Source organism: Enterococcus sp. DIV1314a, from assembly GCF_051713805.1.
In the GTDB taxonomy this organism is placed as follows: domain Bacteria; phylum Bacillota; class Bacilli; order Lactobacillales; family Enterococcaceae; genus Enterococcus_I; species Enterococcus_I aquimarinus.
This window is the reverse complement of sequence record NZ_JBIOQP010000001.1, coordinates 57,672-980,417: the sequence shown is the minus strand read 5'-3', so window position 1 is coordinate 980,417 and position 922,746 is coordinate 57,672. Positions and strand designations below refer to the sequence as shown.

Genomic DNA, 922,746 nt, shown 5'->3' with positions numbered 1-922,746 from the left:
CATTGAAAGTGGCGAGGGATGCCTACCAAAAAGGCGAGATTTCTCTTTCTGACTTAAAAAAGATTGAAGATCAAACCATTACGGAACTTGTCGCGAAACAAAAAGACGTTGGATTGACATATGTGAGTGATGGTGAATTTCGTCGTAGTTACTGGCATTTAGATTTTTTCTGGGGATTGAATGGTGTTGAGCATACAGTTAAGGAGCAAGGATATCTTTTTCACGGGGAAGAAACAAGACCAGACTCTGCGTGGTTAGTCGATCAAATTCGTTACAATCCCAATCATCCTGTTTTTGAAGAATTTACATTCCTCACGCAACTAGTCGACGCCAAGCATATACGACAAAGTATCCCTGCACCTGCACAACTATACGCCGAACTTGTGAGAGAAGATAATGCCGCTAAAATCGATCGTTATTATGCCGATCATGAAGCGTTGTACGAAGATATTATTCAAGCTTATCGAGAAACCATCTTACAGCTTTATGCACTTGGTTGTCGACATCTTAAATTAGATGATTGTACATGGGGATTTTTTGTTGATACGTCTTATGCTGAGATTTTAAACCTCGATCAATCAGCTTTAGATGCATTACAACAAGTCTACTTACGCCTAAACAATGGAGCCATCGCAGATTTACCTGAAGATTTGATTGTGACCACTCACGTCTGTCGGGGAAATTATCACTCCACATGGGCGATGGCTGGTGGTTATGAACCCGTTGGAAACACACTTTTAGCAAATGAACATGTCGATGCGTTCTTTTTAGAATTCGATGACGAACGTGCCGGTGATTTTGAACCGTTACGATTTTTACCTGAAGGCAAGAAAGTTGTTTTAGGTTTAGTGACAAGTAAATCTGGGGAGTTAGAAGAAAAAGAAAGCATCATTTCACGGATTCACGAAGCCAGTCAGTACGTTCCATTAGAACAAATTTATCTTAGTCCACAATGTGGCTTTGCCTCTACCGAAGAAGGCAATATTTTAACAGAGGAAGCCCAATGGCAAAAAATTCAGTTAATCAACGACATTACGGAAACTGTCTGGGGTCAGACATCAAAATAAAAACTTTTATCTGAGGAGGAAAACAATATGACAAAACAACATTTCGAAACAATTCAATTACACGGTGGCCAAACAATTGATCAGGAAACAGGAAGCCGAAGTGTCCCTCTTTATCAAACGACATCTTTCGTTTTTGACAGTGCAGAACAAGCAGCCAATCGGTTTAATTTAAGTGATGCTGGGAATATTTATACTCGAATTACGAATCCCACGACTGCTGTTTTAGAAGAGCGCCTGGCTTTACTTGAAGGTGGAGTTGGGGCAGTCGCTACCGCTTCTGGTTCGGCAGCCATTACGTATGCGATTTTAAATATTGCTTCCGCCGGCGACAATATTGTCTCTGCTAAAAGCATTTACGGTGGTTCGTATAACTTATTTGCGCATACCCTACCAGAATTTGGCATTACGACTACTTTTGTTGATGCAGATGAACCAACGACTGTTAAAGAGGCGATTACCGAGCAGACGAAAGCCATTTTCCTCGAGTCTTTAGGAAATCCGGATATTACCATTGCAGACATTGAAGCCATTGCTCAAATTGCGCATGAAGCGGGTATTCCTTTAATTGTTGATAATACGTTTGCGACAGCTTATTTATTTAGACCTTTTGAATACGGGGCAGATATCGTTGTCTATTCCACGACCAAATATATCGGCGGCCACGGCGTAGCAATGGGTGGCGCGATTATTGATGCCGGAACGTTTAACTGGGATAATGGTAAATTCCCACGTCTTGTGGAACCAGACGCAAGTTATCATGGGATTTCATGGGTCAAAGATGTCGGTGCTGCTGCTTATATTACCCGTGTGCGGACAGTCCTTTTACGCGATACTGGTGCTTGCGCCTCACCCTTTAACTCATGGTTACTATTATTAGGGTTAGAAACGCTCTCGCTTCGATTAGAAAGACATGTTGAAAATGCCCAAAAAGCAGCAGAGTTTTTGGAAAATCATCCAAAAGTGGCTTGGGTCAATTATCCAGGACTGAAAAGTAATCCTTACTACGAGTTGGCTCAAAAATATTTCCCGAAAGGTTCAAGTGCTATTTTCACCTTTGGCTTAAAAGCCGGTGGTGAAGCAAGTAAAGCCTTCATTGATCATATTGAATTATTCTCTTTATTAGCCAACGTTGGTGATGCTAAATCATTAATTATCCACCCTGCCTCCACGACGCATTCTCAACTCTCTGAAGAGGAGTTACTCGCTGCAGGAATTAAACCAGAAACCATTCGTTTATCGATTGGACTAGAACATATCGATGACATTATTGCTGATTTGACTCAAGCATTAGATAAAATCTAAAAGTTGTTCCACGTGAAACAAGCCACTATTCAATTCCCAACATCATGGGTTGAATAGTGGCTTATTCGATTTTCGTACAAAAAATAAAAAACAATCGCTATTTAAATAATTATTTTATTCGAAAGAGTATCTCCAAAAAATAACATTAACGAATCATTACTCCGCTATTTTTGCAATTTTTCCATTTTCGATATAGACCATTAAAATACTCAAATCTGCGGGATTCACGCCACTAATACGACTCGCTTGTGCAATCGTTTCTGGTTGGATTTTTTGTAGTTTTTGACGTGCTTCGGTTGCTAAACCATTAATCGCTGCATAATCAATCCGTTCTGGAATTCGTTTGGCTTCCATTCGTTTCAATTTATCCACTTTTTCCATCGCTTTTTTGATGTAGCCTTCGTACTTAATTTGGATCTCAAGTTGCTCAATTTCGCGATTCGTTAATGTTTCTCCTGCTGGAATAAAGGCTAGTAAATCATTGTAACGAATTTCAGGTCGGCGCAAAATTTCACTCGCTAAAATACCATCTTTTAAGGCTGCAGAATCAATCGTTGCTAGGAACGCCTGGAATTCTTTCGTCGGTTTCATGCGAATTTTTTTCAATCGTTGCATTTCTTTTTCAACCGCTGTTTTTTTCTTGCGATAAGCATCATATTGTTCTTCTTTCACAAGACCAATCTCGTAGCCCAGTTCCGTTAAACGTAAGTCAGCATTGTCATGACGCAAAATCAAACGGTATTCCGCACGAGAGGTTAATAAGCGATACGGCTCGGTCGTACCTTTTGTCACGAGATCATCAATCATCACGCCGATATAACCATCGCTACGTTTTAACACGAGTGGTTCTTTTCCTTGGATTTTTAAGGCCGCGTTAATCCCCGCCATTAATCCTTGGCTCGCCGCCTCTTCATAACCACTTGTTCCATTTGTTTGTCCAGCTGTATATAGATTTTCAATAACCTTCGTTTCTAATGTAGGGCGTAATTGATGAGGGACGACAACGTCATACTCAATCGCATAGCCTGTGCGCATCATTTGTGCGTTCTCTAAGCCCGCAATCGAATGTAAGACATCCATTTGGACATCTTCTGGTAGAGAAGAAGACAGTCCTTGTACATAGACTTCTTCCGTTTGACGGCCTTCAGGTTCTAAAAAGATCTGGTGACGGTCTTTATCGGCAAAACGAACAATTTTATCTTCAATTGACGGACAATAACGTGCACCCACACCTTCAACTAAGCCAGTAAACATCGGTGCGCGATGTAAATTATCTTGAATAATTTGGTGTGTTGAAGGATTTGTATACGTCAACCAGCATGGAATTTGATTTTGTAAGTACGCACTATCTGGGGTACTAAAACTAAAGTGATTCGCTTCTTCATCTCCCGGTTGAATTTCCGTTACGGAATAATCAATTGAGCTCGCTTTTATTCTTGGAGGCGTACCTGTCTTAAAGCGTTCAATTTCTAACCCAAGTTCTTTTAAATGATCGGCTAACGCAATCGATGGTTGGGAATTATTCGGCCCAGATGAATATTTTAATTCGCCAATAATAATTTCGCCACGCAAAGCTGTTCCTGCAGTAATAATCACTGCTTTTGAACGATACATGCCACCAGTAGAAGTAATGACGCCACGACAAATCCCATCTTCCACAATCAGGCGATCCACAATTCCTTGACGAAGCGTTAAATTGTCTTCTTTTTCAATCGTTGCTTTCATTTGAGTAGCGTAGGCATGCTTATCGGCTTGTGCACGTAGCGCACGAACGGCCGGACCTTTACCCGTATTAAGCATCCGCATTTGAATATAGGTTTTATCGATGTTTTTTCCCATCTCACCGCCTAAAGCATCAATTTCACGGACAACAACGCCTTTAGCTGGTCCTCCAAGCGAAGGATTGCAAGGCATAAACGCGACCATTTCTAAACTTAATGTGATGAGCATCGTTTTTAAGCCCATACGACTTGCTGCCAGTGCGGCTTCAGAACCTGCATGTCCAGCGCCTACAACAATAACATCATATGTTTCTCCTTGATAAAAATTCATGAATTGGTTCTTCCTTCCTTATTTCCCTAAGCAAAATTGACTGAATAATTGTGTAATGAGTTCATCTTGTACACTATCGCCGACGACTTCTCCTAAATAATCCCAACAACGCGTCATATCCATTTGTACAAGATCGACCGGCATCCCTGCTTCAATCCCAGTCATCACTTCATCTAAAGCTTGAACTGCCTTTTCTAGTAAAGCAATGTGGCGAGTGTTCGATAGATAAGAGGCGTCTTTTTCACCCGTTTCTCCAGCAAAAAATAGCATTGCAATGGCGTTTTCTAAGGCGTCTAGTCCTTCACTTTCTAAAACAGAAATTGAATAAATAGGAGTCTCTCCTACGAGAGATTCGAGGTCTTTTCGATCTAATTTTGCTGGCAAGTCCGTTTTATTCAATAAAATAATCCGTTTACTGGTCGCACTCGCTTCGATAATTTGTTTATCTTCTATCGTTAGTTCTTCACTTTGATTTAAAACTAATAAAATCAAATCCGCTTCCGATAACGCTTTTCGACTCCGCTGTACCCCAATTTTTTCAACGGCATCTTCGGTCTCACGAATTCCTGCAGTATCAATTAATTTAAGCGGTACACCGCGAACATTGACATATTCTTCGATGACATCGCGTGTCGTTCCCGCGATATCAGTCACAATCGCTTTTTCTTCTTGTAATAGATAATTTAATAAACTTGATTTCCCAACGTTTGGTCGACCAATAATTGCCGTACTTAGTCCTTCACGCAATATTTTTCCTTGTTGTGCACTCCTTAATAACGTCTCAATTTGCTGGCGAACCTGCTGTGTTTTCTCGATTAACAATTGCGTTGTCATCTCTTCAACGTCATCGTATTCCGGATAGTCAATATTGACTTCCACTTGGGCTAAGGTCGCTAAAATTTCTTGACGTAAGGCACGAATTAACGTCGATAATCGTCCATCTAATTGATTTAAGGCTAAATGCATCGCACGGTCGGTTTTCGCACGAATCAGATCCATCACCGCTTCTGCTTGAGATAAATCCATCCGGCCATTTAAAAAGGCGCGCTTCGTAAACTCACCCGGCTCTGCTAAACGAGCACCTTGTCGCAAAAGGAGTTGTAAGATTTGGTTTACAACAACAATCCCACCGTGACAGTTAATTTCGACGACATCTTCTCTCGTAAACGTCTTAGGTTCACGCATCACTGAAACCATGACTTCATCGATTAATTGTTCATTTACAGGATCGACTAAGTGACCATAGTGAATCGTGTGTGTCGGCGCTTCTTGCAGCCGTTTTTGTCCTTGACGATAAATACGATCCGCAATCTGTATCGCCTCATCGCCACTTAAACGAACAATACTGATGGCTCCCTCACCAGGTGGCGTAGAAATCGCTGCAATCGTATCAAATTCTTGGGTAAACTTTGCCAATGAAAACTCCTCCTCATTTTTTGCACAAAAAAAGTGCCCACTCCACCCCTTAACGAATTAAGAAGTAGACGTTGCACTTTGACTGCTAGTCTGATTGAATTCTTGTCATAGATTAGCATATTTTTTTTATCTTTACAAGTAAGCCTTCTTTTTTATTTTTTGCGAAAATGATAAAAAAACAGTAGAATGAAGGGAGTAATAGAGAAAGAAGGGATCTTCATGAAACAACGTTATTCATCTACGGATCAAAATCCACTCGATCATATTTTATTATCTACTGGAAACGTCAATCGTTCTTATCTCGTCCGCGATCTTGTTTTTGCGACGGATGAAAAAAAAATCCATTTATTTGCAAGTGACACTGACACGGATACTCTTTTCCACGACATTATCATCAAACTAAAAGAAAAAGCACATGAATACGGTGCCGATGCGATTATTAATTGTCATTTTTCCTATGAACAAGTAGGAACCAGAGAAGCGGCATCACTGCAAATTTTTGCCTATGGTACTATCGTTCAATTTAAACCCGCGACCATCGGAGGCTAAGTCGTCGACAATTCTTCCAAACAAAAAAGGCAGCAGATACGTGAGGTATTTGCTGCCTTTTTATTGTTTCTTATTTTAATAGTATTTTTTAGCTGGTTCAACGACTAAATAACGATAAGGTTCTTCACCTTCCGAATGTGTTTTAACGTAATCTTTCTTACTTAATGCCGCATGGATTTGTTTGCGCTCAAAAGCAGGCATTGGTTCTAGAAAAATTGGACGACCAGTACGATCCACTTTTTCTGCTGTACGTTCTGCTAAACGTTGTAAGATAGCTTGACGTTTCTCGCGATAATTCCCGACATTCACCACAATCGATAACTTGTTTTTTGCTACCCGGTGAATAAAGACTTGTGCTAGATATTGAATCGCATTTAACATTTTTCCATGTTTTCCGATCAATAAGCCTTGTTTTTCCGTATCTAATTGAAAAACAATTAAATGATCTTCATGGCTCATGGTCACCGTTGCGGGGGCATCCATTTGTTTCGTTATTTCCGCTAAATAAATCGCTAATTGTTTTAAGGCTTCCTCATTGTCTAAGGATTCAAGTGTTTGAGTTCTTGTGACAGGCGAGACTTCGTTTGCTGGCTTTTCTTCTTCGACGATTGTTTGGGATATTTCTGTTGTTTGTTGCTCGACTTCCTTTAATTCTAAAGAAACTTGAGCTTCTTTTTTCCCAATTCCTAAAAATCCTTTTTTACCTTGATCTAAGATTTTGATCGTAACTTGCTCTTTCGTTACTCCTAAAAGCTTTAAACCATGTTGAATTGCAGCTTCAATGGTCGTTCCTTCATAAACTGGCATCTCTTTAACTCCCCTCTACCTCAATGACTATTTTGACTATCTTACTTTTTTCTTTTTTTCTTTGGATTTTGTGCTCTTTCTAAAGCTCTCACACGTTCTCTTTCTTTTCTAGCCATTTCTTCTCGCTCTTTCATAATCTTAAAAGGATTATTAATTAAGAGCGTTTGAACGACTTGGAAAGCATTGGAGACAACCCAATATAAAGATAACGCACTTGGTAAATTAACCGCCATCACGAAAATCATGACAGGCATAACATAATTCATTACTTTCAAACTCGCATTTGATTCTACTTGACTCATACTTGATAAATAAGTACTAGCAAACGTTAAAATAGCTGCTAAAACCGGTAAAATAAAATAAGGATCTGGCTCCCCTAATATTTTTAACCATAAAAAGCTTCCTTCACGCAATTCAGGTACCCGAGAAATCGCTTGATAAATGGCCATTAAAATTGGCATTTGAACGAGTAATGGTAAACAACCTGCATAAGGATTTACGCCATATTCCGCGTACAATTTTTGTTGTTCTTCACGGAATTTTTGTTGCGTTTCAACATCTTTAGACGCATATTGTTGCTGTAATTGTTTAATTTTTGGTTGTAGCTCTTGCGTCTTACGCATACTTTTTGTTTGGAAATGCATTAATGGTAATAAAATGATACGGATGATAAGCGTAAATAAAATAATTCCGATTCCGCGACTCCCGCCAATCGAAAGTCCTTTGACCGCTTGAGCAAACAGGTAAACAATTTTTTCCCATACGCCAGTACTCGAAGCCGAAATTTCACTTGTTCCACAAGCAGATAACACCACAATAAAAACGAGCATTGTTGTCATCAATAATAGTTGCTTTTTTTTCTTCACACGAATAATTCCTTCCTTAAGCTATTTCATGACTTTTGCAAGCTTTAATACATGTTTTAAATTCGAGTATACTTCTTGAGAGGTTAATGTCGAAACAGATGGCCTAGCAATCACAATAAAATCGAGGTCCGGTTGAATCTCTTCCCGCAACTCAAAAATACTCGCCCGAATTTTTCTTTTCACATCATTACGTTTTACCGCATTGCCGACTTTCTTTCCAACAGAAATCCCAATTCGAAAATGAGGTTGATTTTCTTTTGGCAGCACATAGACGATAAAATTACGATTTGCTGATGATTTTCCCGTCGTAAAAACCTTTTGGAATTCTTTTTCTTTCTTTACTCGGTATGACTTTCTCATGCCTTTTCATCATTTCCTTCTACTTTGATACTCACTTGTCAATCATACCATAATTAAGGAAAAGGTAGGACCTTTTCCTTAAAAAAGTGTATAAAAAAAACCACTGTTTTGCAGTGGCTTATGCAGAAAGAACCTTTCTGCCTTTACGACGACGGCTAGCGATCACACGACGGCCGTTTTTAGTACTCATACGTTTACGGAAACCGTGAACTTTTGAATGTTTACGTTTACTTGGTTGATATGTTCTTTTCATACTTTTCACCTCCAAAAAGGAATTGCTATCGATACTTTTCGACATACCTTGATATTATAACGAACGGAGTAACCTTTTGTCAATAAAAAAATGGATTCTATTGATAGAATGCCCTTCTTCAGTTATCCACATACGCTGGGATAGGCGTTCATCAGCCTGTGCGTGACACAAAAATAGTCTACTAGTTATCCTGGACTTCTTTGGTAGTTATCAACATCTCCACAAGCCTAAATAAGTTATGCACATCCCTGTTTTTATTTGTGCATAACTATCCAAAAAACTTGTTATACCAGCTTCATTTTTCCCGTTACGCCTGTTAACAACTTTTTACAATCGGTAGTTATGCACAAAAATATTGCTTTGTGGAAAAGTAGTTATCTTGCGTGTGTATAACTTTCTTTGGTTTTTTTGCACACTGTGGATACTATGAGAAATTTATTTTTATTTTCTTGTTTCTGTGGAAAACTTTTGTCATTCATGCTAAATTAGTACTATCTATCTTTATCTAATTCGTACAGGAGGACAAAATATGCCATCTCTTGAAACAATCTGGAGAGAATTGCAGGATAGTTATCGCAAAGAGATGAATCCAGTTAGCTATAATACTTGGATTGAACCTGCAAAACCTCTATCCTTTCAAAATAAACAACTCATTATTGAAGTACCAACCATGATTCAAAAAAATTACTGGGAAAAAAATCTAGCAAGCAAAATCTTAGAAACCTTCTATATGATGAGTGGGGAAGAAATTCTTCCCATTTTCGTCACACCAGATGAAGCGGAATCCCTTATGAAAGGGCAGAAAGAAAAACAACCTGAAGTCATCGAAGAAAGCAATCATAGTAAAGCCTTGTTGAATAATAAGTACACCTTTGATACTTTTGTTATTGGAAAAGGGAACCAAATGGCCCATGCTGCAGCGCTAGTCGTCGCAGAAGATCCGGGGTCCATTTATAATCCACTATTTTTCTATGGCGGAGTAGGATTAGGAAAAACGCATTTGATGCACGCGATTGGTCATCAAATGCTGTTAAAACGTCCTCATGCTAAAATTAAATATGTCAGTAGTGAGAATTTTACCAATGATTTTATTACTTCGATTCAAAAAAATCGCATGGAAGAATTCCGTAATGAATACCGTACCGTCGATTTATTATTAGTCGATGATATTCAATTCTTGGTCAACAAAGAAGGAACTCAAGAAGAATTCTTTAATACGTTTGAAGAACTTTATCGTAACAACAAGCAAATTGTCTTAACGAGTGATCGTTTACCTAATGAAATCCCTACACTTCCTCAACGACTCGTTTCACGTTTTGCCTGGGGCTTATCGGTTGACATCACGCCACCTGATTTAGAAACAAGAACCGCTATTTTAAGAAAAAAAGCCGAAGCAGAGAACCTAGAAATCCCTGATGATACATTGAGTTACATTGCGGGACAAATTGATTCAAATATTCGTGAATTAGAAGGAGCATTAGTGCGTGTTCAAGCCTTTGCAGCCATTCAAAGTGTTGATATTACAACAAGTCTAGCCGCAGAAGCCTTAAAAGCACTCAAATCAAGTCAACATTTAAGTCAAGTTTCGATTTTAAAAATTCAAGAAGATGTTGCCAAATATTATCATCTTCAAATTAAAGATTTAAAAGGCAAAAAACGGGTTAAAAATATCGTTGTTCCAAGACAAATTGCCATGTATCTCTCAAGAGAACTCACGGATAATTCTTTACCTAAAATTGGGGCAGAATTTGGTGGCAAAGATCATACAACGGTGATTCATGCGCATGAAAAAATTCAACGCTTGATGAAACAAGACCTCACGATTCAAAATGAGATTGCAGAAATCAAAGAAATCATTTTTAGCTAATGTGAATAACTCTACTAAATGAGACAAAGTTTTCCACACCTTATGCACAGGTGGAAAACTTTGTCTCCCTAGTCTAATCGGATGTTATCCACAATATTCACTGACCTACTACTACTACTAATTTTTTATTACTAATATATAACTAAAAGGAGATACCATCATGAAACTTACGATTCATCGAGGAACGTTTATTCAAGAGTTACAAACCGTACAACGAGCGATCGCTGCTAAAACAACAATTAATATCCTAACAGGAGTTAAAATTGATTTAAGTCATCAAGGACTTACGTTAACTGGAAGTAATGCTGAAATTTCTATTGAATCTTTTTTAAGTGTTGAAAATGAACAAGCACAAATGAAAATTGAAGAAGTCGGTTCAATCGTTTTACAAGCGCGTTTCTTTAGTGAAATTATTCGTCGTTTACCTGAAGATGAATTTACCTTAGAAGTAATTGAACAAAATCAAGTTGAAATTACATCTGGTAAAGCAAACTTTACAGTAAATGGTTTAGATGCCGATAATTATCCACATTTACCAGTCATTGATACGCAAAACCAAATTCAAATTCCCGTACACGTCTTAAATAAACTTATTAGTGAAACAGTTTTTTCAGTTTCGCAACATGAAAGTCGCCCTATTTTAACAGGTGTTCATTTTGTCTTAAGCAATCAAACATTACTAGCTGTTGCAACCGACTCACATCGTTTAAGTCAACGAAAAATTCCGCTAGAAAATACGAACGATGCTTTTGATATTGTGATTCCTGGAAAAAGTTTAACCGAACTTTCACGTTCACTCACGGATGAGGAAGAAGTCATTACAATTCGTATTATGGATAACCAAGTATTATTTGAAACGAAAACAATGAAATTTTATTCCCGATTATTAGAAGGAGCTTATCCTGACACGAATCGCTTGATCCCAACGAACTTTAATACAGTCATTGAATTTGAAGGCAAAGAATTTTTATCGGCCATTGATCGGGCATCTTTATTGTCACATGAAGGTCGCAATAACATTGTTCGCCTCCATATTGCAAGCGATGGTGTCATTTTATATGGAAATTCTCCGGAAATCGGTAAGGTAGAAGAAAGTCTCAATTATAATCATGTTTCAGGAGAACCATTAGATATTTCTTTCAATCCAGACTATATGAAGGCTGCTTTACGAGCATTTGGCGATACGACGATTAAAATCCAATTTATTTCAGCGATCCGTCCATTTATTTTAGAACCATCTGAGGGTCAAGGCGAATTTGTCCAATTAATTACACCAGTTCGCACGAATTAAGAGTTATTTTCAAGGTTCTAGAAAATTTTTGAAACAGCAACTGAAAATGAAAAAACGGCTTAAAATCGATTTTAAGCCGTTTTTTCGTTTTTTAATGAATTTCTCTAAAAGAATCTAAAGTTGCTAAAAAGCATATTTAACAGGCGAAATTTGTTTTATTTCCATTTTAGGAGTATAATAGAATCATGTACTCCGTAGAGAATTGAGGGTTAATAATGAAAATGAATATCTTTTTAAAAACCGAATATATGACACTTACGCAAATGCTGAAAGAAGCCAATATCATTAGCAGCGGTGGGCAAGGAAAATGGTACTTAGCTGAAAATACTGTTTTTGTCGATGGAGAGCCTGAGAATCGTCGAGGTCGAAAATTATATGCAGGCATGACAGTTGAGATACCTGGAGAGGGTATATTTTTTATGAAACAATACGGTCAAAACGATGAGACTGAATGAACTCCATGTGAAGAATTTTCGTAATTACGAAGATGTCCATCTAACCTTTCGTAAAGGGTTGGTTATTTTTTTAGGAGAAAATGCTCAAGGAAAGACAAACTTACTTGAAAGTATTTTTGTTTTAGCCATGACGCGTAGCCATCGAACGTCTCAGGAACAAGAATTGATTGGTTGGAATCAAGAAAGTGCCTACATCAAAGGCGAGCTTCAAAAAAAACATGCGAATTTGCCTTTAGAAATTTTATTAACGAAAAAAGGACGTAAAACAAAAGTTAATCATATTGAGCAAAAGAAGTTGAGTAGTTATATTGGCCAAATGAATGTCATTTTATTTGCGCCAGAAGATTTGTCTTTAGTAAAAGGCAGTCCACAACTACGGCGCCGTTTTTTAGATATGGAAATTGGCCAAATCAATCCGATTTACTTATATGATTTGGTGCAATATCAAAAAATTTTAAAACAGCGGAACCACTATTTAAAACAATTAGCAGAAAAGAAACAGACTGACGAATTATATTTAGATATTTTAACCGAGCAACTGGTGGAATTTGGCAGTAAAATTTTTATCGCTAGGAAACACTTTGTTGAACGATTACAACATTGGGCGAATCAATTACACAGCCAAATTAGTCAAGGGAAAGAGCAACTTCAATTGGAGTATGTTGCGAGTATCCCGTTGGTGGACCAAATGGATTTAGGTGCGATTCAACAGCAATTTACAGAGATATTAGCTAAAAATCGTGAAAAGGAACGGTTTCGTCAAATGACAACGGTCGGTCCTCATCGTGATGATTTATTTTTTTTGATTAATGGGAAAAATGTCCAAACTTTTGGTTCACAAGGACAACAAAGAACAACCGCCTTAAGTGTTCGGTTAGCAGAAATTGATTTGATTTACGAAGAGACTGGCGAGTACCCGATTCTTTTACTAGATGATGTGATGAGTGAATTAGACGATTCACGTCAACTCCATCTACTAAAAACAATCGAAGGGAAAGTTCAGACTTTTTTAACGACGACAACTTTAGAACATCTAAAACATAAAATGACGCTTGAACCAGAAATTTATTATGTTCAACAAGGTTTCATTAAAGGAGAGAAGACTGAGTGACTGAAGAAGAAAAAAATTTAGCCGACCGCGCCAAAGAATATGATGCAAGTCAGATTCAAGTGCTAGAAGGTTTAGAAGCAGTAAGAAAACGTCCAGGAATGTATATTGGTTCTACCAGTTCAGAAGGATTACATCATTTAGTTTGGGAAATCGTCGATAACTCAATCGATGAGGCACTAGCCGGTTTTGCGACTAAAATCGAAGTCATAATCGAAAAAGATAATAGTATTACGGTGATTGATGATGGTCGTGGGATTCCTGTAGGGATTCAAGAAAAAACGGGACGTCCCGCGGTAGAAACGGTCTTTACCGTTCTTCATGCAGGAGGAAAATTCGGTGGTGGCGGCTATAAAGTTTCCGGAGGACTCCACGGGGTTGGATCTTCTGTTGTCAATGCCTTATCTGAAATACTGGAAGTAAAAGTCTACAAAGACGGAAAAATCCATTATCAAAAATTTAATCGAGGAGCGGTAGATTCTGATTTAACCATCATTGGTGACACAACGCTTCACGGAACAGAGGTTCACTTCTTACCGGATTCAGAAATCTTTACCGAAACAACTGAATTCAATTTTGATAAGTTAGCGACTCGTATTCGAGAATTAGCCTTTTTGAATCGGGGATTAAATATTTCGATTAAAGATTGCCGTCCTGATGAACCTATTTTAAAAGAATTTTATTTTGAAGGCGGAATTAAAAGTTACGTGGAGCATTTAAACGGCCACAAAACAGTTTTATTCCCAGAACCCGTTTTTGTAGAAGGGGAACAACAAGGAATTATTGTTGAAGTCGCTTTACAATATACCGATGGTTACCATACGAATTTACTTAGCTTTGCGAATAATATTCATACTTATGAAGGTGGAACGCATGAGTCAGGCTTTAAAACGGCGTTAACTCGTGTCGTGAATGATTATGCGCGGAAGCAAAAAATAATGAAAGATAACGACGAGAACTTAACGGGAGAAGATGTCCGTGAAGGGTTAACAGTCGTGATTTCGATTAAACATCCAGATCCTCAATTTGAGGGACAAACCAAAACAAAATTAGGAAATTCTGAAGCTAGAACTGTTACGGATCGTCTTTTTTCTGAACATTTTTCAAAATTCTTAATGGAAAATCCAACAGTCGGTCGTCAAATTGTCGAAAAAGGAATTCTTGCGTCTAAAGCTCGTTTAGCTGCGAAAAGAGCGCGGGAAGTGACCCGTCGTAAAGGCGCGTTAGAAATTAGTAATTTACCTGGGAAATTAGCGGATTGTTCGAGTAAAGATCCAGTAAAAAGCGAATTATTCATCGTCGAAGGAGATTCGGCCGGTGGATCTGCAAAACAAGGTCGCAGCCGAGAATATCAAGCCATTTTACCGATTCGTGGGAAAATTTTAAACGTCGAAAAAGCGTCAATGGATAAAATATTAGCCAATGAAGAAATTCGAGCTTTGTTTACAGCAATGGGAACGGGCTTTGGCTCCGATTTTGATGTCGCAAAAGCTCGTTATCATAAATTAGTCATTATGACCGATGCGGACGTCGATGGTGCGCATATTCGAACATTATTACTGACGTTGTTCTACCGTTATATGCGTCCAGTCGTCGAAGCCGGTTACGTTTATATTGCCCAACCGCCTCTATACGGTGTCAAGCAAGGGAAAAACATTACGTATATTCAACCCGGAAAAGATGCAGAAGAACGTTTACAAGCCGTAGTCGATGCGCTACCAGCTTCTCCCAAAATCAGTGTGCAACGCTACAAAGGGCTAGGAGAAATGGATGATCATCAATTATGGGAAACGACGATGGATCCTGAAAGACGACTAATGTTACAAGTAACAGTTGATGACGCGATTGAAGCGGATCAAGTGTTTGAAATGTTAATGGGAGACAAAGTAGAGCCTCGTCGTGCTTTTATTGAAGAAAATGCACATTACGTGAAGAACTTAGATATTTAATGAATCGAGGAGGAAAGAGTTTTGGAAGATAATCAAAAAAATGTTCAGGAAATTAATCTAACAAGTGAAATGAAAGAATCCTTCATCGATTATGCCATGAGTGTTATTGTTTCTCGTGCCTTACCGGATGTCCGAGACGGTTTAAAACCTGTGCATCGTCGTATTTTATACGGTATGCATGAACTAGGCGTAACGCCTGATAAGCCTCATAAAAAGTCTGCCCGGATTGTGGGAGACGTTATGGGGAAATATCATCCCCATGGTGATAGTGCGATTTATGAATCGATGGTTCGGATGGCGCAACCGTTTAGTTACCGCTACATGTTAGTGGATGGACACGGAAACTTTGGTTCAGTTGATGGAGACGGCGCGGCTGCGATGCGTTACACCGAAGCGCGGATGAGTAAATTAGCGCTTGAAATGTTGCGTGATATCAACAAAAAAACGGTCGACTTTAAGAGTAACTATGATGATTCCGAGCGTGAACCAGAAGTTTTACCCGCTCGTTTTCCCAATCTTTTAGTTAACGGTACAACGGGAATTGCCGTAGGAATGGCAACTAATATTCCGCCGCACAACTTGAATGAAGTGATTGCAGCGATTGATGTCTTAATGGCTAACCCGGATGCTACGACAGCTGAAATCATGGAAGTATTACCTGGGCCAGATTTTCCAACAGCAGGTCTTGTCATGGGGAAATCAGGAATTCGTCGCGCTTATGAAACCGGTCGTGGATCCATTATTATTCGTGCGAAAGTGGATATTATCGAAAAAGCGAATGGTCGTGAACGAATTTTAGTGACGGAATTACCTTACATGGTGAATAAGGCTAAATTAATCGAACGGATTTCGGAATTACACCGGGAGAAACGTATCGAAGGTATCACGGATTTAAGAGACGAGTCTTCAAGAGAAGGTATGCGGATTGTCATTGATGTTCGTCGCGATGTGAGTGCTTCCGTTATTTTAAATAATTTATATAAAATGACTTCGTTACAAACATCATTTGGTTTTAATATGTTAGCAATCGAAAATGGTGTTCCGAAAGTCTTAAGTGTCAAACGGATTTTAGAAAATTATATTGAACACCAAAAAGAAGTCGTGACTCGCCGAACTGCTTTTGATAAACAACGTGCAGAAGATAAGGCTCATATTTTGGAAGCTTTACGTATTGCTTTAGACCATATCGATGAGATTATTGCGATCATTCGTGGTTCGAATACCGATGCGATTGCAAAGGAAACTTTAATTACCCGTTTTTCATTCTCAGATCGTCAAGCCCAAGCGATTTTAGACATGCGTTTGCGTCGTTTAACAGGCTTAGAACGGGATAAAATTGAAAATGAATACCAAGAATTATTATTATTAATTGCTGATTTAGCCGATATTTTAGCGAAACCAGAACGGGTACTTGAAATCATTCAAACCGAACTTCATGAAGTTGGTGAGCGTTTCGGCGATGCTCGTCGAACGGAGCTACTCGTAGGAGAAGTCTTGAGTCTAGAAGATGAGGATTTAATTGAAGAAGAAGAAATCGTGATTACGTTAACGAACAACGGCTATATTAAACGTGTAGCCAATACGGAATTCCGAGCACAGCGTCGGGGTGGTCGTGGCGTCCAAGGAATGGGTGTTCACGAAGAAGATTATGTTCAAACCTTAATTTCTTGCTCCACACACGATACGCTCTTATTCTTTACGAATGCAGGGAAGGTTTATCGAGCAAAAGGATATGAAATTCCAGAATATGGTCGGATGGCAAAAGGAATTCCAGTCATCAACTTATTAGGAATTGACTCCAACGAGCAAATCCAAACAATCGTTCCTGTAACAAAAGAAGACCAAGCTGGGACAGGGTACTTATTCTTTACAACACGTCTAGGTGTGGTCAAACGGACTTCTGTTACCGCGTTTGCGAATATTCGCAGTAACGGACTGATTGCCATTGGTCTTAAAGAAGACGATGAATTAGTCAACGTTTTGAAAACAACCGGCTCAGATGTGATGATCATCGGAACGCATACAGGCTATAGTGTGACTTTCCAAGAAGAAGCTGTAAGGGATATGGGGAGGACGGCAGCAGGCGTGCGTGGTGTGCGTTTAAGAGCGGATGACTATGTGATTGGTGCTGCGATTATCCGAGAAGGGGACGAAGTCCTAGTAATTACCGAAAATGGCTATGGTAAGCGGACGTTAGGTTCAGCTTATCCGATTAAAGGTCGTGGTGGTAAAGGAATCAAGACCGCTAATATCACTGAAAAAAATGGTCCATTAGCAGGTTTAACGACGGTTTCAGGGAAAGAAGATATTTTATTAATTACCGATAAAGGGATTATGATTCGTTTCCATGCAGCTTCTGTTTCACAAACAGGACGTGCGACATTAGGTGTTCGTCTAATTAAGATGGAAGACGATGCGAAAGTCATTACTATGGCGACGGTTGAAAGTGAACCCGAAGTTGTGGTAGAAGTAGAGGAAAATCCAATTGTCGAAGAATAAATGATAGCAAAAAATTTCTCATTCACGTCCGAATGAGAAATTTTTGCTTTGATTTAGCGTAAATTAGCTATAATGACAATTATTTTCGAGGGATATCAGTTGAAACACTTGCATATGGCAAAACAAACGTGTATAATTATTTTCCGTGAGTAGTCATTTATGACCACTTTCTCTGCTCTTTCAAAAAGAAGGAGCCTAAGTCCATAGGGAGGTGAAATCAATGGAAAATGCGAAATATGAAATCTTATATATTATTCGACCAAACATTGATGAAGAAGCAAAAACTGTATTAATCGACCGTTTCAATTCAATCTTAACAGATAACGGAGCTGAAGTTATCGAGTCAAAAGATTGGGAAAAACGCCGTCTAGCGTATGAAATTAACGGATTCCGTGAAGGTATTTATCACATCGTTAAAGTTTCTGCTCCATCAAACGCAAGTGCAATCAATGAATTTGATCGTCTTGCTAAAATCAACGACGATATCGTTCGTCACATGATTGTCAGAGAAGAAGCATAAAATTGTTTCATGTGAAACAAAACGATGAGAGGATGATCAGTTTTGATTAATAATGTTGTATTAGTAGGTAGATTAACCAAAGACCCTGATTTGCGTTATACTTCAAGTGGCACGGCAGTAGCAACTTTTACTCTTGCAGTAAACCGTAATTTTTCAAGCCAAAATGGTGAGAAAGAAACAGACTTCATTAATTGTGTGATCTGGCGGAAATCTGCAGAGATTTTAGCGAACTATGCTAAAAAAGGTTCTCTGATTGGTGTAACAGGTCGTATTCAAACAAGAAATTACGAAAATCAACAAGGTCAAAGAGTCTATGTTACAGAAGTCGTAGCAGAAAACTTCCAGTTATTAGAATCTCGCGCAGCCAATGAACAACGTCGTTCAGCACCTAGTGAAGATTTTAGTCAAAATCAACCGAGCTTTGGAAACAGTAACAATCAAAACCAATCGAATCAAAAAACAACCGGAATGCCGAATTTTGATCGAGACACATCAGATCCATTTGGTGGCTCGTCAATTGACATTTCAGACGATGATTTACCATTCTAAGAAATTGATAGGAGGGAAATAAGGATGGCACAACAAAGAAGAGGCGGGCGCAAACGTCGTAAAGTCGACTATCTTGCAGCAAACCATATCGAACATGTCGATTATAAAGACATTGAACTATTAAAAAGATTTATTTCTGAGCGTGGAAAAATTTTACCACGTCGTGTAACAGGTACAGGAGCGAAAAACCAACGCAAATTAACTGTTGCAATTAAACGTGCACGTATTATGGGATTACTTCCATTCGTAGGCGAAGAAAATTAATCACGAAGATCTCACAATAGGTGAGGTCTTTTTTTGTTTCACGTGAAACAAAAAAAGACAGTATCCCAGAATTCATAAAAATGTGCTAAAATGAATGTATTCTTTCTTTATAAAATAAAAAAGCTAGAAGATATCGTTGGTCATCTGACTGAAAATGGAGAGCTAAATGAAGGTTTTTTCCTTCTGAAATATAAAGTATACATGAATGATAGAATAGGAGCGATAATATGCGAGTTATTTTTTTAGAAGATGTTAAAGGAAAAGGCAAAAAAGGGGACGTAAAAGAAGTTCCAACAGGCTATGCGCAAAATTATTTAATTAAAAATAAATTAGCGGTTGAAGCGACAAAAGAAAGTTTAGCTCAAGTAGCGGGTCAAAATAAAGCAAAAGCGAAACAAGAAGCTGAAATTTTAAAAGAAGCTCAAGTTTTGAAAGAAATGTTAGAAAAAGAAGGAACGGTTGTTGAAATTAAAGCAAAAGCGGGGGAAGACAGTCGCTTATTTGGTTCAATTCCGTCGAAACAAATTGCCGATGCTTTGCAAAAACAATATCAAATTAAAATTGATAAACGCAAATTAGATTTAAAACAACCAATTCGTAGTTTAGGTTATACGAAAGTACCAGCTAAATTGCATCATGAAGTAACGGCGATTATTAACGTTCATGTGGTACAAGGGTAACAATCGACGAGATACGAAGAGGGCGATAAATTTCCTGCTCTTTTAAGGGAATAAAATCGCTTTTTCTTTGTCATCCGTATTTATTTGCCGCAATCCTCGACAGTAAAGAAATAGTAGCAAGGAAATTAGGAGAGAAAAGCATGAATGAAGTTTGGCAAGATAAGATTCCACCACAAGATATTGAAGCAGAACAAGCCGTATTAGGTGCCATTTTTCTTGATAGTGATACATTAATTGATGCGATGGAAATTGTTACTCCGCGCTCTTTTTATCGTAGAAGTCATCAAATTATTTTTCAAAGCATGATTCAATTAAGCAATCGGGGAGAAGCCATCGATTTAGTGACGCTAAAAGCAGAAATTGAGAAAAGTAATGCTTTGGAAGATATTGGTGGCATTAGCTATCTGAGTGAGTTGAGTCAATCAACACCTTCTTCTGCGAGTGTTAGTTATTATGCTAAAATCGTTGATGATAAGTCTCTTTTACGTCAGTTAATCCAAACGGCTAATCAGATTGTGGTGAAAAGTTTTGAACAAGGAGAAGAAGTTCAAGCGATTGTTGATGAAGCAGAGCGTAGTATTTTAGAAGTATCTGAAAAACGGAACAGTACGGGTTTTCAGTCCATTGCAGATGTGTTGAATCAATCAATAGAAACAATCGATCGGTTAGCACAAAATAATGAAGAAATTACAGGTCTACCTACTGGTTATCAGGCACTCGATAAAATGACAGCGGGGTTACAAAAAGAAGAGTTGATTATTTTAGCAGCGCGTCCGGCCGTAGGTAAGACGGCCTTTGCACTGAATATTGCACAAAACGTTGGCACAAAAACAGATAAAACGGTTGCGATATTCAGTCTAGAAATGGGTGCGGAATCTTTAGTGAATCGGATGCTTTGTGCGGAAGGTTCAATTGAAGCAAGCCATCTAAGAACGGGCCAATTGAACGAAGAAGAATGGCGTAATTTAATTGTTGCGATGGGGAGTTTATCGCGTGCAAGTATTTATATTGATGATACACCGGGGATTAAAATTTCAGAAATCCGTGCTAGATGTCGGAAATTAGCACAAGAAACAGGCAATCTAGGGCTTATTTTAATTGATTACTTACAATTGATTGAAGGAACGGGACGCGAAAACCGCCAACAAGAAGTCTCTGAAATTTCTCGGCAGTTAAAAACGTTAGCCAAAGAACTAAAAGTTCCTGTAATTGCTTTGTCCCAATTATCGCGTGGTGTTGAACAACGTCAAGATAAGCGCCCAGTCTTAAGTGATATCCGAGAATCGGGTTCGATTGAGCAAGATGCGGATATTGTTGCATTTTTATATCGTGACGATTATTATCAACGCGAAGGTGATGAAGAAGAAGAGGAACAAAGTAATAATAATGTGATTGAAGTGATTATTGAGAAAAACCGGAGTGGAGCACGTGGAACGGTTGAGTTACTCTTTATTAAAGAGTACAACAAGTTTTCTTCTTTATCTCCTCGTGATGACTATTCTTAAGCACTGAATAAAGGTAAGAAGCAAGTGAGTTCATCGTATGTTGATGTGATGGATATAAATAGTAAGCAAAAACCCATTGAAGTGACGACTTCAATGGGTTTTTATTAGGCATATAAGGCTGCGACACGTTGTTGAACATCTTTATTTTCCAAAAATTCATCATATGTTGTATCAGCACGATCGACTACGCCGTTATCTGAAACCATAATAATACGGTTCGCAATCGTTTGGATAAATTGATGGTCATGAGAAGCGAATAAAATCGAACCTGAGAATGCAATTAAGCCATCATTTAGGGCAGTAATCGATTCTAAGTCTAAGTGATTCGTTGGATCATCTAAAACAAGGACATTCGCTTTTGATAACATGTTTTTAGATAACATACAACGAACTTTTTCTCCCCCAGACAATACATTAACTTTCTTCAAGACTTCATCACCAGAAAACAACATACGACCTAAGAAACTGCGTAAGAACGTATTGTCGTCTTCTTCTTTATTTGCGTACTGACGTAACCAATCGACAATCGTCAAGTCATTATCAAATTCAGCACTTGGATCTTTCGGTAAATAGGTTTGACTGGTTGTGACACCCCAACGAATAGTACCGGAGTCGGGAGTGATTTCACCCATGAGTACTTTAAATAAGGTTGTTGTCGTAATGTCATCATTTGCTAAGAAAGCAACTTTGTCATCTTTGTTCAACGTAAAGCTGATGTTGTCTAAGATTTTTTTGCCTTCAATTGTCACACTTAGATTATCGACTTGGAGTAAGTCATTGCCGATTTCTCTTTCCGGTTTAAAGCCAACGAACGGGTAACGTCTGGACGAAGGTTTTATATCATCTAAGGTAATTTTGTCTAAGGTTTTTTTACGAGACGTTGCTTGTTTTGATTTTGAAGCGTTAGCGCTAAAACGAGCAATAAATTCTTGTAATTCTTTGATTTGATCTTCTTTTTTAGCATTTTGTTGTGATTGTAATTTTTGCGCTAATTGACTGGATTCTAACCAAAAGTCATAGTTACCAGCAAATAGTTGAATTTTTCCAAAATCTAAGTCCGCCATGTGCGTACATACTTTGTTTAAGAAGTAACGGTCATGGGAAACGACGATAACGGTATTCTCAAAGTTAATTAAAAATTCTTCTAACCAAGCGATTGATTGGATATCAAGGCCGTTAGTCGGCTCATCGAGTAATAGCACATCGGGTTTACCAAAGAGCGCTTGCGCTAAGAGAACTTTAATTTTTTGGCCCGCATTTAATTCTTTCATTTGAAGATGGTGTAAATGTTCAGGAATATTTAATCCTTGTAATAAGACTGCAGCTTCTGGTTCTGCTTCCCAACCATCGAGTTCGGCAAATTCGCCTTCTAGTTCTGCGGCACGCAGACCATCGGCATCACTAAAATCTTCTTTCATATAAATAGCATCTTTTTCTTTCATGACATTATAGAGCGTTTTATGCCCCATAATTACGGTTTCCATTACACTATAGTCATCATAATTATAATGGTCTTGTTTTAATACCGTTAAACGTTCATCTGGACCAAGAATCACGTTCCCGGTTGAAGGTTGAATTTCTCCAGATAAAATTTTTAAAAAAGTTGACTTACCAGCACCATTTGCACCAATCAAACCGTAACAGTTTCCAGGGATAAATTTAATATTTACATCATCAAAAAGTTTGCGATCTGAAAAATGCAAACTAACATCACTTACTGTAATCAATTTTTTTCCTCACTTTAATTTTTATTGCCTTTTCATTGCCAAAGGTCTCTTTGCATTATAGTAGTAATAGTTGAAACTTTCAAGTAAATGACGGAAAGATACTTGAATTTACTTAAGAATTCGGACTACCTAAAAAAAGAATGCGATTTCTAGAAATTATGATATGATAGAAGAAAATGATGGAAAGTCAAAAAGGAGTGTTAGAAAATCATGGATTGGTTGATGGGATTACTGCCTTGGCAGCAAGCATTAGTAGGGACGGGGTTTACTTATTTGATGACGGCTGCGGGAGCGGGGTTAGTTTTTTTATTTCGTACGTTAAATCGGAATGTCTTAAGCCTCATGTTAGGTTTTGCTTCTGGCGTCATGATCGCAGCGAGTTTTTGGTCGTTGTTAGATCCAGCCATTGTGCAGGCTGAGCAAAATGGCGATATTGCTTGGTTAGTGGTGGCGATTGGTTTTGGGTTAGGCGGTTTGTTCTTATATGCGGCAGATAAAATTTTACCACATATTCATTTTGGCTCAAATCATGAAGAAGAAGGAATCCCGAGTCACTTTAAACGAACCATTCTATTGGTTTTCTCGATTACGCTACATAATATTCCTGAAGGATTAGCTGTAGGAGTAGCATTTGGAGCTGCAGCGAGTGCGGATGATCCACGCGTAGCCGTTTTCGGAGCGGTAGCACTCGCAATTGGTGTGGGTATTCAAAATTTCCCAGAAGGCGCAGCGGTTTCAATTCCTTTACAACAAGAAGGACTTAGTCGAGGAAAAGCATTCTTTCATGGACAAGCTTCAGGACTAGTTGAACCGATTGCAGGAGTATTGGGTGCGCTACTAGTGACACAAATGACATCTATTTTACCGTATGCCTTGGCGTTTGCGGCAGGCGCGATGATTTATGTGGTAGTCGAAGAGTTGATCCCGGAAGCGCGAATTTCAACTGAAGGACACCGTCACTTTGGTGTTTTTGGCACGATGCTCGGTTTTATCGTGATGATGATTTTGGATGTCGCATTAGGGTAATCCAAAAACGACAAGTATGATTCTGAACGGAATCATACTTGTCGTTTTTTATTTTAAGAACGGACTTGTCCATTACCGTAAACAATATATTTTGTGGAAGTAAGTTCATTCAAGCCCATCGGTCCTCTGGCATGAAGTTTCTGCGTCGAAATACCAATTTCTGCTCCAAAGCCAAACATAAAGCCATCGGTAAAGCGTGTGGAAGCATTGACGTAAACGGCTGCTGCATCGACTTCATTTAAAAAGCGTTGGGAAGCAAAGTAGTTATTAGTAATAATCGCTTCAGAGTGTCTAGTGCTGTATTGATTAATATGATTCAGTGCTTCATCTAACGAAGACACGACTTTGATTGCTAAGATTAACTCTAAATATTCTGTTTCAAAATCTTCTTGTGTCGCAAGTGTCGCGTTCGTTAAATACGTGAGGGCTTTTTCATCGCCTCGTAAGGCCACATTTTCTGCTAGTAAGACTGTTTCAATAGCCGGTAAAAAAGTAGGAGCAATCGCTTCATGGACTAAAATCGTTTCGATGGCATTACAAACAGAAGGTCGTTGGACTTTCGCATTTACTACGATATTTAAAGCCATTTGTAAATCAATATCGGAATCAATGTAAATATGATTATTGCCTGTTCCTGTTTCAATGACGGGGACAGTCGCATTTTCTTTGACGCGACGAATTAAATTCGCTCCTCCACGAGGAATGAGTACGTCTAAATAGTCATTTAAACGCATAAATTCATTGGCAACTTCATAAGAAGAATCAGTAATGAGTTGGATAGCGTACGGCGAGAAATCATTTTCTATCAAGGAGTCTTGCAGAATAGCCACTAATTTTTGGTTCGAATGAATGGCTTCTTTTCCTCCGCGTAGAATCACACTATTTCCTGATTTAAAACAAAGGCTCGCAGCATCGGTTGTGACATTTGGACGTGATTCATAAATAATTCCGATCACACCTAAGGGTACGCGTTGTTGCCCAATCATTAAACCATCAACGGTTTTCCACATTTTGTCAACTTCACCAATCGGATCAGGCAATGTCGCGATTTGACGAATCCCGGCGGACATATCCATAATACGTTGTTTAGTTAAACGCAAGCGGTCTTGCATCGTGTCACTAATCCCATAATCAGCAGCCCGTGATAAGTCTTTTTCATTCGCCTCTAAAATGGCTGGAATATGTTCTTCTAACGCAGTTGCCATTTTTTCAAGTAAATCATTTTTTCGACTCGTTTCAAGTAAGGCAAGTTGTGAACTTGCGCTTTTTGCTTGTTTCCCTAATTGGATTAAATCGGTCATTTTATTTTTCCCCCTTTTTAAAGAGTGTGCCAATTTCATCCCCATTTAAAATATTAAAAATAATTTTTGGTTGTTTTCCATTGGCGAGCACCATTGCACGATTGATATCAAAAATACGTTGCGCGGCTTTTAATTTACTATTCATTCCACCTGTACCAAAAATACTACCCGATCCACCGGCTTTTTCCATGATTTCTTGTGTAATCGCGGGAACATGTGGATAAAGGACGGCATCCGGATTAGTGGAAGGATTATCAGAATAAAAGCCATCAATGTCAGATAACATGATTAAGACATCGGCATAGATCAGTTGCGCAACAATAGCAGAGAGTTGATCATTATCACCAAACTTCGTTGAATGATCTAATTCATCAACAGCGACTGTATCGTTTTCGTTAATAATGGGGATGATTCCCATGGCAAGCAGTTGTTCAAGTGTGTTGATAACGTTTTGGCGACTTTCAGGAAATTCGATGACGTCCCGAGTTAAGAGAATCTGGGCCGTTTGTTGGCTGTAGCTGATGAAGCGATGGTTATAAATATTCATTAAGGCCGCTTGCCCCACAGCCGCGACCGCTTGTTGTTCGGGAATAGAAGTTGGCCGTTTTGACAAGTTTAATTGGTGCATCCCAACGCCAACAGCGCCGGAAGAGACTAAAATAATTTCTTTTCCTTTATTTCTTAAGTCGGTTAGCACAAAAGCTAATTCATCAATGGCAGCTAAGTTAATCATGCCATTAGGATGAATTAAAGAGCTGGTTCCGACTTTGATGACGATTCGTTTAGCAGATTGTAACGATTGACGCATTTCTTCACCTCATACGAATTTGATAGTAAAATCCTTTTTCCTATTGTACTCGTAATTTATCATTTCGTCATGTTTTATTCATCTCACTTTCAAATTATCTAAATATTAGTAAAAATTTAGACTATTTGAAGGGATTGTCTAAATTCGAACGAAGTTATGGTAAAATAAGGAGTACTATTTTATTGGAGGAAAGACATGAAAAAACGTGGATTTGAAGTGGTTACCGCTTATCAAAATAAAGAAATTGAAGTACCAAAAAGAGCAACGCATCAAGCAGCTGGATATGATTTTGCAGCTGCTGAAGATATGGTGATTCCCAGTATTTGGAAACAATGGTTTAGTCGACGCATTGGCGCGGAACAAAAAATAGAAAAAGCTATCAAACCCGTTCTCGTTCCTACGGGAATTAAAGCGTATATGGGAGAAGAAGAATTCTTGCAATTAGCCAATCGATCAAGTAATCCTTTGAAACGCTTCTTGGTTTTAAGTAATGGTGTAGGCGTGATTGATAGTGATTACTACAATAACCCCGCAAATGAAGGACATATTATGTTTCAATTTACGAACGTTGGTCTAAAAGATGTCCAAATTAAAAAAGGAGAGAAAATTGGTCAAGGCATTTTCTTACCATTTTTAAAAGCCGATCAAGATGAGAGTCTTGGTGAACGGACAGGCGGATTTGGCTCATCTAATCAAGAATAGGAGGAGTCAATTTGTCAAAAAAAGTAAAGACGCAATTTGAGTGTCAACATTGCGGCTATATCTCTCCTCGTTATTTGGGGAAATGTCCGCAATGTAACAGTTGGAACTCTTTGGTAGAGGAAAAAGTTGAAAATAAAAGTGATCGTCGGAGCCGGACTACGTTAACGGGACAAAAAATGCAACCGATGAAGCTAAACGAAGTGGTTCCTCGCAAAGAACCACGAGTGAAGACAAAAATGGAAGAACTTAATCGGGTTCTAGGTGGCGGCGTCGTTCCAGGATCAATGGTGCTACTTGGCGGTGATCCTGGAATTGGGAAGTCGACACTCTTGCTTCAAGTTTCACAACAGTTGGCGGAAACGGGAGGCACGGTTTTGTATGTTTCGGGAGAGGAAAGTGCGGAACAAATCAAAATGCGGGCGGAGCGTTTGGGCGCGATTAAGGATGAATTTTATTTGTATGGTGAAACGGATATGCATGATATTCGACAAGCGATTGAGAACATTCAACCGAATTACGTGGTGATTGATTCGATCCAAACGATGACCCAACCGGATATTACGAGTGCGGCAGGCAGTGTCAGTCAAGTACGCGAAACAACGGCGGAACTATTAAAAATTGCAAAAACCAATGGCATTGCTATTTTTATTGTAGGTCATGTCACCAAAGAAGGGTCTATTGCCGGACCTCGGATGCTCGAGCATATGGTGGATACCGTTTTGTATTTTGAAGGGGAACAGCATCAAAACTTTCGGATTTTACGAGCCGTTAAAAATCGTTTTGGTTCGACAAATGAGATTGGTATTTTTGAAATGCACGGCGGTGGTTTAGTCGAAGTTTCGAATCCTTCCCAAGTCTTTCTAGAAGAACGATTAGCAGGTGCAACTGGCTCGGCGATTGTCGTCGCAATGGAAGGCACAAGGCCCATTTTAGTTGAAATTCAGGCTTTGATTACACCTACCATGTTTGGTAATGCCAAGCGGACCACGACCGGGCTCGATTTTAATCGCGTATCGCTGATTATGGCAGTGCTCGAAAAACGAGCGGGCTTATTATTACAAAATCAAGATGCTTATTTAAAAGCTGCTGGTGGTGTGAAATTGAATGAGCCGGCAATCGATTTAGCTACCGCGATTAGTATTGCTTCGAGCTATAAAGAAAAAGGGACGAGTGCGACCGAATGTTTTATTGGAGAAATCGGTTTGACGGGAGAAATCCGGCGCGTGACTTCAATCGAACAACGCGTCAAAGAAGTTCAAAAATTAGGGTTTAAGAAAGTCTATTTGCCTAAAAACAATCTCGCAAGTTGGAAACCACCTAAAGATATTGAAGTGGTTGGGGTGGCAACATTAGAAGAAGCCTTAAGAAAAGTATTTAAATAGTCATGGTATACTCGTCTAAAGAGCAAGCAAAGAAAGCGAACACACTCTCTTGCTCTTTAGCGTTAGTTATAAAGATAAAATAAAATTATAGGAGGTTTGAGTATGCAAAAACGCGTCATTCGTGCCTTGCTGATTGTAGCAGGAGCGAGTTTAGGGATTTCATTACTACCAACGGCATGGTTAGCTTTAGGTTATGCCCAAAATGAATGGCTGAATAATACGATAACGAATAGTATCATCGGTGCACTTATTTCTTTTTTATTTTCTCTACTCGTCGTTAACTATATTACAGCCAGTATTAACAAAATTGAAAAAAGACTAAGTGAGTTAAGTCTGACTTACTTATTATTTGGAGTAATCGGTTCTATTATCGGGCTAGTCTTAGCGGTCACCTTGTCTATTCCTTTCTTTGCCTGGAAAGTACCATTTATTAATGGCGTCATTCCGGTCGTTTTGATGTTGTTGTTTGGTTATTTAGGTTTTCAAGTGGGAACGACTCGGATGGAAGAGTGGCTCAAGATTTTCACGACAAAGAACAAAAAAGCGGAACAAGATGTCGATCATCAGATGTTGGATCGCAAAGTGGATGATCATTTTCGCAAGTACAAAATTTTAGATACGAGTGTCATTATTGATGGTCGGATTTATGATATCGCGAAAACAGGTTTTTTAGAAGGAACACTGTTAATTCCGAATTTCGTTTTATATGAACTACAATACATTGCTGATTCTGGCGATAACTTAAAACGGGTACGTGGCCGTCGAGGGTTAGATATTTTAAATGCACTGCAAAAAGAAGAAGGCATTACCGTGGAAATGTATGAAGGTGATTTTGAAGAGATTACGGAAGTCGATAGTAAGTTATTAAAACTAGCGAAACTACTTGATGGCGTCGTGGTCACGAACGATTACAATTTAAATAAAGTAGCCGAATTCCAAAATGTTCCGGTCTTAAATATTAATGTCTTAGCGAACGCAGTGAAACCGGTCGTGATTCCGGGCGAAACGATGGAAGTCGTCGTTGTCAAAGCGGGAACGGAAAGACAACAAGGAGTCGCTTATTTAGATGATGGGACGATGATTGTGGTAGAAGACGGGCAACATTACATGAATGAACAAATTCAAGTAATCGTCACAAGTGCTCTCCAAACAGCCGCAGGGCGGATGATTTTTGCTCGTCCCGCGCACTCTAGACGGGGAATAACGAATCCGAGCGAAGAGAGTAAATAACAAGAAGCGGTTATTTGAAGGATAAAATAGCGCTCAAAACGCCTAATCTCGCGTGGAATTCTAGTCTTGTGCCTTTACTAATGGCCAGATAAAATGTACAATTCAGTCAAGTAGTGATCAATCAAACGTATCACACAAATTGTTAGACAAAGGATGAAGAAAATGAAAAAAATTCGTGTGCGTTACGCACCAAGTCCAACGGGACACTTACATATTGGTAATGCTCGGACAGCTCTATTTAATTATTTATTTGCTCGTCATCATGGTGGAGAGTTTATTATTCGCATTGAAGATACAGATTTAAAACGCAATATTGACGAAGGTGAAAAAAGCCAATTAGAAAACTTAGCATGGTTAGGTATTGAGTGGGATGAATCACCGGAAAAACCTGGCAAGTACGCACCTTACCGTCAATCTGAGCGTAAGGAAATTTATCAACCACTGATTGATCAACTATTAGCGAGTAACCGTGCCTATAAATGTTACTGTACGGAAGAAGAATTAGAAGAAGAACGCGAAGCACAACGTAGCCGCGGCGAAATTCCTCGTTACAGTGGTACTTGCAGCCAGTTGTCAGTCGAAGAACAAATGGCAAAAGAAGCAGAAGGCATTCAGCCTGTTGTTCGTTTCCGCGTACCAAGAAACGCAGAATACCGTTTTGATGATCTTGTAAAAGGTGAAATTGTTTTTGAATCGGATAATGTCGGTGGTGATTTTGTCATCTTAAAACGTGACGGCATGCCAACATACAATTTTGCAGTAACAGTGGACGATCATGAAATGCAAATTACACACGTTTTACGTGGCGATGATCATATTGCCAATACGCCAAAACAAATGATGATTTATGAAGCATTTGGGTGGGATTATCCCCAATTTGGTCATATGACGTTAATTATTAACTCAGAAACAGGTAAAAAACTAAGTAAACGTGATGGTGGGATTTTACAATTCATCGAACAATACCGTGAACTAGGTTACTTACCAGAAGCGATGTTTAACTTCATTACGTTACTAGGTTGGTCGCCAGTTGGTGAAGAAGAAATTTTCTCACCTGCGCAATTAATTGAAATGTTTGACGCTAATCGCCTCAGCAAATCACCAGCTGCTTTTGATGCGAAGAAATTAGAATGGATTAACAATCATTATATTAAACAAATGGATCTTGAAGACTTAACGAAGATGGCGATTCCTTATCTCGTTACTGAAGGTCGTTTGGAAGCAGAATTAAGTCCAGAACGTTTTGCTTGGATTCAAAAAATTGTGGCGTTGTACCAACCACAAATGAGTTTTGCAGCTGAGATTGTTGAATTATCAAACTTATTCTTTACGGATCATCCTGTGCTAGATGAGGCGGCGAAAGAAGTGTTAGCAGGTGAGAGTGTTCCTGTGGTTTTAGAAGCGTTTAAAGCGCAATTAGAAACGATGGAAGTCGTGGATGCACCAACAGTGAAGGCAGCGATTAAAGCCGTTCAAAAAGAAACAGGCATTAAAGGGAAAAACTTATTTATGCCGATTCGTGTGGCTGTTTCTGGTCAAACGCATGGTCCAGAATTACCGGATACGGTAGAATTACTTGGTCGTGAAAAAGCATTAGCTCATTTAAATCAAGTTTTATAAAAAAACACAACGAACAGACGAAGTACTCTTATCTTTTTTTCAGAAAGATTGCGGTTGATGGAAGCAATTAAAAAGACGGAGGAAATGCACCTGGGAGTGGCTTTGATGAAAATCAAAGACGAGAAAGTGCACGTTACGCATTTGGAAGGCAGAAAAACATTCTGTGAACAAAAGTGGAACCACGCAACGATTGCGTCTTTTAAATAAGGAAACTTATTTGAAAGGCGTTTTTTTGATTTCAACTGTTGGAAGGAGTAAAGAAAAATGATTCGAATTTATAATACCTTAAGCCGTCAAAAAGAAGTGTTTCAACCTATCGAAGAAGGAAAAGTCCGGATGTATGTTTGTGGGCCAACTGTTTATAACTATATTCACGTGGGGAATGGCCGAAGTACCGTGGCATTTGATACCATTCGACGTTATTTAGAGTATCGGGGATATGCGGTTCATTATGTATCGAATGTGACCGATGTTGACGATAAAATTATTCGTGTGGCAAAAGAATTAGGGATGACTGCGCCAGAAGTAGCCAACAAATTTATTACGGCTTTCACGGAAGACTCGACCGCGTTACAAGTTAAACCAGCTGATTTGCAACCAAGAGTGATGGATCATATTCCGGATATCCTCTCTTTTATCGCTGTTTTAATTGAAAAAGGATATGCTTATGCGGTAGATGGCGATGTTTATTATCGGACGCGCAAGTTTCATCACTATGGTCAATTAAGTGATCAATCGATTGATGAATTAGAAGTTGGTGCAAGCCAACGAACAGGCGATGAACAACAAATCAAAGAAGATCCGCTAGATTTTGCATTGTGGAAAAAAACGAATGATGGCGGGATTACTTGGGATTCTCCTTGGGGCGTCGGTCGACCAGGATGGCATATCGAATGTTCCGTAATGGCGACAAAGCATTTAGGTGAGACGATTGATATTCATGGCGGCGGACAAGATTTAGCTTTTCCGCATCATGAAAATGAGATTGCCCAAAGTGAAGCGAAAACAGGCAAAACGTTTGCTAATTATTGGATGCATAATGGCTTTGTGACAATTGGTGAAATTGATGAAAAAATGAGTAAATCACTCGGGAATTTTGTGACCGTTCATGAACTTGTTCAACAACACGATCCACAAATTTTACGTTTCTTTTTAGCGGCGACGCATTACCGTCGACCGTTGCGCTTTAGCCAGACTTCTTTTAAAGAAGCAGAAACGAATTTAGCTCGTTTACGCACGACGTATGAAAATGCGCGTTTTCGCTTAAAAGATGCGGTGGAATCATTAGCCGATGACGAAACTTTTTTAGCGCAATGGGAACAATTAATTGCACTGTTTATTCAAGAGATGGATGATGACTTTAATGCTGCAAATGGGATAACAGTGATTTATGAGATGGCGAAAAAAATTAATGTTTATAGCCAAAAAGAGCGTGTTTCAAGCGTCGTTTTAGAACGAGTACTCGCTGAATTTAGTGAGCTATTAACGATTTTTGGTATTTATTTTGAGCAAAAAGAATTAATCGATGATGAAATTGAAGCGTTAATCGTTGAGCGTAATCAAGCACGGCTAGCGAAAAATTTTGCGCGTAGCGATGAAATTCGTGATTTATTTAAAGAACAGGGCATTGTCTTGGAAGACACCCCCCAAGGGACCCGTTGGAGAAGAGAAAAATGAGAGATTACCGACAATTAAATGGTTTGGCGTTAGCGTATGTAGGCGACGCCGTCTATGAGACGTATATTCGTCAACATTTAGTGGCTCAAGGACAGACTAGACCTAGCCAGTTACATCGCTTGGCTACCCACTATGTCTCAGCGAAAGCCCAAGCAATGTTGATTGAAAAAATGGTCGAACAGCAAATTTTAACAGAGGAAGAAGAAGGTTTTTATCGCCGTGGCCGCAATAGTAAGAGTCAAACAAGTGCGAAGAACACGGATATTAAGACGTATCGAATGTCTACCGGCTTTGAGTCTGTTATAGGATACTTACACTTAACCGATCAAGAAGAACGCGTAGCAAGTCTCGTTAAGTGGTGTATTCAACAAGTAGAAGAAAAGAAAGAAGGGACTGGCGACGATGAATAAGAAAAAACCCCAATCATTACCGAAAAAAAGAGAATTTGAGAAACGCGATTCATTCAAGAAACAAGAAAAAAGCTCGGAAGAAATTGCCGAAAATTTCGTTTTTGGTCATCATGGTGTTACGGAAGCCTTAAAGAGTGGACGGGGCAATAAGTTATTTGTTTTAGAAGATGCCCGGGGTGATAAAATTGAACAGTTGAAATCACTGGCACAAGAATTTGCGGTTCCTGTTAAATGGGTACCAAAACAAAAACTCGACAGTATGACGCAAGACGCGGTGCATCAAGGGGTTGTTTTAGCGATTACGCCGTATGAATATTTGACGTTGAAGCAGTTATTGTCTCAGAAAAAAGAACATTCTTTTTACTTAATTTTAGATAGTTTGGAAGATCCTCATAATTTTGGTTCGATTTTACGAACGGCAGATGCCAGTGGGGTAGACGGAGTCATTATCCCAAAACATCGTTCGGTTGGCATCACACCAGTCGTCGTTAAAACGTCCACAGGAGCCGTCGAACACATCCCAATCGCTAGAGTCACAAACTTAAGCCAAGCCATTACAGAGCTTAAAGAAGCAGGTTTTTGGATCTTTGGGACGGATATGAAAGGAACTTCTTACGACAAGTGGAACACCAAAGGCTCTGTTGCCTTAATTATTGGGAATGAAGGCAAAGGCATGAGTGAGGGATTGAAAAAAGAAGTTGACGAAATGTTAACGATTCCGATGACAGGACACGTCCAAAGTCTAAATGCTTCAGTTGCTGCTAGTTTATTGATGTATGAAGTGTTTCGCCAACGCGGCTTTGAATCACTATGAAAAAGCAAATACTCATTGTTGACGGTTATAACATGATTGGTTTTTGGCCAGAATTAGTGCGTTTGAAAAACCAAGAACGATTGGAAGACGCGCGCGATTTATTACTAAAACGGTTATCTAGTTATGCCAAATATGAAGGGATCGAAGTCATTGTAGTCTTCGATGCCCAGCTGGTACCAGGAGTCACTCAAAGTTATCGTAAACATCATTTAGAAGTGATTTTTACCGAAGAAGGAACGACTGCGGATACCTATATTGAAAAAATGGCGGGAGAGTTGAATAATGTGTTGACTCAAGTCACGGTAGCGACCAGTGATCTAGCGGAGCAATGGGTCATTTTTTCTCAAGGAGCGTTAAGAGTTTCAGCTCGTGAATTGTATAAATTACTGGAAAAAAATGATAAAAATATTGAAAATCATCAAAAAGAATTAAAATTTAGTCATTTTCGCCGGAATTCTCCTTGGGATAATGAGCAACTTCTTCTTTTAAATCAAAAATTGACAGAATTAAGTCAGAAAAAGAAGAAGTAACTGGCACAGCAAAAGATGACTAACTAAATGAGAATCATGTAAGATAAAAAATGCTATGCTCCTCTTATAATCATTAGAGAGGAGCAATTTTCGTGCAGACAACGTTAATTTTAGCCGCTAAACAAGGGGATGAAGAAGCACTAGAAGCATTGTATCGACAGTACCGGCCACTCGTTTATAGTTTAAGAAAAAAATATTTTTTGCGAGAGTTAGATGAACAAGATTGGTTTCAAGAAGGTTTTATTATTTTTTATGATTGTATCCAAGCTTTCGAACCGGATTATGGAACTTCTTTAGGTGTATTATTTAAACGTTCGTTTGAAAATCGGATTCGCAGTTTAATCCGCCGAGAATTTGCTTATAAAAGAAAAACGAATATCGGGGCGGTTTCTTTTGAACAAACGATTGCAGATGGCTTTGAAGATCTTTGTGAATACACGAGCCATACGGATGATGCCTTACAACAGTTATTGCTACAGGAAGTATTTGCTGAAAGCCAGCAATTATTATCACCTCTCGAAATGAAAGCGTTATATCAGAGTATTTCGCTTACAGAAAATGACGCTTTAAAGGCGGATGCGTCATTAATGAGTGCGTATAATCGATCGAGAAGAAAAATTACCAATTATTTTTCTGAATATTTATAAATGAAAAAATTATAATGAAATTCTAATTGTAATGAAAAAGATTTTATGATAAAGTTGTAATTTTATATTAAATGTGTTATAATTGCACTCGTGAGGTGAACGTAATGCCAGCAACTTTAGCGACGATTAAACAAGATTTAGAAGATCGGATTGGGAGCAAGATTATGTTAGTTGCCCAAACTGGACGTAAGCGCCAAACCGAACGACGTGGGATTTTAACAGAAACGTATCCTTCTGTTTTTGTAGTGGATTTAGATCCAGAAGAGAACTCTTTTGAACGAGTATCATACAGTTATTCAGATGTTTTAACGAAAACTGTCGAAATTGAGTTTGTTACTGAAGCAATTTAAGGATAAAAAAAGCATTCATCAAGCTTCAGGCTGATGAATGCTTTTTTAACGCCGTTTTTTAAGGATCGTTGTTCAAAGTGATCCAAAAAGGGTTCTAGTGAAGTTTACTAGGGACGATCATTCTTTACTTTTGTTCTTTTAATAAATCACGAATTTCAGCAAGTAATTCTTCGGTGCTCGGTTTTGCGACTTCTTCTTCTTTTTCAGCAACGGGTTTAGTCGTCATTCTTTTCGCACGATTGATTGCTTTAATCATTAAAAATAAAACGAAACCAGTAATAATGAATGTGATAATGGCACTAATAATCGCACTAAAATTAAATAAAACACCATTAATCGTCACGCTCAAAATACTCAAAGCGTCATCCATCGTTTCGCCTCGATCAAGGAAGAGGGAAATAAATAATTCAATGAGAGGTGTGATTAAATTAGTGACTAAACTATTAACGATTGCGGTAAAAGCACTCCCAATTACGACGCCAACTGCTAGGTTTAAAGCATCTCCTTTGATAATAAATTCTTTAAATTCTTGGCCTAATTTTTTCATTTAAATGCTCCTTTTCCAAATGATAATCTGATTATAGCCGTTAATAACAAAAATCGAAAGTGAAAAGACTTTATTTACGCATGTTAGGCTAAGATAAATCACTCCTATGTTATAATAAAAAACAGAATCATTTAATTTATTTAAAGGAGCCTTTGTCCATGACAATACCCATTCAACCAGGAATTTCTTTAACAGTGATTCCAACTGAAAAATTTAAAACAATCCGACTTTTCATTCGATTTTCGACACCACATACACGTAAAAAAGCAACGAGTCGGACGTTATTAACAAGTCTTTTAGAAACCAATAGTTTAAACTACCCAACTCAAACAGCTTTGAGTGCAAAATTAGCAGAATTATATGGGGCGAGTTTTGGCTTAAATGTTAGCAAACGGGGCAATCTGCACCAAGTCAATGTCTCGATGACGGTCGTTAATGGCAAATATATCGAACAAGAGGATGTTTTCTCGCAAGCTGTTCAGTTTTTAAAGGAAATTCTATTTTATCCTAATATTTGCGACAATCAATTTGAACAGACGACTTTTGAGTTAGAAAAAAAGAACTTGATTGCCTATTTAGAAAGTGTTCAAGAAGATAAACAAACCTTAGCCTCGTTAAAAGTCCAAGAATTATATTTTAATAAAAATGAGGATCAAAAAACACCGAGTTTCGGTGAGGTCAGCGATTTAGAAAAACTGACTGCTAGTGATTTAAATGAGACCTATCGCCAAATGTTAGAAGAAGATTGCATTGATATCTTTGTCGTAGGCGATCTTTCGCCCGAAGTTGTTCAAAAAGAGATTGCACAACTTCCTTTTGCGCAAGGATTGCGCAAAACAACAGATATTTTCTATCGTCAACCGTTAGAAAATCAGATTCGCGAAGAACAACTGACCCAAGAGGTTTTACAAGCCAAATTAAATTTAGCCTATGCGACTAACATTTATTATGATGATAGGAAGCGGTATCCGCTAATGATTTTCAATGGCTTGTTTGGAGGATTCCCACATTCGAAACTCTTTTTGAATGTTCGAGAAAAAGCGAGTCTCGCTTACTATGCTTCCAGCAGTGTTGATACATTTCGTGGATTAATGACGGTTCAAACAGGAATTGACGGAAAAAACCGTTCGGCTACTATGGCTTTAATTGAAGCGCAGTTAGCAAGTTTGCAACGAGGAGAAATTAGTGATGAAGAGCTCGCAAAAACAAAAGCGATGTTAAAAAATCAATATCTCTTGTCTTTAGATAATCCACAATCGCTCATTGAGACCAAATACTTAGAGAATTGGTTACCGGAAACAAAACAAACGCAAAAACAGTTTTTAAATCACATCATGAGTGTCACAAAAGAAGAAGTACAAGAAGTTGCCCAGCAAGTATCTTTAGAGGCAGTCTTCTTTTTAGATGGAGAATAAGCCGATGAATAAAAAAAGATATGAACAAATCAATGAGACTCTTTACGAAGAGGTTTTAGCGAATGGATTAAAAGTCTATATTTTACCAAAAAAAGATTTCCATAAAACATATGGTTTATTTAGTACTAATTATGGTTCAATTGATAATGTTTTTGGTTATAAAGGAGAATCTTTAAAAACGGTCCCAGATGGTATTGCTCACTTTTTAGAGCATAAATTATTTGAAAAAGAAGACGGCGATATCTTTCAAAAATTTGGCGAGCAAGGCGCTTCGGCGAATGCTTTTACGAGTTTTACACGGACAAGTTATTTGTTTTCAGCAACCGATCAAGTCAAAGAAAATTTACTTACATTACTGGATTTTGTGCAAGAACCGTATTTTACGCCTGAAACAGTCGAAAAAGAAAAAGGGATTATTGGCCAAGAAATTCAAATGTATCAAGATGATCCAGTTTGGCGTCAATTTTTTGGAATTTTAAATAATCTGTATCCAAAACACCCAATACATATTGATATTGCCGGAACAGTTGAAAGTATTGATCAAATCACCGCCGATGATTTGTATACTTGTTATGAAACTTTTTATCACCCAAGCAATATGACGCTGTTTATTGTTGGGGATGTCAATCCTGAAGAAGTTTTAGAGTGGATCCAAGTGAACCAAGCTGGCAAAAAATTCTCGGAAACAAAAGAAATCATCCGCGAATTCCCTGTTGAAACGGCGGCAGAAATCATTCCTTTTTCTGCCATCCAGATGCCCGTGAACCGACCAAAAGCCGTTTTAGGTATTCGCGGTTTTCAGGAACAATTACCATCTAATGCCAAAGATCAACTTATTTTTCGCACAGGAATCAATCTCTTGCTTGAAATGTTACTAGGAAATACGAGTCATAATTATTTGCAGCTATATCAATCAGGCGTCATTGATGACACCTTTGGCTTTGAATTTTCTTTTGATCGTGGTTTTCATTTTGCTGACTTCTCAACGGATACGAATGAACCAGATCGATTTACAGAAAGCATTCAAAAAATTCTGTTAAATTTTCGTGATGATTCAGAAGTGAATGAAAAGAATTTTACTTTGCTAAAGAAAAAAATGCTTGGAAAATATTTTCAATCACTAAACTCCTTAGAATATATTGCCAATCAATTCACCCAAGACCTTTTTGGCGATTATACGTTATTTGATTTGCCGCAACTCATTCAAGAAATGACATTAGCAGACTGTCTAATAGCCGGCGAACAATTTATTCAAAACAAAGCATTTAGTCGATTCTACTTAGAGCCATTAAAAAAAGAAGTTTAAATTTTTTTCATGGATGGCGAAAACCGCTTTATTAACGTGGGTTTTATGTTATTCTAGATAAAGTTAAATTTAGTTATAGACTGGAGAAGATGGACGAGTGGGCAACGAACTTTTAATTGGCGATAACCTTCGTCAAGCTCGATTAAATAAAAATATTAGCCTAGATGAATTACAGCAAAAAACGAAAATTCAAAAGCGTTATTTAGAAGCGATTGAAAAAGGCACATTTGACTTACTACCAGGCGATTACTATGTCCGGACGTTTATTCGCCAATATGCTGAAGTCGTAGGTGTAAATGGCGATCGATTGGTCGCTATCTATGATGGGGAAGCTTCCTTTGGCGATCCATTGCCTAAAAGAGAAAAACCTGAAACGGTTCAAGGATCGCGTTCAAGTAATAGTACGAAGCAGAAGCGAAAGAAAAATTGGGTCGATTATTTACCCACGGTTTTAATTGGCTTAATTGCAATGACGATTTTAACCATTGTGGCGTATCTTTCGATTCAAAATAATGCTCAGAATCCTATTATTGGGAGTCCGTCATCGATTGATGTTCGGAATGAAATCACCACGGAGACGACCACCGAAGACAGTACTGAAGAAACAGATAGTACACAGTCGACTGAAACAACGACGACAAGTGAGACCCAAGAAAAAGAAGAAATGGTCATTAAAACGACGCATCAAACGCAACAAGATGTTACCGTTGCGATTGAACAAGCACAATCACCCTTAGAACTAACCTTTATAGGCCTAGATGGACGCTGTTGGGTAGGTGTGATGGTTAACGGTGAATATGTCTTGCAATACACGTTAGAACCCGGAGACAGCCAAAGTGTGACTTTGCCAGAAGGAGCAACTCAAGCAAACATTGTCTTAGGTGCCAGCGCCAATGTGGATATGAAAGCAAACGGAGAATTGATTCCTTTCAAAGAAGGAACGATGCCTCTTTTACAAAAAAATATGACATTAACCGTTTCTTATGCGATGAATCGTTAAACGAATACGTGTCTAAGAAGCAAGAAAGGAGGACGAAAATTGAATTTACCGAATCAACTAACCGTGTTAAGAATTTTGATGATTCCGATTTTCGTTGTGATATTAGTTGCACCATTTGATTTGGGAACGTTAGCCATTGCGGGAGTTAGTTTACCGATTACACATCTACTTGCAGCGATTATTTTTGCAGTAGCAAGTGTGACAGATTGGTTGGATGGCTATATTGCTAGAGCGCGCCATTTAGTAACTAATTTTGGAAAATTTGCTGATCCCTTAGCGGATAAAATGCTAGTCATGACAGCATTTGTTTTATTAGTCGACTTAGGGATGGTTCCAGGCTGGATTGTAGCTGTCATTATTTGTCGGGAACTAGCAGTGACGGGGTTACGATTATTATTAGTAGAAGACGGCGAGGTCATGGCTGCAGCTTGGCCAGGAAAAATCAAAACAGCGACTCAAATGCTAGCGATTATTTTACTATTAATTCAAAATGTGCCATTTTCAATGCTAGGAATTCCAGTCGATCAAATCATGTTATATATTTGTTTAATTGCAACGGTGTATTCCGGTGTCGATTATTTTGCTAAAAATACGGCCGTTTTTAAAGGCTCTATGTAATGAAAAAAACAGGAAGGGTACGTGAGCGTATTTTTCCTGTTTTTGCCTTTTAAAAAAAAAGAATGAAAAAAAGAAGTATCTTATGAATAGGAGCGAACGTGATGAAAGCAGAAATTATTGCAGTCGGAACAGAAATTTTACTCGGTCAAATTGTGAACACTAATGCGACCTTTATTGCACAAGAATTAGCCAAACTTGGCATTGAAGTCTATCATCAAAGCGTGGTTGGCGACAACGGAGGACGTTTAGCTCAATCCTTGTCGATAGCAGAAAAGAGAAGTGATTTAATTGTCTTATGTGGAGGATTGGGACCAACACCTGATGATTTGACGAAGCAAGTGACGGCTAAACATGTCGGCGAAACGCTTGTTCAAAATCCAATTGGTCAAGAAAAACTACGTCATTTTTTCGAGAAAAGAAATACCGCGATGACCGAAAATAATTTGTTGCAAACCTTGGTCTTTCAAAACGGTGAAGCGTTACAAAATCCAACGGGTCTAGCCATTGGCATTTTTTACACAGATAGAGAGACAAAAAGTCATTACCTCCTTTTACCGGGTCCACCAAAAGAGTTAATCCCGATGTTTCAGCAACATGTCGTGCCATTATTACAGGAAAGATTTCCCCAAAAGGAAAAACTATATTCACGAGTATTACGTTTTTATGGAATTGGGGAGTCGCGTTTAGTAACGGAATTAGCCGATTTAATTGAGCAACAGGTCAATCCAACCATTGCATCTTACGCTAAACAAAACGAAGTAACCTTACGCTTAACTGTCAAAACGGCGCAAGAACCGGTAGGGCAACGATTGCTCGACCAACTTGAAGAGATTATTTTAAAGCGAGTCGGTCAATTTTTTTATGGCTACGGAGAAGAAAACAGTTTAGCCAAAGTGGTCGTGCAACGACTGAAATCAAATGACGAACGAGTAACGGCGGCTGAAAGTTTGACAGGTGGACATTTTCAAGCGATGTTAAGTACAATACCCGGAGTATCTTCGGTATTTCCTGGTGGTTTCGTGACTTACTCAACCCAAACAAAGAGTGATTTTTTACAAATTCCCATGGATTTATTAGAAACGTATGGCACGGTTAGTCAAGAATGTGTTGAAGCGATGGCAGCTCAAAGTTTAAAACTAGCGCAAACCGATTATAGTCTTGCTTTTACGGGTGTGGCGGGTCCTGATTCCTTAGAAGGTCAAGAGGTTGGGACTGTTTGGATTGCTTTAGCGACAAAAAATCAAGGCGTAGTAAGTCACTGTTATCATTTTGAAAGTCATCGAGAAGGCATTCAAGCGAGTGCTGTAATGGCCGGTTTAGGAATGCTTTATCAAGCACTGGAAAAATAAACGCGAATGTTTGTTCGGTTTTTCTTGCTTTTTTGAATAATAAAAGCTATGATATAGATACAAAATGAATGTGATGAAACTTTAAAATCGAGAAAAACGTTAGATTGTTCCATTTACTAACATAAGGAGGATTTACAACGTGGCAGATGATCGTAAAGCAGCTTTAGATGCTGCTCTTAAAAAGATAGAAAAGAATTTTGGAAAAGGTTCTGTAATGAAATTAGGCGAGAAAGCGGATCAACGAATTTCGACTGTTCCTAGTGGTTCTTTAGCGCTTGACGTGGCATTAGGAGTTGGAGGATACCCGCGTGGACGGATTGTAGAAGTCTATGGTCCTGAGAGTTCTGGTAAAACAACCGTTGCTCTTCATGCTGTCGCAGAAGTACAAAAAAACGGCGGAACAGCTGCTTTTATTGATGCTGAACATGCCCTAGATCCTCAATACGCTGAAAAATTAGGCGTAAATATTGATGAATTATTGCTATCACAACCTGATACGGGAGAACAAGGTTTAGAGATTGCAGATGCACTTGTCTCAAGTGGAGCAGTCGACATTATTGTAATTGACTCTGTCGCAGCCTTAGTACCGCGTGCTGAAATAGATGGTGAGATGGGCGATTCTCATATTGGCCTACAAGCCCGTTTAATGTCCCAAGCACTTCGTAAATTATCCGGTACGATTAATAAAACTAAAACAATCGCCATCTTTATTAACCAAATTCGTGAAAAAGTAGGCGTCATGTTTGGTAATCCAGAAATCACACCTGGAGGTCGGGCTTTAAAATTTTACGCGACTGTTCGTTTAGAAGTCCGTCGTGCTGAACAATTAAAATCAGGCACGGATATTATCGGTAACCGTACAAAAATTAAAGTTGTTAAAAATAAAGTTGCGCCACCATTCAAAGTCGCAGAAGTCGATATTATGTACGGTGAAGGAATATCTCAAGTTGGAGAACTATTAGATATGGCCGCTGAAAAAGATATTATTGATAAAAGTGGTGCTTGGTATTCTTACAAAGGGGATCGAATTGGTCAAGGTCGTGAAAATGTCAAAAATCATATGTTAGCTCATCCTGAAATGGTCGCTGAAGTTTCAGCGCGTGTCCGCGATGCCTATGGTATTGGTACCGGTGAGACATTAGTTGAAGAAGAAGTAATTCTTGATTTGCCAGAAATCGATTCAGAAAAATAAAATGTATATTTATTAAACTCCTCAAAGTGATTTGAGGAGTTTTTTTATAAAATAAAAAACCGATGAATCTTAACCGTTTGAAGTGGAATGCCCTTTTTTTAAGTGTCAAGCGAAAGGTAAAATGTCCTAAACCTTAGGCTCACATTAATGCAAGCTTTTCCTTCGTAAAAACTTGCATTAATGTGACCGTATTTGGTAAAATGAGTGTTAAGCTGCTCGTTCAGCTTCGTATTCTTCGAGTGTTTTTCCGATGCTGCGAAGATATCTTTTGAAAGACTCTAGTTTCCACGGGTGAGATTGTGGGGGAATATACTGGCGTCTTTCTTTTTTTTGCTCTGGAATCGGGTCAAACTCTGTTGAATAGGCGTCATGTTCTTTCAGTCTCCTTGTTGTGTATATTTTTTCAGCGATATTTACATAGATTTCGCCGTTAAACGCTTCGATAACGAGGGCTTTTGATCCGCGTGTAAAGTACTGATCTTCGCTACCCTCCGTCGGTAAATAGTAGTTATTTTGATACCGAATGTGATGTCCACTATCGATTTTTCTATTTGCGACTCGTGCTAATAATAAATTCATCTCTGATTTCGTAGGTGCCTTCTCATAGATTGATTCCTTCGTCTTATTACCAAACTTCCTATTAAATGATTGAATCCATTTTGTTAAAAAATGATTGGCTTCCTCAATAGATTGGATCCCTGCTAATTCTAAATCTACAGGAAGTCGTGATTGAACCGTGCCGTTTAATCGTTCTACACGGCCTTTCGCTTGTGGAATAGAGGAGGTACGAATGTCAATACCGAGTTGATGGCAGGCAAAACCAAATTGCGTGAAGGTATCTTCCTCAACGACTTTCTTGGTTTTGGATTGATAGTCAAAAACGGTTCGTTTATCGGTTAAAAAAGCTAAAGGAATCCCTCGGTTACGGAGGATCTGATGGAGCACATGATAATAGCCATTGAGCGTTTCTTGCGTGTCGAAATACCCACCAACAATATCCCCAGAAGCGTCATCAATCGCTAAGTGAAGATGGGTGACGTCGTTCCCGAACCAATTGTATGAACTGGCATCCATTTGAATCAGCTCTCCTTGGTATTTTTTCCTAGAGCGGCTAGGATGGATTTTTTCGGGTGAAGCCAGTTGATCTTCGGCTCTTGGAAGCAGTGGATTATCAAGCTTTGTCTTTGCTTTCATTGATTGCGCTTTGATTCGAGCTTTTATTTTTTTTCGTGTCTTTCTTTGTGTTTTAGGTGAGATAATATTCGCTAGGTATAAAATATTTCGAATCGTTGTATCGGTGTAACAGATCGCATAATCCTCCTTTAATATTTCAGTAAAGTGCTTCACATTCGGTTTTATATTAAACTGTTGATAAAGCCCAATGATTTGTTTTTTTACATTCTCTGGTACGGCGTGTATCTGTTTTTTTCCTCTATTGCCGTGTGAAAAAACAGCCTTTCCTCCTTCTTGATATTTTCGAATTAATCGATTGACTTGCCTGATCGAGAGATCTAGTTCAACACAAGCTCTCTTCTTATCTTTTCTTTTTTCTGCGACCGCTTTTATTACGTTATATTTTTTATCTTCATTCATTGTTAGTATTATCCTTTTCATGGTTTGATTTTATCACGAAGGGACATTTTATGCTTCGACTACATTAAGACATTATCATGTTCGAACGATATTTGAAGTGGAATGCCCTTTTTTTAAGTTGACACTTCCTAGGATAAACATTAGAATAAAACTGTGTATTATACACATATGCAAGTAGGCATCTTGATAATTGATTTATTTTGGTTTTTATCAAAAAACTACAAATTGTTTAAAAATAAAAAAGATGGTATGGAGGTGATTCACCAATGGAACTCAACATTCTCCTCGCTATCATCGGTTTAATTGTCGGTCTTGGTTTAGGGTTAATGTATGCGAAGAAAGATCGAGCGCGTCGTGAACAAGAACTACTTGTTGCAAATAAGACAGCAGAAGCAATTGTCCTAACTGCCGAACGAGATGCAGAAACCTTGAAAAAAGAAGCGTTACTAGAAGCTAAAGAAGAAAATCAAAAATACCGGTCAGAAATTGAAGGCGAGTTGAAAGAAAATAAACTCGAATTAAAGTCACAAGAAAACCGCTTATTACAAAAAGAACAATTACTTGATCGTAAAGATGATTCTTTAGATAAACGTGAACAATCACTAGTGAAAAAAGAAGCGAAACTTAGTGACCAGCAACAATTAATCAATGAGCGAGAAAAGCAAATCGAAGAAATTATCGAAGAACAAAAAAGCGAGTTAGCCAAAATCGCAGCGTTATCAAAAGAAGAAGCAAAAGATATCATCATGCAAGAAACAGAAAAAGAACTAAGTCATGAATTAACAATCATGGTAAGAGAATCAGAGAAGAAGGCAAAAGAAGAGGCTGATCGCAAAGCCAAAAACTTACTTTCTCTCGCAATCCAACGCAGTGCTGCGGACCAAGTCTCTGAAACCACTGTTTCCGTTGTGACATTACCCAATGATGAAATGAAAGGCCGCATCATTGGTCGTGAAGGGCGCAACATTCGTACACTTGAAACATTAACAGGAATTGATTTAATTATCGACGATACGCCAGAAGCAGTCGTGTTATCTGGATTTGATCCAATTCGTCGTGAAATTGCACGAATGACCTTAGAAAAACTGATTCAAGATGGCCGAATCCATCCTGCTCGAATTGAAGAAACCGTTGAAAAAGCGCGCAAAGACATGGACGAGCGGATTCGTGAGTATGGGGAACAAGCAGCTTTTGAAGTAGGCGCCCATACATTACATCCGGATTTAATTAAGATTATTGGTCGATTGCGTTTCCGAACAAGCTATGGTCAAAATGTCTTAAGACATTCAATCGAAGTCGCTAAATTAACGGGAGTTTTAGCAGCTGAGTTAGGTGAAGATGTTACCTTAGCAAAACGGGCTGGTTTACTGCATGATATCGGGAAAGCTCTCGATCATGAAGTCGAAGGTTCGCACGTACAAATTGGCGCAGAGCTTGCGGCAAAATACAAAGAAAATAAAACAGTTATCAACGCAATTGCTTCTCACCATGGTGATACGGAAGCAACATCGATTATTTCAGTCTTAGTAGCAGCTGCCGATGCTTTATCTGCAGCCCGACCAGGTGCCCGCAGTGAGTCTTTAGAAAATTATATTAAACGACTACAAAACTTAGAAGCGATTTCGAATAGTTTTGCTGGGGTGGATTATAGTTTTGCGGTTCAGGCCGGACGTGAAGTTCGCGTGATGGTGAAACCAACTGAAATTACGGACTTAGATGCCGTTCGCTTAGTCCGTGATATCCGTAAGAAGATCGAAGATGAACTTGATTATCCTGGGAATATTAAAGTAACTGTGATTCGTGAAACACGCGCAACAGATTACGCGAAATAAGAAACGTAAGATTTTTAAGGTTTAATCGAAGAAATAAAAAAGTGTTGATGAGTGAGACTTATATCACTCGTCAATACTTTTTTTGTTCTCGTTTGTTATTTTGTAATCATATCTTAATAGAAAAGAAATAAGCTTTTTACAACAGTTTCATGTAGAATGAAAGTAATGAACCAATGTGCTGTAAAAAGGGGGGAAAGGGCATGACATCATCGATTTATATCCATCTGGATACGACGAGTAATATTGTTTTAACACAAGGAATTAATGCAGGGGATTTTCATCGAGGGATCGTCCATCCTCCTAAAAATATCTTATTATTGAATCCTAGTAGTGAGCTAGGAGAATTTGAGAATCATACGACGATGAAAATTATCCGTGGAGAAGCCGCTGTTAGTCAATTTTTACAAAATTTATCTAAAAATCGGCTCCTACTAGAAAATAAATGGATTGATTTCACCGATCTAGCGATGCTGAAAGAATTAACCCCGTTAGAAATTTCCGAACTCTTATATTTTGGGCATATGAAGACCCATTTATACTCGCCATTTTTTTATAAATTGCAAAATAATTTTGTGTATTTTGATTTAGAAAACGGCTTGAACCGGACGTATTATCGTTATTTAGATGAGTTTTATCGTATTTTAGCATCGAAAATAACTCATATTGCGTTGGAACGATTAAATGATCGACGCTCTTTTTTTCGGAAGGCCCAACCGGTAAGTAAAGTGAATAGCGAAATCTTAAAACCATTAAAAGAGGCGATGAAAGAAGGTATTTTCTTTTCATTTGAACATGCGAATACCGAAAATGGCGAATTTTTGATTCCTATTTATTTCGTAGATGAAACGCCACAATTAAATCGCGCCCTCATTAAGAATGAAGAAGAGCAATTCCTGGGCTATTTAATTTACAATCAAGATCGTCAAACATGGCGTTTGAAAGTCGAAGATCAATTGTTTGGTTTTTCAACAAAAAATACGCTAATTTCATAAAAAAACTCTGCAAACCATGATGGCTTACAGAGTTTTTTGAATTATCCATTCATTTTTTGTTCAAGTTGAACGGATGAATCGACTAAAAATAATCGTGGCATCACTTTATATAACAGAACAATCGCTATACTAGTCACAATTCCTGTTGCTAGGCCACTAAGACCATTCATTGTCAATGAAAAAATTACCGGTGACATGCCCCATAAGGCATACTGGCCCCAAAAAATCCAACCGGCTACAAAGTGCCAAAAAAATCGCGTAAATGCACTCACTAAACTTGCTAATATTAAGATATGGATGGTTTGATTGGTCCGTCCTTCACGAATCGCTTGATGAAGCCTGTAAGCAAAAAGACCAGCAAAACCGGCAAACAAATACGCTAATAAATATTCAATGAGTACTTGCGGGACACTTAAAAAATAAACTTGACCTAATGGGAAATGTAAAATCCCCCAAACAAAGCTAGCTAATAAAGCTGGCTTCAATCCACGACGTAATGCGTAGACCACAATTGGAATTTGTCCGAGTGAAATCGTAAAACTCGCTCCAATATTCGTTGGAATGAACGACAATACCATCGCAAGTGCGGCGATAATAGTGCCTTCCACCATCATTCTTGTTTTTCCGTGTATCAAAAAAAGCCCTCCTTTTCGAATCATCACAATTCACAAAGGAGAAGCATAATATCTATACTTCAACTCGACACAATTCCTACGTTCGCATAACCGAAACAGGTACGAAGGGTTTAGAGTAAGACTCATTCTCAGCGCATTGGCTCCCCTTTGTGATCAGATTCTATTTAATTTTTATTACAAAACTATCATAGCATAATTTCTGAAAATGACCAGGAAAATGCTTTCTTTTGTTCTGTGGAAAATGTCGTTACTTGCATCAAGCGATAAAATCTAAAAAAAAAGGCGTGTTTGATTGACAATTAGTAAAAATTTCAAGACAATAAAGGATAGATCTTACAGATGTACTCTCTCGAATTGCTCTAGCAATGAGAGAGAGTTTTGTTTGTGACGATGAATCAAATCGAATAAAGGAGCTCTTATTTATGATAAAAAATTTACTCAAGTATGTGGGAGAGTATAAAAAAGAAGCCTTGCTCACCCCATTTTTTGTGACATTAGAGGTGATTCTTGATGTCATTATCCCGTTACTGATGGCGATGATTGTCGACCGCGGTATTACCGGAAAAAGTCAAACAGATATTCTGTGGATCGGGAGCGCCCTGATTTTGTGTGCGATTTTAGCGCTAATTTTTGGAATGCTTTCCGCGCGCTACGCAGCAACGGCTTCCGCGGGATTTGCTAAAAATATTCGACAACAAGTCTTTGAGAATATTCAACAATTCTCTTTTGCGAATATTGATCGTTTTTCTACTTCTAGTTTAGTCACGCGCTTGACGACTGACATTACCAATGTCCAAAATGCTTTTCAGATGACCATTCGAATTTTAGTCCGTAGTCCACTTTTGTTTATCTTTTCCATCTTAATGGCTTTTCGACTAAATGATCAGTTAGCTTTGACGTTTTTATTTATCATTCCTTTTTTAGCGTTAGGTTTATTTTTAATTATTAAATTTGCCCATCCGGCATTTAAACAAGTGTTTCGGATTTACGATCACTTAAATCAAGTAGTTCAAGAAAACTTGCAAGGCATTCGTATTGTGAAGTCTTACGTAAAAGAAGAGCATGAAGTTCAAAAATTTACCGACGTCTCCAGTACGATTTATCGCGCCTTCTCAAAAGCGGAGCGCATTGTGGCCTTTAACCAACCAGTGATGCAAATCGCGATTTATACGTGTCTACTCTTAATTTCTTGGATTGGAGCACATTTGATTGTTGCAGGATCCCTTACAACGGGTGAGTTGATGAGTATGTTCATGTATGTGATGCAAATTTTAGTTGCCTTGAATATGATGTCGATGGTCTTTGTGATGCTAATCATCTCACGCCCCTCTGCCGAACGAATCCTTGAAGTTTTGGATGAAAAAAGTGATTTAACCGATTCAAGCAATCCGCTGACAACCATTACCGATGGCTCGGTTGAATTTATAAATGTTGATTTTAGTTATACTGATGATAAAGAGAAACTTGTTTTAAAACAAGCCAATTTCCAGATTCAATCTGGTCAAACGGTAGGGATTATTGGTGGTACTGGTAGCGGGAAAACGAGTTTAATTCAACTCATTCCTCGTTTGTACGATGTGACGAGCGGCCAAGTAAAAGTTGGAGGACAAGACGTTAAAGACTATTCGATAGAGGCTTTACGTGATAGTGTCTCTGTCGTCTTACAAAATAATGTCCTTTTTTCAGGAACGATTAAAGAAAATTTACGCTGGGGGAATGAGCAAGCAACCGATCAAGAGTTGATTGAAGCATGTCAGTTAGCCCAAGCCGATGAATTTATTCAACGTTTTCCAAATGGGTATGATACGTATATTGAACAAGGGGGATCGAATGTTTCAGGGGGACAAAAACAACGTCTCACGATTGCACGAGCGCTCCTTAAAAAACCAAAGATCTTAATCTTAGATGATTCCACGAGTGCCGTCGATACGAAAACCGATGCACTCATCCAACAAGCTTTTTATCAAACGATTCCAGATACGACCAAAATTATTATCGCCCAACGCATTACCTCGGTGGAACAAGCCGATCTGGTGATTGTGATGGAAGAAGGCAAAATCAATGGTGTTGGGACACCGGCTGAAATGTTGGCAACGAACCAAATTTATCAAGAAGTTTACCAATCGCAACAGAAAGGATTTGGTGCGGTCCATGAATAAAACGGAACATAAAAAAACAGCGCAATTAAAAACGTTAATGCGTTTAATGAATTATTTAATCAAAGATTACCCGTGGCAATTAGTAATCGTTTTAATCTGCATCTTGATTACAGCTTTTGCAACGGTTCAAGGGTCGCTTTTCTTACAAGTCGTCATTGATGATCATGTTACGCCGTTACTTGCTGCAAGTGGTGCGCCCGATTTTTCTGGTCTATTAAAAGCGGTCTTGATTATGGGACTGATTTATTTATTAGGGGTGCTGACTTCGATTACTTTTAATCAATTAATGGTAACCATCTCCCAAGGGACACAAAAGAAAATTCGAGATGAACTCTTCGCTCATATGGAAACCTTACCGTTGGCGTATTTTGATACGCATTCAAAAGGTGATGTCATGAGTCATTATACCAATGATATTGATACGTTGCGTCAAATGTTGTCTCAAAGTGCGCCGCAGCTCATGCAAGCAATCGTCACGCTAGTCAGTGTGTTTGTCGCGATGTTGTCAGTTAGTTTTCCGTTGACTGTTTTCGTATTATTTTCGGTAAGTCTGATGGGACTGACGATTCGGACGTTGAGTCAACTCAGCGGTCGCTATTTTAAAGGGCAACAAGAAGCCTTAGGGGAAGTGAATGGTTACATTGAAGAAATGATGCATGGTCAAAAAGTCATTAAAGTCTTTAACCATGAGAGGGTCGTGATTGAAGAGTTTACGGAACTAAACGACCGATTAGCGGAAAATACAACAAAAGCAAATCGTTATGCCAATATTTTAATGCCTGTCATGATGAATTTATTAAATATCCAATATGTGCTAATTGCCATTGTTGGAGGTCTCTTAAGTATCAATGGCGTAGGCGCGTTAACCATTGGTGGCATTGCTGCCTTTTTACAACTAAGCCGTTCACTTAACATGCCGGTGAGTCAAATTTCTCAGCAAATCAATTTTATTATTATGGCTCTAGCCGGAGCCGATCGTATTTTTACACTCATGGATGAGCCTTCCGAAGTCGACAACGGGACGGTTTCCTTGGTTAACGTGGAGTATCTTGAGGGTGAAATCAAAGAATGTAGCGCGCAAACGAATCATTGGGCGTGGAAACAAGCGACACCCGAAGGTACTTTTCGCTATATTCCATTAACAGGAGATGTTCGTTTTGAAAAAGTAGATTTTTCGTATACGCCAGATAAAAAAATTCTACAAGAAATTTCACTCTTTGCAAAACCTGGGCAAAAAATTGCTTTTGTCGGAGCTACGGGTGCTGGAAAAACAACCATTATTAATTTAATTAATCGTTTTTACGATATCGATCAAGGTGAAATTTTATATGATGGCATCAATATTCAAGATATCAAAAAAGAATCGCTCCGTCGCTCGCTAGGAATTGTCTTGCAAGATACCCACCTCTTTACCGGTACGATCCGGGATAACATCCGCTATAGTAAACTCGATGCGACAGATGAAGAAGTGGAAGCAGCTGCGAAACTGGCTAATGCGGATTACTTTATTTCTCATCTTCCTCAGGGCTACGATACGGTCATTACAGGCGATGGGGGAAGTCTTTCTCAAGGGCAACGTCAACTCTTATCCATTGCGCGTGCCGCCATTGTGGATCCGCCAGTGATGGTATTAGATGAGGCGACCTCAAGCATTGATACGCGGACGGAACGTATCGTTCAAAATGGGATGGATGCGTTAATGAAAGGTCGTACGGTTTTTGTTATCGCCCATCGTTTATCGACGATTCAAAATTCCGATGTGATTATCGTCTTAGATCAAGGCGCCATCATCGAGCGTGGCGATCACGAAGAGCTGTTAGCGAAAAAAGGCACTTACTACCAATTAGCTACGGGTCAACTCGAACTAGATTAAAAATAATTAAAAAAATAGTCCGACTCTTTAAAAGAGTGGGACTATTTTTTATTATTTATCGATGTTAGCCATTGATTCAAATAATGGACTAACCGGTTTATTCTCATGAATCCGTTTGATCGCTTCACCCATCAAGTTACCGACACTAATTTCATCGATTTTTTCGATACGACGATCGGCTGGCAAATTAATGGAATCTGTTACGACTAAACGCTCAATCGCAGAGTCTTGGATGCGTTGCATTGCGGGACCAGATAACACAGGGTGCGTACAAGACGCGTAGACTGCTTTAGCGCCAGCTTCTTTTAAGGCATTGGCTGCTAAGGTAATTGTCCCCGCTGTATCGATCATATCATCGATTAAGACACAAATTTTGCCATCGACATGTCCAATAATGTTCATGACTTCAGCAACATTGGCTTTTGGTCGACGTTTGTCAATAATCGCAATGGGTGTTTTTAAGAATTGGGCTAATTTACGCGCGCGTGTTACACCACCATGGTCAGGTGAGACAACAACCACTTCATCACCGGAAATGCCTTGTTCTAAGAAATAGTTCGCAATTAGTGGAGCTCCCATTAAGTGATCGACAGGAATATCAAAAAATCCTTGGATTTGTGAAGCATGAAGGTCTAACGTAACCATTCGATCTGCTCCGGCTTTTTCAATCATGTTTGCAACTAATTTAGCGGTAATTGGTTCACGTGAACGTGCTTTACGATCTTGACGCGCGTAGCCATAGTAAGGCATCACGACGTTAATTGTTTTGGCACTTGCGCGTTTTAACGCATCAATCATAATCAATAATTCCATTAAGTTATCATTAACCGGACTGCTTGTTGATTGAATAATATAAACGTGTGCGCCACGAATACTTTCTTCAATGTTTACTTGAATTTCACCATCGCTAAATTGTTTAACGGTGCACTTTCCTAGTTCTACTCCTACCGCTGCAGCAATTTTTTCTGCTAACGGACGATTTGAGTTTAACGCGAAAATTTTTAATCTTGGATCAAAATAATGATTTGACATGAGAAACCTCCACTTTCTTTCCCTTCCAATAAAAAAATGACTACTACTTATGTGAATTGGAATCATCTTCATCATAAATAGTAGTCATTTTAAGCGAATAAATCAAGTATTATTCCTGTAAATACGGTAATTTCTTAGCAAATTCTTTTTTGTTGACTTGCTGTGAACGCGCAATTCCCATCGCATACTCAGGGATATCTTTGGTGATAGTAGACCCCGCTGCGATGAAGGTATGAGCCTCAATCGTTAATGGCGCTACTAGGTTCGCGTTTGAGCCGACGAAACTACGATCGCCTACAGTTGTGCGGAATTTACTTTTGCCATCATAGTTCACAAAGACCACGCCACAACCGACGTTAATTTCGCGACCTAACGTAGCATCCCCAACATAAGTCAGGTGTCCGACTTTTGTTTCTTCCCCAATTGTGGCATTTTTAATTTCTACGTAATTCCCGATATGAGCCTTCGCTCCAATTTCTGAATGGGGGCGGAGATGGGCATAAGGGCCAACGTCTGCTTGTTGATGAATAATACTGTTTTCGACAACGGAAGCTTTAATCACGACAGCATCCGCAATTTGGCTATCAACGATTTGCGAGCCATTTGTAATCACGCAGTCTTCACCGATGACGGTTTTTCCTTTAATCGTAACGTTTCCTTCAATCACAGTGTCACTACCAATCACAACGTCTGCATCAATAAAGGTTGTCGCAGGATCTACTAATGTTACGCCGTTTAACATGTGTTGATGATTAATTCGCTCACGCATCACGGTATTGGCATAAGCTAATGCCACACGATCGTTCACCCCTAAAGATTCATTAAAATCTTCTGTTTGATAAGCGGCTACGCTATGGCCCTCATTTTTCAAAATTTCAATAATATCTGTTAAATAATATTCACCTTGGGCATTGTCTGTATTGAGATTAGCAAGAGCTGAGAACAGTAATTCATTATCAAAGCAATAGGTTCCCGTGTTAATTTCTGTGACGCGCGCTTCTTCAACGGTAGCATCTTTTTGTTCAACGATTCGATCAACAATACCGACGTGGTCACGAATGATACGACCATAACCAGTTGGATCCTCGGCTTGCGCAGTTAAAATCGTTGCGGAAGCATTTTTCCCTAAGTGATACTCAAATAAGTGATTGAGCGTTTGGCTTGTTAATAATGGCGTATCGCCACTAATGACTAATGTTGTGCCTTTTTTTCCTTCCAAAAATTGCGCTGCTTGTAACACGGCATGTCCGGTTCCTAACTGCGCTTCTTGTAAAGCATAAACACAACGATCTCCTAATTGCTCTTGTACTTTATCGGCACCGTGTCCGACAATGGCCACCACTTCTGCTGGTTTTGTATCAGTCACTTTTTGTAAAATATGCTCGACCATGGGCTGTCCACAAACAGGATGTAAAACTTTATATAATTTTGATTTCATTCGTGTTCCTTTACCAGCCGCTAAAATAATTGCGTAACGTGTATCCACGAGAACCACTCCATTTCCTCTTTTTACTTGTTTCAGTGTAGCTCATGTTTCTCGTATTTTCAATAAAAGATTGTGTTACCACGGATTATACCGATATTATTTACTTAAAAAAACGTTGAATTTCATCTGCTGCCGACGTTACGCTATCAGAGGCATGAATCACATTTTCAGTTTGACTTGTGCCATATAAAGCTCGAATTGTCCCGGATTGTGCTTCTAAGGGATTCGTCGCACCCACGATTTTACGAACGCTATCGACAGCGTCTTCACCTTCTAAAATACCAATTACGACTTGACCTGAAAGCATATATGCTAATAATTCTGGGAAAAAAGGCCGCTCTTTTAAATGCTGATAATGTTCTTCTAATTGTTCTTTGGTTAGAACTCCCATTTTAAGATCCAAAATTCTAAGATTCTTTTGCTCGAAATGCTGTAGAATTTTTCCGATTAATTGACGTCTTACACCGTCGGGTTTTATGATTACGAGTGTCTTTTCGATGAATACTTCCTCCAATTTTAACCTGCAAATTTTCTTCTTTTTAAGACGTTCATGAGTGAAAATCATGATACGCTTAAAATGTAACCGCTTTTTTATTTTTGTTTAAAAAAAGTTACGACAGATAACTGTCGTAACTTCTTGTAGGTATTATATTATTTTTTTGGCTGTTCGTCAAAGTAATTTCCTGGAACGACTTTAATTGTTTTTGTTTGGGTATCGACTGACTCGACAAATAACAATGAATGATAGTCGGCGATTGCTCGCTTACCTTTGAAATTCCCTTCCGCAAAAACGGTGACGCCAACTAATTCTGCTTCAAATTCTTCAATCAGACTTTGCATCCCGTTAATCGTACCGCCGCCTTTCATGAAATCATCGACGACTAAGACACGTGAGCCTCGTTTCAAGCTACGTTTTGACAGTTCCATTTTTTCAATTCGTTCCGAAGAACCGGAAACATAATTGACACTAACCGTTGAGCCTTCGGTAATTTTTGAATCACGACGGACAATGACGAAGGGAACATTTAAATAATAAGACACGGCTTGTGCGATGGGCACACCTTTAGTAGCGACGGTCATGACGGCATCGATTTCTTTGTCGATATATTTTGATGCAATAATGCGCCCAATTTGGCGAAGTAAGGTTGGATCTCCTAATAAGTCAGATAAGTAGACATAGCCACCTGGTAATAAACGATCTTGCTCGGATAATCGCTCGGATAGTGCAGCAATATATTCTTTAGCCGCTTCTTCCGTGATGACTGGAATAAAGATCACACCTCCAGCTGCACCAGGGATGGTATTTAAGACGCCCGTTCCTCGTGTTTGAAATGTTTTTTTCACAATCGCTAAATCTTCACTAATGGATGACTTTGCTGATTCATAGCGTTTGGCAAAATACGTTAATGAAATTAATTTATGGGGGTGATCCAATAAGTAATAAGTCATATCAATTAATCGTTCACTACGACGAATTTTCACAAAATTCAACTCCTCTATTTTCTTCTTATTCATTATATAGTCTTTTTTGATTTTTTTCGAGCATTTTCTCTATTTTTATAAAAAATGTTCGTGATAACTGAACAACAAGAAGAATTAAGTTAAAAAACTTTCGCTTTTTAACTTAATTCTTCTCGTTTTGTCATTTTTATTCTTCGGTATGTTGAAAGTGCTCGTCTAAAAAGACTCGTGAACAAAAATAAAAGAATAAAAATCATCGTGATTGTCGCTCCTGGCGGCGTATCTAAGTAAAAAGAGGCCGTTAATCCACCAAGCATTCCAATCAAGCCGACCAACACACTTAGAAATAAGACGATATTAAAACTTTTACCCAGTCGCATGCTAATCGCTGCTGGCAATACCATAATGGCAGAGATTAATAACGCACCGGCAATCGGAATCATCACAGCAATCGCTACACCAGTTAACACGTTGAATAGGATCGACATCAGCCGTACGGGTAAACCGTCGACATGAGCGGTATCTTCATCAAACGTTAAGACATACATCGGTCTTTTAAATAATATCAAGGCAATCAGTGTAATGACAAATAAGGCGGCTAATAAGTAGACTTGTTCTTTTGTAATGGTCACGATCGAACCAAAGAGATAGGCTTGCATACTCATCGCAGAAGAGCCTTCACTTAAATTCATTAAAATTAAGGCAGTGGCTAAGCCTCCTGACATTAAAATAGCAGTTGATATTTCTGAATAGGTTTTATAGACACTGCGTAAATACTCTAAGATAATTGCTGCTGTTACAACAATCAATAAAGTGGTCAACGTTGGGTTTAGTTGTAAGTAAAAACCTAATGCGACCCCAGCTAACGAAACGTGTGAGAGGGTATCCGCCATTAACGATTGTCGTCGAATGACTAAGAAGACACCTAAAATCGGAGCAATTCCCGCAATTAAAAGAGCTGCTACAAAAGCAATTCTCATGAACTCATATGAAAGCAACGCCACTGTGTATCCTCCTTTCGAACTAAACGAATTTGTCGATCAGCAAAATCTTTAATGTCTTCGTGATCATGGGTAATCATTAAAATCGCTTTTTTATGTTGATGCGCACTGTGTCGCAATAAGCGATAAAATTCTCGCCGAGATTGTTCATCCATCCCTGTTGTTGGCTCGTCGAGAATAAATAAATCAGGATCGGTTGCAAACATCCGTGCCAAACTGATTCGTTGCTTTTGCCCGCCTGATAACTCCCCAATTCGCTTATGGCGCATATCCCACATCCCAACCGACTCCAAGGCTTTTTGGACATGCTCGTGATCTCTTGTTGTGAGCTTTTTAAACCAGCGTCCTCTAGGATATCGACCTGAACGCACAAGTTCTAGGACCGTACTAGGAAATCCCGCATTGAAGGACGAGATTTGTTGAGGAATGTAGCCGACACTTAATGGTTCTCCTTTGCTATTTTTTTTAGCTAAATAAACTTCGCCTTTAGCTGGGGTCAATAAACCGAGTGTTGAACGGATTAAGGTAGACTTTGCCGCACCATTTTCGCCGGTTAAAATGACAAATTCTCCTTCATCCACATGGTAGTTGACACCCATTAAGACAGGTTCTTCATCGTAATAAAACGTTAAATCTTTGACTTCAATGTAGCGCATATTTTCCCTCCTACTGAATGCTTAATGTTAAGGCTTCTAAATTTTCTTTCATCATAGAGAGGTAACTTTCGCCATTAGCTTGTTGTTCTTTTGTTAAACTTTCAATCGTTGCTAAGACTGAAAGTTTAACGCCAGTTTCTTTGGCTAACGTTTGAGCAACTTTTCCAGATGTATTTTCTTCAAAATAAATGACATTAATCGCGTTATCTTGGATGAATGTTTTTAATGTAGCTAATCGACTAGGTGTTGGTTCGCCCTCCGAAGCGATACCCGTAATGGCTACTTGCGTCAGATTATAGCGCTTTGCTAAATAAGAAAATGCACCATGTTGTGTGACAAATGTTCGATTTTTTGCCTGCGCGGTTGCTGTCTGATAAGCTTGATCAAGTGCCTCTAACTCTTTAATATAGCTTTCGCTTTGTTCTTTAAATAAAGATGCATGCTCGGGAAATTGTTCACTTAAAGACGATTGAATTTGTCTTACTTGTTCGATTGCCAAAATTGGATCAAGCCAGACATGCGGATCTTGACTGTGAAGATGACCGTCTTCATCGGACGCTTCTGGGTGATCGGTTTCTTCAATCGCTAATAGTTCAATTCCTTCACTCGCTTCAATCACATTTGTTTGCGTGACATCCAAATTGCTTTTGATATCGTTCATCCAGGTTTCAAATACCTGACTATTATAAACAACGGCGTCTGCATCGTGGATTTTAGCGACATCCTTGGCGCTAGGTTCATAATCATGCGGATCTGTCCCGGCAGGTATCAACAATTCAACCTCGCCAATTTCGCCTACAACGGCTTTAGTAAATTCAACCATCGGATAAAAGGTCGCCACTATACGGATGGATTCAGTCTCCTCTGGTATGGTAGCTTGGCCACAACTAACTAAAAAGAAACTACTTGCTAGTATCATTATCTTAAGGGCCATCAATTTCTTTACCATTTTAATCCTCTTTTCATAAATAGGAATCATTACGATTTAATCTCCGAGCTATAATTTATCAAAAAAGGAAAAATTAGTCAAGAAAAAGAGAAGGACAACCTATTGATTTTACGACATTGTTTCAAATAGTCAAGGAAGTTGCTAGAAAGGGCTAAATTTTTCTTGATGATGGATACGTTCATTTTTAAAATCACTCTTTTTCCGCTGAAAAGGCGATTGAAAAAAGTGCTCGTTTTAATTTTATGGTATGATAAAAAAAAGAGAGGTCATGGCAATGAAAAGAAAAAAACGATTGAAAAATAGTCTGATCAATTTATTCTTACTCTTCCTCTTAGTAATTGGGTTTGCGTTGATTTTTAATCGCCAAATTCGAAGTTTTTTGATGGCGCGAACGAGCGATTCTTACCAGATAAGCAATGTGGATCGGGCAGAAATTGAGAATAATTTAAAACAAGAGGCGACATTTGACTTTGATAATGTCCAGTCAGTGGATTTAGAAGCTGTTCTAAAAGCTCAATTAAGCGGGAAAGTGTTACCCGTAATCGGAGGTGTGGCAATCCCAAGTGTCAAGATCCAACTTCCAATTTTCAAAGGACTATCAAATGAGGCTCTTTTATTTGGTGCGGGAACGTTTGATCCGAGTCAAAAAATGGGAGAAGGAAACTATGCGTTAGCCAGTCATCGAATTGAAGAGACCGATTTGTTGTTTTCGCATTTGGATAAAGTACAAATAGGAGATCGTGTTTATTTAACGGATTTAGAGAAGATTTATACGTATACTGTCATTGAATCCAAGCGTATTGAACCGACACAAGTTGAAGTGTTAGATTTGGTAGAAAATCAAACACTCGTAACGTTGATTACTTGTGGTGAGGCAGCCGGTGTGACGCGGTGGCTTGTTCAAGGAGAGTTATCAGAAATGACTGCGGTGAGTGAGGCAACCGCCGAAATGCTAGCGGCATTTTCAATGGAACAACAAACTTTTTAGAAATGAGGCGTAAAGGAATGGCAAAAGAATTTTCATATGAGATCGTCGAAGAAATTGGCGTTTTATCGCAAAACAGTCGAGGGTGGCAAAAAGAATTAAATTTAGTGAGTTGGAATGGCAATCCACCTAAATTTGATTTACGGGATTGGGCTCCAGACCATGAAAAGATGGGGAAAGGTGTCACCCTAAGTAATGACGAATTCGAAGCGTTAAAAAAATTACTACTTTCAATGTAAGGGAGTCAGAAAGCTATGAAAAGTATGACCGGTTTTGGAAAAGCGATGCGTGTGACAGACGCCTATCAAATCGAAGTCGAAATAAAAAGCGTCAATCACCGTTTTCTAGATGTGCAGTTGCGGACCTCGCGCCAGCTTCATGCCTATGAAAATCAAATTCGTCAAGTAATCAAAGAAACGTTGCATCGTGGACGTGTTGAGGTCTTTGTGACTTTAACCCAGCGCAGTGATCTTGGTAAAGAAGTCATGATTCATTGGGACTTACTTGAGCAAGTCGTGACGTCGGTGGAGCATGAAATGCAAGCACGTTTTCAAACGACAATCCAACGAGGCCCTTTTATCGAGAGTCTGCTTGAAAAAGAAACGTTTATGGAAATGAATGAACGAATGACCGATGATGACTCACTTGAGCATCTTTTGCTAGCAGTTGTCACTGAAGCAACGCGAGCGAATGATCAAAGTCGCCAGTTGGAAGGACGAGGGATTTTAAGTGTACTGCAAGAAAATCAACAACTGTTACAACATCAAATCCAAGAATTAAGTCAATTTTTTGCTGCATTTGAACAAGAGTACCAGAGTCGTTTTGAAAAAAAATTGAACGATTATTTAGGTGCGACCATCGATCAAGACCGCTTGTTAACAGAAATGGTAATTTTACTAGAACGCAGTGATATTCATGAGGAATTAGATCGACTAACTATTCATTTGGAAAATCTCCAACAATTATTCGTAAAACCACAGCCGGTGGGGCGGGAATTGGATTTTTTAATTCAAGAAATCAATCGCGAAATCAATACGATTGGCTCAAAATCCACCGCAATTGAAATGAAGAATATCGTTGTCCAAATGAAGACAATTATTGAAAAAATTCGTGAGCAAGTTCAAAACATTGAATAATTTGAGTGAAAATTAGCGAGAAAAGTGGCTTTTTAGTCAGATTTTTGGTATATTATAAGAATTACTGTACATAACAAGAAATAGGTACAAACGTAGGGAAAGTAACTTTAGGAGAATGAAAGGACGTCGACATGGTAGAGCGTGGGTTATTAATAGTATTATCTGGTCCTTCAGGTGTAGGGAAGGGAACGGTTCGTAAAGCCATTTTTGATAGTGAAGCGAACGATTTTCAATATTCGATTTCAATGACGACTCGCAAGAAGCGAATCGGCGAAGTGGAAGGTGTGGACTATTACTTCCGCGAACGTGAAGAATTCGAGCAATTAATTGCATCAGGAGAAATGTTAGAGTATGCAGAATATGTAGGTAATTACTATGGAACACCTCTGTCATATGTACAAAAAACCTTAGATCAAGGTAAAGATGTCTTTTTGGAAATTGAAGTGCAAGGCGCACAACAAGTGAAAGAAAAAGTGCCAGATGGGGTTTTTATTTTCTTAACGCCACCTGATTTGGCAGAACTGCGTAGTAGAATTACAGGTCGTGGAACCGATGCTCCGGATGTCATTGATGAACGGATGCGTATTGCCCGAGAAGAAATCGAAATGATGGCCTTATATGATTATGCGGTTGTCAACGATGAAGTCCCGCTAGCGGTGAAACGAATCAAAGAAATTATTGCAAGTGAACATTTTCGTGTTGAACGTGTGATTGGAAAATATAGAAAAATGTTAGAGGAGTTGTAAAAACTATGATGTTAAAACCGTCTATCGATGCGTTATTAGATCGAGTAAATTCAAAATATTCATTAGTTATTTTAGCAAGCAAACGTGCACATGAGTTAGAGGCAGGAGCGGAACCAACTTTGGATTCGTTTGACTCAATTAAACGAGTGGGACAAGCGTTAGAAGAAATTGAGGCCGAAACCGTTGTGAATGATCCGCATCCAGAAATTAAACGTGCCCGTTTGAAATTGGAAGAAGAAGAACGTCAAGCCCGTAAAGAACAAGAACAAAAAGAGCTAGAAACAAGAATTCGCCAAGATCATAACGCATAGAATCGAAAAAAAGTCTGGAGAAGGAATTCCAGACTTTTTCTTTTGCTTTGAAAGACAAACGTCCGGAACTTTAGTAGAATAAGAAAGAAGGAGGTGGAGCAATGTCTCAGTATGCACAAGTGATTGTCGATGTCCCTACAATGCAGACCGATCAACCGTACACGTATCTCGTTCCTGACGAGTGGCAAGCCGTCATTGAATGCGGGATGCGTGTGGAGGTGCCTTTTGGTGAAGGTAATCGACATATTCAAGGCTTCGTGACCGCTCTACCAACAGAGTTAGAAGAGTCGACGCTTTCGTTAAAATCACTTATTCGCGTGATTGATTTAGCCCCGGTTGTGAATCAAGAATTGTTACAGCTAGCGGATTATATGAAAGACGTCACTTTTTCGTTTAAAATTAATTGTCTTCAAACGATGCTGCCAGCTGCGATGAAAGCTGCTTATCAAAAAAAATTTGTCTTGCTTGATGAGGATCATCCTGTCAAAGAAACCTATTTTTCGCAGAGTAACGAAATTGATTGGGACGTTATCGAAGCTGCAGGAGCGCTAACGTTATTTAAGCGTTTAAGAGAGCAATCGATTGTGGAACTTCGCTATATCGTCAAAGAAAAGGTCAATAAAAAAATGATTCGCTATGTAAAAAGTCTGGTGACGACAGAAAATTATTTCGTCTTTAAGGAACAATTACGACCGAATGCGTTGCGCCAACATCAATTATTAGAACAATTAAAAACGACGCCTCGTGAAACGGTGACTTTTTATCGCGAAAAAGAGCTGCTAAGTACGCATTTAAAGACGGCTGAAAAAAATGGCTGGCTTTCTTTTGAAGAAGTTGAAAGTTATCGCGATCCTTTTGCGAATCATGATTTTCCTAAGACGCTCCCTTGGCAATTGAATACCGAGCAACAACAAGCGGTATCGCGCATTTTAGCTGCGGAGGCGCAAGGGGAAGCGACGACGTTCTTATTAGAAGGCATTACGGGTAGCGGAAAAACAGAAGTCTACTTGCAATCGATTGCTGAAATCTTGAATAAAGGCAAGACAGCGATGATGTTAGTACCAGAGATTGCCTTAACGCCACAGATGGTTCAACGATTTAAGAGTCGTTTCGGCAAGGCGGTCGCCGTCTTACATAGTGGGCTATCGCAAGGTGAAAAATACGACGAGTGGCGCAAAATCGAACGCGGTGAGGCACAAGTTGTGGTGGGTGCGCGTTCGGCTGTTTTTGCACCGCTCCAAAAAATTGGTCTTATTATTATTGATGAAGAACATGAAGCGACCTATAAGCAAGAAGATACGCCACGTTATCATGCCCGTGACCTCGCGATTTGGCGTAGTCAATATCATCACTGTCCAGTGATTCTTGGGAGTGCGACGCCTTCGCTAGAATCGCGGGCGCGCGCTCAAAAAAAGCGGTATGAACTCTTATACTTAACGCAAAGAGCCCATGAAAATGCGCAACTACCGAGCGTTACGATTGTTGATTTGAAAGAAGAGTACGCTCAAAAGAATACGAGTACTTTTTCTCGTTTGCTGCAAGAAAAAATCAGCAATCGCCTGCAACAAAAAGAGCAAATCGTTCTTTTACTCAATCGGCGCGGCTATTCTTCCTTTATGATGTGTCGCGATTGTGGCTATGTTTTGCCTTGTCCGAATTGTGACATTTCGTTAACGCTCCATATGGATGTCAAAAAAATGCGTTGTCACTATTGTGGGCACCAAGAAAATATTCCTAAAAAGTGTCCGGATTGCCAAGGGGAAAAAATCCGTTATTACGGTACAGGGACTCAAAAAGTAGAGGAAGAATTACAAGCACGTTTTCCGAGTGCGCGGATTTTAAGAATGGATGTTGACACGACACGTAAAAAAGGGGCACACGAGAAAATATTAAAAGCCTTTGAAGAACAAGAGGCCGATATTTTACTCGGGACACAAATGATTGCCAAAGGTTTGGATTATCCTAATATCACGTTAGTTGGCGTGTTAAACGCGGATACTGCGTTAAATCTACCTGACTTTCGTTCAAGTGAGCGGACGTTTCAACTGTTAACCCAAGTGAGTGGTCGTGCTGGACGCGGCGCAAAACCAGGTGAAGTCATCGTTCAAACCTTTAACCCAGAACACCATAGTATTGTGCTTGCTCAGGCACAAGATTACGAAGCTTTTTATCAACAAGAAATGATTTTGCGTCATCAAAGTGGCTACCCGCCTTTTTATTTTACGGTAAAAATTACGGTCAGCCATCCAGCAGAACAGGTAGTCGCGAAAAAAAGTTATCAAATAGCGGAACAGTTAAAGAATGGTTTGAGCCCGGAGAGCCGTATTTTAGGTCCAACACCTAGTGGCATTGCTCGGATCAAAAATCGATACTATTACCAAATTATTTTAAAATATAAACACGAAGTCCATCTCCACAGAATGTTGCGAGAGATTTTAGAAACAAGTCAAAGTGAACAGCGAAAAAATTTATATGTGAGTATTGATTACGAACCGTTGAATTTTATTTAAAAAAGGAGCCCTGCTGATGCGTTATCCAATTATTATTCACCCTAACGATAAATTACGAAAACCTTCCAAGCGTGTAACGGAAATCACCGATGAATTACTCGCTTTACTGGATGATCTCCATGAAACAATGATTGCTCATGATGGGATTGGCATCGCCGCCCCTCAAGTTGGCAAAAATATCCAAGTTGCACTAGTAGAAGTCGATGAAGGCGATCTATTTGAACTGATTAATCCTGAAATTATTTCTGCGAAAGGTGAGAGCATTGACGTGGAAGGTTGTCTGAGTATCCCGCATACTTATGGGACCGTCAAACGAGCTGATGAGCTTGTCGTTCGCTATTACGACCGAGAAGGTGACGAAATGGAAGTCGAAGCGTATGGCTATTTAGCACGCGCCTTTCAACATGAAATCGATCACTTACAAGGGAAATTATTTATCGATCAGATGATTGAACCAATTGCAGAAGAAGATTTAGAAAAATATATGGAGGAACATCTCGATGACTAAACTAATTTTTATGGGAACCCCTCAATTTTCAGTCCCGATTTTAGAAGCCCTTGTGGCACAAGCGTATGACGTGGTAGCCGTTGTGACCCAACCCGATCGTCCTGTAGGTCGTAAGCGGGTCATTACACCGACACCCGTGAAGGAAGCCGCGATTCGTTTGGGGCTGCCAGTTTTTCAACCTGAAAAAATTAGTGGTTCACCCGAAATGGCTGAGATCATGGCGTTAGAAGCGGATATCATTGTGACGGCAGCGTTTGGTCAATTTTTACCCGAAGCTCTGTTAAAAGCACCTAAAAAAGGCGCGATTAATGTTCATGCTTCCTTATTGCCAAAATATCGCGGAGGCGCACCGGTTCATTTTGCCATTATGGCAGGAGAAAAAGAAACAGGTGTCACCATCATGGAAATGATTAAGAAGATGGATGCAGGTGGCATTTATGCGCAAAAATCATTACCCATTACGAAAAAAGATGATGTGGGTATAATGTTTGATAAATTAAGTCTTTTAGGGCGGGATTTATTACTAGAAACCTTACCGAAAATTCTTAGCGGAGAATTACAACCAGTTCCGCAAGAGGAACAGTTAGCCACTTTCTCACCAAATATTACACGAGAACAAGAAGTGATTGATTGGCAGCAGACAGCGGAAATGATTGATTGTCAAGTTCGCGGTATGCGTCCGTGGCCGATTGCGTATACGACGTATCAAGGGGACCGTTGGAAAATTTTAGCGGTGACGCCGCTAGAAGAAACGACGACGCACGCTCCGGGAACGATCATTGAGCGCGATAAAAAAACGTTGAAAATTGCTTGCGGTGACGGAACGGTTTTATCGATTGAAACGTTACAACCAGCTGGCAAAGGGTTGTTAGGGATCGCTGAATTTTTAAATGGTAGCGGCCAAAAAGTTGCAGTCATGCAAAAGGTGGGACAAGATGACGAATAAACAAACCAAAAGAACGGTCCGTTATGTCGCTTTAGAAGCCTTAGAAAGGGTGACAAAAGGCGGGGCCTATTCAAATCTTCTCTTACGGGAATTAATGAATCAGGGACGGTTAAATGAAAAAGATGGCCGATTATTAACCGAGCTCGTTTATGGCACGATTGCCCGTCAACTGCTCTTAGATTATTATTTAATGCCGTTTACTAAGCAAGCAAAAAAAGTGGATGGTTGGGTCCAAAATCTATTGCGCTTGTCACTTTATCAACTCCTATATCTTGATAAAGTTCCAAGTCATGCCATTTTGAACGAAGCAGTGGAAATTGCGAAAACTCGTGGTAATATAGGAATAAGTAAATTTGTGAATGGTGTTTTGCGTAACGTCCAACGTCAAGGTGTTCCAGCGTTAAGTCAAATCGAAAACCCGATTGAGCGATTAAGTATTGAAATCAGTATGCCACAGTGGCTGGTTGAGAAATTTGTTCATCAAATCGGATTTGAACAGACACGGGCATTTGGTCTTTCATTATTTGAAGCAAGCCATTTAAGCGGTCGCGTCAACACCAATCTCTTGAGTCGTGAAGCAGCAATCGAGACGCTTACGCTCGAAGGATTTGAAGTGGAAGAAAGTCAAATCAGTCCGTATGGCATTATCGGCAAAAAAGGATTTTTAGCGGGCAGTCGCTTGTTTGCAGAAGGCCAATTGACCATTCAAGATGAGAGTTCGATGCTCGTTGCGCCAACGCTTCAAATCGAAGCTCATCACCAGGTACTGGACGCGTGTGCCGCACCAGGTGGTAAAACGACTCACATGGCGACCTTTTTAAAGGCAGAACAAGGTGGAAAAGTGACGGCTCTAGACATTCATGCGCATAAAGTGCGATTGGTAGAAGAAAACGCCCAACGATTGCATGTGGCGGATGTGGTAGAAACAAAAGTACTGGATGCACGCTTAGTAAATCAAACGTTTGCGCCAGAGACCTTCGATCGTATTTTGGTGGATGCTCCTTGTTCAGGACTCGGCTTAATGCGCCGTAAACCAGATATTAAATATAGTAAAAAACCAAGTGATTTTACCCAATTACCGCTGATCCAAATGGCGATTTTGGAAAGTGTTGCCCCAACTTTAAAAGCGGGTGGCTTATTAGTTTATAGTACTTGTACGATTATTCCTGAAGAAAACCAAATGGTGGTGTCGCAGTTTTTAAGTCATCATCCGGAATTCGAATTAGTGCCACTAGCTGTCTCGCCAGTCCTGGCAAATAGTCTGACAGATGAGATGCTCACACTCTATCCCCAAACATTTTTAACAGATGGTTTTTTTATTAGTTGTTTACGCAAAAAGTGACGAGGTGAAAAAAGAATGGAAGTATATTTCCAAAGTGATATAGGCAAAAGAAGAAAGAGTAATCAGGACTATACGGCAACTTTCACGAATCAAAAAAATCAACTCCTCGCTTTATTAGCAGACGGCATGGGGGGGCATCAAGCAGGCGATATCGCGAGTCGCCAAGCGGTTGAAGAAATCGGTATTGCTTGGGAAGCCACCACGATTGATGATAGTGAAAAAGCGGTCCAGTGGTTTCTGCAACACATTCAACAAGCCAATCAGAGGATTTTTGAAAAAGGTCAATCCCAACCAACCTTAAGTGGGATGGGGACAACACTAGAAGTTGTGACCCTTTTAGACAATCACCTCGCCTTAGCGCATGTGGGCGATAGCCGGATTTATTTATTTAGAGAGCAACGCTTGATTGCGTTAACGGAAGATCATTCGCTAGTGAACGCACTCTTAAAATCGGGTGAAATTACCCAAGAAATGGCAGAAAACCATCCAAGAAAAAATATTATTACCCGCTCACTGGGAATGCCAGGGAGCTTAGAGGTAGATGTGGCGATTCATAAAATTGAAGATCACGATCAATTGTTATTATGTTCAGATGGGTTAACGAATATGGTTTCGGAACCAAAAATTGCCCAAATCTTACTGGAAGCAGCCTCATTGCAAGATGCCAGTCAACGATTAATTGAGGAAGCCAATGCAAAGGGTGGTTTAGACAATATTACCGTGTTATTAATTGATGTAGGGGGGGAAAGTCAATGATTGAACTAGGTAAAAAATTAAATGGTCGCTATTTGATTCTAGGCACAATTGGTAGTGGCGGTATGGCAAATGTTTTTCTTGCGAAGGATTTAATTCTTGATCGAGAAGTTGCGGTTAAAGTGCTCCGTTTTGACTTCCAAAATGATCAAACGGCGATTCGTCGTTTTCAAAGAGAAGCCCTTGCAGCCACTGAGCTGGTTCATCCGAACATCGTGTCGGTGTATGACGTTGGCGAAGAAGATGGCATGCAGTATCTCGTGATGGAATATGTCAAAGGGATGGATCTAAAACGCTACATTCAAACGCAATATCCAATTCCTTATCGCACCGTCGTTGATATCATGCAACAAATTTTATCAGCGATTGATTTAGCGCATCATCACCGAATTATTCATCGCGATTTAAAACCGCAAAATATTTTAATGGATGAAAACGGGACGGTCAAAATTGCCGACTTTGGGATTGCGATTGCATTATCCGAAACATCGATTACACAAACAAATTCGATGCTTGGTTCGGTCCATTATTTATCACCTGAGCAAGCAAGAGGGAGTATGGCAACGAATCAGTCCGATATTTATGCTTTAGGGATTATTTTGTACGAAATGTTAACGGGGAAAGTGCCATTTGATGGCGAATCGGCGGTAACGATTGCGCTGAAACATTTCCAAGAAGAAGTGCCTTCCTTGCGCTTGTATGATCAAAATCTGCCACAATCATTAGAAAATGTCGTTTTGAGAGCGACAGCGAAAGAAACGGCGGATCGTTACCAAAGTGCGGATGAAATGCGTCACGACTTAGATACTGTTTTGTCAACAGACCGATTAAATGAACCGCGCTGGGAAGGAAATGCTTTAGCAGCAGGTGAAACGATTATTATTACGCCGATTACGGCAGAAACACCGATGCCAAAAGCGTTTAAAGACATGCCAACGCCAGCGGTTGAACCTGAACCGGAAGTCGCGGAAGCGCCGAAGAAAAAGAAGAAAAAATGGTGGATTTGGTTGCTCGTTATGGTAGCCCTTGTTTTGAGCGTGGGTGCGATCATGGTTTTCAGTGGCCGTGGCCAACAAGTAACGGTTCCTGATGTCACGGAATTGACCGAGGATGAAGCGCGCGCGCAATTGGAAGCGGCTGGCTTAGTCGTAGCGGACGACGTGAAAGAAATCGTGAGTGAAGAGATCGACAAAGGTTTAGTCGTCAAAACAAATCCCGCGAAAAATGCCCAAGTCAAAAAAGACAAAGAAGTCATTTTGTATCTAAGTAGCGGGGAAAATATGATTAAAATGCCTGATTTTACTGGCGTGCGATTGATTGATGCAAAACGTGAGCTACGGAATTTAGATTTTGTGGATCGAAATATTACTGCTGTTGAAGCCTATGATGACAGCGTGCCAGAAGGTGAAATTATTGAACAAACACCGGAGTCGGGCACAGAAGTCAATCCGCAAGAAAGCGAAGTAGAGTTCACTGTTAGTAAAGGAAAAGAACCTGTCCGAATGGTTGATTTAACAGGGAATACGCGCGAAAGTGCTCGGGAGAACTTGGAGACGCTTGGTTTGGGGAGTAATCCAATTGAATTTGAAGAAGCTTATAGTAGTGACTTTGCTCAAGGAACCGTCATGGCGCAAGACCCAAGTGTGGGAGAAGACGCGATTCCTGGTAAAACGACGATTACCCTAACGATTAGTAAAGGGGAAGAGTTAGTGAAGGTTCCTGACGTGATTAACCAAACGTTGGAAGCGGCGAAAAAATTATTAGCAGATGAAGGATTAGAAGCTGTACCAACGGAAGAGTATGATGATACCGTTGAAAAAGATCGGATTATTGCGGTACAACCGGGTGTTGGTGAAGAAGTATCCAAAGGGACACGTGTAAACGTTACGGTCTCAAAAGGGAAAAAACCACAAGAATCCCAAGAAAGTGAAGCGGTCACGAAAAACTTTACAGTAAATGTCCAAGCGACTTTTAATCCAAATGGCACGCCAGAACAAATGGTGACAGTACTGTTAACGGATGAAAATGGGACAAGACGACAAGTGTCTCAAATCTCTTTGAATTCAAGTAATAGTTCCCAAAATTTAGCAATCGCAGTCACGGTTTTAGAAGGGGAGTCCGCAACCATCTATGTTCAACGCGATGACGGTGAAGAAATTAGTCAAGTCGTGAACGGTGCTACGACCTTGCAAGTCCCTTTTTAGAAAATCTATAACATTTAAAAGCTTGATATGCCAAGGATTCGTTTGGGATATCAAGCTTTTTTCTCGTGGGTTAACCCCTTCTCCTTTTCAAGTGAGGAAAAATTCAGTATAATGAAGGTCAATATTAGTCAAGGAGGGTACGAATGAAGAATCCACGAAATACATCTGATATTATTGAAGCCTATTTAAAGAAAATTCTTGAAGAACATTCAATGATTGAAATCAGACGAACCGAAATGGCTGATTTGTTTAAATGTGTCCCTTCACAAATAAATTATGTGATTAATACACGTTTTACGATTCAAAGAGGCTATACTGTTGAAAGTAAGCGCGGAGGTGGGGGCTATATTCGCATTGAAAAAGTGAATATCTCAAACCGTCATCAATTTCTCTCGCAAGTGAATCAACTATTTGATAAGGAACTAGAAGAAAGAGATGCTCAAGGAATTATCCATAAATTATATGAAGAAGAATTATTGACAAAACGAGAAGGGAATCTGTTGTTAACAATTGTGAGTAAAGCGGTCTTAGGTTGTTCCGAAGACGAGCATGCCATTCGCTCGGCAATTTTACACAGCGTCTTAGAACGATTGAGTTATGAAGAAAAGGAGTGAATGTCATGGATGAATTATTTACCCCTCGAGCAAAAGCAGTCTTAGCGATTGCTCAGGAAGAAGCCAAATATTTTAAACATCAGGCAGTTGGATCAGAACACTTATTACTTGCGTTGGTCATTGAACAAGATGGCATCGCTGGCAAAACGTTACGGGAAATGAATGTGACAGAAAATGACATTCGAGAAGAGATCGAACACATTACGGGATATGGTATCGTAAAAGAATACCCAGTTGGCAGCTTTTTACCTTATTCGCCACGAGCACGCCAAATTTTTGCTTATGCAGGGGATGAAGCCAAGCGCTTAGGTGTAGGGCAAATTGGGACAGAACATTTATTACTCGGCATGTTACGCGATGAAGAAATCTTATCGGCACGTATTTTATTAAATTTAGGCTTCAGCTTAGCGAAAATGCGTCAACTTTTGAAAAAGAAAATGGGTCTTAATGAATCGAGAGGTCAAGCAGGGAATATGGCGCGCCGCCAACCACAAAAAGCGCGTCAAAATCCAGCACAAAATGAAGGAACGCCGGTACTCGACTCATTGGCTCGTGATTTAACGAAATTAGCCCGTGAAAAACGCCTGGATCCAGTCGTGGGACGTAGTAACGAGGTCAAACGCTTGATTCAAATCTTAAGTCGTCGTACGAAAAATAATCCGGTACTCGTAGGAGAACCTGGTGTCGGTAAAACAGCGATTGTAGAAGGTCTCGCTCAAAAAATCATTGATGGTGAAGTCCCACGTGACATGCAACAAAAACGATTAATGATGTTAGACATGGGTGGATTAGTTGCGGGGACAAAATACCGTGGCGAGTTTGAAGATCGGATGAAAAAAATTATTGATGAAATTTATCGTGACGGTCAAGTCATTCTTTTCATTGATGAACTGCATACGTTAATCGGAGCCGGTGGTGCAGAAGGGGCAATTGATGCGGCCAATATTTTAAAACCAGCATTAGCTCGTGGAGAACTGCAAACCATTGGAGCGACCACACTAGACGAATATCAAAAATACATTGAAAAAGATTCTGCTTTGGAACGTCGTTTTGCTCGTGTGCAAATTGATCAACCAAATCCAGAAGAAGCCGAAGCCATCTTAAAAGGGTTACGTCCACGATACGAAGAACATCATGGGGTAGAAATTTTAGATGAAGCGATACGCGCAGCGGTCCAATTATCTGTGCGCTACATCAATTCACGACAATTACCCGATAAAGCGATTGATTTAATGGACGAAGCGGCTGCGAAAGTTCGTTTAGATAAAGCGGATGAACTCGCGGATACTGTTCGTATTCAAGAAAGGTTATTAGCGTTAGCTGAAGAAAAAGAACAAGCCATTCGCCAGCAAAACTTTGAAGCAGCTGCGGAAATTCGTTTGCGCGAAAAAGAACTCGCGCAAGAACTCGCTGAAGCGACTTTTAAAGAAATGAAAGCAAGCGAAGGGTATAGCGACACAGTGACCGAAGAAGATGTTGCGACCGTTGTTTCTCAGTGGACAGGCGTCCCTCTTCGACAAATGGAGAAAAAAGAATCGGAGCGTTTACTTGTCTTAGAAGAAGTCTTACACCAAAGGGTTGTCGGACAAGATGAAGCGGTTAAAGCGATTGCGCGTGCGATTCGTCGAGCGCGGAGTGGATTGAAAGATCCCAATCGCCCAATCGGCTCCTTTATGTTTTTAGGTCCAACAGGTGTTGGGAAGACCGAACTCGCAAAAGCACTCGCTGAAGCGATGTTTGGGAGCGAAGATTCCTTAATTCGGGTTGATATGTCAGAATTTATGGAAAAATATAGTACGAGTCGTTTAATCGGATCTCCTCCAGGGTATGTCGGCTATGAAGAAGGAGGACAATTAACCGAAAAAGTTCGTTCAAAACCATACTCGGTTATTTTGCTGGATGAAGTAGAAAAAGCGCATCCTGACATCTTTAATATCTTATTGCAAGTCTTAGATGACGGCTACTTAACTGATGCCAAAGGTCGGAAAGTCGATTTTCGTAATACGATTTTAATTATGACGTCAAATATTGGCGCAACACAATTACGGGAAGAAAAGAATGTTGGCTTTAATGTCGTCGATGCTTCAAAAGACTACAAAGCGATGCAAAAACGGATTTTAGAAGAACTGAAGAAGGCCTATCGCCCTGAATTCTTAAATCGAATTGATGAAACCATCGTGTTCCGTTCGCTCGAAAAAGATGAAATCCATGAAATCGTGAAAATTATGAGTCGTTCGATCATCAAACGTTTAGCAGCGCAAGAGATTCAATTGAAAATCACACCTGCGGCTCTTGATGTGATTGGAAAAGCAGGCTTTGATCCAGAATATGGCGCGCGACCGATTCGTCGAGCTTTACAAAAAGAAGTAGAGGATCGTTTGAGTGAGGCGTTATTAATGGGGCAAATCCACTTAGGAGATTCCGTTACGATTGGCGCTTCGAAAGGTGTCGTGACATTAAATGTTCGCGAGCAAAAACCAAAAGGAACGTTGCAAAAAGTTTAAAGGACTAAGGAGTGTATCGAAGTCGTTTTTGCTCGGAGAATGATTCGAACACTCATCCACACTATAAGTTTTACAATCTTTTTATCACCTATCGAGCAAGTAAATACATATGTAACGCAAAAAGGCTGTGACGGTTGTCGTAGCTTTTTTGCGTTTTTTAAAAGGATGGTCTCTTTTATTGAAAATAGTGTACAAAATAGTCAAAAGAATCGTATTTTAAATCACAAAAATAGGGATAAAGATCATATTCGAATGATAAAATGCGTATTATAGGCGTTGGAACATTCATTTCATTATCGATTGAATCACAAACTATGTGAAAAATTAGTGAAAAAAGCAACAAAAGTTCTTGGAAAGCGTGAAACCTTGTGATACGATAGGTTCGTTGCAAGGAGGGGACAAGGAAATGATTGAAATAATTACAACAGTAGAATCAATGGCGCAAGCGGAAGCACTTCTTCCGATGGTCGATACGATTTATTTTGGGGAAGAAACGTTTGCATTACGTTTACCCCATTCCTTTACAAGAGAAGAACAGCGACACCTCGTCGAATTAGCACATCAAGCGGGAAAACAAGCAATGGTAGCGGTGAATGGCTTAATGCATCCTGAACAAATGAAGCAGATTCCCGAATATTTAGGCTTTTTAAAAGAAATCGGTGTCGATAAAATTACGGTAGGAGAACCTGGGACCATTTTTGTCATGAAAAAAAATCATGCCTTACAAATTCCGTATGTCTACGCGGGCGAAACATTAGTGACGAGCGCGCGTCAAATTAATTTTTGGGCGAAAAAAGGAGCCGTTGGGGCGATTCTTGCTCGAGAAGTGCCGTATGAAGAAATGCGTGTCATGGCACCACAACTAACGATCCCAACGGAAGTTTTAGTCTATGGTGGTACATGTATTCATCATTCGAAGCGGCCGTTATTACAAAATTACTATAACTTTACGAAACAAGCAGCCGGTAAAACAAGAGAAGATGGACTCTTACTTTCAGAACCGAAAAAAGAGGAGACACACTACGCTATTTTTGAAGATACACACGGTACGCATATTTATGCCAATAATGATTTAAATCTCATGATGGAATTAAAAACGTTAGTCGATACAGGGTATCAAACGTGGAAGTTGGACGGCGTGTTAACACCGGGCGAATCCTTTGTGGCGATTGTGCAATTGTTTGATCAAGCGCGTCACCTTATTGAAGAAGGACGGTGGACGCAAGCACTAGCTCAAGAGCTGAATCAACAAGTTGCGATGCATCATCCTAAAAATCGCGGACTGGATACGGGCTTTTATTACATCGACCCAACTAAAATTAAGTAAGGAGAGCATTCAATGACGAAGAAACAACCATTAAAACGTCCAGAAATTCTAGCTCCTGCTGGGACGTTAGAAAAATTAAAAGTCGCGATTCATTATGGCGCAGATGCGGTATATATTGGCGGCAATGCGTATGGCTTAAGAAGCCGTGCGGGGAATTTTACATACGAACAAATGGCTGAAGGCGTGGCTTTTGCGAAGGAACATCAGGCGAAAGTTTATGTAGCAGCTAATATGGTCACTCATGAAGGAAACCAAGAAGGTGCGGGCGAATTTTTCCGTGAATTACGTGATGTGGGGATTTCAGCGGTGATTGTTTCAGATCCCGCGTTAATTGAGATTTGTTTAACAGAAGCCCCTGGGTTACCAGTTCATTTATCAACGCAAGCCTCCGCAACCAATTTTGAAACATTAGAATTCTGGAAAGAAGAAGGATTGGAACGCATTGTCCTAGGACGAGAAGTTTCAATGGAAGAAGTGGCAGAAATCCGTCGTAATACCGACGTTGAAATTGAAGCCTTTATTCATGGGGCGATGTGTATTTCCTATTCGGGTCGTTGTACATTATCGAATCACATGGCGATGCGTGATGCCAATCGTGGTGGCTGTTCGCAGTCGTGTCGCTGGAAATATGATTTATACGATTTACCTTTTGGTGAAGAGCGTCGTAGCCTGACGAAAAATGGTGCCGTTTCAGAAGACTTTTCGATGAGTGCTGTCGACATGTCGATGATTGAGCATATCCCTGATTTAATTCAAAATGGCGTCGATTCGTTTAAAATCGAGGGACGCATGAAGTCAATTCATTACGTTTCAACGGTTTCCAATGTGTATAAAGCAGCGGTTGATAGTTATATGGCCGATCCTGAAAACTATGTCTGCAAACAAGAATGGATTGATGAGTTATGGAAAGTCGCTCAACGGGAACTGGCAACCGGTTTTTATTACAATATTCCAACAGAAGAAGAACAACTTTTTGGAGCGCGTCGCAAAATTCCCGAGTATAAATTTATCGGTGAAGTCTTAGCCTATGATGAAGCGAGTCAAACGGCAACTATTCGTCAACGAAATGCCTTTGAAGTGGGCGATGAGATTGAATTTTATGGTCCTGGCTTCCATCACTTTGAACAAAAGGTAGACGTGATGTATAACGAAGAAGGGGAATCGATTGATCGTGCGCCAAATGCCATGATGATTCTTACGATGCCTGTGATTGAAAAAGTTTCACCAGGCGATATGATTCGCAAAAGAAAATAACCATTTTAAAGAGTGATAACGATCAAACGTTATCACTCTTTTTAGTTACCATTATTAATGGAATTGAACAGGCTTGCTCGATTTTTTTAAAATTTGATTTAATCAGAATTTCTTTGCTATTATATCAAAGAGTAGTCCTCTTTTGAGCGCCTATTTTTTAGGCAATGACTACTAGGTGAATGGTTTAGAAGGATGGTATTTAGTCACGATAGCGGCAACCGTCACGTCTGATAGATTAGAATAATGATTTGATAAGGAGTTTAAGATGAAAAATCTGATATTTAACTGGCGACCAGAAGGATTACCAGAAGATTGGGAGTTGCTCTTAGCAGCCGATCCTTCTCAGCGAATCATTGCAACCTATTTAGAAAAAAGCGCCTTTCTAGAAGCGCGCCGAGAGGGAGAATTGGTCGGGTTACTTCTTTTGGCGACAACCTCCTCTGCTGAACGCGGAGAGATTGTGAATCTATCGGTTCGTCCATCGGAACAAAATCAAGGAATTGGGAGTCAACTGATTCAACAGGCGTTGGCCTATGGGAAAAGACTAGGTTATCGAAGGATGGAAGTTGCCACTGCGACAACAAGCTTTGGTCCATTATATCTCTATCAAAAAAACGGTTTTCGCGTAACATCGGTTGAGCAAGATTACTATTTAAAGTGTTATGACGAAGTGTTAATGGAGAATGGTCTTGTTGTAAAAGATCGTTTGATTTTAACGAAAAGTTTGTAACGTTTGACAGAGAAATAGTGGCGTGTTAGCGTTAAGAAATAAAATATGAAGATTAGGAGACGACACTTTTGAAAAAATACGATTATATTGTAATTGGTGGCGGTAGCGGAGGTATTGGCTCTGCTAATCGGGCAGCAATGCATGGTGCAAAAGTTTTATTAATTGAAGGCAATGAATTTGGAGGAACATGTGTGAATGTGGGCTGTGTGCCCAAAAAAGTCATGTGGCAAGCAAGTGATTTACTCGAAAGTATGAAAAGAGACGCGAACGGCTATGGTATTTCTCCACAGGGGATAACTGTCGATTTTAAAAAGCTTGTGGATAACCGAGAAGAATATATTCGAGTATTGCATGGTGCGTATAGTCGAGGCCTAGCTGGTAATGGGGTTGAGACGATAAAAGGTTATGCACAGTTTGTGGATAACCAAACGGTGACCGTGAACGGCGAACAATTCCAGGGAACGCATATCTTGATTGCTACGGGTGGACGGCCGTGTCGTTTGGAAGTTCCAGGTGGAGAATATGCGCAAAATTCCGATCAATTTTTTGAATTAACGACACTACCCAAAAATCCAATTGTGATTGGTGGCGGCTATATCGCAGCCGAAATTGCGGGAGTCATGCATGGCTTAGGAAGTGATGTTTCGTGGGCTTATCGTCATGATCGTCCACTACGACACTTTGATGAAATGCTTTCGAATCATCTGGTTGAGTTGTATCAACAAGATGGCATTCAAACGTATGCGCAATATGTACCAGCGTCAATTGAAAAAGCTGACGAAACGTATACGGTTCATTTTGAAAATGGCGAAAGTTTAACGGGCGATTACGTATTCTTTGCTGGTGGGCGTACGCCAAATGTGGATAACATTGGGTTAGAAAAAACAGATGTCGACTTATCCCCAGAAGGCGTCGTCGTTGTGGATAAATTTCAAAATACCACGGAACCGGGCATTTATGCGGTGGGTGATGTGATTGGAAAAATTGATTTAACACCTGTGGCGATTGCTGCCGGTCGTCGGTTAGCTGAACGACTCTTTAATGGCCAAAGTGAGTTATTTTTAGACTACGATTTGGTGCCAACTGTTGTTTTCACGCATCCACCAATTGCGACCATTGGCTTAAGTGAACAAGAAGCGATTGAGAAATACGGCAAAGAGCAAGTGAAAATTTACACGTCAGAATTTACGCCAATGTATTTTGCGCTGGATGACTATCGACAAAAATGTAAAATGAAACTCGTGTGTTTAGGAAAAGAAGAAAAAATTATTGGACTTCACGGTATTGGCCGTGGTGTCGATGAAATGTTACAAGGATTTGCGGTGGCAATCAAGATGGGCGCTACGAAAGCAGACTTTGATAATACGGTCGCGATTCATCCGACTGGTTCAGAAGAATTTGTGACAATGCGTTAAAAAAGAAAAAGAAGGGAGCTGTGACTTTTGTCACAGCTCCCTTCTTTTTTATAAACATTTGATTGATGGTCGGGCGACAAAAGAGCAAAATACCTTTTGTCGCACCTCTTTTTTAATCTATCATAAAATATAACCGAACGTGATGCTACGGCTCTTTAATTTTCGCGATGTAAAATCATCTTGGTAATCTCAAGTAAAGTCTCTTTGACGCCAGTAGGACGATTCGGTAATTTTGCAATCTCTTTGAGGGCCTTTTCGGTATACTCTTCAGCAAGTACTTGGGCGTTTTGTAGACCATTTGTTTCATGGACGAGGGTAAAAATGGTTTGAGCCTCTTCTTTGGTCATCGCAGCTTTTTTAGCTAAAATCGGTTTGATATCTTCGGGATTTTCTTTAAGTGCGTAAAGTAACGGCAAAGAGTAGATCCCCTGACGAACATCTTCTAAAACCGGTTTGCCAAGTTTTTGGCTCGCTTGAGAATAATCTAAAATATCATCTAACATTTGAAAAGCCATCCCAATATGATGCCCTATCTCAGCGGCTTTTTTAGCAAAGAGTTGGGAACTCCCACTCTCTAATGCGCCAATCGAACAACTGAGCGCGAAGAGTTCGGCTGTTTTACCCGAAATATTTTCTAAATACTCCTCGATTGAGACCTCTGTATAATAATGTTTATCCATTTGTCCTAATTCACCGGCCAAAATTTTTTCCATACTCCGTGAATTCATTTGTAAGCTTTTCATTGAAGTCGCATAATCCGCCATTAATTTAAAACACGAAACGAATAAATAATCGCCTGCATAAACGGCGGTACTGTTGCCAAATTGTGAACGAATCGTTGGGGTATTGCGACGTAAATCCGCTTGATCGACAATGTCATCGTGGATGAGTGTTGCCGTATGTAAAAGCTCAATGGCGGCGGCTAAGGCGATGATTTTTTCGGGTTCTTTTTCTGGACCGAATTGGGCGAAGAGAATCTGATACGCCGGACGTAGTAGTTTTCCACCAGAATGAATCATTTCTAAAATCGCCGCTTCGACCTGCTTGTTTTTAAGATGGAGAATCTCTTCCATCAGTTGGACCGTTTTTTGTAAGTCGTGTTGTAATTCGGGAAACTTTTCCCACATTGGATGAAGTGTCATGAAGTGCCTCCTGACTATTTGTTAATTGTGTTCAGACCATTTTACTTGCGTCTCTTCTTCGTACGCAAGTTGGAATTGTTTTAACGTACTAACGCGCTGCAACAAGTGATTGGCGGCGACTCCGATCGCAAGTCCCGATAAGATACCAAAGAAAGAGAGAACGGGTAAATATAAAAGAACTGTCCAAGACTGCGCAATCCACGAGGCAGTGACGAGTTGCCCAACATTGTGCATAAAGCCACCTGTGGCGCTAATTCCGATAATACTCACTCGTTTGGGTCCTAATTTTTTGACTACTAACATACTGGCATAACTGAGCATCGATCCTGAAAAGCTATATAGGAAGGTCGAAACGGTCCCGCCTAAAAGTGTGGTTAGGATTAACCGCAAACAAATTAAGAGAAAACTGTCTTTTTTAGGCATCGTAAAGAGCGCAATAATTGTAATCAAATTCGCTAATCCTAATTTTGCACCAGGGGCAAACGCGAAAGGATAGGGAATCATATTTTCAATTAGCCCGATGACGACTCCTTGTGCGACGAGTAGTGAAATAAAAATAATTTTACGTAAATGATTCATATGTTAGACGATTAATAAACTAAATCGTCCGTTTCACTCCCATCTACTGCGATAATTTCGATGACTAGTTTATGAGGCAAACAAACAATCGTTTCCCCGTTTTTACTCGCCCAGCCTCGACGCACACAGATTTGATCACCACAAGAGGCCTCTTTGATGCGAATGCGATCACCGTCAATTTCAATCAAATTCGTATCACCATCTGGATCTTCGTATAAGTAGGTTGTTCCCTTTTTCCCTTCTACGAGTTCAAACGTTTCAATTTCTTTCCCATCCACTCGTAATACCGCTTGTTTTACCGCATTTTCAGGTAATTGATTCCACCCAAAAATAATAAGGGGTAAGAAAGAAGATGCGATTAATAAAACAATGATGATGCCATCAAATGGTTTTAAACGGCTCGATTTCATAAATTCTTTTAAACGCAAAGACGTGGCCTCCTTTTCTATTTTTTTCTATTTTAACATATTCACCCGAGCAAATACTTTTTTTCAGAAATTTCATCAGAAAAGGAGACGCGACAGTTGTGGTTGTCACGTCTCCTAAAAGATCATTTCAAATATTTATTTTTGACCGTACATTGATTTAGGGGTACCATACCACCATTTACCAAGTGTTTTTTGTAACCAAGGGATTACCCAACGGTCTAAACCAACCGCACGACCAGAACCATTCATCAGTGCAAAGGCAACTGGAATGAACCAGATATTAACCCAGAAGAACATCCCTGATAAACAGAAGGTTACAACTAAAGCAATCGTTGTTGCACTCATTAACCAAGTAAATAATCCAGCCATTAATGCTAGAGCAATACCGATTTCCACGAATACCATCATTTTTTGGAAGAACATCGCAACTTCCATATTTGGCATCATAATTTTCATGATATTTGAGAACCACTCAGGGGCACTGTCTAAGACGGCCATTGGTGTTTCGCCATAAGCATAACTTAAGCCAAATTTCGCAGCGGCTTCAACCGTTTCACCTGCACCACTTGCAGCACTTGTCGCATCGCTCGCAGCACTTGCAGCATCCACATAGTCCCAAGTCCAAGGGAAAACACTGTTACCAGTAAACCAAGAACCTTCACCAAACCAAGTACCTGGTTTCAGCCATGAACCTTCGCCGACAATTTTTTTAGCGGCTTCAATAAACCAAACTAAACCATAGAAGACACGTAGTGGTACGCTCCAAAGAACATTTCCGTAACGAGAAGAATGTCCACGAGTCACATTACGATCATCTTTAATGTGGAAGAATTCATGCATCATGTATTGGAACATATAATAACCAGAACGAATATCAAAGAAGTATTTTAAGTTAACAATGTGCTTCATTACGATTGCTAAGAAGCCACTTAAGTGAATCTTGTTGAATAAGTTTGCTACGCCCCATTTAGCGCCGATAGAAACCATAAACCCTTGGTAATTTCCTTTGAATTTATGTTTTTCGCCACCTTTAATATCGGCGACGATATTGGCAGCTGCGGTGTGACCTGTTTGTTCAGCTGCTTGAACGATTTGAGGAGTTGGTGTATTCGGAAACTCTTCATAAAAGACTAAGTCACCGATGATGTAGATATTATTTTCCTCGTAACCTTTTGCTTCCATGTACTCATTGGCCACAAGACGATTGCCACGAGCTGCTTCTAGACCAAAATCAGCTGCATCGGTTGTTCCTTTAACGCCGGCTGTCCAAATTAAAGTGTGTGTTGGAACCATTGAACCATCTTTTAGTTTAATGTGGTCTGCTGCCACTTCAATAATTGGCGCATTTAACACGAGTTCCACGTTTTGTTCTTTCAAATAGCGTTCCGCTTTGGCAGCGTCATTACGACCTAACATGTTTAAGATGGTAGGCATTGCTTCCACTACTTTTAAGCTAAACTCGCTTGGATCTAATTTGTATTCTTTTGCAAGGCGTGCTTTCCAGTCAACGAGTTCACCGATCATTTCGATTCCAGTAAATCCAGAACCACAAACAACAAATGTGAGCATCGCACGACGGACAGCAGCATCTGGCTCAATGGCAGCTTTTGCAACGGTTGTTAAGATATGTTCGCGAATACGAACAGAATCTTCAAATGACCATAGGGTAAAGCCGTGTTCTTTAACGCCAGGTGTACCAAAGTCATTTGGTTCGCCACCCATTCCTAAAATCAGGTAGTCAAAGGCATAAGAACCGAGTTTCGTCGTAACGATTTTGTTTTCTTTATCAATCCCAGTTACAGTATCTGTGACTAATTGAACATTTTTTTGACGAGCAAACAAACGTTGTAAGTCGTATTGAATCGCTTCAGGTTCAACGCGTCCACCAGCGACTTCGTGAAGTTCGGTCATCATCGTGTGATAAGAGTGACGATCAATGAGTGTGATTTGAACATCGTTGTCTTTTTTTAATTTTTTTGCTAGGAATTTCGTAGCAGAAACACCAGAATACCCAGCACCGACAACGACAATATTTTTTGTAGCCATTGTAAATCTCTCCTTAATAGAAATAAAATAGTATATGAATGCACAATCTGTTTTATTATACATGGGAAACGTTGATTTGTCTAAGGAAAGTTTAACAATTTCACAAAAAATCTGGAATATTTATTTTTGTGAATGCTCCTTTATTTTAAATTTTCTTACTAGAAAGGATTGACATCTGTCAAAAATACGCTAAAATGTTAATTGAATCACAAACTTATTTGTGAAAGAAAACAAGTTGAAAAAAAGGTGGATACTGAAATGAAAGCAAAAAAATTATTAGTAGGATTCGCAGCATTAACTTTTACAACATTAGTATTGAGTGCTTGCTCACCAGATAGCAATACAGCAGAATCATCGTCAAGTGCAGCAGCATCATCTGAAGTAGTAGAATCATCAAGTACAGCAGCAGAAACAGAAGAAGAAGCGGCAGCACCTGCTGTGACATTACAAGACGGTACTTATACATTAGAAGAAACAAACTATAGCAATGATTATCGTGTCGTTTTCTCAATTGTCGTAAAAGATGGCAAAATTGTAGAATCAAAATATGACAATATCAATGAAGCGGGCGAATCAAAAGTTGAAAACGCAGAATACAATGCGATGATGTTAGAAAAAGCGGGTATTTCACCAGAAGAATTTATTCCAGCATTTAACGAAGCATTAGTAAAAGCACAATCAGCAACAGGTGTTGAAGTGGTTTCAGGTGCGACTCACTCATTCCATTCATTCCAAAACTACGCACAACAATTAATTCAAGCTGCACAAGCCGGCAACACAGAAGTCATTAAAGTAAATAACGGCAGCGAATTACAAGATGGTACGTATACATTAGAAGAAAAGAACTATAGCAATGGTTACCGTGTCGTCTTCTCAATCGTTGTGAAAGATGGCAAAGTAGCAGAATCTAACTATGATAACATCAACGAAGCAGGCGAATCAAAAGTTGACGACGCCGACTACAATGCAATGATGTTAGAAAAAGCAGGAATTGCACCGGAAACATTCATTCCAGAATTAAACAAACGTTTAGTTGAGAAAATGGCGACTGAAGAAGGCGTGCCATCAGACATCGATGTCGTAACAGGCGCAACTTCTAGCTTTAATACTTTCGTTATCTATGCAGAACAATTAATCAATGCTGCACAAAATGGCAACACTGAAACAATTACAGTTGACAACCCAACACAATAAGACGTTGATTACAAAGTAAAAAAGCAAGAGTAAGGCTAGATTTAGCCCTCTTGCTTTTTTTTGATGAAAGAACTGCTTTTCAATTGCGAAAAAAGAAGTTATGATAAACAAAATAGAATTAGAAAGCGAGAAGGTGTGTGTATGAACAAAAAAGTAGTCGGAATTCTTACCCTTCTTTTCATGATTCCCTTGATGGTTGCATGTGGGAGTCAACAGGAAAGTCAAACAAGTGAAACGTCCACGACCGCCCCAGGGTTGCGAAAAGAACCCTATGTCCAAGAACAATTTTTACTAGGAACCTATACTCGAATTCGGGTATACGACGAAGGCAAAGAAGCAGCGATGACGCCAGCTTTTGAACGAATGAAAGAGTTAGGTGATAAAATCACGATTAATGAACCGGATTCGGAGATTGATGAAATCAATGAAAATGCAGGCATTCAACCGGTGAAAGTGTCTCCTGAAATTTATCAACTGGTGAAACGAGCGAAGGAATATAGTGTGGAATCAGAAGGAGCCTTTAATCTAGTGATTGGTGGGATTACGCAACTCTGGCGCATTGGCTTTGACGATGCGAGAAAACCGAGTGATGAAGAGATTCAGCAAGCGCTGACGACATTAGACTATCAGAAAGTCCAACTTGATGATGAAAACGAAACCGTTTATCTCGAAGAAAAAGGGATGATTATCGATCTCGGAGCCATTGCGAAAGGGTATATTGCAGATGAAGTCGCAACGGTTTTGCGTAATGAGGGTGTGACGTCTGCGATTATTGACCTCGGAGGGAATATTTTAGTTCTCGGACATAGTAATCGCGGCGTGGATCAACCTTGGAAGATCGGAATACAAGATCCCAACGATGCGCGTGGTAGCATCATTGGAATGATTGAAGAAACGGATAAAACTGTGGTGACCTCAGGGGTTTATGAGCGCTATTTGGAACTTGATGGTGTCAAATATCATCATATTTTTGATACTCAAACGGGTTATCCGATTGAAAATGATGTTGCGAGTGTGTCGATTATCACCGATCATTCGATTGATGGCGATGCCTTAACAACGCTAGTTTTTGCCAAAGGAATTGAAGAAGGCTTAGCATTTGTTGAGGAAAACACTCCAGAAGGAACCGATGCGATCTTTATTAGTCGCGACGGAGAAGTCTACGTGACTTCCGGCATCAAAGATACGTTTGAGTTGAGCGCCGAATCGGATTATCGGATGGCAGAATAAAAGACGAGTTGGAGCGGACACATGAATGTAAAAGTTTTTTTAGAATTAGTTGAAATTAAAACAAAAATTGCCAGTATCTTTCCATTTTTTATTGGCGTAGCCTTTTCGTTGACGTACTTTAAGGAATGGAACGCGGTCAACACGCTGTTATTCTTTGCCGGCATGTTGATTTTTGATATGACGACGACGGCGATTAACAACTTGATGGATTACAAAAAAGCGAAATCAGAAACGTATAAACGTGAAAAAAATGTGATTGGTCGCGAAGGCTTATCCGAAAAAAAAGTCGGACAACTCATCTTAGGGATGCTCTTTTTAACTTTAGTGATTGGTCTGATCTTAAGCTATCAAACAGGTTGGTTACTTCTCATAATGGGTGGATTGGTTTGTTTCATTGGAATTTTTTATACGTTTGGCCCGATTCCCTTATCGCGGATGCCTTTAGGAGAGATTTTTAGTGGCATTACAATGGGCTTAGGTATTTTTGCGATTACGGTCTATATTAATACGCCACTGCAAAGAGTCTTTTATTTAACAATCGATTTTCAAGCAGGTCTCTTTGCCTTAACAGGTAATCTTTGGGGAACGCTCGCGATGATTTTAGCGTCGTTACCCTTAGTCTTTACGATTGCTGATTTAATGCTCGCGAATAATTTAAGGGATTTAGAAGATGACATTAAAAATCATCGCTATACGTTAGTCTATTATATTGGTCGTGAGTGGGGAATCATGTTATTCCAAGCGTTGATGTACGCTTCTTATGCGGCTTTGTTACTCGGGTTACTACTAGGGATTTTCCAGTGGCCGATTCTCTTTGTTTTTGCGACACTCCCTAAAATTTATCAACATCTAAAAGAACATCGCGCGAGTTTACCTCACCCGCGAAGTTTTGGCTATGGGATTAAAAATTTGATTTTGTTTAATAGTGCCTACTTAGTGAGTCTACTATTAACGTTATTGATTGGGAAATAAACAACACGAAAAATCGGTATTTTTTGTGTCAAAAAGCGGCACTTCATTTTTTGGATGAAGTGCCGCTTTTTCTTTGTACTGGCTTACTGAGGCGCTTCTATACGACTTAAACTAATTTCTCCCGAAGATAAAATCTTTTGCCCTTGAGCCGTATCGACGATTAATTCGCCTTTGTCGGAGATACCGACTGCTCGACCAACGTATTCACGTCCTTGCTGGGTAAAGGTTACTTGACGACCGAGAACGAAAGATTTTTGGCGGTAATAATCTAAATAAGAAGTGTCGGGTAATCCATCAATGAGCTCAAAAAAATGAGTCCAAATTTTACGGATGATTTCATTACGGGTTACTTTTGGCGCTTCATCCGAAAAGAGCGAGGTGGCTTTTGCTTGTAATTCATCCGGAAAATCAGCGGAAGGAATCGCATAGTTCAAACCGATCCCAATCGCGACGTAAGAAATTTGTCCAGTTTCAAAGTCGCTCATGGCTTCGGATAAAATGCCGCCGACTTTTTTCTCCCCTAGAAATAAATCGTTGACCCATTTAATGCTTGAATGTTTGCCTGTTAACTCATCAATCGCTGAAGCAACGGCAACTGCGGCTAATAACGTATATTGCGGTAATTCCTCAAATGTTTGATTGGGACGCAACAGTAAAGTCATATAAATTTGTCCTTTTGGCGCGAAGAAATCCCGACCGAATCGACCGCGTCCTTGGGTTTGGATTTCCGAAACAAATAATGCAGGGGTCACAATCGGCGCAGGGTTCATCGTCGCAAGTTTTGCAACATTCATCGTGGAATCGACGGAAGCATGAATATAAATATTTTCTTCTTTTAAATAGCGAAACGCGATTTCTTCTGGTTCTAAGACATTGGATGAAAGATAGCGGTACCCATTGGCTAAATGTTCAATTTGATACCCTAAGCGATCGAGCTCGCGAATGGCTTTCCAAATCGCTGTCCGCGAAACGCCTAATTCTTTCGCTAATGTTTCGCCAGATAAAATAGCTGTTGACTGTTTTAGTAAATGGAGTACTTTTTCTTTTGTATGTTTCAAAGAAATCGTCCTTTCTATATCGAGATCGGTAATCGTCACCTTCAGTATAGAAGATTTATCCAAGGGAAACAAGGAAAATAATGCAAAAAAGAGTTGACGGATGTATTTCTTTTGTGTATAATAAGGAGTTGCAAAAACTATCTAAAAAAACGAGCAGAAACGAAATATTGTCCGTTTCGGCAAGGAAATAAGGAACAAAAGTAGTCTCTTCAGCTGAAGGTTTGCTATTTTTGGTTTTTTTTTGCTTAAAAGCCGCTAAAAATGTTCGTTGTTACATTTATTTAATATATGTAACGAAAATGTAATAAATCGGATAGAAATTTTGAAAGATTTTTTAGAGGGGTGAAGAGCTTGGCTGGACACGTAGTAAAGTACGGAAAGCACCGCGAACGTAGAAGTTTCGCAAGAATCAGTGAAGTATTGGAATTACCAAACTTAATTGAGATTCAAACAGACTCTTATCAATGGTTTTTAGATGAAGGGTTAAGAGAAATGTTTGAAGACATTTTACCAATTGATGATTTTAATGGCAATTTATCGTTAGAATTTGTAGATTATGAGTTAAAGACACCCAAGTATACAGTAGAAGAAGCCCGTGCACATGATGCCAACTATTCCGCACCGTTACATGTTGTGTTACGTTTGATGAACCGTGAAACTGGCGAATTAAAATCCCAAGAAGTCTTCTTTGGTGATTTTCCATTAATGACGGAACAAGGAACATTCATTATTAACGGAGCAGAACGTGTTATTGTTTCTCAGTTAGTCCGTTCGCCTGGGGTTTATTTCCATGGGAAAACAGATAAAAATGGAAAAGAAGGCTTTGCTTCAACAGTGATTCCTAACCGTGGCGCATGGTTAGAAATGGAAGTTGACGCGAAAGATATTTCTTATGTTCGAATTGACCGTACACGTAAAATTCCATTGACTGTTCTAGTTCGTGCTTTAGGATTTGGCTCGGATGATGAGATTTTTGAAATCTTTGGTGACAGCGAATCATTACGTAATACAATCGAAAAAGATTTACATAAAAATGCCAGCGACTCACGGACTGAAGAAGGGCTAAAAGATGTTTATGAACGTCTTCGTCCTGGGGAGCCTAAAACAGCCGATAGTTCACGTAACTTATTAACGGCTCGTTTCTTTGATCCACGTCGTTATGATTTAGCGGCAGTTGGTCGTTACAAAGTCAATAAAAAATTAGATTTGAAAACACGTTTATTGAATTTAACATTAGCTGAAACATTAGTTGATCCTGAAACCGGCGAAATTTTAGCGGAAAAAGGAACGGTCTTGTCTCATCAAGTGATGGATACGTTGGCACCAGCCATTGATAATGGTCTTAACTCTGTGACGTATTATCCAAGTGAAGATGCCGTTGTAACCGATCCGATGACGGTTCAAGTGATTAAAGTCTTTTCACCAAGAGATCCTGAACGTGAAGTGACGGTAATTGGAAATGCTTATCCAACTGATGACGTTCGCACAGTTCGTCCAGCGGATATCATTGCATCAATGAGCTATTTCTTCAACTTAATGGAAGGAATCGGCAATGTTGATGATATCGACCATTTAGGAAACCGTCGAATTCGTTCAGTCGGTGAATTATTACAAAATCAATTCCGTATTGGTTTGTCGCGTATGGAACGTGTGGTTCGTGAAAGAATGTCTATTCAAGATACCGAAACGTTAACACCGCAACAATTAATTAATATTCGTCCCGTTGTGGCAAGTATTAAAGAATTCTTCGGTTCTTCTCAATTATCTCAGTTCATGGACCAAACAAACCCGTTAGGTGAGTTGACGCATAAACGTCGTCTATCTGCCTTAGGACCTGGTGGATTAACACGAGATCGTGCGGGATATGAAGTTCGAGACGTTCACTATTCCCACTATGGTCGGATGTGTCCAATCGAAACACCTGAGGGACCAAATATTGGATTAATCAATAGCTTGGCTTCTTATGCGAAAGTGAACCGTTACGGTTTTATTGAAACACCTTATCGTCGCGTTGATCGTGCGACTGGTCGCGTGACAACCACGATTGATTACTTAACAGCAGATACAGAGGATCATTATGTCGTTGCCCAAGCGAACAGCTTGTTAAACGAAGATGGAACCTTTGCTGAAGATGTTGTAATGGCTCGTTTAACGAGTGAAAACTTAGAAGTTTCGATTGATAAAGTCGATTACATGGACGTTTCTCCTAAGCAAGTAGTTGCGGTGGCGACGGCATGTATTCCGTTCTTAGAAAACGATGACTCCAACCGTGCCTTAATGGGTGCCAACATGCAACGTCAAGCAGTGCCATTAATCAATCCAAAAGCACCATGGATTGGAACAGGAATGGAATATAAATCTGCACATGACTCGGGAGCCGCGTTAATTTGTAAAGCGGATGGCATTGTGGAGTATGTCGATGCTGCCGAAATTCGCGTTCGTCGTGATAATGGAACATTAGATCATTACTCGATTACGAAATTCCGTCGTTCGAACTCTGGAACAAGTTATAACCAACGTCCATTAGTTTCGTTAGGAGAAGTTGTTGAAAAAGGCGATATCTTAGCTGACGGACCATCAATGGAAGCCGGTGAAATGGCATTAGGCCAAAACACGCTTGTGGCATTCATGACATGGGAAGGATACAACTACGAAGATGCGATTATTATGAGTCGTCGTCTCGTAAAAGATGATGTTTATACTTCCGTTCATATTGAAGAATATGAATCAGAAGCACGTGATACGAAATTAGGCCCAGAAGAAATTACAAGAGAGATTCCAAACGTCGGAGAAGACGCATTGAAAAATCTTGATGAAATGGGTATTATCCGAATTGGTGCAGAAGTTAAAGATGGCGATTTATTAGTAGGGAAAGTTACACCTAAAGGGGTAACAGAATTATCTGCTGAGGAACGTTTATTACATGCTATTTTTGGTGAAAAAGCCCGTGAAGTTCGTGATACTTCTCTTCGTGTTCCACATGGCGGCGGCGGTATTGTTCATGACGTGAAAATCTTTACGCGTGAAGCCGGCGATGAATTAAAACCAGGCGTTAATATGCTCGTTCGCGTTTATATTGTTCAAAAACGTAAAATCAAAGAAGGAGACAAGATGGCGGGACGTCACGGAAATAAAGGGGTTGTTTCTCGCATTATGCCAGAAGAAGACATGCCTTATTTACCAGACGGCACTCCTGTTGATATCATGTTAAACCCATTAGGGGTACCTTCTCGGATGAACATCGGACAAGTATTAGAATTACACCTTGGAATGGCAGCACGTTCATTAGGCATTCACATTGCAACACCTGTTTTTGATGGGGCAACGGATGAAGATGTTTGGGCAACGGTTCGTGAAGCAGGACTTGCGAGCGATGCAAAAACAGTGCTTTATGATGGACGCACAGGCGAACCATTTGATGGTCGCATTTCGGTCGGCGTGATGTACATGATTAAATTAGCCCACATGGTTGATGATAAATTACATGCTCGTTCGATTGGACCATACTCACTTGTAACGCAACAACCACTTGGAGGAAAAGCGCAATTTGGTGGACAACGTTTTGGTGAGATGGAAGTTTGGGCACTTGAAGCTTACGGTGCAGCTTATACGTTACAAGAAATCTTAACGTACAAATCAGATGATGTAGTCGGTCGTGTGAAAACATATGAAGCGATTGTCAAAGGCGAACCAATTCCAAAACCAGGTGTTCCAGAATCATTCCGCGTATTGGTGAAAGAATTACAATCACTCGGCTTAGACATGCGTGTCTTAGATATCGATAATCAAGAGATTGAACTTCGTGACATGGATGATGAAGATGATGATTTAATCACAGTTGATGCTTTGACGAAATTTGCAGAACAGCAAAAACAAGTTCGTGAAGCACAAGAAAAAGCACAAAAAGAAGCAGCAGAGCAAAAAGAAACTGAGTAATGGCAAGATGAATCCAGAGTAAAAGAGTGACAGGTGTTGCTCTTTTTCCTGGATGAATGCTTGATTTGCTTAGAGGTAATAGCCATGAAATGAAATGGAGGGAAACCCTTTTGATCGATGTAAATAGATTCGAAAGCATGCAAATAGGTTTGGCTTCTCCCGAAAAAATCAGAAGCTGGTCTTACGGGGAAGTAAAGAAACCAGAGACGATTAACTATCGTACGTTAAAACCTGAACGAGAAGGGTTATTTGATGAGCGTATTTTCGGACCAAGCAAAGATTGGGAATGTGCTTGTGGAAAATACAAACGTATCCGCTATAAAGGAATTGTTTGTGACCGTTGTGGCGTGGAAGTCACACGTTCAAAAGTTCGTCGTGAACGAATGGGTCATATCGAATTAGCCGCACCAGTTTCTCATATTTGGTACTTTAAAGGGATTCCGTCACGGATGGGTCTTGTATTAGATATGAGTCCTCGTGCACTAGAAGAAATTATCTACTTTGCTTCTTATGTAGTAATTGAACCTGGAAATACAAGCTTAGAGAAAAAACAATTATTAACCGAGCGTGAATATCGTGAAAAACGTGAACAATACGGTCAAGAATTCAGCGCTGCAATGGGTGCCGAAGCGGTTAAACAATTGCTTGATAACATTGACTTAGAAAAAGAAGTCGTTGTTTTAAAAGAAGAATTAAAAACTGCTTCAGGACAAAAACGGACACGTGCGATTCGTCGTCTAGACATTATGGAAGCATTCCGTGCGTCAGGCAATCAACCAAGTTGGATGGTAATGGATGTTATTCCCGTTATCCCGCCTGATTTACGTCCGATGGTTCAATTAGAAGGGGGTCGTTTTGCGGCTTCTGACTTAAATGATTTATACCGTCGTGTGATTAACCGTAATAACCGTCTGAAACGTTTACTTGATTTAAACGCACCAAATATTATCGTGCAAAACGAAAAACGGATGTTACAAGAAGCGGTTGACGCCTTAATTGATAACGGTCGTCGTGGCCGTCCAGTAACTGGTCCAGGAAATCGTCCACTAAAATCTCTTTCTCACATGTTGAAAGGGAAACAAGGTCGTTTCCGTCAAAACTTACTTGGAAAACGGGTCGATTATTCTGGCCGTTCCGTAATCGTTGTTGGACCATTCTTAAAAATGTATCAATGTGGATTACCAAAAGAGATGGCGTTAGAACTCTTTAAACCATTTGTGATGCATCAATTAGTGAAACGTGAAATTGCATCAAATATCAAAAACGCGAAACGTAAAATTGAGCGTCAAGAAGATGAAGTATGGGATGTTTTAGAAGATGTGATTCGTGAGCATCCAGTTTTACTAAACCGGGCACCTACGTTACACAGACTGGGAATCCAAGCTTTTGAACCGGTTTTAGTTGAAGGACGCGCGATTCGTTTGCACCCATTAGTGTGTGAAGCGTATAATGCCGACTTTGATGGAGACCAAATGGCGGTTCACGTACCATTGAATGAAGAAGCCCAAGCAGAAGCAAGAATGTTAATGCTTGCCGCACAAAACATTTTAAATCCAAAAGATGGTAAACCAGTTGTTACACCATCTCAAGATATGGTACTTGGAAACTACTACTTAACCATGGAAGAAGATGGCCGTGAAGGTGAAGGAATGATCTTCCGTAACATGGATGAAGCCGTAACTGCATGGCAAAATGGCTATGTTCATTTACATTCACGTGTAGCGGTTGATCCAAACCAATTAGGTGAAAAACCATTTACGCCGGAGCAAAAAGAAAAATTAATGGTGACAACAGTTGGGAAGATTATTTTCAACTCCATTATGCCATCTGAGTTCCCTTATTTAAATGAACCAACGGACTTTAACTTAACCGTTCAAACGCCGGATAAATATTTTGTACCAGCAGGAACAGATATTCCAGCGTTCATTCAAGAACAACCACTTGTTGGACCGTTCAAAAAGAAAAACTTAGGAAACGTGATTGCGGAAGTCTTTAAACGTTATAAAGTAACGGAAACGTCTCGCATGCTTGACCGAATGAAAGATTTAGGTTATAAACATTCAACAAGTGCGGGTATTACCGTAGGGATTGCCGATATCATGGTTCTTGAAGAGAAACATCACTTGATTGATGTCGCTCATAAACAAGTTGATAATATTACAAAACAATTCCGTCGTGGTTTAATTACCGATGATGAGCGTTATGAACGAGTAATCGCCATCTGGAATAGCACGAAAGACGAAATCCAGTTACGATTAATGGAAACATTAGATATGAAAAATCCAATCTTCATGATGTCAGACTCTGGTGCCCGTGGTAATATTTCCAACTTTACCCAACTTGCGGGGATGCGTGGTTTGATGGCCGCTCCGAGTGGTAAAATCATGGAATTACCGATTGTTTCGAACTTCCGTGAAGGGTTAACCGTCTTAGAAATGTTTATTTCAACCCATGGTGCTCGTAAAGGAATGACCGATACAGCCTTGAAAACAGCCGATTCTGGTTACTTAACTCGTCGTTTAGTTGACGTGGCACAAGATGTTATCATTCGTGAAGACGATTGTGGTACCGATGCTGGTTTAGAAGTTTATGCAATCCGTGAAGGCAACGAAATTATTGAAGCCTTAGAAGAACGTTTAATCGGTCGTTATGCTCGTAAATCTGTGATTCATCCAGAAACAGGTGCAGTGATGGTTGCAAGCAATCAACTAATTACCGAAGATCTTGCGCGTCAAATCGTGGATGCAGGGATTGAACGAGTTACCATTCGCTCTGTCTTTACATGTAATACAAAACATGGTGTATGTAAACACTGTTATGGTCGTAACTTAGCAACTGGTAATGAAGTGGAAGTAGGAGAAGCAGTTGGAACAATTGCCGCTCAATCCATCGGTGAACCAGGTACTCAGTTAACGATGCGTACCTTCCATACAGGTGGGGTTGCCGGGGATGATATTACCCAAGGTTTACCTCGTATTCAAGAAATCTTTGAAGCCCGTAATCCAAAAGGACAAGCAGTGGTTTCTGAAGTTACCGGAGAAATTATTGATATTTCTGAAGATGCGGCAACACGTGTCAAAGAAGTAACGATTAAAGGTGAAACAGATACACGGACATACCAAGTACCATTTACCGCTCGCATGAAAGTCGCAGAAGGTGACTTAATCGATCGTGGTGCACCACTTACAGAAGGTTCAATTGAGCCAAAACACTTACTCCAAGTATGTGACGTGTTGACCGTTGAAAATTACTTGTTACGTGAAGTTCAACGCGTTTACCGGATGCAAGGGGTAGAAATTGGCGATAAACATATCGAAGTAATGGTTCGTCAAATGTTACGTAAAGTTCGAGTAATGGATCCAGGTGATACAGATATCTTACCAGGAACGTTAATGGACATTGCAGACTTTAAAGATCGTAACTACGAAGCGATTATTTCAGGTCGTACACCAGCGACTTCTCGTCCGGTGTTACTCGGAATTACGAAAGCTTCCCTCGAAACCAATAGTTTCTTATCAGCTGCTTCCTTCCAAGAAACAACACGTGTCTTAACAGATGCTGCGATTCGTGGTAAGAAAGATCACTTATTAGGACTGAAAGAAAACGTCATTATTGGTAAGATTATTCCAGCAGGTACGGGTATGCCTCGTTACCGTAATATGGAACCAAAAGAAGTGACCGTTGCAAGCAAAAATGTCTATAGCATTTCAGACATTGAAGCACAAATGGCAGCAGAAGATGCTGCAGAAGCACTAAAAAACGATTAATCAATAGAATCTTTCGTTGAGAGAAAGTCTGACAGGAAGCGATTTTTGTCAGACTTTTTTTTGAGGATTTAACATTGATGAAGGCACAAAGGGACATCTTAAAATAAGGAGAATTGATTTTGAAAATACAGTATTTAGGAACCGGTGCAGCAGAACGGGTCCCAGCTATCTTTTGTCAATGCGAGCTTTGTCAGTATGCACGCATTCAAGGTGGGAAAGAAATTCGGACACAGATGCAAACGGTTATTGATGACGGGAAGCTACTCATTGATTTTCCAGGAGATAGTTACTTACATCAACTGCAACATCACATCGATTTTAATGAGTTAGAATATTTATTGCTGACGCATTGGCATAGTGATCATTTTTACGCAGAAGACTTAGCGCTCAGAATGACGGGCTATGGCCAGCAGTTGGATAAGGTGCTGCATGTTTATGGGAGTGCTTATGTCAAACAGTTTTACGATCGCGCCTTTAAGCTGGAGGGACGCTTTGATGAAAGTCGTCTCGTGTACCATACGCTGCGTGCGTATCAAGAAGTCGAAATCGGCCACTATCGCATTTATCCCATTCCCGCCCAACATGGGAATTTTGAAGAAGATTGTTTGATCTTTGCAATTCAACACCAAGAGGAAAATAAAGCACTCTTTTATGTTCATGATTCAGGGATACCGAACACCCGTGATTTGTTATTTTTATCCAATAAGGGACTGATATTTGATCTTGTTTCCTTAGATTGTACCGGACAAGGGCAAGAAAATAGTGGTGCTGCGCATATGTCGTTGCAACAAAATCTGATTCTCATTGAGAAAATGAAAACTTTCAATTTAGTGCATGACGAAACGCGTTATGTCGCGAGTCATTTTTCACATAATGGCGGATTGACGTATGAAGCAATGAAGGCCATGAGTGAAGTTCATGGTATTGTCACGAGTTATGATGGCATGGTTATCGAATATTAAAAAAATGAGCCTCTCTTTGACAAAACGTCGAAGAGGGGCTCTATTTTTAGGCTTGCGTCACGATTTCATAGTTGACGGCCGCGCCGATTAAATTCGCATTGTTTTGGAAGGTACATGCTTTGACAAGTGGCATTGCCCCAGGTACTAAGTTCGCTTCTAGTAATGTTGCTAGGCGCATGCGAATCGCTTCTGTTACGTCAGGTCGGGCAGAAATTCCCCCACCAATAATAATCATTTCGGGATCAATCGAAACTTGAAGGTTATAGAGGGCTTCTGCTAAATGATCATACATCCCATTTAACGACACCATCGCTGCAACATCGCCGGCATCCGCTAAGTCAAAAAGTTCTTTCCCGGAAATAGTGGTGCCTTTTTCTTTCGAAAAGCGAGCTGCTGTATTGACAGCTGTTCCGTTCGTACTTAAAGACTGTCCATTGGCATTCATCACTAATCCAAATTCGCCACCGAAGAGATGTGCCCCTTTGTAAAGTTGGCCATTAATGAAAATCGCGCCACCGACCCCAGTACCAATGACGACAAAAATCGCATGTTGGACCCCTTGACCAGCGCCTAGTTTCATTTCACAAATTCCCGCACAATTGGCATCATTTTCAATTGTAATCGGATAACCTAACGCGGCTTCAAGTTCATCGAAAATCGGTCGTTGATGTAAATACTCGACGGCACTGATTCCGTCGATTCGTCGGTCTTTTACGTTTACCGCGCCTGGTGAACTGATAGCCACGCCTTCAATTTCGTCACCAAAATGAGCGATTACCGCTTTCATTTCGTCTTGCATCGCGGTCAGTGTTTCGGGTGTTTTAAATTGACCGGTTTCACTTAACGTTTGATTTTCCCATTTTCCATATTTTACTGCTGACCCACCAATATCAAAAACTGCTAATGTCATTGTTTATCCCTCGTTTGTTTTATTATTAAAAGACTCACTTCATCGTTTATCATAGCAAGAAACGCCCGAGAATGAAATTGTTTTCTTAAGCATTTGTCCAAAAAATAGAAAGGGGATACACACTCTTCATCCATGAGACGAAAAAGAATGAGAAATCGTTCGAAAATCCTAGAATTTAAGACAATTGTAGTGTTTTCATCGCCTTTTCTGAAAATATATGCTAAACTACAACAGTTGAAATGAATTGAGCGATAGACCAACTGTCTATCGCTTTTTACATCGTTGATGGAGAGACTCTCTCCAACGTGTTGTGTAAATAGAAAGGAATAACTATGTTAAATTTAATTAATATTACCCACCAATTTGCGGATAAATTGTTGTATGAAGAACTGAATTTGCAAATTAATAAAGGCGAACACGTCGGCCTGATTGGACAAAATGGTACAGGAAAATCGACCTTAATCAAAATTATTACCGGCGAACTCTTACCTGATGACGGGCGCGTCGAATTTCCTAAAAGTAGTCACTTGGGCTATTTAGATCAATATGTGCGGGTTGATGAGCAATTGTCGATTTACGATTTTTTAAAAACAGCTTTTCAAAAAGACTTAGACGTCGAGGAACAAATTACGGCGTATTATACGGCCTATGCGACAGAGATGGATGAGCGCCTATTAGAAAAAGCGGGACGCCTTCAAACCCAGTTAGATCAAGGCGATTTTTATCAAATGGATACGTTAATTCAAGAAATGGCGACGGGTCTCGGATTACAAGTTTTGGGACTGGATACGTTACTGAAAGAATTAAGTGGGGGGCAGCGGTCCAAAGTCATTTTAGCGAAATTACTTTTAGAAAAACCGGACGTCTTAGTCCTCGATGAACCGACGAATCATCTTGATGATACCCATGTTGCTTGGTTAACCAATTTCTTGCAGGGATTTAGTGGAACGTATTTAGTCGTATCGCATGACCGTGATTTTTTAAATCAAATTACCACGCATATAGCGGATATTGAATTTGGGAAATTAACCAAATATACAGGCAATCTTGAGAAGGCCTTGAAACAAAAAGAAGCCAATCGTGAAGCCTATATGAAGCAGTATGAAAATCAGAAAAAACACATTGAAAAAACCGAAGCGTATATTCGAAAATACAAAGCCGGATCACGCTCGACGATGGCGAAAAGTCGCGAGAAACAACTCGATAAAATCGATCGATTAACGCCGCCAAGTGGTGCCGCAAGACCTTCCTATCAGTTTCCGTATCAAGGCATTATTTCGACATTGGCACTGACGACCGATCATTTAGTGATTGGCTACGATCGTCCCTTGTTAAAACCGATTCAATTAACGATTCGCTATGGTGAAAAAATTGCGTTCCGCGGGTTTAACGGTATTGGGAAATCGACCTTACTTAAAACCTTGATTGGTGAAATTCCGGCGATTGATGGTGAGTTTCATCTCCCAGCAAATACGAAAATCAATTATTTCTCACAAGAACTCGTGTGGCAATATCCTTTGGAAACACCGCTACAATATTTAGGGAATCTCTTTCCAAAAGCCACGAATAAAGAATTACGACGTCATCTTTCACTCGCTGGCTTAGTCAATCAGCTCGCACAAGAGCCAATCAAAGATTTGAGTGGTGGGGAGCAAACGAAAGTCAAACTCGCGCAAATGACCATGACACCTGGGAATTTTTTGATTTTGGATGAACCAACGAACCACATTGATCAAGAAGCCAAAGAAAGTTTACGAGAGAGCCTCGCAAACTATGAAGGCACTGTTATTGTCGTTTCTCACGAACAAGACTTCTATGAGGACTTTGTGGATCGGATCATTGAAATGGAAGGATAAGCGGACGATGAACGAACAATTTGAGGCATTACATTTACGAGTGGTCGAGTTACCGATTGAGTTCACGCAATCAGGTCCTCTTTATGGCGCGTACCTACGAGAGCTCCCTTTTATTACGGCCCAAGCTAATACGAAGCAACAAGTATACCGTCAACTGTTAGAGCAATATCAAGCCTACGCACAAACGCAACAGACAAAAGAAGAGGAAGAGGTAGAAATGACTTCTTCTTTACTGAATTACGAAGATCTGTTGAAGTATTATGATGGTGAGACATTTGATGGATTTGAATGGCATGAAAAATAAAAAATAAAGAGACTCCAATGAACATTTTCATTAGAGTCTCTTTATTTTTGAATCACAATAGATATTGAACAATCAGTAGGACAATTCCCAGGAGCGTGAAACTTAAGCCACCATAAAAAGTGATTTGACGATACGGTAAAGTATGCCATATTGAAGGCTTGTCTTGTTGCAATCGCGTAGTACGAGACGGAATCACTTCTTCATTGGTTTCAAAATCAAAGAAATGCTCTTCTTGAGGAAAATCTTCTGTTTCTTTTTTGGGGATAAAGAAACTCATGATGAAAATAAGAATACCGATTAAAATGACACCGATAGCTAAAATAGTAAGTTGGGTTATTTCAACCGCATTCATTAATAATTTGACGAAAGGATTATCCTCAATTTCTTCTTCAAATTCAGACAGAGCTGACGTATAGGCGATGCTGACAGGTATAAGGGTTTCTGAAATAGATGCTAAGGGGGATGCTAAAACAATTTGGTCTTCTTTTAATTCAAAAGTAACCGTGCTGTCTTTTCGGACAACGCCTTTGAGTACGTCGGTTGTCACAACAAGTTCTTCTTGAATCTCGTGTGTACCCGCTGGGAGTAATTGGCGGTATTCATATTGTGCAAAGGCATTTTCAATGAGTGTTTGCCCGATGAGAGGAAGCGGACTGCTTCCTTGTTCGGTGACAGATTCTTGATTGACGCCAATGATGACGGTAATCAGTGACAGGCCATTTTGTTTGGTTGTAAGGATAGCCGAGGTTTCAGTGAGTAGCGCGTCGTCTACAATCAATCCGTTGGTCCCTTTGATGGCGTGTTCTTGACCGACAATAAACGGATTATTTGTCTCAAAAGTTTCTTCCAGATAAGTGTCAGCTTGCAGGGTCAAACTGGCTAATTGGCTAATGTCAAAGATGCTTGGATATTTTTGCGCTAAGTGATACGTTAGTAAAGCAAAGTCTTTTGGTGTGGATTGACTATTCTCGTTAATTGTCATAGGAATCCACGCTTCGTAACCTTGGATATCCTCTACAGAAAGACCACTAGGACTCGTGAAGCTCGTGTTTGAAAGGCCTAAGGTTTCTGCTGTTTGATTCATCTTTAAAACGAAAGCATCGGGCGTTTGGCTGATGAACTCCGCTAGTAAAAAACTAGCGCCGACAGAATTCGTCAGCTGAACGAGTTCAACGAGTTCGCGCACAGAATAAGTAGTACCACTGACTAAATTATTTCCAGGGAGTCCGGGAATCTGGGCTAGCATTTGCATGGAATCACTAACGGTTATCGTATCCTCCCAAGTGAGGACGCCTTGTTCAATGGCTTCGTACGTGAGGTATAGCGTCATCACGTGGGATAAAAACCTTGGATTAATCGCTTCGTCGCTATTTTCGTCCCAAAGGATTTGCCCATTTGTCGCCTCGATGATGACGCTGGCGCTCGGTAATCCTTCCTGGGCGAGAGTTTGTTGTTGCTCTGAAAGCAATAGACGTAAGTCATCGTTCGCATCAACGACTGGAATAAACGTGAAATAACTAAAAAGGAGCAAAACACTGGTGCATAACCATTTATGTAATCGATTCAATCCTTCATTCCTCCTATTCGTAACACATGGATAGTTCTATTTTACCACCCACAAAAAGAAACAGGAACCGCTTTTTTACGATTCCTGTTTTTCGCTTGTTTTTGTGGTGTTTTTTTCCATGTAATGACGCCAATCTCCTGTAGCAAGCAAGATGCGATGTTGCTCAAAAGTGGGATCGTGCTCGACAGCGTAACGATAAACATACGCTGTCAATGGACGATCATAAGACTGGGTCGTCTCGTTCCATCCATAAACGGTTGTTTTTTCGCGATGATATTCGTTTGGGACGCCTTGGTTAAAGCCTTCTAGTTGATCTAACACTTGGATATCTTGTTCAAAATCAAGGAGTTCAAAGACTTCACCGTAAACCCACTGGGAGCCAGGCAGGAGAGCGGGATAGCCTTTTGTATCGAGATGATACAATTCGCCTTTCATCCTGGCTTTTTGTGGTTTTTCTTTGATGCGATCTTTTAAGTACAACTCGTAGTTAAAAAAGTTTTCCATTAAACTTCCGTAAGTGAATAGCGGAAGTGTCTTGCTGAGTTCATGATTCATCTTAGTGTGTCGTTCCTTCAATCGTTTTTAAGTCTTCTTTATCTTGGAATAAGACAATCGCTTCAATCGCTTTTTCCAAGCTCTTCGTAATATCCACTAAACTCATAAACGGTTGATTGGGTTTATCAACGACTTGTTCAGCAATGAAAGGAACATGGATAAAGCCGCCTTTTACGCCGGGAAAAGACTTGTCAATTAGATAGAGCACTTGGTACATAATGTGGTTGCAGACGAAAACGCCGGCACTGTTCGATAAACTCGCAGGTAGCCCCGCATCTTTAATGTGTTTCACCATCGCTTTGATGGGTAATTGGCTAAAGTAAGCCGGTGCACCGTCAGCTTGGATCGTGACATCGATTGGTTGATTGCCTTCGTTATCAGGGATACGGGCGTCATCGATATTGATCGCTACTCGTTCAGGTGTGACACTAAAACGTCCGCCCGCTTGACCAATACTTAAGACTACGTCAGGTTGCATGTCTTCCATGGCAGCTTTTACGACATCCGCTGCTTTTCCAAAGACTGTTGGAATTTCTAACTTAATAATTTGAGCGCCGGCAATGGTATCTGGTAAAGCTTTAACCGCTTCTAAAGCGGGGTTAATTGGCTCGCCTCCAAAGGGATCGAAACCTGTAACTAAAATTTTCATCTTCATTTTCCTTTCTAAATGGGATTAAAATGCTAAGAAATACATTAAAGCAATGTGAATGACTAATAAAATACCAGCTGTCGGTGCTTGGGCTTTGATCACACCGTTCGGATCTTTCATCTCTAACAAAGCGACAGGCAAGGCATTAAAGTTTGCAGCCATTGGTGTGACTAACGTTCCACAAAAACCAGCCGTCATCGCGAGGGTTCCGGCAATGACGGGATCGCCACCTTGGGCAATCACAAACGGAATCCCAATACCTGCTGTAATCACGGTAAAAGCGGCGAAGGCATTTCCCATAATCATCGTGAATAGCGCCATGCCGACACAATAAGCGACGACACCGATGAATCGATTACCTTCAGGAATGAAACCGGAAATCGCATTGGAAATCACGTCTCCCACGCCTGCAACGGTGAACACAACGCCTAGTGCGGCTAATAATTGGGGTAAGATCCCGACTGTTCCAACGGCTTGAATCATCCGATCGGTATCATCTAATACCGTTTTTGGTGAAGCTTTTGTTAAAAAGACAGCAACCAGTAACGCGACGACAGAGGCAATGCCAATCCCAACTTGACCTTCGAGTGGTGTATAGGAAATCCCTACTGCGACTGCAGCTAATGCGACTGCAGGGAAGAAAATCCAACTGCCAATCCGCTGCGCTCCAGCTTGTCCTTCTTCTTCAGTGATCGTCGCTGTTTTACCGACTTTGACTTGTTTGAATAAAGTTAAGGCACCCATAATCGTTAATAATACGCCAGAAATCAAGAATGGAATGTAATTTCCAGCAGCGAAAATGATTCCTAATAGTAACCAAAAAAGACTTGTTCCAATTCGTGCGGGATTCGTTTGATCCTTAAACGTTCGAACGGCCGTCATCATGAGTAATAAGCCAATCAGAATGTAGAAAAACTCAAGAATTAGATTAATGGTTTCTGTCATGATTTTTGTCCTCCTTTTGATGATTTTTTTCCATATTTACGATCCATTTTAAGATCAAATAGGAAGTTATCGATCGCGATGAGGACGAAGCTAATGCCTGCGATAATTAGCGCGACTAAGACGATTGACGTTGCTTGGACCTCATAACCTAACGAAGTCAAGGTTCCGCTAATTAGCAAGACACCTGCTGAAGCAGCAAACGTATTTTGTGCAAAGAAGTTCGCAAAGTTTTCATTCGCAGCGGACTTAGCCTTAATGATTTCTTCGTCAGCTTCTGAAATCTTGCCGTAACGCGCATTCGCTGCTGCTTGTGCCATAGGATTGACAATCGGGCGAACAAATTGCGGTTGCGCTGAAAGACGAATACCGAAGAGTCCAGCTAATTGACGAATCAGTGCGTACAACGTAATAAAACGACCCGTCGTTAACCCCTTCATTTTTTCAATCAAAATAACCGCTTGTTGACGCAAACCAAATCGCTCTGAAATGCCAATCATCGGTAACGTTAGCAAGAAAATCGTCACGATGCGATTTTTGACAAAAGCTTCCCCTAAAAGGGTGAAAAATTCTGTGATGGAAATCCCAGAAACAAGCGCCGTAGTGAAGGCGGCAATAATAACGACAGCAATCGTATCAAACTTAAAAATAAAGCCGACAAGAATAATTAAGATACCAATCAATTTAATCCATTCCATCTGTTTTCTCTCCTTTAATCATATTTTTTTATTCAAGAAAAGTATACGAAAAAATAACAAAAAAAGATATCTTAAACGCTTTAAAAGGCATGGATTATCAGCTTTTTCTTGCTAAAGTCTTTGAATTTTTTCATTTTTTCACTAATTGAAGCGTATCCAGAGAACTAGCCAGTCAGAAAAAATAATGTTAAGATAATCACAAATGTAATCGAAGGAGCGAATAAAAAAATGGAAGTAAACATTACTTGTACAACAGAATTAGTTCATGGGGGCTGTAATGCGTGTGCAATCACACCGTCTACGAGTTATTTAATTACCTTTGATCGCGCAACCTCAGGTATTCCTCTAGATACGCTAGATGTCGAATCGTTAGTCATGGCGGTGGCATTAAAAAATGGCTTTCGCCAAGAATTGATCCTGGATTTTGGAGATGAAGTGATTCTTTTTAAACGCGCAATGGCGATGGTGACGATGAAAGAAGAGTACGGTCAAATTACCTATGAATACCAAGGGAAAGTTCATCCAGTGAGACAAGTTAACGCTACACCTGAAGCGATTTTCGAGGAAACCAATCATATTTTAACCACTCTTTTTCAAATCGAGCCCGTCACATTTACGATGGAAGAAGTCGAAGCTTAAAATACGTTCAAAAGTAGTATACGAGGATGCCATTCCTATGTAAAAATGCTAAGATAGGTTTGAGGTGAGAAAATGATTCGAAAATACCGCAAAAATGGTCAACTTTACCTGCTCATTAGCTTCGTGATGATGGGCATATTATTTTATAGTTCTTCGCAAACCTATGAGCAACAATCGCAAATTGGGTTACTATCAAACCTTTTAAAGAATGAGCCTTTTAAAGCGCAGTTGTCCGGCGTTTCTTTTATTTATGCTGGTAGTGAAGTGAGTATTGAAAAAAGTGGGTACTTTTCTTTCATCGAATTTTTTATTCGTAAAGGTGCACATTTTGGGACGTACTTGATTTTAGGAAGTAGTTTTTTTCTAGGATTAATCCCCCGAATGAAAAACTTCTTGTTAGTCGCATTTTTTAGCTGGCTATCGGCAACGGGCTATGCGGCACTGGATGAATTTCATCAAATGTTAACGGGTGGACGAACGCCGCTCTTTCAAGACGTCATCCTAGATTCTCTAGGAGCCTTAACTGGGGTCTTGATTTGTTGGCTCGTTCTTGGAATCAAAGAAAAGCGAATCATATAAAGGAGGAGTTTGTTGATGGCAGGCCATAGTAAATGGAAAAATATTCAAGGGCGTAAAAACGCACAGGATGCCAAACGCGGGAAAATTTTTCAAAAACTTTCGCGCGAAATTTTTATTGCTGCAAAAAATGGTGGTGAGGATGTCGCGACAAATCCAGCGTTACGCTTGGCGGTTGATAAGGCACGCGCAGCCAATATGCCAAATGATAATGTCGAACGGGCAATCAAAAAAGCCACGAGTTCAACGGATGGCGCAAATTATGCTGAAATCACGTATGAAGGCTATGGTCCCGGGGGCGTGGCTATTCTGGTTGAAACACTGACGGATAATCGTAATCGCACGGCGACTAATGTTCGAGTGGCGTTTAATAAAAATGGCGGGAGCTTAGGTGAGACCGGTTCGGTTAACTACTTATTTGATCGCAAAGGCTATATTGCGATTGAAAGAGCGCATAGTTCTTTAACGGAAGAAGAGCTCTTTGAAAAAGTCTTAGATCTAGGGGCTGAAGACTTTGTGGCTTCCGAAGAAGGGTTTGAAATCTATAGCGCACCGGAAAATTTTGTAGCGTTGCGTGATGCCTTAGAGCAAGAAATGACATTAGCGCGGGCCGAATTAGCGATGATTCCTCAAACGACAATCGCTTTAAGCGATGACCAACAGCGACAATTAGACCAGTTAATCGAAAAATTAGAAGATGATGATGATGTTACCGAAGTGTATACCTCTGTGGAAGTATCCTAGCTTACACGCAGGTATATCGGAGCAAACAAGTATCATTTGAACCAAAAAAAGCAGGAGCATTTTTTGCCCCTGCTTTTTTTAGTTGGTTGTATAACTTTTAGTGTGGATGACTGAGATTCGTATCATTGTTCAACACTATTTCTGGGTATATTATTTTTAGTGTCGATGGATACATCGCTATATTATTTTCTTTTATCATTTCTTTCATTTTTGACAAAATAAGCATCAAAAAGAGAATAGGCACTAGCGGACCGGAGAAAAATGCCTTGTGTCAGCTGCGTCAAAAGACGAAATGTGAATTACTCTAGGTTCGTGCTTGAGCACTTACCTAGAGTTTGAAGCTTTCGAGCTGAGAGTCACGCGGAGGCCTGATACTGTATCCGTCACTCGCTTTGCTCGAACGGCTTCAGCAACCTAGGCTCGAAGCGGTCTCGCTGCTTCCACCACAAGGTAATTTTTCGTAGGGTAGCGCGAGATTCCATCAACACTATTTGCCGAAGAGCCTTTTTATTTGATTCTCCTGAGTGACTTGTCAGATAAAGGCTTTCGGGTGAGTCAACGTGGGTATTAAAAAACGAGTACCGGTGTACCGACTTCAACCATTTCATAAAGTTCTTTCATCACGCCAGGAGGAGTGTTGATACAGCCGTGTGAGCCAACCGTTTTCCAAAGTTCGCCACCATATGCGGGTTGCCAATCAGAATCGTGAATGCCAACGCCTGTCCAATCAATTGGTAACCAATAATCTACAGGAGAAGCATATTTACTCCCATCATCGTTAACACCTCGTAATACTTCATCACGCGCTTTATTCCAGACATAAAAAATACCTGCTGGAGTCAACGTAGTCGGTTTACCCGTTACGATATCTGTTTCTAGCATGACTTTACCGTCTTTGTAGTACCACATATGTTGATTGACCATATCAATTTCAATATAAGTAGCACCAAAGAGTGGACTACCTGCATTCGCACTCCCTTGGGCAATTGGTGAACGCGTAAAGGCTTCTCCGGCTAAAATATCAGCCATCAGTGCATCGGTTTCGCTATCAGGAGCGATCGTCCAACTAAGGGAACCTGCTGGAACACTGACTTCCCCACGTAACGTACTATTGAAGTTCGAAGGATTGGTACTAGTGTTGTAATCTGCCCCTAGTTGCGTGACGTATTGGTAGACTTTCTCTCGGTCTAACGTGACGTCCCCTTCTTGATAAATAATCCAATCTTCAATCAACTCTGACGGAATTTGGAAAGAAACCCCATTAATCACATAGGTCGCTTCGACGGTGGCGATGCGTGTAATTTGGGCTAACTCTTCTTTTAACGCCGGATCGTCTGCTGTGACACTTGGTTTTTCGACAAACTCATTCAATTCAAGGGTTGAATTTCCTGAAAGAAGTTGCTCTTTGGCAGCTGTCAGCGCTTTTGCGACATCAATCGTTTCTCCTTGGACTTCTGGGGTAATCGAAAAACCGTCTTCTCCTCGAGTCAAGGTTGCATCTTTCGTTGGGGTTAACGTTTGATTCCACTTGGTTAGGTCAGCTTCTAATTGAGCGTAGCGTTCGTCTAGTTGTTTTTCATCGAATGCTGCCTCGCCTAAATCAAGGGTTTCCTTACCACTAACCATCCGTCCTCCCCAAGACCAAGGGTTTTGTTCGTCTAATAATTGAGTCAATTCCTCCGAAAAATCGGTGTGCAGACCAAATTCTGTTTTTTTAATCGATTGCCACTCTTGATCGTTCACTAAAAGCGTAAAAGAGAGATCATCATAGGTTTTATTTAGTTTTTGATTCACTTCATCAGCCGTCAAACGACTCACATTGAGGTCGCCGATATAAGTATTTGGTAAAAATTGCGTTTGATAAGTGTTTGCTTGGTAGGCATAACCTAAACCTGCGAGCACTATCAGACCTAGAGATAGGCCCAGACCGATAATCAGCGGACGCTTTTTGGAGACATCCTTATGTGAACGGCGCTTTGAATGAGACATTTAGTAAATCAGCTCCATTTTTTGTTTATAGTATACCAATTTATCTTATCATATCCCGGAATGAAAGAGAAATTAGAAAACACGAGTCTAAGGAAAAGTTAAGGATTCAGTTAAATGGGCAATAAAATCCCCCTTCAAAAAACAATCATGTTTTTGAAGGGGGATTCGTAAGATTAATTTTTTAACCAAAAACTAAGGTGACTATGCTTGGTTTTCTAAAGCATCTTCTTCTTCAAGTTTCGCAAATGCGGCATTTAAAATCTCTTTTAACTGACTTGCAGAAGCGGTCATGCGGTCTTGTTCTCCATCAGTTAAGGGGATTTCAATGACTTGTTTGATTCCTTGCGCATTGATAATCGCAGGTGAACCAATATAAATATCGTCGAGGCCATACTCGCCATCAACATAAACAGAAAGTGGAAGAACAGCATTTTCGTTATCTAAAATCGCTTGGGTAATACGCGCGAGTGACACGGCAATTCCGTAAAAAGTGGCGCCTTTCTTTTCAATAATGTCGTAGGCTGCATCGCGAACGCTAAAGAATAAGTTTACCATCGCTTCTTCATCAATTTCTGGATGGGCCATGACCCAATCGTAAATAGGCAGACCCGCCACATTGGCATGAGACCAAACTGGGAATTCAGAGTCGCCATGTTCACCTAAAATGTAGGCATGTACATTTCGTGCATCGACTTCTAAGAGATCACTCAATGCTTGACGGAAACGAGCGCTATCAAGTGACGTACCAGAACCAATGACTTTTTCTTTTGGAAAACCAGAAAACTTCCACGTCGAATAAGTCAGAATATCAACGGGATTAGACGCTACAAGGAAAATACCATTAAAACCTGAAGCTACAATTTCTTTTACAACAGCACGGTTAATTTTTAAGTTTTTATGAACGAGATCTAAGCGGGTCTCACCAGGTTTTTGGGCAGCACCAGCAGTAATCACGACAATATCAGCATCATGAGCATCGGAGTAGTCTGCAGCATAGATTTTTTTAGGAGAAGTAAAAGCAAGGGCATGAGAGAGATCCATCGCATCGCCTTGGGCTTTTGCACGATTAATATCAATAATTCCGATTTCTTGGGCGATATTTTGAGCAACTAACGCAAAGGCATAGCTTGAACCAACGGCACCATCACCGACTAGAATAATTTTTTGGTTATCTGTATTTCCATTTGTCTCTGTCATAACTTTATCAACCTTCCTGGTTATTAGTTTGATTCACCTTTATGCTATCATTTGAGCGCCTATTTGTCATCTACTATCCAATGAAAGTCGGATGATTTTCGGCGGAGTGTTCGCTTTAGCGTTCAATCAATGAAAAAGAGTGACTGAATGTAAAATTTTATCAAATTAACAGTCAATGTGAGGGGAATATCGCTTGTCTATGGTATAATTATTATGTTTGTAAAATGGAACACAGAATAAAGTGAGTAACGACCATGAATGAAGGTGCGAAAAAGAGTGAAAATCCTTTTCCAGCTTCCCCTTTTGCGTTGCTCTCCTTTTTAGAATAAATCGTAATGAGGTCGATAAAGATGAAAATGATTGTTGGACTAGGCAATCCAGGTAAGAAATATGAACAAACAAAACACAATGTCGGATTCCGTGTCGTTGATGCATTAGCCAAGGAATATGAAGCTACTTTTCAAAAAAATCCGTTTGAAGCCCAAGTGGCGACATTTTTTTTAAACGGTGAAAAGATTATTCTTGTCAAACCGCAAACATATATGAATGATTCGGGTCGTGCGGTGGGCCCCTTAATGACGTATTTAGGTGTTGAATTGACGGAGTTAGTCGTGGTGTATGATGATTTAGATTTAGCTTTAGGAAAAATTCGGTTGCGTCAAAAAGGAAGCGCTGGCGGCCATAATGGGATGAAGAGCTTAATTTCGCATTTAGGCAGTCAAACGTTTAATCGGATTAAAATCGGCATTGATCGTCCAACAAAAGGGCAAACAGTCGTCAATCACGTCTTGAGTCCATTTAGAAAAGAAGAAGAAACATTGATTGAACAAAGCTTAGATAAAAGTGTCAATGCCTTGATAGATTATTTGAGGGGACAAGATTTTCTAGCTACGATGAATCGTTTTAACTAGTGAGGAGTAGAAATGAATATAATCAATATTGTCAATAAAAATCCGTTGTTTGCTCAGTGGCAACAACAGTTGAAAGAAGGCACTCCACGGCAATTGCTCACAGGCTTGTCTGGTTCCGCGAAAACGTTAGCGATTGCTGGTGCCTATCGTCAGTTAGACCAACCGATTTTGGTGGTAACGGCGAACTTGTTTTACGCGTATCAATTAGCAGAAGATTTACGAAATGTAGAAGAAGAAGTCTATGTTTTTCCGGTGAACGAAGTGATTTCGGCGGAGATGGCTTTTTCCTCTCCAGAAGCCAAAGCGGAGCGCATTACGACACTTAATGCGATTGCTGCCGGTAAACGCGGGATTTATATTATCCCGGCTGCTGGTATTCGTAAATTTTTACCGGATAAAAAAACGTGGAAAAGTCATCAATTTCATTGGAAAATTGGGAGTGAGATTGACCGTGAAGGATTGGCGCAAGCACTTGTTTTAATGGGATATGAACGACAAGGAATGATTGGCAAGCCAGGGGAGTTTAGTCTTCGTGGAAGTATTATCGATATTTATCCGTTAGATACCCAATATCCTGTGCGTGTGGAGTTATTTGATACCGAGATTGATTCGCTACGCTACTTTGATGCTGAGACGCAGCGCTCAGTTGAAACGATCGAAGCGATACAAATTTCACCAACGAGTGATTTGGTTTTTTCAAAAAAAGATTTAGAAGCGGGGCAACAACGAGTCGCTGAAAAATTAACGAAACGCTTAGCCGTCACCCAAGACCGTGGACAACAACAAATTCTGACTGATCGTTTTGCGCAACTAACGACTTCTTGGCAAGCAGGAATTCCAGGCGAAGAAGCCTTTTTATACACAGATTTATTGTATCAAACGAAGCAGACAATCATTGATTATTTCCCGTCAACAACGTTGCTAATGGTCGATGATTATCCTCGGATTATGGAAACTAATCGGGAAATGATTCGTGAAGAAGCCGAGTGGCAAACCCAAAAAATCGCGGACTTGGTTGTTTTTTCGGATCAAGTGTTCGGCGGCGATTTGCAGCATCTTTTAAGCAACACAGCCTTTCCGACGACTTATTTCTCACTCTTTCAAAAAGGGATGGGGAACTTACGCTTTCAAGTCGTTCATCCGTTCCAGTATCGCCCCATGCAACAATTTTTTGGGCAAATGGGCTTACTGAAAACAGAGGTCGATCGCTGGGAGAAACAACAAAAAACAGTCATTTTTCTAGTGAGTGATCATGAACGGGCACAGCGCTTAGAAGCGCAATTTCGCGAACATCAAATTTATGCGGTTGAGACATCTGGTGACCGTATTTTTACAGGACGCACACAAATTGTCCAAGGAGCTTTGCAAGCGGGATTTGAACTACCACAAGATCAACTCGTTATCGTGACGGAGAAAGAAATCTTCCAAAAAGTGACGAAAAAACGGGCACGGCGTCAAACAATCTCGAATGCGGAACGACTAAAAAGTTATAATGAGTTAAAACCTGGCGATTTTGTCGTTCATGTGAACCATGGGATTGGAAAGTATTTAGGAATGGAAACGATTGAAATTGATGGTGTTCACCAAGATTACATCACGATTTTATATCAAAATGAAGACAAACTCTTTATTCCTGTAACCCAGTTAAATCTGGTTCAAAAATATGTGGCATCCGAGTCCAAGCAACCGAAAGTGAACAAACTTGGTGGAAATGAATGGGCGAAAACCAAGCGCAAAGTAGCCACTAAAATTGAAGATATTGCCGATGACCTGATTGCACTCTATGCAAAACGTGAAGCGGAAAAAGGGTATGCGTTTGCTCGTGATGATGCCTATCAAAAAGAATTTGAAGATGCCTTTCCTTATGGCGAAACGGAAGATCAACTGCGCAGCACCGCTGAAATTAAACGAGACATGGAAAACGCGAAGCCGATGGATCGTTTATTAGTAGGAGATGTCGGTTTTGGGAAGACGGAAGTGGCCTTACGCGCAGCTTTCAAAGCGATTAAAGAAAATAAACAGGTGGCTTTTTTAGTGCCAACGACGATTTTAGCGCAACAACACTATGATACGATGTTAAGTCGTTTCGAGAATTTTCCCGTCGAAATCGATATGTTAAGTCGTTTTCGAACGAAAAAACAACAAGAAGAAACAATGGAAAAAATTCGTAAAGGTCAAGTCGATATTGTCGTGGGAACGCACCGGATTTTGTCAAAAGACGTCGAATTTGCTGACTTGGGCTTATTGATTGTCGATGAGGAGCAACGTTTTGGGGTGAAACATAAAGAGCGCTTAAAACAATTGCGTTCTCAAGTAGACGTTCTAACGTTAACGGCGACGCCAATTCCGCGGACCTTACATATGTCGATGCTCGGTGTCAGAGATTTATCCGTGATTGAAACGCCACCGTTGAATCGTTATCCGATTCAAACATACGTGATGGAAACCAATCCAGGTGCGATTCGAGAAGCCATCTTGCGCGAAATGTCGCGCGAAGGCCAAGTCTTTTATCTCTACAATCGCGTCGCAACGATTGAGCAAAAAGTAGCAGAATTACAAGAGCTCGTACCGGAAGCTCGTATTGGCTACGCGCATGGTCAAATGACTGAAATTCAGTTAGAAAACACGCTATTTGATTTCATCGAAGGACAATACGATGTGCTCGTCTCAACGACCATTATTGAAACGGGTGTCGATATTCCGAACGCGAATACACTCTTTGTTGAAGATGCCGATTACATGGGACTTGCGACCTTGTACCAATTACGCGGTCGAGTGGGACGAAGTAATCGCGTGGCGTATGCTTACTTCATGTATCAACAACAAAAAATCTTAACAGAAGTCAGCGAAAAACGGCTCCAAGCCATCAAAGACTTTACGGAACTTGGATCGGGTTTTAAAATTGCGATGCGAGATTTGTCGATTCGAGGTGCGGGGAATTTACTAGGTGCGCAGCAACACGGCTTCATTGATTCGGTCGGATTTGATTTATACTCTCAGATGTTGACGGAAGCTGTCCAACGTAAACAAGGAAAAAATACGCAAACGGAAAAAACATCCGTTGAAATTGATTTAGGAATTGATGCCTACTTACCAACGACGTATATTGAAGACGAGCGTCAAAAAATTGAAATCTATAAACGGATTCGAGAACTTGAAACCATCGATATGCTTGATGAACTACAAGATGACTTAATGGACCGCTTTGGGGAGTATCCAGATGAGGTCGCGCATCTTCTAGCGGTTGGAGAATTAAAAATGAATGGCGATCGGGCGTTGCTTGAGCGCATTCGCAAACAAGAGCAACTGATCACGGTCGTCTTGAGTAAAGTGGGCACCAAAGCGTATACTGTGGAGCAACTCTTTAAATCATTAGGCCATACGAAATTAAAAGCGACACTAGGCGTTGAAAAAGAACAAATGCACTTGAAGCTTACAATTCCTAACGGGATGAAAACAATGGTCTGGTTACATGAAGTACAAAGCTTTGTCGCTGATTTACGCAAAGAGAGATACCAAACAATGAAAGAAAAAACGACACAATAATCGGAGATGCTGGAGGATAGGATGAAAAAGCAGCCATTAAAATCAATGATGCACGGCGCATTTGTCTTAACGATAGCGGCCTTTATAGCGAAAATTTTAAGCGCCGTTTATCGTGTCCCCTTACAAAATCTCGTGGGGGACGAAGGATTTTATGTTTACCAACAGGTCTATCCTCTTTATGGGATTGCCATGACTTTGGCGCTGACGGGCTTACCGCAATTCATTGCCAAGTATGTCGCAGAACAAGAAGCGACACCAGATCAGTCGACGCAGTTGCAACAACTCGCGAGTTTTGTGACGCGACTGAGCCTGTTATTGTGGGCGCTGATTTTCTTCTTTAGTCAACCGATTGCGACACTCATGGGGGATGGCGCCTTAGGACCAAGTATTCGGGTCGCTTCCTTGACCTTCTTACTCATTCCGCCTTTAGCGATGTATCGTGGCTGGCTTCAAGGAAACTTGATCTTAGTCCCAACGGCGATTTCTCAAGTCGCCGAACAATTTATCCGAGTTGGCATTATTTTGGTCGCGGCAATGAGTTTTCGTCGACTCGATTGGAATATTTATCAAGTCAGTCAAGTTGCGATGATTGGGTCATTTATCGGAGGTATCGTAGCGTGTGTCATTTTATTTCGTTATTATCGACGGGCCAATCCTCAACAGACCAATCACCTGAGTGCGCTCTTTACTCAAAAGACGGAAAAAACCTGGCGTCGTCGCTTCTTTATCGAAGGAGGATTTGTCTCCATCTACAGTGGATACTTAATCTTGTTACAATTGATTGATTCTTTTTTACTTGTCAACATCTTAGAAAAAAGAGGCTTAAGCCCACTTGACGCTCGGATTGAAAAAGGCGTTTTTGATCGTGGCCAACCATTAGTACAATTAGGATTAGTGGTAGCATTAGCCTTGGGGACTAGTTTTGTTCCGATGTTAACGCGCTATTTAAAAGAAAAAAATACGTCCGAATTTCTTTTTTCCGCGCGCCTCTATTTACGTCTGACGACAACGATTGGTCTAGCGGCCTCTGTCGGCTTAGCGTTAGTGATGCCGTATATGAATTATACGTTGTTTAAAGATCGAGCCGGCAATGATGTCTTGCGTGTTTTTGTGTTCTCTGTCGGTTTGATGGCCATCGTTCATGGCTATCAAAGTATTGCGCAAAGTCAAAACCATTTTCGGAAAGCATTAAAGGCTGCGGCTTTTGGCTTACTCGCTAAACTCATTTTCACGCCTTTACTGGTGTATTTTTTAGGAACAATGGGCGCCAGTCTAGCCATGTTGCTTGCATTAAGTGTCGTATTGATGGCGTTGGTTCAGCAAGAACAGCCGGGCATTAATGCCTTTTGGCGGGAAGATCATTTTGGTCTTCGCTTGCTTTTAGCCCTTGCCGTCATGAGTATGAGTATTTTGCTGGTCTATGGGGGATTAACCTTCCTCTTTGGTGGTGTACTGCATCGCCGAACAGCGCTACTTCGGACGTTAGTCGGTGTTTTTGTCGGTATCGTTAGTTTTGGTCTATCATTAGTGTATTTAAAAGTGTTTACGATAGAAGAGTGGGCAGTGATTCCTTTTGGGAAAAAAATCGTACAGAAAGTTGGAAGAAAACATGAGACTTGATAAATTTTTGAAAATTTCACGGATTATTAAACGACGTTCGGTTGCCAAAGAAGTGGCGGATAAAGGCCGTATCCAGATCAACGGGAAACTAGCGAAGTCGAGTACGTCGATTAAAGTCGGCGATCAAATGCAAATTCAGTTTGGGAATCGAATCGTCTTATACGAAATTAAAGAATTACACGAATCAACGAAAAAAGAGGATGCAGCACAAATGTATGTCATCCTTTCTGAGACAAAACAAGAAGATTTTGCATAAATTAGGTTAGACAAGCCTTTAGTATGTTGGTATAATGAAACAGACAATCATGATTGGAGGTCCAGTATGAGTCAAGAAGAGCAAACGAACTTACAATTTTTAGATAATGAATACGCCCAGCAACATTATGCTGTTCAAGCGAAAAAACGCCGGGAGATTATTTTTCGTCGTCGCCGTTTAGCGGTCTTCTTCAGTCTTGCGGCTGTCATCTTTGTGAGCATAGGTATTTCGCTTTATAATGACTCTTTACGTCTCCAAAATCTAGAGCGTTATAAGGAAGAAACGATTGCCGAGCAACAAGCAATCAAAGAAAACAAAGCAGCTTTAGAAAAAGAAGTTGCCTTATTGCAAGATGAAGATTATGTGGCAAAAATTGCACGTGAACGTTTCTTGTATTCGAAAGAAGGAGAACTCGTATTTCCTTTGCCAGGTACGGAAGCAGACACGGCGAAAGAGTAAAGATGTGAATCGCTACAAAATATTTTGTAGTTGAAGAATAAATAAAAGGTTCAGAATATTAGGAGGAACATAGGTTTTATGTCAATCGAAGTTGGAGCGAAATTAAAAGGAAAAGTATCAGGGATTACAAATTTTGGTGCGTTTATTGATTTGGGAGCAGGTAAAACAGGTTTAGTTCATATTAGTGAAGTGTCAAACGGCTTTGTAAAAGATATTAATGAAGTGTTAAAAGTCAAAGATGAAGTAACAGTAGTAGTGACAACGGTTGGAAACGATGGCAAAATTGGTCTGTCAATCCGTAAGGCACAAGATAACCCGCCAGAAGAGAAACGTGAATTCCCTAAAAAAGAATTTCAACGTCCTCAAGCCAAAAAACCATACGTTAAAAATCAAAATCAGAATCAAAATACGAATAACCCAGGAAAAGACGACTTCGATTCATTGATGAGTTCATTCTTAAAAGACAGTGATGACCGCTTATCAACATTACGTCGTAGCACAGAAGGTAAGCGCGGAGGCCGTGGCGGTCGCCGCAACTAATCAAAATCAGAATAAACAGGTGGCAGTCAATGAAGATTGATGAATCAGGCCTCCTGTTTTTTCTGTATTCGTGTAAAATATCAGTCAATTCTTTGTATAGAAAGGTCGTGTCGCGGATATGTTGGTGGAAAAAGTGAGAAAGCTCGCGCTTGAACAGGCTTTATGGCAACCAAATACGCGAATCTTAATTGCGGTCTCAACAGGCGTCGATTCAATGGTTCTTTTAGACCTAATGGAACAATTAAAAAAAACAGGCGTCGAAATTGGCGTCGCGCACATCAATCACCACTTTCGCGAGCAATCACAAGAAGAGGAAGCTTTTCTCGCGGACTATTGCCGAGAGCATCAACTTCCTTTTTACTGTGAACAGTTGACCGTTACCCTCATTTCAAATGTGGAAGCACAAGCTAGAGACTTTCGTTATGCATTTTTTGAGAAAATAATGAAAGAACAACAGTATGACGTCTTACTGACAGCGCACCACAGTGATGATCAAACTGAAACGATGTTAATGAAAATGATTCGAACCGGAGAATTATTTGCCAGCCAAGGAATTTTACTCAATCAATCTTTTGGTCCAGGGAGATTGGTACGACCTTTGTTATATCAGTCTAAAAGTGAATTGTTAGACTATGCACATCAACACCAACTTCGATATTTTGAAGATGAAACGAATGCAACGCTGGAGTATCAACGAAATCGACTGCGCCATCAAGTCTTGCCGCTCTTTAAAGAAGAAAATCCTCAAGTTCTGGCTCATTTTCAACAACTTTCTGAGCAAATTCAATTAGTGGAAAGCTGGGTCAACCAAGCACAAGCACAATGGGAAAAAGAAGCAATGCTGATCACGTCACAGAGACTCACGATTGACTTAGCTTGGTATAAGAAGCGCTCGGAAGTCGAACAAACGTTTTTTCTAGCAGATGTGGGAAAAAAAGCGCAGCAGCTCTTTGACTTGCCGATTTCAAAGAAACAACTAAAGCAAGTTGAAAAACTGTTAAAAACGACGAATTCCCAGTGGACACTCGATTTAGTCGCTGATTGGCAAGTTGTTCGACGCTATGAAAAACTCCTATTACAAAAAAGAGAGCAGACTGGTGCTATTGCCAAAGCGCAAACACTCATCCTTGGCGAAGGGGTCTTCCTATCGGAGAAAGAATGGCTTGGTCTATTTTTACCAGGAGAAGAGAAAATTCTAGAAAAAGTCAAAGATTGGTCAGAGTTTCGCCAAGAAGTCGTGCTAGAATCAGTTAAAGGATTGACTGTTTGCAAACGTCAAGCGGGGGATCGGATTTCTTTAACGCCCTACTTGACGAAGAAGATATCGCGTTATTTTATCGATCAAAAAATACCCATGAATCAAAGAGAATCTTCATGGGTACTCAAGGATGAAAATAAAAAAGTTTTGGCGATACTTCCTTTTGTGCTTTCCTATTTGAGTATTGGGAAAGAAACTGATAAAATACACTACGTACTTCTTTTTAAATACCAGAAGTAAAGATTGGAAGGAGATCCTTATGTTAGAAAAAGATATAGAAAAAGTATTAATCTCGCGAGAAGAAATTAGTCAACGTTGTGCTGAATTAGGTGCGGTTTTAACAGAAGAATATCAAGGGAAAAACCCATTAGTGATCGGAGTATTAACAGGTGCAGTCCCATTTATGGCGGATATTATTCGTGAAATGGATTGTCAGTTAGAAATGGATTTTATGGACGTTTCGAGTTACGGCAATGCACTCGTATCGTCTGGTGAAGTCAAAATCATTAAAGATTTAGATACGAACGTTGAAGGACGTGATATCCTTGTCGTAGAAGATATCATTGACAGCGGTCGGACGTTAGCTTACTTAGTAGACTTATTTAAATACCGCAAAGCAAACTCAGTGAAGATTGTGACCTTGTTAGATAAACAAGAAGGTCGTGTGGTAGATATTAAAGCAGATTACGTGGGCTTTGATGTTCCAAATGAGTTTGTGGTGGGCTATGGTTTAGACTTCATGGGTCATTATCGCAACCTTCCTTACGTTGGTGTCTTAAAACCAAGTATTTACAAAACCATTAATTGAGCGTTTCCAAAGTAAGGCAAATCAAGTATAATGGTTAAAAGCAGATAAAATGTCAAGGAGGAACTGCATGAACAATAAAAACAAGGGAACCGTTAGGAATACCCTTTATTATGTGCTGATTTTATTAGCAATGGTTATGGTGGTGTACTTTTTCCTCGGAAATGGAAACAGCCAAACACCTGAAATTGAATATTCCAAATTTGTCCAACAATTAAAAAATGGTGATATTAAAGAATTCAAAATTCAACCAGCTAATGGTGTCTACCGAATCACAGGAGAATATGCAGAAGAACAATCAATCGAAAATAATAATGGATTGAGTGTTTTAGGTTCAACGCAAGCGTCAACTACGCGTTTTACCACTATTATCTTACCGAATGATTCAACGTTAGAAAATATTACCTCTGTTGCAAGAGAAAATGGCATTGCAACGGTTATCGCAGAAGAATCAACAAGCGGCATCTGGGTGTCCTTGTTAGTTAGTTTCTTACCACTCGTGATTTTCATCTTCTTCTTCTATATGATGATGAGTCAACAAGGTGGCGGCGGTGGCGGCGGCGGTGGCCGTGGCGTCATGAACTTTGGGAAGTCCAAAGCGAAAGAAGCCGATAAAAAAGATGTCAAAGTTCGTTTTTCTGACGTTGCAGGAGCAGAAGAAGAAAAACAAGAACTCGTTGAAGTGGTCGAGTTCCTAAAAGATCCGCGTCGTTTCGTAGCATTAGGTGCACGAATTCCGGCAGGGGTACTCTTAGAGGGACCTCCGGGAACCGGTAAAACCTTATTAGCGAAAGCTGTTGCCGGTGAAGCAGGCGTTCCATTTTATTCGATTTCAGGTTCTGACTTCGTGGAAATGTTTGTTGGGGTCGGTGCAAGCCGTGTCCGTGATTTATTTGAAACAGCGAAGAAAAATGCACCAGCTATTATCTTTATTGATGAGATTGATGCAGTCGGTCGTCAACGTGGTGCTGGAATGGGTGGCGGTCACGATGAGCGTGAACAAACTTTAAACCAGTTATTAGTTGAAATGGATGGTTTTGGTGGAAACGAAGGCGTGATTGTGATTGCGGCAACTAACCGTTCAGACGTTTTAGACCCTGCTTTATTACGTCCAGGTCGTTTTGACCGTCAAATCTTAGTCGGTCGTCCAGATGTTAAAGGGCGTGAAGCGATTTTACGTGTGCATGCACGTAATAAACCATTAGCTCCAGATGTCGATTTGAAAATAGTCGCACAACAAACCCCTGGATTTGCTGGGGCGGAATTAGAAAACGTCTTAAACGAAGCGGCGCTAGTAGCTGCACGTCGTAATAAAAAACAAATTGATGCTTCCGATATCGATGAAGCCCAAGATCGTGTGATTGCGGGACCAGCGAAAAAAGATCGTGCCATTAACAAAAAAGAACGTGAGATGATTGCGTACCATGAAGCAGGACATACAATCTGTGGCTTAGTCTTAAGTCGTGCTCGTTTTGTCCATAAAGTAACCATTATTCCTCGTGGACGTGCTGGCGGTTATATGATCGCTTTACCAAAAGAAGATCAATTCCTTCATACAAAAGAAGATATGTTTGAACAAATCGTTGGATTACTCGGTGGACGTGTGGCAGAAGAAGTATTCTTCAACGTTCAATCAACCGGCGCTTCCAATGACTTTGAACAAGCGACTGCGTTAGCAAGAAGCATGGTAACAGAATATGGCATGAGTGATTTAGGTCCCGTTCAATATGAGGGTAATCATCAAGTCTTTGTCGGCCGTGACTATGGTCAGACAAAAGCTTACTCAGAGCAAGTTGCCTTTGAAATTGATCAAGAAGTTCGTAAAATCTTAATTTCTGCTCATGATAAAGCACGTGAAATTATCGAAGAGCACCGTGAGAAAAACGAATTAATTGCTCAAAAATTACTTGAGTTTGAAACCCTGGATGCCAAAGCGATCAAAGCTTTGTTCGAAACAGGTGAAATGCCCGCTGATTTTAATGCGGATGAATTCCCGAGTGAGCGTGTTCAATCCTACGAAGAAGCCAAACGTGCTTTGGAAGAAAAAGATGCGCAAAAACAAGTGGAAGAACAACATGAAGTAGAAGAAGAAAAGAAAGAAGCCGATGATTCGGTGGAATAATCGCTTTTGGTGAGATCTCTCGAGTTGAGAGGTCTCACTTCTTTTTCGATTAAAAAGCTAAAAGAATTCAATCATCAAAGTTGAAAAAAGAGAAAGATACGAGTATGATTCATGAAGTAAATACGAAGGAGAGAAAAATAAATGAATGATTATTTAACAAAAGCACTCGTTTACGGTGGCTCGATCCGTGCCTATGCACTGAATGCGACGCAAACCGTTTCCGAAGCGCAAAAAAGACATGAGACTTGGCACACTTCTTCTGCAGCTTTAGGGCGTGCTTTAATTGGAACATTACTATTAAGTAATAGTAGTTTAAAAAACGATGACCGGTTAACGGTTAAAATCCAAGGAGACGGACCTGCGGGAGCGATCATTATCGATGGCGATGCCAAAGGGAATGTCAAAGGATATATTCAAAACCCTCACGTGAGTCTTGACTCAAATGAACATGGGAAAATTGATGTACGAGGCGCTGTTGGAACGCAAGGCGTCTTTACGGTCATTAAAGATTTAGGCTTAAAAGAGCCATTTTCTGGTCAAGTACCGATTGTTTCTGGGGAACTAGGAGAGGATTTTACCTATTACCTCGCAGCTTCTGAACAAATTCCTTCAGCAGTTGGTTTAAGCGTGTTAGTCGATAAAGATGAATCAATCAAAGCTGCTGGCGGCTTTATGATTCAAGTAATGCCAGGTGCTAGTGAAGAAGTGATTGGTAATTTAGAAGAGAAGTTAGCGAAGATGCCCCCAATTTCTGATTTAATCGCTGCTGGAAATACACCAGAGGAAATCTTAGAATTGATCTTTGAGGGCGAATCAATCATGTTCTTGGAAGAAATGCCGGTTCAATTTACGTGCGATTGTTCAAAAGAGAAGTTTTCAAAAGCGATGATTACGCTTGGTTACCAAGAATTACAAGCGATGATTGATGAAGATCATGGAGCAGAAGCTGTTTGCTCATTCTGTAATGAAAAATATCAATTTGATGAAGCTGGATTAGTCGCGTTGCAACAAGAAATTACTGGAGGCAACGAGTAAATGAACCACGGCTGGAAAATTGGTAATGTTGAGATTCCCAATCGTGTCGTTGTGGCACCAATGGCAGGAATTAGTAACTCTGCGTTTCGGGTGACGGTAAAAGAAGCCGGTGCGGGATTAGTGGTTTGTGAGATGATTAGTGATCAAGGGATTCACTTTCGTCACAAGAAGACGTTAGAAATGTTATACATTGATGAAACCGAGCATCCTTTAAGCGTTCAAATTTTTGGTGGTACAAAGGATTCGCTTGTGGAAGCAGCGAAGTTTGTCGCGGAAAATACGACAGCCGATATCATTGATATTAATATGGGCTGTCCAGTAAATAAGATTATTAAAGCTGAAGCAGGAGCAAAATGGCTCTTGGATCCAAATAAAGTCTATGAAATGGTCGAAGCAGTGTCATCTGCCATCGAAAAGCCCGTTACCGTTAAGATGCGAATTGGTTGGGATGACGAACACGTTTTTGCCGTGGAAAATGCCCTCGCTGCACAAGCCGCTGGAGCAGCAGCTGTCGCAATGCATGGACGGACAAGGGTCCAAATGTATGAAGGCAAGGCTAATTGGGAAGTCTTACGCGAAGTTAGCCAACAATTGACGATTCCATTTATCGGTAACGGTGATGTAAAAACGCCTGAAGATGCTAAACGCATGTTAGATGAAGTGGGTTGTGATGCGGTGATGATTGGTCGAGCAGCTTTGGGGAATCCATGGATGATTCGCCGGACACAACATTATTTGGCAACAGGAGAGTTAATTGCAGAACCGACACCGCGTGAGAAAATTGAAACCGCGATTCTTCATTTAGATCGACTAATCGCTTTAAAAGGAGAATATATTGCAGTTCGCGAATTTAGACAACATGCTGCCTACTATTTAAAAGGGATTTCGCGTGCAGCGAAAGTCAAAGCAGCCATTAACCAAGCTGAGAGTCGTGAGGTTGTGGTTCCACTATTAGAAGCATTTTTAGAAAAAATCGAAAGCCAACCGATTTAAGCGAAAATTCCGAGCGGAAAAACAAGTGGTAGTTGAACTTCGACTTGCTTTTTCGTTCGTTCATTGGCATTATATAGAAGAAGTGAAAGACAGAACGGAGGATATCTCGTGACAGAAGAATCACAATTCCAAGAAGAATTAAACGATCAAATGATAGTTCGTCGTCAAAAAATGGAACAATTACAAAAAGAAGGTATTGATCCGTTTGGGCATCGTTTTGAACGGACCCATAATTCTGCTGAATTGCATGAATTATTTAATCAACGGTCAAAAGAAGAGTTAAAAGAAATGGGTCTTTCTAGCAGTATTGCAGGAAGAATGGTTACAAAACGTGGCAAAGGGAAAGCTGGATTTGCTCATTTACAAGATCGTGATGGCCGTATCCAAATTTACGTGCGTAAAGATGAAGTGGGAGAAGATGCCTATGAAATCTTCAAGCATAGCGATTTAGGCGACTTTTTTGGTGTTACGGGTGAAATCATGAAAACTGATACCGGTGAAGTCTCCATCAAGGCGAAAGAAATTACGCTTTTATCAAAAGCGCTACGTCCTTTACCAGATAAGTATCATGGTTTAACCAACATCGAACAACGGTACCGTCAACGTTCGTTGGATCTAATCAGCAATAAAGAAAGTTTTGACCGTTTTGTTAACCGCAGTAAAATTATTAGTGAGATTCGTCGTTACTTAGATGGACAAGGATTTATCGAAGTCGAAACACCGGTCTTGCACAACCAAGCGGGTGGGGCAGCAGCTCGTCCGTTCATGACACACCACAACGCACTTGATATCGATTTGACAATGCGGATTGCTTTGGAATTACATTTAAAACGTTTAATCGTAGGTGGAATGGAAAAAGTTTACGAAATTGGTCGTGTTTTCCGTAATGAAGGAATCGATACGACACATAACCCGGAATTTACCATGTTAGAGTGTTACGCAGCTTACACGGACTATAAAGATATTATGAATCTAACAGAAGGTATTATTCGTCATGCAGCGACGAGTGTCTTAGGAACAGCTCAATTGACCTATGATGGCCAAGCGATTGATTTAGGCCCTTCTTTTGCGCGTGTTCATATGGCGGATGCTGTGAAAGAACAAACAGGTGTTGATTTTTGGAAACCAATGACAACAGAAGAAGCACATGCATTAGCTGAGAAGCATGAAGTGCCGATTACAAAAAATATGAGTGTTGGACATGTATTAAATGAATTCTTCGAAACGTTTGTGGAAGAAACATTACAAAATCCGACCTTTGTTTATGGTCATCCAGTCGAAGTTTCACCGCTTGCGAAGAAAAACCCTCAAGACCCTCGCTTTACTGATCGTTTTGAGTTATTCATCGTCGGTCGTGAATTTGCGAATGCCTTTACTGAATTGAACGACCCAATTGACCAAAGACAACGATTTGAAGCGCAAGAAAAAGAACGTGCTGATGGAAATGACGAAGCACATGGGGTAGATGAAGACTTCTTAGAAACATTAGAGTACGGTTTGCCACCAACCGGAGGTCTAGGAATCGGGATTGACCGTCTAGTTATGTTACTAACAGATGCACAATCGATTCGAGATGTCTTATTATTTCCAACAATGAGATAAAATAAAAGATGAATTAAAAGGGTAGCGTTGAAAGGTTTTAACTTTCAATTCTATCCTTTTTTATTTAAAAACGAGTCTCATTTTTGAAAATATGGTTTAAAAACGAACAAATAAACAGTAACTCAAGGTAAATAATCGGGAATTAATTATTTGTATAGAAGTCTATCAAAGCATTGACCTAAAGCCATTTCCTTGGTATATTAATAGTTGTTGCAAACAATAAATTTTTTTAAAAAAAGTCATTGACGTTGGTAGCGCAAAATGCTATTATAACCAAGTCGCAATTTGGAATTAAAATAACAAAACTTAATTACAAAAAAATGTAAAAAAGTTATTGACATTTGTTCCAATGATTTGTTATTATAACTGAGTCGCTGATTGAGCGGTGTCAAAACAAATTAAAAAATATTTTTAATAAAGTGTTGACATTCGATTGAGATGCTGATATGATATAAAAGTTGCTAACGCGACAACGTAGACCTTTGAAAACTGAACAAAGCAAGCAAAACGAACCAAAAGTGTAGGACGCTTCTATTTAGATAGAAGTGAACATTACAAGCAAGCAATTTAGCTAGCAAAATTTTTGAGCTTAACAATCGAAAGATTGTTTCAACTTTTTAATGAGAGTTTGATCCTGGCTCAGGACGAACGCTGGCGGCGTGCCTAATACATGCAAGTCGAACGCTTCTTTTTCATCGAACTTCGGTTCACCGAAAAAGAAGAGTGGCGAACGGGTGAGTAACACGTGGGTAACCTACCCATCAGCGGGGGATAACACTTGGAAACAGGTGCTAATACCGCATAATCTTTTTCTCCGCCTGGAGAGGAAGTGAAAGGCGCTTTTGCGTCACTGATGGATGGACCCGCGCTGCATTAGCTAGTTGGTGAGGTAACGGCTCACCAAGGCCACGATGCATAGCCGACCTGAGAGGGTGATCGGCCACACTGGGACTGAGACACGGCCCAGACTCCTACGGGAGGCAGCAGTAGGGAATCTTCGGCAATGGACGAAAGTCTGACCGAGCAACGCCGCGTGAGTGAAGAAGGTTTTCGGATCGTAAAACTCTGTTGTTAGAGAAGAATAAGGATGAGAGTAAAAAGTTCATCCCTTGACGGTATCTAACCAGAAAGCCACGGCTAACTACGTGCCAGCAGCCGCGGTAATACGTAGGTGGCAAGCGTTGTCCGGATTTATTGGGCGTAAAGCGAGCGCAGGCGGTTTCTTAAGTCTGATGTGAAAGCCCCCGGCTTAACCGGGGAGGGTCATTGGAAACTGAGGAACTTGAGTGCAGAAGAGGAGAGTGGAATTCCATGTGTAGCGGTGAAATGCGTAGATATATGGAGGAACACCAGTGGCGAAGGCGACTCTCTGGTCTGTAACTGACGCTGAGGCTCGAAAGCGTGGGGAGCAAACAGGATTAGATACCCTGGTAGTCCACGCCGTAAACGATGAGTGCTAAGTGTTGGAGGGTTTCCGCCCTTCAGTGCTGCAGCTAACGCATTAAGCACTCCGCCTGGGGAGTACGGTCGCAAGACTGAAACTCAAAGGAATTGACGGGGGCCCGCACAAGCGGTGGAGCATGTGGTTTAATTCGAAGCAACGCGAAGAACCTTACCAGGTCTTGACATCCTTTGACCACTCTAGAGATAGAGCTTTCCCTTCGGGGACAAAGTGACAGGTGGTGCATGGTTGTCGTCAGCTCGTGTCGTGAGATGTTGGGTTAAGTCCCGCAACGAGCGCAACCCTTATTGTTAGTTGCCATCATTCAGTTGGGCACTCTAGCGAGACTGCCGGTGACAAACCGGAGGAAGGTGGGGATGACGTCAAATCATCATGCCCCTTATGACCTGGGCTACACACGTGCTACAATGGGAGGTACAACGAGTCGCCAAGCCGCGAGGCTGAGCTAATCTCTTAAAACCTCTCTCAGTTCGGATTGTAGGCTGCAACTCGCCTACATGAAGCCGGAATCGCTAGTAATCGCGGATCAGCATGCCGCGGTGAATACGTTCCCGGGCCTTGTACACACCGCCCGTCACACCACGAAAGTTTGTAACACCCGAAGTCGATGAGGTAACCTTTTTGGAGCCAGTCGCCTAAGGTGGGATAGATGATTGGGGTGAAGTCGTAACAAGGTAGCCGTATCGGAAGGTGCGGCTGGATCACCTCCTTTCTAAGGAATTTGTTTGACGCAATGATGTTTCATCATTTGCTAATCAAACATCACGGAAACTACACATCGTTTGCTCTTTGTTCAGTTTTGAGAGGTTTACTCTCAATTTAATTGTATTTTGCTCATTGAAAACTGGATATTGAAGAAAAGAAATATAACAAACCAAGAACATTGTGTTGGATGATTGTTACATGATTCCAATTACTTTATTTATTTTATCTTTGATCGCGTTTCTATCGCTAGAAACAACGTCAAAAACCCAACCATAAGGTTGAGAAGGTTAAGTGAATAAGGGCGCATGGTGGATGCCTTGGCACTAGAAGCCGATGAAGGACGGGACGAACACCGATATGCTTTGGGGAGCTGTACGTAAGCTTTGATCCAGAGATTTCCGAATGGGGAAACCCAACATCTTTTATAGGATGTTACTTTTCAGTGAATACATAGCTGATTAGAGGTAGACGCAGAGAACTGAAACATCTAAGTACCTGCAGGAAGAGAAAGAAAATTCGATTCCCTTAGTAGCGGCGAGCGAAACGGGAACAGCCCAAACCAACAAGCTTGCTTGTTGGGGTTGTAGGACTCCGATATGGTAGTTTTTTCAGATAGTCGAAGGATTTGGAAAAGTCCGTCAAAGAGGGTAAAAACCCCGTAGACGAAATTTGAAAAGCACCTAGGAGGATCCTGAGTACGGCGGAACACGAGGAATTCCGTCGGAATCCGGGAGGACCATCTCCCAAGGCTAAATACTCTCTAGTGACCGATAGTGAACCAGTACCGTGAGGGAAAGGTGAAAAGCACCCCGGAAGGGGAGTGAAATAGATCCTGAAACCATGTGCCTACAACAAGTTAGAGCCCGTTAATGGGTGATAGCGTGCCTTTTGTAGAATGAACCGGCGAGTTACGATTATCTGCGAGGTTAAGTCGAAGAGACGGAGCCGTAGCGAAAGCGAGTCTGAATAGGGCGAATGAGTAGGTGGTCGTAGACCCGAAACCAAGTGATCTACCCATGTCCAGGTTGAAGGTGCGGTAAAACGCACTGGAGGACCGAACCCACGTATGTTGAAAAATGCGGGGATGAGGTGTGGGTAGCGGAGAAATTCCAAACGAACTTGGAGATAGCTGGTTCTCTCCGAAATAGCTTTAGGGCTAGCGTCAGATTTTAAGAATGATGGAGGTAGAGCACTGTTTGGACTAGGGGCCCGTCTAGGGTTACCGAATTCAGATAAACTCCGAATGCCATACATTTATATCTGGCAGTCAGACTGTGAGTGATAAGATCCATAGTCGAAAGGGAAACAGCCCAGACCACCAGCTAAGGTCCCAAAATATATGTTAAGTGGAAAAGGATGTGGGGTTGCACAGACAACTAGGATGTTGGCTCAGAAGCAGCCATCATTTAAAGAGTGCGTAATAGCTCACTAGTCGAGTGACCCTGCGCCGAAAATTTACCGGGGCTAAACATATTACCGAAGCTGTGGAGTGTACGTATGTACACTGGTAGGAGAGCGTTCTAAGGGCGTCGAAGGTAGACCGTGAGGACTGCTGGAGCGCTTAGAAGTGAGAATGCCGGTATGAGTAGCGAAAGACAGGTGAGAATCCTGTCCACCGTATGACTAAGGTTTCCTGGGGAAGGCTCGTCCGCCCAGGGTTAGTCGGGACCTAAGCCGAGGCCGATAGGCGTAGGCGATGGACAACAGGTTGATATTCCTGTACCCGTTGTTTTTGTTTGAGCGATGGAGGGACGCAGTAGGCTAAGAAATGCAGACGATTGGAAATGTCTGTCCAAGCAATAAGTCCGAGTGAGAGTCAAATGCTTTCATTCATTAAGGACAAGTTGTGATGGGGAGGGAAATTTAAGTACCGAAGTTTCTGATGTCACACTGCCGAGAAAAGCTTCTAGTTAGAAAACAACGGCCCGTACCGTAAACCGACACAGGTAGTCGAGGAGAGTATCCTAAGGTGTGCGAGAGAACTCTCGTTAAGGAACTCGGCAAAATGACCCCGTAACTTCGGGAGAAGGGGTGCTGTTCGCAAGAACAGCCGCAGTGAATAGGCCCAAGCGACTGTTTATCAAAAACACAGGTCTCTGCAAAATCGAAAGATGAAGTATAGGGGCTGACGCCTGCCCGGTGCTGGAAGGTTAAGAGGAGTGCTTAGCGCAAGCGAAGGTACGAATTGAAGCCCCAGTAAACGGCGGCCGTAACTATAACGGTCCTAAGGTAGCGAAATTCCTTGTCGGGTAAGTTCCGACCCGCACGAAAGGCGTAACGATTTGGGCACTGTCTCAACGAGAGACTCGGTGAAATTTTAGTACCTGTGAAGATGCAGGTTACCCGCGACAGGACGGAAAGACCCCATGGAGCTTTACTGTAATTTGATATTGAGTGTCTGTACCGCATGTACAGGATAGGTAGGAGCCGTAGAGATCGGGACGCTAGTTTCGATGGAGGCAATGGTGGGATACTACCCTTGCGTTATGGCCACTCTAACCCGCATCACTAATCGTGATGGGAGACAGTGTCAGATGGGCAGTTTGACTGGGGCGGTCGCCTCCTAAAAGGTAACGGAGGCGCCCAAAGGTTCCCTCAGAATGGTTGGAAATCATTCGTAGAGTGCAAAGGCAAAAGGGAGCTTGACTGCGAGAGCTACAACTCGAGCAGGGACGAAAGTCGGGCTTAGTGATCCGGTGGTTCCGCATGGAAGGGCCATCGCTCAACGGATAAAAGCTACCCTGGGGATAACAGGCTTATCTCCCCCAAGAGTCCACATCGACGGGGAGGTTTGGCACCTCGATGTCGGCTCGTCGCATCCTGGGGCTGTAGTCGGTCCCAAGGGTTGGGCTGTTCGCCCATTAAAGCGGCACGCGAGCTGGGTTCAGAACGTCGTGAGACAGTTCGGTCCCTATCCGTCGCGGGCGTTGGAAATTTGAGAGGAGCTGTCCTTAGTACGAGAGGACCGGGATGGACTTACCGCTGGTGTACCAGTTGTCTCGCCAGAGGCATCGCTGGGTAGCTATGTAGGGAAGGGATAAACGCTGAAAGCATCTAAGTGTGAAGCCCACCTCAAGATGAGATTTCCCATTTCTTTAAGAAAGTAAGATCCCTGAGAGATGATCAGGTAGATAGGTCAGGAGTGGAAGTGCAGCGATGTACGGAGCGGACTGATACTAATCGATCGAGGACTTAACCAAAATGGTAAAATAAAAACTTGGTACGGTACAATGATTTTCTTCAAATCCAGTTTTGAGTGAGCAACACTTACTCAAATAATCAAATAGTGTGGTGGCGATAGCAAGAAGGATACACCTGTACCCATGCCGAACACAGAAGTTAAGCTTCTTAGCGCCGATTGTAGTGAAGGGTTTCCCTTTGTGAGAGCAGGACGTCGCCACGCGAATTTGATATATAATTCACTCATTCATTATGGGGGTTTAGCTCAGCTGGGAGAGCATCTGCCTTACAAGCAGAGGGTCAGCGGTTCGATCCCGTTAACCCCCATCATGAGTCGTTAGCTCAGTTGGTAGAGCATCTGACTTTTAATCAGAGGGTCACAGGTTCAAGCCCTGTACGACTCATTTTAATCAATTTTCAAACGCGGGTGTGGCGGAATTGGCAGACGCACTAGACTTAGGATCTAGCGCCGCAAGGCGTGGGGGTTCAAATCCCTTCACCCGCATGAGAAATACGCCGGCTTAGCTCAGTTGGTAGAGCATCTGATTTGTAATCAGAGGGTCGAGGGTTCAAATCCTTTAGCCGGCATTTTAGTAAAATATTTGCGGAAATAGCTCAGTGGTAGAGCACCACCTTGCCAAGGTGGGGGTCGCGGGTTCGAACCCCGTTTTCCGCTTTAGCCAATTCTTATGCCGGGGTGGCGGAACTGGCAGACGCACAGGACTTAAAATCCTGCGATGAGTGATCATCGTGCCGGTTCGATTCCGGCCCTCGGCATTTTTAGTGTTGCACCCATAGCTCAATTGGATAGAGTACTTGACTACGAATCAAGCGGTTAGAGGTTCGACTCCTCTTGGGTGCATTAAGCTTGTTTTACGGGAAGTAGCTCAGCTTGGTAGAGCACTTGGTTTGGGACCAAGGGGTCGCAGGTTCGAATCCTGTCTTCCCGATTTTAAAAGATTTAGGGGCCTTAGCTCAGCTGGGAGAGCGCCTGCCTTGCACGCAGGAGGTCAGCGGTTCGATCCCGCTAGGCTCCATATCATTTGAATAAATGATTTTTTCGCGGTGTAGCTCAGATGGCTAGAGCGTCCGGTTCATACCCGGGAGGTCGGGGGTTCGATCCCCTTCGCCGCGATTTTTTTAGAGCCTGGACCTTTAGCTCAGTTGGTTAGAGCAGACGGCTCATAACCGTCCGGTCGTAGGTTCGAGTCCTACAAGGTCCATATATGGGTTTGTAGGAATAAGTCATATTTATTATACCGGAGGATTACCCAAGTCCGGCTGAAGGGAACGGTCTTGAAAACCGTCAGGCGGGTAAAACCGTGCGGGGGTTCGAATCCCTCATCCTCCTTTTTCACGTAACACCATTATTACCTTTGAATGTTTTAAACATTCCTTATCGCGGGATGGAGCAGTTCGGTAGCTCGTCGGGCTCATAACCCGAAGGTCGTAGGTTCAAATCCTACTCCCGCAATTAACTATCATGATATGATTGATAGTTTGTGACAAACAATAGCCTTAATTCATAACTATTGTTAATCTTTTATAACAAAAATCTATATGGTTTGGTAGTTCAGTTGGTTAGAATGCCTGCCTGTCACGCAGGAGGTCGCGGGTTCGAGTCCCGTCCAGACCGCCATGCGGGTGTAGTTTAGTGGTAAAACCACAGCCTTCCAAGCTGTCGTCGCGAGTTCGATTCTCGTCACCCGCTTTGATTTTGTTATAACGGGCCTATAGCTCAGCTGGTTAGAGCGCACGCCTGATAAGCGTGAGGTCGATGGTTCGAGTCCATTTAGGCCCATTTACAAAATTTTTATTGGTCCGTTGGTCAAGCGGTTAAGACACCGCCCTTTCACGGCGGTATCACGGGTTCGATTCCCGTACGGATCATTTATAGTTTTATACCGGAGGATTACCCAAGTCCGGCTGAAGGGAACGGTCTTGAAAACCGTCAGGCGGGTAAAACCGTGCGGGGGTTCGAATCCCTCATCCTCCTTTTTCACGTAACACCATTATTACCTTTGAATGTTTTAAACATTCCTTATCGCGGGATGGAGCAGTTCGGTAGCTCGTCGGGCTCATAACCCGAAGGTCGTAGGTTCAAATCCTACTCCCGCAATTACTGTTTTTATTACGATTTAAACAGTGAAAAGTTCCATGGTTTGGTAGTTCAGTTGGTTAGAATGCCTGCCTGTCACGCAGGAGGTCGCGGGTTCGAGTCCCGTCCAGACCGTTTTTCAAATTTTCAATGGCTCGGTAGCTCAGTTGGTAGAGCAATGGATTGAAGCTCCATGTGTCGGCGGTTCGATTCCGTCTCGCGCCATTATCCATTGCGGGTGTAGTTTAGTGGTAAAACCACAGCCTTCCAAGCTGTCGTCGCGAGTTCGATTCTCGTCACCCGCTTTTGGAATGTTTTTAGGGCCTATAGCTCAGCTGGTTAGAGCGCACGCCTGATAAGCGTGAGGTCGATGGTTCGAGTCCATTTAGGCCCATTTTTACCAAAAACCAATACAAATTGGTTATGGGGAAGTACTCAAGAGGCTGAAGAGGCGCCCCTGCTAAGGGTGTAGGTCGAGTGATCGGCGCGAGGGTTCAAATCCCTCCTTCTCCGTTTTATGTTTTAGGTCCGTTGGTCAAGCGGTTAAGACACCGCCCTTTCACGGCGGTATCACGGGTTCGATTCCCGTACGGATCATCATGTTTAAAAAGAGAGTTATTAGACTATTTGTCTAGTAGCTCTCTTTTTTGAAATATTTAGGCTTTTTGTGTAGATGTCTAATTGGAAGTTTCAGTCGCCCAGGTCGTCTAGTTTAGCTGTTCAAAATAGCAAAATTGATTTTGTTTTGTTCAAGTTAAAATGTTTCTTGTTTGGAAAACGATTGAAATGATTAAAAATGAAAGACAATGACAAACATTTACAAGAAATAAGCAGAAAACCAAGCATTATCGGTTAGAATTTGCTATAATCATAGCGTTGCAAGTTCCCGAGAGGATTCACTTCATTGTAAACAAAGTGGAGATGCCTTGTAACCGAAAATTAATCAGGGGGAATCAAAATTGACAGAAAGACATTTATTTACTTCAGAATCTGTTTCAGAAGGACATCCAGACAAAGTAGCGGATCAAATTAGTGACGCGATTTTAGATGCATTATTAGAAAAGGATCCAATGGCACGTGTGGCTTGTGAGACGTCCGTTACAACGGGATTGGTCTTAGTATTTGGTGAAGTATCAACAACAGCTTACGTGGATATTCAAAAGGTTGTTCGTGAGACAGTCAAAGAGATTGGTTATACACGAGCTAAATTCGGCTTTGATGGCGATACAGTGGCTGTATTAGTGGCAATCGATGAACAATCACCAGATATTGCTCAAGGAGTGAATCAAGCACTAGAAGCACGAGAAGGGGCTAATGATGCGTTAGATGAAATTGGTGCCGGGGATCAAGGATTAATGTTTGGTTTTGCTGTGGATGAAACACCAGAACTGATGCCATTACCGATTGCATTAAGTCACCGTTTAGTCCGTCGCTTAGCTGAATTACGGAAACAAGGCGAGTTGACCTATTTACGTCCGGATGCAAAATCACAAGTAACAGTCGAATATGATGAAGAAAATCAACCGAAAAGAGTCGATACCGTTGTGATCAGTACGCAACACGATGATGCGATTGATAACGATACCTTACGTCGTGACGTAATGGAAAAGGTGATTAAGCACATTATTCCAAGTGAGTTACTAGATGATGAAACAAAATATTACATTAATCCAACAGGTCGTTTTGTGATTGGCGGACCTCAAGGAGATGCTGGTTTAACAGGCCGTAAAATTATTGTTGATACATATGGTGGTTATGCACGTCACGGTGGGGGTGCTTTTTCAGGAAAAGATGCGACAAAAGTCGATCGTTCTGCCAGTTATGCCGCCCGTTACATTGCAAAAAATATCGTTGCTGCAAAATTAGCGAAAAAAGTTGAAGTTCAGTTGGCTTATGCGATTGGAGTAGCGCAACCAGTTTCAATTTCGGTTGACACCTTTGGGACAAGTACTGTTTCAGAAGAGAAATTAATTAAAGCCGTTCGTGAGAATTTTGACTTACGTCCTGCTGGAATCATAGAAATGTTAGATTTACGTCGTCCGATTTATCGTCAGACAGCGGCGTATGGACATTTTGGTCGTACAGATATCGACTTGCCATGGGAACAAACCGATAAGGTAGATGCCTTAATCGCAAGTGTGAAGGAATAAAAGAGGCGACCTCTATCATTAGGATAACTTTTGATAGAGGTCGTTTTTGATGTTTAAAAAAGAAAGAGTGAGAAGATGGAAAAAAAGAGAGAAACAAATGTACTGATTGTGACAATTGCCGTTTTTGTGGCAACTTTTATGACCGCGATTGAAGGGACGATCGTAACGACTGCGATGCCAACGATTGTAGGGTCTTTACATGGCATTGAAATTATGAACTGGGTATTTTCAATTTATTTATTAACGAATGCGATGTTTACACCAATTTATGGAAAATTAGCAGATAAAATTGGGCGTCGCTCAATCTTTATCTTTGGAACACTTGTTTTTATTATTGGATCAGCCATGTGCGGTTTTTCAAACACCATGTTAACCTTGATTATTTCTCGGGCAATTCAAGGAATTGGAGCCGGTGCGATGATGCCGGTTGCCTTAACGATTTTGGCAGATATGTATTCAGCTGAAAAGCGCGCGAAGATGCTTGGCTTAAACAGTACCGCTTGGGGAATTGCCAGTGTGGTAGGACCACTAACGGGTGGTGTAATTGTAGATACGATTGGTTGGCACTGGATTTTCTTTATTAACGTTCCAATCGGTCTCGTTTTAATCGGACTTGTGTCTTATTATTTAGTCGAAGAAAAACAAGAAAAAGACAATAAAAAAATGGATATTCAAGGAAGTCTTTTCTTGATGACAATGTTATTAACGTTGCTTTTAGCCTTCCAATTTCTAAGTGAATCTGGCTTTGATTTAAAAGTTATCGGTATGTTTGGTGCAACGATTCTCTCTATTTTCCTCTTTATTCGGGCAGAGAAAAACGCCGAAGATCCAGTTATTTCCCTTGAGTTATTTAGTAGCCGTATTTTTATCGTGGTTAATCTTGTTGCAGCTTTAATTAGTGGCTTTTTAATGGCTGTTGAAGTCTATATTCCCATGTGGATGCAAGGTGTTTTAGGGTACAAAGCAGGACTAGGTGGCTTAGTATTAGCACCGCTATCGATTTTATGGGTATATGGTTCTTCTTTAGTGGGTCGTTGGATGGTTCAGCATTCAATGAAAACTGTATTACTTCGCACATTAGGTATTGCTTTAATAGGGGGCGTTAGTCTGTTAGTTATTCCAATGAAAATGCCTTTTATCGTATTTTTAGTGATTTCAGGGATTACGGGAATCGGGGTCGGAGGAACGATTGTCGCGACGACCGTCCAAGCACAAAATAGCGTAGGTATGGATCAATTAGGGGTTGCAACGTCTTTTAATACTTTAAGTAAAACGATTGGACAAACAGTGATGGTTTCAGTTTTCGGATTAATTTTAAATACCATCACGCGTACCGAATTAGCAAAAGCGGCTTTAACAGATGATCCCGATATTATGAATAAATTAGTCAATCCGCAAACAGCGAAATTATTACCAGAAAACTTATTGCTGCCACTGCGAGAAATTTTACACCAAGGATTATGGGGAATTTATGTCGCGGGTGTCGCACTCGTGCTATTAGCGATAGGATCGGTATTGTTACTTAAAAAAGAAACAATTTAGGATTAAAAAAGGATTGATGAGAGATGCCAGTAGCATTCATCAATCCTTTTTGATGATCAGCGTATCAAAGGACACCTAGAAATAAAGTTTCAATGGATAAATTTTTAAAAATGGGCTTGGTAGAATGAATTATTACAAAAAAGCAAAGGAGTATTGATTTGAAGAAAAAAGAAGAGAGTCAATTAATTAATTTGTTTGTAGTTGGTGTATTAATGGTGATTGCATCCTTTCTTTATCCGATGGCGCGTCCATTGAGACTCATGGGCGTGATGGCGATTGTTATTGGAATTGTCCCATTTCTATATGGCACGTTAAGTGAGAAGAAGCGCCATTCGAGAGCGAAGATATCTGAAATTGATGAAATGAAGGGATATGAATTTGAGAGATATATCGTATTTTTATTATTGAATAACGGCTACCAAAACGTAAGTGATACCGGAGAAGGACCGGATCAAGGAGTGGATGTACGTGCGACAAAAGAAGGGGTCACGTATGGGATTCAATGTAAGCGTTGGAAGAAACGTGTTGGGAACAAAGCGGTCCAAGAAATTCATGCAGGAAAGGACTTCTATAAACTAGATAGAGGAGGTATTGTCGTCACGAACAATTACTTCACGAATTCAGCCAAACAGTTAGCGAAAAAACTAAAAATCGAATTGTGGGATCGCGATGATCTCATGAAGATGATTGAAAAAATACCAATCTCAAAATAAGTGTAGCGAAAGAGCTCTTAATCTTTTCTTATCCTTTTATTCATAAATTTGCTTAAATATGAACATAAAATGTTCATATTTTCGAGCTATTATATAGACATACCAAAACAATGCTAACAAAACTTTTCATTTTATTTCTCCCTTCCAAAGAAATAAACTCCTAAAAAAGGATAGTAGACCTGATTATCGGGTCTACTATCCTTTTTATTTGTCTTTTACTTTTTAAGGACAAAGACATCGCTATTGAACGATTCGATGTATTCTTCTTTGGTAAAGTGAAGTTTTTTAAGTAATTGTTCACTCGCATGGTTTCCAGGATGGACAAGGCAAATAATTTCAGATGAGGGAAATCGCTTTTGGAGATACGGGATAAAAGCAGTTAGGGCTTCTAGCATATAGCCTTTGCGTTGATGGAGCGGGCTAGTCGTAAAACCTAATGTGATTGTGTGTCCTTTTTTCGTGATAAAAATATCACCGATTAACTGATCGGTCTCTTTTGCAGCAAGGGCGATTTGGATTTGTTGATCATCTAAGGATCGTGTCATATTTTCTTTGATAAAAAACTTGAGTTCTTCAATTGTCGTGTTTTCCCATGCTTGATAGCGAGCACAGAGGGGGTCATTGCGGTAGAGGTGTAAATGACTTAAATCTTTTAGCTGAAAAGGACGTAGAATTAAGCGATCCGTTTCGATAATCATGTGAATCCCTCCGATATCTTATGATTTCTTATCTTCAATCTAGCATGTTTTTAAAGAAAAGACGAAGAATAACATCAGAAAATAATGTTCGCAACTCCGTGGGCGGACTGATATAATGAGACCATTGAACTGAGAGGTAGGTATCTTAAATATGAATATTTTCACCCCACTTAAAAAAATATTGAATAATATTCAACAGCACTTTGTTGTTTATGTCCAAAGCATTGTTTTTTTACGAGTAATCCAAATTGCCGTGGCATTACCTGCAATATCTTATTTATTTTTACAAATTCTAAAAGTGACAGGACTATCCAGTATTACGGAGAACACTTTATTTGAAGTGTTTCGTCATCCGCTTGGTATTTTTGCGTTGACGCTGTTAGCGATTATTGTGATCTTTTTTATTTACTATGAGCAAGCGTATTATTTTATTTTAGCTTTTTTCCAACGAACAGGAGAACCTTATGATTTCAAAAAAATTATTCGGAAATTAAATCGCAAAGCTCGTTTCTTTTTGAGTTTACAAAGTTTGCTTTTTCTACTGTACTTTCTCTTAATATTGCCGATTGCTTCCATTGGAATGAGTCCTGGATTGGCGAAAAATTTATATATTCCGCATTTTATTATCGAAGAGTTAGTGAAATTTCCTGGAGGGTTGCAAGTATATGTTGCTAGTTTAATTCTTGTTTTTTATTTGAGTTTACGTCTGCTTTATGCGGTGCCTTTCTTTGTGTTAGAAGAAAACATGACGATTTTACAAGGTGTGAAGAAAAGCTGGATCATGACACGAAGAAAGACGATTCGAAATATTAGTTATCTTGCTGTGATTATCTTAGGTTATGGCCTTGCGATGGCGGCCTTGAGTTTCCTCATTTTGTTACCGTTATTTGCCGTTGAAAGATGGGTTCCTACTGCCGCTCCAATGATGGCGGGTTTGACATTAACGACGTTACAACTTGTTCTTTTCCTTTCATTTGGAATCTTACAAGCAATTTTGGCCGATACACTACTTGGCCTTGCTTATCCGGAATTAAATACGCTTGAAAGACGAACAGAAGAAAATAAAAGTCTTTTTCCTGTCATGTTTTCACGGGGGCTCTATCTAATTGCGGCGGGGATGTTTGTGTTTACGGTAATTGGAAATACGGTTTCGGTTACGAAAATCTTGTATCAACCGAGTACGCAAATTATTGCCCATCGTGGCTATACCGCAGAAGGGGTTGAAAATACAATTGGTGCATTACGTGCGGCGAAAAATGCCAACGCGGATTATGTTGAAATGGATATCTTGCAAACAAAAGATCGCCAATTTGTCGTGATTCACGATACGAATTTAGAACGTTTAGCAGGACGTAATGAAAATGTGAGCGATTTGACGCTTGCCGAGTTGCAAGAAATTGAAGTATCTGCTAACGGATTTACGGATAAAATTCCCTCGCTTGAAGAATATATCGCAGTTGCCAAAGAGATTGATATGAAATTGGTGATTGAAATTAAGTATCACGGAAATGAGTCCGAAGATATGGAGCAACTTCTTGTCGAGCTTCTCCAAAAAGAAGGGGTCGCCCAAGATTATTTAGTGCAATCACTTGAAGAGCGTGCGATTGCCAAAGTAAAAGAGGTTGACCCAGACATTACAACAGGGTATCTTGTAGCTTTAAATATCGGGAATTTACCCCAAACGAGTGCCGATTTTGTCGTGATTGAAGAGTTTTCGTTGAACCAACGCTTGATCGATCAAGCGCGTGATGCGGGCAAAGGAATTGGTGTATGGACGGTGAATCAAGAACAAATAATTCGTCGAGCGTTGCGATTGAATGTGGATGGCTTGATTACGAATGAGCCATCGAGGGCCTATGGATTACGAGCGGCATTTAATCAAGAGCAAACATTTGTCCAACGTGTGCAAGATTTATTAGAATAATCAAGGATAGCATCCAAACGTTTCAAGCACTGTGGTTAAGACCGTGCTCGAAGCGTTCGGATTTTTTTAGTATGGGAATCGAAACGAACTTTTTAGAGTAAGTGCGCTTTGTATGCGAATAAAATGAAGCATAGGAGAGTAAATTTCCTGAAAAAATGAAAAAAATGCTAGAAATTGTTCGTTTTTTAGGTGATAATAGAGCGTGTAATGATCGAATTATCCTTTGGTAGATATGAAATACGGATTATATCGCCTCTAAGTAGGATTGCTGAAAATGGAATGATGAATCGTAATGAAAAAATAACGTTGAGAACATTGTGAAAGGAAATGAAAAGAAAATGACATTTTTAACAGATATGGAGATTGCGAGTCAGGCTGAGATGCGTCCGATCAAAGACGTCGCGCATGCTTTAGAGTTACATGAGGATGATTATGATTTATATGGTAAATATAAAGCGAAATTAAATGCTTTTGAATTAGAAAAAATGCAAGATCGTCCCGATGGTAAACTGATTTTAGTGACGGCAATTACGCCGACACCCGCTGGAGAAGGAAAAACGACGACTTCTGTCGGTTTATCAGATGGTCTATCAAAAATCGGGAAAAAGACGATGTTGGCGTTAAGAGAACCTTCATTAGGTCCTGTTTTTGGGATGAAAGGTGGCGCAGCAGGCGGTGGTTACGCACAAGTAGTTCCAATGGAAGACATTAATTTGCATTTTACAGGCGATTTTCATGCGATTAGTGCGGCGAATAATTTATTAGCTGCGTTGTTAGATAATCATATTCATCATGGAAATGCCTTACAAATTGATAGTCGCCGGATTACATGGAAACGCGTCGTAGATATGAACGATCGTCAGTTACGCCATATTGTGAGTGGTCTCCATGGGAAAGTCAATGGTGTTCCACGAGAAGACGGTTTTGATATTACGGTGGCGTCTGAAATAATGGCCATTCTTTGTTTGGCTAATGGCATTGTTGATTTAAAGGAAAAAATCCGTCACATTATTGTCGGCTACAATTATCAGGGAGAACCTGTCACAGCCGGCGACTTAAAGGCAGAAGGAGCCTTAACAGCGCTATTGAAAGAAGCGATCCATCCGAATTTAGTGCAAACGTTGGAGCATACACCAGCCTTAATTCATGGGGGACCATTTGCGAATATCGCGCATGGTTGTAATAGTGTGCTCGCAACCAAAATGGCACTAAAATATGCGGACTATACTGTGACGGAAGCCGGATTTGGGGCTGATTTAGGTGCGGAAAAATTCATTGATATTAAGTGTCGTCTGGCAGACATCAAACCCGATGCTGTCGTGTTAGTGGCGACCATTCGAGCATTAAAAATGCATGGTGGGGTCGGCAAAGCTGAACTAGAACCAGAAAATGTGGCAGCGGTCTTAGCAGGACTCCCGAACTTAGAAAAACACTTAGCGAATATGCAAGAGGTCTTCGGGCTACCGGTTGTGGTAGCCATTAATAAATTCCCGACCGATACAGTGGCGGAATTAAAAGCTGTAGAAGAGGCGTGTCAAGAACGTGGCGTCGATGTCGTGCTTTCAGAAGTGTGGGAAAAAGGTGGCGATGGCGCGATTGCACTGGCTGAAAAGGTCGTTGAATTAGCCGAACGTCCGAATGACTTCCGTTTTGCCTATGAGTTAGAAGATTCGATTGAAGAGAAATTAACGAAAATTGTGCAAAAAGTGTATGGAGGTGCGCAAGTAACTTTAACACCGGGCGCTAGAAGAGAACTATTAGAATTGGAGCGATTAGGTTTTGCCCAGTATCCAATTTGTATGGCTAAAACGCAGTATTCACTGTCCGATAATCCGACACTTATTGGCGCACCGAAAGATTTCACAGTGACGATTCGTCAATTGAAAGTTTCTGCCGGTGCTGGTTTCATCGTGGCGTTAACGGGCGATATCATGACGATGCCAGGATTACCTAAATCACCTGCTGCTGAACGGATTGATGTGGATGCACAAGGGATCGTATCAGGATTATTTTAATTAATAAATGAGCAAGTAGTGGCGCCAGAGGTTCTTTCTTTGGCGCTGCTTCACTAGGAAAGGATTGAAGACAATGCAACTCAAGAAACAATCTAAAATCGTCTTTATTGGCGATTCTGTTACGGATACTGGACGCGATTATCAAGCGTCTCCCGGTAGTTTTAATAGTTTAGGTGAAGGCTATGTGGCGGTAATTTCAGCGGCTTTAACTGCCCTGTATCCAGCACATGAAATCATGGTGATTAATCAAGGACTGAATGGTCATAAAGTGACGGATTTACAGGCGCGTTGGCAGTCTGATGTGCTCGCATTCGCACCTGATTATGTCTCGATTTTAATTGGCATTAATGATGTTTGGCGTTTCTTTGATCAATCGTTTCAACAACCGACTGATTTAGTGGATGAAGAATTGTTTACCCAAACCTATCAAGCGCTAATTGATCAAACGAAAGAGCAAGTAAAAGGGATTTATCTCCTGAGTCCTTTTATGTTCGAAAAAAGTCAAGAAGATCCGATGTTACAGAAATTAAAGAAATATCAAGCGATTGTAAAAAAACTCGCCGAGCAAAATCAATTGATTTATATTGATATTCAGCAAGCCATCGATGATTATTTAGCGATTCAATCAAGCTATATTTTATCCAGTGATCGGGTTCACCCGAATCGGAATGGCCATTTCTTAGTCGCAAACCAGTGGCTAGAGGCAGTGGGTTTTAAACAAGAGTAAAAAAAGGAGTGGTGACGATGGAAATACAAGAAGTCGATGCCCAAATGTTGGGCCAATGTTTGGAGAAGATTTTTGATCAACAGACCTTAGAGGCGGGCTTACCAAAAGTAAAGGATCAAGTTATCGCGCTTGCAGCACTAGAAGGCGGTCAAATCATCGGAGGAATTGTCGCGAAACAAACGCATGAATCGATTTACGTTCAATTATTAGCCGTCGATGACAACTATCGTGGAAAACGAGTGGGGAGTCAATTGTTAGAAGCAATCGAAACCTATGCCCGACAACGCGCCATCATTCAGTTAACACTGACCACTAAAAGTTATCAAGCGCTGGGTTTTTATCAAAAAAAAGGGTTTGACATTTTTGGTGAATTAGCCGATATGCCTATGCGTGGTGTGACCAAATACTATTTAAACAAGCGATTACAGGCATGAATCGTGAGAGGGACTAGACTGTTTTTGATGAGAAAAGTTTTTATTTGACAATGCAACCGTTTTATTTTATAGTACTATCTATAGCGTGCAACTGTACACCTTTTGGGTATAGGCATTAGCTTACGAAGAAACCGTAAGCCGAAGTCTGTCTTGGAAAGGGAAAACAGTTGTTTTTTTATTGCCAATTTTTCGGGGAAACGTTAGAAAGGAGGAAAATATGAAAACATTCGAGGTATTAAAAGTGTTAAACCACAATGTTTTATTAGGAGTGAATCAGGGCAAAGAATATATATTAACAGGCAAAGGGATTGGGTTTCAGATGAAACCAGGATTGTTTGTTAACGAAGAGAAAATTAGTAATTTTCATCTTATTCAAGATTCACAAAAATTATCAGATTATGAAAAAATGGTGTTAGATACTCCAGGACAGATTTTACTAGCGACAGAAAAAGCGATTATTTTAGCAGAAGAACGATTACAGACGAAATTCGATCAAACGATTCATTTATCATTGCTCGATCATATTCGTTTTGCGGTTTATCGTTTAGAACATCAAATTGAAGTGCGCAGCTTTTTAACAGAAGAATACCATTTTATGTATGCTGAACTGTATGATATTGCGACTCAAATGGTGAAACAAATCAACGAGACAATCGGGGTGACGTTACCAGATTCAGAAGTCGGTGCCATTATTTTACATTTACATGCAGCATTAAATAAAGAAAAAGTCTCGCAAACAGCGATTTATGCCAAAGTGATTGAATTTTCTTTAATCTTTTTACAAGAAAAATTAGGCGCACAAATTGCGAACAATCATTTAGCCAAAGCACGATTGATTACCCATTTGAAATTTGCGTTAAAGCGTTCGGAAAGTAAAAAGGAATTAGCCAATCCTTTGGCCGATGTCATCAAAAAACAGTATCCAGAAATTTTTCAAATCGCGGAGCAATTAGCGCAAGAAATTCAAGCGAATTTTTTCATCCCATTTTCCCAGTCGGAGATTAGTTACATTGCCCTGCATCTGTATCATTTACAAGGAGAGGAGAAAACAGAATGTTAGATCAAATTAAAGGCAAACTCGTGATTTCTTGCCAAGCATTACCCGGAGAACCACTCCATAGTCCCATGATTATGGGACGCATGGCATTAGCTGCTAAAAACGCGGGGGCAGCCGGCATTCGCGCACAAGGCGTAGAAGATATTATTGAAATTAAGCAGGTGACTGGTCTACCGGTGATCGGCATTATTAAACGAAACTATCCGGACAGTGAGGTCTTTATTACGGCGACCAAAAAAGAAGTCCAAGAATTACTAGCAACGGATTGCGAGATGATCGCTCTTGACGCGACAATTCGTCCGCGTCCAAATGGGGAGTTGTTACAAGATCTCTTAGATCAAATTCATGCTGCGAATCGTTTAGCAATGGCGGATTGTTCTACCGCAGAAGAAGCGAAAATCGCAGAAGAAATGGGTTTTGATTGTGTTTCGACGACGTTAGCCGGGTATACCAGTTATTCTACCCAAACGTCAGGACCTGATGTTGAATTAGTCAAACAGTTAGTCAAAGACTGTCAAATTCCAGTCATTGCGGAAGGAAAAATTCATACCCCAGAACAACTAAAAGAAATCATGGATTTAGGCGTGTATAGTGCGGTTGTCGGTGGTGCGATTACGCGACCACAAGAAATTGCCCAACGCTTTATTGCGAAATTAGAGGAGGAATAATCATGTTTCAACGATTACAAAAAATAGGAAAATCATTTATGTTACCCATCGCAATTTTACCTGCAGCGGGGCTTTTGCTAGGAATCGGGGGTGCGCTATCTAATCCGACCACGATTCAAGCGTATCCATTCTTAGATGTCGCTTTTTTACAAGGACTCTTTCAAGTCATGGCAGCAGCCGGCGAAGTTGTCTTTAGTAATCTTGCCTTGCTCCTTTCGATGGGGCTTGCGGCTGGCTTAGCTAAACGCGATAAAGCAACCGCAGTACTCGCTTCTGTTGTTGGTTTCTTAGTAATGAATGCGACGATTAAAGCGCTACTTGCCATTTTTAGTGCGGAAGATGCGCCATTAATTGACACAGGTGTCATTGGAGCGATTGTTATTGGGAGTGTAGCGGTCTATTTACACAATCGTTATTACAATATTCAATTACCTCAATTTTTAGGGTTCTTTGGAGGTTCGCGTTTTGTCCCAATCGTGACGTCATTTGCAGCGATTTTTGTAGGCGCACTCTTTTACTTAGTGTGGCCACCATTTCAACAAGTATTGGTGTCTTTAGGTGAAACGATTGCGAAAATGGGTCCTTTAGGTAGTTTCTTATATGGTTTCTTAATGCGTTTAAGTGGTGCTGCAGGGTTACACCATATGATTTATCCAATGTTTTGGTTTACGGAACTCGGTGGAGTTGAAACTGTAGCTGGCGAAACCGTCGTTGGGGCACAGAAAATCTTCTTTGCGCAATTAGCTGATCCAAATCATGTTGGACTCTTTACAGAAGGCACACGCTTTTTCTCTGGTCGTTTTGCAACGATGATGTTTGGTCTTCCAGGAGCAGCCTTAGCGATGTATCATGTTGTTCCTAAAGAACGAGCGAAGAAATACGCAGGTCTCTTTTTCGGTGTTGCGCTAACTTCTTTCATTACGGGAATTACAGAACCGCTAGAATTTATGTTCTTATTCGTGTCACCAATTTTATACGTCATTCATTCATTACTAGACGGCTTATCGTTCTTTATTGCGGACTTGTTGAATATCTCCATTGGGAATACGTTCTCTGGTGGTGCGATTGACTTTACGTTGTTTGGTATTTTACAAGGTCAAGAAAAAACGCATTGGATGTACGTGATTCCTGTAGGGATTGTCTTCTTTATCTTATATTATGTTATTTTTAGAGCGTTTATCGTGAAATTTAACGTGCCAACACCAGGACGCTTTGACGATGAAACGGAAGAAGAGAGTGCACCACAAGTAACGACAAAAGATTCATTGAAGGAAGAGTCTCTTCAAATCATTGAATTACTCGGTGGCGAAGACAATATTCAAGATGTTGACGCATGTATTACGCGTTTACGTGTGAGTGTGGCAGATGCATCAAAAGTCAATCGTGATGGGTTGAAAAAATTAGGCGCTGCTGATGTGTTAATGGTTGGTGGTGGCATCCAAGCGATTTTTGGAGCGAAAGCGATTATTTATAAAAATAGTATTATTGAGATCTTAAATATGGATGAATAAAGGAGGAAATGATCTTGTTTGGATTAAAAAGAAAAGAAACGTATGCTGCTTTTATGGCAGGAAAAGTATTGCCGCTAGAAATGGTGAAAGATCCCGTTTTTTCTAAAAAAATAATGGGCGATGGGTTTGCGATTGAACCGACGAATGGCGAAGTAGTCGCACCTTGTGATGGCGAAATCGTGACTGTTTTTCCAACCGGCCATGCCTACGGGTTAAGAGAAAAAAATGGTCGTGAGATTCTGATTCATTTGGGGATTGATACGGTTGAGCTAAAAGGAAAAGGGTTTAAACCTTTTGTGACAGAAGGACAAAAAGTCAAAGCCGGTGATCGTTTAGCTGAGATGGATTTAGAGTTAGTGAAAGAAGCGGGTAAATTCACAACGTCAATGCTACTCTTTACGACTGGTGAACAAGTGGAAGTCTTAAAAGAAAATCAAGTTGTTGAAATCAACGAAAAAGCGGTTATTCAGGTAAAATAATAATAGGTTCAATAAAGAAGAAGGGAGATCGATTCCCTTCTTTTTTATTAGACTCGTCATTTGAAGATTAACTAACGCCTCACAGATATTCATATGGTTAAGGGCTAACCGAGTTTATAAAGGGTTTTTATTTCATTTTTCTTAAAAGATGAGGTATAATTTAATTATTGGAGTACGGTAACCAAAGATTATATCGTTCTCCACTGCTTTATAGTTGTCAAAAGTCTTACAGGTATTCTTATTTTTATGGTATGAGTCGTTAAAAAGTAAAAACAAGGAGGAAGAAAGTATGACAGATGTAGCAGCACGCGAAGAAAAGGTAATCAGAGAAATTGAAAAGGAAATGGATAAACTGGATCAGACGTTAGCCAAAATGGATGAAACTGACAGTAAAATCAAGCATTTCATCGAGCAAGAAAAAGCCCTTCACGAAATCAGAACAATTATTCGTAAGGAGCACAAACTTGAAAAATTAGAAGAAAAAGATGCACAACACGAAATTGATGCTGTGGTGAATGAGTTAGAAAGAGAAGAGTCACTGATTAACGGGATCAATAAAGAAGTTGAAAAATTAGATAAAACATTAAGTAAAATTGACGGTGATGAAAACCGTGTGAAGAGCTATTTTGAACAGAAAAAAGCCCTACATGAAATTAGAGAAATTGTAAAAAAAGTCAATAAACTATAAGAAACATCGGAATCCAAAAGTCGCCTTGTTTAAATAAAGGGCGGCTTTTTACTTTTGTCTGGTCGAACCTATACACCGCTTAATGGATTTGCTATATTAGATAGAACGAAGGCAGAGGGGGCAAGTGAATGAAGGAGAAATATTATCAGTTGTTGAAAGAAAAGTTTGCGGAAAAAGAAGATGTTCTAACGGAAATCATTAATTTAGAAGCGATATTACGATTGCCAAAAGGAACCGAGCATTTTGTCAGTGACGTGCACGGCGAATATGAAGCATTCAATCATGTCTTACGCAATGGCTCAGGAAGTGTTAGAGGCAAAGTGGAAGAATGTTTTAAGCATGAGACACAGGTGGATATTACGGATTTATGTACCCTTATTTATTACCCAAAAGAAAAAATTATTTTAGAAAAAAGTCGGATTGGTGCGAAGGCGTCGCTACATCAGTGGTATTATGAAAAAATTCTACAACTCGTTCAAGTGACCGACTACGCAGGTAAAAAATATACGCGCTCTAAAATGCACAAAGCATTTCCGAAAGAATTTGCGTATATTATGGAAGAGTTATTAAATGGACTGGATACAAAAACCGATAAACAAGATTATTATACATCGATTGTCGAAAAAATTGTGGCGTTAAATCAAGCGCCTCGGCTCATTCAAGCATTGGCTGAAACCATTCAAAGACTCGTCGTCGATCATTTACATGTCGTAGGCGATATTTATGACAGAGGCCCCCAGCCTGATGCGATTATGGAACGCTTGATTGGCCTGCATTCGGTGGATATTCAGTGGGGCAACCATGATATTATTTGGTTAGCTGCGATGGGTGGTTCTTTACCCGCACTCGTCAATTTAATTCGCATCCAAGCGCGTTATGGCAACTTAGCCATTTTAGAAAAAAGTTATGGCATTCATTTACGTCCGTTAATTGAATACAGCCAACAATATTACACCGTGCAACCTCATTTTAATCCCGTGATGGATGAAGCCGACGAGGTCTCTTTACGGGAGCAAGAAATTTGCAATCAAGTCCAACAAGCCTGTGCCATTTTACAATTTAAATTAGAAGGTCAGTTAATTCATCGCCGACCAGAATTTCAAATGGCTCATCGACTCGTATTAGAAAAAATTGATTATAACGCGCAAACGATTGAACTGCACGGCCGCACGTATCCATTAGAACAATTCCAAGCACCTACGATTGATCCGTCATCCCCTTGCCAATTAACGAATGAAGAAACGTGCTTGTTGCACCAATTATTGACAAGTTATCAAGATTCCGAAAAATTGAAGCGGCATATGGATTTCTTATATGAAAAAGGACAAATGTATTTGTGCTATAACAATAATTTATTGCTACATGGGTGTGTCCCGTTACACGATAATGGCGATTTTAAGTCCTTACGCATCGATAATCACAGTTATGCAGGGAAAGCGTTACTCGATTTTTATCAAGAACAAGTCGAAAAATGCTACGCCAAGCCAAAAGTAACAGATGACTTTGCGACGGATTTAATGTGGTATTTATGGGCCGGTGAAAATTCTTCCTTATTCGGTAAAAAAGCGATGACCACTTTTGAACGCTATTATATCACCGATAAAAAAAGTCATATAGAAGAAAAAAATGCCTATTATTCTTTACGCAATGAGGAAAAAATTTGTGAAGAAATTTTAGTTTCTTTCGGCTTACCAAAGACTGGACATATTATTAACGGCCATACTCCAGTCAAAGAAAAACAAGGAGAAAGCCCGATGAAGGCGAATAAACGAATGTTGGTAATCGACGGTGGTTTTGCTAAAGCTTACCAAAAGAAAACAGGTATCGCAGGCTATACGCTACTCTCCAATAGTTATGGCATGTTACTGGCTGCTCATCAACCGTTTACGTCCATTGAAGATGCCGTCGAAAATGGGACGGATATCGTTTCTGTTTTACGAGTCGTCGAACAAGTTGATAGTCGCAAAAAAGTGGCTGAAACGAATATTGGGGAAAAACTCAAACAAGAGAGTGAAGATTTGTTATACTTGTATCAGAACTTTGATCGATTTTAATCGATGCTTTTCAAGTGTTAAAGGAGGCCATTCGTATTAATAAGCAACAATTACTCGCAGAAAAATTTGGTTACGCGGAGTTTCGCCCCGGACAAGAAACCATTATTGATAAAATATTAAACCATGAGAACGTGTTAGGGATCATGCCAACTGGTGGAGGGAAGTCGGTTTGTTATCAACTCCCTTCGTTAATGCTAGACGGCTTGACCTTAGTGATTTCTCCTTTGATCTCGTTAATGAAAGATCAAGTCGATCAGCTGAATGAGATGGGGATTCCCGCAACGTATATCAATAGTACGTTAACCCAAGAAGAAACAAATCAACGTTTCCGTCAAGTTGGACAAGGCGAGATCAAGCTGTTATATGTTGCGCCGGAGCGTTTAGCGAGTTTTGATTTTCAAGAAATGCTACGTTACGTTGATTTAAGTTTACTTGCCGTCGATGAGGCGCATTGTATTTCACAGTGGGGTCATGATTTTCGTCCTAGTTACTTAAAAGTGGCTGAAACGATTCAACAGTTTGACCAAAAACCACCGATTGTCGCCTTGACTGCCACCGCAACGCCTCAAGTAGCCCAAGATATTTGTCACCGACTCGGGATTCCAGCTGAGAATGAAGTCACAACAGGTTTTGCACGCGAAAATTTATCGTTTCAAGTTGCTAAAAATCAAAAAGACGTCTATCTCTTAGAATACTTACGCTTAAATAAAGACCAGTCAGGAATTATTTATGCAAGTACGCGTAAAGAAGTCGACCGGCTCTATCATTTACTACAACACCAACAGATAAAAGTCGGACGCTACCATGCAGGGCTCAGTGAAGCAGAGCGTTCAAGCAATCAAGAGGACTTTTTATTTGATCGTCTGCAAGTGATTGTCGCAACGAATGCGTTCGGGATGGGGATTAATAAAAGTAATGTGCGCTTTGTGATTCATGCCCAAATGCCTGGTAATATCGAATCGTATTACCAAGAAGCAGGCCGAGCCGGACGCGATGGTTTACCGAGTGAAGCCATCTTACTTTATGGCGCCCAAGATATTCAAATCCAACAATTTTTTATTGAACAATCGGAATCGGATATTACGTACCGCCAAAGCGAGCACGTCAAACTGCAAGAAATGAATCAATATGCCCATACTCAAATGTGTTTACAACGCTACATTTTACGTTATTTCGGTGAAAAAGATCCTCAAGATTGCGGACAATGTAGTAATTGTCTTGATGAACGGGAAGTCGTCGATATTACCGTTGAAACACAAAAAGTCTTGTCGTGTGTCAAACGGATGAATCAGCGTTTTGGAAAATCGTTAGTTGCCAAAGTTTTAATGGGCTCAAGCGATCAAAAAGTCAAACAATGGCGCTTTGAGCAATTGCCGACTTATGGCTTAATGAAAGGTTGGACCCAAAAAGATTTAGTAGGGCTAATCGATTATTTAACGGCTGAAGGGTATCTCACACCTTCAGAAGGCCAGTTTCCGACATTATCTATTTCAGAAAAAGGGATCCAAGTACTCTTAGGTCAAGCGACGGTTTCACGTAAGCAAAATATCGTCAAACAAATTGTAGCGGACGATGCTCTTTTTGAAAAATTACGGACGCTGCGTTTAGAAATCGCGCAGGAACAACAGTTACCACCGTATATCATTTTTTCTGATCAGACCTTAAAAGAATTAGCAGAAAAACAACCTCAAAGTACCTTAGAATTTCTTGAAATCAAAGGGGTTGGCCAAAATAAATTAGAGAAATATGGTGCAGCCTTTTTAGCATTATTAAAGCATGAAAAATAAACCAAAAAACTTCGAACCCTTTCAGATCAGGGTTCGAAGTTTTTTTTACTTCACAGAAAAGCTTTTTCGTTCAATCAATTTGGCACCGACTAAGACGGTTTTGGTGATGTCGCGCGGATAAATCAATTGATTGACTAACATATCAATCGCCGTTTGTGCCAATTCTTCCACATCAATCCGGAAAGTCGTTAATGGCGGCGAAACAAATTTCGCAATTTCGTTGTCATTAATACTAATCAGTTCTAGTCGATCGGGAATCACAATCCCTGCTTCATTGAAAGCTTGTAAGGCACCGACCGCAATCGTGTCTGAAGCAATAAAAATACATTCCGGTAACTGACCATCGAGGTTTTGAATCATTGATTTCGTTAATTCATAGCCTTGGTTGACGGTAAATTTGCCACCTGAAACAATATAGCGTTCATCGAGTGTGCCTTTTTTGGCTAAGTAGTGGCGAAAAGTAGTTTCGCGTGTATCTTCCTCATCGCAATCAAGGTCAGGATTGTGATAGGCTCCTCCAATAAATCCAATTTTTTGATAGCCTTTTTGCAAAAACAAGTCAATCGCATGACGGGTCATTTGATCGGTATCGGGTTTGACGGTATCAAATAGTTCAGGTTCTAAATTCATTTCTAAGAAGACACCGTTACTACAACGCGCCTTTAATTTTTTCGTTTCCTCACTTGAAAAAAACCCAACGCCGATAAAACCTGAAATCTGTTTAGGTAAGCTTTCAATGCCATCTTCGTATTTAAGGGTTACAATATCCAAATTATTTTCTTGCGCATATTTTTCGATGGATAAGCGTAATTGATGAAAGTACAAATCTTGCAGTTCTTCTTGATTTGTGATCCAAAAAAGCAACGCAATTTTCTCAATCGTTGTTTTGATTTTGGAACGGTCATAGCCTAACGAAAGCGCAGTATTAATAATCGTTTTTCTCGTTTCTTCGCCAACGGATAATGTACTATCACCTTTCAACAAGCGGGAGACGGTTGCTTGCGAAAACCCTGCTTCTTCTGCGATTTTTTTTATGGTCACCATAATATCACCTCGCAACTAGTATAGCGTATATATCGATTTTAGTAAATAAATTTACTTAAAATTATTTTTAGGGTAAAAAGCTTGGTATAAAGCGCTTAATAGCTATTTTTAACACTGATTCAGTTAAAAAAAATAATATTTTTGGTAAAAATCCTTTACAAATTAGATAAATTAATTTACTATATAGGTGTAGATAGCGTTTTCAATAAAAGGAGGAGCATTTATTATGAAAAAATTAGTTCAATGTTTATTTTTTAGTACGTTAGCATTTGGTTTGGCAGCATGTGGTCCCGGAGAAGCGGAAACAGGCACCCAAACAAGTAGCAAGAAAAATAATAATGAAGAGTATGATTTACTTGTCTGGGAAGATCAAGATAAGAAAGCGGGTATTGAAGAAGCCGTTAAGAAATTTGAAGAAGAAAACGACGTGAAAATTAAAGTCGTTGAAAAAGCACTGGCAGGTCAAATTGAAGACTTACGTTTAGACGGACCAGCAGGAACTGGGGCTGACGTGATTACGATCCCAGGAGACCAAATCGGAACAGCGGTAACAGAAGGATTATTAGCACCGTTAGATGTGAGCGATGCCGTAAAAGAATTGTACACACAATCTGCCATGCAATCACAAATCGTCGATGGTGTCGTTTATGGATTACCAAAAGCAGTGGAAACACAAATTTTATACTATAACAAAGCCTTAATCTCAGAAGAAGAATTACCAAAATCAACCGATGAATGGTTAGAGTATTCAAAAGGCGTTCTGACAAAAGATTCGTATGGGTTATTGGCATTATGGGATCAATTGTACTATGCCCAAGGGGTGATGAGTTCTTACGGTGGTTATGTTTTCGGACAAGATGCTGAAGGAAATTACCAAGCAGACGATATCGGCTTGGCGAGTCCTGGTGCGATTGAAGGAGCAGAATACATCCAAGAATTTTATAAATCTGGCGTTTTCCCAACCGGTATTATCGGCGAACAAGGAGTTAACGTATTAGATTCTTTATTTACAGAAGGCAAAGCAGCAGCAGTTATTTCTGGTCCGTGGAATCTTGCGCCTTACAAAGATGCGGGAATTGACTATGGTGTCACAGAATTACCTCTTTTAAGTAACGGCGAACACATGGGGTCATTTATCGGCGTGAAAAGCTATAATGTCAGCAGCTATTCTAAAAACACCGAACTTGCTCAACAATTTGTAGAATATATTGCGAATGCTGAAAATTCCGCTGTACGTTATGAGAAAACATTAGAAGTTCCAGCAGTGGCTTCTTTATCAGAAGATCCAATCATTCAAGAAAGCCCAAGTGCGTTAGCTGTTTCTGTTCAATCCCAGCATGCAGTGTTAACACCAGGAATTACTGCAATGAACTCTGTGTGGGAACCTGTTGATGCAGCATTACAAACGATCGCAACTGGTAAAGGCGTACCAAGTGAAGTCTTACCGCAAGCAGTCGACCAAATCAAAGCAGCAATTGTAGCAACCGGAAACTAAGCGGATAGGAATCAAGGAAAAGGCGGTGCTTTTGCCGTCTTTTTAAAATAAAAGGAGGGTGCTTTATGGAGAGCACGATTAAAAATGGCATCTCTCATGCCAAGAAGGCGGCATTGTTATCGATCATTCCCGGAATAGGTCAATTATATAATCGACAAAAGATTAAAGGTTGCTTATTTCTAGGTCTATCCATTTTATATGTATTTGTTTTTGCGGATTTATTCAATATGGGATTTTGGGGACTCTTTACCTTAGGGACCGAAGTACCCCGTGATAATTCGATTTTCTTACTGGCAGAAGGATTAGTAGCACTCATTATCCTGACTTTTGGGTTGTTTTTTTACTATCTTAATTTACGTGACGCGTATAAAAATGGCGAAATGATTGACCAACATCTACGAGTCAACTCAATTAAAGAAAGTTACCATGCATTACTTGCGGAAGGCTATCCGTATTTACTCAGTAGTCCGGCCTTTATTTTACTTGTCTTTTCAGTGATCTTTCCAATCTTATTCAGTATCGCGTTGGCCTTTACCAATTATGACTTATACCACTCTGCACCAGCGAATTTAGCCGATTGGGTTGGCTTAGAGACCTTCAAGCAAATCTTTACGGTCGATATTTGGCGGGCGACATTTATTAATGTATTTGGTTGGACTGTTGTTTGGACACTAGTCGCTTCAACGCTCCAAGTCAGTCTTGGGATTTTGTTGGCCGTTGTCGTTCATCAGAAAAAAATTCGTTTCAAAAAGTTTTTCCGTACGATGCTTGTGTTACCCTGGGCGGTTCCAGGTTTTGTCACGATCTTAATTTTTGGCGGGATGTTCAATGATAGTTTTGGAGCGATCAATAATTCAATCTTAAATTTCTTCCATATTGCGCCAATTCCTTGGATGACCGATGCCAATTGGACAAGACTTGCATTACTGATGATTCAAGCATGGCTTGGGTTTCCTTATATTTTTATTGTGACGACCGGTACGCTACAGTCGATTCCCGATGATTTATATGAAGCATCAACCATTGATGGCGCAACTGCCTTACAACAATTCAGAAAAATTACTTTACCATTATTACTCTATGCAATGGCACCGATTTTGATTACGCAATACACGTTTAACTTTAATAACTTTAATATTATTTACTTATTTAATGGTGGTGGACCGGCTGTGCCTGGCTCGACTGCCGGTGGAACGGATATTTTAGTATCGTGGATTTACAAATTAACGATGCAAAACAGTCAATACGCGCTCGCTGCGGCTCTGACGATTTTACTTTCAGTTTTCGTAATCGGGATTGCGCTGTGGCAATTTAGACGAACAAATGCCTTTAAGGAGGTCGCTTAAGATGCAGACGAAAATGAAAAGTATGAAGTCGCAAACACGGATGAAAATGACGTTCTCTTACTTATTACTCATCTTGATGGTGATCGTCATCGTCTATCCGTTACTATGGACGATTGGGGCTAGTTTTAATCCCGGTAATAGTTTAGTGAGTACGAGTTTAATTCCGGCGAATCCAACATTGTCGCATTATCGCCGATTATTTGCCAATGAAGGCAATTTATTTTACGGCCAGTGGTATTGGAATTCTCTCAAAATTAGTTTCTTTACCATGGTACTATCATTAATTTTTGTTTCAATGACGGCCTACTCCTTCTCACGTTTTCGTTTTAAAGGGCGAAAAAATGGCTTAGTCCTATTTTTACTGTTGCAAATGATTCCACAATTTTCAGCGTTGATTGCGATTTTTGTGCTCGCACAAATGTTAGGTTTAATTAACAGTCACGCACTCTTAATTTTAATTTACGTGGGCGGTCAAATCCCGATGAATACCTACTTACTGAAAGGGTACTTCGATTCCATTCCACTCGACTTAGATGAAAGTGCGAAAATTGATGGAGCCAGCAACACCCGTATTTTCTTACAAATTATATTACCACTCTCTAGACCGATGTTAGCGGTCGTTGCGATGAATGGCTTTACTGGACCACTAGGTGACTTTGCGCTATCTTCCATATTACTACGGAATCCAGAGTATTACACGTTACCTATCGGCTTATACAAATTAGTCACTGATAAAATGGGCGCAAGTTATACAACTTTTGCGGCGGGTGCGATTTTAATTAGTATTCCGATAGCGCTTGTTTTCTTAGCGTTACAAAAACATTTTGTGTCCGGTTTAACGGCGGGTGGAACGAAAGGATAAGATAAAAATGACACGTTACAATTCAGAAAATCGTTTATTACATGGAGGGGATTACAATCCCGATCAATGGTTAGACTACCCTGAAATTTTAGCAAAAGATCTGGAGTTGATGCAAAAGTCTAAATCCAATACCTTTTCGATTGGAATGTTTGCTTGGAGTCAATTAGAACCAACAGAAGGCGACTATCACTTTGAATGGTTGGATAAAATCATGGATGACATCTATGAAATGGGTGGCAATGTGATTTTAGCGACGCCAAGTGGAGCCCGTCCTGCCTGGTTGTCTAAAAAATATCCAGAAGTCTTACGGACGAATGAACGACGGGAAAAAATGTTGCAAGGCGGCCGTCACAATCATTGTTTTTCTTCGCCTGTTTTCCGTGAGAAAATCGGTATCATGAATCGAAAACTAGTGGAACGTTATGGCAATCATCCGGCACTGTACATGTGGCATATTTCGAATGAGTATTCAGGTGAGTGTCACTGCGAATATTGTCAAGAAAACTTCCGTCAATGGTTACAAAAGAAATACCCAACCTTAAAAGACTTAAATGATGCTTGGTGGGGACCATTTTGGAGTCATGCCTACTCTGATTGGTCAGAGATTGAATCGCCTTCTAGTATTGGGGAAACGATGGTTCATGGACATAATTTAGATTGGCGTCGTTTTGTGACGGATCAAACCATTGATTTTTACGAGCATGAAATTAAAGATATTCGCCAATTGACACCGGAAATTCCAATTACCACCAATTTTATGGCAGATACGCATGATCTAATTCCCTTTCAAAGTTTAGACTACGGAAAATTTGCCAAACACGTCGATGTGATTAGTTGGGACTGTTATCCTGCGTGGCATAACGATTGGGAAACAACGGCGGATTTAGCGAGTAAAGTGGGATTCATTAATGATCAATATCGTAGTATCAAACAACAACCATTCTTAATCATGGAATCTACGCCAAGTGGGGTCAATTGGCATGAAGTCAATAAAGTGAAACGACCCGGCATGCATTTATTATCTTCCATGCAATTTATCGCGCATGGTTCAGATAGTAATTTATATTTCCAATGGCGTAAATCACGTGGTTCTTCTGAGAAGTTCCATGGGGCCGTCGTCGATCATGATAATAGTGAAGATAACCGTGTATTTAAAGAAGTTACGCGGGTGGGTGAGGCACTCGAAAATATCAAAGCAGTAAAAGGTAGTTATAAAAAAGCCAAAGTCGCGATTATTTATGATTGGGAAAACAATTGGGCGCTCAATGATGCACAGGGCTTTTCGAATGCATCCAAACGTTATCCGCAAACGTTACAAGAACATTATCGCTATTTCTGGAATCATGATATTGCGGTAGAAGTGATTACGTCAGAGGCTGATTTTTCGAAGTATGAGTTAATCATTGGACCCATGATGTATTTAATGACAGAAGACGTGATGAAACGCTTAAGTACGTATGTCCAACAAGGGGGAACTTTTGTTTCAACTTATATCACAGGTTACGTCAACGAAAATGATCTGACTTATTTAGGTGGTTGGCCGCAACCGTTACGCGAGCTGTTTGGGATTAAGGTAACAGAAACCGATACGCTTTATCCGAAAGATCGCAATGCGGTCCACTATGCTGATCAGTCTTTTGAAGCAAAAGACTATTGTAGCCTTTTTGAACTTGAAGGCGCAGAAGTACTCGGAACGTATACCGAAGATTTTTATGCGGGTGCTCCAGCGATTACGCGTAATCAATACGGACAAGGGGCAGCGTACTTTATTGGCGCACGGACGAATCTCGACTTCTTAGAGCATTTTTACGGCGAACTAGCAAAAACCAAAGACTTAGAAAATGCGTGGGTCATCAAAGGGGATCCAGACGTATCGGTTCAGTCGCGTGATTTTGAGGATCAATCCTATCGTTTCGTCATGAATTTCTCAGAAGAAACGAAAGAAATTCAAGTCGCAACAGCAGGTATGGATTTAATAACGCATACGGCTCATCCAACGACATTGACGTTAGCGCCTTATGAAGTCTTGCTCTTAGCAGAAAACTAAAAAAGTGGATCTCCAATTTTTGGGGATCCACTTTTTTAGGATGTCACGCTTTAGCAGACAGGGCGTAATTCACCGGTACTTGGATTAATGACAAAGCCACGGACTTCCACATCTTTAGCAATTAGCGGATGGTTGACGACGGATGCCACCGTTTTAGCCACTGATTCTTCGACATTGGCAAAACCTTCCAACCAACGAGCAGTGTCAAAATCATCGCTGTCAAAGGTTTCAAAGGCTTCTTTGGTAATGCCGCGTTCTTTCATCGTTTCAATTAAAGGAGAATTATCGACATTACTCATCCCACAGTGATCGTGACCGATAATCATCACTTGGGTAATATCAAAGGCATAGATCGAAACAACGAGACTACGAATCGTAGAACCCACGGGACTGGTGATCATCCCACCCGCATTTTTGATGATTTTCGCATCACCATTTTTAATGCCGAGCGCGGCGGGTAGTAGTTCTGTCAAGCGACTATCCATACAAGTTAAGATCGCTAATTTTTTATTAGGATTACTATCCGTTTGGTAAGGGATATATTCTTTATTTGCCACGAAGGCCTCATTGTGTTTTAGAATCTCGTCAAAAACGTGTGTCATATTCATTTCTCCTCGTCTGCAATATTTAGAAGTAACTTTTAATTAAAGAGTCTCTCTTTATCGAAAGTCTGGCTGCTTCTTGTTTAACATTATAATAATAACAATCACCAAAAGTAAAATGATTAAGACTAAGCCAAGGAGAGTTTGTGTTGGAATGTTCGGTTGTAGGATTCCGGCTAAAAACGCACCAGAGACGGCGACGACCCAAATCACTAAATCAAGGAGCGGAGCACTCCATGGTTTGTTTTTTTGCATGGCTTGAGAAATATCCGTCCCGAGCGAATGTAAGACGCCTGAAAAAAAAGTCCGACCAATGATTTTATCGTCGACTCGAATATGCATCGTATTTTGCAGTCCCATTGCGACCGTTAAAGGTAGATAAGACCATTCATCTTTGATATCCAGAAAAATCATCATAAAACTGATGAAAATCAAGAACGTTTCAGTTGTTAGTATGGCTAAAAGGACTTCTCCTGGAAAACGACTTTTGACCACATCGCCTAAAAAAGCCCCAAATACGAAACTGGCGATTAAAAAGATATAAGGAAGTGCTTGAATAAACTCGCCTTCTGCTAAATAAAAAGCCAAGCGAGTGGAGTTGCCGCTCATAAACGAGAGGAACATTTTACCGATACCAAATAATCCTAAAATATCGATAAACCCTGATAAGGCGCTGAGAAATAAGGCTAAAATAATTTTATGTTGACGATTCATTCGATTTTCGATGGTAAAACGCTCCTTTAATCCGAGAAATTCAATAGCTTCTTCTATCATAAATTGTTTCACGTGAAAATCATAGTGTTTCATGAATATTTTAGTTGTAAGTAGCTTAAATATGAGATTGTTGTAAATTATTTGATACACAGAGCCCTCTTTTACAAAAAAGAACGCTAGTGTCGTCACACTACCGTTCTTTTTGATATTCTTCTAATAGTTTTAACGCCAGTTGTAAACTTAAAATGACGCGTGGATCATCAAGGGAATAACCTAGGAGGCCTTCTATTTTTTCAATCCGATAGCGCAGCGTATTTCGGTGAATGAACAAGTCTCTCGAGGCTGTAGCCAAATTAAGTTGGTGGTTTAAATAGACGCTTAGGGTTTCAAGTAAGTAGGCATGACTTCCCGATTCCCAAGTTAAAAGCGGTGATAAATAGTGCTCGATAAAACCTTCTGCAGCTTCAGCTTGAATATGTTGACGTAAAAATAACTCGAAATAAAAATCTCTCGCAAAATAAATCTGACTTTTCTGTGTTTCTTGATAGGCTAAAATTTGTTTCGCTTCTCGATAACTTTCTTTAATATTCTCGATTGCTTGTTTGGTTCCGATATAGAAATTCATAAATGAGTCTTTCGGTAAATCTGCGAGTAAGTATTGGTGAAAGGCTTCAAAAAATTCTACTTCTAATAGATGTTCATTTGGTCGATTCGCTTGTTTTCGGCCGACGAGACCAATAATGGCTTGACCTTGTTTAAATAGATGAATCACTGGAAACAGGGGATGTTGAAAGAACGTAGCTGCCGCAAAAGTTTTTCGAATCATCCGTTCTTCTTCGTATTTTTGTTGCACAAGACTTTGCTCTTTATGGTTGGCAATCTGAAAATCAATGATAAAAACAGTATAAGGAATATCATAATCAAATTCAATATTAAAGGTATTGAGCTCTTCAATCGAATGAGTACCAAAAAGAAGTTCTCGATAAAAATCACGTAAGACTTTATTTTGGATCCGTTCTTTTTCATTTTGATGAACGATTTCTAAGGCAATCGTAATCGATGCCTGTTCAAGTGCGAGATAGTCTTGGCGTGTTAAAGCTTTGTTTTTTTGAAAGACAATCATATACCCATACGTAATGTCATTAAAAAAAACGGGGAGAATCGTACCACTTGTTTGGTCATTTAGTAAAAAATTGGAAGGGTGCTTAGAATGATGGAAGTTTTCCGGTAAATGCTTAAATGATTCTTTATCAAATATTTGGTGATGCTGTTGCTGCTTTAAGTAGGGCGTGAATACTGCATCAATCGTTTTGGTTAACACGCTCCAATCGCCATTCGTAATTAAAATCGGATTCCCTAACAAACGTTCTAATTTTCCCTTTAATTCCTCGATTCCTTTTCCTTGTAACCCATATTCAAGTAATTCAGAGTTTAAGTCTAAGGCCATTTGATTGGCCTCATTGACTTCATTTGAAAGTAAATTCATCACCGTATTCAAAATTTTGGAAAAAGCCACCCCGTATGGAATTTCAATTAGAGGAATCCCGCGTTGATTACATTCCTCGAGCAATGCACTGGGTAAGGGGGTTAAATAAATTTGTGGTTTAATACAAATGGCTGCGATATTTAAGCGGTCAAAGTGGGCTAAAAAATTCGCCATCGCACTGGGTGTTTCTTTAAAAAAATAGCCGGAAGTCAAAATTAATTCTCCAGGAGTCAACCAATCAGTCGCATTGGGATTGTCTAAAATATTTATCCCTGTAATTTGATTGATCAGCCCGTTTTCACCCGCGAGTAATTTAAATTCTTTCGTAAAAGGTAATTGTAAAAAAGTGGTCACGTCCATGATAAACCTCCATGATTAGTTATTGGTTAAAGTGTCCCAAAATATGAATCGCTTTTTAAGTATATCATCCATAGTAATAGGGTTGCAAAAAACGTATACTAAGAGAGTAGTTGAGAGTTAAAAAAAAGAGTAACAATCATGACAAGCAATGACCCTATAGTTTTTTTCGTCCAACAATCGTATTAAGATTTTTAAATAAAATCTATATAGGAGTGTTTTGTCGCGTCTTTGAGCAGACCACTAATCTTGTGCTAAAGAAACAATTTTCTTGATGATTAACAATCGGAGATATGCAGGTATTGGTGTAATCAGCGCGAGAATACCTTATCCATCACATAAGGTATTTACAACGGAAATTATCGCTTTTAGTAAAAAATATAAGTAAGGTGTGACATGATGCATAAAACAGAAACGATTTTTGACATACTCAATCAGAAATCACAAAAAGCGATTTTAACACAACTTGCTGCCGTGAAGGAGTGGGATTTAGACCTTGTGAACGAACAAGGTCAATCCCCGTTACACGTAGCGGTTATGAAGAATCAGCGTGCGGTTGTAGCGTGTTTGTTAGGGAAAGGCTATTCTCCAAGTCAACGAGATCAAACACAATTGTCGCCTTTTATTGCCGCTGCAGCCAATGGTTTTGACGGGGTTTTTGAACTTATTCTTTCATTTTCACCAGATCTCAAACAAGTCAATCGATTCGGTGGGACCACTTTGCATCCGTCAGCTGAAAAAGGCTTTATCTCTGTCGTACAAAAAGCATTAGCCGCTGGTGTCCCAGCAGACGAAAAAAATCGCTTGAGCTGGACGCCTCTTTTAGAAGCAGTTATTTTAGGAAATGAAGGCTTTTTGTATCGTGATATGGTCTTGGAACTCGTCCAAGCAAGCGCAAATCCTCAGGTAACCGATGATTATGGTCTCGATTCGATTGCATATGCCAAACAATTAAACCATACGACCATCGAACAACTCTTGCGCCATCCATTGTTGGAAGATGAATTCACGGCGATTCGGCAGTCGTTACGACAAGGGAAAAATAACGAGGCCCTTGCGCAATTAAGTCAGTTACCAAGTAATTTAGAAACCACGTATTATTTAGGACGCACGTATGAACAACTAGGCGATGAAGAAAGTGCGACATACTATTACGAAAAAGGCTTCGAGACGTCAGCAGAATTTGCCTATTACTTAGCGAACCTCGCCAAAAAACAAGGCGACCATGCAAAAGCACAGTCTTATTTTGAACAAGGGATCCAGTCGAAAGATACGACATTCTACTTATATCACTATTCGAATTACTTACGTGAAGTAGGGAAACACGAAGAGGCTATCCAAGTGATGGATCGTTTATTAGAAAAAAATCCGGAACGGGTTGATTATATGTTCCATAAAGCAAATAGTTTGCGAAGCATCGCGCAACATCAAGCAGCGTATGCCGTCATGGAAGAGGCGCATCGCATTCAACCAAATAATTCACTTTATACAGAACACATGGCACAATCCAAGCGATTATTGGAAAAAATGTAGGGATAAGAAAGTAAAAAGTAAGAGATCCGACAATAATTATCTACTCACGAACACTAGAGATTGTTTTCTCTCTGTTTTCTGAGGAACTCCGTCCGAAAACGGTGTAAAATGCGACTGATGGATCGGTAAATTTTGGCTCTTTAACAACTAGGGTTTGTACCATCTTAAACGAATTTTTAGAATTGCGTCACGAGGAGACTGACTCATAAGTAGTTTTATTAGTCGAAAATGACAGTTTATAAAAATAGGAAACGCATCAAATCAACATTCTTGAGAATGGATTTGATGCGCTTTTCTTTATTTTTGGACTTATGAGTCAGCCTCTTTTTTTATGTGTCTTTTTATTGTTCATTTTTTGTATGTTTGATTTCTTTTTCTTTTCGAAGTATTTACCACGATTGATAAAAATTCTGATTTTGCAGTGAATGAAGTTTCTAAAGCCATAAGTCGTTCGTTTTAATACTTTAATATGGTAGTTTGTCGTGCCTCAACAGGGCCATTTAAGTAAGGAAGTTGGAAGGTAAGGAGGATTTCCTTTACTAACGCATTGATTGTTTTCCATACTATATTTGATACAACAATCAGGCGTGTAAGAAAGCGTGGTATGGAAAACATGACACGTTTCTTCTTTAATAAATTCCTTGGTATAAAGATTTTTTTCTTTTTCGCCTTGAAAAATGATAGTAAAGTCTAGAATATCTAGCATGGTTCTGATAAAATGAAGTTCGAGCATCTTGAGTTCCCCCTTGGATTTGTTTTAGACGACTTAATTCTAGGGGATTCAAGATGTTTTTTCAATACACACAAATAATGCGGGTAAATTTCTACCAACACTAGAAAGTATCGAATCGAAATTTACAACTCTTTAGATAGGTTTTGTCCATAATATTTTATATAACGGTGGCTGACTTTTTTGCTCTAGAGTTAAACTCGAAACAAGTGTTGGTGGGCATGATAATATCAACCATTATGAATTCTCTTTTATGTCATTAAAGAGATCGATTCCGCAAAATATGGGATTTACGATAGTTTGGCGCTCTTTTTTTTAGACAAAAAGGGTCCATAATAAAAAAGGGACTATAAACTTACGCGAAATAGATTCGTCTAAAAAAGTCGATGTGGAGTGTGTTTATAATCCATTAGCAGTAATTGTCTTCATCATAAGATTATTACTTCCAATGGTAGACGTGTTTTTTCTAGGAATCGTATTTTTAAATAATATTGCGTTCGTCTCAGCATCAATCAGTGTATTTGTTTTATATATCATTATAATTTTGGCGAAACAGCAACAAGAATAGTGAAGTGTTTGGTATTGTGTAATCACATGAATAACTATTTTGACTGGGCTGCTAAAGCGATAGTAACAGAAGAGAAACGTCAAGCTGTCGGTTTATTGGGGACAGCGCTTGTTCGTCATAACGAAGTGATTGTAGCGATGAATCACACGAGGATGTGACGCGGGGATACCGATTCGTCTGCACATGCGGAAATGGTCGTTGTCCGTGAAGCGTGTAAAAAATTAGGGACCATGGATTTATCCGATTGTGAAGTGTATGCAACGTGTGAACCTTGTCCGATGTGTGTCGGTGTGATGATGTGGGCGAATATTAAAAAAGTCTACTATAGTAGTACACGCGCTGACGCTGCGGCCCATGGATTTTCGGATATGCACTTACGTGACTATTTAGCTGGAACGGATCAAAATGCTTTTGCAATGGAAGCAATCGGTCCAAGAGAAGATTGCGATCAGTTATGGGAAGTCTTTGAAGCGCTAAACCCAGAAGCTTAATCCATCACAACAAATAAAAAGCAAATGTCTACCCAAACAGGGAGAGATTTGCTTTTTTTTAGCATGTAAAAGTGGTGGACGAATAGCGGACTCCCTATCTAAAGAGACAACAAAAGTTCTGTTAGAAGGCTAATTTTTGACGACTTCTCCCGCCATACGGTAAAATGAGTTATCACATGGTGAACCGACAAGAAAGGTGTTCACCGCAAAAAAGTCATTACTGGAGGCGAAAAGATGAAAGAAGTTGTGTTAATTGTCAATCCTAGTTCCGGTCAAGAAAAAGCAAAAATCTATGAAAAAAAAGCAGTTGCCAAGTTAGAAAGTCTCTTTGATAAAGTCACCGTGAAATATACTGAAAAAAGTGGGGATGCGACTCGTTTTGCGACAGAAGCTGCTCAAAATCAGTGCGATAGTGTCATCGTGATGGGAGGAGACGGCACAGTCAATGAAGGGATTAGTGGGTTAGCAGAACAAGACTATCGCCCAACATTCGGTTTTTTCCCTTTAGGTACGGTCAACGATTTAGCCCGGGCTTTATCGCTTTCCTTAGACCCAGAGGAAGCCATTGCCAATTTCTCGCTCGATCACACGACGACACTCGATATTGGGAAGATTAATGATGCTTATTTTATGAATGTGGTGGCGATTGGATCGATACCCGCAGCACTCAATGATGTTGAAAGCGAAGAGAAAACTAAACTTGGGAAAATGGCGTATTTCGTATCGGGGCTTAAACAACTCGCGAATACTAAAACCTATGACTTTCAAGTAGTCTTAGATGGCGTCGACAAAAAGATGACAACGAGTACGATGATTATTGGCTTAACCAATTCGATTGGGGGCTTCGAACAATTGTTACCGGATGCTAAAGTGAATGATGGGCTCCTGCATTTAATTTATTTAAAAGATCAAAATGTGCTCGATACGGTCAAATCAATTCCAGATTTAATCAAAGGAGTCCGTGATACAACGGAAAATCTAGTTTACCATCCGTTTAAACAGGCAGTCATCACGCTTGAAGGCGAGGAAGAATTAGTGACCAACATCGATGGCGACGAAGGAGAAAGATTGCCGCTAGAAGTGACTGTCTTACCATCCCATCTCACGGTCTATGGCGGATAATGGTTTGGAGTTGGATGGATAAACTGCCCGGCTGCACGTCATTACAGCGAATGACGCAATCAATAAGTGGAAATGAATAAAAAATTCTATCTTTTCAGAAGAAATACAGAGCAATCGAGAAAATGCTAGCGACAATCTAACGAGAGTTTGCTAGCATTTTTTTCTATGGGCAAGAGAACGGACCCGTCATTAAAAAGCATTTTTGAAAATAATCCTTTTGTTACTCCGTACATCACGATAAGGCAAATCAGTTGAATATATCTCGAATTCGTAATAATATACAGATAGAGAAACAAAACAGAGGAGGGAACGAGATGTTAAAAACAACAGGCATTCATCATATTTCATCCGTCGTCGGACATGCGCAGCGTAATGTCGATTTTTACGCAAGTGTTTTAGGCTTACGACTCGTAAAAAAAACCGTAAACTTTGATGATAAAGATCGTTATCACTTGTACTTTGGGAACGCGAATGGCAGCACCGGTTTAACGACTACTTTTCCATTTTCAGATGGTGATGAAGGATTTGTGGGTGCGGGACAAGTGGGCGTTACCGCTTATGCGATTTCATCCAATGCATTTGCTTTTTGGAAAGCACGTCTCGCAGCGTTTAACATTCCTTATTTTGAATATGAACGGTTTGGTAAAAAAAGAATTGGTTTCACGGATCCTGATGGGCTTGAACTCGAACTGATTGAAGGCGAATTTGATCAAAGCCACTCATGGTCCTTTGATCAAATCACAAAAGAGGCAGCATTAATTGGGATTCAACAGGCCGTTTTGTATTCGAAACAACCGGAAGAAACACTCCGCGTCCTAACAGATATTTTGGGATATGAACGGCGCGCAGAAGACGAAGAAATGATTCGTTTAACGGTTAATGACGACTTAGGAGGAGCGCTTGAACTTAATAAAAAACAGCGTACTCCTGGTAAAATGGGTGTTGGGACTGTACATCACATTGCTTTTAAAATCCAAGAAGAAGACTTAGAGGCATGGCGTGAAAAAATTAAACAAGCAGGTTACAGGCCTACAGAAATCAAAAATCGTAAATACTTTCAGGCGATTTATTTCAGAGAAAAAGGCGGTATCTTAATTGAGTTGTCGACAGTCGGACCTGGGATTTTAATTGATGAAACGGTTGAGGAATTAGGCGAGACTTTACTGATTCCACCACATTATGCAGAGCAAACTGAAGAAATTTTGGCGCATTTAATGCCAGTAGAAGTACGAAAAATTTCGAAGATGGAACATTATGGCTATCGTGATCGCTACGAATACGAGTTGTTACAACGGCGAAATGAAATGAAAAAGGCAATGAAACGATTGAAAGAAATCGAGAAAGAGCGGCCGTTATCTCAAGAAGAAGCGAAAGAACTAGCCGATATTCGTACACAAATCAAAAATAGCAAATAAAGGAGATAAAGAATGAGACATATACATATTCCCGGAAAAAATAATCATGTACTGATCCTCTTACATGGAACGGGTGGTAGTGCTTCGAGTTTATTTGAAATCGGACAATACATCGATCCGGAAGCAACCATGATTGGGTTCCAAGGTGAAGTAGAAGAACAAGGAATGGCTCGCTATTTTGCGCGCTACCAAGATGGGACATTTGATTTACGTAGTTTAGCTAGTGCAACGTATGATTTTTATGATTCCTTACAAAAAGTAATCACACAATATCAATTAGCAGATAAGAAAATCACCGTCATCGGTTATTCGAATGGAGCGAATTTAGCCCTAAACGTTTTAAAAGAATTCGAAGCGGTCACCTTTGACTATGCCTTCTTGTTCCACCCATCAACGGTTCGACCAGAAGTAGCTTTTAAGCCCCAAAAAGAGCTCCAAGTTCTGATCACAAGTGGTGCAAACGATCCGTATATTTCAGAAGAAGCGTTTGAAGCACTCTATCAGTCACTAGCAGATACCAACACTAAAGTCGACCATTACCACCATGCGTATGGTCATCAGTTGATTCGTGAAGAATTGGACCGCGCGAAAGCATTACTGAAATAAGCCTGATGAGCCCAAGAACCACTTGAAAAAAGCAGTCAACTATTTGCTTTTTTCAAGTGGCTTTTTGCGAATCTTTTTAGTAAGGCCAAAAAAAATCAGGAGCGTCATCTGCTCCTGATTTTTTGTTTTATTTGTTTACTAATGATGTTCCAGTCATTTCTGCTGGTTTTTCAACATCTAATAAATCTAACATTGTTGGTGCTAAATCACATAATGCGCCACCTTCACGGAGAGTCACATCGTGTTTTGTCACGATAACCGGTACCGGTACAGTCGTGTGCGCTGTATGCGGGTTACCGTTTTCGTCAAATAACGTTTCGGAATTTCCGTGATCGGCTGTAATGATTGCATAACCGCCACGTGCTAGAATCGCATCTACAACGCGTCCTAATCCTTCGTCGACTGCTTCAATCGCTTTGATTGTTGGTTCAACCATTCCTGAGTGACCAACCATATCAGGGTTTGCATAGTTTAAGATAATGGCTTCGTGGTTGCCCGCTTCAATATCTGCTACTAAGGCATCCGTTACTTCGTACGCACTCATTTCTGGTTTTAAATCGTACGTTGCCACTTTTGGTGAAGGGATTAAGATACGATCTTCCCCTGGGAATTCTGCGTTACGTCCACCATTCATAAAGAATGTTACGTGTGGATATTTTTCAGTTTCGGCAATGCGTAATTGTCTTAAACCAGCGTTTGATAAGACTTCTCCAAGAACGTTTGTCATCGGCATTGGTGCAAAAGCCACAGAAGCTTCAATTGTAGGTGAGAATAAAGTGAAAGTCACAAATTTAACGTCTTTTCGTGCGCCACGGTCAAAATGATCCCATGCCTCAAAAGTGAATGCTTGCGTTAATTCAATTGCACGGTCAGGGCGGAAGTTTGCAAAGATGACAGCATCTTTATCATCAACCGTTGCGACAGGTTTGCCATCTTTGGCAACAATGGCAGGCTCAATGAATTCATCAAATACTTCTTTATTGTAAGAAGCTTCCATAATTGCTTCGGCAGAATCAAACATCGGTGCTTGACCATGAGAAATCGCGTTATAAGCTTGTTCCACACGGTCCCAACGATTGTCACGATCCATCGCGTAGAAACGACCAGAAATTGTCGCAATTTCACCAAAGTTTAATTCAGCTAAGACATTGTTTAATTGCTCAACGTAAGATTTACCAGAAGTTGGTGAAACATCGCGGCCATCCATAAACATATGTAAGTAAACGTTCTTTAATCCTTTAAGTTTTGCGACACGGACGGTTTCAATAATGTGGTTAATGTGGCTATGTACGCCACCGTCAGATAATAAACCGAAAACATGTAATTTTGAGTCATTTTCTTTTACAAGGTCAATCGCTTCGTTAATGGCCGGATTTTCTTCGAATTCTTTATCTAAGATCGATTTGTCGATACGTGTTAAACTTTGATAAACGGTACGACCAGCACCGATATTTGTATGACCAACTTCTGAGTTCCCCATTTGTCCCTCAGGTAGTCCAACGTCTAGACCAGAAGCTTTTAATTGTGTATGTGGGTATTCATTGTAGTAGCGATCGAAGTTTGGTTTGTGTGCAAGAGCCACCGCATTTCCAACTGTCTCGTCTCGTAAACCAAAACCATCTAAAATAATTAGCGCAACAGGTGCCTGTTTTGTCATGAAAATATCCTCCTCAAGTTAAATGAAAATTTTACATTAAGTTGCTGAAACAACTTCTGTCATTCGTTCTTATAGTAGCACTTTTAGCCGTTTATTTCTAGCATCCTGAGAAAAAGAGTGCGAATTCTTAAGGAGATTTTTAGTCTTGAGTGAAAAGATTCACTTCCTAATCAACAATGAAAATCAGTTAGCAAAAAAAGAGAATACGACTTTTTGCTTAAAAACGCTCTGCTAGCAAGGCTTGTAAGCCCACGTTACATCAAAGCACCTTGCAGTTGACAAGTTGTACACTACACTTTCTTGTATGAATTTATTGAAAAACGGTATACTAATAGGTGAAAAAGATATTCTAAAAAAGTTGGAGAAAAAGGAAGTGTTCACGATGTTAGCAGATAAAATTATCTCTTTAAGAAAGAAAGAAGGATGGACGCAAGAAGAGTTTGCCAATCAATTGAAAGTCTCTCGTCAATCGGTCTCAAAATGGGAAGGAAACCAATCCATTCCAGATGTCGACAAAATTGTGCAGATGAGTCAAATTTTTGGTGTGAGCATTGACTATTTGTTAAACGATGATATGAAAGAGCCAGAATATCTTGAAACGAATACCGATTTTGGTACGATTCGTCAAATTTCTTTGGAAGAAGCGCACGAGTATCTTCAAGCAGTAGAAGCTTCTGCCAAAGGTGTAGCGTTAGGTGTCGTCTTATGTATTCTCTCCCCAGCTGTCCTCATTGTTTTACTGGGAGCGTCTGAACAAGCTAGTATCTTTTCGCTTTCGGAAAATGTAGCGCTTGGAATAGGGATTACAGTCTTGCTCCTACTTGTTGCATTAGCGGTGGGCATTTTCATTTATTCTGGACTGAAAATTCAAAAGTATGAGTACTTAGAAAATGAGGTATTCGATACGCAATATGGTGTCACACAGATGGTCAAAGCACAACAACAACAATATCAACCGACCTATACCAAAATGATTATTCTCGGTGTCGTTTTATGTATTTTATCAGCCGTACCGTTATTGTTACTCTCGTTATTTACCACGAATCAATCGGCAATTTTTTTGTCGGTGGCCGCTTTGTTAGTCATGGTTTCTTGTGGGGTTTATCTCTTGATTCGAACGGGTATGCGTTGGGGTAGTTACCTTAAGTTACTCCAAGAAGGCGAATACACACGGCAAATCAAAAGTCGTAAGCGATGGACCGATGCTCTTTATGGTAGTTATTGGATGTTAGTCGTGGCCCTATTTTTAGCTTATAGTTTTATTAGTAACGACTGGGGGAGAAGTTGGATTATTTTCCCCGTGGCGGGTGTTCTGTTTGGTATGATGACGTTAGTGGTCCAAATGATTGTCGAAAAAAATCAGCCGTAGTGCGAAACGCTGAAGCCTCGCGACAGGCGTAACCACTATTCGACTAAAAATATGACGACTCAAATCAATGAGATCTCACCAGTGATTCACAAGAATAGAAGCTTTTGAAGTTGAAACGCTCTTTTCAATTGAAAGTTGTGGTTATCGTAGCAGTGACAGCAGCTATCCATAACGGATACTAAACGAAGGGTATAAAGCTGCTCGTTCAGCTTCGTATTCTTCGATTTTTTTCTGATACGCGAATCGATCTTTTGAAAGACGCTGAGTTTCCACGGGTGAGATTGTGGAAACGAGCGTCTTTTTTTTATCTGGAAGCAGATTCACCGCTTTTAGAGGAGATGGCAACCATTGGAACGAACCTATTTTCAATGAAGCAATCATTATTGTTTACAAAATAATCTTTTTATTATAAGATTGACTCGTCAATGATTGACTAGTCAATTACATATATAAAAGGAGGTATAGTTTGAATCTTAGAGAGTTTAGTAGTCTTCTTTATCAGATAAAGATTGCGAACCAAGAAATGACCTCTAAATTTGAGGAAGTGACGGGTTTTAGTTTGACCAGATATGAATTAATGATGATTCTTAAAGAAACAGGAAAATGTTCGCAAAAGCAAATACAGCATCAGTTACACATCGATAGCGCTGCGGTTACAAGACATTTGAAAATTCTAGAAGAAAAAGAATACGTGATTCGAGAAAGAAATAAAGAGAACAATCGCGAAATTTTTGTAGAAATGACCGAAAAAGCAAGAATGGATCTAGAGAGCTGTGAGAAAGAACAGGATCATTCTCAAAATCCCTTTTATGATCTACTTAGTTCCGTAGAAGAGAAACAATTACGACAATTACTAAATAAATTAATCAAATAAGAAGAGGTTTAATAATGACAATCAATAATAATTTTTCAGATATCACTTATAATAGAAAATCCATCAGAGTATACGATGAGAATATTAAAATTTCTCACGAAGAAATGCTTGAAATGATCCAGAAAGCAACAATCGCACCATCATCAGTAAATATGCAACCTTGGCGTTTCGTAGTGGTGGAGAGTCCTGAAGAAAAACAAAAATTAAAACCATTAATTCGTTTTAATACAAGACAAAATGATACCTCTTCCGCAATGATCTTGATATTTGGAGACATGGAATGTTATGAGTACGGAGAAGCCATTTATAATCAGGCAGTCACTGAAGGTAAGATGTCTCCAGAAGTGCGAGATCAACAATTAGCTGCCATCATTCCTTATTACAAAAATTTTACTAGAGCAGAAATGAATGATGTGGTAAAAATTGATTCAAGTTTAGCTGCGATGCAATTGATGCTTGTTGCGCGTTCTCATGGCTATGATACAAACCCGATTGGTGGATTTGAAGCAGATCAATTAGCTGAAGCATTTGGCTTAGAAAAAGAACGTTATGTACCAGTCATGATTTTATCGATTGGGAAAGCGTTAGAAGAAGGATACAATTCAATCCGACTAGATGCTAAAGAATTGACTACTTTTAAATAAGAGAGGGAGCCTATCAAATGAAAGTGATTAATGCCTCGTTTTTTATCAAAGAAAATCAACGCGAGAATTTCCTATCGGACGCCGAAGAATTAATTTCAGAAACTAGAAAAGAAGAAGGTTGTTTGGCCTACACTCTTTACGAATCACTAGAAGAAAGAAATACTTTTATAATGGTAGAAAATTGGAAAGATCAATTGGCCATAGAGAGCCATAATCAAAGTCCGTTGCTACAAAAATTTGTTCGTAAATTAGCTGATTATAGTACAAAAGCACCCGACTTAAAGATTTTCGACTTTAAAGCATAACTGACACCAATCGTTGCTACTGTTTTTTAAGATAGTCGTTGCAAATATCAGAACGATATTTCTGTGAAAGAGCGATTGTCAGGAAATCGGATCTTCTGTAGGATGACTGTACAATAGACTGCGGTATCATTCCTTCAGATAAACGATACCTCTTTAAGATAGACCTAATAAAAAAGAGTGATAGATAGAAGACATAAAACTGATTCCGGTACAGTACTGGAATCATTTTTTTTGTTTTCATTGTTGGGCACATTCCATGATGGGTCGATTATGGACGTTGAAAGCGTTCTTTATTTTAGGAATACTGCTATAATAATCATAGGAGAAGTGTTCGAGAAAAAATAAGAGAGAATGCGAGAAAAAGATGGATGCTATTTTTGAAAGTAAGACAAAAGTTTTTTAATTCGTTAGAAGGCGAAGGAATTTCTGCAAATGAAACGTTAAGTATTTTGTTGCCGGTAATTATTGATCAATTTTTCTTAGTTAGCTTTAATTTTATGAATACCGCGATGATCAGTTCGTCCGGAGCTGCTGCGATTAGTGCGGTGAATATGGTCGGGAGTATCAATATCTTTTTAGTCCAAGTTTTTGTAGCCATTGGGTTAGGCGGAACGGTATTGATTTCTCGTACCCATGGTGGAGGAGACCATCGTCAACTCGGCCGTTTGAGTGGGAGTGTACTCCATTCAACCTTCTTAGTGGGTGTCCTCTTGATGATTCTTTTTTTAGTTCTTCATCAATTTGTGCTGAACTTATTATTCGGGCAAGCGGATGCGACAGTCATGGCCAATGCGAAATTGTATTTTATTGGGATTTTACTCAGTTATCCGGCGCATGCCATTATTGAAGGGATTAACGGCAGTCTAAGAGGCTTAGGCTTCACTCAAAACTCCTTAAAAAATTCGTTATTCATGAATGTGAGTTATATTATAGGAAATCTCTTTTTTGTAATTTATCTTCAATTAGGGATTATGGGGCTCATTTATTCGTTACTGATTTCTCGTTGGTCGGCCGTCCTTTTTGCGAGTTATGCTTTTTATTTACATAGAAGTGATTTTCGTCTCAAACGCTCGAACATTGTGACGCTTGATTTTAGTATGATTCGCTATATTTTAACGATTTCATTACCGTTTGCTGCAGAATCATTCTTTTTTAATGGCGGAAAAATTATCATGCAAATGATGATTGTGAGCCTCGGAACGGCCCATATTGCCGCCAATGCCATTGCGGGATCATGGATTCAATTAGCAGAGATTATTCCCAGTGCACTCGCTACCGCGCTCGTTCCCATTGTGGGACAATCGGTTGGCCGTAAAAATATCAATGATGTCAAAAAATTGACGAATTCCTTTATTCGCCTAGCCATTATTTCGATTATTACCGTTGATCTGTTACTTTTACCGTTGTTTCCCTTCGCCATGAAATTATTCAACCCGCCAACGGAAATGATTCCGATTATTTTTCGAATGTATCTCGTTGCCTTTGTGATGCATGGAATCGCCTGGTGTTATAGTTTTGTGTTACCGTCTGCATTGCGCGCAGTCGGAGATGGGAAATTTACGACAACTGTTTCGCTGATTAGTATGTGGCTTTTTCGAATTGGTGCTGGTTACCTGGTGGGAATTCAACTCGGTTACGGTTTAGTGGGAATTTTTGTCGTGATGACCATTGAATGGGGGATTCGTGGTTTTATCTTCTATAAACGCTTTAGCAGTAATAAATGGCTGGAGAACTTAGAATAATCATCAAACCGCTATGACTGGCCTTAGTTGTAGCAGTTTTTATGTGGTTGAACAGCGTGTTATTCGCAAAAATGGCGGCACTCCCGTATAATAAAAGAATCAAAGAACGTCGAAAGGAGTATCAATTATGGGATTATTGGTAGAAGGAACGTGGCACGATGAATGGTATGACACGAGAAGCACCGGAGGGCACTTTATTCGCAAAGATTCGCAGTTTCGTAATTGGGTAACGGCTGATGGGAGCGCAGGACCAAGCGGTGAAGCCGGCTTTAAAGCAGAAGCGGGGAGGTATCACTTATATGTTTCCTTGGCTTGTCCTTGGGCCAGTCGTACGTTAATTATGCGGAAACTCAAAGGCTTAGAGGATATGATTTCGATCTCGGTGGTCAATCCATATATGGCGGAAAATGGTTGGACGTTTGCGCCGGATCAAGGCGTCATTCCTGATCCTATTTTCCAAGCAGACTATTTGTATCAAATTTATACGCATGTGGATCCTCATTATAGTGGTCGCGTGACGGTGCCGATATTATTTGATAAGCAAACAGGGAAAATCGTCAACAACGAGTCTTCCGAAATTATGCGGATGCTCAATAGCGCGTTTGATGAGATTGGCGCAAAAGAAGGAGATTACTATCCAGCAGCGCTGCGGGCTGAAATCGACGCAATCAATGAAAAAGTATACCATCAAATCAATAATGGTGTGTATAAATCAGGTTTTGCTACGAAGCAAGAAGTGTATGAAGAAGAAGTACAACAATTGTTCGCTGCCTTAGATGAATTAGAAGAGCACTTGAGCACGCATCAGTATCTCGTCGGCGAGGTGTTAACGGAAGCAGATTGGCGCTTGTTTGTGACACTTGTGCGTTTTGACTCGGCCTATGTTGGACACTTTAAGTGTAATTTACGAGAGTTAAGAGAATATCCTCATTTATGGCGTTATACGCGTGAACTGTATCAGTATCCAGGAATCAAAGAGACCGTTGATTTTTATCACATTAAACATCACTATTATCGTAGTCATCCAACAATCAATCCGAACCAAATTGTGCCTTTTGGTCCCGTTTTAGATTGGTCACTTTAATAAAAATACCCGTTTACAGTCCCATGAAAAAGGACTGGAAACGGGTATTTTTAACAGGAAGTGTTGGGTAACGCATCCACAAAATAATGGCTATCTTCACGGTACTTAATCAGCGCTTTATCCCAAGTCGCTTGGGCATTCATCACACAGGTCCGGCCATTTAAGACGTTGCCGATTTTGTAGTCTTTTTCTTCCTCTAACAGGTCGATGACGCGATCATATCGCTGCTCGTGAGCAGAAAAATCGTGGCGTAAGACATTCATGGTGATTTTTTCTTGATTGGCTAATGTGACGTCATAATCATAGTTTGTGGTAAATAAATAATCAGGCAATATCATTTCTTCAACACCGTGTAGACTGGTGTTACGTGCAAAAGGACAGCCTAGTAAGACAATTTTGCCGTTGCGACGATAGACTTCGCTTAATGGCGAATTGACGCCAACAGGGGTATGGTCGAACTGATGGTTTTGGGTGATCGCTTCGGCATCTTTCCCCCAAGCTGCTAAACTATGAGTGGGATGGACGCTACGATAGACATCGTTTGAAAGCCGCATTGTTTCAGGTAAAATCCCAATACAAACAGGGGTGTTTTCGACATCAAACACGCGGTTATCAATCGACACATTTTCATAACTAAAAGTTGGGATGACTAACGTGCCTTTTTTGACTGTTTCTTTTAACGCCGCAATAACGGCTTCAGGGCCGCCTTCAATTTGATCAGCGCCACGTAAGCCGTTATAAGAAGAGTGAACAATGATGAGATCATCTTCTTTCACGCCGAGATTTCTTAAATCTTCAATCAGTTGTGTTGGATTTAGCATAATAGACTCCTTTATTCATTGAATTTACTCTCTCTCTATCTTAGCGATAATAACCCAAAGTTGCAATGGTGAAAGCGAAACCTTCTGCTATTTGATTTTCTTATTTTTCGTAAGTGAAAGGGTTGAAATGCTGTCGGTTTTTTTGTTTCTTTCGCGTATAATAAAAGATAGAAAGTCGTAGATGGAAAAGAAAGAAGGGTGAGAATGGCGTTATTATTTTTAGGGATCATTTATGTGACATTTATTAGTTTAGGCTTGCCGGATTCTTTGTTGGGAGTGGGTTGGCCGGAAATGTATGGAGAGCTAGGGGTCCCGCAAAGTTATGCTGGATTTTTATCAATGACGATTTCATTGGGGACGATTGTCGCGAGCTTTTTTAGTGGCAAGTGGATTCGGTATGCTGGAACAGGCAAGGTGACGGCCTTCAGTGTTTTGGGGACAGCGATTGCTTTATTTGGTTTCTATCTAGCACCAAGTTTTCTGTGGTTAATCGTCGCCGCACTTCCGTTAGGTCTTGGAGCGGGAGCGGTGGACGCAGGTCTAAATGACTATGTAGCCAGGCATTACCAAGCCCATCATATGAACTGGTTACATAGTTTTTGGGGAATTGGTGCATTGGCTAGTCCGTTAATTATGGGACAAATATTGGCCAATCAGCAATCTTGGCGGATCGGCTATCGACTCGTTTCGGTGATCCAGTTTGTCGTATTTCTGTTATTAGTAGTCACTTTACCGATGTGGCGTCGCCGAGAAACACGCCAAGCAATGACCCAGATACCCGTCGAAATAAAAGAGACGAAGTTCATCAATATGATTCGCTTAAAAAAAGTTCGTTACGCGCTCTATGCTTTCTTTTTTTATATTGGCGTCGAGGCGACGATGGGACTTTGGGCGAGTAGTTATTTGATTCAAGCCAAAGGAATTAATCCCGCTAAAGCAGCGATGGCTGTTGCAGGTTTTTTTGGATTTATTACCTTAGGTCGTTTTCTCTCAGGTTTTATGTCGATGCTCTTAACCAATCGCCAGTTGATTGTCTTAGGACAAGGATTGATTATGGTTGGGAGTGTCTTGTTATGGCAAGGAACTCGCTACCCACTGCTTGTAGCAGGGGTTTGTTTCATCGGCTTTGGGTGTGCCCCGATTTATCCAGCCATGCTGCATGAAACACCGACGCGCTTTGGCCAAATGCTAGCCCAACAAATCATGGGAATTCAGATGGCGATCGGCTACACCGGAGCGATTGCGTTACCACCGTTGTTTGGGTTTTTAGTTCCACAAGTGGGAATTGCTGTTTTACCACTATTTTTAATGAGTTATACGGTCATCATGATTGTGGCTTCAGAAGGGCTACATCGTTTATTAAAAAATAAAAACCATCGGATATGACGTTGACGCCTCTGTCATTCCGTGACATAACCCAAAAGGCCTCATCGAACTTACTCGATGGGGCCTTTTGGGTTATCATTCTTCTTTAAAGCCTTTTTCCCAAATACTGGATTTGAACACAAAGGAAAAAATTGCGAAGAAGGAAATGACGCTGGTTGCTGTCACAAAAGAATCTTTATTCAATGAGCCGGCTAATAAAAAGGTTGGGAACAACGCGACAAAAAGTTTTTCCACGAAAAGCGTTCGCTTATGAATCAATAAATTATCCCATTTTAAGATTCTGCCTATTAACCAAATAAAGAATGACGCACATAAGAATAACAAAAAGAATAACGCTGCTAAAAATAAGCCAAAGAAAAATAAATCGGTGAAATTGATTTGGAACATCTCGAGTAAGACTGCTTCATCTGATACCCGATATAGGAATAACTGATTGACACGTTTTAAAATAAATAAAAACAAATAGACGAGTCCAAGAGAAAGGAGCATATGCTGAAATGATCGAAAAATACGATTGATTTTTGGCAAAGCAAACAACTCCTTTTTCTTCTATTATAGCATCGAAAAAAATTCGAGTATGAAATAGTCGATCAATCAGTCAAACTGGCAAATACGTCAAAAAGAGATCCAGTCTATTTCTTTTTCGAATGAAAAAAAAGTACCATAAACAATTCGTTGAAAATTTTTACAACAAATTTACATAAAAACGATGAGACCTTAACAATTCTCTCGTAAGATGAAGGTAACAAAAGGAGGAGAAGTGTTCAATGAAAAAGAAAGCTGTTTATCAATTAAATCAGTCTCAAAAAATGATGGTGTTTGTCTTATCGATGTCTTTATATGGCCTTGCAACATTATTTACCGAGTTAATCCCTTCGATTAATTTAGGGGTGATCGAATTTTCCGTCGAGTATTTTGCATTTATTCCCTTAACATTAGCCATTTTATTTGATCCGCTCTCAGCGGCACTCGGGGCGGCTACTGGTGAAGTGATTTTTAGTGAAATCATGTTGGGTCAGTTTGGTGGACTTGGTGAGGTCGAGAAATTCATTTTATTCTCCTTAGGAATTTACGTGGCAGGGATGCTCGTGCGTGATCCGTTAAATCGCCGTCAAGTCGCGATTGCTTCTATCACCGGAATTGCGATTCACCAACTACTCGCAGCCGTCGTTGATATCTTAAAAGTGTCCTTTGCCATTGAAGAATTTGAAGCAGTAGCAGGTCTACCACAGTCGGTCATTTTTGTTGAAATGCTATCAGCCGTTAACGATATTTTATTTTCAGGAATTTTGTTTTGTCTGTTGCCGACCGTCTATCTCGTTCCTCGTTTGTATGGGAAAATCGAACCCTTACTCGGAATCAAAAAAAGAACGCCTGAACTACGTCCTACACTATCGGACGTCTTGGGATTGAAAGGGATTGTCATTGGATTTGGGCTATTGTTCTTCGCGATTGGGGCCGAATTTTTATCGAATACAGGTTTTAGTTTAATTGAATTTGAAGCGAGTTGGGCAGAAAGTCCCGTAGCAATTCTCGTCGGGATCATTGTGGGCATCTTATTCGTGGTTATTTTGATTAAAGGAATCATGAGTCGTCAAGGAACTCCTGGAGGCATGCCGAATGATTGAGTTGAAGAATGTTTCTTTTAGTTACGCTGACAGTGCTGTCGCAACGTTAGAAAATCTTTCCGTGACGATCCCCACTGGGAGTTTTGTAGCCATTGTAGGGGATAACGGTGCAGGGAAGTCAACGTTTTGCAAGTTATTAAATGGCATTATTCCAACGTTTATTGACGGGGAACTATCGGGAGAGATTCGCGTTCAAGGGGTGAAGGTACGAGAAAAGAAACCGGCAGTTCTAGCCAAGACTGTCGGGTATGTGTATCAAGATTTCGAAAATCAATTATTGCGACCAAAAGTCTTAGACGATGCGTCTTTCAGCCTCTTAAACATGGGAGAAGAAGCGTATGAAGAATTGACGATGACGATTTTAGAAGCGCTGGATCTAGACCACTTAGCCGATGAGTATGTGTGGCAACTTTCAGGCGGACAAAAACACTTGCTCGCGCTTGCGGGTGTGCTAGTGCTGTCACCTGAGGTACTTGTCTTAGATGAACCGATCGCTCAATTAGATCCTTATCATGCGAAAAAAATCTATGAACAATTAGCAGTGTTACATCGTCAAGGAAAAACGATTATCGTCATTGAGCACAATACGGCTTTTATTGGTGAATATTGTGACCACGTCTTATTCATGAAAGAGCGAAATATTCGTTGGTTTCTACCTGTCAAAGAGGCCTTACAGCGGGTCGAGGAGCTGACTGCCGGTGGGATTTTCCCACCACAAGTCACGTTATTAGGCCACGAATTAGTGAAAAGAGGCCTTCAACCAGCAGGGACATTACCGATTACGATCCATGAAGCACTCCCCTATTTGCAACCACTCGAAGCGAGAATCTCACGCCGAGAAAAAGAGGTAGCACAAGCGGAAGTCCCCCCTCTAAGACAGCCCGTTTTAAATTTTCAAGAAGTGAATTTAGAATATAAAAAAATCAATGACCGTCCCCATCCTGTGATAACCCAACTGAACTTAACAATTCATCGCGGGGATCGTGTCGCGATTATCGGCAATAATGGCGCAGGAAAATCGAGTTTACTCAAAATGACTGTTGGATTATTAAAACCAAAAAGAGGCGAAATTCGTTTAAAAGAACAATTGATTCATCGCTTAAAGGCAGAAGAAATATCCAATGTGATTGGGTATGTCTACCAAAATCCAGAAGGCATGTTTATTGAAGATAGTATCGAAAAAGATATTGCTTTTTCAATGAGAGCTCGCGGAATAAAAGACTATCAGACAAGGACTGAAATGCTTTTAACCCAATTTGATTTACTGGCATTACGACATCGCGATGGGCGCTTATTAAGCGGCGGGCAAATGCGCAGGGCGTCTTTAGCAATCGGTGTGGCCTTGTCACCCCAAATTTTGTTGTTAGATGAACCGACGGCGAGTTTGGATATGGCGACGCGCAAACGCATTACCTCAACATTGCAAGCACTCTCTGAATCGATTGAGACAGTCATGATTGCCACACATGATATGCAATTGGTCGCAGAATGGGCAACCCGTATTATTGTGATGAACGAAGGGGTGATCTTAGCAGATGGTCCGCGAGAAGTGATTTTTCAGGATACGCATCTTTTAGAACGGGCAGGTATCGTGGTGCCAGAGATTGTTCAACTGAGTCAACAGCTAAGCGGTGTAATCAGCTACAGTGTAGAAGAGTTTGTCCATCAAGTCGAACAAGGAGGGCGTATTTAATGGAAGAAAGTGGTTTATTAGAAAAATTTTCAGTCGAAACCATCAAGAATCAAATACTGAAAAATGCTTATGGCAATCATGACACGCTGATTGCCCGTTTAGATCCGCGCACGTTATTTATTTGGTACTTCTTTTTTGGGATCATTCCTTGGTTCATCTCGGACGTATGGGTATTAATGGGGTTATTTTTCTTTGTTGCAGTCATGACAAAACTTGCCAATACGGTTCCTTTAATCTTATTTGTTTTTTGTATCGGTATTTTTTCGCAAACGGGCTTTTTACTGCTGTTTACCTTGCTCTTTGGGGGTGATTTATCCAGTATTATCCCATTATTAACCCTCACCTTAAAAATCGCGGTCGTTTCTTTAGCAGCGATTTGCGCCTTTGCCGGGATGGATCCCGATAAGTTAGCCAACGGACTGATGGCCATTGGCTTACCAGAAAATTTTGTGTTTAGTGTCTCTTTTGCGTATCGCATTTTACCAATTTTAATGGATGAGTACCAAACGATTTTATTATCCTACAAATTACGCGGAATTCGCCCGAGTTCTCAAGGAATAAAAGGCAAGTACTTGAACGTGGTCTACCAAGTAAAACTCATGATGAAGGCTTTTTATCCTTTAATGCTCAATATGGCTAAACGCAGTCGGACTACCGTCGAAGCGCTCGAAATAAAAGGGTATCAAGCATCATTAAAAAATAAAAAAGTTCGCCAAATGAAATTACGAAAACTTACTTTTGGCCGACGCGACGTGTGGTTTTTATTTGGATCAATCAGCTATTTCATGAGTGTGATTGGCATCCATTTATTTTTATTCTAATATGAAGGGAGAAATGTCAGATGTTCATCGATACACATACACACGGTAAGCTTGCTAAAAACTTGCCTTTTTCCGAACAATTTACGATTCGGCTATTTCAAGAAGCGAAAAAAAGAGGAGTTGAAGCACTCTGTTTAACGGAGCATTTTAATACACGTGATTTTGATAAGATTTATGCCTACATTCATGATCACTATCCGCGCGAAGGGGATACCTTTTTAGTGGAAGGGGTTCGTGTCTTCCCAGGCATTGAGGTCGATATGGCAGAGGGCGGGCACAATTTAGTCATTGGATCGTACGAAACGATTATCGCACTCCGAGAAGAAATTTTACGTCAAGAGTCCTCAACGGAATTTTTACCGGCAGCACGCTTGTTTCCACTAATCAAACAATACGACGTGATTTTTGGAGCGGCGCATGTCTTTCGTAAAGGGTGTCATAATTTAGAACTGCCTGAAGAATTGATTGCCTATTATGATTTCTTTGATTTAAATGGGAAGGATATGGGAGTGTTAGGTCCGAATAATTATCAAAAAGTGATGGAAGTCGCGGCCTATTATGACAAACCTGTGTTAGCAGGAAGTGACACCCATCAATATTTACAATACGGCTCGGTTACGAATCATTTTGTGCGTCATTTTCAAACGATTGCGGCATTCCGCGAAGAAATGCTTCAAGGGGACTATGAAGTCATTGTTAATCCGGCAGTAGCCGAAAAAGTCGAAGGTGCAAATTTAGTTAAGAAAGTGCTAAAACAACTCCAACGTCAAGGTGGCAGTTATGATTTTCCGTTAGCCATCGAATAAAAAAAGAAATTCCGGACAGCTTGTTAGCTAGCGCGGAATTTCTTTTTTATATTGTTCTTTTAATGTATGTAATTGCTGCAGTTTTTCTTGATACGCTTCTGGCGCCAAGTGGCTGACTTCGACAATGAAAGCATCGATTAGCGCAATGGCTGTCGTGAGTGAATGATACGTATCCGGCAGGCCGCGTGACACATAAAAATGATGAAGCGTCGGCTCATGGCTCTCGTAGTATAACTGATCGCTAAATAAGAGTGTCGTAATGTGATGTTCTTTCGCGTACGCTAAGATAACGCGCGTCTCTTTTGGTATTTTGCCAAACCCAAATAAAATAAGCACGTCTTGATTCGTAATGTGCGCGAGTGTTTCGAAGATTTCAGAACCATTACTGTAGAGATGTTGAATCGCAATCCCAAAGCGATTGAGACGAAAATAGAGTAAGTCGCCCAATGCTTTGGTGGCTCCTTTACTAAAAACAAAGACTTGTTTCTTTTGCGTAATTGCCCGGGCCGCTTGCTGGAACGATTCTCCTTGTAAGTGAGCAGCTGTTTCGTTTAAATGTTGAATTTCTCTTTGGATCAAGGCATTTGCACTCTCAAAAGGAGAGGCTTCTTGCCGTCGTTTTTCTAACTTCTCAGAAGGCGATATGCGTTGTTGCGTGAGCCAGGCTTGTTTTAATTCTTTATAATTCGCAAACCCTGTTTTTTTAGCGAAACGAGTCAATGTCGCATTGCTAATGCCAATGGTCTCTGTGACCTCGCTAATCGATAAAAAGGGTGCAAGTTGCGGATGATTAGTAAAAAAAGCGATAATTTTATGGTCGCTAGCCGTTAATAGCGGATTACTGGTATCGAATAATTCAGCCATGGATGAGCTCCTTTTTTTAAAACAGTCTTAAGACGATTATAACAAGGAATGAAGAAACGGAGCAAGTTCGAGCGGTTTTTTTAAGAAATTATCAGACGTCTGTATCCAATAAATAAAAATAGCTGCTAATCATTGTCGCAACGATCGTCCGTAGTATTGATCAAAGGCGGTGATCCTCACTTATTTACGCAGAGACCGCACGAGAATATTTTCATAGAAACCGTTCTTTTAGACTCGCGATTCTAGTATAATGGAAAAAAGAGAATCGAGGGATGTTTATGCAATCGCTGAGTCCACAACTGCTGAATAAAACGAAGGTCTACAAGAAAAGTTTGTTTTTTTCCATTATTAGCTTCTTACTGATTTATTTTCAACGCCGCTTTTTATTTTGGCTCTTTCAAACCCAAGTATCGTTTTCTGTCTTAAATATTTCCTACTTACTAACAAGTGAAACACCGTTAACGGATGTGCAGTCAATGGTTACACGAGGTGGTATTCTCGTCGGTATTGTACTGGTACTAGAAGACTTGCTATTATTTGGTTTTTCCCTTTATTTCTTCACGGCTTTTTGGTTATGGTTTAGAAGAAAAATCTTCTTTAAACGCGATTTATTACTTGTTTTGGGTTATCTCGTGCTAATTGGCGGAACGATTTATGCGAGCGCGGTGGTGATTACAGAAACGATTGATTTAGGCCTAACGATAGGTGAAATCCTCAATCAACTCTCGCCTCAACAATTAACCCATTTAACCAACGAATGGCGTGAGTTATTGTTCCAACTCGATTTATCCTTGGAACAATTACCGGCGGCTTTAGCTTATGTATCGGAACAATCGAATATCATTATTTCCAGTGTCCAAGAAATTGCGGGCATTCCCTCGCTGCTTCACGATTGGTTTGTTTTTTTAATTAACATGAAAAGTACGTATTTACTCCTTTTAATTGTGAGTTTTATGATTTTAAGTTTAGGACATCTATTTTGGATTGGCAGTACGAATTTTTCATTGAAAGGTTTGCGCTGGTTCCCACGTAAAAAAGACATCGCGGAACCGATTCATCCAGTCGAGCAGCCACTAGACCCAGTCGTAAACGCCCAAGTAGAAAAAGAAATGGCGAATACGCCACAGCCTAAAAAAAAGAAAAAGAAAAATAAGAAGAAATAATACGTTTCTTGACGGACGATGGATCACATTGGAAAACGAAGCTGTATAGGGAGGAAAGAGAAATGAATATCGGTGTCATTGGATACGGCAATATTGCCAAACGATTTGCTCAAAGCATCAAGCATACGAAGAACGGGAAAGTGAGTGCCATTGGATCAAAATCGCTCGCGCAAGATGCTGCTTTTCAAGCGCGTCATCCGGAGATTCAGGTTTATGAAACATATGACGCCTTACTTGCCGATCCAACGATTGAAGGCATTTATATTGCGCTACCGCATGCCTTTCATAAAGAATGGGCACTCAAGGCACTCGCTCTAAATATCCCCGTGCTTTGTGAGAAGCCCGCGGTATTAACGGTCGCTGATATGGAAGAAATCATCGACGCTGCAACCGCACATGAAACGCTATTTGTAGAAGCCTTTAAAACAAAATACAATACTGGCTTTCAACAGTTAAAACAAGCAATGAATGCACTAGGTCAAATTAACCGTATCGAAGCAAGCTTTTGTTCAGACGTGATGCCGGCACGTAACGATCATTCCTACTTATTCCAAAAAGGACAAGGCGGAGCGCTCAATGACGTCGGCTCTTACCCTATCGGTTTTGTCTTGGCGCTTATTGATGCTCCACTTGTCAAGCTTGATAGTCAGCGCACGCTCGTAGACGACATCGATACGTATTTTTCGGCGACGCTTACGTTTGATAATGGCATCGAAGCGTTTGTTGAAGGAGGCATTGACCGTGAGAAAGACCGCGTCGCCCGTATTATTGGTGAACACGGCGAAATCACGATTCCTTTCTTCTATCGCTTAGAAAAATATACGGTTCATTTGAATGGAAAAGAAGCGCAACAATATGAATATCCCCTGGTGGGCGATGATATGACGCTTGAAATCCAACAGTTTATTGATTTGGTCCAAGCCCATCAAACGCAATGTCCGGTTCATAATCTGACAGATACAAAGCAGATGATTGCCGTGATGGAAGCCATTCGAATAGGATAAGAACCAAGAAAGAGCGGTGACTGCAGTCATCGCTCTTTTATTTATATGGATATTTGATTACGAACTGGGGGAACCTTACGATATGCGAGTAATGGAACGAGTCCATGATTCAAATGTATTACCAATTTCGCAAAGCAAAATATTTGTTATCACGCTTTATTCATTTAAGCTTCATTGGCACTACGATAGGCTTGTTCAATCAACCAAGTTAATTCGACTGCGGCATCGATATCATATTCTTTGACTGATGGGAGTGTTGGATCATCGACTAATGCCGAAAATACTTCAATTGGGTAAGGTTGTTGTGCGAGCGTTTTACCGTCGATCACCGTTTTTTCGTGATAAGCCTCCACGAGATCAGACTGAATCCAAATGCTTTCGCCATTTGGAGAATCAGGATTCCCAAAGACCTGTATCGAACCATGTTGGCCAATGACTTCCAAAAAATTCTCTCCAACAGTCGTCATAAACGAAGTATAGGCTGTTCCGATGGCGTTATTTTCGAATGCTACGACCGTTGTTGAATTATTTTCCATTCCTTTTTCGCCAAACTGAGTCATGACCGCGTTCACCTTGGTTGGTTTGCCACACAAGTAGGGTAACATCGCGAGTCCATGGCAACCCAGATCGAGCGTAACGCCGCCGCCCATTTGTGTTTCATCGTACCAATCAGCTGGCAGCCAATCATGTAAAACACCGCCGTGCGCACGACGAAAGTAAACCGAAACAACATCGCCAATTGTTCCCGCTACGATTTGGTCTTTGACGAAACGATAACTCCCTGAAATGAACGACTCTAAAGAGAGGACAAAGCGGCATGAACTCGCCTCTAAGGCTGCTTTTATTTCTAAGGCTTCCGTCATCGTTGGTGCGAGCGGTTTGTCGACAAAGAGATGTTTGCCGTGCGCAATTGCTGCTAAGATTAGCTCTGTATGCATCGTTGTCGGTGCTTCGATGACAACGGCTTCGACAGCTGGATCGGCTAACACTTTTTCGAGATTCTCTTCATAACGTGCGTTGTATTTCTTGGCGGCTTGTTGTCCGCGCGTTTTGTTGAAATCCCAAACATACAGACAATCATCATTTGGAATTTTACTTAAGAATCCTTCTGTGTGGACGTGCCAGTCCGTTAATAAGGCATATTTCATTCATAACAACCTTTCTTTTTGGGGAATTGAAACCACTTACAGTATACGATTTCCTAAAGAAAAACACCATTGCGAAAAAAATCGTCACAAGTGTGTTCCTCCAAATGGCGTGTTATTCGTTCTTTGTTTCCTGATAAACAAATACAAGCTTTTGGTCCGTCGAAAATGATTCTGAAAAACGATAATCGGGATGATCAAAGGCTTGAATTTCTTCAATTGAAACGACTTGATGTTCAGCCATAAAACGAATCATCTCTCCCCGAGCCATTTTGGCTAAGGTTGCTTTGACTTTGGGTTTGCCGTTGACGAGACTTACAAAGGAAATATCTAACAATCGATCGTCTTTTTGTAAGTAAGGCGTGAGGACTTTGGTATATTCGTTTGAGGCGAGATTAATGATGGGACCATTTGCAAAATCGAGTGCTTCATAAAGACGACTTCCCCAAAAAGTATAAAGGTTTTGGGCCGCTCCAATGCGAAGAGGGGCTTGCATTTCTAAACGATAAGGCACAATACCATCAAAAGGACGTAAGAGCCCATAAAAACCAGAAAGAATCCGTAAATGTTCTTGAATATAGTCAAATGCCGGTGCCGTGAATAAATGTGGCGCCATGTATTGATACTGCAAGCCTTGATAACTAAGAATCGCGGGTGTCGTTTGCTTGGTCAAATCCATTTGTAGGAGACGTTCATAATTTTTTTGTCCGAGTGCTTCGCTACATTTCCAAAGCGCGGTCGCTTCCTCTAGCGAAAGCTTTTTTAATTCTTCAAGAAGACGAGCTGTTTCTGCCAAAAATACAGGCTGACTTTCCTGGAAGTCGTGATCACGAGTCGTGGTCATCGTTTTGGTCGGTGAAATAATGATTTGCATAAGTGAATCCTTTCGTAAATAAACTTCTTATTAGTTTACCATGAAAAAAAGAAGCCTTCAAAGGAGAGAGGGTGATTGTTGTGAGATTAAAATCATGAAACTTTTATGAAAATCAGAACGAAAAAATAATTTAGGCATAAAAATCGCCTTTTTACTATTTTTAAAAGCTAAAACGAAGGATAATCTTCGGGAATTCCTATTTTATAAAGCCAATCAAGAACTTTTAATCATATTATCATTATTTTCGTTCGTGTTTTATATTGATTCTTTTCAGAAATCCTGTTATGATATCCAAGGAAGAAAAACCATATAATTCTGGTAATACGGTCCAGAAGTTTCTACAAGTTACCCAATAAGTAACTTACTATGGCAAGAGTCCTTTGTGTCCTTCTTGTCATTTGAGTGGATTTTTTTCACAAAAGGAGGAAAAACAAAGATGAAAGAAAAAATTGATCATTATTTTGGAATTACAAAATCTGGTTCTACGTATAAACGCGAATTCACCGGTGGCGTGACGGCTTACCTTGCGATGTCTTACGTTATTTTCGTCAACCCGATTATTTTAGGGCAGGCTGGGATGCCACAAGATGCCGTCTTTATGGCAACGATTTTATCTTCAGCCATTGCGATGTTGATTATGGGGTTATGGGCAAGATTTCCATTAGGGTTAGCACCATGTATGTCCATGAATGCCTTCTTTGCGTATTCAGTTGTTCTCCAAATGGGAAAAACATGGCAAGAAGCATTGGCAGCGGTATTAGTCGCTTCGGTATTATTTTTAATTCTAGCTTTTTCTGGTGCTCGCTCAAAAATTATTCAAGCGATTCCGATGACAGTCAAACAAGCTGGGACAGTAGGTCTCGGTATTTTTATTGCCTTTGTGAGTTTTAAAAATTCAGGAATTATCGTTCCAGATGACGGTTTATTTATTGCTTTTGGTGGGTTTAACAATCCGAATGTCATCATCGCCTTCTTCGGCTTACTAACCGCAGCGTTCTTCTTAGTTCGTAAAAATCAGTACGCAGTTTTCCTAGGAATGATTGGTGCGGCATTGTGTGGCTTGTTTATTCGTTTCGGTGTTTCGTTGAACTGGTTTACATTAAGCGAAAGCGTTGTAGCAACGTTGCCTCAGTTACCAAAAGGATCGCCAATCGTACTACCCATTGAACCAATGCAATCCATGTTAGACAATACGTTCTTAGTTGCTTTGACAAACTTACCGAAAATGTTGTCATTTGATTCAGTAGTCATTATTTTAACGTTTTTATTTTTAGATTTCTTTGGAACAGCAACAACACTAGCAGCTGCAGCGACTCAAGTTTCTGAAATGAAGAGTGAAAGTTTCGAAGATAACACACGGATTTATAGTGCGGATGCGCTTGGAACATTCTTCGGATCACTTTTTGGAACTTCTAGCTTATCAACTTATATTGAATCAGTTTCAGGAATTATTGCCGGTGCTAGAACTGGTTTAATGAGTGTTATCGTCGCAGTGTTGTTCTTATTATCGGCTTTCTTTTACCCAATGTTATCACTTGTAACGTCTGCGGTAACGACACCTGCGATGGTCGTAATCGGAATTTTCATGATGCAAAACATTACAAAAATCGATTGGGATGGCGGCTACGAAGCGATTATCCCAGCCTTCTTAACAATCGTGATGATGCCGTTAACGGGATCCATTGCGTTAGGACTTGTTTTAGGTTTCTTATCTTATGAAATTTGTATGATTTTTGCAAAACGGACGAAAGAAATCCCGACCGTTATGCACTTCATCGCACTGATTTCAGTAGCATACTTATTTACGATATAACCCAACAGTCTGTTCGCTCGAAGTGAGTGAGATTTCCAAAAGAGTAGACGAGGATCATCCGTTGATGAATCAGGTTCTCATATAACAAAAGAGGAGTTGTGACGATTGTCGCAGCTCCTTTTGATTACACAAAATGAATGATTGATTTGTAGTATGAATCGTTTAAAGTGCCAACTAAAAAAGTGGATGGGTCTAAAACTAGCCAATTGGCTGTTTTGCTTTAGGGAATCTCCAAGTATAATGTTCAAAAAGGATGTGAAAAGATGGTACTTAAAACGTTAACAATCGGTGGTTCCGATACATGGGGTGGCGGTGGGATTCAAACGGATCTCCGAACGTTTGAACAGTTAGACGTCTTTGGATTAAGTGTCTTAACGTGTTTGGCCGTTGAAGCGGCCGATGATTTTGTGATTCGTCCATTGCCAGTTGCGCTGGTAGAGGAACAATTACAAACGATTGAGCGAAACTTCGAGTTGGCGGGTGTTAAAATTGGGTTGTTGGCTGATTTAGAGACCGTGTCACTCGTTCAAGATTTTTGTCAAAGAAATCAAGGGCGGTTTCCGATTATTTTAGACCCTGTCATGGCGTTCAAAGAAACAAAAGACGCACTTCAAAGAGACTATATTGAAAAAATAAAAGAATTATTTCCTTATGTTGACTTAATTACGCCTAATCGCCGGGAAGCCCAGTTCTTATCAGGGATGGAGGCGCTAACGTCAGCCGAAGAATTATCCTTTGCGGCGGAGCAGATTGCGAAGAAAACCGGCGTCAAAGTGTTAGTAACCGGTGGCGAAAGTGGGATCGATACGTATCGCGAGGGCTCATTTACTCAGTCGTTTACCGGACCGATTTCCCTTAAAAAAACCAATCATGGCGCAGGTTGTTGTTTTTCTTCCGCGATTTGTGCCCATCTAGCACAAGGATTTTCGTTAATCGAAAGTATTGAAAAAAGTAAAAATCATGTCTATCAATCAATTGAAAATGGCGTCATTGTTGGCGAAGCTGGCAATGTTTGGCGCCCACAAAAAAAGGAGTCGGTGTAAATGACCTTACAAAAACAATTAGTTAAAATCGCGCTACTGACGGCTTTGACCGTCGCGGTCTCATTATTATTTATTTTTCCTGTCCCTGGCACCAATGGTTTTGTCACGTTAGCCGAAGTCGGGATTTATACGGCTGCCTTTTTACTCGGTCCTTTAGGTGGTTTTTGGGTAGGGGCGTTAAGCGGCGGACTGATTGATCTTTTTTCCGGCTATCCGCAGTGGATGATCGCGTCTATTTTAATTCATGGCATCCAAGGAGGGATTGCGGGATATTTTTTCCGTAAGAATAATAGATGGTTTGACACATTCGGATTTTTAAGTGGCAGTGTCTGGATGGTGTTGGGTTACGCGCTAGCAACTGGACTGATGTATACGTGGCCGGCCGGAGTCGCTTCACTCTTTGGAAATACGATTCAAAATATATTTGGGGTTACCTTAACCATCTTCTTGATGAGTGCCCTTCGTAAAATAAATCACCCATTAATGAAAGAAGGCGTAAGATAATGGATAGAGAACAACTCGTAGCAGATTTAACTCAAATGATCAAAGAAGTTTTAACCCAAGCCCAACTTCATGCGGGCGATACATTTGTCCTTGGGTGTAGCACCAGTGAAATTGCTGGCGGCTATATTGGGAAAAATCCGAGTCAGGAAATAGGTGAGTGGGTCGTTCGTACCATTAAAGATCTGCTAGATGCTGAAGGGATTCATCTTGCGGTGCAAGGTTGTGAACATCTTAATCGGGCCCTCGTGGTGGAACGGGCTGTTGCTCGAGACGCGCAATGGGAAATCGTCGAAGTCTTACCGAGCTTGACTGCAGGAGGAGCTTGTTCCGTCGCAGCCTTCAAGTACTTCGATGATCCAGTTGAAGTCGAACACATCGTTGCTCAAGCAGGCATTGATATCGGGGATACGGCGATTGGGATGCACGTCAAGCATGTACAAGTTCCCGTTCGCCCGACCAAAAAAGAACTCGGCAGCGCACACGTCACGGCACTAAAATCGAGACCCAAATACATTGGTGGACCAAGAGCGCAATATCACTAAAACGACGCTAGAAAGAGGAGCATTCCGGACTCTTTCTAGCTTTTTTTATTCCTTAGCTGCTTAGATCATGGATTTAACAGCGCATCAATCACACTTCTCGCTGTATATCCGAATCGTTTACGAAGCAAATCATGGATAGAAGTTGAATTTCTTGCCTTTTCATCCCCGTCATCTTTATACTAGAAGATAAAGAAGGAGGCGTTTTTATGTCAGATTATCAGATACCAAACGTATGGCAGTGGGAACCAACCGAACAAAGTAAAACAGGCAATCAACCGATCGCAGGTAGTCGCTTCGAGCAAACCTTACCCGTCGGTCAAAAACCGTTACAAGTATATTCTCTAGGAACACCTAATGGAATGAAGGTGACTATTTTACTGGAAGAATTACGCGAACAAGGAGTAACCGAAGCGGAGTATGATTTATACAAAATCGATATCTCAAAAGGCGATCAATTTGGTAGCGACTTTGTGGCAATTAATCCGAATTCAAAAATTCCGGCATTAATGGATTATTCCGAAGAAGAGCCGATTCGTGTTTTCGAGTCCGTGTCGATTTTACTTTATTTAGCCGAAAAATTTGATCAATTGATTCCGAAAACACTCAAAGAAAAGACCGAGTTAATGAACTGGCTCTTCTGGCAAACGGGTGCAGCGCCCTTTGTTGGCGGAGGGTTTGGCCATTTTTATCATTATGCGCCATTTGCACAAGAATATCCCATTAATCGTTACACCATGGAAACAAAAAGACAATTAGACTTATTAAACCGACATTTAGCCGACAAATCCTATATCTTAGGTGACACCTACTCGATTGCGGATATCGCACTTTGGCCATGGTATGGTCGTCTTGTTCAAGGACACCTATACGGCGACGCAGCTGAATTTTTACAAGTACAAGACTATCCGCATCTCATCGCTTGGGCCGATCGGATTAGTGAAAGACCCGCTGTTCAGCGCGGAATCGAAGTGACGTATCAAGATATTTAATTAGTCGAAAAAAAACCGCCTCACATCCATTCTTCATTCGATGGATGTGAGGCGGTTTAACTGTTATTTGACATTCAAAATCGTTGGCGATTCTTGTGGAGCGTATTTGGCATTTTCGCTGCGAATCGCAATCGAAAGCGCTAAAGCGACACAGGATAATCCTGCAAAAACTAACATCGCTGCTGAGTAAGAATGCGTCATATCTGTAACCCAAGAAAGTAACAGTGGACCGACCATCCCAGCAAGCGCCCAAGCGGTTAAAATATAGCCGTGGATTGAAGCAACGACTTTATCACCGAACATGTCACGAATATAAATTGGAACCGAAGAAAACCCACCGCCATAACAAGTCATTAAAAGACAAATGATCACAAAAAATAAGACCGGTGATTTCGTGAAGTACAAAATAACAAGAGCAGTCACATCAATGATAAAGAAGGTTGTAAAGACGTTTGGACGACCGATATAATCGGAAATCATCGCCCAAATAAAACGGCCTCCACCATTAAATAGTCCCATGATTGCCACCATCGTAGCCGCTGACACGGCTGACATCCCCGTTGCTTTTTCTGCTAGAGGCGCGGCAACGGAAATTAAGGCGATACCACAAGTGATATTAATGAACAACATAGTCCACAACATCCAAAAACGCTTCGTTCTTAGTGCATCACTCGCTGAAAACATTTTTTCATCATGAAGTGATGCGACTTCTGGCTCGTTTTTTGGGACAAAACCTTTGGGAACCCAACCAACAGGCGGTTTTTCCATATATTGTGCGCTGAATAAAATAATGACAAAATAACTTACTCCTAAAATATAAAAAGTATTGCTAACGCCGACACTTGCCATCAGTGCTTCTGCGATAGGGGTTGTGATTAACGTAGCAAATCCGAATCCCATAATCGCCATTCCCGTTGCGATACCTGGACGATCGGGAAACCACGCCATCATCGTGGAGACGGGTGTCACATAACCTGTTCCTAAACCGATACCGCCAATTAAACCATAACTCAAGTAAAGCATTGGTAGTGATTGCACGCTAATCGCCCATCCCGTCAAAGCAATTCCTGCTCCGAAGAAAATAGCCGAAATCGTTCCTGTTAAACGTGGTCCATGTTTATCCGTAATCCGCCCCATAAAAGCGGCAGAAAAGCCTAAACAAAAGATTGCCAGACTAAAGGCAAACGAAATTTGGCTCTCAGACCAGGTGCTTGCAGACTGAATGGGATTGGAAAAAATACTCCACGCATAAGCGGAACCAATTGAGAGATGGATAAAAATACCAGCAAGAGCAATCAACCATCTGTTTTTTAGTTTCTTACTGTTTACTGAAGTGTGTGTCATGAAAATACGCTCCTTTATAATATGTTCTAACTGCTTTAGTATACAACAGAAAGCAAAAGAAAGCGCCTTATTTTGTGAAAAAAGCCGTTTTTTGTTGATTTGTTCACATGTTTCAGAGAGATTTAGTTAATAGATGAGCAAATGCGGTTGAATTTACTTAAACGATCTAAGCGAAAATAAAAAAGATTTAGCGATTGACAAGAAAAAGGTAGTCTGATAACATACATATTTGTAAAACGTAATGATTACGATTTAGAAACAAGGAGGTAAGAGATGAATAAGAAAATTTTATGGGGTGCGACGCTTTTGATTCTGGGAGGTGTCTTAGGTGCTTGTACTACGAATCAAGAAGCAACCAATGATTCAGACAAAATCCAAATTATGACCACTTTTTACCCGATGTATGAATTTACAAAAAATGTTGTCGGTGAGGAAGGAGATGTTGAATTACTGATTTCAGCAGGAACGGATAGCCATGACTATGAACCGTCAGCGAAAGATTTACGAAAAATTCAAGATGCAGACGTGTTTGTCTACAATAACGAAAACATGGAAACATGGGTACCTTCCATTGAAAACGTCTTTGAACAAGGCGACGTATTGGTGGTAAAAGCTACCGAAAATATGGTTCTCTTACCTGGCGATGAAGGCGAACATGATCATTCAGAGGAAGAAGAACATGGGCATTCCCATGCATTAGATCCTCATGTTTGGTTAGCGCCGAATTTAGCAATGAAAGAAGTCGAAGAAATTCGCGACCAATTAGTAAAAGCGTATCCGGATAAAGCGGATGTGTTGACAGCTAATGCGGAAGCTTATTTAGAAGAACTCGCAACGTTAGATGAGTCTTATCAAACCCTGACTGATCAAGCGGTACAAACTAGTTTTGTCACGCAACATGCTGCATTTGGCTACTTAGCAACCGAATATGGGTTGACACAAGTTCCAATTGCGGGCCTTTCAGCCGATGAAGAACCATCGCCTGCGCGTTTAGCAGAACTAAAAGAGTATGTCAAAGCCAATGACATTCAATACATTTACTTTGAATCAAATGCGAAAAATGCTATTGCCAAAACATTGGCGAAAGAAGCGGATGTTGAATTACTCGTATTGAATACATTAGAAGGATTATCAGCGCAAGAAATAGAAGAAGGAGAAAATTATGTTTCCGTTATGCAAGAAAATCTAGAAGCTTTAAGAAAAACTACAGAATCAAACCAAGCATCGCTAGGACAAGAAACAACCGTCGAAAAAACCGTTGAAAATGGATATTTTGAAGATGCTGAAGTGGAAGATCGCCCACTATCCAATTGGGCTGGTGAATGGCAATCGGTTTATCCGTACTTAGAAGATGGGACACTCGATCAAGTGTTTGAGTACAAAGAAAAATTAACAAAAGACAAAACGAAAGCAGAATATAAAGCGTATTATGAAACAGGTTACCAAACAGATGTCGATCAGATTACCATCACGGATGATCGCATCACATTCACGGATCGTTCTGGTAATCGAGTGTCTTCCAACTATCGCTATGTCGGTTATAAGATTTTAACGTATGAAGCGGGGAACCGTGGCGTGCGTTACGCATTTGAAGCAACCGATCCAAATAGTGGTGCGTATCGTTACGTCCAATTTAGTGACCATACCATCACAGACACACCGGTTGAGCATTATCATATTTACTTTGGCAATGAAAGCCAAGAACAATTGTATGACGAAATGGATCATTGGCCGACTTATTATCAAGCGGATTTAACAGGCTTAGAAATTGCCCAAGAAATGTTGGCGCATTAATCGATCGGTTATCTACAATTCGACGTAATCCGATTAGATAGACCAACGTCAAAGAATCAATCGTTCCCTATACAAAGAATGTGCGACAACAGTCATTTTGCTTTGAGAAAATAAAGTCGCGTTTTTTGAAAGAGCAAACTTTTATCACCCGTCTATCAATCAAAGGTTTCGAACAAAAAGAGACATCCCGTCTAATTCCAGGGATGTCTCTTTTTGTTAAGGTGTGGTTGTCGATTCAGTAGTGTCGCCCGTTTTCGCCTCTTCTTGCTTGTCACCGGACGGATTAACCGTATTGGTGCCCGTTAAAAATTGCGTAATCGCTTCGCCCTCGCTTGTGATCGTTTCTTCATCGATCAAATCAGCAGCCTCACTGCGTAGTAAATCTTGGAAACGAGCTAAGGTAGTGGCCGCAAATTGACTCTTAATCACAGTAGCCGTCACTTCGGTTTTTTTCGTTTCCACTAATTGACTAAAGGTTTCGTTTGCTAGAAAGCGTGTCACTAAAATATTGTTATTTAAGCCCATCATACCGCCGCCGAAACCACCATTCGCTTCAAAATCAGGCAGCTCTCCTTCGGGTATCGTGGGCATTTCTTGTCCGTCTTCGAAGGCTCCCTCAGGTGGCGTCATCATACCCGGTTCTTGTCCCTCAGGAAACGTGAAGTCATCCATGGTTTGCCCGTCTGGTAGGACCACCTCGCCATCTTCTCCAACAGGTAGTTCTGGCCGTTCATTTCCCTCTCCATCGCCAGACGGCCGGTTGCCCTTCATGGCACCACCTTGGCCACCGAAACCGCCAAAGGATAAGTTTTGATCCCAAGCAACCACCGTCATTTTCTGCGTGTCGAAATCATAATAAAGATAGGAATTATTACCAGGACCGTCAATATCATCATCATTTCCCACTAAATCTTGCATCACTAAATACGTTGCAAACGCCTCAACATCTAAATAATTAGAGAGATTTTCAGCAAATTCTTCATCCGTTGAGTTATTAATAAAATCAAGAAACGTGATCAATGGTGTGAGATCATCATCCCCGTACTTTTGTTCAAAAGCATCGGCGTAATCGGTGGCTTCTGTTCCCCGATAAGAATAATCCCCTCCAGCTTCCGCTTTGTAAAGTAAGCCATTGGCGCCAAATTGTTCCTCTGTCCATAAATCATCATCCGGGACATCGACAACTAGCGTGAGTTTTTCTGCGGAGCCATTGACCGTAAAGCGGGTAAACGCACTCGCTTGGGTCGCCACACCTGCCTCTTCCAACATCGCTAAGGCAAGCGCCTCATTCATTGACGATTCAGTGTTGTTTTTACGAATGACAAAACGTGTCCTCCCAAGATAAGCTTGATCGCCCACATATTTATCTAAACGAATCACCCAAGGAAGCTCCTCCGCATTGATCGAATCCGTTGATTGCTGGATCGCACTTTTGAGCGTGGAATTTCCTTTTAATTTTAACCCCACATTTTGAAATGTTTCCCCATCAATTGTAACCGTCGCTTCAATCCAGTTTTTACTACCATCTTCTTGATACGCCGCAATCATCTCAGCGAGCACCGTTTCATCCACCTCTAAATCAATCGTATGAACTTGTTCCGTAGTGAAAAAAGTCTCTTCTGAATTCGTTTCGGTCAGCGTACTGGTACTCATTGCCGTACTCGTCTTGCCTCCATCGCTTTGTTGCGCGGACACTTGACAACCCGTCGCAGTCATCGCAAGTAGTAAAGACAAACAAATCGGTACCAGATTTCTTTTTAGTATCATTGACCTCATATGTAAATTGGCCCCTTTCTATGAAATACTCACTTCATAAAGAAAAGATACAAGGCTAACCTTAAATAGAACTTAAAGTGGGGGAGTGAGGTTGAAGAGGAAATGGTCTTTGATAGGATTAGGATTATTCACACTTCACTAATTTCCATTAAATAAAAATTGCCACTTTTGATTCTTTAGCAAAAGTAAATTGAATTTTCCCTGTCATTTATTCGGCGATACTTTCATCTTTTCTGCTTTTTTATGATAGTAATCAAAGTTTTTAATGGTCATTTGAGCTTCTCTTGATAATTCATTAACATTTATTGCATAGAACCATTTCTGAAAGGCAGTTCTTTTGTTATAATTATCCAAGCAATGACTTAAAAGAGAGAGAAGCTACTATACGAATTACACAAGTTGATAATAATGAAATTATAGGAATGTACGACATAACTTCTAAAGGTGAAAAATCATTTATTCAAATTTCAGGTTTAAAAAGAAATACTGAATATTTAGTTGAAATACTAGGAGAAAAAGGTCCGTATAATATTTGGTTTACAAGCTAGTTTATAGCGACTGATTACATGATCATTCCTATAAAAAGTGAAAAGCCCCTCAGAAATATTCTGAGGAGGCTTAAAAAGATCTAAGCTAAAAATCTCTTGGATATAACAGTCATGTCTACCAGTGATTGCTGTAGTATTAGAATATCCACAACTGTAACATTTAATTCTAGTGCCTGAACGGTAATACTTAACAGTACACTTTCCACTTAAACCATTATGAGTACTAGTGCCTAACAAAGTTAAATCTCCTTTACATTCCATCCATGCTAAACTCGAACATTTAACACAAACGGAACGGGGCTGAGTGCTCAAGCCATCAGATTCGTCTTCGGTTTCTAATAAATAGAAAGATGTTGTTACAGGATTATTGGAGTTCTGGTGATTTGAATCTGCAAAAACAGGGCTAGTAATACTTCCCATTACTAATCCAACTATAAGTGACAAGACAACAAACACAAAATTTTTTTTCATACCATTATTCTCTTTTTCTATTTTTTATTTTAACTTTAAAAAAATAAATTAAAACGATAGTGTTTTTATTCACATGAGGTAAGAAATAAAAAAAAGGGAAATTGACGCCTATAAAATTATTTCATTTTTGACCCATTAATATTTATGAAAAAAATTAAATAAAAAAATCCAGTAAGGATAAATAGAAGAACTGCTATGGATCGCATCTTTTCTTGAAATAGAAAAACCCATAAAATACCAATAATTGTAGGTAAATTTATACGTCCCATCATAAATAAATTATGTTGGTGTTGAAAACGATAAGCTAAAAGATGTGTAACTAATAGCATACCTAGCATTGCCCATAAAATCATGATATTTTGATTCCCAGATAAATTCATTCCACCAAATGTTCCAAGGGGTACATCAAAATCTTCAGGAACAAGAAATATAGGTAAATTAAAAACGAGCAAAGCAAGTAAAAAGTTAATTAAAGTAAAACCGATGGGATAATTTTTTTTTCTTTTTTTAAGTAAGCATTAGTGTAGAGATAATTCATTGTTAGTTTTTCTTTCATAAAGTTAAATAAGTCATCAACCTTATACATAATTAAAATTCCTCTCTTAAATTTGGAAACGCTTTCTAAAATAAATGATAGCATACTGATATCTCCATTTCAAGATACTTCGTTTAATTAACTTTGCCATTTTAACGTGAAATTTAAAGTCTTTCTGATTCCGGAAGGTCAATTTTATTAAATGTTATTTTGTAATTAACAGATGAAAATAGTTTGTATCCTTGCTTTATTATAAGTAAGTGTTTTTTATTGCCAATAAGTTACTAAATTTCCACTTTGGATTTTTGCACAAACACCACTAGACCAAAAAACTCCAACCATACTAAAATCCATGTAATAAGTAGCTTGTGTAGAAGAAACCTTTGCTAGAGAATCCGAAATAGATATACCAGGAGCAAATCCATTCATCCATTGATTATAAGCTGAAGTAATCTTTTTATTGCTAACTTTAATAGTAGACCCTGCATTACAAATACCTGTGACAACATTAATTTTATAAGTTCCATTTGTTACATTGTTACGTGTATGCCAAACACCCCAACGTAAATTAATTTCAGGTTCACCATCTTCAACTTTTTTAACTTCAATAGTAACCGTATCATCATTTTTATCGGTAACTTTTTGTACATAAGACTCGTCTAACTTAACTTTGGAATTCCTAAGCTGTTAGTGTCAAACTAATCAGCGACAGCGTAGGAATTAAAACCAAATAATAAACATAATCAAAATAAACAACTCATTAAAAGTATCAATTTCTTAATCATTTAACAACACTGCTTAATTTAACTTATTTTTCGTTTTATTATTTAATAAAAAACTTAATAAAAGATATAGTGGAAATGAACCTGTTATAACAAATAAAAATCTAATTATGTTAATATCTACACCTAAAAAGTCAGCTATTGGACCAGAAACTCCTAGAAAAATATAGTTGTTTTTCATATTAATCCCTCCTAAAAATTAGTATTAATTTCTTCATGTACAACACATCACAATAATAGAATGAAATGCCTCCTACTTTTTAAAACTATTGATTGCTATCTCGGAATTTAAATGTAAATATTAGCCCAATAATTATTGATACAATTGAAATAATTAAATGATAAAAGTTTTTTCCTTCAAAGCTAAAATTATCAAAAGTTATTATGCCATTCCATAAACCTAGGATTAAAAAAAATATAGCAAGTATGATATTAACAAAGTTTTTCAAAATTATTCTCCTTATCAAATAAATAGCATTTTCTATTGATCCTGTATAATGTTCAACCAAGTTTAGAAAACCATTTAACCCTGTGTAAGTTGCAATAACAAATTTTACTTTTGTAGGTAGCTTATTATAAAACTTTTCTGATTGCTTTTACCGCGTTCTAAACTGATGATTTCTATGCTACACCATCAATTACATTTATGTTAGACATTTGATAATCATTGAATTCTTCAGCTTCTTCAAAAGAAAGACCTAGCTCTACTAATTCATCTTTAGATAAATTGAAGTTAGGATCAAAAGAGCTTTCAAGTAAGTTTTCTTCTATACTTATATTACTTTCAGATACTTTTACGGAAATAATAGGTGTAACCAAGCTACCTCCAACCATTATTAAGGATGTACTAATTAAAAAAATTTTTTCCAATATTTCATTTTATTTCCTACTTTTTATTGGCATAAATATATCATAAATATATCATAAATATGTTAGAGATAACGCTTTTGACCCTGAAAGGTCGAAAATCATGCCTGAACGTTTAAAATATGGAATTTTTATAGGTCATTCAGATTTACTTGATTCTCCTTTTCGTAGTTATGCAAAAAAAGTTGGTTGTGACATAAGTCTCTGAACAAACCCAGAAAAAAGATGTTTTATCTGCTTTTCTGGGATTTTGGTACAATAAAAAAGAGCGCAGGATTACGACTCCCGCACTCTAGTCCACCACCCTCGAAAGGATGATACAAATGAAACATAATTACAACATAAATCAAAAGAGTTTATAACTTTCAACAAGCTATGAACCCAAAAAAGAGAATACAGTCTGAGTATAATGCTTAAATTGGTGCTCTTTGCCTACACTCGCAGTGTTTTTAGTAGTCGGAAAAACGAACAGCTAGCGGAAGAAAGTTTACCTGCTCCATGGTTAACCCAAGCAAGCCTATCAGGCTTCACATATTCCAGCGTAAACGTAAAGATAAAAATGGATTCGTACGATACTTAAAAGAATACAAAGCTAAAAAATATAATGGAAAATAAGAATTGGTCCCTCAATCACTGACGAAGTCAGGAAGAGTCCGATTGATACAGGTAAATCCAGAACTTCAATATTTTAAAGTGAAACAAAAGACACTTCTTTCATCCAAAGAAACCTGCTCCATTTATGCGCGTCGAAAAATCGATGTGGAAAGGGTGTTCGGGCGGATGAAGGCTTCTTTAGGTTTCAATCGATTCATGTTATGGGGGATTGATAAAGTGAGAAAAGAAATAGGTATTCTAATCACGGCTTTGACCATGCATAAATTAGCAGTAAGAGAGAGAAATGAATAGAATATAAGGAAAAAATGGTATGAATTTAAATTTCGAAAGAAATTATAAATCCATACCATTTTTTATTTTGATTTCTAACTCTAAGAGACTACTTACGTCACAGGCCCTTCTTAAACTATCAATTTTTTAACACGTAGGTACTATAATATACTCCGTAAGTTCTTTTTACTAACTCCAGTGGATGTAATTCTTGTTTGAACTTTTATAAAGTAAGTGGTTTTAGTCGTTATTGTATCATTTCTAAAAACACAACCAAATTAGATTGGAGTTTTCCCAAATTCATTTATAACATTTTCATAATGTGATTCTAAAATTGACTTTGGATTCTGATTTCTATTAAGCTCAGTTTTTGTATAATCTGGAACTGAATTAGAAAGATACTGTTGTAAAACTATATCAGTTAAATATTTACCATCTCTCATAATTTCAATATGATTTCCCTTCATTGCTTCAATTAAATGATATGTCCAAATACCATGCTCCAAAATATTGCTCCCGAATGAACTTTCACCAACTTGACAGGATAAAAATACTGCGTAATAGGGAAAATCATGTGTGATAAGTTTAAATTCTTCATCTTGAAAATCAGTAACAACAGCTCTTTCAGTTTCACCAATAATTTCTGTGGCACATGCATCAATAAATATTAATGCGTTATTACATTCAGATTTTTTCAAGGGATTTAATAAGATTTTATTTAAAGATATTGATGTTCCAACTATATTATTAGGATGAATATCATAAGTAGACAAATAATTAGTTATACCGTCATGGAAACCATGACCAGCATAATAAAATATTAGTCTATCTTCTGCAGTTAAATTATTGAACAGCACATCTAAATCATTTTCTAGAGCATTTCCATAAGCATCTTCGTCAATAAAAGTCATAATATCATCTTCCAGAATCCCCATTGACGATTTGAGCATTTCTTTAAAGGCCAAAGCATCAGCTTTAGCATATTTTACAGATTTAATTTGCTTTCGTACGCTGGGATGATAATCTTCAATAGCGATAATAATTACTTTTGTATGGGTATACTCTGCTTTCATCAATTGTTGTTGCTGAACTATGTTATTAGTTTCAGAGATAGTTTCAGTTCCCTCACGAATATACTTGATTCCATCACAGAATATCTCTTCAAATGATTTTTCTACTTCAATTATAAATAATAATTTTTTGTGAATCTGTATCCAATCAAACTCAATTTTAGGTACCGAGCTAAAAATAGAAACAGTTTTTTCCATAATTTCATTCATTTTATAATCTACACTTAAGCCAACAATGTTATTTGTTCCTATAGGGGTTTCTTGCATACCAAAAACTAGTTTGCCACCGTCTAAATTTGCGAATGAAGAAATAATTTGTGCTATTCTCTGTGGAGTAAATGGTACTGGAGCGAACTCAAAAGATTCAGAACTAATCTGATTGGCTAACTCACTAATTTCTTGTTTAGAAATCTCAAGCTTAGGAATTGGAATCCTATTTACCTTTGTTTTTTCAAGCATCTGTCCCATGGTCATTTTTTTTGGCACGCTCTCACCATCTTCGTACCATAATTCCGCATTAACATAATTCAATACATCGAACTCCGAACCATAATACAAAATTACTTGATCATTGTCAGAAGGTCGAGCAACAATCGTAACCTCTAATCCATTTTTTGTTATACCTCCGATAATGCTTCGTGCAATTTGAAATTGACCAGAACAATCATATTCAGGAAGGTCTTTAAGATAACTTAAGACATTGTCAACAGATCTGTCGACCAGGCCTTCAACATATACAAGTTTTTGATAATCTGGTTGAGTTATATGATAGGTATTTAGGGATATTATCCCCGTGCTTACTACATCTTTAATTTCTGCAAAACTTCGTGGATTACCACTTCTATTTAAATCGCTAACTGATTCATCAAAATTATCCGGAATTGGAATATTTTCTTGAATAAAATATTCTTTTATTTCTTCGTATGAGGATCGAAGTAGAAAATCTATTTTTTTTTCATGTCCTAAAATTCCCAGAAATTTTGCTAATACATCACTTAAGGTAAGTAAAACACTATTGCTATACCATGGTGTGGTTATATATATAGAATTCTCATAAAAATGAGTGTTTACACTTTTTACAAAATGAATACGTTCATAAGTAATCTCAAGATTATCAGCTTCGTAAATGCTTAAAATTGTAAGTAACTCTTGGATTTTTTCAGTATTATTATTCTGCTTAATTTCTAACTCTTCACTAACAATCCACTCTGTTAGGGAAGGAGCAATCATTATCAATTTATCCATAAGATCTGTACAAGGGTTATTTTTATTTGCTTCTAGTCTAAAGTGACTTTGTTCTAGAATTTCAACTCCAAAATATCTGAATAATTTTTCAGCAAAAGGGTGTTTCTTATTTTCTGCGCTTAATGAAATAAAGGTATATTGATCTTGGAAAACGGACTCATTACCATCAATAAAATACTTGATTTCAGAGCATTCTGTATAATTACCTTTAGAATTTACTAATGAGCCATTATGACCCCAACTTTCTATTTTATTAATTTGATCAGAACTAAAATTACCCGCTTGATTCAGTAGTCGTGAATATATATATTGTACTCTTTCTATGTTTTCGGTTTTTATAAATCCGTCTATATTGTCATCTGAAATACTTGTTAGTAATTGTAAATAATCGTCTAAGCTAAAGACAGTTTTGAAAGAAAAGAATGATTTCCAATCTTGTGATAAAACTGGTCCATGAAATACAGGAAGATATGTTGCTGCAATTTTTTGAATTTCTTCAGAATTCAAAAAAACATCCTTTGAAGTATTGCAAAATCCCTGTGTTGTAGGTATACATTCGATATTATTAATAAACCATGGAATGTAGTTTTTTAGTTGACTACCTGTATTACGGCCAGCCCTTCCGCTGAGCCCCCAAAATCCTATAACTGGCTTATTAAGCTCGTTTATTTCGATATTATCCATGACATCAATCCAGAATTTTTGAGCAAATTCAAAGTTTTTTTCAGTATAGTCAACAAAGGTTAGACTAGATAAATCTTTGTAATTATCAGTATGGAAAGTTGTAAAAGCAGGTTTATGATATTTATCCTCATGAGTTAAAAAGTCAGCGTTTATTATCGAAGTCTCTGAATCTTCAATAATAGTGATACCGTCAGTAACACCAAGTTTTTTGAGAAATATTTTCCATTCCTCTTTTCCACTAATGCTTTTTTCGCAATAGACTTCATTAACAAAAATATCAATATCTAACATATCCTCATTAAGCAACCTCGGTTTATAAAAATCTGAAAAATAGCACTCCTCCGCAGGTAACAGACCCCCTTTAGTCGTTAATAGTCTAATCTTACGAAGGTTAGAAAATAACTCTTTACTTATTTCCTGCTTCGAATCAAGATTGAACAAGTCTGTAACTACAGTCACCGCATTCTCATTATTCACATACGAATCAATGTTAGGTATCAATTTTTGAGTAATGTAAGTAATGTCTGTTTTTTCTATCACACCAAGTGATTCTAACCATTGACGAGCAGAAATGTCGCTCAAAAGTCTTTGATATAGACTTGTATTAATAAACGATAGATCGGTATTTATATCATTCCATTCTTCCTCTACTGATTCCGGAAAACATACTTGTCCAGGGGGATTCATTGTCCCTTTATGACTCAATATAAAGGGAAGACCTTTAAGATAGTGATCTGTTACCTCTACAACAGTAGAATCTTCTAAAAGACTTTTGAAGTGCAAAATTAAGTCTACATTGTGTTCTGGAGAATGAATTATTTTGTATCTAGGTGATTTAAAGAAATCAGCAAGATCTTTCCATGAAAAACTCGCTGCACCCAATTGTTTTAAAATAGTATTGAATTGTTTTAATGTAGAAAGATGTCGTATTCCATTCGCTGATTTATCATGTTTTAGTTCAACAAACATCTTTAAATATTCTGTATTAATAAAGCTTTCAGAAGAAAGTCCTGTAAAATCAACAATTGTTTCTCCAATTGTTACTATAGATCTATCATCAGTAAGTACAAAAGGAATATTTTCTAGTGCTTTATCGAACCCATCGTTAAATTGGGAACCAAGTCCGTTTGAAGATATTTTTTTTGGCAGCAAATGGTAAGCTTGTAGCCCATACTCGCTTTGAACTAACTGAGAAATCCATTCAAAAAGGCTTTGGGCAGTTTCTTTAAAAATCCATTGGTTCCATTTTGAATCTACGTGAAGGTTTTCCCGATTAGCAGAAGTTAGAAAACTAGTATTTACCAGGACAGGAAATTCGTACTTTCTTTCTTCAGTAGGTAGATAGGCGTAAATACGCTGATCACCACTTGATAATTTACTCAGCCCATCTTTTCCGATTTTTGCTGCTAACGTTAGTTGAATATCAGTTGCCTCAAGTAATTTATCAGGCATATTCTTTTCATCTTTTAGAAGCCTTCGCAATGTATCTGGAACATGAAGATTTTTTTCGGTTACTAGCCATTTTTGAGTAGTATTTTGATTGCGTTGTATTGATATGATATTTCCTTCATCTTGGGTGATTTTAATTACAGCTGTCTTAGCTAAATCAAAAGTAATCTCACAAATATTTTTTAAAAAAATAAAAATATTTGTATTTTGAGTTATCATTTCAATTGCTTTAGTTGCCTCACTCGCATTTGAAAGTCGAACAATAGTCGCGACATTTGCTTCAACGCTTTTAATGAAGGTAACAACATTTGAGTTAATATCGGCTTCTGAAGTATAAATTGGGATAATCTGCCAAGGCATAACAAACTGACGATTATTTCTTTTTTCCCATTCTTCCTGGGTGTCTGTCCATTTCCAGTCATGTTGATATGATGAATTAAATGAAAAAAATTCATTGTCACTATAAATACTTACATTTTTAGATTGTCCAAAGACTGCTTTGAATCCAATTCCTTTATAACCAGTCTTTGTCAAATCAGATTTTTTAGTCCCATTATTGATATTACAGATACCTCTAACATCGATATCAGAAAATGATGATCCAGTATGAGCTACAACTAAATCACTTCCAAATAATTTTATCCAAATTTTGATGGGTTCACCAGTTTTATATGAGTCATCTGCATTTTGAAGTAGTTCATAAATAAAACGGTTCGAGTCTGTATATAAATCACTAGATAAAGTTTCCAATGAGCTAGCTAAGTTAACCGCCTGACTGGGATTTTTGTAATCAGAATTCTGATCAAAGAGTGATTTAACCTGTGCTTCTAAACGCATGTAAGTACCACCTTTCATTGTGTATAATAGTCAAATGAATTTGTGTTTCATATCATTTTATTCTATCATCTGATTTTTGAAATTAATAGGTATAATCGGCTTCGAACTCTTTATTTCTTTGAATTAAACTCAACTTATATATCAAATTTCTTAATATACTTAAAAATTGAAAATATTTAATAGAAATAAAACTTATTTTTTAGATTGTTTTCAAATAAAGATTTATTTTATTAGGATAAATTTCCTGAAATATCCTGTGCTGAAAGAAAGTAGTAAATAATTTTTAGATAGTTACTAATAAAAAATAGTGCCACCCGAAATTTGGGTAGCACTATTTTTTAGGGGACAGTTAGGGGACACTTAATCCAAATAAATCCATTTTTAAGCTGTTTTATACCTCTACAAACGCCTCAAAAACCCTTGGTTCTATTGCACCTTTTGATTTCAGGTTACTCCCACTCAACCGTAGCTGGTGGTTTGCTCGTAATGTCGTACACGATACGGTTAACGTGTGCCACTTCATTTACGATTCTGACAGAGATTTTTTGTAAAACATCCCATGGAATGCGGGCGAAGTCGGCTGTCATGCCATCGATAGACGTAATCGCGCGGATTCCGATCGTGTAATCATACGTACGGCCATCGCCCATTACACCAACGCTGCGGATGCCTGGTAAAACGGTGAAGTATTGCCAAATATCACGATCAAGGCCAGCGATTTTGATTTCTTCGCGTAAAATCGCATCTGATTCACGAACGATTTCTAATTTTTCTTCTGTAATTTCGCCAAGTACGCGAACGCCTAAACCAGGTCCTGGAAATGGTTGGCGCCAAACGATATCATCAGGCATGCCAAGTTCAGTCCCTAAAGCACGGACTTCATCTTTAAATAACGTGTTTAATGGTTCGATTAATTCAAAGTCCATATCGTCTGGTAAACCACCGACATTATGGTGCGATTTAATCGTTTGGGCAGTTTCTGTTCCGGATTCAATCACATCTGTATAAAGTGTGCCTTGCGCAAGGAAAGAAACTTTTTTGCTGCCAGCAATCTTTTTCGCTTCATCGTCAAATAAGTAAACAAATTCGTTTCCGATAATTTTACGTTTTTGTTCTGGATCGCTCACACCAGCAAGTTTATTTAAGAAACGATCTTTTGCGTCAACACGGATAATGTTTAGGCCAAATTTATTGCCCAGCATTTCCATTACTTGATCGCCTTCGTTTTTACGTAATAAGCCATGATCGACAAAGATACATGTTAATTGGTCGCCAATCGCTTTTTGAAGAAGAACGCCTACGACACTTGAGTCTACGCCGCCTGAAAGGCCAAGTAAGACTTTTTTATCGCCGACTTGTTGACGGATTTTTGCGATTTCGATTTCGATAAAGTTTTCCATTGACCAATCGCCAGTTGCGCCACAAATATCAAACGCAAATTGTTTTAAAAGATCCGTACCATATTCGGTATGACGAACTTCTGGGTGGAACTGTACGCCATAAATTTGACGGTCACGATTTTGCATCGCTGCGATTGGGCAATCGTTACTTGTTGCGACAACTTCAAATCCTGCAGGGACTTCAGTGACTAAATCACCATGACTCATCCAAACGACTTGATTTTTTGGTGTTGCCCCAAATAAAGGCGCCTCATCTAAATTAATGTTAAGTTCGGCTTTTCCGTATTCTTTTTTGTCGGCTCCTTCAACTTTTCCACCTAATTTATGCGTGATGAGTTGCATACCATAACAAATACCTAAAACAGGAATTCCGAGGTTTAGGATTTCTTCGTCGATGTCAAAAGCGTTATCAGCATAAACGCTGTTCGGACCTCCAGAAAGGATGATTCCTTTTGGATTAATAGCTTTTACTTCGTCAGCAGTAATACGGTGGCTCAATAGTTCTGAAAAGACACCAAATTCACGGATGCGACGTGTAATTAATTGGTTGAATTGACTACCATAATCAAGAACGATGATTTTTTCAACGTTCGGCATATTGTCAATGTTTGTCACAATAAACGACCCCTATCTTCTATAATGTGGTGAAAAAGGCGAACCTTCTTCAAATTGAAACTCTTTGACAATCATAATAAAAGATTGTCGCTTTGGCAATTATTAAACGGGAAAAATTAGTGTTTTCTTAGATAAATCCGATCAATGAGATGATTTTCTTGTTTATGTAAAATAATATCGGCTCTTCCACGGGTGGGTAAGATGAATTCTTCTAAGTTTTTTAAGTTCACATTTTTCCAAACGGAACGAGACATCGCTAAAGCGGCTTGTCGATCACCGATCGCAAATTGATAGTAATAATTTTTTGGATCTAAAAAGGCGGTATCCAGTAACGATTCAAAACGTTCCAAATACCATTTTTCAATTAATTTTGGTTCGGCGTCCATAAAAATAGAAAAATCAAAAAAATCGCTGACGTAAATTTGTTGATTGGCAGGAAGTTGTAGGGTGTTAATCCCTTCGACAATTAAAATGTCGGGTTGTTGAATGGTCTCAAATCCGCCAGGAACAATGTCGTACACTTGATGCGAGTAAAGGGGAATATCGACTTCTTTACCTGATTTGACTTCATTCAAGGTTTGGATTAATCGCTCCATATCATAACTTTCAGGAAAACCCTTACGGTTCATGATTCCTCGTTCTTCTAAGATGGCATTGGGATATAAAAACCCATCCGTCGTAATTAGTTGCACCATTTTTCTAGAAAAAAGACGGGATAGCAAGGTTTGGAGTAAACGAGCAGCGGTACTTTTCCCGACTGCCACACTTCCAGCAACGCCGATAATAAAAGGGGGCACCTTCACATAGCGGTGTAAAAAAAGCCCTTTGCTAAGGGTTAATGACTCGAATTCTTTCATATATAGATGAATCAAATGACATAATGGCATGTAAATATCTTCCACGTCTTGTACCGAAATACGATCGTTCAAACTTTTAATACCGTCTAATTCTTCTTGCGTCAAAGGCATATGTTCCTTGGCGTAATATCCTTGCCACTCTGACCGAGGAATTTCATAGTAATTGATATTTTCCTTCATTTTGGTAGCAACCCTCCTTTTAGTATTCCGCATTAGTTTATCACAAAACGAAGGCCTTCAAAATAAAAAATTCCACAGAGAGAAGAAAAGATAGTTTACAAGCTTTCAAATATCGTTATGATTAAGAAAAGGATTGAAAAGGAAGCGAGCTTATGACAAATCATTATTATAGTAATCAACCGGATACAGCGCACGAATACCGAACGTTTGACTTTGAATTAAAAGGAAAGACGTTTCGCTTTACCACAGACAGTCATGTTTTTTCAAAAGCCACTATCGACTACGGTTCTCGCGTGTTAATTGAGGCGTTTGACGACCAAGAATTACCAGAGGGCCCGCTATTAGACGTTGGTTGTGGGTATGGCCCCATCGGATTATCATTAGCATATGCCACGAATCGGACGGTGGAGATGTTAGATGTCAATGAACGGGCAGTTGAATTAGCCAAACATAACGCCCAACAAAATCATATTCAACAGGTGGAGATTCATTCATCTTATTTATATGAAACGCTGAATCATGCTGCGTACGCCGCTATTTTAAGTAACCCGCCGATTCGCGCTGGGAAACAAGTGGTCCACGAAATTTTGGAAAAAGCCTATCCGTTACTACTTGTGGGTGGAACGTTAACGATTGTGATTCAAAAGAAACAAGGCGCACCTAGTGCACAAAAGAAAATGCAAGAGATCTTTGGGAATGCCCAAGTACTGCTCAAAGATCGCGGCTATTATATTATTCAAAGTATCAAAGAAGAGTAGAGATTAAAGGAGGTCAAAAAAATGAAATTAACGATTCGACAGATCGCCGAAATGGCGGGAGTTTCTGTCACGACTGTTTCGCAAATTTTGAATAATAAAGGGAGTCGCTTTAGTGAGGATACGCGAAAACGTGTCTTAGATATTGTCAACGAACACCAGTATCGCCCTGATTTTTTTGCCTCGAATTTAATCAATCGTCATTCCAAAACGATCGGGATGATTATTCCTGATGTGACCGATTTTTTCTTTTCAAAAATGGTTGAAGGAGCAGAAAATTATTTGACACCCCTGGGGTACAAATTAATTCTTTGTCATTCTCAACAAAGTTTAGCCAAAGAAACGCAATTGTTACAAGATTTAAATCATCGTTCGGTCGACGGGGTCTTGTTAGCGACACCGAATTTAATGCCAGAAGGATACGCTTATGGGAGTGATTTTTATCGTAAAATGCCCTTAGTGCTAATTGATCGTGGGATTAACCAACGGGATACAGGGCGTCTGATTATTAAGGAGTATGAAGGCGCGTACCAGGCAGTTAGTTATTTGGCGCAGCAAGGACATCGGCATATTGCATTGTTAAAAGAAAACGGTAGTTATTATCAATTACAAGAACGATACAATGCCTATCGCCACGCGCTTAAAGATGCGGGGATTGCTTATAAAAAACATTATGTCGCAACAGGGGAGCTTACCATTAACGGTGGCTATCAAGCAGCAAAAGCCATTTTATTGAATCCAGAAGTGACGGCTATTTTTTGTAGTAACGACGCGATGGCGATTGGTTGTTACCGCGCCATTTATGAACTTGGCAAAAAAGTCCCGGAAGAGATTTCGGTGATTGGGTTTGATGATATTGAATTAACGGCTTCGTTGGCCCCTGCTTTAACGACGGTGCAACAACCGATTTTTGAGATTGGGTTTACAGCTGCTAAATTTTTGGTTGATGCGATTGAGTTCCCAGAGCGACGGATGCCAAACAAAATTTTTGAAACAAAATTAATTCTTCGTGAGAGTGTGAATAAGGTTACAAAGTCCCCTTCTAGTTAAAAGGGAAGGGGGAAGTGGTTGACACCGTAAAAAAAATAAGATATCATCAGAAATGAAAAGGGTTACAAAATTCTATTCTACTTAGTAAACTGTTTTACTAAAGTGGTTTACCTATTGAATGAGAATGGGTATAATAAACGATGAAGAGGAAGCGAGGTCAAATCTATGCGAATGGTTGATTTGATAGAAAAAAAACGTGACGGGGGTCAGTTAACGACTGAAGAAATTAATTGGTTCGTTACAAACTATACGCAAGGCGAGATTCCAGATTATCAAGTCAGTGCGTTTTTGATGGCCGTTTTTTATGAAGACATGTCAGATGAAGAAATTACGGCATTGACATTAGCAATGGCACATTCCGGAGAAGTCATTGATTTATCTTCGATTGAAGGAATCAAGGTCGATAAGCATTCGACCGGAGGCGTCGGTGATACGACGACACTCGTGTTGGCGCCATTAGTAGCCAGTGTGGGTGTACCAGTTGCGAAGATGTCTGGTCGTGGGCTTGGTTATACCGGAGGCACGCTAGATAAACTTGAAGCCATTCCAGGATTTCAAATTGAATTACCAGAAAAAGAGTTCACTCGACTGGTCAATCAAAGCCATGTCGCGATTATTGGTCAATCAGGGAACTTAGCCCCAGCAGATAAAAAACTGTATGCTTTACGCGACGTAACAGCGACCGTCAATTCCATTCCATTAATTGCAAGCTCGATTATGAGTAAGAAAATTGCGGCAGGTGCGGATGCGATTGTCTTAGACGTTACGACCGGTGATGGCGCATTTATGAAAAAACTGTCCGATGCACGACGCTTAGCCAAAACAATGGTTCGCATTGGGGCACTGACGAATCGTCAAACGATGGCGATTATTTCCGATATGACTCAGCCTTTAGGTGAAGCAATTGGCAACAGCTTAGAAGTCGTTGAAGCGATCGAAACATTGCAAGGAAAAGGTCCGGCAGATTTACTGGAAATGTGTTACGTTTTAGGGAGTCAAATGGTGGTCTTAGCGAAAAAAGCGCCAGACTTAGACCAAGCGCGGAAATTACTAGAAGAAGCGCTTGAATCAGGAAAAGCTTTGGCAAAATTCCGCGAAATGATTCGGAATCAAGGGGGCGATGACACTGTTGTGGATCATCCACAATCCTTGCTAACAGCGAAGTATGAGCAACCATTTTTAGCGAAAAAATCAGGATATGTCACAAAATTAGTCGCCAATGAATTGGGGATTGCGGCGATGCTTTTAGGAGCAGGACGTCGTACCAAAGAAGAAGAGATTGATTATGCGGTTGGACTAAAATTACACAAAAAAGTCGGCGATAAAGTCACAGAAGGTGAACCGTTATTAACGATTTATAGTAATGATTTAGAACTGAGTGAAGTAGAACGTATCTTAGAAAAAAATATTGAAATTGGAGAAGTGGCAGTCGAGTTGCCACTCATTCATGAAATCATCACAGAATAGGACGTGGGAAATATGGAATTAAATCGGATGATGGATCATACCGTATTAAAAGCAGAAACAACACAAGAAGGCGTCATGAAAATTATTGAGGAAGCAAAACAACATCATTTTTATTCGGTTTGTGTCAATCCAACGTGGGTTTCATTAGCAGCAAAAGAATTAAAAACTTATCCAACTGCCGTTTGTACGGTGATTGGTTTTCCTTTAGGCGCGAACACTTCAGCAACCAAAGCATTTGAAACAACGGATGCAATCGAAAATGGCGCAGATGAAGTCGACATGGTCATTAATGTCGGGCTATTAAAATCTGGACAAGACGATTTGGTTCAAAAAGATATTGAAGCGGTCGTAGCAGCAGCGAAAGATCGAGCGTTAGTCAAAGTCATCTTAGAGACCGCTTTGTTAACGAAAGAAGAAATCGTTCGTGGATGCGAATTAGCACAAGCAGCAGGAGCGGATTTTGTCAAAACGTCAACGGGCTTTTCAACAGGTGGCGCAACGGTCGAAGATGTCCGCTTAATGCGTGAAACAGTCGGACCTAAAATGGGCGTCAAAGCTTCTGGTGGGATCCATAACGATACGCAAGCATTAGCAATGATTGAAGCAGGCGCAAGTCGTTTAGGAACGAGCGCGAGCGTTGCAATTCTTTCTGGCGCAACGGGCGTCGGGTACTAAGATTAGGGAGCGATTAATGAATGGAAAATCAACAGCAAACCTGGATTGATCTTGCGATTGCCGCGATGGATAAAGCATATGTGCCCTATTCTAATTTTCCAGTGGGCGCATGCTTAGTGTCGAAAAGCGGAAAAGTCTATCAAGGTCTGAATATTGAGAACGCGTCGTTTGGCTTAACGAATTGCGCAGAACGCACCGCTTTTTTTAAAGCCATTTCTGAAGGAGAACAAGAATTTCAATATTTAGTGATTGCAGGCCACACACCAGATCCGATTTCACCTTGTGGCGCTTGTCGTCAAGTCATGGTTGAATTTTGCGAACCGACGATGCCAGTCTTATTAGTTGGCGATGAAGGGGCCTTAAAAGAAACAACAGTTGGTGAATTATTGCCTTACTCTTTCAATGGAAAAGATTTATAAAAACAAAACGACAATTATTCAAGAAATAAACAGGTTTTAATTAGGCGAATCAATTTGAATTCGCTATAATGGTAAACAAGAAGTGAAATAAACCTGCTTACTTAAAAAGAACCATTTGTTTTTACTCCATCATTTGGAGTCTGATCTTTGTTCAATCAGCCGTGAAGGCTTTTGAAAATAAAAACTATTTTATAGGGGGCTTTTCAATAATGAAAAAAGCAAAATTATTTGGTTTTGGTGCAGTTGCAATGGCAAGCGTACTATTACTAGGTGCATGTGGCAGCAGTACTACTGACAGCAGTAGCGCAGACGGATCAAACGCAGCATCATCTGAAGCTGGAGGCACAACAAGTCTTCCAACAGCCGCGTTAATTACAGATACTGGTGGCGTTGATGACCGCTCATTTAACCAATCTGCTTGGGAAGGCTTAGAAGCATGGGGTAAAGCAAACAATGTCACTCGTGGTAACGAAGGATACCAATACTTCCAATCTTCAAATGAATCTGATTATATTCCGAATATTGACCAAGCATTAAATGCAGGATTCTCAACGATTTTTGGGATTGGTTATAAATTACAACCAGCCGTAGCCGATCAAGCTTCTTTAAATCCAGAAGTAAACTTCGCAATCATTGATGATATCGTTGAAGGCGATAACGTTGCATCTGCAACATTTAAAGACCAAGAAGCAGCTTACTTAGCAGGAATTGCAGCAGCTTATTCAACAACAACAAACAAAGTTGGTTTCATCGGTGGCGTTAAAGGGGAAGTAATTGACCGTTTTGAAGCTGGATTTGCCGCTGGTATCGAAGCAGGTGCGAAAGAGTTAGGCAAAGATATTACGTTAGACGTTCAATACGCAGGTGATTTCTCAGCACCAGACAAAGGTCGTACAATCGCTAAAGGAATGTACGGAACAGGCGCAGATATCGTTTACCATGCATCAGGCGCAACTGGAAATGGTGTTTTCCAAGAAGCGAAATCTTTAAATGAAACAGGCGACAAAACTGTTTGGGTGATCGGAGTTGACCGTGACCAATCAGATGAAGGGAACTTCAAATTAGATGGCGAAGATAAAAACTTCACATTAACTTCAACAACAAAAGCGGTTGGAACAGTTGTTCAAGATTTAGCTCAAAAAGCCGTTGAAGGAAACTTCCCTGGTGGCGAACATGTTGTCTACGGTTTGAAAGAAGACGGTGTTGGCTTAACAGATGGTCAATTATCAGCTGAAGCATTAGACGCAGTTGCAAAAGCAAGAGAACAAATCATTGCTGGAGAAATTGAAGTACCTGAAACACCAGCAAAATAAGCAACGAATGAAATGATACAACGGAAAAAAAGCCTGAACTGAAAATCAATCTGACTTTCAAGTCAGGCTCTTTTTCTTTCAATTAAGTATTTTGCTAAAAATATTTAATTGAGAGAAAAAGCTCTCTGAAGATACTGCCATTATATGAGTGATTATAAAAAGGATGTGAGCATTGTGACGGAAGAAGAATTTGTCATCGAGATGCGGAATATTACCAAGAGTTTTGGTACCTTTAAAGCAAACGATCAAATTAACTTACAGGTCAAAAAAGGTGAGATTCATGCATTGCTAGGTGAAAATGGTGCCGGAAAGTCAACCTTGATGAATGTATTATCGGGTTTATTAGAACCGACATCAGGTGAAATTTTGATGAGCGGTGAGGTTATTAATATCACGAGTCCCACCAAAGCAAATCAATTAGGAATTGGGATGGTTCACCAACATTTCATGTTAGTGGATGCTTTTACGGTGACAGAAAACATTGTTCTAGGGAATGAACCGAGTCAATTTGGCATGTTAAATCGTAAAGAAGCAAGAGCGGAGATTTTGAGAGTTTCGGAACAATACGGGTTACAAGTGGATCCTGATGCCTACGTTCGTGATATTTCTGTAGGGATGCAACAACGGGTTGAGATTTTAAAAACCTTGTATCGTGGAGCAGAAGTCTTGATTTTTGATGAACCGACGGCTGTATTAACGCCACAAGAAATCGACGAATTAATCAATATTATGCACGGCCTAGTCAAAGAAGGGAAATCGATTATTTTGATTACCCATAAATTAGATGAAATCAAAGCAGTTGCCGATCGTTGTACGGTCATTCGTCGTGGTAAAGGCATCGGAACCGTTGATGTCGCAGATGTTTCTTCCCAACAATTAGCCGATATGATGGTCGGACGCGAAGTTTCCTTTAAAACGGATAAAAAAGCGGCCAATCCACAAGAGGTCGTGTTGTCAGTGGAAAACATTGTCGTCAAAGAAAATCGCGGCATTGAAGCTGTGAAGAATCTAAGTTTAGAAGTTCGCGCAGGGGAGATTCTAGGGATTGCTGGGATCGACGGGAATGGTCAGTCTGAGTTGATTCAAGCGTTAACCGGTTTACGTAAAGTCGAAAGTGGCCATATTTACTTAGGTGGCGATGAGATTACGAATTTACGTCCGAGAAAAATTACCGAAGCAGGCGTGGGACACGTTCCGGAAGATCGTCATAAGTATGGATTGATTTTAGAAATGACCTTAGCTGAAAATATTGCCTTACAAACGTACTATCAAGAACCAATGAGTCAAATGGGCGTATTAAATTACGGTGAAATCAATGATCATGCCCGCGACTTAATTAAAGAATTCGATGTGCGGACCGTCAGTGAAGTTGTTCCAGCAAAAGCATTATCAGGTGGGAATCAACAAAAAGCGATTATTGCCCGTGAAATTAGTCGTGATCCAGAGTTACTAATTGTAGCCAATCCAACGCGTGGGTTAGACGTTGGTGCGATTGAATTCATCCATAAACGGATTATTGAACAACGCGATAACTTTAAAGCCGTTCTCCTTGTGAGTTTCGAATTAGAAGAAATCTTAAATGTTTCTGACCGAATTGCTGTCTTACATGATGGTGAAATTGTCGGAATTGTCAATGCGAATGAAACCTCTGAACAAGAATTAGGATTATTGATGGCTGGCTCTTCCTTAGAAAAAGCGCGTCAAGAATTAGAACAACAGGGGGTGGCAGAAAATGAATAATCGTAATGAAAAAATCCGTAATATTTTGGTCCCGATTCTATCGGTTATTATGGGTCTAGTCTTAGGCGCGATTTTAATGTTGTCTTTTGGCTACAATCCGATTACTGGTTACGGATCGATGCTGGATGCCGCTTTAGGAAATCAACGAAGTATCGGTGAAACGTTACGTCAAGCGACGCCGTTAATCTTTACGGCTTTAGGTTTTTCCGTGGCTAATTCAGCTGGATTCTTTAACATCGGTCTTTCTGGACAAGCGTTAGCAGGTTGGTTAACGAGTGTGTGGGTTGCGCTGTTGTTACCTGAGTTACCGAAACTCGTGTTATTACCGCTAGCAGTATTGTTAGGAGCGTTAGCTGGAGCAGTTGCTGCAGCAATTCCTGGTTTACTTCGTGCCTATTTCGGTACAAGTGAAGTCATTGTGACGATTATGATGAACTACATCTTGCTCTACGTGAGTACATACATGCTTCAGAGCGTCATGCCTGAATCATTACGAACAAGTTTAGACTCGTCCAATCAAATTAGTGCCAATGCAAGTTTACGACTCCCATGGTTGACGCAACTATTTGGTGGCTCACGGGTGAATGCCGGCTTAATCCTAGCGCTAATTGCGTTAGTTCTGGTCTGGTTCTTAATGAAGAAAACGACCTTAGGTTATGAAATTCGTTCGGTCGGTTTAAATCCTTTTGCCTCTGAATATGCAGGGATGAGTAGTAAACGAACAATCGTAATGTCGATGGTAATCTCTGGCGCGCTTGCTGGATTAGGTGGTGTCGTTGAAGGGCTTGGAACATATCAAAACTTCTTCGTTCAAACAACGTCCTTATCAATCGGATTTGACGGGATGGCCGTCTCCTTACTTGGTTCCGGGAGTGCGCTAGGAATTTTATTATCCGCGCTATTATTTAGTGTCTTGAAAATCGGTGGTTTGGGCATGCAAACAGGAGCAAATATTCCGTTTGAAATCGTCAATGTCTCGATTGCATTAATTATCTTCTTTGTCGGTATTAGTTATGTGATTCGCGTGGCGTTAACAAAATGGATGCCAGATTCCAAAGAAGAATTAGAAATCGTTCAGGTGATTGAGTCGACACCAAATGACCAAAGTCAAGAAGGGGGCGAAATCTAATGACACTAGTAGGAATTATTGCATTAATTGTCACTTCAACATTGGTTTATTCCACACCGTTGATTTTGACGGCACTGGGCGGCACATTTTCTGAACGTAGTGGGATTGTCAACGTTGGTTTAGAAGGAATCATGGTGATGGGAGCGTTTAGTGCTGTCGTTTTTAACTTGGAAATGGCGGATACTTTTCAAGCGTGGACCCCTTGGTTAGCGATTTTAGTCGGTGGGGCTGTCGGAGTGTTGTTTTCCTTACTTCATGCCGTTGCAACCATTACTTTCCGTGCAGATCACATTATTAGTGGGACCGTGATTAATTTGATGGCGCCTGCGTTAGGTGTTTTCTTAATCAAAGTTTGGTACCAAAAAGGTCAAACGGATAATATTCAATACAACTTGGGTTATTACTCATTTCCTGGATTAGATAAACTTCCAGTCCTTGGCCAAATTTTCTTTAAAAACACCTTTTTACCGGCTTACTTAGCGGTTGTGATTGCCATTATCGCTTGGTTTGTCTTGTACAAAACCCGTTTTGGCTTACGCTTGCGTTCAGTCGGTGAAAACCCACAAGCAGCGGATACGCTCGGAATCAATGTTTACAAATTCCGTTATGCCGGAGTGTTGATTTCTGGTTTATTAGGCGGAATGGGTGGCGCAGTCTTTGCCCAAGCCATTTCAGGAAACTTCTCAGCAGGAACGATTGTCGGTCAAGGGTTTATTTCGATGGCGGCAATGATTTTTGGTAAATGGAATCCAATCGGCGCACTAGGCGCAGCGTTATTCTTTGGCTTTGCTCAAAGTTTAAGTATTATTGGGGCACAACTACCAGTCATTTCTTCGATTCCTCCTGTATTATTGCAAATTGCACCATATTTAATTACGATTATCGTGCTGGTCGCTTTCTTAGGAAAAGCATCTGGTCCTAAAGCAAATGGTCGTAACTACATTAAATCAAAATAAAGAATACGTAAGGGTGGGGTTAAGGGCGCAGTACGCTTTGTCCTGCCCTTTTGTGTAGCATCAATAAAAGAATAAGAAAGTAGGGAAACGAAATGTTTAAACGAGTACATTTAATTGTGATGGATTCTGTTGGAATTGGAGAGGCACCCGATGCGGCTCAATTTAACGATGTTGGATCGGATACTTTAGGGCATATCGCGGAAACAGCGGGCTTAACGATTCCGCATTTAGAACAACTAGGACTTGGTACGATTCGTCCGTTAGCGGGTGTTGAGGCAGTCGTAGATCATCAAGGATACGCGACAAAGCTAGAGGAAGTATCCGTTGGAAAAGACACAATGACCGGACACTGGGAGATTATGGGACTCAATATTCAAAAACCATTCCGCGTCTTCCCAGAAGGATTCCCCCCAGAATTATTACAACAGATTGAAGCATTCTCGGGTCGTAAAGTGGTCTGCAACTTACCTTATTCTGGCACAGAGGTTCTCGATGATTATGGGCCAGGGCAAATGGAAACAGGCGATTTAATAATTTATACCTCTGCTGATCCGGTGTTGCAAATTGCCGCACATGAAGAAGTGATTCCTTTAGAAGAATTGTATCGCATTTGTGAATACGTTCGTGAGATTACGAAAGACGAACCGTATATGATTGGTCGCATTATTGCCCGTCCATACTTAGGTGAACCAGGGAACTTCAAACGAACAAGTAATCGTCATGATTATGCGCTAGATCCTTTTGGCAAGACAGTGCTAGATTCCTTGAAAGACAACGGAAAAGACGTGATTGCTGTTGGGAAAATCAACGATATCTTTAACGGTCAAGGGATTACTGAAACCGTTCGGACGAAAAGTAATATGGATGGTGTCGATCAACTATTGAAGGTGATGGACAAAGACTTTACGGGCCTAAGTTTTACCAATTTAGTTGACTTCGATGCGCTATATGGCCATCGCCGAGACACCCAAGGCTATGCTCAAGCGATTGAAGACTTTGATCAACGGATACCAGAAATCCTTGCTGCGCTTAAAGAAGATGATTTACTTATCATTACAGCTGATCACGGGAATGATCCGACGTTCCCAGGAACCGATCATACAAGAGAGTACGTGCCGCTCTTAGTATTCAGCAAAAATATGAAAGCATCTGGAGCATTACCACAAGGATACTTTGCGGATATTTCGGCAACCATTGCTGAGAATTTCAATGTTCCTCAAACGGAAAATGGCAAGAGCTTTTTAACACGTTTAAAATAAAAGGAGGACATCAAAAATGTCATTAACAGAAAAATTAGAAGCAACAGTTTCATTTATGAAAGAACAAGGCGTCGGAGAAGTTGAATTTGGACTAATCTTAGGTTCTGGGTTAGGCGAATTGGCAGAAGAAATTGAAGAAGCCATCGTGATTCCTTATGATCAAATTCCACATTTTCCGATTTCGACGGTCGTAGGACATGCTGGACAATTAGTCTATGGGACGTTATCAGGTAAAAAAGTACTCGCGATGCAAGGGCGTTTTCATTATTATGAAGGTCACTCAATGCAAACGGTGACGTATCCCGTACGTGTGATGAAAGCTTTAGCTGCACACTCTGTGATTGTGACAAACGCGTGTGGTGGTGTGAATATTACCTTTACACCAGGGGACTTGATGTTGATTACCGATCAAATTAACTTTATGGGTGATAATCCATTGATGGGTGAAAATGAAGAAGAGATGGGTCCGCGTTTCCCAGATATGAGTCAAGCGTACACGCTTAGCTATCGTGAGGCTGCTAAGAAAGTAGCTGAAGCGAAAGGACTTCACTTAAAAGAAGGCGTGTATATGGGCTTTTCTGGACCAACTTACGAAACACCTGCTGAAATTCGTTTTGCGCGCACAATTGGTGCAGATGCTGTCGGCATGTCGACGGTCCCAGAAGTGATTGTGGCAGCGCATAGTGGGATGAAAGTTCTAGGGATTTCTTGTATTACGAACTTGGCAGCGGGCATGCAAGCGAACTTAAACCATGAAGAAGTCGTGGAAACAACACAACGCGTCAAAGCAGAATTCAAAGCATTAATTAAAGAAACATTAGCAGTACTATAATAAGAAGTAGACCAGGAATAAGGGAGGAAACGAAACATGAGTGTTCATATTGAAGCGAAACAAGGCGAAATTGCAGATAAAATTTTATTGCCAGGAGATCCATTACGGGCGAAATATATTGCCGAAACATTTTTAGAAAATCCTGTTTGTTACAATCAAGTTCGCGGGATGTTAGGTTACACGGGAACGTATAAAGGAGAGCGTGTTTCTGTTCAAGGAACAGGGATGGGGATGCCTTCTGCCTCAATTTATATCCATGAATTGATTCAGTCGTATGATGTGAAACGCCTCATCCGTGTCGGAACATGTGGCGCGTTGTCGACCGATGTTCACGTGCGAGACTTAGTTATTGCGCAAGGAGCGGTCACAACTTCAGGGATTATCAAACGTAACTTCCCGTATTTTGAATTTGCCCCGATTGCTGATTTTCAGTTAATGAAAACCGCGTATGAAGTGGCGATGGAAATGGGAATGACGACTCACGTAGGGAACATCCTCTCAGAAGATAGTTTCTACAAAGATTATACTGCAGAAACATTGAAGCTAGCAGAGTATGGTGTCAAAGGTGTTGAAATGGAAGCGGCCGTTCTTTATTATTTAGGAGCGAAATTCAATGTCCAAACACTGGCAATTTGTACCGTTAGTGATCATCTCATCACTGGAGAAGAAACAACAGCTGAAGAACGTCAAACCACGTTCAACGAAATGATTCAAGTCGGATTAGAAGCCGCGATTCGAGCATAATACGAAAAAAATAAACGCTTCATGTAGCAAACCATCGAGGGATGCTACATGAAGCGTTTTTTTATTGTTTAGTTATAAGTAATACTTCTTCATAACGGACAAGTCATCAGCTAACTCATAAACAAGAGGCAAACCGGTTGGAATCTCTAATGCCATAATATCAGCATCCGAAATGCCTTCGATATGTTTTGCTAAGGCTCGTAAGGAATTTCCGTGGGCTGCAACGAGTACTGTTTTTTGAGCCAGCAGCGCGGGCGCAATTTCGTCTTGCCAAAAAGGTAAGGCACGTTCCAAAGTCACTTTTAAATTTTCGCCTTTTGGAATGTCGTTCGGGTCCAATAACTGATACCGCCGATCAATCGCACTATCAGACAACGGAGGCAAGACATCGTAGGAGCGTCGCCAAATTAATACTTGTTCCTCGCCGTATTTTTCGCGCGTCGCTTGCTTATTTAGTCCTTGGAGAGCACCGTAATGACGTTCGTTTAAACGCCAGGTTTTCACTTGAGGGACCCATAATTGGTTGCTTTCTTCTAATATAAAGTTACAGGTTCGGATAGCACGCGTTAAGACCGAGGTGAAGGCAATATCAAATTCAATACCCGCTTCTTTAATTTTTCGTCCGCCCTCAATGGCTTCTTGCACACCTTCAGGAGCTAAATCCACGTCTGTCCAACCCGTAAATAAATCCAGTTTATTCCACTCGCTTAATCCGTGACGTACAAATACTAATTTTGGCATCTTGATCCTCCTCGTTTCGTTTTTAGCGCATCCTTATTTGTTTCATACTTATAGAGTACTCCTTCTTTATAGAAAATGCGAATAAAAACAAACGCCACCAAATCCGCTCCTTCAAGGAACAATAAAAAACGATAAAAACGATATCCTCTCGAGTGCCATTTTTATCGTTAGGGAGTAGACGACCAGTCAATTGTACATGGTAATCTTTGGTTAAAAGCGTTTGACTTAACGGGTTACTTCAATCACTTCGGGACCACTTTCTTTTCCAATGATGACTCTGTTAACCATGGATAAAAAGAGACCATGTTCAACAACACCGACGAGTGAATCGAGCTCGTTTGCGAGTGCAATCGGGTCATCGATACAGTCTAAATGTAAATCAATAATCGAATTTCCTGAGTCGGTTTGTTTTAAAACCTCTTCTGATTCCATCCGGAAAGAAGGGTGATAATTTTTTTCTTGGAACAAACGGAAAAGTTGATCTTGTCCATACGGGATAACTTCTACAGGTAATGGGAATCTCCCTAGTTTGTCGACCATTTTTGATTCATCGACAATCCAAATAATTTCTTTTGAATAAGTCGCGACCACTTTTTCGAATAACAAGGCGGCACCCCCGCCTTTGATGCCATGGAAGTCATGACTAATTTCATCCGCACCATCAATCGTCAAATCCACATAATTGACTTGATCGATTGTTTTTACCGGAATATTCAATGCCTCTGCTTGTTTCTTTGATGCGTAAGAAGTCGGAACCCCGACGATTTTGAGATTTTCTTCTTTCACACGACGTCCGAGTTCTTCAATCATATAATACGCCGTAGAACCCGTGCCGAGTCCGACTGTCATTCCATCTGTGACATAACTTGCTGCTTTAATTCCGACCATTTCTTTTAAATTCAATTGTTTTCCCACCTTTAAGATTCTCGTCGATAACGTTTTATTTCATTATATAGTCTTAGTATATAGTGGTTTGAAAAAAAAGAATAGTCTCGTAAAAAAAATAAAAAAATACTCGTGTTAACGGTTGACACAAATGTTCTGTCGTGTTATGATTTCGAAGGTGCTTATATACAGGTCTTTTTTAGACATGCTGACTGTTGAAAAGTACAATTAGATGAAAATGCAAATCTTTGCATTATTTTTTATCGCATAAAAAGAACCACCTGGATGTGTGGGACTATAAAAGCGAATTAAGGAAGGAGGAATACAAGGAATGCCTACAATTAACCAATTAGTACGTAAACCTCGTAAATCTAAGGTTGAAAAATCAAATTCACCTGCATTAAACAAAGGATATAACAGTTTCAAGAAAGCACAAACAAATGTGAACTCACCTCAAAAACGTGGGGTTGCAACTCGTGTGGGAACAATGACACCTAAGAAACCTAACTCGGCGTTACGTAAATATGCTCGTGTTCGTTTATCTAACTTAATTGAAGTGACAGCTTATATCCCAGGGATTGGCCATAACTTACAAGAACATAGTGTTGTCTTATTACGCGGAGGACGTGTAAAAGATTTACCAGGGGTACGTTATCACGTAGTTCGTGGAGCACTAGATACAGCTGGTGTTAACGACCGTAAACAATCTCGTTCTAAATATGGAACAAAACGCCCTAAAGCGGCTAAATAAGCAATAATTGAAACAGTATATAAACGACTAAAAAAATATTTTCGTAAAGGAGGAGTTATGGATGCCTCGTAAAGGACCAGTTGCAAAACGTGACGTTTTACCAGATCCGATTTATAACTCAAAATTAGTCACTCGTTTAATCAACCGTATCATGATTGATGGAAAACGTGGAGTTGCTGCAAACATTATCTACAACTCATTTGACATTATTAAAGAAACAACAGGTAACGATCCATTGGAAGTTTTCGAACAAGCAATGAAGAATGTTATGCCTGTCTTAGAAGTAAAAGCTCGTCGTGTTGGGGGATCTAACTATCAAGTACCAGTTGAAGTTCGCCCTGAACGTCGTACAACTTTAGGTCTTCGTTGGGTTGCTAACTACGCACGTTTACGTGGAGAGCACACAATGGAAGAGCGTTTAGCTAAAGAAATTATGGATGCAGCGAATAACACAGGCGCTTCTGTTAAAAAACGTGAAGACGTTCATAAAATGGCAGATGCTAACCGTGCGTTTGCTCATTATCGTTGGTAAGATCCTCCCTACTTTATTTAGTAGAAGGTATATTGCAACCTTAGCTTAAAAGTAAGAACTTGAGAGGAGAACAGACCTAGTATGGGAACAAGAGAATTTACTTTAGAAAACACTCGTAATATTGGTATCATGGCCCACGTTGATGCTGGTAAAACAACAACAACTGAGCGTATCTTGTATTATACTGGTAAAATCCACAAACTTGGTGAAACCCATGAGGGAGCTTCACAAATGGACTGGATGGAGCAAGAACAAGAGCGTGGAATTACGATTACATCTGCGGCAACAACTGCCCAATGGAAAGGTAACCGCGTAAACATCATTGATACTCCTGGACACGTGGACTTCACAATTGAAGTACAACGTTCATTACGTGTACTTGACGGAGCTGTAACTGTATTGGACTCACAATCAGGTGTAGAACCCCAAACAGAAACAGTATGGCGTCAAGCAACAGACTACAAAGTACCACGTATTGTATTCTGTAACAAAATGGATAAAACAGGTGCTGATTTCTTATATTCTGTATCGACTTTACACGATCGTTTACAAGCAAATGCACACCCAATCCAATTACCAATTGGGTCAGAAGATACCTTCACAGGTATCATTGACTTAGTTAAAATGAAAGCTGAAATTTACACGAATGACTTGGGAACAGATATGGTTGAAGAAGATATTCCAGCCGAATTTCTAGAACAAGCACAAGAATACCGTGAAAAATTAATCGAAGCTGTAGCAGATTTTGACGAAGAATTAATGTTGAAATTCTTAGACGGCGAAGAAATCGAAGAAGCTGAATTAAAAACAGCGATTCGTAATGCAACGTTAACCGTTGAATTTTTCCCAGTATTATGTGGAACAGCCTTCAAAAACAAAGGTGTTCAATTACTCTTAGATGCAGTAATTGATTACTTGCCTGCTCCAACGGACGTTCCTTCAATTAAAGGAATCAATCCTAAGACAGACGAAGAGACAGAACGTGCATCAACAGACGAAGCACCATTCTCATCTCTAGCATTTAAAGTAATGACGGATCCTTTCGTAGGTCGTTTAACATTCTTCCGTGTTTATTCTGGTGTTTTAAGCTCTGGATCATACGTATTGAATGCTTCAAAAGGCAAACGCGAACGTGTTGGTCGTATCTTACAAATGCATGCGAACTCTCGTGAAGAAATCCAAGAAGTTTTCTCTGGAGATATCGCAGCGGCAGTTGGTTTGAAAGATACTACAACTGGAGACACTTTATGTGATGAAAAAAATCCAGTTATCTTAGAATCAATCGTCTTCCCAGAACCTGTTATCGAAGTTGCTGTTGAACCTAAATCAAAAGCAGACCAAGATAAAATGGGTGTGGCTTTACAAAAACTTGCTGAAGAAGATCCATCATTCCGCGTAACTTCAAACCCTGAAACTGGGGAAACAGTTATCGCTGGTATGGGAGAACTTCACTTAGACGTTTTAGTAGACCGTATGCGTCGTGAATTTAAAGTTGAAGCGAACGTTGGCGCACCACAAGTTTCATACCGTGAAACATTCCGTGCAGCAACAAAAGCTGAAGGTAAATTCGTTCGTCAATCTGGTGGTAAAGGTCAATTCGGTCACGTATGGATTGAATTTACACCGAATGAAGAAGGAAAAGGCTTTGAATTTGAAAACGCGATTGTCGGTGGTGTGGTTCCTCGTGAATTCATCCCTGCAGTTGAAAAAGGTTTAGCAGACTCAATGGAAAATGGTGTCCTAGCGGGCTACCCATTAGTTGACGTGAAAGCGAAACTTTATGATGGTTCTTACCATGATGTCGATTCAAGTGAAACAGCCTTCCGTGTTGCGGCTTCATTAGCGTTACGTGCGGCTGCTAAAAAAGCAAATCCATCAATTCTTGAACCAATGATGAAAGTAACCATTACAGCTCCTGAAGATAACTTAGGAGACATCATGGGTCACGTAACTGCGCGTCGTGGACGTGTAGAAGGAATGGAAGCACATGGTAATGCACAAATCGTTAACGCGATTATTCCATTATCAGAAATGTTTGGTTACGCAACGACTCTACGTTCTTCAACACAAGGACGCGGAACGTTCATGATGGTCTTTGATCACTATGAAGACGTACCTAAATCAATTCAAGAAGAAATCATTAAGAAAAACGGCGGCAAATCAGCCGAGTAATCTTTTTGAAACATGAAATTTCGTAAATCACTATGTTTTTTACGAAATTTCGTGTACAATGTTAGCGATGATATGGGCAAGTATTCTTTACGAAGATTGCTTACTTATCAGAATAAAAAATAAAAATTATCTATTTTAGGAGGAACATTTAAAATGGCAAAAGAAAAATTTGACCGTTCTAAACCCCATGTAAACATTGGTACTATTGGCCACGTTGACCATGGTAAAACTACTTTAACAGCAGCAATCACAACTGTATTATCTAAAAAAGGTTGGGCTAAAGCTTCTGACTACGCTTCAATCGATGGTGCTCCAGAAGAGCGCGAACGTGGAATTACAATTTCTACTTCACACGTAGAGTACGAAACAGAAAACCGTCACTACGCTCACGTGGATTGCCCAGGTCACGCGGATTACGTTAAAAACATGATCACTGGTGCTGCACAAATGGATGGCGCTATCTTAGTAGTATCTGCTGCTGATGGTCCAATGCCACAAACTCGCGAGCATATCTTATTATCTCGTAACGTTGGTGTTCCATACATCGTTGTATTCTTAAACAAAATGGATATGGTTGATGATGAAGAATTATTAGAATTAGTAGAAATGGAAGTTCGTGATTTATTATCTGACTACGATTTCCCAGGCGATGACACTCCAGTTGTTGCGGGTTCTGCTTTACGCGCATTAGAAGGCGATCCTGTCTACGAAGAGAAAATCTTTGAATTAATGGCTGCTGTTGATGAGTATATCCCAACACCAGTTCGTGATACAGACAAACCATTCATGATGCCAGTTGAGGATGTATTCTCAATCACTGGTCGTGGAACTGTTGCTACAGGCCGTGTTGAACGTGGACAAGTTCGCGTTGGAGACGTTGTAGAAATCGTTGGTATCGAAGAAGAAACTAAAAACACTACTGTAACAGGTGTTGAAATGTTCCGTAAATTATTAGACTATGCTGAAGCAGGCGATAACATCGGTGCTTTATTACGTGGAGTTTCTCGTGAAGAAATCCAACGTGGACAAGTATTAGCTAAACCAGGAACTATCACTCCACATACTGAATTCGTAGCAGAAGTTTACGTATTAAGTAAAGAAGAAGGCGGACGTCACACTCCATTCTTCACTAACTACCGTCCACAATTCTATTTCCGTACAACTGACGTAACTGGTGTTGTTAGCTTACAAGAAGGTACTGAAATGGTAATGCCTGGCGATAACGTAACAATCGACGTTACTTTAATCCACCCAATCGCGATCGAAGAAGGAACTCGCTTCTCAATCCGTGAAGGCGGACGTACTGTTGGTTCAGGCGTTGTAACTACTATTACTAAATAATAGTCGCTAAAAAAATGAAAAGAGTGTTAAAAGTATTCGTACTTTTAACGCTCTTTTTTTTGTTGTTTCAAAATGTCTGTAATTTTTTTCATTTTCTCAAAAAACAGCATGCGGTTCTCTTCGTTTAGTCGTGTGTAATTCATCCGAAAGTGTTGGCTGTCACGACCAAATAAAAAGGAAGGGGCGACGGCGAGGTTTTCTTCAAGGAAAAGTCCCCATTGAGTTCGGGATAAAGGACCACCTCGCCAAGTGACCCAGTAATAAAGCCCACCTTGGATTGCTTCATAGGACCAGAATTCTTTTAGTGACTCCATCCCTTCAACAAAATAATCACGGCGTTGTATCAACTGATTGCGCAACTGTTGGTGTTTCATTGGATAGTCATTAGCCGTTAAAACAGAAGTTGCTAACAGTTGTGGGAAAAGTTCAGTTTCTTGTTCGGTTTGTTGTTTTGTTAACGTTAAGCGCTTGATTAAGGGGTCGCTTGCGTAAATCCAACCGATTTTAATGCGTGAGCTAAATAGTTTTGAAAAAGAACCTAAATAGATGACTTGTTCGGGCGCTAATTGTTTCAGGGTGGGTAGCGGTGTTGTGAAGTCAAAGTCCGCAAACACATCGTCTTCAATAATGGGGATTTCATATTTTTTACAAAGTTCGATGAGCTCTCTTCGTCGAGATAATGAAATCGTTTGACTCGTCGGATTTTGATAATTGGGATTTAAATACAATAGTTTAATTCTTTTTTGAAGAATGTTTTTTTCTAGTTCACGACAACTCATGCCTTCTTCGTCTTGTTTGATTCCGACTAATTCAATTCCTAATGGCGCGAAAATAGGCAAGGAAAATAAAAAGGAAGGATCTTCTGTTGCGACGCAATCACCGGGTTTCAAGAGATTTTGCAGTAAAAGAATCATCCCTTGTGTAGACCCAGAAGTGATTAAGACTTCTTGGTTTTTACTAGGAAGCGCCATTTCTTCAATTAATTTTTTGCGAATGTATTGTTTTAAAGGTTCATAGCCGCTCGCAGTCACTTTTTTTTCTTCCGTAATCAAATGTTCCCAAGAAATCGCGGGAAATTCAAAATCGGGAATTAAATCAAGTGGCAAATCGCCTGTGAAAAAATCAAGGGTGTGTGGATCCTTTAGTTGTTCTTTGATTGTGGTAGTGTAGTAATCTTCTTGAAAATGCGAGCGACCAAGTAAACGAATTAAGGGAGTCGGAATGTGTCTGGCAGAAGGCAGATTCTCTGATACGATCGTCCCGCTACCATGTTTTCGTTCAATCCAGCCGATACTATTCAGTTCATCTAACGCTCTGACAACAGTTGAACGGTTGACGTGGTATCGATTGGCAAGTTTTCGTTCCGCTAACAATGTGTCTCCCGGGAGGAGTTCCCCGATTTGAATTTGTTGAATGAGATGTTCGATAATTTGTTGGTATAGTGGTTCTTTTTTTTCTTTACTAGGTAGCCACATGATGAGTCACTCCTTTTTTAAAAGTGGATGGTTTAAAAATAGTCCAATTGGCTGTTTTCGTCAAGTGGCATCTTGTGTATACTATGGCATAAAGTAATTGGAGGAGATCACGTGAAGAAAGTATTAACTATTGCAGGCTCAGATTCAACAGGTGGTGCAGGAATTCAAGCGGATTTAAAAACCTTTCAAGAGTATGGTGTCTTTGGTTTTTCGAGTCTAACCTCGATTGTGACAATGGATCCTGCAGCAGGGTGGTCACATGAAGTAACGGAACTATCCACCACGCTCCTTGAGAAACAATTAATTTCGGTGTTTGCCGGTGGTCCTGTCGATGCCTTAAAAACAGGAATGATGGGAAATGAAAAAAATATCATCCTCGCGAGTGAATGGATTCAGAAAATGAAGGTGACGAATGTGGTGATTGATCCGGTGATTGCCTGCAAAGGAACGGCGCAAATCTTACAACCAAAAAGCGTCGAAGGAATTAAAAATCATTTATTGCCGCATGGTTTAATCGCGACACCTAATCTTGTTGAGGCAGGGATTTTGTCTGGATTGGGCGATTTGACGACGCTTGACGAAGTGAAAGAAGCGGCGCGCTTAATTCATCAACGAGGTGTGAAGAATGTCGTCGTGAAGGGTGGTCGCCGTTTCGCTTCAGAAAAAGCGGTTGATGTTTTTTATGATGGCAAAGATTTTGAAGTGTTAGAAGGGGAAATGATTGCTACAGATTTCAACCATGGCGCAGGATGCACGTTTGCAGCGGCCATTACGGCAGGACTTGCAAAAGGGATGCCAGTCCTAGAGGCCGTCGTTTTAGCGAAGGATTTCGTTGCAGCAGCCATTAAACAAGGGGTCGCAATTAATCCGCACGTTGGCCATGTTTGGCATGGTGCGTATCATCAAGCGGAAAACCGGATCGGTAAGGTGAGTAACCATGACTAGAGCGTCTTCTATTAAATCAGTTTTGTTTGTCGCAATGTTTGCGGCAATGACTGTCATTGGGACGATGATTAAGATTCCGATGCCAACAGGTGCCTTTGTTCATTTAGGAAATGCGGTTTTATTATTAGCAGTCTTACTGTTAGGTTATAAGAAAGGCTCCTTAGCAGGCGGTTTAGGCTTTTTGTTATTTGATCTGTTAAATGGTTATCTAACAGAAGCGCCCTATTTTTTCTTTGAAAGTTTCATTGTGGGTGGTTTTGCGTTTGCGGGCTTTCTTCTATTTAAAAAGCATCCGACAAAGGTTTGGCAACTTTTAGTCATTGGGGGCCTAACGGGTATCGGTAAATTACTGATGACGCAAACCAAAAATACGGTAATGTTATATGTATTGGGAAGTGATTGGTCCACAGCTTTTACGGGTGCGCTAATCAAATTACCAGCAAGTGTCATTAATGTGCTTTCGACCATGATAATAGTGTCTGTCTTGTATTTTCCATTAAAGAACATATTTCAGCAGTATGAGTGAGGATGAAAAGAGGGAGAATAGCGTGGGGATTCCTCTTTTTCTTCCTTTTTTAGGAATGAAAACCGCGCTTTACAACTTTTTTCAACTTTTTTCAAAAAAAGCGACAAAAAGGCTTGCTATTATGCTTCATCCGTAATATAATCATACAGGTGCTGTTTACATTAAGAGGTGAACGCATTGGTAGAAAGAGATTTTTACCGGCTAGGAAACGAGAGGTTGCGACACGCCCGGACGCTTTGCCATGGACGAGTGTGACGGAAAAATTTTCGTGGAGCTATGTCTACTTATGAAATAGGCGAGGAGGGAAAAAAATGGCAAAACAAAAAATTCGTATCCGTTTAAAAGCGTATGAACACCGTATTTTAGATCAATCAGCGGACAAAATTGTAGAAACTGCAAAAAGAACTGGTGCTAGCGTGTCTGGTCCAATTCCATTACCAACAGAACGTAGTCTTTACACTGTAATCCGTGCGACACATAAATACAAAGATTCACGCGAACAATTCGAAATGCGTACACACAAACGTCTAATCGACATTGTGAACCCAACACCAAAAACAGTTGACGCTTTAATGAAGCTTGACTTACCATCTGGTGTGAATATCGAAATCAAATTATAATTTAAGTAAAGTGGAGGTGTAATCATGACCAAAGGAATCTTAGGGAAAAAAGTGGGAATGACTCAAATCTTCACGGAATCTGGCGAATTAATCCCAGTAACAGTAATCGAAGCAACGCCAAACGTTGTTTTACAAGTAAAATCAGTTGCGACTGATGGTTACGAAGCTGTTCAAGTGGGTTACCAAGACAAACGTGAAGTATTAAGTAACAAACCTGCGAAAGGTCATGTTTCAAAAGCAAACACGGCTCCTAAGCGCTTCATTCGTGAATTCAAGAATGTTGAGCTAGCGGGCTTAGAAGTAGGATCAGAAATCAAAGTTGACGTATTCCAAGCAGGCGATATCGTTGACGTAACAGGAACTTCAAAAGGTAAAGGATTCCAAGGTGTTATCAAACGTCATGGACAATCTCGCGGACCAATGTCTCACGGTTCTCGTTACCACCGTCGTCCTGGATCAATGGGAGCTGTTGCTGCCAACCGCGTGTTCAAAGGCAAAAAACTTGCTGGCCGTATGGGTGGCAATCGCGTGACAATCCAAAACTTGGAAATCGTACGCGTTGACTTAGAACGCAATGCAATCCTAATCAAAGGAAACATTCCTGGATCTAAAAAATCATTGATTACTATTAAATCAGCTGTGAAAGCTAAATAAACTAGATAGGAAGAAAGGAGGAACTAAGGAATGCCGAATGTAGCATTATTTAAACAAGATGGAAGCCAAATTGGCGAAGTTACTTTAAACGAAGAAATCTTCGGAATCGAACCAAATGAATCAGTTGTCTACGATGCAATTATCATGCAACGTGCTTCATTACGACAAGGAACCCACGCGGTTAAAAATCGTAGTGCTGTTCGTGGTGGTGGTCGCAAACCATGGAGACAAAAAGGAACTGGACGTGCGCGTCAAGGTTCAATTCGTTCACCACAATGGCGTGGAGGAGGAGTTGTCTTTGGACCAACACCTCGTTCATACAGCTACAAACTTCCTAAAAAAGTTCGTCGCTTAGCAATTAAATCTGTATTATCAGAAAAAGTTGCTGAAAATAAATTAGTTGTCGTTGATGCATTAAGCTTTGACGCACCAAAAACAAAAGAATTTAAACAAGTTCTTGCAAACTTATCAATTGATAAGAAAGTATTAATCGTATTAGAAGAAGGTAATGACTTTGCAGCATTGTCTGCTCGTAACTTACCAAACGTTTCTGTTATCGCATCTAACAACGTAACTGTTTTAGACGTCGTAGCAAACGATAAAGTATTAGCAACACAAACTGCTCTTACTCAAATTGAGGAGGTGCTTGCATAATGAACTTATTAGACGTAATCAAACGCCCAGTAATCACTGAGAAATCAATGCTAGCGATGGACGAAAAGAAATATACTTTCGACGTCGATACGCGTGCGAATAAAACTCTAGTGAAACAAGCTGTTGAAGCAGCTTTTGATGTTAAAGTGAAAGACGTAAACGTCATTAACGTCCGTCCGAAATTTAAACGTGTAGGAAAATATGCAGGATATACTAAAAAACGTCGCAAAGCAATTGTGACATTAACTGAAGATTCAAAAGCAATCGAATTTTTCTCAGCTGAGTAAAAGCTGAGACGCAATCTATCAACATAGGAGGGAAAATGACGTGGCAATCAAAAAGTATAAAGCTACTACAAATGGTCGTCGTAATATGACAACTTCTGACTTTGCTGAAATTACTACAGCAACTCCAGAAAAAACTCTATTAGCACCATTAAAAAACCATGCCGGTCGTAACAATATGGGACGCATTACAGTACGCCATCAAGGTGGCGGACACAAGCGTCAATACCGTATCATCGACTTCAAGCGTAACAAAGATAACGTTGTTGCACTTGTTAAAACGATTGAATATGATCCAAACCGTTCTGCTAATATCGCATTAGTACACTACGAAGATGGAGTTAAAGCATACATCCTAGCACCTAAAGGCTTAGAAGTAGGCATGAGACTTGTTTCTGGTCCAGAAGCAGATATCAAAGTAGGAAATGCATTACCATTAGCAAACATTCCAGTGGGTACTGTTATCCACAACATCGAATTAAAACCTGGAAAAGGCGGACAATTAATCCGTTCAGCTGGAACAAGTGCACAAGTACTTGGTAAAGAAGGCAAATATGTTTTAATCCGTTTAAACTCTGGAGAAGTTCGTATGGTCTTAGCAACTTGCCGTGCAACAATCGGTTCAGTTGGTAACGAACAACACGAATTAATCAACATTGGTAAAGCAGGCCGTTCTCGTTGGATGCGTAAACGCCCAACTGTTCGCGGTAGCGTAATGAACCCGAACGATCACCCACACGGTGGTGGTGAAGGTAAAGCACCAATCGGACGTAAAGCACCGCTTTCTCCTTGGGGCAAACCAGCTCTTGGATACAAAACGCGTAATAAGAGAGCTCAATCAGACAAACTTATTGTTCGTCGTCGTAATGAAAAATAATCGCACTAACCATGTGTTGCACATTTTGAGAGGAGGTTCACCATGGGTCGTAGTCTAAAAAAAGGGCCATTCGTTGATGATCATTTGATGAAAAAAATCGACGCACAAGCTGGCGCTGAAAAGAAAAAAGTTATTAAAACTTGGTCACGTCGTTCAACAATCTTCCCAAGTTTTATCGGTTTTACTATCGCTGTCTATGATGGACGTAAACACGTACCTGTTTACATCCAAGAAGATATGGTAGGACATAAATTAGGTGAATTTGCACCAACAAGAACTTATCGCGGACACGTTGCTGACGATAAGAAAACAAGACGTTAATCTGAGGGGAGGATATACAGATGGCAGAACAAATTACATCAGCGAAAGCAACTGCTAAAACAGTTCGCGTTTCTCCTCGCAAATCACGCCTTGTCATTGATTTAATAAGAGGGAAAAGCGTTGCAGAAGCAATTGCAATTTTAAAATTTACACCAAACAAAGCAGCTGGAATCATCGAAAAAGTATTGATGTCAGCAGTAGCTAATGCAGAAAACAACTTCGACTTAGATGTTGAAAACCTGGTAGTTTCTGAAGCTTTTGTTAACGAAGGACCAACAATGAAACGTTTCCGTCCACGTGCAAAAGGCTCGGCTTCTCCAATCAACAAACGCACAAGTCATGTGACGGTTGTCGTATCAGAAAAATAAGGAGGGACATTCAGTGGGTCAAAAAATACATCCAATTGGAATGCGTGTTGGCATCATCCGTGACTGGGATGCGAAATGGTATGCTGAGAAAGACTATGCAGCCTTTTTACACGAAGATTTAAAAATCCGTAAATATATTGCAACAAAACTTGCTGATGCCGCTGTGTCAACTGTAGAAATCGAACGTGCTGCTAACCGCGTCAACGTATCTATTCATACAGCTAGACCAGGTATGGTTATCGGTAAAGGTGGTTCTGAAGTAGAAAACCTAAGAAACCAACTAAACAAATTAACTGGTAAAAAAGTACACATCAACATCGTGGAAATCAAAAAACCAGATTTAGACGCTAAATTAGTCGGCGAAGGAATTGCACGTCAATTAGAAAACCGTGTAGCATTCCGTCGTGCACAAAAACAAGCGATCCAACGCACAATGCGTGCTGGCGCTAAAGGAATCAAAACTCAAGTATCAGGTCGTTTAAACGGTGCAGATATTGCTCGTAGCGAAGGATATTCTGAGGGAACTGTTCCACTTCATACATTACGTGCTGACATTGATTACGCATGGGAAGAAGCAGATACAACATACGGAAAACTAGGAGTTAAAGTGTGGATCTATCGTGGAGAAGTTCTTCCAACTAAAAAGAACACTGAGAAAGGAGGGAAATAAGCATGTTAGTACCTAAACGTGTAAAACACCGTCGTGAATTCCGTGGCAAAATGCGCGGAGAAGCTAAAGGTGGAAAAGAAATAGCATTCGGTGAATATGGCTTACAAGCTGTAGAATCACACTGGATTACTAACCGCCAGATCGAAGCATCTCGTATCGCTATGACTCGTTACATGAAACGTGGTGGGAAAGTATGGATTAAAATTTTCCCTCACAAATCATATACAAGTAAAGCAATCGGCGTTCGTATGGGTAAAGGTAAAGGGGCTCCTGAAGGATGGGTAGCACCAGTTAAACGTGGTAAAATCATGTTTGAAATTGCCGGTGTCTCTGAAGAAGTAGCGCGTGAAGCATTACGTCTTGCATCACACAAATTACCTATCAAGACTAAGATTGTAAAACGTGAAGAAATGGGTGGTGAATCGAATGAAGGTTAAAGATATCAGAGAATTAACCACTGCCGAAATGCTAGATCAAGAAAAACAATTAAAAGAAGAATTGTTTAACTTAAGATTCCAATTAGCAACAGGTCAACTAGAAAACACTGCACGTATTAAAGAAGTACGTAAATCGATTGCACGCATTAAAACTGTATTGCGTGAACAAGTAAAGTAATATTTGGAAGGAGGCCGTTTAGCGTATGACTGAGGAAAGAAATCAACGCAAAGTTTACCAAGGTCGAGTAGAGTCTGATAAAATGGACAAAACAATTACGGTTGTTGTAGAGACAAAACGTAATCACAAGACATATGGCAAACAAATGAAATACTCTAAGAAATACAAAGCTCACGATGAGAACAACGAAGCAAAAATCGGTGATATCGTGAAAATTATGGAAACTCGTCCATTATCAGCTACAAAGCGTTTCCGTCTAGTAGAAATCGTTGAAAAAGCAGTGATTATTTAATTATAATCACCGGAGATTTTCCTATATAGATTGACTTGCAAAATCTGAAAGGAGGATACACATCGTGATCCAACAAGAAAGTCGTTTAAAAGTCGCAGATAACTCAGGCGCACGTGAAATCTTGACGATCAAAGTCCTTGGCGGTTCAGGCCGTAAAACAGCTAATATCGGTGACGTCATCGTTGCTACTGTTAAACAAGCAACGCCAGGTGGGGTTGTCAAAAAGGGTGAAGTCGTTAAAGCTGTAATCGTACGTACTAAATCAGGCGCACGTCGTACAGATGGTTCATATATTAAATTCGACGAAAATGCTGCGGTAATTATCCGTGATGATAAGAGCCCTCGTGGAACACGTATCTTTGGCCCAGTTGCTCGTGAATTACGCGAAAACAACTTCATGAAGATCGTTTCACTAGCACCAGAAGTCTTATAATTCTTACTCATTATCAAAGGAGGTGCGAAACAATAATGTTTGTTAAAAAAGGCGATAAAGTTAAAGTTATCACTGGAAAAGACAAGAACAAAGAAGGAATCGTTTTAGAAACGATGCCTAAGAAAGATAAGGTTCTTGTTGAAGGTGTTAACATTATGAAAAAACACCAAAAACCTTCTCAAACAGCCCCACAAGGTGGAATCGTTGAGATGGAAGCACCCATTCATGTTTCTAATGTAATGGTGATTGATCCATCAACTGGCGAAGCAACTCGCGTAGGCTATAAAGAAGTTGACGGTAAAAAAGTCCGTGTTTCTAAAAAATCCGGAGCAGTTATTGATAAATAATTACAAATTAAGGAAGGAGGGGCTTATTGAATGAACCGCCTTAAAGAAAAATATAATAAAGAAGTTGTCCCAGCATTAATCGAGAAATTCGAATATAAATCAGTAATGCAAGCACCAAAAGTTGAGAAAATTGTTGTCAACATGGGTGTGGGTGAGGCTGTTTCTAATGCGAAAGCCTTAGACAAAGCTGTTGAAGAATTACAAATTATTACAGGTCAAAAACCTTTAATTACAAAAGCTAAGAAATCAATCGCTGGCTTCCGTTTACGTGAAGGAATGCCAATCGGAGCTAAAGTTACTTTACGTGGAGAAAGAATGTACGAATTTTTAGATAAATTAGTTACAGTTTCTTTACCTCGTGTACGTGACTTCCACGGCGTAAGCAAAAAAGCTTTCGACGGACGTGGAAACTACACTTTAGGTGTAAAAGAACAATTAATCTTCCCAGAGGTTGATTACGATTTAGTAGACAAAGTACGTGGGCTGGATATTGTTATTGTGACAACTGCCAACACAGATGAAGAATCTCGTGAATTGTTAACTCAATTAGGCATGCCATTCCAAAAATAAAAAAAGGAGGCGAACTACGTGGCTAAGAAGTCAATGATTGCTAAGCACAACCGTCCGGCAAAATTCTCAACACAAGAAAATTCTCGTTGTGAGCGTTGCGGACGTCCACATTCAGTTTATCGTAAATTTAAACTTTGCCGTATTTGCTTCCGCGAACTTGCCTACAAAGGTCAAATTCCCGGCGTGAAGAAAGCAAGCTGGTAAACAAGAAACTCGCATAAAGGAGGTAAAACATCTAATGGTCATGACAGATCCAATTGCAGATTTTCTAACACGCATTCGTAATGCCAATATGGTAAAACACGATGTATTAGAAGTACCTGCTTCAAAAATTAAACGTGAAATCGCAGAAATCTTGAAAAAAGAAGGTTTCATTCGTGATGTTGAATATATCGAAGATGATAAACAAGGCGTTATCCGTGTATTCCTTAAATACGGAAGAACAGGTGAGCGCGTTATCACAAACTTAAAACGTATTTCTAAACCAGGCTTACGTGCTTACGTCAAAGCTGACGAAGTACCAAAAGTATTAAACGGTTTAGGTATCGCAATTATCTCCACTTCAGAAGGTGTCATCACTGATAAAGAAGCAAGAGCTAAAAACGTTGGTGGCGAAGTAGTCGCTTACGTCTGGTAATTTGAAATTTAATACACAAGGAGGTGTCTCTAAGTGAGTCGTATCGGTAATAAATTAGTTGTTATTCCTGCAGGTGTTGAAGTAACACAAAACGGAAATGACATTACAGTTAAAGGACCTAAAGGGGAATTAACTCGTACTTTCTCTTCAGACATTACAATGAATATCGAAGGTAACGAAGTAACATTCACTCGTCCAAATGATAGCAAAGACATGAAAACAATTCATGGAACAACTCGTGCAAACTTCAACAACATGATTGTTGGCGTAAGCGAAGGATTCCAAAAAACACTAGAATTAATTGGGGTTGGGTACCGTGCACAATTACAAGGATCAAAACTTGTATTAAACGTAGGTTACTCTCACCCAGTTGAAATCGAAGCACCAGCTGGAACTACTATTGAAGTTCCATCAAACACATCAGTCATCGTTAAAGGGATTGATAAAGAAGTATTAGGTGAATTAGCAGCGAATATTCGTGGCGTTCGTCCTCCAGAACCGTATAAAGGCAAAGGAATTCGCTATGTTGGTGAATTTGTACGCCGTAAAGAAGGTAAAACTGGTAAATAATCTTCGTAAAGCTTTTGTTTTACGAAGCGCAGCTTAGGCTAGCAATTTAAAAGAGGTGACAATTGTGATTACAAAACCAGCTAGAAATAAAACACGTCAAAATAGACATAAACGTGTACGTAATAAAATTTCTGGTACTGCTGAGTGCCCACGCTTGAACGTTTTCCGTTCTAACAAAAACATCTACGCTCAAATTATTGATGACGTAGCGGGTGTGACGCTAGCAAGTGCCTCTGCCTTAGATAAAGAGATTTCAGGTGGAAACAAAGTTGAACAAGCACAAGCTGTCGGTAAATTAATCGCAGAACGTGCAGCAGCAAAAGGTATTAAAGAAGTAGTCTTTGACCGTGGTGGATACCTTTACCATGGCCGCGTAGCAGCATTAGCAACAGCAGCTCGCGAAAATGGACTAGAATTTTAAGAAAAGGAGGAACACCATTCATGGTTTATATCGATCCAAAACATTTGGAATTAGAAGACCGCGTTGTTGCGATCAATCGCGTAACAAAAGTTGTTAAAGGTGGACGCCGTTTACGTTTTGCAGCTTTAGTCATCGTTGGAGATAAAAATGGACACGTAGGATTTGGTACTGGTAAAGCACAAGAAGTTCCAGAAGCAATCCGCAAAGCCGTTGAAAGTGCAAAGAAAAACTTGATTGAAGTCCCTGTAGTAGGAACAACAATCCCTCATGATGTTATTGGAACATTCTGTGGCGGCCGCATCTTAATGAAGCCTGCTGTAGAGGGGTCTGGGGTTGCTGCTGGTGGAACGGTTCGTGCCGTACTAGAATTAGCAGGTGTCAATGACATCACAACTAAATCACTAGGTTCAAGCACACCAATCAACGTTGTTCGCGCAGTTGTTGATGGATTAAAACAATTAAAACGCGCTGAAGAAGTGGCAGCACTTCGCGGCAAATCGGTAGAAGAATTAATCGGTTAAGGAGGACAAAAACATGGCAGAATTAAAAATTACTTTAAAACGCAGTGTTATCGGACGTCCTCAAAACCAAAAGGATACCGTTAAAGCGTTAGGTTTAAACAAAGTGAACAGCTCTGTTGTAAAACCTGTCAATGATGCAATCAATGGCATGGTTAATACAATCGCTCACTTAGTAGAAGTAGAAGAAGTTAAATAGTAAATAGAGATAGATTGATTTTGACTAAGGAGGTGCGAAAGCATGAAACTTCATGAATTAAAACCTGCAGAAGGCTCTCGCCAAGAACGTAACCGTGTTGGTCGTGGATCTTCATCTGGTAATGGTAAAACATCTGGACGTGGACAAAAAGGTCAAAAATCCCGTTCTGGTGGTGGCGTACGTTTAGGATTTGAAGGTGGACAAACACCATTGTTCATGCGTTTACCAAAACGTGGATTCACAAATGTGAATCGTAAAGAATACGCAGTAGTTAATCTTGACATTTTAAATCGCTTTGAAGATGGAACTGAAGTTACACCATTAACTTTAGTTGAAGCTGGAATCGTAAAAGATGAAAAGTCTGGAATCAAAGTATTAGGAAATGGCGAATTAACGAAAAAATTAACTGTGAAAGCAGCCAAATTTTCAAAAACAGCCGAAGAAGCAATTGTGGCTAACGGTGGATCAGTTGAGGTGATTTAATGCTGAGACTTTTAAAGGATGCTTTTAAAGTAAAAGAAATTCGTTCAAAAATATTTTTTACTATATTCATTCTTTTTGTCTTCCGCCTTGGAACACATATTACTGTTCCGGGAGTAGACGCTTCTCGTCTGCAAAGTATTTCTGACTTACCATTTCTAAACATGTTAGATTTAGTCAGCGGAAGTGCCATGCAACGATTCTCTATTTTCTCCATGGGAGTTTCGCCCTATATCACTGCTTCAATTATTATTCAGTTGATGCAAATGGATATCGTGCCGAAATTTGTTGAATGGTCAAAACAAGGGGAAGTCGGTCGTCGCAAATTAAATCAAGCAACACGTTATTTGACACTAGTCTTAGGATTTGTACAATCGTTAGCGTTGACTGCTGGGTTTAATATGTGGACAGAATATGGATTTGTTCCAAATCCAAATGCACAAACATTTATCTTAATCGGAATTATTCTGACAACAGGGACGATGGTTGTGACATGGTTGGGAGAACAAATTACTGAAAAAGGAATTGGGAACGGCGTGTCGATGATCATCTTTGCCGGTATCATCTCGCGTGTACCAGTTGACATCAAAGGACTAATCGAAGACTACTTTATTAATATTGAATCTTCAAGAATTTGGCAATCGGCTATTTTCATGGTCGTTTTAGTAATTGCGGTGTTGTTAATTGTAACTTTTGTGACATTTTTCCAACAAGCAGAACGAAAATTACCGATTCAATATACAAAACGAGTAGTGGGTGCACCAACAAGCTCTTACCTTCCATTGAAAGTAAATGCAGCAGGTGTGATTCCAGTTATCTTTGCCAGCTCCATGATCACTACTCCAAATGCGATTATTCAAGCTTTTGGTGGATCATTAGGAGGGAAGCCTTGGTTTGAAACCATCCAAACATTGTTTAATTATAATACGGTCCCTGGGGCAATTTTATATACAACATTGATTGTTGCTTTCACTTTCTTTTATGCCTTTGTCCAAGTGAACCCTGAGAAATTAGCGGAAAACTTACAAAAGCAAGGAAGTTATATTCCAAGTGTGCGACCTGGTAAAGGAACAGAAGATTACGTTTCAGGTGTGTTAATGCGGTTAAGTACAGTAGGAGCACTTTACCTTGGTTTAGTTGCGATACTACCAATCATTGCCCAAATGCTTTGGAACTTACCGGAATCAATTGGTTTAGGTGGAACAAGTTTATTAATCGTCGTAGGTGTCGCTCTTGAAACTGCAAAACAGTTAGAAGGATTGATGTTGAAACGTCAATATACTGGTTTCATGAATTAAAAAGTTTTGTAGGATGTTGAGGTTTTCCTCAACATCATTCAAACACTTATTGGGAGGAATTATTAAAATGAACATCATTTTAATGGGATTACCCGGTGCTGGAAAAGGAACGCAAGCAGAGAAAATTATTGCTGAATACAACATTCCGCACATTTCAACAGGCGATATGTTTCGTGCCGCTATGGCAAATGAAACTGCGTTAGGCTTAAAAGCAAAATCATACATGGACCAAGGAGCATTAGTTCCTGACGAAGTAACGAATGGTATTGTGAAAGAGCGTTTAGCCGAATCCGATACAGAGAAAGGCTTCTTATTAGATGGCTTCCCCCGTACCTTGGAACAAGCACAAGCGTTAGATCAAATGCTGACCGAGCTTGGAAAGAAAATTGATGCTGTTATCGATATCCATGTCCCTGAAGACATTCTGGTTGACCGATTAGCAGGCCGTTACATGTGTCGTGAATGCGGCGCAACGTACCACAAAATCTTTAACCCAACAACAGTTGAAGGTACATGTGATCGTTGTGGTGGCCATGATTTCTATCAACGAGAAGATGACAAACCTGAGACGGTCAAAAATCGTCTTGCAATTAACATTAAGAATAGTGAACCAATTTTAGCTTACTATAAAGAAGAAGGTTTATTGCAGTCTATTGATGGTAATCGTGAAATCGATACTGTCTTTGAAGACGTAAAAAAAATCATCGAATAATATCGTTTGCCCGTAACTGACTTGCAAATGTGAAACTTCTCTTGCTTAGTAAGATGCATTATGCTATAATGTGTCAGTCCGACTTCTGAAGCATTTCAGAAGATTGTATTGAGAATCTAAGGTGGGAGCACTGGTTTCCGCCGTTTTATCGTGTGAAAATGCGAAACAATTACAAGGAGGTACTGTGCGTGGCAAAAGAAGATATGATTGAAGTCGAAGGTACAGTCGTCGATACTTTGCCGAATGCAATGTTTAAAGTCGAATTAGAAAACGGGCATCAAGTTTTAGCAACAGTTTCTGGCAAGATTCGTATGCATTATATTCGAATTTTACCTGGAGACAAGGTGACAGTTGAACTTTCACCATATGACTTAACTCGTGGCCGTATTACGTATCGTTTTAAATAATTGTACTCCGTAAAATCACAGGAGGTAAGATCATGAAAGTAAGACCATCAGTAAAACCAATGTGTGAACATTGTAAAGTAATTCGTCGTAATGGACGAGTTATGGTGATTTGCCCAGCAAATCCAAAACATAAACAACGTCAAGGATAAACGGAGGTGTAACGAATATGGCTCGTATTGCAGGAGTAGATGTTCCTCGTGATAAACGTGTCGTTGTATCCCTTACTTACATTTATGGGGTTGGGAATACAACTGCAAAAAAAGTTTTAGCAAATGCTGGTGTCTCTGAAGAAGTTCGCGTTCGCGATTTGACGAACGAACAAGTAGATGCTATCCGTGCTGAAATGGATAAGTTAAAAGTTGAAGGGGATCTTCGTCGTGAAGTGAACTTAAACATTAAACGTTTGATGGAAATCGGTTCATACCGTGGAATCCGTCATCGTCGTGGGTTACCTGTTCGTGGACAAAACACGAAGAATAACGCACGCACTCGTAAAGGACCGTCTAAGACAGTCTCTGGTAAGAAAAAATAAAATCCTAAGTGAAGGAGGTTAAAACTTCATGGCAGCAAAAAAAGTGAGTCGTAAACGCCGCGTGAAAAAGAATATTGAAACTGGGATTGTACATATCCATTCAACATTCAACAATACAATCGTGATGATCACTGATTCTCATGGTAATGCGTTAGCATGGTCATCAGCTGGTGCATTAGGTTTTAGAGGAAGTAGAAAATCAACACCTTTTGCCGCTCAAATGGCAGCAGAAGCAGCTACTAAGGTAGCAATGGAACATGGATTAAGAACTGTAGATGTAACTGTAAAGGGTCCTGGTTCAGGACGTGAAGCAGCAATTCGTTCATTACAAGCAGCAGGTTTAGAAGTGACTGCAATCCGTGACGTAACTCCAGTTCCTCATAATGGATGTCGCCCTCCAAAACGCCGTCGTGTTTAATGAGTGCCCCTCATTTTGAGTCTAACAATCACGTCATTGAACAAGACACTTTTCGTTAAGAAAGGGGTAAGAGATAATAATGATTGAATTCGAAAAACCAAGAATTGCCAAAATTGATGAAGAGAAAGATTATGGCAAGTTCATCGTTGAACCTCTAGAAAGAGGCTACGGAACTACTTTAGGAAATTCCCTACGTCGTATTTTGTTATCTTCTTTACCAGGTGCAGCCATTACTAATATCCAAATTGATGGAGTGTTACATGAATTTTCAACTGTTAAAGGTGTTCGAGAAGATGTCGCACAAATTATTTTGAATATTAAAGGCCTTGCATTAAAAATGTATGGTCAAGAAGAAAAAACGTTAGAAATCGATATTACAGGACCAGCTACAGTAACTGCAGGCGATATTATCGTTGACAGTGATGTTGAAATCCTAAATAAAGAAATGTATATTTGTACTGTTTCTGAAGGAGCTACTTTCCATGCGCGCTTAACGGTTCGCCCGGGTCGTGGTTATGTTCAAGCAGACGAAAACAAAAAAGATGACATGCCAATTGGCGTGCTACCGGTTGATTCTATCTACACTCCCGTTCGCCGTGTAAACTATCAAGTTGAAAATACACGTGTTGGCCGTCGAGATGATTTTGATAAATTAACGATTGAAATATGGACAGATGGTTCAATTGAGCCATTAGATGCAATGAGTTTAGCTGCAAAAATTATGACTGAACATTTAGATATTTTTGTGAATCTGACTGACGAAGCGAAACACGCTGAAATCATGGTTGAAAAGGAAGAAACACAGAAAGAAAAAATGTTAGAAATGACAATTGAAGAATTAGACTTATCTGTACGTTCATACAACTGTCTGAAACGTGCTGGAATTAATTCTGTACAAGAATTAACAAATAAATCTGAGCCAGAAATGATCAAAGTACGTAACTTAGGACGTAAATCACTTGAAGAAGTGAAAGCTAAGTTAGAAGATCTTGGTTTGGAATTACGTAAAGACGATTAATTTTTACGAAGGAGGGAAACCACGTGAGTTATCGTAAATTAGGACGCACATCATCACAACGTAAAGCGATGTTGCGTGATTTAACAACTGATTTAATCATTAACGAACGTATCGTTACGACAGAAGCTCGTGCGAAAGAAATTCGTTCAACGACTGAAAAGATGATCACTTTAGGTAAACGTGGTGATTTACATGCACGTCGTCAAGCAGCTGCTTACGTACGTAATGAAGTTGCTAGTGTGCGTGAAGAAAACGAAGAAATCGTTATTGAATCAGCTTTACAAAAGCTATTCAGTGATATTGCTCCTCGTTATGCAGATCGCCAAGGTGGCTATACTCGTATCTTGAAGACAGAACCAAGACGCGGAGATGCTGCACCTATGGTTATTATTGAACTAGTTTAAAATCACACTTAATAGAAGATTGAAAATTTCGGTGGACAATCTTCTACCATCACTTTATAGATGATTACTTTAAGAGTGTTATGATGTTGGAAGGCAACTTCCGAGTCTAGCTCGTCGCTGGCCCCTTGGTTTTTAATCAAGGGGTAAGCACTCATCATAAAGTGTTTTTTTTATCCTCGAATATCTGTCTTGACAGGTAATGGATGATGAAAAAAACAGAAAATTCCATGAAAAGGTTCCCAGTAATTGAAAAAAGTAACATTATTTGGTAGTGTTAGTTTAGAAATCAACGAGTAGGAGAGCTAGAATGAAACCAATTATAGAGTTAGAGAATCTAACATTTCGATATCAAAAAAATGACGAACGTCCAGCTTTAGAGGATGTCTCTTTAAAAGTCTATCCCGGTGAATGGATTGCGATCATCGGCCATAATGGTTCTGGAAAATCAACATTAGCCAAAACAATTAATGGCTTGCTTGCACCAGAAAGTGGGAAAGTTCAAGTTGGCGAGTACCAATTAACGGAAGAACATTTATGGTCGATCCGTCGTATGGTGGGGATGGTCTTTCAAAATCCCGATAACCAATTTGTAGGCGCAACTGTGGAAGATGATGTGGCGTTTGGATTAGAAAACCAAGGGATTCCTAGAGAAGAAATGGTCATTCGGGTTCAAGAAGCTCTCAAACAAGTACGAATGAATGAATTTGCTACCAGAGAACCTGCAAGACTATCTGGCGGGCAAAAGCAACGAGTCGCGATCGCAGGAGTTGTCGCATTACGACCAGATATTATTATTTTAGATGAAGCGACTAGTATGCTCGATCCAGAAGGACGTGCAGAAGTCATCGCAACAATCAAAAAAATTAAAGAAGAAAATAATTTAACCGTTCTATCCATTACCCATGATATTGATGAAGCAGCAAATGCGAATCGTATTCTAGTCATGCGTCAAGGAAAATTGATTGATGAAGGCACTCCTGAAAAAATCTTTTCAGCAGGCCCTAAATTAATCGAACTTGGGTTAGATTTACCTTTTCCAGAACGACTAAAATATTCACTACAAAAACGCGGGATTCAAGTCCCTGAAGAATACTTAACTGAAGAAGGGATGGTGGAGTGGTTATGGACATCCGGTTTGAACAAGTAGGTTTTACGTATCAACCAAACTCTCCTTTTGAGCAACGCGTCCTTTTTGACATTGATTTAGCCATTAAAGAAGGTTCTTATACGGCTCTTGTGGGACATACAGGAAGTGGCAAGTCGACCTTACTCCAACATCTGAATGCCTTGTTAAAACCAACATCAGGGACCGTCACGATTGGCGACCGTGTCATTACTGCTGAAACAAACAATAAAAATCTCAAGCCAATCCGTCAAAAAGTTGGAATCGTCTTTCAGTTTCCAGAAGCCCAACTATTTGAAGAAACAGTCGAACGAGATATCGCGTTTGGGCCAAAAAACTTTGGCGTTCCAGAAGAAGAGGCGAATCGCTTAGCGGCAAAAACATTAGAAATGGTTGGGTTAGATGAAAGCTATCTGCAACGTTCACCATTTGATTTATCGGGTGGACAAATGCGTCGCGTGGCAATTGCAGGTGTTTTAGCCATGGAGCCTGAAGTCTTAGTTCTAGACGAACCAACTGCAGGACTCGATCCACAAGGTCGAAAAGAAATGATGGAAATGTTTGCCCGTTTACATCACGAAAATAAGATTACCATTGTCTTAGTTACCCACTTAATGGATGACGTGGCTGATTTTTCTGATTACGTATACGTTTTGGAAAAAGGAACATTGGTGAAACAAGGAACACCAAGAGAAGTTTTCCAAGAAGTCGAATGGCTACAGGCGAAGCAACTAGGGGTGCCAACTGCAACGGCGTTTGCCCAAAAGTTGGTGACACGTGGAATCCATTTTGATTCTTTACCACTGACGTCAAAAGAATTAGCTGAAATGCTAATTGCAAAGGGAGGGCTGCCTTATGATGAATAAATTAATACTAGGCCGCTACCTACCTGGTGATTCTCTCATTCATCGTTTAGATCCGCGTGCAAAATTGATTGCTAGTTTCTATTTCATAGGGATTATCTTTTTAGCCAATAACTTTGTCAGTTATGCGATGCTTGGAATATTCACTTTATGTTGTCTATTATTATCGAAAATAGACTTTGGGTTTTTCTTAAGAGGAGTACGACCTTTAATTTGGTTAATCTTGTTTACGGTAGCATTGCAGATTTTCTTCACAGGCGGTGGCGAAGTCTACTGGAAATGGGGCGTTTTTCAACTGACTGAATTTGGGATTCAAAACGGAATCTTTATCTTTTGTCGCTTTGTTTTAATTATCTTCATGTCAACTCTTTTAACGCTAACGACACCACCCCTAGCGTTATCCGATGCGATTGAATATTTATTACGTCCGTTAAAACCATTAAAAGTTCCTGTTCACGAAATTTCGTTGATGTTATCAATTGCCTTACGTTTTGTGCCAACTTTGATGGATGAAACCGAGAAAATTATGAACGCGCAGCGAGCTCGCGGCGTCGATTTTGGCGAAGGAAACTTAGTCCAGAAAATGAAGGCAGTCATTCCATTACTAATTCCGCTTTTTGTCAGCAGTTTTAACCGTGCCGATGATCTAGCAACTGCAATGGAAGCACGCGGCTACCAAGGCGGCGACGGACGAACAAAATACCGCGTCCTACATTGGAGCACAAAAGACACCATCGTTATTGTGACATTTGCAGTCCTAACAGCAGTGTTAATGTATATCAGAAATTAAGGTGATTTTTGAATCGCTTTATCCTGAGCAATTGGAGAGAATGGGCAGAGTCGGCACTTTCGACGGCGACCATTATTGAAATTGCCGAAGGATAGATACGAAAATCCCGTTCAACTAAGGTGATTTTTTGTCCGGTATGCTCCGAGATACCGCCTCAAGCTGATATTGTCCGAGGACAGTGAACGAATGAGAATAAAAAAGTAAGAATCATAATCAAAAGGCTGTGACTTCGGTCATGGTCTTTTTTTGAGGAAAGAAGGGTAATCAATAAAATGATACGTTATAAAGCAATTATTTCCTATGATGGAACGAATTTTAGCGGGTTTCAACGGCAGTCAAAGGGACGGACAGTTCAAAGCGAATTAGAAGTAACATTAAGTAAGATGGCCAGTCAACCAATTGAAGTCCATGCGTCAGGCAGAACGGATGCGGGTGTACATGCGATTGGACAAGTGATTCATTTTGATTTTCCATATGAACGTCCGCTTGAACGGATGCGTTATGGACTTGATACGCAAACGCCAGATGATATCGCGTGTCGTAGTGTGGAGATTGTCGCGGATGATTTTCATGCGCGTTACTTAGCAACAGGTAAGACATATGAATTTCACGTTGATATCGGTAAGCCACGTAGTCCATTCCGTCGTTACTATGCCAGTTATTTCCCGTATCCTATCGATGTGGAAAAAATCCAACAAGCCTTACCGGATTTACTAGGGACACATGATTTCACCTCATTTTGTGCATCTGGCAGCTCGGTTGAAGATCACGTTCGAACGATTGATGAGGCAAGCCTGACGGTTAGTCCAGATGGTGATGAGTTGATTTTTACTTTTAGTGGCAATGGTTTCTTATATAAAATGATTCGGATTCTTGTCGGTACGCTATTAAAAATCGGCAATGACCGTATGCCAGTCGATGCGATTCCAGGGATTATTGCGGGTAAAGATCGTAATTTAGCGGGGCCGACTGCGCATCCTGAAGGACTTTATTTAAAAGAAGTACGATATTAAGGTGAATTGGTGAGCGTTTAGATACGAGTAATAAGCAAAACTTACAAAAAAATCGTTTTTTGATTTTTATTGAAAGTCAGCTTATTACCGAGTATCAGCTCGCCAATTCCCGTTCAATCAGGTGAATTGGTGAGCGCTTTGATATGAGTAATAAAAAAGTATTTCATTTATATGCCAAAAAAAGAGCTGGAAATTTACAAATTCCAACTCTTTTTTGCATAGTCGTACATTTCGTCCATTTCGGTACGACGATCGATGATTAATTGATTAATTTGTTCTTTAGGCATGTCAGCTGGATTTTTCTCACTGTCATAATTTAAGGATTGATCAAGAATGACGGAATAAGTGACACCATCAGGACCTAAAATTTGAAGTCCGATTTCAGGTGTAGCGCCGATTGATGGCCAAATAATAAAGGATAAATCATCGTTTTTATTTGTAATCGCTAAATTCCCAGTGAATGTTGGATAGCTAGGCATCACTACACTCAAATCATAATTATCCGTCATCAAAAAGTACTCGCCACTCTCATGCATGGGCACAGTTTTGGTATAAGGACGATAATTTAAGAAATAATTTCCAGCCCATGCAAGATGAAAGAGGAGAATCACTCCGAACAACAGACTTAGTAAAATTTTTGTTCTTTTCTTCATAATTGAATCACTCGCTTTGCACGTTTTTTGATTTCCTCATCGTGGGTGACGACAATCACCATTCGATATTTTTTTATTCACGCTTAACGAACTCCGAGCGATGACTTAAACGTCCTTCTGACATTTCCAAGAAGGTATCGGATAATACGGATAAATCGTCGTGGTTATGTGAAGCGATGATTATGATTCGATTGGGGGCTTTTAATTCGAGTACGAGTTTTCGAAAGCGTTCAATCGAGGCAAAATCGAGTGCGTTAGTTGGTTCGTCCATTAAGATGATTTCAGGTTTTTCAAAAATGGTTTGAGCGATAGCGAGTTTTTGATTCATTCCTAAGGAGAAGTCTTTCACTTTTGTTAGATCATCGGCTTTTAATCCAATAGCATTTAAAGCCCAATCAATATCGGCATCGGTTGCTGTCTTTTTAATATCGCGTAAAATTTGAAGATTGAGTTTCGCGTTAAAGGCTTCTTGTAGTTTAATATTTTCAATCATGAGACCGAGGCTTTCGGGGAAATCGATGTCTTTGGTAATAATCTTATCATTAATTTCAACGCTTCCAGAAGTAGGATAAATCAAACCAGATATTGCACGAAGGAGCATGCTTTTACCACTGCCATTTTCACCATAAAGACCATAAATCTTTCCGGGAGTCAGCTCAAGGTTGATATCGTCTAAAATGGTTTTGTTGCGAATTTTTTTGGTGTAGTGTTTGAATGTAATTGTCATAATAGAATCTCCTGTTTTTTTATAAAGTGGCTAGTCAATAAGATTAAGAGTGAATCCACGACTAGGGTGATACCAATTGCTAGATAAACATTACCGGTTAAACGAATCGTGTGGATATAGCTCATCCACTGTGTATCAAAAGAATTTAGGAGGATAAACAGAATAACCATGAGCAAGAGAGAAATCGTTGCACTCATTTTTATTTCGATAAATGTCTGTAAAATAATAAAACCGTAAATCGCTAAAGTCTGTAAGATAAAGAAAGGAAGGACCTTAATTGAAAAATGACGGAAATACAGCGATGCAATTCCCAACATGAGTGCATTCATGCTAATAATACTTCGAAAATTATCCCATAAACAAATTAGGTACTGCTTTTGACGATTCTTTTGACGAATCAAAAAGACGACGCGTTTAAAGTAAAAGTTATCACGTGCTTGATCAAAAACAAGCAAATAAAAAATCATTTGAAAAAATAACGTATAAAGCAGTGATAATGGATTCGCAAGGATAAGCGGGAGTCCTTGAATCGTTTGATCAAAGACGGGCTCTCCGTAATGCGTGATATTTAAGATAAATAGGTAAATCAAACCTACGTTATAGTAATAAAGACGGTTACTTTTCTTTGGCATTTAAGATAAAGTCCTTTCTTAGGAAGAGTAGGCGTTTCATAACTTCTAAGACTAGAATCAAGACGATTAGATACAAACTTTGAGTGACGAGGATTGAGAGCATCTCTGAAGTAACGGCAAAATCGTAATAATAAACCGCTTCGTGGAAAATATTAATACCCAATGCGCCGAGTGCATTCGCAGGTTCCCAGTACGTAAGATGCAAGGTAATCGGTGCAAAGTAATTGAATATTCCTAAAAGAGATGAAGCGATTATCGCCTTACCGAATGATAAAAAGAGTCCGTAAAAAGTTTGGAAAATTTGCGCAAGGGTTAAATAAAATAAAAAAACAATCAATAGCTGTGCACTAAAATAAAAAAGCATTCGTTGTGGGAAAGCCAATGCTTCTGGTAAAAATAACGTAGTGAAAAGTATTATGATAATAACCATTACAGAGGATAAAATTAGACTCATATTAATTGCTGCACGTGTGGTATCCCATAATATCTTTTTCTTTGAGCTGCGATAAAGCCAACTGTCTTTTAATGGACGCATTTTAATATAGAGAGCAGTGGAAAAGATAATAGAAAAGAAAATACCATGCATCCGTGCTTCAACGGCTCCTCCAAGTAATAAGTACAATGTAGTGGAACCGAGGAATTGGTCTTTTTGGTCTGCAAATTCAGAAAATGGGTTAAAGGCTGTGAGAGCAATGGAATTCCATAAATTGTAAATAAGAATCACCGCAATTAATCCAATCAGTAAAAGAGCAAAACGTGTTTGTCTTCGGTTATAAGTAGTCATTTGTTGCGTACCTCCGGATTAAAAGATAAATGATTAAAATTGTTGGAATCGTAAAAATGAGTAAAGCAACAATTGCATAGCTTAAACCATACTCTGTAAAGGGTTGGATGGCCATTGATAAGTCATAGGGAATGAACCACCAAATCAACCAATAAATCATCGCAAAAGAATAAACAACTTTTCGATTTGGAAAGACAAGTGCTAGCAATCCAATCAAAAGACTCATCAGGAAAAAAATAATACAAGCAAAAAGGACATAAATCATATAAGTAATATTCGTGTGGGCGTAAATCCAAGTCCCTACTTTTTCCCAAGAAGTGAAAACTTCTAGCATTTCTGCATAACGCTGATCAAATACCGCTGATGGTTTAGGAATTAATAATAAAACGATTAACGAATTTACAAGAAAACCCAAAGCAAAAAAAGAAGTTAACAGACTCGCATTCGTGATGCATTTTGTTAGAAGCCCTTTTTTCTTAGGGGTTCGAATTTGCTCAACTAAAAAAGCATTCGAAGTGCGCTCTTTAATGAAACGTTCAGCGAATAGTAAGAAGGCATAAAGTGGGAAAACCCAAAATAACAAAATCGCTGCGACATGCCCACGGCTATTGGAAGCCAATATCATTTTTTGGGCAATAAAAGATAAGCCTAAAGTACTTTTAGAAGATAAAAAAATATCAGCCAATGTGATAATGCAAATAAATAATAAAAGAAGCCAAGGGTAGAGCAAGTGTCGATTTTTCTTTAATTCAATTGTAAACATATAAGTACCTACCTTTAAATAAGAGTAAAGCTGCTAAAATATAGGAGCTTTAGAAAATAAAATAAATATATTGTTAAAAACGAATAATAATATCCAACTCAGGAACGGAATCACATGGGAGAATCATTTTTTATGTTATAACGATAAACAGAATAACCTTCCATAGGGTCACCGCCTTGTACAGAAAAAATGGGTGATAGAAATAATGAAAAGGAATCGCCAAGTTGATAAGAAGGATAATAGGGATCGCTATCATCGGAAACAATATCCGCAGTGACTTGTAAGCGAATTGATTCACCAGGCTTTAATGTACCTTCTATTTGACTTAGAACTAAGTTATTAAAATCTTTTACTTCTTCATAAAATGCAAAGGTTTGATCTTTTGAAAGATCAATGGTTTCGTCTGAAATATTTTTAACAGAAAAAACAATAGGCGTATAAAGTTTATTAATTGAAAACTCTTCATCATAAGCATCATAAGAAGTTTTGATTTCTTCCAGTATAAGCTCGAAAGGTCCTATTGTTATTACTTGTCCAGGTTCCGCGCCCACTTCATTTATTTGATATTTGGAATTATCTTGATTCATTTGATAGATTTTTACACCGCTAAATATTCCAAGTCCAATAAAGAAGAGATTAATGAAAAAGAAGAAATATTTTTTATCCTTCATTGTTCGAGCACTCCTTCATACAAACGGTATTGGATGTCAGAAACATCATCAAGAAAATCCCTATCATGGCTGGTAACAATAATTGTCTTCCCTTCTATTTCCCCCTTTTTAATAATATCTGTAATTATATGAATCCCTTTTTCATCTAATGCGTTAGTAGGTTCATCCAGTAGTAGTAGTGTTTGATTTTCCATGATGGCTTGAGCAATTCCCAGGCGTTGTTTCATTCCTAGTGAGTATCGTTTAAATTTATCATTTTGGGCTGCAACTAAATCAACAGTTTCTAGAACAGCTTGAATTTCTTTTTCACCGATTAAATGTTGAATGGCTGCTAAAAATTGTAAATTTTCTTTTCCTGAAAATTCACCGATGAATTGTGGTGTTTCAATTAAAACACCAGTATGATGGGGATGTTCGATGTCTTTGCCAATGACTTGATCCCCGACTTTGATTTCTCCATTGTTATAGGGCATTAAACCTGCAATACACTTGAGTAAAACACTTTTTCCAGAACCGTTGACTCCAGTGATTCCAGTAACCTGACCTTTAGGAATGGTTAAAGAAATATTTGATAAAATTGTACGCCCGGATAATTTTTTTGTTAAATTCGTAATGATAATCTCCATCAGTATGTTCCTTTCTTTGTTATGATTTTTCGAAAAATAGTTAAATTACCAAATAAAGTGAGATAAGCGCTAATGATGAGTGATACTTCTAACCAACTGTTTTGTTCACTTGAAATCCATTGATTCAACATTGTGATACCAACAAATGTTCCTTTACCAGTAAAGAGAAGGATTAATAGTCCCATAGTAATGACCAAAAAACTAACAGCTCCGGAAAAGAACATAGACAAATATTCATAGCAAAGTCCGGTTAAATAAAGATGGCTGAAAAATAGCATCATGTATAAGAGAAGATTTTGTGGAGTTCCAAAGATATTTTTAATCAACCATGTTTGTTCGAACAACATTGGAATAAAGATGAATACCATAAAGAAAAGCATTGTCCAAATGAGTAAGGAAAGATCTTTGCTTTTTTGAAAACAATGATTACTAATTCGCATACGAATAAATTGCCCATAGAGACGCCAGTCGTCTGAACGAACCGAGGATAACAATACAAGATAGCTTAGTAGAAAACAAAACCAGATTAAAGGAAAAGAGTAGAAATCTCCTTGGAAGATAGCGTCAAATCCTTCTCGACTGATACCTTGAAAAAAATATAATAAATACCAACGTAGGGGTGATATATCTGATTGCTGAAAGTAAAAGTAAAGCATTAAACCAAACAGAACAGAAAAGAAAAGTAGAAATCCTCTCCATTCTTTTATTCGAATGCGTAAGTCCCTATCAATTAACGCGATTCCAATAGTAGAAATAACAGTGCGCAACCATATAGCTAAAAAAATTATTAAATATGATAACGTGTAAAAGCTAAAGTAATCAAGCGTAATGTAGGTTGGTTTGAGTCCAATCATTTTAAAGATCCATTCATCAAACAAATAAAAATCGATGATGAATAGTATGATTAGTGTGAATTGCAGGATGGTTGTGTGCCAAGATTTTTTTAGATGTAGTAAAACATAACTAAATATAAAATAAAATATCCATTGATTTATCAAAATTTGAAAAAGTGTTTCAAGCGATGTATTTTTCCAATTATTTTGATAAATTGCAAACAGCAGTCCTACTAAATAAAAGACAATAAAAAAAGTAGAGCTAGTAAATAAAGCATAAAAAAAACGGGATTCATCTTTTATTCGTTTTTTCATGCGAATTTGAGTAAAATAGCCATAGTGGTATTCAGTAATAGCATAATGATAGATTAAATAGATAGGATAGATGAATACTGCAAAAATGAATGAGTCTTCTAAAAAAGAAAAATAAGTATAATGATTGATTATTAGATAAAAATAAAAACAAATAGCGGAATACGGTAATAATAAAAGAAGTTTCTTCTCATGACGAAGTAAGACTAAAAATTGCTGACTCATGATATTTGACCTCTTTTTTTTACGTAGTACATGAAAAGAAAGAGAGCTAATAATCCGAAACTAGCTATTAGGGCTAATATTGGGAAGAAATAAACATTATTACTACCAGAAGATACAACGAGAAAACCAAGTGGAGAGAGCGAATAATCACCCGGAATTAAAAATAAAACTAAAGGAATCAACAAAGATAAAGCAAACAGATAAATTGTTTTTTTGATAAATAGTCCGAGTAGTAAAATCAAGTTACTAATTAATATGGCGATAATACCTGTTAATAAAACATATACAATAATATTTAGAAAGGGATGTTCGAGGAACAAGTTTTTAGCGATTGTGCCATTTTCTCTTGGATAGGCACGCATATAATCGGCAAATCGATACGGTTTTAATGCAGGATAGCGCAGTGCATTAAAAAAAATATTGAATAGTAATGGAATCGTTGCTAAGCCAAATGCTAATAAACTGTTCACACTTAAAAGTGAGAGGAGATACTTTTTTCTATTCTTTCGAATGATTTGTATGTAGTCGTATTGACTGTGACCTTCACGATTTAAATAAAAACCCATAGGTAAAGCTGTTAGCGGGAAAACAGAAAATAAGTAGAGAAAGGGAAAGAAAGAGTTCCCATCATTCGATAAAATCCAAGCATAGTACAAACTCGTTGGATAAGCGTTAGGATTGATTAACTGTTCCGACCAAATATTACTGAAAAATTGACCGAGACTAATTAACATTAAAATCAAAAAAGAAAAGAGGAATATTTTTTCTTTTAGTACTTGTTTTATACGAAAAATAATCATGAGAGAAACCTCCAAATATTTAAAATCTATACAAATAATAGAAGAAGAGTAAGTGTTATTTAGTATTTAAGGTAAGACGATTACTCCACTTTCATAGGTATAGTCAGGTGACCATTTACCTTTAAATGTTAGTTTGGATGCTGTTGAACGCTCACCTCTAAAGCGTACAGGAACTCGCTCGCCAAAATTTTCAACAGCATAATTATAAACTTCATAACGCTTTCCTTTTTCAACGGTGCCTCCACTACCAGTATTAACATATTTATCCCCATTAAAAACTTGGGGTTTTATCTTAAAACTACTGCGGCTAGAATCAGATGTAGAGGTTACACTGATATACATCGATGATTTAGTATCTTTTGGATAAGCTGCTGTATAAGTCATTGCTAAAGGACCAGAGAACGAAAAAGTATAGCTTTTATCAATGGTATCTGCTAAGGCAGTTCCGATTCCCATTAAAAGGATACTAGCCAATGTTGCGATAAGTAAAACGTTTGATTTTTTTCTTTTCTTAATCATATTTTATCCCCATTTTTTCTCCTCTTCTATATGAATAGACTATATATCAAAAAAATAATAAAAATACCCCTATTACCTGAACGGTCGAAAATGACACCTAAACGGTAAAAGTTAAGAGGGTTTTTATTATTCAAGAAGCGAATATGATATAATAAAAACAATAATATCATTTAAGGAAGAAGTTGTAGCTGTGATTTATGCCATTGATCTTTTGAATATGATTGATACGTTTGTGGCGTTTACCATACTCGATTGTTTATCATTGAGAAATAAGAAGGTAAGTATGGGTGCGATTATTTTATTATTTATTGTCATTAATTTGCAGCTGAAACTAGTTATCCCCGTCGTTTCAGAACTTTTTTTTGTGGTACTCTTAGTTTCCTTGTCTTATATGAATCGACGAGAACAACCGATAGGGATTACTTTATTTCATTTTGCTATCGCTTTTGGTGTTTTTAAATTAAACAACTTCTTATTTTATCCAAGAGAAGTCTTAATTTTTTTAGGATTAAAAGCGAGTGAATGGCAAATAATGTTGTATGCGTTGTTCACAATCGGGATAGGCGTTGCTACAAGTCTCCTCGTTCGAAAATATATTACTCAACAAATGAATCAGTTGTGGAAACAACGAATGGGGTATCTGTTATTTGCAGCACTATTAATCAATCAATTTGTCATTCTTGTTCAATATTTAACAAATATCCCGATAGAATCTGAAAGGTATATCTTAATAGAGATGACGATCTCTTTTTCTATCTTGTTGATGGGCATCTTTACCTTAAGTGTTCTAATTTTTTCAAGTAATCAAAAATTAGCTTTTGAGACAAAAGAAAAGGAAATCAAACAACGGGCGATGCAATTATATATTCATGACATCAGTAAGCAAAATCAGGTTAGTCGTCAATTTAAACATGATTATATCAATATTTTATCTTCATTAGAATGCTACATTGAAGCGGGTGATATGGCTGATTTGAAGGTATATTATGAAGAAACAATTCAATCAACCGATCAATTACTTGATATCGACAATACTCGATTAGCAGATTTACAAAGAATGGACCACTTAGGACTGCGTAGTTTATTGATAATAAAACTTTTATTAGCCCAAGAAAAAGGTGTACAAGTCCATTTAGAAATCGAAGCGATGAGTTGGCAAGTTAAGGTCGATGAGATTGCTTTGATTCGTGTCGTCGGGATTTTATTAGACAATGCAATTGAAGAGTTAGAATTGCTCGGACAAGGAAGATTAGATATCGCGTTTTTTTCTAAGGGAAATGAAATCCAATTGATGATTCGTAATACAGTGCGAACAATCATTGAGCCACTTTATCAATTAAAAGAACCGGGATTTTCAACGAAAGGTGACGGCCGAGGGTTGGGACTTTCGACAGTCGAAACATTAGTCAATCAATCATCGATTCTCTTTCTTGAAACAACGATTGACTCCAATTATTTCTTGCAAAATTTAACGATTGTAGGGGGAAGCGATGCTTGAAATTTTTATTTGTGAAGACAATCTAGCGCAAAGAGCCCATCTTGAACAGTTGATTCAACAAGCAATTGTCTTGAACGATTGGGAGATGATGTTGCGTTTGAGTACAGAGAGTCCATTAGAAATATTGGCTTATCTGGAAAAACACCCGCAAACGCAAGGAATTTATTTTTTAGATGTCGATTTAAATACCAAAATGAATGGGATTCAATTAGGTGCGGAAATTCGTAATCGTAATCCACATGGGAAAATTATTTTTATTACGGCCCACAATGAGTTATTGCCATTGACGTTTCAATATAAAGTGGAAGCAATGGATTATATTGCGAAAGATAATCGAGAAGAAACCAAGCTGCGAGTGACGGAAGCTTTGCGACAAGCCAATCAGCATCATCTGTTGGTAGCGGAGTCTGTAGATGAACGAATCCGTTTTGAAATAGGCAATCGAATTCGTTGGGTTGAATTGTCTGAAGTAATGTTCATTGAGACAGTTCCCGGAAATTCTCACAAACTAATCTTACATTTGAGAAATGGGTCAGTCGGTTTTCTGGGGAATTTAAAAGAAATCGAACAACTTTCGCCTGCTTTTTACCGGGTTCATAAATCTTTTATTGCAAATAAACAGAATGTTGCTGAGATTGATCAAAAGAATCGCGAATTGATTTTTAATAATGGAGAAAGGTGTCTCGTTGCTAGAAAACAATTGAAACAACTAATTTGACCGTTCAGGGGTGAAATTCAACCGTTTAGGGATAAATTCGTTTCGATGGAATCTTTTGTTGTATGATGAGATAAAAATATAAGAGGTGTCGTTCATGCAAAAGATTCATTTTAGCAGCGTTAGTATTATCGATTGGATTAGGTAGCGCACAAGTTGGCTACACAACAGAATATGTACATAAAGAGGAGTTACAGACTCGAGCTAGCCCGATGAGCGCTTTATTTGAAAATTAACCTCCTAAAACATACAAAGGAATGACGTTAATTAAAGTTGAGAAAATTTCTGGAGGTTATAGAGGATGGTACGTGTAATCCTCTATATTGTTACGGCGCTATTAATTATTTTAACGATTTTTGGTCCGCAAGAAGATCGTTACTAGTTAGTGTTTTTGATGGGTATTTTAAAGAGGCACTGACTTCAGGAATCATTGCGATTGAACGGCCAAATAATGAAGTCACGTCGTTATTTTATCAGGTCAATCAAGATCCGGTTGAAAAAGCGACAAATGGTCATTTAGTGACTTATAAAGTGGAACAAAAAATTTGGCTTAACTTTGCTTCTGATTATGGTGAAGTGTAATTAAAAATAAAAATTCGTACATCAAAAATTATTTAAGATTTTCGATGCACGAATTTTTTATTTAGTTTTTTTTAAGATCTTTTTGTTTCTGCCATTTTCACAAAAAGTTTGCAACTCATCGGCATAGCTGGTATCACCAGTAAATCGGAACGTTTTAATCACTTGAAAACGGTACTTTATCTCTTGTTTGAACAAGTTATTTACGAAACATTTGCTCTATTTCTAAAAAATTATTTGCTAAATCATCATAACCGAGAGAATGTAACCAATTATAAGTGAGCGTAGTATCAAAAAGCTGGTGATTATTTTTTAAATCTGTAAAAAATCTCCAGAAAATTCTTCCTAATATATAATCAGAATCCATTGTGCTTTCAAATAAATCTGATAAATATTGGTCTAATAACGATAATTTATTTCGTTCAAAGCATAAAATAATGGAATTTAATAAAAAACGAATTTTAAGATGTTTGAATTTATCAATGTGAGAGAATTGATTCATTTTACGTAAGACGAAGCTATACTGTTGTTCAATAAATTCGTCGTTAAATAGATATAAACTATTTGCATACAATGCAAATTCAAAAAAACCCCACGTTTCGATTTTTGCTAGATATTCTTTAATAATTTGACTTTCTTTGGTTAGATCAATCGCCTTTTTATTGACTTTATGTTGAAGGATTTTTCCTAAGCAATAAAGATACAGATAGTAAAAATCATTCGATTGCAGATACTCATCATGGAGATTTTGTAAATAAGAATCACCCGTTTGTAGGTTGAGTACTTTGTCTATAAAATTTTTTCTTGCTTCATCTTTTTTAGATAGGAGATTTTCATGTTTATAAAATTGATATTCTTCGAGAGAGACATTCATTCGATTGAGTAAATTAATTAGCATTTCAGTCCTCATATCGAGATCTTCGCTTTCAATCCTAGCTAAAGTGCTACGAGAATATTGCATGCCAACTAGTTTTTCCTGTGTAATATTTCTTTCTTTTCGTAATTTTCTAATTAATTTACCATCTTTTATCATATAAGACTCCTTTTTGTCCAATTATCGAACAAATTGAAAGAAAAATGTTTCGAATCGATATAATTGGGTTGCGTTAGATTTTTTAAGAAAATATGGAAAGAGATGAGTTAGATGGATTCTTATTTAGCTATTTGGTTTCCTATTAACCCAAGAGGTTAATTTCGGAATATTATTTTCTTGTTTTTATTTTAAAATATAAAAAGATTGTAAGCAAGTAGAATATGAAATCAACATTTATTAGTATGGATAAGGAAGAGGCCTGTTTATAAAATAAAGAAACAAACAAAGAAAAAATTATTATTAGGTGCGTTTGCTGCCACCGTCATTGCAGCGGGATCGGCGGAAATCGTTGGTGCTAGACAGATAGGTGAATGAATTAATTTTAGAGTAACGAGTAATGGAAACGCAACATCAACATTAAAAAAAAGGAATAGTACAAATACAATTTTGAATTTAATGGATACTGTCGGAGGAAAAAGAGTGGATGTAACAAATTATAACTCAAATACCGGAAAAAGTGTGGGGTCAGCACAAGTTTGGACAGCGACTAGAGGCTCGTTTTATGATGATTCAGCAGCTGGTGGATCGTATTATTTAAAGCTATTTAACAAAAAATTATTCCAAGATAACTTCACCATTTACGGTTCATGGAGCCCGGACTCAAATTAAAAAAAACTACTAGAAGGTGCGTGCAGTCGACCATCCTTCTAGTTTTTCATTGAAATATAAGGATGTGTCTTTGTGTACAATAAACGAATTTTTCTTAATAAAAAGTTACTTTTAATCTTAGTAGGATTTCCACTATTCGTATTTACTTGCTACATCATTTTTGATATTCTTCCAGTTTGGGACGTCTTAACGGGACCCGATCAATACAATGCGGAGAAAAATTATAGTTTGAGGCAACAATTTATCATTGCAAGTTTACGATGGGGAAATATTAATAATCATGCAGCTAATTTAACGGTCGTGTATCCTTTTTTGATTTTAATTGGCTTAATGAATTTCAAAGAAGATTTAATGTCTTATTTTATTATCGGGCGACACCGATTTAAAAACTATCCTGTGAAGTTGATTCAAGCCATCGTTAGTTATTCAGCTATCATTGCTCTAACCGTGACAGTGAGTCATTTGTTGACATATTTTCTTTATTCACTGATTACGCCAGTGACTCACGATATCACTTTAGAGTCAACGGCTTATATTTTTAATTTTTTATTACCAAGTGATTTCTTTGAGGGGCACCCGCTTTATTATTATTTATCCATCACATTATTGAATGATTTACCGATTATTTTTTCATTTTCGATCTTATTCTCCGTGTTTACGTTATTTACGAAAGAAAGCATATACGCTTTTATTTTGGTTCCATTGGTGTTTAGTTATCTCTATTATTTTATGAGTACGAATTTTGAGCTTCCTTATATGGATCTATCTGTTCCTTTTTTAGGCTACTATAGTAAAATTACGGAGATCTGGAAGTATACCTTTCTTCCTTTAGTGCTAGCAGGGACTGGATTCATTGGGTACTTTAAGTGGGGAACACAACATGACGTTTAAACTTAACTATTTTATGAAAAATATTGGATTAATCACAGGGATCTTGTTATTGATGACTTTTAATATACCCAACAACATTTTTTCTGATATGATCTATAACTGGGATGTTACGGTGAATAATTGGGATGTCATGCATCTCTTGCTAGGATTCTATTCGTCTTCTGTGGACGCGACTCATACTTATCTTGACTTAACAAATACGCAACAACTTTTTTTACCTGTGATTTTTCAAGTATTAGGTATCATTGCGACGATTCGATTTTTACGCTATCCGCTATCGTTTCATCTCTTTATCAAACAAAGAGCATCGAGTAAATGGGATTATTTCTTATTTTTTTTCAAGAAAATAACGTTGGATGCCGTCATTTACACTATCTCGCTAATCATAAGTTTGAGTGTGATTCTCTATACATCACCTATTCTCTCAACCGAAAGTTCTTTTAACTATCAAGAAGGAAACTTTAAATTACAACTATTTACGTATGCAGTACTGTTTTTTATCATGCTAATCGTTGCGAGTGTGTTTATTTTTATTGGGTACATACAAAATCAAGCACTGCTATTTTTGCTTATTACAGTAAGTATCTTAACAACTTTAAACGTTCTCGATCGAGTCGTCACTGCGGTGAATCTTATCCTTTTCGATGGGCAATTTTTCTTTATAGATAGTTTCTTTTTTTGGTTGGTTTTATTAATGATAGAAGTGATGTACTTAAGTCGAATGAAGATAAGACAGGAGAGTTATAATGATTAAATTGACAAATGTTTCAATTGAGATGAACAAAAGTAGTATTTTAAAAGAGATCAACCTCTCGATTATCGATGGGAAATGTTATGGTATTATTGGTCGAAATGGTTCTGGTAAATCAGTTTTATTTAAAGCCATTGCGGGTTTTATTCCAATACAAACAGGGGAAATATGGATTGATAGCCATCGAGTAATGGAAGGTACATTCTTGAATAATATGGGGATTATTATTGAAAGTCCTAATTTTATCAACCATTTTACGGCATTAGAAAACTTAACTTGTTTAGCCGAGATTCAAAGAAAAATTCATAAAGAAGAGATCTTAACTACTTTAGAAAAAGTTGGATTGGGAGAGGCGATTCATAAAAAGTATAAGTATTTTAGTTTAGGTATGAAACAACGGCTACGAATTGCGCAAGCGATTATGGAAAATCCTGACTATTATATTTTAGATGAACCGTTTAATGGCTTAGATGAGCACGGGGTACAAGAGGTCTATCAAATCATTCAAGAATTAAAGCGTTCAGGTAAAACGATTCTCTTGACAAGTCACGACGAAAAGGATATTCAAACCTTATGTGACAGTGTTTTTGAGATTAAAGGAGGTTTAATACATGAAATTTAAAACAGTTGTCTTTCTTATGATTGTATTATCAATAGTCACCGGTTGTAGTATAAAAGAAGAAATAAATGAAGCACAGCGTATCGTGTCGTTAGAAGATGAAGTCAATCGAGAACGCTTCAGTGAAGAAGATCAAGCAATTAAGGACGAGTTAATGTTGACGTCTGGCGTGTTTCAATTCAATATCTCACAGTACTTAAAGTTTATTGAAAAAGATTCTTCTATAAGCATGGAGAAGAGAAGTAACAATGGATTTGATGAGTATCGTATTATCTATGCCGGTGGTGATGTTATCGAAAATATTACTGCTAAAGTAGATGAGAATTATCCGATTTCTTATAGCGTGGATGTTATTGGGACTTCTGAAAAAATAGCGAACACCAATGTGACGCCTGCTGAATTGGCTTTTAACTTGGTGAGTAATTTCTTAATGGATGCTCAAATCACGAATAAGCCACTCGAAATGGTCATCAATTATAATCCAAAAAAACAAGGAGAGTATAAAATCACAGAGAATGTAATTTTGATTGTTGAAGAAGGTGAAGGTCAAGAAGAAGACAAAGGATTAATTTTCAAATTAATGATTACGAGAACAACAGAATAAAGAGTTGACTGTCATTCATTTTTCTAAACAAAAATTCGTGTATCAAAAATCATTTGAGATTTTCGATGCACGAATTTTTTTAGTTAATCTGTTTTAAGTTCTTTTTGTTTCTCCCATCGTTGCCAAAAGATAAAGAGGGCGATACAGCTAATGAATAGGAACAAGCCGATTAAGAAGCCTTGTGGTAAGAAGCTTAAAACAATGTTATTAGTACCGGATTCAAGAGGAATGCTGATGAATCCGCCTTGGAAGGCTTCGATGTCCACTTTTTTACCGTTGACTTTGGCACTCCAACCTTTGTCGTAAGGAATGGTTGTCACAAGTTGTTGGGCTTCTTTGACATCTACGCTGCCTTTGACTTTACGATTGCTGACGGTTAGATCGGCACTTTGTTGTTGGAGTTGATTCATTGTTCGACTGTAAGCTTCCGTATCCAGTGTTAAAACTTGTGGCGTTTGGAAGGAAACGTCTGAAGTTCCATAAAAACTTGCAGTAAACTGGAAAGTCGTCTCTTCTGGGTAATAGCCTAAGTTATAATATTGGCCGTTAATATTGATTTGTGTTTTTCGTTGCTCGCCGTTGACGGTAATCGTTACGTTCGAGCTTTTTAATTTGCCAAAGTTGGAAGGATACAAACTCAAGTAAGCTTGGCTGTTAGCGGGAACGGTGACTTCCCAAGTTATTTCTTTGGCAATATTGGGTTCAATTTCGGTAAAGGTTGTACTGTTCCCAGCATCATTGATCGTTGTATTTTTACTATTGATTACCGAGATTGGGTGGAAATTGAAGAAGTTCTCATTTAACCCACTTAGGCTATTAAAAAGCGCTGTTTGATTCCCTAGATTATCATTCTCGCTTAAGGAAACCGTTAAACTTTCTTTTGGTGCAAGAAAAGCAAGGGGTAAGGCATAATCATTTTTGTAAAGTCGATAATTCTCTTCTTCGCCGATTTTATGAAACCCGTATTTTTGCACATCTGTTTTAGAAATGAGGTACTCAATACCGACAAAACTATCCATTAATAACGTATTATTCGGATAGCGAATGTTTAAATTTGTCCCTCGCGAACGGAAGCCAAGTTTATTTAAAAGACTCGATGAATTCCGATTGCGAATGGAGGAAAAGAGACTAACACCACTATAATTGTAATTGAGGCCATCATTGGCTGAGACGGGATCTAAGTTTTCTAGTCGATAGAATCCGTCGCTCTCTGCGGCTGCCTGATTAACCAGTGTCTTAATGGGTTGATGTGGTGCGGTATACAAACTACGTGAAGCGTAATTCCAATCCTCTAAAATCCCCATCACCATACCATGTGTATTGAGTGCCATTTCGCATGAAACAAATAGTAATAAGAAAATCGTAAAGCGCTTCAAGGAGAACAGCTTGAGTTGATACAAGCTGAATAGTAAGAGATACACGATTAAGAAAACAATCGTTAATAAAAAAGATTGGACATTTAAATAAGTGTATTGATCTTTCGGAATTAAACCATAGGCGATGCTAAAAGCGATGATGAGTGTCAAAATCAAACCTAAGAAAAGCCCGTAATCGTCTTTGGTTAGTTGTTCCCAGCCGTAACCGGCGAGCATTAAGAGAAAGAACGAAAGTAAAAAAGCATAGCGGAATAAAAACATATTTGGCGCATGCATCCCATGCCAGAAAAGATTCAGTGGCACGATGTAGAAACTGGCAATCATGGTGCCGAATAAAACGAGTGAAAGTAATTTATCTTTTAAGGCGATGCGTTTTGAAACAAAATATAAAAGCACAAAGACCAATGGTAAAACACCGGCGTAAATAAAGGGGATCGAACCGTATTTGGTCGTATCATACACACCAATCATGTTTTTAATGAAGAAATCGAGTGCGCCCGTGGCTTCCGTTTTAAATTTGGTAATCTCAGTTAAGGCTTCACCGTTTGAACGCAAATCAAGAAACATCGGTAAGATCATGACCATCGACGCGCCACCAGCTAATAGGGAAGTTCCAAGATAAGGCAAGATTTGTTTTTTCCCTGTTTGCCATTGTCCGAAGACACGTAAAAAGAAATACAAGAAAGAGAAAACGCCAATCATAAAGCCCATGTAGTAATTGGATAAAAAGAGTAATAAATAACTGACGAATAAGAGAACCGGTTTTTGTTTTTCCAGTAATCGATTGATACCCCAAATCACGAGTGGAAGATAGATGAACGCATCAAGCCACATCACTAGTTCGGAGTGGGCCGTCACAAATGACATCAGCGCATAACAGACTGCTAAAGCGACATGATTCCAACGTCCAATTTTGAAGGTATGCTTGGCATAAAACCAAAAGGCTAAACCAGCACTTCCGATTTTAAGCAGTGTAATCAGATAGAGCGCATCCGGCATCCATTGATTCGGAAAAAGCAAAACAATGGGCGTAAAGAAACCACCTAAATAATAGGACATTAGTGCCCAATAATTCAGGCCAAGCGATGCATTCCAAGTGTAAAAGAAACTTTGCTTACCAAGCATCGCATTGCGAAAACTCGCATGGAAATTAGAAAACTGCGAAAAAGCATCACTGGCTAACACACTGCGGCTACTGCCAGGATAAATCCCCATCGTTAAATAAATCAATGCCATGATCCCAAAAGGAATGAAAAAACTTGCCAGTAAATAGCGTTTATTTTCTTTGATAAATGGTCGAATCTGTTGCAAAGAAAGACCTCCTTTAAAACAATTTTTGTCTTGTCACTATTTTACCATAGACGAAAGCAAAGGAAGAAAGAAAACCAAAAAAACTGCTGAGGAAGGCAGTTTTTTATTTACGTTCCTTTATTTGAAAGGAAAACTTTTTAAGCTAGTGTACATGTGTGGAGTAGTGCTCTGTATAGTAGTTTTTCATCGCTTGTTCATCAAGGAAATCAAAAATTTGTATCGCTTGCTGCATTTTTAATTTCCCAGTATCATCATTTTTTTTGTATTCAAAATAGCCTCGGGTATATAAAAAAACAGTCTGTTCATAGTAGTTCAATTCATTTTCCAATAAAATTGATATTTCATTGATTAGATAGTCACAATGATCGAAATGGGTAGAGTCGATACTAGAGATTAAGCAATTAATAGCCAGTTGGCTTACTAGTCTTTTATTTGTTTTATTAGAAGTAGAATAAATATAGTTTGCTAACATTTCTTTTGTTAGTAAAAATAATGAGGAATACTCAATCGTTCGGACACAGTTCCCGAGTAAAATTATTTCATAATAGCCCCAAATTTGGATTTTAAAAAGATAATCCATTAGATCAAGTAATTCAGTATCGTTCGGTTTAATAGAAGGATCAATCGTATAAATAATGGATTTGATCATCGTACTTTCAAGGGGGTGAATTGGATAAGGAGAAGAATCCAGTAATAATTCCTTCAGTTTATCAAATTCTTTCAAAGTATACTTATTCCGAATATCGTTCATTAAAGTCATGAAGTTTAATGTATCCTCATGTTCGTTATTGTGTGCAATCAAAAATTCATCTAAAGAAATATTTAGCTTATTTAATAGATGAATCAGTCGAATACATGAGATTTCTGATTCTCCTCGCTCAAACCTTGAAATTTGAGACTTAGAAAGAGAATCGTCTGCAAGAGAAGAGAGGCTGACTTGTTTTCCTACTCGAATTTTCCGTAAAGTTCTCCCTAAAGATGATTTCAAAAAAATTCCCACTTTCCCAACGAAAAACGTGTTGTTTAGAATCTATTATACAATAAGTTTAAATAAATGAGGGGGATAAAATTATTATGAACTTTCTTTTTGATATTGAAACAATTCCAACTTTAATAAGAGATATTATTATTATTGTAGGTGGGTAAAAACAGATTATTTAATAAAATTTAAAGTTATTTGACGGCGTGAAAATGTTGTTTTAAATAAAATATATCACATAAGGAGGAGTAAATAAAAGACGTCATTGGTTTGTTCGTACTCAAGAAATAGTGACTGTAAGAAATCGGGTGTTAGTGTTCGCTCATAGTGTCGAGTGTGAGGTTCTTTTGAGAATATTTGTTTTTTAGTCGGGGCACCATCATTTATTAAGAGTTGAAATTCATTGGGTGTGATATTTAAGCGGTTTAAATAATGAAATAATAGTTCAGAAGAAAGCAGTGTGTTGCGATTTTCAAAAGATGATAAAGTACTTCTAGAAGAGATACCTTGGACCAAAGTTTCTTGAGAAATGTTTCTTTCTTTACGTAGCTTCTGAAATAGTTGTCCTTGTTTCATTTTAGAAAACCCCTCTTTTTTCCGACGTATTTTCAGTCAAATTCAACTTGTTTTGATTGAAACATGTATAATTGGAGTTGAAAATAATCAATTATTTTTAGGTAGTATTGTTTACTTCTAAATATATTGTCCGGAGGAGGAGGGGAAGTGGATGAGATTATGTTTCCTTATGGGGAGTGGCAGAACATTCCTGTAAGGGGATAAGAAATATTCTACAGATTCTCAAAATTGCAAGTCTAGATATCGCATTAGAGATTAAAAAAATCCTTATTAAAAATAGTAGGTAGTAAACTTAAATAATGGAGGTTAATTGTATGAAAAAACTAATGAAAGTAGCTCTATTAGGCATAACATTGTTAACTGTACCAAGTGTTACATATGCGGCAACATATTTATCAGCATTTTCTTTAAGTTTACCGGGATTAAATCAAAGTGTTTCAACCGGATTAGGTCAATCAAAGGCCACTAGTGGGGCTAACGGACAAATCCTTGTTACAGTATCGAAGCAGAAATTTGATGCTAAACAAACAGATGAACAAGGAAATAGTGGTGATTGGAGAAAACAAATAAGTAAGGGAGATACTGCAGGCCTACCAGGTAATTCGAAGCAATTAAAAGGAGATAAAATGAAATTAACTATCTCTTCTAATTGGAATGCGACAACCGACAGTAAAAATGGTAGTTGGAAAAGTAATTAGCTAAATAAATAATAACACTACCCATTATTTTTAGTAAGGAGATCATTCAATGCAAAAACATGTAATCGATGCTTTTAAAGAACTGAAAGTAATATTTGTCATGATATTCATCGTGTATTTGTTTTTTCAAATACTGAATATGACTATTATAGGCTCCAACTCTGCAATTTCACAAGGGATTGAATTATGGGTTTATTCAATGGATATCATTGATTTTTTGTCCCCATTATTCTTAACAGCACCTTTTGTTTGGGGTTTGTATTATAAGAAAAAAAGTCGTTTTCTAGAGTATGTTAGCGTCAGAATAAACTTTAAAAAGTATTTATTCACTCAAATAATGGCTATTGTAATGGCTGTATTCATTTTAGTATTTTTGGTCAATTTCATTGCGATTTTATTGGCGATATTTATCATTCCTTTTAATGTCGATACGGATCCTTCACTTTTTCAAATACCATTTCTTCCATTCGCTTACCGTACCGACTCGATACTGATATTTTCAGTTGGTGCTAGTTTATGGAAAGCATTTATTGCAGGGGTGCTGGTCTTTTCAGCTAGTGTGTTAGCCTTAACCGTTCATAATTTATTTATTGTATTATTCGGTGTGTTCGCATATGTTATTGTTGAAAATATTCTAACTGCCAGTATTGGCTTCGATGAATATAGTATTGCGACGAGTAATATTTTAGGGAGGTTAAATGATGAGTATTATACAATGTTTAATATGTTCGTGGGTCCAATAACGCTCCTAATAGTAACCTTTATATGGGGTGCAATCTACTTGAAACGGGAGAGAAGTTAGTATGATTCGCTATTTCTTTAAAATGTATCAAGAACAATTGTATAGTAGACGTCTTTTTTTATTTTTAGTAATAACCTCTCTTTATCTTTCGTTAGTAATTAATCCGGAATTAGAGGCTCCTCTTTGGCGCTTAGTACAGATACAAAATAGTTTTTATCTATTATTATTATTATTACCAATGTATTCAGTACTCTTTTTCCCCTTGTTCTTTAGAGAGCAAGAGTTATTAAAAATAAGAGCAGTTACAAAGAAACGTTATTTTTTTGCAAATTTACTTAATGTTATTTCGTTCAATATAATTTTGATAATACTTGTTTTTGTAATTATTAGTTGGATATCAATTTTATTTCTTCAAAATAATAGTCCCGAAATTAACGCCCAAAATATTGCTATTTTAAATAATAGTGCGCTCTCTGTATTTGAATCAATTAATTTAGCTGCAGTTATTTCTGGGCTATATATGCTTGTTAATTTTTCAGTAATCATTTCGATAATTGTTCTATTAGGTTATCTGAAAGGTAGGATTGTAGGATATATTTCATATGTTATCTTTTATTTTTTAATGATGTGGTCTAGTCGGACTGCTTTTTTCGAATCATTTTCTGGAGAGTATGCTATTTTTGATTTAAGTACATACTTGATACTACCGATATCGAATATTCATGAAGCACAGACACCGGTATTGCAGTATTTATTCTTTAAATGGGCAATTTTACTTGCTGTCTTTTTTTCGATCATGCTATTTTATATTCCACCAAAGAATTTGTTTAAGATTCGGTATTTTGATCGATTGTTTATTTCGAGAAAAATAATCATCACGTCGATTTTATTTTTGATTATATATTTCAAATTGTTCTCAAGCTACTATAGCGAAGCAGGGATTCAACGATTTTTTGCAATGTATCACTATGGCTCTTTGACGCCAATTCCATTTTTATGGCTCATTTGTTACTTTTTATTTCTCCCTTTTATATTATCAATACGTTTTTCGGAGTTAGAAGAAAATATTGATTCACTAATTGTTCGACACTATCGTATAAAATATTGGCGAATAAAATGTCTTAAAACGGTCTATCGCTACCTCGCTGTTTACTTTATGTTAACGAGTATTTTTTTATCTGTGACTATGCTGCTAACAGGTCATTCATTTTATCTGAACGAGCTAATATCATTATTATTTATTTTTTTGGAACTAATATTGATTACAACGAGCTATTTAATGTTTTATTTTATATTAAAACAGACAAGTGTTTCATTTTTATTATGTCTTACAGGTTATTTATTTTTATTGTTCCCATTTGATTGGACTAAATGGCTTCCATTTGGACTATCTTCAACTACTAGGATCAATGAGGTTGGTTACGGAAAAAGTATCCTTATTTTTGGAACAATTCTATTGTTAGAAATTTGGATTATTAGCAGAGGAAAGCAAAGGAATGGGTATGGAAAGGAATGAGTTTGTTGCTGAATATTGTATTAGAACATGTTGAAAAGCGTTTTAAAGGGAAAACTATTTTTGAAGATTTAAATTTCCAAGTAGATAAAGGCCAGACAATTGGGATTTTGGGTGCTAATGGTGTGGGGAAATCTGTTCTTTTTAAATTAATTTGTGGACTTGAACGCCCAAATCAAGGGAGAGTACTTGTTAACAATGTTGAAGTTGGAAGAGAAGAAGATTTCCCGAGAGATGTTGGGATTTTGATTAATGAGCCAGCATTTATCCCTATTTACAGTGGTTTAAAGAACTTAATGCTTTTAGCTGAAATTAACAATACTGTTGATGAGAAAACAGTAAAAAGTTATATGAAGTCTGTCGGGTTAGACCCAGAAAATCAAACAAAAGTACAAAATTATTCTCTTGGAATGAAAAAAAAGCTAGCAATTTGCCAAGCAATCATGGAAAATCAATCCATTATTTTGTTAGATGAACCTTTTAACGGACTCGATTTTTCTTCTGTATTGGAAGTGAAAAAAATCTTAGGAGAACTGATTCAAGAAGGGAAAACCATTTTACTCACCAGTCATCATCAGCAGGATTTAGATGCTATTTGTGACGAACTTTATATAATAGATGATTATCATCTGAAAATATTAACAGATGAAATCAGAAACGAGTATTTCCAATGAAAGTAAACAACGAAATTTCTGCCATCTAAGAAGTTTTGTTGTTTTTCTATATTTACGAGACACATTTTATCAAATGTCATGACTTAATGCTAAACTTAACTCGAGCAAATGTTTATTGTACGAATACTATTTTATAAAGATTTATTTGTCAAATTAAGCGAGACAACTGCTCTTCATTTACATAACTCAAAAAGACTTCCAATGGTGTCTGGTAGTTCAGTGATTTTCTGGGTATATGATTTCTTTTTGAAGCCACAGAGGAGATGAAATCCTGATTGACTTGATTGAAATCCATTTCTTTCGGTAGGCCATCTTTTCGAAGGAGACCATTTGAGTGTTCGTTTAAACCTCGTTGTGATGGTGTTCCTGGGTCTGCGAAATAAATAGCTATATCATTCGTATTACTGATATTCTTCCAATTTGAGAACTCTTTACCACAATCGAAAGTAATCGATTTAAAGAGATTTTTAGGAACCGATTGAAACCAAGTATTCGTTGCTTTTTCAATATCGATTGCTTTACGACCTTCAGGTTTCAAAGCAATAATGACTTTTGAAAGGCGTTCAACGAGGGGGATGACGGCACTTTTATGATGAACACCAACAATCGTATCGCCTTCTAAATGTCCGAACTCTGTTTCAAAAGAAGCTTGATCCGTTTCTCGTTCAGCGATATTTCGTTTGAATGCTTGTTTTCCACGACGTTCTTGATGGCCGTTTGTTTTTCGTTTCCCTTGCATAGGTAACTTGTTTTGATCAAACTCACCATTCTTAAAACGACGATATAAGGTACGAACGGAACATGAACTCGAAAAGTCACCTCGTCCGACAATCACATCGGGGGTCCAGCCTCGACTTGTCTTGTCTTCGATGTATTCCTTTTCTTCTTTGGGTATTTCAATCGGCTTTCTTCCACAACGTTTTTTATTTTTCTTATACTGTTCGAGGTATTCGAGAGCCGTTTTTCCTTGTTTAAGAAAATGATAGACATTGTAAATCGCCTGTCTGCCACGCTTGAGTTTCTTGGAAACAATCGCAACGGGTGTTTCTTGATGAAAATATGCCTCTATAATTACGAGTTCATTTGGTGTAAGATGAGTATAGGTCATTTATGTTCACTCTTCCTGTATTCTTTCGACGGAATTACAATTTGAGTGTAACATAAATGACTTTTTTATTTGTCTCGCTTAATTTTACAATCGGCGTGGTATAAATATATCATAAATATGTTAGAGATAACGCTTTCGACCCTGAAAGGTCGAAAATCATGCCTGAACGTTTAAAATATGGCATTTTATAGGTCATTCAGATTTCCTTGTGGCTCCTTTTCGTAGTCATGTAAAAAAATAAGTGTATAGAGAGTGTTCCTCTATACACTTATTTATGGATAGACTTGGTCTAATACAAATATCTAATTAATCGATTTACTTTTAAGGCAAATAAATAATTTGATCAAATTTATGTTTGTTTTCTTCATATAAATGATGTGTAACTATTATAACAGTCGAATCTGGATCTTCTAAAAATGAATTTTCTAATAATAGGGCTGTTTTTTTATCTAAATTTGCAGTACTTTCATCAAGTAGAACAAGTTTATCAGTCTCTATTACCGAACGAGCTAATGCAATACGTTGTTTTTGTCCTCCAGATAAATTATTTCCATTTTCCTGAAGCATACAATCCTGATTAATATACGAATTTATTTCTAGTTTTTCTAAACTTTCAATTGCATCATTAGCTTTTAAATCATCCCACAGAGTAATATTATTTAATACTGTATCATTAAATAAATGTGGATTTTGTGAGGTATACGCAGTAATACTTGATAATCTTCTTATATCTGTCTCCGAAATTTTTTTTCCATCTACTATAATCTCACCTTCGAAATTTTGAATTCTTCCTGATAAAATATTTAGGAGAGTTGATTTACCAGAACCACTATCACCAACTACGGCATATTTTTTTCCTATTTCCAATTTTAAATTTAGATTTTTAAGGATGGATTTATCTCCGATATTGTAATTAATATTCTTTAACTCAATCGATTTTTCTAAACATAAAGGTTCATCTTTTATATTAGTATTTATTTCAAATTTTTGAAATTTATCAAAGTATGCATCTACAGATTTTCTCATCATTGAACTACTACTACCCAGCGAAATTGAATTAAAAATTGCAGATGCCAAACTACCTGTTGTACTAAGTGCACCAATTGAGACAAGGTTCAATCCAGCAAGAATTCCTGTATAAGTCACAACTGCAACTTGGCTAAAAATGTTAACAATACCTATAAACCCCTCGGCAGATTTGCTCACCTTAATAAAATGAACTTTTTCCTTACCTAGATACTCAGACGCATTTCTAATCAATGGGATTATATTATTTACTTTATTATATCCAAAAAAAGTAGTATAACCTGAAACTACATCTTGTGTTTTAGAAAGAAATACCTCGTTAGCTTTAGACATCTCATTAGTTGATTTAGCCATTTTTTTCTCAAATAATACAGGGAATTTCATTAGTATTCCCATTAAAATCAATGTAAGTAAAATCAATGAGTAATGATATGAAATCAATGCGATTGCTGACAACCCAGCTTGAAAAATACAGTCCCAGAAAACATAATACTGTTTAATTCCTTTGTCTTCAATTTGTTGTAAATCATTATTAAACCAGGATACAAAAGTCGCTTCATTTTTATTAATAAAATTTTCATATGTGGTTGTTGATATCCTGTTAGCAAGATCTTCTCGAATATCTGCAGAAATTTTTTGTGTTATCTTTTCTTCAAAGATTCCTTTAAAATAATTAAGTATAAATAAAAGTCCCCATAATGATAAACTTAGTATATTCCATAATAGAAAGTTTATAACTTTACTTTTTATTAGTTCATTTATAGCGAATGTATGGATAATCGCAGAAAATACTTGAAGAGCTGCAATAAGGAATCCCAGTAGTAAAATCCAAATATTATTTTTCTTATATTTTCTAATATATGTCTTTAACATTTTTAATCTCCTCTTTTATAAATATTTTGACTCCAGGTACTTTAGCTAGATAGTATAGATACTCCATCTGAGTATCTTCATCCTTATTATCAAACTGTTCTAATAAGTTATTAATTTTTTGAAATATTTTTTTCATGACATAGCTCTCCTTTAATATATTTATTATATTTGTATAGAAAATAATTTATTCCTTCAGTACCAAAAGAAAAGGAATTTGATTTTTCTTTTGATAAATTCACTATCAAGTTCTTCTTTTTATTTGTAGAAATCAAATACTTTGTTTGCTTAGTTACTTTATATGCTTCTAATAAAGTATCTGCAATTCCCGACAATCCATTAGAATAACAAAACTCTTTTGGAAAGTTTCGGTCAATAGCATCCAATACCTTTTCAAGCATAAGGAAAAGACTATTATCAAAGTCATACATTAAATACTTCATAATTGCTTTAGCAAATCCTGCAGAATGATATATGTATGGGATTGCATTTTTATTTTCATCCTCGACTAAATTAAACTTACCCAAATATGTATCACTAAAACATTTAATTTTTTCTTTTATCATCGTTAGATACTTAATGTCATTAGTTTTAACTAATAAGTATATATATATATATATTTCCTCTAATCTCCCGCCATCCAATGACGGTCCTACGAACTCTTTACTTGAAATTATTCTATTTATCTCTATCAAATTGTCTTCTTCAAAAAGTTTTTCCAAAATTGATAATTCAATATTTAATATTTTTTTATCTATATAATTGTCACAATATATAAGTAAAGATAATCCAAAGCTATCAATACTTACGATTTTCCCTTCATTAAATACGATTGGTTTATTAATCGATATATCTTCAAATTCATCTAAATTATATTTATAAGGATATTCAATTCTCTCTATCAACTCACTTAATTCATCAATGTTATTATAATTACCAGAGATCATTAATTTAATCATTTGGAATAGATTAGGATCTATTCTGTATAATTTACAAAAATATAAAAAAGAGCTTAATGCTTGTTCTCCACTTGTGTCTTTTTTTAATAGTGAATTCGAATTGCTCAATATACTCATTAATAAATATCCTAACTTATGTGTGTCTTTCTTAAAATCTAATAGTTTCTCTTTTTTATTATCTTCAAAATATTGGTTAGCAATATCAAATCTTACAGATACATTTTCATCTAAGAAATATGCATCTTCTAGATCAATAAAAATTGGTCTAAAATCAGCTGTAATTAAAATATTATTTTCCGATATATCATTAATGACCAGACCAACAGATTGAATTTTTTTTAATGCCACTAATAAGTTTCTAGTAAATAATAAAAAAACTTGAATTTTCTTTTTATTTACTAAATGATCAGTTTCTTTTTCCATAACTAATGTATGTTTTTGAGTAAATTCAGATATTGTTGAGCCTTCAATTTTTTCAACTTCTATAAAATAGTGCTCCCATTCATAAAACTTTGAATTAAGTTTCGGAGTTAACTTCAAGTACTCAATTTTTTCAAAAATTGCAGCTTCACGTTTTCTACAACTGATACTTGTATTATCAGTTGAAATTCCAATATATGGACGAGCTTCCTTTAAAATAACGTTTTTTTGTTTTTTTAAATTGAATGCTTTGTATATCCCCCCTCCATTACTAAAATGAATAGCCTCAATATCCTTATAATTAGTAGTTAGAATATTTTCAGTAGAGTCATTCAAATTTGATAGAGTATTTTCCTCTAAAGGGTCATTCACATATTTTGGTTGGATATAGAACGGAACCCTTTTATCTTCCAATTCTCCTTCTGGAAATTTCATAATATTATTATCAATTTTAGAAGTGATAATTCCATATCTATAGTATATGACCTTCGAATCTAAGTATCTTTTATCGGATAAAATATATGGGCCATTATATTTCTTTAATAATGGATACAATTCTCTTACTATCTTTGTAAATTCTACTTTGTTAAAAGGATAGATCGTCATAAATTTACCTGATTCACTGCGATTAGCATTCTTTGAAAGTAGCCATTGTAAGACTTCTTGACTATTAACAAACTTAAATGATATATCATTTTTAAAACAATAATTACTGACTTTTTCTAATATGTCATTAAAATTGTCATGAAAGCATGAGATGTGTATTTTCCATCCATGATTTTGAAATATTCGAATGAAAGGATCCCAACTTGTGTGATATTTACTTTTAGAAAGTACTCCAACATCTGGATAAAGGTTAATATTTTCTTTGAATTTAAATTTCATTTAGGTAACTCCCTTATCTTTATAATATTGTAAGTCTAACAAAAGAAACGTATAATTAAGAAAATATATTCATATATGAAACGGAGAACGATTATGAAAACCAACTATGGGAGTTTTTTTAGAAAATTACGTTTAGACAAAAACATAAGTATTTCTTCACTAGCAGATGAATTTATATCAAAAGGTATGATTTCAAAGTTTGAAAGAGATGAATCTGAAATTAGTGTTTCTCGATTCTTTCATTTACTGGATAAGATTCATGTACGGGCAGCAGAATTTGATTTAGCAAAAAATATGTTTAATCCTACGGGATTTGAATCGCTATTAAGAAAAATTCAAATGTACGTTATTGAAGAAAATTATGGAAAGTTAGAAAAATTAGCAATGATAGAATTTACAAGTTGGCAGAAGTCAAAAGATTCTTATAGTTATCTAAACTTTATTATGGTGACTGCTATTATCAATGGCCACAAAAAAAAAGAAATCTCCCAAGAAGATCTCGATTTTTTGACAAATTATCTATTTAAATGTGAAAATTGGGGACTTTATGAATTAACTTTGTATACTAATTCTATCTCAGTACTTCCTATAAATACTATATTGGTATTTTCTAAATCACTTCCTCAAAAAATACTCTTACTTAAAGATTCTGCGAGTATTCTGGATACGGCAATAAATGCCATTATTAACACTTTAATTCTTTGCATTGAACATGATAAGGTAGAAGAGGGGTTATTTTTTATTAAAGTATTAGACGATTTTCCTTTATCAGAAGTAATGCTTTTCGAGCGTATGCTATTTCACGTCTATAAAGGTATTTTTTTCGCTAAATTTACAGATAAAAAACAGTACGGAGAAAAGTTAATTCAGGATTCATTATTGATATTAAAATTAGCAAATTGTAATAATCTGTATGATATTCTATTAGAAGATTCAAATAGACTACTGTTTAATATTTGAATCATTTATTATCTTTTTTACTCCATAGTATAGTATTAAGTCAGTTCTAACGTACCAAGTCGTTAGCAACTGGCTTTTTTGGTATTAATAGTTTGGTAGGTACATATTTATAGGAAAAATAAAATGTTATTCACGCATAATTAAAAAACAATCTAAAAGTGAGGTGAACCTTATGAACTCTGTTTTAAACTTACAAACACATAGTAATACTGTTGATTCAAAAATTATTATTAGTTGGAAGTGTACAATCATTGCATAATTAAAAAAACAATCTAAAAGTGAGGTGAACCTTATGAACTCTGTTTTAAACTTACAAACACACAGTAATACTGTTGATCCAAAAGTTATTATTAGTTGGAAGTGTACAATCATTGCATAATTAAAAAAACAATCTAAAAGTGAGGCGAACCTTATGAACTCTGTTTTAAACTTACAAACACACAGTAATACTGTTGATCCAAAAGTTATTATTAGTTGGAAGTGTACAATCATTGCATAATTAAAAAAACAATCTAAAAGTGAGGTGAACCTTATGAACTCTGTTTTAAACTTACAAACACACAGTAATACTGTTGATCCAAAAGTTATTATTAGTTGGAAGTGTACAATCATTGCATAATTAAAAAAACAATCTAAAAGTGAGGTGAACCTTATGAACTCTGTTTTAAACTTACAAACACACAGTAATACTGTTGATCCAAAAGTTATTATTAGTTGGAAGTGTACAATCATTGCATAATTAAAAAAACAATCTAAAAGTGAGGTGAACCTTATGAACTCTGTTTTAAACTTACAAATGCACAGTAATACTGTTGATCCCAAAAGTTATTATTAGTTGGAAGTGTACAATTCATGCATAATTTATAAAAATATTCTATATGAGAATATTTTAAACAACTGACAAACCAGATGATAAATATAAGGTACAATCGTTTTATCTTCAGGAGTGGATAAAAAATAATTGTCATTTTATATCTTTATTTCACAAAAAAATTCCCAGTAGTTGACTCATTTCATAAACAATTAAAAATCCAAAGAGATTTCCATCTCTTTGGATTTTTTTGTATAAACCATGTGTAATTTTACTCCTTTAATTATAGATGGAGCAGTCCTTACATATGTCAATCTTAGTTTAAATTTGTATACTTATTACCAAAATTTCTCTTTCAGATTCAACTATATCAACTGTAATAACATCTAAATTATAATGATTGCTAAATAAAACTAAATTTGACACCCAAACAGACCAACTCTATCCATTTTATTAATTTTGTATTATATACATTTTTATTAAAAAAAATCGATAGATTAATTTTTTAATCTATTGGATATATCGGCCTTAAAGAGCCACTTCGTCGGACATAATTGAGCCATCTAAATCGCTCCTATTTGAGCCACATAAATCAGTATTTCTGAACCAATTGGTGGTTCTTTTTTTATTGCCATCGTGATATAACTAAGTCGTGAGTTCAGCTCATAAAATATTATGGAGGTGGTAGTGATGTCTAATTATGTAGAAATGCTTCGGCTATATGAGGCTGGTTTTAGCTTAAGATAAATAGCCAAATTAGTCTCTTCAGGTCGAAATGCAGTCACAAGAACCGTCAAAATCGCACAGGAAAAGTAGTTGTTATACGAAGATGTTGCACAATGGTCAAGTGAAAAATTATAGGAAATATTTAAACCGGATAAAGACAAAAAGGATCAGCCCGTTGCGTATTATGTAATGCCAGACTATAAACAGCTTTCAAAAGAGCTCGCTAAACCAGGTGTTACGATACAGCTTCTCTGGGAGGAATATGCTCAAGAATGTCGGTTAAACAATAAAATCTACTATAAATTAACCCAATTTAAGAAATATTTTAATGACTATCTTTACAAGAATAATTTTAGTCATGTCTTTCATCATAAAGCGGGAGAACAAGTCCAAGTGGATTGGACTTGTTCTCCCGCAATGGATTGATCCCATGACTGGTGAAGTTATCAAAGGTGAATTATTTATCGGGACTTTACCTTTTAGCGGTTATACCTATGCTCAAGCTTGTATCGATCAGAAGATGCCAAGATGGATTGAAGCCCATGTTAAAATGTTTGAATATTTCCAAGGGGTCCCCACCTTATTGACTCCAGACAATCTTCGCACGGGTGTAACCAAGAATACAAAGTCACAATTGCTTTTAAATCCAACCTATGAGGATATGTCGAACCACTATCAGACAATTATTGGTCCTACACGTGTTGCCCGTCCGAAGGACAAGGCGGCGGCGGTTGAAAATCATGTTAAGCACCTTACAACACACATAATTGCTCGTATGCGCAATTATCAATGTTTTAGTATCGATGAATACAACCAATATCTATTAAAGCTTCTTGATGAATTTAATGCTAAGCCTTTTCAAAAGAAAGAAGGAAGCCGCCTTCAGATGTTTCAAGAATTTGAACAAGAAACTCTTAAAGAATTACCGGCTTATTCGTATGAAGTGTGTGAATTTAAAGAAGCGAAAGTATATACAAATAGCCATGTCACATTAAAAAGCACTATTATTCTGTACCTTATCAGTATATTGGTGAAAAAGTGACCCTGAAAATTTATTCGACTTACGTTAAAATTTATCACGATCAACAGGTCTTATGTGAACATGTTACCGTAGGTACCCAATCAGGTGCTCACTCTATGAATGAAGAGCACTTACCTGAAGAAAGTAAAAATTTTGGAAAGTGGAATAGTATAAGGTATTTAGAGTGGGCACGCCGAATTGGGCCAAATGTTCATCTCGTAATCTCACGAATGTTTGATCAAGGACCTGAACAACAGTATTATCGAAGAGTTCATGCAACATTAAAAATGGCAGACACCTATTGGCTCTTTAACAACTAGGGTTGGTACATCTTAAACGAATCTTTAGAATTGTGTCACAGCCCCCATGACTTAATGCTAAACTTAACTCGAGCAAATGTTTATTGTACGAATGCTATTTTATAAAGCGTAAAACCGGTAGAATTAACGAATGAAAAGTTTTTTTTCTAATCCTTATCATTTTATTAAAGCAGTATTTTATGATAACGTATAGTGTAACGGAGGCATCTAGAATGAAAGTAAACAACAGATATTGTTCATTTTATTACCGAAATGATCCCGTCACTCATGAAATAAGTTATCGTCCGAATGAAACCGCACTCATGCTGATTGACTTACAAAATTATTTTGTCGATCGACCTGATTTTGGTTCGGAGCAGGAAGTGCATGAATGGGAAGAAATGTATCGCTATATCCATGAAACAGTTATCCCCAATAATGAGCGATTATTAACATTCGCCAGAGAAAACGAGATTCTTGTTGTACATGCTGTGATTGAATCCAGTTTTGAGGATGGTAGAGAGCGCTCATTATCCCATCGTCGTCCAACCTTCAATAATATTATTATCGCTCCGAATACTTATGAAAGTAAAATTATTGAGCCACTTACTCCTCAAAAAAATGAAGTGATGATTAAAAAAACGGCCCATTCCGCGGTCGATAGTTCTTTAGTTTTACTGCTTAACAACCTCGGCATTACTGACATCATTGCGACGGGATTGGTAACCGATCAATGTGTCTCCAGTACAGTTAGAGGATTATCTGACCATAATTTTAGAGTTTGGGTGGTTGAAGATGCCACAATGGCTGGAACCTTTGAACTAAGAGATAACGAACTGACCATTCTTAATAATACGTATTGTAATGTCGTTAATACTGAAGAAATAGTGAACGTCTTATCAAAAGATGAGAGCGAAAGGGAGAACTAGCCTTAAATAATACTCTTTTTATGAACGATTGCGTCACTAATTTAAACGTTTCTAAAAATCAAAGGGGGTGTGACGGATGTCACAGCCCCTTATTCTTATGCTAAAAGCAGTCGTTTCTTGGTTGATGTTCTTGTTGCGAGTGGAGGAGTAGCCGATTCGTTACGTGATCTTCGCCGTCTGTTATAGGATCTCGCAAGCGCATTTAGCTACTCAGAACAGAGGTGTAACGCTGAAATTCTAGTCAGTTGCTTTATTCGTTCTTGAGGAGATAAAGTAGCGATTAAACACACGAAAAACCCCTAAAGTCGGTTTACTTTTTACAGTGTCTACTTTAGGGGTCTTCTTGGAGTTAACGATGTTTGTTTTTTAGACAAATAAAAAAACCGCTTCTTGACAGAAACGGTTGTCAAATGTCGTATAGAATGGAATTAAACGCGTTCGATTTTACCTGATTTCAATGCACGAGTTGACACCCAAACTTTTGTCGGTGTACCGTCGATCATGACACGAACTTTTTGTAAGTTAGGTTTAACTGTACGTTTAGTTGCGTTCATAGCGTGAGAACGGTTATTTCCAGATCTTGTTTTACGACCAGTGAAGTAACATACTTTAGACATTATTGATTTCCCCCTTTGGCTGTTCTGTTGGAGCACTATTTTTTTCGCTCATACTAAAATAACTTATCATAAATGGCAACTGATTGCAAGTGTTTTTCGCTAATCTCGTTTGACTTCTTCTGTTAAAAAGAGTAACTTTAATCGTAGTAACGATAATAAATGCGTTAGAATTGCGAAATAACAACGACTCCTTCTTTTAATTGGGGCGAGGCTATGTTAAAATATTAAAGATAGAAATAAGACCATTTGTCTGTTAAGGAGGCTTTATTATGGCAGTTAAAATTCAAACATCATCTGGCTTAATTGAAATATCTAATGAAGTAATTGCAACCGTTGTTGGGGGTGCTACAACGGATGTCTTTGGCATCGTTGGAATGGCAAGTAAAAATCAAATCAAAGATAATATTAATGAAATTTTGCGCAAAGAAAATTATGCACGTGGCGTTGTTGTCCGTCAAGAAGATAACGAAATCGCAGTCGACGTCTACACCATCGTAAGTTACGGGACAAAGATTTCAGAAGTTTCTCGCAATGTCCAAGAGAAAGTGAAGTACAATCTTGATTCAATGTTAGGTGTAACGGCAAACTCTGTGAATGTATTTGTTCAAGGTGTGCGCGTATTACCAGATTAGAGGCGAGAACCGTTTTGATGACGGTTTATTTTTAAGGAGGATTTATCAGTGGAAGTAACGAATATTCGTGCTAGTCAGTTCCAGTCAATGGTTCAAGCTGGCGCCGATCGTCTACAGGAGCATGCAGAGTATGTCAACTCATTAAACGTGTTTCCTGTTCCCGATGGCGATACCGGAACAAATATGAATTTATCAATGATCAGTGGTGCAAAAGCCGTCAGTGACTCAACTTCAGACAAGGTGGGCGAGTTGGCGACGCATTTATCAAAAGGATTGCTAATGGGCGCACGTGGAAATTCAGGAGTTATTTTATCCCAATTATTCCGTGGTTTTGCCAAACAAATTCCAGATGTTGAAACATTATCTGGCAAGGAATTAGCTGCCGCTTTTACACATGGCGTTAATACCGCTTATAAAGCAGTAATGAAACCTGTTGAAGGAACGATTTTAACTGTGGCTCGTGTTGCAGCGGAGTTCGGTGAGCGCAAGGCGACTGAGACGGATGACTGTGTGGCAGTAATGACTGCGGTCGTTTCAGGCGCGAAAAAAGCGTTAGCGAAGACCCCCGATTTATTACCAATCTTAAAAGAAGTCGGTGTAGTCGATAGTGGTGGTCAAGGTCTGTTATTTATTTACGAAGGATTCTTAAGTGTCCTAAATGGTGAATATGTACCCGAAAATGATTTTGAAACGCCAGCAGCAATGGACGAGATGATCAATGCGGAACATCACCGTAGTGTTCACAGTCATTTGGCAACAGAAGACATTACGTTTGGTTACTGTACTGAAATTATGGTAAAAATTGGCGATGGACCTACGGCTGACACGGCCTTTGAATACGATACTTTCCGTAATTACTTAAATGAACTAGGGGATTCTTTGTTAGTGGTGAATGATGATGAAATCATTAAGGTTCACGTTCACACAGAGTATCCTGGCGAAGTCATGAATTATGGGCAAAAATTCGGTTCATTGATGAAAGTGAAAGTCGACAACATGCGTGTGCAACACGAAACACTATTAGAAAATGATAGTGCACCGGTGAAAAAACCGCGTGTGCCTTACGCAATTATTGCAATTGCGGCGGGCAATGGCGTTCAAGAACTCTTTAAGAGTTTAGGAGCAAGTTATGTCATTAGTGGTGGTCAAACGATGAATCCGAGCACGGAAGATATTTTGAAAGCAATCGATGCTGTCAATGCAGATCAAGTGATTGTTTTACCAAATAACAAAAATATTTTCATGGCGGCAGACCAAGCCGCAGAAGTTGCGGACATTCCAGTCGTTGTGGTTCCAAGTAAAACAATCTCTCAAGGAATGACAGCGATGCTAGCTTTCAACGATCAAGTTGGGTTAGCACAAAACCAAGCAGCGATGACCGAAATGTTAACAAGCGTGGTGAGTGGCTCACTCACACATGCGATTCGCGATACCGCAATTGATGGCATCACGATTAAAGAAGGCGACTTCTTAGGAATGATCGACGGGAAAATTGTCGTGTCAAAAACAGATGCGCTTGAAGTAGCATTCGAAACCTTAAAACAAATGATGGATGAAGAAACGGAAATCGTGACGATTATCATTGGTGAAGAGGGAACACAAGAACAAGCAGAGCAAATGGAAGCTGCGTTACTCGCAATGAATGAGGAATTAGAAGTCGAAATTCACCATGGCGATCAACCAGTCTATCCGTATCTGTTTGCAGCAGAATAAAGAATAAAATAAGAAAAAGCTTGGCGCGAACATTGTGTTTGTCCCAGGCTTTTTTTAAAGAATGGAGGGCGTTCGATGAGTGTGAAAGACTCGGTTACCAAGTTAAGTGGGGTAGGAGCCAAACGAGCTGAAAATTTAGCGACTTTAGGAATTGAAAGGGTTGAAGACTTACTCGAACACTATCCTTTTCGCTATGAAGATATTCAAGAAAGAAAAATCGCAGAAATTCAAGATCAAGAAAAGGTGACGATTAAAGGTCTCGTTGTTTCACCTGCTGTGATGAGTCGTTTTGGCTATAAGAAAACGCGATTACAATTTCGGATGATGCAAGATCATGATGTCTTTGCGGTCTCTTTTTTTAATCAACCGTATTTAAAAGATAAAATCGAAGTCTCCACAGAAATTGCGGTCTATGGCAAATGGGATGCCAAGCGTAAAAGTCTGACGGGGATGAAGATTTTAGCACCGAAGCAAGAAGAAGACTTTGCGCCCATCTATCGGGTTAATAAAGCCGTTCGCCAAGCGTCCTTGGTTCAATTGATTAAACAGGCCTTTGATGGTTATTATGATCAAATTGAAGAGAATTTACCATTGTCTTTACTCGAAAAGTATCGTTTGATGCCACGCAAAGAGGCGATGTATAGTATGCATTTTCCTAAGAATATTGAAGAACACCATCAAGCGAAACGTCGCGTAGTCTTTGAAGAATTTTTCTTGTTTCAAATGCAAATTCAAGGCTTAAAACAACAACAGCGAGCAGAAAGCAATGGGCTGGCAATCGCCTACGATGTTGCGGCTTTAAAGGCTTTTACACAACAATTACCCTTTGAGTTAACGACGGCACAAAAGCGTGTTACGAATGAAATATGCCGGGATTTACGGAGTCAAAAGCATATGCAACGACTCTTGCAAGGGGATGTTGGAAGTGGGAAAACGGTCGTTGCTGCGATTGCACTGTATGCTACGATGACGGCAGGCTTTCAAGGGGCACTTATGGTTCCCACTGAAATCTTAGCTCAGCAACATATGGAAAGTTTGGTGCAGCTATTTGAGGGGTTTGATGTGAACGTCGCGCTACTGACGGGCTCAACGAAAACCAAGGAACGCCGCGAAATTCTTAGTCAACTAGCCAGTGGTGCTATTCATGTGCTTGTTGGTACGCATGCGTTAATTCAAGCCGATGTCGAGTTTTCTCATCTTGGGCTCGTCATTACGGATGAACAGCATCGCTTCGGGGTGAACCAACGCAAAATTTTACGCGAAAAAGGTTGGCGCCCGGATGTACTCTTTATGACGGCAACACCAATTCCGCGAACATTAGCGATTACTGCTTATGGTGAAATGGATGTCTCGATCATTGATGAACTACCGTCAGGACGAATTCCAATCGAAACACGGTGGGTCCGGCCGCCGCAGATGCCACAAGTCTTAAAAGGAAGTCTGACTCAACTTCAAAAAGGGCATCAAATGTATGTCATCTGTCCGTTAATTGAAGAGTCGGAAATGTTGGACGTTCAAAATGCTGTGGCGATCTATGAAGAACTTCAAGACTTTTATGGAAGTGACTATAAGGTCAGTCTTCTTCATGGGAAAATGAAAAATCAAGAAAAAGAAGCCATTATGGAGGCTTTTAAGCAAAACGAAAGTCAAATTCTCGTTTCGACGACGGTAATCGAAGTGGGTGTCAATGTACCTAACGCCACCATGATGCTCATTATTGATGCTGATCGTTTTGGGTTAGCCCAACTGCATCAATTACGGGGGCGTGTGGGACGTGGTGCAGTCGCTTCTTCGTGTATTTTAATCGCCAATCCTAAAAATGAAACGGGTCAAAAACGGATGCAAATTATGACGGAAACGACGAATGGCTTTGTTGTGAGTGAAAAAGACTTAGAATTACGCGGTCCAGGGGAAGTCTTTGGTTCTCGTCAATCGGGATTGCCGGAATTTGCGATGGCTGATTTAGTCGCAGACGGACATATTTTAGAAGTAGCCAGACAAGAAGCCGCGGCTATTTGGCAACAAGTTGGATGGGAAGTCCTGCCTGATTTTGCGCCATTAGTGACGTATTTAAAGACCATTCAACAAGAAAAACCATTTTTTGACTAGTAAAAATGTGCTATACTATTCAAGACAAACGAAAGGAAGTGCCACGTTCGATGAGAATTGCCGTTGACGCAATGGGAGGAGACAATGCACCTAAAGCAATCGTAGAAGGTGTCTTATTGGCTCATCAAGAATTTCCCGACATTGAATTCCAACTTTATGGAAAAGAAACAGAAATCAGACGCTATTTAAATGGTGAAATCAATATCCGAGTGATTCATACCGATGAAAAAATTAATAGTGACGATGAACCGGTAAAAGCGATTCGTCGGAAAAAACAAGCTTCCATGGTCTTGGCCGCGCAAGCCGTGAAAAATGGAGAAGCTGATGCCATTTTTTCAGCAGGGAACACGGGTGGCTTATTGGCTGCGGGTTTATTTATTGTGGGACGGATTAAAGGCATTGAACGTCCAGGGTTACTCTCTACGATGCCTGTTATTGGGAGTGAGACGGGTTTTGATATGCTCGATCTTGGAGCAAATGCCGAAAATAAACCGGAACATTTAGTCCAATATGGCATTTTAGGTTCCTTTTACGCAGCAAATGTTCGTGGCATTACCAAACCACGCGTCGGTCTATTGAATAATGGAACGGAAGCCTCAAAAGGTAGTGAGTTGACGAAAAAGGCATTTGAATTGCTTTCTCAAGAAACCAGTATTCATTTTATCGGCAATGTTGAAGCACGTGATATCTTAACGGGTGTTGCCGATGTGGTGGTAACCGATGGCTTTACCGGGAATGCTGTCTTAAAATCAATTGAAGGAACGGCCTTAAATATTGTGAATCTTTTAAAAACATCGATTTTAGATTCTGGAGTTAAAGGGAAAATTGGCGCCTTATTGCTAAAAGATGCTTTAAAGAACTTGAAAAACGAAATGGATTATGCGAAATATGGTGGGGCTGTTTTATTTGGCTTAAAAGCACCGGTTGTTAAAACGCATGGTTCAACGGGACCAGAAGCCGTAGCGGCAACCATTCGTCAAATTCATACCATGTTAGAAACGCAAGTGGTTGATAAATTGGTGAAACAATTTGAAGAAAATAGTCCAGAATAACCTTTTTTTATGACAGCGAGTGTCATAGGTGCAACAAAATTGAAAAAAAGCTAGACAAAAAGAACATTAATCGATACTATTGTAATAGTTCTTTTTTGACCTTGTTAAAATTCGTGGAGGTGAGTGCAATTGACGCGTGAAGAAGTATTTGCAAAAGTAGCAACAGTTATCGCAAATCATTTTGAAATTGATGCAGATAAAGTAACCGATACAATGAGAATTAAAGAAGATTTGAATGCTGACTCGATCAGTGTGATGGAATTTGTTCTAGAATTAGAAGAAAACTTCTCAACTGAAATTTCAGATGAAGACGCCGAACAAATTCAAACTGTGGGTGGAGCAGTTGATTATATTGTTAGTCATTTAGCGTAAATAAAAAGACAATGAATTATTTTCGAATAATCCATTGTCTTTTTTGTTTGGTACGAGGTAGTCACAGTTTTTTGTTACGCCTCGGTGAGTGGATAGACCATCATCGTGCCTTCATTAGAGGTGAGGAAACCATTTTTTTCATAAAATGTCACGGCTTGTGCGCCACCGGTAAGGAGGAATAGTTGCTGAATCGCTTCTTTCTTTAGTTGCGTGGCGGCAAAAGCGAATAATTGTCTGCCGAGCCCTTGCCTTTGATAGTGCGGTGTCACGTTGAATTCATCGATGCAAAATTGGCGCCAATTTTGAAAGTAATAGTCAATTCGGCCTAAACACATCGCGATGATGTGACCCTCATATTCGATAACGTATCCTCGGGCGTTAAAGCCACTCATCGTCGCTTCAATTCGCAGGAGTGCCTCTTCTAGTGTCCAAGGATTATTCCATGGCTCATTTGCGTAGGCGGCGATTAGACTATCAGCACAACTGGTGTAATCTTCTTTTTGGATTTCTCTAAACACAAACGTCATAAAATCGCCTCTTCCTGCTTCAAATTTAGCATTTATCATAACAAATCAGCGGTCTCTTGTCGATGGTTTCTTTTATGGATGAATCCTGAACGAGGAACAAGCGAAATACGGGTGTTAAATGGTAAAACACAAAGAAATCATGAGGAAAGAAGGACTTGTATTTCATAATTTGGCAAAAACCATTATAATAGGAGAAGGTGCACCAAAGTAAGAAAGGAATGGATTAGATGGATCAACGGTTATTAAAGGAATTAAAAGAAACGTATCACCTTGTCTTTCATAACGAAGCTTTGTTAGAACAAGCCTTCACCCATTCATCTTATGTGAATGAGCATCGCTATTTACAGCTATCAGATAATGAGCGCTTAGAGTTTTTAGGCGATGCCGTCTTAGAATTGCTCGTTTCCCAATTTTTATATCGGAATTTTCCCAAAGTACCAGAAGGAAAATTAACGAAACTACGAGCGGCGATTGTCTGTGAAGATAGTTTATCAAAATTTGCGAAAGAATGTCATTTTGACCAATATGTCTTATTAGGCAAAGGCGAAGAACATTCGGGTGGAAGAACCCGTCCTGCTTTATTATGTGACTTATTTGAAGCTTTTTTAGGTGCGCTTTACTTAGATCATGATTTAGTGGCGGTCGACCAATTTTTAGCGAAGGTCGTTTTCCCCAAAATTATCGCAGGTGCTTTTTCACATGAGATGGATCACAAAACACGCCTACAAGAAGTACTACAACGGTCGGGCGATGTTGCGATAGAGTATCAATTATTGAGAGAAGAAGGTCCGGCCCACGAAAGAAAATTCTGGACAGAAGTTTCTTGTAACGGTGAAAAAATCGGTGAGGGTTACGGAAAATCAAAAAAATTAGCAGAACAAGCGGCCGCAGCCAATGCGTTGACGCGACTTGAGAAGTAAGTGAGGGAATTTAGTGTATTTAAAACGAATGGAACTAGCCGGTTTTAAATCGTTTGCCAATCGTACGGTGATTGATTTTGAAGAAAATATTACGGCGATTGTGGGACCAAACGGTAGTGGAAAAAGTAATATTACCGAAGCGATTCGCTGGGTCTTAGGCGAGCAATCCGTCAAAAGTTTACGTGGTGGAAAGATGCCCGACATTATTTTTGCGGGATCGGATTCTCGAAAAGCCTTGAATTTGGCAGAGGTTACGATTGTTTTAGCCAATGAGGATCATTATTTACCGTTAGATTATAATGAAGTCAGTGTCACTCGACGGATTTCACGCAGTGGCGAGAGTGAATACTTTTTAAATAAGCAAGCGTGTCGTTTGCGAGATATTCAAGAACTCTTTATGGACTCAGGATTAGGAAAAGAGTCTTTTTCCATTATCTCCCAAGGGAAAGTCGAAGCGATTTTTAGTAGTAAGCCAGAAGATCGACGTGGGATTTTTGAAGAGGCTGCGGGCGTTTTGAAGTATAAACAACGCAAGAAACAAGCCGAACAAAAACTCTTTGAAACAGAAGATAATTTAAATCGCGTCCAAGATATTGTGTATGAACTGGAAGAACAATTAGCACCTTTAGCTAGTCAAAGTGCGGATGCTCGTACTTATCTTGGATTGAAAGAAACATTCACCCAATTAGAAGTGGCGTATATCGTCACTGAAATGATTGAGGCGAAAACCATTTATGATCATACGACGCAGCAATTAACGACCGTCAAACAACAATTGCACGAGATGACTGAAAAACTCGTACGAGAAGAATCGTTAATTGACACGTTGCGTCAGCGAAGAACGCGTTTAGACGATACCCTTGAAAGCCAAAACGAACAGCATTTAGCGCTGGTTGAAGCGTTAAAGCAAGCCCAAGGACAACGAGAAGTTTTATTAGAACGTTCGAAGCATACCGAAAAAAGTACGACAGAATATCAAGAGAATTTAGAAAGTATTGAAGAAAAGTTACTGTCTTTAAACCATGAGAAAGCAACTTGTTTAGCCAATCTTTCGCAAAAAAATCGCGAAGTCCAACAACTTGAAAAAGAGTTAGCAGATGGAGAGAAAAATCTCGCGCTTTATCAAAAAACGGCGAAGGAATTGATTGAAGAACTTCGCAGTAAGTACGTGGATTATTTGCAGCAACAAGCAAGTGTCAGTAACGAATTAAAGTACTTAGAACGACAATATCAACAAGAAATGATTCAAAACCAGCACGTTGTCACGAAGCAAGCTGCTTTAAAAGAAGAATTGACCGATAAAGAAGCGCGTTATCAAGTCGTAGCAACACAGCTGCAGTTGAAGCAAGAGGAATTGGCCGAACAACGAACGCAATACGCACAAACGAAGGAAAAATTGACGCAAAGGCAACAAGAATTTTCGGAAAGTCAGCGCAAGATGTTCCAATTAATCAAAGAATTACAGCAAGCAAAAGCTCGAGAAAAGAGTTTGCAAGAAATTAAAGAAAACTATAGCGGCTTTTATCAAGGGACGCGAACGATTTTACAACATCGTCAAGAACTCACAGGGATTGTGGGTGCGGTGGCGGAATTAGTGAACGTGCCAAGTGACTATACGTTAGCAATTGAAACGGCTCTAGGAAATGCTGCGCAACATTTGATTGTGGAAACAGAAGCCGATGCACGCCAAGGGATTGCTTTTTTGAAACGCAATCAAGGCGGCAGAGGGACTTTTTTACCGATTACGACCATTCAACCGCGTCAAATTTCGGATATGGTCCAACAACAAGCGGCGCAGGTCGAAGGCTACGTAGGCGTTGCAAGTCAACTTGTGGCGTATCCAGAATCGATTGCGGGAGTCATCGCGAATTTGTTAGGTACGACTTTCATTGCCCAAGATTTGGCAAGTGGGAATGCTTTAGCACGACAACTGCACTATCGTTATCGCGTGGTAACACTCGAAGGTGATGTGATGCATGCTGGAGGGTCGATGACAGGTGGTGCGACACGACGAGGACAACAAGGAAGTTTGTTTAGTCAAACCAATGAATTACAACAATTAACACACAGTGTGGCGCGTCTAAGCGAACGGTTACTCGTTGTTGAAAAGCAAGTGAAGCAGTTTGAAGCCATGATAGAAGAGAGCAAAACACAACTTGAAAGCCTTCGTCATGCGGGCGAAGAAGGCAAAATGACAGAACAAGACATTCGAAATCAAGAACAACAATTGCGTCTAGAAATCGAGCGTTTGAAAAAAGAACTGAAAGTATTCACTTATGAAAACCAACATCTTCAAGAGTTTTTAACGACGTATGAAGAGCAAAAAGAACAAGGGGAAGCGAGTCAAAAAGTGATTGAACACCAACTCGCTACGATTAATGAAGAAATTCAATTATTAACGACGCAAGAAGATCATTTTGAAGAAAATCGCCAAAAAATGGCACAAGAAGTAGCAGCTTACCAAGCTCGCCTAGCTGTGGCAAAAGAGCAAGGACTTCATCTACGCCAAACAATCGAAGCGTTGAATCGGAATATTGAAGAACAAGAAAATCGTCAACGGCTCATCGAACAACATCTTGCTCATTTGACAACCGATTTTTCAAATAATGGTGTGACGGAAGAAAGCTTGAACGAACAAATTGAAGAATACTTGCTGCAAAAAGAAACGTTGCAAACGACCTTGAAAAACATGCGGGATGAGCGCAGTGAGATTCAAACAACGATTCGTGAAAAAGAACAACTTCTTAGTCAAGCCAATCAACAACAAAAAGCATTACTTGAAGAAAAAACAGCCGTGGAAGTTGAAAACAGTCGAGTGGGCATTTTACTCGATAATCGTTTAGACTATTTACAAGAGAGCTATCAGTTAAGTTTTGACCAAGCGAAGGCGATGTATGAAGTGTTAGAACATCCTGAGAAAGAAAAAGAAAAGATTCAGGCGTTACGCCAAGAAATGGCTGCGCTAGAACCTGTTAACTTACAAGCCATTGATCAGTTCGAACAAGTCAAAGAACGCTACGACTTTTTAACGGGGCAGCAACAAGATTTGATTTCGGCAAAAGATCAACTGTTTGAGACAATGTCTGAAATGGATGAGGAAGTCAAGAGTCGTTTTAAAGAAGTCTTTGAGGGCATTCGGAATGAATTTCAAACCGTTTTTCCGAATATGTTTGGTGGCGGTCGTGCAGAGTTAATCTTAACGGATCCGACTGATTTACTGCATACCGGAATTGAGATTGAAGCACAACCACCAGGGAAAAAATTACAAAATTTAAGTTTACTTTCTGGAGGCGAGCGTGCATTAACGGCGATTGCGTTATTGTTTTCGATTATCCAAGTCCGTCCGGTGCCATTTTGTGTATTGGATGAAGTGGAAGCGGCACTTGATGAAGCGAATGTTTTACGTTTCGGTCGTTATTTAAGAACGTTTGAAAAAGACACACAATTTATTGTGGTGACGCATCGCAAAGGGACGATGGAATCGGCTGATATGCTCTACGGCGTAACGATGGCCGAATCAGGTGTTTCGAAATTAGTGTCGGTCCGTTTAGAAGAGATTGCTCAAAATGGTCAAATACAAGTGTTAGAAGGAGAACGAAATGATTAAATTAGTTGCTATTGACTTAGATGGGACCTTATTAAATGGGAAAAAAGAAATTACCCCACGCAATAAAGCCGCGTTAATCGCAGCCAAAGCCAAAGGGGTCAAAGTGGTTATTTGTACGGGACGCCCGTTACGTGCCATCCATCCATTTTTACAAGAATTGAATTTAGAAGAGGCGGGCGATTATAGCATCACGTTTAACGGTGGGTTAGTCCAACAAAATGATACCGGAAAAATCATTGAAAAAAATGTATTAACCTTTGAACAAGTTCAAGAATTAATCACGCTTGCGCAAAGCCTCGATTTACCGCTCGACCTGTTATCAGAAGAAAAAGTGTTTAATGTGGCTACTTCAACTGACCATCCATCACTGTATTCTACGATGAATCCATTGTTAACCCATCTTCCGACCCTCATTTCCGAACTTCAAGAAGACCGCGTATATAACAAAGCTGTCATTGGTTTTGACCAAGCATTTTTAGATGCTCAAATCCAAAAAATTCCATCAGAAATTCGTGAGAGCTTTGAAGTGATTAAGAGCCGCGACATGCTGCTTGAATTTATGCCTAAAGGTGTGACAAAAGCTTACGGTCTATCGTTACTCGTTCGAGATTTAGGTCTGAAGCAAACCGAAGTGATGAGTATCGGTGATGAAGAAAATGATTTATCGATGATTGAATACGCCGGAATGGGTGTCGCTATGGGCAATGCGGTCGCACAAGTCAAAGCAGTCGCGGATATTGTGACAGCTACAAATGAAGAAGACGGCGTAGCAAAAGTGGTCGAAACATACATATTACAAGAAGGGAGTGACTAAAATGGGCTTATTCGATAAATTAAAACGAGCGTTTACTAAAGAAAAAGAAGAAACGCCAATTGAAGTAGAAGAATCGGTTGAACGAACTGGGCAAGAAGACGAAGACGGCCTTTCTGACGAAGCACCCGTATCGACTGAGACGGCAACAACAAGTCCTGATTCTGAGCTATCATCTGAAGAAATCGAGTCCCAAACGCTACCGTTAGAAACGGAAACGATGACTGAGTTAACAGAAGAAACAGTCGGACAGGAGCTTGCAGAAGAAGCGAGCCAGCAGGAAGAGCGGCTGCCAGAAGCAGTTGTTGTGGAAGAGACGCTTGAAGTCGAAGCAACAAAAGCAAGCGAGCCACTCATCGAGGAAGTCACGGTTCAAGAGAAGTACGATAAAGGATTAGCCAAAACACGTAAAACCTTTAAAGAACGGATGAATGAATTATTCGCTAACTTCCGAAGTGTCGATGAAGATTTCTTTGAAGAAGTCGAAGAAACCTTGATTGGGGCCGATGTCGGTTTTGAAACGTCCATGAAGATTGCCGATGAATTACGCCAAGAAGTTAAATTACGCAATGTAAAGAAACCGGCAGCTGTGCAAAATCTCATCATTGAGAAATTAGTCGATTTATACGAAGCAGAAGGTGTCGGGGAAGTAAACGCGCTGAATCTGCAACCAAACGGCCTCACGGTTATGTTATTTGTCGGGGTAAATGGCGTCGGAAAAACAACGAGTATCGGGAAATTAGCATATGAATATAAACAAGCGGGTAAAAAAGTGTTACTCGCTGCAGCAGATACGTTCCGTGCTGGCGCGATTGATCAGTTAGTGGTTTGGGGCGAACGAGCGGACGTTGAAGTGATTCGCGGAAAAACGGGTGGCGATCCTGCGGCGGTCGTGTTCGATGCGATGATCAAAGCCAAAGAAAAACAAGCCGATATCCTTTTAGTCGATACGGCAGGACGCTTACAAAACAAAGCGCACTTAATGCAAGAATTGGATAAAATCAAACGTATTATTCAAAGAGAAGAACCAAACGCGCCACATGAAGTTTTACTCGTACTCGATGCTACTACCGGACAAAATGCGATGAGCCAAGCCAAACAATTTAAAGAAACCACGGATGTTACGGGTCTTGTCTTAACGAAATTGGATGGAACAGCCAAAGGTGGAATTGTCTTAGCGATTCGCAACGAACTTCATCTACCAGTGAAACTTGTTGGACTAGGGGAAGGCATTGGGGACTTAGAAATTTTCAATCCGAATGATTTCGTGATTGGCTTATTCAAAGGACTACTGGAAGAAGAGTAAAAGTATAAGGTATGACAAATATTTTTTTGTGCTAGGAAATGGTAGGGACTAAAAGGTTTCGTAAGCGCAAAGATTTGTGCATGCTATAATATAACGCATTGTGTTGACGAGTGATATTCGTATCATTCGTCAACACTTTTTTGTGAACGTGTTTTTTAGTATTGATGGAAACAGCGGAAGTATGATTTTTTTCAGCGTTAATGGTCCTTTTGTGACGGTCTCTTTTGCCAAATAAAGGGTCAAATCAAAAAGAATCTTGCGGACAGCGGAGCGATTAGGAGCCTAGCGATAAATTTGAACGTACATAAATACTGCTTGCAATCGCTTTTAAAATACGTTATCATGCCTCCATTCCATACTCGTACAATCGGATTGTTACCACGAAGAGTGGGCTATACCATTTTCTGAAGAAGTTAGATTGTCAAACGAGAAGCGGATTGGCCGCCGGTCGTGGTTGTTTTTTTCATGACTCGCTTTTACAAAATTGCTACTGACGACGAGAGTGCTAGAAAACCCGTCGATCTCCTTATGAGCCAGGCTATTTTTATTTATGAAATCTGTTATTTTTGGAAAACAAAATGACTCACAATTAGCGTGATGTTTGCTATAATAAGAGCAATGACGTAAACCAAAGGAGTCTTACTATGAATTTAAAAACCCTCCTTGAAAACAAGGAGTTACAACCTTATTTATTAAAAGCCCGTTATGGTGTGGAACGAGAAGGGCAACGTGTGACCTTAGCAGGGGATTTAGTGGACACGCTGCATCCGACAACCTTAGGCAATCGGAAACATCATCCGTACATCCAAACGGATTTTGCAGAAACGCAATTAGAGTTAATCACACCTGTTGCGCAAAGTATTTCAGAACTCTTTGATTTTTTAACGGCGATTCATGAAGTTGCGTATCGTTCGATGAATCCTGAAGAAATGATTTGGCCCATAAGCATGCCGCCAATGTTGCCTGAAAAAGAAGAAGATATTCTCATCGCCCAATTGGATAATTTTGAAGATGTCTTATATCGCCGTTATTTGGCAAAATCATATGGCCGTCGCAAACAGATGGTCAGTGGCATTCATTATAATTTTGAATTTAGCGACGAATTGCTCCAAAAAATGTTTGCTTTACAGTCCGAAATCAAGGAATATACAGCCTTTAAAACAGCCGTCTATTTAAAAGTCACCAGAAATTATTTGCATTATAGCTGGCTAGTAACCTATTTATTTGGTGCAACCCCCGTTAGTGAAGCACGTTATTTTGAAGGAGATGAGCGGCCAAACGAGCCTGTGCGTAGCATCCGTAATAGTTCGCATGGCTACAAAAATCATCCAGACGTAAAGGTTTCCTACGAGAGTCTTGAACAATATATTGTGGATTTAGAACGGATGGTAAATGAAGGGAAACTCTCAGAAGAAAAAGAGTTTTATTCCGTGGTACGTTTCCGAGGTGGGAAAAAAATGGCCGATCTAGCAGAGGCTGGTATTCGCTATATCGAGTTGCGTAATCTAGATTTAAATCCATTTGCACCTTGTGGCATTAGCGAGGAACAAGCGGAATTTCTGCACCTCTTCTTATTATTCCTATTGTGGAAAGAAGAAGAAGCGCCCGCTCATATTTGGGTAACCGATGGCGAGCGTAAAAATGAAGAAGTCGCACTGGAACACCCGTTACAAGCGACAAGATACCAAGAAGAAGCGCTTGAGACGTTAATCGCATTACAAGCATTTATTGAAGAACAAGGATTGCGCGTTTCGGACGGATTAATGGCGACGTACATTGAAATGGTCAAGATACCGGCAGAAACAGTTGCTGGTAAATTGTATACCCAAAGCCAAAAAACGTCACAAAAAGAAGTGGCAACTAAAATAGCACTCGAAAATCATGCGCGAGCGTGGGCGAAACCGTATCAATTGGCTGGCTTTACTCAGATGGAATTATCAACTCAAATTTTTATGTTCGATGCGATTCAAAAAGGGATTCAGGTCGAAGTGCTGGATGATCGTGATCAGTTCTTGAAGTTATCAGTAGGCAATCATGTTGAGTACGTGAAAAATGCGAATATGACAAGTAAAGATAGTTATATTGTTCCGTTATTAATGGCCAATAAAACCGTGACGAAGAAAGTATTAGACCAAGCGGGTTTCCGGGTGCCAAAAGGGCGTGAGTTTTCAAGTCTTGAAGAAGCCGTTACTGCCTATCCTGAATTTGCTGGACAGGGGATTGTTGTGAAACCAAAGTCCACGAATTACGGCATTGGGATTTCGATTTTTAAAGAAGGTGCGAGCTTAGAAGACTATCAAGCGGCCTTAAGAGTCGCTTTTGAAGCCGATGAAGATGTTTTGGTGGAGGAATTCTTTAGTGGAACGGAATATCGTTTCTTTGTGATTGATGGCAAAGTCAAAGGCATATTATTGCGTGTGCCAGCCAATGTCAAAGGCGATGGCGAGCGGACGATCGAAGCACTTGTTGCCGAGAAAAACCGTGATCCTTTACGGGGAACGAATCACCGGTCGCCGTTAGAAAAAATTCAATTAGGTGATTTGGAAAAAATCGCCTTGAAATCACAAGGCTATGACATCACGGATGTTCCAGCTAAAGACGAAATCGTCTATTTACGAGACAACTCCAACATTAGTAGTGGCGGGGATTCCATCGAAGTCACAGAAATGTTTAATGAAGACTATAAAGAAGTGGCTGTCAAAGCCGTCAAAGCGCTTGGTGCAGTGATTTGTGGGATTGACTTAATTATTCCTGATCACACAATTCCAGCATCCGAGAAAGATGCGTACGGTATTATCGAAGGGAACTTTAATCCGGCGATGATGATGCACATTTATCCCCATAAAGGCATCGGTCCTCGTTTAACGATGGATGTTTTAGAATTGTTATTCCCGGAGATGTTTTAAAGAGTCTCATCTGTTCGATCGATGACGAAGCAAAAAAAATAAATACCTTATAAAAAAGAAAGAAGTGATTCCTATGAAGAGTCGTGCAGCCGTAGCGTTTAACCCAGGAGAACCCCTTAAAATTGTTGAAATTGATGTAGAAGAACCAAAAGCCAATGAGGTCTTAGTCAAAATACTTTATACCTCTGTCTGTCATACAGATGCCTTTACCTTATCCGGTGATGATGCAGAAGGTGTCTTTCCAGCCGTGTTAGGACATGAAGGCGCGGGTGTTGTTGTCGCTGTAGGAGAAGGTGTGACGTTGGTTGAACCAGGTGATCACGTGATCCCACTTTATACAGCAGAATGTGGCAAATGTAAATTTTGTCTTTCCGGCAAAACCAATTTATGTAGTGCGGTTCGAGAAACCCAAGGAAAAGGCTTAATGCCAGATGGGACGACCCGTTTTTCTTATAATGGTGAGCCAATTTATCATTACATGGGTACGAGTACGTTTAGCGAATATACGGTTGTGCCAGAAATCTCGCTCGTTAAAGTTGATCCTGAAGCACCGCTAGACAAAGTGTGTCTTTTTGGTTGTGGCGTTACGACAGGAATTGGTGCGGTTCATAAGACAGCCAAAGTAGAAGAAGGAGCTGTGACCGCGGTCTTTGGTTTGGGAGCAATTGGGTTAGCCGCAATTCAAGGACTCGTGCAAGCCAAAGCAAAACGAATTATCGCCATTGATTTAAATGAAGAAAAATTTGCTTTAGCGAAAAAAATGGGAGCAACCGATTGTATTAATCCCTCAAAATTTGATCGACCGATTCAAGAAGTCATTATTGAAATGACAGACGGCGGTGTCGATTATAGTTTTGAATGTATTGGGAACGTCGATGTGATGCGATCCGCCTTGGAGTGCTGTCATAAAGGTTGGGGCGAAAGTATTATCATTGGTGTAGCCGGTGCTGGAAAAGAAATCAGTACCCGTCCATTCCAACTCGTAACCGGTCGCGTTTGGCGAGGTTCCGCTTTTGGCGGTGTCAAAGGGAGAACGGAATTGCCAGGGATGATTGCCGATTATATGAATGATAAAATCGATTTAGATTCTTTTATCACGCATCAATTGCATTTCAACGATATTAATGAGGCCTTTGATTTGTTACACAAAGGAGAATCGATTCGAACAATCTTAACGTATGAGGGGTGAGAAAATGACACTGACATTAGTTGAAACAGCCATCGCATTTGGTGGCGAACAACGCAAGTATCGTCATGATTCAGCAGTATTGCAATGTGAAATGACCTTTAGTCTTTACCTTCCATCTAATCAAGCTGGGAAAAAAATCCCGCTGATTTGGTGGCTTTCTGGATTAACGTGTACCGATGATAATTTTAGTCAAAAAAGTGGTTTTCAACGTTTAGCCAATCACTATCAAGTTGCCGTGATGATTCCCGATACATCACCAAGAGGAAAAGACGTGCCGGATGATGAAGGTTGGGATCTAGGACAAGGGGCAGGGTTTTACGTGAATGCAACCCAAGCGCCGTGGTCAACAAATTATCAAATGTACGACTATCTAACGGAAGAATTGCCGGCGATTGCTACCAAGCTTGTGCCGAATTTTTCGGGTAAAGAAAGTGTGATGGGCCATTCCATGGGTGGTCATGGTGCGTTAGTGCTTGGATTAAGAAATCCGGCAAGATTCAACGCCATCTCGGCTTTTGCGCCAATCTTAAATCCGATGCAAGTGCCGTGGGGCGTCAAAGCCTTCACGACTTATTTAGGCGCAGACACAAACGCTTGGAAGTCGTGGGATGCCACTGAATTAATCAAAGAAACGACCTCGCTGCCGATTTTAATTACGCAAGGAAGCAAGGATGGTTTTTATGAAAAACAGTTAAAAGAGACGACCTTCTTAAAAAATGCTGAAGAAGCAAGGAATAACATTCAGTATCAAATGAAGGAAGGCTATGATCATAGCTATTTCTTTATCTCAACGTTCTTAGAAGAACATTTTGCCTTCCATCTTTCTCATTTATAATTAAGGCCAAAAGCACCTCAACCTCATTATTTTGTGAGGCTTGAGGTGTTTTTTAGTTCATAGTGATCGATGTTGCTCAAATATTCGGAATAAAAAACGCTGATTCCAACTAGTAACAAGCAAGAAACATGCTATAATTTAGACAAAATAAGCATTGAGAAGGGACCTAATGACGTGTTTTATTTAATCGTTATTTCTAATATTTTCCAAATCTTTTTTTCCTTTATATTATTGGACCAAATTTCGTTAAAAAAACGAACGAATCTGATTGTTTCTGTTTTTATTTTATTTTTAGTCAGTAGTGTTCACTTGAATTTACGTTTAGCCAGTCTGGATGAACTTGTCTTAAGTGCGTTATTGTTGACGATTTCTTTTATGAATCATCAAAGGCAAGCAGTTGGCGTGACGTTATTTCATCTATCTTTTGCCTTTATCGTACAAAATCTCGCCGTCTTTTTATTATCGCCTAGCGCGGTCTTATTCTATATTGCGACACAAGCAAGTGAATTCGTCATCTTTTTATATTTTCTTTTTACGTTATTCATGGTCGTGCTCGCGAGTCTCGCTATCCGGCGCTTTGTCTTTACCCGCCTGCCACAAAAATGGCAACAATATTCGGGTCCGATTCTGTTTATGCTTTTTTTCACGAATAAGGTCTATGCGTTGTACCAATATTTGTTAGCGAGTCCCGCGGAAACCCAATTTGATACACTCATTAAAATGTTTGTCATCACGTTAGTTTTTGTCGTCACGCTAGGGGGCATTAGCATCTATATTTTTTCCAATAATCAAAAATTAGCCTTCGCGACGCGTGAAAAAGTCATCGAGCAACGAGCGATGCAGTTATATATCGATGAGATCAGTAAACAAAATGAAGAAATTAATCAGTTTCGCCATGACTACTTAAATATTTTATCTTCATTAGAAAGTTATTTAGAAGAAGGGGATCTTCAAGCTCTAACAGTCTATTACCAACAGACGATTCAGCCGACACGGACGTTGTTTTTAGCGAATGCTTCTAAGTTATCGGCGTTACAAAAAATTGACCATCCTGCTATTCGAGGAATTTTCATGACCAAACTTCTGCTCGCACAAGAAAAAGGGATTTCGGTTCACTTAGAAATGACTGGAAAAATCATCTTTCCAAAGCATGTCTTTGATTTAAATCTGATTCGAATCCTCGGTATTTTATTAGATAATGCCATCGAAGAAGTAGATGCTTTAGGAAAAGGCGAATTAGCCGTGGCGTTTTTTCAAGAAAAGGATGCGCTCGTGATTTTGATTCAAAACACCGTCAGAAATCCAGTTGAACCGTTGTATCAATTGAAAAAACAAGGATTTTCGACGAAAGGGAAAGGACGTGGGTACGGCTTGTCAACAGTCGATGAACTGATGAGTCAAACATCTGATTTGTTACTGGAAACAACGATTAGTCAACACCTTTTTGTCCAAAAACTGACATTATTAGGAGGAGGAACGAGTGCTTAGGATTTTTATTTGTGAAGATGACACGATACAACGCAAAAAGCTCGAACGGATCATTCAGCGTTATATTTTAATCGAAGAATTAGATATGCAATTACAGCTGAGCACGGCAGATCCTTTTGAAATTCTGACCTATTTAAATGAACATCCTCAAACGGCTGGTGTTTTTTTCTTGGATGTGGATTTGCGCTCTACGATTAACGGTATCCAACTGGGTTCCCACATTCGCAATCTTTGTATCGATGGGAAAATCATTTTTATTACCACGCATCATGAAATGCTACCGATAACCTTTCAATACAAAGTCGAAGCAATGGATTATATCTTGAAAGATTATCCAGAAGCAATCGAACAGCGGACGAAAGAAGCGTTAGATCAAGCGTATCGGCACTATCATTCAGAACGTAAGCATTCTGAACAGCGTATCCGCATTGATGTGGGCAATCAAGTCCGTTTATTTGAACTATCCGAAATCATGTTTTTTGAAACGTCGCCCAACTCCCACAAACTCATTTTACACCTTGCAAATGGCTCGTTAGAATTTTACGGCAAGCTAACGCTGATCGAGGAACTTTCGGAAACATTTCTACGTGTACATAAATCGATCGTGGCGAATCTACCTCAAATGGTTCACGTCGATCGTAAGCAGCGTTTGATTACTTTTACGAACGGAGAGACTTGTGTCGTGTCGAATCGTCAAATTAAGTATCTTGAGCGTACGTTCAGGATCGAATAAGCGACGTTTAGGCAATAAATGGTTTTTTGATGTTATTTTCGAGTACAATGAAACAAAAGAAACCAAGGAGTGAAGAGAAGATGAGAAAACGGATAACACTGATGTTATTTTTATTACTTTCAATGACTGCGGGTTACACGCCAACTGTCCAAGCAGACACGCTTTTAGTTGTGGATGTCGAGAGTCAACGCGCTTCTTATGTTGCTTATAACTTTATTTCCTATCCACCACAAACGTATAACGGGAAAACCTTAGTGAAGGTGGACAAAATTAAGGGAGGGTATGTTGGGTGGTACGTCTAGTCCGTCGGTTGTTGTATCCGATCACGGCGATATTTATTGGCCTCTCGGTGTTAGGCCCCATTAATGAAGGGTACCAGTTTATTTCATTAGTCGGTGCCATTGTCTGTCTACTAATTTTAATGATTTTGGTTTCTTTTGAAAAAAATGACTCGTATTAAAAACAATGGCTTTTTGAGTAAGTTCAATCAAGCAGGCGTTTTAACAGGAAGGTACGGGCAAAGATACTGCTTGCGTTGTGTTCGATCAATTTAGACCCAACGCAAGGCAAAAAAAAGGGAGGAGTTGAGTGCCATTCAACTTCTCCCTTTTTTATTTGGCGATATAATGGTTATTGTTGATGAGTGCTATTCCTATCATTTTTCAACTCTACTTGGCGAAGAGCCTGAATCCACGATCTCAACGCATGAAGCGATGTTATAGATCTTTGACAGAAATCGTTTGCTTCGTTTCATCGACATGTAAGCCAGTGAGATTCTCCCACCACTGTTTTAGATCGTCTTCATAAGTTGTTGGGAACTCTTGCACGATTTCAAGCAAGGTTTTTTGATGAATTTTTGCATAGGAATAATTCAGTAGTAAGTTATATTTCAACTCGCTTAATAAACTATAGTACTGAAACATTAAGAAATTCATTTCTTCCGGATCGTCGGTTAATAAAACTTGCGGCGCGCGGTCGAAGATGAACCCGAAACTACGCATCATAAACATGACCCCGTCTAAGGAACCTTGGTCGATTGTGGCAGTGTCTTTCAATAAGTCAATGTGTTGGTCGAGGGCGTAGACGAGTTCTTCTTTTAAATCGCGATAGGTTGGCATATACAAAACTCCCTTCTATTTTTTGGTGCTAAAAATTAAAAGATTTTCCGCCAAAACGGTTCTTTTTCTTTCTTTTTTTGAATCGAGGAGACAGGTTTTTCACTCGGGAAAAGGACTTCAATATCAAGGATCTCTTGATGGACCGCCTTGTCAGAAATGACGAGCAACCCGATTGATTGATCATCGCAGTCGTTCGTGGTGGTCACAATTTTAAATGGAATGTTTTCTTTGGTGGCAATTTGCATATACGTTGATTGTACGACGGTCGAAAGACAACCGTTCATTAAAATAGAAGCTTCAGGATAGGTTTTTAAGGCTTTCTTTAAGGCGGTTTGATTGGACGTTTTCTTCATTTGCGCAATTGTCATACTGACATAGCAACGTTCGCGGAAAGTACCTAAATAAATGCGCTGTTCGTCTGGTTTTAATAAGGGGGTGCCAGAAGCGGCTTGGTCGATGCGTTGTTGTAAGTTATCTGCCATATGAAATCTCCTATAAAGTTTGTTACAATGATTATACCATAAATGAAAAAAACCGCAGTAAACGACGTCATTAATCGGCGAATCTAAGAGATGAGCATTCGCCATTAGCGAAGGACTCCATAGTCAGCGATGGTTAAAACTCTAAAAGAACGGAGACGTGTTGATGGAACAGCAAAAAATCATCCGTAAAGTAAAAGGCTTGCTCGCCATTGCGCGCGATCAGCATAATGATGAAGAAAGTCAGTCGGCGTTTATTTTAGCCCAAAAAATCATGCTTCAATACGGCATCGACGCCACAGAAGTCGAGGATGATAATTTTATCAGTGAGGCCGATCAGATTAACGAAGAGAGCGTCACAGTGGCGAAACGCTTGTACTGGTGGGAACGACGCTTAGCGCAAATTATTTCCCAAAACTTTCGCGTAAAGTATTTTTTGAAAACAGTCGCTAGTCAGCAACAACAGAAGAAACGCATTGTCTTTTATGGCTTCGGCCGTGATTTAGCCTTGGCGAAAGAAATGTATCTGTTAGCGTATGAAGTATTGGTCTTTCACGCTAAAGTGTTTGTGGATCAAATGTATAAAGACAATCCTCAACTAAAACGCACGCGTTACGTGACGGAAAACGTCAAATCTAGTTATATGAATGGTTTTTTGTTAGGGTTAGAGGAACGCTTTGCCGAACAAGTCTCCGCGCTTCGTCAAGTTTATGAACTCCTTGTCTTAGTGCCAGAAGCCGTAGAACTGGCGTATCACGACTACACGCAAGGATGGAGTAAGAGCTCGCTGAGAACACCCGCCATCGAAATATCTGCCGCCTATCAAAAAGGCTACGTAGAAGGCAAAGGGATTGATTTTACAAAACGAACTGTCGCAGAGAAAAACGACTAGTAAACTAATCAAAGAACGTAACGGCTGTAAAAAGCTATTTTACGTGAAGAAAGTTGCCTAAAAGTGTACACTAATAAAAAAGAATAGAAGGAGGAGAACAAGATGGAATTACGGATATCAAAACAAGCACAAGCAGTGATTCAAGAGAAACGCCCAAGTGATGCCCGAATGTTACTTGATTTTGAAGATGCCATCGGTCCTTTTGCCGACGACTCGGTCTCTTGTCAATTATACCCAGCCTTTCGCCTGCTGTTTGTTCCTCAAACCTATCCAGAGGAAGCATTGTCTGATTACAATAAAATCATTGAAACAGAAATCGGTCCAATTTATATGAAGGAACAATCCACCATGTTGCTAGATCAATCAGTAGAACTCGTGCTTGAACCGAATTATCAACGATTGCAATTACGCTCCAAAGCGGGTGTATTGGTCGCAAATCTACCGATTAAACAAATTCTAAGCTAAACGAAGGAGGATTTGCGTGGGAATATTAGCGATTATAAGTGATCTTCACGTCGACATCAATGGATTAGAGGGTGCCTCTCTCCAACGTCTACGTGATTTTTTATTCGAACAAGGCGTCACGCATCTTCATCTAGCGGGTGATACTGCGAACACGCATCAAAAGACGTTACAGACCGTCGCTTTTTTTCAAGAGAAAATAGCAACTACCTTTCATTGGGGAAATCATGAAATGATTGATTTAACCGGTGAAGCTGAAATTGAAGATTTTTCAGCGGAATCTTTTTTAAATTTTCGAACTATTGCCCTTTCACAAGAAACGCTTTTACTTGGGGTGAATGGTTGGTATGACTATGGGTATTCTGATTTACAGAATGAGCGTGAAATTCGTCGCTTGAAAGATCTTTTTTGGTACGACCGTCAGATTATACGGTCTGCGAGTGATCCTCAAATCAGCGAGGCCATTAATCAACGCCTAGCACAAACGCTAAAACAACTCCCGCGTGACAAGCGAATTATACTTGCGACACATTTTGTTCCAAAAAAAGAATTTATTATCCACCATGAAGGGGAGCATCAACGGTGGAACCAATTAAATGCCTTTTTAGGTTCGCAAAGCTTTGGGAACGTCATCGATCAGTTCCCGCAAGTAACAGATGTTGTGTTTGGCCACACGCATCGTCGTTTTGCATCTCAACAAATTGGAAAGACGTGGTATCATTGCAGGCCACTTGGCTATTACTATGAGTGGCAATTGACGAGGGACTTTGTCTTTGAGCATCATTTAGTCGAAAAATATCGACCGACGAAATTACGCACGATTTTAAGACAAAATCAAACGGCATTTATGCAACAAAAAGAACGGTTCTTATTAGATGAATTCCAAAGAAGTCTCACGTTCATCCCGTATTAGAAATTGAATAGATTGAAACGTTCTTAACGAATTCAAAGAATCAGGTTGAAAAAAGGATAGAAATACTTAAAAAAAAGAAGAAACGAAAAGAAAATAGGTCTGAAAAACCTAAAATAATTTTCATCAAAAAAGCTATTATATCAGCTTTTTAAACGAAATTTCATTTCGGTCGCACGTTTTTTCTAATTAATTATTAAAAAAAGAGATTGACGAATAAAATAAAATCGTGTATTATTTTCTCATGCTTATCTAATTTTTCAGACAATTCAAATTTTTGAAAGAATTTTTTAAAGATGGAAGAGTAATGAAAAACGGGAGTGCAAAAGAAAAAGGAAAATGGAGGAGTATACATGAAAGTAAGAAAGGTTTTAGCAACTGTATTGGTTAGTACATTTGTACTTGCGGCTTGTAGTGGCGGCAACGGTAGTGGTGATTCTGCGGGCAACGGAGAAGGAAGTACTGCACCCGTTGCATTTAATTCGGTCTTTGCAACAGATTTAGAAACATTAGACTACACGGTGTCACAACGTAAAACAAATAGTGATCACTTCACGAACTTTGTTGACGGATTATTAGAAAATGATTCATTAGGTAATTTAGTACCAGCGTTAGCAGAATCGTGGGAAGTAAGCGAAGATGGCTTAACGTATACGTACAAAATCCGTGAAGGTGTTCAATGGCTTGATAGCGAAGGTAACGAGTATGGCGCAGAAGTAACGGCACATGACTGGGTTACTGGAATCAAACATGCCGTAGAAAAGAAATCTGAAACATTATACATCGTAGCAAATAGTATCGTCGGCTTAAGTGACTATATTGAAGGAAAAACAAGTGACTTCGAAACAATTGGCGTGAAAGCAATCGATGATTACACACTCGAATATACGTTAAACCAACCAGAATCATTCTGGAATTCAAAAACAACTTACGGGATTTTATACCCAATCAATGCGGAGTTCTTAGAATCAAAAGGCGATGCTTTTGGGCAACCATCACCAGATTCAATTCTTTATAACGGTGCTTACATCTTGAAAAACAATACAGCGAAATCTGTGATTGAATACGAGAAAAATGAAGACTACTGGGATGCAGAAAATGTGAATTACGATACGGTAAAATGGACATATAACGACGGTTCAGATCCAGATGGCTTATTTAAAGCCTTTGAAGAAGGAACGTTAAGTGCAGCACGTGTTTATCCAAACTCACCAGGTTACAAAGATGTGTTAGCAGCTCACCCAGATGGCGTGACATGGTCACTCCCTGGCGGATCAACATTTAACGTAACATTCAACTTTAACCGTGGTACATATGGTGCGACTTCTAAAGCAACAGATGCTGAAAAAGCGGATACGCAAGCAGCAATTCGTAACCGTGACTTCCGTCTAGCAATCTTATTTGGTTTTGATACGCGTTCATACCGTGCACAAAACGTTGGTGAAGAAGGCGCAGACAACAGCTTACGTAATACATTAGTACCAACACAATTTGTAACGATTGAAGGCAAGCCTTTTGGTGATAGCGTTCAAACAAACTTACAAGCACTTGACACAGAAGCATTTGGCGATGTTGTATTGGCAGAAGGACAAGATGGTTACTTCAATCCTGAAAAAGCAAAACAATACATCGAAAAAGCACGTACAACTTTAGAGGCTGATGGCGTAACATTCCCAATTCACTTAGATATTCCAGTGAATGCAAAAGCAGAAGTATCCGTCAACCAAGTGAAATCATTAAAGAGCACAATTGAGTCTTCTTTAGGAACAGACAATGTTGTAGTGGATATTCAAATGTTGAGTGAAGATCAATACTTACAAGCAACTTACCAAGCGACAACCGGAGCTGCTGGAGACTTTGATATCTCGAATGCATCTGGTTGGGGACCTGACTACGTTGATCCATCAAGCTACTTGAATATTTATGATTCTCGTACTGGGGATATGTTAAAAACATTAGGTCTTGAAGGTTCAGCCCTTGTTGAAGGGGAAGATCCATCAAAAGAAGCAAAAGAAGCAATTGGTCTAACAGAATATGACGCGTTATTAGACAAAGCGAACGCAATCTTTGAAAATACAGATGAGCGTTATGCAGCTTACGCAGAAGCAGAAGCATGGTTATTGAATAATGTTATTCAAATCCCAGTCAACTCTGACGAAGGATTACCACGTGTGACAAAAGTTGTACCATTTACAGCACCAGATGGCTGGGCTGGAATTGCAGCAAATAAATTGAAATACGTTGAATTACAAGATGACATCGTTACTGTTGATCAGTTTGATGAAGCACATGAAAAATGGCTTGCAGACAGAGAAGCAGCAAAATAATGGATTCAAAGTAAAAAAGGCTAATCTTTAGCCTTTTTTACTTACATATAGAAAGTAGGGACAAATTTTGAAGCGATACCTTTCATTTAGAATACTAAGATCAATCCTCAGTATCTTTCTGGTAACGACAATCACTTATGGTGTGATTTATACCTTAGTTCCTCGTAGAAATGTCTTTAAAGACGATATTAACTATGGGAAACTTAAAGGGAAACCAGATGAGTTGGCGAACTATGAGAACACTGCCTTTAGCAAAATGGGATATATTGAATATTTATCTTCAAAGGAATTAATTGATACCGTAAGTCAAGACCATGAAGGATTAACTGGGGAGCCAACTGCAGAGAACAAGGCAATTTTGCAAGAGTGGGCAGACACGAACGGTTGGGAATTACATCAATTGCCAATCAGTAAAGCCTTTTATACGACGAAAGATATCCCATTACCAACGCGTGTGTTCCGTTTTTATGCCAATATGATACAGATTGATCATCCATGGAAGGTGAATGATCCGTCAAATCCGGATCTAGAGCGGTCACTACGTTTCGAAAAAGACGAGACAGTTGGATGGGCCTTAGTTGGTTCAGGGACACAATTTAAATACCAAGTGTATTTCAATAAACAGTTCCCGTATATCCATCAAAATATCGTGCACTTAAACTTAGGCGTATCGTATCCAACGTTTGCCGGTCAAGACGTGATGAAAGTCATCACTGGTGGACAAGGGAAAACAGATAGCCGTGAGTTAACATTCCCAACAGGGGTTACTGCGAAATCAGCAGCAAATCTTTATTCAAGACAATACCAAGCAACAGAGAAACTGTCCTCACAAGAGAAAAAATTATTCAATGATAACTATGCGATTACCGATAACATTTATCAAGATCCTTCAATGATTGGTATTTCATTTAGAATGGGTGTCATTGCGGTCTTACTTGCTTATGGTATCGGCATTCCGTTTGCGATGTTAATGGCACGCTACAAAGGGCGCTTCCCAGATAAATTAGGAATTGGGTTAGTTACCGTTTTAATTTCTGTACCGAGTTTAGCGTTTATTTATTTCTTCCGTTTCCTTGGAAGTAATTGGTTTGGATTACCCGATTCATTCCCAACCTTTGGCGCAGGTGATATTCGTTCCTATGTTTTACCAACCGTAATCTTAGGGTTACTATCGGTTTCGAACATTATCATTTGGATTCGTCGTTATATGATTGACCAACAATCAGCCGACTACGTGAAATTTGCGAAAGCAAAAGGTCTGAATACACGCGAAATCGCGCGCAAACATATCTTTAAAAATGCCGCAATTCCAATTGCGAACCAAATTCCAATGAGTATCATTGGTGCAATTACTGGTGCGACAATTACCGAGACAGTCTTTGCAGCACCTGGGATGGGTAAAATGTTACCGGATGCCATTATGGCCAACAACAATCCGATCGTGATTGCAGTTGTCTTTATCTTTACAACAGTTGCCGTGACGTCTGTTCTATTAGGAGACTTAACGATGGCAATGGTTGATCCACGAATTAACTTAGCAGAAAGAGGAGAATAAAATGGAAAAAACGAATCAAAAAATAAATGATGGCTTTACTTTCGTCACCATTGACTCCTTGTCTTCTGAAAAAATTGATACACCAACGTATTCCTACTGGCGTTCAGTCGGTCGCAAGTTCTTTTCGAACAAAACCGCGATCGCGATGCTCGTATTAATGACCGCAATTTTATTAATGTCTTTTATCCAACCAATCTTTAGTGGTTATGATTTTTTAAACGTAGAAGATATTAATGATTTCTCCAAACGGTATAATCCACCAAGTCTACAATATTGGTTTGGAACGGATGCAAACGGAATGTCTCTGTTTGACGCTGTTTGGGCAGGAGCGAAAACGTCAATCTCGATTTCTGTTATCGCAACAATTATTACGACTACCATAGGGGTCGTTTTAGGAGCCATTTGGGGTGTGTCACAAAAGTTTGATAAAGTCATGTTAGAAATCTATAATGTCATTTCAAACGTTCCTCAATTATTGATCATCATCGTAATGTCTTATACATTTGGAAATGGATTTTGGAATTTAATCTTTGCAATGTGTGTGACAGGATGGTTAGCACCTGCTTACTTTATTCGTGTACAAGTCATGATTATGCGTGATCGCGAATACAATTTAGCGTCACGAACATTAGGAACACCAAAAGTACGGATGATTTTTAGAAATATCTTACCGTATTTAACATCTATTATCGTAACAGACGTATCTCGTTCACTTCCGGCTTTCATCTCTTATGAGACATTCCTATCGTTCTTAGGGGTTGGTCTGAGCGCGAATGTACCGTCGTTAGGTCGTTTGATTTCACAATATACAAACAATATGGGGAACTATCCATATTTATTCTGGATTCCAGTTACCGTTTTAGCCTTAGTTTCTGTTTCTCTTTACATTGTTGGACAGACATTGGCCGATGCCGCTGACCCAAGAACACACATGTAAAAGGAGGAATAAGTTAAAATGGCGAAAAAAACAATTTTAAGTGCTGAAAATATTTCCGTTGGCTTTAAAGTTCGTAGTAGTGAATTACGTGCCATTCGTAACGTTTCTCTTGAATTGAAAGAACAAGAAACGTTAGCAATCGTAGGAGAGTCTGGTTCAGGTAAATCTGTATTGACGAAGACTTTTACTGGAATGTTAGAATCAAATGGAGCAATTACCGGTGGCACGATTCGTTATCAAGATAAAATTTTAAGTGATTTGAAAAAAGATTCTGAGTGGGACGGCATTCGCGGGAAAGAAATTGCAACTATTTTCCAAGATCCGATGACCTCGTTGAATCCAATTAAAACAATTGGTTCACAAATTTCAGAAGTAATCATTAAGCATCAAAAAAAATCACCAAAAGAAGCAAAACAAATGGCGATTGATTTAATGAATCGTACGGGAATTCCCTATGCTGAAAAACGCTATGACGATTATCCTTTCCAATATTCAGGTGGGATGCGTCAACGGATTGTCATTGCCATTGCGTTAGCGTGTCGTCCAAAGATCTTAATTTGTGATGAACCAACAACCGCATTAGACGTGACGATTCAAGCGCAAATTTTAGATTTAATTCGTGAATTACAAGAAGAATATAAATTTACAACGATTTTTATTACGCATGACTTAGGTGTCGTGGCATCGATTGCCGATCGAGTTGCCGTGATGTATGCAGGGCAAATCGTTGAAACAGGTACTGTCGAAGATATTTACTATAATCCACAACATCCGTATACATGGAGCTTGTTATCGTCATTGCCGCAATTAGGAAATCGTGGGGATCAGTTGTATTCTGTTCCTGGAACACCGCCTTCTTTATATAAAGATATTAAGGGAGACGCCTTTGCGCCACGTAGTTCTTACGCAATGGAAATTGACTTTGCGGAAGAACCACCGATGTTCCAAGTATCCGAAACACACTTTGCCAAAACATGGTTGCTAGACCCAAGAGCGCCTAAAGCAGAGAAACCAGAAATCATCCAAAACTTACATGAAAAAATGGTTGCTTTACTAAAAGCACAAGCTGGAGGAATTGAAGATGTCGAAAGATAAAGAAGTTTTATTATCCATTAAAGATCTTGAGATCACCTTTGGCGAAGGCAAAAAGAAATTCGTCGCGGTACAAGATGTGAACTTTGATGTCTATAAAGGAGAAACCTTCTCGCTTGTAGGAGAATCTGGTTCTGGTAAGACGACGATTGGACGTGCTATCGTTGGCTTAAATCAAACAAGTAACGGTGACATTGTTTTTGAAGGTAAAAAAATTAATACGAAGTTATCAAAAGAAGAGATGGAAGATAAAATCCGTAAAATTCAAATGATCTTCCAAGATCCTTCTGCTTCATTAAATGAACGGGCAACAGTTGAGTATATTATCTCTGAAGGATTATACAACTTTGGTTTATTCGACTCCGAAGAAGATCGCCTCGCAAAAGTAGAAAAAATTATTGAGCAAGTTGGTTTGTTACCGGAACATATGTATCGTTATCCCCATGAATTCTCAGGCGGTCAACGTCAACGGATTGGGATTGCGCGTGCGTTAATTATGGAACCTTCCTTAGTAATTGCCGATGAACCAATCTCTGCATTAGACGTTTCGATTCGTGCACAAGTCTTAAACCTACTGAAAGAATCACAAATTCAAAACAACGTAACTTATTTCTTTGTCGCACATGATTTATCTGTTGTTCGCTTTATTTCTGATCGAATTGCTGTTATTCGTTCTGGACGCATTGTCGAAATGGCTGAAACGGAAGAACTATTCCGTAATCCGTTACACCCTTATACGCAAGCCTTATTATCAGCTGTGCCAATTCCAGATCCGATCTTAGCGCGTAAGAAAGAACTGATTGTTTACGATCCAGAAATGCATGATTACTCGGTCGATAAACCAACCTTTAGTGAAGTAAAGCCAGGTCATTTTGTTTATGGAAATGAAAAAGAATTAGAAGGATATCGCCAAACCATTCGCTCGTAAGGGTGCCTTCGTCCAAGAATTGAGGTCGAGAAATGAGTGTCTTAAAAGCGTATCGCTTTAGAATTTATCCAAATGAAGAACAAAAACATTTTTTCGTGACGACGTTTGGTTGTGTTCGATTTACCTATAATCATTTACTCGTTGCGAGGCAACAGTCAGAAGGGGGAAAACTAACCCCAGCGGCCTTAAAAAAAGACTATCCGTTTTTAAAAGCGACGGATAGTCTCGCTTTAGCCAATGCCCAACGCAATCTAGAGAAAGCTTTTCGCCGATACTATACGGGGAAAAGTGACTATCCGAGTTTAAAGAATAAATCGAATCCTCTACAATCTTATACGACAAACAATCAAGGACAAACGATTTGTCTTTCCGATGGTTATTTAAAATTACCCAAATTAAAAAGTTTGGTTGCAGTGAATTGCCATCGTGAAATCAAAGGAACGATTAAATCTGCTACAATTTCTTCGAGAAATAACGAAGAATTCTTTGTCTCTTTTTTATGTGTGGAAGAGGTAGAACCACTACCGAAGACGTTAAAGACCATTCATTTGGTCTATTCACCGAATAAATTATTAGAAAGTTCTGAATATACACCGCCGACTTTATGCAATCAAGAACAATTGCTTGATAAAATCGATCGCGCGCAGCGAAAGCTGAGAGTTCGTGGGAAGATCGCACGAAAACGCCGAGTTCCTCTAGCGTATGCTAAAAATTATCAAAAACAAAAAGAAAAACTTGGTCGCTTGCAACTTTCTTGCCGAGAGAAAAAAGAAAATTATTTTGATCAAGTTTCATATGCGATTGTTCGTCAATTTGATTTTATTCATGTGACAAAAGAGTTGCTGTTTGAAACGTTACCAGATCAACCACTCTATTTCTCTAAAGCAGATTGGCAAATGTTTCTAAAGAAGTTAGAATACAAGGCTGAATGGTACGGGAAAGAACTTACGTACGAATAAGTCGCAGAACTGGAAGGAGCTCCAGGGATCGCCTAGGGTATAGAAAAAGTCTTTGGGCTTTTGTTTCTAGGAATCCGCCTCACTAATTATGAAAAACCGAAAAGAAAAAGCCGGAGAATCGAGTGATTCTTCGGCTTTTTCTTTGGTTGTATCACTTCTATTCTTGGCGACAAATACTAAATCATTTCTTAAACGACGATTCTGTATTATAATCATAACAAATAATGATAGAGGAGTGATATTTTGAAACACGTTACATTTGAGGAATTAAAAGGGGCTCAAGTGATTGATACACGGTTACAACACGCTTTTCAATCCGGTTCTACTAAGAGGGCTCTGAATGTCCCGTTAGCGAAATTCGAAAAAGTGGCGAAGAAATTACTTGATCCGCAAACGCCCCTTGTTTTTCTTCTAGCCAAAGAAGATCAGGCAGCGTTAGAATTGCTAGAAGCACAAGCGAAGCAACAAGGGTTCCAGTCGATTCTCGGTTACGTATTGGTGGACGATATCCCGACAGACCAGATGCATCTAACCAAGACCATTTCTGCAAAAGCATTTTTGGCGCAAGAGTCAGATTATGTGTTGCTAGATGTGCGTGAACCAGAAACCGTCACAAAAAAAGCGCCTGAAAAGAATTTAATCGTTATTCCATTAGCGAATATTGCTGAAAATCACTCGTCGCTCGATCGTCATAAAGAAATCTATACCTTGTGTGGATCGGGGAATAGTGCCACGACGGTAGCCTCTTTTTTAAATAAAGAAGGCTATGATGCGATCGTGATAGAAGGTGGCGTGACCGCCATCTTAAAGGAACAAGAAGCAACAAAATAATCTCCTAAACTCATGAAAAAAAGGAACACAAGTAGCTATGACGAAGTTGTCGCAGCTACTTGTGTTTTTTTGTGTGACTTCTCTAACCTTTGAAGGCATCCTCAGCTAAAAATCCTAGACGAAATAGAAATATTTCTCTGGTAAACGTCTTTTTAACCACACGGCGAGTATTCCGACACCGACAGCTTTAATCATCTCCGGTAATAAAAAGGGTAAAAATCCGCTCGAAAATCCTTGAGTAATCGTTAAATTAGCGACGGTACTTAACCAAAAACTACCAATAATCAAGGCAAGAATAAAACCAAGAAAATTAATGACGATAACGTACCAGTAAGACCATGCCCCTTTTTTTAGGAGGCTTCCAATCAAGAGACTTGCTATGAGATAGCCAATCAAATAACCACCGGTTGGTCCAAATAGTACGCCAATTCCACTTTTTCCACCAGCGAAGACCGGTAAGCCGATAAAACCTAATAATAGATAAAGCGTGATGGCCCATGATCCTGTTCGACGGCCTAATAAGGTAGCAGTCAAACCGACTGTAAACGTTTGGAGACTTAACGGAATAAAACCTAACGGAATGACAATTTGGGCACTAACGGCAATCACCCCCGCAAACATTGCTGCTAATAATTGTTCTCGTAACGCTAAACGCATAAAAAAACTCCTCTCTAAATAATAGCTGTGAGAGGAGTATACCATTACGTTAACCAATTTGTAAATAGAAAGTTAACGAAATTAATGATTTAAGAGGGTGATAAGATACTCACCAAATTCTTGAGTTGAAAGCAAAGTAGCATCGGGTAGTTGATGAGCAAAATCACTCGTCACTTGTTTGCGAACAAGTGCTTGTTCAATCGCCTGTGTAATGAGATCTGCGGCCTCTTGCCAACCGAAGTACTCTAGCATCATCACACCTGAAAGTAAGAGCGAGGAGGGGTTGGCTTTGCCGAGACCGGCGATATCTGGAGCAGTACCGTGAGTCGCTTCGAAAATGGCATACCCTGTATGGTAATTGATGTTAGCACCAGGCGAGATGCCAATTCCCCCAACTTGGGCTGCTAGTGCATCAGAAATATAGTCACCATTCAAATTGGTTGTTGCCACGACATCATAGCGTTCTGGATAAAGGAGAATCTGTTGCAAGAAATTATCGGCAATCACATCATTGATAATGACTTTACCTGATACTTGAGCCTCTTTTAAGGCCGTTTGAGCCGCGTCAGCACCTTTGTCAGCTTTTATCTTATCAAATTGTCGCATCGTGAAGGTTGTCTCTTTAAAGCTGCTTTCAGCGAGGTCATATCCCCAGTTTTTAAAACCGCCTTCGGTAAATTTCATGATATTTCCTTTATGGACAAGCGTCACACTTTTACGGCCTTGTTTGACTGCGTAATCAATTGCCGAATGGACCAAGCGTTGGCTTCCTTCTTTTGAGATTGGTTTAATTCCAATACCAGACGTTTCAGGGAAACGAATCGACGTAACGTCTAATTCTTGTTGTAAAAAGTCAATGATTTTTTTCGTTTTCGGATCGTCAATGGCAAATTCGATACCCGCATAGACGTCTTCCGTATTTTCTCGGAAAATGACCATATCGGTTTTCTCAGGTTCTTTCACCGGCGAAGGAACGCCTTTAAAGTAACGAACGGGACGCACACAAGCGAATAAATCTAATTTTTGACGCAATGTTACATTAATAGAACGAATGCCTCCGCCGACAGGTGTCGTTAACGGTCCTTTGATGGCGATTTTGGCCTCGTGAATGGCCTCGAGTGTCGCTTCTGGCAGCCATTCGCCTGTTTGGTCAAACGCTTTTTCCCCGGCTAAAATCTCTTGCCAAAGAATCTTTTTTTGTCCTTGATAGGCTTTTTGAATGGCGGCATCAAAAACGGGTTGACTAGCTTGCCATATTTCTTGTCCGACGCCATCGCCAGGAATATAGGGAACGATTTTTTCTTCAATTTGTGTCATCTTATAGGCTACCTGCGCTTTCACTTAATTTTTTACGAATAACCATTGGTAAAATCCCTTGGTGTTTCCAGTAGCGGATATCTGCAGGCGCGTCAAAACGCAGACGTGTCATAAAGGATGTTTTATGATTTTGCGCATCGGTCGCGATGACTTGAACGAGTTGGTTGACAGTTGGTTCTTCTGGGAGCAAGACTTGGAAAGTTTCTGTTCCAGTAAGTCCAAGCGACTCTGCGGTGTCACCTGCTAAATATTCTAATGGGACAACACCCATCATGACTAAGTTGCTACGATGAATCCGCTCGAAACTTTCGGCTAAAACCACTTTCACTCCGAGTAATTGCGTCCCTTTTGCCGCCCAGTCACGGGAAGAGCCCATACCGTAATCTTTACCGGCTAAAATCATACAGTTGATGTTTGCTTCTTGGTAACGCAAAGCAGCATCGTAAATAAACATTTCTTCACCTGTTGGTAAGTAACGTGTGTAACCGCCACTAATTTCAGGAACGAGTTGATTTTGGAGACGAATATTTCCGAATGTCCCACGCATCATAATTTCATGATTCCCGCGACGTGAACCGTACGAGTTGAAATCACTGTAACGCAAGCCTTTTTCTTTTAAATATTTTCCAGCGGCCGAGTGCAACGCAATACTGCCGGCAGGAGAAATATGATCGGTGGTAACAGAATCTCCTAGTTTTGCTAAAATTCGCAAGTCTGTTAAGACGCCTTGTTCAGGTAATTCTCTTGTCAGACCTTTAAAGTAAGGTGGGTGAGCGATATAGGTTGAAAGTTCATCCCATGAATAGCAATCACTGTGCGTGGTGTCAATCGCATTCCAGCGTTCATTGGCACTAAATAAATCACCGTAAGCAAGGCGGAAAGCTTCAGGAGAAACAAATTGATCGATATAGCGTTGAACCTCTTCTTTATCAGGCCAAATATCGCTTAGCATAATGGCTTGACCGCTTGCATCAACGCCAATTGGTTCCGTCGTTAAGTCTTTTGTGACAGTCCCAGCAAGAGCGTAGGCAACCACGAGTGGTGGAGAAGCAAGATAGTTCGCTTTAATTAATGGATGAATCCGTCCTTCAAAGTTACGGTTTCCAGACAGGACAGAAGATACAAGCATCTCTTCTTTTTGCAAAGCTTCGGTAATTTCATCTGCCAATGGTCCAGAGTTACCGATACAGGTTGTACAGCCGTAACCAACCAAGTAGAACCCGAGTTTTTCGAGATAAGGCATGAGTCCGCTTGCTTCGAGATAGCTGGTAACGATTTTTGAACCAGGAGCTAAGGATGTTTTAACGTAGTCAGGCACTCTTAATCCTTTTTCAACCGCATTTTTTGCAAGTAAACCGGCTGAAAGCATGACGAATGGATTACTTGTATTCGTACAGCTTGTAATGGCCGCTAACAGTAAATCGCCAGTTTGAATGACTTTGTCTTCTTTATCCCACTCGATAACGACTTGCTTTTCAGTTTCTTCCGTGCTTAAACCAAAACCTTTTGGTCCGACAGGTGCCGTTAAACTATCATGGAAGTCTTGAGCGACCTCGGTTAATAAGATGCGATCTTGTGGACGTTTTGGTCCAGCTAAGGCGGGTAGAATTGTTGCTAAGTCTACAGTGATGACTTTTGTATAAGTGGGCTCAATAGTGTCATCGTAGAACAAATGATTTTGTTTTGCATAAGTTTCAACACGTTCGATGACAGTTTCTGAGCGTCCAGTAATTTTTAAATAGCGTAATGTTTCGTCGTCGATCGGACAAAAACCACACGTCGCACCATATTCAGGAGCCATGTTGGCGATGGTTGCGCGGTCAGCTAAGCTTAATTCGTGGTAACTTGGACCAAAAAATTCAACAAATTTACCGACAACGTTTTCTTTGCGTAGCGTTTCAGTAATGGACAACACTAAATCCGTGGCAGTTGCACCGGGTGATAAAGTTCCGACGAAACGGACACCAATTACTTCAGGAGTCGGGAAGAAGGACGCTTCGCCTAAAAGAGCAGCTTCGGCTTCAATTCCACCAACACCCCAACCGAGCACGCCTAAGCCGTTAATCATGGTTGTGTGGGAGTCTGTTCCTTGCAAAGTATCTGGCAATAGCCAATCAATCCCAGCTTTATGTTCCGTTAAAATAACTTCAGATAACACTTCTAAATTGACTTGGTGAATAATCCCCGTTTCTGGCGGCACCACATCAAAGTTTTCAAAAGAAGATTGTGCCCATTTTAAAAACTCGTAGCGTTCATTGTTGCGCTCGAATTCTTTGGCCGTATTGAAGGCAATAGCACCTTTGTTGCCATATTGATCGACTTGGACGGAGTGGTCAATCACTAAGGTCACCGGAATATCTGGATTGATATCTGCGGCTTTCCCATCCAATGCAACCATCGCGTCACGCATGGCAGCTAAATCGACAACAGCTGGAACCCCAGTAAAATCTTGTAAAATAACCCGAGCGACCTTAAAGGGCACGACACCTTGAGGATTATCCGCTTGCCAGTTGGCTAAGGAAGCAACGTCGTCTATTGTGATATCTTCTCCCATCTGACGAGCGACACTTTCTAATAATACTCGGATTGAATAAGGAAGATTCGTTAAATTTGAATGATAAGTTTCTGCGACAGCGCCTAGATCAAGGTAATTGTACGTTTTATTCGACAGTACAAGTTCTTTATGCCAGTTCATAGGTGGTCCTCCAGTCTATAAAATATTAGAGATATGGCATAATTATACGTTCAAAATGAAAAAAAGCCAATAGTAAATGAAAAATTCTTTCATTTTAGTCTTACCGTGCTATAATACATTTTAAGAAATAAATACAAATAATGTGTAATCTAACATAATCATGTTAGAAGATATAAAAAGGAGTCGATGTTTTTGGATCGCGAAAAAATGTTAACGCAAATCGAAGAAAATAATCAAATTGCCAATGAGTTATATTCGAAATACGAGGTAAAACGTGGATTGAGAGATGATCAAGGAAAGGGCGTCGTTGCGGGTCTAACCACGATTTCAACGGTCTATCCAGAGAAAATGGTCGATGGACAAGTCGTTGCAGGTTGCGGTGAGTTGCGCTATCGTGGGATTTCAATTGATGATTTAGTCGAAGGATTTGTTTCAGAAGATCGTTTTGGTTTTGAGGAAGTCGCGTACTTACTGTTATTTGGTGAGCTACCAAACCAAGAGGAGTTGGCTGAATTTCAAGCGTTGATTGCGAGTAATCGGACGTTACCCACGAATTTCGTTCGTGACGTCATTATGAAAGCCCCTTCGGCAGATGTGATGAATAGTTTGTCACGTAGTGTGTTGACGCTAGCGAGTTATGATGAGGCTTCGGATGATATTTCGTTGGAAAATGTGTTATCTCAAAGTATCATGTTAATTAGCGTTTTTCCGTTATTAGCGATTTATGCGTATCATGCCTACAATCACTATAATAAAGAAGAAAGTATGTATATTCATTTACCAGAAGAAAATTTAAGTACTGCAGAAGCGTTGCTACAAATGTTGCGTCCAGATCGCTCTTATACGAAACAAGAAGCACAAACATTAGATATGGCGCTTGTTTTACACATGGAGCATGGTGGCGGGAATAACTCGACCTTTACGACACGGGTAGTAACTTCTAGTGGAACGGATACATATTCAACCATTGCAGCAGCATTAGGCTCATTAAAAGGTCCTAAACATGGTGGGGCGAATATTAAAGTCACCCAAATGATGACAGATTTAAAAGCGCAGTTAACGGATTACAGCGATGAAGCGGCTGTTGCGCAATATTTAGAAGATTTACTCGATAAAAAAGCCTTTGATCAAAAAGGGTTAATTTATGGAATGGGCCATGCGATTTACAGTGATAATGATCCGCGTGCCGCCATTTTCAAACGCTATGTTTCAAAATTAGCGGAAGAAAAAGGCGAAGAGGCTTGGAAAGAATATCAACTGTATACGTTAGTCGAACGTCTCGCGCCGGAAATTATTGCGAATAAACGAAAAATGTTTAAAGGTGTGAGTGCCAATATCGATTTCTTTAGCGGATTTGTGTACAACTTGCTTGATCTGCCACCAGAAATTTATACACCGATTTTTGCTATTGCGCGCATTGTTGGTTGGTCTGCCCACCGCATGGAAGAATTAGTTAATGCTCAAAAAATTATTCGACCAGCATATCAAGAAGTGACAGAAGATCGCGAATATCAAGCGATGGCTGATCGTCAGTCGTAAAGTAGTTGTGCGGAACAAAAAAAGAACGAACACTTCTCGAAAGAAGGATTCGTTCTTTTTTAATCAGTATTAGATTAATTTTTTGTAGTATTCAACGACTAATAACTCATCAATTTCTTGTGGTAATTCGTCGCGTTCAGGTAAACGAGAGAATGAACCTTCTAATTTTTCGTCATCAAATGTTACGAATGGTAGACGACCAATTGTTGATTCAACTGCTGCTTTGATTACAGGAACATTTTTAGATTTTTCACGAACAGATACTAATTGTCCAGGTTGTACGCGGTATGATGGAATATCAACGCGTTTGCCATCGACAGTAATGTGACCGTGGTTTACTAATTGACGTGCTTGACGACGAGTAGTTGCTAAACCTAAACGGTAAACAACGTTATCTAAGCGTTGTTCTAGTAAAATCATGAAGTTCACACCGTGAGTTCCTTCTTTGACTTTGCTTGCTTGTACGAATAACGTACGGAATTGACGTTCGTTCATGCCGTACATGTGACGTAATTTTTGTTTTTCGTTTAATTGTAGTCCGTATTCAGAGCGTGCTCCACGGCTAGTTGGTCCGTGTTGACCAGGTGCGTAAGGGCGACGAGCTAATTCTTTTCCTGTGCCAGATAATGAAATACCTAAGCGACGAGAAATTTTCCAAGATGGTCCAGTATAACGTGACATAATGAGATTCCTCCAATAAATATGATTTTTTTGGAGTAAAATAATCCGATGAAAGTGTTATTCTTCGTGTAGTTCATTCTTCAATCTTCACCTATGCAGCCGTGGCTACGCAATTGAACTTTCGAAAAAGCGATGAACTGGGGACGAGGAACTTGTTTTCTGCTGCATTATTTTACACAACTTACAGTATAGCATTATTTAATATTTAGTGTCAAATAAGAATTTGAAAATGAAGAAAAAAGCTTTTATTAAATTAATATTTTTTTTCACAAGATTGCTTTACAAATGGAACGAATCTATTTAAAATGAAAAAGACAGATTTGTTTCAGAAAATAAATGATTTTAAAAAGGAGTAACCTGAAAAATGAATCCAATTTCACCGCTATTTGAAAAAATTGATGCTTCAATCGGGAAAAAAGTTGATTTGATTGAATCGAGTTATGCTCGATATGCTTTGCGCTCGATTATGGCCTGCGCTTTTCTCACGCTCGGAACCGGTGTCGCTTATGGTATTGCGATAAAAGGTGAGCATATTGTACCAGGATTAGGAAAAATGTTATATGCCTTTATGTTTAGTTGGTCTCTTGTCATGATTTTATATATGAACGCTGAACTCGGTACGTCGAATATGCTTTACATGACAGTTGGGTATTATCGTCGTCGTTTAAATTTTTTAAAAGCTGCAAAGATTTTATGGACATGTATTTTATTTAACTTAATTGGTGGTATTATTTTTGCTTATTTACTTTCATTAACAGGGCCGTTCCAAGATCTTCCACATAATAGCTATTTATTTGAATCAGCGGTTACGAAATTAAGTAAATCGACACTTCAAATTTTTATTGAAGGGATTTTTGCGAATATTGTCGTAAATGTAGCTGTACTCGTTAGTATGCGGATGAAAGATGATGCAGGAAAGATTTTAGCCATTATTTTTATTATCTTTATTTTTGCTTACCTTGGATTCGAACACGTTATCGCCAATTTCCCTTTCTTTACCTTAGCATATTTTGCTTCAAATGGGACTATTGCTGGCATGGACTTTGGAAGTGTGATGCATAATTTAACATTTGCCTTGCTCGGAAATTATGTAGGTGGCGGATTGATTATTGGTTTAGGTTACGCTTGGTTAAATAATACCAAGTCGACGTATGTTGATTAATGATAGAAAGAATAAAAGAACCTTAGAAAACAAATCTGTTTTCTAAGGTTCTTTTATTTTGAGTTTTTTGGTGAATGACTATTGTCTTCTATGCGAACATCTCGTAACAACATAATCCCTTCTTTCGCGGTATCCTACCAATATGATATCATGTTGGTAGGATACGATGGAAGTGGTACTTTTATTCGTTTGGTAGAGAAATAATCGAAAAATAAAATAAAGGAGAATGCAAATGCGCTTAATGGTAGATGGTGATGGCTCACCAGTCAAAGAAGAAGTCATTCGTTTAGGGCAGAGATTCCAGTTGCCTGTGATCATCATTACGAGTGTGGATCACTATACGACAAAAGAATATCCTCCTTTCGTGCGATTGGTGTATGTTGATAAAGGAGCCGATCGTGCCGATTATCAAATTGTAAAAGAAATCTTGCCAGGGGACATTTTAATCACACAAGATTATGGTCTTGCTTCGCTCGTTTTACCCAAGCAAGCACGTGTTTTTCATCACTCAGGGAAAGAGTATCTAAAAGAAACGATTGATACGTTACTGATGCAACGTTATTTGAGTGCCGAAACCAGACGTGCGGGCAAACGGACGAAAGGTCCAAAAGCTTTTACGCAGCAAGATCGAGAGCAGTTTTATGAAATAGTATCTCAAATTCTGCAAAAAACAGAATAAAAATCAACTTGTGAAAGCCCTATCATTATTTTTTCGTTAAACTATGTTCGTGAACTTAAATCTATGATAAAATGTGTAAGGATTAAACACGCAAGTTCATGAAATTGTTGGAACTATTAGGAGGACGCGTTTTTGAAAATTATCTTATTATATGGCGGGCAAAGTGCAGAGCATGAAGTCTCAATTTTATCGGCTTTTTCTGTCTTAAATACTATTTATTACAACTACTATCAAGTACAACTCGTTTACATTACGAAAGAAGGGCAGTGGCTTAAAGGACCATTACTGACTGAAAAACCGGCTTCAAAAGAAGTATTATCGTTGACGGTTTCAAATGGAGGACAGCCGGGTGAGACTTATGGTGAGTTAATCATGCCTTGTCAAATTAAAGAAACAAATGCGATTGTGTTTCCGTTGTTACATGGGCCAAATGGAGAAGATGGTACGATTCAAGGCTTTTTAGAAACGATTGATGTTCCTTATGTTGGGGCGGGTGTTTTAACAAGTGCTTGTGGCATGGATAAGATTACGACGAAGTACTTATTACAAGCAGCAGGAATTCCTCAAGTGCCATTTGTACCGGTTTTAAAGAATCAATGGAAAGAAAATCCTAAAAAAATCTTTGAACAATGCGAAGGGTCGTTATTGTATCCAATGTTTGTTAAACCAGCAAACATGGGGTCGAGTGTGGGGATTTCGAAAGCGGAGAATCGTGAGGAGTTACAGTTAGCCTTAGAAGAAGCGTATCGCTACGATACACGTGCCGTGATTGAGCAAGGGATTGAAGCGCGTGAAATCGAAGTAGCCATCTTAGGAAATGAAGATGTCCGGACGACAATGGCGGGTGAGATTGTTAAAGATGTAGCTTTTTACGATTATAATTCAAAGTATATTGATAATAATATTACAATGGCTATCCCAGCGCAGATCCCAGATGAAGTTCAAGCAAAAGCACAAGAATATGCGAAGTTAGCGTACACCATGATTGGTGGTAGTGGATTAAGTCGTTGTGACTTCTTCTTAACGAGTAAGAACGAGTTATTCTTAAACGAATTAAACACCATGCCAGGGTTCACACAATTTAGTATGTATCCGGCACTGTGGGAAGCGACGGGATTACAATATGGTGACTTAATTGAAGAGTTGATTCAATTAGGATTGAATCGCTACGAGCAACGTCAAAAATTTTTAGTTAAGCTATAAAAAAAGTCGGAGGGGATCTAAAAAGCACAGATGCTTTTTAGATGTCTTCCATTTTTAATTAAAGGAGACGTAATTATGAGAGTAACAGCAAAAGAAATTGCTACGGCATTGAACATACCAGGAAATTACGATGATACAGTGATTACTAGTGTCGAATTTGATAGTCGACTCGTCCAAACGCAAAGCCTCTTTGTGCCGTTAGCAGGTGTCAGAGATGGTCATGAGTTTTGCCAACAAGCAATAGAAAAGGGCGCAGTCGCGACGTTTTGGAGTAGACCGATTAGTCAAGCACCAAGCGATTTGATTGTTTTTCCGGTGGCGGACGTGGCCAAAGCGTTTCAACAATTGGCGGTCTATTACCAAGCACAGATTGCACCGAAAGTGGTGGCGATTACTGGTAGCAATGGGAAAACAACCACAAAAGATATGACAGCGAGCGTATTGTCGCAACGATATCGGACGTATAAAACGCAAGGAAATTACAACAATGACTTAGGGATGCCGTACACGATCTTGCATATGCCAGATGATACAGAAATGCTTGTCTTAGAGATGGGGATGGATCATGCGGGCGAAATTGCGTTTTTATCGCGTTTAGCGCAACCAGATGCCGCTGCCATTACGATGATTGGCGAAGCTCATTTAGAAAATTTAGGTTCTCGAGAAGGCATTGCGCAAGCGAAAATGGAAATCACGGCTGGACTTAAAGCAGACGGATTATTGGTTATCCCTGAACAAGAAATACTCTTAAAACCACTTGTCGCAACCTTGACGCAACAAATCCAAACGGTAGGCTTCATGCAAGGAGATATTCAAGGGACGATTATTCTTGAAGAAAAAGAACAAACACAATTTAAAGTAGGCGAAGAACAGTTTACGATTCCGGTTTTAGGAAGTTACAATGTCATGAACGCGTTAATTGCCTATACTTTAGGGAACTATTTTGGTTTGACAACCACTCAAATTGCGCGCGGTTTAGCGACGTTTCAACTAACTAAAAATCGGACACAGTGGTTAAAAGCGAAAAATGGTGCGGATCTACTCAGTGATGTCTACAATGCCAATCCCACAGCAATGGGCTTAGTATTAGAAAGTTTCGCGCAATTAACGTTAAATGGCAGACGATTGGCTGTACTAGCTGATATGCTAGAGTTGGGTCCTGATTCAAAAGCGATGCATGCGAATATGGCAGCCTTTTTGACCGAAGCGTATGATGAAGTCTTTCTCTATGGTTCGGACATGCAAGCCCTCTACGAAAAGATCAAAGAAGGACCTGTAACCGTTCATTATTTTGAAAAAGAAGCGAAGCCACAACTGATTTCGGTCATTAAAGAGACACTCCAACCGACGGATAGTTTATTACTCAAAGGCAGTAACGGAATGGGGTTAGCAGAAATCGTAGAAGCCTTACAATGAAAAACAGCGAGAAAACTTTCTGTAAAAGAAACGTGAAACTTGCTGAAATGATTTATCTGTGTTAGAATATTCAGGTACCGAAAGATGAAGTGAATGGTTAATGATTCTTTGAATGATTAATCAATGAAGATAAAAATAAACATATAATGGCTTTTTTAAGTCAGAATGATTTGATATTTGAAATGAGGCTAAGACAAAAAGCAAGATCACATTTGTCCTAGTCTTTTCTAATGGCCTTCGAGAAGCGGTTTTTCGGTGTGAAAATGAAATAAAGTTTGGTTCAGGGACGACCACTTTCTTTCATTATAAAATCTCAACGCTTCAAATTTGTCAGAACAACGACGTTCTGACGGGGGATTATCCCTAAAAAAAAAGCGATGAATATGAAGGAAGACTTGATATTCAATCATCACTAGGAGGATTTATTTGAAATTTAAAGATTTAAACTTATCACCAGATTTATTAGCAGCCGTTGAACGTGCAGGATTTGAAGAAGCAACACCTATCCAATCGGAAACTATTCCATTGGCTTTAGAAGGCAAAGACGTGATTGGTCAAGCTCAAACAGGTACTGGTAAAACAGCAGCCTTTGGACTACCAATGTTAGAAAAAATTGATGCAAAAAGAAGACAAATCCAAGGATTAGTCATTGCACCAACACGCGAATTAGCAATCCAAACCCAAGAAGAATTACACCGTTTAGGTAAAGACAAAAACATTCGTGTATCAGCAGTTTATGGCGGAGCAGACATCAGCCGTCAAATCCGTCAATTAAAAGACAATCCACACATTGTGGTTGGAACACCAGGTCGTATGTTAGACCATATCAAACGTAACACTTTAAAATTAGCAACAGTTGAAACGCTAGTCCTTGACGAAGCGGATGAAATGTTAAACATGGGCTTCTTAGAAGATATTGAAACAATCATTGCCCAAGTCCCTGAAAAACGCCAAACCTTATTATTCTCTGCAACAATGCCTCCAGCAATCAAGAGCATTGGTGTCCGTTTCATGAAAAACCCAGAACACGTAGCAATCAAAACGAAAGAAATGACCGCTGATTTAATCGATCAATTCTACTTACGTGCAAAAGACTTCGAAAAATTCGATATGATGACGCGTTTATTAGATGTTCAAACACCAGAGTTAACAATCGTCTTTGGTCGTACAAAACGTCGTGTTGATGAATTATCTCGTGGATTAGAAGCTCGTGGTTACCGCGCAGAAGGAATCCATGGCGATTTAACGCAACAAAAACGGATGAGTGTTTTACGCGCATTTAAAACAGGTCAATTAGACATCTTAGTTGCGACAGACGTGGCTGCTCGTGGATTAGATATTTCAGGCGTTACTCACGTTTACAACTACGATATTCCTCAAGACCCAGAAAGCTATGTTCACCGTATTGGTCGTACCGGCCGTGCTGGTAAAGAAGGCGTTTCTGTGACATTTGTAACACCAAATGAAATGAGTTACTTACATGTTATTGAAAACTTGACGAAAAAACGCATGACACCACTTCGTCCACCAAGTGAAATGGAAGCTTTCAAAGGACAATTAAGTGCAGCTTTAGAACAAGTAGAAAGCAAATTAGCTGAAAATGGTCTAGACCGTTACTTAGAAGGTGCTGATCAATTATTAGAAGCACACAATCCGCAAGATTTAGTAGCATTATTACTTAAAACACTTGCGAAAGATCCATCAGATATGGCACCGGTAAACATCACTCCTGAAAGACCATTGCCAGCAGGCGGCGGTAAAAAAGGTTTTGGTGGCAATCGTGGCGGTGGGAACCGTCGTGGTAGCGGTGGTCCTCGTGGCGGAAGCAACCGCGGTCGTGATGACCGTCGTGGTGGGAACCGTGAAGGCGGCAACCGTAGTCGTGATGATCGTCGTTCAAGTGGTTCAGGTGAAGCAAGTAGTAACCGTGGACGCGATGACCGTCGTACGCGTAGCAACGAAGAGGCAAGTAAGCCAAAACGTCGCAGCAATAACGACAAGAGCCGTAGTTTTGTGATTCGTAACAACCAAGACTAAACTAATTGATTATTTTTTAACAATTAACCTCTAAAAAGTTTCGATACTCTTTAAAATAGAGTCTTTGGATCAAGTAGCTAATTTTGCTGCTTGATCTTTTTTTGGCTCTATTTTAATTGAGTTGGTTGGCTTTTCAAAGGGCTCTGCGACAGTCATGTCGATATCCAAGCGAAGAAAAAGTCAGCTCATAAGATTCTGTAGGCGATACTTCCGATTAAAAGGCTAGTAGTACCGTTTTTATCTGAGTTTTAGCGACTCTTTTGCTTTGTAGATGGTTTTTCTTGGTTTTTTTGGTAGAATGAAAGTAATTCAAATGAAAAGAGAAGAAGCAGATGATTCGAGGAATAGGGATTGATGCGGTGGAACTCCCCCGCATGAAAAAAATAATAGAAGAAAAACCAAAAATGATTACACGTATTTTAACGGTACGTGAAAAAGAGTTGTTTGATGGCTTGCCGCTAAAAAGACAAATTGAATTTCTTGGCGGACGCTATGCGTGTAAAGAAGCCTTTTCGAAAGCTTGGGGTACGGGTATTGGCAAAGTCACGTTTCAAGATATTGAAGTGCTCGTGAATGAAAAGGGGGCACCGATTGTAACGAAATCACCCTTTAGCGAAGGGCCTGTCTTTGTGAGTATTACGCATACGGACACGTTAGCATTTGCCCAAATTATTTTAGAAGGAAATGAGGAGAACTAACATGGCTATATCTTATCATCGTCCAACTGCTATTTTTGTTGATTTAGCAGTGATTAAAGAAAATGTCGCACATGCAGTTCTTCAACAACAAGGAAAACGTGACGTGTTTGTAGCCGTTAAAGCAAATGGCTATGGTCACGGAGCTGTACCTGTTGCCAAAGCCGCAATTGCTGCAGGGGCAACAGGACTTTGTGTCGCAACCATTGATGAAGGAATTGCCTTGCGAGAAGCGGGGCTTACGCAAACGATTTTGATTTTAGGACTTGTCGATGTTCAGTGGCTTCCTTTGATTATCCAGTATCATTTAGCGATTCCTGTAGCGACACAAGAATGGTTAGAAGAGGCGTGGTCTGTTTATCAAAACGAACGATTAAGCGGCCAAGTCTACCTTCATTTAGCGATTGATACTGGGATGGGGCGAATTGGTTTTCAAGAAAATCAGGCGGTGTTAGCAGCCGTTCACTGGTTAGAAAACCATCCCTCTTTTGTCTGGGAAGGAATTTTTACACACTTTTCTACTGCGGATGAAACGGATACCGCCTATTGGAAAAAACAAAATGAGCGGTTTAATACCCTTATTGCTACTTTACCTAGGGTTCCTCGGTACATTCATACAAGTAACAGTGCCACGACGCTTTGGCGCGAAGACGTGGGCAATGTGGTCCGTTTAGGCATCGCGATGTATGGACATAATCCATCAGGCGGGCTATTGCCCATGAGTCCGACTCTCAAACCAGCATTGTCTTTAGAATCGGAACTCGTCCAAGTGAAAAAAGTTCCAGCAGGTGCAGGAATCGGTTATGGGAAAAGTTATGAGACAAAACAAAGTGAATGGATCGGGACTGTTCCAATTGGCTATGCGGATGGGTTTGTTCGTGGGATGCAAGGATTTTATGTGTTAGTAGAAGGCCAACGTTGTGAAATTATTGGCCGTGTGTGCATGGATCAATTGATGATTCGTCTGCCACATTCGTTTGAAACGGGGACTAAAGTGACTTTAATTGGAAAGAATCAAGAAGAGGTCATTACCATCGAAGCGATTGCGGAACATTTAGGCACGATTAATTATGAAGTTCTCTGTTTGCTAGCTGAACGAATTCCCCGACACTACTTGAATACAACGGGGATATTCGAATGAAACGAGGGGCTATTTTTTTCGCCGATTTGTCACCTGTTAGAGGGTCTGAACAAGGAGGAATTCGTCCGGTTTTGATTATCCAAAATGATTTGGGGAATCGCTATAGCCAAACGATTATTATTGCGGCTATTACGACCAAGAAAGTCAAAAAATGCTTGCCAACACACATTCACTTAAAAAAAGAAATGACTGGTTTAAAACAAGATTCTACGCTTTTAGTTGAGCAAATTCGAACAATCGATAAATCTCGGATGCAAGAAAAAATTTGTCAGTTACCACTTGAAATGATGACCGCTGTTGATCAAGCTCTAAAAGTCAGTTTGGCCTTATCGTTGCGAACGGGTGATCAATAATGGGTTATATCATCATAATGGTCACTGTACTAGTGTTTTTCGTGTTCATCATTCGCCATTCGCGCCAATTCTTTCAGCAGTTAGCGCGTCAACGCATCGGCTATTGTTTATTAGTGGAAAAATATCAACACGATTCCCAGTATTATCTTGTTTTTCAACAAGGAGAGCAAGAATGGCGAGTAACGTGTCCGCTGGAAGTCTATCTTAAATTGCAACCCCCAACTAGGGGCGAGTTAGTGTTATCGAAAGGCGAATTTTATACTTTTGAAGAATAGGAGTGCACACATGACAAAAAAAATAGGTTTTTATGGTTCAGGAAATATGGCGCAAGGGATGATTCAAGGTCTTCTAGCAAAAGGTGTGTATTCAAAAGAAGCGATTTTGGTTTACAATCGCCGCGATGCACCAACGTTAGAAGCGACGGTCCAACAATTTGGGATTACTCCTATCACAGATGCACAGCAACTTTTTGCACAAGCACAGGTAATCGTCTTAGCGGTCAAACCACAAGTCTTACGGTCGTTGTATCCTGAAATCAAACAGCAATTGGCAAGCGATCAACTACTCATTTCGTTAGCAGCGGGTATTTCATTAAGTGAGTTAGAAAATGGGCTAGGGACGGCCAAGCTGCTACGGGCGATGCCAAATACACCATTAGCCGTTTTAGAAGGGATGACGGCTGTCGTCACGAATGAGCGCGTCACGGAGGATGAATTACAAGAAGTGTTAGCCATATTCAACCATGTCGGAAAAGCGCGTGTGCTACCGGAACAGTTATTTGATGCTTTCATTGGCGTCAGCGGTTCCGCTCCAGCGTATGTCTATTTATTTATTGAAGCATTAGCCGATGGTGCCGTTTTAGAAGGGATGCCACGCGAAGCTGCTTATGAGTTTGCGGCTCAAACCGTTTTAGGGAGTGCGCAAATGGTTTTATCGACAAAAAAACATCCAGGAGAGTTAAAAGATCAAGTTTGTTCACCTGGAGGTACGACGATTGAAGCGGTTAAAGTTTTAGAAGATAATCATTTTCGTAGTACCGTTATCCAAGCAGTTCAAGCTGCTGCTCAAAAAAGCCGTAACATGCAGTTCTAGAAAAGCAAACGTATGGACTTTTGATAATCATTTATTCAAACGACTGCAAAGAATCCTGATTTTTTTGATCAGGATTCTTTTTTATGCTTTTGGCGTAATCATGTGTCGCTCTTCAGTATAAGGAGTCACTTCAATGGCGCGTTGGTAGAATGCTTGTAAGAGCGCAGATTGCAATAACTCCTCGCGGGGACCCTGCTTAAAAAAGTGTCCCTCTTTTAGTAATGCGACATGAGAGATAAAGGGCATAATCTCTTCCGTATGATGGGTTACAAATAAAATTGTAGGAGCATGGGGTTCGCTGGCTAATTGTTCAATCCGCTGTAATAATTCTTCTCGAGCGAATAAATCAAGTCCCGTACAAGGCTCGTCTAAAATCAGTAGCGCTGGCTTGGCCATTAGCGCTCTGGCAATGAGCACAATTTGCCGTTCGCCTTGGGATAGTTGTTGATACGTTTTGCCAATGACGGTTACTGCGCCCAGTGACATTAAAACCTGCTTCGCTTGCTGTAATTCTTCCAGCGTATAATCTTGATAAAGCCCGATACTCGCAAACTTTCCAGATAAGACAATGTTTTCGGCTGTTTCATTCATTCGTAAACGGACTTGAAGTGCCGTGCTCACCCATCCAATGCGTTTACTTAATTCAGGTATGGACGTTTGACCAAAGACTTCTCCTAAAACGGTCACTTTTCCTTTAGATGGCCATAGATTCCCTGTGATAATTTGTAATAGTAAGGTTTTTCCTGCACCGTTTAGACCTAAAATGGCCCAATGTTCTCCTGGATTAATTGTCCAATTAATTTGTTGAAGCAAAGGATTTTTTTCGCGGATATAACTCACGTCTTCTAATTCAATAATCGGCATGTCATCGCCTCCTTTTTGTCTATCCTAGCGAAAAAGGGTAGATTTGACAACTATTTGAAAAAAAAGGACGAAAAAACGCAGATTCTTCTCTTGCGGAGGAATCTGCGTTTGTTTATTTCTTTTTACTTGTTGGATCTAATTTTTTCTCAATCAGACCTAAAAACCAATCGGCGAAAATAGACATCGCAGCGGTCGGTAAAGCACCGGCTAAGATTATCGCTGCGCCATCTGTTGCATTTGTACCACGGACGATAATATCACCTAAACCACCCGCGCCCACAAAAGTACCAATTGCGGTAATACCAATCGCTAAAACTAAAGCATTGCGAATACCAGCCATAATCACGGAAATCGACAATGGGAGTTCCACGAGGTATAAGCGTTGCCACTGAGTCATCCCCATGCCTTTTCCGACATCCAAGATTCCTGCATCTACTTGACGCATTCCCGTATAAGTATTTTTGACAATTGGTAAAAGGGAGTAGAGAAAGACAGTCACAATCACCACATTGACCCCCAGACCTAGGCCCAACATTAAGACCGAAACCATGGCCAAGGCTGGAATCGTTTGGATTAAATTCGCAATTCGGATAATCCATTCGGCAAGTGTGACACGACGAGAAATAAAAATCCCTAGCGGTATCGCAACGATTGCTGCAAAGAGAACACCATAAAATGAAATTAGGAAGTGACGAAGGAATTGAGAAAAGACGTAACCGCCATTTTCATTAAAATAAAGGATGAATTGTTGAAATAAGTTTAAATCATTCATTCACGGTTCCTCCTTCGAAATAATCATGTTCTTCTAAAAATTGTTTGGCTACTCGTGATGGTTCGATTAAATCGTTATCGGATAAATAATTCAGTCGTTGCATCGTTTGGGTATCAATGACACCCTCTAGTTTTAGTAAGATGTCCGTTAATTCAGGCACCTCATCTAACAGCGCTTGGTCGACGACAGGAGCCGCGTCATAAGGTGGGAAGAATTGACGATCATCTTCTAACATGACTAAATCATAACTCGCAATCCGGCCATCTGTTGAGTATCCAAGGACGACATCCATTTGACCAGCCGCTACAGCGTTGTAGACCAAACTAATTTGCATCGGTAAAATGGAAGAAAAACTAAAGCCGTAAGCCTCCGTAAAACCGGCATAACCGTCTCCTTGACGAGACATCCACGCACGGTCAGCGCCAACGACGAGTTGATCGGCTACCGCAGCGAGATCACTTACCGTTTTCAAGCCGAATTCTTCAGCAGTATCTTGTCGCACTAAAAAGACATACGTGTTGGCAAAACCATAAGAAGGAAACCAGACTTGATTGAACCGCGTTTTGAATTCTTCTTGAACAATCGAGAACGCTTCTTGTGGATCGGTCACAGGTTCTAGCTGTAAAGTCGTGGCAATATCGGTCCCCGTATAGCGCGCAGCCGAGATTTGGGCATCGCCATTTAACATGGCTTGATGGTTAATCGTCGTGGTTCCTAAATTATTAATAATGGTCGTATCTTTATCGGTATAATGTTCAATCATTTCAGCAACTAAACTTCCTAAAATTTGACTCTCAGTTGTAATACCGCCTGTAATCGAAATCGTATTTTTATCCGAGCTTGTTTTTAAACCGGGTAGGGAACAAGCGGCTAGGAAAAGCATTACACTAAGAAGTAAACTGTATTTCATTACTCGTTTCATTCATTCTCCGCCTTTCTTAATGCAGAAGGAGTTAATTTGTATTCTAATTTCCCTAATAAAAAGTCTGCCAGTAAGGCTAAAATCGTCACGGGAATGGTTCCCGCAAAAATAAGACTCGGTTGATAGTTATCAAGTCCACTAAAAATCAGAACTCCTAATCCACCAGCGCCAATGTAAGAGGCAAGACTGGCCCAAGCAATGACATAAACGGCTCCTAAACGAATACCCGCCATGATGGTAGGCAAAGCTAAGGGTAATTCGACTTGAATGATGGACTGAACAGGCGTCATTCCCATTCCTTTCGCCACATCTAGATAATGAGCGTCCACATTTTTTAAGCCAATATACGTATTACGTAAAATCGGTAATAAAGAATAAATAAAGAGGGCGACAATCGCAGGGAAACGACCAATTCCTAGAAAAGGAATCATTAATGTTAATAGGGCTAACGAAGGAATCGTCTGCAAGGCACTCGTGATTCCCAGGACGATATTCGCGAGTTTAGGCGTACGTGTCAGTAACACCCCGAGTGGAACCGCAACGATTGCTCCTAACGCCAGCGAAACAAATGAAATATAAAGATGTTGAAAGATGGCGGTGACGAGTTGGTCACCATACAGTTGAAAGAAAGTCATAGACTAAACCCCCTTAATTTCATCGGGATTAAAGGATTCTACGGCATCTGTAATCGTTTCTTCTTCCCCGAATACGACATCATACACAATATCAACTAAGGATGCGCGTGTCAGAATCCCGACTACCCGCTTTTGGTCATCGACAACAGGAACATATTTCAATCCTTGTTTTAAGATTCGTTGAAGGGTATTACGCAAGAGAGCATTTTCTTTTACATAAAACACTTCTATTTGTAAGACATCACCGACACTACTCAATAATCCACGGTTTTTATTAATGGATTCAATATCAATAAACCCTTTTAAGATTCCTTGATTATCCGTGACTAATAACGTATCGACCCGTTTTTCACGCATGAGACGTAGTGCTTCTTGCAATGATTTTTCAGTCGTGATGGTAATCGCAGTATTTAGCATGACGTCTTTGACTTGTGTTTTATCAGGTTTCGCTTGTAAAAGACGATCTTCTCCGATAAGTTCTTCCACGAATTTATTCGCAGGATTACGTAAAATATTTTCAGGGGTATCAAATTGTACCACTTTCCCCTCACTCATAATCGCGATTCGATTGGCCAATTTTAAGGCCTCATCCATATCATGCGTGACAAAGACAATGGTTTTGCCTAAGCGTTCTTGTAAATCTTTGACTAAATCTTGGAGTGAGTCGCGGGTGATTGGATCGAGCGCTCCGAAAGGTTCATCCATTAAAATAATATCTTGATCCGCTGCTAGTGCTCGTACCACACCAATTCGTTGTTGTTGACCGCCTGAAAGTTCGCTAGGGTAGCGATCTAACATTTCGCGCGGTAATTCGACAAGGTCAATCATTTTTTCAGCCGTTGTTTGTTGCTTTTGTTGATCAACTTTTAATAATTTTTGAACAAGCGTAATATTTTCACGAATGGTCATATGCGGCATTAACCCGATACTTTGAATCACATAACCAATTTTACGACGGAGTTCAACCGCGTTTAATTTTTGGATGTCTTGTCCATCGATGAGAATTTTTCCTTTCGTCGGCTCCGTCATGCGATTAATCATGCGCATGGACGTCGTCTTACCACTACCACTTGTACCGATAAAACAAATAAATTCTCCTTTTTCAAATGACAAGTTCACATCTTCGACAGCCACTTTGCCACCTTTATAAATTTTTGATACGTGTTGGAATTCGATCAAGTTATCCACCTCTATCTTTCTTCTTTTTTGTACTCGTTGTTATAAGTGTGCCAAAAAAAAGAGGGATTGACAAATAATGTGTCTGAAAACAGTACAAAAAAGAGTGCTAAATCAACCTTTTTCGTCGATTAATGAAAAATAAAAAATGGATTCAATCCCTTATGTGACATACGATAGCGAAATTTAACTATTTCTTGAAATTAAAATTTAATGAGAATTTTCAGCAACTAATGAAAATTGATGTGAAAAAGCCTTTTTCGCTCGCAAACAAAAGGGACAAGAGTTTTCTAAATCAGCAAAGAATGTTAGAATGAGAAGGACTGATTTGGATAAAGAAAAGAGTGGAAAAATGTTAACAACGGAAGATTTTAATTTTGATTTACCAGAAGAATTGATAGCGCAAACGCCGTTAAAGGATCGAACCAGTTCGCGCTTATTGGTGTTGGATTCAAAAACGGGTGCAATAGCGGATCATCATTTCTATGATATTATCGATGAGCTTGAAGCCGGTGATGCCCTTGTGATGAATGATACGCGTGTGCTACCGGCACGATTGTATGGTGAAAAACCAAGTACAGGAGGTCATCTAGAAGTTCTTTTATTAACGAATCTCGAAGGTGACACCTGGGAAACGTTGATCAAACCTGCCAAACGAGCAAAAGTAGGCACAGAAATTTCTTTTGGCGATGGTCGCTTAAAAGCCATCGTGGAAAAAGAATTACCTCATGGTGGTCGTGTGATTCGTTTTACGTATGAAGGAATTTTTTTAGAAAATCTGGAAAGCTTAGGCGAAATGCCTTTACCGCCTTATATCAAAGAACGACTCGAAGACCCTGAACGGTATCAAACGGTGTATGCCAAAGAAAATGGATCAGCCGCAGCGCCAACCGCAGGACTGCATTTCACGGAAGACTTATTGGCAAAAATTCAAGCTAAAGGCGTTCGCCTCGTGTATCTTACGCTTCATGTGGGATTAGGAACATTCCGTCCGGTGAGTGTGGATAACATCGCAGAACACGAAATGCATAGCGAATTTTATCGACTTAGTGAAGAATCGGCCGCTATTTTGAATGAAGTCAAAGCAGCTGGGGGTAAAATTGTCGCAGTCGGAACCACATCTATTCGGACCTTAGAAACGATTGGAACAAAATTTAATGGGGCGATTCAAGCGGATAGTGGCTGGACAAGTATTTTTATTACACCTGGCTATCAATTTAAAGTTGTCGATGCTTTTTCGACAAACTTTCACTTGCCAAAATCAACCTTAGTCATGTTAGTGAGCGCCTTTGCAACAAGAGACTTCACGTTAGCCGCCTATCATCATGCGATTGAAGAAAGATATCGCTTCTTTAGTTTTGGTGATGCGATGTTCGTGAAATAAAAAAATTTCAAAGAATTTGCTTTCAGGTTGGATTCTTTTAGATGTGGATGAAGAAATGCATTCACATCTATTTTTTTACAAAAAAATAGGAACATATAAAGAATCCTGTTAAACGATCATTACACATTTTGAAAGGAAGATTTTGACGGTTGTATACGAAAATCCATTCAATTAAAAAATAATAATAAGACTTTCGATGATTTTTTTTGAATGAATGAAGAAAAAAAGCGTTGGAAAATGATATGAATATCCAGCAGCAACACTAAACGTGATACAGCTGATTCTTACATTCGATAAAAAAAGGGAACACAAAAACAGCTATTCAAGATTGAATAGCTGCTTTTTCGGAAGGCATTTGTTGGTTTTGTTGTATGTGTGATGCAAAGTAATACGTTTTCACTCACGGTTTAACAAAAATCTTGTCTTAATTAAAAGATTCGAAACTAACTTCTTTTTTGCAAATCATGCTGCGATAATTAGGTACTGTGTAGTTGTAATGATGCTACTTGTTACATGTGGCCTTTTTATTGCTTTGATTACCTTGCAGTGTGAATATTAGGTGAAACTTGAAGCTCTAACAACTTTTTTGTTACTATTTTCTATTTTCTTTGTTACTCTTTGCTACTAGAAAATCCAACCAACAAATGTTTTATCCTTCCTTACACTCATAGAATAGCATGAATTGGAAGCGATTGCAAAATATATGCTTTTAAATTCAGATAAAAAACCAAGGTGCCAAAGAAATCGACATCTTGGTTTTTTCATTTAAATAGGTAAGGAAAAATACTTAGTCTTGTAATGGTTGAATCAGATTGTTGTAAAAGGCTGCTTTTGTAGCGCTAATATAAGGGGTAAGCCATAGATAACCGATTCCTAAAGTGAAGATACTTAAAATATGCCAACCAATGAAACTTAAATCAAGAATAAATAATTGCGCTTTGTAACCATCCATGATTTGACGACTCTTCGTAATACTATCTAAGTATTTTGGTGGGACACCTGTCCGGCTGTATTCATCATAATAAATCAGATAGGCTTGAGAATACGAATAGCCTTTAATGATTCCGGGAATAATAAAGAGTAATGACCAGAAGAAAATGAAAATAGAACTAAATAAATAAATAACTAAAATACCAATACCGTAAGGCGCTTGGAAACCTCTAAAGACATCCTTGAAAGGTACGATCGTTGTTTTTTTATGACGAAGTAAGTCTAAAAACGTCCAAGAAATTCCGACATAAAAGAAGGTTCCGATAATCCCACTAAAAAAGCTAGAACCGCCTGATTGTCCGAAATCCAGATCTAAAGAACTGTTCAAAGTCCCGTCGTTAAAAGAATTTTGGATAATGTTGGTGTTCCATAATAAAAAAGCGGGAAGCGCTACTATGAGTAGTACAACTAAGACAGCTACAACCGTGACAATCGTTGGAACTAGATTCAGTAAAATTGCTTCTTTCCATCTTCCAGCAAGCATCTCTTTAGCTTCTTGTTTCAATTCAGCGTTTGATTTCATTTCACATCACTCCAATACGTTAATTTGTAGCTTCAGTATATCAAACTCCCCGTGATAAATGAAAGGAAAGTTAAAAAAAGTTTGTGTTTTGGGTTTTATTCGTCTTTAAGTTGCAAAAAGCGTGTGGAAGATTTATGATGAAGGGTGCAATATTTAATTCAATCAATGATTAGAAAGTAGGGAAATGAATGACGGAACCAGCCATTCGTTATCGATTAATAAAAAAAGAAAAACATACCGGTGCGCGCTTAGGAGAAATTATTACCCCGCACGGAACCTTCCCGACCCCAATGTTCATGCCTGTTGGTACATTAGCAACAGTGAAGACAATGTCCCCAGAAGAACTAAAAGCGATGGGCTCAGGCATTATTTTGAGTAATACCTATCATTTATGGTTACGTCCTGGTGAGGATTTAATTGAAGAAGCAGGTGGTCTGCATAAATTTATGAACTGGGATCAACCGATTCTGACAGACTCCGGTGGTTTCCAAGTCTTTTCTTTAGCCGATATGCGGAATATCGAAGAAGAAGGTGTTCATTTTAGAAACCATTTAAATGGATCAAAATTATTCTTATCACCTGAAAAAGCGATTCAAATCCAAAATAAATTGGGTTCAGATATTATGATGAGTTTTGATGAATGTCCACCCTTTAATGAAAGTTATGACTATGTCAAAAAATCAGTTGAACGGACATCTCGTTGGGCTGCCCGCGGCTTAGAAGCCCATGCCAATCCTGATCGCCAAGGCTTATTCGGCATCATCCAAGGCGCTGGTTTTGAAGAACTACGTCGTCAAAGTGCCAAAGATTTAATCAGTATGGATTTCCCTGGTTATTCAATCGGAGGGTTATCTGTGGGTGAAAGCAAAGAAGAGATGAATCGTGTCTTGGACTTTACAACACCACTGATTCCAGATAATAAACCTCGTTACTTAATGGGCGTGGGTGCACCAGACTCGTTAATCGATGGTGTGATTCGTGGCGTTGATATGTTTGATTGCGTGTTACCCACTCGTATTGCCAGAAATGGGACTTGTATGACTTCTACAGGACGTTTAGTCGTGAAAAATGCTCAATATGCCCGCGATTTTCGACCGCTTGATGAAAAATGTGATTGCTATACTTGTAAAAATTATAGTCGTGCCTATATTCGTCATTTAATTAAAGCGGATGAAACATTTGGGTTGCGTTTAACGTCTTATCATAATTTACACTTCTTATTAAATTTAATGAAACAAGTTCGTCAAGCCATTATGGACGATAATTTATTAGAGTTTCGTGCCCATTTCATCGAAGAATATGGCTTTAATAAGGAGAATGCAAGAAACTTTTAGTTTTTTTGGAAAAAAGCTAGTGAAGCAACCGCTTTTTTGGTAAAGTAAACGTAGAGAAAAAATAGAGGTGAAATAAATGTCAGCATTAATCATGATTCTACCAATCGGAGCAATGTTATTTTTTATGCAACGTACGCAAAAGAAACAACAACAAGAACGTCAAAAATTAATGGATAGTATCACTGTCGGAAGCCGCGTGATTACCATCGGTGGATTACACGGGGTAATTTCAGAAGTCAATTCAGATAAAAACACCGTCGTATTAGATTGCGAAGGAATTTACTTAGAATTTGAACGCACATCGATTCGTACAGTTAAACCCGCAACGATTATTGAAAATGATGATTCCGTTACTGAAATTATCGTTGAAGAAGAAACAGAAGAAAAAGCAGCAGAATAATGATCATCAATTGTTCGATTCGTTCAACGTTTTCTTTGACTGCAAAGTAATCGGAACGTGTGGATGAAATCAAACAATAGTGAAAAAAGTCAGTTAGGCTCTCTTGCCCATCTGGCTTTTTTTGTGCTTTGACACGTGTCTAATCTGATAGAACTTAATACATGTTATCTCGTTACAATGTTATGGTGAGTATCAAGAAGTCCCATCGATCTTAGGATTATAAAACGAAAGTAAGTTATTTTTATGATAATAAAGTTCAATCATTCACATTTATTTTAGGTGTCATTTTCATAATGATGAAAATGTTTGACGTATGAAAGTCGGTTTTTAAATTGATTTATTAATTTTATATTAACGGAAAAAGCTTAATTAACAAGGTTTTATCCGTTTTTTTAATAAAAGTTGAAAAATTGTGAAGAAAATCACAGGAAACTATTTACAAACAAAAAGAAATGATGTATCATTCTATGTGTGAAGTAGTTAACAAACAAAACGAAAAAAAGACCCCATTATATAGGAGGATTAATATGAGTAAAAAAGTAGAAAAAAAAGAAAAAGAAGTAGCGACAATTGATGTTTCAGTCATGATTGATGATTTAGCGGCTAAAGGAAATGTTGCATTAAAAGAAATGGAAAACTTTGATCAAGAAAAAGTTGACCATATTGTGCATGAAATGGCAATGGCTGCTTTAAACGAACATATGTCACTCGCAAAATTAGCTGTTGAAGAAACAGGTCGTGGTATTTATGAAGATAAAGCGATTAAAAATATGTACGCTTCAGAATATATTTGGCACTCAATTAAAGACAACAAAACAGTGGGCGTTATCAGTGAAGATAAACAAAAAGGCTTAATCGAAATCGCAGAACCAGTCGGTGTTGTTTGTGGGGTAACACCAACAACGAACCCAACTTCAACAACAATCTTTAAAGCGATGATTGCCATCAAAACACGTAACCCAATCATTTTTGCTTTCCATCCAAGTGCTCAAAAATGTTCTGCAGCAGCAGCTCGTATCGTTCGCGATGCAGCAATCGCAGCAGGTGCTCCTGAAAACTGTGTACAATGGATTGAACACCCATCGATTGAAGCGACTCAAGGCTTAATGAATCACCCAGGAATCGCGATTGTTTTAGCAACAGGTGGCGCGGCAATGGTGAAATCAGCTTACTCAACTGGTAAACCAGCATTAGGTGTTGGACCAGGTAACGTACCAGCATACATCGAAAAAACAGCAAAAATCAAACGTGCAGTGAATGACTTAATCGTTTCAAAAACATTTGATAACGGTATGATCTGTGCTTCTGAGCAAGCAATCATTGTGGATAAAGAAGTTTATGCAGCAGTTAAAGCAGAATTCCAAGCGCACCAAGTATACTTTGTAAAACCAAATGAATTACAAAAACTTGAAGATGCCGTTATGAATGAAGGAAAATATGCAGTTAATCCAGCAATCGTTGGAATGCCAGCAACAAAAATTGCCGAATTAGCAGGAATTACTGTACCAGAAGGCACTAAAATGTTAATTGCTGAATTAGAAGGTGTGGGCGCAGATTATCCACTTTCACGTGAAAAATTATCACCAGTATTAGCAATGATTAAATCAGAAAATACAGAGCACGGATTAGAGCTATGTGAAGCAATGTTAAACTTAGGTGGCTTAGGTCATACAGCGGTGATTCATAGTGAAGATGAAGATTTACAAATCCGTTTCGGTCTACGCATGAAAGCATGTCGCGTATTAGTCAATACACCATCAGCTGAAGGTGGAATTGGAAATATTTATAACGAAATGATCCCTTCATTAACATTAGGTTGTGGTTCATATGGTAAAAACTCTGTGTCACGTAACGTATCAGCAGTCAACTTAATTAACGTGAAAACCTTAGCGAAACGGAGAAATAATATGCAATGGTTCAAATTACCTTCTAAAATTTATTTTGAGCAAAACTCATTAATGTACTTAGAAAAAATGGAAAATCTTGAGCGCGTAATGATTGTCTGTGACCCAGGAATGGTTCAATTCGGTTATGTTGACCGCGTACGTGACGTATTAGCTCGTCGCAAAAACATGGTTCAAATTGAAGTCTTCTCTGATGTTGAACCAAACCCATCAACGAACACTGTTTACAAAGGAACAGAAGTGATGATGAACTTCAAACCAGATACAGTTATTGCAATCGGTGGGGGTTCAGCGATGGATGCAGCGAAAGGCATGTGGATGTTCTATGAGCACCCAGATACATCATTCTTTGGTGCAAAACAAAAATTCTTAGATATTCGCAAACGTACGTACAAAATTGACAAACCAGAAAAAACACAATTTGTATGTATCCCAACGACTTCAGGTACGGGTGCTGAAGTAACACCATTTGCAGTTATTACAGATAGTGAAACACATGTGAAATACCCATTAGCTGACTATGCGTTAACGCCAGATGTCGCGATTATTGATCCGCAATTCGTATTATCAGTTCCTGCATCTGTAACAGCAGATACTGGAATGGACGTTTTAACACATGCGATTGAATCTTATGTTTCAGTAATGGCTTCTGACTATACTCGTGGCTTAAGTTTACAAGCGATTAAGATTGTCTTCGAATACTTAGAAGCATCAACGAACCGTGCAGATAAAGAAGCGCGTGAAAAAATGCATAATGCTTCAACGATGGCAGGGATGGCTTTTGCGAATGCTTTCCTAGGAATATCTCATTCAATCGCGCATAAAATTGGTGGAGAATACAATATTCCACATGGTCGTACGAATGCGATTATTTTACCGCACATCGTTCGCTACAATGCAAAAGATCCACAAAAACATGCAATGTTCCCTAAATATGACTTCTTCCGTGCAGATACTGACTATGCAGATATTGCAAGATTCTTAGGATTAAAAGGTCAAACAACTGAAGAATTAGTTGAAGCGTTAGCAACAGCAATTACTGAGTTAGGTGAAAAAGTTGGAATTGAAATGAACTTAAAAGCACAAGGCGTTACGCAAGAAGTGCTTGATGCAACAGTGGATCGTATGGCTGAACTTGCTTACGAAGACCAATGTACAACAGCAAATCCGAAACAACCACTTATTTCTGAATTAAAACAAATCATTATCGATTCTTATAACGCATAAGCAAAGAATTAAATCAAAAAAAGGTCTGTGACAGAAGTCGCAGACCTTTTTTGACTTCGGTCGCTTCATTTTATCAGTAATGAGAAATGCGGGTCGATCCACGTTTTTATCTTGACTCACAGCTTGAGTCAGGTAGACTAGAAAGAAAGAGTAATTGATAAAGGATGGATTATGAATGGCCATAACGGAAACCGTACAAGCATTAGTCAATTCACAAAATAGTTTACTTCAGTTACAAGATCGCCTCGTAAATCAAGGTGAGGTCATGAAAGAAGAATCACTGCAAACGTTTATTTTTGATTTAAGGGATTATGCGGATAGTTTACGCGTAGTCACGGATTTGATGGAACCAACAGAGATTCCGACCCTAGAAGTGGAAGAGATTTCTGCGGTTTTATCAAAGCAAAATAAGTGGTTAAGAGAATTGATTGATACTTTGGAAACATTGGAAGACAATCATACGCCCGAAGCCTTTTTTGGGTTGAGTGAAGGAGAAATTCGTCGTTTGAAAGGCAGTCTGCAAGGCGTTGTAGAATTAAACACGTTAAATCTCCAAGATAATTTAACGTTTCAGCGAGTGTTTAAAGATAAAGGCTATCAATTATCAAAGACGGTGGCGCCTCAATCGCAAGACACAAAACCGAGCTTTTTAAAGCGATTATTTGGTAAAACACAATAAGATAAGAAAAAGGTGTGACTTTCGTCACACCTTTTTCGTTTTTATCTTTGACTATATTTTGTAAAGTCGATGCCTCTTGCTTCACACCAGGTTTTGTTTTCTCCTGAGAGTAGTAACGGAACTTGTTTTAAATCGGCGGTCGTTTTTGCGCCGACAAGTGTATACAAGGAAATGAGTTCTTGTTGCCATTGTTGAACTAATGCGATGGTATCTTCGAGTTCATTCACGAGAAGATGATTTAAAATACTCGCTGAAATTCCGACGGCGTTTGCGCCTAAGCACAACGCTTTAAAAATATCATAAGTATGACGAATCCCACCAGAGGCAATCAATTCAAAATTCATTGGAATTTCGTTCGCTTCGAGTAAAGAGGCGACCGTTGTGATGCCAAAGTCACTTAAATAAGAAAATTCACGTTTTCTGCGACGCGCATTTTCGATTTGGGTGAAGCTTGTGCCGCCTGAACCCGCAACGTCAATCGTTTTTACACCGACGTCAAGTAGTCGTTGCATTGTTTGGCGTGACATACCAAAGCCAACTTCTTTGACAATCACAGGGACATCAAGATTGGTTGTGATTTCTTCGATTAAGCGTAACCACTGGGTAAAGTCGCGGTCTCCTTCAGGCATGACAAGCTCTTGTGGGGCATTTAGATGGATTTGTAGCGCATTAGCGTTGAATAAGTCGACGCCGCGTTTAGCATCTTCTAAGGTACTCCCCGCACCGATATTCGCTAATAAAATGCCCTCTGGAAAAACCTCGCGCACGATTTGATAAGAATGGGCCACGCTTGGATCTCTTAATGCGGCTGAAATCGATCCTGTTGCAAGCATCAACTTGGTTTCTCGAGCTAAAATAGCAAGTTTTTGGTTGATTCCTGCCGTTTTTTCACTTCCGCCAGTCATAGCATTGATGAAAAATGGCGAAGTTAACCGTTGACCAAAGAGTTCAGTTGCAATCGACGTTTGGTGATAGGCACTTTGAGGTAACGAATCGTGAATAACACGTACGTGATCAAACGAATTTTCTTTAATTTTATGAAATCCTTTAGCAAGAGAAACATGTTCATCTTTACGATCCATGATTATTTTTGACCTCCTTGGTAGTGATAAATATGGAGCGGTAACGGTGTGATTTCAGCTTTCTCCCAAAGTGTCATTAAAGGTAAAATGCCTGTTTTCTTATCGGCAATCACAATGCCACAATCCCCGCCACCTGCGCCAGAAGACTTCGCAGCGCCGCCACAGGTCTCGGCAAGGTCGCATAACTCTTTTAGTGCAGGCGTTTCAATTGTGACGCCCGTAATGCTTGAAAGGGTGTTTAACAAGGCGCGATTTTTGGTAATCATTTGTTTAATGACTGGAATATTTTTATTGGTAAAACCGGCAATCATTTCCTCTACACACTCGCGACTATCCTTTAAAAAGGTTTGATAGGCACTTTCAGCGACTTCTTTTGATTGGTGCACTTGATCGACTAAGTCAGAAGTGGATGCCGGACTCCCGGTCCAACCAATCACGAGCCGTAAATTTTTGGGTACTTCTAATGGTTGGATGGAGAGCATCGGCCAATCGGTTTCTAATAAAGTCGAAAGCGACCATTGTGCTTGTTTTTCCTTCACCCATTGGCTACCAAACGTTGAAAAGGCAATCCAACCGCCATAACAACTCGCTGCAATATCGCCACAAGAGCCATTTCCTTGAACGGCTAAATGGGCGAGCGCCGCAATTTTGAATTGCGTCAAGGTATCCATTTCTAAATCATAAAAGACATTTAATGCTTTAACTGTAGCGACCGTCACGGCACCACTTGAACCTAAGCCATATTTGCGACCATTCGAGTTATCGAGTTCGCTTTTCACTTTTAAATGGTAAAAAGAAAGGAGTTGTCCTCGTTCTTTGGCATATTGTTCCGTTAGACGAATCGCTTCTAAAATATAATGAAAAGGATTTTCACGATGATCCAAGACAAGCACGCCTTTTTTGCGTGTCCATCGAATGGGTAAATCGCTATATTGTTGGGATTGAATACTTCCATTTTTCACTGCTGCTTCAATCGTAACGGTAATAAATTGATCAACGGCCACGATAATAGCAGGATGTCCAGGTTCGACGACAGCATATTCGCCTGCAATATACAATTTACCTGGTGCACTAACCTCAATCATTTGTTCACTTCCGTTTCTAAAATCGTCAGTCCAGGACCACTATAAGCACACGTCAAGCGGTCTTTGGAAAATTGTGTTTCTAAAGTAGCCATGATTGCTGGGACCTCGCTTTTTTGGCAGAGGACTTTCACGTTAGGACCTGCATCCATGGTGAAATAACACGGCACACCTGTTTGGCGGATATGACGCACGAGATTCATCGCTTTTAAGCTATCGGGCGACCAGTAAGTAAAAGGTGGGTTAGCAGCTAACGTCGTGCCATGCATTTTTAAGGCATTGGCTTCTGCTACGGCACCTAATGCCTGGAAATTTTTGTCGGCAATGGCGGCTTTTGCCTCTTTCAAATCGTCATTCACGCTAGACAACCATCCGTCATAAAAAGCGGAAGTTTCAACGGTACGTTCCATGCCGTCACGACTGGAAACCTCTTTTTGTTGATCGTCAATTAAGATAAATATCATCGCAAGTTCTTCTTCCCAATGATCCGAAAGAATTGGCACAGCTTGTGAAGAGGCATCGTCAGAGCCTTTTTCCCACTCGACAAAGCCACCAAAAATACTGCGACAAGCTGATCCTGATCCTCGACGAGCGAGACGTGAAAGGGCAGAAGGAGATAAATCAAGTGTTAAGGCTTCGTTACACGCTCCTGCGAGTGCAGCTAAACCGCTCGCAGAAGAAGCCAGACCGGCTGCTGTAGGAACGAAATTATGACTTTCTACGGTAGCAAAGAGCGAACAGTTGGCTTTTTGCCGCACTAAGTCTAAAAAGCGACTCACTTTTTTTGTCGCTTTTTCATCTTGTTGTTGGCCGTCAAGATAAAAAGAATCGGCTAAATAGTCTTTTGAAAAAGTCACCATTGTTTCGGTATAAAAAGCATCGAGTGTTAATGAAAGACTATTATTCATGGGGATGATAAGTTCTTTATTTTCCTTTCCCCAATATTTGATCAACGCAATATTCGTATAAGCGCGTGCTTTTCCTTTATACATGTTCGTAAACTCCTAATCCTTGCATCCAGGTCTCTCGAACCCCAGCATTTTTTAGTTTTGACTGAATCAATGCGGCAGCGGCAGCATCTTGGCATAGCACAAGAAAACAACCGCCACGGCCACCACCTGTTAGTTTTGCGCCTAAAGCACCATGTCGACAAGCAAGTTCGACAAACGCATCAAGCGATTGATTGCTGACGGTTAACTCAGACAAATCATAGTGAGCGGCGGTCATCACACGCCCTAATAAGTGAGGTTGGTTGGTTGTAATCGCCTCTTTTGCTTGTCTCGTCAGTGTGCCTAAGTGCCTGATTAACTCGTTGTTTTTTTGTGGTTGCGTTCGGCAGAGCTCCTTAACGGCGTCGACAGCTTCTCGTGTTCGGCCTTTAATTCCGGTATCTGCCACAATGAGGTAGGCATCAATATTTAAAGGAAAAGAGTTAAAGGCCTTTCCTTTTTCAAAATATATCGGTTGGTCGCCACTCGTCGTCGCAGCATCGATCCCACTTGGATTTCCATGGGCAATATTTTCGGCATAATTCACATAATGGAGTAAGCGTTCTTTAGGCAATACTTCGTCTATCCAATCAAAGAATGCTCGGGTGACAGCAACCGCCACAGCGGCACTTGAGCCCATGCCTCTCGCGGAAGGAATCGTGCTTTCGATGGTTAAATGAAAATTCTTTTGCCCAAAATCTTGTTGCAGCGTTTGCGTCAATTGTTGGATAAGTCGTAATTCGGAAGGCGCATCACTCAATTTTCCTTCATAATGGCTAGAAGTCAGCGAAGAAGTCGTTGCGGGGGCAAAAGTGCATGTCACGCCTGTTCCTTTAAAAGGAAACGCAATGGCAGGCTCTCCGTAAACGACTGCGTGTTCACCCATTAATATTATTTTCCCAGTCGCATGACCGACCCCTTGTTTTTTCATGTTCGTCCTCTTCCTAAATCACTTGTTTATAATATACCTATCCATATTACTAGAAAATCTTGTATTCGTTAAGCCCTAGTCCTTGTTTTTAAGTAGAATGCTAACAAAAATTAACATAATTATCACAAATCAACCGAAAAAAAGGTCGTTTTAGCTGAATGCTTCAAAAAATCAAAAGAAACAAAGAATCAAAAGAGATATATGATGAAAGGATCACGACAAATAAACGAAGGAAGTCGCTATTTTGATCTTCGGTATAATTCTTTTTGAATGAGTCATTCATCGACAAAAAGGTGCTGTTTGAAAGAAAGGCTCTATGATGAGGTTAGGAACTAGATCAGAAATTCGATTTCAAGCGTCCTAATCGAATGGACGCAAAATAGGAACCTAGGATGGTCTGTTGTCATGGCTTAGTCAGATAAGGGATTCAGGTTCTTATCATTTTGTTAAAGTTCATCCTGCGTCTTTTGGTAGCGTAGGAAAAAAGGTGAATATTCTCACTAAAAACGTTATACTAACTATACAGGAAAATCATGAGAAATGAGGGAATCGTTTATGTTATCAATCGTCGTCCCTTGCTACAATGAAGAGGCAATGATTGCTTTATTTATTGAAGCGGTCGATCGGGTGATGTTTCAACATCCACAAAAAATTGAATATATTTTTGTCAATGATGGTTCGAAGGATGGAACATTAGACCTCTTAAAAAAATATCACCAGGCGCGTCCTACCGAGATTCATTACCTTTCTTTTTCTCGGAATTTCGGCAAAGAAGCTGCGTTATACGCAGGATTACAACATGCCAAAGGGGATTTCGTGACGGTAATGGATGCCGATCTACAAGATCCACCGGAATTATTACCTGAAATGCTGGCGCTCATTGAGACGAAAAAAATCGATTGCGTTGGGACGAGACGCGAGAACCGTAAAGGAGAGCCGATCATCCGAAGTGCGTTTTCGCGCTTGTTTTACCGCTTGATTAATCAGTTTAGTGATACTAAGATGGTTGACGGTGCACGTGATTTTCGTTTAATGACCCGCCAAATGGTCGACGCTATTTTGGAAATTACCGAATACAATCGTTTTTCAAAAGGAATTTTTAGTTGGGTAGGTTTTGAGACCGAGTATTTATCTTATGAAAACCGTGAACGTGTTGCCGGTGAGACGTCGTGGTCGTTTTTGAGCTTGTTACGTTATTCTATTGATGGTGTCGTGAATTTTTCAGAAGCGCCCTTAATGCTCGCTTCTCTTGTCGGTGCGTTATCTTGTATTGGTGCTGGGATCGCGTTGGTTTTTATTGTGATTCGTGCGTTACTGTACGGTGATCCCACAAGTGGGTGGCCATCACTCGTTTCCATTATGTTGTTTGTAGGCGGTTTGCAATTGTTATGTCTGGGAATCATCGGTAAGTACATTGGTAAAATCTTTTTAGAAACGAAAAAGCGTCCAATCTATCTCATTAAAGAAGCCAGCCCATTGCTTTCAAAAACAGCTGAAAACAAGTAAGAAGCACTCTTTTTTAACGAAATCTTAATGAGTTGTTTTTCACAATCAAATTTATTTTTGATAATTTATCGTGTGAAAAGCTTGCTGTATCTGAATTTCTTGTCTAATTCTCAATTTTTTATCATGTGCAAAAATAATTGATAGTTTTTAAATTCACATGCTAGGTATACTACGTTTGTAAATGTAAGAGGAGGAAATTATGATGACAAAAACAGTAATCATCGGTTCAAACCATGCAGGAATTGCGGCAGCGAACACACTATTAGATAAATTTGAGAATCAAGAAGTGGTTTTAATTGAAAAAACAGATCATATCAGCTACTTAAGTTGTGGGACGGCTCTATGGGTAGGACGTCAAATCGAAGAGTTTGATGGATTATTTTATACAGATAGCGAAGAATTTAAAGCAAAAGGCGCAACGATTCATATGTCTACCGACGTAACGGATGTCGACTATGCCAATAAAACGGTTCATTGTGTGTCAGCCGATGGTACAGAGTGGGATGAAAGTTACGATAAGTTAGTCTTAGCAACGGGTTCATTACCAATTGCACCGAAAGTCCCTGGACATGATTTAAAAAATATTCAATTCATGAAAAAATTCTATGAAGGCCAACAAATTGATCATTTACTTGATCAAGATGAAGTGAAAACCGTAGCCGTAATTGGTGCTGGTTATATTGGCGTGGAAATCGCGGAAGCTGCCAAACGTCGTGGCAAAAATGTGTTGCTCTTTGATGCAGCAGAACGTTCATTACCAAACTACTACGATAAATGGTTTACAGACGATATGGACAAAAACTTAGCGGATAACGGAATTGAATTACACTTAGGTGAATTAGTCGAAGAATACCGTGGAACTGAAAAAGTTGAAGCAGTCGTAACGGCAAAAGGTGTTTACGAAGTCGATGTCGTTATCAACGCGATTGGCTTCCGTCCAAATAGTGAACTTGGAAAAGATCATTTAGAAAAATTTGTGAACGGTGCGTACTTAGTTGACCGTCATCAACAAACAAGCGATGCAGACGTTTATGCTGTCGGTGATTGTGCAACAGTTTACTCGAATGCGCTACAAGACACAGCTTATATCGCTTTAGCAAGTAATGCCGTTCGTACTGGTTTAGTTGCTGGTGAAAATATTGGTGGAAATAAAATTGAATCACCAGGTGTTCAAGGATCAAATGGTATCACAATCTTTGATTTACACATGGTGTCAACAGGTTATTCTGTTCAATCTGCACCACGTTTTGGTCTTGATGTGAAATACACAGATATTGAAGATACACAAAAACCAGCGTTTATGAAAGATAACGACAACGTTAAAACACGTATCGTTTACGATGCTAAAACACGTCGTATCGTTGGGGCACAAATGTCTTCAACAACCTCTGAAATTGGGATGGCTATCCATATGTTCTCATTAGCGATTGCCAAACAAGTAACGATTGATGAGTTAGCATTATTAGACTTGTTCTTCTTACCACACTATAACCAACCGTACAACTACATCAATAAAGCAGCAGCTGCTGCAGAATAAGCAATCAAACAAACGCCAATTCCACTTTAGGATTTGGCGTTTGTTTTTTGGCATTCATTCCAAGCGATGCTGTCTTTGATAATCGCTTCTAAAATGGCAAAATCAATCGTATGGCTATTCTTCAACCGTAAACAGACTTTTCCAATAGTTGATTTTGCAAAATATGCTTGATAAGAGCGCAAAATCGGCTCGCCTGCTTTTTCTCCTGCAATATAGCAGGAAAGATAATTTTTTTGTGGGGCAAGGGCGATGAGGGAATTATACACATCGCCTTCTTTTGCTGTCGCTAACTCGCCGTAGCCAATAAAAGTCATGGTGCCACTTTGGATGAGTCGGCGGTCTAACGCAGGGAAAGTGAGTTGTATCCAATGATCTAAAGTCTCAAATAGAGCTTGATGAGGACTCGCCTGAATTAATTCTTCAATTGAATGAGCTGGGACGTGCATAAGCATTCTCCGTTCAAGTTCGTGATGGTGTCTTGATTTTAGCATAAGGCTAGTTTTTGATCGATTAAAAAGAACTGTAAAAAATAATCAGATAAACCTTGACTCGGTTTGTTCAATTTGGTATACTATTGTAGTTGAGAAATGAAAGTAGAAGCACCCGCTTCTCGCCTGAGGGATCATATCGCTGGGCAGAATAGGATTTCAGACTAAATTTAGGCTGAAGTACGCGCGGGTTCTGATAAAGAACTCGTTTTTTTGTATTTTAAGCCATAGAGCTTTCTTTCTCGCAAAAAACTTGGAGGTGAATGACCATAGCAAAAGATATGATGGTAAACGACGGCATCCGTGCCCGCGAGTTACGATTGATTGATCAAGACGGAGAACAACTTGGAGTAAAAACGAAGGCAGAAGCTTTAAGCCTTGCTGAAAAAGCAAACTTAGATGTTGTACTCGTTGCCCCTAACGCCAATCCGCCAGTTGCACGTATTATGGACTACGGTAAGCATCGCTTCGATTTACAAAAAAGAGAACGAGATGCCCGTAAAAAACAAAAAGTGATCAACGTTAAAGAAGTTCGCTTAAGTCCAACGATTGATGTTCATGATTTCGACACAAAACTTCGCAATGCACGTAAGTTCCTTGAAAAAGGCGATAAAGTGAAAGCTTCTATCCGTTTCAAAGGACGTGCGATTACCCATAAAGAAATTGGTCAGAAAGTCTTAGATCGTTTAGCGGAAGAAACTGCGGATATCGCGACAGTTGAACAAAAAGCGAAAATGGATGGACGCAGCATGTTCTTAGTGCTTGCTCCAAAAGGCGACAAGTAAGTAGCGACTCACTAAAAAATTAGTGAAATAGTAAGATTAACGAAAGATTTTGAGGAGGAAATTAGTTATGCCAAAACAAAAAACACACCGCGGACTAGCAAAGCGCGTTAAACGTACTGGTTCAGGCGGATTAAAAAGATTCCGTGCATTCACGAGTCACCGTTTCCACGGTAAAACAAAAAAACAACGTCGTCAATTGCGTAAAGCAGGCATGGTTTCAAAAGGCGATTACAAACGTATCCGTCAACTATTAGCTTACATGAAATAATCATTCCAATAAAGCTTTAGACAATTAAAAAAATTCAAGAGAAGATTTATCTATTTTAGGAGGAATTAAACATGGCACGTGTTAAAGGTGGAACAGTAACTCGTAAACGTCGTAAAAAAGTGCTTAAATTAGCAAAAGGTTATTACGGCTCGAAACATACTTTATTCAAAACAGCAAAAGAACAAGTAATGAATTCTTATTACTACGCATACCGCGATCGTCGTCAAAAGAAACGTGATTTCCGTAAATTATGGATTGCTCGTATCAACGCAGCAGCTCGTATGAATGGCCTAAGCTATTCAAAATTAATGCACGGTTTGAAATTAGCTGAAATCGACATCAACCGCAAAATGTTAGCTGACTTAGCAGTACATGATGCAGTAGCATTTACAGCATTAGCGGACCAAGCGAAAGATGCTTTAGCTAAATAAGCTTCAAAACATTGATAGAACAACGTTTAACCCACTATTGCTAGTGGGTTTTTTTTTGCTTCAAAAACTAGAAAATTTAATTTTCTTTCGTTTATAGTAAAATAAATGAATGAGGGAGGTTTTTTGGATGAGTGCTTATATTGATCCGATTGAAGTTGCGGTCTTTATGTTTCCGTTTTTAGCGTTATTGCTATCGTTACCCATTTTTGTGAAGCAATATCGGCAATATGGTCGTTTTATTTTGAGTCGTGGAATCATTATTTATACCTTTATTTTCTATTTACTCTGCGTTTACTTTTTAATTATTTTACCATTACCAACGAGAGAATCTGTGGCTCAAATGACAGGACCAAAATATCATTTGGTTTTAGGAACCTCCCTAAACGATTTTCTTTCAGAAACGGTTTTTCGCTGGAATAATCCGAGTACGTTTATTCCTGCAATGAAGCAGTCGGTTTTTTTAGAGCCTGCGTTTAATCTCTTACTATTTTTCCCTTAGGTATTTATTTACGCTATTATTTTAAATTCGATTGGAAGAAAACACTAATTTCCGCTTTTTTAGGTTCTCTTTTCCTTGAATTAACACAATTAACTGGATTGTATTTTATCTATCCACGTCCATATCGCTTATTTGACGTAAATGATTTGTTCCATAATACATTAGGTGGCATGATTGGTTATTGGAGTGCTTCCTTATTAACGCTTTTCTTACCAACGAGAGAAGAATTAGATGAGCTTTCTTATGAGAAGGGGGCGGAAGTAACATTGGTTCGTCGTCTAGTAGCGTTCCTGATCGATTGGCTTATCATCGGGCTAGTGACGTTTGCCATGAATGTAATCACTCGTTTAGTGTCTATCCCCTATGAAATAAATAGTGAAACATTCGTAGGTTATTTCACCCAAGTCGTGGGCTATTGGGTCATGTTAAACTATTTCATGAAAGGGCAAACCTTTGGGAAACGAGCAGTAAAAATACAAATCGTACAAACCGGTAAAAAGAATGTTTCGCTTGTGGCATTAGGGATTCGCTATGGACTATTCTATTTACTCCCAAATATTTTCGGCCGGGGAATGGGGCAACTCGCAACGGGGCTAAACAGTTCGAACCATCACATTCAACAAATGGCTCTATTACTCTTTTTCTTGATTTCTGGCTATTTTTTAGTCTTCTTTTTAAGTTTACTAACAACCATTATCTTAAGAAAAAAAGTTTTCTTTTATGAAAAGGCAAGTCATACTCACGTTGAAAGTCGAATGCATGTAGAAATATCTTGACAGTTTACATTTTCGAAAAAAACTTTAGTCGAGCAATTAATAATTAATAGAGCTAATTGTCCAAATGTACCTTTTGTTTCTTAGCGCAAAACGATTGTTATCAGTCCTCTTTATGGCTCCTCGAGTGGTTGTTTTGAGTCGTTTTTTCAAAATAACTACGTAAAAAATCATTCTAAATGAATGAACAAAAAATGATCGGAAAATAGAAATCCTTGACAAAGTAGTTGAACTACCCGTATAATCACTTCAATCAAAAAAATATTTCACGTTGAATTGGTAAAGTATATTATCGGATGTATCAAAGAGAGGATCTCACTGGTGGAAGAGATCTATACGGAAGTAATAGAAGTGCGCCAAGGAGTATGTCCATCGAATCAAGTAGATGAACACGGGTGTTCCCGTTATTGAACTAGAGTATGGAAGTACTCGAACTAAAGTTGGGAGCAATCTCAAACAGAGTGGAACCGCGAAATTGACCTTTTGCCTCTGTATATGTTTATTTACGTATACAGGTGGCAAAAGGTTTTTTTGATTACCTAAATCAGTAAAGGTGGGCCCCCTTCGGCTGATTTGATTGTCTGTCGCAACCGTTTGGATACGTTGTTATTATAGAAAATGGAGGAAGCATAACATGTTATATCAAAATATTATCGAAACCATTGGAAGTACACCGTTAGTGAAAATAAATCATCTAGACCCAGAATCAGCAGAAATTTATGTAAAGCTTGAAAGTTTTAATCCTGGAGGTAGTACAAAAGATCGTCCGGCACTCTATATGATTCAAGCCGCAGAAAAAGCGGGTCTCATCAAAAAAGGCGACACCTTGATCGAAGCGACTAGTGGCAATATGGGGATTGCGCTATCCATGATTGGAGCAGCTTTAGGGTACAAAATCGTGATTGTCATGCCTGATACGATGAGTGAAGAGCGTCGTAGAATTGTCAAAGCCTATGGTGCAGAGCTTATTTTAACAGAAGGTAAACTGGGAATGGCGGGTGCAGTGGCAAAATCAGAAGAATTAGCCAAGGCGCATGATTATTTTTTAATTCGCCAATTTGAAAATGCAGCGAATCTCTTATCGCATGAAGAAACGACAGCTGTTGAGATTCTTCATGATTTATCCGGTGAAGTGGACGCTTTTGTCGCAGGCGTTGGAACGGGAGGAACCATTAGTGGCGTAGGAAAAGTGTTAAAAGCGCATCATTCAAACGTTTTAAATGTGGCCGTTCAACCAGCGAAATCACCTGTTTTAACGGGTGGTACCCCTGCAGGACATGGAATTCAAGGAATTGGTGCCAACTTTATTCCTGGCATTTATGATAAGGATGTTGTGGATGAGGTACTAGATATGGATGAAGAGACGGCTTATGCGGCAGCGCGAGAACTGGGTAAGAAAGCCGGTCTATTAGTAGGCATGTCGTCTGGCGGGAATTTTGCCGCAGCGAAAGTCATTGCGAAAAAACTTGGTAAAGGAAAAAAAGTCGTCACAGTCTTACCGGACACAGGCGAACGCTACTTATCGACCATTTTATTTGCCGAAGAATAGGAGAGAGAACATGTTTAAGCTGATTTTGAAAGATGCGCAGCTCGTATTGAAAAAAGATCCGGCAACAAAAACATTGTGGGAAGCATTATTTTTTTCTCCGGGTGTCAAAGCACTTTTTTACTATCGATTGGCGCATTACTATTACCAACGGCAGCGATTCTTTTTCGCGCGTTTCTTGACGCATCGTGGTCGTAAAATCACAGGCATTGAAATTCACCCTGGCGCAACCATTGGCGAAGGACTATTCATTGATCATGGAATGGGTGTGGTAATTGGTGAGACAGCCATTATTGGTAATCATGTCACGCTTTTTCATGGTGTTACTTTAGGAGGGATTGGCCGTTCTCAGACGAATAAACGCCATCCAACTGTTGAAGACGGGGTCATTATTGGTGCAGGCGCAAAAATTTTAGGCAATATTACCATTGGTCGTGGAGCTAAGATCGGGGCGAATGCCGTGGTCTTAGACGATATTCCGCCTTATAAGACAGCCGTTGGAGTACCTGCAAGAGTTGTAAAAGAAAAAACCAATGCGTATTTGTATGTGATTTAAGAAAGAACTGGTTACGAACATAAAGGAGCGGTTGTTTGAAGTCTGTTGAACGAATCAAAGAATACTTTGAGATTGAAGAGGTACAAGAAGAACGACATAACCAAGCTTATGAAGGGTGTCTGTTTTCAATTGATCAGCATCTTTTTCGCAGTCGATTAGCCAAGAAAACACCGAAGAAAAAAGGATATTTTGTAGTATTTTGGGAAAAAGATTCACAACAGCACAATCAAGCATATTCTTTTGAAGAATCACCGGATAGGGTAATTGTGACGGTGATTGACGATGATAAATGTGGACAATTTCTTTTTCCAAAAGAAGTGTTACGAAAACAGAGCGTTTTACGCACGGAGGAATCAAAGGGGAAAATGGCCTTACGAGTCTACCCAAACTGGGAAAAGGATTTGTCTGATGCTGCTCTTAAAACGCAAAAATGGCAATCACCTTATTTTATTTCGCTCACTCAAGGGCTCAAGCAAGAAGCACTCCGTCCATTTTATTTTGGGTAACATAAGGAAAAGAAAAACTCCTTTTAAAAAATGTAGTGACCCCTTTAAGTTAGACTTTTTAGGAGTGGAGAAATCCACTCCTTTTTTATACCTTTAAACTGATTGCTATGCAACACATAGAGCTGATTTTCGAAATTCAACAGGACTTTTCCAGTTTAACTTCTTTTTCATACGTTTATTATTGTAATAGTAAATATATTGATCAATTGCCTCCTTAAGCTCATTAAAACTACGATAAATCTCTCCATGAAAAATTTCTTGTTTCAAAAGACTAAAGAAATTTTCCATAGGTGAATTATCTAAACAATTTCCCTTTCGGGACATACTTTGAAAGATTTTGTGTTCGTTTAGCTTGTTGCGATAACTCTTCATTTGATAAGCCCATCCTTGATCTGAATGGAATGTTCGACGATAAGGGCAGTCTTTAGTGACTTCTATCGCTTCTTCTAGCCCTTCCATTATTGCGACTGCATTCGGTTTCTCCGAAATTCTGTAAGATAGAATTTCGCTATTGTATAAATCCAAAAACGGATCTAAATAAAGTTTCTTTTGTCGAACAACGCCTTTGGCATCTAATTCATAATATTTACATTCTGTCGTATCAGTAGTGATTTTTTGGTGACAAATACTTGTATAGAAGCGACGATGGATACGATTTTTGGCAACTGTACCAACCTTTCCACGATAAGAATTATATCGGCGTGACTTTCTAGTGTAGGATTTTACTTCGATTGCTAATTTTCTTATCAACCGTTGAACTTTCTTTTTATTAACAATAAAACCACGATTTTGCAGCTCTTTTTTCATTCTGAGGCAACCATAATCTTTGTGCTCTTTCCGGATTTCTAGCATTTCATCTTCAATTTCTTGGTCTGGATTTCTACGATTGAACCGTTTTTGCCAATACATATAAGTTGACTTAGGAAAGTTCAATGTTTCAAGAAGCTCAACTAATTTGAATGATCCTCGGAGGCTGTCGATGATACGTGCGATTGATTCTTGCGTCTTTGTTGAGCTTCCTGTTTTCGCAGCTTCCTCAATTCTTTTAAAAAGGCATTCTCGATTTGGAGTGAACGTACTTGTTTCTCTAATTCCTTGATACGTTCGGATTCTCTGGGCGTTATTTTAGATATTTTCTTTTCTATCTCGTTATTTTTCTTCGGCATGTTAGAAGGACGTCCTTTCGATTTTGAAAGCCCCTCAACACCATCCTCTCGAAACTTACGAACCCAAGAAGTAATCAGCGGAGGATTGTTAATACCAAGGGTATTAGCCACCTCACGATAGGACATTTCACTCATTTGATATAACTCTATCGCATCTAGTTTAAATTGAACAGAATATTTTTTGTTTTGACGCATTCTAGATAGCCCTTCCTTACCAAACTCTTCATATGCATTGACCCACTTTCTTATCTGTGACTTGCCTTTTACTCTATACTTTTTTGCCAGATAAGAGTATCCTCCCTCTCCATCAAGATATTTTTGAACCATTTTCAATTTAAATTCAAAACTGTATTTTGCCATAAAAATAGCGACCTCCAAAAGTTAGATTTTTGGTCTAACTTTTGGGGGTCGCTTCAAAAGTCTTAGGACTTTTTTAGAAGGAGTTTTTTGCTAGTCATATTGGTTAAGAAAAGGGATAAAAACCCTGTTCCCAATAAAATCATAGCTGAGACATAGTATGGATAAAAATGATTCAAATCAAAGAGTGAACCTGCTGCCAACGGACCTAAGATGTTTCCGAAACTGGTAAATGTTGAGTTCAATCCATTGATTGCGCCTTGTTGATTTCCGCCATTTTTGGATAAATAGGTTGTTACTGCTGGACGGAACAAATCAAAGGATAGGAAGACCACGAACGTTGATAAGACAACGACGAGATGACTCGTGGTAAAAGCGATGACCGCAATAAAAGTGGCACTCACAAAAAAGGTAAGTTGGATTAAGCGCATCTCGCCAAGTTTCGAGACAATCCAATCGAACAAAAAGACTTGGCAAATTAGCGCTAAAGACCCACTGACGGTGATCACTAAGGCGATATCGTTTGTGGTAAAACCAAAGTTTATCGTGGCCATGATGGAATAAATCGATTCAAACGCTTGTAAACCAAAAGAAGAAACCAGGATAATGATAAATAACGAAGAGAACACGGGATTTTTTAAAATTCCTAAAATAGACTCCTTTGGGAAATCCATTTGATTGATTTCGTGTTTTTTCGGCTCTTTTAAGACGATGAGCGAAAGGAAAAAGCCAAAGAGTGCTAAACCTGAAGCGACAAAGAAAGGCACTCGTGTTCCGAAGTGGGCAATAAAGCCTCCCACACCGGGGCCGATAATAAAGCCGCCGCTAATTGCTGCTGAAACAAGTCCCATTGCTCGAGGACGTTTATCAATCGTCGTCATGTCTGCGACGAAGGCCGTGACAGAAGGCATGACTAATGCCGCCGCAATCCCACCTAAAGCGCGCGAAAAGAAGAAGGCATTGGTCGATTGAGCTAGACCAAAGAGTAACTCAGAGATGGAAAAAATCAGCATTCCTAAAACAATGAGTCGCTTTCTGCCAAATTTATCTGAAAGGATACCGGCAATCGGGGAAGCAATCAGTTGTGCAATGGCAAAAATAGAAATCATCATGCCCATCGTGGTTCCGGAAAAATTCATTTCTTCTTTTAATTGTGGAAGCACGGGAACGACGAGTCCAACGCCTAAGAATACAAGGAAAAGGTTACTGATGGCTAAGTACATCATAGATTTATTATTTTTCATTTATTTCTCCTAAATATAGTTGTTTAAAGTGTCAGTAAAAAATCACAATAAGAGTATTCTAGTACAATTTCCGCGATTAATCAGTAAAAATGCTTATCTTTTAGATTAGAAATTTCTCATAAAAAAATGAAGCGCAAAAAGCTTATTCCCATCACTCTTTTTCAAACAGATCGTGCGGAGCTAAGGGACGCTAAATGAGAAACGTATCAGAAAAGATGAAGGAGACTCGTAAGGAATATGGGATTAAAAGTTGTGGTAGAATGATCAAAAGAACATAGGAGGAGAAAAATGATGAAAATTGAGCAACTCAATGATGATTATGCCATCGAAATTGCGAATCATTGGAAATATCCTGATCCCTATTCTTTTTATAATATGACGGCTGATCCCGAAGACCTTATCAAACTGGCAAGACAATTGACGAATGCTATGGGTTCGTGGATTGTGATAACTACTCTCGCAAAATTGACCACTACTTGCTTTTCAATTATAATTTTTTTAGGTGGTGATCAGAAGATGCAAACTAAAATGCACTGCATCCTACATGACTTGAAAGAGTCAGTATTGAAATAAAATCGCAGAACATTCACTTGTTTCAATACTGCATAAAAGGACAAGTGATTATCTAGGAGGCCATGGCAGTGGAACCATTTTTAAAACCCTACAATTATAATTTTTTAAAAGAACAAGCAGCTATCTTAGCTCAAACGCATCGAACAGTCAATGCAAAATCAACGATTCAAGCCGTTCAAGCACAAATTTTTGACAAGGTCAAAGCGACCTTATCTGAACTTAGTGAAGAAGAAATGACGCTTCTAATGGGCATTACCGAAATAAATGATGAACAACGAATTCTCGATCGTTACTTGCAGCGCATGAAGGAACGAGTGATCCCCTTTAAACGACCAAGTGATACAGGGATCAAGAAAGCTTTTCCAAAGACGAAAAAATTGACGATTCCCGACTGGGAGAGGCTAGACTTAGCTGATTATTCATTTTATGCGTGGAATGATCCAGGGCAACAAAGTAAATTCATCTTGTATACCGTCAACAACAAACTCCAAGGAATCCAAGGACAGTTAAGTACAGAAATCAAAAAAGGGATTTGTACGATTTGTCATGAGGAAAGTAGTGTGGCTTTATTTACTGTAAAAGGGAAAGCGAATAAAGATGGGCACTATAAAACAAAAGGCAATTATATTTGTTACAATAGTGATGAATGTAATCAAAAGATGCAAACTTTTGAGCATTTTATGGATTTTATGACAATTGTTAAAGAGAAGTAGTTTTGTTAGAGAAAAGGCGAAAATCCTCTTTCCGTGATAGACATAGAGGAGCTAAAATCAATGGAAAAGAGGAATTGAGATGTCTAATCCTAACGGTATTATCGCGAATAATCCTATTCCTATAAATGATGACAATTCAGAGGTTGATAAGACAATCATCCTGAAAGAAAAATTTAATGATGACTTCATTAAAAAATAAGCAGTGGAAATTTGGTAATCATTTTACCTGATGAGGTAAAAGTCAAAGAGCAAGAGGGAAATCCAAAAAAAGATTGAAATGAAATATAAAAAACGAGGCACAATCGAATAACGAGATGTTATTCGTGTTGTGGCTCGTTTTTTCTTCCTTTTTTCATTCTACAGATAAATGTTTTTCAAAGAAATCCGTAACGAGATTCATCGTCTCGCCTTTGACCAAGTGCCTTTCAGTTTCAGAAATCAATTCGATATTTTTTTGTGGGAATTGATCAACGAAGGCTTTAACATGTTCGTATGGAATTTTTTCATCTTCGGTCCCATGCCAAAATAATAAGGGACGTGCGGCTAAAGTCTCGATTTGTGATTGTAAATCATAGTCGTTAATCCAACTAACAAGGGCCTCATAATCATTTGGTAAAAAGAAACCCGCAGCGCTCGCATGGTATTGAATTCGTTCACGATATTTTATCATTGCAGGTGAACCCATAATACAAGCGGCTGCAGTGATTTCGGGATGTTTTGTGAGTAATCCACAGGTCGTCATACCACCCATCGACACCCCACCAACTCCAATTTGTCCATTTGTAACACCGAGATTTTCAAAGAAATCAACAATATAAGAAAATTCAAAGAGGTTACTTTGAATGCTATTCCAAAAAGTAAGTGACGGAATGGGAGAGCGTTCTGTTTTTCGTTCCCCATGGTTGGCAGCATCGGGTAATACCACCCGAAAGCCTTTTTGAGCTAGTTTTCGTCCTTGAGTTAAGACGAGTTCTTTGGCTGTTTGCCACCCATGATAGTAAATAATTAAAGGCATTGGTTCATAAATCATCGTTTCGTCGACAACTTCAAGAATGGGAATGTTGCCGATTTTTCGTTTTCTGATCGCTAATTTCATGGATATTCCCTCCAAAAGTAGTCTAACGAATAGGAAAGCTTTCGTTAAGTGAGTTGTTTTGAGAAACAAATAAGTCGATTGGCTTCGATAAAACCGTGGGATAAATGAAACTTCAAACTTTTCGTATTCTCAATTTCGCAATCACTCGCAAATTCAGTGCAATGGTTGTTTTTGGCCCAAGTTTGACAAGCCGTTAATAATTCACTTGCAATTCCTTGCTGACGATAACGTTCTCTCACGTAAATTCCTTCTAAATAACCAACAGGCGAGGAACTCGTTCCTTCTACATAATCATAGCGCAGTTGGCACTGGGGAAAAGCAATCGGTTGATTTTCTGTAAAAGCTAGGAAGAACGCGACGTTTGGCTTTGTGATCGCTTCTTGTATTTCTTTTTTAAACGCATCGACGGTGTGGTTAGGCCAAAGTTCTTGAGCCAAGGTTGCTAGGGAGGAAACGTCAGCCAGTTGTCCGTGTCTAATCATTGGTTGTCTCTTTTTGTCGTTCAAATGTTTCGCTAAAAATGCGATGAATCTCAGGATGGCTTCTTCTGAGTTGGAGTAAACGGTTGGTTTCTTTATCTAAGAAGCAATGTTTGCTCGTTCCAGTCGTCAATAAATTTTCGGTTGTTTGGTTGTAAATGTGATAAGAAAATTCAAGACGAGTCCCCGTATAGTGATCGATGGTGACCTCAATCCGCACTTGATCTTCGTAACGAATCATTTCTTTATAGTCACAAGTGACCGCTAAAACAGGAATAATAATCCCTGCTTCTTCAATTTTATAATAAGGAACATCTAAAAAAGTCAGCCAATCGACTCGGGCTTCTTCAAACCACCGAATATAATTCGAATGATGAATAATTCCCATCTGATCGGTTTCATAGTAGTGTGGTTGGCGTAAATAACCAGTGTAATTCATACAATCACTCCGTTGTTGTTTTCTTTTAGTGTACGTTTTTGTGGTCAGAGAGGCAAGGGAAAATCCTTCGAATGAAAAAAGAATCGAATGGCGAATCGACGAGATCTTTTTTTCATTCATTCGTCACAATGGCTTATTCCGTTTTTTCATAATCATAAGACTAGTAATCTAGAAGTACTAAAGATAAATAAAAAACGCTTACTTTTTATCGGTATTGTGTTAAAATCAAGGAGAATGATATTGTATTTTTTTCTTTCAACGTAAAATCGATTTAAATTTACGTTGTATCATCTTGAGTAAGAAACACTCTGAAAAATCAAAGGGAATATGATCGTGAGTGTGTGTGAAAGAATCACTGACAAATGCTCCTGTTGCTAAATGCGAACAAAATGGAGGGAAATGTTATGGAACTAAAAGATTATGGGAAAGAACCACTCGCTTTCAATATTGAAGAAGCGACCTTACAAAACAAGGATTATCGGACAACGCTTTGGACGGGCGATCATTTTCAAATTACGCTCATGAGTATTCCAGCTGGTGGTGGTGATATTGGGATGGAAATCCATCCTCATGTGGATCAGTTTTTACGTTTAGAAGCAGGCCGAGGAAAAGTAGAAATGGGCAAAGACAAGGATGTCATTACCGTAAGTCAAATTGTCGAAGCAGATGATGCGATTATTATTCCGGCTAATACTTGGCACAATGTCACAAATATTGGCGATGAACCAATGAAACTCTATTCGATTTATTCACCAGCAAATCATCCCTTTGATACTCATGAAGAGACAAAAGAAGCAGCAATGGAATTAGAAAAAGAATAGAGAATGTGTAAAGGTAAGGTGGTCATCCGATTTTTGGATGGCGTGTACGCAAACAAACATTTCACGTAAAAGCGATGGCCCTTGTCATCGCTTTTATGCGTTGTGATCACAAATTCGTTAAGACTCGTTAGCATTTGAAATTTTGTCATCAGCCTCTTTTTGAAGAGGAAGGCAGCGAGTGGTGTGTTTGATTAAGAAAAATATCGGAAAAACAATTATTTTACCTGCAATAGATTGTCGAATCAATCGGATCACGAACAGTCTTGCTCGTTGACTACGCTAGCTGGAGAGGGAATCGATAGCTTGAATGGGAACTTTGACAACTGCTAGACAGGCGCTTGACTTTCATGGAAATTTCTTGTAATGTATAACTACTATTAAAGAAAAGTCTGTGAAGGATCGAGTAAGTAATTTTTTCACTTTTTAGAGAGAATGACCGAGGCTGAGAGTCATTTAAGGAGAAAATACGGGAAAGACAATCTGGAGATGAGAGGAAGAAAAGCCTCTACGTGCACGAGCGTTAATCGTTTGAGGAAAGTTTGGTTTAGTGTTTAAGACAAACTTTCAAATTTAGGTGGTACCACGTGAAATGTTAACGTCCTTGTGTAGACAAGGGCGTTTTTTGTTGTTTTTTTATTGAAGGAGGAAAAAAAGATGAGTTATCAACGACCAAAAGGGACAAATGATATTTTGCCAGGAGAAGTTGAGAAATGGCAATTTATTGAGGAAACGGCACGTTTATTATTTAACGATTATCAGTACCAAGAAATCCGTACGCCAATGTTTGAGCACATTGAAGTGATTACGCGCAGTGTGGGCGGTACGAGTGATATCGTAACAAAAGAAATGTATGACTTTTATGATAAAGGAGAACGTCATATTACCTTACGCCCAGAAGGTACGGCTCCAGTTGTGCGTTCATTTGTTGAAAATAAATTATTTGGCCCAGAATATACGAAACCGTATAAAGTCTACTACACCGGTCCGATGTTTCGCTATGAGCGTCCGCAAAAAGGCCGTTTAAGACAGTTTCATCAAATTGGGGTAGAAGCGTTTGGATCAGAAAATCCAGCGACAGACGTTGAAACAATGATGATGGCGATGGACTTTTTTGAACAACTAGGTATGAAGCAATTCCATTTAGTGATCAACTCATTAGGAGATTTGGAAACGCGTCAAAACTATCGTCAAGCATTAATTGATTATTTAACACCGCATCAAGAAAAATTAAGCGAAGATTCACAACGTCGCTTGAATGAAAATCCTTTACGAGTTCTAGATAGTAAAGACAAAGGCGATAAAGCAGTGGTGGCAAATGCACCCTCGATTTTAGATTACTTAAGCGAGCCTGCTAAAAAGCACTTTGATGAAGTGGTTGCGATGTTGGATGCACTTGAGGTGCCTTATCAGATTGATCACAACATGGTTCGTGGGTTGGATTATTACACGCATACGATTTTTGAAATTATGAGTGACGCTAAAGGAATGGGTGCACAAAACACCATCTGTGCTGGCGGTCGTTACAATCAGTTAGTCGCAGAACTTGGTGGACCGGAAACGCCAGGTTTTGGTTTTGCGTTAGGAATTGAGCGAGTATTACTTGTCTTAGAAGCAGAAGCCGTTTTGATTCCAACAGGAAATCCGCTGGATGCCTATGTTGTGAACCTAGGGGAAGCCGTTAATATTGAAGCATTAAAACTTGTTCAAAGTATCCGTCACGCGGGATTTTCAGCAGATCGTGACGTGTTAAATCGAAAAGCCAAAGGGCAATTTAAAACAGCCGATAAATTAAACGCAACGCTGGTCTTAACCATCGGCGAAAGTGAATTAGAAGCGGGTATGGTCAACGTTAAAGCGATGGCAACTCGTAAAGAAATTCAAGTTCCATTAACAGAAATTTATACGAATTTCTCAGCAGTCTATGATGAATTAACGAAAGAAGAGGATAAATAAGATGGCAAAAAGAACAGTCTATAATGGTCTAGTAAACAAAGAGTATTTAGAACAAGAAGTCACGTTAAAAGGATGGGTTCAAAAGCGTCGGGATTTAGGAGGCGTCATTTTTATCGATTTACGTGACCGCGAAGGCATCGTCCAAGTGGTATTTAATCCAGAACTTTCAAAAGAAGCCTGGGAAATTGCGGATACGTGTCGTAGTGAATACGTGATTGAAATTCACGGAAAAGTGATTGCACGCGCACCAGAAGCGGTTAACCCGAAAATGAAAACCGGTGAATTTGAAGTGATGGCCGATCAAATTACGATTTTAAGTAAAGCGAAAACGCCTGCTTTCCCAATCGAAGATGAGGCGAACGTTGGCGATGAATCTAGAATGAAATATCGTTACCTTGATTTACGTCGTCCAAAAATGACCCAAAACATTATGATGCGGACGAAAACAACGCGTGCGATTCGTGAATATTTAGATAGTCAAGATTACTTAGATATTGAGACGCCTTATTTAGCAAAATCAACACCAGAAGGCGCGCGCGACTATTTAGTGCCATCGCGTGTGCATCCAGGACATTTTTACGCGTTACCGCAATCACCACAAATTTTTAAACAATTATTAATGAATGCTGGATTTGATCGTTATTATCAAATCGTTCGTTGCTTCCGTGATGAAGATTTAAGGGGCGATCGTCAGCCAGAATTTACCCAAATCGATATTGAAACGACGTTCTTATCTGCCGAAGAAATTCAAACCATGACAGAAGAGTTGTTAGTCAAAGTCATGAAAGACGTCAAAGGCTTAGATATTCAAGCGCCGTTCCCTCGTCTTTCTTGGCAAGATGCGATGAATCGTTATGGTAGTGATAAACCAGACACTCGTTTCGACTTAGAACTGATTGATTTATCAGAAACAGTCAAAGACGTTGACTTTAAAGTCTTCCAAACGGCATTAGCCAATGGTGGTGTTGTGAAAGCTTTAAATGCTAAAGGAGCAGCAGCGAACTACTCACGTAAAGACATGGATAATTTTGGGACTTTTGTTAGTCAATATGGTGCAAAAGGTTTAGCATGGTTAAAAGTCGAAGAAGATGGCTTAAAAGGTCCAATTGCGAAATTCTTAGTTGAAGCAACGGAAAATATTATCGCAGCGACTAACGCTGAAGTCGGTGACTTACTTATGTTTGGAGCGGATAGTTTTGAGGTTGTCTCAGCAGCACTGGGTGCATTGCGTTCACGTTTAGGAAAAGAATTAGGCTTAATCGATGACAGTCAATTTAACTTTGTTTGGGTAGTGGATTGGCCACAATTTGAATATGATGCAGAAGCGAATCGCTATGTTTCTGCGCATCATCCATTTACCTTGCCACAAGCAGATGATGTTGCATTACTCGCAACAGACCCAAGTAAAGTTCATGCCCAAGCGTACGATGTTGTCTTAAACGGGTACGAATTAGGCGGCGGCTCATTACGGATTCATACACGTGAACTCCAAGAGCAAATGTTTGAAACACTCGGGTTCTCACACCGCGAAATGCAAAATCAATTTGGTTTCTTATTAGAAGCGTTGGACTTTGGTTTCCCTCCACACGGCGGTATTGCACTTGGATTAGACCGTCTTGTGATGTTGTTAGCTGGAGAAGATAATATTCGTGAAGTTATTGCCTTTCCTAAGAATGGTCGTGCAGTTGATCCAATGTCTGCGGCACCAAGCACGGTTGCCCCATTGCAATTATTTGAATTAGGCATCGATGTTACAGTCGTAAACGAAGACTAAAAAGATAAACAATTGGTTAAGACAAGAGTAGAATCTCACGTCTAGCCAATTGTTTATTTCTTTTTTTATAAAACTGCGTATAATGAGAAACGTAAAGGAATACATAAAAAAAGCGAGGCTCCCTAAGTCCATGGATAAGTTCTGGAAATATTTACCCCATTCAAACTATGCAACAAAAATTTCGACATCAATTGTTTACGCGATTACGGCATCGGCCGCAGTCAATTTCTTTTATGAACCTGGAAATATTTATTCCAGTGGGGTCACAGGGATTGCGCAAATTATTGGCACGTTAGCGCAGAGTGCTTTTGGAATAAAAATTCCAGTTGCACTTGCGTTATTGTTATTAAATCTTCCGTTATTTATTTTGGGTTGGTTTAAAATTAGCCCTAAGTTTACGATTTTCACTGGGATTACCGTACTCTTAACCTCTGTTTTTATGCAAATAATTCCAGTTCAAGTCTTATCGACCGATCCCATTATTAATGCGATTTTTGGTGGTGTCGTCATGGGTGCCGGTGGAGGCTACGCATTACGCAATGGTCTTTCTTCGGGAGGCTTAGATTTTATCACGATTGCGATACGGAAAAAAACCGGAAAAACGATTGGTTCGTTATCGATTATTTTTAACTCATTCATTCTACTTGCAGCCGGACTGCTTTTTGGTTGGCAATATGCTTTTTATAGTGCCTTAGCGATTTTTGTGAGTGGAAAAGTCATGGATGCCGTCTTTACAAAGCAAAAGAAAATGCAAGTAACGATTGTGACGTCTTGTGCCGACGAAGTCATTCACGGTATTCATGGCAAAATGCGTCGCGGGATCACTATCATTAATGGCGCAGAAGGGGCGTTTCGCTACGATCGTCAAAAAGTATTGATTACCGTGGTGACACGTTACGAATTGCCATTATTAAAACAAATTATGAGGGAAACAGACCCGCATGCCTTTGTCAGTATTGCAGATAATGTACAGATTCTAGGGCGTTTTTATGAAGAAGATTTATAGATCTTTGAAGAAAAAAATGGCTAAGAAAGCTGTCTTAACTTTTTACAAAAGATACGAAAAGGAAGCTGTATTTTTACCATTTCTATGGCATGATAAGAGTAGATTTTATGAATATGAGGGAAAGTAGATGGAAAACAAACAACAGCATAAACGGCGGTACATTAGTGGCTTAGATGGTTTACGATCGTTAGCAGTGATTGGCGTGATTTTTTATCATCTGATGCCAGAAAATATGCGTGGCGGGTATTTGGGTGTACCTGTTTTTTTTGTGATATCGGGTTACTTGATTACAGATGGCTTACGCCAAGAGTGGCAAATAAATGAAAAAATTCAGTTTAAACAATTTTACTTACGGCGCATACGGCGGTTGTATCCTGCTTTAGTCACGTTACTCATTGTTTCGGCCGCATACATCACGCTTTTTCAACGCAACTTATTAAATAATTTAAAAGGGATTGTGTTCAGTAGTTTATTTTATGTAAACAATTGGTGGCAAATTCGGCAAGGCTATTCTTACTTTGATCGTTTTGGGAATGAATCCCCCTTTACGCATCTGTGGTCACTAGCCGTTGAGGGACAAAATTATCTGATTTGGCCCATTATCTGCTTCCTTTTATTGAAATTTGTCAAAAACAAGTCCACTATCATAAAAATTATTTTTGGTGGAACACTTATTTCAGCACTTATGATGGTCCTGCTCTTTCAACCAGGTAGTGATCCAACCCGTGTCTATTACGGAACAGATACGCGTCTTTTTTCGCTTTGGCTAGGTTCATTATTAGCCTTCGTATGGCCGACCGCCCAATTACGAAGTCAAATTCCAAAAGAAGCAAAGAAAGTATTGAATCTATCAGGTGGCGTAAGTTTAGTCCTCCTGGCACTTGGTTTTTTCTTCCTTGATGCGCGCTATTCCTTTATTTATTATGGTGGTTTCTATCTGATTAGTTTACTCGCTTGTGTGATGGTTGCGGTGACTGCCCACCCTGGAGCGAACTGGAACCGCTGGCTAACCAACCCTCTTTTTACTTATATTGGGAAACGTAGCTATAGTCTGTACCTCTATCAATTTCCGGTCATGATTTTTTATGAAGCGAAAGTAAAAAATATCGCCGATCATCGCTGGTTGCATACCGTGATTGAATTAGTCATCATCTTTTTACTCAGTGAATGGTCTTATCGCTTTGTTGAAAAACCAGGGCGTGAGTGGACATTCAAAGGGATGCTACGCAAGTTAAAAGAGACTGTAAAGATGAGAGGATTCACGGCTCAAGCAGTCAAACAGTGGGGGATTTTATTAGTCGTGCTGATTAGTTTGATTGGCTTAATCATCGCGCCGACGAATACACTGACTGCGGAACAAGAAGCCTTTCAACAAAAAATCGAAGAAAATCAAAAGATAGCGGAAGAAACGAAAAGTCAAACAAATCAACCAAACGAAGCAATCGACACAACCGAAACTTCTGGAGAAATACCTGAAAATATTGCGACCTTAATGACGCGCTATCAATTGACAGAAGAACAAGTCAGACAAGGACAACAGTTAGAGTTAACGGCTTTTGGTGATTCGGTGATGTTAGGTGCCACTTCAAACTTACAAGAAGTCTTTCCGAGCGTCGTGGTTGATGCGGTCATCGGACGCCAGTTATATAATAGTCTTGAGGAAATCAAACAACTAAAAAAAGAAGGCTTATTAAAAAAGAATGTTCTTCTAGGATTAGGCTCAAATGGATTAGCAACCGAAGCACAATTTGATGATTTAATGACAGAGATTGGTGATCGTCAGGTTTATCTCATTAATACCCGTGTCCCAACACAACGATGGCAAAATGAAGTCAATGCCCTCTTTGACCAAATGGCGACGAAATATGAGAATATTACTTTAATTAATTGGTATCAAGCGAGTGACGGACAACCAGATTGGTTCCGTGAAGACCAAGTGCATCCGAGCGAACAGGGACTCATTGAATATACAGGCCTTATCGCTAGAAATGTATTGCTGCCTTAAGAGTGTAGAGTCACTTAAAAAACAGTAAAAGGAAGATTTTCCTTTTGCTGTTTTTTTTTTGGTTGGATTACTTTTAGTGTGGGAGACTGATATTTACAGCATTCTTTAATATTTTTTTGGAGATAATAAAAAAAATAGAGGAAAATGAAAAAAACTATTGAAATGTAATTGTTTTCAAGGTATGATATGTCCGTAAACGCGCGTTCACGAAAAATGTCAATAGAAAATAAAGAGCTATATTTTTTTACATCTCTATAAACACGCGTTTATGGATATGTAAAAATAAATAACGTAAATAGTTATAGCAGTAGATTTTCGTTATTAAGGAGAAGAATATGCAAAAGTATCATTTAGGAATAGATATCGGAGGAACTTTTATTAAATACGCACTGATTGATGATCATTATCGCATCTTTCAAAAATGGAAAGTGAAAGCGGTAAATATGGAATCTTCCGAACAATTCTATGATTATATTTGTTCAAATATTAAACATATTGAGCAGATAGAGAAGGTCGGGGTAAGTGCTCCTGGATTGATTGATCAAATTTCGACTGTAAAGTCATATGCTGCTCCGAATGTGTCCATCATGTATGGAACAAATATTAATGACGAAATCGGTAAAAGGATTAATAGAAAAGTACAATCCATTAATGATGCGAAAGCGGCAGGACTTTGTGAATTTACTTTAGGCAATGCAAAAGGCTGTCAATCGTCAGCATTTTTAATCATCGGAACGGGGACTGGCGGATGTATCTGTGATGAAAATGGGGTGATTTATGGGAAAGATGGCTACGCAGCTGAATTTCATAATATTCCATTTTTTAATCAAGATTCTAATCAATCCCTTAAAAAAATGGGCGACTATACGTCAATTACGGGTCTTTTAAATTTATATAATGAGAATAGTCCTGTCAGTGATCAACTTAATTTAGGTTCTGACGTCTGTAAAAAGTATCTTGGTGGAAATGCAATTGCCCAAAAATCAGTCCAACAATGGATTCAAAATATCACGACTCAATTAATCGCGATGACGGTATTTTATAATCCTGAAGTTATCTGTATCGGTGGTGGCATTTCAGAAGAAGACTGGTTTATTAACATGTTACAGGTGCAGTACAAGAAAATGTGTCAAGAGTACTTTGAATTGGATTTTATTACGACCGCGATTAAAAGATGCAAATACAATAATGACGCTAATATTCTAGGAGCAGTGATTAAAGCTAGAAGTTAAAGAAAAGTGAAAGACGAAAGTTCATAAGTAAAAATCATATTATTTGAAGGAGAGATTGCAGTGATTTACGAAAAAACAGCCAAATTCCGTGATGATTTTCTATGGGGATCGGCATCAGCAGCCTATCAAGTAGAAGGTGCTTGGGATAAAGATGGAAAAGGAGAAAGCGTGTGGGACGTTTACACAAGAATTCCTGGAACAACATTTAAAGAAACAGATGGTAAAGTGGCAGTCGATCATTACCATCGATACAAAGAGGATGTCGCGTTGATGGCTGAAATGGGATTAAAAGCGTATCGTTTCTCAATTGCTTGGACTCGTATTTATCCAGACGGAAAAACAGAACTAAATGAAGCAGGGCTAGAATTTTACGAGCAATTAATTGATGAACTAATTGCCCATAATATTACACCTGTTGTCACGCTTTATCATTGGGATTTACCGCAACATTTACAAGATCTTTATGGTGGATGGGAATCAAGAGAGATTATTGAAGACTTTAATCGCTATTGTGTTACTTTATTCAAACGTTTTGGTGATAAAGTCAAGCATTGGGTATCTTTGAATGAACAAAATATTTTTATGACATTGGGGTATGTAACCGCGATGCATCCACCTGCAGTAAAAAGTCACAAACGAATGCTACAAGCCAATCATATTGCAAATGTAGCCAATGCGACGGTCATTGAATCATTTAAGCAATATGTTCCTGACGGGATGATTGGACCAAGTTTTGCCTATGGACCTGTCTATCCTTATAGTTGTGATCCACAAGATATCTTATCTGCTGAAAATGCGGAAGACTTGAACAACCACTGGTGGTTAGATGTGTATTGCAAAGGGGAATATCCGACATTTGCATTCAAGTATTATGAAAGACTAGGAATTGCTCCGGTTATTGAAGAAGGCGATCTTGAGTTGTTAGCAAGAGCGAAACCAGATTTTATTGGAATCAATTATTATCAAACAGGAACGGTTGCATCTAATCCAATTGATGGGGTTGGCCCGAGTGAAGGGATGAATAATACCGGTAAAAAAGGGACGGCGAAAGAAAATGGTCTGCCTGGTGTCTTTAAGAACGTGAAGAACCCGAACTTGGAAACGACGAATTGGGATTGGGCCATTGATCCTACAGGTCTAAGAGTAGGTTTAAGAAGATTAACAAGTCGCTATAACTTACCCATTCTGATTACAGAAAATGGACTTGGTGAATTTGATCAATTGGAAGAAAACGACGTGGTAAATGATTCTCATCGAATTGATTATCTGAGCGCTCATGTATTAGCTTGTAAAGAAGCAGTGACAGATGGTGTCGATCTTTTAGGTTATTGTACATGGTCATTTACAGATTTACTTAGTTGGTTAAATGGCTATCAAAAGCGTTATGGATTTGTATACGTAGATCGAGAAGAAAATGATGAAAAAGAGCTTAGAAGAATCAAAAAGAATAGCTTTTATTGGTATCAAAATGTAATCGAGAGTAATGGTGAAGATTTATAAAAAAGTAATGGTCGAACAAAGAGAAAAAGGAGAGAATAATCATGAAAAAAATTTTACTAGTGTGTTCAGCAGGAATGTCAACGAGCTTATTGGTCACCAAAATGCGAGAAGCTGCGAAAGAAAAAGGAGTGGAAGTGCAAATCGATGCGCTTTCTGTCTCTGAAGCCAGTACAGCTGTGGATCATGTTGACATTGTGCTATTAGGCCCTCAAGTTCGTTTTCAAAAACCAACTGTAGAAAAACTTGTCAAAGGTAGAATCCCAGTAGAAGTAATGGATATGCGCTTATACGGGATGATGAATGGAAAAGCCATTTTAGAAGAAGCTTTACAAAAAATAAATTAAGAAAAGAGGATGGAACATGAGTTTTATGGACAAATTTCAAAATATTATTGAACGTTTATTAGTACCGATTGCTTCGAAATTGAATGCACAACGACATGTATGTGCGGTAAGAGATGCCTTTATTTTATCTTTCCCCCTAACAATGGCGGGATCATTAATGGTCTTGTTAAATAATGTTTTCTTATCAGCTGATGGTTTTATGTTTAAATTATTGCAATTTGATAAGCTGTTTCCTGGGATTGTTCAATTTCAAGCTGTTTTTGCACCGGTTGTAAAGGGTTCTGCAGATATTTTCTCGATTTTAATTGTCTTCTTAATTGCGCGAAACTTAGCGAAATTATTAGATGGTGATGATTTACTGACAGGCTTAACGGCGGTTTCCGTCTATTTCATTATTTATCCTGATTATTTCAACAACGAAGGAATCAACTACATCACTACACAATATACAGGTGCTCAAGGTCTTTTCGTTGCTATTTTAGTGGGACTGTTAGTCGGCGAATTAATGTCACGTCTGTCACAGTCTGACAAGTTAGAAATCAAAATGCCAGAACAAGTTCCTCCGGCAGTTGCACGCTCATTTAAAGTATTAATTCCAATTATTATTACAACAGTCTTCTTCTCAGTTCTTAACTACTTTGTAAAAATGGTTGCACCGGGTGGATTACACGAATTAATTTATAGTATTATCCAAACACCACTGACAAAAATGAGTCAAAGCTTGTTCTCAGTTTTAATCTTATCCTTATTATCTCAATCACTTTGGGCAATGGGGATTCACGGACCAAATACAATTGCTGCGATTAGAGATACCATGTTCTCTGAAGCAGGGAATGCCAATCTTTTACACTTTGCTGAAACTGGAAGTACGTGGGGAGCGCCATATCCGATCACTTATAGTGGTCTCGTAACAGCTTTTTCAGAGTATGGTGGTTCAGGCGCTACCCTAGGATTAATTATTGCGATGTTGATTTTCTCGAAAAACAAAGAATCAAAGAGTATTGCGAAACTTTCTTTAGCACCTGGTTTATTTAACATTAATGAAATGATTATCTTTGGTTTACCGATTGTATTGAATCCAATTTATATCATTCCATTTATTATCACGCCATTAGTCACAACCTTGATTGGTTATACGGCAGTGATGATACTTAAAATAATGCCACCGGTTACAATCGGTATTCCATGGACAACACCAGGACCGTTAATGCCTTTCTTAGGTACAGGTGGTAGTATCACTGCCTTATTTGTTGGGTTTCTTTGTTTAGCAGTCAGTGTCATCATTTACTCACCATTTGTGATTGCAGCGAATAAAGCAGCTAGATTAGAAAATGAAGCTTAATTTAGTAAAGTAAAAAGAATAGAATAGGGGTTAAAAATAATGGATGGAATGGAATTAATTTCGTTTAATATCATTAGTAACGTAGGGATGGCAAAATCTTTGGCGATTGAATCATTAAGAGATGCAAGAGAAGGAAACTATGCTGAAGCTGAAAAAAAGCTTGAAGAGGCAAATACTTATCTCGTGAACGGACACCATGAACATAAAAATTTAATTCAGTTAGAGGCGTCAGGGGATAAAGTAGAATTCTCATTATTATTGATGCACGCCGAAGATCAAATGATGGCAACCGAAACAATCAAAATTTTGATTGAGGAAATGATTGCAATGTTTAAACAACTAAATAAGCCATCATTGGTATAAGCTGGTAATAAAGCATGTTTGTTAATTGACGTAAAACACCCAAGATCATAAAATCTATGGGTGTTTTATTTTGGATAATGATTGAAAAAACCGAAAGAATCAGATATGGTTACAATGAGAACGCGAGTTTATGATTGGGGGGAGAAGACAAGATGAATAGCACAGAAATTGCCAAATTGGCAGGTGTTTCAAGAAGTACCGTGTCACGTGTGATTAATAATTATTCAAACGTTCCAGCAGAAACAAGAGAAAAAGTCCTAAAAGTTATTAAAGAATATGATTACGTCCCACATGCATCGGCAAGAATGCTAGCAGGAAGTCAAAATAAAGTGATTGGTTTATTCATTATTGATTTTAATAGCGAGGAAGATAGCTTAAAAAATAGAATAACGAAGAGCCCTTATTATTTAGAATTCACCAGTTCAGTTATTGAACGGTCAAGTGAATTAGATTATTTGGTTTTGGTTCAAATTATCCACTCAATTGAAGGATATGAAAAAATTGAAGAGTGTTTTTATAATAAGACGATTTCTGGTGGTATTTTTATTGGACAAAATGATAATGATGAAACGATCAAAAGAATCATTCATAAAGGTTATAAAGTCGTATTGGTCGATCAATCGATACGGCCTGATGTTCAAGCCTACAATCAGTGTATTATTGTCAATGCGGATAATTACAATGGTGCATACGAAGCAACTAACTATTTAGTAGAACAAAATCATCGCCAAATTGCCCATATTACTGGTGGATCGGTGAAGTTTTCTGCGAAGGCTAGAATGGAAGGTTATAAAAAAGCACTCGAAAATGCAGGGATAGCAGTCAATAGTGAGCTAATTATCCAAAGTGAATTTGTCGAAAAAGCTGGGTATGAAGCTGCAAAAAGACTGCTAGGGGGAGAACAGCCTTTTTCAGCTATTTTTGCAAGTAATGATAAGATTGCTTTTGGAGCGATCAAAGCGATTAATGAAGAGGGACTAAAGGTTCCAGAAGATATTTCGGTAGTAGGATTTGATGATATTGAGTCGGCTAAATATTTTCATCCACCTCTTACTTCTGTAAAAATGGAATTGGTCAATATGGCTGATTTAGCTACGAAATTAATTATCGAAGCTATTGAAGAAGACCTTACGCCTTCGATTAATGTCGTGCCCGTAACATTAATCGAAAGAAAAAGTTGTGCCCCGTTAACATCATTTTTGAGCCATTCCGAATCATAATAAAGCGTAGCAAAGAACACAATAGTTTATGTGTCCTTGCTACGCTTTATATTTTTTTCCGACGGGCAAAGTCAACGAAACGAAATTTATCGAATTTGCGGGCGAGAAAACCCACTATTTTAATGGTGGGATGATAGTCCGTAGACGTACTGTAAGAATGTAGAGAAACTTGCATTTAGAGGCCATACAAACACTCGTATTGTCCAATGAAGAAACTGAATTACTGGGAACTCGTAAAGCTAACGAAACGACAACGTAGGGATATCAAATCCAAGCGTGAACGTGGTGAAAACAGAAAAAATTCGTTAGATGGCATAAGCTTAAATCCTAAGTGTTCACATAATCGAAAATCAGCAGCCAAGCCTAGAAATAGGAAGGTTCAACGACTATTCCTCTTGAGGGAAGTCCACACAAGTATGTGGAAGTGGTTTCGCCTTAACAAGTAAAGTTGAAGGATAAGATATAGTCTGTGCCTGCATGAAAGTGTAAGAAGTTCATCAGAGAACTGCATGGGAAGTCGCGAACCTGTGTGAACAAACTCCACACGATAAAGTCAAAAAAATGTTACTATTTGTGTATAATAATTTTTAATTAATACACTTTTTGATGTATAATAAACTCATGGATAACGAATATAGACATTCTAAGACAACTGTATCGTTACTCAACTATCATTTTGTTTTTTGTCCTAGATATCGTCGGAAACTATTTGTCAATTCCGAAGTAGACGCTAGTTTTAAATCGCTTGTTCATTCAATCTGTAAAGAAAATGAATGGGAAATCATGGCTATCGAGACAGATAAAGATCATTGTCATCTTTTTGTAAATGTTCAACCTACCTATTCACCAGCGGATATCATGAAGGTGATTAAGGGAAGAACATCTAGAGAATTACGACAATCATTTGAACATTTAAGTAAAATGCCAAGTGTTTGGACACGATCTTACTTTGTTTCAACAGCAGGGAATGTTTCTAGTGAAACAATTAAACGATATGTAGAAAATCAAAGGACAAGATATTGAGTTTACGTTAAGGAGGTGTACAGAAATGAAAAAAGCCCATAAAATCAGAATCTACCCTAATTCAAGACAGGAAATTCAATTTCAAAAAACCTTTGGTTGTGTTCGGTTCTACTGGAATTTTTTACTTGACCAACGGATTACGAATGACAAGATGAAAAAAGAAAATCCTGAATATATTGAAAACAAACTGACCTATGCTGGACTGAAAAAGCAAGAAGAATTTTCTTGGTTAAAAGAAGTTGAAGCACAACCTCTAAGCCAAGTAAATATGGATTTGAATAAAGCGTACAAAAATACGTTCAACTCTAAATTCGGATTTCCTAAATTCAAGAGTAAAAAATATTCAAAGAAATCCTATCGAACTGCCGTAGGCATGAAAGTCAACGGACGATACTTCTATGTTTCTAAAGTTGGTTGGGTCAAGATGGCAGAAGAATTGCGTTTCAAAGGGAAATTAATGAACGTGACGATCAGTCAAACTAAATCAGGGAAATATTTTGCGACATTCTTAGTTGATGCTGAGAATTTCCAACAAGAACCCGTAGCAAATAACATTGGATTAGATTTGGGCTTAACTCATTTCTGTATCACATCCGCAGGAGAAAAAATCGATAATAACCGATTCTATCGCTCTCTTGAACAACGGTTAATACGCGAACAACGAAAACTTTCCAAGCGTTTGGAAGTTGCGAAAAAACACAATCGAAAATTAGATGAGTGTCGCAACTACCAAAAACAAAAAGTAAAAGTTGCGCGTATCCATGAGAAAATTGCCAACCAACGTACTGATTTTTTACATAAACTATCTTCACGACTTACTGATGAGAACCAAATCATTTGTATTGAAGATTTGAATGTAAAAGGGTTGGTTAAAAATCATAAATTAGCGAAGTCAATTTCAGATGTCTCTTGGAGTGAATTCGTTCGACAATTAGACTATAAATGTGCATGGAAAGGTCGTACTTTAGTTAAAGTTGACCGATTTTTCCCAAGTTCACAACTTTGTTCTTCTTGTGGTCATAATGACGGCAAAAAAGAGCTAAATATTCGTGAATGGGTATGCTCAAATTGTGGAACAATTCATGACAGAGATATTAATGCAAGCATAAATATTAAAACCGAAGGACTTTCGGGGATCGCTTAGTCAATTTGCGTCCGTTAGGGCGTACTACCTAAGAATCCGACGACTTTAGTCGTGTGGAGTGTCAAGGCCGATGATTGCTTTATCGAATATCGCTCAAGGCTCAGCGGTGTTGGCTATTATTTTCTTACACCGGGGCAACAAAAAAGAAGAACAAGTATCGGTCCCGTCGATGATTTCAGCCTATTTAGGTGTAACGGAACCCGCGATGTTTGGGATTAATTTAAAATATGTGTATCCTTTTGTAGCCGCAATGATTGGTTCAGGTACAGCGGCGATGTTCAACAATATTATGGGTGTTCGAGCAAATGCGATCGGTGTTGGTGGCTTGCCAGGGATTTTGGCCATTAATGGAACAGAAGGTGGCGGTTGGTTATCCTTCGCAATTGCCATGGCGATTGCAGTCGTTGTGCCAATCTTCTTAACGATTTTCTTTGAAAAACAAGGTATTTTTAATAAAGAAGCGCAAGTTGCAACGAGTGGTGCGTCTACGGAAGCTTCAGTTCCAGTTGAACAATCAGTGGCAGAGTTAACCACGAATGCTGAAAAAAATATTCGAAAAGAATTATTATTTTCTCCCGGAAATGGAAACATCGTTGCCTTAGACGAGGTACCAGATCCTGTCTTCTCCAAAAAAATAATGGGCGAAGGTTTTGCATTACAACCAACGGACGGAAACATTTATGCGCCGGTGAAAGGTGAAGTGATTAGTATTTTTGAAACGCAACATGCGATCGGTATTTTAACACCACTTGGAGCGGAAATCTTAATTCATATGGGGTTGGATACCGTTGAGTTAAAAGGGGAGCCGTTTACGGTAAAAGCTCAGGTGGGTGACCAAGTAACGCCAGGAACACTTTTAGCCGAAATGGATTTGGCGAAGGTCAAAGCGGCAGGAAAGAAAACCGATGTCGTTGTCGTCATGACAAATAGTGAAAAAATGGATCATTTTATCTTAACGAAACAAGGAGACCTGAAAACCAAAACGCCAATTGGGGAATTCTTTATTTATCAGTAAAGCTACCAACGTGCTAGGCGTTAGCTATTAAAAACTGAATAAACGACTATTAAAAAGCCAGAAAAGGATTGTCATCCGATTTTTGGCTTTTTGTCGTTCATAGGGAAGGGATATTTGCGAGCCATCATCGAACGAAGAGGAAAAGTAATTTGCCTCTTTTTTGTTTCTTCAAAAAATAAGACGCTTCGTTTGCGTAAATTTATCGATGAAGGGAGGATAAAGATGTGGTACGAATTGAAACGATCTCAGATGAACTAATTACTTATGGGGTTGAACAACGCATGCAAGACTTATACATTTATTTTTTAAATGAAAGTGTCGCGGTTTATTATCGGAAAGACCATCAAATGATTCCTTTTAATAATGAGTTGAGTGTCGAGACCGCCCAAAAATTGATTGCACGCTTTAAATATTTAGGTGAAATGGATGTCGGAGAGAAGAGAAAAGCCCAACTTGGTGCAATCACGTATCCCTTGAATCAAGGCGAGCAACGTCTCAGGTTATCAACGGTAGGTGATTATCGAGGAAAAGAAAGTTTAGTTGTCCGTTTTTTACATCAGATTGAAGAGCAACAATTAGGCTATTTTTATCCCACAGACGTCGAAGTCATCTATGAAAATATGAAGCAAAAAATGGGACTCTATTTATTTAGTGGTCCAACTGGTTCAGGGAAAACAACTTTTATGTACTATTTAGCGCAACAAATGAAAGGCCAAGTGATTACCATTGAAGATCCAGTTGAAATTGAAGTACCTCATTTTTTGCAACTTCAAACGAATGACAAAATTCATCAAACCTATGATCAATTAATTAAGTTATCGTTACGTCATCGCCCGGACGTCTTAATCATAGGGGAAATACGCGATGAATTAACGGCTAAAGCGGCTATTCGGGCGGCATTAACGGGACATAAAGTCTTTGCGACCATTCATGCAAAAGGAGTCGAGGAAACAAAAAGCCGGATCATCGACTTAGTTGGAAGTAGTACAGAGTTAGAAAATTGTTTAATGGGTGTCATCTACCAGCAACTCTTTTTTACGCGCGACGCTCAAAGTAAAGCGTTGTTGGCGTATGAATTTTTTATGACAGAATGCGTGAGTGAGCCTTGGGAAGTTCGCTATCAACGGATTAAAAGTGAGTGCGAAATCATATGAAAAAAGGGTTGAGAGCAAGGTACCAATTTTTAGAAATGTTTGTTTTACTCCTCGAAAATGGTTTTAGTATTCAAGAAAGTCTGCACGTGATGATTCGCAGTCAATCGTTCTCACAAGAGTTATTGACGATCATGACGGAAGCCCTGAGTACCGGTAAATCTTTAGCGGAATGTTTTGATTTAATGGGCTTTACGACCCAAGAAGTGATGCAAATTCAACTAGCAGAAGTCCATGGCAATTTAGTCGAAGCATTACAAAATATCTCGCAACAGTTAACGATCATGAATCAACAAACCGCAGAATTAAAAAAAATCATTAGTTACCCGATCGTTTTACTCGTGTTTTCTTCCGGGATGCTTTTAAGCATGCGCTATATTTTATTGCCGCAACTCTTAGCATCAGATATGGTACAAGCCGATCATTGGGGAATTTGGGTGATGCGTTATAGTCCCATTATTCTAGGGATAGGGCTTCTTGGCATTATTCTAGTCGCACTCATCATTCAGTGGTATTTTAAAAGAAAATCCATTTTAGAAAAAGCACGGTTCATTAGTCGACTGCCTTTTGTAGGTTCCTTCTATACGCTATATCAAACAAGTTATTTTTCTTTAGAGTGGGGCAAACTATTCAAAGAAGGATTTGAAATGAAACAAATACTCAGCATCTTAGTGTTATTACCCAATCAAACCTTAATGGTCGCACTAGCCCAAGAAATCAATCAAGGCTTACAAGAAGGGATTTTACTCACGGATCAGTTATCCCATTATTCTTTTTTAACCCCGGAGTTTTCACTGATTGTCTTTCAAGGAGAAATTAAAGGAAGATTAGGGGACGAATTGTTAATCTATCAACAATTATTGATGAAAAAAATCGTTGCAAAAATGGAACAAACCATTCGTTTAATTCAACCAATCGTTTTTGTGTTGATTGCTGTAGTGATTGTCGCTATTTATGTGGCAATGTTTTTACCAATTTATGGAAATATCGGAGGGATGTTAGAATGAAAAAGAAATTACATGCTGGGTTCACTTTAGTGGAAATGATGATTGTTTTATTGATCATTAGTGTCCTTGTGTTGTTATTTATTCCAAATTTAGCGCAAGAAAAAGATACTGTGTTGGATAAAGGCAATCACGCAATTGTAGAGTCAATGAAAACTCAAATTGAATTACAAGAGTTCTCTACCGGAAAGCCAGTCACAGAAGAATACATCAAGGATAACCTCATTAAAGGGGATACCAAAAAGCAAGACCTCTATAATGAATACATCAAAGGGAAATAACATGCATAAGAAATACGCCGGTTATACCGTAATTGAGATGTTGCTCGTCTTGTTACTCGTTAGTCTTTTTGCCAGTGTCTCGATTGTGTTTGTGCCACGAGTGCAAGAAAGAGTAACCGTGTATCAATTTTTGAATCAATTTGAGAAAAATATCTTATTAACGCAGCAATCTTCCCTGTTTTCAGATGAATTTACCGAATTTTATCGAGAAGCAGAAGGAGAACGCCGCTTGGTCTTTGACTTAGATCACGAATACCGAATCATCTTGCCGATTCCCTCTGTATTAAAAGTCAGTGACTTTCCACTCATTCGGTTTAGCAAAGATTCAGGGAATATGGGGATTGCGCGGAAAATTCTCTTTACTTGGCAAAATGAGCAAATAGAAGTGCTCTATTCCTTTTTGTTTGGGAAAGGACATTATGAAAAACAAATTTCACCGACGAAGTAAGCGACACGAGGGTGTGGTCTTTCTTGAGAGTTTGCTTGCCTTTGCCGTGATCTCATTTGCCGTGATTTACTTTTATCAAGGGAGTCTTCAGTTTCTAATGATGAGTGAACAACAACAACGAGAGCTGCAACAATACCGTGTCTTGTATGAAGAAATCTCAAAGGCGCGCAACACACAGCAAAAATCAGGTGCGTATTCATTAACACGTGGAGGAAAATATCAAATCAATTATCAATTGGAGACGTTATTTTATGTCGAAAGTACCGAAGAAAATCAGCACATCCGAATTGAACGCTTCCCCTAAATATGCTGGCTTTACCTTGTTAGAATGTCTGGCCACTTTAAGTATGCTTAGTTTGATCTTTTTAATGTTGTCGGGTGTATTTACGCAAAGTCAGGAAATCAATCGACGGATTCAAGGGCGGCAAGAATTGGAGTGGCATGTTTTTTTAGTCCAATTAGAAAATCAGTTTGCTCTAGGAACATTCAAAAGTGTTGAAAAAAGCGAACTGGTTTTCAATCGAACAAAGTTGCATGAAGGTAAGCAAGTGACGTTTGCGATTAAACGAAGCCAAGACAAACAAGCGGTTTATTTAAGTGATAATGGCGGAGTGGAACCTTTACTGACGCAAGTTACAAATCTTATCTTTGAACGACAAGGGAACACGATTTTATTTACAATTACTTTTATAAATGGAGAGATAAAAAGTGGTCAATGGACAATCCCGCAAGTATCAAGGTAGTGTATTTATCTTAGCCATTTTAACGATTAGCTTGCTAAGTCTCCTGTTTTTATCTATGGCCCAAAACGCACGAATTACAACCCTGTTTACCGGAAGAAGCAATCGATACTATGAAATGGCCATCATGAAAGAACTTTTTTTAGCAGAGTATGTCGCAATTCCACCAGCACAACGTGCGTCTTCGGGAGAGATGTTTTATAGTACAGGTAGCGTCAGTTATGTCTATCAAGCGCCCTATTTACGGATGACAGCATCTACGTCAGACTATCAGAAAAAGTTTGAGGTAGTGATTGAAGAAGTTGACGGACAAGATGAGACAGAAGAGACTGTCGAAAGTAAACAGATTATAAGAAAGAATGATACAGAAGACCCCCGTTTAATTCAAAAGATGCAAGCCCCTTCGTTAGACGAAAATCGGACGACAAATCGTAAATGAGAAAGAGAAAGAAGAGTCATCTTACTTTATAAAGACTCTATTTTCTCTTTTTTTGCTGATAAAAAAGAGAAAATAAAATTGATAGGTACAAGCGGTTGATTATTTGTGAAAAATCAGCTAAAATTAAACAGGAATATAAGTTGTTATAGTGATTAATTGAAATGAGGTGTCTTATGTCAGTGGAAAAGGTTGAAACAAGCTTTCATCTGAATTTTGAAGCCATTGAATTGTTACAGAAGGCCTTACAAACTTCTTTTTTTGATGCCTATCTTGAGCAAGTTGAAAACCTGTTAGATGATTATCAGATTCAAGTGCTTGAAGGAACACCAGATGAACCAACCGTTCAAAGACTCCAAGAAATATATCAAGTATTAAAAGAACAAAAGCTAGAAGCAGAAGAAATCCGTAAACTTGCGCAATTGTTGCTCTTAAAGGGGACGCAAAAAGAACCCGTACAAGCCAACCATCAACTGACGCCAGATAGTATCGGTTTTTTATTTGTCTATTTAATTGAGCAATTCTATTCAAATAAGAAAGAACCCCTAACGATTTTTGATCCGAGTGTAGGGACTGGCAATTTGTTACAAACCTTATTAACGAATTTAGCGCTCTCTGGTTATGATGTTACCGGTATTGGGATTGATAATGATGAAGTATTAATTGCCATCGCGGCGGCAACAAGTCAATGGATTCAAACAGACGCGACATTTTATCATCAAGATGCGTTACAGCAATCATTTGATACGCAAGTTGATGTGGTGGTCGGTGACTTACCAGTGGGGTATTATCCGATTGATTCAATTGCGGGATCCTTTGAAATGGTAGCCAAAACGGGTCATACGTATGCCCATCATCTCCTTTTAGAACAAGGAATGAAAAAGACAAAAGAAGATGGTGTTGGGTTATTTTTACTGCCAAGTAATTTCTTAGAAAGTGATCAAAGTGATCGATTCAAAGAATGGATCGGTAAGACGGCTTATTTACAAGGGATTATTCAATTGCCAGATGAGTTGTTTAAACACAAAGCATCACGAAAAAGTATTGTAATCTTACAAAATAAAGGTCCTAAAGCACAGCAAGCAAAAGAAATCCTGGTGGCTCAACTGACGACGTTGAAAGATCCACAAAAGCTTAATCAATTTTTCCAACAAGTAGCGAAATGGAAAAAAGAAAATATTTAGTCTCGTTTAAAAAGCGTAAAATTATTTTTGCGGATTTAAAAATATAAAATGAATATTGAGGAGAACAAAACATGTCTAAAACGATTGCAATTAATGCTGGAAGTTCTAGTTTAAAATGGCAACTTTATGGGATGCCAGAAGAAACAGTTATCGCGAAAGGAATCGTTGAGCGTATCGGATTAAACGATTCAATCTTTACCATTAAGTATGGAGAAGGTCAAAAATTCGAACAAATTATTGATATTCCAGACCATGATGTTGCGGTTAAAATGTTATTAGATCAATTAATCGATTTAGGAATCTTAGCAACATATGACGAAATCACAGGTGTTGGTCACCGCGTGGTTCATGGTGGAGAATTCTACGATCGCTCAGTCGTAATTGATGACGAAGTGCTAAAAAATATCGAAGCTTTAGCAGATTTTGCGCCATTACATAATCCAGCGAACGCAATGGGAATTCGTGCATTTAAACATTTACTACCAAACATTATCAGCGTAGCCGTGTTTGACACAGCTTTCCATGCGACAATGCCAGAAGAAAACTACTTATACAGCTTGCCAAGAGAGTACTATGAAACGCTACGTGTCCGTAAATATGGTGCACACGGAACGAGTCATCGTTATGTTTCAGAACGTGCAGCTGAAATGTTAGGCAAACCACTTGCAGAAACAAAAATTATTACGTGTCATTTAGGAAATGGTGCTTCTATTACCGCTGTTGAAGGTGGAAAATCAATCGATACTTCAATGGGCTTCACGCCACTTGCTGGTGTCACAATGGGGACTCGTTCTGGCGATATCGATCCATCTGTTTTACCATATTTAATGGAGAAATTAGATATCGATATTAATGAAATGATTAATATTTTAAATAAAAAATCTGGTTTACTAGGATTATCAGGTATTTCAAGTGATATGCGTGATTTAGAAAACAACATGGATAAAGAAGAAGTTCGTGTAGCGTTAGATATATTTGCGGATCGCATTCGCAAATACATCGGTAGCTACGTGACAGTGATGAACGGTGTCGATGCGATTGTCTTCACAGCAGGTATCGGAGAAAATGATTCTGCAACACGTGCTAACATCATGAGTAAATTAACATGGCTTGGTTGTGAATTAGACGCAGAGAAAAATAAAGAGCGTGGAGAAGAATTAGAAATCTCTACACCAGAGTCAACAGTCAAAGTCTTCTTAATTCCAACAGATGAAGAATTAGTGATTGCGCGTGACGTGGAAGCTTTACGTCGTTAATTAAACAGATTAGTTAATCGTAGGACAAGCTTGCAAAAGTGACTGTCCTACGATTTTTTTCGATGGAAAATACCCACTTTTGAAAACAGAAGTGGTATGATAATAATAGAAACGATCATTTGGAGGGAAAAAGATGACAGTGAATTGGCAACAAGAAGTCGATCAACGCAAAGAAGCGTTATTAGATGATTTAGTAGAACTTTTAAAAGTGAAAAGCGAACGTGAAGACGATAAAATAACGGCAGATGCGCCATTTGGTCCGGGTCCTCGTGATGCTTTATTACACATGTTAAGTTATGGCGAGCGCGATGGGTTTGTAGTAAAAAACGTAGACAATTATGCTGGTCATATTGAATACGGTGAAGGCGAAGAGATTTTAGGGATTTTTGGTCACATGGATGTTGTGCCAGCAGGTGATGGTTGGGATACTGATCCCTATGTTCCAGTGATTAAAGATAATAAAATTTATGCTCGAGGTTCTTCAGATGATAAAGGACCAAGTATGGCTGCCTATTACGGGCTAAAAATTATTAAAGAACTTGGCTTACCAGTGTCGAAAAAAATTCGTTTTGTCGTGGGTTCCGATGAAGAGAGCACTTGGAAAGACATGGATTATTATTTTGAACATGAAGAAATGCCAGACTTTGGTTTTGCACCGGATGCAGAATTCCCAATTATTAATGGCGAAAAAGGTAATATCTCTGTCGCACCTCAATTTGCTAGTACGAATGGTGGATCTTACAAGTTAAAAACGTTTAAAGCGGGCTTAAGACCAAATATGGTTCCCCAAGATGTAACAGCTGTTGTAACGGCTCCTTCTGTTGAAAAAGCAGAATCCTTAAAAGAAGCTTATCATGCTTATTTAGAAAAATCAGGTGTTTCTGGTACAGCGGAACTAAATGATACAGTCGTTTCATTTAAATTAATCGGAAAAAGTGCCCATGGTGCGAGTCCACAATCTGGCGTCAATGCTGCAACGTATTTAGCTACTTTCTTAAATGAATTTGATTTTGGTGGCGGTGCAAAAAATTACCTGACAGTAGCTGCTCATATTCACTTAGATGTTTATGGCGAAAAATTAGGGGTTGCTTATGAAGATGAAAAAATGGGCAAACTGACAATGAATGCGGGGTTATTTGAATTTGTAGCAGGAGAAGAAGGGGCCTATATCAACTTTAACTTCCGTTACCCGCAAGGAACCGGGAAAGAACAATTAGCTGCTGGAATCACGGATTCAATTGGTCAATATGTGACAACCCTAAAAGTGGACGAAAAACATTCAGGTCCCCACTATGTGCCAGTAGAAGATCCACTAGTTGCAACGTTATTAGCTGTTTACGAAGAGCATACCGGCGAAAAAGGATACGAACAAATTATCGGTGGTGGAACATATGGCCGTTTATTAAAACGCGGTGTCGCTTTTGGCGCAATGTTCCCAGGTTTTACAGATACCATGCATCAAGCCAATGAGTTTATGAGTCTTGATGATTTATTCCGTGCAGCAGTTATCTACGCTGACGCGATTTATCGTTTAGCAAAGTAAGATTTCCTTAAACGTAAAAAAGACTGCCCTTCACTTTGAAGCGACCCCCAAAAGTTAGACCAAAAATCTAACTTTTGGAGGTCGCTATTTTTATGGCAAAATACAGTTTTGAATTTAAATTGAAAATGGTTCAAAAATATCTTGATGGAGAGGGAGGATACTCTTATCTGGCAAAAAAGTATAGAGTAAAAGGCAAGTCACAGATAAGAAAGTGGGTCAATGCATATGAAGAGTTTGGTAAGGAAGGGCTATCTAGAATGCGTCAAAACAAAAAATATTCTGTTCAATTTAAACTAGATGCGATAGAGTTATATCAAATGAGTGAAATGTCCTATCGTGAGGTGGCTAATACCCTTGGTATTAACAATCCTCCGCTGATTACTTCTTGGGTTCGTAAGTTTCGAGAGGATGGTGTTGAGGGGCTTTCAAAATCGAAAGGACGTCCTTCTAACATGCCGAAGAAAAATAACGAGATAGAAAAGAAAATATCTAAAATAACGCCCAGAGAATCCGAACGTATCAAGGAATTAGAGAAACAAGTACGTTCACTCCAAATCGAGAATGCCTTTTTAAAAGAATTGAGGAAGCTGCGAAAACAGGAAGCTCAACAAAGACGCAAGAATCAATCGCACGTATCATCGACAGCCTCCGAGGATCATTCAAATTAGTTGAGCTTCTTGAAACATTGAACTTTCCTAAGTCAACTTATATGTATTGGCAAAAACGGTTCAATCGTAGAAATCCAGACCAAGAAATTGAAGATGAAATGCTAGAAATCCGGAAAGAGCACAAAGATTATGGTTGCCTCAGAATGAAAAAAGAGCTGCAAAATCGTGGTTTTATTGTTAATAAAAAGAAAGTTCAACGGTTGATAAGAAAATTAGCAATCGAAGTAAAATCCTACACTAGAAAGTCACGCCGATATAATTCTTATCGTGGAAAGGTTGGTACAGTTGCCAAAAATCGTATCCATCGTCGCTTCTATACAAGTATTTGTCACCAAAAAATCACTACTGATACGACAGAATGTAAATATTATGAATTAGATGCCAAAGGCGTTGTTCGACAAAAGAAACTTTATTTAGATCCGTTTTTGGATTTATACAATAGCGAAATTCTATCTTACAGAATTTCGGAGAAACCGAATGCAGTCGCAATAATGGAAGGGCTAGAAGAAGCGATAGAAGTCACTAAAGACTGCCCTTATCGTCGAACATTCCATTCAGATCAAGGATGGGCTTATCAAATGAAGAGTTATCGCAACAAGCTAAACGAACACAAAATCTTTCAAAGTATGTCCCGAAAGGGAAATTGTTTAGATAATTCACCTATGGAAAATTTCTTTAGTCTTTTGAAACAAGAAATTTTTCATGGAGAGATTTATCGTAGTTTTAATGAGCTTAAGGAGGCAATTGATCAATATATTTACTATTACAATAATAAACGTATGAAAAAGAAGTTAAACTGGAAAAGTCCTGTTGAATTTCGAAAATCAGCTCTATGTGTTGCATAGCAATCAGTTTAAAGGTATAAAAAAGGAGTGGATTTCTCCACTCCTAAAAAGTCTAACTTAAAGGGGTCACTACACTTGAAAGTGTGAAAGGCAGTTTTTTTTAAATTCCTTCGAGTTGACTAATACTTAAAATCGTTCCAGAGTGAGCATCGGCTAAAAATTCGTATACAACGAGTTCATCATCTTCGTAACGCACGATACCGCCGCTATAGGCTTTTGTTTCACGGACAATGTGGTCAATAAAAGTCGCTTCATGTTCGATCCATGAGCCTTCGATTGGACCTTCTGCTAGGAAAGAGCGTTTAATCTCTTCTAATATTTGGTTTGGACTTTTAGTGGTGTGTTGCTTTACCCATAACGTACTCGCAATGCCGGCAGCTAAACCAATTCCAGTTCCAATCATAAAACCTGTTTTTAATGGTGAAAAATAACGTGTATTTGACATAGTAATTTCTCCTCACTTCCGTTTGTTCTTTCATTTTACCACAGCACGAAAAAAACCGATAAGTAAATGCCAAAAAAGCTGAAAATTGCGTTATAATGAAAAGAGTGAAAGATAGAGGAGGCGAACGTTTGATAACGATCAGACGACAAAAATGAATGAAAAAACATTTCAACGAATCAAAGAATTAACGGAACTTCAAGGGACAAGTGGTTTTGAACATGAAGTTCGTGCGTATATGCGTGATGCGATGACACCGCTAGTCGACCGCGTGGAACAAGATGGATTAGGCGGAATCTTTGGCATTCGTGAACACGAAAATGCGGATGCTCCGCGCATTATGGTAGCGGCGCACATGGATGAAGTCGGTTTTATGGTGACTCAAATTACGGATCGTGGATTATTTAAAGTAACGCCTTTAGGTGGTTGGAACCCGTATGTGGTTTCGGCGCAACGATATACACTTAAGACCGCAAAAGGGAACTATCCTTGTATTTCTTCTTCTGTTCCGCCGCATCTTTTGAGAGGCGCTGCTGGACAAAAGAATGTCGAGGTTGCGGATATTTTATTTGACGCTGGTTTTGAATCCAAAGAAGAAGCCATTGAATTTGGGCTTTGTCCAGGAGATACGGTGGTGCCACAAGTTGAAACCATTAAAACAGCCAATGGCAAGAATATTATCGGCAAAGCGTGGGATAACCGTTACGGTTGTACATTAGTCTTAGAGGCCTTAGAAGCGTTAAAAGACGAAGCATTACAACATACGTTAATCGCAGGCGCGAACGTGCAAGAAGAAGTTGGTTTACGTGGATCAGGACCTTCTGTGCGAAAATTTAAGCCAGACTTATTTTTTGCAGTGGATTGTTCACCGGCAGATGATACGATCACTAAAAATGGCACATTTGGTCATTTAGGGGAAGGAACGTTATTGCGCATTTTTGATCCAGGCTTGATTATGTTACCCGCGATGAAAGAGTTCTTACTTGATACTGCTCAAACGCACAAGATTCCTTACCAATACTTTGTTTCAAAAGGTGGAACGGATGCTGGCGCGGCTCATACAGCCAATGAAGGCATTCCAAGTACCGTGATTGGCGTAGCGGGACGTTATATTCATACGCATCAAACAATGTTTAGTATTCAAGATTTTGAAGCAGCCAAAGAAATGCTTATTCAAATTTTGAAAGGATTAGATCAATCAACCGTCGATACCATAATCGCGGGGAAATAAAGAAGAGAGGGATTCGATGATTACGCCAAAAAGTTTAGAAGAACTGGCGACTTATGTAGAAAAAGGGAACAATATCTTTTTCTTCACGGCTGAGTGGTGCGGCGATTGCCGTTTCATTTATCCTGTCATGCCAGAATTAGAAGCGGAATTTCCAGAATATCAGTGGATTCATGTGGATCGTGATGATTATATTGATCTTTGCGCCCAATGGGGAATCTTTGGTATTCCAAGTTTTATCGTGATTAAAGATGGGGAAGAGGTTGGCCGTCTCGTCAATAAAAATCGTAAAACAAAAGAAGAAATTGCGGCCTTTATCCGTCAATTATAAAAAATGAATCAATCAGGAGCGTGAAGACAATGGAACAAACCTACAAGAAGATTTTAGTCGGTGTTGATGGGTCCGAGCATGCCACGGAAGCGTTCAAAAAAGCAGTAGAAGTTGCGCGAAGAAATCAAGGAACGGTCATTGTTGCGACCATTATTGAACCACAAATTCCCCTAATGGTTGGCACTTCTTCCTTTAGTGATGACTTTGTCGAAGCAGAAAGCGAGCGTGCGAATCTCTTACTAGAAGAGTGTGTGGCTTACGGGGAGTCGGTTCAGTTTACCGCGATTGAAAAAGTGATGGTCTTTGGTCAAGCGAAAAGTATTTTAGCGACGGAATTACCGCGGAACCATCAGATTGATCTTCTGATGGTTGGACAATCTGGTTTAAACGCCGTCGAAAAGATGATGGTCGGTAGTGTTGCCAGTTATGTCATTTTAAAAGCGCCCTGTGATGTATTAGTAATTGCAATACCAGAAGAAAAGCAATAGACAAAAAGAGCCGAAATTTTCGGCTCTTTTGTTGGGAAGAAGGAAATCGTTATGAAGAAAAAACAATTATTATTAAGTGGACTCGTTCTCGGAATGTTCTTGGTCAGTGGCTGTACAACCCAAGCGAACGAAGCAACCGTGACCACTACCACCACACAAGAAAGCGTCGCACCCGTTGAGCAAACCGCGACGATTATCTTGCAAGAAGATGGCAAAGAAATCACAAAAGAAGTGGTATCGTTTGAACCAGGTGCGGTAGTCTTTGATGTGATGGATGAACATTTTGAAATCGTTCATCAAGATGGTTTTATTACAAGTATTGATGGGATGACGCAAGATGAAGCCGCTAATAAATATTGGCTTTATGATATCAATGGTGAGATGGCCTTAAAAGGAGCAAAAGAATTAGCATTACAGGCTGGAGATGAAATCCTCTTTAAATTAGAAGAGATGAAATAAGCTTGCATTTCTGTTACAATAAGCAAGGATAAAATTAGAGGAGGAACTCGTGTGATTTTTGCATACAACCCAAAATATGTGAGCGATACGTTAATGGTCGTGACACAAGATGATCAAAATATGGAACAACAAGTCGAACGACGTGAGAACGTGGCTCGTTTAACGACAGAGGATGGTCGTGTGATTGGTTGGAATTTCTTTGAGATCTCAAAGGAATTTACCATCGAAGGAACTGGTCAAGTCCAAATCAATGATGAACAACTAGCGCATTTAAACGACTTAATCAAAAAAGCAGGCTTTAGCGATGTTTTAGTGCCAGATCATTCACCAAAATTTGTTGTCGGACTCGTTAAAACGTGTGTCCCACATGAAGATAGCGACCATTTATCGGTGACAGAAATTGAAGTCGACAACGCAGAAGTATTACAAATTGTGTGTGGTGCAGCTAATATTCGTAAAGGGTTGAAAGTCGTGGTAGCAAAACCTGGTGCGATGATGCCTGATGGCTTATTAATTTGGCCTGGTGAGCTTCGTGGAGTCGCTAGTTTTGGAATGGTTTGTTCCGCAAAAGAACTTCAATTACCAAATGCGGCAATGCAACGTGGTATTTTAGAATTAGGACCAGAAGCGGTCGTTGGAGAAGCCTTTACCCCTGGAAAATAAGAAAAACGTCTACTTTTTAGTAGACGTTTTTTCGTAATCATGATTATTGATTTGGTTCTAATTGTTGTTGCTCTTCTTGTTGAAGAATGGATTGGTCGACGGTTAACTCCACAGTGACGGTTTGTTCACTATCGCCACGATAGAAGGTGATTTCCATTGAATCGCCTACTTTTTTCTGATAAAGAAGGGCGCGTAAATCTTGACTACTTGAAATTTCTTCGCCGTCAATTTTAGTCACGACGTCGTATTGTTGCAATCCAGCTTTTTCTGCTGGGGTTGCCCCTGCAACACTCCGAATCACAACACCACTTGTCACGGATTCAGGTAAGTTTAGAATTTCTCGTTGTTGTTGGACAGAAATGCTGCTTAGGTCAATCATGGTCACACCAAGTGCAGGACGAATGACTTCCCCTTGTGCTTCTAATTGTTTGATGATTGTCACCACGTCATTACTAGGGATGGCAAAGCCCATTCCTTCAACGCTGACACCGGAACCGGCAGAACTCGCAATCTTACTTGAGTTAATCCCGATGACTTGTCCAGCGATATTAACTAATGCGCCTCCAGAGTTACCTGGATTAATCGCAGCATCTGTTTGAATCGCGTTAATACTAATCAGATCGCCGGCTTCATTCGTACTTTGGACTGGACGATTCAAGGAAGAAATAATCCCTTGCGTCACAGAGTTCGCATATTCAGAACCTAATGGAGAACCAATCGCGATAGCCGGTTCACCGACTTTTAAAGAGTCAGAATCGCCAAAGGTTGCGACAGTATCAATGTTTTCGGCTGAAATTTTTAAGACAGCTAAGTCAGTGAAGACATCTGTTCCAATGAGTTCAGCTTCAACAGTAGAGCCGTCTTTTAGTAATACTTGTAATCCTTTTTGGCCTTCTACCACATGATTGTTTGTGACAACGTAAGCTGAGTTTCCCTCTTTTTTATAGATGACACCACTTCCTTCAGAAGCTGGGACTAACGTTTGATCTTGACCAGTTGTACTCTCGCTGCCACCAAAGAAACCGCCTAAGCCGTTATCAAGTGATTGCTCGCTTTGTAAATTAATGACAGAAACCACAGCACCCTGTACTTTTTCGACAGCACTCGTAATGTCACTCGTTGCATTGACTTTGATGTTGCTAATTTCTGCGCCGCCAAGGTTACTGCTGGTTGTCGTTGTATTTGAATTAGGATTCGTATCAGAAGGTGAACCAAATGTATAAAAACCACCTAACATTAACATGCCGCCTAAAAGACCGCCAGTTAAACTAATGACAAAAGATTTAAAGCTACTATTTTTTTTATACGGTGTTACGTCTTTTCTTGACATATAAATTCCTCCTTGTTGATCTCTTATGTATAGTATAATATTACTTTCGAGTATTAGTCTACTAAGAGAGTTTGAATTAAGTATGAAAAAAAGAAGCAAAAATAATTGTGATTTCGTGAAAAAAAATCTTATTTTGAATGTGGAAAACGAGTGGAAAACGATGTGTAAAAAGGGAAAAAGAGTTACACACAAGCTTGTGGATAATGGGTATAAATAAAGATGAAACACATGTTCTTATCAAAAACACGATGAAAACAAGGATTTTTTCTTCGAAATCTGTGGATAACCCTGTGCATAGTGTGCATAACTTTGTTGAGAACTTAAGAATTTCTTAAATGAGAGGATGGATAAAATGAATATAAAAATTATTAGCGTTGGAAAACTAAAAGAAAAATACTTAGTTCAAGGCATCAATGAGTACGTGAAACGGCTAGGAGCGTACGCTAAAATCGAATTGATTGAAGTGGCCGATGAAAAAGCGCCAGAAAATCTCAGTCCGGCAGAAATGATCCAAATTAAAGACAAAGAAGCCGATCGCATTTTAGCCAAAATCAAAGAACAAGAGTATGTTTTTGCCTTAGCGATTGACGGGATAAATCCAAGTAGTGAACAATTAGCACAACAAATCAACCAGTTAGGCATTCAAGGAAAGAGCCAATTGGTCTTTGTGATCGGTGGGTCCTTAGGTCTGAGTGATCGCGTCTTACAGCGCAGTCAATCCCAAATTTCGTTTGGCAAGATGACGTATCCCCATCAATTAATGCGTCTCATCTTAGTCGAACAAATTTATCGCAGCTTCCGGATTAACCGAGGTGAACCGTATCATAAATGAGGTCATTTTTTTGAGGAGAATGGCGGTATGACGGCATTTTTGAGTGAGCTACAGAAATACCTGGAAAAAGAGAATAGAATCGATAAAGCGGAAAGCCTATGATGACGGGCTTTCCGCTTTTTTTTACCTTCCAATTAACCTACGGAACTAAGACGCTAATCCTGTAAGAAAGGGTTAGCATCTTAGTTTTTTAAGCTTATCGCGTTCGTAACTTAAGAAATTTGCTATTCCTTACGGGTCTGTCATAGTCTTTTAGAATAGTTACAAAATGAGGAATAATCTGCAGTGGGAACAAGCCATTTACGCAAAATTGTTAACGCTGTCAACGAAGTCTATCCAAAGTTTGCGTATAGAGTTCAATAACTTCTTTACGACTAATTTGATTTTTCTTTTCCTTATACCAAAAAACAGATTGAATCGTGATGCCCATAATAATCTGTCCTTTATAACTTAGTTGCAGAGGCAGTTCCTTGTCAGTGTCCTCTTTTTTTACGTAATTGTTTAACATACTCTTTCCGTATTCCCGTACACTTTCAAGTTCAAAGATGCTGTTCCCATTCGTTTGAATACTGAAAATGAGGTGTAAGAGATTATCAAATTGATCCAAAAGCTGCTCGAAAACAACAATGAAAAAATCAACACCTTCATCGTTTGACTTTTGAATGGCAAAATCAAATATTTTATTCATCTTGTGTTTAATGAAAAAAGTTATGAAATCATATTTATCCAAGAAATGCTTGTAGAAAGTGGGGCGACGAATCATGGCAGCATCACATATTTCGGTTACGGATATACTTTCAAATTCCTTTTCTAGTAATAAGCGTTCAAATGCTTCAACTAGGGCTTTATACGTCTTTTGAACCCTTAAATCTAATTGCTCCATCTGGGTTTCCTCCTTAAGGAAAACTGTCAATTATCAAAAAAATGTAAGTTAAGTATCAAATGCCAATTATATGTATCTTGTTCTGCTTTTCGATATTAGTATAATAGAAATTGTAACAAATGTAAATAAAGAAACGAATGTATTTTATCTTACATAAGTAAATTAAAAGAAAGGCAGTGACACTATGTCAGTTATCGAAGTAAGACACGTAACCAAAGATTATGGGCATGGACGGGGAATATTCGATGTTTCCTTTGAGATAGCAGAAGGAGAAGTCTTTGGCTTTCTTGGGCCTAACGGTGCCGGGAAGACCACTACTATCCGCCACTTGATGGGATTTTCCAAACCTCAAGAAGGGGAACTATATATCAATGGTAAAGACTGTTGGAAATCAGCAGCTATCATTAAACATGATGTTGGGTACTTACCTGGAGAGTTGGCCTTTCCGAAGGGGATGACCGGAGAGGGCTTTATCCAATTCATGGCTGAAGAAAGACAAATCAGCGATATGTCCCGAACAGATTATCTGAAGGAAATGTTTGAATTGGATTCAGCAATGGAAATTGCAGCAATGAGTCTTGGCTCTAAACGAAAGCTGGCATTGGTGACAGCCTTCATGCATAATCCCAAGGTATTAATTCTGGATGAGCCAACCTCAGGATTGGACCCGGTCATGCAAGAACGTTTCATCCAATTTATTTTGGAAGAAAAAAAAGAAGGAAAGACCATTCTGCTCTCTAGCCACATCTTCAGTGAAGTGGACGCAACGTGTGACCGGATTGCCATCATCAAGGATGGAGTGGTTGTTTCAACTATTGAAGCAGCCAAACTTAAACATAATACAAACAAAACTTTTAAAATAGAGTTTGCGACAAAAAAAGATTACCAACAATTCCTGGCCCGAACGAAATTTAAAATTCCGGTCGAACGGCCCGATCAGAATCAAGTTAAGTTAAATCTGACAGATGAGACGATGCAACAGTTGTTTACCGAACTAAGTGAAGTAAGCATTCGCTTTATCTCAGAAATTAAATTTACACTGGAAGATTACTTTATGGACTTCTATGATCGAAAGAAATCTATAGCAGCCGGAGAGGAGAACCTAGAACATGGCGTACATTGAAATTAAGCATCTGACAAAGGACTATGGAAAGAAACGCGGTATTTTCGATATGTCATTAGAAGTTGAAAAAGGTGAGATATATGGCTTTGTTGGTGTAAACGGTGCAGGCAAGACCACGACGATCCGACACATGATGGGCTTTTTAACACCGGATGAAGGAACGGTCACCATTAATGGGCTTGATGCGAACAAAAGTAGTGCAGCGGTAAAGCGCTATGTATCGTATATACCTGGTGAAATTAATTTTCCAGGTAATTCGACCGGAGAGGATTTTATCAAAAATCAGATTTATTTATCAGGTCGAGGTGATTGGGAATATGCAGAGAATGTTATTGACCAGCTCCAATTAGACGCGAAAGCGAATGTCCGAGCCATGAGCAAAGGAATGAAGCAGAAAACCGCTATCGTCTCAGCTTTTGCCTCTGATGCCGATATTTTGATAATGGACGAGCCAACGACAGGACTGGATCCTTTGATGCGGGATATCTTTATCGAGCTATTGAAAGAGGAAAAAGCCAAAGGGAAAACCATTTTTATGTCCAGTCATATTTTCCAAGAAGTGGAAGAGGTCTGTGACCGCGTCGCAATCATTCGTGATGGGATGATCATTGATGTGATTGATATCAAGGACATCCGCTATAACAAGATGAAAACTTATAAAATGGAGTTTAAATCGATTGAAGATTTCGAGCACTTCCGCAGTCTCGGTTATGACCTACATCGGGTTAAGGTGGACGACCTGCAATTAAACATCATGATTCATGATCAAGATATTAATCGTTTGATCCAAGATTTAAAGAATTTTAACTTAGTGTATTTCAAGGAAATTAAAGTCACATTCGAAGATTATGTCACACAAGTGTTCAAGGGGGAAAAATAAGATGTTCTCAAAACCAATTTTTAAGCAAAGTATTCAAGCCAATTGGAAGCTCTGGGTTATTATTACTTTCGTTGCAGCGATGATCCTATCGGCCTTTACGGTAACTTTTGATGCAGAAGGCTTTGCGGCAATCGCATCTGCTGCTGAAGGGACAAGATTTTCTAATATCTTATCAACGATGACAAGCTTATTGGGAAGTCTGGAAAACTTCTATAAACTGATTGCCGTTATCCTGGGAATTGTCTACGTCGTGTTCACCGCAAACAACCTGGTGGTTAATGAAGTGGATTCTGGCTCAATGGCCTATACCTTATCCACTCCGATTAAACGGTCCAGTGTTATTTTTACTAAATCGATCTTTTTGGTCCTTTCCATTGTTTTGATGTATGGAATCATTGGATCCACCGGTCTGGTTGCAGCCCAACTTAAGTATCAAAACGTCACCGGCTATACCATTACCGATGATGTGCGGGCAGCCGCTGAGGCATTGAATCAAGATGAGGGCTATATATCCGAGCGTATGTATCTAATTTTGGAAAACGATCATGCCATGCGGGAAGCAGCTGCAGTCAGAAATATGGATACCGAAGCCTATACGATCTATCTTGAGAGTGTCATCAATGACCGCTCCTATGAGGAAGCCGCAGCAGTCATCACCGATGAACGCTGGGATATCTACAAAGATGATGAAGACATGGAAGACGAAGATATTGAAATCACTGCGGAGGAATTGGCCGCCGACCCCACCATGCTTCTGTTAAGTAACGATGCCCTTGTTACTGGCGCAAAAGTAACAGGCTTGTCAGTGAATGAATACCAACAATTTATCAATAATGAAATAGTTTCACTTGAACAGGAAACTGAAGTCTCCGTTAAAGAGGAAAAAACACCAAATGAAGAGGGTACAGAAGCGACTGCACAACCGGCTACACAACCGACTGTCATGGTATCCGAAGATAATGCCGATATCTTAATGCAATTAGTGATTGAGTCTTCAGCGAAAGCTTTGAATATGGAGACTGATCAAGTTGCGGATAAGATTGCCTTGATCAAAGATCCAGTGGCACTAGAAGCGGCGATGGCAGCAACGAATTTAACCGAGCAACAAATCATTACAATGGCCAATAATGGCATGGTCAGTTCTGCCAAAGCGGTCGATGAAGCGTTGGAATTTGATGCTGAAGCGTATATCTGGTTAAGTGTCGGACTTTTGTTGTTGATATTGGCTCTTAGTTCGATTTCCTTTTTTGCATCCACGCTATTCAACCGTACAGGTTTAGCTTTAGCTATTGGTGGCGGCATTCCGTTTACATTCTTTATTATTACCATGGTACAACAATTGATGGATACATCAGAAAATCTCGAGTATCTGACTATAACGACTCTATTTGATACTGAAGCAATTCTAACAGGTGGAGATTTTGGTTGGGGATTGGTGGCTTTAGGAGGCATTACCTTCGTCTTGTATGCAGCCTCTAATGTCATTTTTACCAAGAAAGATTTACCACTATAGAAAGACTGCTCATGTACATAATTATGAAAATAAAATCAAGTTATTAAGTATGAGATTAAATGAATGCAGAGATATTTTGAGTATTCAGAGCATTATTCGTGAAGTGGTTCGGGGCTGCCTTTTGGAGCATGCCTGCGAAGCAAACATTCGTATATATCAGAGAGAGGCTGGGACGTTTGTCCCAGCCTCTTGGCTATTTAATGATTGTTATCCCAGTCATCGATTTATAGCAGTAGTCATAAAAAATACAAATTTCGGTAAAGTTTTGAGTAACAGATCATTTTTGTATTGGTATGAACTATTCATTGGAAACACCCAATATTGAAATCAAACCAAAATAATTGTCTTAAAATAATGATATTCTAAAATTGTACGCATACTCCTGAATCAGAAGGAATGCAGAATGTAATCTAAAAAATATCATTCACCTATGATAAAATTGAAAACAATTTACAGACAAATGTTAGCGAGACCTTTACGAATCTAGCTTTTTTGTCTTCCGGTTAGGAGCAGACAAGATAGTTGCCTGGAACACAAAATTAACGTCATGTTTAGTAACAAAACTAAACAGAAAAAGTGAAATGGATCGACATGAGGGGGGGAACATGGCCTTTGATTATGAACTGGATTTCGCTCAGATAAACTTCCGGGACCAGCCTGAATTGTATCGAGTGGGCCGAGGAGAACAAGGGGTGCTTCTGGTAGAACCTTATAAAAGCGAGATACTACCACATTGGCGTTTTAAGACTCCAGAAATTGCTAAAGTGTCTTCTGACAAAATCTACCAGATGTTTTTGGATTACCAGGCAGCCGGTGATTTTGTGGGTATGGATATGAGTCGGAAGTTTCTTCAAATGGGCTACACTAGATCCAGACGTTACGCCAATTACAAAGGTGGTCGCAAATATGATGAAAATGGCGACATAAAAGAAAGAATAATAGACGAAGAAAAAGCAAAGTCAGCTACCATTTTTGAAGAAAAGTGGAAAATTGTGAGGGAAAATGAAGCGTATTTAAAGTTGAAGAAAGAACATCAGAAAAAGTACGGCTGAAAAGAAGTCATTCCTAAGGAATGAGTGGTATAATAGAGAAAATAATTCTATCAAGGGAGGGGTTATAGAACATGGTCAAGGCATTTGGCTTATTTTTTGAAGATAAACGTATTTGGCTTATTCTAGGAGGGAGCGTGCTCTTTTCTTTCATTTTAGCGATTGGTGTTATCTTGCTCGACACCAGAATGATAAATGTGGTGGACTATTTCCCGACTGTTTTTCTAACGAGCGTCAATCTGGCCAAATCAATCTTGAGCCTGCTAGCGGGTTCCCTTTTTTCAGTGGCAACCTTCACGTTTGGGACGATGTTATCGGTCATTTCGTTCTACTCATCTAATTTCAGTCCCCGGACTGTTGAGAATTTTCTCTTACAGAAAACATCTATGCAAACTTTGGGGATTTTTATTGGTGGTTTTATTTATTGTCTTTCCTCTTTGTTTTTTATGCGCAATTCAGAAGATGAATATTTGGTTGTTTCGGCCTCCATTGCCTTATTGTACGCCCTTGCCTGCGTTTTTTATTTTACGAAGTTCGTTTATAATGTGGCAATATCCGTACAATTGAACCATCTTGTGACTAAATTGTACAAGGAGGCCGAGTCAGTTGCGGATGAAACGATTGAATACTTTCAAGAAATGCCTTTGTTGGATCATCTTCCTCAAATAGACACGCTACACATCTTCACAGTAAAGGCTAACGAGAGTGGTTATGTTGAATATATTAATTTTAATCGACTAGTTGAACTGAGCAAGGAATTCAAAGGCACCATAGTGCTACATCTAAGAATAGGAGAGTTTATTTCCGCAAATCAGCCGCTAGTCGATTTATACACTAACCGAAAAGTTAAAGATGAATCACAGCTCCAAGCGGCAATAAACCGCACCCTAACTTATGAAGAAAAACCTTCTTCTATGTACGATCCAAATTTTGCTCGAGCTAAATTGATTGAAGTAGCTCTGAGGGCGGTTTCGCCAGGCATAAATGATCCTAATACCGCCATTTATATCTTAAACTACAAGGCTTTGTTGGATTCAAAATTTGCCAGTATACCAGGAAGGTTTGTGGTGATGGGCGAAGACACTGATGAGACATTTTCTTCGGGAGGTAACGTGATTTATGATTTCAATAATTTTCCAAAAGACTTATATGAAAGTTATTGGCAATTAATTCACTATATGAAGCAAGATATTTCTGGAGTGGTGGCACTGTTTGACTCTTTGTTGACAGTTGCTTATTCTGCACATCCGAAGAAGCTAAACTATATTAAGGATTACAGTAATTATCTGTTTAATCTAACGAGTCCCAATTTTACGGAAAGACTAGATATTCAAAATATCGAGGAACGCCAACAACGTATTCTAGGGATTAACCATCCTGAGCTAGAGGAATGAGCTTGAAACTGAAAACTAGCTGTGTTATTTTTCGCTGAAAGGTTTATAATATTCTCTTTAGTTCAAAACACAAAAAATGCCGGTTTAGTTCAGTTGGTAGAGCATCGCATTCGTAACGCGGAGGCCGTAGGTTCGATCCCTATAGCCGGCATCACATTAATTTAGAAGGTACATCAAGGTTTAACCCCTGAGATGTACTTTTTTTCTGGCTAATATTTCCCAAAACCAAACCGTCACACATCCGTCGGTAAACTTGCTGGAAAAGAAGGTGTCGCATTATAATGGAACACGCGTATCACAAATAACGATTAAATCACTCATGATTTAAGTGTGAACCATGTCTTGTACATACCGTTGAGCTGTTGTGAGCGGAAAGCACAGTCTGATTGTGCAAAGGTTTGAGGGATTTCTATTGACCTTTGCACTAACAGGCGAATAGGCTATTTAAAAAGCACGAAAATCCATGCCAAGTATATTTTGGTGCTTATACTTACGAATGAAACAAGCGAAATTAGAGGAGAATGACAAAATATCACATAAAATTATTATTGATTGCGACCCAGGGACAGATGATGCAATGGCATTGATGTATGCCGTTGCTTCTGAAGAAATTGAAATTCTGGCCGTTCATACAGTAGCGGGGAACGTAAATGTCGACCATACAACCAACAACACCCAGGGGATAATGGCCTTTTTAAATCGCCATGATATTCCTATTTGTCGGGGAAGTAATACGCCATTAGTGGTAGAGCCAAGTTTTGCGGATGATATTCATGGAGCCAATGGGATGAGCGGATACGAATTTGACAGCTTTGCGCCTTTATCCGAAAAAACCGCGTTTGAATCATATGTTGATATCTTACGAAATACAACAGAGAAAGTAATCATCGCAGCGGTTGGACCGCTAACGAATGTCGCTATTTTATTGAAAGCTTATCCAGAACTGGCAGATAAAATTGAAAGATAATTATTATGGGTGGCGGACTCAAAGGCGGAAATATTACAACGACAGGTGAATTTAATTTCTACGTGGATCCACATGCTGCGCACGTCGTTATCAACTCTGGTCTTCCTATTGTCCTAGCAGGTTTAGATGTAACTGAATTAGCAAGACTTTACAAGGAAGATTTAGAGGAGATTGCGTCATATGATAAGAGACTAGGTCAGTTTATGTTAGCGATCAATGAAAACTCCCTGTCTATTTATAATAGTTTGGGTTTTGGCATGAGTTGTACCCCGAATGATGTGGTTCCTCTCGTACACCTGCTTCATCCTGAGATTTTTGAAACAGAGGATTTGAAAATTGATGTCAGTTATGACAGTTGCGAAACGAGAGGGATGACGTATGTGGATGCACGGATTCGCGCTCCTCAAAAAGCGAATGTACAAATGATTATGGGAGTTTATTTAGCACGTTTTAGAGCTGAGTTCAAGGAGACTGTTATCAAATATGTCCAAAATACTTCTGGTAGTGTCAGGTAAACCATCTTCCTTTCTGCAAGATTCTGTCTGAAGATCTATTTTCCTCGATGTTCGTAAAGAGACAGGCTGGTTGTGCAAAAGTTAAGTGATTGTGGCTGACCTTTGCGTTGAAAACCCATTTAGTAAGCAAGGGTTTAGCTGCAGGAGGAAGACCTTTTCGTAATCAAAAAAATATTTAGCGTTATTAGATGACATTTTTACTTGGGAATAATTGATACTCCTATAGAATTGAACACATATAGGTATAATTGCAATCAAAAAGAACGCTGGAGACTGGATGTAGAAAATGGGTTGGTGGCATACGCGCTAAAGAGACCATTTTACTATTTGCACGTTTTTTCGGTAAAGCTCAGTTAATATTAGGTTAGATTTTCAGAAATATATCAGATTCAAAAAAGCCTACTTGTATTTAACAGTAGATTTACTTACGGCTATGCTTGACGGATAAAACTATATTCAGTGTGGGTTAAACTTAATATATAAAAACCTCATTTTTTTGAAATGCACAAAATGAATTTAACAATAAGTTTATCTAATCCAAACAGTAAAGTTCATAATAGGTTTAATTTCCACTTAATTCCGTTAAAGTATACCATATAAAGATTAGGATAGAGATTTGGAAAAGCTCAGATCCATAAACTCTAAGCTTTTTCAAGCGAGATATTGTGGGATATATTTGTGAATTCCAATATAATTTAGTCTGTTATGTTAGATTTTCTCCACAATATCGAGATACTTACAGATGTTTAATTTCATTCTGATAAAACAATGATATCGAATCACTGCCAATTTGTTTTGAATGATAAAGAGCTTCGTCAGCCTTACTGATTAGTTGCTCTTTTTCTACTAGATTTGCAGAAGTAGAATGGGCAATTCCGATACTAATTGTTACTGTATCTGTAACCGTTGAAGTTTTATGTTGGATTTTTAATTTATGAATGACATCATTCATATCTTTAGCTATATCAACGGCTTCTTCAACGGATTTCCCATCTAATAAAGCAAAGAATTCTTCTCCGCCATACCTTGCAAAGAATCCTCCAACCATATCCAATCTATTTTTCAATGATTGAGCGACTAATTTTAGTACCTCATCACCTTTTTGATGACCATATGTATCATTAAAAAGCTTAAAACAATCTATATCGATCAAAAATACCGTAATTGGTTTCAATAAATCCTTGTTCATCTCCCAAACCTCTTCATAATTTTGGTTGAGTGACCGTCTATTCGGAACATTTGTTAGAGTATCAATGTTTGAAAGAATTTCGAGCTTCTGATTCAGTTGTTTTAGTTCATTTTGTGATCGCTCCAGTTGAGAAGTTCTTATTTGCACTTTTTCCTCAAGGGTGTTATTTAGTTCTCCTAAACGAATAGACAGGGTTTCAACTTTTTGAAAGGTAGATGCATATTTAATAGCAAGAACGATGGACTGAGCAAAGATAAAGATATATAATCCAACACTTGTAAAATCACCTGTATGAATCCATTCATTGTAATAAAGGACATCATTTAAGGCTGTACCAGTAAAAATGACGGTTGAGATCAATAAAACCTTTACACCTGGAACATTTCGCTTCCACGCTTTGGTCAATTCAAAAAGTACATACAACATCATCGCTGTCATGATCAGTTGATAAAAGTTAATCGTATATGAAAAAACTTTAGTAGGTGTAAATAAGACAAATAAAGAATAAAGTAAACTTATAAAAAAGAACATTTGTAAAATGGATTTTTTTATATAGTTAAGAAACATTGCATTAAGAAACAATAAAAATACTGGAAACGCGATTGAAATCGTCCAATATTCGATTTTTCTGTGCCATTCCCAAGAGAAATTAGGGAGTAGATCGGTTAAAACTACCTCGCCGACTATCAGCGAGCGAAGAGCAATTAGTAAACAAAGAATCCCAAAATAGAGAGCAGCTCGATCTGTTCTACGTAGAATATAAATAACAAAATGGTAAAATCCGAAAATAGTTAAACCACCAATAATAAACATTTCTTTAAGCATTCGTTTCTCAGCCATACTTATTAATTCTTCTGCATTTCCGAATAAAAACTCTCCCCAAATTCCACCGTTTCGTGCAGAGTAATTGGAAACCTGTAAAACTAGATCAAATTCTGGCTTATCTAAATCAAGAGTGATGACTTGTGGATTATAGGTTGGACGTTCATCTTTTGAGCTCATACCAATTTCACCAATTTGACTCACTAATTTCCCATTGATCCATAGTTTCGATGCATTCGAAATAAGCGGTACATAAAGGCCCTTATGAGTTGATAAGCTCTCTTCATTTACTTTTATTTTAAGTGTATATGTGGCATGTCCCTTACCTGGTAATGTCTCATTGTTCATTTCAGAACCCATCCACATATGAGGAAATGAAACAAAAGTTGAGGGATTATCCGGTACTTTTTCTGGTTTGAGGAATTTGTTCCAATATAAACCCCACTCCCCACTCATCTCTATATAATTGTGCTCTTCAAAATTTATATCACGTAAATCAAGTACCCCATTTTTTGCTGTTATCTCATTACCATGAGCTGCAAAATTAACAGTTGGAGCAACTGTCAAACAAGTAAACACCATCAGAAACAATAATAAAAGGAATTTTTTAATTCTTTCCATACTTATCTCTCCCCTCGTCTTTTTCATTCGCCAACATCAACCCTAACAATGATTCATAAATTGGTTCGGAATGGAATAGTTCAGCGACAAGGTAAGCAACAAAGGTGACCATTGCAAGGGGTAATAGATAACGAATCGATCCCCCTGTCATTTCAAGGATGAGAAAAATACCGGTCAGTGGGGCACGAACGATTGCAGCAAAATGAGCAGCCATTGCGATGACCGTAAAAACTAATAAGGTGTTCTGATCGATTAATCCACCCATTGATAAACTTGTTCCCACGATGTTGCCGGCAAGTGAGCCTAGTGCTAACAAGGGGAAGAATATACCGCCCGGCAAACCAGATGAAAAAGCCACTACTAATAAGAATAGTTTAATCAAGTAAACAGATAGTAGAGAAGCGAGAGCTATATTTTCATGGAATGGCATTAATATATAATGATCTCCTGAGCCTAATAGACTAGGATCCCATAATAAAAAGAGTGCTGTGACAACAAAAGGGAAGCTGCATTTTATAACAACAGGGACGTGCCATCGTGCATACACTCTCTTTCCCCACAGGATAACCCGATTAAATAGAACGCCTGATAAACCAATGACCATTCCTAATATAATTAAAAAAGGATAGTCTCTTACTGGTAACTCTAATGAAATAGGAATAGTAAGGGTAAAGGTGTTATCTAATAAGATAATTGATACGAGGGTGGACGTAATGATAATTAAGGAACTGGCTAAAAACCCTCTCCGCGAGGTTCGTTTCAAAAGTTCTTCTAATGCAAATATAATCCCTGAAATGGGTGAGTTAAATGCGGCAGCCATCCCCGCACTAGCGGCGCCTACAATCAAATAACGTTGGTTCTGACTATTTAAATGACTTTTTTCGGCAATACCTTGTCCAATTGCTGCGCCAATCTGAACCGATGGACCTTCTCGGCCAACAGTCAGACCGCTCCCAATCGTTAGAATGCCACCCATTAACTTATGAATCAAGACAGAGAACCAGGAGAAGTCTAACTGCCTACTTAATTTACCAGCTACTTGGGGAATACCTGAACCGCCAATCATCGGTTCTTTTTTGACGTTCCACGATACAACGACACCAATCGTTGCGAAAATAAAAATAAACAATAGTGAGTGAAGGAGACTTTGTTGTCCAAACTGCAATAACTTTCCTACCATCCCCATCAAAAAGGGAATAGCCAACCGAAAGCCACTCACCACAACACCAACTAAAAGTCCTGTCACCAGACTAACAAAGCCTAGTTTAAAATCTAAACGCTTCTCTTCCATGACATCATCCTCCATTTAACTATTTTACGCCTGTTTTTGGAAAATGAAAAGAAAGGACAAAAATCCGATTCCTTCAATCACGAATACATACCGAAAAATCGTGCTTAAAAAAGAACGAAAGTCAGTCGTATCCTCACGGTTTAGTTCTTCTTGCACAGCTAGACGTTCACTTAAGCTCATTCTTTTGCCAAAAGCAGTTACGACACTCGCAACAATCGTCATTACACCTAATCCGCCAATCTCCATTAAAATCAAACAAATAATCTGTCCGAAAAAAGAGTAGGTTTGAGCAATTGGTGTATCTACCAATCCAGTTACGGTCACAAGCGAAGCAGAGTGGAAGAAATGATCAAAGTAAGTAGCTTGAGAACCAAAAGCCTGGCTAATCGGAAGCCATAAAAGAACAGAGCCAGTAACAATTAACAGGATAAAACTCGCCACAATTTTCTGAGAAATGGTCCAATGCAAGAACCAATTGCGCACAAAATCCCACCTTTTTTCGTAATAAAACTTGAACACACATAGAAATAGATTGCACTCCTACTTTATTTTCAATACGATGATAATGAAAATAAAAAAGGGGCAACGATATGAATATAAAGATTATAACAGTTGGAAAATTAAAGGAAAAGTATTTAAAGCAAGGTATTGCTGAATACACAAAACGTCTGGGCAGCTATTGCAAACTACAAATCATTGAAGTAAACGATGAAAAAGCACCTGAAAACTTAAGCGAAAAAGAAATGGAAATGGTCAAGGATAAAGAAGGCGAACGTATTCTTGCAAAAGTAACTGACCCAAGTTACGTATTTGCCTTAGCCATTAATGGGAAACAATACGATTCCGTTGATTTTTCCAAAAAAATCGAACAACTTGGCATCACAGGTAAAAGTGATATCATCTTTATTATCGGTGGTTCACTCGGATTAAGCAAGGCTGTACTTCAACGAGCGAACGAAGAAATATCATTTGGGAAGCTGACCTTTCCCCATCAGCCAAACCATTTCCAATAACGAAAAACAATCCTTACATCAGAAAACCGTGGATAAGTCGAACAAGGCTTATCCATTTTTTTTCGAAAAAAGAGTTGACATTGACGCAACGTCAGCCTATATAGTAAGCATATGAGGAGGATGACAAATGGAATATACTATCCAGCAAGTTGCAAAAATGGCGAACGTCAGCAGTCGGACCTTGCGATACTATGATGAGATTGGGTTATTAAAGCCTAGAGCCATTCGTTCATCAGGTCATCGTATATATGGACAAACGGAATTGACTATACTCCAAAATATTTTATTTTATCGTTCGTTGCATTTACCGTTAAAAGAGATTAAAGCCATTGTAACGAATCCGAACTTTGACTTTGAAGAAGCATTAGTGTCGCATCATCAACAACTTGTCGCACAACGGCAGCAAATTGAGACGCTCATTACCACTGTTGAAAAAACACTGTTATCAATGAAAGGAGAACTGGTTATGACAGATCAAGAAAAATTTGAAGGCTTTAAAAAGGAGTTGTTAGAAAAAAATGAAACGTTATACGGAGAAGAACTAAGAACGAAATATTCTGAGGAGGAAATCGACGCCTCCTATCAGAAGTGGCATCATTTAACAGCAGAAGAGGTCGACAACATCACTAAAATCGAACAAGAGCTCTTTTCCTTATTGGAAATTCTTTCGCAATCACACGATTATTCATCTAAGGAGGCTCAGGATGTCTTTGAAAAACACAAACAATGGTTAAAACTGGTGGCGCCTTTTTATAATAAAGAATATCATCTTTCTTTAGCGGAATGTTATCTTTCGGATGAACGCTTTTCTGATTATTATAACAATCGAGCCGGCAAAGATGCGGCACGTACATTGACGGCGATTATTCAACACTACGCTTGAGTTCTTTCCAATTAATGGCTTGTGATTATACGGAATAAAAAAACTGTCAGTCTATTGAGAATCACCAATAGACTGACAGTTACAATTGTTATTTTGCTCGTTTCACTTCAATGCGATAACCATCTGGGTCGGTCACAAAGAAATAAGTTGGGGTGCCACCAGAAAGTCCTTTTAGTTCACCAGTTTCGTAAGCAGACGCTTGACAAACTTCGTGCATTTGCTCTAAGTCACTAACCGTTACACCTAAATGACTGAAGCCATTTCCGACGTTATAAGGCTCGGCATCATAGTTATAAGTGAGTTCAATTTGGACAGAAGATCCAGGAGAATTTAGATAAATTAAATCAAATTTCTTTTCAGGAAATTCTCGACGGCTCGCCACTTCAAAATTGAATAGATTCGTATAAAAATCTAAAGTAGCGTCAATATCTCTAACACGCAGACAAATTTCAACAAGTTCTTGGTTCATTCAATCATCCTCCAAACATTTATTACCTTTATTCTAGCATGAATTCCTTGCATACGCAGTTTTTTCGCTTCAGAGTTAATTGCCTCTGTTTTTTTCAAGAGGTGTAAGAAAGACAGCACTTGATTTGAAGCAATCGTACAATAGTCATCTGGTAAAGATTTATGCATAAAAAGAATGCGCTTTCTTATGGAAAAATGAAGAAATAGCGTATAATAAGAATATAAAGAAACAGTGTAGAATCAATACTCGTATGCGCGTTTCGTTAAAACGAAAAGGAGTGGGATGTCATGAAAGAAATCACGTATTCAAAGTTAAGAAGGTTCAATTTGATCATGGGTGGTCTGCATTTACTACAAGGAATCGCGATGCTTTTCTTAGCGACGACTGTTATTCAAAAAATAGGTGAATTTTCACCTCAGATCACGCAAAATTATTTAGCCTTCAATCCAGCAACAAGTTCACTAGAATTAGAGTCAAAAGTGTTATTTGATTTACCTTTTGGAATTTTAGTCGCATCTTTTTTATTCATTTCTGCGGCCGCTCATGCACTGATTTCGATTCCTAAAAAAACCAATGAGAAATACAACGCCGATTTGGCAAAAGGAATTAATCAGTTTCGTTGGTTCGAATATGCGATTAGTTCTTCGATTATGATTGTGTTAATCTCCACTTTGTTTGGGATTTACGATATCGCCTCACTCGTCTTAATTTTTATTGTCAATGCGACGATGAATCTATTCGGCTTAGTGATGGAACAAATGAATTCAGGAAAAAGCAAAAATGATATCATCTGGGGACCATTTATCTGGGGTTCAATCGCAGGGATTGCTCCTTGGATCGCCATCTTACTCTACATGTTTGGTAACGGTAATTTTGATCAAGTCCCATGGTTTGTGTGGGCGATTGTGGGAACCTATTTCGTTGCTTTCAACACGTTTCCAGTAAATATGATTTTGCAGTATAAAAAAGTTGGGAAATGGGAGAACTATATTTACGGCGAAAGAATTTATATTGTGTTAAGTCTCGTTGCAAAATCCATCTTAGCATGGCTGGTGCTTTTTGGAGCGATGCAACCTTAGGGAAAAAGCGAGAGTATGACAGACGTATTTCTTTATAAGATTAGATAGTGTTGATTGAGAATCTCATTTGGGATTTTCTTTCAACATTTTTTTTTTTGCAACAGCAAAGGTAAATTACAAATGATAGTCGAATAAAATAAATAAGAAAAGTAGTTTGCAAAAACAATAAGATTTCAACTCCTTATAAAAAACGTTTTTATTATTGCTTGGAAAATATAAAAAATATGAAGAGTTAAAATTAGATGTATGACTAGAGGTATAAGCTTTTTTAGATATATTCTTTTAAATATAACGTTTATGCGCTTTCATTTTTTGAAATAATAGTTGTATATAAAAAATAAGAATGCTATAATTCAAAATATCAGTAAGAAAAACGTTTTCCTAATACGAGGTATGGAGTGATAGATAATGGAAAAAAAGAACCGTGTAACGATTAAAGACGTTGCAAAAGAAGCGGGGGTGTCAATTTCAACAGTATCAAAAGCGTTGAATAGAGTAGAGGGTGTAACCGATGAAACACGAGAAGCGATTGAAAATATTGCGAGAAAAATGAATTATGTGCCGAATTTAATGGGTAAACAACTGAAGTCAGGGAAAACTAAAATGATTGGCGTTTATACAAATAGAATTAGTGGTCCATATTTTAACTCTCTTATTGATGAAATCGCTTATGAATCAAAGCAACATGGTTATAATCTAAACGTAATTGTTTCGGATGAGAGAGCAGTAATTATGAATAGTATCCTGGGAAATTTTGTCGACGGGGCAATTGTCGTAGAAAATGTACTTGATCAAAAAGATATTGAAACGATTAATTCGAATGGTGTATCAACAGTGTTTATCAATAGAATTGTAGCAGATAAACGAGTTGGAAGTGTCGTATTTGATTCTTTTGACAAAGGATATCTAGCCGGTAATTATTTACTGAATTTAGGTCATAAAAATATCGGTTATATTAATGGAGTTGATGATATTTATGACAATGATCAACGATTCCAAGGATTCAAAGCAGCTTTATCAAAATCAGGCATCACTTATAACGAAGAAAATACAATTCAAGGAAATTTTGTTGAAATAGATGCCTATCATAATACTTTAAAATACATCCAAAATCCTACAACAATTTTTCCGTCAGCCTTTTTAGCGGCAAATGATTTGAGTGCAGTGGGATTCATCAAAGCGATGTCTGAAAATAATTATTCCGTGCCAGAAGATTTTAGTATTATGGGTTTTGATGATGCAGAGGTTTTAAAATACTTCAAACCAGGATTGACAACAATAAGAAATTCGACAAAAGAACAAGGCAAGAAAGCAATTACGCATCTTCTAGAGATGATGGAAAGAAAAACAGAAGGTCGCGTTATTGAGGTAAAAGGGACACTTATTATCAGAGATACAACAAAAGAATATAGCCAGTAGGGAGTGAAAAAGGGCATGTATGTTGGGATAGATGTGGGCGGTACGAGTATTAAGTATGGTTTAGTAGATTCAAACGGAAATATTATCCATAAAGGAGCAATAGCAACAGGTTTTGAGAAAGAAGAACTATTACAGAACTTAACGATAATAGTTGATGAATATGTAAGCGGTTCAAGTGGAGGGATAAAAGGTATAGGAATTAGCATGCCAGGAATCGTAAAAGAAAATGGATTTTTACTGACGGCAGGAGCTATTCAATCCTTTTTTGGTCTCAACTTAAAACAAGAAATAGAAGAGAGAACAGGTATTTTTACGAAAATAGAAAATGATGCGAATGCAGTAGCGATTGCAGAAAAATGGTTAGGAAATGCAAGTGATAAACGTAATTACGTATGTGTCATTTTAGGTACTGGTGTTGGTGGTGGAATCGTGATTAATGACCAAGTATATCGTGGTCATAACGGTATGGCTGGCGAATTCGGTTGGATGATTATTGATGGTATCAAGGATATTACGGATATCGAAACAAAATCAATCACTCAAAGAGCTGCAATAGTCTGCGGATTGATTAATCAGTACAATATACAGGCGAGAAAACGAAAAGAAAAAGAGGTAACGGATGCACGTGAGATTTTTCAAAAGGAAGAAGACGGAGAGCAATTAGCGATAGAAGTGGTTGATCAATTTCTAGATGATTTAGCAGTTGGCATACTGAATTTAATTGGTTGCTTTGATCCCGAAATCATTTTAATTGGTGGTGCGATTAGTTCGAATGAAATTTTTATTAAACGAATTCAAAAAAGACTAATTATGTTAGAAAAAAAGCATCAAAGTATGAGTTTTTTGATTGGAAAAGGACTCCCCTCCGTAGTGGCTACTAAATTAAAAAATGATGCAGGAATATTAGGGGCGGTATATCAAGTGAAAATAGCGCAAGAACAGTTAAACAAGGAGATGAGTAAATAAATGTTAAAAAAATTCCGTGATCAGGCGATTTGGAAGAAATTCTATCAACAAAGGTTCTATCAAATGATGGTAATTCCAGGGGTATTATTTATGATACTGTTCAATTATATTCCCATGTATGGAATTATTATTGCTTTCAAAGATTTCTCAGTTTTTGATGGTATATTCGGATCTCCGTGGGTCGGATTCCAATATTTTCAAGAATTTTTGACCGATGATGTTTTCTGGATGGTAATGAGAAATACGCTCGTTATTAGTTTTTTTAAACTATTATTTGGGTTTCCAGGTGCAATTATTTTAGCAGTCATGATTCATGAAATTGTTAATGTGAGATTAAAAAAACTAGTACAAACAATTTCATACTTGCCTCACTTTCTCTCTTGGGTAATTTTAGGTGGGATGTTTATCAGTTGGTTGTCTGATGTAGGCTTAGTTAATAATATATTAAGTTCAATGGGAATGATAGATAAACCAATTCGCTTTCTAACAGATCCCAATAAATATTGGGCAATTGCTGTGATTTCTGATATCTGGAAAGAAATTGGTTGGAATACCATATTATATATTGCAGCATTAACAGGAATAAACCCAGCATTATATGAAGCCGCTAGAATGGATGGTGCAACTAAATTTCAACAAATTATTAAAATTACGATTCCTTCGATTAGACATATTATTGCTTTAACACTCGTTCTATCCGTAGGTGGTCTTCTAGGCTCTAATTTGGATCAAACCTTAGTATTACAAAATCCAGTGAACTATCAAACTAGTGAGGTTTTAAACTCCTATGTCTTTAAAATGGGTATCCAGCAAGGCGATTTTTCTTATGCAACCGCAGTCGGTCTACTCGTTTCAGTTGTTTCACTAATTTTAGTTGTTGGTAGTCATACAATTACAAAGAGAATATCAGATCAGTCAGTATTCTAGTATGAAAGGAGAAAATATTGATGTTAAGTAAAAACTTTTCAAAAGATGAGCAATTGTTTAATCTGTTCAATGTCATTTTCATGATATTCTTTATCGCGATTATTGCCTTACCTTTATGGAATATTTTGGCTCTCTCATTTAATGACGCGAAAGATGCGATTCGAGGAGGTATTTATTTTTGGCCACGAAAATTTTCTATAGAGAGTTATCTAACCGTTTTTGAAGACAAGTCTATTTATAAAGCATTTGTTATTTCAGTATTAAAAACAGTTATCGGTGTCTTCGTACATACTGCGTTTACGGCTTGTGTGGCGTATGGTATTTCTCGTAAAGATTTAGTGTTTAGAGATTTTTATATAAGAACAGGCATTTTAGCAATGTTTGTCTCAGGAGGATTGATTCCGACTTTCTTATTATTTAAAAATCTAGGATTAATTAATAATTTCTGGGTATACATTATACCCGTTGCATTTTCATTCTACGATATGATCATTCTAATGAATTTCTTTAGAAGCATTCCTTATTCACTAGAAGAATCAGCAATGATGGACGGAGCGAATCCTTTTACTATATTTATCAAAATTGTGTTACCGCTATCACTTCCAGTATTAGCAACGATTGCACTATTTCATGGGGTATATCAATGGAATGACTATATGACAGCTAACATTTTTATTGAAAATAGAAATCTTTATCCGTTACAAATGTTATTGTACCGTATCGTTTCTGAAAATTTATCAGCAGGAGTTGCAACAGGAGCACGAGTTGTTCGGCAAACGACATCTCAATCATTACAGTTAGCTACAATGGTCTGTACCACGGTTCCTGTTATTGTTATCTATCCTTTCCTTCAAAAATACTTTATTCAAGGAATGACTTTAGGATCAATCAAAGAATAAGTTAGAAGAATGGATTACTAAAATTAAGTTTTAAGAAGCGTTTAAGCTTCTAAATATATAATTTAAGGAGAGAAAATGATGAAGAAAAAATATTTTGTAGGTTTGACAGTACTGTTAAGCGCTACACTATTAGCAGCTTGTGGAAACGGTGGTAGTAGTTCGGGCGGGAATGATGTTTCTAAGGGAGAAAAAGCAATGGCAAGTACACCAGAGCCCCGTTTTACACCAGATCCCGATGTGCCGAGTTGGCAATCAGACACAGATACTCCCGCGAAATTGAAATGGTATGTCAATTTTGATTGGTATGCTCGTTCTGATTGGGGATTAGATGTTGTTTCACGTAAAATCAAAGAAGATATGAATATTGACGTTGAATTCGTTAACGGAAATGACGAAAAGATGAATACGATGTTAGCAGGAGAAGATTTACCTGATTTAATGACTTTTGATCGCAATCTTTCTGCAGCAGAAGAAGCTGCCAAATTCACGTTACCTTTGAATTTACTAGCAGAAAAATACGATCCATATTTTTTAGAACATGCTGCAAAGCCTGAAACGTTAAAATGGTATACATTAGAAGATGGGAATGTCTATGGCTATCCAAGCTTTTCAACTACCACAGCTGATTATGAAACAGGTGGTGTACAAGGGGATCAAGTATTTATTGTAAGAAAAGATATTTACGAAGCAATTGGATCACCTGATATGTCGACGCCAGAAGGATTTATTAATGCATTGAAGAAAGCGAAAGAAGTTCAACCAAAAGTAGATGATGGATCAGATTTAGTTCCGTTTGGTTTAACTGCACTAGATATTGCTAACGGAGCGGATGGAGCACTTAGTTGGGTATTACAAGATTTCTTGAATATTCCTTTGATGGTCGATGACAAAGCAAATGATCGCGATAGTAATCCTGATTATATTGCTTGGTTAGAAGTATTCCGTAAAGCTTACAATGATGAGCTGATTAGTAATGACCAATTTTCCGATAATGATAATATTATGAAAGAAAAATTAGCTCAAGGGAAATATTTTGCATATTTACACTCTAATACAAAAGGGATTAACGAAGTAATGTCTGAAAACAATACTCGTAATGATGGGAAAGAAATGTATATCGCCGTTGACGGACCTAAGAATTCTAAAGGAGAAGATCCTACGTTCTCTGGCGGTAATATTGGGGGATGGACCCAAACCTTTATTACAACCAGTACAAAGGAACCGCAAAAAGCGATGGAGCTAATCACCTATTTAACGAGTGAGTATGGAACAATGGTTAGCGCCTTTGGTATCGAGGGTGAAACGTATAATTTAGAAGATGGTTTAGCTGTACTTACTGACGAAACGGAAGAACTTAGAAATACAGATATTGCAACATTTGACAAAGAAGTCGGTCTAGGATCATACTGGCAAGTCGCAAATGACAACTTTGCAATTGAAATGGGTCAAAAACCAGCAATGTCGATTAGACAAATGGTTGATTGGGCTGCTGATAAATTAGCACCACGATTTGAATTAGAAGATATCGATCCTAAAACTGGTAGTTTAGCTCGTAACTTAACAAAAGTTAATACGGAACGTGTTCAAGCAATGGTGAATGTAATTCAAGCGAAGTCTGAGGAAGAAGGAAAAGCAATTTGGGATGAATTCTTACAAGGAAGAAATGATAATGGATGGGAAGAAATTGTGAAATATCGTAATGAGAAAATAGAACAAAATATTGAGAGATTGAAATAACGTAATAAAATACAATGACAAAAATTAAGTGAGGGAGTGGATGTTTTGTTTGGAATTGAAAGTAAATTTTATCGTGCAACCATTATTATTTACAAAGTAGTATTAGCTAATTTACTATTTTTGCTTACAAGTTTATTAATCATTACGATTCCAGCATCCATTTCCGCTCTTTTGTATACATTGAGCGGAAATGATGTATCTGTTGTAAGGAAATACCTAACTCACGTTAAAAAGAGTCTATTGACGACTATTCCTTTAGGGTTATTTAATGTATTTACTTTCTTTACCATTATTTCATTAATTACAGGGCTTCAAAATAGAACATTATTAGCTAGTTTGTTAATAATTATTTCTTCTAGTTTTTTAGTCATGTATAATTTAGGAATTTATTTTTTTCAAAATCAGACAAAAGAGAAAAATTATTTTTTTATATTTAGAAATTCTTTTTTTCTTACAATAATAAGCTTCCCGAAATTATTTATTATGTTATCTGCAACGGGCATTGTTCTATATGTTAGCGAAATGTTTTTTAACAATAGTGTTTTATTTTTTGGTTTAGGGGCGATTTTTTATGTTGTACAAAGAATATTTTCCTCTAGTATAAATAAAATTCAAGAAGCAATTGTGTTATAAGTAATCACGAATTTGGTTAGGAGAGTTATCAATGGATATTCAAGAACTTCTAAATAAAATGACAATCAAGGAAAAAATTGGACAACTCGTTCAAGTAACCCCATCATTTTTTAGCGAAGTCGATGGAACAGGAATTATTACAGGCTTAATGGGCGATTATGAAATTGAAGGTGAGGATATTTATGAAGTAGGTTCCGTTTTAGGTTCTTATGATAGGGAAGAAATAATCAGTATTCAAAAAGCATATTTGGAAAAAAATAGATTAGGAATTCCTTTGATTTTTATGGCAGATGTCATTCATGGTATTCATACAATTTTCCCGATTCCACTGGCTCTAGCATCTTCTTGGAATCGCCAAGTAGCGGAAGAAATGGCAGAATTATCTGCTAAAGAATGTCAAATATCAGGGGTTCATTTAACCTTTTCCCCCATGGTTGATATGATGCGTGATCCAAGATGGGGACGTGTAATGGAAGGAACAGGCGAGGATAGTTATTTGAATTCTGAATTCTCAAAAGCCTTTGTTAGAGGATATCAAGGAGAAAAAGGTGAGCTCTCTGAAAATTTCCAACGTATCGCCGCATGTGTAAAACATTTTGTGGGATATGGGGCTGTAGAAGCTGGACGCGAATATAATCATGTATCGATTGACGATTTAGAATTGTATCAACACTACTTACCATCATTTAAAGCAGCAATAGATCAAGACGTCAAAATGGTCATGACCTCTTTTAATCCAATTAAAGGGATCCCATCTACAGGAAACGAATATGTCTTAAAAAAATTATTGCGAAAACAACTTGAATTTGAAGGAACAGTCATCGCGGACTGGGGAGCCATTGCACAGCTGGTAACGCATGGTGTAGCAGAAAATAAAGCGCAAGCTAGTAGCATGGCACTTAAAGCTGGATGTGATATCGATATGATGACAAATAGTTATTATGATTATCTAGAGTCAGAAATATCCTCAGGGAACGTTTCAATGGAACTGCTAGATTCAGCTGTATTAAGGGTTTTATCCTTAAAGAAAGATTTAGGATTATTCTTAGATCCGTATCGTGGTGCATTAGAGATAAATGATGAGTTCATAATGGGTAAAGAAATTCAAAAGAGAGCATTAGAAATCAGTGAAGAATCAATTGTATTACTAAAAAATACGGACAATATTTTACCCGTTACAAAATCAAAAAAAATTGCTTTGATTGGACCTAAGGCTGTCACTCAAGATGTTTTAGGTGCTTGGTCAGGTTATGGCGATCCATTGCAAGCGGTAAGTTTAGCAACAGGACTGTCAAAAGAATATGAACAAATCGAAGTAATTCCAATATCTTCAGTAAATCATATAAGTGAGGAAGAAAAAAAACAAGCAGTGCAAGCGGCAAAAAATAATGAGGTAGTTATTTTAGCGCTCGGCGAAAGTTCAGAAGAAAGTGGAGAAGCTGCTAGTAAAGGGTCGATTGAGCTTCATAGGAGTCAGATTGAGTTACTTCAAACAATAGAAAAAGAGAATAATCAAATAGTCACCGTTTTGTTTAACGGACGTCCCCTCGATTTAAGAAAAGTTGAAAAATATTCAAAAGGTATGATTGAGGCTTGGTTTTTAGGAACTCAAGCTGGACATGCCATAACCAATATATTAACTGGCCATAAAAATCCTTCAGGAAAATTACCTATGACTTTCCCCTATTCAACCGGCCAAATCCCCATTACTTATAATCATATGAATACAGGTAATCCTCTAATACCAGAACGTCAAAATGAAAAGTATATTTCGAAGTATTTGGACATCCCCAATGATCCTCTTTATCCGTTCGGATATGGACTTTCTTATACACAATTTTCATTACAGAGCCAATTAGAGATTCCAGAGAGAAATGATGATATTGTAGCAACTGTGAAAGTAAACGTTACAAATACAGGTGAAGTTTCGGGTGCTGAAGTTGTTCAACTTTATATTCGTGATCTTATTGGACAAGTCGTTCGACCTGTTAAAGAGTTAAAAGGATTTGAAAAAGTATATTTGAAGCCAGGAGAACAGAAAACGATTTATTTTGACATATCACCTGAAGATTTATCCTATTATAATATGGAACTTGAATGGGTGTTGGATGACGGATGGTTTGACGTTTTTGTAGGAAATAGTTCACAGGCGCCAAAAATAGGTGGATTTAAATATGAAGCATGAAGGGAAAATAAAGAAAGAAATAATCTATCTCATGACTTTATTAGTGTAACCTTCCCATTTTCTGGTTGATATTAAAGAGATAGAGAGCATTTTGTGATGAGAATGGAATACATGAGATGTTTTTCATCAATTAGTTTGTAGTTTGGACTTTTTAATTGAGATGAGGAGTGAAAAAAATCAATTAGTTATAAAGAAAATTGATTTTTAAAAATTCAAATGAAATAGGAGTGTCACAATGATAAGGAAAAGTTTATTAGTCGTATTAAGTTTATTTTTGTTTATTATTTTTTCTACGCAAGAGGTTAAAGCGGTTGATGATAATAATACATTAGAAAGTGATATCCAAGAAGGGAATAAAATGATTACAAAAGAAAATCCAATGATATATGAATTTGACTTAAATGCAGAAGATGATCGAATGCATAAAGCAGATGGTTGGTCAAATGGCGAAATGTTTAATAATACATGGAGAGCTGATAATGTTTTCTTTGAAGACCAAAAAATGAATCTTTTAATTGATTTGGATGGTGAAAACGCTAATCCATTATATTCTGGTGGAGAGTATCGATCAAATGATAACTATCATTATGGACTATATGAAGTTAGTATGAAGCCTATTAAAAATGATGGCGTTGTTTCATCTTTTTTTACATATACGGGGCCTTCTGAAGATAATCCTTGGGATGAAATTGATATTGAATTTTTAGGTAAAGACACAACTAGTGTTCAATTTAATTATTTTACTAATGGAGAGGGGGAACATGAGTACTCTTATGAATTGGGATTCGATGCTTCAGAGGAATACCATACGTATGCCTTTGAATGGTTACCAGATTCCATTACATGGTTTGTAGATGGCAAAGAAATTCATACAGCAACTGAGAATATTCCCACTACACCGAGTAAAGTTATGATGAATGTCTGGCCAGGAATTGGCGTTGATTCTTGGTTAAATGAATTTGATGGGAATGTTCCCCTAATAGCGAAGTACGATTGGTTCCGGATTACACAATATAAAATAACTGAAGCAGATAAAACCGAAACACAACAAACTGACAATCCGGTGAGTAGTAATGATGATAAAAAAACACACGAAAAAAACGAAAAATCATACTGGGGGATAGTCGGTGGATTGGGCTTGTTTATAGGCATAGGTAGCGCTATCTATTTTAAATTAAATAAGCGAAAAAAATGATAACTGTCTATGATATTTGTGTGTAATAAGTGGATAATTGCGCGGTGATAATATTCAATTTAAAACAAATGGAAAAAATCAAAATGATGAAAATAAGATAAAAAAATCACAAAGTTATTGATATCCCTCTTTTTTTGTAGTATATTAGCAAGCGGATTAATATTTAGGGGGATTATTATGAAAAAAAGTTTTGTGAAGACATTAGCATTTGGTTTGGTATCGACATTAATTTTAAGTGCTTGCGGCGCTGAAACAAGTTCAACGTCAGAGGCATCAAGTTCAAGTCAGACGAAAGAAACGCAAGCGAGTTCTGAAGTAGTCAGCAGTGCTTCTGTGTATGAATACACCAATCCAACAGAATTACAAGAAACATATGATATTGTGATTGTGGGAGCTGGTGGTGCTGGGATGGCTGCGGCACTTTCAGCAAAAGATGCAGGAATGAATCCTGTCATTTTTGAAAAAGCACCTGTAGCGGGTGGAAATACAATGAAATCTTCTGGCGGAATGAACGCTTCAGAAACAAAATTCCAAGAAGAATTAGGGATTGAAGATAGCAATGAGCTATTCTTTGAAGACACATTAACCGGTGGTAAAGGCACGAACAACCAAGAATTATTACACTACCTAGTGGATAATTCTGCTTCTGCAATTGATTGGTTAGATTCAATGGGCATTACTTTGAACAATATTAGTTATAGTGGTGGGGCAAGCGTGAAACGGATCCACCGTCCAGCTGATGGATCTTCTGTCGGAACTTACTTAGTAGACGGTTTAATCCGCAATATTACGGAGCAATCGATTCCATTGTTTGTCAACTCAGAAGTGACTAAAATTAATGAAACAGATGGAAAAGTATCTGGCGTAGAAATCATTATTGAAGGCGAAACAAAAACAATTACAAGTGATGCAGTTGTGGTTACAACCGGTGGCTATGGTTCAAACCATGAGATGATTGAATCGTTTCGTCCAGATTTAAAAGGATACGTGAGTACAACGGCTGCAAGTAGTACTGGTGACGGAATCAAAATGATTGAACAATTAGGCGGTGCAACAGTGGATATGGATCAAATCCAAGTACACCCGACTGTTGTCCAAGATTCAGGCATGTTAATCAGTGAAACCGTTCGTGGAGAAGGTGCGATTTTAGTAAACCAACAAGGCGAACGTTTCGTGAATGAATTAGAAACACGCGACAACGTTTCAGCAGCTGAAACAGCTTTACCAGAACAATATGCTTACTTAATTTTTGACAATGAATTAGCAAAACGTGCGAAACAAGTGGAGTACTACGAATCAGAAGGTGCAACGATTAAAGCTGATACAATTGAAGAATTAGCACAACAAATTGACATCGATCCTGCAACCTTAAAAGCAACCTTGGATACTTGGAACAACAACGTTAAAGAACAAAAAGATCCAGAGTTCGGTAGAGAAACAGCGATGGACTACGATTTGACAACAGGTCCGTTTTATGCGATTAAAATTGCACCTGGAATCCACCACACAATGGGTGGCGTACAAATTAATGTTGATACGCAAGTCTTAAAAGAAGACGGTAGTGTTATCCCTGGATTGTATGCTGCAGGTGAAGTAACCGGTGGAATTCATGGTCAAAACCGTATCGGCGGAAACGCTGTGGCTGATATTATGGTCTTTGGTCGCCAAGCAGGTGTACAAGCTGCGAAATACGCGAATAACTAATTGACTTTAGGCTACAACAAAACTCGTCATGAGGAATCACAGACGTGCTGATGAGAGTGAAGATAAAGCTCCATACATAAAGAACTAGAACCGTCATTTTGATCGATGATGGTTCTATTTTTTTTGTGATTTCAAAGGATTTTCGCACGTTTTCTTTCATTTTTAAACGATAAAAAGTGAAAAATGGCGGCGAGTTAAGGTACAATAGAAGAAAGAGTCCCGCTGAATTTAGAGTTGCGAGTACGAAAGAAAGGCAGGAGCAAACGATGGATTACAATGACTTAATAAATCAAGCGATGAAGCAAGTGAAAAATGAAGAAAATAAGTTGCAACATGTCAATATTTTGATTGCAGGAAAAAGCGGTGTCGGGAAATCGACATTAATTAATGCAGCCTTTCGAGCAGATTTAGCTCAAACAGGGATGGGCCGTCCTGTGACAAAAGAGATCCAGTTGATTGAAAAACCAGGTATTCCAATTAAAATTTATGATACCGTTGGGTTTGAGTTAGACAAGAAAGTTCAAAAACGAACAATTAAAGAAATTAAAAAATTAGCGAAAGAAAAACGGAAAAATGCTGTTCCGGATGATGATATTCATTGTATGTGGTATTGTGTTTCGGCGCCAAGTGATCGATTTGAAGATATTGAAGAAAACTTTATTAATGATATTGCGGCGCTGGGGATTCCAGTGATTTTAGTCTTAACGAAAGTCTTCTCAAAAGAAGCAGCAACGCAGTTAGAAGCAACGATTCGAGCATTAAAACCAAAGATTCATTCGGTCGTTCAAGTGCTAGCAAAAGACAGTGAATTTGTACCGTCTTTTGGTATTAAAGAACTCGTAGAAGAGACGTGCGAATTGCTGCCTGCTTCCATCCAAAATTCCTTTGTGAATGCGCAAAAAGGATCGTTGGCCTTAAAGAGAAAAAAGTCAAATTTAGTCGTAAAAGCAAGCGTCGCTACTTCTTTTGGTGAAGGGTTTATTCCGATACCCGTTGCCGATGCTCCGTTGATTATCGCGACCCAAATGGCGATGTTAGCCAAAATTACGACAATCTATGGGATTGATATTAAGAAAAATCGCTTAGAAACTGTTTTTGCAAGTATCATTGGGATTTTAGCAGCGACCACCGGTGGAAAAACGGCTGTGAGTAGTTTATTTAAAATGATGCCGGGAGTCGGAACGCTTGTCGGAGGGATGATTTCTGGAGGAGTGGCCTCCTTGATTACGACGGCTTTAGGACAATCGTATATTCAGCTAATGGAATTAACGATTTCTGGAAAAATTGATTTATCTGAACTTCCAGCCGACCAGTTAGAAACAATGTTTACCGATATTTTTTCGAATTATCTTAAAAAATTCAAAGGCTTGAAACATTAAGCCTTATAGAAACGATAAAAAAGCAAAGTAAGGAGTCTATAAAGCATGTTAGACAAACAGTATTGGATTGATCAATTAGGACTATTACCACACCCGGAAGGCGGTTATTATAAAGAGTTACCCGATTCAAAGGATTGGTTTGAAGAAAAGAATCGACCGGTTTATACGAATATCTATTTTTTATTAACGGAAGAAAGTCCTTCGCATTTTCACCAATTAACAGCGGATGAAGTCTGGTATTTTCATTACGGATCGTCCTTAAAGGTGCATGAATTATTGCCCGATGGTTCTTACAAAACGACTTCTGTTGGCTTGGATATCGAGCAAGGAGACGTGTTACAATACGTGGTGCCAAAAGGATCTATATTTGGTTCATCGGTCAATGAAGGAGATCAATATGCCCTTGTGAGTTGCATGGTCTCTCCTGGTTTTACCTTTGATGATTTCAAATTATTTACGAAATCAGAGTTATTAGCAGACTATCCCGAACATGGGGATATCATTGAGCAACTCGCTTTTGATTCATTGGATTTTTAAGGAGCTTTTAAGAACCCTTTTTTACTGAAAATAGTACAAATGAAGGCTAAATACGAGGTGCAGGACGTTCCTTTATGTTAGCCTTTTATGTTTAAAAATCTCTTTTAATTTTAAGAACGAAAAGGAGTAATTTCTTTATCTTCATTAGATAAAGATAAAGAAATTCGAACATTTGTGGATAGCCAAGATTTTTTGAGTTCCGATTTTTATCAGTCTCCGCATAATCATATTGTCATTATGAATGATGTCTTACCGCGTAAAACGGGCCTCGATATTTTAGCTTCGTTACGATCAATGCCAAATGACAAGAAATTTGTCATTTATATGATGACGAATCGAAATGCTAAAAGTGCGATGATTAATGCCTATGAAAAAGAGGTCGACTATTATTTAGTAAAACCCTTTAAACTTAAGTTGTTTTCAGCTCAACCAAAAAGGATGCTTGAAAGCCTATGGTAATGATGAGTGCAATCCAAATAGTGACAATCCTTGTGTGCCTTGTGTTTCTCTTTCTATTACTGATGTATCTTTATCTCGTGTTGAATAACGTTAAAATTGTCAAACAACGAAAGCAATTTGCCACCTATCTTGAAACACAAGAATCTACAGGGCTTCAATATGTGCTTCATGGTGCAGCCGTCACAACAGAGATGATTCCCAAAAATGAAAGGTCGTATCGATCAGTTGAAACAATCGGTAGTCGGTATTTTTGTTTAGCAAAAGATGTCGAAATCCATACACGTATTTCGGAATTTACCGAGCAATATCTTGCGGCGCGTTACAAGAAATAATTACGTAGTCATTTATGGAGTGTGCGAATGAACGCCTTATGTTATATTGGTATGTTTGGGCTGACATCCTTTTTACTAGAGTTTCGTCGGCAGAAGATTTAATGGGCGGTTTGATTTTTTCTTGGCAAGATGAATGGTTTAAACGAACATGGAATACGGTTGATTATGATGATCCGGATAGAAGGCCTTATTGGTCGAATGTCCAAACGAACGAACAACGTTTTGGGATTCTTTCATTTGATCGCAATCTCGTCCAAATCGATGGTAAGACGGATGAGTGGCAAGAAGAGGAGCCTCTGTTGACGACAGAAGATCTTACCTTGCATGTCAAGAGCGATGAAACCTATCTGTATTTAACGATTAAAAGTAAGCAATTAGAAAAAGAAAATGTCCGGATTCTACTGGATACAGTGGCTAACCAAGGGAATACCTCAGATCGCGAGACGGGCGATCAGTTCCCCGCACCGGTTGAATATTTAGTGAAACTAAATCAACAAGGCGAATCGCGGATCGTGCAAGATGTCTATTATGACTATTTTAATTATCTGTATGGGAAGAAATTGTCACTGATGCCCGACCGGATGCCAAATCCGCAAAAAGATAGTGGACAATTTTCTACGATTGATTTTGTTTTAAATAAAGCGTTGACGTTGCCCGATAGTCAAAAGAAAATCCCGTTTTCATTTTATAGAATTTGCGGGCGAGAAAACCCACTATTTTAATGGTGGGTTTTCTCGCCCGTAGACGTACTGTAAGAATGTAGAGAAACTTGCATTTAGAGGCCATACAAACACTCGTATTGTCCAATGAAGAAACTGAATTGCTGGGAACTCGTAAAGCTAACGAAACGACAACGTAGGGATATCAAACCCAAGCGTGAACGTGGTGAAAACAGAAAAAATTCGTTAGATGGCATAAGCTTAAATCCTAAGTGTTCCCATAATCGAACATCAGCAGCCAAGCCTAGAAATAGGAAGGTTCAACGACTATTCCTCTTGAGGGAAGTCCACACAAGTATGTGGAAGTGGTTTCGCCTTAACAAGTAAAGTTGAAGGATAAGATATAGTCTGTGCCTGCATGAAAGTGTAAGAAGTTCATCAGAGAACTGCATGGGAAGTCGCGAACCTGTGTGAACAAACTCCACACGATAAAGTCAAAAAAATGTTGCTATTTGTGTATAATAATTTTTAATTAATACACTTTTTGATGTATAATAAACTCATGGATAACGAATATAGACATTCTAAGACAACTGTATCGTTACTCAACTATCATTTTGTTTTTTGTCCTAGATATCGTCGGAAACTATTTGTCAATTCCGAAGTAGACGCTAGTTTTAAATCACTTGTTCATTCAATCTGTAAAGAAAATGAATGGGAAATCATGGCTATAGAGACAGATAAAGATCATTGTCATCTTTTTGTAAATGTTCAACCTACCTATTCACCAGCGGATATCATGAAGGTGATTAAGGGAAGAACATCTAGAGAATTACGACAATCATTTGAACATTTAAGTAAAATGCCAAGTGTTTGGACACGATCTTACTTTGTTTCAACAGCAGGGAATATTTCTAGTGAAACAATTAAACGATATGTAGAAAGTCAAAGGACAAGATATTGAGTTTACGTTAAGGAGGTGTACAGAAATGAAAAAAGCCCATAAAATCAGAATCTACCCTGATTCAAGACAGGAAATTCAATTTCAAAAAACCTTTGGTTGTGTTCGGTTCTACTGGAATTTTTTACTTGACCAACGGATTACGAATGACAAGATGAAAAAAGAAAATCCTGAATATATTGAAAACAAACTGACCTATGCTGGACTGAAAAAGCAAGAAGAATTTTCTTGGTTAAAAGAAGTTGAAGCACAACCTCTAAGCCAAGTAAATATGGATTTGAATAAAGCGTACAAAAATACGTTCAACTCTAAATTCGGATTTCCTAAATTCAAGAGTAAAAAATATTCAAAGAAATCCTATCGAACTGCCGTAGGCATGAAAGTCAACGGACGATACTTCTATGTTTCTAAAGTTGGTTGGGTCAAGATGGCAGAAGAATTGCGTTTCAAAGGGAAATTAATGAACGTGACGATCAGTCAAACTAAATCAGGGAAATATTTTGCGACATTCTTAGTTGATGCTGAGAATTTCCAACAAGAACCCGTAGCAAATAACATTGGATTAGATTTGGGCTTAACTCATTTCTGTATCACATCCGCAGGAGAAAAAATCGATAATAACCGATTCTATCGCTCTCTTGAACAACGGTTAATACGCGAACAACGAAAACTTTCCAAGCGTTTGGAAGTTGCGAAAAAACACAATCGAAAATTAGATGAGTGTCGCAACTACCAAAAACAAAAAGTAAAAGTTGCGCGTATCCATGAGAAAATTGCCAACCAACGTACTGATTTTTTACATAAACTATCTTCACGACTTACTGATGAGAACCAAATCATTTGTATTGAAGATTTGAATGTAAAAGGGTTGGTTAAAAATCATAAATTAGCGAAGTCAATTTCAGATGTATCTTGGAGTGAATTCGTTCGACAATTAGACTATAAATGTGCATGGAAAGGTCGTACTTTAGTTAAAGTTGACCGATTTTTCCCAAGTTCACAACTTTGTTCTTCTTGTGGTCAGAATGACGGTAAGAAAGAGCTAAATATTCGTGAATGGGTATGCTCAAATTGTGGAACAATTCATGACAGAGATATTAATGCAAGCATAAATATTAAAACCGAAGGACTTTCGGGGATCGCTTAGTCAATTTGCGTCCGTTAGGGCGTACTACCTAAGAATCCGACGACTTTAGTCGTGTGGAGTGTCAAGAAACAGGACTATTGCGTGAAGGAACGTCTGATCCGACTGCTGCCGATTTCGATTCTTTAACCGATTATCATTGGCAAGGTGATACGCTTGAAATTCGGTTACCATGGTTATTGATTGGTGCGACAGATCCAAGTCAAAAGAAATTCCTAGGAGATTTTATTTCGGCGAATGAAAAAGTAGATGAAGTGATTAAAGGGATTGGCATTGGAGTTTATTTTGAAGGACAAGCACCACCAAAAAGCTTGGTAACGTATGAGTGGCAACCATGGGATATTCCTCAATCAACGGAACGTTTAAAGGCGTCGTATCCCATCATTCAACAATTATTTGCCGAATACGAATAAGAATGATGAAGCAGTATTTTTCAACGTGTAGCCATCACGCCTACTTTTGAGGGGGCACTAAGAAAATAAAAGATGAGGTGAAAGAGATGCTCATTCGAGAAATACAAGAAAAAGATAACCAAGCAGTCGAGCACCTCATTCGGACATGTTTAATCGAATTTGAGGCTAATAAAGAAGGCTGTGCTTGGTCAGATCCACAATTAGGTGTGTTCTCAGAAGTTTATCAACCAGAAAAATCGTGCTATTGGGTAGTGGAGATGGCAGGCGAGATTGTTGCAGGATGCGGAATCGGTCCTGTTGAAAGCAAACCGAATGTGTGCGAATTACAAAAAATGTATGCTTTCAAAGAAGCCAGAGGGACGGGAATTGCCAGTCAATTACTCGGAATCGCGCTCACATTTGCCAAACAGTATTATGAGGAGTGTTATCTGGAGACTTTTAGCAATATGGAAGCTGCGAATCAATTTTATCAAAAAAACGGCTTTATTGCCTTATCCTCACCACTCGTTGAAACACCTCACTACGCGTGTGATAGGTGGTATCTGAAACGCTTGTAAGCAATATCAGGGATGGTAAAAGTCGTGTTATTCTTAGAAGTTAGCGGCGCTACAGGCTCACACTTGATTCTTTTAATTGCGAGCTTGTAGCGAAGTGTTTCGAAAGAATCATCTAATGTTGTCTAAATACCCACGAAATATTTGTATAAATGAAACAGGCTACGACTTTTGTCACTGCTTGTTTCATTTTTTGATGATTGTAAGAGGGTGAGGGGCAGCAAAGATTTTGAAGAGATAACGATGATTATCAGGCGCGATGCTTGTATCAAAAGGCGCTATCCTTTATGATTGAAAAGGAGAAATGACAGGAATGCTATTGAAAAAGGAGATACGAATGAAATGACCCATGCACTCGAAATAACCGATTTAAAAAAAGTTTACGCGACGGGAATGGAAGCCTTAAAAGGGATTGATTTAACAGTCGAAGAAGGGGACTTCTATGCCCTTTTAGGCCCAAACGGCGCAGGAAAGTCTACCACCATTGGCATTGTGACCTCGCTCGTGAACAAAACAGCAGGTCAAGTGAAAGTTTTTGGTTATGACATTGATACGCAATTGGTTCAAGCCAAACAACAAATTGGGCTAGTTCCACAAGAGTTTAACTTTAACCCTTTTGAAACGGTCGAACAAATTGTGGTGAACCAAGCAGGCTATTACGGTGTTCCAAGGAAAGAAGCACTCAAGCGGAGTGAGAAATATTTGAAACAATCGAATCTGTGGGAAAAACGCCATGTCCGCGCAAGGATGTTATCAGGTGGGATGAAGCGTCGTCTGATGATTGCACGTGCGTTGATGCATGAACCGAAGCTATTAATTTTAGATGAACCGACTGCCGGAGTCGACATCGAATTACGCCGTGACATGTGGGAATTCTTACGAGAATTAAATGAACACGGCACGACGATTATCTTAACAACTCATTATTTAGAAGAAGCAGAAATGTTATGCCGTAATATCGGAATTATTCAATCAGGTCGAATGATTGAGAATACAAGTATGAAGAAATTACTCGCAAAATTACAATACGAAACGTTCATTTTTGATTTAGCACTACCCAAAGTGGCACCGGTCATTACCGGTTATCCTTCTTATTTAGAAGATGAGTTGACGTTGGTAGTAGAGGTTGAACGCGATCAAGGGATCAATGCGATTTTTGACCAATTGACTGCCCAGGGCATAAAAGTATTGTCCATGCGTAATAAATCAAATCGTTTAGAAGAGTTATTTTTGAAAATTACAGAAGAGAAAGAGCAAGTGGGGGCTAGTCATGTTTAATCTTTATTTTACTGCATTAAAAAGTTTAGCAATTAAGGAAACCAATCGTTATTTACGGATTTGGGTCCAAACGTTAGTACCACCAGTCATCACAACGTCCATGTATTTCGTGATCTTTGGCAATTTAATTGGGGGTCGAATTGGTGAAATGGACGGCTTTTCGTATATGGAATTTATCGTGCCAGGCTTGATTATGATGTCTGTCATTACAAGTTCGTATTCGAATGTCGCATCCTCTTTCTTCTCACAAAAGTTCCAAAAAAATATTGAAGAATTATTGATTGCTCCTGTCCCAACGCATGTGATCATCTGGGGCTTTGTGATTGGCGGTTTAGGCCGGAGTATCTTAGTAGGTACGTTAGTTACGGTCATCTCATTGTTCTTCGTGCCGCTGAATGTCTATTCGTGGGGCATTGTTGTTGCGACATTATTGATGACAGGCATTTTATTTTCACTCGCTGGTTTATTAAATGGCGTCTTTGCTCAAAGTTATGATGATGTCTCAATCGTTCCGACTTTTGTCTTGCAACCATTAACTTATTTAGGTGGCGTCTTTTATGCAATCTCGATGTTACCGCCTTTTTGGCAAGCTGTTTCCAAAATCAATCCAATTGTTTACATGATTTCAGGTTTTCGGTATGGCTTTTTAGGAATAACGGATGTTTCAATTATTAGTTCCATGACAATCTTGATTGGTTTTATTGTCGTTCTTTATACGATTTGTTGGCAATTAATCGAACGTGGTCGTGGATTAAGAAGTTAACCTTGTAACGAAGAACTCTTTTTTGTCCTATTACCTATTAAACGAAACTTTTTCTAGTATTAACGTAGAAAAGATTGTAAAAAAAATAGGCTCTTCACTAAATGGTGTTGATGGAATCTCGCGCTCCCCTACGAAAAATCGCCTTGTGTGAGGAGCTGCGAGACCGCATCGAGCCTGTAGTCTCTCAGCTCGAAAGCTTCAAACTCTAGGTAAGTGCTCAAGCACAAACCTAGAGTAATTCACATTTCGTCTTTTGACGCAGCTGACACAAATCGTTTTTCTGCGATCCGCTAGTGTCTAATATCTTTTTGGTGCTTATTTTGTCAATATTTGAAAGAAATGATAAAAGAAAATAGTTTAATGATAATCCCGTCATCGCTAATAATAAACTATCCTAAATAAAGTGTTGGAGAAAGATACGGACATCAGTTATCAACACTAGAAAGTTATACAACCAAAAAATAAAACAACATACGCACTAAACGCCTAATAGAGGATATAAAAGAAAAAGTGAATTTGCTTCGTTAAAATGGTTTTGAATAAAGCTTGATAAACGACGAGTGCTAAAAAAACAGTAACGATGTATTCAATGAAATGAAAGCTGATTCGAATGGCACGATTATTTTCAATCATGAATGCGTGTCCTCCTTTAATCGTGATGAGTGCGAATGAGTGATAATCCACGTTCTTATTTCTTTATTATGCATCAAATAAATGTATCGGATGAAGATTTCATGACAAATAGCGGGAGTCGTAATTGTTAATTTATATGATTCTTGTTACAATGAATGAGTAAGCAAGAAGGTTCGAGTAGCGAGAATATAAGATTTTTTTTGTTGTACAGTTTAGCACGACATGTTGAAAATAAGAGGAGATATCACAGAATGAGAAATATTAAATTAACGATTGAATACGATGGTCGCCGTTACTTGGGTTGGCAAAGACTTGGGGATTCTGACAAAACGATCCAAGGGAAAATCGAAGGAGTCTTAAAACAGATCTTAGAAGAAGATGAGATTGAAATCATTGGTTCGGGTCGTACAGATGCAGGCGCCCACGCGCGAGGACAAGTGGCCAACTTTAAAACAGAAAACGAGATGTCATTAGCGAAGATGACTGAGCTGCTAAATCGTTATTTACCGCGGGATATTATCGCAAAAAAAGTCGAAGAAGTACCCGATCGTTTCCACGCACGTTACAATGCAAAAGCGAAAAAATATAGTTACTACGTTTGGGATAACATGATTCCATCCGCTTTTGAAGGATTCCATAGTTTTTATTATCCAGAAGATTTGGATATGGAAAAAATGCAACAAGCCTGCCAAAAACTAATTGGGACGCATGATTTCATTGGTTTTTCATCCCTGAAAAAATCAAAAAAATCAACTGTCCGCACAATTGACGAAATTGCGATTGACCGCGAAGACGATTTATTACACTTTACGTTTGTGGGCGAAGGTTTCTTGTACAACATGGTTCGCATTATGATGGGCACCATTTTAGAAATCGGAGCAGGTAAATTACCATTAAGCGCGATTGATGAAGTATTCGCTAAAAAAGTCAGAGCAGATGCCGGCATGACGGTACCCGCGCAAGGACTATTTTTAGATGAAGTGTATTATAACGAATCCATCAAATGAGAGGATAGCCGATTTTCTTTGATAGAGAGTCGGTTTTTTTTACCTCAAAAGTTAATGTTTACATCAATTCGTTCTTATGTAATATTAAATTCAAGTTTAAAAGGATTGTGACTGTTCGGCAGGCAAAACCTAAATTGATAAAAGGTCAGTTAAAACAGGAGCGACGTTGCTTCAGGTTTTAGTGGAGCTTTCGTCAATTTAGGTTTTTTTATCCACGATAAGGAAGGAGGAGGAATGCATCGTAAACGATACAACTCGAAAGTTGAAATGATCGATCGGATTTTTTAAAAGAGAGAATGAGAAGTTGCTTGGCAATTCGTCAAGTTAAATGATTAAACAGTCGTTTGAGAGGAGAATAATAAATGGGATTTAGAAAAGATTTTTTATGGGGTGGCGCAACAGCTGCCAATCAATGTGAAGGTGGGTATGATTAAGATGGCCGCGGATTAGCGAACGTCGATTTAGCGCCAACTGGAAAGGATCGCTTCCCTGTCATTACAAGAGAAAAGAAAATGTTTACGTTTGACGAAGAACATTATTACCCTGCAAAGGAAGGAATCGATATGTATCATCGTTACAAAGAGGATATTGCTTTGTTCGGCGAGATGGGCTTTAATACGTACCGTCTTTCAATTGCTTGGAGCCGTATTTTTCCTAATGGGGATGAACAAGAACCGAATGAAGAAGGGTTAGCATTTTACGAGAATATTTTTCTTGAATGTCGTAAATATGGGATTGAACCACTCGTAACGATTACACACTTTGATTGTCCAATGAACTTGGTGAAGCAATATGGCGCATGGCGTAATCGTAAGCTAGTTGGCTTTTATGAAAACCTTTGTCGTGTGATCTTTAATCGTTATAAAGGACTAGTCAAATATTGGTTAACATTTAATGAAATCAACATGATTTTACATGCACCATTCATGGGTGCAGGGTTGTACTTTGAAGAGGATGATAATAAAGAACAAGTAAAATATCAAGCTGCCGACCACGAATTATTAGCAAGTGCGATTGCGACGAAAATCGCGCATGAAGTAGACCCAGAAAATCAAGTGGGTTGTATGTTAGCTGCTGGAACCAATTATGCTTGCAGCTGTAAACCAGAAGATGTATGGGCTGCGAAGAAAGCAGATCGCAAACGAAGAAAAAAACATTTGATTGGTACAAAAAAGTTATCGCAAGCAACGGTGAAGAGTTATAAAACCAAAAAAAACATTCAGGAGAAACACGGATTCACGTGTTCTTCTGAATGTTTTTTTTGGTTTACCACTCTCTAGGTTCGTAGTTTAATTCTCTAAACAGTGCTTCTTTTTCTTTCTTTGATAAATAACGCCATTGTCCAACGGGTAAGTTCCCTAATTGGATGTTCATAATGCGCAACCGTTGTAGACGGTAGACGTTGTATCCCAGTTCTTCACACATTCGGCGAATTTGACGGTTTAAGCCTTGAGTGAGGATGATTTTGAAGTCGTATTTTGATAATTGCTCGACTTCACATGGTAAGGTCGTTGTGCCTAAAATCTTCACACCACTGGCCATCGCTTTTAGAAAGTCAGGGGTAATCGGACGATCAACGGAAACGACATACTCTTTTTCGTGTCGACCTTCAGGACGTAGAATCTCATTGACAATATCGCCATCGTTTGTGAGTAAAATTAACCCTTCAGAGTCCTTGTCTAAACGTCCAATATTATAAACACGCGGTGTATGATTGACTAAGTCTGCAATATTCCCACGTACGTTTTTTTCAGTCGTACTTGTAATCCCAACCGGTTTGTTAAGTGCGATGTAGACATTATTTCGCGCAACGTATAGCTCGGCTCCATCGACGAGTACCTGGTCTCCAGGCTCGACTTGGCTTCCAATCGTTGCTTTCTTTCCATTAATCAATACGCGGCCTTCGTTAATTAATTTATCCGCCCCGCGCCGTGATGCTTTACCTGCTTCACTAATATATTTATTAATTCGCATACGTCACTTCCTTTATTTCAGAATTAGTTGTCCTCCTAACTATACTGAATCTCAAAGGGAAATCAAGAGTAAAAATAGTGAAAAAATGAATGAAGACTTTGCTTATTTTTTTATTGAGTATTTTCATCTTTGTTTTATTTTAGGTTGTTAGTTCTAAAAGAATTTGTTGAATTCTTACCATGGTTTCTTCTGGTAAAGCGTCATAGCCATTATTTTTGGTATTCATTTCTTGGATGAAAGCGAGGCGCCGTTTCATCGCGGTGATAAGCTGTTGGCGATAGACAGGTGAATCAAAATCAGGTTGATACCAAGGTACTGGCGAATAACTTAGGCCCTTCACTGGTCCAAAAGGAGTGAAGACGGCTGTTTCATTGATGATTTTTTCAATCATTTCGAGCGTTACATTTGGAGGGATATTATAACCGTTGAAGGCGCCAGTGTTTAGGATATAGCAAGTTGTTTTTTGCTTAGTAAAGAGCTGTTTAAAATGAAGATAATCTTCTGCTAACGGATAGCAGCGGAAAGGATTGGCAAAAGGTTCAATGACTAGTGCTTGTAAATCAACATGGTCGGCGACATTTTCAGCACTTGAGCGTTGCGTTGCTAAAGTCGCACCAAAAACCGCAGCTAACATGGGATCGTCAATACGAATAACAGGTGGGAGGCTCTCGTCTTTCATAATCCAATAAACGGCGTCGAGCGATTGTGTCAAATGATCGACCCGATTGGGTGTCGCAAAGCGTGATTTCATCGCGCGGCCATTATTGTTCCGAATATCCTCGGTAACGAGTACTTTTTGATGATTCTCATCTAACGTGACACCAACGTTTTGACAAGTCAGCAAGTATTTTACCTGTTCGCTATCCATCGGGTAGTCTTGCGTTTTATCAAAATAGGTAGGTTCCAATGCCGTGGTTGCACCGGTTTCTTGATCAATGATAAATGCATCGTCATGGAGTACTGTAACGTGATACTTTTGCCCATGAGAAGCTAACGTAATCGTTGATTTTCCTGAACCAGAAAGTCCGTAAGTAGCCATTGTATAGGTTTTATTTGCGAGTTGAAATTGTTTTACACCACCGTGGCATGCAAGATAGCCATTGCGATGAGCCGTGGCCCAAGCTAATGTCAAGGTCGCTTTTTTGAGTTCCCCGAAATAACGTAATCCTAAAATTGCAGCGACGTTTCTCGTAGAATCAAATAACGTCAGACCGAGTGGATAATCAGGATGGCGCCAATCTGGATCGCAATAAACATATAAATCATTCTCGTTGTATGGTTGGGACTGTTGATAACGCTGTTGGTATATTGCATTGAACGGTTGAAAATTCAATAAGTAAGCATAAAAATTTGCTTCATAACCGATAGGAACTAAAAGATGTGCCGCCACCATAAAATTTTCATTCAAACCAACGACGACATCCCCGCGATAAAAGTGTTTTTTTGTCCCTTCAAAAATGGCTTCGCGTAAAAGAGCGCTATACTTTTTTTCATCGACTCCCGGTTGCCCAATCACTCGTCTGGCGGCAGCTGTCCGCCCCACGATCGCGCCATCATTATGGACCAGGATCTTCGCATCTTCGGGCAAGTCTAAGGCCAGTGCTCCTTCAACCGGTAAATCGGTCACAATCACACTTGGACTTTTCCGGGCTAAGTGATAGGCGTCACTTACTAACGAAATCGGCATCACATTATTTCCATAAAAAGCAGTTTCGATGATTGACTTGATACTGGATAAGAGGGGATGATTCTTTTTAATCGCTGTTCGATTAAATTGCTTGATGGTACTCATTTTTCGCACCTCGCTTTCTTAAAAAAACCACATTATTTTCTTTATTTTAGCATAAATCAATGGAAATCACGTTTGAGAACCCTTTCGATTATCGTGTATAATAAGAATATCAACAACTTCGCCTAGCTCGTAGTGATTCTTTCGTTCCATGAAATGCTGGCGAGGACTACTCATAAAAAGAAAGTAGGAAAGAATATGTCATTAGTTGAAGTGAATTTTGTTTCGAAAACATTAGTTAGAACGGTTACTTTCACAGCCATTATTCCTGTCGAAAATGTCTCTTCAAAAGCAGATGGGACCACTCAAGGTCGCTTAAAAACCTTGTATTTACTCCATGGCGCCTTAGGAAATCATACCGATTATATTTCAGGAACGCGGATTCAACGATGGGCCGAAGACAATAATTTAGCTGTCATTATGCCATCAGGCGAAAATCAATTTTATGTCGATAAACCCCAAAATGGGGAGTTCTATGGTCGTTTTATTGCAGAAGAACTGGTCGAATTCACCCGTAACCTGTTTCCACTTTCTCACAAAAAAGAAGACACGTTTATCGCAGGGCTTTCAATGGGAGGCTATGGTGCATTGGTGAATGGCTTGAAATATCACGAAACATTTAGTCGTATCGGTGCTTTTTCGCCAGCGGTCTTTTTAGATCAACTACTATCCGAAGAACCAGCGACTGCCGGAAGCGGTTTATTTAATCCTGGTTTTTATGATCATGTGTTTGGCGGCATCAAAACGATCAAAAATAGTGACAAAGATTACGAATTTTTAGTCGATGAATTAATACGTCAAAAACAAGCAATCCCTCCAATTTATTTATCAATTGGAACAGAAGACTTTTTACTAGATTCTGTTCGAAATTTCCATGAATTTTTAACGAGTCGTGCAGTCCCTCTGACCTATATTGAAGATAAGGGTGGCCATGACTGGGATTTTTGGGATACGTATTTAAAACGCTTCTTAGACTGGTTACCACTGGATGAAAAAAAAGCAAGACTCAACAGCGGGAATGTGACAGGAGAATCATAAGAATAGTTGCCTCCATTCATGTCATTAGCTAAAAAGTTTGGTATAATACGGTGAATGAGAAATGGAAGGTGTAAATGATGAACCATAATGACCGCTTAACGCGTTTGCGCTACGCACTGGATATTCGAGATATTGATATGATTAAAATTTTCGAATTTGGTGGCGTGACTGTCACAAAAGAAGAAGTACGCGAGATGTTGAAGAAGAAAGATGAAGAAAATTACGAGATGGAATTAACCGATGAGAATTTTGAACGCTTCTTAAACGGGATGATTATTTCGCAACGTGGTCCTCGCGAAGGCAACGAAGAGCCGATTTTTGAACTGCACAAAGGAAATGCCAACAATTTATTGCTGAAAAAATTGAAAATCGCACTCTCTTTGACAAGTGATGATATGTTGAATCTGCTAGATGAAGCAGGAGTTCGAGTCTCTAAAGGTGAGTTGAGTGCTATTTTACGCAAAGAGGGACATCGCAACTACAAACCGTGTGGAGATCGTTATGCACGTAATTTCTTAAAGGGCTTAATGCTGCGTTATCGTGACTAATCGTAATATCTTCATTCTTTAGGATTTCAAGAAGCAAGGAAAGAGTGCTAGAAAGGTAGAGTTTCTACTTTTTTAGCGCTCTTTGCGTTTTGTTGGAAAAATTTATTTTATTTACTGAAAAAAATGCAGATATTCCTACTTTACATTTATTTTTTTCGCTCTCCTGTAGTATACTTTTACTATAAATAAAAAGGAGTGATACCATGATAAAAGTTGCAATTGTCGGTTACGGAAATTTAGGACGTGGCGTTGAGCGTTCGCTGAAACAAAACCCAGATATGGAGTTAGTCGGTGTGTTTACAAGAAGAGCACCGGAAACCGTTGAAACAGACGGTGCAACAGCTTATCATATGCAGGACTTAGTAGCGAAAAAAAATGAGATTGATGTCTGTATCTTATGCGGTGGTTCCGCAACAGATTTACCCGTTCAGACACCAGAAATCACGCAACACTTTAATACGGTCGATAGTTTTGATACACACGCGAAAATACCAGAACATTTTGCGGCAGTCGATCAAGTGGCAAAAGAAAATCACACAGTATCAGTGATTTCCACTGGTTGGGACCCAGGTTTATTTAGTTTAAACCGTTTATATGCGCAAGCGATTTTACCACAAGGCGAAACCTATACATTTTGGGGGAAAGGCGTGAGCCAGGGCCACTCAGATGCGTTAAGAAGAATTGAGGGAATTGCAGATGCGACGCAATATACCATTCCAAATAAGGAAATCATTGAACGATTAAAAGCCGGCGAAAAACTAACCTTAACCACGCGTGATAAACATTTACGTGAATGTTTTGTGGTCTTAGAAGAAGGCGCCGATGAGGAAAAAATTACGGAAGAAATCGTGACGATGCCCAACTACTTTTCGGATTACGACACAACGGTTCATTTTATTTCTCAAGAAGAACTGAATCGTGATCATAAAGCAGCTCCTCATGGTGGGACCGTGTTACATACTGGAACTACGCATGAGAATACGAAACAAGTCATTGAATATCGTTTAGATTTGGAAAGTAATCCTGAGTTTACTGCGAGTGTCTTAGTAGCGTATGCCAGAGCGGCTGTTCGCTTAGCAAACGAAAAACAATTTGGTGCCTTTACCGTCTTAGACATTGCACCAAAATATTTATCACCAATCGATGTGGAAACACTTCGTAAAGAGTTATTGTAAAAAGCACCTATAAAAATGGCAATCCTCCAAATTTAATTAAAAGGGGATTGTCGTTTTTTTGTATTTAAAGAAAGGTTAAAATTTCAAGCGTTAGAACGATTGATTGGTTTTTTTGAAATTTTCAGGCTCTTCACCAAATAATGTGGATGACATTTCGCGCTACCCTATGAAAAATCGCCTTGTGTGGGGGCTGCGAGACCGCATCGAGCCTGTAGTTGCGTAAAGCCGTTCGAGCGAAGCGAGTTACGGATACAGTATCAGGCTTCTGCGTGACGTGCAGCTCGAAAGCACAAACCTAGAGTAATTCACATTTCGTCTTTTGACGCAGCTGACACAGGACGTTTTTCTCAGGTCCGCTAGTATTTCAACTCTTTTTGATGTCTATTTCGTCAAACAATGAAAGAAATGATAAAAGATAATGTTTAAGCGATGAGTCTATCATCAAAAAAACTAATCTATCCGAAAAAAATGTTGAGGAATAATACGAATTTTAGTCATCAACACTAAAAGTTATACAGCCAATTTTCATTCGGTTAGTAAAAAATGGTCGTGTACTGTGTTACCTTAGAGGACTTTTGAAGGATACAATCAGATTGCTAAACTGCACATTTGTCTGGTGTTTTCTGAAGCTATAAAAGTATATTTGACCATTCAGGGTGAAATTGATCATAAACAATCTCTTTGTGTTAAGATTAATACGCTAAAAAAATAAAGTGGTAGAAAGAAGGAATTCAAATGTAATCACGAATAAAATGATTACAACAATAAGGTTGTTCGTGATTATGTTGTCATCATTAATTTTACCAACCAGACAGGTATCTGTATTATATGCAAATAATCTATATGAAGAAATTTTATCTAATCAAATAGCCTTATAAGAGATATCTCACTTACTAGGAGAGCTCTTCAGCAGATTTTATTGTGAGATTCCTAGTACCATAGAAAACTACCAAAAATTAGGATACGCTAATTTTACGTACAGTTCTTGTACTAGAGATAAGGCATGTCTTGGCACAAAGGTAACTAGAATTATAGAATTTATGGTAGTAAGTATGATTGCTCTAATTCCGGGGAGTCTTGTAAAAATTGACTTAGCACTATATGATGTAGGTCAATTACTTAAAGATCATATCTGGTCAGTTTCGAATCTTAGAAACATAGTAGCTAAAACACTTGTTGGATATGAAGCTATAAATGGACAATGAACAAAAGTAAATTATTATTCTGATAGTAAGAGAACCAAACTTATTAATACTATCAATGAAACATATTGGGGTGGATAAAAATGAAAAAGTCTGGGAAAGTAACCGCTATAGTAATTCCTTTGTTTATAGTACTCTATCTTTTACCTTACAGCACTGAAAAAAAGTGGTTGTCTATTATTTTAGGAGTATTTTATTTAGTTAGTTTGGCATATTACTATAAAAAAGAGAAAGATTTTTACTAATAGAATATAGAAAGGATGTTTGCTTGATGAAATTAAGTGTATTAGACCAAGGGATTATTGCAAAAGGTGAGACTGCTGAGCAAGCACTCGCTCAAACAGTGGCCTTGGCAAAAGCAGTAGATGAATTAGGGTATCACCGGATTTGGTATTCCGAACATCATTCGAGTCGTGGTCTGGCAAGTACCGCCCCTGAAATCGTCGTCGCTCATATTGCTTCTGTTACCAAAAATATTCGTGTCGGGACAGGTGGCGTCATGTTAATGCATTATGCGCCATATAAAGTTGCGGAAGTTTTTAATACGTTAGCGACGTTGCATCCGCATCGGATTGATCTGGGAATTGGTCGAGCTCCTGGGGGCGATTACGGTGCAATGTTGGCGTTGTCTCAAGGGAAAAGACCCGAACTAGACAATATCTATGAAAAAATCGAAGAAACATTGCAATACATGAATCAAAAGCATCCGAATACTCAAGCGTTTGCCGGCCCAATCGCATCCTCTTTACCGGAAACGTGGTTACTTGGGTCGAGTGGGAATAGTGCTCGCCAAGCTGCCGAATTAGGAATGGGGTATTCTTATGCACACTTTATCGGTGGACAATTGGAGACGACCATTTTTGAACAGTATCGTCACCATTTCACACCTTCATATTTTATGGAAAAACCCCAAATGAATGTGGGCTATGCGACGATTACGGCAGATTCGAAAGAAGAAGCTGAATTTGAAGCGGCTAGTTTGGATTTAATGTTTTTGAATATCGAAAAAGGAATTTCAGGTCCGCTAGTCTCTCCGGAAGAAGCTTTAAGTCGATCTTACAGTGAGATGGATAAAATGCGTATAGAAGCCAATCGTCGTCGGATGATAGTCGGTACAACGAAAGAAGTGGCTGAAACCTTAAGACAAAATGAACAAAAATATGGTATTCAAGAAGCGATGATTGTAGCGATTCATTATTCGAGAACGTCTCGCTTAAAGACGTATCAGTCCTTGGCAAAAGAATTTGGTTTGCTCTCATAAGTTCCTTACATTAAAATTAAATGAATCTTTATCGTTGACTTTCATTTTATTCTCATGTAATATGATTTCAAATCAAATAAAAAGCGATACAAAAGAGAAGTAACTTTAGATAGACTTTGCAGAGAGCTGATGGTGGTGAGAATCGGTAAGTCAATAGAGCGAAATGGACTTTTGTGCTGAAAGACTGAAAATAGTAGGTTTTTTCCGGGAACTCCCGTTAACGAGGAAGAGTATTATGTGATACTTGAGAGAGAAAATGAGAGAGAAACTTTCATTCATTGAGGTGGCACCGTGAATTCATCGCCCTCAACCATGCGGATATTTAGCATGGTTGAGGGTGTTTTTTTTTTTCAATAATAATAGAAAGAAATCATAACTAAGAAAAGTAGTCAAAGAATGCGATGTTGTAGAGAGTCTGCGTTTGGTGAGAAGCAGATACATCCGCTTTGGTGAATGGGCTTAGTAGAAGAATCCTTGAAAGAAAAGTAGGGGATTTCCGGGAACTCCCGTTATAGAGAAAGATTGTTGATAGACAGTCGATAGAGATCATAAGAGCCTTTTGGTTGTTATGAATTGAGGTGGTACCGCGTATTTTCGCCCTCAAACAGATGCTTTTAAGCATGTGTTTGAGGGCTTTTTTTATTACATTGAGGGAGTGTGTACAGATGAGGAAAATCAAAAAAATGAATGGGGATTGTGTCACGCCAGTTTCGGCTTTTTTACGAATTCGAGGAAAAAATAAATGTTTACTAGAAAGTATCCCTCGGGAAAAAGAAACGAGTCGCTATTCGATTATTGCCTATGATCCTGTGTTAGAACTGCAATATCAAGAAGGGACTTTTATAGTTAGCAATCAATTAACTGGTACGAGCAAAACGTATCAGACAACCGATCCGTTGAAGGAAATTGAACGATATGTCTTAAAAGAGACAACGTTACTTGAAGACTTACCTTTTCAAGGAGGGGCGATTGGCTACGTGGGCTATGATGTGATTGCTTGTTATGAAGACATTGGAACATTGCCACCCGATGAACTAGCGATTCCAGCACTCGATTTATTATTGTTTGAACGCTTCGTGATTTTTGATCATCAGACAGAAGAAATGACCTTGGTCGTTGAGAATACATATAGTGATTGTGGTGAAGCGGAGTTAGAGAGTCAACTCGAAATGTTAGCTAGAGAATTAGGGACGCCAACGCCCAAAGAACAAGCACCGTTAGCCGATGAAACCTTACATTTTACGAGTAATTTCACGCAAGAAGCGTTTGAAGCGGTCGTTCAAGAAGCCAAGGCCTTAATCACAGCAGGCGATCTCTTCCAAGTCGTGCCTTCCCAACGCCTACGAGCTCATTTTAAACAAAGTCCTTTTGATTATTACCGGAAATTACGCTTGTCGAATCCTTCTGCCTACTTATATTATTTAGATTTTAACGAAACCACCAAAGTCATTGGGACGTCACCAGAAAGTCTCGTACAAGTCAAAGGAGAGAAAGTCTCGACGAATCCGATTGCCGGGACCAGAAAACGGGGCGCCACTAAAGCAGAAGATAATCGTTTGGCAGAAGAATTATTAAATGATGAAAAAGAACGAGCAGAGCATTTGATGTTGATTGATTTAGGTCGAAACGATATCGGTCAAATTGCTGAGATTGGGAGTGTGACGGTGCCGCTTTATATGGTGATTGAAAAATATCGTTATGTGATGCATATTGTCTCTCTCGTTGAAGGTCGGTTGAAAAAAGGTTTAAGTGCAATGGACGCCTTAAAAGCGACGTTGCCAGCAGGAACCGTGAGTGGAGCGCCAAAAATTCGCGCAATGACGCGCATTTATCAATGGGAACCGGTTCGTCGAGGGGTATATGCGGGGGCAGTCGGGTATTTTTCGCAAGACAATCAAGCGGATTTTGCGATTGGGATTCGGACTCTCGTTTTAAAAGACCAAATGGCGTACGTACAAGCAGGAGCCGGAATCGTCTATGATTCCGATCCGACTTCTGAATATTTTGAGACGTTACAAAAAGCCAAAGCCCTCTTGGAGGTGGGAAAGAAATGATTTTAGTCGTAGATAATTATGATTCGTTTACCTTTAATTTAGTGCAGCAATTTAAAGACCAACCAATCATCGTCCTAAGAAATGATGATCCGACGTTATTCGAAGTCGCAAAAGAGGCTCGCGGGATTGTCTTATCGGCCGGACCTGGCCGTCCAACAGAGGCGGGTTTTCTAAAAGCAATCATCGAAAGATTTTATCAAACAACTCCGATTTTAGGGATTTGTTTAGGCCATCAAGCGATTGGGGAAGTCTTTGGGGGAACGATTACGAAAGCTGCGAACATCATGCACGGCAAACAATCGCTGGTGACGTATCGTCCGATGGGAGTCTTCCAGGCGTTAGAGGGCGAATTACAAGTTATGCGTTATCATTCTTTAGTGATTGATCCAAAGACGTTTCCACACGAAGTACTAGAACAAGTTGCAGAGACCCCAGATGCAATTATGGCGATTCAACACAAAGAATTTCCGGTGTTTGGATTACAATTTCATCCCGAATCATTAGGAACACCAAAGGGCCAAGCGTTCATTCAGCGATTTATCGAGATTGTGGAGGAGAGTCAATGAAAAAAATATTTGAACAATTATATAGAGGCGAACACTTATCATTTGAGGAAATGGCCGCGATAGCAGAAACGATTTTTAATGGCCAACTGTCTGAAGGTCAATTAGGCGCATTCCTTGTTGCTTTAAAGTATAACGGCGTCAATGTTGCCGAACTTTCAGCGTTAGCGCAAGTCATGCAAAAAAACGCGGTAACGATTACGAACGCTCCCCTCAATTCCATGGATAATTGTGGAACGGGTGGCGATCACTCCAACAGTTTTAACATTTCAACGACAGCGGCTTTTGTCTTAGCAGCAGGTGGCATTGTGATGGCCAAACATGGCAATCGTAGTATTTCTAGTCGTTCAGGAAGTGCAGATACGTTAGAAGTATTAGGGATTCGTTTAGACGCGACACCAGAAGAACTAGGCGCGCTACTCAATCAGGTTGGGATTGCATTTTTGTTTGCTCCAGCTATGCATCCGAGCATGAGAGCCGTCATGAAAATTCGGCAGGAATTGGCAACACCGACTATTTTTAATTTAATTGGTCCGCTGATTAATCCCGTACCATTAGAAACCCAATTGATGGGCACTTACGCAGGAGAAACTCTAGTCGAGACGGCCTTAACGTTAGGAAATTTAGGACGTAAACAAGCAATCGTCATTCATGGTGCAGGTGGGATGGACGAAGCTAATTTATCGGGTACAACGCAGTGCGCGATGCTCCGAAACGGTCAAGTACACGAATTTAAATTAGTACCAGAAGAATATGGCTTTAGCCCAACCCCGATGAGTGCCATTACCGGTGGGAGTCCCAAAGAAAACGCTGAAATTTTACGCAATGTCTTAAAAAACCAACCCTCTCCTTATCTAGAGACGGTCGTGTTAAATGCCGGCTTGGGCTTTTATGCGAATGGCAAAGTAACGAGTCTCGCTGATGGTTTTACTCTAGCCAGAGAATGCCTAGCTACGGGAGCGGCGTTGAATAAATTAGAAGCCCTTATCCAAGCGCAAAAATAGGAGGAAGTCGCATGAATTTTTTAGAGAAAATCCTTGCTGAAAAAGCAATTGAAGTAGAAAACATGCCGTTAGAAGAAGTAAAGCAAGTGAAGACACGACCTTCATTTTATGAAACGGTTAAAAAGAATCCAGAAAAAGTCCATTTACTCGGTGAAATTAAACGAGCCTCTCCATCAAAAGGGAATATTAATACCGAAATCGATATTTTAGCACAGGCGAAGAAGTATCAAACAGCCGGTGTGAGCGGAATTTCCGTTTTGACCGATGAAGTCTTTTTCAAAGGAAGCATCGAAGATTTGAAATCGGTCAGTGAAGTGGTCGATGTTCCTTTGCTTTGTAAAGATTTTATTATTGAACAAAAGCAGCTGATTCGTGCGAAGAATGCTGGAGCAAGCATGATTTTATTAATTGTAGCGGCGTTAACAAAAGAAAAATTAACTGAACTGTATCGTGCAGCGCGAGCGCTCGATTTAGAAGTCTTAGTTGAGACGCATGACGGGGAGGAATTAGCGATTGCTCAAGCGTTAGGCGCAACAATCATTGGGGTCAATAATCGGAGTTTAAAAACTTTTGACGTTTCAATTGCAACAAGTGAAACGTTAGCCCCAGAACCAAGCGAAATTTTATATATTAGCGAATCAGGATTTAAAACCGCGGATGATGTAGCCCGAGTAGCCAAAGCCTATGACGCAGTGTTAGTCGGAGAAACGCTAATGCGCGCTGAAAAGGCGAAAGAAGTAGCACAAGCGCTACAAGTGAGTCGCGTATGACGAAGGTGAAAATTTGTGGCTTAATGGATCAAGTCACGGTCGATGAAACGGTTCAGGCGGGGGCAGATTACCTGGGCTTTGTTTTTGCCAAAAGCAAACGAAACATCACACCTGAGAAAGTTCGAGCCATCACCCGAAATGTACCCGAGAAAGTCAAGATAGTGGGTGTATTTGTTTCGCCAAGTTTGAAGGAACTGGAAGCAGTCATTCGGGTTGCAAAACTTGATTTGGTCCAAATTCATGGAGAGTTGTTCCCAGAAATCGTGTCGCGCATCTCTATCCCTGTGATTCAAAGTTTCGATGGTCAAAGTCCTGAACTCCCCTCCTTACTCGCTAGTAGTACCGCTGATTTTTACCTACTGGATGCCCCGATTACGAATGAAACCTATGCAGGGGGCAACGGCAAGACTTTCGATTGGCAAAAAATCAGTTCAGAAAGTCAAAAACAATTAAAGAAAAAACCATTTTTTATTGCCGGAGGATTAACCCAAGCCAATGTGACAGAAGCGATTCAATTCTTTGAACCCTTTGCAGTTGATGTCTCAAGCAGTGTGGAAACAGATGGCGTGAAAGATGTAACGAAAATAAAAGCCTTTATCAAGGCAGTGAAGGAGCAATAAAGATGTATCAACAACCAGATGAAAAAGGCTTTTACGGTGATTTTGGCGGACAATTTGTTCCTGAAACACTCATGTTTGCCTTAAAAGAATTGACGGCCGCTTACGAAGCCTCAAAAGAAGACGAAGCGTTTCAAAAAGAATTAGCCGCTTACTTAAGCGATTATGTCGGAAGAGAAACACCCCTTTATTTTGCCGAACAATTAACAAAAAAACTCGGAGGGGCTAAAATTTATCTAAAAAGAGAAGATTTAAATCATACCGGAGCCCATAAAATCAATAATGCGTTAGGTCAAGTGTTGCTGGCAAAGAAAATGGGGAAAAAGAAAATTATTGCTGAAACAGGTGCGGGACAACACGGGGTTGCGACCGCTACTGCTGCGGCTTTATTCGGTATGGAATGTACGATTTTTATGGGCGCGCTGGATGTCAAACGCCAAGCTTTGAATGTCTTTCGGATGGAATTACTTGGTTCAAAAGTCGAAAGTGTGACTGCGGGAAATAACACGTTAAAGGATGCGGTCAATGAAGCCTTGCGTTACTGGGTCGCCAATGTGGAAGATACGCATTATATTTTAGGATCCGCGCTAGGACCTCATCCATTTCCTGAAATGGTTCGGGATTTTCAAAGCGTGATTGGCAAAGAAGCCCGCCAACAAATTCTAGCAAAAGAAGGCCGTTTACCAGACGTTGCGATGGCTTGTATTGGGGGCGGTAGTAACGCGATTGGTCTCTTTTATCCTTTTATCAATGACGAATCGGTTCGCTTAATTGGTGTCGAAGCCGGTGGAATGGGTGTAGAAACGGCTGAACATGCGGCGACGATGACAAAAGGAGAAGTTGGCGTACTCCACGGGGCTCGTATGCATTTACTACAAGATGAGGACGGGCAAGTCATTGAACCGTATTCGATTTCAGCAGGACTTGATTATCCCGGTGTCGGACCCGAACATTCTTATTTAGCACAAGTCAAACGAGCAGAGTATGTGGCAGTGACCGATGAGGAAGCCTTAGAAGCGTTCCATCTACTGTCGCAAACCGAAGGCATTATTCCTGCTTTGGAAAGTTCTCATGCTTTAGCGAAGGTAACCAAACTCGCACCAACGATGGATAAAGAGCAAATTATCGTAGTCTGCCTTTCTGGACGTGGTGATAAGGATGTTCAACAAATAAAAGAAAAAATGGAGGCCGAGACGAATGGTCGATAAAAGTTTAACCGTTTATTTACAAGAAAAAAAAGCAGCCGGACAGAAAATTTTTGTGCCGTATATTGTGGCTGGGGGAAATGGACTGGAACGATTAGAAGACGAAATCAAGACGTTAGCTGAAAATGGTGCCACGGCAATCGAACTTGGGATTCCTTTTTCTGATCCTGTGGCGGACGGTCCGATTATCCAAAAGGCCGCGTTAGAAGCCTTTAAGCATAACGTTACGTTCAAAAAAATTATTGAAAAGTTACAAGTCATCCATTCGCCGGTTCCAATTGTTTTAATGGGCTACGCGAATTCATTTTTTCATTACGGGTTAGAAAAGTTGTTGGTTGATTTAGAGAAGACCGATGTGAAAGGGTTGATTATCCCTGATGTCCCTTATGAACATCGCGAACTAATTTTGCCGAAACTAGCGCAGACAGATATCGCTTTGATTCAGTTAGTGACCTTAACAAGTACGAAAGAACGGATGCAAAAATTAGTCGAGGTTGGTGAAGGCTTTATTTATGCCGTGACAGTCAATGGGACAACCGGCATTGGTCAAACGTATCGGGATTCGTTAAATGAACACTTAGCCTTTATTACGCAAATGAGTTCCATTCCTGTTCTAGCAGGCTTTGGCGTTTCAACGCGCGAGCAAGTGCAACGATTTAATGAATTTTGCGATGGGACAATTGTGGGCTCAAAACTCGTTGCTTCTTTAGCCGAAGAGGGCGTGGAGGCAACAGGTAGACTGGTGGCAGAACTGACGGGGAAGAATGAATAGCAAAAAAAGCGAACGATTTGTGGTTCGCTTTTTTTATTCCTCCCCATAGATCTCAAACCCAAAGCCTTTAATATGATTCTTCAACATCGTTAAATACGACCGCGCAATCGGACTGAGCTCTTTTTGTTTTTGTGTCAACCAACCGAGCGTAATCGTATCATCGTATTCTAAAGGGATGGCGACAATTTTATCGTCATTTAACTCACTACTAATAATACCGGAACTAATCGTATACCCATTCAGTCCCACCATTAAATTAAAAATCGTTGCACGGTCGCTGACTTGGACGTTCATTTTACGAACTAACGTGCTTAAAATTTCTTCTGAAAAGTAGAAGGAATTATTTTCTCCTTGCTCATAGGAAAGATAAGGATAGTCTTCCAGATCTTCTAATGTCAGGGATTTTTTTTGTGTTAAAGGATTGTCGCGACTGACAAAAACATGGGGTTTCGCATCAAAAAGGGGCGTAAAGACGAGATTTTTTTCTTTAAAGAGTTTGGTCATCACTTGTTTGTTAAAGGAATTTAAATACAAAATGCCGAGTTCACTCCGAAAACTAGTTAAGTCATTAAAAATATTTTCAGTTTCTGTTTCTCGTAACGTAAAGCTATATTCATCGGTATCCACACTATGAATGAGTTCGACGAAGGCATGCACAACGAATGCATAATGTTGGGCAGAAACGGAAAATGCTTGTTTACGCACTTGTTTATTTTTATATTTTTCTTCTAATAAATTGACTTGATCAAGGATTTGTCGACTATAAGCTAAGAATTCCCGTCCTTCTTCGGTTAAGGTGACGCCTCGTGGATTGCGTAAGAGAAGCTGGACGCCCATTTCACTTTCAAGTTCTTTAATGGCATTGGAAATACTTGGTTGCGTTAAAAATAATTCTTTGGCTGCTTCATTAATGGAACCTTTTTCGACAATTTTTTCTAAGTAGAGTAACTGTTCTAAGCGCATGAAAACCCTCCTTTTTTTCATACTATAGCAGAAGATATAGTTTAAAGCTATATCCAGGTCCTGTTTTTTACAATTATCGGGAAATCAAAAAGCGTGATAGATTATTACCTAATAACTCAAGGGGGAATAACTTATGACAACAACGATTATCGGTTTTCCAAGAATCGGCGAACAACGTGAATTAAAATATACGACTGAAAAATATTTCCGTCATGAAATGAACGCAGAAGAATTAGAAGCGTTTGGAAAAAGCTTACGACAAAAACATTGGAACTTAATAAAAGACAGTGGAGTTGATACGATTCCAAGTAATGACTTTTCATTTTATGATACGACATTGGATACCGCCTTTTTACTGAATTTAGTCCCTGAAGACTTAGCGACGATTGAATTATCCGATTTAGATAAATATTTTGCTTTGGCGCGTGGCTACCAAGGCGAAAAGGGCGACATCAAAGCACGACCGATGAAAAAATGGTTTAATACGAACTATCATTACATTGCACCAAAAATTGAAATAAACACAGACATTCAATTAGTCGGCACAAAAATCTTCGATGAGTATGTGGAAGCAAAAGAGTTAGGAATCGAAACGAGACCTGTGATTTTAGGTCCTTATTCCTTACTGCATCTCAGTGAACTGGATGAAGGGGTGAATCGCCAAACGGTTATCGAGGCTTTCGTTGTAGCATACAAAGCAGTCCTCAATCGCTTAACAACGCTAGGAGCTGAGTGGATTCAACTAGATGAACCGGCTTTAGTCAAAGATTTAACGCCGGATGAAATTGCTGAATTTGAAGGGATTTATCAAAGTTTGTTAGCTGACGAGACTATCAAAGTCTTATTGCAAACTTATTTTGGCGATGTTCGTGATATTTACGAGACACTCATTGCACTTCCTTTTGCTGGAATTGGTTTAGATTTTATTGAAGGGATTCAAAATAAAGCATTTGTTCAAAAAGGATTTCCTAAAGACAAAATCTTAGTTGCAGGAGTGGTCAACGGGAAAAATATTTGGCGCAATAACTATCAAACAACATTGGATCTATTAACCGAATTAGACGTGGAAAATGTGGTGTTATCGACGTCATGCTCCTTACTTCATGTGCCTTTTACAACAGAAAATGAAACCTTTCCAGCTGAAATTAAAGAGCATTTTTCTTTTGCAAAAGAAAAATTAACAGAACTTTTGGAATTAAGTGCGATTCTGGCTGGTAATGGGCAAAATGAATTAACAGCTAACCAAGCCTTATTCACGAAAGAACGATTTGTAAAAAATAAAACATTAAGTCAAAAAATTGCAAACTTAACAGAACAAGATTTCACTCGTACGCCAGCTTTTGTTGAGCGTGAAGTTTTACAAAAAGCACAATTTAACCTACCTGTTTTACCGACAACGACGATTGGTTCTTTCCCACAAACGAAAGAGGTTAAACAAACCCGTGCGAAATTTACTCGCCAAGAAATCACCCAAGAAGCTTACGATAATTATATCGCAGCCCAGATTGACGACTGGTTAGCGTGGCAAACATCGATTGGTTTAGATGTCTTAGTCCATGGAGAATTTGAGCGCAATGACATGGTGGAATACTTCGGTCAAAACTTATCGGGTTACTTATTTAGTCAAAATGGTTGGGTACAATCTTATGGGACTCGTGGAGTGAAGCCGCCAATCATTTGGGGGGATGTCGTACGGGAACAAGCTATTACTGTCAAATGGTCGCAATATGCGCAAAGTCAGACCGATAAAATTGTCAAAGGGATGCTGACAGGACCGGTAACAATCTTAAACTGGTCGTTCCCTCGAGAAGATATTTCTTTAAGAGAGTCTACCTTGCAAATTGCGTTTGCGATTCAAGAAGAAGTCCTTGATTTAGAAGCAAATGGCATTCAAATGATTCAAATTGATGAAGCGGCGTTACGTGAAAAATTACCACTTAGAAAAACCGATTGGTATGAGGAATATTTAGAGTGGGCTATTCCCGCATTTCGCTTAGTTCATAATAAAGTCCAAGCGAAGACGCAAATCCATACGCATATGTGTTATAGCGAGTTCACGGATATTATTTCAGCGATTGATCAAATGGATGCCGATGTGATTTCTTTTGAAGCTTCACGTTCCAATTTATCGATTCTTGATGAATTACAACGCCAAAACTTTAAAACCCAAGTCGGACCAGGCGTTTATGATATTCACTCACCGCGAGTACCATCGGTGGAAGAGATTACGCAAACCATTGAGACGATTTTAACGAAAGTACCATTAGAAAAAGTTTGGATTAATCCAGACTGTGGCTTAAAAACTCGTGGAGTGCCAGAAACCCGGGCAAGTTTAGCCAACATGACGGAAGCGGTGAAAGAAATTAGAAAGGAGCTGTAGTTGATGCTTCAAGGCTTATCTTTTGAGGTTTTTCCTCCGAATACCACAATCGGAGTAAATAAATTAACCCAGACATTAAAGGAGTTGCAACAGTTACAACCAGCGTTTATTAGTGTGACGTGTAGCAATGGAACGAATCATGTGGCAGATACCACGGTTAAAGTGGCGAGTTACATCCATCAAGAACTTCATATTCCAACCATTGCTCATTTACCGGCAACCTATTTGTCAAAAGAGGAAGTCGATGAAGTGTTGCAGCAGCTGGACCAGTTGGGGATTCACCAAGTTTTAGCTTTACGTGGCGATATCTTAACGGATGTAGTTCCAAAAGCTGATTTTAAATATGCCGACGAACTGACTCGTTACATTAAGGAGCAAGCCCCTCAGTTTCAACTAACGGGGGCCTGTTATCCAGAGATGCATCCCGAATCCAGTAGTCGGATTACAGATATTCAAAATTTAAAGAAAAAAGTCGATGCCGGTTGTACGCAGTTGATTACCCAACTTTTCTTAGACAATGAGTTGTTCTATCGTTTCCAAGAGTCGTGCTATTTAGCAGGAATTGATGTGCCGATTTTGGCAGGGATTATGCCAATCGTCAATCGTAATCAAGCGTTGCGTTTGCTTAAGACAACCCAAACGCAATTGCCACGTAAATTCTTGGCCATCTTAGAAAAATATGAACACAATCCGATTGCGTTGCGTGATGCAGGACTCGCTTATGCGGTGGATCAAATTGTCGATCTTGTGACACAAGATGTTTCAGGAATTCATTTGTATACGATGAATGATGCTCAAATCGCTCAACGCATTGTCGAAAATACGCATTCTCTTTTTGGCGAGAATAAAGTACGAGTTGGATGAAACAAGAAATGTTCGCTTTTGATAAGGCGAATGTTTCTTGTTTTTTTGTGGGATCGAGGCTATCGTGTGCGAAGTAAAAACATCACTCGAAATAAAAATGAGTGAACGGATGCCTTTCCGATTGATTTAGTAACATTTTCGTCACCATTTCTTGTGAATAATTCAAACGAGCCATTCTTTTGATAAAATTCGAACGAAAATGCTGAAAAGAATACGTGAATGGAATTGCTTTTTACTAGTTTATGTGGTTAAATTTTAGTAAACACTTAAAGGGAAGGTGAAATCATGGCTGGAATTAGAGATGTAGCAAAAAGAGCGGGTGTATCGATTGCAACCGTTTCGCGCGTTTTAAATGAAGATCCAACGTTATCCGTGACGGATGAAACAAAAGAAAAGATCGCTGAAGCCGTAGCATTTTTAAATTATAAAAAGAAAGTATCAAACACAAAGATGAAAGACAGTATTATCATCATCACAACGGTTTCCGAAAGCGATGAACTCGAAGATCCATATTTTCGTCGGATTCGGCGAGGAATTCAAATGGCGGCGGAGGCACGTAAAATTGCGATTAAACAAACAATCCGTTTGAGTGAAACGCCATTAGACGAAGAGGAACTTAAAAAATGTGGGGCAGTTTTAATGATTGGACAAGTTTTACCGGAAGTGACCGCCTTAGTGAAACAACTTAATCCGAAGTTAATCGTGATTGACGATCCCCAAACGGATCCACAAGTGGATGCGATTTACACGAACTTTCAAGCGGCGACCTATGCCCACTTAGATCGCTTATATCAACAAGGACATCGCAATATTGCGTTTATTGGGGGCAAGCGAATCTTACTTGATGCCAAAGGAACACGCTATGAGTGCGAGGAAGATCAACGACAACTAGCCTATGAGTGGTGGATGCGCGAAAAAGGCTTGGATGATTATGTACACGTTTACTTAAATGGTTGGAGTACGTTAGATGGCATGAAAGCAGGCGAAGAATTAATTCAAGCACAAGCGCAGTCTTTACCGAGTGCCATTATGGTAGGGAATGATCCGATTGCAGTAGGTGTTTACCGCGCCTTGAAAAAAAATAATATTCGTATACCAGAGGATGTCTCGATTGTTAGCTTTGATAATATTGAAGTTGCAGAGTATTTAACGCCATCGTTAAGTACAGTGAGTATTCATACAGAAGAAATTGGTAAATTAGCTGTTAGCTTAGCCAAGGAGATGCTAACAGAAGATAAAAAGATACCGGTTCATGTCATTGTATCGTATGAAATGATTGTGCGTGAGAGCGAGAAAGAAGTTCGTTCGTTATAGTTAACAGTTCAGAAAGTGTTAACCAAAAATGTTTACTTTTATTTAACTAAAATAGTTGACATTTTAACTGGTTAACATTATGATATAGCTATCAAAGAAAACGCTAACACATCATGAGGGGGAAATACAAATGAAAATCAACAAAAAAATGACTTATGCAATGGCAATGTTTGGAGTGACACTTTTACTAGGGGCATGCGGCAACGGCAACTCGGCAGATGATGGCAAGACAGAAATTGAATTTTTTAGTCAAAAGAAAGAAATGCAAGCCACATTACAAGAAATTATCGATGATTTTGAAAAAGAAAATCCAGATATTAAAGTCAAATTTACCAATGTACCGGATGCGGGTACTGTTTTAAAAACACGGATTTCAAGTGGTGATGCACCTGATGTGATTAACGTCTTCCCACAAAATGCGGATTTTCAAGAATGGGCAAAAAATGATGTTTTCGCAGATTTAACCGAGAAAGAATATTTAACTAATTTATCCGAAGGCGCGGGCGAAACCTACGCGATTAACGACAAAATTTATTCAGTCCCTCTAACAAGTAATGCTTGGGGATTCTTCTATAATAAAGATAAATTTGAAGAACTTGGATTAGAAACACCGACCACTTGGGCAGAATTTGAAACACTTGTGCAAACAATCCAAGATAAAGACGAAGTTCCTTTTGCTTTATCATTAACACAAGCAGATGCTTGGACGCTAAATGGCTACCATCAATTAGCTTGGGGAACAGTGAATGGCGGTTTTGAAGGGGCAAACGATGCACTCGTTCGCAGTCCTAAAGGCGGCATTCAAGTCGGTAATGCAGACTTTGATAAAGTAGCGGATCAATTAGACTTATTAAACGGAACGGGTCAAAAAAATGCGAATGGCGCAACGTATGATGACGCGGTAGCAACATTTGCGAAAGAAGAAGCGTTAATCTTCCCGAACGGCATTTGGGCATTGCCAGCAATTAAAAATCAAAGCCCAAGTTTTGAAATTGGCATGTTTGCTTATCCTGGTCAATCCGCTGATGAAGCGATGACTGTTGGGGCGGCAGACTTAGCACTATCGATTTCTGAAAGCTCAGAAAACAAAGAAGCAGCTAATACCTTTGTGGAATATATGACGACAAAAGCAGCAATGCAAAAATATTACGATGTTGACGGCGCACCAACTTCAGTGACGGCAGTAGAAACAGAAGGCCGCTTCCCAGAAACAGAAGGCGTTACTCAATATGTCTTCACGGATCAACAAATCGTGTGGTTACAAAAAGAATGGACATCAGAAGAAACATTCCATCATTTAACCGTTGAATATGTGAACAATCAAGATAGAGAACAGTTAGCAACAAACTTAAATAACTTCTTTGACACAATGAAGTAGATAGTAAGAGGGGATTATAATGAAAAAAGGTAGTGTACTCAATCGGAACTGGGCGTATTTATTCGTCCTAGTTCCTATCGCCTTACAATTGATTTTTTTCTACGCACCAATGGCACAAGGATTTTATTATAGTTTTACTAACTGGACGGGCTTAACGAATAATTATGACTTAATCGGTTTTCAAAACTATCAAGCCATTTTAAGTGATCAGCGATTTATGAAGTCGGTCAGTTTTACCGTTATCTTCACCATTGGTTTGATTGTGGGTGAGGTTTTAATTGGGATCATGGTGGCACGTTTTTTAAATCGCAAAATCAAAGGTGTCGGTTTTTTCAGAACAGCGTATTTCTTTCCAGCCGTTCTAAGTACCGTGACACTAGGACTGATTTTTAAACAAGTATTTAACTACGGCTTACCTCAATTAGGAGAGAAATTAGGGATTGGCTTTTTAGAACAAAACCTGATTGCGAACGAGAAAACAGTCTTTTGGGGCGTCTTGTTCGTCGCACTTTGGCAAGGAGTAGCGATGCCAATTGTCATCTTTTTAGCGGGCTTACAAAGTATTCCAGAAGAAATTTTGGAAGCTGCTTCAATCGATGGTGCAACGAATCGTCAGAAGTTTCGTCATATCGAATTGCCTTATTTACTACCTTCATTGAGCATGGTATTTATTATGGCACTAAAATCTGGCTTAACAGCGTTTGACTTGATTTTTGCTTTAACAGGTGGTGGACCAAGTGATAAAACAACGACACTCGGTTTATTAGTCTATAATTATGCGTTCAAGAGTAATCAATATGGGTATGCCAATGCGATTGCCGTGGTCTTATTCCTAGTGATTGCCGTCATTTCGATTATCCAAATACGTTTGTCTAAACGTTTTGAAGTGTAAGGGGAGAAAATAACATGAAACAAAAAGGTTCATTTTTTAATTACTTATTTTTAAGTGTCGGTTTTGTTGTGATTTTTGTTCCTTTATATTTAACGGTGATCAGCTCATTTAAAGAAACAAATCAAATTACGGGGAACTTTTTCGGACTTCCGAATCCATTTACAACCGATAATTTTCAACGACTCATTTCAGATGGGATTGGCCAATATTTTTGGAATTCGACGCTCATTACCGTAGTATCCATTGCGCTCATTACTTTTTTTGTCCCAATGGCGGCATTCTCAATTGCCAGAAACATTTCTAAGAAAAAAGCCTTTGCGTTAATGTATTCGTTTTTAATTCTTGGTATCTTTGTTCCTTTCCAAGTCATTATGATCCCGATTACATCGATGATGACAAAATTAGGACTATCAAATATTACAGGATTGATTATTTTATACTTAGCTTACGCTGTGCCACAAACCTTATTTTTATACGTTGGTTACATTAAAACAGCTATTCCGGTTGACTTGGATGAAGCTGCTGAAATTGATGGTTGTGGCAAATTCCGGATGTATTTCCAAATTATGTTTCCTTTAATGAAACCAATGCATGCGACGACTTTAATTATCAATGCATTATGGATTTGGAACGACTTTTTACTCCCGTTATTGTTATTGAATAAAGATGATTCGAACTGGACATTACCGCTCTTCCAATATAACTATCAAGGGCAGTACTTCAGTGATTATGGACCATCATTTGCTTCTTATGTCGTCGGAATTATTGTCATTCTCTCTGTTTACTTAGTTTTCCAACGTAACATTATTTCAGGGATGACGAATGGATCGGTTAAATAATCGCTTATCAAATCGAAAAATAAATGAAAGTGAGTCTATAAAATGATTACATTTAATAAGGAACAACAAGTGTTTCATCTGTGTAATAATCAAATTAGTTACTTAATTGAAGTGGAAGAACATGGGTATTTAGCGCATCTTTACTTCGGAAAAAAAATTAACCATTATTCAGGTCACTACCAGTATGTGCGCGATATGCGCTCCTTTGGTCCCTATCCAGAAGCAGCTGACCACGATACTTTTTCGTTAGATACGGTCATGTTAGAATACCCAGGTTACGGCTTTGGTGATTTTCGTGAGCCGGCCTATAATTTCAAGTTGAAAGATGGCAGTCGAATCACGGATTTTCGTTATGACTCTTTCGAAATTGTCCAAGGGAAATGTACGATTGAAGGATTGCCTCATTTATATACGAATCAAGCGACGGAAGCTGAAACCTTAATCATTACCTTAAAAGATGACGTAGCCAAGTTACGCTTGAAATTGAACTATACGATTTATCAAGATTATGCAACCGTGATTAGATCCACAACGTTAATTAACGATAGCGCAGAGACGGTTGAAATTAATCAATTAGCGAGTCAATCACTCGATTTTCCGAATCGTTCATTTGAATTGATTCATTTGAATGGCGCTTGGGGAAGAGAACGTCAATTAACCAGAGAAAAGATTGAAATTGGAACGAAAGTCTTGGATAGTAAACGAGGTTCTAGTAGCCATCATCAAAACCCATTTGTGACACTTGTCGAACCAACAACAACCGAATTTCAAGGGGAAGCCTATGGATTTTGTTTGGTTTATAGCGGAAACCATCAAACCGTTATTGAAAAAGACAACTATAGTCAAACGCGAGTAGTGATGGGCATGAATCCTTTTAACTTTGCATGGCAATTACCAGCAGGTGAAAGCTTCCACTCACCAGAAGTCGTGAATGTGTACAGTAATCAAGGGTTAAATCAAATGTCCAAAACATACCATGATTTATTCAATCATCATCTCATTCGTGGAGAACATCAATTAAAAGAACGTCCCGTTTTAATTAATAACTGGGAAGCAACGTATTTTGATTTTGACGATGCTAAAATTCACGGTATTGTCGATGAAGCACAAGCGTTAGGAATTGAGATGTTTGTCTTAGATGATGGATGGTTTGGTGAACGTAAAGATGATCATCGTTCGTTAGGTGATTGGTATGAGTTTGAAGGCAAGCTTGAACAAGGATTAGAAGGGATTGCCCAATATGTTCACGATAAAGGCATGAAATTCGGCTTGTGGTTTGAGCCTGAAATGATTTCCAAAGATAGTGATTTACACCGAGCGCATCCTGATTGGGTGTTAAGTGTTCCAGGACGACCGCGTTCATTGAGTCGTCAACAGCATGTCTTAGATTTCTCGCGTGCGGATGTCAGAGACCATATCTATCAACAAATGACAGCCATCTTAGATCGTGTGCCGATTGATTATATTAAATGGGATATGAACCGGAATATGACGGAAGTTTATTCTCTGTTGCTAGATCCTGAGATGCAAGGAGAAGTCTCCCATCGCTATATTTTAGGATTATATGAATTCATGGAGAAATTAACCCAAGCATATCCACACATATTATTTGAAAGTTGTTCAGGTGGTGGCGGTCGCTATGACGCGGGAATGCTTTATTACATGCCACAAACATGGACAAGTGATAATACCGATCCAATTGCACGCTTGAAGATTCAGTATAGTACGAGTCTTGTTTATCCAATCTCAACAATGGGCGCACATGTTTCGGCGATTCCAAATCATCAAACGGGACGTGAAACAAGCCTGGATATTCGCGGCAATGTCGCAATGTCTGGTGTCTTAGGCTATGAACTTGATTTAACGACGCTATCCGAGGAAGAAAAAGCCTTAATTGTGAAACAAGTTGACTTCTATAAAGAACACCGTCAATTACTGCAATTTGGAGATTTCGTTCGTCTGAAAAGTCCGTATGAAGAAAATGAAGTGGCTTGGATGTTTGTCTCAAAAGATAAAAAAGAAGCCATTGTCTTTTATTTCCGCGTTCTTGTCGAAGCTTCAGCACCTTATGTCACATTGAAGTTAGCACATTTAGATGAAACACTAGAATATCAAATTGCGAATCACGTGATTTCAGGTGATGCGTTAATGAATATCGGCATGTACATCGATCCGAAATTACATGGTGACTATGCAACACAAGCCTTTATTTTAAAAGCGAAGTAAAAAAGCACATCAACACAAAAGCGATAGCAAGACTGTTTAGGCAGTCAGGCTATCGCTTTTGATTTTGTTTGAAAATATTTCATCGTAAATCTTTTTTGAAAGTCATTTATTACTCAATGCTGTATCAATTATTGTTCGATTGCTTCGGCTTTTTTTACCGCAGATAATAAGCTTTGGAAGAAGAAGAACAGTCCGATACTTAAAATGATGTGTCCTAGTCCAGCCATACCACTAATCGCTGCGTGTTCACCTTTTCCTAACACTTGCATGCTACCTCGGATGATCATCATTAAAACCGTTAATCCAAGACCACTGTTATACAGGATATAGAATTTTTTAAAGTTTTTTTCTTTGGAGAGATGGAAGGCTTTTTCTAACAATAGAACAATTAAGAAAAAGAACATGCCTAATACTAATAAATGGGTGTGTAAAACACTGAGTTGTGTCACTCCGGTAAACTCATTCATCTTGGTGAACTCACGGTAAAAAATACCTGACACGAGTCCTAAAATAGTGTACGACATACTGGCTTGCGCGATTTTTTTCAATTAAATAACCCTCTCTATCATCAAATTTCGGTTGCTTTAATCGGTTCGTATGAGAAGTTCATACGAGTGATTAAGACCAAAGTGACATTTTGTCACTACTCATTAAATCTAGCATATCTTGTCTTTCTTGTCTAGTCTCGTGCAACAATCAAAAGAGGATGCAATGCCGCGATTTCTTCCTCACAAAAAAGGATTCGCTTTCAATTATCCTTGATGCAATCTTTTCAGAATTTTTTTTCAGATCCTTCATTTATTAGTTGTCAATTTTGGTTTTTTCTGTTTGAATAGTACAAGAGCATTTCTTTTGTTTTCAATATAGATGAGGGGTATGTGGAAAATGGTAAAGAAAATCGGTTTTGATCCAAAAAAATATATCGAAGAGCAATCGAAGTATATTTTAGAGCGTGTGAATCATTATGATAAGTTGTATCTTGAATTTGGAGGGAAACTCATTGGTGATATGCATGCGAAACGAGTATTGCCGGGCTTTGATCAAGATGCAAAAATTAAGTTATTACATAAACTAAAAGATCAAACAGAAATTATCATTTGTGTCTATTCAGGTGATATTGAACGTAACAAAATTCGTGGGGATTATGGGATTACATACGACATGGATATTATGCGTTTAATTGATGAATTGAGTGATTACGAATTAGCCGTCAATAGCGTAGTAATTACCCGCTATCGTGGTCAACCCTCAACGAAAATTTTTATTAATAAATTAGAGCAACGTGGGATGAAAGTGTATACGCATCGTGAGATTGAAGGCTATCCTGTGAATGTCGATCAAATCGTGAGTGACGAAGGATTTGGACAAAATGATTACATTCCAACAACGAAACCAATTGTGGTTGTAACGGGACCAGGAGCTGGCAGTGGCAAACTTGCAACTTGTTTGAATCAACTGTATCACGAGAGTCGTTATGGACATACAAGTGGTTATTCGAAGTTTGAGACATTCCCTGTTTGGAATATCCCATTAAAACACCCACTGAACATTGCATATGAAGCCGCAACGGTCGATTTAAAGGATGTCAATATGATTGACTCGTTTCACTATGATTATTACGGAGAAGTGGCGATTAATTATAATCGAGACATTGAGACGTTCCCGATTATTAAACGGACAATTGAACGGATTACTGGAAGAGAATCTGAGTTTCATTCACCAACCGATATGGGTGTGAACCGCATTGGCTTTGGGATTATTGATGATGAAGTGATTCAAGAAGCGTCCAGACAAGAAATCATTCGTCGTTATTTTGAAACCGAAAGCAATTATAAAAAAGGACTAACTGATATTGACCCCGTGAATCGCATTCAAATGATTATGGAAGAATTAGATTTGCGTCCTGACCATCGCGTTTGTGTTAAACCTGCGCGTGAGTATTCTGAGCGCTTGAAACAAAGCAAAGAATGGGATCAAGAATTCACACCGCCTGTCATGGCCTTAGAATTAACGGATGGCCAGATTATTACTGGAAGAGGATCTGAATTAATGGATGCCAGCGCTTCTGCTGTGCTCAATGCCATTAAGTCGTTAGCCAATATTAGCGATGATATCTTGTTATTATCGCCTAATATTTTAGAGCCGATTCAGCAATTAAAAGCCAATGAACTATCCGGTCGTATTACCTCGCTAAATGTTTCTGAGATACTGATTGCCTTATCTATTAGTGCTGTAACCAATCCAACCGCTCAAATCGCTTACAGCAAGCTATGGGAGCTAAAAGAGACACAAGCACATTCAACGGTCATTTTAAATAAAGATGATGAGCAAATTTTAAGAAGTTTGGGAATTTCATTCACTTGTGATCCAAACTTCCCATCTAAAAACTTGTTTTACGTCTAATGTAGTGCCTGGTTTTCGTGCTTTGAATAATGAGAGATGTTTTTCTAAATCAATTCTAGAAGTTCGATAACCCCAAAAAATCAAAAAGAAAGTCTGCAATGGGACTTTCTTTTTTTTATGCTTTAAGTATTAAAAATCGCTTGTTGTCACGAGTATTTATGAATAAAAAAACATCGCGCTGACGATAATCAATTGCAACAATAGGATCAAAGGAATGCCGTACTTAAATCGTTTCTTCTGAGTTTTGTGGCGGAAGAGCTGACTGCCAATAAAAATGCCAATCGCACCACCACACAGGGCCACGATAAATAATGTTTTCTCTTGAATCCGCCAAGCACCTTTGATGGCTTTGGCTTTGTCGCGGTACATTAAAAAGACTGCAAGGCTATTGATGCATAAGAGATAACTCAGAATAAAGGAATAAAATGTCAACAAAATCGCCTCTTTCTTGTTTTCTATCGGTTAATTAAAACAATTATATGATTATTTTTAAAAACCACAATTAACCAATCTAAAACGTATGTGTCAAGTTATTTGAGGTTGAATAAAAATAAGAATTTTTGACAAGCAACTATTATTATTTTTGGACATTAAGAATGCCTCAACTACGTTCGGCTTGCCTCGTTACTTATGATGGAAACACGTTTCCATCATAAGTAACGAGGTGTTGTGGATAATTGGTTTAAAGCACTTGATAGACGGCCTAAAGGGGAACTTGAGGCATAGCCATAAGCAATTCGACCATTAAAGGCCCCTGAGTGAGGGACGAATGGTGGTTTTCTTTGAACTGCTCGCTTCATTTTTTTCCATCGTACTTCACTCTCGTATACATCATTCGGTAAATCATAGTATTGATTCAACCAATCATCTAGCTCATGATTTCGTAAACTATCAATCACTCGAATCATGGCACTTGCGCCCGTTTTCGTCCATAACCTTTCTTGTCGCTTCATCCGATAAGTCATTTTTCGATGGGTACTTTCAATCGTTCCGATACAAGCTTGTTTATCTTCGATTCCTCGTGCTTTCAGAGGACATAAATAGCGCCAGTTTCGTTGAAGATACGCAATTAATAGGCGAAGCTGCTCCTTGTATTTTTCTTCATGCTCCTCCTCAATTAAACTTTCTGCGGTATCCAAACAAGCCTGCACTTTTCCAAAGTCATATTGACTGACCGCCTCAATCAATTTCTTTTGAAGAGAAGGGGCAAAATTTAATCGTTCTTTGATTTTTTGATGAACATGGTATTTATCTCTAAAATGTTCATGACGAAGACACCCTAAAGAGAGCTCCTCAAAAACATCTTTTTCATAGCCTGAACCCCCATCACTATTAGAAACAACGATCGTTTCTTTTAAATCATACGTTGCTTGTAGATAGTCCATTAATTCTTTTTGTGCTTGTTGGCGATTCAAGTGACTTACAAAATGTGAATGGATCAAGGTCGATCGATTCCCTCTTTTTTCTGTTCCTTCCGATACTTGAAATCGATGAATTTCAAGGCGTGTTTTCCGCTGTCCTCGAATGAGAATGCCATCTCCCTCCAAGTATAAAAAAGGCACTTTTTTCTTACAAGAAACCCCTTCATATCGCTGTTCATGAGTGCTTTTTTCTTGAATGAGTTTCCCTGTTTTCACCACTAGTTGTTGAACGTTTTGGTGACTCATATTCCAGGTTGTTAAACAATCGATGGCTTTCGAAACATGGCGATACACCATCATCGAACCGAGTTCAGAAACATTGCGAAGAACCAAGGAACTATAACAAGTGCCTTTTCGAATACCTAAGAATTCATCCAGAGGATAACGAATCGTTCCTTCGTTGTTTTTTAAACGTCTCCGCTGATAGGTCACCGTACCAAAAAGAAACGTAATCGTTCGTTGACTTTGACGATTACTTTGATAGCCTTCTTGTTTTAATTGCTCAAAGAGCTCATCATCGAGTTGTTTAAATGCTTGTTGGGTAATCAAACAAATGAGTTCGATAAAAAAGAGCATCATGGCTTTTTCTCGACTTAAAAATGATTTTTCTTGCTTCATTAATTTAACTAAATCTGATATAATAACTTCCATAAGAAACCGCCTCTGTGATTAGTGCTTGCCAGCCCGATTACAGAGTAACGGTTTCTTTTTTATTCGTCTACCCTTTACCTCAATAAATTTTACACTTAGCATTTATTTGAGTTGAATACATTTTAATGTTATCTTGAATTATAGAAATTTGATGGTGTTCTCATTTTAACAACAAATATGATAGATTTAATAAAAAATAAAACTAAGGACCTATTATTAGAATGGATGGTGTATAAACAAATGCGTAAAAAAATTTTAAAAGTCTCTATGAAAATTTTATTTTGTTTCATTATTATAATCTTAATTTATAATTTTTTTCCCTTAATAGTCGAGGCACGAGCTGGTGGAGGAGGGAGTACAGGAGGTAGTAATAGCTCAGACGGGTCTGGTAACAGCTTAGCTGCATTACTTCTTACTATTATTTTATTTCCAATAATTATGATTAAAAAATTCATAACAAACGTAAGAGAAAATACTTTGTATACAGATGTTGAGAATCTAGAAAAATGGGAATATAAAGTTTTATTTATGAATATACAAACAGCTTGGTCAAGAGGAGATATGAAGGATGTTCAAGAAAGAATGGATCCAACCCTCTATGATAACTACCAACAAAAACTAGCGGAATACAATCGCGTGAATAAAAGAAATGTCCTCACTGATATTCAAATAAACAAAGTTAAAGTTTCACGAGCCTCTCACGATAAAAATTTGAAAGAAATTCTTTTTGAAGGAACAATTATTGATTATTTCGAAGAAGATGGTCAATTACCTCAAGGAGAGATAAAGCCAATACCATTTAAAGATATCTGGCTGATTGAAAGAACTGTAAGTAGCATTATTGTAAGAGATATTCAGAACTTATAATTCGTCGATTATCAAGTTAATCAGAACGAATAAAAGAGTATTTATAATATGGGTAATTAGATGATGGGGGAAATACTATGAGTAAGAGAATAAAAAAAAAGCAATCAAAATTTATAATAATTGCTATGACAGCTAGTGTTATTACTATTTTAGCAGGGAGTATTTTTAGCTATAAATACTATCAACAATCAAAAAAAGAAATGATTGTTGAAGAATTCATCTCACAATTTGAAAAAAAAGAATTTGAAAAAATGGTAAAAACATTTGATCAAGCAAGTTTAAAAGAGGCTAAACTAGATTCAAGGACAACTATCGAAAAATATAACACTATTTTTAATGGTTTAGACATCACAAAAATTGAAGGTAAACTAGAGTCTATTTCCGATACAATCTTTAAAGCTAAATTTTCAATGGTTACTCCTCTTGGCAAATTGAAAGAAATTTCATATTCAGGTAAGTTAAATAAGAAAGGCAGCTCTTACTTAATAAATTGGGATTACTCTTTAATTTTTCCTGAAATGGAAATAGGAGATAAGGTATTCATGAATCATGTGACACCTGTTCGTGGAGATATTTTAGATAGAAATGGAGAACCATTGGCAACATTTCATGACTACCCACAATATGGCACAGTTCCTAATCAATTAGGTGAAGGAACAGAAAAAGAAGCTAGGTTAGAAAAAATTAGTAAACAACTTGATATATCTCGTGAAAAAATTGAAGATTTACTAAATCAGTCCTGGATTAAAGAAGATTCATTTATCCCCTTAAAGACAATGGATTATAATTCAAATTTTAGTCAAATCACAGAAGATTCGCTTCAAGTTAGATCTATTTCAAAACGCTATTATCCACTGAAAGAAGCTGCTGCTCATTTAATTGGTTATACAGGTAGTATTACGGCAGAAGAGATAGAAAATGATCCTACTCTTTCAGGATTTGAAATAATAGGGAAAACAGGATTAGAAGCTCAATTTGATAAAACATTAAGAGGGGAAATAGGAGGGAAAATAGAAATCGTTGATGAAAATAATCAAGTTAAATCTATTGTAATAGAACAAAAGATTAAAGAGGGAAGTAATGTTCAATTGACAATTGACAGTTATACTCAACAAAGTGCGTATACTGCTTTAGACAATTTATCTGGTACAACCGTAGTAACAGAACCTAAAACAGGAAGAATAATAGTTGCTGTGAGTTCACCTTCTTATGATCCGAATGAATTTATTCTAGGCATGAAACAAAAGCAGTATGAAGAGCTAGCTAACAATCCACTAAATCCATTTTTAGCACGTTTTGGAGTAGGATATGCTCCTGGTTCAACCTTTAAAGCTATTACAGCAGCTATAGGAATCGACGTTGGAGTAACATCGGTTGATAAGAGTCATGATATTTCGGGATTGAAATGGCAAAAAGATAGCTCTTGGGGAGACTATTTTGTAACTAGAGTGTCAGACGTTCCGACTGTTAATATGGAAGATGCTTTAGTTTATTCTGATAATATTTATTTTTCTATGGAGACGTTAGAGATGGGAAAACAGAAGTATTTGAATGAGTTAAAAAAATTTCCATTTGGTGAGAAGATGAATGTGCATATCCCCATGACTCCTGCACAAATTAGTAATGACGACATTAAGTCAGATATACTATTAGCTGATACATCTTATGGACAAGGACAATTATTGATTAATCCCATTCAACAAGCAATTATGTATTCTGTCTTCCCAAATGGAGGTTCTGTAGTTATGCCTAAAATTATTAAGGATGACGAGATTACAGAGCTTAAAGGTATCATTTCCTCAGAAGCTGCTTCCCTAGTTACCAAAGCGTTAACTCAGACAGTTAAGAATCCTAATGGAACAGCACATATTTTACAGAGTGGAAAAGAAATTGCTGCCAAAACAGGAACTGCCGAAATAAAAGAGAAACAAAATACAAAAGGGAAAGAGAATAGTTTTATCCTTGCGTTTGATAGTAATGACGGAAACTACTTAGTTATTAGTATGATTGAAGGTGCAGAAGGTACATCTGCCGTTGAAAAGAATAGAAATTTTATTATTCAACTACAATAAAGCAATTAGTATCTACCAATTGCGGAAGTAGTGGTTCTCTTTTAAAAAAAGATTAGCATAAAAAAATGGAATTCAATCAAGTAAGGGGAGAATCCGTCTCATCCGTGGATCCTAATTTATTAATAATCAAAATCATAATTTTATATGCTGAGTAATGACCATGAAAGATCTCTTAAATATAGGTTTAGATAGTAAATTGAAAGAATAATTTTCAAATATTGTTTTAAAATGGATTTCTTCTATCCTCACAGGGTCCTTAGTTTTTAATCCTTTATGATTCTATTTATTATTATAGAGAAAAATTTTTTGACCATAATATTGAATTTAAACTAGAATCAGTAATTCCTAGATAAGTTACCAATTACTGATTCTCATTTAAATATTATTATTGGAAATCTTTTACATAACTCATATGTGTGTCAAGGGCGGTTTAAAATTGTAGGAAAAAGGCGGTTTCGTTCCCCTTATTTTTGTAGGTTTTATTGATGGTCTCGAAGACGATAAGATTTTCCAGTAATGTTAAATATTTGTGAATGATTCACTATTTTGATGAATGAAAGGTGAGATGGGAATGGATAATATAAATCCTTTATTAGAATGGGATAATCTCCCGTTAAATTTGTGATAAATGAACTTCATTGTTTTAAAAGGTATATTGAAAGGGTGTTATATGGTTTACTGAGACTTTTGAATCGAATTTAAGGAAGAAGGATGAAGATGAAAAAGAAAAAATGGGTTGTTTTGGTTGGTGTTATAGCAGTTGCAATTGGCGGTTGGTTTTATCAAGAAGTAAAAGAAAACGAAGTCACGGAGGCTCAAGAAGAGCTTAAAAGTAATCAACAATTAGTCGGTAAAGATGGAGATTTGACGTTGGCTGTTGAAAGATTGGAAGATGCTTCAGGTTATTTGAAGATGAACATAAAAGAAAATGATTTTACCCAGTTAGAAGCACAATTGGCAGCCGTAAAATCTGAAAATGATCAATTGATTGCTAAATACAAGTTAAAATCCAATGCGGTACGTCACGTTGAACGTTTAGAAGAAAGGTTAAGTTTACTTCGTCAACGTTTTGAGTTTCAAGAGGAAATCAATCAGTTATTTATTGATGGTACCGCAATTAATCAGGGAGTCTTCAATCAAAAATTAGTTTTGAAAAAAGACCTGACTCAGCTTGATATCGAGAAGCTAGAAAAGTCGTTTGAACAAACGTTTGAATACCAAGAAGATTCGTGGATTACAATGATGGAGCAGTCATTAGAAGCCATTTTAGGACAAGTTATTATTATTGATAATGCTTCAAGGATGATTGCTGATTCCAACGTTGAAGATGCAAAAAATTTAGTGATTTTGCTAAATAACCTTACAGCAACTGAAACAAAAATAGCGTTGCTTTCCCAAATGACAGGGGAATTGCAGGAGGCTGTTTTTGAAGAATTACAGCTAAGTAATAGATTGTAGATATTAGAATATTCACGAAGCAGGTTTCGATTCATAAATTACACAATAAAAAAGGTCAACGCTAATCATTACGGTTAGCGTTGACCTTTTTTGTATTTGGAGTATGCAATTCTTCTTACTTCTTGTTTTTTATATGCAGTATGTTTTGAAAAAGAATTGAAAAGATTTTCGTATACGCTGCACTTTCTTTCTAGCTGCTATGTTGTATTCTAAGCTAATCCCTAAAATCATTACGGATTTTGAAGGTGAGTAGCCTTTTATTATCAACTAAAAACTAAAGTGTTGTATCATCCAAAGTTTGAAATAATTTTGTTTTTCTTTTCAGCTTGTTGCTGGAGTGCAATTAATAATAAACAAATGATATCTAAAAATATAAAATAAGTAATACCTTGTATCCATGACGGATTCCATCCTTCTATATCACTTCTTGAAAAAATTAATTCTGGAAGATTAAGGTAACCATATGGAAGGTAACGCAATAAAGAAGGCGGAATTACTTTTAAAACACTGGGCATCATTGCTGGTAATATTAAGCCTGCACTAATAGCCATAGCTATAATTGTACTTTTGGTTAGCAAGCTAATTAAATAAATTGAACTCACTAAAAAGAAGGATAACAAAATTAAGGAAACGATTAACTTCATCATATATTCTCCACTGGTAATCGATATAATCATTCTATCAGTATCTAAATAAAAAAATGGGTATTTTAGTGTTCCGAATCCGAACTGAATTGTCGTAATCAACGAGATTAATAAACCTACAATAGCCCAACTACCAACAATCCAAGACAGGGCCACCCCCATTTTATCAAAAGTTACTTTTCGTTTCTTATATGGAATAACATTTAAAAAGTTAATTGTTTTCTCTCGATACTCCATTGTTAAATAAAATGATAATAAAATTGAAATAATTAAAAGTAATGTTGTAATAGGAATAAACTCAAATAAACGCGGGATAAAGTAGCTAGTTGAAAGTTTGGTAAATAAAAATTTATCCATATATTCAACGTCAGGATTTTCTATAAAAAAAGCCAATTCTTCGATTTTTAATGATAATTCGTCAAAGGTATAACCTGAAATTTTACCTTGTTGTAACAAATCTAAATTGATTTTCTCCATTTCACGCTCAGCTAGTAATTGCTTCGTTTGATCATGTTGTTCAATTGCTTCAGCTCTATCTATAGATAAAAGTTTTTGTTGCTCAATTAATTGATAGAACTCTTCAGGAAAATCCTTTGATTTCATATCTTCCACAATATCTGAAAGATTATTGGTTAATACTTTAGATTCAATAATTAAATCATTTTGGTTTGTTTTTGTAAATTTTGAATACGGCACATAGGTAAACATTATGATACTAATAATAAAAATAGGTAGTATAAATAAGTATTTTGAACGGTATAACTTTGTGAGTTCTATTCTCATACGTAGTTTCTCCCTTTAAAAAATAGTTTTTGATACATTTCTTCTAAAGCACTACTTTCACTTTCATTATCCTTATAAACCTTTTCGACAACGCTTCCTTCATATAGAAACAATACTCGATTACAAATTTCTGAAATATTAATTAAATTATGCGAAGACATCAAAACTAAACGATTTTCTCTTTTCGCTCGTTCCATCAACTGATTAAATAAATAGGCATTTGTTGGATCCAAACCATTTAATGGTTCATCAATAATCCAAATTGGAGCATCACTAATTAAGTACATGGTCAAAATGAGTTGTTGTTTCATACCTAAGGAAAGCTGTTTTACTTTTTTCTTTAAGAATCGTTGAATATCAAAAAAATTAACGGCGGCGTTAATCGTTATTGGGGATTTCCAAGCACGTTTTACAATCTTTAAATGTTCTTCGACCGTTAAATTATCATAAAGGCTCTCATTACTTTCAATAAAAAAAAGATTTTTTAAATATTCTTCCCTACAAATAATACTCTTTTTGTTACTTATTATAGAAATATTGCCGCTTTTTGCTTGTTGGAGCCCCATCAACGTTTTCAATAATGTTGTTTTACCACTACCATTTGGTGCAATTAATCCTACAACTTCACCCTGATCCATTTCAAAAGAACAATCAATCAATACTTTATGTTCTTTATACTGGACATTTAAATTATTTGTTATTAGTTTCATTTTGCCCTCCCTAATATTTATTTATCTTTTATCTATAATAATACCATTATTTCATTTTATTATAATAAAATAAAATAAGAAATAAAAAAAGAAGAGTCCATTACGAAAATTATTAGTAAGATTTTATTGTGTTCGTCTTTAGTTGGTATTATGGGGGGCTTAGGTCAAGGTATTATTAAAACTGATGAAATCTGTAATTAAACAACATCTACTATTTGAAGGTAAAAAACATAAAATTATTAAGTTGATTTAGTACTGCACCCTTAAAGCTAGAGTGAAAATTTCAACTATAGGGATGTTTTATACGAATAAATAGCTTTTTAAAAGAGCCCGAATTCATTTGTAAACTAAAATTGATTTTGTTAATATATAAGATAACTGAATTTTTTTACATTCATTGAAATTAGTGAAGTAAGAGTGATAGGAATGGTGTGCTGTGAGTTATTTGAAAGAGCACGTCTATAGGAGGAAGTTATGGAAAAAGGAACACGAGAATGGTTTTTGCGCTTTGTAAAAGGCATGTTTATTGGATCTGGGTTTATTTTACCAGGAGTTAGTGGTGGCGCATTAGCGGCTATATTTGGAATTTATGAGCGAATTATTTCATTTTTAGCCCACATTACGAAAGATTTTAAAGAAAACGTGCGCTTTTTCTTACCGATTGGTTTAGGAGGCGTAACGGGCGTTTTTCTGTTATCGTTTGGTGTGAGTTTTTTATTAGGTACTTACGAAGTGATGATTATGTGGTTTTTTGTAGGCTGTATTGTAGGAACGGTTCCAGCACTTTGGAAAGAAGCTGGCCGTGAGGGTCGCTCGAATCGCGATATCATGATTTTAATTGGGAGCTTTGTTGCCGGTTATTTATTCTTATGGCAAGGTTCTTCTTTGTTTTCAGAAGTTCAACAAAACTTTTGGACGTGGCTGATTGCAGGTGGCTTAATTGGTTTAGGAATGATTGTTCCAGGTCTAAGTCCTTCTAATTTTTTAATTTACATGGGAATGTATAAAGCGATGTCTGATGGAATCAAGGAACTGAATATTAGTGTTATTGTACCGATTGGAATTGGTGGTATCGTCACTGTTTTAGGATTATCCAAAATGATGGACTATATCTTCAGCAAAGCGTATGCGCAACTGTTTCACTTTATTCTAGGGATTGTCTTTGCGTCAACTGTTATGATTATCCCAACAGATTATGCCGGTTTTACTGGAATGAACTATGTTGCTTCCTTTTTATTACTACTAGCAGGAATTGCGCTAGGTGCTTGGATGAGTCGCTTAGAAGAAACATACAAATAAACGAATACAAGGTGTGATAAAAGTCGCTTTTCAAAGAGCGGACTTTGATCACACCTTGATTTTTTATTGTCTTTAATTTTTTCATAATTTCTCAAGAAACAAAGGCGTTGTTTAATTTCGTTTGGTACGATTATTTCTAGCTGAGAATAATCAGTAAATATCTTTCAAGGAGTAAACAACAATGTTAGAAACTGTCCTTTCCTTTTTTCAAGAGAGTGTAAATCCCAAAGTGCTTGTTTTTTTGATTTCACTCTTGCCAATTTTAGAGCTTCGAGGCGCCTTAATTGCGGCGAGTTTATTGGGGGTTCCATGGCAAGTAGCCGCGCCTCTTGCGGTTGTGGGGAATTTATTACCGGTCCCATTTATTATTTATTTTATTGAATCTATTTTGAACTTTTTAGCTATTCGTGGACCGATTCAAAAAATTGCCAGCAAGCTGATTCAAAAAGGAAGAGCGGGTGGCGAAAAGATGTTAGAAAAATATCCTAACCAGTTGATGTTAGGGTTGTTTTTATTTGTCGCGATTCCTTTGCCAGGAACAGGTGCTTGGACAGGCGCGTTAATTGCGGCCTTACTAGGCTTACCACCCAGAAAGTCAATCCTGCCAATCGCCTTAGGAATTATGGTTGCCTGTCTGCTAATGTTACTCTTGACCTACTTTGTTCCAGGACTATTTGGTTTTAAGGCGTAATGACTCGAAGATAATGTGCAAGTAAAAGAATTTTATATAATATTTTATATATTAATTAAAGGGTATAACTGCTATTTAACGTTTTTAGTGGTTATATCCTTATTTTTTGACTAAAATATATATTTTTTTATATATATTATTGACGATTAAAAATAAAGAATGTATAATCGCTTTATATCCAAATGTGAATTTTAGCACAAAATTAATGAAAAAATCTTCTCGTTTATCTTTTATAGGAATCAATTTTTTGTTTTTTGTGTTTGTTTATTGCGTGTTTTAGTGGAGATGTCATTGGTAGAACGATGATGTCTCGTGTTGGCAATCGATTAAGAAGATAAAAGGAAAATATCGAAAAGCGAGTAAAGGAATAAAAATACTTGTTACAAAACGAACGATCACTTGAAAGGAAGAAAAAAATGAATCATATTATTGGAATTATTGGCACAAACTCAGAACAATCGACCAACCGGACGTTATTGACGTTTATGGCACGTCATTTTGCGAAAGAAGCGACGATTGAAGTCGTTGAAATTAAGGATATCCCCATGTTTAATAAACCAAGTAACATGGAAGTTCCAAAAGAGGCCCTCGCATTAGCTGCAAAAATTGAAGCGGCGGATGGGGTCATTATTAGTACTCCGGAGTATGACCATGCTGTTACGGCATCTTTGATGAACGCCTTAAGTTGGTTATCGTATGGTATTTATCCTTTTGTCGATAAACCGGTCATGATTACCGGGGCGTCTTATGGCACATTAGGTTCTTCGAGAGCTCAAGCTCATTTACGTCAAATTTTAAATGCTCCTGAACTAAAAGCTCGTATCATGCCAAGTTCAGAATTTTTATTAGGTCATTCCTTACAAGCATTTGATGAAGAAGGAAATTTAAAAGATCAAAATCAAGTAGCCGAATTAGAAGGATTATTTAGCGACTTCACGACCTTTATGGCGATTATGAAACAACTCAATCACGCACACGAAGCCAATAAAAAAGCAGCTGAAAACTTCTCATGGGAAGACAATAAATAAGAATAGAGGAATCGAAAAATGAAATTAGTTGGAATTGTCGGATCAAATGCAGAAATGTCATACAATCGTTTATTATTAGCATTCATTGCCAAAAAATACAAAAAACAGTTTACATTAGATATTTTAGAAATTAAAGATTTGCCGCTATTTAACCAAAGCGATGACCAAACGAATAGTCCAGAAGTGCAATATATCAATCAAAAAATTAAAATGGCCGATGGCGTAATTATTGCGACCCCGGAACATAATCACACGATTCCGGCTGCTTTAAAAAGTGCGTTAGAATGGCTGTCATTTAATATTCATCCTTTAGAAAACAAACCTGTAATGATTGTTGGGGCGTCCTACTATAACCAAGGCTCTTCCCGTGCGCAGTTGCATCTACGCCAAATTCTAGATGCGCCTGGTGTGAATGCGATGGTGATGCCAGGAAATGAATTTTTATTAGGAAATGTGAAGCAAGCTTTTGATGAAAATGGTCAGCTCAAAGAACAACGGACGATTGATTTTTTAACGGTTTGCCTAGAGAAATTTATGAAATTTGTCGAGATGGTGACGGTTATACAAGCGCCAAAACCAGCACTGCCTGCTGAAGATTTGCATGCAACAGGTAAAGTTGCGACAACGGTTGAGGGAATTGAGATGGCCGCTGAAGATTGGTTAGAACAAGCTGCCAAACAAACGAAAGCCGCAGAAGGAAGCGACTACGTCAAATTGGACCGCGGTCTCTTAACGGTGGATCAATTAAATTATTTCTTAGCGTCAATGCCGATGGAATTAACCTACGCCGACCACAACAATCAATTTTTATATTACAATAAAACAAAAGAAGCAGGCGAAATGTTAGCTGCGCGGACGCCTGGACAAGTCGGTAATCCCTTAGCCAATTGTCATCCAGAAGCTGCATTTAAAAATGTCGAGTGGGTGATTCAACAATTACGTTCTGGCGCGACCGATATCGTTCAAGTTCATGTACCAAAACAAGTCCCTGAAAAATACATTGTTCATAACTATCAGGCGATGCATGATCAAGATGGAAACTACATGGGTATCAATGAATACATCTGGGATTTAAAACCGACGATTGAATGGTATTTAAAACAAACCGGTCAAACACTCGTTGGTAGCGAAACAGTTGATGCTGTCTCAAGTGCTTCTGTCAGTGATCATGGCGAAGTCGATGGCGTATCGAGTGCGTCCACTAAATATTAAAGAATGATGAAAAAACAGAAGAAGTGACTCATTCACTATCTGATTTTTCTAAAGGATGGTATGATAGTGCAATGAGGAAGGACGGATGGATGAAGTTGAAAAAAATACTTTTTCTTGTTTTAGGTGGAATCACCTTTACACTCGGGACGATTGGGATATTTGTACCATTCGTACCGACTACAGGTTTTTATTTAGCAACAAGTTTTTTGTGGTTGCGAAGTTCAGACAAAATGTACCAACGCTTTATTCAATCAAGCTATTATCAAACTTATATTGTGGATATCTTAGTGAAAAAGAATATTTCCGTTAAAGGAATGCTCTCGATGTTTGCTATGATGGGAGTTGTCTTTGCATTACCGATTGTGTTAGTTCAATCGCTGTTCTTGAAGATGATGTTGGGCTTTATTTATATAGCACACGTTATTGGGTTAACGTGGTACCTTAAATTCCATCCTAAAAAAGTGGTACTGAAACAAGCAAAAAAAGATCTTGGTAACTCATAAGAGTTTACCAAGATCTTTTTTTGCTTGTATAACTTTTAGTGTTGATGACGGACATTCGTATCATTTTTCAACACTTTTTCTAGGTATATCATTTTTAGTGTCGATGGATACATCACTATACTATTTTCTTGTATCATTTTTTTCATTTTTTGAAAAAATGCACATCAAAAGGAGAGTCGACACTAGCGGACCGGAGAAAAACACCTTGTGTCAGCTGCGTTAAAAGACGAAATGTGAATTACTCTAGGTTCGTGCTTTAGCACTTACCTAGAGTTTGAAGCTTTCGAGCTGATCGTCACGCAGAGGCCTGATACTGTATCCGTAACTCGCTTTGCTCGAACGGCTTCAGCAATTCCAGGCTCGAAGCGGTCTCGCAGCACCATCCACAAGGCGGTTTTTCGTAGGGTAGCGCGAGGTTCCATCAACACTATTTACCGAAGAGCCCTTTTTTTCGATTAGTCTGTAAAGTTATCAAAGTAACCTTGGATGTAAACCATTGGCGTTCCTTTGTCACCACTACCAGAAGTCAAATCACACAGAGATCCGATTAAATCGGTTAATTTACGAGGTGTCGTACCTTGCGCTTCCATTTTACCGACAAGATCAACTTGTTTGTTTTTGATATGTTCTGAGATAGCAGCTTTTAATTCTTCCCCTTTTAAGTGGGCGAAGTTATTATCGGCTAAATATTTTAGTTTGATTTCGTTAGGTACACCGTCTAAACCGCTCGTGTAACCTGGTGATACTACTGGATCAGCAAGTTCCCAAATTTGTCCAACTGGATCTTTAAAGGCACCGTCACCATAGACCATCACTTCCACTGTTTTTCCAGTGGCTGCTTTAATTTTTTCTTGAATAGAATCCACAATCGGTTGGCAATTGTTCGGGAAGAGTTTAACGCTTGTGTCCGTTGCTTTGTTTGAGCCGAGTAGGCCGTATGATTCGTTAAAGCCACTACCATCAATTGATTGGGTTAAAATATCATCTAAACCATAAACCGTTTCGCCACCGTTTGCTTTTAAAATGCGTTTTGTGCGGAAACGTGAGTGAATGTCACATGTTAAGACATCTTTCGTGTAATCTAAGATTGTTTTCGCGTTATTTGAAAAGATTACTTCACATTCTGTACCTTCTGCTTGAATAAGTGACTTATAATATTCAATATAATCCACTCCAGTAAAGGCATGTTCAATGATTCCAAAGTGTTTACGAAAATCAGCTTCAGATAAGACGTCGGTCCAAGGATTAATTCCTTTATTATCTAAGTCTTCAATATCGACTAAATGATTTCCCACTTCATCAGATGGGTAGCTTAGCATTAAGACGATTTTTTTTGAGCCACGAGCAATTGCTTGTAAAAGAGTTGAAAAACGATTGCGACTAAGAATAGGGAAGATAACACCAATCGTGCCTTTTTCGAATTTTGTTTTGATATCCGTTGCGATTGCATCAATACTTGCATAGTTTCCTTGCGCACGTGCAACGATTGATTCTGTAATTGAAATGATATCGCGATCTTCGATGGTATATCCTTCTGCTTTAGCAGCTTCGAGTACCGTTTCAACCGTAATTTGTTCGATATCGTCCCCTTCGTTGATAATTGGACTACGAAGTCCACGTACGACAGTTCCAACAGCTCTTGTCAAATGAATCTCTCCTCTAATGAGTAAATTTTTTGTTTGCTATTCATTACTTATTTACTATACCATAAGAGAGTGGTATAAATAAAATTAATGCTAGTAATATCTTTGATAAGGAGAGCTTATATGATTGGAAATTTAGATTTATATCGTATTTTTAATGTGGTCTGTCAAAATAATAGTTTTTCGCAAGCGGCGAAGGAATTGTATATGACACAGTCGGCAGTCAGCCAAGCGATGATGAAATTAGAAAATGAATTAGATATTCAACTTTTTTACCGTACATCAAAAGGGGTGATTTTAACGAACGAAGGCAAGTTGTTAAATGAGCACATTCGAACAGCACTCGGCATGATTCAAGTCGGAGAAGAAAAGTTGCTTGAATTTAAAACGTTAGAAACAGGACGTTTACGAATTGGTGTAGGCGATACGATTTCTCGTTATTATTTATTACCGTATTTAGAAGCATTTCATGAAAAATATCCTGGGGTAAAGTTGACGATTTTAAATGGGACAACGTCAGAAATTATTGGCTTCATAAAATCAGGAAAAGTCGATATGGGTGTTTGTAATTTGCCGTTAAAAGATGACCAGCTAACGGTATTGCCGTGTTTTGAAGTGCAAGATACGTTTGTTGGTGGTGAGCGTTATGCTAAATTAGCCAAAACACCGATCTCGCTAGAAACCTTAGTCGCCCAATCGCTCATTTTTTTAGAAGACAAATCCAATTCCCGCGTCTACGTCGAGAAATACGTGACCCAAAAAGGGTATGCTTTAGCGCCTGATTTTGAATTAGGTTCGTATGATTTAGTCTTAGAATTTGCGAAGATAAACTTAGGAATTGCGTGTGTCATCAGAGAATTCTCTCAGGCAGCTTTAGAGTCCGGTGAGGTCTTTGAAGTGCGATTAAAAGAGATGATCCCCAAAAGAGAAATCGGCATTTGTTATTTAAAAAATGTCTCACTCTCACAAGCAGTCCGTCTTTTTGTCGAAAGCATTCAACAAAAAAATCTCTAGGCGTGTACGATTCTCCCGGTTCAGAAGAAAACAATGTGATATAATACACTAAACAGTGAGTAGAGGAGGCTGAAGATGGATATTCAACGTTTTATTTCTGCTAGAAAAGCGCTCGGGTATTCTCAAAAAGAATTAAGTGAGGGGATTTGTACGCAAACGACCTTAAGTCGCTTTGAGAATAATGGACAAATTCCAACCGTAAAAATATTAATTCAATTATGCCATCGATTAAATTTAGGGTTAGGGGAATTATTTCCGGAAGTCGGCGTGGAAGAAAACGAATTGAATCGTCAACTTGTCCAAGCTGAGTTTAATTTTATCCTTCGCGAGTATCAAAAGGCGGAAGAAATCTTAGACAAAATCGATAGTACGTTATTAATTGAGCCCAGACAACATTGGTATTACGACTATTTAAAAGGCTACGTCATTGCCTTAAAGAAAGGGACAACCGCAGAGGCCTTCTTTTATTTTAATCGTATTATTGACGAAGCACCGAAGGAAGAAATGGAAATTCTGGTGTTACTGGCGTATACCGGGATGGGAATTCTCTATGAAAATATTGGGGAAATCCAAAAAGCGGAATACTTTTTTAATAAAGCGATTACGGATGTCTATCGGTATCCGATTAAAGAAACGCATGACATCTGGCGTTTATTAAATATCATGTACTACTGTGGTTCTTTTTACGCGAATATTGAAGATTACCAAACAAGTGACGCGCTATTAACCCATGGTGTTGAAATCTGTTCGGATAATCACGTGACGTATTACTTGGCTCGTATGACGTTCCAATTGGCAAAGAACGCGGTAGCGCAAAATAAAGATTGTTACGAGATTATGGATTTATACTATAGTACGAAAGCGTATGCCAAAATCAATAAAAATATGATCGAGTTGAAAGCCTTGGAAGATTTTAAGCACGAGCTAATGGGAAATGACGCTTTTTCTGAGATTGTTCTATATTAGGAAGTCAAATAAAGGAGTAAACTCAAGGGAGTATTTTTTTAGCGAGTGATAATCAGTAAAAATACAAAATTCGTTCTACTATGATCGTGCAATATAGGGATGGTAATTTTTATAGAATTTGCGGGCGAGAAAACCCACTATTTTAATGGTGGGATGATAGCCCGTAGACGTACTGTAAGAATGTAGGGAAACTTGCATTTAGAGGCAATACAAATACTCGTATTGTCCAATGAAGAAACTGAATTGCTGGGAACTCGTAAAGCTAACGAAACGACAACGTAGGGATATCAAACCCAAGCGTGAACGTGGTGAAAACAGAAAAAATTCGTTAGATGGCATAAGCTTAAATCCTAAGTGTTCACATAATCGAAAATCAGCAGCCAAGCCTAGAAATAGGAAGGTTCAACGACTATTCCTCTTGAGGGAAGTCCACACAAGCATGTGGAAGTGGTTTCGCCTTAACAAGTAAAGTTGAAGGATAAGATATAGTCTGTGCCTGCATGGAAGTGTAAGAAGTTCATCAGAGAACTGCATGGGAAGTCGCGAACCTGTGTGAACAAACTCCACATGATAAAGTCAAAAAAATGTTACTATTCGTGTATAATAATATTTAATTAATACACCTTTTGGTGTATAATAAACTCATGGATAACGAATATAGACATTCTAAGACAACTGTATCGTTACTCAACTATCATTTTGTTTTTTGTCCTAGATATCGTCGGAAAATATTTGTCAATTCCGAAGTAGACGCTAGTTTTAAATCGCTTGTTCATTCAATCTGTAAAGAAAATGAATGGGAAATCATGGCTATAGAGACAGATAAAGATCATTGTCATCTTTTTGTAAATGTTCAACCTACCTATTCACCAGCGGATATCATGAAGGTGATTAAGGGAAGAACATCTAGAGAATTACGACAATCATTTGAACATTTAAGTAAAATGCCAAGTGTTTGGACACGATCTTACTTTGTTTCAACAGCAGGGAATGTTTCTAGTGAAACAATTAAACGATATGTAGAAAATCAAAGGAGAAGATATTGAGTTTACGTTAAGGAGGTGTACAGAAATGAAAAAAGCCCATAAAATCAGAATCTACCCTAATTCAAGACAGGAAATTCAATTTCAAAAAACCTTTGGTTGTGTTCGGTTCTACTGGAATTTTTTACTTGACCAACGGATTACGAATGACAAGATGAAAAAAGAAAATCCTGAATATATTGAAAACAAACTGACCTATGCTGGACTGAAAAAGCAAGAAGAATTTTCTTGGTTAAAAGAAGTTGAAGCACAACCTCTAAGCCAAGTAAATATGGATTTGAATAAAGCGTACAAAAATACGTTCAACTCTAAATTCGGATTTCCTAAATTCAAGAGTAAAAAATATTCAAAGAAATCCTATCGAACTGCCGTAGGCATGAAAGTCAACGGACGATACTTCTATGTTTCTAAAGTTGGTTGGGTCAAGATGGCAGAAGAATTGCGTTTCAAAGGGAAATTAATGAACGTGACGATCAGTCAAACTAAATCAGGGAAATATTTTGCGACATTCTTAGTTGATGCTGAGAATTTCCAACAAGAACCCGTAGCAAATAACATTGGATTAGATTTGGGCTTAACTCATTTCTGTATCACATCCGCAGGAGAAAAAATCGATAATAACCGATTCTATCGCTCTCTTGAACAACGGTTAATACGCGAACAACGAAAACTTTCCAAGCGTTTGGAAGTTGCGAAAAAACACAATCGAAAATTAGATGAGTGTCGCAACTACCAAAAACAAAAAGTAAAAGTTGCGCGTATCCATGAGAAAATTGCCAACCAACGTACTGATTTTTTACATAAACTATCTTCACGACTTACTGATGAGAACCAAATCATTTGTATTGAAGATTTGAATGTAAAAGGGTTGGTTAAAAATCATAAATTAGCGAAGTCAATTTCAGATGTATCTTGGAGTGAATTCGTTCGACAATTAGACTATAAATGTGCATGGAAAGGTCGTACTTTAGTTAAAGTTGACCGATTTTTCCCAAGTTCACAACTTTGTTCTTCTTGTGGTCATAATGACGGCAAAAAAGAGCTAAATATTCGTGAATGGGTATGCTCAAATTGTGGAACAATTCATGACAGAGATATTAATGCAAGCATAAATATTAAAACCGAAGGACTTTCGGGGATCGCTTAGTCAATTTGTGTCCGTTAGGGCGTACTACCTAAGAATCCGACGACTTTAGTCGTGTGGAGTGTCAAAGTGAAGAAACAGAACCGACAATGATGGATTTAATTCAACAAGCAGGTTATGAGGTAAGTGAATATGATCGTCCGGCTTCCGTGATTTTAATTGACGCCAATACCGGGAAATATTTATGGGGAGAAAATCCTGATGTTCCGAGAAATCCAGCGAGTATTATGAAATTAATGACGTTGTATATGGTGTATGAAGCGATGGCAGAAGGAAAACTTAGCTTGGATACGACAGTTGTAGCAACCCAACGGTATCAAGCGATTTCGCAAATTTATGCTTTAAGTAACGCACCCATTGTGAGTGGAGTCGAATATCCAGTACGAGAGTTGATCCCGATGGTACTGGTGCCCTCATCCAATGTGGCAACGCTGATGTTAGCTGAATTGGTTGAACCGAGTCCTGTTACTTTTTTACAAATGATGAATACGAAAGCTCAAGAATTAGGAATGACTCAAACGAGGATTCAAAATGCGACAGGAGCCCAAATCTCCGCCTTTCAAGAATTATACGTTCCGGCTGAAGTGGATAGTAGCGCTTTGAATCCATGGGAAGATAATGTGACAACAGCAAGAGATCTTTCTATATTAATCTATCATTTATTGCAAAAATATTCAGAAATTCTAGCATACACCGCTACCGCGCAATACACAGTGATGGCAGGCACTCCTTACGAAGAAACTTTCGATACGTATAACTATTCTTTACCGGGACTTCGTTATGCGTATGCAGGGGTTGATGGATTGAAAACAGGATCGAGTCAAACGGGAGGATTCAATATTTCTATGACGGCTCAACGTGATGATTTACGGTTAATTACGGTCGTTCTTGGTGTCGGAGACTGGGCGAATCAAGAGGGAGAGTATCTACGTCAGCCGTTTGCCAATGCAGCCTTAGAATATGGCTTTAGCCAATTTGAGTATCAAGTCGTGTTAAAAGCTGGAGAACATGAAATCAATGGGCAAAAAGTAGCTGTAGCAAATGATTTATACGATACAGTTCGAAAAGATAGCGATCTAAGTTTGCAAGTAACGGAGGATGTTGTGAGGTTGAATCATGCGCTACCAACCGTTTCAGAAGTGATTCCACAAAGAACACAAAGGATAACCGTGGTGAGTTCACCGGAAAAACGTGTTAAAAAAGTGACTCAAAAAATGGCGACTCCTTCTTTGAGTAGGAAAAGTCGTTTAGCCATTTTTTCAGGTGTCGGTATCTTAATGATCATTGCAGTAGTTATGGTTTTGCACAATATTAAAACGACCCAAAAACGTCGTCAGGCACGGCAAAATCGTGGAAAAAGAGAAAGAAAGAATCAGAGATGAAAAAGCTTGGCGCTAATTCATCTCTTTTTTTTGTTTTCTCATGTTTTCCCAATGTCCTTTTGGATAAAATCATGTATAATATTCAAGGCTAATAGGTCATTTATTCATAAATATTAATGGAAGGAAGATAAAAGTGGAAAAAAATAAAGAAATAAAAAAGAAAAAACGTGACTTTACCAAAATGAAGACACCCCATATTTATGTGATTATTTTTGGGGTTGTACTTTTTTCTTGGTTGTTAACATTCCTAGTACCTGCAGGGAAATTTAGTACAGAAGAGATTGAATACGATGATGGTAATGGAGGAGTCAGTACGCGAGCGGTCTTACGTCAAGATTCTTTCCGGTACGCGCATCCACTCGATCAAGCATTTGTCTTTGAGCAATTAGAAGCATTACAAAATAATCCAACTGAAATGGAAGCACTCGAAGTTCCGGAAGAAGGATTGGAAGAAGTTTTAGCGGCTGGAGAAGAAGCGCTCACGCAAGAAGAACTGGATGAAGTATCGCTAACAGATGACGTGTTATATGAGATGTATGGCATGGAAATCTATGATACGAGTAAAAAACTTCATCGGACAGCTCGTGTATGGGGAACCGATGACACTGGCGGTTTTGGTTTTTTAAATTTTGTTTTTGAAGGATTAACTTCAGGTGATAAATACGGATCAGCTGTCGGGATTGCCGCGTTGATTTTAGTCGTGGGTGGCGCATTTGGTATTATTATGCGCACGGGAGCGATTGAAGCCGGGATTTTTGCTTTCATCAGTAAAACAAAAGGCTTAGAACGTCTCGCGTTACCATTGCTCTTTTTCGCCTTTTCGTTTGGTGGTGCAACCTTTGGGATGGCCGAAGAAGTCATTCCTTTTGCGATGATTATGGTGCCTTTCGTCATTGCGTTAGGTTATGACTCCATCGTGGCAGTGACGGTAACGTATGTGGCTTCGCAAATTGGGAATGGGACTTCTTGGATGAGTCCTTTTAGTGTAGCAGTGGCTCAAGGAATCGCTGGTGTGCCAGTGCTTTCCGGTGCGACATTCCGTCTCATCATGTGGTTTGTGGTGACAAGTTTATCTGCTATTTATTTAATGATTTATGCCGAGAAAATTCGCAAAAATCCGGAAAAATCACTCAGTTATAAATCGGATAATTATTTCCGTGAACATATTCAAAAAACAAACGATGAAAATAAACCTTTCTTATTGGGTCATAAATTAGTTCTCGTTGAAATGTTATTGGTCTTAATCTGGATTATCTGGGGTGTAACTCAAAAAGGCTACTATATTCCAGAAATTGCTTCTCAATTTTTCGTAATGGGATTAGCTGCAGGGATTACAGCTGTATTCTTTAATCTAGAGGGAATGAGCATCAATGATGTTGCTTCTTCTTTTCAGTCAGGGGCTTCTGATTTAGCAGGAACGGCTATTGTGGTCGGGATGGCAAAAGGAATTCTTCTTGTCTTAGGTGGATCAGATGCGAACGTTGCATCTGCATTAAATACCGTTCTTCATAGTATTGGAGAATTATTAGTAGGCGCACCTGCTTGGTTAGGTGCTTGGGTGATGTATATCTTCCAAAGTTTATTCAATTTAGTTGTAACGTCTAACTCTGGTCAAGCCGCATTGACGATGCCAATTATGGCACCTTTAGCGGATATCGTTGGGGTATCCCGTCAAGTTGCCGTTCTTGCTTATCAATTAGGTTCTGGTTTCATGGATGCTTTCACACCTGTTTCCGCTAGTCTGATTGGTGTGCTAGGTGTTGCACGAATTGAGTGGGTAAAATGGGCAAAATTCCAAATCAAGATGCAAGGGTTCTTATTTGTTTTAGGAACGATTTTCATTATGATTGCTATTGGGATTGGCTTACAATAAAATAGAATAAGGTGCTGAGATGGTCAACGCCATCTCAGCTTTTTTAATAGAAAGAAGGAACGAATTATGAAAATCATTCGACAAGCAGAAATCTATGCGCCTGATTTTTTAGGGACGATGGATGTATTCATTGTAAATGATAAAATCGTCGCAATTGAAGACGAAATCACGGGTGGCTTTGAAGGACTAACTATTGAAGAAATTGATGGGAGCGGACAGATCTTAACCCCAGGCTTTATCGATTGCCACTTCCACATTTTAGGTGGCGGTGGCGAAAATGGCTATCACAATCGGACGCCGGAAGTGACATTAAGCCAATTAACGACAGCAGGTGTCACGACCGTTGTGGGTTGTCTTGGGACCGATGGCGTCGGCAGAGACATGGTGGCACTTTTAAGCAAAGCACATGGTCTTGAAACAGAAGGGATTACAACGTACGTTTACGATGGTTCGTATCGTTTGCCGATTGAACCAGTGACAGATTCCATTATCAAAGATTTGCTAACGATTGATAAGATTATTGGCGTGGGAGAAATTGCAATTTCTGACCATCGTTCGTCGCAACCAACCTTCGCTGAATTTACTCGGACTGTCGCGGATGCTCGTGTCGGTGGGATGTTATCAGGTAAAGCGGGCATTGTGAATGTCCATTTAGGTGATGGTAGCGATCGATTAAAACTTATCAACCAAACGATCGAAGAAACAGAAATTCCAATTACCCAATTTTTACCAACGCATGCCAATCGCACCCAAGAAGTCTTTGAAGCGTGTTTAGAATTCGCTAAAAAAGGTGGCGTGATTGATTTTACCGGTAGTGAAAATCCGGATTTCTGGGAAAAAACAGATGGTGAAGTTCGCTTTAGTAAAGCATTAAAACGTTTCTTAGCCGAAGATATTAGTCTCGATAACTTTACGATGACTTCAGATGGTCAAGGAAGTTTACCTTACTTTAATGAGCAAAACCAATTTATTGGTATGGGCGTTGGTAGTGCGAAATCATTACTGGTAGGAATCAAAGAAGCCGTTTTTAAAGAAGAGATTCCATTAGAAATTGCCCTTCGAGCGATTACGTGTAATCCTGCCAAGATTTTAAAACTTGAAAATAAAGGCGTCTTAGCCGTTGGAAAAGATGCCGATTTATGTTTACTAGATAAAGAGACGTTAGAGCTTCGAACTGTTATTGCAAAAGGCCAAGTCATGGTCGCAGAAAAAGAAGTAAAAGTTTGGGGAACCTTTGAACAACTCGGGAAATAACGTAGAAAAAGAAGCAGTCACTGCAAAAAAGTGACTGCTTCTTTTTGTTATTTTACGAAAGATAAAAGGTGAATAAAATAATTGACAATATACGAAAATACAAACATTAACCGAAAAATAATGAATAAATATACAATAAAACCTTGATTTTAGAAAAAATATACGTATAGTATACAGTAACAAACAAAACAGGAGGAAGATAAAATGGCGAAACAAGCAGATGACATTAAGAAAGTAGTACTAGCGTATTCAGGTGGGCTAGATACTTCCATTATGATTACTTGGTTAAAAGAAAATTACAATAATTGTGAGGTCGTTGCGGTCACAGGAAATGTCGGGCAAGACGCTGAACTCGAAGGACTAGAAGAAAAAGCCTTGAAAACAGGGGCATCAAAACTTTATATAGAAGATTTACAAGATGAGTTTGTCGAAAATTATATTTTTCCATCGCTAAAAGCGGGTGCTGTTTATGAAAATGGTTATTTATTAGGAACTTCTTTTGCACGTCCGATCATCGGCAAACGGTTAGTGGAAATCGCAAAAGCAGAAGGTGCGGATGCGATTTGTCATGGATGTACTGGAAAAGGAAATGATCAAGTTCGTTTTGAACTCGCAGTCAAAGCGTTCGCACCTAATATGAAAATCATTGCACCTTGGAGAACATGGGAATTGAAATCACGGGAAGATGAGATTGCCTATGCAGAAAAACACAACATTCCGTTGAAAATTACAAGAGAAACAAACTACTCTAAAGACATGAACTTATGGCACTTATCCCATGAAGGACTTGATCTAGAAGATCCAGCTAATGAGCCAAAATATGAACAAATTTTAGAATTGAGTGTGACGCCTGAGCAAGCACCGGACGAGCCCACTTATGTTGAGTTATCTTTTGAAAAAGGCATTCCTGTTGCATTAAACGGCGAAAAAATGACTGGTGTGACGTTGATTAAAACCTTAAATAAAATTGGCGGACAAAATGGGATTGGCATTATCGATATTGTCGAGAATCGTTTAGTCGGGATGAAATCAAGAGGCGTTTATGAAACACCAGGCGGAACGATTTTGTATCATGCACACCAAGCACTTGAGACTCTTTGTTTAGATAAAGACACGCAACATTATAAACAAAGTGTCGCGATAAAATTCGCAGAACTGGTTTACAACGGGTTATGGTACACCCCTTTGCGAGAAGCGTTGAGTGCTTTTGTTGATGAAACACAAAAAACAGTGACTGGGGAAGTGAAATTAAAATTATACAAAGGAAATATCACGAACGTCAGCTTAACATCACCTTACTCATTGTATAGCGAAGAGTTTGCTTCTTTTGGAGAAGACGATGTTTATGACCACCAAGATGCTGAAGGTTTCATTAACTTGTTTGGTCTACCAATTACAGTAAAAGCCTTGCTTGATGAAAAGGGTGGTCAGTAATGGCAAAACTTTGGGCGGGACGCTTTAAAAAAGAAGTCGATCAAAAAGTGAATGATTTTAATAGCTCGATTCGTTTTGACTTTCGGATGTATCAACATGATATCTACGGCAGTATCGCTCATGCGACGATGTTAGGCGAACAAGGAATTATTCCGTTAGCAGAATCTCGCAAGATTGTTGGCGGTTTGGAAGAAATCTTAGCCGAAATTGAAACAGGAAAATTGATTTTTGATGAAGAAGCCGAAGATATTCATATGTTTATCGAATCGGAGTTAACCAAAAAATTAGGTGAAACAGGCAAAAGACTCCATACCGCCAGAAGTCGGAATGATCAAGTGGCACTCGACTTACGGTATTATTTAAAAGATGAAACAAATGAGCTAATTGGCTTAACGAAAGCGTTAATTCAAGTTTTTTGTGAACTTGCGGAGGAACACACGGAGACCGTTATGAGTGGGTACACCCATCTCCAACGCGCTCAACCGATTACGTTTGCGCATCATTTAATGGCGTACGTTCAAATGTTCTTACGCGATGTTGAGCGCTTAGAAGATAGTCAAAAACGCTTAGATGTCATGCCATTAGGAAGTGGTGCCCTAGCTGGTACGACCTATGAGATTAATCGGTACCGTGTCGCTGAAATTCTAGGATTTTCAGATATCACGAAAAATAGTTTAGACGGCGTTTCGGATCGCGATTTTTGTATTGAGTTGACGAGTGACTTAGCGATTTTAATGATGCATCTTTCTCGTTTTTGCGAAGAAATTATTTTGTGGTGTTCGTGGGAATTCAAGTTTATTGAACTAGATGATGCGTATGCGACCGGTTCAAGTATTATGCCACAAAAGAAAAATCCCGATATTGCGGAACTCATTCGTGGGAAAACGGGCCGGGTGATTGGCGATTTAGTAACCTTGCTGACGATGATGAAAGGATTATCACTGGCCTATAACAAAGATATGCAAGAAGACAAAGAAGCGATTTTTGATGCCGTAGACACGGTGAAGCTTTGCTTAACGACTTTAGCACCAATGGTTGAGACGATGACCGTTTTAAAAGACAATATGCGTCAAGCCGCGGCAAAAGGCTTTATTAATGCGACCGACTGCGCTGATTATTTAGTGAAAAAAGGCATGGCCTTTCGGGATGCTTATCATATTACTGGCAAGCTAGTCGCGCTTTGTATTGAAAAGCAAACGGTTTTAGAAGCATTACCACTTTCGGAGTACCAACAATTAAGCGAATTATTCACCGAAGACATCTACGAAGCCATCGATTTGATTACGTGTGTTAACGAACGCAATGTCATTGGCGGACCCGCAAAACTAGCTGTTGAAAAGCAAATAAAAGAAGCACTAGCTGCACTATAAAAGAAAACTGGAGGGAATCTCTCGTGAAGAAAACCGTTTATATAGATGGACAGGAAGGAACAACCGGACTAAAAATCGTTCAACGATTAGAAAAACGTGACGATTTAGAACTCATTAAAATTGAGGAGCATTTACGTAAAGAGGTGAATGAACGGAAAAAATTAATGAATCAATCGGATTATACGTTTCTTTGTTTGCCCGACGAAGCGGCGCGAGAAGCTGTCTCCTTAATCGATAATGAACAAGTAAAAGTAATTGATGCTTCAACGGCTCATCGGACGCATCCGGATTGGGCGTATGGCTTTCCTGAATTATCGGCGAGTCATCGGGCGAAAATTGAAGGCTCAAAAAGAGTCGCTGTCCCGGGATGTTACGCCAGTGGATTTGCAGCTTTAGTTTATCCGCTCGTAGCGGTCGGGATTTTGCCAAAAGACTATCCGGTGACATGCCACGCGGTGAGCGGTTATAGTGGCGGCGGAAAGTCAACCATTCAAGCGTATGAAGCGCAAAGTCGATCCACGGCATATGATGCGCCAAGACTCTATGGTTTAAATCAAAAACACAAACACTTAAAAGAGATGCAAGCTGTCTCCAATTTAGCCTATCCACCAATCTTTAATCCAAGTATTGCGGATTTTTATCAAGGGATGCTCGTGTCAATTCCTTTACATACACGCTTTTTAACCGAGCAACGAACGGCCCAAGAGATTCATCAATTATTGGAAAAATATTACCAAAAGACGACTTTTATTGACGTTCAACCGTTTGCGACGAATGAATTTTTAGCCGCAAACGCACTAGTTGATACGAATAAAATGGACATCATTGTTTCCGGCCATGAAGATCAAATCTTACTCGTGGCACGCTTAGATAATTTAGGAAAAGGCGCTTCAGGAGCGGCTGTTCAGTGTTTAAATATTATGATGGGAATGGATGAAAGAACCTCTTTGATCGATTCATTTTAAAAGGAGAGAAGTAAACGTGAGAGTAAAAGAATTTCCACATCACGTCATCAGTCAGGGAGTTTGTGCGGCAGAAGGATTCCTAGCAGCAGGCGTGCATTGTGGGTTACGAAAAAATAAAAATAAGCCTGATTTAGCGCTGATTTATAGCGATGTTCTTTGTCAGGCAGCCGCAGTCTATACGCAAAATAAAGTCAAAGGGGCACCGATTTATGTGACCCAACGGCATTTGATCAATCCTGTGGCGCAAGGGATTATCATCAACAGCGGCAATGCTAATACGTGTAATCCAGACGGAGAAGAAAACGCAGCGAAAATGTGTACTTCAATTGCCGAAGAATTAGGGATAGCCAGTGAGAATATGCTAGTCGCTTCTACCGGCATTATTGGGGAATCGTTGCCGATTGATTTGATTATCGATGCTTGTCCAACCTTAAAGACTCAACTAAGTCGCACAGGTAATGCTAATGCAGCCGCGGCGATTTTAACGACCGATACTTGTGAAAAGGAATATGCGTTGTCTTTTGAATTAGAGGGCACTGAAGTAAAAATTGGCGGAATCTCAAAAGGTAGTGGGATGATTCATCCCAATATGGCAACGATGCTTTGTTTTGTCACAACAGATGTCGCGATTGAAGCGCACTTATTACAAAAAGCCTTGAAAGATGTCACAGAAGAAACCTTTAATATGATTTCGGTTGATGGCGATACCTCAACGAATGATATGGTGACGGTACTAGCGTCTGGTTTAGCTGGTAATCCGCCAATTACAGAAGAAGATTCGCCGGCGTATCAAGCATTCCTTCAAGGACTCTATCTTGTTTTAATGCAATTGTCGCGTAAAATTGCGCAAGATGGAGAAGGAGCTTCCAAATTATTAGAATGTCACGTCACCGGTGCAAAAGAAAAAGGGATTGCGAAAGCTGTTGCGAAAAGTATTATCACGTCTAGTTTGGTGAAAAGTGCGATGTTTGGTCAAGACCCGAATTGGGGCCGTATTTTATGTGCGATTGGCTATGCAGAAGGCGACTTTGCAATTGAAAAAGTCCGTGTCGATTTAGCTTCGCAGTTTGGCCGAGCGACGGTTTGTCTACGTGGTACTCGTGCCGACTTTAAGGTCCAAGAATTAACACAAATTTTAACCGCCGATGAAATTTTTATTCTCGTAGATTTAGGGGAAGGCACGGCAGAAGCGACGGCTTGGGGCTGTGATTTAACGTATGATTATGTCAAAATTAATGCCGACTATCATACGTAAGAAAGGAGTAACCGATGGGAAAATCGATATCAGATACATTAAGAGCCGAAGTATTAATGGATGCTCTTCCTTACATCCAAAAATATAACGGGAAAATCGTCGTGGTGAAATACGGCGGCAATGCCATGACCAGTGACGTCTTAAAAGATGGTGTGATGGCAGATCTTGTCTTACTTTCGTTAATTGGGGTCAAAGTCGTGCTCGTTCATGGCGGAGGACCCGAAATTAATGAGCAATTACACAAAATCGGGAAAGAAAGTCATTTTATCGAAGGATTACGCTATACCGATCAAGAAACGATGGATGTCGTTCAAATGGTCTTAGCCGGCAAAGTAAATAAAAGCCTCGTCGCGCACTTAGAAAAAAGTGGTGGAAAGGCGTTAGGCCTATGTGGGATTGATGGCTCGATGTTAAAAGCGAAGAAAAAAGAATCGGACATTGATTTGGGATTTGTCGGAACAGTCACTCACGTCGATCCAACTCCGATTTTAAATGCATTAGAACAAGGTGTCATCCCGGTCGTTTCAACGATTGGGATTGGGGAGGATATGCAGACTTACAACATTAATGCCGATACCGCGGCAGCCAAAATTGCGGCTACGTTAAATGCGGAAAATTTAATTTTAATGTCTGATATTAAAGGTGTCTTACGGGATAAAAATGATGAACAGACGTTGATTTCAGCCGTTCATGTGAGTGAAGTTCCAAGTATGATTAAACAAGGGATGATTAGCGATGGCATGATTCCTAAAATTGAATGTTGCGTTGAAGCGATTCGTCGTGGTGTTAAACGGTCGATTATTATCGACGGTCGTACCCCTCATTCGATTTTAATTGAACTACTTTCTAAAGAAGGAATTGGCACGATGTTTTATTAATAGCTGACGTCGTATCCAAAAGAAGAATTGAAGAAGGAGGGATTGAATGAAGAGTCAAGAACTCGTAGAAAAATATGTGATGAATACTTATGCGCGCAAACCACTTTGCATCGTTTCCGGAGAAAATGCCACGTGTTATGACGAAAATGGCAAGCAGTACATTGATTTTAGTAGTGGCATTGGCGTTAATTCACTGGGATTTTGTGACGATGATTGGAGTGCCGCGATTGCCAAGCAAAGTCAGACCTTACAACATACATCCAATTTATATGTGACCCAACCAATGGCAATTCTTGCTGAAAAGTTGTGTTTAAAGACGGGTTATGCCAAGGTTTTCTATGCGAATTCCGGAGCAGAGGCCAATGAAGGGGCGATTAAACTCGCGCGTAAATATAGCTTTGATAAATACGGTGCCGCCAAAAAAAGGTATAAAATTATTAGTTTAGTGAATTCTTTTCATGGTCGCACGATTACGACGCTCGCTGCAACCGGTCAAGATGTCTTCCATCAGTCGTTTCATCCTTTTACAGAAGGATTTGACTATGCGCAAGCAAATAACATCGATGATTTGCTTGCGAAATTAGATGATACGGTTTGTGCAGTCATGATTGAATGGATTCAAGGAGAAGGTGGCGTCAATCCGCTTGATCCTGAGTATGCAAAAGCACTGTCTGCTGTCTGCCAAGAGAATGATTTGTTGCTAATCGCCGATGAAGTTCAAACAGGAGTCGGACGAACGGGTCAATTTTTAGCCAGCCAACACTATGGTATTCAACCGGATATCACCACGTTAGCCAAAGGACTCGGCGGTGGCTTGCCAATTGGAGCCTTTTTATGTAATGAACGCTTAGCAAATTGTTTGCAGTATGGCGATCATGGAACGACTTTTGGCGGAAATCCTGTTGTTTGTGCAGGTGCGAACGTCGTACTCGAGAAGGTTGATGACGGCTTACTTGAAGCAGTTCGAGCAAAAGAAGCCCTGATTCGGGAAACATTCGCACATACGCCAGAAGTCATGCAAATCGATGGCATGGGACTGATGCTCGGGATTCAGTTGCAACAGAAACAAGCTGCCACAGTAGTGGATGATTGTTTAGCGGAAGGATTAATTGTGTTAACGGCCAAAGATAAAATTCGCTTGTTGCCTCCATTAACGATTAGTGAGACCGAATTAAAAACCGGTTTGGAAATCTTGTTAAACGTGTTAAACCAACCAAATAAGGAGTGAAAGTATGAAGCATTTACTGAAATTAATCGATTTATCAACAGAGGAAATTACGGAGATTTTAAATTTATCGGATCAATTGAAATATGAACTGAAAAATAATATTCCCCATCCTCGTCTAGCAGGCAAAACACTGGGGATGATTTTTCAAAAATCCTCCACGAGAACGCGGGTTTCTTTTGAAGTCGGCATGTACCAACTAGGTGGGCATCCACTATTTTTAAGTGCGAATGATTTGCAAATCGGACGCGGAGAACCGACAGCTGATACCGCACGTGTCATGTCTCGCTATTGTGACGGCATCATGATTCGGACTTTTGAACAAGCCGAAGTGGAAGAATTTGCAAAATACAGTACGATTCCAGTGATTAATGCGTTAACAGATTTCGCTCATCCGTGCCAAATTTTTGCCGATTTACTGACGATACGTGAATACAAAGGTTCGTTTGAAGGGTTAAAAGTTTGTTTCATTGGCGATACGAATAATATGGCGAATTCGTTTATTGTGGGTGCCTTGAAAGTTGGCATGAAATTTACGCTTGCTTCTCCTGCCGGTTATGTATTACATCCAGAAATAGCTGCTTTTGTGAAAGACAATCCTAATTTTGAACAGACAACGGACGTTTTAGCGGCTACCAAAGAGGCGGATGTCGTGGTTACCGATGTTTGGGCGTCAATGGGAGACGAAGCAGAAGCGCAAAAACGCCAACAAGATTTCGTGGGCTATCAAATCAACAATGAAGTCATGGCAAATGCCAAGAGCGATGCGATTGTTTTACACTGTTTACCTGCTCACCGTGAAGAAGAAATCACGACCGAAGTGTTTGAGAAGTATGCAAACGTCATTTTTGATGAGGCAGAAAATCGCCTTCATGTTCAAAAAGCAATTTTAGTCAAATTAATGGAAAAATAAATAGACACGACTACTACAAAATCCGCACTACCCGCATGATAGGATTCATAGTGCCTCAAAAAATTGGACTTTTTGAGTCTGATCCAAAAGTCTCTTTAACGAAAACAAGTATTCCAAAATGAGGCAACTCATTTTGGAATACTTGTTTTCTTGTCTAATTACGTTCCTATACTTTCTATATTTCCTTAAATTTTGTGACATTGACGCTAATCCTAAATCCTGTGTAATTTTATTTGGCGTTAAATTTCCCCTGTGATATCCTCTTTTAGTAGCTCTCTTGCGTGAGCTTGAAAGTACTACGCTTTTTCATTAGATTTTTATTGCTTTTTGAATGGTTAGATAAATTTCTAACATGATAATCGAAGCAAGACTTAAATTCATATATTTTAAGATGTCTTTTGAAACCGTCCTTATCTGTTCGATTAGAATAAATTCTGAATTTTTCTTCTTTTTTATTAGTGGTGCATATATAATACTTTACAATTAACAGAATCATCTGGAAACATCATATCCTGAAAAAAAATTTTAAAAAAATGATAGCACATAGGATGTCCTTTTTCCGAAATTTTTTAGCCATTATTCAAATAAAGCTGAAGTGAAAACAACATTTAAACAATCAGCTACTCGAACGGTATTTGTCTAACCATCGATTCGCAGGCTCAAATCAGAGATAGTGAAACGCTCTTTTTAACTGAAAGAGTGTGGCAGTAGTATTCAAATCAATCTTTACTAAATACGTAAGCAACGCCGCAATCAGAGTAAGAATCACGTGATCAATCGCGCCTTGCTCGCTTTGCGAGTAAAGATGTTTAATGGTCAAATTCTATTTGAAATACTTAAAGAAAAATTCGATTTTCCAACGTGTTTGATACTTGTCAGCGACTTCGTTATCGTGAATTTTTATGGATATTGATTGTCCTGATCTATATTATAGAGATTTAATTGAAGTTTGATGCCGAATTTCATCTGACTGAAATTTGCCCAATGGAACCAGTTTGTATTTAAAGGAATCATTGTCGAATCAATTAATTGATGGCTTGATGTTTTTGAAATCCGGCGTTATTTCGAAACTTTCTGTACGAGATTTGTAATATTTTCATTAGGATAGTCATGTTTATTTCCGTTCCTCTGCGAGACGAGGAGCTATATGAAAACGAATCGATTCCGACTTCTCGGCACAATCGTTTATCCATTAAAGCATGTCTGATTTCGCGATAGCTTGGCAATTCTTCGTAAATCGCATGTAAAAGAATCTTGATGGTTACTTCAAAATCCAGTTTTTTATGATAATATTCAAATTTTTAATAGTCATTTGGGCTTTTTTGATCATTCATTAAAATTTATCGCAAAAAACCATTTCTGAAAGACAGTTTTTTTTGTTATACTTATCTATGCGTTATTCCTTTTTATTGGTCTTGGATAAGTCATACTAGATTCCGTATAAAGGATTTTTTTAGTATAGATAGTAATAAATGAGGGGTTTTAGTCTAAAATTATCTTTGTACCATTAGTGAAAAAACTACTAAAAAAGTTATATTGTTTAAAACGATTCCAAAAAGTTAGATCTAATAATCTAACTTTTTGGAATCGGTACGGTTTTTTATTTGTATATTTTTAGATTAAGGTATAACCAGCAAATAGTGATTTAATCAATATAATAAATCTTCAAGTCATACTGAAGGTTTTGATTTTAATAAAACTTCCTCTTTATTATTAATAACGAAAATGACTTCTGAAAATTGATCATAACCAGAGTATTCAAAAGTTATTTCAAAGAAATCTTGATTATTTTGATGGTTAATTTTCGTATTTTTAGCTTCGTACGTTTGTTTTTTTTCACCATTTATGACTTTTAATTGAAAAGTTCCGTTTTCTTGTTGCTCAGCCAATTGTTCAAATCCATCTTTAGAAAGATTGACGATAAATGATGTGGGATAGGCAATGGCACCATTTACTCCATAAGTTTTTCCTTCCAATGGTAAGAATTTAATTGGATCAAATTCTTTTGTTGTTAAATCAATGGGAAATTTCCAATCACCTTTTACTTCTTCAACTGATAGATGATTTTCGCCTTGAGTGTTCCCCTGATTTTTAATTCCTTTGATGCTCCCAATTGATAGGGTAGCATTCTCCACTTCAAACAGATTGCCTTTTTCTTTAGCTTGTAATCGATAGGTCATTTCTAATGTGTTCGTTTCTCTATCTATAGCGTAATCTACACTAGTTGATTGAATATTATCTAAAACGTCTATGTCATCCATGTTAAAATTAATAATCGTTTGATCTTCTTCGTTTGATATTGCAAATGTTAAAATATATTCTTCTATGTCACTAGCTAATAAATTAGAATCTCTCGGTAATTTGATAGAGAAATGTAAGCCTAGAGCATTGTTGTCAAAATAATGTTCTTGTAGTTGAATTTGAATATTTTGATCGACATCTGAAGCAAAAGTTTTACTGATAAATTGGTTTTGTTTCAGGTTATCTGAGGTGAAATCTCCAAATCTAAGTAAATTAACCGCGGCCAATCCAAGCGGAGTCATGCTAATGATGATGATACAACTAAATACGGCAATTAACGGATAGATATACTTTAATTTAGGCTTTGTCTTTTTAGAAGTTTCTTCTTTGAGGATATTCTTATAGGTTTCATCTAGTCTATTGCGTACAACCATAGATAATTCTTCTTCTTTCATAATTGTTTTTTTAAGATTTTTTTCGGATAAACACATGATTATTCCTCCTTAATTTGTTGTATTTTTAATCGTGATTTGGCTCTGGATAATCTTGTTTTTATCGTATTGACAGGTAGATCAAGAATCTCACTGATTTCCTTAATCGAGTAACCATTGTAATAAAAAAGAACTAGCGGGACGCTATATTTCGAATCTAGCGACAACAGCTGATTTCTGAGTTCCATTGAATCAATACTTGAGCTATTTTCTTCATGTAGAATCGCCCTGTAATCAAGAGTTCTATTATTTTTATTGATTATTTTATTACTGTTATTAATCAAAATCCGACATAACCAAGTATCAAAATATTTATCTTTTCTAAGATTTTTAATGTTTTTGAATGCATCAATCATCGTTTCTTGTAAACAATCAGCAATGTCCTCTTCATTATTTAAGAATTTTCGAGCCATATTATATAATAGTTTTTCTTTTGCCATCATTAATTGAACGAAAGCATCAGTATTTCCTGCCTTTGATCGTTTAACTAAAAATAAATCTTTCGACACACGACAACCTCCTTCTTTTTTGTCTCTATACTATTAGAGTAACTAAACCATACAAAAGTTTCATTTATTATCAATTTTCTAAATTTTATGTTCACTAAAGTACTTCTAATAATATTTATAATATGCCGATAAAGAGTATGTTAGAAAGTTTTCTTTGATCGTTTTCGAATGATTGTCGATTAAAACATCGATGATTTTATGAGAAGTAGCATCACTGAGTTCAAAGAGGACGGACTGTTTGACTCTGCGAGAAATAAAGCAGTGCTTTTCAATTTCTAACGATTCTGCCAGAAACGATGACTGACATTCACGGCATAAAAACCGTTGTTTCCGTAAAAAGAGGTAGGTAGGATAGTGAGTATGGCTAATCCATTTAACTTTTGAAAGAATAAAGCCATTCTTTACAATTGAATAATCAAAATTAACCACGCCGCAGCAAGGGCAGGCCTTTGGACGGTAAGTCAAGAAGTCATGATAGACTTTTGCATTTTTCCTTTGATTCGCTGTTCTTCACAAAATAAATGGTCAAAAGTAATATTTCTATCTTTTAAATCAATAGCGTTTCGTATACTCTCGTGATGAGACATATGAATCTTCCTTTCAAAATGTGGTATGGTAACTATCATTTTAACTGGAAGTTTCATATGTTTCTATTTTTTTGTAAAAAAATAGATGTGAATGAATTTCTTCATCCACATCAAAAATTATACAGCCCTGAAAAATCAAAGACAGTCGCATCATAATCCAAGAAGTGTACAATAAAATAAAAGCAACTAAAGTTATAGCTATCAGTGTTTGCTCATCAGTTTTGGCAAATCAAAAACAAGGACGCGGTCAATGGGAAAAGCATTTTCTTTTAACCGGTAGGGGGCGGCACTTGATTCAAACAAAACATAGAGACGGTCATCAGCTGCGACAATTTGCTCCATGTAAGGTGGAAAGGTTATTTCTTTCGTATAGTCTTCTTCATCGACATCATAAGGGTCAGCGGCTAGGTTATTTGGTGCAAATAAAAGCTTAGAAGACTTGTCTCCGTAAGATTGAGAAAATAAAATCTGATCTTCGTAGAATGTGACACCTTGTAATTCCTTGGTGATTTCAACAACTTCTTTAACTGGATCGGCTCCGCGAACTTCTTGTGGCGCACTGACTTTTTCTTGGATAGGAAGTCCCTGTTTGTCAAGTGGATAGCTGACGAGTGTGCCGTCGTGTTCTTCTTTAAAACGACCGACGACTAAGTTATTTTTATGATAGGTGATAAAAGAAGCTTTTTCTAGATCAAAAAGGGCAATTTCTTCTAAATATTGGATTGGTTCTTTTGTTTTCTCAAATTGATCTTCCGCGATTTGTTTCAAAGAAATCGCGGAAAGTTGCGCGGTATCATCAGGCGTTTCAGTCGTTAACCAGAGATTTTGCGCGGTTGGATCATACGCGAGGCCCCCTAAGTGTGGGGTGTCAGGCAATACGATGGTTTTAACGTGTTCACCTGTTGCTTTTTCTAAAACATATAACACGGAATGATATTTTTTTTCTTCACTATAAGCCGAAATAATGAGCCAATCTTCTGCTAAAGCAAGTCCTTGGGGAACCATTCCTTGCCCGATTTCGACTTCTCCGCTTTTCGTATGAATCGTTTCGGTATTTTCTAAGTCTGGAATCAGATATTGATCGAAAGGAGCATTGGTTAACAGCGCTGGTACGATTTCGGGGTACCGAGCTTCAAATCCTCTATGAAAATAAGGTTTTCTAGTTAGAAAAAAGATAAATAAAGCAATCGTAATCAGCATCATCAAAACGCTTGTTATGATTATTTTTCGTGATCGAGTCATCATTAGTCACTCCTTTTTGTTTTATTTTACAAGGAAGTACCGAAAAAACAAAGTAAAGTGATTCTTTCTTGATATAAATCAAGTTATCCCATAGAAAATCTTCGTATAATGAGAGTATCCAATGAAGAAAGAGGGAAAAAAGATGAAAAAAACTGATTTCGATGTCACGAATAAGCTGGAAGATTTAGATAAATTGACGCGGACGATTGAAAAGGTACACGGCAAAAACCATCCAGAGCTACGGGAAGTCCGTCAATTATTTTTAGCGATTCAGGCCAATGTCCAAGAGGCTATGCTTGATAAAAAAACGCTAGCTCTGCAACTCGAACGATTGCGAAGCATTACAGCAAATTACACACCACCAGAAGATGGGTGTCAAGGGTATCAAAAGACCTACCGATTGTTGAAAGAAATGGATTTCGCTTATCAAGGGTAGAGATAAGAACGTGCAGATTGTTGTGGTCCGTTTATCGAGCAATGTTCTTGAAGGCAAAAAGGAACTGCGAGTTTGCTCACAGTTCCTCTTTGTCTAAAAAGCTTGGGGGTTTTCTGCCCGTAAATCGAGATGAGTCAGATAACGCCAACGAGAAATCCAAAAGAGTAGGAATTGTAAAAGAAAGTAGACCGCGATGATAATGAAGAAATAGTGCCATAAATTCACTTCAGCTAATTGAACAATTCCCCAGAAAGCCACAGCAGAGTGACACGTCGCGACAATCATTGGTAAGAAATACATGGTTAATAGTTGGCGTGTCACGATTTGGTGACGCATTTTTGGCGTTAAGCCAATTTGATAGAGACTGCGATGCAAGCGTCCTTCTTTATCTAAATCCCCAAAGAGGCGGAAATAAAGAATAGAAGAAGCAAAAAGGAAGAAAACCCCACCAATCAGCAACCCAATCATTAAAATAAAGCCATTTGATTGGCGTTTTTGAATGAGATTATGATAAAGAGAATCGAATTCCAAGTATTTTGTATTGATAATGTCATTCCATTTTTCTGCAGAAGCTTCTTCGTTATCGATCGAGTGGTATTCTTCCATTGCCGTTTCAAAATCAACGACTTTTTGAGTTAATCGAGTGAGTATTTGCTTATTCAAGGCACTACCATCGTCCCAGTTTTGATAATGAATGAATTGATAGATTTCGCTGTAAGGCATGTCTTCTGTTTGCATTTTTCCCTTAATCAATCCCACAAGAGAATCCGGTGCAATCAGAATTTGATTATAAACCGAAAGACGAAAAGGAATCGGGACCTCTGTTAAGGTAAAATCCCCTTCCAAATCAACAATTGAAATGGGATAGGATTGTCCGAATTCTTTGAAATAGGTTGCTTCTTCTAAATCGAAAGCTGGAAGCAGTAATTCATTTTCTTTCGTTACCAAGGTTTCCATTCCTAATTGTTTCGCGAGTCGATTATAGTCGCTAATCGAAATAACGCCGGTATAATTAGAAACGTTCTCTTCTTTAAGGGTATATTCAAAGGGGATTGGTTGGATTTTTTCATAAGTCGGTTCATAGCCTGCTTTTGCTAATTGCTCAAAAATTTCTTGGCCCAATTGTAAAATCGGGTGTTCCGCTTCGCTTATTTGAGTCGGATCAAAAGAATGATTGATTACCAACGCTGCGGGAAGGTTATTTCTTGTATTGGCTTCGGTACTGCCTAAACTGGCGGTCACAGAGACACCGACCAGAGCAACGGCTGCGGTACAAGTAATAAGAGCAAACAAATTGGCATTTTCTTTCCCACGATAAATCCCGGTTGCAGTTAAGAGTAACTGTTTTCCTTGCCAATAGTCCGCCCTTTTTTTTCGCCATAAGTAGTAATAAACACTCACTTGATGGAAAAAGAGAAAGGTTGCGATAACGGTAAACATGACACAAGAAAGTAAGACAAGAATATTATTGTTGTAAATGCTTTTTACAAAGTAAACAAGAGAACCATAGCCGATACCTAAACTGATAAACGCCAATAGGACTAAAACAGGATTGGCTCTGGGAGTTTTGTCAGGCATTTCCTCACTTTTCCCTAGTTGTGTTAAATTGGCGGTTTCAATTTTTAAAGTCAAAAAGAAACTAACGAGTAAAAATAAGATGATATAAACCCCAATGGTTAACACAATCCCCACTGTTGGAAAGTAAAAATCGAGTCCCGTAGTCAAACTTAAAATGTTTTGCACAATAATTAAGATGGCTTTCATAAAGACTAATCCAATCGTAATCCCAGAGATAATGGCGCCGATGCCAATGACCATGTTTTCACCGAACAGTAATTTGCGCAGATCTTTAGGCTGAATCCCTAGCATGACATAGATACTCAATTCACGTTTTCTAGCTTTTGAGAAAATACCAAACGAATACCATAAAAAGATAAAAGAAAGTGCCACAATCAGCACTTGACTGACAGTCATTCCCATCGCAGCTAATGTGGCGATGTTGCCATTACTACCACCCAGACCAGACTTTAGTTGAGGATGAAAATTTAAAATGGAAAATAAAAAGAAAACAAAAACAGAAAAGCTACTACTGAGAAAGTAACCTCCATAAATGCGAGAAGAACGGATAACGTTATTAGTAATCAGCTTGAAGAAGTTCACGACTACGACCTCCTAAGTGACTTAAAACGGTTAAAATCTTTTGATAAAACTCATCGCGATTTTCCCCTAAGTAAATTTCATTGTAGAAACGCCCGTCTTTAATAAAGACTACCCGATGACAGTAACTTGCAGCAAAGGGATCATGTGTCACCATTAACGTAGTGACGTGGCGTTCGAAGTTCAATTGACTCAGCAGAGCCATCACATCATCCGCAGATTTTGAATCGAGATTCCCTGTCGGTTCGTCCGCTAAAATCAAAGCAGGATCATGAATTAACGCGCGGCAAATAGCGACTCGCTGCATTTCACCACCGGATAATTGATAGATACGCTTATCTCTTAAAGCAGAAATACCAAGTTCATCTAACAAGTCTTCCGCTTTTTTTAACATGAATGCCGGTTTTTCGCCATCTAACGTCAGCGGTAAGACAATATTTTCAATCACGGTTAGTGGGGCAAGTAAATTGTATTGTTGAAAGACAAAACCAAGTTTGTGCCGGCGAAAATCCGCTAAACGATTTTTGTTGTAAAGATGCGGATTTTCATTTTCAAGTAAGACTTCTCCAGTTGTTGGTTGATCCAACGTTGCGATGCAGTTGAGCAAGGTCGTTTTCCCACTGCCGGAAGGTCCCATGATTGCGACCATTTCGCCTTTTTCGACCGTTAAATCAATTCCTTTTAAGACCTCAACTGTGACTTCGCCAGTATAATTTTTCGTTAATTGCTTAATTGATAGTAATGACATAGATGTGTCCTCCTAAGTGTTATCATACAGCTAGTTTAGCAAGAAAAATCTGGCTTACCTATGGCTGAAGCTGACAAAATCCTTACAAAGTTGTAAGAAAATAAAAAGTGTGACAGAAAAAAGCTGCCACACTACTGTTTGATTTTAGGGAAAACAAGCGTAACCGTTGTACCTTGACCAAAAATAGAGTCAATCTGTAGCTGAATATCTAATCCTTCGGCGACTTGATTGACTAAATAAAGACCCATCCCCGTGGCTTCACCAAATGTTCGCCCATTTTCGCCCGTGAAAAAAGGTCGTTTCACCCGAGGTAAATCGGAAGCGGGGATTCCAACACCATAATCGGTTATCGTCAGTTGAATCGTCTCCTCGTGTGCGATAGCTGTCACATCGATTTTCCCCTCGGAATAAGAATATTTCAAACTATTCGTTAAGAGCTGTTCAATCATAAAGGCCAACCATTTTTCATCGCTAATGATCATCATTTCTTCCGGAATTGAAATAGCAGGATAAATGTTTCGCTGAATAAAAGCTGTTTTTTGCGTATTAATCGCACTCGAGACGACATGGGTTAAAGAGAGTTTTTTCAGTACGAAGTCGGTCTGGAATCCAGCACTTAACCGGGCTTCGTTGAGGGCAATATTCAGTCCGTTTTTTAATCGTTGTGTTTCTGTTAAGACAGCTGATGGCGTCAATTGCTTGTTTTGAGCCATCATTTCGAGCACACTCAAGGGAGTTTTCATCTGATGAACCCATAAATTCATAAAGGTAATTTGTTGTTCTTGTCGTTTCGTTTGGAGTAAAAGTTGTTGCTCTTCTTTTTTTCGAACGTGATCAAATGAGACTTGAATCTTCTGGCTAACGGGGCTACTGTCACCCGGTAGTAGTTGATTCGTGTGACCCGATAAAAATCGATATAAATGGCGTTTGGTATAATAATCATAAGCAAATAAACCTAGGAATAAGAAGGCACTTAAGCCTAAAAAATACAAAGATAAACGCCAACCTAAAGTGTCACTTAAACCAGTAATTAGCGCGACAAAAGCAATGATTGTCAAACAAGCAGTGAAAGGAATCCAATGCGTTTTAATATAATAAGCCATTTACGCCACCTGCCAATCCAGTTGATACCCAATGCCGCGAATCGTCACAATGCTATTGACCAATCCTAAATCTTCTAGTTTTTTACGTAACCGTCCCATATTCACAGAGAGCGTATTATCATCCACAAAGCGGACATCATCCCATAATTTCATGAGTAACGTTTCTCTTGGAACGATTTTCGGGGCTTCCTCGATCAGTAATTCTAATAGTTCCCCTTCTTTTTTAGTAAGTAGTTCTTTTTGCTGATGGTAGTGGACTTCTGACCGTTCGGGATAATAGGTTAATTCACGAAAAATGACAGTTCGCTCTTTAGCAATCGCGTATTCTCCGTAGACCCGTCGGAATTGACTTTTAATTTTAGCCATTAGAATTTCATTCACGAAGGGTTTCACTAAGTAATCATCGCCCCCGTATTCCATTGCCATGACTTGGTCCATCGGGTGATCGCGAGCAGACAAGAAAATAATGGGCACATTGGCATGTTTGCGAATCATTTTTGTCCAATAAAAGCCATCAAAATAAGGTAAATTCACATCCATTAATACTAAATGAGGTTGGATCGCTAGAAACTCTTGATCAAGATGTTGAAAGTTTTTTCCTATGGTCACGTCAAAGCCATATTTTTCAATCGTGGCACTGATTAAGTTGGCTAATGCCTTATCATCTTCGATTAGAAAAATCTTCATCTTATGCCTCCTCTTTTTTAGTCGTATCAATTAATTGTAAGTGCGAGTTGAAATAGTGTTTATAGGCAAGATATCCGGCAATTATCGAGCCGAGACTGGTCGTTGAAAGCAGCATAAAGGTCACCATGATTTGATATTTAATCGCATGGACAGGATCAACTCCTGCAAAGATTAAACCAGACATCATGCCGGGCAAACTGACAAGTCCGACTGTTTTTGCAGAATCAATTGTCGGTTGCATCGCCGTTTTAATACTCTCTCGTAAAATCGGGAGAGAAGCAAGTTTGATTGGCGCCCCTAAAGCGAGTTTTTCTAAGACTTGTTGCCGTTGGTCTTGGAATTTTGAAAAGAGATGACGGTAGCAAAGACCAATCGCGACCATTGAGTTACTCGCAATCATTCCACTAATTGGAATCACTTGAGATGGGATAAATTTAATGGCGCCAGATAAGACAAGCACCCCCATCGTGACATACGTGCTAATAAAAATTGCTAATAAGGAATTCCAATAGCTTTTGATTGGATGTGGATTACGCTTATGGGCATTCCAAGCGGCATTCACGACAATAAAGAAGCTCATTAAAGCCGTCAGTACTACGTTATTAACTTGGAACAAATATTTTAAGACATAACCGACAATCGTTAATTGAATGACTGCTCGTAAAATACTCAAGAGAATGTCTTTACTTAAGGTTAATTTTTCCTTTTGACTAATCAAAACTGCGATTAAAACCAGCGCAAAGGAAAAAAACAAAGATGCATTATTAACGGCTAACTCGTTCATCGACAATCCCTCCATTTTGAATCCAAATTGTTTTTTTACTGTGGGCTAATTCACTTTCATCATGAGTGATTTGTAGTAACGTTACGCCTTTTTGGTGAATCTTTTCAAGAAAATCTAGCACAATTTGCTTATTTTCACTATCCAATCCGACCGTCACTTCGTCGAGCAATAATAGTTTAGGTAAAAAAAGTAAATTTCGTAAAAGAGCGACTCTTTGACGTTCACCACCAGAAAGATCATTGATATTTTTAGGTAAAAAATCAGGTTTTAAAGCGACTAATTGAAGGGCGTCTTCGGCTTTCTTTTGATCAAACGGTAAGTGACGGATCGTAAAAGGGAAGAGCAAGTTATCATAAACCGTCTCACCAAATAAGGTCGGATTTTGAAAACAATAGGAAACTTCTTGCCGGTAAGTGGTGATTTCATAAGTATCCTGCGCTTTTCCTTGATATAAAATGGCTCCTGAAGTGGGTGTTTGTAAGGAGGCAATCAGTTTCAGCAAGCTACTTTTTCCACTACCAGAAGGGCCACCAATGGTCAGCCAATCGCCTGCTTCTACCGTTAAGTTGACGTTTGATAAAATGTGTTGTTTTCCTACTTGATAGGAAAGTTGATGAATGGTTAATAAAGCAGTCATAATCGTTCCTTTCTTAAAACATTGATACTCTAATTGTACCTTGTCTGATTTATTTAGGGAAGGTTTCTCTCGAATGATTTGACAAAGGCGTGAAAACTTGATAAATTGTGAGGGAATAAAAATGTAACCTAGTGAAACGGGGACGAATTTGTGAGTGTCAGCGGTATCTAAATTATAAGTTGAATCGTCGAAAAAACGGCAAATGGCAGGTTTATTTGGCGAGCTTATCAAGATACCTGTCGACAAATGAGATGATAGACTGCTCAAGCGATGGTGTAGACGATCGTTTTTTTTGTGTTTTCTAGGTTAAATACAAGTCAATCGATGTTTGAAAGAGGTATCTCTTTTTTATTTGAAAGGAAAGAGAAAAAATGAATCAAACGACGTTAACGAAACTACAGTACAATGAAATGATTCAAAAAATAAAAGAAAAAGCCATTGGCAAGCATAGTCAAGCAATCATTGAAGAATGGCTTCCCAAAAATAATCTTGCAACAGTGAATAAACGCCAAGCGGAAACGAAAGAAGCACGCTTGATTTTAGATAGTCAGCAACATGTTCCCTTTATGGGGCTGAGTCGGATTACTTTGCTCACTGAACAAGTCAAGAAAGGGTTGATTTTACCTCCAGGAGACTTAATCGAATGCGGTGATTTTTTACGAAGTAGTCGTCTCATTCGCAAGTTTTTTGAAAAAAATCAATATCAAACGCCTTTGCTGTATAGCTATAGTTGTTATTTACCTGAATTGCTTGAAGTGGAAGAAGCGATTGATCGCAAAATTAGCAATCAGAAAATACGTGATACAGCAACTACGCAATTAGCTAAAATTCGTAGAAGAAAAATGGAAATCCAAAAAGAAATTCAAGATAAACTAATGAAGTTCATTCGCCATGGGAAAAATAAAGAAATGATTCAAGAAGCGATGATCGTCAAAAAAGGCGAGCATTATACCGTTCCGATTAAGGCGAGCTATAAGAATAAGGTAGCAGGAATGTTAATCGAAGAATCAAGTAAAGGACAAACGGTCTTTATCGAACCCAGTGCTGTCGCAAAATTAAATGAGCAGTTGAATGGACTAACAATGGAAGAAACCATCGAAGAATATCAAGTTTTAGCGGAACTAACAGGATATTTAGCTGAGAATGAACGAGTGATTGACCAAGCGATTGAAACCATCACAGTGTTTGATTGCATCTTTGCGCGAGCTAAATACAGTCGCGAATTGAATGGCGTCACACCTTTAATGAATAAAGAAGAGCGTATCCATCTTCTGGCAGGACGTCATCCGTTCCTACCGGGAGAGGTGGTTCCTTTAGATTTTCATTTAGGAGAAACGTATCGAGGTTTAGTCATCACAGGAGCAAACGCCGGAGGCAAGACGGTAGTGTTAAAAACCGTTGGATTACTCACGTTGATGGCAATGATTGGACTACAAGTGCCTGCGAAAGAAGGCACGGAACTTGCCGTCTTTGACCAACTTTTTGTCGACATCGGTGATCAACAAAATATGGAAGATGCCTTAAGTACCTTCTCAGGTCATCTAAAAAATATCAGTGAACTATTGCCACAGATTAAGCGACACACGCTCGTCTTATTTGACGAAATAGGGAGCGGTACAGAACCAAATGAGGGGGCTGCTTTAGCGGTTGCTATCATGGAAGAGATTTATCAAAAGGGTGGGATTGTGGTTGCAACGACTCATTACGGTGAGGTCAAACGCTTCTCTCAAGAACACGAGGATTTTGTGACAGCGGCGATGGCCTTTGATCAAGAAAATCTCAAGCCCTTGTATCGCTTAATTGTGGGTGAAGTGGGAGAAAGTCAAGCCTTATGGATTGCGCAAAAAATGGCCATTTCGAAAAAAGTCATCGACCAAGCCCAAAAATATATTGATAAAGAAGCTTTTACGACAACACGAAAAGTTTTTAACCAAATAGTCAAAATGAAGAGCGAACCGAAGGAATCTTATTTTCACTTTCAAAAAGGTGATCGCGTTGAATTAACTGAAACAAAACAAATTGGATTGATCTATCATGATCACCAACAAGAGAAAATAGCTGTCTTTGTCAAGGAAGAAGTGAAGGAGTGGTGACGTTAAGAGTCATCGCTCTTTTCTTTTCTTTTTTCTTCTAAACAAACGTTTTTAATGGAAAATAAGCAGTGGAAGTGATTTTATTTTAGTGAAAGTAATGAGCCGGACAAAGAGACTTCCAATCCAATAAAAGGAATCCCAAGGACGTGCCTCAAATGAATTGTCTGATACTCCCCATCAACGATTTGTTGTGTTTTTTTGATAATTCGCTTCAAATTATGGTAGAAAATCTTTCTTTTAGGATGAATTGTTAATATTTTAATGGAAATTTTCTGAAATATTAAGTATACTCTTGCTAACTCTTTAACAAGAAAAGGAAGTGGGATTTGTTGGAAACGAAAAAACTAAAACGAGAAATTACCTTGATGGGTGCGTTATCGACGGTAATGGGGACCGTAATTGGCGCAGGCGTGTTCTTCAAGGCAGCCGCCGTCGTTGCCCACACGCAATCAGCAGGACTAGCATTATTTGCTTGGTTACTCGCAGGCTTTTTAACCATTTGTGGTGGTTTGACTGTAGCAGAACTGGCGACAGCTATTCCAAAAACGGGCGGTGCCATTCAATACATTGAAGTCACCTATGGAAAATTACCGGCGTTTTTACTTGGTTGGGCCCAGTCGATTATTTACTTTCCAGCTAATATTGCCGCTTTAAGTATTATTTTTGCGACCCAACTGATTAATTTATTGCGTTTAAGTAATGAGCTCTTAATTCCTCTAGCTATGATGACTGCAATCAGTGTGACGGTGATTAATCTCTTAGGCACCCGGGTGGCTGCTCGTGTTCAGTCGTTTACCTTAGTCGTTAAATTGTTACCGATTATTGCGATTGTCCTTGTCGGTCTTTTCATACCGGGAGAAGTGACTGTCTCTTTAGTCAATCTAGAAATCGGTGGAGACAAGTCATGGTTGGCGGGCTTTAGTAGCGCCTTGTTAGCGACGTTGTTTGCTTATGATGGTTGGTTAAATGTTGGGAATGTCGCAGGAGAAATGAAAAACCCGGTTAGAGACCTACCCAAAGCAATTATTTTAGGGTTGAGCTTTGTCACGTTAATATATTGGGCGATTAACTTTGTTTTTCTAAAAGTCCTACCTGTCGATCAAATTGCAGGGAATCTAAACGCGTCGTCAGAAGCTGCGGCAGTATTATTTGGTACCATTGGTGGGAAAGTCATTACAATTGGTATTTTGATTTCCGTTTATGGAGCGCTAAATGGTTATACGATGACCGGTATCCGTGTTCCTTATGCGTTAGCGATGCAAAATGATTTTCGTTTTAGTCCGGCGTTCATTAAATTAACGCGTAAAACCTACGTTCCTCTGTTGTCTGCTTTTTTACAGTTAGGTATTGGCTGTGGCATGATTCTGATCGGTAGTTTTGATTTATTAACCGATATGCTTGTCTTTGTCATGTGGTTCTTTAGTATATTAATTTTTGCGGCTGTCTTTATTTTACGCAAAACGCAACCTGATTTAATCCGGCCTTATAAAGTTCCGTTCTATCCGATTACCCCGCTGATTGCGATGTTTGGTGGACTATTTATTTTAATCATGACGACAGTTACCCAACCAATACTTGTCCTTTCAGGAATTGGCCTGACCCTGTTAGGGATTCCTGTGTATTATTACGGGAAAAAGTAGTAACAATAGATTTTTTGTCAAATGAAGCCAGACAATTGCTCGGTCTTTCCATCACTCAAAAAGACGTCTAGTGGCGCTTGATCATGTATTGACATGATTTTTTTATTCTCGTACGCTTGTCATTTTCCGATTTACCCTCCACAAACTCGTCGATAAATCATTAATCACTCAAAAATTTGCTATACGAATTTTAGAACTTCTCTATTAATAAATGTGTCAGAAACTTAATCGTTTTTGACGCATTTTTACATTCGCGGTACAATAGATTTACGAGTGTTGCATAAACTGATGTCAAAAATTGAAGGAGATTTCGCATGATTATCGAGAATAAATTGGGTTTAACCAGTCAAGTCGAGTTGGCCAAAACTGAAGAAAAACTCAGCAAACAAAAAGCGAAGGAATTATATGATTCTGGAAAAATAAATGAAATAGAAGTTGGTACTTTTAAAGGCTTATCTGAAATTCATGAATTTCTCTTTTCAGAGATTTACGAGTTTGCCGGAAATATTCGATCCGTCAATATCGCAAAAGGGAATTTTCGATTTGCGCCGGTTATGTATCTAGAACATTCGTTGAAGCATATCGATCAAATGCCACAGTCATCTTTTGAAGAAATTATTAAGAAATATGTCGAGATGAATATCGCGCACCCGTTTCGAGAAGGAAACGGCCGGAGTACTAGAATTTGGTTGGATATCATTTTAAAAGAGGAATTACAAAAAGTTGTCGATTGGAACTTGATTGATAAATCAGATTATCTTTCGGCAATGGAACGCAGTCCGATTAATGATTTGGAGATACGCTATTTGATTTCGAACGCCCTAACCGATAAGATTGATGATCGCGAGTTATATATGAAAGGAATCGACGTCAGCTATTTCTACGAGGGGTATTCTGAATATACGATAGATGATTTATAAGAGTAGGTGGGTTAATTGACAAATATGGGGATGCACGTGCCTCAACTGCTTATCAAAGTATCGAGGATGAATAATAAGCAACTTGCGATTATTCTGTCATGGCTTGCCAAGTATTAAATAGTAGATTTGTATAGGCACTTTTTTAAGAAAAACTTTAATTATTGATACAAAATGGCATATTGTTAACAATTAAAATTATTTAATCAATCAACCATCACTTCTATTCTTTTTTTCTCAAATGAAGCCAGACAATTGCTCGGTCTTTCCATTACTCAAAAAGACGTCTAGTGGCGCTTGTTTGTGTAATGATTTTCTAGGTCTGTCATTTTTTGCGAATGTTAATCATTGTTAGTCATGTCGATACACGATACTTTGGGTTTTATCGCTCATTCGTATCAGGTACTGACATGCCTTTTTTGTTTATTGTCGTATGCATGTCATTTTCCGCTTGACCCTTATTATTTTGACAGGAATGTGTTGCTGAGAAACTTCTATATACTATTAATACAAAATAAATTGCTCATGACGGACGTTACATTTCGAAGTATAATACTAGCAAAAGGTGAGGGGAAATGAAGCAGATGATAATCGAAACAGTGGCAAAACGAATGAATGAGGCCAACTATTGGCCCAATCAAGATGCTCAGTGGCAAAATGAGATACATTCATTATTAGAAAAAGCGATTGAGTATGATGGAAGGAGAATGACATGAGAATCTTTCTTTTAGGAGCAACAGGAAAAATAGGTACTGTCTTTCTAAATATGGCGCTAGCAAAGGGACATCCTATTACCGCGTATGTGAGGTCACCGGAAAAGCTAACAATAGCTGAAAATCTGACTATTATTCAAGGAAACTTAGAATCAATCCCCCAAATGTCTGCGGCGATGCGTGATCACGATGTTGTCGTATCTTGTCTAGGTGGCAATGATAATGATCAATCGAACGTAATCCAAAAGTTTACGGAGGTAATCGTCGCTAGCATAAAAGAAAGCAATGTATCTAAGATTGTAGCCTTCTCAACGGCAGGCATTCATAACGAATTCTCATGGGTGACAAACTTCATTCTTACTCTTTTTTATAAACACGTGATCAATGATCATCGATTGACAACACAGGTCATTATGACAAGTGGGTTAGATTATACACTCGCGCGACCGCTCTCATTAACAGAGGGGGGCTTATGAAAAGCTATCGAAAAATGACGATTGGCGTTCCAAAAGGTGGGAAAAATATTTCAAGACAAGATTTAGCACATTTTTTATTAGAAACCATCGAAAGTGGAGACTACCACAATGAAACAGTAGGCTTGGCATACTAGGAATGAGACCACGTCTGTACAAAAATCGATTTTAGTCCAAAAGGTAATACAGTTTTGATCTCAAATCGATTGAGTGAACATCTAATCCGTTTTTTAGTGCGCAGTGAGTGTTGCAATACAAGTGCTTCAAATCATAAAATTGTCTATATGAGGTTCTTTTTCATTTGACAAAAGTTCGAACAAGACGCACCATGAAAATAAGAAGGAAGCAATCCAGGCTTTTTTAGAATGAGTAGGAGTGGTTATCGTGGCTTTAATGACATTAAAAAATGTAAATAAGTACTATCTTTCGGGTAGTGATTTGCGTTTTCATGCACTAAAAAATATTAATTTATCGTTTAATAAAGGCGAATTAGTCTCCATTATCGGAGAGTCCGGTAGTGGGAAATCGACGTTGATGAATCTGATTGGTGGTTTGGATCGCGATTTTGAAGGAGAAATACTCGTCGATGGTGTGAATATTGGAACGTATAATGAAAACCAACGAGTGATGTACAATAAAGAGAAGATAGGATTTGTGTTTCAAAGTTTTAATCTGATTCCCCATTTAAATGTGTTGGAAAATGTGGCGTTAGCCATGACCTTATCCAACGTCAGTAAAAAGATTCGCGTTGAACGAGCGAAGAAAATTCTCGCTGAGGTCGGCTTAGAAAAACAATACTATAAAAAACCGAATCAATTATCGGGAGGACAAAAACAACGTGTCGCGATTGCACGATCGCTTGTGAATGATCCAGAAATTATTATTGCAGATGAACCGACAGGCGCGCTAGATTCTGAAACGGCTGATCAAGTCCTGCAAATCTTTAGCGAAATTGCGGCTAGTGGCAAATTGGTGTTACTGGTCACCCACTCAGAAAGAGTCGCGGCACGTTCGAGTCGCATTGTGACGATAGCAGATGGCTCGATCATTTCTGATCAAGAATATCCTGAAAATCAAGTGTATCATTCAAAAGAACATCTTAGTCGCTTTAGTTTAACGAGTCGTCCAAAAAATCGGAACTTATCATTTTTCGCCGCGATGAAATTAGCCTTTTTAAATATGAAGGAGAAATTTTCAAGAAGTGTCCTCATTGCCCTTGGCGGTAGTATCGGCATTATGAGTATTATTTTGATGCTCTCTTTAGGTTCGGGTGTGAATGCCTATTTAACGAATCTCATGCAAGAGCAAGTGAATCCCGTCGTCAGTGAAGTTCGAATGCCGGAACCAGAAGAACAAGAAACAAGTAATTCTTCAACGAGCGAAATCACAGGGGATCCAACAGGCATGCCAATGGATCCCGCTCAAAATAGTCCTGTGATGCGAAATGATAACGTTCCTTTTGAACAAGCCGATTTAGAAACCCTAGAGAACATTGATGGAGTAGCATCGCTTGAAAAAGGTTATTCGACTTTTTCACTAGGAAATAATTCGATTATGTATAACGATCGCTATCGCTCCTTTATGAATTTTATAACGATGTCCTCGATGATTACGACGGCAAACTTGAGTGAAGGAGAGTTCCCGCAAGAAGGCGAAATCTTAATCACGCAAGGAATTGCCGATAGTATTGGTGAAGACAGTATCGGCAAAGAAGTCACCGTTACGTTAATGATGGATGGCGTCATTACAAAAACAGATATGGTAATTAGTGGGATTTTTGCTTCTAGCGATGCCGTCGGTCCAACGGCTGTCTTTGACTCGATTTATATGAATTATGCGGATGTTGAAGCCATCGCGCAAGCCAATGACATCGAGTTACAGCCGAATGTTGTGTACCTGGTAGCAGAAGATGCGCAAGCCAATACTCGTGTCAAAGAAGAAATCAAGACACTGGGTTACCAGGGATCTGCGATGGAATCCATTGCGACATTATTTACGGATATGATCGATATTTTCACGTATATTTTAGCGGGAGTTGCTGGCTTATCATTGTTTGTTTCAGCGATTATGATTCTAACCGTTCTTTACATCAGTGTGGTGGAGCGGACGCAAGAAATTGGTGTGATCAAAGCGACAGGTGGAAGAAAGAAAGATATTCGTCGGATTTTTGTTTCGGAGTCCTTTTTAATTGGCGTCTTTAGCGGTAGTTTTGGTGTCGGCTTTGCTTACATCTTGTCAATTATTGGTAATCGAGTAGTTGAACAACAATTTGGTACGACCATCTTTTTAGTGGAATATCAGTTCATCGTGATGGGAATGGTGATCAGTATTTTACTAAGTGTGATTGCGGGACTCTTGCCATCGGTTCGCGCGTCCCGTCTCGATCCTGTCGAAGCGTTACGCCACGAGTAACCAACCCTATTTCATCGTACTTTAAACGGTCCTCTTTAATATGGAGAGGGTCGTTTTTTTTATGAGAAAGTGTGCGAAGTTTCCATCAATGAAACACTCAGAAAACCTCGTTGGTTGTCAAGAAATAATGACGCTTGAGTTCGTCTGCTTCATATTGAGAAGTGTGATAAAATGTGTTATATTTTTCAATTGGAACTTCTTTTTTGAGAAAAGAAGAATGGATGGGTTTCCCCGATAAAGAGGAGAATTGATTGTGAATACAACAGCATTATTGGTTGGATTATGTCCAGTGATTGGATGGGGATTATTCCCAACGGTGGCAGCCAAAATGGGTGGACGTCCGGTCAATCAAATTTTAGGGACGACATTGGGAACCTTTGTCTTTGCATTGATTTTTTCATTTTCAACAAAAACTGCATTGCCTGAAGGAAAAGATTTGCTATTCTCGTTGTTATCTGGGATTGGCTGGGCCTCGGCACAAATTATTACGTTTAAATCTTTTGAGTTAGTCGGTACTTCAAAAGCGTTACCGATTACGACTGCTGTTCAGTTACTTGTGACGTCATTGTGGGGTGCTTTTTTTCTAGGAAATTGGCCAGGCGTGACGAATAAATTGATTGGAATCTTTGCCTTAGTCTTAATTGTGATGGGTGCGAGAATGTCTGTCTGGACAGAAAAGAAAGATGCGCAAGATAGCGCAAGGTTAAAACGTGCGGTCTTCTTATTAATAGTTGGTGGGATTGGGTACTGGGCGTATTCCGCTGCGCCACGAGCTACGAATGTCGATGGGATGACTTCTTTTTTACCACAAGCGATTGGAATGCTTTTGGTGGCCTCTCTTTATAGTCTATTTCTGACAGTAACGCAAAAAAATGAAACCTCTCCTTTTAAAGAAAAAGTTTCTTATTTGCAAATGATCTCTGGTTTCTTTTTTGCTTTTGCAGCCCTCACGTATCTCATCTCCGCACAACCCAACATGAACGGTTTGGCAACGGGTTTTATCTTATCGCAAACGTCAGTGGTTGTCGGAACATTAACGGGTATTTATTTCCTTGGACAAAAGAAGACGAACAAAGCAATGAAAGTGACGGTTTTGGGGTTAGGGTTCATTATTCTAGCGGCAACGATCACCGTCATGATTTAACGGGTGAAACTCACGGTAGGATTATCGTGAGTTTTTTTATTTAGAAACGCAATATGTGGATGCGAGAAAAATTTTTTTGATTCATTCTTACGTCGAAAAGGCGAAATTCTTGTTTTATAAAATTAAATTGTGTAAAATATAAATAGAGGAGATGTGGTGAGAGAAATGATTCGACAAGTTGTAAGTGAACAATTGTGTTTTGCGATTTACAATGCTCAAAAAGAATTTTCGAGAATGTATACCGCAGCGTTAGAACCGTACCATCTGACTTATACGCAATACTTAGCATTACTCGTATTGTGGGAAAATGATCAGCGAAGTATTACAGAAATTGGCGAGGCGTTATCATTAGATAGTGGGACGTTGACGCCCATGATCAAACGCATGGAACAAAACGGTTTTGTTACGCGGGCACGAAGTCAAACAGACGAACGAAAAGTCGTCGTTAGCTTAACGTCTAAGGCAAAGGAGTCAAAAGAGGCCATTTTGTCGAAGGTAACGAGTTGTTTGGCTATTGTCACTGAAGATGAGGAAAATTATTTTGACTTACTGAATCAAATCAATCAGTTAGCAAAAAAAGTAGGAGGAATCAGCAATGAAAAAAGTTTATGAAACAAAGATCACGAACACTGGCGGACGCGAAGGTGAAGTGTATTCACCGGATCATCTCTTTGAACACAAGGTGACTTCCCCTGGCAAAAAGGTCGAAAATGCGACAAATCCAGAACAGTTATTTGCAGCTGCTTATAGTGCCTGTTTTAATGGTGCACTAGAACTCGTCATGGAACGAGAAAATGACGTTCATCCAAGTGAAGTATCCGCTCGGGTCAGCTTGTTTGCAGACGACGTCGAAGGATTCCATATTGAAGTAGTTCTTGAAGTTAAAATCGATGGCGTAGAAGAAGCACGCGCATTAGAACTTGTGAAATTAGCGGATGAAGTGTGTCCTTATTCAAAAGCAGTTCGTAATAATGTGAAAGTAACGTTTGAGATTGTCTAATTGAATAGATAGATTTTACAGAACGAAGGCTAAGTTATTGCCTTCGTTCTTTTTTATTTTAAAAAAATCGGAACTGAAGTAACTAGAATCACATTATTTTAAGATATCTGTACGAGATTCAGGAAATCACAAAAAGAAGCTATGACAGCCGTCACAGCTCCTTTTTGTTTTCTTTATATGAGTGAATTCGCAAGCATTGCTTCTAATTTACGGCGTTTGACTTTCATGGTAGCTGTCCGGGGAATTGCGTCAAAGTCTAAAAGAATCGCTTTGTTTAAATGAGGCAAGTCTTCGACCGCTTGCCACCAAGCATCCCAATCCATTTCGGCGTCAGCAGCGAGTGCCAAAATCGGTTGTGGGTAATGTTCTTTATCTTTCACAATCACGACTTCTGATAAGAAATCGAGTTTGTCTAATAAAAAATCTTCTAACGCTAAGCTACTATCAATGGATTGGATTAAATCAACTTGGCGGTCTTTTAAGAAAAGTGCACCTTCTTCATTCATCACGCCGTAATCTCCGCTGTCCCACCAAATATCGTAGCAATTTTCTGTAAAGCGTTCATCTTCTTTGAAATAGGTTAATGCCCGACCTTTTGAGCGGAAATGAATATTTCCCGGAGTGTTGGCTGGAAGGGGGTGTCCATTCTCATCGACAATCCGTGCTTTCGTTAACTCTCCCAAACCAAATCCCATATCGCGTGCGTTATTTTCGTGAATAGTCGAAAGGCGGTGGCTCTTTAAGATCATTGGTCCGCATTCACTTTGACCGTAGACTTGTAAGAAAACAGGATCATTTGCGGCACTAGCCGTTAAAAAGGCTGCCATCGTTTGATTGTTAATCGCGTCGAAAGTGGAATGATAATAACGAATCGAAGAAAACGCATGCGGCGCTTTTTTCGTTGCTTCTTGCCACTGAACAAAATGATTTGGATGGGTTTCTAACGCTAGTGGTTGTTCTTTTTCGAGCATCGTAATCAAAGAATCAACTTTAGGACTGGCTAAAGGCATCAAAGAAAAACCAAACGCCATTGCCGAAGAAATCCCAATATTAAAACGTGAGTGCACGGGAGAAATATGAAAAGCGAGTAGTCCTTTTTCTTTGATTTTCCCGAAGACTTCCCGTTGCCAGGTTGTCCGCCAACCCATCGACTGGGCAGAATGACAAATAAGTTTAGGTACGCCTGTCGTGCCTGAAGTATGAGTAATATAAGAAATCTCCTCTAATGCGAGCTTTTCTTGAGGAACGGGTGCGTATGAAGTCGCTAATAACTGTGCGACACTGATTTGTTTCTCAGTTGGATAATTAGCTAATTGCTTAATGACTGGCTCGGTTTGTTGATCGTAAATAATAAATGGCTGGGCAAGTCGCTCGCCAAAAATTTCCATTGTTTTAGCTGGGAAATGATACGAAATCATCGCTGGGACAGCGCCTAAATAGGAAACAGCAACGGCAAGTAAGTACGTATCAAATTTAGGACTTTTAAAGAGAATCACTTTATCGCCTTTTCTGACACCAAGCGCAGATAATTGATAAGCACGTTGTAAAATAACTTCTAGGCTGTTCTGGTAAGTGCTTCGTAATGCTAATTCTGGAAAAGCGACTAAGATTTCATCAAAAACGAGCTCGGAATTAGAGAAAGATTGAGCATACTCTTCATAATTGCTGTATAAATTTAAGGGGATCATCGTGTGTTCGGGCATTTATTTTCCTTCTTTCTTCTAAAAAACAACATGAGACAATCCTATTTTAGCATAATAATAGTAATTCTTGATATCTTTTTTTAAAAAGAACAAACCGTTTTATAAGTTGAAGTCACTATTTTAAATTGTAATAAAATAGACAAATTCATCCGGCGAACAAGTTTAAAAAATAGAAAAGGAGTGTCGAATCCTTACAATGATACTTATCGAAAGAAGATTGGAACAAAATCGTTGAAAAGTCTAGCCTTTTATTTATGGAATTGGTATAGTAGGGAAGTTATCACGTTTTCTACACATTTTTTGTGTCTTTGTTTTAGTAAGCGTTAAGTCCCTTGCCCAGAAAGTCGATGTTGCTGTGAATCGATGAATACTTAATGACTGAATTACACAACATCGTAATGACAATTAAATAGCAATCAGAGGAAAACAGTTTTTTTGTTTTTGAATAAAGGTGGTACCACGAAAGTATCTTTCGTCCTTAGCTAGCGATAGCCGAGGGCGTTTTTTGTTTTTTTGAAAGAATCGAAACTGTTAAAGTTAAAAAGTCGTTCTCTAAGAAGAGTACGTTGTAAAAAAAGATTTCAAGGAGGTGTTTTCGCAGTGAACTGTGGGGGAATGATTCGTTATCGCCTTTTGATTGCAGAATAAACAATCAACTAAAAGGAGCAGAAAGAAATGAATAAAAAAAGTCAACCAAGTATTTTAGAAGCTAGTCTTGTCTTAACCTTCATTATTGCCAGTATCGCCCTGAGTGTCATTGTTTTAAAAGTGACGCCGAATATTGCGATTTTATTTTCCGTTGCACTCGTGTTGCTTTATGTGGTCATCAAACGCATCCCGTTTGACCGTGTCAACGAAGGAATTGTGAATGGCATTAAACCCGGTATTATCCCTATTTTTATCTTTTTATTAGTCGGTGCCTTAATCTCCGTGTGGATTCAAGCTGGAATTATTCCAACATTAATGGTCTACGGTTTTAAAATGATTAGCGTCAAATGGTTTGTTCCCTCAATCTTTATTGTGTGTGCGATTGTCGGAAGTGCGGTCGGTAGCGCCTTTACGGTAATGTCGACCATCGGGATTGCCTTTTTTGGAATCGGGACAACCTTAGGTATTCATCCGCCACTGATTGTCGGTGCCATTGCCTCAGGCGCTATTTTTGGTGATAAAATGTCGCCGCTCTCTGAATCGACCAACTTAGCTGCTGCGATTGCAGAAGTTGATTTATTTAAACATATTCGAAATATGATGTGGTCTACCATTCCTGCATTTATTGTCTCATTACTCTTGTTTTCAGTTCTAGGGATTTCTGAAAGAACCGTTGATTTGGCAGAGATCGAGCTTGTTGTTCAAGTATTAGAAAGTCACTTTACGATTTCATTGTGGGCATTACTCCCAATCGTGACGATGTTTGTCTGTGCTTGGCGTCGAATACCAGCCATTTTAACGCTTTTATTGAATATCGGTATCGGCATTATTTTTATTCTTGTTCAAACGCCCGAAACGCCGATTATTCAAATTGCTAGTTTTATCGAATCAGGTTTTGTCTCCGATACGGGGAATCGAGCCATTGATCTACTGCTGTCGCGTGGAGGAATAGCCAGTATGATGCCGACCGTTTCTCTGATTCTGTTAACATTATCTTTAGGCGGATTGTTAATGGAAACCAATTTGATTGGGGCAGTGATGAATGTTGTGGCTCATCAATTAAAAAGGACATCAGGAGTCATTATTGCGAGTCTGTTGACATCAATTGGAGTGAATTTATTTATTGGTGAGCAATTTTTATCGGTTATTTTACCCGGTAATGCTTTCAAGCAAGTCTACAAAGAATACCACATCGATTTAGTCGTCTTAAGTCGCTCATTAGAAGATGGCGGAACGGTGATGAATTACTTAATTCCGTGGGGGATTGCGGGCAGCTTTGTGGCGGGAACCTTTGGTATTCCAACCATCACCTATTTACCATTCGTTTTCTTTAGCCTGCTTTCGCCCATCTTTTCCATGCTTAGTGCCATTACTGGAATAGGTGTGAGCTATACAGATGGGACTCCTAGTAAGAAATTTTTTGGTGCAAAATAAATCAGGTAGTGAAGAAGGGAGGAAAAAAGTTGTTTTGCTCTGAGAAAATACAGATCCACTCACACAATTGGCTCTTTTCATTGCGCGAGTGGCACTCAGTTGACAGAGCAGACGGTTGTCCTCCTTTTATTACAAATTAAACATTCATATAACAGAAAAGGGCTGGGGATATCTCACAGCCTTTTTTTGTGGTCTCACAAGCCCCCCAAAACATCACGATGGCTTTTTCTAAACGCCTGCCCTCATAAAATCAGATGTATTTGGGAATGAATGGTGCAATTTCAAAAAAATATTTCGCTTTATAAAATATCTTAAAGAGATACTTTTATCAACAAAAGTTAACAAGTAATCCTTTGATGTTTTTTATATTTACTCTTATACTAAGAAGCGTGGAGGGGATTAGATGAAAATTGGTCAAATCATTAGCGAAAAACGCAAAGAAAAAGGCATTACTCAACAAGAATTAGCCGAATTTGTCGGTGTCTCAAAAGCAGCTGTCTCGAAATGGGAAACGGGCTTAACCTATCCTGATATCACCTTACTACCCTTGCTTGCGGCCTACTTCGATGTTTCAATGGATCAGCTATTAGACTATCATTCACAGCTTTCAGCCAAAGAAATTCAGCGACTCTATACCATGCTCAAAAAATCATTAGAAAAAGACTCTGGTGAAGTTGTCTTAACGAATCTTCGTCGTTTGGTGCGTCGATATTATTCTTGTTATCCGTTCGTGTTACAGATGGGCTTATTTCTCATGAATCATTTTGATTATTTCCCTGCAATGGAAGGTGAAAACAAACAACAAAAGTATATGAATGAAGCCAGAGAATGGTTTTTACACGTAAAAAACGCAACTAAGGAAGTCGCACTTGTCAATCAAGCAAGAAATCTAGAAGCCTATACGTTGTTGTTATTGCAACAACCCGACCAAGTCCTCGCGTTATTAGGTGAATATGTTCCTGCTTATTTTCCAACAGAAACCTTAATCGCGGGTGCTTTTCAGCAACAAGGAGAAGGCCAACGGGGAATTGCCACCTTACAAAGTAGCATTGCGCAATATATTTTTGTACTGATGAGTGGTTTTACGAACTATTTACAATTTTTATTAGCTGATGAAGAAAAATTTCAAATGACGTACGAACGAGGAAAAAAAATTGCCGAGACGTTTGAATTAACGACCCTTCATCCGATTATTTTGATGAATTTCCAACTATCCGCTATTTTTGGTTTCGCGCAATTAGGGAAACATACGCAAACGATTGAAGTGTTAGAGGCATTTGAAAGCACGCTGCGTCACACCGACTTTGAACTCGAACTTCATGGCGATGCCTATTTTGATCAAATTGATGAGTGGCTTGCACAACTTGATTTAGGTCCGCAAATGCCAAGAACAACGAAGAATATGAAATACGAGTTTCTGACGCTAGTAGTAGACAATCCCTTATTAAAACCGTATCAAAATGAAACGATTATAAAAAAACTAAAAGAAGTAAAGGAGTCTCAACATGAATAATTCTGAATTATTTTTTAACAATTTACCCTTGTTTATTCCATTAATCCTCTTAAATATTGGTTTAATGATTACAGCCGTGATCCATGTGTTAAAACATCCTAAATATCGTTTTGGTAATCAGGTGTTTTGGCTGATTGTCGTAGTGTTTTTCCAATTTTTTGGTCCCGTTCTGTATTTCGTTTTTGGTAAAGGAGACGAAGAATGAATCTTTTAGAAGTCAGACAAGTCAAGAAACAGTTCGGGTCAAATGTTGTCTTAAACAATCTCACTTTTTCAATTCCACAAGGCAGTATATTTGGGTTTGTTGGGAAAAATGGTGCTGGAAAAACAACGACGATGAAATTGATTTTAGGTCTGGAGACAGTCGATGAAGGGGAGATTTATCTCAATGGTCAAAAAGTAACCTTCGGGAAACCGGCGACAAATCATTCGGTCGGATACTTACCGGATGTTCCAGAATTTTATGATTATATGACTGCACGTGAATACCTACTTTTTTGTAGTGAGATTACCGCTATTCCCAAAAATGAGCGGGTAAATCGTGTAGCAGAAATGTTGCAATTAGTTGGATTAACCCAAGATAAAAGAAAAATTAAAGGCTTCTCTAGAGGAATGAAACAACGATTGGGAATTGCGCAAGCATTATTAAATAAACCAGCCTTTTTAATTTGCGATGAACCTACTTCCGCGCTTGATCCTACCGGGCGTATTGAATTTTTGGCGTTATTAGCCTCTTTAAAGGACGAAGTGACGATTTTATTTTCGACACATATCTTAAGTGATGTCGAACGAATTTGTGATTACGTGGGAATCTTGGACCAAGGTGCCTTACAAGTGGTAGGCACGCTGGAGTCTTTAAAAGAACGCTACGCGAAGCCTCAAATTGAATTGAATTTTGAAACGCAAATAGAGGCGCAACAATTTGCGGCAAAGTTATCAGATAAAAAGATTCAATGTATCGATTCGCAAGTATTGTGGTCTTATGAAGGAACCTATTCGCAAGCCTTTCATGACGTAGTAGAGATTTTACTTCAAGAAGCATTTACCGCTAAAAGTATTTCTCATATCGCCCCTTCTCTTGAGCAAATATATTTGGAGGTGACAAAATGACTCAATTCCTAGCCTTTAGTAAAAAAGAACTTTTAGAAACGTGGCGTACGAAAAAACTTGTTTTGCTTTTTGTCATTTTTATGATATTTGGCTTAATGAGTCCATTGGTGGCTAAACTAACACCAGAAATTCTAAAAATGAGTTTTGGTGAGGAGTTTCCTATTGTCGCGCCAACGTCACTTGATTCTTGGATGCAATATTATAAAAATCTAAGTCAAATCGGTCTCTATCTTTTTGCCATTGTCTTTAGTGGCGTGGTCAGTCAAGAAATTCAAAAAGGGACGCTCGTTCATTTGGTGACGAAAGGGTTAAATCGTTCGGTGATTATCGGAAGTAAATGGTTCATTCTCTATTTACAATGGACGTTGATTCTCAGTCTTTCATTTGTCATTACTTTTGGTTATACGTATTTTTATTTTCCAGATAACGCCTCCGCTCATCCTTGGCTCGCCTTTTTTCCTCTTTTGATTTTTGGCTTGTTTTTTTGTAGTCTGATTATTTTTACTTCAACAGTTGCAAGAAGTTCCTTCGAAGGATTATTGTTAACCATTTTCGTGATGATCCTCGGTTATATCGGAGGCGTCTTCGAATCCTTGACGACCTGGAATCCCGTCTCTTTAATTGGACAAAATCTGGCTATTTTACAAGGTACGGATCGATTATCGGAGTATCTTCCGAGTATTCTTGTTACGTTGCTGCTGACTATTGTGTTAATTGTCATGAGTATTAACGTTTTGAAACGAAAAAAAATATAAGACGCTTTGAAATACTAGTTCTGCTTAAAAAGAGCTAGTATTTTCTTTTTTTTATAGTAAAATACTTATTAGAAAGCGTTTTCTTTTTATAGGAGGTGTCAAACGATTGGTGAAACTAAAAGGGGAGTGGTTAGTCTTGGTGCATAAGTACCGCTATGAGCGCAGTCGTCTTTTGCTAATCAAACGTTAAAATCAAGTGTGGTGGTTCCGTGTGTCGTTAGTGAGCCATATTTATTTTTTTGTCTCATACGAAATGATTCTTTTATCAGCGCAATGAAGACAAATGGTTCATCTATTATTTAAAATGAAGCAAAACTGTTGAAGGATACCATAGTGAATGAAATATCTGGATAAATCAAACCCCTTAAGAAAGAAAAACAGGAACTTTCTTAAGGGGTTTGAGCATTAAGGTTGTAGAAACCGAAAAAATCGGGTACAATTATCTCGAATTCGAAATAAAAAGAGGTGACGAAATGAATAGGAAAGAAAAAAGTTTACAAGCATTGATCGGTATTTTACGCACGAGTAGCACCTTAGAACAAATCGTTCGAAAAGATGTGGCCTGCTACGGATTAAACATGACGGAATTTTCTGTTCTAGAATTACTTTACCATAAAGGACGCCAAACAACACAAACAATTAAAAATAAAATTTTAATTGCGAGCAGTAGTACAACTTACGTGGTCGATCAATTAGAGAAAAAAGAACATGTCCGCCGAGATATTTGCCAAGAAGATAAGCGTGTAACCTATGTTGAAATCACGGAATCAGGGAAAGCCTTGATGGATGAAATTTTCCCCCTACACGCCAAGAAAATTGAGACCTGTTTTGGGAAGTTAACGGAAGATGAATTAGTCCAACTGAAGGAACTACTCAAAAAAGTAAGATAAATGAAAAGAGGAAATCACAATGAATGAAAGAGACTTACCACTAGGCATTCACCATGTGACGGCAATGACGAGTGATGTTGTTAAGAACTATGAATTTTTTACTGAAGTATTAGGTATGCGCCTTGTTAAAAAAACGGTCAACCAAGATGATATTCATACCTATCATACCTATTACGGTGATGATACCGGATCACCTGGTACAGCCATGACGTTTTTTGATTTTCCAAATAATCCAAAAGGGATCAAAGGAACGAACGCGATTACTCGAACGAGTTTCCGCGTACCAAATGATGCGAGCTTAGAATACTACCAAGAACGTTTTGCTAAATTTGATGTGAAACATGAAGCGATTACCACTGAATTTGGGAAAAAAGTATTGCGGTTCTGGGATTTTGACGAGCAAGCGTATCAATTGATTTCGGATGAAAACAATGTGGGAATGAAACCCGGAACGCCATGGAAAAAAGGTCCAGTACCGGAGAAATTTGCGATTTATGGTTTAGGTCCGGTTGAAATAACCGTGAGCTATTTTAACGATTTTAAAGAAATTTTTGAAGAATTACTTTCTTTTGAAGAAATCGCACAAGAAGGCAACCGTTATTTACTCGAAGTAGGTGAAAAAGGCAACGGCGCACAAGTTGTTTTAATTGAAGATGCGACGCAAAATATCGCACAACAAGGATATGGAGAAGTACACCATTTTGCGTTACGCTTAAAAGATGCGGCTTCGATTAAATTATGGATAACACGTTTAAATCAAGCGGGATTACCAAACTCTGGCTACGTGAATCGCTTCTATTTTGAATCATTATATGTTCGAATTGGTCATGTGCTAGTAGAGTTTGCGACGGATGAACCTGGATTTGTGACAGATGAACCTTACGAAACATTAGGAGAAAGCTTAGCGCTACCACCATTTTTAGAGCCAAATCGTGCGCACATCGAAAGTGTTATTCGTCCTTTTGATACGACAAGATAGGGGGATAAATATGAAAGAAATTATACCCGCAACATTGACACAACAAGAAAATTATAAATTATTGATTGGTTCGATTATTCCCCGCCCAGTTGCTTTAGTTACGACACAGTCTGCTCAAGGAATTGTGAATATCGCTCCTTTTAGTTTTTTTAATATTGTGAGCTCCAATCCACCCGTTGTTTCATTATCTGTTCAAAGAAAAAATGGGATCGAAAAAGATACAGCCCGCAATTTACGAGAGCAAGGCGAAGGTGTCATCCACATTTTAGACGAAGAGAACGTTTTTGAAGCGAATGAGACGGCGGCTAACTTAGCGCCAGAGGAAAGTGAACTATCCGTCGCGAAGTTGACACTCGTTCCCTCTTCAAAGGTGTTGACGCCTGGTTTACAAGAAGCCAAAGTTCGTTTTGAAGTCTCGGTTTTAGAAAGAATCGACATCAAAAAGGAAGAAACGGTTACAGCTGATTTCTTTTTATTACAAATTGAGAACTATGTGATTGCGGAAGAAGTCTACGAAGATGGGAAAATTAATCCTCATAAACTCGCACCCGTCAGTCGTCTCGCTGGTCAAGATTATAGCAAGCTGGGAGAAATTTTTTCATTAGCTCGCCCTAAATAAAAGAAGGTATCAGAGAAAAGTTCGCTTTTCTTTGGTACTTTTTTATTTTCTTTGCCTACTTCTTTGGTTTCTTGACACCTATCAATTTAGTTGATGCGTTTTACGATTACACTAAGGGTGTCAATAAGGAAGGAGATCAAGAAAATGAACATTCAACGTTTGATCAAGCAACACCAGAACCAGATTATTATCTTAAGTGGGGTCCTTGTAGCAAGTGCCATCATCAGTGACTATCTATTGAATCTTTCTCAAGTAGGTATGTGGACGATGATGTTAGCCTCGATTGTGGGTGGGATACCGATTATGATTCAAGCGTATCAAGCACTTCGAAATAAAGTGATTAGTATTGAATTACTAGTTTCAATCGCTGTTATAGGAGCGTTTTTTATTGGGGAATATTACGAGTCTGGAATCGTGACTTTTTTATTTTTATTTGGTGCATACTTAGAACGACGAACAATCGAAAAGACACGAAAATCTGTTAAGAGCTTAGTGGAGATGGCACCGACGACGGCCTTGTTAATAGATGAATCCGGAGAAGCCGAAGAGGTCGACATTGAATTCGTTGAAAAAGAGGATCGCTTATTAGTGAAAACGGGATCAAAAGTACCCGTAGACGGCCTTGTATTAGTTGGTGAAGGGTTTGTGGATGAAGCGACGATTACGGGGGAATCTTTTCCCGTCAAGAAAAAAGTTGGCGACCACGTTTTTGCGGGGACAATCTTGAATAACGGTACCTTACAAATTGAAGCCCAAAGAGTAGGGGAAGATACGACTTTTGGCAAGATCATTGAACTAGTCGAAGAGGCGCAAGATAGTAAGTCAGTGATGGAAAAATTCATTAATAAATTTTCAAAATATTACACCCCTGTAGTACTCATTTTTGCACTGGTGACGTATCTTTTCACCCAAGATATTCGCTTGGCTATCACAATTTTAGTGCTCGGTTGTCCAGGAGCCTTAGTCATCGGGGTTCCTGTGTCGAACGTAACAGGGATTGGGAACGGCGCCAAACATGGCGTACTCATTAAAGGCGGAGAAGTTATGGATCGAATGAATCAAGTCGATACGATGGTCTTTGACAAAACAGGAACGTTAACCCAAGGAACAACCGCAGTCACAACCTTTATTTCACTTGAAGAAGAAGAGGAAAAGTCGTTGGCCTACTTAATGGCAATCGAAAAAGAATCCGATCATCCGTTAGCCAAAGCGATTGTCGCTTATTTAGGCGAAAAAAATATTAGAAATCCTTATCCTGTCCAATCGACAACGGTCCTTGAAGGGCGTGGGATTCAAGCAATCGTTCAGGATGAAGAAGTTTTGATTGGGAATGAGCGTTTATTAAAGGAACAAGCGTTGACGATTGCACCAAAGACACAAAAAGAAATTCAAGCAATCAAAGAACAAGGCAACTCCATTGTTCTCGTCACAGTGAGTGGGGAATTAAGGTTTGTGATAGGCGTCTCCGATGAGATTCGTCCGGAGGCAAAAAAGGCACTGATGAAACTTCGTAAAATGGGAATTAAACGATTTGTGATGTTGACGGGCGATAATCAGATCACGGCCCAAGCGGTAGCAACACAACTAGGAATTGATGAGGTGAAAGCCGAATTGTTACCAGCAGATAAAGTCAAAGAAGTGCAAAAATTAAAAGATACGGGGCATATCGTGGCTTTTGTGGGGGATGGTATCAACGACTCGCCCTCGATTGCACTAGCGGATATTGGGATTGCGATGGGTTCAGGCACCGACGTCGCGGTTGAAACGTCTGATATTGTCTTAATGCGCTCGAGTTTTGATGAGTTAGTGCATGCTTTTGGTTTAACAAGAGCGACCATTTTTAATATGCGTCAAAATATTGGCATCTCGTTAGCCACTGTTGGCCTTTTATTTGTCGGACTATTTGCCGGATTCATCTACATGGCATCAGGCATGTTTGTGCATGAAGCCTCGATTTTGTTCGTGATTTTAAATGGCTTACGTTTGATGAAGTTTCGTGTGAAATAACAGAAATGTTCGAGTGTCTCCTAAGATACTGTCTTGGAGCATGCTGTCGACTTCATTCGTATAAAATCACTCCTAGGAGTCGTGTTTTGCGGTGTGACTATGAAGTTGAAAAAAACTCAGAAGGAAATTGAGAGACCTCCCTAAGTTAGCGCTTATCGTCTAACTTGAGGAGGTCAAATCTATTTATTCCTGAGGCTTATTATGGTTAAAAGGGTGTCTTAGAATGGCTACTGATGACGGCAATTTTTTGAAAAATGACTATCGTTCCTCATAACGACTTACGAAGGAAAATCAGGAATCACGTTTCGAACAATTTTAATATCTTCAAAATGATTTTCAATCATCATGCCATTTTCAATCAGATACAAACTTGTGTACGATTGACCATCTTCATCAAAAGTATAAGTGACATCAACCCAATTACCGTTTAATTGTTTGACACGATATTCGCCAGTCATTGCTTGACCACGACCTTGAGAAAATGTCTCGAATGTCCCATCAGGGTTGTAATTCCAAGTATTATGAAACTCGATGCCTTCTTTAATGGTCCAAGTGCCTAGAATCGTTGTGTTGAAATCAACAGGCGTCGTTTGGATGTCATTTTGAAAAACATCCGTTGATAAATAGGCCTCTGTCACGTTTCCTAAACGGTTAAATTGACCCAAGTAACCAAAGCCCATCTTTGTGGAGTCTTGATTAAAGTTCGCGATAAAATACGTACCGATTCCGTCGATATTTTCATTGAATCCATAGAGTTTAAGAAGTTGTGTGTCTTCAAAATCAGCTGCAACGGTCAATGTGCCAGAACTATTAATTTCTCCAGTTAGTTGCCAAGTCCCATCCGATTGAACAGTGAGTGTTTGATTCTCTTGTTTCCAAGTGCCGACGATATTACGTCTTGTCTCTATGGGAACTGGAATTTCTGAATGACTTTCGGAAATTTGAGTCGTTTCAGTCGAAGAAGAAGAGCTTGATTCTTCGGTTGTAGTTGAACTTGTCATTTCGCTTGAAGAACTGCTACTAGAAGGTGGGGTTGGGGTAGTACGACAGGCGCTAAAAAACAATAATAGAAATAACAATGATAATGAGAGCCGTTTCATTTTTATCATCCCCTTTTGTTCATTATACTTCTTTTCTTTCTTAATCAAAAACAATATGGTATAACAGATAAGGAATCATTTAAGGAGGAATTTTATTGAAGAAGCAAGAACAAGTACAACGATTAAAAGAGACACTTTATGTGACGTTAGGAGCATTTATTTTAGCGATTAGTGTGAACTTAATTTTTTTACCTAATCAAATTGTCGCAGGCGGCGCAAGTGGCTTAAGTATCGTGTTGAATGAGTTATTCGGCTGGAACGTCGCCTTAACCTTATATGCGATTAATATTCCGCTCTTAATTTTATGTTTTTTACTTTTAGGCAAAGATGTTGGATTAAAAACGATTTATGGAAGCTTAATTAATCCTTTTTTTATTGCGATTACGGGATCATTACCTCCGTTAACGAATAATATTTTTTTAGCAACCTTGTATGGTGGCGTGTTGACTGGAATTGGCTTAGGCCTTGTTTTTCGGGGAAATGCTTCAACGGGTGGCTCAGCTATTATTTCACAAATTGTGAATAAGTATTTTAAGATCTCTTTAGGGGTTTCTGTTTTCGTAGTAGATGGTTTTGTCATTGCGACGGCTCTTTTCGTGTTTACAAAAGATACGGTTTTATTTTCTCTGATTAGTCTTTTCATTATTGGTCGTGTGATTGACCGCGTTCAAGTAGGCGTCTTACGTTCGAAAAACTTATTTATTATCTCGGAAAAATATGAAGCCATTCATCAAATGTTCATTAAAGAATTAGATAAAGGCGTTACCCTTTTGCCGATTGAGGGTGGTTATACTCAAAAACAAGGGAAAATTATTATGACTGTGATTCCTGAAAAAGAATTTATGGCAATCAAAGAAGCGATCTTAGCGATTGATGAAACGGCCTTTTTTGTTGCATTAGATGCAAGTGAAGTCAATGGTCGTGGTTTCAGTGTGAAACGTATGATGGAAGATTATAGTGTCGAAATCTAAAAAAAGTTTAAGGCGGCCTTCAAAGAGAGATTGTTTCGTTCTCTGTTTGAAGGCCGCCTCATCGTTTATCTTGTGCTTTTTATAGAAATGTTATTTAATTTTACGACAAACTAAGTAAAATATGGTTACCCGCTGGATCGATCGTTAAAAAGTTTTCTCCTTTTTCAACGACAGACCCACCTAAAGCAATCACGTTTTGGATGGCTGTTTCTCTAGCAGTTGCATCTGGATAGACAATCGTGTAAAAGTCTAAGCCTGTACTATTTTCAGGAGGCGTTGGCGCGCCCACACCCATCCAAGTGTTTAAAGCGATGTGGTGATGATAATTTCCTGTAGAGAGGAATAGCGCTTGATCGCTATAGCGACTCGCAATCGCAAAGCCCAGACCTTTGACGTAAAAATCTGCTGTGGCTTGTAATTCTGAAACGTATAAATGAATATGTCCCATAATGGTTTTTGCAGGAAGACCTTGCCAACCCTCGGGATTTCTTAACGTTAACAAGTCATGCCCATTAATCGGATCAATGGTCATTTGTACGCCATCTTCTAACCAGGTCCATTCATCAGCCTGACGATCCGTATAAATTTCAATTTCATTGCCATCAGGATCGGCAATATACAATGCTTCACTTACAAGATGATCAGATGCGCCATAAGGAAGACCTGTTGTAATAAAGTGTGCGAGTAAATCGGCTAAATCCGAGCGTTTAGGTAATAATAAAGCAAAATGATACATACCAGTTGTTCGTTGTGGGCGTTGTGTTACATGAGCAGGTTGATTAATGGTCAAGAGTGATGTCGAACCATCTGCCGTGAAATCAACCGAGGTTGCTGTTTGATTTAAAATTTTAAAGCCAAGCATTTCAGTATAAAAAGGGATTGAGCGGTTTAAATCCATGACGTTCAGTGTAACGTGTCCTACGTAAGCTTGTGGTGATTGATGAAAGTTGTTCATAATAATATTCCTCCAATATTCGTTTGTATATGCAAATGACACTTGAAAAAAAAAGAGCGATGTCACTCTTCTTTTAAGATTTCGCTGGATTCATAAAGCATTTTTGCGAGTAAAGCACTCTCTTTTTCACCTATTTTTTCTTGGTATGCTTTCGACAAACGATCAAATCCTGCTTCAATCGTTTCTTGTAAGGCGTACCCACTGTCCGTTAAGTGGATATGGGTTTCTTTTCCCTGACTTGTACGAGTAACCAGTGCCGCATCTTCTAATTTATTAATAAAGCGAGTACTGGTTGACGGTGCAATATCTAATTTTTCGCACAATTTTTTTTGGGTAATATTAGGATATTGTGCGACCAAAATTAATAAATAGGCGTAGTTAGGAGAGAGATTAATATCGACAAAGGCTTCTTCTGCTAATTTTGTCATTGCGCGCGCAAAACGATTAGCATTAAAAAATAAGCATTCAGTTAAAGCAGAATCATCTATTTTCATAATTTCACGTCCTCATTTGTACATACAATTTAATATATAAAAATAAGCGTGTCAAAAACAATGCTCACCTTTATCAAATGGCTGATGGAATGAATCGATAAGAGAATGAATCACTAAAAAACTAAGTGGTTCCCATCGAGACGAAGAGAATCACTTAGTTATGACAATGGTTTATTCTTCTTTTGGAAGCTGGTTGTTGAGGTCGGTACGCACAACGAGCACATCACAAGGTGCGTGGCGAATCACATATTCTGAAACAGAACCAATAAACAAACGCTCAACGGCATTTAGACCCGTAGCACCTAACATAATTAAATCAATTTGATGTTCGCTCGGAACGTATTTGGCAATGACTGTTTTAGGTGACCCATATTCAATCAATGTTTTAATTGAAGTAAGGCCTTGTTTTTTTGCAGTTTCTTCATATTCAGCTAACGATTCTTTTGCCATATCGGTTGCTTGTTCTGCTAACATCGTGTCAAAAGACGTCATTGTTTGAAAAGCACGTGCGTCGATGACATGAAGTAAAACCAATTCCGCATTATTACGTTTTGTGACGTTAATCGCCTTTTTAAAAGCGAGCTCTGCTTCTTTTGAGCCGTCAACGGCGACCATGATTCGATTGTATTGTTGTAACATATTGACCACATCCTTCTATCCTTTTCTTTATTGTAAGCTATTTCAAAGGAATTGCCAAATATCTAAGTAGAACTTATTTTATTTTTTTAGAAAATTGATAGCTAAACAAACCAGAGACGAACATCATTAGCGCAATAAAATACAAAGCGCCATCTCGTTGAATAAAAGGTGAAAAACCAAATGCGAGTAACGCTAAACAAAGGAATAAAAAGCCGTAACGAGCTAAAAATTGTTTGTTACTTTCGTGATCAGCGGCCAATAGTGCTAGGAAAATGGTTTGTTTTTTTAATAAGAAAAAGGCAAAGACACTTAAAAATAGACCAATGAGAATAAAAATAATAAAAATCATCTGGAAGTAATTCCTTTCAAGGTTATAATATAACTAGTATAGAAGAAGGCGTAACGAGATGCAAACGGAGGATGAAAAAAATAGTTCTCGGTAACTTGGAAGCGCCAGTGTGACACCAGAAGTAAAAAAGAGAAGGAACGGTGAACAGATGCCAGTGTTTCAAAAATTCGAAAAAATCATTGGACAAGCAGTCGATATTTTAATCGGAATCCTCATTATCGTGGTATTAATCGCGATGGGTGAGAGTATTTATATGATGATTCAACACGTCATTCCATTGACAGAAATTGGAGAGATGAGTTACTTAATTGAAGAAATTGCGACCATGTTTATTTTACTTGAGATTATTTTGATGTTATTAAAGTATATTAAAGATGACCATCACATCCCGATTCGTTATTTGGTCTTAATTAGTATGACGGCTATTTTACGCGAGTTATTATTAGAGCATGGTGGTGGAATTGACACACTTTATTTATCGCTCGCGATTTTAGTGCTAGTGGTTGTCTTAATTTGTTTTGAAAAAATGACTTCTTTTACATCGATTGAAGATGAAGGTGATGAAAAAATTATCTGATTCAATCGGTCATCCCAAAAGAAAAACCCTCTTATTCAGGAGAATAAGAGGGTTAATTGTTCAAAAAAAGTGGGTTACCGTTGATGCCGTTTCTTGTCCCGGAGTATTGATCCCGCAAGTTCAAGCAGGTGGGTTCCACGGTCAAAGTATCGAACTACCAAGTGAAAAGGCGTGTTACTAACTTTAACACCGGACGGATCCCAAGATATCAATAAAAATGTTCGGTCAACACTAAAGTGGGATAACTCGTACATCACAGATTCCCCACTTCCATAGTAGCACAGGATTTAAAATCACGCAATAGGTAGGTACTATGGAATGAAAGCGTTTTTTAAGATGATGATTTTTTTTTCCACTCTTGAAGTTGTTGCAAGCGAGAAGCGAGTGCTTGCTCGTATTTTCCGGTTGATTTAGGTAAATAGTAACGCGCATGCTTGAGCGAATGTGGCAAATATTGTTGGTTGACCCAGCCACGTTCGTTTTGATGTGGATACTGATAACCGACACCCCGACCTAACGTTTTCGCCCCTTGATAATGGCTATCTTTTAAATGATCAGGAACGCTACCGGCTTTGCCTTGTTTAATGTCGCCGAGTGCGCGATCAATTGCTGTAATGGCGGAATTTGACTTAGGTGATAGACAAAGATCAATCACAGTCTCCGCTAACGGAATTCGTGCTTCGGGGAACCCGAGTTTTTCTGCTGCTAAAACGGCATTCACTGTGCGAGAGGCGGCCCCTGGATTGCCAAGACCAATATCTTCATACGCAATGACTAATAATCGTCGACAAATAATCGTCAAGTCCCCAGCTTCCACTAATCTGGCTAAATAGTGAAGGGCAGCATCGACATCACTGCCACGGATTGATTTTTGTAACGCGGAGATAACATCGTAGTGCGCGTCACCATCTTTATCATGCGTGAGCGCTTTTCGGCGAATGCATTCTTCGATAATCGGAAGGGTTAGTTGAATTTCTCCTGCTTCATTAGGAGGCGTGGAGCGAACGGCTAGTTCTAAGCCGTTTAAAGCACTCCGTAAATCGCCGTTCGTTCCCCGTGCCAAATGGAATAATGCGGCTTCTTCAATGGTAACAGGATAATCCCCTAATCCATTGACCTTATCTTGCAAAGCGTGTTCCACCGCTTGTAAAATATCTTCTTTTGTTAAGGGAAGCACTTCAAAAATTTGTGTTCGACTTCGAATCGCTGGATTGATAGCGATGTAGGGATTTTCGGTTGTCGCGCCAATTAATATTAGTCGGCCACTTTCAAGATGAGGCAAGAGAAAGTCTTGTTTCGTTTTATCGAGTCGATGCACTTCATCTAACAATAAGATGACCGTGCCACTCATTTTGGCTTCTTCGGCGACAACTTGTAAATCTTTTTTTGTATCGGTCGCCGCATTTAACATACGAAAAGCATAACGCGTTGAGCCAGCGATGGCACTCGCAATACTAGTTTTCCCTGTTCCTGGAGGCCCATATAAAATCATCGAGGATAGCATCTTGGCTTCGACCATCCGCCGAATCACTTTTCCGGGCCCAACTAATTGTTTTTGTCCAACGACTTCATCGAGATTTTTCGGACGCATCCGATACGCGAGTGGTTGTTGCATGGGACATTCCCCTTTCTACAAAATCATAGTACTAGTATAACATAGGACAAATCACGACGGGTTATTTCACATTCTCTTTGATTCTTAATAGCGTTAAAGCCAAGAATTGTGTAGAATGATAATAGGTGAGATGAATGAACGAATGGATGGAACAATTTCAAACACAAACGACCGAAGAAATTGCCGAAAGTCTAATTGGGATGTATCTGGAGCACTGTTTACCGGATGGGATAGTAGGTGGCTATATTGTGGATTGCGAAGCGTACCTTGGACCAGAAGATGAAGCGGCTCATAGTTACGGCATGCGTGATACGCCGCGCTTAAAAGCGATGTATCAAGAACCAGGCACGATTTATTTGTATTCGATGCATGGTAATTTAATTTTGAACATTGTGACACAAAACATCGGAATACCTCAAGGCGTAATGATTCGAGGGCTGGAACCGATTGACGGTATAGAACAGATGCAAGTAAGACGAGGGAAGACGGGATCAGAACTTTCCAATGGCCCCGGAAAACTTGTCGCCGCATTAGGCATCACCAAAGAACTTTATGGCCGGTCTATTTTTACGAGTCCGCTTCGGCTCGTTCCTGAGAGAAAACGACAACCTAAAAAGATTGTACGGCTCCCTCGTATTGGGATTCCTAATAAGGGGCCTTGGACGAACGCCCCGTTACGCTACGTCGCGTGGGGGAATCCATATGTGACAAATATTCGCAAAAAAGAAATCGATGACCATTATGGTTGGTCGTATGAATGAATAGAAAAGAGGAAAAAAAATGGCAAAAGAAACAATGTTACATTTCTTAGATGAACAATTAACCAAAAAAATGTCCGATTATGAGGTGGCAATTGATTGGGATAACCGGAATCACACGATTGAATTAGTTTTTTTACTCTTTGCTGAAAATAAAGAACAATGGTTGATTGACGATGCGACGGGTGTCGGTTCAGAAGAAGAAGTGATTGAATTTGAAGATAGTATTTTGTTATACGATCCCGTCAAATCAAAGATAGATCCAGATGACTACTTAGCGTGTCTACCATATGCCGGTAAAAAAGGAATGAAAAAAAGTGAACTCGTCGGTCTAGTAGACTACATCAAAGAAATACTCGATGAAGGACAAGGAGACTTGCTTGATTTTCTCGACCAAGAAGAGACGGATGTTTTTGAACTGCATTTTGATGAAGCACGATATGCCCAAATCGTTGCAGCCTATAAAGGTCCAGACCAAATGATCCCTTACCCAAGTTACTAAAAGGAGCGTACAGCAATGAAGTGGAATGAAGTAAAAATTGAAACAGCCAGTGAAGCGGTTGAAGCCGTGGCGAATATTTTGATGGAAGCTGGGGCAAGTGGCGTCGCTATTGAAGATACCCTTGATATTGAAAACTTTAAAAGTGATCAATACGGTGAGATATTAGATAAAGAAACATATACACGTTTAGAAGAAGGCGCGCTAGTGATGGCTTATTTCCCTGAAACCATTTTTCTGCCAGAAGTGATGCCTTTTATTACGACGCGCGTGAATCAATTACCTGAATTTGGCTTAGCCATTGGGAAAAATCAATTGACAGTGAGTGAAGTGGCGGATGAAAATTGGGCAACAGCTTGGAAGAAGTATTATCATCCGGTACGCGTGACGCGTTATTTAACCATTGTTCCGAGTTGGGAAAAGTATGAAGCACGCGATGCGGTTGAAAAAATTATTACATTAGATCCCGGGATGGCCTTTGGAACAGGAACGCATCCGACAACCAATTTGACCCTTCAAGCTCTTGAGGTTACCTTGCGCGGAGGCGAAACGGTTTTAGATGTCGGCACAGGATCGGGCGTTTTAAGTATTGCGAGTAAATACTTAGGTGCCAACGACGTATATGCCTACGATTTAGATGAAGTCGCTGTTCGCTCGGCGCAAGAAAATATGGATTTAAATCCAATCGCAAAAGATGTCACGGTTGAAGCCAATGATTTATTACAAGGCGTGACGATTGAAGCGGATATCATTGTGGCGAATATTTTAGCCGATATTATCTTACTCATGTTGCCGGATGCTTGGCGCTTGTTAAAGCAAACAGGGAAACTCATCGTATCAGGAATCATTGAAAACAAAAAGCAACTAGTCATTGATGCTGCACAAGCGCAAGGCTTTGTCGTTACGCAAATTTTACAACAAAAAGACTGGTATGCGATTATTCTAGGAAAACCAGAGGAAGACTAAGATGCAACGCTATTTTTTAACAGATCCATATGAAGCGAAGTCTGAATATGAAGTGACCGGCGAAAGTTATCACCATATGGTACGAGTGATTCGAATGAGTAAAGGCGATCACGTGTACTTAGCTTTTGCCAACCAAATCACGATTGTCGCAGAAATTACGGCTGTTTTAACGGATAAGGTTTTGCTAAAAGAAATCGAAAAAGAACATCAGGAAAAAGAATTACCTGTTCATATCACGATTGCTTCAGGCTACCCAAAAGGCGATAAATTAGAGTGGATCATTCAAAAAGGCACGGAACTAGGGGCACATGACTTTATCGGCTTTCCTGCACAAAGTTCTGTGGTAAAATGGGACGATAAAAAACGAGTGAAAAAACAACAACGATGCGAAAAAATTGCGCAAGAAGCGGCCGAGCAATCCCATCGTCAAGTAACACCCCAAGTGACGCTACTGGCTACGGCACAAGAATTTTATCAACGCTTAGCCGAATACGATGAAATTGTGGTGGCTTATGAAGAAGCAGCCAAGGCTGGTGAAAAAAGTCAACTCGCAAAAGTGTTAAGTCAGACTGTTCCGGGTGCGAAAATCCTCGCGATTTTTGGGCCTGAAGGTGGTTTGACACCCAAAGAAATTGACCTGTTGACTGCTCAAAAAGCAGTGCTTTGTGGCTTAGGGCCACGTATTTTACGTTGTGAGACAGCGCCGCTTTATTTTTTAAGTGCGGTGAGTTATCAATTAGAATTACAGTAAAAGACTTGTTCGATTGAGGAGAGAGAATTGAAAAACCTTCTGAAAATTTGTATAATAACGCTGTAAGATTCGATTAAAAGAGTACATACAATACTGTAGTGTCTGGGAGCTTCCCAGACCTTTTTATTAAGGAGGGTTCTCGATGGCAAAAGAAGTCATTTTAACTGGACCGAATGTGATCAAGTTAGTATCATTTTATATGAGTGAAGAACACACAAAATTTGTTGAAAAAGCGTTAGATTATGCAACAAAAGCGCATGAAGGGCAATTCCGTAAATCGGGAGAACCTTATATTATCCATCCGATTCAAGTAGCGGGTATTTTAGCGGAACTCCACATGGATCCCCATACTGTCGCAACCGGTTTTTTACACGATGTGGTGGAAGATACCGATGTGACGTTAGAAGATCTGGTCCAAGAGTTCGGGAAAGACGTAGCGATGTTGGTCGATGGCGTTACCAAGTTAGGGAAAATTCAGTATAAATCCCATGAAGAACAACTCGCTGAAAATCACCGCAAAATGTTAATTGCAATGGCACAAGATTTACGGGTTATTATGGTGAAATTAGCCGATCGTCTTCACAACATGCGAACGCTGAACCATTTAAGAGAAGATAAACAGCGACGCATTGCCCAAGAGACGATTGAAATTTATGCACCCCTGGCACATCGATTAGGGATTAGTCGCATTAAATGGGAACTCGAAGACCGAGCATTACGCTATTTAAATCCGAATCAGTATTATCGCATCGTGCACTTAATGCAAACCAAGCGTGAAGAACGGGAAACCTACGTCGAAGGAACCGTCGAAGAAATTCGTATCGCAACCGAAGAATTAGATATTTATGCCGAAATTTACGGTAGACCAAAGCATATCTATTCGATTTATCGCAAGATGGTCGATAAGAAAAAACAATTTGACGAGATTTATGATTTGTTGGCGATTCGGGTTATTGTCGATTCGATTAAAGATTGTTATGCGGTACTTGGCACGATTCATACGAAATGGAAACCGATGCCCGGACGTTTTAAAGATTATATTGCAATGCCAAAAGCCAACATGTATCAGTCGCTTCATACGACGGTCATAGGACCAAAAGGCACGCCAATTGAAATCCAAATTCGTACCCATGAAATGCATGAGATTGCCGAATTTGGGGTCGCCGCTCACTGGGCTTATAAAGAAGGTGTAACGGAGAAAGCGAAGCCGGATAAAATGACGCAACAAGTTGGCTGGTTTAAAGAATTGCTTGAACTACAAGATGAAAGTTTTGATGCATCTGAATTTATGGAAGGCGTTAAAGGAGATATTTTCAGTGATAAAGTCTATGTCTTTACCCCTAAAGGCGATGTTTCCGAATTGCCTCAAGGATCAGGTCCACTAGATTTTTCATACAATATTCATACGGATATCGGGAACAAAACGGTGGGGGCAAAAATTAACGGTAAAATTGTCCAACTTGACTATAAATTAAAAAATGGCGATATTGTCGAAATCTTAACGTCGGCTAATTCCCTTGGCCCAAGTCGTGATTGGTTGAAATTAGTCGCAACGAGTAAAGCGAAGAACAAAATCCGTCGCTTCTTTAAAACGCAAGGTCGAGAAGAAAACGTCGAAAAAGGGCGCGACATGGTGATTAAGTGTCTGCAAGAGATGGGCTTTGTCCCAAAAGAAGTCTTAACGAAGACCCGTATGCAAGAAGTCATTGGTCGTTATAACTATAATACAGAAGATGATTTATTTGCGGCAATTGGCTATGGCGAATTGAGTCCAACGACGTTTGCCAATCGCATCACCGAACAAGAACGTAAAGAAAAAGAACAAGAAAAAGAAAAACAAAAAATACAAGAATTGATCAACCAACCAGTTGAAAAGAAATCCGATAAGATGAAGATTCGTCATGAAGGTGGCGTCGTCATTCAAGGCGTGCAAAACTTATTGATTCGGATCAGTCGTTGTTGTAATCCGGTCCCAGGCGATGACATCGTGGGCTATATTACGAAAGGCCGCGGTATTTCCATTCACCGCGCGGATTGTCCAAACATCGTCAACTCCAAAGAGCAAGCAGAACGCTTAATCGAAGTTGAGTGGGAAGACACGGGCAATAGCAACAAGGAATACGATGCGGATTTAGAAATTTATGGATTTGATCGTTCAGGCTTGTTAAATGATGTCCTGCAAACAGTTAATACGTTATCTAAGCGAATTTCCAGTGTGGAAGCGCGCGCGGATAAAGAAAAAAATGCGACCATCCGTTTGACCGTGTCCATTCAAAATTTAGAACATTTACAACAAATTGTAACGAAAATCAATCAAATTCCTGACGTTTATAGCGTTGAACGGACGAAAGGATAGATCATTTCATGCGTGCAGTCATTCAACGAGTCTCACAAGCAAGTGTGGCAATTGATGGTGAAATTGTCGGAGAAATTCAGCAAGGATTCATGATTTTACTAGGCATTCATGAAACGGATACGTCAGCAGATGTCGAGTATCTTGTCCGCAAAATTCAAAAATTACGGATTTTTGAAGATGAACACGGGAAAATGAATGTCGATATTCAGGCTGTTTCAGGAAGCATCCTAAGCATTTCACAATTTACACTCTACGCGGAGACAAAAAAAGGCAATCGCCCGAGTTTTATTCAAGCGGCTCGACCAGAACAGGCGATACCGTTATATGAACAATTTAACCAACAATTAGAAGCAACAGGAATTCCTGTTGCGACAGGTGAATTTGGTGCGCAAATGCAAGTGTCCCTTGTCAATGACGGACCTGTGACCATCATCATCGACTCAAAAGAAAAATAAGCATAAAGTACTATAAGAAATAGTAAAGAAAAGCTAAAACCTTACAACTTTGTTAGACAGAGGAAGGTTTTAGTTTTTTTATTATAAATGTTGTTATATCAAGGAAAGGACTGAATAAAAGATACAGCAAGTGAATCGTCCATATTTTTAGAAAGAACAGATAATATTAAAACGATTGTAAGACAAGTTGAACTATGGAATAATATAGAAAAGTGAATTTGGAGGGGAAAAGAATGAATTTTTGGCAACGAGGATTAAAAAGTGTGACACGACGAAAAGGGCGCTCCTTTATTTTGTTTTTAGTCATCTTTATTTTAGGAAATGTGATTGCTGGTGCTGTCTCGATTCAACAATCAACTAAAAATGTTGAAATTGAAACGAAGAAACAAATGGGTGCTCAAGCGACCATTGACATGGATTATGAACAATTTGATAAAGACTACAATGCTAATCCAGAAAAGTTTGAAGATGATAGTGAGTGGTTTTCTGCGCCAAGCTTAAAAGAATTAGAAGCGGTTGGGCAATTACCTTATGTGAAATTTTTTGATTATTCGATTCCAGGTTACATGGGAACAAATAAAGTTAAAGCCTATTCGCCAGAAGACGGCAGTGTTTCATATGGTGGTGCCGCAAAATATCAATTTAATCTAAAAGGTGTCAATCGTAAAGAGATTGTCGATGCGGAAGAAGGCTATATCAAAATCGTGGAAGGGTCGACTTTTAGCGACAAAGATATTACGGATGGGATGCAACGTGTCATCATTAGTAAAGAAGTCGCTGAATTAAATAATCTTTCAGTTGGTGATCAACTTGTTTTTGACGTAACGGGTGAATATTATAACGAAGAAGACATGATGCGTGAGGATGAAGGCACAGACGAAGGCGAAATGACGGATGATGGAGGTCTCAATGAACCGGAAGTCATTACGTTTGATTTCCCAACGGAAGTCGTGGGGATTTTTACGGTCGTTAAAAAAGAAGAAACGAAAGAGAAAACACCCGAAGAAGTTTCAAATGAAAGCTGGCAAGCCATGGAGCAAATTAATACGATTTATGCACCAAATAAGCTAGTTCAATCACTCAATGCACAGATGCAAGAAAAAATTTGGAAAATGCCATTAGAAGATGTCGCGGGCAATGAGTATTATCAATCAACCTATATCTTAAATTCGATTGATGACTTAGAAGCCTTTCGGGAAGAAGCCAATGCACTGATTACGAAAGAATATTATCACGTGGTGGCTTCAAGTGATCAATATGATCAAATTGCCGGTGGGATGCAAAAATTAGGAAAAATTTCTGGCTATGTCGTGATCATTGCAGTTGCTGCAGCATTAATGATTATTTCCTTGATTGTTTTATTATTCTTACGTGATCGTAAGCATGAGTTAGGAATCTATCTCTCATTAGGAGAGAGCCGCGCGAAAATTATCGGCCAAATTTTAGTCGAGTTGTTACTCACTAGTGCGTTAGCATTAATCCTTTCATTAATTACTGGGAATTTACTTGCTAGTGGAATTTCAGGATCCTTACTTCAAATGGATTGGTTAAATGGGGCGCAAGATGGCGTCATGTATTATGGTAATATGATGGGAAATAATATTACGACCGAAGAAATTCAAAATGCCTATAACGTTACTTTTTCATTAGGATATATCGTGAGTTATTTACTCATTGGTTTAGGTACGGTCTTACTGTCCGTGATTGTCCCATTATTGTATATTTTACGTTTAAATCCGAAAAAAATTATGATGTAAGGAGGAATTTCAATGAGTTTATTAGAAACCAAAAATGTCGATTATTATTATCAAGATGGCGATCAGCGTCGCTATATTCTAAAAGATGCTTCTGTCGCGTTTGAAAAAGGAAAATTGTATTCGATTCTAGGGCAATCAGGTTCCGGTAAGACAACGTTCTTATCCTTAATTAGCGCGCTAGATGCACCAAAGGAAGGAACCGTCTTACTAGAAGATAAGGATATTAAAGAAATCGGTTATGATTATTTCCGACGCAATAAAATTAGTATTATTTTTCAAAGTTATAATCTCGTTCCTTATCTAACAGCAGCTGAAAATGTCTTAGTTCCAATGTCGATTACTGATAATGAATTGCCAGCGAATCATCAAGAAGTAGCGTACAATTTATTAGATTATATTGGGATTACGAAAGACAAAGCCAATCGCTTAGTCAACCAATTATCTGGGGGCGAACAACAACGTGTGGCGATTGCCCGGGCATTAGCTACGAATGTCGATATTATTTTAGCGGATGAGCCAACAGGGAATCTGGACGAAGAAATGGAACAAGAAATTGTTGATATTTTCAAAGAGCTAGCCCACACACATAATAAATGTGTCATCATGGTGACACACTCGAATGAAATTGCGCAACAAGCAGATGAACGATTATATTTGCGTAAAGGTGTGTTAAAGACCGATGAGTGATTTTTTAACGAATTTTACGAAAGAAAAATATGACGGCAAAAAACAAGGAGAAACGACGGAAGACAATGCGTCCGTCGTTTCAGATGAGATGCCGCAAAAACCACAAGAAGAAGTATTTGAACAACCAGTGACGAAAGAGGAAATCCACGACGACGACAATCAACCAAACACTGCCGAACCGGTTGATGAACAACCAAGCCGGTCCAGACGTAATCAACAAGCAACGGCAAACGTCAGTCGTTTTCAAACGGAAGAGACTGAATTTGATCCGACTTATAAGAAAAAACAACAAAGAAAATATCTCTTTATTGGTCTTGGATCAGCTCTTGCGCTGATTTTAGCGATTTTTACATACTATCAATTATCCTACGTCAAAGTTCCGGATTTCACCTCTAAAGAAATTGCGGAAGTCCGAACTTGGGGAAGTGAATCAGGAGTCAAAATTGAAGTCGCACAAGAATATAACTTTGAAGAAGAGATTAATCATGTGATCACGCAAGGTGTCAAAGCGGATAAAAAAATTCGCAAAGGTAAGATCCTGAACGTAACGGCTAGTCTTGGCCCAGATCCTGAGGAAAAAATTACCTTACCGAATTTTTCGACGCTCACCAAAACCGAAGCTGCAGATTGGATTTTGGAAGAAAAAGCTGAGAATGTGACGCTCATCGAAAACTACGATGATTCAATCAAAAAAGGTGTCTTTATTAAGCAAGAATTTGCAAGTAAAGAACTCAAAGCAGAAGATTACAAAAGAAAAGATCGCTTGATGGTTTACTATTCGAAAGGAAAAGAAGTCTTTGAAAAGAATATCGAAGTGATTGATTTCACCGGGAAACCGCTCGCAGAAGTAGAAGAATGGGCGAAGAAAAATGAAGTGAAAATAAAAATTGTCAAAGATTTTTCAAACACGGTAGCCGATGGCGTGACAATCTCACAAGAAATTGCAAAGGGAACGAAAATTGGAAAAGATGAGGTCTTGACCATTCACCTTTCAAAAGGAAAAGCGATCGAAATTCCAGATTATAGTCAGTATACGATGGAAGAAGCGACAACTATTGAAACCAAAATTCCCGTTGTGATTAAAAGCCTGTACTCGGATTACGTTGCCTATGGCCAATTTATTAGTCAGTCCGTTGAAGCGGGCAAGCAATTTAACGAGACAGATACGATTCCACCCGTGACGGTCGTTTATTCGCAAGGAAAACCATATATGAAAGATTTACGTGGTTCGGTGAGTGAAGGCGATTTGCCAAAATTATTCTTTGATGAATTTGAGTCAAAGGGCGCGAATATTTACTATTCGATTTATTACGTCGATTCAGCTGAACCAAAAGGAACCGTCGTTGAAATGAGTACTTACGGTCAATTTATTTCGTTAGAATCAACGATTTGGATTGGTATTAGCTTAGGCAACCTTACAACAAGTTTACCAGATGTACAAGACACGCCCGATCCTGAACTACAAGGCTTAAGTGATACTGGCGCCGAAACAGACGTAAGTGTAGAAGCGACACCATGAACAATTAATTATTGAGAAAGGGACTGTGACTGTTGTCATGGTCTCTTTCGTTTTTATGGTTCTTCGGCAAATTGGCTCTTCACCAAATGGTGTTGTTGGAATCTCACGCTACCCTATGAAAAATCGCCTTGTGTGAGGGCTGCGAGACCGCTTCGAGCCTGCCTCTCTCAGCTCGAAAGCTTCAAACTCTAGGTAAGTGCTGAAGCACGAACCTAGAGTGATTCACATTTCGTCTTTTGACGCAGCTGACACAAGGCATTTTTCTCCGGTCCGCTAGTGTTGCTTCTCTTTTGGATACTTGTTTTGTCAAAAAATGAAAGAAATAATCAAATAAAATAGTTTAATGATGTATGCATTAACACTAAAAATAATATACCTAGAAAAGTGTTGAAAACTGATACGAATGTCCGTCATCAATACTAAAAGTTATACAACCGTTTTTATGAACGTTTGTCGGTTAATCGGTTGATAAGGGTCTGCTCTTTTGAATGTACCGCCCGTTTCTCAGAGTAAAATGATTTTTTCAACTATTCCTTTTATTTGTTTTTGTGGAGAGAAGGATTATGATGGTGATAGACAGAACAAAGGGGGACGAGTGCATGAAAAAAAGAATGATTGTGTTTGGGGGTACGGGTGTTTTTGGTCAAGCGTTTATTCCACTGGCGCTAGCACAAGGATATCAAGTGACAAGCGTTTCGCCAAGTGGTACGCCAAAAGAATTTGCGACGTGGCAATCAGAAGTTGAGTGGCGTCGCGCAGACATTTTAACGTCCACCAAGTGGCATCAGTGGCTTGAAACCGCTGATATCTTAGTCGATGCCATTGGAATTATCCAAGAAAAGCCAAAACAAGCACGCACGTATCAACGTTTTAATGCGGAAACGGCAGAAATATTAGCCAGGGAAAGTAAGAAAGCCGGCGTTTGGGTATTTGTCTATTTATCGGCACAACGGTTTACCACGCTATTTTTAAAAAAATATTTTCAATCAAAAAAAATGGCGGAAGAAAAAATCCAACGGTTCTATCCCAAAGCGATTATTGTTCGTCCTAGTTTGTTAGTCAATAAGACCCGTAAACTAACATTTGTATTTTTGGCGCTGGGTCCGTTCATTCGCTTACTCTTTCCAACTTTTCGTCCAGCGTTGGTAGAGGACGCTGCAAAAGAAGTTCTCCAACAAATTCAAAAGCAAGTACGTGATACGAAATCGTTACACTAAATCATAAAGAAGCCATCCGCGCATTTTCGGATGGCTTCTTTTAATCATTTAAATTTCTTAGACGCTTTCATTATTAGCTATTGGCATTTTCTTGCTTTTTGACAAGAGAGGGAGATGTGCCGAAATGTTTCTTGAACGATTTACTAAAGTGGTACGCATCTTCATACCCCACCGCCTTCGCGACTTCTTTGACCGTCAAATCATCAGTCGTGAGGAGCTCATGGGCTTTTTTCAACCGGATTTGAATGAGATAATTAATGGGAGAGACACCCGTTAAATCTTTGAAAATTTTAGATAAATAAGTCGGACTAACATAATAAAGCGTTGCCAACTGTTCAATCGAAATGTCTTTCGCGTAGTTATTTTCCATATACGTCATAATGAGTTGGACGACTTGATGCATCCGATCGTTTTGACTCGCTTGCGTTTCATCAGATAGTCGTTCTTTTTTTTCTAAACTCCGCAAAATTAAAATCATCATTTCCATTACGAGCGCTTTACCCATTAGATTAAAATTCGTCTGTTGCTGATTAAATTCCTCAATCAATTGCCAAGCCTTATCAAAAATTTTTAGCTGACTGTCTTGCATGGAAAGTAACGATTGGGTTGTTGGGAAATGGTTTTGTGCCAAACCGTGTAATTTAAAATTGCGAATGCCGATATGTAGTTGATGTGAGTAGGTATTCAATAATTGCTTCTCGGCATGATCGACACCAGGATTAAATAACAAAATATCCCCGCTACGAACCGTTCGCCATTCATTGTCAATTAAATATAAGGATTCTCCTTGTAAAATAATCGAGATTTCAAAAAAATCATGGTGATGAATCATGTTTTCATTGTCTGGTTGGTTCCAAAGATCAAAAGCATATAAAATTTCTGGTTCAAAACATTGTAAATTCATGGGATCTCCTTAGCATTCTTCAAAAATTTCTTCTGTTCTAATTATACCCTAAACATACGTGAAATTGAGTAAACAACTAAGCATTCGTTAAAAAAAGACATAGAAATTTCCATGCCTTAAGTAAGATATTCCATTCTAATTAAGCGTGTAAGTTGTATGATAGGACTAGTAAAAAAGAGAAAGAGGTGTCTTATATGAATAATTTCCAATGGATTTGGCAATATTTACGCAGTTATAAATTCAGAATCGTTATTGCTCTTATTTTTGTCGTTGTCAATTCCTTATTGATTATTATTAATCCGATTCTGACGGGAGAGTTAGTCGATCGCGTCATTAATAAGGGACAAACGGATTTATTAATCCCGTTTTTAGCTATTATGATTGGAGTCCAGTTTATTCGAACGGTCATCCGTTATTCGTACCAAATCATGTTTGAGCGTGTGAGTCAAAATGTGCTCTTTCGCTTAAGGCAAGATATGTATCATAAGCTCCAAACTCTGGATTTTGATTTTTTTAATCATACAAGAGTAGGAGATATTATGGCACGTATGACTGGTGACACGGATGCGATTCGTCATTTTATTTCATGGGTCAGTTATAACGGAATTGAATCCATTTTGTGGTTTATTACGGCTGTCGTGATGATGGGGTTGATTAATTTACGCTTAATGCTAGCGTTGATTGTGATTACACCACTCATTTATATCTTAACGATGAAAATGTCGAAAGAAGCACATCCTGTTTTTTACGAGATTCGCGAAAGTTTTTCTCGTTTGAATTCAATGGTTGAGGAAAATATTGGTGGAAACCGTGTCGTCAAAGCGTTTGCACGAGAACAATTTGAAATTGAAAAGTTTACGTCTTATAACGAAGACTACAAGGAAAAAAATATGGCATCGGCACAGGTGTCGGGCAAGTTCTTACCATGGTTGGATTTATTAGCAGGAAGTTTAACGTTGACAACCCTCGGTCTAGGTGGCTTGTTTGTTGTCAATGGCTCCATGACGTTAGGAGAACTCATCACCTTTAATGGCTTCTTATGGATGTTAAATCAACCAATGCGGATGAGTGGTTGGCTGATCAATGACGTGCAACGTTTCTTTGCCTCTTGTGTAAAAATCCGTCAAATGCTCAATACGAAAGCCGATATTCATGTCGAATTATCAGAAGAAGCAACAAAGGTGAAAGGATTTGTCGAATTTCAACATGTTTCTTTCCAATTTTCCGATGATCCTACGACAGATATTTTAACGGATGTTTCGTTTAAAATTGAACCCGGTCAAACATTAGGTATTTTAGGGGAAACCGGTTCTGGTAAGACGACCCTTGTCAATTTGGTCGCTCGTTTTTATGATCCAACAGAAGGTAGAGTATTGATTGATGGCAAAGATGCGAAACAGTATCCTGTCCGTCAATTGCGCGAAAACATTTCAATGGTCATGCAAGATGTCTTCTTATTTTCTAATACAATTGAAGATAATATTGCCTTTGGAAATCCGTTTATGGAGCCAGAGTACATTCAACGTGTTGCGATGGTTGCGGATGCGCATAGTTTTATTACGAAAATGCCACAAGGGTACGAAACGATTGTCGGCGAACGCGGTGTCGGACTATCCGGTGGACAAAAACAACGGATTTCCTTAGCACGTGCTTTAGCAAAAGATCCAAGTATTTTAATTTTAGATGATACAACGTCGGCAGTTGATATGGAGACGGAATCAAAAATTCAAAAAGAATTGGTTCATTTAACAGGCGAAAAAACCACGTTCATTATCGCTCACCGAATTTCATCGGTTAGAGAGGCAGATGTCATTTTAATGATGGAAAAAGGACGGGTAATCGAGCAAGGTAGTCATGAAGAATTAATTAAGAAAAAAGGCTTCTACTATGAAGTTTATCAAAAACAACTAGGATTAACGAATGGGGAGGTGGAATAAATGGCGCGTAATCGATTTGACGAAGATGAAGAGTTAGTCCAAGAATTTAAGTGGTCGCACTATAAACGAGTAGGAGAATACGTCACACCTTACAAACCGGCAATCGGTAAGGTCTTAATTGTCATCATCTTAGCGAATATTGCGAGTATGTTGGGTCCTTATTTTATGAAGATTGCGATTGATGACGTCATTCCTCAAAAAAATCTCCAACTACTGGCAATTATTACAGTTGTTTTCTTATTATCGCTGTTCTTTATTGCGTGGTGTATGCGTTATCGGATTTTAGCCATCACAGAAATCGGACAAGATATTTTAAAAGATATGCGTTATTCCATTTTTGAACATTTACAACGCTTACCATTTTCGTATTTTGATAATCGTCCCCATGGGAAAATTTTAATTCGTGTGGTTAATTATATTAATACCTTAAGTGATTTATTGAGTAATGGTCTCATTAATTTAATTTCTGATATTATCAGTGTCATTATCACGTTAGCCTTTATGTTCTTTATCGATGTGAAATTAACGTTGTACAGTCTAATCTTGTTGCCGATTTTATTTGGAATTGTCATGATTATTACGACGAAACAACGCAAAGCGTACCAACATTTAAGTAATAAACAATCCAACTTAAATGCCTATATTCACGAAAGTATTTCAGGGATTAAAATTACCCAATCATTTGCTCGTGAAAAAGAGAATGCCCGCATTTTTGATGAAGTGAGCGATGAATACCGTACCGCTTGGATGAAGGCTGTGAAAATTCAGTTTTTATTATGGCCAGGTGTGCAAAATATCTCGGTCTTAACCACGAGTTTGATTTATTTTATTGGAATACGCCAAATTGGTGTAGATGTTTCAACGGGAACGTTAATTGCCTTTATCGGTTATATTAATAACTTTTGGAATCCTGTCATCAATATCGGGAACTTCTATAATTCCTTAATTACCGCGACGGCTTACTTAGAACGTATTTTTGAAACAATGGATGAAATTCCTGATATTCAAAACGCGCCAAATGCGCAAGTATTACCGCCGATTAAAGGGCAAGTCACGTTTGACAATGTTGTTTTCCGTTATGAAGAAGGAAAGAATATTCTAGATGGCGTGTCATTTGATATTACTCCTGGCGAAACAATTGCGCTCGTTGGACCAACTGGCGCTGGGAAAACAACGATTATTAACTTGTTAAGTCGTTTTTACGATGTGAATGAAGGCAGTGTCAAAGTCGACGGGTTTGATGTCCGAGACGTAACGCTCGAATCGCTACGCACGCAAATGGGTGTCATGCTCCAAGATACGTTCGTTTTCTCAGGAACGATTATGGATAATATTCGTTACGGAAAATTAGACGCAACAGAAGAAGAAATTATCGCAGCAGCGAAAGTTGTCCGCGCACATGATTTCATTAAAGAGTTAAAAGACGGGTACAATACAGTCGTTGAAGAACGTGGAAGCACCTTATCAGCCGGCCAACGTCAACTGATTTCGTTTGCCCGCGCGCTACTGGCGGATCCGAAAATCTTAATTTTAGACGAAGCGACTTCAAGTATTGATACGAAAACAGAAGAGCTGTTGCAAGAAGGACTTCAACAATTATTAAAAGGCAGAACGTCCTTCATTATCGCGCATCGTTTGTCGACCATAAAAAATAGTTCGCAAATTTTCTATATATCCGAAGGGAAGATTGCAGAAGCAGGAACCCACGATGAATTGATTGAACACAAAGGACTGTATCACTACTTGTATCAGTCGCAATATGATTTGGTTCGTGCGAGCTAACCAAAATCAGCTCAAAAGTAAGATCCCCCTCTTACTTTTGTGTTTTTTTGTTATAATAGACATACCATAAAAGAAATGAGGGAATGCATGAATGATGAATGAATTATTGGTTTTACAAAATGGCTCAGATATCCGAGGGATTGCAATCGCAACAGAGGAACACAAAGTCGATTTAACCGGTGACGCAGTCCGAAAAATTGCTTCTGGTTTGATTCATTGGCTCACAAGCAACATCTCACTAGAAAAAGGTGAATCGTTAAAGATTGGTGTCGGTCGCGATAGTCGATTAAGTGGAGAAATGTTAGCCAACGCGTTAATTGAATCCTTGGTTGAACAAGGCGTGTCGGTGATTGATTTTGGTTTAGCCACAACGCCAGCCATGTTTATGTGTACCCAGTTTCCTCAGTTTGCTTGTCACGGGGGTGTGATGATTACGGCGAGTCATTTACCTTATTATTTTAACGGACTCAAGATTTTTAGCCCCAAAGGCGGAGCAGAAAAAGAAGATATTCACACGATTTTGACTCAGACCACTCCAAGGGAGACAGTGACTAAAGGACGCGTTGAAACCGCTGATTTAATTACTCCTTATGCCGCAGATTTAGTCGAAAAAGTTCGCCAAGGGATTCCTGGAAAAGTGCAACAACCACTCCAAGGAATGAAAATCATCGTTGACGCGGGGAATGGTGCCGGTGGATTCTTTGCCGAAAAAGTCTTACAACCCTTAGGTGCGGATACTACAGGTTCACAATTTTTAGAACCAGACGGTCATTTTCCAAATCACATTCCAAATCCTGATAACAAAGAAGCGATGGCCAGTATTCAAGCGGCCGTTTTAAATGTGGGCGCTGACTTAGGCGTCATCTTTGATACAGATGTTGATCGTTCAGCCGTAGTGACCAAAAGTGGCAATGTCTTGAATCGAAATAATTTAATCGCCGTCTTAAGTCGCATCGTATTATCCGAATATCCAGGAACAAGTATTGTGACAAATTCACCGACGACCGATCATCTGAAAGCCTTCATCGAAGCATTAGGCGGGAAACAAGTCCGTTATATTTCAGGCTATCGTAATGTCATCAATAAAGCCGTAGCACTAAATCAAGCGGGAGTTGATTGTCAGTTAGCGATTGAAACAAGTGGTCACGCTGCCTTCAAAGAAAATTACTTCTTAGATGATGGCGCCTATGTGATTGCCAAAATTTTAATGTTGTTGCCGCAATTAAAAGCAGAAAATCAAACATTAGAACAAATGATTGCCCAATTAAAACAACCGAAAGAAACACAAGAAATACGCTTCAAACTGGAAGTAGCAGATTATCAAACATTAGGGAAACAAGTCATTGCCGACCTCGCTCAAATCGTCATTCCTGGTTGGACAGTTGATCCAGAAAACGAAGAAGGCATCCGCTTTAAGTTAAGTGAAGCCTTTGGTTCCGGTTGGTTTTTACTGCGAATGAGTTTACACGAACCGCTATTAGTCTTACAAATTGAAAATGACGAGGAAGGTAACATTTTCAAAGTACTTGAGAAGTTGCATCCATTTTTGAATCAATATCCTGCCGTCAATCAAACCAATCTTTTATCATTCAAATAATTAACCAAAAAGTGCCTGAGAAAAAACTAAATTCTTTGGCACTTTTTCAGATTTTGATGGTGCTTTTCAAGGTATTTTGGTAAAGTAAGGAAGGTATTATCAGCAATCATAAAAAATTGATTTATGAATGAGTGGTCACAAGGAATCATGGATTCCTTCGAAAGGAGAAAAAGATGGATGTTTTTCGTAAGAAACCCATAAAAAAAGCGTCGCTAGGTTATATGAAGCGAAATTTAAAGTTAAAGGATTTAATTTTATTAGGAATCGGTGCCGTCATTGGAACGGGGATTTTTGTGGTGACGGGTTCTGCCGCAGCCGATTATGCTGGACCAGCTGCGATGTTATCCTTTTTAGTCGCCGCTTTTGTCGTGATCTTAAGTGGGTTTTCATTTGCAGAGTTTGCCTCCCGCGTCCCAGTAACAGGTGGGCCATATAGTTATATGTATGTCGTATTCGGAGAATTAAGTGGCTGGATGGCTGGTTGGTTCTTAATTTGTGAGTATTTGTTGGCAGTCTCTTCCGTTGCTTCGGGCTGGTCTTCTTATGTGCAAGGATTTTTGGCAAGTTTAGGAATTACCTTGCCGAAAGCTTTAACAGCAGGCTATAACGCGAAAGAAGGCACGTATATTGATTTGATTGCGGCTCTTGTTGTCGTATTTATCACTGTATGGGTCACGCAAGAAGCGAAAAAAGCGCTACGCTTAAATAATTTAATGGTCTGGGTAAAGTTTGCTTTAATTGCCTTATTCATTGTCGTGGGCGTCTTTTTCATTGAGCCTAGTAATTGGAAACCCTATATGCCATTTGGTTTTTCCGGCGTCTTTGATGGTGCTGCACTTGTGTTCTTTGCTTTCTTAGGCTTTGACGCAATCGCCTTGGCAGCAGAAGAAGTTGAAAATCCTCAAAAAGATATTCCAAGAGGGATTATCGGTTCGATTGCCATCGCAACCGTCTTATATGTGATTGTGACTTTGATTTTAACTGGGATGGTCCCTTACACGGAATTGGGCGTCGGTGATCCCGTCGCATTTGCACTTCGTTACGTAAAATTGGATATGATTGGTTCAGTTATTTCTATTGGAGCCATTTTAACCTTATTAACCGTCACCATTTCGATGTTGTATTCGCTTGTTCGTTTGATTTATGCGATTAGTCAAGACGGGTTATTGCCCGCTTTCTTACAAAAGATCGATCAAAAACATCGGACGCCCGTTCGTGCAACGTATGTAGCAGGTGGCATTGCGTTATTCTTTGCGGCGGCCTTTCCGCTAGCCATTTTAGCAGAGTTAACCAATATCACAGCCTTAGCCTGTTTGATTATGATGTCTCTAGGAATCTTGCGTTTACGCAAAACGATGGGACAACCCAAAAAAGGGGAATATAAAGTACCATTTGTGCCCGTTTTACCATGGTTAAGTGTCCTTGCGTGTGCCTTTTTAATGAGTCGCTTGCAAAAAGCAACATGGACTGTCTTCATCATTACCATTGTGCTAGGCTTGGCAATCTATTTCTTTTATGGCTATCAACATAGCCATTTAGCGAAAAAAGAAAAATAATAAGAAAATACGTTAAAAAGAGGTCTCAATCCTAGAAAAATAGGTTGAGCCTCTTTTAATTTTTATCCCACCTATTCTCTTTGGAATTCACCTAATTATGAAATCTTCCATAAACAATAGTTTCTAAATATCTCCGAACGAGCGAAAAGATGTTATTTATCGAAGATTTAGAAGGTAATATATTTGATATAGTGTTTTTTATAAGAAAAAATAATGAAAGGGCTTGCATTTTTAAAAGTGAATGCTATTATCTTTTTAACAGGATTGTTACTGGTTGTGCAGGCAAAACCTAAGTTGATACGAGATGATGACTTCATCATTTGGTATTAGTTTAGGTTTTTTTTTGTAAAAAGGGGGGGGGACGCGAACTCAATGAAGATTGAAAAAGTCTACAACAATAATGTTGTACTAGCAAAATCTGATGATTTATCTGAAATCATTGTGATGGGAAAGGGGATTGGTTTCCAGAAAAAAACAGGAGATACTTTTGATGAATCTTTAGTTGAGAAAACATTTGTCATAAAAGAAACTGATTCTGCTGATCAATTAAAGGCGATTTATCAAGATTTACCACAAGAAGAATCAGATGCCATTTTTAAAATTATTCAAGAAGCAGAGACACGATTAAATCATGTTTTTCAAGCAAACGTCTACCTCGCACTTGCGGATCACATTCATTATGCCATCCAACGGACGAGGGAAGGAATTAATTTGACTAACCCTTTGTCTTTTGAAGTGAAAAAGTTTTATCGTCGAGAATTTGAAATCGGAAAAATTGCCTTAGAACTAATTGCTCAACATACTGGAGTCAAGATGGCGGCAGATGAGGCAACATCGATTGCACTTCATTTTGTGAATGCTGAAAAGGAAGGGCAATTAATTGAAGAGACGATGAAAATCACACGAACGGTTCAGGATATTTTGAATATTGTTCGGTTACATTATGGTGTTGATTTCGAAACTGAGACAATTTCTTATAATCGTTTTTATACCCATCTCCAGTATTTTGCACAGCGAGTTGTTACCAGAGAGATTTTTCAGGTACCAACAGATACTTTTTTATTAGATCAGGTAAAAGCAAATTATCCAGAAGCTTATAATTGTGCAAGAAAAATATCTACATATGTTGAAGGTGCTCATCGTTTTAACGTCGCTCCTGATGAGGTTGTCTATCTGACAATCCATATTCATCGGGTTGTACAACTAAAATAATATATGAATTGTTCTAACAAGGATTGTTACTGATAATGCAGGCAAAACCTAGGTAGACAGTAGAAGGATTAATTCTTTTACTATCTATTTAGGTTTTTTATTTTAAAAAAAATAGAAAAAGAGGGATTTAATATGAAATATGAAGAATTAGCAAACGATATTTTAGCTCATGTTGGTGGAAAAGAAAATGTCAGAAGTTTAGCACACTGTGTCACGAGATTACGATTCAAATTAGTAGATGAGAGTAAAGCGGATACCGAATACTTGAAAAAACGTGAAGGTGTTATTACGGTTATTCAAAGTGGTGGGCAATATCAAGTTGTTATTGGGAACCATGTTCCGGATGTCTATGCAGCTGTGAATACAGTAGGTGGCTTAAATGGCGGCGAAACAAAAGCCGAAGACGAGGGACCAAAAGGTAGTTTGTTGAATCAATTCATCGATATGATTTCAAAAATCTTCCAACCCATTTTAGGCGCCTTGGCAGCAACAGGAATGTTGAAAGGTCTTGCTGCAATATTAGTGGCTGCAGGGATGTCGACTACGGATGGTACATACGTGTTAATTCAAGCGGCAGGTGATGGTTTTTTTAATTTCTTACCTATTTTCTTAGCCTATACTGCTAGTAAACATTTCAAAATGAATAGTTTTACCGCAATGGCTGTAGCAGCTGCAATGGTCTATCCTGGATTGGTAAATCCTGCTGAGATCGAGCCGTTATATACCTTATTTGCAGGTAGTATTTTCGAATCACCTATTTACATGACTTTCTTAGGCTTACCAGTCATCATGATGAGCTATGCATCATCAGTAGTCCCAATTTTATTAGCGACTTACTTAGGTTCAAAAGTAGAATCAGTATTGAAAAAAATCATTCCAGATGTTGTGAAATTATTTTTGGTTCCGTTTTGTACGTTATTAATTGTTGTGCCGTTAACAATTTTATTTGTTGGACCCGTTTCAACTTGGGTAGCTACCTTAATTGGAGCGCTAGTTTCTTGGGTATATAATTTAAGCCCAATTGTTGCAGGAGCGATCTTAGGCGGTGGCTGGCAAGTATTTGTAATGTTTGGATTACATTGGGGATTCATCCCAATTGCCATCAATAACTTAGCGACACAAGGTTACGATCAATTACTTGCCACAACGCTAGGTGTTTCTTTTGCTCAAATTGGAGTCGTATTAGCAATCATGTTAAAAACAAAAGAAGCGAAAGTGAAACAATTAAGTATTCCCGCTTTTATTTCCGGATTATTCGGCGTAACAGAGCCAGCTATTTACGGAATCACATTACCAATGAAACGTCCTTTCCAACTTAGCTGTATTGCAGGTGCTATTTCTGGAGCTTTTGCAGGTCTTTTCAAATTAACAGGATACCGTGTTGGTGGTTTAGGAGTGTTTGCACTACCAAGTTATATTGATCCAAATGGTGCAGTAGGCTTTAATTTCTGGGCAGCCATTATTGTCTGTGCAGTCGGTTTTGTAGTTGGGTTCCTGTTAATGTTCTTCTCAAAAGTTCCTGTTCTATATGGAGAAACGGAAACTGTCGTGCCAGAATTTACGACTTCACCAGAAGAAGGAACAAAAAAAGATGTAAGTGCCGCTGCTGAAAAAGATTTAATTGCGAGTCCGATGACAGGTGAAATGGTTCTTTTATCGGATGTTCCGGATGAAGCATTTGCAACCGCTGCTTTAGGAAAAGGAATCGCTGTGCTTCCAACCATTGGGAAAGTCTATGCTCCAGCAAATGCAACCGTCTCACTTTTATTTCCAACGCAACATGCAATCGGATTAACGACAGAAAATGGAACGGAAATTCTGATTCATATCGGAATGGATACCGTACAACTAGAAGGAAAAGGCTTTACAAGTAACGTGAAACAAGGTGATAAAGTCTTAGCAGGTCAATTGCTAATGGAATTTGATATTGAGTTCATCCAAAATGCAGGATATGAAGTGATCACGCCCATTATTGTCACAAACAGCAATGATTATTTAGATGTTATCACTACAAAAGAATCACAACTCAGTCAAGGTGATTATCTCTTATCAGTCATCGCATAATTCAATAAAGACATTATCAATAATAGAGAGACAAGAAAGGAAGAGACAAGATGCAAACAGTATTTCCTAAAGGATTTTTATAGGGTGGGGCGACAGCTGCCAACCAATATGAAGGAGCATATAATGTCGATGGTAAAGGGTTATCCGTTCAAGATGTAACACCAAAAGGGGGATTCGGTCCGGTCACTGACGGGCCGACACCAGATAATATGAAATTGGAAGGCATTGACTTTTACAACCGATATAAGGAAGACATCGCATTATTTGCTGAAATGGGATTTAAAACGTATCGGACCTCTATCGCATGGACTCGCATATTTCCGAATGGTGATGAAACGGAGCCTAATGAAGCGGGGTTACAGTTTTATGATGATCTGTTTGATGAACTTGCAAAATATAATATTGAGCCATTAATTACGTTATCTCATTACGAAACGCCGCTACATCTATCTCGCAAGTATGATGGATGGGTTGATCGGAAAATGATTGGCTTCTACGAGAATTATGTCCGGACCGTCTTCACCAGATACAAAGATAAAGTATTGGTTAACATTCAATGAAATCAATTCAATTATTCATTTGCCATTTATGAGTGGAGGAATTGCCACTCCGCTAGAAAAACTATCTAAATCGGATTTATATCAGGCATGTCATCATGAATTAGTTGCGAGTGCTTTAGCAACCAAAATTGGCCATGAAATAAACCCAGAATTTAAGATTGGCTGTATGGTCCTCGCCATGCCGAATTATCCGCTAACTTCACACCCAGACGATGTGATTGCGGTGATGGAAGCAGACCGACAAAACTTCTTTTTCTCTGATGTTCATGTTCGTGGTAAATATCCAGGATATATGAATCGTTATTTTAAAGAAAACGACATTGAAGTGAATATAACAAAAGAAGACGAAGAATTACTTAAAAATACGGTTGATTTTATCTCGTTTAGCTATTACATGAGCGCTACTCAAACGGCAGATCCTGAGAAAAAAGAGGTTGAAAAAGGAAATATAATAGGAGGAGTCAAAAATCCTCACTTAGAAGCTTCAGAATGGGGCTGGCAAATTGACCCTAAAGGATTACGAGTTATTTTAAATACCTTCTGGGATCGTTATCAAAAACCGTTGTTTATCGTCGAAAATGGACTAGGCGCAATTGATGAGTTAGTAGTAGGTGATGACGGTCAACTAACAGTAAATGATGATTATCGAATTAATTATTTGAATGACCATTTAGTACAAGTGAATGAAGCGATTGCAGATGGTGTTGATGTCATAGGATATACGACATGGGGATGTATCGACTTAGTCAGTGCTTCTACAGCAGAATTGAAAAAACGTTATGGATTTATTTATGTAGATCGTAATGATGATGGAACAGGTACATTAAATCGGTATAAGAAAAAATCGTTTAATTGGTACAAAGAAGTCATTTCAAGCAATGGTGCATCCTTGTTACCATAAGATAAATGAATGTCGGTTAGTCAAAATTGATTGGCAGACTCTCTATCTCTTCTTTAATTTAATAATACTTGTAGTTGAAATAACAAAAAGAATCTCTTGTTTCAACTAGACCCTATAAAGTGGACTCTTAATAAAAGAGACTCTTTATAGGGTCTTTTTGTTATTCAAAATGGAAATATACACTTCTTATTGATAAATTGTAAGAAATTGAGAGAATCCCGTCTATACTGCTTTATTTCTATGAGGAGAATATGACTAAACGTATCTTTCTGACGAACAAGTTGAAGATCTTGCAAAAAAATCCTTATATTTCACCGTACTTAAAAACATAGAGTCTTTTTATGGTTCGATACTTCTTTTATAATAAAATCTTATTACTTTATATTATTTTTACATTGTAAATTTCAAGTTTAAATTAGCCACCCTTGGTGACTAAAAAATTCTGTACCACTATTGATCGATTGTTATGAAAGGTAGTGAATCCTTGATAATGAGCTGAGGTATGGTAATCTGCCGATGGGATGGCCTCAGGTCAGCTCCCAGACAACAAGCCATGCCGAGGAAGGCTCGTTGTCAAGGGTTCACGGGTAAATCCGCTAATCGCTCTTGTTTGAATGCATGGGCGAACATATCATATGGTGTCGCGTATCCCAAAATTTTCCGAGGATAACCGTTCATCCAACGTTGGATTCGCAAAATATGTTTCTCGCTCACCTCACTAATTGGGCTACCCTTCGGGATAAAACGGCGGATCAACTTGTGTTGGTTTTCACTCGTCCCGCGTTCCCAAGAAGCATAGGGGTGACTGAAATAAACATCTGCCACATTCTGCAAGACTTCGTGTAACCCGGCAAACTCTGAGCCATTATCTGAGGTGACGGTTTTAAATAGCTGGTCAAAGGCATCACCAGCCCTCTCCTTCAGGCTGTGTATTGCTTGATCCACCGATTGAGCATCTTTCCCAGCCAATTTCAGTATGACTTCAAAGCGTGTCTGCCGTTCTGCTAGTGTCAGTAATACGGCATCCGATTTGGTTTTGTTTCCTATGACTGTATCGATTTCCCAGTGTCCGAAAGTTTCTCGGGTTTCAATTTCTTTAGGGCGTTCTTCAATTGATTTTCCGAGAATACGCTTGTTAGAACGATAGCTAGAACGAACCGTTTTGATTTTACGCGACAGTTTTTCGAGCAAATCAATATTCTTTGTTTTCATGATGCCCCGGTCAATCCATTGATAGAGTGTGGTTGTACCAGGAATGATGGGAAAATCGAATAGCTTATGTTTTCTGGCAAATCCGACTACGATGTCCGGTGACCATTTTTCATTTAACATTTTGTCATCTGCCCAGTCAATGAAAGCATCTGTTTTAGCCCATTTGGGGTGTCTACCACAATTCAGTCGTTGCTTTTCATAGAAGGCTTGTCCTGCGTCAGCATCATAAACAGAATAGTAAGTCTCATAGACTTTTCCATTTTGTATTTGGCGTTTTAGTTGGGTGATGGTCCCGCGACTAATCTCATTATTTATTGTTTGTGGAACACGCCCTAGGACTTTGGCGATCTGACGGTTGGAGTAGCTTTCTTTTTTCAAAATGGCAATTTGACAACGTTCTGAGTAGGAGAGATGTTTTCCCTTGCGTAAATTTGTGTTACTATAGGTTTGCGTCATGTGAAATCATCCTTGTCTATTGTTAGTTAGTGGTAACTTCAATATAACATGGAATTCACGTGGCGTTTTTTTTTATTTCAAATGGCTAAGTTAATTATATAATCCACCATTATTTTTACATGGCGCGTATACAAGGATATAAGACTTAAGTTGGATTATTTTCAAATGTTTTCAAAAGACACTAAATCATTTGAAAACAACGGAAATATAATACCTTTTATTACAAATATCGGTTATTAATTTCTAGCTTATTATTGTTTAAACCTTAGAAGATTGGCTTTACCTTTTCCTTTCCAGTGAGTCGCTATTTTCAACAGAATCCAGAAAATAAGGCTTAAAGCAATCAAACTAACGTACATCTTATAAATCTCTGCAGTCTGATTCTCGATTATAAATTTTGGCATCTGAAAGAAGTTTCCAGGATAAAATCCACTAGATGCCAGAGTATCATTCGAAAGCCAAGTACTCATCAAAGAGAGACCAAAGGCAATGCCAAGCGTCAATGGATAGTTATGACAAATGGTTGCGATAAATGCGCACAGCGAAGTTAAGAAAACGACTAAAAAAAATGTTCCAATAAAAAGTTGAAACAAGTATTGATCGGCCAATTTCATCGAAACGTTTTGCTGTTTATCCATAAAAAATAGGGGATACTGGCTTTCACCCAAGCTATTCCAAATAGCAATCAAGACTGAAATGATGACTAGTGGTAATAAGAGACTGAGACTCATCCAAAGCCAATATATCCAACTTTTTTGTTGCAGAATTTTAAAGGGTTTCCGTGGAGTAAGCCAATTCCATGCAACGGTTTTATCTGTATATTCATCGGTAAAAAATTTGCTTAGAAAAAGAAGTAACATCCCCCAAACAGCGATAGAAGGAATCAACTGACTAAAGTAGATAAAATAATTAACCAACGGCAGTTTTTGGGAGTGACGTGGGTCAAAGACTGTCATTTCTTTTTCGATAAAGTAATCAAGTTTTGTTACCAGTATTTTTTGATCATCGACATACTGTCCAGTCTGTTTCGAAGCTAACATGTCCTCGTAATCGATTTTAGCGAGCTGGCTTTCCGCCTTTAGCTGGTCTAGGTAATCCTTTTTTTCCAATGATTCAAGTTGTTGACTATAAAGAATTGATTTTTCTTCCAACGTTTCAATTCTGTTTAAATTTCCGTTATTTTGGTGTAGTCGTTCGATTTCTTGCGCATCCGCTACTTGATTTGCTTTAATGTTAAGATATCGTTGCTCATCTCTTTTATTTTGCGAGACCGTTAATTGAATAAAGCAGGGGATTAGTAGTAATAATAAAAATAAAAGAGGTGGTAGTGCATTTATCTTTTTGCTTCGTAGTTTCTCTATTTCCCATTTCATTTGCTCACCTACTTATCTCTTGAGAATTGATATTTACTTCGCTTCGTTTCATTAGGATTCGGTTTAAAATAAAGAATAGTAGAATGCTAAGGACCATTAAAAAAATCCCTTTTTCAAAAGAAATTGCAGCCGCCCCCCAAGGATTATTTCCTAAAATCAATCGGGGGAAATCCCAATAATTTGTAGGTAACCATTTAGCGATTGTGACTGGAATAAAGGTACTCATTCCACCTAGTGCCAATGGGAAAATGCAGAGTGCTAAAAATAAAAAAATGAAAAGGAATTGCGTAAAAATGTTTTGCAGTAAATAACCAATAACTGTTAGCAAAAAGAAAAAAAGTAGGGTACTAAAAAATAATAACAGTAAATAAGTTATTATCGTTGTTTGGTGAATGATTTGCTGCGAGTCTAAATAAAAAATAGGATAGTTAAAATTTCCGATGCCACCTTTCAGTACTGAAATCAGATAAATCCCCAACGTCCCTGTGATTAGAAATCCTGAAAGTGTCAGCATCATAACACCAATTTTATGCCACATAATTTTACTTAGCTTTTGCGGCGTACTACGCATAAAGTTCGCCGTGTTCTTGCGATGTTCATAACTACAGAACAAAGCAATCAATAAGGTACCCATACTTAGTAACAGAGGGTATGATAATTGTAAAAAAGTATTTAGCAAAAAATGACTCGCTGGGGGAACGGCTGTAAAAAAGGGATCAACCCACTCAATCTCTGAATGCTCAAAAAACTCAAGTTCCTTGATTCTTAGTTCCAATTCAGGAATGGTTGCGCCGAGTAAATTTCCGTTTTTCGCTTTCTCGAGTTGAATCTTAGCAATTTCAGATTCCGCAGTGATTTGTTGATGCTTATTTTTTTGAGTAATGCCGCTTAAACCTTCTTGATAAGCAGCCAATTCTTTCTCACTTACTGCAATCAAATCGGCAGGTGCTTCTGTGGCCTTCATTGAATGAATAGCACTTTGTAATAACTCCTGATTTTCTTGATAATATTGCTCTTTTTGGCTGTCGACATCCGTTTGATTGGTCTTGTTTTGTAATAGCGGTAGGATGCCAATCCCAATAAAAATGGTGATTAGGGTCAACACTAGCCAACGATTGATTTTCAAAAATTCATATTTCATTTAAAAATACCTCCGAACCATTGAATAGTTGATTATATTGCTCTTGCAGATCTTCGGTGACACTATTTGTTTCATGTAATTTACCCTCATGTAAAAAAGCCACTTTCGTACATAATTCAGCAACATTTCCTAAATTGTGAGAGGACATGATGATTGTCTTTCCTCGTTTTACGAACGACTGTATCAACGCATTGAAAAGTTGAATATTCGTGGGATCCAAACCATTCAAAGGCTCGTCAAACAAGAGCACTCTAGCATCGCTTATATAATATAAAGAAAGAAGCAGTTGTTGTTTCATCCCTAATGAAAGTTGTCGTACTTTTTTATGTTGAAAACGATTGATATGGAAAATATTCAAAGTATCAGTGATTGACACCGTTGATTGCCAAAGCTCTTTAACCATTTCTAAGTGTTGTTGAACCGTTAAATCAGGGTATAGATTTTGAGAGTTTTCAAGGAAAAAGATTTCTTTCAAATAAGCTTCTCGTTGCTTTTCATAAGCAATCGAATGATTCAAAATAAAAGAACCGGATTCTCGAGGAATTAATCCAACAATACTGTTGAGGAAGGTGGTCTTCCCAGAACCATTAGGCGCAATTAATCCTAGTACATCACCTTTTTTTAATGTAAGGGTTAAGTCATTTAATACTTGCTGTTTTTTATAGCTGACCGTCAAGTTTGATATTTTTAACATATAGACCTCCTTAAAATAGCTATTATTATTCTTTTGATTATTGTTTAATAGTTAACATTTTATCATAATAAAAAGATAAAAACTGACTCCGCGTAACGAAGCCAGTTTTTATTACCAAACATTATAAGTGTTTTGTCGTCTCCATATCGTTGAAGTACCAGCGGATGTTTGACTGATATTGTTATAACCTGTACGAACAAAGCTCGTGTTGTAACGTAAATCTCGAGTTGTTATATCGCGTTTTGGAGTATAAGAACCATCTTTGAATTGAGTTACAGTGTAGTAATTTTCGACAACAGCAATCTTAATTCGAGGTGTTGGTGCTTGATCGGCAGCAACTTCAATATTGTTGATAATTCCGATTGGTACAAAACTTAATGCAAGTAGAGATGAAATGACACGTTTTTTCATAATTATTACCAACCTCGTATAATATATTTAATATTTAAATTGTGATGTCAAATCACAATAATATTTTACTCAGCCAGCATACCAAGGGAAATTTGATAAAAAATCAATTATGTAGTTCATCCTTTCACCTCTTAAATATTCTTTATTTACAATTTATCCTAAAAACAACTAAAAGAACATGACGTGAATGTCATGTTCTTTTAGTTGTTTTTGTAATCGAAGAGATAACAAAAGAGTAATGGAACAAGCACTAAAGAGAGTGAACATGTACATTATTATAGAGAAAGTTTGATATATAAAATTGATAAAAACATAGGATAGTGATATTTGATTGTGATAGAATAAGTTAAATATACCCATCAAAGTATTGTATTTAAAAAAAGCGAAAGATAAGTAGTTGAAAGGGAGGTAACTAGAATGAAATTAAGTTTAGGAAGAAAAATACGAGCAGCCAGAGAAAAGCAAAAATTAACACGCGAAATGGTTTGCGAAGATGAATCTAATATTACAATCCGACAACTAGCTAGGATAGAGACTGGAAAATCCCTCCCAACGTTAACAAAACTGACTTTTCTAGCGGACAAGTTAAACATATCTTTAAATTACTTAATGGATGACTCATATATTGAGTTATCTAAAGAATATATCATTCTAAAAAATAAAATCATTAAGCAAACAATCTATAAAGATCCTACTCGAGTAGAAAAGATTAATTTATTATTTGATCAAATGTATGGGGAATTTTATGATTCTATTGGAGAAAGCGAGCAAGTGGTTATCGATGTTTTAAAAGCTACTACAGATGTGTTAGTTTTTGAGAATATACAATTTGAATCAGGCTTATTAAAGGAATACCTACAACAGTCTTTAATAAAGCAAGAATTAATTGAAATCGATTTTTTACTGATTTACTTATATCTCTTGTATACATATGGGAAAAGTACTTCTTATAAGATGACGAGTACGACTAATAAAGTATTAAAAAAGATAATCAGTAACTCTAATTATTCGAACGATTTGAATGCATATCTTGCGATAAGAGTTCATATTTTTGCATTACACTTTTTATCTGAATTGAAAGACTACGAAACGTATAAAAAATTGTTAGATATTTCCAAGATGATTTCTGAGGAAAATCAAGAATTTCAAAAGAAGCCCATCTTGCAGATGATGGAAGCAAAGTATCTATTATTTCATTTAAGTGATATAGAAAAAGCAAAGGAAACGTATGTTGTGGCTGCGCAAACAGCGATGCTATTAGGCGATAACATCGCGCATAATCAAATATTGTTAGAAATGGACAAAGATTTAAAACTTTTTGAAACGATTTAATATTCAATTATCTTTTTTTGAAGTTCTACAACTCATTGACAAAAAAACGTCAAAAGGATCTCCGACACTAGTGGACCGTTGAAAATGCCTTATGCTAGCTACGTCGAAAAGGTGAATAGAGTGAAAAAAGATGACAGGGATGTCATCTTTTTTCGCTCTATTATTGTGTTAAATCAAGTAATTTTTGTTTTAAATCTTCTTCCATGTGACCGAGTTCAATCTCAGCGGCATGACGTTTTTCTTTTCCTTCTTGCTGGATACGTAATGTTTCTTGGATCGTTTCAATTAAGTCATTTTGAGTTTGTTGTAACGTTTCGACGTCAACAATGCCACGCTCATTTTCGCGGGCTGTTTCAATCGCAGAAACTTTTAGCAATTCGGAATTTTTCTTTAATAAGTCATTTGTGGTTTCAGCAACTTGACGTTGAGCAGTGACCGCATCTTTTTGACGAAGCAATGTCAAGGCGATGGCCACTTGGTTTTTCCATAATGGAATCGCGGTATGGATAGAAGCTTGTATTTTTTCTGCTAGTGCTTGATTCGTATTTTGAATTAAACGAATTTGTGGCGCTTGTTGAATCGTAATTTGGCGCGTCAAACGTAAATCGTGCGTTCGTTTGTCTAAGCGATCTAAGAATTGAGTGTAGTCGTTGACAATTTGGACGTCCATTTGATCGCCCGTTTCTTCCGCTTTTTTCATAGCTGCAGGAATAATTTCATTTTGCAATTCTTCCATTTTTAACTCACCAGCAGCAATATAAATGTTTAAGGCTTCAAAGTAATCTTTATTTTTTTGATAGAGTTGTTCTAAAAGAAGGTTATCTTTTAATAAGCCTTCTTTTTCTTTGTCCAATTTAATGGCAACTTTATCAATTTGAGCGCCAATCTTTTGGTATTTCGCCGTTACTTCGAAAATGGATTGTTTCACTTTCCCAAACATCCGTTTAAAAACATTGCCCTCGCCGGCGCGTAAGTCATCCGGATTGGCTTCTTGCAAGCGATACATTAGTTCCGTGAGGGAATCCCCAACCGGTCCGATGTCGGAAGCTTGCACGTGATTTAACATCGATTGAGAGAATTCACTGAGTTTCGTTTGAGCCGCTGATCCGTAAGTAATCACAGCTTGTTGATCATTAGAATCGATTTTAGAAGCTAATTCTCGGGCTTGTTGTTGTCTTTCAGTCGATAAGCGGTCCATCATGCGAGGAGCTGTTTGTTGCTGTTGTAATTCATTTAATTCGGTTTGTTGATTCACAGTCAGATTATCCGTATTTGTTTCAAAGGGATTATTTAATAAATCATCCAAAGTATCAGATACGTTTGTAGCAGGTTCATTAGTTGTCATTGAAAATCCTCCTTTAATTCAGTGAGTCATAAAAAAGAACCGGAATGTTCCCCCAGCTCTTCCAAGATTATTTTTGTGAGTCTGTTTGATTATATGTATTATCTCTTTTTAAGCTCTGTTTGGCAATCGATAACTCAATATCCAATTCTTCTAAATCGTCTGAAACAAATTGTTGGTAATCAGAAGTAATTAACGAAGCAAGTTGATCAATGATTTGGATGCTTTCTTCCATTTTTTCATAGGTTTCACGACTTTTTACTTCATGGTTATTAATTTCGATATATTTATTTGTTAAATCAACCATATTCGGTAAATGAGTATATAAAAAATGATTGGCTTCGTGGAGTCGTGTCGGTTCTTTGACAAGCGCTTTGAACAACCCTTTGGCTGCGCGTAACGTATCATGTCGTAAATCAATTGCTTTTAATTTGGTGTTGACATGAATGTTTTGTTGCAATTGATCAATTTGTTGCTTTGCTTGATTGAGTGTTTCACGAAAAAGGGTAATTTCGCGTGGACTCATCCCACTAGCTAAATAGGCTTCTTCGCGTTTTTTTGTGAGCGACGGGAGAGCTTCTTGTGGTGATTCTTTTGCTTTAGAGCGAAAAGCAAAAACTAACAATGCAACCCCTAAAAGAAAAAGAACAAGATTTCCCGAATTTTGGAAGCCTGTAGCACTAAAGATTATGAGGAGTATCAAGCTGATGGCCAGAATCTTCCCGTATGGATTTTTTTTCATTGATTACGCCTCCTATATTCCTATAAAATAAACCAGTATTGATTACACTATTCATTTTATCATGTTCTAATTAATAAAAATATACGACTTGGGATTGATTTTGATAATTTAGGAATTTTATAAACAATTGTGTGTTAAAATATGAAGAAATAGGGATTAGGAAGGGGCATCAGACTCAATGCTGGGTTACGAGGATTTTGAAGAAAAAACCATTGCGCGCAAAGAAATTTTTAAGGGTAACATTATTGACGTTTATTTAGATGATGTCGCGTTGCCTCAAGGCGGTACCTCACAAAGAGAACTCGTTTTTCATCCTGGTGGCGTAGGGATTTTAGCCATTACGCCTGACAATAAAATTGTTTTAGTCAAACAATTTCGTAAACCGTTAGAAAAAGTTATTTTAGAAATTCCTGCGGGGAAGATTGAACAAGGAGAAGGCCATACGCCTCTTCAAACGGGGATGCGCGAATTAGAAGAAGAAACTGGCTATCAGGCGACGGCATTCGAACACTTGACGTCCATGTATTTGTCGCCAGGATTTTCGGATGAGCTGCTACACGTGTATCATGCCAAAAACTTAACAAAAGTGGATGAGCCATTACCGCAAGATGAAGACGAAGTATTAGAGATTTTCGAGTTGACGTTAGAAGAAGCAAAAGCAAAAATGGCGACCCAAGAAATTTGTGATGCAAAAACGATTTTCGCTATCCAATATTGGGAATTATTAATAAGCAAAGAAAGGGATTAATATGGCAAAAGGACCATTAGTGACACGCTCTGAGTTAAGAAAGCGCAAAATAGAGTCACCATCAGAGCAAACAAAAGAACAAAAGCAAGCGCAAAGAGACTATCAACAAGAAGAAAAGAAAATAAACAATTATTATCGGAAACAAGCGAAGCAACAATCAACTATTCAAAAAACGCGTACGGGTGAAAAAGAAAAATCACGACGTATGAATCATTTCTTGATGAAGTGGATTCTGATTGTGACCGTGTTAATTATCCTTGTCTTGTTAATGGTATTTTTCTTATGATTGCTAGAATAAACAGAATGGAGTATCAACAATGAAAATTGGAATTATTGGCGCGATGGCTCAAGAAGTGACGTTATTGCGAGAACATTTAGAAAACCAAACCACGTGGCAAAAAGCAGGAGCGACATTTTACCAAGGAACAATCGGGAAGCATGAAGTCATCGTCGTACAGTCTGGAATTGGGAAAGTATTAGCTTCGATTACAACAAGCTTGTTGATTCAACAATACGGTGTAGCATTAGTGATTAACACCGGTTCTGCAGGAGGAATTGGTGCTGGTCTAGCGGTGGGAGATCTCGTGATTGCGGATAAATTAGCGTATCATGACGTCGATGCAACCGTTTTTGGGTACCAATATGGCCAAGTCCCAGGTGGCATGCCTCTATATTATGAAACGGATCACGCCTTTGCTACTTTGATGAGTCAAGCAGCCAAAGAAACCAAGCATCAAGTGAAATCGGGCTTAATTGTCACAGGTGATAGTTTTATTGCCGATCCAACAACATTAGCCACGATTTTAAGTCATTTCCCAGAAGCATTAGCATGTGAAATGGAAGGCGCAGCGATTGCCCAAACCGCCTTTCAATTTGATGTCCCTTGTCTCGTTGTCCGGGCGATGAGTGATACTGCCGATCATGATGCCACCGTTAGTTTTGATGAATTTATCGAGTTGGCAGGGAAACGTTCAGCCGAAATGGTGTTACATTTTATCAACTTATGTGAATAGGAGTGGGAAAATGAAAGCTTTACTATCGATTGATTATACGTGGGATTTTGTTGCAACAAAAGGTGCCTTAACAACTGCAGAAGAAGGTCAAAAAATTGAAACAGCCCTTGTTCAAGTTACGAAAGAATTTATTGAAGCCGGTGATTTCGTCGTTTTTGCCATTGATCGACATGAAAAAGAAGATGCGTTCCATCCTGAAAACAAGCTATTTCCTCCGCATAATTTAGCGGGAACAACGGGTCGCGAACTTTTTGGTTCATTAGCGCCTCTTTATGAGCAATACAAAGAAAAAACGAATGTCTACTGGATTGACAAGCGTCATTACTCAGCATTTAGTGGTACCGACTTAGATATTCGCTTAAGAGAACGTCACATTACGGACCTGTACTTGACAGGTGTTTGTACCGATATTTGTGTCTTGCACACCGCCATTGATGCGTATAATTTAGGATATCGTCTGTTTATTGTTGAGAACAGTGTCGCAAGTTTTGATCCCGTCGGTCATGAGTGGGCTTTACGACACTTTAGCGGAGCGTTAGGCGCAACGATTGTGTAAAGGAGCGAAAAAAATGGAAAAAGAGATTTGGCACGGCTTACCCGAAGAACGATTTAAAGCATATCGCAATTGGCGCACGCCAAGAGGCTATTTATGCGGGACGTATGCAGCGAGTGTTCTCTTGGCTTATTATCAAGACTATGTTGATGAGCAGATGATTCCAAGTTTTATTCGTCAAAAAAAGGCAACAGATGGGGCAACACTTGCCGCTTTCTTGCAATTGTTTATTCAACGATATGGCATGCCGACGATTGCTTTTCAAGTAGCGCATGGCGTCTCGAGTTTTTTAGGACGTTATCAGCAAAATGTTCGGGCAAGAGCGACTATGATTGGGGGATGGCAACGAGCGGTTAAGCGGATTGACCAAGGAAAACCTGTGATCATTGGACTAAATAAATTATGTGGTAGTACATACGGTAATCACTGGGTTGTGGCTTATGCCTATAAAGAAACCGCGACGGGCGAACGCTATTTTAAAGTTCATGATAATTGGGGAAGTTATTGTGCGGTGATTCCTGCAAAATGGGTCAACGGGACTGTCTCTTTACCTTGAATTGTAACCACAATTAGTGATAGAATGGCAATGGAGTATGTGACTAAACAACAAACAAGCGGAGGGTCTTATGAGTAATCAATACCAAGATGAGTCAGTCAAAATTTTTAGTTTAAATGGTAATTTGCCATTAGCAGAAAAAATTGCAAGTGCTTTTGGAAAAAAATTAGGTAAATCTCTCGTGAAAACTTTTGCCGATGGTGAGATTTCAATCAACATTGAAGAAAGTGTACGTGGTATCAATACTTATATCATTCAAGCAACGAACGAACCAGTCAACAACGCATACATGGAATTATTAATTATGATCGATGCCATGAAACGTGCGAGTGCTAAAACAGTGAACGTCGTTTTACCGTACTATGCTTATTCTCGTCAAGACCGTACAGCGAAACCTCATGAACCAATTAGTGCCAAATTAATTGCGAACATGCTCGTTGAAGCCGGTGCGACAAGAGTGTTAACGCTCGACTTACACACGGTTCAAGTCCAAGGATTTTTTGATATCCCTGTCGATAATTTATTTACCATGCCTTTATTTGCCCATTATTACAAAGAAAAAGGGATGGAAGGAGATGACTATGTCGTTGTCTCACCGAAAAATAGTGGCGTGCAACGAACACGTAGTTTAGCCGAATATTTAAATACGACATTGGCAATTGTCGATCAAGACGAAGCATTAGAAGAAGGCTACGTCATTGGTAACGTCGTCGGTAAAAAATGTATCATGGTCGATGATATGTTGAATACAGGCCAAACGTTTGCGACAGCTGCTCGTTTATTAATGGAAGCTGGCGCCAAAGAAGTCTATGCTTGTGCTTCTCACGCACTGCTTTCACCACCAGCGAAAAAAACGCTTGAAGAAGCCGCTATCGTTGATATTTGCGTGACAGACTCTTGCTTCACAGAAGATGAGCGTCACCCAAGCAATATGACATACATCACTTGTTCAGCGTTAATGGGTGAAGCCATGAAACGCATCCATGAAAACACACCAATGAGCCCACTGTTTCATTTAGAACCAAAAAGTTATATGTAAGATAAGAGGTTATTCATAAAGCGCCTAACTGCGAGTGATAAGGCAAAATCTTTCAAAAGTGTTTTTTACTTTTGGTAAGATTAAGACTTATCACCGAGACACTGCTTGTTTTGTGCCGTTTCAGATTACAGAGGCCATAAAAGAAGCGTCTAGTGACGAGTGATAAGGAAGAATCTTTCAAAAGTGTTTTTTACTTTTGGCAAGATTAGGACTTATCACCGAGACACTGCTTGTTTTGTGCCGTTTCAGATTACAGAGGCCATAAAAGAAGCGTCTAGTGACGAGTGATAAGGCAAAATCTTTCAAAAGTGTTTTTTACTTTTGGCAAGATTAGGACTTATCACCGAGACGCTGCTTGTTTTATGCCGTTTCAACCAATAAAAACGTGACACTTTCGCTAATGAAGGGTCACGTTTTTTCACCATATTTAGTATTTTTAGGAGGAAAATTATGCCTTATTTTGATCATGCTGCAACAACACCGATTCGTCCAGAAGTCATCTCAGAAATGACTACGATTTTGGAACAAGTGTATGGCAATCCTTCCAGTATTCATCGCAATGGACGGACAGCGCACGAAACATTAGAAAAATCCCGACAAACCATTGCCCGTCAGTTGCAAGTCAAAGCGAACGAAATCGTCTTTACTAGCGGAGGAACGGAAGGCGATAACATGGCAATCATTGGAACGGCCTTCGCGCGCCAACACGAAGGAAAACATCTGATTACAACGGATGTCGAACATCCTGCCGTTTTAAATACGATGAACTATTTAGAGAGCCAAGGTTTTGAAGTTACCTACTTACCTGTGAATAAGGTCGGCCAAATTACTCCGCAACAACTGAAAAAAGCGCTCAGAGCAGACACTATTTTAGTCTCTGTGATGTATGCTAATAACGAGACGGGTGTGATTTTTCCCATTGAAGAAATAGGAGAAATATTAGCCGACCATCCGGCAACGTTTCATACAGACGCGGTACAAGTTTATGGGAAAATCCCTTTAAATCCGAAAGCCGCGAATATTGATTTACTAAGCATTTCTGCCCATAAAATTAATGGTCCAAAAGGTGTTGGCTTCTTATACCAAAAAGAAGGCGTAAAATTAGCCAAAATTCTCCATGGTGGATCCCAAGAAGAAAAACGGCGGGCAGGAACTGAAAACTTAGTAGGGATTGTCGGAATGGCTTCGGCAATTGATTTCTTAACGGAAGAACAGCAACAAATCAACTGGGAAGTCTACCAACAGTTTCATACTTATGTATTGGAACGGTTGAACCAAGAAGGCATCCAGTTTGAAGTGAATGGTGATATGGAACATCACCTCCCTCATATTTTAAATTTGCGCTTCTTTGGTGTTCCAAGTAACTTACTCTTAATGCACCTTGATTTACAAGGAATCGCCATTTCAACCGGATCGGCATGTAGTGCAGGCGATGTCGAGCCGTCGCATGTATTAGAAGCGATGTATGGCAAGGATCATCAAAGCCTAAAAGAGTCTATCCGGATAAGCTTTGGTTATCGCAATACGCAAGACGAAGTTGTGATGCTAACAGATACCTTGATTGCAACGGTAAAACGGTTGAAAAAAGATTCAAGCGAGTAAACCATTAGTGAAATAAATTGATTCGAAGAGACTAGTAAAAAGCAACAGAAACTCTTATAATTAAGGAAAGAGAATAAAAGAGGTGGAAAAATGGCATTTCAGCAAAAAGCAACAGTATTAGGGTCAGATGTATTTTATCGGATTGCGCCCCAAGCAAAGCGTTATACGTTACGGGATAATGGTTTTACAGAAACAAACGGAGGCAATTTCCAACTAATTCGTCCATTAGAAGCAACACCCCAAAGTAAAGAAGGCTTTAAATTAAAAATTACCGTGGATGCAGATATTAAAACGTTAAAAATGTCGATTACGACCGCGAATGGCTTAAAAGCAGTGAATCTATTTAAAGGCACCCAACATGAGATGCTCCAAGAGAAATTTTATTTCTTAATGGATGGTTTCATTAGCCGCGGCTTATTTGAAAAAGCAGAATAATTAGTTGAAAACTTGAGACAGTTAGGAGAAATTCTTTGTTTCAAGTTTTTTATTGATTTTAAAGGAGTTTAAGATGATTTATAAAATTGCGGTTTGTGATGATCAAGTGATTGATTAAAGAGGCAACCATGAAACTCTTATCGCAAAAAAAGAGGGAAAGTATGCAGAGTTATGGAATGCGCAGTCGCAATACTATCAATAGTTTTAAAATGTCTCTCTTATATGTTAGAGGGACATTTTTTAAATCATATATGTAAAGTTCACTTGACGTAAAGTTTACTTTACTATAAAGTTGGAGTATAGGAGTGGATGAGTTGAAAAATAAGTTGAAGGAATACCGACAAGAATCTGGTTTTTCTCAAGATAAATTAGCAGAAAAACTAGGCGTCTCTAGACAAACGATTATATCTATTGAAAAAGGACGTTACAATCCCTCATTACCTTTGGCGATGATATTAGCTGAATTATTTGAAACAACTGTTGAGAAACTATTTTTTTTAGAAGCAGAAGATTATAAGAAAATTTAATCATATTGGAGTGAATGAAATGAATCTAAGAATAGGTTATTTAATTATAGGAGTATTCTTATTATTTGAAAGTATTTATTTGTTTATGAGTGGCAACCTGAACTTCCCAATGTTGATTCTTATTTTTTCGGGTGCCGTTGTTAATTTATCTTTATTTTATTTACAACCACAATTTTATCAGAAAGATGAAAGAATCCGAATTATTCGTGAAAAGAGTGTGTTCTATTCTTATTTTTCCTTACTCTTTTACTTGTTTGTTCTCCTTCTTTTACTCTATTTTAATATCATCTCTTTGACTGCGATTAGTACTGTGATACTCATTGCAGGATTAACAATTATAACTGTTTTTCTATCAATGGTCATACTCTCTTTTGTTTTCTAATCAGCAATTAAGTCAAAGGCTAATATTTTCTAAAAAAAAGTAGATTCTCGTGAAATTTTCATGAACTTCTTGTATAATGGCAAGTACTGAAAAAGTTGCGACCTTCAAATCGTAGAAATTCAGAATTTAGATTGAAATGATGGTGATATTCATGACAGACAACAGTAACACACGTGTCGTTGTCGGCATGAGTGGCGGGGTGGACTCGTCAGTAACAGCGCTTTTGTTAAAAGAACAAGGCTATGATGTGATTGGTATCTTTATGAAAAATTGGGATGATACCGATGAAAATGGCGTTTGTACGGCAACAGAAGATTACAAAGATGTAGCGAAAGTTGCTGCACAAATTGGAGTGCCGTATTATTCGGTCAATTTTGAGAAGGAATATTGGGATCGTGTCTTTGAATATTTCTTAGCAGAATACCGTGCTGGCCGGACGCCAAATCCAGATGTCATGTGTAATAAGGAAATTAAATTCAAAGCCTTTTTAGACTATGCAATGGATCTTGGGGCAGATTACGTGGCGACAGGCCATTATGCCCAAGCGGTCAAAGATGAAAATGGTGTGGTTCAAATGTTACGTGGGGTCGATAATAATAAAGACCAAACATACTTTTTGAGTCAACTATCTCAAGAACAGTTACAAAAAACCATGTTCCCATTAGGTGGAATGGAGAAATCAGAAGTCCGTCGATTAGCAGAAGCTGCTGACTTAGCGACGGCGAAGAAAAAAGATTCAACCGGTGTTTGTTTCATTGGTGAAAAAAACTTCAAACAATTTTTAGGCCAATATTTACCTGCGCAAGGTGGTAAAATGGTGACGCTTGACGGCGAAGTGAAAGGCAATCATGATGGCTTAATGTATTATACAATCGGTCAACGTCAAGGACTCGGAATTGGTGGGGGCGGCGCTAGCCAAGAACCATGGTTTGTAATTGGCAAAGATTTAGCGACCAATACGCTTTATGTGGGACAAGGATTTAACCACCCACAATTATTTGCCGATAAATTAACGGCGAGTGTGATTCATTTTACAACGAATGAAGCAAAACCAAAAGAGTTTCGTTGTACCGCAAAATTCCGTTATCGCCAACAAGATGTTCCCGTAACGGTGCGACTCTTAGGGGATGATCAAGCGGAAGTTATTTTTGATACCCCAGCTAGAGCCGTTACTCCAGGACAAGCAGTTGTCTTTTATGATGGCATGACTTGTTTGGGTGGCGGTTTGATTGACCAAGCCTACCAAGGTGATACGATTTTACCGTATATCTAATCCGCGTTTGCTTCTTGAATCTAAGCCTTTTTCTTCACAAGCAAAAACATTGAAACATTTCATAAAACTGACTACTATAGCTTTAATATCAAAGAAAAAGTACGAGGTGTGAAAAATGTATCAGGTCCTAACGTTATATGGAGAAAATGAGCCATGGTGGTTTTTTGAAGGTTGGCAAGATGAAATTCGCGGACTAAAACAATTTGACACTTTGGAAGAAGCAAAAGAAGAATATGCCAAACAATGGCTTGAACTGCGCGAAAAGTATGAGCATGTTCACGTGAAGCCCAATTTCCTAACGGCTTTTTGGAATGACGGAGAAGAATACTGGTGTGAAGAATGTGTCGAAGGGCTCCAATTATATCTCGGTTTAGCCTTACTACAGGAGTATCATCCCGTGACCATTGAAGTCGATCGTACTTTTTATCAAAATATTCTCAATGATAAAGAAAAAGCGAAGATCTGTCAGCGTAAATAAAAAATGATTTTGACGAAAAGAAACTGTTGCTTATAATAGAGTAAGTAACAGTTTTTTTGTCTGTCGCGAGAAAAACGATTCTCGCCGGATTTAGTAAAGGAGAAATGATGAATAAAAAACTAGTATTAACCGAAAAACCGAGCGTTGCCAAGGATTTCGCCAAAGTTTTAGGGGCGAGTCCAAAAGGGAAAGATTATTTCGAAAGTGATCAGTACGTCATTACATGGGCTTATGGTCATCTATTATCCTTAAAATTGCCAGAAGATATCAATCAAGAATGGAAAACATGGAATTTAGAAACCCTACCAATGATTCCTAAAAACATTGGCTTAAAACCACTACCCAAAACCCATCGTCAATTAAAAGTCATCGGTGATTTGGTTAAACGTCCTGATGTGAAAGGGATTGTCATTGCGACGGATAGTGGACGAGAAGGAGAAGCAGTTGGACGTTTTGTTTTTGAATGGTTAAAAACAACGAAACCAATGGAGCGTCTTTGGATTTCTTCGCAAACAAAACAAGCAGTTCAACAAGGCTTTCGTCAGTTAAAACCGGCCAAGGACTTTGACAATTTGTATCAATCGGCCATGGCTCGCGGCAAAGCGGACTGGTTAATCGGCTTGAATGTAACGCGTGCGTTGACTGTCAAATATCAAGATAGTCTATCTGCCGGTCGGGTACAAACACCGACATTGAGTTTAGTCAATCAAGCCCAAGAAAAAGCAGAGAAATTTATCCCAACTACCTATTTCTCAATTGATTTGCTTTACGGAGCGCATAAAGGACGGTTGCAATTAAAAAATCCGCAACAATTTAGTGAACGAAAACAAGCAGAAAATTTGGTCAAAACGTTAAGTGGAACATTAGGGCAAGTCACTAAGGTTGAAACGAAGGAAAAAAGTTTAAATCAGCCACTACCGTATGATCTAACTGAGTTGCAACGAGTGGCCAATCAACTGTACCAGTATTCTGCGAAGAAAACCTTGTCTTTGGTACAAAGTCTCTATGAGAGTCATAAAGCAGTGAGTTATCCTCGAACGGATTCCAAGTACTTACCAAAAGACATCGCTAGTACGATGAAAGATCGCTTACATGCGGTGGCGGGATTTGATCCAAAAGCCAAGGAATATTTGAAAACAGGCAGTCAAGTCAAGTTAACGAGTGTGTTTAACGATAGTAAAGTAACCGATCACTATGCCTTGATTCCAACAGAGGAAAGTCCAAGAGTCGATCGAATGAGCAGTGATGAAGTGAAGATTTATCGCTTAATTGTCGAACGGTTCTTAGGATTATTTGCGGATAAACACGTCACGCAAACCGTCAAAGCAACGGTTGATTTTGCAGGAAATCACTTTGTCTTCCGTCAAGAACAAGTGCTACAAGCAGGTTGGAAAACAAGTGAAGGTAAAGCCGCTGAAATAGTCGATTGGCAAAAACTGAAGACGATCAAGGGGAATTTCCAAGTCAATCAAGAGTTAACATCGCCGCCAAAACTCGCAACAGAAGGTAGTTTGCTGGCACAGATGGAAAAATATTCGTTGGGGACACCCGCGACCCGTGCTGAAATTATTGAAAAATTGATTAAGTCTGAATTGATGGAACGCCGGGCAAACGTCTTAGCGGTAACCCCTAAAGGTAAACAGTTATTAACGTTAGTCAACTCGGCATTGGTCACGCCAGAGTTAACGGAAAAATGGGAAAAAGATTTAGAAGCCATTGCCAAAGGACAAAAATCGGCGCAAGTATTTTTAAAAGAAATTGAGGCCGATACGAAACGCTTAGTTGCGGAAATTAAAGCATCACAAGAAGCATACAAAGACTTTTCGTTAACCACAAAAGTTTGTCCAGAGTGTGGTGAAGCGCTCCGAGAACGTAAGACAAAAGATGGCGTCATTTATCTTTGCAGTAGTAAAGATTGTAGCTATCGCCGTCGGAAAGACCCGAAAGTCTCCAACCATCGTTGTTCTCAGTGCCATAAGAAAATGGAAATTATTGATGGGAAAAATGGCGCCTTTTTCAAGTGTAAATATTGTGGTATCAGCGAAAAAATGCTCGATAAAAAAGAACAAAAGAAAAAAATGACGAAGCATGAAGAACGTCGCTTAGTGAAGAAATATAGTCAAGAAGAAGAACCAGCAGAAAGTGCGCTAGCCCAAGCATTGAAGGCTGCGTTAAAAGATCAGTAAGCAAAAAAGAAGGACAGAAAAATGTCCTTCTTTTTTGCTAAATACTAGACAGATCGCCAACTCTATAAGACAATGAGCAAGAAGGAATCAATTTGTAAAGGAGGATTTTTAAAATGAATCACTTAACAATGCCAAAAGATTTTTTATGGGGAAGCGCTTCGGCCGCTTACCAAATTGAAGGTGCTCATCAGCTCGATGGCAAAGGCGTCTCTAACTGGGATGAGTTCGTCAAAATTCCGGGGAAAACGTATCAAGAAACAACGGGTGAAATCGCAGTCGATCATTATCATCGTTTTAAAGAAGATATCGCATTAATGGCTGAAATGGGGTTAAAAACGTACCGCTTTTCGATTGCATGGACGCGAATTTTCCCCGAAGGTCGCGGTGCCGTGAATCAAATGGGTGTCGATTTTTACGAAGCAATCATTGATGAATGTTTAAAATATAACATTGAGCCAATGGTTACCTTATACCACTGGGACTTACCACAAGCGTTAGAAGACGCGTACGGAGGATGGGAAAGTCCTGAAGCCATTGCGGATTACGTGAATTATGCGACGTACTTGTTCCAAGCGTATAAAGGGAAAGTTAAGTATTGGATTACGATCAATGAACAAAATATTTTTACGGGTTTTGGTTGGATGACGGCCATGCATCCACCAGGAAAATTTAATGAAGAAAAAACCTATTATCAAGTGAATCATCATGTCTTTTTAGCGCATGCCAAAGCCGTCATCGCCTTTAAAGAAATCATGCCGGAAGGGAAAATTGGAGCCAGTTTTGCCTATAGTCCAAGTTATGCACTCGATTGTCGACCAATTAACGGGATGGCAAAACTAGATCATGATAACTTAAAGAGTTACTGGTGGATGGACGTTTATGCCTATGGTCGTTATCCAAGAACTGCGATGCGGTATTTAGAAAAACAGGGAGTAGCGCCCACTGTCACAGATGAAGACAAAATGATTTTAAAAGCAGCTGCAAAATTAGTTGATTTTATGGGTGTCAATTACTATCAAACCGCGGTCGTCGAATACAATCCTCTCGATGGTGTAACACCATTTGGCGAATTCAATACTACCGGAAAAAAAGGAACGGGCCAAGTGACAGGATTACCTGGTGTGTATAAAAATCCAAGCAATCCTTATTTAGAAACGACGGATTGGGACTGGGTGATTGATCCATCGGGGTTACGTTTCGCCTGTAAAGAAATTACGAGTCGTTATGATTTACCGATTATTATTTCGGAAAATGGCTTAGGAGCTTTTGATAAAAAGACCGAAGATAATCAAATTCATGATGATTATCGCATCGCATTTATCAATGCTCATGTCAAAGAACTCATGATTGCGGTGGATGAAGGATGTGAAATTTGGGGTTATTGTACCTGGTCCTTTACGGATTTACTTAGTTGGTTAAATGGTTACCAAAAACGTTACGGTTTTGTTTATGTGGACCGTGATGAAGCTGGTGGAAGTTTGAACCGTTATAAAAAAGATAGTTTTTATTGGTATCAAGAAGTAATTGCAACGGATGGTGCTACCATCGATTAAATAAATAGAAAAAATCCCAATTCAGCACCTCAAAATCGAGGTGTTGAGGTGGAATTTTTGCACTTGTGTTTAATCCTGACGATCCACGATTTCTGCCCCAAAAGGCATTAAAGCTAAACGAGCCAATTTAAAGGATTGTTTGGCAAATGGAATACCGATAATCGTAATCGCCAGTAAAATGCCACCGATGAAATGCTCTAAGGCAAGAATCCATCCACTAAAAACGAGCCAAATCACATTGAGTAAAAAAGAACTCGTAGAAGGATGATACACAATTTCTTTCCCAAAAGGCCAAAGACTCAGTGCGGCAAATTTAAAACACTGGATCCCAACAGGAATACCGATAATAGTCAAACACCACAAGATACCGGTAGCAAACCAAGAGACTGCCATTACAAAACCACCTAAAATAAACCAAAGAATATTCCCTAATAAACGCATGCGTTTTCCTCCTAAATAAACGAATCAATCCCTGCCTTTAGTTTAACTGAAAAGTCTAGAAAGAGAAAGAGTTGCAGTGCTTGCACACTGCAACTCTTTCTCAGGGGGGATACAAATAAGGAAAATATATAGATAACATTTTGATACCCGAGGGGGCAAATCCAAGTAGTATCAAAAGTGAACTATCAAGCTTAAGGTAATTTGATAACGTCTTCTGTTACTTTATCAAAGAATTGCGCTTTGTTGATATTGAATGATAAATCAACCATATCGCCAGGTCTATGAACGTCACGAGCATCCACTTTAGAGATGAACTCAGTCGTACCAATCTTTGTATAAAGCATTGTTTCAGCACCTAGTAATTCAGATACCACGATTTCAGCATTAACAGTTGATTCTGGTGATGCGTCTAAGATAATTTGTTCAGTATGGATATCTTCTGGACGAATACCGAAGATTAATTCCTTTCCTTCGTATCCTTTTTCAACTAGGACTTTATTGCGTCCTTCAGGAATACGTAATTCTAAACCATGACCATCTGTAATCACACCTTTGTTTAATGTTACATTGAAGAAGTTCATTGCAGGTGATCCGATGAAACCAGCAACGAAGACATTTTTCGGATTGTTATAAACGTCTTTAGGAGATCCGATTTGTTGAACGAAACCATCTTTCATAATAACAATACGGTCTGCCATTGTCATCGCTTCCGTTTGGTCATGGGTAACGTAAATCGTTGTTGTTTCTAAGCGACGGTGTAATTTTGCAATTTCCGCACGCATGGCAACACGTAATTTTGCATCTAAGTTTGATAACGGCTCATCCATTAAGAAGACTTTCGCGTCACGAACGATCGCACGTCCTAGAGCAACACGTTGACGTTGTCCACCAGATAAAGCAGCTGGTTTACGGTCTAATAATTCTGTTAATCCTAAAATTTCAGCAGCGTTGTTTACACGTGTTGCAATTTCAGCTTTATCATATTTACGTAATTTTAACCCGAATGCCATGTTATCATAAACAGTCATATGTGGGTATAACGCGTAGTTTTGGAAAACCATGGCGATATCACGATCTTTAGGAGCAACATCGTTTACCACTTTTCCACCGATAGACAATTCTCCTTCAGAGATATCTTCTAATCCAGCAATCATACGAAGTGTTGTTGATTTACCACAACCAGAAGGTCCTACGAAGACGATGAATTCGCGATCGGCTACGTCTAGATTAAAGTCAGTTACGGAATAAAAATCATTTCCGTCGTATTTTTTATGTATGTGTTTTAAGGCCATTTCTACCATAATGTTTTTCCTTCTTTCGATAAGTTATTTACATCCTTACTATAAATGAAAACGGTTTACTTCTGCAATGGAAACGTGCACAAAAAATGACTCATTTCTTGTGCATGTTGTTAAAAAATAGTTTTAAAGGCTGAAATTAGGAGATAGCAAAGGAATAAATCATCCATATTTTTCAGATTGCAATGGGTGACTTGTTGAAATTTATCTAACTTATATTGTAGTGTATTGCGATGCATGAATAAATCTTTTGCTGTAGAGCTGACATTTCCTTGGTTTTTCCAAAGGTTGGTGATAATTTCGCTTAAGTCTTCTTCGCCAAACCAATGATAATAGAGCGTTCGCATTAAATAACTGTCCTTAATCGCATTTTCCATAAAATAGGAGAGACAAGCAGAAGCAAGATTGTAACATTTACCTTCTCTGGCAATCGTTAATTCGTGGCTAAAGAGTTGTTCTTCTTCTTTTAATAAACGGGTGAAGTCTTCGGTATACGGATAAAACGAACCGACAAACACGCGCGTATACGTATTAAAGTCACCATCTAATGCTAAGAAAACACCAGCGAGATCATTTAATGTCAACGCTTCTTCATGGTAGGCTTCAATCAGAACGGCATACGATTTGGTAATAAAAAAGTAATCGACGAGTTGCGGTAAAATATGCGTGAGCTCGGTGTTCCAAGCTTCAGCAGAGGCCTCATCGAGTTGACTAAATTCGACTTGAATCAAGCGATAAGAGCCTTCTTCAACCGGTGGTGTTAAGTGTTCAAATAATGCGTCATACCATGGATGTTTTTTGGTTTGATTCACCAGCGGGGCCGGAGCGATAAAAGATTGCAATAATTGAATTTCGGTTTTTGAAAGACCGGCAGTCGGTAACCACAAAAATTGGCGATTGTTTGAAAAAACTAAGTAATTAGGATCCTCTGTCGAAATCGGTTGGAGCACGGCTTGAGGATAGATTTTTTGGATTGTTTGGATATTCATGAATAAAACTCCTCATCTGATTTAGTTAAAAAGCAAGGGGATAATTAGCGTACACCACTTACTCGGATAGATGTTGCATTGTGGTCGAAATAGCTGATGTTTAGAAGTTGTTCTAGTTTTTTTGATCAATGCCACCTAAGTAAAGCAGCAAGCGAAAAATGGATGCACCTTTTTTGAAGGTGTGATCTTCTTTGCTTCATTGTAGCGAAAGAATTCGTTTTTCGATAGTCAAAAAACAGAAAAAAATTAAAGTGAAACAATTGACAATGGTTTAAAAGTAATGTAAAGTATGACTCAACTTAATAAATTAGACATCGAAAAGAACAGTAACTCATTTTTTTACGTTTAGAGAATCTCTGGTTGGTGAAAAGAGATCGTGGGAATGTAGTGAAACACATCTTGGAGTCGGTTTTTTGAATCAAGTAGGAAAATCCGGGAGGCCCGTTATAGCCCCAGTCATTTATTGATGACTTACGAAGATTTACTTCTGTGAAGAGTAAATGAAAAAAGGTGGAACCGCGTCATATACGTCCTTTAGTCCTAGCGACTAAAGGACTTTTTTTATTTCCCTTCGTAAGTGTTACTTGATGACTGAATGAGGTTTTCTTTTGCAAAAAAGAAAACGAAGAAAAGGTGGAACCACGTGTCATACGTCCTTTGGATTTATCCGAGGGGCTTTTTTTGTATAAATTTTTAGGAGGAATCATCATGTCATATTTAATTTCTGTTTTTCCCCAACTGCTTTCAGGGGCTGCCATCACGTTACAATTATTTTCTCTGACGTTGGTCTTTTCGATTCCATTAGGGATTCTCGCAGGCTTTGCTTTAGTCAGTCCCTTTAAACCGTTACGGTGGTTAACACAGGCGTATGTCTGGTTAATGCGTGGGACGCCGCTCTTGCTGCAATTGATTTTTGTCTTTTATGGCTTGCCGTTACTTGGCATTGTTTTTGATCGTTTCGAAGCGGCTCTTTTTGCTTTTGTTCTCAATTACGCTGCCTACTTTGCTGAAATTTTTCGTGGCGGTATTCAATCGATTCCTGTCGGACAATACGAAGCTGCCCAAGTATTACGCTTGACGAAACGTCAAACAATTACGAAAATTATTATTCCCCAAGTCGTTAAAATTACGTTACCGTCTGTCGGCAATGAAGTCATTAGTTTAGTCAAAGATACCTCCTTAATTTATATTTTAGGGTTATCGGATGTGATGCGCATGGGTAAAATCGCAATGGAACGCGACACAACGCTCTTACCTTTATTAGGAGTTGCGATTATCTATTTATTTTTAACCGGTATTTTTACGGTATTACTCAAGAAAATCGAATCGCATTATCAATACTATCGTTAGGAGGAGAGAAGATGTTACAGATTAAAGGTTTATCAAAAGCATTTGGCAACAAACAAGTCATTCGTCAATTGGATTTAGACATTCCAACAGGTAGTATTTTAGCAGTCGTCGGTCCTTCAGGCGGTGGCAAAACCACTTTTTTAAGGATTTTAGCAGGCTTAGAAAAAGCCGATGCGGGTTCTTTTGTCTTAGACGGTAAAGAAATGACGTCCGAAGAGCTAAAAGCTGAGGAACAAATCGTCGGCGTGGTCTTTCAGGATTTTCAATTATTTCCACATCTTAGCGTTTTTGAAAATATTACGTTAGCGCCAAAGCTAGTTTTGAAAGAAGACAAAGCTCTTTATACCAAAAAAGTCGCTGATTTAGCGAAGACGTTAGGGATTAGCGAGTTATTGGATAGTTATCCTTTTCAATTATCGGGTGGGCAAAAACAACGAGTGGCGTTAGCGCGAGCGATGGCGATGTCACCTAAAATTTTGGCCTACGATGAACCCACGAGTGCACTTGACCCAGCGCTAAGACAGCAAGTGGAAGACATGATTTTAAGTTTGAAAAAAGAAGGGGTCACACAAATTGTGGTAACCCATGATTTGACGTTTGCTAAAAATATCGCGGATCACTTATTAGAAGTGAGTCCCATTATTTAATGAATATAATCTTAGGAGGAAAAGAAAATGAAAAAAAATATTGGTCTTGTATTAATGGTAGCAGGGATGGTTTCCTTAGCAGCATGTGGTTCAGAAAGTAACAAGAATGAAGTCGGAAGTGCGGCAAATCAAGCAGAAGTGGTTATCGGCTTAGATGATACGTTTGTTCCAATGGGATTTCGTGACAAAGATGGCGAATTAACAGGATTTGATATTGAATTATCGCAAGCTATTTTTGATTTAACGGATACAAAAGTAACGTATCAACCGATTGATTGGGCCATGAAAGAAGCGGAACTCGATAATGGCACCATTGATATGATTTGGAATGGATACTCTAAAACAACCGAACGTGAAGAGAAAGTGTTGTTTAGCGACACGTATATGGAAAATCTACAGCTCCTTGTAACGCCAAAATCAAGTGGCATTACGGAATTTAGCGCAATGGCCGGTAAAAAATTAGGTGCACAAGAAGGGTCATCAGGTTATAACACTTTCAATAATGAACCGGAAGTCTTAAAAGACATGGTAGACGGCAATGATGCGACACTTTATGCTAGTTTTAATGAAGCGTTCATTGATTTAGAAAATGGTCGGATTGACGGGCTGCTGATTGACCGAGTATATGCCGAATATTACTTAACTTCTACCGGTAAATTAGAGGAATACAATGTCATCGAGAGTACCTTTGATCAAGAAGACTATGCTGTTGGTGTCCGTAAAGACGATCAAGCGTTAGCGGATAAAATTAATGCTGGTCTAAAAGAATTACAAGAAAATGGCACATTTGCTGAAATTTCAATGAAATGGTTCGGCGAAGATGTGACACCAAAGAACTAACAGGACAAGAAAGAGGCGGCTGATCAAACGGCAGTGCCTCTTTCTTTGTATGAACGGAAAGTAAAAAAGGAGTGAGTAAAATGAGTTGGCAAGACAATCGTATCCAAGCAGCAATCAAAGGTACCAATCCGATGTTAATGAAAGAACTAAAGGGTGGCTACCTCGTTTTTGGGGATGTCCAATTTTTACCCGGTTACTGCGTATTGTTACCAAAACGCGAAGTCGCTTCTCTTAATGAGTTAACGCTTGAGGAACGAAGTGCTTTTTTACTGGATATGAGTATTGTAGGGGATAGTCTGTTAGCAAGTACATCTGCGATCCGTATTAATTATGATATTTTAGGTAATACGGATCAATTTCTTCATGCTCATATTTTTCCGCGATATGCTTGGGAAAGTGACGCTCGGCGGAAAATGCCTGTTTGGCTTTATGATGCATCCAATTGGTCCAATCCGGAAACCGCTTATCATGAACATCAACACAGGGCCTTACGCCAACAGATTTTAGCAACATTAAATCAGCATTACTGAAAATTAATGAGAAAGATGAGGAAAACTTTTGTTCCCATCTTTTTTTTTGCTATAATGGGAAAGAGAGAAAGAGGGATGAAATGGCAAAGAAAAAACGTCCGGCAAAAAAACGGAAAACAAAAAAACAACAACTTCAAGAAGAAAAATTAACGTTAATAGGATTAGGTCTGGCATTTATATTATTTGCTTTTGTTGGCCTATTTAAATTAGGATTTTTAGGGAATTTAATTGCCAATGGCTTTCGCGTGATTGGAGGAAATACGTATCCGCTATTAACGATGGCTTTAGCGATTTATGGTGCTTTTTTAGTCATTAAAAATACCAATGCCACTATTCAAAATTTTCGGCGGTTAAGTGGACTACTACTCATGTATCTTGCAGTCTTAATCTTCTTACATAGTCAGTTATTTGGCAAAGTACAACCAGAAGAGTTAACGATTATCCCGACAACTTGGCATCTGTTGTTAAGTGATATCAAAGTGAACCAAGTGACGCAAAATGTCGGAGGCGGAATGATTGGTGCCCTTCTTTATCAAGGGACGCACTTTCTCGTTTCCCAAATTGGGAGTTATGTGATTGCATTCTTTCTATTAATCAGTGGTGGCTTTTTATTTAGTACGATCAAAACGCATGAGTTAATTGAATTTTTAAGTCAGGTCAAAGAAAAAATGAAGAAAATGCTCGCAGGAAATCCTGACAAAAAAGCGTATCGTCAATTACAAAAAGCAGAAAAGAAAGAAGCGAAAAAAGCGGCAAAAGAAGCGAAAAAAGAAGCAGAAAGAGCAGCAATTTTAGCCGAAATTCAGCAGCAACAAGCTAAAAACACCGTGCGACCAAGCGAACCAGAGACCGCACAATCAGAGGAACCAAAAACGACAGTCACGATTGAGCCTGAACAAATGAGTTTCGTGCCAATTGATAGTTTTCAAGAGACCACTCCGCAGACGAAGGCTCAACCAACTACTACGAAAAAAGCTGAAGTACCAGATGAAAGCGATGATCCAGCAGAGTTAGACTTTGAAATTCCGCAAGAAGTGGAAGACGAAGCCTATGAGCTGCCGCCTGCAACGTTGTTAAAAGCTGTCAAAGCGACTGATCAAAGTGGCGAATATAAAAAAATCGAACACAATATTGGAGTGCTCGAACGCACCTTTGCAAGTTTTGGTGTCGATGCCAAAGTCGTCAAAGCGAGTTTGGGTCCTTCGGTGACAAAATTTGAAATCCAACCAGCTGTTGGGGTAAAAGTGAGTAAAATTGTGAATTTAACGGATGATTTAGCTTTAGCATTAGCTGCAAAAGACATTCGAATGGAAGCTCCGATTCCAGGTAAATCGTTGATTGGAATTGAAGTACCAAATGACGCTGTGAGTACGGTTTCGTTTCGCGAAATTATCGAAAACAATCCCGCTCAAAATGATAACTTGTTAGAAGTTCCTTTAGGGCGCGACATTTCAGGACGTGTCCAAACAGCCGATTTAGCCAAAATGCCTCATTTACTGGTGGCTGGATCTACAGGTAGTGGGAAATCCGTTGCCATCAATGGCATCATTACGAGCATTTTAATGCGCGCGAAACCACATGAAGTTAAATTAATGATGGTCGATCCGAAAATGGTGGAGCTAAATGTCTATAACGGCATTCCGCATTTACTTACGCCAGTCGTGACCAATCCACGAAGAGCGGCACAAGCGTTACAAAAAGTCGTGAAAGAAATGGAAGAACGCTACGAAAAATTTGCCGCAGCAGGCGTTCGGAATATTACGGGCTATAATGATATGATTCGGGAACGCAATTTAGAAACGGGTGAAAAACATCCGATCTTACCATTTATTGTCGTCATTGTGGATGAGTTGGCCGACTTAATGATGGTCGCAAGTAACGAAGTGGAAGACGCGATTATTCGCCTCGCACAAATGGCTCGTGCGGCAGGCATTCATATGATTTTAGCCACACAGCGGCCAAGTGTCGATGTCATTACAGGGATTATTAAAGCGAACGTTCCTTCACGAATGGCATTTGCCGTTTCAAGCGGGACGGATTCCCGTACGATTATTGACACCAATGGCGCGGAGAAACTCCTTGGTCGTGGGGACATGCTCTTTTTACCGATGGGTGAAAACAAACCAATCCGGGTACAAGGTGCCTTTATTTCCGACCAAGACGTGGAAGCCATTGTGAAATTTGTGACCGATCAACAAGGAGCGAACTATGTCGAGGAAATGATGGTTACAGAAGAAGAAATCGCCACGGAAAGCGCAACAGCCTTTGCCGATGAACAAGACGAGCTTTATGACCAAGCCCGCGAATTAGTTATCGAAATGCAAACGGCAAGTGTCTCGTTGTTACAACGACGCTTTCGAGTAGGCTATAATCGAGCGGCTCGTTTAGTCGATCAATTAGAAGCAAACGGCATTGTTGGACCTTCAGAAGGCAGCAAGCCACGAAAAGTACTCGTTACAGCAGAAGTGGAAGTAACGGAATTACCTTTTGACGAGTTTGAATAAATAGCGAAATGAAAAAAATCATACGTGTGTGAGCGCTGTGATTTTTTTCATTTCTTTTTCATTTTTACTTAAGCCGGATTGTATTCTAGACGAAATTACGGTATAGTGAAACAGAATATTTGGAAATGAGGAAGAGTATGAAACCTTCAATTTATGGTTTACAAAGAGCAGAGTTAGAAGCATGGTTTTTAGAAAATGATGAGAAGAAATTTCGGGCCAGTCAAGTGTGGGAATGGTTATATCAAAAACGGGTCGCAAGTTTTGATGAGATGACGAATTTATCCAAAGCATTAATTGAAAAATTAGAAGCAGCTTTTATCATTAACCCGTTAAATCAAGTCGTAGTCCAAGAATCAAAAGATGGAACAGTGAAATATTTGTTCCAATTACCGGATAAACATATGATTGAAACGGTCTTAATGCGTCAAGAATACGGTATGTCCGTTTGTGTGACAACCCAAGTAGGCTGTAATATCGGTTGCACGTTTTGTGCGAGTGGTCTTTTGAAAAAAAGCCGTGACTTAACTGCCGGTGAAATTGTGGCCCAAATCATGATGGTTCAACGCTACTTTGATCAACAAGATCAAGGACATCGCGTGTCGCACATTGTTGTGATGGGAATCGGGGAACCGTTTGATAACTATGAGAACTTAATGACTTTCTTACATGTGGTCAACGATGCCAAAGGATTAGCGATTGGTGCACGACACATTACCGTTTCAACAAGTGGATTGGCGCATAAAATTAAGGAATTTGCGGAAAATGGTTTGCAAGTCAACTTAGCGATTTCACTTCATGCACCGAATAATGACGTTCGGACATCGATTATGCGAATTAACCGCAATTTCCCATTAGAAAAATTAATGGCTGCGGTCGATTATTACTTAGAAAAAACCAATCGTCGGATTACTTTTGAATACATTATGCTAAGCAACGTCAATGATCGCGTTGAACACGCGCAACAATTAGCCGACTTACTCAAAGACAAGAAGAAATTAACCTACGTCAACTTGATTCCTTACAATAAAGTGAGCGAACACGATCAATATTCTCGTAGTAGTAAAGCGGATGTTTTAGCATTTTATGATATTTTGAAGAAAAACGGCGTGAATTGTGTCATCCGTAAAGAATTCGGAACAGATATCGATGCGGCATGTGGCCAATTACGAAGCAAACAAATTAAAAAAGAAAAAGCGGTTTAACACCAAAAAAGAAGTCAGATGAGATCTGGCTTCTTTTTTGTTACTGATTTCGGGCTCTTCGGCAAATAGTGTTGATGAGATCTCGCGCTACCCTACGAAAAATCGCCTTGTGGGTGGTGCTGCGAGACCGCTTCGAGCTTGCATCTCTCAGCTCGAAAGCTTCAAACTCTAGGTAAGTGCTAAAGCACAAACCTAGAGTAATTCACATTTTGTCTTTTGACGCAGCTAACACAAGGCATTTTTCTCCGGTCCGCTAGTGTCGTTACTGTTTTTGATGCTTAATTTATCAAAAAAATGAAAGAAATAATCAATGAAAATAGTTTAACGATGTATGCATTAACACTAAAAATAATATACCTCGAAAAATGTTAAAACTGATACGAATGTCCGTCATCAACACTAAAAGTTATACAACCTGATTTCGTTTGGAGGACTGCTATTCGTACCAGTCCACTTTTTTGAAGTGAAAAAATTATGAAAACTCATCAAATAAGATTTCTGATTTTAAGCGATAGACTTTAGACGGGCGACCAATTCCCATGGAACGCACGCCGACTTCTTCTAGAAAACGCAAGAGTGACTTTTTGAAATTCGAGTGATCAATTTCCCGATAATTCACTCCTAAGAATTTCGCAAAAACTTTTCGTGCTTCGGTAATCGTAAAATTCTCACCTAAGACTTGTAAGACTTGTGGTTGGTTTTCCATTTTGTTCATAATCCGTTTAAAGGCTTTTAAAATGATTTCGCTGTGGTCAAACGCGAGACGATCGTCGCTTAACGCTTCTCCAGTGTTTAAATCTAAGAGAATTTCTGTTTCTTGGTCGGTTAAAGCGACCGTTTCGCCCTTACGTTCAAGTGCGAACCAACGAACTTGCTTAGCGTCATCGCCGGCAGTCAACGGTTCTTCACCGATAAAGGCTAAATAACTCACGGTAACGACCCAGCCACGAGGGTCGCGATTCGGTGTGCTAAACGTATGCAGTTGTTCAATATTGCGCGCAGAAATCACGACGCTCGTTTCTTCTTGTGTTTCGCGTAAAACCGATTCTCCCGTGGATTCTTTTGGATTCACAAACCCACCTGGCAAAGCCCATGAATTGCGGTAAGGATTGGTTTTTCGTTGGATTAACGCGACTTTCAGTTGATCTTCTTCTTTGTTATAACACATTAACACCATGTCGACGGTGACTGATGGCTTTTCGTACTGCGGTTGTTCTTGATTTTTATACCAGGCAAGAAATTCTTCTTCACTCGCTTCTTGTTCGTAATAGTGTTTTTCTTGTTCTTTTGAAGTAAATGTCATCACGCTCGCTACCCCTTTTTTCGATAAATACTAGTTCCCATTTTAGCACGCTTCGCACAAGAGCAAAAGCCTAAGAAAGTTTCTTTTTTGATTTCTAAAAAAGAAACTGATGGAAAAATAAAACGAGGCTAAAAAAATATGTTATACTAGCGAGGAATGACTTTCGAAGAGAACAAGGAGGAATATATACTTATGGCTGAAAAAGAAACATTTTATATTACGACGCCAATCTATTACCCAAGTGGAAAATTACATATTGGAAATTCTTATACGACAATTGCGTGTGACGCGGTAGCGCGTTACAAACGTTTGATGGGATTTGATGTTTTTTATTTAACAGGCGTTGATGAACATGGCCAAAAAATTGAACAAAAAGCCGATGAATTAGGCGTGAAACCACAAGAGTATGTCGATCATATGGTCGCAGATATTCAAAAATTATGGCGCACGCTCGATATTAGCTACGACAAATTCATTCGGACGACGGATCAAGCGCATAAAGAAACGGTTCAACGCATCTTCCAACAACTATTAGATCAAGGGGACATTTACCTTGGTGAATACGAAGGTTGGTACTCTGTTTCGGATGAAGAATATTTCACTGAAACACAATTAGCGGAAGTGTATCGCGATGCTGACGGAAAAGTTATTGGTGGTAAAGCGCCAAGTGGACATGAAGTTGAACTCGTAAAAGAAGAATCGTATTTCTTCAAGATGAGTAAATACGCTGACCGACTGCTAGAATATTACGAAACGCATCCAGAATTTATTCAACCAGAATCACGTAAAAACGAAATGGTGAATAACTTTATTAAACCTGGTCTAGAGGACTTGGCCGTTTCACGTACGACGTTCTCATGGGGCGTCCCAATTGAAGCGGATCCAAAACACGTTGTCTACGTTTGGATTGACGCGTTATCGAACTATATTTCTGCATTAGGTTATGGAACGCAAAACGATGAATTATTCCGTAAGTACTGGCCAGCAGATGTTCATATGGTTGGGAAAGAAATTGTACGTTTCCACACGATTTATTGGCCAATTATGTTAATGGCACTTGATTTACCACTACCGAAAAAAGTCTTTGGCCATGGTTGGTTAATGATGAAAGACGGAAAAATGTCCAAATCAAAAGGCAATGTCGTGTATCCTGAAATGTTAGTAGAACGATATGGTCTAGATGCGTTACGTTATTACTTATTACGCGCAGTACCATTTGGTAGCGATGGCGTCTTCACGCCAGAAGATTTTGTTTCGCGGGTTAATTATGATTTAGCCAATGATCTTGGCAACTTACTAAACCGTACAATCGCGATGATTAACAAATATTGTGATGGTGTGGTGCCGACTTATGCGTCAAAAGTAACCGAGTTTGATAGTGAATTATCAACGACGGCAGCGAATGTTATCGGTCGTTATCATCAAGCGATGGAGCGAATGGAATTTAATACCGCGTTATCTGAAATTTGGGTACTCGTTTCGCGTGCGAATAAATACATTGACGAAACAGCACCATGGGTTTTAGCCAAAGATGAAAGCAAAAAAGCGGAGTTAGATAGTGTCATGGTCCATTTAGCTGAGAGTTTACGTATTTCAGCGATTTTATTACAACCGATTATGACGCAAGTGCCGGTTAAAATCTTTAAACAATTAGGATTAAATCCTGAAAATATGAACTTAAAAGGCCTTCATTTCGGTGAGTTTCCTGAAGGGACAAAAGTTGTCGCGAAAGGAACACCAATCTTCCCACGTTTAGAAATCGAAGCGGAAGTTACTTATATTCAGAAAAAAATGGCAGAAGGTAGTCCAAATGCCAAAGAGACCATTAAATGGGATCCAGAAGAGACAGAGCTTGTTTCGGTGAAAGAACAAGAAATCAAATATGAAGATTTTGATAAAGTCGAATTAAAAGTAGCAGAAGTCATTGATTGCCAAAAAGTAAAAGGCGCTGACAAGTTACTGCAATTTCGTTTAGCAGCGGGTGATAACCAAGACCGTCAAATTTTATCTGGTGTAGCAGAATTTTATCCAGATCCAAGTCAATTGATTGGGAAAAAAGTTGTCATTGTGGCGAACTTAAAACCGCGTAAAATGCGTGGCTTAATTAGCCAAGGGATGATCCTTTCAGCGGAAAGCAAAGAAGGAAAATTAAAATTAGTGGAAGCACCAAATGGCATGCCAAATGGTTCTGTGATTGCATAAAAAGCAATCATGACTGGCCTTAACTAAAAATCAAAAAGCAAAAAGTGGGGACCAAATCACTTTTTGCTTTTTTTGTTGTTTGAAAGGAGCGTTCTATTCAACCTGCAACTAAGGTTGTAATCGGTTGTGACTCTCTATTATAATATCGTCAAATACGAGGATTGCTAAAAAATCGCAATAAAGAAGCAATCACAGGAGGCTCTGGCTATCCATTTTAGTACTAATACGTTAAAATTTAGCTAAAGAGAAATCAAAGGGGGAATGGGAAATGGAATTACATTTGAGTTTGGCGGAAATCACGTTGCGCCTACTAATGGCACTCATCATGGGCGGTGTGATTGGGACTGAACGCGAGTACAAAAATCGACCAGCTGGTTTACGGACACACATGCTAGTATGTTTGGGAGCAACTATTATTGCCTTGACTCAAGTTGAAATTGCCACGAATAGTTTACAGCTCGCTCGTGAATTTCCGGAACTCATTCCGGTACTACGAGCGGATCAAACGCGCTTAATTGCCCAGATTGTTAGTGGGGTAGGTTTTTTAGGTGCTGGAACGATTATTGTTTCCAATCGATCGATCAAAGGCTTGACAACAGCGGCTTCAATTTGGACGGTTGCGGGTTTAGGGATTGCGATTGGCATGGGGTACTATCTAATTGCCGTTTGTAGTTTTGTCGGGATTATTTTGTCTTTAACAGTAATTAATCGTTTCATTCGGGTGAATGCGTTGAAAAAAATGGAAATTCGTTATGTCCACCGAGCCGAAACGAAAGAATTTATTATGAATTACTTTGAGGAAAACCAGATAAAGGTTGAAGCCCTTGATTTTGACGTCGAATTTTTTGAAGACTATCGTATCTATACGAACATTTATACTGTAGACTTACCCAAGAAGATGACGTATTCCCAAGTCATGGAAGATTTATCCCGTTATAAAAATATTACAAAAATCCGGATTGTCGACATTTAGTTTCTGAAAATAATGTAAAAACATTGTCAAAACGTTCCGAAGTCTTGTATAATAGAAACTGTAATAATTTTTTGTTCATAGGGGAGTAACTGGCAGCATACAAAAGGCTGTGGCAACATCACCATCCGAAATGAAAGTTTCTGGTGTTGCCTTAATTAGTGAGACTTATGTATGTGTTGCACATACACAAGTCTATTTTTTTTGGCAAAAGGATAGACGTGTGAAGACGAATTCAAAGGAGGAAGAACATGTCAACAGAAGAAACAAAAAAGCAGCAACAAGTCGATCAGGTGTTTTATACACAAACGACAGAAGAGGTACTACAGAATCTTGATACAACGGTTAATGGGTTAACCGAAGCAGAAGCGAAGAAACGCTTAGCTGAATACGGCTCAAATGAGTTGGATGAAGGCAAAAAAACGACGACGTTCCAAAAAATCTTAGCGCAATTTAAAGATTTAATGATCATTGTCTTAATTGCTGCAGCAGCGATTTCAGCGCTTGTACCCAATGCAGAAGGTCACCGTGAGTGGGTCGATGCATTAATCATCCTCGCAGTGGTTATCATTAATGCGATTATGGGTGTTATTCAAGAAAACAAGGCTGAACAAGCCATTGAAGCATTAAAAGAAATGTCGACGCCAAATGCGAACGTCTTACGCGATGGCCACAATATTACGGTCAACAGTCATGACTTAGTACCAGGGGATATTGTCTTACTAGAAGCGGGCGATGTTGTTCCTGCAGATATGCGTTTAATCGAACTTAGTACGTTAAAGATTGAAGAAGCAGCTTTAACAGGTGAATCCGTACCGGTTGATAAAGAACTCGTTGTCTTAAACGATAGCGAAGTCGGTATTGGTGATCGTGTCAATATGGCGTTTGCAAATAGTAACGTAACGTACGGTCGCGGTAAAGGTGTCGTGGCTTACACAGGAATGAACACTGAAGTTGGGAAAATTGCCAACATGTTAGCGAACGCTGACGAAACAGAAACACCATTAAAACGGAACTTAAACCAATTAGGAAAATTCTTAACGTATGCGATTTTACTGATTGCAGTCATTATGTTCTTCGTTGGAACCTTGTTAAATGGTCGTGGCGTCGTAGAGATGTTGTTAACGTCGATTTCACTAGCGGTAGCAGCGATTCCTGAAGGCTTACCCGCGATTGTAACGATTATCTTAGCTTTAGGAACACAAGTCATGGCAAAACGAAATGCGATGATCCGTAAATTACCAGCGGTGGAAACACTAGGTGCAACAGATATTATTGCTTCTGATAAAACAGGAACATTAACATTAAACCAAATGACCGTTGAAAAATTATACGTTGACCGCCAAGTCTATGATAAAACAGGAACCATCCCAACGGATACATTAGCTGTTAAAATTATGAACTACGCCAACGACTCTCGCTTTGATAAAGAAGGGAAAATAGTTGGAGATCCTACCGAAACAGCGTTAATTCAATTTGGTTTAGATTTAGGTTTTGATGTTCGTGAAGAAGTTAAAAAAGAACCTCGTGTAGCGGATCTTCCTTTTGATTCTGATCGTAAGTTAATGAGTACGGTTCATGAATTAGCGGATGGCCGTTTCTTAGTAGCCGTTAAAGGCGCACCAGATGTCTTATTAAACCGTGTGTCTCAAATCCTAGTCGACGGTCAAACGTTACCAATGGATGAAGCTGAAAAAGAACAAATTTTATCAGCGAACAAAAATATGGCAAAACAAGCGCTTCGTGTTCTTGGAACAGCCTACAAATTGATTGATGCAGTCCCAAGTCAACTTGTCTCTGAAGAACTAGAAAATGATTTAATCTTTGCTGGTTTAATTGGAATGATTGACCCAGAACGTCCAGAAGCAGCAGGTGCTGTGAAAGTGGCTAAATCGGCTGGTATTCGTCCAATTATGATTACAGGTGACCACAAAGACACGGCAGAAGCAATTGCTGGACGTCTTGGAATTATCGAACCAGGTGACGACGCGGCTGTTTTAACTGGTGCTGAATTAAACTTAATGTCTGATGCTGAATTTGCAGCGAACATTACAAATTATTCTGTATACGCACGTGTATCACCAGAACACAAAGTAAGAATTGTAAAAGCATGGCAACAAGCTGGTAAAGTCGTTGCGATGACTGGTGATGGCGTAAATGATGCACCGTCACTGAAACAAGCCGATATCGGAATTGGGATGGGAATTACCGGAACAGAAGTATCAAAAGGCGCGTCAGATATGGTTCTTGCCGATGATAACTTCGCAACGATTGTCGTGGCAGTTGAAGAAGGACGTAAAGTCTTCTCGAACATCCAAAAAGCGATTCAATACTTAATGGCTGCTAACTTAGGTGAAGTGTTAGTGTTATTTATCGCAACATTACTTGGTTGGGATACACTATTACCAATTCACTTATTATGGATTAACTTAGTAACGGATACTTTCCCAGCGATTGCGCTTGGAATGGAACCTGCTGAAGGAAACTTAATGGCTCGCAAACCACGTGGGAAAAATTCAAACTTCTTCTCTGGTGGTGTCATGAGTAGTATCATTTATCAAGGGATTCTTGAAGGTGCAACTGTCTTGTTTGTTTACTGGTCAGCGATTAAATGGCCTGCACACACTGCGTTAAACATGGTAGGATTAAGCGCTGCTGAGTTGTATGACTTACAACATGCGGACGCGTTAACAATGGCCTTTGCAACACTTGGTTTAATGCAATTGTTCCATGCCTTTAACGTAAAATCAGTTCACCAATCACTCTTTACTGTTGGATTCTTTAAAAACAAATCATTCAACTATGCGATTTTATTATCGTTCGTCTTAATGATGGGAATTATCATTATTCCAGGTTTAAATGATTTATTTAAAGTGACGCATTTAGATGCTTACCAATGGGCAATTGTAACAGGAGCTTCCTTTGCTATCATCCCAGCGGTTGAGATTGTTAAATTCATCCAACGTCGTATGGGTAAAGTCTAGGAATACAAAAAACGACTTAGAATATTCTAAGTCGTTTTTTTCTTTTCTATTTCACAAAAACAAGGTAAAATGAACCTATGTTTAAAGAAAGTAGGGAGTATTGTGAAACCAAATCTCGGTTTTTATGTTCAAAAAATTAATACACTTGTCCAAGATACAGAAAAAATAGGCGAAACGCTTCATCCACGTTATGAGGAAATCCGTCAAGCCATTGACGCCCAACAAGTCAATGAATTGTCTGCAGAAACACTCAACGAAACGATTACGATCTTTACAGAAGGGACCGCTAAATATCAAGCGATGTTAGAGCAAATCAAAAAACTACGTCCCCCAGCACAAGTTCTAGGCATCCATAAGAAGTTGGAGCATTCCTATACGAATTACGTAGCAGGCTGTGAAGAAATGATCGCGAGTTTAGCAGATGAAACAGTAGACGTAGAAGCATTCAACGCTGCTGAGGAGAAACAAGACAAAGCGACAGATGGCATTTCTTTCTCCATTCAACGAATGACGAACACATTATTAAAAAGATAACGTGAAAAGCGCAACAAAACAAGAAATATCTAATAAAACTATTATCTGTTTTTTATGTACTGGAGCGTAAAAGAGGCTATACTGTATTCATAACCAACATAACCTTTTTATTTTTCATTTTACTCTTAACCAGAGTAAAACTCCTTTTTTTCACCCGACCTAACCAATCGGGTGATTTTTTTTGTCAAAAATGATAGAATGAAATTACTAAATAAGAAGTGAGGGATCCTCCATTGAAAAATTAAGCCGTGGAATGAAGCTGCATGAAGATGACATTTTTGGTGAAACCAAGGGTGACGTGTGCAGATTTTCAGGAGAGGCTTGTTTTCGTTCAGGGACTTTTGGTTTCTTTGGCGATGCATTCACCTTTTCCTGAAGATAGGAGAAGGTTTTTTTCTTCTTTAATAGAAGAGAAAGGAGCAATTTATGTCCAAAATCCAACTAAAAAATCTGACGTATGGGTTTGATATTCAAGGTCGAATGCTGTTTGATCACGCGAATATCACCATTCAAACAACGTGGAAACTAGGATTAATTGGGCGTAATGGGCGTGGGAAAACGACGTTATTACGCTTAATCCAAGGTGAATTGCCTTATGAAGGTAAAATCGAACATCAGACCGAATTTTTATACTTTCCGCAAGACATAACAGATGCGACAAACATGACGTATCAAGTGCTTGAAGGATTTGAAGAAATTGAATTTTGGAAATTAGAAAGAGAGTTACAGTTACTAGAGGTGAATCCCGATGTGCTTTGGCTACCCTATGAACAGCTTTCGGGAGGAGAACAGACAAAAGTGCTACTTGCGGTACTGTTTGCACAAGAATCTGGTTTTCCTTTGATTGACGAACCGACGAATCACTTAGATCATGCGGCTCGTCAAATTGTAGCGAATTATTTAAAAAGTAAGAAACAAGGCTTTATTTTAGTCAGTCATGATCGGCAATTGGTCGATGACGTGGTGGATCATATTTTGTCGATTGAACGGAGTCAACTCGTCTTACATCAAGGAAATTTTTCGCAGTACGAGCAGGAAAAAAAGCGACGCGATGACTTTGAAATGGCTAATAATATCAAAATCAAAAAAGAAATCAGTCGATTAAATCAAACGGCGCTAGAAAAAGCGCAGTGGTCGGGGGCGAGGGAAAAAGAAAAGTCCGGCAATCCGAAGAAAAAAGGGAGCGGTGCGGTTTTTGATAAGGGTTTTATTGGTGCAAAGGCAGCTGCCACAATGAAGCGGAGTAAGGCAATTGAACATCGCATGGAAGCACAAATCAGTCAAAAAGAAACGTTATTAAAAAATCTAGAAAAAATCGATACCTTAGCGATCCATGCTCGTCCGACTCATCGCAAGCAAATCGTAAAAGTCGAGAACTTTCAATTGTGCTATGGCGAAAAAACGCTCTTTCAACCGATTTCTTTTGAGTTGAATGTGGGGGATTGTCTCGCGCTTATTGGGAAAAATGGTTCAGGAAAAACCTCATTCCTGCGTTTTTTGATGGGAGAATTCACCGGAGAAGTCCGTGGCCAATATTCGTTTTACGAGCCGAGTGTGATTAGTCTCGTGAGACAAGATTTTACGACGAATCAAGGAACAGTGAAAAATTTTTGTGAGAAAGAAGGACTTGAGGAGCAAGAACTTTTGCATTACTTACGCAAGCTTGGAGTTGAGCGTGAAGTTTTTTTAAACAATATCGAAGACATGAGCCAAGGCCAACAAAAACGTGTGGAAATCGCCAAAGCGATGTTAAAGCCGGCAGAATTATTTATTTGGGATGAACCGTTAAATTATTTAGATGTTTTTAATCATCAGCAACTTGAAGCGGCTATTCTAAAAGCCAGACCGACGATGATTGTGGTTGATCATGATCGACGATTTTTACAAACGGTCGCTACTAAATCAATTGAATTCACAAAATAAACGAAGTATCCTCACGATTGAAAGACGCGAATCCCACTTAAAAAACAGGGATTCGCGTCTTTTTTTGATGCTAAAAAATTGTAACCGGTTTAAAGGCGAATGATTCGTTAAAAATAGATGAGAAACGTTACGAAAATTCCGGAATTTCACAAAGGGTTTTGTATAATAATTCTGTAAAGGAGAGAAATGAATATGAAAATACAGTATTTTAAAGGCTCATTTTTTCATACACCTGTTCACGGACAATTAGAGTTTGTGGAAGAGGCATTATTACTCGTGAATGAAGAGGGGATTATTCAATCAATCGTTCGACCAACGGATGAAATGTACGCTGATATCTTGCATGCAGCAAAACAAACGCCGGATTTTGTCGAACTTGCGCAAGGGCAATATTTTTTACCAGGTTTTATCGATTTACACGTCCACGCACCGCAATGGCCGCAAGCCGGTGTTGCACTGGATACCCCGCTAAATCATTGGCTCGATGAATGCACCTTCCCACTCGAGGCGAAATACGAAGATGTTGACTTTGCAAAAGAAGTCTATCAAGATTTAGTCGCCCATTTATTAGCACAAGGTACGACCACTGTGTTGTACTTTGCAACAGTTCACCAAGCGGCAAGTCTCGCGCTAGCCGAAATTTGTGGACAACAAGGCCAACGTGGCTTAGTCGGCAAAGTCGTGATGGATTTAGAAGAGATGAATCCAAGCTATTATCGCGATGCTTCTGCCCAAAGTGCTATCGAAGAAACGGAATCGTTTATCTTAGCGGTTAAAGAACTTGGCAAAGACGTAAAACAGGGAATTTACCCAGTTGTAACGCCACGTTTTGTCCCAAGTTGTAGTGAAGAAGCATTAAGAGGACTCGGCGATCTTGTCCAAAAACATCACGTCCACGTCCAATCTCATTGTAGTGAAAGTCAATGGGCACACGATTTTGTCTTCGAACGGTTTGGCAAACGCGACACCGAAGTATTACGTGATTTTGGTTTATTATCGGATAAATCAGTAATGGCCCATTGTAACTTTTTGAATGAATCAGATGGCGAGATTTATCTGGAAACAGGTACGGCAGTCGCGCATTGTCCGATTTCAAACAGCTATTTTGCCAATAGTGTTTTTCCTGTCAAAAAATTCAAAGAACAAGGCCTTGAAATGGGCTTAGGGACGGATATTTCAGGCGGATTTTCTCCGAGTCTCTATGACAATATTAAACAAGCCGTTATGTCTTCCCGAATGCTCGAAGATGGTGTCGATACGAATCGTGCCTTTGAGGAGCGAGGGGTAGCAGACTCACGGATTTCCGTCATCGAAGCCTTTTCGCTTGCGACCCAAGGCGGCGGTGAAGCGCTAAGTTTACCAATTGGTGTCTTAAAACCAGGCTATGCTTTTGACGCTCAAGTGATTGATATCAATCATCCTCACAATCGGATTTCCAGTTTTGGGATCTTTGAACAACCAGCTGAAATCCTTCAAAAAATCCTTTACTTAGCGACGAAAGAAAACATTCGTCAAGTCTGGGTTCAAGGAAATTTAGTTCATCAAAAACAATTAGGAGCGTAAAAAATGGAAGCAAAAACAAACGGAACGAATCCGCATTTAACAATTGGCGTTAATGATCACATCCCAACAGGCCAAGCGATTTTACTTGGGTTACAGCACGTCTTAGCGATGGACGTTTATGTCGTCCCTTTTATCATCGCAGCAGCAGTTTCGATGTCACCTGGCGAGGCATCCGGCTTAATTCAATCAACTTTTTTAGGAGCCGGGATTGCGTCACTTATCCAAGTGCTTTTCTTCTTGAAATTACCAGTTTGTCAAGGACCATCCTTTGTACCAGTTGGCGCAATTATCGGGATTTATCTTGGTGGGAACGGCATGAGTACAGTATTAGGCTCTAGTCTAGTTGGGGCACTGGCAATCACTATCTTAGGGTATACCGGGATTTATAAACAAATTGTTCGTCATTTTATTCCAACGATTGTCAGTGGCACGATTATCATGATCGTCGGCTTAACGTTACTACCTTCAGCGTTTAATGGCAATATCTTTATCGAAACAGCAACGTTATCGATGAATCAAAATATTTTACTAGCCGTTATTACGGCAGCTATTTTAATTTTATTTTCAATGCTAGGCGTGTATTTCCCACGTCTAGGAAAAATTTTCCGCATTAGTTCGGTTATTATTGCCTTAATTATCGGTTCAATTATTGCCTCTTTCATGGGCGGCATGGATTTTACTTCTGTTTCGGAAGCATCGTTTTTCAGTCTACCGAATTTTGCATTTATCGATTATGGTTTTGATTTTGATCTTTCAGCGATTGCAACGATGATCGTTATTTATATGGTGTTGTTAGCAGAAACAACCGGCACGTGGTATGCCGTTAGTTCTGTGACGGGCGAAGAAATAACAGATGAACAAATCAATCAAGGTGTTATCGGCGAAGGGTTTGGCTGTTTGATTGCATCACTTGTCGGTGCAACGCCTGTGACGGGCTACTCAACGAATGCCGGTATTATTTCAATTACTGGTGTGGCAAGTAAAGTCGTCTTCGTCGCAGCTTCTGTTTGGTTTATTGTACTGTCATTTTTAGGCAAATTATCGGCTTTAATTAATGCCGTTCCTGCAGCCGTTATCGGAGGAGTGTTTGTCGTTGTTTGTGTGATTATTATGTTGAGTGGTTTTCGTGTGATCAAAAATGAAGAATTTTCTGAAAGAGAACTCTACATTATCGGTGTTCCATTAATTATTGCAATCGGCTTACTGTTTATGCCAGCAGAATTAAAAGGGACCGCACCACAATTCATTCAATATTTATTAGATTCACCAATTGCTGTTAGTGCTTTAGCCGCAGTTGCGATGAATAAATTAATTCCTGTTCCAAAAAATAGCTAAACAAAAAATGAGACCGGCACGTAACATAGCCGGTCTCATTTTTCAGTTCGAAACGTTAATTTTCAACATTTCGCACGTATTCATCAAAATAACGCAATAAATCACCTTTAAATTGTTGATAATCTTCTTCTGTAAAAATTTTATCTTCGACTTTTACTTCGAAAAAAGGCAATTCAAGTTCAACGCGTAAACGTTCAAGCACTTCAGTTGGTGTCAATGGTTTCCCTCTTTTCTAAAATAAATTAAAGGAACGATTTAATTCCTCGTAGGCTTCGCGCATGGCTCTGAGTTTAATGCGTAAGACCTCATAGTCATCATCATCGTGAAAGAGTACTTGCTTTAAACTGAAATAAAAATCATCAAAAGTATTGACGTAATCTTCCACTTCTTTTGTTTGTAATTCTGGAAACGTGTCACAACGTAGGTAGGCTTTTTCTGCGATGGCATAGGTTTCTGCCGCAGTTAAAATGGCTAAGGATTCATTGTAACGACGATTTGTAACAAGTTCATAAATGGATTGGCATTTGTTGTACATATTAGAAAAATCTTTTGAGATTAGTGCAATCGGTGTTTTCGAAAACATGAGAATCCCTCCTTTATTGGCGTGCGAAAGCATTGTGCTTAAAATAAAATGCAAACACACTCTGGCGCATAAATATCTTTTTGAAGCAACGTGAGTGTCCCTTTGTTCATATCACGCTCGTAAAGGGTGATATTATCGGTGTTTTGGTTCGCACAAATGACAAATTGTTCTGTCGGATCAAGATCAAAATCACGCGGATGATCGCCTTCAGTCGAGATGAGCTGAATTAAATCGATATGTGCGCCATTTTCAATGACTTCAAAGACTGCTAATGAATTATGTCCACGATTGGAAGCATAGACAAAACGTCCGTCCGTTGAAATGCGAATCGCCGCACCACCACTAAATTCCGTGAAATCTGCCGGAATGGTTGAGATTGTTTGAAGTGAATGGAATGACCCTGTTTCAGCATTATAAGCTAATACAGTTAAGGTATTGGCTAATTCACCAAATAAGTAAGCGTAGTTGCCATTTGGATGGAAAACTAAATGACGCGGACCTGTACCAGGAATTGCTTCAAATAACGCCACGCGTGTTAACGTTCCTTCTTCAGATACATCGTACGTATAGACGCCGTCGGTTCCTAAATCACAAGCCACTAAGCGTCCATCAGGTGTTAAATCGGTATAGTGGACATGTGCTTTGTCTTGGTTCGCGTGTGGTCCTGTTGCTTCCGTATGCGCAACAGCGTCGGTTCCGAGTAACGAGCCATCTTCTTGAATGCGATAAACATTGACTTGTCCTTTATGGTAATTGGCACCATAGAGTAGTTGTCTCGTTTCATCGACGGCAACGTAGCATGGGGGCGCGCCGACTTCTGTGACCGCATTTAAAAACTTCCCATCTTTATCATACGCGGCAACGCCACCTTGATCATCAATCGACGTAACCGCATAAATCGCTTGTTTTTGACTTTCGGCTAAGTAAGTTGGACTATTTTCTTTGGTCACCAAAGTTAAGTCTGTTAGTTCTTTTTTCTCGGTATCAAGTGTCAACGAATAGATGCCTTCACTTTCTCGACGCGTATAAGTGCCAAGTAACATTTTTTGTCTCATACAATTCCTCCTCTAAAAAGTTAACGTATTCCTTCTTTATTTTACCATAGTAGTGAACGTAAAAAAAAGAATGTGCTATAATTGTGTTATTCATAGAATAAAGGAGGACTCTTTTGAATGCAAGAAGCAAAAATCATTCGTATTGGAGCAAAAGCAACCGATCATAAAGAACCAATTTTACTCTTTTTTGGAGAAGGCGTGACAGAAGGCTTAGAAGAGTATTCGATTGTCCAAAAAATTGCGGATCCGTTGGCTATTGAATTAGCTGTTGGTGACAAAATTCTTTTTGGGGATGCAACGTACTATATTACTTATGTGGGACCTTACGCAAACCAAAATTTACAATCGATTGAACATGTATCATTTGTTTTTTCAGATGAACCAAAAGAAAAAATGGCAAGTAGTGTTTATTTAACCCCTACGAAAGTTCCGACCATTACGACAGGTATGAAAATAACGTATCAAGGATAAGGAGGGTTTCAATGAACCGAAGAGAACAGACACCGCGTTCATGGTTTTGGCGTTGGTTTTTAAATAGTAAAGTGGTCACCGGATTACTCGTATTATTACTGATTTTATGTAATACCTTTGTTTTTACAAAAGTCGCGTATTTATTGACACCTTTCCTTGAATTTTTAGCGATCGTTGGGTTACCCATTATCATGTCAGGGATTTTGTACTACTTGATGAATCCAGTCGTTGATTTCTTAGAAAAAAAAGGCGTCAAACGCGTATATAGTATTTTAGGACTGTTTGTGTTTGTGATTGGCTTAATTGTTTGGGGTGTTGTCGTCATTATTCCAAAGATTGAAGAACAAACCATTAGTTTTATGGATAATTTCCCAAGCTATGTTAAAGTCGTCGAAACTTCTGTGGATGATTTCTTATCAAGTCCGATTTTCTCCCAAGTGCAAGATCAATTAGAAGCATCATGGGATAAGGTTCTTTCATCGGCAACGAATGTCATTCAGACGATTTCAAAATCGACATTCCAAAATCTAGGTAGTTTCTTTGGAGCCCTTGCATCGGTCTTCGTTGCAATCATTACGATGCCATTTATCTTATTTTACTTATTACGCGACGGTAAACAGTTAGCACCTTATTCAGTAAGAGTTTTACCTACCAAGTGGCGCCAACCGACATTAAGAGTCCTAAACGATATGAATCAACAAGTATCTTCTTATATCCGTGGTCAGCTGACTGTCGCTTTTTTAGTCGGGGTGATGTTTACCATTGGTTTTTCCATTATCGGCTTAGACTATGCGGTAACGCTCGGAATTGTGGCAGGATTTTTAAATTTAATTCCTTACCTCGGATCTTTTTTAGCAATGATTCCGGTTGTTTTCTTAGGAATTGTGGGTGGACCTGCGTTGTTAGTTAAAATCGGGATTGTTTTTATTATTGAACAAACGTTAGAAGGTCGTTTCATTTCACCATTAATTTTGGGAAGTCAATTATCGATTCACCCCATTACTATTTTGTTTGTCTTATTAACCTCAGGGAAACTCTTTGGCTTGCCAGGTGTGATTTTAGGGATTCCGTTCTATGCCGCAGCGAAAGTCTTAATTGAAGCGATTTTTGATTGGTATACGGATATTTCGGATTTATATGAAACACCGATTGAACCCGAACCCCTCGCGCTTGCCGAGCCAGAAGAAGAAATTTAATACAAACAAGCTGAACGCTTAGGTGCATTTTTTGTGCCTAAGCGTTTATTATCGTCAGTAACATCAGACAAAAAAAGCACTCGAAAAAGAGGGGAACCCTTCTTTCGAGTGCTTTTTGAGATACGTTTAATTAGAATGTTAAGCTTAATTCTTCGGCTTTTTTCACAGCGTCTGCGATGATTTCTTCCGTTTTTTCTGGGTGGTGATCAGCACCTTCAACTAATACTTGTTGTACGTCATTTACGCCAATAAAGTTGAAAATACCTTTGATGTATTGTGAAGAGAATTCTTGACCGTTATACACGCCACCGTTAGCTTGGATGTGTAATAATTTTTTGCCTTCAGTCATTGGAACAGGACCTTCTTCTGTGTAAAGGAATGTTTTACCTGCGATGTTAATGGTATCAATCCATGCTTTTAAGCGAGTTGGGATGTTTAAGTTCCATAAACCGTTACCAATCACAATTTTATCTGCAGCTAAAAATTGTTCAGTTGATTCGTTAAAACGGGCAATTTTCTTTTGTTGGCTCGCTGTTAAAGCAGAGAATTCTGTTCCCGCACGTAAGTCGTTCCAACCAGTTAAGATATCTAAATCGATTTCTGGAAACTCTTCGTTATATAAGTCTAATAAAATAATTTCGTCTTCTGGATTGCTTTTTTTGTAGCTATCTAAAAAGGCATAGAACACTTTCATTGATTTTGAATCTTCGCTCATTAATGGATGAGCTTTCACTGCTAGTAATGTTGACATGAAAAAAACTCCTTCGAATTCGTAATAGTTTATACTAGAACAGTATAATAAAAAAAAAATAAGACTGCAACCTATTTGTTTAAAAATAAGGCAGTCTTTTTATTTTTATGCGACTTTGATTTGACGAAAAGCTTTCATGCCACCAATAATGGCAATAGCGTCAAAACCATTTTTGTTTAAAAATTCAGTAATCACACGTGCGCGACGGCCAGAATGACTCATAATATAATACGTATTCTGTTTAGATAACGCATCAAGGTGATTGGGTAACGTGGTAATTGGTAAGGAGAGGGAATTGGCTAAATGACCTTCGTTAAAAGCGCCTTTATCCCGAATATCTAAAATCGTCACCTCTTGAGTGGCAAGCAGCAATTGAAAATCTTGTGTAGTGATGGTGTTCATTGTCTAAAATCCTCTTTTCTGTCTAACTGAGAATGATTTTAGGGCTATTCTTGTTTCTTGGCAAGCATTTTGCAAGAAAATCGCGATAAAATGAACGATTTCTTAAGAAACCCTCACAAAAGAGTTTCCAAAAAAGATCACGAAAAGAAGCAGAAGAAACTTGCATTTTCCTTCAGAATACAGTAAAGTATATCTGTGCGTAATCGCACTTTCCTGTCACTTGGTTTAACGAATCACCAACGTTGTACTCAGTCACAGGGGAAATCTAAGAAAGAGGTGGAAACACATGGCAATTTCAAAAGAACGCAAAAACGAAATCATCGCTCAATTCGCTCGTCATGAAGGAGATACTGGTTCACCAGAAGTTCAAATCGCTGTTTTAACAGAAGATATCAACACTTTGAACGGACACATCCGTGAACACAAAAAAGATCACCATTCATACCGTGGATTAATGAAGAAGATTGGACACCGTCGTAACTTATTAGCTTACTTACGTAACAAAGACGTTACTCGTTACCGTGACTTAATCCAAGCTTTAGGCTTACGTCGTTAATCAGTAAAAGTAGAAGTGAGGTTCCTACGAATCTCACTTTTTTACTATGCTAAAGCAATCAAAAACACTGTTTCAACGTACCAAAAAATATAATAAACCGCTGTAAGCGTTGGCTAGGCTTACTACTAACCAAAGACAAGAAGTGAATGAGTTTCACTTTTTCTCTTTGTTTAGTAGCAGTCACAACTTACAGCAAAAAGGAGAACATATGACAAAACAAGTATTTTCAACCACTTGGGGCGGACGCCCATTATCAGTAGAGGTAGGACAATTAGCAAAACAAGCAAACGGAGCAGTCTTAGTTCGTTACGGCGACACAGTTGTTTTGACAGCTGCCGTGGCTTCAAAAAATGCGAAAGATACGGATTTCTTCCCGTTAACGATTAACTACGAAGAAAAAATGTACGCAGTTGGTAAAATTCCAGGAGGCTTCATTAAACGTGAGGGTCGTCCAAGTTTAGATGCGACGTTAACCGCTCGTTTAATCGACCGTCCGATTCGTCCAATGTTTGCAGATGGCTTCCGTAACGAAGTACAAGTCACAAACTTCGTCATGAGTGTGGAGCAAGATTGCTCACCTGCGATGGCTGCCATGTTAGGGTCATCATTAGCACTTGCCATTTCAGATATTCCATTTGACGGCCCAATCGCCGGTGTTGATGTTGGTTTTATCGATGGTGAATACGTCTTAAACCCAACTGTTGAACAACAAGCGAATAACCAAATTGAATTAACGGTTGCAGGAACAAAAGATGCAATCAATATGGTGGAATCTGGTGCCAAAGAAGTATCAGAAGAAGACATGTTAGGCGCGTTATTATTTGGACATGCCGCAATCAAAGAAATGTGTGCCTTCCAAGAAGAAGTCGTTGCCGCAGTCGGCAAAGAAAAAATGACAATTAATCTTTTACAAATCGATGAAGCATTACGCCAAGAAGTCTATGCAGCTTACTACGAAACAATGAAGAAAGCCGTATTGACGGAAGAAAAATTAGCGCGTGAAGACGAAATCGAACAAGTGAAAGAAACCGTGAAAGCTGTCTATGCAGAAAAAGCCGCAACGTTAGAAGACGAAGCTGCGACGCAATTACTAAAAGAAATCAAACAATTAGCAGAAGACCTTGAAAAAGACGTCGTTCGCGAATTAATTACGATTGATAAAATCCGTCCTGATGGCCGTAAAGTCGACGAAGTTCGGACGCTTGCTTCAGAAGTTGGATTATTACCGCGTGTGCACGGTTCAGGACTCTTTACTCGTGGCCAAACGCAAGCATTATCAACTTGTACTTTAGCACCATTAGGCGAACATCAAATTATTGATGGTTTAGGCCTTGAAGATTCAAAACGTTTCATCCATCACTATAACTTCCCACAATTCTCTGTTGGTTCAACGGGTCGTTCAGGTGCGCCTGGTCGTCGTGAAATCGGACACGGTGCTTTAGGGGAACGTGCGATGGCGCAAGTGATTCCTTCAGAAGAAGATTTCCCTTACACAATCCGAATTGTGTCAGAAGTCTTAGAATCAAATGGTTCTTCTTCTCAAGCAAGTATCTGTGCTGGAATCTTAGCGTTAATGGATGCGGGTGTGCCAATTAAAGCACCGGTTGCCGGAATTGCGATGGGACTTGTCTCTGATGGTGAAAACTATACCATCTTAACAGATATCCAAGGACTAGAAGACCACTTAGGAGACATGGACTTTAAAGTTGCGGGAACAAAAGAAGGAATCACTGCGTTACAAATGGATATTAAAATCCAAGGAATCACAGAACAAATCTTACGTGAAGCATTAGCGCAAGCGAAAAAAGCACGTATGGAAATCTTAGCAGAGCTTGTGTCAACATTAGCTGAACCTCGTCCAGAGTTAAGCCCATATGCTCCGAAGATCGAAATGATTCAAATCGCACCAGACAAAATTAAAGTAGTCATCGGTAAAGGTGGCGAAACCATCAATAGTATCATTGATGAAACAGGCGTTAAGATTGATATCGATCAAGACGGAAATGTGTCGATTGCGTCTTCTGATGCCGACATGATTCAAAAAGCAATCCAAATTATCCAAGACTTAACCAAAGAAGTGAAAGTCGGCGAAGTGTACCTAGGGAAAGTTGTTCGCGTCGAAAAATTCGGAGCGTTCGTTAACTTAATCAAAGGGAAAGATGGCTTAGTTCATATTTCACAACTGGCTCACGAACGAGTGAATAACGTAGAAGACGTTGTCAAAGAAGGCGACGAAATCTTAGTGAAAGTCATGGAAATTGACCGTCAAGGACGTGTTAATCTTTCAAGAAAAGAAATGTTAGAAGCACCGAAAAAAGACGAAAAGTAATTCTTAGCGATTTTTCTCCTATTCTTAGTTAATGAGCTAAGGATAGGAGTTTTTTTACGGAATAATAGGCAACTGCTCGTTACTACTGGCAAATGGATGAAACGTTTATAGTTTGATTGGGAGGGTATCATTAAATGAAAAAATGGATAGGCACCATTATTGGTATAAGTGTCTCGTTAAGCCTATTATTCGTTAGTCAAGTAAGTGTAGGGAGTGAAGGGGTCGCTGATTCAAGCGCCCGCCTCGAGCAGAAACTACCAGATACGAAAACAAAAATAAAAGTCGTAACACCAAAAAAAGTAGCAGTAAAACCAAAAGTAGTCGCAAAAACGACCGCTAAAGTATTACCGAAAAATCAGATAACCTTAGCAGGGAAAACAATCTCGCTGGTAAATAGTCAAGGCGCGACAGCAGCACCAAAAGGTAACGCCGCTGGTTACTGGTATGGCAATGGGAAAGTCGATGACGCCAAAACAACGCATATCATCGGACATAATCCAGGAGCATTTGCCGGCCTATTCAAATTAAAAAAAGGATCGGTCATTAAAATCACCGACTCAAATGGCAAAGTGCGTAACTACAAAGTCTATTCGATCCTAACAGTCAATGACGAGGCCTATGGGAAAAATGGCAAAGACTATTGGTCGACGATTTTTAATCAAAAAGGCGAAGCCATTAGCTTACAAACCTGTATCAACAATGATTGGAACTTAATTGTCTTAGCGAAATAACCAAGAAGAAGTGATGACTCGAAACAGTCGTCACTTCTTTTTGAATTTTTTGTGAAGAATGAAGATTCCCTGGGTATTCATGTTAAGATAAAGAGCAAATGAAAGAGAAGGAGTTTGATCGCACAAATGATCCAAAAATTACAATCAAAACTAATCCAATTTATGAAAGGGCGCTACGGCCGGATTGACTCGTTAAATAAAACCATGATCATTATCAGTTTGATTTTGCTATTTATCGCGAATTTTGGCTTTTTATGGCCACTCAGAATCATCGCATATGGCTTGTTTTTCTATGCGTATTACCGTGTGTTCTCCAAAAAAATCTACGTCCGCTCCAATGAAAATCAACGCTTCATCCGTAAGACACGTCCGATTGCTAAGAAATGGCATCTATGGAAGACCAAATTCACGCAACGCAAAACCTATCGTTATTTCCCTTGTCCATCGTGTAAACAACAAATGCGTGCGCCAAAGGGTCGGGGTAAGATCAAAGTCACGTGCTCAAAGTGCCACCATTCCTTTGTCAAAAAAGTCTAAGGAAGTAAAAAGCGTAATAGTTGTTCTAGTTATTTCATGAAGTAGGAAAAAAGCGGTCGTGCGTTTGATGACCGTTTTTTTGTCGTGTTGTGTTCACACGCTAAAGGATTCGAAGTCTGTGAATGAGGGAGAATTTGATTTAGAACGATTTTAAATAAGTAATGGCGTTAAATGAGAGGGATTAAAAAATGGCGAGGGATGAAACAAAGCCAGTCTTTTGAACGATTGCGCGTGCGCCATCTATCAATTACTTTGAACTAGCAAACGCTGCAAGAAACAAAGCTCATGAAGTCGTCTAGTACCATCTAAGGAAAGAAGTCGGGAAATATTCTAAGAAATCGATGAAAATTCCGAAAAATTCACATTTTCTAGTTTCAATATTTGAGTTTCATTCTCGATTAGTCTACAATGAATGAGAATGCAAAAAAGAATTTGGAGGAATCGACATGTCCGTTTTAGAAATTAAAAACCTACACGTTTCAATTGAAGATAAAGAAATCTTAAAAGGGGTCAACTTAACCTTAAAAACTGGTGAAATTCATGCCATCATGGGTCCAAACGGTACTGGTAAATCAACCTTATCAGCAGCAATCATGGGAAATCCTAACTATGAAGTGACAGAAGGCGAAATCTTGCTTGATGGCGTCAACGTTTTAGAACTTGAAGTGGATGAACGTGCTCGTCTTGGATTATTCTTAGCAATGCAATATCCAAGTGAAATCGCCGGAATCACGAACGCAGAATTCATGCGTGCCGCGATTAATGCGAAACGTGACGAGAACGATAAAATTTCGGTCATGAATTTCATTAAAAAATTAGATGAAAAAATGGCGTTACTAAACATGCCCGAAGAAATGGCTGAACGTTACTTAAACGAAGGTTTTTCAGGCGGCGAGAAAAAACGCAACGAGATCTTACAATTATTAATGTTAGAACCAACATTTGCAATCTTAGACGAAATTGACTCAGGTTTAGATATCGATGCGTTAAGAGTTGTCGCAAAAGGCATCAACGAAATGCGCGGCGATAACTTTGGATCATTAATTATCACGCATTACCAACGTCTCTTAAATTACATTACGCCAGACGTTGTTCATATTATGATGGAAGGCCGTGTCGTGATGACAGGCGGTGCTGATTTGGCGAAACGTCTAGAAGCAGAAGGCTACGCTGGCATCAGTAAAGAATTAGGAATCGACTACAAAGAAGAAGAGGCTTAAAAGGAGGTCTGGATTGATGAAGAAAAATTTACAAGACTATCTAGGCGCTGTAAAAGTTTTCTCAGCTATTAAAGAAGAACCGACTTGGATGCTGGAATTACGTGAAAAAGCCTTAGAAAAAATAGAAGCATTACCTTTTCCAACCATCGAACGTGTAAAATATGAGCGTTGGCCATTATTTAACATTAGCGAAGCAGCGTTAAATGGCGAAACGGCTGAAATCGACTCCGTCCCTGCGTTTGATGAAATGAACAACAATCCGATGGTCGTGCAACAAGACGACGTGACAATTTTTGAACAACTACCGATTAGCTTATCGATGCAAGGCGTGATTTTTACTGATTTATTCACCGCAATGTTAAATCATCCGGAACTTGTACAAGAATACTTTATGACAAAAGCAGTGCCAATGGATGAAGACAAAATGACCGCTGCGCACGTGGCATTCTTAAACAGTGGTCTATTCTTATACGTTCCAAAAAACGTGATTTCCGATAAACCGTTTGAAGCGATTTTCCGTCATAATCAAGCACTTGGTCATCATTTTTATAAACACGTCCTCATTGTAGCAGAAGAAAACAGTGAGTTTAGCTACTTAGAACGCTTTATTTCAGAAGGCGAAACGACTGAGAAATTAGCTGGTAACATCGTAGTTGAAGTCATCGCAAAACCAGGCGCACGCGTCAAATATTCCGCGATTGATCAACTTGGGGCGAATATCTCAACGTACATCAACCGTCGTGGACACTTAATGCGTGACGCGTCGATCGAATGGGCAATTGGCGTAATGAACGATGGCAATATCGTGGCCGACTTTGATTCTGATTTAGTGGGCGAAGGCTCTAACGCACAAGTCAAAGTTGTCGCAATTAGCGGCGGGCGCCAAATCCAAGGAATCGATACGCGTGTGACGAACATGGCACCTCATTCTGTCGGACACATCTTGCAACACGGCGTTATCCGTGAAAGAGGGACGTTAACGTTTAACGGAATCGGTCATATTTTAAAAGGAGCAAAAGGCGCGGATGCCCAACAAGAAAGCCGTATCTTAATGCTTTCTGACCATGCTCGTGGCGATGCTAACCCTGTCTTATTAATTGATGAAAATGAAGTCACCGCAGGACATGCGGCTAGTTCTGGGCGCGTTGATCCAGACGAAATGTACTATTTAATGAGTCGTGGCTTACGAAAAGCCGATGCAGAACGTCTCGTGATTCGTGGTTTCTTAGGTTCTGTTATCACCGCGATTCCAGTGAAAAGCGTCCGTGAAGAATTAGTTGAGGTTATCGAAGGGAAGTTGAATGCCTAATGAATCACACGAAGCTCCGTCAAGATTTTCCGATTTTAGATCAGATTGTAAATGATGAGCCGTTAATTTATTTAGACAATGCCGCAACTACTCAAAAACCAATCCCAGTGCTTCAAGCGATGGACGATTATTACCACCACAACAATGCCAATGTGCACCGTGGGGTTCATACCCTAGCCGAGCGGGCAACCACTCAATACGAAAACGCCCGGGAAACGACGCGTCGCTTTATCAATGCGCGTGAAACAGCCGAAGTCTTATTCACCCGTGGCGCAACGACGAGTCTGAACTGGGTCGCTCAAAGTATGGGCGAACTGGTCGTCCATGAAGGCGATGAAATCGTGATTTCATATATGGAACATCACGCCAACATCGTCCCATGGCAACAACTGGCTAAAAAGAAAAAAGCAACTTTAAAATATATCGCACTAACTGCGGAAGGCGAGCTTGATCTGGATGACGCCAAAGCGCAAATTACTGAAAAAACGGCCATCGTGGCGTTAACGCACGTCTCAAATGTCTTGGGAGTAATCAATCCAATCCAAGAACTAACCGCTTATGCACACCAAAAAGGCGCCATCATGGTCGTCGATGGCGCGCAAGCAACGCCACATATGCCGGTTGACGTGCAAGCACTCGATTGTGACTTTTATGCCTTTAGTGGCCACAAAATGTGTGGACCAACGGGTATTGGCGTTTTATACGGGAAACGTCACTGGTTAGAACAAATGGAACCCATCGAATTTGGAGGCGAAATGATTAACTTCGTGCACCTTCAAGACAGTACGTGGTCCGAACTACCATGGAAATTCGAAGCCGGCACACCCAATATGGCAGGCGCGATTGGACTAGCAGCTGCGATCGATTATTTAGAAAACATCGGCTTATCTGCGATCCATGACTACGAAGCCGAACTGGTCGCTTACGTCTTACCGAAGTTAGCTGCAATTGACGGTGTCACGATTTATGGCCCAACCGATCCAGCCAAACACACCGGCGTGATTGCTTTTAACTTAGATGACGTCCACCCACATGATGTCGCGACTGCTATGGACATGCAAGGCATTGCCGTGCGGGCCGGTCATCACTGTGCGCAACCATTACTAAAATATCTAGACGTTTCAGCGACAGCTCGCGCAAGCTTTTATTTTTATAATACGAAAGCCGAAGCCGACGCATTCATTGAAGCCGTCTATGCAACAAAGGAGTTTTTCCAACATGGCACTATCTAGACTCGATAACTTATACCGCCAAGTCATTCTAGACCATTCGAGTTATCCGCATCACCACGGAACACTCGGCGCAGGTAGCCACAAAGTCGAATTGCATAACCCGACGTGTGGCGACATTATTACCTTAGAAGTACAACTAAACGGCGACATCATCGAAAACGTCGCTTTTTCCGGTCACGGTTGTTCCATCAGCACCGCTAGCGCGTCCATGATGACCGACGTGATTATCGGCAAAACACTCGCCGAAGCCAGCGAACTTTCGGAAATTTTCTCCGGACTTGTGCAAGGCCAAGAAGTAGAAGCCGATCGCTTAAATGACGGCGCCATCTTAAGTGGTGTCGCAAAATTCCCAGCACGTATTAAATGTGCGACGCTTGGTTGGAAAGCCTTAGACCAAATAATCGCCCATCCAGAAATCGAAGAATACCAAGAAAAAATCAACGAATAGGAGTGAGACAACATGAGTGGTGTACCAGAATTAGAAGAATACCAATATGGCTTCCATGATGACGTCCAACCAGTATTTACAACAGGACGAGGCTTAACAGAGGAAGTCGTTCGTGAAATCTCACGAGTGAAAGAAGAACCCGAGTGGATGTTAGATTTTCGTCTAAAATCACTCGAAGCCTACCATAAAATGCCAATGCAAAAATGGGGTCCAACCTTAGAAGATTTGGATTTTGACTCCATCAAATATTACCAAAAAGCCAGTGACAAACCGGCTAGAGACTGGGATGACGTCCCGGATAAAATCAAAGAAACCTTTGAACGAATCGGGATTCCAGAAGCGGAACGTGCATACCTAGCAGGTGCCTCTGCCCAGTACGAATCTGAAGTGGTTTACCACAACATGAAAGAAGAATTCCAAAAACTCGGCATCATCTTTACCGATACCGACTCCGCCTTAAAAGAGTATCCGGAAATCTTCAAACAATATTTTTCTAAATTAGTCCCACCAACCGATAACAAATTAGCCGCGTTAAACTCAGCGGTCTGGTCAGGTGGAACCTTCATCTACGTACCAAAAGGAGTCCGCGTCGATGTTCCATTACAAACTTACTTCCGTATCAATGCAGAAGGCACAGGTCAATTCGAGCGTACGTTAATCGTCGTTGATGAAGGCGCAAGTGTGCACTACGTCGAAGGCTGTACCGCACCAACTTACTCTTCGAATAGCTTACATGCAGCCATCGTCGAAATCTTTACCTTAAAAGATGCCTATTGCCGTTATACGACCATCCAAAACTGGTCCGATAACGTCTACAACTTAGTGACGAAACGTGCTCGTGCCGAAGCCGGCGCAACCGTTGAATGGATTGATGGCAACTTGGGAGCCAAAACCACTATGAAATACCCAAGTGTCTATCTAGAAGGAGAAGGCGCACGTGGAACGATGTTATCCGTGGCTTTTGCAAACGGCAAACAAATCCAAGATACCGGTGCCAAAATGATCCATAACGCACCAAATACCTCAAGTTCGATTATCTCAAAATCAATCGCGAAAAGCGGTGGCGAAGTCAACTACCGAGGTCAAGTTACCTTCAACAAAAACAGCGCAGGCTCAATCTCGCATATCGAGTGTGACACCATTATTATGGATAACGAATCAAAATCCGATACCATTCCATATAATGAAATCCACAACAGCCAAGTCGCTTTAGAACACGAAGCCAAAGTATCAAAAATTTCAGAAGAACAATTGTATTATCTAATGAGCCGCGGCTTAACCGAAATCCAAGCAACTGAAATGATTGTCATGGGCTTTGTGGAACCATTTACAAAAGAACTACCAATGGAATACGCCGTTGAACTAAACCGTCTCATTCAGTATGAGATGGAAGGCAGTGTGGGATAATAATTAAATTATTGCTCTAAACGTTGATATTACGGCGTTTAGAGCTTTTTTTAATTTGTGTTTTTAAGATTGGCTACGTTTTTGGCTACGTTCGAGATTATTCACCCATAAATTTTGCAAATCTATCACCAGTTTTCTTAACAGATTGTGGTGTAACATGGGCATAGATATTCATAGTAGTTTTAATATCCTTATGTCCTAATCGTTCCTGTACTTCTTTTATAGAAGCGCCACTTTCAAACAATAAACTACAATGGGTGTGCCTAAATCCATGTGGGGTGATTTGCAGTTCCATGGGTGTTTTCTTGTAAATCCAATCTAACCAATCGTTTACTACTTGGGGGTAGTAAAGCATATTTGCTTTTGTAGTGAAAAGGAACTGTTTTGGGGAATTCGTGTTATAGCCATATAGAATCATTATTTTCATTTGTTCTTGTTGCCAAATACGTAGGTGTTTAAGTGTCATATCATCAAGCTGAATGGTTCTTGATGAATTCTTGGTCTTAGGTACTTGTAGCACTACTTGATTAAACTCGTCTTGAGCGATTGTTTTACCAATAGTTATAGTTTTATTGAAATAGTCTATATCTTCCCATTGTAGCGCTAATGCTTCGCTTTTACGCATTCCTGTATAAGCTAACAAACGGAAAAAAGTATATAGCTTAATTGAATTATTTTGTTTTGTATTCTGTAAAAACAGTTGTAATTGATCCTTAGTATAAAATTTCAAGGGTTGTTCTTCTTCAATTTTTCTAGGAAGTAATGTTTTAGACATAGGATTATCTTTGCAGACTTCCATTGCTACTCCAAATTTAAAAATTTGAGCAGTTGTTTTTCTCAAAAAACCATATTGTTTTAATGTTTTGTGCCATTCGTTTACTTGCTTTTGGCAATAGCTGACGGTAATTTTATCCAATCGTAATTGGCCAAAAGCAGGTAATATATGGTTTTTACAAAAACGTTGAGCAACAGCAACTGAAGAAGGCTTTACTCTTGTTCTGTAGTTATCAATCCATAATTCATATAACTCTTGAAAAGTTGTTATATTGATTTTAAAATCTTGCTTTTCTTTAAAGTCTACAAGTAGTCTATTAAGTGCTGTTTGTGCTTCAGCTTTTGTTTTGAATCTTCTACGTTTGGTACGTATATCTTTTCCAGTCTTTGGGTCTTTCCCTAAATATGTTTCAAATCCCCAATATTTTTCACCATTTTGTAATTTGTAACTAAAAAAAGTTGCCATTTGATTCTCTCATTACTTCATGTTTGCAGGTAGAGAAGTTATTTGAAGAATCAATTGTTTTTAAATTTATCGTGATTATTAGTTAGAAATTTTGCGATCATACTATTTTTCTCATATGGGAAATTGTATTTTTTACTAAGATCAGAAATGAATTTTTCTGTTTCAAATTGGTCTTTAGTAATTTTATAAAAGAAATCCTCGACAGATGAATACTGTGAAATATCCTGATAGGCTAAGTCCATTTCGTTTAATAGCTGTTTTGAAGAATCAATCAGTATTTCTTTTTCACCGTATTTGAAATCCCCATTTCTTATCTTATCTTGAAGTTTACTGTTGGCTCTTTTGAAAAATAACTCTTTAGAGATAGAGTGTTTTTGACTAGCATACTCTTCGATAAGAGGATTGATATCATTAGCAAGTATCTCATTTAGATAAATTTCAAAATCTTTTGAGTAATATTTTGAAAAAATATTTTTTATTATAGGATTCAATAACTCATAGTCTTTGTCTAGAGAAAACGTGTCACTATAACTTTCTTGTATGTCTTTAAAGATTTTGTGAGGTGTCTCTGGGAAATCCTTAATATATAGCTCATAACCTCTATCTATAAGGTATGAAGTTATGTATTCTTCCAAAGTTCCCCATTTAATCCAGTCAATAGCTGAATTTGTAATAGTTGACAATAGTTTTAGCTTTTGTGGATTGGGTAGATTGGTTCCACGTTCCCAGTTGGATATGGTCGCACGTGGTGAATTTTCTAGTTTCTTTCCAAGTTCTTCCATAGTCAAGCCACATGAAAGACGTAATTGTTTAATTCGTTTTCCTGCTTCTGAAGGATTAGGCTTCATTTATTTTCTCCTATTTTTTTATTTTCAAAGACATTATATCATATTCACAGAAACAAAGTATTAAAAAGTATTTACTTTTTAAAGATCATATGATATTTTATTATTATAAATACAAATGAATACATGTTTTTTGCGATTTTTGTATTCATTTGTATTTTTTTAGGTAGAGGAGTTATAGAACAATTAATAAAAGGGAGAGATTTTATGGAAGCAATAAAATTAATGATTTCAGAGGAACAAGAAGAAATGTTTTTAAAACAGTTTTATCAAATTGCTACAAAAGCGATTGAAAACGCTCAAGAGAATGCTGGTATGACAAGAGAGTATTTGAATCAAAAAGAAATGGCAGAGTATTTAAATGTGAGCGAAAACTTTTTAAAAAATGCTGTTAGAAATGAAGGTTTACCTCTCGTGGAATTGGGTGCTAGAAAATTCTATTCAAAGAAGGCTGTCAACGAATTTATGTTTTCTCGAATGAAAAGAGGGGGAAATATTGAAAGATGATGAAATAGCAAAGTTGATATTAAAAGAAATCGAGATATATCTTCAATTCGATTTAATGAAATGTGAATATGCAAAAAATGGTATTAAAAATGCTTTAAAGAAAATAAAAAAACGCCCTCAAAATCTTGGTGGATTCGGAGAGGACGTTTTCTATAGTCGATAAAGAGTTATGCTACTTTATCTGACTCAATTTTAACATAAAAGGAATTGGGTGTTCAAATGGCTACAATAAAAAGAGGGAAAAGAGATTCTCATTTTACTATTTTAAAAAACGAAGTGTTGAGAGATAAAAGATTGTCGTACAAAGCTCGAGGTTTACTTGCGTATATGTTGTCGTTTGACGATGAGTGGACATTTTATACAGCAACATTAATTAATCATAGCGAAAAAGATGGAAAAGATTCGATAAATACTGGATTAAAAGAACTAATAAATTTTGGATATCTTATAAAAGAACAAAAACGTGATAATGAAGGAAGATTCGATGGTACGGAGTGGATTGTAATAGAAAGTCCGATTACTGATTATCCGAAAGCGGATTTTCCATCTGCGGAAAAATCGTCTACGGAAAATCCGCAACTAAGAAGTAACAAATTAAAGAATAACAATTTTAAGAAAGAAGAAGAAGATACTACTAATAATATAAGAGAAGATATTTACGATAAGATAAGTTTTCTTTATGAGAAAAATAAAGAAAACGGTCAAAAGTTATTACAGATTTATCACTATTTAAAAAATGCTAGTGCGGATACAGAAGATATCAGAAAAATTATTGAATATTTATCTAAAAATACTCAATATCTTATCGCTGAATGCATTATAAAACAACATGAAGCATGCGTTTTTCAATCAAAAACTGAAGAAGGGTTATACGATTATGAAAAATATTTTTTGACTGGACTAAAAAAAAGATATAAAAATCAATTTTTAGAAAATAGAGAAAATACAAATCAGTTTAAAAAAGTGTTCGGAATCAAAGAATTGCCTAAAATAACAATGCATAATTGGGCTGCTGAAGGGGAATAAAAATGATTGAAAATTGTCTAGTAGAAAAATTTAAATGCTTGGATAACAATGCAGATACTCTTGAATTAATAGAGAGTATCTGTTCAAACACTGTAGTTCTCGATTTGAGAGATGTTAATAATAACTATGTAACTCATGTCATTATAGACAAAAAAACAGCTCAAATGCTATCTGATAGCTTAATGAGATGGATCAACGGGGGAACGAATGAAAAAAATAAAAGATAAAATCGCCAGTAGGAAATTCAGAAAGATAGTAACTGTTTTTCTTTTACTAGCAAGCTTTTTAGTAGTTTTACACCCGAATTTTGTACATGCAGTCAATTTAGAATGGTTTGAAGATACAAAAAGTCAAACCGAATTTTTAAATAATCCAAGGTATGAGCCTTATTTGAAAGAATATGACGGAAACTTAGTAAAAAGTATATTTGTTCAACTGGGGTGGCTACTAGTAAAGGGAGTATTTTTACTAACTGATACGATTCAAAATTTAATTCCTAACGCTTTAGATCTTTTTAGTTTTGTTGAGAGTAGTGGTTTAGATGGTGTCTACAAGTCTATTTTAAATACTATAGTAATCGGATTGATGGTTCTTTCGCTCGTTTTCGTTGGATACAAAATGGTGATCGGAAAAGGTTCAGTGGAACTTAAATCAGTTGGAATGAACGTAGTAATGTCGATTGCGTTAATTTTATTGATGCCAACTTTAATTAACAGTGGGATTGAGTTTACTAAAACTTTTTACAATGACTCTACCAACATTAGTCACAATAACCAAAATGATAATATAGCTTGGTCATTGATAAAAGGGGGAGTGACAGATTTGGCATATATTAATAAAACAGATCAGTATAGTCAAATTAATACTGGATATCAGCGAAGAAGAGGTTTCAACTTTATCAAGCACTTGTAAATCTATCAATCAAGCAAATCAGCAAAATTTAAGTGTCACTAACTATCTAGAAGCCATGATTAATCAAGAAGTACAGTTACAAAAAGAAATAGAGAGCAATTATTGTATATTGCTCTCTTCAAAAGAAAGGTGAAATTTATGGATGAGAAACAAAAACAATATGAAAAAAATAGAAAAAATGGTGTCGCATTAAATTTTCGTGTGAGTGATAGAATATCAAAAACGTTAGATATGATAGCCGAACAAAAAGGAATTTCTCGTTCAGAAGTTTGTCGACAACAACTAGAAGGATTAGTGTATCAGCCACCGCTTTTTTCAAAAGAAGATTCCGAACAAATGAAGTATAATTTAAAAAAAATAGGAAATAATATGAATCAAGCGACAAAAAACTTGAATAAATTAACTAAGTATTTCCAAGAAAAAAGTGAAATACAAACAAAAACTTCACTCTCCGTATTTGATTCTGATCGTTTTCAACTTTTTCAAGATGAACGTGCAAATATTATTTCAAAGAAATTGCGTATAACTAAAATTGACGAAATTTTTAGTGAAAACACTCGAAATCATTTTCGGTATAGTGAATTATCCGAACAGGAACAAGAGTATTTTAATTATTTTGTATCTATTAATAAACGTCCTGCTACAAAAGAAGAATACTCTCACAGTATGTTAAATGGATTGAAACAATCCATTGAAATCATTCAAGAATTCAAACAGGAGTCAAAAAAATTATGGGAGCTTCTATAACTTCCTTAGGAAGAAAAAAGAATCTATCATCTTTAATACAATACGTTGTCAATCCATATAAAGATAAAGAAAAATGTGTGGCGATAACTGGAATTAATTGTAGTGACGAACCTTCAGAGGCAATAGAAGAAATGAATTATACTCGAAGAAAAATGAATGGTTCTAAAGACATTACACAAGCCTACCACGTGGTACATTCCTTCGATAAAAAAATATCTAAAGAATTAAGTAAAGAAAAAATGCACGAAATTGCAGTGGAATTTGCAGAACGTGCGTTTCCAAATTCTGATGTTTTTATAGCTAGTCACAACGATAAAGATCATTTTCACAGTCATTTAGTTATCAATAATCTTGATTTTGAAACAGGAAAACGAATCAGAATTGATCCAAAAGATTTAGAACGTTTGCGTAAATTAAATGATGAAGTATTGTTGGAAAATGGATTAGAAACAATTGATAATGAATACTATGAAAATTTAGAGAAGAGAAAAAACATTTATTCAAATGATTCTACAAAATTAAAAAAAGGGCAACTAAATCATCAAGAAGTTGTACAAAATGCTATCGAAAAGACATTAGAAAATCGTAAAGTCAATTCATTTGAATCTTTTTCAGAAGAACTAGCAAAAAATCATAATATAGAAGTTTATCGTTTTTCAAAAAACAGCAATAAACTAGGGTATGTTTTATACAAAAAAGAAGTTGATTTTTATAATCGCAGAGAAGAGCTTGTCGCTCTTGGGAAAAATAAAAGCTCTCGAAAAGAACGAGAACAATATGTTGAACGAACATTTAGTGCAAGAAAATTAGGAAAGAAATATTCATTTGAACAAGTAAGTGAACAGTTATCCGAAAATAATTATCTGACACATATAGATAATTATTTCAATGGTCAATTGGATTCCGAACAAGAAATGTCACTCAACTCTCAATATAACAAGCAAACGGGCGAACTAGAAATACCTTTCGTCGAGTTAGATTCGACAGCAGATAAACAATTTAAACATGCAAATAAACGAAAAAAATATCTTCCATATCCATCATTTTTAGAAGCAGTGGATCACCATTATTCAAATACATTTGCACCAATTGATGATGAAGAATATGAAATTAAATTGCATACGCATGTTCACACAAAAACATTGAGAAGTACAAAATCTAAAAAAATTACGGTCAAAAAGAGTGATCGAAAAGAATTTTATCTACCGGAAGAGGGTTTTAAAACATGTCCACACACGCCTTCTGCAAAACAATTACATTACCAAATTAGTCGTGTAATTAATGACGATGTGAAGATGTATCGTGCGAAAAATGATTACGAATTTATGGAACGTATGGAACGTATGGTTCAAAATCAGCAACAACAGCAACAAGATTTTGACATGGGCTATTAAGAAAATCTTTCCACAATTCAATATACTTATCAAGGTCTGGAAGGGCGGTTTTAGAAGGTCTTACGCGAGCTACCCACTGTCTTTCCAGATTGAGAGCCATGCTGTTGCAGGCTACTCTATCTGGAAAGGTCAGTTTTTTTTTATCCTGAGGGAGCAAGCTCCCTACAGACTCCCAAATAAAATTATCTTTCATTTACAAAAAGTTAATAGTATATATGATAAAATGATAATTATATATTACATATTAAGAGGAGGATAAATAAAGTGATAGAATTTATCGAACTGAATAAAAGTTACAGCAAAAATTTAAAAGTTCTTCCATATAATCAAGAACCCTTCCAAGAAGAATTTAAAAAATACATTAGTCAAGTATTAGAAAACCAGGAAAAACAGGAAGAATATATAAAAAAATTAATCAGTGATTTTTTACAAAAAATATTTATTAATAATAAAATCAATATTTCAGGTAATATTGATTTAGCAATAACTGATAAAAATGATAAAGTTCAAGTGATGTTTGAAGTGAAATCCTTATTAAATAAAAAAGAAATGGTTACTAAAGAATCATTCAATAGAAAAGCGTTACATGAGCTAGTTCATTATTATATGAATGAACGAATTGTTGAAAAAAATGCATCTTTAAAAAAGTGTATAATTACTAATGGATTAGAGTGGTTTTGTATTGACTCGTTAGAAATGGATAGAGTTTTTTTTAGAAATAATAAAGTATATAAATTCTATTCGGATTATGTAAAAAGACGTTTGTCAGGTAATACTACGGAATATCTATATAGTGAGCTTGAGGTAATGATTGATGAAATAATTGAAAATCACAAGTTAAAAGTAGTACATATTGATATGAAAAATTTATTTAATAAAACGAGTCCATCAGAAATTAATCAGTCTAAATTAAAAGATTTGTATTATTTTTTTTCACACGAAAATTTATTGAAAGAAGATATATTTACAGACTCGAATAGTTTAAACAAAGAGTTTTATAATGAACTTCTATATTTGATGGGGTTAGAAGAGGAAAAAGGAAAAAATAGTGGATCGTTAATTAGACGTTTATCTGAGAAAAAGAGAGAAGCAGGCTCTTTAATGGAAAATACTATTGCACGATTAAAAGCGAAAGTTAGTATGTCTGAAGAACTTTATTTTGATGTAGCTATTCAATTGTCTGTTCTGTGGATTAATAGAATGCTATTTTTAAAATTATTAGAAAGTCAATTGGTTGAATTTAATCACGATCAATCGTATAAGTTCTTAAATACAGAGAAAATTAGTTCATTCGAGGATTTATATGATTTGTTTTTTTCAGTATTAGCAAAAAAACAAAATGAACGACCAAGTGAATTAGGAGAAGAAATTAATAAAATACCGTATTTAAATAGTTCATTATTTGAAGAATCGATTATAGAAAAGAAATATGGTGTTGGCATTGATACACTTAGAGACCTAGAAATTAATTACTATAAAAAAACTTGTATACTTGATTATGAAGGTAAAAGAAAAAAAGGTAAAATAGGTTTTCTAGAGTATCTCCTTTCGTTTCTAGATTCATATAATTTCTCATCTTCAGTAATAGAAAAGAAGAAATCTCAAAATGATTTAATCAATGCTTCGGTATTAGGTTTAATTTTTGAAAAGATAAATGGATATAAAGATGGTTCTTTTTTTACTCCGGGGAAAATAACGATGTATATGACAAGAAAGTCAATTAGAAGCCACTTGGTTCATAAAATAAATAGTGAATTTTCTTTGGAAATTACTAACTTAAATGAAGTGAACGGATATATTAGTTCTATTGAAGAAGCCGAAAAATTAGAAAAAATAGTTGATGAATTAACAATATGTGATCCTGCTGTAGGATCGGGGCATTTCTTAGTTTCAGCATTAAATGAAATAGTTGCAATAAAATTTGAACTTAGGTTATTAAAAGATGAAAATGGATTTCCAATATCAAATTTTAAAGTTGAGGTAATTAATGATGAACTTGTAATAACAGATTTATATAATCAACCATTCAAGTATTCAAGATTTGATCAGGAAACGTCTAGGGTTCAAAAAGTCATTTTTGAAGAAAAAAAGAAAATAATTGAGAATACTTTATTCGGTGTAGATATTAATCCTAACTCTGTAAATATTTGTAGATTAAGATTGTGGATTGAGTTATTAAAAAACGCTTATTATAATGGCAATAATCAACTGGTTACTTTGCCTAATATAGATATTAATATAAAGCAGGGGAATTCATTGATAAGTAGATATGAATTTGATAGTCCTGTAAGTGCGTTCACGAAAAATTCTATGAAGGTATCTGATTATTTAGAAGCAGTTCATAGGTATATTAATACAGATGATAAGTTAGAAAAGAATAAATTCAGAGAAAAAATAAATAAATTCAAAAAAAATTATAGAACTGATATAGATTCATTTGATCCTATTAAGAAAGATTTAAGAAAACTTCAGCGAGAATACTATTCGCTTACCGATACAATCGAATTGTTTGAATTATCTGAGTTAGAAGTTAGCAAAAGAAACCAACGGATAGATGAATTGAAGCAACAGATTGATAAATTTGAAGAAAAAATAAAAAATATAGAGAATAATAAAATATTCGAAAATGCATTCGAATGGCGCTTTGAGTTTCCTAACGCATTAGACACCAATGGTAATTTTATAGGATTTGATATAATAATAGGAAATCCACCTTATGTTTATAGAAATGCCAATATAGAAATATACAAGCAATATTTTAAAGATCACTATTTTAATGATGAAGGTAACTTTGATTTATATAAATATTTTATAGAATTAGCTATTAAAATAACTAAAATAGATGGGATTAACTGCTTAATTACCAATTCTTCTTTTCTACTGCAATCCACTTTTGAAAAAACAAGAAAATATTTGTTAGACAATGCTGTTTTTGAAGAATTTTATCCATTAGGTCCGAAAGCCTTTGCGGAAGCTACAGTGGATACTGTAATATACTCATTAAGAAAAAGTAAGTGTTCGGATTATATCGTTAGAGTAAATATTCCAGAAAATTTAGGATTTGGAAAAGATGCTTATTTTATATCTACATCTAGATTTATTAAAAATGAATATTCTAGGTTTGATATTTTCTTAAATGATGAAGAACACAAATTGATAAATGATATCCGTAGAAAATGTAGGAACATAGAAGATTTATTTGATGTGAGTTTAGGAATTAATACAGGGTATATTAAAAGTGAATTGACATCAGAAGTAAAAGAATCAGAAAAGTATCATCCAATGATTACAGGAAAAGGGATTAGTTATTATGGCGATGTCAATACTGAAGGATTTATTATGTATGATCAAGAATATGTGAAATCCAGAGGGAAAAAGGGTAGAACGTTACCTAATGAAAAGTATTTTAATCAAGAAAAAATATTAATAGTTAGAACAAGAAATCTATCTTTAAAACAGAGAATCATTGCAACGATAGATAAAAATAATGGATACAATTTAAATAGATTATCAAATATTATTCCACGTGACAATCAAAACAAAGAAGATTTATTTGGTTTACTTGGCTGGATTAATTCATCATTTTATAATTGGATTTTTACTAAAGAAATAGTTGATTATGAAATTAAACCTATTTACTTAAAGAAATGCCCTATTAAAAATGTAGCTGATTCTTATTTAGTAAATTTAGTTAAAGATGTGTAACTGTCAAGTAGAATTGTGCACTTTTTGCCAGATAACTTTGTGCACTTTTGTTACGTGAAGACTGATTCTCGATGTTTCATTCTATGACTCTCTCCATTAATATGAATAACTTCACAGCGATGAAGAAGTCGATCCAGAATAGCTGTCGCTATTCCTTGATCACCAAGCATCTTGCCCCAGCTGTCAGGTCCTTTGTTTGAAGTTAAAATGATCGAACTTTTTTCATACAAGTCACTGACTAGCTGGAAAAAGAGGTTGGCTTCTCTTGTTTCCATTGCCATAAACATCATGTCATCAATCACAACTAAATCTGCTTGTCTTATACGCCTCAATCGAATGGCTGATTTTCGGACGTACTCTTCAGTTTTAAGTAAGGTAATCAACTCACCCATTGAAACGAATGCCACTTGTTTCCCTTGGTCGATAGCTTCCAGTCCAAGGCCAATAGCTAAATGAGTTTTACCGACGCCTGGTGGACCTAAGAGGACCAGGTTGAATGTTTGATCCAACCAGTCGCATGCTCTTAATTGAGAAATCTGACGTTTACTAATCGAAACTGATTCGGTCGTGTCAAAGTCCTCTAAGGACTTTTCGAAGGGAAATTGCGCCCATTTTAAATGTTTCTGTCGTGTTTTCTCTTCGCGACGCTGTTCTTCATGGTCGCATATAGCGACAAGCAGCTCCTGGTAGGTCCAGGACTGCTGTTCAGCTTCACGGAGAAAGCCCGGGAGCGCTTGAGCTGTTTCAGTCATACGGAATTGCTTGAATTGTGATTGGAGATCTTCTGTGGTACTTATGATTGTTCCCCTCCTAACACCTGTAGATATGATTCAAAGGAACGTTCTACAGCGGTAATTGTCTGATATTTTTTTGATAAACTATTATTCCTTGTAGACTCGGAATCTGTCTGGACATCTCGACGGGCGATGTCATTGGCCACATCTCTTAATGTAACGGCACTAAATAAATTCAGAGATATACATTCATTTAAAGCTTTCTCTAAAAAATCACTGTTTCGTTCACTGACTGCTTCAATGACACGTAACTGGTCTCTTATATGCCTTGGGTAGTTGACCTTCAGTTGGTCAATGAAGATCATTGCCTTTTCCTCGTTTTGAAAAAGTCCAAGGACACGGCTAATATGACTATCTAGTTTCTGCTTTTTCGCATCTTCGCGTCCATGATCAGGATCTTTAGTCAGTTTGCCTTTCCCCTTAGCTAAGAGGTGAGTAGCGATTTGTTGGTCACTTTTCAATTCGAACACAGATAAACTAGTATCATTAACGACAACACGTACTTTGATTTTCTTCTGTGGCTGGTAGGTTCCTAGTGGAACCGAATAGTAATTGGATTTATATTGAATCGTATTGTCTTTCAGAACGGTCTTTGTTATACTTTCTTTGTTCGAGAGAATGAGTTTGTTAGAGATCGAGATGAGGTGTGACTTTTCCAGAGTGAACACGTCTATCGGTCTCTTTTTTGTTTTTTCATGTGTCTTATAGTTGCCTCTACGTTCTAACCAGGCTTCACAGCTTTCCTGCCAAGAAGTGATTGAATAAAAGCGTCGACCACGAGCGAAGTTATACTTCACAAATTTTACGACTGCTTCGACTTTTCCCTTGGACTCCGGATCAGCCGCTCGACACACATGGACGATAAACCCTCTCTCAAGTACATAGGCCTGGAACTGTTTGGTAAATAATATATCGCCGTGGTTCTCACTAACAATCATTAATTTGTCCTGATCATATACGATTTCTTCTGTCCGACCTCCGAAGTAGTCAAAAGCATTCTCATGTGCGCGAACGACATCTTTTGTCGTAAAGGGTCTCTCTTGCCACTCGACATATTTATATCGGGAGTGGGAGAGTACGAAGCCGATGCAGTAAAGCTTTATTCGTCCTTCGGTAAGTGCACGTTTAACTGTAATCTCACCAAAATCGACTTGGATCTGTCTGCCAGCTGGAAGCTCAGGAACAGCCTCGTAATTGCGATAAGTTAATCTTTTAGGAATACCGTAGGTTTCCCTTAACTCTCTGACATAAGAACGAATAGTACTGGGTGCTGCTTCTCTGTAATTAAACTGTTCCTCTAGCCAGTCTTCAATTTGAGCTGCGGACAGTTCTGGCTCATCACTCAGCCAGCTTAAAATAGTTTCTTTATATGGATCTAATTTTCTTTTCCGATTCGCTAAGGATTCTACCCACACAACTGCTTCGTTTGGTTCTTTCTTCAAATCACTAATTACTGTGTTACGGTGAATGCCAAGCATTCGACTAATTTTCGCATTTGAAAATCCTTTCTTTTTGTAATGATGCACTTTCGCAATTCTGTTCACTTTTTCAAAATCCACCTTCTTTTTCTCCTTCCAGTCAATAAACTAACGTTTCTAGTTTATCAAATGGAACGAAGTAATAGGGTAAAAGTGCACATTCTTATTTAGCAATAACTGCACAATACAGTCTAGCAGTTACAAGATGCTTTAAGTAATGATAATGACTCATCTGAATTTAAAGAAGCATGTCAAAAAATTGATTCTTTCATTTACAAAGAACTCAATTTAAGTGATGAGGAGATCATTTTAATAGATAAGTATTCAATTTACTAATATATCTATAGTAATAGTCAATTTTTTATAGACATTCCTTGTAAACTAAACTTAGTAATAGTGGAATACTATAAATATGTATTAATTTAAAGATAAAAAATAATTGATTTGCAAACTATCTAATATATTTTTAACATGAGAGATAGTTTACTTAATTCAAGTGATATTAACAGATGGAATATAATGATTGAAGAAATTTATAGTATCTCTAAAGAATTAAACTGTATGATCTCTGAAGACTTAGAAAGTTTTTTAATAAGCTCCTCTATAAATATAGGTAAATAAACCCAGAGGAATGCATGTAGTATTACTATTTTTGCTATGTCTTAAAAAATTATTCCTTCAACCAACTCGCCAAGTTGTGGTAATGACGGGATGTCATTTTATTAATTTTCATATAGTAGTATGAATAGTAAAAGGTTGATATATCGCCATTTTAATCTTTTTAAAACGTCATAAAATCATGTTTTGTTTAACCAGTTCTTATGATTTCTTACCAAAAACACGCCACGCAACTTGAATACGTTTTTGAATACGATTAGAAAACCAATCAAGATGAATTATCATCAATAAAGAGATTGGCTTTATTCTACAATCGTCAATTATCTTTAATGAACTTAACTTCATGGCTGAAGAAGGATTCCCACCTATTCCTGTTCATAGTAATCAGGATTTTAAAAAAAGAGACAGAGCAGAAGTTTCTGAAGGACTTAGGAATGAAAAAGCCCAGTCCTTTAGTTCGTTGGATTAATTCGAAAGGAGTGGTATCAATGAAAAAAAGTTACCCTGTAATTTTTTCTGCTGAAGTAAATGGCTACTCAGTAGTTTTTCCTGATTTTGCTGGAGCAACACAAGGAGATAATTTTGAAGAAGCTATGTCTAATGCTAAAGAATTTCTTGATGGAATTTTAGCTTACTATATTGACGAAGATATTCCGGTTCCTTCTCCAACAGATCTTCAACAACTAAAGAATTTGGATAATAACGAAATTGTTTCTCTTATTCAAGGAAATCCTTCTCCGATTGTCCAAAAAAAGGACGTACGTAAGAACGTCACAGTCCCTGATTGGTTAGTAGCTAGAGGGAAAAAGATAAAATAAACTTTTCTAAAGTTCTAACGGATGCGTTACTAAAAATATACGAATGATTGCCTACTATATTGTACACAGATAATGAACTGGCTGTTTAAAAAAAAGTTCTTATCAAAAGTACACCACGCAACTTGAATACGAGATTGACTATTCCATTAGAAAGACAAAGTTTCAACTAGTTTTTCTACTACGTTATACCCACAAATACCGATAGAATAAGAAATAAATAGTGTAACACAAGGGTATACTCTTGTGTTACATTTTCTTTTATTGATTATAGTAATTGATTTAGCATGTTCAAAATATTTTTAAATTATTGATGGTGGAAACAAGTGGAAAATTATAGTATTTATTCCAGCTATATATTATACTTACAGTGAATAGGATTGAAGAAAGGGAGTGTAGAGATTGGCAACTTATAAAGCAATTCAGATATTGAAAGATTTTTCTTTATCTGAGCTAGAGGACTTGGCAGCTCTATTCTCTAGTAAACAATCTATTATTGGTAAAGAAGATACCCCATTTAAATGCATTGCATATAATCCTGATTGTTATTTACAAAATGTGGATAAAATAAGTAGGCAATTTGAAAATGGGAATTTTAGACCCGTAATAATCACAAATTACAAATTTCTAGCTTTATTACTGTGGGTATCTAAGCTTGAAGAATTTGTTTTTACTGATTTTTCTTTTAAAGAAGACGGGGAAGAAGCTGAGTTGGAAAAAACGACAGTTAAAGACATGTTGTCTGATTCCGATGAAGTAGGCAATATATCTAATTTCTTAAAAGAGAATAGTCAAAAGATTCAATATATAGAGTTGTACCTAAAAAGTCCAAAAAATCGTGTCCGTATTCATTCTAATGGGAATATATCTTTATCGAATACATTTGATAAGGGCTTATATTCTTTAATAATCAAGATTGTCCAATTCCTTTTTACAGGACACACGTGCTAACTATGAAGGAGAAGATAAAATCAAAATTTATTGATGCGATTGCTACCTTTTTTGGAAGTTTAATGGCTTTAGGTTTATCTCATAAGTTTATGCCAATTTTCACTTCATACTTCAACTATTTAAAATGGGAACCTACTAGGATAGAGAAGGCTGAAGGTATTGTATTCGCGTTTTTTGTAGCTGTAGGGTTTATTTTAGTTCTCGCATTTTTCGGAATAATTAAGTGGATTTGGGAGAGTATTACTTTTCCAAAAGTAAAAGTTTCTTTTTTTAATCAAAAAGATAAAAAAATTCAGGAGCTAGATTTTAGAGACAGTCCTGAAGAACCTCAATACTTAAAAATTTGTTTTGATGCGAAATTCACTAAAATACAACTCTGGTTTCTCAAACGAATTTTGAATGCAAAGATCGTTATAAGGTTAAACCCACAAATGTGTGCGATAGAACTAGCTGAGGGGTTTATTTCAAATAATGAAGATTTTTATTTAGAAAATGGATCTATAACATTCGATATTTTCTCGAAATATAGTTCTTCAAGTGAGTATAGTTCAATTTACTTACAATTGAATCTCCTCCTAGTCCAAGCAGCTAGAGGAGAAATAAAACTTGAACTAGATTTATCTAAATCACCGTTCTTATCTAAATATCTATTTATAAATTACTGCAAATTTCAGTTAGAACAATTTACTATTCAAGGTTAGGAGTTAAATTAATGAATTATTTGCCTAAAAACCAACGTTATACGCTTTTAAAACTAAATAATGAATTTGCTACTTTAGACGATGTTAAAGAAAAAATTCTGGTTAGGGAACATAAAGACCCTTTGGCAGTTAAAAATATTCCAGAGGGAACACCTGAAGATGAAAAAACATTTCTTTATAAGTGGATTAATGTTTCGGAAGCAGAAGAAATTAAATTTGAAGAAGTTGAAGAAGTATTTTCATATATTAAAGTTACAGCTTTTTGTGAATTTAGCACTCGAAGAGTTTTTGATCAAAGTACAGGGGTGTTACTACCTAAAGAGGAACGACTAAATAAGTCAAATGTCGATGTCATTTTTGTTAAATCGGAAGATGGATTGTATGCTGTAATATTCTCTGCTGAATTTTATGAGTTAAGGCGTGTGAAGCGGTTGATTGGGGAAGGATCAATTGAACCATTATCTTCGATCCATCAAACTGAATCAGACTTGTTTCATTGGCTTTTTTATAAACGGATAAAGGAAGAATTTGAATTAAGTAAAGATATTACTTTAGATAACATTAATGGATTTACAGGCACAGTTCTTAGTGAAGAAAACCAATTTGAAGGCACTAGTATTCAGACAGCTGAGTTAATCATAACTAAAGCGTTTATTACTAACGGTTATCCAATTACGTCTATAAAAATTGATTTGCAAATGCCACTTGCGGCAGTTAATTTTTATCTAAATGAGGTTTCTGAAGGTAAAGAACTGAGAATAGTTGTGCAGAAAAGTTCTAGTATAGCACCGTTGTTAAATAGTGAAGATGTTGAATATGTTATCCCTATCTATGTATTTTTCTATTTAATACCTGAAATAGTAAGGCTATATAAACGAGATGAGTCTGAATTTCTATCTAGATCACGAAACAATTTCTTAACTGAGATAGGCATAGAAGTAATTAAGACCATAATGGCTAAAAACGATATAGATATAGAAGACATAAAATAGAAATCTAAATTTTTTCAAGTTGAACTATAACTATTCCCAACTTTCTAGAAAGAATTTAACTTCATGATTAATAAGAAAAAGAGTTTGATTCTTTAAATAACTTCTCTACCTGCTATTTTGGCTACGATATTGGCTACGTTTAAGATGATAGTACTTGCTGATATATACTGTCAGTCTATAGTAATTTGTTAAATGAAATATCTCTATAAACCCTATTCCTTTCTAATGATTACAAAAAGAGTCATTGGAAGGTAGTGTGGGGTAATAGAATTGAATAAGCTAGAAACGCTTACTTAAAGGTGTTTCTGGCTTTTTTTGTTTGAACGTGTAGAAAGTAACAACAAAAGTAACACCAATGAGAAATGGATATGTAGATTGTTATAGTGAAAACTGCCCAAGTAATGAAAACCTTTCAGAGGAAAAATGAAAAAATGTATAGGGGGAATTAAGACAAAATACTTTTTTAAGAGTGAAAATATAAAATGTAAATATTGATATATTAACAATAAGACGATGAAAGGAATGGATATCATGTTTCGAACAGAACTTACAAGATTTAAGGTAAATGTAGGTAAAAAGGTTATAGTTGATGAATGGATGACTATCTTAAATGAGCATATGGAAGAAACGCTGCTAACATCAAAAAACGAAAATATGTTTGTTGAAACGATTTTTAGAGAACAGCTCAACGGTGAGGAGTTTTTGTACTGGTATTCTATTCAAGAGGAAGGTGGAATTACTGTTAAGGATTCTGAGAATTGGATTGATAAAATAAGTAGTAATATAAATTTATTTGTCAAATTAAGCGAGACAACTGCTCTTCATTTACATAACTCAAAAAGACTTCCAATGGTGTCTGGTAGTTCAGTGATTTTCTGGGTATATGATTTCTTTTTGAAGCCACAGAGGAGATGAAATCCTGATTGACTTGATTGAAATCCATTTCTTTCGGTAGGCCATCTTTTCGAAGGAGACCATTTGAGTGTTCGTTTAAACCTCGTTGTGATGGTGTTCCTGGGTCTGCGAAATAAATAGCTATATCATTCATATTACTGATATTCTTCCAATTTGAGAACTCTTTACCACAATCGAAAGTAATCGATTTAAAGAGATTTTTAGGAACCGATTGAAACCAAGTATTCGTTGCTTTTTCAATATCGATTGCTTTACGACCTTCAGGTTTCAAAGCAATAATGACTTTTGAAAGGCGTTCAACGAGGGTGATGACGGCACTTTTATGATTGACACCGACAATCGTGTCGCCTTCTAGATGCCCGAACTCTGTTTCAAAAGAAGCATAATCCGTTTCTCGCTCAGCGATATTTCGTTTGAATGCTTGTTTTCCACGACGTTCTTGATGCCCGTTTGGTTTTCGTTTCCATTGCATGGGTAACTTACTTTGATCAAACTCACCATTTTTAAAACGACGATATAAGGTACGGACAGAACATGAAATTGAAAACTCACCTCGTCCAACAATCACATCCGGGGTCCAGCCTTGAGTTGTCTTGTCTTCGATGTATTCTTTTTCTGCTTTGGGTATTTCAATCGGCTTTCTTCCACAACGTTTTTTATTTTTCTTATACTGTTCGAGGTATTCGAGAGCCGTTTTTCCTTGTTTAAGAAAATGATAAACATTGTAAATGGCCTGTCTACCACGCTTGAGTTTCTTGGCAACGAAAGCAACGGGTGTTTCTTGATGAAAATATGCCTCTATAATTACGAGTTCATTTGGTGTAAGATGGGTATAGGTCATTTATGTTCACTCTCCCTGTATTCTTTCGACGGAATTACAATTTGAGTGTAACATAAATGATTTTTTTATTTGTCTCGCTTAATTTTACAATCGGCGATTTAAAAAAATCATGATATATATTTAGTAGAATTTAGGTAAGTAAGTATAAATTTGATTATATTATATTAATTAAAAATATAATATAATTTTATTTGTAAGCGGATAAAGTAAGAAAGGAGTTTTTTAATGAAAAGAAAGTTTTTTAAGAAAAGTGATTCTAGTACCATAGCTTTCCATTTAATGTTATTTTTACCAGTTTTATTCCTATTCGTCTTTAGTTATTTACCTATTTTCGGTTTAATAATGGTATTTCAAGATTATCAACCTGGTTTGGGTTTTTTTAAATCTTCATGGGTAGGATTAGATAATTTTAAAGTAATTTTTCAAATGCCTGATTTTTTACCAGCGTTGAGAAATACCCTTGTAATTGCATTAGGGAAAATTATTTTGAATGCTGCGATTCCGATAGTATTTGCTTTAATGCTTAATGAAGTTCGTATTAAATTTTTAAAGAGTTGGGTGCAAACGGTTACATACTTGCCTTATTTTTTATCTTGGATTGTTATTGCAGGAATACTCACAGAATTTTTAACGACAGGCAATACAGCAAATGATAGCGGAGTTCTAAATAATTTATTAATTAATATAGGAGTAATTAAAGAACCAATAAATTTTTTAGGAGATAAAAACTTATTCCCGTGGACGATGATTTTATCCGATGTTTGGAAGAATTTTGGATATAATTCCATAGTCTATTTAGCTGCTTTAACAGGAATTGATTCATCTCTTTATGAGGCAGCATCAATTGACGGTGCTAATAGATGGAAACAAACACTCCATGTGACTATTCCTGGAATCATGCCAATTATTGTCTTAATGACAGTTTTATCAATAGGCGGAATTTTAAGTGCAGGGTTTGATCAAATATTTAATCTGTATTCACCAGCTGTATATTCTACAGGAGATATTATTGATACTCTGGTATATCGTTTAGGTTTAGTTAATAGTCAATTTTCTTTGTCTGCAGCAGTAGGTTTTTTCAAGTCCATCGTTTCTGGACTATTGATTTTGATTTCGTATAAAATGGCAGATAGATATGCGGGATACAGAGTTTTTTAATATAGCTAGTATGAGATATAAAGTTGAATTTAAAATTATGATAATATTCGAGACTAGTCAAGATGATTAAATAAGAGCATCTATAAAAAATGGATAATAATAAATAAGCTAAACAAGGTTCATAAGGTTTACCTCTCCCAATCTGAAGATTAAAACCTTAAATATAATATATGAGGAAAACGTATGAAAGAATACATAACACCAAGCAGACGACTATTTTTAGTAATTAATACAATTTTGATAATTTTTATTGGGATAATTTGTATATTTCCTGTTTGGAATTTACTAGCTAAATCTTTTAGCGGTCCACAAGCAATATTAGAAAACAAGGTAGTATTATTGCCTGTAGATTTCACGACTAGTGCCTACGAATTTGTCATGAAAAACAAAGAATTTTGGACGGCCGTAGGGGTAAGTGTAAAACGAGTAGTTATAGGAGTTCCTTTAAATATGTTGTTAACAATTCTTGCAGCGTATCCATTGTCTAAATCGTCTCGTCGATTCAAAGCTCGTAAATTTTATAGTTTTTTCTTCATATTCCTATTAATTTTCAATGGTGGATTAATTCCTACTTATGTTGTTATTAATAAACTAGGGTTGATTGATACTATTTGGTCTTTAGTATTACCTGGGGCAGTCCCAATTTTCAATGTAATATTAATGATGAATTTCTTTAGAGGAATCCCAGAATCTTTAGAAGAATCAGCAATGTTAGATGGTGCAAGTCAATGGACAATACTAACAAAAATATACCTGCCCTTGGCAAAACCATCACTAGCCACCGTCACATTATTTTCTTTAATTGGACACTGGAATTCTTGGTTTGATGGCTTGATATATTCAAATTTCACACAAAATTACCCATTACAATCATATTTGCAAACAATGGTTGTGGATATTCAATCAGTAATAAGAAGTGGAGATTTACAAGCAATTAATGATATGTTGAGTATCTCAGATACAAATATGCGAGCTGCACAAATATTTATTTCGATAATTCCATTACTAATTGTTTACCCGTTTGCTCAGAGACATTTCACTGCGGGATTAACAATCGGAAGTGTGAAGGGTTAATAAAAATTGAAATTTTAAAAAGAAGGGTGAAAATTAAATGAAAAAAATATTTAAATTAACTATTTTTTCAGCATTATTATTGACTTTAGTAGCATGTGGAACAAAAGAGAATGAGATAGTTTCCAATGAATCTGTAGATACGACAAATAACCTATATGGATATGATGAACCAATTATTTTGAAAGTTGGTTGGGGATTTGCCTCGGATGTAACATGGAAAAATGGAGAAGGGCCAGAGAATAATGATTGGACCAGAGTATATGAAGAAAATGGATATAAATTAGAAACACTATATAGTGTGGATTCATCACAGTCAAATCAAAAACTTACAACTGCTATCGCTTCTGGTAACTATCCGGATATCATTGCAGGTTCAGGAAATGATATTTTGAAGTATGCAAAAACAGGAGTAATTTCCGACATAACTGATGCTTATGAAAAGTATGCTTCACCAGAATTAAAAGCTTATTATGATGGGACACCTGGGTCTTTAGATTCTGGTAAAATTGATGGAAAACTTTATGGATTACCACAGTTAGAGAATCCATGGAATAATGCCATGATGCTATTTGTAAGACAAGATTGGTTAGATAATCTATCTCTTTCGGCACCTACAACAATTGATGAATTAAAAGAAGTTGCATTAGCTTTTACTAAAAATGATCCGGATGGTAATGGTAAGGATGACACATATGGATTAGCTTTGAACGGAAAAGAAGATTTTTCTTTTTGGTCAGGCATGCAAGCATTCTTTGAAAGTTATGGTGTTCAACCTGGACACTGGGGAGGAAATTTTCCGTTTGTGGAAAATAATGGAGTAATCGAATGGGGAGGAGCAAACTCAGTAGTCATGAAAAAGGCTCTCGCAGACCTCAATGAAATGTATGAAGTTGGTTCATTAGCTAAAGGATTTGCTTCTTTAGATATGAACGTGTTAATGAGCGATGTAGGATCTGGAAAAGTTGGTATGTATTTTGCACCGCACTGGGGTGCAATGGTGCCAGGACCAGCAGCTTATTTAAATAATGAAAATGCAGTGTTAGCAGCGGTTGCTTTACCTGATGGAAATGGAAAAGATAGTGGGAAACCATATATAAATCCTACACCAAAAAATTTTTACGGAATATCAAGTAAATCAAATAATCCTGAAGCAGTTATAAAATTAGCTAATCTTTCCGTAAAATTATTGAACTTTCCAGAAAATGAGAAAGAACGAGAACTTAATGATTCTATAAGCGGTGGAATTGGATGGAAAGGTTCATTATTACCTTTGCGTGATTTGAAGAGTGAAATTGAAAATCAAAATAAAGTATTTGATATATTAAATGGTAAGGATACGGAATTAAATCAGTCTTATCAACAGATTTTTGAAGACTTAGAACTCTATGAAAAAGCAAAAAATGATGGAACACTGAAAGATAAAATAAAAAATGCCGATCCACAAGTTAGTTCAGGATTTTCTATGACAACAGTATATGGGGAATATGGTGGTTTGCACATTCAAAATGGTGATTACTTTGCAAATCAAAATGCTGTATCAGAAGCATATTTATCCACTCCGACGGATACTATGTCTAATAAATATGCTACTTTAAATCCTATGACACTCGAAACAATAGTTAAAATCATATCAGGTGCTGCTCCAGTAGATAGTTATGACGATTTTCTTGAAACGTGGAAAAACTTAGGTGGGAATGAAATAACTGAAGAAGCTCAAGAATGGTATGATAATAATAATAAATAAATAAACTTTATGAATACTTAGGGAACCTATCTAAAGACTCCTAAGTATTCATAGTTAATTTATAGTATTGGATACGGGAGAGGATTAGTAAAAATGCAAAAAGTGGATAATATTATAAATTATATATATATGTGTACATATATAACGACGGTTTTATTAATACCTATAGTTTTATTAATTTCTCTTCTATTTATATTTCCATTTCCTATAATATGGTATTTTATTACTATTTTTTATTTTGGAGGCATTATTTTTCCTTTAATAGTATCTTCACATGAAGTAACTGATACATTTTTAAGATATAAAATTACAAATAATTTGAATTCTCGAATGATTTTAATTTTGCGAATGAGAGGGAAAGAAATTATTAAAGTAGGTTTAGTGGTTGGATTTATGTTGGTTAATCTGAGTTTAGGAATTGTATTTTATAGTAATACGATTTTACAATTTTTATTTATCGTTCTAACAGTAGTTAGCATCATATATTTTCTTTATGCTTCAGTAATGGCTCATGAGTTAGAGAATAACTTCAAAAAAATTTTAATAACAACATTTTTTATGATTTTTTATAAGCCTAAAATTTCTCTTTTTTTATTCTTGAACCAAATTATGTTATTCTTGATACTACAAAGAATTAATTTTGTTTTACTAATTTTTCCTGGATTAGGACTCTTTGTATTAATAAATGTTTTTTATTATAGTTTACTAAAAAAATATCTATATACAAGAGAATGATTAAGGAGTGAAAAAATGATTGGAAATTTACTGATTGTAGATGATGAACTTGATGTATTAGAAGGACTATCAGAATTATTCAAGATTGAATTACCAGAAATAACCGTTTTCTCAGTTAATAATGCACGTAAAGCACTGGTACTATTAGATACAGTTCATTTTGATGTAGTTTTAACAGATATCAACATGCCGAAAATGAATGGCATTTCAATGTTTAAAAAAATTAGAGAGAGTTGGCCCATGTGTAGAGTTATTTTTTTAACGGGTTATAAAGATTTTGATTATTTATATGAAATCAATCAATATAAAGATGTGATTTTTTTATTAAAAAGTGAAACAAATGAAAATTTATTGAATGCTGTAAGAAAATCGTTTCAAAGTATTTCTGAAATGATGCGCGACAATGAAACTTTTTTACTAGATAGAAAAATTAGGAACGTTCAACAAAAATATTTGTCGTCCGAAATGGCAAGGAAAATTAATCAAGATACAGCAATTGAAGTAGAATTTTTGAGTGAATATGTTAAAATCCTAAATTTATCAATTGACGCCCCTTTATTTGTTTTTTTCTTTCGAATAGACTCATTAGATATTTCTAATAGAAATAGGGTAAGTATTAATAAACATTTTAATGAATATAGTCAAGAATATTTTCCGAGAAAATTACGTGTAACTATACAATGGGTAACACAGAATCAAGGTCTCATACTAATTCAATCGTCCGATATAGATATAACTAGCAAGGATGACATTTATAGTCATTATATTAAAGCTACTGGAGCTACAATGTATTTACAAGAAAAATTATTAATGTCGCACAATGAATCTTTTTCTATAATAACGAGCATAGAATTAAACTATTTATCACAAATTACGAAAATATATAAAAAATTATTATCTTTTAGCTACTTAATTTTAAGCAATAGAGAACAAACAATAATTAAGTTAGAGGAGGTAATTAATTATAATAATACTTTAAGTAATGAATTATTTGATCTTCAGAAATTTTTATCAGATTTTAAAATTGCAATAGATACTCGTAATAAATTAGTTTTCGAAAATTTAATAGGTAAGCTGTTATTCTTTATATTATCTAGCAAACATATAAATCAGGTACAAACTGCCTACAACGGAACTATGAGTATTATTTATTCTACTCTAATAAAATTCAATATATCAAAAAGAAATAATAACTATATTTTCCCGTCTTTTGAATCAATTCAACAAGCAGAGCAATCAATATTAGAGTATTCCAAGTTAGTTTCATCATTATTTGAGAATAAAGGGGAAAGTGAGAGATTAGCAGAAATTACTGATAGAGTAAAGGAGTATATTAATTCCAATATAAGTAGTGATTTATCTTTAATAAAATTAGCCGATATATGCTTTTTAAATCCAGCATATCTATCTAGAGTATATAAACAATATACAGGTGAAACGATTTCAGAATATATTAGTCGTAAGAGAATAGAAAATTCAAAAAATCAACTAATAAAACCACAATTGAAAATTAAAGAAATCGGAAATAGCGTTGGGTATATCACTCCACATTCTTTTACAAGATTTTTTAAAAAAAATGTAGGAATGACGCCGAAGGAATATAGAGAAAGAAACGGTATTAATGATGATTGATTACATTAAAATCCGAATAGAATCAATTAGTTTTAAAATTGTATTCATATTTTTATTACTATTAACATTATGTCTTATAATGTCGAGTATTTTGTATTATAAATCTACAGTGACTGTTCAAGACTCGGTTATGGAAAAAGGAATAGCACAAGCCCAATATTTTGTTGATTCAGTAGACAGTCAAATAGCCGTGGCTGAAGAAATGACGTTTAACTTAATGTTCGATAGAAGGCTAAGTTATCTTACGTCAAATAATACTATATTAAATGACTATGAGTTAAATCATGCATATTTAGCACAACAAGAAAGACTAAATAACTTAAAACTTAGTAGCAGTTTAATATCTTCTGCCAAAATATTTTTACCTAATATGAATAAAATTATTACTGATGATTCCATATTAACAATGGATAGTTTTGAATTAGTTAATTTGAAAGAGCATATAAATAAAAGTCAGAGGGGCGGAGTATATTTTTTTGAAAATAGTCTTTTCTTAGGAACGACGGGTACTAGAGTTCAATTAGATAATCAACTACCCGATATCTTTTTTTTAGTAAATTTTGATATTAATAAGTTAGAATCAAGTCTGAAAGATTTTTCAGTATACCCTCATAGTGGAAGTTTATTCTATATTGACAAAGATACAATACTTTCTTCTAATAAAAATAATACAAATTTTTATTTAACAATAAATGAATCAACAAAAAAAATAAAAGAAAATAACTTCAAAAATCAGATAGAAATTAATAATGAAAAATTTCAAATTTTAAAATTAGAAAGTATGTATTTGGGAAACTTTTACCAATATATTCCGTATAAAAGTTTATTTAATAAACCAGACAAAAATTTATTATTATTATTACTTTTATTCGGTCTATCTATATTCTTGATTTATATTTTTTCGAAATATATTGATAGAAATTTACATAAACCTCTTAGTGTATTAGTCGGACTCTTCAAAGACATGGAAGATGGTGTTTTAGATTCTGATCCTATAGTATTACAGTCACGCGAGAGGGAGTTTACATATGTCTTTAGTAGTTTCTACCAAATGAGACATTATATTAACACTTTGATTGAAGAAGTTTATGTAAAAACTAATTTAGTGCAACGTGCAGAAATGAAGCAATTACAAGCACAAATAAATCCTCATTTTTTGTATAATAGCTTTTTTTCATTAAGTAGAAAATTGGAACGTGGCGATACTATTGCAGCCGCAACTTTAGCTGATCATTTAGGCAAGTATTTTAGATTCTTGTCAAGGTCTTCAAATGATGTTGTTTCTTTTAATGAAGAAATCGAGCATGCGCGAAGTTATGCTGAAATTCAACAAATCAGATTTTATGACAGAATACAAATATATTTTGAGGAAATACCTTATTCTGCGATTAATAGAGCTGTACCACGATTAATTGTTCAGCCGATAATAGAAAATGCATTTAAATATGGACTTGAGAATAGGGAAGAGAATGGTTTACTATCAATTACATATACAGAGTTAGAAAATGGGATTATTATCAACGTAAATGATAATGGAGAAGATTTGTCTAGTACAGATATCGAAAAGCTGAACAAACAACTTTTTGATAATAATTTAACAGAATTAACTGGTCTATTTAATATTCATCGTCGTATTCAAATTATGTTTGGTGAAGAATCCGGAATATCAGTTAGTCAAAATAGTAGCGGAGGAATGTGTGTAAAATTAAAAATATTTTTCTAACCATAATTTTTAATCTAATACTTAGATAGTAGGTTCATTATTTTTAAACTAAAATAGAGTACGTTTTATTTTGTAAAAAGCGGTTTCTTCTTGTCGGAAAATATTTAATTCTGCATACTAATTAAATGAGAGTATAAAGTATTCATCTAAATAGTAGACAATACAATACAGTGATATATAATTGTTAACTTTTTTAAAATACGAGGTAAAGAAAGCGTATTCGATTTAAAAATAAGCTTATTAATATGATAGTTTGTCTCAGTCAAAAATGATTATCTATACTTTTATTTAATAAGTAGCAAAGTAAATTTTATCGAATGAACAGTATAATATTCTTAATAGAATATTAATAACAAGCATATTTATTCTAAATATAAATAATAAAGATGAGGAATTAACTATGAATAATAAATATGAGAAAGAAAGACGCCTTTTACATGGGGGAGACTATAGCCCAGAACAATGGTTATCATATCCTGATATATTAGCAGATGATTTGATAATGATGAAAGATACACACTCAAATACCGTATCTTTAGGAATGTTCTCATGGAGTGCTTTGGAACCCACAGAAGGTGAGTTTAATTTTGATTGGCTTGATAAAATTATAAATGATATTTATAAAATTGGTGGGAATATTATCTTGGCTACACCTAGTGGTGCTCGTCCAGCATGGATGTCTCAAAAATATCCAGAAGTATTACGGACAAATAACAAAAGAGAAAAGATGTTACATGGAGGAAGACATAATCATTGTTATTCATCTCCTGTCTATAGAGAAAAAACATCTATAATTAATAAAAAATTAGCAGAACGTTACGGAGAACACCCGGGGATATTGATGTGGCATATATCAAATGAATATGGAGGAGAATGTCACTGCAATTATTGTCAAGAAAGCTTTAGAAAATGGTTGAAAAATAAATATATAACTTTAGAAAACTTAAATAATTCTTGGTGGAATTCATTTTGGAGTCATAGTTTTACTGATTGGCTACAAGTGGAGTCCCCATCCTCATTAGGAGAAGAGAATGTCCATGGACTTAATTTAGATTGGAAGAGATTTGTAACAGATCAGACTATTGATTTTTATAAGCATGAAATTAAAGATATTCGAAAAATTACGCCCACCATACCTATCACAACTAATTTTATGGGAGACGTAAATAAACCAGCACCCCATGGATCCACTGATTATCATAAATTTGCGAAGCATGTAGATATAATAAGTTGGGATTGTTACCCCAATTGGCATAATGATTATGAATCAACCGCCGATTTAGCTTCTAAAGTAGCCTTTTTAGATGATCATTTTAGAAGTATGAAGAAAAAATCATTTCTTATAATGGAGTCAACGCCTAGTAGTGTTAATTGGCAAGATTTTAACAAAGCGAAAAGACCTGGTATGCATTTACTTAGTTCAATTCAGCATATAGCTCATGGATCTGATAGTAATCTATATTTTCAGTGGCGCAAGTCCAGAGGGTCATCAGAGAAATTTCATGGAGCTGTTATTGATCATGATAATAGTACTGAAAATAGAGTTTATCAAGACGTTAAATTTGTTGGGGAAATTATGGAGCGAATAAAAAGTGTAAAAGGTAGTAATAAGAACTCTAAAGTAGCTATAATTTACGATTGGAATAATCATTGGGCATTTGAAGATAGCCAGGGATTTGCATCTTCAACAAAAAAATATACTGAAACACTCCATGAACATTATCGTTATTTTTGGAATCACGATATATCTGTAGACATTATTCCACCATCAGACGATTTAGATAATTACGATCTAGTCATTGCTCCAATGTTGTATTTGATTTCTGAAGATGATATAGAGAATTTATGTAATTTTGTTAAAAATGGTGGGATACTTGTAGGGACATATATAACAGGAATTGTAAATGAGTTTGATTTAATATATTTAAATGGTTTTCCTGAAAAATTACAAAAATTATTTGGAATTAATAGAATTGAAAATGATATCCTCTATCCTACGGAAAGAAATGAATTATCTTTTGAAAATAATAATTATAAAATTTTAGACTATGCAGATACTATCCAAGTTAACAAAGCTGAAGTATTGAGTTATTATAAAAATGATGTTTCTTCTAATAAACCGGCTGTTGTAACAAATAAAATTGGAAAAGGTAGAACTTATTATATAGGTGCAAGGACTGAATATACATTTTTAGAAGATTTTTATAATTTTATATTGGTCCAATTAGAATTGAGTAATCCTTTGATAAAAGTAGGTGATACAGAGGTTTCGGTTCAATCTAGAAGTTCTTTACATAAAAATTATCACTTCGTTATGAATTTTTCTGAGAATAATAAAACGATAGAAATAACAAACGGGATTTTTGATATGGTATCTGGAAAAAAAAGTGACTTTATTTTGAACTTAAAACCCTACGAGGTGAGGATTCTCTACTCTTATAACAAAGATTTTAAATAAATTCTTAACTTATATTAAAAGGAAAGCCAAATTTGATGCTATACCTGTCCTGAAGGGATTTATTATCATTTTGATCGATAAAATCTTGAGCAACGGACCCTATTTTCAACGAAAGAAATTTCTTTCGTGATAGACTTCGAACATCAAACGTATCGTGCGGATTGTATCGTTTATGGTCAATGATTTGAGGTGGAGGATTTAGCGGCTCTTTAACAACTAAGGTTGGTACATCTTAAACGAATCTTTAGAATTGTGTCACGAGATCAGGCAGCAAACACTGCCTGGCTTTTTTTATGTGTCTTTTTATTGTTTATTTTTTGTATGCTTGATTTCTTTTTCTTTTCAAAGTATTTACCACGATTGATAAAAATTCTGATTTTGAAGTGAATGAAGTTTCTAAAGCCATAAACCTACAATTTTAAACCGCCCTTGACATAATATCTAATTGTTGCAAAAAAATGAATAGATAGTATTAATTACATTGAAGATTAGATTGATTGCTTAAGTCATTTAAATATTCACGAATGTTAAAATTAAGCTTGATAAATAAACGAGTCTTCATTATAACCGTGCTATAAGTTCATGAAGAATCCAGCCTTTTTAAGTAACCGTGACGTGTACGATAATGTGATGGGATAAGAAGTGAATGCCAAGATTGAAAAAAGAATATCTGATTACTCGTGATTCAAAGTAGAGACATATCTAATCAAGTTTCTTAGCTCTTTCTTTTTAATTCCTTAAGAAAACCTTAAGACACTTCCGCTAAAACTCGGAAGTGTCTTATTTCGTCTCAGGCTTGATGAACCGGGAAGGAAGCGTGGTTGTTCGTTTGGGATTTTGTTGGTGTGGATGGGTTTGAAAACGGTCGCAAGCATTTTTCTTCAAATCTAAAAAAAAGTATACTACACTAGAATTACCAAAACGAAGGAGTGAAATACATTGAATGAACCTATTTTAAAGGATCCACGAACGTTGTATCACCCTAGTAAATTTGCAGATCAGGAACAAGATACGCCTGCTTTGCAAAAACATATGCTACCTGCACCCGATTGTGGCGAAGAGAGTTATGTTGGTAATCACTTGTTAGAAAATCGTCGTGTCCTAATTACCGGAGGCGATTCAGGTATTGGACGTGCGGCAGCCATTGCGTATGCGCGCGAAGGGGCGGATGTGGCGATTCAGTTTTTCCCTGGGGAAGAACCCGATGCCCAAGAAGTGGCGGATTATATCACGAAGGCTGGACGCAAAGCGGTCTTACTGCCGTATGATTTACGTGATGAGTCTAAGTATGAAGAAATTATCGAAAAAACGGTCGCTGAACTTGGCGGGCTTGATACACTCGTATTAAATGCGGCACAACAAATTTCGCAAGATACGATTGCGGATTTATCGTTGAAGCAAGTCAAAGACACGTTTACCGTGAATATTATCTCGATGTTTGGTTTAGTCAAAGCAGCAGAACCGCATCTTCCAGCTGGGGGCGCGATTATTACGACGACTTCGGTCCAAGCGTATGATCCAAGCGACAATCTGATGGATTACGCGGCAACCAAATCATCGATTGCTAGTTTTACCATTAGTTTAGCGAAACAATTTGCGAAAAAAGGCATTCGGGTCAATGGTGTGGCGCCAGGACCAATTTGGACGCCATTGCAACTGGACGATGGGCAACCAGATGGCGCGATTCCAGACTTCGGTCAAAGTTCGCTATTAGGCCGTGCTGGTCAACCGGTTGAACTGGCACATGTCTATGTCTTCTTAGCTTCCAACAATGCAAGCTATGTCACGGCTCAGATTTACGGCGTGACGGGTGGCCAAGCGATTGATTTATAAAACAGTATGATAAAAGACAGCCAGTTCTCTTCTTTTTTAAGAGAAGGATTGGCTGTCTTTTTTTATTCTTCAATACTTTTACTATTAAATGACAAACTATGAAGATTCCTCAACTAGTAAATTGGAGGATAATGAAGATGACTTATCTGTATAATATGAGAAAATGATCTATTAGATTATTAGCAATAGTAAAATGCGAAACCCTACTTAGTTTATGTACTTTAAAAAATCTTATATTTTTTTATGTTGCTCTTTTGTACATGAAATGTTGTTTTATGGTACTATAAAGATAAGAAATGAGGGATGAAAATGTCAACAACTAAGAAAAAACCCATTCATATTTCAGTTGATGAAGATTTAAAAGAGCAAGCAGAATTGTTGTTCAACGACTTAGGATTAAATATGACAAGTGCAATTAACGTTTTTTTAAGACAAGCGGTGAATGAACAGGCCATACCTTTTGAAATTCGCAAAATAAACAGTGAGACTTTACAAGCATTAAAAGATGTGGAAAATGGAAATTTACGAGGAAGTTTTTCATCTGTTAAAGAGTTAATGGAGGATTTCAATGCTTGATATTTTTTATACGTCTAAATTTAAAAAAGATTATAAAAAATGGGGAAACAAGGAAAACCAATTTATGAACTCGAAAAAATCATTTTTTTGCTACAACAACAAGAAGTTTTACCAGAAAAGTATAAAGATCATCAATTAACGGGGAATTATGTGGGATTTAGAGAGTGTCATATCACTCCTGATTGGCTACTAATTTATCAAGTAAAAGAAGCTCAGCTAATTCTGGCCTTAGCAAGAACAGGTTCGCATAGTGAATTATTTTAAATTTCTTGTAATGGTTCGATTCTCAGTAAATAGTATTTTAGCCTATGCTACTAGCTAAACAATGCAAGCTATGTCACGGCTCAGATTTACGGCGTGACTGGTGGCCAAGCAATTGATTTATAGAACATCATAATAAATAAAAGACAGCCAATTCTCTTTTTTTAAGAAAAGGATTGGCTGTCTTTTTTTAGATGGTGATGTATTAACGCAAAGCGGCGATGCGTTCAACTAACTGTGCATTGGTTGTGGTCATGCCAATTATCGTTAACGGTTGTTTGTTTTTTTCGTATAGATCAATGACTGTATGTAAGGCGTCAACACCGGATTCATCCCAGAGATGGACGCGTGATAAATCGAGAGTTGTGACTTGTTGCAAGTCGTTTGTTTGGAAATAAGCGATAAATGACGCAGCGGAAGCAAAAAATAATTGACCGCTAATCTCAATAGTGTCACCTTGCACGCTGAATTCTAATTTAGCTGCTTTGGCAAAAAAGACAATCATACTTAGTAGGACACCAGCAAAAATTCCGATGGCAAGGTTATGCGTATAGACGACAATTGCGATGGTCACCAACATAATAATTGTTTCTGCGAATGAAGTTTTGCGGATGGTTTTGACGCTTTGCCAGTCGAATGTTTCAAAAGCGACGGTAATCATAATCCCAATTAACGCGGCTGTTGGAATTTGAATCATAATGCCTTTTAGCGCCACAATCATTAGTAGTAACGCAAGACCTGCTGTTAAAGTCGACAGTCGTTTTCTCCCGCCAGATTTGACGTTGATGACAGCTTGGCCAATCATCGCACAACCAGCCGGTCCACCAAAGAAGCCGGTCACGATATTGGCAAGTCCTTGCGCTTTGACTTCGCGTTGGTTGTCGCCCGTGGAATCAGTCATGTCATTGATTAAGGGTAATGTTAAGAGTGATTCGATGAGACCCACCATCGACAAGGCTAAGGCCGTTGGGAAAATAATTCTCAATGTTTCAAAGGTAAATGGCACGCTCGGTAGTCCTAAAAAGGGCAAGGCACCGCTCATATCGCCTAAATCACCAACGGTTTGGAGTCCAAAGCCAGGATTCAGTGAGACGATGGTCATCGCAATAATGACAATCAGCGCTGGTGGAATGGCCTTGGTGATTCTAGGTAGAAGATACATCAAGGCAATCGTGCCACCGACCATGCCATACGTTGCGAGATTTTTGTTGTCTAATTGTTGCACTTGTGCCAAAAAGATCAGAATGGCAAGCGCATTAACAAAACCTAACATGACGGGTTTAGAGATGAATTTCATTAATTGATGAATCCCTAAGTACCCTAAAATTAATTGAATAATACCGGTCAAAATGGTTGCGGCAATCATGTATTCTAGTCCGTGAGTTTTGATCAACGTTACCATGACAAGTGCCATGGAACCTGCGGCGGCAGAGACCATCGCGGGACGCCCGCCAGTGATTGACGTGACGGTGAGGGTTGTAACAGAAGCAAATAAAGCGGTCATCGGATTGACACCAGCAATAATGGCAAACCCAATGACTTCGGGAATGAGGGCGATGGAAGTCACGAGACCGCCTAACATATCATTTTTGATATTGCCAAACCACTCATTTTTATTGAATTGTAAGATCATTTCGTGATAAAACTCCTTTTATTTATTTCACAACGAGTACAGGAAGCGTTGCGTGTTTGACGACTTTGTGGCTGACGCTACCCATTACGAATTCTTGTAATGCGTTGAGACCACGACTCCCAATGATTAAGCAATCGTAGGCGTTATTTTTAGTATGTTCAATGATTTCAGTTGCAGGATCGCCAATCAAAATGGTAATGGTGCAGTCGTTGATGTGACCGTTTAATTGTTGTTTGACGTGATTGATTCGCGCCTCTGTACGTTCTTCAGCGCTTGTCGCAAGATCAAGTACTTGATCTTTGGCTTTTGCGACGTCTAACACGCTGAGAATCGTCACCGTTGCATCAGGAAAACCAACGCGTAAGTTCTTTGCTTCTTGGACGGCTTTTACGGCATGTTCCGAGCCATCAAAGGCGATGAGTATCTTCTTCATTTGTTTCACTCCTCTCCTTTTTTCTTCTTCGTGAAAAATACTTCCTTATAGTATAGTAGCATAAAATCTCTATTACTGTAAAAAAAGTCAGCCATTCCCAATTGGCTTGACTGACAAGTGTTTCATCTTTATTTTAGCGGGGATGTTTTTTCTAATAACACGGGATAAAAATGATCGATGAGCCAGGCACCGATGGGAGCGGTCACGAGTATGGAGAGCACGGCGACGGTCAAAATCATTTCACCGCTAGCTAAGCCCATTGAAAAAGGAATCGAACCAATCGCTGCTTGAACGGTCGCTTTTGGTAAGTAACTAATCATACAAAAGAGTCTTTCTTTGCGAGAAAGTGACGTCTTGAGTAGGGAGACGAGTACGCCAAGCATCCGAATCAGTGAAACAAGGATCAGTAAAATGAGTGGCGCAATGCCTGCTGATAGGGCGTAAGACAAATCAACACTCGCACCGACGAAGACGAATAAGAAAATCTCCGCTAGAATCCAAATTTTATTGAATTTGAGGGATAAACGCTCGGCAAGCGGCCGTTTCTTGCGGAAAATCATCAGACTAACGCCCATCACACTCAACATTCCAGAAAATGGGAACGAACTGGCGAGAGCCGTTTCTAACCTCATTAATAAAAAGGCTGACGCTAACATCACGAGTACTTTGATGGAATCGCGGATGTGAAACTGGTTGAAAAATAGGACGAGTACATAACCGACGGCAAGACCAACGAAGGAACCGGAAAAAATCGCGATGGGAATCCTTGTTAAATCGATCGCAGAAAACGTGCCGCCATCATTCATTCCTAAAAAAGCGGTAAATAACACCAGTACAAACACATCATCAACTGAAGCACCTGCTAAGATGATTTGGGGAATACTTTTATCTTTCCCATATCCTTCCTTCATTAAGTGAATCATCCGTGGCACAATCACCGCTGGAGAAACGGCGGCAATGACGCTTCCTAAAAGCAAGGCTTCTGAGACGCTAATGGAAAGGAGCGATGGCGCTAAAAGGGTCGTTCCAATAATTTCAAATACTGCCGGAACAAAGCACATTAAGATGGCGGGACGACCGACTTTCTTTAAGTCAGCTAAATCTAACGATAGTCCGGCACGGGTCAAGATGACAATTAACGCAACCGTTCGTAGTTCAGACGAGAGTGCAAGGAAACCATCGGAAAGCACATTGAGCACCGAAGGACCTAAGAGAATCCCCGTAAATAATAATCCAATTAAGGAAGGTAAATGCCATTTTTTTGCCAAACTCCCTAAAAGTAATCCGATAAAAATAACCAATGACATACTAACTAACATCTTTTCCTCCTTTTTTTCATTAATGATAAGTACATATACGCAATTCAAAACAGTCAATCATAGTGTAACAGTTTTATCCTGACATTTGGGGAAAAATCGTATGGTTCATTCATGCTAATAGTGTTCGGAGTGCTTTTTCTTTTTGTTGACAAGTAAGAGAGGAGTCGCTATATTATACATAGATAAACATCTATATAAGGAGGGGCAAGCGTGGATTACGAATTAACCGCTACTATTTTTAAAGCGTTAGGCGATCCTAAGAGAGTTCAAATTTTGGATATTCTTTCGTGTGGAGAACAGTGTGCGTGTGATATCTTGGCTTATTTTGATTTTACGCAACCAACGTTATCGCATCATATGAAAGTGTTAATGCAAGCCGGCTTGGTGCAATCCAGAAAATCAGGCACATGGCATCATTATTCTTTAAACAAGGAGAAGATGAGCGAGTTATCCGCCATTCTTGAGATGTTACTGCAAAATCAGCGTGATTGTGTTTGTCATGAGATGAAAGAGATAAATGGGGCATGCACGAATCATTCGAAAGAAAAAGTTACGCAACAACAGCAATGAAAAATACTGTCACAGTATTTTTTTGGACTATAGATAGAAAAACGTCTATCTATCAATTGGAGAACGGGGGGAATAAAAATGGAACAAGAAAAAGCAAAAGGGTTGGGGATTTTTGAAAAATATTTAACGGTATGGGTAGCACTCTGTATGATTGTCGGAGTAATGATTGGAAAATATATTCCAGTCATTCCGACGACTTTAGGAAAGTTTGAGTATTATCAAGTCTCTGTTCCAACCGCGATTTTAATTTGGTTAATGATTTATCCGATGATGTTAAAAATCGATTTTACCAGTATTGTCAGTGCAGCTAAGAAACCAAAAGGCTTAATCATTACTTGCACGGTCAATTGGCTGATTAAACCCTTTACGATGTATGCCATCTCTGCTTTTTTCTTCTTTGTCGTCTTTAAAGGACTGATTGCACCTGACTTAGCACAAGAATATGTGGCAGGAGCAGTCTTACTCGGTGCGGCGCCATGTACGGCGATGGTCTTTGTTTGGAGTTATTTGACGAAGGGCGATCCGGCGTATACGTTGGTACAAGTTGCGGTGAATGATTTAATTATTTTAGCTTTGTATGCCCCAATTGTGGCGGTCTTGTTAGGTGTCGGAAACGTTGTGGTCCCGATGAATACCTTGATTTTATCGACGGTCTTGTTCGTGGTTATTCCGTTATTGTTAGGGGTTATCACCCGGATGCTCGTCGTGAAACAAAAAGGAATTGCTTATTTTGAAACAGTCTTTTTGAAAAAATTTGATAAAGTGACGATTATCGGTCTACTTCTAACGCTTCTCATTATTTTCTCGTTTCAAGGTGAACGTATTTTGAGTAATCCACTGCATATTGTCTTAATTGCGATTCCTTTAACACTGCAAACATTCTTTATCTTTGCTATCGCGTATGTCTGGGCACGTTTTTGGAAATTACCGCATGAAATTGCGGCTCCGGCGGGTATGATTGGCGCTAGTAATTTCTTTGAATTATCAGTAGCCGTGGCGATTTCATTATTTGGCTTACAATCGGGTGCAACGCTCTCAACGGTGGTCGGTGTCTTAGTTGAAGTCCCCGTGATGTTGTTACTTGTAAAAATTGCTAATCAAACTGTTGGCTGGTTTGATCAAACGGCATTGCCTAAAACGCATAAAGGATAAATAGTCAACATAGGATAAGGAAAAATATCGTTTGTACTGAAAAGAAATGGGGATTCTTATGAAAATTATTATTATTGGATCGGTCGCAGCTGGTACAAGTGTTGCAGCGAAAGCGAGAAGAAATAGTGAAACAGCTGAAATTGTAGTGTATGATCAAGATAAAGATATTTCATATTCGATTTGTGGCATTCCATATTATATCGGAGAAGAAGTGGAGACGCTCGACCGTCTGACGCCACGAGATGCCGCATGGTTTAATGCACGATATAACGTCGCAATTTATACGGAACATCGCGTGACAAAAATTAACCCAGAATCCCAAACGATTGAAGTTGAGAATCTTCAAACAGGTGAAATCAATCTTGATTCTTATGATGAATTAGTCATCGCAACGGGTGCTAAACCACGAGTTCCAGAAGTTTTTAAACAACAATCAATGGCAGAAAATATATTTGCAGTCCGAACAATTCAAGACGCAGCAGCGATTCATGACTTTATTGAAACGCAAAAGCCACAAAAAGCGACTATCATTGGCGCAGGATTTATTGGCTTAGAAATGGCTGAGCAACTCACACATCGAGGCATCGAAGTGACGTTAGTACAACGCGGAAAACAAGTGATGAAACATCTCGATCCTGAAATGGCGTATCGCGTCCAACTTGAATTGGAAAAACACCAAGTCGATGTTCAACTAAATACGACGATTACCAAATTAACGACGGAAGATGAGCAGGTAGTCGCATTAGAAACTAATCATAATCAGACACTGACGACAGATTTTGTGATTTTGGCTTCAGGCGTGATTCCAAATAATTCTTTGGTGCAACCACTCGGGATAGAACTTGGTGCTTCAGGTGCAATTAAAGTGAACAAAACAATGCAAACATCGCTGCCACATATTTATGCAGTGGGTGACGTAGCGGAGAGTTATTCTTTGATAACTGGCCAATCATTGTATCGACCACTAGGTTCTACGGCCAATAAAATGGGACGGATTGTCGGTGATATTATTACGGGTGGATCGCTAGAACATCGAGGGATTTTAGGAACAGGTATTGTTCGCGTCTTTGATATTACGGTAGCTTACACGGGAATAACCGAAAATGAAGCACAGGAATTAGGAATAGATGTAGCTGTTTTATATAATATTAAGCCTGATCATGCTGATTATTTAGGTGGGAAAGAATTAACAATCAAAGCGTTGGCGGATAAAAAAACTGGTCGAATCCTTGGGGCACAAATAATTGGTCCACAAGGGGTGGATAAAAGAATTGATGTCATCGCTACAGCAATCTCATTTGGCGCAGTTGCGGAAGATTTATTTCATCTCGACTTAGCTTATGCTCCACCGTATGCAACCACCAAAGATCCTATTCTATATACAGGAATGGCGTTAGATAATGCAGTAAATAGAGGAACCCCCTTACTTACGCCTAGACAGTTAATTGAAAAACAAGCAAATGATGAAGTTCTTCAAATAATTGATACGCGTTCGAAAAAGCAATTTGAGCAATCGAAGGTGGATGGTGCCGTGCACATCCCACTTAAGGAACTACGGAACAAATTGGCTTCGTTGGATAAAAAGATTCCAACTATCGCATATTGTAATAAAGGTGTTACCGGAAATGCAGCCCAAAATATTTTAATTAATGAAGGGTTCTCAGAAGTTTACAATTTATCTGGTGGCAATAAAAATTACCAATTGGTTAAAGCAATGCTAAATAGGTAATCAATAAAAAATAGTTGGTCCGCTATGTTACGAGGCGAGACCAACTTTTTTGTATTAACAATTGCCGTCGACGAATGTCAGCACGTTTTCAAAAACCGTTTCCTTTTCGCATTCAACGGTTAAATTATCGAATTTGCGGGCGAGAAAACCCACTATTTTAATGGTGGGATGATAGCCCGTAGACGTACTGTAAGAATGTAGGGAAACTTGCATTTAGAGGCAATACAAATACTCGTATTGTCCAATGAAGAAACTGAATTGCTGGGAACTCGTAAAACTAACGAAACGACAACGTAGGGATATCAAACCCAAGCGTGAACGTGGTGAAAACAGAAAAAATTCGTTAGATGGCATAAGCTTAAATCCTAAGTGTTCACATAATCGAAAATCAGCAGCCAAGCCTAGAAATAGGAAGGTTCAACGACTATTCCTCTTGAGGGAAGTCCACACAAGTATGTGGAAGTGGTTTCGCCTTAACAAGTAAAGTTGAAGGATAAGATATAGTCTGTGCCTGCATGAAAGTGTAAGAAGTTCATCAGAGAACTGCATGGGAAGTCGCGAACCTGTGTGAACAAACTCCACACGATAAAGTCAAAAAAAATGTTACTATTTGTGTATAATAATTTTTAATTAATACACTTTTTGATGTATAATAAACTCATGGATAACGAATATAGACATTCTAAGACAACTGTATCGTTACTAAACTATCATTTTGTTTTTTGTCCTAGATATCGTCGGAAACTATTTGTCAATTCCGAAGTAGACGCTAGTTTTAAATCTCTTGTTCATTCAATCTGTAAAGAAAATGAATGGGAAATCATGGCTATAGAGACAGATAAAGATCATTGTCATCTTTTTGTAAATGTTCAACCTACCTATTCACCAGCGGATATCATGAAGGTGATTAAGGGAAGAACATCTAGAGAATTACGACAATCATTTGAACATTTAAGTAAAATGCCAAGTGTTTGGACACGATCTTACTTTGTTTCAACAGCAGGGAATATTTCTAGTGAAACAATTAAACGATATGTAGAAAGTCAAAGGACAAGATATTGAGTTTACGTTAAGGAGGTGTACAGAAATGAAAAAAGCCCATAAAATCAGAATCTACCCTAATTCAAGACAGGAAATTCAATTTCAAAAAACCTTTGGTTGTGTTCGGTTCTACTGGAATTTTTTACTTGACCAACGGATTACGAATGACAAGATGAAAAAAGAAAATCCTGAATATATTGAAAACAAACTGACCTATGCTGGACTGAAAAAGCAAGAAGAATTTTCTTGGTTAAAAGAAGTTGAAGCACAACCTCTAAGCCAAGTAAATATGGATTTGAATAAAGCGTACAAAAATACGTTCAACTCTAAATTCGGATTTCCTAAATTCAAGAGTAAAAAATATTCAAAGAAATCCTATCGAACTGCCGTAGGCATGAAAGTCAACGGACGATACTTCTATGTTTCTAAAGTTGGTTGGGTCAAGATGGCAGAAGAATTGCGTTTCAAAGGGAAATTAATGAACGTGACGATCAGTCAAACTAAATCAGGGAAATATTTTGCGACATTCTTAGTTGATGCTGAGAATTTCCAACAAGAACCCGTAGCAAATAACATTGGATTAGATTTGGGCTTAACTCATTTCTGTATCACATCCGCAGGAGAAAAAATCGATAATAACCAATTCTATCGCTCTCTTGAACAACGGTTAATACGCGCACAACGAAAACTTTCCAAGCGTTTGGAAGTTGCGAAAAAACACAATCGAAAATTAGATGAGTGTCGCAACTACCAAAAACAAAAAGTAAAAGTTGCGCGTATCCATGAGAAAATTGCCAACCAACGTACTGATTTTTTACATAAACTATCTTCACGACTTACTGATGAGAACCAAATCATTTGTATTGAAGATTTGAATGTAAAAGGGTTGGTTAAAAATCATAAATTAGCGAAGTCAATTTCAGATGTCTCTTGGAGTGAATTCGTTCGACAATTAGACTATAAATGTGCATGGAAAGGTCGTACTTTAGTTAAAGTTGACCGATTTTTCCCAAGTTCACAACTTTGTTCTTCTTGTGGTCATAATGACGGCAAAAAAGAGCTAAATATTCGTGAATGGATATGTTCAAATTGTGGAACAATTCATGACAGAGATATTAATGCAAGCATAAATATTAAAACCGAAGGACTTTCGGGGATAGCTTAGTCAATTTGCATCCGTTAGGGCGTACTACCTAAGAATCCGACGACTTTAGTCGTGTGGAGTGTCAAGACCACATTTTGTTAAGGAAACGTGACGAATGGCTGTTGTTGAAACATTGTTTAATCATTAATGGGGTTAATCGTCATGAGTGGAATCCGTCTCGCGGACGCTCTGTAATGCTTGAAGACATGCAACAAGACATTGCGATTTGTCAGAAAAACAATATTAATTCTGTCCGGACATCGCATTATCCAAATCAAATGCCTTGGTATCGATTGTGTGATGAGGCAGGGATTTATTTAATGGCGGAAGCCAACTTAGAAACGCATGGAACCTGGCAAAAAATGGGGGCGTTTGAGCCTTCTTATAATGTGCCTGGAAGCGATGCGTATTGGGAAAAAAATACGTTAGCTCGAGCGGTGAATGTTTACGAAACGTTCAAAAATCATGTGTCGATTTTATTTTGGTCATTAGGAAATGAATCCTACGTGGGCGATGTGTTAGAAAAAATGAATGCCTACTTTAAAGCCAAAGACCCAGATCGTCTCGTGCATTACGAAGGTGTTTATGTGGAAAGAGAGCAGTATGAAGACACGGTCTCAGATGTTGAAAGTCGGATGTACGCATCACCGGATGAAGTCAGAGCTTACTTAGAGAATAATCCGAAAAAACCGTATCTCTTGTGTGAATACATGCATGATATGGGGAACTCTATGGGGGGCTTAGATTCTTATATGACCTTGTTAGATGAGTTTCCGAACTATCATGGTGGCTATATTTGGGACTTTATTGACCAAGCGTTATACGTTTACGATGAGTATACGAAGCGAGACGTGTTGCGATACGGTGGGGATTTTGATGATAAACCATCTGATTATGAATTTTCGGGCAATGGGATTGTCTTTGCCGATCGAACAGAAAAACCAGCAATGCAGGAGGTGAGCTATTTTTATGGAAAATACAACTAAAAAACTTCAACTAATCTTTGGGGATGTGAATCTCGGCGTAAAGGGAGATCATTTCCATTATATCTTTAGTTACCAAAAAAATGGGCTAGAGTCCCTCTTCGTAAATGGCCGGGAATGGTTATACCGTGAGCCAAAAGTTGCCTTTTGGCGGGCGACAACGGACAATGATCGCGGTTATCAATTTTCAACGGACTCGGCGGTTTGGTTAGGAGCCGATTTATTCCCTAAATGTATTGATAAAACAATCAAAGTCAATCACGAAGTTATTGCCTTTCCAGATGCGCCAACGAACAATCAATACAGTCATCTTGAACTGGCAAACACCGTTGAAATCACGTATACATTCCAAACGAATACGATTCCTTCTACGCTTGTTTATGTGAGTTGTTTGGTGGATGAAACACGGGTGATATTACGATTTCGACGACGTATAAAGGCAAAGAGGGACTTCCTGGATTACAAGCCTTTGGACTACGCTTTATCATGCCAACCCCAGCCAAATCATTTACGTACGTTGGGTTATCGGGCGAAACCTATCCGGATCGCTATAAAGGTGGCGTTCCTGGAGAATATACGATTGAAGGATTACCGGTGACACCTTACTTAGTACCGCAAGAGTGTGGGATGCACATGGAGACGCAGTCGTTACGCATTACTCGCAACACCACGTTAAAACCAAATAATCGTCAGATAGATGATTTTAGTCTTTCATTTGAAAAAGTCGATGAGAACTTCGCCTTTAGTTGCTTGCCATATACGCCTTTTGAACTTGAAAATGCCTTACATCAGGATGAATTACCGATTGCTCGCCGTACAGTGTTAACTATTTTTGGTGCGGTCAGAGGAGTCGGAGGCATCGATAGTTGGTCAAGCGGAATCGAAAAAGCCTATGAAATCAGCGCAGAAGAAGATCATGCGTTTCGTCTTAAAATTAATGTCAATGCCGAACGGTTGTAATTAAAACAGCCGTTTGTGCTTAACGGAAACAGGACAAAACCGCACACCTATTTGGTGGCGACGCCCGAAAGTTAGAGTAATCAATCTCATTTTCGGGCGTCGGTACCTTTAACGGTGTGCGGTTTTTTGAGTATTCGTCAATGATTGGTCGTTGTTACAAAGTCAGTCGACTAAAATACTGATTGACGACTTCGCGATCATCAAAATGAAAGGCTGTTGTGCCAATCATTTGTTCGGTTTCGTGGCCCTTCCCAGCGATGAGCACGGTATCGCCATGACTGGCCATCCGCAAGGCTTTTTCAATTGCTTTTTTACGATCGAGCTCAATCTCGTAATGGTTTTGCGAGAGGTGTTCAATCATGTCGGTGATAATTTGATGCGGGTCTTCTGTGCGCGGATCGTCACTCGTAAAGATTCCATGATCGGCATACTTCAGGACTGCTTCAGCCATTTTGGGTCGCTTATCGCGGTCACGATCACCACCACAACCCGCAACACAATAAATCTTTCCTTTGGTTAACGACTTCGCTGTTTTTAAGACATTAATTAAAGCATCCGGAGTGTGGGCGTAATCGACAATCGCCGTGATGCCTTTGGTGTTAGGCACTGATTCGAAGCGGCCTCTCACGCCAGCAATACCTTCGATGATTGCAATGACTTGCGTCGGATTCAGTCCGATAGCAACCCCTGCGCCAAAAGCCGCTAAACAGTTATAAACGTTGAAAAGCCCAATCATTTTCGTTGAAACGGCCCATTTTTGATCAAACAAAGATAACGTAAATTGAGTGCCCGATGTCGCAATCACAATCTGACTCGCTTGGATATCGCCTTGGCCTTTACAGCCATAAGTCAAAATATTGCTAGGGGTTAACGCGATGATAGCTTCGGCAGCTGGATCATCAAGATTGATAACGGCTGCTTTCACTTTGTCAGAAAAACTGTTACCGAGTCGACTGAATAAAGAGCTTTTCGCTTCAAAATAGTCGGTCATGGAGTCATGAAAATCTAAATGGTCTTGGGTTAGATTCGTAAAGACCGCCACGTTAAAGTCAATTCCTAAAACGCGCTCTTGTTTTAAGCCATGAGAAGAGACTTCCATGACACAATGCGTCATGTTTTTCTGTGCCATCTGCGCAATCAGTTTTTGCAATTGCACGGTATGCGGGGTAGTGTTTGGGGTCGCAATTCGTTGATCGCCAATCTGGTTGTACATGGTTCCAATTAAGCCACAAGCAAGGTCTGATTGACGGAGGATTTCATGAATTAAAAAGGTAGTGGTCGTCTTGCCATTTGTTCCCGTGACGCCTAAAAAAATCATGTCGCGACTTGGGTAGTCATAAAATTTGGCAGCGACTTGTGCTAAGGCTTTGTTCGTATCAGAGACGACAATAAATGGTCCGAGTACGCCATTTTGTGGGAGATGATCGACAATAATCGCCCGTGCACCTTGTGCCAAGGCCTCACTAATAAAATCGTGTCCATCATATTTTGTATTATTAATACAAATAAATAATGAATCGGGTGTCACTTCTTCAATATATTGTGTGATGTGTCGGATGGGTGTGTGTTGAATCTGTGTCCAGTTATTTTTTACGAGACAGGGTGAAATGAGTTCTGAAAGTATCATGATGTTTCTCCTCTTCTTTTTGAAACAGTTCATTGAATGTGTTTACCTAATGGGTCAATTGACAATGAGACGGTCGTACGTGTAAGAAAATCATAAAAAGATGAGTCGTAGATAATCGAGTGAAATGAAGAAGTTTCCTCTTTGCGAGGTGTGGATAAAAAAATCATTCAAGACTACAAAAAAATAATCAGAGGATTTTACAACGTGGGTTTGTTGAAATGAATGAGTTCTGTAATTGCTAGTAGAAGGCTTTTTCGGAGCCGTTCTACCGCTTACGCTTTCACTCATCCTATACTAATTCAGCCATTAACGCAAATATCGCTATTCGATCATAACTTTGTTTGGTCTGACACTGAGGGGGGTGACGAGTCCTACTGAATCCTATGAAGCAATCAAAAATCCCTCTCTCAAAAAAGTAAGACATGAGAGAGAGGGAAGATGCAAAAAGGTTCTGAGTATGAAAATAATAATCAGATATCGTAATCTGTGACCCGTTATTCACTAGGTGTTTGACAATCCACTAAATGCATCGCTTGACGGCATAAATTTAGTGTTTGGGCTATGTCATCGGATTGCGTAAGCGCCGAAATCAGGGCGATGCCGGTGATTGCATTGAAATCAAAGGTGGAAATATTTTGTGGAGTCAACCCACCGATTGCCACTACAGGCTTTGTGCTCGCTGCGGCTAATACATGAAGTGCCTCAATCCCAAGTGGTGGTTCGGCATCGCTTTTAGAAGATGTCTTAAAAACGGGACCGATGCCAACATAGTCCACTTCGGGGATGTTATTAGCAGCTTGAACTTCGGCTAACTGATGACAGGATAGACCAATCATCAATTGACCTGCACTGCGCGCAATCACGTCTTGAATGGGTTGATCGGTTTGTCCCACATGGACGCCATCTGCCTGAATGGTTAAAGCTAACTCTAAATCATCGTTAATGAAAAAAAGCACTTGATACTTGCGACAAATCATTTGAAGTGTCCGTGCCATCTCTTCGACGGCATGCGCATCTTTTAGACTGTTTGGTCCTTTTTCTCGGTATTGAAAGGCGGTAATGCCTCCACGAATCGCTTTTTCCAGTAACTCCGGAAGGGTTTGATTCGGCGCGAGATCTTGTGTGCCGGCGATAAAATAGAGGGCGAGTTTGTTTGCTTGAAACGCGTTCATGTTATGCCTCCTCTCGATAAGCCCAATGGTTGACAGGCCCGTGACCATGACCGACGTCAATCTGGGAGCTAATTGTCTGATGAATAAAATCTTTTGCTAGACGAACAGCCTCTGAAACGCTCTTTCCTTTGGCGAGTTCGGCAGTAATGACGGCAGAATAGGTACAACCGGTTCCGTGTGTACGATTTGTCGCCACACGTGGTTTGCTTAACCATTCACTATCGCCGTTTTCCAAGCGTAAAAAATCAGTCGCATCGCTAACGTCTAAGCGGTGGCCGCCTTTAATGATGACATTCTTTGCGCCTAGTTGTTGGATTTTTTTAGCGGCTTCTTCAATTTCTGCCTTCGTCGTAAGAGGAGAACCAACAATCCATTGCGCTTCTGGCAAATTAGGTGTGATGACCGTTGCTAACGGAATTAATTGCGTCTTTAAAGCATCCATCGCAGAACTTGCCAGTAAAGACGCGCCGCCTTTAGCGATCATCACCGGATCCACCACTAATGGACCAAATTGAGCGTGCTGTAAATGAGCAACCACCTGCTCCATGACCTCGACATTGGCTAACATACCAGTCTTAACGGCGCGGATCTGAAAATCATCTGCCACGGCTTCGAGTTGACTATGAATCGTCGCGAGAGGGACATTCAAAATGTCATGGACGCCACGTGTATTTTGCGCCGTAATCGCGGTGATGACTGATGTCCCAAAAACGCGCCGTTCTTGAAATGTTTTTAAGTCTGCTTGAATGCCGGCGCCACCGCCACTATCCGAACCAGCGATGGTCAGGGCTTGCGGGTAGTTATTCATGATGCTCACTCCATTCTCTATTATATGCTCTAAGTGTCTGCGCATCGATTACCGAAAGTTGATCGAGTAAGTTCTTGCGAAACGTGCCGATTTGTCGGTCATTAAAGTCTTTAGCGGCAAGTTGTCCCGCTAGACTATAAAGTGTCCCTGCGACGATAATGGCATCTAGTAATTCATCGGTGGAAGGATCATCTAAGACACCCAAGTATGCGCCACACACACAAGATAATAAGCAACCACTCCCGGTCATACTGGTAAAATGCGGGGTCCCATGGTGATTCAAATAGGTTTTGCTTCCATTGGTCATAATATCGGTTTCTCCACTAACAAATACGAGACATTCGTACTTACGCGCAACGATTTCGGCGATGGACTGGACATCGGCACTTCCCACGCCTGCATCTACTCCTTTAGCTTGCCACGCGACATTTGCTAAACTGGCGAGCTCCCCTGCATTTCCTCGAATGAGTGTCGGCTTGATTTCTTCAAGTAATTCCTGGATAACTTGTTTACGATATTGAGTCGCACCCGCACCAACTGGGTCGATCACTACGGGTTTATTGTTTTGGTTAGCCGCTTTGCCTGCCAACAGCATGGCTTCTAGTTGTTCGTCATTAATGGTTCCCATATTCAAGATGAGCGCGTGGTTAAATGTTTGGATTTCTGCGACTTCGCGGACGGTATTTGACATAAACGGCGAAGCGCCAATCGCTAGTAATCCGTTAGCGCTATCGTTCGCTACGACTAAATTTGTGATTGTATGGACCAATGGATTGATTTGTCTGACCTGTTCGATTAACGTGACATTCATCGTGACGTCCCCCAACTTTCTTTTTGATAAGCCATTTCCCAAAACTGTAGTTCTAAATAACTACTGATAATGAAGGCTTCTTTCATGGCCTTTTTTTCTTCAGCGCTGGCTCGTTCAGCAAAAAAATCGAGCCAATCAATTTGCGTTTGCGTCATTTGCTTAAACTCAGGACTATGATAGGTCTCAATCCACGTTTGATAGATTGGGTGAGGCGAACCAACAGTTGCAAAATGCTCCCCAATTTCTTGATATAACCAATAACATGGTAGTAATGCTGCTAAAATAATGGCCGGATTTTCCGTTTGGATTAAGCGGTAAATATGACTCGTATAATGATAGGCGGTTGGCGCAATCGGGGTTGCGGCGTATTCTTCTGGCGTAATGGCCATTTGTTGAAAGAAATCATGACGCACACTCACTTCAGATTCTTCTAATCCTTGCGCATTTTGGATTTGGAGTGCTTTAAATACCGGATCATCGGCTTTTTCCGCCAACAACAAATGAGCCTTGCCGAATTGAATGAGATAATAGCAATCTTGCAATAAGTAATAACGGAAGATTTCTTCTGGTAAAGAACCCGCTACTAATTCTTGGATAAAAGGATGGTCCTTACTTTGTTGCCAGATCGATTGGGTTGCTTCATGTAACTCTTTTGAAAACATCTTTTTTCCTCCTCGTTTTTGAATGATTACTAGCTGTGACAACACACAAAAAAACGCCATTCCTCTAAATCAGGCATGGCGTAACAGTGTATTCAAAAAAAGAGAATAGGCCAAAAAAACAGCCCTTTCGAATTTTTTGTCAACTTCCCTACGCAAGCATGAACTTACAGGTTCAAAGGGTCTGCCATTCGCATCTCAGTCTTTTTTTCAAGACACCCCTAGTAACATTTTTTATTGTAACACAAATAAAAGACAGCGACCAACCATAGGAAGGAGGCAGTAGTTGGTGATGTAAGAAAAAAGTACTGAAAAGAAAAAGAAACCCTTTAACGATAACCGTAAAAACGAGTCATCTTTAAAGGGTTACGGTCACATTTTTTCAACTGAAGCTTCATTCTCTTGTTCTGGGCTCGTCAGCTTCTCTAAGACTAATTCAGCAAATTGTCCATATTGCTTCGCTTCAAGTAAGGTGAATTGTTGTACCCCTTCTTTTTGCGTAAACAACGGAATCCCTGCACCTAACAAAACGGGTGCAATCTGGAGGTAAATTTTATCGATCCGCTGGGCATCGAGTAATGGCGCGACTAAAGTGTTGCCACCGACAATCCACGTGTTTTTGTCTTTTGGCAGCTGCGAAACAAACGTCAGAATATCAGCTGAAACAAATTCAAACAGCGAGTGAGTCAGACCTTTTTGATGGGTAAAAACGATATTTTTGGTTGGGCCATAAAACGACGCTAAATCTTCAACGTCCTTAATCGCATCGTACGTTTTTTTCCCATTAATAGAATATCCATTTGATCGTAAAAGGCGGCATAACTTGTCTCTTCAACCGATCCAATTTGGTGAAGCCACTGGAGTCCGTGGTTTTTGTCAGCTAAATAGCCATCCAACGAGACACAGCCATAAAAAAAGAGGGTCATTTTTTGTCACTCCTTCGTGAAATTTTGATGATTTGTCAAGTCATATTCTAAAGAGAAGCTGCTAATGAAACACCACGTTTCATTGGCGGAACCTGAATCAACTTGTGGCTAGCCATTATGAAGCGATCCCGACAGTCGTTATAATAAAAACAGATGAAGCTCGATCACTCTGACGACAGGGGATAGTTTTTTAAATACAATTTTTTTGCTAACGTTTCAATAATGTAGACGGCAGACAATTGTGAGGACATATCCACGCTGTGGGAGTGGCGATTTGAGGGCGCATCATAGGATAATGAAACATCACAAAGCGCTGCTAGGCGATTGGCTTCTTTATTCGTAATACGCACCGTATAGATCGAAGTGCTCTGCAAGTAGCTCGCGACTTGTACGATGTCAGATGTTTCGCCAGAAATCGAAAAGAGTAAGCAGACTTCATCAATCGTATCGGCTTGTTGCTCTTGTTTCGTTGAAATATATGGTAAAAACGCTGCTAAAGAGGAAATACTCCGATAACCAAGTGATGCAAAGCGTTGTTGTGCATACTGTGCCATGATTCCTGAGGCGCCGTTTCCAAGACAATGAATGAAGCTGGCTTGATCTAAAATATCAATCAATTGCTCGATTTTTTGATTGAAATTAGAGGGGAAAGAGGTTGTCTCCAGATAGGTGATTTCTTCTGCCCGTTGATTTTCTTGGCCTCTTTGGGCGAGATGTTGTTTTAAGGTAACACGTAATTCGGGAAAACTCGCAAAGCCCATTTTTTTCGTGAAGCGAACAATTGTTGCTGGCGACACGTGTGTTTTTTCTGCGAGTTCACGGACGCGCATAAAAGCGACGGCTTCTTGGTGGTTCACAATGTATTGGGCAATTTGTTGATCCGTTTCCGTTGCTTGTTTGAGTAATTCTAATGGGAACAACACTATCCACTCCTTTTTATCTAGTGTACTAGACAAAAAGAAGGGCGTAAAGTGATAAAAATAATGAAAATATTGAAAAGAAGAAGGGGCGTTTTATTGATGACAAACAAAGGATTTCGTCACGATTTTTTATGGGGTGGCGCAACCGCTGCTAACCAATTAGAAGGGGCTTATAATGAAGATGGCAAAGGATTGACGATTGCCGACATCTCTCCAGGCGGCAAATTAAGAATGCCACTATTGTTTTCTGGCGATTTTCCATTAGAAATTGATCACGAACAATATATCTATCCAAACCACCAAGGCATTGATTATTACCACCGTTACAAAGAAGATATCGCCTTGTTTGCAGAAATGGGCTTTAAAACCTTCCGGATGTCGATTTCTTGGGCACGAATTTTTCCTAATGGTGATGATCAAGAACCAAATGAAGCGGGACTAGCTTTTTATGATTCGGTGATTGATGAATTATTAAAACACAAAATTGAACCAACCATTACGATTTCACATTACGAAACACCACTAAACTTAGTGAAAGAATACGGTGGTTGGAAAAACAAAAAATTAATTGGCTTCTTTGAAAAATATGCGCGTACGATTTTAGAACGTTTCGGTAAAAAAGTTACTTATTGGATGACTTTCAATGAAATTAATACGGGCATTATGGGTTCATTTTTCACGACTGCGATGCGTAATGCGACAGAAGCTGAAAACTTCTAAGCGCTACACAATCAATTCGTGGCGAGTTCACTTGCAACAAAAATCGCGAAAGAAATTAATCCTGCCATTAAAATGGGCTGTATGAGCATTTATGCAACAATGTATGCGTATGATTCGAATCCAGCAACAGTCATGGCGAAGGAAGAAAAAAATCGGATGTTTAACTACTTCTGTAATGATATACAAGTGCGTGGGGAATACCCAAGTTACGCGTTGGCTTATTTTGAGCAAAAGGGAATTGAGTTAGAGCGGACGGAAGAAGAACTCGCTGTGATTAAAGCTTATCCGGTTGATTATTTATCATTTAGTTACTATATGTCGACTACCGTTTCCACTGATCCTCAGCATACGGATGATAAAATTCAAGGGAATTTTTTTGATGGCGTGAAAAATCCATTCTTAGAAGCAAGTGATTGGGGTTGGGAAATTGATCCTGTTGGTTTGCGAATTGCGCTATGTGATTTATACGGTCGTTATGGCGTGCCGCTTTATGTCTCAGAGAACGGATTAGGTGCCATTGATACGCCAGATGAGCAGTTTGTCATAAATGACGATTATCGCATCGATTATTTAGCAAAACACATTGCAGAAATGAAAAAAGCGGTTGTCCTCGATGGTGTTGATTTGATGGCGTATACCCCATGGGGCTGTATTGACCTTGTGAGTGCCTCAACGGGCGAAATGTCGAAACGTTATGGTTTTATCTATGTTGATTTAGATGATGAAGGGAACGGCGATATGGCGCGCTATAAGAAGAAATCATTTGATTGGTATAAAGAAGTCATCGCAAATAATGGCGAACATATTTAATCAAAAACAATAGGCTTTAAAAAGTGTTTAGTCATAAAAAACGAGAGGAGCTGTGACGGTTGTCAGAGCTCCTCTTTTAACTATAATAGCGTGATAGACTGATATGACAGTTAGGTTCTCGCTTTTTATTTCATTCAAAATATGAAACTAAAAGAATGAAGAGATTCTTTTATCTCGCATAATGATTCTTAGATTAACCAAAATAATCAAAAACATTCTAATAGCATCGATTTATGTAAATGATTTATTCTTATTCATACTATTATGTTATCATTAAAAATATGACTGTGAAAATGATGATAGCTGTAATGGGCATTTCTATGATAGTTTCGAAACGTCTTGTATGATTTTTTAAGAACAAACCAGGGTCGGTAGAAAAGAAATTTGATCGATACTTGCTTGGAATAAAATTACTTAACAAGATTCCGATTAATAATAGATAGAAAGCCCAGTTTGAAGAAATCTCTCTATTAAAGTAAGCGAGTAGTAATGAAATCAGATAAATAGCGTACTGAGTGGCTGTTATAACATATACTTTCCTTATTTCTTTGCTCATTTTGGAACACCTCCAGTAAAATATGAAATAGAATTAAATTGTAAAAAAGAGATTCTATTTCTTTTTATTTCTTTTTTTTATGATGAGTAATTGACCAATCACAAGGATTAACGTGGTCCAAAATCCTCCAAAGAAAAACGCGTTATTTAGTAAATATTCCGCGGTAATGCCAATTAGACTAGCTACTATCGCAACCATAAAGATACTAGCGTAAGGATGAGATTCGGTATACTTCTGCCACTTTTTATACAAGACGATTACTCTTTCTTTAATGAATCATTTGATGTTGTATCGGGTAGTAACGAACGAAACCCTTTATTCAGTTTAGCATTAATGGATTCGAAATAAGCCGTTTTACCCTGAACGGTTAGTTAAGGATGGCGTTCGTAAAAAATAGTCTCATAAAAAATGAATTTAACGTGATAGGATGATAAAAGAGAGGTGAAAATAGATGGAATTAAAAAAATTAGATATGCCGTTATCGGTTATACAAGTAGAAAATCTATCTGATATTGATTTATCGGTGACACCATTATTTTTAGGGAAAACAGAAGATGAATTGTCTGTCGTATTACCTACAAGAAATGTTCCGTCAATAACGGTATCGCGCGAAGATGATTGGCAAGGATTTAAGATTGAAGGAGTTTTAGATTTTAGCTTAGTTGGAATTTTAGCTAAAATAGCCTCTCTCTTAGCGGCAGCTACTATTAGCATATTCGCTATTTCGACGTATAACACTGATTATATTTTAGTGAAGCGTCATGACTTTGATGCAGCGGCTGACATCTTAAAACAGAATGGGTATCATGTAGCTTAGTTATACGATACATGGATTGCGAGAGTCGCTATTCAGAAAAAGAGTACACATCTTCCAAATAGATGTGTTTTTTCTGAATGGGATGTTCATCAAAAGTCGAGAATCAAACTCCGAAATCAACAGGGATTTGATTCTTTTTCGCTTGATGAAAACTCAGTGTTTTGATTTCATCTTGTTGTTATTTGATGTAACGGAAATCACCTCTACCGATAATCATTCGCGTATCTTCTTTTTTTCGCTTATAATCAAGGAATGAGAAACAAAGGAATCGATGGATAAAGGACTGAATGCAGATGGCGATTGAGAAAAAAACACTTTATTTAATGGGGACACAAATTCAACTGTGGGTTGAACATGATCAAAAGGAAGATATCTTGGGGCAAGCGGAACAAACATTAATCGATTATGAGCAACGCTTTAGCGCCAATGATAAAACGTCTGAGTTAATGAAAATAACGCAACAAGCAGGCGTTGCAGCGGTGAAGGTACAGGATGATTTATTTGAATTAATTCAAATTGGGAAAGAACAAAGTCTGATTCCGAATGGTTATTTAAACATTGCGATTGGTCCTTTAGTCCATGCTTGGCGAATTGGTTTTGCGGATGCACAGTATCCGTCGAAAGAGAAAATAGCGTCGTGCTTGGCACTGATTGATCCAAATGATATCCATTTAAACAGTGAAACAAAAGAAGTGTATTTAGCAAAAGCCGGGATGTCGATTGATTTGGGGGCGCTTGCCAAAGGATATTTTGCCGATAAAATCGTTGCTTTGTTCAAGAAAAAGGGTGCAAGTGCAGGGTTTATTAATTTAGGTGGGAATATTTTGACATTCGGTGAGGCGCCGCATCACGCAGATGGCTACTGGCGAATTGGTATTCAAAATCCTTTTTTACCGCGAGGCAACTATGTGGCGACGCTGCTTATCAAAAATCAGTCAGTCGTGACTTCTGGTATCTATGAACGAACTTTTGAATGGCAAGGAAAAACGTATCATCATATTTTTGATAGTCAAACAGGTTTTCCGGTACAGTCGGAACTAGCAAGTCTTACGATTGTCTCACAAGAATCACTCGTAGGAGAAATTTGGACGACTCGTTTATTTGGAACCGAAGCGACAACAATCATTCGAGAAGTCGAAGCGACACCAGGTCTTGAAGGAATCGTGATTACAACCGACGGACGCACGGCAAACACGCAAGGATTAAGATTTCGTACATAATATAACAAAAAATAGGAAAAGAATGCACTTGGCATTCTTTTCCTATTTTTTTTGGACGACAATATCCTTTGCTAAATTCGTTAAAAAGAGTTGGATAAAGGCATTTTCTTCGGCTATCAGTGTTCGAGTAGCTTGATGTGCAATGAAATAATCTAACGACAGCAATTTTAACGGAATCGGATAGAGATTAAATTTATCTGGCTGCGGATTCACTTTAATACTTTCTGGGATGAAGGTAATCCCGGCGTTATTAATTGCCAATTCAACGACGGTAAAAATATTATTACTCTCTAAGACAATTGTGGGTTCGATCTTGTGTTGTTGTAGTAAATAATCGATTTGTTTTCGAATCGCCGAACCGCGCGTGGTTAAGACTAATTTTTCTTTTAGTAATTGTTTGATGGAGAGACTATTTTCTTCTAACAGAAAAGTTTTCGCTTGATAAAAAGGCGATGATTTTGGAATAACCGCATAATAGCGATGTTTCCCATATTGGTGAATGGTTAAATTCGGTGAGATGGTTTCTGGATTTTGGCCAATAAAAAAATCAATCTCTCCGTTCAATAATTTTTCTTCGTTCTTAGCGGGTGTATCTTCATGTAATTCAACTTTGATATTGGGGTACTGCTGAATAAAGTCTGGTAAAAATAACGGAATTAAAAAAGTGCCTAAACTGGATAAGACGCCTAAACGAAGAACCTGCTGTTCGTTCGATGAATACTGCGAAATTTTTTTGCGGAATTTATCTTGTTCGGCTTCAAGTGTATACAAGTACTGATAATACAAGCGTCCTGCTTCAGTTAATTGTAAGGGTGAAGTTTGACGATTAATAATGGTGATGTCGAGTTCTTTTTCAGTTCGCTTAATCAATTGTGTTAGATAAGGTTGTGAAATATATAAGTCTTTTGCGGCTTTCGTAAAATTACCATGCTTCAGTAATATATCGAGGTAATACAACATATTGGCGGAATCAAAGGCCATCGGTAGTCCTCATTTCTTTTTTTGTTTTCATTATAACAAATTTGTTATGACTTGATAATTAAATAAATATTTCACAATATAAAAATTCTAAGGTAATCTACTAATCAAAGAGATGAGCGAGCAATAAATGCTTTTAATAAATGATTTTCGCCTTTTTTTCTTTTAGTTTAATTTTTTAAAAAAAGTAAACGGCGCTAAAAATGTTTTTTTTAGGAAATATTGATCGATAAATCACAATTGAAAAGGAGTATGAATATGAAATTTATAAGTATTGTCGGAACGAATTCATCTTATGAATCGACGAATCGAAAATTATTGCAATTCATCCAAAAACATTTTACCGAAGGGGTAACGATTGAGGTATGTGAGATTAAAGATTTACCTGCCTTTAACGAACCCGAAGATCGGACGCCTCCTCAGGCAGTGAAAGCATTATCGGATAAAATCGTGGCAGCTGACGGGGTCATTATTAGCACACCTGAATATGATCATGCGATTACCGCGGCCTTAAAAAGCGCGTTGGAATGGCTATCGTATACGACTCGTCCGTTAATTGACAAACCGGTGATGATTGTCGGTGCATCTCATGGAGCGCTTGGATCTTCCCGTGCACAAGCCCATTTGCGTCAAATTTTAGATTCACCAGAATTAAAAGCACGAATTATGCCGAGTTCAGAGTTTTTATTGGGACGTTCGCTAAGTGCTTTTGACGAAGAAGGAAACTTAATTGACCCAGCTAAGGTTCAAGAATTAGAAGAATGTTTTGAAGAATTCCAGTTATTCGTTGAAATCACGAATCAATTAACCAAAGATCATCGCTTTAAAGCGGATAAAAAACAACAATTCACTTGGGAACAACGCGCAGATGGAGGGGATATCGCATGAAATTTATTGGAATTGTCGGAACGAATGCTAACAAATCATATAACCGAATGTTACTAACCTTTATGCAAAAACATTTCAGTCATCAAGCTGAAATTGAAATTTTAGAATTAACGGATGTACCATTGTTTGATGAATCCAATGACCAGTCGAACAGTGAGATTATCCAACTGTTTAACACCAAAATTACCGAAGCAGACGGCGTGATTATTGCCACACCAGAACATAATCATTCGATTCCTTCCGCTTTAAAAAGTATTCTAGAGTGGTTATCGTTTAATTTACACCCGCTCGATGGCAAACCTGTCATGATTGTAGGTGCGTCATATGATGTTCAAGGATCTTCGCGTGCACAACTTCATTTACGTCAAGTACTTGATGCACCGGGTGTGAACGCAACAGTGATGCCTGGCTACGAATTTTTACTAGGCAATGCGCATCATGCTTTTACACCAGAGGGTGATTTGAAAGAAGAACGGACGATTGATTTTCTAGAGAGTTGTTTCTGGCGCTTTTTACGTTTTACTCAAGTCGTAAATGTCTTAGCGGAACCTGAAGAAGTTGCTTTAACTTCTGGTGAGTTTACGGTCACAACACCTGGGCATAATGGAGAAATCCCAATGGTCGTTCGAATCGATAATAATCGCATTGAAGCGATTGACATTGATACATCAGGAGAATCACAAGGGATTGCGGATGTGGTATTTACACGAATTCCTAAACAAATCATTGAAGGACAAACCTTAAACGTCGATATTATCTCGGGAGCTTCGGTGACGAGTAACGGCGTGATTGATGGCGTGGCGAAAGTCATTAAAATGGCGGGCTCAAATCCGGATATTTTACGTAAACGTCCGAAAGCAGCAAGTGCCTTAAACACGCAAGACATGGAATACCATACGGATGTGGTTGTGGTTGGTGCCGGTGGGGCTGGTTTAACTGCTGCCGCAAAAGTCTTGCAAGAAGGCAAAAGCGTCATTGTCGTGGAAAAATTCCCAGCAGTTGGTGGTAATACCGTTCGCACGGGTGGCCCGATGAATGCGGCGAATCCGAATTGGCAAAATACCTTTGCGGCAATTCCAGGCGAACGTCATGCTCTAAAAGAGATGATTGCGACGGATGAAGCAACGATTGATGCAGAGTATTTGGAGGATTTCCGTCTATTAAAAGCCCAAGTAACAGCATACTTTGAAGCAACGAAAAACGAGGAGGAATATTTATTTGATTCCGAACTGTTCTACCGGATGCAAACGTATCTCGGTGGGAAACGTAAAGATAAATTTGGTAATACGATTTATGGTCAATATGATTTAGTGAAAATCTTGACAGATAAAGGACTCGAATCGCTTGAATGGCTCGAAGAAATCGGGGTTGAATTTGATAAATCGGATGTCACGATGCCGGTAGGTGCTTTATGGCGTCGAGGGCACAAACCGCTAAAAAGCGAAGGGTATGCCTATGTCTCTGCCTTGCAACAATTTGTTGAACGTCACGGTGGTGTGATTATTACCGATACGGCGGTCAAAGAATTAATTTGTGAGAATGGTCGAATTGTCGGCGTGATCGGGACAGGAATGAATGGTCAAAAAATCACCGTTCACAGCGATGCAGTTGTCTTAGCTTCCGGTGGTTTTGGCGCAAATACGCAAATGTTAAAAGAATACAATACGTACTGGACTGAAATCAGTGATGATATTAAAACGTCGAACTCGCCTGCGATTACCGGCGATGGAATTATTTTAGGCCAAAGTGTTGGCGCCGATTTAGTCGGTATGGGCTTCTCACAAATGATGCCCGTTTCAGATCCAGAAACAGGCGCTTTATTTAGCGGCTTACAAGTACCACCACAAAACTTTATTATGGTCAATCAAAAAGGGAAACGGTTTGTCAATGAATACGGCAGTCGCGATGCGTTAACCCAAGCAGCGATTGATAACGGCGGCTTGTTCTATTTAATTGCCGATGACGAAATTAAGAAGACTGCTTACAATACTTCGCAAGAAAAAATTGATAAGCAAGTTGCTGCGGGAACATTATTTAGAGCTGAGAATTTGGCAGATCTAGCGCGTCAAATTGGTGTTGATCCGGATGTGTTTGAGGCAACGATTGCGTCTTATAATGCTTGTGTGGATAATGGCTTTGATCCAGAATTTGGTAAAGATGTCTTTGATTTAAAAGTAGCTGTTGCACCATTTTATGCGACGCCAAGAAAACCAGCGATTCATCATACAATGGGTGGCTTAAAAATTGATACACAGACCCACGTTTTAAATACTGAAGGTCAAATCATTGAAGGATTATACGCAGCGGGAGAAGTCGCTGGTGGTATTCACGCAGGGAATCGTTTGGGAGGTAACTCACTGACTGATATCTTTACATTTGGACGGATTGCCGGTCAAACAGCGGTCCAAGAATTAACAAAATAAGATCGACACAGTCAACTAAAAAAGCAATGGAGGAAAAATATGAACAAGAACATTAACCGTTGGCAAGTCTTAATTGCCTCAACGGCAGTATTGCTTTGTACGGGAGCGATTTATGCTTTTAGTGTCTTCGCAGGTCCCTTAAGTGCCTCACAAGGTTGGACGATGACGGAAATTATGCTAGCTTTCACGATTAATTCGGCAATCGCGCCAGTCCCAATGATTTTGGGCGGATTTTTAACGGATAAAGGATTCGCAAAATGGTCCATCGCCATTGGGGGAATGATGTTTGGACTGGGCTTTTTATTAACTGGTTTTGCTACGAGCCCAACGATGCTCTATCTCACTTATGGTTTGATTGGTGGTTTAGGTCAAGGGTTGGCCTACTCTGCTTGCTTGAGTAATACGATTAAATTATTCCCTGATAAAAGAGGGTTAGCCTCTGGAATCATTACGGCAGGTATGGGCGGTGCAGCGATTATTGCTGCACCAATCGGTAATGCGTTAATCGAACGCTTTGATGTACTCACAGCCTTTAAATCATTAGGATTTTCTTATATGATTATCATTGCGATTGCGGTTATTTTTATTAAACAAGCACCTGCAGGTTATCAAGTGGAAGGATGGGTGCCGCCACAACATCAAACTAATCAAGGACTGATCAACAAAGATTGGAAAATGATGCTCCGAACTCCCTTTTTCTATCTGATCTTTTTAATGCTCTTTACCGGTGCGTTTTCTGGTCTGATGATTGCAGCTAATGCGTCGGTCATTGGTCAACAAATGTTCCAATTATCTGCGACTACCGCGGCGATGTACGTCAGCTTATATTCTCTTAGTAATTGTGCCGGACGTATCGTTTGGGGAACCGTCTCTGATCGATTAGGTCGTAATCATACCTTGTCGATTATTCTTGGAATGGTCATTCTCGCGTTTATTATTTTGACTTCTTTCTCTTCGCAAGTAGGATTTGCGATTGGGATTATGATTTTAGGATTATGTTTTGGTGGGGTTATGGGTGTCTTCCCGCCAATGGTTCTAGAAAACTACGGTCCGGTGAATCAAGGTGTTAACTATGGGATTATTTTCTGTGGGTACTCCGCAGCTGCCTTTTTCGCGCCAAAAGTAGCCGCAGGAATTGCGACAGCCAATAATGGTGATTTTACAAAAGCCTTTTACGTGGCAATCGCGGTGGCCTTGATTGGTGTCGGACTTAATCTGACTTATATTCAATTAAAACGTGCACAAAAACGAGTAATCGCCATCAACAAAGCGAATTAATTTTTACATCGTTGTCTGTTTCGTTGGATGCTAAAAAGCCTAGAAAATGGTTGTCTCTTCCATTTTCTAGGCTTTTTTGGGATTTCTTGATATCAAAACGTTCGACGTTAATCATTTGGCTGAGACAAATAAAGAGCGACGCGTAATTGCAACGACAGTTCAGGAGAATCAATTGGTGCATCAAATAGGTTTTGGCATTTCTTAATGCGATAATGAACCGTATTGCGATGTAAAAACATTTTTTCGGCCGTTTCAACAATCTTACATTGACTATCTAAATAAGCGGCTAACGTTCGCCGTAATTCGAGATCTGTTGGATTGGTTGGATAAGCCAATTCTTTTAAAATCGATTCACAAAAATAAGCCATTTCTTCTTTTGAGACATTCTCGGCAATCCGATGAATGCTTTTTTGTTTATCGTAAAAGCGAATTCCGGGACTAACGACATGATTTTCCAATACGCTGAGTGCTTCTTTATAGGAAAAGTGACATAAAGAAAACTGATTGACCGGCTCACCCACGCCTAACGCGCTTTTTATGTTAATAAAGTGTTCAAGTTTCTCTTGAATACAAATGAGTGATTCTCGCAAAGCTAAGGGGAAGCCGCCAAAAAAGGGATTGAGGCGGCCTATCGCGAGCAGTCCCAACCTGAAATTAGCGTCTTACCGATTGCCGATGGCGGTGAAGGAACCATTGATGCGATTTTCCATCGCTTTTCCGAACAGATTCAAACAAGTACTGTTCAGGGGCCCATGCTTGGTCAAACAGTCTTGGCGAAACACGGGCAAATCGCGAAAAAAGTCGTACTTGAGATTGCCGAGACTTCCGGGATTACCCTCGTGGAAAAAGAGAAACTAAGTCCTTGGGAGGCGACGACTTATGGCTTAGGAGAAAAGATCAAGCAGTGCATTCAAGAAGGAGCCCGTCATTTTGTCATTGGACTTGGGGGGAGTGCCACAAATGATGCCGGTATTGGGATGTTACATGCGTTAGGCGTACGCTTTTTGGATCAATCTGGTCGTGAACTGGGTTATCGTTTAAAGGATTTAGACGGATTAGCTAGCATTGATGCAAGCCAAATCCTCCCGGAACTAAGCGATTGTAAGTTTGTCATCGCTAGCGATGTGACCAATCCGCTTTGTGGGGAGCAAGGAGCTACCGCTATTTTCGGTCCTCAAAAAGGAGTGAAAGTTTCAGACCAAGTGACGATCGATGCGTTACTCCAACGTTTTGCTCGGCTAACCGAAGAAGCAACGGAAACAACGATGAAAGAAGAGTCCGGAGCTGGAGCGGCTGGCGGCGTTGGTTTTGCTTTTCTTAGTTACTTACAGGCGACGATTGTCCCAGGATTTGATGAAATTGCACGCCATCTTCATTTGGAAGAGGAGATTCAAACGAGCGACCTCGTTGTGACGGGTGAAGGCTTACTTGATGCGCAGTCATTGATGGGGAAAGTCCCGGTATCTGTTGCTCGATTAGCTGACAAATACAATAAGCCAGTCATTGCTCTAGCCGGTGGGGTTTCAAAAGAGGCAAGGCAAAGTAACAACCAGGGAATTCAAGCCTATTTCCCTACGATTCAACGGATTGCGAGCGAACGTGAGATTTTAAGTAAAGAAACGACACTCGCTGCAATTGAAGCGACAGCAGAACAATTATTCCGTTTTGCACAATTATTTCAATAAAAATGAGAGGATGATTTGAATGGAGACGATGTTAAATCGCCGTTTATTTAGAATAGAAGAAGTTAGTCAATTTTGTGAACAAGAAGGAAAGAAAACCATTTTTTATGAAACGCCTAAAACAGCGGGTGCCGTTTGGTGTTTAAAACCTGGACAAAGTGTCTTTACGCATGCACATACAACGTCAGATGATTTGTGGATTGTTTTAAAAGGTACGGGTACTTTCTTCCCAGAGCCAGGTAAAGAAGTGACCATTACGAAAGGCGATATGGTCATCTCATACCCAGGAGAACAACATGGGATGAAAAATACCGGCGATGAAGATTTTGTTTTTGTCGGTGTCGCAGGACCGATGCCAATGGACCTCATTTGTTTTGATGACGAGTAGGTTTTACAGTCGTCACTTCTCTTAGAGCAATAGAAAAACGAAAACCATTTTGCGGTATTTCTCATTTTCACCTCTTGCATCGTGAAATCAACTATGCTAACATAGGTCTAGAAAATAAGGATTGTAACTGGTAAAGCAGGCAAAACCTCAGAAAAAGACGTTTCCTTTTTAAGAAAGGAAGACGGCTTATTCTGTGGTGCCTGTTTTTTTGTTGTCTAAAAAGAGAAATGAAACCCTTAACGTCGTATATGCGTTGCTTTTTTAGGTATCAGAGCAAACTTTATTTTAAAAAATAATACGGAAATCAAGTAAGCGGTTAAAATCGCGAGTTGAAGGAGGTGGAGAAATGAAAATTGTGAAAGTGTTAAACAACAATGCTTTTTTGTCTTACGATGAACAAGGACAAGAAGTGATTGTGATGGGAATTGGGGTAGCCTTTGGTAAGAAGAATGGCCAAATGGCTGATTTAAAAGGACGTTATAAAATATTTTCAACGTCAGATTCAAAAATAAACGAACGATTTAAAGCGGTTTTTTCAGATATTTCCGAAGAGTATTTAGAAATTACGGAACGCATTATTTTTATTCTTGAAAAAGAATACGATAAAAAAATCGATGATATTGTGTATGTCTCTTTAACGGAGCACATTCATGGTGCAATTGAACGGCTAAAAAAGGGAATTGAAGTCAAGAATCCTTTACTGATGGATATTCGTCGATTATTTAAAGATGAATATGAAACCGGTTTGATGGCGTTAAAAGAGATTGAAGCGGTGTTTGGTCTAACCTTTATTGAAGACGAAGCCGCGTATATTGCACAACATTTGGTTAATGGCCAATTGGATCAGTTAGTGGATATTAACGACATGTCGAAGCTCATGCAAGAAATTATTAATATGATTAAATATACGTTTCGGATGGAGTTTAATGAAGATTCGATTTATTATCATCGTTTCGTCACGCATTTAAAATTCTTTGCCCAACGAATCATTGATGGCCAAGTTTATGTCAGTGAGAGTGATGATATTTTTGAAGTTTTTCGAAATAAATACACGGCGAGTTATGAATGTGTCGTCAAAATTGATCACTACTTACAAAAACATTATCATTATTCGTTAAATACAGATGAACAACTTTACTTAATTCTTCATATTGAAAAAATTACGAAGAATTCGCAAATTCAGTCATAGAAAAGGATGGTTACAATGGATGCTTCAAAAGTAGCAGAACAAATCTTAGTTAAATTAGGCGGTCAAGAAAATATCGTCAGCGTGGTTCATTGTATGACACGTCTGCGTTTTGTCTTAAAAGATGAAACAATAGTGGATGATCAAGCAGTTGAACAAATTCGTGGTGTCTTAGGCGTCATGAAAAAAAGTGGCCAATACCAAATCATCATCGGAAATGAGGTCAATGCCGTCTATAAAGAAGTCATCAAGCTCGGTCATTTTGGAGGTGAGACCGCAAACACACCACAACCAAATAAAAGCAAAATGAATCCTTTTTCCACCATTCTAGATGTGATTTCTAGTTGTATGGCACCAGTGATTCCAGCCTTAATTGGTGCGGCGATGATTAAAGTATTATTGACAGTGTTACCAATGATTGGTTGGTTAACAGAGTCGAGTCAAACCTATCAATTGTTGTCAGTTATTGGTGATGGCGCCTTTTACTTTATGCCTGTCTTGATTGCCATGTCAGCAGCTGAAAAATTTAAAACGAACGCCTACTACGCGGCGAGTTTAGCACTTATTATTTTACATCCCAATTTTGTTTCGTTAACAACGAATGCAAAAGACGCTGGCGAGACATTAGCGTTCTTTGGATTGATTCCTGTGACATATGCTTTTTACGCGTATTCCGTGATTCCGATTATTTTATCAGTGTGGCTTCTTTCTTATATTGAACCATTTGTCGATCGTATCACACCGAACGTCACTAAAAACTTCTTAAAACCAATGTTAGTTATGTTAATTACCGCCCCAATTGTGATGACGGTTGTCGGACCAATTGGCTCGATTTTAGGAAATGCCTTGTCTTCCTTCATTTATGGGATTCATGATGCGCTAGGGTTAGTGGCAGTTGGCTTGATTGCAGGGGTCTATCCGTTTATCGTAATGGCTGGTATGCATCATGCCTTTACGCCAATCAAATTAAGCATTATTGCGACGACAGGTTATGAGGCTTTTATCTGCATTGCGGAATTTTGTTCGAACATGGCGCAAGGTGCTGCTTCGTTAGCCGTTTCGATTAAATCGAAAAATAAAGATTTAAAACAAGTTGCTGGCTCTTCTGCTTTTTCTGCCCTTTTAGCGGGTATTACAGAACCCGCCTTATATGGCGTAACCTTACGCTTGAAAAAACCAATGCTCGGTGCAGCAATTGGTGCGATTAGTGGTGGTTTAGTTGGTGGATTCTTTGAATTAAAAGCTTTTGGTGTTGCAACACCAGCCTTGATTACGATCCCACAATACTTAGAAAAAGATCGTCCCATTTCGTTACTCTATATTTTAATTACGGCTGCGGTCACGATTGTCGTGTCATTTATTGCAACTTATTTAATTGGATTTGAAGATATCGTCGATGATCATTATGAAGAAGAAATCGAAAATGGGACAATTTCCACTTTAACAAAAATCAACAAGTTAGAAAGTCCAATGGCCGGAAAAGTGATCCCACTAAGTGAAGTCAATGATAAAACCTTTGCTGGAGAACTATTAGGAAAAGGGTTGGCGATTGTGCCGACAAAAGGCGAAGTTGTCGCACCTTGTGATGGAACGATTGATGTATTTTTTGAAACGGGACATGCAATAGGCTTAAAAACTGATAATGGTGCCGAGATTTTGATTCATGTTGGTTTAGAGACAGTGAACTTGAATGGTCAATACTTTACGCCTGCAGTTAAAGTAGGAGAAAAAGTTAAAAAAGGTGATCGCATCCTCACTTTCGAATTAGAAGCTATTGTGGCAGCTGGATATGATATTACGACACCGATTGTGATCACCAACTCGCATGATTATCTAGAAATTACGGTTGCGCGTCAAGGAAATGTCGAAGCACTAGAAGAAATTTTAACGATTATATAAGGAGGATTCAAAATTGAAACCATTACAAATGCCTGATACTTTTTTATGGGGAAGTGCTTCTGCCGCTTACCAAATCGAAGGGGCTGCTCAAGAAGCTGGGAAAGGAATCTCAAACTGGGATGAATTTGTAAAAATCCCAGGGAAGACCTTTAAAGAATCGACGGGCGAAGTCGCAGTCGATCATTATCATCGTTACAAAGAAGACGTCGCATTAATGGCCGAAATGGGTTTGCAAACGTATCGCTTTTCGATTGCTTGGGCCCGTATTTTTCCAAAAGGTCATGGTGAGGTGAACCTAGAGGGTGTCCAATTTTATACAGAGTTGATTGATGAATGTTTGAAATATGGGATTGAACCGATGGTGACGTTATATCACTGGGATATTCCTCAAGCTTTAGTGGAAGAATATGGCGGCTGGGAAAGTCCAAAAGTCGTGGAAGATTTTGTCCATTACGCGACATTCCTATTTAATCAATTTAAAGGTAAAGTAAAGTATTGGATTACGATAAATGAACAGAACATCTTTACGACCTTTGGCTGGCTGACAGCGATGCACCCACCAGGAAAATTTGACGATGAAAAAATGTATTATCAAGTGAATCATCATGTTTTTCTAGCACATGCAAAATCAGTCCTTGCGTTTAAGGAAATCATGCCTGAAGGAAAAATAGGAGCGAGCTTTGCATATAGTCCAAGTTACGCCTTGAATAGTGATCCGATTCATGCAATGGCAAAAATGGATTTTGATAATTTAAAGAATTTTTGGTGGATGGATGTCTATGCCTACGGTCGCTATCCAAAAAATGCCTATCACTATTTAGAACAAAAAGGTGTGGCACCAATCGTGACAGAAGCCGATCAAACAATCTTGAAACAAGCAGCAGCTTTGATTGATTTTATGGGTGTCAACTATTATCAAACAAGTGTAGCTGAATATAATCCAATCGATGGCGTCGGTCCATATGGCGAGATGAATACGACAGGTAAAAAAGGAACCGGACAAGTAACGGGTATTCCAGGTTTATACAAAAATCCAACGAATACGCACTTGAAAACAACCGATTGGGACTGGGTAATCGATCCGTCCGGGTTGCGTTATGCATGTAAAGAAATCACCAGTCGTTATGATTTACCGATTGTGATTTCAGAGAATGGACTTGGAGCGTTTGATACGTTGACTGATACTCAAGAGATCCACGATGCTTACCGGATTGAGTACTTATCAAAACACATTGAAGAATTAATGAAAGCTTCAGAAGAAGGCTGTGAAATTTGGGCGTATTGTACATGGTCGTTCACTGACTTATTAAGTTGGTTAAATGGGTATCAAAAACGGTACGGATTTGTCTATGTCGATCGCGATGAAGTGGGTGGAAGCTTGAATCGTTATAAAAAGGATAGCTACTATTGGTATAAAGAAGTCATTGAAACAAATGGACAATCAATCACGGTAAAATAAATCAAACTCAGGAGTGAAAATGCTCCTGAGTTTTTTCATGATTTTGAAGTGTAGGAAGTAGAATACCAACAACATTTGGAAATGTAAAAGTTGTTTGTGTCCATTCTCAGCGTGACGTCACCTTGAGCCTAAAATATGGGAAATCAAGGAGATTATGTTATAATACGCTAGCACTATTGAGAGAACTTGGAGGAATGAGTCATGCGTTTTAAACAATTTTGGGAATTAGCAGAAGTGTATACTGCGCCCTTAAATTTATTTTTAATCTTACTGGGAGCGTCGTATGCGCAGTTTCAGTTTGACACTAACTTAAATGGTCCATTTGTTATTTATCTTTTCATTATTTTACTTTTTCATGTGGCTGTTAATATTTTTAACAACTACATGGATTACCAGAATGCTTCGGATGACCATTCGTATAAGGTAAAGACGAATATTATTGGTCGAGAAGGCTTATCGTTGAAAACCGTCCGCAACTACTTTTACTTTTTCATGACACTTTCGACGCTGTTTGGCTTGTGGTTAGTCACGCTGACGAGTATCTGGGTCGTGATTCCAGGGATTATCGGCTTTTATATTGGTTTATTCTATTCGACAGGCCCCAGACCATTAAACAGTTTACCGATTGCCGAAACCATTACTTCACTAGCTAGTGGTTATCTTGTCCCGCTAGTAGCACTGTATGTTTTGCTGGCTTCGACACAAGAGCCGTTCACGTTGGCAGTAGCGTTGCGTTTTTTACTTGTCTGTTTGCCGCTCGTTTTCATGATGTTCAACAATTTAATTGCGAATAATACATGTGATTTGGAAGAAGATATTGTAAACGGGCGCCGGACACTCGTTTATTATCTTGGCAAAAAGCGTGCGACCGTGTTCCTTAAAGCCAACCTTCTTATCAGCTTTTTGTGTTTACCTCTGGTTGTTTTTCTAGGGCTTGCGCCATGGACTGTTCTCCTTTTAGGATTGAGTTTACCAAAGCTCATGCGAGGATTGACTCCTTATATGGCGCTGCAAGATAAACAAAAGACGTTCCCAATTGTCTTAAAAACGATGTCGGTCGTGATGATTGGCTATCCAACACTTTACTTTTTGGGGACCGTTCTTTCCTATTGGTTCTAAGTTCTTTGATAGCACACGAAAAAAAGCAGGAGATAAATTCTCCTGCTTTTTTTGTTAGCCTTTAGAAAACTGGCTGTTATAGAGGTCGGCGTAAAAGCCGTTTTGACGCATCAAGGCTTCGTGATTGCCTTGTTCGATAATATCGCCGTGGTTCATGACTAAAATATTATCGGCATTGCGAATGGTTGACAAGCGGTGAGCGATAACGAAAGAAGTTTTGCCTTCCATTAATTTGTCCATCGCTTTTTGAATTAACTCTTCCGTTCTTGTATCAACGGAGCTTGTTGCTTCATCTAAAATTAACATTGGTGCTTGTTTAATTAAGGCACGCGCAATCGTCATTAATTGTTTTTGTCCAACAGACAGTTCCACACTATCATCTAAAATCGTATCATAGCCCTTTTGTAAGGTCGTAATGAAGTGGTGCAAGCCAACCGCTTTACAAGCATCGACAACAGCTTCATCCGAAACGTCTTTTTGGTTGAAAATTAAATTTTCTTTGATTGTTCCTTCAAATAACCATGTGTCTTGTAAGACCATACAAAATTGATCATGCACTTCTTCGCGGCTCATCTCGTGAATCGATTTGCCATCAATGCGAATGTCACCTTGATTAATTTCGTAAAACTTCATTAATAAGTTGACGATGGTTGTTTTCCCAGCGCCGGTTGGTCCGACAATGGCAATCTTGCTACCAGGTGTCGCCTCAACAGAAAAGTCATTGATAATCATTTGATCGGGGTTATAACTAAAGCTAACATTTTCAAAGACAACATGTCCATCTGTTTGCGTTAATTGACGCGTCTTAGTCGCTTCATTAGTCATTTCTTCTTCACCTAAGAATTCAAAGACACGGTTTAATGCAGCACTAGCCGATTGTAAATTCCCAAAAGCTTGAGCCAATTGAGATAATGGATTCGTAAAAATACGAACATAAATCATAAACGCAACAATGACACCAAAGGTAATCGTGCCATTAAGCGCTAAAATCGAGCCGACCACACAGACCATGACGTAACCAAAGTTCCCAATGAAGCCCATCATCGGCATCATGATTCCAGAAAGGAACTGTGCCCGCCAAACACTGCCATATAAATCCATGTTTAGTTCTTCAAAGTTGTCTTGCACTTGTTTTTCGGCATTGTAAGTTGTAATCACGCTATGACCAGAATAGATTTCTTCTGCATAACTCGAAATCGCTCCAAGCTTGACTTGTTGCGCGATGAAATGTTTTTGTGAAGTAGCCAAAATCAACGCTACGACCGCAAAACCTGCGAGAGAAGAGATAATAACGGTTAGACTAAGACGCCATTCACTATTGAACATCATGATAATTGAACCGACTAGTAACGTAACGGACGGTGCAAGCGTCGCAAGACTTTGACTAAGGGATTGACCAACAGTATCTAGGTCATTTGTGACACGACTAAGCGTATCCCCTTGTTTGTGTGAATCAAAATAACGTAGTGGCAATCGATCAATTTTCTCGGATACGTGACGTCGTAATTTTTTAGAGAAATTTTGGGTAATCGTCGTAATAATATAACCTTGTAAGTACGTCATGATTGCCCCAATGAGATAAATAATCACTAAGAACGTCGCAATGCTTTTGATTTTATCTGTATCGATTGTGCCGCTTAATCCAGTGGCAATTGTGTCAGTAATTTCGCTTAAACGGTCAGGACCTAAAATCGTTGTAATACTTCCAATGGTTGCAAAAATAACCGCCAACACAAAAGGAAGAGTATATGAACCAGCATATTTTTGGATGTTGGCCCAAGTTAAATGGCTTTGGGTTTCTTTTTTCTTACTCATTAACTAATTCCTCCTTCGATAATTGTGAATAGGCAATTTCTTGATAGACTTCGTTGTCTTTTAGTAATTCTTGGTGGGTTCCTTTACCGACAATGCGTCCTTCATCTAAAACAATAATCAAGTTCGCGTCCATAATCGTGCTAATGCGTTGTGCAACGATTAATTTAGTCGTTTGTGGTAACCGTTCTTTTAAAATGCCTCGTAATTTCTTATCGGTTTGATAATCAAGCGCAGAAAACGAATCATCAAAGAGTAAAATTTCAGGCTGACGGGCAATGACTCTGGAAATCGCCAGACGTTGTTTTTGGCCACCAGAAAAGTTGCTGCCGGCTTGGGCAACAGGGGCTGCAAGTTGACCTTCTTCATTTTCGACGAAGTCTTTGGCTTGAGCAATTTCTAATGCCTCAAAGATCGCAGTGTCATCAAGTGGTGTAGCGGCACTCGTTCCTAATTCCATGTTTGAACGGATATCGCCTGCAAAAAGGACTGGTTTTTGAGGAATATACCCAATAATATTGTTTAACGTTTCGTGGTCAAAGTTTTTGACATTTTGACCGTTAATCACAATTTCACCTTTAGTGGTGTCAAATAGGCGCGGAATCAGTTTTAAAATCGTACTTTTTCCACTACCAGTTGAACCGATAAAGGCAACCGTTTCACCGGTATTAGCCGTGAACGTAATATCATTTAACACAGATTCGGCTGCATTTGGATAAGCAAACGTCACATTTTTAAACTCCACGGTTCCTTTTTTCGGTAATTCTGTCATTTTTTCTTTCGTAAAGGTCACAGAAGAAAAGAGGTCTAAGACTTCATTAATCCGATTGGACGAAACGATTGCTCGCGGTAAGATGAAGAAAATCATTGTCATCATCATGAAGCCCATTACGACTTGCATCGCATAAGCGGTGAAAACGACCATATCAGAAAACAAGCTAATTTTGTCGGCACCCAGTGCATTTTGAATTAAAAACGCACCAATCACATAGACAGCTAAAGTCAACCCGGAAGAAACGAGCGTCATCACTGGATTTAAGATGGACATCATGCGTCCTGTAAATAAGTTAACTGCTGTCAGTTCTTCATTGGCTTTTTCGAATTTTTCTTCTTGATAGCCTTTTGCATTATATGCTCGGATGACACGTAGTCCGGTCAGACTTTCGCGTGTCACGCTATTTAAATTATCGGTCAGTTTTTGAATCATCGCAAACTTCGGACGAACAAAAATCATTAAAATACTAATAGTAAATAGTAAGAAAATGACCGCAACTGCTGTCGTAGCAGTCCATTCCCAACTTTTATTCGAAATTTTAGTAATCGCCCAAATGGCTGTAATGGGTCCTTTAATAATGACTTGAAGTCCCATTGCGATTAACATTTGAATTTGGGTCAAATCATTTGTTGTTCTTGTAACCAGGCTCGGCACTGAAAAATGCTGAATTTCGTTCGTAGAATAATTGGTAACCCGGTTAAATAACTCTCGGCGTAAACGAGTGATTAATCCGGCTGCAATGCGAGCGGCGAAGAAACCGACTAAAATCGCAGAAGCAAAACTTAATAACGAAAGCCCAATCATTGTAAATCCAGGTTTTAAGATATCCGCTGTAACGGTTCCTGGTGTTTGTAAAAGAGTGGTGATTTCAGCCATGTACGAGGGAATTTTAAGTTCTAGATTCACTTGTACTAGGATAAAAATGATGCTAAGTACAAAAAGGAGTCTTTCTCCGGTACTTGATCGTTTGAAAATTCTAAACATAACTGTCGTTCCTCCTAAAAAATATCTTAATCAACTAAAATTATTGGATATTTTTTTTCATTTTTTCCACAACTTGCAAAAACGTTGCGATTTCATCTTCGGTTAAATCTTGCTGTAAGGTCTTTTCAATATCTTTTAGCACATGTTTGATTTGTTTAACGCTATCGATGGCTTTATCAGTTAAGATAATTTGATTCCGACGTTTATCTTTTGACGAGACACGACGTTCAACCAATCCACTTTTTTCCATTCGATCAAGTAATTGACTCGCAGTTGGTTTGCGAATCGATAATTCTTCTTCGATATCTTTTTGGTGAATTTCTCGTAGATGGTTCCTCGAAATAAAATGGATGACCATTGCCTGTGGATGAGAAATATTTTCGATATCGTTTTGAATGGCTTCGTGATCGATTTTTCGACTCAATAAAATCGATAATTCGCGGATATGAAAGCCGAGCGCTCCTTGATGATTGTCCATGTTCATCCTCCTAATATAGTTAACGCACTAACTATATTATCTATCTTCGAAAAAAATGTCAATCAATATGAAAAAATTAAATGAAAGGAAATGAAAATGAGAGGTGTCAAGCAACCAAAAAAGGAAGAAAAGCCAATAATAGGGGGTTTTCGCATTAAAAAAATTTCCTTTTCGTGTAATATTTGGTAAACCGTGTTACACTATTGAAGCGAAAAAAATAATAATAGTATTAAGCAAGGCGCAGAAAATCTGTTGTGAACTTGTTTAATAGAAGGATGTTAAATTAAATGAGTCAAAACCGATTTTCAGAATACCCGTTGGATGAATCGATTATAAAGTCCCTATCCGTCTTAAAATATACGGATCCAACCCCTGTACAACGAGAAGTCTTGCCGCTACTGCTTAATAAAAAAGATGTGATTGTCCGCTCGCAAACAGGGAGTGGAAAAACTGCCGCATTTGGCATTCCATTATGTCAATTAGTTGATTGGGAAGAACGCGCGCCACAAGCCTTGGTCTTAACGCCAACGAGAGAACTTGCGACACAAATTAAAGATGAAATATTTAATATCGGACGTTACAAACGCTTGAAAGTGGAAGCCTTATTTGGGAAAACGTCTTATCAAACGCAAGTCAAAAATTTAAAGCAACGCACTCATATTGTGGTGGCGACACCAGGGCGTTTATTTGATCATATTGAACGAGGAACGATTGATTTAAGTCAAATTAAAACATTAATTATTGACGAAGCGGATGAAATGTTTGCGATGGGATTCATTGATCAAGTCGAAGATATTTTACAGGAGTTACCGCAAAATCGCACGACAGCCTTATTTTCAGCGACAATGCCAGATGCCGTTAAAAAATTAACGGAGCACTTTTTGAAACACCCGAAATACGTCGAAATCACGGATACTGACCAATCGAAAAAACGGATTCGCCAGCAATATATTCGCGTGGAAGATGAAGATAAATTAGCAACCTTAAAAGATTTATTAATCGTTGATAATCCAGACAGTAGTATTCTTTTTTGTAATACGAAAGTGATGGTCGAACGGTTAATGAAAGAACTAGATCGCGCGGATATTAAAGTCGATATGCTCCATGGTGGCATGGAACAACGAGACCGTACCCAAGTCATTAATGATTTTAAACGGGGCTATTTCCGTCACTTGGTCGCAACCGATGTCGCTGCTCGTGGAATTGATGTGGCGGATATTGCGCTCGTCGTGAATTACGATTTACCAGATAAACCAGAAACCTACGTCCATCGTATTGGTCGGACGGCTCGTTTTGAAAACAAAGGGAAGACCCTTTCGTTAGTTAATCCACGTGATCGTGCATCATTTGCAGCGATTCGCGAAGCACAAGGGGATGTGTTAGAAGAAATTCCTCGTCCAAGTCGAGCAACGGTGGATAAATACCGATTAGACTTTGAACAAAAACAACGAAAAAACCCAATGATTCGTAAAGAAAAAGGGCTAGATTTCAAAGAAGATATCATGAAAATTCATATCAATGCCGGTAAGAAAACAAAAATGCGACCAGGCGATGTAGTAGGCGCAATTTGTAATGTTGAAGGTGTTACGGGCGACGATATTGGCGTCATTAACTTAATGGATGTGTCCACATTTGTCGAAATATTAAATGGCAAAGGCGAAAAAGTCCTCAAAGCGCTTCAGTCAACGCCAATTAAAGGCCGCAAACGACGCGTCAGCCGTTCGAATGAGAGTGAATACGAACGCGATTTACGCAACGGTTATTAAGAAAGAAATGGCTAACAGCAACAAACTCTTTTATCAGAGGTTTTGTTGCTGTTTTTTAGCATCTAAACGAGTGAGGTGAAAGAGGAGGAAAAGACAATGTCAGTCTGAGAATCAGAGGAGGATTTTGAATGATAAAAACTTAATGAATAAGAAAAGTGACAAATAGTCCTTGCACTGAAACCGGTTTTATACGTTATACTTTCATTACTTTAAGAGAAAGAGGGGTTCATCATGCAAACATATCTTAGAATTGGACAAACCTATCTATTCGCTCAAATACAAATTACTGATAACCAACTTTTTATTCACAGTCACCAAGGCATCCGTCAAGCAATCGAGCGGAAAATAGATTTGTCTCGCATTGATTGTCTCTATAAAGCACCATTTTTTGGAAGCGAGCAAATTTATTTTTCTTATGAAGGCGAACACTACTGGATTTATGAAGCAGGATTAGGGGTACAGGATTATTTAAAGAATCATTTGGTCAATTAATCTTCCTGTGTGAGGCGTATGTTCAAAACAACATTTTGAAGCAAAAAAAATTGATTTCTTAGAACAAATCTAGTAAGATCAGTTAAATCTAATCTTATTTTAATCTAAAACCAATGAAGAGAAGAGTAATCTTTTTATCCACTTTTGAAGAGAGGTTCCGTTTGGTGAAAGGGACTAAAGGGGAAAGAATGAAGATGGTCTCGGAGGAGAGTCGGCTGATAGGTAAGCCGCTTCGATTTGTTCGATCGTTATCTCGAACGCTATTTCTTCGGAGATAGTTCAGGAAAGCATTGCTTTCAAACAAAGGTGGTACCACGATGACTCGTCCTTTATCAGAAATATTTTTTTCTGATAAAGGACTTTTTTTATTGGTTTGACGAGGATTTAAGAGTAGATATTAAAGGAAACGACAGTAAAATCAGATGGTTACCATCTCCTTAAACAAGGTGATAACCATCTGACTTTTTTCTGTCATCTTTAACCATAATGTGACTCGGCTAAAAATCATAAAACGAAATCAATGCTTAGTTGAAACCGCAAATAAGAGAGCACGATCTTAGTTACACGTACTTACCTGTGCCTAGGACAGTGCTCTCTCGTTTTTAATTAGTCATTCCAAAAAGTTTTGGCAATGGCTTGACCTTGTGCAACTTTCTCCCATTGTTGTTCCGCTGATAATTCATTGCCACAATCACATGAGGCAAAACCACATTGGTGGGAGAGGTACAAGCGTTCTTTCGGTAAAATCGTACTGGCTTTTTCTAATAATTGATAGATGCGTGCTTCATCATCTAGGTGAGCGACTTTACTTGAAAGTAACCCTAAGACAACTTCCACTTCTGGACGATCTTTTAATACTGCTAAAGCAGTCAAATCACCGGCACGATCATCGTCCCATTCAAGAAAGAAGCGGTCATAATGTTGATCACGTAAGAATTTTTCAGCGATGGACTCGTACGATCCGCCAGCTGCATGACGACTTTCGTAGTTTCCGCGACAGTTATGAGTCCAGACTTTGAGTCCTAATTGATGCGCATAATCGGCAATTTCGTTATTAATGCCAATGAATGTATCCGCCAGTTCTTCGAGCCCTTCTTTTCCTGAAGCAAAAAACGATTGGTCGTTATCTTCAGAGAATAATTCCCATAAACAATCATCAAACTGGATGATTTCACCGCCAGCATCTTTATACTCTACTAGAAATTCTTTATAGGCTTTGATTAAGCCCTCTTTTAGTTCTTCTTGTGTATGGTACACTTGATCGTCTCCGTAAATCCCATTCATAATCGCTAATTCGGTAAACGCATGTGCAGCACCCCAAACGGTTAATTTTGTGGGATGATCGCCAGCCAGTTCTTTCAGTTGTTTAAATAAAGTAATGAAATGGTGATTTTTCCCGGAGAGTGGCTTGGTGATGCGAATGCCAATATCTTTGCGTGTTTCGTAAATACCACCATCAAAATCTTGGAAGGTATAGCCATTGTCGGCGATAAAGCGTTCGATACCCTCAAAACCCCAGACAAAATCCAGATGCCACATTGAGCGTGAGTATTCACCATCTGTAATGACTGGAATACCAGCTTCCAGTTGTCGTGCGACGATTTTTTTGATTTCACTTGTTTCGGTTTCTTGGTAACCTTCGAAAGCATCATAGAACGGATATTGAATGTCATCGCGGACTTCAATTTGATTTTTGTAAGCTAATAGGTTTGCGGGACGTAAGAGCGACCCAACGAGTTGAAAGCGATCGGTTGTCATAAGTTTTTTCCTCCAATAAGTAAAAATGATTGGATTAAGCATAACAGAGATTACTGAAAAAGACTTATATCGATTAATAGGAGCTAGTTATAGTTTATAACTATAGATAGGCGAAATAAAAAGAGTGGGAAGCCATCAAAAGTTTCTGTTTTGCCAAATTGTGCTAAACTAAATGAATAGGAAAAAACGAATCATACAATGGAGGAAGAGTATATGAGAGAACTTACGTTAAATACGGGTATAAACATTCCTATAATTGGTAGCGGTACCAACACATTTGGGAAAGTTGATCATCAATATATGGGTGAAATTAACGGCGATACGACCGAAATATTGTCAGCCATTGAAGTTGGCTATCGTCATTTTGATACAGCCATCGCTTATCGAAATGAAGCAGTGGTCGGCAAAGCAATCAAAGAAAGTGGCTTACCACGTGAGGCGTTCTTTATTACGTCAAAAATACCGGGAAAACCGGAATACACCAATAGTGAACGATCCGTGATGGAAGCTGTTGAATTTAGTTTAGCTAATTTAGGGACTGAGTATCTTGATCTTTATCTGATTCACCATCCTTGGGAAAATTTGGAAGAGATGGTGATTGTCTGGCATGTGTTAGAACGTTATGTCGATCAAGGAAAAATCAAAGCTATAGGGGTTTCGAATTTTGATAAAAAACAACTGGCCTATTTGTTAGCAGGTGCTCGAATCAAACCTGCTGTGAATCAAATTGAGTCTCATCCAGGAAAGTGGAATCACGAGATCATTGATTTTTCTCTCCAAAATGACGTTTTTCCTGAAGCTTGGGGGCCGCTAACAAGAGTCAGCCCTGAAGCAAAAGAACAATTAAGTCAAATTGGTCAAGCCTATGGAAAATCGTGGGCCCAAGTGATTTTACGTTATCAAATTGAAAAAGAGGTCATCGTCATCCCGAAATCACATCATCTCACGCGTCAAAAAGAAAATCTCGCTATTTTTGATTTTTCCCTTACCGAGCAAGAACGAAACCTGATTGGTCAGTTATAAAATGACGAGAGTCTCAGTGAATGTTGAGGCTCTTTTTTGACGTGATGGGCATCATTTGCAAATAGTTCTCGTTTTTTCAGAAAAAACAGCTTTTTTCCTTTAAAATGGTTTACTTTTTATTAAAAAATTGCTAGGATAGGCATAATATTCTGTGTAAAATCTAATTATGCATTTAATTAATTATCATTTAAATCTAATCAGGGGTGAACGAAGAAATGAAATGGAATCGTAGCTTGCCAAATGGCACAAAAGATAAATTATTTAAAGAGGCTGTTCAGAGTCATCAATTGGAAAGCTTAGTGAACCATCATTTTGCATCCCGGGGTTATCAGCGTATAGAGACGCCGTTAATTGAGTTTGAAGAAGTCTTTGATGGTATGGCACAAAAGGCGACTTCTCGTTATCGCTTTTTTGATGATCAAGGACGAATTGTGGTGTTGAGACCCGATATGACATTGCCGATTGGCCGGGTAATTAGTACGACGGGGGTGATTCCGCCGGTTCAACTCTCGTATAGTGGGAAAGTCTTTCGAGTGAATAAAGGCCACTCGGGTGAATATAATGAACAACTTCAAGCAGGCATGGAGTTGATTGGTTATGATTCACTAAAAGCTGAAACCGAATGTTTAATCAACGGTGTGAGCGTCTCGCAAAAAAGCGGGGTGACCGATTTCCAAATTGAACTGGGACATGCGGCTATTTTTCAGACGATTCTTTCAGAGTTACAGTTAACCGATCAAAAGAAAGAACGCTTTAAATGGTTGCTACAAAGTAAAAACTCACCGGGGATGCAAGACTTTTTAGTCGATTATCAGCAGCATCCACTCTATCCTTTAATCTCGCGACTCCCTCGTTTATTTGGTCAAATCGATATTTTAGAAGAAGTCGAAGCCTTAACCGATCATCCGAAAATTCTCGCAAGCATAACTGAAATGAAACAACTCATCAAACAAATTAGCCAAGTCTATCCAGAACAAGAAATCACGGTTGATATTGGGTTAGTTCAAGAGTTGCAATATTATACAGGCATTACGTTTAAAGGCTACGCTGATCAGTCATCGGATTGTTTTTTTAGTGGTGGTCGTTATGATGACTTATTAACAGAATTTTCGGTTGCGCCACTGCCCGCTGTCGGGTTGGTTTTTTACTTAGATCGCATGCTTTATATCAAAGACCGCAAAGGAGAGTTAACAAAACCTCAAGGCATTGAGGTCTTGATTCACTATGATGACGACGCGCTAGCCTTAGCAGAACAAGTATTGGCAAAAGAACGTTTCGCCCGACTAAGTCTCCATGCGAGCTTAGAGGAAACGATTGAACATGCGCTAACGTGGCAGATTCCGCGTGTCCTTCATGTGTTTGAACACGAGGTGAAAGACATTTCATTAGAAGGAGGCGAGCGCGATGAGTAAAATAAAAATCGCCTTAACAAAAGGGCGTATCGAACAAGGCACAATCCAACTGCTAGAAGAAATAGGGATTAATTGTGATTTTTTACGTAATAAAAAAAGAAAATTAGTTTTTGAAAGTCCGTATGATGATTACGAATTTATCTTAGTGAAGGCCGTTGACGTCTTGACGTATGTTCAACAAGGGGTTGCCGATATCGGGATTGTTGGTAGTGACGTTATTTATGAAGATGAGCGAGACCACTATGAGATGTTAGACTTAGAAATCGGAAAGTGCCATTTTTGTGTCGCTTCAACGCCTAATTATGAAGAAAACGATTATCGGCGGAAAATTATCGCAACGAAATATCCACGAACGGCAGCTCGCTATTTTCGCGAAAAAGGCGAAGATATTGAAATTATCAAAATCGAAGGTTCGGTTGAAATTGCGCCTATTTTAGGGTTAGCCGATGCGATTGTGGATATCGTTGAAACCGGCGATACGTTAAGAGAAAATGGGTTGATTGTTTTTGAAGAAATGATGCCAATCTCAACGCGCTTAATTGTCAATCAAGTCTCGTTAAAACGAAAAAAACAAGCCGTTTGTCAACTCGTCGACAAACTAGAAGAACATATTCAACAAAAGAAAGTGAGTGCTACGAATGAAAATCGTTCAAGCTGATTTAGCGACTGCAAAAAAATATTTAGCACAACAAGTCTTAGCATCTGAGGAAGCGCAAGTGGAAGAAGTCGTTAAAGCGATTTTAGCGGATGTGAAAGAAAACGGGGATCGTGCCTTAGCACATTACACCGAAAAATTTGATCATGTGGCGTTAAGTGAGTTCCGATTAAGTGCGGCAGATATCGAAAATGGGTTTCAGCAAACGGCGCCTGAAGTGATAGAGGCGCTAGAACTCGCAAAAGCCAACATTGTCTCATTTCATGAAAAGCAAAAGCAAACGGGTTTTGTCGATGCGGAAAAATCAGGAGTGATTCGTGGCCAACTAGTCTTGCCAATGGAAACCGTTGGGATTTATGTGCCTGGCGGGACTGCTCGTTACCCGTCTTCCGTCTTAATGAATGCTTTACCGGCTCAAATTGCGGGCGTGAAGCGGATTGTCATGGTAACACCAAGCGGACCAGAAGGCATTCCTTCAGCCATTTTAGCAGCAGCAAAAATTGCCGGTGTGGAAGAAATTTATCAAATCGGCGGCGCACAAGCGATTGCGGCACTCGCTTATGGAACGGAATCCATTCCTAAAGTCGATAAAATTGTGGGTCCAGGGAATATTTTCGTGGCGACTGCAAAAAAAATCTTATTTGGGCAAGTGGCCATTGACATGATTGCCGGCCCTTCTGAAGTGGTCGTGCTGGCAGATGAATCAGCCAATCCGCGATTTATTGCGGCAGATTTACTCTCACAAGCAGAGCATGATACGTTGGCTCGAGCGATTTTAATTACGACTAGCCAAGACTTGGCGCAACGCGTGCAAACAGAAGTCGCAACGCAACTAGCACTCTTACCGAGAGAGGAAATTGCCAGACAAGCAATCGAACAACATAGTGCCCTATTTGTCGTAGCAGATATCGAGACACAATTTGCGTTGATGAATGAGATTGCACCGGAACATTTAGAAATTCAACTGAACGATCCGTTGAGTCATCTGAGTCGGGTTAAACATGCGGGATCCGTTTTTTTAGGCGCCTATGCGTCAGAACCTTTAGGGGATTATTTAGCAGGACCAAACCATGTCTTACCAACTAGTGGAACAGCTCGGTTCTTTTCACCACTTGGAGTGGAAGATTTTATCAAACGAACGGCCTTCATTTCCTATACGAAAGAAGCGCTCGCTCTAGAAAAAGATGCCGTGATGGTGCTCGCTCGCGAAGAAGGGCTTGAGGCACATGCACGCGCAATCCAAGTACGTTTTGAGGAGGAACTGTCATGAGAGAAGCAGCATTAGAAAGAACAACAGCAGAAACAACGATTAACGTTTATTTAGCACTGGACGAAAGCAATCCGGTCTGTGAAATCCAGACAGGCGTTGGATTCTTTGATCACATGTTAACCTTATTTGCACGCCACAGTCGGATCAGTTTTAAGTGTCAAGCAGACGGTGATTTGGATGTCGATAGTCATCACACGGTGGAAGATGTTGGCATTGTCATCGGGAAGTGTTTAAAAGAAGCACTTGGTGATAAAGTTGGAATTAATCGTTACGGTCATGAATATGTTCCGATGGATGAAAGTTTAGGTTTTGTCGCATTAGATTTAAGTGGTCGTTCCTATTTGGTTTTTGATGCCGATTTAGGAAATCCTAAAGTCGGTGATTTCGATACGGAATTAGTCGAAGAATTCTTTCAAGCGCTAGCCTTTAATGCCGAAATGAATTTACATTTAAAAGTCTTGTATGGAAAAAACACGCACCATAAAATCGAAGCGTTATTCAAAGCCTTTGGTCGTGCGTTACGCCAAGCAATTGATATTAACCCAAATATTAAAGGGGTTAATTCCACTAAAGGAGTTTTATAGATGATTGTGATTGTCGATTATGACACTGGAAATACCCGTAGTTTAAGTAAAGCCTTTGAAAAAATCGGACTAGAAACGGTAATCTCAGCCGATCCTGCGTTGATTTTGCAGGCAAAAGGCATTGTGCTACCTGGCGTGGGCGCTTTTCCAAAAGCCATGACAAGTTTAGAAGAACGTGGCTTGATTGAACCCCTTTTAGCAGCGGTAGCGCAAGGAACGCCTCTATTAGGCATTTGTTTAGGGATGCAATTGCTTTTTGACACGAGTTTTGAACATGGCGAAACAAAAGGGCTTGGACTGATTCCAGGTCAAGTGTTACCTTTTCCAAAAGAAAATCAGTTGCGGATTCCGCATATGGGATGGAACCAACTGCAAGTGAAACATACACAACCACTGACAGAAGCAGTCGTGGATCAATATGTCTATTATGTGCACTCGTATTACGTTGATTGTGCACCAGAATTTATCTTAGCAACCAGTGACTATGGCGTAGCTGTTCCAGCAATTGTGCGCCGGAATCATGTATATGGGATGCAGTTTCATCCCGAAAAAAGTGGTGAAGTCGGCCAAGCGTTACTCAAAGCATTTAAGAAAGTGGTGGAAGCATGATTATTTATCCAGCGATTGATTTAAAAGAAGGTCGTTGTGTCCGTCTTTATCAAGGTGATTTTGCCCAAGAAACGGTTGTAAATCCAGATCCGGTTAAGCAAGCCATCGCATTTGAAAACGCAGGAGCAAAAGCGTTGCATATCGTGGATTTAGATGGTGCGTTAAGCGGTGATTTAACCAATCTTAAAGTGATTCAAGCGATTTTGGCTGCGATTACGATTCCGATTCAAGTAGGTGGTGGGATTCGCTCAATGGCTCAAGTTGCGCGTTACCTTGATGCCGGCGTCTCACGTGTGATTATCGGTTCAAAAGCAGTGGAAGATCCCGCGTTTGTGGCCGAGGCAGTCCAACAATATGGCGATCAGATTGCGGTTGGCATTGATGCCAAAGATGGTCTCGTTGCGACACGTGGCTGGCTAGCTGTTTCGGATCAAAATTATTTAACCGTGGCAGATCAAATGGCACAACTTGGTGTCAAAACGATTATCTTTACGGATATTGCAAAAGACGGTACGTTAATGGGTCCGAATCTCGAACAATTACAAGCGATTGCGGCAAAAGTCCCAGATTTACAAATTATTGCGTCTGGCGGTATTAGTTCACGTGAAGATTTAGAAGCTGTCAAAGCTTTAGGTGTGTACGGTGTGATTTCTGGTAAAGCCTTATACAATGGCAATATCACGATGACAGATGTTGTGGAGGTGGGCGAATGACCTTAACAAAACGAATTATTCCCTGCTTAGACGTGACGGCTGGTCGTGTGGTTAAAGGCGTAAACTTTGTTGATTTACAAGACATCGGAAATCCAGTTGAAATTGCCAAAGCATATTCCGATGCGGGCGCAGATGAGCTCGTGTTTCTTGATATCACCGCGACCGTGGAGGAACGTAAAACGATGGTCGATGTGGTTCGTGAAACGGCTGCGGAAGTGTTTATTCCGTTAACGGTCGGTGGCGGCATCCAGTCCGTTGCCGATATGCAAGAATTACTGAGAGCTGGCGCGGACAAAGTCTCTTTAAATTCGGCTGCTTTAAAACGTCCAGCGTTGATTCAAGAAGGTGCACTCAAATTTGGTAATCAATGTATCGTGGTGGCAATTGACGCGAAATATGATGAAGCAACGCATTCTTGGCATGTTTATAGTCAAGGGGGCCGTGTCGATACTGGCTTAGACGTCATTGAATGGGCAAGGCGCGCAGTGGATCTAGGTGCGGGTGAAATTTTACTGACAAGTATGGACGGCGATGGCACAAAAGATGGCTATGATTTAGCGTTAACAAAAGCCGTAGCCGATGCGGTCAATGTACCGGTCATTGCTTCTGGAGGTTGTGGGAGCGTGCAACATATGGTGGATGTTTTTAAGCAAACCCAAGCTTCAGCGGCGTTGGCGGCTTCTATTTTCCATTATGGAGAATTAGAGATTGGGGCGATTAAACAAGCATTAGCGACAGAAGGGATTGTTGTAAGATGATGACACCCGATTTTTCAAAAGGCTTAGTGCCGGCAATTATTACCGACGCTCAGACGAATGAAGTCTTAATGCTCGCTTATATGAATGAAGAAAGTTACGCGAAAACGCTCGAAACGAATCAAACCTGGTTTTATTCTCGCTCGCGTCAAGAACTCTGGCACAAAGGGGCAACGAGTGGTCACACGCAAGCGGTGAAACGAATTGACCTCGATTGCGACCGTGATACCTTACTTATTCGTGTCGTACAAACCGGTGCGGCTTGTCATACCGGTGAAAGAAGTTGTTTTTTCCAAAAGGTAAAAGAGGTGGATGCAGATGCATAGTTTAGTGGAATTATATGATGAAATCCTTGCTCGTCAACTCGCGCCCAGAGAAGGATCGTATACAACGTATTTATTTTCAAAAGGACTTGATAAAATTTTAAAAAAAGTCGGCGAAGAAGCAACAGAAGTCGTGATTGCCGCAAAAAATCATGACAAACAGGAGCTGATTGCCGAAACAGCTGACTTATTTTATCATACCCTTGTGTTATTAGCGGAAGAAGGCATTTCGTTAACTGAAATCGAGGCCGAGTTAGAAAGTCGCCAAGGAAAAATCAGTCAAACCAAAGATCGTGCGACGATTACGGATTTGTAGAAAGGATCAACGTATGAAAGAAAAAGCAACTTTAGCCAGCTTAAGTCCCTATGTCCCGGGTCGCCCAATTGCAGACGTTCAAAAAGAATTCAAGCTCGATAAGGTCGTAAAACTCGCTTCAAACGAAAATCCATTTGGCTTTTCTCAGCGAGTGCAAGAAGCGCTCGCACAGTCTTTGACCGGGTTAGAGTATTATCCTGATGGCGGGGCGAAAGCATTAAAAAAAGCGATTGCGAAAGTGAACCAAGTATCGGAAGAACGAATCCTGGTCGGTGCCGGACTCGATGATGTGATTCAAATCATCTCGCGCTCTTTGTTGAGCCCGGGGGATGAGATTATTGTAGCGGATCCGACATTTTCACAATATGAACTGCATGCAGTGATTGAAGGCGCAAAAGTCGTGAAAGTACCGGTAAAACAATCGTCGGGAGAAATGGATTTAGAAGCGATGCTTGAAGCCATCACCGCAAAAACAAAAATTATTTGGTTGTGTAATCCAAATAATCCAACGGGAACGTACCTCCCTCAGTCCTTGATTCGTGCGTTTATTGAAAAAGTACCGACAGATGTTCTTGTGATAAGTGATGAAGCGTATCAGGAATATGTGACAGACGAAGCCATTTCAACGAGTCTACCACTGCTAGAGACGCTATCCAACATCATCGTGATGCGGACGTTCTCAAAAGCTTATGGCTTAGCCGGACTAAGAATCGGCTATGCGATTATTCCAACGACTGTTAGTCGCGCTTTTGACATCGTTCGACCGCCTTTTAATACGAGTACCATCGCCCAAAAAGCGGCGATTGTGGCTTTAGAAGATCAAGCGTTTATTGAACATAGCGTAGCGGTCAATCAGGAAGAATTGGCGAAGTGGGAAACTTTCCTTGAAGCAAAACAATTGCCGTATTATCATTCGCAAGCGAACTTTATTTTCTTTGATGTCAAGCAAGATAGTAAAGCCTTAGCGCAACAATTGATGCAAAGAGGATTTATTGTACGGGCAGGATTACGACCAGAATGGTTACGGATCACGATTGGCCATGCAGCAGATAATCAAGCCATCAAAACGATTTTAGAAGAATTATTATAAGGGAAAAAGAGTCTAATCGAAATTGATTAGACTCTTTTCTATTTTTTTTTGAAATTTAGGCTATAATAGAGGTGAAGATAAAAAAAGTTGAAATATAAGTAAGCGTTGCAATCCTGTATTTCATTTAGGAGGATATAAATGATAGTTGAAATGGTAGCTAATATCGGTATCATTATTTTAAATATTTATGTCATTTTTAAAATAAATCCAAGCTCTTTAAATAAAGAAAAATTTACGAAAAAACAAATCATCTATTATATTTTTTTTGAGACTTTAGCCGGTTTTTGGTTGATGACCAATGCCACCACTATTGGGAATACACGATTTGATTTGCGGTTAGTCTTATTTTCTTTAGGTTATAAATATTTAGGATGGAAGGTGATGAGTCCAGCCGTTTTATTCATTGCGATTAGCCGTTTTATGTTGGACAGTTCTGTTGCCTCTTGGATCAATTTATTATTGGCGGTCATTTTATTAGTTACTTTACCTATTTTAACGACGTACTTAGAAAAGAAAGTGAGCCCGAATAAGCAGCTCTATGGATTAGTGACGTATATTGCCTTAATCACGTCGCCTTTTGCCATTTATTCTACGGGAAAAGTGTGGGAACCACAGGGGATTTTATTTCTCTTACTGTTAGTTAGCTATTTAATCATTTATCTTCTCAATCATGTAATTTTAGAATTACAAACGATTTTTGTCGGCGCAACAACTGATGATCTGACACAATTACATAATGTCCGGATGTTTCGCGAAAGGATTAACAAACAATCAGGAGATAAAAATGCGACAGTAGTGATGATTGATATCGATCATTTTAAATATTATAACGATCAATATGGACACTCGGTTGGCGATCAAATCTTACAAGAAGTGGGCTTTGTTTTTCATCGTTACTCGACGAAAAATACACGAATTTATCGTATAGGTGGCGATGAGTTTGCGATTCTTTTTTTTAATCAATCACCAGAAAGTATTCAAGCGTTCATCTCAGTTGTTCAAAAAGCGATTAGTAAGATTGAAGTCAGTATTGGTGGCGAAATCCTAACCGTACAACTTTCAATTGGTCAGGCACTTCAACAAAACGAAGAAAGTTTAACTCAAACGTTACAAAGAGCGGATAACTATTTGTATCAAGCAAAAAATAATGGACGCAATCAATTACAATCGGATCGCTAGTGTATTTTTTTCGTGAGAATCCTTTTTTAGTGGAAGGAGAGTGCTCTAATAAGAGTAAGTAATGAATAGCACTCTCGGCTGTTTGATACGATTGAGCAATATTGTAGACCGTCATTAAAAACATATGTTAGAATTACTTATCAATTGATAAGGGAGTGTTTGGAATGTGGAATGTAATCCGTTTATATTTGTTAAGTGCAGCTGTATTTTTGGTTTTTGATTTGTTTTGGTTATTAGTTGTTTCAAAGAAAATGTATCAACAATTTATTGGTCATTTAACCGGAGAAGTTCGTATGGGCCCTGCTATCATTTTTTATTTCCTGTATATTGTCGGCGTTTTATACTTTGTGTTATTACCAGGAATAGAAAGAGGCAACATTTGGTATGTGATTGGTTCAGGTGCTTTGTTTGGCCTAATGTGTTATGCGACGTATGATTTAACCAATTTAGCAACGCTTAAAGGATGGCCAGTGACCATGACAGTGATCGACCTTGTCTGGGGAGCATTTGTGACAGGTGCGACATCGGGTATTGTGTATTGGCTAAACACCCTATTGTTTGGAGGAGGAAAGATTTAGTGGAGGAGTTAGACAATCAGCGCGTTTTAGATAGTTTTATGGGCGGCGCTTTAAATTTATTAGCGGAGAAAGATGATTTAAATAAAATCAATGTTTTTCCCGTGGCTGATGGGGATACTGGAAGCAATCTGGCTTCATTGATGCAAGCTATCTTGGACCGAGTTGATCCGAATACGCCTTCGGTAAATATGACATTAAATAGCGTTGCCACGGCTTCTTTAATAGGTGCTCGAGGGAATTCGGGGATTATTTTTGCTCAGTATTTAAATGCTGTTGCGCGCATGTTTGAGCAAGGTGAACAAAATGCCTTAGGTTTTGCTTCTTCTTTTGAAAAAGCGGTACCAGAAGCCTATCAAGCTTTGTTAGAACCAAAAGAAGGAACGATTTTAACGGTAATGCGCGTCTGGTCTGAATCGTTGTATGAACGTTTCTTGAAAGAAGGGACTTTGGAAAAAGCCTTGATTTTTGCTGAGAAAAAAGCGTATGAAGCGGTCAAACAAACAGAATTTCAACTAAGTGTGTTACGAAAAAATCAATTAGTCGACTCAGGTGCTAAAGGTTTTTATCGGTTTATCGAAGGGTTCACGGATACCTACTGTAATAAAGAAAAAAAATCTGTTTTAACCAATCGAATGTCGAAACCAACGATGGAGTTCTCAGAAGTGGAGTACTTAACCGAAGAACCAACACATCGCTATTGTTCAGAATTCTTATTAAAAGATGTGCAGATTGAGTTGCCATTTTTAAAAGAACACTTACAATCACAAGGCGACTCATTAATTTTAGCGGGAAGTAAGTCACAACTGAAAGTCCATATCCATACGGATCGTCCGCAAGAAGTTTTAAAAGAATTAGAAACGCATGGGACAATTACCCATCAAAAAGTCGACGATATGTTACTTCAGTTTTCTGTCACAAAACAGCCAAAATACAAAATTGCGATTGTCACAGATTCGATTGCTGATTTGCCAAAAGAATTTCTATTAGAAGAGCAAATTCATGTGCTACCGATGAATATTTTAAACGATTCAGCCAGCTATCTAGATAAATACACGATTGATAGTTCGATTGTTCATGATAAAATAAAAAACAATCAAAAATTGAGTACGGCGCAACCAAGTATTCAAAGTGTTGATTCGTTATTGTCATTTTTAGAAGATAAATATGAGGAAATTTTAGTCATCACGGTCTCTTCAAAATTAAGTGGAACGTATCAATTACTGAAACAACGGATTACCGCTCGTTCGATGGCGCAAGATCGCATTGTGGTCATCGATTCTAAATTAAATTCGGTTGCTCAAGGATTGCTAGTTGAAACAGCCGTTCAAGCGATTAAAAAAGGCGATTCTTTTGCTCAAGTCATTCAAACAGTCGAGGATACGATTGCGCGCTGCTTTATCTATGTGGCGGTTGCTGATATTGCGCCGATGGTTCAATCGGGACGAATTCCAAAAGGTTTAGGAAAAATTGCTCAAGCCTTGCATTTATATCCGATTGTCAGTCTCAGTCCAGAAGGCGAGGGTAAATTGAGCGGTATTGCGTTTAGTCAAAAAGGGACTGAAAAGAAAATTCTGAAGAAAGTGAATGCGCTTTTGAAGAAGGATCAGATTGAGGCGCTAGCGATTACTCACGCTGACAATGCGCCAAAAGCACAAGACGTCAAAAAGCGTTTAGCTATAACACCAGCGAATCTTACTGTAAATGTGGTTGAGAGTTCAGCGGCTATTGCTATTAGTGCTGGCGTTGGGTGTGTTGCCGTGGCTGGAATTGTGAAAAAGGAGGACAACGCATGATTTACTGGACCGTTGCGTTGGTTTTACTTGCCTATTTTGTCACTTGGTTCATTATTTCGACAGTCAAGAATAATTACGGACTCGTTGATATTGCTTGGGGATTAGGTTTCGTGGTTGTTGGCTGGACAAGTTTGATTGTTAGCGGACAGTTACGCATACAAACAACAATCATTTTGTTATTTGTATCTCTTTGGGGCCTACGCCTGTTTTGGCATCTAGTGAAGAGAAACTGGAATAGCCCAGAAGACTACCGTTATGTCAATATGCGAAAAAGCTGGGGAACGACTTTAGTCCATTTAAAAGCTTTCATAAATGTATTTGTTCTTCAAGGTGTCTTATTATTTATTATCTCATTACCAATCATGCATAGTTTCACACAAGCAACGACTGGATTACAGTGGTGGCAACTATTAGGTGTCATGATTTGGTTAATTGGCTTTTACTTTGAGGTAGTGGGTGATCGACAGTTAGAAAATTTCAAAAAGAATAAACAAAATAAAGGGAAGCTATTAACAGATGGTTTATGGTCACTGACTAGACACCCTAATTACTTTGGTGAAGCGATTTGTTGGTGGGGAATCTTCTTGATTTCGCTAACAGGTCTTGGAAATAGTTGGTTAATCATTAGTCCAATTGTGATCAATTTATTGTTGGTATTCGTTTCAGGAGCCCCTTTACTTGAAGAAAAATATAAAGAGCGTGAAGATTTTAAAATTTATGCTAGTAAAACACCCAAATTTTTCCCAATCATTGGGAAAAAAGGGTTGTAATTGAAACGATAGAAAAAAAGTGTTGAAGACTGATCATGTTATCATTTCTTCAACACTTTTTTCTGTCTTTAAAACGCTCTTAGCGCTCAATTGTGAAAGGGGGATAGTTATCCTTTGATCTAACAAATCATTCTTGTTGGTGTTTTGTCGTTTTTGAATGAACGAACAGGGTCTTGCTTGAAATAATCGCTTTTCTAAGATAATCTTAAGTGATTAGAAGATTAGGAACGGTGGTGCTCGATGAATATTAATAATTTTGGGCTATTAAATACGTTATTTGGCATTATCAATAATGGTGAGCAAGATAATGATTACGCGGTGGCGGCTTTTCTTTTGCGCAATATCGACCGCGTAAAAGACCTTTCAGTGAACGAAGTCATTGATCAAGCGTATACGACTCGTTCAGCCGTTCGCCGCTTTTGCCAACGAATTGGCTATGAAAATTTTAGCCAGTTCAAACAATCGATTACGCAGATTATTTTCCCAAGTAATTTAACGTATCGTCAATTTTCGACGATTCATGATTATCGAAAGCAGCGTTCTTTTGAAATCCAAACAATGGTAGACGATATCAATACAGTGATGACCGATGAGCAAATTGGGGAGATTGCGACTTTGCTTCATCAATACGAACGGGTTATTCTCGTTTGTGCGAATAACTCTAGTGGCGATTTGGTTCGTTTTCAACAAGAATTACTGTTTGCCAATAAAATTGTTTCGGTTGTTTCTGATAGTTATACGGCGAATAATAGTTTAAATGCGGTCGATGAAGAAACCTTGCTACTATTAGTCTCGACTTCTGGGACATTTGCCTTGGAAGCCAATCAATGGCTACAATCCTTGCCTGGACATAAAATCCTGATTACGGGAAATACCGACCCACGCTTTAAACAAACGTACGACCAAATTTACTGGATTAGTCAGCAGCATATTGAGAATGATTTTTCGGGTGTCTACGGCAAGTATGGCATGACCTATTTATTTGATTTAATTGCAGAATACTATCTTTTTCAATTCATGCCTAAAAAGTAGTCGTTCAAAATTTGAACAATTTCTTTTTTTTAGATTTGGTATACTCATTTATGTAAGTGTGATGACGCGGCTAACATAATGGCCGTTGATACTGTCAAAAAGTATTTTCAACAGCCATGCAACACCTAACGTTCAAGGAGGAAAAAAAGATGAAAATTGACGTAAAAAAAGTTCCACAACCGGCATTTGATCATGAAAATAAACGAGTGTTTTTATCTGATGAAACGATTGAGAAAAGAAAGCAAGCAATTTTAGCGCTTATGAAAAAATACCAATTCAGTTCGCTCATAATCTACGCGGATAAAGAACATGGAAGTAACTTTGAATATTTAACCGGCTTTATTCCACGCTTTGAAGAAGCACTTCTTGTTTTAAATAGTGATGGTTCAAGCACGCTTGTGTTAGGAAATGAAAATGTTAATAAAGTAAAATACGCACGAATTGCAAGTAAAGGCGTGAAATGCCCGTTCTTTTCTCTTCCGAATCAACCGATGGATTTTACAGCGACGATGAAAGATTACTTAGTGGAAGCGAACATCGATGCATCCGAACGGGTTGGTTTAGTTGGCTGGAAGTTACTTTCAGCGCAGCTAGAAGATTTTGTTCAATTGTTTGATATTCCAGAATGGATTGTGTCTGGAATCAAAGAAGTAGTGGGTGAAGAGAAGGTCTGGAATGCGACAGCTTTATTCATCGATGCAAGTGAAGGGGCACGTGTCGTGAACAATGCCAATGAAATTGCGTTTTATGAGTATGGGGCATCGTTAGCATCCGATGGCGTTTTAGCAGCCATGAATCAATTAGAAGTTGGTGTTTCTGAAACGACAGTAGGCGATCAATTAAATAAAGAGGGTCAATATAACTCCGTTGTCACGATTGCGGCTTTTGGGGAACGCTTTGCACATGCGAACCTTTATCCAACTGAAAAAACATTATCCCATGGCGATAAAGTAGCGTTAACCGTTGCTTACAAAGGAGGATTGTCTAGTCGCAGTGGTTATGCGGTTCAGACAAAAGAAGAATTAGAACAAGTCGATCCAGGCTATTTCACCGAAATGGTGGTGCCTTATTTTTCAGCCTATCATTTTTGGTTAGAGCAAATAAAAATTGGCGCAAACGCTGGCGAATTTTTTGCGGCCTTTAATACGTTCTTCCCGCAAAAAACACATGGCTGGGAGTTGTGTCCTGGACATCTTGTGGCGGATGAGGAATGGTTGTCTTCGCCATTTTATTCAGGATCAAACGCGACCGTTAAAAGTGGGATGATTTTCCAATTAGATTTTATTCCGGTTCATCCAAAGCATCATGGGGTATCGGCAGAAAGTACCTTAGTGCTTGCGGATGCGTCGTTGCGAGCGGAAATTCAAACTCAATATCCGCAATTATGGGACAGAATGGTAGAACGTCGTCGTTACTTGAAAGAGGTACTAGGAATCGACTTAAAAGAAGAAGTGTTACCAATGTGTAGTACTTTAGGTTATCTTCGCCCGTACTTATTAAATCAAGAGGCAGCTTTAGTGGTCTCATCATAAATCAAAGACGCTTGTGCCAAATGAATATCCTCATTTGGCACAAGCGTCTTTTTATTTGTTTAGAATCAATGTGTCTTAAAAATCGTAAGACGCTTCTTGTTCGGCCCATACTTGTTTATATGCTTTTGTTAACACAATCGCATCTTCAATGAGTTTATAGAGGCGCAATAAGACATCGTCATTCACAATCGTTGCTTGATGGAAATCTCGTTCTTCAATAAAGACATAGTTTGCTACCAAGTTTCCTTTCATGTAGTGAATGATTGGTTTCAAGTGCATCTCGGCGACTAAAAAATGCTTGGCAGAACCGGCTGTCATGACGAGCCCCACGACTTTATTTTCAAAAGCACTTTGTGGCAATAAATCAAACACATTTTTTAGCGTACCTGGAATAGACGCTTGAAAAGTCGGCGAACCAATTAAAATAATGTCCGAATCCATTAAGGTTGTCGTGACGAAACGAGTATCATCCGTGTAGTCTAAGTAGTTGCGCCCATCACTAAATTGAAGGGTTAATTGTTTTAAATCAAGCAACGTAACGGAAGCTTCTGGGTATTGTTCTTGTATTTTTTTTTGCATGATGGTCATTGTTGTTTGGGTTTTCGTCCCCACAACAGAACCAGAGAGTAAGGTGATTTTCATAAGGCGTTACCTACTTTGCGGTATATTTTTTTACAGCGGGCAAAATCTCATTCCCGATCAATTCGATGTTTTTCATGATTTTATCAAAAGGAACACCACCAAAATCAAGCTGAGCAATGTAGCGTTGGTGTCCGAATAATTCGTGCTGATACAGAATTTTTTCAATGACCTGTTGCGGAGAACCGACGTTTAAAATACTGCGTTTGTCAGGTGCTTGTGCAAAGGCTTGTTTTGGAAATCCTTGGCCGTTGGTTAAGACTAAGCCAGCGTTGACATGTTGATAGTATTCTTTTAATGCCTCTTGCGTCGTGTCAGCGACATAAAATAAACCAGCTGTTGCAATTGGCAGATGATCGCCGTCAAAACCGGCATCATTGGCTGATTGTCGGTATGCATCAATCGTATATTTAAAGGATTGTGCTGCACCAGCTAAGTGCGCCATATACATGGGAACGCCCGCGCGTCCTGCACGAACGGCACTACCAGGACCGCCGCCGACTGCTCTCCAAATGGGTAATTGTTTATTCAAGGGACGCGGTAAAATATGGGCATTACGAAGTGGTTTACGGAACTTTCCTTCCCAAGTAATCGTTTCTTGTTGATTAAGTTTTAAAAGTAAATCAAATTTTTCTTCAAATAATTCTTCATAATCGGCTAAGTCGTAGCCTAATAGTTCAAATAATCCGACACGTGAAGCGCGTCCGGCAACGAGTTCAATCCGTCCATTCGATAGTAAATCAATCGTCGAAAAGTTTTCAAATACGCGTACGGGGTCAGATGTACTGATAATAGTGGCACCACTCGATAAGGTAATTGTCTTGGTTGCTTCGGCAATCGCAGCTAACACAATCGCATGTGCTTGTGTGACAAAGTGATCTTGATGACTTTCGCCGACAATAAACGTATCAAGCCCAGCTTGTTCTGCTAGAACCGCCATTTCTTTGATATTTTGCAATCGTTGTTGCGGGGAAATTAAAGTACCAGTGTGAGGATCTGCTAGATGATCCCCTAAGGTATATAAGCCAAATTCGAGCCCTTTTGAAGCATCAAATTGAGGGATGTAGTTTAAATTTTCTGTCATGAATCATTCACGTCCTTCTTTTGTTTAACGCCCTAATCATAAAATGAATATGAATATTTTGCAAATAATTGAATTTATCTCGAAAACGTAATACTTGTTAAAAAAACACACGACGTAGGGTCATGTGTTAGCGCCAAAATTGGGTCATCTCTTTTTTATCGGTTCGATTGTAATCAATCATTTTTTTGAAAAGTTCGTAATCGAGCGGCTGTGTCCATTTAATTTTAATCGTATTGATGGTCGTTTCATAATCGGCGGCCTTAATTTCGTCTTCAAAGAGACGAATCGTTTTGGCTTCTGGCGAAAGGGAAAAGTGATGCTTAGAAGCACTTAAACCAATGATATAGGTTCCGTGTTCTATAAACATCGGTTGCTTCCATTTTATGACCGGCGTTAAATCTGGATAGTGTTGCGCGATCCACGTTAAGAGTGTCGCCATTTTTTCTCGTTGTTCACTTTTTTCAAGTGTGGCTAAATAGTCTTCGAAAATCGTCATTGCGAGTTCCTCCTTTTTTATTGCATCCATTGTTTCAGTTGCGTTTGAATTTGTTTCTTAAAGATGAGGCTAATGAGAAAAATCAGAACGAATATTGGGGTAGCGTCAGGAAAATGCGGATTTACAACGATAAGGAATTTCCAATATAAAAAGCCTGATTTCCCATCACCTAAATTGAGAAATTAGGCTCTTTTTTCGTTACTCCATAAACAGCATTCTATTACTGAATATGTAATTTACTTTGGGATAACAGGGACCCAGAGTTCGTGTCTTGGTTTATGCTTCGGACCGTAATAACATTCTATACACGGTAAATTTGCAAGTTCATACTCGGAGGTAGGGACCCACTCGGAATATAAACGTTTCCATGCATCCACTATGTTCGGAAAAACTGCCCATGTACTTGCGGGAATAATAAGCGTCTCCATATTTTCTGGGGATTCCCCATCGTATCTTACGCCCATGAAATAGGAAAATTGTTCATCTGTTATGGCAGCTTCTTTTCCGCAAACCCCCAGAAGGCTTTCAAGCGTGCATTTTGGATTTTCCCATGACATATCTACTAGTTCTTGCATAAATCCATCTTTTTTCGCAGTGTTCCAAAGCGTAGGGATTGTTTTAAATGCTCTGCTTGTTTTTACTGGCTTACTTTTTCCAACAATTCTTAATTCAAAATCAAGGTTTTCAATTCTGTACTCCATCTCGGTATCTCCTTTAATAGAAATTTGAAAAGAAATTCTGGGAAAGGCTTTTAACTGTACCCCTCTATTACGAGCATTGGAAGGGGTTACTCCATGCATTTTTTGAAAAGCACGTGAGAAAGTATCAGAAGAAACATAACCATATTTAATTGCCACATCAATGATCCGAATATCACTTTTTTGAATTTCAAATGCTGCGAGTGTTAACCGTCTACGTCTAATATATTCTGATAGCGATATACCTGAGATTGAAGAGAACATTCTTGAAAAATGAAACTCAGAACAATTAGCTGCTTTTGCAATCTCTTTGTAGCCTATTTCTTCATTCAAGCTATTTTCAATGTAGTTTAACGCATTGTTCATTCTTTCTAGCCAATCCATAAGTTTACTCCCTTTCAATATTTACTTTAAAACAAAATAGATAATAATTGCCGACATTTCATGCCTAAAAATGTTGGTATCAAAAAATAAACCTTTTGATAGAATCAGGACAAACTATTTGTTTCCTTCCGATAGCCTTCTATATAATGAAGCCCTAGACACATTAGTAATTTCGCAAATTTGATTTACAGTCATACCGCCTTCTTTATATAGTTTTACTGCATATTTCATTCCTGCGTGATTTTTATGATATTTCTTTAAACGACCCTTAAACTTCCCTTCTTTCTTAGCCAGCTCAATCCCTTCTCGTTGACGCATACGGATAAGATCTCGTTCTAATTGGTTCACACCAGCCATTACTGTAATTAAGAATTGGCTGTATGGATTATCCTCTGATAAATCTAGCCATGTATCCTTGAGTGATTTTAAGCTTGCCTTTTTCCTGCGTATTAAATCAATCAATTCAAATAAGTTCTGCGTACTCCGAGTAATCCGAGTTAAGTCTGTAACATAAATAATGTCTCCTTCCTGTAAATCCTCTAACATTTTTTGAAGTTGCTCGCGATCCTTTGCTGCCCCAGAAACTTTTTCTTCAAAAATAATATCCATACCGATTTCGTTTAATTGCTGAAATTGTCTTGAAGGATTTTGGCTAGTCGAACTGACACGTATATAACCGATTTTTCGCAAAATATCACCTCGTTTTTGAGACAAGTCTTATGAGACACTCTTAACTATGATTTTATCAGTCTACTACACTTGTATCAATAGAGTACACTCTATTGATATATAATTGAACTAATTAACTGAATAATTATGGAAATGGGATGATACTGAATGAAAATTGCGAGAGGTAGAGAATTGCTTACACTGGAACAGAGGCAGGATTTTATGCAAATCCCTGAAGATGAATGGATATTGGGGACCTACTTCACTTTTTCCAAACGGGATTTAGAAATAGTTAATAAGCGAAGGAGAGAAGAAAACCGTTTAGGGTTTGCTGTTCAATTAGCTGTTCTTCGGTATCCCGGTTGGCCATACACTCATATCAAAAGCATCCCGGAATCAGTCATACATTATATATCGAAACAAATCGGTGCCACTCCATCTTCGATTAGTCTTTATTCTCAAAGAGAAAATACACTTTGGGATCATTTGAAAGAACTTCGCAGTGAATACGACTTTGTAACTTTTACTCTAAGAGAATATCGAATAGCATTTAAGCATCTTCATCAATTAGCTTTTGAAAATGGCGATGCCATACATCTACTACATGAATGTATAGATTTTCTAAGAAAAAACAAAATCATACTGCCTGCTATTACTACACTTGAAAGAATGGTGTGGGAGGCAAGGGCAATGGCTGAAAAGAAACTGTTTAATACTGTTAGTCAATCTCTTACAAATGAACAAAAAGGAAAGCTTGAAGAGATCATTACTTCGCAGCATCCATCCGAATCCAATAAAACGATATTGGGTTGGTTAAAGGAACCGCCGGGTCATCCTTCACCCGAAACATTTCTAAAAGTAATAGAACGACTCGAATACATACGAGGAATGGAATTAGAAACGGTACAAATTAGTCATTTGCATCGCAATCGCCTGTTTCAACTATCTCGCTTCTGAAAAAGAAATCCCTGATATCAAAACAACCACTACAATCATGCCAGGAAAACAATACGATTTTGGAAATGTGTCTTTTGTGATTGGCACAACAGGTGACATGAGTCGTTTAATCATCGATGGTTATTCGTTAATTGAAGAAGGCAAGACATTTGGGGGGTTATCTTACGAGCGATTTGACTTTCATGACTATACGAATTTCTTCGTCGATTACAGTCGTCTCACTCGTTGGACAACAAGTTGGGCAATGGGAGACTTTGGCCGTCGTGGCATTGAGATTTACTCTGACGTTCGTCATGAGATCCATCAACCTTCGATTATCAAAGCCGGCATGACACTTGATGATCAGACTGCTCAAATCTCGCTAGATCTTGCGTATAGCGATGAAGACGTGAAAAAATGGGGCGTTCCGAAAACGAACACACTTGTATATCATTAACTTGGAAGAAAAAACAATTGATTTATCTTATAAATGGGAAGAAAAACAAGCCAACCGTTTACCTGAAGGTTATTGGTTAGAAACGAGTATCCACGTCAGCAATCCAACGCGTTGGGTTATGCAAAAAATGAACTATCCCGTTAATCCGTCAAATGTACTCGAAAATGGAAACCGTAATATGCGTGTGCTTTCTGATGAAGGGATGCGCTATACGGGATACGAAGGTCGCTTTGATCTGATTACGAAAGATGCCCCTCTGGTCTCACTCGGTCGTAGAACGTTATTGAAGTTTGACAATCAACTGCCAAATCTAAACGATGGTATTTTTGTCAATCTCTTTAATAATGTGTGGGGAACAAATTTTGCAGCTTGGTATGAAGGGGATATGACATATCATGTTCGCTTTAAATGGGAAACAAACGAAATCATGTCATAACTGTCTTTCCTCCCTACTATTTGTCAGGAAAGATCGTATTTTTTCAAGTGAACTAGCAGCGTTCATCAAAACATGCTATAGTATTTAGTGAAGAAAAAAACAAAGCGTGTGTCGGAAGAAGACGTGCTTGGTCATTTGAAAGGGGAAGAAAAGCATGGGATTACCCAATTGTCCATTGTGCCAATCGGAATATACTTATGAGGATCGTGGACTTTATATTTGTCCAGAATGTGCACATGAGTGGTCTGGTGAATCAGCAGGAGAAGTAGAAGAAGGTTTGGTTGTCAAAGATATTAACGGCAATCTCCTCGTTGATGGTGATAGTGTGACGGTCATGAAAGACTTAAAAGTGAAAGGTGCTCAAAGCGTCTTGAAAAAGGGAACCAAAGTTAAAAGTATTCGCTTAGTCGACTCAGACCATAACATTGATTGTAAAATTGATGGTTTTGGACCGATGAAATTGAAGTCAGAATTTGTGAAAAAATTGTAAGACTCGTTCTTTCAGCTATCTGTATCAAATGAGTGTGTGACTGTTCATTTGTCAGATAGCTTTTTTAATGGCATGATTGAAAAGGTTTTCTATCTTTTAGGTTAAGGAAAGAGATTGAAAATAGTCGGGAATCTGCTCTTGACTAAATGACGAAATACAACCATGCGCGTACCACATAGAAAAATAAACGCATGTTGTAAAGGAGAAATCAGCATGACAAATAGTTTAGAAAAAATTTTAAAAAGAACCGAATGGTTTCGTGAAGATCGATTTGGGATGTTTATTCACTGGGGATTGTATGCGATTCCAGGTCGCGGAGAATAGGTAAAAATCTATGAAAAAATGACGAATGAACAATATCACCAATACTTTGAGGCCTTTAATCCCGTTGACTATGATCCAAAAGCGTGGACGAAAGCTGCGAAAGAGGCAGGAATGAAGTACGTGGTATTAACCGCGAAACACCATGATGGTTTTTGTTTGTTTGATAGTAAGTATACAGAGTTTAAATCAACCAATACGGCGATCAAGCGTGATTTGATTGCTGAATACGTCGAAGCGCTACGCGAAGAAGGATTGAAAGTGGGCTTATACTTTAGCCTAATCGATTGGCATCATCCTGATTATCCAAAATACAATGACTGGCACCATCCCATGAGTGGTGTGGAAGCTCAAGGTTGCGGCATGGCGACAGATTTAGCGAAACCCGAGTGGGGGTATTACACCCAAAATGGCAATGTCCTTTATGCCCATATTTTTGATCAACCGATTGGACCGTTAGCGCTACCAGGTTTAGACAAGACAAACATTAAACGCGCCTCACTGTTACGTGATGGTAGTGAAATCATGGTTTCAAATAGTTGGACAACCAAGGCTTTTTCAGATGTGACTTATTTAGAGTTTGGAGGGGTGTCGCACTTTACCTATCCATTACCGGATGATATCGATACCGTGATTAAGATTGAATTACGTCAGTAAAAAAACGAAGAAGTCATTTTAAAATACCATTCACCGAACGCTCCTATTCTTCGTTCGGTGAATGGTATTTCCTTAAATATATTTACTCGCTTCTCGAATACTTAAAGGTGCCATTTGATCTTGGTGGCGGGCAATAAAAGCTTTAACCCATTCAGGATTTGTCTTACTGTAGTCTCTGAGACTCCAGCCAATCGCTTTATTAATAAAAAATTCTTTTTGTCCAAAATTATGACAAATTATTTTTTCAAGTAATACTGGATTCGTTTGTTCTTTTCGCAAAATTTGGTGATCAATCGCGACACGACGAAGCCAGATATTATCATCGGTACTCCAGTCGAGGAGGGTTGCTTCAACTGTTGGATGGTGAAGGGCCACGTATCCAACTAATTTATCCAACGAATCAATGGTATCCCACCAGGATTTTGTCACAATCAGTTGTCGTAGTCGCGGAATGTCTTCGACTGTTAAGCGCTGTTTCAACTTGGTTAAATAGGCAATTGCTAAATATTGAAATTCACGTTCGTCTTTTTCCCAACATTGTTGAACGAATTCCCAATCAATCGTTGCTCTATTGATTGTTTTTAAAAAATCACGTGTGAGAATTTTTCGCTCAGGAGCCGTGATTCCTAAGAATTTGAACTGATTTCTCATATAGGCTTCCATCGCAATCGCTTTTTGAGGATTCGCCGCTTGATAAAAAGTATCGAAAATCGTCATCCTTTAACCACTCCTTTTATTCTTCTTTAAACTGAAAAGTTAACGTGATCGGGTTATGGTCAGAGTTTGCAAAACCTAAATCCGTCACTTGTGTTGTTTCGACGATAATATCATTGGAAACAATAAATCCATCAATCAATGAGACAAAGGTTTCGCCGGGAGTATACCCTGTGCCATTCGCTCGAACAGTAGGAATTTTTGCTTCGATCAGGTCTTTTTTGACGACGGTGAAGTTTTCGGATAAGAATTCTTCTGGGAAAGGATGGGTCCATGTTTCAATGATCTTTTCTGTCTCGAAGACTTCGGGACTATTTCCCAGTAAATCATGATTAAAATCGCCCCCAACGATAACACTTCGACCACTTCGATATTCAGCTTCCATGATTGCCGCCAACTTTTTGATTTGATTATCAAGAATCGTCGTATCTTCTGTAAAAGCGGATAAATGAACGTTAATTAAGGTGAGGGGGTGTTCGCCCAAAGTAGTGTGACTGACACTGAAAGCACGGTCCAAATCAAAAAATTTGTTGAAATCCGTCTCAATCGGCAGCGAATAGCGGGTAGTGGTCACAATTGGAAATTGACTCAGTGTTAAGAGTCCTGAAGTCGACTGCCCAATGGGTTTGGTAAAGGGATAAAATAAATAGCTTGAATCGTAATTTTGCGCAAAAGCGGCATCATAGTTTGAAAATTGGTCAGTGAGGTAGTCGACTTGATTCACTTTAAAGGAGCGATGGGCAATGGTATCGACTTCTTGTAGAAAGATAATATCGGATTGAAGCGTCGTCAGTGCCGTTGAAATCCCGTCTAGATTTGTCAATACGGTTTCTTTGTCGTAGGCTCGCGAATATTTCCCACCATCCATAAAGAAACTGTAATCGGCAGGGTAGGCAGCATAGCCAATATTGAAACTGGTCGCACGATATTGAGCCTTTTCTGTTTGTTCGGATACATTCGTTCCTTTAATTGTGGTAATTTCTTGTTGGTCAGGTAAGCGGTCATAATCTAAAAATAGATACGTAATGTAAATTCCGAGAATAATGAGAAGAACTGCGACGAAACCACCAACTATTTTTAATCCTCTTTTCAAAAAAACACCTCCATTATTTTAAGACCAGTATAACATAAGGCATGAATAATTATTTTTAGGAAATAGGAAATGAGAAAAAAATGGGAAGATAAAAGTCAGGAAATTCAGATTAAAGGGTGTTATACTAAGGAATAGAACGTATCTAGAAAGAAGGAGAAATCGCTTGGCACAAAAAAACTATGGTAAAAAATTACTGCTTGTCGTACTTGGTTCTACCGTGATGGGCATCGGAATTTATTTAACCATTATTGCAAACTTCGGAAGTGACCCGTTAACAATGTTTTGGATTGGTTTATCGAATCGATTAGGCATCACGATTGGACAAGCGAATCTTTTGGTCAGCGCACTGATGTTAATCGTTGTTTTTTTCATGGATCGAAAAGAAATTTTTATCGGTAGTATATTGAATCCCTTGGTCATTTCTGTCACGACTGACTTCTTATTACGACAAACCATCACGATTGATTCTGTAGGTCTACGAATGATGTTCTTTATTTTAGGCTTATTGATTTTAGCTTTCGGGATTGCGGTATATTCACTCGCTGATTTTGGCAGAGGTGCTTATGAAGCACTTGTTTTTTCCTTAAATCAACTATTTAAGCGCTCTATTCGAATCTTCCGTATTTTGTGTGATATCAGCTTTGCGATTGCCGGTATTTTACTAGGTGCTCAGCTCTCAATTGGTCCAGTTATGGCCATTCTTTTAATGGGTGTGAGTATTCAATTTTTTATTAATCACTTATCGCGTCCCATTTATCACTATTTAAATAAGTAGGATAAGCATGGAAAACGGATCGCACTCAAAATTTGAGGGCGCTCTTTTCTTTTGTGAGTGATTCATTGATTAGAAGAGGAATTACGGAGAAGGTAATCGATGTAGTGGTGGAGAGATGCGACAGAGAGAGAACAGAAACAAAGGAGTGTTGAAAGATGGGGCAAGTTCAGGAACATTTACAGAAATATAAAAGATGGTATCCCCAAACTTATCAATTAAAGGAATATCCCTTAGAGGGACGCAAAACATTAACAGTGAAAAATCGTCAAGAAATTTACCAACGGTTAACGAAGCCACAGCGAGCATTAATTGAAACCCATAAAAAATATCAAATGGGTTCTTTTTTCTTAAAACATCATTATTTAATTGATGAAGCTTGGCAATTTGAAACGGTCAATATCGATGAAAATTATAATCGGAAATTAAAACGGTATCACTTGTTTTGCCAATGTGGAAAAGCCGTGAAATATCAGTTTGTTTTAACATCCAAAAAAACACAAGAAAAAATAGCTTTGGGAATTACCCATTTTTCCGATCACCTAGGAGTAAGCGCAGAGGTAGCGAGTGAGATAAAAAAGGGGATTAATCACGTCGATATGGCCCTGGATGAGTTATTATGGTTAAAAGATAAAAAGATATTGTTTCCAGAAGATTTATGGCAACAATATCTTTTTGCCCGCTATCGAAATGAGCAATTAATTCAACCGGTGGCGTACAATCAGGTTTTGGCTCAGCGAGTTCTGACTTTTCGAGAAGTAGAGATGCCGATTTTCGTGGCTGATTATTTAGCCTTATTAAGTGAGATTCGCTTAATTGAAAAGGCGAGCGCTAAAAGGGAACAGCCCAAATTTGTGGGAGAAAAAAAGAGCTTCGAAGCGTATGCGCTACGCTTAATGTCAAGTATGCCTGAAAAAGAAAGCCACTATCATCCAAGCAGTTTGGCATTATATGAAGAATGGAAAAAACTTACTCAAACAGAGCAAGCGCGAGTTTTGGAAGAGTTTCAACAATTGATTCAACAACCATCATGTTAGAGGAGGTAGGAATTTGCCAAAAAGATACCAAGATCCCTATTTACAATTAAATACCCATTATTTAATGGTTCCGTATACCAAACGTGAACGCCGCATTCGTGTGTTATTACCAAAAAACTATACCGAAAACACGCAAACAACCTATCCCGTACTTTATATGTATGATGGTCAGAATGTTTTTCATAGTCGTGAAGCCTATTCAGGACATTCTTGGAAGGTCATCCCTCACTTAAAGTGGAATAGTCAAATTCCAGATATGATGATCGTCGCGATTGATCATGATGGTGAACAGCGTCTAAACGAATACACGCCGTGGGAAATGAATCCAGCCGAAATCGAAAAAACACAACAAGTCGGTGGCTTAGGAAAAGCCCATGCCAGTTGGATTGTAGAATGTGTCAAGCCTTTTATTGATCAACACTATCGTACTTCCCCACAGAAGGAAACAAGTTTTCTAGCTGGTAGTTCGTTAGGTGGACTCATGACGGCGTACACGGGAGCGACTTATCCGGATGTTTTTGGTGTCCTGGGCATTTTTTCACTAGCCTCGTGGGTTAACGATGAAGCTTTTTTACACTATATTGCGCAACATCCATTAGCCACACAGACGAAAGTCTACTTACAAGTTGGCACGATGGAAGGAAATGAAACAGACCAAGGCTTCACTTCTAAAAATGTGAACCAGATGTACCTCGATAGCTCCCTTTGGTATTATCAAACCTTGCTGAGAACGGGGCAGCCGATTGATACGATTTGGTTTCGGATTTTAGCCGATGCGATTCACCATGAAAAATGTTGGGCCGATCATTTTGGTGAATTTTTAGTGTCTAGTTTTCAATAAAAAAAGAGTTTTCCGCTAGACTTCATGAGGAAGTTAGCGGAAAACTTTTTTAGTGAGGAAAAATGAATCACCACGCTCGTTTTTAGAGTCGTCCTTGGGCAACGAGTTGATCTAAATAATAGGGCATTTGAATTCGCCACCAGTCCCAGTCGTGAGGGACATCAAATCCCCAATAATCAAACCAACCGGGCAACTGTTTTCGCTGAAAAAGAGCCTCGAGACGTTGCGTTTCGTCAATATGAGGGGCTTCCCAATTCCCTTGACCGACACAAACAATAAAGAGATTTTTTCGATAACGATCGATAAACCACGGATCATGCATTTTTTCTAAGTAATCAATCGGGGAATTGTAATAGACACTTGGACTATCTTGATAATCGCCTGTGAAAAAGCGCGCATCATATGCACCACTTAACGCAATGCTTTGATCAAAAACATCGGGATGACGTAAAGCAAAATTGATTGTGTGATACGCTCCCATGCTACAACCTGTCGCCATCAATCCGTCCTGCCAATTTCTTTCGTGTTTGATTAAAGGCACCAGTTCTTGAATCATGTATTGATCGTAGCGGTCATGGGCACGCCCCATTTCCTCTGGTGATTTCCAAGTTGCAAACCACGACTCGCGATCATAGGAATCCGGTGTATAAAAAGTGACGAGACCTTGATCAATGAAGGATTGACAAGCCGCAATCATCCCAAAATCGCCGTATTCATTTTGACTTCCACCAGAAGAAGGAAAGACGATGATGGGTTTTCCTGCGTGACCATAAACATTAAATGCCCGTTCTTCTTGTAAAAAATGACTGAAATGGGATCTACGTTCAAAATGCATCGTGGGTTACCTCCTCTGTCCGTTGATGAATTAACTGAATCCATTCAAATAATTCTTTTTTGGTAGCACTGCGAATCAAATACCCTTCATCGCCCATGATTTGGGCGAAAATACCAGGAATTGATTGGCATTGAATCAATCCAGCCCCAATTTGTTCTCGTATTTGCTCATTAGAGTAACGATAAGGTTGATTCGTATATTTACGCGAAACATACGCACAATGATAGGGACGCGTGACATTTGCTCGAAACTGATTATCTTTCACAATCGTGGCATATTCCTGGAAGACGTCAATATCATTGGCGTAATTAAACATGTCAATCGATAAGCCACCAGGGGGACGCATATTGACTTCTAAAGGAATCAATTTCCCATCAGTGGTTCGGAAAAATTCTAAATGGAAAAAGCGTTCTTTTACTTGAAAAGCTTCGACGATTTTTTTGCCCATTTCAATAATATCTTGAGGGATTTCTCGTGGGATAAAATAAAACATCTCACTATTTTTTTCAACCGTATCTAAAACAGCCTCACTGTAGTGAAAAGTTGAATAAAAAACGACTCGACCGTCTTGATCTGCAATACCGTCAAAGGTTTCTATTTCTCCTAAAATAAATTCTTCCATAATATAAGGGACGTCGGCTTGCCAAGTAGTAAAAAATGTTTCTAAATCATGCGGATGATCAATTTTATACGTATCTGTCGCACCGACCCCACTATCTGGTTTAATAATGACGGGATAGTGGAGTTCTTGGACTAATTGTAAGGCATCGGAAAAATCTGAAAAGACGCGTCCTTTAGCAACCGGTAACCCAATCGAGCGAAAAATCTCTTTCATGTTTGATTTTCGGCGGATTTTTGGAATTTCTGTTAAATGATAGCCAGGTACATTAAAATCAGTGCGCAAATGGGCATCTAGTTCAAGCCAATGTTCATTATGTGACTCAATGCGATCAATGCGACCATATTTATAGGCAAAGTAGGCAACTGCTTGATAAACTTGTTGATAATTTTCCATATCACTCACTTGGTAATAATCAGTCAATGCTTCTTTTAAACGATCCGTTAGTTGTTCATAAGGGACATCCGCAATGCCTAAAGTTTGAAAATGTTCCTCCTTTAATCGTTGTGCAAAAGGCGTGAAATTTTCGGGGAAGTGGGGAGAGATTAAGATGAAATTCCGTTTGTTGATCATCAAAGACACCTCTTTTCAATTATTTAGATAGTATGTATCATATCATCATTATGAGTTTTTTTCTAATGTATACTTATTTATTTTTAATTTAGTTAGATCAAGTAGATTCTGCTAACCTCATTGATAGATTTTAAAAAGACACCATTCGATTGTTCTTTGTTAAAGAAGAAAAGAATATGTAGCGTTACCAAAGGCTTTATATTAATGTTTTTCTCTTTTTACATAGATTTGGGATTATACATATTGCGCCTGTTACAGAATACGCTTACATTTAGATTGCGCATTACGAAGAAATCAAAATTTTGAAAATAAGTATTTAAGCGTATTTTTTTAGGAAATAAATGAGAAAATTGACTTAATCATACTTATTTAAATAAGATTCATCTGAGAAGGATGCCGATTTTTTACCGGATTAATTAAAAGAATAAAACGAGTCGGTTGCAACCGACTAAGTAAACGATACGTGACTGACACTGACGTAATGAAAGAAATCATTATTGCGGTGTGAAGTCCTTTGTCCGACAGGCTAAAGATTTCAAATTACTGGAATCTCTGAGCGTGAAAGAATAGATAGCTATTTACCTAGCAGCCAATATTCATTGGGCGTGCCACTAACGAACGGTTTCATTTCTAAAGACCTCCGTTTAAAATCCACGCGATTTTTATGGAGGTCTCTTCCCTAAAAAAATAAAGTTCAGAGGACGATTGATTGTCAAAAAAGAACTCTTTCCACTATCTGGTTATGATACGATTTTAGAAACACGAATAAAGAATGTTGATTAAAAAAATCCGAGATAACGTTAGAACCCTTTATAATCCAACGTTTATCTGTTTAACATATTAAAAGAATTATACACATTGCGCAAATATTCGAATGCGCTTACAGTTGGGATATCAAATTTAGGAGGCGGTTTCATTGAGTATCATCCGAGGTGACATCGAAGAAGCAAAAGGGATTGAAGAAGAGGAAATAGTCGTCTATCCCGAAACAAATATGGTAAAAGAACGCTTAGAGTGGTTTCAAGATTTAAAATTAGGGGTCATTTTCCATTATGGCATTTATGCTCAAGCAGGAATCGTCGAATCTTGGCAATTATCTGAAGAAGATGTTTGGGCAAGAGAAGGCAGAGAGTTTCGAAAAGATTTCAAACAACTCCAATTAGATTATTGGAATTTAATCTCTGAATTTAATCCCACACAACTCGACGCGAAAAAATGGGCACAAACGTGTAAACAAGCAGGCTTTAAGTATTGTATTTTCACGACGAAACACCATGATGGTTTTAACCTTTACAATACGATGGAAACGGAATATAAAGTCGGCGGAAAATTAAGTCCGTTTAAACGGGATATTTTAAAAGAAGTGTTTGATGCTTTTCGTGAAGAAGACTTTGGAATTGGCGCGTATTATTCAAAAGCCGATTGGTATTCTCAATATTATTGGTTAGATGATGAGACTAAAAAAGGACGTCGAGCAAGTTACGATACGCAAAAGCACCCAGAAATTTGGGAGAAATACGTGCAATTTGTTCATAATCAAATTCATGAAATCACGCATAATTATGGGGATATCGACTTATTGTGGTTAGATGGTGGTTGGTGTGGCCAAGGTAAGGAAGATTTACAAATGGATCGTTTAGCTGAAATTGCCCGTGAACAAAACCCAGAGTTGATTATGGTCGATCGTATGATGGGGGGACGCCATGAGAACTACGTCACACCTGAACGAAAGATACCAGCATTACATGAAATTCCAACAAAAGTTTGGGAGAGTAATATTCCAATTGGGAACGACTGGGGCTATGTACCAGTAGAGACGTTTAAATCGAGTCAAGTATTATTGGATACGTTTGTTGATGTGGTCAGTAAAGGTGGTAACTTAATCTTGGGTGTTGGCCCAACTCCTCAAGGAACATTTACGGAGGAAGAAACAACGATTCTACAAGAGATTGGGGAATGGTTAGCCATTTACGGAGAAGGAATTTATCATACCCGAGCGCAAGCGAAAGATCGCGCGAATGAATGGAAACTAACGTTCAATAAAAATGAAAAAACCCATTATGCTTTTCGAAGCATTGAAGCCTCACAATTAGGGACGTTTTCACTTGCTGAAATCGAAGCTGAAGTTGGCGATGAAATTATTGATTTAGGAACGGGGGGAGTCGTAACAATCTTAGATGGGGATCAGATTGATGGGAGTCAGATTCATCGACCAACAGTTGGTTCAATGGGGTTAAAAGTAACAAAAAAGACACAATAAAGTAGAAAAGGAGAATGAAAATGCGTAAAAATAATAAAGTAGTTTTAGGATTAGGAATTGCCTTATTCAGTACGATTTTAGTGGCTTGTGGCTCAGGGAATGCAACAGGCAATGGGGTTAAAGAAGGAGAAGAAGTAAAACTAAATACAGAAAGCCAATTTCCTATTATTGCAGAAGGCGAAGAATTAACGCTAAGTATCATGGCTCCTGGAATGGGTGAAGCAGAGTGGGAAGACATGGCGACACTGCAAGACTATATGGAAAAAACTGGCATCACGACGACTTATGTCACGCCACCAAATGCTGATTTTCCGACAAAATTAAACTTAGCATTTGCGTCAGGTGACTTAACCGATATTATTTATGGCGCAGGTTCCAATACATTGACTTCAGCAATGGAAATTGATTATGGTTCTCAAGGGATTTTAGTCGCGTTAGAAGATTATATTACGCCTGAAACTATGCCAAATCTGTCAAAACTAATTGAAGAAGACCCAAATATTTTAAGATCGATTACGACTCCAGATGGACATGTTTACTCTCTACCAATGATTCCACGTAATGGAACGTCTATTTGGTATCAAGGCCCACTTTGGTATAATGGAGAATGGCTAGATGCTTTAGGTGTAGAGGAATTACCAAAAACTACTGATGAGTTCTATGATTTACTGGTACGTTTCCGCGATGAAGATCCAAATGGAAATGGCGAAAAAGACGAAATCCCATTATCGGATGTTCAAATGAATGGCAGCCGTTTATGGTTAATGGGTGCATTCGGAATGAAAGTAAAAGGGATTCAAGAAGATAATGGGGTCGTTTCTTACACACCAATCTCAGAAAACTACAAAGCGTTCTTAGAATACATGAACAAACTTTATTCTGAAGGATTGCTTGATAAAGAAGTGTACAGTCAATCAGACGATCAAAAGAAAGCAAAAGGACAAAAAAATCAATTGGGTATTTTCCCAGATTACTATAGCTTCTTCACAACAGGTCGTAGTGAACAAGAAGCAACGAATGATCCAATATTCCAACCACTTTCTTCTGAATATTCACCAGAAGCAGTAATTCCAGGTAGTCCACGTCTTTCTCGTGGTGCATTCTCAATCACGAGCCAAAATCCATCGGTTGAAGCGTCATTACGTTGGGTTGATTACTTCTACTCTGAAGAAGGTTCAAAATACTTAGAACAAGGACCAGAAGGTGTTTATTGGGAAACAGCAACAACAAAAGATGGCGAAGAAGTTCGAGTGTATACACCTGAAGTTGATCTAAATGATACGGAGTCTTTCCGAGCTAAAATTACGCCAGCTTATGGGTTAGTAACGCCAAACTTAGTCATTGATCAAGAACCAATTCGTGTGAGTGCGGATGAAGAACCAAATACTGCATTTAGAGATTGGGTTATTGCTGAAACACAAGAAAAAATGGAGCCAGTGGCAGAAGTACCATTCCCATTATTATACTTAACTAAAGAAGAAAATGATAAAGTAGCTACAAATGCAACCGACTTACAAACTTATACAACTGAAATGGAAGCGAAATTCATTACAGGTGTCACTTCATTTGATGAGTGGGACAAATATGTCGAAACAATTGAATCAATGGGCGTTGAAGAATACGTGGCAGCGTATCAAGCCGCTTATGATCGCTGGGCAGCAAACTAGTTTTAAGTGTTCCCTTTTAAATTCCAAACAATTCTCGAAAGGTTATTGTTTGGAATTTTTTTATTGTGATCGCTCGCTTCGCTTATCATTAAAGGAGTGGGATAGTTACGAAAAAACGTGATAAAATAACATTTCGAAAGCCTTTTCTTTTTTACATAGCCGATTATTTAAACATATTGCGCATATTTTGGTTAGCGCTTACAATTCAGTTGCAATAAGAAACGCCGGCTGTTTCAAAAAAGCATAATACATTCTGGGAGGAATAAAAGATGAGAAGTGGAAACAAATTGATTTACGGGTTAGGGATTGCCTTGTTTAGTACATTACTCGTTGCATGTAGTGCAAGTAATAGTAGTCAAGGAAACGGTTCGAATGGTGTTCAAGAATCTTCGGTTAAATTAAATACGGAAAGTCAATTTCCAATTGTAGCTGAAGGAGAAGAATTAACATTAAGTATTATGGCTCCAGGCGTTGGATTAGCAGAGTGGGCAGATATGCCAACCTTGCAAGAATACATGAAGATAACAGGAATTGAGACAACCTATGTAACGCCACCAGATGCTGATTTTGGAACAAAATTAAATCTGGCTTTTGCAGCAGATGATTTAAGTGATATTATTTACGGTGCTGGTGCAGATAAGTTGACCTCTGCAATGGAAATCGATTATGGGTCACAAGGGATTTTAGTTGCATTAGAGGATTATATTACCCCTGAAATTATGCCTAATTTTTCTAAATTAGTAGAGGAAGATCCAACAATTTTAAAATCGATTACAACACCTGATGGACATGTTTATACATTACCGATGCTCTCGAGAGGAGGTACAGCAATTTGGCCTGCCGGACCTCTTTGGTACAATGGTGAATGGTTAGATAAATTAGGAGTAACTGAATTACCAACGACTACCGATGAATTATATGATTTACTCGTTCGTTTCCGTGATGAAGATCCAAATGGGAATGGAAAGAAAGATGAAGTTCCATTGACAGACGTAGAAATGAATAGCTCTCGTTTATGGTTCATGGGTGCCTTTGGATTAAAAGTAAAAGGGATTCAAGAAGATGATGGCGTTGTTTCCTATACACCAATTTCAGAAAATTATAAGGCATTCTTACAATATATGAATAAATTATATTCAGAAGGTTTACTTGATAAAGAAGTCTATAGCCAATCCAGTGATCAAAAGAAAGCGAAGGGACAAAACAACCAATTAGGTTTATTCCCAGACTGGTTCTCATTCTTTACAACAGGTAGAGGTGAAGACGGAGCATTGAATGATCCGATGTTCCAACCCTTAACATCAGAATACTCACCGGAAGCAGTCATTGCAGGTAGTCCTAGATTATCGAGAGGGGCATTTGCGATTACGAAACAAAATCCATCCGTTGAAGCTTCTTTACGCTGGGTTGATTACTTTTATTCTGTTGAAGGTGCCCGTTTCTTAGAACAAGGTCCTGATGGTTTCTTATGGGAAAGTGCGACTACTAAAGACGGAGAAGAAGTACGAGTATTTACACCAGAAGTTGATTTAAATGATACTGAATCTTTCCGTGGTAAAATTACACCTGCCTTTGGATTGACGACTCCTAATATCGTAGTGGATCAGGAATTGATTCGTAAAACTGCTGATGAAGAACCTGATTCTACTTTCCGAGATTGGATTAATAATGAAACAAAAGAGAAAGTAGAACCTATTGCAGAAGTTGCATTCCCACTATTATACTTAACAAAAGAAGAAAATGATAAAGTTGCAACGAACGCAACCGATTTAGCAACGTACACGGAGGAGATGGAAGCAAAATTCATTACCGGTGTGACGTCATTTGATGAGTGGGATAAATATGTCCAAACGATTGAATCGATGGGCGTTGAAGAATATGTCGCAACGTATCAAACGGCTTATGATCGTTGGGCAGCAAACTAAAACAACTTAATGTTCCAACTAAAAATCAGAATTGATTTTTAGTTGGAACATTTTCTTTTATCACGAAAGAAATCTAAAAAATAGAGAATATGCTTGAAGTATCAACGTTTTGTGGAAATTAACATACATCAGAAATTATACATATTGCGAAACTATCGGGTAACGCTTACATTTTAAGTAGACGAAACACTTAAGAAAAGGGGCAAGATAAATGACTCATCCACAATTTGAATTTGAACGTATTCGAAAAATATTTTTTAAAGTTAACCGTTATAAAGTGAAAGAACGTCGCGTAATTTCCGCGCTATCTTTAGATCAAGGCAACGGTTTTGAACCATATGAACAAGGGGATTATTTTGGGAAGAAGAACACGGATTACACGATTAAAGGAACGTTTACGATTCCAGAAGAATGGCGTGATTATCCGGTTGCTTTTGAAGGATATGCCGATCCCTCACAGTCAGACAATAGTACCAATCCTCAAATGAAAGTCTATTTAAATGATCACTATTTACAAGCGTTAGATACGAATCATCGAGAAGTCGTATTGGCTGATGAATGGAAAGATGCGGGAGAAATCAACTTTACGGTGCCGATTTTTTCTGGCCGTGAAGAGAAAAAATTTCCGCTGCATTTTCATTTAATTGCTTATGATCAAGCGACGTATGATTTTTACTACGATTTAATGGCAATTTATGATTCTTGGCGTGGTGTGATGGCATTTGGTGGAGACGCCGAACGCTACCAACAAACGCTCGTTCAAGCGGTAAACTTGCTTGATTTCCGTCAACCGTATTCAAAGAGTTATTATCAAGGCATTGAAGCCGCGAAAGAAGTGCTGGCATCCATGTATCTCATCGATCATGTACCGACACAAAAAGTGACGGCAGTCGGACATACGCATATTGATTTGGCATGGTTATGGACCGTTCAACAAGCCATTGAAAAAGGAGAACGTAGCTTTCAAACCGTTTTTCAATTAATGGATGAATATCCAGACTATACGTTCATCAATAGTCAGCCGCAACAATATCAATTTATGAAAGACCATTATCCTGAATTGTACGCAAAAATCAAAGAAAAAATCAAAGAAGGTCGATGGGAAGCAGAAGGCGCGATGTGGGTCGAAGCGGATTGTAACTTAACATCAGGTGAATCACTCGTTCGACAAGTATTGTATGGCAAACGTTTCTTGAAAGAAGAGTTTGATGTGGACAGTAAAATTTTATGGTTACCCGATGTCTTTGGTTATTCAGCAGCATTACCCCAAATATTACAAAAAACCAATACGCCTTATTTTATGACGACAAAATTAAACTGGAATCAATTTAATCAAATTCCTTATGACTCTTTTTATTGGCAAGGAATTGATGGTTCAAAAGTACTGACTCATTTTATTACGACCATTAGTGAACATTATAATCCCACACCGTATTATTCAACGTACAATGGGTTGTTAGATCCTTATACCGTCAAAGGGAGTTTTGAGCGCTATCAACAAAAAGCGGTCAATGATGAGATTTTACTGGCGTACGGATACGGCGATGGGGGTGGCGGTCCAACAAGAGAAATGCTTGAAATTCAAAAACGGTTGCAACAGCCACTGCCAGATATGCCAACGATTACCGGCGATCGTGCAGGCGCATTTTTTGATCGCTTAAGTCAAAAAGAGAAGTTACCGACATGGTATGGCGAATTGTATTTTGAATACCATCGCGGAACGTTAACATCGATTGGGAAAAATAAAAAATACAATCGCGAAATTGAATTTTTATTACAAAATGTTGAGAAATGTTATGCCCAATACGCTTTTGATCGTTATCCGCAAGAAGCGCTAGAAAGAATGTGGAAGGTTGTCTTATTGAATCAATTCCACGATATTTTACCGGGGAGTTCGATTGAAGAAGTCTATGAACAAACCGATCGTGAATATGAAGCCATTATCAAGGAATGCCATGACTTATTAAGCGCCTTACCTTTGGTGCAACAAGAGTCAGTCTTTACCTTATATAACGCGCTAGGCTTTCAGCGTGCAAGCACAATTATGCTACCGGTAGTTGGACAAGCCGTTGATGGTGCGGGACACACGTTAGTCAGTCAGTTAACGCATCAAAATCAATTACTTGTCAAAACATCCACGATTCCTTCGTTAGCTAGCGAAAAAGTGAACGTCATTGCGCAACCTGTTGCAGCCGTCGTATTACCAAGTGTTGAGAAACAGTTTGAAACGGCTGATTTTAAAGTGAAGCTAAATGATGCATTCGAAATCATTTCACTTTTTGATAAACAAGCCAAACGAGAAATGATTCCGACGGGTGAAAAATTGAATCAACTCGTGGCCTACGAAGATATTCCAATGGATTACGATGCATGGGATATTGATGTGTACTATCAAGAAAAATCATGGAATGTTGATCAAATTGACAGTATTGAATGGGTCGAAAAAGGACCGATTCGTGATACATTGAAGGTCGTTCGCCCATTTGAGAATTCAATGATTACGCAGTACATCCATTTCTATCATGGCACAAAACGGATTGATTTTGAAACAAAAGTCGATTGGCAACTCAATCAGGTGCTATTAAAAGCGCAAATGCCCATTGCGGTGAATACATTAGAGGCAACTTATGATATCCAGTTCGGGAACGTCACACGAAATGTTCATAAAAATACAACTTGGGATTGGGCTCGCTTTGAAAGTTGCGGCCAAAAATGGGTTGATTTATCGGAAGGAAATTATGGCGTCAGTCTCTTATCGGATGCAAAATATGGCTTTAGTACCGAATTCCAAAAAATCGGTATTACGTTAATTAAATCCGCAATCGATCCGTATCCAAATGCGGATAATGGTCAACACGCATTTACCTATTCCTTATTTGCTCATGAAGGGAATTGGCAACAAGGTCACACCATGGAAGAAGCGCTAGACTTGAATGTCCCACTAATGGTATTTGACGGCGATCTGAACGAAAATACTTCTTTCTTTGAAGTGGATATGCCGAATGTGTTATTAGATACGGTGAAAAAAGCAGAAGACGATGAGGCGATTGTCTTGCGCTTATATGAATACATGAATCGTCAAACGCAAGTGAGACTGACGAGTCACAAAGAGATTGAACGGGCAGTCTTGTGCAACATGTTAGAAGAAGCAGAAGAAGAATTAGCTATCGGAAAAAATCACATTGATGTAGCGTTTAAACCATTTGAAGTGCAAACAATCAAAGTATATTTCAAATAAGAAAGTAGGGAACACGGTGTTAAAAGAACTTCTTAGTCAAATGACGTTAAAAGAAAAAGTCGGCCAATTGAATCAACGCTTATACGGTTGGCAAGCCTATGAAAAAACAGCGGAAGGAATGATCCTCACCGATTATTTTAAAGACGAAGTGAAACGATGGGATTCACTTGGCGTAATCTACGGTCTTTTTCGTTCAGATCCTTGGTCTCAGAAGAATTTGGAGACGGGATTATCAAAAGAAGAAGCAAAAATCGTGAGTCAAATGATTCAAGATTATGTGAAAGAACATACGCGTTTAAAGATTCCCGTATTGCTCACGGAAGAATGTCCACACGGGCATCAAGGACTGGATTCGTTGACCACGCCGACAAATTATTCTGTTGGGGCAAGTTGGAATCCGAATCTTTACCAAGCAGCGCAAGCCATCGTGGCAGAAGAACTTCGCGAAAAAGGTGCGCATGTAGGATTGATCTCCACGCTTGATTTGTGTCGCGATCCTCGTTGGGGGCGGACGGAAGAGTGTTTTAGTGAAGATCCTCATTTAGCGGGTGCTTTCACAACCGCTGCGGTAAAAGGATTGCAAGGTGAGCGTTCCGAAAGGGGTTTAGCATCGAATAAAGTTTTGGCGACGTTAAAGCATTTTGCCGCGCAAGGCTCCATTATGGGGGGGCACAATGCGGCACCCGTTGAAATTGGCGAGCGCGAACTAAAAGAAATTCACTTACCGATGATGCAAGCGGGGATTGATGCCGGGGCTTTACTGTGTATGGCCGCGTATAATGATATTGACGGCGTTCCGTGTCACATTAACGAACGATTGTTAACGACAATCTTACGGGAGGAAATGGGCTTTGAAGGAGCGGTCATGTCAGATGGTTGTGCGTTAGATGGCGTGGCTCGCGTCTTAGGAGGCCCACAAACAGCCGCTTTGGCATTACAAAGTGGCTTAGATATTAGCTTATGGGACAATGTCTATCCCTATTTAGAAGAAGCTGTTTTAGAGGGTTTATTGGACGAAGCGCAGCTGGATCAAGCTGTTTACCGTGTGTTGCGCTTAAAAGAAAAACTAGGCCTCTTCGCTCAAGAAGTAGATAATGATCCAATCATAGCCACAACAGAGGAAGAAAAAATCGCGATTAATACGAAGTTAGCCGAAGAGGCAGCGGTATTGTTAAAAAACGAAGGCATCTTACCTTTAACAGCGAATACTATTTCTAAGGTTGCGTTGATTGGTCCACATATTCATAACGTGTACCATCAATTAGGCGACTACACGCCTTATAAAAACTTAACAACATGCATTACCATCGCGCAAGGTCTAAAAAATGTGGCAATGTCACAGCAAGTCGCACTTACCGACACACAAGGTTCATTGATTTCATCCCCAATTCCTGGTGCGATTGAAGAAGCTTGTGAGTTGGCGAAACAAAGTGATGTTGTCGTTCTCACGCTAGGTGGTTCAAGTGCGCGTGATTTTTCAACCGAATTTGATGCTAACGGTGCGGCATTGTCAGGCTCAAATGAAATGACAAGTGGCGAGAATATCGATTTGGCTGACTTAGCGATTCCGACTCCGCAAATGGACTTGTTAAAAGCGTTACACGCAGTCGGCAAACCGATTGTCGCCGTCGTAGTAGCCGGTCGTCCACATCTCTTAAAAGATTGTTTACCGTATGTGGACGCTTTGTTAGTCTCGGGCTATCCGGGACAACACGGTGGTCAAGCGATTGCTAATTTATTATTTGGCTTGAGTAATCCTAGTGGGAAACTAGCCATCTCGATTCCAGATGAAAATGGTCAATTACCCGTTTATTACAATTATCGCGATACCCCTTTTAAACAAGATTATCTGGATATTTCCGGTCGTCCGACGTTCACTTTTGGTGAAGGGCTGAGTTATACTAATTTCGATATCCATGAGACAAAAGTCAAACAGACCTCAGAAGGTTTTGTCGTCACTGGCAAATTGACGAATACGGGTGAGTATGCCGGGGCGCAAGTCATTCAAGTGTATGCCAAAAAATATTCAAATGATGTCTTGCCTCGCGTCAAAAAATTATGTGGCTTTACAAAAGTCTTTGTTGAAAAAGGTCAAACACACCCTTTTACCATTCAGATTGCTGCAAAAGAGTTAAGTGATTTTGATTTAGAACTGAAACCAAGACGTTTCAAAGACTTCCAGCTACAAGTTGAAACCACGAATTATAGCGAAACATTTTCTTGTTCACAGTAAGAAACATCAGTTAAAGAAATCGAAAAAATAAACGAAAGGCCCGGATATTTGAGGGTCTTTCGTTTATTTTTTTCATTATAGATCGCTCTTAAAGCGCGAAGGAGCGCTTTATATTGAGTGAAAAATTAGCTAGCCTTCGCGGTACATCGTCCGGTATTGGCCTGGTGTCACTCCAACGGTCGTGCGGAATTTACGTGTGAAATTCGAAACGTCATAATAACCGTTACTTTGAATAATCTCTTTAATCGACTGATCGGTCTCCACTAACGCCTGCTTAATTTTTTCAAGACGAAGATTGGCGATGTATTTTGCAAAAGTGGTATTGGTCTCTTCTTTCATGATTTTATTAATCATCGTAGGTGTTAGATTAAAATGGTCTGAAATCGATTCTAACGATAAAAAGTCGGTATTGTAGTGGGCATCGATATAACTGAAAAGCGCCTCTTTTACATGCGATTCTTCCTCTCGCGCTTTTGTTGCGACTTTTTGGCAAATCATTTGTGTGATTTCTTGGAGTTTCTTGTGCAACTGTTGATAATCTTTGACGTCAATTAACACTTCTAATTCGGTTAAAAGGGCGTCACCGATAACAGCAATGCCAACGTGAGCATACGTATTCATAATATAGTAACTATACATCCGGAATGTTTGTAAAGTGACACAATATTGGACACCATAATGAATCAGTTCTTCTAAGGTTTCTAATGCAACGCCTTCATTTCCTAAATGTAAACTTTGAACTAATTTCAATTGCTTATCTTCAGGAAAATGGAAACTTCGATGGTCTTGTGGTGTCGAAGCACTAATCGATTCAAAGAAAAAAATCTGTCCTTGTGGATTTTCAAAGCGATAATCTAAAGCAGTTAGTGCTTCAATAAAGGAATGTTTGATTCCTTTGAGACTTGCTGTTTCTTTTCCAATGCCAATCGGTAACGTCACGTCGGAGAAATTACGCATATCTTCGACAATTCTTTCGACGATTTCCTCTTGGGTAAGCTCGCCAGAGGAAGCGATAAGGAACGTAACGGCTTCTTCTTCTAAACATTTCGTCCCGCACCACTCAAAGTGAGCATACTGAATATGATTGAGTTCTTTAAGCAATTGATTACTAAAAGAATCGCGATAAAGAGCCGGAGAATGACTCGTTGCCTCAAAAGAAATCACAATCGTAAAATAGCGTGCGGTTGCTTGTTGAATAATAAGTGGCGAAAATAATTCCTGTAAACTTAATTCGTCGGTTCGTTGTCCGGTTAAGAGTTGATGCAAGAGACTTTCTTTAATAAAAGGTGTTTGTTGTTTGATTTCTTCTTTCAAATGCGAGTTTTCGGTTAAAAAAGTTGATAATTTACCATGGACTTCTTCAAAAGAAAGGGCGCGTTTTTGCGGTTGTTCATGTTCGTGTTTTAATAACAAGCGTTCAATTTTTTCATAAGGACGATACGAATGTCGACCGAGGAAAATACTCGAAAATAATCCAATAATCAAAATACCGATAATCGTGTAGATCGACGCTTGATAAATCTGAGTCAGACGTGCACTTGCTAGGTCAGTATTTAGCACATAGACATATTCCAAATCGAGAAGATCATTCGTAAATTGATGCAATAGATAGTTTTTATTCTCCCAACGAAAAGATTCAGAAAGACTGCCTTTTGTGGCTAATTTTTTATTTAATGCAGTAGCGAGTTCGGGATTATTATTGGAAAAACCGAGTAATTTATCTTGCGAATTAACTAAATAAAAATCACCGTGTGCTTCATTTAATAATGGCGAAAAAATAGCATCAATACTCGATTTACGAAGGACATAAATCATCGATGCGCTGTTTTTACCGAATGCATCTTGAATAGGGACGACATAAAAGAATGATTTGTCACCATAGACTTTTTCTTCGAGAATCGAAAAAGATGGAATTGGCGCATTTAATAATGTTAAGAGTTCTTCTTTATCCACATTTTGTTGGCGCAGTTCAATCAGAGCATCGATTTTAGTACTACCGTTTGCCGAATAGAATGTTTCAGGATCTTCAGGATAAAAAAGATAGGCTTCTTCAATCATCGAATTATTTAAACGATACTTGGCTAATGCGGAACGACTATCGATGTTTTCGTATGGATCCGCTAAGTATTCTAACGAAATCGCAGAATCGTACGGCAATTGTTGAGAAATCAAATCTAGTTGACTTAAATCGCTCTCAAAACTCGCTTTCGCTTGTAAGAGGGCATTCTTTGACGATAGTTCGAGCTGCTGGGTGACGCTGTGACGGGATGTCGTATACCAGACAAGTGACATCGGGATAAAGATTAAGGCAAAAAAGAAAATATAACTAAAAATAGAATACTGTAAAATATTCAATTTTCGAATCCATTTCATAAAAAAACTCCTTATCGTAAAAAGTATGCGTTACCATTATAACAGAAAATGAGAAGATAAGAAGATTTTCTCATGAAAAAAACAAAAGAAAATGAACAAATGGTTGATTGTCACATTCTTTTGTTTATTACTCATTTAATGACGAAAATCTTTTCGATGATAAACGAAAAAAGTGAGAGCGATAAAGAGCAAACTAATCAAGAAAAGGATTCCTTTGTGAGGAAAACCTTGTTCTAAAATGGTTGCCGGAATGCCTTGATGGATCGGTGATAAGGAGGCCAGGAAGTCGAGTGGCGCATATAAATTCGACACAATTCCTAAGAGATAAAAACCAAACACGATGCTAAGGGCAACGCTAGTTCCTTGATTGGCATGGTGAATGAGTGTTGATAGGAACATTCCCAAAGTTAAAAAGAACCATAAGACAAACCATTCATTCCAGTAAATCGCGCTAATCCCTTCAACAATGGCCGCAACGGTATCCGTCTTTTCCTTAAAGAGTAGTAAACCACCGAGTGAGGTACAAGCGGATACGAACCAAAAAAGACTTAGAATAATGGTTTGAACGAACCATTTATTTGCGACGATTTGCTCACGTGAAATCGGTTGTGCATATAAAAAGTCGATAGTACCGGCCGATTCTTCTTGAATAAGGGATTGAATGCCGAGTAAAATCGCGTAAACACAAGCTGCCAAAAACAGATATTGAAAATAATAAGCAAAAAAGCCTAATGGTTGTAAAAGATTAGCCGGACCGCTCAAGGAGATATGAAACGTTGCCAGCAAACTTTCAGGGAACTCGCTCATGAGAGTAGCCATGGAGTCTTTGAGTACTGGTGTAAACATTTGTGGATAGATGGCGGAAAAAAGCAGACTTAGCAATGAGAAAACCGCCGTCCAAATGAGCAAACTTTTTCGTTGATTACGCCATTCAATTTTTGAAAGAATCATCGATTGTCCCTCCTTCGTAAAGTGACATAAATTGATCTTCGATAGTCGGTGTATGAATCGTGAAATCAAGAATCGATTCTTGCCTTAAAAATAGAAGGAGTTCATCTTTTTCTCCCTGATACAGGGCTCTCCATACGTCATCATGATGTTCAAGAATCTGGAAAGAAGATGGGAAATCTACTATTTGAAGGGTCTTCGTTTTGATTTCAACGACTTTACCTAAGGAATGATCGGTTGAAATCGGTTGAATCGTTAGTAATTTGCCTTGACGAATAAAAGCCGCTCGATGCGCGTGTTCTTGAATTTCTGCTAGTTGATGGCTTGATAAAAAAATCGTCATTCCTTGTTGATTACGCAATGTTAACTCTGTAAATAAGCGATGTTGCATGAGTGGATCTAATCCGTTCGTTGGTTCATCTAACATAAGCAAACGCGGCTTGGGCAATAAACTACACGCTAACGCAATTTTCTTTCGATTACCAAGCGAAAGTTCGGCGACTTTTTTATGAGCGTCCATTTCAAAGAGCTCGATTAAGCGCTTGATTTCACGAGTCGGTTGGCTTATTTTGTGGAAATCAGCAACCGACTGAAGGAGTTCCATTGTGGTAAATTGAGGATAAAAAGCCACTTCCGAAGAAACGTACGTTGTCACTTTGCGAATGGCTTTTGCCTCTTTTTGGGTATCCATCCCGAAAATGGCTAACGTGCCCGTTGACGGTTTAATAAAATCGAGCAAGGCTTTAATCGTGGTGGATTTTCCAGCACCATTTGGCCCAATAAAACCAAAAATTTCTCCTTCCGCGACTTGTAGCGAAAGGTCACTTACAACGGTGTTCCCGTGATAGTTCTTTGAAAAATGCTCAATGACAATCGCTGACATCTTTTTCTCGCTCCTTCGAAACATGTTTTCTTTAGTGTAGTTCTTGTCAGAGAATTAGTCAAAGAGTATCTGTATTAGAAAAGTATCGTGATGGATTAGATAGGAAGGATAGGGAGTGATTTGGAGGTAACTCAAAAAATGCGCTAACAATCTAAAAAGAAAAGAGTAGCCACTATTCTTTTTGTCAAAAAAATGCTATTCTTTTACGGCAAATGAAATCAGGGGATGGAGGATTCAAATGAAAATTGCGATATTTGGTTATTCTGGAAGTGGTAAATCAACGTTAGCTGCTTTTTTGGGAGAGCAACATCAACTTCCAGTGCTGCATCTCGATACCGTCCAATTTATTGAAAATTGGCAAGAACGCAACCGGCAAGAAGCCTTACAAATGGTTGCGACGTTTATGGAACAAGACTCCTGGGTTATTGACGGTAATTATTCGAAATTTTATCAGGAAAGACGTTTAGAAGATGCAGATTACGTGATTATGTTACTCTTTTCGCCTTTTGCTTCATTAAAAAGAATTATTGAGCGACGCGTCAAGTATCGCAATACAGCGCGACCAGATATGGCAGAGGGCTGTCCTGAAAAAATTGACGGTGAATTTTTATGGTGGGTCCTTTATAAAGGCAGAAATAAAGCAAAGCGTCAATACTATCAAGCCATTCAAAAAACATATCCAGAAAAAGTGATTGTGATAAAAAATCAACAACAATTAACACGATTTTATCAACAACAACACATGAAGCTACGCTAAACAAAAGTCCTTTCCTGATGTTATTCACCAGAAAAGGACTATTATTTGTGTATTAGAATTCGTCTTCATCTCGAGGAAGTGGGATCGCAATTTGAGTGACAAATTCTTCCACTATTTGATTTTTAGATGGATGGAAACCAATGAGATAAATTTCACGAGAAGGGATTCCAATAGGAAGTTCTCGTTCATTTAAATAGGCTTCAATTGCTTGATAACCGGCGTTTAGTTGCTTATAGCTACCCTTATGAATCGTCGTTGCAAAGTCATTACCCGCAATGATTTTATTATGGAATGGTTCAACTACGCCAATTTCTTCGCTAACAGGCAAACAAACCTCAATATCGGCTTCTTCACTGTTATAGGATTCGTCGTAGTAAAGGGCAAATGGTGCACCATCGACGCGTTCTTTTGCTAAATCAAAGAGTAAATCAAAATAGTCGCCAATTTCTTTGTATTGTCCCGTATAACGAATAGAAATGACTCGAGTATCTGGAATTGGTTGAATGTTTACTTGATAATTCATTCGTGTTCCTCCTTGTCTCATCTAATTTTTGAATATCTCTCTTTATTTTATTACTATACCACAAAGAGCAAGAAATATCTGATTCGAGGAATTCATGTAAGCATTGATTGACTTTCATGAGCCTATCTACGTTCTTCAGCGATCATCGTGCGTAAAATAGTGATTGATTCTATCTAATAAAACTCTCAAACTTTTGAATATTAAGATACAATCAGAATGCTATAAGTAGGAAGAAATGGAGGGGTTATCATGTCGAGATAAAGAGTTTTGAAAACGTTTATAAATCTAGTGGGGATTGATTCAGTTTCAAAAGATGAAGGGGCACTCCATCAGTTTTTGAAGGAGAAGTTGACGGCATTGGGAATATTGGCGATGACGAACCGGTCATGGCTTTATTTATCCAATCGGTTGAAAATCTTGGTTATCCATTGATTCGTGAAACAAGTGGTGGTGGGAGTGATGCCAATATTTTTAATCTTGGTGGAAAACCATGTGTGAATTTTTCAATTGGTTACGATAAGATTCATACGACAGATGAATTTGTTGTCATTGACGAAATGGAAAAAGCAGTGAATTTAGTCATTGAGTTAGTTAAAAATGCACCCGAAAAGATTCGTGAACGAAATGAATAAGCAAGTCAAAAATAGTGTATTACTCGTGTTAGCCATCTTAATCTTAGCCGTATCGGTTAATATGTTTTTAGGACCTCACCATATTGCTGCTGGAGGTGTCAGCGGGATTGGGGTTTTAGCAGAGTCTTTATTTGGAATTAATCGAGCGTGGGTAGTCTTGGGGTTAAATGTTGTGATGTTAATCTTAGCGGCTATTTTCCTAGGGAAGAGAGTGTTTTATAAGACATTAATTTGCAACATCTTATTTCCTTTGTCGTTAAGAGTGGTTCCCCAAATCATGTTAACAGAAGATCGGTTACTATCAGTCATTATGGGAAGTGTGATTTTTGCGTCAGGAGTGCCTATTTTATATAGTATTCAAGCTTCAAGTGGCGGCACAACCATCCCGCCGCTGATTTTTCAAAAGTATTTTAATATAAATACATCAGTCGGACTCTTTTTTACGGACATGGTCATTGTTTTTATGAGTTTGTATGTTTTTGGAATAGAAGAATTTTTATTTGCTATTTTGTCCATCGGTTTAACGTCTATTGTGATGACGTATATCGAAACCGGACTAAAGCGGCGCAAAGCCATTATGATTTTAAGTATCAATCATTCAGAAGCGATTCGGGTGAAACTGTTAGATGAGGTTAATCGCGGTATGACATTATTTGATGTAAGGGGAGGTAAAGATAGCATTGAACGCGATATGATCATGACTGTGGTAAGTAATCAAGAATATCCTAAGGTACGTGAAGTTATCGAAGCCGTTGATCCAACTTGTTTTATGATTACTTATGAAGTGTCGGAAGTTCATGGACTAGGCTTTACGTATCAGCCGATTCAGTAAAAAAAGAGGCTTTCTTACATGGAAAATATATGATTATTGACGATACGATTGCAACGATTGGGTCAACGAATTTTGATGTTCGTAGTTTTTATTTAAACCATGAAATCTCGGCTTTTATTTATGGACCGTCGAAGACAGTAGTTGAAATTATCAACCAATTTAAAGAGGATCTCTTAAAATCAGAACAAGTCACTCAAAAACAACGAGCAACACGTTCTATCAGCCAAAGAATTAAAGAACGTTTGAGTGCCTTTTTCGCCCCCTTATTATAAGTCAAAAAACTTGTCATGCTTTTTTAGGTGACAAGTTTTTTGATCTGTCCTAAAAGTGATTGTCATTTTTATTTTTTAGTATATACTACGTAGTATATACTATTTCTTTTTTTGAAGGAGATTACGGTTGTGTTAAAAGATCAAGTAAAGAAGCATTCAAAAATTATCATTGCTTGTTTGTATGCGTTAACAGTTTCAATTGCCTTTAACTTTTTTTGGCTGCCTGGAAGAATTTATGCAAGTGGGATTACCGGTTTTTCGCAACTCATTGTGTCAGTAGTAGAGAGTTTTTTAGGAATTTCTTTTTCGATTCCTTTCCTTGTTTTATTAATGAATCTTCCCTTGCTGATAATTTCTTGGTTTGTCATTAATCGATCGTTTACGAAGTATACGATCTTAGCCGTTTTACTCACTTATTTTTTTATGAGTATAGTTCCAGTGAAGATAATTGTCACCGATCCGATTTTAGCATCGATTGTCGGTGGCGTTTTACATGGAGCGTCTGTGGGGATCACGTTAAATAGTGATTTTTCAACAGGTGGTTTAGATATTATCGGAATCTTGGTGAGAAAAAAGAGTGGTCGCTCCATTGGTAGTATCTTTATTATTTTTAACTGTTGTATTCAATTTATCGCTGGATTTTTATATGGGTGGCAATATGCCTTTTATAGTGCATTAGCGGTTTTTATTAGTGGGAAAACCGTCGATTTTGTGAATACAAAGCAAAAAAAAGTGCAAATTATGTTAGTGACAGAGCACTCTGAAGAATTGATTCCGATGCTTCAACATTTACTAAAGCGAGGCATTACGATTGTCAACAATGTAGAAGGTGGCTTCTTAAAAGAAGAAAAGAAAATTTTATTTATCGTTGCGAGCCAAAAAGAAGTGAATTACTTAAATCAACTGGTGAAGAATGTTGATGAGCATGCGTTTATGAGTATCTCGCCAGGAGTTGTGACGAATACAAAATTTTATGAATGGTAAAAGAACAGAGAAGGAGTGACGGAATGAAACAAGCTCATTTTAAAAAACTAATTCAGGCTAATAAAGAATTATTTTACCAAGATTTAGCGCAATTGATTGCGATTCCTAGCGTCAAAGGACAAGCGCAAGTCGGTGCGCCGTATGGCATCGAAAATAAAAGAGTGCTAGAGAAAATCATGGAGATTGCGGAATCTTATGGCTTTAAAGCGCATCTAGTTGATGATGCGGTTGCTTATATCCAAGTGGGCGAGGGCGATGAGTATGTTGGGATTGTGGGTCATTTAGACGTCGTCGAAGCAGGCGGCAAGTGGACATATCCGCCATTTGAACTAACTAAAGCCAACGGTAAGCTTTATGGTCGGGGTATTTTAGATAATAAAGGACCGATTTTTTCATGTTTATATGGATTAAAATTACTGATCGATCAAGGTTATCGATTCGACAAAACCATCCGTATTCTTTTTGGGAGTGATGAAGAGAGTGGTTCGTCTGATATTCCTCGCTATTTAAATCAAGAGAAAGCACCCGTTTTTGCCTTTACGCCAGATTGTAAATACCCCGTCGTTTACGGCGAACGAGGCATTCTGAATGTGGTATTTGAGACAACCCTTTCAGCGCAAAGCCTGGCGTTGATTTCTGAAATTGACGGGGAACAAGGTCGAAGTTTTGTGCCAGATGTTTTAAGTTGTGTGGTTGAAGGACAAGTGCTCGCCGTTCAAGGGAAGCGAGCACCATCGAATGCCCCGGATTTAGGGAGCAATGGGATTACGTTACTCGCTGAAAAAATTAAAGAAACAACAACAAACGAAGAATTAAAACATTATTTCACATGGCTTTATGATTGTCTACACGAAAAACATTTAGGACAAGGTCTCAATATGGCTTGGCAAGATGAAATGAGTGGCTACTTAAATGTCACCCCTTACTTGTTAGAAAAGACCAAGCCTGGATTTAAACTTGGTTTGTCTGTACGTTACCCAGTGTCCTTTACGCAAGAGCAAGTGATGGCTGGTTTAGAGCAAGAGGCCAATGAGCAAACAACAGTAACATTAGTCCGAAGTTTACCGAGTTTATTAATCGATAAAAACCGTCCAGAAATCGCGCAATTAACCAAAGCGTATGATGACGTAACGGGTCTCGAGAGTACACCCGTTACGACAACGGGTGCGACGTATGCCCGTTTCTTACCGAATACCGTGGCATTTGGACCATCTTTCCCAGGTCAAAAAGGCATTGCGCATAATGTCGATGAATACATGGATGAAAGTGATTTGTTACTGAATATGGAAATTTATATGCATGCCATGTTAAATCTTTGCGAATAAAACAAACAATTAGGAGGAGTAATAGATGAGTTATGGAATGATTGCAACATGGAGAATGGCTTGTGATGGTATCGCAGCCGCAACGCAAGCATTAGCCGAAGGTGGATCGTCGCAAAAAGCGATTGTGGATGCGATTAAAATGGTAGAAGATTATCCCTTTTATAAATCGGTTGGTTATGGAGGGTTACCCAATGAAGTCGGGATGGTCGAACTCGATGCGGCCTTTATGAATGGTGACAACTTTGATATTGGTGCGGTTGCAGGTAGCCGTAGTGTAAAAAATCCGATTGTTGTAGCTGAAAAATTAAGTCATGAGCGTTTTAACTCGTTCTTAGTTGGTGACGGTGTGGCTAAATATGCTATTAAAGAAGGCTTTGAGCTGCAAAATATGCTAACGGAACGAGCAAAAAAAACGTGGCAAAATCGTCTAGAAGAGATACGCCATTCAAATTTAAGTCCGTATGATGGACATGATACCGTGGGGATGGTGGCTTTAGACCAAACAGGAAGCATGTCTTGTGGCACTTCAAGTAGTGGGTTATTTATGAAAAAAGAAGGACGTGTCGGCGATTCTCCGTTGTCTGGATCAGGATTTTATGTCGATAGTGAGATTGGTGGGGCAACAGCAACTGGACTAGGGGAAGACTTGATGAAAGGTTGTCTAAGTTATGAAACCGTGCGTTTGATGGGAACAGGGATGCATCCTCAAGCAGCGGTCCAACAAGCGACAATGGATTTTGCGAAACGCTTAGAACGTCGTAAAGGAAAATGTGGCGCCTTCTCACTCGTTGCAATGAACAATCAAGGAGAGTGGGGCGTTGCGACGAATGTCGAATTTTCATTTGCGGTGGCAACCGACCAATTAGCACCCACGATTTACTTGGCCTATCCTGCCGAAGATGGCGGCAATCCACAGATTGAAGTCGCAAGCCAAGAATGGTTAGATGCATATCAAGCAAGAATTACGGCACCGATTAAATAAAAAATAAAAAGGTAAAAAAAGAGGAGAATAATACATGCGTTCAAGACAAGTCCATTTAGATTTCCATACAAGTGAGTTCATTCCACATATCGGTGAACAGTTTAATAAAACCGCTTTTGTCGAAACATTAAAAGCGGCTCACGTCGATTCGATTACCTGTTTTGCGCGATGTCACCATGGGATGTTGTATTATCCAAGTAAAACGCATCCGGAGTTGATTCATCCAGGACTCGAAAATCACCAGTTATTAATTGATCAAATTGATGCTTGTCATGAAGCAGGGATTGCTGTACCAATTTATACAACCGTTCAGTGGGATCACTACATTATGAAGAATCATCCAGAATGGTTAGCGGTGGATGATCAAGGGGAATTCATCGATACACAAGGCGTACCGGCGCCGCATTTTTATAACACGATTTGCTTGAATAGTCCATACCGTGCGTTTTTCAGAGAACATCTACTGGATATCATTGAGGTCGTTGGCAAAGAAAAAGTCGATGGGATTTTTATGGATATCTTATTTGCTGTTGATTGTGACTGTCATTATTGTCAAGTCGAGATGGAAAAATTAGCGATTGATCATACGATTAAAAATGAACGTTTGAAGTATTCAAAAATCATGCTCCATGATTTTAAAGAAGAGATTTCTGAAATGATTTGGTCGATTTCCTCCAAAATAAACGTTTTTTATAATGGGTCGCATATTGGTCCAAATGATAAAAATAGTTTACCATTTTATTCGCACTTAGAGCTAGAAAGTTTACCAAGTGGTGGTTGGGGCTATGATCATTTCCCAATTACGGCCCGCTATGCCCGTAACTTAGGGAAAGAATTTCTGGGGATGACGGGAAAATTCCATACGTATTGGGGGGATTTCCATTCATTAAAAAATAAAGCAGCGATGGAGTTTGAAGTCTTTAATATGTTTGCTCAAGGGGCACAAGGTTGTTCAATTGGGGATCAATTACATCCTGATGGGGCATTATCAAAAGGTGCTTATGACTTAATTGGACACGTTTTTGAAACGGTAGAGAAGATGGAAGAAGATTGTCAATATGCCTTTATTCCAATGACTGAAATTGCCGTTTTAACACCTGAAGAATTTTGGATTCCAGGTTCAGATGCTCCAAGAACAAGTCCAGCAATTATTGGGATAACAAGAATGCTCCAAGAACTGAATTATCAATTTGACATTATTGATTCTGCGATGAATTTTGAAAAATATCAAGCGATTATTTTACCTGATGTGATTCCGTTTAGCGAAACAATCGCAGACAAATTAACGACCTTTACAAAGCAAGGCGGTAAAGTGATTGGCACTTTTGAATCTCTCATTAATCCAACAACGACGAAACAAGCGTTCTATGGCATTGATTATTTAGGTGAAGGGACGTATGAACGCGACTTTATTTTACCAAATGAGCAATACGGAAAAGACTTACCTAAAGAAGAATTTGTTTCGTATATCCGTGGGACGGAAATTACCCTGAACGGCGCCGAAAAACTGGTGGATCGGATAAAACCTTACTTTAACCGGGAAGGAGAAACGTTTATTTCGCATCAACATGCGCCGTCAAAACGTGAAATTGGCGCACCAGAATTAACGAAATTTGGGAACGTGTATTACTTTGCCCATCCAATCTTTACCTTATACCGTAAAAATGCACCACAATTTATAAAAGAAATTTTCAGTGATGTCTTAGCAGAATGTGTCACACACAAGCAACTGATTCATAATGGACCATCCTCGTTACAGATTACAGCGAATACATCAAAAGACCAAGACGTGATTGTGCTACATGGATTACATTATTTAACAGAGAAAAAGTCAGAAGAGATTTATACCATTGAAAATCATTATCCATTACTCGATATTTCAATGAAATGTTTTGTAGGCAATAAAAAAGTAACAAAAGTGGTGGATGTCTTGAATCAAAAAGAATTAGTATTTGAAGTGAGTGAAGGGTATGTTACGATTCATCAAGAGGTATTAGTCCCTCATGTAGTTTATAAAATTGTCTTTTAAGGTGGGAAATAGATGGCCATATTAACGATTGATATTGGTGGTTCAAGTGTGAAAAGTGCGATTTATACCGGAGAATTAGCCGATCGTAAACAGTTTTATTCACCAGAAAATTTAGTGAAGATGCAAGAAAACCTTGATGAAATGATTATGTATTACTTAAAAAAGTATGACATTACCGCGATTGCCTTTAGTGTGCCAGGGATTGCCAATCAGGAAACAGGTCGGGTGGATGGCGTCAGCTCCTTACGTTATATTCATGATTTTGATTTTATTGCGTATTTTAAAGAAACGTATCAACGACCCATTTATTTTGAAAATGATGCCAACAGTGCTTGTAAGGCGGAAGTCCATTTAGGTATTGCTGGGGATGTTAAGAATGCCCTCTTTATGGTGATTGGTACTGGTGTTGGGGGAACGATTATCTCAAATGGTCAAATCCAACCAGGAGAACATGCTTATGGTGGGGAATTTGGTATGATGTTAGTCGATGGCCGCCGAGAGTTAAGTGAACTTGGTTCTGCTGTGCACATGGCACGCAAGTATTCAAAGTTAAAAGGGAAAGAGTATACAGGCGAAGAGGTCTTTGCTTTAGCAGAAGCAGGCGAAGTCGATGCGGTGACGGCAACAGAGGAACTGTATCACTACTTAGCTTTAGGCATTTACAATATGCAGTATACGATTGATCCAGAATACATTGTTTTAGGTGGCGGTATTACCAAAAAAGCTGATTTACTCGATCATCTTTATCGGAAACTAGCAGAAATCATGAATTACGGTCAACGCTGCCCCATTATGCCAAAGATTCGTATCGCAAAATTTGGAAATGATGCCAATTTAATTGGCGCGGCATTAACGGCTGAAGGAAAATAATGAAAAAACAGACTGGATCAAAATAATGGTTCCAGTCTGTTTTTTCCATGCTATACTAACAAGTGAGGTGAAGGTATGAGTGAAAGACATTCCACAAAAGTAAAATTTGAGGCTGTGGCCCAAAACATTCAAGAACGGATTAACGAAGGGATTTATGTGAGTTCGCAAAAATTACCTTCGGAGTATGATTTAGCCAAAGAGTTTGAAGTGAGTCGCTTGACAATCCGTAAAGCCATCGATGAACTCGTTCAAAAAAATATTTTATTTAAACTAAAAGGCAAAGGCAGTTATGTGATGTCGCCGCAGAAAATTCAAAGTGGCCGATCAGGTCTCCAAGGATTTACGGAAGCCGCCAAGGAATATGGGAAAACGAGTCGGACAGAAGTAATTTCGTTTAAGACATTAAAAACGGTCCCTGAAACTATTTTAGAAGCCTTAAAATTAACGAAAGGACAGCCCGTCAAAGAGTTGATTCGTCGTCGGATGTATGATGAGGAGCCAATGACGGTCGAAAAACTGTATTTACCAGAACTGACTGTCGAAGGGTTGACTGCGAAAGATTTTGAAGGTTCTTTGTTTCAATTACTCGAAGAAAAAATTGAAATTGCCTATTCGCATCAAGAAATTGAAGCGATATTGGTGACAAAAGAGTTAGAAAAATGGTTAGCCGTTCCTTTAGGAAGTCCTTTATTACAAGTGGATTCATTGACCTATACGAAGGATGCCGCACCGATTCTTTATGACCGTTCTTATTATCGAGCAGATAAATATACGTTTAAAAATACTTTGATCCGTAATTAATAAAAGTCTGAACAAACTCCGACTAGGGAGTGTTCAGACTTTTTTAGTTATTCAGGGTATAACAGTTCGACATCTTTTGTTTCGAATAAGTTCAAGTAATTTGAATGAGGCATTTGATTGGTTACAACGGCATCGTAGTCCTCAAAGTTGCCAATTTTAAAGAAATGAGTAGAATCAAATTTTGAATCATCGACGAGTAAAATTTTTTGTTTGGCGCGTTGCATCATTTCTTTTTTGAGATTCGCTTGGCTAAAGCTTGTCTCATAAATGCCATCTTGATCAATGCCACGACAAGAGAAAAAAGCTAAATCAAAGCGAAAAGATTCAAAGACGGGATCTTGACCAGAAGGGAAAATCGCATTTGAATTCATTTTAATTTCGCCACCGGTAATAAAGATTTTTAACGATTCATTATTCGATTCACTAAGGATAGTCGCAGTCTTAAGACTATTCGTGATGACGACTAAATTCGGAATGGTCATAATGGCATCAATGATTTGTTGGACAGTACTGCTAGAATCAAGAAATAGACACATCCCGGGTCCAATAAAATCTTTGGCTAAATCAATGATGATTTTTTTCTTTGAGAGGTTTTTATTCTCACGATAGGTATGAGAAAACTCAATATTTGATGCTTGCGTAAGCATCACACCGCCGCGAACGCGCGTCACGACTTTTTGATTTTCTAATGAAATTAAGGCGCGTCGAATCGAAGAAGTACTGCAATGCAGCAGCTCACATAATTCAGCGCTACGAACCATTTTTTTCTTAGCTAAAATTTCTAAAATCTCTTTTTCGCGAATATCCATGAGCATCCCTCCAGTGATAATTGTAGCACAAACTGAACGGAAATGAACAATTATGAACGAAAAAGAAGCTAAAAAGAGAGCGTTTTCTATTCTTTTGTTCAAGCAGTCTTTTACGCTAGAAAATAAGTATAATAAACACAGATAGAATCAGAATACTGGAGGAATCAATCAATGAATGAACAGTTAATTAGAGAACAAATCTGCGATGTTTGTAATAAAATGTGGCAATTAGGGTGGGTAGCCGCGAATGATGGGAATGTTTCAGTAAAATTAGATGAAAATACATTCTTATGTACACCAACAGGAGTTAGTAAAAGTTTTATTACTCCTGATAAGTTAATTAAAATTGATCAAAACGCCAATATTATTGAGGCCCAAGGGGATTACCGTCCGTCAAGTGAAATTAAAATGCATCTACGGGTCTATCAAGAAAGACCTGATGTTGGGGCTGTCGTTCATGCACACCCACCGGTAGCAACTGGTTTTGCGTTAGCGCATGTGCCGCTTGATAGCTATTCACTAATTGAAAATGCCATTGTGATTGGTTCCGTCCCGATTACTCCCTTTGGCGTTCCCTCAACGAATGAAGTACCAGAAGCAATTGCGCCTTATCTAGCAGAACATGACGTGTTATTATTAGAATATCATGGTGCTCTCGCGGTGGGTTCAGATATTATTACGGCTTTTTATCGGATGGAATCATTGGAGCTCGTCGCTAAAACGACTTTCTATGCTCGCATGTTACTAGGTGGAAAACAAGAAGAAGAAATTCCGCGTGAAAAATTAGAAACGTTATTTGAAATGCGTAAAAATTATGGGGTTACCGGCAAACATCCAGGGTACAAAAAATATAGCTAAGCAAACAAAGGACGGGAAAAGTGATGCAAAAAAATGTATTAGCCTTTGATTTTGGCGCTTCTTCTGGTCGAGCGATTGTTGGGAAATATTACCACGGGAAACTTGAACTAGAAGAAGTTCATCGTTTCCCTAACTATCCTGTGGAAGAAGAGGGAGGCTTGTATTGGGACATTGATTATTTGTTCCAACAAGTCATCAAAGGCATTGAAGTCGCAACAAATAACTATCCAATCGACAGTCTAGGCATCGATACTTGGGGTGTTGACTTTGGTTTATTAGATAAAGAGGGTCAATTGCTAAAAAAACCAAGGAACTATCGCGATCCACGAACAAAAGACATTTTGGCCAAGGTGAATCCAATCTTGCCTTTAGAAGAAATTTATCAACAAACAGGAAATCAATTGATGGAGATCAATACCTTATTTCAACTCTTAGCGATAAAATGGCAAGATCCGGAACTTTTCAAAAAAGCAGATCAGTTATTAATGATGCCCGATTTATTAAATTATTTATTAACCGGTAAAAAAGTAGCAGAAAGAAGTATTGCTTCAACGGCTCAGTTAGTTAATCCTCATTCAAAGGAGTGGGATGAAACGTTATTACAGACGTTTGATTTGCCAAAGAAACTCTTCCCAACGCTCGTTGAAGCAGGAAATTCTTTAGGCTATATCAAACCAGCACTTGGGTTACCTAAAATCGAAGTCTTCAATATCTGTGAACATGATACAGCCAGTGCCGTCGTTAGTGTGCCAAGTAATCAACGATTTTTGTTTGTTTCTTGTGGGACTTGGTCATTAGTCGGAACAGAACTGCCAGCGCCGATTATCAACAACAAAGCGTTTCATTACAATTTAACGAATGAAAGCGGAATCAACGGATCGACTCGTTTTCTGAAAAATTGTACGGGTCTTTGGATTATTCAAGAAGTGAAACGGAATTTTGAATCATTAGGACGAACGTATTCTTTTGCAGAAATGACGGATCAGGCCAATCAAGCAAAGCCGTTCCAATGTCTGATTGACACGGATGATGCGGTTTTTGTAGCACCTGGGAATATGATTCGTCGCATTCAAGAGTATGCAAAAGAAACACAACAATCAATTCCTGAAACAGACGGGGAGATTGCTCGTTGTGTGTATGAAAGTCTCGCCATGAAATATAAATATACTTTCTTAGAAATTACCGATGCTGTTGGTGCCGAGTTTGACACCGTAAATATTGTCGGTGGCGGTTCGCAAGCGGCAATCCTTTGCCAAATGGTAGCAGATGCCTCCAACATGCGTGTTTGCGCAGGACCAGTTGAAGCGACAGCAATTGGCAACGTCGCCGTTCAATTAATGGCACAAGGTGTCTTTGAGGATTTGACTGCTGTACGTGAATGGGTCAAAGAGGTTGCTGAAGTCAAATACTACTATCCTACGCTAAATAATCGCGAGTGGGATCGTCAGTTTTCGCGTTATCAAAAAATAATGAATATGAAAAAATAAAGGAGTAATGACGAATGAAAAATTATCCAAAAATTGGAATTAGACCAACGATCGATGGCCGTCAAGGTGGCGTTCGTGAGTCTTTAGAAGAAAAAACAATGGCGATGGCGCACGCGGCCAAAGAACTGATTGAACGTTCCTTGCGTTATGCTGATGGCACACCTGTGCAATGTGTGGTTGCCGAGCGAACGATTGGCGGCCGGGGAGATGCTGGAATCGTGGCGGAACAATTTAGTCGTGAAAATATTGTCGCAACGTTATCGGTGACGCCAAGTTGGTGTTATGGAACCGAAACAATGGATTTAGCCTCAGATACCATTAAAGCGATATGGGGATTTAATGGCACGCAGCGTCCAGGTGCCGTTTATTTAGCAGCAGCGATGGCCGGTTATGCCCAAAAAGGACTTCCAGCTTTTAAAATCTATGGACACGATGTACAGGATTTAGAGGATCACTCCATTCCAACAGATGTGGCGGAAAAGATTTTATCATTTGCGCGTGGGGCATTTGCAGTCGGACAAATGAAAGGAAAATCGTATGTAAATATTGGTTCTTCTTGTATGGGGATTGCAGGATCACAAGTCGACGATTCTTTCTTTGGTAAGTATTTAGGGATGCCCGTGGAATATGTTGACATGACAGAAATCTTGCGTCGGATGACGTTAGGAATTTATGATGAAGCTGAGTACAAGAAAGCTTATACGTGGATTCAAGAAAAATGTCAAGAAGGGATTGATATTAACGTTGGCAAAGAATACCCTGAAGTGATTACGAAATCCAAAGTCGTCCCAGCTGATCAAGATTGGGATTTTATCGCTAAACAAGCAGTGATTATCCGTGATATTTTATTTGGTAATGAACAATTAGCTGAAATTGGTTGGAAAGAAGAAGCTCGGGGACGTCATGCCATTGCGGGCGGTTTCCAAGGTCAACGTCAATGGACAGACTGGTTGCCAAATGGGGACTTTACAGAAGCAATCATGGCTTCAACCTTTGACTGGAATGGACCACGACCCGTCACGGCTTTTGCAACGGAAAATGATACTCTAAATGCGGTTGCCATGTTATTTGGGACCCTTGTAACCAATAAAGCACCGATTTTCTCGGATGTTCGGACGTATTGGAGTCCAGAAGCGGTTGAAAATGTGACGGGTAAAACATTAACTGGTAAAGCAGAAAATGGGATTTTACACCTGATTAACTCAGGCGCTTCCGCTTTAGATGGGAGTGCCGCAGCCAAAGATGAACATGGTAATGGCACAATGAAAGAGTTTTGGAACATGACGGATGAAGATGTGGAGGCATGTTTAGCAGCAACGGACTGGTGTCGTGCTAACTACGAGTACTTCCGTGGTGGCGGGTATTCTTCGCACTTTAAGACAGCCGCTGAAATGCCCGTGACGGTTATTCGCTTAAATATGGTAGAAGGCGTCGGCCCGACCTTACAAATTGCGGAAGGTCATACCGTTGTTCTAGAAGATGACGTGCATACTATTTTAGATGAAAGAACCGATAAAACGTGGCCAACAACTTGGTTTGCACCAAACTTAGGCGAAGCCGGTTTTGAAACGGTTTATGACGTGATGAATGCTTGGGGATCCAATCACTGTGCAACCGTTCATGGTCATGTCGGGAATGATCTCATTACGCTCGCAAGTATGTTACGAATTCCAGTGGCGTTACATAACGTGCCTCGTGAACGAATTTTCCGTCCGCATGCTTTTAGTGGCTTTGGGACGAAAGATTTAGAAGGAGCCGATTTCAAAGCATGTGAACATTTCGGTCCGCTCTATCAATAAACAGTTAATTTTAAGTTAAAAAGGAGTACTCCTAGCGAATACTCCTTTTTTGTTGTATTTTGATCATCAAGTGATCATCAAATAAGGTATAATGAACAACATATTCAAAAGGAGGGATGACACGATGTTAAAGGCACAGCCGTTAAAAAAAGGCGATAAAGTAGCAATCGTGAGTTTATCGAGTGGTACTTTAGGCGAATCGTTTTGTGCACACAATCTCGAAATTGGGACGAAGCGCTTAGAAGAAATGGGGCTGATTCCGATTTTTATGCCACATGCACTAAAAGGGATGGACTATGTAGCCAATCATCCAGAAAAAAGAGCAGCCGATTTGAAAGAGGCGTTTTCTAATCCAGAAATGAAAGGCATCATTTGTGCGATTGGGGGCGATGATACGTATCGAACAATTCCTTACTTATTAGACGATCCGGATTTTATATTAAGTGTTAAACAACAGCCAAAACTTTTTACCGGTTACTCCGATACAACGGTGAATCATTTGATGTTTTATCGTCTCGGACTGACGACTTTTTACGGGCCATCGTTTTTAACCGATCTCGCTGATATCGGGCCTCAGATGTTACCGTATACGAAAGAGCAATTTTTACGTTATTTAGGCCAAGGAACCACCGAAGACACACGTGGTAGTTCTATTTGGTATGAAGAACGACACGATTTTTCAGCCGCAGCTATCGGAGAAGAACGAATCGCTCATCAAGAAACGAATGGACCAATCTGGTTACAAGGCCAACCATCCATCACGGGAGTCCTACTTGGTGGCTGTTTGGAAAGTCTGTATGATTTAGTAGCGGGGAAGCGCTATTCGGATGAACAAACCATCAATGAGCGTTACCAGTTATTCCCAACAAAAGATGAATGGGCTGGGAAAATTGTATTTTTAGAAACGTCAGAAGAAAGACCCACACCAGCACTATTTAAGGAGATGCTCTTCGCGTTAAAAGCACACCACGTTTTTGAAAAAGCTGCTGGATTAATTGTCGGAAAACCGCAAAATGAAGTGTATTGGACAGCGTATCAAGACATTTTAATCGAGGTCATTGACGATGCGACGTTCCCCATTTTATACAATCTAAATTTTGGTCATGCGTACCCACGGATGATTTTGCCGTATGGCGTTGAAGTGACGATTCAAGAGGATGGTCGAATGGTCTTTAACGAAAATTGGTTTGCTTAAAACAAAAAAAGAGATGCTTTTTAGCATCTCTTTTTAATTGGAATGATTATTCAGCAACAGTGATTTCGCCCGTTACGGTCGCACCTTTGCCATCTTTATCTAAATCAGCAGACTCTTTGTATTCTTCTTTAGTGAAAGTGATGTTTCCATCAACTTTTGTACCGATTAAAGAAAAACCGTTTGCGTTCACTTCGATATCGCCTTTGATTGTTCCGTAGAAGACAGTGAAGTTTTCAGAGTTTACGATTACTTTTGGAGCAGTTAATGTGAAGTTTTCTAAAATGTTAAATTTGTCATCTTGAGTGTGTAATGCTAATTTACGATAAATGGCTGCTGAAGCATCATCTTTATCGTGGAATTCGCCATCAACGACTAAATCTTGATCAAACGTTAAATCAGCAGTTGCTGCCGCAATCCAAGTACCGTCTGCTGATAAAGCATTGGCGATCACTTCAGGACTGTCACTAATTGATGCGGAAGTCACAACATCTTCTGTCGTGCTTGCAACAGATGACTCAGGTGTTGAAGTGCTTGATTCAGTAGCATTATCTGAACTACATGCTGCTAATAGTCCGCCACTTAATAATACAGTTGTTGCAAGTGTTGCAAATTTCAATGATTTCATAATAAATCCCCCACAGTTCTTTTGTTTTTTTACCTCACTCATTCACAAACATTCGTTAAAATGAGTCGTGCAAAGAGAATTGAACACTCTTTACAGTATTTATTCTACACACAAAAGGTGAAAATGTCTAATGAATTAAGAGAATTTAAGTAAAAACTATCATTTCATGAATCGCAAGATAAGGAAGTGACCGTCATTTTTCGTGAAGTTTCCTTAGTCGCTTTTTTATTATATAATAAGAAAAACAGAAGGACATAACTGTTGTATTAATGAAGTAGAAAAGAGGAAGTTTAGATGAAATTCGCCTTGGTTAGCGCATGGCATGTTCACACGCATAAATTTATGCAAAAAGCTATAGCAAAAGATGCTGAATGTTTGTATGTTTGGGATATTGAAAAAGAACGCGGAGAACAGTTCGCCCAACAGTATGGGGGACGTTATGAAGCTGATTACCAAAAAATTTTGCAAGATCCTTGCGTCGAAGCAGTGGTCATTGAAGCGCCCACCTCGATGCACAAAGAACTGATTCTTCTTGCCGCGCAATCCCGTAAACATATCTTTAGTGAAAAACCGCTAGCGTTGACAATGGCTGATTGTATAGAGATTCAAGAGGCGGTGGAAAAAAATGGTGTAAAGTTTGTGCTTTCGCTAGAAGCGTTGGCACATCCCGTTTATCAAAACATTGGGAGTCTTTTGAAAGAAGGAGTTATCGGGGATGTGACTTCGATTTATTTTCGGCGGTCACATGGAGCAGTTGTCCATCAGCATTTACCAAAATATTGGTTTGATACGGAACAAACAGGCGGGGGCGTTACACTTGATTTGGGGTGCCATGGCTTGACACTGTTGCCATATTTTGCTGGGGAACCTAAAAATATAACGTGTGTAATGAATGAATTGTATCATAGTGGAATCGATGAACACTCGAGTACGGTCATTGAATTTGAATCAGGTGTGATTGCAACGATGCACGTGTCAATGATCGGTACGTCATTAGACAATTATTTGGAACTAGTGGGGACGCAAGGCATCATCCAAGTCATTGGTAACGAATATGAAGAGCAATTTGTCTTTTTACAAAGTAATCAAAGAACAGGATATGAGAAAAAATGCTTGCTTCCACTAGAAGAAGTACGTGAAGAGAATCCTTATCCGATTGAACGTTTTATTGACCTGGTCGATCATTCGCTCGAACGGACGATCGCCGATTACGATTTCACGGTAGCTAAACGAGTCACCCGTCTGATTGAGTGTGCGTACGCCTCTGCCAAAACGGGCCAGACGATTCGTTACAACACACCCCTAGCGAAATGAAGGAACTAAAAAGGGTACGAGGATTTTGATCCGCGTACCCTTTTTGATCATCATCCAAATGAACGGATGATGGCTATTTCGAATGAAGCGCTAGTCTGACGCTTTTGTGATCAAACAAGTGTTTCGCTTAATAACTCATTCATTGAATAAAAGCCTGCAGGTTGGCCAACTAAAAATAAACCTGCTTTTAATGCACCGTTAGCAAAAATCGTTCGCGATAATGCGGTATGTTTGAGTTCAATCAATTCGTCTTCCCCTGCGAAAATTACCGTATGTTCACCAGGGATCGAACCGCCACGAACGGCGTGAATCCCAATTTCACTCATCGCATTTTCATTTTCATTACCTGTGCGACCGTGAATATAGTCTTTTTTGTGGGCTAAAACGTCATTGATTGAATCGGCTAATAATAAGGCCGTTCCACTTGGAGCATCTTTTTTATTGCGATGATGCTTTTCGATTATTTCGATTTGAAAGTCTTCTTCTAAAATCGGTGCGATACTTTGTAACGCTTTGATCAGGGCATTTACCCCTAAAGACATATTGGCAGAGTAGAAAATAGGAATCTCTGTCCCGGCTTCTTTGATTCTAGCAATTATTTCTACTGACAATCCGGTTGTCGCAATGACTACCGGTAATTGTTGCGATACACAATAATCGACCACTTGATTGGTCATGGAATGGTGTGAAAAATCAATCACTAAATCGATGTTTTCTTGAACGTCAGTCAGCTCTTGATAGATTGGAAAAGTGGTAGTTTCTCCGGGGTGTCGGTCAATTCCTGCAACTAATTCTAATTGTGGGTGTTGCTGGATCGCTGCTTGGACAACACGTCCCATTTGGCCGTTACAACCAATCAGCAAAACTTTTTTCATGTCGTTTCCTCCTATAATAAGCCGTATGCGGTCATTTCTTTTTGAAGATTCGCCAAGGTCTCATCTTCCGGTTGTCCTAGTGGCAAGCGGTAGTTTGTTTCAATTCCTTTTAATAAACCGACTGCTTTTTTGACTGGTACTGGATTTACTTCGGAGAAAATCACCTGAATTAAGGGGATTTGGGCCAACTGAATTTCTTTGGCTGCCTCAAGCTCGCCGGCAAAATAATGATGAATCATTTGAGAAGTTTGTTTTGGCGCGATGTTACCGATCGTCGAAATCACACCACTCCCACCTACTGAAAGCATTGGTAAGACTTGGTCGTCGTTTCCAGAATACAAAGCAAAGTCTTCGTCTACAAGACGAGCCATCGCCACAATTTGGGAGATGTCGCCACTCGCTTCTTTAATCCCTTTAATATTGGGAATTTTTTTAAGTTCGGTTACCATCTCTACGGTTAAATTGAGTGCCGTCCGCGATGGCACAGAATAAAGAATAACGGGTAAGTTCACTTGCGAGCAAATCGCTTCATAGTGGGCTACTAAGCTTTTCTTCGTTGCTTTATTATAATAAGGCGTCACAATTAATAAGCCGTCGACCCCTAATTTTTCAGCTTCAACCGATAAAAAAATACCATGTTTCGTGTCGTTTGATCCCGTACCCGCGATTACTGGGATGCGTCCGTTGACTTGTTTGACCACGGTATCAATCACCGCTAAATGTTCTTCATCCACTAAAGTTGAGGCTTCACCAGTTGTTCCGCAAGCAATAATCGCGTCACTTCCTTCTTGTACATGCCACTCAGCGAGTTCTTTTAATTGTTCGTAATCCACCGAACCGTCTTCTTTCATTGGAGTAATTAACGCTACTCCAGAACCTTTAAATATCGTCAAAATTTACACGTCCCTTCAAATAAATAAAAAGTATCTTCTTCAAAAAAATATCGCAAAATGCTTGATAAATGGAGCGATATAGCATAGATTATTAAAATGATAACGATAATATTAGAATAATTCAAGAGTATTCTAATAAATAGATGAAAAAATCATGAACATCTTTCGGGAATCTGATCATCAGAGTCCTATTATTCGAAAAAAGAGATGAGATATCAAAATTTATAATAAGTTGGGAGAAATAAAAATGATCAAAACAATCAAAAATAATCATCTGTATTGGGATGGCTGCGATACTGTTGAATTAGCGAAAGAATACGGAACGCCGTTGTATGTTGTTTCAGAATCCGCAATTGTAAAGGAATGCCAAGCATTACAGCAAGATTTTATTCAAAAATATGAGAATGTTCGTGTCGCCTATGCTTCAAAGGCGTTTAATACCCTCGCTATGATTAAAATCATTGAACGAGAAGGACTGTGTTTAGATGTTGTCAGTGGTGGGGAACTCTATACGGCGATTCAAGCCAATTACCCGGCTGAAAAAATTGAATTTAATGGCAATAACAAATCGCTCGAAGAATTAGAAATGGCCCTAGAGTATGGCGTTGGACGCATCATCGTCGATAGCTTGCAAGAATTACACTGGTTGATTGCTTTATGTAAACAAAAACAAACGGTGGCTAAAGTGATGTTCCGCATTACCCCCGAGGTCGAAGTGGCGACCCATGATTTTATTTCGACCGGACAAAAAGATTCGAAATTTGGGATTCCCTTGGAAGAACATATTTTGTTTGCTCTGATTCAACAAGCGATTGAAGCTCCTGAGATTGATTTTTATGGTCTCCATTTTCATATTGGGAGTCAACTGGATACGAATGAAACGCATTTACTTGCGGCCGAAACAGCGTTGAAACTCGTTCTAACGATCAAAGAAAAATTTGCGTATGACATTCGAGAACTCAATTACGGTGGCGGCTTTGGGGTTCGTTATGTGGAAGAAGATATTCGCCAACCGTATCGCTACTTTTTAGATCCTTTAATGGCATTGACAGAAAACTTTTGTCAGACCCATCAGTTACGTCGTCCAACGATCGTGATTGAACCAGGTCGTAGTTTAATTGCGGAAGCGGGTATCACATTGCACCGGATTGGAAGCATCAAGGAAGTTCCTGGTATTCGTAAGTACGTGGCGATTGATGGCGGGATGACCGATAATATTCGTCCAGGGTTGTATCAAGCAAACTATACTGGAGTATTAGCGAACAAAGCGTCAGAAAAAGCCACAGAAATCGTGACAATCGCAGGAAAAGCTTGCGAGAGTACCGATATTCTCGTTAAAGATCTTGCCCTACCAAAAGTCGAAACCGATGATCTATTTGCGACTTTTTCAACCGGGGCTTACGGATATGCGATGGCGAGTAACTATAATAAGCTCTTGATACCGGCTGTTGTCTTGGTGAAAGACGGTCAAGCAGACGTGATTGTCAAACGTCAATCTTATCAACAATTGTTACAAAATGAAGTGCTTCCGAGTCATTTGCACTAAACGACTTTATTATTTCAAACTTCATTCTTTTGTCATATAATGAAGGTATAATAGAAATTAGGAGGAGGAATCGCCAATATGATGTACGGTTATGGATTATTTTTTGATTCAACGTTTATTTTAGTCATTATCGGAATGGTTATTTCGATGGCGGCATCAGCTTATGTCAAAAGTACCTTTAACAAATATGATAAGATACTGAGTAAAAATCAAGTGACGGGTACGCGAGCCGCACAATTTATTTTAGAAAAACAAGGCATTCATGATGTCGGGGTGCAAGGGATTTCCGGAAATTTGACGGATAATTACAACTCTCGCACGAAAATATTGAGTTTATCCCAATCAACTGCTCAATCGACTTCCGTAGCAGCGATTGGTGTCGCTGCCCATGAGTGTGGACATGCCGTTCAAGATGCTGTTGGTTATAGCCCGTTAAAATTGCGTGCTGCGATTGTGCCGGTAGCAAATATCGGTTCTAGTTTAGCGATGCCGTTAATTTTAATTGGATTGTTAATTAGCGGGGATAGTGGCAGTATGATTATTAATTTAGGGTTATTGGCATTTTCAATGGCTTTTCTCTTTCAATTAGTCACGTTGCCGGTTGAATTTAATGCTTCAAGAAGAGCACTCACTATTTTGAGTGAGGGTGGTCTGTTAACGAAAGAAGAAGTTCCAATGGCTAGACGGGTCTTGTTCGCAGCGGCACTGACGTATGTTGCCGCAGCAATTGCGACGTTGTTACAACTTGTACGCTTAATTATTTTATTTGGAAATAATAATCGCCGTCAGTAAAGAATCATTTGATACGCAGGAAAAGAACGTTGGGGTCTATCGGTATTCTTATTGTGATAATCATGTTATCATGGTAGTAGATTAATTAAAGGAGCTGATTTTTAAATGAAAACATCAACAAAAGTTACAGTAGGTTTAAGTGTTGCTGCTATTGCGGGAATTGCGACAACTGTGATTGTGACTGATCAGGTCGTTAAAAAAGTTCTTCAGTTATCCAATCGCCGTAAAGTTAAAAATTTTGTGAAAGTAAAACTTAAAGGCAATGAAAAATTACTTGATCTCGTAGATCATCTTGACGATGACGATATTTCAAACCTGATCAAAACAGGTGAGAAAATCGGCAAAAGTTATGATCGTGTGACTCATTATGGTGAGAATGTCAAAGAAAATACCGTTCAAGCGAAAGAAAAATTGACGGATATTGTGACATCAATCTTTTAAATCGTGTAAAATAAGGTGCAGAGTCGAGATACTCTCGCCTTATTTTTTTATGAATTTTTTTGAGGTGGAAAAGTGGAAAAGAAAAGTACGTTAACAAACGAAGAAAAAGAAACCTTTATGCGAGCAGCGATAGAAGAAGCCAAAAAAGCACAGGCACTTGATGAAGTCCCCATTGGTGCGGTGGTTGTTTGGAATAAAAAAATCATTGGTCGTGGTTATAATTTACGTGAAACGACCCAAGATGCGACGACGCATGCCGAAATGATGGCGATTCAAGAAGCGTGTAGGCAAGTCAATAATTTTCGTTTGGAAGAGGCGCAGCTATTTGTGACTTTGGAACCTTGTCCGATGTGTAGTGGCGCGATTTTACTTTCGCGAATTGAAGAAGTTTATTTTGGCGCCTATGATCCAAAAGCAGGAGCTGCAGGCAGTTTGATGAATCTGCTTGAGGACCAACGGTTTAATCATTGGTGTTATCTTGAATCTCGCATCTTACAAGAAGAATGCGGGCAGTTGCTTACGACTTTTTTCCGTGAATTACGCCAACGAAAAAAAGAAGAAAAAGCAAAAAGAAAAGAAAATAACAAAAAAGACTAGCACTCAATCTGAAAATGAGGTATACTAAGTTTTGCCGAAAGGCTAGGACAATGGGGACGTTGTGAAGCGTGTCAGATCTGGAAGGAAGCAGCACTAAGCAGCGGTTCTCATGTGTCTGAATAAATAAAATAATACGTCAAAACCTAAGAGGAAGAATCTTAGGTTTTTTTTTGAGCAATTCACAGCTTTCAAAAGCACGAAAAGTGGCTGGATTTGCCCATATATCGGAATCATTTCCGTTATTTTCTGAGATTTTCTAGTGTTATCTTGTTTCCATTCACAGTATAATGAAACTAAGAAAGGACCGGTGGAAAAAATGGAGCAAATTCGGATTATCCATACGAATGATCTGCATTCTCACTTAGATAAATGGCCCAAAATCCGCCGTTTTATAAAAGAGCGCCAACAACCGGCTGAGAATGAAAGGATTATAACCGTTGATTTAGGTGATTTCGCGGATCGTTGGCATCCATTAACGGAAGCAAGTGATGGAAAAGAAAATGTCGTTTTAATGAACCAAGTCGACTATGATTATGTCACGATTGGTAACAATGAAGGTACTGGAAATAGTAAAGTAAAACTGGACCGTTTGTATGAGGATGCTCAATTTGAGGTTCTTTTAGCAAATCTCTTTGATAAATCAACGTTACAACGACCAAAGTGGGTAAAACCCTATGCAATCAAGACGACCCCCGAGGGAACAAAAGTGGGAATCATTGCATTGACAGCCTATTTTCCATTGACATACGAACCAAATGGCTGGGATATTCGTACTTGGCAAGAAATTCTTCCCCATTTAGTGGCGACTTTACGACCACAAGTCGACGTTTTGGTCTTACTGAGTCACCTTGGAATTGAAGAGGATCGAGTCATCGCCCAAGAATGTTCGGAACTGGATGTGATTATCGGTTCGCATACGCATCATCTTTTTCAAAAAGGAGAGCGGATGAATGGCGTGCTCGTCGCAGCTGCCGGAAAATTTGGGTTATACGTGGGAGAAGTCGTGATTCAACTGGCGCAACAAAACGGTGTCCGAACAATCACGCACAAAGAAGCGCGCACCTTTGAAACGGATCAAATGTTAAGTTTCCCCGAAGATCAAGCGGAGATTGACAGTTATGTTAAGAAAGGTCAAGCGACGTTACGTGCATCAGTGGTCACAACAATTGAACAACCGTTACCCATCAAGCAAGCCGATGGTCCAAATCTCATCGATGAAGCACTGGAAGCGTTGAAATCCCGAGCGAAAACAGAAGTGGCACTTTTAAACACCGGGTTATTTTTACGTCCCTTACAAGCAGGGGTTGTGACGCAAGAAGACTTGCATCAACTCTTGCCGCATCCGATGCATCTCGTTCGCGTGACATTAACCGGGCAGGAGATGAACCGCTTTGTGAAAGAAATCGAAAAAAATCGCAGCTTTTTACGCCGATTTCCGATTGTGGGAATGGGATTTCGAGGCAAAATTTTTGGCGATATCGTAATGGCGGGCATTCATTATGATGAGATAAATGATACGGTATTATGGCAAGGAAAAGCACTTGAAGAAGCGCAAGAATATACTTTTGCGACGGTTGATCATTGGGTCTTTATTCCTTTTTTCCCGACTTTAGAAATTGCTGGGGAAATTGAATTCTTATTTCCTGAATTTATTCGGACGGTATTAGGGAATTATTTAAACCAGAAGAATCAAATATGCGAGTGAGATAGATCTTCTGCAGAACTACCCAAGGAATCAAAAACAAGGTATAATAAAACGTAGGTGGTGAAAAGATGAGCGGAAAACAAAAAGACTTGACTGGAGAACTAACAGCTGTTTTAGAAGAAATTATTGAAGAACCGGTTGTGAAAGAAACAAAAAAAGGGGAAGCAGTCATTGCGTTGAGTGAAACAGAAATAATGATTGGCAATCGTCTATATAAAGTCGTGACCAATTATCGAGACGGTTTTGTTCTGGAAAAAATCGGGGAACGCTATAGTGAAGTATTAGCTCGCTATGATTATATTGTGGGTGATTGGGGCTATGAGCAATTGCGTCTACGTGGATTCTTTGAGGCGAGTAATCGTAAAGCACCTCCTGAACAGCGCATTGATGCGTTAGAAGATTATTTATATGAATATTGTAATTTTGGTTGTGCGTATTTTGTGATTCAACGAGTTGGTGGTAAGCGTGAAAAGACCAATCAACGCCGCCGCAAACCAAAAGCTGTTAATAAACAAGCACATATTGAAGAAAAAAAAGAAGTCGTAAAACCAACCAAAACAAAAGTGAAACCCAAATCGAAACAAATAAAGGCAGCTGTTAGCGAAAAAAAAGAAAAAACTAAGAGTTTTACGATAAGGAAAAGAGAAGATTGATGACATATAATGGGTATTTAATTGATTTAGATGGCACGATTTATTTGGGGTCAGAAATTATTCCTGCGGGTAAACGGTTTGTTGAAAACTTGCAAAAAAAAGATATTCCTTTTTTATTTGTAACTAACAATACCACCAAAACACCCGAAACGGTTGCCATGCGTTTGCGAGAAGAATTTTCTTTAACTGTCGAACCAACCACGATTTATACGGCGGCTTTGGCAACGGTTGATTATATGAAAGATGCCAAAAAAGGATCAAAAGTCTATGTCGTTGGTGAGGCGGGCTTGATTCAATTAATTTTAAAAGCAGGGTTTATTTGGGAAGAAAAACAGCCAGATTATGTGGTAGTGGGTCTTGATTCCGAAGTGACGTATGAGAAATTAATGAAAGCCACTCTAGCAATTCGTGAAGGTGCAATGTTTATTGGGACGAATCCAGATAAAAATATCCCGACGGAAAAAGGTCTGATTCCTGGTGCAGGTTCGTTGATTGCCTTAATTGAGACCGCAACGCAGCAAAAACCTGTTTTTATCGGTAAGCCAGAAGCGATTATTATGGAAAAAGCACTCGATCAAATCCAGTTGGAAAAGTCAGAAGTGTTAATGGTCGGAGATAATTACGAAACGGATATTCAATCGGGCATTAAAAATGGGATTGATTCGTTGTTAGTGCTATCCGGCTTTACGCCAAAAGAGGCGGTCCCACACTTGCCAGAAGCGCCGACGTATATTATTGATAGTCTAGACGAATGGATGTTTTAGCATGATGAAATCAAAAGAGAAATGGTTCGAAAGAGGCGGTTTTTTAAGTTTATTTTTAACATTGATTACATTTTCGATTACCGTGACGATTAATTTTGTTCCTCTTTTTAGCTGGAGTATTCAACGCTATGACTTAGTTGAAATTTCCGGTTTAACAAAAGAAACACTGTTAGAAAACTATCGTCTGTTATTGCGCTTCTTGAATTATCCGTGGGTTAGCGAATTGAAGTTACCGGATTTTCCGATGTCAGAAGCAGGTCTAGGTCATTTTTATGATGTGAAACAATTGTTTTTATTGAATTACGGGATATTGATTGTGACGTTGTTACCAAGTCTGTTCTTTCTATACTCCTTAGTCAAAAAGCAACGGTTATGGCGACTTGTTCGTCCTTTTCAGTGGGCGATGATTCTTCCTGTAGGCTTGCTGTTTGTGATGGCGATTGGCTTTGAGACATTCTTTATAAAATTCCACGAACTGTTTTTTAGTAACGATGATTGGTTATTTAATCCAGTAACCGATCCGATTATTACGGTCTTACCGGAACAATTTTTTATGTGGTGTTTTATTTTATTCTTTGTCATTCTAGAAAGTCTCTTTGCACTGGGCTTAATCATGGGAAAAAAATCATTAAAATAAAAAAGGAAGGAATCGTTGGTCGACTCCTCCTTTTTTATTTTTCTTGACGATTAAATTTCAGAAGAATAACTATGTGCTAGGCGACTAGCAGCAGCTGCAGCAATCGCGCCAACAATATCATCTAAAAAGGTATGGACACGCGGGCCACCTTTTTCATTAAGCCTTTGTAAAATACCAGGTTTTACTTTATCGATGTACCCGTAATTGGTGAAGCCAATTGAACCATAAACGTTGACAATCGAAAGGGCTAGTACTTCGTCAATGCCGTAAAGACCTTCATCGCCTTCGACAATACTTTGTAACGGTTGAAGGAGTTTGTCTTCTTCGGCTAAAATATCGAGTTGAATCCCTGTTAAAATTGTATTATGGACTTCTCGCTTCGTTAACACCGCATTGACACTATCAACGCAGGTTTCTAATGTCAATTCCGGGATATATTCTTTTTGTAAAAAGATCACTAATTCCGCGATATCAACGACGGAAACACCGCGATCCCCTAATAATTGCCGCGCTTTTGCTTCGAGTGTTTTTGTTTCGAATACCATAAAAAAACCTCCAATCAAATATTTTTTCGCCTTTACTATTTCATGGTATACTATTTCTAGCGTTCAAGCAAAGGAAAGTGATGAAAAATGTTTCCCCTCGTAGAATTTTGTCAAACGAACTTATCTCAAGGTACTCAACTCGTTTTAGAAGCGGTTGAAGCGATGGATGAGGTTGATGTGATGGTTAGTAGTTGCTTAAGTGAATGTCGATTCTGTGAACAACAGCCGTTTTGTTTATTCGAAGGTGAACGATTAGGCGCTAAAGAACCGGAAGAACTACTTGCTTTAATTGAGAAAAATATTCGTGAGTGGCATGAAGAATATAGTTAAAAAAGAACTCTGACTATGTAGTGGTCAGAGTTCTTTTTTAACTATATTAGTGATCAAAGACACTCGTGCTATGCGCAGGTTGTGTCCGATTTTTAGGATTAATATAATGCAAGGCATTATTAACGGCAGTCGGCGCTTCCCCAAAACCGGTTGCAATTAGTTTAACTTTGCCTTCGTACTGGACAATGTCGCCACAAGCATAAACGCCTTCCATCGAAGTACGCATATCTGAATGAACCGCAATTCCTTGACGCGTACTATTTAAGCCCCATTCTTTTAAGTTTAATGTGGAAGAAAAGCCGTAATTAACGATGAGATAATCAATGCTTAAGTCAATCGTTTCTTCTTCTTTCACTTTTTGTAAATGGATAGCATCTAGTGTGCGATCGCCTGAAATTTCGGTTAATAAATACGGTGTTAAGACATTGACAGATGATTTCTTTAAAAGTTCGACGCTGTGTTCATGCGCACGAAAATCTGGTCGACGATGGATGAGGGTCACTTCTTTGGCAATTGGTTCTAACATTAAGGCCCAGTCAATCGCGGAATCGCCGCCACCGGCAATCGCCACTTTTTTTCCTGCGTATTTCATAAGGTCAGATACATAATAATCAATGCCATAACCTTCGTACATTTCGGCATTTTCTAAGGCTAATTTTCGCGGTTGGAAAGAGCCATTTCCTAACGCAAGAATCACAGCGCGTGAGTAGTGTACTCGCTGATTGGTCGTGATTTCGATAACACCATCTTCTTGACGTTCGATTTTTAAGACTTCTTCTTCTAAACAATAGCGTTGGTTAAAGGTCGTGATCTGTTTTTTCAGATTTTGGACCAGTTCTCCAGCTTTAATTTTAGGGTAGCCTGGGATGTCGTAAATATATTTTTCAGGATACAAAGTTGCTAACTGCCCACCAAGTTGTGGCAAAGTATCAATAATCTTTGTTTTAGCCTGGCGCATTCCCGCGTAAAAGGCTGCAAACATCCCTGCTGGACCAGCCCCAATAATCGTAATATCATAAATGTCCATTGTGTTCCTCCTTAAATTCGCAATCACTTTGCGATATATTATAACAAAGAAATTAAAGTGTAGCATTTTTATTGTTTTTTAGCTATGATATGAATATAAAAATAGAAGGAGGAGATTTTTTTGTCTCAATTGCCACAAATCGATTTAGCCAGTCAAAAAGGTCCAAAAGCGTTAATTAAAACCAACCGTGGAGAAATTTTAATTCAATTATTTCCAGAACAAGCACCAAGAACCGTTGAAAATTTTATTGGTCTTGCGAAAAAAGGGTATTATGATGGTGTAATTTTCCACCGCGTTATTCCTGATTTCATGATTCAAGGTGGTGACCCAACAGGTACTGGTATGGGTGGCGAAAGTATTTTTGGTGAAAAATTCGAAGATGAGTTTTCAAAAGAACTCTTTAACTTACGTGGCGCATTGTCAATGGCAAATGCTGGCCCAAATACCAACGGCAGTCAATTCTTTATTGTAAACAACCAAAATGTTCCTGCGAACATGATTAGCCAAATGGCAAGTGCAGGATATCCTGAAGAAATCATTGATGTTTATAAACAAGGCGGTACACCTTGGTTAGATTTCCGTCATAGCGTTTTTGGTCATGTTGCAAAAGGCATGGATGTTGTGGATGAAATTGGTGCTGTTCAAAGAGGCCCACAAGATCGTCCTGTTCATGATGTTGTAATTGAAACTATTGAGATTATTGAAGATTAATCAAACAAAAAAGCTTAGAGCTCGCACAGTGTTGTGAGCTCTAAGCTTTTTTACTTGTTTTAAATCAATGCTCTTACGCTAAACGAAGAAAAGCTTCTTTGATTTGTGTTAAGCCTTTTTTGAGTAGACGATTCGAACAAGCGACATTCATCCGCACATGTTGTTTTCCGTTAGAGCCAAATGTCGCTCCTTTATTTAAAACAACCCCTGCTTCATAAATGAGTTGATGATGTAATTCTTCATCGGTGAGTCCATAAGCAGAAAAATCTAACCAAATCAGATAGGTTCCTTCAGGTTGCATCACGGTTACTTTTGGTAAAGATTCACTAAAAAAAGCACAGGTTTCTTCGACATTCATTTTTAGATAGACTAATAATTCTTCTAACCAATCTTCTGCGTAATCATAGGCAGCTTGTGTTGCGATGATACCAAATGTATTCACTTCATCTTGTCGTGTAACTTGTTGTAGCGACTTGATTTTTTCTCTAAGTTCACGGTTTTTGGCAAAAATCATGGCAAGTTTTATGCCAGCCAGATTAAAAGTTTTCGTAGCTGAAGTCAGAATCACTGAAAATTCAGCGAAACTTTCATCGACGGTTTGAAAAGAAGTAAAATGATTAGGTGCAAGAATAAGATCTTGATGGATTTCGTCACTAATCACTAGCACGTGATGCTTTTGACAAAGAAGCCCCAACTGTTTCAATTCCTCATTTGACCAAACACGGCCACCAGGATTTTGAGGATTACACAGAATGAATAGTTTGATCTGATGGTCGATAATCAGGGTTTCCATCTCGTGTAAATCCATCTCAAACTTACCTTCATGCTTCATCAAAGAAGAACGGATTAATTGTCGATGATTGTTTTCAACCACTTCGGCAAAAGGTGGATAGACCGGATCATGAATTAAAATTGCGTCCCCAGGTCTTGTCAAGGATTCGATACACATGACCAAACTAGGAACGACACCTGAACTAACTAAAATCGCTTCTTTTTGGATGTCATACCCGTGTCGGCGTTTTTGCCAAGAGATAATCGCCTCGTATAAAGAATCGGGTAACAAATGGTACCCATATATTCCTGTAGCCACGTATTTACCGAGCGCTTGTTGAATCGCAGGGGCCACTTGAAAATCCATATCGGCTACCCAAAAAGCAGATAAGTCTCTTACTTGATAATCTTTTTCGAGCGTATCCCACTTGATACTATTCGTCTGTAAGCGGTTATGTAATTGATCGAATTGAGCCATCTTCTTCCTCCTCAAAAATATTTCCTTCATTTTCATCTCACTTACTAGTATAATCAAAAATACAGGAATGAAAAGAGGGATAAAAATGGACTGTAAAATTGGAGATATCGTTGATGGGTATATCACTGGCATTCAACCTTATGGCGCGTTTGTCTCATTAGATGAAGAGACGCAAGGGCTGATTCATGTATCTGAGATTCAATCGGGTTATACAAAAAATATACAAGATGTGTTAAAAATTGGCGAAAAAGTTCAAGTGCAAATTATTGATATTGATGAATATAGTCAAAAAATTAGCCTTTCGAGAAGAACGCTTGAAGGACAGTTTATTCAGACGGGAATTCGCAAAAAAAGATATTTTACAAACAAGTATAAGAAGATTGGCTTTACAACAATCAAGGAAGCGTTACCGTATTGGGTTAAGGAAGCAATGGATGCGCTGCTTGAAAATAAATCCAGAAAAATACAGTAGCATGATGAAAAAAATATGATATGATGAAGCAGTTAGATTAAAACACGAGGTGATAATGTTGAATACAAAAAGAGTTGCTGGGACGGTTATTTTACATTTAGAAGACGGAACAAAACGGTTTTTACTTCACAACTTAGGAAATGAGAAAAAATTTCTATCAGTTGAATTATCTAATGAGCGAACAGGCTTAGCTTGTGTCTTGCAATTATTGAAAGAAAAAGCTCACCTTGATGTTTCAACACTTCAATTAGTCGAACTAACGAGTGGAGTAGAGAACGATCAAAAAATTCCCTTATTTGTTTTTGAAATGTCCGCTAATGATCATTCACAGCAATTGCCTGAAGCTGTTTATTGGGAAAATGCGAAGCAGTTTAGCGAAACGATTCAAGCATTTAAAATTGACGGCATGCCTTTTTTTTAAAAAGGTAGGAATGGCACGATGAAAAAGCGGGTTGTTTATGTTGATTGATCTTAATAGTTGCAATTGAAACAAATAGCTTTCAATCACATTTGAAAACGAAGTCCATAAACTAATGGCTTAGCAGGCTATATGTTGTGTATTCATCTGAATGACACTTTAGTAAAAAAGTGAAAAAAGAAGTTGACAGATAGTGGTATGATTTGTTAAGATGTTCTAGTCGCTGTTTCATAACTAACTTAATTGCTTTATAAATTGAATGAGGTTGTTGAAAAAAGTTTTTAAAAACAGTTGACACTGAAAAGTCAATCTGATATGATATAAAAGTTGCTAACGCGACAACGTAGACCTTTGAAAACTGAACAAAGCAAGCAAAACGAACCAAAAGTGTAGGACACTTCTATTCGATAGAAGTGAACATTACAAGCAAGCAATTTAGCTAGCAAAATTTTTGAGCTTAACAATCGAAAGATTGTTTCAACTTTTTAATGAGAGTTTGATCCTGGCTCAGGACGAACGCTGGCGGCGTGCCTAATACATGCAAGTCGAACGCTTCTTTTTCATCGAACTTCGGTTCACCGGAAAAGAAGAGTGGCGAACGGGTGAGTAACACGTGGGTAACCTACCCATCAGCGGGGGATAACACTTGGAAACAGGTGCTAATACCGCATAATCTTTTTCTCCGCCTGGAGAGGAAGTGAAAGGCGCTTTTGCGTCACTGATGGATGGACCCGCGCTGCATTAGCTAGTTGGTGAGGTAACGGCTCACCAAGGCCACGATGCATAGCCGACCTGAGAGGGTGATCGGCCACACTGGGACTGAGACACGGCCCAGACTCCTACGGGAGGCAGCAGTAGGGAATCTTCGGCAATGGACGAAAGTCTGACCGAGCAACGCCGCGTGAGTGAAGAAGGTTTTCGGATCGTAAAACTCTGTTGTTAGAGAAGAATAAGGATGAGAGTAAAAAGTTCATCCCTTGACGGTATCTAACCAGAAAGCCACGGCTAACTACGTGCCAGCAGCCGCGGTAATACGTAGGTGGCAAGCGTTGTCCGGATTTATTGGGCGTAAAGCGAGCGCAGGCGGTTTCTTAAGTCTGATGTGAAAGCCCCCGGCTTAACCGGGGAGGGTCATTGGAAACTGAGGAACTTGAGTGCAGAAGAGGAGAGTGGAATTCCATGTGTAGCGGTGAAATGCGTAGATATATGGAGGAACACCAGTGGCGAAGGCGACTCTCTGGTCTGTAACTGACGCTGAGGCTCGAAAGCGTGGGGAGCAAACAGGATTAGATACCCTGGTAGTCCACGCCGTAAACGATGAGTGCTAAGTGTTGGAGGGTTTCCGCCCTTCAGTGCTGCAGCTAACGCATTAAGCACTCCGCCTGGGGAGTACGGTCGCAAGACTGAAACTCAAAGGAATTGACGGGGGCCCGCACAAGCGGTGGAGCATGTGGTTTAATTCGAAGCAACGCGAAGAACCTTACCAGGTCTTGACATCCTTTGACCACTCTAGAGATAGAGCTTTCCCTTCGGGGACAAAGTGACAGGTGGTGCATGGTTGTCGTCAGCTCGTGTCGTGAGATGTTGGGTTAAGTCCCGCAACGAGCGCAACCCTTATTGTTAGTTGCCATCATTTAGTTGGGCACTCTAGCGAGACTGCCGGTGACAAACCGGAGGAAGGTGGGGATGACGTCAAATCATCATGCCCCTTATGACCTGGGCTACACACGTGCTACAATGGGAGGTACAACGAGTCGCCAAGCCGCGAGGCTGAGCTAATCTCTTAAAACCTCTCTCAGTTCGGATTGTAGGCTGCAACTCGCCTACATGAAGCCGGAATCGCTAGTAATCGCGGATCAGCATGCCGCGGTGAATACGTTCCCGGGCCTTGTACACACCGCCCGTCACACCACGAAAGTTTGTAACACCCGAAGTCGATGAGGTAACCTTTTTGGAGCCAGTCGCCTAAGGTGGGATAGATGATTGGGGTGAAGTCGTAACAAGGTAGCCGTATCGGAAGGTGCGGCTGGATCACCTCCTTTCTAAGGAATTTGTTTGACGCAATGATGTTTCATCATTTGCCAATCAAACATCACGGAAACTACACATCGTTTGCTCTTTGTTCAGTTTTGAGAGGTCTACTCTCAATTTAATTGTATTTGCTCATTGAAAACTGGATATTGAAGAAAAGAAATATAACAAACCAAGAACATTGTGTTGGATGATTGTTACATGATTCCAATTACTTTATTTATTTTATCTTTGATTGCGTTTCTATCGCTAGAAACAACGTCAAAAACCCAACCGTAAGGTTGAGAAGGTTAAGTGAATAAGGGCGCATGGTGGATGCCTTGGCACTAGAAGCCGATGAAGGACGGGACGAACACCGATATGCTTTGGGGAGCTGTACGTAAGCTTTGATCCAGAGATTTCCGAATGGGGAAACCCAACATCTTTTATAGGATGTTACTTTTCAGTGAATACATAGCTGATTAGAGGTAGACGCAGAGAACTGAAACATCTAAGTACCTGCAGGAAGAGAAAGAAAATTCGATTCCCTTAGTAGCGGCGAGCGAAACGGGAACAGCCCAAACCAACAAGCTTGCTTGTTGGGGTTGTAGGACTCCGATATGGTAGTTTTTTCAGATAGTCGAAGGATTTGGAAAAGTCCGTCAAAGAGGGTAAAAACCCCGTAGACGAAATTTGGAAAGCACCTAGGAAGATCCTGAGTACGGCGGAACACGAGGAATTCCGTCGGAATCCGGGAGGACCATCTCCCAAGGCTAAATACTCTCTAGTGACCGATAGTGAACCAGTACCGTGAGGGAAAGGTGAAAAGCACCCCGGAAGGGGAGTGAAATAGATCCTGAAACCATGTGCCTACAACAAGTTAGAGCCCGTTAATGGGTGATAGCGTGCCTTTTGTAGAATGAACCGGCGAGTTACGATTATCTGCGAGGTTAAGTCGAAGAGACGGAGCCGTAGCGAAAGCGAGTCTGAATAGGGCGAATGAGTAGGTGGTCGTAGACCCGAAACCAAGTGATCTACCCATGTCCAGGTTGAAGGTGCGGTAAAACGCACTGGAGGACCGAACCCACGTATGTTGAAAAATGCGGGGATGAGGTGTGGGTAGCGGAGAAATTCCAAACGAACTTGGAGATAGCTGGTTCTCTCCGAAATAGCTTTAGGGCTAGCGTCAGATTTTAAGAATGATGGAGGTAGAGCACTGTTTGGACTAGGGGCCCGTCTAGGGTTACCGAATTCAGATAAACTCCGAATGCCATACATTTATATCTGGCAGTCAGACTGTGAGTGATAAGATCCATAGTCGAAAGGGAAACAGCCCAGACCACCAGCTAAGGTCCCAAAATATATGTTAAGTGGAAAAGGATGTGGGGTTGCACAGACAACTAGGATGTTGGCTCAGAAGCAGCCATCATTTAAAGAGTGCGTAATAGCTCACTAGTCGAGTGACCCTGCGCCGAAAATTTACCGGGGCTAAACATATTACCGAAGCTGTGGAGTGTACGTATGTACACTGGTAGGAGAGCGTTCTAAGGGCGTCGAAGGTAGACCGTGAGGACTGCTGGAGCGCTTAGAAGTGAGAATGCCGGTATGAGTAGCGAAAGACAGGTGAGAATCCTGTCCACCGTATGACTAAGGTTTCCTGGGGAAGGCTCGTCCGCCCAGGGTTAGTCGGGACCTAAGCCGAGGCCGATAGGCGTAGGCGATGGACAACAGGTTGATATTCCTGTACCCGTTGTTTTTGTTTGAGCGATGGAGGGACGCAGTAGGCTAAGAAATGCAGACGATTGGAAATGTCTGTCCAAGCAATAAGTCCGAGTGAGAGTCAAATGCTTTCATTCATTAAGGACAAGTTGTGATGGGGAGGGAAATTTAAGTACCGAAGTTTCTGATGTCACACTGCCGAGAAAAGCTTCTAGTTAGAAAACAACGGCCCGTACCGTAAACCGACACAGGTAGTCGAGGAGAGTATCCTAAGGTGTGCGAGAGAACTCTCGTTAAGGAACTCGGCAAAATGACCCCGTAACTTCGGGAGAAGGGGTGCTGTTCGCAAGAACAGCCGCAGTGAATAGGCCCAAGCGACTGTTTATCAAAAACACAGGTCTCTGCAAAATCGAAAGATGAAGTATAGGGGCTGACGCCTGCCCGGTGCTGGAAGGTTAAGAGGAGTGCTTAGCGCAAGCGAAGGTACGAATTGAAGCCCCAGTAAACGGCGGCCGTAACTATAACGGTCCTAAGGTAGCGAAATTCCTTGTCGGGTAAGTTCCGACCCGCACGAAAGGCGTAACGATTTGGGCACTGTCTCAACGAGAGACTCGGTGAAATTTTAGTACCTGTGAAGATGCAGGTTACCCGCGACAGGACGGAAAGACCCCATGGAGCTTTACTGTAATTTGATATTGAGTGTCTGTACCGCATGTACAGGATAGGTAGGAGCCGTAGAGATCGGGACGCTAGTTTCGATGGAGGCAATGGTGGGATACTACCCTTGCGTTATGGCCACTCTAACCCGCATCACTAATCGTGATGGGAGACAGTGTCAGATGGGCAGTTTGACTGGGGCGGTCGCCTCCTAAAAGGTAACGGAGGCGCCCAAAGGTTCCCTCAGAATGGTTGGAAATCATTCGTAGAGTGCAAAGGCAAAAGGGAGCTTGACTGCGAGAGCTACAACTCGAGCAGGGACGAAAGTCGGGCTTAGTGATCCGGTGGTTCCGCATGGAAGGGCCATCGCTCAACGGATAAAAGCTACCCTGGGGATAACAGGCTTATCTCCCCCAAGAGTCCACATCGACGGGGAGGTTTGGCACCTCGATGTCGGCTCGTCGCATCCTGGGGCTGTAGTCGGTCCCAAGGGTTGGGCTGTTCGCCCATTAAAGCGGCACGCGAGCTGGGTTCAGAACGTCGTGAGACAGTTCGGTCCCTATCCGTCGCGGGCGTTGGAAATTTGAGAGGAGCTGTCCTTAGTACGAGAGGACCGGGATGGACTTACCGCTGGTGTACCAGTTGTCTCGCCAGAGGCATCGCTGGGTAGCTATGTAGGGAAGGGATAAACGCTGAAAGCATCTAAGTGTGAAGCCCACCTCAAGATGAGATTTCCCATTTCTTTAAGAAAGTAAGATCCCTGAGAGATGATCAGGTAGATAGGTCAGGAGTGGAAGTGCAGCGATGTACGGAGCGGACTGATACTAATCGATCGAGGACTTAACCAAAATGGTAAAATAAAAACTTGGTATGGTACAATGATTTTCTTCAAATCCAGTTTTGAGTGAGCAACACTTACTCAAATAATTAAATAGTGTGGTGGCGATAGCAAGAAGGATACACCTGTACCCATGCCGAACACAGAAGTTAAGCTTCTTAGCGCCGATTGTAGTGAAGGGTTTCCCTTTGTGAGAGCAGGACGTCGCCACGCAAATTTCATTTTCAATTTATTGAAAGTGAAATGATAAAAAGTAACACTTATTCCGGCATAGCTCAGTTGGTAGTAGCGCATGACTGTTAATCATGATGTCGTAGGTTCGAGTCCTACTGCCGGAGTCATACTAAAAGAGCATCCTATCTTGGGTGTTCTTTTTTGTTACAGATAATAATGGAGGTATCATGAATTGAAAAAATCATATATTTTATTTGATTTAGATGGCACGATTATCGAACCAAGTCAAGGGATTTTTCAGTCCATCAATTATGCAATGAAGAAAATGAATCGTCCAGAACTCTCTCTGTCAGTCTTAAAGACTTTTATTGGCCCACCACTAGAAGACTCTTTTAGAAGCTTAGGAATGACCGCAGAAGAGGCGAAAGACGCTATTTTTTATTACCGTGAGTTTTATCAAGAAACGGGTATTCATTTATTTACAGTATATGAAGAAATTGAAATGGTTTTAAAGACGTTGTCACAAGAAAAACAAATTTATTTAGCTACGTCTAAGCCTGAAGTTTTTGCTGAAATTATTTTAAAGAAATTAAACTTTCATCAATACTTTAGTGGAATATATGGTGCCAACTTAGAAGGTACACGATCACATAAAGCCGATGTGATTCGCTATGTCATGGAACAAGCAACGATTTCTGCCGTTGATCAAGTGGTGATGATTGGTGACCGTAAACATGATATTATTGGAGCGAATAAGAATAATATTGAAAGTATCGGTGTGTTATATGGTTTTGGTGATAAAAAAGAATTAGAAGATGCCGGAGCTACCAAATTAGCCACGGAAGTTAGTGATCTTTTAGTTATTTTAAATTAAATAAAATTAGTTATTGATATTACCTTATTGACTTTTTGTTTGAAATTAGGTATTCTATAAAATGTATTAATTAATTGATTGCCGCCTTAGCTCAGTCGGTAGAGCACCACCATGGTAAGGTGGGGGTCGTCGGTTCGAATCCGACAGGTGGCTTTAAAATTAATACTTGATTTTTAAATAACGTAATGTTATAATTAATTATCGTTTGAGGGAAGTATCTCCTTGATGACGTAATCAATTTATTATTCCGGCATAGCTCAGTTGGTAGTAGCGCATGACTGTTAATCATGATGTCGTAGGTTCGAGTCCTACTGCCGGAGTCTTAAAAAAGAAGTGTTTTCTTAATTGAAAATACTTCTTTTTTTGATGTGTAAGAAATAATAGCTCTTCGCCAAATGGTGTTGCTGGAAACTCGTGCTACCCTACACAAAATGGCCTTGCGGGTGGAGCTGTGAGACCGCTTTGAGCCTAGGTTCCTATGTTGCTGAAGCCCTTACCGAGAGTCACTCATATGTCGTCTTTGGACGCAGCCGACACAAGGCATTTTCTATGGTCCGCTAGCATCGACTCTCTTTTGGTGATTACTTTGTCAAGAATTGAATTAAATGATACAAGAAAGTAATTTAGCGATGAGACCATCATCAAAAAAATAAACGATCCGAAAAAAAGGGTGGAAGAATAACACGTGTTTCAGTCATCGATACTAAAAGTTATGCACCCTATTTATATACTCGAATGATTGGGCTATCGGTCTTTTTAATATTTTTCACTCGTATTCTAATCAGAGATATGATTTTTGAAAAATAGGAGCAAGAATTCTTTGCTAGAAATGAAATTTGTGAAGTTGTTTTAGAGTGTAATGATGAGGAGTAGAAATTCAACGCTATCTGTTTTTGAAAGAGGAATAAAGGGGTATTATCCGAGAATGAGAGAACAATGAAAAAGAGGATTGTTTTCTGTAAATAATAAAGGTAAAATAGAATCTATTGATGAAAGAGGTGGAAAACATGGGTTTAGTCTATGAAATGCCCCATGAAGTATCTTATTATGAGTGTGATCTGACAGGGACGATGACAGTCTCGATGTTAGTGGCGGTCGCCATTAAGTCGTCGGAGCAACAAAGTGCGCTATTCAATCGTGGAACCGATTATATTCATTCGATTGGTTTAAATTGGATTATTACTGATTATCGTATTTCGTTGGAGCGACTTCCTAAAGTGGGTGAAAAATTAGTCTTTAAAACAGAGGCGAAAACGTATAATCGCTTCTTTTGTTACCGAAATTTTTGGGTGTTTGATCAAAAAGGAAATTTACTCGTTGAAATTGAATCTGTCTTTGCATTAATGAATCAAACGACCAGAAAGCTTGCTCGGGTACAAGATGAAATTATTGCACCTTATGAGAGTGAAAAACAAACGACGATTAAACGAATGGAATCGATACTGCCCGTTGAAAAGGGTGAATCCATGATGATGACATCGCAATTTTATGATATTGATGAGAACAAACATGTTAATAATGCAGTCTATTTTCAATGGTTATTTTCTCCTTTAGGTTTTGATTTTCTAACGACGTTTGTTCCGACGAAAATTCGGGTTCGTTTCGAAAAAGAGATTTTGTATGGTAGCCAAAGCCAAAGTGTATTCGAAAAGAGAGAAGAAGATACTCATATAACAACTTTACATGAAATTTCAGTCAAAGATGAGATTTGTTGTCGCGCACAAATAGAATGGAAAAAAATAGAAACCTTAGATTAGGGCTTTACACCGCTTTTCCTAAGGTTTCTTTTCTTAATTTTCCATAAATTCACTTAATTGTGAAGGGGAGAGCCGATTATTTTGTGCGATGAGTAGCTTGAGGCGTGCTTTTTGACTACTAATATTGGGACAAAAAATAACCCCAATATCACTTAACTCTTTCCCGCCGCCTGGATAATGATAGACAGGTTCAGCGACACCATTAAAACAACGTGAAACGAGCACGACAGGTATGCCTTGTTTGATCATTTGTTGGAGTGGTTTCGTCGTCTCAGGTGGCAAGTTACCAGCCCCAAATGCTTCAATCACAAGTCCATCGATATTCGTTTGAGCTAGGGCATCTAGCAATTCACCGTGCATCCCGGCGTATGCTTTAACAATTGGGATTAAACCATCAACGGTTTTAACATCTAAGTGTGGATTTTCTAGCAATTTTTGTAAGAAAAAAATATGATTCTTATTGATTAATCCCACAGGTCCTAGCGTCGGACTTAAAAAAGTGGCAACGTTTGAAGTGTGTGTTTTTGTGACGTATCTTGCAGTATGAATTTCATCATTCATCACTACTAATACACCCATACTAACAGCTTCTGGATGGGCTGCTACGCGAATCGCACTCAAAAGGTTATAGAGACCATCACTGCCTAGTTCATTGCTGGAGCGCATGGCACCGGTAATGATAATCGGGACGGAGGTTTCAATTGTAGTATCCAGGAAAAAGGCTGTTTCTTCTAATGTATCCGTCCCATGAGTGATGACGATGCCGTCAAAATCTTCGGAAATTGCTTGTTGAATGCGTTCCTTTAATTGTAACATATGAAAAGGCGTAATGTGTGGGCTAGGTAAATTGAACATTTCTTCTGTATGAATAGTGGCTTCAATTGGAAGTGATAATGTCGCTTCCAACAAAGGGTGATGGAGTTTCGTTTGGATGACGCCAGTGGTAGGATCTTCTTGCATGGCAATCGTTCCACCCGTGTGTAAAATTAATAATTTTTTCATTTATGAGCACCTTGCTTTCTTAAAAATGATGGGCTAATAATATTGTAACGGATATTTTAAAAAAATGTGATTATATTTGATTCATAAGAGTAAAAAAAGGGTTTTAAACTTGAGTTTGATGAGTCGTGTTGGTATGATTAGTAAGAAAAAAAGGAGGTGGGAGAATGATTAAGGCTATTTTCTTTGATGTAGATGGTACGTTATTAGCAAGTAATGGAAAAGTTTTAAAAAGCACTAAAAAGGCCATTATACAAGCTCAAAAAAATGGCGTGTTATGTGGTATTTCGACTGGTCGAGGACCAAACAGTTTAAAGAAAATTGTGAAAGATTTAAATTTAGATATGTTTGTAACGTATAATGGTCAACTTGTCTATACGAAAGAGAAAATTATCTATGCACGAGCATTTGAGAAAAGTGTCATCAACGACATTGTAACATTTGCGAATAATCATTCTCGTCAACTCGTTTTTGGTGGTAAAACACGGACGGAAGGTAGTTTAACGATGCGAATTGGCGAATCTAGTTTTGTTCGGCAGATGATTCGTTTTATTCCAAGTCGCTTTCCAATTCGTCGAATGAAATTGATTTTACAAAAGTATAGTCCTAACAAACGTAAAAATCGGTATTCGAATTTAGCCATTTTACAGGAACCAATTTATCAATGTATGATGCTTGGGGCTGAGTATGAACATGAGAAATTACAAGCAGCGTTACCGAATTGTGATTTTCAGCGATCCAATCCGTTTGCGGTCGATATTGTACCTAAAGGCGGATCCAAAGTGAAAGGCATTCAATTCTTCTTAGCCGATCAAGGAATTTTATTAGAAGAGACGATGGCCTTTGGAGACTATTTAAATGATATCGAGATGTTACAAGCAGTCGGCTTAGGCGTTGCGATGGGAAATGGTGATCTTAAAACGAAAGTAAGTGCCAATTACGTGACAGATAGCCATGACCGCAACGGAATCGAAAAAGCGCTGCAACATTTTGATGTGATTGACAAGTAAGACGAGTAATTTGTAGAACGCACGGATTAGACTTTTTTGATAGGAAGATGAAATGATTCAAATATTGAAATCAATAAAAGAAGGAAAGCTAGACGTGAGTGACGTCTGTCTTTCCTTCTTTTTGGCAACTAATCAAAAAATGTGTAGTAAAGATTCCGAATGGCATCGACTTCTCGTTCTTTATGAATACCAAACATAATACTCACTTCAGAAGAACCTTGGTTAATCATTTCAATATTAATGTTTTTACGCGCCAATGCTGCTGTACTTTCGGCCATACTACCAACGCGATGTTTCATACCTTCGCCCACTACGACCACTAATGAAAGATCGTGTGTAATACGGAGTTCATCCGGATCGATTTCATAAGCAATTTTACGTAGTAGCTCTTCTTCCAGTTCTGCTGTCAATTGATTCGAACGTAGAATAATTGACAAATCATCAATCCCGGATGGAATATGTTCGTAGTTTAAATTAAAGTCTCTAAAGATTTCTAAAATACGTAAGGTAAATCCAACTTCACGGTTCATTAAGTACTTACTTAAATAAATCATGGAGAAACCTTCGTCGCTCGCAATTCCTACGACTGGTTTTTCTAGATTGGTTCGTTTAGTTGTAATGAGTGTTCCAGGATGACTAGGATTGTTTGTGTTCTTAATGACGACCGGAATATTTGCTTTAAAAGAAGGCATTAAAGCTTCTTCATGGAAAACAGAGAAGCCTGCATAAGCCAGTTCGCGCATCTCCCGATAAGTAATTTCGGTAATGGTTTCTGGTTCATGAACGTACCCTGGATGAGCGGCATAAATACCATTGACATCCGTAAAATTCTCATAAAGACTGGCTTTTACTCCACGAGCGACAATCGCACCCGTGACGTCTGAGCCCCCGCGAGAGAAGGTACAAATATTTCCATCTTCTGTATATCCAAAGAAACCAGGGATCACTAAAATTTCTTCAGAATGGGCCCATTGATGAATGGTTTGATAATATTTCGTAATCATTTGAGCGTTTTGTGGCTCGGGTGTTACGAAAATTCCCAGTTCCTGTGGATTAATATAACGTGCTGCCATTCCTTGTGCCCGCAAAACACTTGCAATGAGTTGAGCGTTGCAATTTTCACCGGTAGCTAAAATAGTATCTAGAAAGTACGGGTTGTCTTCAATTGCAAGGTGATTTAAATTCGTTAATTCATTTAAAATATCTGCTAAAATGATTGGTTCTACTTGGTACGGAGCAGCGATTTCGACGTATCGTTGATAAATTTTTTCAACAATATTGTCAATCGGTTGCTCTGCAAGACGTGCTTGGTAGACAGCAATGAGTAAATCCGTTACTTTTGTGTCTTCTGGTGTTCGTTTTCCTGGAGCTGAGACGACGACAAATCGACGTTCAGTATCAGCTTCAATAATGCGAACGACTTTTTCTACTTGTTGTGCTGTGGCGAGTGAACTGCCACCAAATTTTATCACTTTCATTCTAATCCTCTTCCCATCAATTTTTAATAGATTACCTTTAAAAACCAAATAAATCAAGTGTTTTTCAGCAAATTTTTGGGAAAATGAGAGGGATTTTACAATCATCTTGAAACTCGAAAATGAATTTCCAATAAATTTGTTTTTTTTGCTTCTTACTAGTGCTTGAAGAATTTCTTTGTGCTATAATTTAGCTTAGATGCTTTTTTTATGGAATATTACAATAATTAATTAAAATAATTTGTGACTATCACAATTTTTAAATCAATGCTGGAGTAAAATGGAGGAATTTTGAATGGAGAGTCAAGTAATCATCGGAATTGTCATCGCCATAATCGCAGTCGTAGCGGTTTTGTATGGGGTCGGCTTTTTTATGCGCAGGAAGAATCAAGAAAAGCTCAATGATTTAGAGAAACGGAAAGAAGAGCTGTTTGATTTACCTGTGATTGAAGAAGTAGACGAAGTGAAAAAAATGCACTTGGTGGGTCAAAGTCAAAATACCTTTAGAGAGTGGAGTCAAAAATGGACAGATCTCTCAACTGCCTCTTTTGCAGAATTAGAAAGTCAAATTTTTGAAGTTGAGAATCTCAATGAAACATTCCGCTTCCTTAAAGGACAAGCCGCGGTCAAAGATGCGGAAGAAACCCTTGTAATGATGGAAGAAGAAGTCAAAGTGATTCGACAAGGCTTAAAAGAGCTTCGAGAAAGCGAAGAACGAAATTCTTTACAAGTCCAACAAGCATTAGATGTTTATGAAGAATTGAAAAAGAATCTGCGTGAAGAAGGCGCTACTTACGGTCCGGCATATGCAGAGTTACAAAAACAAGTAAAGAATATCGAAATTGAATTCACACAATTTGTGACGTTGAATACTTCAGGCGATCCAGTAGAAGCGAGAGAAGTACTGGAAGAAGCAGAAAAACATACCTATGAATTACAAGACTTAATGAAACGTATCCCTGTCGTATATGAAGAGTTGAATAAAACCTTCCCGGCTCAATTGAAAGAAATTGAGGACGGCTATAAAAAATTATTGGAAGAGAAATTCAAGTTCCCTGAAGAAAATTTTGAAAATGACATTCACCGTGTCGCTCGCCGCATCGAAAATTCAACGGCTGATTTAGCTAAAGTTGAAGTTGCAGCAGTTGAAGTTGCGAATCGAGACACTGCACACGAAATTGATACGCTTTATACGGTTATGGAACGTGAAATTGATGCGAAGAAATATGTTTTAAAAAATCGTCAAGTGATTGAAGAGTATATTAACCACTCGATGAAAAATAACCGTCAATTACTGATTGAAATTGATCATACTTCGCAAAGTTATACGTTGAATCATAATGAATTAGGAAGGGTTCGTGGCTTCCAAACAGAGATTGATGAGTTGGTTCGCCGTCATGGTGCTTACTTACCGCAATTAGAGAGCAACGAAATTCCTTATTCTGAAATTCAAGGATTTTATAAAGATGCTTATCATATTTTAGATGATATCGAAAATCAACAAGTTGAAATTGATGAGTCTTTAAGAGAATTACGCAAAGATGAAAAAGTTGCCCAAGAAAAAATTGAGGCATTCGAACTTCAGTTACGTAATTTAAAACGTTTTGTTGAAAAACAACGGTTACCTGGTCTTCCGGGTGATTACTTAGAATTCTTTTTCTTAACAACTGACCGAGTGGAAGAATTAGGAAAATCATTAAATAAAATTCGAATCAATATCGATGAAGTCAATAAACTTGTAGCGATTTGTGAAGAAGAGTTAGTTATTTTAGATACCCGTACAAAAGAATTAGTCGATGCAGCTGCTTTAACAGAACAGTTAATGCAATATGCAAATCGTTACCGTCACTCTCATCCTGAGGTGAAAGCAGCGATTGAACATGGTTTAGTCTTGTTTAATGAAGAATATCGTTATCAAGATGCATTAGACGAGATTGCAACGAGCTTAGAGCGTGTCGAACCAGGAGCGTTTACCCGTTTAGAAGGGTTCTACTTTAATCATCGTGATTTAGTTTAACATTAAAACTATTTTGAATTCTTCTGATAGAAGTTCAAAATAGTTTTTTTATTGAGAAGAGGGAGGGCTTCAATCACTTGAAAGTACAGCTCTCAACCCCTATAATAAGAACGTATTTTAAATGAGGAAGGAAATGTTACAAATGATATATTTTGATCATAGTGCAACGTCACCGATTTACCCAGAAGTCTTAAATACTTATGTCCAAACGAGTCAACGGATTATGGGGAATCCTTCAAGTCTTCATGAGTTGGGAAATCAAGCCAATCGTTTATTGCAGCAGGCAAGAAAACAAATCGCCGACCTCTTATCGGTAGCACCAGGAGAAATTTATTTTACAAGTGGCGGGACAGAAGGAAATAATTGGGTAATGAAAGGCACTGCGATTGAAAAACGTCAATTTGGGAAGCATCTTATTCTTTCAAGTATCGAACATCCTTCCGTTCGTGAAACAGCGAAGCAACTTGAAACATTAGGTTTTGAAGTGAGTTTTGCTCCAGTTACGAATCAAGGATTTGTCGATGTCCAAGCGCTTGGACAGCTAATCAAAAAAGAAACCATTCTTGTCTCAGTGATGGCTGTTAATAACGAGATTGGCGCGATTCAACCGATTCAAGAAATCAGTCAGCTCTTAGAAAATTATCCTAAAATACATTTTCATGTGGATAGTGTGCAAGCCATTGGTCATGTAGCACAAGATCGATGGTTGACTTCCAGAGTTGATTTTGCGACTTTTTCCGCGCATAAATTCCATGGTCCGCGAGGTGTCGGATTTATTTATTGGCGACAAGGAAGAAAACTGGCGCCATTATTAACCGGTGGTGGACAAGAAAACAATGAACGGAGTAGCACTGAGAACATTGCTGGAATCGTGGCGATGGCACGTAGTTTGCGAATCGTATTTGAAAAGAATCTTGCGACGCCAACACATGTTTTACAATTGAGAAAATACCTTTACGATGCCTTAAGTCAATACAAGAAAGTCACACTTTTTTCTCAAGAAACGACTTTTGCTTCTCACATTCTTTGTTTTGGTTTAAAAGGAATTCGCGGTGAAGTCTTAGTCCATGCACTGGAACAAAAACAAATTTTTCTATCCACAACGAGTGCTTGTTCCAGTCGGAAACAACCTAAATATAGTACGTTATCACAAATGGGAGTACCAAGTGTTTCTGCGACGACAGCCGTCAGAATTAGTTTAGATCAAAGCAATACGATTGCCGAAGTCGAACAGTTTTTAATTGTGTTTCATCATCTATATCAAAAATTCGATAAAATTAGTTAGGGAGATTACAAGTGAAATATACAGAAATTATGATTCGTTATGGCGAATTATCAACCAAAGGAAAAAATCGCAGGACCTTTATTAACCGCTTAGCATTAAACGTTCAAAAAAGTTTAATTGATTTTCCAAAAGTCAAAGTAATAGCAGAGAGAGATCGGATGCATTTACTGCTCAATGGCGAAGATAGTGATGAAATTATTCCGCTACTCACGAAAATTTTTGGTATCCAAACGTTTTCACCAAGTATCCGTGTTGAAAAAGACATTGAAGTGATTAAGCAAACCGCACAAGCAATTATGCAAGAAATTTATACAGGCAAAGAAACGTTTCGAATTTCAACTAAGCGCAGTGATCATGATTTTATTCAAGACACAAATGAGCTGAATTTGACGTTAGGAAACGCGATTGTCGATATTTTCCCTGACATTAAGGCGCAAATGAAACAACCAGACATTAACTTACGCGTGGAGATTCGCGTAGAAGGTGCTTATTTGTCTTACGAAATGCTACAAGGGGCAGGTGGCTTACCAGTAGGTACAGCCGGAAAAGGAATGTTGATGCTCTCTGGAGGAATCGATTCGCCCGTAGCAGGGTACTTCGCAATGAAGCGTGGTGTCGAAATTGAAGCCGTCCACTTTGCGAGTCCTCCTTATACAAGTGAACAATCTTTACAAAAAGCAAAAGATTTAGCGAAGAAACTCACGCCGTATGTTGGTTCGATTCATTTCATTGAAGTACCGTTTACAGAAATTCAAGAAGAAATTAAAAAACATGTCCCACAAGGTTACTGGATGACGATTACAAGACGGATGATGTTACGCTTAACAGATGCGATTCGCCAGCAAAGAAAAGGCTTAATTATTGTCAATGGCGAGTCTTTAGGCCAAGTTGCCTCACAAACGTTACAAAGTATGGTTGCGATCAACGAAGTGACGAATACACCGATTATTCGTCCGGTTGCGACAATGGATAAGTTAGAGATTATTCAAATGGCAGAAAAAATTGATACCTTTGAATTGTCGATCCAACCTTTTGAAGACTGTTGTACGATTTTTGCGCCACCACAACCTAAAACACGCCCGAAACTTGAGAAAGTACCTAAATACGAACAACGTTTAGATATCGAAGGCATGATCGCGCGTTCGATGGCAAATTTGGTTCATAGTGATATTTCGGCTAGTCAAATAGAAGAAGATTTTTCTGATTTATTATAAACTTGTATTTTCAAGTTTAAAAAAGTAAAACTGAGAGATAGATAAAATTTTACGTTAGAAAGAGGAATTGCACTCTTCTTTCTAACGTTTTTTTATATGAAAGAATGAGAACTCGTTTAGATTTCAAAATAAAATCCTAGATACAAACTACTATACTTTTAATCCATAACACGAATTTAACCATCCCTCTTTTGACTACGTGAACTAAGGATGAAAAGAGTGTTTGATGTAGCGCTAGATGTTGTTTTTTTAATTTGTGAAAATTCATTCAATCTTTGCTTGCGAATTCGAGAATGGCGTGGTACACTTTATGTGAACTTATTAACAAAGAGGTGGGAATATGGAAGTGAAAGAAATCAAAAAGTTGCCTAAAGCAACAGCGAAACGCTTACCATCATACTTAAGAAATTTAAAAGCACTTGAATCAAGTGGTGTTATTCGAATCAAATCAAAAGAATTTGCTGAAATCACTCATGTTCCTTCAGCTACCATCCGTCGTGATTTTTCCTACTTAGGGGAATTAGGTCGTAGTGGCTATGGCTATGAAGTGCCATTTTTAATTGAGGTGTTTAGCAATCTCCTTGCGACGGAGGAGGAGAAAGATATTGCGCTTGTGGGTGTGGGGAATCTAGGCAAGGCGTTATTAAAAAATAATTTTAGACGAAATGAGAATTTGAATATCACGTGTGTCTTTGACAGTGATCCTTCGTTAATTGGGACGGTATTTGAAGGTTACTACATTCATAGTATGGATGAACTAGCAGAAAAAGTAGCAGAAAACGGTCTGACGGTTGCGATTACGACCGTACCTAGTCACCACTCACAAGAAGCCGTTGATGTGATTGTTGAAAGTGGCATTACTGCAATTTTAAATTTTGCACCTGATCGAGTGACAGTACCCGATGAGGTGAACGTACGATATATTGATCTAACAACGGAACTTCTGACACTTATTTTCTTTGATAATCAAAATCACTATAAAATGCCCGCAGTTCATTTTAACGAGCAATAAGTAGGTAATAAACGCATTGACATTCAAATGTCTTCATTGTAGAATAAATCAAGACGTTGAACAAGAGGAGTAGCTAAATCGTTGTTTTAAAGAGAGGGAATCATTTGCTGGAAGATTCTCAACATGATTAGTGAAGGTAGCTTGGGAGTTTTTGATTTGAATTTGCAGTAAAATCAAACGAATCGTGATCGTTAACTCACGCGTTAAGAGGTAGCATAAGGCTACAATTTAGGTGGTACCGCGTAATTTACGTCCTAAGATGTTTTAGACATCTTAGGATTTTTTTTATTGTTTAAGAGGAGGAGAAAGAATGACTAAAAAAGAATTATCAACAAAATATCAACCAAATGAAGTTGAAGCCGGTCGTTATCAAGAATGGTTGGATAAAGAGTTGTTTAAACCAAGTGGCGATAAAAAAGCCAAACCATACTCGATTGTAATCCCCCCACCAAATGTCACAGGGAAGTTACATCTAGGACATGCATGGGATACGACGTTACAAGATATTATTATTCGTCAAAAACGGATGCAAGGGTTTGATACGTTATGGCTACCAGGAATGGACCATGCCGGTATTGCAACACAAGCAAAAGTTGAAGAAAAATTACGCGAACAAGGAATTTCTCGCTATGACTTAGGAAGAGAAAAGTTTGTGGAAGAAGTTTGGAGTTGGAAAGAAGAATACGCCGATCATATTCGTGAACAGTGGGCGAAGATGGGGCTATCGCTTGATTATAGTCGTGAACGTTTTACGTTAGATGATGGGTTATCTGAAGCGGTTAGAAAAGTCTTTGTGACAATGTACAACAAAGACTTAATCTATCGTGGCGAATATATTATTAACTGGGATCCTCAAGCACGGACGGCTTTATCGGATATTGAAGTGATTCATAAAGACATTGAAGGGGCATTTTATCATATGTCTTATCCTTTGGCAGATGGCTCAGGAGTGGTAGAAATTGCGACGACACGGCCAGAAACAATGCTTGGAGATACGGCTGTTGCGGTTCATCCAGAAGATGAACGCTATCAAGCCTTAATTGGTAAAATGGTCGTTTTACCATTAGTCAATAAAGAAATTCCAATTATTGCGGATGACTACGTGGAAAGAGAATTTGGGACAGGGGTCGTAAAAATTACACCTGCTCACGATCCGAATGACTTTGAAGTGGGGAATCGTCATGATTTACCGCGCGTGAATGTGATGAATGACGATGGAACAATGAACGAATTAGCGGGGATTTACGCAGGACTTGATCGTTTTGCTGCTCGTAAACAAATCATCAAAGATTTAGAAGCTATGGGTCGTTTGGTGAAAATTGAAAAAATGGTTCATAGTGTCGGTCATTCTGAAAGAACAGGAGTGGTAGTTGAACCTCGTCTTTCAACGCAGTGGTTCGTAAATATGGCGCCTTTAGCGAAAGAATCAATTGAAAATCAAGCTTCCGATAATGCGGTCGAGTTTTACCCACCACGTTTTAATCAAACATTCTTACGTTGGATGGAAAATATTCATGATTGGGTCATTTCACGTCAATTATGGTGGGGACATCAAATTCCTGCTTGGTACCATAAAGAAACAGGAGAAGTTTACGTTGGGATGGAGGCACCTGCCGATCATGAAAATTGGCAGCAAGATCCAGACGTGTTAGATACTTGGTTCAGCTCAGCATTATGGCCATTTTCAACGATGGGTTGGCCGGACGAAAATAGTGAAGACTATCAACGTTATTTCCCGAATAACACACTCGTTACAGGATATGACATTATTGCTTTTTGGGTAAGTCGTATGATTTTCCAAAGTTTAGAATTTACTGGGGAACGTCCATTTGACAATGTCTTAATCCACGGTTTAATTCGGGCAGAAGATGGTCGTAAAATGAGTAAATCGTTAGGTAACGGAATTGATCCAATGGAAATTATTGATCAATACGGAGCCGATGCTTTACGTTGGTTTTTATCTAATGGGTCATCACCAGGTCAAGATATGCGTTTTAGCTATGAAAAAATGGATGCGGCTTGGAACTTCATTAATAAAATTTGGAACGCATCACGTTTTGTTCTAATGAACGTGGAAGGGCTCACGCTAGAAGACTTGAGCTTACAAGGCGAAAAAACGGTCGCGGATCGTTGGATATTAAGTCGTCTAAATGAAACAATTGAAAAAGTAACGAATTTATTTGAACGTTTCGAATTCGGCGAAGCAGGCCGTCAATTGTACAATTTCATCTGGGATGATTTTTGTGATTGGTACATCGAAATGAGTAAAGAAACACTTTACGGAGAAGATGAGACGGCGAAAATGATGAATAAGAGCGTTCTTGTTCACGTGTTAGATCAAAGTCTACGTCTCTTACATCCAATTATGCCATTTGTGACCGAAGAAATCTGGGGAAATCTGCCGCATCAAGGTGATTCATTAGTGGTGGCACAATACCCAACGGTAGAAGCAAAATGGATTGATGAGACAGCAACAACTGGGATGGAAACGTTGAAAGAATTGATTCGTTCGGTCCGCAATATTCGAGCAGAAGTAAATACACCGTTATCCAAAAAGATTACCTTATTGATTCACACGAGCGATGCAGAGATTGATCAATTCTTAAAAGAAAATATCAATTATATTGAACGCTTTTGTAATCCAGAAGAGTTAGTCATTGCAAATCAAATAGACGCACCAGAGCTGGCAATGTCAGCAATTTTAACGGGAGCGACAATTTATTTACCACTTGCTGATTTAATTAATATTGATGAAGAAATCGAACGTTTAACGAAAGAATTAGCGAAATGGACGCAAGAAGTGAAACGCGTTCAAGGGAAATTAGCGAATGAACGCTTTGTAGCGAATGCACCAGCAGCTGTAGTGGAAGAAGAAAGAGAAAAAGAAAAAGATTATTTAGAGAAACAAAAATCAACGAGCGATCGCATTGCGCAATTAAAGCAATCAAATTAAGCGACACGTGATGAGCCTCAAGTCCTGTTTGTAGAACCAGGATTTGAAGCTCTTTTTTTTTATAAAATAGATAGAAGGATAAAATTCCGCATTGAACTCATTTTTTTAACAATTAATGCCAATTGAAAGCGGTTTTTAACTATCCTATCATTGTTTTGTTACTTAAAAAACAAGAACAGTATTGAAATTTGTGTTAAAAAGAGAGAGGTACAACGAGAAAGAGACAGGCATCAGTCATAAACTCTTTTTTTTTTATAGTTTTTTTGTGATAAAAAGAACAAGTATTGATCGGATGAGGATTTTTTTGTTGAAGGGCTGGGACAGATTTTTTGTAAGTTCACTTAGAATATTTCTCATAAGAAAGGAAAATACCGTGAAGAACGGGCAAATAGAATGAAAAGCATGAATCGAAGAAATAAAATGATTTTTAAGTTTATTGTTACCGTGTCAATTGTCATTAGTTCAGCAGCAGGTGCATATGTTTATGCAGAATCAGTCAAAGATGCAAAGTTAAAAAAAGACTTAATCGCAGAACAAGTGGTGATCCGCCATTCCATCGAGGAAATCCATCAGGATAAACAAGAAGGGTTTATCCTTGTTAGTGAAGCCAAGAAAATAATCGAGAATCAGGCAATAAAACTAGGAACCATTGAAGGACGAATGACGGCTTTAGCCCCCAAAAGTGCTCAAAAAGTTCGTCAACAAAACGATAATCTTGCAAAGAAATTGAGCGACTTATCGAATCTTACACAGATTTATGAATTACAGAATTCTTTGTTTGAAACAAAAATATTAACGCCAGAAGATTTAAATCAGACAGCGAAGTTAAAAGAAGACGTTACGTTAGATGAAATCGAGGCGATTGCGATAAAAGTAAAAGAAAATCCCCAAGCGACTCTCGTCAAAGAGCAGTCTGAAGCAGTTATTGAATTTGCAATCAAGCAATTTGAAACGAAAAATGCAGTGAAAGAATGGCTACTAAAAAATGATCAACAATATAGTGAAAAGAATGTTCAAATATTGAGTGATTTAGTAAAACAAGTCGTTCCTGAATCAGAACAAGCCGGATTCGAAGATGCTTTACGTAAGTTTGAAAAAGGGCTAGCTGAAAAAGTGGCGAAAGAAAAAGTAGCACAAGAAAAAGCTGAAAAAGAACGAATTGCCCTAGAAAACGTTAATCGAGCAGTAGCGACCGCTTCGCAAACAACCATTACTGAGATTGAACAAAATGGTTATTCACAGACAAGTGCTCCCAATCAAGATGTTGCAGCAGGGGTGACATCAACACCGGCGGCAAATGGACAAGCGGCTCCTGCGATTCCAGATGCAGCACCAGTCCAAGAAGCGAGAACGGATGGCTTTAATTTTAAAGGAAACCACTTTGGCATTCAATCATTTTCAGGTTTAGGAGCCGTTCCCCAATGGACACCTTATATTTACCAATGGTCTGAAGATCCATCCCATTATTTGGTTGAAAAAGCGAGTAGTGCCGGTAGTGCTATTTGGCAGCTAGGAGTGGGTGACACGATTCAACTCGATGGTCAAACGTATACGATTTTTCATGTGATGCGTCATGTACCGAATGATGATAGTGCCTATCCGACGTTAAAATCTCAAGGAGCAACCGTAACGTGGCAAACGTGTGAGAGTGCGAGTGCCAATTCAGATTTAGCGATTTGGTTTGCCCGTTAATTTCGTTATTAATAAAAAAGAGTGGTTGGATAGCGACCTCCGAAATTTAGAGTAATTATTCTAAATTGTAGGGGTCGCCACCTAATTGCTCTTTTTTGTGCATGACTTCTATAGGAGATTTGGTATAATAATGAAGAGGTGAAGAGTGTGATAAAAACAGTAGAAGAAGCCATCGAATGGATACATAGTCGCTTGCCCTTTGGGATGAGACCAGGGTTGGACCGCGTAAAGGCATTACTTGAACTAATTGACAATCCTGAACAAAATTTACAGATGATTCACGTTGCCGGAACGAATGGGAAAGGTTCGACGGTGAGTTATTTAAGTTGTATGTTACAAGAACTTGGGTTATCGGTAGGAACCTTTACCTCACCATTTATTGAAGTCTTTAATGAACGAATCGCTATTAATGGACAATGGATTCCAGATGAGGCGATTATTCGACTCGTCAACAAATACCAACCATTTGTGGCCTTGCTGGATGATCAGCCAGCAGTAGCGGGAATCACAGAATTTGAGTTATTAACGGTGATGGGCCTTGATTATTTTCAAGAGCAACAAGTTGATGTCGCAATTATTGAAGTCGGGTTAGGTGGGTTACTTGACTCAACCAATGTCATTGAACCAATCTTAACGGCCATTACAACAATTGGAATGGATCATACAGATATTTTAGGAGAGACACTTGAAGACATCGCGACTCAAAAAGCCGGGATTATTAAGCCGAATGTTCCGTTAGTAACAGGTAAAATTGAGGAAGCGGCTTTAAAAGTCATTAAAGAGACCGCAATGAAGCAAAATGCGCCCATAAAATGTTTTGAAGAAGACTATCAAGTCGTCTATCAAGGACCGGATTCAAAATGGGGCGAGATTTTTGATTTTTACAATGAAGCGGGAAAAATTAAAAATATCAAAACACCTTTGCTAGGGGAACATCAAATTGAGAATGCGAGTCTAGCGATTGAATTATTCTTTTCGTATTGTCACTTGAAACAGATTCCAATCAAACAAGAATGGATTATAAATGGCTTAGCACAAACACACTGGCCAGCCAGAATGGAAAAAATTAGTGATGAACCGTTTATTGTGATGGATGGGGCACATAATAATCATGCGATGAAACGCTTGGTTGAAAATGTTATGAGAGAATTTCCTCAAAGAAAAATATGGATTCTATTTTCTGCGTTAGAAACAAAAGACATTACCCAAATGCTAGCGGAATTAGTTCGGATACCAAGTAGCGAACTCTTGGTGACAACCTTTGATCATCCTAAAGCGCTCAATATCGAAAAACTAAAATCAATGAGTGGTGTCACTTCGATTAAAACAGCGGCTGCTTGGCAATTGGGCTTAGCAGATCTTTTAGAAAAGTCGATGGCAGACGATTTAATCTTAATCACCGGTTCCCTTTATTTTGTTTCAGAAATCCGTCAGTTCTTATTAAACCACTAAAGGAGAAAAACAATGCCAACCTATCAAGGAATTATTTTTGATTTAGATGGACTATTATTTGATACGGAGCGCCTCTACTATCAAGCGACGCAAGAAGTCGCTGATGTGATGGGGATTCCCTATGATGAAGCGACGTACCACGGTTACATTGGAATTAGCGATGATGAATTATGGCGTATCTATCACGATTTATATGATACAGATTTTGGTCAAGAGAAGGTGGATCAATTTATTACGCGCTCCTTTAACCGGGGAATTGAGATGTTTGAAAATGGCGAAGCACACTTAAAAGAAGGGGCTTTGGAACTTCTGACGTATCTAAATAAAAAGCGTATTTCCAAGGTCATCGCTTCGAGTAATCAACGGCGAATCATCGATATTTTATTAAATAAAGTAGGGATTCGCGAGGAATTTGAAGCAATTTTTTCATTTGAAGATGTGAAAAGAGCTAAACCAGATCCGGAAATTTTTCAATTAGCCCATCAATTTTTGAGTTTACCGAAAAAACAAGTCTTAGTATTAGAAGATTCTCAAAATGGTGTTTTGGCCGCTCACCGTGCGAAGCTTGATGTGGTGATGGTTCCTGATTTAATTGAACCAACACCCGCAACGAAAGCTAAAACAACTCATATTTTACCAAGTTTATTAGAAGTTCCGGCATTTTTAGAAATGTGAACCTGCTCCTTTGCGTATCTTATTTTGAGAATACGTAAAGGAGTTTTGACATGAGCAAAAAATTAATAGCTACCTTACCTAAAAGTTCGCTACCGCGAGAGCGTTTAATCGAATATGGCGAACAAGCATTATCGAATCAAGAATTACTCGCAATTTTACTACGCACCGGTTCCGCCCCTTATAATGTGATGGAATTATCTGGATTATTACTGGCAGCTTTCCCGAGTCTTTATGAATTAAAAGCAGCGACCTTACAAGAACTACAAATGGTTCGAGGTGTTGGGAAAATCAGGGCGATTGAATTAAAAGCGATGATGGAATTTGGTAGTCGGATTCATCAATCGTTACAACCGAAGTATGGAACGGTTCGCACGAGCATGGATTTAGCATTTCAATTAATGGAAGATTTAAAAGACTATCAACAAGAACATTTAATCTGTTTATATTTGAATACTAAAAATGAAATTATTCATAAGCAAACGTTATTTATCGGTTCTTTGAATCAATCAATTGCGCATCCAAGAGAAATTTTTCGGGGTGCTGTCCGGCACAGTGCGGCTCGCATTATTTGTGCCCATAACCATCCGAGCGGCAATCCAGAGCCCTCGTCAAATGATCGGCAATTTACGCGACGATTAAAAGAATGTGGCGAAATGATGGGAATTGAGTTGTTAGATCATTTGATCATTGGGGATAAGAGTTACGTGAGTTTGCGGGAAGAAGGGCTTTGGGAACGAATGTAAACGTATGAATAGATGGTTGCAAAATGAGAGTCATACGTGTAAAATGAGAGATGTAATTTTGTTTCGCAAGTAGAAGTTAACTAATCAAGTTTGACCGCTATATTGATGACAAACAAAGGTTACGAATTATTGTGCAGTAGCACTAGGAGGTTATTTTCATGGAGAATGGAACAGTAAAATGGTTTAACGCAGAAAAAGGTTTTGGGTTTATCTCTCGCGAAGACGGAAGTGATGTTTTTGTACACTTCTCAGCTATTCAAGGTGAGGGTTTCAAAACTTTAGAAGAAGGACAAGCAGTAACATTTGATGTTGAAGAATCAGATCGCGGTCCTCAAGCTACAAATGTGAACAAAGCCTAATTAAACAACAAAGAAACGAGGGTACGATACCCTCGTTTCTTTTTTTAGAGAAAAATGACGAGCAAGAGAATCGATGAATTATCCGTCAGTTAGTTTCGATGATGGTATTCAAACAATGCTTCTTCACTAAGCTTCCTCGGAGAGCTTAGCAAAGCCTACAAAAAAACGCAAGAAGATAGTATGTGTTGAATCCTTTACGTTAGCCGTTAGTCTAATTAAGGATTCTTATACCATTCTCTTGCGTTTTTCATTTTTTATAAGCTGCGCCGAAACGCTTTTTTATCAAAATAGAAGGGTTAGATACTGTCTGGTGTCATAACCATTGATAATATCATCGGGTGTCGTTCTGTTTTTTCAAAAAGGAACGGTTGAAGAGCAGCTGACATCGCTTCTTTTAATTTGTATTCTGTACAATTTGGTTCTTGTAAGGCTTCGCGAAGACTATTGAATAAAACGGTTTGCCCTTCGCTAATCATTTCACCAGATTCTCTCATATAAACAAAACCACGAGATAAAATATCTGGACCTGCTAAAATTTCTTTGCTTTCGATATCGACAGTCGCGACGGCTAAAACGAGCCCTTCTTCAGAAAGGATGCGACGATCTTTTAAGACGACGTTCCCAATATCACCGATGCCACTACCATCTACGTAAACGTCGTTGGCATTAAAGTGGCCAGCAATCCGCGCAGAGTCTGCCGTTAAGGCTAACATGTCACCATTTTCCATAATAAAACAATGGTCTTCTGGCACGCCAGTATCTTGTGCTAGTTGAGTATGGATTTTTAACATCCGGAACTCGCCATGCACCGGCATAAAGAATTTTGGTTTCATTAAGCGCAACATGAGTTTTTGTTCTTCTTGTCCACCGTGTCCAGAAGTATGGATATTATTTAATTTTCCATGAATGACTTCTGCACCAGCTTCGAGGAGTAAGTTAATCAAGTGGTTAACACTCTTTGTATTACCTGGAATAGGTGAACTAGAGAAAATGACTGTATCATCTGGATGGACTTGGATTTGGCGATGCGTCCCATTCGCAATTCGACTAAGGGCAGCCATTGGTTCACCTTGGGAACCGGTACATAAGATCATCGTTTCATTCGCAGGTAAGCGATTGATCTCAGAAGCATCCACAAAAGTACCATTCGGAACTTTAATATAGCCTAAATTTTGACCATTAACGATCGCATTTTCCATACTACGACCAAACACCGCAATTTTACGACCTGTTGCAACAGCGGCATCAGCAGCTTGTTGTAAACGGAACATATTTGAAGCGAAACTAGCAAAAATAATGCGACCTTCAATTTTTTCGAAAATTCGAATAATGGAAGCGCCAATCGTTTTTTCAGATTTCGTAAAAGTAGGAACTTCGGCATTCGTACTATCAGATAGAAGACATAGAACGCCTTCTTCCCCTATTCGAGCCATTTTATGTAAATTAGCAGGTTCTCCAACCGGCGTAAAATCAAATTTGAAATCTCCTGTAGCTACAATATTTCCAGAAGGTGTTTTGACAACAACTCCTAGGGCATCCGGAATACTGTGAGTCGTTCTAAAAAAACTAATCGATGTTTTACGGAAACGAATCACGGTATCTTCATTGATTTCATTTAATGTCGCGTCGCGGAGTAGACCATGTTCGTCTAATTTATTGGTAATGAGAGCAAGTGCCAAAGGACCCGCATAAATAGGGATATTGGCTTGACGAAGTAAATAAGGAATACCACCAATGTGATCTTCGTGCCCGTGGGTAATAATTAACCCTTTAACTTTTGATAAATTTTGAACGATATAGCTGTAATCGGAAATCACATAGTCAATCCCAAGTAATTCATCTTCAGGAAATTTAATTCCTGCATCTATCAGAATAATTTCATCTTGGAATTGAACCCCATAGCAGTTTTTTCCGATTTCACCTAGACCACCGATGCCAAAGACACCAGTTTCGTTGTTTTTTAGTGAAACTTTCATTTTAAAACTCCGTCAAGGTGAAGTCTGTATTTTCTTTTTCGTATTCTAGATGATTGCCTTCTAGAAGTTGAAGGAATTCGATATTATATGGGGTATTGTCTTCAACTAATTGTCGTGCAAGCACCTCAGTTTCGGCGTCAATGTAAAGTACTTTTGTTTGCTCTCTTTTTGGGTTTTGTTCTTTGCTTTCTTGGTAAAAAACTTTATAAATCATATGATACTCTCCTTTATCTGCGTCGCAGTTTTTAAGGCTGGATTTTTTAACGCACCAAAATGAAGGTCGGTTTTGTGGGACCTTTTTTAGTAGAATTGAACGTGAATAGGCTTTTTTCAGACATTGAGTGAGAAAAAAGAGAAAGTCTCGTCTTTACTTTCTGGAGGCGTTTATTGTAATTCAACCGAACGTTTCTGTATGGATATACAGGATTTGTTTTTATTTTATCATACAAATGAAAAGAAGTATAGAAAGACTAGTTAATTGCAGTCATTCATCCAATTGATCGTCATCGGTTGCTAAATGAATGAGTGATAATCATTTAGTTAGGTGGTTAGAGAGGCATGTGATTAAAAGAATGAAAATGACAATTTTCTGAAAAAGCTTTATCGTTTTGATGAGATTTGTTATAGTTTAAAAGGAGAGACAATTAAAGGAGGGATTTATTTGAAGTTAATGTGGCGTTATGCAATGAAACAAAAGAAACTATTATTTTTCAATTTTATTTCTGTATTCGGCTTTATTTCAGTTGAATTAGGATTACCAACGCTACTTGCGTTGATGATTGACAAAGGAATTACTCAAAATGATACGAACTATGTTAAAAATATGGGTCTTTTAATGTTGGGCGTCGTTGTTTTTGGAGTCGCATTAAATATTTTGTTAGGTTATTTTACATCGAGAATTACAACAAATATGATTGAGAATATTCGGGATGACCTGTTCGAAACGGTACAAGAGTTTTCTCATAATGAATACGAACAAATTGGGGTTTCATCTTTGATTACGCGCGTGACCAACGATGCCTATCAGATTATGTTATTCATGCAAAATATTTTACGCATTGGGTTTACAGCACCGATGATGTTTATCGTCAGTTTATACATGGTCGTCCGGACGAGTCCATCGCTTGGGTGGTACGTTCTCGGTTCACTACCATTCTTATTAGGCGGCGTCGTAGCAATCGCCGTATACTCTGAACCTATTTCGAAAATGCAGCAAAAAAATCTTGATCGTATTAACGGGATTTTACGAGAGAATTTATCGGGATTACGTGTGATTCGAGCATTTGTGAATGAACGATTCGAAGAAAAACGCTTTGAAGAAGTCAATGATGCGTATGCGACGAGTTCGAAAAAGCTCTTTCGTTTAATGTCGGTGGCACAACCAGCCTTTTTCTTTTTATTTAATATCGTGATGGTCTTAATTATTTGGTCTGGTAGCGTGCAGATTAGTACCGGCGATTTACGAGTAGGCGATTTGATTGCTTTTATCGAATATATCTTCCACGCGTTATTTTCGTTTATGTTATTTGCCACTGTTTTTATGATGTATCCGCGGGCGGCAGTTTCGGCTGGACGGATTCAAGATGTGTTTGATGCGGAACCATTGATTAAAGACAATCCAAACGGCATTACAACCACAGCAACAAAAGGGGAGTTAGTTTTTGATCATGTGACGTTTGCCTATCCGGGACCTTCGCAAACACCGGTAATCCGAGATATTAGTTTTACGGCAAGTCCAGGTGAAACCGTGGCGTTTATTGGCAGTACGGGTAGTGGGAAATCAACGCTTATTCAGTTGATTCCTCGTTTTTATGATGTCAGTCAAGGTCACGTATTAATTGACGGATCGGATGTTCGTGAGTATCAACTAGCAGCGTTGCGTCAAAAAATCGGGTACATTCCGCAAAAAGCGGTGCTCTTTACAGGAACAATTGCGGATAATTTACGCTACGGAAAAGAAGATGCTACAAAGGAACAAATGTTGCGAGCCTTAGATATTGCGCAAGCAACGGATTTTGTCTTGAGTTTACCCAATGGGTTAGATACGGTCGTTTCAGAAGGAGGCAGTAATTTCTCTGGCGGACAAAAGCAACGTTTAGCGATTGCTCGAGCGATTATCCGTCAACCGGAAATTTTCATTTTCGATGATAGTTTTTCTGCGCTAGACTACGCAACGGATGCCCGTTTACGGGAACGACTTCGCGCGGAAACAACGGAGTCGACGACATTAATTGTCGCGCAACGTGTGGGCACGATTATGGATGCCGATAAAATTATCGTTTTGAATGAAGGTGATGTTGTGGGAATTGGGACGCACAAAGAATTACTAAAAAATTGTGCCATTTACTACGATATTGCGGCATCACAATTGTCAGAGGAGGAGTTGTTAAAATGAGAAACTTTTCTGCGTTGAAGCGATTAGCTAATTACTTAAAACCATATCGAATTGGGTTTTATTTTGTGTTATTTTTTACCGTTGCGACTGTCGCTTTTAATGGATTGTTACCCTATGTCTCTGGTTTACCGACCTCTGAAATTGCGAGAAATGTTTCGCAAGGTGAAGTCATAAACTTTGCTTACATCAAACAAACCCTTATCTGGATTTTATTGATTGGCTTGGGCTATGCGATTTCACAGTTATCCGCCGGGATTCTCATTACCAATGTCGTACAATCTGCAATGAAAGATTTACGTCATGATTTAGAGTCTAAAATCAATCGGTTACCCGTTTCTTATTTTGATAAAAATCAACAAGGGAATATTTTATCACGGGTAACAAATGATGTTGATGCGGTGAGTGGCGCGATGCAACAAGCACTCATTGGGATTGTAAATGCCATTTTGAGCATTTTAATTGCCATTTCGATGATGTTTTATATTAATCCCGTTATGGCGCTGTTAGCGATGGTGATGATACCGATCTCAATGATGATCTCAAAATTGATCGTGAATAAATCACAACCAGATTTTAATCAGATGCAAAATGCACTCGGTGAAATGAATGGCTATGTTCAAGAAAGTATGACAGGTTTTAGTATTTTAAAAGTTTATGGACGTGAACAAGCGGCACTTGAAGGCTTTAAAAAGACTAACCGCAAATTACAATATTACGGATTTCGCTCCGCCTTTATCTCAGGGTTGATGATGCCACTCGTTCAGTTAACAGCCTATTTAGCGTATGTCGTTATTGCGGTAGTCGGAAGCTTTTATGTGATTGGTGGGGTGATTGTCCTTGGTCAATTACAAGCCTTTATTCAATATATCTGGCAAGTGAGCCAACCAATGGGAAATATTACGCAGTTATCTGGAGTGTTACAAAGTGCCTCTGCTTCTGCTAAACGAGTTTTTGAAATTTTAGATGAGCTCGAAGAAATCGAAAATGAAGTGGATGAGGCTTTACCAGAAGTCTTTCATGGGGAAGTCACTTTTGAGCATGTGGACTTTGCTTATTCGCCTGATAAGCCACTGATTAAAGATCTGAATTTTACGGTAAAGGCAGGTCAAACAGTGGCGATTGTCGGGCCAACTGGTGCAGGGAAAACTACCCTTATTAATTTGTTGATGCGCTTTTATGATGTAAATGCTGGTGCGATTAAAATTGATGGGGTTGATACGAAAAAGATGGCTCGCAGTGATGTCCGCTCTTTATTTGGGATGGTTCTACAAGACGCTTGGCTCTATGAAGGGACCATTGCGGATAATATTCGCTTTGGGAAGTTAGCCGCAACTGATTATGAAGTCGTGGATGCTGCGAAAACGGCGAATGTCGATCACTTTATTCGGACCATGCCTGAAGGGTATGAAATGTTTATTAATTCTGAAGGTGATAATATTTCACTAGGACAAAAACAATTAATGACGATTGCGCGTGCGGTTATTTCGAATCCAAAGATTTTAATTTTGGATGAGGCGACTAGTTCTGTGGATACTCGTTTAGAAGCTTTGATTCAAAAAGCGATGGACAAGGTCATGGAAGGCCGGACAAGCTTTGTTATTGCGCACCGTTTATCGACTATTCGTGATGCAGATTTAATTTTAGTCATGGACAAAGGATCCATTATTGAACAAGGAAACCATCAAACATTACTTGCAAAAGGCGGCTTTTATGCCGACCTTTATAATAGCCAATTTTCAGAAGAAGCGGAATGATTGGTGAAGGAAAATATGAAACGCGATTATTTCCAATTGGAATTTGAGTCAGTTCGATTAAACAAAAGCAGGTCTCTGAGATTCATCAGAGACCTGCTTTTGTGCTATCAGCTACTATTATTTTGTTACCATGACTTCATCAACAAGACCATAAGCTTTTGCTTCTTCAGCAGACATGAAATTATCACGATCTGTGTCTTTTTCAATGACTTCAATTGGTTGGCCAGTCCGCTCTGCTAAAATTTTATTTAAGCGATCACGGGTTTTTAAAATATGGCGCGCAGCAATTTCAATTTCAGTTGCTTGTCCTTGAGCACCACCTAATGGTTGGTGAATCATGACTTCTGCATTTGGTAAGGCAAAACGTTTACCTTTTGCACCAGCGGCAAGTAAGAAGCTACCCATTGATGCAGCCATTCCCATTACGATTGTTTGGACGTCGGCTTTGACAAAGTTCATTGTATCAAAGATCGCTAAACCTGCTGTCACGCTACCGCCAGGAGAGTTAATGTAAAGATAGATATCTTTTTCTGAATCTTGCGCATCTAAGAAAAGAAGTTGAGCGATAATCGTGTTCGCTAAATCATCGGTTACTTGACCACTCAGCATAATAATGCGGTCTTTTAATAAACGAGAATAGATGTCGTAGGCTCTTTCGCCACGAGAAGATTGTTCGATAACTGTTGGAATTAAGTTCATAGGAAAAAATCCTCCTTGATTAATATTTGCTAAATGTTAACTATAGCATATCATATTGACGACTGTTTACATAGCTTCGTTGCTTATTTAGCTAAGGAAATTATAACGGAAAGGTCAATAAAGGTCAAATAAAAAAGATTAAAAAAAGGAAGAAGATATGGTAGAATGGGGGAAGAGAATCAAAGGAAGGAATGGTTGAAATGGCAATGTTTGTGATCGGTATGAGTGGTGTGCTTACGGGTGCTCTTCTGGTAATTCTTGGTTTTTATATTCAAATGAACTATTTAGAGCGAAAAGAAAAAAAACAGCGATTACTGGAACACAAAGTCAAGGAAATCGAAACGCTGCTTGCATTAAATAAAAAAGTCATTGAGATTTTAGAAAAACGAATGGTGATGATGGACGAATACGTGAGTTTTGACGCGTTCGATGATTGTTACATTACGGTCGATGACTATATTTACTTACAGTCATTTGCGGCCCATAATAGTTTTTATTTACCGAATTACTTTTTAGATGAATTTTTTAAACAAATTTCAACGCGGAAAGTTGTGTTATCGCCGACTGAAACCGTTTCGTTGGGCGGCTATACGTTTAAAGGTGGCCGTGTCTTGATGGAACAACTGTCTGATAAAATGACTGAAATGATTTATGAACGAAAAAATCAATTAACCCGCTTAACAAATGAACCGTTACTTCTTTTTAAATATAAAGGATAAGGTCAAAATAGGAGATAATGTGAGAAAAAGAATGGATAAAATCATTGTGATTGTTGGCCCTACGGCTGTAGGAAAAACCGCGCTTAGTATTGAACTAGCTAAAAAATATGATGGCGAAATTATTAATGCAGACTCAATGCAAGTTTATCGTGGGCTTGATATTGGCACAGCTAAAGTGACAGCCGATGAAGCAGATGGGATTGCGCACCATCTGATTGATATATATGAACCAAACGAAACGTATACGGTGGCTGATTTTCAAAAAAAAGCACGAGAAAAAATCAACGAAATCACGAGTCGTGGGAAGTTGCCGATTGTGGTAGGTGGCACAGGACTGTATGTTCAAGCACTGATTTATGATTATCAATTAGGAAAAAAAGAGGAAGTAGACGATTACCAACTACGAGAAAAGTATACACAATATGCGCAAAATCATGGAAATCTCGCACTTTGGGAACAATTAAAAGCGAAGGATGAACTAGCAGCTGAAAAAATACATTTTAATAATCAACGCAAAGTCATCCGTGCGCTTGAAGTGTTTGAGTTAACCGGGCGAAGTATTATTGCGCCAAAAGAAACACCCCAAAAATGCTATGATGATTTTTTAATTGGGTTGACCACAGATCGCACTTTGCTATATGAACGGATTAATCAGCGCGTGTATCAAATGGTGGAGCAAGGGTTAATGGAAGAAGCACGCAGTCTGCTGGCTTTTCCTGAATCACAAGCAGCATTAGGAATCGGTTATCAAGAATTTTTTCCTTATTTTGAAGGGAAAGTTCCACTAGAAACAGTGATTGAAGAAATTCAACTACATTCCAGACGGTACGCGAAGCGACAGTTGACTTGGTTCCGAAATCGCATGGCGCCTCATTGGTTCGATTTAGTTCAAGCACCAGAAACAATTGTTACCTTAGAAGAGCAAATCAACACTTGGTTGAAAGGAGTGAAGCAACATGACTGAAACGAAACAAGAAAAAGAACGTGTGATCATAGTGGGTGTGGAGCATGAGGGGAATTATCAGTATTTTGAGGAGTCCATGCTCGAATTAAAGAATTTAACGAAAACAGCCGAAGGTGAAGTTGTTTTTTCTTTAACGCAAAAAAGACCCCAAATCGATCGTCGAACGGTCATTGGAAAAGGAAAAATAGCCGAATTGGTGACGTTAATTGAAACCTACGAGGCGAATTTGGTTATCTTTAATCATGAGTTAACCCCTCGTCAAAGTCAAACGATTGGCGATGCTTTAGGCATTCCAGTCATTGATCGCGTGCAAGTCATCTTAGATATCTTTGCGATGCGTGCCCGTTCTAAAGAAGGAAAACTACAAGTAGAGTTAGCTCAATTGGAATATTTATTACCACGCTTGATGGGACAAGGGAAAATGATGTCGCGTCTAGGCGGCGGGATAGGGACGCGGGGACCTGGTGAAACGAAATTAGAAACCGATCGTCGGCATATTCGCAACAAAGTGACCATCATCAAAAAGGAATTAAAAGAAGTTGAAGCGCATCGGACTCGGACACGCCAAAAACGTCAAACCAATGATACCTTCCAAATCGGACTAATCGGTTATACGAATGCCGGGAAATCAACGATCTTAAATGCTTTAACAAAAGCGCAGACTTATGAAGAAGATCAATTGTTTGCGACATTAGATCCATTAACTAAAAAGTGGCGTTTACCGGAAGGGTTTGAAGTAACATTGACTGATACCGTAGGCTTTATTCAAGATTTACCTACACAATTAATCAATGCGTTTCATTCGACCTTAGAAGAAAGTCGTAATATGGATCTCTTGCTGCATGTCGTTGATGCCAGCTCTGATAATCGTCAACAACACGAAGAAACCGTCCTAAAATTAATGGAGGAACTTGATTTAACAGGGATTCCTGTTTTAACCGTTTATAACAAAGCGGATCAAATGAACCCCGCTACATTTGTTCCAACGTTATTTCCTAGTGTCTTAATTTCAGCGAAAAGTTTGAGTGGCAAAGAACAATTAAGTCAAGCCATTAAATTATCCATAATGGAAATTTTACAACCTTATACGTTGACCGTCGCTTCTCATGAAGGAAATACCTTGAATCAACTTAAAAAAGAAACATTACTCGTCACAGCAGATTTTGATCCAGAAACCCAACGGTACGTAGCCAAAGGTTTCGCGCCACCTTATTCTTTTGCCATTCGGTTAATGGAAGACAATTGATATAAAAAAAGAGGTGCCTTAGGGCGTCTTTTTTTATTTTTAAGCGAAATGAACTAAGAAATTGGTACGAGTTAGCGCTAGTAAATCATCATTTCGATGATGAACAACACAATATCCATCATTTTTGGGCAGATTTTCCATGGAGAATGTAAAAAAGTAAAAAAAAACTGCTTTTCATGTCAGATTATATGACATAGGCGGTTGACAAGAAGGAATGGAGTTGGTATATTTTTTCTATCATCAACTATTAATCGAGAATAACAAGGGAGGCAATCATGCAAGAGAAAGAATTTCGCCGATCAATGTCTGTGTTTCCTATTGGAACAGTCATGAAATTGACCGACTTAACCGCGCGACAGATTCGTTATTATGAGGAACAAGATTTAATTCACCCAGAAAGAAGTGAAGGGAATCGCCGAATGTATTCTTTGAATGATATTGATGTCTTACTTGAGATTAAAGATTACCTCTTGGATGGACTCAATATGGCTGGAATTAAAAAGCTTTATGAAATGAAAGAAGAGGAAGTTGAGACAAAAGTGAAACAACCGTTAACCGATAAAGATGTTCGTCGTATTTTTTATGATGAATTATTATCGCAAGGAGGACTATCCCATAGTAATCCTTTCCAGAAAAACCCTAGAATTTAAAACTTTTAATTAATGAAAGAGGATGGAAAAAATGCCGAGAATCGACTACACTGCTGACGAAATTATCAAACACGCACAAGAAGAGAACGTTCGTTTTTTACGTTTAATGTTTACCGACATTATGGGAACAATCAAAAATGTGGAAGTTCCAATCAGTCAATTAAAAAAAGTCTTGGATAATAAAATGATGTTTGATGGTTCTTCGATTGAAGGGTTTGTTCGAATTGAAGAAAGCGATATGTATCTTTATCCTGATTTATCAACTTGGTTAATTTTTCCTTGGGAGAACCAACATGGGAAGGTTGCACGGTTAATTTGTGATATTTATAATCCAGATGGAACGCCTTTTGCGGGAGATCCTCGTGGCAATTTAAAACGAATCTTAAAGAGTATGAATGACTTAGGCTTCACTTCCTTTAACTTAGGTCCAGAACCGGAATTTTTCTTATTTAAGTTAGATGAAGAAGGCGAGATTACGACTGACCTAAATGATAAGGGTGGCTATTTTGATTTTTCACCAATGGACTTAGGGGAAAACTGTCGTCGTGATATCGTGTTAGAGTTAGAAAAAATGGGCTTTGAAGTCGAGGCTTCTCACCACGAAACCGCCCCTGGACAACATGAAATTGATTTTAAATACGCAGATGTGATTGAAGCGTGTGACAATATTCAAACCTTTAAATTAGTTGTGAAGACGATTGCTCGAAAACACGGCCTTCATGCAACGTTCATGGCGAAACCGTTATATGGGATTGCAGGCTCTGGGATGCACTGTAATATGTCATTATTTAAAGGCAAAGAAAATGCCTTCTTTGATGAAGAAGGTGATAGACAGCTAAGTAAGACGGCTTATCAATTTATGGCAGGGTTGTTAGATCATGCACGGGCCTTCACTGCCGTATGTAATCCAACGGTTAACTCTTATAAACGTTTAGTACCAGGATTTGAAGCGCCTGTGTACGTGGCTTGGTCTGGACATAATCGTTCTCCACTGATTCGTATTCCAGAGGCGAGAGGGCTATCCACACGTCTTGAGTTACGTTCTGTCGATCCAACGGCTAATCCGTACTTGGCGATGGCAGTCTTGTTAGAAGCAGGACTAGATGGCATTCGCCGCGATTTAACGCCGCCACCAGCTGTCGATCGTAATATTTATGTGATGACAGAAGAAGAGCGGGAAGCGGCACAAATCTATGACTTACCATCAACGATTCACAATGCGATTAAAGCCTTACGTAAAGATCAAGTCATGATTGATGCATTGGGACAACATATTTATGGTAACTTTAATGAAGCCAAACGTATGGAATGGGCAGCTTATCGTCAAACTGTCTCTGAATGGGAAAGAGAACAATATTTAGAACTCTATTAAGAATAAGTAAAAGCCGTTTGACATACAGGAGTCAAGCGGCTTTTGTTTGCATTCAATGATTTTAACAGGAAGAATAGGCTATAATGGTGGTTATTTTCTGAAAGTTTCCTTAGATAAAACGCCATCCTTTTTAATTGATTATGAAAAAACAAGCAAAATGTTTAGATTGACTAGTAAAAGTCTTGAAACTTTGCTAAAATAAAGGCGTTGGTTGAGAATCATAATTCTTGACAAATAAGTTTAGCTAAAAACTAGGAGGAAATTATTATGCCATTAGTATCAGGAACTGAAATCTTACAGGCAGCTCGTAAAGGCGGCTATGCAATTGGAGCTTTTAACACAAACAACTTAGAGTGGACGCAAGCGATTTTACAAGCAGCAGAAGAAAAGAAAGCACCAGTTTTAATCCAAACTTCAATGGGCGCTGCAAAATACATGGGCGGCTACAAATTAGTAGTAAACATGGTTAAAGATTTAATTGAGTCAATGAACATTACTGTTCCAGTGACACTTCACTTAGACCATGGCGATTACGAAGCAGCTTTAGCATGTATCGAAGCAGGATACACTTCAGTGATGTTTGATGGTTCTCACTTACCATTTGACGAAAACTTAAAATTAGCTAAAGATGTTGTTGAAAAAGCACACGCAAAAGGCGTTTCTGTTGAGTGTGAAGTTGGTTCAATCGGTGGAGAAGAAGATGGAATCATCGGTACTGGTGAATTAGCAGATATCGACGAATGTGTTCAAATCGCAAATACAGGAATTGATTTCCTAGCTTGTGGTATCGGAAACATTCACGGTGCATATCCTTCAAACTGGACTGGATTAGCATTTGATCACTTACAAGCAATTGCGAATGCAGTTGGCCAAGATATGCCATTAGTATTACACGGTGGATCAGGAATTCCTGCAGATCAAATCGCGAAAGCAATCTCAATGGGCGTTTCAAAAATCAACGTAAACACTGAGTTCCAAGTATTATTTGCAAAAGCAACTCGTGAATACATTGAAGCTGGTAAAGATTTAGAAGGCAAAGGATTTGATCCTCGTCAACTATTAGCACCAGGTAAAGCAGCAATCGTGAAAGAAGCAGAAGCTCATATCGATTTATTCGGTTCAGCAAACAAAGCTTAATTAAAAAATAAAAAAAGGTCTTAAGCATACTAATGGTATGTTTAAGGCCTTTTTTACTGACTGTTTTTGTTTAAAATGAGAGAAACCTCTAAGAGTTGTGAACAAAAACACTCGTACCTTTTTTCTTTTAGTAAAATATGCTAAGATAGGAAAGATTGAAATAATTAATTGAAAAGTAATAGGTGAACTTAAATGAAAAAAATAATGATACAAGGTAATAAACTGTTAACGGGTGAAGTCACTGTCAGTGGAGCTAAAAATAGTGTCGTTGCACTGATTCCTGCAGCAATTTTAGCGGATTCTCCCGTTATTTTAGAAGGCGTTCCTGATATTAAAGATGTCCATTCCTTGATTGAAATTTTAGAAATTATGGGCGTGAAAACGAAATTTGCCAATAACCAATTAGAAATTGATCCAACAGAGATTGTCTCGATTCCGATGCCGACCGGTAAAATCAATAGCTTGCGAGCTTCTTATTATTTTATGGGTGCGTTACTTGGCAAATTTGGTGAAGGTGTTGTCGGACTTCCAGGTGGTTGTAATCTTGGACCACGCCCGATTAATTTACACATCAAAGGGTTCGAAGCACTAGGGACTGAAGTGACGAATGAACATGGTGCGATGTATTTACGTAGTGGCGATGGACTTGTCGGTACGAGAATTTTTATGGATATGATTTCGATTGGGGCGACGATTAACGTGATGTTAGCCGCTGTTCGTGCCAAAGGTCGTACGATTATTGAAAATGCCGCAAGAGAACCTGAGATTATTGATGTGGCAACATTATTAAATAATATGGGTGCCAAGATTCGTGGTGCAGGTACGAATGAAATACGGATTGACGGCGTTGAAGAGTTGCATGGTTGTCGCCATTCGATTATTCCAGACCGGATTGAAGCGGGAACGTATTTAGCCTTAGCTGCTGCCGTAGGAAATGGCATCACAGTAAAAAATGTGATTTACGAGCATCTAGATAGTTTTATTTCGAAATTACAAGAAATGGGCGTCAAAATGGATGTGGGCGAAGATAGTATTTTCGTTTACCCAGCGAAAGATTTAAAAGCCATTTCGCTAAAAACCTATCCTTACCCAGGTTTTGCGACAGATTTACAACAACCGTTAACGCCATTATTATTAAAAGCGCAAGGAATGTCAGAAGTGACGGATACGATTTATCCGAAACGGGTGAATCATATTCCGGAACTTGTTCGCATGGGCGCTAAAGCAAGCATTGAAGGAAATGTGGTCCTAATTGAAGGATCAGATACCTTGCAAGGAACGGACGTGATGGCGTCTGATCTTAGAGCTGGCGCATGTTTAGTCATTGCGGGCTTAATGGCAACCGGTACAACAAAAATTAGTAAAGTCGATCACATTTTAAGAGGTTATGATAATATAATTGATAAATTAACTGCCCTTGGTGCAGATATCAAAATGATTGAGGAGTAAACGATGGCTGATTATTTAACAATGGCGGAATTGGAACACCGGACATTAAAAGAAATCTATACGTATGCGAGAGAGTTAAAAATTCCTTACTACAGTCAAATGAATAAAAAAGAACTTTCGTTGGCCGTTATCCGTGCACAGGCTGAAAAGCAAGGTTTCTTTTATATGGAAGGAATCCTTGATATTATCGGTCAAGATGGCTATGGTTTTTTAAGACCGATTAATTACGGTCCGAGTGCAGAAGATATCTACATCTCTAATTCTCAAATTCGTCGTTTCAGCTTGAGAAATGGCGACAAAGTAGCAGGAAAAGCGCGCCCTCCCAAAGAATCTGAACGTTACTATGGATTGATGCATGTTGAAAGTGTCAATGGAAAAGATCCTGAAGAAGCAAAAGAACGGCCGCACTTCCCAGCATTAACCGCGCTATATCCAAATCAAAAGATCAAACTTGAAACAACACCAGGACGTTTGTCTACCCGAATGATTGATTTATTTTCCCCCATTGGATTTGGGCAACGGGGATTAATCGTAGCACCGCCAAAAGCGGGTAAAACGAGTATTCTAAAAGAGATTGCAAATGGCATCACGGAGAATCATCCGGACGTTGAATTAATTGTCTTATTAATTGATGAACGACCAGAAGAAGTAACCGATCTTGAACGAAGTATTAAAGCGGATATCGTGTCTTCCACGTTTGACTTACAACCGAGCAATCATACACGAGTAGCTGAACTTGTCTTAGAACGTGCGATGCGTCTGGTAGAAGACAAACGCGATGTTGTCATCTTAATGGATAGTTTAACGCGTCTAGCAAGAGCGTATAACTTAGTTGTCCCACCAAGCGGTCGAACGTTAAGTGGGGGAATTGATCCTGCGGCCTTATACAAGCCGAAGAAATTCTTTGGTGCTGCGCGAAATATTGAAGAAGGCGGTAGTTTAACGATTTTGGCCACAGCCCTAGTTGATACGGGTAGTCGCATGGATGACGTCATCTTTGAAGAATTCAAAGGAACAGGGAATATGGAGTTGCATCTTTCTAGACAACTTGCCGAGCGTCGAATCTTCCCAGCAATTGATTTGAAAAAATCAAGTACGCGTAAAGAAGAGTTATTAATGACTGTAGAGCAATTAGAAGATACGTGGAAGTTACGTAACAATATGCAAGGCGAATCATTAGAATATACGGAACAGTTCGTTCAATGGATGAAAAAAACGAAGAATAATGAGGAATTCCTCAAAACATTGAATGAATTATCGTTTGGGGAAAAAATAACTAAACGAATCAAAAAAAGATAATTGCATCTAAAAACGAAACGTGTTAAGATATTCATGTTGTAAATTCAAAATCAACTCTGATACAGCAAATGGATCAGGGCAAAGGAGAGAAAGCATTATGAAACCAAATATTCATCCAGAGTACCATCCAGTGGTATTCCTAGACACAACAACAGGATTCAAATTCCTAACAGGTTCTACAAAAAATTCTTCAGAAACAATCGAATGGGAAGATGGCAATACATACCCATTAATCCGTGCTGAGGTTACTTCTGACTCACACCCATTCTATACTGGACGTCAAAAATTCACACAAGCAGACGGACGTGTGGACCGTTTCAACAAAAAATACGGTATCAAAGACACAAACGCTGCAGAATAATAAAAAGATTGAGTTATCAATTTTTGACAGATTACATTCCAAATGTAATCTGTTTTTTTTTTGTGGAAAATGGAAAAGAAAAGCGCTAGAGCGACTTGATTGTCGTTCTGGCGCTTTTGTATTGGCTGAAATGTGCAAGAATAACAATCGATGGATGTAAGTTGCACGTTCCTTACGTGTAAATCGAGTTATTGCTTCAACGGAGGCACCGAACTTGTATCTGTTGAATCGGTTAGTTCTTCCAAATCTGCTCGTAAAATACTGTAGATGGCGATATCAACAATTCCTTGATTGTTTCGAGCCGCTTGTCGTAAGATGCCTTCAAAGGTCATGCCGGCTTTTTCCATGACTTTTCCGGAACCAGGATTGGCGATATCGTGGGTTGCTTCAATACGATTGACCGCTGTGGCGTCAAATAAATAGGCGATGACTGCTTCTAAAGCTTCCGTCATGTAGCCTTTATTCCAAAATTTTTCACCTAAGACATAACCGATGATTTTTGTCTGCGTCTCAGTAGTTTCGCCAACCACATCAATGACGCCCATCAATTCTTGTGTCTGGGTGTCAACAATTCCCCATTCCTCATTCGCTTCTGTTATTCGCTGGCGTAACCGGTCTTTTGTAACTTCGAGATTGCCATGGGGTGGCCAAGTTAAGTATTTTGTTGCATTGACTGAATGCGTCCAGTTTTGAAACATCTTTTCGGCATCATCGAGGGTTAACGGTCGTAACGTTAGCCGAGGTGTTTTGAGTGTTTTGACCATGAATCCGTTCCTCCTTATCCTTGTGCGGATTTCGCTTGTAGGCGATACATCTGGGCGTATTGCCCATCTAAAGCGAGCAACTGCGCATGCGTTCCTTGCTCTTTGATTTCGCCTTGATCAAGTAGTAAAATTTGATCGGCTTGTTGAATCGTGGATAGGCGATGGGCAATGATAAACGTAGTCCGACCTTCTTTCACGACGTTCATCGCATTTTGGATAATGGCTTCTGTCTCAGTATCAATATGTGACGTGGCCTCATCTAAAATGAGAATCTTCGGATTTTTAGCAAGTGTTCTGGCAAAGGCAATGAGTTGCCGTTCTCCTGAAGAAAGCGATTGGCCTTTTTCAATGACTTCTTCATGGATTCCTTGTGGGAGTTTGGCAAGTAAGGGATGCGCACCGACTTTCTCTAAAGCTTGAATAATCATTTCATCGGTAATACTTTGATCTTGCATGCTGACATTGCTTGCGATTGTGCCACTAAATAAGTAAGGTTCCTGCAAGACAATTCCCATTTTTTCCCGGACACTTTCACGATTACATTTTGCAATCGGTTGATTATCAATTAAGATGGCACCTTCTTGAGGATCGTAAAAACGAAAGAGTAAATTAATTAAGGAACTTTTTCCGGAACCGGTATGTCCGACAAGACCTACCGTTTCTCCAGGGTTCACTTTAAAGTGAATATCTTTTAACACTTGATTTTGTTCATCGTAGCCAAACGTCACGTGATCAAAGGTGATTTCTCCATTTGAAAAGGCTAATGGTTGCGTACTATCGGTTTCGATCGCTTCATCAAGTAATTCAAACACCCGTTCACCAGACGCCAAGGCCTGTTGTAGCGTAGGCATGATCCGTACGAGATTGAGAATTGGATCAAATAAACTCGAAAGGTAATTAATTAAAATAAAAATCGTTCCCATCGAATACCCTAAAAAACCACTCGTAAACTGTGTACCTAGATAAAGGAGCAAGAAAAACATGACAATATTTTTAATAAAAGTTGAAAAATCCCAAGATAAAATCCCATCCAGTCGAATCGAGCGGATACGGTTATCCAGCCAAGCTTGATTTTTTTCTTCAAACTCTTCTAACATATTCTCTTCTTGATGGAAGAGTTGAACAATCGAGACCCCTTGGATGATTTCTGCAGTTAAACTGTTTAACTCGCTAATAATTTCTCGCCAATTTTTATTAATCGGTGTCGCGATGCGAATATAAATCAGTTGCCAAACGAAAAAGAACGGTAAGAGTAAGAGTAACGCAAGACCCACATCGGGACTAACGAGAAAGAGTGCGATATAAATTCCGATAACCATTAAGAGATTAATCAGTACTTGATTACTGAAGTTTTGATAAAAGCTATTACGTAAAACCTCGGTATCATTCACGATGCGTGCCGAAATTTTCCCGGCCGGTTTGTCATCAAAATAGGAAATAGGTAACTGCTGCATTTTTTCATGCGCTTGATCACGAATATTTTTACTAACGCGATTTGAAGCAAAAGCAAAGAGTAAGAAGCTGCTATAACTTGTGAGCGCGCTAATCACCGTGATGAGCATGAACCAGCCAAATTTTTGAATCAAGAATTCGTAAGAGACCGGTTGATTTTGTTTAACATTTTCTGAAATGACATCAATGATTTGTTTGCCAATCATGGGTGTATAAATAGTCGATCCAGCTGAGATGATGGAAAGGATGAACCCCAGTCCATAAAAAAGGGGTTCATCTTTTAAATAGCTGAGGAGTCGTTTAAATGTTTTCATGTTGATTGTCCTCCAATTGTTGTTTCAAGTGTTGCTGATAATACCAGCCTTTTTGACGCAGTAACGCATCAGGGGTCCCGTACTCGGTAATGGCCCCTTGATCCATCACAATCACTTTTTGCGCGTTTGCAACAGCCGATAAGCGATGCGTAATGATAATGGTTGTTTTATTTTTTCGAATTGCTTGAATATTTTCGATAATCGCTTGTTCCGTTTTCGCATCAACGGCAGACAAAGAATCATCTAGAATCAGTAATTCTGGCTGGCGAATTAATCCACGTGCGATAGAAATCCGCTGTTTTTGTCCCCCAGAAATCGACACGCCTTTTTCACCAATTAATGTTTCTAATCCTTCTGGCATTCGTGCGACGTCTTTGGTGAAATCGGCAGACGCCACCACATCTAAAATATCTTCGTCTGTCGCATGGTGTTTACCAAAACCAATATTATAGGCAACATTCTTTGAAAAAAGAACATGCTCTTGAGGGACATAACCAATCAGTTTTTCTAAGTCTGCAATGGCATAATGTTGAATTTCTTGCTGATTGATCTGTAAATTGCCGGTAGAACTTGCCGGATATTGACGCAGTAGCTGACGAATCAACGTTGTCTTACCACTTCCAGTTGGCCCAACAATTCCCAATGTTTCACCTTGTTGAATGTCTAAATTAATTTTTTGAATCGTTGGCGTGTCACTTGTCGGGTATTGAAACGAATAATCTGAAAAAGTAATGTTTTCGATACCTGTTAGGGGTTGATGACCATTTTTTTCCACTAAATCATCGGCAGTTAGAATTTCTTCGACTTTACGGAAGGAAACATTGCCTTGCTGATAGACTAAAACGATATCTGATAATCCCCAGATTGAACCACTCAACATCCCTAAGTAAATTTGAAACGAGATCAGTTGTCCAATCGTCATCTGACCTTGACTAATTAAATAACCACTATACGTTAGCCCGAGTGCCATGCTTAAACCGGTAAATAATTTGGCAATGGGTCCCACCGCGCCGTTATAAAGAACGAGATGGTTGGCTTTTTCTAGTACTTCAGACGTTCGTCTTTGAAAGCGTGTTTGTTCTAATCCTTTTTTACCATATGCCCGCATCACACGGACGCCATCGACGACTTCTAAGACCTCGTTACTTAAAGTAGCCACCGCATCGCGATTAGCTTCGTAAAGGACGTCGACTTTTTGCCATAATTTAAAAACTGCCCAAGCAAAAAGAACAAGTGGTAGTGTGCTGATGACAGTTGCTTGCCAAGAAATGGTGACAACCATAATCGTAAAGATACTAAGTGCCCAAGTGACATTCGAGACAATTAGCATAAAGCCATAGCCAATCGTATCACCTAAAAATTCAATATCACTAGTCATTCGTGTCATTAAGTCACCCGAGCGAAAGCGTTCATAAAACGGTGTGCGTAATTGCAAAAGTCGTTGATAGAGTTGTTTGCGTAACGTATTTTGATAGCGATAAGACTGACTAAATAATAGGACAACCCAAGTAATATCGACGAGATAAATCAGCACAATACTAACCAAGAAAAGGGCTAAATATGTCCCTAAGTTTTGATTCGTTAACGTCTCATTGACCATCGCGTCGATAAAACGTTGAATGAGATAATTCGGTACGATGGCAAGCCCTGATGAGAGTAGTGCAAATACCGTAGCAAGACTGTAAATATAAGGGTGTTTTTTAATATAAGACCAAAAAATTGTTAACATAAATGATTCCTCGTTTTCTAATATTTTCAAAAAATAGATAAAAAAGTACACAAAAAAGCCTAGTATTATTCATCGGCCGACTGAACAATACTAGGCATAAACGTTTACTTATATGAGCGAAATAGACGAAAAGAGTCTACTTCCCCTAAAGGTTACCTAATTGTAAAGGAGTTCGATGATTCATATGAAATTGTGGTAATGTAGCTGTGCGAATGAAAAGTAATTTCATGATGAACACTCCTTCCTAATTTTTTTGATAGCTTCAATTTACTATAGATAACGTCTGTTGTAAAGCATAAAAATTAAAAAGAAATGAAGAAATAAAAAAAGATCGCGAATAGATTTGAAGAAAATGTTATTTTATGGATAAGAGAGAAACCTTTTTTTCTTTGTGTTAGAATAGAAGATGGGCAAAGAGATTATTCTCGCTCATTGAATGAGTTAAGCAAAAGAAGGTGGGATTACGAATGAAAAGATTTAAAGAAGTCGTTTCCGAATTACATGAGAGTGGAAAATTTGAGTACGTTAAAATGTATGAAAGTCGGGAAGAATTGCTTCAAGATTTACGTCTCCAGTATCCTCGTATTTCATACGATAGTTTTGACGATTCAATAGACAAAGACAAAAAGGTCTTTGCGTTGATGATGATTGAAGCTAAAAAGAGTCGCTACAATCTCTACTCTGAATCAGATATCGCCACATTAGAAAGTTTATTAGAAAAAGGGACACGCTTATATTAATGGAATGCTTCTTTTAAAAATAAACAATAAATAGAAATGTCCTTTTTGTTATTTTATCAAATGACAAAACAAGGCATTTATTTGTGTTAAAATGAGTAAAAGATTAAAGAAAAGTGGCATGCATGGCCTCATTTTAAGGGGAATGCGAATCTTCTTTTCGTGCACGATTTGATTTCTTTGATACAATAACAAGAGCAATGATTTTAAAGGAGGATTTTTATGGAATATATCAAATTAGGCAATACGGGTCTGGATGTCTCACCTCTATGTCTGGGTGCGATGGGATTTGGAAGTCCAACTAATTGGATTCATAACTGGATTTTAGAAGAAGAAGAAAGTCGTCCGGTGATCAAAAAAGCGTTAGATCTTGGGATTAACTTCTTTGATACCGCCAATATTTACTCGCTCGGGCGTAGTGAAGAAGTCTTGGGGGAAGCCTTACGTGATTTTGGCAAACGAGAAGAACTAGTGGTGGCAACAAAGCTATATATGCCGATGAAAAAAGCCCCTAATAGTGGCGGCCTTTCAAGAAAAGAAATCTTTTTCCAAGTAGAAGAAAGTTTAAAACGTTTAGGAATGGATTATATTGATTTGTATATTATTCATCGTTGGGATTATCAGACTCCAATTGAAGAAACGATGGAAGCACTACATGATCTCGTCAAAGCAGGTAAAGTTCGTTATCTAGGTGCTTCAGCGATGTATACGTGGCAGTTTGCCAAAGCGCAATTTATTGCGGAAAAACATGGTTGGACAAAGTTTGTCTCCATGCAAAACCATTTGAATCTGTTATACCGTGAAGAAGAAAGAGAAATGATTCCTTTTTGTGAGGATCAAAAAATTGCGATAACCCCATACAGTCCGTTAGCTTCTGGTCGGCTGACTCGCGATTGGACCGGAGATACGAAGCGTTCATTAACCGATCAAACATCCAAAATGAAATATGATCAAACGATGGATCAAGATCGTGTCATTGTTGAACGTGTGGCGCAAGTAGCTGAAGAACTGGACGTGAAACGGGCACAAGTTGCACTGGCTTGGTTAATGCAAAAAGAAGTAGTCACGGTCCCAATTATTGGCGCAACGAAGGAAAGTCATTTACTGGATGCGTTACCTGCAATTGATGTGACATTAACACCAGAACAAGTAGCATTCTTAGAAGAGCCGTATTTGCCTCATCAAGTGGTTGGTGCGCGCTAAAAAAAAGTCGATCTGCTCAAGAGCAAATCGACTTTTTGTTTATTTAAATAGTTAATTAATCAAGCCCAATGAGGTAATCTGAATCTTGCATCGCTTCAACGGTTCCTAGTAAATAACCATTACCGACTTGCGAGAAGAAGTCGTGGTTGCTCGTACCGGTTGAAATACCGTTCATCACAATCGGGTTCACATCATCGGCTGTATCCGGGAATAACGGATCTTGTCCAAGGTTCATGAGTGCTTTATTCGCATTGTAACGTAAGAAGGTATTTACTTCTTCCGTCCAACCAATATGATCATAAAGTTCTGCGGTATATTTTTCTTCGTTTTCATAGAGTTCAAAGAGTAAGTTATATAACCATTCTTTCAGTGATTCTTGTTCCGTTTCTGGTAATTCATTGAACCCTAATTGGAATTTGTAGCCAATATAAGTACCGTGAACGGACTCATCACGAATAATTAACTTGATAATTTCGGCTACGTTGGGTAATTTATTGTTCCCTAAATAATGTAGAGGGGTGTAGAACCCAGAGTAGAAAAGGAACGTTTCTAAATAGACGCTGGCGACTTTCTTTTGTAAATCTGAGCCATTTTTATAAACTTCATTGATAATTTCAGCCTTTTTTTGTAAGTAAGGATTGGTATCGACCCATTCAAAGATTTTTTCGATTTCGGCTTTCGTGTTTAAGGTACTAAAAATGGAAGAATAACTTTTCGCATGGACGGATTCCATAAAAGCAATATTATTTAATACCGCTTCTTCATGTGGTGTGCGAACCGCATCTTTTAATTGAGCCATTCCACTTTCTGATTGGACGGTATCAAGGAGCGTCAAGCCACCAAGCACGTGACTGACCATTTCTTTTTCCGCATCCGATAAACTACGCCAATCATCCAAATCGTTGGAAAGTGGGATACGGGTATCTAACCAAAATTGTTCCGTTAGTTTTTCCCAAGTAGATTTATCAATAATATCTTCAATTTCGTTCCAGTTAATTGCTGCGTAATACGTCTTTGCCATGGAAGGTGGCCTCCTTTAATTTGAAATAAAAAAGAAGCTAGGGAAAACCCGCTAGCTTCAAAGTTGCCGTGTCTTTTTAGCGGTTAAATGACACAACTCTCACATTGGTTACTACCGATTTCTTCCGCATCATCTGTGAATGTGCGAATATAATAAATGGATTTGATTCCTTTATTGAAGGCGTAGTGACGTAAGATATTTAAATCTCTTGTCGTTTGTTTGGATGTCGTTTTCCATTCATAAAGACCTTCTGGAATTTCAGAACGCATAAATAACGTCATACTCATTCCTTGATCAATGTGTTTTTGCGCAGTCGCATACACATCAATCACTTTGCGCATATCCATATCATAGGCTGATTTATAGTAGTTGATTGTCTCATTGGATAAATAAGCCGCTGGATAGTAAATTTTCCCGATTTTCTTTTCTTGACGTTCTTCAATTAAACGTGTAATCGGATGTAAACTTGCACTCGTATCATTAATATACGAAATAGAACCGTTTGGTGCAACCGCTAAGCGATTTTGGTGGTAAAGACCATCGACTTTCACGTTTGCTGCTAAGGCTGCCCAGTCTTCTTTTGAGGGAATGGTAACTCCTTCAAACAATTTTGCAACTTTTTCAAAAGTTGGTGTATAGTCAGCATTGATGTAATCGGTGAAGTAAGAACCATCAGCATAACTAGATTGTTCAAAGTTATGGAATGTCATTTGTTTTTCTTTCGCGATTTGATGACTTTCCATTAAAGTCCAGTAATTTAAGAGCATAAAGTAAATATCGGTAAACTCAATTGATTCTGGTGAGCCATATTCCATTTGATTTTTCGCAAAGTAGGTGTGTAAGCCCATCGCGCCTAAACCAATTGTATGATTGATTTTATTTCCGTGTTGAATAGACGGGACCACGTCAATATCAGAAGCATCTGTTACAAACGTCAACGCACGGGTCATCGCACGCACGGAACGACCAAAGTCAGGACTTTCCATTAAGTTTACGATATTCGTTGAACCAAGGTTACAGCTAATATCTGTTCCCATCACTTCAAACTCTTGAATATCGTTGACTAACGAAGGTTCTTGAACTTGAAGAATTTCAGAACAGAGATTACTCATGATAATTTTGCCAGCAACTGGATTCGCACGGTTAGCGGTATCGATGTTAATAATATATGGATAGCCAGATTCTTGTTGTAATTTTGAAATCTCATCTTCTAACTCACGCGCATTGATTTTCGTTTTGGTAATCCGAGGGTTGTTAACAAGGTTGTCATACTCTTTGGTGATATCAACATAAGAAAAAGGTACGCCATATTCTTTTTCAACACTATAAGGACTGAATAAATACATCACTTCATTTTTACGAGCTAGTTCATAGAATTTGTCTGGCACAATGACACCAAGAGAAAGAGTCTTCACGCGCATTTTTTCATCCGCATTTTCTTTTTTCGCTGATAAGAAAGAGATGATATCTGGATGGAAAACGTTCAAATAGACGACACCGGCTCCTTGACGTTGACCTAATTGATTGGAATAACTAAAGCTGTCTTCAAATAATTTCATGACGGGCATCACACCACTCGCGGCACCCGCATAGCCTTTAATTGGCGCGCCTGCTTCACGCAAGTTTGAAAGTGTAATCCCTACACCGCCCCCAATTCGAGACAATTGTAAGGCAGAGTTAATGCCACGACCGATAGAGTTCATATCATCCGTTAATTGAATTAAGAAACAAGAAACCAATTCGCCACGACGTTTGCGTCCTGCATTTAAGAAAGAGGGTGTTGCTGGTTGGTAGCGTTGATGAATCATCTCATCCGCTAACGTTAGTGCTAATTCTTCGTCGCCATCTGCAAAGTAAAGGGCATTAAAAGCTACCCGGTCTTCATAAGTCTCTAAGTAGGATTCACCGTCATTGGTTTTTAACGCATATTGACCGTAGAATTTGTAAGCAGCCATAAATGACTGGAAGCGGAAGTTTTGTTCAGCTAAAAATGTATAAAGGGACTCAATAAACGTCATCGAATACTTAGCGATAAATTCTGCTTCTAAATAATCTTCTTCGATAAGGTAATTGATTTTATCCTCAATTGAATCAAACGTTTTGGTATTTGGTCGTACATTTTCGGCAAAGAATGCTTCAAGTGCTTCTTTATCTTTATGTAACGGAATCTGTCCATTTACAGGACGATTAATTTCATTATTCAATTTAAAATAGGTGACATCTTTTATGGATTTAAGACTCATCTTTGTACACAACCTTTTCTAATTAATGGGTGGGTCTGAGCATAAAAAGAAGGATTTGAAGTCTTACGACAGACAAATCCAACATCTAGTGACATTTTAAAAGAACTTTTCAGCTCGACTATCTTAAGAAGCTAATTGGCGTAATAAATCAGGGCGGAAACCAACGATCGTTTTCGCTTCACTCGTAACTACAGGAACACTTTGGAATCCTTGCTCTTTTAACCAATCGATTGCGGTAGGTTCGTTATCTAAGTTAATTTCTTCAAAAGAAATATGGTTATCGGTTAAGAAACGCTTTGCCATGTTGCATTGCATACAGTTGTTTTTTGAAAATAATTTAATATTCATTTTTGTTCCTCCTTGAAATCATTGACTGTTAAATCTTATAAATAATAGTATAGCTTTATTTAGTAGGAAGTCAATGGAAAAACACTATATATTGTGTTTGTGAAGAAGGGAGACGCTAATTGTTGTGGTTTTTTAAAAGTTTTTTGTTCATAGAACCTATGATTCATGAGCCTTTTAAGCACCCAAAAGACGAGAAATTAGTCGAAAAAAAATAAACTTGTGAAGAAAATCATTAGACAATCAGGTAAAACGATACGCACAAAAAGCGTTGCATTTTTCAAATGAGAGTGCTATTCTATTAGAGTAGTTTAGCGGGGCGTTAGCTCAGTTGGTAGAGCAATTGACTCTTAATCAATGGGTCGCGGGTTCGAATCCCTCACGCCCCATGGGTGCCAAACCCACGGAGCCGGAGAATTGTTGGTGCGCAAGCATTTTGAAAACGATTCTCGCGGCTTCATTTTTTTTACATTCAGACGCTTCTGGCGACTGCCTCTAAGGGCAATCACCAGAAGCGTCTTTTTTTTAGTCAGAAATGACTACTATTGTGGCTCTTTGTAAAATATTAAAAATCGAGTTCCTCTTCAATCTTTGTAGCGTAGACGACTTCCCCAACAGTGGTGTATTTGACTTTCCATTGTTCCAGTTTGAGATGTAACCAGAATCCATAAATTCCAAGTGTGATAATGGTCAAGAGTACCCATTTTATCCATTGCCCAAACAACCCAATCCCGGTACCGTAAAACTCCAGGCGATAACCATCAATAACCGTGTGTCTGGTTTTCCATCGATGCATCAAAACAATTGCCCAAGGGGTCAATAATCCGCCCGAAAATAAAATCATCAGTCCCGCTAGTAATGAATGGCCAAAGTAACTGAATAGGCCGCCATCGAAATGGGAACGTTGCATAGTATCACTCCTTTAATTCTTTCCTTGATTTTCTTATTTTATCGTACTTACGCAGCGAAAGAAAGGTCATCTTCCAGAACAACTTGGAGAAATCAAAAAAATCAGTTGAAAAGTTGGCTGGATTTTCGTCAGACAAGAGTCAAATGTGGCATAAATCGTTTATTTAAAATCGTGTTGTTTTGATGTTCAAACGAAGCAATTTATGGTAAAATATATCTAGTTTTAAAAACTAGATTATCAGTTTATTAAAATCGAATGAATGATAAAAGAAGGGGTTTTTATTGGAAGAATTAGAACATAAGATGTCAGCTTGGGGAGAATCGTTGTGGTCATTTCACTTGCCACGTTGGGAAGAACTACCTGAACTTGACTTGTATATGGATCAAGTTATTACCCTAGTCGATCACTATTTATCGCCAGTCATCCATTCAGATAAACATACATTATTAACGGCTTCAATGGTGAATAATTATGTGAAAAATGGAATGATTCCTCCGCCGAAGAAAAAAAGATATACGCGTAAACATGTTGCCTTTTTGATTGCGATTACCTTATTAAAGCAAGTATTGACAATTAATGAAGTCAAGCAAGGGATATTATTTCAAGGAAAGATGATTGGCATTCGACAAGCGTACAATCTTTATTGTGAAATACAAGAGGCCGCGATTCAACAGGTTTGTGCCCAAGCGACGGGGCACAAAAAGAGAAATGATCAATCAGAAAACGATGAAATTCAATTTTTAGCAGCTTATAGTGCCTCAAAGGCTTTCGCCAATAAATTATTGGCAGAAAAAGTTATTGCACTCCAAACAAGTTATTTGAAAGAAGGAATAGAAAATGAATAAAGAAAAAATTGCTTTATTAGTGGATTCAGGTACCGATGTCCCACAAGACGTGATTGACACGTATGGCATTTATATGGTGCCCTTACAAATTATTTATAAGAATCGGACGTACACCGATAAAATCGATATTACGCCGGAAGAAGTGTATCAACGTTTTTCAGAAGAAATTCCGAGCACGTCGCTGCCAGATGGTCAAACGATTCAAAAAACGATTGATCAAATTAAAGCTGATGGGTTTGAAAAAGTCTTAATTGTGACCATCTCTAGTGGACTTAGTGGGACGTATAATGTGATGCGTTTATTAGGTGAGGCAGAGTCAGAAATCGACGTGTATGTTCTTGACACGAAAAGTATTGGGATTGGGGCGGGGTTGCAAGCCATTCGGGCAGCAGAATTAATTGCGGCCGACACAGCATGGCAACCACTCATTGCGCAACTCGAAAAAGAAATTAAACAAAATAAAGTCTTATTTAATGTTGCTACTTTAGAATATTTACAAAAAGGTGGCCGCATTGGATTAGTTTCTTCGCTGATTGGTACGGCGCTAAAATTAAATCCAACTATTTCTTGTAATGAGGACGGGGTCTATTATACCGTTGCAAAATCAAGAGGACGCAAACGCAGCATTGATAAGCTGGTCGAAATTGTCGAAGAGTTTGTCGGCAATCATCAAGATTTTCGCTTAGCGGTGGCTCAAGGCGATGCAATGCCTGAAGCGTTAGAGTTAAAAGCGAAATTAGAGGCAAAATTCCCAAATGCCAAAGAAATTTTATTTGGTACGATCTCTCCCGCTTTAGTGGTCCATACGGGTCCAGGCTTGTTAGGAATGGGGATTCAAGTCATTCGCTAGTTAAAAGCAACAATCAACAGCCTTCGTTTTGCCTCATTGCGGCAAGTAGTTAGCGAAGGCTATTTGTGTTGTTTTTTCTTATTTTTTTCTAAGAAAGTAAGAGAAAGCGACCTTTTAATGAAACATTAAAAAAAATCATGTATAATAATAGAGATTGATTGTCACCTAATTAAAATATATTGACAAAGAATGAGGGATTTTTATGAAAAAAATACTAGTTGTAGATGATGAAAAACCAATTTCTGATATTGTGAAGTTTAATCTAACCAAAGAAGGCTACGAAGTGTTTACCGCTTATGATGGTGAAGAAGCACTTGAGAAAGTCAAAGAAGTTGAACCAGATTTAATTTTATTAGACTTGATGTTACCTAAATTAGACGGCTTAGAAGTGGCGCGTGAAGTTCGCAAAACGTATGACATGCCAATTATTATGGTTACAGCCAAAGATTCAGAAATTGATAAAGTGTTAGGACTCGAACTAGGTGCGGATGATTATGTTACAAAACCTTTTTCAAATCGGGAATTAATTGCGCGTGTGAAAGCTAATTTACGCCGAGGATCTAGTGTGGGAAAAGGCACTGAAGTTCCTGTGACAACGGATTTAGAGATTGGCGATTTAGTGATTCACCCGGATGCTTATATGGTAACGAAACACGGTAGCACGATTGAACTCACACATCGCGAGTTTGAATTGCTTCATTATTTAGCCAAACATCTTGGACAAGTCATGACGCGTGAACACTTGCTACAAACGGTGTGGGGCTATGATTACTTTGGTGATGTCCGGACGGTCGATGTGACAGTCCGTCGATTAAGAGAAAAAATTGAAGATAGTCCAAGTCATCCAAACTATCTTGTGACTAGACGTGGGGTTGGTTACTACTTACGCAACCCAGAACAGGAGTAGGTATAATGAAAAAAAAAGTTCGCTTTTTTCAATCAGTGAACTTTAAAATCGCCCTGACAATTATCTTGATTTTAGTTATTTCAATCCAGATAATCGGGGCGTATTTTATTCGCGGTTTAGAGCGTTCAATGATTGATAATTTTAAATCCTCCATGAATACACAAGCAGAGACGATTTCAGGGACGGTTAGTACGTATTTAAGTCAACAAGATAGCGATCAAGAAGACATTAATAATGAAATTCAACGGATTTTAGATAGTAGTGAATCGCCTGATATTTTAGAGATGCGGGTTGTCGATGAAAAAGGAATTATTCGCGCAACGACCAATGTTAATGATCGAAGTTCCATCGGGAAAAAGAGTATCGATTCCTATATTGATCAATACGAAGATAAAAATTTCGCAGCCGTCGATGAAACGACAGGTGAACGTGTCTTAATCAACATTCGCTTACTCCAATCAGCCGGGGAAGTCGTTGTCGGAACACTTTATATCCGTAGTGATTTGGAAAAACAATATCAAGAAATTTCAAATATCGCGGTGATTTTTGTGACGGCAACGCTTTTAGCCATTGCGATTGCGATTGTCGTTTCGGTCTTAATCGCTCACTCCATCACGCAACCCATTGGTGAAATGCAAGAACAAGCTTTGCGGATTGCACGCGGTGATTATAGTCATAAAGTTGAAATTAACGCAAAAGATGAACTTGGCCAACTGGCGGAAAGTTTTAACCAATTAGCTGAGCGAATAGAAGAGACACAAGAGGCGATGGAAGCCGAACGAAATCGCTTAGATAGCGTTCTAACCCATATGACAGATGGCGTCGTGGCCACCGATCGAAGAGGGAAAGTCATTACGATTAACGAAATGGCGCTATCATTATTAAGCTTGAAACAAGAAGACGCAATCGGGCAGTCGATTTTGACATTATTTCAACTTGACGAGGAATATAGTCTGCGTTCGTTATTAGAAAACACGAAAGAAATGTTAATCGAACGGCCGTCTCCTGTGCCACATGTCCAAGACTTGATTTTGCGCGTGGATTTTTCGATGATTCGCCGGGAGTCAGGGTTTATTTCTGGTCTTGTTGCGGTCTTGCATGACGTCACGGAACAAGAAAAGACCGAACAAGAGCGTCGAGATTTTGTTTCGAATGTTTCGCATGAATTACGAACACCATTAACTAGTATGCGTAGTTACTTAGAAGCACTTGAAGATGGCGCGTGGAAAGATCCTGAAATCGCACCCCATTTCTTACAAGTTACGCTAGAAGAAACCGACCGCATGATTCGGATGATTAACGATTTACTGAATTTATCGAAAATGGACAGTGGAAATGCACAAATGCAAATGGAATTGGTAAATTTTAATAATTTAGTCAATTTCGTCTTGGATCGTTTTGATATGATGGTGACCAGTCAGGACAAAGATTATCAGATCAAACGAGAATTTACGAAACGTGATCTATGGCTAGAAATCGATACGGATCGCTTAATCCAAGTAATTGATAATATTATGAATAATGCTATTAAATATTCTCCTGATGGTGGCACGATTACCGTTCGATTAATCGAGACGCATAATCATATTATCTTAAGTATTACGGATGAAGGGATGGGTATCCCAAGAAAAGATTTGAATAAAATTTTCGATCGCTTCTATCGAGTAGATAAAGCGCGAGCAAGACAACAAGGTGGAACTGGGCTCGGTTTGGCCATTTCAAGAGAAGTGTTGAAAGCACATGGCGGATCGATTTGGGTCGAAAGTCGAGAAAATCAAGGCTCTACTTTCTACGTCAGTTTGCCATATGAACCTTACGAAGAGGAGTGGTGGGAATGAATCGAATCACAGATAAAATCTTACATGGAATGTTAATTCTGATGATTGGTCTGAGTTTTTATTTAACCTATTTGATTTGGGTCAGTCCTGCTAGTCATGAAACTTCTCTTGAAGAAAGTTTAGGTAACAATCGGACGGAAGAAACATCTTTAAAGACAAAAGAAGAAGTTTTTTTACCATTAAAACTACGATATCAAAAAGAAGACACGAATCAAGAAACGCAAAATGAAGCACTATTAAAAGCAATTCAAAAAGAATTACACCAGACAACTTATAGTGAAGGGGAAGTCACGACTTATTCGAAGCAATCGGATTATCAACGAGCAACCACCATGACATCGGGAATGGAACTATTTTACGCCTTTTCTTTTCCTTTTAATACCTATCTTGAATTGTTTGATTTAAGTATTCCGCTTGTGGATGATCAAGAAAAGACGGCAGCTTTTTCGAGTGTGCAAGTCGACTTTGAAGAAGGGAAGATTCGATTTTTAAATAATCAGGAATTGACAGTGGTCGAAGCGACGTTGGAAGATAACTTATCAAACTTTTCTTCAGAAATTGAATACGCCAATGTGAAGTGGGTTCCTCTCGAAAAGACCCGCACGTTTTTAGAAAATCACTATTTAACCAAAGATACTTTAGAGTTAAAAAAATATAGTTATATTTCTTCAACGCAACCGTATACGATGTTCCGCGATGCTTTCTTCTCAAATCCTAAGAGTGTGCGTAGTAATAGTTCCGTTTTTGATACATATTTGTATGAGGGTGGTAATTCTTTAACGATTAAGCAAGATCAAGAAATTATTCAATTTCAAGGGCAAGCCAATACAACGCGCCCCTTTGATATTTTTCTAACTAGTTTTGATTCAATCAAAAAAATTGGAGCCAGTTATGGTTCAACCCGGGTCATTGATCAACTAGATAATGCTATTGATTATCGAACATTTGTAGAAGGATTCCCTATTTTTGGCGAAAATCACGAAGCTCAAATTGCCTTTGATTTTAAAGAGTCAAATGAGAGCAGCGCGGTTCGTGTAACAATTCAAGCAAATTTGAATTCCTTACAAATACCGATTCCATCAGAAGAATCAGTGGTATTACCTTCGAGTCAAGAAGTGATTGAAACACTCTATTATAAAGGGTTAGATACGACCTTAGTAGAGAGTTTATTAATTGGTTATCAATGGAAGAATTTAGAAGATACAGGTGTTGTCGACCTGATTCCTAATTGGTATATTAAATATGATAATCAGTGGTATCGTTACGAAGCGTTATTCCAGTTACTTGCGGAGGAAGAAGAGGAGGCGCCAAATGGATTTTAAGCGAATTGAATGGATTTTTTTCTTTGCTTTTTTAGGTCTCAATTTGTTCCTTTTCAATCTTTATCGTGAGGCTAAAATTGAGCAAAATATTACTTATCGAACAAATGAAACAATCCCGATTCAAAAACGATTGTCTTCTGAAAATATTCGATATGAAGAGGAATTTTCAAATGATAAATTGCAAGGATATTATTTAAGTGGTGTTCAAACAGATTTTAACCAAGCGTTACTTGATGAACGAACACGTTTAAATAAGCCTCAATTGTTAGAAAAACAAACTACAATTGCTGGGGGGAATTTAGCCCACACGCTTGAAACTCCTGTTATATTGGATAATGAAAGCCAAATTAATGCTGAAACGATTGATGATATTTTGACACGTACTGATCTTTTCTTGTTTGGTAAAGAGTATCAGTATTTAGCAGATGCTTCATTTATAGCTGACGATTACTCTGAAATTGTGACGGGGCAATTTTATGAGGACATTCCTTTAAATGACGCTTCTGGGCGGTTAACGATGATTTTAGAAAGAGTAGAAGATCAATGGCTATTAACGAAATATGTTCAAAGTCACGTATCTGATTTAGCTCCGCTAAGAGAAGCGATGCTCGTTTATTCAGAAAGTGATATTATTAATACATTATATGTGAATAATCGAATTCCAGTCAATTCGACCATTATGTGGCGACAATTAGCCTATAAGATGACATTAAAAGTAAGGGGACAAGCTATTTATGTACCAACATGGTTTGTCGCAATCGAAACAACCGATGGGAAGACTCGTATCGAATTAGTGAATGGATTTACCAATCGAATTGTGACCAATTCAGTCGTTCAAACGGTTGAAAATCAATAACGTGGAATATGTAGAAATAGTGAGGTTTTATAAGTGGATCAAACAGCAGCATTTCAAATTAGTGTTTTAGCCAGTGGCAGTTCTGGTAATAGTTTATATATCGAAAGTGAGAAAAAGAAAATTTTGGTGGATGCTGGACTAAGTGGCAAGAAAATCACCTCATTATTACAGGAGATTGGAAAAACACCAGAAGAATTAGATGCTATTTTTGTGACTCATGAGCATCGTGACCATATTCACGGGGTAGGTGTATTAGCTAGAAAATACAAATTAGATATTTATGCCAATGAAAAAACATGGCAAGCGATGGATCCTTTAATTGGCATTGTTCCAACCGAACAAAAATGCCATTTTGAAATGGGAAAAGTTTTAACCTTTGGAGACATCGATATTGAAAGTTTTGGTGTCTCTCATGATGCAGCAGCACCCCAATTTTATCGTTTTCATAAAGCGAATCGCTCCTTTGTGATTTTGACAGATACGGGCTACTGTAGCGATTATTTAAGAGGATTACTAAAAGGTGCCGATGCTTACTTAATGGAAAGCAACCATGATTTAGAAATGCTCCGAATGGGGGCATACCCCTGGAATTTAAAACAACGAATTTTAGGGGATTACGGACATCTCTCCAATGAAGATGGGGCACTTGTTGCAGCAGATGTATTGACGGATCAAACAAAGCGTATTTATCTAGGACACTTAAGTCGAGAAAATAATATGAAAGAACTTGCTCATTTAACAATGGAAGGTATTTTGAGAGAACAAGGATTTGCGGTGGGGCAAGCGTTTGAAATATATGATACCGATCCAAATCAAGCGAGTGAGCTGTTTTCAATTTAGGATGCGTACTTATCGATAATTCGTCAGCTACTTATTACTACTTAAGAAGCCTCGACAATTGTATAAAGAAAGTCACAAAGAAAGATGAGGGACTAATACAGTCAATCATCTTTTTTAATAGATAGTTTTTCATAAGATTTATGAAAATCACCTTTGTTAAACGGGATATCCTTGAAACGACTGTCTCCAATAATTTCACGGGTTACTGTTGTCGAAGGTAAATCTAAATAATCTAATAAGTGCATATGAGAGTATCGAGAATGCTCATCTAATTCACGTTTTAAAACAGCTTGAAAAAACATACCCCTTGATAATCGAGTGGCTAAACTTCGAGTCAGTCGATCCGATTTAATGGTAAAATGATTCGTCATGTATAAAAGCGTTTTCATTTTTTGGGGTTCCATACGTACTAGTTGACCTGGATTAATCCATATCGTCATTTTTGACCGAACAGGACCTAAGGGAATTAAGCTATATTTACCCGTCGCAAAAGGGATAACGGTAGTTTTTGATTTAGACAGTTGTTGAAAGGCCTTACGATATGTTTCAAAATCCATTTCAATTTCTTCTTTTAAAAGTTGGGAGATAATGTGATAGGGTGGACGATTGACATAAGCGAAATTATTTTGGTAAAGAATAAATGTGTGACGGTAGTTGTCGCTTTCTAGAGGAATTAAGCCTAAAATATCACAATCACGGTAGAGAATCGGGGCGGGAGAATAGGTTTTTAGGAGGTGGTGGATATTCATTTGGTTAAATCCGTCACTCTCGAAGTAAGGTAAAAAAGAAGGTAAAGGATGGAAATATTTTTTTTTGTATGGTCGGGGAGACTTGGAATCGTGAGTCTGATACATTGACAACACTCCTTTTTTAATCTATTTTTAATGATATTATACATTTGTTATTTAATTTTTTCATCATTATTTAAATTTACTTACCATTTTTTAATAATCATTGATGATTAAAACGCGCATCAAAGTGAAAAGTTATACCACCGTTTTTCACTAAGCATAAGACCTAAAAAACAAAGAGTGGCGAGAATTCTCGCCACTCTTTGTTTTTTAGGTCTTTAATCAGATTAAATCAGTGTTTCTAATGGTGTTCCGGGAAGAGATAAATCATCTGCAATCCCTAATTCCACTAGGTGTCCTTGATACGTATTAACGCCACGGTACAAGGCAATATTTTCCTGGATTGCTGTTAAGAACGATTCGTTTGCAATTTGTTTGATGTAAGGTAAGGTCATGTTGCTTAAAGCATAGGTTGCGGTTTGAGCAACGGCACCCGGCATATTTGCAACAGCGTAGTGAATAACACCCTCATCTACATAAGTTGGATGATCGTGAGTAGTGGCAGAAGCACTCGTTTCAAAAATACCGCCTTGATCAATCGCGATATCGACAATCACTGATTTATCAGGCATATTTTTGACCATTTCACGCGAAACTAAAGTCGGCGCTTTACGACCAGGTACGAGCACGGCACCAATCACTAAGTCGGCAGTCAAAAGTTGTTGTTCAATATTAAAGGCATTTGATAAAAGCGTATTAATCTGTCCATTAAATTGATTTTCTAATTCTTTTAGACGATTGACATTGATATCTAAGACAGTAACATTTGCTCCAAATCCAGACGCGATTTGGGCAGCATTTGTTCCGGAAACGCCCCCACCAATCACCACGACATTTCCTTTACGAACGCCGGGTACGCCAGCGAGTAGAATCCCTTTTCCACCGTATGGACCTTCTAAAAATTGAGCCCCAATTTGGGCAGCCATTCTTCCAGCAATTTCACTCATGGGTGCAAGTAAAGGGAGCGTCCCATTATCTAAGCGGACACCCTCATACGCAATTGAGGTCACTTTAGCGGCCATTAATGCCTCTGTAACGCTCTTATTCGCAGCAAGATGCAAGTAGGTAAATAAGATCAATCCTTCTCTAAAATACTGATATTCTTCTTCGAGTGGTTCTTTTACTTTTAAAACCATTTCACTTGCCCATACATCTTTGGCTTCATCTAAAATAATGGCACCAACTTCTAAATAAGCTTCATCAGAGATTGCGGAGCCTTCACCGGCACCTTTTTCAACAAAGACTTCATGGCCCGATTGAACGAGCTCATAAACGCCGGCAGGAGGTAATGCGACTCGGTTTTCATTGTTTTTAATTTCTTTTAAAATTCCAATTTTCATTTATACCCACTCCAATATTTTTAGCTTACTAAAAAGTATAGAGGAAAAGAAGCGAAATTACAATGACTGCAAGAAGATTCAGAAAATTTATTGAAAAAACTTAAGAAGTAAAAAAGCATCCCATTTTGCAGCGATAGCCGAAAAGTGGATGCTTTTTTGAATCGTTTGAACAAGTAGAAATTACTCGAAGGACTCTAGTTCAAGACTGATTTCTTCCCATTCTAATAGTAATTGTTCTTGTGCTTGTTGTTTTTCTTCCATTGTTTTTTGGATTTCGAGCAATTTCAAATGATCATTTAAGACAGTGGACTGGGTCATTTGTTCTTCTAAATGGCTGATTTCTGTTTCAATTACTACTAATTCTTCTTCAATAGTGGTGACTTTTCGTTTCAGCTGACGAATCTTTTTTTGTTCTTCCTTACTTTGTTGAAAGGTTTGTTTTCCTTTAGAAATCGTCGACTCTACGACTTCTGGAGCCGCTGTTAGTGTAGCGATTTCTGCTTCTTCTTGTTTTTTTTCTAAATAGTAATCGTAATCACCAAGATATAGACGGCTACCATCTGCTGAAAGTTCAATGACTTTTGTCGCAATACGGTTGATAAAATAACGGTCATGGGAAACAAATAAAATCGTTCCTTCGTAGTCGATTAGCGCATTTTCTAATACTTCTTTACTATCGATATCCAAGTGATTGGTCGGCTCATCCAAAATTAAAAAGTTTTCGTGATTCATAGCTAATTTGGCCAAAGCAACCCGTGCTTTTTCGCCACCACTAAGTAAACCGATTGTTTTGTCAACATCCTCTCCAGAAAAAAGGAAACTCCCTAACACCGAGCGAATTTTAACCTCAGGTGTGGTCGGATGGTCATCCCAAAGTTCTTTTAAAATGGACTTTTGTAAATGTAATTGTTGTTGCCCTTGATCGTAATAACCAATCGTAACATTCGTGCCATAGTGAATCTCACCTGCAAGAAGGGGAAGTTGTTTTAAAATTGATTTTAACAGTGTCGACTTACCAATCCCGTTTGGTCCGACTAACGCAATCGCATCTTTTTTACGGATATCTAGTTGAATATTATTGGCTAAGATTTGTTCTTTTTCATAACCAATGGCTGCATCTTGAACTTGTAGGACGACATTACCAGAAGGGGTATCAATATCAAATAAAATATTCGCGGATTTCTCATCCCCATTTGGGCGGTCTAACCGATTGATTTTTTCTAATTGCTTTCGTCGACTTTGCGCTCTTTTTGTCGTTGAAGCACGGACAAGATTACGTGCCACAAAATCTTCTAGTTTGTGGATTTCAGACTGTTGTTTTTCATACGCTTTCCAGTCGAGGGCGAGTTGTTCTTCCTTCAATACGAGGAAGCGACTATAGTTTCCTTTGTAATGTGTCATCTTAGAGCGACTAATCTCGTAAATTTCTTTGACAACTTCATCTAAGAAATAACGGTCATGGGAAACAATTAACAGTGCACCTTTGTAATTTTGTAAATATTTTTCTAACCAATCCAACGTCTCGATGTCTAAGTGGTTGGTCGGCTCATCTAAAATAAGTAAATCGGGTTGTTGTAATAACATTTTGGCCAATGCGAGACGTGTTTGTTGTCCTCCTGAGAGCGAGTCGACTGTTTGATCGTAGAACTGAGCATCGAATTTAAAACCGTGAAGAACCGATCGAATCTCATTTTCATAACTATAACCGCTGCTCTCAGCAAAAAGATGTTGGAGATGATCATACTCTTTTAAGAGCCGTTGCCCTGCTGGTGTCTCCAAATCCGTTGTACTAATTAACTGTTCGACTTCGCGCATCCGACTCTCCATTTGTCGCACTTCTTGAAAAGCATCGAGCATTTCATCCCACACGGTTGCGTGCGACGCAATACCTGTATTTTGTGCAAGGTACCCCATTGTTAATGACTTTGTTTTCGTAATGACACCTTGATCCGGCGCTTCCAAACCTGCGATTATTTTGAGTAGTGTCGACTTACCAACACCATTGCGACCTACTAAACCAATTCTAGCGTGTGAATGAATTTCAAATTGAATATTTTCAAATAAAACCTCTGCTCCAAATAAACGAGCAATCTGGTTTCCTTGTAATAAAATCATAAAATAACCCTCGTTTCCATTTCCATCAATCATGTGATTTTAAGCTAGTTTATCATATATTTTCATGTGTCGCGACTGTGAAAAAATTTTTTGAAAAAAATCACAAATTTTGAGCATGGCAATTGCCTTTTGACAGACAAATTTGATATGATGGTAGTTGAAATAGTGAACTTTTCACAAATGGAGGTCTTTTAATTGAAAGAAAATCAAATTCCAAAGGCAACAGCGAAACGTCTGCCTTTGTATTATCGTTATTTACGTATCTTAAATGATGCGGGTAAGAAGAAAGTGTCTTCAACCGAATTAAGTGAAGCAGTCCAAGTCGACAGTGCCACAATCCGCCGTGATTTTTCATACTTTGGTGAACTAGGCAAACGCGGTTATGGGTATGATGTGAATGATTTAATGCTCTTTTTCTCTAAAACGTTAAATGATGATCAAATGACAAACGTTGCTTTAATTGGAGTGGGGAACTTAGGGAGTGCCTTATTGAAATATAAATTTCATCAAAGCAATAGTATACGTGTCAGCGCCGCATTTGATGTGAATCCTGAAATCGTGGGACGGATTGTCGATGGCATTCCTGTTTATCCGATGAGTGATATGAAAGAACAAATTGGCATTCAACAAATCGATATTGCGATTTTAACGGTTCCAGCTGAACATTCCCAAGATGTTGTGAATGATTTAGTGACATCAGGGATTAAAGGGATTTTGAACTTCACCCCAGCGCGCATCACCGCACCAACTGACGTGCTTGTTCAAAACGTCGATCTGACAACAGAACTTCAAACACTCATTTATTTTCTACACTCTGGTGGAATCGCGCCATCCGAATAAAACGAAAAAACTTCCGATGCTTTTGTTTTCAAAGCATGGAAGTTTTTTAATTTGTAAAGAGATCGGTATAATTAGTCGGTTCCGTAATCGCTTGGTAATTTTGAATAATCGTTTGAAGACGATCAAAATCAATAAAGCGCGCTTGGCGATGAACTTCTTTTCCTTGATAAAAAACAAGAATCGCCGGGGCTGTCATCACTTGAAACGTTCCTGCTACTTCGGGTACTTCAAAAGCATCGAGCGCCAACATGGGTAAGTCAGTATCTTCAAACATCTGCTTGATACGAGGTTGAACCGCGTGACAAACGGAACAGTTCGGCATGGAAAGATAGAGTAACACCAACGAACCCTCCTCAATGATGGCTAGTGTATCCGCAAGGGATAGATTCTTCATAAAAAACACTCCTTTTCCTGAACATTACTCAGGAAAGACAAGTTTGTCAATTGAAATGTTTTTTATCAAAAAAATTCACATTTTCCTCACAAACAGTTGTTATACTGATTATGAAAAACAATTAATTATGTTTGTAGTTTTCCTAAAGGTTTAGTACAATAGATAGAAGAAGAACGAGTTTATTTGGAGAAAGAGGTGTTGCTTTATGGGATTTACCGATGAAACAGTTCGTTTTGACTTTGATGATAGTCGCAAAAAAGAAGTAAGTGAGACATTAGCGATTGTTTATCGCGCATTGGAAGAAAAAGGCTATAATCCAATTAATCAAATCGTCGGTTATTTACTTTCTGGCGATCCAGCGTATATTCCCCGTTATCGTGAAGCTCGCAATTTAATTCGCCGTCATGAGCGTGACGAAATTTTAGAAGTCTTAATTCGTTATTACTTAAAAGACCATGGGGTTCATTTAACATGAGAATTATGGGCTTAGATGTAGGCTCTAAAACCGTTGGCGTTGCGATTAGTGATCCGATGGGGTGGACGGCACAAGGGATTGAAATCATTAAAATCAATGAAGCTGCAGGTCAATTTGGCTATAAGCGCGTGAAGCAATTGATTGATGAGTACGAAGTCACAACTGTTTGTATTGGCTTGCCAAAAAATATGAACAATTCGATTGGTCCTCGGGCACAAGCGTCCCTTGATTATGGGAAGAAATTAGAGGAACTTTACCACATTAATGTTGTGTATCAAGATGAGCGATTAACGACTGTCCAAGCAGAACGCATGCTTGTTGAACAAGGGAACGTTTCCCGCGCTAAACGCAAAAAAGTGATTGATAAAGTCGCAGCAGTAATGATTTTACAAAATTATTTAGATGCTTCTGGTAACAAATTCATCTAAAATGAATGCTAAATAAAAGAAAAGAGGACAAAGAAATGACAGAACATACACATGATCACGAAGGACACGAACATATTACATTAGTTGACGAAGATGGAAACGAAACGTTATACGAAATTCTTTTAACCGTAGATGGCCAAGAAGAATTCGGACGTAACTATGTCCTATTATACCCAGCTGGTATTCCAGAAGATGAAGAAGTAGAACTACAAGCCTACGCTTTCGTTGAAAACGAAGACGGCACAGAAGGTAGTTTAGAACAAATCGAAACAGACAAAGAATGGGATATGATTGAAGAAGTCTTCAACACGTTCATGTCAGAAGAAGAAGAAGCTTAATAATAAGTAGGACAAACCTTGATTTAATAAGGTTTGTCCTTTTTTTGTTTTCACTTGAACGTGCTTTTGAACGTGTTCTACTGAATATTTAAGTGTTTTACAAAGTTTTCTACCGTTTTTTCTTTAGATTCTTGTGATAGATGGCTGTAGATATCCATCGTCATTTTAATCGATGCATGGCGTAAACGATCCTGAACATCTTTCATCGATGCACCACTTTCTAATAGAAGTGAAGCATGGGTATGCCTGGTAACATGAATTCCTAAAAAAGGGATGTCCGCATTACTTGTAATGGTTTTAAGCCGTGAATAAATTGAATGATGTGTCACAATCTCTTTATAGATGCCACAAAAGACCATCGTTGGATCCGTAATGCCTAGCGTGAACATATACTTACGTTGGTTAAGCTGCCATCTCTTTAGCCGTTTCATTGTGATTTCATCTAAAGCGAGCTTAGCATTACTTGCATCCGTTTTAGGACTCGATACTTTATAGCCATGTTTTGATTGGCTTAACGTTTTATTGATGTGGATTTGATTGTTCTCAAAGTCAATATCCGTCCAATCAAGCGCAAGAACCTCACTGATACGGCAACCACTGTAAATAAGTACATGCAGCAACGTATGATCATATTCATTCCGGTACCCAGGTTCCAGATTTTTAAAGTAATTGAATAGCTTAGCTAGCTCTTCTTTACTATAAACCTTAATCGGGCCTTTCTTTTGTGTTGTTTCACGTTTAGGCATTAAAACACGTTCTAGCGGGTTGTTTTCAATAATGCCTAAGTTCATCGCATAACGAAAAACACGGCTTGTAGTCGAATGAAGAACTCGATATTGATCGGTTATTTTGGCCCAATCATTAACAATCTTTTGTGCTTGTTTAACAGTGATATCTTTGATTCGTAGCTTGCCATACTTAGGTAGTATCCACTTTTTGAATTTAATTTCATTCTTAATCTTAGTGACTTCCTTGACGGTCGTTTCATATGTTTCGAACCACAATTCATAAACCTCTTGAAATGTTTCATTGCTGCTTTTGTTTAAGCCACCATTTTTCTCATAATCCACTTGAAGCCGATTCAATGCGAGTTGGGCTTCTTTTTTTGTCTTAAACCCCCTTCGAGTCGTTTCAATATCTTTGCCAGTTGACCTATCAATTCCTAAATAAGCCCGGAATTGCCATGCTTTTGTACCATCTTTTTTATCATATTGCTTGAATGTTGCCATTTTGTTTTCCTCCCAGTACCTAACGTGGGGCGTTTGGTGGGGGGGCTAAACTCTTCTTTCAAGTCCTCTAAAGATAGCTAATTTTATCTCGTCTTCATATTTATAAAAATCTTCAGATTGATTTCAAATTATGATTTTTTATAAATTAGATTAGATATACTTGTTTTAGAATAGCAATATAACCCTTGAAGTGTTAGAATTGACGTATGCTGATATGTAAAAGTAGTAATTTAAATTGGAGGTAGTAAAATGTTAGTAAGTTTTTCTATAACAAATTTTTTGTCTTTTAAAGAGAAACAAGATTTGTTGCTTGCTTTGCCAAGTAATCGTTCAAAGCGTCAAATTGAGAACACTATTTTTAGTTTTAGAAAAAATAAAAGATTACGTAGAGTAGTAAATAGTAGCGCAATATACGGAGCAAACGCTTCGGGTAAATCAAATCTAATTATTAGTATAAGAAGTTTACAAAGAGTCCTACAGGATTCTTACGAATATAGTGATAGAAGTGATTTAAATTATGTTATTCCTTTCTTGTTTAGTGATGAAAATGATACTATAGATTTCTCAATAGAATTTATTAATGAATCTTTAGATAAACTCTACACATATGAAATTTCATTCTCTTCAGAAGATGGTAAGGTAATTTCAGAAACAATTGAAATTGAAGTTATTAATGACAATAATGAAGTTAAAGAAAAGAAGCTTGTATTTAAAAGAGAAAAAAATAGTTTTTCATACTATGATCCTGCTTTAGAAAAAATTATTAAAGAATATAGACCGAAAAATTTTGAATATAAATCTGTGGTATCGATGTTTATCAACTCTATTAATAATGAATATTTTAAGCGAGAAATAGAGAGTGAAGAATTTAAAGTATTTAAAGAAGTTTATTCGTTTGTTCTTGATAAGATAACGATAGTATCTGATAATAATTCAGAAGATTTAATTGCGAACAGACTGAGAAATGATAACGACTTTAAGGAAGAGTTACTTTTGGCATTTAGTGACTTAGACTTTTTTATTAAAGATTTTGAAGTGATAGATGTTACTACTGAGTTTCTAGCTAGTATGACCAGTTTTCTAGAAGATGGCGAATTGTCAGATAGTATAAAGAAAAGAATTTTGCACGAAGCAAAATCTCAAAAAAAATATAGCATTCGCCCTATTTATATATGCGAAGAAAATTCGCCCTCTTTACATTTAGATATGGAATCAAGAGGAACAAAAAAATTTATTTCTAACTTTATTGAAGTTTTTGATGCCTTAAAAAATGGTGAAGTATTAGTTTTTGATGAAATTGAAGAGAGTTATCATCAATTAATTCAGAAGTATATTGTCAACTTATTTATTAATGAAGCTACAAATGATAACAGGGCTCAATTATTGTTTACAACACATAATACAAAACTGTTATCAGATATTGGATTTGCGAAAGAACAAATTTGGTTTACTGAAAAAAATAGAGAAACTTTGGATAGTTATTTATATTCATTAGTTGATTTTAAAGAAGTTAGCGTAGAGAATCATAACTGGGAGAAATTATATTTGGAGGGACGATTAGGTGCTGTGCCGGAGGTTTTTGAATGAAAAAAAACTTAAAACAAATTGTCCACATTCTTTTTCCAGAAGCCAGTAAAAAAGGTGAACAAATACAATTAACTGAGAAATGGTTCTTCCAACATACTTACCAAAGAAAGCTCAAAAATATTAATTTTAAGTATTATGCAGAACCAGATGAAAAAAATTTTTATAAAGCAGTGAATGACAGTTCCAAAAAAAAATTACATGATGTTTTTTTTATTATTTTAGACACCGATCAAAAAGAATCTAGAGATAATTTAGAGATAGTAGAAAAAGAAATAAGTAAGTATAGCAAAAAGTATAAAGATAGAGCTGAAATAATCCTATCTAATAGAAGCTTTGAAGTGTGGTTATGTATGTTTAAAGGGGCGTATACAGCTCCTTTTTCGAGTCAACAGCAATTAGAAGCTGATGTATCTTCTGATTATCAAAAAAAAGAAGCTTGGTATAAAAGTAATGGGCAAAAATGGTATTCTGATACAGAATTGGCAATAAAAAATTCAAAGATTAGCAGAAGATCTTCTTTTAAGGCAGCAAGTAAAAGCAATGAATATTCTAATGATATGCTAGAGTATATACCTTTAGACTTCACATCGTATAATATAAAATGGTTGGTTAGAGATGTTGTAACCTATACATACTTTGATATTCTTATAGAAAAATTATATGCTTTAAATATGTACGGATCTCTATTGATAGAAATAGATGTATTGTTGAAAATGGATGGAGTTCCAAATAATACACAAGTGTCGATAATTAATTTAAAAGAAAAAATACTTAGAGGTGAAAAATATATCCGAGATGAGGCATTATTAAAAAACTTGTCTGATATACTTGATTTAGATAATAAAATTTCTAAACAGGTAGAGATAATCCTTGTAATGATTATCTCAAATTAAAAAACTCTTTATTATTTCAATTATTCATTCCTACACGTAATGTTTTTTTGAATAACAAACTAATCAATAAAAATCTAACCAATCATTCAAACTATTCACAGAATGAGCTGGAGCTAATTTTATGAATAAATCCATAAAAAAACCGTCCACAAAGTGAACGGCAGCCCCACGTTAGACGAAGATTTTTTGAACGTGATAATGAACGTGTTTCATATCAATTACGATGAAATACACTGAACATCATTTAGTAATAAAGTTTGTATTCTTTAGCGTTTACTAGTCTATGAATGTTGATATTATGCTATTTTCATTCATGTCAGAAGAAGAAGAATAGACTTAATAGTAGGGAGAAACCTTGATATGACGGGGTTTCTCCTTTTTTGTTTTGTTTTTAACCAAGGAAATGACCAAGATTACTAAAAATTAAGGTGTACTACAAGTTTTTCAACGGTCTTTTCTTTTGATTTTTGTAACCACTTTTGAGGCTGGCTATCTAAACTTGGAAGAGGGCGATCCTGTAGCGGTTGCTGAACAAATTGGTTATCTCGATACAGGGGCAGCCTTTGAGTATTCTATTTCTGTTCATCGGTATGACGAATTTTCAATTGATGTTGTGCTAACCAGAGATTGATGAAGAAAATAGAAGAGTGTACTGTTTTTATGTGGTGAACGTTCCTCTGTTGAAGTAGCCGATTTTTACCCTTTTCGTCGAGAAATCCGTTACTATTTAGATAAACTTTTGCTCCGGTCAGATTAAATTTGATTTTATTTATTGACAATGAGAAAGTTCTCATGTAAAGTACAGATAACTTAAATATTCATCCGTTGCAAAGAAGAGTAATTTTTTCGCGTGTTGTAGAGACGTTCTGGTTGGTGAAAAGAACGATACAAGAAAGAATGAAGATGGTCTTGAAGGATAAATCGTCGATAAGTAGGCGGTTTCGAAAGGTTCAATCGTTATCTTGAACACTTATTTGCTAAGTTAAGCATGTAGGGTAAAGGGAAGTGTGAACTTCCAAAAAAAGGTGGTACCGCGATCATTCGTCCTTTTACGAGTCTCTAAACTCGTAAAAGGACTTTTTTTGTTTTATCGGAATGATATTTAAGAAAAATTCGAAAAAAAAGGGGAAAATGGATATGAAAAAATGGAATAAAGTCATTCAATTTGGTTTACTTGGTGCAGCACTTGTTGGTTTAGCCGCTTGTGGCAATGAAGCGACGGATGCAGAGGGCTCAAGTGCTGAAGGATTAGAAGTCATTAATATTGCAGCGACATCTACACCACACGCAGAAATATTAGAGCAAGTGAAAGAGGACTTAAAAGAAAAAGGTTTCGAGCTAGAGATTACCATTTTAGATGACTATCCACTATATAATCCAGCGTTAGATGCAGGGGATGTTGATGCGAATTTCTTCCAACATACACCTTATTTAGATAGTTATAAAGAAGAAACAGGTTCAGAAATTACGCCTGTTGCTAAAATTCATTTTGAGCCACTAGGGATTTATGCAGGTAAAACGAAAGATTTAGCAGACATTAAAGAGGGTGCGCAAATTTCAATTCCAAACGATGCCACGAATGGTGGTCGGGCATTGCTTTTACTTGAAGCAAACGGCTTGATTGAATTAAAAGAGGGTGCAGGCATTACTGCAACTGTGAGTGATATTACAAAAAATGATAAAGATCTTGAAATTGTAGAATTAGCAGCAGAACAAGTAGCCCGTTCCGTTCAAGACGTTGACTTTGCTGTTGTCAATGCGAACTATGCGTTAGAAGCAGGTTTTGACGTCCAAAATGACGCTTTAGCATCAGAAGCAATCGATTCAGAAGCAGCCGAAATTTATGGGAACGTCTTAGTCGTACGCAAAGAAGATGTCGAGGCTGATAAAGTGAAAGCTTTAATCGAAGTGTTAAAAACAGATAAAGTTCGTGATTTTATCAACGATACTTACAAAGGCGCAGTCGTTCCATTATTCTAAAATGACTGAAAAAAAAAGTGTCAGGCATGGATATTTTGCCTAACACTTTTTTTTGTCCTCTTGACATGAATGACGATTTTGATTGTGTAGGATTAGTGTTAACGTTTTCTCGGTTGCGAGTTGTGTGGTAAAATGGATGAAAGCGCAATAGACGAGAAAGGGTGTCTGGTCGATGTCTAAATGGTTCATGGTTTGTGAAGTCGAAAAAATTGATTTAGTAAAAGCGTTGCGTCAGCTGCCGACATTTTCTTTGCCAATGCAAGAAAATGTCACGGTGGACGATGAAATCTATGTCTATCTGAAAGCCCCATTTGATGCACTGATGTATCAACTACGAGTCACGGCAATCAATCAAGCAATCTTGCCTGCAATCGAAAGTAAATACTACGACAACATTTACCTTAACCAACAATCGCAGTATTGCAAGGTTGAAGTGCTTGAAATGTTTCCGCCAGATTTATTTACCTTGGATTTTTTAGAAAAAAATGGGTTAACGCAATTAAACGATTTCGCTCCTCTTTCAGAAGAAGTCGCCTATAGTATTGAATACCATGAGGCGGAAGGAGAAGATGACGAGGAAGAAGAAGTCGACTTTCCGATTGATGATATCTATTAAATTAACTAAAAAAGAAACTGCCTCGCTAAAATAATGGAGGCAGCTTCTTTTTGGCTTATTCTACTTTTTTTAAATAATTGAAGATTGGTTTTTGATAATCCTCGACGGACCAAGCATTCGTATTTAAACGTTGAGCCAGTAGGTAACCAATGAAAGGTCCAACGGTTAAACCAGAAGAACCTAACCCACTAGCGACAAAGAGCGTATCATCTTCCGAAGGTGACCCGAAAAAGGGTGCAAAGTCAGAAGTATAAGCTCTTGTTCCAATGCGGTATTGATAGGGAGAAGTGAGGAATTCCTCCGTTTTTTTTAAAAAGGACTGACTGTGGTGCCACAATTGTTCAAAGGCTTCTTTTGTAGGCGTGAGGTCCCACAAGGCCTCGTTTTCATGTGTCGCACCAATTAAAATTTTTCCTTGTTGAAAAGGAATCAAGTCAGCTTCACCATCGAGCATAACAACAGGCCATTGCTCACTTTCAAGAAAAGGTGTTTGAAATTCCAAAAGTTGTCCTTTTTGGGGACGAATATCAACGTGATAACCGAGAGACCCCAAGATTGGTTTTAAGGATGGGCCTGCGGTAATGATTGCTAAATCAAATGTATCGCTATGTGTAGCTGTCGTAACGACCCAATCGCTTCCTTTTTTAGTTAAAGTTGCCCGCTCTTTTACGATGGACAAGCCCTTATCAATCGCCAATTGCTGCAAGCGCACCAAATAAGCTTTCCCATCTAGTCGTCCGCCACCACTTATTTTTAAGGCTGGCGTCTCTTTTAACAGTGGTAGCGCGAGGCTCGTTTCTTCTTTTGAAAGTAAGGTAATGTCACCCATCTCAGGGGCTTCTTCTTTTCGTGTTTGGGCAAAATCGTAAAGAGCTTCTAATTGCGTTTCTTGGCGTAAAATGAGCGTTCCACAGCGTGTATAAATGGACTCATCTAACTGAAAATCGCTGACTAATTTTGGAAAGAAAGCAGCACCGTCTTTGGCTAGTTGATACCATTTTTTATTTCGACGCTTCGAAACCCAAGGAGAAATGATACCGGCACTGGCACGAGTGGCTTGCCCGATTTCATCGTCATAAAGAGTGATGGCAAATTGTGTTATATCTAAATAATTTGCGAGTGTCAAACCAACGATGCCCCCCCCAATAATGACTATCTTTTTCATTCGCTCATCCTCGCTAACTTCAGCGCTTTTTGAGTATTGGCAAAGTGGAGTTTCGCGTATTGCTCGAGTAAGGGAAGGCCCCCACGTTTTAAAATAGTGGCTGCCACTTGATCTGAACGTGTCCCGGCGCCAGAAGGTAACACGATGCCTAATTCGGACGAACCGACTCTTAAACTTTCTAAAAATTTCGCGCGACATAAAATAGATGCGGCGGCTACAGCTAAATGATATTGTTCCCCTTTTGTGATGAAATAAAGGTTCTCAGTAATGGGGTTCTTCTCACCTTTTAAATATTTGCGATAATTGTTTTCTGGTGTAAATTGATCAATTAAGATTCCTTCGGGTTGCTCGGGTTGGATCTGCTCGAGCAGTAGTTGAATCGCTTGATTATGCAGTGCGACTTTCATATGGACCGCATTATATTTTGGCTGGATGGCATTGTATTTTTGAGGTGTCACTTCCAAGAGTTTAAAGGGCACAATCTCTTTAATTTTGGGTGCTAAAGCCGTAATATCATGATCGGTTAGCATTTTTGAATCTTTTACCCCTAGCTGTTTTAGCTTAGGTAAGTGTTCTTTTGCAGCATACACCGCACAAACGATTAACGGACCAAAGTAGCTCCCGTTACCGACTTCATCACTGCCAATAAAACTTTTCTCCGCGATGTTTTTTGGTAGAATCGTAGCCGCTTTTACTTTTTTTTCTTCAGGAGTGATAGCCAAGTTTTGCCAACGTTGGGCTTCTTGTTCGGCTTGACCTCCTTGAAATAAAATTTTGCCGGAAGTATAGGCGGTAATCGTTGTCCCATTCTTTTTAGCAATAAACTGGGTGTAGGGCACTGATTTGTTTATTTGATTTTTATGATAGTAAGCTTGGACGGTGGCCAGCTGATTTTTGGGTAATTGAATAACAACGTGACTCATAGACAACCTCTTTCTTTATTTTTTTATAGTTTACCATACAAAAATGAAGAATAATCAAAGAAAAAGCTAAAGCACGTAGCAAAAAAGGAAAATTTCTTTTATAATGTTTAGGAGTAGTTTTTTTAGGAGGATAAGCTCGATGGCCAAAGCAAAAATAAGATACAAAGCAGTCATTGCGAATCAATCGTATACGATTATTGGGCAAGAAACGAGCCAACATATGGATCGGGTAACGAGACTGGTGAATGAACAATTACAAGAAATTCGACAAATGGCGCCTCAAACAAGTCAAGAAGAAGCAGCAATCTTACTTGCAGTGAACGCGATTTCCGATCAATTGAAAAAGCAAGAAGAGCTGTTAACGATCAGAGAAAAAATGATTGGCTTAAAAGAACAGGCACTAAAATCAATCGAATTAGAAAATCGTCTAAAGCGCATTGAAGCGATTGAAATTGAGGCCAAAGAAGTCTTAGAACGGACTGGTCGTGGCGATGTTGAAATTCGCAATCATATGGAAGCACAACAAATATTGAATGAAGAACGAAAACGTACAATTCAAAATAAAACAGCGAAACGTTAGCAGAAAAGGAGCTGAGCAATGATAGGACTAGTCGTCTTACTAATTTTGTTAGCAGCATTTTACGGCGGTAGCCGCAGAGGAGTGGCTTTGCAACTTGTTTATTCCGGAGGATTCTTTCTGTCTTTTTTAGTCGCTCAAAAGCTCTTTTTACCATGGGGCGAAAGAATTTCGTTACTCCTTCCTTATTTATCGGTTTCACCAGATACGAAAATGGCGTTGTTCACACAAGAGCAATCGTTTGATTTAGATAAAGCTTATTATGCGGCAGTCGCTTTTATGGGTTTTTTATTTATTGGACATTTACTAACCAAATTCGTGGGCATCTTTGCGAGCGGGTTGCGTTATACACGCTTTATTCCTCAAGTTGACGGATTGATTGCCGGTTTTTTAAATGTGATCATCGCTTACGTCTGGATTTTCTTGATTTTTAAGTTGTTAACGCTGATTCCACTTGATGCGATTCAAGGCTTGTTTAAAGCGGGAAGTGTCCCACGGTGGATTGTCGAGAAGAGTCCGATACTAGCCAATTATTTTAATCAAATGTGGATTATTGATTTGATTTAAGAAAAGAATAAGAAAGAAGTAGGTCGTTTTCGTTAAGCGGTAGCTACTTCTTTTATTTTAAAGAGAGATAGGTGAGTGAGTTGAATTCACGCATTTTAAATACATTAGAATATGAACAAGTCAAACAGATGATGATGCCTTATTTAGTGACAGCCCAAGGGCAAGAAGAGTTAGCGGCGTTAGAACCCGTTGCCGATGAAACGGTCATTCGTCAGTGGCTTGATGAGACGCTTGATGCTTTAAAAGTTCAGCGATTACGTGGAGGCATTCCGATTCCCAAAATTGAAAACATTCGCCCCCATATGAAACGCATTGAAATTGGGGCGGATTTAAACGGTCATGAACTTGCACAAGTAACGCGCGTACTCACGACGACGAGTGAAGTTAATCGTTTTATTGACGATTTGGTCGAAGGGGAGCTTGAATTTGCTCGTTTGTATGATTGGGCCAAACAATTAACGCATTTACCTGAACTGACACGACGGTTAAAAATAGCGATTGATGAAGATGGTCGAGTGACCGATGATGCGTCCGATGCGTTACGTCAAATTCGTAGTCAAATTCGTCGAAGCGAACAGAGTATCCGTGAGACATTAGATGGTTTGATTCGAGGCAATCAGGCGCGCTATTTAAGTGATGCAATTGTCACCATGCGGAATGAACGTTACGTGATTCCTGTTAAACATGAGTATCGCAGCATGTTTGGTGGGGTCGTCCATGATCAGAGTGCTTCTGGACAGACATTATTTATTGAACCAAAACAAATTGTCGAATTAAATAATCGTCTAAGACAACATCAAATTGCCGAAAAAAATGAAATTACGCGAATTTTATCCGAACTTTCAGCTGCCCTTGTGCCGGCACGCAAAGAAATTATTCACAATGCGTTTGTTATCGGGAAATTTGATTTCATGAATGCGAAAGCCCGATTTGCCAAAGCGATTAAGGGTGTTGTTCCAGCAATTAACGCTCAAAACTACGTGGTCTTTAAACAAGCACGTCATCCCCTGATTGCAATGGAAAAAGTAGTTGCCAATGATATTGTGATTGGTAAAGACTACCAAGCGATCGTGATTACCGGACCAAATACTGGGGGGAAAACCATTACGTTAAAGACATTAGGCTTGTTGCAGCTAATGGGGCAATCAGGATTGCCGTTACCAGTCGCCCAAGAGAGTCAAATGGGGATTTTCAAGGAAGTGTTTGCGGATATTGGGGATGAACAATCGATTGAACAAAATTTATCGACGTTCTCTTCTCATATGACAAATATTGTGAATATTTTAAGTAAAGCTGATGAGAATAGTTTAGTCCTTTTTGATGAGTTAGGGGCAGGAACTGATCCTCAAGAAGGGGCGGCATTAGCGATTGCGATTTTAGATGAAATGGGTGCGCGCTCAACGTATGTCATGGCGACGACACATTATCCTGAATTAAAAGTCTATGGGTACAATCGCCCCGGGACCATTAATGCATCGATGGAATTTGATGTCGACACGTTAAGTCCAACATATCGCTTATTAATTGGGGTGCCTGGTCGAAGTAATGCGTTTGAAATTTCGAGTCGCTTAGGTTTGAGTCCTTTTATTATTGAATCGGCGAAACAAATTATTGACGGTGAGAGTCAAGACTTAAATGAGATGATTGCTGATTTGGAGAATCGTCGTAAGATGGCCGAAACAGAGTATTTAGAGCTTCGTCAATCATTAGAAGAAGCCGAAAAAATCCAAGCTGACTTAAAAATCGCTCACCGTGAGTTTTATGAAGAACGGGAAAAAGAATTAGCCAAAGGTCGAAAAGAGGCCAATGCGATGATTGAAGCCGCAAAAGAAGAAGCCGAAAAAATTATTGCGGATATTCGGCATATGCAATTACTCGGAAGCCAGTCGAAAGTGAAAGAGCATCAGCTAATTGATGCCAAACAAAAATTAGCGAACTTAAGTCATCCTGAAGATCATTTGCAAAAAAATAAAGTGCTCCAAAAGGCGAAAGCAGCTAAAAAGCTAAAAGTCGGCGATGACGTGATGGTCACATCCTTTGGTCAACGCGGCGAGTTGTTAAAAAAAGTAGGGGATCATCAATGGCAAGTGCAACTTGGTATTTTGAAAATGACGATTTCAGAAGAAGAGATTGAACCGCTTGCGCCGGCGAAAGAAACAAGTCATAGAGTCGTTGCAACCGTTCGCTCCAGTCAAGAAGCACATGTCGATGCGCAACTAGATTTAAGAGGCAAACGTTATGAAGAGGCCTTAGCAGAGGTTGATCAATATATCGATAGTGCCCTGTTAGCCAATTATCCACAAGTGACGATTGTCCATGGAAAAGGCACAGGCGTATTGCGCCAAGGAATTGTCGAATACTTAAAAAATCATCGCAACGTGAAGAGTTTTGCATTTGCTCCGGCGAATCAAGGGGGCAACGGTGCGACGATTGTGACGTTTAAATAAATAAAAGCAAGCATGATTGTAGGCAAAAAAGAAATTTGGTGCTATACTTTCAACATAAAATGGAGGTTATGAAATGACAAAAGAAATTACAGATGCAACCTTTGCACAAGAAACCGATAAAGGCTTAGTATTAATTGATTTTTGGGCAGCGTGGTGTGGTCCTTGCCGCATGCAAGCACCTATTCTTGATCAATTAAGTGAAAAATATGATGAAGAAGACTTCAAAATCACGAAAATGGATGTGGATGCAAACCCAGCAACGCCAGCTGAATTTGGTGTGATGAGTATTCCGACATTAATTTTGAAAAAAGACGGCGAAGTCGTTGAAAAAGCAATCGGTGTTCAAAATAAAGAGCAATTAGAAGCAATGATTGCCCCTTACTTGTAAAAGTTCAGTGTAAGAGTCTTAAAATCCCTGTGATTTTAGGCTCTTTTTTTCGTCTGAGGATGCTTCATGTTATACTTAATTAGGAAGAAATGTTAGAGAAGGATGAATTCAATGAATGAACAAATTCAACATAAACTGGCTTTATTACCCGACCAACCTGGTTGTTACTTGATGAAGGACAAAAATGGGACGATTATTTATGTCGGAAAGGCCAAAGTCTTAAAAAATCGCGTACGCTCCTATTTCACTGGAAGTCACGATACCAAAACAACTCGTTTAGTGAGTGAGATTGTTGATTTTGAGTATATTGTGACAGAATCAAACGTCGAAGCGTTATTGCTTGAAATCAATTTAATTAAGAAAAATGATCCGAAATACAATATTATGTTAAAAGATGATAAAACCTATCCTTTTATTAAAGTAACGAATGAGAAATATCCCCGTTTACTTATCACTCGTAAAGTCTTAAAGGATAAAGCGCTCTATTTCGGTCCATATCCTGATGTACGGGCAGCTAATGAGATTAAGAAATTACTCGATCGGCTGTTTCCACTCGTAAAATGCGGCCCTGGGAACACGAAACGACCATGTTTGTATTATCATATGGGGCAGTGTCTATGTCCGTATTATTTTGATGTTGATCCAGCGGTCTATAAAGGGATCACGGAAGACATTAAGCAGTTTTTTAACGGAAATTACACTCAAATTGAAGAAACCTTAACGACTAAGATGCACCGAGCCGCCGAAGAAATGGCCTTTGAACAAGCGGCGGAATACCGGGATCAAATTCGAGCGATTGAAACAGTCATGGTGAAACAAAAAATGACCAATAGTGATTTACTCGATCGCGATGTTTTTGGGTATCACGTGGATAAAGGTTGGATGTGTGTACAAGTTTTTTTCATCCGACAAGGTAAATTAATTGAACGGGATGTCTCCATTTTCCCTTTTTATAATGAGGCGCAAGAGGATTTTTTAACTTTTATTGGGCAGTTCTATCAAAAAGCCGAACATATGACACCAAAAGAAGTTTTGATACCCATGGATATTGACCAATTGAGCGTCGAGGCCATTGTTGCAACGAAAGTCCTTCGACCGCAACGTGGCGAAAAGAAAAAGTTAGTGGCTTTGGCCAATAAAAATGCGGAAATGGCACTCGCAGAAAAATTTGATTTAATGGATCGACAAGAAGAGCGAACCATTGGCGCGCTTGAAAAACTTGGCAACGCCTTGAACATTCCGATGCCGATTCGAATTGAAGCTTTTGATAACTCAAATATTATGGGGACGGACCCTGTTTCGGCGATGGTTGTCTTTATCGATGGGAAACCTGCTCGTAAAGAGTATCGTAAATATAAAATTAAAACGGTCACCGGTCCAGATGACTATGCTTCGATGCGCGAGGTCATCTATCGTCGCTATTCCAGAGTTTTAAAAGAAGGCTTACCGTTGCCGGATTTAATTATAATTGATGGTGGTAAAGGACAAGTGGATATCGCGAAAGACGTTCTAGAAAATCAGCTGGGAATTGACCTGCCTGTTGCGGGCTTAGCTAAAAACGAGAAACATAAGACGAGTGAACTACTTTACGGGGAAGCGTTGGATCCGATACCACTCACGCGTAACTCCTCCGAATTTTTCTTGTTACAACGAATCCAAGATGAAGTGCATCGTTTTGCGATTACATTTCATCGTCAACTTCGAAGTAAAAATAGCTTTGCGTCGAAGTTAGACGATATTGAAGGATTAGGACCTAAACGCAAAAAAATGTTATTAAAGGCGTTTAAATCGATGAAAAACATTCAATCCGCTGATATTGAAGCGTTAGTTGCAATTGGGTTGCCGCAACAAGTAGCGATGAATGTCTATCAGGCTGTTCGTCGTGAGGAAACGTCAAAATCCGACGAAAGCATGAGTACAAGAAAAAAATAATATGTTATGCTTAATTGGTACAAATTCAGCGGGTTAGAATGGAGGAGAAAAAATGTTAGAAGTGAGAAATTTAACGAAAACGTTTGGAGACTATTACGCCGTCGATCATCTGTCCTTTAAAATTGAACCAGGGAGTATTATGGGACTTATTGGTCAAAATGGCGCCGGGAAAACAACGACTTTTCGCTTAATTTTAGATTTTTTAACCGCCAATCAAGGTGAGATACTTTGGAATGGGAAAAAAATCGGAAAAAATGATTATGATATTATCGGTTATTTGCCAGAAGAACGTGGGCTCTATCCGAAAGTTTCAATTCAGGATCAATTGATTTATTTTGCGCAATTACGGGGCAAAACGAAAAAAGAAATTGAACCTAAAATCGATGAATGGCTTTCTCGCTTTCAAGTAAAAGGTAAAAAAACAGATAAAGTTAAGACGCTCTCAAAAGGAAACCAACAAAAAGTCCAATTAATTGCGACCTTAATTCATGAGCCTCAATTAATCATTTTAGATGAACCCTTTAGTGGCCTTGATCCGGTGAATGCGGAGTTGTTAAAAGAAGGAATTCTTTCTTTAAAAAAACAAGGGTCCTGCGTCATTTTTTCAAGTCATAATATGGAACATGTTGAGAAAATTTGTGATCATTTAGTGATGTTAAATAACGGGAAGTCCGTCTTAAATGGTGTGGTTCATGAAATTCGTGAATCATTTGGTCGAACGAAAGTCTTTTTGGAATCCCCCCTCACGCGAGATGAGATTGCCTTGTTAGACGGTGTGACTGACGTGCGCGAGCGAGAAGATCAGACGTTAGAAATCACGTTATCAAATCCCGAAGTCGGAAAAGAAATTTTTCGACTAGCGACAGCCGATGGTTATATTCCGATGTTTAATCAACAACCACCCACTTTAGAAGAAATTTTTAAACAGAAAGTAGGGGAAGCGAATGTCTAAATTTTGGGTTATTACAAAAGATGTGTATCGTAAAAATGTCCGTTCGATTTCATTTATTATCATGTTGCTAGTGCCTTTTATCGCTGCAGCGGGACTATACATCATCAACCAAGTCACCGACAATGCCACCGAAGAAGGAGATACGATCGGAGTCGTCGTTCAAGGAGATTCGGATCTTTTAAATACAGTAGAAGTTCAAACCGTTCTCGATTCCATGACCGTTTTAAATTCCAAAGAACAAGGGGAAGAACAATTAAAAGAAGAAGAAATTGATGGATTGCTTTTGCTATCGGTGGAAAAAGATCAAATCAATGGCGAATTTTATAGTTCAAATACCATGCCACAAGTCACAATGGCGTTAAATCAGCAACTCAACCAATTACAATCTTCGTTGCGAGCAAAAGCTCTAGGATTGTCTGAAGAAGAAGTCGCTTCTTTAAATGCTTCGGTCCCATTTTCTGTACAAAAAATTACATTTAATGAAAATGGCGAAATGAATACCGAAGAAGATTTTACCAGTATTCGTTTAGTTGTCGGAATGGCCACAACTATCTTACTTTTTATTTTTATTGTCACGTATGCAAGTATCATTGCCCAAGAGATTGCTTCTGAAAAAGGAACGCGCATCATGGAAGTCATTTTATCAAGTGTCTCAGCACGGAGTCACTTTTATGGGAAATTAGCTGGAATTTTACTGGTTGCGTTGACGCAAATCGTGGTGTATGCCGTAAGTATTGGTCTCGGTTTTTATTGGTTAAAAAATAATTCGACGGTCCAAGCTTTTTTAGCAGAATTTTCGATTCGCGATATTTTAGGAGAGTTTCTAGCTTACACACTGCTTTATTTGATATTAGGCATTTTGATATATGCAGTACTGGCGGCACTTTGTGGGTCATTAGTGAGTAAAGTCGAAGATGTCAGTAAAGCGATTTTACCCGTCACCTATTTATCCTTAGCGGGTTATATGATTGGGTTGAGTTTAGGAATGGCTAATCCTGATCATCTGGTGATTCGTGTCACATCGTTTATTCCCTTCTTTTCTTCTTATACGATGCCAATTCGCTTAGCAAACAACTTTGTTTCCACGGGTGAAGTCTTGTTATCTTTAATGATTTTAGTCTTAAGCATCGTTGGTTTAATTATTTTTTCTGAAAGAATGTATAAAGCCAACGTGCTCGTCTATAACGATAATGGCATTTTTGCTGCACTGAAACAATCAGTCAGTTTAATGACGAAAAATAAAAGTGGAGGCGTTCAAGATCATGAATAAAAAATGGAAAAAAATGCTAATTCCTGCAAGTTTCATTGGTGTAAGTGTTGGATTGACTTATTTTCTATTTCGTAATGAACCAGATAAAGAAATGCTAAAAGAAGAGAAAAAAACAGTAGATACGCCCTCTCGTGTCATACAAAAAGAAGTGTTTTTAATGGCGGATGATGGACTACCACTAGCATTAACGGTAACGCAACAAACAGGTCAAGTACCAAAAGCGATTGTTCAAATCATTCATGGGATTTTAGAACACAAAGATCGTTACCAAGATTTTGCGAATTATTTAGCCGAGAATGGCTATATCGTGGTGACAAGCGATAACCGAGGGCACGGAGAATCAACGAATTCAAGCAATCCACGGGGACATATGCCAAGTGTGGAGCGCATGATTGCCGATCAAGTCGCGATTACTCATTTTGCAAAACAACAATATTCGGATCTTCCTGTGTATTTATATGGTCATTCTTTCGGGTCGATCCTAGCGCGGAATTACTTACAAGAACATGATAAAGACATCGACAAGCTATTATTAACAGGGACAGTTTGTTACCAAAAATTAGCGCCAGTTGGTCTAAAATTAGCCGATTTTGCGAATCGATTTGTTGGGGAAGAACAACATTCTTGGATATTAAAAAAATTATCCGGCTATGGTGAAACAGATAAGAGTTGGTTAACGAATGATTTAGAACAAATTGTCAAAGTGAATCAAGATCCTAAAATCATTGCCGGCTATGACAATATTGGCGTAACGACTATCTGGACTGCCGATTATGGCTTAAAACAAATCGAGAAATATACTTGTCAAAATCCTGATTTACCCATTTTGAGTTTGAGTGGCGCCGATGACGTGAAGATTACCGGGGGCGTTAAAGGACTGTTGGATACCAAACAAACGCTCGCAGCGATTGGGTACCGTCAAATTGAAATGATTGAATTTCCAAATATGAAACATGAAGTTCTAAATGAAATTGAGAATGAACTGATTTATCAACGAATTCTCGCCTTTTTTGAAGGGGATTAATAAAAGTAAGGGGCTGTGACGTTTGTCACAGCCCCTTAGCTATACGAATGAGTGATGATCGAATTCTGCGTTTTTGGAAAATTCACGCCATTTTATTAGAAAAAAATGTCTTTTTTTGCATCTTTTTATTTCTTTATCCTTGTATGAAACGATTGAAAATGGCTTGTTCTTCGGTGATTTTTTCACGTGTCAGCTCAGGATGCCACTGAATACCATAGATTTCTTGGTTAGCATCGATTGCTTCAATCCCTTCAATTACCCCATCTGTTGCGCGAGCGCTGATTTTAAAGCCTGGCGCCAATTGGTCGATTGCTTGATGATGGGCAGAGTTCACTTCGTAGTTTGCGGGTAAGAACGTCGCAAGCCAACTCTTGTTTTCCACGTAAATCGAATGACTTGGTTGTGCCATGGATTGTTCTTGGACATGAGTAAGCGTGTCTGTCTGAAGCAACGATAAATCTTGATAGACGGTCCCGCCGCAAGCGATATTAATTAGCTGCATGCCCCGGCAAATTCCTAAGATGGGCATTCTTTGTTTCATTGCTTCGTGAATTAAGGCGATTTCAAAGCGATCACGGGCTTCATTGGTTTCTCCTAGTAAGGGCGTCGCTTCTTGCTGATAGAAGTGGGGCGCGACATCTTGGCCGCCTGCTAAAATCAGCCGATCAATAGTATCAATGTATTCTTTGGCATGGCTTGCATCATCAATCGGGATAATAAAGGCTAAACCACCTGCGTCTTTGATTCCCTCAACATACCCTTTACTTGTATAAGACATCCAAAAATCAATTTTATCTGTTAAGAAAAAACGCTCATTGGCCACAATCCCAATTTTAGGTTTCATCAAATTCCTCCTCTTAAACTAAAAAAAGAATGACAACGGCGTGTCATTCTTTAATACTTTATCAGTTTAGCATTCTTTTTTCTATATTATTGTCACGAAAATAGCATAGAAAAAAACGAATACTGCTCACCCACCAGCACAGTACTCATTTTTTTAGATTGACTAGTCGGCACGAATGACTTCGACTTTATAACCATCGGGATCAATAATGAAATAATAAGAAGGCGGAACCCCAGGTAACCCTTTTAGATCAGTCACTTCAAATCCTGCTTCTTGGTGTTTTTTGTGTAACGCTGCAACATCTTCTGTCGCGATAGCAATATGACCGTAACCATTCCCTAAATCATAAGCCTCATGATCATAGTTATACGTTAATTCTAATTCATATCCATCACCTGGTAACGTTAAATAAACTAACGTAAATTTTGCTTCTGGGAAATCGCGTCGACGACTTTCTTCAAAACCGAATGCTTTTTGATAAAACGCGACAGAAGCTTCTAAATCCTTGACACGGACACATGTATGAGCCATTTTCATTGATGAATCATCCTTTCAAAATATCATAACTCAATCATAACATATCTTCCTTTTGAACGTTAGAATTTTGAATAGATATTTTAGGTAAATACTTCATGAGAAAACGCTTGTTTATTTATTAGAATTTCGTTAAGATAAAGAAAAAGAAATGGGAGTGACAAAGATGGAGGTACCAACTTTTGGAGAACGAAAAATTAGTTGTGACTATCAAGCAAGATATGGGGCTTATGTTGTAGTACCTCAGGAGAATCAAGAAACAATCATTTTGGTCCAAGCTCCCAATGGCGCCTATTTTTTACCGGGTGGAGAAATTGAAAAAGAAGAGAATCACGTCGAGGCGATTAATCGCGAAATGTTAGAGGAATTAGGTTTTGTCGTTGAAATTGGTGCGTACTTTGGGGAAGCCATTGAATATTTTTATTCGCGTCATCGACAAATTCATTTTTATCATCCAGGTTATTTTTATGAAGTAACAAAGTGGCTAAAAGTAGCAGAACCGACAGAAAAGACCAATCGTCTTCATTGGGTGACACCTAGTGAAGCACTGACTTTATTAAAAAGAGGCAGTCACCGTTGGGCAGTTGAACAGTGGCTGAAGCAAAAAAGCTAAATTAGGAGCTATTACACTCCTAGTTTAGCTTTTTTATGATTTTATTCGCGTATCATTTAGAGTTAACTCACTACGAAAAATGGTTTATCCATTTAAGACAAACTTTTCAATCGCTACAGCCACCCCATGCTCGTCGTTAGAAGTCGTGATGAAACTTGCAGCATTTTTAACATTTTCAGTAGCGTTGCCCATCGCAATGCCAAGCCCAGCGTACTGAATCATCGGCAAGTCATTTTCATTGTCCCCTAATGCCATGACCTCACTGGCTTCAATACCTAAATGAGTGGCAAGTAGATGAATCGCGGCACCTTTATCGACTTTCTTATTTAAAAATTCTAAGAAATAGGGGGTGCTTTTGACGATGGTATAGCGTTCGTAAAATTCTTCCGGGATCAACGTAATGGCTTGGTCTAACAATTCCGGTTCATCAATCATCATCATTTTAATGATGGTTAAGTCCTCTGTCATTTCTTCTTGTGTCCGATATTTTAACGGCATATTGACTAAATGTGACTCTAATACGGTATAGCGACTAATATCACGATTAGATGTAAACATCGTATCTTCTGTTTCCGTATGTAAATGGATGTTTAATTTGCGTGCTAAGCCGTCAATTGCTAAATAATCCTCATGAGACAGTTCGAATTTTGAAACGACTTCTTTTGTTTTCGTTTTTTGAATAAGCGATCCATTGTAGGTCACCACGTAGTCATTATCACTATATAAGTCAAGTTCAGCGATTAAATCTTGCACGCCTGTTAATGGTCGACCGGTACAAAGGACGATTTTCACGCCTTTTTCTTCCGCTTTCTTAAGTGTTTCTTTCACTTCATTGGTTAAATGGTGTTGGCTGTTTAATAACGTACCATCAATATCAATGGCAATTAATTTAATCGACATGTTGTATATCCTCCAATAATCTTTTTATTCGATTAACGCGCCATTATGAATATGAGCGTTAAACTGTTTGTAGGTTTCACTAAATAAATCATAGTTGTCTTGTAAGGAGAAATCAACCATCTCTTTCGGGAAATAAAACCGTTGATCACCTTGACCTTGGCCTGCTAAGGCTTCAACGAGTTGGCTGACTTTGGATAGTTCCACCAAAGTACCATCTTTTTCTTGTAATTCAATTTGCGTGCGCTGTTTATTGGATTCCGGACGATAAAAATCGTACGGTAAATCAAAACTTGAATGGACCGCTGTATAATAAGTCGGATTAAAGCCTGTTTTTTCGACAAGTGAACGCATCGTTTGCAGCAATTTTTCTTGATTTTGTTTATCAAAGCGACAAGATTTTAAAGGCTTGCGATTTAAGAAACGATAGGAAAGATCTTTTAATAAGGAATCGGATTCATCTAACCAGTGATTAAAATACGTGTTTAATACGCCATCATCTAGGCGTAAGTAATCATCCATCGTAAAATGATTTTCCAAAAATGGAATTAAAAGTGGGGAATGATTGCTGAAAATTTCTTTGTTTTCGAGATACACTTCTTTCGCACGTTGTAATAAGTGTTCTAAAATCACTTCCATGGCACGGGAAGTTGGGTGAAAATAAACTTGAACATACATCTGGTAGCGACTGACAATGTAATCTTCCACAGCATGCATACCATTCATTCCAAAAGTGATGCCCCCTTGATAGGGGCGAATGACTTGTAAAATCCGCGTCAAATCAAAAGTACCATACTCTGTCCCTGTAAAGTAAGCGTCGCGCAATAAATAATCCATCCGATCGGCATCGATTTGACTAGAAATCATTTGGATCACTTGGGGATTCGGATATTTTTTTTGAATGACACTCGCTACTTTTTCAGGAAATCCTGCTTCCACACGATTTAATATTTGATAAATTTCTGTCTTTGGTGAACAAATAATTTGAACGGTTAAGGCTTCGTGGTTCGTCTGAAAGATATGTTCAAAAGTGTGAGAATAGGGACCATGTCCTACATCGTGTAGTAAGGCTGCACAAAGCGTAATCAGCCGTTCCCCGTCATCCCAACCACCAGTTCCGATTTTCTCAACGGAATAATTTCGGTGGAAGATATCGCAAATGCGACGAGAAATTTCATAGACTCCTAATGAATGCGAAAAACGACTATGTTCGGCCCCGTGAAAAGTAAGGGAAGCCGTACCGAGTTGTTTAATGCGGCGTAAACGTTGAAATTCTTTAGAATCAATTAAATCAAGAATAACCTGATGTTGGACATGAATATATTGATGCACAGGATCACGAAAGACTTTTTCTACCGGTAGTGTTTGGTATTTATAAGGAGTATTCATCTTTAACCTCCTGAATTTTTTGGTTTCGTTTGACCATCCCTGACCATTTCTGCTCGAATTTCTCTTCTAATTGATGGTGATTTAACCACTCAAAGGGGTCATCTAAACGATCAGTTGGTTGGAATAATGCTTCGAAACGTTCTTTCACTTCGTTAACTAAAATCGGGCGCTCAAGTAGCGTTTCTAAGGTCACCATGCTATTTGGATCAACACTAGGATAACTATTATCAGGTCGAAGTGGATCCAAACTCTGCTGATAAAATTCTCGGACGAGGTTTCCTCGAGCCGTTTGATTGCCATTGACACTTAAATACATCATCACAGCAATTCCTTCTTTGATGCGCCGTTGAGCGATGCCAGCAATTTTTTGACCATTGACACTTAAGTCATAAGTTCCAGGACAATAGGAGCTAGCAATTTCATAAGCTTCGATTTGAAGTTCGGGAAAAGCTTGTTGCGTCAATGAAACCATTTTTTCATATGCGTGATCGGTAGAGGCACTATCTGCTGTTTTTGGGAACAAGTAACTAATATTTAAAATCCCTTCATCGGCAATGACACCTAATCCGCCAGAGTTACGGATGACCGGAACGTAAGAGTGTTCGATGATTTTTTTAATTCCTTTTTCAACAAAAGGTGTTCGTGTATCTTTCATTCCTAAAATGAAAGTATTTTCTAATTGCCAAAAATGAATAATTTCTATATGATTTGAATGAACGAATTCAGTAAAGATATCAGTGAGTGCAAAAGGCAAAAAAGATTGTTCTTTGGCCGGAGTGATTTGATTGAAAATAAGTCGTTGCATAAAAATACCTCTTTTTTACATGATTTTAGTGTTCATCCTTATTATATACGAAAGATGAGAGAAAATCTGTTGAAAAGAAAGAGAAAAAAACGAAGGAGGCAATCATGAGCTTGAAAAATGGCATGAATGTCAATATTTATTTAAAAACCAAGGTAATACAAGGAGAAGCCATCGAAGAATTTTTGTTTGAACTAGTGGGACAAGTCGTTCGTGTCGGTCATCATTTGTATATTCGGTATCAAGAACCACAAGAAGATGGTGTGACGTTTGTTCCGGTAACTGTCAAAATTTCGCCAGATGAAAGTGTGCAATTAACACGTGTCACCGATAGTCGCTTACGGTTTAAATTTCAGTATCAGGAAATGACGGATACAAAATATCCAACACCTTATGGCAGTATGTTTTTTCAAGTCTATACCAAGGATTTGCATGTGAGTTTGACTGACTATCCAACCGCTGGGAAAATTCGAGTACAGTACGATTTATTAATGGCGAATGAGAGAATCGGCGAATATGAGCTGTACTTAGAATTTACTAGCTAAGAGTTTGATTAATTTGCAAGAATAAATTGCTTTTTTTAAAACATTTTTGTATGATTAAGAATAGACTGTGAAAGGACGTGTCCCGAGTGGAGATTAATGTATTTGAAGGCGTAAATAAAGATGAATTATCAATGATTGAAGTAGCGCATGCGATTTTAGAGCAAAAAACAGATGTCATGGATTTTTCTGATTTGGTAAATCAGATTCAAGGATATTTAGGGAAATCTGATAGTGAAATTCGTGATTCCTTAGCGCAATTTTACACAGATTTAAATATTAATGGTAGTTTTATTTCATTAGGAGACAATCGTTGGGGCTTACGTTCATGGTATGCGATTGATTCAATCGATGAAGAAATTAACCATGGCTTAGAAGACGAAGAAGATGAAGACAAACCGCGCCGTAAGAAACGTAAAAAAGTCAATGCCTTTATCACTGGTGATGAAGATGCGATTGATTACAATGATGATGATCCAGAAGATACTGATTTAGTCGATGAAGATGATGATGTGTTTGAAGATGAAGACGAAGATGAAGACGTTGAAATCAAAGCCTACAATTCTGATTTACAAGAAATTGGCGCAGATAAAGACGAAGAACTTACGGGTGGAATCGAAGATGAATTAACCATCATTGATGAAGATGACTTAGAAGTTGATGAGGAAGACGACGAAGACGAAGAGGAATACGAGTTATAAGTCGTATAAACAGGCCACTCTCTGACAAAAAGAGAGTGGCCTGTTTCATTTTTCGCAGCCATAGAAAAAAACTTCACTTTGTCAAAGAACACAAAGTGAAGTATACTAACTCTGATAGCGATAGTATGCGCCCTGAGGGAGTCGAACCCCCGTCACAAGAACCGGAATCTTGTATGATATCCACTACACTAAGGGCGCGCATTACTCTAAATAGATTAGCAAACTTTCAGAATAATTACAAGGGGAAATCCAATGAAATTTCAACAACAGTATACTCAAAGCCAACAGCAAAAGCAAAATCAGACGCAAAAGTTAGCATTGACACAACAATTGCAACAGTCGATTCAAATATTGCATTATTCGACAGAAGAACTACGTGCGTTTATTGAGAATGAATCATTAGAAAATCCGCTAATCGAATTGGTCGAATCGGTTGAACCAACGGATTCCAATTTGAACGAGTACGCTAAAACATACACGCATGAAACGGCGGATTATTTAACCCAAATCCCGGATACATCCGTCTCATTATTTGAATCACTAATCGAACAAATTCATTTGAATTATCGCGATACTTATTTACGGACGTTAGTATTGTTTTTAGTCGAATATATCGATTTGAATGGTTTTTTAACTATTACAGTTGAAGAAGCCGCAAAACAAACGGGATGTGATTTTGTGCAGATGCTGGATGCCTTAACACTCATCCAACAATTAGAACCTGCAGGGGTCGGTGCACGTAATTTACAGGAGTCACTAATGCTCCAGACAGAACGAGATGATCAATCTCCTGCCTTAGCTTATATCATATTAGAAGAGTCGTTTGACGATCTCGTCGCACGTAAATGGGACCGAATTACGAAAAAATTTAACATCACCTTGAAAGAGGTGCAAGAAGTTTTTGATTATCTTCAACACTTAACTCCGACACCAGGCGCAGTCTTTGAGGACACAAAAGATTTATATATTGTCCCAGATTTAACAGTCCGAAACCGCGAAGGGCAACTACAGCTACTCTCAAACAAGCACAGTATCCCTGAATTAAGATTTCAAGAACAGTACTTTAAGCAAATGGAACAAAGTGGGGATGTCGAAGTCGCACAATACTTAAAAGCAAAGAAACAAAATTTTGAATCGTTAAAAAAAATGGTGGAACAACGAGGAAATACGATTTATCGGGTGGGACAATTTATTGTGAAGCATCAAAGAGATTTCTTTTTAAAGCCAGAAAGACCGATTAAGCCTCTTATTTTAAAAGAAATTGCCGAAGCATTGGCACTCCACGAATCGACTATTAGTCGAGCTGTGAATGGGAAATATATCGCCACGTCATTTGGGGTATATGAATTGAAGCACTTCTTTAGTTCAAAAATTACGTCAAAAGATGGAGAAGAAAATTCAACAGATGAAGTAAAAACCTGGATTCAGGAAATGATTCAACAAGAAAACAAACAAAAACCATTGTCAGATCAAAAAATCGTAGAAGCCTTGGTTAAGCAAGGTGTTGATATTTCTCGTCGGACAGTCGCAAAATATCGGGAACAATTAGGAATCCCGGGATCAAGTAAACGTAAAAGATATGATTAAATCATTCAAAAGGACAATCTTTGTTCTTTCGAATGGTTTTTTTAATGGAATTAGTTGCGTGAAAGGTTGGATTATGCTAAAATTAATGTTGTGAGGGACAACAACAATAACGAGGAATTCTTTTTTTTGCTCTATCTGGGTCGTGTTGAGTCTATATGGGACTAAAGCTGTCCAACGGAGGTTGTGTAATGCTTGAAGATCTTAGAGTGATGGAAGCCATCGCTCCAGAAATATTAACTACAATTCAAGAACGGTATCGCATTTTACAAAATATTTATTGGATGCAGCCAGTCGGTAGACGTGTTTTGGCAGATAATTTGGCCGTTACAGAGCGAGTACTTAGAACAGAGACTGATTCGTTAAAAAAATTGGAACTCATTGAAACATCAAAAAGTGGGATGAAGCTCACCTCAAAAGGCGAAGAAGTCTATCATCAATTAGGACATTTAATGGATCAATTGTTTGGGATGGACCGCTTAGAACGTCGCTTAGCTGATTATTTTGGTATTAGTCGCTGTATTATCACTCCAGGAGATAGTGATCGCCAAGAAAAAGTAATTGAAGAGTTTGGTCATCTTTTATGGGATGCCTTAAACAAGCAATTACCAATTGGGGAAAATATTATCGCCGTGATGGGTGGCACAACGATGGCGAATGTTGCCGAAAATCTTTCCATTCTCGAAACCCATAATCGCCACAACATGTTTGTACCGGCGAGAGGTGGTATTGGTGAGTATGTAAATGTCCAAGCGAATTCAGTCAGTGCCGTGATGGCCATGCGAACAAGAGGGAATTATCGATCGCTTTTTGTCCCCGAACAATTAAGTTCGGCCACATATGATTCACTTTTACAAGAACCGTCGATTTTGGAGGTTTTGAACTTGATTAGTGAAGCAAATTGTGTTATTCATAGTATTGGAAGGGCAATTCACATGGCAGCTCGAAGAAAGATGACTGAAAAAGAACTGCTTATGCTAAAACAAAAAAATGCTGTTGCAGAATCATTTGGTTATTTTTTCAATGAATCGGGCGAAATCGTGTATCGAATTCCTCGAATCGGCTTACAGTTGAAAGATATTTTAAATATCCCCTATGTTTTTGCTGTCGCTGGTGGCAAAAGTAAAGCCAAAGCCATTCACGCATATATGAAAAACGCACCAAAACAGACGTGGCTCATCACTGATGAAGCCGCCGCAAATGAGATTTTAAAAGGGTTATCCCTTTAAAAATAAAATTTTTATGATTTATATCATAAGGAGGAAATTTTAAATGACAATCAAAGTAGGTATTAACGGATTTGGACGTATTGGACGCTTAGCTTTCCGTCGTATTCAAGATGTAGCAGGAATTGAAGTAGTTGCAATCAATGACTTAACAGACGCAAAAATGTTGGCTCACTTATTAAAATATGACACTACTCAAGGCCGTTTCAACGGAACTGTTGAAGTGCACGAAGGTTCATTCAACGTGAACGGAAAAGAAGTTAAGGTTTTAGCAAACCGTAACCCTGAAGAATTACCATGGGGCGAATTAGGCGTAGATATCGTTTTAGAATGTACAGGATTCTTCACTTCTAAAACAGCAGCTGAAAAACATTTAGCAGCAGGCGCTAAACGCGTTGTTATCTCAGCACCAGGCGGAGACGATGTTCCAACAATCGTTTACAATGTTAACCATGATATCTTAACTGGTAAAGAAACAGTTATTTCAGGTGCTTCATGTACAACTAACTGTTTAGCACCAATGGCTAAAGTTTTAAATGACAAATTTGGTGTTGTTGAAGGATTAATGACAACAATCCATGCTTACACAGGTGACCAAATGACTTTAGATGGACCACACTCTAAAGGTGACTTCCGTCGTGCACGTGCAGCAGCAGAAAATATTACTCCAAACTCAACAGGAGCAGCTAAAGCAATTGGTTTAGTTATCCCTGAGTTAAACGGTAAATTAGATGGCGCAGCACAACGTGTTCCTGTAGCAACTGGTTCATTAACTGAATTAGTAACTGTATTAAACAAAGAAGTAACAGCTGACGAAGTAAACGCAGCGATGAAAGCAGCAGCTGACGAATCTTATGGTTACAACGAAGACGAAATCGTTTCTTCTGATATCGTTGGAATCACTTACGGTTCATTATTTGATGCAACTCAAACACGTGTCTTAACTGTAGGCGACAAACAATTAGTTAAAACAGTATCTTGGTACGATAACGAAATGTCTTACACAGCACAATTAGTACGTACGTTAGAATACTTCGCTAACTTATAAGATTCCTTACAGAATCCAATAGCTAGTATGAAAGCGGGGAAGCGCGCGCTTCCCCGCTTTTTTTATCAGATAGATAAATTTAATGCGACAGATAATTTTAGGAGGCTATCATTAATGGCTAAGAAAACAGTAAAAGATATCGATTTAAAAGACAAAAAAGTCCTAGTACGTGTAGATTTTAATGTTCCTTTAAAAGATGGTGTCATCACTGACGACACTCGTATCAAAGCAGCTTTACCAACCATTAACTATGTATTAGAAAATGGCGGAAAAGCAATTTTATTCTCTCACTTAGGTCGTGTAAAGGCTGAAGAAGATAAAGCAGGCAAATCGTTAGCACCAGTTGCGAAGCGTTTAGGCGAATTATTAGATAAAGAAGTGACTTTCGTACCTGAAACTCGTGGCGAAGTATTAGAAGATGCAATTGCGAACATGGCTGCAGGCGATGTCGTTGTTTTTGAAAATACGCGTTTTGAAGATATTGATGGTAAAAAAGAAAGCAAAAATGATTCGGATTTAGGTAAATACTGGGCTTCTTTAGGCGATGTATTTGTCAATGACGCATTCGGAACGGCTCACCGTGCGCATGCATCAAACGTGGGAATTGCTTCAACAGGGATTCCAACGGTTGCTGGATTCTTAATGGAAAAAGAAATCAAATTTATCGGCGATGTCGTCGCTGCACCACAACGTCCAATGGTGGCAATTCTTGGAGGCGCAAAAGTTTCTGATAAAATTGGTGTTATTGAAAACCTAATCGAAAAAGCAGATAAAATCTTAATCGGTGGCGGTATGACTTACACATTCTACAAAGCTAAAGGAATGGAAATTGGGAATTCATTAGTTGAAGCAGATAAAGTTGAATTAGCAAAAGAATTAATCGAAAAAGCAGGCGACAAACTTGTTTTACCAGTTGATTCTGTGACTTGTGCAGCATTTTCAAATGACGAACCAACAGAAATTCATGAAGGCGATGTACCAGCAGGCCAAATGGGCTTAGATATCGGACCGAAAACAGTTGAATTATTTGCGGATATTTTAAAAGACGCAAAAACAGTTGTTTGGAACGGCCCAATGGGTGTGTTTGAAATGTCTAACTTTGCTAAAGGAACGATTGGTGTTTGTGAATCAATCGCAAGCTTAACCGACGCAACAACTATTATCGGTGGTGGCGATTCAGCAGCAGCAGCAGAACAATTAGGATTTGCCGATCAATTTACGCACATTTCTACTGGTGGCGGTGCAAGTTTAGAGTTGTTAGAAGGTAAAACATTACCTGGATTAGCAGCAATCAACGACAAATAATAAGGAGTGTCAAATTCTATGCGTAAACCAATTATTGCAGGAAACTGGAAAATGAATAAAACGTTAGCTGAAGCAGTTGACTTTGCAAAAGAAGTGAAAGGGGCAGTCCCTTCAAATGATGCGGTTGATTCTGTAATCGGCTCACCAGCATTATTCTTAGCTTCTCTAGCAGAAGAGTTAAAAGGATCTGATGTGAAAATTGCTGCACAAAATGCTTACTGGGAAAATACAGGCGCATTCACTGGCGAAAACTCTCCAGCAGCGATTGCTGATTTAGGCGTACAATATGTGATCATTGGTCACTCTGAGCGTCGTGAGTATTTCCACGAAACAGATGCTGATATTAACAAAAAAGCGAAAGCAATTTTTGCAAATGGAATGACACCTATTCTTTGTTGTGGTGAGTCACTTGAAACTTACGAAGCAGGTCAAACGGCTGAGTGGATTGAAGGACAAATTACAGCAGGTTTAGAAGGTTTAACCGATGAGCAAGTTTCGAACTTAGTTATTGCCTATGAACCAATCTGGGCTATTGGTACAGGTAAATCAGCAGATGCAACCATTGCTGACGAAATCTGTGGCGTTGTCCGTCAAACAGTTGAGAAAATCTACGGCGAAACCGTTGCTCAAGCTGTTCGTATTCAATACGGTGGTTCTGTGAATCCTGAAAATATCGCTGAATACATGGCAAAAGATAACGTCGATGGTGCTTTAGTCGGTGGAGCAAGTTTAGTTCCAGCTTCTTTCTTAGCATTATTAGAAGCTGTTAAATAGTTTCAACTTTCATTTGCAGTATCGAAGAAAATTCATTACAATAAAACTAATCGCAAGGGAATCCCCTTAAGATAAAACAATTTAAAGGAGAGACATAATATGTCAATTATTACTGATATTTACGCTCGCGAAGTCTTAGACTCACGTGGTAACCCAACAATCGAAGTAGAAGTTTATACAGAATCAGGTGCGTTTGGTCGCGGAATGGTTCCGTCAGGCGCTTCAACTGGTGAACATGAAGCCGTTGAATTACGTGATGGCGATAGCGCTCGTTACTTAGGAAAAGGTGTTTCTAAAGCTGTTGACAACGTAAATAACACAATTGCAGAAGCAATCATCGGATACGATGTTCGTGATCAAATGGCAATCGATAAAGCGATGATCGCTTTAGATGGAACTCCAAACAAAGGTAAATTAGGAGCTAACGCTATTTTAGGTGTTTCTATCGCTGTTGCTCGTGCAGCTGCTGACTACCTAGAAATTCCTTTATACCACTACTTAGGCGGATTCAACACAAAAGTTTTACCAACTCCAATGATGAACATCGTTAATGGTGGTTCTCACTCTGATGCACCGATTGCATTCCAAGAGTTCATGATCTTACCAACTGGTGCACCATCATTTAAAGAAGCATTACGTTGGGGAGCAGAAATTTTCCATGCCCTAGCTAAAATCTTGAAATCTCGTGGCCTAGAAACTTCTGTAGGTGACGAAGGTGGTTTCGCACCTCGTTTTGCTGGTACAGAAGACGGTGTTGAAACAATCTTAGAAGCGATTAAAGCAGCTGGTTTAGAGCCAGGTAAAGATGTTTACTTAGGATTTGACTGTGCATCAGCTGAATTCTACGAAGACGGTATCTACAACTACGCTAAATTTGAAGGCGAAGGCGGCGCAAAACGCACTGCAGCTGAACAAGTTGACTACTTAGAAGAATTAGTTAATAAATACCCAATCCTATCAATTGAAGATGGTATGGATCAAAACGACTGGGAAGGTTGGAAACTATTAACTGAACGTTTAGGCGACAAAGTTCAATTAGTAGGTGACGATTTATTCGTTACAAACACTGAAATCTTATCTCGCGGAATTAAAAACGACATTGCAAACTCAATCTTAATCAAAGTTAACCAAATCGGTACTTTAACTGAGACTTTTGAAGCAATCGAAATGGCGAAAGAAGCTGGCTATACTGCTGTTGTTTCTCACCGTTCTGGTGAAACAGAAGACGCAACAATCGCTGATATCGCTGTTGCAACAAACGCTGGTCAAATCAAAACTGGTTCTTTATCACGTACTGACCGTATTGCAAAATACAACCAATTATTACGTATTGAAGACCAATTAGGTGAAGTAGCAGTCTACAAAGGTTTAGACGCTTTCTATAACTTAAAAAACAAATAATCGTTAAATAAAAACTTCTCCTTTTCTGATTAATAATCGGAAAAAGGAGAAGTTTTTTTGTATAACGTATTTAGTGTTGATGAAGAAAGATTTTTGGTTCTTCACCAAATAATGTGGATGACATTTCGCGCTTCCCTATGAAAAATCGCCTTGTGTGGGGGTTGCGAGACCGCTTCGAGCCTGCCATTGCTGAAGCCGTTCGAGCAAAGCGAGTGACGGATACAGTATCAGGCCTTGGAGTGACGCTCAGTTCGAAAGCTTCAAACTCTAGGCAAGTGCTCAAGCACAAACCTAGAGTCATTCACATTTCGTCTTTTGACGCAGCTGACACAAGGCGTTTTTCTTTGGTCTGCTAGTATTGAATATCATTTTGATGTCTATTTCGTCAAACAATGAAAGAAATGATAAAAGAAAATATTTAAGCGATGAGTCTATCATCAAAAAAATGATCTATTCCGAAAAAAATGTTGAGGAATAATACGAATTTTAGTCATCAACACTAAAAGTTATACAGCCAGATTTTTCTTCACAACATAAACGAGCAATCGCTTCTGCATAAATGACCATGGTTTGTTCCATTTCAGCTAATGGCCAAGCTTCATTTGGTTGGTGCATGGTGTCTTTGGTTTGGGCAAACATCGCACCAAATGCGACACAGTTTTTCATTGTTCGAGCAAAAGTAGCTCCTCCCGAAACTTGAGGCGGGCGCATATCGCCGGTAATGTCACGATAAGCACCTAATAAGGTGGTGATTAATTCAGAGTCAGCTGGGACGTAAAGAGCGTCAAGAAAATCATACTCTTCATAAGTAAGTCCGTATTCACTCGCTTTTTCGATTAGTTTTTCAACGAGTCGCTCTTTATCAATGGTGACCGGAATACGCATATCGATACCGATTTTGGTTTCATGCGCATCAATCGAAACGGTTGCCACATTAAAAGTTAACGGACCGGACGCTTCATCAGACATTTCACCGACTACGCTTGTTCCATGGGCATCGTTTTTCACTAATTGTCCTAAGAAATTCAAGCCGTCATGGTCATAGAAAGGAGCCATCGCAGTTGCTAATCGTGTATTGGCATTGATTCCTTGTGCTGCATCTTTTGAATGTACCGCTTTTCCCTTGACAATAATTTCTTGCTTGTTTTGTGTGAAATCATAACCCAGTTCAGTGAGTTTTTGTGCGATGACATCGGCATGCTCACCGTTATAAGTAGCGGTATCTGAAACGACATTTAAAGCTGTTCCACCTGCTAAGGTGAATTCCGTCGTGCCTTCTCCTGTTAAATAAACTTGGAGCAAGCCTTTCTCGGCGTTAATCACCGGGAACTGTGCATCAGGAGCGATACCAAAATCAATACTTTTTTCATTCTTATGGTATTGCGCCATGCAACGCCATAAGTTTTCTTCATCTGTACCGAAAATAAAACGGATTTTTTTGTTCAAGGTCAATCCCGCATCGAGAATGGCTTTAACTGCATAAAGCGCGGCAATTGTTGGCCCTTTATCATCTTGGACCCCACGTCCATAAATCGTTTCGTTTTCCACGATGCCTTCAAAAGGTGGGGTATGCCATAATGAGACGTCGCCAGCTGGAACGACATCTAAATGACAAAGAACGCCAAAAATTTCATCGCCTTCGCCGATTTCAGCATAACCATAATAGCCTTCAGGATCGATGAACGTTTCGAAACCTTCTTCTTGAAAAAGAGTCAGGCATTCTTTAAGCGCCTCTAAAATGCTTTGGCCAAAAGGCGCACCGGGAACCGATTCTTGTAAATAAGAGGGAATGTTGACTAATCGTTGAATAGCCGAAATCGCTTGTTGCGTGTGTGTTTCTGTAATCAATGTTTTCATGTAATCTCACCTTTCTTTTATGAAGTATTAACTTATAATATTGCTAAGACAGCTAAATAAATCATTGTAACAACAAAAATAATGACCATTAATTTTCCGACAAATTTAAACCACACTCTTAAATCGGTATGAGCAATCGTCACAGCACCCATTACAATCGCAGAAGTTGGTGTAATCAAGTTTGCCCAGCCAGATGCTGCTTGGTAAGCGGTAATGATGACATCTTTTGCGACGCCAGAAAATTCTCCCATCGGTCCGATAATACCCATGGTAGCCGCGGCTAAACCAGATGTTGAAGGAATGAGGAACGACATCGGGATGTAGAATAAGTAAACTAATACAGCAAATAAACTAGAAGAGACATTTTCTAATCCTTGTTCACCGAAATGAAGAATCGTTGCGGTAATGGCACCGTCATTCATGACAACTTGAATTCCTTTTGCAACAGCTACGACAATCGCAACACCGACAAAATCAGCGGCGCCACCTAAGAAAGTATCGATGAATTCTTTTTCTTTCATGCCGTAGAAAAAGGCAATCGCAATCGACATCACCAACATTAACATTGTAATTTCAGAAAAATACCAAGTACCTAAAGGCGCCATGCTTTTACCAAGTAATCCGCCTAATACAGGAATATTGACTAACCACTGCGTAAAGGATTCAAAGAATGTCCAATTCGGATTGATTGCCGACCACGGAACGAGCCCGACAACTAAGATGACAAAAGTCAGAACAAAAAGGAATAATACTTGCTTTTGTTTCGCTGAAATATCTTGTATGTCCTCGATATTCATTTTAAAATGAGCTAAATCGGCTTCTCGTTGTTCGTATAAAAGGGAGTTCTTAGGATCTTTTTCGACTTTACTTGCATAGCGATAGACGTACCAAATACTAATGGCTAGTAAGATGATTAGGAGAATAATGCGGGAAAATAATCCTTCACCCGGACTAATTCCTAACATACCAGAAGCCACGCCGGTAGAAAATGGATTGACGGTTGAAGCAAGACAGCCAATTTGAGACCCAATCAGTGGTACTGCTATGGCTACGATTGAGTCAAAGCCTACTGCTAACATGACAGGAATTAGAATAGGAAAGAATGCTAACGTTTCTTCAGCAAGTCCAAATGTCGTACCCCCAACGGCAAAAATAATCATCAGAATTGGAATGAGCGATTTTTCTTTGCCTTTTCGACTCTTAATAATTGAGGCCACACCTGCATCAAAGGCGCCTGTTTTGTTGACGATACCGAGTAAGCCACCAATAAATAGAATGAATAAGGAAATATCAATGGCGCCTCCTGTATTGGCATCACCGACCATTCCAACAATCGGTGCCATAAAGACATCCCAAAGTCCTTGTGGTTGCCTTGGAATTTGTTCATACGTCCCAGCGATAAAGTTCCCGGTTTCGGGATCGATTTGGTAACTACCTGCCGGAATAATCCAAGTGAAAATGGCGACCGCAATGGTAATTAAAAATAGAACTGTGTAAGCTGTTGGCATCTCAAATGCTTTTTTCTTCATAAAAACTCCTCCTAACTATTTTTGAAAACCCTTCCATCTCTATTTTATAACAAAAAAAGCGAAAGTGTATCAGAAATTTGACATTTTTCATAATGAAATTTTTTAATCGGTTTTTTTAGAAGAAATTAGTCAAAGAGTTACTCATTTTTCCTCAAAAAACGTCAGATTTTTAAAAACTTGCCTTTAGTCATCAATTTTAAGCGACTCATCGGATAAGAGATTATGGCGAAATAATTCTTGCTTTTTCTTCAAGTTTAAGATGTTTTTTTGATATTCTTTTGCATACAAGGCCGCGAAAATCGTATTTAAAAGATAATCAAATGCAATTTGGGAAGAGAAGGTACTAATTTTTTCAAAACCATATTCTTCTTGGCTTGTCACTAAAGTCGTAGAGGCAAATGGTATTAATTCGGAATGTCGATTACCAGTTAGCAAAATTGCTGGGACATGTTCTTTGTGAAAATGTTCCATAATTGGTTGGTACTGAGCGACAATGCCGCTGTACGAAATAAATAGCGCACAATCATCAGAAGACAAACTTGCGGCATTCCAATATGGATCAGCGTAATCTTCTGCTAGGATGAAGAAGCGATTTAATTTGACGAGTTTGGCTTGAAAGCCACGCGCGCGGATTTGCGAATCTCCGCGAGCAAAAAGAAAGACACGGTTGGCACTGGCCAATTGGCTGACGATTTGATCTAAGGTTGTTTCGTCTAATTGTAAGAATGTTTTTTGGACAGTATCCATCGTTAAATCCGCCATTTTTTTGGCAATTGTGAGAGATGAATCCTTTTCATCAAAAGGAAAATTCGCATTGACCTCACCAGCGACATGCAACTGACTATGCACAATGCTTGAGATGGCTATTTTAAATTCGCGAAAACCGCTAACATCCAATTTTTTGCAGAGGCGAATAATCGCGGAGTGCGAAGTATAAGTGGCTTTTGCTAAATCCTCAATATAGATAGCGGGAATGGCGTCTAAATGTTGTAAGATATAGTCGGCAATTCGTTTTTCTGTTTGGGTAAAGTGTGCTTGTTCTTTTAATTGGTCTAAAATAGTAATCATATGTTTTCCTCCTCGCATTCTATATTTTAACGGAGACTCTACAAAAAGGCTATGTTTCTGAACATAATGTTTAAACTAGAAGGCTTTTTTTCAAAACAATTGATAACGAAGACCTAGATTGGGGCCAAGGCTTGTACTTCAAGTAATCTCGCTTATAATAAAGAGACAATCATTCATTCTGGGAGGAATTAATATGTTAACAATTGCTTATATTGCCAATGGAAAAAGTACAAATCGCTATCATTTACCTTTTTCAACGAAATTAGCGGATAAAATTAACGTCAAAACGATTTATTCTCGGACGCATAAAGACGAATGGGCACCCATTGAAGGCGTTCATTATACGACGGATTTAGATGATATTTTACAGGATGAAGAGATCCAATTAGTCGTTGTGACAACACCAGGAAAGATGCACTATGACTATGCAAGATTATTATTAGAACATGGTAAAAACGCCTTAATTGAAAAACCTTTTACAGAAACTGCAGCACAAGCAAAAGAACTCTTTGCGCTAGCTAAAGAAAAAGGCTTATTTCTTCAATGTTATCAAAACCGTCGCTTTGACTCCGATTTTCTAACGGTTCAAAAAGTAATTGAAAGTGGTGTTTTGGGAGATATTCTAGAAGTAGAGATGCACTTTGATTATTTCCGTCCTGAAATACCGGAGAATACTCATACGTATTCGCAAATGGACAGTTATTTATATGCGCACGGTTGTCATACTATCGATCAAGTCTTGTCCTATTTTGGGGACCCAGATGAGATTCATTATGACGTGCGTCAATTACTTGGAAAAGGGCGCATGAATGATTACTTTGATTTAGATTTTAATTACGGCGGGATGAAAGTTTCGATCAAATCAAGTTACTTTCGTTTGAAAGAACGACCAAGTTTTGTTGTGTATGGCAAAAAAGGCTGTTTTGTCAAAGCGACAAAAGATCGGCAAGAAGAGCACTTAAAACTTTTCCATATGCCAGAAAATGCTGATTTTGGGGTGGATTTACCGGAACATTACGGCACGTTAACATATATGGATGATCAAGGTGTCTACCACGAGGAGAAAGTGGTCTCTGAAGTAGGCGATTATAGTCGCTTTTATGACGCGCTCTATGCAACAATCATTGAAGGAAAAGATAAATTAGTGAAAGACGAAGAAACCATTCGCCAATTAGAAATTTTAGAAACAGGAAGTCAATTGAATCAAGCGTAATCATTGATGGATGAAACGAGCTGAAAGGTTTTCTTTTTAAGAGTGTATAGGATTTCCTCTAGTCAAAAAAAAAAACTTGTGCTAAAGTATAGAAGACGGATACTAAGGTAAAGGGGGATTTCAAGTGTATAGTTTTATTTTAGGAACAGTCATTGTGCTGTCCATTGTCTTAATTATTGCCATTTTGATGCAACCAAGCAAACAAAATAGTGCAGCAAGTGCCTTTTCGGGCGGTGCAGATCAACTTTTTGGGAAGCAAAAAGCACGGGGATTTGAAGCCGTGATGCAACGTGCGACCGCTGTTTTAAGTGCGGTATGGATTATTTTACTTTTTGTATTAGTGTTGTTATCATCCGGAAAATAAGAACGAGAGCTTAGGCGAGGTCCTAAGTTCTTTTTTTATCTTCAATATAGCCTAGCAAGAGTAATTCCGCGGCTTCTATGTTAAAATATAAAGCGAGGTGATCATTCAATGGAACAATCAAAACAATTTCCAGAAGCGCTTTTTTTTCCAAAAGGGAGCAAGGCGATTTTGCTATTGCATGCGTATACAGGGAGTTATAATGATGTTCGTATGCTCGCGCGAATGTTAGAAAGTAAGGGATATACGGTTTATGCACCATTATTTACAGGACATGGCACAAAAAATCCGGCTGATATTTTAGCAGAGCACCCATCAACGTGGTGGGAGGATACGACGCAAGCATTAACGTTCTTAAGAAATCTTGGCTATCAACAAATCGCTGTTTTTGGGTTATCAATGGGTGGACTCTACGCGATGGCTGCGCTCCAAGAAGAAAATGTCATTGGTGGTGGGGCATTTTGTTCGCCATTAGCGCCGATGCCTACGACGATTCATGCGAATTTTATGCTTTACGCGCGTCATTATGTAACCGAAGTGCATCATTTAGAAGAAATCAAAGCGGCTTCGTTGAAACAACTCTCAGCGATTGAGCACTATTCCGCTCGTATCCAACAACAGCTAGCCGATATTCGTGTTCCTGTATTTTTAGCACAAGCTGGAAACGATCAATTAATTACACCAAGCACGGTCTATCACGCTGCACAAAAGTTCACTCAAACGCGTTGTAGTGTCCAGTGGTATCCTAAGAGTGGTCATGTGATTACAGTGGGACCTGACCGAAAAGAATTTGAAAAAGACGTGCTTCATTTTGTTGAAGGATTGTCTTGGAATGAGGAAAATAATGAATGAAACAATTAAAATAAAGGTATTACACTTTATGGCACAAAGTAAGAAAAAAAGTTTTTCAATCGAAGAAATAGCAACAGGGATAGAGATGCAAAAAGGAGCTGACTTTAAAGTCTTAGTTCAGACGGTTGCGACCTTGGAACAAGAAAAAAGTGTCATATTTACGAAAAAAGGCAAAATTAAACTTCCGCAAAAAGAAGTCTTACTTGAAGGAATCTTTCGTCGAAACGAACGAGGCTTTGGTTTTGTAAACGTTGACCCTGAAGAAGATGATATTTATATTGCAAAAGAACAGACTCTCATGGCACTTGAAGGAGATACCGTAGCGATTGATATCACGCATCCAGCAGATCCTTTTAAAGAAAAAGGGGCGGAAGGACAAGTCGTTGAGATTCGTGAACGAAAACTCACCCAAGTGGTTGGGGAGTTCACCTTATTTTCGGACGAAGAAATCAAAGAGTCAGATTTATATGGTGTCGTGAAACCAAAAGATAAAAAATTAACCGGGTTTAAAGTCTTTGTTGCAGCTGAAGGTATCCGGCCCATGGATGGCAGTATTGTAATTGTGGAAATTACTCACTATCCTGACGAAGAGTATCCAACGACTTTTGAAGGGTTAGTTAAACAAGTAATTGGTTATAAAGATGAACCTGGAATGGATATTTTATCGATTGTTGTTGCGAATGGTATTCCAACAAAATTTGCGGAAGATGTCTTAGAACAAGCCAATCAAGTCCCTGATACGATTAATCCAGCAGATTTTCCTGATCGTCGAAACTTAATTGGTGAGCAAATTGTCACGATTGATGGCGAAGATGCCAAAGATTTAGATGACGCCATTAGTGTTCGAAAGTTAGAAAATGGAAACTACTATCTAGGGGTGCACATTGCGGACGTTTCGTATTATGTGACGCAAGAGAGTCCGCTAGATAGAGAAGCTTTTGAGCGTGGAACGAGTGTATATTTAACGGATCGAGTGATTCCGATGTTGCCGCAGCGCTTATCTAATGGTATTTGCTCATTGAATCCAAACGTCCCACGCCTTGCGATGAGTTGTGAGATGGAGATTGATTCACTTGGGAATATCTTGACGTATGATATATATGAGAGTGTTATTCAATCAGTTGCCCGCATGACGTATAGCGCAGTCAACGAAATTTTAGAAGCTGAAAATCCCGAAATTATCAAGCAGTACCAAACACTTGTCCCAATGTTTGAGGAGATGGCTAATTTACACCATTTATTAGAGGCAATGCGTAAACGCCGTGGAGCAGTTACTTTTGAAGATAATGAAGCGAAAGTGATCGTTGATGAAGACGGCCATCCGTTAGAAATTGAGTTTCGTAAAAGAGGCGTAGGTGAACGCTTAATCGAATCCTTTATGTTAGCAGCTAATGAAACGGTAGCCAAGCATTTTAATCAAAAAAACTTTCCGTTCATTTATCGGATTCACGAAGAACCGAAAGAAGAAAAAATGCGACGTTTTATGGATTTTGCTTCTATTTTAGGAATTGTTGTTAAAAATAATAAAGGATCCGTATCGCCAAAAGACTTACAAGCTATTGTGGAAGAAGTCGCAGACAAGCCCGAAGCAATGGTGATTAATACGATGTTGTTAAGAAGTATGCAGCAAGCAAAATATAGCGAAGAGAATTATGGCCATTATGGCTTAGCGGCAGAGTATTATACTCACTTTACTTCTCCAATTCGTCGTTATCCGGATTTAATTGTTCATCGCTTAATTCGTTCATATCAAACGGATGATTCATTGGATAATCAAGGCTATTGGGAAGAAAATTTACCTGAAATCGCCTTTCATAGTTCGCAAATGGAACGTCGCGCGGTCAATGCGGAACGAGAAGTCGATGCATTGAAGAAAGCAGAATTTATGGCAGATCATATTGATGAAGAATTTGATGGCGTTATCAGTTCAGTCATGAAATTTGGCTTCTTCGTTGAATTACCAAATACAATTGAAGGATTAATTCATATGTCGACTCTTCACCAAGATTACTTCCATTATGTTGAAAATCATCTTGCATTAGTCGGTGAACGAACAGGTCAGACCTTTAAAATCGGACAAAAAGTTCGAATCAAGGTAAGAAAAGCTGATCCAGAAACAAGAGAAATTGATTTTGAATTAATTGAAGCAGCAGAAGTTGCCCCGATTCTTATGAAAAATCGCAACAAGGAAAAAAAGGGTACACGAACAAATGCGAAGCCTAAGTTTGAAATCAAAACAGCCCCAGAACGAGTGGAGGGTGCAGGCAAAAAGAAAACAGGGAAGAAAAAAGGGAAAAAGAAACCTTTTTACGCTTCTGCACTTAAAAAGAAACATAAAAAAACCGATAAAAAGAAATGAGGTTGAATACCTCTTGGAGGGTCCGAAATGCCAAAAGGTAAAGGAAATGTAATCGCGCAAAATAGAAAAGCAAGCCATGATTACACCATTGTCGAAGCAATCGAAGCAGGTGTGGTCTTAAAAGGAACAGAAATTAAATCGATCCGCAATAGTCGGATTAATTTGAAAGATGGTTTTGTGAGAATCCGTAACGGAGAAGCGTATTTATTCAATGTTCATATTAGTCCGTATGAACAAGGGAATATTTTTAATCATGATCCGTTGCGCACACGAAAACTCCTTCTTCATAAACGTCAAATCCGTAAACTTGAAACGGAAGCAAAAAATGCGGGGATGACGATTGTTCCCTTAAAAGTCTATTTGAAAGATGGTTATGCAAAAGTTTTAATTGGACTTGCGAAAGGGAAGAAGGACTACGATAAGCGAGAATCTTTGAAACGCAAAGATCAAGATCGTCAAATTCAACGCGTTCTGAAAAACCGCTAGTTATCGTAAATGAAATTTTTGCACAAAATCCGCGTTCGTCGACGAAAAAATCTCGATTTGTAGTAGGTATTTTACTTATCATTAGCAAAATTGTGTCTTTTTAAATTTACGATTACAATTTTAAATGGATAATAGTAGGGTTTTGCTGAAAATGTTTTGAAATTTTTCTATCATGGTGGTATGATACCAATTGTCATCATAAGTATGAGAAAAAACGAACAAACCACAGGCTCGTTTTAAGATACTTGAGAAAAGAGGTGAAGATTTTGGAAGAACGTTCACTCCTGTTTCAAATAGGTCCGATTTGGTTTGATGGGACGATTATTATTATGACATTGTTGACATGTATTCTCATTTTTTCATTTGTATTCATTTGCAGTCGGAATTTACAAATTCGACCCAAAGGAAAACAAAATGTGCTGGAATACATTGTTGATTTTGTTAGAGGAATATTAAGTAGTCAATTACCAAACAAAAAAGAAGTGAATCATTATCATTTGTTAGGTTTTACGTTATTTTTATTTATTTTAGTTTCAAATGAAATAGGATTAATCACAAAAATTGTGACACCAAGTGAGATTTCACTTTGGAAAAGTCCAACCGCCGATCCCATTGTGACCTTAGGATTAGCGATGACAGTCATTGTGTTTACCCATTATATGGGTATTCAACGATTTGGATTAAAGAATTATTTTGTTAATTCGTATTTGAAGCCTGTAAGCTTTATTTTGCCAATTAAATTGCTAGAAGAATTTACGAATGTTATTAGTCTAGGATTACGTTTATATGGTAATATTTTTGCAGGGGAGGTTCTTTTAGGATTAATCGTTTCATTGGTTACATCGATTGGTTGGGTTGCCTTACCGCTAGCCGTCCCACTTGAAATGATTTGGATTGGTTTCTCACTATTCATTGGTGCCATCCAAGCCTATGTATTTGTTACTTTAACCATGGTTTTCTTAAGTCATAAAATTGCAATTGATCATTAAAATAATAGGAACTATTAATAGGAGGAAAATATTATGAATTTTATCGCAGCAGGGTTAGCAATTGTCGGATCGGCATTAGGTGCAGCATACGGGAACTCTAAAGTGGTTTCAACCACATTAGAATCAATGGCTCGCCAACCAGAACTTTCAAGTGAGTTACGTTCAACAATGATTCTTGGAATGGCCTTCATCGAGGCAGTGCCCATTTTAGGAGTAGTGGTTGCCTTACTTCTTGTTTTAAATTAAGAGACAAGAAAAGCAGAAGCGATTGGTTTAAAAAATCCTTCTGCTTTTTTAAATATAAAATCGGCGTCTCTTTTTTTTATTTGATTAAAAGGAGAAGCATAGAGATAGGAGTGTCTAGCAGATGCTAAATCAGTTAGTATTATTGAATGCTGTTGGCTATCAGACCACTATTAGTAGTATTGTAGTCGTGACAGGATCCTTTATTTTACTATTAGTGTTGATTAAGAAATTTGCTTGGGAGCAGATTGTGGAAGTGTTCCAAAAGCGTGCAGACCAAATTAACCACGACTTAGATTCTGCTGAAGAATCGCGTGTGAAGGCGAAAAAACACGAAGAAATCATGATGCAACGATTGTCTGCTTCTCAACTAGAAGCAGCGACCATTGTCAAAGAGGCCAAGCAAGTGGGAGAGTTTAACCGCCAAGTCATCTTAAACGAAACAAAAGAAGAAGTTGCTCGGATGAAAGAAAAAGCCCAAGCAGCGCTATTAAACGAAAAAGAGCAAGCGCTTGTTGAAGTAAAACAAGAAGTGGCTCAACTATCGATTCAATTAGCAGAAAAAATTCTAAGTCATGAGCTTTCTTTGGAAAATCAAGAAATGTTAATCGATCAGTATATTGATGGATTAGGTTCAGATTATGAAACTCGATAAATATACCGTTGGAAAACGTTATGGTAAAGCATTGTTTGAATTGGCGGAAGAAGAACAAGTGCTAGATAGCGTTTTTCACGATGTCCAAACCCTCCGAGAAGTAATCGTTGGTGTCCCTGAATTAAGCCTTATTTTGAATAACCCGAATGTTCCGACAGTCGAGAAACAACAACTATTGCATTCATTGCTTCAAGAGATGGAAGAAGTCACTCGTCATTCACTTTTAGTCATTACGGAAAATCATCGCTTGTTAGAATTACCGTTTATTTTTGATGCATTTGAAGAAGCATATTACGAATCTAAAAGAATTTTAAAAGCGACAGTCACAACGGTTGTTCCTTTAACAAGCAAACAAAAAGAACAACTGTCTAAGAAGCTTACACAGCAATTTGGTTATGAGACAGTTGCGTTTCACGAGCAAATTGATTCGAGCATATTAGGCGGAGTTATTCTAGAAATGAAGCATCAAATTATTGATGGTAGTGTGAAAACACGATTAGAAACGTTAAAAAAAGCACTAAGTAAATAGGACTGGGTAGAAGAGGTGAAGTGAATGTCCATTAAAGCAGAAGAGATTAGTTCTTTAATTAAGGAACAAATTAAAAATTATAACATTAAATTATCAGTAGAAGAAATTGGAACTGTGACATATGTGGGTGACGGAATTGCGCGTGCACATGGCTTAGAAAATGCGATGAGTGGAGAATTGCTGGAATTTTCAAATGGTGCTTTTGGAATGGCTCAAAACTTAGAATCAAATGATGTTGGGATTATTGTTTTAGGTGATTTTGAAACCATTCGCGAAGGCGATCACGTGAAGAGAACGGGGAAAATCATGGATGTTCCCGTTGGTGAGGCCCTCATTGGACGTGTTGTCAATCCGCTAGGTCAACCAATTGATGGTTTAGGCCCGATTAAAACGGATAAATTTCGACCAGTAGAAGCAGCTGCTCCAGGTGTGATGCAACGACAATCGGTGACAGAACCAATGCAAACAGGCTCTAAAGCGATTGACGCATTAGTACCAATTGGACGTGGACAACGGGAATTGATTATCGGTGACCGTAAAACAGGGAAAACGTCTATCGCCATTGATACGATTATTAATCAAAAAGGTCAAGACATGATTTGTATTTATGTTGCTATCGGTCAAAAAGATTCGACTGTCCGTTCACAAGTAGAAACCTTACGTCAACACGGCGCGTTAGATTATACGATTGTGGTTGCTGCCGGTGCGTCACAACCCGCACCGTTGCTGTACATTGCGCCTTACGCGGGAACAGCTATGGGAGAAGAATTTATGTACAATGGGAAACATGTCCTGATTGTCTTTGATGATTTATCCAAACAAGCAGTTGCTTATCGTGAATTATCATTGTTACTACGTCGTCCGCCAGGTCGCGAAGCGTATCCTGGAGATGTCTTTTATTTACACTCTCGTTTATTAGAACGTGCTGCGAAGTTGAGTGATGCTTTAGGAGGCGGTTCAATGACGGCTTTACCATTCGTTGAAACACAAGCAGGAGATATCTCTGCATATATTCCAACAAACGTGATTTCGATTACGGATGGTCAAATTTTCTTAGAAAGTGATTTATTCTACTCAGGAGTTCGTCCAGCGGTTGCAGCAGGACTTTCAGTTTCACGGGTAGGTGGATCTGCACAAATTAAAGCGATGAAAAAAGTAGCTGGAACACTCCGTTTAGATTTAGCGAGTTATCGTGAATTAGAGGCCTTTACTCAATTTGGTTCAGACTTAGATACCGCGACTCAAGCGAAACTCAATCGTGGTCGTAGAACAGTAGAAATCTTAAAACAAAAATTACATGCACCATTGCCCGTTGAAAAACAAGTATTAATTTTATATGCACTAACACATGGATTTTTAGATACCATTCCTGTCAATCGTATTTTAGAATTTGAGACAAGTTTATTTGATTTTATTGAAAGCCAACATGCCGAGTTACTCACAACGATTCGGACAACAAAAGATTTACCGTCCTTAGAATTGTTAGATGAAGCGATTCAAACTTGTAGCAATCAATTTTTAGCAGCGAGTATTAATGCGGGTTCCACACAAGCAAAATTAGCTGCATTGGAAAATGTATAAAAGAGGTGAGTGTTAATGGGTGCATCCTTAAATGAAATTAAACAGCGAATTGTTTCAACGAAAAAAACAAGTCAAATTACCCGTGCGATGCAAATGGTATCGGCTTCTAAATTGACTCGATCAGAAGAACATTCCAATAATTTTCAAATTTACGCCTCAAAGGTGAGAGAACTCGTCACTCATATCACGGCAACACTTCCAGAAGAATTGATGTATCAAATGGGCGAATACAACGATACGGAAATCAATTATCAAAGTATGCTTGCTCATCGACCGGTAAAGCGGACAGCTTACATTGTGATCACTTCTGATGGAGGCTTAGTTGGTGGGTATAATAGTGCGATTTTAAAACAAATGATGACGATATTTGAAGAAGATCATTCCACGCCAGAAGAGTACGTTATTTTAGCAATTGGGGGTACTGGAGCGGACTTCTTTAAAGCAAGAGGAGTGAATGTTGCTTACGAATTAAGACATTTGTCGGATCAACCAAGTTTTGATGAAGTTCGTAAGATTGTCTCACTCACAACGACAATGTTTAAAAATGAAGTCTTTGATGAACTCTATGTTTGCTATAATCATCACGTTAACTCATTAACTAGTCAATTTCGGGTTGAAAAAATGTTACCGATTATTGATATTAATCATGATGAGGCCGTTTCATACGAGCAAGAATATATTTTTGAACCGTCCAGAGAAACAATTTTGAAGCAATTATTACCACAATATGCGGAAAGTTTAATCTATGGAGCGATTGTTGACGCAAAAACGGCGGAACATGCAGCCGGAATGGCAGCAATGAAGATGGCAACGGATAATGCAAAAACAATTATTGATGATTTAACGATCTCGTACAATCGTGCACGCCAAAGTGCGATTACCCAAGAGATTACAGAAATTGTTGGTGGCGCAGCTGCGCTCGAATAATTTCTTGAATGAATGGAGGAAAATGAATGAGTTCAGGCAAGATTGTCCAAGTGGTAGGTCCCGTTGTTGATGTGGGATTCTCCGTCGACCAAACTTTACCAGATATTAATAATGCGTTAATTGTCTATAAAAATAACGAAGAAAAAACAAAAGTAGTGCTTGAAGTCGCATTGGAACTAGGTGATGGTGTGATTCGGACGATTGCAATGGAATCCACCGATGGCTTACAGCGAGGAATGGAAGTGTTTGATACCGGTCAATCAATATCAGTCCCTGTGGGCAAAGAAACGCTTGGACGAGTATTTAATGTCTTAGGCGAAGTGATTGATCAAGGTACTCCCTTCCCAGAAACCGTTAAGCGTGAAGGAATCCATAAAAATGCACCGAAATTTGAAGATTTAAGTGCAAGTACAGAAATACTAGAAACAGGTATTAAAGTAATTGATCTTTTAGCACCCTATTTAAAAGGCGGAAAAGTGGGTCTTTTTGGTGGCGCTGGTGTCGGAAAAACTGTCTTAATCCAAGAATTGATTCATAATATCGCGCAAGAGCATGGTGGGATTTCCGTCTTCACTGGTGTTGGAGAACGCACGCGTGAAGGTAATGATTTATACTTTGAAATGAAAGAATCTGGTGTAATCGAAAAAACGGCAATGGTTTTTGGTCAAATGAATGAGCCACCGGGTGCTCGGATGCGTGTTGCTTTAACAGGCCTAACGATTGCGGAATATTTCCGGGACGTTGAAGGACAAGATGTCTTGCTATTTATTGATAATATTTTCCGCTTTACTCAAGCAGGTTCAGAAGTTTCGGCTCTTTTAGGACGGATGCCGTCTGCTGTTGGGTATCAGCCAACATTAGCCACAGAAATGGGGCAACTTCAAGAGCGTATTACCTCAACTAAAAAAGGCTCTATTACATCTATTCAAGCGATTTATGTACCGGCCGATGACTATACTGATCCGGCTCCAGCGACAGCGTTTGCCCATTTGGATGCGACGACGAACTTGGAACGGAAATTAACGGAACAAGGAATTTATCCAGCGGTGGATCCTCTAGCGTCGTCTTCGAGTGCTTTAGCTCCTGAAATTGTCGGAGAAGAGCATTATCAAGTTGCAATGGAAGTGCAACGAACACTCCAACGCTATCGCGAGTTACAAGATATTATTGCGATTTTGGGGATGGATGAATTATCCGATCAAGAAAAAATCCTAGTAGCGCGTGCTAGACGTATCCAATTTTTCTTATCGCAAAACTTTAACGTTGCAGAACAATTTACGGGACAACCAGGCTCTTACGTCCCAGTTGCTGAAACGATTAAGGGATTTAAAGAAATTTTAGAAGGTATTCACGATCATATTCCTGAAGATGCCTTCCGTAGTGTAGGAACAATTGAAGACGTCGTTGAAAAAGCGAAAAAAATAGGTTACTAGAAAGAGGTGCCTAATGACTCGACATTTAACAGTAAACATTGTCACTCCAAATGGCGTGGTTTATGAACATCACGCCCACATGGTTGTGGCGAAAACACTTGATGGCGATTTGGGGATTTTACCACGACACGCCCCGATTATTGCGCCATTAGCGATTGATGAAGTCCGGATCAAACGTATTGATTCTGATGATCATGTGGACTGGATTGCCATTAATGGTGGTGTCATTGAAGTGCGTGATGATATCGTCACTATTATTGCTGATAGTGCGGAACGCGAAAGAGACATCGATGTTTCACGAGCTGAACGTGCGAAAAATCGGGCAGAAGAATTAATTCGTGAAGCGAAGTCGCATGCCGATGTTGATGAATTACGTCGAGCAACGGTTGCCCTTCATCGAGCGATTAATCGTATTAATGTTTCGAAACATCAATAACGCAAAAAGCAAAAACAGTTCGAAAGAGCCGTTTTTGCTTTTTTTTTGAAAATGGTTTGCAAGAAAGAGCAAGAGAATTGTTGATACGATTTATTCAATTTCTACGCACGTTGACCTATGAGGTTTTTTTAGGTTGTATAACTTTTAGCGTTGATGACTGATATTTTTATAATCTTTCAACATTTTTCAAGATTTTTTCTAGGTATAATATTTATTAGTGTCGATGGCTACTTCCATGAATATGAGCGTATCGAGCGAGTGTGACCCTCGTCACCAGTAATCATGCAGAAAGTGAGACACATTGTTTATGTCAAGAGAAGAAATATCCAAACAGTTGTAAGTATGTTATGATAAATAGGTAATTTTTGATTGAGAGGTGTTAAAAATGGACGTTTATGGCATTGATACGATTATTCGAATCGTCACTCATTTTATTTTTATTTATCTTGCATTTTGGTCACTGGGTGCATTACGGCTAGATGCTTTTTTTAAAGCGGACCATATTCCCCAAGTCCGTATGCTACTGACGTTACTTTCCATTGGGATTGGCTATTTGGCAAGTTCGTTTGTCTTAGAGCTGATTGTTTTGTCTAAAAATCTTTTTGTGGTAGGATTCTAACAAGATTGTACTGTAAAAGATAATGATTTAAAGTGAACTCCTTCATTTCTGAATTATTAGTGAATGGTCCTTGCTCGTCAAAAGCTAGTAGTTAGTTGAATTGTGAAGGAATGCCCATTTTAAGGAATATTTAAACAATCTAGGAATGAACTGTGGTATAATTAAAAAGATTTTTAAAAAGCACGTAATGTTCTATTGGAGGGTATACTATAATGGAAGAAATTATCGTTCGAAGCGGTAATAAACTAGAAGGAAATGTTAAAATTGAAGGGGCAAAAAATGCAGTTTTACCGATTTTAGCAGCGAGTTTATTAGCCGAAGAAGGAACATCGATTTTAACAAATGTTCCTGTTTTATCGGATGTTTTAACAATGAATCAAGTCATTCATCATTTAAATGCAACAATTGATTTTAATGAACAAACAAATACAGTCACAATTGACGCACAACCTACACTAGCTATTGAAGCACCTTACGAATACGTGAGTGAAATGCGCGCTTCAATTGTTGTGATGGGCCCGCTGTTGGCACGCAATGGTCATGCAAAAGTTGCAATGCCAGGTGGTTGTGCTATCGGGAAGCGCCCGATTGACTTACATTTAAAAGGATTTCAAGCACTTGGTGCAACGATTATTCAAAATGAGGGATACATTGAAGCGATTGCTGATGAATTAATCGGAAGTAATATTTATTTGGATTTTCCAAGTGTGGGAGCAACTCAAAATATTATGATGGCGGCTGTTAAAGCAAAAGGCATCACAACCATTGATAACGTGGCAAGAGAACCTGAAATTGTTGATTTAGCTAATTTTTTAAATAAAATGGGCGCTAAAATTTACGGAGCAGGAACACAAACCATGCGTATTGAAGGGGTAGAAAAACTCGTTGGTGCACGACACAGCATTGTTCAAGACCGGATTGAAGCAGGAACCTTTATGGTTGCTGCTGCGATGACACAAGGGAATGTGTTGATTGAAGAAGCGATCTCTGAACATAATCGACCATTAATTTCTAAATTAGTTGAAATGGGTGTTTCGATTATTGAAGAAAATGGCGGTATTCGAGTGATTGGGCCTGATGAATTAAAACCGACAGACATTAAAACGTTACCTCATCCAGGTTTTCCTACTGATATGCAAGCGCAAATGACGGCGATCCAAGCGATTGCGAGCGGTTTAAATGTCGTGAACGAAACGGTCTTTGAAAATCGTTTCCAACATCTTGAAGAAATGCGTCGAATGAATGCAAAAGTGAAGATTGAAGGCAATATCGCGATGATTGAAGGTGGTACGGCTCTACAAGGGGCTGTCGTCTACGCAACAGACTTGAGAGCTGCTGCGGCACTCATTCTCCTTGGCCTACGAGCAGAAGGCATCACGCGAGTTCGTAACTTAAAATATCTTGATCGTGGCTACTACAAATTCCACGAAAAACTCGCAACACTAGGAGCAGATATCGAACGTGTTTCTGATCAAGAAGTGATGAATAAAGAACCACAACCTGTTGAAGCCTAAGAAAGGACTAGATGAAATGAAAACGAGTCGCTATATTCTTTATACTATTTTAAAAATCGCAGCCGTTTTTTTCATTGCGTTCCTATTATTTTTGGGTGGTTTAATGGTTGGTTACGGCGTGATTGGTGATGGATCACCCATGGCGGTTTTTGATGCAAACATTTGGGCAAACATCACGAGATTTTTGAAATAGAGCTAAAAAGGGATTTCTTTTCATGGAAAAGAGGTCTCTTTTTTTGTCGTAATTGTTATCTGTTTGTAAAATTACGTCTTTTTCTAGTAGAAATAAGCGTATATTGCGATTTATTTTCTAAATACTTCTCACTAAGCGATGAAAAAATTTAAAGCATAAAAAATATGAAAAAATGAAAAGGTTGTTATATCAGTCTTTGTTGCAGTAATTATTACTTTGAATTCGCTTAATGTTTCGATTGTAACAAATTGAGGTATAAAATCGTGCTATCTTTCTTTTCTTTAACGAACTCGTAACCTAAGGGTCATAGCGACATGATAAGATACGGTTTGTAAGAAATTAGGAGGAATATATTCATGAAGAGACATTTTCTACCTGTTGCGATGTTGGCAACAATGATGTTAGTCGGAGCGGTGCTGCCAGTTTATGCGGCAGAAAACCAAGAGAATGAAGAAACGATTACAAGAGTAGTAGTGAGCGAAAAAGAAGTACAAGATATTTCCAGTTCATTTTTAGCGTTAGCAACAGAAGGCGAAGCGGTTCAATCCGCTAAGACTAAAATTGCGGCAAAAGAAAAAGCTGAAAAAGAAGCGGCTGAAAAAGCAGCAGCCGAAAAAGCAGCAGCTGAAAAAGCGGCTAAAGAACAAGCCGCGCGCGAAGCCCAAGCAGCTGCTGAGAAAGAAGCCGCGGAACAGGCCGCAGCTGAAGCTGCAGCCCAAGCAGCGACGACCCAGCCCGTGGGACAAACGTTTATTATGGAGTCTACGGCTTATAGTTCAGATCCGGCAGATGCTTTAGGTGGAGGAACCGTAACGGCGACGGGACAAAATTTATTAACGAATCCAATGGCAGTCGCTGTCGATCCCAATGTCATTCCATTAGGAACACGTTTATATGTAGAAGGTTACGGAGAAGCAATCGCTAGTGATACTGGTGGAGCGATTAAAGGTAATATTGTAGACGTCCATTTCTCGACCTACGAACAATGTATTCAGTGGGGGAGACGACAAGTGAAAGTAACAATTTTAGAATAAGCAGTTTAAGCAAGAGACTGAATAAAAGCGTGCTTTTATTCAGTCTTTTTTACTTGTTATTTTTAAGGTTGAAAGGTATATTTACTATGTAAAGTGAGGAGTTCAGTATGCAAAATTTATTAATAAAAATCGTTAGAGGCTATCAACGTTTTATTTCGCCTCTATTCCCACCAAGTTGTCGCTATTACCCAACTTGCTCTACTTATGCAATCCATGCATTAAAAGTTCATGGTAGTATGAAGGGGAGTCTGATGGGGGTTGCTAGAATATTGCGATGTCATCCATTTGTTCGTGGAGGCATTGATTATGTACCAATCAAATTTAGTTTAAAGCGAAATCAGGTGGATCAAGAAGAGCCACGCTATACGTATCGAAAACATTCCCATCATTAAGAAGGCACGAGACAGACTACTGTTTCGTGTTTTTTTATGTGTTAGCAAAGGAAGAGTGATTCTTTTTGATTTTAAGCTGCCCAATTGTAATGATTATTCTTACAGACACAGCCTTTCAATGTAATCCCTATTGGACGCACAGTAATTTTTCAATTTGTAAGGAAGTCAGACGGACGATAATGACTCATTAGAAGAGGTTGTGGGAAAGTTCTTTTAGTCGGGGGTTCTTGGTTGGTAACGCTTCATTAAAGGGTTGTAAGACAAAAAGTGAAAAGAAATAGTCAAATAAGTGGGAATTGATGAAATATTCAGAAAATTCATTGACAAAGAGATAAAATTTAGGTATATTGAGAAACATATTCAACGAGTCATACAAATTGGGGGAAATAAAATGAGAAAAAAAATGGTGTTTTTATTTGCAAATTTGTTCCTTTTGGCAGCATGTAGTGCAGGACCAACGGGTGGCGGTAATGAAACAAGTGGTTCTGGTGCCGCAGGTGGAAATGAAGCGGGAGAAACGATTAAAATTGGTTTAAACTTAGAGTTATCAGGTCCCGTTGCCGGTTATGGTACACAAGAACAAGAAGGTGTGGAATTAGCGGTCGAAAAAATTAATGCCGAAGGTGGTATTTTAGGGAAACAAGTCGAGCTAATTACGAAAGATAATAAATCTGAAACAAGTGAAGCGGCGACTGCAGCTGCAAACTTAGCAACAAATGATCAAGTAGTAGCAATTATTGGTCCAGCAACTTCTGGAGCAACGAAAGCGACGATTCCTAATGTGACGAAAGCCCAAGTGCCAGTAATCTCTCCTTCAGCGACAGATGACAGTGTCACGATGAATGGCGATCAAGTCCAAGAATTTTTATTCCGTTCATGTTTCCAAGATAGTTTCCAAGGGGTTATTTTAGCGAAATACGCACAAGAACAATTAGGTGCCGAAAAAGCAATTATTCTAGCGGATAATTCAAGTGATTATGCCAAAGGATTAACGAAAGCTTTTAAAGAAGAATATCAAGGTGAGATTGTCTTAGAAGAAAACTTTACTAAAGGAGATAAAGATTTCCAAGCCATCTTAACAAAAGTAAAGAAAGCAGATTTTGATGTTCTCTACATTCCAGGGTATTACGAAGAAGCTGGTTTAATCATCAAACAAGCACGAGAGTTAGGCATTGAGCAACCAATTATCGGGGCAGATGGCTTTGGTGATGAGAAGATGGTTCAATTAGCCGGCGCAGAAAATGTTTCAAACGTCTTTTATACTGGACACTTTTCAACACTTGCACCGTCTAACGATACAGTTGAACCATTTATTGCAGCCTTTAAAGAAAAATATGGCAAAGAACCTTCGACATTTAATGCATTAGCGTACGATGCGATGTTCATGATCAAACAAGCGATTGAAAAAGAAAATACAGCAGATTCTGCTTCCATTACAAAAGGGTTAGCGACACTGAAAGATTTCGTTGGTGTGACGGGTAATATCACAATGGACGCACAACACAACCCTGAAAAATCATTAGTGGTAGTTGGTTTTACAGATGGGAAAGAAAGTTCTGCAGAAGTAATTAATCCTTAAAAATAAAGGAATGTGTGCTGTGGCAAAATCAACTTTAGGTTTTGTCACAGTTTTTTTTAGAAAATTAATGATTCGGAAGTGATACTAATGGAAATAATCATTCAACAGCTGATTAACGGCTTATTTCTAGGCAGCATTTATGCGTTAATGGCATTAGGATATACGATGGTTTATGGCATTATTAAATTAATCAACTTTGCCCATGGTGAAATTTACATGATTGGTAGTTTTATTGGCTACTTTTTAATTCATCAATTCAATGATTGGGGGATATTCCCAAATGGTTGGGGCTTTTTTGTAGCAATGATTGTCTCAATGATTGTCAGTGCGGCTTTAGGTGTAATTATTGAAATTCTGGCTTACCGACCTTTACGAGGCGCAACGCGAATTTCGGCTTTAATTACGGCCATTGGGGTTTCTTATTTACTACAAAACCTCATGATTTACTTTTTCTCTCCAGATACAAGACCTTTTCCGCAAGCAATTGAGCGGAAACTTTATACCTTTAGTGGAATAAGTGTCAGTAATATTCAATTGTTAATCTTATTTGTTTCCGTCTCTTTGATGTTATTATTACAAATTATTGTAAAAGGAACAAAGATGGGGAAAGCGATGCGGGCAGTCAGTGTCGATCCAGATGCTGCTCAACTGATGGGAATTAACGTTAACCGGACGATTTCTTTTACGTTTGCATTAGGTTCGGCGCTCGCAGCTGCAGGGGGTATGTTAATTGGTTTATATTATAATTCGATTGATCCAATGATGGGTGTCGCTCCCGGTCTTAAATCATTTGTCGCAGCGGTTTTAGGAGGAATTGGTATTATTCCAGGGGCTGCCTTAGGTGGATTTGTGATTGGTTTAATCGAGACGCTTTCCACAGCGGTTGGATTTTCGGATTACAAAGATGCGTTGGTATACGGCGTCTTAATTGTCATCTTAATTATTCGACCAGCCGGTATTTTAGGTAAAAATGTGAAAGAGAAAGTGTAGGTGGACACAAATGAAAAAAAATCTAAAATATAATATAACTTGGACAGCCATCGCAACCATTTTCTATTTTGTATTGTTTTTCTTATATAATTCGGGAAAAATAAATATTTTTACTGACGCCATTATTGCCAACATTGGTATCAACATTATTTTAGCTGTCAGTTTGAATTTAATTATTGGATTTGGTGGTCAATTTTCTCTCGGTCATGCGGGATTCATGGCAATAGGTGCCTATGCGACGGCGATTATTACCGCAAAAAGTCCTACTTTTTTAAGCTTCTTTCTAAGTATGTTAGTAGGAGTCATTATCTCCGGTGTCATTGCATTAGTCGTAGGGATTCCTACTTTACGTTTGAAAGGTGATTACCTCGCGATTGCCACACTAGGAGTCTCTGAAATTATTCGTATTCTAATTATTAATTTTAGTGGCTTAACAAATGGTCCGTCCGGAATTTTTGGACTTCCATTATTTAGTAACTGGCAAATTATCTTTATTGTGATGGTTTTAACGATTGTCTTTATTTCGAATTACATGAATAGTAGTTTTGGGCGACGGACGTTATCGGTTCGAGAAGATGAAATCGCGGCAGAAGCGATGGGGGTCAATACAACGAAATATAAAGTTCTCGCTTTTGTGATTGGCGGTATTTTTGCTAGTATTGGTGGAAGTCTCTATGCAAGTTATCAACAGTCCGTTTTCCCAAGTGACTTTACGTTTATGAAGTCGATTGATATTTTAATCATTGTGGTTTTTGGTGGCATTGGTAGTACAACTGGAGCAATTGTATCTGCAGTTGTTTTAGGATTCCTCAATATGTATTTGCAAGATTTAGGTAACTTACGGATGATTTTCTATGCGCTCGCGATTATCCTTATTATGATTTTTAAACCAGGTGGCTTACTGGGTAGTAAAGAATTTTCAGTCAAAAAAATCTTCCAACGATTTGGAAAAAAAGGGGGAGAATCGAATGCCTCTACTAACCGTTGAGAAATTAACGAAAAACTTCGGTGGCTTAACTGCGGTTTCTCATGTCAATTTAACGTTAAATGAAAATGAACTTGTCGGTTTAATTGGCCCCAATGGCGCTGGAAAAACGACCCTATTTAACTTATTAACGGGTGTTTATGAACCAACGTCAGGTGATGTCTTATTTAATGATGGCAGCAAAACAACGCGCTTAAATGGAATGAAACCTTATAAAATTGCCGAAATTGGACTCGGTCGAACGTTTCAAAATATTCGCTTATTTAAAGATTTGACTGTTTTAGACAATGTCTTAATTGCGATGCGCGAGGTTGAAAAGGCATCATTTTTAGCGAATATCTTGCGTTTGCCAAAATTTTATCAAACAGAACAAAATTTAAAAGAAAAGGCGGCTGAACTCTTAGCTATTTTTCAATTAGAAGATAAAATGGAGACATTAGCACGCAATTTACCTTATGGGGAGCAACGTCGGCTTGAAATTGTGCGTGCACTAGCGACGCAACCAAAAATTCTCTTTTTGGATGAACCAGCTGCTGGAATGAATCCACAAGAAACAGCCGAGTTAACTGATTTAATTTACCGAATTCAAAAGGAATTTAGAATTACGATTATTTTGATCGAACATGATATGAATCTAGTCATGGATGTCTGCGAACGAATTTATGTGTTAGAATACGGTCAAGTCATTGCTGAAGGTACCCCGGATGAAATTAAGGGGAATGCACGAGTGATTGAAGCTTATTTAGGAGGGGAAATCTAATGTTAAAAGTGGAAAATTTATTCGTTAAATACGGACTAATTGAAGCCATTCACGATGTTTCCTTTCATGTTGAACAAGGAGAAATCGTCTCACTCATTGGAGCCAATGGTGCGGGGAAAACGTCTATTTTACGAACGATTTCTGGCTTAGTTCGACCTTCAGGCGGTTCAATCACCTTTGAAGGAAAAGCGATTGAAAAAGAAGCACCGCAAAAAATCGTGATGCAAGGATTGTCACAAGTACCAGAAGGACGCCATGTATTTGCAGGACTCACCGTTCAAGAAAATTTAGAAATGGGCGCTTTTCTTCGAAATGATAGCGAGTTAAAACAAGACTATGAGGCGGTTTATCGCCGTTTTCCGGTGTTAAAAGAACGCAAAAAACAAGATTCTGCCACTCTTTCTGGCGGCGAACAACAAATGCTGGCAATGGGTCGAGCATTAATGTCACGTCCTAAACTTCTTTTATTAGATGAACCGTCCATGGGACTTGCACCGATTTTTATTCGTGAAATTTTTTCGATTATTGAAGAAATCAAGGCGCAAGGTACGACCGTGTTATTGATTGAACAAAATGCGAATATGGCACTCTCTATCGCAGATCGAGGGTATGTCTTAGAAACTGGGAAAATTGTGTTAGAAGGAACCGGTCAAGAATTATTAACGAGTGAATCTGTGAAAAAAGCATACTTAGGAGGATAAATCATGAGTGTAAAAGATTTTATGTCGACCAATTTAATTACGGTTAGCCCGACAACGCCGATTTTCGATGCGGTTGATTTGATGAAGCAACATAAAATTCATCGTTTGCCGGTAGTGGAAGGGACGACGTTGATTGGATTAATTACAGAAGGTGTGATTCAAGAAGCATTGCCTTCAAAAGCAACAAGTCTAAGTGTGTACGAAGTCAATTATCTGTTAAACAAAACATCTGTAAAAGAGATCATGATTAAAAAAGTCGAAACCATTGGACCAGACGCTCTGTTAGAAGATGGAATTGCGCAAATGCGTCAAAACAACGTTGGGGTTTTACCAGTCATTGAAGAAGGAAAGTTAGTCGGAATCATTACTAATAATGATATTTTCGATGCTTTCTTAAAAATTACGGGTTATTATGCGGGTGGAACGCGTGTTTCCTTAGCAGTGGCTAACGATCATCCTGGAGTATTAGCCGATATTACGCGCGTTTTAGCGCAAAAACAATTGAGTATTTTAACGGTTGTTGTGGATCGTCAAAATGCTCAAACAGTTGTGGAACTTCAAATTGAAACAAAAGAGGCACAACTGGTCAAAGATATTCTAAGCGATGCGGGCTTTACCGTCATCAGTGCTGTTGTGACGAATCCTTAACGTTGTTAGCTAGAAACCGAGTAATCGGTTTCTAGTTTTTTAAGTTAAAAGATTCAAATGAGATCCTATTTTATCTGAAATAGTACTCGTAAAATATCAAAAATATGCTAAGATAGAGAACGAGGTGAAAAATATGAAAAAAAATAAAGAGATACAAATCCATATGGAAGAGAAAAAAAGAATTCTTCAAGGACAAGAATATGAAGTGACAGAACTTTATATTGGGAAAAAGAAAATTGGTGAGATTTTAGCTTATGCTGTGAAGGATTTTCAAGCATTCATGGATGACGAAGCAATCGGCTCAAATAAGACATTTGAACTTGCGGTAGAGGCAATTATTCGTCAATGGAATTTACATGAATAATTTTTGAAAAAAGACTTGCATTACTCTGAAAAATTTTGTATTATAAGTGAGTCAGGTTTTTCAGTAAACCTTTTGGAGGAGTAGCGAAGTGGCTAAACGCGACGGACTGTAAATCCGTTCCTTCGGGTTCAGTGGTTCGAATCCACTCTCCTCCACCATTGGGGTATAGCCAAGCGGTAAGGCAAGGGACTTTGACTCCCTCACGCGTTGGTTCGAATCCAGCTACCCCAGTTATTTTAACGAAAGAGTAACGTTTATCGTTTACTCTTTTTTTATTTGAAAAATTCGGTCTTTTAGGCTACTCTTAAATAAACGTAAAATAAAAGATAGTAGGAGTGATTAAAAATGAAATTTGATTTTCATTTGAAAGAACAAATCGTAGACGCGGTTGAGCATCTTTATGATTTGTCGAAAAAAAATGTAATTGTTAACATCACACAAAAAGGAATTCGAGTGTCAGAAAAACGACCAACGAAACAAACGATTAAATGGCGTGCGAAAAATCACTAAAAAAGAGATGAGTTTAGCCTCATCTCTTTTTGTTATGTTATCGGAATTTCAGTTGGAATAAATTTTCCTATTTCAAAAGTGACTTGGTTATTTAATAATTCGACAATTTCGGCTTGTGTGCGTTCTATTTCATCGACGGTGAGGCAAACGGTCACTTCGTTAGTAAATTGCGTGTCTTTAATCGGATAGTCGTTCAATTCTAAAAAATGTTGTAATTTTCCTAGTAAAGAATACTCAATCGTAACGAACAGTTCTTGTTGTGTTTTGATTTCGACGATTCCCACTTGTTTTAACGCCTCAGAGACCGCGGTGGAATAGGCTCTGATTAAACCACCTGCACCCAATTTTGTGCCACCGAAATATCGAGTCACGACCGCCACAACGTTAATGATCTCATTTTGTTTTAACACTTCAAGCATCGGTGTCCCGGCTGTTCCATTAGGTTCGCCATCATCGCTTGAACGGATTAGATGGCCGTCACTTCCAATAATAAAAGCACTACAGTTATGATTCGCTTTCCAATGTTCTTTTTTTATCTGTTGAATCATCGTACGCGCTTCTTCTTCTGTTGTGACACGTTGAAGAAAACAGATGAAACGTGATTTTTTGATGTCAATTTCCCATTGGCCATTTTCTTTAATCGTTCGATAACTTTCTAGCAAACGTCATCCCTCGCTTTCGTTTATTCTAGTATAAGGAAAAAAGCACGAGATATCAATTTTCTTAAGGTTGCATTTTTGACAAAGAAGCTAGATAATAGAAAGAAAAGGGTGAGAAGTTTGGTTGAACGCAAAAAAAAATACGATGTTATCACAAACTATCTTCGAAATAATGGGGGCACCCAGGTGACGTTAACGTTTACCCAAATCAATGAACTTCTTTTTCCAGCAAGTGGCTTGCCACGGACCGCGCGGACAAGTACAGACTGGTGGGCAAATGATTATTTATATCCTGAAAAAGGTGCGTATGCCTGGCTGAATGCGAACTACGAAGTGATTCATGTCGATTTACAAAAAGAATATGTGGTTTTTAGACCATTATTAAAAGCAACATGGTTAGAAAAATAACAACAATCTTCATTGACAAAGTAGTAGATTGTTTTATAATTTAACAGGATAGGATTCGTTTGATTTTAATAACAATAAAGTGGGGGAAATAAGATGGCGAAAAAAACAATTATGTTAGTTTGTTCAGCAGGAATGAGTACCAGTTTGTTAGTCACTAAAATGCAAAAGGCTTCAGAAGTTCAGGGGTTTGATACCGATATTTTTGCCGTATCAGCTTCAGAAGCAGATCATCATTTAGAAAATAAAGAAGTGGATGTCTTGTTATTGGGTCCACAAGTTCGTTTTATGAAAGCGGATTTCGAGAAACGACTTGCACCAAAAGGAATTCCACTAGAAATCATTAATATGGCAGATTATGGCATGATGAACGGCGAAAAAGTTTTACAACAAGCCTTTGATTTGATTGAAAAAAATAAAAATAGTTAATTAAGATAAAATAAGCACGAAGGAAAAAAATCCTTCGTGTTTTTTCGTATTCTCTATTATAGAGGTGAGGCCTAAATGGAAGAGTTCATCGGTAGACAAGTGGTCCTGAGTCAAGCGCGTGTTCAAGAATTGAATGACCCGCATTTTTATATACGTCCAGCGATGTCGATTGAAAAACATGTTACTTGTCAGCGATGTGGAAGTCAGTTAGCCAAAGCAGAACATCGCTTGCCTAGCGGGAAATATTTTTGTTCCGTTTGTTTAAAGTTCGGGAAGTTGACGAGTGATGATCGGTTAGTGTCCATCATCGAATCACCGGACTCACAGCTTCCTAGAGAGGTTCTATTAACGTGGCAAGGTTCTTTAACAACGCTCCAACAAACCATTACTGATCGCTTGTTACAGTCGCTTCAAGCAGGGCGTGATAGCTTGTTGTGGGCAGTCACAGGTTCAGGTAAGACCGAAATGATTTTCCCGCTGATACACTCAGTTCTAGCAAAGGGCGGGCGTGTTTGTGTCACGTCGCCACGAATAGATGTTTGCCGCGAATTATATCCTAGATTAAAAAGTGCGTTTGTGTTAGAGACTGTATTATTACTCCATGGAAATTCTGAAGAAAGTTATTGCTATCGAAAATTAACGATTTGCACGACCCACCAATTACTGCATTTTTATCAGGCTTTTGATTTAATTATTGTGGATGAAATTGATGCCTTTCCTTATGAGGGGGATCCAATGTTACGCTATGGTCTAAAACAAGCATTACATCTCAATGGGCGTTTAATCTATTTAACCGCCACCCCTCCGCTACATCTAATAAGAGAAGTCGAAGCGACGTTTGCCATTGAAAAATTACCCGTTCGGTTTCATAAAAGACCCTTGATTGTTCCTGAATGTCACTGGTACCTTCGGTGGGAATCTTGTTACAAAAAGCCATCGCGCATGAAGAAATTCTTAAAGCTGTTACGTGAATTATTACAAGACAATGACGTGTTAGTTTTTTGTCCAAGTCTTTCTTATATGGATGCCTTATGTCGGGCAACTTCCCGTTTTTTTGCGGCGGATATCATTACCAGTGTGCACGCAGAAGACGAAAATAGAAAAAAAAAAGTTGAGAATATGCGCCAAAAGAAATATCGAATCTTATTTACCAGTACGATTTTAGAGCGAGGAGTGACCTTTGAACGGGTTTCAGTGATTGTGATGGGCGCTAACCACGCAGTATTTAGCAAATCTGCTTTGGTGCAAATTGCCGGACGTGTTGATCGTAAAGGTGCCTATCATCATGGGCGAGTCCTCTTTTTTTATAATCAAAATACGCAAGCGATGCGACAAGCGAAAAAAGAAATTAAGGAGATGAATGCTTTGGCGAAGAAAGTTGGTGACACATGAGATGTAGTTGGTGTCAAATACTAATGAATCGCAATTTGACTATCAAAGAAATGCTGTGGCCGACGACGATTATGAATCAATGTTGTCAAAGATGCCATAGCCGTTTAACTCCAACCCCAAAACAGTCTTGCCCCACTTGTCGAAAAAGTGGGGTGATGGAAAAGTGTGAGGATTGTATTTTGTGGCAACGACACTTCCCAACCTATGATTTTATGCATCATGCTTTTTTTGTATATGATTCGGCTTTTCAAGAGTGGTTATTTCAGTATAAGTTTTTAGGGGATTATCGCTTACGAACCACGTTTACAACTGAACTAAAATCCTATTTTAAACAAGAGCGCCATAGTCTGATTTGTCCAATTCCTCTCTCGCAAGATCGGTTTTTAGAGCGCGGATTCAATCAGACCCAAGCGTTGTTAGATGCTGCTTGCATTCCAACTGTTCAATTATTAGAAAAAGCGATCCATACTGCACCACAAGCGCAAAAAAATCGTATTGAACGCTTAGCGGTACCGCAACCTTTTGTGCCGACTAACAGGGTCCATTTAATTAAAGGGAAGAAGATCATTTTGTTTGATGATGTCTATACCACAGGGCGTACGCTCTTTCATGCAGCAGATGTTTTAAGGCAATATCAACCAGCGATGATTCGGACAATCTCCTTGGCTCGCTAAGACTGTTAAAAAGAAATGGATTTTGGTAACGATTTCTTTTGCATTTCTCATAAAGTTCGATATAATAGAAGTAAGAAGAGGGAAAGAGTGGTCCTTCTCTCTCTTTAATTGGTAGACGAAAGGGGCAATTGTTATGTTTAGATATAATGTACGTGGAGAAAATATCGAAGTCACAGAAGCGATTCGTAGCTATGTAGAAAAGAAAGTTGGTAAATTAGAACGTTACTTTAATGATGTTCCTGATGCAACAGCACACATCAACTTGAAAGTGTACACAGAAAAAACTGCGAAAGTCGAAGTGACGATCCCGCTACCTTATCTTGTATTGCGAGCTGAAGAAACTTCACCAGATCTCTATGCAAGCGTAGATTTGGTTGTCGATAAATTAGAACGTCAAATTCGCAAATTTAAAACAAAAATTAACCGGAAATCTCGTGAAACAGCAATTCCAAATATGAAGACAAGTTCAATCTTTGTGGATGAAGCCGAAGAAGAAAATAATTCAGAATTAGAAATTGTTCGTACGAAGCGTTTATCATTAAAACCAATGGATAGTGAAGAAGCCGTATTACAAATGAACATGCTAGGTCATAACTTCTTTATTTTTGAAGATGCAGAAACAAATGGCACAAGCATTGTTTACCGTCGTAAAGATGGAAAATACGGGTTAATCGAAACAGACTAACTTTTAATAAATTTTAGAATAAAAAGCAAAAGTCCTATGTGACTTTTGCTTTTTTGTATTTTTATAACGATATTGTGGCTCTTCACCAAATGGTGTTGATGGAATTTCGCGCTTCCCTACGAAAAACCGCCTTGTGTGAGGGGGCTGCGAGACCGCTTCGAGCCTAGGTCGCTCAGCTCAAAAGCTTCAAATTCTAGGTAAGTGCTAAAGCACAAACCTAGAGTCATTCACATTTCGTCTTTTGACGCAGCCAACACAAGGCGTTTTTCTCCGGTCCGCTAGTTTCTAATCTCTTTTTGGTGCATATTTTGTCAAAAATTGAAAGAAATGATAAAAGAAAATAGTTTAGTAATGAGCCCATCATCTCTAAAAATAAACTATCCTAAGTAAAGTGTTGAAGAAAGATACGGATATCAGTCATCAACACTAAACGTTATACAACCGCGATTGCAGTGTTTGAGCGATTCATAGAAAAAATGATAGGGCACCTAAGAATCGTATCATAAAAAGAAAATTATGAACGATTTTTTTACAAGTAGACTGAGTATATTGCAAACTCCTCGAACGCAAGATTTCTCATTTACTTTCTTTTATCGTGAAATTATCTTTTTTCAAAGATAATCTATCAGATTAACCCTTGATGCCAAAAGAAGCATGGCTATTTGATTTTAGCGAGAGATTAGTAGAAAATGTAGCATTCCCGAGGAACAAATGATAAAATGGATTGGAGACTTTTTGATTACTAAAACGTAAGAAGAATTGAATTAGAAGGAGACTTGCTTTGTAATGGCTAATTTTTTAAAGAATTTAATAGAAAACGATAAAAAAGAATTAAAGCGTTTAGAACAAATGGCAGATAAAATTGAACTGCTAGCAGAACAAATGAGCGCTTTATCAGATGAAGAACTTAGAGCGAAAACAGAAGAATTTCGCAATCGATATAAAAATGGTGAAACATTGGATGAATTATTAACGGAGGCTTTTGCAGTTGTTCGTGAAGCGGCTAAACGTGTCTTAGGATTATATCCATACCGCGTTCAATTAATGGGTGGGATTGTTTTACATGATGGTAATATCCCAGAAATGAGAACCGGGGAAGGGAAAACCTTAACGGCTACCATGCCTGTGTACTTAAATGCCATTACTGGACTAGGTGTCCATGTTGTGACGGTCAATGAATACTTAGCGACTCGTGACTCAACTGAAATGGGCGAGTTATATGAGTTTTTAGGATTGACAGTAGGCTTAAATATCAACTCAAAAACATCAGAAGAAAAACGCGCAGCCTATGCGGCAGATATTACATACAGTACCAATAACGAATTAGGTTTTGATTATTTAAGAGACAATATGGTCGTGTACCGTCATCAAATGGTTCAACGTCCGCTTAATTATGCGATTGTCGATGAAGTCGATTCGATTTTAATTGATGAAGCACGTACTCCGTTGATTATTTCAGGGCAAGCAGAAAAGTCGACTGCTTTATATACTCGCGCAGACAACTTTGTCAAACGATTGAAAGAAGACGAAGATTATAAAATTGATGTTCAATCAAAAACCATTACTTTAACCGAAGCAGGAATTGAAAAAGCGGAAGAAACCTTTGTCTTAGAGAACTTATATGACATTGAGAACACGGCATTAACGCACCACTTGGATCAATCCCTTCGCGCGAATTATATTATGTTACGCGATATTGACTATGTGATTCAAGAAGGAAAGGTCTTAATCGTCGATCAATTTACCGGTCGTATTATGGATGGTCGTCGTTATTCTGATGGCTTACATCAAGCAATTGAAGCAAAAGAAAATGTTGAAATTGAAGATGAAACGAAAACACTTGCGACCATTACGTTCCAAAACTTTTTCCGGATGTACAAAAAATTAGCCGGAATGACAGGGACTGCCAAAACAGAAGAAGAAGAATTTCGCGAAATTTATAACATTCAAGTCATTCAAATTCCAACGAATCGTCCGATTGTCCGTGATGACCGTGCAGATTTACTTTATCCAACACTACAAAGTAAATTTAAAGCAGTTGTAGAAGACATTAAAGAGCGTTACCGTAAAGGGCAACCAATCCTTGTCGGAACCGTTGCAGTAGAGACATCGGAGTATCTTTCTGAGTTATTACACCAAGCAAAAGTACCACATGAAGTGTTAAATGCGAAAAATCACTTTAAAGAAGCCGAAATTATTTTAAATGCTGGTCAAAAAGGGGCGGTAACAATTGCCACCAATATGGCAGGTCGTGGAACCGATATTAAACTTGGTTTAGGTGTGGCAGAGTTAGGTGGGTTAGCTGTCATTGGGACAGAACGTCACGAATCTCGACGGATTGATAATCAATTACGCGGACGTTCAGGTCGTCAAGGAGATCCAGGTGTTTCTCAATTTTATCTTTCTCTTGAAGACGATTTGATGAAACGCTTTGGTTCTGAACGAATTAAAGCTTTCTTAGATCGCATGAATATCGATGAAGATGATGCTGTGATTCAAAGTAGAATGCTTTCGAAACAAGTAGAATCTGCGCAAAAACGGGTTGAGGGAAATAACTATGATACTCGTAAAAACGTCTTACAATATGATGATGTGATGCGTGAACAACGTGAAGTTATTTATCGTCAACGTCAACAAGTGATTATGGAAGATGAGACGCTATCTGCCCAATTAATGGGAATGGTAAAACGTACGATTGATCGGATTGTCGACGGTCACGTTCAATTAGAAAGTAATGTCGTGAATTATCAAGGAATTGTTGATTTTGCAGGAAGTGCCTTAGTTCATGAAGATTCCATTTCGCTTGCAGATTTAGAAGGCAAAAAACCACAAGAAATTAAAACGATGTTACTTGACTTAGCGCAAGCGAAATTTGATGAAAAAGCGCAACATTTAAATAGTCCAGAACAATTGTTAGAATTTGAGAAAGTTGTTATTTTGCGAGTTGTTGATGCAAAATGGACCGATCATATTGATGCAATGGATCAATTACGTCAATCTATTGGCTTACGTGCATATGGGCAAAACAATCCATTAGTTGAATATCAAACAGAAGGCTATGAGATGTTTGAAACAATGGTTGGGGCGATTGAATATGAAGTTACGCGCTTATTCATGAAATCTGAGATTCGTCAAAATGTTCAAAGAGAACAAGTTGTTGAAGCTCAACCAACAACGCAACCTGCGATTGAAGCAAAAAATATCGGTCGTAATGACTTATGCCCATGTGGCAGTGGGAAAAAATATAAAAACTGTCATGGTAGAAACCAAACAGTATAAGGATTGGTGGAGCTGTGGCATATATCTGTCATGGCTCCGTTTTTTGTATGGGGCTTTAGAAAATAGACCGTTTTTTAGTTAAGTTAGCGAATTTGAGATAGATGTATTACGGTAAATAAGTGCCGCTTAAGGTAATGATGAATAATAGAAAGAAGGAATGAATATGGAATTATCAGAAATCCGTCATCAACTCACAGAGATGAATCAAAAAATCACAAGCTTTAGGGGGTCTCTTTGACTTAGATCGCCTAGAAGAAGAAATTGCCCAAGTGGAACATCAAATGGCCGAACCTGGCTTTTGGGATGATAGCATGGCTGCTCAAAGTATCATCAATGCGAATAACAGCAACAAAGAAACCTATGACCGTTTTCATCGACTGGCTAGTCAAGTAGAAGAACTAGAAATGTTGCTTGAGATGTTGCAAGACGAATACGATGTTGAAATCGAAACGGAATTGTTAACCGGATTGCGTACTTTAAAGGAAGAGATGAGTGTCTATGAACTATCGTTATTACTTGATGGTCCTTATGATCATAGTAATGCTATTTTAGAACTACATCCTGGAGCTGGTGGAACAGAATCTCAAGATTGGGGTAGTTTGTTGTTGCGCATGTACCAACGTTGGGCCGATCATGAAGGCTTTAAAGTCGAAATGATTGATTATCAAGCAGGAGATGAAGCGGGTATTAAGAGTGTGACTTTATTAATTAAAGGACATAACGCATATGGTTATTTGAAATCTGAAAAAGGCGTGCATCGTCTGGTTCGTATTTCACCTTTTGATTCAGCTAAGCGTAGACATACGTCATTTTGTTCAGTTGATGTCATGCCAGAACTCGATGAGACGATTGACATTGCCATTAATTCAGATGATTTAAAAGTCGATACTTACCGGGCAAGTGGTGCTGGAGGACAACATATTAATACGACCGATTCAGCCGTCCGTATTACCCATTTACCAACAGGTGTGGTCGTTGCTAGCCAAGCACAACGATCGCAGTTAAAAAATAGAGACCAAGCGATGTCGATGTTAAAGGCTAAACTCTATCAGTTAGAAGTTGAAAAACAAGAACAAGAAGCTGCTAGTCTACGTGGGGAACAAAAAGAAATTGGCTGGGGCTCACAAATTCGTTCGTATGTTTTCCATCCTTACTCGATGGTGAAAGATCATCGCACGAATTATGAAACTGGAAATATTCAAGCAGTGATGGACGGAGAGTTGGATGGCTTCATTGATGCTTTCTTAAAAATGCAACTAAATGAAAATAATCCACAAAAATGATGGAATTGCAATCAAATTGTAACTTAGTGCAAGCGAAATGAAACATAGCAATGCTATAATAATCCAGTATCGATAAAAAAGGTGGAGAGATAAGCATGATAGAAATGCAGGATGTAATGAAAAAATACTCGAATGGTACAACTGCGATTCGTAACCTTTCAGTTTCAATTAAACCAGGTGAATTTGTTTATGTTGTTGGTCCTAGTGGTGCGGGAAAATCAACGTTTATTAAATTAATGTATCGAGAAGAAAAAGCAACCAAAGGCCTGTTAAACATCGCTGGCTATGATTTATTAAAAATCAAAAATAAAGATGTGTCGAATATGCGTCGTGAAGTCGGCGTCGTCTTCCAAGATTATAAGTTACTTCCCAAAAAGACAGTGTATGAAAATGTCGCGTATGCGATGCAAGTAATCGGTCGTAAACCGCGTGAAATTAAAAAGCGCGTCATGGAAGTCTTAGATTTAGTTGGACTAAAGCATAAGGTTCGTGTCTTTCCTAGTGAATTATCTGGGGGAGAACAACAAAGGGTATCGATTGCGCGTGCCATTGTCAATACTCCTAAAGTATTAATTGCCGATGAGCCAACGGGAAATTTAGATCCAGAAAATTCATGGGAAATCATGAAACTTCTTGATCGCATTAATGCCCAAGGAACGACTATTGTGATGGCAACCCATAACAGTACCATCGTTAATACGATCCGTCATCGTGTGATTGCGATAGAAAATGGTCGCATTATTCGTGACCAAGTAGAAGGAGAGTATGGATACGATGATTAGAACATTCTTTCGTCATATATTAGAAAGTTTTAAAAGTTTGCGTCGCAACGGATGGATGACAATCTCTTCTATTAGTGCTGTGACGATTACATTAGCTTTATTAGGTGCCTTTTTAATGATTATTTTAAATACTGTTAAATTAGCTGAAGATATGGAAAACAACGTAGAAGTTTCTGTTTTCATGAATCACGGTGTCACGCAAGAAGAGCAAGATGAACTAGAAGCGACTTTAAAAGCTTTACCCCATGTCGAATCGGTTGAATTTTCAAGTCAAGATGAAGAACTTGAACGAGTAAAAGAATCTTACGGAGATGTCTGGGGGTTATTTGATCAAGATAATCCATTGTTAAATGTTTTTATTGTGCGTGCAACAGAACCACAATATGTTAAAGATATTACGAAGACAGCACAATCCTCAGAGTATAGCAAAGTGGTGCACAAAGCGACGTATGGAGAAGATTTATCAGATAAAATTTTTGGGATTGCAGAAGGCGTACGCACTTGGGGCTTAGTTGGTTCAGGTTTGTTACTTTTTGTAGCAATGTTCTTAATCTCTAATACAATTCGAATCACGATTTTATCGCGTGAACGTGAAATCCAAATTATGCGCTTAGTGGGTGCTAAAAATGGGTATATTCGTTGGCCGTTCTTTTTAGAAGGTGGTTGGATTGGTCTTTTTGGGTCTGCGCTTCCGGTTGCGTTGATTATTTTGGGCTATCCTGAAATTTATCGGATGCTAAATCCTATTTTACTCCGCTCTAACTATAGTTTACTTGAACCAGGTGTCTTAATGTTTCAAGTGAGTGGTGCTTTAATTCTTATTGGTATTACGATTGGATCACTCGGTTCGATTATCTCAATGAGACGTTTTTTAAAGATTTAATCTTCAATAAGAAAGAAGTAGTGAAGTATGGGCTACTTCTTTTTTTTGTCCTATTCGTAAAATGTGTGAGTACATCGGTTAGTAACAAAGAATTTATTCGTAAACGTTCTGGACCAAATTTATTTTTCTACTAAAAAGGTAAGAGTGGGTGTTAGTAAGAACAGTATGATAGAATAGGTGTAAGAATCATCTCAATTTTTGGAGTTTATGGGTGGCATTCTTTTTTTCGAAATGAAAAGAGAGGTTCATCTTTTAGTGAATTCTAATTTCAAAAAGTTTAGGGAAATGTTAATATAGAAAATGAAAGGGAATTTAAATACCTATTAATTTTAATATAAGGAGTTTCAGTATGAAAAAAAAATATGCAGCAATAGCAATACTAGGATTAATGACCGTTTTAAGTGGTTGTGCAAGTTGGATTGACCGTGGGGAATCCATTACGGCCGTAGGGTCTTCTGCTTTACAACCGTTAGTTGAAACCGCGGCCGAGAGTTTTCAAACAGCGAATCCAGGCCGCTTTATTAATGTCCAAGGTGGAGGAAGTGGTACAGGCTTAAGCCAAGTCCAATCTGGAGCCGTTCAAATTGGGAATTCTGATGTTTTTGCGGAAGAAAAAAGTGGAATTGATGCCTCTAAATTAATTAGTCATCAAGTTGCAGTCGTGGGTATTACACCGATTGTAAATAAAGAAGTCGGACTAACGGATATTACGATGGAAGATTTACGACGGGTCTTTATTGGTGAAGTCACAAACTGGAGTGAAATTGGCGGTAACGATCTCAAAGTTGTCTTATTAAATCGTGCCAATGGTAGTGGGACAAGAAATACGTTTGAACGTTGGGTTTTAGATGGTGCGACAGCCAAACAATCACAAGAACAAGATTCAAGTGGAATGGTACGGCAAATTGTAGCCGACACGCCAGGTGCGATTAGTTATGTTGCTTTTTCTTATGTCAATGACGAGGTGTTAACGTTAAAAATTGATGGTGTCGAACCGATAGATGACAATGTCCGGACAAATCAGTGGGTTATTTGGTCTTATGAGCATATGTATACTAAAGGAGAGCCAACTGGTTTAACCAAAGATTTTATTGACTATATTTTATCAGAGGATGTACAAGAAAATATTGTTGGAAAATTAGGCTATATTTCCATTTCTTCAATGCAAGTGCAACGAGATTGGGAAGGAAATCTTCTACCTTAATACCGGGTTTACACAAAATTTACAAACTTTACGTTCGATTTACAAAAGGTTAAAGTAAAATTGACTTACAACGAGTAGACTAGTTAGAGGTAGAATCAATAGATTTTGAGGAGGCTTTCTCTTGGAAGATGTAAAACAAATATTAATGAAAAAATCAAAACGTGCAAAAATGGAACAAAGAGGAAAATTAATTAGCTTATTTTGTATCTTATTAATTATTCTTGTAGTTGTTTCCATCTTTTATTTTGTAGCAAGTAAAGGACTCGCAACGTTCTTTGTCGATAAAGTAAATTTCTTTGACTTCCTATTTGGAACGAAGTGGAATCCTAGTCAAGTAGGAGAAAACGGGCAACCTTTAGTGGGGGCTTTACCGATGATCGTCGGTTCGTTTTTAGTGACTTTTTTATCAGCGATTGTGGCGACGCCTTTTGCGATTGGCGCAGCTGTTTTTATGGTTGAAATTTCACCAAAACAAGGACAAAAAATCTTACAACCAGTCATTGAGTTACTCGTTGGGATCCCTTCCGTTGTTTATGGTTTTATTGGATTATCGGTTATTGTTCCAGCCGTCCGTTCGGTATTTGGAGGAACAGGTTTTGGTATTCTAGCAGGGACGTTTGTCTTGTTTGTCATGATTTTACCAACTGTTACGACAATGACGGTCGATGCTTTAAAGAGTGTGCCACGCCATTATCGTGAAGCATCGCTTGCATTAGGCGCAACTCGCTGGCAAACAACTTATAAAGTAGTTTTACGAGCGGCAGTTCCAGGTATTTTAACCGCAGTTGTTTTTGGTATGGCGCGTGCTTTTGGAGAAGCACTAGCGATTCAAATGGTAATCGGAAATGCGGCATTACTGCCTTCTAGCTTAGTCACACCGGCATCGACGTTGACATCGATTTTAACGATGGGAATTGGAAATACGATCATGGGAACGGTTGAAAATAACGTACTTTGGTCATTAGCGTTAATTTTGCTCTTTATGTCATTAGTCTTTAACATTGTGATCCGCTTAATTGGGAAGAAAGGAAGTCTGAAATAATGAATGCAAAGAAAGTTGATAAGTTAGCAACAGGTATTTTATATGGCATCGCAGCTGTGATTGTCATGATTTTAGCCTCGTTGTTACTTTATATTTTAGTTCGTGGACTTCCTCATATTTCTTGGGAATTTCTGACACAACCTTCACGTGCTTATGAAGTAGGTGGCGGGATTGGGATTCAATTATTTAACTCGTTCTACCTATTATTTATTACGATGTTAATCAGTTTCCCGATTTCTTTAGGTGCCGGAATTTATTTAGCAGAGTATTCAAAGAAAAACTGGGTGACTGATGTGATTCGGACGGCGATTGAAATTTTAAGTTCGCTTCCATCAGTGGTTGTCGGTTTGTTTGGCTTCTTGATTTTTGTTATTCAATTTGAATATGGATTTTCTATTATTTCAGGGGCATTAGCGTTAACGTTTTTTAATTTACCTTTGCTGACTCGGAATGTGGAGGAATCATTAAAAGCCGTTCATTTCACGCAACGTGAAGCGGGACTTGCCCTAGGGTTATCTCGTTGGGAGACAGTCTTACGCGTCATTGTGCCGGAAGCGACACCTGGTATTTTAACTGGCGTTATTTTAAGTTCAGGAAGAATTTTTGGTGAAGCTGCCGCGCTCATCTACACGGCAGGGCAAAGTGCACCAGCCTTAGATTTCACCAATTGGAATCCGTTGAGTGTTTCGAGTCCTATCGGTTTATTCCGTCAAGCAGAAACATTAGCGGTTCACATTTGGAAAATCAACACAGAAGGCACAATGCCTGATGGTGCAGCCGTTTCTGCTGGAGCGTCAGCAGTTTTGATTTTGGCTGTTCTAGGCTTTAACTTTGGTGCCCGGGCAATTGGTAAACGACTACACAAAAAATTAACTTCTGCTTAAGGAGACTCAGATGAAAACATATAATTGGGAAGAACGTAATATTATTACAATGAAAAATCCTGAAGACGTTGTTTTGCATACGAATGATTTGCATGTTTGGTATGGTGACAACGAAGCAATTAAAGGTGTCGATTTACAATTCGAAAAGAATAAAGTCACGTCATTAATCGGCCCGTCAGGTTGTGGGAAATCGACGTATCTGCGGTCATTAAATCGAATGAACGATGAGATTGCGCATACGAAAGTAACGGGAGAAATTATGTATAAAGGCGTGAATATCAACTCTAAACAAGTAGATGTCTATGAAACGCGTCAACGAATCGGGATGGTTTTTCAACGTCCAAATCCTTTTAGTAAGTCAATTTATGAAAATATCGCTTTTGCTTTGAAACGTCATGGTGAAAAAGATAAACATAAACTCGATGAAATCGTCGAAACAAGTTTGAAGCAAGCCGCACTATGGGAGCAAGTAAAAGATTCACTCGATAAAAGTGCCTTGGCTTTATCTGGTGGTCAACAACAACGACTTTGCATCGCCCGTGCGATTGCGATGAAACCAGATATTTTATTATTAGACGAGCCAGCAAGTGCGTTAGATCCAATTTCAACAGGTAAAGTAGAAGAAACGATTGTGAGTTTAAAAGATGATTATTCAATCGTTATCGTGACACATAACATGCAACAAGCTGCGCGGATTAGTGACTATACTGCCTTCTTTTACCTTGGTCATGCGATTGAATACGACGAAACAAGTAAAATCTTTACTCGTCCTAAAATCCAAGCGACCGAAGATTATGTTTCTGGACATTTTGGTTAAGAAAGGCAGGAGAAAAAAATGAGTGAAATCATCCTTTCCTCGAGAGATTTACATTTATATTATGGCAAAAAAGAAGCCTTAAAAGGCATTGATTTAGAGATTAACAAAGGCGAAATTACCGCGATGATTGGACCTTCCGGTTGTGGGAAATCGACTTATTTACGTTCATTAAATCGAATGAACGATTTGATTCCAGGTGTTACGATTACCGGGAGCGTCATGTATAAAGGTCGTGACATTTATAGCCCTAAGACTGATATCGTTGAATTACGAAAAGAAATTGGCATGGTTTTCCAACAACCGAATCCCTTTCCATTTTCGATTTATGAGAATGTCATTTACGGCTTAAAACTAAAAGGCGAAACGAACAAACAAGTCTTAGATCAAGTGGTCGAAGAAAGTTTGAAAGCTGCATCTGTCTGGGAAGATGTCAAAGATAAATTACATCAAAGTGCCTTGTCTCTTTCCGGTGGTCAACAACAACGGGTTTGTATCGCCCGCGTGCTAGCAGTCGATCCTGAAATTATTTTATTAGACGAACCGACGAGCGCACTCGATCCAGTTTCTTCCGGAAAAATTGAAAATACGTTGTTAGAATTAAGAGAAAAGTATACAATGATCATAGTGACGCACAATATGTCACAAGCTTCACGTATTTCAGATAAAACTGCTTTTTTCTTAAATGGTGATTTAATTGAGTTTGAAGATACGAAAAAAATCTTCTTAGATCCTAAAAAGAAAGAAACAGAAGATTATATTTCTGGCCGTTTTGGTTAATAATAAACTTACCTATAAAGTAAAGTAGCGGAAGGAAGAGACGAATGTTACGAACACAATTTGAAGAAGATTTATTGAACTTACATAATCAATTTTATGAAATGGGAATGCTCGTAAGTAAAGCAATTCATAATTCCGTTCAAGCTTATGTGAAACATGACAGACGCTTAGCAGAAGAAGTGATTGCCCAAGATGAGATGATTAACCAATTAGAAGTCCGTTTAGAGAAAAAAAGTTTTGAAATGATTGCCCTTCAGCAACCAGTCACTACTGATTTGCGTCGCATCATTACCGTGATGAAAGCCAGTTCGGATTTAGAACGGATGGGGGATCATGCGGTTTCGATTGCAAAATCAACGATTCGTGTTAAAGGTGAAAACCGTATTCCGGAAATCGAGAAGGAAATGAATGACATGTCTGATTACGTCAAAAAGATGGTAGACAATGTCTTGATTGCGTATGTGAAGACGGATAAAGACGATGCTAAATTGATTGCGAAAATGGATGATCAAGTCAACGAATGGTACAGCAACATTTACTATCAAACGATTGAAGCAATGAAAAATGATTCGGAATTAATCGTGATGGGGACTGAATATATTAATATTGCCCAATATTTAGAACGAATTGGTGATTATGTGACCAATATTTGTGAGTGGATCGTTTACCTCGCAACCGGTAAAATTAGTGAGTTAAACTCTAATCGTGATGAATTTTTCTAAAAAATAGTTAATTAAGATGAACCAATAACCAAAGACGGCTGTCAGTTTCGTCTTTGGTTATTGGTTATTTTTGACTCTACAAAAAAATGACAAGTCCTTATCAATTGTTCTAGCGAAATCTATCTAAAATTGGTACTTAAGACCTATGATTTCTTTCGAGAAAAGGGGCATAATAGGGATACAAGGTAAACTTGTACTAAAATATTTGCTTGAGGAGGCAATTTCCATGAACGAAAGAGAAAGAATATTGGAATTAGTCAAAAAAGGTGTGCTTTCTACGGATGAAGCCTTAGACTTATTGGAAGAAATGGGCAAAAAAATACAATCTGAAACGACTGAAACCCAAAATGAAGAGACGCAGCATTCAGTAGATAATATAATGGACGATACAGCATTTGAACATACAGAAGAATCACAAGAAGACGAGGAAGATCGTCAAGCGCAAGATCAAAAAAATTTAGAGGACATTTTAGATCGTTTAGCGACCGAATCAAATCAAGCTTCTGTTGATTTAGATGAAGTGATGGTTGAAATCGATGGTTTAAAAACAACTTTAGCTGAAGTAAGAGAAGCGTTGATGGAATTAAATACGAAAGAAGAGTTAGATGCTCTTACGGAAGCGGAACTAGAAGTTCGCATCGCGTTAGAAGAAGAAATTAAAGAATTAGAATGGACATTGTCCGAGTTATATGACGAAAAAGCAAATTTAGAAGGGCAACTAAAAAACATTCGTCGATCTCAGTGGTCACAAAAGAAAGAAGAATTTCAACAAAAGATGGATATTCCTGAAGATTGGAAAGAACAAGCCAACGAAACGTTTAGCCAAGTTGGTGAGAAAGTGGTAGATGTCACGAACCAAATGGGGAAATTCTTGAAAAAGACATTTAAAACAGTTTCACAAAGTGTCAGCGAAAATGTTGAATGGAAAGATATTAACGTTAAATTCCCAGGTGTTGCGACAACGAAATTAGAAAAAGAGTACCTCTTTGAAGAGGTGACGGCAACGATTTTAGATATCCAAGTAGCCAATGGACAGTTACAATTTAAATTTTGGGATAAAGAAGAAATTAAAGTTGAAACGATGATTAAACTCTATGGTAAAATGGATGCTGCGACACCGCTTGCTGCTTTTGAAGAACGTAGCCAAATTGATCTGACAGAAGATCGTTTCGTGTTTAAAGTACCAAATAAACGAGTTCGGGTTGATGCGATTTTTTACTTACCGCAAAGAACGTATGACTATGCGGCTTTTAAATTATTAAACGGTGACCTCGAAATTCAAGGGTTTGAAGTCAAGGATATTTACGTAAAATCAACCAATGGGGATGTCACGTTAGAAGAGCTTAAGGCGTCAATGCTTGAAATTTCGGGGGTAAATGGCAATATCACGATTTGTTCTGGCAGAATCATTGATTCAATCATTGATTCCGTCAACGGTTCTGTTCGCATGAAGAGTATACCAGAAAACCTAAGCGTGAATTTAGTGAATGGTGATATTCGTTTGACGTTAAATGATGAAACGTTACGTCGATTAAAAGCGAACACGGTCAATGGAGATGTTAAAATTGCGCTACCGCTCAAACAAGGACTGGAAGGCACGGCAACTTCTAGTTTAGGAAAGATTCATAACCGTTTAACAGACTTCGAAGTCGTTCGTGAAAAAAATGAGCGCATGAACCAATTGTTACAATTCCGTCGTGTGACTGATGAAATGGCAACAATCGAATTGACAAGTACTACAGGAAATATTTATTTAAAAAATAGCGAAGAAACAATTTAAATTAGAACGGACAATTCGATAATCCTTCAAAATAGAAAATTGATTATCATTGTTTCAATCAGGGAAGGTGGAAAATATGCAACGAAAATTAACAAAATCAAAAACAAACGTGGTTCTTACTGGAACATTAGCAGGAATTGCTGACTATATCAAAGTCGATCCAACGATTGTTAGAATTCTATTCGTCTTTATTTCATTAATGGGCATGGGATCACCAATTTTACTCTATATCCTATTGGCGATTATCATTCCTTCACCAAAAAAGACGCAACAATTTTATGGACACGATAATCCCTATTATCGAGGAAATCAAGCGCAAGGGAATAAAAAAACAACTTCACGCAAAGAAGCTGAGAAAGTAGACGAAGACGACTGGAGTGATTTCTAGTGACCTATTTTCAACGTGTGGTGGTGAATGTTCTAGCCTTCATCTCTCTTACCGTGTTGTTTCCAGAGATGATTTTTGTCAAAAGCTTTACAACCGCAATCGTCGCTAGTCTTGTTCTCTCAGTGTTGAATGTGCTTATCAAACCAATCTTAATGATTATCTCGTTCCCGTTGACACTCTTAACGTTAGGATTCTTTAGTTTTGTAGTGAATGCCATCATGTTGCAGTGGACGTCTCATTTAGTCGGACCATATAACTTTGGTTTTTCTTCTTTTGGCGCTGCAATTTTGGTAGCGATGATTTTATCTTTCGTGAATATGATTGTCAATCAGCGTCAATTAGAGAAATATACACGTCAATCCTGACCCAGAATAATGAAGTGAATGAAATGAAAGATAAAAAGCCAGGAACACGAGTCACGACTTGTGTTCCTGGCTTTTCTTATTTATTGAATTTCTTCTTCACTCACATGGGTTAAATACTCATCCACAATCGTAATGGTTTCGTCTAGCGCGCCTGCTTCAAATGGCGAACGCAAGTGTGCGATATCGAGAATCTCTAAGAATGTTTTTGTTCCACCGACTTGGCAAATCGCTAAGTAATCTTGCCAAGCTGTCGGATCTTGTTCGACATTGAATCTTTTCCAAAATTGGAAGGCACATACTTGAGCCAACGTATAATCAATATAGTAAAATGGTGAAGTAAAAATATGTCCTTGACGGAACCAATAAATCCCTTTTTCCATTTCCGGAAATAAGTCATAGTTGCGTTCTGGACAATATTGTTTTTCTAATTCACGCCAACAAGCATTTCGCTCTTCAGCTGTCCATGTCGGATTTTCGTAGACTTTTTGTTGGAAGTGATCCACTAAGACACCGTATGGTAAAAATTGTAAAGCGCTCGCTAAGTGATTAAATTTATACTTATTTGTTTGGTCTTCAAAGAAAGATTCCATCCATGGCCAAGCAATAAATTCCATGGACATCGAATGAATTTCACAAGACTCGTAGTTCGGAAAGACAATTTCGGGTTCATTAATCCAGCGAGACTCATATGTCTGGAAAGCATGACCGGCTTCATGGGTTAAAACATCGACATCATGCGACGTGCCATTGAAATTCGCAAAGATAAAAGGCGATTGATAATCTTGGATATAAGTACAATAGCCGCCTGCTTGTTTTCCTGTTTTACTTAATAAATCCAGTAAATTTCTTTCAACCATAAAGTCAAAGAATTCTCCTGTTTCTGGTGCGAGTTCATGATACATGATTCGTGCTTTTTCCACTAATTCTTCGGGCGTACCAAGAGGTGTGGCATTTCCTGTTGGAAAAACGAGTGATAAATCATGGAAGTTGAGTTGTTCGAGACCGTTACGCTGAGCTTGTCGCTGATAAAGTTTTTGTGTTACGGGTACAATTTTCTTTAAAACCTCTGAACGATACGTTTCAATCATTGGACGATCATAATCCCAACGATTCATCAAGACATCGGCAAAAGCGACATAATTATCAAAACCAAGTGAAGTCGCGATTTGCGTCCGAGTTTTAATCATATTGTCATAAATTGTTTCAAATTCGTCGGCATGTGTCGCATAAAATTCGACGACTTTCTCAGTTGCCCGACGGCGTGTTTTTTCATCCACACTTTGAGTTAAAGGGGTAATCTGAGACAGCGTATAGATGTTTCCATCAAAATCAATTTGAGCAGAAGCAACGAGTTTAGAGTAATCGGAACCTAGTTGATTTTCTGCTTGAAAAAGAGGAATTAAATCTGGATGGAACGTTTTGATACGACTTTGAGCGTATAAGAAAAGTGTCGCTGGAAAATGTTCTTTTAAAGCTGCTAACAAAGGTGATGCGAGCAATGTTTGATAGAACTCAAAATCTAGCCCTTGGAAATGTGGTTGATAGTCATTCCAAAATTGATCTTCTTCCTCATAAAATGTGTCATTCGTATCGATAGAATAACGAATGGTCGCTAAATTATAAGCGGTTTCAACCTGTGCGCGTAATTCATTTAGATGACTGACGGCGGCTGTTGCGCTCTCAATCGATGATGCTTCGGATAATTGTTGTAGTGCTTTGGAAAATTCTGTTCGATACTCTTCGTAGTTAGGACGAAGGTATTCGTAGTTGTTAAAATTCATCGTTAAATGCCTCCTTTTTCTAAATGATAGCATAAAATATGAAAAAAAAATGATAAAGTTTATCATTGGTAGTATCTTTTCCTTGAGAGTGATAAAATGATAAAATAGACAGAAAAATGTTTAGAAAAGAGGATGGAAGATGTCAGAGGTAGTCAAAGTCAGTGAATTAGTCCAATTTTTAGGACTTGAAATTGTAACAGGAGATGAAGAAGCATTAACTCGTCATATTACAACGGGTGATATTTCTCGTCCAGGATTAGAATTAACGGGATATTTTAATTATTATTCTCATAATCGTCTCCAATTATTTGGTAATAAGGAAATCACCTTTGCTCAGCGCATGACAGAAGATGAGCGTTTGATGGTGATGAGACGGATGTGTTGTGAGGATACTCCGGCATTTATTGTTTCTCGTGGGTTAGAAGTATCCAAAGAAATGGTCCAAGCTTGTGATGAATATAAAATTCCCTTATTACGATCAAAAATCTCAACATCACGCTTGATGGGTGAATTATCGTCTTATTTAGAAGGAGAACTCGCACCAAGAACGAATGTCCATGGTGTCCTAGTCGATGTTTACGGTCTCGGCGTTTTGATTCAAGGTGACAGTGGCATTGGAAAAAGTGAAACCGCATTAGAACTTGTCCAACGAGGCCATCGCTTAATTGCCGATGACCGTGTGGATATTTACAAGCAAGATGAACTCACGTTAATTGGCGAACCAGCCAAAGTATTGGAACATTTAATTGAAATTCGTGGCGTAGGAATCATTGATGTGATGAATCTTTTTGGTGCAAGTGCGGTTCGAGGTTCGATGGAAGTCCAATTGGTCGTCTACTTAGAGAATTGGACCCAAGAAAAAACGTATGATCGTTTAGGTTCTGCCGATGAAGTCGTTCAATTGGGTGGCGTTGACATTCCGCGCATCAAAATTCCTGTAAAAACAGGACGTAATGTCTCGATTATCGTGGAAGTAGCCGCGATGAATTTCCGAGCAAAATCAATGGGATATGATGCGACGAAAGAATTTGAATCGCGCTTATCGCGTCTCATTGAAGAAAATTCAGGAATTTAAGGAGTGGAAAAATGATCAATCGTGTAGCTTTTGATTTATTTGGTATTGAAATTTATTGGTATGCTTTAATTATTGTTTTTGGTATTGTGGTTGCCATGTGGTTAAGTACGCGTGAATCGATTCGCGTTAACCTCAAACCAGATGATGTTTCAGATTTTATGTTAGTCGGTTTACCAATCGCTTTTATTGGGGCACGACTGTATTATGTTCTTTTTAACATCGGACCATATTTGGAAGAACCAATGCAAATTTTTAACCTTCGATCTGGGGGTCTAGCCATTTATGGTGGATTAATTGCGGGTGGAATCTGGCTTTACTTTTTTTGTCAAAGAAATTTCATCTCTCCATGGACGTTTCTTGACATTGCCACGCCCAATATTCTCTTAGCGCAAGGGATTGGTCGTTGGGGGAACTTTATGAACCACGAAGCGTATGGTGGTGAGACGACACGAGCGTTTCTAGAAAGTCTTTATTTACCGAATTTTATTATTGAAAATATGAATATTGACGGCGCGTATCGTCAACCAACATTTTTATATGAATCGCTTTGGAATTTTTTAGGCTTCATCGTACTGATTCTCTTACGTAAGCAAAAAAATCTTTTCAAACAAGGCGAAATAGCGATCGCTTATGTCATCTGGTATAGCTTTGGACGCTTTTGGATTGAAGGGATGCGGACGGATAGTTTGTATTTAGTCGGTGATATTCGCGTATCACAAGTGCTATCGCTCGTGTTATTTTTCGGAGGATGGGCTGTTTTAATCTGGCGTCGTAAAACAAATCCAAACTTAAAATTTTATAATCGTTCATATGGGCCAAATGAATCACTTATTTAACAGATATTTTTCAATAAATATGCTAGAATTTGAATAGGCACCAATTACAACGCAAGAATATTTAAGGAGGTTTCCACTGTGAAACAAAAAATTGCTGTTTTAGGTCCGGGCTCGTGGGGCACTGCATTAGCACAAGTTTTATCAGAAAATGGCCACGAGGTGATTTTGTGGGGGAAAAATCCTGAACAGATTAACGAGATCAATGAAAAACATACGAATCACTATTATTTACCAGAATTAGTTCTGCCAAAAAATATCCGCGCGACCCTGTCTTTAGAAGAAGCAGTTACCGGATCGGATAGCATTCTTTTTGTTATTCCAACAAAAGCGATTCGAGAAACAGCGCGCCAACTGACACCATTACTTCAAAATAAGCCGTCTATTATTCACGCTTCAAAAGGCCTAGAACAAGGAAGTCACAAACGGATATCGGAAATCTTAGCGGAAGAAATCCCTGTTGAATCCCGTAAAGAAATTATCGTATTATCCGGTCCTAGTCACGCAGAAGAAGTCGCGGTCCATGACATTACAACGATTACAGCAGCAAGTAAAAGCCTTGACGCTGCAACGTACGTCCAACGATTGTTTATGAACGATTATTTTCGAGTTTATACCAATCAAGATGTTATCGGAGTAGAAATGGGAGCGGCCTTAAAAAATATTATCGCTTTAGGAGCTGGGGCGATGGTCGGACTTGGTTTTGGTGATAATGCGAAAGCAGCTATTATGACCCGTGGTTTAGCCGAGATTAGTCGTCTAGGCGTCGCGATGGGTGCCAATCCGTTGACATTTATTGGGTTAAGCGGTGTCGGAGATTTAATTGTAACGTGTACAAGTATTCACTCACGTAACTGGCGGACAGGCCATTTGTTAGGCCAAGGAGAACCTCTTGAGACCGTATTAGAAAATATGGGAATGGTTGTGGAAGGTGTTTCAACAACGAAAGCGGCGATGGAACTATCACAACAACTAGGCGTGGAAATGCCGATTACTGAAGCCATTTATCAAGTATTATACGAAGGTCAAAATATCCAATCTGCTTTAAAAGCGATTATGCTACGTGATGGCAAAACAGAAAACGAATATACTTAAGGAGTTTTTGAGATGAAAGAGGCAAAGGAGACTTGCAAAATGAAAGTTCGTAAGGCGGTTATTCCAGCAGCAGGTTTAGGCACACGTTTTTTACCTGCTACAAAAGCGATGGCCAAAGAAATGTTACCGATTGTTGATAAGCCGACAATCCAATTTATTGTGGAAGAGGCTTTAAAATCAGGAATTGAAGATATTATTATTATAACTGGAAAAGCAAAGAGACCTATTGAAGATCATTTTGATGCGAATTTAGAATTAGAAACAAACTTAAAAGAAAAAGGCAAAGCAGAATTATTAAAATTAGTCGAAGAAACGACAGATATTAATTTACATTTTGTTCGTCAAAAACATCCGCTCGGTCTCGGTCATGCGGTACTTCAAGCCAAATCATTTATTGGGAACGAGCCTTTTGTGGTAATGTTAGGAGACGACCTGATGGAAGATGAGATTCCCTTGACGAAACAGTTAATGATGGACTACGAAGAGACTCATGCGTCTGCTATTGCGGTTATGGAAGTCCCTCATGAAGAGACGAATAAGTATGGCATTATTAACCCAGGTGCAGAAGTTTCGCCAGGACTCTATAATGTAAAGAATTTTGTTGAAAAACCAAAGGCAGAAGAGGCACCAAGTAACTTAGCGATTATTGGTCGTTACTTATTAACGCCTGAGATATTTAGTGTATTAGAAAATCAAGAGCCTGGTGCAGGAGGTGAAATTCAATTAACGGATGCAATCGATACATTGAATAAAACACAACGCGTGTTTGCTCGTGAATTTAAAGGGACACGTTATGATGTCGGAGATAAATTCGGTTTTATGAAAACAAGTATCGAATATGGGTTAAAACATCCTGAAGTGCAAGATAGTTTAACGGACTATATTATCGAACTAGGTCAAAAATTATCAAAAGAAAAAAAAAGAAAAGATCCCGTTATACAAGAAGAGATAAAGAAAGATCTTAACGAGTAATAACGTCTATAAAATCTATTATTTACAAGAACTGAGCTTATTTTTGCTAAAAAATTTGAAAAAGAAAAGGGGTTAAACAATGTCAGGAGGAGAAATTGCTGCCTTAATTGCAGCGGGAGCATTTGCAGTACTGGTTGTTGCAGTCGTACGGTTACTAGGACAAATTGGTAAAACGGTCCAAAAAGCGGAAACAACTGTTACACACGTCAATCAAACGATTCAAGTAGTGACTAGAGACGTGGATATTTTAGTCCGAGAAGTTGAAGGATTACTAGTGAAAAGTAACGAATTAATGGGAAAAGTCAATCAGAAAGTCGAAACAATTGACCCATTATTTGATGCTGTAGCCGATTTAAGTACGAGCGTTTCTGACCTGAATGCATCCGGTAGAGAAATGGCAACTCGTTTTGCCACAATGGGAAAATCTGTGACCCAAGCAAGTATCATTGGAAAAGTGAGTCAAGCGACAATTAACCGCTTTAAACATAATCAAACGAAAGCAAATAATGGAGGGAAAGTATATGAGTAAAAAAAGTGGATTTTTATTAGGTGCAATTGTTGGAGGAACAGCAGCAGCCGTAGCCGCATTGATTTTAGCACCAGAGTCAGGCAAAGACTTACGGAATCGTTTAGCAAGACAAGTCGATGATTTATTAGATACGGCTTCTGATTATACTGATGACACGGTAGAAAAAGGCCAAGATATGAAGCAAACAATTAAAGATAAAACGACGATTTATACAAAACGATTGGAAGAATTAGCAGAAATGCTAAAAGAAAAAGTTTCAGATGTAGTGGATGAAGTAACAGATCATTCCGACGATATTTTATCAGAAATAGAAGAGGAAGTAGCTGAAATAAGCGAAGAAATGTCGGTTTCAGATGAGACTAGTGAAGCGATTGAAGATATTATCATCCCAATGGCTGAAGAAGTCGAAGACATTGTCATCGATTTGGCGTCTGAAGAAACAGAAGAATTAGCCGCGGATGACCATGAGGAAGTATTGGAAGACGACGTGATTGTTGAAGCAATTGAAGAAGAAGAACTTGAAGAGAAAATTGAAGAACTTAAAGAAGTGATTGAAGAAAATAATCCAGATCACGAACAGGAATCAGCAACGCATTAAGACATAAATGTCGCTCAATCTTAATACAGTAAAAAAGCAAGCTCACTGTGCTTGCTTTTTTACTGTATTACTTTTAGTGTAGACGACTGATATTTGTATCATGCTTCAAATCCTTTACAAGTCATCTGGGAACATGACAAGTGCCATAGATGCTGATTTTATCCACCAATAATTGTTAACTCTTTGGTTGTTTTTGTAAAAGGTAAGCAGCCATCTTTGGTTACGTAGACACAATCTTCAATTCTGACACCGACTTGATTAGGGATATAAATACCTGGCTCAATTGAGAAACACATTCCTTCTTTGATTACCAAATCATTTCCTTCGACAATGGAAGGAAATTCATGGACGCTGGTTCCAATTCCATGGCCTAAGCGATGATTAAAGTATGAACCATAGCCTGCGTCCTCAATGACATCGCGCGCAACTTTGTCCAATTGACTCGCAGTAATCCCTGGTTTTACCGCTTCTTGAGCCGCTAACTGGGCTTTTAGAACAAGTGCATAAATTTCTTCCTGGAAGGCAGTAGGCTCTTTGTAGGCGACAGTTCTGGTTGCATCACTGCAATAGCCATTCCATACCACACCTAAATCAAATAGCACGAATGAATGATCGACTAAACGTGTTTGGTTCGGTGTACCGTGGGGATCCGCTGCCCGGGATCCAGTCAGTACCATCGTGTCAAAGGACATTTGTGAGACGCCTTTTCGTTTGAGTTGATATTCAATTTCCGCTACGATTTCTTGTTCGCTAATGCCTGCTTGAATCGCTGAAAACCCAACTTCAAACGCAACATCTGCCCATGAGCCTGCTTCTAAAAGTCCGCTGATTTCGTTTGGTGTTTTGATTAATTGCATTTGTTGCATAAAAGGTGAAATATCGCTGGTAAAAGCAGTATTAGGGAAATAACTTGTCAGTTCTTCGTAACGATCGACAGAAAGAGCTGCTTTTTCTAATGCGCAAATTTGTGGACTCCCATAGCGCAAAAGGATTTCTTTCGCTATTATTTTAAATGGTTCTTCTGTATCTAAATACCCTACAACATCTTGATTCCAAGGACTCTTCTTAGCGGCTTCGACTTCTAAAGCGGGTGTAAATAAAAAAGGCTCTTGGTCTAACGAAATGAAAAGTGCCAGTACACGTTCATGTGGATCACTATGGTAACCTGTCAAATAAGCAATTGATTGAGGATTGCTGATATAGGCTAGGGGAATCTTTTGTTCATTCAACCATTCTTTTAGTTCATTGATTTTTTGGATGTTCATCTTAATCCTTCTTTCTCTTTTTCTTACTATCATTATACTATGAATGAGAAAATTAACTACTTAGATTTAATTTTCATGAAAATGAAACTAAAACGGTTGCAAATAAACCAAATCTTTGCTATTCTAACTAAGAAATGTAAACAACATTTTCTGAAAATAAAAATAAATTAATTTAAAAGGAGAAATGTCAGATGGATAAACAAACAATTACCATTTATGATGTAGCGCGTGAAGCAAACGTCTCAATGGCAACCGTTTCTCGTGTCGTAAACGGAAACCCAAACGTGAAACCAGCGACTCGTAAAAAAGTATTAGAAGTCATCGATCGTCTTGATTACCGACCAAATGCAGTTGCGCGTGGTCTAGCAAGTAAAAAAACAACAACGGTGGGGGTCATTATTCCCGATGTAAGTAACATGTTCTTTGCCTCCTTAGCTCGTGGAATTGATGATGTCGCAACAATGTACAAATACAACATTATTTTAGCGAATTCTGACGGTGATAACTTGAAGGAAGTTAACGTATTAAATAATTTGTTAGCCAAACAAGTTGATGGTGTTATCTTTATGGGACATCGAATTACAGATGAAGTCCGTGGCGAATTTTCTCGCTCGAAAACACCAGTTGTTTTAGCAGGCTCGATTGATCCAGATCATCAAGTAGGTAGTGTAAATATTGATTACTTCGAAGCAACAAAAGATGCCATTTCATTACTTGCAAAAAATGGCAATCAAAAAATTGCCTTTATTAGTGGGGCATTAATTGATGCTATTAATGGTCAACAACGAATCGTCGGCTATAAAGAAGGTTTGAAAGAAAACCAATTAGAATACAATGAAGGATTAGTCTTTGAATCACGTTATTCGTTTAATGACGGTTTAGCTTTAGTCGATCGCTTATTAAATAGTGGGGCAACAGCAGCTTATGTGACGGATGATGAATTAGCAATTGGTATTTTAGATGGTTTAATTGACAAAGGAATCAAAGTTCCTGAACAATTTGAAATCATTACGAGCAATAACTCGTTATTAACACAAGTCGCTCGTCCAAAACTATCAAGTGTGACGCAACCGCTTTATGATATCGGTGCGGTTTCAATGCGTTTATTAACAAAATTGATGAACAAAGAAGAAGTCGAAGAAAAAACAATTATCTTACCTTACGGCATTGCTGAAAGAGGTTCTACCAAAAATTAACACGCAAAAAAAGGGCCGGCTCAAGTTTGATTGAGTCAGGCCCTTTTTTGTGTGTTGCTAATCAGTCGTCCTAATCATTTTCTTTTTCAGTCTCAGTGTCATCTTTCTTCTCATTGTCTGCTTCTTTTTCTTCTTTTTTATCTTCTTCTTTTTCGTCCGTTTTCTTCTCGTCCTCGGTCTCTTTTTTAGGAGTCGTCGGTTTCGGTTTTGGTTTTGGAATCACTTTTTTCCAATAGTCTGCGTAATTGGCATCTGTACCACCAATTCCAAAGCGGAAGCTAAGATCTGCAGGACCATTTTTAGCCCAATAAGAAGTTGTTGTTTCAGTCGGAGTATTGAAAGTAGTGTTGTTAACCGTCATTGTCCCACCAGGTTTTACGCCGGTAAAAGTGGCAACGTTGGCTTTAATCACACTTGAATCGAGATTGAATTTCTTATTTGTTCCAATAACTTCTGGTTTTGCTTGATAAATCGCGTTGGCAAGATGAGCCATGTAATTTGCGGTACGAGCACCACCATACGAATCGGAGGGTTTGCTATCTTCTCGCCCTGACCAACTACTTAAAGTGATTTCAGGTGTCGAAAGAACAAGCCATGAGTCAACGTTCTCATCGGTTGTTCCTGTTTTTCCGACCCAATCGGCATTACCTAGATTCCAATCTAAGTTGCTCATCTGATATTTCACATCAGTGGTGAATGCGTCGGTAATAACACTCCGGAGTAAATCAATCGTAATCGATGCTGCCGCTTTTGAAAAGACTTGGACAGGTGCGGCTTCATGTTGATAATACACATTTCCCTCAGAATCGGTAATGGATTCAATTAAGTAGCCTTCTTCGTAGACGCCACCATTTGCGAGCGTTTGAAATCCGTTTGTTTGTTCCAAAGTAGTGATTTCGGTTACCCCAAGTGGCGCAGCAGCGTATTGCCACACTGGCGTTTCTGGAAAGTTCATTTTTTTTAAGTATTGTTGATAGACGGCATCAGGTGTTCCCATGTTTTCCAAAGTATGTTGATACAGATGGTGAGCAGGAATGTTATCAGAACGAACGATTGCTTCTCGGACAGTCTCAAATGTTTTTGATCCTGCGTTCGTCGCATTTAAGATCGGCGTTCCGGCATCTTCACCGTTTTGCCAAGTCGTTGGGAAATCGGACACACGCGTTTCGCTACCAACTAAACCTTGGTCAATCGCCGGTGCATAAACGAGCACGGGTTTGATGGCAGAACCGGCTTGACGTTTTGAACTAAAGGCATGATTGTAAGAATTCTTGTCGTAATCGCGTCCGCCAATAAAACCAAGAATACGTCCCGTCTTATTTTCCATTAGAACATTTCCGACTTCAATCGTGGCACCAGCCCAATTATCTAGATAGGATCCGTAATTTGCGACTGCATTTTGCATCGCATTGTAAATTGTTTTATCAATCGTTGATTGAACGGTGTACCCACCGTTTGCTAATAATTGGTTAGCGCGTTCTAAATACTGAGCCTGAACGTCTTCTTTCGCAAATTCTTCTTCAGATAGCTTGTTATCTTCCGCTAATTTTTGCGCAACGATTGAAGCTGCTTCTCCCATAATGGCATAATATAGGAAATTTTGATCTTCTTGCTCGATGGCTTGTGGTTCAATAAAATCTGCGGCTAAGTCATAGGCTAGAGCTTCTTCGTATTCTTCTTTTGTAATATCATGATTGCGATACATACTAAACAAGACAAAATCTTTTCGTTCTAAGCCATATGCTAAATATTCCGCCTCTTTAATCTCTCCTGTATTTGAATACGGGCTGTAGACAATCGGACTTTGCGGTAATCCTGCAATAAAGGCTGCTTGAGGCAAATTCACTTCACTGGCATTCACACCAAAAATTCCTAGCGCGGCTTCTTGCACACCTGCAATATTTTGACCGCGGTTGTTACGTCCAAAAGGAGAAACATTTAAATACATCGTTATAATTTCTTCTTTTGTAAAAGAGGTTTCAACTTCAGTGGCTAGCAAAATTTCATTGGCTTTTCGGCTAAAGGTCGTTTCATTGCTTAAAATTTGCTGTTTGACCAATTGCTGCGTGAGCGTGGAGCCCCCACTACTACCAAAGCCTGTGACTTCGGAAGCCAGCGCGCGAATGACCGCTTTTGGCACAATCCCATTATGCTCGTAGAAATGCTCATCTTCTGTGGCAATAATGGCCGTTGTAATCAGCGGTGAAATCTCATCGAAGGAGACATTCGTCCGTAAAAGATCTGAGCGGATAGTAGCGATTTGACTATTATCGTTATAGGTTAATTGGGATGTTTGTGTCATCTCACCCAGATCACGTTGTAATTGTTTCTTTTCGGGAAGTTTCGTATCTTCAACTAAGTACGTAAAATAACCAATTCCAATACCTGCACCTAATGCGCCTCCAATCACTAGAAAGGAGATACCAACTAGTAAAATAGAGTAGAACACCCGCAATACCACATTTAAATAAAAGAAAGGGGATTGTTCGGTTCTTTGTTTCTTTGGTTTGGGCAAAATTGTCACCTCATTTTTAAAATTTGTAACGCTATTATTATATCAAAAAACGATTCTAATAGATAGAAATGTCGTTAAATTTGAAAATTACCTTTTCTTTCCTTAATCTTTCAGTTAAGATTAGCATTATCACCAATTGCAAGGAGGAATTTTAAATGGTATCAGGCTTTTTTCACGAATTAAAAGATCGTGGATTGATCCATCAAACAACAGATGAGGTCGCATTAGAAAAACAACTAAATGAAGAGACAGTGAAATTATATGTTGGTTTTGACCCGACTGCCGATAGTTTACATATTGGTCATTTACTTCCCGTGTTAATGTTGCGTCGTTTTCAACAACACGGACATGTGCCAATTGCGTTAGTGGGCGGTGGTACAGGAATGATTGGCGATCCTTCATTTAAAGATCAAGAACGTCAATTAAATACGCTCGATACAGTTAAAAACTGGTCTGAAAGTATTAAGCATCAACTTTCGCGCTTCATTGATTTTGAAGATGCAACGAATCCAGCAGTCATTGCCAATAATTATGATTGGTTAGGAGAAACACTGCTAATCGATTTCTTGCGTGATGTTGGAAAGCATTTTACGATTAACTATATGATGAGTAAAGAAAGCGTCAAACGTCGTATTGAGACAGGGATTTCATATACGGAATTTGCGTATCAATTACTCCAAGCGTACGATTTTCTAAAATTATATGAAACTCATGGTTGTCTCTTACAACTCGGCGGGAGCGATCAATGGGGAAATATTACAGCAGGAATTGAATTGTTGCGTCGTGAAAAAGAAGTGCAAGGTTTTGGTTTGACAATGCCCTTAATTACCAAAGCAGATGGTACAAAATTCGGAAAAACAGAAGGCAATGCCGTTTGGTTAGATGCCGAAAAAACAACCCCTTACGAATTTTATCAATTCTGGATTAATACAGATGACCGCGATGTCATTAAATTCTTGAAATATTTCACTTTCTTAAGTTTAGAAGAAATTGCAGCGGTTGAGACAGAATTCTTGGCAGCACCGGAATCACGTCTTGCACAAAAGAAATTAGCCGAAGAAGTGACCAGCTTAGTCCATGGTCAAGAAGCGTATGAACAAGCTTTACGCATTTCGCAAGCGCTCTTTAGTGGAGACATTAAAGGTCTTTCTGGTGAAGAGATTAAACAAGGATTTAAAGGTGTTCCGACTTATAATGTGACACAAGAAGATGATTTAGCGCTTGTGGAGCTCTTAATTACAGCCAATGTCGTGCCTTCTAAGCGCCAAGCGCGTGAAGATATCAAAAATGGTGCCATTTACATTAATGGTGAACGAATCCAAGAGCTTACCTACGTGATCAGTGAGAGCGATAAAATCGACGGTCATTTAACCGTTATCCGTCGTGGGAAGAAGAAATATCATTTGTTACAATTTTAAGTTTAATGGATAGATAGAAAGAATTGAGGCGCTGTCGATTACGACAATGCCTCAATTTTGATTAGAAGGAGGGAAGTCAATGGTCGACATTATTTTACAAGCTATCAGTTTGTTTTTCATGATTTTTTTAGGATTCATCATGAAACGGATCGGGATTTTACAAAAAAATGATGGCACAATGATTGCCAGAATTATTATGAATATTACGTTACCAGCAGTGATTATCGTGAATTTTATCGATTTAAAAATGGATAAAAAGTTATTATTATTTACGTTACTAGCTCTTATTTGGTTTATGCTCCAACTGTTACTGGCCTATCTTTATTCTAGGAAAAAAAATCCACAAGCCAAAGCCCTTTATCTGTATGGGGCCTCTGGGTTTAATATTGGGAACTTTACACTACCTTTTGTGCAAAGTATCGCACCACTGGGTATTCCGCTTATTTCCATGTTTGATGTGGGGAACAATTTGTTACTCTCAGGTGGGAATAAGATTATCGTGGATCAAGTGATTGGTCATTCCACGAAAGTTCGCTTCAAACACGTTTTTTTGCAATTAGCCAAATCGGTCCCTTTTGTGTGTTATCTCGTGATGTTTTTCCTTCGATACTTCGCCATCGATTTACCTGAAGTGGTCAAAATCGTAACGCAACCGGTAGCGTCGTCGAATGTATTCTTATCGATGTTTATGATTGGCTTATACTTGGAGTTCCGCTTACCAAGAGATTCGATAAAAGAAGTGATTGGTGTGTTAGCGTTACGCTATGGAATTGGTTTTTCAGTCATTGCACTGTTATACTTCTTACCGTTAAGTGACTTAATCAAATCAATGCTAAGTTTGTTAGCACTCACCCCAATTCCCTTATTTGGTATTATGTTTGCGGTAGCTTCTGGTGTAAAAGAAGAAGTATTAGGTTTTGCTGCTTCGATGAGTTTCTTATTGAGTTTACCGTTAATGACGATTGTCTTGCTGGTTTATGCTTAAAATGTAAGCAAATGTATTGTTAAATTGGACTTTTTCCTTCATACTTTGAAAGGAAGAGATAAGAGGAGGAATAAACATGTTATTAGGATCACACGTCTCAATGAATGGGAAAAAAATGTTACTGGGTGCTGCAGAAGAAGCAGCCAGTTATGACGCTTCTACTTTTATGATTTATACTGGTGCCCCGCAAAATACGCGCCGTAAAGCAATCGAAGAAATGAATATTGAAGCGGGTACTGCCTTTATGAAAGAACACGGAATGAGTCATATGGTGATTCATGCTCCTTATATTATT

At 38.7% G+C, this 922,746-nt stretch carries 837 protein-coding genes, 33 tRNA genes, 6 rRNA genes, 2 other RNA genes, 19 pseudogenes, 4 riboswitches and 10 other annotated features (2 of these 911 running past the window's edge); of the genes and pseudogenes, 673 read left to right on the top strand and 224 right to left on the bottom strand.

Annotation, left to right across the window (positions count from 1 at the left end; all coding sequences use genetic code 11):
* Positions 1-1,067: the 3' portion of a 5-methyltetrahydropteroyltriglutamate--homocysteine S-methyltransferase gene (locus IGI68_RS04755; RefSeq protein WP_438730907.1), read on the top strand. Its footprint begins 58 nt before the window's first position; 1,067 of the gene's 1,125 nt are visible here — the last part of the coding sequence; the start codon falls outside the window, past its left edge; the stop codon is at positions 1,065-1,067.
* Positions 1,068-1,094: 27 nt separating this feature from the next.
* A complete protein-coding gene (locus IGI68_RS04750) occupies positions 1,095-2,369 on the top strand; it encodes an O-acetylhomoserine aminocarboxypropyltransferase/cysteine synthase family protein (RefSeq protein ID WP_438730904.1) in 1,275 nt (424 codons plus the stop codon).
* Between the two features lie 156 nt (positions 2,370-2,525).
* Here the strand turns inward: IGI68_RS04750 and mnmG are convergent, their stop codons facing one another.
* Positions 2,526-4,421, bottom strand: coding sequence for a tRNA uridine-5-carboxymethylaminomethyl(34) synthesis enzyme MnmG (gene mnmG / locus IGI68_RS04745; protein ID WP_438730901.1), 1,896 nt, complete (start codon positions 4,419-4,421; stop codon positions 2,526-2,528).
* A gap of 18 nt (positions 4,422-4,439) precedes the next feature.
* Positions 4,440-5,837 carry a tRNA uridine-5-carboxymethylaminomethyl(34) synthesis GTPase MnmE gene (mnmE, locus tag IGI68_RS04740; RefSeq protein ID WP_273230455.1) on the bottom strand — a complete coding sequence of 466 codons (1,398 nt, stop codon included), beginning with the start codon at positions 5,835-5,837 and terminating at the stop codon, positions 4,440-4,442.
* A 219-nt stretch (positions 5,838-6,056) separates the two neighbouring features.
* Here mnmE and IGI68_RS04735 point away from each other — a divergent pair, with 219 nt between their 5' ends.
* A complete protein-coding gene (locus tag IGI68_RS04735) occupies positions 6,057-6,386 on the top strand; it encodes a heavy metal-binding domain-containing protein (protein WP_071874524.1) in 330 nt (109 codons plus the stop codon).
* 75 nt (positions 6,387-6,461) lie between these two features.
* Here the strand turns inward: IGI68_RS04735 and jag are convergent, their stop codons facing one another.
* The 4 genes from jag to rpmH form a co-directional block, all read right to left on the bottom strand.
* On the bottom strand, positions 6,462-7,193 hold the full coding sequence (jag, locus tag IGI68_RS04730; RefSeq protein ID WP_071874525.1) for an RNA-binding cell elongation regulator Jag/EloR: 732 nt from the start codon (positions 7,191-7,193) through the stop codon (positions 6,462-6,464).
* A gap of 41 nt (positions 7,194-7,234) precedes the next feature.
* Positions 7,235-8,059: a membrane protein insertase YidC gene (locus IGI68_RS04725; protein ID WP_438730896.1), complete on the bottom strand. Its 825-nt coding sequence runs from the start codon at positions 8,057-8,059 to the stop codon at positions 7,235-7,237.
* Between the two features lie 21 nt (positions 8,060-8,080).
* Entirely contained in the window at positions 8,081-8,419 is a 339-nt protein-coding gene (gene rnpA, locus IGI68_RS04720) for a ribonuclease P protein component (RefSeq protein ID WP_071874527.1), read from the bottom strand.
* A gap of 118 nt (positions 8,420-8,537) precedes the next feature.
* Positions 8,538-8,672, bottom strand: a complete 135-nt coding sequence (rpmH, locus tag IGI68_RS04715; RefSeq protein ID WP_071874528.1) for a 50S ribosomal protein L34 — start codon at positions 8,670-8,672, stop codon at positions 8,538-8,540.
* Between the two features lie 529 nt (positions 8,673-9,201).
* Here rpmH and dnaA point away from each other — a divergent pair.
* From dnaA to dnaB, 11 genes are all read left to right on the top strand, one after another.
* Complete coding sequence (gene dnaA, locus IGI68_RS04710) at positions 9,202-10,539, top strand: chromosomal replication initiator protein DnaA (RefSeq protein ID WP_071874529.1); 1,338 nt, start codon at positions 9,202-9,204, stop codon at positions 10,537-10,539.
* A gap of 160 nt (positions 10,540-10,699) precedes the next feature.
* Positions 10,700-11,830: a DNA polymerase III subunit beta gene (dnaN, locus tag IGI68_RS04705; RefSeq protein WP_071874530.1), complete on the top strand. Its 1,131-nt coding sequence runs from the start codon at positions 10,700-10,702 to the stop codon at positions 11,828-11,830.
* A gap of 215 nt (positions 11,831-12,045) precedes the next feature.
* Positions 12,046-12,285 (top strand): S4 domain-containing protein YaaA, encoded by a 240-nt coding sequence (yaaA, locus tag IGI68_RS04700; protein ID WP_071874531.1) that lies wholly within the window; start codon positions 12,046-12,048, stop codon positions 12,283-12,285.
* A complete protein-coding gene (gene recF / locus IGI68_RS04695; RefSeq protein ID WP_071874532.1) occupies positions 12,272-13,396 on the top strand; it encodes a DNA replication/repair protein RecF in 1,125 nt (374 codons plus the stop codon). Before yaaA (IGI68_RS04700) ends, recF begins: the two co-directional genes overlap by 14 nt.
* Positions 13,393-15,342, top strand: a complete 1,950-nt coding sequence (gyrB, locus tag IGI68_RS04690) for a DNA topoisomerase (ATP-hydrolyzing) subunit B (protein ID WP_438730890.1) — start codon at positions 13,393-13,395, stop codon at positions 15,340-15,342. The genes recF and gyrB overlap by 4 nt, the downstream gene beginning before the upstream one ends.
* Before the next feature lie 21 nt (positions 15,343-15,363).
* Positions 15,364-17,841, top strand: a complete 2,478-nt coding sequence (gene gyrA / locus IGI68_RS04685; protein ID WP_071874534.1) for a DNA gyrase subunit A — start codon at positions 15,364-15,366, stop codon at positions 17,839-17,841.
* Positions 17,842-18,061: 220 nt separating this feature from the next.
* Complete coding sequence (gene rpsF, locus IGI68_RS04680) at positions 18,062-18,361, top strand: 30S ribosomal protein S6 (RefSeq protein WP_071874535.1); 300 nt, start codon at positions 18,062-18,064, stop codon at positions 18,359-18,361.
* 42 nt (positions 18,362-18,403) lie between these two features.
* The gene (ssb, locus tag IGI68_RS04675; protein ID WP_273230194.1) at positions 18,404-18,910 is read left to right on the top strand and encodes a single-stranded DNA-binding protein; all 507 of its coding nucleotides are present in this window, start codon (positions 18,404-18,406) and stop codon (positions 18,908-18,910) included.
* 24 nt (positions 18,911-18,934) lie between these two features.
* Positions 18,935-19,174, top strand: coding sequence for a 30S ribosomal protein S18 (gene rpsR / locus IGI68_RS04670; RefSeq protein ID WP_071874537.1), 240 nt, complete (start codon positions 18,935-18,937; stop codon positions 19,172-19,174).
* A 227-nt stretch (positions 19,175-19,401) separates the two neighbouring features.
* Positions 19,402-19,854, top strand: coding sequence for a 50S ribosomal protein L9 (gene rplI / locus IGI68_RS04665; RefSeq protein WP_071874538.1), 453 nt, complete (start codon positions 19,402-19,404; stop codon positions 19,852-19,854).
* A 140-nt stretch (positions 19,855-19,994) separates the two neighbouring features.
* The gene (dnaB, locus tag IGI68_RS04660) at positions 19,995-21,359 is read left to right on the top strand and encodes a replicative DNA helicase (protein WP_071874539.1); all 1,365 of its coding nucleotides are present in this window, start codon (positions 19,995-19,997) and stop codon (positions 21,357-21,359) included.
* Between the two features lie 104 nt (positions 21,360-21,463).
* On the opposite strand, the gene IGI68_RS04655 is transcribed toward dnaB, so the two are convergent.
* Complete coding sequence (locus IGI68_RS04655; RefSeq protein ID WP_438730882.1) at positions 21,464-23,086, bottom strand: ABC-F family ATP-binding cassette domain-containing protein; 1,623 nt, start codon at positions 23,084-23,086, stop codon at positions 21,464-21,466.
* Between the two features lie 207 nt (positions 23,087-23,293).
* On the opposite strand from IGI68_RS04655, the gene IGI68_RS04650 reads away from it, so the two are divergent.
* Positions 23,294-24,112: a ZIP family metal transporter gene (locus tag IGI68_RS04650; protein ID WP_438733212.1), complete on the top strand. Its 819-nt coding sequence runs from the start codon at positions 23,294-23,296 to the stop codon at positions 24,110-24,112.
* 53 nt (positions 24,113-24,165) lie between these two features.
* Here IGI68_RS04650 and IGI68_RS04645 read toward each other — a convergent pair whose 3' ends face one another.
* Positions 24,166-25,413, bottom strand: coding sequence for a glutamate-5-semialdehyde dehydrogenase (locus IGI68_RS04645; protein WP_071874542.1), 1,248 nt, complete (start codon positions 25,411-25,413; stop codon positions 24,166-24,168).
* 1 nt (position 25,414) lies between these two features.
* Complete coding sequence (proB, locus tag IGI68_RS04640; protein WP_071874543.1) at positions 25,415-26,221, bottom strand: glutamate 5-kinase; 807 nt, start codon at positions 26,219-26,221, stop codon at positions 25,415-25,417.
* A 195-nt stretch (positions 26,222-26,416) separates the two neighbouring features.
* Here proB and IGI68_RS04635 point away from each other — a divergent pair, with 195 nt between their 5' ends.
* The 10 genes from IGI68_RS04635 (at position 26,417) to IGI68_RS04590 (ending at position 35,583) form a co-directional block, all read left to right on the top strand.
* On the top strand, positions 26,417-26,923 hold the full coding sequence (locus IGI68_RS04635) for a dUTP diphosphatase (RefSeq protein WP_071874544.1): 507 nt from the start codon (positions 26,417-26,419) through the stop codon (positions 26,921-26,923).
* Between the two features lie 11 nt (positions 26,924-26,934).
* Positions 26,935-28,305 (top strand): DNA repair protein RadA, encoded by a 1,371-nt coding sequence (gene radA / locus IGI68_RS04630; RefSeq protein ID WP_071874545.1) that lies wholly within the window; start codon positions 26,935-26,937, stop codon positions 28,303-28,305.
* A 102-nt stretch (positions 28,306-28,407) separates the two neighbouring features.
* On the top strand, positions 28,408-29,535 hold the full coding sequence (locus IGI68_RS04625) for a PIN/TRAM domain-containing protein (RefSeq protein ID WP_071874546.1): 1,128 nt from the start codon (positions 28,408-28,410) through the stop codon (positions 29,533-29,535).
* Positions 29,536-29,697: 162 nt separating this feature from the next.
* Positions 29,698-31,155, top strand: a complete 1,458-nt coding sequence (gene gltX / locus IGI68_RS04620) for a glutamate--tRNA ligase (protein WP_273230169.1) — start codon at positions 29,698-29,700, stop codon at positions 31,153-31,155.
* Positions 31,156-31,358, top strand: a binding site (T-box leader).
* A gap of 61 nt (positions 31,359-31,419) precedes the next feature.
* Positions 31,420-32,832 (top strand): cysteine--tRNA ligase, encoded by a 1,413-nt coding sequence (cysS, locus tag IGI68_RS04615; RefSeq protein WP_273230167.1) that lies wholly within the window; start codon positions 31,420-31,422, stop codon positions 32,830-32,832.
* Positions 32,829-33,242 (top strand): Mini-ribonuclease 3, encoded by a 414-nt coding sequence (locus IGI68_RS04610; protein WP_071874549.1) that lies wholly within the window; start codon positions 32,829-32,831, stop codon positions 33,240-33,242. The genes cysS and IGI68_RS04610 overlap by 4 nt, the downstream gene beginning before the upstream one ends.
* Positions 33,235-34,056 (top strand): 23S rRNA (guanosine(2251)-2'-O)-methyltransferase RlmB, encoded by an 822-nt coding sequence (rlmB, locus tag IGI68_RS04605; RefSeq protein WP_438730874.1) that lies wholly within the window; start codon positions 33,235-33,237, stop codon positions 34,054-34,056. The genes IGI68_RS04610 and rlmB overlap by 8 nt, the downstream gene beginning before the upstream one ends.
* Positions 34,053-34,586, top strand: a complete 534-nt coding sequence (locus IGI68_RS04600) for an NYN domain-containing protein (RefSeq protein ID WP_273230163.1) — start codon at positions 34,053-34,055, stop codon at positions 34,584-34,586. The genes rlmB and IGI68_RS04600 overlap by 4 nt, the downstream gene beginning before the upstream one ends.
* Before the next feature lie 92 nt (positions 34,587-34,678).
* Positions 34,679-35,233, top strand: a complete 555-nt coding sequence (locus IGI68_RS04595) for a sigma-70 family RNA polymerase sigma factor (RefSeq protein ID WP_071874552.1) — start codon at positions 34,679-34,681, stop codon at positions 35,231-35,233.
* A gap of 104 nt (positions 35,234-35,337) precedes the next feature.
* Complete coding sequence (locus IGI68_RS04590) at positions 35,338-35,583, top strand: Veg family protein (protein ID WP_071874553.1); 246 nt, start codon at positions 35,338-35,340, stop codon at positions 35,581-35,583.
* Between the two features lie 124 nt (positions 35,584-35,707).
* On the opposite strand, the gene mscL is transcribed toward IGI68_RS04590, so the two are convergent.
* Positions 35,708-36,130 carry a large conductance mechanosensitive channel protein MscL gene (gene mscL, locus IGI68_RS04585; protein WP_071874554.1) on the bottom strand — a complete coding sequence of 141 codons (423 nt, stop codon included), beginning with the start codon at positions 36,128-36,130 and terminating at the stop codon, positions 35,708-35,710.
* Positions 36,131-36,288: 158 nt separating this feature from the next.
* Between mscL and yfmF the strand changes: the two genes are divergently transcribed.
* From yfmF to recA, 6 genes are all read left to right on the top strand, one after another.
* Positions 36,289-37,545, top strand: coding sequence for an EF-P 5-aminopentanol modification-associated protein YfmF (gene yfmF / locus IGI68_RS04580; RefSeq protein ID WP_071874555.1), 1,257 nt, complete (start codon positions 36,289-36,291; stop codon positions 37,543-37,545).
* 4 nt (positions 37,546-37,549) lie between these two features.
* Positions 37,550-38,851: an EF-P 5-aminopentanol modification-associated protein YfmH gene (gene yfmH / locus IGI68_RS04575; RefSeq protein WP_438730867.1), complete on the top strand. Its 1,302-nt coding sequence runs from the start codon at positions 37,550-37,552 to the stop codon at positions 38,849-38,851.
* A 97-nt stretch (positions 38,852-38,948) separates the two neighbouring features.
* Positions 38,949-39,851 carry a helix-turn-helix domain-containing protein gene (locus IGI68_RS04570; RefSeq protein WP_071874557.1) on the top strand — a complete coding sequence of 301 codons (903 nt, stop codon included), beginning with the start codon at positions 38,949-38,951 and terminating at the stop codon, positions 39,849-39,851.
* A gap of 39 nt (positions 39,852-39,890) precedes the next feature.
* A complete protein-coding gene (gene pgsA / locus IGI68_RS04565) occupies positions 39,891-40,469 on the top strand; it encodes a CDP-diacylglycerol--glycerol-3-phosphate 3-phosphatidyltransferase (RefSeq protein ID WP_071874558.1) in 579 nt (192 codons plus the stop codon).
* A 101-nt stretch (positions 40,470-40,570) separates the two neighbouring features.
* A complete protein-coding gene (locus IGI68_RS04560; RefSeq protein WP_438730863.1) occupies positions 40,571-41,818 on the top strand; it encodes a competence/damage-inducible protein A in 1,248 nt (415 codons plus the stop codon).
* 139 nt (positions 41,819-41,957) lie between these two features.
* Positions 41,958-43,010 (top strand): recombinase RecA, encoded by a 1,053-nt coding sequence (gene recA / locus IGI68_RS04555; protein WP_071874560.1) that lies wholly within the window; start codon positions 41,958-41,960, stop codon positions 43,008-43,010.
* Between the two features lie 207 nt (positions 43,011-43,217).
* Here the strand turns inward: recA and IGI68_RS04550 are convergent, their stop codons facing one another.
* On the bottom strand, positions 43,218-44,603 hold the full coding sequence (locus tag IGI68_RS04550) for an ISNCY family transposase (RefSeq protein ID WP_438730860.1): 1,386 nt from the start codon (positions 44,601-44,603) through the stop codon (positions 43,218-43,220).
* 266 nt (positions 44,604-44,869) lie between these two features.
* On the opposite strand from IGI68_RS04550, the gene rny reads away from it, so the two are divergent.
* Positions 44,870-46,435 carry a ribonuclease Y gene (gene rny / locus IGI68_RS04545; RefSeq protein WP_071874561.1) on the top strand — a complete coding sequence of 522 codons (1,566 nt, stop codon included), beginning with the start codon at positions 44,870-44,872 and terminating at the stop codon, positions 46,433-46,435.
* 200 nt (positions 46,436-46,635) lie between these two features.
* Entirely contained in the window at positions 46,636-47,427 is a 792-nt protein-coding gene (locus IGI68_RS04540) for a hypothetical protein (protein WP_071874562.1), read from the top strand.
* Between the two features lie 41 nt (positions 47,428-47,468).
* Here the strand turns inward: IGI68_RS04540 and thiT are convergent, their stop codons facing one another.
* Complete coding sequence (gene thiT, locus IGI68_RS04535; RefSeq protein ID WP_438733210.1) at positions 47,469-48,059, bottom strand: energy-coupled thiamine transporter ThiT; 591 nt, start codon at positions 48,057-48,059, stop codon at positions 47,469-47,471.
* Positions 48,060-48,118: 59 nt separating this feature from the next.
* Positions 48,119-48,219, bottom strand: a riboswitch (TPP riboswitch).
* Between the two features lie 265 nt (positions 48,220-48,484).
* On the opposite strand from thiT, the gene IGI68_RS04530 reads away from it, so the two are divergent.
* Entirely contained in the window at positions 48,485-50,221 is a 1,737-nt protein-coding gene (locus IGI68_RS04530) for an ABC transporter ATP-binding protein (protein WP_071874564.1), read from the top strand.
* The gene (locus tag IGI68_RS04525; protein WP_438730854.1) at positions 50,214-52,094 is read left to right on the top strand and encodes an ABC transporter ATP-binding protein; all 1,881 of its coding nucleotides are present in this window, start codon (positions 50,214-50,216) and stop codon (positions 52,092-52,094) included. The genes IGI68_RS04530 and IGI68_RS04525 overlap by 8 nt, the downstream gene beginning before the upstream one ends.
* 51 nt (positions 52,095-52,145) lie before the next feature.
* Here IGI68_RS04525 and IGI68_RS04520 read toward each other — a convergent pair whose 3' ends face one another.
* The 7 genes from IGI68_RS04520 to IGI68_RS04490 all read right to left on the bottom strand — a co-directional run bounded on the left by IGI68_RS04520 (position 52,146) and on the right by IGI68_RS04490 (position 58,679).
* Positions 52,146-53,126 carry a ribose-phosphate diphosphokinase gene (locus tag IGI68_RS04520; protein WP_071874566.1) on the bottom strand — a complete coding sequence of 327 codons (981 nt, stop codon included), beginning with the start codon at positions 53,124-53,126 and terminating at the stop codon, positions 52,146-52,148.
* 109 nt (positions 53,127-53,235) lie between these two features.
* Positions 53,236-54,612, bottom strand: a complete 1,377-nt coding sequence (glmU, locus tag IGI68_RS04515) for a bifunctional UDP-N-acetylglucosamine diphosphorylase/glucosamine-1-phosphate N-acetyltransferase GlmU (RefSeq protein WP_438730851.1) — start codon at positions 54,610-54,612, stop codon at positions 53,236-53,238.
* Between the two features lie 100 nt (positions 54,613-54,712).
* A complete protein-coding gene (ndk, locus tag IGI68_RS04510) occupies positions 54,713-55,126 on the bottom strand; it encodes a nucleoside-diphosphate kinase (protein WP_379952824.1) in 414 nt (137 codons plus the stop codon).
* A 137-nt stretch (positions 55,127-55,263) separates the two neighbouring features.
* Positions 55,264-56,094 (bottom strand): pur operon repressor, encoded by an 831-nt coding sequence (purR, locus tag IGI68_RS04505; RefSeq protein ID WP_438730847.1) that lies wholly within the window; start codon positions 56,092-56,094, stop codon positions 55,264-55,266.
* 137 nt (positions 56,095-56,231) lie between these two features.
* Positions 56,232-57,077: a metal ABC transporter permease gene (locus IGI68_RS04500; RefSeq protein WP_071874568.1), complete on the bottom strand. Its 846-nt coding sequence runs from the start codon at positions 57,075-57,077 to the stop codon at positions 56,232-56,234.
* The gene (locus IGI68_RS04495) at positions 57,050-57,730 is read right to left on the bottom strand and encodes a metal ABC transporter ATP-binding protein (RefSeq protein WP_071874569.1); all 681 of its coding nucleotides are present in this window, start codon (positions 57,728-57,730) and stop codon (positions 57,050-57,052) included. The genes IGI68_RS04500 and IGI68_RS04495 overlap by 28 nt, the downstream gene beginning before the upstream one ends.
* Before the next feature lie 10 nt (positions 57,731-57,740).
* Complete coding sequence (locus IGI68_RS04490; RefSeq protein WP_438730843.1) at positions 57,741-58,679, bottom strand: metal ABC transporter substrate-binding protein; 939 nt, start codon at positions 58,677-58,679, stop codon at positions 57,741-57,743.
* Positions 58,680-58,953: 274 nt separating this feature from the next.
* Here IGI68_RS04490 and IGI68_RS04485 point away from each other — a divergent pair, with 274 nt between their 5' ends.
* From IGI68_RS04485 to gor, 17 genes are all read left to right on the top strand, one after another.
* The gene (locus IGI68_RS04485; protein WP_071874571.1) at positions 58,954-59,667 is read left to right on the top strand and encodes a class A sortase; all 714 of its coding nucleotides are present in this window, start codon (positions 58,954-58,956) and stop codon (positions 59,665-59,667) included.
* Between the two features lie 17 nt (positions 59,668-59,684).
* Positions 59,685-59,903: a YdbC family protein gene (locus tag IGI68_RS04480; RefSeq protein ID WP_071874572.1), complete on the top strand. Its 219-nt coding sequence runs from the start codon at positions 59,685-59,687 to the stop codon at positions 59,901-59,903.
* A 15-nt stretch (positions 59,904-59,918) separates the two neighbouring features.
* Positions 59,919-60,800: a YicC/YloC family endoribonuclease gene (locus tag IGI68_RS04475; RefSeq protein ID WP_071874573.1), complete on the top strand. Its 882-nt coding sequence runs from the start codon at positions 59,919-59,921 to the stop codon at positions 60,798-60,800.
* A gap of 131 nt (positions 60,801-60,931) precedes the next feature.
* Positions 60,932-61,546 carry a guanylate kinase gene (gene gmk / locus IGI68_RS04470; protein ID WP_071874574.1) on the top strand — a complete coding sequence of 205 codons (615 nt, stop codon included), beginning with the start codon at positions 60,932-60,934 and terminating at the stop codon, positions 61,544-61,546.
* A 5-nt stretch (positions 61,547-61,551) separates the two neighbouring features.
* Complete coding sequence (gene rpoZ, locus IGI68_RS04465) at positions 61,552-61,857, top strand: DNA-directed RNA polymerase subunit omega (RefSeq protein WP_071874575.1); 306 nt, start codon at positions 61,552-61,554, stop codon at positions 61,855-61,857.
* A gap of 101 nt (positions 61,858-61,958) precedes the next feature.
* Positions 61,959-64,367 (top strand): primosomal protein N', encoded by a 2,409-nt coding sequence (gene priA, locus IGI68_RS04460; protein WP_071874576.1) that lies wholly within the window; start codon positions 61,959-61,961, stop codon positions 64,365-64,367.
* A gap of 16 nt (positions 64,368-64,383) precedes the next feature.
* A complete protein-coding gene (gene def, locus IGI68_RS04455; RefSeq protein WP_071874577.1) occupies positions 64,384-64,875 on the top strand; it encodes a peptide deformylase in 492 nt (163 codons plus the stop codon).
* Positions 64,868-65,821, top strand: a complete 954-nt coding sequence (gene fmt, locus IGI68_RS04450; RefSeq protein ID WP_273230125.1) for a methionyl-tRNA formyltransferase — start codon at positions 64,868-64,870, stop codon at positions 65,819-65,821. Before def ends, fmt begins: the two co-directional genes overlap by 8 nt.
* The gene (gene rsmB, locus IGI68_RS04445) at positions 65,811-67,163 is read left to right on the top strand and encodes a 16S rRNA (cytosine(967)-C(5))-methyltransferase RsmB (RefSeq protein WP_438730835.1); all 1,353 of its coding nucleotides are present in this window, start codon (positions 65,811-65,813) and stop codon (positions 67,161-67,163) included. Before fmt ends, rsmB begins: the two co-directional genes overlap by 11 nt.
* Before the next feature lie 15 nt (positions 67,164-67,178).
* Positions 67,179-67,919, top strand: coding sequence for a Stp1/IreP family PP2C-type Ser/Thr phosphatase (locus IGI68_RS04440; RefSeq protein ID WP_071874580.1), 741 nt, complete (start codon positions 67,179-67,181; stop codon positions 67,917-67,919).
* Positions 67,916-70,120: a Stk1 family PASTA domain-containing Ser/Thr kinase gene (gene pknB / locus IGI68_RS04435; protein ID WP_438730831.1), complete on the top strand. Its 2,205-nt coding sequence runs from the start codon at positions 67,916-67,918 to the stop codon at positions 70,118-70,120. The genes IGI68_RS04440 and pknB overlap by 4 nt, the downstream gene beginning before the upstream one ends.
* A 143-nt stretch (positions 70,121-70,263) precedes the next feature.
* Complete coding sequence (locus IGI68_RS04430) at positions 70,264-70,734, top strand: CtsR family transcriptional regulator (RefSeq protein ID WP_071874582.1); 471 nt, start codon at positions 70,264-70,266, stop codon at positions 70,732-70,734.
* Between the two features lie 5 nt (positions 70,735-70,739).
* Complete coding sequence (locus tag IGI68_RS04425; RefSeq protein WP_071874583.1) at positions 70,740-73,238, top strand: ATP-dependent Clp protease ATP-binding subunit; 2,499 nt, start codon at positions 70,740-70,742, stop codon at positions 73,236-73,238.
* Between the two features lie 406 nt (positions 73,239-73,644).
* Complete coding sequence (locus IGI68_RS04420) at positions 73,645-74,565, top strand: peptidase U32 family protein (protein WP_071874584.1); 921 nt, start codon at positions 73,645-73,647, stop codon at positions 74,563-74,565.
* A gap of 12 nt (positions 74,566-74,577) precedes the next feature.
* Complete coding sequence (locus IGI68_RS04415; protein ID WP_071874585.1) at positions 74,578-75,819, top strand: peptidase U32 family protein; 1,242 nt, start codon at positions 74,578-74,580, stop codon at positions 75,817-75,819.
* Positions 75,820-76,084: 265 nt separating this feature from the next.
* Positions 76,085-76,549 carry a GNAT family N-acetyltransferase gene (locus IGI68_RS04410; RefSeq protein WP_438730826.1) on the top strand — a complete coding sequence of 155 codons (465 nt, stop codon included), beginning with the start codon at positions 76,085-76,087 and terminating at the stop codon, positions 76,547-76,549.
* 68 nt (positions 76,550-76,617) lie between these two features.
* A complete protein-coding gene (gor, locus tag IGI68_RS04405) occupies positions 76,618-77,964 on the top strand; it encodes a glutathione-disulfide reductase (protein ID WP_438730823.1) in 1,347 nt (448 codons plus the stop codon).
* Positions 77,965-78,119: 155 nt separating this feature from the next.
* On the opposite strand, the gene IGI68_RS04400 is transcribed toward gor, so the two are convergent.
* From IGI68_RS04400 to IGI68_RS04385, 4 genes are all read right to left on the bottom strand, one after another.
* Positions 78,120-79,106 carry a polyprenyl synthetase family protein gene (locus IGI68_RS04400; RefSeq protein WP_071874588.1) on the bottom strand — a complete coding sequence of 329 codons (987 nt, stop codon included), beginning with the start codon at positions 79,104-79,106 and terminating at the stop codon, positions 78,120-78,122.
* A 21-nt stretch (positions 79,107-79,127) separates the two neighbouring features.
* Positions 79,128-79,685 carry a Gx transporter family protein gene (locus IGI68_RS04395; protein WP_071874589.1) on the bottom strand — a complete coding sequence of 186 codons (558 nt, stop codon included), beginning with the start codon at positions 79,683-79,685 and terminating at the stop codon, positions 79,128-79,130.
* An 11-nt stretch (positions 79,686-79,696) separates the two neighbouring features.
* Positions 79,697-80,113: a NusG domain II-containing protein gene (locus IGI68_RS04390; protein ID WP_071874590.1), complete on the bottom strand. Its 417-nt coding sequence runs from the start codon at positions 80,111-80,113 to the stop codon at positions 79,697-79,699.
* A 135-nt stretch (positions 80,114-80,248) separates the two neighbouring features.
* Complete coding sequence (locus IGI68_RS04385) at positions 80,249-82,159, bottom strand: NAD(P)/FAD-dependent oxidoreductase (RefSeq protein ID WP_071874591.1); 1,911 nt, start codon at positions 82,157-82,159, stop codon at positions 80,249-80,251.
* Positions 82,160-82,417: 258 nt separating this feature from the next.
* Between IGI68_RS04385 and pplA the strand changes: the two genes are divergently transcribed.
* From pplA to menA, 3 genes are all read left to right on the top strand, one after another.
* Positions 82,418-83,353 carry an extracellular electron transfer flavoprotein PplA gene (gene pplA / locus IGI68_RS04380; protein WP_071874592.1) on the top strand — a complete coding sequence of 312 codons (936 nt, stop codon included), beginning with the start codon at positions 82,418-82,420 and terminating at the stop codon, positions 83,351-83,353.
* 141 nt (positions 83,354-83,494) lie between these two features.
* Positions 83,495-84,583, top strand: coding sequence for an FAD:protein FMN transferase (locus IGI68_RS04375; protein WP_438730816.1), 1,089 nt, complete (start codon positions 83,495-83,497; stop codon positions 84,581-84,583).
* 21 nt (positions 84,584-84,604) lie between these two features.
* Positions 84,605-85,555, top strand: a complete 951-nt coding sequence (gene menA, locus IGI68_RS04370) for a 1,4-dihydroxy-2-naphthoate polyprenyltransferase (protein ID WP_438730813.1) — start codon at positions 84,605-84,607, stop codon at positions 85,553-85,555.
* An 83-nt stretch (positions 85,556-85,638) separates the two neighbouring features.
* Here the strand turns inward: menA and IGI68_RS04365 are convergent, their stop codons facing one another.
* Positions 85,639-86,613 (bottom strand): biotin--[acetyl-CoA-carboxylase] ligase, encoded by a 975-nt coding sequence (locus IGI68_RS04365; protein ID WP_438730810.1) that lies wholly within the window; start codon positions 86,611-86,613, stop codon positions 85,639-85,641.
* Between the two features lie 351 nt (positions 86,614-86,964).
* Between IGI68_RS04365 and rpoB the strand changes: the two genes are divergently transcribed.
* The 3 genes from rpoB (at position 86,965) to IGI68_RS04350 (ending at position 95,278) form a co-directional block, all read left to right on the top strand.
* Positions 86,965-90,549, top strand: a complete 3,585-nt coding sequence (rpoB, locus tag IGI68_RS04360) for a DNA-directed RNA polymerase subunit beta (RefSeq protein WP_071874596.1) — start codon at positions 86,965-86,967, stop codon at positions 90,547-90,549.
* Positions 90,550-90,659: 110 nt separating this feature from the next.
* Positions 90,660-94,316 (top strand): DNA-directed RNA polymerase subunit beta', encoded by a 3,657-nt coding sequence (gene rpoC / locus IGI68_RS04355; RefSeq protein WP_438730807.1) that lies wholly within the window; start codon positions 90,660-90,662, stop codon positions 94,314-94,316.
* Positions 94,317-94,435: 119 nt separating this feature from the next.
* Complete coding sequence (locus IGI68_RS04350; RefSeq protein WP_071874598.1) at positions 94,436-95,278, top strand: MBL fold metallo-hydrolase; 843 nt, start codon at positions 94,436-94,438, stop codon at positions 95,276-95,278.
* Positions 95,279-95,324: 46 nt separating this feature from the next.
* On the opposite strand, the gene IGI68_RS04345 is transcribed toward IGI68_RS04350, so the two are convergent.
* Entirely contained in the window at positions 95,325-96,188 is an 864-nt protein-coding gene (locus IGI68_RS04345) for an ROK family protein (protein WP_438730804.1), read from the bottom strand.
* 332 nt (positions 96,189-96,520) lie between these two features.
* Here IGI68_RS04345 and IGI68_RS04340 point away from each other — a divergent pair, with 332 nt between their 5' ends.
* On the top strand, positions 96,521-98,044 hold the full coding sequence (locus IGI68_RS04340) for an ABC-F family ATP-binding cassette domain-containing protein (RefSeq protein ID WP_438730801.1): 1,524 nt from the start codon (positions 96,521-96,523) through the stop codon (positions 98,042-98,044).
* A 7-nt stretch (positions 98,045-98,051) separates the two neighbouring features.
* Positions 98,052-98,348, top strand: coding sequence for a hypothetical protein (locus tag IGI68_RS04335; protein WP_071874601.1), 297 nt, complete (start codon positions 98,052-98,054; stop codon positions 98,346-98,348).
* A 52-nt stretch (positions 98,349-98,400) separates the two neighbouring features.
* On the opposite strand, the gene IGI68_RS04330 is transcribed toward IGI68_RS04335, so the two are convergent.
* From IGI68_RS04330 to IGI68_RS04310, 5 genes are all read right to left on the bottom strand, one after another.
* Complete coding sequence (locus tag IGI68_RS04330) at positions 98,401-99,915, bottom strand: D-alanyl-D-alanine carboxypeptidase family protein (RefSeq protein WP_438730797.1); 1,515 nt, start codon at positions 99,913-99,915, stop codon at positions 98,401-98,403.
* Positions 99,916-99,990: 75 nt separating this feature from the next.
* Positions 99,991-100,470, bottom strand: a complete 480-nt coding sequence (locus IGI68_RS04325; protein WP_273231243.1) for a gamma-glutamylcyclotransferase — start codon at positions 100,468-100,470, stop codon at positions 99,991-99,993.
* Position 100,471: 1 nt separating this feature from the next.
* A complete protein-coding gene (gene pcp / locus IGI68_RS04320; protein ID WP_071874604.1) occupies positions 100,472-101,119 on the bottom strand; it encodes a pyroglutamyl-peptidase I in 648 nt (215 codons plus the stop codon).
* Positions 101,120-101,143: 24 nt separating this feature from the next.
* A complete protein-coding gene (locus IGI68_RS04315; RefSeq protein ID WP_438730792.1) occupies positions 101,144-102,064 on the bottom strand; it encodes a DUF979 domain-containing protein in 921 nt (306 codons plus the stop codon).
* Positions 102,061-102,759 (bottom strand): DUF969 domain-containing protein, encoded by a 699-nt coding sequence (locus tag IGI68_RS04310; protein ID WP_071874606.1) that lies wholly within the window; start codon positions 102,757-102,759, stop codon positions 102,061-102,063. Before IGI68_RS04310 ends, IGI68_RS04315 begins: the two co-directional genes overlap by 4 nt.
* Before the next feature lie 228 nt (positions 102,760-102,987).
* Here IGI68_RS04310 and IGI68_RS04305 point away from each other — a divergent pair, with 228 nt between their 5' ends.
* The 3 genes from IGI68_RS04305 (at position 102,988) to IGI68_RS04295 (ending at position 104,718) form a co-directional block, all read left to right on the top strand.
* The gene (locus tag IGI68_RS04305; RefSeq protein WP_071874607.1) at positions 102,988-103,398 is read left to right on the top strand and encodes a DUF4809 family protein; all 411 of its coding nucleotides are present in this window, start codon (positions 102,988-102,990) and stop codon (positions 103,396-103,398) included.
* A gap of 75 nt (positions 103,399-103,473) precedes the next feature.
* Positions 103,474-103,977: a VanZ family protein gene (locus tag IGI68_RS04300; protein WP_273231255.1), complete on the top strand. Its 504-nt coding sequence runs from the start codon at positions 103,474-103,476 to the stop codon at positions 103,975-103,977.
* Between the two features lie 15 nt (positions 103,978-103,992).
* On the top strand, positions 103,993-104,718 hold the full coding sequence (locus IGI68_RS04295) for a YebC/PmpR family DNA-binding transcriptional regulator (protein ID WP_438730789.1): 726 nt from the start codon (positions 103,993-103,995) through the stop codon (positions 104,716-104,718).
* Between the two features lie 567 nt (positions 104,719-105,285).
* On the opposite strand, the gene IGI68_RS04290 is transcribed toward IGI68_RS04295, so the two are convergent.
* Together IGI68_RS04290 and IGI68_RS04285 are read right to left on the bottom strand one after the other, a co-directional pair.
* Complete coding sequence (locus IGI68_RS04290) at positions 105,286-106,707, bottom strand: L,D-transpeptidase family protein (protein ID WP_438730786.1); 1,422 nt, start codon at positions 106,705-106,707, stop codon at positions 105,286-105,288.
* 201 nt (positions 106,708-106,908) lie between these two features.
* Entirely contained in the window at positions 106,909-107,904 is a 996-nt protein-coding gene (locus tag IGI68_RS04285) for an L-lactate dehydrogenase (RefSeq protein ID WP_071874611.1), read from the bottom strand.
* 350 nt (positions 107,905-108,254) lie between these two features.
* On the opposite strand from IGI68_RS04285, the gene pth reads away from it, so the two are divergent.
* The 43 genes from pth (at position 108,255) to IGI68_RS04070 (ending at position 134,901) form a co-directional block, all read left to right on the top strand.
* Entirely contained in the window at positions 108,255-108,815 is a 561-nt protein-coding gene (pth, locus tag IGI68_RS04280; RefSeq protein WP_071874612.1) for an aminoacyl-tRNA hydrolase, read from the top strand.
* 12 nt (positions 108,816-108,827) lie between these two features.
* On the top strand, positions 108,828-112,361 hold the full coding sequence (gene mfd / locus IGI68_RS04275) for a transcription-repair coupling factor (RefSeq protein ID WP_438730781.1): 3,534 nt from the start codon (positions 108,828-108,830) through the stop codon (positions 112,359-112,361).
* Between the two features lie 21 nt (positions 112,362-112,382).
* A complete protein-coding gene (locus IGI68_RS04270; protein WP_438730778.1) occupies positions 112,383-113,981 on the top strand; it encodes a putative polysaccharide biosynthesis protein in 1,599 nt (532 codons plus the stop codon).
* On the top strand, positions 113,971-114,237 hold the full coding sequence (locus IGI68_RS04265; RefSeq protein ID WP_071874615.1) for an RNA-binding S4 domain-containing protein: 267 nt from the start codon (positions 113,971-113,973) through the stop codon (positions 114,235-114,237). The genes IGI68_RS04270 and IGI68_RS04265 overlap by 11 nt, the downstream gene beginning before the upstream one ends.
* Positions 114,238-114,303: 66 nt before the next feature.
* A complete protein-coding gene (locus tag IGI68_RS04260) occupies positions 114,304-114,696 on the top strand; it encodes a septum formation initiator family protein (protein ID WP_273232096.1) in 393 nt (130 codons plus the stop codon).
* Between the two features lie 78 nt (positions 114,697-114,774).
* Positions 114,775-115,236 (top strand): S1 domain-containing RNA-binding protein, encoded by a 462-nt coding sequence (locus IGI68_RS04255; RefSeq protein WP_071874617.1) that lies wholly within the window; start codon positions 114,775-114,777, stop codon positions 115,234-115,236.
* Positions 115,237-115,360: 124 nt separating this feature from the next.
* The gene (tilS, locus tag IGI68_RS04250) at positions 115,361-116,734 is read left to right on the top strand and encodes a tRNA lysidine(34) synthetase TilS (protein ID WP_438730773.1); all 1,374 of its coding nucleotides are present in this window, start codon (positions 115,361-115,363) and stop codon (positions 116,732-116,734) included.
* Positions 116,735-116,753: 19 nt separating this feature from the next.
* The gene (hpt, locus tag IGI68_RS04245; protein ID WP_438730770.1) at positions 116,754-117,302 is read left to right on the top strand and encodes a hypoxanthine phosphoribosyltransferase; all 549 of its coding nucleotides are present in this window, start codon (positions 116,754-116,756) and stop codon (positions 117,300-117,302) included.
* A gap of 67 nt (positions 117,303-117,369) precedes the next feature.
* Positions 117,370-119,421 carry an ATP-dependent zinc metalloprotease FtsH gene (ftsH, locus tag IGI68_RS04240; protein ID WP_273232090.1) on the top strand — a complete coding sequence of 684 codons (2,052 nt, stop codon included), beginning with the start codon at positions 117,370-117,372 and terminating at the stop codon, positions 119,419-119,421.
* Positions 119,422-119,562: 141 nt separating this feature from the next.
* Positions 119,563-120,456, top strand: coding sequence for an Hsp33 family molecular chaperone HslO (hslO, locus tag IGI68_RS04235; RefSeq protein ID WP_273232089.1), 894 nt, complete (start codon positions 119,563-119,565; stop codon positions 120,454-120,456).
* Positions 120,457-121,449 (top strand): tRNA dihydrouridine synthase DusB, encoded by a 993-nt coding sequence (gene dusB, locus IGI68_RS04230; RefSeq protein ID WP_071874622.1) that lies wholly within the window; start codon positions 120,457-120,459, stop codon positions 121,447-121,449.
* 108 nt (positions 121,450-121,557) lie between these two features.
* Complete coding sequence (gene lysS, locus IGI68_RS04225) at positions 121,558-123,051, top strand: lysine--tRNA ligase (protein ID WP_071874623.1); 1,494 nt, start codon at positions 121,558-121,560, stop codon at positions 123,049-123,051.
* A 616-nt stretch (positions 123,052-123,667) separates the two neighbouring features.
* Positions 123,668-125,225, top strand: a 16S ribosomal RNA gene (locus tag IGI68_RS04220).
* A 278-nt stretch (positions 125,226-125,503) separates the two neighbouring features.
* Positions 125,504-128,418, top strand: a 23S ribosomal RNA gene (locus tag IGI68_RS04215).
* Between the two features lie 87 nt (positions 128,419-128,505).
* Positions 128,506-128,621 (top strand): 5S ribosomal RNA (gene rrf / locus IGI68_RS04210).
* The 16S, 23S and 5S rRNA genes sit together here with 25 tRNA genes alongside, the layout of an rRNA operon.
* Before the next feature lie 31 nt (positions 128,622-128,652).
* Positions 128,653-128,725: transfer RNA gene (locus IGI68_RS04205), tRNA-Val, on the top strand.
* A gap of 4 nt (positions 128,726-128,729) precedes the next feature.
* Positions 128,730-128,802 (top strand) — tRNA-Lys (locus IGI68_RS04200).
* Between the two features lie 19 nt (positions 128,803-128,821).
* A tRNA-Leu gene (locus IGI68_RS04195) sits at positions 128,822-128,903 on the top strand.
* A 10-nt stretch (positions 128,904-128,913) separates the two neighbouring features.
* Positions 128,914-128,986, top strand: a tRNA-Thr gene (locus IGI68_RS04190).
* A 16-nt stretch (positions 128,987-129,002) separates the two neighbouring features.
* A tRNA-Gly gene (locus IGI68_RS04185) sits at positions 129,003-129,074 on the top strand.
* A gap of 15 nt (positions 129,075-129,089) precedes the next feature.
* A tRNA-Leu gene (locus tag IGI68_RS04180) sits at positions 129,090-129,175 on the top strand.
* Positions 129,176-129,186: 11 nt separating this feature from the next.
* Positions 129,187-129,260: transfer RNA gene (locus tag IGI68_RS04175), tRNA-Arg, on the top strand.
* Positions 129,261-129,274: 14 nt separating this feature from the next.
* Positions 129,275-129,348: transfer RNA gene (locus IGI68_RS04170), tRNA-Pro, on the top strand.
* 14 nt (positions 129,349-129,362) lie between these two features.
* Positions 129,363-129,435: transfer RNA gene (locus IGI68_RS04165), tRNA-Ala, on the top strand.
* 24 nt (positions 129,436-129,459) lie between these two features.
* Positions 129,460-129,533, top strand: a tRNA-Met gene (locus IGI68_RS04160).
* A gap of 14 nt (positions 129,534-129,547) precedes the next feature.
* A tRNA-Ile gene (locus IGI68_RS04155) sits at positions 129,548-129,621 on the top strand.
* Positions 129,622-129,659: 38 nt separating this feature from the next.
* A tRNA-Ser gene (locus IGI68_RS04150) sits at positions 129,660-129,749 on the top strand.
* 49 nt (positions 129,750-129,798) lie between these two features.
* Positions 129,799-129,872 (top strand) — tRNA-Met (locus IGI68_RS04145).
* A gap of 88 nt (positions 129,873-129,960) precedes the next feature.
* Positions 129,961-130,037: transfer RNA gene (locus IGI68_RS04140), tRNA-Asp, on the top strand.
* 1 nt (position 130,038) lies between these two features.
* Positions 130,039-130,109, top strand: a tRNA-Gly gene (locus IGI68_RS04135).
* A gap of 16 nt (positions 130,110-130,125) precedes the next feature.
* Positions 130,126-130,199, top strand: a tRNA-Ile gene (locus IGI68_RS04130).
* Positions 130,200-130,216: 17 nt separating this feature from the next.
* Positions 130,217-130,288 (top strand) — tRNA-Glu (locus IGI68_RS04125).
* A 16-nt stretch (positions 130,289-130,304) separates the two neighbouring features.
* A tRNA-Ser gene (locus IGI68_RS04120) sits at positions 130,305-130,394 on the top strand.
* Positions 130,395-130,443: 49 nt separating this feature from the next.
* Positions 130,444-130,517: transfer RNA gene (locus IGI68_RS04115), tRNA-Met, on the top strand.
* Between the two features lie 40 nt (positions 130,518-130,557).
* Positions 130,558-130,631: transfer RNA gene (locus tag IGI68_RS04110), tRNA-Asp, on the top strand.
* Between the two features lie 17 nt (positions 130,632-130,648).
* A tRNA-Phe gene (locus IGI68_RS04105) sits at positions 130,649-130,721 on the top strand.
* Positions 130,722-130,730: 9 nt separating this feature from the next.
* Positions 130,731-130,801 (top strand) — tRNA-Gly (locus IGI68_RS04100).
* Between the two features lie 15 nt (positions 130,802-130,816).
* A tRNA-Ile gene (locus tag IGI68_RS04095) sits at positions 130,817-130,890 on the top strand.
* Positions 130,891-130,921: 31 nt separating this feature from the next.
* Positions 130,922-131,009: transfer RNA gene (locus IGI68_RS04090), tRNA-Ser, on the top strand.
* Positions 131,010-131,021: 12 nt separating this feature from the next.
* Positions 131,022-131,093: transfer RNA gene (locus IGI68_RS04085), tRNA-Glu, on the top strand.
* A gap of 274 nt (positions 131,094-131,367) precedes the next feature.
* Positions 131,368-131,458: riboswitch (SMK box riboswitch) on the top strand.
* Positions 131,456-132,646, top strand: a complete 1,191-nt coding sequence (gene metK / locus IGI68_RS04080) for a methionine adenosyltransferase (protein WP_071874118.1) — start codon at positions 131,456-131,458, stop codon at positions 132,644-132,646. It overlaps the preceding riboswitch by 3 nt.
* A 75-nt stretch (positions 132,647-132,721) precedes the next feature.
* Positions 132,722-134,188, top strand: coding sequence for an MDR family MFS transporter (locus IGI68_RS04075; RefSeq protein ID WP_273229739.1), 1,467 nt, complete (start codon positions 132,722-132,724; stop codon positions 134,186-134,188).
* A gap of 158 nt (positions 134,189-134,346) precedes the next feature.
* On the top strand, positions 134,347-134,901 hold the full coding sequence (locus IGI68_RS04070; RefSeq protein WP_438730763.1) for a restriction endonuclease: 555 nt from the start codon (positions 134,347-134,349) through the stop codon (positions 134,899-134,901).
* A gap of 215 nt (positions 134,902-135,116) precedes the next feature.
* Here IGI68_RS04070 and IGI68_RS04065 read toward each other — a convergent pair whose 3' ends face one another.
* The gene (locus tag IGI68_RS04065; RefSeq protein WP_438730760.1) at positions 135,117-135,599 is read right to left on the bottom strand and encodes a GNAT family N-acetyltransferase; all 483 of its coding nucleotides are present in this window, start codon (positions 135,597-135,599) and stop codon (positions 135,117-135,119) included.
* Between the two features lie 151 nt (positions 135,600-135,750).
* On the opposite strand from IGI68_RS04065, the gene IGI68_RS04060 reads away from it, so the two are divergent.
* The 11 genes from IGI68_RS04060 (at position 135,751) to recQ (ending at position 148,943) form a co-directional block, all read left to right on the top strand.
* On the top strand, positions 135,751-137,523 hold the full coding sequence (locus IGI68_RS04060) for a glycerophosphoryl diester phosphodiesterase membrane domain-containing protein (protein ID WP_438730757.1): 1,773 nt from the start codon (positions 135,751-135,753) through the stop codon (positions 137,521-137,523).
* Positions 137,524-137,861: 338 nt separating this feature from the next.
* Complete coding sequence (locus tag IGI68_RS04055) at positions 137,862-139,538, top strand: formate--tetrahydrofolate ligase (RefSeq protein ID WP_438730754.1); 1,677 nt, start codon at positions 137,862-137,864, stop codon at positions 139,536-139,538.
* Between the two features lie 73 nt (positions 139,539-139,611).
* The gene (locus IGI68_RS04050) at positions 139,612-140,265 is read left to right on the top strand and encodes an SGNH/GDSL hydrolase family protein (RefSeq protein ID WP_071874113.1); all 654 of its coding nucleotides are present in this window, start codon (positions 139,612-139,614) and stop codon (positions 140,263-140,265) included.
* Between the two features lie 17 nt (positions 140,266-140,282).
* Complete coding sequence (locus tag IGI68_RS04045) at positions 140,283-140,699, top strand: GNAT family N-acetyltransferase (RefSeq protein WP_071874112.1); 417 nt, start codon at positions 140,283-140,285, stop codon at positions 140,697-140,699.
* Positions 140,700-140,916: 217 nt separating this feature from the next.
* Complete coding sequence (locus IGI68_RS04040; protein WP_071874111.1) at positions 140,917-141,759, top strand: PRD domain-containing protein; 843 nt, start codon at positions 140,917-140,919, stop codon at positions 141,757-141,759.
* Complete coding sequence (locus tag IGI68_RS04035; protein WP_071874110.1) at positions 141,753-142,424, top strand: N-acetylmannosamine-6-phosphate 2-epimerase; 672 nt, start codon at positions 141,753-141,755, stop codon at positions 142,422-142,424. Before IGI68_RS04040 ends, IGI68_RS04035 begins: the two co-directional genes overlap by 7 nt.
* 2 nt (positions 142,425-142,426) lie before the next feature.
* Positions 142,427-143,935, top strand: a complete 1,509-nt coding sequence (locus IGI68_RS04030) for a PTS transporter subunit EIIC (RefSeq protein WP_438730749.1) — start codon at positions 142,427-142,429, stop codon at positions 143,933-143,935.
* 14 nt (positions 143,936-143,949) lie between these two features.
* Positions 143,950-144,414: a PTS sugar transporter subunit IIA gene (locus IGI68_RS04025; RefSeq protein ID WP_438730746.1), complete on the top strand. Its 465-nt coding sequence runs from the start codon at positions 143,950-143,952 to the stop codon at positions 144,412-144,414.
* A 289-nt stretch (positions 144,415-144,703) separates the two neighbouring features.
* Positions 144,704-145,102 carry a hypothetical protein gene (locus tag IGI68_RS04020; protein WP_438730743.1) on the top strand — a complete coding sequence of 133 codons (399 nt, stop codon included), beginning with the start codon at positions 144,704-144,706 and terminating at the stop codon, positions 145,100-145,102.
* Between the two features lie 128 nt (positions 145,103-145,230).
* A complete protein-coding gene (locus IGI68_RS04015) occupies positions 145,231-147,156 on the top strand; it encodes a fructose-1,6-bisphosphatase (protein WP_273230638.1) in 1,926 nt (641 codons plus the stop codon).
* Positions 147,157-147,170: 14 nt separating this feature from the next.
* Positions 147,171-148,943 (top strand): DNA helicase RecQ, encoded by a 1,773-nt coding sequence (recQ, locus tag IGI68_RS04010; RefSeq protein WP_245785359.1) that lies wholly within the window; start codon positions 147,171-147,173, stop codon positions 148,941-148,943.
* A 45-nt stretch (positions 148,944-148,988) separates the two neighbouring features.
* Here recQ and IGI68_RS04005 read toward each other — a convergent pair whose 3' ends face one another.
* On the bottom strand, positions 148,989-149,987 hold the full coding sequence (locus IGI68_RS04005; protein ID WP_438730740.1) for a LacI family DNA-binding transcriptional regulator: 999 nt from the start codon (positions 149,985-149,987) through the stop codon (positions 148,989-148,991).
* A gap of 226 nt (positions 149,988-150,213) precedes the next feature.
* Between IGI68_RS04005 and IGI68_RS04000 the strand changes: the two genes are divergently transcribed.
* From IGI68_RS04000 to IGI68_RS03985, 4 genes are all read left to right on the top strand, one after another.
* On the top strand, positions 150,214-151,482 hold the full coding sequence (locus IGI68_RS04000; protein ID WP_438730737.1) for an extracellular solute-binding protein: 1,269 nt from the start codon (positions 150,214-150,216) through the stop codon (positions 151,480-151,482).
* A 65-nt stretch (positions 151,483-151,547) separates the two neighbouring features.
* The gene (locus tag IGI68_RS03995) at positions 151,548-152,828 is read left to right on the top strand and encodes an ABC transporter permease subunit (RefSeq protein ID WP_273230644.1); all 1,281 of its coding nucleotides are present in this window, start codon (positions 151,548-151,550) and stop codon (positions 152,826-152,828) included.
* A 1-nt stretch (position 152,829) separates the two neighbouring features.
* The gene (locus IGI68_RS03990; protein WP_438730734.1) at positions 152,830-153,690 is read left to right on the top strand and encodes a sugar ABC transporter permease; all 861 of its coding nucleotides are present in this window, start codon (positions 152,830-152,832) and stop codon (positions 153,688-153,690) included.
* A 7-nt stretch (positions 153,691-153,697) separates the two neighbouring features.
* Complete coding sequence (locus IGI68_RS03985) at positions 153,698-155,737, top strand: beta-galactosidase (protein WP_438730731.1); 2,040 nt, start codon at positions 153,698-153,700, stop codon at positions 155,735-155,737.
* Between the two features lie 50 nt (positions 155,738-155,787).
* On the opposite strand, the gene IGI68_RS03980 is transcribed toward IGI68_RS03985, so the two are convergent.
* The 3 genes from IGI68_RS03980 to IGI68_RS03970 all read right to left on the bottom strand — a co-directional run bounded on the left by IGI68_RS03980 (position 155,788) and on the right by IGI68_RS03970 (position 158,899).
* Positions 155,788-156,339: a beta-class carbonic anhydrase gene (locus IGI68_RS03980; protein ID WP_438730728.1), complete on the bottom strand. Its 552-nt coding sequence runs from the start codon at positions 156,337-156,339 to the stop codon at positions 155,788-155,790.
* A gap of 57 nt (positions 156,340-156,396) precedes the next feature.
* Positions 156,397-157,113, bottom strand: a complete 717-nt coding sequence (locus IGI68_RS03975; RefSeq protein WP_438730725.1) for a YoaK family protein — start codon at positions 157,111-157,113, stop codon at positions 156,397-156,399.
* 130 nt (positions 157,114-157,243) lie between these two features.
* Positions 157,244-158,899 carry a PucR family transcriptional regulator ligand-binding domain-containing protein gene (locus IGI68_RS03970; RefSeq protein WP_438730722.1) on the bottom strand — a complete coding sequence of 552 codons (1,656 nt, stop codon included), beginning with the start codon at positions 158,897-158,899 and terminating at the stop codon, positions 157,244-157,246.
* A gap of 396 nt (positions 158,900-159,295) precedes the next feature.
* On the opposite strand from IGI68_RS03970, the gene IGI68_RS03965 reads away from it, so the two are divergent.
* The 6 genes and pseudogenes from IGI68_RS03965 to IGI68_RS03940 all read left to right on the top strand — a co-directional run bounded on the left by IGI68_RS03965 (position 159,296) and on the right by IGI68_RS03940 (position 165,361).
* Positions 159,296-160,429 carry an ankyrin repeat domain-containing protein gene (locus tag IGI68_RS03965; protein ID WP_438730719.1) on the top strand — a complete coding sequence of 378 codons (1,134 nt, stop codon included), beginning with the start codon at positions 159,296-159,298 and terminating at the stop codon, positions 160,427-160,429.
* Positions 160,430-161,753: 1,324 nt separating this feature from the next.
* Positions 161,754-161,885: a hypothetical protein gene (locus tag IGI68_RS03960; protein WP_273229879.1), complete on the top strand. Its 132-nt coding sequence runs from the start codon at positions 161,754-161,756 to the stop codon at positions 161,883-161,885.
* An 18-nt stretch (positions 161,886-161,903) separates the two neighbouring features.
* Positions 161,904-162,218: pseudogene (locus IGI68_RS03955) on the top strand (nucleoside deaminase); the annotation flags it as partial.
* A gap of 234 nt (positions 162,219-162,452) precedes the next feature.
* Entirely contained in the window at positions 162,453-163,340 is an 888-nt protein-coding gene (locus tag IGI68_RS03950) for a diacylglycerol/lipid kinase family protein (protein WP_438730716.1), read from the top strand.
* A gap of 314 nt (positions 163,341-163,654) precedes the next feature.
* Complete coding sequence (locus IGI68_RS03945) at positions 163,655-164,755, top strand: VOC family protein (RefSeq protein ID WP_438730713.1); 1,101 nt, start codon at positions 163,655-163,657, stop codon at positions 164,753-164,755.
* Between the two features lie 12 nt (positions 164,756-164,767).
* Positions 164,768-165,361, top strand: a complete 594-nt coding sequence (locus IGI68_RS03940; protein ID WP_273229873.1) for a dienelactone hydrolase family protein — start codon at positions 164,768-164,770, stop codon at positions 165,359-165,361.
* A 127-nt stretch (positions 165,362-165,488) separates the two neighbouring features.
* On the opposite strand, the gene gpmI is transcribed toward IGI68_RS03940, so the two are convergent.
* The gene (gene gpmI / locus IGI68_RS03935) at positions 165,489-167,018 is read right to left on the bottom strand and encodes a 2,3-bisphosphoglycerate-independent phosphoglycerate mutase (RefSeq protein ID WP_438730710.1); all 1,530 of its coding nucleotides are present in this window, start codon (positions 167,016-167,018) and stop codon (positions 165,489-165,491) included.
* Positions 167,019-167,400: 382 nt separating this feature from the next.
* Between gpmI and IGI68_RS03930 the strand changes: the two genes are divergently transcribed.
* The 6 genes from IGI68_RS03930 to IGI68_RS03905 all read left to right on the top strand — a co-directional run bounded on the left by IGI68_RS03930 (position 167,401) and on the right by IGI68_RS03905 (position 173,036).
* Positions 167,401-168,387, top strand: coding sequence for a helix-turn-helix domain-containing protein (locus IGI68_RS03930; protein WP_438730707.1), 987 nt, complete (start codon positions 167,401-167,403; stop codon positions 168,385-168,387).
* Positions 168,388-168,853: 466 nt separating this feature from the next.
* Positions 168,854-169,261: a MarR family winged helix-turn-helix transcriptional regulator gene (locus IGI68_RS03925; protein WP_071874091.1), complete on the top strand. Its 408-nt coding sequence runs from the start codon at positions 168,854-168,856 to the stop codon at positions 169,259-169,261.
* Between the two features lie 14 nt (positions 169,262-169,275).
* Positions 169,276-169,905 carry a nitroreductase family protein gene (locus IGI68_RS03920; RefSeq protein WP_071874090.1) on the top strand — a complete coding sequence of 210 codons (630 nt, stop codon included), beginning with the start codon at positions 169,276-169,278 and terminating at the stop codon, positions 169,903-169,905.
* A gap of 17 nt (positions 169,906-169,922) precedes the next feature.
* On the top strand, positions 169,923-170,210 hold the full coding sequence (locus IGI68_RS03915; protein WP_273231574.1) for a putative quinol monooxygenase: 288 nt from the start codon (positions 169,923-169,925) through the stop codon (positions 170,208-170,210).
* A gap of 368 nt (positions 170,211-170,578) precedes the next feature.
* A complete protein-coding gene (locus IGI68_RS03910) occupies positions 170,579-171,952 on the top strand; it encodes an MATE family efflux transporter (RefSeq protein ID WP_438730702.1) in 1,374 nt (457 codons plus the stop codon).
* A gap of 127 nt (positions 171,953-172,079) precedes the next feature.
* Positions 172,080-173,036 carry a glutathione S-transferase family protein gene (locus IGI68_RS03905; protein ID WP_438730699.1) on the top strand — a complete coding sequence of 319 codons (957 nt, stop codon included), beginning with the start codon at positions 172,080-172,082 and terminating at the stop codon, positions 173,034-173,036.
* A 50-nt stretch (positions 173,037-173,086) separates the two neighbouring features.
* Here the strand turns inward: IGI68_RS03905 and IGI68_RS03900 are convergent, their stop codons facing one another.
* The gene (locus IGI68_RS03900) at positions 173,087-173,857 is read right to left on the bottom strand and encodes an AAC(3) family N-acetyltransferase (RefSeq protein WP_438730696.1); all 771 of its coding nucleotides are present in this window, start codon (positions 173,855-173,857) and stop codon (positions 173,087-173,089) included.
* Between the two features lie 204 nt (positions 173,858-174,061).
* Between IGI68_RS03900 and IGI68_RS03895 the strand changes: the two genes are divergently transcribed.
* The gene (locus IGI68_RS03895) at positions 174,062-175,243 is read left to right on the top strand and encodes an MFS transporter (protein WP_438730693.1); all 1,182 of its coding nucleotides are present in this window, start codon (positions 174,062-174,064) and stop codon (positions 175,241-175,243) included.
* 75 nt (positions 175,244-175,318) lie between these two features.
* On the opposite strand, the gene IGI68_RS03890 is transcribed toward IGI68_RS03895, so the two are convergent.
* The gene (locus IGI68_RS03890) at positions 175,319-175,771 is read right to left on the bottom strand and encodes a hypothetical protein (protein WP_438730690.1); all 453 of its coding nucleotides are present in this window, start codon (positions 175,769-175,771) and stop codon (positions 175,319-175,321) included.
* Between the two features lie 239 nt (positions 175,772-176,010).
* Between IGI68_RS03890 and IGI68_RS03885 the strand changes: the two genes are divergently transcribed.
* From IGI68_RS03885 to IGI68_RS03870, 4 genes are read left to right on the top strand one after another with little or no spacing between them, the layout of a single operon-like run.
* Positions 176,011-176,871: a hypothetical protein gene (locus IGI68_RS03885; RefSeq protein WP_438730687.1), complete on the top strand. Its 861-nt coding sequence runs from the start codon at positions 176,011-176,013 to the stop codon at positions 176,869-176,871.
* Positions 176,864-178,564, top strand: a complete 1,701-nt coding sequence (locus IGI68_RS03880; RefSeq protein WP_071874082.1) for an ABC transporter ATP-binding protein — start codon at positions 176,864-176,866, stop codon at positions 178,562-178,564. The genes IGI68_RS03885 and IGI68_RS03880 overlap by 8 nt, the downstream gene beginning before the upstream one ends.
* Positions 178,564-179,385, top strand: coding sequence for an energy-coupling factor transporter transmembrane component T (locus tag IGI68_RS03875; RefSeq protein ID WP_273231592.1), 822 nt, complete (start codon positions 178,564-178,566; stop codon positions 179,383-179,385). The genes IGI68_RS03880 and IGI68_RS03875 overlap by 1 nt, the downstream gene beginning before the upstream one ends.
* A gap of 20 nt (positions 179,386-179,405) precedes the next feature.
* Positions 179,406-180,191 (top strand): PHP domain-containing protein, encoded by a 786-nt coding sequence (locus IGI68_RS03870; RefSeq protein ID WP_273231595.1) that lies wholly within the window; start codon positions 179,406-179,408, stop codon positions 180,189-180,191.
* A gap of 27 nt (positions 180,192-180,218) precedes the next feature.
* Here the strand turns inward: IGI68_RS03870 and IGI68_RS03865 are convergent, their stop codons facing one another.
* On the bottom strand, positions 180,219-181,055 hold the full coding sequence (locus tag IGI68_RS03865; RefSeq protein ID WP_438730681.1) for a MurR/RpiR family transcriptional regulator: 837 nt from the start codon (positions 181,053-181,055) through the stop codon (positions 180,219-180,221).
* 278 nt (positions 181,056-181,333) lie between these two features.
* Between IGI68_RS03865 and IGI68_RS03860 the strand changes: the two genes are divergently transcribed.
* Together IGI68_RS03860 and IGI68_RS03855 are read left to right on the top strand one after the other, a co-directional pair.
* Positions 181,334-182,218, top strand: coding sequence for a hypothetical protein (locus IGI68_RS03860; protein WP_438730678.1), 885 nt, complete (start codon positions 181,334-181,336; stop codon positions 182,216-182,218).
* Between the two features lie 62 nt (positions 182,219-182,280).
* Positions 182,281-183,222, top strand: coding sequence for a Gfo/Idh/MocA family protein (locus IGI68_RS03855; RefSeq protein WP_438730675.1), 942 nt, complete (start codon positions 182,281-182,283; stop codon positions 183,220-183,222).
* 164 nt (positions 183,223-183,386) lie between these two features.
* On the opposite strand, the gene IGI68_RS03850 is transcribed toward IGI68_RS03855, so the two are convergent.
* Together IGI68_RS03850 and yaaA (IGI68_RS03845) are read right to left on the bottom strand one after the other, a co-directional pair.
* Complete coding sequence (locus IGI68_RS03850) at positions 183,387-184,370, bottom strand: Gfo/Idh/MocA family protein (protein ID WP_438730672.1); 984 nt, start codon at positions 184,368-184,370, stop codon at positions 183,387-183,389.
* A gap of 112 nt (positions 184,371-184,482) precedes the next feature.
* Positions 184,483-185,241 carry a peroxide stress protein YaaA gene (yaaA, locus tag IGI68_RS03845; protein WP_438730669.1) on the bottom strand — a complete coding sequence of 253 codons (759 nt, stop codon included), beginning with the start codon at positions 185,239-185,241 and terminating at the stop codon, positions 184,483-184,485.
* A 285-nt stretch (positions 185,242-185,526) separates the two neighbouring features.
* Positions 185,527-185,628: riboswitch (purine riboswitch) on the top strand.
* 49 nt (positions 185,629-185,677) lie between these two features.
* Here yaaA (IGI68_RS03845) and IGI68_RS03840 point away from each other — a divergent pair.
* The 5 genes from IGI68_RS03840 to yghU all read left to right on the top strand — a co-directional run bounded on the left by IGI68_RS03840 (position 185,678) and on the right by yghU (position 190,132).
* Positions 185,678-187,054 carry an NCS2 family permease gene (locus IGI68_RS03840; RefSeq protein ID WP_438730666.1) on the top strand — a complete coding sequence of 459 codons (1,377 nt, stop codon included), beginning with the start codon at positions 185,678-185,680 and terminating at the stop codon, positions 187,052-187,054.
* 263 nt (positions 187,055-187,317) lie between these two features.
* On the top strand, positions 187,318-188,097 hold the full coding sequence (locus IGI68_RS03835; protein WP_273229855.1) for a hydroxymethylpyrimidine/phosphomethylpyrimidine kinase: 780 nt from the start codon (positions 187,318-187,320) through the stop codon (positions 188,095-188,097).
* Entirely contained in the window at positions 188,098-188,601 is a 504-nt protein-coding gene (locus tag IGI68_RS03830; protein ID WP_273229857.1) for an ECF transporter S component, read from the top strand.
* Positions 188,601-189,143, top strand: a complete 543-nt coding sequence (locus IGI68_RS03825; RefSeq protein ID WP_438730662.1) for a TIGR01440 family protein — start codon at positions 188,601-188,603, stop codon at positions 189,141-189,143. The genes IGI68_RS03830 and IGI68_RS03825 overlap by 1 nt, the downstream gene beginning before the upstream one ends.
* 206 nt (positions 189,144-189,349) lie before the next feature.
* Positions 189,350-190,132, top strand: a complete 783-nt coding sequence (yghU, locus tag IGI68_RS03820) for a glutathione-dependent disulfide-bond oxidoreductase (RefSeq protein WP_071874070.1) — start codon at positions 189,350-189,352, stop codon at positions 190,130-190,132.
* A 63-nt stretch (positions 190,133-190,195) separates the two neighbouring features.
* Here yghU and IGI68_RS03815 read toward each other — a convergent pair whose 3' ends face one another.
* The gene (locus tag IGI68_RS03815) at positions 190,196-191,476 is read right to left on the bottom strand and encodes an L-lactate MFS transporter (protein ID WP_273229863.1); all 1,281 of its coding nucleotides are present in this window, start codon (positions 191,474-191,476) and stop codon (positions 190,196-190,198) included.
* 273 nt (positions 191,477-191,749) lie between these two features.
* On the opposite strand from IGI68_RS03815, the gene IGI68_RS03810 reads away from it, so the two are divergent.
* On the top strand, positions 191,750-193,270 hold the full coding sequence (locus IGI68_RS03810) for a zinc ABC transporter substrate-binding protein AdcA (protein ID WP_438730657.1): 1,521 nt from the start codon (positions 191,750-191,752) through the stop codon (positions 193,268-193,270).
* Positions 193,271-193,486: 216 nt separating this feature from the next.
* On the opposite strand, the gene IGI68_RS03805 is transcribed toward IGI68_RS03810, so the two are convergent.
* From IGI68_RS03805 to IGI68_RS03785, 5 genes are all read right to left on the bottom strand, one after another.
* Entirely contained in the window at positions 193,487-195,037 is a 1,551-nt protein-coding gene (locus IGI68_RS03805) for a CotH kinase family protein (protein WP_438730654.1), read from the bottom strand.
* Between the two features lie 515 nt (positions 195,038-195,552).
* Positions 195,553-196,065 (bottom strand): hypothetical protein, encoded by a 513-nt coding sequence (locus IGI68_RS03800; RefSeq protein ID WP_438730651.1) that lies wholly within the window; start codon positions 196,063-196,065, stop codon positions 195,553-195,555.
* Between the two features lie 802 nt (positions 196,066-196,867).
* On the bottom strand, positions 196,868-197,209 hold the full coding sequence (locus IGI68_RS03795; protein WP_438733208.1) for a DUF5626 family protein: 342 nt from the start codon (positions 197,207-197,209) through the stop codon (positions 196,868-196,870).
* 189 nt (positions 197,210-197,398) lie between these two features.
* Positions 197,399-197,563, bottom strand: coding sequence for a PspC domain-containing protein (locus IGI68_RS03790; RefSeq protein ID WP_438730648.1), 165 nt, complete (start codon positions 197,561-197,563; stop codon positions 197,399-197,401).
* A gap of 440 nt (positions 197,564-198,003) precedes the next feature.
* Positions 198,004-198,252: a hypothetical protein gene (locus tag IGI68_RS03785; RefSeq protein ID WP_438730645.1), complete on the bottom strand. Its 249-nt coding sequence runs from the start codon at positions 198,250-198,252 to the stop codon at positions 198,004-198,006.
* A 615-nt stretch (positions 198,253-198,867) separates the two neighbouring features.
* Here IGI68_RS03785 and IGI68_RS03780 point away from each other — a divergent pair.
* Positions 198,868-199,155 carry a transposase gene (locus IGI68_RS03780; RefSeq protein WP_438730642.1) on the top strand — a complete coding sequence of 96 codons (288 nt, stop codon included), beginning with the start codon at positions 198,868-198,870 and terminating at the stop codon, positions 199,153-199,155.
* Positions 199,156-199,412: 257 nt separating this feature from the next.
* Here IGI68_RS03780 and IGI68_RS03775 read toward each other — a convergent pair whose 3' ends face one another.
* The 3 genes from IGI68_RS03775 to coaA form a co-directional block, all read right to left on the bottom strand.
* Positions 199,413-204,419: a sacsin N-terminal ATP-binding-like domain-containing protein gene (locus tag IGI68_RS03775; protein WP_438730639.1), complete on the bottom strand. Its 5,007-nt coding sequence runs from the start codon at positions 204,417-204,419 to the stop codon at positions 199,413-199,415.
* A 449-nt stretch (positions 204,420-204,868) separates the two neighbouring features.
* The gene (guaA, locus tag IGI68_RS03770) at positions 204,869-206,434 is read right to left on the bottom strand and encodes a glutamine-hydrolyzing GMP synthase (protein ID WP_438730636.1); all 1,566 of its coding nucleotides are present in this window, start codon (positions 206,432-206,434) and stop codon (positions 204,869-204,871) included.
* Positions 206,435-206,550: 116 nt separating this feature from the next.
* The gene (gene coaA / locus IGI68_RS03765; protein ID WP_438730633.1) at positions 206,551-207,471 is read right to left on the bottom strand and encodes a type I pantothenate kinase; all 921 of its coding nucleotides are present in this window, start codon (positions 207,469-207,471) and stop codon (positions 206,551-206,553) included.
* Between the two features lie 152 nt (positions 207,472-207,623).
* Between coaA and IGI68_RS03760 the strand changes: the two genes are divergently transcribed.
* The 12 genes from IGI68_RS03760 to deoD all read left to right on the top strand — a co-directional run bounded on the left by IGI68_RS03760 (position 207,624) and on the right by deoD (position 219,810).
* Positions 207,624-208,229, top strand: a complete 606-nt coding sequence (locus tag IGI68_RS03760) for a class I SAM-dependent methyltransferase (protein WP_071874055.1) — start codon at positions 207,624-207,626, stop codon at positions 208,227-208,229.
* 21 nt (positions 208,230-208,250) lie between these two features.
* Positions 208,251-209,276 (top strand): LacI family DNA-binding transcriptional regulator, encoded by a 1,026-nt coding sequence (locus tag IGI68_RS03755; protein WP_438730629.1) that lies wholly within the window; start codon positions 208,251-208,253, stop codon positions 209,274-209,276.
* Positions 209,277-209,441: 165 nt separating this feature from the next.
* The gene (locus tag IGI68_RS03750; RefSeq protein ID WP_438730626.1) at positions 209,442-210,743 is read left to right on the top strand and encodes a pyrimidine-nucleoside phosphorylase; all 1,302 of its coding nucleotides are present in this window, start codon (positions 209,442-209,444) and stop codon (positions 210,741-210,743) included.
* A 12-nt stretch (positions 210,744-210,755) separates the two neighbouring features.
* Complete coding sequence (deoC, locus tag IGI68_RS03745; protein WP_273229782.1) at positions 210,756-211,418, top strand: deoxyribose-phosphate aldolase; 663 nt, start codon at positions 210,756-210,758, stop codon at positions 211,416-211,418.
* A 20-nt stretch (positions 211,419-211,438) separates the two neighbouring features.
* Positions 211,439-211,837, top strand: a complete 399-nt coding sequence (locus IGI68_RS03740; RefSeq protein ID WP_071874051.1) for a cytidine deaminase — start codon at positions 211,439-211,441, stop codon at positions 211,835-211,837.
* A 209-nt stretch (positions 211,838-212,046) separates the two neighbouring features.
* The gene (locus IGI68_RS03735) at positions 212,047-213,150 is read left to right on the top strand and encodes a BMP family lipoprotein (protein WP_438730621.1); all 1,104 of its coding nucleotides are present in this window, start codon (positions 212,047-212,049) and stop codon (positions 213,148-213,150) included.
* A gap of 144 nt (positions 213,151-213,294) precedes the next feature.
* Positions 213,295-214,890, top strand: coding sequence for an ABC transporter ATP-binding protein (locus IGI68_RS03730; RefSeq protein WP_169818081.1), 1,596 nt, complete (start codon positions 213,295-213,297; stop codon positions 214,888-214,890).
* A complete protein-coding gene (locus IGI68_RS03725; RefSeq protein ID WP_438730617.1) occupies positions 214,883-216,019 on the top strand; it encodes an ABC transporter permease in 1,137 nt (378 codons plus the stop codon). Before IGI68_RS03730 ends, IGI68_RS03725 begins: the two co-directional genes overlap by 8 nt.
* Entirely contained in the window at positions 216,019-216,975 is a 957-nt protein-coding gene (locus IGI68_RS03720; RefSeq protein ID WP_438730614.1) for an ABC transporter permease, read from the top strand. The genes IGI68_RS03725 and IGI68_RS03720 overlap by 1 nt, the downstream gene beginning before the upstream one ends.
* A 92-nt stretch (positions 216,976-217,067) precedes the next feature.
* On the top strand, positions 217,068-218,234 hold the full coding sequence (gene deoB / locus IGI68_RS03715) for a phosphopentomutase (RefSeq protein ID WP_438730611.1): 1,167 nt from the start codon (positions 217,068-217,070) through the stop codon (positions 218,232-218,234).
* Between the two features lie 16 nt (positions 218,235-218,250).
* Entirely contained in the window at positions 218,251-219,066 is an 816-nt protein-coding gene (locus tag IGI68_RS03710; RefSeq protein ID WP_438730608.1) for a purine-nucleoside phosphorylase, read from the top strand.
* Positions 219,067-219,102: 36 nt separating this feature from the next.
* A complete protein-coding gene (deoD, locus tag IGI68_RS03705; protein ID WP_071874044.1) occupies positions 219,103-219,810 on the top strand; it encodes a purine-nucleoside phosphorylase in 708 nt (235 codons plus the stop codon).
* Between the two features lie 72 nt (positions 219,811-219,882).
* Here deoD and gpmA read toward each other — a convergent pair whose 3' ends face one another.
* The gene (gene gpmA, locus IGI68_RS03700; RefSeq protein ID WP_071874043.1) at positions 219,883-220,551 is read right to left on the bottom strand and encodes a 2,3-diphosphoglycerate-dependent phosphoglycerate mutase; all 669 of its coding nucleotides are present in this window, start codon (positions 220,549-220,551) and stop codon (positions 219,883-219,885) included.
* A gap of 225 nt (positions 220,552-220,776) precedes the next feature.
* The gene (gene rpiA / locus IGI68_RS03695; RefSeq protein WP_438730605.1) at positions 220,777-221,454 is read right to left on the bottom strand and encodes a ribose-5-phosphate isomerase RpiA; all 678 of its coding nucleotides are present in this window, start codon (positions 221,452-221,454) and stop codon (positions 220,777-220,779) included.
* A 313-nt stretch (positions 221,455-221,767) separates the two neighbouring features.
* On the opposite strand from rpiA, the gene rpsL reads away from it, so the two are divergent.
* The 4 genes from rpsL (at position 221,768) to tuf (ending at position 226,232) form a co-directional block, all read left to right on the top strand.
* On the top strand, positions 221,768-222,187 hold the full coding sequence (rpsL, locus tag IGI68_RS03690) for a 30S ribosomal protein S12 (RefSeq protein ID WP_071874041.1): 420 nt from the start codon (positions 221,768-221,770) through the stop codon (positions 222,185-222,187).
* 61 nt (positions 222,188-222,248) lie between these two features.
* Complete coding sequence (rpsG, locus tag IGI68_RS03685; RefSeq protein ID WP_071874040.1) at positions 222,249-222,719, top strand: 30S ribosomal protein S7; 471 nt, start codon at positions 222,249-222,251, stop codon at positions 222,717-222,719.
* Between the two features lie 81 nt (positions 222,720-222,800).
* Positions 222,801-224,891, top strand: a complete 2,091-nt coding sequence (gene fusA / locus IGI68_RS03680; protein WP_071874039.1) for an elongation factor G — start codon at positions 222,801-222,803, stop codon at positions 224,889-224,891.
* 153 nt (positions 224,892-225,044) lie between these two features.
* Positions 225,045-226,232: an elongation factor Tu gene (tuf, locus tag IGI68_RS03675; RefSeq protein ID WP_071874038.1), complete on the top strand. Its 1,188-nt coding sequence runs from the start codon at positions 225,045-225,047 to the stop codon at positions 226,230-226,232.
* 44 nt (positions 226,233-226,276) lie between these two features.
* Here tuf and IGI68_RS03670 read toward each other — a convergent pair whose 3' ends face one another.
* Positions 226,277-227,707 carry a PLP-dependent aminotransferase family protein gene (locus tag IGI68_RS03670; protein WP_071874037.1) on the bottom strand — a complete coding sequence of 477 codons (1,431 nt, stop codon included), beginning with the start codon at positions 227,705-227,707 and terminating at the stop codon, positions 226,277-226,279.
* Positions 227,708-227,818: 111 nt separating this feature from the next.
* On the opposite strand from IGI68_RS03670, the gene thiD (IGI68_RS03665) reads away from it, so the two are divergent.
* The 35 genes from thiD (IGI68_RS03665) to truA (IGI68_RS03495) all read left to right on the top strand — a co-directional run bounded on the left by thiD (IGI68_RS03665) (position 227,819) and on the right by truA (IGI68_RS03495) (position 247,286).
* Entirely contained in the window at positions 227,819-228,652 is an 834-nt protein-coding gene (thiD, locus tag IGI68_RS03665; RefSeq protein ID WP_071874036.1) for a bifunctional hydroxymethylpyrimidine kinase/phosphomethylpyrimidine kinase, read from the top strand.
* Entirely contained in the window at positions 228,645-229,178 is a 534-nt protein-coding gene (locus tag IGI68_RS03660; protein ID WP_071874035.1) for an ECF transporter S component, read from the top strand. Before thiD (IGI68_RS03665) ends, IGI68_RS03660 begins: the two co-directional genes overlap by 8 nt.
* 311 nt (positions 229,179-229,489) lie before the next feature.
* Entirely contained in the window at positions 229,490-229,798 is a 309-nt protein-coding gene (gene rpsJ / locus IGI68_RS03655; protein WP_005880808.1) for a 30S ribosomal protein S10, read from the top strand.
* Between the two features lie 24 nt (positions 229,799-229,822).
* Positions 229,823-230,452 carry a 50S ribosomal protein L3 gene (gene rplC, locus IGI68_RS03650; protein ID WP_071874034.1) on the top strand — a complete coding sequence of 210 codons (630 nt, stop codon included), beginning with the start codon at positions 229,823-229,825 and terminating at the stop codon, positions 230,450-230,452.
* A 30-nt stretch (positions 230,453-230,482) separates the two neighbouring features.
* The gene (rplD, locus tag IGI68_RS03645) at positions 230,483-231,106 is read left to right on the top strand and encodes a 50S ribosomal protein L4 (RefSeq protein WP_071874033.1); all 624 of its coding nucleotides are present in this window, start codon (positions 230,483-230,485) and stop codon (positions 231,104-231,106) included.
* The gene (locus IGI68_RS03640; RefSeq protein WP_071874032.1) at positions 231,106-231,393 is read left to right on the top strand and encodes a 50S ribosomal protein L23; all 288 of its coding nucleotides are present in this window, start codon (positions 231,106-231,108) and stop codon (positions 231,391-231,393) included. Before rplD ends, IGI68_RS03640 begins: the two co-directional genes overlap by 1 nt.
* A 40-nt stretch (positions 231,394-231,433) precedes the next feature.
* Positions 231,434-232,267, top strand: a complete 834-nt coding sequence (gene rplB / locus IGI68_RS03635; RefSeq protein WP_071874031.1) for a 50S ribosomal protein L2 — start codon at positions 231,434-231,436, stop codon at positions 232,265-232,267.
* A gap of 42 nt (positions 232,268-232,309) precedes the next feature.
* Positions 232,310-232,588 (top strand): 30S ribosomal protein S19, encoded by a 279-nt coding sequence (gene rpsS, locus IGI68_RS03630; protein ID WP_071874030.1) that lies wholly within the window; start codon positions 232,310-232,312, stop codon positions 232,586-232,588.
* Between the two features lie 20 nt (positions 232,589-232,608).
* A complete protein-coding gene (gene rplV, locus IGI68_RS03625) occupies positions 232,609-232,956 on the top strand; it encodes a 50S ribosomal protein L22 (RefSeq protein WP_071874029.1) in 348 nt (115 codons plus the stop codon).
* 13 nt (positions 232,957-232,969) lie between these two features.
* The gene (gene rpsC, locus IGI68_RS03620) at positions 232,970-233,626 is read left to right on the top strand and encodes a 30S ribosomal protein S3 (RefSeq protein ID WP_071874028.1); all 657 of its coding nucleotides are present in this window, start codon (positions 232,970-232,972) and stop codon (positions 233,624-233,626) included.
* Positions 233,627-233,628: 2 nt separating this feature from the next.
* Entirely contained in the window at positions 233,629-234,063 is a 435-nt protein-coding gene (gene rplP, locus IGI68_RS03615; RefSeq protein WP_071874027.1) for a 50S ribosomal protein L16, read from the top strand.
* The gene (gene rpmC, locus IGI68_RS03610) at positions 234,053-234,241 is read left to right on the top strand and encodes a 50S ribosomal protein L29 (protein ID WP_071874026.1); all 189 of its coding nucleotides are present in this window, start codon (positions 234,053-234,055) and stop codon (positions 234,239-234,241) included. Before rplP ends, rpmC begins: the two co-directional genes overlap by 11 nt.
* 25 nt (positions 234,242-234,266) lie before the next feature.
* On the top strand, positions 234,267-234,533 hold the full coding sequence (gene rpsQ / locus IGI68_RS03605) for a 30S ribosomal protein S17 (protein ID WP_071874025.1): 267 nt from the start codon (positions 234,267-234,269) through the stop codon (positions 234,531-234,533).
* Between the two features lie 64 nt (positions 234,534-234,597).
* Complete coding sequence (rplN, locus tag IGI68_RS03600) at positions 234,598-234,966, top strand: 50S ribosomal protein L14 (RefSeq protein WP_010766218.1); 369 nt, start codon at positions 234,598-234,600, stop codon at positions 234,964-234,966.
* 35 nt (positions 234,967-235,001) lie between these two features.
* Positions 235,002-235,313 carry a 50S ribosomal protein L24 gene (gene rplX / locus IGI68_RS03595; protein WP_071874024.1) on the top strand — a complete coding sequence of 104 codons (312 nt, stop codon included), beginning with the start codon at positions 235,002-235,004 and terminating at the stop codon, positions 235,311-235,313.
* Between the two features lie 30 nt (positions 235,314-235,343).
* Positions 235,344-235,883 (top strand): 50S ribosomal protein L5, encoded by a 540-nt coding sequence (gene rplE, locus IGI68_RS03590; protein ID WP_071874023.1) that lies wholly within the window; start codon positions 235,344-235,346, stop codon positions 235,881-235,883.
* Positions 235,884-235,901: 18 nt separating this feature from the next.
* A complete protein-coding gene (locus IGI68_RS03585) occupies positions 235,902-236,087 on the top strand; it encodes a type Z 30S ribosomal protein S14 (RefSeq protein WP_071874022.1) in 186 nt (61 codons plus the stop codon).
* Between the two features lie 34 nt (positions 236,088-236,121).
* On the top strand, positions 236,122-236,520 hold the full coding sequence (gene rpsH / locus IGI68_RS03580; RefSeq protein WP_071874021.1) for a 30S ribosomal protein S8: 399 nt from the start codon (positions 236,122-236,124) through the stop codon (positions 236,518-236,520).
* A 33-nt stretch (positions 236,521-236,553) separates the two neighbouring features.
* Complete coding sequence (gene rplF / locus IGI68_RS03575; protein ID WP_071874020.1) at positions 236,554-237,090, top strand: 50S ribosomal protein L6; 537 nt, start codon at positions 236,554-236,556, stop codon at positions 237,088-237,090.
* Between the two features lie 64 nt (positions 237,091-237,154).
* Positions 237,155-237,511 (top strand): 50S ribosomal protein L18, encoded by a 357-nt coding sequence (gene rplR / locus IGI68_RS03570; protein ID WP_084131134.1) that lies wholly within the window; start codon positions 237,155-237,157, stop codon positions 237,509-237,511.
* Positions 237,512-237,531: 20 nt separating this feature from the next.
* Positions 237,532-238,032: a 30S ribosomal protein S5 gene (rpsE, locus tag IGI68_RS03565; RefSeq protein WP_071874018.1), complete on the top strand. Its 501-nt coding sequence runs from the start codon at positions 237,532-237,534 to the stop codon at positions 238,030-238,032.
* Between the two features lie 13 nt (positions 238,033-238,045).
* Positions 238,046-238,228, top strand: coding sequence for a 50S ribosomal protein L30 (gene rpmD, locus IGI68_RS03560; protein WP_071874017.1), 183 nt, complete (start codon positions 238,046-238,048; stop codon positions 238,226-238,228).
* Between the two features lie 42 nt (positions 238,229-238,270).
* Complete coding sequence (rplO, locus tag IGI68_RS03555; RefSeq protein WP_071874016.1) at positions 238,271-238,711, top strand: 50S ribosomal protein L15; 441 nt, start codon at positions 238,271-238,273, stop codon at positions 238,709-238,711.
* Positions 238,711-240,006 carry a preprotein translocase subunit SecY gene (gene secY / locus IGI68_RS03550; RefSeq protein ID WP_071874015.1) on the top strand — a complete coding sequence of 432 codons (1,296 nt, stop codon included), beginning with the start codon at positions 238,711-238,713 and terminating at the stop codon, positions 240,004-240,006. Before rplO ends, secY begins: the two co-directional genes overlap by 1 nt.
* 67 nt (positions 240,007-240,073) lie before the next feature.
* Positions 240,074-240,718 (top strand): adenylate kinase, encoded by a 645-nt coding sequence (locus tag IGI68_RS03545; RefSeq protein WP_071874014.1) that lies wholly within the window; start codon positions 240,074-240,076, stop codon positions 240,716-240,718.
* 188 nt (positions 240,719-240,906) lie between these two features.
* Complete coding sequence (gene infA / locus IGI68_RS03540; protein WP_071874013.1) at positions 240,907-241,125, top strand: translation initiation factor IF-1; 219 nt, start codon at positions 240,907-240,909, stop codon at positions 241,123-241,125.
* A gap of 32 nt (positions 241,126-241,157) precedes the next feature.
* Positions 241,158-241,274, top strand: a complete 117-nt coding sequence (gene rpmJ / locus IGI68_RS03535) for a 50S ribosomal protein L36 (protein WP_010742772.1) — start codon at positions 241,158-241,160, stop codon at positions 241,272-241,274.
* Between the two features lie 17 nt (positions 241,275-241,291).
* Complete coding sequence (gene rpsM, locus IGI68_RS03530) at positions 241,292-241,657, top strand: 30S ribosomal protein S13 (RefSeq protein ID WP_071874012.1); 366 nt, start codon at positions 241,292-241,294, stop codon at positions 241,655-241,657.
* Positions 241,658-241,685: 28 nt separating this feature from the next.
* On the top strand, positions 241,686-242,075 hold the full coding sequence (gene rpsK / locus IGI68_RS03525; protein ID WP_071874011.1) for a 30S ribosomal protein S11: 390 nt from the start codon (positions 241,686-241,688) through the stop codon (positions 242,073-242,075).
* Positions 242,076-242,154: 79 nt separating this feature from the next.
* Positions 242,155-243,093: a DNA-directed RNA polymerase subunit alpha gene (locus IGI68_RS03520; protein ID WP_071874010.1), complete on the top strand. Its 939-nt coding sequence runs from the start codon at positions 242,155-242,157 to the stop codon at positions 243,091-243,093.
* 23 nt (positions 243,094-243,116) lie between these two features.
* The gene (gene rplQ / locus IGI68_RS03515; RefSeq protein ID WP_071874009.1) at positions 243,117-243,497 is read left to right on the top strand and encodes a 50S ribosomal protein L17; all 381 of its coding nucleotides are present in this window, start codon (positions 243,117-243,119) and stop codon (positions 243,495-243,497) included.
* A 307-nt stretch (positions 243,498-243,804) separates the two neighbouring features.
* Complete coding sequence (locus IGI68_RS03510; RefSeq protein WP_071874008.1) at positions 243,805-244,644, top strand: energy-coupling factor ABC transporter ATP-binding protein; 840 nt, start codon at positions 243,805-243,807, stop codon at positions 244,642-244,644.
* A complete protein-coding gene (locus IGI68_RS03505) occupies positions 244,620-245,486 on the top strand; it encodes an energy-coupling factor ABC transporter ATP-binding protein (protein WP_071874007.1) in 867 nt (288 codons plus the stop codon). The genes IGI68_RS03510 and IGI68_RS03505 overlap by 25 nt, the downstream gene beginning before the upstream one ends.
* Entirely contained in the window at positions 245,476-246,273 is a 798-nt protein-coding gene (locus IGI68_RS03500) for an energy-coupling factor transporter transmembrane component T family protein (protein ID WP_071874006.1), read from the top strand. Before IGI68_RS03505 ends, IGI68_RS03500 begins: the two co-directional genes overlap by 11 nt.
* 272 nt (positions 246,274-246,545) lie before the next feature.
* The gene (gene truA, locus IGI68_RS03495) at positions 246,546-247,286 is read left to right on the top strand and encodes a tRNA pseudouridine(38-40) synthase TruA (RefSeq protein ID WP_438730578.1); all 741 of its coding nucleotides are present in this window, start codon (positions 246,546-246,548) and stop codon (positions 247,284-247,286) included.
* A 194-nt stretch (positions 247,287-247,480) separates the two neighbouring features.
* On the opposite strand, the gene IGI68_RS03490 is transcribed toward truA (IGI68_RS03495), so the two are convergent.
* From IGI68_RS03490 to IGI68_RS03445, 10 genes are all read right to left on the bottom strand, one after another.
* Entirely contained in the window at positions 247,481-247,939 is a 459-nt protein-coding gene (locus IGI68_RS03490) for a hypothetical protein (RefSeq protein ID WP_438730575.1), read from the bottom strand.
* Positions 247,940-248,012: 73 nt separating this feature from the next.
* On the bottom strand, positions 248,013-248,666 hold the full coding sequence (locus tag IGI68_RS03485; RefSeq protein WP_438730572.1) for an ATP-binding cassette domain-containing protein: 654 nt from the start codon (positions 248,664-248,666) through the stop codon (positions 248,013-248,015).
* Complete coding sequence (locus IGI68_RS03480) at positions 248,663-249,298, bottom strand: hypothetical protein (RefSeq protein WP_438730569.1); 636 nt, start codon at positions 249,296-249,298, stop codon at positions 248,663-248,665. The genes IGI68_RS03485 and IGI68_RS03480 overlap by 4 nt, the downstream gene beginning before the upstream one ends.
* A complete protein-coding gene (locus IGI68_RS03475) occupies positions 249,282-250,082 on the bottom strand; it encodes a hypothetical protein (RefSeq protein WP_438730566.1) in 801 nt (266 codons plus the stop codon). The genes IGI68_RS03480 and IGI68_RS03475 overlap by 17 nt, the downstream gene beginning before the upstream one ends.
* Positions 250,069-250,845 carry a hypothetical protein gene (locus IGI68_RS03470; RefSeq protein WP_438730563.1) on the bottom strand — a complete coding sequence of 259 codons (777 nt, stop codon included), beginning with the start codon at positions 250,843-250,845 and terminating at the stop codon, positions 250,069-250,071. Before IGI68_RS03470 ends, IGI68_RS03475 begins: the two co-directional genes overlap by 14 nt.
* A 110-nt stretch (positions 250,846-250,955) precedes the next feature.
* Entirely contained in the window at positions 250,956-251,516 is a 561-nt protein-coding gene (locus tag IGI68_RS03465; RefSeq protein ID WP_438730560.1) for a hypothetical protein, read from the bottom strand.
* Positions 251,513-252,142 (bottom strand): ATP-binding cassette domain-containing protein, encoded by a 630-nt coding sequence (locus tag IGI68_RS03460; RefSeq protein ID WP_438730557.1) that lies wholly within the window; start codon positions 252,140-252,142, stop codon positions 251,513-251,515. Before IGI68_RS03460 ends, IGI68_RS03465 begins: the two co-directional genes overlap by 4 nt.
* A complete protein-coding gene (locus tag IGI68_RS03455; protein ID WP_438730554.1) occupies positions 252,142-253,512 on the bottom strand; it encodes a hypothetical protein in 1,371 nt (456 codons plus the stop codon). The genes IGI68_RS03460 and IGI68_RS03455 overlap by 1 nt, the downstream gene beginning before the upstream one ends.
* A complete protein-coding gene (locus tag IGI68_RS03450) occupies positions 253,509-254,312 on the bottom strand; it encodes a hypothetical protein (protein ID WP_438730551.1) in 804 nt (267 codons plus the stop codon). The genes IGI68_RS03455 and IGI68_RS03450 overlap by 4 nt, the downstream gene beginning before the upstream one ends.
* A gap of 66 nt (positions 254,313-254,378) precedes the next feature.
* The gene (locus tag IGI68_RS03445) at positions 254,379-254,831 is read right to left on the bottom strand and encodes a hypothetical protein (protein WP_438730548.1); all 453 of its coding nucleotides are present in this window, start codon (positions 254,829-254,831) and stop codon (positions 254,379-254,381) included.
* A 190-nt stretch (positions 254,832-255,021) separates the two neighbouring features.
* Between IGI68_RS03445 and IGI68_RS03440 the strand changes: the two genes are divergently transcribed.
* The 3 genes from IGI68_RS03440 (at position 255,022) to IGI68_RS03430 (ending at position 257,626) form a co-directional block, all read left to right on the top strand.
* Positions 255,022-256,329 carry a sensor histidine kinase gene (locus IGI68_RS03440; RefSeq protein WP_438730545.1) on the top strand — a complete coding sequence of 436 codons (1,308 nt, stop codon included), beginning with the start codon at positions 255,022-255,024 and terminating at the stop codon, positions 256,327-256,329.
* Positions 256,322-257,047 carry a LytR/AlgR family response regulator transcription factor gene (locus IGI68_RS03435; protein WP_438730542.1) on the top strand — a complete coding sequence of 242 codons (726 nt, stop codon included), beginning with the start codon at positions 256,322-256,324 and terminating at the stop codon, positions 257,045-257,047. The genes IGI68_RS03440 and IGI68_RS03435 overlap by 8 nt, the downstream gene beginning before the upstream one ends.
* 270 nt (positions 257,048-257,317) lie before the next feature.
* A complete protein-coding gene (locus tag IGI68_RS03430) occupies positions 257,318-257,626 on the top strand; it encodes a hypothetical protein (RefSeq protein WP_438730539.1) in 309 nt (102 codons plus the stop codon).
* A 196-nt stretch (positions 257,627-257,822) separates the two neighbouring features.
* On the opposite strand, the gene IGI68_RS03425 is transcribed toward IGI68_RS03430, so the two are convergent.
* Positions 257,823-258,656: a helix-turn-helix domain-containing protein gene (locus IGI68_RS03425; RefSeq protein WP_438730536.1), complete on the bottom strand. Its 834-nt coding sequence runs from the start codon at positions 258,654-258,656 to the stop codon at positions 257,823-257,825.
* Between the two features lie 480 nt (positions 258,657-259,136).
* Between IGI68_RS03425 and IGI68_RS03420 the strand changes: the two genes are divergently transcribed.
* The 5 genes from IGI68_RS03420 to IGI68_RS03400 all read left to right on the top strand — a co-directional run bounded on the left by IGI68_RS03420 (position 259,137) and on the right by IGI68_RS03400 (position 262,190).
* Positions 259,137-259,325, top strand: coding sequence for a hypothetical protein (locus IGI68_RS03420; RefSeq protein WP_438730533.1), 189 nt, complete (start codon positions 259,137-259,139; stop codon positions 259,323-259,325).
* Between the two features lie 72 nt (positions 259,326-259,397).
* A complete protein-coding gene (locus IGI68_RS03415; RefSeq protein WP_438730530.1) occupies positions 259,398-260,216 on the top strand; it encodes a hypothetical protein in 819 nt (272 codons plus the stop codon).
* The gene (locus IGI68_RS03410) at positions 260,206-260,970 is read left to right on the top strand and encodes a hypothetical protein (protein ID WP_438730527.1); all 765 of its coding nucleotides are present in this window, start codon (positions 260,206-260,208) and stop codon (positions 260,968-260,970) included. The genes IGI68_RS03415 and IGI68_RS03410 overlap by 11 nt, the downstream gene beginning before the upstream one ends.
* Positions 260,963-261,589: an ABC transporter ATP-binding protein gene (locus IGI68_RS03405; protein WP_273232448.1), complete on the top strand. Its 627-nt coding sequence runs from the start codon at positions 260,963-260,965 to the stop codon at positions 261,587-261,589. Before IGI68_RS03410 ends, IGI68_RS03405 begins: the two co-directional genes overlap by 8 nt.
* Positions 261,579-262,190 (top strand): hypothetical protein, encoded by a 612-nt coding sequence (locus IGI68_RS03400; RefSeq protein ID WP_273232450.1) that lies wholly within the window; start codon positions 261,579-261,581, stop codon positions 262,188-262,190. Before IGI68_RS03405 ends, IGI68_RS03400 begins: the two co-directional genes overlap by 11 nt.
* A gap of 83 nt (positions 262,191-262,273) precedes the next feature.
* Here IGI68_RS03400 and IGI68_RS03395 read toward each other — a convergent pair whose 3' ends face one another.
* The 3 genes from IGI68_RS03395 to IGI68_RS03385 form a co-directional block, all read right to left on the bottom strand.
* A complete protein-coding gene (locus IGI68_RS03395) occupies positions 262,274-264,877 on the bottom strand; it encodes a YfhO family protein (RefSeq protein WP_438730520.1) in 2,604 nt (867 codons plus the stop codon).
* A gap of 142 nt (positions 264,878-265,019) precedes the next feature.
* The gene (locus IGI68_RS03390) at positions 265,020-265,865 is read right to left on the bottom strand and encodes a helix-turn-helix domain-containing protein (RefSeq protein ID WP_438730517.1); all 846 of its coding nucleotides are present in this window, start codon (positions 265,863-265,865) and stop codon (positions 265,020-265,022) included.
* Positions 265,866-266,090: 225 nt separating this feature from the next.
* Positions 266,091-266,432 carry a helix-turn-helix transcriptional regulator gene (locus tag IGI68_RS03385; protein WP_273232304.1) on the bottom strand — a complete coding sequence of 114 codons (342 nt, stop codon included), beginning with the start codon at positions 266,430-266,432 and terminating at the stop codon, positions 266,091-266,093.
* 314 nt (positions 266,433-266,746) lie between these two features.
* On the opposite strand from IGI68_RS03385, the gene IGI68_RS03380 reads away from it, so the two are divergent.
* From IGI68_RS03380 to IGI68_RS03365, 4 genes are read left to right on the top strand one after another with little or no spacing between them, the layout of a single operon-like run.
* Complete coding sequence (locus tag IGI68_RS03380) at positions 266,747-267,130, top strand: hypothetical protein (protein ID WP_438730514.1); 384 nt, start codon at positions 266,747-266,749, stop codon at positions 267,128-267,130.
* A 49-nt stretch (positions 267,131-267,179) separates the two neighbouring features.
* On the top strand, positions 267,180-267,932 hold the full coding sequence (locus IGI68_RS03375; RefSeq protein WP_438730511.1) for a hypothetical protein: 753 nt from the start codon (positions 267,180-267,182) through the stop codon (positions 267,930-267,932).
* A 1-nt stretch (position 267,933) separates the two neighbouring features.
* Complete coding sequence (locus tag IGI68_RS03370) at positions 267,934-269,388, top strand: hypothetical protein (RefSeq protein ID WP_273232297.1); 1,455 nt, start codon at positions 267,934-267,936, stop codon at positions 269,386-269,388.
* 5 nt (positions 269,389-269,393) lie between these two features.
* Complete coding sequence (locus IGI68_RS03365; RefSeq protein WP_273232296.1) at positions 269,394-270,059, top strand: ATP-binding cassette domain-containing protein; 666 nt, start codon at positions 269,394-269,396, stop codon at positions 270,057-270,059.
* 148 nt (positions 270,060-270,207) lie between these two features.
* Here the strand turns inward: IGI68_RS03365 and IGI68_RS03360 are convergent, their stop codons facing one another.
* From IGI68_RS03360 to IGI68_RS03345, 4 genes are all read right to left on the bottom strand, one after another.
* On the bottom strand, positions 270,208-271,167 hold the full coding sequence (locus IGI68_RS03360; protein ID WP_438730506.1) for an IS30 family transposase: 960 nt from the start codon (positions 271,165-271,167) through the stop codon (positions 270,208-270,210).
* Between the two features lie 321 nt (positions 271,168-271,488).
* Positions 271,489-273,066, bottom strand: a complete 1,578-nt coding sequence (locus IGI68_RS03355) for an ATP-binding cassette domain-containing protein (RefSeq protein WP_438730503.1) — start codon at positions 273,064-273,066, stop codon at positions 271,489-271,491.
* Positions 273,047-273,202, bottom strand: a complete 156-nt coding sequence (locus IGI68_RS03350) for a hypothetical protein (RefSeq protein ID WP_438730500.1) — start codon at positions 273,200-273,202, stop codon at positions 273,047-273,049. The genes IGI68_RS03355 and IGI68_RS03350 overlap by 20 nt, the downstream gene beginning before the upstream one ends.
* The gene (locus tag IGI68_RS03345) at positions 273,177-275,327 is read right to left on the bottom strand and encodes a hypothetical protein (protein ID WP_438730497.1); all 2,151 of its coding nucleotides are present in this window, start codon (positions 275,325-275,327) and stop codon (positions 273,177-273,179) included. Before IGI68_RS03345 ends, IGI68_RS03350 begins: the two co-directional genes overlap by 26 nt.
* 93 nt (positions 275,328-275,420) lie before the next feature.
* Here IGI68_RS03345 and IGI68_RS03340 point away from each other — a divergent pair, with 93 nt between their 5' ends.
* From IGI68_RS03340 to IGI68_RS03325, 4 genes are all read left to right on the top strand, one after another.
* A complete protein-coding gene (locus IGI68_RS03340; protein WP_438730494.1) occupies positions 275,421-276,287 on the top strand; it encodes a hypothetical protein in 867 nt (288 codons plus the stop codon).
* 1,967 nt (positions 276,288-278,254) lie between these two features.
* Positions 278,255-278,866, top strand: a complete 612-nt coding sequence (locus tag IGI68_RS03335) for a hypothetical protein (protein WP_438730491.1) — start codon at positions 278,255-278,257, stop codon at positions 278,864-278,866.
* A gap of 95 nt (positions 278,867-278,961) precedes the next feature.
* The gene (locus IGI68_RS03330) at positions 278,962-279,165 is read left to right on the top strand and encodes a hypothetical protein (protein ID WP_438733310.1); all 204 of its coding nucleotides are present in this window, start codon (positions 278,962-278,964) and stop codon (positions 279,163-279,165) included.
* Between the two features lie 212 nt (positions 279,166-279,377).
* The gene (locus IGI68_RS03325; RefSeq protein ID WP_438730488.1) at positions 279,378-280,073 is read left to right on the top strand and encodes a cysteine hydrolase family protein; all 696 of its coding nucleotides are present in this window, start codon (positions 279,378-279,380) and stop codon (positions 280,071-280,073) included.
* A 428-nt stretch (positions 280,074-280,501) separates the two neighbouring features.
* Here IGI68_RS03325 and rpmB read toward each other — a convergent pair whose 3' ends face one another.
* Positions 280,502-280,690 (bottom strand): 50S ribosomal protein L28, encoded by a 189-nt coding sequence (gene rpmB, locus IGI68_RS03320; protein WP_071873978.1) that lies wholly within the window; start codon positions 280,688-280,690, stop codon positions 280,502-280,504.
* A gap of 269 nt (positions 280,691-280,959) precedes the next feature.
* Between rpmB and IGI68_RS03315 the strand changes: the two genes are divergently transcribed.
* The 5 genes from IGI68_RS03315 to acpP all read left to right on the top strand — a co-directional run bounded on the left by IGI68_RS03315 (position 280,960) and on the right by acpP (position 286,568).
* Complete coding sequence (locus tag IGI68_RS03315) at positions 280,960-281,322, top strand: Asp23/Gls24 family envelope stress response protein (RefSeq protein ID WP_071873976.1); 363 nt, start codon at positions 280,960-280,962, stop codon at positions 281,320-281,322.
* Positions 281,323-281,370: 48 nt separating this feature from the next.
* Positions 281,371-283,035 (top strand): DAK2 domain-containing protein, encoded by a 1,665-nt coding sequence (locus tag IGI68_RS03310; protein WP_071873975.1) that lies wholly within the window; start codon positions 281,371-281,373, stop codon positions 283,033-283,035.
* A gap of 75 nt (positions 283,036-283,110) precedes the next feature.
* Entirely contained in the window at positions 283,111-285,144 is a 2,034-nt protein-coding gene (gene recG / locus IGI68_RS03305) for an ATP-dependent DNA helicase RecG (protein WP_273232291.1), read from the top strand.
* Between the two features lie 50 nt (positions 285,145-285,194).
* Positions 285,195-286,196 (top strand): phosphate acyltransferase PlsX, encoded by a 1,002-nt coding sequence (gene plsX, locus IGI68_RS03300; RefSeq protein WP_438730483.1) that lies wholly within the window; start codon positions 285,195-285,197, stop codon positions 286,194-286,196.
* A 129-nt stretch (positions 286,197-286,325) separates the two neighbouring features.
* The gene (gene acpP, locus IGI68_RS03295; RefSeq protein WP_071873972.1) at positions 286,326-286,568 is read left to right on the top strand and encodes an acyl carrier protein; all 243 of its coding nucleotides are present in this window, start codon (positions 286,326-286,328) and stop codon (positions 286,566-286,568) included.
* A 74-nt stretch (positions 286,569-286,642) separates the two neighbouring features.
* Here acpP and IGI68_RS03290 read toward each other — a convergent pair whose 3' ends face one another.
* Entirely contained in the window at positions 286,643-287,095 is a 453-nt protein-coding gene (locus IGI68_RS03290; RefSeq protein WP_438730480.1) for a GNAT family N-acetyltransferase, read from the bottom strand.
* Positions 287,096-287,322: 227 nt separating this feature from the next.
* Here IGI68_RS03290 and rnc point away from each other — a divergent pair, with 227 nt between their 5' ends.
* The 11 genes from rnc to IGI68_RS03235 all read left to right on the top strand — a co-directional run bounded on the left by rnc (position 287,323) and on the right by IGI68_RS03235 (position 301,350).
* Entirely contained in the window at positions 287,323-288,015 is a 693-nt protein-coding gene (gene rnc / locus IGI68_RS03285; RefSeq protein WP_273232285.1) for a ribonuclease III, read from the top strand.
* A 13-nt stretch (positions 288,016-288,028) separates the two neighbouring features.
* A complete protein-coding gene (smc, locus tag IGI68_RS03280) occupies positions 288,029-291,622 on the top strand; it encodes a chromosome segregation protein SMC (RefSeq protein WP_438730476.1) in 3,594 nt (1,197 codons plus the stop codon).
* Entirely contained in the window at positions 291,615-292,436 is an 822-nt protein-coding gene (locus tag IGI68_RS03275; RefSeq protein WP_071873968.1) for a Cof-type HAD-IIB family hydrolase, read from the top strand. The genes smc and IGI68_RS03275 overlap by 8 nt, the downstream gene beginning before the upstream one ends.
* Before the next feature lies 1 nt (position 292,437).
* Entirely contained in the window at positions 292,438-293,739 is a 1,302-nt protein-coding gene (gene ftsY / locus IGI68_RS03270) for a signal recognition particle-docking protein FtsY (protein ID WP_438730472.1), read from the top strand.
* A gap of 644 nt (positions 293,740-294,383) precedes the next feature.
* Entirely contained in the window at positions 294,384-296,645 is a 2,262-nt protein-coding gene (gene gshAB / locus IGI68_RS03265) for a bifunctional glutamate--cysteine ligase GshA/glutathione synthetase GshB (RefSeq protein WP_438730469.1), read from the top strand.
* A gap of 73 nt (positions 296,646-296,718) precedes the next feature.
* Positions 296,719-297,834 (top strand): S-(hydroxymethyl)glutathione dehydrogenase/class III alcohol dehydrogenase, encoded by a 1,116-nt coding sequence (locus tag IGI68_RS03260; protein ID WP_071873962.1) that lies wholly within the window; start codon positions 296,719-296,721, stop codon positions 297,832-297,834.
* A gap of 4 nt (positions 297,835-297,838) precedes the next feature.
* Positions 297,839-298,669, top strand: coding sequence for an S-formylglutathione hydrolase (gene fghA, locus IGI68_RS03255; RefSeq protein WP_438730465.1), 831 nt, complete (start codon positions 297,839-297,841; stop codon positions 298,667-298,669).
* 174 nt (positions 298,670-298,843) lie between these two features.
* Positions 298,844-300,157 (top strand): sensor histidine kinase, encoded by a 1,314-nt coding sequence (locus IGI68_RS03250; RefSeq protein ID WP_071873960.1) that lies wholly within the window; start codon positions 298,844-298,846, stop codon positions 300,155-300,157.
* A complete protein-coding gene (locus IGI68_RS03245) occupies positions 300,150-300,890 on the top strand; it encodes a LytR/AlgR family response regulator transcription factor (protein ID WP_438730461.1) in 741 nt (246 codons plus the stop codon). The genes IGI68_RS03250 and IGI68_RS03245 overlap by 8 nt, the downstream gene beginning before the upstream one ends.
* Positions 300,891-300,970: 80 nt before the next feature.
* A complete protein-coding gene (locus IGI68_RS03240) occupies positions 300,971-301,192 on the top strand; it encodes a hypothetical protein (protein WP_071873958.1) in 222 nt (73 codons plus the stop codon).
* Entirely contained in the window at positions 301,180-301,350 is a 171-nt protein-coding gene (locus tag IGI68_RS03235; protein ID WP_169818076.1) for a hypothetical protein, read from the top strand. The genes IGI68_RS03240 and IGI68_RS03235 overlap by 13 nt, the downstream gene beginning before the upstream one ends.
* Positions 301,351-301,606: 256 nt before the next feature.
* Here IGI68_RS03235 and IGI68_RS03230 read toward each other — a convergent pair whose 3' ends face one another.
* On the bottom strand, positions 301,607-302,008 hold the full coding sequence (locus IGI68_RS03230; RefSeq protein ID WP_071873956.1) for a hypothetical protein: 402 nt from the start codon (positions 302,006-302,008) through the stop codon (positions 301,607-301,609).
* 35 nt (positions 302,009-302,043) lie between these two features.
* Positions 302,044-302,490 carry a YueI family protein gene (locus IGI68_RS03225; RefSeq protein ID WP_273232269.1) on the bottom strand — a complete coding sequence of 149 codons (447 nt, stop codon included), beginning with the start codon at positions 302,488-302,490 and terminating at the stop codon, positions 302,044-302,046.
* Between the two features lie 163 nt (positions 302,491-302,653).
* Between IGI68_RS03225 and IGI68_RS03220 the strand changes: the two genes are divergently transcribed.
* The 10 genes from IGI68_RS03220 (at position 302,654) to IGI68_RS03175 (ending at position 313,380) form a co-directional block, all read left to right on the top strand.
* A complete protein-coding gene (locus IGI68_RS03220) occupies positions 302,654-303,379 on the top strand; it encodes a DUF2786 domain-containing protein (RefSeq protein WP_438730455.1) in 726 nt (241 codons plus the stop codon).
* A gap of 102 nt (positions 303,380-303,481) precedes the next feature.
* Complete coding sequence (locus tag IGI68_RS03215; protein ID WP_438730452.1) at positions 303,482-303,844, top strand: iron-sulfur cluster biosynthesis family protein; 363 nt, start codon at positions 303,482-303,484, stop codon at positions 303,842-303,844.
* Positions 303,845-303,860: 16 nt separating this feature from the next.
* Entirely contained in the window at positions 303,861-304,754 is an 894-nt protein-coding gene (locus IGI68_RS03210; protein ID WP_438730449.1) for a metallophosphoesterase, read from the top strand.
* A 350-nt stretch (positions 304,755-305,104) separates the two neighbouring features.
* On the top strand, positions 305,105-307,078 hold the full coding sequence (locus tag IGI68_RS03205) for a peptide ABC transporter substrate-binding protein (protein ID WP_438730446.1): 1,974 nt from the start codon (positions 305,105-305,107) through the stop codon (positions 307,076-307,078).
* A gap of 67 nt (positions 307,079-307,145) precedes the next feature.
* Positions 307,146-308,633 (top strand): ABC transporter permease, encoded by a 1,488-nt coding sequence (locus tag IGI68_RS03200; RefSeq protein ID WP_438730442.1) that lies wholly within the window; start codon positions 307,146-307,148, stop codon positions 308,631-308,633.
* A 1-nt stretch (position 308,634) separates the two neighbouring features.
* Positions 308,635-309,570: an oligopeptide ABC transporter permease OppC gene (oppC, locus tag IGI68_RS03195; RefSeq protein WP_071873949.1), complete on the top strand. Its 936-nt coding sequence runs from the start codon at positions 308,635-308,637 to the stop codon at positions 309,568-309,570.
* An 18-nt stretch (positions 309,571-309,588) separates the two neighbouring features.
* Positions 309,589-310,665 (top strand): ABC transporter ATP-binding protein, encoded by a 1,077-nt coding sequence (locus IGI68_RS03190; protein ID WP_438730438.1) that lies wholly within the window; start codon positions 309,589-309,591, stop codon positions 310,663-310,665.
* The gene (locus IGI68_RS03185; protein ID WP_071873947.1) at positions 310,652-311,590 is read left to right on the top strand and encodes an ATP-binding cassette domain-containing protein; all 939 of its coding nucleotides are present in this window, start codon (positions 310,652-310,654) and stop codon (positions 311,588-311,590) included. The genes IGI68_RS03190 and IGI68_RS03185 overlap by 14 nt, the downstream gene beginning before the upstream one ends.
* Positions 311,591-311,622: 32 nt before the next feature.
* On the top strand, positions 311,623-312,549 hold the full coding sequence (locus IGI68_RS03180; RefSeq protein ID WP_071873946.1) for an RNA-guided endonuclease TnpB family protein: 927 nt from the start codon (positions 311,623-311,625) through the stop codon (positions 312,547-312,549).
* A 243-nt stretch (positions 312,550-312,792) separates the two neighbouring features.
* Complete coding sequence (locus IGI68_RS03175) at positions 312,793-313,380, top strand: rhodanese-like domain-containing protein (RefSeq protein ID WP_071873945.1); 588 nt, start codon at positions 312,793-312,795, stop codon at positions 313,378-313,380.
* Between the two features lie 114 nt (positions 313,381-313,494).
* Here the strand turns inward: IGI68_RS03175 and IGI68_RS03170 are convergent, their stop codons facing one another.
* The 3 genes from IGI68_RS03170 to acnA form a co-directional block, all read right to left on the bottom strand.
* Positions 313,495-314,037: a biotin transporter BioY gene (locus IGI68_RS03170; RefSeq protein WP_438730433.1), complete on the bottom strand. Its 543-nt coding sequence runs from the start codon at positions 314,035-314,037 to the stop codon at positions 313,495-313,497.
* A gap of 81 nt (positions 314,038-314,118) precedes the next feature.
* A complete protein-coding gene (gene icd / locus IGI68_RS03165) occupies positions 314,119-315,354 on the bottom strand; it encodes an NADP-dependent isocitrate dehydrogenase (RefSeq protein ID WP_273232245.1) in 1,236 nt (411 codons plus the stop codon).
* Between the two features lies 1 nt (position 315,355).
* Positions 315,356-318,049 carry an aconitate hydratase AcnA gene (acnA, locus tag IGI68_RS03160; RefSeq protein WP_438730429.1) on the bottom strand — a complete coding sequence of 898 codons (2,694 nt, stop codon included), beginning with the start codon at positions 318,047-318,049 and terminating at the stop codon, positions 315,356-315,358.
* Positions 318,050-318,235: 186 nt separating this feature from the next.
* Here acnA and IGI68_RS03155 point away from each other — a divergent pair, with 186 nt between their 5' ends.
* A complete protein-coding gene (locus IGI68_RS03155) occupies positions 318,236-319,588 on the top strand; it encodes a citrate/2-methylcitrate synthase (RefSeq protein WP_071873941.1) in 1,353 nt (450 codons plus the stop codon).
* A gap of 69 nt (positions 319,589-319,657) precedes the next feature.
* Here the strand turns inward: IGI68_RS03155 and rpsD are convergent, their stop codons facing one another.
* On the bottom strand, positions 319,658-320,269 hold the full coding sequence (gene rpsD / locus IGI68_RS03150; protein WP_071873940.1) for a 30S ribosomal protein S4: 612 nt from the start codon (positions 320,267-320,269) through the stop codon (positions 319,658-319,660).
* 364 nt (positions 320,270-320,633) lie between these two features.
* Between rpsD and IGI68_RS03145 the strand changes: the two genes are divergently transcribed.
* From IGI68_RS03145 to proC, 10 genes are all read left to right on the top strand, one after another.
* Positions 320,634-321,431 (top strand): formate/nitrite transporter family protein, encoded by a 798-nt coding sequence (locus IGI68_RS03145; protein ID WP_071873939.1) that lies wholly within the window; start codon positions 320,634-320,636, stop codon positions 321,429-321,431.
* 232 nt (positions 321,432-321,663) lie between these two features.
* Complete coding sequence (locus IGI68_RS03140) at positions 321,664-322,110, top strand: YaiI/YqxD family protein (protein ID WP_071873938.1); 447 nt, start codon at positions 321,664-321,666, stop codon at positions 322,108-322,110.
* Positions 322,111-322,242: 132 nt separating this feature from the next.
* Positions 322,243-323,313: a D-alanine--D-alanine ligase gene (locus tag IGI68_RS03135; protein ID WP_438730424.1), complete on the top strand. Its 1,071-nt coding sequence runs from the start codon at positions 322,243-322,245 to the stop codon at positions 323,311-323,313.
* A 75-nt stretch (positions 323,314-323,388) separates the two neighbouring features.
* On the top strand, positions 323,389-324,729 hold the full coding sequence (locus IGI68_RS03130; RefSeq protein ID WP_438730422.1) for a UDP-N-acetylmuramoyl-tripeptide--D-alanyl-D-alanine ligase: 1,341 nt from the start codon (positions 323,389-323,391) through the stop codon (positions 324,727-324,729).
* 426 nt (positions 324,730-325,155) lie between these two features.
* On the top strand, positions 325,156-326,766 hold the full coding sequence (gene cshA, locus IGI68_RS03125; RefSeq protein WP_438730420.1) for a degradosome RNA helicase CshA: 1,611 nt from the start codon (positions 325,156-325,158) through the stop codon (positions 326,764-326,766).
* Positions 326,767-327,098: 332 nt separating this feature from the next.
* Positions 327,099-327,464: a holo-ACP synthase gene (gene acpS / locus IGI68_RS03120; protein WP_071873934.1), complete on the top strand. Its 366-nt coding sequence runs from the start codon at positions 327,099-327,101 to the stop codon at positions 327,462-327,464.
* Position 327,465: 1 nt separating this feature from the next.
* Entirely contained in the window at positions 327,466-328,602 is a 1,137-nt protein-coding gene (alr, locus tag IGI68_RS03115; RefSeq protein ID WP_071873933.1) for an alanine racemase, read from the top strand.
* Entirely contained in the window at positions 328,599-328,955 is a 357-nt protein-coding gene (locus tag IGI68_RS03110; protein WP_071873932.1) for a type II toxin-antitoxin system PemK/MazF family toxin, read from the top strand. Before alr ends, IGI68_RS03110 begins: the two co-directional genes overlap by 4 nt.
* On the top strand, positions 328,955-329,230 hold the full coding sequence (locus IGI68_RS03105; RefSeq protein ID WP_071873931.1) for a hypothetical protein: 276 nt from the start codon (positions 328,955-328,957) through the stop codon (positions 329,228-329,230). Before IGI68_RS03110 ends, IGI68_RS03105 begins: the two co-directional genes overlap by 1 nt.
* 10 nt (positions 329,231-329,240) lie before the next feature.
* Positions 329,241-330,047, top strand: coding sequence for a pyrroline-5-carboxylate reductase (proC, locus tag IGI68_RS03100; RefSeq protein WP_438730415.1), 807 nt, complete (start codon positions 329,241-329,243; stop codon positions 330,045-330,047).
* An 81-nt stretch (positions 330,048-330,128) separates the two neighbouring features.
* Here the strand turns inward: proC and IGI68_RS03095 are convergent, their stop codons facing one another.
* The 5 genes from IGI68_RS03095 to IGI68_RS03075 form a co-directional block, all read right to left on the bottom strand.
* Positions 330,129-330,911 (bottom strand): ABC transporter ATP-binding protein, encoded by a 783-nt coding sequence (locus IGI68_RS03095; protein ID WP_071873929.1) that lies wholly within the window; start codon positions 330,909-330,911, stop codon positions 330,129-330,131.
* Between the two features lie 112 nt (positions 330,912-331,023).
* The gene (locus IGI68_RS03090; protein WP_071873928.1) at positions 331,024-331,683 is read right to left on the bottom strand and encodes an ABC transporter permease; all 660 of its coding nucleotides are present in this window, start codon (positions 331,681-331,683) and stop codon (positions 331,024-331,026) included.
* Complete coding sequence (locus tag IGI68_RS03085) at positions 331,676-332,605, bottom strand: osmoprotectant ABC transporter substrate-binding protein (protein WP_071873927.1); 930 nt, start codon at positions 332,603-332,605, stop codon at positions 331,676-331,678. The genes IGI68_RS03090 and IGI68_RS03085 overlap by 8 nt, the downstream gene beginning before the upstream one ends.
* Positions 332,602-333,240, bottom strand: a complete 639-nt coding sequence (locus tag IGI68_RS03080) for an ABC transporter permease (RefSeq protein WP_071873926.1) — start codon at positions 333,238-333,240, stop codon at positions 332,602-332,604. Before IGI68_RS03080 ends, IGI68_RS03085 begins: the two co-directional genes overlap by 4 nt.
* A 3-nt stretch (positions 333,241-333,243) precedes the next feature.
* Positions 333,244-334,419 (bottom strand): betaine/proline/choline family ABC transporter ATP-binding protein, encoded by a 1,176-nt coding sequence (locus tag IGI68_RS03075; RefSeq protein ID WP_438733205.1) that lies wholly within the window; start codon positions 334,417-334,419, stop codon positions 333,244-333,246.
* A 349-nt stretch (positions 334,420-334,768) separates the two neighbouring features.
* Between IGI68_RS03075 and queA the strand changes: the two genes are divergently transcribed.
* Positions 334,769-335,800: a tRNA preQ1(34) S-adenosylmethionine ribosyltransferase-isomerase QueA gene (gene queA / locus IGI68_RS03070; RefSeq protein ID WP_438733203.1), complete on the top strand. Its 1,032-nt coding sequence runs from the start codon at positions 334,769-334,771 to the stop codon at positions 335,798-335,800.
* Positions 335,801-336,587: 787 nt separating this feature from the next.
* On the opposite strand, the gene IGI68_RS03065 is transcribed toward queA, so the two are convergent.
* Positions 336,588-337,313, bottom strand: coding sequence for a DUF975 family protein (locus IGI68_RS03065; RefSeq protein WP_071873924.1), 726 nt, complete (start codon positions 337,311-337,313; stop codon positions 336,588-336,590).
* A gap of 188 nt (positions 337,314-337,501) precedes the next feature.
* On the opposite strand from IGI68_RS03065, the gene tgt reads away from it, so the two are divergent.
* The 4 genes from tgt to IGI68_RS03045 all read left to right on the top strand — a co-directional run bounded on the left by tgt (position 337,502) and on the right by IGI68_RS03045 (position 342,857).
* A complete protein-coding gene (gene tgt / locus IGI68_RS03060) occupies positions 337,502-338,647 on the top strand; it encodes a tRNA guanosine(34) transglycosylase Tgt (protein ID WP_071873923.1) in 1,146 nt (381 codons plus the stop codon).
* 76 nt (positions 338,648-338,723) lie between these two features.
* Positions 338,724-339,047, top strand: coding sequence for a preprotein translocase subunit YajC (gene yajC / locus IGI68_RS03055; protein WP_071873922.1), 324 nt, complete (start codon positions 338,724-338,726; stop codon positions 339,045-339,047).
* Positions 339,048-339,574: 527 nt separating this feature from the next.
* On the top strand, positions 339,575-342,178 hold the full coding sequence (gene adhE, locus IGI68_RS03050; RefSeq protein ID WP_438730407.1) for a bifunctional acetaldehyde-CoA/alcohol dehydrogenase: 2,604 nt from the start codon (positions 339,575-339,577) through the stop codon (positions 342,176-342,178).
* Between the two features lie 175 nt (positions 342,179-342,353).
* Entirely contained in the window at positions 342,354-342,857 is a 504-nt protein-coding gene (locus tag IGI68_RS03045; RefSeq protein WP_438730404.1) for a hypothetical protein, read from the top strand.
* 41 nt (positions 342,858-342,898) lie between these two features.
* Here the strand turns inward: IGI68_RS03045 and fni are convergent, their stop codons facing one another.
* The 4 genes from fni to mvk are packed head-to-tail and all read right to left on the bottom strand — an operon-like array spanning position 342,899 to position 346,941.
* Positions 342,899-343,939, bottom strand: coding sequence for a type 2 isopentenyl-diphosphate Delta-isomerase (gene fni, locus IGI68_RS03040; RefSeq protein ID WP_071873919.1), 1,041 nt, complete (start codon positions 343,937-343,939; stop codon positions 342,899-342,901).
* Positions 343,940-343,941: 2 nt separating this feature from the next.
* A complete protein-coding gene (locus IGI68_RS03035; protein ID WP_438730400.1) occupies positions 343,942-345,024 on the bottom strand; it encodes a phosphomevalonate kinase in 1,083 nt (360 codons plus the stop codon).
* A complete protein-coding gene (gene mvaD, locus IGI68_RS03030; RefSeq protein WP_438730397.1) occupies positions 345,021-346,013 on the bottom strand; it encodes a diphosphomevalonate decarboxylase in 993 nt (330 codons plus the stop codon). The genes IGI68_RS03035 and mvaD overlap by 4 nt, the downstream gene beginning before the upstream one ends.
* Positions 346,006-346,941 (bottom strand): mevalonate kinase, encoded by a 936-nt coding sequence (gene mvk, locus IGI68_RS03025; protein ID WP_438730394.1) that lies wholly within the window; start codon positions 346,939-346,941, stop codon positions 346,006-346,008. Before mvk ends, mvaD begins: the two co-directional genes overlap by 8 nt.
* 555 nt (positions 346,942-347,496) lie before the next feature.
* Here mvk and IGI68_RS03020 point away from each other — a divergent pair.
* A complete protein-coding gene (locus IGI68_RS03020) occupies positions 347,497-348,447 on the top strand; it encodes a glycosyltransferase family 2 protein (protein WP_438730391.1) in 951 nt (316 codons plus the stop codon).
* A 202-nt stretch (positions 348,448-348,649) separates the two neighbouring features.
* Entirely contained in the window at positions 348,650-349,984 is a 1,335-nt protein-coding gene (gene nox / locus IGI68_RS03015; RefSeq protein ID WP_071873914.1) for a H2O-forming NADH oxidase, read from the top strand.
* Positions 349,985-350,010: 26 nt separating this feature from the next.
* Here the strand turns inward: nox and IGI68_RS03010 are convergent, their stop codons facing one another.
* On the bottom strand, positions 350,011-350,430 hold the full coding sequence (locus IGI68_RS03010; protein ID WP_438730386.1) for a DUF1801 domain-containing protein: 420 nt from the start codon (positions 350,428-350,430) through the stop codon (positions 350,011-350,013).
* 139 nt (positions 350,431-350,569) lie between these two features.
* Positions 350,570-350,695, top strand: a sequence feature (ribosomal protein L20 leader region).
* A gap of 40 nt (positions 350,696-350,735) precedes the next feature.
* Here IGI68_RS03010 and infC point away from each other — a divergent pair.
* From infC to IGI68_RS02975, 7 genes and pseudogenes are all read left to right on the top strand, one after another.
* Entirely contained in the window at positions 350,736-351,257 is a 522-nt protein-coding gene (gene infC, locus IGI68_RS03005; RefSeq protein ID WP_071873912.1) for a translation initiation factor IF-3, read from the top strand.
* Positions 351,258-351,324: 67 nt separating this feature from the next.
* Entirely contained in the window at positions 351,325-351,525 is a 201-nt protein-coding gene (rpmI, locus tag IGI68_RS03000) for a 50S ribosomal protein L35 (RefSeq protein WP_071873911.1), read from the top strand.
* 71 nt (positions 351,526-351,596) lie between these two features.
* Positions 351,597-351,956, top strand: coding sequence for a 50S ribosomal protein L20 (gene rplT / locus IGI68_RS02995; RefSeq protein ID WP_438730383.1), 360 nt, complete (start codon positions 351,597-351,599; stop codon positions 351,954-351,956).
* Positions 351,957-352,083: 127 nt separating this feature from the next.
* Positions 352,084-353,231: pseudogene (locus IGI68_RS02990) on the top strand (VanZ family protein).
* A 259-nt stretch (positions 353,232-353,490) separates the two neighbouring features.
* Positions 353,491-353,722, top strand: a binding site (T-box leader).
* Positions 353,723-353,862: 140 nt separating this feature from the next.
* Positions 353,863-354,777: a cysteine synthase A gene (gene cysK, locus IGI68_RS02985; protein WP_438730380.1), complete on the top strand. Its 915-nt coding sequence runs from the start codon at positions 353,863-353,865 to the stop codon at positions 354,775-354,777.
* Between the two features lie 10 nt (positions 354,778-354,787).
* Positions 354,788-355,330: a serine O-acetyltransferase EpsC gene (epsC, locus tag IGI68_RS02980; RefSeq protein WP_438730377.1), complete on the top strand. Its 543-nt coding sequence runs from the start codon at positions 354,788-354,790 to the stop codon at positions 355,328-355,330.
* A 35-nt stretch (positions 355,331-355,365) separates the two neighbouring features.
* A complete protein-coding gene (locus IGI68_RS02975; RefSeq protein WP_071873907.1) occupies positions 355,366-355,836 on the top strand; it encodes a MepB family protein in 471 nt (156 codons plus the stop codon).
* Positions 355,837-355,941: 105 nt separating this feature from the next.
* Here IGI68_RS02975 and IGI68_RS02970 read toward each other — a convergent pair.
* Both IGI68_RS02970 and IGI68_RS02965 read right to left on the bottom strand, forming a co-directional pair.
* Positions 355,942-357,362 (bottom strand): IS3 family transposase gene (locus tag IGI68_RS02970; protein WP_425429260.1). Its coding sequence is split into 2 segments (ribosomal slippage): positions 355,942-356,885 and positions 356,885-357,362, totalling 1,422 coding nucleotides; the frame shifts between segments, so codons are not numbered across the junction.
* A 62-nt stretch (positions 357,363-357,424) separates the two neighbouring features.
* Positions 357,425-358,603 carry an MFS transporter gene (locus tag IGI68_RS02965; protein WP_438730374.1) on the bottom strand — a complete coding sequence of 393 codons (1,179 nt, stop codon included), beginning with the start codon at positions 358,601-358,603 and terminating at the stop codon, positions 357,425-357,427.
* A gap of 288 nt (positions 358,604-358,891) precedes the next feature.
* On the opposite strand from IGI68_RS02965, the gene IGI68_RS02960 reads away from it, so the two are divergent.
* Both IGI68_RS02960 and IGI68_RS02955 read left to right on the top strand, forming a co-directional pair.
* Entirely contained in the window at positions 358,892-359,176 is a 285-nt protein-coding gene (locus IGI68_RS02960) for a hypothetical protein (protein WP_438730371.1), read from the top strand.
* A 68-nt stretch (positions 359,177-359,244) separates the two neighbouring features.
* A complete protein-coding gene (locus IGI68_RS02955) occupies positions 359,245-359,889 on the top strand; it encodes a FusB/FusC family EF-G-binding protein (RefSeq protein WP_438730368.1) in 645 nt (214 codons plus the stop codon).
* Positions 359,890-360,241: 352 nt separating this feature from the next.
* On the opposite strand, the gene IGI68_RS02950 is transcribed toward IGI68_RS02955, so the two are convergent.
* Genes IGI68_RS02950 through IGI68_RS02940 form a run of 3 tightly spaced genes read right to left on the bottom strand, consistent with a single transcriptional unit; the run spans position 360,242 to position 361,903 of the window.
* Complete coding sequence (locus tag IGI68_RS02950; protein WP_438730365.1) at positions 360,242-360,985, bottom strand: alpha/beta fold hydrolase; 744 nt, start codon at positions 360,983-360,985, stop codon at positions 360,242-360,244.
* A 44-nt stretch (positions 360,986-361,029) separates the two neighbouring features.
* The gene (aac(6'), locus tag IGI68_RS02945) at positions 361,030-361,467 is read right to left on the bottom strand and encodes an aminoglycoside 6'-N-acetyltransferase (RefSeq protein ID WP_438730362.1); all 438 of its coding nucleotides are present in this window, start codon (positions 361,465-361,467) and stop codon (positions 361,030-361,032) included.
* On the bottom strand, positions 361,460-361,903 hold the full coding sequence (locus tag IGI68_RS02940; protein ID WP_071873901.1) for an acyl-CoA thioesterase: 444 nt from the start codon (positions 361,901-361,903) through the stop codon (positions 361,460-361,462). The genes aac(6') and IGI68_RS02940 overlap by 8 nt, the downstream gene beginning before the upstream one ends.
* 404 nt (positions 361,904-362,307) lie before the next feature.
* Here IGI68_RS02940 and IGI68_RS02935 point away from each other — a divergent pair, with 404 nt between their 5' ends.
* The 25 genes and pseudogenes from IGI68_RS02935 (at position 362,308) to IGI68_RS02815 (ending at position 388,201) form a co-directional block, all read left to right on the top strand.
* Complete coding sequence (locus IGI68_RS02935) at positions 362,308-362,724, top strand: cupin domain-containing protein (RefSeq protein ID WP_438730359.1); 417 nt, start codon at positions 362,308-362,310, stop codon at positions 362,722-362,724.
* Between the two features lie 382 nt (positions 362,725-363,106).
* Positions 363,107-363,330, top strand: a binding site (T-box leader).
* A 48-nt stretch (positions 363,331-363,378) separates the two neighbouring features.
* A complete protein-coding gene (gene hisS / locus IGI68_RS02930; protein WP_438730356.1) occupies positions 363,379-364,677 on the top strand; it encodes a histidine--tRNA ligase in 1,299 nt (432 codons plus the stop codon).
* A 1-nt stretch (position 364,678) separates the two neighbouring features.
* Positions 364,679-366,451, top strand: a complete 1,773-nt coding sequence (gene aspS / locus IGI68_RS02925) for an aspartate--tRNA ligase (protein ID WP_438730353.1) — start codon at positions 364,679-364,681, stop codon at positions 366,449-366,451.
* Positions 366,452-366,581: 130 nt separating this feature from the next.
* Complete coding sequence (locus tag IGI68_RS02920; RefSeq protein ID WP_438730350.1) at positions 366,582-367,457, top strand: YitT family protein; 876 nt, start codon at positions 366,582-366,584, stop codon at positions 367,455-367,457.
* A 127-nt stretch (positions 367,458-367,584) separates the two neighbouring features.
* Positions 367,585-369,462: an acyltransferase family protein gene (locus tag IGI68_RS02915; protein WP_438730347.1), complete on the top strand. Its 1,878-nt coding sequence runs from the start codon at positions 367,585-367,587 to the stop codon at positions 369,460-369,462.
* Between the two features lie 335 nt (positions 369,463-369,797).
* Positions 369,798-370,694 carry an ROK family protein gene (locus IGI68_RS02910; RefSeq protein WP_438730344.1) on the top strand — a complete coding sequence of 299 codons (897 nt, stop codon included), beginning with the start codon at positions 369,798-369,800 and terminating at the stop codon, positions 370,692-370,694.
* Between the two features lie 60 nt (positions 370,695-370,754).
* Positions 370,755-372,194: a glycoside hydrolase family 1 protein gene (locus IGI68_RS02905; RefSeq protein ID WP_438730341.1), complete on the top strand. Its 1,440-nt coding sequence runs from the start codon at positions 370,755-370,757 to the stop codon at positions 372,192-372,194.
* A gap of 41 nt (positions 372,195-372,235) precedes the next feature.
* A complete protein-coding gene (locus IGI68_RS02900; protein WP_071873894.1) occupies positions 372,236-372,538 on the top strand; it encodes a PTS sugar transporter subunit IIB in 303 nt (100 codons plus the stop codon).
* Positions 372,539-372,554: 16 nt separating this feature from the next.
* Complete coding sequence (locus IGI68_RS02895; RefSeq protein WP_438730337.1) at positions 372,555-373,880, top strand: PTS sugar transporter subunit IIC; 1,326 nt, start codon at positions 372,555-372,557, stop codon at positions 373,878-373,880.
* A gap of 39 nt (positions 373,881-373,919) precedes the next feature.
* Entirely contained in the window at positions 373,920-374,243 is a 324-nt protein-coding gene (locus IGI68_RS02890; protein ID WP_071873892.1) for a PTS lactose/cellobiose transporter subunit IIA, read from the top strand.
* Between the two features lie 152 nt (positions 374,244-374,395).
* The gene (locus IGI68_RS02885; protein WP_071873891.1) at positions 374,396-375,463 is read left to right on the top strand and encodes a LacI family DNA-binding transcriptional regulator; all 1,068 of its coding nucleotides are present in this window, start codon (positions 374,396-374,398) and stop codon (positions 375,461-375,463) included.
* 621 nt (positions 375,464-376,084) lie between these two features.
* Positions 376,085-376,486, top strand: a complete 402-nt coding sequence (gene tnpA / locus IGI68_RS02880) for an IS200/IS605 family transposase (RefSeq protein WP_438730333.1) — start codon at positions 376,085-376,087, stop codon at positions 376,484-376,486.
* 25 nt (positions 376,487-376,511) lie between these two features.
* Entirely contained in the window at positions 376,512-377,630 is a 1,119-nt protein-coding gene (tnpB, locus tag IGI68_RS02875) for an IS200/IS605 family element RNA-guided endonuclease TnpB (RefSeq protein ID WP_438730138.1), read from the top strand.
* 67 nt (positions 377,631-377,697) lie between these two features.
* A pseudogene (locus IGI68_RS02870) lies at positions 377,698-378,645 on the top strand (glucose PTS transporter subunit IIA); the annotation flags it as partial.
* 281 nt (positions 378,646-378,926) lie between these two features.
* Complete coding sequence (gene comGA, locus IGI68_RS02865; RefSeq protein WP_438733201.1) at positions 378,927-379,799, top strand: competence type IV pilus ATPase ComGA; 873 nt, start codon at positions 378,927-378,929, stop codon at positions 379,797-379,799.
* Positions 379,796-380,803, top strand: coding sequence for a competence type IV pilus assembly protein ComGB (comGB, locus tag IGI68_RS02860; RefSeq protein ID WP_438730330.1), 1,008 nt, complete (start codon positions 379,796-379,798; stop codon positions 380,801-380,803). The genes comGA and comGB overlap by 4 nt, the downstream gene beginning before the upstream one ends.
* Entirely contained in the window at positions 380,800-381,081 is a 282-nt protein-coding gene (gene comGC / locus IGI68_RS02855) for a competence type IV pilus major pilin ComGC (protein ID WP_071873886.1), read from the top strand. Before comGB ends, comGC begins: the two co-directional genes overlap by 4 nt.
* Before the next feature lies 1 nt (position 381,082).
* Positions 381,083-381,529 carry a competence type IV pilus minor pilin ComGD gene (gene comGD / locus IGI68_RS02850; protein WP_438730326.1) on the top strand — a complete coding sequence of 149 codons (447 nt, stop codon included), beginning with the start codon at positions 381,083-381,085 and terminating at the stop codon, positions 381,527-381,529.
* Positions 381,501-381,833: a hypothetical protein gene (locus IGI68_RS02845; RefSeq protein ID WP_273230342.1), complete on the top strand. Its 333-nt coding sequence runs from the start codon at positions 381,501-381,503 to the stop codon at positions 381,831-381,833. The genes comGD and IGI68_RS02845 overlap by 29 nt, the downstream gene beginning before the upstream one ends.
* Positions 381,781-382,272, top strand: a complete 492-nt coding sequence (comGF, locus tag IGI68_RS02840) for a competence type IV pilus minor pilin ComGF (RefSeq protein ID WP_438730322.1) — start codon at positions 381,781-381,783, stop codon at positions 382,270-382,272. Before IGI68_RS02845 ends, comGF begins: the two co-directional genes overlap by 53 nt.
* Complete coding sequence (comGG, locus tag IGI68_RS02835; protein WP_438730319.1) at positions 382,238-382,708, top strand: competence type IV pilus minor pilin ComGG; 471 nt, start codon at positions 382,238-382,240, stop codon at positions 382,706-382,708. Before comGF ends, comGG begins: the two co-directional genes overlap by 35 nt.
* A 173-nt stretch (positions 382,709-382,881) precedes the next feature.
* Positions 382,882-383,889: a class I SAM-dependent methyltransferase gene (locus tag IGI68_RS02830; RefSeq protein ID WP_273230336.1), complete on the top strand. Its 1,008-nt coding sequence runs from the start codon at positions 382,882-382,884 to the stop codon at positions 383,887-383,889.
* 71 nt (positions 383,890-383,960) lie between these two features.
* Complete coding sequence (locus tag IGI68_RS02825; RefSeq protein ID WP_071873880.1) at positions 383,961-385,145, top strand: acetate/propionate family kinase; 1,185 nt, start codon at positions 383,961-383,963, stop codon at positions 385,143-385,145.
* Between the two features lie 133 nt (positions 385,146-385,278).
* Positions 385,279-386,688, top strand: a complete 1,410-nt coding sequence (gene pepV, locus IGI68_RS02820; protein WP_438730314.1) for a dipeptidase PepV — start codon at positions 385,279-385,281, stop codon at positions 386,686-386,688.
* Between the two features lie 92 nt (positions 386,689-386,780).
* Positions 386,781-388,201, top strand: a protein-coding gene (locus tag IGI68_RS02815) for an IS3 family transposase (RefSeq protein ID WP_425429260.1) whose coding sequence is annotated in 2 segments (ribosomal slippage) — positions 386,781-387,258 and positions 387,258-388,201 — 1,422 coding nt in all. Because the reading frame shifts where the segments join, the coding sequence is not laid out codon by codon here.
* Between the two features lie 100 nt (positions 388,202-388,301).
* Here the strand turns inward: IGI68_RS02815 and IGI68_RS02810 are convergent.
* A complete protein-coding gene (locus IGI68_RS02810; protein ID WP_071875790.1) occupies positions 388,302-388,646 on the bottom strand; it encodes a hypothetical protein in 345 nt (114 codons plus the stop codon).
* A gap of 151 nt (positions 388,647-388,797) precedes the next feature.
* Between IGI68_RS02810 and pepA the strand changes: the two genes are divergently transcribed.
* From pepA to ytpR, 5 genes are read left to right on the top strand one after another with little or no spacing between them, the layout of a single operon-like run.
* Positions 388,798-389,874, top strand: coding sequence for a glutamyl aminopeptidase (gene pepA, locus IGI68_RS02805; protein WP_071875789.1), 1,077 nt, complete (start codon positions 388,798-388,800; stop codon positions 389,872-389,874).
* Between the two features lie 16 nt (positions 389,875-389,890).
* Entirely contained in the window at positions 389,891-390,202 is a 312-nt protein-coding gene (locus IGI68_RS02800; RefSeq protein WP_071875788.1) for a thioredoxin family protein, read from the top strand.
* A gap of 29 nt (positions 390,203-390,231) precedes the next feature.
* Positions 390,232-390,690 (top strand): universal stress protein, encoded by a 459-nt coding sequence (locus IGI68_RS02795; RefSeq protein ID WP_438730308.1) that lies wholly within the window; start codon positions 390,232-390,234, stop codon positions 390,688-390,690.
* Positions 390,691-390,741: 51 nt separating this feature from the next.
* Entirely contained in the window at positions 390,742-391,149 is a 408-nt protein-coding gene (locus tag IGI68_RS02790; RefSeq protein WP_438730305.1) for a DUF4430 domain-containing protein, read from the top strand.
* Positions 391,150-391,200: 51 nt separating this feature from the next.
* Positions 391,201-391,812, top strand: coding sequence for a YtpR family tRNA-binding protein (gene ytpR, locus IGI68_RS02785; protein ID WP_438730302.1), 612 nt, complete (start codon positions 391,201-391,203; stop codon positions 391,810-391,812).
* A gap of 43 nt (positions 391,813-391,855) precedes the next feature.
* Here the strand turns inward: ytpR and IGI68_RS02780 are convergent, their stop codons facing one another.
* Positions 391,856-393,142, bottom strand: a complete 1,287-nt coding sequence (locus tag IGI68_RS02780; RefSeq protein ID WP_438730299.1) for a S1C family serine protease — start codon at positions 393,140-393,142, stop codon at positions 391,856-391,858.
* A 352-nt stretch (positions 393,143-393,494) separates the two neighbouring features.
* On the opposite strand from IGI68_RS02780, the gene rlmH (IGI68_RS02775) reads away from it, so the two are divergent.
* Positions 393,495-393,974 carry a 23S rRNA (pseudouridine(1915)-N(3))-methyltransferase RlmH gene (gene rlmH, locus IGI68_RS02775; protein ID WP_071875783.1) on the top strand — a complete coding sequence of 160 codons (480 nt, stop codon included), beginning with the start codon at positions 393,495-393,497 and terminating at the stop codon, positions 393,972-393,974.
* 322 nt (positions 393,975-394,296) lie between these two features.
* Here rlmH (IGI68_RS02775) and IGI68_RS02770 read toward each other — a convergent pair whose 3' ends face one another.
* Complete coding sequence (locus IGI68_RS02770) at positions 394,297-394,857, bottom strand: TetR/AcrR family transcriptional regulator (protein WP_438730296.1); 561 nt, start codon at positions 394,855-394,857, stop codon at positions 394,297-394,299.
* A 184-nt stretch (positions 394,858-395,041) separates the two neighbouring features.
* On the opposite strand from IGI68_RS02770, the gene IGI68_RS02765 reads away from it, so the two are divergent.
* The 7 genes and pseudogenes from IGI68_RS02765 (at position 395,042) to IGI68_RS02735 (ending at position 402,298) form a co-directional block, all read left to right on the top strand.
* A complete protein-coding gene (locus IGI68_RS02765) occupies positions 395,042-395,980 on the top strand; it encodes an ABC transporter ATP-binding protein (RefSeq protein ID WP_438730293.1) in 939 nt (312 codons plus the stop codon).
* A complete protein-coding gene (locus IGI68_RS02760) occupies positions 395,967-396,860 on the top strand; it encodes an ABC transporter ATP-binding protein (RefSeq protein WP_438730290.1) in 894 nt (297 codons plus the stop codon). The genes IGI68_RS02765 and IGI68_RS02760 overlap by 14 nt, the downstream gene beginning before the upstream one ends.
* A gap of 1 nt (position 396,861) precedes the next feature.
* Positions 396,862-398,373 (top strand): ABC transporter permease, encoded by a 1,512-nt coding sequence (locus tag IGI68_RS02755; protein WP_438730287.1) that lies wholly within the window; start codon positions 396,862-396,864, stop codon positions 398,371-398,373.
* Between the two features lie 605 nt (positions 398,374-398,978).
* Positions 398,979-399,425 carry a DUF4385 domain-containing protein gene (locus IGI68_RS02750; RefSeq protein ID WP_373821092.1) on the top strand — a complete coding sequence of 149 codons (447 nt, stop codon included), beginning with the start codon at positions 398,979-398,981 and terminating at the stop codon, positions 399,423-399,425.
* Between the two features lie 71 nt (positions 399,426-399,496).
* Positions 399,497-400,816 (top strand): DUF2254 domain-containing protein, encoded by a 1,320-nt coding sequence (locus tag IGI68_RS02745; RefSeq protein WP_373788208.1) that lies wholly within the window; start codon positions 399,497-399,499, stop codon positions 400,814-400,816.
* A gap of 78 nt (positions 400,817-400,894) precedes the next feature.
* Positions 400,895-400,967 (top strand) — tRNA-Thr (locus IGI68_RS02740).
* A gap of 312 nt (positions 400,968-401,279) precedes the next feature.
* A pseudogene (locus IGI68_RS02735) lies at positions 401,280-402,298 on the top strand (nucleoside hydrolase).
* A 736-nt stretch (positions 402,299-403,034) separates the two neighbouring features.
* Here IGI68_RS02735 and IGI68_RS02730 read toward each other — a convergent pair.
* Genes IGI68_RS02730 through IGI68_RS02720 form a run of 3 tightly spaced genes read right to left on the bottom strand, consistent with a single transcriptional unit; the run spans position 403,035 to position 406,704 of the window.
* A complete protein-coding gene (locus tag IGI68_RS02730) occupies positions 403,035-404,930 on the bottom strand; it encodes a sensor domain-containing diguanylate cyclase (RefSeq protein WP_438730282.1) in 1,896 nt (631 codons plus the stop codon).
* Positions 404,917-406,221 (bottom strand): ClC family H(+)/Cl(-) exchange transporter, encoded by a 1,305-nt coding sequence (locus IGI68_RS02725; protein WP_438730279.1) that lies wholly within the window; start codon positions 406,219-406,221, stop codon positions 404,917-404,919. The genes IGI68_RS02730 and IGI68_RS02725 overlap by 14 nt, the downstream gene beginning before the upstream one ends.
* Before the next feature lie 24 nt (positions 406,222-406,245).
* Positions 406,246-406,704, bottom strand: coding sequence for a potassium transporter TrkG (locus tag IGI68_RS02720; RefSeq protein WP_273229644.1), 459 nt, complete (start codon positions 406,702-406,704; stop codon positions 406,246-406,248).
* A gap of 107 nt (positions 406,705-406,811) precedes the next feature.
* On the opposite strand from IGI68_RS02720, the pseudogene rlmH (IGI68_RS02715) reads away from it, so the two are divergent.
* Together rlmH (IGI68_RS02715) and IGI68_RS02710 are read left to right on the top strand one after the other, a co-directional pair.
* Positions 406,812-407,216, top strand: a pseudogene (rlmH, locus tag IGI68_RS02715) (23S rRNA (pseudouridine(1915)-N(3))-methyltransferase RlmH); the annotation flags it as partial.
* Between the two features lie 145 nt (positions 407,217-407,361).
* The gene (locus tag IGI68_RS02710) at positions 407,362-408,117 is read left to right on the top strand and encodes a MerR family transcriptional regulator (protein WP_273229640.1); all 756 of its coding nucleotides are present in this window, start codon (positions 407,362-407,364) and stop codon (positions 408,115-408,117) included.
* A gap of 88 nt (positions 408,118-408,205) precedes the next feature.
* On the opposite strand, the gene gloA (IGI68_RS02705) is transcribed toward IGI68_RS02710, so the two are convergent.
* Positions 408,206-408,586 (bottom strand): lactoylglutathione lyase, encoded by a 381-nt coding sequence (gene gloA, locus IGI68_RS02705; protein ID WP_071874329.1) that lies wholly within the window; start codon positions 408,584-408,586, stop codon positions 408,206-408,208.
* A gap of 287 nt (positions 408,587-408,873) precedes the next feature.
* Here gloA (IGI68_RS02705) and heR point away from each other — a divergent pair, with 287 nt between their 5' ends.
* From heR to IGI68_RS02600, 21 genes are all read left to right on the top strand, one after another.
* Entirely contained in the window at positions 408,874-409,665 is a 792-nt protein-coding gene (gene heR / locus IGI68_RS02700; RefSeq protein ID WP_438730274.1) for a heliorhodopsin HeR, read from the top strand.
* A gap of 408 nt (positions 409,666-410,073) precedes the next feature.
* Entirely contained in the window at positions 410,074-411,084 is a 1,011-nt protein-coding gene (locus IGI68_RS02695) for a LacI family DNA-binding transcriptional regulator (RefSeq protein ID WP_071874331.1), read from the top strand.
* 15 nt (positions 411,085-411,099) lie between these two features.
* On the top strand, positions 411,100-412,050 hold the full coding sequence (locus IGI68_RS02690) for an ROK family protein (protein WP_438730269.1): 951 nt from the start codon (positions 411,100-411,102) through the stop codon (positions 412,048-412,050).
* The gene (locus tag IGI68_RS02685) at positions 412,051-412,977 is read left to right on the top strand and encodes an ABC transporter permease (RefSeq protein WP_438730266.1); all 927 of its coding nucleotides are present in this window, start codon (positions 412,051-412,053) and stop codon (positions 412,975-412,977) included.
* Between the two features lie 20 nt (positions 412,978-412,997).
* Complete coding sequence (locus IGI68_RS02680; RefSeq protein WP_273231400.1) at positions 412,998-413,876, top strand: carbohydrate ABC transporter permease; 879 nt, start codon at positions 412,998-413,000, stop codon at positions 413,874-413,876.
* 78 nt (positions 413,877-413,954) lie between these two features.
* Positions 413,955-415,613, top strand: coding sequence for an ABC transporter (locus tag IGI68_RS02675; RefSeq protein ID WP_438730262.1), 1,659 nt, complete (start codon positions 413,955-413,957; stop codon positions 415,611-415,613).
* Between the two features lie 45 nt (positions 415,614-415,658).
* Positions 415,659-416,246 carry a hypothetical protein gene (locus tag IGI68_RS02670; protein ID WP_438730259.1) on the top strand — a complete coding sequence of 196 codons (588 nt, stop codon included), beginning with the start codon at positions 415,659-415,661 and terminating at the stop codon, positions 416,244-416,246.
* Positions 416,247-416,277: 31 nt separating this feature from the next.
* Positions 416,278-418,431 (top strand): glycoside hydrolase family 3 N-terminal domain-containing protein, encoded by a 2,154-nt coding sequence (locus IGI68_RS02665; protein ID WP_438730256.1) that lies wholly within the window; start codon positions 416,278-416,280, stop codon positions 418,429-418,431.
* Between the two features lie 235 nt (positions 418,432-418,666).
* Positions 418,667-419,626 carry a beta-glucanase gene (gene bglS, locus IGI68_RS02660; protein ID WP_438730253.1) on the top strand — a complete coding sequence of 320 codons (960 nt, stop codon included), beginning with the start codon at positions 418,667-418,669 and terminating at the stop codon, positions 419,624-419,626.
* A 177-nt stretch (positions 419,627-419,803) separates the two neighbouring features.
* Positions 419,804-421,330, top strand: coding sequence for a flavocytochrome c (locus tag IGI68_RS02655; RefSeq protein WP_071874339.1), 1,527 nt, complete (start codon positions 419,804-419,806; stop codon positions 421,328-421,330).
* Positions 421,331-421,596: 266 nt separating this feature from the next.
* Positions 421,597-422,709, top strand: a complete 1,113-nt coding sequence (locus IGI68_RS02650; RefSeq protein WP_438730249.1) for a YcjF family protein — start codon at positions 421,597-421,599, stop codon at positions 422,707-422,709.
* 45 nt (positions 422,710-422,754) lie between these two features.
* On the top strand, positions 422,755-423,246 hold the full coding sequence (locus tag IGI68_RS02645; RefSeq protein WP_438730246.1) for a cupin domain-containing protein: 492 nt from the start codon (positions 422,755-422,757) through the stop codon (positions 423,244-423,246).
* 192 nt (positions 423,247-423,438) lie between these two features.
* Positions 423,439-423,705, top strand: a complete 267-nt coding sequence (locus IGI68_RS02640; RefSeq protein ID WP_438730243.1) for a response regulator — start codon at positions 423,439-423,441, stop codon at positions 423,703-423,705.
* A complete protein-coding gene (locus IGI68_RS02635) occupies positions 423,699-424,037 on the top strand; it encodes a hypothetical protein (protein WP_438730240.1) in 339 nt (112 codons plus the stop codon). Before IGI68_RS02640 ends, IGI68_RS02635 begins: the two co-directional genes overlap by 7 nt.
* Before the next feature lie 38 nt (positions 424,038-424,075).
* Complete coding sequence (locus IGI68_RS02630) at positions 424,076-424,759, top strand: hypothetical protein (RefSeq protein WP_438730237.1); 684 nt, start codon at positions 424,076-424,078, stop codon at positions 424,757-424,759.
* Between the two features lie 499 nt (positions 424,760-425,258).
* Positions 425,259-425,660 carry an IS200/IS605 family transposase gene (gene tnpA, locus IGI68_RS02625; protein ID WP_438729833.1) on the top strand — a complete coding sequence of 134 codons (402 nt, stop codon included), beginning with the start codon at positions 425,259-425,261 and terminating at the stop codon, positions 425,658-425,660.
* A 25-nt stretch (positions 425,661-425,685) separates the two neighbouring features.
* Entirely contained in the window at positions 425,686-426,804 is a 1,119-nt protein-coding gene (tnpB, locus tag IGI68_RS02620; protein ID WP_438730235.1) for an IS200/IS605 family element RNA-guided endonuclease TnpB, read from the top strand.
* Between the two features lie 53 nt (positions 426,805-426,857).
* Positions 426,858-427,214, top strand: coding sequence for a hypothetical protein (locus IGI68_RS02615; protein WP_438730232.1), 357 nt, complete (start codon positions 426,858-426,860; stop codon positions 427,212-427,214).
* 86 nt (positions 427,215-427,300) lie between these two features.
* Positions 427,301-427,771 (top strand): GNAT family N-acetyltransferase, encoded by a 471-nt coding sequence (locus IGI68_RS02610; protein WP_438730230.1) that lies wholly within the window; start codon positions 427,301-427,303, stop codon positions 427,769-427,771.
* 339 nt (positions 427,772-428,110) lie between these two features.
* Positions 428,111-429,046 carry an ABC transporter ATP-binding protein gene (locus tag IGI68_RS02605; protein ID WP_438730227.1) on the top strand — a complete coding sequence of 312 codons (936 nt, stop codon included), beginning with the start codon at positions 428,111-428,113 and terminating at the stop codon, positions 429,044-429,046.
* On the top strand, positions 429,039-429,809 hold the full coding sequence (locus IGI68_RS02600) for an ABC transporter permease (RefSeq protein ID WP_071874348.1): 771 nt from the start codon (positions 429,039-429,041) through the stop codon (positions 429,807-429,809). The genes IGI68_RS02605 and IGI68_RS02600 overlap by 8 nt, the downstream gene beginning before the upstream one ends.
* A gap of 486 nt (positions 429,810-430,295) precedes the next feature.
* On the opposite strand, the gene IGI68_RS02595 is transcribed toward IGI68_RS02600, so the two are convergent.
* Positions 430,296-430,442, bottom strand: coding sequence for a hypothetical protein (locus tag IGI68_RS02595; RefSeq protein WP_169818086.1), 147 nt, complete (start codon positions 430,440-430,442; stop codon positions 430,296-430,298).
* A gap of 251 nt (positions 430,443-430,693) precedes the next feature.
* Between IGI68_RS02595 and truA (IGI68_RS02590) the strand changes: the two genes are divergently transcribed.
* Both truA (IGI68_RS02590) and IGI68_RS02585 read left to right on the top strand, forming a co-directional pair.
* Complete coding sequence (gene truA, locus IGI68_RS02590; RefSeq protein WP_438730222.1) at positions 430,694-431,449, top strand: tRNA pseudouridine(38-40) synthase TruA; 756 nt, start codon at positions 430,694-430,696, stop codon at positions 431,447-431,449.
* 362 nt (positions 431,450-431,811) lie between these two features.
* Positions 431,812-432,591, top strand: a pseudogene (locus IGI68_RS02585) (family 1 glycosylhydrolase); the annotation flags it as partial.
* A 124-nt stretch (positions 432,592-432,715) separates the two neighbouring features.
* Here IGI68_RS02585 and IGI68_RS02580 read toward each other — a convergent pair.
* Together IGI68_RS02580 and IGI68_RS02575 are read right to left on the bottom strand one after the other, a co-directional pair.
* Complete coding sequence (locus IGI68_RS02580) at positions 432,716-433,423, bottom strand: pseudouridine synthase (RefSeq protein WP_071874350.1); 708 nt, start codon at positions 433,421-433,423, stop codon at positions 432,716-432,718.
* Between the two features lie 139 nt (positions 433,424-433,562).
* Positions 433,563-435,215 (bottom strand): phosphoenolpyruvate carboxykinase (ATP), encoded by a 1,653-nt coding sequence (locus IGI68_RS02575; RefSeq protein WP_438730218.1) that lies wholly within the window; start codon positions 435,213-435,215, stop codon positions 433,563-433,565.
* A 195-nt stretch (positions 435,216-435,410) separates the two neighbouring features.
* Between IGI68_RS02575 and IGI68_RS02570 the strand changes: the two genes are divergently transcribed.
* The 12 genes from IGI68_RS02570 (at position 435,411) to trpA (ending at position 447,421) form a co-directional block, all read left to right on the top strand.
* Entirely contained in the window at positions 435,411-436,250 is an 840-nt protein-coding gene (locus IGI68_RS02570; RefSeq protein ID WP_438730215.1) for an alpha/beta hydrolase, read from the top strand.
* A 77-nt stretch (positions 436,251-436,327) separates the two neighbouring features.
* Positions 436,328-436,798, top strand: coding sequence for a DUF1456 family protein (locus IGI68_RS02565; protein WP_273232186.1), 471 nt, complete (start codon positions 436,328-436,330; stop codon positions 436,796-436,798).
* A 203-nt stretch (positions 436,799-437,001) separates the two neighbouring features.
* Positions 437,002-437,973 carry a diaminopimelate dehydrogenase gene (locus tag IGI68_RS02560; protein WP_273232181.1) on the top strand — a complete coding sequence of 324 codons (972 nt, stop codon included), beginning with the start codon at positions 437,002-437,004 and terminating at the stop codon, positions 437,971-437,973.
* 1,285 nt (positions 437,974-439,258) lie between these two features.
* Positions 439,259-439,420 carry a hypothetical protein gene (locus IGI68_RS02555; RefSeq protein ID WP_169818087.1) on the top strand — a complete coding sequence of 54 codons (162 nt, stop codon included), beginning with the start codon at positions 439,259-439,261 and terminating at the stop codon, positions 439,418-439,420.
* Between the two features lie 26 nt (positions 439,421-439,446).
* Positions 439,447-440,436 (top strand): LLM class flavin-dependent oxidoreductase, encoded by a 990-nt coding sequence (locus IGI68_RS02550; protein WP_438730210.1) that lies wholly within the window; start codon positions 439,447-439,449, stop codon positions 440,434-440,436.
* A gap of 77 nt (positions 440,437-440,513) precedes the next feature.
* Positions 440,514-440,747: a binding site (T-box leader), on the top strand.
* A 53-nt stretch (positions 440,748-440,800) separates the two neighbouring features.
* Positions 440,801-441,041: a binding site (T-box leader), on the top strand.
* Positions 441,042-441,101: 60 nt separating this feature from the next.
* Positions 441,102-442,490 (top strand): anthranilate synthase component I, encoded by a 1,389-nt coding sequence (gene trpE / locus IGI68_RS02545; protein WP_273230798.1) that lies wholly within the window; start codon positions 441,102-441,104, stop codon positions 442,488-442,490.
* A complete protein-coding gene (locus tag IGI68_RS02540) occupies positions 442,487-443,056 on the top strand; it encodes an anthranilate synthase component II (protein ID WP_438730206.1) in 570 nt (189 codons plus the stop codon). The genes trpE and IGI68_RS02540 overlap by 4 nt, the downstream gene beginning before the upstream one ends.
* Positions 443,053-444,057 (top strand): anthranilate phosphoribosyltransferase, encoded by a 1,005-nt coding sequence (trpD, locus tag IGI68_RS02535; RefSeq protein WP_438730202.1) that lies wholly within the window; start codon positions 443,053-443,055, stop codon positions 444,055-444,057. Before IGI68_RS02540 ends, trpD begins: the two co-directional genes overlap by 4 nt.
* Before the next feature lie 11 nt (positions 444,058-444,068).
* The gene (gene trpC / locus IGI68_RS02530) at positions 444,069-444,827 is read left to right on the top strand and encodes an indole-3-glycerol phosphate synthase TrpC (RefSeq protein ID WP_438730199.1); all 759 of its coding nucleotides are present in this window, start codon (positions 444,069-444,071) and stop codon (positions 444,825-444,827) included.
* Positions 444,824-445,447: a phosphoribosylanthranilate isomerase gene (locus IGI68_RS02525; RefSeq protein ID WP_273230791.1), complete on the top strand. Its 624-nt coding sequence runs from the start codon at positions 444,824-444,826 to the stop codon at positions 445,445-445,447. The genes trpC and IGI68_RS02525 overlap by 4 nt, the downstream gene beginning before the upstream one ends.
* 2 nt (positions 445,448-445,449) lie before the next feature.
* Positions 445,450-446,652, top strand: coding sequence for a tryptophan synthase subunit beta (gene trpB / locus IGI68_RS02520; protein WP_438730196.1), 1,203 nt, complete (start codon positions 445,450-445,452; stop codon positions 446,650-446,652).
* On the top strand, positions 446,642-447,421 hold the full coding sequence (gene trpA / locus IGI68_RS02515; protein WP_438730193.1) for a tryptophan synthase subunit alpha: 780 nt from the start codon (positions 446,642-446,644) through the stop codon (positions 447,419-447,421). The genes trpB and trpA overlap by 11 nt, the downstream gene beginning before the upstream one ends.
* Positions 447,422-447,454: 33 nt before the next feature.
* On the opposite strand, the gene IGI68_RS02510 is transcribed toward trpA, so the two are convergent.
* Positions 447,455-448,384, bottom strand: a complete 930-nt coding sequence (locus tag IGI68_RS02510) for a LysR family transcriptional regulator (protein ID WP_438730190.1) — start codon at positions 448,382-448,384, stop codon at positions 447,455-447,457.
* Between the two features lie 133 nt (positions 448,385-448,517).
* Here IGI68_RS02510 and metE point away from each other — a divergent pair, with 133 nt between their 5' ends.
* The 7 genes from metE to IGI68_RS02475 all read left to right on the top strand — a co-directional run bounded on the left by metE (position 448,518) and on the right by IGI68_RS02475 (position 458,277).
* Positions 448,518-450,764 carry a 5-methyltetrahydropteroyltriglutamate--homocysteine S-methyltransferase gene (gene metE, locus IGI68_RS02505; protein ID WP_438730187.1) on the top strand — a complete coding sequence of 749 codons (2,247 nt, stop codon included), beginning with the start codon at positions 448,518-448,520 and terminating at the stop codon, positions 450,762-450,764.
* A 3-nt stretch (positions 450,765-450,767) separates the two neighbouring features.
* Entirely contained in the window at positions 450,768-451,628 is an 861-nt protein-coding gene (metF, locus tag IGI68_RS02500) for a methylenetetrahydrofolate reductase [NAD(P)H] (protein ID WP_071874365.1), read from the top strand.
* A gap of 285 nt (positions 451,629-451,913) precedes the next feature.
* Entirely contained in the window at positions 451,914-452,942 is a 1,029-nt protein-coding gene (locus IGI68_RS02495; protein ID WP_071874366.1) for a LacI family DNA-binding transcriptional regulator, read from the top strand.
* Between the two features lie 130 nt (positions 452,943-453,072).
* Positions 453,073-454,320 (top strand): ABC transporter substrate-binding protein, encoded by a 1,248-nt coding sequence (locus tag IGI68_RS02490; RefSeq protein WP_071874367.1) that lies wholly within the window; start codon positions 453,073-453,075, stop codon positions 454,318-454,320.
* Positions 454,321-454,339: 19 nt separating this feature from the next.
* Positions 454,340-455,212, top strand: a complete 873-nt coding sequence (locus IGI68_RS02485) for a carbohydrate ABC transporter permease (protein WP_071874368.1) — start codon at positions 454,340-454,342, stop codon at positions 455,210-455,212.
* 14 nt (positions 455,213-455,226) lie between these two features.
* Positions 455,227-456,051 carry a carbohydrate ABC transporter permease gene (locus tag IGI68_RS02480; protein WP_071874369.1) on the top strand — a complete coding sequence of 275 codons (825 nt, stop codon included), beginning with the start codon at positions 455,227-455,229 and terminating at the stop codon, positions 456,049-456,051.
* A 42-nt stretch (positions 456,052-456,093) separates the two neighbouring features.
* Complete coding sequence (locus IGI68_RS02475; RefSeq protein WP_273230773.1) at positions 456,094-458,277, top strand: alpha-galactosidase; 2,184 nt, start codon at positions 456,094-456,096, stop codon at positions 458,275-458,277.
* A gap of 128 nt (positions 458,278-458,405) precedes the next feature.
* Here the strand turns inward: IGI68_RS02475 and IGI68_RS02470 are convergent, their stop codons facing one another.
* The gene (locus tag IGI68_RS02470; RefSeq protein ID WP_071874371.1) at positions 458,406-458,825 is read right to left on the bottom strand and encodes a DUF2871 domain-containing protein; all 420 of its coding nucleotides are present in this window, start codon (positions 458,823-458,825) and stop codon (positions 458,406-458,408) included.
* Between the two features lie 337 nt (positions 458,826-459,162).
* Here IGI68_RS02470 and IGI68_RS02465 point away from each other — a divergent pair, with 337 nt between their 5' ends.
* The gene (locus IGI68_RS02465; protein ID WP_438730179.1) at positions 459,163-460,680 is read left to right on the top strand and encodes a DUF1846 domain-containing protein; all 1,518 of its coding nucleotides are present in this window, start codon (positions 459,163-459,165) and stop codon (positions 460,678-460,680) included.
* Positions 460,681-460,836: 156 nt separating this feature from the next.
* Here IGI68_RS02465 and IGI68_RS02460 read toward each other — a convergent pair whose 3' ends face one another.
* Both IGI68_RS02460 and IGI68_RS02455 read right to left on the bottom strand, forming a co-directional pair.
* Entirely contained in the window at positions 460,837-461,112 is a 276-nt protein-coding gene (locus IGI68_RS02460) for a DUF1294 domain-containing protein (RefSeq protein ID WP_438730176.1), read from the bottom strand.
* A 218-nt stretch (positions 461,113-461,330) separates the two neighbouring features.
* Positions 461,331-462,752, bottom strand: coding sequence for an ISLre2 family transposase (locus tag IGI68_RS02455; RefSeq protein ID WP_438730173.1), 1,422 nt, complete (start codon positions 462,750-462,752; stop codon positions 461,331-461,333).
* A gap of 240 nt (positions 462,753-462,992) precedes the next feature.
* Here IGI68_RS02455 and IGI68_RS02450 point away from each other — a divergent pair, with 240 nt between their 5' ends.
* The 3 genes from IGI68_RS02450 to IGI68_RS02440 all read left to right on the top strand — a co-directional run bounded on the left by IGI68_RS02450 (position 462,993) and on the right by IGI68_RS02440 (position 467,149).
* Positions 462,993-463,619 carry a TIM44-like domain-containing protein gene (locus tag IGI68_RS02450; protein ID WP_438730170.1) on the top strand — a complete coding sequence of 209 codons (627 nt, stop codon included), beginning with the start codon at positions 462,993-462,995 and terminating at the stop codon, positions 463,617-463,619.
* 77 nt (positions 463,620-463,696) lie between these two features.
* Positions 463,697-465,691, top strand: a complete 1,995-nt coding sequence (gene pbp4 / locus IGI68_RS02445; protein WP_438730167.1) for a penicillin-binding protein PBP4(5) — start codon at positions 463,697-463,699, stop codon at positions 465,689-465,691.
* A 717-nt stretch (positions 465,692-466,408) separates the two neighbouring features.
* The gene (locus IGI68_RS02440) at positions 466,409-467,149 is read left to right on the top strand and encodes a hypothetical protein (protein WP_438730164.1); all 741 of its coding nucleotides are present in this window, start codon (positions 466,409-466,411) and stop codon (positions 467,147-467,149) included.
* A 287-nt stretch (positions 467,150-467,436) separates the two neighbouring features.
* Here the strand turns inward: IGI68_RS02440 and IGI68_RS02435 are convergent, their stop codons facing one another.
* Both IGI68_RS02435 and IGI68_RS02430 read right to left on the bottom strand, forming a co-directional pair.
* Complete coding sequence (locus IGI68_RS02435) at positions 467,437-468,576, bottom strand: ABC transporter permease subunit (protein WP_438730161.1); 1,140 nt, start codon at positions 468,574-468,576, stop codon at positions 467,437-467,439.
* Complete coding sequence (locus IGI68_RS02430; protein ID WP_438730158.1) at positions 468,573-469,286, bottom strand: ATP-binding cassette domain-containing protein; 714 nt, start codon at positions 469,284-469,286, stop codon at positions 468,573-468,575. The genes IGI68_RS02435 and IGI68_RS02430 overlap by 4 nt, the downstream gene beginning before the upstream one ends.
* Positions 469,287-469,760: 474 nt before the next feature.
* Between IGI68_RS02430 and IGI68_RS02425 the strand changes: the two genes are divergently transcribed.
* The 5 genes from IGI68_RS02425 (at position 469,761) to IGI68_RS02405 (ending at position 474,019) form a co-directional block, all read left to right on the top strand.
* Entirely contained in the window at positions 469,761-470,585 is an 825-nt protein-coding gene (locus IGI68_RS02425; protein WP_438730155.1) for a DUF368 domain-containing protein, read from the top strand.
* A 181-nt stretch (positions 470,586-470,766) separates the two neighbouring features.
* Positions 470,767-471,276: a COG2426 family protein gene (locus IGI68_RS02420; protein ID WP_071874379.1), complete on the top strand. Its 510-nt coding sequence runs from the start codon at positions 470,767-470,769 to the stop codon at positions 471,274-471,276.
* A 416-nt stretch (positions 471,277-471,692) separates the two neighbouring features.
* Positions 471,693-472,304, top strand: coding sequence for an NADPH-dependent FMN reductase (locus tag IGI68_RS02415; RefSeq protein WP_438730152.1), 612 nt, complete (start codon positions 471,693-471,695; stop codon positions 472,302-472,304).
* Positions 472,305-472,322: 18 nt separating this feature from the next.
* Positions 472,323-473,516: an NAD(P)H-dependent oxidoreductase gene (locus IGI68_RS02410; RefSeq protein ID WP_438730149.1), complete on the top strand. Its 1,194-nt coding sequence runs from the start codon at positions 472,323-472,325 to the stop codon at positions 473,514-473,516.
* Positions 473,517-473,611: 95 nt separating this feature from the next.
* Positions 473,612-474,019, top strand: a complete 408-nt coding sequence (locus IGI68_RS02405; RefSeq protein WP_071874495.1) for a YbaN family protein — start codon at positions 473,612-473,614, stop codon at positions 474,017-474,019.
* A gap of 455 nt (positions 474,020-474,474) precedes the next feature.
* On the opposite strand, the gene IGI68_RS02400 is transcribed toward IGI68_RS02405, so the two are convergent.
* Positions 474,475-475,665 (bottom strand): coenzyme F420-0:L-glutamate ligase, encoded by a 1,191-nt coding sequence (locus IGI68_RS02400; RefSeq protein WP_071874382.1) that lies wholly within the window; start codon positions 475,663-475,665, stop codon positions 474,475-474,477.
* A 120-nt stretch (positions 475,666-475,785) separates the two neighbouring features.
* On the opposite strand from IGI68_RS02400, the gene IGI68_RS02395 reads away from it, so the two are divergent.
* From IGI68_RS02395 to argF, 14 genes are all read left to right on the top strand, one after another.
* Entirely contained in the window at positions 475,786-476,676 is an 891-nt protein-coding gene (locus IGI68_RS02395) for a LysR family transcriptional regulator (protein WP_373849907.1), read from the top strand.
* 75 nt (positions 476,677-476,751) lie between these two features.
* Positions 476,752-477,642 (top strand): helix-turn-helix domain-containing protein, encoded by an 891-nt coding sequence (locus tag IGI68_RS02390; RefSeq protein WP_438730144.1) that lies wholly within the window; start codon positions 476,752-476,754, stop codon positions 477,640-477,642.
* A 644-nt stretch (positions 477,643-478,286) separates the two neighbouring features.
* Positions 478,287-478,688 (top strand): IS200/IS605 family transposase, encoded by a 402-nt coding sequence (gene tnpA / locus IGI68_RS02385; RefSeq protein WP_438730141.1) that lies wholly within the window; start codon positions 478,287-478,289, stop codon positions 478,686-478,688.
* 25 nt (positions 478,689-478,713) lie between these two features.
* Positions 478,714-479,832: an IS200/IS605 family element RNA-guided endonuclease TnpB gene (gene tnpB / locus IGI68_RS02380; protein WP_438730138.1), complete on the top strand. Its 1,119-nt coding sequence runs from the start codon at positions 478,714-478,716 to the stop codon at positions 479,830-479,832.
* Between the two features lie 53 nt (positions 479,833-479,885).
* Positions 479,886-481,211 carry a DUF1958 domain-containing protein gene (locus IGI68_RS02375; RefSeq protein ID WP_438730135.1) on the top strand — a complete coding sequence of 442 codons (1,326 nt, stop codon included), beginning with the start codon at positions 479,886-479,888 and terminating at the stop codon, positions 481,209-481,211.
* A gap of 181 nt (positions 481,212-481,392) precedes the next feature.
* A complete protein-coding gene (yfcC, locus tag IGI68_RS02370) occupies positions 481,393-483,084 on the top strand; it encodes a putative basic amino acid antiporter YfcC (RefSeq protein WP_438733199.1) in 1,692 nt (563 codons plus the stop codon).
* 66 nt (positions 483,085-483,150) lie between these two features.
* Positions 483,151-484,338 carry a beta-aspartyl-peptidase gene (iadA, locus tag IGI68_RS02365; protein WP_438730132.1) on the top strand — a complete coding sequence of 396 codons (1,188 nt, stop codon included), beginning with the start codon at positions 483,151-483,153 and terminating at the stop codon, positions 484,336-484,338.
* Between the two features lie 204 nt (positions 484,339-484,542).
* On the top strand, positions 484,543-485,772 hold the full coding sequence (locus tag IGI68_RS02360; protein ID WP_438730129.1) for an argininosuccinate synthase: 1,230 nt from the start codon (positions 484,543-484,545) through the stop codon (positions 485,770-485,772).
* Positions 485,772-487,142 (top strand): argininosuccinate lyase, encoded by a 1,371-nt coding sequence (gene argH, locus IGI68_RS02355; RefSeq protein WP_273230608.1) that lies wholly within the window; start codon positions 485,772-485,774, stop codon positions 487,140-487,142. The genes IGI68_RS02360 and argH overlap by 1 nt, the downstream gene beginning before the upstream one ends.
* A 23-nt stretch (positions 487,143-487,165) precedes the next feature.
* Positions 487,166-488,107, top strand: a complete 942-nt coding sequence (gene argC, locus IGI68_RS02350; RefSeq protein ID WP_438730126.1) for an N-acetyl-gamma-glutamyl-phosphate reductase — start codon at positions 487,166-487,168, stop codon at positions 488,105-488,107.
* Positions 488,108-488,123: 16 nt separating this feature from the next.
* Positions 488,124-489,362, top strand: a complete 1,239-nt coding sequence (gene argJ, locus IGI68_RS02345) for a bifunctional glutamate N-acetyltransferase/amino-acid acetyltransferase ArgJ (RefSeq protein ID WP_438730123.1) — start codon at positions 488,124-488,126, stop codon at positions 489,360-489,362.
* Between the two features lie 14 nt (positions 489,363-489,376).
* On the top strand, positions 489,377-490,240 hold the full coding sequence (gene argB / locus IGI68_RS02340) for an acetylglutamate kinase (RefSeq protein WP_438730120.1): 864 nt from the start codon (positions 489,377-489,379) through the stop codon (positions 490,238-490,240).
* 46 nt (positions 490,241-490,286) lie between these two features.
* Positions 490,287-491,468, top strand: a complete 1,182-nt coding sequence (locus IGI68_RS02335) for an aspartate aminotransferase family protein (protein ID WP_438730117.1) — start codon at positions 490,287-490,289, stop codon at positions 491,466-491,468.
* 4 nt (positions 491,469-491,472) lie between these two features.
* The gene (argF, locus tag IGI68_RS02330; RefSeq protein ID WP_438730114.1) at positions 491,473-492,378 is read left to right on the top strand and encodes an ornithine carbamoyltransferase; all 906 of its coding nucleotides are present in this window, start codon (positions 491,473-491,475) and stop codon (positions 492,376-492,378) included.
* Between the two features lie 1,670 nt (positions 492,379-494,048).
* Here the strand turns inward: argF and IGI68_RS02325 are convergent.
* The 4 genes from IGI68_RS02325 to IGI68_RS02310 all read right to left on the bottom strand — a co-directional run bounded on the left by IGI68_RS02325 (position 494,049) and on the right by IGI68_RS02310 (position 497,448).
* The gene (locus tag IGI68_RS02325) at positions 494,049-495,110 is read right to left on the bottom strand and encodes a hypothetical protein (RefSeq protein ID WP_438730111.1); all 1,062 of its coding nucleotides are present in this window, start codon (positions 495,108-495,110) and stop codon (positions 494,049-494,051) included.
* 2 nt (positions 495,111-495,112) lie between these two features.
* Positions 495,113-495,619: an RNA polymerase sigma factor gene (locus IGI68_RS02320; protein WP_438730108.1), complete on the bottom strand. Its 507-nt coding sequence runs from the start codon at positions 495,617-495,619 to the stop codon at positions 495,113-495,115.
* Between the two features lie 105 nt (positions 495,620-495,724).
* A complete protein-coding gene (locus IGI68_RS02315) occupies positions 495,725-496,084 on the bottom strand; it encodes a transposase family protein (RefSeq protein ID WP_438730105.1) in 360 nt (119 codons plus the stop codon).
* A gap of 323 nt (positions 496,085-496,407) precedes the next feature.
* A complete protein-coding gene (locus IGI68_RS02310; protein WP_438730102.1) occupies positions 496,408-497,448 on the bottom strand; it encodes a YncE family protein in 1,041 nt (346 codons plus the stop codon).
* 142 nt (positions 497,449-497,590) lie between these two features.
* Between IGI68_RS02310 and IGI68_RS02305 the strand changes: the two genes are divergently transcribed.
* The gene (locus IGI68_RS02305; protein WP_438730099.1) at positions 497,591-497,884 is read left to right on the top strand and encodes an iron-sulfur cluster repair di-iron protein, ric; all 294 of its coding nucleotides are present in this window, start codon (positions 497,591-497,593) and stop codon (positions 497,882-497,884) included.
* Positions 497,885-497,977: 93 nt separating this feature from the next.
* Here IGI68_RS02305 and IGI68_RS02300 read toward each other — a convergent pair whose 3' ends face one another.
* The 6 genes from IGI68_RS02300 to IGI68_RS02275 form a co-directional block, all read right to left on the bottom strand.
* Positions 497,978-500,044: an ABC transporter permease gene (locus IGI68_RS02300; protein WP_438730096.1), complete on the bottom strand. Its 2,067-nt coding sequence runs from the start codon at positions 500,042-500,044 to the stop codon at positions 497,978-497,980.
* Positions 500,019-500,789, bottom strand: coding sequence for an ABC transporter ATP-binding protein (locus tag IGI68_RS02295; RefSeq protein ID WP_071874397.1), 771 nt, complete (start codon positions 500,787-500,789; stop codon positions 500,019-500,021). The genes IGI68_RS02300 and IGI68_RS02295 overlap by 26 nt, the downstream gene beginning before the upstream one ends.
* Before the next feature lie 131 nt (positions 500,790-500,920).
* A complete protein-coding gene (locus IGI68_RS02290; protein ID WP_438730092.1) occupies positions 500,921-501,892 on the bottom strand; it encodes a sensor histidine kinase in 972 nt (323 codons plus the stop codon).
* Complete coding sequence (locus tag IGI68_RS02285) at positions 501,893-502,579, bottom strand: response regulator transcription factor (protein WP_273230915.1); 687 nt, start codon at positions 502,577-502,579, stop codon at positions 501,893-501,895. It abuts the gene before it with no gap.
* Position 502,580: 1 nt separating this feature from the next.
* The gene (locus IGI68_RS02280; protein ID WP_273230917.1) at positions 502,581-503,363 is read right to left on the bottom strand and encodes an ABC transporter permease; all 783 of its coding nucleotides are present in this window, start codon (positions 503,361-503,363) and stop codon (positions 502,581-502,583) included.
* Positions 503,344-504,000 carry an ABC transporter ATP-binding protein gene (locus IGI68_RS02275; protein ID WP_438730087.1) on the bottom strand — a complete coding sequence of 219 codons (657 nt, stop codon included), beginning with the start codon at positions 503,998-504,000 and terminating at the stop codon, positions 503,344-503,346. Before IGI68_RS02275 ends, IGI68_RS02280 begins: the two co-directional genes overlap by 20 nt.
* A 371-nt stretch (positions 504,001-504,371) precedes the next feature.
* Here IGI68_RS02275 and IGI68_RS02270 point away from each other — a divergent pair.
* The 10 genes and pseudogenes from IGI68_RS02270 to IGI68_RS02225 all read left to right on the top strand — a co-directional run.
* Positions 504,372-506,081 (top strand): annotated as a pseudogene (locus IGI68_RS02270) (endonuclease MutS2); the annotation flags it as partial.
* 377 nt (positions 506,082-506,458) lie between these two features.
* The gene (locus IGI68_RS02265; protein ID WP_438733197.1) at positions 506,459-507,733 is read left to right on the top strand and encodes an APC family permease; all 1,275 of its coding nucleotides are present in this window, start codon (positions 506,459-506,461) and stop codon (positions 507,731-507,733) included.
* Positions 507,734-508,047: 314 nt separating this feature from the next.
* Entirely contained in the window at positions 508,048-508,653 is a 606-nt protein-coding gene (gene fic / locus IGI68_RS02260; RefSeq protein ID WP_071874405.1) for a protein adenylyltransferase Fic, read from the top strand.
* A 572-nt stretch (positions 508,654-509,225) separates the two neighbouring features.
* On the top strand, positions 509,226-509,366 hold the full coding sequence (locus tag IGI68_RS02255) for a hypothetical protein (RefSeq protein WP_273230926.1): 141 nt from the start codon (positions 509,226-509,228) through the stop codon (positions 509,364-509,366).
* A complete protein-coding gene (locus IGI68_RS02250; RefSeq protein WP_438730082.1) occupies positions 509,363-509,839 on the top strand; it encodes an NAD(P)-dependent oxidoreductase in 477 nt (158 codons plus the stop codon). The genes IGI68_RS02255 and IGI68_RS02250 overlap by 4 nt, the downstream gene beginning before the upstream one ends.
* A complete protein-coding gene (locus IGI68_RS02245; RefSeq protein WP_273230930.1) occupies positions 509,836-509,973 on the top strand; it encodes a hypothetical protein in 138 nt (45 codons plus the stop codon). Before IGI68_RS02250 ends, IGI68_RS02245 begins: the two co-directional genes overlap by 4 nt.
* 256 nt (positions 509,974-510,229) lie before the next feature.
* On the top strand, positions 510,230-512,248 hold the full coding sequence (locus tag IGI68_RS02240) for an ABC transporter ATP-binding protein/permease (RefSeq protein WP_438733194.1): 2,019 nt from the start codon (positions 510,230-510,232) through the stop codon (positions 512,246-512,248).
* Positions 512,249-512,501: 253 nt separating this feature from the next.
* Complete coding sequence (gene rbsU / locus IGI68_RS02235) at positions 512,502-513,392, top strand: ribose/proton symporter RbsU (RefSeq protein WP_438730078.1); 891 nt, start codon at positions 512,502-512,504, stop codon at positions 513,390-513,392.
* A 165-nt stretch (positions 513,393-513,557) separates the two neighbouring features.
* Positions 513,558-514,004, top strand: coding sequence for a MarR family winged helix-turn-helix transcriptional regulator (locus IGI68_RS02230; protein ID WP_438733192.1), 447 nt, complete (start codon positions 513,558-513,560; stop codon positions 514,002-514,004).
* Entirely contained in the window at positions 513,988-514,392 is a 405-nt protein-coding gene (locus IGI68_RS02225) for an Ohr family peroxiredoxin (RefSeq protein WP_071874409.1), read from the top strand. Before IGI68_RS02230 ends, IGI68_RS02225 begins: the two co-directional genes overlap by 17 nt.
* A 173-nt stretch (positions 514,393-514,565) precedes the next feature.
* Here IGI68_RS02225 and IGI68_RS02220 read toward each other — a convergent pair whose 3' ends face one another.
* Positions 514,566-516,095 (bottom strand): AMP-binding protein, encoded by a 1,530-nt coding sequence (locus tag IGI68_RS02220; protein ID WP_438730074.1) that lies wholly within the window; start codon positions 516,093-516,095, stop codon positions 514,566-514,568.
* Between the two features lie 675 nt (positions 516,096-516,770).
* On the opposite strand from IGI68_RS02220, the gene nhaC reads away from it, so the two are divergent.
* The 9 genes from nhaC to IGI68_RS02175 all read left to right on the top strand — a co-directional run bounded on the left by nhaC (position 516,771) and on the right by IGI68_RS02175 (position 526,050).
* Positions 516,771-518,177 (top strand): Na+/H+ antiporter NhaC, encoded by a 1,407-nt coding sequence (nhaC, locus tag IGI68_RS02215; RefSeq protein ID WP_438730071.1) that lies wholly within the window; start codon positions 516,771-516,773, stop codon positions 518,175-518,177.
* A gap of 403 nt (positions 518,178-518,580) precedes the next feature.
* The gene (locus tag IGI68_RS02210; protein ID WP_071874414.1) at positions 518,581-519,690 is read left to right on the top strand and encodes a helix-turn-helix domain-containing protein; all 1,110 of its coding nucleotides are present in this window, start codon (positions 518,581-518,583) and stop codon (positions 519,688-519,690) included.
* Complete coding sequence (locus tag IGI68_RS02205) at positions 519,683-519,895, top strand: PLD nuclease N-terminal domain-containing protein (RefSeq protein WP_438730067.1); 213 nt, start codon at positions 519,683-519,685, stop codon at positions 519,893-519,895. The genes IGI68_RS02210 and IGI68_RS02205 overlap by 8 nt, the downstream gene beginning before the upstream one ends.
* Complete coding sequence (locus tag IGI68_RS02200) at positions 519,892-520,800, top strand: ABC transporter ATP-binding protein (protein WP_438730064.1); 909 nt, start codon at positions 519,892-519,894, stop codon at positions 520,798-520,800. Before IGI68_RS02205 ends, IGI68_RS02200 begins: the two co-directional genes overlap by 4 nt.
* A complete protein-coding gene (locus IGI68_RS02195) occupies positions 520,797-521,555 on the top strand; it encodes an ABC transporter permease (RefSeq protein ID WP_071874417.1) in 759 nt (252 codons plus the stop codon). The genes IGI68_RS02200 and IGI68_RS02195 overlap by 4 nt, the downstream gene beginning before the upstream one ends.
* 473 nt (positions 521,556-522,028) lie before the next feature.
* A complete protein-coding gene (locus IGI68_RS02190) occupies positions 522,029-522,445 on the top strand; it encodes a MarR family winged helix-turn-helix transcriptional regulator (RefSeq protein WP_071874418.1) in 417 nt (138 codons plus the stop codon).
* A gap of 19 nt (positions 522,446-522,464) precedes the next feature.
* The gene (locus IGI68_RS02185; RefSeq protein WP_071874419.1) at positions 522,465-523,424 is read left to right on the top strand and encodes a ring-cleaving dioxygenase; all 960 of its coding nucleotides are present in this window, start codon (positions 522,465-522,467) and stop codon (positions 523,422-523,424) included.
* A gap of 10 nt (positions 523,425-523,434) precedes the next feature.
* A complete protein-coding gene (locus IGI68_RS02180; RefSeq protein ID WP_438730059.1) occupies positions 523,435-524,043 on the top strand; it encodes a flavin reductase family protein in 609 nt (202 codons plus the stop codon).
* A 144-nt stretch (positions 524,044-524,187) separates the two neighbouring features.
* Positions 524,188-526,050 carry a heavy metal translocating P-type ATPase gene (locus tag IGI68_RS02175; protein WP_438730056.1) on the top strand — a complete coding sequence of 621 codons (1,863 nt, stop codon included), beginning with the start codon at positions 524,188-524,190 and terminating at the stop codon, positions 526,048-526,050.
* A 278-nt stretch (positions 526,051-526,328) separates the two neighbouring features.
* On the opposite strand, the gene IGI68_RS02170 is transcribed toward IGI68_RS02175, so the two are convergent.
* Complete coding sequence (locus IGI68_RS02170) at positions 526,329-527,051, bottom strand: hypothetical protein (RefSeq protein WP_438730053.1); 723 nt, start codon at positions 527,049-527,051, stop codon at positions 526,329-526,331.
* A 194-nt stretch (positions 527,052-527,245) separates the two neighbouring features.
* Between IGI68_RS02170 and IGI68_RS02165 the strand changes: the two genes are divergently transcribed.
* Entirely contained in the window at positions 527,246-528,121 is an 876-nt protein-coding gene (locus IGI68_RS02165) for a YitT family protein (protein WP_438730050.1), read from the top strand.
* A gap of 100 nt (positions 528,122-528,221) precedes the next feature.
* On the opposite strand, the gene IGI68_RS02160 is transcribed toward IGI68_RS02165, so the two are convergent.
* The 4 genes from IGI68_RS02160 to IGI68_RS02145 form a co-directional block, all read right to left on the bottom strand.
* Positions 528,222-529,076, bottom strand: coding sequence for a VOC family protein (locus IGI68_RS02160; RefSeq protein WP_438730047.1), 855 nt, complete (start codon positions 529,074-529,076; stop codon positions 528,222-528,224).
* A gap of 62 nt (positions 529,077-529,138) precedes the next feature.
* Positions 529,139-529,570, bottom strand: coding sequence for a MarR family winged helix-turn-helix transcriptional regulator (locus IGI68_RS02155; RefSeq protein ID WP_071874425.1), 432 nt, complete (start codon positions 529,568-529,570; stop codon positions 529,139-529,141).
* 171 nt (positions 529,571-529,741) lie between these two features.
* Entirely contained in the window at positions 529,742-530,209 is a 468-nt protein-coding gene (locus IGI68_RS02150; RefSeq protein WP_273231144.1) for a universal stress protein, read from the bottom strand.
* 73 nt (positions 530,210-530,282) lie between these two features.
* Positions 530,283-530,558, bottom strand: coding sequence for a hypothetical protein (locus IGI68_RS02145; RefSeq protein WP_438730042.1), 276 nt, complete (start codon positions 530,556-530,558; stop codon positions 530,283-530,285).
* A 148-nt stretch (positions 530,559-530,706) separates the two neighbouring features.
* On the opposite strand from IGI68_RS02145, the gene IGI68_RS02140 reads away from it, so the two are divergent.
* Entirely contained in the window at positions 530,707-531,135 is a 429-nt protein-coding gene (locus IGI68_RS02140) for a phosphate-starvation-inducible PsiE family protein (RefSeq protein WP_071874428.1), read from the top strand.
* A gap of 70 nt (positions 531,136-531,205) precedes the next feature.
* Here the strand turns inward: IGI68_RS02140 and ssrS are convergent.
* A non-coding RNA gene (gene ssrS / locus IGI68_RS02135) (6S RNA) lies at positions 531,206-531,400 on the bottom strand.
* Between the two features lie 66 nt (positions 531,401-531,466).
* Entirely contained in the window at positions 531,467-532,750 is a 1,284-nt protein-coding gene (locus IGI68_RS02130) for a replication-associated recombination protein A (protein ID WP_438730038.1), read from the bottom strand.
* A gap of 134 nt (positions 532,751-532,884) precedes the next feature.
* Between IGI68_RS02130 and IGI68_RS02125 the strand changes: the two genes are divergently transcribed.
* From IGI68_RS02125 to IGI68_RS02080, 10 genes are all read left to right on the top strand, one after another.
* Positions 532,885-533,511 (top strand): DNA-3-methyladenine glycosylase, encoded by a 627-nt coding sequence (locus IGI68_RS02125; protein WP_438730035.1) that lies wholly within the window; start codon positions 532,885-532,887, stop codon positions 533,509-533,511.
* 19 nt (positions 533,512-533,530) lie between these two features.
* Positions 533,531-534,010, top strand: coding sequence for a DUF3013 family protein (locus IGI68_RS02120; protein ID WP_071874431.1), 480 nt, complete (start codon positions 533,531-533,533; stop codon positions 534,008-534,010).
* Positions 534,011-534,025: 15 nt separating this feature from the next.
* The gene (prmA, locus tag IGI68_RS02115) at positions 534,026-534,973 is read left to right on the top strand and encodes a 50S ribosomal protein L11 methyltransferase (protein WP_071874432.1); all 948 of its coding nucleotides are present in this window, start codon (positions 534,026-534,028) and stop codon (positions 534,971-534,973) included.
* A 1-nt stretch (position 534,974) separates the two neighbouring features.
* Positions 534,975-535,724, top strand: a complete 750-nt coding sequence (locus IGI68_RS02110) for a 16S rRNA (uracil(1498)-N(3))-methyltransferase (RefSeq protein WP_273231156.1) — start codon at positions 534,975-534,977, stop codon at positions 535,722-535,724.
* Between the two features lie 142 nt (positions 535,725-535,866).
* On the top strand, positions 535,867-538,080 hold the full coding sequence (locus IGI68_RS02105; protein WP_438730030.1) for a RelA/SpoT family protein: 2,214 nt from the start codon (positions 535,867-535,869) through the stop codon (positions 538,078-538,080).
* An 8-nt stretch (positions 538,081-538,088) separates the two neighbouring features.
* Complete coding sequence (gene dtd / locus IGI68_RS02100; RefSeq protein WP_071874435.1) at positions 538,089-538,535, top strand: D-aminoacyl-tRNA deacylase; 447 nt, start codon at positions 538,089-538,091, stop codon at positions 538,533-538,535.
* Positions 538,536-538,768: 233 nt separating this feature from the next.
* Positions 538,769-540,292 (top strand): ABC transporter permease, encoded by a 1,524-nt coding sequence (locus tag IGI68_RS02095; protein ID WP_438730026.1) that lies wholly within the window; start codon positions 538,769-538,771, stop codon positions 540,290-540,292.
* 12 nt (positions 540,293-540,304) lie between these two features.
* A complete protein-coding gene (locus tag IGI68_RS02090) occupies positions 540,305-540,979 on the top strand; it encodes an ABC transporter ATP-binding protein (protein ID WP_071874437.1) in 675 nt (224 codons plus the stop codon).
* On the top strand, positions 540,972-542,498 hold the full coding sequence (locus IGI68_RS02085; RefSeq protein ID WP_438730022.1) for a PASTA domain-containing protein: 1,527 nt from the start codon (positions 540,972-540,974) through the stop codon (positions 542,496-542,498). Before IGI68_RS02090 ends, IGI68_RS02085 begins: the two co-directional genes overlap by 8 nt.
* A 599-nt stretch (positions 542,499-543,097) precedes the next feature.
* Positions 543,098-543,715 carry an NAD-dependent epimerase/dehydratase family protein gene (locus IGI68_RS02080; RefSeq protein ID WP_438730019.1) on the top strand — a complete coding sequence of 206 codons (618 nt, stop codon included), beginning with the start codon at positions 543,098-543,100 and terminating at the stop codon, positions 543,713-543,715.
* Positions 543,716-543,788: 73 nt separating this feature from the next.
* Here the strand turns inward: IGI68_RS02080 and IGI68_RS02075 are convergent, their stop codons facing one another.
* Complete coding sequence (locus tag IGI68_RS02075; RefSeq protein ID WP_071874440.1) at positions 543,789-544,619, bottom strand: helix-turn-helix transcriptional regulator; 831 nt, start codon at positions 544,617-544,619, stop codon at positions 543,789-543,791.
* Positions 544,620-544,813: 194 nt separating this feature from the next.
* Here IGI68_RS02075 and IGI68_RS02070 point away from each other — a divergent pair, with 194 nt between their 5' ends.
* The 7 genes and pseudogenes from IGI68_RS02070 (at position 544,814) to IGI68_RS02040 (ending at position 556,228) form a co-directional block, all read left to right on the top strand.
* Positions 544,814-546,556 carry an ABC transporter ATP-binding protein gene (locus IGI68_RS02070; protein WP_438730016.1) on the top strand — a complete coding sequence of 581 codons (1,743 nt, stop codon included), beginning with the start codon at positions 544,814-544,816 and terminating at the stop codon, positions 546,554-546,556.
* Entirely contained in the window at positions 546,557-548,338 is a 1,782-nt protein-coding gene (locus IGI68_RS02065) for an ABC transporter ATP-binding protein (protein WP_438730013.1), read from the top strand.
* Positions 548,339-548,432: 94 nt separating this feature from the next.
* Positions 548,433-549,935: a phosphomannomutase/phosphoglucomutase gene (locus IGI68_RS02060; RefSeq protein WP_438733190.1), complete on the top strand. Its 1,503-nt coding sequence runs from the start codon at positions 548,433-548,435 to the stop codon at positions 549,933-549,935.
* A 173-nt stretch (positions 549,936-550,108) separates the two neighbouring features.
* Positions 550,109-551,491 carry an amino acid permease gene (locus tag IGI68_RS02055; protein ID WP_438730010.1) on the top strand — a complete coding sequence of 461 codons (1,383 nt, stop codon included), beginning with the start codon at positions 550,109-550,111 and terminating at the stop codon, positions 551,489-551,491.
* A 372-nt stretch (positions 551,492-551,863) separates the two neighbouring features.
* Positions 551,864-552,703 (top strand): BglG family transcription antiterminator LicT, encoded by an 840-nt coding sequence (gene licT, locus IGI68_RS02050; protein ID WP_438730007.1) that lies wholly within the window; start codon positions 551,864-551,866, stop codon positions 552,701-552,703.
* Between the two features lie 132 nt (positions 552,704-552,835).
* The gene (locus IGI68_RS02045; protein WP_438730004.1) at positions 552,836-554,767 is read left to right on the top strand and encodes a beta-glucoside-specific PTS transporter subunit IIABC; all 1,932 of its coding nucleotides are present in this window, start codon (positions 552,836-552,838) and stop codon (positions 554,765-554,767) included.
* 50 nt (positions 554,768-554,817) lie between these two features.
* A pseudogene (locus IGI68_RS02040) lies at positions 554,818-556,228 on the top strand (glycoside hydrolase family 1 protein).
* 573 nt (positions 556,229-556,801) lie between these two features.
* On the opposite strand, the gene IGI68_RS02035 reads toward IGI68_RS02040, so the two are convergent.
* The 5 genes from IGI68_RS02035 to IGI68_RS02015 form a co-directional block, all read right to left on the bottom strand.
* Positions 556,802-557,896, bottom strand: coding sequence for an IS30 family transposase (locus IGI68_RS02035; RefSeq protein ID WP_438730001.1), 1,095 nt, complete (start codon positions 557,894-557,896; stop codon positions 556,802-556,804).
* A 251-nt stretch (positions 557,897-558,147) separates the two neighbouring features.
* On the bottom strand, positions 558,148-559,269 hold the full coding sequence (locus IGI68_RS02030) for a hypothetical protein (protein WP_273230852.1): 1,122 nt from the start codon (positions 559,267-559,269) through the stop codon (positions 558,148-558,150).
* 4 nt (positions 559,270-559,273) lie between these two features.
* Positions 559,274-560,410 carry a hypothetical protein gene (locus IGI68_RS02025; protein ID WP_273230854.1) on the bottom strand — a complete coding sequence of 379 codons (1,137 nt, stop codon included), beginning with the start codon at positions 560,408-560,410 and terminating at the stop codon, positions 559,274-559,276.
* Positions 560,400-561,104 (bottom strand): ATP-binding cassette domain-containing protein, encoded by a 705-nt coding sequence (locus IGI68_RS02020; RefSeq protein ID WP_273230856.1) that lies wholly within the window; start codon positions 561,102-561,104, stop codon positions 560,400-560,402. Before IGI68_RS02020 ends, IGI68_RS02025 begins: the two co-directional genes overlap by 11 nt.
* Positions 561,105-561,215: 111 nt before the next feature.
* Entirely contained in the window at positions 561,216-561,515 is a 300-nt protein-coding gene (locus IGI68_RS02015; protein WP_273230858.1) for a hypothetical protein, read from the bottom strand.
* A 417-nt stretch (positions 561,516-561,932) separates the two neighbouring features.
* Here IGI68_RS02015 and IGI68_RS02010 point away from each other — a divergent pair, with 417 nt between their 5' ends.
* Complete coding sequence (locus IGI68_RS02010; RefSeq protein ID WP_273230860.1) at positions 561,933-562,847, top strand: helix-turn-helix domain-containing protein; 915 nt, start codon at positions 561,933-561,935, stop codon at positions 562,845-562,847.
* A gap of 160 nt (positions 562,848-563,007) precedes the next feature.
* On the opposite strand, the gene IGI68_RS02005 is transcribed toward IGI68_RS02010, so the two are convergent.
* The gene (locus tag IGI68_RS02005; RefSeq protein WP_438729996.1) at positions 563,008-564,192 is read right to left on the bottom strand and encodes a toxic anion resistance protein; all 1,185 of its coding nucleotides are present in this window, start codon (positions 564,190-564,192) and stop codon (positions 563,008-563,010) included.
* A gap of 67 nt (positions 564,193-564,259) precedes the next feature.
* Positions 564,260-564,931: a 5-bromo-4-chloroindolyl phosphate hydrolysis family protein gene (locus tag IGI68_RS02000; protein ID WP_273230862.1), complete on the bottom strand. Its 672-nt coding sequence runs from the start codon at positions 564,929-564,931 to the stop codon at positions 564,260-564,262.
* A 178-nt stretch (positions 564,932-565,109) separates the two neighbouring features.
* Here IGI68_RS02000 and IGI68_RS01995 point away from each other — a divergent pair, with 178 nt between their 5' ends.
* The 13 genes from IGI68_RS01995 (at position 565,110) to IGI68_RS01935 (ending at position 577,276) form a co-directional block, all read left to right on the top strand.
* Complete coding sequence (locus tag IGI68_RS01995) at positions 565,110-565,679, top strand: NUDIX hydrolase (protein ID WP_071874446.1); 570 nt, start codon at positions 565,110-565,112, stop codon at positions 565,677-565,679.
* Between the two features lies 1 nt (position 565,680).
* Entirely contained in the window at positions 565,681-565,965 is a 285-nt protein-coding gene (gene macP / locus IGI68_RS01990) for a cell wall synthase accessory phosphoprotein MacP (RefSeq protein WP_273230864.1), read from the top strand.
* A gap of 31 nt (positions 565,966-565,996) precedes the next feature.
* The gene (locus tag IGI68_RS01985; RefSeq protein WP_273230866.1) at positions 565,997-566,692 is read left to right on the top strand and encodes a 5'-methylthioadenosine/adenosylhomocysteine nucleosidase; all 696 of its coding nucleotides are present in this window, start codon (positions 565,997-565,999) and stop codon (positions 566,690-566,692) included.
* Between the two features lie 10 nt (positions 566,693-566,702).
* Positions 566,703-567,248: a cysteine hydrolase gene (locus IGI68_RS01980; RefSeq protein ID WP_273230868.1), complete on the top strand. Its 546-nt coding sequence runs from the start codon at positions 566,703-566,705 to the stop codon at positions 567,246-567,248.
* A 13-nt stretch (positions 567,249-567,261) separates the two neighbouring features.
* Positions 567,262-567,801: a C39 family peptidase gene (locus IGI68_RS01975; RefSeq protein ID WP_438729990.1), complete on the top strand. Its 540-nt coding sequence runs from the start codon at positions 567,262-567,264 to the stop codon at positions 567,799-567,801.
* Between the two features lie 70 nt (positions 567,802-567,871).
* A complete protein-coding gene (locus IGI68_RS01970; protein ID WP_273230872.1) occupies positions 567,872-568,840 on the top strand; it encodes a ribose-phosphate diphosphokinase in 969 nt (322 codons plus the stop codon).
* A gap of 450 nt (positions 568,841-569,290) precedes the next feature.
* Positions 569,291-570,442: a cysteine desulfurase family protein gene (locus IGI68_RS01965; RefSeq protein WP_438729987.1), complete on the top strand. Its 1,152-nt coding sequence runs from the start codon at positions 569,291-569,293 to the stop codon at positions 570,440-570,442.
* 90 nt (positions 570,443-570,532) lie between these two features.
* Positions 570,533-570,877 carry a DUF1831 domain-containing protein gene (locus IGI68_RS01960; RefSeq protein WP_071874453.1) on the top strand — a complete coding sequence of 115 codons (345 nt, stop codon included), beginning with the start codon at positions 570,533-570,535 and terminating at the stop codon, positions 570,875-570,877.
* A 305-nt stretch (positions 570,878-571,182) separates the two neighbouring features.
* Positions 571,183-571,404 (top strand): helix-turn-helix transcriptional regulator, encoded by a 222-nt coding sequence (locus IGI68_RS01955; RefSeq protein ID WP_438729983.1) that lies wholly within the window; start codon positions 571,183-571,185, stop codon positions 571,402-571,404.
* 533 nt (positions 571,405-571,937) lie between these two features.
* Positions 571,938-573,059: a tRNA 2-thiouridine(34) synthase MnmA gene (mnmA, locus tag IGI68_RS01950; RefSeq protein WP_071874456.1), complete on the top strand. Its 1,122-nt coding sequence runs from the start codon at positions 571,938-571,940 to the stop codon at positions 573,057-573,059.
* Between the two features lie 115 nt (positions 573,060-573,174).
* Positions 573,175-573,537, top strand: a complete 363-nt coding sequence (locus IGI68_RS01945) for a DUF1033 family protein (protein WP_071874457.1) — start codon at positions 573,175-573,177, stop codon at positions 573,535-573,537.
* A gap of 104 nt (positions 573,538-573,641) precedes the next feature.
* Complete coding sequence (locus tag IGI68_RS01940) at positions 573,642-575,723, top strand: DNA topoisomerase 3 (protein WP_438729979.1); 2,082 nt, start codon at positions 573,642-573,644, stop codon at positions 575,721-575,723.
* Positions 575,724-575,836: 113 nt separating this feature from the next.
* Positions 575,837-577,276, top strand: coding sequence for a glycoside hydrolase family 1 protein (locus IGI68_RS01935; protein WP_438729976.1), 1,440 nt, complete (start codon positions 575,837-575,839; stop codon positions 577,274-577,276).
* Between the two features lie 69 nt (positions 577,277-577,345).
* On the opposite strand, the gene IGI68_RS01930 is transcribed toward IGI68_RS01935, so the two are convergent.
* From IGI68_RS01930 to IGI68_RS01920, 3 genes are all read right to left on the bottom strand, one after another.
* Positions 577,346-577,717 carry a YccF domain-containing protein gene (locus IGI68_RS01930; protein ID WP_438729973.1) on the bottom strand — a complete coding sequence of 124 codons (372 nt, stop codon included), beginning with the start codon at positions 577,715-577,717 and terminating at the stop codon, positions 577,346-577,348.
* 191 nt (positions 577,718-577,908) lie between these two features.
* Positions 577,909-579,018: an ABC transporter ATP-binding protein gene (locus tag IGI68_RS01925; protein ID WP_071874461.1), complete on the bottom strand. Its 1,110-nt coding sequence runs from the start codon at positions 579,016-579,018 to the stop codon at positions 577,909-577,911.
* 110 nt (positions 579,019-579,128) lie between these two features.
* A complete protein-coding gene (locus IGI68_RS01920) occupies positions 579,129-580,004 on the bottom strand; it encodes a helix-turn-helix domain-containing protein (RefSeq protein WP_438729969.1) in 876 nt (291 codons plus the stop codon).
* A 305-nt stretch (positions 580,005-580,309) separates the two neighbouring features.
* Positions 580,310-580,542, top strand: a binding site (T-box leader).
* Between the two features lie 170 nt (positions 580,543-580,712).
* On the opposite strand from IGI68_RS01920, the gene IGI68_RS01915 reads away from it, so the two are divergent.
* From IGI68_RS01915 to rlmN, 6 genes are all read left to right on the top strand, one after another.
* On the top strand, positions 580,713-581,354 hold the full coding sequence (locus tag IGI68_RS01915; protein WP_071874463.1) for an amino acid ABC transporter permease: 642 nt from the start codon (positions 580,713-580,715) through the stop codon (positions 581,352-581,354).
* Between the two features lie 11 nt (positions 581,355-581,365).
* A complete protein-coding gene (locus tag IGI68_RS01910) occupies positions 581,366-582,001 on the top strand; it encodes an amino acid ABC transporter ATP-binding protein (RefSeq protein WP_071874464.1) in 636 nt (211 codons plus the stop codon).
* A gap of 27 nt (positions 582,002-582,028) precedes the next feature.
* A complete protein-coding gene (locus IGI68_RS01905; protein WP_438729964.1) occupies positions 582,029-582,841 on the top strand; it encodes an amino acid ABC transporter substrate-binding protein in 813 nt (270 codons plus the stop codon).
* 80 nt (positions 582,842-582,921) lie between these two features.
* Complete coding sequence (locus IGI68_RS01900; protein ID WP_438729961.1) at positions 582,922-583,371, top strand: HIT family protein; 450 nt, start codon at positions 582,922-582,924, stop codon at positions 583,369-583,371.
* 80 nt (positions 583,372-583,451) lie between these two features.
* Positions 583,452-585,875 carry a DNA translocase FtsK gene (locus tag IGI68_RS01895; RefSeq protein ID WP_438729958.1) on the top strand — a complete coding sequence of 808 codons (2,424 nt, stop codon included), beginning with the start codon at positions 583,452-583,454 and terminating at the stop codon, positions 585,873-585,875.
* 137 nt (positions 585,876-586,012) lie between these two features.
* Complete coding sequence (gene rlmN, locus IGI68_RS01890) at positions 586,013-587,077, top strand: 23S rRNA (adenine(2503)-C(2))-methyltransferase RlmN (RefSeq protein WP_438729955.1); 1,065 nt, start codon at positions 586,013-586,015, stop codon at positions 587,075-587,077.
* 472 nt (positions 587,078-587,549) lie between these two features.
* Here rlmN and IGI68_RS01885 read toward each other — a convergent pair whose 3' ends face one another.
* Positions 587,550-588,383, bottom strand: a complete 834-nt coding sequence (locus tag IGI68_RS01885) for an NUDIX domain-containing protein (RefSeq protein ID WP_438729952.1) — start codon at positions 588,381-588,383, stop codon at positions 587,550-587,552.
* 189 nt (positions 588,384-588,572) lie between these two features.
* On the opposite strand from IGI68_RS01885, the gene metG reads away from it, so the two are divergent.
* The 7 genes from metG to IGI68_RS01850 all read left to right on the top strand — a co-directional run bounded on the left by metG (position 588,573) and on the right by IGI68_RS01850 (position 599,891).
* Positions 588,573-590,582: a methionine--tRNA ligase gene (gene metG, locus IGI68_RS01880; RefSeq protein ID WP_071874470.1), complete on the top strand. Its 2,010-nt coding sequence runs from the start codon at positions 588,573-588,575 to the stop codon at positions 590,580-590,582.
* A 268-nt stretch (positions 590,583-590,850) separates the two neighbouring features.
* Positions 590,851-591,555 carry an MgtC/SapB family protein gene (locus IGI68_RS01875; protein WP_071874471.1) on the top strand — a complete coding sequence of 235 codons (705 nt, stop codon included), beginning with the start codon at positions 590,851-590,853 and terminating at the stop codon, positions 591,553-591,555.
* A 248-nt stretch (positions 591,556-591,803) separates the two neighbouring features.
* A complete protein-coding gene (locus IGI68_RS01870; RefSeq protein ID WP_438729948.1) occupies positions 591,804-594,536 on the top strand; it encodes a cation-translocating P-type ATPase in 2,733 nt (910 codons plus the stop codon).
* 102 nt (positions 594,537-594,638) lie between these two features.
* The gene (locus IGI68_RS01865) at positions 594,639-595,070 is read left to right on the top strand and encodes a hypothetical protein (RefSeq protein ID WP_071874473.1); all 432 of its coding nucleotides are present in this window, start codon (positions 594,639-594,641) and stop codon (positions 595,068-595,070) included.
* Positions 595,071-595,496: 426 nt separating this feature from the next.
* Positions 595,497-596,993 (top strand): ribosomal protection-like ABC-F family protein, encoded by a 1,497-nt coding sequence (abc-f, locus tag IGI68_RS01860; RefSeq protein WP_438729944.1) that lies wholly within the window; start codon positions 595,497-595,499, stop codon positions 596,991-596,993.
* Positions 596,994-597,185: 192 nt separating this feature from the next.
* Positions 597,186-598,556: a guanine deaminase gene (gene guaD / locus IGI68_RS01855; RefSeq protein WP_438729941.1), complete on the top strand. Its 1,371-nt coding sequence runs from the start codon at positions 597,186-597,188 to the stop codon at positions 598,554-598,556.
* Between the two features lie 3 nt (positions 598,557-598,559).
* Entirely contained in the window at positions 598,560-599,891 is a 1,332-nt protein-coding gene (locus IGI68_RS01850) for a solute carrier family 23 protein (RefSeq protein ID WP_273229917.1), read from the top strand.
* 55 nt (positions 599,892-599,946) lie between these two features.
* On the opposite strand, the gene IGI68_RS01845 is transcribed toward IGI68_RS01850, so the two are convergent.
* From IGI68_RS01845 to IGI68_RS01835, 3 genes are read right to left on the bottom strand one after another with little or no spacing between them, the layout of a single operon-like run.
* On the bottom strand, positions 599,947-600,108 hold the full coding sequence (locus IGI68_RS01845) for a hypothetical protein (RefSeq protein ID WP_169818090.1): 162 nt from the start codon (positions 600,106-600,108) through the stop codon (positions 599,947-599,949).
* A 15-nt stretch (positions 600,109-600,123) separates the two neighbouring features.
* Positions 600,124-600,474, bottom strand: a complete 351-nt coding sequence (locus IGI68_RS01840; protein ID WP_273229914.1) for a hypothetical protein — start codon at positions 600,472-600,474, stop codon at positions 600,124-600,126.
* Between the two features lie 38 nt (positions 600,475-600,512).
* Positions 600,513-601,529, bottom strand: a complete 1,017-nt coding sequence (locus IGI68_RS01835) for a lactonase family protein (RefSeq protein ID WP_438729935.1) — start codon at positions 601,527-601,529, stop codon at positions 600,513-600,515.
* 117 nt (positions 601,530-601,646) lie between these two features.
* Here IGI68_RS01835 and IGI68_RS01830 point away from each other — a divergent pair, with 117 nt between their 5' ends.
* Together IGI68_RS01830 and IGI68_RS01825 are read left to right on the top strand one after the other, a co-directional pair.
* Entirely contained in the window at positions 601,647-602,000 is a 354-nt protein-coding gene (locus IGI68_RS01830) for a PTS glucitol/sorbitol transporter subunit IIA (protein ID WP_071874479.1), read from the top strand.
* Positions 602,001-602,011: 11 nt separating this feature from the next.
* Positions 602,012-603,196 carry an AI-2E family transporter gene (locus IGI68_RS01825; protein WP_273229911.1) on the top strand — a complete coding sequence of 395 codons (1,185 nt, stop codon included), beginning with the start codon at positions 602,012-602,014 and terminating at the stop codon, positions 603,194-603,196.
* Positions 603,197-603,326: 130 nt separating this feature from the next.
* On the opposite strand, the gene IGI68_RS01820 is transcribed toward IGI68_RS01825, so the two are convergent.
* Both IGI68_RS01820 and IGI68_RS01815 read right to left on the bottom strand, forming a co-directional pair.
* Positions 603,327-603,947, bottom strand: coding sequence for an FMN-dependent NADH-azoreductase (locus tag IGI68_RS01820; RefSeq protein ID WP_438729930.1), 621 nt, complete (start codon positions 603,945-603,947; stop codon positions 603,327-603,329).
* A 105-nt stretch (positions 603,948-604,052) separates the two neighbouring features.
* Positions 604,053-604,349, bottom strand: coding sequence for a rhodanese-like domain-containing protein (locus tag IGI68_RS01815; RefSeq protein WP_438729927.1), 297 nt, complete (start codon positions 604,347-604,349; stop codon positions 604,053-604,055).
* Positions 604,350-604,635: 286 nt separating this feature from the next.
* Here IGI68_RS01815 and rpsO point away from each other — a divergent pair, with 286 nt between their 5' ends.
* The 9 genes from rpsO (at position 604,636) to sufB (ending at position 614,118) form a co-directional block, all read left to right on the top strand.
* Entirely contained in the window at positions 604,636-604,905 is a 270-nt protein-coding gene (rpsO, locus tag IGI68_RS01810; RefSeq protein ID WP_273229905.1) for a 30S ribosomal protein S15, read from the top strand.
* 208 nt (positions 604,906-605,113) lie between these two features.
* On the top strand, positions 605,114-607,234 hold the full coding sequence (gene pnp / locus IGI68_RS01805) for a polyribonucleotide nucleotidyltransferase (RefSeq protein ID WP_071874486.1): 2,121 nt from the start codon (positions 605,114-605,116) through the stop codon (positions 607,232-607,234).
* A 134-nt stretch (positions 607,235-607,368) separates the two neighbouring features.
* Positions 607,369-607,965: a class F sortase gene (locus IGI68_RS01800; RefSeq protein ID WP_438729924.1), complete on the top strand. Its 597-nt coding sequence runs from the start codon at positions 607,369-607,371 to the stop codon at positions 607,963-607,965.
* 126 nt (positions 607,966-608,091) lie between these two features.
* Positions 608,092-608,502, top strand: a complete 411-nt coding sequence (locus IGI68_RS01795) for a hypothetical protein (protein WP_273229899.1) — start codon at positions 608,092-608,094, stop codon at positions 608,500-608,502.
* Positions 608,503-608,948: 446 nt separating this feature from the next.
* Positions 608,949-609,722, top strand: a complete 774-nt coding sequence (gene sufC, locus IGI68_RS01790; protein ID WP_071874489.1) for a Fe-S cluster assembly ATPase SufC — start codon at positions 608,949-608,951, stop codon at positions 609,720-609,722.
* A 16-nt stretch (positions 609,723-609,738) separates the two neighbouring features.
* Complete coding sequence (sufD, locus tag IGI68_RS01785) at positions 609,739-611,031, top strand: Fe-S cluster assembly protein SufD (RefSeq protein ID WP_071874490.1); 1,293 nt, start codon at positions 609,739-609,741, stop codon at positions 611,029-611,031.
* A complete protein-coding gene (locus IGI68_RS01780) occupies positions 611,031-612,263 on the top strand; it encodes a cysteine desulfurase (protein WP_438729919.1) in 1,233 nt (410 codons plus the stop codon). Before sufD ends, IGI68_RS01780 begins: the two co-directional genes overlap by 1 nt.
* The gene (sufU, locus tag IGI68_RS01775; RefSeq protein ID WP_438729916.1) at positions 612,250-612,711 is read left to right on the top strand and encodes a Fe-S cluster assembly sulfur transfer protein SufU; all 462 of its coding nucleotides are present in this window, start codon (positions 612,250-612,252) and stop codon (positions 612,709-612,711) included. Before IGI68_RS01780 ends, sufU begins: the two co-directional genes overlap by 14 nt.
* Positions 612,712-612,723: 12 nt before the next feature.
* Positions 612,724-614,118 (top strand): Fe-S cluster assembly protein SufB, encoded by a 1,395-nt coding sequence (gene sufB, locus IGI68_RS01770; protein WP_071874493.1) that lies wholly within the window; start codon positions 612,724-612,726, stop codon positions 614,116-614,118.
* A 97-nt stretch (positions 614,119-614,215) separates the two neighbouring features.
* Here the strand turns inward: sufB and IGI68_RS01765 are convergent, their stop codons facing one another.
* Together IGI68_RS01765 and IGI68_RS01760 are read right to left on the bottom strand one after the other, a co-directional pair.
* A complete protein-coding gene (locus tag IGI68_RS01765; RefSeq protein ID WP_438729913.1) occupies positions 614,216-615,358 on the bottom strand; it encodes a tyrosine-type recombinase/integrase in 1,143 nt (380 codons plus the stop codon).
* Between the two features lie 50 nt (positions 615,359-615,408).
* Positions 615,409-616,206: a helix-turn-helix domain-containing protein gene (locus IGI68_RS01760; protein ID WP_438729910.1), complete on the bottom strand. Its 798-nt coding sequence runs from the start codon at positions 616,204-616,206 to the stop codon at positions 615,409-615,411.
* 204 nt (positions 616,207-616,410) lie between these two features.
* On the opposite strand from IGI68_RS01760, the gene IGI68_RS01755 reads away from it, so the two are divergent.
* The 8 genes and pseudogenes from IGI68_RS01755 to IGI68_RS01720 all read left to right on the top strand — a co-directional run bounded on the left by IGI68_RS01755 (position 616,411) and on the right by IGI68_RS01720 (position 624,494).
* Positions 616,411-616,710 (top strand): helix-turn-helix domain-containing protein, encoded by a 300-nt coding sequence (locus tag IGI68_RS01755; RefSeq protein WP_438729907.1) that lies wholly within the window; start codon positions 616,411-616,413, stop codon positions 616,708-616,710.
* A complete protein-coding gene (locus IGI68_RS01750; protein WP_438729905.1) occupies positions 616,700-616,873 on the top strand; it encodes a hypothetical protein in 174 nt (57 codons plus the stop codon). Before IGI68_RS01755 ends, IGI68_RS01750 begins: the two co-directional genes overlap by 11 nt.
* 56 nt (positions 616,874-616,929) lie before the next feature.
* Entirely contained in the window at positions 616,930-617,736 is an 807-nt protein-coding gene (locus IGI68_RS01745; protein ID WP_438729902.1) for a helix-turn-helix domain-containing protein, read from the top strand.
* 2 nt (positions 617,737-617,738) lie between these two features.
* Positions 617,739-617,963 carry a hypothetical protein gene (locus IGI68_RS01740; RefSeq protein WP_438729899.1) on the top strand — a complete coding sequence of 75 codons (225 nt, stop codon included), beginning with the start codon at positions 617,739-617,741 and terminating at the stop codon, positions 617,961-617,963.
* Positions 617,944-618,621 (top strand): annotated as a pseudogene (locus IGI68_RS01735) (hypothetical protein); the annotation flags it as partial. The gene IGI68_RS01740 and the pseudogene IGI68_RS01735, both read left to right, overlap by 20 nt.
* A 165-nt stretch (positions 618,622-618,786) precedes the next feature.
* Positions 618,787-619,395: a plasmid mobilization protein gene (locus IGI68_RS01730; protein WP_438729896.1), complete on the top strand. Its 609-nt coding sequence runs from the start codon at positions 618,787-618,789 to the stop codon at positions 619,393-619,395.
* The gene (locus tag IGI68_RS01725; protein ID WP_438729893.1) at positions 619,380-620,789 is read left to right on the top strand and encodes a relaxase/mobilization nuclease domain-containing protein; all 1,410 of its coding nucleotides are present in this window, start codon (positions 619,380-619,382) and stop codon (positions 620,787-620,789) included. The genes IGI68_RS01730 and IGI68_RS01725 overlap by 16 nt, the downstream gene beginning before the upstream one ends.
* Positions 620,790-621,053: 264 nt before the next feature.
* Positions 621,054-624,494 carry a type IIG restriction enzyme/methyltransferase gene (locus IGI68_RS01720; protein WP_438729890.1) on the top strand — a complete coding sequence of 1,147 codons (3,441 nt, stop codon included), beginning with the start codon at positions 621,054-621,056 and terminating at the stop codon, positions 624,492-624,494.
* 50 nt (positions 624,495-624,544) lie between these two features.
* Here IGI68_RS01720 and istB read toward each other — a convergent pair whose 3' ends face one another.
* Together istB and istA are read right to left on the bottom strand one after the other, a co-directional pair.
* On the bottom strand, positions 624,545-625,291 hold the full coding sequence (gene istB / locus IGI68_RS01715) for an IS21-like element helper ATPase IstB (protein ID WP_270782861.1): 747 nt from the start codon (positions 625,289-625,291) through the stop codon (positions 624,545-624,547).
* Complete coding sequence (gene istA, locus IGI68_RS01710) at positions 625,288-626,847, bottom strand: IS21 family transposase (RefSeq protein ID WP_077932625.1); 1,560 nt, start codon at positions 626,845-626,847, stop codon at positions 625,288-625,290. The genes istB and istA overlap by 4 nt, the downstream gene beginning before the upstream one ends.
* A 1,025-nt stretch (positions 626,848-627,872) precedes the next feature.
* Here istA and IGI68_RS01705 point away from each other — a divergent pair.
* From IGI68_RS01705 to IGI68_RS01685, 5 genes and pseudogenes are all read left to right on the top strand, one after another.
* Positions 627,873-628,202 (top strand): type II toxin-antitoxin system HicB family antitoxin, encoded by a 330-nt coding sequence (locus tag IGI68_RS01705; RefSeq protein ID WP_438729887.1) that lies wholly within the window; start codon positions 627,873-627,875, stop codon positions 628,200-628,202.
* A gap of 399 nt (positions 628,203-628,601) precedes the next feature.
* On the top strand, positions 628,602-629,150 hold the full coding sequence (locus IGI68_RS01700) for a hypothetical protein (protein WP_112009062.1): 549 nt from the start codon (positions 628,602-628,604) through the stop codon (positions 629,148-629,150).
* Between the two features lie 2 nt (positions 629,151-629,152).
* Positions 629,153-629,851 carry a hypothetical protein gene (locus IGI68_RS01695; protein ID WP_438729883.1) on the top strand — a complete coding sequence of 233 codons (699 nt, stop codon included), beginning with the start codon at positions 629,153-629,155 and terminating at the stop codon, positions 629,849-629,851.
* Between the two features lie 11 nt (positions 629,852-629,862).
* Positions 629,863-630,843, top strand: coding sequence for a hypothetical protein (locus IGI68_RS01690; RefSeq protein ID WP_438729880.1), 981 nt, complete (start codon positions 629,863-629,865; stop codon positions 630,841-630,843).
* Positions 630,844-631,374: 531 nt separating this feature from the next.
* Positions 631,375-631,614 (top strand): annotated as a pseudogene (locus tag IGI68_RS01685) (DUF6176 family protein); the annotation flags it as partial.
* A 25-nt stretch (positions 631,615-631,639) separates the two neighbouring features.
* On the opposite strand, the gene IGI68_RS01680 reads toward IGI68_RS01685, so the two are convergent.
* A complete protein-coding gene (locus IGI68_RS01680) occupies positions 631,640-632,599 on the bottom strand; it encodes an IS30 family transposase (RefSeq protein ID WP_438729877.1) in 960 nt (319 codons plus the stop codon).
* Positions 632,600-632,824: 225 nt separating this feature from the next.
* Between IGI68_RS01680 and IGI68_RS01675 the strand changes: the two genes are divergently transcribed.
* The 10 genes and pseudogenes from IGI68_RS01675 (at position 632,825) to IGI68_RS01630 (ending at position 645,796) form a co-directional block, all read left to right on the top strand.
* A complete protein-coding gene (locus IGI68_RS01675; protein ID WP_438729874.1) occupies positions 632,825-633,757 on the top strand; it encodes an ABC transporter permease in 933 nt (310 codons plus the stop codon).
* Between the two features lie 183 nt (positions 633,758-633,940).
* The gene (locus tag IGI68_RS01670; protein ID WP_438729871.1) at positions 633,941-634,831 is read left to right on the top strand and encodes a carbohydrate ABC transporter permease; all 891 of its coding nucleotides are present in this window, start codon (positions 633,941-633,943) and stop codon (positions 634,829-634,831) included.
* Positions 634,832-634,868: 37 nt separating this feature from the next.
* Positions 634,869-636,575, top strand: coding sequence for an extracellular solute-binding protein (locus tag IGI68_RS01665; RefSeq protein ID WP_438729868.1), 1,707 nt, complete (start codon positions 634,869-634,871; stop codon positions 636,573-636,575).
* A 93-nt stretch (positions 636,576-636,668) separates the two neighbouring features.
* Positions 636,669-637,310, top strand: a complete 642-nt coding sequence (locus tag IGI68_RS01660) for a hypothetical protein (RefSeq protein ID WP_438729865.1) — start codon at positions 636,669-636,671, stop codon at positions 637,308-637,310.
* Between the two features lie 15 nt (positions 637,311-637,325).
* Complete coding sequence (locus tag IGI68_RS01655; RefSeq protein WP_438729863.1) at positions 637,326-638,942, top strand: response regulator transcription factor; 1,617 nt, start codon at positions 637,326-637,328, stop codon at positions 638,940-638,942.
* Between the two features lie 130 nt (positions 638,943-639,072).
* Positions 639,073-640,665 (top strand): sensor histidine kinase, encoded by a 1,593-nt coding sequence (locus IGI68_RS01650; RefSeq protein ID WP_438729860.1) that lies wholly within the window; start codon positions 639,073-639,075, stop codon positions 640,663-640,665.
* Between the two features lie 400 nt (positions 640,666-641,065).
* The gene (locus tag IGI68_RS01645; protein WP_438729857.1) at positions 641,066-643,123 is read left to right on the top strand and encodes a beta-galactosidase; all 2,058 of its coding nucleotides are present in this window, start codon (positions 641,066-641,068) and stop codon (positions 643,121-643,123) included.
* Positions 643,124-644,062: 939 nt separating this feature from the next.
* On the top strand, positions 644,063-644,956 hold the full coding sequence (locus IGI68_RS01640; protein ID WP_438729854.1) for an SDR family oxidoreductase: 894 nt from the start codon (positions 644,063-644,065) through the stop codon (positions 644,954-644,956).
* Between the two features lie 309 nt (positions 644,957-645,265).
* Positions 645,266-645,532 (top strand): type II toxin-antitoxin system RelB/DinJ family antitoxin, encoded by a 267-nt coding sequence (locus IGI68_RS01635; RefSeq protein WP_438729851.1) that lies wholly within the window; start codon positions 645,266-645,268, stop codon positions 645,530-645,532.
* A pseudogene (locus tag IGI68_RS01630) lies at positions 645,525-645,796 on the top strand (type II toxin-antitoxin system YafQ family toxin). The gene IGI68_RS01635 and the pseudogene IGI68_RS01630 overlap by 8 nt, the downstream one beginning before the upstream one ends.
* Before the next feature lie 202 nt (positions 645,797-645,998).
* Here the strand turns inward: IGI68_RS01630 and IGI68_RS01625 are convergent.
* The 3 genes from IGI68_RS01625 to IGI68_RS01615 form a co-directional block, all read right to left on the bottom strand.
* Positions 645,999-647,426, bottom strand: coding sequence for a SulP family inorganic anion transporter (locus IGI68_RS01625; RefSeq protein WP_438729848.1), 1,428 nt, complete (start codon positions 647,424-647,426; stop codon positions 645,999-646,001).
* Positions 647,427-647,448: 22 nt separating this feature from the next.
* Complete coding sequence (locus tag IGI68_RS01620) at positions 647,449-647,859, bottom strand: universal stress protein (protein WP_438729845.1); 411 nt, start codon at positions 647,857-647,859, stop codon at positions 647,449-647,451.
* Between the two features lie 128 nt (positions 647,860-647,987).
* Positions 647,988-649,178, bottom strand: coding sequence for a cation:proton antiporter (locus IGI68_RS01615; RefSeq protein WP_438729842.1), 1,191 nt, complete (start codon positions 649,176-649,178; stop codon positions 647,988-647,990).
* Positions 649,179-649,388: 210 nt separating this feature from the next.
* Between IGI68_RS01615 and IGI68_RS01610 the strand changes: the two genes are divergently transcribed.
* The 7 genes and pseudogenes from IGI68_RS01610 to IGI68_RS01580 all read left to right on the top strand — a co-directional run bounded on the left by IGI68_RS01610 (position 649,389) and on the right by IGI68_RS01580 (position 656,757).
* Entirely contained in the window at positions 649,389-649,748 is a 360-nt protein-coding gene (locus IGI68_RS01610) for an ArsR/SmtB family transcription factor (protein ID WP_438729839.1), read from the top strand.
* A 72-nt stretch (positions 649,749-649,820) separates the two neighbouring features.
* Positions 649,821-650,900 (top strand): ACR3 family arsenite efflux transporter, encoded by a 1,080-nt coding sequence (gene arsB, locus IGI68_RS01605; protein ID WP_438733187.1) that lies wholly within the window; start codon positions 649,821-649,823, stop codon positions 650,898-650,900.
* Between the two features lie 58 nt (positions 650,901-650,958).
* Positions 650,959-652,629, top strand: a complete 1,671-nt coding sequence (locus IGI68_RS01600; RefSeq protein ID WP_438729836.1) for an FAD-dependent oxidoreductase — start codon at positions 650,959-650,961, stop codon at positions 652,627-652,629.
* A gap of 660 nt (positions 652,630-653,289) precedes the next feature.
* Entirely contained in the window at positions 653,290-653,691 is a 402-nt protein-coding gene (tnpA, locus tag IGI68_RS01595) for an IS200/IS605 family transposase (protein ID WP_438729833.1), read from the top strand.
* Positions 653,692-653,716: 25 nt separating this feature from the next.
* Positions 653,717-654,835 (top strand): IS200/IS605 family element RNA-guided endonuclease TnpB, encoded by a 1,119-nt coding sequence (gene tnpB, locus IGI68_RS01590; RefSeq protein WP_438729830.1) that lies wholly within the window; start codon positions 653,717-653,719, stop codon positions 654,833-654,835.
* A 44-nt stretch (positions 654,836-654,879) separates the two neighbouring features.
* Positions 654,880-655,800: pseudogene (locus tag IGI68_RS01585) on the top strand (glycoside hydrolase family 2 TIM barrel-domain containing protein); the annotation flags it as partial.
* Positions 655,784-656,757: pseudogene (locus tag IGI68_RS01580) on the top strand (beta-galactosidase small subunit). The pseudogenes IGI68_RS01585 and IGI68_RS01580, both read left to right, overlap by 17 nt.
* Positions 656,758-656,911: 154 nt before the next feature.
* Here IGI68_RS01580 and IGI68_RS01575 read toward each other — a convergent pair.
* From IGI68_RS01575 to IGI68_RS01545, 7 genes and pseudogenes are all read right to left on the bottom strand, one after another.
* Entirely contained in the window at positions 656,912-658,384 is a 1,473-nt protein-coding gene (locus IGI68_RS01575) for a UDP-N-acetylmuramoyl-L-alanyl-D-glutamate--2,6-diaminopimelate ligase (RefSeq protein WP_438729827.1), read from the bottom strand.
* 494 nt (positions 658,385-658,878) lie between these two features.
* Positions 658,879-659,556 (bottom strand): thiamine phosphate synthase, encoded by a 678-nt coding sequence (gene thiE / locus IGI68_RS01570; RefSeq protein WP_438729824.1) that lies wholly within the window; start codon positions 659,554-659,556, stop codon positions 658,879-658,881.
* Between the two features lies 1 nt (position 659,557).
* The gene (gene thiD / locus IGI68_RS01565; protein ID WP_438729821.1) at positions 659,558-660,364 is read right to left on the bottom strand and encodes a bifunctional hydroxymethylpyrimidine kinase/phosphomethylpyrimidine kinase; all 807 of its coding nucleotides are present in this window, start codon (positions 660,362-660,364) and stop codon (positions 659,558-659,560) included.
* The gene (gene thiM, locus IGI68_RS01560) at positions 660,357-661,175 is read right to left on the bottom strand and encodes a hydroxyethylthiazole kinase (RefSeq protein WP_438729818.1); all 819 of its coding nucleotides are present in this window, start codon (positions 661,173-661,175) and stop codon (positions 660,357-660,359) included. The genes thiD (IGI68_RS01565) and thiM overlap by 8 nt, the downstream gene beginning before the upstream one ends.
* On the bottom strand, positions 661,172-661,837 hold the full coding sequence (gene tenA, locus IGI68_RS01555; protein WP_438729815.1) for a thiaminase II: 666 nt from the start codon (positions 661,835-661,837) through the stop codon (positions 661,172-661,174). Before tenA ends, thiM begins: the two co-directional genes overlap by 4 nt.
* 128 nt (positions 661,838-661,965) lie before the next feature.
* A riboswitch (TPP riboswitch) is annotated at positions 661,966-662,067 on the bottom strand.
* A 139-nt stretch (positions 662,068-662,206) separates the two neighbouring features.
* A pseudogene (locus IGI68_RS01550) lies at positions 662,207-662,760 on the bottom strand (dihydrofolate reductase family protein).
* A 164-nt stretch (positions 662,761-662,924) separates the two neighbouring features.
* Positions 662,925-663,680 (bottom strand): MurR/RpiR family transcriptional regulator, encoded by a 756-nt coding sequence (locus IGI68_RS01545; RefSeq protein WP_438729812.1) that lies wholly within the window; start codon positions 663,678-663,680, stop codon positions 662,925-662,927.
* 99 nt (positions 663,681-663,779) lie between these two features.
* Here IGI68_RS01545 and IGI68_RS01540 point away from each other — a divergent pair.
* Positions 663,780-665,210 (top strand): annotated as a pseudogene (locus tag IGI68_RS01540) (glycoside hydrolase family 1 protein).
* A gap of 262 nt (positions 665,211-665,472) precedes the next feature.
* Here the strand turns inward: IGI68_RS01540 and IGI68_RS01535 are convergent.
* The gene (locus IGI68_RS01535) at positions 665,473-665,766 is read right to left on the bottom strand and encodes a hypothetical protein (RefSeq protein WP_438729809.1); all 294 of its coding nucleotides are present in this window, start codon (positions 665,764-665,766) and stop codon (positions 665,473-665,475) included.
* 54 nt (positions 665,767-665,820) lie between these two features.
* Complete coding sequence (locus IGI68_RS01530) at positions 665,821-666,018, bottom strand: hypothetical protein (protein ID WP_438729806.1); 198 nt, start codon at positions 666,016-666,018, stop codon at positions 665,821-665,823.
* A gap of 199 nt (positions 666,019-666,217) precedes the next feature.
* Between IGI68_RS01530 and IGI68_RS01525 the strand changes: the two genes are divergently transcribed.
* Together IGI68_RS01525 and IGI68_RS01520 are read left to right on the top strand one after the other, a co-directional pair.
* The gene (locus IGI68_RS01525; protein WP_071875067.1) at positions 666,218-666,583 is read left to right on the top strand and encodes an ACT domain-containing protein; all 366 of its coding nucleotides are present in this window, start codon (positions 666,218-666,220) and stop codon (positions 666,581-666,583) included.
* A gap of 293 nt (positions 666,584-666,876) precedes the next feature.
* On the top strand, positions 666,877-667,803 hold the full coding sequence (locus IGI68_RS01520) for an FAD:protein FMN transferase (RefSeq protein WP_071875068.1): 927 nt from the start codon (positions 666,877-666,879) through the stop codon (positions 667,801-667,803).
* 42 nt (positions 667,804-667,845) lie between these two features.
* On the opposite strand, the gene IGI68_RS01515 is transcribed toward IGI68_RS01520, so the two are convergent.
* Entirely contained in the window at positions 667,846-668,784 is a 939-nt protein-coding gene (locus IGI68_RS01515; RefSeq protein ID WP_438729802.1) for a LysR family transcriptional regulator, read from the bottom strand.
* 255 nt (positions 668,785-669,039) lie between these two features.
* On the opposite strand from IGI68_RS01515, the gene IGI68_RS01510 reads away from it, so the two are divergent.
* Genes IGI68_RS01510 through IGI68_RS01500 form a run of 3 tightly spaced genes read left to right on the top strand, consistent with a single transcriptional unit; the run spans position 669,040 to position 673,370 of the window.
* Positions 669,040-669,669, top strand: coding sequence for an NAD(P)H-dependent oxidoreductase (locus IGI68_RS01510; RefSeq protein ID WP_273231642.1), 630 nt, complete (start codon positions 669,040-669,042; stop codon positions 669,667-669,669).
* The gene (locus IGI68_RS01505) at positions 669,666-672,092 is read left to right on the top strand and encodes an FAD-dependent oxidoreductase (RefSeq protein ID WP_438729797.1); all 2,427 of its coding nucleotides are present in this window, start codon (positions 669,666-669,668) and stop codon (positions 672,090-672,092) included. The genes IGI68_RS01510 and IGI68_RS01505 overlap by 4 nt, the downstream gene beginning before the upstream one ends.
* A gap of 39 nt (positions 672,093-672,131) precedes the next feature.
* Positions 672,132-673,370: an L-lactate MFS transporter gene (locus tag IGI68_RS01500; RefSeq protein ID WP_273231639.1), complete on the top strand. Its 1,239-nt coding sequence runs from the start codon at positions 672,132-672,134 to the stop codon at positions 673,368-673,370.
* 107 nt (positions 673,371-673,477) lie between these two features.
* Here IGI68_RS01500 and IGI68_RS01495 read toward each other — a convergent pair whose 3' ends face one another.
* Positions 673,478-673,828 carry a helix-turn-helix domain-containing protein gene (locus IGI68_RS01495; protein ID WP_438729793.1) on the bottom strand — a complete coding sequence of 117 codons (351 nt, stop codon included), beginning with the start codon at positions 673,826-673,828 and terminating at the stop codon, positions 673,478-673,480.
* A 153-nt stretch (positions 673,829-673,981) separates the two neighbouring features.
* Between IGI68_RS01495 and IGI68_RS01490 the strand changes: the two are divergent.
* The 6 genes and pseudogenes from IGI68_RS01490 to IGI68_RS01465 form a co-directional block, all read left to right on the top strand.
* A pseudogene (locus tag IGI68_RS01490) lies at positions 673,982-675,055 on the top strand (glycerate kinase family protein); the annotation flags it as partial.
* A gap of 19 nt (positions 675,056-675,074) precedes the next feature.
* Positions 675,075-675,440: a cupin domain-containing protein gene (locus IGI68_RS01485; protein WP_071875079.1), complete on the top strand. Its 366-nt coding sequence runs from the start codon at positions 675,075-675,077 to the stop codon at positions 675,438-675,440.
* A gap of 346 nt (positions 675,441-675,786) precedes the next feature.
* Entirely contained in the window at positions 675,787-676,629 is an 843-nt protein-coding gene (gene licT / locus IGI68_RS01480) for a BglG family transcription antiterminator LicT (protein ID WP_071875080.1), read from the top strand.
* Between the two features lie 15 nt (positions 676,630-676,644).
* The gene (locus IGI68_RS01475; RefSeq protein ID WP_071875081.1) at positions 676,645-678,525 is read left to right on the top strand and encodes a beta-glucoside-specific PTS transporter subunit IIABC; all 1,881 of its coding nucleotides are present in this window, start codon (positions 676,645-676,647) and stop codon (positions 678,523-678,525) included.
* Between the two features lie 28 nt (positions 678,526-678,553).
* Positions 678,554-679,984: a glycoside hydrolase family 1 protein gene (locus IGI68_RS01470; protein WP_071875114.1), complete on the top strand. Its 1,431-nt coding sequence runs from the start codon at positions 678,554-678,556 to the stop codon at positions 679,982-679,984.
* Positions 679,985-680,185: 201 nt separating this feature from the next.
* Complete coding sequence (locus tag IGI68_RS01465; protein WP_071875082.1) at positions 680,186-681,103, top strand: prenyltransferase; 918 nt, start codon at positions 680,186-680,188, stop codon at positions 681,101-681,103.
* Positions 681,104-681,157: 54 nt separating this feature from the next.
* On the opposite strand, the gene IGI68_RS01460 is transcribed toward IGI68_RS01465, so the two are convergent.
* From IGI68_RS01460 to IGI68_RS01450, 3 genes are read right to left on the bottom strand one after another with little or no spacing between them, the layout of a single operon-like run.
* Entirely contained in the window at positions 681,158-682,918 is a 1,761-nt protein-coding gene (locus IGI68_RS01460; RefSeq protein ID WP_438729787.1) for an ABC transporter ATP-binding protein, read from the bottom strand.
* Positions 682,911-684,674, bottom strand: a complete 1,764-nt coding sequence (locus tag IGI68_RS01455; protein ID WP_071875084.1) for an ABC transporter ATP-binding protein — start codon at positions 684,672-684,674, stop codon at positions 682,911-682,913. The genes IGI68_RS01460 and IGI68_RS01455 overlap by 8 nt, the downstream gene beginning before the upstream one ends.
* Positions 684,675-684,714: 40 nt before the next feature.
* A complete protein-coding gene (locus IGI68_RS01450) occupies positions 684,715-685,152 on the bottom strand; it encodes a MarR family winged helix-turn-helix transcriptional regulator (protein WP_071875085.1) in 438 nt (145 codons plus the stop codon).
* 287 nt (positions 685,153-685,439) lie between these two features.
* Between IGI68_RS01450 and IGI68_RS01445 the strand changes: the two genes are divergently transcribed.
* Together IGI68_RS01445 and IGI68_RS01440 are read left to right on the top strand one after the other, a co-directional pair.
* Positions 685,440-686,918, top strand: coding sequence for a DEAD/DEAH box helicase (locus IGI68_RS01445; protein WP_438729783.1), 1,479 nt, complete (start codon positions 685,440-685,442; stop codon positions 686,916-686,918).
* Between the two features lie 231 nt (positions 686,919-687,149).
* A complete protein-coding gene (locus tag IGI68_RS01440) occupies positions 687,150-687,410 on the top strand; it encodes a hypothetical protein (RefSeq protein ID WP_071875087.1) in 261 nt (86 codons plus the stop codon).
* Positions 687,411-687,514: 104 nt separating this feature from the next.
* Positions 687,515-687,743 (top strand) — a binding site (T-box leader).
* Between the two features lie 273 nt (positions 687,744-688,016).
* On the opposite strand, the gene IGI68_RS01435 is transcribed toward IGI68_RS01440, so the two are convergent.
* A complete protein-coding gene (locus IGI68_RS01435; protein WP_071875091.1) occupies positions 688,017-689,168 on the bottom strand; it encodes a cobalamin-independent methionine synthase II family protein in 1,152 nt (383 codons plus the stop codon).
* A gap of 213 nt (positions 689,169-689,381) precedes the next feature.
* Between IGI68_RS01435 and IGI68_RS01430 the strand changes: the two genes are divergently transcribed.
* From IGI68_RS01430 to IGI68_RS01350, 17 genes are all read left to right on the top strand, one after another.
* Positions 689,382-690,191, top strand: coding sequence for an aldo/keto reductase family protein (locus IGI68_RS01430; protein ID WP_438729778.1), 810 nt, complete (start codon positions 689,382-689,384; stop codon positions 690,189-690,191).
* Between the two features lie 215 nt (positions 690,192-690,406).
* Positions 690,407-691,603: an ATP phosphoribosyltransferase regulatory subunit gene (hisZ, locus tag IGI68_RS01425; RefSeq protein WP_438729775.1), complete on the top strand. Its 1,197-nt coding sequence runs from the start codon at positions 690,407-690,409 to the stop codon at positions 691,601-691,603.
* Positions 691,596-692,261 (top strand): ATP phosphoribosyltransferase, encoded by a 666-nt coding sequence (gene hisG / locus IGI68_RS01420; RefSeq protein WP_071875094.1) that lies wholly within the window; start codon positions 691,596-691,598, stop codon positions 692,259-692,261. Before hisZ ends, hisG begins: the two co-directional genes overlap by 8 nt.
* Positions 692,242-693,528 (top strand): histidinol dehydrogenase, encoded by a 1,287-nt coding sequence (gene hisD, locus IGI68_RS01415; protein ID WP_438729771.1) that lies wholly within the window; start codon positions 692,242-692,244, stop codon positions 693,526-693,528. The genes hisG and hisD overlap by 20 nt, the downstream gene beginning before the upstream one ends.
* Positions 693,525-694,112: an imidazoleglycerol-phosphate dehydratase HisB gene (hisB, locus tag IGI68_RS01410; RefSeq protein WP_438729768.1), complete on the top strand. Its 588-nt coding sequence runs from the start codon at positions 693,525-693,527 to the stop codon at positions 694,110-694,112. The genes hisD and hisB overlap by 4 nt, the downstream gene beginning before the upstream one ends.
* Positions 694,113-694,721, top strand: a complete 609-nt coding sequence (gene hisH, locus IGI68_RS01405; RefSeq protein WP_438729765.1) for an imidazole glycerol phosphate synthase subunit HisH — start codon at positions 694,113-694,115, stop codon at positions 694,719-694,721.
* Complete coding sequence (gene hisA, locus IGI68_RS01400; RefSeq protein WP_438729762.1) at positions 694,718-695,434, top strand: 1-(5-phosphoribosyl)-5-[(5-phosphoribosylamino)methylideneamino]imidazole-4-carboxamide isomerase; 717 nt, start codon at positions 694,718-694,720, stop codon at positions 695,432-695,434. Before hisH ends, hisA begins: the two co-directional genes overlap by 4 nt.
* Positions 695,431-696,192 (top strand): imidazole glycerol phosphate synthase subunit HisF, encoded by a 762-nt coding sequence (gene hisF / locus IGI68_RS01395; protein ID WP_438729759.1) that lies wholly within the window; start codon positions 695,431-695,433, stop codon positions 696,190-696,192. The genes hisA and hisF overlap by 4 nt, the downstream gene beginning before the upstream one ends.
* Positions 696,192-696,515, top strand: a complete 324-nt coding sequence (gene hisI, locus IGI68_RS01390) for a phosphoribosyl-AMP cyclohydrolase (RefSeq protein WP_438733185.1) — start codon at positions 696,192-696,194, stop codon at positions 696,513-696,515. The genes hisF and hisI overlap by 1 nt, the downstream gene beginning before the upstream one ends.
* The gene (hisE, locus tag IGI68_RS01385) at positions 696,508-696,828 is read left to right on the top strand and encodes a phosphoribosyl-ATP diphosphatase (RefSeq protein WP_438729756.1); all 321 of its coding nucleotides are present in this window, start codon (positions 696,508-696,510) and stop codon (positions 696,826-696,828) included. Before hisI ends, hisE begins: the two co-directional genes overlap by 8 nt.
* A gap of 13 nt (positions 696,829-696,841) precedes the next feature.
* Positions 696,842-697,918 (top strand): histidinol-phosphate transaminase, encoded by a 1,077-nt coding sequence (hisC, locus tag IGI68_RS01380; RefSeq protein WP_438729753.1) that lies wholly within the window; start codon positions 696,842-696,844, stop codon positions 697,916-697,918.
* Between the two features lie 138 nt (positions 697,919-698,056).
* Positions 698,057-699,097, top strand: a complete 1,041-nt coding sequence (locus IGI68_RS01375) for a GGDEF domain-containing protein (RefSeq protein ID WP_438729750.1) — start codon at positions 698,057-698,059, stop codon at positions 699,095-699,097.
* A 164-nt stretch (positions 699,098-699,261) separates the two neighbouring features.
* Positions 699,262-699,675 carry a DUF2177 family protein gene (locus IGI68_RS01370; protein ID WP_438729747.1) on the top strand — a complete coding sequence of 138 codons (414 nt, stop codon included), beginning with the start codon at positions 699,262-699,264 and terminating at the stop codon, positions 699,673-699,675.
* A gap of 38 nt (positions 699,676-699,713) precedes the next feature.
* The gene (locus tag IGI68_RS01365; RefSeq protein WP_245785389.1) at positions 699,714-701,468 is read left to right on the top strand and encodes a DAK2 domain-containing protein; all 1,755 of its coding nucleotides are present in this window, start codon (positions 699,714-699,716) and stop codon (positions 701,466-701,468) included.
* Positions 701,465-702,238, top strand: coding sequence for a DUF1295 domain-containing protein (locus IGI68_RS01360; protein WP_438729744.1), 774 nt, complete (start codon positions 701,465-701,467; stop codon positions 702,236-702,238). The genes IGI68_RS01365 and IGI68_RS01360 overlap by 4 nt, the downstream gene beginning before the upstream one ends.
* 240 nt (positions 702,239-702,478) lie before the next feature.
* The gene (locus tag IGI68_RS01355; protein WP_273229937.1) at positions 702,479-703,270 is read left to right on the top strand and encodes a MurR/RpiR family transcriptional regulator; all 792 of its coding nucleotides are present in this window, start codon (positions 702,479-702,481) and stop codon (positions 703,268-703,270) included.
* Positions 703,271-703,419: 149 nt separating this feature from the next.
* Positions 703,420-704,802, top strand: coding sequence for a M24 family metallopeptidase (locus IGI68_RS01350; RefSeq protein WP_071875108.1), 1,383 nt, complete (start codon positions 703,420-703,422; stop codon positions 704,800-704,802).
* A gap of 75 nt (positions 704,803-704,877) precedes the next feature.
* Here the strand turns inward: IGI68_RS01350 and IGI68_RS01345 are convergent, their stop codons facing one another.
* From IGI68_RS01345 to IGI68_RS01325, 5 genes are all read right to left on the bottom strand, one after another.
* Complete coding sequence (locus tag IGI68_RS01345) at positions 704,878-705,444, bottom strand: NADPH-dependent FMN reductase (protein ID WP_438729740.1); 567 nt, start codon at positions 705,442-705,444, stop codon at positions 704,878-704,880.
* A gap of 10 nt (positions 705,445-705,454) precedes the next feature.
* Positions 705,455-706,525, bottom strand: a complete 1,071-nt coding sequence (locus IGI68_RS01340; protein WP_071875110.1) for an LLM class flavin-dependent oxidoreductase — start codon at positions 706,523-706,525, stop codon at positions 705,455-705,457.
* A 127-nt stretch (positions 706,526-706,652) separates the two neighbouring features.
* Positions 706,653-707,021 carry an iron chaperone gene (locus IGI68_RS01335; RefSeq protein ID WP_071875111.1) on the bottom strand — a complete coding sequence of 123 codons (369 nt, stop codon included), beginning with the start codon at positions 707,019-707,021 and terminating at the stop codon, positions 706,653-706,655.
* Positions 707,022-707,257: 236 nt separating this feature from the next.
* Entirely contained in the window at positions 707,258-708,103 is an 846-nt protein-coding gene (locus IGI68_RS01330) for an AraC family transcriptional regulator (RefSeq protein ID WP_438729735.1), read from the bottom strand.
* A 114-nt stretch (positions 708,104-708,217) separates the two neighbouring features.
* A complete protein-coding gene (locus IGI68_RS01325) occupies positions 708,218-708,793 on the bottom strand; it encodes a recombinase family protein (RefSeq protein WP_041098603.1) in 576 nt (191 codons plus the stop codon).
* Positions 708,794-708,940: 147 nt separating this feature from the next.
* Here IGI68_RS01325 and IGI68_RS01320 point away from each other — a divergent pair, with 147 nt between their 5' ends.
* The 5 genes and pseudogenes from IGI68_RS01320 to IGI68_RS01300 all read left to right on the top strand — a co-directional run bounded on the left by IGI68_RS01320 (position 708,941) and on the right by IGI68_RS01300 (position 712,069).
* Positions 708,941-709,729: a DUF4158 domain-containing protein gene (locus tag IGI68_RS01320; protein WP_438729731.1), complete on the top strand. Its 789-nt coding sequence runs from the start codon at positions 708,941-708,943 to the stop codon at positions 709,727-709,729.
* Positions 709,689-710,165, top strand: coding sequence for a DUF5054 domain-containing protein (locus tag IGI68_RS01315; RefSeq protein ID WP_438733182.1), 477 nt, complete (start codon positions 709,689-709,691; stop codon positions 710,163-710,165). The genes IGI68_RS01320 and IGI68_RS01315 overlap by 41 nt, the downstream gene beginning before the upstream one ends.
* Position 710,166: 1 nt before the next feature.
* On the top strand, positions 710,167-710,601 hold the full coding sequence (locus tag IGI68_RS01310; RefSeq protein WP_438729728.1) for a hypothetical protein: 435 nt from the start codon (positions 710,167-710,169) through the stop codon (positions 710,599-710,601).
* A gap of 154 nt (positions 710,602-710,755) precedes the next feature.
* A complete protein-coding gene (locus IGI68_RS01305) occupies positions 710,756-711,091 on the top strand; it encodes a zinc ribbon domain-containing protein YjdM (RefSeq protein ID WP_071874756.1) in 336 nt (111 codons plus the stop codon).
* Between the two features lie 213 nt (positions 711,092-711,304).
* Positions 711,305-712,069: pseudogene (locus IGI68_RS01300) on the top strand (alpha-L-fucosidase).
* Positions 712,070-712,141: 72 nt separating this feature from the next.
* On the opposite strand, the gene IGI68_RS01295 reads toward IGI68_RS01300, so the two are convergent.
* Complete coding sequence (locus IGI68_RS01295) at positions 712,142-712,786, bottom strand: DNA alkylation repair protein (protein ID WP_438729724.1); 645 nt, start codon at positions 712,784-712,786, stop codon at positions 712,142-712,144.
* A 16-nt stretch (positions 712,787-712,802) separates the two neighbouring features.
* Entirely contained in the window at positions 712,803-713,876 is a 1,074-nt protein-coding gene (locus IGI68_RS01290) for an endonuclease/exonuclease/phosphatase family protein (RefSeq protein WP_438729721.1), read from the bottom strand.
* 163 nt (positions 713,877-714,039) lie between these two features.
* Here IGI68_RS01290 and IGI68_RS01285 point away from each other — a divergent pair, with 163 nt between their 5' ends.
* The 3 genes from IGI68_RS01285 (at position 714,040) to IGI68_RS01275 (ending at position 716,526) form a co-directional block, all read left to right on the top strand.
* The gene (locus IGI68_RS01285; protein WP_071874760.1) at positions 714,040-714,651 is read left to right on the top strand and encodes a YczE/YyaS/YitT family protein; all 612 of its coding nucleotides are present in this window, start codon (positions 714,040-714,042) and stop codon (positions 714,649-714,651) included.
* Between the two features lie 155 nt (positions 714,652-714,806).
* A complete protein-coding gene (locus IGI68_RS01280) occupies positions 714,807-715,685 on the top strand; it encodes a hypothetical protein (protein WP_438729717.1) in 879 nt (292 codons plus the stop codon).
* 64 nt (positions 715,686-715,749) lie between these two features.
* Positions 715,750-716,526, top strand: a complete 777-nt coding sequence (locus IGI68_RS01275) for an alpha/beta hydrolase (protein ID WP_438733180.1) — start codon at positions 715,750-715,752, stop codon at positions 716,524-716,526.
* An 82-nt stretch (positions 716,527-716,608) separates the two neighbouring features.
* Here IGI68_RS01275 and IGI68_RS01270 read toward each other — a convergent pair whose 3' ends face one another.
* Positions 716,609-717,361: an esterase family protein gene (locus IGI68_RS01270; RefSeq protein ID WP_438729714.1), complete on the bottom strand. Its 753-nt coding sequence runs from the start codon at positions 717,359-717,361 to the stop codon at positions 716,609-716,611.
* The gene (locus tag IGI68_RS01265; protein WP_438729711.1) at positions 717,351-718,553 is read right to left on the bottom strand and encodes an ATP-grasp domain-containing protein; all 1,203 of its coding nucleotides are present in this window, start codon (positions 718,551-718,553) and stop codon (positions 717,351-717,353) included. Before IGI68_RS01265 ends, IGI68_RS01270 begins: the two co-directional genes overlap by 11 nt.
* A gap of 916 nt (positions 718,554-719,469) precedes the next feature.
* Between IGI68_RS01265 and IGI68_RS01260 the strand changes: the two genes are divergently transcribed.
* From IGI68_RS01260 to IGI68_RS01240, 5 genes are all read left to right on the top strand, one after another.
* Entirely contained in the window at positions 719,470-720,813 is a 1,344-nt protein-coding gene (locus IGI68_RS01260) for an alpha-L-fucosidase (RefSeq protein ID WP_438729708.1), read from the top strand.
* 20 nt (positions 720,814-720,833) lie between these two features.
* Entirely contained in the window at positions 720,834-722,480 is a 1,647-nt protein-coding gene (locus IGI68_RS01255) for an extracellular solute-binding protein (protein ID WP_438729705.1), read from the top strand.
* 269 nt (positions 722,481-722,749) lie between these two features.
* Positions 722,750-724,405: an extracellular solute-binding protein gene (locus IGI68_RS01250; RefSeq protein ID WP_438729702.1), complete on the top strand. Its 1,656-nt coding sequence runs from the start codon at positions 722,750-722,752 to the stop codon at positions 724,403-724,405.
* A gap of 211 nt (positions 724,406-724,616) precedes the next feature.
* Positions 724,617-727,643, top strand: coding sequence for an alpha-mannosidase (locus IGI68_RS01245; RefSeq protein ID WP_438729699.1), 3,027 nt, complete (start codon positions 724,617-724,619; stop codon positions 727,641-727,643).
* Positions 727,644-727,659: 16 nt separating this feature from the next.
* Positions 727,660-729,876: a glycoside hydrolase family 3 N-terminal domain-containing protein gene (locus tag IGI68_RS01240; RefSeq protein WP_438729696.1), complete on the top strand. Its 2,217-nt coding sequence runs from the start codon at positions 727,660-727,662 to the stop codon at positions 729,874-729,876.
* A 129-nt stretch (positions 729,877-730,005) separates the two neighbouring features.
* Here IGI68_RS01240 and IGI68_RS01235 read toward each other — a convergent pair whose 3' ends face one another.
* The 3 genes from IGI68_RS01235 to IGI68_RS01225 form a co-directional block, all read right to left on the bottom strand.
* Positions 730,006-732,249 carry a helix-turn-helix domain-containing protein gene (locus tag IGI68_RS01235; protein ID WP_438729693.1) on the bottom strand — a complete coding sequence of 748 codons (2,244 nt, stop codon included), beginning with the start codon at positions 732,247-732,249 and terminating at the stop codon, positions 730,006-730,008.
* A gap of 135 nt (positions 732,250-732,384) precedes the next feature.
* The gene (locus IGI68_RS01230; protein WP_438729690.1) at positions 732,385-733,200 is read right to left on the bottom strand and encodes an ABC transporter permease subunit; all 816 of its coding nucleotides are present in this window, start codon (positions 733,198-733,200) and stop codon (positions 732,385-732,387) included.
* The gene (locus tag IGI68_RS01225; protein WP_273230999.1) at positions 733,181-734,080 is read right to left on the bottom strand and encodes an ABC transporter ATP-binding protein; all 900 of its coding nucleotides are present in this window, start codon (positions 734,078-734,080) and stop codon (positions 733,181-733,183) included. The genes IGI68_RS01230 and IGI68_RS01225 overlap by 20 nt, the downstream gene beginning before the upstream one ends.
* A 238-nt stretch (positions 734,081-734,318) precedes the next feature.
* Here IGI68_RS01225 and IGI68_RS01220 point away from each other — a divergent pair, with 238 nt between their 5' ends.
* A complete protein-coding gene (locus IGI68_RS01220; protein ID WP_438729687.1) occupies positions 734,319-734,837 on the top strand; it encodes a DNA topology modulation protein FlaR in 519 nt (172 codons plus the stop codon).
* 52 nt (positions 734,838-734,889) lie between these two features.
* Here the strand turns inward: IGI68_RS01220 and IGI68_RS01215 are convergent, their stop codons facing one another.
* Positions 734,890-735,360, bottom strand: coding sequence for a GyrI-like domain-containing protein (locus IGI68_RS01215; protein ID WP_071874772.1), 471 nt, complete (start codon positions 735,358-735,360; stop codon positions 734,890-734,892).
* A gap of 356 nt (positions 735,361-735,716) precedes the next feature.
* Here IGI68_RS01215 and IGI68_RS01210 point away from each other — a divergent pair, with 356 nt between their 5' ends.
* The 9 genes and pseudogenes from IGI68_RS01210 (at position 735,717) to IGI68_RS01170 (ending at position 744,087) form a co-directional block, all read left to right on the top strand.
* On the top strand, positions 735,717-735,992 hold the full coding sequence (locus IGI68_RS01210; protein WP_438733178.1) for a M20/M25/M40 family metallo-hydrolase: 276 nt from the start codon (positions 735,717-735,719) through the stop codon (positions 735,990-735,992).
* Entirely contained in the window at positions 735,976-736,824 is an 849-nt protein-coding gene (locus tag IGI68_RS01205) for a YitT family protein (protein ID WP_438729684.1), read from the top strand. Before IGI68_RS01210 ends, IGI68_RS01205 begins: the two co-directional genes overlap by 17 nt.
* Before the next feature lie 14 nt (positions 736,825-736,838).
* A pseudogene (locus IGI68_RS01200) lies at positions 736,839-737,096 on the top strand (phospholipase D-like domain-containing protein); the annotation flags it as partial.
* Between the two features lie 129 nt (positions 737,097-737,225).
* Positions 737,226-738,080 carry a YitT family protein gene (locus IGI68_RS01195; protein ID WP_438729681.1) on the top strand — a complete coding sequence of 285 codons (855 nt, stop codon included), beginning with the start codon at positions 737,226-737,228 and terminating at the stop codon, positions 738,078-738,080.
* Between the two features lie 23 nt (positions 738,081-738,103).
* Positions 738,104-739,405, top strand: coding sequence for a Sapep family Mn(2+)-dependent dipeptidase (locus IGI68_RS01190; protein WP_438729678.1), 1,302 nt, complete (start codon positions 738,104-738,106; stop codon positions 739,403-739,405).
* A gap of 25 nt (positions 739,406-739,430) precedes the next feature.
* Positions 739,431-740,387 (top strand): N(4)-(beta-N-acetylglucosaminyl)-L-asparaginase, encoded by a 957-nt coding sequence (locus IGI68_RS01185; protein WP_071874780.1) that lies wholly within the window; start codon positions 739,431-739,433, stop codon positions 740,385-740,387.
* 34 nt (positions 740,388-740,421) lie between these two features.
* A complete protein-coding gene (locus tag IGI68_RS01180; protein ID WP_438729674.1) occupies positions 740,422-742,416 on the top strand; it encodes an alpha-amylase family protein in 1,995 nt (664 codons plus the stop codon).
* 12 nt (positions 742,417-742,428) lie between these two features.
* On the top strand, positions 742,429-743,286 hold the full coding sequence (locus tag IGI68_RS01175) for an ROK family protein (protein WP_373737330.1): 858 nt from the start codon (positions 742,429-742,431) through the stop codon (positions 743,284-743,286).
* A 75-nt stretch (positions 743,287-743,361) separates the two neighbouring features.
* The gene (locus IGI68_RS01170; RefSeq protein WP_071874783.1) at positions 743,362-744,087 is read left to right on the top strand and encodes a GntR family transcriptional regulator, LSA1692 subfamily; all 726 of its coding nucleotides are present in this window, start codon (positions 743,362-743,364) and stop codon (positions 744,085-744,087) included.
* A gap of 47 nt (positions 744,088-744,134) precedes the next feature.
* Here IGI68_RS01170 and IGI68_RS01165 read toward each other — a convergent pair whose 3' ends face one another.
* On the bottom strand, positions 744,135-744,896 hold the full coding sequence (locus tag IGI68_RS01165; RefSeq protein ID WP_438729669.1) for a DeoR/GlpR family DNA-binding transcription regulator: 762 nt from the start codon (positions 744,894-744,896) through the stop codon (positions 744,135-744,137).
* Between the two features lie 171 nt (positions 744,897-745,067).
* Here IGI68_RS01165 and IGI68_RS01160 point away from each other — a divergent pair, with 171 nt between their 5' ends.
* From IGI68_RS01160 to IGI68_RS01145, 4 genes are all read left to right on the top strand, one after another.
* Positions 745,068-745,754: a class II aldolase/adducin family protein gene (locus IGI68_RS01160; protein WP_438729666.1), complete on the top strand. Its 687-nt coding sequence runs from the start codon at positions 745,068-745,070 to the stop codon at positions 745,752-745,754.
* Positions 745,755-745,777: 23 nt separating this feature from the next.
* Positions 745,778-747,241 (top strand): rhamnulokinase, encoded by a 1,464-nt coding sequence (locus IGI68_RS01155; RefSeq protein ID WP_438729663.1) that lies wholly within the window; start codon positions 745,778-745,780, stop codon positions 747,239-747,241.
* A gap of 14 nt (positions 747,242-747,255) precedes the next feature.
* A complete protein-coding gene (locus IGI68_RS01150; RefSeq protein WP_438729660.1) occupies positions 747,256-749,040 on the top strand; it encodes an L-fucose isomerase in 1,785 nt (594 codons plus the stop codon).
* A 124-nt stretch (positions 749,041-749,164) separates the two neighbouring features.
* Entirely contained in the window at positions 749,165-750,235 is a 1,071-nt protein-coding gene (locus IGI68_RS01145) for a S66 family peptidase (RefSeq protein WP_438729657.1), read from the top strand.
* Positions 750,236-750,281: 46 nt separating this feature from the next.
* Here the strand turns inward: IGI68_RS01145 and IGI68_RS01140 are convergent, their stop codons facing one another.
* Positions 750,282-750,860, bottom strand: a complete 579-nt coding sequence (locus IGI68_RS01140; RefSeq protein ID WP_071874789.1) for a hypothetical protein — start codon at positions 750,858-750,860, stop codon at positions 750,282-750,284.
* Positions 750,861-751,154: 294 nt separating this feature from the next.
* Here IGI68_RS01140 and IGI68_RS01135 point away from each other — a divergent pair, with 294 nt between their 5' ends.
* On the top strand, positions 751,155-752,174 hold the full coding sequence (locus tag IGI68_RS01135) for a Gfo/Idh/MocA family protein (RefSeq protein WP_438729653.1): 1,020 nt from the start codon (positions 751,155-751,157) through the stop codon (positions 752,172-752,174).
* A gap of 110 nt (positions 752,175-752,284) precedes the next feature.
* Here the strand turns inward: IGI68_RS01135 and dapB are convergent, their stop codons facing one another.
* Positions 752,285-753,049 carry a 4-hydroxy-tetrahydrodipicolinate reductase gene (gene dapB / locus IGI68_RS01130; protein ID WP_438729650.1) on the bottom strand — a complete coding sequence of 255 codons (765 nt, stop codon included), beginning with the start codon at positions 753,047-753,049 and terminating at the stop codon, positions 752,285-752,287.
* 11 nt (positions 753,050-753,060) lie between these two features.
* Positions 753,061-753,942, bottom strand: coding sequence for a 4-hydroxy-tetrahydrodipicolinate synthase (dapA, locus tag IGI68_RS01125; RefSeq protein WP_438729647.1), 882 nt, complete (start codon positions 753,940-753,942; stop codon positions 753,061-753,063).
* A gap of 247 nt (positions 753,943-754,189) precedes the next feature.
* Between dapA and lysA the strand changes: the two genes are divergently transcribed.
* From lysA to IGI68_RS01080, 9 genes are all read left to right on the top strand, one after another.
* Positions 754,190-755,488 (top strand): diaminopimelate decarboxylase, encoded by a 1,299-nt coding sequence (gene lysA, locus IGI68_RS01120; protein ID WP_438729644.1) that lies wholly within the window; start codon positions 754,190-754,192, stop codon positions 755,486-755,488.
* 81 nt (positions 755,489-755,569) lie between these two features.
* Positions 755,570-756,280, top strand: a complete 711-nt coding sequence (locus IGI68_RS01115; RefSeq protein ID WP_438733176.1) for a zinc metallopeptidase — start codon at positions 755,570-755,572, stop codon at positions 756,278-756,280.
* 105 nt (positions 756,281-756,385) lie between these two features.
* Positions 756,386-756,721, top strand: coding sequence for a hypothetical protein (locus tag IGI68_RS01110; RefSeq protein ID WP_071874794.1), 336 nt, complete (start codon positions 756,386-756,388; stop codon positions 756,719-756,721).
* A 72-nt stretch (positions 756,722-756,793) separates the two neighbouring features.
* Positions 756,794-757,318, top strand: coding sequence for a tRNA adenosine(34) deaminase TadA (tadA, locus tag IGI68_RS01105; RefSeq protein ID WP_071874795.1), 525 nt, complete (start codon positions 756,794-756,796; stop codon positions 757,316-757,318).
* Between the two features lie 40 nt (positions 757,319-757,358).
* Positions 757,359-757,443: signal recognition particle sRNA small type (gene ffs / locus IGI68_RS01100), an RNA gene on the top strand.
* Between the two features lie 191 nt (positions 757,444-757,634).
* Positions 757,635-759,023 carry a bifunctional metallophosphatase/5'-nucleotidase gene (locus tag IGI68_RS01095; RefSeq protein ID WP_438729639.1) on the top strand — a complete coding sequence of 463 codons (1,389 nt, stop codon included), beginning with the start codon at positions 757,635-757,637 and terminating at the stop codon, positions 759,021-759,023.
* A gap of 68 nt (positions 759,024-759,091) precedes the next feature.
* Positions 759,092-759,676, top strand: coding sequence for a YutD family protein (locus IGI68_RS01090; RefSeq protein ID WP_438729636.1), 585 nt, complete (start codon positions 759,092-759,094; stop codon positions 759,674-759,676).
* Positions 759,676-760,440 carry a TIGR01457 family HAD-type hydrolase gene (locus IGI68_RS01085; protein WP_438729633.1) on the top strand — a complete coding sequence of 255 codons (765 nt, stop codon included), beginning with the start codon at positions 759,676-759,678 and terminating at the stop codon, positions 760,438-760,440. Before IGI68_RS01090 ends, IGI68_RS01085 begins: the two co-directional genes overlap by 1 nt.
* Positions 760,441-760,444: 4 nt before the next feature.
* A complete protein-coding gene (locus tag IGI68_RS01080; protein ID WP_438733174.1) occupies positions 760,445-761,077 on the top strand; it encodes a TIGR01906 family membrane protein in 633 nt (210 codons plus the stop codon).
* A gap of 50 nt (positions 761,078-761,127) precedes the next feature.
* Here IGI68_RS01080 and IGI68_RS01075 read toward each other — a convergent pair whose 3' ends face one another.
* Entirely contained in the window at positions 761,128-761,622 is a 495-nt protein-coding gene (locus IGI68_RS01075; protein WP_071874842.1) for a phosphatidylglycerophosphatase A family protein, read from the bottom strand.
* A gap of 87 nt (positions 761,623-761,709) precedes the next feature.
* Here IGI68_RS01075 and IGI68_RS01070 point away from each other — a divergent pair, with 87 nt between their 5' ends.
* Positions 761,710-761,952 carry a DUF1450 domain-containing protein gene (locus IGI68_RS01070; RefSeq protein WP_071874843.1) on the top strand — a complete coding sequence of 81 codons (243 nt, stop codon included), beginning with the start codon at positions 761,710-761,712 and terminating at the stop codon, positions 761,950-761,952.
* Between the two features lie 46 nt (positions 761,953-761,998).
* Here IGI68_RS01070 and IGI68_RS01065 read toward each other — a convergent pair whose 3' ends face one another.
* Positions 761,999-762,979 (bottom strand): NAD(P)/FAD-dependent oxidoreductase, encoded by a 981-nt coding sequence (locus tag IGI68_RS01065; RefSeq protein ID WP_438729628.1) that lies wholly within the window; start codon positions 762,977-762,979, stop codon positions 761,999-762,001.
* Between the two features lie 120 nt (positions 762,980-763,099).
* Between IGI68_RS01065 and IGI68_RS01060 the strand changes: the two genes are divergently transcribed.
* Positions 763,100-763,690: a peptidylprolyl isomerase gene (locus IGI68_RS01060; protein WP_071874845.1), complete on the top strand. Its 591-nt coding sequence runs from the start codon at positions 763,100-763,102 to the stop codon at positions 763,688-763,690.
* 73 nt (positions 763,691-763,763) lie between these two features.
* On the opposite strand, the gene IGI68_RS01055 is transcribed toward IGI68_RS01060, so the two are convergent.
* Complete coding sequence (locus IGI68_RS01055) at positions 763,764-764,939, bottom strand: MalY/PatB family protein (RefSeq protein ID WP_438729624.1); 1,176 nt, start codon at positions 764,937-764,939, stop codon at positions 763,764-763,766.
* Between the two features lie 85 nt (positions 764,940-765,024).
* Between IGI68_RS01055 and IGI68_RS01050 the strand changes: the two genes are divergently transcribed.
* The 10 genes from IGI68_RS01050 to IGI68_RS01005 all read left to right on the top strand — a co-directional run bounded on the left by IGI68_RS01050 (position 765,025) and on the right by IGI68_RS01005 (position 773,858).
* Positions 765,025-765,411 carry a CvfD/Ygs/GSP13 family RNA-binding post-transcriptional regulator gene (locus IGI68_RS01050; RefSeq protein ID WP_438729621.1) on the top strand — a complete coding sequence of 129 codons (387 nt, stop codon included), beginning with the start codon at positions 765,025-765,027 and terminating at the stop codon, positions 765,409-765,411.
* A gap of 55 nt (positions 765,412-765,466) precedes the next feature.
* Positions 765,467-765,832 (top strand): hypothetical protein, encoded by a 366-nt coding sequence (locus tag IGI68_RS01045; RefSeq protein WP_071874847.1) that lies wholly within the window; start codon positions 765,467-765,469, stop codon positions 765,830-765,832.
* Positions 765,833-766,313: 481 nt separating this feature from the next.
* A 16S ribosomal RNA gene (locus IGI68_RS01040) occupies positions 766,314-767,871 on the top strand.
* Between the two features lie 277 nt (positions 767,872-768,148).
* Positions 768,149-771,063 (top strand): 23S ribosomal RNA (locus IGI68_RS01035).
* Positions 771,064-771,150: 87 nt separating this feature from the next.
* Positions 771,151-771,266, top strand: a 5S ribosomal RNA gene (rrf, locus tag IGI68_RS01030).
* 51 nt (positions 771,267-771,317) lie between these two features.
* Positions 771,318-771,391, top strand: a tRNA-Asn gene (locus IGI68_RS01025).
* Positions 771,392-771,459: 68 nt separating this feature from the next.
* A complete protein-coding gene (locus IGI68_RS01020) occupies positions 771,460-772,101 on the top strand; it encodes an HAD hydrolase-like protein (RefSeq protein WP_438729618.1) in 642 nt (213 codons plus the stop codon).
* Between the two features lie 80 nt (positions 772,102-772,181).
* Positions 772,182-772,254 (top strand) — tRNA-Thr (locus tag IGI68_RS01015).
* Positions 772,255-772,347: 93 nt separating this feature from the next.
* A tRNA-Asn gene (locus tag IGI68_RS01010) sits at positions 772,348-772,421 on the top strand.
* A 687-nt stretch (positions 772,422-773,108) separates the two neighbouring features.
* Positions 773,109-773,858: an acyl-[acyl-carrier-protein] thioesterase gene (locus IGI68_RS01005; RefSeq protein WP_438729615.1), complete on the top strand. Its 750-nt coding sequence runs from the start codon at positions 773,109-773,111 to the stop codon at positions 773,856-773,858.
* 33 nt (positions 773,859-773,891) lie between these two features.
* On the opposite strand, the gene IGI68_RS01000 is transcribed toward IGI68_RS01005, so the two are convergent.
* A complete protein-coding gene (locus tag IGI68_RS01000) occupies positions 773,892-774,860 on the bottom strand; it encodes an asparaginase (protein WP_438729612.1) in 969 nt (322 codons plus the stop codon).
* Between the two features lie 164 nt (positions 774,861-775,024).
* Here IGI68_RS01000 and IGI68_RS00995 point away from each other — a divergent pair, with 164 nt between their 5' ends.
* A complete protein-coding gene (locus IGI68_RS00995; RefSeq protein WP_438729609.1) occupies positions 775,025-775,867 on the top strand; it encodes a Cof-type HAD-IIB family hydrolase in 843 nt (280 codons plus the stop codon).
* Between the two features lie 128 nt (positions 775,868-775,995).
* On the opposite strand, the gene IGI68_RS00990 is transcribed toward IGI68_RS00995, so the two are convergent.
* The gene (locus IGI68_RS00990; protein WP_438729606.1) at positions 775,996-777,345 is read right to left on the bottom strand and encodes an aspartate kinase; all 1,350 of its coding nucleotides are present in this window, start codon (positions 777,343-777,345) and stop codon (positions 775,996-775,998) included.
* A 292-nt stretch (positions 777,346-777,637) separates the two neighbouring features.
* Here IGI68_RS00990 and IGI68_RS00985 point away from each other — a divergent pair, with 292 nt between their 5' ends.
* The 10 genes from IGI68_RS00985 (at position 777,638) to IGI68_RS00940 (ending at position 790,744) form a co-directional block, all read left to right on the top strand.
* Entirely contained in the window at positions 777,638-779,359 is a 1,722-nt protein-coding gene (locus IGI68_RS00985) for a septation ring formation regulator EzrA (RefSeq protein ID WP_438729603.1), read from the top strand.
* A gap of 142 nt (positions 779,360-779,501) precedes the next feature.
* On the top strand, positions 779,502-780,644 hold the full coding sequence (locus IGI68_RS00980; protein WP_438733172.1) for a cysteine desulfurase family protein: 1,143 nt from the start codon (positions 779,502-779,504) through the stop codon (positions 780,642-780,644).
* An 11-nt stretch (positions 780,645-780,655) separates the two neighbouring features.
* Complete coding sequence (thiI, locus tag IGI68_RS00975) at positions 780,656-781,858, top strand: tRNA uracil 4-sulfurtransferase ThiI (protein WP_438729600.1); 1,203 nt, start codon at positions 780,656-780,658, stop codon at positions 781,856-781,858.
* Between the two features lie 340 nt (positions 781,859-782,198).
* Positions 782,199-782,870 carry a redox-sensing transcriptional repressor Rex gene (locus IGI68_RS00970; RefSeq protein WP_071874314.1) on the top strand — a complete coding sequence of 224 codons (672 nt, stop codon included), beginning with the start codon at positions 782,199-782,201 and terminating at the stop codon, positions 782,868-782,870.
* 47 nt (positions 782,871-782,917) lie between these two features.
* Positions 782,918-783,130: a binding site (T-box leader), on the top strand.
* A gap of 50 nt (positions 783,131-783,180) precedes the next feature.
* Positions 783,181-785,823, top strand: a complete 2,643-nt coding sequence (locus IGI68_RS00965) for a valine--tRNA ligase (protein WP_438729596.1) — start codon at positions 783,181-783,183, stop codon at positions 785,821-785,823.
* Positions 785,824-786,243: 420 nt separating this feature from the next.
* Complete coding sequence (locus tag IGI68_RS00960; protein WP_438729593.1) at positions 786,244-787,515, top strand: hypothetical protein; 1,272 nt, start codon at positions 786,244-786,246, stop codon at positions 787,513-787,515.
* A 204-nt stretch (positions 787,516-787,719) separates the two neighbouring features.
* Complete coding sequence (locus tag IGI68_RS00955; RefSeq protein WP_438733170.1) at positions 787,720-788,967, top strand: bifunctional folylpolyglutamate synthase/dihydrofolate synthase; 1,248 nt, start codon at positions 787,720-787,722, stop codon at positions 788,965-788,967.
* Between the two features lie 12 nt (positions 788,968-788,979).
* Entirely contained in the window at positions 788,980-789,642 is a 663-nt protein-coding gene (locus tag IGI68_RS00950; RefSeq protein ID WP_438729590.1) for an HAD family hydrolase, read from the top strand.
* 50 nt (positions 789,643-789,692) lie between these two features.
* Entirely contained in the window at positions 789,693-790,385 is a 693-nt protein-coding gene (gene radC / locus IGI68_RS00945) for a RadC family protein (protein ID WP_071874310.1), read from the top strand.
* Between the two features lie 158 nt (positions 790,386-790,543).
* Positions 790,544-790,744: a cold-shock protein gene (locus IGI68_RS00940; RefSeq protein ID WP_071874309.1), complete on the top strand. Its 201-nt coding sequence runs from the start codon at positions 790,544-790,546 to the stop codon at positions 790,742-790,744.
* A 296-nt stretch (positions 790,745-791,040) separates the two neighbouring features.
* On the opposite strand, the gene rnjA is transcribed toward IGI68_RS00940, so the two are convergent.
* Complete coding sequence (gene rnjA / locus IGI68_RS00935) at positions 791,041-792,720, bottom strand: ribonuclease J1 (RefSeq protein ID WP_438729585.1); 1,680 nt, start codon at positions 792,718-792,720, stop codon at positions 791,041-791,043.
* Position 792,721: 1 nt separating this feature from the next.
* Complete coding sequence (locus IGI68_RS00930) at positions 792,722-792,934, bottom strand: DNA-directed RNA polymerase subunit epsilon (RefSeq protein ID WP_273232117.1); 213 nt, start codon at positions 792,932-792,934, stop codon at positions 792,722-792,724.
* A 447-nt stretch (positions 792,935-793,381) separates the two neighbouring features.
* Here IGI68_RS00930 and IGI68_RS00925 point away from each other — a divergent pair, with 447 nt between their 5' ends.
* Together IGI68_RS00925 and IGI68_RS00920 are read left to right on the top strand one after the other, a co-directional pair.
* Positions 793,382-795,115, top strand: coding sequence for an ABC transporter ATP-binding protein (locus IGI68_RS00925; protein ID WP_438729582.1), 1,734 nt, complete (start codon positions 793,382-793,384; stop codon positions 795,113-795,115).
* Positions 795,112-796,869: an ABC transporter ATP-binding protein gene (locus tag IGI68_RS00920; RefSeq protein WP_438729579.1), complete on the top strand. Its 1,758-nt coding sequence runs from the start codon at positions 795,112-795,114 to the stop codon at positions 796,867-796,869. Before IGI68_RS00925 ends, IGI68_RS00920 begins: the two co-directional genes overlap by 4 nt.
* A gap of 117 nt (positions 796,870-796,986) precedes the next feature.
* Here the strand turns inward: IGI68_RS00920 and clpP are convergent, their stop codons facing one another.
* Positions 796,987-797,568: an ATP-dependent Clp endopeptidase proteolytic subunit ClpP gene (gene clpP, locus IGI68_RS00915; protein WP_071874304.1), complete on the bottom strand. Its 582-nt coding sequence runs from the start codon at positions 797,566-797,568 to the stop codon at positions 796,987-796,989.
* 200 nt (positions 797,569-797,768) lie between these two features.
* Between clpP and IGI68_RS00910 the strand changes: the two genes are divergently transcribed.
* The 9 genes from IGI68_RS00910 to IGI68_RS00870 all read left to right on the top strand — a co-directional run bounded on the left by IGI68_RS00910 (position 797,769) and on the right by IGI68_RS00870 (position 806,765).
* Positions 797,769-798,287: a hypothetical protein gene (locus IGI68_RS00910; protein ID WP_071874303.1), complete on the top strand. Its 519-nt coding sequence runs from the start codon at positions 797,769-797,771 to the stop codon at positions 798,285-798,287.
* Between the two features lie 31 nt (positions 798,288-798,318).
* Entirely contained in the window at positions 798,319-799,251 is a 933-nt protein-coding gene (miaA, locus tag IGI68_RS00905; RefSeq protein ID WP_438729575.1) for a tRNA (adenosine(37)-N6)-dimethylallyltransferase MiaA, read from the top strand.
* Entirely contained in the window at positions 799,244-800,497 is a 1,254-nt protein-coding gene (gene hflX, locus IGI68_RS00900; protein ID WP_071874301.1) for a GTPase HflX, read from the top strand. The genes miaA and hflX overlap by 8 nt, the downstream gene beginning before the upstream one ends.
* A 275-nt stretch (positions 800,498-800,772) precedes the next feature.
* Positions 800,773-801,147 (top strand): MerR family transcriptional regulator, encoded by a 375-nt coding sequence (locus IGI68_RS00895; protein WP_438729571.1) that lies wholly within the window; start codon positions 800,773-800,775, stop codon positions 801,145-801,147.
* A gap of 31 nt (positions 801,148-801,178) precedes the next feature.
* Positions 801,179-802,519 (top strand): type I glutamate--ammonia ligase, encoded by a 1,341-nt coding sequence (gene glnA / locus IGI68_RS00890; RefSeq protein WP_438729568.1) that lies wholly within the window; start codon positions 801,179-801,181, stop codon positions 802,517-802,519.
* A gap of 267 nt (positions 802,520-802,786) precedes the next feature.
* Positions 802,787-803,656, top strand: a complete 870-nt coding sequence (locus IGI68_RS00885; RefSeq protein ID WP_438729565.1) for a class II fructose-bisphosphate aldolase — start codon at positions 802,787-802,789, stop codon at positions 803,654-803,656.
* 192 nt (positions 803,657-803,848) lie between these two features.
* A complete protein-coding gene (locus tag IGI68_RS00880; protein WP_438729562.1) occupies positions 803,849-805,105 on the top strand; it encodes a UDP-N-acetylglucosamine 1-carboxyvinyltransferase in 1,257 nt (418 codons plus the stop codon).
* A 3-nt stretch (positions 805,106-805,108) separates the two neighbouring features.
* A complete protein-coding gene (rho, locus tag IGI68_RS00875; protein ID WP_438729559.1) occupies positions 805,109-806,404 on the top strand; it encodes a transcription termination factor Rho in 1,296 nt (431 codons plus the stop codon).
* Positions 806,405-806,501: 97 nt separating this feature from the next.
* Positions 806,502-806,765, top strand: a complete 264-nt coding sequence (locus IGI68_RS00870; RefSeq protein ID WP_071874295.1) for a type B 50S ribosomal protein L31 — start codon at positions 806,502-806,504, stop codon at positions 806,763-806,765.
* Between the two features lie 188 nt (positions 806,766-806,953).
* On the opposite strand, the gene IGI68_RS00865 is transcribed toward IGI68_RS00870, so the two are convergent.
* Genes IGI68_RS00865 through IGI68_RS00855 form a run of 3 tightly spaced genes read right to left on the bottom strand, consistent with a single transcriptional unit; the run spans position 806,954 to position 811,024 of the window.
* Positions 806,954-807,529, bottom strand: coding sequence for a GNAT family N-acetyltransferase (locus IGI68_RS00865; RefSeq protein WP_438729554.1), 576 nt, complete (start codon positions 807,527-807,529; stop codon positions 806,954-806,956).
* A gap of 14 nt (positions 807,530-807,543) precedes the next feature.
* Positions 807,544-809,295 (bottom strand): ABC transporter ATP-binding protein, encoded by a 1,752-nt coding sequence (locus tag IGI68_RS00860; protein WP_438729550.1) that lies wholly within the window; start codon positions 809,293-809,295, stop codon positions 807,544-807,546.
* The gene (locus IGI68_RS00855; protein WP_273232142.1) at positions 809,282-811,024 is read right to left on the bottom strand and encodes an ABC transporter ATP-binding protein; all 1,743 of its coding nucleotides are present in this window, start codon (positions 811,022-811,024) and stop codon (positions 809,282-809,284) included. The genes IGI68_RS00860 and IGI68_RS00855 overlap by 14 nt, the downstream gene beginning before the upstream one ends.
* Before the next feature lie 467 nt (positions 811,025-811,491).
* Here IGI68_RS00855 and IGI68_RS00850 point away from each other — a divergent pair, with 467 nt between their 5' ends.
* Together IGI68_RS00850 and IGI68_RS00845 are read left to right on the top strand one after the other, a co-directional pair.
* Positions 811,492-811,764 carry a hypothetical protein gene (locus IGI68_RS00850; RefSeq protein ID WP_071874291.1) on the top strand — a complete coding sequence of 91 codons (273 nt, stop codon included), beginning with the start codon at positions 811,492-811,494 and terminating at the stop codon, positions 811,762-811,764.
* Between the two features lie 219 nt (positions 811,765-811,983).
* The gene (locus IGI68_RS00845; protein WP_071874290.1) at positions 811,984-812,964 is read left to right on the top strand and encodes an aldo/keto reductase; all 981 of its coding nucleotides are present in this window, start codon (positions 811,984-811,986) and stop codon (positions 812,962-812,964) included.
* Between the two features lie 55 nt (positions 812,965-813,019).
* Here the strand turns inward: IGI68_RS00845 and nrdF are convergent, their stop codons facing one another.
* The 3 genes from nrdF to nrdH form a co-directional block, all read right to left on the bottom strand.
* On the bottom strand, positions 813,020-813,985 hold the full coding sequence (nrdF, locus tag IGI68_RS00840) for a class 1b ribonucleoside-diphosphate reductase subunit beta (RefSeq protein WP_071874289.1): 966 nt from the start codon (positions 813,983-813,985) through the stop codon (positions 813,020-813,022).
* Positions 813,986-814,068: 83 nt separating this feature from the next.
* The gene (gene nrdE, locus IGI68_RS00835) at positions 814,069-816,228 is read right to left on the bottom strand and encodes a class 1b ribonucleoside-diphosphate reductase subunit alpha (RefSeq protein WP_071874288.1); all 2,160 of its coding nucleotides are present in this window, start codon (positions 816,226-816,228) and stop codon (positions 814,069-814,071) included.
* Between the two features lie 123 nt (positions 816,229-816,351).
* Complete coding sequence (gene nrdH / locus IGI68_RS00830; protein ID WP_071874287.1) at positions 816,352-816,576, bottom strand: glutaredoxin-like protein NrdH; 225 nt, start codon at positions 816,574-816,576, stop codon at positions 816,352-816,354.
* 313 nt (positions 816,577-816,889) lie between these two features.
* On the opposite strand from nrdH, the gene IGI68_RS00825 reads away from it, so the two are divergent.
* Positions 816,890-816,962, top strand: a tRNA-Lys gene (locus tag IGI68_RS00825).
* Between the two features lie 176 nt (positions 816,963-817,138).
* Here IGI68_RS00825 and IGI68_RS00820 read toward each other — a convergent pair.
* Positions 817,139-817,483: a DUF898 family protein gene (locus IGI68_RS00820; RefSeq protein ID WP_071874286.1), complete on the bottom strand. Its 345-nt coding sequence runs from the start codon at positions 817,481-817,483 to the stop codon at positions 817,139-817,141.
* Between the two features lie 281 nt (positions 817,484-817,764).
* Between IGI68_RS00820 and IGI68_RS00815 the strand changes: the two genes are divergently transcribed.
* From IGI68_RS00815 to IGI68_RS00785, 7 genes are all read left to right on the top strand, one after another.
* Positions 817,765-818,328 carry a DUF1836 domain-containing protein gene (locus IGI68_RS00815; RefSeq protein WP_071874285.1) on the top strand — a complete coding sequence of 188 codons (564 nt, stop codon included), beginning with the start codon at positions 817,765-817,767 and terminating at the stop codon, positions 818,326-818,328.
* On the top strand, positions 818,321-819,178 hold the full coding sequence (locus IGI68_RS00810) for a DegV family protein (protein ID WP_273232152.1): 858 nt from the start codon (positions 818,321-818,323) through the stop codon (positions 819,176-819,178). Before IGI68_RS00815 ends, IGI68_RS00810 begins: the two co-directional genes overlap by 8 nt.
* Positions 819,179-819,380: 202 nt before the next feature.
* Positions 819,381-820,085 (top strand): response regulator YycF, encoded by a 705-nt coding sequence (yycF, locus tag IGI68_RS00805; protein ID WP_071874283.1) that lies wholly within the window; start codon positions 819,381-819,383, stop codon positions 820,083-820,085.
* Between the two features lie 5 nt (positions 820,086-820,090).
* Complete coding sequence (gene walK / locus IGI68_RS00800) at positions 820,091-821,923, top strand: cell wall metabolism sensor histidine kinase WalK (RefSeq protein ID WP_273232153.1); 1,833 nt, start codon at positions 820,091-820,093, stop codon at positions 821,921-821,923.
* Entirely contained in the window at positions 821,920-823,245 is a 1,326-nt protein-coding gene (locus IGI68_RS00795; protein ID WP_438729539.1) for a YycH family regulatory protein, read from the top strand. The genes walK and IGI68_RS00795 overlap by 4 nt, the downstream gene beginning before the upstream one ends.
* Positions 823,235-824,101 carry a two-component system regulatory protein YycI gene (yycI, locus tag IGI68_RS00790; RefSeq protein ID WP_071874280.1) on the top strand — a complete coding sequence of 289 codons (867 nt, stop codon included), beginning with the start codon at positions 823,235-823,237 and terminating at the stop codon, positions 824,099-824,101. The genes IGI68_RS00795 and yycI overlap by 11 nt, the downstream gene beginning before the upstream one ends.
* Before the next feature lie 33 nt (positions 824,102-824,134).
* Entirely contained in the window at positions 824,135-824,941 is an 807-nt protein-coding gene (locus IGI68_RS00785) for an MBL fold metallo-hydrolase (RefSeq protein WP_071874279.1), read from the top strand.
* Positions 824,942-825,042: 101 nt separating this feature from the next.
* On the opposite strand, the gene IGI68_RS00780 is transcribed toward IGI68_RS00785, so the two are convergent.
* The 3 genes from IGI68_RS00780 to IGI68_RS00770 form a co-directional block, all read right to left on the bottom strand.
* The gene (locus IGI68_RS00780; RefSeq protein WP_071874278.1) at positions 825,043-825,795 is read right to left on the bottom strand and encodes a hypothetical protein; all 753 of its coding nucleotides are present in this window, start codon (positions 825,793-825,795) and stop codon (positions 825,043-825,045) included.
* Positions 825,796-826,019: 224 nt separating this feature from the next.
* Positions 826,020-827,132, bottom strand: a complete 1,113-nt coding sequence (gene ald, locus IGI68_RS00775; protein ID WP_071874277.1) for an alanine dehydrogenase — start codon at positions 827,130-827,132, stop codon at positions 826,020-826,022.
* Between the two features lie 180 nt (positions 827,133-827,312).
* The gene (locus IGI68_RS00770) at positions 827,313-829,247 is read right to left on the bottom strand and encodes an ABC-F family ATP-binding cassette domain-containing protein (protein ID WP_438729533.1); all 1,935 of its coding nucleotides are present in this window, start codon (positions 829,245-829,247) and stop codon (positions 827,313-827,315) included.
* Between the two features lie 195 nt (positions 829,248-829,442).
* Here IGI68_RS00770 and IGI68_RS00765 point away from each other — a divergent pair, with 195 nt between their 5' ends.
* Positions 829,443-830,087 (top strand): redox-sensing transcriptional repressor Rex, encoded by a 645-nt coding sequence (locus IGI68_RS00765; protein ID WP_071874275.1) that lies wholly within the window; start codon positions 829,443-829,445, stop codon positions 830,085-830,087.
* 46 nt (positions 830,088-830,133) lie between these two features.
* Here IGI68_RS00765 and IGI68_RS00760 read toward each other — a convergent pair whose 3' ends face one another.
* The gene (locus IGI68_RS00760) at positions 830,134-830,481 is read right to left on the bottom strand and encodes a thioredoxin family protein (protein ID WP_273229429.1); all 348 of its coding nucleotides are present in this window, start codon (positions 830,479-830,481) and stop codon (positions 830,134-830,136) included.
* A gap of 205 nt (positions 830,482-830,686) precedes the next feature.
* Between IGI68_RS00760 and IGI68_RS00755 the strand changes: the two genes are divergently transcribed.
* The 3 genes from IGI68_RS00755 to IGI68_RS00745 are packed head-to-tail and all read left to right on the top strand — an operon-like array spanning position 830,687 to position 831,722.
* Positions 830,687-830,956: an IreB family regulatory phosphoprotein gene (locus IGI68_RS00755; RefSeq protein ID WP_071874273.1), complete on the top strand. Its 270-nt coding sequence runs from the start codon at positions 830,687-830,689 to the stop codon at positions 830,954-830,956.
* On the top strand, positions 830,953-831,384 hold the full coding sequence (gene ruvX, locus IGI68_RS00750; RefSeq protein ID WP_071874272.1) for a Holliday junction resolvase RuvX: 432 nt from the start codon (positions 830,953-830,955) through the stop codon (positions 831,382-831,384). The genes IGI68_RS00755 and ruvX overlap by 4 nt, the downstream gene beginning before the upstream one ends.
* A 35-nt stretch (positions 831,385-831,419) precedes the next feature.
* Complete coding sequence (locus tag IGI68_RS00745; protein WP_438729527.1) at positions 831,420-831,722, top strand: DUF1292 domain-containing protein; 303 nt, start codon at positions 831,420-831,422, stop codon at positions 831,720-831,722.
* Between the two features lie 77 nt (positions 831,723-831,799).
* Here IGI68_RS00745 and IGI68_RS00740 read toward each other — a convergent pair whose 3' ends face one another.
* Positions 831,800-832,951 carry a tyrosine-type recombinase/integrase gene (locus IGI68_RS00740; protein WP_438729524.1) on the bottom strand — a complete coding sequence of 384 codons (1,152 nt, stop codon included), beginning with the start codon at positions 832,949-832,951 and terminating at the stop codon, positions 831,800-831,802.
* A gap of 249 nt (positions 832,952-833,200) precedes the next feature.
* On the opposite strand from IGI68_RS00740, the gene IGI68_RS00735 reads away from it, so the two are divergent.
* The 5 genes and pseudogenes from IGI68_RS00735 (at position 833,201) to IGI68_RS00715 (ending at position 838,027) form a co-directional block, all read left to right on the top strand.
* Positions 833,201-834,538 carry an AAA family ATPase gene (locus IGI68_RS00735; protein WP_438729521.1) on the top strand — a complete coding sequence of 446 codons (1,338 nt, stop codon included), beginning with the start codon at positions 833,201-833,203 and terminating at the stop codon, positions 834,536-834,538.
* On the top strand, positions 834,535-835,431 hold the full coding sequence (locus IGI68_RS00730) for an RloB domain-containing protein (RefSeq protein ID WP_438729518.1): 897 nt from the start codon (positions 834,535-834,537) through the stop codon (positions 835,429-835,431). Before IGI68_RS00735 ends, IGI68_RS00730 begins: the two co-directional genes overlap by 4 nt.
* 457 nt (positions 835,432-835,888) lie before the next feature.
* Positions 835,889-836,062: pseudogene (locus tag IGI68_RS00725) on the top strand (UTRA domain-containing protein); the annotation flags it as partial.
* Positions 836,063-836,247: 185 nt separating this feature from the next.
* Positions 836,248-836,483, top strand: a binding site (T-box leader).
* 85 nt (positions 836,484-836,568) lie between these two features.
* Positions 836,569-837,411 (top strand): MetQ/NlpA family ABC transporter substrate-binding protein, encoded by an 843-nt coding sequence (locus tag IGI68_RS00720; protein WP_438729515.1) that lies wholly within the window; start codon positions 836,569-836,571, stop codon positions 837,409-837,411.
* A 172-nt stretch (positions 837,412-837,583) separates the two neighbouring features.
* A complete protein-coding gene (locus IGI68_RS00715; RefSeq protein ID WP_438729512.1) occupies positions 837,584-838,027 on the top strand; it encodes a hypothetical protein in 444 nt (147 codons plus the stop codon).
* A 55-nt stretch (positions 838,028-838,082) separates the two neighbouring features.
* On the opposite strand, the gene IGI68_RS00710 is transcribed toward IGI68_RS00715, so the two are convergent.
* Both IGI68_RS00710 and rnhC read right to left on the bottom strand, forming a co-directional pair.
* Positions 838,083-839,192: an NAD(P)/FAD-dependent oxidoreductase gene (locus IGI68_RS00710; RefSeq protein WP_438729509.1), complete on the bottom strand. Its 1,110-nt coding sequence runs from the start codon at positions 839,190-839,192 to the stop codon at positions 838,083-838,085.
* A complete protein-coding gene (rnhC, locus tag IGI68_RS00705; protein ID WP_071874267.1) occupies positions 839,189-840,115 on the bottom strand; it encodes a ribonuclease HIII in 927 nt (308 codons plus the stop codon). The genes IGI68_RS00710 and rnhC overlap by 4 nt, the downstream gene beginning before the upstream one ends.
* A gap of 139 nt (positions 840,116-840,254) precedes the next feature.
* On the opposite strand from rnhC, the gene zapA reads away from it, so the two are divergent.
* From zapA to IGI68_RS00665, 8 genes are all read left to right on the top strand, one after another.
* A complete protein-coding gene (gene zapA, locus IGI68_RS00700) occupies positions 840,255-840,695 on the top strand; it encodes a cell division protein ZapA (RefSeq protein WP_071874266.1) in 441 nt (146 codons plus the stop codon).
* A gap of 18 nt (positions 840,696-840,713) precedes the next feature.
* Positions 840,714-841,259, top strand: a complete 546-nt coding sequence (locus tag IGI68_RS00695) for a CvpA family protein (RefSeq protein ID WP_071874265.1) — start codon at positions 840,714-840,716, stop codon at positions 841,257-841,259.
* 80 nt (positions 841,260-841,339) lie between these two features.
* The gene (locus IGI68_RS00690; RefSeq protein ID WP_438733168.1) at positions 841,340-843,706 is read left to right on the top strand and encodes an endonuclease MutS2; all 2,367 of its coding nucleotides are present in this window, start codon (positions 841,340-841,342) and stop codon (positions 843,704-843,706) included.
* Between the two features lie 73 nt (positions 843,707-843,779).
* Positions 843,780-844,094, top strand: a complete 315-nt coding sequence (gene trxA / locus IGI68_RS00685) for a thioredoxin (RefSeq protein WP_071874264.1) — start codon at positions 843,780-843,782, stop codon at positions 844,092-844,094.
* A gap of 111 nt (positions 844,095-844,205) precedes the next feature.
* Positions 844,206-846,026 (top strand): excinuclease ABC subunit UvrC, encoded by a 1,821-nt coding sequence (gene uvrC / locus IGI68_RS00680; protein WP_438729502.1) that lies wholly within the window; start codon positions 844,206-844,208, stop codon positions 846,024-846,026.
* 52 nt (positions 846,027-846,078) lie between these two features.
* Positions 846,079-846,978, top strand: a complete 900-nt coding sequence (locus IGI68_RS00675) for an ABC transporter ATP-binding protein (RefSeq protein WP_071874262.1) — start codon at positions 846,079-846,081, stop codon at positions 846,976-846,978.
* Positions 846,971-848,248 (top strand): ABC transporter permease, encoded by a 1,278-nt coding sequence (locus tag IGI68_RS00670; RefSeq protein WP_273229441.1) that lies wholly within the window; start codon positions 846,971-846,973, stop codon positions 848,246-848,248. Before IGI68_RS00675 ends, IGI68_RS00670 begins: the two co-directional genes overlap by 8 nt.
* Complete coding sequence (locus IGI68_RS00665) at positions 848,241-849,272, top strand: alpha/beta fold hydrolase (protein WP_438729497.1); 1,032 nt, start codon at positions 848,241-848,243, stop codon at positions 849,270-849,272. The genes IGI68_RS00670 and IGI68_RS00665 overlap by 8 nt, the downstream gene beginning before the upstream one ends.
* Positions 849,273-849,405: 133 nt before the next feature.
* Here the strand turns inward: IGI68_RS00665 and IGI68_RS00660 are convergent, their stop codons facing one another.
* Positions 849,406-850,116: a gamma-glutamyl-gamma-aminobutyrate hydrolase family protein gene (locus IGI68_RS00660; RefSeq protein ID WP_438729494.1), complete on the bottom strand. Its 711-nt coding sequence runs from the start codon at positions 850,114-850,116 to the stop codon at positions 849,406-849,408.
* A gap of 162 nt (positions 850,117-850,278) precedes the next feature.
* Positions 850,279-850,653, bottom strand: coding sequence for a lactoylglutathione lyase (gene gloA / locus IGI68_RS00655; RefSeq protein WP_071874259.1), 375 nt, complete (start codon positions 850,651-850,653; stop codon positions 850,279-850,281).
* A gap of 163 nt (positions 850,654-850,816) precedes the next feature.
* On the opposite strand from gloA (IGI68_RS00655), the gene IGI68_RS00650 reads away from it, so the two are divergent.
* Positions 850,817-851,263, top strand: a complete 447-nt coding sequence (locus IGI68_RS00650) for an NUDIX hydrolase (protein WP_071874258.1) — start codon at positions 850,817-850,819, stop codon at positions 851,261-851,263.
* Positions 851,264-851,347: 84 nt separating this feature from the next.
* Here IGI68_RS00650 and yidA read toward each other — a convergent pair whose 3' ends face one another.
* The 3 genes from yidA to IGI68_RS00635 are packed head-to-tail and all read right to left on the bottom strand — an operon-like array spanning position 851,348 to position 854,354.
* On the bottom strand, positions 851,348-852,163 hold the full coding sequence (gene yidA, locus IGI68_RS00645; RefSeq protein WP_273233392.1) for a sugar-phosphatase: 816 nt from the start codon (positions 852,161-852,163) through the stop codon (positions 851,348-851,350).
* Between the two features lie 24 nt (positions 852,164-852,187).
* Entirely contained in the window at positions 852,188-853,549 is a 1,362-nt protein-coding gene (locus tag IGI68_RS00640) for an HD domain-containing protein (RefSeq protein ID WP_071874256.1), read from the bottom strand.
* Positions 853,533-854,354, bottom strand: a complete 822-nt coding sequence (locus IGI68_RS00635) for a lipoate--protein ligase family protein (protein WP_071874255.1) — start codon at positions 854,352-854,354, stop codon at positions 853,533-853,535. Before IGI68_RS00635 ends, IGI68_RS00640 begins: the two co-directional genes overlap by 17 nt.
* Positions 854,355-854,458: 104 nt before the next feature.
* On the opposite strand from IGI68_RS00635, the gene IGI68_RS00630 reads away from it, so the two are divergent.
* Positions 854,459-854,896, top strand: a complete 438-nt coding sequence (locus IGI68_RS00630; RefSeq protein ID WP_438729487.1) for a DUF1934 domain-containing protein — start codon at positions 854,459-854,461, stop codon at positions 854,894-854,896.
* 86 nt (positions 854,897-854,982) lie between these two features.
* Positions 854,983-855,594 carry a DNA-directed RNA polymerase subunit delta gene (gene rpoE, locus IGI68_RS00625; protein WP_071874253.1) on the top strand — a complete coding sequence of 204 codons (612 nt, stop codon included), beginning with the start codon at positions 854,983-854,985 and terminating at the stop codon, positions 855,592-855,594.
* 126 nt (positions 855,595-855,720) lie between these two features.
* Here the strand turns inward: rpoE and IGI68_RS00620 are convergent.
* Positions 855,721-855,792: transfer RNA gene (locus IGI68_RS00620), tRNA-Arg, on the bottom strand.
* Between the two features lie 54 nt (positions 855,793-855,846).
* On the opposite strand from IGI68_RS00620, the gene rpoN reads away from it, so the two are divergent.
* The 6 genes from rpoN (at position 855,847) to eno (ending at position 862,932) form a co-directional block, all read left to right on the top strand.
* Positions 855,847-857,181 carry an RNA polymerase factor sigma-54 gene (gene rpoN, locus IGI68_RS00615; RefSeq protein WP_438729484.1) on the top strand — a complete coding sequence of 445 codons (1,335 nt, stop codon included), beginning with the start codon at positions 855,847-855,849 and terminating at the stop codon, positions 857,179-857,181.
* Between the two features lie 188 nt (positions 857,182-857,369).
* On the top strand, positions 857,370-858,407 hold the full coding sequence (locus IGI68_RS00610; protein WP_273233376.1) for a sugar-binding domain-containing protein: 1,038 nt from the start codon (positions 857,370-857,372) through the stop codon (positions 858,405-858,407).
* A gap of 43 nt (positions 858,408-858,450) precedes the next feature.
* Positions 858,451-859,452, top strand: coding sequence for a type I glyceraldehyde-3-phosphate dehydrogenase (gene gap / locus IGI68_RS00605; RefSeq protein ID WP_071874250.1), 1,002 nt, complete (start codon positions 858,451-858,453; stop codon positions 859,450-859,452).
* A 114-nt stretch (positions 859,453-859,566) separates the two neighbouring features.
* Complete coding sequence (locus IGI68_RS00600) at positions 859,567-860,757, top strand: phosphoglycerate kinase (protein WP_273233374.1); 1,191 nt, start codon at positions 859,567-859,569, stop codon at positions 860,755-860,757.
* Positions 860,758-860,775: 18 nt separating this feature from the next.
* Positions 860,776-861,531: a triose-phosphate isomerase gene (gene tpiA / locus IGI68_RS00595; RefSeq protein WP_438729478.1), complete on the top strand. Its 756-nt coding sequence runs from the start codon at positions 860,776-860,778 to the stop codon at positions 861,529-861,531.
* A gap of 99 nt (positions 861,532-861,630) precedes the next feature.
* Complete coding sequence (gene eno, locus IGI68_RS00590; protein ID WP_071874247.1) at positions 861,631-862,932, top strand: phosphopyruvate hydratase; 1,302 nt, start codon at positions 861,631-861,633, stop codon at positions 862,930-862,932.
* 486 nt (positions 862,933-863,418) lie between these two features.
* Here eno and IGI68_RS00585 read toward each other — a convergent pair whose 3' ends face one another.
* The 3 genes from IGI68_RS00585 to IGI68_RS00575 form a co-directional block, all read right to left on the bottom strand.
* Positions 863,419-864,789 (bottom strand): M20 family metallopeptidase, encoded by a 1,371-nt coding sequence (locus IGI68_RS00585; RefSeq protein ID WP_438729474.1) that lies wholly within the window; start codon positions 864,787-864,789, stop codon positions 863,419-863,421.
* A 32-nt stretch (positions 864,790-864,821) separates the two neighbouring features.
* A complete protein-coding gene (locus IGI68_RS00580; protein WP_438729471.1) occupies positions 864,822-866,318 on the bottom strand; it encodes a YfcC family protein in 1,497 nt (498 codons plus the stop codon).
* Between the two features lie 183 nt (positions 866,319-866,501).
* Positions 866,502-867,386, bottom strand: a complete 885-nt coding sequence (locus tag IGI68_RS00575) for a MurR/RpiR family transcriptional regulator (protein ID WP_379952761.1) — start codon at positions 867,384-867,386, stop codon at positions 866,502-866,504.
* Positions 867,387-867,579: 193 nt separating this feature from the next.
* On the opposite strand from IGI68_RS00575, the gene IGI68_RS00570 reads away from it, so the two are divergent.
* The 28 genes from IGI68_RS00570 to IGI68_RS00435 all read left to right on the top strand — a co-directional run bounded on the left by IGI68_RS00570 (position 867,580) and on the right by IGI68_RS00435 (position 889,739).
* Positions 867,580-868,599: a Gfo/Idh/MocA family oxidoreductase gene (locus tag IGI68_RS00570; RefSeq protein WP_071874244.1), complete on the top strand. Its 1,020-nt coding sequence runs from the start codon at positions 867,580-867,582 to the stop codon at positions 868,597-868,599.
* A 124-nt stretch (positions 868,600-868,723) separates the two neighbouring features.
* Positions 868,724-868,963, top strand: coding sequence for a preprotein translocase subunit SecG (gene secG / locus IGI68_RS00565; protein ID WP_071874243.1), 240 nt, complete (start codon positions 868,724-868,726; stop codon positions 868,961-868,963).
* A gap of 108 nt (positions 868,964-869,071) precedes the next feature.
* Positions 869,072-869,812 carry an alpha/beta hydrolase gene (locus IGI68_RS00560; RefSeq protein WP_071874242.1) on the top strand — a complete coding sequence of 247 codons (741 nt, stop codon included), beginning with the start codon at positions 869,072-869,074 and terminating at the stop codon, positions 869,810-869,812.
* On the top strand, positions 869,802-872,171 hold the full coding sequence (gene rnr, locus IGI68_RS00555; RefSeq protein ID WP_438733166.1) for a ribonuclease R: 2,370 nt from the start codon (positions 869,802-869,804) through the stop codon (positions 872,169-872,171). Before IGI68_RS00560 ends, rnr begins: the two co-directional genes overlap by 11 nt.
* A 27-nt stretch (positions 872,172-872,198) precedes the next feature.
* The gene (gene smpB / locus IGI68_RS00550) at positions 872,199-872,657 is read left to right on the top strand and encodes an SsrA-binding protein SmpB (RefSeq protein WP_071874240.1); all 459 of its coding nucleotides are present in this window, start codon (positions 872,199-872,201) and stop codon (positions 872,655-872,657) included.
* 266 nt (positions 872,658-872,923) lie between these two features.
* Positions 872,924-873,646 carry a F0F1 ATP synthase subunit A gene (atpB, locus tag IGI68_RS00545; protein ID WP_071874239.1) on the top strand — a complete coding sequence of 241 codons (723 nt, stop codon included), beginning with the start codon at positions 872,924-872,926 and terminating at the stop codon, positions 873,644-873,646.
* A 33-nt stretch (positions 873,647-873,679) separates the two neighbouring features.
* Entirely contained in the window at positions 873,680-873,892 is a 213-nt protein-coding gene (gene atpE / locus IGI68_RS00540; RefSeq protein WP_071874238.1) for a F0F1 ATP synthase subunit C, read from the top strand.
* Between the two features lie 121 nt (positions 873,893-874,013).
* Positions 874,014-874,544 (top strand): F0F1 ATP synthase subunit B, encoded by a 531-nt coding sequence (atpF, locus tag IGI68_RS00535; protein ID WP_071874237.1) that lies wholly within the window; start codon positions 874,014-874,016, stop codon positions 874,542-874,544.
* Positions 874,531-875,073, top strand: coding sequence for an ATP synthase F1 subunit delta (atpH, locus tag IGI68_RS00530; protein ID WP_071874236.1), 543 nt, complete (start codon positions 874,531-874,533; stop codon positions 875,071-875,073). Before atpF ends, atpH begins: the two co-directional genes overlap by 14 nt.
* A 24-nt stretch (positions 875,074-875,097) precedes the next feature.
* Entirely contained in the window at positions 875,098-876,654 is a 1,557-nt protein-coding gene (atpA, locus tag IGI68_RS00525; RefSeq protein WP_071874235.1) for a F0F1 ATP synthase subunit alpha, read from the top strand.
* A gap of 15 nt (positions 876,655-876,669) precedes the next feature.
* Positions 876,670-877,581 carry a F0F1 ATP synthase subunit gamma gene (locus IGI68_RS00520; RefSeq protein WP_071874234.1) on the top strand — a complete coding sequence of 304 codons (912 nt, stop codon included), beginning with the start codon at positions 876,670-876,672 and terminating at the stop codon, positions 877,579-877,581.
* Positions 877,582-877,607: 26 nt separating this feature from the next.
* Positions 877,608-879,014, top strand: a complete 1,407-nt coding sequence (gene atpD, locus IGI68_RS00515; RefSeq protein WP_071874233.1) for a F0F1 ATP synthase subunit beta — start codon at positions 877,608-877,610, stop codon at positions 879,012-879,014.
* Positions 879,015-879,027: 13 nt separating this feature from the next.
* Positions 879,028-879,450 (top strand): F0F1 ATP synthase subunit epsilon, encoded by a 423-nt coding sequence (locus tag IGI68_RS00510; RefSeq protein ID WP_071874232.1) that lies wholly within the window; start codon positions 879,028-879,030, stop codon positions 879,448-879,450.
* A gap of 385 nt (positions 879,451-879,835) precedes the next feature.
* Complete coding sequence (locus IGI68_RS00505; protein ID WP_071874231.1) at positions 879,836-880,069, top strand: DUF1146 family protein; 234 nt, start codon at positions 879,836-879,838, stop codon at positions 880,067-880,069.
* 212 nt (positions 880,070-880,281) lie between these two features.
* A complete protein-coding gene (murA, locus tag IGI68_RS00500) occupies positions 880,282-881,583 on the top strand; it encodes a UDP-N-acetylglucosamine 1-carboxyvinyltransferase (RefSeq protein ID WP_071874230.1) in 1,302 nt (433 codons plus the stop codon).
* 16 nt (positions 881,584-881,599) lie between these two features.
* Entirely contained in the window at positions 881,600-881,776 is a 177-nt protein-coding gene (locus IGI68_RS00495; RefSeq protein ID WP_273233355.1) for a DNA-directed RNA polymerase subunit beta, read from the top strand.
* Positions 881,777-882,132: 356 nt separating this feature from the next.
* Complete coding sequence (locus tag IGI68_RS00490) at positions 882,133-882,810, top strand: 3D domain-containing protein (RefSeq protein WP_273233353.1); 678 nt, start codon at positions 882,133-882,135, stop codon at positions 882,808-882,810.
* Positions 882,811-882,917: 107 nt separating this feature from the next.
* A complete protein-coding gene (gene yidD, locus IGI68_RS00485; protein WP_438729457.1) occupies positions 882,918-883,202 on the top strand; it encodes a membrane protein insertion efficiency factor YidD in 285 nt (94 codons plus the stop codon).
* Between the two features lie 391 nt (positions 883,203-883,593).
* The gene (locus IGI68_RS00480) at positions 883,594-884,781 is read left to right on the top strand and encodes an ABC transporter substrate-binding protein (protein ID WP_273233349.1); all 1,188 of its coding nucleotides are present in this window, start codon (positions 883,594-883,596) and stop codon (positions 884,779-884,781) included.
* A gap of 87 nt (positions 884,782-884,868) precedes the next feature.
* The gene (locus tag IGI68_RS00475) at positions 884,869-885,771 is read left to right on the top strand and encodes a branched-chain amino acid ABC transporter permease (RefSeq protein ID WP_071874225.1); all 903 of its coding nucleotides are present in this window, start codon (positions 884,869-884,871) and stop codon (positions 885,769-885,771) included.
* A 10-nt stretch (positions 885,772-885,781) separates the two neighbouring features.
* Positions 885,782-886,759, top strand: a complete 978-nt coding sequence (locus IGI68_RS00470) for a branched-chain amino acid ABC transporter permease (protein ID WP_438729452.1) — start codon at positions 885,782-885,784, stop codon at positions 886,757-886,759.
* Complete coding sequence (locus IGI68_RS00465; RefSeq protein ID WP_071874223.1) at positions 886,740-887,516, top strand: ABC transporter ATP-binding protein; 777 nt, start codon at positions 886,740-886,742, stop codon at positions 887,514-887,516. The genes IGI68_RS00470 and IGI68_RS00465 overlap by 20 nt, the downstream gene beginning before the upstream one ends.
* A complete protein-coding gene (locus IGI68_RS00460) occupies positions 887,516-888,217 on the top strand; it encodes an ABC transporter ATP-binding protein (protein WP_071874222.1) in 702 nt (233 codons plus the stop codon). Before IGI68_RS00465 ends, IGI68_RS00460 begins: the two co-directional genes overlap by 1 nt.
* A gap of 3 nt (positions 888,218-888,220) precedes the next feature.
* Entirely contained in the window at positions 888,221-888,865 is a 645-nt protein-coding gene (locus IGI68_RS00455; RefSeq protein WP_071874221.1) for a CBS and ACT domain-containing protein, read from the top strand.
* Between the two features lie 133 nt (positions 888,866-888,998).
* The gene (locus tag IGI68_RS00450) at positions 888,999-889,229 is read left to right on the top strand and encodes a DUF2969 domain-containing protein (RefSeq protein WP_273233341.1); all 231 of its coding nucleotides are present in this window, start codon (positions 888,999-889,001) and stop codon (positions 889,227-889,229) included.
* Between the two features lie 74 nt (positions 889,230-889,303).
* Positions 889,304-889,387, top strand: a tRNA-Tyr gene (locus IGI68_RS00445).
* Position 889,388: 1 nt separating this feature from the next.
* Positions 889,389-889,460, top strand: a tRNA-Gln gene (locus tag IGI68_RS00440).
* Between the two features lie 114 nt (positions 889,461-889,574).
* The gene (locus IGI68_RS00435; RefSeq protein ID WP_169818083.1) at positions 889,575-889,739 is read left to right on the top strand and encodes a hypothetical protein; all 165 of its coding nucleotides are present in this window, start codon (positions 889,575-889,577) and stop codon (positions 889,737-889,739) included.
* Between the two features lie 32 nt (positions 889,740-889,771).
* Here IGI68_RS00435 and IGI68_RS00430 read toward each other — a convergent pair whose 3' ends face one another.
* Positions 889,772-890,401 (bottom strand): YigZ family protein, encoded by a 630-nt coding sequence (locus IGI68_RS00430; protein WP_438729445.1) that lies wholly within the window; start codon positions 890,399-890,401, stop codon positions 889,772-889,774.
* A gap of 117 nt (positions 890,402-890,518) precedes the next feature.
* On the opposite strand from IGI68_RS00430, the gene IGI68_RS00425 reads away from it, so the two are divergent.
* The 18 genes from IGI68_RS00425 (at position 890,519) to IGI68_RS00340 (ending at position 908,189) form a co-directional block, all read left to right on the top strand.
* Positions 890,519-890,806 (top strand): DUF7662 domain-containing protein, encoded by a 288-nt coding sequence (locus IGI68_RS00425; RefSeq protein ID WP_071874218.1) that lies wholly within the window; start codon positions 890,519-890,521, stop codon positions 890,804-890,806.
* Positions 890,807-890,899: 93 nt separating this feature from the next.
* Entirely contained in the window at positions 890,900-891,232 is a 333-nt protein-coding gene (locus IGI68_RS00420; protein ID WP_071874217.1) for a PTS sugar transporter subunit IIB, read from the top strand.
* 75 nt (positions 891,233-891,307) lie between these two features.
* Positions 891,308-892,624, top strand: a complete 1,317-nt coding sequence (locus tag IGI68_RS00415) for a DEAD/DEAH box helicase (protein WP_438729441.1) — start codon at positions 891,308-891,310, stop codon at positions 892,622-892,624.
* Positions 892,625-892,803: 179 nt separating this feature from the next.
* Positions 892,804-893,298 carry a phosphoribosyltransferase family protein gene (locus tag IGI68_RS00410; RefSeq protein ID WP_273233331.1) on the top strand — a complete coding sequence of 165 codons (495 nt, stop codon included), beginning with the start codon at positions 892,804-892,806 and terminating at the stop codon, positions 893,296-893,298.
* Positions 893,299-893,431: 133 nt separating this feature from the next.
* On the top strand, positions 893,432-893,983 hold the full coding sequence (gene hpf, locus IGI68_RS00405; protein ID WP_071874214.1) for a ribosome hibernation-promoting factor, HPF/YfiA family: 552 nt from the start codon (positions 893,432-893,434) through the stop codon (positions 893,981-893,983).
* A gap of 786 nt (positions 893,984-894,769) precedes the next feature.
* Positions 894,770-897,262: a preprotein translocase subunit SecA gene (gene secA / locus IGI68_RS00400; protein ID WP_273233328.1), complete on the top strand. Its 2,493-nt coding sequence runs from the start codon at positions 894,770-894,772 to the stop codon at positions 897,260-897,262.
* A gap of 163 nt (positions 897,263-897,425) precedes the next feature.
* Positions 897,426-898,545, top strand: a protein-coding gene (prfB, locus tag IGI68_RS00395; protein WP_143139411.1) for a peptide chain release factor 2 whose coding sequence is annotated in 2 segments (ribosomal slippage) — positions 897,426-897,497 and positions 897,499-898,545 — 1,119 coding nt in all. Because the reading frame shifts where the segments join, the coding sequence is not laid out codon by codon here.
* Positions 898,546-898,640: 95 nt separating this feature from the next.
* Positions 898,641-899,327: a cell division ATP-binding protein FtsE gene (ftsE, locus tag IGI68_RS00390; RefSeq protein ID WP_071874211.1), complete on the top strand. Its 687-nt coding sequence runs from the start codon at positions 898,641-898,643 to the stop codon at positions 899,325-899,327.
* Entirely contained in the window at positions 899,320-900,210 is an 891-nt protein-coding gene (gene ftsX, locus IGI68_RS00385) for a permease-like cell division protein FtsX (protein ID WP_438733164.1), read from the top strand. Before ftsE ends, ftsX begins: the two co-directional genes overlap by 8 nt.
* A 349-nt stretch (positions 900,211-900,559) precedes the next feature.
* On the top strand, positions 900,560-901,414 hold the full coding sequence (locus IGI68_RS00380; RefSeq protein ID WP_071874210.1) for a phosphate ABC transporter substrate-binding protein PstS: 855 nt from the start codon (positions 900,560-900,562) through the stop codon (positions 901,412-901,414).
* A 121-nt stretch (positions 901,415-901,535) separates the two neighbouring features.
* Positions 901,536-902,456, top strand: a complete 921-nt coding sequence (gene pstC / locus IGI68_RS00375) for a phosphate ABC transporter permease subunit PstC (protein WP_438729434.1) — start codon at positions 901,536-901,538, stop codon at positions 902,454-902,456.
* Positions 902,456-903,340, top strand: a complete 885-nt coding sequence (gene pstA, locus IGI68_RS00370; RefSeq protein ID WP_071874208.1) for a phosphate ABC transporter permease PstA — start codon at positions 902,456-902,458, stop codon at positions 903,338-903,340. Before pstC ends, pstA begins: the two co-directional genes overlap by 1 nt.
* 10 nt (positions 903,341-903,350) lie before the next feature.
* Complete coding sequence (gene pstB, locus IGI68_RS00365) at positions 903,351-904,157, top strand: phosphate ABC transporter ATP-binding protein PstB (protein WP_273233320.1); 807 nt, start codon at positions 903,351-903,353, stop codon at positions 904,155-904,157.
* Positions 904,158-904,175: 18 nt separating this feature from the next.
* Positions 904,176-904,934 carry a phosphate ABC transporter ATP-binding protein PstB gene (pstB, locus tag IGI68_RS00360; RefSeq protein WP_071874206.1) on the top strand — a complete coding sequence of 253 codons (759 nt, stop codon included), beginning with the start codon at positions 904,176-904,178 and terminating at the stop codon, positions 904,932-904,934.
* Between the two features lie 44 nt (positions 904,935-904,978).
* Positions 904,979-905,656: a phosphate signaling complex protein PhoU gene (phoU, locus tag IGI68_RS00355; protein WP_071874205.1), complete on the top strand. Its 678-nt coding sequence runs from the start codon at positions 904,979-904,981 to the stop codon at positions 905,654-905,656.
* Positions 905,657-905,882: 226 nt separating this feature from the next.
* The gene (liaX, locus tag IGI68_RS00350; protein ID WP_071874204.1) at positions 905,883-907,436 is read left to right on the top strand and encodes a daptomycin-sensing surface protein LiaX; all 1,554 of its coding nucleotides are present in this window, start codon (positions 905,883-905,885) and stop codon (positions 907,434-907,436) included.
* Positions 907,437-907,512: 76 nt separating this feature from the next.
* Positions 907,513-907,824, top strand: coding sequence for a PspC domain-containing protein (locus tag IGI68_RS00345; protein WP_071874203.1), 312 nt, complete (start codon positions 907,513-907,515; stop codon positions 907,822-907,824).
* Entirely contained in the window at positions 907,824-908,189 is a 366-nt protein-coding gene (locus IGI68_RS00340; protein ID WP_071874202.1) for a phage holin family protein, read from the top strand. Before IGI68_RS00345 ends, IGI68_RS00340 begins: the two co-directional genes overlap by 1 nt.
* Before the next feature lie 80 nt (positions 908,190-908,269).
* Here the strand turns inward: IGI68_RS00340 and IGI68_RS00335 are convergent, their stop codons facing one another.
* Positions 908,270-909,970, bottom strand: a complete 1,701-nt coding sequence (locus IGI68_RS00335) for a M3 family oligoendopeptidase (protein ID WP_438729426.1) — start codon at positions 909,968-909,970, stop codon at positions 908,270-908,272.
* A 139-nt stretch (positions 909,971-910,109) separates the two neighbouring features.
* Between IGI68_RS00335 and hprK the strand changes: the two genes are divergently transcribed.
* The 6 genes from hprK to IGI68_RS00305 all read left to right on the top strand — a co-directional run bounded on the left by hprK (position 910,110) and on the right by IGI68_RS00305 (position 915,072).
* Positions 910,110-911,045 carry an HPr(Ser) kinase/phosphatase gene (gene hprK / locus IGI68_RS00330; protein WP_438729423.1) on the top strand — a complete coding sequence of 312 codons (936 nt, stop codon included), beginning with the start codon at positions 910,110-910,112 and terminating at the stop codon, positions 911,043-911,045.
* A gap of 11 nt (positions 911,046-911,056) precedes the next feature.
* A complete protein-coding gene (gene lgt / locus IGI68_RS00325) occupies positions 911,057-911,881 on the top strand; it encodes a prolipoprotein diacylglyceryl transferase (RefSeq protein WP_438729420.1) in 825 nt (274 codons plus the stop codon).
* A gap of 78 nt (positions 911,882-911,959) precedes the next feature.
* Complete coding sequence (locus IGI68_RS00320; protein ID WP_438729417.1) at positions 911,960-912,973, top strand: NAD(P)H-dependent glycerol-3-phosphate dehydrogenase; 1,014 nt, start codon at positions 911,960-911,962, stop codon at positions 912,971-912,973.
* A 39-nt stretch (positions 912,974-913,012) separates the two neighbouring features.
* Positions 913,013-913,945, top strand: a complete 933-nt coding sequence (gene galU / locus IGI68_RS00315; protein ID WP_071874197.1) for a UTP--glucose-1-phosphate uridylyltransferase GalU — start codon at positions 913,013-913,015, stop codon at positions 913,943-913,945.
* 79 nt (positions 913,946-914,024) lie between these two features.
* The gene (locus tag IGI68_RS00310; RefSeq protein ID WP_438729413.1) at positions 914,025-914,474 is read left to right on the top strand and encodes a DUF948 domain-containing protein; all 450 of its coding nucleotides are present in this window, start codon (positions 914,025-914,027) and stop codon (positions 914,472-914,474) included.
* On the top strand, positions 914,467-915,072 hold the full coding sequence (locus IGI68_RS00305; protein ID WP_438729410.1) for a YtxH domain-containing protein: 606 nt from the start codon (positions 914,467-914,469) through the stop codon (positions 915,070-915,072). Before IGI68_RS00310 ends, IGI68_RS00305 begins: the two co-directional genes overlap by 8 nt.
* Positions 915,073-915,230: 158 nt before the next feature.
* Here the strand turns inward: IGI68_RS00305 and IGI68_RS00300 are convergent, their stop codons facing one another.
* Positions 915,231-916,337: a M24 family metallopeptidase gene (locus IGI68_RS00300; RefSeq protein ID WP_071874194.1), complete on the bottom strand. Its 1,107-nt coding sequence runs from the start codon at positions 916,335-916,337 to the stop codon at positions 915,231-915,233.
* A 191-nt stretch (positions 916,338-916,528) separates the two neighbouring features.
* On the opposite strand from IGI68_RS00300, the gene ccpA reads away from it, so the two are divergent.
* Positions 916,529-917,533 (top strand): catabolite control protein A, encoded by a 1,005-nt coding sequence (gene ccpA / locus IGI68_RS00295; RefSeq protein WP_071874193.1) that lies wholly within the window; start codon positions 916,529-916,531, stop codon positions 917,531-917,533.
* Between the two features lie 70 nt (positions 917,534-917,603).
* On the opposite strand, the gene IGI68_RS00290 is transcribed toward ccpA, so the two are convergent.
* Positions 917,604-920,051, bottom strand: coding sequence for a transglycosylase domain-containing protein (locus IGI68_RS00290; protein WP_438733162.1), 2,448 nt, complete (start codon positions 920,049-920,051; stop codon positions 917,604-917,606).
* 152 nt (positions 920,052-920,203) lie between these two features.
* On the opposite strand from IGI68_RS00290, the gene tyrS reads away from it, so the two are divergent.
* From tyrS to IGI68_RS00275, 3 genes are all read left to right on the top strand, one after another.
* The gene (gene tyrS / locus IGI68_RS00285) at positions 920,204-921,466 is read left to right on the top strand and encodes a tyrosine--tRNA ligase (protein ID WP_438729405.1); all 1,263 of its coding nucleotides are present in this window, start codon (positions 920,204-920,206) and stop codon (positions 921,464-921,466) included.
* A gap of 79 nt (positions 921,467-921,545) precedes the next feature.
* Positions 921,546-922,451, top strand: coding sequence for an AEC family transporter (locus tag IGI68_RS00280; RefSeq protein WP_438729402.1), 906 nt, complete (start codon positions 921,546-921,548; stop codon positions 922,449-922,451).
* A gap of 76 nt (positions 922,452-922,527) precedes the next feature.
* Positions 922,528-922,746 carry the beginning of a deoxyribonuclease IV gene (locus tag IGI68_RS00275; protein WP_438729399.1) on the top strand. Its footprint extends 675 nt past the window's final position, so 219 of the gene's 894 nt are visible here — the first part of the coding sequence; the start codon lies at positions 922,528-922,530; its stop codon lies off the right edge, out of view.

Excerpts from the sequence above, each read along its gene's own strand:
- IGI68_RS04750 (WP_438730904.1), top strand. The coding sequence starts at position 1,095 with ATGACAAAACAACATTTCGAAACAATTCAATTACACGGTGGCCAAACA.
- mnmG (WP_438730901.1), bottom strand. The coding sequence starts at position 4,421 with ATGAATTTTTATCAAGGAGAAACATATGATGTTATTGTTGTAGGCGCT.
- IGI68_RS04735 (WP_071874524.1), top strand. The coding sequence starts at position 6,057 with ATGAAACAACGTTATTCATCTACGGATCAAAATCCACTCGATCATATT.
- jag (WP_071874525.1), bottom strand. The coding sequence starts at position 7,193 with ATGCCAGTTTATGAAGGAACGACCATTGAAGCTGCAATTCAACATGGT.
- rnpA (WP_071874527.1), bottom strand. The coding sequence starts at position 8,419 with ATGAGAAAGTCATACCGAGTAAAGAAAGAAAAAGAATTCCAAAAGGTT.
- rpmH (WP_071874528.1), bottom strand. The coding sequence starts at position 8,672 with ATGAAAAGAACATATCAACCAAGTAAACGTAAACATTCAAAAGTTCAC.
- dnaA (WP_071874529.1), top strand. The coding sequence starts at position 9,202 with ATGCCATCTCTTGAAACAATCTGGAGAGAATTGCAGGATAGTTATCGC.
- dnaN (WP_071874530.1), top strand. The coding sequence starts at position 10,700 with ATGAAACTTACGATTCATCGAGGAACGTTTATTCAAGAGTTACAAACC.
- yaaA (WP_071874531.1), top strand. The coding sequence starts at position 12,046 with ATGAAAATGAATATCTTTTTAAAAACCGAATATATGACACTTACGCAA.
- recF (WP_071874532.1), top strand. The coding sequence starts at position 12,272 with ATGAGACTGAATGAACTCCATGTGAAGAATTTTCGTAATTACGAAGAT.
- rpsF (WP_071874535.1), top strand. The coding sequence starts at position 18,062 with ATGGAAAATGCGAAATATGAAATCTTATATATTATTCGACCAAACATT.
- rpsR (WP_071874537.1), top strand. The coding sequence starts at position 18,935 with ATGGCACAACAAAGAAGAGGCGGGCGCAAACGTCGTAAAGTCGACTAT.
- rplI (WP_071874538.1), top strand. The coding sequence starts at position 19,402 with ATGCGAGTTATTTTTTTAGAAGATGTTAAAGGAAAAGGCAAAAAAGGG.
- dnaB (WP_071874539.1), top strand. The coding sequence starts at position 19,995 with ATGAATGAAGTTTGGCAAGATAAGATTCCACCACAAGATATTGAAGCA.
- IGI68_RS04645 (WP_071874542.1), bottom strand. The coding sequence starts at position 25,413 with ATGACCGATTTAATCCAATTAGGGAAACAAGCAAAAAGCGCAAGTTCA.
- proB (WP_071874543.1), bottom strand. The coding sequence starts at position 26,221 with ATGCGTCAATCGTTACAATCTGCTAAACGAATCGTCATCAAAGTCGGA.
- IGI68_RS04635 (WP_071874544.1), top strand. The coding sequence starts at position 26,417 with ATGAAAAAACGTGGATTTGAAGTGGTTACCGCTTATCAAAATAAAGAA.
- IGI68_RS04625 (WP_071874546.1), top strand. The coding sequence starts at position 28,408 with ATGCAAAAACGCGTCATTCGTGCCTTGCTGATTGTAGCAGGAGCGAGT.
- gltX (WP_273230169.1), top strand. The coding sequence starts at position 29,698 with ATGAAAAAAATTCGTGTGCGTTACGCACCAAGTCCAACGGGACACTTA.
- cysS (WP_273230167.1), top strand. The coding sequence starts at position 31,420 with ATGATTCGAATTTATAATACCTTAAGCCGTCAAAAAGAAGTGTTTCAA.
- IGI68_RS04610 (WP_071874549.1), top strand. The coding sequence starts at position 32,829 with ATGAGAGATTACCGACAATTAAATGGTTTGGCGTTAGCGTATGTAGGC.
- rlmB (WP_438730874.1), top strand. The coding sequence starts at position 33,235 with ATGAATAAGAAAAAACCCCAATCATTACCGAAAAAAAGAGAATTTGAG.
- IGI68_RS04600 (WP_273230163.1), top strand. The coding sequence starts at position 34,053 with ATGAAAAAGCAAATACTCATTGTTGACGGTTATAACATGATTGGTTTT.
- IGI68_RS04590 (WP_071874553.1), top strand. The coding sequence starts at position 35,338 with ATGCCAGCAACTTTAGCGACGATTAAACAAGATTTAGAAGATCGGATT.
- mscL (WP_071874554.1), bottom strand. The coding sequence starts at position 36,130 with ATGAAAAAATTAGGCCAAGAATTTAAAGAATTTATTATCAAAGGAGAT.
- yfmF (WP_071874555.1), top strand. The coding sequence starts at position 36,289 with ATGACAATACCCATTCAACCAGGAATTTCTTTAACAGTGATTCCAACT.
- yfmH (WP_438730867.1), top strand. The coding sequence starts at position 37,550 with ATGAATAAAAAAAGATATGAACAAATCAATGAGACTCTTTACGAAGAG.
- IGI68_RS04560 (WP_438730863.1), top strand. The coding sequence starts at position 40,571 with ATGAAAGCAGAAATTATTGCAGTCGGAACAGAAATTTTACTCGGTCAA.
- IGI68_RS04550 (WP_438730860.1), bottom strand. The coding sequence starts at position 44,603 with ATGAATGAAGATAAAAAATATAACGTAATAAAAGCGGTCGCAGAAAAA.
- rny (WP_071874561.1), top strand. The coding sequence starts at position 44,870 with ATGGAACTCAACATTCTCCTCGCTATCATCGGTTTAATTGTCGGTCTT.
- IGI68_RS04540 (WP_071874562.1), top strand. The coding sequence starts at position 46,636 with ATGACATCATCGATTTATATCCATCTGGATACGACGAGTAATATTGTT.
- IGI68_RS04530 (WP_071874564.1), top strand. The coding sequence starts at position 48,485 with ATGATAAAAAATTTACTCAAGTATGTGGGAGAGTATAAAAAAGAAGCC.
- IGI68_RS04525 (WP_438730854.1), top strand. The coding sequence starts at position 50,214 with ATGAATAAAACGGAACATAAAAAAACAGCGCAATTAAAAACGTTAATG.
- IGI68_RS04520 (WP_071874566.1), bottom strand. The coding sequence starts at position 53,126 with ATGTCAAATCATTATTTTGATCCAAGATTAAAAATTTTCGCGTTAAAC.
- IGI68_RS04495 (WP_071874569.1), bottom strand. The coding sequence starts at position 57,730 with ATGCGCTACATTGAAGTCAAAGATTTAACGTTTTATTACGATGAAGAA.
- IGI68_RS04490 (WP_438730843.1), bottom strand. The coding sequence starts at position 58,679 with ATGGTAAAGAAATTGATGGCCCTTAAGATAATGATACTAGCAAGTAGT.
- IGI68_RS04485 (WP_071874571.1), top strand. The coding sequence starts at position 58,954 with ATGAAAAGAAAAAAACGATTGAAAAATAGTCTGATCAATTTATTCTTA.
- IGI68_RS04480 (WP_071874572.1), top strand. The coding sequence starts at position 59,685 with ATGGCAAAAGAATTTTCATATGAGATCGTCGAAGAAATTGGCGTTTTA.
- IGI68_RS04475 (WP_071874573.1), top strand. The coding sequence starts at position 59,919 with ATGAAAAGTATGACCGGTTTTGGAAAAGCGATGCGTGTGACAGACGCC.
- gmk (WP_071874574.1), top strand. The coding sequence starts at position 60,932 with ATGGTAGAGCGTGGGTTATTAATAGTATTATCTGGTCCTTCAGGTGTA.
- rpoZ (WP_071874575.1), top strand. The coding sequence starts at position 61,552 with ATGATGTTAAAACCGTCTATCGATGCGTTATTAGATCGAGTAAATTCA.
- priA (WP_071874576.1), top strand. The coding sequence starts at position 61,959 with ATGTCTCAGTATGCACAAGTGATTGTCGATGTCCCTACAATGCAGACC.
- def (WP_071874577.1), top strand. The coding sequence starts at position 64,384 with ATGCGTTATCCAATTATTATTCACCCTAACGATAAATTACGAAAACCT.
- fmt (WP_273230125.1), top strand. The coding sequence starts at position 64,868 with ATGACTAAACTAATTTTTATGGGAACCCCTCAATTTTCAGTCCCGATT.
- rsmB (WP_438730835.1), top strand. The coding sequence starts at position 65,811 with ATGACGAATAAACAAACCAAAAGAACGGTCCGTTATGTCGCTTTAGAA.
- IGI68_RS04440 (WP_071874580.1), top strand. The coding sequence starts at position 67,179 with ATGGAAGTATATTTCCAAAGTGATATAGGCAAAAGAAGAAAGAGTAAT.
- pknB (WP_438730831.1), top strand. The coding sequence starts at position 67,916 with ATGATTGAACTAGGTAAAAAATTAAATGGTCGCTATTTGATTCTAGGC.
- IGI68_RS04430 (WP_071874582.1), top strand. The coding sequence starts at position 70,264 with ATGAAGAATCCACGAAATACATCTGATATTATTGAAGCCTATTTAAAG.
- IGI68_RS04425 (WP_071874583.1), top strand. The coding sequence starts at position 70,740 with ATGGATGAATTATTTACCCCTCGAGCAAAAGCAGTCTTAGCGATTGCT.
- IGI68_RS04420 (WP_071874584.1), top strand. The coding sequence starts at position 73,645 with ATGATTGAAATAATTACAACAGTAGAATCAATGGCGCAAGCGGAAGCA.
- IGI68_RS04415 (WP_071874585.1), top strand. The coding sequence starts at position 74,578 with ATGACGAAGAAACAACCATTAAAACGTCCAGAAATTCTAGCTCCTGCT.
- IGI68_RS04410 (WP_438730826.1), top strand. The coding sequence starts at position 76,085 with ATGAAAAATCTGATATTTAACTGGCGACCAGAAGGATTACCAGAAGAT.
- IGI68_RS04400 (WP_071874588.1), bottom strand. The coding sequence starts at position 79,106 with ATGACACTTCATCCAATGTGGGAAAAGTTTCCCGAATTACAACACGAC.
- IGI68_RS04395 (WP_071874589.1), bottom strand. The coding sequence starts at position 79,685 with ATGAATCATTTACGTAAAATTATTTTTATTTCACTACTCGTCGCACAA.
- IGI68_RS04385 (WP_071874591.1), bottom strand. The coding sequence starts at position 82,159 with ATGGCTACAAAAAATATTGTCGTTGTCGGTGCTGGGTATTCTGGTGTT.
- pplA (WP_071874592.1), top strand. The coding sequence starts at position 82,418 with ATGAAAGCAAAAAAATTATTAGTAGGATTCGCAGCATTAACTTTTACA.
- IGI68_RS04375 (WP_438730816.1), top strand. The coding sequence starts at position 83,495 with ATGAACAAAAAAGTAGTCGGAATTCTTACCCTTCTTTTCATGATTCCC.
- menA (WP_438730813.1), top strand. The coding sequence starts at position 84,605 with ATGAATGTAAAAGTTTTTTTAGAATTAGTTGAAATTAAAACAAAAATT.
- IGI68_RS04345 (WP_438730804.1), bottom strand. The coding sequence starts at position 96,188 with ATGACATTAGCAGTTTTTGATATTGGTGGGTCAGCAGTAAAATATGGA.
- IGI68_RS04340 (WP_438730801.1), top strand. The coding sequence starts at position 96,521 with ATGTTAAATTTAATTAATATTACCCACCAATTTGCGGATAAATTGTTG.
- IGI68_RS04335 (WP_071874601.1), top strand. The coding sequence starts at position 98,052 with ATGAACGAACAATTTGAGGCATTACATTTACGAGTGGTCGAGTTACCG.
- IGI68_RS04325 (WP_273231243.1), bottom strand. The coding sequence starts at position 100,470 with ATGAATCATGAACTCAGCAAGACACTTCCGCTATTCACTTACGGAAGT.
- pcp (WP_071874604.1), bottom strand. The coding sequence starts at position 101,119 with ATGAAAATTTTAGTTACAGGTTTCGATCCCTTTGGAGGCGAGCCAATT.
- IGI68_RS04315 (WP_438730792.1), bottom strand. The coding sequence starts at position 102,064 with ATGACAGAAACCATTAATCTAATTCTTGAGTTTTTCTACATTCTGATT.
- IGI68_RS04310 (WP_071874606.1), bottom strand. The coding sequence starts at position 102,759 with ATGGAATGGATTAAATTGATTGGTATCTTAATTATTCTTGTCGGCTTT.
- IGI68_RS04305 (WP_071874607.1), top strand. The coding sequence starts at position 102,988 with ATGGAAGTAAACATTACTTGTACAACAGAATTAGTTCATGGGGGCTGT.
- IGI68_RS04295 (WP_438730789.1), top strand. The coding sequence starts at position 103,993 with ATGGCAGGCCATAGTAAATGGAAAAATATTCAAGGGCGTAAAAACGCA.
- IGI68_RS04290 (WP_438730786.1), bottom strand. The coding sequence starts at position 106,707 with ATGTCTCATTCAAAGCGCCGTTCACATAAGGATGTCTCCAAAAAGCGT.
- IGI68_RS04285 (WP_071874611.1), bottom strand. The coding sequence starts at position 107,904 with ATGACAGAGACAAATGGAAATACAGATAACCAAAAAATTATTCTAGTC.
- pth (WP_071874612.1), top strand. The coding sequence starts at position 108,255 with ATGAAAATGATTGTTGGACTAGGCAATCCAGGTAAGAAATATGAACAA.
- mfd (WP_438730781.1), top strand. The coding sequence starts at position 108,828 with ATGAATATAATCAATATTGTCAATAAAAATCCGTTGTTTGCTCAGTGG.
- IGI68_RS04270 (WP_438730778.1), top strand. The coding sequence starts at position 112,383 with ATGAAAAAGCAGCCATTAAAATCAATGATGCACGGCGCATTTGTCTTA.
- IGI68_RS04265 (WP_071874615.1), top strand. The coding sequence starts at position 113,971 with ATGAGACTTGATAAATTTTTGAAAATTTCACGGATTATTAAACGACGT.
- IGI68_RS04260 (WP_273232096.1), top strand. The coding sequence starts at position 114,304 with ATGAGTCAAGAAGAGCAAACGAACTTACAATTTTTAGATAATGAATAC.
- IGI68_RS04255 (WP_071874617.1), top strand. The coding sequence starts at position 114,775 with ATGTCAATCGAAGTTGGAGCGAAATTAAAAGGAAAAGTATCAGGGATT.
- hpt (WP_438730770.1), top strand. The coding sequence starts at position 116,754 with ATGTTAGAAAAAGATATAGAAAAAGTATTAATCTCGCGAGAAGAAATT.
- ftsH (WP_273232090.1), top strand. The coding sequence starts at position 117,370 with ATGAACAATAAAAACAAGGGAACCGTTAGGAATACCCTTTATTATGTG.
- hslO (WP_273232089.1), top strand. The coding sequence starts at position 119,563 with ATGAATGATTATTTAACAAAAGCACTCGTTTACGGTGGCTCGATCCGT.
- dusB (WP_071874622.1), top strand. The coding sequence starts at position 120,457 with ATGAACCACGGCTGGAAAATTGGTAATGTTGAGATTCCCAATCGTGTC.
- IGI68_RS04075 (WP_273229739.1), top strand. The coding sequence starts at position 132,722 with ATGGAAAAAAAGAGAGAAACAAATGTACTGATTGTGACAATTGCCGTT.
- IGI68_RS04065 (WP_438730760.1), bottom strand. The coding sequence starts at position 135,599 with ATGATTATCGAAACGGATCGCTTAATTCTACGTCCTTTTCAGCTAAAA.
- IGI68_RS04060 (WP_438730757.1), top strand. The coding sequence starts at position 135,751 with ATGAATATTTTCACCCCACTTAAAAAAATATTGAATAATATTCAACAG.
- IGI68_RS04055 (WP_438730754.1), top strand. The coding sequence starts at position 137,862 with ATGACATTTTTAACAGATATGGAGATTGCGAGTCAGGCTGAGATGCGT.
- IGI68_RS04050 (WP_071874113.1), top strand. The coding sequence starts at position 139,612 with ATGCAACTCAAGAAACAATCTAAAATCGTCTTTATTGGCGATTCTGTT.
- IGI68_RS04045 (WP_071874112.1), top strand. The coding sequence starts at position 140,283 with ATGGAAATACAAGAAGTCGATGCCCAAATGTTGGGCCAATGTTTGGAG.
- IGI68_RS04040 (WP_071874111.1), top strand. The coding sequence starts at position 140,917 with ATGAAAACATTCGAGGTATTAAAAGTGTTAAACCACAATGTTTTATTA.
- IGI68_RS04035 (WP_071874110.1), top strand. The coding sequence starts at position 141,753 with ATGTTAGATCAAATTAAAGGCAAACTCGTGATTTCTTGCCAAGCATTA.
- IGI68_RS04030 (WP_438730749.1), top strand. The coding sequence starts at position 142,427 with ATGTTTCAACGATTACAAAAAATAGGAAAATCATTTATGTTACCCATC.
- IGI68_RS04020 (WP_438730743.1), top strand. The coding sequence starts at position 144,704 with ATGACAGATGTAGCAGCACGCGAAGAAAAGGTAATCAGAGAAATTGAA.
- IGI68_RS04015 (WP_273230638.1), top strand. The coding sequence starts at position 145,231 with ATGAAGGAGAAATATTATCAGTTGTTGAAAGAAAAGTTTGCGGAAAAA.
- IGI68_RS04005 (WP_438730740.1), bottom strand. The coding sequence starts at position 149,987 with ATGGTGACCATAAAAAAAATCGCAGAAGAAGCAGGGTTTTCGCAAGCA.
- IGI68_RS04000 (WP_438730737.1), top strand. The coding sequence starts at position 150,214 with ATGAAAAAATTAGTTCAATGTTTATTTTTTAGTACGTTAGCATTTGGT.
- IGI68_RS03995 (WP_273230644.1), top strand. The coding sequence starts at position 151,548 with ATGGAGAGCACGATTAAAAATGGCATCTCTCATGCCAAGAAGGCGGCA.
- IGI68_RS03990 (WP_438730734.1), top strand. The coding sequence starts at position 152,830 with ATGCAGACGAAAATGAAAAGTATGAAGTCGCAAACACGGATGAAAATG.
- IGI68_RS03985 (WP_438730731.1), top strand. The coding sequence starts at position 153,698 with ATGACACGTTACAATTCAGAAAATCGTTTATTACATGGAGGGGATTAC.
- IGI68_RS03980 (WP_438730728.1), bottom strand. The coding sequence starts at position 156,339 with ATGACACACGTTTTTGACGAGATTCTAAAACACAATGAGGCCTTCGTG.
- IGI68_RS03975 (WP_438730725.1), bottom strand. The coding sequence starts at position 157,113 with ATGATAGAAGAAGCTATTGAATTTCTCGGATTAAAGGAGCGTTTTACC.
- IGI68_RS03970 (WP_438730722.1), bottom strand. The coding sequence starts at position 158,899 with ATGGACGTGACCACTTTTTTACAATTACCTTTTACGAAAGAATTTAAA.
- IGI68_RS03965 (WP_438730719.1), top strand. The coding sequence starts at position 159,296 with ATGCATAAAACAGAAACGATTTTTGACATACTCAATCAGAAATCACAA.
- IGI68_RS03960 (WP_273229879.1), top strand. The coding sequence starts at position 161,754 with ATGAATAACTATTTTGACTGGGCTGCTAAAGCGATAGTAACAGAAGAG.
- IGI68_RS03950 (WP_438730716.1), top strand. The coding sequence starts at position 162,453 with ATGAAAGAAGTTGTGTTAATTGTCAATCCTAGTTCCGGTCAAGAAAAA.
- IGI68_RS03945 (WP_438730713.1), top strand. The coding sequence starts at position 163,655 with ATGTTAAAAACAACAGGCATTCATCATATTTCATCCGTCGTCGGACAT.
- IGI68_RS03940 (WP_273229873.1), top strand. The coding sequence starts at position 164,768 with ATGAGACATATACATATTCCCGGAAAAAATAATCATGTACTGATCCTC.
- gpmI (WP_438730710.1), bottom strand. The coding sequence starts at position 167,018 with ATGACAAAACAGGCACCTGTTGCGCTAATTATTTTAGATGGTTTTGGT.
- IGI68_RS03930 (WP_438730707.1), top strand. The coding sequence starts at position 167,401 with ATGTTAGCAGATAAAATTATCTCTTTAAGAAAGAAAGAAGGATGGACG.
- IGI68_RS03920 (WP_071874090.1), top strand. The coding sequence starts at position 169,276 with ATGACAATCAATAATAATTTTTCAGATATCACTTATAATAGAAAATCC.
- IGI68_RS03915 (WP_273231574.1), top strand. The coding sequence starts at position 169,923 with ATGAAAGTGATTAATGCCTCGTTTTTTATCAAAGAAAATCAACGCGAG.
- IGI68_RS03910 (WP_438730702.1), top strand. The coding sequence starts at position 170,579 with ATGCTATTTTTGAAAGTAAGACAAAAGTTTTTTAATTCGTTAGAAGGC.
- IGI68_RS03905 (WP_438730699.1), top strand. The coding sequence starts at position 172,080 with ATGGGATTATTGGTAGAAGGAACGTGGCACGATGAATGGTATGACACG.
- IGI68_RS03900 (WP_438730696.1), bottom strand. The coding sequence starts at position 173,857 with ATGCTAAATCCAACACAACTGATTGAAGATTTAAGAAATCTCGGCGTG.
- IGI68_RS03895 (WP_438730693.1), top strand. The coding sequence starts at position 174,062 with ATGGCGTTATTATTTTTAGGGATCATTTATGTGACATTTATTAGTTTA.
- IGI68_RS03885 (WP_438730687.1), top strand. The coding sequence starts at position 176,011 with ATGAAAAAGAAAGCTGTTTATCAATTAAATCAGTCTCAAAAAATGATG.
- IGI68_RS03880 (WP_071874082.1), top strand. The coding sequence starts at position 176,864 with ATGATTGAGTTGAAGAATGTTTCTTTTAGTTACGCTGACAGTGCTGTC.
- IGI68_RS03875 (WP_273231592.1), top strand. The coding sequence starts at position 178,564 with ATGGAAGAAAGTGGTTTATTAGAAAAATTTTCAGTCGAAACCATCAAG.
- IGI68_RS03870 (WP_273231595.1), top strand. The coding sequence starts at position 179,406 with ATGTTCATCGATACACATACACACGGTAAGCTTGCTAAAAACTTGCCT.
- IGI68_RS03865 (WP_438730681.1), bottom strand. The coding sequence starts at position 181,055 with ATGGCTGAATTATTCGATACCAGTAATCCGCTATTAACGGCTAGCGAC.
- IGI68_RS03860 (WP_438730678.1), top strand. The coding sequence starts at position 181,334 with ATGCAATCGCTGAGTCCACAACTGCTGAATAAAACGAAGGTCTACAAG.
- IGI68_RS03855 (WP_438730675.1), top strand. The coding sequence starts at position 182,281 with ATGAATATCGGTGTCATTGGATACGGCAATATTGCCAAACGATTTGCT.
- IGI68_RS03850 (WP_438730672.1), bottom strand. The coding sequence starts at position 184,370 with ATGAAATATGCCTTATTAACGGACTGGCACGTCCACACAGAAGGATTC.
- yaaA (WP_438730669.1), bottom strand. The coding sequence starts at position 185,241 with ATGCAAATCATTATTTCACCGACCAAAACGATGACCACGACTCGTGAT.
- IGI68_RS03840 (WP_438730666.1), top strand. The coding sequence starts at position 185,678 with ATGAAAGAAAAAATTGATCATTATTTTGGAATTACAAAATCTGGTTCT.
- IGI68_RS03835 (WP_273229855.1), top strand. The coding sequence starts at position 187,318 with ATGGTACTTAAAACGTTAACAATCGGTGGTTCCGATACATGGGGTGGC.
- IGI68_RS03830 (WP_273229857.1), top strand. The coding sequence starts at position 188,098 with ATGACCTTACAAAAACAATTAGTTAAAATCGCGCTACTGACGGCTTTG.
- IGI68_RS03825 (WP_438730662.1), top strand. The coding sequence starts at position 188,601 with ATGGATAGAGAACAACTCGTAGCAGATTTAACTCAAATGATCAAAGAA.
- yghU (WP_071874070.1), top strand. The coding sequence starts at position 189,350 with ATGTCAGATTATCAGATACCAAACGTATGGCAGTGGGAACCAACCGAA.
- IGI68_RS03815 (WP_273229863.1), bottom strand. The coding sequence starts at position 191,476 with ATGACACACACTTCAGTAAACAGTAAGAAACTAAAAAACAGATGGTTG.
- IGI68_RS03810 (WP_438730657.1), top strand. The coding sequence starts at position 191,750 with ATGAATAAGAAAATTTTATGGGGTGCGACGCTTTTGATTCTGGGAGGT.
- IGI68_RS03805 (WP_438730654.1), bottom strand. The coding sequence starts at position 195,037 with ATGATACTAAAAAGAAATCTGGTACCGATTTGTTTGTCTTTACTACTT.
- IGI68_RS03800 (WP_438730651.1), bottom strand. The coding sequence starts at position 196,065 with ATGAAAAAAAATTTTGTGTTTGTTGTCTTGTCACTTATAGTTGGATTA.
- IGI68_RS03790 (WP_438730648.1), bottom strand. The coding sequence starts at position 197,563 with ATGAAAAACAACTATATTTTTCTAGGAGTTTCTGGTCCAATAGCTGAC.
- IGI68_RS03775 (WP_438730639.1), bottom strand. The coding sequence starts at position 204,419 with ATGCGTTTAGAAGCACAGGTTAAATCACTCTTTGATCAGAATTCTGAT.
- coaA (WP_438730633.1), bottom strand. The coding sequence starts at position 207,471 with ATGAAGGAAAATATCAATTACTATGAAATTCCTCGGTCAGAGTGGCAA.
- IGI68_RS03760 (WP_071874055.1), top strand. The coding sequence starts at position 207,624 with ATGACAAATCATTATTATAGTAATCAACCGGATACAGCGCACGAATAC.
- IGI68_RS03755 (WP_438730629.1), top strand. The coding sequence starts at position 208,251 with ATGAAATTAACGATTCGACAGATCGCCGAAATGGCGGGAGTTTCTGTC.
- IGI68_RS03750 (WP_438730626.1), top strand. The coding sequence starts at position 209,442 with ATGCGAATGGTTGATTTGATAGAAAAAAAACGTGACGGGGGTCAGTTA.
- deoC (WP_273229782.1), top strand. The coding sequence starts at position 210,756 with ATGGAATTAAATCGGATGATGGATCATACCGTATTAAAAGCAGAAACA.
- IGI68_RS03740 (WP_071874051.1), top strand. The coding sequence starts at position 211,439 with ATGGAAAATCAACAGCAAACCTGGATTGATCTTGCGATTGCCGCGATG.
- IGI68_RS03735 (WP_438730621.1), top strand. The coding sequence starts at position 212,047 with ATGAAAAAAGCAAAATTATTTGGTTTTGGTGCAGTTGCAATGGCAAGC.
- IGI68_RS03730 (WP_169818081.1), top strand. The coding sequence starts at position 213,295 with ATGAGTGATTATAAAAAGGATGTGAGCATTGTGACGGAAGAAGAATTT.
- IGI68_RS03725 (WP_438730617.1), top strand. The coding sequence starts at position 214,883 with ATGAATAATCGTAATGAAAAAATCCGTAATATTTTGGTCCCGATTCTA.
- IGI68_RS03720 (WP_438730614.1), top strand. The coding sequence starts at position 216,019 with ATGACACTAGTAGGAATTATTGCATTAATTGTCACTTCAACATTGGTT.
- deoB (WP_438730611.1), top strand. The coding sequence starts at position 217,068 with ATGTTTAAACGAGTACATTTAATTGTGATGGATTCTGTTGGAATTGGA.
- IGI68_RS03710 (WP_438730608.1), top strand. The coding sequence starts at position 218,251 with ATGTCATTAACAGAAAAATTAGAAGCAACAGTTTCATTTATGAAAGAA.
- deoD (WP_071874044.1), top strand. The coding sequence starts at position 219,103 with ATGAGTGTTCATATTGAAGCGAAACAAGGCGAAATTGCAGATAAAATT.
- gpmA (WP_071874043.1), bottom strand. The coding sequence starts at position 220,551 with ATGCCAAAATTAGTATTTGTACGTCACGGATTAAGCGAGTGGAATAAA.
- rpsL (WP_071874041.1), top strand. The coding sequence starts at position 221,768 with ATGCCTACAATTAACCAATTAGTACGTAAACCTCGTAAATCTAAGGTT.
- rpsG (WP_071874040.1), top strand. The coding sequence starts at position 222,249 with ATGCCTCGTAAAGGACCAGTTGCAAAACGTGACGTTTTACCAGATCCG.
- fusA (WP_071874039.1), top strand. The coding sequence starts at position 222,801 with ATGGGAACAAGAGAATTTACTTTAGAAAACACTCGTAATATTGGTATC.
- tuf (WP_071874038.1), top strand. The coding sequence starts at position 225,045 with ATGGCAAAAGAAAAATTTGACCGTTCTAAACCCCATGTAAACATTGGT.
- IGI68_RS03670 (WP_071874037.1), bottom strand. The coding sequence starts at position 227,707 with ATGTGGCTACCTAGTAAAGAAAAAAAAGAACCACTATACCAACAAATT.
- IGI68_RS03660 (WP_071874035.1), top strand. The coding sequence starts at position 228,645 with ATGACTAGAGCGTCTTCTATTAAATCAGTTTTGTTTGTCGCAATGTTT.
- rpsJ (WP_005880808.1), top strand. The coding sequence starts at position 229,490 with ATGGCAAAACAAAAAATTCGTATCCGTTTAAAAGCGTATGAACACCGT.
- rplC (WP_071874034.1), top strand. The coding sequence starts at position 229,823 with ATGACCAAAGGAATCTTAGGGAAAAAAGTGGGAATGACTCAAATCTTC.
- rplD (WP_071874033.1), top strand. The coding sequence starts at position 230,483 with ATGCCGAATGTAGCATTATTTAAACAAGATGGAAGCCAAATTGGCGAA.
- IGI68_RS03640 (WP_071874032.1), top strand. The coding sequence starts at position 231,106 with ATGAACTTATTAGACGTAATCAAACGCCCAGTAATCACTGAGAAATCA.
- rpsS (WP_071874030.1), top strand. The coding sequence starts at position 232,310 with ATGGGTCGTAGTCTAAAAAAAGGGCCATTCGTTGATGATCATTTGATG.
- rplV (WP_071874029.1), top strand. The coding sequence starts at position 232,609 with ATGGCAGAACAAATTACATCAGCGAAAGCAACTGCTAAAACAGTTCGC.
- rplP (WP_071874027.1), top strand. The coding sequence starts at position 233,629 with ATGTTAGTACCTAAACGTGTAAAACACCGTCGTGAATTCCGTGGCAAA.
- rpmC (WP_071874026.1), top strand. The coding sequence starts at position 234,053 with ATGAAGGTTAAAGATATCAGAGAATTAACCACTGCCGAAATGCTAGAT.
- rpsQ (WP_071874025.1), top strand. The coding sequence starts at position 234,267 with ATGACTGAGGAAAGAAATCAACGCAAAGTTTACCAAGGTCGAGTAGAG.
- rplX (WP_071874024.1), top strand. The coding sequence starts at position 235,002 with ATGTTTGTTAAAAAAGGCGATAAAGTTAAAGTTATCACTGGAAAAGAC.
- rplE (WP_071874023.1), top strand. The coding sequence starts at position 235,344 with ATGAACCGCCTTAAAGAAAAATATAATAAAGAAGTTGTCCCAGCATTA.
- rpsH (WP_071874021.1), top strand. The coding sequence starts at position 236,122 with ATGGTCATGACAGATCCAATTGCAGATTTTCTAACACGCATTCGTAAT.
- rpsE (WP_071874018.1), top strand. The coding sequence starts at position 237,532 with ATGGTTTATATCGATCCAAAACATTTGGAATTAGAAGACCGCGTTGTT.
- rpmD (WP_071874017.1), top strand. The coding sequence starts at position 238,046 with ATGGCAGAATTAAAAATTACTTTAAAACGCAGTGTTATCGGACGTCCT.
- rplO (WP_071874016.1), top strand. The coding sequence starts at position 238,271 with ATGAAACTTCATGAATTAAAACCTGCAGAAGGCTCTCGCCAAGAACGT.
- secY (WP_071874015.1), top strand. The coding sequence starts at position 238,711 with ATGCTGAGACTTTTAAAGGATGCTTTTAAAGTAAAAGAAATTCGTTCA.
- IGI68_RS03545 (WP_071874014.1), top strand. The coding sequence starts at position 240,074 with ATGAACATCATTTTAATGGGATTACCCGGTGCTGGAAAAGGAACGCAA.
- rpmJ (WP_010742772.1), top strand. The coding sequence starts at position 241,158 with ATGAAAGTAAGACCATCAGTAAAACCAATGTGTGAACATTGTAAAGTA.
- rpsM (WP_071874012.1), top strand. The coding sequence starts at position 241,292 with ATGGCTCGTATTGCAGGAGTAGATGTTCCTCGTGATAAACGTGTCGTT.
- rpsK (WP_071874011.1), top strand. The coding sequence starts at position 241,686 with ATGGCAGCAAAAAAAGTGAGTCGTAAACGCCGCGTGAAAAAGAATATT.
- IGI68_RS03520 (WP_071874010.1), top strand. The coding sequence starts at position 242,155 with ATGATTGAATTCGAAAAACCAAGAATTGCCAAAATTGATGAAGAGAAA.
- IGI68_RS03510 (WP_071874008.1), top strand. The coding sequence starts at position 243,805 with ATGAAACCAATTATAGAGTTAGAGAATCTAACATTTCGATATCAAAAA.
- IGI68_RS03505 (WP_071874007.1), top strand. The coding sequence starts at position 244,620 with ATGGACATCCGGTTTGAACAAGTAGGTTTTACGTATCAACCAAACTCT.
- IGI68_RS03500 (WP_071874006.1), top strand. The coding sequence starts at position 245,476 with ATGATGAATAAATTAATACTAGGCCGCTACCTACCTGGTGATTCTCTC.
- truA (WP_438730578.1), top strand. The coding sequence starts at position 246,546 with ATGATACGTTATAAAGCAATTATTTCCTATGATGGAACGAATTTTAGC.
- IGI68_RS03490 (WP_438730575.1), bottom strand. The coding sequence starts at position 247,939 with ATGAAGAAAAGAACAAAAATTTTACTAAGTCTGTTGTTCGGAGTGATT.
- IGI68_RS03485 (WP_438730572.1), bottom strand. The coding sequence starts at position 248,666 with ATGACAATTACATTCAAACACTACACCAAAAAAATTCGCAACAAAACC.
- IGI68_RS03480 (WP_438730569.1), bottom strand. The coding sequence starts at position 249,298 with ATGCCAAAGAAAAGTAACCGTCTTTATTACTATAACGTAGGTTTGATT.
- IGI68_RS03475 (WP_438730566.1), bottom strand. The coding sequence starts at position 250,082 with ATGACTACTTATAACCGAAGACAAACACGTTTTGCTCTTTTACTGATT.
- IGI68_RS03470 (WP_438730563.1), bottom strand. The coding sequence starts at position 250,845 with ATGTTTACAATTGAATTAAAGAAAAATCGACACTTGCTCTACCCTTGG.
- IGI68_RS03465 (WP_438730560.1), bottom strand. The coding sequence starts at position 251,516 with ATGAAGGATAAAAAATATTTCTTCTTTTTCATTAATCTCTTCTTTATT.
- IGI68_RS03460 (WP_438730557.1), bottom strand. The coding sequence starts at position 252,142 with ATGGAGATTATCATTACGAATTTAACAAAAAAATTATCCGGGCGTACA.
- IGI68_RS03455 (WP_438730554.1), bottom strand. The coding sequence starts at position 253,512 with ATGAGTCAGCAATTTTTAGTCTTACTTCGTCATGAGAAGAAACTTCTT.
- IGI68_RS03450 (WP_438730551.1), bottom strand. The coding sequence starts at position 254,312 with ATGATTATTTTTCGTATAAAACAAGTACTAAAAGAAAAAATATTCCTC.
- IGI68_RS03445 (WP_438730548.1), bottom strand. The coding sequence starts at position 254,831 with ATGATTAAGAAAAGAAAAAAATCAAACGTTTTACTTATCGCAACATTG.
- IGI68_RS03435 (WP_438730542.1), top strand. The coding sequence starts at position 256,322 with ATGCTTGAAATTTTTATTTGTGAAGACAATCTAGCGCAAAGAGCCCAT.
- IGI68_RS03425 (WP_438730536.1), bottom strand. The coding sequence starts at position 258,656 with ATGATAAAAGATGGTAAATTAATTAGAAAATTACGAAAAGAAAGAAAT.
- IGI68_RS03410 (WP_438730527.1), top strand. The coding sequence starts at position 260,206 with ATGACGTTTAAACTTAACTATTTTATGAAAAATATTGGATTAATCACA.
- IGI68_RS03405 (WP_273232448.1), top strand. The coding sequence starts at position 260,963 with ATGATTAAATTGACAAATGTTTCAATTGAGATGAACAAAAGTAGTATT.
- IGI68_RS03400 (WP_273232450.1), top strand. The coding sequence starts at position 261,579 with ATGAAATTTAAAACAGTTGTCTTTCTTATGATTGTATTATCAATAGTC.
- IGI68_RS03385 (WP_273232304.1), bottom strand. The coding sequence starts at position 266,432 with ATGAAACAAGGACAACTATTTCAGAAGCTACGTAAAGAAAGAAACATT.
- IGI68_RS03380 (WP_438730514.1), top strand. The coding sequence starts at position 266,747 with ATGAAAAAACTAATGAAAGTAGCTCTATTAGGCATAACATTGTTAACT.
- IGI68_RS03375 (WP_438730511.1), top strand. The coding sequence starts at position 267,180 with ATGCAAAAACATGTAATCGATGCTTTTAAAGAACTGAAAGTAATATTT.
- IGI68_RS03370 (WP_273232297.1), top strand. The coding sequence starts at position 267,934 with ATGATTCGCTATTTCTTTAAAATGTATCAAGAACAATTGTATAGTAGA.
- IGI68_RS03360 (WP_438730506.1), bottom strand. The coding sequence starts at position 271,167 with ATGACCTATACTCATCTTACACCAAATGAACTCGTAATTATAGAGGCA.
- IGI68_RS03355 (WP_438730503.1), bottom strand. The coding sequence starts at position 273,066 with ATGTTAAAGACATATATTAGAAAATATAAGAAAAATAATATTTGGATT.
- IGI68_RS03350 (WP_438730500.1), bottom strand. The coding sequence starts at position 273,202 with ATGAAAAAAATATTTCAAAAAATTAATAACTTATTAGAACAGTTTGAT.
- IGI68_RS03345 (WP_438730497.1), bottom strand. The coding sequence starts at position 275,327 with ATGAAATTTAAATTCAAAGAAAATATTAACCTTTATCCAGATGTTGGA.
- IGI68_RS03340 (WP_438730494.1), top strand. The coding sequence starts at position 275,421 with ATGAAAACCAACTATGGGAGTTTTTTTAGAAAATTACGTTTAGACAAA.
- IGI68_RS03335 (WP_438730491.1), top strand. The coding sequence starts at position 278,255 with ATGACTGGTGAAGTTATCAAAGGTGAATTATTTATCGGGACTTTACCT.
- IGI68_RS03330 (WP_438733310.1), top strand. The coding sequence starts at position 278,962 with ATGAATGAAGAGCACTTACCTGAAGAAAGTAAAAATTTTGGAAAGTGG.
- IGI68_RS03325 (WP_438730488.1), top strand. The coding sequence starts at position 279,378 with ATGAAAGTAAACAACAGATATTGTTCATTTTATTACCGAAATGATCCC.
- rpmB (WP_071873978.1), bottom strand. The coding sequence starts at position 280,690 with ATGTCTAAAGTATGTTACTTCACTGGTCGTAAAACAAGATCTGGAAAT.
- IGI68_RS03315 (WP_071873976.1), top strand. The coding sequence starts at position 280,960 with ATGGCAGTTAAAATTCAAACATCATCTGGCTTAATTGAAATATCTAAT.
- recG (WP_273232291.1), top strand. The coding sequence starts at position 283,111 with ATGAGTGTGAAAGACTCGGTTACCAAGTTAAGTGGGGTAGGAGCCAAA.
- plsX (WP_438730483.1), top strand. The coding sequence starts at position 285,195 with ATGAGAATTGCCGTTGACGCAATGGGAGGAGACAATGCACCTAAAGCA.
- IGI68_RS03290 (WP_438730480.1), bottom strand. The coding sequence starts at position 287,095 with ATGACGTTTGTGTTTAGAGAAATCCAAAAAGAAGATTACACCAGTTGT.
- rnc (WP_273232285.1), top strand. The coding sequence starts at position 287,323 with ATGGATCAACGGTTATTAAAGGAATTAAAAGAAACGTATCACCTTGTC.
- IGI68_RS03275 (WP_071873968.1), top strand. The coding sequence starts at position 291,615 with ATGATTAAATTAGTTGCTATTGACTTAGATGGGACCTTATTAAATGGG.
- ftsY (WP_438730472.1), top strand. The coding sequence starts at position 292,438 with ATGGGCTTATTCGATAAATTAAAACGAGCGTTTACTAAAGAAAAAGAA.
- gshAB (WP_438730469.1), top strand. The coding sequence starts at position 294,384 with ATGAATTTAAAAACCCTCCTTGAAAACAAGGAGTTACAACCTTATTTA.
- IGI68_RS03260 (WP_071873962.1), top strand. The coding sequence starts at position 296,719 with ATGAAGAGTCGTGCAGCCGTAGCGTTTAACCCAGGAGAACCCCTTAAA.
- fghA (WP_438730465.1), top strand. The coding sequence starts at position 297,839 with ATGACACTGACATTAGTTGAAACAGCCATCGCATTTGGTGGCGAACAA.
- IGI68_RS03240 (WP_071873958.1), top strand. The coding sequence starts at position 300,971 with ATGAGAAAACGGATAACACTGATGTTATTTTTATTACTTTCAATGACT.
- IGI68_RS03230 (WP_071873956.1), bottom strand. The coding sequence starts at position 302,008 with ATGCCAACCTATCGCGATTTAAAAGAAGAACTCGTCTACGCCCTCGAC.
- IGI68_RS03225 (WP_273232269.1), bottom strand. The coding sequence starts at position 302,490 with ATGGCAGATAACTTACAACAACGCATCGACCAAGCCGCTTCTGGCACC.
- IGI68_RS03220 (WP_438730455.1), top strand. The coding sequence starts at position 302,654 with ATGGAACAGCAAAAAATCATCCGTAAAGTAAAAGGCTTGCTCGCCATT.
- IGI68_RS03215 (WP_438730452.1), top strand. The coding sequence starts at position 303,482 with ATGGAATTACGGATATCAAAACAAGCACAAGCAGTGATTCAAGAGAAA.
- IGI68_RS03205 (WP_438730446.1), top strand. The coding sequence starts at position 305,105 with ATGAAAGTAAGAAAGGTTTTAGCAACTGTATTGGTTAGTACATTTGTA.
- oppC (WP_071873949.1), top strand. The coding sequence starts at position 308,635 with ATGGAAAAAACGAATCAAAAAATAAATGATGGCTTTACTTTCGTCACC.
- IGI68_RS03190 (WP_438730438.1), top strand. The coding sequence starts at position 309,589 with ATGGCGAAAAAAACAATTTTAAGTGCTGAAAATATTTCCGTTGGCTTT.
- IGI68_RS03185 (WP_071873947.1), top strand. The coding sequence starts at position 310,652 with ATGTCGAAAGATAAAGAAGTTTTATTATCCATTAAAGATCTTGAGATC.
- IGI68_RS03180 (WP_071873946.1), top strand. The coding sequence starts at position 311,623 with ATGAGTGTCTTAAAAGCGTATCGCTTTAGAATTTATCCAAATGAAGAA.
- IGI68_RS03170 (WP_438730433.1), bottom strand. The coding sequence starts at position 314,037 with ATGCGTTTAGCGTTACGAGAACAATTATTAGCAGCAATGTTTGCGGGG.
- icd (WP_273232245.1), bottom strand. The coding sequence starts at position 315,354 with ATGACACAAATTGAAGAAAAAATCGTTCCCTATATTCCTGGCGATGGC.
- acnA (WP_438730429.1), bottom strand. The coding sequence starts at position 318,049 with ATGAACTGGCATAAAGAACTTGTACTGTCGAATAAAACGTACAATTAC.
- IGI68_RS03155 (WP_071873941.1), top strand. The coding sequence starts at position 318,236 with ATGTTTTTGGATCGCGAAAAAATGTTAACGCAAATCGAAGAAAATAAT.
- rpsD (WP_071873940.1), bottom strand. The coding sequence starts at position 320,269 with ATGTCACGTTATACTGGACCATCTTGGAAAATTTCTCGTCGCTTAGGT.
- IGI68_RS03145 (WP_071873939.1), top strand. The coding sequence starts at position 320,634 with ATGAATCCAATTTCACCGCTATTTGAAAAAATTGATGCTTCAATCGGG.
- IGI68_RS03140 (WP_071873938.1), top strand. The coding sequence starts at position 321,664 with ATGCGCTTAATGGTAGATGGTGATGGCTCACCAGTCAAAGAAGAAGTC.
- IGI68_RS03130 (WP_438730422.1), top strand. The coding sequence starts at position 323,389 with ATGAGAGTAACAGCAAAAGAAATTGCTACGGCATTGAACATACCAGGA.
- acpS (WP_071873934.1), top strand. The coding sequence starts at position 327,099 with ATGATTCGAGGAATAGGGATTGATGCGGTGGAACTCCCCCGCATGAAA.
- alr (WP_071873933.1), top strand. The coding sequence starts at position 327,466 with ATGGCTATATCTTATCATCGTCCAACTGCTATTTTTGTTGATTTAGCA.
- IGI68_RS03110 (WP_071873932.1), top strand. The coding sequence starts at position 328,599 with ATGAAACGAGGGGCTATTTTTTTCGCCGATTTGTCACCTGTTAGAGGG.
- IGI68_RS03105 (WP_071873931.1), top strand. The coding sequence starts at position 328,955 with ATGGGTTATATCATCATAATGGTCACTGTACTAGTGTTTTTCGTGTTC.
- proC (WP_438730415.1), top strand. The coding sequence starts at position 329,241 with ATGACAAAAAAAATAGGTTTTTATGGTTCAGGAAATATGGCGCAAGGG.
- IGI68_RS03095 (WP_071873929.1), bottom strand. The coding sequence starts at position 330,911 with ATGCCGATTATTGAATTAGAAGACGTGAGTTATATCCGCGAAAAAAAT.
- IGI68_RS03090 (WP_071873928.1), bottom strand. The coding sequence starts at position 331,683 with ATGAATGATTTAAACTTATTTCAACAATTCATCCTTTATTTTAATGAA.
- IGI68_RS03085 (WP_071873927.1), bottom strand. The coding sequence starts at position 332,605 with ATGAAACGAGTAATGAAATACAGTTTACTTCTTAGTGTAATGCTTTTC.
- IGI68_RS03080 (WP_071873926.1), bottom strand. The coding sequence starts at position 333,240 with ATGACTTTCTTTCAACTGTATGGTGACCAACTCGTCACCGCCATCTTT.
- queA (WP_438733203.1), top strand. The coding sequence starts at position 334,769 with ATGTTAACAACGGAAGATTTTAATTTTGATTTACCAGAAGAATTGATA.
- IGI68_RS03065 (WP_071873924.1), bottom strand. The coding sequence starts at position 337,313 with ATGAAATCAAACGCTGAATTGAAACAAGAAGCTAAAGAGATGCTTGCT.
- tgt (WP_071873923.1), top strand. The coding sequence starts at position 337,502 with ATGACGGAACCAGCCATTCGTTATCGATTAATAAAAAAAGAAAAACAT.
- yajC (WP_071873922.1), top strand. The coding sequence starts at position 338,724 with ATGTCAGCATTAATCATGATTCTACCAATCGGAGCAATGTTATTTTTT.
- adhE (WP_438730407.1), top strand. The coding sequence starts at position 339,575 with ATGAGTAAAAAAGTAGAAAAAAAAGAAAAAGAAGTAGCGACAATTGAT.
- IGI68_RS03045 (WP_438730404.1), top strand. The coding sequence starts at position 342,354 with ATGGCCATAACGGAAACCGTACAAGCATTAGTCAATTCACAAAATAGT.
- fni (WP_071873919.1), bottom strand. The coding sequence starts at position 343,939 with ATGGATCGTAAAGATGAACATGTTTCTCTTGCTAAAGGATTTCATAAA.
- IGI68_RS03035 (WP_438730400.1), bottom strand. The coding sequence starts at position 345,024 with ATGATTGAGGTTAGTGCACCAGGTAAATTGTATATTGCAGGCGAATAT.
- mvaD (WP_438730397.1), bottom strand. The coding sequence starts at position 346,013 with ATGTATAAAGGAAAAGCACGCGCTTATACGAATATTGCGTTGATCAAA.
- mvk (WP_438730394.1), bottom strand. The coding sequence starts at position 346,941 with ATGAAAAAACAAGGGGTCGGTCATGCGACTGGGAAAATAATATTAATG.
- IGI68_RS03020 (WP_438730391.1), top strand. The coding sequence starts at position 347,497 with ATGTTATCAATCGTCGTCCCTTGCTACAATGAAGAGGCAATGATTGCT.
- nox (WP_071873914.1), top strand. The coding sequence starts at position 348,650 with ATGACAAAAACAGTAATCATCGGTTCAAACCATGCAGGAATTGCGGCA.
- IGI68_RS03010 (WP_438730386.1), bottom strand. The coding sequence starts at position 350,430 with ATGCACGTCCCAGCTCATTCAATTGAAGAATTAATTCAGGCGAGTCCT.
- infC (WP_071873912.1), top strand. The coding sequence starts at position 350,736 with ATGACCATAGCAAAAGATATGATGGTAAACGACGGCATCCGTGCCCGC.
- rpmI (WP_071873911.1), top strand. The coding sequence starts at position 351,325 with ATGCCAAAACAAAAAACACACCGCGGACTAGCAAAGCGCGTTAAACGT.
- rplT (WP_438730383.1), top strand. The coding sequence starts at position 351,597 with ATGGCACGTGTTAAAGGTGGAACAGTAACTCGTAAACGTCGTAAAAAA.
- cysK (WP_438730380.1), top strand. The coding sequence starts at position 353,863 with ATGTTATATCAAAATATTATCGAAACCATTGGAAGTACACCGTTAGTG.
- epsC (WP_438730377.1), top strand. The coding sequence starts at position 354,788 with ATGTTTAAGCTGATTTTGAAAGATGCGCAGCTCGTATTGAAAAAAGAT.
- IGI68_RS02965 (WP_438730374.1), bottom strand. The coding sequence starts at position 358,603 with ATGAAAAATAATAAATCTATGATGTACTTAGCCATCAGTAACCTTTTC.
- IGI68_RS02960 (WP_438730371.1), top strand. The coding sequence starts at position 358,892 with ATGATGAAAATTGAGCAACTCAATGATGATTATGCCATCGAAATTGCG.
- IGI68_RS02950 (WP_438730365.1), bottom strand. The coding sequence starts at position 360,985 with ATGAAATTAGCGATCAGAAAACGAAAAATCGGCAACATTCCCATTCTT.
- IGI68_RS02940 (WP_071873901.1), bottom strand. The coding sequence starts at position 361,903 with ATGAATTACACTGGTTATTTACGCCAACCACACTACTATGAAACCGAT.
- IGI68_RS02935 (WP_438730359.1), top strand. The coding sequence starts at position 362,308 with ATGGAACTAAAAGATTATGGGAAAGAACCACTCGCTTTCAATATTGAA.
- hisS (WP_438730356.1), top strand. The coding sequence starts at position 363,379 with ATGAGTTATCAACGACCAAAAGGGACAAATGATATTTTGCCAGGAGAA.
- aspS (WP_438730353.1), top strand. The coding sequence starts at position 364,679 with ATGGCAAAAAGAACAGTCTATAATGGTCTAGTAAACAAAGAGTATTTA.
- IGI68_RS02920 (WP_438730350.1), top strand. The coding sequence starts at position 366,582 with ATGGATAAGTTCTGGAAATATTTACCCCATTCAAACTATGCAACAAAA.
- IGI68_RS02915 (WP_438730347.1), top strand. The coding sequence starts at position 367,585 with ATGGAAAACAAACAACAGCATAAACGGCGGTACATTAGTGGCTTAGAT.
- IGI68_RS02910 (WP_438730344.1), top strand. The coding sequence starts at position 369,798 with ATGCAAAAGTATCATTTAGGAATAGATATCGGAGGAACTTTTATTAAA.
- IGI68_RS02900 (WP_071873894.1), top strand. The coding sequence starts at position 372,236 with ATGAAAAAAATTTTACTAGTGTGTTCAGCAGGAATGTCAACGAGCTTA.
- IGI68_RS02895 (WP_438730337.1), top strand. The coding sequence starts at position 372,555 with ATGAGTTTTATGGACAAATTTCAAAATATTATTGAACGTTTATTAGTA.
- IGI68_RS02890 (WP_071873892.1), top strand. The coding sequence starts at position 373,920 with ATGGATGGAATGGAATTAATTTCGTTTAATATCATTAGTAACGTAGGG.
- IGI68_RS02885 (WP_071873891.1), top strand. The coding sequence starts at position 374,396 with ATGAATAGCACAGAAATTGCCAAATTGGCAGGTGTTTCAAGAAGTACC.
- tnpA (WP_438730333.1), top strand. The coding sequence starts at position 376,085 with ATGGATAACGAATATAGACATTCTAAGACAACTGTATCGTTACTCAAC.
- tnpB (WP_438730138.1), top strand. The coding sequence starts at position 376,512 with ATGAAAAAAGCCCATAAAATCAGAATCTACCCTAATTCAAGACAGGAA.
- comGA (WP_438733201.1), top strand. The coding sequence starts at position 378,927 with ATGCAAGACTTATACATTTATTTTTTAAATGAAAGTGTCGCGGTTTAT.
- comGB (WP_438730330.1), top strand. The coding sequence starts at position 379,796 with ATGAAAAAAGGGTTGAGAGCAAGGTACCAATTTTTAGAAATGTTTGTT.
- comGC (WP_071873886.1), top strand. The coding sequence starts at position 380,800 with ATGAAAAAGAAATTACATGCTGGGTTCACTTTAGTGGAAATGATGATT.
- comGD (WP_438730326.1), top strand. The coding sequence starts at position 381,083 with ATGCATAAGAAATACGCCGGTTATACCGTAATTGAGATGTTGCTCGTC.
- IGI68_RS02845 (WP_273230342.1), top strand. The coding sequence starts at position 381,501 with ATGAAAAACAAATTTCACCGACGAAGTAAGCGACACGAGGGTGTGGTC.
- comGF (WP_438730322.1), top strand. The coding sequence starts at position 381,781 with ATGTCGAAAGTACCGAAGAAAATCAGCACATCCGAATTGAACGCTTCC.
- IGI68_RS02830 (WP_273230336.1), top strand. The coding sequence starts at position 382,882 with ATGTCAGTGGAAAAGGTTGAAACAAGCTTTCATCTGAATTTTGAAGCC.
- IGI68_RS02825 (WP_071873880.1), top strand. The coding sequence starts at position 383,961 with ATGTCTAAAACGATTGCAATTAATGCTGGAAGTTCTAGTTTAAAATGG.
- pepV (WP_438730314.1), top strand. The coding sequence starts at position 385,279 with ATGACAGTGAATTGGCAACAAGAAGTCGATCAACGCAAAGAAGCGTTA.
- IGI68_RS02810 (WP_071875790.1), bottom strand. The coding sequence starts at position 388,646 with ATGTCAAATACACGTTATTTTTCACCATTAAAAACAGGTTTTATGATT.
- pepA (WP_071875789.1), top strand. The coding sequence starts at position 388,798 with ATGAATGAAAAAACATTTCAACGAATCAAAGAATTAACGGAACTTCAA.
- IGI68_RS02800 (WP_071875788.1), top strand. The coding sequence starts at position 389,891 with ATGATTACGCCAAAAAGTTTAGAAGAACTGGCGACTTATGTAGAAAAA.
- IGI68_RS02795 (WP_438730308.1), top strand. The coding sequence starts at position 390,232 with ATGGAACAAACCTACAAGAAGATTTTAGTCGGTGTTGATGGGTCCGAG.
- IGI68_RS02790 (WP_438730305.1), top strand. The coding sequence starts at position 390,742 with ATGAAGAAAAAACAATTATTATTAAGTGGACTCGTTCTCGGAATGTTC.
- IGI68_RS02780 (WP_438730299.1), bottom strand. The coding sequence starts at position 393,142 with ATGTCAAGAAAAGACGTAACACCGTATAAAAAAAATAGTAGCTTTAAA.
- rlmH (WP_071875783.1), top strand. The coding sequence starts at position 393,495 with ATGAATATAAAAATTATTAGCGTTGGAAAACTAAAAGAAAAATACTTA.
- IGI68_RS02770 (WP_438730296.1), bottom strand. The coding sequence starts at position 394,857 with ATGGAGCAATTAGATTTAAGGGTTCAAAAGACGTATAAAGCCCTAGTT.
- IGI68_RS02765 (WP_438730293.1), top strand. The coding sequence starts at position 395,042 with ATGTCAGTTATCGAAGTAAGACACGTAACCAAAGATTATGGGCATGGA.
- IGI68_RS02760 (WP_438730290.1), top strand. The coding sequence starts at position 395,967 with ATGGCGTACATTGAAATTAAGCATCTGACAAAGGACTATGGAAAGAAA.
- IGI68_RS02755 (WP_438730287.1), top strand. The coding sequence starts at position 396,862 with ATGTTCTCAAAACCAATTTTTAAGCAAAGTATTCAAGCCAATTGGAAG.
- IGI68_RS02750 (WP_373821092.1), top strand. The coding sequence starts at position 398,979 with ATGGCCTTTGATTATGAACTGGATTTCGCTCAGATAAACTTCCGGGAC.
- IGI68_RS02745 (WP_373788208.1), top strand. The coding sequence starts at position 399,497 with ATGGTCAAGGCATTTGGCTTATTTTTTGAAGATAAACGTATTTGGCTT.
- IGI68_RS02730 (WP_438730282.1), bottom strand. The coding sequence starts at position 404,930 with ATGGAAAGAATTAAAAAATTCCTTTTATTATTGTTTCTGATGGTGTTT.
- IGI68_RS02725 (WP_438730279.1), bottom strand. The coding sequence starts at position 406,221 with ATGGAAGAGAAGCGTTTAGATTTTAAACTAGGCTTTGTTAGTCTGGTG.
- IGI68_RS02710 (WP_273229640.1), top strand. The coding sequence starts at position 407,362 with ATGGAATATACTATCCAGCAAGTTGCAAAAATGGCGAACGTCAGCAGT.
- gloA (WP_071874329.1), bottom strand. The coding sequence starts at position 408,586 with ATGAACCAAGAACTTGTTGAAATTTGTCTGCGTGTTAGAGATATTGAC.
- heR (WP_438730274.1), top strand. The coding sequence starts at position 408,874 with ATGAAAGAAATCACGTATTCAAAGTTAAGAAGGTTCAATTTGATCATG.
- IGI68_RS02695 (WP_071874331.1), top strand. The coding sequence starts at position 410,074 with ATGGAAAAAAAGAACCGTGTAACGATTAAAGACGTTGCAAAAGAAGCG.
- IGI68_RS02690 (WP_438730269.1), top strand. The coding sequence starts at position 411,100 with ATGTATGTTGGGATAGATGTGGGCGGTACGAGTATTAAGTATGGTTTA.
- IGI68_RS02685 (WP_438730266.1), top strand. The coding sequence starts at position 412,051 with ATGTTAAAAAAATTCCGTGATCAGGCGATTTGGAAGAAATTCTATCAA.
- IGI68_RS02680 (WP_273231400.1), top strand. The coding sequence starts at position 412,998 with ATGTTAAGTAAAAACTTTTCAAAAGATGAGCAATTGTTTAATCTGTTC.
- IGI68_RS02675 (WP_438730262.1), top strand. The coding sequence starts at position 413,955 with ATGAAGAAAAAATATTTTGTAGGTTTGACAGTACTGTTAAGCGCTACA.
- IGI68_RS02665 (WP_438730256.1), top strand. The coding sequence starts at position 416,278 with ATGGATATTCAAGAACTTCTAAATAAAATGACAATCAAGGAAAAAATT.
- bglS (WP_438730253.1), top strand. The coding sequence starts at position 418,667 with ATGATAAGGAAAAGTTTATTAGTCGTATTAAGTTTATTTTTGTTTATT.
- IGI68_RS02655 (WP_071874339.1), top strand. The coding sequence starts at position 419,804 with ATGAAAAAAAGTTTTGTGAAGACATTAGCATTTGGTTTGGTATCGACA.
- IGI68_RS02650 (WP_438730249.1), top strand. The coding sequence starts at position 421,597 with ATGGATTACAATGACTTAATAAATCAAGCGATGAAGCAAGTGAAAAAT.
- IGI68_RS02645 (WP_438730246.1), top strand. The coding sequence starts at position 422,755 with ATGTTAGACAAACAGTATTGGATTGATCAATTAGGACTATTACCACAC.
- IGI68_RS02635 (WP_438730240.1), top strand. The coding sequence starts at position 423,699 with ATGGTAATGATGAGTGCAATCCAAATAGTGACAATCCTTGTGTGCCTT.
- IGI68_RS02630 (WP_438730237.1), top strand. The coding sequence starts at position 424,076 with ATGTTATATTGGTATGTTTGGGCTGACATCCTTTTTACTAGAGTTTCG.
- tnpA (WP_438729833.1), top strand. The coding sequence starts at position 425,259 with ATGGATAACGAATATAGACATTCTAAGACAACTGTATCGTTACTCAAC.
- tnpB (WP_438730235.1), top strand. The coding sequence starts at position 425,686 with ATGAAAAAAGCCCATAAAATCAGAATCTACCCTGATTCAAGACAGGAA.
- IGI68_RS02610 (WP_438730230.1), top strand. The coding sequence starts at position 427,301 with ATGCTCATTCGAGAAATACAAGAAAAAGATAACCAAGCAGTCGAGCAC.
- IGI68_RS02605 (WP_438730227.1), top strand. The coding sequence starts at position 428,111 with ATGACCCATGCACTCGAAATAACCGATTTAAAAAAAGTTTACGCGACG.
- IGI68_RS02600 (WP_071874348.1), top strand. The coding sequence starts at position 429,039 with ATGTTTAATCTTTATTTTACTGCATTAAAAAGTTTAGCAATTAAGGAA.
- IGI68_RS02595 (WP_169818086.1), bottom strand. The coding sequence starts at position 430,442 with ATGATTGAAAATAATCGTGCCATTCGAATCAGCTTTCATTTCATTGAA.
- truA (WP_438730222.1), top strand. The coding sequence starts at position 430,694 with ATGAGAAATATTAAATTAACGATTGAATACGATGGTCGCCGTTACTTG.
- IGI68_RS02580 (WP_071874350.1), bottom strand. The coding sequence starts at position 433,423 with ATGCGAATTAATAAATATATTAGTGAAGCAGGTAAAGCATCACGGCGC.
- IGI68_RS02575 (WP_438730218.1), bottom strand. The coding sequence starts at position 435,215 with ATGAGTACCATCAAGCAATTTAATCGAACAGCGATTAAAAAGAATCAT.
- IGI68_RS02570 (WP_438730215.1), top strand. The coding sequence starts at position 435,411 with ATGTCATTAGTTGAAGTGAATTTTGTTTCGAAAACATTAGTTAGAACG.
- IGI68_RS02565 (WP_273232186.1), top strand. The coding sequence starts at position 436,328 with ATGAACCATAATGACCGCTTAACGCGTTTGCGCTACGCACTGGATATT.
- IGI68_RS02560 (WP_273232181.1), top strand. The coding sequence starts at position 437,002 with ATGATAAAAGTTGCAATTGTCGGTTACGGAAATTTAGGACGTGGCGTT.
- IGI68_RS02555 (WP_169818087.1), top strand. The coding sequence starts at position 439,259 with ATGAAAAAGTCTGGGAAAGTAACCGCTATAGTAATTCCTTTGTTTATA.
- IGI68_RS02550 (WP_438730210.1), top strand. The coding sequence starts at position 439,447 with ATGAAATTAAGTGTATTAGACCAAGGGATTATTGCAAAAGGTGAGACT.
- trpE (WP_273230798.1), top strand. The coding sequence starts at position 441,102 with ATGAGGAAAATCAAAAAAATGAATGGGGATTGTGTCACGCCAGTTTCG.
- IGI68_RS02540 (WP_438730206.1), top strand. The coding sequence starts at position 442,487 with ATGATTTTAGTCGTAGATAATTATGATTCGTTTACCTTTAATTTAGTG.
- trpD (WP_438730202.1), top strand. The coding sequence starts at position 443,053 with ATGAAAAAAATATTTGAACAATTATATAGAGGCGAACACTTATCATTT.
- trpC (WP_438730199.1), top strand. The coding sequence starts at position 444,069 with ATGAATTTTTTAGAGAAAATCCTTGCTGAAAAAGCAATTGAAGTAGAA.
- IGI68_RS02525 (WP_273230791.1), top strand. The coding sequence starts at position 444,824 with ATGACGAAGGTGAAAATTTGTGGCTTAATGGATCAAGTCACGGTCGAT.
- trpB (WP_438730196.1), top strand. The coding sequence starts at position 445,450 with ATGTATCAACAACCAGATGAAAAAGGCTTTTACGGTGATTTTGGCGGA.
- trpA (WP_438730193.1), top strand. The coding sequence starts at position 446,642 with ATGGTCGATAAAAGTTTAACCGTTTATTTACAAGAAAAAAAAGCAGCC.
- IGI68_RS02510 (WP_438730190.1), bottom strand. The coding sequence starts at position 448,384 with ATGCGCTTAGAACAGTTACTCTACTTAGAAAAAATTGTCGAAAAAGGT.
- metE (WP_438730187.1), top strand. The coding sequence starts at position 448,518 with ATGACAACAACGATTATCGGTTTTCCAAGAATCGGCGAACAACGTGAA.
- metF (WP_071874365.1), top strand. The coding sequence starts at position 450,768 with ATGCTTCAAGGCTTATCTTTTGAGGTTTTTCCTCCGAATACCACAATC.
- IGI68_RS02495 (WP_071874366.1), top strand. The coding sequence starts at position 451,914 with ATGGCTGGAATTAGAGATGTAGCAAAAAGAGCGGGTGTATCGATTGCA.
- IGI68_RS02490 (WP_071874367.1), top strand. The coding sequence starts at position 453,073 with ATGAAAATCAACAAAAAAATGACTTATGCAATGGCAATGTTTGGAGTG.
- IGI68_RS02485 (WP_071874368.1), top strand. The coding sequence starts at position 454,340 with ATGAAAAAAGGTAGTGTACTCAATCGGAACTGGGCGTATTTATTCGTC.
- IGI68_RS02480 (WP_071874369.1), top strand. The coding sequence starts at position 455,227 with ATGAAACAAAAAGGTTCATTTTTTAATTACTTATTTTTAAGTGTCGGT.
- IGI68_RS02475 (WP_273230773.1), top strand. The coding sequence starts at position 456,094 with ATGATTACATTTAATAAGGAACAACAAGTGTTTCATCTGTGTAATAAT.
- IGI68_RS02465 (WP_438730179.1), top strand. The coding sequence starts at position 459,163 with ATGGTAAAGAAAATCGGTTTTGATCCAAAAAAATATATCGAAGAGCAA.
- IGI68_RS02455 (WP_438730173.1), bottom strand. The coding sequence starts at position 462,752 with ATGGAAGTTATTATATCAGATTTAGTTAAATTAATGAAGCAAGAAAAA.
- IGI68_RS02450 (WP_438730170.1), top strand. The coding sequence starts at position 462,993 with ATGCGTAAAAAAATTTTAAAAGTCTCTATGAAAATTTTATTTTGTTTC.
- pbp4 (WP_438730167.1), top strand. The coding sequence starts at position 463,697 with ATGAGTAAGAGAATAAAAAAAAAGCAATCAAAATTTATAATAATTGCT.
- IGI68_RS02440 (WP_438730164.1), top strand. The coding sequence starts at position 466,409 with ATGAAAAAGAAAAAATGGGTTGTTTTGGTTGGTGTTATAGCAGTTGCA.
- IGI68_RS02435 (WP_438730161.1), bottom strand. The coding sequence starts at position 468,576 with ATGAGAATAGAACTCACAAAGTTATACCGTTCAAAATACTTATTTATA.
- IGI68_RS02430 (WP_438730158.1), bottom strand. The coding sequence starts at position 469,286 with ATGAAACTAATAACAAATAATTTAAATGTCCAGTATAAAGAACATAAA.
- IGI68_RS02425 (WP_438730155.1), top strand. The coding sequence starts at position 469,761 with ATGGAAAAAGGAACACGAGAATGGTTTTTGCGCTTTGTAAAAGGCATG.
- IGI68_RS02420 (WP_071874379.1), top strand. The coding sequence starts at position 470,767 with ATGTTAGAAACTGTCCTTTCCTTTTTTCAAGAGAGTGTAAATCCCAAA.
- IGI68_RS02415 (WP_438730152.1), top strand. The coding sequence starts at position 471,693 with ATGAATCATATTATTGGAATTATTGGCACAAACTCAGAACAATCGACC.
- IGI68_RS02410 (WP_438730149.1), top strand. The coding sequence starts at position 472,323 with ATGAAATTAGTTGGAATTGTCGGATCAAATGCAGAAATGTCATACAAT.
- IGI68_RS02395 (WP_373849907.1), top strand. The coding sequence starts at position 475,786 with ATGATTGGAAATTTAGATTTATATCGTATTTTTAATGTGGTCTGTCAA.
- IGI68_RS02390 (WP_438730144.1), top strand. The coding sequence starts at position 476,752 with ATGGATATTCAACGTTTTATTTCTGCTAGAAAAGCGCTCGGGTATTCT.
- tnpA (WP_438730141.1), top strand. The coding sequence starts at position 478,287 with ATGGATAACGAATATAGACATTCTAAGACAACTGTATCGTTACTCAAC.
- tnpB (WP_438730138.1), top strand. The coding sequence starts at position 478,714 with ATGAAAAAAGCCCATAAAATCAGAATCTACCCTAATTCAAGACAGGAA.
- yfcC (WP_438733199.1), top strand. The coding sequence starts at position 481,393 with ATGAAGACACCCCATATTTATGTGATTATTTTTGGGGTTGTACTTTTT.
- iadA (WP_438730132.1), top strand. The coding sequence starts at position 483,151 with ATGAAAATCATTCGACAAGCAGAAATCTATGCGCCTGATTTTTTAGGG.
- IGI68_RS02360 (WP_438730129.1), top strand. The coding sequence starts at position 484,543 with ATGGCGAAACAAGCAGATGACATTAAGAAAGTAGTACTAGCGTATTCA.
- argH (WP_273230608.1), top strand. The coding sequence starts at position 485,772 with ATGGCAAAACTTTGGGCGGGACGCTTTAAAAAAGAAGTCGATCAAAAA.
- argB (WP_438730120.1), top strand. The coding sequence starts at position 489,377 with ATGGGAAAATCGATATCAGATACATTAAGAGCCGAAGTATTAATGGAT.
- IGI68_RS02335 (WP_438730117.1), top strand. The coding sequence starts at position 490,287 with ATGAAGAGTCAAGAACTCGTAGAAAAATATGTGATGAATACTTATGCG.
- argF (WP_438730114.1), top strand. The coding sequence starts at position 491,473 with ATGAAGCATTTACTGAAATTAATCGATTTATCAACAGAGGAAATTACG.
- IGI68_RS02325 (WP_438730111.1), bottom strand. The coding sequence starts at position 495,110 with ATGTGTTTATCCGAAAAAAATCTTAAAAAAACAATTATGAAAGAAGAA.
- IGI68_RS02310 (WP_438730102.1), bottom strand. The coding sequence starts at position 497,448 with ATGACTCGATCACGAAAAATAATCATAACAAGCGTTTTGATGATGCTG.
- IGI68_RS02305 (WP_438730099.1), top strand. The coding sequence starts at position 497,591 with ATGAAAAAAACTGATTTCGATGTCACGAATAAGCTGGAAGATTTAGAT.
- IGI68_RS02295 (WP_071874397.1), bottom strand. The coding sequence starts at position 500,789 with ATGTCATTACTATCAATTAAGCAATTAACGAAAAATTATACTGGCGAA.
- IGI68_RS02290 (WP_438730092.1), bottom strand. The coding sequence starts at position 501,892 with ATGGCTTATTATATTAAAACGCATTGGATTCCTTTCACTGCTTGTTTG.
- IGI68_RS02285 (WP_273230915.1), bottom strand. The coding sequence starts at position 502,579 with ATGAAGATTTTTCTAATCGAAGATGATAAGGCATTAGCCAACTTAATC.
- IGI68_RS02280 (WP_273230917.1), bottom strand. The coding sequence starts at position 503,363 with ATGAACGAGTTAGCCGTTAATAATGCATCTTTGTTTTTTTCCTTTGCG.
- IGI68_RS02275 (WP_438730087.1), bottom strand. The coding sequence starts at position 504,000 with ATGACTGCTTTATTAACCATTCATCAACTTTCCTATCAAGTAGGAAAA.
- IGI68_RS02265 (WP_438733197.1), top strand. The coding sequence starts at position 506,459 with ATGGGTGCGTTATCGACGGTAATGGGGACCGTAATTGGCGCAGGCGTG.
- fic (WP_071874405.1), top strand. The coding sequence starts at position 508,048 with ATGATTATCGAGAATAAATTGGGTTTAACCAGTCAAGTCGAGTTGGCC.
- IGI68_RS02255 (WP_273230926.1), top strand. The coding sequence starts at position 509,226 with ATGAAGCAGATGATAATCGAAACAGTGGCAAAACGAATGAATGAGGCC.
- IGI68_RS02250 (WP_438730082.1), top strand. The coding sequence starts at position 509,363 with ATGAGAATCTTTCTTTTAGGAGCAACAGGAAAAATAGGTACTGTCTTT.
- IGI68_RS02245 (WP_273230930.1), top strand. The coding sequence starts at position 509,836 with ATGAAAAGCTATCGAAAAATGACGATTGGCGTTCCAAAAGGTGGGAAA.
- IGI68_RS02240 (WP_438733194.1), top strand. The coding sequence starts at position 510,230 with ATGACATTAAAAAATGTAAATAAGTACTATCTTTCGGGTAGTGATTTG.
- IGI68_RS02230 (WP_438733192.1), top strand. The coding sequence starts at position 513,558 with ATGATTCGACAAGTTGTAAGTGAACAATTGTGTTTTGCGATTTACAAT.
- IGI68_RS02225 (WP_071874409.1), top strand. The coding sequence starts at position 513,988 with ATGAAAAAAGTTTATGAAACAAAGATCACGAACACTGGCGGACGCGAA.
- IGI68_RS02220 (WP_438730074.1), bottom strand. The coding sequence starts at position 516,095 with ATGCCCGAACACACGATGATCCCCTTAAATTTATACAGCAATTATGAA.
- nhaC (WP_438730071.1), top strand. The coding sequence starts at position 516,771 with ATGAATAAAAAAAGTCAACCAAGTATTTTAGAAGCTAGTCTTGTCTTA.
- IGI68_RS02210 (WP_071874414.1), top strand. The coding sequence starts at position 518,581 with ATGAAAATTGGTCAAATCATTAGCGAAAAACGCAAAGAAAAAGGCATT.
- IGI68_RS02205 (WP_438730067.1), top strand. The coding sequence starts at position 519,683 with ATGAATAATTCTGAATTATTTTTTAACAATTTACCCTTGTTTATTCCA.
- IGI68_RS02200 (WP_438730064.1), top strand. The coding sequence starts at position 519,892 with ATGAATCTTTTAGAAGTCAGACAAGTCAAGAAACAGTTCGGGTCAAAT.
- IGI68_RS02195 (WP_071874417.1), top strand. The coding sequence starts at position 520,797 with ATGACTCAATTCCTAGCCTTTAGTAAAAAAGAACTTTTAGAAACGTGG.
- IGI68_RS02190 (WP_071874418.1), top strand. The coding sequence starts at position 522,029 with ATGAATAGGAAAGAAAAAAGTTTACAAGCATTGATCGGTATTTTACGC.
- IGI68_RS02185 (WP_071874419.1), top strand. The coding sequence starts at position 522,465 with ATGAATGAAAGAGACTTACCACTAGGCATTCACCATGTGACGGCAATG.
- IGI68_RS02180 (WP_438730059.1), top strand. The coding sequence starts at position 523,435 with ATGAAAGAAATTATACCCGCAACATTGACACAACAAGAAAATTATAAA.
- IGI68_RS02175 (WP_438730056.1), top strand. The coding sequence starts at position 524,188 with ATGAACATTCAACGTTTGATCAAGCAACACCAGAACCAGATTATTATC.
- IGI68_RS02170 (WP_438730053.1), bottom strand. The coding sequence starts at position 527,051 with ATGACAAGTTCAACTACAACCGAAGAATCAAGCTCTTCTTCTTCGACT.
- IGI68_RS02160 (WP_438730047.1), bottom strand. The coding sequence starts at position 529,076 with ATGAACAACTTTCATCAATCACCACAAGCTTACGTAGGACACGTTACA.
- IGI68_RS02155 (WP_071874425.1), bottom strand. The coding sequence starts at position 529,570 with ATGAAAATAGATGATTCTGCTTTAACTGAATGCTTATTTTTTAATGCT.
- IGI68_RS02150 (WP_273231144.1), bottom strand. The coding sequence starts at position 530,209 with ATGTTACAACAATACAATCGAATCATGGTCGCCGTTGACGGCTCAAAA.
- IGI68_RS02145 (WP_438730042.1), bottom strand. The coding sequence starts at position 530,558 with ATGATTTTTATTATTTTTATTCTCATTGGTCTATTTTTAAGTGTCTTT.
- IGI68_RS02140 (WP_071874428.1), top strand. The coding sequence starts at position 530,707 with ATGCCAGTGTTTCAAAAATTCGAAAAAATCATTGGACAAGCAGTCGAT.
- IGI68_RS02130 (WP_438730038.1), bottom strand. The coding sequence starts at position 532,750 with ATGCAACAACCACTCGCGTATCGGATGCGTCCGAAAAATCTCGATGAA.
- IGI68_RS02125 (WP_438730035.1), top strand. The coding sequence starts at position 532,885 with ATGAACGAATGGATGGAACAATTTCAAACACAAACGACCGAAGAAATT.
- IGI68_RS02120 (WP_071874431.1), top strand. The coding sequence starts at position 533,531 with ATGGCAAAAGAAACAATGTTACATTTCTTAGATGAACAATTAACCAAA.
- prmA (WP_071874432.1), top strand. The coding sequence starts at position 534,026 with ATGAAGTGGAATGAAGTAAAAATTGAAACAGCCAGTGAAGCGGTTGAA.
- IGI68_RS02110 (WP_273231156.1), top strand. The coding sequence starts at position 534,975 with ATGCAACGCTATTTTTTAACAGATCCATATGAAGCGAAGTCTGAATAT.
- IGI68_RS02105 (WP_438730030.1), top strand. The coding sequence starts at position 535,867 with ATGGCAAAAGAAGTCATTTTAACTGGACCGAATGTGATCAAGTTAGTA.
- dtd (WP_071874435.1), top strand. The coding sequence starts at position 538,089 with ATGCGTGCAGTCATTCAACGAGTCTCACAAGCAAGTGTGGCAATTGAT.
- IGI68_RS02095 (WP_438730026.1), top strand. The coding sequence starts at position 538,769 with ATGAATTTTTGGCAACGAGGATTAAAAAGTGTGACACGACGAAAAGGG.
- IGI68_RS02090 (WP_071874437.1), top strand. The coding sequence starts at position 540,305 with ATGAGTTTATTAGAAACCAAAAATGTCGATTATTATTATCAAGATGGC.
- IGI68_RS02085 (WP_438730022.1), top strand. The coding sequence starts at position 540,972 with ATGAGTGATTTTTTAACGAATTTTACGAAAGAAAAATATGACGGCAAA.
- IGI68_RS02080 (WP_438730019.1), top strand. The coding sequence starts at position 543,098 with ATGAAAAAAAGAATGATTGTGTTTGGGGGTACGGGTGTTTTTGGTCAA.
- IGI68_RS02075 (WP_071874440.1), bottom strand. The coding sequence starts at position 544,619 with ATGAATTTACAATGTTTTGAACCAGAAATTTTATATGCTTTTGATCTT.
- IGI68_RS02070 (WP_438730016.1), top strand. The coding sequence starts at position 544,814 with ATGAATAATTTCCAATGGATTTGGCAATATTTACGCAGTTATAAATTC.
- IGI68_RS02065 (WP_438730013.1), top strand. The coding sequence starts at position 546,557 with ATGGCGCGTAATCGATTTGACGAAGATGAAGAGTTAGTCCAAGAATTT.
- IGI68_RS02060 (WP_438733190.1), top strand. The coding sequence starts at position 548,433 with ATGAATGAATTATTGGTTTTACAAAATGGCTCAGATATCCGAGGGATT.
- IGI68_RS02055 (WP_438730010.1), top strand. The coding sequence starts at position 550,109 with ATGGATGTTTTTCGTAAGAAACCCATAAAAAAAGCGTCGCTAGGTTAT.
- licT (WP_438730007.1), top strand. The coding sequence starts at position 551,864 with ATGAAGATTGAAAAAGTCTACAACAATAATGTTGTACTAGCAAAATCT.
- IGI68_RS02045 (WP_438730004.1), top strand. The coding sequence starts at position 552,836 with ATGAAATATGAAGAATTAGCAAACGATATTTTAGCTCATGTTGGTGGA.
- IGI68_RS02035 (WP_438730001.1), bottom strand. The coding sequence starts at position 557,896 with ATGACGCAAACCTATAGTAACACAAATTTACGCAAGGGAAAACATCTC.
- IGI68_RS02030 (WP_273230852.1), bottom strand. The coding sequence starts at position 559,269 with ATGAAATGGGAAATAGAGAAACTACGAAGCAAAAAGATAAATGCACTA.
- IGI68_RS02025 (WP_273230854.1), bottom strand. The coding sequence starts at position 560,410 with ATGAAATATGAATTTTTGAAAATCAATCGTTGGCTAGTGTTGACCCTA.
- IGI68_RS02020 (WP_273230856.1), bottom strand. The coding sequence starts at position 561,104 with ATGTTAAAAATATCAAACTTGACGGTCAGCTATAAAAAACAGCAAGTA.
- IGI68_RS02015 (WP_273230858.1), bottom strand. The coding sequence starts at position 561,515 with ATGAAAAAACGTGTCATTTCATCTCTACTTGCATTAAGTTTTGTACCA.
- IGI68_RS02010 (WP_273230860.1), top strand. The coding sequence starts at position 561,933 with ATGAAATTAAGTTTAGGAAGAAAAATACGAGCAGCCAGAGAAAAGCAA.
- IGI68_RS02005 (WP_438729996.1), bottom strand. The coding sequence starts at position 564,192 with ATGACAACTAATGAACCTGCTACAAACGTATCTGATACTTTGGATGAT.
- IGI68_RS02000 (WP_273230862.1), bottom strand. The coding sequence starts at position 564,931 with ATGAAAAAAAATCCATACGGGAAGATTCTGGCCATCAGCTTGATACTC.
- IGI68_RS01995 (WP_071874446.1), top strand. The coding sequence starts at position 565,110 with ATGCTGGGTTACGAGGATTTTGAAGAAAAAACCATTGCGCGCAAAGAA.
- macP (WP_273230864.1), top strand. The coding sequence starts at position 565,681 with ATGGCAAAAGGACCATTAGTGACACGCTCTGAGTTAAGAAAGCGCAAA.
- IGI68_RS01985 (WP_273230866.1), top strand. The coding sequence starts at position 565,997 with ATGAAAATTGGAATTATTGGCGCGATGGCTCAAGAAGTGACGTTATTG.
- IGI68_RS01980 (WP_273230868.1), top strand. The coding sequence starts at position 566,703 with ATGAAAGCTTTACTATCGATTGATTATACGTGGGATTTTGTTGCAACA.
- IGI68_RS01975 (WP_438729990.1), top strand. The coding sequence starts at position 567,262 with ATGGAAAAAGAGATTTGGCACGGCTTACCCGAAGAACGATTTAAAGCA.
- IGI68_RS01970 (WP_273230872.1), top strand. The coding sequence starts at position 567,872 with ATGAGTAATCAATACCAAGATGAGTCAGTCAAAATTTTTAGTTTAAAT.
- IGI68_RS01965 (WP_438729987.1), top strand. The coding sequence starts at position 569,291 with ATGCCTTATTTTGATCATGCTGCAACAACACCGATTCGTCCAGAAGTC.
- IGI68_RS01960 (WP_071874453.1), top strand. The coding sequence starts at position 570,533 with ATGGCATTTCAGCAAAAAGCAACAGTATTAGGGTCAGATGTATTTTAT.
- mnmA (WP_071874456.1), top strand. The coding sequence starts at position 571,938 with ATGACAGACAACAGTAACACACGTGTCGTTGTCGGCATGAGTGGCGGG.
- IGI68_RS01945 (WP_071874457.1), top strand. The coding sequence starts at position 573,175 with ATGTATCAGGTCCTAACGTTATATGGAGAAAATGAGCCATGGTGGTTT.
- IGI68_RS01940 (WP_438729979.1), top strand. The coding sequence starts at position 573,642 with ATGATGAATAAAAAACTAGTATTAACCGAAAAACCGAGCGTTGCCAAG.
- IGI68_RS01935 (WP_438729976.1), top strand. The coding sequence starts at position 575,837 with ATGAATCACTTAACAATGCCAAAAGATTTTTTATGGGGAAGCGCTTCG.
- IGI68_RS01930 (WP_438729973.1), bottom strand. The coding sequence starts at position 577,717 with ATGCGTTTATTAGGGAATATTCTTTGGTTTATTTTAGGTGGTTTTGTA.
- IGI68_RS01925 (WP_071874461.1), bottom strand. The coding sequence starts at position 579,018 with ATGGTAGAAATGGCCTTAAAACACATACATAAAAAATACGACGGAAAT.
- IGI68_RS01920 (WP_438729969.1), bottom strand. The coding sequence starts at position 580,004 with ATGAATATCCAAACAATCCAAAAAATCTATCCTCAAGCCGTGCTCCAA.
- IGI68_RS01915 (WP_071874463.1), top strand. The coding sequence starts at position 580,713 with ATGTCATATTTAATTTCTGTTTTTCCCCAACTGCTTTCAGGGGCTGCC.
- IGI68_RS01910 (WP_071874464.1), top strand. The coding sequence starts at position 581,366 with ATGTTACAGATTAAAGGTTTATCAAAAGCATTTGGCAACAAACAAGTC.
- IGI68_RS01905 (WP_438729964.1), top strand. The coding sequence starts at position 582,029 with ATGAAAAAAAATATTGGTCTTGTATTAATGGTAGCAGGGATGGTTTCC.
- IGI68_RS01900 (WP_438729961.1), top strand. The coding sequence starts at position 582,922 with ATGAGTTGGCAAGACAATCGTATCCAAGCAGCAATCAAAGGTACCAAT.
- IGI68_RS01895 (WP_438729958.1), top strand. The coding sequence starts at position 583,452 with ATGGCAAAGAAAAAACGTCCGGCAAAAAAACGGAAAACAAAAAAACAA.
- rlmN (WP_438729955.1), top strand. The coding sequence starts at position 586,013 with ATGAAACCTTCAATTTATGGTTTACAAAGAGCAGAGTTAGAAGCATGG.
- metG (WP_071874470.1), top strand. The coding sequence starts at position 588,573 with ATGGCTGAAAAAGAAACATTTTATATTACGACGCCAATCTATTACCCA.
- IGI68_RS01875 (WP_071874471.1), top strand. The coding sequence starts at position 590,851 with ATGGAATTACATTTGAGTTTGGCGGAAATCACGTTGCGCCTACTAATG.
- IGI68_RS01870 (WP_438729948.1), top strand. The coding sequence starts at position 591,804 with ATGTCAACAGAAGAAACAAAAAAGCAGCAACAAGTCGATCAGGTGTTT.
- abc-f (WP_438729944.1), top strand. The coding sequence starts at position 595,497 with ATGTCCAAAATCCAACTAAAAAATCTGACGTATGGGTTTGATATTCAA.
- guaD (WP_438729941.1), top strand. The coding sequence starts at position 597,186 with ATGAAAATACAGTATTTTAAAGGCTCATTTTTTCATACACCTGTTCAC.
- IGI68_RS01850 (WP_273229917.1), top strand. The coding sequence starts at position 598,560 with ATGGAAGCAAAAACAAACGGAACGAATCCGCATTTAACAATTGGCGTT.
- IGI68_RS01840 (WP_273229914.1), bottom strand. The coding sequence starts at position 600,474 with ATGTTTTCGAAAACACCGATTGCACTAATCTCAAAAGATTTTTCTAAT.
- IGI68_RS01835 (WP_438729935.1), bottom strand. The coding sequence starts at position 601,529 with ATGAGACAAAAAATGTTACTTGGCACTTATACGCGTCGAGAAAGTGAA.
- IGI68_RS01830 (WP_071874479.1), top strand. The coding sequence starts at position 601,647 with ATGCAAGAAGCAAAAATCATTCGTATTGGAGCAAAAGCAACCGATCAT.
- IGI68_RS01825 (WP_273229911.1), top strand. The coding sequence starts at position 602,012 with ATGAACCGAAGAGAACAGACACCGCGTTCATGGTTTTGGCGTTGGTTT.
- IGI68_RS01820 (WP_438729930.1), bottom strand. The coding sequence starts at position 603,947 with ATGTCAACATTACTAGCAGTGAAAGCTCATCCATTAATGAGCGAAGAT.
- IGI68_RS01815 (WP_438729927.1), bottom strand. The coding sequence starts at position 604,349 with ATGAACACCATCACTACACAAGATTTTCAATTGCTGCTTGCCACTCAA.
- rpsO (WP_273229905.1), top strand. The coding sequence starts at position 604,636 with ATGGCAATTTCAAAAGAACGCAAAAACGAAATCATCGCTCAATTCGCT.
- pnp (WP_071874486.1), top strand. The coding sequence starts at position 605,114 with ATGACAAAACAAGTATTTTCAACCACTTGGGGCGGACGCCCATTATCA.
- IGI68_RS01800 (WP_438729924.1), top strand. The coding sequence starts at position 607,369 with ATGAAAAAATGGATAGGCACCATTATTGGTATAAGTGTCTCGTTAAGC.
- IGI68_RS01795 (WP_273229899.1), top strand. The coding sequence starts at position 608,092 with ATGATCCAAAAATTACAATCAAAACTAATCCAATTTATGAAAGGGCGC.
- sufC (WP_071874489.1), top strand. The coding sequence starts at position 608,949 with ATGTCCGTTTTAGAAATTAAAAACCTACACGTTTCAATTGAAGATAAA.
- sufD (WP_071874490.1), top strand. The coding sequence starts at position 609,739 with ATGAAGAAAAATTTACAAGACTATCTAGGCGCTGTAAAAGTTTTCTCA.
- IGI68_RS01780 (WP_438729919.1), top strand. The coding sequence starts at position 611,031 with ATGAATCACACGAAGCTCCGTCAAGATTTTCCGATTTTAGATCAGATT.
- sufU (WP_438729916.1), top strand. The coding sequence starts at position 612,250 with ATGGCACTATCTAGACTCGATAACTTATACCGCCAAGTCATTCTAGAC.
- sufB (WP_071874493.1), top strand. The coding sequence starts at position 612,724 with ATGAGTGGTGTACCAGAATTAGAAGAATACCAATATGGCTTCCATGAT.
- IGI68_RS01765 (WP_438729913.1), bottom strand. The coding sequence starts at position 615,358 with ATGGCAACTTTTTTTAGTTACAAATTACAAAATGGTGAAAAATATTGG.
- IGI68_RS01760 (WP_438729910.1), bottom strand. The coding sequence starts at position 616,206 with ATGAAGCCTAATCCTTCAGAAGCAGGAAAACGAATTAAACAATTACGT.
- IGI68_RS01755 (WP_438729907.1), top strand. The coding sequence starts at position 616,411 with ATGGAAGCAATAAAATTAATGATTTCAGAGGAACAAGAAGAAATGTTT.
- IGI68_RS01745 (WP_438729902.1), top strand. The coding sequence starts at position 616,930 with ATGGCTACAATAAAAAGAGGGAAAAGAGATTCTCATTTTACTATTTTA.
- IGI68_RS01740 (WP_438729899.1), top strand. The coding sequence starts at position 617,739 with ATGATTGAAAATTGTCTAGTAGAAAAATTTAAATGCTTGGATAACAAT.
- IGI68_RS01730 (WP_438729896.1), top strand. The coding sequence starts at position 618,787 with ATGGATGAGAAACAAAAACAATATGAAAAAAATAGAAAAAATGGTGTC.
- IGI68_RS01725 (WP_438729893.1), top strand. The coding sequence starts at position 619,380 with ATGGGAGCTTCTATAACTTCCTTAGGAAGAAAAAAGAATCTATCATCT.
- IGI68_RS01705 (WP_438729887.1), top strand. The coding sequence starts at position 627,873 with ATGAAAAAAAGTTACCCTGTAATTTTTTCTGCTGAAGTAAATGGCTAC.
- IGI68_RS01695 (WP_438729883.1), top strand. The coding sequence starts at position 629,153 with ATGAAGGAGAAGATAAAATCAAAATTTATTGATGCGATTGCTACCTTT.
- IGI68_RS01690 (WP_438729880.1), top strand. The coding sequence starts at position 629,863 with ATGAATTATTTGCCTAAAAACCAACGTTATACGCTTTTAAAACTAAAT.
- IGI68_RS01680 (WP_438729877.1), bottom strand. The coding sequence starts at position 632,599 with ATGACCTATACCCATCTTACACCAAATGAACTCGTAATTATAGAGGCA.
- IGI68_RS01675 (WP_438729874.1), top strand. The coding sequence starts at position 632,825 with ATGAAAAGAAAGTTTTTTAAGAAAAGTGATTCTAGTACCATAGCTTTC.
- IGI68_RS01670 (WP_438729871.1), top strand. The coding sequence starts at position 633,941 with ATGAAAGAATACATAACACCAAGCAGACGACTATTTTTAGTAATTAAT.
- IGI68_RS01665 (WP_438729868.1), top strand. The coding sequence starts at position 634,869 with ATGAAAAAAATATTTAAATTAACTATTTTTTCAGCATTATTATTGACT.
- IGI68_RS01660 (WP_438729865.1), top strand. The coding sequence starts at position 636,669 with ATGCAAAAAGTGGATAATATTATAAATTATATATATATGTGTACATAT.
- IGI68_RS01655 (WP_438729863.1), top strand. The coding sequence starts at position 637,326 with ATGATTGGAAATTTACTGATTGTAGATGATGAACTTGATGTATTAGAA.
- IGI68_RS01650 (WP_438729860.1), top strand. The coding sequence starts at position 639,073 with ATGGAAAAAGGAATAGCACAAGCCCAATATTTTGTTGATTCAGTAGAC.
- IGI68_RS01645 (WP_438729857.1), top strand. The coding sequence starts at position 641,066 with ATGAATAATAAATATGAGAAAGAAAGACGCCTTTTACATGGGGGAGAC.
- IGI68_RS01635 (WP_438729851.1), top strand. The coding sequence starts at position 645,266 with ATGTCAACAACTAAGAAAAAACCCATTCATATTTCAGTTGATGAAGAT.
- IGI68_RS01625 (WP_438729848.1), bottom strand. The coding sequence starts at position 647,426 with ATGATCTTACAATTCAATAAAAATGAGTGGTTTGGCAATATCAAAAAT.
- IGI68_RS01620 (WP_438729845.1), bottom strand. The coding sequence starts at position 647,859 with ATGAAGAAGATACTCATCGCCTTTGATGGCTCGGAACATGCCGTAAAA.
- IGI68_RS01615 (WP_438729842.1), bottom strand. The coding sequence starts at position 649,178 with ATGTTAGTTAGTATGTCATTGGTTATTTTTATCGGATTACTTTTAGGG.
- IGI68_RS01600 (WP_438729836.1), top strand. The coding sequence starts at position 650,959 with ATGAAAATTATTATTATTGGATCGGTCGCAGCTGGTACAAGTGTTGCA.
- tnpA (WP_438729833.1), top strand. The coding sequence starts at position 653,290 with ATGGATAACGAATATAGACATTCTAAGACAACTGTATCGTTACTAAAC.
- tnpB (WP_438729830.1), top strand. The coding sequence starts at position 653,717 with ATGAAAAAAGCCCATAAAATCAGAATCTACCCTAATTCAAGACAGGAA.
- IGI68_RS01575 (WP_438729827.1), bottom strand. The coding sequence starts at position 658,384 with ATGATACTTTCAGAACTCATTTCACCCTGTCTCGTAAAAAATAACTGG.
- thiE (WP_438729824.1), bottom strand. The coding sequence starts at position 659,556 with ATGAACGCGTTTCAAGCAAACAAACTCGCCCTCTATTTTATCGCCGGC.
- thiD (WP_438729821.1), bottom strand. The coding sequence starts at position 660,364 with ATGAATAACTACCCGCAAGCCCTGACCATCGCTGGTTCGGATAGTGGC.
- thiM (WP_438729818.1), bottom strand. The coding sequence starts at position 661,175 with ATGAATGTCACGTTAATCGAACAGGTCAGACAAATCAATCCATTGGTC.
- tenA (WP_438729815.1), bottom strand. The coding sequence starts at position 661,837 with ATGTTTTCAAAAGAGTTACATGAAGCAACCCAATCGATCTGGCAACAA.
- IGI68_RS01535 (WP_438729809.1), bottom strand. The coding sequence starts at position 665,766 with ATGAGCAAAGAAATAAGGAAAGTATATGTTATAACAGCCACTCAGTAC.
- IGI68_RS01525 (WP_071875067.1), top strand. The coding sequence starts at position 666,218 with ATGGAATTAAAAAAATTAGATATGCCGTTATCGGTTATACAAGTAGAA.
- IGI68_RS01520 (WP_071875068.1), top strand. The coding sequence starts at position 666,877 with ATGGCGATTGAGAAAAAAACACTTTATTTAATGGGGACACAAATTCAA.
- IGI68_RS01515 (WP_438729802.1), bottom strand. The coding sequence starts at position 668,784 with ATGGCCTTTGATTCCGCCAATATGTTGTATTACCTCGATATATTACTG.
- IGI68_RS01510 (WP_273231642.1), top strand. The coding sequence starts at position 669,040 with ATGAAATTTATAAGTATTGTCGGAACGAATTCATCTTATGAATCGACG.
- IGI68_RS01505 (WP_438729797.1), top strand. The coding sequence starts at position 669,666 with ATGAAATTTATTGGAATTGTCGGAACGAATGCTAACAAATCATATAAC.
- IGI68_RS01500 (WP_273231639.1), top strand. The coding sequence starts at position 672,132 with ATGAACAAGAACATTAACCGTTGGCAAGTCTTAATTGCCTCAACGGCA.
- IGI68_RS01485 (WP_071875079.1), top strand. The coding sequence starts at position 675,075 with ATGGAGACGATGTTAAATCGCCGTTTATTTAGAATAGAAGAAGTTAGT.
- licT (WP_071875080.1), top strand. The coding sequence starts at position 675,787 with ATGAAAATTGTGAAAGTGTTAAACAACAATGCTTTTTTGTCTTACGAT.
- IGI68_RS01475 (WP_071875081.1), top strand. The coding sequence starts at position 676,645 with ATGGATGCTTCAAAAGTAGCAGAACAAATCTTAGTTAAATTAGGCGGT.
- IGI68_RS01470 (WP_071875114.1), top strand. The coding sequence starts at position 678,554 with ATGCCTGATACTTTTTTATGGGGAAGTGCTTCTGCCGCTTACCAAATC.
- IGI68_RS01465 (WP_071875082.1), top strand. The coding sequence starts at position 680,186 with ATGCGTTTTAAACAATTTTGGGAATTAGCAGAAGTGTATACTGCGCCC.
- IGI68_RS01460 (WP_438729787.1), bottom strand. The coding sequence starts at position 682,918 with ATGAGTAAGAAAAAAGAAACCCAAAGCCATTTAACTTGGGCCAACATC.
- IGI68_RS01455 (WP_071875084.1), bottom strand. The coding sequence starts at position 684,674 with ATGTTTAGAATTTTCAAACGATCAAGTACCGGAGAAAGACTCCTTTTT.
- IGI68_RS01450 (WP_071875085.1), bottom strand. The coding sequence starts at position 685,152 with ATGGACAATCATCAAGGAGCGCTCGGCTTTCATATCCGCGAATTATCG.
- IGI68_RS01445 (WP_438729783.1), top strand. The coding sequence starts at position 685,440 with ATGAGTCAAAACCGATTTTCAGAATACCCGTTGGATGAATCGATTATA.
- IGI68_RS01440 (WP_071875087.1), top strand. The coding sequence starts at position 687,150 with ATGCAAACATATCTTAGAATTGGACAAACCTATCTATTCGCTCAAATA.
- IGI68_RS01435 (WP_071875091.1), bottom strand. The coding sequence starts at position 689,168 with ATGACAACCGATCGCTTTCAACTCGTTGGGTCGCTCTTACGTCCCGCA.
- IGI68_RS01430 (WP_438729778.1), top strand. The coding sequence starts at position 689,382 with ATGAGAGAACTTACGTTAAATACGGGTATAAACATTCCTATAATTGGT.
- hisZ (WP_438729775.1), top strand. The coding sequence starts at position 690,407 with ATGAAATGGAATCGTAGCTTGCCAAATGGCACAAAAGATAAATTATTT.
- hisG (WP_071875094.1), top strand. The coding sequence starts at position 691,596 with ATGAGTAAAATAAAAATCGCCTTAACAAAAGGGCGTATCGAACAAGGC.
- hisD (WP_438729771.1), top strand. The coding sequence starts at position 692,242 with ATGAAAATCGTTCAAGCTGATTTAGCGACTGCAAAAAAATATTTAGCA.
- hisB (WP_438729768.1), top strand. The coding sequence starts at position 693,525 with ATGAGAGAAGCAGCATTAGAAAGAACAACAGCAGAAACAACGATTAAC.
- hisH (WP_438729765.1), top strand. The coding sequence starts at position 694,113 with ATGATTGTGATTGTCGATTATGACACTGGAAATACCCGTAGTTTAAGT.
- hisA (WP_438729762.1), top strand. The coding sequence starts at position 694,718 with ATGATTATTTATCCAGCGATTGATTTAAAAGAAGGTCGTTGTGTCCGT.
- hisF (WP_438729759.1), top strand. The coding sequence starts at position 695,431 with ATGACCTTAACAAAACGAATTATTCCCTGCTTAGACGTGACGGCTGGT.
- hisI (WP_438733185.1), top strand. The coding sequence starts at position 696,192 with ATGACACCCGATTTTTCAAAAGGCTTAGTGCCGGCAATTATTACCGAC.
- hisE (WP_438729756.1), top strand. The coding sequence starts at position 696,508 with ATGCATAGTTTAGTGGAATTATATGATGAAATCCTTGCTCGTCAACTC.
- hisC (WP_438729753.1), top strand. The coding sequence starts at position 696,842 with ATGAAAGAAAAAGCAACTTTAGCCAGCTTAAGTCCCTATGTCCCGGGT.
- IGI68_RS01375 (WP_438729750.1), top strand. The coding sequence starts at position 698,057 with ATGATAGTTGAAATGGTAGCTAATATCGGTATCATTATTTTAAATATT.
- IGI68_RS01370 (WP_438729747.1), top strand. The coding sequence starts at position 699,262 with ATGTGGAATGTAATCCGTTTATATTTGTTAAGTGCAGCTGTATTTTTG.
- IGI68_RS01365 (WP_245785389.1), top strand. The coding sequence starts at position 699,714 with ATGGGCGGCGCTTTAAATTTATTAGCGGAGAAAGATGATTTAAATAAA.
- IGI68_RS01360 (WP_438729744.1), top strand. The coding sequence starts at position 701,465 with ATGATTTACTGGACCGTTGCGTTGGTTTTACTTGCCTATTTTGTCACT.
- IGI68_RS01355 (WP_273229937.1), top strand. The coding sequence starts at position 702,479 with ATGAATATTAATAATTTTGGGCTATTAAATACGTTATTTGGCATTATC.
- IGI68_RS01350 (WP_071875108.1), top strand. The coding sequence starts at position 703,420 with ATGAAAATTGACGTAAAAAAAGTTCCACAACCGGCATTTGATCATGAA.
- IGI68_RS01345 (WP_438729740.1), bottom strand. The coding sequence starts at position 705,444 with ATGAAAATCACCTTACTCTCTGGTTCTGTTGTGGGGACGAAAACCCAA.
- IGI68_RS01340 (WP_071875110.1), bottom strand. The coding sequence starts at position 706,525 with ATGACAGAAAATTTAAACTACATCCCTCAATTTGATGCTTCAAAAGGG.
- IGI68_RS01335 (WP_071875111.1), bottom strand. The coding sequence starts at position 707,021 with ATGACGATTTTCGAAGACTATTTAGCCACACTTGAAAAAAGTGAACAA.
- IGI68_RS01330 (WP_438729735.1), bottom strand. The coding sequence starts at position 708,103 with ATGGATTGGCTAGAAAGAATGAACAATGCGTTAAACTACATTGAAAAT.
- IGI68_RS01320 (WP_438729731.1), top strand. The coding sequence starts at position 708,941 with ATGAAAATTGCGAGAGGTAGAGAATTGCTTACACTGGAACAGAGGCAG.
- IGI68_RS01305 (WP_071874756.1), top strand. The coding sequence starts at position 710,756 with ATGGGATTACCCAATTGTCCATTGTGCCAATCGGAATATACTTATGAG.
- IGI68_RS01295 (WP_438729724.1), bottom strand. The coding sequence starts at position 712,786 with ATGACGATTTTCGATACTTTTTATCAAGCGGCGAATCCTCAAAAAGCG.
- IGI68_RS01280 (WP_438729717.1), top strand. The coding sequence starts at position 714,807 with ATGGGGCAAGTTCAGGAACATTTACAGAAATATAAAAGATGGTATCCC.
- IGI68_RS01275 (WP_438733180.1), top strand. The coding sequence starts at position 715,750 with ATGGTTCCGTATACCAAACGTGAACGCCGCATTCGTGTGTTATTACCA.
- IGI68_RS01270 (WP_438729714.1), bottom strand. The coding sequence starts at position 717,361 with ATGCATTTTGAACGTAGATCCCATTTCAGTCATTTTTTACAAGAAGAA.
- IGI68_RS01265 (WP_438729711.1), bottom strand. The coding sequence starts at position 718,553 with ATGATCAACAAACGGAATTTCATCTTAATCTCTCCCCACTTCCCCGAA.
- IGI68_RS01255 (WP_438729705.1), top strand. The coding sequence starts at position 720,834 with ATGCGTAAAAATAATAAAGTAGTTTTAGGATTAGGAATTGCCTTATTC.
- IGI68_RS01250 (WP_438729702.1), top strand. The coding sequence starts at position 722,750 with ATGAGAAGTGGAAACAAATTGATTTACGGGTTAGGGATTGCCTTGTTT.
- IGI68_RS01245 (WP_438729699.1), top strand. The coding sequence starts at position 724,617 with ATGACTCATCCACAATTTGAATTTGAACGTATTCGAAAAATATTTTTT.
- IGI68_RS01235 (WP_438729693.1), bottom strand. The coding sequence starts at position 732,249 with ATGAAATGGATTCGAAAATTGAATATTTTACAGTATTCTATTTTTAGT.
- IGI68_RS01230 (WP_438729690.1), bottom strand. The coding sequence starts at position 733,200 with ATGATTCTTTCAAAAATTGAATGGCGTAATCAACGAAAAAGTTTGCTC.
- IGI68_RS01225 (WP_273230999.1), bottom strand. The coding sequence starts at position 734,080 with ATGTCAGCGATTGTCATTGAGCATTTTTCAAAGAACTATCACGGGAAC.
- IGI68_RS01220 (WP_438729687.1), top strand. The coding sequence starts at position 734,319 with ATGAAAATTGCGATATTTGGTTATTCTGGAAGTGGTAAATCAACGTTA.
- IGI68_RS01215 (WP_071874772.1), bottom strand. The coding sequence starts at position 735,360 with ATGAATTATCAAGTAAACATTCAACCAATTCCAGATACTCGAGTCATT.
- IGI68_RS01190 (WP_438729678.1), top strand. The coding sequence starts at position 738,104 with ATGAAACAAGCTCATTTTAAAAAACTAATTCAGGCTAATAAAGAATTA.
- IGI68_RS01185 (WP_071874780.1), top strand. The coding sequence starts at position 739,431 with ATGAGTTATGGAATGATTGCAACATGGAGAATGGCTTGTGATGGTATC.
- IGI68_RS01180 (WP_438729674.1), top strand. The coding sequence starts at position 740,422 with ATGCGTTCAAGACAAGTCCATTTAGATTTCCATACAAGTGAGTTCATT.
- IGI68_RS01175 (WP_373737330.1), top strand. The coding sequence starts at position 742,429 with ATGGCCATATTAACGATTGATATTGGTGGTTCAAGTGTGAAAAGTGCG.
- IGI68_RS01170 (WP_071874783.1), top strand. The coding sequence starts at position 743,362 with ATGAGTGAAAGACATTCCACAAAAGTAAAATTTGAGGCTGTGGCCCAA.
- IGI68_RS01165 (WP_438729669.1), bottom strand. The coding sequence starts at position 744,896 with ATGGATATTCGCGAAAAAGAGATTTTAGAAATTTTAGCTAAGAAAAAA.
- IGI68_RS01160 (WP_438729666.1), top strand. The coding sequence starts at position 745,068 with ATGAATGAACAGTTAATTAGAGAACAAATCTGCGATGTTTGTAATAAA.
- IGI68_RS01155 (WP_438729663.1), top strand. The coding sequence starts at position 745,778 with ATGCAAAAAAATGTATTAGCCTTTGATTTTGGCGCTTCTTCTGGTCGA.
- IGI68_RS01150 (WP_438729660.1), top strand. The coding sequence starts at position 747,256 with ATGAAAAATTATCCAAAAATTGGAATTAGACCAACGATCGATGGCCGT.
- IGI68_RS01145 (WP_438729657.1), top strand. The coding sequence starts at position 749,165 with ATGTTAAAGGCACAGCCGTTAAAAAAAGGCGATAAAGTAGCAATCGTG.
- IGI68_RS01140 (WP_071874789.1), bottom strand. The coding sequence starts at position 750,860 with ATGAAATCATTGAAATTTGCAACACTTGCAACAACTGTATTATTAAGT.
- IGI68_RS01135 (WP_438729653.1), top strand. The coding sequence starts at position 751,155 with ATGAAATTCGCCTTGGTTAGCGCATGGCATGTTCACACGCATAAATTT.
- dapB (WP_438729650.1), bottom strand. The coding sequence starts at position 753,049 with ATGAAAAAAGTTTTGCTGATTGGTTGTAACGGCCAAATGGGACGTGTT.
- lysA (WP_438729644.1), top strand. The coding sequence starts at position 754,190 with ATGATCAAAACAATCAAAAATAATCATCTGTATTGGGATGGCTGCGAT.
- IGI68_RS01115 (WP_438733176.1), top strand. The coding sequence starts at position 755,570 with ATGTACGGTTATGGATTATTTTTTGATTCAACGTTTATTTTAGTCATT.
- IGI68_RS01110 (WP_071874794.1), top strand. The coding sequence starts at position 756,386 with ATGAAAACATCAACAAAAGTTACAGTAGGTTTAAGTGTTGCTGCTATT.
- IGI68_RS01095 (WP_438729639.1), top strand. The coding sequence starts at position 757,635 with ATGGAGCAAATTCGGATTATCCATACGAATGATCTGCATTCTCACTTA.
- IGI68_RS01090 (WP_438729636.1), top strand. The coding sequence starts at position 759,092 with ATGAGCGGAAAACAAAAAGACTTGACTGGAGAACTAACAGCTGTTTTA.
- IGI68_RS01085 (WP_438729633.1), top strand. The coding sequence starts at position 759,676 with ATGACATATAATGGGTATTTAATTGATTTAGATGGCACGATTTATTTG.
- IGI68_RS01080 (WP_438733174.1), top strand. The coding sequence starts at position 760,445 with ATGAAATCAAAAGAGAAATGGTTCGAAAGAGGCGGTTTTTTAAGTTTA.
- IGI68_RS01075 (WP_071874842.1), bottom strand. The coding sequence starts at position 761,622 with ATGGTATTCGAAACAAAAACACTCGAAGCAAAAGCGCGGCAATTATTA.
- IGI68_RS01070 (WP_071874843.1), top strand. The coding sequence starts at position 761,710 with ATGTTTCCCCTCGTAGAATTTTGTCAAACGAACTTATCTCAAGGTACT.
- IGI68_RS01065 (WP_438729628.1), bottom strand. The coding sequence starts at position 762,979 with ATGGACATTTATGATATTACGATTATTGGGGCTGGTCCAGCAGGGATG.
- IGI68_RS01055 (WP_438729624.1), bottom strand. The coding sequence starts at position 764,939 with ATGGCTCAATTCGATCAATTACATAACCGCTTACAGACGAATAGTATC.
- IGI68_RS01050 (WP_438729621.1), top strand. The coding sequence starts at position 765,025 with ATGGACTGTAAAATTGGAGATATCGTTGATGGGTATATCACTGGCATT.
- IGI68_RS01045 (WP_071874847.1), top strand. The coding sequence starts at position 765,467 with ATGTTGAATACAAAAAGAGTTGCTGGGACGGTTATTTTACATTTAGAA.
- IGI68_RS01005 (WP_438729615.1), top strand. The coding sequence starts at position 773,109 with ATGGGTTTAGTCTATGAAATGCCCCATGAAGTATCTTATTATGAGTGT.
- IGI68_RS01000 (WP_438729612.1), bottom strand. The coding sequence starts at position 774,860 with ATGAAAAAATTATTAATTTTACACACGGGTGGAACGATTGCCATGCAA.
- IGI68_RS00995 (WP_438729609.1), top strand. The coding sequence starts at position 775,025 with ATGATTAAGGCTATTTTCTTTGATGTAGATGGTACGTTATTAGCAAGT.
- IGI68_RS00990 (WP_438729606.1), bottom strand. The coding sequence starts at position 777,345 with ATGAAAGTGATAAAATTTGGTGGCAGTTCACTCGCCACAGCACAACAA.
- IGI68_RS00985 (WP_438729603.1), top strand. The coding sequence starts at position 777,638 with ATGGAGAGTCAAGTAATCATCGGAATTGTCATCGCCATAATCGCAGTC.
- IGI68_RS00980 (WP_438733172.1), top strand. The coding sequence starts at position 779,502 with ATGATATATTTTGATCATAGTGCAACGTCACCGATTTACCCAGAAGTC.
- IGI68_RS00970 (WP_071874314.1), top strand. The coding sequence starts at position 782,199 with ATGGAAGTGAAAGAAATCAAAAAGTTGCCTAAAGCAACAGCGAAACGC.
- IGI68_RS00965 (WP_438729596.1), top strand. The coding sequence starts at position 783,181 with ATGACTAAAAAAGAATTATCAACAAAATATCAACCAAATGAAGTTGAA.
- IGI68_RS00960 (WP_438729593.1), top strand. The coding sequence starts at position 786,244 with ATGATTTTTAAGTTTATTGTTACCGTGTCAATTGTCATTAGTTCAGCA.
- IGI68_RS00955 (WP_438733170.1), top strand. The coding sequence starts at position 787,720 with ATGAGACCAGGGTTGGACCGCGTAAAGGCATTACTTGAACTAATTGAC.
- IGI68_RS00950 (WP_438729590.1), top strand. The coding sequence starts at position 788,980 with ATGCCAACCTATCAAGGAATTATTTTTGATTTAGATGGACTATTATTT.
- radC (WP_071874310.1), top strand. The coding sequence starts at position 789,693 with ATGAGCAAAAAATTAATAGCTACCTTACCTAAAAGTTCGCTACCGCGA.
- IGI68_RS00940 (WP_071874309.1), top strand. The coding sequence starts at position 790,544 with ATGGAGAATGGAACAGTAAAATGGTTTAACGCAGAAAAAGGTTTTGGG.
- rnjA (WP_438729585.1), bottom strand. The coding sequence starts at position 792,720 with ATGAAAGTTTCACTAAAAAACAACGAAACTGGTGTCTTTGGCATCGGT.
- IGI68_RS00930 (WP_273232117.1), bottom strand. The coding sequence starts at position 792,934 with ATGATTTATAAAGTTTTTTACCAAGAAAGCAAAGAACAAAACCCAAAA.
- IGI68_RS00920 (WP_438729579.1), top strand. The coding sequence starts at position 795,112 with ATGAGAAACTTTTCTGCGTTGAAGCGATTAGCTAATTACTTAAAACCA.
- clpP (WP_071874304.1), bottom strand. The coding sequence starts at position 797,568 with ATGAACTTAATTCCAACAGTTATCGAACAATCTTCTCGTGGCGAAAGA.
- IGI68_RS00910 (WP_071874303.1), top strand. The coding sequence starts at position 797,769 with ATGGCAATGTTTGTGATCGGTATGAGTGGTGTGCTTACGGGTGCTCTT.
- miaA (WP_438729575.1), top strand. The coding sequence starts at position 798,319 with ATGGATAAAATCATTGTGATTGTTGGCCCTACGGCTGTAGGAAAAACC.
- hflX (WP_071874301.1), top strand. The coding sequence starts at position 799,244 with ATGACTGAAACGAAACAAGAAAAAGAACGTGTGATCATAGTGGGTGTG.
- IGI68_RS00895 (WP_438729571.1), top strand. The coding sequence starts at position 800,773 with ATGCAAGAGAAAGAATTTCGCCGATCAATGTCTGTGTTTCCTATTGGA.
- glnA (WP_438729568.1), top strand. The coding sequence starts at position 801,179 with ATGCCGAGAATCGACTACACTGCTGACGAAATTATCAAACACGCACAA.
- IGI68_RS00885 (WP_438729565.1), top strand. The coding sequence starts at position 802,787 with ATGCCATTAGTATCAGGAACTGAAATCTTACAGGCAGCTCGTAAAGGC.
- IGI68_RS00880 (WP_438729562.1), top strand. The coding sequence starts at position 803,849 with ATGAAAAAAATAATGATACAAGGTAATAAACTGTTAACGGGTGAAGTC.
- rho (WP_438729559.1), top strand. The coding sequence starts at position 805,109 with ATGGCTGATTATTTAACAATGGCGGAATTGGAACACCGGACATTAAAA.
- IGI68_RS00870 (WP_071874295.1), top strand. The coding sequence starts at position 806,502 with ATGAAACCAAATATTCATCCAGAGTACCATCCAGTGGTATTCCTAGAC.
- IGI68_RS00865 (WP_438729554.1), bottom strand. The coding sequence starts at position 807,529 with ATGGTCAAAACACTCAAAACACCTCGGCTAACGTTACGACCGTTAACC.
- IGI68_RS00860 (WP_438729550.1), bottom strand. The coding sequence starts at position 809,295 with ATGAAAACATTTAAACGACTCCTCAGCTATTTAAAAGATGAACCCCTT.
- IGI68_RS00855 (WP_273232142.1), bottom strand. The coding sequence starts at position 811,024 with ATGTTAACAATTTTTTGGTCTTATATTAAAAAACACCCTTATATTTAC.
- IGI68_RS00850 (WP_071874291.1), top strand. The coding sequence starts at position 811,492 with ATGAAAAGATTTAAAGAAGTCGTTTCCGAATTACATGAGAGTGGAAAA.
- IGI68_RS00845 (WP_071874290.1), top strand. The coding sequence starts at position 811,984 with ATGGAATATATCAAATTAGGCAATACGGGTCTGGATGTCTCACCTCTA.
- nrdF (WP_071874289.1), bottom strand. The coding sequence starts at position 813,985 with ATGGCAAAGACGTATTACGCAGCAATTAACTGGAACGAAATTGAAGAT.
- nrdE (WP_071874288.1), bottom strand. The coding sequence starts at position 816,228 with ATGAGTCTTAAATCCATAAAAGATGTCACCTATTTTAAATTGAATAAT.
- nrdH (WP_071874287.1), bottom strand. The coding sequence starts at position 816,576 with ATGAATATTAAATTATTTTCAAAAAACAACTGTATGCAATGCAACATG.
- IGI68_RS00820 (WP_071874286.1), bottom strand. The coding sequence starts at position 817,483 with ATGCAACGTTCCCATTTCGATGGCGGCCTATTCAGTTACTTTGGCCAT.
- IGI68_RS00810 (WP_273232152.1), top strand. The coding sequence starts at position 818,321 with ATGAATAAAGAAAAAATTGCTTTATTAGTGGATTCAGGTACCGATGTC.
- yycF (WP_071874283.1), top strand. The coding sequence starts at position 819,381 with ATGAAAAAAATACTAGTTGTAGATGATGAAAAACCAATTTCTGATATT.
- walK (WP_273232153.1), top strand. The coding sequence starts at position 820,091 with ATGAAAAAAAAAGTTCGCTTTTTTCAATCAGTGAACTTTAAAATCGCC.
- IGI68_RS00795 (WP_438729539.1), top strand. The coding sequence starts at position 821,920 with ATGAATCGAATCACAGATAAAATCTTACATGGAATGTTAATTCTGATG.
- yycI (WP_071874280.1), top strand. The coding sequence starts at position 823,235 with ATGGATTTTAAGCGAATTGAATGGATTTTTTTCTTTGCTTTTTTAGGT.
- IGI68_RS00780 (WP_071874278.1), bottom strand. The coding sequence starts at position 825,795 with ATGTATCAGACTCACGATTCCAAGTCTCCCCGACCATACAAAAAAAAA.
- ald (WP_071874277.1), bottom strand. The coding sequence starts at position 827,132 with ATGAAAATTGGAATTTTAAAAGAAATTAAAAACAATGAAAACCGAGTC.
- IGI68_RS00770 (WP_438729533.1), bottom strand. The coding sequence starts at position 829,247 with ATGATTTTATTACAAGGAAACCAGATTGCTCGTTTATTTGGAGCAGAG.
- IGI68_RS00760 (WP_273229429.1), bottom strand. The coding sequence starts at position 830,481 with ATGAAGAATCTATCCCTTGCGGATACACTAGCCATCATTGAGGAGGGT.
- IGI68_RS00755 (WP_071874273.1), top strand. The coding sequence starts at position 830,687 with ATGGGATTTACCGATGAAACAGTTCGTTTTGACTTTGATGATAGTCGC.
- ruvX (WP_071874272.1), top strand. The coding sequence starts at position 830,953 with ATGAGAATTATGGGCTTAGATGTAGGCTCTAAAACCGTTGGCGTTGCG.
- IGI68_RS00745 (WP_438729527.1), top strand. The coding sequence starts at position 831,420 with ATGACAGAACATACACATGATCACGAAGGACACGAACATATTACATTA.
- IGI68_RS00740 (WP_438729524.1), bottom strand. The coding sequence starts at position 832,951 with ATGGCAACATTCAAGCAATATGATAAAAAAGATGGTACAAAAGCATGG.
- IGI68_RS00735 (WP_438729521.1), top strand. The coding sequence starts at position 833,201 with ATGTTAGTAAGTTTTTCTATAACAAATTTTTTGTCTTTTAAAGAGAAA.
- IGI68_RS00730 (WP_438729518.1), top strand. The coding sequence starts at position 834,535 with ATGAAAAAAAACTTAAAACAAATTGTCCACATTCTTTTTCCAGAAGCC.
- IGI68_RS00720 (WP_438729515.1), top strand. The coding sequence starts at position 836,569 with ATGAAAAAATGGAATAAAGTCATTCAATTTGGTTTACTTGGTGCAGCA.
- IGI68_RS00715 (WP_438729512.1), top strand. The coding sequence starts at position 837,584 with ATGTCTAAATGGTTCATGGTTTGTGAAGTCGAAAAAATTGATTTAGTA.
- IGI68_RS00710 (WP_438729509.1), bottom strand. The coding sequence starts at position 839,192 with ATGAAAAAGATAGTCATTATTGGGGGGGGCATCGTTGGTTTGACACTC.
- rnhC (WP_071874267.1), bottom strand. The coding sequence starts at position 840,115 with ATGAGTCACGTTGTTATTCAATTACCCAAAAATCAGCTGGCCACCGTC.
- zapA (WP_071874266.1), top strand. The coding sequence starts at position 840,255 with ATGGCCAAAGCAAAAATAAGATACAAAGCAGTCATTGCGAATCAATCG.
- IGI68_RS00695 (WP_071874265.1), top strand. The coding sequence starts at position 840,714 with ATGATAGGACTAGTCGTCTTACTAATTTTGTTAGCAGCATTTTACGGC.
- trxA (WP_071874264.1), top strand. The coding sequence starts at position 843,780 with ATGACAAAAGAAATTACAGATGCAACCTTTGCACAAGAAACCGATAAA.
- uvrC (WP_438729502.1), top strand. The coding sequence starts at position 844,206 with ATGAATGAACAAATTCAACATAAACTGGCTTTATTACCCGACCAACCT.
- IGI68_RS00675 (WP_071874262.1), top strand. The coding sequence starts at position 846,079 with ATGTTAGAAGTGAGAAATTTAACGAAAACGTTTGGAGACTATTACGCC.
- IGI68_RS00670 (WP_273229441.1), top strand. The coding sequence starts at position 846,971 with ATGTCTAAATTTTGGGTTATTACAAAAGATGTGTATCGTAAAAATGTC.
- IGI68_RS00665 (WP_438729497.1), top strand. The coding sequence starts at position 848,241 with ATGAATAAAAAATGGAAAAAAATGCTAATTCCTGCAAGTTTCATTGGT.
- IGI68_RS00660 (WP_438729494.1), bottom strand. The coding sequence starts at position 850,116 with ATGAAACCTAAAATTGGGATTGTGGCCAATGAGCGTTTTTTCTTAACA.
- gloA (WP_071874259.1), bottom strand. The coding sequence starts at position 850,653 with ATGAAAATGGCTCATACATGTGTCCGTGTCAAGGATTTAGAAGCTTCT.
- IGI68_RS00650 (WP_071874258.1), top strand. The coding sequence starts at position 850,817 with ATGGAGGTACCAACTTTTGGAGAACGAAAAATTAGTTGTGACTATCAA.
- yidA (WP_273233392.1), bottom strand. The coding sequence starts at position 852,163 with ATGTCGATTAAATTAATTGCCATTGATATTGATGGTACGTTATTAAAC.
- IGI68_RS00640 (WP_071874256.1), bottom strand. The coding sequence starts at position 853,549 with ATGAATACTCCTTATAAATACCAAACACTACCGGTAGAAAAAGTCTTT.
- IGI68_RS00635 (WP_071874255.1), bottom strand. The coding sequence starts at position 854,354 with ATGCAACGACTTATTTTCAATCAAATCACTCCGGCCAAAGAACAATCT.
- IGI68_RS00630 (WP_438729487.1), top strand. The coding sequence starts at position 854,459 with ATGAGCTTGAAAAATGGCATGAATGTCAATATTTATTTAAAAACCAAG.
- rpoN (WP_438729484.1), top strand. The coding sequence starts at position 855,847 with ATGAAATTTCAACAACAGTATACTCAAAGCCAACAGCAAAAGCAAAAT.
- IGI68_RS00610 (WP_273233376.1), top strand. The coding sequence starts at position 857,370 with ATGCTTGAAGATCTTAGAGTGATGGAAGCCATCGCTCCAGAAATATTA.
- gap (WP_071874250.1), top strand. The coding sequence starts at position 858,451 with ATGACAATCAAAGTAGGTATTAACGGATTTGGACGTATTGGACGCTTA.
- IGI68_RS00600 (WP_273233374.1), top strand. The coding sequence starts at position 859,567 with ATGGCTAAGAAAACAGTAAAAGATATCGATTTAAAAGACAAAAAAGTC.
- tpiA (WP_438729478.1), top strand. The coding sequence starts at position 860,776 with ATGCGTAAACCAATTATTGCAGGAAACTGGAAAATGAATAAAACGTTA.
- eno (WP_071874247.1), top strand. The coding sequence starts at position 861,631 with ATGTCAATTATTACTGATATTTACGCTCGCGAAGTCTTAGACTCACGT.
- IGI68_RS00585 (WP_438729474.1), bottom strand. The coding sequence starts at position 864,789 with ATGAAAACATTGATTACAGAAACACACACGCAACAAGCGATTTCGGCT.
- IGI68_RS00580 (WP_438729471.1), bottom strand. The coding sequence starts at position 866,318 with ATGAAGAAAAAAGCATTTGAGATGCCAACAGCTTACACAGTTCTATTT.
- IGI68_RS00575 (WP_379952761.1), bottom strand. The coding sequence starts at position 867,386 with ATGATTACTATTTTAGACCAATTAAAAGAACAAGCACACTTTACCCAA.
- IGI68_RS00570 (WP_071874244.1), top strand. The coding sequence starts at position 867,580 with ATGTTAACAATTGCTTATATTGCCAATGGAAAAAGTACAAATCGCTAT.
- IGI68_RS00560 (WP_071874242.1), top strand. The coding sequence starts at position 869,072 with ATGGAACAATCAAAACAATTTCCAGAAGCGCTTTTTTTTCCAAAAGGG.
- smpB (WP_071874240.1), top strand. The coding sequence starts at position 872,199 with ATGCCAAAAGGTAAAGGAAATGTAATCGCGCAAAATAGAAAAGCAAGC.
- atpE (WP_071874238.1), top strand. The coding sequence starts at position 873,680 with ATGAATTTTATCGCAGCAGGGTTAGCAATTGTCGGATCGGCATTAGGT.
- atpF (WP_071874237.1), top strand. The coding sequence starts at position 874,014 with ATGCTAAATCAGTTAGTATTATTGAATGCTGTTGGCTATCAGACCACT.
- atpH (WP_071874236.1), top strand. The coding sequence starts at position 874,531 with ATGAAACTCGATAAATATACCGTTGGAAAACGTTATGGTAAAGCATTG.
- atpA (WP_071874235.1), top strand. The coding sequence starts at position 875,098 with ATGTCCATTAAAGCAGAAGAGATTAGTTCTTTAATTAAGGAACAAATT.
- IGI68_RS00520 (WP_071874234.1), top strand. The coding sequence starts at position 876,670 with ATGGGTGCATCCTTAAATGAAATTAAACAGCGAATTGTTTCAACGAAA.
- atpD (WP_071874233.1), top strand. The coding sequence starts at position 877,608 with ATGAGTTCAGGCAAGATTGTCCAAGTGGTAGGTCCCGTTGTTGATGTG.
- IGI68_RS00510 (WP_071874232.1), top strand. The coding sequence starts at position 879,028 with ATGACTCGACATTTAACAGTAAACATTGTCACTCCAAATGGCGTGGTT.
- IGI68_RS00505 (WP_071874231.1), top strand. The coding sequence starts at position 879,836 with ATGGACGTTTATGGCATTGATACGATTATTCGAATCGTCACTCATTTT.
- murA (WP_071874230.1), top strand. The coding sequence starts at position 880,282 with ATGGAAGAAATTATCGTTCGAAGCGGTAATAAACTAGAAGGAAATGTT.
- IGI68_RS00495 (WP_273233355.1), top strand. The coding sequence starts at position 881,600 with ATGAAAACGAGTCGCTATATTCTTTATACTATTTTAAAAATCGCAGCC.
- IGI68_RS00490 (WP_273233353.1), top strand. The coding sequence starts at position 882,133 with ATGAAGAGACATTTTCTACCTGTTGCGATGTTGGCAACAATGATGTTA.
- yidD (WP_438729457.1), top strand. The coding sequence starts at position 882,918 with ATGCAAAATTTATTAATAAAAATCGTTAGAGGCTATCAACGTTTTATT.
- IGI68_RS00480 (WP_273233349.1), top strand. The coding sequence starts at position 883,594 with ATGAGAAAAAAAATGGTGTTTTTATTTGCAAATTTGTTCCTTTTGGCA.
- IGI68_RS00475 (WP_071874225.1), top strand. The coding sequence starts at position 884,869 with ATGGAAATAATCATTCAACAGCTGATTAACGGCTTATTTCTAGGCAGC.
- IGI68_RS00470 (WP_438729452.1), top strand. The coding sequence starts at position 885,782 with ATGAAAAAAAATCTAAAATATAATATAACTTGGACAGCCATCGCAACC.
- IGI68_RS00465 (WP_071874223.1), top strand. The coding sequence starts at position 886,740 with ATGCCTCTACTAACCGTTGAGAAATTAACGAAAAACTTCGGTGGCTTA.
- IGI68_RS00460 (WP_071874222.1), top strand. The coding sequence starts at position 887,516 with ATGTTAAAAGTGGAAAATTTATTCGTTAAATACGGACTAATTGAAGCC.
- IGI68_RS00455 (WP_071874221.1), top strand. The coding sequence starts at position 888,221 with ATGAGTGTAAAAGATTTTATGTCGACCAATTTAATTACGGTTAGCCCG.
- IGI68_RS00450 (WP_273233341.1), top strand. The coding sequence starts at position 888,999 with ATGAAAAAAAATAAAGAGATACAAATCCATATGGAAGAGAAAAAAAGA.
- IGI68_RS00435 (WP_169818083.1), top strand. The coding sequence starts at position 889,575 with ATGAAATTTGATTTTCATTTGAAAGAACAAATCGTAGACGCGGTTGAG.
- IGI68_RS00420 (WP_071874217.1), top strand. The coding sequence starts at position 890,900 with ATGGCGAAAAAAACAATTATGTTAGTTTGTTCAGCAGGAATGAGTACC.
- IGI68_RS00415 (WP_438729441.1), top strand. The coding sequence starts at position 891,308 with ATGGAAGAGTTCATCGGTAGACAAGTGGTCCTGAGTCAAGCGCGTGTT.
- hpf (WP_071874214.1), top strand. The coding sequence starts at position 893,432 with ATGTTTAGATATAATGTACGTGGAGAAAATATCGAAGTCACAGAAGCG.
- secA (WP_273233328.1), top strand. The coding sequence starts at position 894,770 with ATGGCTAATTTTTTAAAGAATTTAATAGAAAACGATAAAAAAGAATTA.
- ftsE (WP_071874211.1), top strand. The coding sequence starts at position 898,641 with ATGATAGAAATGCAGGATGTAATGAAAAAATACTCGAATGGTACAACT.
- ftsX (WP_438733164.1), top strand. The coding sequence starts at position 899,320 with ATGATTAGAACATTCTTTCGTCATATATTAGAAAGTTTTAAAAGTTTG.
- IGI68_RS00380 (WP_071874210.1), top strand. The coding sequence starts at position 900,560 with ATGAAAAAAAAATATGCAGCAATAGCAATACTAGGATTAATGACCGTT.
- pstA (WP_071874208.1), top strand. The coding sequence starts at position 902,456 with ATGAATGCAAAGAAAGTTGATAAGTTAGCAACAGGTATTTTATATGGC.
- pstB (WP_273233320.1), top strand. The coding sequence starts at position 903,351 with ATGAAAACATATAATTGGGAAGAACGTAATATTATTACAATGAAAAAT.
- pstB (WP_071874206.1), top strand. The coding sequence starts at position 904,176 with ATGAGTGAAATCATCCTTTCCTCGAGAGATTTACATTTATATTATGGC.
- phoU (WP_071874205.1), top strand. The coding sequence starts at position 904,979 with ATGTTACGAACACAATTTGAAGAAGATTTATTGAACTTACATAATCAA.
- liaX (WP_071874204.1), top strand. The coding sequence starts at position 905,883 with ATGAACGAAAGAGAAAGAATATTGGAATTAGTCAAAAAAGGTGTGCTT.
- IGI68_RS00345 (WP_071874203.1), top strand. The coding sequence starts at position 907,513 with ATGCAACGAAAATTAACAAAATCAAAAACAAACGTGGTTCTTACTGGA.
- IGI68_RS00335 (WP_438729426.1), bottom strand. The coding sequence starts at position 909,970 with ATGAATTTTAACAACTACGAATACCTTCGTCCTAACTACGAAGAGTAT.
- hprK (WP_438729423.1), top strand. The coding sequence starts at position 910,110 with ATGTCAGAGGTAGTCAAAGTCAGTGAATTAGTCCAATTTTTAGGACTT.
- lgt (WP_438729420.1), top strand. The coding sequence starts at position 911,057 with ATGATCAATCGTGTAGCTTTTGATTTATTTGGTATTGAAATTTATTGG.
- galU (WP_071874197.1), top strand. The coding sequence starts at position 913,013 with ATGAAAGTTCGTAAGGCGGTTATTCCAGCAGCAGGTTTAGGCACACGT.
- IGI68_RS00310 (WP_438729413.1), top strand. The coding sequence starts at position 914,025 with ATGTCAGGAGGAGAAATTGCTGCCTTAATTGCAGCGGGAGCATTTGCA.
- IGI68_RS00305 (WP_438729410.1), top strand. The coding sequence starts at position 914,467 with ATGAGTAAAAAAAGTGGATTTTTATTAGGTGCAATTGTTGGAGGAACA.
- IGI68_RS00300 (WP_071874194.1), bottom strand. The coding sequence starts at position 916,337 with ATGAACATCCAAAAAATCAATGAACTAAAAGAATGGTTGAATGAACAA.
- ccpA (WP_071874193.1), top strand. The coding sequence starts at position 916,529 with ATGGATAAACAAACAATTACCATTTATGATGTAGCGCGTGAAGCAAAC.
- tyrS (WP_438729405.1), top strand. The coding sequence starts at position 920,204 with ATGGTATCAGGCTTTTTTCACGAATTAAAAGATCGTGGATTGATCCAT.
- IGI68_RS00280 (WP_438729402.1), top strand. The coding sequence starts at position 921,546 with ATGGTCGACATTATTTTACAAGCTATCAGTTTGTTTTTCATGATTTTT.